The 746,452-nt window shown below is 42.5% G+C and carries 668 protein-coding genes, 2 tRNA genes and 1 pseudogene; 355 read left to right on the top strand and 316 right to left on the bottom strand.

The window, feature by feature from the left end:
- Window positions 1-188 precede the first annotated feature (188 nt).
- Window positions 189-1,532, top strand: coding sequence for a M20/M25/M40 family metallo-hydrolase (locus IDJ75_RS13355; protein ID WP_191176139.1), 1,344 nt, complete (start codon window positions 189-191; stop codon window positions 1,530-1,532).
- A 3-nt stretch (window positions 1,533-1,535) separates the two neighbouring features.
- Here the strand turns inward: IDJ75_RS13355 and IDJ75_RS13360 are convergent, their stop codons facing one another.
- The 4 genes from IDJ75_RS13360 to IDJ75_RS21390 form a co-directional block, all read right to left on the bottom strand.
- Window positions 1,536-2,549, bottom strand: a complete 1,014-nt coding sequence (locus tag IDJ75_RS13360; RefSeq protein WP_224746601.1) for an endonuclease/exonuclease/phosphatase family protein — start codon at window positions 2,547-2,549, stop codon at window positions 1,536-1,538.
- Window positions 2,550-2,658: 109 nt separating this feature from the next.
- Complete coding sequence (locus tag IDJ75_RS13365; protein WP_191176141.1) at window positions 2,659-3,768, bottom strand: twin-arginine translocation signal domain-containing protein; 1,110 nt, start codon at window positions 3,766-3,768, stop codon at window positions 2,659-2,661.
- A 76-nt stretch (window positions 3,769-3,844) separates the two neighbouring features.
- Complete coding sequence (gene treA / locus IDJ75_RS13370; RefSeq protein ID WP_191176142.1) at window positions 3,845-5,416, bottom strand: alpha,alpha-trehalase TreA; 1,572 nt, start codon at window positions 5,414-5,416, stop codon at window positions 3,845-3,847.
- 57 nt (window positions 5,417-5,473) lie between these two features.
- The gene (locus tag IDJ75_RS21390) at window positions 5,474-6,133 is read right to left on the bottom strand and encodes a phosphatase PAP2-related protein (protein WP_191176143.1); all 660 of its coding nucleotides are present in this window, start codon (window positions 6,131-6,133) and stop codon (window positions 5,474-5,476) included.
- Between the two features lie 208 nt (window positions 6,134-6,341).
- Between IDJ75_RS21390 and IDJ75_RS13380 the strand changes: the two genes are divergently transcribed.
- From IDJ75_RS13380 to IDJ75_RS13405, 6 genes are all read left to right on the top strand, one after another.
- Window positions 6,342-6,722, top strand: coding sequence for a plastocyanin/azurin family copper-binding protein (locus IDJ75_RS13380; RefSeq protein WP_191176144.1), 381 nt, complete (start codon window positions 6,342-6,344; stop codon window positions 6,720-6,722).
- Between the two features lie 152 nt (window positions 6,723-6,874).
- A complete protein-coding gene (locus IDJ75_RS13385; protein WP_191176145.1) occupies window positions 6,875-8,080 on the top strand; it encodes a GAF domain-containing sensor histidine kinase in 1,206 nt (401 codons plus the stop codon).
- A gap of 143 nt (window positions 8,081-8,223) precedes the next feature.
- A complete protein-coding gene (locus IDJ75_RS13390; protein WP_191176146.1) occupies window positions 8,224-9,162 on the top strand; it encodes a sugar phosphate isomerase/epimerase family protein in 939 nt (312 codons plus the stop codon).
- A 106-nt stretch (window positions 9,163-9,268) separates the two neighbouring features.
- Window positions 9,269-9,664 (top strand): hypothetical protein, encoded by a 396-nt coding sequence (locus tag IDJ75_RS13395; RefSeq protein ID WP_191176147.1) that lies wholly within the window; start codon window positions 9,269-9,271, stop codon window positions 9,662-9,664.
- A 76-nt stretch (window positions 9,665-9,740) separates the two neighbouring features.
- Window positions 9,741-10,316 carry a Crp/Fnr family transcriptional regulator gene (locus tag IDJ75_RS13400; protein WP_191176148.1) on the top strand — a complete coding sequence of 192 codons (576 nt, stop codon included), beginning with the start codon at window positions 9,741-9,743 and terminating at the stop codon, window positions 10,314-10,316.
- A 166-nt stretch (window positions 10,317-10,482) separates the two neighbouring features.
- Window positions 10,483-10,926 carry a carboxymuconolactone decarboxylase family protein gene (locus IDJ75_RS13405; RefSeq protein WP_191176149.1) on the top strand — a complete coding sequence of 148 codons (444 nt, stop codon included), beginning with the start codon at window positions 10,483-10,485 and terminating at the stop codon, window positions 10,924-10,926.
- A 178-nt stretch (window positions 10,927-11,104) separates the two neighbouring features.
- Here IDJ75_RS13405 and IDJ75_RS13410 read toward each other — a convergent pair whose 3' ends face one another.
- Window positions 11,105-11,446 (bottom strand): hypothetical protein, encoded by a 342-nt coding sequence (locus IDJ75_RS13410; protein ID WP_191176150.1) that lies wholly within the window; start codon window positions 11,444-11,446, stop codon window positions 11,105-11,107.
- A 45-nt stretch (window positions 11,447-11,491) separates the two neighbouring features.
- Window positions 11,492-13,513 carry a beta-L-arabinofuranosidase domain-containing protein gene (locus tag IDJ75_RS13415; RefSeq protein WP_191176151.1) on the bottom strand — a complete coding sequence of 674 codons (2,022 nt, stop codon included), beginning with the start codon at window positions 13,511-13,513 and terminating at the stop codon, window positions 11,492-11,494.
- Window positions 13,514-13,694: 181 nt separating this feature from the next.
- Here IDJ75_RS13415 and IDJ75_RS13420 point away from each other — a divergent pair, with 181 nt between their 5' ends.
- From IDJ75_RS13420 to IDJ75_RS13440, 5 genes are all read left to right on the top strand, one after another.
- The gene (locus IDJ75_RS13420) at window positions 13,695-13,841 is read left to right on the top strand and encodes a hypothetical protein (protein ID WP_191176152.1); all 147 of its coding nucleotides are present in this window, start codon (window positions 13,695-13,697) and stop codon (window positions 13,839-13,841) included.
- A 71-nt stretch (window positions 13,842-13,912) separates the two neighbouring features.
- Window positions 13,913-15,121: a beta/alpha barrel domain-containing protein gene (locus IDJ75_RS13425; RefSeq protein WP_191176153.1), complete on the top strand. Its 1,209-nt coding sequence runs from the start codon at window positions 13,913-13,915 to the stop codon at window positions 15,119-15,121.
- A 17-nt stretch (window positions 15,122-15,138) separates the two neighbouring features.
- Entirely contained in the window at window positions 15,139-15,294 is a 156-nt protein-coding gene (locus IDJ75_RS13430; RefSeq protein WP_191176154.1) for a hypothetical protein, read from the top strand.
- Window positions 15,279-15,518 carry a GreA/GreB family elongation factor gene (locus IDJ75_RS13435; protein ID WP_191176155.1) on the top strand — a complete coding sequence of 80 codons (240 nt, stop codon included), beginning with the start codon at window positions 15,279-15,281 and terminating at the stop codon, window positions 15,516-15,518. The genes IDJ75_RS13430 and IDJ75_RS13435 overlap by 16 nt, the downstream gene beginning before the upstream one ends.
- Before the next feature lie 39 nt (window positions 15,519-15,557).
- The gene (locus IDJ75_RS13440; RefSeq protein WP_191176156.1) at window positions 15,558-16,055 is read left to right on the top strand and encodes a hypothetical protein; all 498 of its coding nucleotides are present in this window, start codon (window positions 15,558-15,560) and stop codon (window positions 16,053-16,055) included.
- A 65-nt stretch (window positions 16,056-16,120) separates the two neighbouring features.
- On the opposite strand, the gene IDJ75_RS13445 is transcribed toward IDJ75_RS13440, so the two are convergent.
- A tRNA-Arg gene (locus tag IDJ75_RS13445) sits at window positions 16,121-16,192 on the bottom strand.
- A gap of 46 nt (window positions 16,193-16,238) precedes the next feature.
- Window positions 16,239-16,712, bottom strand: coding sequence for a DUF6702 family protein (locus IDJ75_RS13450; protein ID WP_191176157.1), 474 nt, complete (start codon window positions 16,710-16,712; stop codon window positions 16,239-16,241).
- A 115-nt stretch (window positions 16,713-16,827) separates the two neighbouring features.
- On the opposite strand from IDJ75_RS13450, the gene IDJ75_RS13455 reads away from it, so the two are divergent.
- The 3 genes from IDJ75_RS13455 to IDJ75_RS13465 all read left to right on the top strand — a co-directional run bounded on the left by IDJ75_RS13455 (window position 16,828) and on the right by IDJ75_RS13465 (window position 23,346).
- Window positions 16,828-17,406: a HupE/UreJ family protein gene (locus tag IDJ75_RS13455; RefSeq protein ID WP_191176158.1), complete on the top strand. Its 579-nt coding sequence runs from the start codon at window positions 16,828-16,830 to the stop codon at window positions 17,404-17,406.
- A gap of 30 nt (window positions 17,407-17,436) precedes the next feature.
- Window positions 17,437-19,836 (top strand): M1 family metallopeptidase, encoded by a 2,400-nt coding sequence (locus IDJ75_RS13460; protein ID WP_191176159.1) that lies wholly within the window; start codon window positions 17,437-17,439, stop codon window positions 19,834-19,836.
- A 219-nt stretch (window positions 19,837-20,055) separates the two neighbouring features.
- Window positions 20,056-23,346 carry a TonB-dependent receptor gene (locus tag IDJ75_RS13465; RefSeq protein WP_191176160.1) on the top strand — a complete coding sequence of 1,097 codons (3,291 nt, stop codon included), beginning with the start codon at window positions 20,056-20,058 and terminating at the stop codon, window positions 23,344-23,346.
- Between the two features lie 140 nt (window positions 23,347-23,486).
- Here the strand turns inward: IDJ75_RS13465 and ychF are convergent, their stop codons facing one another.
- The gene (ychF, locus tag IDJ75_RS13470; protein WP_191176161.1) at window positions 23,487-24,590 is read right to left on the bottom strand and encodes a redox-regulated ATPase YchF; all 1,104 of its coding nucleotides are present in this window, start codon (window positions 24,588-24,590) and stop codon (window positions 23,487-23,489) included.
- Between the two features lie 195 nt (window positions 24,591-24,785).
- On the opposite strand from ychF, the gene mgtE reads away from it, so the two are divergent.
- Together mgtE and IDJ75_RS13480 are read left to right on the top strand one after the other, a co-directional pair.
- Window positions 24,786-26,213, top strand: a complete 1,428-nt coding sequence (gene mgtE, locus IDJ75_RS13475; RefSeq protein WP_191176162.1) for a magnesium transporter — start codon at window positions 24,786-24,788, stop codon at window positions 26,211-26,213.
- A 294-nt stretch (window positions 26,214-26,507) separates the two neighbouring features.
- Window positions 26,508-26,759, top strand: coding sequence for a DUF5362 family protein (locus tag IDJ75_RS13480; RefSeq protein WP_191176163.1), 252 nt, complete (start codon window positions 26,508-26,510; stop codon window positions 26,757-26,759).
- A gap of 79 nt (window positions 26,760-26,838) precedes the next feature.
- Here IDJ75_RS13480 and IDJ75_RS13485 read toward each other — a convergent pair whose 3' ends face one another.
- Together IDJ75_RS13485 and IDJ75_RS13490 are read right to left on the bottom strand one after the other, a co-directional pair.
- Window positions 26,839-27,156, bottom strand: a complete 318-nt coding sequence (locus tag IDJ75_RS13485) for a DUF3276 family protein (RefSeq protein WP_191176164.1) — start codon at window positions 27,154-27,156, stop codon at window positions 26,839-26,841.
- Between the two features lie 127 nt (window positions 27,157-27,283).
- Window positions 27,284-29,071, bottom strand: a complete 1,788-nt coding sequence (locus IDJ75_RS13490) for an ABC transporter ATP-binding protein (protein ID WP_191176165.1) — start codon at window positions 29,069-29,071, stop codon at window positions 27,284-27,286.
- A 358-nt stretch (window positions 29,072-29,429) separates the two neighbouring features.
- On the opposite strand from IDJ75_RS13490, the gene IDJ75_RS13495 reads away from it, so the two are divergent.
- From IDJ75_RS13495 to IDJ75_RS13535, 9 genes are all read left to right on the top strand, one after another.
- Window positions 29,430-30,515 (top strand): Glu/Leu/Phe/Val family dehydrogenase, encoded by a 1,086-nt coding sequence (locus IDJ75_RS13495; RefSeq protein ID WP_191176166.1) that lies wholly within the window; start codon window positions 29,430-29,432, stop codon window positions 30,513-30,515.
- A gap of 47 nt (window positions 30,516-30,562) precedes the next feature.
- Complete coding sequence (nusB, locus tag IDJ75_RS13500) at window positions 30,563-31,513, top strand: transcription antitermination factor NusB (RefSeq protein ID WP_191176167.1); 951 nt, start codon at window positions 30,563-30,565, stop codon at window positions 31,511-31,513.
- A gap of 7 nt (window positions 31,514-31,520) precedes the next feature.
- Window positions 31,521-31,964 (top strand): DUF1573 domain-containing protein, encoded by a 444-nt coding sequence (locus IDJ75_RS13505; protein ID WP_191176168.1) that lies wholly within the window; start codon window positions 31,521-31,523, stop codon window positions 31,962-31,964.
- Between the two features lie 11 nt (window positions 31,965-31,975).
- Entirely contained in the window at window positions 31,976-32,296 is a 321-nt protein-coding gene (gene yajC, locus IDJ75_RS13510) for a preprotein translocase subunit YajC (RefSeq protein ID WP_191176169.1), read from the top strand.
- A gap of 115 nt (window positions 32,297-32,411) precedes the next feature.
- Window positions 32,412-33,359, top strand: coding sequence for a YbbR-like domain-containing protein (locus IDJ75_RS13515; protein ID WP_191176170.1), 948 nt, complete (start codon window positions 32,412-32,414; stop codon window positions 33,357-33,359).
- Window positions 33,359-33,958 (top strand): dephospho-CoA kinase, encoded by a 600-nt coding sequence (coaE, locus tag IDJ75_RS13520; protein ID WP_191176171.1) that lies wholly within the window; start codon window positions 33,359-33,361, stop codon window positions 33,956-33,958. The genes IDJ75_RS13515 and coaE overlap by 1 nt, the downstream gene beginning before the upstream one ends.
- The gene (locus IDJ75_RS13525) at window positions 33,955-34,893 is read left to right on the top strand and encodes an MBL fold metallo-hydrolase (protein ID WP_191176172.1); all 939 of its coding nucleotides are present in this window, start codon (window positions 33,955-33,957) and stop codon (window positions 34,891-34,893) included. The genes coaE and IDJ75_RS13525 overlap by 4 nt, the downstream gene beginning before the upstream one ends.
- A complete protein-coding gene (locus IDJ75_RS13530) occupies window positions 34,893-35,054 on the top strand; it encodes a DUF5522 domain-containing protein (protein WP_191176173.1) in 162 nt (53 codons plus the stop codon). Before IDJ75_RS13525 ends, IDJ75_RS13530 begins: the two co-directional genes overlap by 1 nt.
- Window positions 35,055-35,079: 25 nt before the next feature.
- Window positions 35,080-35,529: a MarR family winged helix-turn-helix transcriptional regulator gene (locus IDJ75_RS13535; protein WP_191176174.1), complete on the top strand. Its 450-nt coding sequence runs from the start codon at window positions 35,080-35,082 to the stop codon at window positions 35,527-35,529.
- A 286-nt stretch (window positions 35,530-35,815) separates the two neighbouring features.
- Here the strand turns inward: IDJ75_RS13535 and IDJ75_RS13540 are convergent, their stop codons facing one another.
- Window positions 35,816-36,385, bottom strand: a complete 570-nt coding sequence (locus IDJ75_RS13540) for a phosphatase PAP2 family protein (protein WP_191176175.1) — start codon at window positions 36,383-36,385, stop codon at window positions 35,816-35,818.
- 134 nt (window positions 36,386-36,519) lie between these two features.
- Between IDJ75_RS13540 and glmM the strand changes: the two genes are divergently transcribed.
- The 3 genes from glmM (at window position 36,520) to IDJ75_RS13555 (ending at window position 40,044) form a co-directional block, all read left to right on the top strand.
- Window positions 36,520-37,911 carry a phosphoglucosamine mutase gene (glmM, locus tag IDJ75_RS13545; protein ID WP_191176176.1) on the top strand — a complete coding sequence of 464 codons (1,392 nt, stop codon included), beginning with the start codon at window positions 36,520-36,522 and terminating at the stop codon, window positions 37,909-37,911.
- A 78-nt stretch (window positions 37,912-37,989) separates the two neighbouring features.
- Entirely contained in the window at window positions 37,990-39,126 is a 1,137-nt protein-coding gene (locus IDJ75_RS13550; RefSeq protein ID WP_191176177.1) for a cysteine desulfurase family protein, read from the top strand.
- Window positions 39,127-39,753: 627 nt separating this feature from the next.
- Window positions 39,754-40,044 (top strand): hypothetical protein, encoded by a 291-nt coding sequence (locus IDJ75_RS13555; protein WP_191176178.1) that lies wholly within the window; start codon window positions 39,754-39,756, stop codon window positions 40,042-40,044.
- Window positions 40,045-40,129: 85 nt separating this feature from the next.
- Here IDJ75_RS13555 and accD read toward each other — a convergent pair whose 3' ends face one another.
- Window positions 40,130-41,011 carry an acetyl-CoA carboxylase, carboxyltransferase subunit beta gene (gene accD, locus IDJ75_RS13560; protein WP_191176756.1) on the bottom strand — a complete coding sequence of 294 codons (882 nt, stop codon included), beginning with the start codon at window positions 41,009-41,011 and terminating at the stop codon, window positions 40,130-40,132.
- A gap of 254 nt (window positions 41,012-41,265) precedes the next feature.
- Here accD and fbaA point away from each other — a divergent pair, with 254 nt between their 5' ends.
- From fbaA to IDJ75_RS13575, 3 genes are all read left to right on the top strand, one after another.
- Window positions 41,266-42,345, top strand: coding sequence for a class II fructose-bisphosphate aldolase (gene fbaA / locus IDJ75_RS13565; RefSeq protein ID WP_191176179.1), 1,080 nt, complete (start codon window positions 41,266-41,268; stop codon window positions 42,343-42,345).
- Between the two features lie 82 nt (window positions 42,346-42,427).
- Complete coding sequence (locus tag IDJ75_RS13570) at window positions 42,428-42,928, top strand: low affinity iron permease family protein (protein WP_191176180.1); 501 nt, start codon at window positions 42,428-42,430, stop codon at window positions 42,926-42,928.
- Window positions 42,894-43,334 (top strand): GNAT family N-acetyltransferase, encoded by a 441-nt coding sequence (locus IDJ75_RS13575; RefSeq protein WP_191176181.1) that lies wholly within the window; start codon window positions 42,894-42,896, stop codon window positions 43,332-43,334. The genes IDJ75_RS13570 and IDJ75_RS13575 overlap by 35 nt, the downstream gene beginning before the upstream one ends.
- A 212-nt stretch (window positions 43,335-43,546) precedes the next feature.
- Here IDJ75_RS13575 and IDJ75_RS13580 read toward each other — a convergent pair whose 3' ends face one another.
- From IDJ75_RS13580 to IDJ75_RS13605, 6 genes are all read right to left on the bottom strand, one after another.
- The gene (locus tag IDJ75_RS13580; protein WP_191176182.1) at window positions 43,547-44,404 is read right to left on the bottom strand and encodes a hydroxymethylglutaryl-CoA lyase; all 858 of its coding nucleotides are present in this window, start codon (window positions 44,402-44,404) and stop codon (window positions 43,547-43,549) included.
- Window positions 44,405-44,408: 4 nt separating this feature from the next.
- Window positions 44,409-45,722 (bottom strand): NAD(P)/FAD-dependent oxidoreductase, encoded by a 1,314-nt coding sequence (locus IDJ75_RS13585; RefSeq protein WP_191176183.1) that lies wholly within the window; start codon window positions 45,720-45,722, stop codon window positions 44,409-44,411.
- Between the two features lie 98 nt (window positions 45,723-45,820).
- Window positions 45,821-48,835, bottom strand: a complete 3,015-nt coding sequence (gene secDF / locus IDJ75_RS13590) for a protein translocase subunit SecDF (protein ID WP_191176184.1) — start codon at window positions 48,833-48,835, stop codon at window positions 45,821-45,823.
- A gap of 115 nt (window positions 48,836-48,950) precedes the next feature.
- Window positions 48,951-49,433 (bottom strand): dihydrofolate reductase, encoded by a 483-nt coding sequence (locus tag IDJ75_RS13595; protein ID WP_191176185.1) that lies wholly within the window; start codon window positions 49,431-49,433, stop codon window positions 48,951-48,953.
- A gap of 299 nt (window positions 49,434-49,732) precedes the next feature.
- A complete protein-coding gene (locus IDJ75_RS13600) occupies window positions 49,733-50,047 on the bottom strand; it encodes a four helix bundle protein (RefSeq protein WP_224746602.1) in 315 nt (104 codons plus the stop codon).
- A gap of 170 nt (window positions 50,048-50,217) precedes the next feature.
- Entirely contained in the window at window positions 50,218-51,039 is an 822-nt protein-coding gene (locus IDJ75_RS13605) for a thymidylate synthase (protein WP_191176186.1), read from the bottom strand.
- Window positions 51,040-51,234: 195 nt separating this feature from the next.
- Between IDJ75_RS13605 and ispE the strand changes: the two genes are divergently transcribed.
- Window positions 51,235-52,038 (top strand): 4-(cytidine 5'-diphospho)-2-C-methyl-D-erythritol kinase, encoded by an 804-nt coding sequence (ispE, locus tag IDJ75_RS13610; RefSeq protein WP_191176187.1) that lies wholly within the window; start codon window positions 51,235-51,237, stop codon window positions 52,036-52,038.
- A gap of 53 nt (window positions 52,039-52,091) precedes the next feature.
- Here the strand turns inward: ispE and IDJ75_RS13615 are convergent, their stop codons facing one another.
- The 4 genes from IDJ75_RS13615 to tgt all read right to left on the bottom strand — a co-directional run bounded on the left by IDJ75_RS13615 (window position 52,092) and on the right by tgt (window position 56,414).
- Complete coding sequence (locus IDJ75_RS13615) at window positions 52,092-52,376, bottom strand: hypothetical protein (RefSeq protein WP_191176188.1); 285 nt, start codon at window positions 52,374-52,376, stop codon at window positions 52,092-52,094.
- Between the two features lie 835 nt (window positions 52,377-53,211).
- Window positions 53,212-54,168 (bottom strand): DMT family transporter, encoded by a 957-nt coding sequence (locus IDJ75_RS13620; RefSeq protein WP_191176189.1) that lies wholly within the window; start codon window positions 54,166-54,168, stop codon window positions 53,212-53,214.
- The gene (locus tag IDJ75_RS13625) at window positions 54,168-55,283 is read right to left on the bottom strand and encodes an LptF/LptG family permease (RefSeq protein WP_191176190.1); all 1,116 of its coding nucleotides are present in this window, start codon (window positions 55,281-55,283) and stop codon (window positions 54,168-54,170) included. Before IDJ75_RS13625 ends, IDJ75_RS13620 begins: the two co-directional genes overlap by 1 nt.
- Window positions 55,284-56,414, bottom strand: coding sequence for a tRNA guanosine(34) transglycosylase Tgt (tgt, locus tag IDJ75_RS13630; protein WP_191176191.1), 1,131 nt, complete (start codon window positions 56,412-56,414; stop codon window positions 55,284-55,286).
- A 663-nt stretch (window positions 56,415-57,077) separates the two neighbouring features.
- Between tgt and IDJ75_RS13635 the strand changes: the two genes are divergently transcribed.
- The 3 genes from IDJ75_RS13635 to rsmG are packed head-to-tail and all read left to right on the top strand — an operon-like array spanning window position 57,078 to window position 59,408.
- Entirely contained in the window at window positions 57,078-58,196 is a 1,119-nt protein-coding gene (locus IDJ75_RS13635) for a glycosyltransferase (RefSeq protein WP_191176192.1), read from the top strand.
- Complete coding sequence (locus tag IDJ75_RS13640) at window positions 58,187-58,792, top strand: RNA polymerase sigma factor (protein WP_191176193.1); 606 nt, start codon at window positions 58,187-58,189, stop codon at window positions 58,790-58,792. The genes IDJ75_RS13635 and IDJ75_RS13640 overlap by 10 nt, the downstream gene beginning before the upstream one ends.
- Entirely contained in the window at window positions 58,782-59,408 is a 627-nt protein-coding gene (rsmG, locus tag IDJ75_RS13645; RefSeq protein ID WP_191176194.1) for a 16S rRNA (guanine(527)-N(7))-methyltransferase RsmG, read from the top strand. The genes IDJ75_RS13640 and rsmG overlap by 11 nt, the downstream gene beginning before the upstream one ends.
- Window positions 59,409-59,438: 30 nt before the next feature.
- Here rsmG and IDJ75_RS13650 read toward each other — a convergent pair whose 3' ends face one another.
- Window positions 59,439-61,490: a M56 family metallopeptidase gene (locus tag IDJ75_RS13650; RefSeq protein ID WP_191176195.1), complete on the bottom strand. Its 2,052-nt coding sequence runs from the start codon at window positions 61,488-61,490 to the stop codon at window positions 59,439-59,441.
- A complete protein-coding gene (locus IDJ75_RS13655; protein WP_191176196.1) occupies window positions 61,487-61,864 on the bottom strand; it encodes a BlaI/MecI/CopY family transcriptional regulator in 378 nt (125 codons plus the stop codon). The genes IDJ75_RS13650 and IDJ75_RS13655 overlap by 4 nt, the downstream gene beginning before the upstream one ends.
- Before the next feature lie 241 nt (window positions 61,865-62,105).
- Between IDJ75_RS13655 and dprA the strand changes: the two genes are divergently transcribed.
- Window positions 62,106-63,206 (top strand): DNA-processing protein DprA, encoded by a 1,101-nt coding sequence (dprA, locus tag IDJ75_RS13660; RefSeq protein WP_191176197.1) that lies wholly within the window; start codon window positions 62,106-62,108, stop codon window positions 63,204-63,206.
- Window positions 63,207-63,277: 71 nt separating this feature from the next.
- Here the strand turns inward: dprA and IDJ75_RS13665 are convergent, their stop codons facing one another.
- The 10 genes from IDJ75_RS13665 to sppA form a co-directional block, all read right to left on the bottom strand.
- Window positions 63,278-63,754, bottom strand: a complete 477-nt coding sequence (locus IDJ75_RS13665) for a SixA phosphatase family protein (protein ID WP_191176198.1) — start codon at window positions 63,752-63,754, stop codon at window positions 63,278-63,280.
- A gap of 61 nt (window positions 63,755-63,815) precedes the next feature.
- Entirely contained in the window at window positions 63,816-64,439 is a 624-nt protein-coding gene (locus IDJ75_RS13670; RefSeq protein WP_191176199.1) for a porin family protein, read from the bottom strand.
- A 58-nt stretch (window positions 64,440-64,497) separates the two neighbouring features.
- Window positions 64,498-65,466: a glycosyltransferase family 9 protein gene (locus IDJ75_RS13675; RefSeq protein ID WP_191176200.1), complete on the bottom strand. Its 969-nt coding sequence runs from the start codon at window positions 65,464-65,466 to the stop codon at window positions 64,498-64,500.
- A 67-nt stretch (window positions 65,467-65,533) separates the two neighbouring features.
- Entirely contained in the window at window positions 65,534-66,052 is a 519-nt protein-coding gene (rfaE2, locus tag IDJ75_RS13680) for a D-glycero-beta-D-manno-heptose 1-phosphate adenylyltransferase (RefSeq protein WP_191176201.1), read from the bottom strand.
- 566 nt (window positions 66,053-66,618) lie between these two features.
- Window positions 66,619-67,044 (bottom strand): endonuclease domain-containing protein, encoded by a 426-nt coding sequence (locus IDJ75_RS13685; RefSeq protein ID WP_317173778.1) that lies wholly within the window; start codon window positions 67,042-67,044, stop codon window positions 66,619-66,621.
- A gap of 90 nt (window positions 67,045-67,134) precedes the next feature.
- The gene (gmhA, locus tag IDJ75_RS13690; protein ID WP_191176202.1) at window positions 67,135-67,689 is read right to left on the bottom strand and encodes a D-sedoheptulose 7-phosphate isomerase; all 555 of its coding nucleotides are present in this window, start codon (window positions 67,687-67,689) and stop codon (window positions 67,135-67,137) included.
- Window positions 67,690-67,723: 34 nt separating this feature from the next.
- On the bottom strand, window positions 67,724-68,710 hold the full coding sequence (gene rfaE1, locus IDJ75_RS13695) for a D-glycero-beta-D-manno-heptose-7-phosphate kinase (protein ID WP_191176203.1): 987 nt from the start codon (window positions 68,708-68,710) through the stop codon (window positions 67,724-67,726).
- A gap of 4 nt (window positions 68,711-68,714) precedes the next feature.
- Window positions 68,715-69,047, bottom strand: coding sequence for a four helix bundle protein (locus tag IDJ75_RS13700; RefSeq protein ID WP_224746603.1), 333 nt, complete (start codon window positions 69,045-69,047; stop codon window positions 68,715-68,717).
- 190 nt (window positions 69,048-69,237) lie between these two features.
- Window positions 69,238-70,917 carry a DNA polymerase/3'-5' exonuclease PolX gene (locus IDJ75_RS13705; RefSeq protein ID WP_191176204.1) on the bottom strand — a complete coding sequence of 560 codons (1,680 nt, stop codon included), beginning with the start codon at window positions 70,915-70,917 and terminating at the stop codon, window positions 69,238-69,240.
- A gap of 127 nt (window positions 70,918-71,044) precedes the next feature.
- A complete protein-coding gene (sppA, locus tag IDJ75_RS13710; RefSeq protein WP_191176205.1) occupies window positions 71,045-72,832 on the bottom strand; it encodes a signal peptide peptidase SppA in 1,788 nt (595 codons plus the stop codon).
- Window positions 72,833-72,914: 82 nt separating this feature from the next.
- Here sppA and folK point away from each other — a divergent pair, with 82 nt between their 5' ends.
- Complete coding sequence (folK, locus tag IDJ75_RS13715; protein WP_191176206.1) at window positions 72,915-73,394, top strand: 2-amino-4-hydroxy-6-hydroxymethyldihydropteridine diphosphokinase; 480 nt, start codon at window positions 72,915-72,917, stop codon at window positions 73,392-73,394.
- A gap of 23 nt (window positions 73,395-73,417) precedes the next feature.
- A complete protein-coding gene (locus IDJ75_RS13720) occupies window positions 73,418-73,795 on the top strand; it encodes an Hpt domain-containing protein (protein WP_191176207.1) in 378 nt (125 codons plus the stop codon).
- A gap of 107 nt (window positions 73,796-73,902) precedes the next feature.
- On the opposite strand, the gene purS is transcribed toward IDJ75_RS13720, so the two are convergent.
- From purS to rho, 3 genes are all read right to left on the bottom strand, one after another.
- Complete coding sequence (gene purS / locus IDJ75_RS13725) at window positions 73,903-74,160, bottom strand: phosphoribosylformylglycinamidine synthase subunit PurS (protein WP_191176208.1); 258 nt, start codon at window positions 74,158-74,160, stop codon at window positions 73,903-73,905.
- A 35-nt stretch (window positions 74,161-74,195) separates the two neighbouring features.
- The gene (gene pssA / locus IDJ75_RS13730) at window positions 74,196-74,936 is read right to left on the bottom strand and encodes a CDP-diacylglycerol--serine O-phosphatidyltransferase (protein ID WP_191176209.1); all 741 of its coding nucleotides are present in this window, start codon (window positions 74,934-74,936) and stop codon (window positions 74,196-74,198) included.
- Window positions 74,937-75,025: 89 nt separating this feature from the next.
- Window positions 75,026-76,687 (bottom strand): transcription termination factor Rho, encoded by a 1,662-nt coding sequence (gene rho, locus IDJ75_RS13735; protein WP_191176210.1) that lies wholly within the window; start codon window positions 76,685-76,687, stop codon window positions 75,026-75,028.
- Between the two features lie 257 nt (window positions 76,688-76,944).
- Between rho and pyrF the strand changes: the two genes are divergently transcribed.
- Together pyrF and IDJ75_RS13745 are read left to right on the top strand one after the other, a co-directional pair.
- Window positions 76,945-77,775 carry an orotidine-5'-phosphate decarboxylase gene (gene pyrF, locus IDJ75_RS13740; RefSeq protein WP_191176758.1) on the top strand — a complete coding sequence of 277 codons (831 nt, stop codon included), beginning with the start codon at window positions 76,945-76,947 and terminating at the stop codon, window positions 77,773-77,775.
- Between the two features lie 87 nt (window positions 77,776-77,862).
- A complete protein-coding gene (locus IDJ75_RS13745) occupies window positions 77,863-79,836 on the top strand; it encodes an alpha/beta hydrolase family protein (protein WP_191176211.1) in 1,974 nt (657 codons plus the stop codon).
- 45 nt (window positions 79,837-79,881) lie between these two features.
- Here IDJ75_RS13745 and IDJ75_RS13750 read toward each other — a convergent pair whose 3' ends face one another.
- From IDJ75_RS13750 to trpS, 7 genes are all read right to left on the bottom strand, one after another.
- Window positions 79,882-80,415 (bottom strand): pyridoxamine 5'-phosphate oxidase family protein, encoded by a 534-nt coding sequence (locus tag IDJ75_RS13750; RefSeq protein WP_191176212.1) that lies wholly within the window; start codon window positions 80,413-80,415, stop codon window positions 79,882-79,884.
- 206 nt (window positions 80,416-80,621) lie between these two features.
- Complete coding sequence (locus IDJ75_RS13755) at window positions 80,622-81,989, bottom strand: exonuclease domain-containing protein (protein ID WP_191176213.1); 1,368 nt, start codon at window positions 81,987-81,989, stop codon at window positions 80,622-80,624.
- A gap of 141 nt (window positions 81,990-82,130) precedes the next feature.
- Window positions 82,131-83,969 carry a membrane protein insertase YidC gene (gene yidC / locus IDJ75_RS13760; RefSeq protein ID WP_191176214.1) on the bottom strand — a complete coding sequence of 613 codons (1,839 nt, stop codon included), beginning with the start codon at window positions 83,967-83,969 and terminating at the stop codon, window positions 82,131-82,133.
- A 23-nt stretch (window positions 83,970-83,992) separates the two neighbouring features.
- Window positions 83,993-85,603: a CTP synthase gene (locus tag IDJ75_RS13765; RefSeq protein ID WP_191176215.1), complete on the bottom strand. Its 1,611-nt coding sequence runs from the start codon at window positions 85,601-85,603 to the stop codon at window positions 83,993-83,995.
- Window positions 85,604-85,958: 355 nt separating this feature from the next.
- Window positions 85,959-86,426 (bottom strand): hypothetical protein, encoded by a 468-nt coding sequence (locus IDJ75_RS13770; protein ID WP_191176216.1) that lies wholly within the window; start codon window positions 86,424-86,426, stop codon window positions 85,959-85,961.
- Window positions 86,427-86,437: 11 nt separating this feature from the next.
- Window positions 86,438-87,052, bottom strand: a complete 615-nt coding sequence (locus IDJ75_RS13775) for a deoxynucleoside kinase (protein WP_191176217.1) — start codon at window positions 87,050-87,052, stop codon at window positions 86,438-86,440.
- Between the two features lie 128 nt (window positions 87,053-87,180).
- Window positions 87,181-88,176: a tryptophan--tRNA ligase gene (trpS, locus tag IDJ75_RS13780; RefSeq protein ID WP_191176218.1), complete on the bottom strand. Its 996-nt coding sequence runs from the start codon at window positions 88,174-88,176 to the stop codon at window positions 87,181-87,183.
- A 41-nt stretch (window positions 88,177-88,217) separates the two neighbouring features.
- Between trpS and IDJ75_RS13785 the strand changes: the two genes are divergently transcribed.
- The 7 genes from IDJ75_RS13785 to IDJ75_RS13815 all read left to right on the top strand — a co-directional run bounded on the left by IDJ75_RS13785 (window position 88,218) and on the right by IDJ75_RS13815 (window position 93,327).
- Window positions 88,218-88,970, top strand: coding sequence for a lysophospholipid acyltransferase family protein (locus IDJ75_RS13785; protein WP_191176219.1), 753 nt, complete (start codon window positions 88,218-88,220; stop codon window positions 88,968-88,970).
- Window positions 88,945-89,232, top strand: coding sequence for an Asp-tRNA(Asn)/Glu-tRNA(Gln) amidotransferase subunit GatC (gene gatC, locus IDJ75_RS13790; protein ID WP_191176220.1), 288 nt, complete (start codon window positions 88,945-88,947; stop codon window positions 89,230-89,232). The genes IDJ75_RS13785 and gatC overlap by 26 nt, the downstream gene beginning before the upstream one ends.
- 126 nt (window positions 89,233-89,358) lie before the next feature.
- Entirely contained in the window at window positions 89,359-89,598 is a 240-nt protein-coding gene (locus tag IDJ75_RS13795) for a hypothetical protein (protein WP_191176221.1), read from the top strand.
- Entirely contained in the window at window positions 89,588-89,923 is a 336-nt protein-coding gene (locus IDJ75_RS13800) for a type II toxin-antitoxin system RelE/ParE family toxin (RefSeq protein ID WP_191176222.1), read from the top strand. The genes IDJ75_RS13795 and IDJ75_RS13800 overlap by 11 nt, the downstream gene beginning before the upstream one ends.
- A 101-nt stretch (window positions 89,924-90,024) precedes the next feature.
- Window positions 90,025-90,792 (top strand): ABC transporter ATP-binding protein, encoded by a 768-nt coding sequence (locus tag IDJ75_RS13805; RefSeq protein ID WP_191176223.1) that lies wholly within the window; start codon window positions 90,025-90,027, stop codon window positions 90,790-90,792.
- Window positions 90,793-90,795: 3 nt separating this feature from the next.
- Window positions 90,796-91,611 (top strand): helix-turn-helix domain-containing protein, encoded by an 816-nt coding sequence (locus IDJ75_RS13810; protein ID WP_191176224.1) that lies wholly within the window; start codon window positions 90,796-90,798, stop codon window positions 91,609-91,611.
- Between the two features lie 63 nt (window positions 91,612-91,674).
- Window positions 91,675-93,327: a serine hydrolase domain-containing protein gene (locus IDJ75_RS13815; protein WP_191176225.1), complete on the top strand. Its 1,653-nt coding sequence runs from the start codon at window positions 91,675-91,677 to the stop codon at window positions 93,325-93,327.
- A gap of 6 nt (window positions 93,328-93,333) precedes the next feature.
- Here the strand turns inward: IDJ75_RS13815 and IDJ75_RS13820 are convergent, their stop codons facing one another.
- Window positions 93,334-93,957 (bottom strand): hypothetical protein, encoded by a 624-nt coding sequence (locus IDJ75_RS13820; RefSeq protein WP_191176226.1) that lies wholly within the window; start codon window positions 93,955-93,957, stop codon window positions 93,334-93,336.
- A 137-nt stretch (window positions 93,958-94,094) separates the two neighbouring features.
- Between IDJ75_RS13820 and IDJ75_RS13825 the strand changes: the two genes are divergently transcribed.
- Window positions 94,095-95,315: an ABC transporter substrate-binding protein gene (locus tag IDJ75_RS13825; protein WP_191176227.1), complete on the top strand. Its 1,221-nt coding sequence runs from the start codon at window positions 94,095-94,097 to the stop codon at window positions 95,313-95,315.
- 84 nt (window positions 95,316-95,399) lie between these two features.
- Here IDJ75_RS13825 and IDJ75_RS13830 read toward each other — a convergent pair whose 3' ends face one another.
- Window positions 95,400-96,188 (bottom strand): hypothetical protein, encoded by a 789-nt coding sequence (locus IDJ75_RS13830; RefSeq protein WP_191176228.1) that lies wholly within the window; start codon window positions 96,186-96,188, stop codon window positions 95,400-95,402.
- 150 nt (window positions 96,189-96,338) lie between these two features.
- The gene (locus IDJ75_RS13835; protein ID WP_191176229.1) at window positions 96,339-97,343 is read right to left on the bottom strand and encodes a chitinase; all 1,005 of its coding nucleotides are present in this window, start codon (window positions 97,341-97,343) and stop codon (window positions 96,339-96,341) included.
- Window positions 97,344-97,580: 237 nt separating this feature from the next.
- On the opposite strand from IDJ75_RS13835, the gene IDJ75_RS13840 reads away from it, so the two are divergent.
- The 4 genes from IDJ75_RS13840 to IDJ75_RS13855 all read left to right on the top strand — a co-directional run bounded on the left by IDJ75_RS13840 (window position 97,581) and on the right by IDJ75_RS13855 (window position 98,975).
- Entirely contained in the window at window positions 97,581-98,129 is a 549-nt protein-coding gene (locus IDJ75_RS13840) for a cob(I)yrinic acid a,c-diamide adenosyltransferase (protein ID WP_191176230.1), read from the top strand.
- Window positions 98,130-98,214: 85 nt separating this feature from the next.
- The gene (locus IDJ75_RS13845) at window positions 98,215-98,436 is read left to right on the top strand and encodes a DUF2795 domain-containing protein (protein WP_002996718.1); all 222 of its coding nucleotides are present in this window, start codon (window positions 98,215-98,217) and stop codon (window positions 98,434-98,436) included.
- 123 nt (window positions 98,437-98,559) lie between these two features.
- Entirely contained in the window at window positions 98,560-98,706 is a 147-nt protein-coding gene (locus IDJ75_RS13850; RefSeq protein ID WP_191176231.1) for a lmo0937 family membrane protein, read from the top strand.
- Window positions 98,707-98,828: 122 nt separating this feature from the next.
- On the top strand, window positions 98,829-98,975 hold the full coding sequence (locus IDJ75_RS13855; protein ID WP_121249096.1) for a lmo0937 family membrane protein: 147 nt from the start codon (window positions 98,829-98,831) through the stop codon (window positions 98,973-98,975).
- A 30-nt stretch (window positions 98,976-99,005) separates the two neighbouring features.
- Here IDJ75_RS13855 and IDJ75_RS13860 read toward each other — a convergent pair whose 3' ends face one another.
- Together IDJ75_RS13860 and queA are read right to left on the bottom strand one after the other, a co-directional pair.
- Window positions 99,006-99,701 carry a 2-C-methyl-D-erythritol 4-phosphate cytidylyltransferase gene (locus tag IDJ75_RS13860; protein WP_191176232.1) on the bottom strand — a complete coding sequence of 232 codons (696 nt, stop codon included), beginning with the start codon at window positions 99,699-99,701 and terminating at the stop codon, window positions 99,006-99,008.
- Window positions 99,702-100,202: 501 nt separating this feature from the next.
- Complete coding sequence (gene queA / locus IDJ75_RS13865; RefSeq protein WP_191176233.1) at window positions 100,203-101,252, bottom strand: tRNA preQ1(34) S-adenosylmethionine ribosyltransferase-isomerase QueA; 1,050 nt, start codon at window positions 101,250-101,252, stop codon at window positions 100,203-100,205.
- Window positions 101,253-101,451: 199 nt separating this feature from the next.
- Here queA and IDJ75_RS13870 point away from each other — a divergent pair, with 199 nt between their 5' ends.
- The gene (locus IDJ75_RS13870; RefSeq protein WP_191176234.1) at window positions 101,452-102,699 is read left to right on the top strand and encodes an ABC transporter permease; all 1,248 of its coding nucleotides are present in this window, start codon (window positions 101,452-101,454) and stop codon (window positions 102,697-102,699) included.
- A 197-nt stretch (window positions 102,700-102,896) separates the two neighbouring features.
- On the opposite strand, the gene IDJ75_RS13875 is transcribed toward IDJ75_RS13870, so the two are convergent.
- Together IDJ75_RS13875 and IDJ75_RS13880 are read right to left on the bottom strand one after the other, a co-directional pair.
- On the bottom strand, window positions 102,897-104,789 hold the full coding sequence (locus tag IDJ75_RS13875) for a RecQ family ATP-dependent DNA helicase (protein WP_191176235.1): 1,893 nt from the start codon (window positions 104,787-104,789) through the stop codon (window positions 102,897-102,899).
- A 215-nt stretch (window positions 104,790-105,004) separates the two neighbouring features.
- Entirely contained in the window at window positions 105,005-106,294 is a 1,290-nt protein-coding gene (locus IDJ75_RS13880) for a citrate synthase (protein ID WP_191176236.1), read from the bottom strand.
- Window positions 106,295-106,440: 146 nt separating this feature from the next.
- Between IDJ75_RS13880 and IDJ75_RS13885 the strand changes: the two genes are divergently transcribed.
- From IDJ75_RS13885 to IDJ75_RS13935, 11 genes are all read left to right on the top strand, one after another.
- Entirely contained in the window at window positions 106,441-109,710 is a 3,270-nt protein-coding gene (locus tag IDJ75_RS13885) for a PAS domain S-box protein (RefSeq protein WP_191176237.1), read from the top strand.
- Between the two features lie 301 nt (window positions 109,711-110,011).
- On the top strand, window positions 110,012-110,623 hold the full coding sequence (locus IDJ75_RS13890; protein WP_191176238.1) for a GIN domain-containing protein: 612 nt from the start codon (window positions 110,012-110,014) through the stop codon (window positions 110,621-110,623).
- A gap of 613 nt (window positions 110,624-111,236) precedes the next feature.
- Window positions 111,237-111,845 carry a GIN domain-containing protein gene (locus IDJ75_RS13895; protein WP_191176239.1) on the top strand — a complete coding sequence of 203 codons (609 nt, stop codon included), beginning with the start codon at window positions 111,237-111,239 and terminating at the stop codon, window positions 111,843-111,845.
- Window positions 111,846-112,312: 467 nt separating this feature from the next.
- Entirely contained in the window at window positions 112,313-112,924 is a 612-nt protein-coding gene (locus IDJ75_RS13900) for a GIN domain-containing protein (RefSeq protein ID WP_191176240.1), read from the top strand.
- A gap of 120 nt (window positions 112,925-113,044) precedes the next feature.
- Window positions 113,045-113,770, top strand: a complete 726-nt coding sequence (locus IDJ75_RS13905) for a head GIN domain-containing protein (RefSeq protein WP_191176241.1) — start codon at window positions 113,045-113,047, stop codon at window positions 113,768-113,770.
- Window positions 113,771-113,852: 82 nt separating this feature from the next.
- Window positions 113,853-114,839: a c-type cytochrome gene (locus tag IDJ75_RS13910; protein ID WP_191176242.1), complete on the top strand. Its 987-nt coding sequence runs from the start codon at window positions 113,853-113,855 to the stop codon at window positions 114,837-114,839.
- A gap of 98 nt (window positions 114,840-114,937) precedes the next feature.
- Window positions 114,938-116,290: a trigger factor gene (gene tig / locus IDJ75_RS13915; RefSeq protein WP_191176243.1), complete on the top strand. Its 1,353-nt coding sequence runs from the start codon at window positions 114,938-114,940 to the stop codon at window positions 116,288-116,290.
- A gap of 178 nt (window positions 116,291-116,468) precedes the next feature.
- On the top strand, window positions 116,469-117,200 hold the full coding sequence (locus IDJ75_RS13920; RefSeq protein WP_262892103.1) for an ATP-dependent Clp protease proteolytic subunit: 732 nt from the start codon (window positions 116,469-116,471) through the stop codon (window positions 117,198-117,200).
- Window positions 117,201-117,340: 140 nt separating this feature from the next.
- Complete coding sequence (gene clpX, locus IDJ75_RS13925; protein ID WP_191176244.1) at window positions 117,341-118,579, top strand: ATP-dependent Clp protease ATP-binding subunit ClpX; 1,239 nt, start codon at window positions 117,341-117,343, stop codon at window positions 118,577-118,579.
- A gap of 134 nt (window positions 118,580-118,713) precedes the next feature.
- Window positions 118,714-119,574 carry an AMP nucleosidase gene (locus IDJ75_RS13930; RefSeq protein ID WP_191176245.1) on the top strand — a complete coding sequence of 287 codons (861 nt, stop codon included), beginning with the start codon at window positions 118,714-118,716 and terminating at the stop codon, window positions 119,572-119,574.
- A 135-nt stretch (window positions 119,575-119,709) separates the two neighbouring features.
- Window positions 119,710-121,071: a pyridoxal-phosphate dependent enzyme gene (locus tag IDJ75_RS13935; protein WP_191176246.1), complete on the top strand. Its 1,362-nt coding sequence runs from the start codon at window positions 119,710-119,712 to the stop codon at window positions 121,069-121,071.
- 148 nt (window positions 121,072-121,219) lie between these two features.
- Here IDJ75_RS13935 and IDJ75_RS13940 read toward each other — a convergent pair whose 3' ends face one another.
- The 4 genes from IDJ75_RS13940 to IDJ75_RS13955 form a co-directional block, all read right to left on the bottom strand.
- Complete coding sequence (locus IDJ75_RS13940; protein ID WP_191176247.1) at window positions 121,220-121,591, bottom strand: DMT family protein; 372 nt, start codon at window positions 121,589-121,591, stop codon at window positions 121,220-121,222.
- A 165-nt stretch (window positions 121,592-121,756) separates the two neighbouring features.
- The gene (locus IDJ75_RS13945; RefSeq protein ID WP_191176248.1) at window positions 121,757-123,313 is read right to left on the bottom strand and encodes an ArnT family glycosyltransferase; all 1,557 of its coding nucleotides are present in this window, start codon (window positions 123,311-123,313) and stop codon (window positions 121,757-121,759) included.
- A 122-nt stretch (window positions 123,314-123,435) separates the two neighbouring features.
- Window positions 123,436-124,743: a UDP-N-acetylglucosamine 1-carboxyvinyltransferase gene (gene murA, locus IDJ75_RS13950; protein ID WP_191176249.1), complete on the bottom strand. Its 1,308-nt coding sequence runs from the start codon at window positions 124,741-124,743 to the stop codon at window positions 123,436-123,438.
- Window positions 124,744-124,852: 109 nt separating this feature from the next.
- A complete protein-coding gene (locus IDJ75_RS13955) occupies window positions 124,853-125,593 on the bottom strand; it encodes a DUF4290 domain-containing protein (RefSeq protein ID WP_191176250.1) in 741 nt (246 codons plus the stop codon).
- 352 nt (window positions 125,594-125,945) lie between these two features.
- Here IDJ75_RS13955 and IDJ75_RS13960 point away from each other — a divergent pair, with 352 nt between their 5' ends.
- Window positions 125,946-127,043: a mandelate racemase/muconate lactonizing enzyme family protein gene (locus IDJ75_RS13960; protein ID WP_191176251.1), complete on the top strand. Its 1,098-nt coding sequence runs from the start codon at window positions 125,946-125,948 to the stop codon at window positions 127,041-127,043.
- Window positions 127,044-127,152: 109 nt separating this feature from the next.
- On the opposite strand, the gene IDJ75_RS13965 is transcribed toward IDJ75_RS13960, so the two are convergent.
- The 3 genes from IDJ75_RS13965 to IDJ75_RS13975 form a co-directional block, all read right to left on the bottom strand.
- Complete coding sequence (locus IDJ75_RS13965) at window positions 127,153-128,523, bottom strand: dipeptidase (protein ID WP_191176252.1); 1,371 nt, start codon at window positions 128,521-128,523, stop codon at window positions 127,153-127,155.
- 417 nt (window positions 128,524-128,940) lie between these two features.
- Complete coding sequence (locus tag IDJ75_RS13970; protein ID WP_191176253.1) at window positions 128,941-129,273, bottom strand: YbjQ family protein; 333 nt, start codon at window positions 129,271-129,273, stop codon at window positions 128,941-128,943.
- 37 nt (window positions 129,274-129,310) lie between these two features.
- Window positions 129,311-130,237 carry an alpha/beta fold hydrolase gene (locus tag IDJ75_RS13975; RefSeq protein WP_191176254.1) on the bottom strand — a complete coding sequence of 309 codons (927 nt, stop codon included), beginning with the start codon at window positions 130,235-130,237 and terminating at the stop codon, window positions 129,311-129,313.
- A gap of 76 nt (window positions 130,238-130,313) precedes the next feature.
- Here IDJ75_RS13975 and IDJ75_RS13980 point away from each other — a divergent pair, with 76 nt between their 5' ends.
- From IDJ75_RS13980 to IDJ75_RS14000, 5 genes are read left to right on the top strand one after another with little or no spacing between them, the layout of a single operon-like run.
- Window positions 130,314-131,096: a Rossmann-like and DUF2520 domain-containing protein gene (locus IDJ75_RS13980; protein WP_191176255.1), complete on the top strand. Its 783-nt coding sequence runs from the start codon at window positions 130,314-130,316 to the stop codon at window positions 131,094-131,096.
- Between the two features lie 19 nt (window positions 131,097-131,115).
- Complete coding sequence (locus tag IDJ75_RS13985) at window positions 131,116-131,448, top strand: 2Fe-2S iron-sulfur cluster-binding protein (protein WP_067057979.1); 333 nt, start codon at window positions 131,116-131,118, stop codon at window positions 131,446-131,448.
- Window positions 131,449-131,482: 34 nt separating this feature from the next.
- Complete coding sequence (gene iscX / locus IDJ75_RS13990; protein ID WP_191176256.1) at window positions 131,483-131,725, top strand: Fe-S cluster assembly protein IscX; 243 nt, start codon at window positions 131,483-131,485, stop codon at window positions 131,723-131,725.
- 41 nt (window positions 131,726-131,766) lie between these two features.
- Complete coding sequence (locus IDJ75_RS13995) at window positions 131,767-132,288, top strand: KdsC family phosphatase (RefSeq protein WP_191176257.1); 522 nt, start codon at window positions 131,767-131,769, stop codon at window positions 132,286-132,288.
- Window positions 132,289-132,327: 39 nt separating this feature from the next.
- A complete protein-coding gene (locus IDJ75_RS14000; protein WP_191176258.1) occupies window positions 132,328-132,900 on the top strand; it encodes a Maf family protein in 573 nt (190 codons plus the stop codon).
- A 141-nt stretch (window positions 132,901-133,041) separates the two neighbouring features.
- Here IDJ75_RS14000 and IDJ75_RS14005 read toward each other — a convergent pair whose 3' ends face one another.
- The gene (locus IDJ75_RS14005; protein WP_191176259.1) at window positions 133,042-135,009 is read right to left on the bottom strand and encodes a M1 family metallopeptidase; all 1,968 of its coding nucleotides are present in this window, start codon (window positions 135,007-135,009) and stop codon (window positions 133,042-133,044) included.
- 94 nt (window positions 135,010-135,103) lie between these two features.
- Here IDJ75_RS14005 and IDJ75_RS14010 point away from each other — a divergent pair, with 94 nt between their 5' ends.
- Window positions 135,104-135,862, top strand: a complete 759-nt coding sequence (locus tag IDJ75_RS14010; protein ID WP_224746605.1) for a carboxypeptidase-like regulatory domain-containing protein — start codon at window positions 135,104-135,106, stop codon at window positions 135,860-135,862.
- Here IDJ75_RS14010 and IDJ75_RS14015 read toward each other — a convergent pair.
- From IDJ75_RS14015 to IDJ75_RS14025, 3 genes are all read right to left on the bottom strand, one after another.
- Complete coding sequence (locus IDJ75_RS14015) at window positions 135,859-136,788, bottom strand: Ppx/GppA phosphatase family protein (protein WP_191176260.1); 930 nt, start codon at window positions 136,786-136,788, stop codon at window positions 135,859-135,861. The two genes, IDJ75_RS14010 and IDJ75_RS14015, sit on opposite strands and share 4 nt — an antisense overlap.
- Before the next feature lie 85 nt (window positions 136,789-136,873).
- On the bottom strand, window positions 136,874-138,118 hold the full coding sequence (locus tag IDJ75_RS14020; RefSeq protein ID WP_191176261.1) for an ABC transporter permease: 1,245 nt from the start codon (window positions 138,116-138,118) through the stop codon (window positions 136,874-136,876).
- A gap of 3 nt (window positions 138,119-138,121) precedes the next feature.
- Window positions 138,122-139,027 carry an ABC transporter ATP-binding protein gene (locus tag IDJ75_RS14025; RefSeq protein WP_191176262.1) on the bottom strand — a complete coding sequence of 302 codons (906 nt, stop codon included), beginning with the start codon at window positions 139,025-139,027 and terminating at the stop codon, window positions 138,122-138,124.
- Window positions 139,028-139,338: 311 nt separating this feature from the next.
- On the opposite strand from IDJ75_RS14025, the gene IDJ75_RS14030 reads away from it, so the two are divergent.
- Complete coding sequence (locus IDJ75_RS14030; RefSeq protein WP_191176263.1) at window positions 139,339-139,794, top strand: hypothetical protein; 456 nt, start codon at window positions 139,339-139,341, stop codon at window positions 139,792-139,794.
- Window positions 139,795-139,888: 94 nt separating this feature from the next.
- On the opposite strand, the gene dnaJ is transcribed toward IDJ75_RS14030, so the two are convergent.
- The 5 genes from dnaJ to IDJ75_RS14055 all read right to left on the bottom strand — a co-directional run bounded on the left by dnaJ (window position 139,889) and on the right by IDJ75_RS14055 (window position 143,976).
- A complete protein-coding gene (gene dnaJ, locus IDJ75_RS14035; protein ID WP_191176264.1) occupies window positions 139,889-141,052 on the bottom strand; it encodes a molecular chaperone DnaJ in 1,164 nt (387 codons plus the stop codon).
- Window positions 141,053-141,189: 137 nt separating this feature from the next.
- Window positions 141,190-141,756, bottom strand: a complete 567-nt coding sequence (locus tag IDJ75_RS14040; protein ID WP_191176265.1) for a nucleotide exchange factor GrpE — start codon at window positions 141,754-141,756, stop codon at window positions 141,190-141,192.
- A 183-nt stretch (window positions 141,757-141,939) separates the two neighbouring features.
- Window positions 141,940-142,623 carry a cell division ATP-binding protein FtsE gene (locus tag IDJ75_RS14045; RefSeq protein ID WP_191176266.1) on the bottom strand — a complete coding sequence of 228 codons (684 nt, stop codon included), beginning with the start codon at window positions 142,621-142,623 and terminating at the stop codon, window positions 141,940-141,942.
- A 5-nt stretch (window positions 142,624-142,628) separates the two neighbouring features.
- Window positions 142,629-142,832, bottom strand: coding sequence for a fructose-6-phosphate aldolase (locus IDJ75_RS14050; protein WP_191176267.1), 204 nt, complete (start codon window positions 142,830-142,832; stop codon window positions 142,629-142,631).
- Window positions 142,833-142,950: 118 nt separating this feature from the next.
- Window positions 142,951-143,976, bottom strand: a complete 1,026-nt coding sequence (locus IDJ75_RS14055; protein ID WP_191176268.1) for an acyl-CoA reductase — start codon at window positions 143,974-143,976, stop codon at window positions 142,951-142,953.
- A gap of 104 nt (window positions 143,977-144,080) precedes the next feature.
- On the opposite strand from IDJ75_RS14055, the gene IDJ75_RS14060 reads away from it, so the two are divergent.
- Window positions 144,081-144,434: a 4Fe-4S dicluster domain-containing protein gene (locus IDJ75_RS14060; RefSeq protein WP_191176269.1), complete on the top strand. Its 354-nt coding sequence runs from the start codon at window positions 144,081-144,083 to the stop codon at window positions 144,432-144,434.
- Between the two features lie 107 nt (window positions 144,435-144,541).
- Entirely contained in the window at window positions 144,542-145,303 is a 762-nt protein-coding gene (locus tag IDJ75_RS14065; protein WP_191176270.1) for a C40 family peptidase, read from the top strand.
- Here IDJ75_RS14065 and IDJ75_RS14070 read toward each other — a convergent pair.
- From IDJ75_RS14070 to IDJ75_RS14120, 11 genes are all read right to left on the bottom strand, one after another.
- Complete coding sequence (locus tag IDJ75_RS14070) at window positions 145,300-146,205, bottom strand: WD40 repeat domain-containing protein (protein WP_191176271.1); 906 nt, start codon at window positions 146,203-146,205, stop codon at window positions 145,300-145,302. The genes IDJ75_RS14065 and IDJ75_RS14070 overlap by 4 nt on opposite strands.
- Before the next feature lie 75 nt (window positions 146,206-146,280).
- Window positions 146,281-146,868 (bottom strand): bifunctional phosphoribosyl-AMP cyclohydrolase/phosphoribosyl-ATP diphosphatase HisIE, encoded by a 588-nt coding sequence (gene hisIE, locus IDJ75_RS14075; RefSeq protein ID WP_191176272.1) that lies wholly within the window; start codon window positions 146,866-146,868, stop codon window positions 146,281-146,283.
- A 151-nt stretch (window positions 146,869-147,019) separates the two neighbouring features.
- Complete coding sequence (gene hisF / locus IDJ75_RS14080; RefSeq protein WP_191176273.1) at window positions 147,020-147,775, bottom strand: imidazole glycerol phosphate synthase subunit HisF; 756 nt, start codon at window positions 147,773-147,775, stop codon at window positions 147,020-147,022.
- Between the two features lie 114 nt (window positions 147,776-147,889).
- Complete coding sequence (locus IDJ75_RS14085) at window positions 147,890-148,639, bottom strand: 1-(5-phosphoribosyl)-5-[(5-phosphoribosylamino)methylideneamino]imidazole-4-carboxamide isomerase (protein WP_191176274.1); 750 nt, start codon at window positions 148,637-148,639, stop codon at window positions 147,890-147,892.
- A 3-nt stretch (window positions 148,640-148,642) separates the two neighbouring features.
- Entirely contained in the window at window positions 148,643-149,233 is a 591-nt protein-coding gene (gene hisH, locus IDJ75_RS14090) for an imidazole glycerol phosphate synthase subunit HisH (protein WP_191176275.1), read from the bottom strand.
- Between the two features lie 81 nt (window positions 149,234-149,314).
- Window positions 149,315-150,457, bottom strand: coding sequence for a bifunctional histidinol-phosphatase/imidazoleglycerol-phosphate dehydratase HisB (hisB, locus tag IDJ75_RS14095; protein WP_224746606.1), 1,143 nt, complete (start codon window positions 150,455-150,457; stop codon window positions 149,315-149,317).
- A 2-nt stretch (window positions 150,458-150,459) separates the two neighbouring features.
- Window positions 150,460-151,506: a histidinol-phosphate transaminase gene (gene hisC / locus IDJ75_RS14100; RefSeq protein ID WP_191176276.1), complete on the bottom strand. Its 1,047-nt coding sequence runs from the start codon at window positions 151,504-151,506 to the stop codon at window positions 150,460-150,462.
- Window positions 151,507-151,620: 114 nt separating this feature from the next.
- Window positions 151,621-152,910, bottom strand: a complete 1,290-nt coding sequence (hisD, locus tag IDJ75_RS14105) for a histidinol dehydrogenase (protein WP_191176762.1) — start codon at window positions 152,908-152,910, stop codon at window positions 151,621-151,623.
- A gap of 101 nt (window positions 152,911-153,011) precedes the next feature.
- The gene (gene hisG, locus IDJ75_RS14110; protein ID WP_191176277.1) at window positions 153,012-153,863 is read right to left on the bottom strand and encodes an ATP phosphoribosyltransferase; all 852 of its coding nucleotides are present in this window, start codon (window positions 153,861-153,863) and stop codon (window positions 153,012-153,014) included.
- Between the two features lie 366 nt (window positions 153,864-154,229).
- The gene (locus IDJ75_RS14115; RefSeq protein WP_191176278.1) at window positions 154,230-155,783 is read right to left on the bottom strand and encodes a hypothetical protein; all 1,554 of its coding nucleotides are present in this window, start codon (window positions 155,781-155,783) and stop codon (window positions 154,230-154,232) included.
- Between the two features lie 219 nt (window positions 155,784-156,002).
- Complete coding sequence (locus tag IDJ75_RS14120; protein ID WP_191176279.1) at window positions 156,003-156,494, bottom strand: D-glycero-alpha-D-manno-heptose-1,7-bisphosphate 7-phosphatase; 492 nt, start codon at window positions 156,492-156,494, stop codon at window positions 156,003-156,005.
- A gap of 250 nt (window positions 156,495-156,744) precedes the next feature.
- On the opposite strand from IDJ75_RS14120, the gene gltB reads away from it, so the two are divergent.
- Together gltB and IDJ75_RS14130 are read left to right on the top strand one after the other, a co-directional pair.
- Window positions 156,745-161,268: a glutamate synthase large subunit gene (gene gltB / locus IDJ75_RS14125; RefSeq protein WP_191176280.1), complete on the top strand. Its 4,524-nt coding sequence runs from the start codon at window positions 156,745-156,747 to the stop codon at window positions 161,266-161,268.
- 7 nt (window positions 161,269-161,275) lie between these two features.
- The gene (locus tag IDJ75_RS14130) at window positions 161,276-162,757 is read left to right on the top strand and encodes a glutamate synthase subunit beta (RefSeq protein ID WP_191176281.1); all 1,482 of its coding nucleotides are present in this window, start codon (window positions 161,276-161,278) and stop codon (window positions 162,755-162,757) included.
- A 185-nt stretch (window positions 162,758-162,942) separates the two neighbouring features.
- Here the strand turns inward: IDJ75_RS14130 and IDJ75_RS14135 are convergent, their stop codons facing one another.
- The 3 genes from IDJ75_RS14135 to IDJ75_RS14145 are packed head-to-tail and all read right to left on the bottom strand — an operon-like array spanning window position 162,943 to window position 165,375.
- Complete coding sequence (locus IDJ75_RS14135; RefSeq protein WP_191176282.1) at window positions 162,943-163,605, bottom strand: YdeI/OmpD-associated family protein; 663 nt, start codon at window positions 163,603-163,605, stop codon at window positions 162,943-162,945.
- A 12-nt stretch (window positions 163,606-163,617) separates the two neighbouring features.
- Window positions 163,618-164,151 (bottom strand): RNA methyltransferase, encoded by a 534-nt coding sequence (locus tag IDJ75_RS14140; protein WP_191176283.1) that lies wholly within the window; start codon window positions 164,149-164,151, stop codon window positions 163,618-163,620.
- Window positions 164,152-164,202: 51 nt separating this feature from the next.
- On the bottom strand, window positions 164,203-165,375 hold the full coding sequence (locus IDJ75_RS14145) for a galactokinase (RefSeq protein WP_191176284.1): 1,173 nt from the start codon (window positions 165,373-165,375) through the stop codon (window positions 164,203-164,205).
- A 139-nt stretch (window positions 165,376-165,514) separates the two neighbouring features.
- On the opposite strand from IDJ75_RS14145, the gene IDJ75_RS14150 reads away from it, so the two are divergent.
- The gene (locus IDJ75_RS14150; RefSeq protein WP_191176285.1) at window positions 165,515-165,808 is read left to right on the top strand and encodes a YciI family protein; all 294 of its coding nucleotides are present in this window, start codon (window positions 165,515-165,517) and stop codon (window positions 165,806-165,808) included.
- A 51-nt stretch (window positions 165,809-165,859) separates the two neighbouring features.
- On the opposite strand, the gene IDJ75_RS14155 is transcribed toward IDJ75_RS14150, so the two are convergent.
- The 4 genes from IDJ75_RS14155 to IDJ75_RS14170 form a co-directional block, all read right to left on the bottom strand.
- Window positions 165,860-166,249, bottom strand: coding sequence for a hypothetical protein (locus IDJ75_RS14155; protein WP_191176286.1), 390 nt, complete (start codon window positions 166,247-166,249; stop codon window positions 165,860-165,862).
- A gap of 151 nt (window positions 166,250-166,400) precedes the next feature.
- Window positions 166,401-167,267, bottom strand: coding sequence for an aldo/keto reductase (locus tag IDJ75_RS14160; protein ID WP_191176287.1), 867 nt, complete (start codon window positions 167,265-167,267; stop codon window positions 166,401-166,403).
- A 138-nt stretch (window positions 167,268-167,405) separates the two neighbouring features.
- Window positions 167,406-167,810, bottom strand: a complete 405-nt coding sequence (locus IDJ75_RS14165) for a DUF1761 domain-containing protein (RefSeq protein WP_191176288.1) — start codon at window positions 167,808-167,810, stop codon at window positions 167,406-167,408.
- 68 nt (window positions 167,811-167,878) lie between these two features.
- A complete protein-coding gene (locus tag IDJ75_RS14170; RefSeq protein ID WP_191176289.1) occupies window positions 167,879-170,608 on the bottom strand; it encodes a carboxypeptidase regulatory-like domain-containing protein in 2,730 nt (909 codons plus the stop codon).
- Window positions 170,609-170,782: 174 nt separating this feature from the next.
- Between IDJ75_RS14170 and IDJ75_RS14175 the strand changes: the two genes are divergently transcribed.
- On the top strand, window positions 170,783-171,253 hold the full coding sequence (locus tag IDJ75_RS14175) for a CYTH domain-containing protein (RefSeq protein WP_191176290.1): 471 nt from the start codon (window positions 170,783-170,785) through the stop codon (window positions 171,251-171,253).
- A gap of 69 nt (window positions 171,254-171,322) precedes the next feature.
- On the opposite strand, the gene IDJ75_RS14180 is transcribed toward IDJ75_RS14175, so the two are convergent.
- Window positions 171,323-171,529, bottom strand: coding sequence for a hypothetical protein (locus IDJ75_RS14180; protein ID WP_067062306.1), 207 nt, complete (start codon window positions 171,527-171,529; stop codon window positions 171,323-171,325).
- A 567-nt stretch (window positions 171,530-172,096) separates the two neighbouring features.
- Between IDJ75_RS14180 and IDJ75_RS14185 the strand changes: the two genes are divergently transcribed.
- The gene (locus IDJ75_RS14185) at window positions 172,097-172,606 is read left to right on the top strand and encodes a hypothetical protein (RefSeq protein WP_191176291.1); all 510 of its coding nucleotides are present in this window, start codon (window positions 172,097-172,099) and stop codon (window positions 172,604-172,606) included.
- Between the two features lie 99 nt (window positions 172,607-172,705).
- Here the strand turns inward: IDJ75_RS14185 and IDJ75_RS14190 are convergent, their stop codons facing one another.
- The 11 genes from IDJ75_RS14190 to IDJ75_RS14240 all read right to left on the bottom strand — a co-directional run bounded on the left by IDJ75_RS14190 (window position 172,706) and on the right by IDJ75_RS14240 (window position 175,282).
- Window positions 172,706-172,879, bottom strand: a complete 174-nt coding sequence (locus IDJ75_RS14190; RefSeq protein ID WP_191176292.1) for a hypothetical protein — start codon at window positions 172,877-172,879, stop codon at window positions 172,706-172,708.
- Window positions 172,880-172,914: 35 nt separating this feature from the next.
- A complete protein-coding gene (locus IDJ75_RS14195; RefSeq protein ID WP_191176293.1) occupies window positions 172,915-173,088 on the bottom strand; it encodes a hypothetical protein in 174 nt (57 codons plus the stop codon).
- Window positions 173,089-173,127: 39 nt separating this feature from the next.
- A complete protein-coding gene (locus IDJ75_RS14200; protein ID WP_191176294.1) occupies window positions 173,128-173,322 on the bottom strand; it encodes a hypothetical protein in 195 nt (64 codons plus the stop codon).
- Between the two features lie 63 nt (window positions 173,323-173,385).
- Window positions 173,386-173,607: a hypothetical protein gene (locus tag IDJ75_RS14205; RefSeq protein ID WP_191176295.1), complete on the bottom strand. Its 222-nt coding sequence runs from the start codon at window positions 173,605-173,607 to the stop codon at window positions 173,386-173,388.
- Window positions 173,608-173,674: 67 nt separating this feature from the next.
- Window positions 173,675-173,923, bottom strand: a complete 249-nt coding sequence (locus IDJ75_RS14210; protein ID WP_191176296.1) for a hypothetical protein — start codon at window positions 173,921-173,923, stop codon at window positions 173,675-173,677.
- 59 nt (window positions 173,924-173,982) lie between these two features.
- Window positions 173,983-174,204 carry a hypothetical protein gene (locus IDJ75_RS14215; protein WP_191176295.1) on the bottom strand — a complete coding sequence of 74 codons (222 nt, stop codon included), beginning with the start codon at window positions 174,202-174,204 and terminating at the stop codon, window positions 173,983-173,985.
- A gap of 67 nt (window positions 174,205-174,271) precedes the next feature.
- The gene (locus IDJ75_RS14220) at window positions 174,272-174,499 is read right to left on the bottom strand and encodes a hypothetical protein (protein WP_191176297.1); all 228 of its coding nucleotides are present in this window, start codon (window positions 174,497-174,499) and stop codon (window positions 174,272-174,274) included.
- A gap of 65 nt (window positions 174,500-174,564) precedes the next feature.
- A complete protein-coding gene (locus tag IDJ75_RS14225; protein ID WP_191176298.1) occupies window positions 174,565-174,711 on the bottom strand; it encodes a hypothetical protein in 147 nt (48 codons plus the stop codon).
- 48 nt (window positions 174,712-174,759) lie between these two features.
- The gene (locus IDJ75_RS14230) at window positions 174,760-174,903 is read right to left on the bottom strand and encodes a hypothetical protein (protein WP_191176299.1); all 144 of its coding nucleotides are present in this window, start codon (window positions 174,901-174,903) and stop codon (window positions 174,760-174,762) included.
- A 44-nt stretch (window positions 174,904-174,947) separates the two neighbouring features.
- Window positions 174,948-175,094 (bottom strand): hypothetical protein, encoded by a 147-nt coding sequence (locus tag IDJ75_RS14235; protein ID WP_191176300.1) that lies wholly within the window; start codon window positions 175,092-175,094, stop codon window positions 174,948-174,950.
- A 41-nt stretch (window positions 175,095-175,135) separates the two neighbouring features.
- Window positions 175,136-175,282 carry a hypothetical protein gene (locus IDJ75_RS14240; protein WP_191176301.1) on the bottom strand — a complete coding sequence of 49 codons (147 nt, stop codon included), beginning with the start codon at window positions 175,280-175,282 and terminating at the stop codon, window positions 175,136-175,138.
- Window positions 175,283-175,614: 332 nt separating this feature from the next.
- On the opposite strand from IDJ75_RS14240, the gene IDJ75_RS14245 reads away from it, so the two are divergent.
- Complete coding sequence (locus IDJ75_RS14245) at window positions 175,615-177,051, top strand: tetratricopeptide repeat protein (RefSeq protein ID WP_191176302.1); 1,437 nt, start codon at window positions 175,615-175,617, stop codon at window positions 177,049-177,051.
- An 18-nt stretch (window positions 177,052-177,069) separates the two neighbouring features.
- On the opposite strand, the gene IDJ75_RS14250 is transcribed toward IDJ75_RS14245, so the two are convergent.
- The 4 genes from IDJ75_RS14250 to IDJ75_RS14265 all read right to left on the bottom strand — a co-directional run bounded on the left by IDJ75_RS14250 (window position 177,070) and on the right by IDJ75_RS14265 (window position 180,907).
- The gene (locus IDJ75_RS14250) at window positions 177,070-177,357 is read right to left on the bottom strand and encodes a hypothetical protein (protein WP_191176303.1); all 288 of its coding nucleotides are present in this window, start codon (window positions 177,355-177,357) and stop codon (window positions 177,070-177,072) included.
- Window positions 177,358-177,590: 233 nt separating this feature from the next.
- Window positions 177,591-177,965, bottom strand: coding sequence for a helix-turn-helix domain-containing protein (locus IDJ75_RS14255; RefSeq protein WP_224746607.1), 375 nt, complete (start codon window positions 177,963-177,965; stop codon window positions 177,591-177,593).
- Window positions 177,966-178,121: 156 nt separating this feature from the next.
- On the bottom strand, window positions 178,122-180,410 hold the full coding sequence (locus IDJ75_RS14260; protein WP_191176304.1) for an ATP-dependent helicase: 2,289 nt from the start codon (window positions 180,408-180,410) through the stop codon (window positions 178,122-178,124).
- Between the two features lie 95 nt (window positions 180,411-180,505).
- Window positions 180,506-180,907: a hypothetical protein gene (locus tag IDJ75_RS14265; RefSeq protein WP_224746608.1), complete on the bottom strand. Its 402-nt coding sequence runs from the start codon at window positions 180,905-180,907 to the stop codon at window positions 180,506-180,508.
- Window positions 180,908-181,172: 265 nt separating this feature from the next.
- On the opposite strand from IDJ75_RS14265, the gene IDJ75_RS14270 reads away from it, so the two are divergent.
- Window positions 181,173-183,176: a thioredoxin domain-containing protein gene (locus IDJ75_RS14270; RefSeq protein ID WP_191176305.1), complete on the top strand. Its 2,004-nt coding sequence runs from the start codon at window positions 181,173-181,175 to the stop codon at window positions 183,174-183,176.
- A gap of 82 nt (window positions 183,177-183,258) precedes the next feature.
- On the top strand, window positions 183,259-183,759 hold the full coding sequence (locus IDJ75_RS14275; RefSeq protein ID WP_191176306.1) for an FKBP-type peptidyl-prolyl cis-trans isomerase: 501 nt from the start codon (window positions 183,259-183,261) through the stop codon (window positions 183,757-183,759).
- Window positions 183,760-183,857: 98 nt separating this feature from the next.
- Here the strand turns inward: IDJ75_RS14275 and IDJ75_RS14280 are convergent, their stop codons facing one another.
- From IDJ75_RS14280 to IDJ75_RS14290, 3 genes are read right to left on the bottom strand one after another with little or no spacing between them, the layout of a single operon-like run.
- A complete protein-coding gene (locus tag IDJ75_RS14280) occupies window positions 183,858-184,556 on the bottom strand; it encodes a toxin-antitoxin system YwqK family antitoxin (RefSeq protein WP_191176307.1) in 699 nt (232 codons plus the stop codon).
- A gap of 20 nt (window positions 184,557-184,576) precedes the next feature.
- A complete protein-coding gene (locus IDJ75_RS14285; protein ID WP_191176308.1) occupies window positions 184,577-185,092 on the bottom strand; it encodes a PH domain-containing protein in 516 nt (171 codons plus the stop codon).
- Window positions 185,040-187,811: a TonB-dependent receptor gene (locus IDJ75_RS14290; protein ID WP_191176309.1), complete on the bottom strand. Its 2,772-nt coding sequence runs from the start codon at window positions 187,809-187,811 to the stop codon at window positions 185,040-185,042. The genes IDJ75_RS14285 and IDJ75_RS14290 overlap by 53 nt, the downstream gene beginning before the upstream one ends.
- A gap of 240 nt (window positions 187,812-188,051) precedes the next feature.
- On the opposite strand from IDJ75_RS14290, the gene IDJ75_RS14295 reads away from it, so the two are divergent.
- The 21 genes from IDJ75_RS14295 to IDJ75_RS14395 all read left to right on the top strand — a co-directional run bounded on the left by IDJ75_RS14295 (window position 188,052) and on the right by IDJ75_RS14395 (window position 213,685).
- Window positions 188,052-189,143: a fatty acid desaturase gene (locus tag IDJ75_RS14295; protein WP_191176310.1), complete on the top strand. Its 1,092-nt coding sequence runs from the start codon at window positions 188,052-188,054 to the stop codon at window positions 189,141-189,143.
- Window positions 189,144-189,292: 149 nt separating this feature from the next.
- A complete protein-coding gene (locus IDJ75_RS14300) occupies window positions 189,293-190,834 on the top strand; it encodes a TolB family protein (protein ID WP_191176311.1) in 1,542 nt (513 codons plus the stop codon).
- 22 nt (window positions 190,835-190,856) lie between these two features.
- The gene (locus tag IDJ75_RS14305) at window positions 190,857-191,771 is read left to right on the top strand and encodes a sugar phosphate isomerase/epimerase family protein (RefSeq protein ID WP_191176312.1); all 915 of its coding nucleotides are present in this window, start codon (window positions 190,857-190,859) and stop codon (window positions 191,769-191,771) included.
- Window positions 191,772-191,845: 74 nt separating this feature from the next.
- Window positions 191,846-192,400, top strand: a complete 555-nt coding sequence (locus IDJ75_RS14310; RefSeq protein ID WP_191176313.1) for a gluconate 2-dehydrogenase subunit 3 family protein — start codon at window positions 191,846-191,848, stop codon at window positions 192,398-192,400.
- Window positions 192,400-194,115, top strand: coding sequence for a GMC oxidoreductase (locus tag IDJ75_RS14315; protein ID WP_191176314.1), 1,716 nt, complete (start codon window positions 192,400-192,402; stop codon window positions 194,113-194,115). The genes IDJ75_RS14310 and IDJ75_RS14315 overlap by 1 nt, the downstream gene beginning before the upstream one ends.
- A gap of 97 nt (window positions 194,116-194,212) precedes the next feature.
- On the top strand, window positions 194,213-195,892 hold the full coding sequence (locus IDJ75_RS14320) for a GMC oxidoreductase (RefSeq protein ID WP_191176315.1): 1,680 nt from the start codon (window positions 194,213-194,215) through the stop codon (window positions 195,890-195,892).
- Window positions 195,893-195,913: 21 nt separating this feature from the next.
- Window positions 195,914-197,353, top strand: a complete 1,440-nt coding sequence (locus IDJ75_RS14325; protein ID WP_191176316.1) for a Gfo/Idh/MocA family protein — start codon at window positions 195,914-195,916, stop codon at window positions 197,351-197,353.
- Window positions 197,354-197,414: 61 nt separating this feature from the next.
- The gene (locus IDJ75_RS14330; protein WP_191176317.1) at window positions 197,415-197,987 is read left to right on the top strand and encodes a gluconate 2-dehydrogenase subunit 3 family protein; all 573 of its coding nucleotides are present in this window, start codon (window positions 197,415-197,417) and stop codon (window positions 197,985-197,987) included.
- A 121-nt stretch (window positions 197,988-198,108) separates the two neighbouring features.
- Window positions 198,109-199,275 carry a Gfo/Idh/MocA family protein gene (locus IDJ75_RS14335; protein ID WP_224746609.1) on the top strand — a complete coding sequence of 389 codons (1,167 nt, stop codon included), beginning with the start codon at window positions 198,109-198,111 and terminating at the stop codon, window positions 199,273-199,275.
- 4 nt (window positions 199,276-199,279) lie between these two features.
- Window positions 199,280-200,332, top strand: coding sequence for a sugar phosphate isomerase/epimerase family protein (locus IDJ75_RS14340; protein ID WP_191176318.1), 1,053 nt, complete (start codon window positions 199,280-199,282; stop codon window positions 200,330-200,332).
- A gap of 17 nt (window positions 200,333-200,349) precedes the next feature.
- Entirely contained in the window at window positions 200,350-200,781 is a 432-nt protein-coding gene (locus IDJ75_RS14345) for a c-type cytochrome (RefSeq protein WP_191176319.1), read from the top strand.
- A gap of 34 nt (window positions 200,782-200,815) precedes the next feature.
- Window positions 200,816-202,066 (top strand): nucleoside permease, encoded by a 1,251-nt coding sequence (locus IDJ75_RS14350; protein ID WP_191176320.1) that lies wholly within the window; start codon window positions 200,816-200,818, stop codon window positions 202,064-202,066.
- 2 nt (window positions 202,067-202,068) lie between these two features.
- Entirely contained in the window at window positions 202,069-202,953 is an 885-nt protein-coding gene (locus IDJ75_RS14355) for a hydroxypyruvate isomerase family protein (RefSeq protein ID WP_191176321.1), read from the top strand.
- A 56-nt stretch (window positions 202,954-203,009) separates the two neighbouring features.
- Window positions 203,010-203,885 (top strand): sugar phosphate isomerase/epimerase family protein, encoded by an 876-nt coding sequence (locus IDJ75_RS14360; protein WP_191176322.1) that lies wholly within the window; start codon window positions 203,010-203,012, stop codon window positions 203,883-203,885.
- Between the two features lie 27 nt (window positions 203,886-203,912).
- The gene (locus IDJ75_RS14365) at window positions 203,913-204,677 is read left to right on the top strand and encodes a 3-keto-disaccharide hydrolase (RefSeq protein ID WP_191176323.1); all 765 of its coding nucleotides are present in this window, start codon (window positions 203,913-203,915) and stop codon (window positions 204,675-204,677) included.
- A gap of 183 nt (window positions 204,678-204,860) precedes the next feature.
- Window positions 204,861-209,021, top strand: a complete 4,161-nt coding sequence (locus IDJ75_RS14370) for a hybrid sensor histidine kinase/response regulator (protein WP_191176324.1) — start codon at window positions 204,861-204,863, stop codon at window positions 209,019-209,021.
- A gap of 52 nt (window positions 209,022-209,073) precedes the next feature.
- Window positions 209,074-209,859 (top strand): NIPSNAP family protein, encoded by a 786-nt coding sequence (locus IDJ75_RS14375; protein WP_191176325.1) that lies wholly within the window; start codon window positions 209,074-209,076, stop codon window positions 209,857-209,859.
- A 10-nt stretch (window positions 209,860-209,869) separates the two neighbouring features.
- Window positions 209,870-211,327: a phytoene desaturase family protein gene (locus tag IDJ75_RS14380; RefSeq protein ID WP_191176326.1), complete on the top strand. Its 1,458-nt coding sequence runs from the start codon at window positions 209,870-209,872 to the stop codon at window positions 211,325-211,327.
- 90 nt (window positions 211,328-211,417) lie between these two features.
- Entirely contained in the window at window positions 211,418-212,248 is an 831-nt protein-coding gene (gene kduI, locus IDJ75_RS14385) for a 5-dehydro-4-deoxy-D-glucuronate isomerase (RefSeq protein ID WP_191176327.1), read from the top strand.
- 6 nt (window positions 212,249-212,254) lie between these two features.
- Complete coding sequence (locus IDJ75_RS14390; protein WP_191176328.1) at window positions 212,255-213,070, top strand: SDR family oxidoreductase; 816 nt, start codon at window positions 212,255-212,257, stop codon at window positions 213,068-213,070.
- 15 nt (window positions 213,071-213,085) lie between these two features.
- Entirely contained in the window at window positions 213,086-213,685 is a 600-nt protein-coding gene (locus IDJ75_RS14395) for a TMEM175 family protein (RefSeq protein WP_191176329.1), read from the top strand.
- Here the strand turns inward: IDJ75_RS14395 and IDJ75_RS14400 are convergent.
- Entirely contained in the window at window positions 213,678-214,325 is a 648-nt protein-coding gene (locus tag IDJ75_RS14400) for a YceH family protein (RefSeq protein ID WP_191176330.1), read from the bottom strand. The two genes, IDJ75_RS14395 and IDJ75_RS14400, sit on opposite strands and share 8 nt — an antisense overlap.
- Here IDJ75_RS14400 and IDJ75_RS14405 point away from each other — a divergent pair.
- Window positions 214,324-215,190 (top strand): SDR family oxidoreductase, encoded by an 867-nt coding sequence (locus IDJ75_RS14405; RefSeq protein ID WP_191176331.1) that lies wholly within the window; start codon window positions 214,324-214,326, stop codon window positions 215,188-215,190. The two genes, IDJ75_RS14400 and IDJ75_RS14405, sit on opposite strands and share 2 nt — an antisense overlap.
- A gap of 41 nt (window positions 215,191-215,231) precedes the next feature.
- Entirely contained in the window at window positions 215,232-215,621 is a 390-nt protein-coding gene (locus IDJ75_RS14410) for a hypothetical protein (RefSeq protein WP_224746610.1), read from the top strand.
- Window positions 215,622-215,778: 157 nt separating this feature from the next.
- Here IDJ75_RS14410 and IDJ75_RS14415 read toward each other — a convergent pair whose 3' ends face one another.
- The 6 genes from IDJ75_RS14415 to IDJ75_RS14440 all read right to left on the bottom strand — a co-directional run bounded on the left by IDJ75_RS14415 (window position 215,779) and on the right by IDJ75_RS14440 (window position 221,817).
- Entirely contained in the window at window positions 215,779-216,171 is a 393-nt protein-coding gene (locus tag IDJ75_RS14415) for a group III truncated hemoglobin (RefSeq protein WP_191176332.1), read from the bottom strand.
- 399 nt (window positions 216,172-216,570) lie between these two features.
- Window positions 216,571-217,314, bottom strand: coding sequence for a 3-keto-disaccharide hydrolase (locus tag IDJ75_RS14420; protein ID WP_191176333.1), 744 nt, complete (start codon window positions 217,312-217,314; stop codon window positions 216,571-216,573).
- 10 nt (window positions 217,315-217,324) lie between these two features.
- Entirely contained in the window at window positions 217,325-219,052 is a 1,728-nt protein-coding gene (locus tag IDJ75_RS14425; RefSeq protein ID WP_191176334.1) for a GMC oxidoreductase, read from the bottom strand.
- A gap of 239 nt (window positions 219,053-219,291) precedes the next feature.
- The gene (locus IDJ75_RS14430) at window positions 219,292-220,026 is read right to left on the bottom strand and encodes a 6-phosphogluconolactonase (RefSeq protein ID WP_191176335.1); all 735 of its coding nucleotides are present in this window, start codon (window positions 220,024-220,026) and stop codon (window positions 219,292-219,294) included.
- 2 nt (window positions 220,027-220,028) lie between these two features.
- Entirely contained in the window at window positions 220,029-221,120 is a 1,092-nt protein-coding gene (locus IDJ75_RS14435; protein WP_191176336.1) for a Gfo/Idh/MocA family protein, read from the bottom strand.
- Window positions 221,121-221,130: 10 nt separating this feature from the next.
- The gene (locus IDJ75_RS14440; RefSeq protein ID WP_191176337.1) at window positions 221,131-221,817 is read right to left on the bottom strand and encodes a GDSL-type esterase/lipase family protein; all 687 of its coding nucleotides are present in this window, start codon (window positions 221,815-221,817) and stop codon (window positions 221,131-221,133) included.
- A gap of 193 nt (window positions 221,818-222,010) precedes the next feature.
- Between IDJ75_RS14440 and IDJ75_RS14445 the strand changes: the two genes are divergently transcribed.
- The 14 genes from IDJ75_RS14445 to IDJ75_RS14510 all read left to right on the top strand — a co-directional run bounded on the left by IDJ75_RS14445 (window position 222,011) and on the right by IDJ75_RS14510 (window position 233,638).
- A complete protein-coding gene (locus IDJ75_RS14445) occupies window positions 222,011-222,451 on the top strand; it encodes a MerC domain-containing protein (protein WP_191176338.1) in 441 nt (146 codons plus the stop codon).
- Window positions 222,452-222,474: 23 nt separating this feature from the next.
- The gene (locus IDJ75_RS14450) at window positions 222,475-222,927 is read left to right on the top strand and encodes a Fur family transcriptional regulator (protein WP_191176339.1); all 453 of its coding nucleotides are present in this window, start codon (window positions 222,475-222,477) and stop codon (window positions 222,925-222,927) included.
- A 142-nt stretch (window positions 222,928-223,069) separates the two neighbouring features.
- Window positions 223,070-223,891 (top strand): N-acetylmuramoyl-L-alanine amidase family protein, encoded by an 822-nt coding sequence (locus tag IDJ75_RS14455; RefSeq protein WP_191176340.1) that lies wholly within the window; start codon window positions 223,070-223,072, stop codon window positions 223,889-223,891.
- A gap of 64 nt (window positions 223,892-223,955) precedes the next feature.
- Window positions 223,956-224,705, top strand: a complete 750-nt coding sequence (locus tag IDJ75_RS14460; protein ID WP_224746611.1) for an HAD family hydrolase — start codon at window positions 223,956-223,958, stop codon at window positions 224,703-224,705.
- A gap of 9 nt (window positions 224,706-224,714) precedes the next feature.
- Entirely contained in the window at window positions 224,715-225,557 is an 843-nt protein-coding gene (locus tag IDJ75_RS14465) for a phosphoribosyltransferase family protein (RefSeq protein ID WP_191176341.1), read from the top strand.
- A 238-nt stretch (window positions 225,558-225,795) separates the two neighbouring features.
- Window positions 225,796-226,350, top strand: a complete 555-nt coding sequence (locus IDJ75_RS14470; RefSeq protein WP_191176342.1) for a TerD family protein — start codon at window positions 225,796-225,798, stop codon at window positions 226,348-226,350.
- A gap of 90 nt (window positions 226,351-226,440) precedes the next feature.
- Entirely contained in the window at window positions 226,441-227,055 is a 615-nt protein-coding gene (locus tag IDJ75_RS14475; RefSeq protein ID WP_191176343.1) for a TerD family protein, read from the top strand.
- A gap of 151 nt (window positions 227,056-227,206) precedes the next feature.
- Window positions 227,207-228,346: a toxic anion resistance protein gene (locus IDJ75_RS14480; protein WP_191176344.1), complete on the top strand. Its 1,140-nt coding sequence runs from the start codon at window positions 227,207-227,209 to the stop codon at window positions 228,344-228,346.
- A 7-nt stretch (window positions 228,347-228,353) separates the two neighbouring features.
- A complete protein-coding gene (locus IDJ75_RS14485; RefSeq protein ID WP_191176345.1) occupies window positions 228,354-229,316 on the top strand; it encodes a hypothetical protein in 963 nt (320 codons plus the stop codon).
- Window positions 229,317-229,324: 8 nt separating this feature from the next.
- Window positions 229,325-230,149 carry a TerC family protein gene (locus tag IDJ75_RS14490; RefSeq protein ID WP_191176346.1) on the top strand — a complete coding sequence of 275 codons (825 nt, stop codon included), beginning with the start codon at window positions 229,325-229,327 and terminating at the stop codon, window positions 230,147-230,149.
- Window positions 230,150-230,273: 124 nt separating this feature from the next.
- On the top strand, window positions 230,274-230,765 hold the full coding sequence (locus IDJ75_RS14495; protein WP_191176347.1) for a phosphatidylglycerophosphatase A family protein: 492 nt from the start codon (window positions 230,274-230,276) through the stop codon (window positions 230,763-230,765).
- A gap of 51 nt (window positions 230,766-230,816) precedes the next feature.
- Window positions 230,817-232,142, top strand: a complete 1,326-nt coding sequence (locus IDJ75_RS14500) for a sensor histidine kinase (RefSeq protein ID WP_191176348.1) — start codon at window positions 230,817-230,819, stop codon at window positions 232,140-232,142.
- 66 nt (window positions 232,143-232,208) lie between these two features.
- Entirely contained in the window at window positions 232,209-232,583 is a 375-nt protein-coding gene (locus tag IDJ75_RS14505) for a response regulator (protein ID WP_191176349.1), read from the top strand.
- 8 nt (window positions 232,584-232,591) lie between these two features.
- A complete protein-coding gene (locus IDJ75_RS14510; RefSeq protein ID WP_191176350.1) occupies window positions 232,592-233,638 on the top strand; it encodes a response regulator in 1,047 nt (348 codons plus the stop codon).
- Window positions 233,639-233,877: 239 nt separating this feature from the next.
- Here the strand turns inward: IDJ75_RS14510 and IDJ75_RS14515 are convergent, their stop codons facing one another.
- A complete protein-coding gene (locus IDJ75_RS14515) occupies window positions 233,878-235,338 on the bottom strand; it encodes a YitT family protein (RefSeq protein ID WP_191176351.1) in 1,461 nt (486 codons plus the stop codon).
- Between the two features lie 371 nt (window positions 235,339-235,709).
- Between IDJ75_RS14515 and IDJ75_RS14520 the strand changes: the two genes are divergently transcribed.
- The gene (locus IDJ75_RS14520; protein WP_191176352.1) at window positions 235,710-236,747 is read left to right on the top strand and encodes an LLM class flavin-dependent oxidoreductase; all 1,038 of its coding nucleotides are present in this window, start codon (window positions 235,710-235,712) and stop codon (window positions 236,745-236,747) included.
- Between the two features lie 75 nt (window positions 236,748-236,822).
- On the opposite strand, the gene IDJ75_RS14525 is transcribed toward IDJ75_RS14520, so the two are convergent.
- Window positions 236,823-238,328 (bottom strand): tyrosinase family protein, encoded by a 1,506-nt coding sequence (locus tag IDJ75_RS14525; protein WP_191176353.1) that lies wholly within the window; start codon window positions 238,326-238,328, stop codon window positions 236,823-236,825.
- 268 nt (window positions 238,329-238,596) lie between these two features.
- Here IDJ75_RS14525 and IDJ75_RS14530 point away from each other — a divergent pair, with 268 nt between their 5' ends.
- The 7 genes from IDJ75_RS14530 to IDJ75_RS14560 all read left to right on the top strand — a co-directional run bounded on the left by IDJ75_RS14530 (window position 238,597) and on the right by IDJ75_RS14560 (window position 249,794).
- Entirely contained in the window at window positions 238,597-239,970 is a 1,374-nt protein-coding gene (locus IDJ75_RS14530; RefSeq protein ID WP_191176354.1) for a serine/threonine protein kinase, read from the top strand.
- Window positions 239,971-240,030: 60 nt separating this feature from the next.
- A complete protein-coding gene (locus IDJ75_RS14535) occupies window positions 240,031-240,975 on the top strand; it encodes a hypothetical protein (RefSeq protein ID WP_191176355.1) in 945 nt (314 codons plus the stop codon).
- 238 nt (window positions 240,976-241,213) lie between these two features.
- The gene (locus IDJ75_RS14540; RefSeq protein WP_191176356.1) at window positions 241,214-242,680 is read left to right on the top strand and encodes a PP2C family protein-serine/threonine phosphatase; all 1,467 of its coding nucleotides are present in this window, start codon (window positions 241,214-241,216) and stop codon (window positions 242,678-242,680) included.
- Window positions 242,667-246,737: an FtsW/RodA/SpoVE family cell cycle protein gene (locus tag IDJ75_RS14545; RefSeq protein ID WP_191176357.1), complete on the top strand. Its 4,071-nt coding sequence runs from the start codon at window positions 242,667-242,669 to the stop codon at window positions 246,735-246,737. Before IDJ75_RS14540 ends, IDJ75_RS14545 begins: the two co-directional genes overlap by 14 nt.
- A 67-nt stretch (window positions 246,738-246,804) precedes the next feature.
- On the top strand, window positions 246,805-247,596 hold the full coding sequence (locus tag IDJ75_RS14550; RefSeq protein WP_191176358.1) for an FHA domain-containing protein: 792 nt from the start codon (window positions 246,805-246,807) through the stop codon (window positions 247,594-247,596).
- Window positions 247,589-249,007, top strand: coding sequence for a serine/threonine protein kinase (locus IDJ75_RS14555; RefSeq protein WP_191176359.1), 1,419 nt, complete (start codon window positions 247,589-247,591; stop codon window positions 249,005-249,007). Before IDJ75_RS14550 ends, IDJ75_RS14555 begins: the two co-directional genes overlap by 8 nt.
- Before the next feature lie 25 nt (window positions 249,008-249,032).
- Window positions 249,033-249,794, top strand: a complete 762-nt coding sequence (locus IDJ75_RS14560) for a ThuA domain-containing protein (RefSeq protein WP_191176360.1) — start codon at window positions 249,033-249,035, stop codon at window positions 249,792-249,794.
- Here the strand turns inward: IDJ75_RS14560 and IDJ75_RS14565 are convergent.
- Complete coding sequence (locus IDJ75_RS14565) at window positions 249,769-250,941, bottom strand: C97 family peptidase (RefSeq protein ID WP_191176361.1); 1,173 nt, start codon at window positions 250,939-250,941, stop codon at window positions 249,769-249,771. The two genes, IDJ75_RS14560 and IDJ75_RS14565, sit on opposite strands and share 26 nt — an antisense overlap.
- Window positions 250,942-251,173: 232 nt before the next feature.
- Here IDJ75_RS14565 and IDJ75_RS14570 point away from each other — a divergent pair, with 232 nt between their 5' ends.
- Together IDJ75_RS14570 and IDJ75_RS14575 are read left to right on the top strand one after the other, a co-directional pair.
- A complete protein-coding gene (locus IDJ75_RS14570) occupies window positions 251,174-251,614 on the top strand; it encodes a DUF4395 domain-containing protein (protein ID WP_191176362.1) in 441 nt (146 codons plus the stop codon).
- Window positions 251,615-251,822: 208 nt separating this feature from the next.
- On the top strand, window positions 251,823-253,973 hold the full coding sequence (locus tag IDJ75_RS14575; protein WP_191176363.1) for a GH92 family glycosyl hydrolase: 2,151 nt from the start codon (window positions 251,823-251,825) through the stop codon (window positions 253,971-253,973).
- Here IDJ75_RS14575 and IDJ75_RS14580 read toward each other — a convergent pair.
- The 7 genes from IDJ75_RS14580 to IDJ75_RS14610 all read right to left on the bottom strand — a co-directional run bounded on the left by IDJ75_RS14580 (window position 253,963) and on the right by IDJ75_RS14610 (window position 265,859).
- A complete protein-coding gene (locus tag IDJ75_RS14580) occupies window positions 253,963-254,154 on the bottom strand; it encodes a hypothetical protein (protein WP_191176364.1) in 192 nt (63 codons plus the stop codon). The two genes, IDJ75_RS14575 and IDJ75_RS14580, sit on opposite strands and share 11 nt — an antisense overlap.
- A 95-nt stretch (window positions 254,155-254,249) precedes the next feature.
- Window positions 254,250-255,164, bottom strand: coding sequence for a DUF4397 domain-containing protein (locus IDJ75_RS14585; protein ID WP_191176365.1), 915 nt, complete (start codon window positions 255,162-255,164; stop codon window positions 254,250-254,252).
- Window positions 255,165-255,175: 11 nt separating this feature from the next.
- Complete coding sequence (locus IDJ75_RS14590; protein ID WP_191176366.1) at window positions 255,176-256,753, bottom strand: SusD/RagB family nutrient-binding outer membrane lipoprotein; 1,578 nt, start codon at window positions 256,751-256,753, stop codon at window positions 255,176-255,178.
- Between the two features lie 11 nt (window positions 256,754-256,764).
- Window positions 256,765-259,890: a SusC/RagA family TonB-linked outer membrane protein gene (locus IDJ75_RS14595; protein WP_224746612.1), complete on the bottom strand. Its 3,126-nt coding sequence runs from the start codon at window positions 259,888-259,890 to the stop codon at window positions 256,765-256,767.
- Between the two features lie 255 nt (window positions 259,891-260,145).
- Window positions 260,146-261,654, bottom strand: a complete 1,509-nt coding sequence (locus IDJ75_RS14600) for a SusD/RagB family nutrient-binding outer membrane lipoprotein (RefSeq protein WP_191176367.1) — start codon at window positions 261,652-261,654, stop codon at window positions 260,146-260,148.
- 12 nt (window positions 261,655-261,666) lie between these two features.
- On the bottom strand, window positions 261,667-264,861 hold the full coding sequence (locus IDJ75_RS14605) for a SusC/RagA family TonB-linked outer membrane protein (RefSeq protein ID WP_191176368.1): 3,195 nt from the start codon (window positions 264,859-264,861) through the stop codon (window positions 261,667-261,669).
- A 632-nt stretch (window positions 264,862-265,493) separates the two neighbouring features.
- The gene (locus IDJ75_RS14610) at window positions 265,494-265,859 is read right to left on the bottom strand and encodes a VOC family protein (protein ID WP_191176369.1); all 366 of its coding nucleotides are present in this window, start codon (window positions 265,857-265,859) and stop codon (window positions 265,494-265,496) included.
- Window positions 265,860-266,320: 461 nt separating this feature from the next.
- Here IDJ75_RS14610 and IDJ75_RS14615 point away from each other — a divergent pair, with 461 nt between their 5' ends.
- From IDJ75_RS14615 to IDJ75_RS14640, 6 genes are read left to right on the top strand one after another with little or no spacing between them, the layout of a single operon-like run.
- On the top strand, window positions 266,321-266,956 hold the full coding sequence (locus tag IDJ75_RS14615; RefSeq protein ID WP_191176370.1) for a GlxA family transcriptional regulator: 636 nt from the start codon (window positions 266,321-266,323) through the stop codon (window positions 266,954-266,956).
- Between the two features lie 58 nt (window positions 266,957-267,014).
- A complete protein-coding gene (locus IDJ75_RS14620) occupies window positions 267,015-267,440 on the top strand; it encodes a hypothetical protein (RefSeq protein ID WP_191176371.1) in 426 nt (141 codons plus the stop codon).
- Between the two features lie 30 nt (window positions 267,441-267,470).
- Window positions 267,471-267,935 carry a hypothetical protein gene (locus IDJ75_RS14625; RefSeq protein WP_191176372.1) on the top strand — a complete coding sequence of 155 codons (465 nt, stop codon included), beginning with the start codon at window positions 267,471-267,473 and terminating at the stop codon, window positions 267,933-267,935.
- Window positions 267,932-269,536 carry a tyrosinase family protein gene (locus IDJ75_RS14630; RefSeq protein ID WP_191176373.1) on the top strand — a complete coding sequence of 535 codons (1,605 nt, stop codon included), beginning with the start codon at window positions 267,932-267,934 and terminating at the stop codon, window positions 269,534-269,536. The genes IDJ75_RS14625 and IDJ75_RS14630 overlap by 4 nt, the downstream gene beginning before the upstream one ends.
- An 18-nt stretch (window positions 269,537-269,554) precedes the next feature.
- Window positions 269,555-271,171, top strand: a complete 1,617-nt coding sequence (locus IDJ75_RS14635) for a hypothetical protein (RefSeq protein ID WP_191176374.1) — start codon at window positions 269,555-269,557, stop codon at window positions 271,169-271,171.
- Between the two features lie 39 nt (window positions 271,172-271,210).
- Entirely contained in the window at window positions 271,211-271,579 is a 369-nt protein-coding gene (locus IDJ75_RS14640; protein ID WP_191176375.1) for a hypothetical protein, read from the top strand.
- 157 nt (window positions 271,580-271,736) lie between these two features.
- On the opposite strand, the gene IDJ75_RS14645 is transcribed toward IDJ75_RS14640, so the two are convergent.
- A complete protein-coding gene (locus IDJ75_RS14645; protein WP_191176376.1) occupies window positions 271,737-272,765 on the bottom strand; it encodes a class I fructose-bisphosphate aldolase in 1,029 nt (342 codons plus the stop codon).
- A gap of 259 nt (window positions 272,766-273,024) precedes the next feature.
- Here IDJ75_RS14645 and IDJ75_RS14650 point away from each other — a divergent pair, with 259 nt between their 5' ends.
- The gene (locus IDJ75_RS14650) at window positions 273,025-273,900 is read left to right on the top strand and encodes a glycoside hydrolase family 25 protein (protein ID WP_191176377.1); all 876 of its coding nucleotides are present in this window, start codon (window positions 273,025-273,027) and stop codon (window positions 273,898-273,900) included.
- Between the two features lie 75 nt (window positions 273,901-273,975).
- Window positions 273,976-274,455, top strand: a complete 480-nt coding sequence (locus IDJ75_RS14655) for a hypothetical protein (protein ID WP_191176378.1) — start codon at window positions 273,976-273,978, stop codon at window positions 274,453-274,455.
- On the opposite strand, the gene IDJ75_RS14660 is transcribed toward IDJ75_RS14655, so the two are convergent.
- Window positions 274,448-274,687 (bottom strand): hypothetical protein, encoded by a 240-nt coding sequence (locus IDJ75_RS14660; RefSeq protein ID WP_191176379.1) that lies wholly within the window; start codon window positions 274,685-274,687, stop codon window positions 274,448-274,450. The genes IDJ75_RS14655 and IDJ75_RS14660 overlap by 8 nt on opposite strands.
- Before the next feature lie 221 nt (window positions 274,688-274,908).
- On the opposite strand from IDJ75_RS14660, the gene adhP reads away from it, so the two are divergent.
- The 9 genes from adhP (at window position 274,909) to IDJ75_RS14705 (ending at window position 281,785) form a co-directional block, all read left to right on the top strand.
- A complete protein-coding gene (adhP, locus tag IDJ75_RS14665) occupies window positions 274,909-275,943 on the top strand; it encodes an alcohol dehydrogenase AdhP (protein WP_191176380.1) in 1,035 nt (344 codons plus the stop codon).
- Window positions 275,944-275,955: 12 nt separating this feature from the next.
- Window positions 275,956-276,678, top strand: a complete 723-nt coding sequence (locus IDJ75_RS14670) for an LOG family protein (RefSeq protein WP_191176381.1) — start codon at window positions 275,956-275,958, stop codon at window positions 276,676-276,678.
- 562 nt (window positions 276,679-277,240) lie between these two features.
- Window positions 277,241-277,411 carry a hypothetical protein gene (locus IDJ75_RS14675; RefSeq protein ID WP_191176791.1) on the top strand — a complete coding sequence of 57 codons (171 nt, stop codon included), beginning with the start codon at window positions 277,241-277,243 and terminating at the stop codon, window positions 277,409-277,411.
- Between the two features lie 230 nt (window positions 277,412-277,641).
- Window positions 277,642-278,331, top strand: coding sequence for a VIT1/CCC1 transporter family protein (locus IDJ75_RS14680; RefSeq protein WP_191176382.1), 690 nt, complete (start codon window positions 277,642-277,644; stop codon window positions 278,329-278,331).
- A 150-nt stretch (window positions 278,332-278,481) separates the two neighbouring features.
- Window positions 278,482-278,928: a QcrA and Rieske domain-containing protein gene (locus IDJ75_RS14685; protein ID WP_224746613.1), complete on the top strand. Its 447-nt coding sequence runs from the start codon at window positions 278,482-278,484 to the stop codon at window positions 278,926-278,928.
- A gap of 10 nt (window positions 278,929-278,938) precedes the next feature.
- Window positions 278,939-279,379 carry a thioredoxin family protein gene (locus IDJ75_RS14690; RefSeq protein WP_191176383.1) on the top strand — a complete coding sequence of 147 codons (441 nt, stop codon included), beginning with the start codon at window positions 278,939-278,941 and terminating at the stop codon, window positions 279,377-279,379.
- Entirely contained in the window at window positions 279,366-280,316 is a 951-nt protein-coding gene (locus IDJ75_RS14695) for an FAD:protein FMN transferase (protein ID WP_191176384.1), read from the top strand. Before IDJ75_RS14690 ends, IDJ75_RS14695 begins: the two co-directional genes overlap by 14 nt.
- Before the next feature lie 49 nt (window positions 280,317-280,365).
- Window positions 280,366-280,545, top strand: a complete 180-nt coding sequence (locus IDJ75_RS14700) for a DUF4266 domain-containing protein (RefSeq protein ID WP_224746614.1) — start codon at window positions 280,366-280,368, stop codon at window positions 280,543-280,545.
- Between the two features lie 16 nt (window positions 280,546-280,561).
- A complete protein-coding gene (locus IDJ75_RS14705) occupies window positions 280,562-281,785 on the top strand; it encodes a DUF3570 domain-containing protein (RefSeq protein WP_191176386.1) in 1,224 nt (407 codons plus the stop codon).
- Here IDJ75_RS14705 and IDJ75_RS14710 read toward each other — a convergent pair whose 3' ends face one another.
- Together IDJ75_RS14710 and IDJ75_RS14715 are read right to left on the bottom strand one after the other, a co-directional pair.
- Window positions 281,786-282,061, bottom strand: coding sequence for a transcriptional repressor (locus IDJ75_RS14710; RefSeq protein ID WP_191176387.1), 276 nt, complete (start codon window positions 282,059-282,061; stop codon window positions 281,786-281,788).
- Window positions 282,062-282,070: 9 nt separating this feature from the next.
- A complete protein-coding gene (locus tag IDJ75_RS14715; RefSeq protein WP_191176388.1) occupies window positions 282,071-282,748 on the bottom strand; it encodes a cytochrome b/b6 domain-containing protein in 678 nt (225 codons plus the stop codon).
- 166 nt (window positions 282,749-282,914) lie between these two features.
- Here IDJ75_RS14715 and IDJ75_RS14720 point away from each other — a divergent pair, with 166 nt between their 5' ends.
- Window positions 282,915-283,592 carry a response regulator transcription factor gene (locus tag IDJ75_RS14720; RefSeq protein WP_191176389.1) on the top strand — a complete coding sequence of 226 codons (678 nt, stop codon included), beginning with the start codon at window positions 282,915-282,917 and terminating at the stop codon, window positions 283,590-283,592.
- Window positions 283,589-284,839, top strand: a complete 1,251-nt coding sequence (locus IDJ75_RS14725) for a sensor histidine kinase (protein WP_191176390.1) — start codon at window positions 283,589-283,591, stop codon at window positions 284,837-284,839. Before IDJ75_RS14720 ends, IDJ75_RS14725 begins: the two co-directional genes overlap by 4 nt.
- A 76-nt stretch (window positions 284,840-284,915) precedes the next feature.
- Here IDJ75_RS14725 and IDJ75_RS14730 read toward each other — a convergent pair whose 3' ends face one another.
- Window positions 284,916-285,749 (bottom strand): patatin-like phospholipase family protein, encoded by an 834-nt coding sequence (locus IDJ75_RS14730; protein WP_191176391.1) that lies wholly within the window; start codon window positions 285,747-285,749, stop codon window positions 284,916-284,918.
- 51 nt (window positions 285,750-285,800) lie between these two features.
- Between IDJ75_RS14730 and IDJ75_RS14735 the strand changes: the two genes are divergently transcribed.
- On the top strand, window positions 285,801-286,655 hold the full coding sequence (locus IDJ75_RS14735) for a universal stress protein (protein WP_191176392.1): 855 nt from the start codon (window positions 285,801-285,803) through the stop codon (window positions 286,653-286,655).
- 60 nt (window positions 286,656-286,715) lie between these two features.
- Entirely contained in the window at window positions 286,716-287,582 is an 867-nt protein-coding gene (locus IDJ75_RS14740; RefSeq protein WP_191176393.1) for a universal stress protein, read from the top strand.
- Window positions 287,583-287,713: 131 nt separating this feature from the next.
- Here the strand turns inward: IDJ75_RS14740 and IDJ75_RS14745 are convergent, their stop codons facing one another.
- On the bottom strand, window positions 287,714-288,199 hold the full coding sequence (locus IDJ75_RS14745; RefSeq protein ID WP_191176394.1) for a pyridoxamine 5'-phosphate oxidase family protein: 486 nt from the start codon (window positions 288,197-288,199) through the stop codon (window positions 287,714-287,716).
- Between the two features lie 391 nt (window positions 288,200-288,590).
- Between IDJ75_RS14745 and IDJ75_RS14750 the strand changes: the two genes are divergently transcribed.
- Window positions 288,591-289,298 carry a CHAD domain-containing protein gene (locus tag IDJ75_RS14750; protein WP_191176395.1) on the top strand — a complete coding sequence of 236 codons (708 nt, stop codon included), beginning with the start codon at window positions 288,591-288,593 and terminating at the stop codon, window positions 289,296-289,298.
- On the opposite strand, the gene mgtA is transcribed toward IDJ75_RS14750, so the two are convergent.
- The 5 genes from mgtA to IDJ75_RS14775 form a co-directional block, all read right to left on the bottom strand.
- Window positions 289,299-291,866 carry a magnesium-translocating P-type ATPase gene (gene mgtA / locus IDJ75_RS14755; RefSeq protein ID WP_191176396.1) on the bottom strand — a complete coding sequence of 856 codons (2,568 nt, stop codon included), beginning with the start codon at window positions 291,864-291,866 and terminating at the stop codon, window positions 289,299-289,301. It lies immediately after the preceding gene.
- Window positions 291,867-291,870: 4 nt separating this feature from the next.
- Entirely contained in the window at window positions 291,871-292,665 is a 795-nt protein-coding gene (locus IDJ75_RS14760; protein WP_191176397.1) for an adenine nucleotide alpha hydrolase family protein, read from the bottom strand.
- Window positions 292,666-292,829: 164 nt separating this feature from the next.
- Complete coding sequence (glgP, locus tag IDJ75_RS14765) at window positions 292,830-294,488, bottom strand: alpha-glucan family phosphorylase (RefSeq protein WP_191176398.1); 1,659 nt, start codon at window positions 294,486-294,488, stop codon at window positions 292,830-292,832.
- A 3-nt stretch (window positions 294,489-294,491) separates the two neighbouring features.
- The gene (locus tag IDJ75_RS14770) at window positions 294,492-294,929 is read right to left on the bottom strand and encodes a hypothetical protein (RefSeq protein ID WP_191176399.1); all 438 of its coding nucleotides are present in this window, start codon (window positions 294,927-294,929) and stop codon (window positions 294,492-294,494) included.
- On the bottom strand, window positions 294,917-297,301 hold the full coding sequence (locus IDJ75_RS14775) for a phosphoketolase family protein (RefSeq protein WP_191176400.1): 2,385 nt from the start codon (window positions 297,299-297,301) through the stop codon (window positions 294,917-294,919). The genes IDJ75_RS14770 and IDJ75_RS14775 overlap by 13 nt, the downstream gene beginning before the upstream one ends.
- Window positions 297,302-297,823: 522 nt before the next feature.
- Between IDJ75_RS14775 and IDJ75_RS14780 the strand changes: the two genes are divergently transcribed.
- From IDJ75_RS14780 to IDJ75_RS14815, 8 genes are all read left to right on the top strand, one after another.
- Window positions 297,824-298,207 (top strand): hypothetical protein, encoded by a 384-nt coding sequence (locus tag IDJ75_RS14780; protein ID WP_191176401.1) that lies wholly within the window; start codon window positions 297,824-297,826, stop codon window positions 298,205-298,207.
- A gap of 462 nt (window positions 298,208-298,669) precedes the next feature.
- Window positions 298,670-298,807: a hypothetical protein gene (locus tag IDJ75_RS14785; protein ID WP_191176402.1), complete on the top strand. Its 138-nt coding sequence runs from the start codon at window positions 298,670-298,672 to the stop codon at window positions 298,805-298,807.
- A 528-nt stretch (window positions 298,808-299,335) separates the two neighbouring features.
- Window positions 299,336-299,710: a response regulator gene (locus IDJ75_RS14790; RefSeq protein WP_191176403.1), complete on the top strand. Its 375-nt coding sequence runs from the start codon at window positions 299,336-299,338 to the stop codon at window positions 299,708-299,710.
- Between the two features lie 189 nt (window positions 299,711-299,899).
- Window positions 299,900-301,345 (top strand): L,D-transpeptidase scaffold domain-containing protein, encoded by a 1,446-nt coding sequence (locus IDJ75_RS14795; RefSeq protein ID WP_191176404.1) that lies wholly within the window; start codon window positions 299,900-299,902, stop codon window positions 301,343-301,345.
- A gap of 10 nt (window positions 301,346-301,355) precedes the next feature.
- Window positions 301,356-302,177, top strand: coding sequence for a universal stress protein (locus IDJ75_RS14800; RefSeq protein ID WP_191176405.1), 822 nt, complete (start codon window positions 301,356-301,358; stop codon window positions 302,175-302,177).
- 48 nt (window positions 302,178-302,225) lie between these two features.
- A complete protein-coding gene (locus IDJ75_RS14805) occupies window positions 302,226-303,065 on the top strand; it encodes a universal stress protein (protein ID WP_191176406.1) in 840 nt (279 codons plus the stop codon).
- Between the two features lie 49 nt (window positions 303,066-303,114).
- The gene (locus IDJ75_RS14810; RefSeq protein WP_191176407.1) at window positions 303,115-303,429 is read left to right on the top strand and encodes a carboxymuconolactone decarboxylase family protein; all 315 of its coding nucleotides are present in this window, start codon (window positions 303,115-303,117) and stop codon (window positions 303,427-303,429) included.
- Between the two features lie 229 nt (window positions 303,430-303,658).
- Window positions 303,659-305,062, top strand: a complete 1,404-nt coding sequence (locus IDJ75_RS14815) for an NAD-dependent succinate-semialdehyde dehydrogenase (RefSeq protein WP_191176408.1) — start codon at window positions 303,659-303,661, stop codon at window positions 305,060-305,062.
- Window positions 305,063-305,313: 251 nt separating this feature from the next.
- Here IDJ75_RS14815 and IDJ75_RS14820 read toward each other — a convergent pair whose 3' ends face one another.
- Both IDJ75_RS14820 and IDJ75_RS14825 read right to left on the bottom strand, forming a co-directional pair.
- The gene (locus IDJ75_RS14820) at window positions 305,314-306,174 is read right to left on the bottom strand and encodes a universal stress protein (protein WP_191176409.1); all 861 of its coding nucleotides are present in this window, start codon (window positions 306,172-306,174) and stop codon (window positions 305,314-305,316) included.
- Window positions 306,175-306,602: 428 nt separating this feature from the next.
- The gene (locus tag IDJ75_RS14825; RefSeq protein ID WP_191176410.1) at window positions 306,603-307,613 is read right to left on the bottom strand and encodes a sensor histidine kinase; all 1,011 of its coding nucleotides are present in this window, start codon (window positions 307,611-307,613) and stop codon (window positions 306,603-306,605) included.
- A 268-nt stretch (window positions 307,614-307,881) separates the two neighbouring features.
- On the opposite strand from IDJ75_RS14825, the gene IDJ75_RS14830 reads away from it, so the two are divergent.
- Together IDJ75_RS14830 and IDJ75_RS14835 are read left to right on the top strand one after the other, a co-directional pair.
- The gene (locus IDJ75_RS14830) at window positions 307,882-308,406 is read left to right on the top strand and encodes a flavodoxin domain-containing protein (RefSeq protein WP_191176411.1); all 525 of its coding nucleotides are present in this window, start codon (window positions 307,882-307,884) and stop codon (window positions 308,404-308,406) included.
- Window positions 308,400-308,852 carry a pyridoxamine 5'-phosphate oxidase family protein gene (locus tag IDJ75_RS14835; protein ID WP_191176412.1) on the top strand — a complete coding sequence of 151 codons (453 nt, stop codon included), beginning with the start codon at window positions 308,400-308,402 and terminating at the stop codon, window positions 308,850-308,852. The genes IDJ75_RS14830 and IDJ75_RS14835 overlap by 7 nt, the downstream gene beginning before the upstream one ends.
- Before the next feature lie 76 nt (window positions 308,853-308,928).
- On the opposite strand, the gene IDJ75_RS14840 is transcribed toward IDJ75_RS14835, so the two are convergent.
- Complete coding sequence (locus tag IDJ75_RS14840) at window positions 308,929-310,149, bottom strand: ROK family transcriptional regulator (RefSeq protein WP_191176413.1); 1,221 nt, start codon at window positions 310,147-310,149, stop codon at window positions 308,929-308,931.
- A gap of 292 nt (window positions 310,150-310,441) precedes the next feature.
- On the opposite strand from IDJ75_RS14840, the gene IDJ75_RS14845 reads away from it, so the two are divergent.
- The 9 genes from IDJ75_RS14845 (at window position 310,442) to IDJ75_RS14885 (ending at window position 324,182) form a co-directional block, all read left to right on the top strand.
- A complete protein-coding gene (locus IDJ75_RS14845; RefSeq protein ID WP_191176414.1) occupies window positions 310,442-311,497 on the top strand; it encodes a DUF4434 domain-containing protein in 1,056 nt (351 codons plus the stop codon).
- A 31-nt stretch (window positions 311,498-311,528) separates the two neighbouring features.
- On the top strand, window positions 311,529-312,455 hold the full coding sequence (locus IDJ75_RS14850) for a ligand-binding sensor domain-containing protein (RefSeq protein WP_191176415.1): 927 nt from the start codon (window positions 311,529-311,531) through the stop codon (window positions 312,453-312,455).
- A 192-nt stretch (window positions 312,456-312,647) separates the two neighbouring features.
- Window positions 312,648-313,859 carry an AGE family epimerase/isomerase gene (locus IDJ75_RS14855; protein ID WP_191176416.1) on the top strand — a complete coding sequence of 404 codons (1,212 nt, stop codon included), beginning with the start codon at window positions 312,648-312,650 and terminating at the stop codon, window positions 313,857-313,859.
- Complete coding sequence (locus tag IDJ75_RS14860) at window positions 313,859-315,100, top strand: sugar MFS transporter (protein ID WP_191176417.1); 1,242 nt, start codon at window positions 313,859-313,861, stop codon at window positions 315,098-315,100. The genes IDJ75_RS14855 and IDJ75_RS14860 overlap by 1 nt, the downstream gene beginning before the upstream one ends.
- Before the next feature lie 106 nt (window positions 315,101-315,206).
- Window positions 315,207-316,406, top strand: a complete 1,200-nt coding sequence (locus tag IDJ75_RS14865; RefSeq protein ID WP_191176418.1) for a copper amine oxidase — start codon at window positions 315,207-315,209, stop codon at window positions 316,404-316,406.
- A gap of 7 nt (window positions 316,407-316,413) precedes the next feature.
- Window positions 316,414-317,109, top strand: coding sequence for a GDSL-type esterase/lipase family protein (locus tag IDJ75_RS14870; RefSeq protein ID WP_191176419.1), 696 nt, complete (start codon window positions 316,414-316,416; stop codon window positions 317,107-317,109).
- 616 nt (window positions 317,110-317,725) lie between these two features.
- Complete coding sequence (locus IDJ75_RS14875; protein ID WP_191176420.1) at window positions 317,726-320,854, top strand: SusC/RagA family TonB-linked outer membrane protein; 3,129 nt, start codon at window positions 317,726-317,728, stop codon at window positions 320,852-320,854.
- Window positions 320,855-320,865: 11 nt separating this feature from the next.
- Entirely contained in the window at window positions 320,866-322,497 is a 1,632-nt protein-coding gene (locus IDJ75_RS14880; protein ID WP_191176421.1) for a RagB/SusD family nutrient uptake outer membrane protein, read from the top strand.
- 14 nt (window positions 322,498-322,511) lie between these two features.
- On the top strand, window positions 322,512-324,182 hold the full coding sequence (locus tag IDJ75_RS14885; RefSeq protein ID WP_191176422.1) for a DUF5018 domain-containing protein: 1,671 nt from the start codon (window positions 322,512-322,514) through the stop codon (window positions 324,180-324,182).
- 99 nt (window positions 324,183-324,281) lie between these two features.
- On the opposite strand, the gene IDJ75_RS21175 is transcribed toward IDJ75_RS14885, so the two are convergent.
- Window positions 324,282-324,500 carry a hypothetical protein gene (locus IDJ75_RS21175; RefSeq protein ID WP_224746615.1) on the bottom strand — a complete coding sequence of 73 codons (219 nt, stop codon included), beginning with the start codon at window positions 324,498-324,500 and terminating at the stop codon, window positions 324,282-324,284.
- Here IDJ75_RS21175 and IDJ75_RS14890 point away from each other — a divergent pair.
- Entirely contained in the window at window positions 324,490-325,623 is a 1,134-nt protein-coding gene (locus IDJ75_RS14890) for an alpha amylase family protein (RefSeq protein ID WP_224746616.1), read from the top strand. The two genes, IDJ75_RS21175 and IDJ75_RS14890, sit on opposite strands and share 11 nt — an antisense overlap.
- A 201-nt stretch (window positions 325,624-325,824) precedes the next feature.
- Here IDJ75_RS14890 and IDJ75_RS14895 read toward each other — a convergent pair whose 3' ends face one another.
- A complete protein-coding gene (locus IDJ75_RS14895; RefSeq protein WP_191176424.1) occupies window positions 325,825-326,583 on the bottom strand; it encodes an SDR family oxidoreductase in 759 nt (252 codons plus the stop codon).
- A gap of 167 nt (window positions 326,584-326,750) precedes the next feature.
- On the opposite strand from IDJ75_RS14895, the gene IDJ75_RS14900 reads away from it, so the two are divergent.
- The 6 genes from IDJ75_RS14900 to IDJ75_RS14925 are packed head-to-tail and all read left to right on the top strand — an operon-like array spanning window position 326,751 to window position 332,924.
- On the top strand, window positions 326,751-328,076 hold the full coding sequence (locus IDJ75_RS14900) for a TolC family protein (protein WP_191176425.1): 1,326 nt from the start codon (window positions 326,751-326,753) through the stop codon (window positions 328,074-328,076).
- The gene (locus IDJ75_RS14905) at window positions 328,076-329,026 is read left to right on the top strand and encodes an HlyD family secretion protein (protein WP_191176426.1); all 951 of its coding nucleotides are present in this window, start codon (window positions 328,076-328,078) and stop codon (window positions 329,024-329,026) included. Before IDJ75_RS14900 ends, IDJ75_RS14905 begins: the two co-directional genes overlap by 1 nt.
- A complete protein-coding gene (locus IDJ75_RS14910) occupies window positions 329,023-329,943 on the top strand; it encodes an ABC transporter ATP-binding protein (protein ID WP_191176427.1) in 921 nt (306 codons plus the stop codon). Before IDJ75_RS14905 ends, IDJ75_RS14910 begins: the two co-directional genes overlap by 4 nt.
- Complete coding sequence (locus IDJ75_RS14915) at window positions 329,943-330,689, top strand: ABC transporter ATP-binding protein (protein ID WP_191176428.1); 747 nt, start codon at window positions 329,943-329,945, stop codon at window positions 330,687-330,689. Before IDJ75_RS14910 ends, IDJ75_RS14915 begins: the two co-directional genes overlap by 1 nt.
- 10 nt (window positions 330,690-330,699) lie before the next feature.
- Window positions 330,700-331,806: an ABC transporter permease gene (locus IDJ75_RS14920; RefSeq protein ID WP_191176429.1), complete on the top strand. Its 1,107-nt coding sequence runs from the start codon at window positions 330,700-330,702 to the stop codon at window positions 331,804-331,806.
- Window positions 331,803-332,924, top strand: coding sequence for an ABC transporter permease (locus tag IDJ75_RS14925; RefSeq protein ID WP_191176430.1), 1,122 nt, complete (start codon window positions 331,803-331,805; stop codon window positions 332,922-332,924). Before IDJ75_RS14920 ends, IDJ75_RS14925 begins: the two co-directional genes overlap by 4 nt.
- Before the next feature lie 3 nt (window positions 332,925-332,927).
- Here IDJ75_RS14925 and IDJ75_RS14930 read toward each other — a convergent pair whose 3' ends face one another.
- The 6 genes from IDJ75_RS14930 to IDJ75_RS14955 form a co-directional block, all read right to left on the bottom strand.
- Window positions 332,928-333,920 (bottom strand): MlaD family protein, encoded by a 993-nt coding sequence (locus tag IDJ75_RS14930; RefSeq protein ID WP_191176431.1) that lies wholly within the window; start codon window positions 333,918-333,920, stop codon window positions 332,928-332,930.
- A gap of 5 nt (window positions 333,921-333,925) precedes the next feature.
- Window positions 333,926-334,696, bottom strand: coding sequence for an ABC transporter ATP-binding protein (locus IDJ75_RS14935; protein WP_191176432.1), 771 nt, complete (start codon window positions 334,694-334,696; stop codon window positions 333,926-333,928).
- 7 nt (window positions 334,697-334,703) lie between these two features.
- The gene (locus tag IDJ75_RS14940; RefSeq protein WP_191176433.1) at window positions 334,704-335,474 is read right to left on the bottom strand and encodes an MlaE family ABC transporter permease; all 771 of its coding nucleotides are present in this window, start codon (window positions 335,472-335,474) and stop codon (window positions 334,704-334,706) included.
- A gap of 198 nt (window positions 335,475-335,672) precedes the next feature.
- Complete coding sequence (locus tag IDJ75_RS14945; protein WP_191176434.1) at window positions 335,673-336,296, bottom strand: HdeD family acid-resistance protein; 624 nt, start codon at window positions 336,294-336,296, stop codon at window positions 335,673-335,675.
- The gene (gene ppsA, locus IDJ75_RS14950; RefSeq protein ID WP_191176435.1) at window positions 336,296-338,710 is read right to left on the bottom strand and encodes a phosphoenolpyruvate synthase; all 2,415 of its coding nucleotides are present in this window, start codon (window positions 338,708-338,710) and stop codon (window positions 336,296-336,298) included. Before ppsA ends, IDJ75_RS14945 begins: the two co-directional genes overlap by 1 nt.
- A gap of 53 nt (window positions 338,711-338,763) precedes the next feature.
- Window positions 338,764-339,195 carry an Hsp20/alpha crystallin family protein gene (locus IDJ75_RS14955; protein ID WP_191176436.1) on the bottom strand — a complete coding sequence of 144 codons (432 nt, stop codon included), beginning with the start codon at window positions 339,193-339,195 and terminating at the stop codon, window positions 338,764-338,766.
- Between the two features lie 143 nt (window positions 339,196-339,338).
- Here IDJ75_RS14955 and IDJ75_RS14960 point away from each other — a divergent pair, with 143 nt between their 5' ends.
- Complete coding sequence (locus IDJ75_RS14960) at window positions 339,339-340,775, top strand: MBL fold metallo-hydrolase RNA specificity domain-containing protein (RefSeq protein ID WP_224746617.1); 1,437 nt, start codon at window positions 339,339-339,341, stop codon at window positions 340,773-340,775.
- Window positions 340,776-341,008: 233 nt separating this feature from the next.
- On the opposite strand, the gene IDJ75_RS14965 is transcribed toward IDJ75_RS14960, so the two are convergent.
- The 11 genes from IDJ75_RS14965 to IDJ75_RS15015 all read right to left on the bottom strand — a co-directional run bounded on the left by IDJ75_RS14965 (window position 341,009) and on the right by IDJ75_RS15015 (window position 352,476).
- Window positions 341,009-341,863 carry a universal stress protein gene (locus IDJ75_RS14965; RefSeq protein WP_191176437.1) on the bottom strand — a complete coding sequence of 285 codons (855 nt, stop codon included), beginning with the start codon at window positions 341,861-341,863 and terminating at the stop codon, window positions 341,009-341,011.
- 208 nt (window positions 341,864-342,071) lie between these two features.
- The gene (locus tag IDJ75_RS14970; protein WP_191176438.1) at window positions 342,072-343,517 is read right to left on the bottom strand and encodes a TolC family protein; all 1,446 of its coding nucleotides are present in this window, start codon (window positions 343,515-343,517) and stop codon (window positions 342,072-342,074) included.
- Window positions 343,518-343,524: 7 nt separating this feature from the next.
- Window positions 343,525-346,683 carry an efflux RND transporter permease subunit gene (locus IDJ75_RS14975; RefSeq protein ID WP_191176439.1) on the bottom strand — a complete coding sequence of 1,053 codons (3,159 nt, stop codon included), beginning with the start codon at window positions 346,681-346,683 and terminating at the stop codon, window positions 343,525-343,527.
- Between the two features lie 75 nt (window positions 346,684-346,758).
- Window positions 346,759-347,892: an efflux RND transporter periplasmic adaptor subunit gene (locus IDJ75_RS14980; protein WP_191176440.1), complete on the bottom strand. Its 1,134-nt coding sequence runs from the start codon at window positions 347,890-347,892 to the stop codon at window positions 346,759-346,761.
- 105 nt (window positions 347,893-347,997) lie between these two features.
- Window positions 347,998-348,390: a hypothetical protein gene (locus IDJ75_RS14985; protein WP_191176441.1), complete on the bottom strand. Its 393-nt coding sequence runs from the start codon at window positions 348,388-348,390 to the stop codon at window positions 347,998-348,000.
- Between the two features lie 390 nt (window positions 348,391-348,780).
- Window positions 348,781-348,865, bottom strand: a tRNA-Ser gene (locus IDJ75_RS14990).
- 87 nt (window positions 348,866-348,952) lie between these two features.
- Window positions 348,953-349,933, bottom strand: a complete 981-nt coding sequence (locus tag IDJ75_RS14995) for a YihY/virulence factor BrkB family protein (RefSeq protein ID WP_191176442.1) — start codon at window positions 349,931-349,933, stop codon at window positions 348,953-348,955.
- Between the two features lie 11 nt (window positions 349,934-349,944).
- Entirely contained in the window at window positions 349,945-350,352 is a 408-nt protein-coding gene (locus tag IDJ75_RS15000) for an acyl-CoA thioesterase (RefSeq protein WP_191176443.1), read from the bottom strand.
- Window positions 350,352-351,371, bottom strand: a complete 1,020-nt coding sequence (gene mltG, locus IDJ75_RS15005; protein ID WP_191176444.1) for an endolytic transglycosylase MltG — start codon at window positions 351,369-351,371, stop codon at window positions 350,352-350,354. Before mltG ends, IDJ75_RS15000 begins: the two co-directional genes overlap by 1 nt.
- A gap of 24 nt (window positions 351,372-351,395) precedes the next feature.
- Window positions 351,396-351,698 (bottom strand): rhodanese-like domain-containing protein, encoded by a 303-nt coding sequence (locus IDJ75_RS15010; protein WP_191176445.1) that lies wholly within the window; start codon window positions 351,696-351,698, stop codon window positions 351,396-351,398.
- Window positions 351,685-352,476, bottom strand: coding sequence for a PASTA domain-containing protein (locus tag IDJ75_RS15015; RefSeq protein ID WP_191176446.1), 792 nt, complete (start codon window positions 352,474-352,476; stop codon window positions 351,685-351,687). The genes IDJ75_RS15010 and IDJ75_RS15015 overlap by 14 nt, the downstream gene beginning before the upstream one ends.
- Before the next feature lie 440 nt (window positions 352,477-352,916).
- On the opposite strand from IDJ75_RS15015, the gene IDJ75_RS15020 reads away from it, so the two are divergent.
- From IDJ75_RS15020 to IDJ75_RS15070, 11 genes are all read left to right on the top strand, one after another.
- A complete protein-coding gene (locus tag IDJ75_RS15020; RefSeq protein ID WP_191176447.1) occupies window positions 352,917-353,765 on the top strand; it encodes an SDR family NAD(P)-dependent oxidoreductase in 849 nt (282 codons plus the stop codon).
- 39 nt (window positions 353,766-353,804) lie between these two features.
- Window positions 353,805-354,746: a helix-turn-helix domain-containing protein gene (locus IDJ75_RS15025; protein WP_224746618.1), complete on the top strand. Its 942-nt coding sequence runs from the start codon at window positions 353,805-353,807 to the stop codon at window positions 354,744-354,746.
- Between the two features lie 935 nt (window positions 354,747-355,681).
- Window positions 355,682-356,833 carry a TlpA family protein disulfide reductase gene (locus tag IDJ75_RS15030; protein ID WP_191176448.1) on the top strand — a complete coding sequence of 384 codons (1,152 nt, stop codon included), beginning with the start codon at window positions 355,682-355,684 and terminating at the stop codon, window positions 356,831-356,833.
- A 162-nt stretch (window positions 356,834-356,995) separates the two neighbouring features.
- The gene (locus IDJ75_RS15035; RefSeq protein ID WP_191176449.1) at window positions 356,996-358,114 is read left to right on the top strand and encodes a TlpA disulfide reductase family protein; all 1,119 of its coding nucleotides are present in this window, start codon (window positions 356,996-356,998) and stop codon (window positions 358,112-358,114) included.
- Between the two features lie 25 nt (window positions 358,115-358,139).
- On the top strand, window positions 358,140-359,264 hold the full coding sequence (locus IDJ75_RS15040; RefSeq protein ID WP_191176450.1) for a peroxiredoxin family protein: 1,125 nt from the start codon (window positions 358,140-358,142) through the stop codon (window positions 359,262-359,264).
- A 250-nt stretch (window positions 359,265-359,514) separates the two neighbouring features.
- On the top strand, window positions 359,515-360,669 hold the full coding sequence (locus IDJ75_RS15045; RefSeq protein ID WP_191176451.1) for a TlpA family protein disulfide reductase: 1,155 nt from the start codon (window positions 359,515-359,517) through the stop codon (window positions 360,667-360,669).
- Window positions 360,670-360,794: 125 nt separating this feature from the next.
- Window positions 360,795-361,778 carry a D-alanine--D-alanine ligase gene (locus IDJ75_RS15050; protein ID WP_191176452.1) on the top strand — a complete coding sequence of 328 codons (984 nt, stop codon included), beginning with the start codon at window positions 360,795-360,797 and terminating at the stop codon, window positions 361,776-361,778.
- 140 nt (window positions 361,779-361,918) lie between these two features.
- Window positions 361,919-362,821 (top strand): helix-turn-helix domain-containing protein, encoded by a 903-nt coding sequence (locus IDJ75_RS15055; protein WP_191176453.1) that lies wholly within the window; start codon window positions 361,919-361,921, stop codon window positions 362,819-362,821.
- 64 nt (window positions 362,822-362,885) lie between these two features.
- Window positions 362,886-363,743, top strand: coding sequence for an SDR family NAD(P)-dependent oxidoreductase (locus tag IDJ75_RS15060; RefSeq protein WP_191176454.1), 858 nt, complete (start codon window positions 362,886-362,888; stop codon window positions 363,741-363,743).
- A gap of 215 nt (window positions 363,744-363,958) precedes the next feature.
- Window positions 363,959-364,807: an SDR family NAD(P)-dependent oxidoreductase gene (locus IDJ75_RS15065; protein WP_191176455.1), complete on the top strand. Its 849-nt coding sequence runs from the start codon at window positions 363,959-363,961 to the stop codon at window positions 364,805-364,807.
- Window positions 364,808-364,954: 147 nt separating this feature from the next.
- On the top strand, window positions 364,955-365,590 hold the full coding sequence (locus IDJ75_RS15070) for an MgtC/SapB family protein (RefSeq protein ID WP_191176456.1): 636 nt from the start codon (window positions 364,955-364,957) through the stop codon (window positions 365,588-365,590).
- A gap of 124 nt (window positions 365,591-365,714) precedes the next feature.
- Here IDJ75_RS15070 and IDJ75_RS15075 read toward each other — a convergent pair whose 3' ends face one another.
- Window positions 365,715-366,347 (bottom strand): response regulator, encoded by a 633-nt coding sequence (locus tag IDJ75_RS15075; protein WP_191176457.1) that lies wholly within the window; start codon window positions 366,345-366,347, stop codon window positions 365,715-365,717.
- A gap of 5 nt (window positions 366,348-366,352) precedes the next feature.
- Complete coding sequence (locus IDJ75_RS15080; protein WP_191176458.1) at window positions 366,353-368,242, bottom strand: sensor histidine kinase; 1,890 nt, start codon at window positions 368,240-368,242, stop codon at window positions 366,353-366,355.
- A gap of 259 nt (window positions 368,243-368,501) precedes the next feature.
- On the opposite strand from IDJ75_RS15080, the gene IDJ75_RS15085 reads away from it, so the two are divergent.
- On the top strand, window positions 368,502-369,548 hold the full coding sequence (locus IDJ75_RS15085) for an NAD(P)-dependent alcohol dehydrogenase (RefSeq protein ID WP_191176459.1): 1,047 nt from the start codon (window positions 368,502-368,504) through the stop codon (window positions 369,546-369,548).
- A gap of 166 nt (window positions 369,549-369,714) precedes the next feature.
- A complete protein-coding gene (locus tag IDJ75_RS15090) occupies window positions 369,715-371,205 on the top strand; it encodes a PAS domain-containing sensor histidine kinase (protein WP_191176460.1) in 1,491 nt (496 codons plus the stop codon).
- Between the two features lie 26 nt (window positions 371,206-371,231).
- Here the strand turns inward: IDJ75_RS15090 and IDJ75_RS15095 are convergent, their stop codons facing one another.
- On the bottom strand, window positions 371,232-371,648 hold the full coding sequence (locus IDJ75_RS15095; protein ID WP_191176461.1) for a hypothetical protein: 417 nt from the start codon (window positions 371,646-371,648) through the stop codon (window positions 371,232-371,234).
- A 222-nt stretch (window positions 371,649-371,870) separates the two neighbouring features.
- Between IDJ75_RS15095 and IDJ75_RS15100 the strand changes: the two genes are divergently transcribed.
- Together IDJ75_RS15100 and IDJ75_RS15105 are read left to right on the top strand one after the other, a co-directional pair.
- Window positions 371,871-372,434: a sugar O-acetyltransferase gene (locus tag IDJ75_RS15100; protein ID WP_191176462.1), complete on the top strand. Its 564-nt coding sequence runs from the start codon at window positions 371,871-371,873 to the stop codon at window positions 372,432-372,434.
- Between the two features lie 155 nt (window positions 372,435-372,589).
- On the top strand, window positions 372,590-375,448 hold the full coding sequence (locus IDJ75_RS15105) for a M16 family metallopeptidase (RefSeq protein ID WP_191176463.1): 2,859 nt from the start codon (window positions 372,590-372,592) through the stop codon (window positions 375,446-375,448).
- Between the two features lie 246 nt (window positions 375,449-375,694).
- On the opposite strand, the gene IDJ75_RS15110 is transcribed toward IDJ75_RS15105, so the two are convergent.
- The gene (locus IDJ75_RS15110; RefSeq protein ID WP_191176464.1) at window positions 375,695-376,345 is read right to left on the bottom strand and encodes an START domain-containing protein; all 651 of its coding nucleotides are present in this window, start codon (window positions 376,343-376,345) and stop codon (window positions 375,695-375,697) included.
- Between the two features lie 74 nt (window positions 376,346-376,419).
- Complete coding sequence (locus IDJ75_RS15115; protein ID WP_191176465.1) at window positions 376,420-376,869, bottom strand: KTSC domain-containing protein; 450 nt, start codon at window positions 376,867-376,869, stop codon at window positions 376,420-376,422.
- Window positions 376,870-377,085: 216 nt separating this feature from the next.
- Here IDJ75_RS15115 and IDJ75_RS21395 point away from each other — a divergent pair, with 216 nt between their 5' ends.
- On the top strand, window positions 377,086-378,237 hold the full coding sequence (locus IDJ75_RS21395) for a GAF domain-containing sensor histidine kinase (protein WP_317173790.1): 1,152 nt from the start codon (window positions 377,086-377,088) through the stop codon (window positions 378,235-378,237).
- Here IDJ75_RS21395 and IDJ75_RS15125 read toward each other — a convergent pair.
- Window positions 378,232-378,597, bottom strand: coding sequence for a DUF1304 domain-containing protein (locus tag IDJ75_RS15125; RefSeq protein WP_191176466.1), 366 nt, complete (start codon window positions 378,595-378,597; stop codon window positions 378,232-378,234). The two genes, IDJ75_RS21395 and IDJ75_RS15125, sit on opposite strands and share 6 nt — an antisense overlap.
- Window positions 378,598-378,809: 212 nt before the next feature.
- The gene (locus tag IDJ75_RS15130) at window positions 378,810-380,630 is read right to left on the bottom strand and encodes a PAS domain-containing sensor histidine kinase (protein WP_191176467.1); all 1,821 of its coding nucleotides are present in this window, start codon (window positions 380,628-380,630) and stop codon (window positions 378,810-378,812) included.
- A gap of 227 nt (window positions 380,631-380,857) precedes the next feature.
- On the opposite strand from IDJ75_RS15130, the gene IDJ75_RS15135 reads away from it, so the two are divergent.
- Window positions 380,858-382,288, top strand: coding sequence for a DUF3943 domain-containing protein (locus IDJ75_RS15135; protein ID WP_191176468.1), 1,431 nt, complete (start codon window positions 380,858-380,860; stop codon window positions 382,286-382,288).
- Window positions 382,289-382,322: 34 nt separating this feature from the next.
- On the opposite strand, the gene IDJ75_RS15140 is transcribed toward IDJ75_RS15135, so the two are convergent.
- A complete protein-coding gene (locus tag IDJ75_RS15140) occupies window positions 382,323-382,736 on the bottom strand; it encodes an acyl-CoA thioesterase (protein WP_191176469.1) in 414 nt (137 codons plus the stop codon).
- 119 nt (window positions 382,737-382,855) lie between these two features.
- On the opposite strand from IDJ75_RS15140, the gene IDJ75_RS15145 reads away from it, so the two are divergent.
- Complete coding sequence (locus tag IDJ75_RS15145; protein ID WP_191176470.1) at window positions 382,856-385,090, top strand: S41 family peptidase; 2,235 nt, start codon at window positions 382,856-382,858, stop codon at window positions 385,088-385,090.
- Window positions 385,091-385,182: 92 nt separating this feature from the next.
- On the opposite strand, the gene IDJ75_RS15150 is transcribed toward IDJ75_RS15145, so the two are convergent.
- A complete protein-coding gene (locus tag IDJ75_RS15150) occupies window positions 385,183-386,607 on the bottom strand; it encodes an MATE family efflux transporter (RefSeq protein WP_191176471.1) in 1,425 nt (474 codons plus the stop codon).
- 328 nt (window positions 386,608-386,935) lie between these two features.
- Here IDJ75_RS15150 and rpsO point away from each other — a divergent pair, with 328 nt between their 5' ends.
- The 4 genes from rpsO to IDJ75_RS15170 all read left to right on the top strand — a co-directional run bounded on the left by rpsO (window position 386,936) and on the right by IDJ75_RS15170 (window position 391,328).
- On the top strand, window positions 386,936-387,214 hold the full coding sequence (rpsO, locus tag IDJ75_RS15155) for a 30S ribosomal protein S15 (protein ID WP_191176472.1): 279 nt from the start codon (window positions 386,936-386,938) through the stop codon (window positions 387,212-387,214).
- Between the two features lie 131 nt (window positions 387,215-387,345).
- Complete coding sequence (gene pnp, locus IDJ75_RS15160) at window positions 387,346-389,487, top strand: polyribonucleotide nucleotidyltransferase (protein ID WP_191176473.1); 2,142 nt, start codon at window positions 387,346-387,348, stop codon at window positions 389,485-389,487.
- Window positions 389,488-389,643: 156 nt separating this feature from the next.
- A complete protein-coding gene (locus IDJ75_RS15165) occupies window positions 389,644-389,913 on the top strand; it encodes a hypothetical protein (protein ID WP_067062801.1) in 270 nt (89 codons plus the stop codon).
- 209 nt (window positions 389,914-390,122) lie between these two features.
- Window positions 390,123-391,328, top strand: coding sequence for an erythromycin esterase family protein (locus tag IDJ75_RS15170; RefSeq protein WP_191176474.1), 1,206 nt, complete (start codon window positions 390,123-390,125; stop codon window positions 391,326-391,328).
- A gap of 8 nt (window positions 391,329-391,336) precedes the next feature.
- Here IDJ75_RS15170 and IDJ75_RS15175 read toward each other — a convergent pair whose 3' ends face one another.
- The 3 genes from IDJ75_RS15175 to IDJ75_RS15185 are packed head-to-tail and all read right to left on the bottom strand — an operon-like array spanning window position 391,337 to window position 393,761.
- Complete coding sequence (locus IDJ75_RS15175; protein ID WP_191176475.1) at window positions 391,337-391,972, bottom strand: uridine kinase family protein; 636 nt, start codon at window positions 391,970-391,972, stop codon at window positions 391,337-391,339.
- Window positions 391,965-392,978 carry a LysM peptidoglycan-binding domain-containing protein gene (locus IDJ75_RS15180; protein WP_191176476.1) on the bottom strand — a complete coding sequence of 338 codons (1,014 nt, stop codon included), beginning with the start codon at window positions 392,976-392,978 and terminating at the stop codon, window positions 391,965-391,967. Before IDJ75_RS15180 ends, IDJ75_RS15175 begins: the two co-directional genes overlap by 8 nt.
- A 21-nt stretch (window positions 392,979-392,999) precedes the next feature.
- Window positions 393,000-393,761 (bottom strand): DUF4905 domain-containing protein, encoded by a 762-nt coding sequence (locus IDJ75_RS15185; protein WP_191176477.1) that lies wholly within the window; start codon window positions 393,759-393,761, stop codon window positions 393,000-393,002.
- A 96-nt stretch (window positions 393,762-393,857) separates the two neighbouring features.
- Between IDJ75_RS15185 and IDJ75_RS15190 the strand changes: the two genes are divergently transcribed.
- Both IDJ75_RS15190 and IDJ75_RS15195 read left to right on the top strand, forming a co-directional pair.
- Window positions 393,858-394,337 carry a Dps family protein gene (locus IDJ75_RS15190; protein WP_191176478.1) on the top strand — a complete coding sequence of 160 codons (480 nt, stop codon included), beginning with the start codon at window positions 393,858-393,860 and terminating at the stop codon, window positions 394,335-394,337.
- 24 nt (window positions 394,338-394,361) lie between these two features.
- Window positions 394,362-394,544 (top strand): hypothetical protein, encoded by a 183-nt coding sequence (locus tag IDJ75_RS15195; protein ID WP_191176479.1) that lies wholly within the window; start codon window positions 394,362-394,364, stop codon window positions 394,542-394,544.
- An 87-nt stretch (window positions 394,545-394,631) separates the two neighbouring features.
- On the opposite strand, the gene IDJ75_RS15200 is transcribed toward IDJ75_RS15195, so the two are convergent.
- Together IDJ75_RS15200 and IDJ75_RS15205 are read right to left on the bottom strand one after the other, a co-directional pair.
- Complete coding sequence (locus tag IDJ75_RS15200; RefSeq protein WP_191176480.1) at window positions 394,632-396,119, bottom strand: OmpP1/FadL family transporter; 1,488 nt, start codon at window positions 396,117-396,119, stop codon at window positions 394,632-394,634.
- 25 nt (window positions 396,120-396,144) lie between these two features.
- Entirely contained in the window at window positions 396,145-396,999 is an 855-nt protein-coding gene (locus tag IDJ75_RS15205; protein WP_191176481.1) for a hypothetical protein, read from the bottom strand.
- A 106-nt stretch (window positions 397,000-397,105) separates the two neighbouring features.
- On the opposite strand from IDJ75_RS15205, the gene proS reads away from it, so the two are divergent.
- The 5 genes from proS (at window position 397,106) to IDJ75_RS15230 (ending at window position 401,697) form a co-directional block, all read left to right on the top strand.
- Window positions 397,106-398,578, top strand: coding sequence for a proline--tRNA ligase (proS, locus tag IDJ75_RS15210; RefSeq protein WP_191176482.1), 1,473 nt, complete (start codon window positions 397,106-397,108; stop codon window positions 398,576-398,578).
- A gap of 99 nt (window positions 398,579-398,677) precedes the next feature.
- Complete coding sequence (locus tag IDJ75_RS15215) at window positions 398,678-399,031, top strand: four helix bundle protein (protein ID WP_224746620.1); 354 nt, start codon at window positions 398,678-398,680, stop codon at window positions 399,029-399,031.
- 105 nt (window positions 399,032-399,136) lie between these two features.
- On the top strand, window positions 399,137-400,276 hold the full coding sequence (locus tag IDJ75_RS15220; protein ID WP_191176483.1) for a cystathionine gamma-synthase: 1,140 nt from the start codon (window positions 399,137-399,139) through the stop codon (window positions 400,274-400,276).
- Window positions 400,277-400,359: 83 nt separating this feature from the next.
- Window positions 400,360-401,172, top strand: coding sequence for a TIGR02757 family protein (locus tag IDJ75_RS15225; protein ID WP_191176484.1), 813 nt, complete (start codon window positions 400,360-400,362; stop codon window positions 401,170-401,172).
- Between the two features lie 249 nt (window positions 401,173-401,421).
- Window positions 401,422-401,697, top strand: coding sequence for a hypothetical protein (locus IDJ75_RS15230; RefSeq protein ID WP_394368105.1), 276 nt, complete (start codon window positions 401,422-401,424; stop codon window positions 401,695-401,697).
- Here IDJ75_RS15230 and msrA (IDJ75_RS15235) read toward each other — a convergent pair.
- The 4 genes from msrA (IDJ75_RS15235) to IDJ75_RS15250 all read right to left on the bottom strand — a co-directional run bounded on the left by msrA (IDJ75_RS15235) (window position 401,689) and on the right by IDJ75_RS15250 (window position 404,445).
- Entirely contained in the window at window positions 401,689-402,180 is a 492-nt protein-coding gene (gene msrA, locus IDJ75_RS15235; RefSeq protein WP_191176486.1) for a peptide-methionine (S)-S-oxide reductase MsrA, read from the bottom strand. The two genes, IDJ75_RS15230 and msrA (IDJ75_RS15235), sit on opposite strands and share 9 nt — an antisense overlap.
- Window positions 402,181-402,325: 145 nt before the next feature.
- A complete protein-coding gene (locus IDJ75_RS15240; protein WP_191176487.1) occupies window positions 402,326-403,042 on the bottom strand; it encodes a hypothetical protein in 717 nt (238 codons plus the stop codon).
- A gap of 59 nt (window positions 403,043-403,101) precedes the next feature.
- On the bottom strand, window positions 403,102-403,383 hold the full coding sequence (locus IDJ75_RS15245) for a hypothetical protein (RefSeq protein ID WP_191176488.1): 282 nt from the start codon (window positions 403,381-403,383) through the stop codon (window positions 403,102-403,104).
- A gap of 3 nt (window positions 403,384-403,386) precedes the next feature.
- Complete coding sequence (locus tag IDJ75_RS15250; protein ID WP_191176489.1) at window positions 403,387-404,445, bottom strand: nucleoid-associated protein; 1,059 nt, start codon at window positions 404,443-404,445, stop codon at window positions 403,387-403,389.
- A 137-nt stretch (window positions 404,446-404,582) separates the two neighbouring features.
- Between IDJ75_RS15250 and mnmE the strand changes: the two genes are divergently transcribed.
- The 3 genes from mnmE (at window position 404,583) to IDJ75_RS15265 (ending at window position 407,520) form a co-directional block, all read left to right on the top strand.
- A complete protein-coding gene (gene mnmE / locus IDJ75_RS15255) occupies window positions 404,583-405,950 on the top strand; it encodes a tRNA uridine-5-carboxymethylaminomethyl(34) synthesis GTPase MnmE (RefSeq protein ID WP_191176490.1) in 1,368 nt (455 codons plus the stop codon).
- A gap of 540 nt (window positions 405,951-406,490) precedes the next feature.
- Window positions 406,491-406,922 carry a helix-turn-helix domain-containing protein gene (locus IDJ75_RS15260; RefSeq protein ID WP_191176491.1) on the top strand — a complete coding sequence of 144 codons (432 nt, stop codon included), beginning with the start codon at window positions 406,491-406,493 and terminating at the stop codon, window positions 406,920-406,922.
- Window positions 406,915-407,520 (top strand): phage integrase SAM-like domain-containing protein, encoded by a 606-nt coding sequence (locus IDJ75_RS15265; RefSeq protein WP_191176492.1) that lies wholly within the window; start codon window positions 406,915-406,917, stop codon window positions 407,518-407,520. Before IDJ75_RS15260 ends, IDJ75_RS15265 begins: the two co-directional genes overlap by 8 nt.
- On the opposite strand, the gene IDJ75_RS21510 is transcribed toward IDJ75_RS15265, so the two are convergent.
- The 4 genes from IDJ75_RS21510 to IDJ75_RS15285 all read right to left on the bottom strand — a co-directional run bounded on the left by IDJ75_RS21510 (window position 407,495) and on the right by IDJ75_RS15285 (window position 411,228).
- Entirely contained in the window at window positions 407,495-407,716 is a 222-nt protein-coding gene (locus IDJ75_RS21510) for an NmrA family NAD(P)-binding protein (protein ID WP_191176493.1), read from the bottom strand. The two genes, IDJ75_RS15265 and IDJ75_RS21510, sit on opposite strands and share 26 nt — an antisense overlap.
- A gap of 495 nt (window positions 407,717-408,211) precedes the next feature.
- Window positions 408,212-409,120 (bottom strand): helix-turn-helix domain-containing protein, encoded by a 909-nt coding sequence (locus IDJ75_RS15275; RefSeq protein WP_191176494.1) that lies wholly within the window; start codon window positions 409,118-409,120, stop codon window positions 408,212-408,214.
- A gap of 15 nt (window positions 409,121-409,135) precedes the next feature.
- Window positions 409,136-409,876 (bottom strand): SDR family oxidoreductase, encoded by a 741-nt coding sequence (locus IDJ75_RS15280; protein WP_191176495.1) that lies wholly within the window; start codon window positions 409,874-409,876, stop codon window positions 409,136-409,138.
- A gap of 257 nt (window positions 409,877-410,133) precedes the next feature.
- On the bottom strand, window positions 410,134-411,228 hold the full coding sequence (locus tag IDJ75_RS15285; RefSeq protein ID WP_191176496.1) for an FAD-dependent monooxygenase: 1,095 nt from the start codon (window positions 411,226-411,228) through the stop codon (window positions 410,134-410,136).
- A 121-nt stretch (window positions 411,229-411,349) separates the two neighbouring features.
- Between IDJ75_RS15285 and IDJ75_RS15290 the strand changes: the two genes are divergently transcribed.
- The 8 genes from IDJ75_RS15290 to IDJ75_RS15325 all read left to right on the top strand — a co-directional run bounded on the left by IDJ75_RS15290 (window position 411,350) and on the right by IDJ75_RS15325 (window position 418,592).
- Window positions 411,350-412,321 carry a helix-turn-helix transcriptional regulator gene (locus IDJ75_RS15290; RefSeq protein ID WP_191176497.1) on the top strand — a complete coding sequence of 324 codons (972 nt, stop codon included), beginning with the start codon at window positions 411,350-411,352 and terminating at the stop codon, window positions 412,319-412,321.
- Between the two features lie 397 nt (window positions 412,322-412,718).
- Window positions 412,719-413,717, top strand: coding sequence for an alpha/beta hydrolase family protein (locus IDJ75_RS15295; RefSeq protein ID WP_191176498.1), 999 nt, complete (start codon window positions 412,719-412,721; stop codon window positions 413,715-413,717).
- Between the two features lie 471 nt (window positions 413,718-414,188).
- Window positions 414,189-415,097 carry an SDR family NAD(P)-dependent oxidoreductase gene (locus IDJ75_RS15300; protein ID WP_191176499.1) on the top strand — a complete coding sequence of 303 codons (909 nt, stop codon included), beginning with the start codon at window positions 414,189-414,191 and terminating at the stop codon, window positions 415,095-415,097.
- Window positions 415,098-415,131: 34 nt separating this feature from the next.
- The gene (locus tag IDJ75_RS15305) at window positions 415,132-415,908 is read left to right on the top strand and encodes a helix-turn-helix domain-containing protein (protein ID WP_317173782.1); all 777 of its coding nucleotides are present in this window, start codon (window positions 415,132-415,134) and stop codon (window positions 415,906-415,908) included.
- A 346-nt stretch (window positions 415,909-416,254) separates the two neighbouring features.
- Window positions 416,255-416,455 (top strand): winged helix-turn-helix transcriptional regulator, encoded by a 201-nt coding sequence (locus tag IDJ75_RS21330; RefSeq protein ID WP_262892104.1) that lies wholly within the window; start codon window positions 416,255-416,257, stop codon window positions 416,453-416,455.
- A 17-nt stretch (window positions 416,456-416,472) separates the two neighbouring features.
- Complete coding sequence (locus tag IDJ75_RS21335) at window positions 416,473-416,613, top strand: winged helix-turn-helix transcriptional regulator (protein ID WP_262892105.1); 141 nt, start codon at window positions 416,473-416,475, stop codon at window positions 416,611-416,613.
- 230 nt (window positions 416,614-416,843) lie between these two features.
- Window positions 416,844-417,692, top strand: coding sequence for a helix-turn-helix domain-containing protein (locus tag IDJ75_RS15320; protein WP_191176501.1), 849 nt, complete (start codon window positions 416,844-416,846; stop codon window positions 417,690-417,692).
- A gap of 63 nt (window positions 417,693-417,755) precedes the next feature.
- The gene (locus IDJ75_RS15325; RefSeq protein ID WP_191176502.1) at window positions 417,756-418,592 is read left to right on the top strand and encodes an NAD-dependent epimerase/dehydratase family protein; all 837 of its coding nucleotides are present in this window, start codon (window positions 417,756-417,758) and stop codon (window positions 418,590-418,592) included.
- Window positions 418,593-418,887: 295 nt separating this feature from the next.
- Here the strand turns inward: IDJ75_RS15325 and IDJ75_RS21185 are convergent, their stop codons facing one another.
- The 8 genes from IDJ75_RS21185 to IDJ75_RS15360 form a co-directional block, all read right to left on the bottom strand.
- Window positions 418,888-419,106, bottom strand: coding sequence for a hypothetical protein (locus IDJ75_RS21185; protein ID WP_224746621.1), 219 nt, complete (start codon window positions 419,104-419,106; stop codon window positions 418,888-418,890).
- A gap of 2 nt (window positions 419,107-419,108) precedes the next feature.
- A complete protein-coding gene (locus tag IDJ75_RS15330; protein ID WP_224746622.1) occupies window positions 419,109-419,876 on the bottom strand; it encodes an NAD-dependent epimerase/dehydratase family protein in 768 nt (255 codons plus the stop codon).
- 17 nt (window positions 419,877-419,893) lie between these two features.
- Window positions 419,894-420,370 carry a DUF2147 domain-containing protein gene (locus IDJ75_RS15335; protein WP_191176503.1) on the bottom strand — a complete coding sequence of 159 codons (477 nt, stop codon included), beginning with the start codon at window positions 420,368-420,370 and terminating at the stop codon, window positions 419,894-419,896.
- A gap of 74 nt (window positions 420,371-420,444) precedes the next feature.
- The gene (locus IDJ75_RS15340; protein ID WP_191176504.1) at window positions 420,445-421,023 is read right to left on the bottom strand and encodes a Crp/Fnr family transcriptional regulator; all 579 of its coding nucleotides are present in this window, start codon (window positions 421,021-421,023) and stop codon (window positions 420,445-420,447) included.
- Between the two features lie 280 nt (window positions 421,024-421,303).
- A complete protein-coding gene (locus IDJ75_RS15345) occupies window positions 421,304-421,687 on the bottom strand; it encodes an ester cyclase (RefSeq protein ID WP_191176505.1) in 384 nt (127 codons plus the stop codon).
- A gap of 301 nt (window positions 421,688-421,988) precedes the next feature.
- Window positions 421,989-423,404 carry an aldehyde dehydrogenase family protein gene (locus tag IDJ75_RS15350; RefSeq protein WP_191176506.1) on the bottom strand — a complete coding sequence of 472 codons (1,416 nt, stop codon included), beginning with the start codon at window positions 423,402-423,404 and terminating at the stop codon, window positions 421,989-421,991.
- Between the two features lie 34 nt (window positions 423,405-423,438).
- Complete coding sequence (locus tag IDJ75_RS15355; protein WP_191176507.1) at window positions 423,439-424,233, bottom strand: alpha/beta hydrolase; 795 nt, start codon at window positions 424,231-424,233, stop codon at window positions 423,439-423,441.
- 33 nt (window positions 424,234-424,266) lie between these two features.
- On the bottom strand, window positions 424,267-425,055 hold the full coding sequence (locus IDJ75_RS15360) for a DUF1223 domain-containing protein (RefSeq protein WP_224746623.1): 789 nt from the start codon (window positions 425,053-425,055) through the stop codon (window positions 424,267-424,269).
- A gap of 288 nt (window positions 425,056-425,343) precedes the next feature.
- On the opposite strand from IDJ75_RS15360, the gene IDJ75_RS15365 reads away from it, so the two are divergent.
- Entirely contained in the window at window positions 425,344-426,153 is an 810-nt protein-coding gene (locus IDJ75_RS15365; protein WP_191176508.1) for an SDR family oxidoreductase, read from the top strand.
- A 9-nt stretch (window positions 426,154-426,162) separates the two neighbouring features.
- A complete protein-coding gene (locus tag IDJ75_RS15370; RefSeq protein WP_191176509.1) occupies window positions 426,163-427,083 on the top strand; it encodes a helix-turn-helix domain-containing protein in 921 nt (306 codons plus the stop codon).
- A 57-nt stretch (window positions 427,084-427,140) separates the two neighbouring features.
- Here IDJ75_RS15370 and IDJ75_RS15375 read toward each other — a convergent pair whose 3' ends face one another.
- Complete coding sequence (locus IDJ75_RS15375; RefSeq protein ID WP_191176510.1) at window positions 427,141-427,881, bottom strand: SDR family oxidoreductase; 741 nt, start codon at window positions 427,879-427,881, stop codon at window positions 427,141-427,143.
- A gap of 73 nt (window positions 427,882-427,954) precedes the next feature.
- Between IDJ75_RS15375 and IDJ75_RS15380 the strand changes: the two genes are divergently transcribed.
- The 4 genes from IDJ75_RS15380 (at window position 427,955) to IDJ75_RS15395 (ending at window position 430,467) form a co-directional block, all read left to right on the top strand.
- Window positions 427,955-428,332 carry a winged helix-turn-helix transcriptional regulator gene (locus tag IDJ75_RS15380; RefSeq protein WP_191176511.1) on the top strand — a complete coding sequence of 126 codons (378 nt, stop codon included), beginning with the start codon at window positions 427,955-427,957 and terminating at the stop codon, window positions 428,330-428,332.
- Window positions 428,333-428,458: 126 nt separating this feature from the next.
- Window positions 428,459-428,881: a DoxX family protein gene (locus tag IDJ75_RS15385; protein ID WP_191176512.1), complete on the top strand. Its 423-nt coding sequence runs from the start codon at window positions 428,459-428,461 to the stop codon at window positions 428,879-428,881.
- A gap of 40 nt (window positions 428,882-428,921) precedes the next feature.
- The gene (locus tag IDJ75_RS15390) at window positions 428,922-429,971 is read left to right on the top strand and encodes an alpha/beta fold hydrolase (RefSeq protein WP_191176513.1); all 1,050 of its coding nucleotides are present in this window, start codon (window positions 428,922-428,924) and stop codon (window positions 429,969-429,971) included.
- Window positions 429,972-430,008: 37 nt separating this feature from the next.
- Window positions 430,009-430,467 (top strand): organic hydroperoxide resistance protein, encoded by a 459-nt coding sequence (locus tag IDJ75_RS15395; protein WP_191176514.1) that lies wholly within the window; start codon window positions 430,009-430,011, stop codon window positions 430,465-430,467.
- 53 nt (window positions 430,468-430,520) lie between these two features.
- Here the strand turns inward: IDJ75_RS15395 and IDJ75_RS15400 are convergent, their stop codons facing one another.
- Together IDJ75_RS15400 and IDJ75_RS15405 are read right to left on the bottom strand one after the other, a co-directional pair.
- Window positions 430,521-431,108: a TetR/AcrR family transcriptional regulator gene (locus IDJ75_RS15400; RefSeq protein WP_191176515.1), complete on the bottom strand. Its 588-nt coding sequence runs from the start codon at window positions 431,106-431,108 to the stop codon at window positions 430,521-430,523.
- Between the two features lie 4 nt (window positions 431,109-431,112).
- On the bottom strand, window positions 431,113-432,711 hold the full coding sequence (locus tag IDJ75_RS15405; protein WP_191176516.1) for an ABC-F family ATP-binding cassette domain-containing protein: 1,599 nt from the start codon (window positions 432,709-432,711) through the stop codon (window positions 431,113-431,115).
- A gap of 203 nt (window positions 432,712-432,914) precedes the next feature.
- On the opposite strand from IDJ75_RS15405, the gene IDJ75_RS15410 reads away from it, so the two are divergent.
- The 3 genes from IDJ75_RS15410 to IDJ75_RS15420 all read left to right on the top strand — a co-directional run bounded on the left by IDJ75_RS15410 (window position 432,915) and on the right by IDJ75_RS15420 (window position 436,058).
- Window positions 432,915-433,934 carry a sensor histidine kinase gene (locus IDJ75_RS15410; RefSeq protein ID WP_191176517.1) on the top strand — a complete coding sequence of 340 codons (1,020 nt, stop codon included), beginning with the start codon at window positions 432,915-432,917 and terminating at the stop codon, window positions 433,932-433,934.
- On the top strand, window positions 433,915-434,676 hold the full coding sequence (locus tag IDJ75_RS15415) for a LytR/AlgR family response regulator transcription factor (protein WP_191176518.1): 762 nt from the start codon (window positions 433,915-433,917) through the stop codon (window positions 434,674-434,676). Before IDJ75_RS15410 ends, IDJ75_RS15415 begins: the two co-directional genes overlap by 20 nt.
- 437 nt (window positions 434,677-435,113) lie before the next feature.
- Entirely contained in the window at window positions 435,114-436,058 is a 945-nt protein-coding gene (locus IDJ75_RS15420) for a LysR family transcriptional regulator (RefSeq protein ID WP_191176519.1), read from the top strand.
- Between the two features lie 286 nt (window positions 436,059-436,344).
- Here the strand turns inward: IDJ75_RS15420 and IDJ75_RS15425 are convergent, their stop codons facing one another.
- Genes IDJ75_RS15425 through IDJ75_RS15435 form a run of 3 tightly spaced genes read right to left on the bottom strand, consistent with a single transcriptional unit; the run spans window position 436,345 to window position 441,026 of the window.
- Window positions 436,345-437,196: a DUF6671 family protein gene (locus IDJ75_RS15425; RefSeq protein WP_191176520.1), complete on the bottom strand. Its 852-nt coding sequence runs from the start codon at window positions 437,194-437,196 to the stop codon at window positions 436,345-436,347.
- Window positions 437,197-437,205: 9 nt separating this feature from the next.
- A complete protein-coding gene (locus tag IDJ75_RS15430) occupies window positions 437,206-439,557 on the bottom strand; it encodes a DUF2309 domain-containing protein (RefSeq protein ID WP_191176521.1) in 2,352 nt (783 codons plus the stop codon).
- Window positions 439,554-441,026, bottom strand: a complete 1,473-nt coding sequence (locus IDJ75_RS15435; protein WP_191176522.1) for a proton-conducting transporter transmembrane domain-containing protein — start codon at window positions 441,024-441,026, stop codon at window positions 439,554-439,556. The genes IDJ75_RS15430 and IDJ75_RS15435 overlap by 4 nt, the downstream gene beginning before the upstream one ends.
- A gap of 830 nt (window positions 441,027-441,856) precedes the next feature.
- Here IDJ75_RS15435 and IDJ75_RS15440 point away from each other — a divergent pair.
- The 9 genes from IDJ75_RS15440 (at window position 441,857) to IDJ75_RS15480 (ending at window position 451,985) form a co-directional block, all read left to right on the top strand.
- The gene (locus IDJ75_RS15440) at window positions 441,857-442,144 is read left to right on the top strand and encodes a hypothetical protein (protein WP_191176523.1); all 288 of its coding nucleotides are present in this window, start codon (window positions 441,857-441,859) and stop codon (window positions 442,142-442,144) included.
- On the top strand, window positions 442,134-443,795 hold the full coding sequence (locus tag IDJ75_RS15445) for a peptidase domain-containing ABC transporter (RefSeq protein ID WP_191176524.1): 1,662 nt from the start codon (window positions 442,134-442,136) through the stop codon (window positions 443,793-443,795). Before IDJ75_RS15440 ends, IDJ75_RS15445 begins: the two co-directional genes overlap by 11 nt.
- Window positions 443,796-443,806: 11 nt before the next feature.
- A complete protein-coding gene (locus IDJ75_RS15450; RefSeq protein WP_224746624.1) occupies window positions 443,807-445,150 on the top strand; it encodes an HlyD family secretion protein in 1,344 nt (447 codons plus the stop codon).
- Complete coding sequence (locus IDJ75_RS15455; protein WP_191176525.1) at window positions 445,147-446,541, top strand: TolC family protein; 1,395 nt, start codon at window positions 445,147-445,149, stop codon at window positions 446,539-446,541. Before IDJ75_RS15450 ends, IDJ75_RS15455 begins: the two co-directional genes overlap by 4 nt.
- A 554-nt stretch (window positions 446,542-447,095) precedes the next feature.
- Window positions 447,096-448,118, top strand: a complete 1,023-nt coding sequence (locus IDJ75_RS15460; RefSeq protein ID WP_191176526.1) for a sensor histidine kinase — start codon at window positions 447,096-447,098, stop codon at window positions 448,116-448,118.
- Entirely contained in the window at window positions 448,115-448,894 is a 780-nt protein-coding gene (locus IDJ75_RS15465; protein WP_191176527.1) for a LytR/AlgR family response regulator transcription factor, read from the top strand. The genes IDJ75_RS15460 and IDJ75_RS15465 overlap by 4 nt, the downstream gene beginning before the upstream one ends.
- Before the next feature lie 516 nt (window positions 448,895-449,410).
- Window positions 449,411-449,815: a hypothetical protein gene (locus tag IDJ75_RS15470; protein ID WP_191176528.1), complete on the top strand. Its 405-nt coding sequence runs from the start codon at window positions 449,411-449,413 to the stop codon at window positions 449,813-449,815.
- Between the two features lie 41 nt (window positions 449,816-449,856).
- Window positions 449,857-450,906, top strand: coding sequence for an alpha/beta hydrolase (locus IDJ75_RS15475; protein WP_191176529.1), 1,050 nt, complete (start codon window positions 449,857-449,859; stop codon window positions 450,904-450,906).
- 14 nt (window positions 450,907-450,920) lie between these two features.
- Window positions 450,921-451,985 (top strand): serine hydrolase domain-containing protein, encoded by a 1,065-nt coding sequence (locus IDJ75_RS15480; RefSeq protein ID WP_191176530.1) that lies wholly within the window; start codon window positions 450,921-450,923, stop codon window positions 451,983-451,985.
- 226 nt (window positions 451,986-452,211) lie between these two features.
- Here the strand turns inward: IDJ75_RS15480 and IDJ75_RS15485 are convergent, their stop codons facing one another.
- Both IDJ75_RS15485 and IDJ75_RS15490 read right to left on the bottom strand, forming a co-directional pair.
- Entirely contained in the window at window positions 452,212-452,847 is a 636-nt protein-coding gene (locus IDJ75_RS15485) for a response regulator (protein ID WP_191176531.1), read from the bottom strand.
- Window positions 452,834-454,837 carry a sensor histidine kinase gene (locus IDJ75_RS15490; protein WP_191176532.1) on the bottom strand — a complete coding sequence of 668 codons (2,004 nt, stop codon included), beginning with the start codon at window positions 454,835-454,837 and terminating at the stop codon, window positions 452,834-452,836. Before IDJ75_RS15490 ends, IDJ75_RS15485 begins: the two co-directional genes overlap by 14 nt.
- Window positions 454,838-455,035: 198 nt before the next feature.
- On the opposite strand from IDJ75_RS15490, the gene IDJ75_RS15495 reads away from it, so the two are divergent.
- The 5 genes from IDJ75_RS15495 (at window position 455,036) to IDJ75_RS15515 (ending at window position 460,175) form a co-directional block, all read left to right on the top strand.
- Window positions 455,036-455,512, top strand: a complete 477-nt coding sequence (locus tag IDJ75_RS15495; protein ID WP_191176533.1) for a hypothetical protein — start codon at window positions 455,036-455,038, stop codon at window positions 455,510-455,512.
- Window positions 455,513-455,569: 57 nt separating this feature from the next.
- On the top strand, window positions 455,570-456,022 hold the full coding sequence (locus IDJ75_RS15500; RefSeq protein ID WP_191176534.1) for a hypothetical protein: 453 nt from the start codon (window positions 455,570-455,572) through the stop codon (window positions 456,020-456,022).
- 100 nt (window positions 456,023-456,122) lie between these two features.
- On the top strand, window positions 456,123-456,665 hold the full coding sequence (locus tag IDJ75_RS15505) for a hypothetical protein (protein WP_224746625.1): 543 nt from the start codon (window positions 456,123-456,125) through the stop codon (window positions 456,663-456,665).
- Window positions 456,666-456,689: 24 nt separating this feature from the next.
- Entirely contained in the window at window positions 456,690-457,343 is a 654-nt protein-coding gene (locus IDJ75_RS15510) for a hypothetical protein (RefSeq protein ID WP_191176535.1), read from the top strand.
- Window positions 457,344-457,982: 639 nt separating this feature from the next.
- Window positions 457,983-460,175: a hypothetical protein gene (locus IDJ75_RS15515; RefSeq protein WP_191176536.1), complete on the top strand. Its 2,193-nt coding sequence runs from the start codon at window positions 457,983-457,985 to the stop codon at window positions 460,173-460,175.
- Between the two features lie 352 nt (window positions 460,176-460,527).
- Here the strand turns inward: IDJ75_RS15515 and IDJ75_RS15520 are convergent, their stop codons facing one another.
- Window positions 460,528-461,274, bottom strand: a complete 747-nt coding sequence (locus IDJ75_RS15520; protein WP_191176537.1) for an SDR family oxidoreductase — start codon at window positions 461,272-461,274, stop codon at window positions 460,528-460,530.
- Between the two features lie 146 nt (window positions 461,275-461,420).
- Window positions 461,421-461,708, bottom strand: coding sequence for a nitroreductase family protein (locus IDJ75_RS15525; RefSeq protein ID WP_191176538.1), 288 nt, complete (start codon window positions 461,706-461,708; stop codon window positions 461,421-461,423).
- A 261-nt stretch (window positions 461,709-461,969) separates the two neighbouring features.
- On the opposite strand from IDJ75_RS15525, the gene IDJ75_RS15530 reads away from it, so the two are divergent.
- Window positions 461,970-462,392 (top strand): winged helix-turn-helix transcriptional regulator, encoded by a 423-nt coding sequence (locus tag IDJ75_RS15530; RefSeq protein ID WP_191176539.1) that lies wholly within the window; start codon window positions 461,970-461,972, stop codon window positions 462,390-462,392.
- A 91-nt stretch (window positions 462,393-462,483) separates the two neighbouring features.
- Here IDJ75_RS15530 and IDJ75_RS15535 read toward each other — a convergent pair whose 3' ends face one another.
- The 7 genes from IDJ75_RS15535 to IDJ75_RS15560 all read right to left on the bottom strand — a co-directional run bounded on the left by IDJ75_RS15535 (window position 462,484) and on the right by IDJ75_RS15560 (window position 467,719).
- Window positions 462,484-463,251, bottom strand: a complete 768-nt coding sequence (locus IDJ75_RS15535; RefSeq protein ID WP_191176540.1) for a LytR/AlgR family response regulator transcription factor — start codon at window positions 463,249-463,251, stop codon at window positions 462,484-462,486.
- Window positions 463,232-463,765, bottom strand: a complete 534-nt coding sequence (locus IDJ75_RS21190) for a sensor histidine kinase (RefSeq protein WP_317173783.1) — start codon at window positions 463,763-463,765, stop codon at window positions 463,232-463,234. The genes IDJ75_RS15535 and IDJ75_RS21190 overlap by 20 nt, the downstream gene beginning before the upstream one ends.
- A gap of 22 nt (window positions 463,766-463,787) precedes the next feature.
- The gene (locus IDJ75_RS21195) at window positions 463,788-464,282 is read right to left on the bottom strand and encodes a hypothetical protein (protein WP_224746627.1); all 495 of its coding nucleotides are present in this window, start codon (window positions 464,280-464,282) and stop codon (window positions 463,788-463,790) included.
- Window positions 464,279-464,755, bottom strand: a complete 477-nt coding sequence (locus tag IDJ75_RS15545; protein ID WP_191176541.1) for a hypothetical protein — start codon at window positions 464,753-464,755, stop codon at window positions 464,279-464,281. The genes IDJ75_RS21195 and IDJ75_RS15545 overlap by 4 nt, the downstream gene beginning before the upstream one ends.
- 1 nt (window position 464,756) lies before the next feature.
- Entirely contained in the window at window positions 464,757-465,686 is a 930-nt protein-coding gene (locus tag IDJ75_RS15550) for a heme-binding domain-containing protein (RefSeq protein ID WP_191176542.1), read from the bottom strand.
- Window positions 465,687-466,028: 342 nt separating this feature from the next.
- Window positions 466,029-466,934, bottom strand: coding sequence for a helix-turn-helix domain-containing protein (locus IDJ75_RS15555; RefSeq protein ID WP_191176543.1), 906 nt, complete (start codon window positions 466,932-466,934; stop codon window positions 466,029-466,031).
- Between the two features lie 110 nt (window positions 466,935-467,044).
- The gene (locus IDJ75_RS15560; protein WP_191176544.1) at window positions 467,045-467,719 is read right to left on the bottom strand and encodes a peroxiredoxin family protein; all 675 of its coding nucleotides are present in this window, start codon (window positions 467,717-467,719) and stop codon (window positions 467,045-467,047) included.
- A 125-nt stretch (window positions 467,720-467,844) separates the two neighbouring features.
- Here IDJ75_RS15560 and IDJ75_RS15565 point away from each other — a divergent pair, with 125 nt between their 5' ends.
- From IDJ75_RS15565 to IDJ75_RS15600, 8 genes are all read left to right on the top strand, one after another.
- Entirely contained in the window at window positions 467,845-469,194 is a 1,350-nt protein-coding gene (locus IDJ75_RS15565) for a sensor histidine kinase (protein ID WP_191176545.1), read from the top strand.
- Complete coding sequence (locus IDJ75_RS15570) at window positions 469,191-469,889, top strand: response regulator transcription factor (RefSeq protein WP_191176546.1); 699 nt, start codon at window positions 469,191-469,193, stop codon at window positions 469,887-469,889. The genes IDJ75_RS15565 and IDJ75_RS15570 overlap by 4 nt, the downstream gene beginning before the upstream one ends.
- 251 nt (window positions 469,890-470,140) lie before the next feature.
- Window positions 470,141-470,665 (top strand): 2,4'-dihydroxyacetophenone dioxygenase family protein, encoded by a 525-nt coding sequence (locus tag IDJ75_RS15575; RefSeq protein WP_191176547.1) that lies wholly within the window; start codon window positions 470,141-470,143, stop codon window positions 470,663-470,665.
- Between the two features lie 122 nt (window positions 470,666-470,787).
- Window positions 470,788-471,891 carry a TlpA disulfide reductase family protein gene (locus tag IDJ75_RS15580; RefSeq protein ID WP_191176548.1) on the top strand — a complete coding sequence of 368 codons (1,104 nt, stop codon included), beginning with the start codon at window positions 470,788-470,790 and terminating at the stop codon, window positions 471,889-471,891.
- Window positions 471,892-472,328: 437 nt separating this feature from the next.
- The gene (locus tag IDJ75_RS15585; protein WP_224746628.1) at window positions 472,329-473,405 is read left to right on the top strand and encodes a c-type cytochrome; all 1,077 of its coding nucleotides are present in this window, start codon (window positions 472,329-472,331) and stop codon (window positions 473,403-473,405) included.
- Between the two features lie 22 nt (window positions 473,406-473,427).
- Window positions 473,428-473,886, top strand: coding sequence for a DsrE family protein (locus tag IDJ75_RS15590; protein WP_191176549.1), 459 nt, complete (start codon window positions 473,428-473,430; stop codon window positions 473,884-473,886).
- 38 nt (window positions 473,887-473,924) lie between these two features.
- On the top strand, window positions 473,925-474,845 hold the full coding sequence (locus tag IDJ75_RS15595; protein WP_191176550.1) for a molybdate ABC transporter substrate-binding protein: 921 nt from the start codon (window positions 473,925-473,927) through the stop codon (window positions 474,843-474,845).
- Between the two features lie 350 nt (window positions 474,846-475,195).
- Window positions 475,196-476,092 (top strand): LysR substrate-binding domain-containing protein, encoded by an 897-nt coding sequence (locus tag IDJ75_RS15600; RefSeq protein ID WP_191176551.1) that lies wholly within the window; start codon window positions 475,196-475,198, stop codon window positions 476,090-476,092.
- Window positions 476,093-476,745: 653 nt separating this feature from the next.
- Here the strand turns inward: IDJ75_RS15600 and IDJ75_RS15605 are convergent.
- Complete coding sequence (locus IDJ75_RS15605) at window positions 476,746-477,543, bottom strand: SDR family oxidoreductase (protein WP_191176552.1); 798 nt, start codon at window positions 477,541-477,543, stop codon at window positions 476,746-476,748.
- Between the two features lie 132 nt (window positions 477,544-477,675).
- Here IDJ75_RS15605 and IDJ75_RS15610 point away from each other — a divergent pair, with 132 nt between their 5' ends.
- The 3 genes from IDJ75_RS15610 (at window position 477,676) to IDJ75_RS15620 (ending at window position 480,665) form a co-directional block, all read left to right on the top strand.
- Window positions 477,676-478,035 carry a winged helix-turn-helix transcriptional regulator gene (locus tag IDJ75_RS15610; RefSeq protein WP_191176553.1) on the top strand — a complete coding sequence of 120 codons (360 nt, stop codon included), beginning with the start codon at window positions 477,676-477,678 and terminating at the stop codon, window positions 478,033-478,035.
- Window positions 478,036-478,755: 720 nt separating this feature from the next.
- Window positions 478,756-480,303, top strand: coding sequence for a PAS domain-containing sensor histidine kinase (locus IDJ75_RS15615; RefSeq protein ID WP_224746629.1), 1,548 nt, complete (start codon window positions 478,756-478,758; stop codon window positions 480,301-480,303).
- A complete protein-coding gene (locus tag IDJ75_RS15620; RefSeq protein ID WP_191176554.1) occupies window positions 480,303-480,665 on the top strand; it encodes a response regulator in 363 nt (120 codons plus the stop codon). Before IDJ75_RS15615 ends, IDJ75_RS15620 begins: the two co-directional genes overlap by 1 nt.
- 463 nt (window positions 480,666-481,128) lie before the next feature.
- On the opposite strand, the gene IDJ75_RS15625 is transcribed toward IDJ75_RS15620, so the two are convergent.
- The 7 genes from IDJ75_RS15625 to IDJ75_RS15655 all read right to left on the bottom strand — a co-directional run bounded on the left by IDJ75_RS15625 (window position 481,129) and on the right by IDJ75_RS15655 (window position 485,323).
- Window positions 481,129-481,659, bottom strand: coding sequence for a DUF892 family protein (locus IDJ75_RS15625; RefSeq protein ID WP_191176555.1), 531 nt, complete (start codon window positions 481,657-481,659; stop codon window positions 481,129-481,131).
- Window positions 481,660-481,709: 50 nt separating this feature from the next.
- Window positions 481,710-482,072 carry a response regulator gene (locus IDJ75_RS15630; RefSeq protein WP_191176556.1) on the bottom strand — a complete coding sequence of 121 codons (363 nt, stop codon included), beginning with the start codon at window positions 482,070-482,072 and terminating at the stop codon, window positions 481,710-481,712.
- Between the two features lie 595 nt (window positions 482,073-482,667).
- Complete coding sequence (locus IDJ75_RS15635) at window positions 482,668-483,300, bottom strand: nitroreductase family protein (RefSeq protein ID WP_191176557.1); 633 nt, start codon at window positions 483,298-483,300, stop codon at window positions 482,668-482,670.
- A 56-nt stretch (window positions 483,301-483,356) separates the two neighbouring features.
- Window positions 483,357-483,779: an organic hydroperoxide resistance protein gene (locus IDJ75_RS15640; protein WP_191176558.1), complete on the bottom strand. Its 423-nt coding sequence runs from the start codon at window positions 483,777-483,779 to the stop codon at window positions 483,357-483,359.
- A gap of 24 nt (window positions 483,780-483,803) precedes the next feature.
- On the bottom strand, window positions 483,804-484,481 hold the full coding sequence (locus IDJ75_RS15645; RefSeq protein ID WP_191176559.1) for a type 1 glutamine amidotransferase domain-containing protein: 678 nt from the start codon (window positions 484,479-484,481) through the stop codon (window positions 483,804-483,806).
- A gap of 21 nt (window positions 484,482-484,502) precedes the next feature.
- The gene (locus IDJ75_RS15650) at window positions 484,503-484,904 is read right to left on the bottom strand and encodes a DoxX family protein (RefSeq protein WP_191176560.1); all 402 of its coding nucleotides are present in this window, start codon (window positions 484,902-484,904) and stop codon (window positions 484,503-484,505) included.
- The gene (locus IDJ75_RS15655) at window positions 484,904-485,323 is read right to left on the bottom strand and encodes a MarR family winged helix-turn-helix transcriptional regulator (protein WP_191176561.1); all 420 of its coding nucleotides are present in this window, start codon (window positions 485,321-485,323) and stop codon (window positions 484,904-484,906) included. The genes IDJ75_RS15650 and IDJ75_RS15655 overlap by 1 nt, the downstream gene beginning before the upstream one ends.
- A 412-nt stretch (window positions 485,324-485,735) precedes the next feature.
- Between IDJ75_RS15655 and IDJ75_RS15660 the strand changes: the two genes are divergently transcribed.
- Entirely contained in the window at window positions 485,736-485,978 is a 243-nt protein-coding gene (locus tag IDJ75_RS15660) for a hypothetical protein (RefSeq protein ID WP_191176562.1), read from the top strand.
- 309 nt (window positions 485,979-486,287) lie between these two features.
- Window positions 486,288-487,385 carry a mechanosensitive ion channel family protein gene (locus IDJ75_RS15665; RefSeq protein WP_191176563.1) on the top strand — a complete coding sequence of 366 codons (1,098 nt, stop codon included), beginning with the start codon at window positions 486,288-486,290 and terminating at the stop codon, window positions 487,383-487,385.
- Here the strand turns inward: IDJ75_RS15665 and IDJ75_RS15670 are convergent.
- The 10 genes from IDJ75_RS15670 to IDJ75_RS15715 form a co-directional block, all read right to left on the bottom strand.
- On the bottom strand, window positions 487,378-489,615 hold the full coding sequence (locus IDJ75_RS15670; RefSeq protein ID WP_191176564.1) for a bifunctional alpha,alpha-trehalose-phosphate synthase (UDP-forming)/trehalose-phosphatase: 2,238 nt from the start codon (window positions 489,613-489,615) through the stop codon (window positions 487,378-487,380). The genes IDJ75_RS15665 and IDJ75_RS15670 overlap by 8 nt on opposite strands.
- Before the next feature lie 287 nt (window positions 489,616-489,902).
- Window positions 489,903-490,298: a hypothetical protein gene (locus tag IDJ75_RS15675; RefSeq protein WP_191176565.1), complete on the bottom strand. Its 396-nt coding sequence runs from the start codon at window positions 490,296-490,298 to the stop codon at window positions 489,903-489,905.
- 85 nt (window positions 490,299-490,383) lie between these two features.
- Window positions 490,384-490,764: a DUF2147 domain-containing protein gene (locus tag IDJ75_RS15680; protein ID WP_191176566.1), complete on the bottom strand. Its 381-nt coding sequence runs from the start codon at window positions 490,762-490,764 to the stop codon at window positions 490,384-490,386.
- Window positions 490,765-490,859: 95 nt separating this feature from the next.
- The gene (locus IDJ75_RS15685; protein WP_191176567.1) at window positions 490,860-491,780 is read right to left on the bottom strand and encodes a universal stress protein; all 921 of its coding nucleotides are present in this window, start codon (window positions 491,778-491,780) and stop codon (window positions 490,860-490,862) included.
- Between the two features lie 283 nt (window positions 491,781-492,063).
- Entirely contained in the window at window positions 492,064-493,809 is a 1,746-nt protein-coding gene (locus IDJ75_RS15690) for an APC family permease (protein ID WP_191176568.1), read from the bottom strand.
- Window positions 493,810-493,817: 8 nt separating this feature from the next.
- Window positions 493,818-495,140: a TIGR00341 family protein gene (locus tag IDJ75_RS15695; RefSeq protein WP_191176569.1), complete on the bottom strand. Its 1,323-nt coding sequence runs from the start codon at window positions 495,138-495,140 to the stop codon at window positions 493,818-493,820.
- Window positions 495,141-495,144: 4 nt separating this feature from the next.
- The gene (locus IDJ75_RS15700; RefSeq protein WP_191176570.1) at window positions 495,145-496,392 is read right to left on the bottom strand and encodes a cation:proton antiporter; all 1,248 of its coding nucleotides are present in this window, start codon (window positions 496,390-496,392) and stop codon (window positions 495,145-495,147) included.
- Window positions 496,393-496,694: 302 nt separating this feature from the next.
- Window positions 496,695-497,900, bottom strand: coding sequence for an acetate/propionate family kinase (locus tag IDJ75_RS15705; protein ID WP_191176571.1), 1,206 nt, complete (start codon window positions 497,898-497,900; stop codon window positions 496,695-496,697).
- 15 nt (window positions 497,901-497,915) lie between these two features.
- Window positions 497,916-500,015: a phosphate acetyltransferase gene (gene pta, locus IDJ75_RS15710; protein WP_191176572.1), complete on the bottom strand. Its 2,100-nt coding sequence runs from the start codon at window positions 500,013-500,015 to the stop codon at window positions 497,916-497,918.
- Between the two features lie 22 nt (window positions 500,016-500,037).
- Window positions 500,038-500,418: a hypothetical protein gene (locus tag IDJ75_RS15715; protein ID WP_191176573.1), complete on the bottom strand. Its 381-nt coding sequence runs from the start codon at window positions 500,416-500,418 to the stop codon at window positions 500,038-500,040.
- A 320-nt stretch (window positions 500,419-500,738) separates the two neighbouring features.
- Between IDJ75_RS15715 and IDJ75_RS15720 the strand changes: the two genes are divergently transcribed.
- From IDJ75_RS15720 to IDJ75_RS15755, 8 genes are all read left to right on the top strand, one after another.
- Complete coding sequence (locus IDJ75_RS15720) at window positions 500,739-502,085, top strand: TolC family protein (RefSeq protein WP_191176574.1); 1,347 nt, start codon at window positions 500,739-500,741, stop codon at window positions 502,083-502,085.
- Window positions 502,086-502,096: 11 nt separating this feature from the next.
- Complete coding sequence (locus IDJ75_RS15725; RefSeq protein WP_191176575.1) at window positions 502,097-503,203, top strand: efflux RND transporter periplasmic adaptor subunit; 1,107 nt, start codon at window positions 502,097-502,099, stop codon at window positions 503,201-503,203.
- A 4-nt stretch (window positions 503,204-503,207) separates the two neighbouring features.
- Entirely contained in the window at window positions 503,208-506,432 is a 3,225-nt protein-coding gene (locus tag IDJ75_RS15730; protein WP_191176576.1) for an efflux RND transporter permease subunit, read from the top strand.
- Entirely contained in the window at window positions 506,429-506,734 is a 306-nt protein-coding gene (locus IDJ75_RS15735; protein ID WP_191176577.1) for a hypothetical protein, read from the top strand. The genes IDJ75_RS15730 and IDJ75_RS15735 overlap by 4 nt, the downstream gene beginning before the upstream one ends.
- A 16-nt stretch (window positions 506,735-506,750) precedes the next feature.
- Window positions 506,751-506,939 (top strand): YgaP family membrane protein, encoded by a 189-nt coding sequence (locus tag IDJ75_RS15740; RefSeq protein ID WP_191176578.1) that lies wholly within the window; start codon window positions 506,751-506,753, stop codon window positions 506,937-506,939.
- A gap of 26 nt (window positions 506,940-506,965) precedes the next feature.
- Window positions 506,966-507,274, top strand: a complete 309-nt coding sequence (locus tag IDJ75_RS15745) for a rhodanese-like domain-containing protein (protein ID WP_191176579.1) — start codon at window positions 506,966-506,968, stop codon at window positions 507,272-507,274.
- Between the two features lie 9 nt (window positions 507,275-507,283).
- Window positions 507,284-507,919 carry a Crp/Fnr family transcriptional regulator gene (locus IDJ75_RS15750; RefSeq protein WP_191176580.1) on the top strand — a complete coding sequence of 212 codons (636 nt, stop codon included), beginning with the start codon at window positions 507,284-507,286 and terminating at the stop codon, window positions 507,917-507,919.
- Window positions 507,920-508,147: 228 nt separating this feature from the next.
- Window positions 508,148-509,170, top strand: coding sequence for an LLM class flavin-dependent oxidoreductase (locus IDJ75_RS15755; protein WP_191176581.1), 1,023 nt, complete (start codon window positions 508,148-508,150; stop codon window positions 509,168-509,170).
- An 82-nt stretch (window positions 509,171-509,252) separates the two neighbouring features.
- On the opposite strand, the gene IDJ75_RS15760 is transcribed toward IDJ75_RS15755, so the two are convergent.
- Window positions 509,253-510,434, bottom strand: coding sequence for a metallophosphoesterase (locus IDJ75_RS15760; protein ID WP_191176582.1), 1,182 nt, complete (start codon window positions 510,432-510,434; stop codon window positions 509,253-509,255).
- A 192-nt stretch (window positions 510,435-510,626) separates the two neighbouring features.
- On the opposite strand from IDJ75_RS15760, the gene IDJ75_RS15765 reads away from it, so the two are divergent.
- Together IDJ75_RS15765 and IDJ75_RS15770 are read left to right on the top strand one after the other, a co-directional pair.
- Window positions 510,627-512,516 carry an AAA domain-containing protein gene (locus IDJ75_RS15765; RefSeq protein ID WP_191176583.1) on the top strand — a complete coding sequence of 630 codons (1,890 nt, stop codon included), beginning with the start codon at window positions 510,627-510,629 and terminating at the stop codon, window positions 512,514-512,516.
- Window positions 512,517-512,888: 372 nt separating this feature from the next.
- Window positions 512,889-516,260, top strand: a complete 3,372-nt coding sequence (locus IDJ75_RS15770) for a DEAD/DEAH box helicase (protein WP_317173784.1) — start codon at window positions 512,889-512,891, stop codon at window positions 516,258-516,260.
- Window positions 516,261-516,365: 105 nt separating this feature from the next.
- Here the strand turns inward: IDJ75_RS15770 and xrtY are convergent.
- From xrtY to IDJ75_RS15935, 32 genes and pseudogenes are all read right to left on the bottom strand, one after another.
- Window positions 516,366-517,773: pseudogene (gene xrtY, locus IDJ75_RS21550) on the bottom strand (exosortase Y).
- Window positions 517,770-518,903: an XrtY-associated glycosyltransferase XYAG1 gene (locus tag IDJ75_RS15785; RefSeq protein ID WP_191176586.1), complete on the bottom strand. Its 1,134-nt coding sequence runs from the start codon at window positions 518,901-518,903 to the stop codon at window positions 517,770-517,772. The pseudogene xrtY and the gene IDJ75_RS15785 overlap by 4 nt, the downstream one beginning before the upstream one ends.
- A complete protein-coding gene (locus IDJ75_RS15790) occupies window positions 518,900-520,306 on the bottom strand; it encodes an exosortase Y-associated Wzy-like protein (protein ID WP_191176587.1) in 1,407 nt (468 codons plus the stop codon). Before IDJ75_RS15790 ends, IDJ75_RS15785 begins: the two co-directional genes overlap by 4 nt.
- Window positions 520,306-521,502, bottom strand: a complete 1,197-nt coding sequence (locus IDJ75_RS15795; protein WP_317173786.1) for a glycosyltransferase family 4 protein — start codon at window positions 521,500-521,502, stop codon at window positions 520,306-520,308. The genes IDJ75_RS15790 and IDJ75_RS15795 overlap by 1 nt, the downstream gene beginning before the upstream one ends.
- Window positions 521,489-522,382 (bottom strand): FkbM family methyltransferase, encoded by an 894-nt coding sequence (locus tag IDJ75_RS15800; RefSeq protein ID WP_191176588.1) that lies wholly within the window; start codon window positions 522,380-522,382, stop codon window positions 521,489-521,491. The genes IDJ75_RS15795 and IDJ75_RS15800 overlap by 14 nt, the downstream gene beginning before the upstream one ends.
- Window positions 522,369-523,649 carry a glycosyltransferase gene (locus tag IDJ75_RS15805; protein ID WP_224746631.1) on the bottom strand — a complete coding sequence of 427 codons (1,281 nt, stop codon included), beginning with the start codon at window positions 523,647-523,649 and terminating at the stop codon, window positions 522,369-522,371. Before IDJ75_RS15805 ends, IDJ75_RS15800 begins: the two co-directional genes overlap by 14 nt.
- The gene (locus tag IDJ75_RS15810; RefSeq protein ID WP_191176589.1) at window positions 523,646-524,902 is read right to left on the bottom strand and encodes a glycosyltransferase family protein; all 1,257 of its coding nucleotides are present in this window, start codon (window positions 524,900-524,902) and stop codon (window positions 523,646-523,648) included. Before IDJ75_RS15810 ends, IDJ75_RS15805 begins: the two co-directional genes overlap by 4 nt.
- The gene (locus tag IDJ75_RS15815; RefSeq protein WP_191176590.1) at window positions 524,886-525,842 is read right to left on the bottom strand and encodes a hypothetical protein; all 957 of its coding nucleotides are present in this window, start codon (window positions 525,840-525,842) and stop codon (window positions 524,886-524,888) included. The genes IDJ75_RS15810 and IDJ75_RS15815 overlap by 17 nt, the downstream gene beginning before the upstream one ends.
- 2 nt (window positions 525,843-525,844) lie before the next feature.
- The gene (locus IDJ75_RS15820) at window positions 525,845-526,876 is read right to left on the bottom strand and encodes a glycosyltransferase (RefSeq protein ID WP_191176591.1); all 1,032 of its coding nucleotides are present in this window, start codon (window positions 526,874-526,876) and stop codon (window positions 525,845-525,847) included.
- A complete protein-coding gene (locus tag IDJ75_RS15825; protein WP_191176592.1) occupies window positions 526,876-527,841 on the bottom strand; it encodes a glycosyltransferase family 2 protein in 966 nt (321 codons plus the stop codon). The genes IDJ75_RS15820 and IDJ75_RS15825 overlap by 1 nt, the downstream gene beginning before the upstream one ends.
- Window positions 527,820-528,755 carry a hypothetical protein gene (locus IDJ75_RS15830; protein ID WP_191176593.1) on the bottom strand — a complete coding sequence of 312 codons (936 nt, stop codon included), beginning with the start codon at window positions 528,753-528,755 and terminating at the stop codon, window positions 527,820-527,822. The genes IDJ75_RS15825 and IDJ75_RS15830 overlap by 22 nt, the downstream gene beginning before the upstream one ends.
- Window positions 528,755-529,576, bottom strand: a complete 822-nt coding sequence (locus IDJ75_RS15835) for a glycosyl transferase (protein WP_191176594.1) — start codon at window positions 529,574-529,576, stop codon at window positions 528,755-528,757. The genes IDJ75_RS15830 and IDJ75_RS15835 overlap by 1 nt, the downstream gene beginning before the upstream one ends.
- Window positions 529,577-529,715: 139 nt before the next feature.
- Window positions 529,716-530,624 (bottom strand): glycosyltransferase, encoded by a 909-nt coding sequence (locus IDJ75_RS15840; protein ID WP_191176595.1) that lies wholly within the window; start codon window positions 530,622-530,624, stop codon window positions 529,716-529,718.
- A gap of 11 nt (window positions 530,625-530,635) precedes the next feature.
- Window positions 530,636-531,844: a glycosyltransferase family 4 protein gene (locus IDJ75_RS15845; RefSeq protein ID WP_191176596.1), complete on the bottom strand. Its 1,209-nt coding sequence runs from the start codon at window positions 531,842-531,844 to the stop codon at window positions 530,636-530,638.
- A complete protein-coding gene (locus IDJ75_RS15850) occupies window positions 531,841-532,755 on the bottom strand; it encodes an FkbM family methyltransferase (protein WP_191176597.1) in 915 nt (304 codons plus the stop codon). Before IDJ75_RS15850 ends, IDJ75_RS15845 begins: the two co-directional genes overlap by 4 nt.
- Window positions 532,752-533,891, bottom strand: a complete 1,140-nt coding sequence (locus tag IDJ75_RS15855) for an acyltransferase family protein (RefSeq protein WP_191176598.1) — start codon at window positions 533,889-533,891, stop codon at window positions 532,752-532,754. The genes IDJ75_RS15850 and IDJ75_RS15855 overlap by 4 nt, the downstream gene beginning before the upstream one ends.
- Entirely contained in the window at window positions 533,857-534,801 is a 945-nt protein-coding gene (locus IDJ75_RS15860; protein WP_191176599.1) for a glycosyltransferase family 2 protein, read from the bottom strand. Before IDJ75_RS15860 ends, IDJ75_RS15855 begins: the two co-directional genes overlap by 35 nt.
- Before the next feature lie 42 nt (window positions 534,802-534,843).
- Window positions 534,844-535,530, bottom strand: coding sequence for a CatB-related O-acetyltransferase (locus tag IDJ75_RS15865; RefSeq protein ID WP_191176600.1), 687 nt, complete (start codon window positions 535,528-535,530; stop codon window positions 534,844-534,846).
- The gene (locus IDJ75_RS15870; protein WP_191176601.1) at window positions 535,520-536,467 is read right to left on the bottom strand and encodes a nucleotide-diphospho-sugar transferase; all 948 of its coding nucleotides are present in this window, start codon (window positions 536,465-536,467) and stop codon (window positions 535,520-535,522) included. The genes IDJ75_RS15865 and IDJ75_RS15870 overlap by 11 nt, the downstream gene beginning before the upstream one ends.
- Window positions 536,468-536,479: 12 nt before the next feature.
- Window positions 536,480-537,313, bottom strand: a complete 834-nt coding sequence (locus IDJ75_RS15875; protein WP_191176602.1) for a glycosyltransferase family 2 protein — start codon at window positions 537,311-537,313, stop codon at window positions 536,480-536,482.
- Window positions 537,310-538,194, bottom strand: coding sequence for a glycosyltransferase family 2 protein (locus IDJ75_RS15880; RefSeq protein ID WP_317173787.1), 885 nt, complete (start codon window positions 538,192-538,194; stop codon window positions 537,310-537,312). Before IDJ75_RS15880 ends, IDJ75_RS15875 begins: the two co-directional genes overlap by 4 nt.
- The gene (locus IDJ75_RS15885) at window positions 538,187-539,104 is read right to left on the bottom strand and encodes a glycosyltransferase family 2 protein (protein WP_191176604.1); all 918 of its coding nucleotides are present in this window, start codon (window positions 539,102-539,104) and stop codon (window positions 538,187-538,189) included. Before IDJ75_RS15885 ends, IDJ75_RS15880 begins: the two co-directional genes overlap by 8 nt.
- Window positions 539,089-539,949: an alpha-1,2-fucosyltransferase gene (locus IDJ75_RS15890; RefSeq protein WP_191176605.1), complete on the bottom strand. Its 861-nt coding sequence runs from the start codon at window positions 539,947-539,949 to the stop codon at window positions 539,089-539,091. The genes IDJ75_RS15885 and IDJ75_RS15890 overlap by 16 nt, the downstream gene beginning before the upstream one ends.
- Window positions 539,946-540,632, bottom strand: a complete 687-nt coding sequence (locus IDJ75_RS15895) for a DUF268 domain-containing protein (RefSeq protein WP_224746633.1) — start codon at window positions 540,630-540,632, stop codon at window positions 539,946-539,948. The genes IDJ75_RS15890 and IDJ75_RS15895 overlap by 4 nt, the downstream gene beginning before the upstream one ends.
- Window positions 540,633-540,679: 47 nt before the next feature.
- Entirely contained in the window at window positions 540,680-541,375 is a 696-nt protein-coding gene (locus tag IDJ75_RS15900) for an FkbM family methyltransferase (protein ID WP_191176607.1), read from the bottom strand.
- A gap of 1 nt (window position 541,376) precedes the next feature.
- The gene (locus tag IDJ75_RS15905) at window positions 541,377-542,651 is read right to left on the bottom strand and encodes an ABC transporter ATP-binding protein (protein ID WP_191176608.1); all 1,275 of its coding nucleotides are present in this window, start codon (window positions 542,649-542,651) and stop codon (window positions 541,377-541,379) included.
- Complete coding sequence (locus IDJ75_RS15910) at window positions 542,651-543,511, bottom strand: ABC transporter permease (protein ID WP_191176609.1); 861 nt, start codon at window positions 543,509-543,511, stop codon at window positions 542,651-542,653. Before IDJ75_RS15910 ends, IDJ75_RS15905 begins: the two co-directional genes overlap by 1 nt.
- Window positions 543,504-544,625 carry a glycosyltransferase family 4 protein gene (locus IDJ75_RS15915; protein WP_191176610.1) on the bottom strand — a complete coding sequence of 374 codons (1,122 nt, stop codon included), beginning with the start codon at window positions 544,623-544,625 and terminating at the stop codon, window positions 543,504-543,506. The genes IDJ75_RS15910 and IDJ75_RS15915 overlap by 8 nt, the downstream gene beginning before the upstream one ends.
- Window positions 544,618-546,399, bottom strand: a complete 1,782-nt coding sequence (gene asnB, locus IDJ75_RS15920; RefSeq protein WP_191176611.1) for an asparagine synthase (glutamine-hydrolyzing) — start codon at window positions 546,397-546,399, stop codon at window positions 544,618-544,620. Before asnB ends, IDJ75_RS15915 begins: the two co-directional genes overlap by 8 nt.
- A gap of 125 nt (window positions 546,400-546,524) precedes the next feature.
- Entirely contained in the window at window positions 546,525-547,040 is a 516-nt protein-coding gene (locus IDJ75_RS15925; RefSeq protein ID WP_224746634.1) for a UpxY family transcription antiterminator, read from the bottom strand.
- Between the two features lie 19 nt (window positions 547,041-547,059).
- Window positions 547,060-549,480 (bottom strand): GumC family protein, encoded by a 2,421-nt coding sequence (locus IDJ75_RS15930; protein WP_191176612.1) that lies wholly within the window; start codon window positions 549,478-549,480, stop codon window positions 547,060-547,062.
- A gap of 311 nt (window positions 549,481-549,791) precedes the next feature.
- Complete coding sequence (locus IDJ75_RS15935; protein WP_224746635.1) at window positions 549,792-550,805, bottom strand: LacI family DNA-binding transcriptional regulator; 1,014 nt, start codon at window positions 550,803-550,805, stop codon at window positions 549,792-549,794.
- A gap of 394 nt (window positions 550,806-551,199) precedes the next feature.
- On the opposite strand from IDJ75_RS15935, the gene IDJ75_RS15940 reads away from it, so the two are divergent.
- The 9 genes from IDJ75_RS15940 (at window position 551,200) to IDJ75_RS15980 (ending at window position 566,267) form a co-directional block, all read left to right on the top strand.
- Window positions 551,200-552,372, top strand: a complete 1,173-nt coding sequence (locus tag IDJ75_RS15940; RefSeq protein WP_191176613.1) for a glycoside hydrolase family 130 protein — start codon at window positions 551,200-551,202, stop codon at window positions 552,370-552,372.
- Window positions 552,373-552,563: 191 nt separating this feature from the next.
- Window positions 552,564-555,716, top strand: coding sequence for a SusC/RagA family TonB-linked outer membrane protein (locus IDJ75_RS15945; RefSeq protein ID WP_224746636.1), 3,153 nt, complete (start codon window positions 552,564-552,566; stop codon window positions 555,714-555,716).
- Between the two features lie 18 nt (window positions 555,717-555,734).
- Window positions 555,735-557,291 (top strand): RagB/SusD family nutrient uptake outer membrane protein, encoded by a 1,557-nt coding sequence (locus tag IDJ75_RS15950; RefSeq protein WP_224746637.1) that lies wholly within the window; start codon window positions 555,735-555,737, stop codon window positions 557,289-557,291.
- Window positions 557,292-557,443: 152 nt separating this feature from the next.
- The gene (locus tag IDJ75_RS15955; RefSeq protein ID WP_191176614.1) at window positions 557,444-558,334 is read left to right on the top strand and encodes an ROK family protein; all 891 of its coding nucleotides are present in this window, start codon (window positions 557,444-557,446) and stop codon (window positions 558,332-558,334) included.
- Window positions 558,331-559,554 carry an L-fucose:H+ symporter permease gene (gene fucP / locus IDJ75_RS15960; RefSeq protein ID WP_191176615.1) on the top strand — a complete coding sequence of 408 codons (1,224 nt, stop codon included), beginning with the start codon at window positions 558,331-558,333 and terminating at the stop codon, window positions 559,552-559,554. The genes IDJ75_RS15955 and fucP (IDJ75_RS15960) overlap by 4 nt, the downstream gene beginning before the upstream one ends.
- A gap of 147 nt (window positions 559,555-559,701) precedes the next feature.
- Window positions 559,702-561,279: a hypothetical protein gene (locus IDJ75_RS15965; RefSeq protein ID WP_224746638.1), complete on the top strand. Its 1,578-nt coding sequence runs from the start codon at window positions 559,702-559,704 to the stop codon at window positions 561,277-561,279.
- A 435-nt stretch (window positions 561,280-561,714) separates the two neighbouring features.
- Window positions 561,715-562,104 carry a BlaI/MecI/CopY family transcriptional regulator gene (locus IDJ75_RS15970; protein WP_191176617.1) on the top strand — a complete coding sequence of 130 codons (390 nt, stop codon included), beginning with the start codon at window positions 561,715-561,717 and terminating at the stop codon, window positions 562,102-562,104.
- 2 nt (window positions 562,105-562,106) lie between these two features.
- Window positions 562,107-563,774, top strand: coding sequence for a M56 family metallopeptidase (locus IDJ75_RS15975; RefSeq protein WP_191176618.1), 1,668 nt, complete (start codon window positions 562,107-562,109; stop codon window positions 563,772-563,774).
- Window positions 563,775-563,852: 78 nt separating this feature from the next.
- Entirely contained in the window at window positions 563,853-566,267 is a 2,415-nt protein-coding gene (locus IDJ75_RS15980) for a TonB-dependent receptor (RefSeq protein ID WP_191176619.1), read from the top strand.
- 100 nt (window positions 566,268-566,367) lie between these two features.
- On the opposite strand, the gene IDJ75_RS15985 is transcribed toward IDJ75_RS15980, so the two are convergent.
- From IDJ75_RS15985 to IDJ75_RS15995, 3 genes are all read right to left on the bottom strand, one after another.
- Window positions 566,368-566,568 carry a hypothetical protein gene (locus tag IDJ75_RS15985; RefSeq protein WP_191176620.1) on the bottom strand — a complete coding sequence of 67 codons (201 nt, stop codon included), beginning with the start codon at window positions 566,566-566,568 and terminating at the stop codon, window positions 566,368-566,370.
- 191 nt (window positions 566,569-566,759) lie between these two features.
- The gene (locus IDJ75_RS15990) at window positions 566,760-566,999 is read right to left on the bottom strand and encodes a hypothetical protein (RefSeq protein WP_191176621.1); all 240 of its coding nucleotides are present in this window, start codon (window positions 566,997-566,999) and stop codon (window positions 566,760-566,762) included.
- Between the two features lie 57 nt (window positions 567,000-567,056).
- Window positions 567,057-567,548: a carboxypeptidase-like regulatory domain-containing protein gene (locus IDJ75_RS15995; RefSeq protein WP_191176622.1), complete on the bottom strand. Its 492-nt coding sequence runs from the start codon at window positions 567,546-567,548 to the stop codon at window positions 567,057-567,059.
- Between the two features lie 136 nt (window positions 567,549-567,684).
- Here IDJ75_RS15995 and IDJ75_RS16000 point away from each other — a divergent pair, with 136 nt between their 5' ends.
- The 18 genes from IDJ75_RS16000 (at window position 567,685) to IDJ75_RS16085 (ending at window position 598,828) form a co-directional block, all read left to right on the top strand.
- Window positions 567,685-568,884, top strand: coding sequence for a DUF4185 domain-containing protein (locus tag IDJ75_RS16000; RefSeq protein ID WP_191176623.1), 1,200 nt, complete (start codon window positions 567,685-567,687; stop codon window positions 568,882-568,884).
- Window positions 568,885-569,019: 135 nt separating this feature from the next.
- On the top strand, window positions 569,020-570,543 hold the full coding sequence (locus IDJ75_RS16005) for a sialate O-acetylesterase (RefSeq protein WP_191176624.1): 1,524 nt from the start codon (window positions 569,020-569,022) through the stop codon (window positions 570,541-570,543).
- A 6-nt stretch (window positions 570,544-570,549) separates the two neighbouring features.
- Entirely contained in the window at window positions 570,550-571,299 is a 750-nt protein-coding gene (locus IDJ75_RS16010) for an SGNH/GDSL hydrolase family protein (protein ID WP_191176625.1), read from the top strand.
- A 33-nt stretch (window positions 571,300-571,332) separates the two neighbouring features.
- Window positions 571,333-572,751 (top strand): SGNH/GDSL hydrolase family protein, encoded by a 1,419-nt coding sequence (locus tag IDJ75_RS16015; RefSeq protein WP_191176626.1) that lies wholly within the window; start codon window positions 571,333-571,335, stop codon window positions 572,749-572,751.
- Window positions 572,732-575,293, top strand: a complete 2,562-nt coding sequence (locus IDJ75_RS16020) for a glycoside hydrolase family 38 C-terminal domain-containing protein (protein ID WP_224746639.1) — start codon at window positions 572,732-572,734, stop codon at window positions 575,291-575,293. The genes IDJ75_RS16015 and IDJ75_RS16020 overlap by 20 nt, the downstream gene beginning before the upstream one ends.
- A gap of 141 nt (window positions 575,294-575,434) precedes the next feature.
- Window positions 575,435-577,750, top strand: coding sequence for a GH92 family glycosyl hydrolase (locus IDJ75_RS16025; protein ID WP_191176627.1), 2,316 nt, complete (start codon window positions 575,435-575,437; stop codon window positions 577,748-577,750).
- 4 nt (window positions 577,751-577,754) lie between these two features.
- Window positions 577,755-579,905 carry a glycoside hydrolase family 31 protein gene (locus IDJ75_RS16030; protein WP_191176628.1) on the top strand — a complete coding sequence of 717 codons (2,151 nt, stop codon included), beginning with the start codon at window positions 577,755-577,757 and terminating at the stop codon, window positions 579,903-579,905.
- A gap of 56 nt (window positions 579,906-579,961) precedes the next feature.
- Window positions 579,962-581,380, top strand: a complete 1,419-nt coding sequence (locus tag IDJ75_RS16035; RefSeq protein WP_317173788.1) for an SGNH/GDSL hydrolase family protein — start codon at window positions 579,962-579,964, stop codon at window positions 581,378-581,380.
- Window positions 581,381-581,385: 5 nt separating this feature from the next.
- Window positions 581,386-582,213: an alpha/beta hydrolase gene (locus IDJ75_RS16040; protein ID WP_191176629.1), complete on the top strand. Its 828-nt coding sequence runs from the start codon at window positions 581,386-581,388 to the stop codon at window positions 582,211-582,213.
- A 254-nt stretch (window positions 582,214-582,467) separates the two neighbouring features.
- Window positions 582,468-584,201, top strand: coding sequence for a RagB/SusD family nutrient uptake outer membrane protein (locus IDJ75_RS16045; RefSeq protein WP_191176630.1), 1,734 nt, complete (start codon window positions 582,468-582,470; stop codon window positions 584,199-584,201).
- 33 nt (window positions 584,202-584,234) lie between these two features.
- Entirely contained in the window at window positions 584,235-584,708 is a 474-nt protein-coding gene (locus IDJ75_RS16050; protein ID WP_191176631.1) for a DUF5004 domain-containing protein, read from the top strand.
- 17 nt (window positions 584,709-584,725) lie between these two features.
- Window positions 584,726-585,724 carry a DUF4961 domain-containing protein gene (locus tag IDJ75_RS16055; RefSeq protein ID WP_191176632.1) on the top strand — a complete coding sequence of 333 codons (999 nt, stop codon included), beginning with the start codon at window positions 584,726-584,728 and terminating at the stop codon, window positions 585,722-585,724.
- Between the two features lie 149 nt (window positions 585,725-585,873).
- The gene (locus IDJ75_RS16060) at window positions 585,874-588,969 is read left to right on the top strand and encodes a SusC/RagA family TonB-linked outer membrane protein (RefSeq protein WP_191176633.1); all 3,096 of its coding nucleotides are present in this window, start codon (window positions 585,874-585,876) and stop codon (window positions 588,967-588,969) included.
- 22 nt (window positions 588,970-588,991) lie between these two features.
- Window positions 588,992-590,701: a RagB/SusD family nutrient uptake outer membrane protein gene (locus tag IDJ75_RS16065; RefSeq protein WP_191176634.1), complete on the top strand. Its 1,710-nt coding sequence runs from the start codon at window positions 588,992-588,994 to the stop codon at window positions 590,699-590,701.
- A 37-nt stretch (window positions 590,702-590,738) separates the two neighbouring features.
- Window positions 590,739-593,882, top strand: coding sequence for a SusC/RagA family TonB-linked outer membrane protein (locus IDJ75_RS16070; protein WP_191176635.1), 3,144 nt, complete (start codon window positions 590,739-590,741; stop codon window positions 593,880-593,882).
- Between the two features lie 104 nt (window positions 593,883-593,986).
- Window positions 593,987-596,362: a GH92 family glycosyl hydrolase gene (locus tag IDJ75_RS16075; protein WP_317173789.1), complete on the top strand. Its 2,376-nt coding sequence runs from the start codon at window positions 593,987-593,989 to the stop codon at window positions 596,360-596,362.
- A gap of 105 nt (window positions 596,363-596,467) precedes the next feature.
- Window positions 596,468-597,700 carry an L-fucose:H+ symporter permease gene (fucP, locus tag IDJ75_RS16080; RefSeq protein WP_191176636.1) on the top strand — a complete coding sequence of 411 codons (1,233 nt, stop codon included), beginning with the start codon at window positions 596,468-596,470 and terminating at the stop codon, window positions 597,698-597,700.
- A gap of 102 nt (window positions 597,701-597,802) precedes the next feature.
- Window positions 597,803-598,828: a LacI family DNA-binding transcriptional regulator gene (locus tag IDJ75_RS16085; RefSeq protein ID WP_191176637.1), complete on the top strand. Its 1,026-nt coding sequence runs from the start codon at window positions 597,803-597,805 to the stop codon at window positions 598,826-598,828.
- 1 nt (window position 598,829) lies between these two features.
- Here the strand turns inward: IDJ75_RS16085 and IDJ75_RS16090 are convergent, their stop codons facing one another.
- Together IDJ75_RS16090 and IDJ75_RS16095 are read right to left on the bottom strand one after the other, a co-directional pair.
- A complete protein-coding gene (locus IDJ75_RS16090) occupies window positions 598,830-599,603 on the bottom strand; it encodes a sterol desaturase family protein (protein ID WP_191176638.1) in 774 nt (257 codons plus the stop codon).
- Between the two features lie 21 nt (window positions 599,604-599,624).
- Entirely contained in the window at window positions 599,625-602,255 is a 2,631-nt protein-coding gene (locus IDJ75_RS16095) for a glycoside hydrolase family 2 protein (protein WP_191176639.1), read from the bottom strand.
- 203 nt (window positions 602,256-602,458) lie between these two features.
- Between IDJ75_RS16095 and IDJ75_RS16100 the strand changes: the two genes are divergently transcribed.
- Window positions 602,459-602,908, top strand: a complete 450-nt coding sequence (locus IDJ75_RS16100) for a GNAT family N-acetyltransferase (protein WP_191176640.1) — start codon at window positions 602,459-602,461, stop codon at window positions 602,906-602,908.
- Between the two features lie 163 nt (window positions 602,909-603,071).
- On the opposite strand, the gene IDJ75_RS16105 is transcribed toward IDJ75_RS16100, so the two are convergent.
- Window positions 603,072-603,995, bottom strand: coding sequence for a heme-binding protein (locus IDJ75_RS16105; protein ID WP_224746640.1), 924 nt, complete (start codon window positions 603,993-603,995; stop codon window positions 603,072-603,074).
- Window positions 603,996-604,255: 260 nt separating this feature from the next.
- On the opposite strand from IDJ75_RS16105, the gene IDJ75_RS16110 reads away from it, so the two are divergent.
- From IDJ75_RS16110 to IDJ75_RS16130, 5 genes are all read left to right on the top strand, one after another.
- Window positions 604,256-605,317 carry a sensor histidine kinase gene (locus IDJ75_RS16110; protein ID WP_191176641.1) on the top strand — a complete coding sequence of 354 codons (1,062 nt, stop codon included), beginning with the start codon at window positions 604,256-604,258 and terminating at the stop codon, window positions 605,315-605,317.
- On the top strand, window positions 605,314-606,009 hold the full coding sequence (locus IDJ75_RS16115) for a LytR/AlgR family response regulator transcription factor (protein WP_224746641.1): 696 nt from the start codon (window positions 605,314-605,316) through the stop codon (window positions 606,007-606,009). The genes IDJ75_RS16110 and IDJ75_RS16115 overlap by 4 nt, the downstream gene beginning before the upstream one ends.
- A gap of 23 nt (window positions 606,010-606,032) precedes the next feature.
- Window positions 606,033-607,754 (top strand): CocE/NonD family hydrolase, encoded by a 1,722-nt coding sequence (locus IDJ75_RS16120; RefSeq protein ID WP_191176642.1) that lies wholly within the window; start codon window positions 606,033-606,035, stop codon window positions 607,752-607,754.
- Window positions 607,755-607,889: 135 nt separating this feature from the next.
- A complete protein-coding gene (locus IDJ75_RS16125; RefSeq protein ID WP_191176643.1) occupies window positions 607,890-608,579 on the top strand; it encodes a GNAT family N-acetyltransferase in 690 nt (229 codons plus the stop codon).
- Window positions 608,579-608,782 (top strand): DUF2188 domain-containing protein, encoded by a 204-nt coding sequence (locus IDJ75_RS16130; protein WP_191176644.1) that lies wholly within the window; start codon window positions 608,579-608,581, stop codon window positions 608,780-608,782. Before IDJ75_RS16125 ends, IDJ75_RS16130 begins: the two co-directional genes overlap by 1 nt.
- Here the strand turns inward: IDJ75_RS16130 and IDJ75_RS16135 are convergent.
- A complete protein-coding gene (locus tag IDJ75_RS16135) occupies window positions 608,767-609,564 on the bottom strand; it encodes an NIPSNAP family protein (protein WP_191176645.1) in 798 nt (265 codons plus the stop codon). The genes IDJ75_RS16130 and IDJ75_RS16135 overlap by 16 nt on opposite strands.
- Window positions 609,565-609,602: 38 nt before the next feature.
- On the bottom strand, window positions 609,603-609,869 hold the full coding sequence (locus IDJ75_RS16140; protein ID WP_191176646.1) for a hypothetical protein: 267 nt from the start codon (window positions 609,867-609,869) through the stop codon (window positions 609,603-609,605).
- 170 nt (window positions 609,870-610,039) lie between these two features.
- On the opposite strand from IDJ75_RS16140, the gene fabF reads away from it, so the two are divergent.
- From fabF to IDJ75_RS16175, 7 genes are all read left to right on the top strand, one after another.
- The gene (gene fabF / locus IDJ75_RS16145; RefSeq protein ID WP_191176647.1) at window positions 610,040-611,278 is read left to right on the top strand and encodes a beta-ketoacyl-ACP synthase II; all 1,239 of its coding nucleotides are present in this window, start codon (window positions 610,040-610,042) and stop codon (window positions 611,276-611,278) included.
- 34 nt (window positions 611,279-611,312) lie between these two features.
- Entirely contained in the window at window positions 611,313-611,894 is a 582-nt protein-coding gene (locus tag IDJ75_RS16150) for a Crp/Fnr family transcriptional regulator (RefSeq protein ID WP_191176648.1), read from the top strand.
- A 160-nt stretch (window positions 611,895-612,054) separates the two neighbouring features.
- Window positions 612,055-612,909 carry a pirin family protein gene (locus IDJ75_RS16155; protein WP_191176649.1) on the top strand — a complete coding sequence of 285 codons (855 nt, stop codon included), beginning with the start codon at window positions 612,055-612,057 and terminating at the stop codon, window positions 612,907-612,909.
- Between the two features lie 35 nt (window positions 612,910-612,944).
- Window positions 612,945-613,880 carry a ring-cleaving dioxygenase gene (locus IDJ75_RS16160; RefSeq protein WP_191176650.1) on the top strand — a complete coding sequence of 312 codons (936 nt, stop codon included), beginning with the start codon at window positions 612,945-612,947 and terminating at the stop codon, window positions 613,878-613,880.
- A gap of 4 nt (window positions 613,881-613,884) precedes the next feature.
- Entirely contained in the window at window positions 613,885-614,508 is a 624-nt protein-coding gene (locus IDJ75_RS16165; protein WP_191176651.1) for an alpha/beta hydrolase, read from the top strand.
- 148 nt (window positions 614,509-614,656) lie between these two features.
- A complete protein-coding gene (locus IDJ75_RS16170; protein WP_191176652.1) occupies window positions 614,657-614,941 on the top strand; it encodes a GNAT family N-acetyltransferase in 285 nt (94 codons plus the stop codon).
- A 2-nt stretch (window positions 614,942-614,943) separates the two neighbouring features.
- Window positions 614,944-615,297, top strand: coding sequence for a cupin domain-containing protein (locus IDJ75_RS16175; protein ID WP_191176653.1), 354 nt, complete (start codon window positions 614,944-614,946; stop codon window positions 615,295-615,297).
- Here IDJ75_RS16175 and IDJ75_RS16180 read toward each other — a convergent pair.
- The gene (locus tag IDJ75_RS16180) at window positions 615,292-616,434 is read right to left on the bottom strand and encodes a putative sensor domain DACNV-containing protein (RefSeq protein WP_191176654.1); all 1,143 of its coding nucleotides are present in this window, start codon (window positions 616,432-616,434) and stop codon (window positions 615,292-615,294) included. The genes IDJ75_RS16175 and IDJ75_RS16180 overlap by 6 nt on opposite strands.
- Before the next feature lie 164 nt (window positions 616,435-616,598).
- Between IDJ75_RS16180 and IDJ75_RS16185 the strand changes: the two genes are divergently transcribed.
- From IDJ75_RS16185 to IDJ75_RS16195, 3 genes are all read left to right on the top strand, one after another.
- The gene (locus IDJ75_RS16185) at window positions 616,599-617,450 is read left to right on the top strand and encodes an MBL fold metallo-hydrolase (RefSeq protein ID WP_224746642.1); all 852 of its coding nucleotides are present in this window, start codon (window positions 616,599-616,601) and stop codon (window positions 617,448-617,450) included.
- Window positions 617,451-617,572: 122 nt separating this feature from the next.
- A complete protein-coding gene (locus tag IDJ75_RS16190; protein WP_191176655.1) occupies window positions 617,573-618,262 on the top strand; it encodes a pseudouridine synthase in 690 nt (229 codons plus the stop codon).
- A 234-nt stretch (window positions 618,263-618,496) separates the two neighbouring features.
- Entirely contained in the window at window positions 618,497-618,754 is a 258-nt protein-coding gene (locus tag IDJ75_RS16195; protein ID WP_191176656.1) for a DUF1456 family protein, read from the top strand.
- Here IDJ75_RS16195 and IDJ75_RS16200 read toward each other — a convergent pair.
- The 11 genes from IDJ75_RS16200 to spt all read right to left on the bottom strand — a co-directional run bounded on the left by IDJ75_RS16200 (window position 618,751) and on the right by spt (window position 630,478).
- Window positions 618,751-619,314, bottom strand: a complete 564-nt coding sequence (locus IDJ75_RS16200) for a CAP domain-containing protein (RefSeq protein ID WP_191176657.1) — start codon at window positions 619,312-619,314, stop codon at window positions 618,751-618,753. The two genes, IDJ75_RS16195 and IDJ75_RS16200, sit on opposite strands and share 4 nt — an antisense overlap.
- An 82-nt stretch (window positions 619,315-619,396) precedes the next feature.
- On the bottom strand, window positions 619,397-620,173 hold the full coding sequence (locus tag IDJ75_RS16205; protein ID WP_191176658.1) for a hypothetical protein: 777 nt from the start codon (window positions 620,171-620,173) through the stop codon (window positions 619,397-619,399).
- A 224-nt stretch (window positions 620,174-620,397) separates the two neighbouring features.
- Window positions 620,398-621,336 (bottom strand): phosphatase PAP2 family protein, encoded by a 939-nt coding sequence (locus IDJ75_RS16210; protein ID WP_191176659.1) that lies wholly within the window; start codon window positions 621,334-621,336, stop codon window positions 620,398-620,400.
- The gene (locus IDJ75_RS16215; protein ID WP_191176660.1) at window positions 621,329-621,955 is read right to left on the bottom strand and encodes a sterol desaturase family protein; all 627 of its coding nucleotides are present in this window, start codon (window positions 621,953-621,955) and stop codon (window positions 621,329-621,331) included. The genes IDJ75_RS16210 and IDJ75_RS16215 overlap by 8 nt, the downstream gene beginning before the upstream one ends.
- 5 nt (window positions 621,956-621,960) lie before the next feature.
- On the bottom strand, window positions 621,961-622,572 hold the full coding sequence (locus IDJ75_RS16220) for a DUF4833 domain-containing protein (protein ID WP_191176661.1): 612 nt from the start codon (window positions 622,570-622,572) through the stop codon (window positions 621,961-621,963).
- A complete protein-coding gene (locus IDJ75_RS16225) occupies window positions 622,569-623,282 on the bottom strand; it encodes a CDP-alcohol phosphatidyltransferase family protein (RefSeq protein ID WP_191176662.1) in 714 nt (237 codons plus the stop codon). Before IDJ75_RS16225 ends, IDJ75_RS16220 begins: the two co-directional genes overlap by 4 nt.
- Window positions 623,283-623,312: 30 nt before the next feature.
- Window positions 623,313-625,862 carry a DUF5686 and carboxypeptidase-like regulatory domain-containing protein gene (locus tag IDJ75_RS16230; protein ID WP_191176663.1) on the bottom strand — a complete coding sequence of 850 codons (2,550 nt, stop codon included), beginning with the start codon at window positions 625,860-625,862 and terminating at the stop codon, window positions 623,313-623,315.
- 15 nt (window positions 625,863-625,877) lie between these two features.
- Complete coding sequence (locus IDJ75_RS16235; RefSeq protein ID WP_191176664.1) at window positions 625,878-626,252, bottom strand: GtrA family protein; 375 nt, start codon at window positions 626,250-626,252, stop codon at window positions 625,878-625,880.
- Between the two features lie 276 nt (window positions 626,253-626,528).
- Complete coding sequence (locus tag IDJ75_RS16240) at window positions 626,529-627,851, bottom strand: inositol-3-phosphate synthase (RefSeq protein ID WP_191176665.1); 1,323 nt, start codon at window positions 627,849-627,851, stop codon at window positions 626,529-626,531.
- Window positions 627,852-628,087: 236 nt separating this feature from the next.
- Window positions 628,088-629,206 (bottom strand): hypothetical protein, encoded by a 1,119-nt coding sequence (locus IDJ75_RS16245; RefSeq protein WP_191176666.1) that lies wholly within the window; start codon window positions 629,204-629,206, stop codon window positions 628,088-628,090.
- Window positions 629,207-629,266: 60 nt separating this feature from the next.
- Window positions 629,267-630,478 carry a serine palmitoyltransferase gene (spt, locus tag IDJ75_RS16250; RefSeq protein WP_191176667.1) on the bottom strand — a complete coding sequence of 404 codons (1,212 nt, stop codon included), beginning with the start codon at window positions 630,476-630,478 and terminating at the stop codon, window positions 629,267-629,269.
- A gap of 344 nt (window positions 630,479-630,822) precedes the next feature.
- On the opposite strand from spt, the gene IDJ75_RS16255 reads away from it, so the two are divergent.
- The 5 genes from IDJ75_RS16255 (at window position 630,823) to IDJ75_RS16275 (ending at window position 639,167) form a co-directional block, all read left to right on the top strand.
- The gene (locus IDJ75_RS16255; RefSeq protein WP_191176668.1) at window positions 630,823-632,175 is read left to right on the top strand and encodes a TolC family protein; all 1,353 of its coding nucleotides are present in this window, start codon (window positions 630,823-630,825) and stop codon (window positions 632,173-632,175) included.
- Between the two features lie 41 nt (window positions 632,176-632,216).
- Window positions 632,217-633,365 carry an efflux RND transporter periplasmic adaptor subunit gene (locus IDJ75_RS16260; RefSeq protein WP_191176669.1) on the top strand — a complete coding sequence of 383 codons (1,149 nt, stop codon included), beginning with the start codon at window positions 632,217-632,219 and terminating at the stop codon, window positions 633,363-633,365.
- Window positions 633,366-633,442: 77 nt separating this feature from the next.
- Window positions 633,443-636,622: an efflux RND transporter permease subunit gene (locus tag IDJ75_RS16265; protein ID WP_191176670.1), complete on the top strand. Its 3,180-nt coding sequence runs from the start codon at window positions 633,443-633,445 to the stop codon at window positions 636,620-636,622.
- Between the two features lie 373 nt (window positions 636,623-636,995).
- Complete coding sequence (locus tag IDJ75_RS16270; protein WP_191176671.1) at window positions 636,996-637,514, top strand: hypothetical protein; 519 nt, start codon at window positions 636,996-636,998, stop codon at window positions 637,512-637,514.
- A gap of 117 nt (window positions 637,515-637,631) precedes the next feature.
- Window positions 637,632-639,167, top strand: coding sequence for a hypothetical protein (locus tag IDJ75_RS16275; RefSeq protein WP_191176672.1), 1,536 nt, complete (start codon window positions 637,632-637,634; stop codon window positions 639,165-639,167).
- Window positions 639,168-639,311: 144 nt separating this feature from the next.
- Here the strand turns inward: IDJ75_RS16275 and IDJ75_RS16280 are convergent, their stop codons facing one another.
- Window positions 639,312-640,505, bottom strand: coding sequence for a pyridoxal phosphate-dependent aminotransferase (locus IDJ75_RS16280; protein WP_191176673.1), 1,194 nt, complete (start codon window positions 640,503-640,505; stop codon window positions 639,312-639,314).
- 143 nt (window positions 640,506-640,648) lie between these two features.
- Here IDJ75_RS16280 and IDJ75_RS16285 point away from each other — a divergent pair, with 143 nt between their 5' ends.
- The 5 genes from IDJ75_RS16285 (at window position 640,649) to IDJ75_RS16305 (ending at window position 644,858) form a co-directional block, all read left to right on the top strand.
- Window positions 640,649-641,497, top strand: coding sequence for a hypothetical protein (locus IDJ75_RS16285; RefSeq protein ID WP_191176674.1), 849 nt, complete (start codon window positions 640,649-640,651; stop codon window positions 641,495-641,497).
- Window positions 641,498-641,571: 74 nt separating this feature from the next.
- Complete coding sequence (locus IDJ75_RS16290; protein ID WP_191176675.1) at window positions 641,572-642,546, top strand: cation diffusion facilitator family transporter; 975 nt, start codon at window positions 641,572-641,574, stop codon at window positions 642,544-642,546.
- The gene (locus IDJ75_RS16295) at window positions 642,539-642,985 is read left to right on the top strand and encodes an NUDIX domain-containing protein (RefSeq protein WP_191176676.1); all 447 of its coding nucleotides are present in this window, start codon (window positions 642,539-642,541) and stop codon (window positions 642,983-642,985) included. Before IDJ75_RS16290 ends, IDJ75_RS16295 begins: the two co-directional genes overlap by 8 nt.
- Complete coding sequence (gene bioA, locus IDJ75_RS16300; RefSeq protein ID WP_191176677.1) at window positions 642,982-644,247, top strand: adenosylmethionine--8-amino-7-oxononanoate transaminase; 1,266 nt, start codon at window positions 642,982-642,984, stop codon at window positions 644,245-644,247. Before IDJ75_RS16295 ends, bioA begins: the two co-directional genes overlap by 4 nt.
- 5 nt (window positions 644,248-644,252) lie before the next feature.
- Window positions 644,253-644,858, top strand: coding sequence for a hypothetical protein (locus tag IDJ75_RS16305; protein WP_191176678.1), 606 nt, complete (start codon window positions 644,253-644,255; stop codon window positions 644,856-644,858).
- Window positions 644,859-644,915: 57 nt separating this feature from the next.
- Here the strand turns inward: IDJ75_RS16305 and IDJ75_RS16310 are convergent, their stop codons facing one another.
- From IDJ75_RS16310 to IDJ75_RS16320, 3 genes are all read right to left on the bottom strand, one after another.
- The gene (locus tag IDJ75_RS16310; protein ID WP_191176679.1) at window positions 644,916-645,563 is read right to left on the bottom strand and encodes a DUF4412 domain-containing protein; all 648 of its coding nucleotides are present in this window, start codon (window positions 645,561-645,563) and stop codon (window positions 644,916-644,918) included.
- 70 nt (window positions 645,564-645,633) lie between these two features.
- Entirely contained in the window at window positions 645,634-647,730 is a 2,097-nt protein-coding gene (locus IDJ75_RS16315) for a ComEC/Rec2 family competence protein (RefSeq protein ID WP_191176680.1), read from the bottom strand.
- A 58-nt stretch (window positions 647,731-647,788) separates the two neighbouring features.
- The gene (locus IDJ75_RS16320) at window positions 647,789-648,124 is read right to left on the bottom strand and encodes a MerR family transcriptional regulator (RefSeq protein WP_191176681.1); all 336 of its coding nucleotides are present in this window, start codon (window positions 648,122-648,124) and stop codon (window positions 647,789-647,791) included.
- Between the two features lie 227 nt (window positions 648,125-648,351).
- Between IDJ75_RS16320 and alaS the strand changes: the two genes are divergently transcribed.
- The gene (gene alaS, locus IDJ75_RS16325; protein ID WP_191176682.1) at window positions 648,352-651,099 is read left to right on the top strand and encodes an alanine--tRNA ligase; all 2,748 of its coding nucleotides are present in this window, start codon (window positions 648,352-648,354) and stop codon (window positions 651,097-651,099) included.
- 177 nt (window positions 651,100-651,276) lie between these two features.
- Here the strand turns inward: alaS and IDJ75_RS16330 are convergent, their stop codons facing one another.
- Window positions 651,277-651,750 (bottom strand): hypothetical protein, encoded by a 474-nt coding sequence (locus tag IDJ75_RS16330; RefSeq protein WP_191176683.1) that lies wholly within the window; start codon window positions 651,748-651,750, stop codon window positions 651,277-651,279.
- A 170-nt stretch (window positions 651,751-651,920) separates the two neighbouring features.
- Window positions 651,921-652,547: a hypothetical protein gene (locus IDJ75_RS16335; protein ID WP_191176684.1), complete on the bottom strand. Its 627-nt coding sequence runs from the start codon at window positions 652,545-652,547 to the stop codon at window positions 651,921-651,923.
- A 212-nt stretch (window positions 652,548-652,759) separates the two neighbouring features.
- On the opposite strand from IDJ75_RS16335, the gene gatB reads away from it, so the two are divergent.
- From gatB to IDJ75_RS16350, 3 genes are all read left to right on the top strand, one after another.
- Window positions 652,760-654,229 carry an Asp-tRNA(Asn)/Glu-tRNA(Gln) amidotransferase subunit GatB gene (gene gatB, locus IDJ75_RS16340; protein WP_191176685.1) on the top strand — a complete coding sequence of 490 codons (1,470 nt, stop codon included), beginning with the start codon at window positions 652,760-652,762 and terminating at the stop codon, window positions 654,227-654,229.
- 3 nt (window positions 654,230-654,232) lie between these two features.
- Window positions 654,233-655,348: a TlpA disulfide reductase family protein gene (locus IDJ75_RS16345; protein WP_191176686.1), complete on the top strand. Its 1,116-nt coding sequence runs from the start codon at window positions 654,233-654,235 to the stop codon at window positions 655,346-655,348.
- A 103-nt stretch (window positions 655,349-655,451) separates the two neighbouring features.
- Entirely contained in the window at window positions 655,452-656,138 is a 687-nt protein-coding gene (locus IDJ75_RS16350; protein WP_191176687.1) for a response regulator transcription factor, read from the top strand.
- 47 nt (window positions 656,139-656,185) lie between these two features.
- Here IDJ75_RS16350 and IDJ75_RS16355 read toward each other — a convergent pair whose 3' ends face one another.
- Window positions 656,186-656,695 (bottom strand): YtxH domain-containing protein, encoded by a 510-nt coding sequence (locus IDJ75_RS16355; protein ID WP_191176688.1) that lies wholly within the window; start codon window positions 656,693-656,695, stop codon window positions 656,186-656,188.
- Between the two features lie 108 nt (window positions 656,696-656,803).
- Here IDJ75_RS16355 and IDJ75_RS16360 point away from each other — a divergent pair, with 108 nt between their 5' ends.
- Window positions 656,804-657,523 carry an RluA family pseudouridine synthase gene (locus tag IDJ75_RS16360; RefSeq protein ID WP_191176689.1) on the top strand — a complete coding sequence of 240 codons (720 nt, stop codon included), beginning with the start codon at window positions 656,804-656,806 and terminating at the stop codon, window positions 657,521-657,523.
- Between the two features lie 49 nt (window positions 657,524-657,572).
- Here the strand turns inward: IDJ75_RS16360 and IDJ75_RS16365 are convergent, their stop codons facing one another.
- Window positions 657,573-657,785: a hypothetical protein gene (locus IDJ75_RS16365; RefSeq protein WP_191176690.1), complete on the bottom strand. Its 213-nt coding sequence runs from the start codon at window positions 657,783-657,785 to the stop codon at window positions 657,573-657,575.
- A gap of 137 nt (window positions 657,786-657,922) precedes the next feature.
- Between IDJ75_RS16365 and IDJ75_RS16370 the strand changes: the two genes are divergently transcribed.
- Window positions 657,923-659,434: a hypothetical protein gene (locus IDJ75_RS16370; RefSeq protein ID WP_191176691.1), complete on the top strand. Its 1,512-nt coding sequence runs from the start codon at window positions 657,923-657,925 to the stop codon at window positions 659,432-659,434.
- 9 nt (window positions 659,435-659,443) lie between these two features.
- Here IDJ75_RS16370 and IDJ75_RS16375 read toward each other — a convergent pair whose 3' ends face one another.
- Window positions 659,444-659,881 (bottom strand): RrF2 family transcriptional regulator, encoded by a 438-nt coding sequence (locus tag IDJ75_RS16375; RefSeq protein ID WP_067063173.1) that lies wholly within the window; start codon window positions 659,879-659,881, stop codon window positions 659,444-659,446.
- A 69-nt stretch (window positions 659,882-659,950) separates the two neighbouring features.
- The gene (locus tag IDJ75_RS16380) at window positions 659,951-660,229 is read right to left on the bottom strand and encodes a SelT/SelW/SelH family protein (protein WP_191176692.1); all 279 of its coding nucleotides are present in this window, start codon (window positions 660,227-660,229) and stop codon (window positions 659,951-659,953) included.
- 119 nt (window positions 660,230-660,348) lie between these two features.
- Between IDJ75_RS16380 and IDJ75_RS16385 the strand changes: the two genes are divergently transcribed.
- A complete protein-coding gene (locus IDJ75_RS16385; RefSeq protein WP_191176693.1) occupies window positions 660,349-661,974 on the top strand; it encodes a carboxylesterase/lipase family protein in 1,626 nt (541 codons plus the stop codon).
- Between the two features lie 82 nt (window positions 661,975-662,056).
- On the opposite strand, the gene lpdA is transcribed toward IDJ75_RS16385, so the two are convergent.
- Complete coding sequence (gene lpdA / locus IDJ75_RS16390) at window positions 662,057-663,445, bottom strand: dihydrolipoyl dehydrogenase (protein ID WP_191176694.1); 1,389 nt, start codon at window positions 663,443-663,445, stop codon at window positions 662,057-662,059.
- 331 nt (window positions 663,446-663,776) lie between these two features.
- Here lpdA and IDJ75_RS16395 point away from each other — a divergent pair, with 331 nt between their 5' ends.
- Both IDJ75_RS16395 and IDJ75_RS16400 read left to right on the top strand, forming a co-directional pair.
- Entirely contained in the window at window positions 663,777-667,079 is a 3,303-nt protein-coding gene (locus tag IDJ75_RS16395) for a TonB-dependent receptor (protein WP_191176695.1), read from the top strand.
- Between the two features lie 39 nt (window positions 667,080-667,118).
- Window positions 667,119-667,655 carry a hypothetical protein gene (locus IDJ75_RS16400; RefSeq protein ID WP_191176696.1) on the top strand — a complete coding sequence of 179 codons (537 nt, stop codon included), beginning with the start codon at window positions 667,119-667,121 and terminating at the stop codon, window positions 667,653-667,655.
- Window positions 667,656-667,725: 70 nt separating this feature from the next.
- Here IDJ75_RS16400 and IDJ75_RS16405 read toward each other — a convergent pair whose 3' ends face one another.
- Window positions 667,726-668,907: an AIR synthase related protein gene (locus IDJ75_RS16405; protein WP_191176697.1), complete on the bottom strand. Its 1,182-nt coding sequence runs from the start codon at window positions 668,905-668,907 to the stop codon at window positions 667,726-667,728.
- Window positions 668,908-668,976: 69 nt separating this feature from the next.
- Here IDJ75_RS16405 and IDJ75_RS16410 point away from each other — a divergent pair, with 69 nt between their 5' ends.
- The gene (locus tag IDJ75_RS16410; protein WP_191176698.1) at window positions 668,977-670,758 is read left to right on the top strand and encodes a chloride channel protein; all 1,782 of its coding nucleotides are present in this window, start codon (window positions 668,977-668,979) and stop codon (window positions 670,756-670,758) included.
- Between the two features lie 56 nt (window positions 670,759-670,814).
- Here IDJ75_RS16410 and IDJ75_RS16415 read toward each other — a convergent pair whose 3' ends face one another.
- Window positions 670,815-672,989, bottom strand: a complete 2,175-nt coding sequence (locus IDJ75_RS16415) for a glutamine synthetase III family protein (protein ID WP_191176699.1) — start codon at window positions 672,987-672,989, stop codon at window positions 670,815-670,817.
- A gap of 573 nt (window positions 672,990-673,562) precedes the next feature.
- On the opposite strand from IDJ75_RS16415, the gene IDJ75_RS16420 reads away from it, so the two are divergent.
- From IDJ75_RS16420 to IDJ75_RS16450, 7 genes are all read left to right on the top strand, one after another.
- Complete coding sequence (locus tag IDJ75_RS16420; RefSeq protein WP_191176700.1) at window positions 673,563-674,621, top strand: porin; 1,059 nt, start codon at window positions 673,563-673,565, stop codon at window positions 674,619-674,621.
- Window positions 674,622-674,690: 69 nt separating this feature from the next.
- The gene (locus IDJ75_RS16425; protein ID WP_191176701.1) at window positions 674,691-675,272 is read left to right on the top strand and encodes a DUF4468 domain-containing protein; all 582 of its coding nucleotides are present in this window, start codon (window positions 674,691-674,693) and stop codon (window positions 675,270-675,272) included.
- A gap of 174 nt (window positions 675,273-675,446) precedes the next feature.
- A complete protein-coding gene (locus tag IDJ75_RS16430) occupies window positions 675,447-676,274 on the top strand; it encodes an energy transducer TonB (protein ID WP_191176702.1) in 828 nt (275 codons plus the stop codon).
- 158 nt (window positions 676,275-676,432) lie between these two features.
- A complete protein-coding gene (gene purL / locus IDJ75_RS16435) occupies window positions 676,433-678,661 on the top strand; it encodes a phosphoribosylformylglycinamidine synthase subunit PurL (RefSeq protein ID WP_191176703.1) in 2,229 nt (742 codons plus the stop codon).
- Window positions 678,661-679,050 (top strand): SMU1112c/YaeR family gloxylase I-like metalloprotein, encoded by a 390-nt coding sequence (gloA2, locus tag IDJ75_RS16440; RefSeq protein WP_191176704.1) that lies wholly within the window; start codon window positions 678,661-678,663, stop codon window positions 679,048-679,050. The genes purL and gloA2 overlap by 1 nt, the downstream gene beginning before the upstream one ends.
- Before the next feature lie 44 nt (window positions 679,051-679,094).
- The gene (locus tag IDJ75_RS16445; protein ID WP_191176705.1) at window positions 679,095-680,216 is read left to right on the top strand and encodes a TlpA disulfide reductase family protein; all 1,122 of its coding nucleotides are present in this window, start codon (window positions 679,095-679,097) and stop codon (window positions 680,214-680,216) included.
- Window positions 680,217-680,352: 136 nt separating this feature from the next.
- Entirely contained in the window at window positions 680,353-681,324 is a 972-nt protein-coding gene (locus tag IDJ75_RS16450) for a 3-keto-disaccharide hydrolase (RefSeq protein ID WP_191176706.1), read from the top strand.
- 206 nt (window positions 681,325-681,530) lie between these two features.
- Here IDJ75_RS16450 and IDJ75_RS16455 read toward each other — a convergent pair whose 3' ends face one another.
- The 11 genes from IDJ75_RS16455 to IDJ75_RS16505 all read right to left on the bottom strand — a co-directional run bounded on the left by IDJ75_RS16455 (window position 681,531) and on the right by IDJ75_RS16505 (window position 699,367).
- On the bottom strand, window positions 681,531-687,146 hold the full coding sequence (locus IDJ75_RS16455) for an alpha-2-macroglobulin family protein (RefSeq protein WP_191176707.1): 5,616 nt from the start codon (window positions 687,144-687,146) through the stop codon (window positions 681,531-681,533).
- Between the two features lie 288 nt (window positions 687,147-687,434).
- Complete coding sequence (locus IDJ75_RS16460; RefSeq protein ID WP_191176708.1) at window positions 687,435-690,065, bottom strand: non-ribosomal peptide synthetase; 2,631 nt, start codon at window positions 690,063-690,065, stop codon at window positions 687,435-687,437.
- A gap of 104 nt (window positions 690,066-690,169) precedes the next feature.
- Window positions 690,170-691,357 carry a glycosyltransferase gene (locus IDJ75_RS16465; protein WP_191176709.1) on the bottom strand — a complete coding sequence of 396 codons (1,188 nt, stop codon included), beginning with the start codon at window positions 691,355-691,357 and terminating at the stop codon, window positions 690,170-690,172.
- A gap of 20 nt (window positions 691,358-691,377) precedes the next feature.
- Window positions 691,378-692,724, bottom strand: a complete 1,347-nt coding sequence (locus IDJ75_RS16470; protein WP_394368109.1) for a lipopolysaccharide biosynthesis protein — start codon at window positions 692,722-692,724, stop codon at window positions 691,378-691,380.
- Window positions 692,725-692,739: 15 nt separating this feature from the next.
- Window positions 692,740-693,354, bottom strand: a complete 615-nt coding sequence (locus tag IDJ75_RS21405) for an acyltransferase (protein ID WP_191176711.1) — start codon at window positions 693,352-693,354, stop codon at window positions 692,740-692,742.
- 13 nt (window positions 693,355-693,367) lie between these two features.
- Window positions 693,368-694,873 carry an O-antigen ligase family protein gene (locus IDJ75_RS16480; RefSeq protein ID WP_191176712.1) on the bottom strand — a complete coding sequence of 502 codons (1,506 nt, stop codon included), beginning with the start codon at window positions 694,871-694,873 and terminating at the stop codon, window positions 693,368-693,370.
- Window positions 694,874-694,880: 7 nt separating this feature from the next.
- Window positions 694,881-695,018: a hypothetical protein gene (locus IDJ75_RS16485; RefSeq protein ID WP_191176713.1), complete on the bottom strand. Its 138-nt coding sequence runs from the start codon at window positions 695,016-695,018 to the stop codon at window positions 694,881-694,883.
- Between the two features lie 47 nt (window positions 695,019-695,065).
- Window positions 695,066-697,213, bottom strand: a complete 2,148-nt coding sequence (locus IDJ75_RS16490) for an exopolysaccharide transport family protein (protein WP_191176714.1) — start codon at window positions 697,211-697,213, stop codon at window positions 695,066-695,068.
- A 3-nt stretch (window positions 697,214-697,216) separates the two neighbouring features.
- Complete coding sequence (locus IDJ75_RS16495) at window positions 697,217-697,900, bottom strand: TolC family protein (protein ID WP_191176715.1); 684 nt, start codon at window positions 697,898-697,900, stop codon at window positions 697,217-697,219.
- Window positions 697,901-697,905: 5 nt separating this feature from the next.
- Window positions 697,906-699,000: a sugar transferase gene (locus tag IDJ75_RS16500; RefSeq protein ID WP_191176716.1), complete on the bottom strand. Its 1,095-nt coding sequence runs from the start codon at window positions 698,998-699,000 to the stop codon at window positions 697,906-697,908.
- Window positions 698,978-699,367, bottom strand: a complete 390-nt coding sequence (locus IDJ75_RS16505; RefSeq protein ID WP_191176717.1) for a response regulator — start codon at window positions 699,365-699,367, stop codon at window positions 698,978-698,980. Before IDJ75_RS16505 ends, IDJ75_RS16500 begins: the two co-directional genes overlap by 23 nt.
- A gap of 296 nt (window positions 699,368-699,663) precedes the next feature.
- Between IDJ75_RS16505 and IDJ75_RS16510 the strand changes: the two genes are divergently transcribed.
- Window positions 699,664-701,157 carry a gluconokinase gene (locus IDJ75_RS16510; protein WP_191176718.1) on the top strand — a complete coding sequence of 498 codons (1,494 nt, stop codon included), beginning with the start codon at window positions 699,664-699,666 and terminating at the stop codon, window positions 701,155-701,157.
- On the opposite strand, the gene IDJ75_RS16515 is transcribed toward IDJ75_RS16510, so the two are convergent.
- From IDJ75_RS16515 to proB, 5 genes are all read right to left on the bottom strand, one after another.
- Window positions 701,154-701,558, bottom strand: coding sequence for a hypothetical protein (locus IDJ75_RS16515; RefSeq protein WP_191176719.1), 405 nt, complete (start codon window positions 701,556-701,558; stop codon window positions 701,154-701,156). The genes IDJ75_RS16510 and IDJ75_RS16515 overlap by 4 nt on opposite strands.
- A gap of 79 nt (window positions 701,559-701,637) precedes the next feature.
- On the bottom strand, window positions 701,638-704,037 hold the full coding sequence (gene topA, locus IDJ75_RS16520; protein ID WP_191176720.1) for a type I DNA topoisomerase: 2,400 nt from the start codon (window positions 704,035-704,037) through the stop codon (window positions 701,638-701,640).
- Between the two features lie 265 nt (window positions 704,038-704,302).
- Window positions 704,303-705,391 carry a tRNA 2-thiouridine(34) synthase MnmA gene (gene mnmA / locus IDJ75_RS16525; protein ID WP_191176721.1) on the bottom strand — a complete coding sequence of 363 codons (1,089 nt, stop codon included), beginning with the start codon at window positions 705,389-705,391 and terminating at the stop codon, window positions 704,303-704,305.
- A gap of 192 nt (window positions 705,392-705,583) precedes the next feature.
- Window positions 705,584-706,831, bottom strand: coding sequence for a glutamate-5-semialdehyde dehydrogenase (locus IDJ75_RS16530; protein ID WP_191176722.1), 1,248 nt, complete (start codon window positions 706,829-706,831; stop codon window positions 705,584-705,586).
- A gap of 1 nt (window position 706,832) precedes the next feature.
- A complete protein-coding gene (proB, locus tag IDJ75_RS16535; protein ID WP_191176723.1) occupies window positions 706,833-707,912 on the bottom strand; it encodes a glutamate 5-kinase in 1,080 nt (359 codons plus the stop codon).
- Between the two features lie 284 nt (window positions 707,913-708,196).
- Between proB and IDJ75_RS16540 the strand changes: the two genes are divergently transcribed.
- Window positions 708,197-711,151 carry a TonB-dependent receptor gene (locus IDJ75_RS16540; protein WP_191176724.1) on the top strand — a complete coding sequence of 985 codons (2,955 nt, stop codon included), beginning with the start codon at window positions 708,197-708,199 and terminating at the stop codon, window positions 711,149-711,151.
- Between the two features lie 272 nt (window positions 711,152-711,423).
- Here the strand turns inward: IDJ75_RS16540 and IDJ75_RS16545 are convergent, their stop codons facing one another.
- The gene (locus IDJ75_RS16545; protein ID WP_191176725.1) at window positions 711,424-712,746 is read right to left on the bottom strand and encodes a sensor histidine kinase; all 1,323 of its coding nucleotides are present in this window, start codon (window positions 712,744-712,746) and stop codon (window positions 711,424-711,426) included.
- A gap of 181 nt (window positions 712,747-712,927) precedes the next feature.
- Between IDJ75_RS16545 and clpB the strand changes: the two genes are divergently transcribed.
- Window positions 712,928-715,525 (top strand): ATP-dependent chaperone ClpB, encoded by a 2,598-nt coding sequence (gene clpB / locus IDJ75_RS16550; protein WP_191176726.1) that lies wholly within the window; start codon window positions 712,928-712,930, stop codon window positions 715,523-715,525.
- Window positions 715,526-715,662: 137 nt separating this feature from the next.
- Here clpB and IDJ75_RS16555 read toward each other — a convergent pair whose 3' ends face one another.
- From IDJ75_RS16555 to lepB, 3 genes are all read right to left on the bottom strand, one after another.
- Window positions 715,663-718,473, bottom strand: a complete 2,811-nt coding sequence (locus tag IDJ75_RS16555; RefSeq protein WP_191176727.1) for an alpha/beta hydrolase family protein — start codon at window positions 718,471-718,473, stop codon at window positions 715,663-715,665.
- 70 nt (window positions 718,474-718,543) lie between these two features.
- The gene (locus IDJ75_RS16560; RefSeq protein ID WP_191176728.1) at window positions 718,544-718,870 is read right to left on the bottom strand and encodes a hypothetical protein; all 327 of its coding nucleotides are present in this window, start codon (window positions 718,868-718,870) and stop codon (window positions 718,544-718,546) included.
- Between the two features lie 182 nt (window positions 718,871-719,052).
- Window positions 719,053-720,153, bottom strand: a complete 1,101-nt coding sequence (gene lepB / locus IDJ75_RS16565) for a signal peptidase I (protein ID WP_191176729.1) — start codon at window positions 720,151-720,153, stop codon at window positions 719,053-719,055.
- Window positions 720,154-720,401: 248 nt separating this feature from the next.
- On the opposite strand from lepB, the gene IDJ75_RS16570 reads away from it, so the two are divergent.
- The 8 genes from IDJ75_RS16570 to IDJ75_RS16605 all read left to right on the top strand — a co-directional run bounded on the left by IDJ75_RS16570 (window position 720,402) and on the right by IDJ75_RS16605 (window position 729,849).
- Window positions 720,402-721,649 (top strand): efflux RND transporter periplasmic adaptor subunit, encoded by a 1,248-nt coding sequence (locus IDJ75_RS16570; RefSeq protein ID WP_191176730.1) that lies wholly within the window; start codon window positions 720,402-720,404, stop codon window positions 721,647-721,649.
- A gap of 4 nt (window positions 721,650-721,653) precedes the next feature.
- Window positions 721,654-723,111 (top strand): TolC family protein, encoded by a 1,458-nt coding sequence (locus IDJ75_RS16575; RefSeq protein WP_191176731.1) that lies wholly within the window; start codon window positions 721,654-721,656, stop codon window positions 723,109-723,111.
- Between the two features lie 18 nt (window positions 723,112-723,129).
- Window positions 723,130-723,795 (top strand): ABC transporter ATP-binding protein, encoded by a 666-nt coding sequence (locus tag IDJ75_RS16580; protein WP_191176732.1) that lies wholly within the window; start codon window positions 723,130-723,132, stop codon window positions 723,793-723,795.
- A 26-nt stretch (window positions 723,796-723,821) separates the two neighbouring features.
- Entirely contained in the window at window positions 723,822-725,060 is a 1,239-nt protein-coding gene (locus tag IDJ75_RS16585) for an ABC transporter permease (protein ID WP_191176733.1), read from the top strand.
- A gap of 29 nt (window positions 725,061-725,089) precedes the next feature.
- Window positions 725,090-726,268: an ABC transporter permease gene (locus tag IDJ75_RS16590; protein WP_191176734.1), complete on the top strand. Its 1,179-nt coding sequence runs from the start codon at window positions 725,090-725,092 to the stop codon at window positions 726,266-726,268.
- An 18-nt stretch (window positions 726,269-726,286) separates the two neighbouring features.
- Window positions 726,287-727,660, top strand: coding sequence for a sigma-54-dependent transcriptional regulator (locus IDJ75_RS16595; protein ID WP_191176735.1), 1,374 nt, complete (start codon window positions 726,287-726,289; stop codon window positions 727,658-727,660).
- The gene (locus IDJ75_RS16600) at window positions 727,644-728,942 is read left to right on the top strand and encodes a sensor histidine kinase (RefSeq protein WP_191176736.1); all 1,299 of its coding nucleotides are present in this window, start codon (window positions 727,644-727,646) and stop codon (window positions 728,940-728,942) included. Before IDJ75_RS16595 ends, IDJ75_RS16600 begins: the two co-directional genes overlap by 17 nt.
- A 64-nt stretch (window positions 728,943-729,006) precedes the next feature.
- Window positions 729,007-729,849, top strand: a complete 843-nt coding sequence (locus IDJ75_RS16605; protein ID WP_191176737.1) for a phytanoyl-CoA dioxygenase family protein — start codon at window positions 729,007-729,009, stop codon at window positions 729,847-729,849.
- A 7-nt stretch (window positions 729,850-729,856) separates the two neighbouring features.
- Here the strand turns inward: IDJ75_RS16605 and IDJ75_RS16610 are convergent, their stop codons facing one another.
- The 5 genes from IDJ75_RS16610 to IDJ75_RS16630 all read right to left on the bottom strand — a co-directional run bounded on the left by IDJ75_RS16610 (window position 729,857) and on the right by IDJ75_RS16630 (window position 736,898).
- Window positions 729,857-730,204 carry a TfoX/Sxy family protein gene (locus IDJ75_RS16610; protein ID WP_191176738.1) on the bottom strand — a complete coding sequence of 116 codons (348 nt, stop codon included), beginning with the start codon at window positions 730,202-730,204 and terminating at the stop codon, window positions 729,857-729,859.
- A gap of 5 nt (window positions 730,205-730,209) precedes the next feature.
- On the bottom strand, window positions 730,210-733,245 hold the full coding sequence (locus IDJ75_RS16615; protein WP_191176739.1) for a GH92 family glycosyl hydrolase: 3,036 nt from the start codon (window positions 733,243-733,245) through the stop codon (window positions 730,210-730,212).
- Window positions 733,246-733,595: 350 nt separating this feature from the next.
- Window positions 733,596-734,375, bottom strand: a complete 780-nt coding sequence (locus tag IDJ75_RS16620) for an amidohydrolase (protein ID WP_191176740.1) — start codon at window positions 734,373-734,375, stop codon at window positions 733,596-733,598.
- Between the two features lie 57 nt (window positions 734,376-734,432).
- Window positions 734,433-735,578: a methionine aminotransferase gene (locus tag IDJ75_RS16625; protein WP_191176741.1), complete on the bottom strand. Its 1,146-nt coding sequence runs from the start codon at window positions 735,576-735,578 to the stop codon at window positions 734,433-734,435.
- Between the two features lie 69 nt (window positions 735,579-735,647).
- The gene (locus tag IDJ75_RS16630; protein ID WP_191176742.1) at window positions 735,648-736,898 is read right to left on the bottom strand and encodes a TPR end-of-group domain-containing protein; all 1,251 of its coding nucleotides are present in this window, start codon (window positions 736,896-736,898) and stop codon (window positions 735,648-735,650) included.
- 114 nt (window positions 736,899-737,012) lie between these two features.
- On the opposite strand from IDJ75_RS16630, the gene IDJ75_RS16635 reads away from it, so the two are divergent.
- Genes IDJ75_RS16635 through IDJ75_RS16650 form a run of 4 tightly spaced genes read left to right on the top strand, consistent with a single transcriptional unit; the run spans window position 737,013 to window position 739,879 of the window.
- Window positions 737,013-737,984 (top strand): ABC transporter substrate-binding protein, encoded by a 972-nt coding sequence (locus IDJ75_RS16635; protein WP_191176743.1) that lies wholly within the window; start codon window positions 737,013-737,015, stop codon window positions 737,982-737,984.
- Window positions 737,984-738,850, top strand: a complete 867-nt coding sequence (locus IDJ75_RS16640; RefSeq protein ID WP_191176744.1) for an ABC transporter permease — start codon at window positions 737,984-737,986, stop codon at window positions 738,848-738,850. The genes IDJ75_RS16635 and IDJ75_RS16640 overlap by 1 nt, the downstream gene beginning before the upstream one ends.
- Window positions 738,847-739,596, top strand: coding sequence for an ABC transporter ATP-binding protein (locus tag IDJ75_RS16645; RefSeq protein ID WP_191176745.1), 750 nt, complete (start codon window positions 738,847-738,849; stop codon window positions 739,594-739,596). Before IDJ75_RS16640 ends, IDJ75_RS16645 begins: the two co-directional genes overlap by 4 nt.
- A 34-nt stretch (window positions 739,597-739,630) precedes the next feature.
- A complete protein-coding gene (locus IDJ75_RS16650) occupies window positions 739,631-739,879 on the top strand; it encodes a hypothetical protein (RefSeq protein WP_191176746.1) in 249 nt (82 codons plus the stop codon).
- Between the two features lie 149 nt (window positions 739,880-740,028).
- Here the strand turns inward: IDJ75_RS16650 and IDJ75_RS16655 are convergent, their stop codons facing one another.
- Window positions 740,029-740,415, bottom strand: coding sequence for a VOC family protein (locus IDJ75_RS16655; RefSeq protein WP_191176747.1), 387 nt, complete (start codon window positions 740,413-740,415; stop codon window positions 740,029-740,031).
- Window positions 740,416-740,709: 294 nt separating this feature from the next.
- A complete protein-coding gene (locus tag IDJ75_RS16660) occupies window positions 740,710-742,020 on the bottom strand; it encodes a PQQ-dependent sugar dehydrogenase (RefSeq protein WP_191176748.1) in 1,311 nt (436 codons plus the stop codon).
- Window positions 742,021-742,231: 211 nt separating this feature from the next.
- Here IDJ75_RS16660 and IDJ75_RS16665 point away from each other — a divergent pair, with 211 nt between their 5' ends.
- Window positions 742,232-742,984 (top strand): hypothetical protein, encoded by a 753-nt coding sequence (locus tag IDJ75_RS16665; protein ID WP_191176749.1) that lies wholly within the window; start codon window positions 742,232-742,234, stop codon window positions 742,982-742,984.
- Window positions 742,985-743,060: 76 nt separating this feature from the next.
- Here IDJ75_RS16665 and IDJ75_RS16670 read toward each other — a convergent pair whose 3' ends face one another.
- Both IDJ75_RS16670 and IDJ75_RS16675 read right to left on the bottom strand, forming a co-directional pair.
- On the bottom strand, window positions 743,061-744,011 hold the full coding sequence (locus IDJ75_RS16670; RefSeq protein ID WP_191176750.1) for an aldo/keto reductase: 951 nt from the start codon (window positions 744,009-744,011) through the stop codon (window positions 743,061-743,063).
- A gap of 14 nt (window positions 744,012-744,025) precedes the next feature.
- A complete protein-coding gene (locus IDJ75_RS16675; protein ID WP_191176751.1) occupies window positions 744,026-744,250 on the bottom strand; it encodes a hypothetical protein in 225 nt (74 codons plus the stop codon).
- Between the two features lie 211 nt (window positions 744,251-744,461).
- On the opposite strand from IDJ75_RS16675, the gene IDJ75_RS16680 reads away from it, so the two are divergent.
- From IDJ75_RS16680 to msrA (IDJ75_RS16690), 3 genes are all read left to right on the top strand, one after another.
- Window positions 744,462-744,701, top strand: a complete 240-nt coding sequence (locus tag IDJ75_RS16680) for a helix-turn-helix domain-containing protein (RefSeq protein WP_191176752.1) — start codon at window positions 744,462-744,464, stop codon at window positions 744,699-744,701.
- Between the two features lie 50 nt (window positions 744,702-744,751).
- Entirely contained in the window at window positions 744,752-744,991 is a 240-nt protein-coding gene (locus tag IDJ75_RS16685; protein WP_191176753.1) for a DUF3820 family protein, read from the top strand.
- A gap of 78 nt (window positions 744,992-745,069) precedes the next feature.
- Window positions 745,070-745,729, top strand: coding sequence for a peptide-methionine (S)-S-oxide reductase MsrA (gene msrA, locus IDJ75_RS16690; protein WP_191176754.1), 660 nt, complete (start codon window positions 745,070-745,072; stop codon window positions 745,727-745,729).
- A 458-nt stretch (window positions 745,730-746,187) separates the two neighbouring features.
- Here the strand turns inward: msrA (IDJ75_RS16690) and IDJ75_RS16695 are convergent.
- On the bottom strand, window positions 746,188-746,452 hold a 265-nt coding region (locus tag IDJ75_RS16695; RefSeq protein WP_191176755.1), incomplete at its 5' end, for a M28 family peptidase.

Genomic DNA, 746,452 nt, shown 5'->3' on the forward strand with positions numbered 1-746,452 from the left:
TACTTGTTCAGATAGTTGCGCTTTAAGGTCAGGTCATTGTTAATGTTTCGCATAACTTTAGCTTTATTTGTTAAAGCTAATTCTGTTATCGAATTACTTGACCTTTACAGCAATGACGCTTAGATAGCTATTTGTAACAATATCAACTCACACATCTTTCACAAAAGCCATTTTTCCTAAATTGCTTTATGAAACGTATTAGCCTGTTTATCTTTTCTCTAATTACCATTTCTGCATCAGCACAAACCACTATAAAACAGGATGCAGGTATCAAACAAATGGTTGATGAGGTATCCTCCAAAAACATTGAAGCCATTGTACGGAAACTGGTAAGCTTTAAAACAAGGCATACCCTTAGTGATACCGTTAGCAAAACCGAAGGGATAGGCTCCGCGCGTAACTGGATAAAAGCAGAGTATGAGCGATACGCCGCTGCATCAAACGGCCGTATGAAGGTTGAATTTGACGCGTTTATACAGCCGCAGGGCAACCGCATAGATAAGCCAACCCCTATGAAAAACGTGCTGGCCATTTTAAAAGGGACAGACACGGCCGACAAACGCATATATATTATATCCGGCCATTACGATTCGAGGGTAACGGATGTGATGAACGTAAAAGACTTTGCACCCGGGGCGGTTGATGATGCCTCAGGCACGGCGGTATCTATGGAACTGGCAAGGGTGATGGCTAAACGATCGTTCCCGGCAACCATTATATTTATGGCCGTGGTAGGCGAAGAGCAGGGGCTTTACGGCTCAACTAATGTTGCCAAACGCGCCAAAGCCGAAGGCTGGCAGATAGATGCCATGCTGAATAATGATATTGTAGGTAATACCTACGGTATGGAAACCGGGCTGAAGGATAACCGCAGCGTGCGTGTTTTTAGCGAAGGTGTACCTGCTGTTGAAACAGAAAAGCAGGCATCAACCCGTAATTCGGTAGGTGGCGAGAATGATAGCCCCGCGCGCGAGCTGGCGCGTTACACCAAAGAAATTGCCGAGCGATATGTAGAGCAACTGGATGTGAAACTGATCTATCGCCGCGACCGTTACCTGCGCGGGGGCGACCATACGCCGTTTTCTCAGCAAGGTTATACCGCTATTCGCATTACCGAAATGAATGAGGATTTTAATCGCCAGCACCAGGATATCCGCAAGGAAAACGGCGTGGATTACGGTGACCTTCCCGACTTTGCCGATTATGATTACACTCAAAAAGTAGCCCGAATGAATCTTTCGGTATTAGCAAACCTTGCACTGGCGCCATCCGAGCCGCAAAATGTGGGCATAATAACCAGCGGCTTAACCAATAAAACCCAACTAAAATGGGGCGCCCCAAAAGGCAAAGCACCCGCAGGCTATTACGTACTGATGCGCGAAACCATTAGCCCATACTGGGAGAAGAAATTCTATGTAACAGCAACTACAGCCAATATTGGCTACTCAAAAGATAATTACCTGTTTGCCGTGCAGGCCGTAGATGCAGATGGGCACGAAAGTTTGCCGGTATTCCCTAAACCAATGAGGTAGGGTTTAGGTTGTTTTTTTCTTTTTTTCTACAGCTTCTTCAATATCTTCCTGGTCGGCTTGCAATGGTTGTTGCTCCAGGCAGGCATCATCGTCTAATTGTACTTGCAAAAAAATTGGGAAGTGGTCCGAATCGTAATTATTGAGGCGTTTCAATGTGGTTACTTTAAAATGCCTGGAGATAAAAGCATGATCTAACGGGAAACGTAAGAAAAAATGGTGAGCATTAAAGGAGTTGAAGAAACCGCGCCCTCTGCGCGGATCAAGCAACCCGCTCATCTTCAAAAAAAGATCGGTAGTATGGCTCCAGGCTACATCATTAAGGTCTCCGGCTACTATAACAGGTAGCGGGCTTTGCTTGGCAAGGTCTGCTACTAAAAGCAATTCCTTATCACGTTCGGTTGCTCTAACGTTTTCGCCAGGGACCGGCGGCGTTGGATGGACCGCATAAAATTGAACCAGTTGCCCGTTCCTTAACTTTATTTTTGTGTGTATAGAGGGGATATCGTTTTCAACAAGATATTGTGTACTTGTTTCACTCATTTCCAGCTTTGAGTACAGCAGTAAACCGTACATGTTTTCGAGCGGCACCCTTTCAGCATAGGGATATTTCTCTTTTAGGCTACGGGTTTCAGTGTCCCAGCGTTTATTAGCTTCCAATAGTATAACAACATCCGGGTCGGTTTTTGCTATTTCATTTAAACAACCTTTTGTATTGTGATTGGTCTGCAGTACATTGGCTATCATAATACTTAAACTTTTAAGTTGGTTTACCGGCCCGGCTCTTAGCACCTGTTTTTTACCAAAAGGGGTAAAGGGAATAATAAGCCATAGTAAGTAGGTGATGTTGATGCACAATGCAAGCAGCTGTAGTTGCTTATAAATAGCCGGCCCGCTATAGCAGGTAAGCAGCAAAACAACCGCCGATATATTTAAAAAAAGCTTTTGCAGCCTGGGGTAATCAAATACTCTGAAAACCCAATAGTCGTTACGTATGAGCGGCAGAAATGTAAAAGTCAATAAAAGGCATGTATATATGCCGATGACGATATTCATAGTTATATTAAACGGTTATGTTGTAATGGCATTCACTTGTAAGCTCGGGCTGTAGCGTAAGCCGGTGAATATTTTACACTCTTGTCAATTTCACAGGCGCTGTATGATTAGCGTTCCACTGGCATACATAAATGCTTTTATCCTCATCAATACAAACGTCATGGCCGTGCATAAAGGTCGCATTTTTGGCCTGCAGGGTTTGTTGTAAGATGCCGTTTTTATAAACCGGGGCTTCACCGCCGGGGTTGGAGATCACTTTATTATCCTTATCCAAAATAGTCACAAAACCCGAACCGTCAAACTGTTTGCCCTGGGCATTTTTCGACCAGCAAACTCCCGCATATATATTATTTTCGTTTATAACCGCCCTGCAAACGTACATACCGGGCATATCAATCCGTTTAATAAATTTACCGTCCATAGTGAAGATCTTGAAGCAGTTTTCCTCGCGCGAGGTGCAGATCAGCACCGGGTTACTTTTATCGCGAGTATCTACAGTGATGCCATGGGCATTACGCAGGTTATGATCGGGATTGGTATTGTTATGCCCGCCAAAATGACGAATGTATTGCCCTTTGCTATTGTACTGGATGATATAGTCAGACCCATAACCATCCGCAACGTAAATATCGCCGTTGGGCGCTACGGCTGTTTCTGTAGGTTTAAATGGTTCGGTATCTTTATAGATGCCGATAGTGCGCGGGTGGCCAATAGCAAATATTAGTTTACCATCTACCGTGGTTTTTAAAACCTGGCCCGATTGGCCGTAGGTGTTGCCGGTACGGTCTAAAGCCCAGCCGCAGTCGGTCAGCAATAAAAAATCTTCGCCGCCCTCTTTGCTGATGCTGAGGCCGTGCCCACCGGGTAATGCAGTGCCCCAATAATCAAGCAGCTTGCCCGATATATCGAATATGAGGATGTTGTTATGCGTATGGTCGCCCAGCATAATAAGGCGGCCTTTGCTGTCCTGTACCATCTCGTGGCAATTGGCCAGCGGGGTGTTGGTTACGCTTATTTTCGCCCAGTTTTTATCAACCTTATAGGTAAACCCGTTATGGCCTATGGTTTGTTCGTCGGGTTGTTTATCCTTATGGAGTATAGCAAAGCTTTTTGCCGGTACAGCAGCCGCAGCTATAGATGCTATGGCTGTATTTTTTATAAAATTCCTTCTCGAGTTTTCCATTAGGCGGTATGTTGGTTTGAATAATTACGGCATTTGCGTAAATTCAAATATAGCAACCTATGGCAATAAAGCACAACTATTCTCCCTGTTTATCATCATAATGATACCTGTTCATTAGTTTCAGCAACACCCCGTTCGTCCAGCCGAAGCCATCCTGTAACGGGTATTCGCCGCCGCCTGCGGTGAGGCTGGTATCAACCACATTATATTTTTCCAGCAGTTTGCCGGTCTTCTTAAACACGCGGATGTTGAGCTGCAGCCAGCGGGTAGCTATATCTTTTGCCAGTTCGTTGTGGCCGTAGTTTTCCAGTCCATCAATAGCCATGTATTGCAGGGGAGCCCAGCCATTTGGGGCATCCCATTGCTGGCCGCTAAAGTTTAAGGTGGTTACCAGGCCACCGGGTTTTAAAAAGTTTTGCTTAAGGCCATCGGCTATTTTTTGTGCCTGTGTGGGTGTGGCTATCTTAAATTCCAGCGGGAAAACAGCAGCTAAAGTTGGCACGTCTGCAATTTGTTTGGTGGTCCAGTTATAATCGTTAAACCAGCTTGTTTTTTCATCCCAAAAGTATTTAAGGATGGCTTTTTTACGGGTAGCGGCTTTACCTGTATAGAGTGCATAAAGCTTTTGGTTGCCTTTAATTTGGTAGGTATGGGCTATGGTTAGCTCCAGGTTATATAGCAGGCAGTTCAGGTCTACAGGTACAAGGTCGGTAGTTTTGATGGTGCCTAACTTGTTAGGGTCATCAAACCAGCGGCTGCTAAAATCCCAGCCCGATGCTGCTGCCGCGCGGATGTTGTGGTAAAAAACCGGTAATGCCTGCGTAGTTGTTATGGCGGCATCAACATCTTTAATGTAGCTTTCCTCGCGCGGCTCATCGCTTTCATCCCAATAACGGTTAAGCAGGCTGCCATCTGCCATGCGTACAACGCGATGGGTTGCTTTGTTATTTGCTAAACCGGCGGCGCCCAGCATCCAGTAATTGTATTCTTTTATCAGTTGCGGCTGGTATTTGCTCAGGATGGCATTACCCTGGCTTTTGGCAAGCAGGTTCACCATCAGCGAGAAAAATGGCGGCTGCGACCGGGTGAGGTAATACGCTCGGTTGCCATTGGGGATAAAACCGTAGGTATCTATCAGGTAAGCAAAGTTATCTATCATATTGCCAATAACTTTGGTTTGCTTGCTTTCCTGCAGGCCCAGCATAGTAAAATAGCTATCCCAGTAATACACTTCGCGAAAGCGGCCACCGGGCACAATATATGGGTTTGGCAAAGCCTCCAGTGATGATAGCCTGGAAGCTGCGTCGGGCTTGCGTTTAAGCACTTGCCACAAGGTATCTATATGTTTACGAATACCGTCCTCAATATCGGTATGGAATGCGGGCGTGCCTTCAGGTAAGGTAAAATTAGTTAACACAAACTCTTTCAGATCGAAACCTGCTTTACCTAATTGCTCGTTATATGCCTTCATGATAAGTGCCGGTGCATATTTGGGCGTACAGTCTACAAAGGTTTTATTATCAGGGAATATATCTGATGATTGCACCGACTCAAAAAGGCCGGGGAACAACTGCCGGGGTGTTTTTTGCTGCGCGTTTACAACAAGGGTAAAAAGCATTAAAGCTGCCACAAGTAGATTCTTTTTCATGTATTTAAGGGCTGTAATTATTGAAAAATGCAGACCTTAAATATAAGTAACAGGAGGTTAATTTTCGTTGTTTTTTAAGGTGTCGAGCTTTAAAAGTTTGCGTACCATTAAAAATATCATGTACACTATAATTGGGGCGGCCACAACATCAATGGTGTAATGGATATGCTGTACCAGTAAAAGTATCATAACCGCTATAATAGATATAAAGCCAAGTATTTTATCGTTACGCTTTTCAAGGCATAAAAATATCAATACCAGGGTTGATGTATGGCCCGAGAAGAATAAATCGCGGGTGATAACATTGTGCCCGTAAAATATACCCGTAAGCGGGTCGGTAAGGTGTATCAACCCGCGGGGTGGGTCAAGCGCGATAAACGTGATGGTGAGCATCCGCGTTATATTGATAAAAATAAGCGTCCACACGTAGTTGATGTATATAACAGGGTTGTAAAGGGCCCGTATAAATATCAGCGTAGCCATACCCCAGATTATGGTGAAAATAACTATAGAAACATCGTAAGCAGACAAATGGGCTAATACCCAATCATTGAGCACAATGCCCCGGCGTTTTTGTATGTAGCTAAAAAATATGGGTAACGATGATAGTATGATGGCAACAATGAACGAGCCGATTAATAATTTATCACGTTTTTTTGGCGATTGAAGCGCAGCAATCCAGGCTTGTTTGATAGAAGGGGTACCTAATTCCGTCACTATTATAAATTAATTATGGAGTGCAAATTTACGAAAACCCTGATATTAAATAACAGTTAATTGAATATTACAATTTTGTTAGAACGCCCCTTTGCAATACCCACGAGCCGTTTTGCTGATAATGCTAACTATTAAAAAAATATTTGAAGCAAAGCAACCATCGTGTAAATGCCGCCGTAACCCTAATAAACATTTAAACCATTTTAACATGAAAAAGTACATTTTAGGGATATCGTTAATGATAGCGGTTGTTGTAGTTGCAGTTGCGGCCTGTTCAAAATCAGATAGCAACAGTACACCTACACCAACAAAACCAGATCCAACTGCGCCAAAACCAGATGCTACCGTTAGCATAACAGACTTTGCCTTTTCTCCTGCATCGGTAACTGTAAAATCAGGCGGTACAGTGCAATGGACAAATGCTGACAGCGCGCCACACACAGCTACCGACCTTAACAGCGCTTTTAACAGCGGTACTTTAGCGCAGGGTGGAAAGTTTTCTTTTAAATTTACTACCCCGGGCACTTACACTTACCACTGCCTTGTTCACTCCATGATGGCAAATGCTACTGTAGTAGTTACAGAGTAAATTTTAACTGATCTTCATAAAGCAGGGGGCTTCTGATAAAGGAGCCTCCTTTTTTTTAGAACTATTGGGAATGGTTTTAATTTTTGGACTAATTTTTAATAACCGATATTGCCGGGAATACGTAAATATTTGTTGACCCAATTTTTTAATACATGCAGAACCCACCTATCCCGGATAATGAAATGGACAGGATCCTGAGCCTGTCAGACTACGACCTCGATTACTCAAGTTTCCAGGAAAATTTTAAGGACCTGGCTAAGCTGGCAGCTAAAGTAGCCGGGACAGAAATATCGCTTATTAACCTTATAGATTCATTCACGCAATGGACAATCACCAACCATAGATTAGATATTGACCAAATGCCGCGCGAAGAATCTGTTTGCCAATATACCATAGCCAGCCCGGATGGGCAATTTGAAGTGACAGACCTTACCGCCGATAACCGTTTTAAAGACAAGTTTTATGTAGTAGATGGACCAAAAGTGCGCTATTACTTTGGCATCCCGCTAACAACCGGCGATGGTCATAAGCTTGGCGCATTATGTATGCTGGATAAGGATATTAAAAGCCTTTCGCCTGAGAAGATGGAGCTGTTGAAGATCATTGCTGACGAAATTGTAAACCGCCTGAATGCCCACCGTTTAATTACCGGCCTTAAAACCAAATTGCACGAGGCCAATGAAACTAAAAAAAAGGTGGCGCATGATATTCGCGGGCCATTAGGTGGGATAATTGGTTTGGCACAGGTAATAAGCGAGCAGGGGCACGAGAACGAAATAGAAGAGGTGCTGGAATTTATTAACCTGATACAACGCAGTGGCCGGTCGTTACTGGAGCTGGCCGATGAAATTTTAACAGCCGACGTTCCAAAACGCGATCTGAAAGCCGACGAGTTTAACCTGCTGGTGTTTAAAGACAAGTTAGAGAAGCTATACACACCGCAGGCCATGAACAAAAAGATCCGGTTTACGGTAGATACTTCGGTAAACTCATCAACCATCCCTTTCTCTAAAAATAAGCTGTTGCAGATAACCGGCAACCTTATTTCGAACGCTATAAAATTTACCCCGGTTAATGGTAAGGTAACTGTTGACCTGAGCCTTAAGATTGCCGAAACACAAAACCTGCTGCAAATAAACGTAACCGATACCGGCGTAGGCCTAAACCAGCAGGCTATTGATACTATTTTGAGCGGCAAAGCACAATCAACCGATGGTACAGGCGGCGAGCAGGGTTATGGATTTGGCCTGGCCCTGGTAAAACATCTGGTAGATACCTTGAAGGGCACTATGCGCATTTATTCGCACGCGGGCAACGGGGCCAATTTTGAGGTAGTATTGCCGCAGGAGCAGGGGTAGCAGTTTGTGTTGAGGAACTTGTTGTTATCCGGCCATGACAGCTGCCAACTATAAAACTCTAATAAGTAAAACTTTTAATACATCATTTGCCGGTGTATATAAATTGATAACTTTACTATCAACCAAAACATCAAACCGGTATTATGAAAAAGCAAAATATCAGCAGGCGCCAGTTTATTGGCACCGGGGCAATTGCAGCAACAGGTATGCTGCTGCTTTCAAAAGCATCGTTCGCGGCATCGTTTTTAAGGGCTGCGGGCAAACCAAATTCTGTAATTAACGGCGTGCAGGTAGGGGTTATCACCTATTCGTTCCGCAGTATGCCTGGCACTGCCGAAGACTTGCTGAAATACTGCATTGATTGTAATATAAACGCTATTGAACTGATGGGAGATGCTGCAGAAACGTATGCTGGTGCACCTAAACGGGCTGCCGACCAAAGCTGGGCCGATTTTGCACCCAAAATGGCCGAATGGCGGGCGGGTGTAGCTATGGATAAATTTAAAGAGTTGCGTAAAATGTACAATGATGCAGGTGTAAGCATTTATGCCTGGAAACCCAATGCCCTTGGTGCTAAAAATACCGATGCCGAAATTGACTATGCCTTTAATGCAGGTAAAGCCCTTGGCTGCAACCATGTAACTGTAGAACTGCCCGACGAGGCGCAAACCAAACGCCTTGGCGACTTGGCTACCAAACATAAAATGATGGTTGGCTACCACGCCCATACACAGGCAACACCAACACTTTGGGATACTGCTTTAAGCCAATCAAAATACAATGGTGTAAACCTTGATATTGGACACTATGCATCGGGCACAAGCAGCAGCCCTGTGCCTTTTATTGAAAAATACCACGACCGTATTACCAGCATGCACATTAAAGATCGCAAGTTTCATGACGGGCCAAACGCGCCATGGGGCGAGGGTGATACACCGATAAAAGAAGTATTGCAGCTGATGAAAAAGAACAAGTACAAATTCCCGGCTACTATTGAACTGGAGTACAAGATACCCGAGGGTTCTGATGCGGTAGCTGAGGTTAAAAAATGCCGCGCCTATGCGGCAGATGCCCTAAAATAAATAATATTTTTCTGACACCTTTTAACGGATCGGTGCGTCTGCTTATTGGATGCGCCGATCCGTTTTTGCATCTTAGGCGCATCAATTACTTAGTACAAACATATACATGAAAAAATACTTTTACCTTTTTATCCTTGCCATTGTTAGCAGCAGCTGCAATTACACTATTTATGATATGAACCGGGGCGAATTAAAAATAGCCCGTAAAGATACTTACCAAGTTGAATATATGGCCGATGTACCGGCTGGTACTACAGCCACTATCACATACCGAGGCGAAAACAATGTAAAATATATAGAAGAAGCGTACAAAGGCAAACTGGATAAAATTGTTACCCTGCCATCCGGCCAAAATGTAAAATTTACGGTTGATGTAAAACTGCCTAAAACCACACCCGCCAGCAAGCTTACTACTTTTGTAAAAGTTGATGGCGAAATTATGTCAGAACAGATACAAACCGGTAAGAATGTAAAATACCGCTTTGAATTTAAATTGCCGTAATAATAAATAGGCCTTTATTTATTTAAGCTTGTTTTTTGGATCCTACACTTCCATTTTTTTTAATTTAGCCGGTATAATGTATCCACAATTACTCGCACATATAAAACGCCAGGTACAGCTTACCGCAGCCGAAGAACAATTGTTGTGCAACAGTATGGAGCTGCTTAAATTCAAAAAGAAGGAAATTATACTGGAACCCGGCCAGCATTGTAAAGGCGAGTATTTTGTATTGAGCGGTTTGCTGAGGCAATATTATGTAAACGCCAAACTGAACGAACAGATAGTACAGTTTGCCTTAGAGAACTGGTGGATTGCCGACCACGATAGCATTGTGAACCATGTGCCCGCCGGTACCTATATCCAAACCCTCGAAGCATCTGAAATATTGCTGCTTCATAACAGGGATAAAGGCCCCCTGCTGGAGCAAATACCCAGGCTGGATACCTACTTCAGGTTAATCATGCAAAGGGCTTTTATAGCATCGCAACGCCGTATAGGTTTTCTTTTTAACCAAACTGATGAACAGCGTTTCCATTACTTTACCGCTATGTTCCCCGATTTTGTACAGCGTGTGCCCCAATACATGCTGGCCTCATACCTGGGCTTCACCCCACAGTTTTTAAGCCGGATAAGGGCGAAGAAGGGGAAGTAAGAGAGTCAAGACTTTTAGAGTCAAGAATAAAGACAAAAGAGGCGCGAAATACTTTCTTAATTCTTGGCTCTCGATTCTTTTATCTGTCCTCACTTTCTTAACCTCAGTTCATTTTTTGAGGGTGTGTTTGTGTGCAACTTTGTTTTAACAAAAACAAATACAGATCATGAAAAGGACAAACATTTTAACCACCCAGCCTGATGCATACAAAGCAATAATGGCTTTAGAAAATTTCGTTATCAGCAGCGAGATAGAACCACTGCATAAAGAGCTGATAAAACTGCGCGCTTCACAAATAAATGGTTGCGCTTATTGCTTAGATATGCACAGCAGGGATGCCCGCAAATTAGGCGAGACCGAACAACGTATTTACACACTAAGCGCCTGGAGGGATACCCCTTTCTTTGACGAAAAAGAACATGCTATACTTGCCTTAACAGAACAGGTAACCCTGATAAGTAAAGGCGGTGTAGCTGACGATATCTATAATAAAGCGGTTGAACTTTTGGGTGCCAAATATGTAGGCCAGGTTATCATAGCTATTATTACTATAAACGCCTGGAACAGGATAGCGATCAGCTCACACTTCCAGCCGGCGCTGCAGAAGTAATTTATCAGGGAACAGCATTTGGAGTGTTCACGGAATATTTGAGAATGTAAATTGACAAATTACTGATTGTTAGGATTATAAAGGGGTTAGCGTTGGCTTCGGCAGTGAACGTGAACACCATGGAAATAAGAAAGCCGCTTACGTAATGTAAGCGGCTTTCTTATTAATATCGTTATTCTTATTTATAAGAAGATACCATTGTTGTTTTTATGCTGAGCATAAAGGTTTTGCCAACGCTTATTTTGATGTTTTTATCCTGAATAAAATCCTTAATGACATCATCGTTTTTTAAAGCTTCGAACAGGTCGCGGGCCACGGCCGAACCGCTTATGTTATTCGTAACCTTGCCGTTCTCCATAGCCAGGCTAAAGGTATATCCTGATTTTCCCCTGTCGCCGGCCGATTCGAAATCGGTGATGTTCAGTTTAAAAGTTTGGTCCTCATTCAGGCTTCTTTTCAAATGCAGGCGTATAACCGGGATGTATTTTCTCCAGGTTGTTAAATATTTTCTTTCTTCCATGTGTGTGGGTAAAGGTAGGGTTATTAATCGGTTACCCTAATTATTCTACCTTTTATCAATCACGGGGAATTGTGTTATACGTAAACGGCTGCATCCGTAAGGTATTAGCGTCAGCTCTTCTTCCTCTTTTGCTGTCTCAAAATTCCAGATGGTGCTAAATGGTAATGGCCCGGCCGACTCATTATATAAGCCCCATGATGGGATGCGCCTGCCCTTTGTTTTGATTTGGATAGGGGCGTTGGCAGGTGTCCAGGGGTTGGCGACAACGGATTTTATGTTATCCACTTTATAGCTGTCGGCCAGTTTGTTATCGTCAACTCTTATCAAACCATAGTTCCATGGAGTGGTTGGGCGGATCTCGGTAAAGCTGTTGCCATAATCTATCGAGTCCTTACCTGTTTTAACAACATTTTCTTCTTCGCCAATTTTTAAGGCATAAACTATCGGGCCGCGTTGTACCGAGATGGAGTTTTCATAACCGGTGTTTTTAAATACATGCATTGGCAGGGTTAACTCTACTACGTCGCCCTGTTTCCATTCGCGGGTTATTTTTACTATCTGGTTGTCGGTGGGCTGCCGGTAATTGGCACCATTTATTTTGATGGATGCTTTGCTGCACCATTCAGGTATGCGCAAGCTCAACGGGAACGATACGCTTTTTTTACTGCTAAAAGTGAATTTGATGGTTTCATCAAAAGGGTAGTTGGTTTCTTCTTTAAAGGATACTTCGGTGTTATTACCCACGAAAGCCTTTACCTCATTTGCCGAGTAAACCAAAGCTGCCAGTCCCTTATCAGGCGTAGCATACCAAAGGTTCTGCGCAAATTTTGGCCAGCCCTGGTGCATGTTTGATGTGCAGCACGCATAACCTGTTAGCAAGCCAAAGCAAACGTCGGTACCATCGTGGTTGATATCAAAATTGCGGACAGCGCGGGTAAGCATTACCTGGTTGGCTTGCTGAAAATACTGCCTGTTGATAAAATTCTCGTCTATCTGCGTAGGCATTACGTTAAAGGCGATTTTCTCCAAATGGTCTGCGTAACTTAGATCACCGGTAATAGCCAGCGTATTCTCCAGCGTATACATCATTTCAACCGCGCTGCAAAGTTCAGATCCCTGGGTGGGGTTGTTGCCATGAAGCGATTCATCCCCGCCAAACATACCCGGTACCGATTCATTAAACCTGCGCAGGTCTTTGAAGCCCTTTTTCATGGCATCGGTATACTTTGCTTCGGGGTGGTACTGGTAATAAATGGCAGGCTCTTTCATGCCCTCTGCAAGGTTTACACCGTGGATACTGTTATCTGTTGATAGCAGATCGGTATTCAGGAAAGCGTTTGTAAAATCGAAGGTTTGTTTGTGTACAAGGTCGGCAAGGTCAAGCAAAAATTTATCGCCGGTTTGGTTGTACAGCCATAGTACCATAGCCAGGTTATCGCCACCACGGTAGCGTGCCCAAAATGTCCAATGGTCAAGCGGGTGTACGGGTAGTTCTTTTAGTTGGTACTTAAAGTAGTTGGTCATTAAGTTGATAACTCTTTTATCACCGGTGGCCGAGTAGTATTGCTGCAATACTTTCAGCATTACAATTTTGGGCCACCAGTCCTGCGCGTTATCGCGTTGTATGCCCGGTTCAGGGCCAAGGTCATTTGCGGGGCCAAAGTAACCATCAGGTCGCTGGCTTTTTATACTCCATTCTATCCAGGGTTTTACTTTTGCTATGAGTGCTTTATCCTGCAGGATGTAAGCAAGGGGCAGTAGTCCATCTATCCAGTAGGGGCCGCGTTCCCAAAGGTCGCCGTCGCCGCCAAGCCAGCCGTTGCGTTTGCCCATAACAAGTGGGTATAACTTGTCCAAATTGCCGGTAGCGCCCGTTTTCTGGCGTATCAGCATCTCGCGCAGCCAGCCTTGGGGCCTGATAGCGCCAAGCGGCAGCTCAATATAGGGGCTTTGGCGTAATGGTGCTTTCGCTTGCGCGTAAACCGCTATAGAATTGTTATTGGTTTGGCCAAGCGCGTTTAGCGAACAGGCGGCCAACGCCAATTGAAGGATCAGTTTAATTTTCATGATGATAGTGTAGTGTAAGGTCACTGAATTCGACTTTACAATTATACTAAATCGCTATAAACAAAAAACCGGTTTAAATTGCTTAACATGGGGTGGGTGCTATAAGGCAAGTCATAATTCTTTCTTTTGCTTTATAATAAAACCTTATAATTATCGTTTATTTTGTTTAATCCACGCATTCATGGAGCCCATATGTCAGGCATCACGTACATTAAAACCTGTTCCTGCAACTAATTTGCAGATTGGGGATGGTGTGCCCGTTGCTATTACATCCGGCTTAAAACTTACCTACGCTTTCCTAAAAACAAGTAAGGACTTTATTAACTAAGCCCCAGCCATTGTTGGTTTTGGGGCCGATCACAAAACAACTGTTTTTGTTATCTTATTAAAACTTACTTCATGAATTTTTCTGTGTTCCGTACCTCTACAGGTATTGGTTTATCTCTGCTTTTTTTAATAAATGCGGGCCTTGTTATCACAGGCCTTTTTTTCAATTATCTATGGTGTACCATCCTGGGCATTTTACTGGCCTTGGTACAATTGTGGCTGCATGGGCGGTTATCGCGTAAGCAACAGGTTTTACAAGAATGTCTTCTGTCTGCAGGGGATATGGAACTGGTTATCGGGCGGTCGCAAACAAACTCGCCCTTAAGTATTTCAACAGGTAATGGCGGCAATTTTGATGCGGGTTACCGGTATGTGCAATGTTGTGATACTACCTTACAAATGGCCGGTAATATGCTTTATACAGAAATTGGTGCCGGTAATTGCCGTATGCCCTACCGCATGAACCTGTTAAATATAGCATCATTAACTACAGCGGCATTTGATAAGGGATCGGTACTGGCTTTTTCAAGAAGTGCCAAAATGAGTGATTGTGCCCTTAACACCGGAGCACTTGGCATTGTACCCGAATTATTAAGGGGAGGGAGTGACCTGGTTTGGCGAATGGACCGTTTGGAAGCCTTTTATCGAAATGCAGATGGTTCATTTAACGAAGCTGTATTTAGGACGGCCGCTAACCGGCCCTACATCAAAATGATTGAGGTTAGGATAAGCGCTGCCCACTTTTTACCTGATGTTTCAGAGATCTCATTAAAATGTTTTGTCAGTTTTATGGAGCGGCTCAAGGTATTGTCGGGCGGTAAGCCTACTGGTGTTTGTTTGGCCGTGGCCGATCATGAGCTATTTACAAGGCTGTGCCGTGTTATGGCCACCAGTGTTATATACCTGGATTTTGTGACGGTGGATAGCGCCGCCAACTATGTGCCTGTTACAGCTTTATTTACAGCAATTGATAATGTACGGCTTGCTATAGCTAAATATAAATTACCAACAAAGATCATTGCCTCCGGCGATCTGGTAAAGGAGCGCGACATATTACAAGCCATTGGGCATGGGGCGCATGCCTGCTATAGCGTTCGGCCTTTTCAGGCTTCCCTTAGTACAGCCAGGGGGCTTGTTAGGCCCACAATCAATAGTAAAGTGGCCGCTATTACAGCTTTTCATCGTAATACCCTGGCTGCAACTTTTAGTTTGATAAATGCCTGCGCTGCCCGGCAAACTATTATAAATAAGCAGGTGCAGATTAAACCCGAATTGAATTAGTTTAACCCTATACTGATATGAAAATACAACCATTAATGATGCCCCCAAAGGAGCATGGCCTGCTAAAGAAGCACTGTGCCCATGCCAACCTTTGCGATTATAACTTAAATAAACTTATTGCAGAACTTAAAACTGCCAGCATTATACCAAAAAAAAATTGCCGGGTGATGTAGTATGCCTTAGCGCAGCAATAAAATTCAGAGAGGTGAATAGCGGGAAACTCTATGCCTTTAGTATTGTGGAGCCTCATGAAGCGGATATCCGGCAGCAAAAAATGTCGGCACTGGCGCCATTGTCTATCGCCTTGTTAGGTTATCGTAAAGGCGCGCTTGTTGATTGGCAGATGCCCGGCGGGATCATGACCTTTGAAATATTAGAAGTGGTACAGCATGCCTGAAAAAGGAGCTGTGAATTGTGAATATTAAATCCTTAACTTATGAAACAGATCATCGAAAACTGCCTCATAGCAGGTACACTATTTATATTAATTGTATTACCGTTTATAATATTTAGCCGGCGGTTAAAGAAAAAACGTGAAGCCGAAATGTTAAGCAAGCTTAATGAGGTTGCCCGGGGTTATGGTTTAAAACTAACCCGTTATGTAACCATCAATAATAATTTAATAGGCTGGGATAGGGAGAACGCCGGGTTGTTGTTTATGCTTGATGAAGAAAGGCCTGAATATATAAGGCTTGATGATGTTGGCAGATGCTACACCTTAAAAAAGATGAATGGCCGCGATGTACGCTCAATAAGTTTAGAACTGCATGACAGAAATGGCAGGCTGATAAACAGCATCCCTTTTTACCGGCAGTTTACCGATAGCGAAATGACCTTAAAAAAAGCGCTTCAATATTCTGCTGAGTGGGAGTTACTCATCGCAACCAATATTAAGGAGCGGGGTGATAAACTTGTTAATTTGCAAAGAGTATAGTGTTTACCCCAAATGGACACCAGCCAATAAAAAAGCCTTTAACGCTATGTTAAAGGCTTTTTTTGTGTTCTCGATGAGATTCGAACTCATATCGACGGCTTCGGAGGCCATAATTCTATCCATTGAACTACGAGAACAATATTTGCGCAAATATAGAATATTTTTGTGGGTGGGTAGGTGCTGTTAGAAAGTTTGCGTCACCGTTTTATTGGGCGCATCAAGGCGTGTGCTTTTGCGGGTGCCATTAACAGTCATGTGTACAATGTTCAATTGGTCATCATACAGGCTTTGCAATAAGGTTACCTGCGCGTCTATCTTTTTTGGGGTAGCTATCTTGCCCGATTCCAGGTAAACATTCACCGCCTCGCGGCTTATCTCAAACCCAATGTATGACAGGGACAAAGCCGCACCTGTTGTTTTTAACTGCAAATGGCTGTTAATATAATTTTTTACCAACGCATCCATGGCGGCATGCATCTCGGGTTTGGCCAGATCCGCTTTAGAATGAAATTGCTTTTCGAGCGCCAGTTCAAAATCATCGGTAAAAATAGTACATATCACTTCAAGCTGGTTGTCCTTAGCGTTAAAGCTTACATCGGTAGTACTTACATGCAACGGGTGGAACTTGGTTACAGCAGGTGTTTTGATGAAAAACAAACCTGTTAAAATGTAACAATATAATAGAGATTTACCTAAAAAAGCAGTCATGGCGCCGATGCGGTTCGTTTATATTTAAAAGCTGTTAAATTTACGCTTTCATCAAAGAAATATTATGTCTGATTTTGGTTTTTATTTCGGGTTAGGATGGAAACACATTATCAGTACCGATGCGCTTGATCACCAGTTATTTATACTGGCGCTGGCATCGGTTTATACATTTAAAAACATAAAACAGGTACTGATACTGGTTACCGCCTTTACCATTGGGCACTCGTTAACACTGGCGTTAAGCGTGCTTGATGTGATCCGTTTTCCCGGTAAATGGGTGGAGTTTTTAATACCCTGTACCATTTTTATAACGGCCATAAATAACCTGTGGCGGGTAAACAAAAAAAATGGCAGCGTAAATGTAAATTATTGGCTGGCGCTGTTCTTCGGGCTGATACATGGGATGGGTTTTGCCAACACCATACGTATTATGCTTGCGCGCGACCAAACTATAGGCTTAGGGCTGTTTGGTTTTAACGTAGGTTTAGAGGCAGGGCAGATAGTTGTTGTAGCCGTAATACTGGTATTGGCCATGCTTTGTATGAATTTTATGAAAGTAACCCGGCGCGACTGGGTGTTTTTTATATCGGCAGGTGTTTTTGCGTTATCCGTACAGATGGCGTTTGAAAGATTGCCATTTTAAGTTAAATTTGATTTTTAAACCAACACAAAAATGAAGCGAATTTTTACAAGCTTTCTTCTTTCGATAGGTATAGTTGGCGCGGCTTTTGCCCAGGATATACAAAACAATCCCGGCAGTAACCACGGTAACAAGTTTGAGCAGTTAGGTACTATTCTGAACACACCTAATGAGCAAAGAACGGCCAGCGGTGCGCCCGGAGTAAAATACTGGCAGCAACGTGCCGATTACAACATTAAGTGCGAGCTTGATGAGAAAAACCTGAAGCTAACCGGTAGCGAAACGGTTACATACTACAACAATTCTCCCGACCCGCTTACCTATATTTGGTTACAGTTGGATGAGAACCAGCATAACAGCCTTAAAAACTCAGGCTACCAAAGCAGCTCGGGCATGCCGAGAGCTACAACTACCCAAAACGTTGATAAAAATATAGCACGCAATGGCGATGTTGATAATGGCCTTGGTGATATGATAACCAAATTGACCGATGCAACAGGTAAAAACTTAAAATATACCATCAACAAAACCATGATGCGTATTGACCTGCCTACCCCATTAAAGCCAGGTGCGCAGTTTATTTTTAACCTGGACTGGAACTACAAAATAACCGACCGTATGACCGTTGGCGGCCGTGGCGGTTACGAGCTTTTCCCTGAGGATGGCAACTATCTGTTCACCATGACGCAGTGGTACCCACGCCTTTGCGTTTACAGCGATTTCCAGGGATGGCAAAACCACCAGTTTACAGGCCGCGGTGAGTTTGCACTTACCTTTGGTAACTTCCGTGTGCAAATGACAGTACCTGCCGACCACGTTGTTGGCGGTACCGGCGAATGTATAAACTATAGTGCAGTTTTAAGTCCGGAGCGTTTAGCCCGTTATAACCGCGCTAAAACTGCAACAGCACCTGTTGAAATAGTAACCCTTGCAGAAGCAAAAAAAGCAGAGAAAGCACCTGCATCAGGCAAAAAAACATGGGTTTTTGTGGCCAATAACGTCCGCGATTTTGCCTGGGGATCATCACGTAAATTTGTATGGGATGGTATGGGCCAAAAGGTTAGTGGCAAAAACGTAATGTGCATGAGTTTTTACGGTAAAGAAGCTTACAACCTGTACAGCAAATACTCAACCCGGTTGGTAGCCCATACGGTTAAAACCTATTCTGATTTTACTTTCCCTTATCCATACCCGGTAGCGCAATCTGTTGAGGCATCAAACGGGATGGAATACCCAATGATATGCTTTAACTACGGCCGTACCGAGAAAGACGGCACTTATAGTGAAAGCACCAAGAATGGTATGATAGGTGTTATCATCCATGAGGTTGGCCACAACTTCTTCCCGATGATCGTGAATAGCGACGAGCGCCAGTGGACATGGATGGACGAAGGCTTGAACTCATTTGTTGAATACCTTACTGAAGAGCTTTGGGATAACAAATTCCCAAGCAAAAAAGGCGCGGCATATACCATTGTTGATTATATGAAACTGCCTAAGAACGAACTGGAGCCGGTAATGACCAACTCTGAAAATATTGTTCGTTTCGGGCCAAACGCTTACTCAAAACCGGCTACCGCGCTAAATATCCTGCGCGAAACCATTATGGGCCGTAAGTTATTTGATTACGCGTTTAAAGAATATGCGCACCGCTGGGCTTTTAAACACCCAACACCTGCCGATCTGTTCCGTACAATGGAAGATGCCAGCGGCGAGGATCTGGATTGGTTTTGGAGAGGCTGGTTCTATGGTACCGACCCGGTTGATATCTCTTTAGATTCGGTTAAATATGCTAAGGCTGACCTGGATGGCAAAATGCCGGCTATGCGCCAGCGTGGCGGCACGCCAAAGGTTGCGCCACCTGCTGTAAACAGTTTTGAGGATGTATCTAAAGTGCGTAACCGTACTGATAAAAGCATCAAATTCCAGACAGACAGGGATACTGCTACGCAGGATTTTTACTGGAAATACGATAGGGGCATGGTAACTGTTGATACCGTTAAATTTGCGGCTATTGTAAAGGCACAGCCTGCACCACAGGCTTTTGCTACCGACCCATTGACCGATGCCGATAAAGCCAACTACAACAGCAAATATTTTTATGAACTAAACTTTAGCAATAAAGGTGGTTTAGTAATGCCAATTATAGTGGAGTTCACTTTTAAAGACGGCACCAAGTGGACAGATCGCATCCCGGTTCAGATCTGGAGATTGAATGAAAAAACAGCTTCTAAATTCTACATTCACGATAAAGAGGTCGCTTCTATAAAGCTTGACCCAATGCGTGAAACTGCTGATATTGACGAAAGCAATAACTATTGGGGTAAAATGCCCGAGCCTTCTAAGTTCCAGTTGTTTAAACAAAAAGCGGGCGGCCCGGCCCGTGGGCAGTCTGTAGGTACCAACCCAATGCAGGTATCTTCATCAAAATAAATTTTAACAAATTATATTCAAGGCCGTGCTTATTAAGCGCGGCCTTTTTTTGTTTTTAGCGTTTTGTTAACATTTATTTAATATTGAACTTTGCCAAAAATCTTAATTACAGCTAATTATGTTAGGTGTCTAATGTAATTCTAATCCCATTCTAATAAGCGGTTAACGACGCCTTAACATTGCCAGGGGACATTTGAGGGAAATAATTTATCCCTTAAAATGAAAAAGTTTTACCTGATCATCTTAACACTATTCTTCGCAGCAGCAGCCAACGCGCAGATCACAACATCCGTAGTAAGCGGAAAGGTTGTCGATCAAAAAGGCGTTACTATGCCGGGAGTAACCGTTTCTGTTTTAAATAACAGTACCGGTACACGTTATGGTTCGCAAACCAATGCCGATGGCCGTTACACCATCCCCAACGTTAACCCGGGTGGCCCTTATACTATAAGCGCTACTTTTGTAGGTTATAAAAAGGACGAACACACCGATATTAACCTTTCACTGGGCGGTACAACATTCAACTTTGTACTGTCAGACGAAACCACAAGCCTTAAAGAGGTAAAGATCACAGCAACCGGCGGTGCTTCAAAAACAGGTGCCAGCACCCGTATAAGTCAAAGCCAGATCCGCAATATGCCTACTATTAACCGTAGCTTGCAGGATCTTACCCGTACAACCCCACAAAGCAATAACAACTCATTTCAGGGTACCAACTACCGTTACAATAACGTAACGCTTGATGGTGCCATTAATAATGATGCGATAGGCTTTAGCCCATCATTAGGAGGGCAGAACAATGCATCAGGCCAGGTAGGTAGCAGCACACGTACCAGCCCTATATCGTTAGATGCGATACAGGATATACAAGTGTTGGTTGCCCCATATGATATTAAAATTGGTAACGTGCTGGGCGGTAGTATAAACGCGGTTACCCGCAGCGGTACTAACGATGTTAGCGGTGCTATATATGGATATGGCCGTGGCGCGTTCTTAGTTGGGCCAAACAATGCGGCTTTAGCTGCCGGTGGCGATGGCTCAAAACTGCCAAACTCTTTCCATGATTACCAAACAGGTATCCGCTTAGGCTTACCAATCATCAAAAACAAATTATTCTTTTTTACAAACGAAGAGATTGCCCGCCGCCAGGACCCGGTTATCCGTGGTGCAGGTACTGCAGGTTCAACGCAAATTTTATCATTGCAGGATGCCCAGGCCATTTCTAAAAAATTCTCTGATGCTGGTTTTGATGCAGGTACTTATGATAATACCACTATCTTCTCAAACTCGAACAAATTTTTTAATCGTTTAGACTGGAACATCAACGATAACAACCAGTTAACTATCCGCAACAATACCATTAGCTCTACAGCTACCAACCTTGAGCGCGATCAGCAGAACTTCCGTTTTGGTGGTATCGATTATACATCGCATAACAACTCAACATCAACCGTTGCCGAGTTAAAATCAAGATTATCTAATTCGGTGAACAATAGTTTGGTGCTTGGTTACTCGAACGTACATGATTACCGCGACCCGAACTCAAACCCGGCTTTGCCACAAATAGAAATAACAGGTAAAACCCCGGGCACAACCATATTTGTAGGTACCGACCGCGAGGCTGCTATTTTTGATATGCATCAGAAAACGGCTGAGTTTACCGATAACCTTACCTGGACAAAAGGTAAACACACCTTTACTTTTGGTACACACAACGAGTTTTACGATATTACTTACAACTTTGTTAACGCCTGGAACGGCCGTGATGCCTTTAAAAGCGTTGCCGACTTCTTAGCCGATAACCCTTCACGTATCCGTGCTAACTATAATTATACCAACAACACCCGCGATTATATCTTAGCCCATCCATCGGCACAATTTAATGTTAACCTGCTGAGCTTATACGGGCAGGACGAGATCCAGCTATCGGATAAATTTAAATTAACCGTAGCCTTACGTGCAGATTATGCCGGTGTGCCAAATAAACAACCGCTAAGCGATAAAACAACAAATGCGCCGGTTGACCCTAACTACGGCAATACCTTTACCTACACCAAGCCAAAGGATATTAAACAGAACTATTTAAACAACGTTGAGTTTAATCCGCGTGTATCATTCAATTATGATGTAAATGGCGATCAAAGCGTTATTTTACGTGGTGGTAGCGGCTTGTTTACCGGTCGTGTTCCGTTTGCGTGGTTTGGTTATGCATTCTACAACAACGGCCAAACTTATGGTGCTTATGATGGTAATCCACCAGCAGCAGGTCCAAGTATTGTAAAAGCACCTGCAAATGGTGGCGCCGGTGCTGCACAAGATAGAGGCCAAAATATTACTAACGCCGCCGGTGCTACCCAGGTTGACTTAATTGACAATCACTTTAAAATGCCGCAGGTATGGAGAAGCAGTTTAGCGGTTGATTATACAAATGCCGACCAGTGGAAATTTACTTTAGAAGGTATTTATACCAAAGTTATCCATGATTTGAAATTCCAGCAGATAAATACGCTTGATCAGGTAACTTACTACCCTTACGATACCCAACATCAACAGCCTATATTTAATAATGGGGCAGATGTTAACAAAGGGAAAATAAACCCGTTATATACTAACGCTTACCTGTTATCAAATACCAGCGAGGGATACCGCTACAGTGCTACTGCTCAGATAGCTAAGAATACACAGTTTAGCCCGGTAAGCTCATTAAACTTTACAGTTGCTTATACTTACGGCCATTCAAAAGATGTTACCAATGGTATACGTAACTCAATGGAATCGAACTGGCAGTTAAACCAGGCTTTAAATCCTAATAACCCGGGTTTGGCTAACTCAAATTTTGATATCCGTAACCGTATCGTGTCAACTCTTAATTTTAAACACGATTGGGATGCTTCGCAAAACTATACCGCAAACTTTAGCTTTTTCTTCAGCGCGCAATCAGGTAATCCATATACTTATGGCTTCTACCCAAGCGCTATCGACGGAACAGGCCAACAGGTTAGTTTAGCTTATATCCCTAAAAAAGGCGAAACAGTTAACTTCTTCTCTGACATTGCTGCATCAGGTGCCACCCCGGCCCAAACAGCCGCACAGCAGGCAGCAGCTTTTGATGCCTTTATAGATAAGAGCAAGTATCTTTCATCCCGCCGTGGCGATTTCACACAGCGTAATGCTGCCTTTACCCCATGGAACAACCAACTTGATTTCCGTTTTGCGCAAGACTTTAAGTTTGGCAGCGGTAAACACAAACAAGTAATAACTTTTACTTACGATATTGTTAACCTTACCAACCTGTTGAATAAAAACTGGGGCCAGTACTACTTTTCGGCCAACACGTTCAACTCAACCGCAAGTATTGGTTTAGCACCGGTTAAAGCAAGTACGCCTACTTTCCCGAATGTTGCAACAACGTATCCAAAATACACCTTTGCCGACCCGGGATTACCGTACTCTGTTGATCTTTTCGCGTCGCGCTGGCAAATGCAATTCGGCCTGCGCTATGCGTTCTGAGTTCTTTTTTCACGAGTATATTTAATCATCAACGCCCGCACTTTGCGGGCGTTTTTGTTATGTTAAATATCGGCAACAAAAAATCCCCCGTTTACTAACGGGGGATTTTATATTATCATTCCCTATTTATTGGGATAGGGTTACACGTTAAATCTGAAATGCATTATATCGCCATCAGCTACAATATAGGTTTTACCCTCGATGCCCATTTTGCCGGCTTCTTTTATAGCTGCTTCAGATCCGTTGTATTTTACAAAGTCTTCGTATTTAATAACTTCGGCACGGATAAAGCCTTTTTCAAAATCGGTATGAATAACGCCGGCAGCCTGCGGGGCTGTAAAGCCCTTAGTTATGGTCCAGGCGCGCACTTCCTGTACACCCGCGGTAAAGTAGGTGGCGAGGTTAAGCAAGCTGTAAGCGGCTTTAATAAGTTTGTTTACACCCGACTCGGTTAACCCCAGGTCGCCTAAAAATTCCTGGCGTTCTTCAAATGATTCCAGTTCGGCGATCTCGGCCTCAATTTGTGCCGATATAACCAATACCTGTGCGCCTTCTTCTTTGGCAACTTCTTTTACTCTCTCTACATAAGCGTTACCTGTGGTAACAGAACCTTCGTCAACATTACAAACGTACATTACCGGTTTGGCGGTAAGCAGCCAAATATCTTCAATATATTCCTTATCCTCTTCGGCAACGGGGGCAGTACGTGCGCTTTTACCTTCAAGTAGGTGGTTTTTGTAAACGGTAAGCACATCGTAGGTTTTTTTAGCCTCTTTGTCGCCGCCGGTTTTGGCCATTTTCTCTACCTTCTGGATCTTTTTTTCTATCGAATCCAGGTCTTTAAGCTGTAGTTCGGTATCGATGATCTCTTTATCGCGGATAGGGTTAACTGATCCGTCAACATGTATCACGTTATCGTTATCAAAGCAACGCAGTATATGTATAATAGCGTTTGTAGCACGTATGTTTGCTAAGAACTGGTTACCCAGGCCTTCGCCTTTGCTGGCCCCTTTTACAAGGCCGGCAATATCTACTATCTCTATAACATTCGGAACTACGTTCTTAGGGTTAACAATCTCTGTAAGTTTTGTAAGGCGCTCATCGGGTACGGTAATTACGCCCACGTTTGGCTCAATAGTACAAAACGGAAAATTTGCCGCCTGTGCTTTGGCATTTGATAAACAGTTAAAAAGTGTTGACTTACCCACATTTGGTAAACCCACTATACCACATTGTAAACCCATTTTTATTTTTTTAGAATCAAGAATCAAGAGCCAGGAAGCAAAAAGGAGTCTTGGCTCTTGACTCTTGATTTCCTGACTCAATTAAGGCGCAAAGATAACAGAAAAAACTGCCTTGTAATTTGAAAAAATAAACGACTTTTGCCAGCGTTACTGTAAGCAACAAAATAAGGTACAAACATGTAAAAACAGGCTTTTATGGAAGAGGTGGTTGAGCAAATAGAATTATTACTGAAGCAGGAAGATACTACACAGCTGAAGGAATACCTGAATAATCTCAACATTTCTGATGTAGAGGAACTTATAGATGAATTACCTGAGCATGGGGCAAAGTTTATCGAGATACTGTCAATAAACCGGGCGGTAAACGTATTTCGCATACTTGATTTTCCAACCCAGGAGCGTATCATAAAAAAACTTTCTGGGCAAAAAGTAGGCGAGATCATAAACGAGTTGCCGCCGGATGACCGTACCGCGCTTTTCAGCGAATTACATGGCGATGCGGTAAAAACCCTGATATTACACCTTTCCCCATCCGACAGGAAAGAGGCGCTATCTCTTTTAGGCTATAAAGAAGATAGCGTTGGCCGTTTAATGACCCCCGATTATATTGCCGTTAAAAAAAGCTGGGATGTAAACCGGGTACTATCGCATATTCGCCGTTACGGCAAAAATTCTGAAACTATCGATGTTATTTACGTGATAGGAGAGAACGGTATTTTGCTTGATGATATCCGGATACGTGAGATACTATTGGTTGACCCGGAAACAAAAATAAGCACCCTGATGGACGGCCGTTTAATATCCCTTGATGCCAACGACCCGCAGGAAGAAGCCATCAACGTGTTCAGGATGAACAACCGCACGGCCCTGCCCGTTGTGGATGCCGAAAATATACTGCTAGGTATTGTAACAGTAGATGATATACTTTGGATAGCAAACGAAGAGTATACCGAGGATATTCAAAAAATTGGTGGTACTGAGGCACTGGACGAACCATACCTGGATATTAACCTGTTCCGGCTGGTGAAAAAGAGGGTGGGCTGGTTAATTGTATTGTTTTTGGGCGAAATGCTTACCGCTACGGCCATGGGTTACTTTGGCGACGAAATAGGCATTGTGGTTGCGTTGGCATTTTTTCTGCCATTAATCATATCAAGCGGGGGCAATAGCGGCTCACAGGCGTCTACGCTTATTATACAGGCCATGGCACTTGGCGAAGTAACAGTTGCCGACTGGTGGCGGGTTATGCGCCGCGAGTTACTTTCAGGGTTAATGCTGGGTGTTATTTTGGGCATAATTGGCTTTTTGCGTATCACCATCTGGAGCGAGTTCAGCACCGTTTACGGCCCGCATTGGCTGCTGATAGCATTTACGGTTGGTTTCTCGCTGATAGGGGTGGTTTTATGGGGATCTTTATCAGGTTCAATGCTGCCGCTTTTGTTGAAAAAGCTTGGTGCCGACCCTGCTACCTCATCAGCCCCGTTTGTGGCTACCCTGGTTGATGTTACCGGCCTTATTATCTATTTTAGTATAGCATCCATCATTATGCACGATATTTTGCACCCTGCGGCACCTTTACACTCCACGGTAATAAATCATTTGCCGGCAAAAGCTGTACATTAATATGCTGCTGTTTTGTTTTAATGTTTAGTTTATATCTTTAAAAGAAAAATAATAAACCTTATTAACACAATGGAAATAGAAGACAACTACGTATAACCAATTGGCGGGTCACAACTGAATTTAACACAGCAAGCGAAGGGCTTTTTACAGCAAGCCGGTAAATGGGCTATATTTTTAGGTATAGTAGGCTTTATATTTACCGGCCTGATAGCCATAGGCGCTTTATCGGTAGGTACGCTCCTTACTTACCTTGCAACTGCAAATCCGCTTATGTAATTACCTGCCGGTATGGGGATGATTTTAACGATAGTATATCTTTTAATAGCCCTGTTATTTTTCTTTTATTCGCTTTACCTGTACCAGTTTGGTAGCCGCATAAAAAAAGGCATGTATTTAAATAGTGAAGAAGAAACTACGCTGGCATTTAGTAAGCTAAAATTGTTTTTTAAACTATGGGGTATTATTACCATCATTATCATATTATTCTACGTGCTCATATTTGTAATTACAATAGCCGGGGGAATCCTGGGTGCTTCACGAATGTAAAAACGTAATCCTGTAAAATAATAATACCCGCCTTTTGAGCGGGTATTATTATATAATTTAGGGTTGTTTGTATCTTCTTTTAAAACGAGAAATCCTCATCGGCCTTCACCTCCGAGTTTTCGCTGAATTCGTAGCGTTTTTCTACTACTTCCTGGTGATCTTTAATGTAATCTACAGTGTCTTTTAACCCCTCAGCAAATTTCTCAAAGTCCTCTTTGTATAAAAATATCTTATGTTTTATAAAAACCCCGTCCTCTAAACGTTTTTTGCTTTCTGTAATAGTTACATAATAGTCATTAGACCTGGTTGCTTTTACATCAAAAAAATAAGTCCTCTTCCCGGCCCTCACCTTCTTCGAGTAAACCTCTTCGCGCTCTCTGTTGTCAAAATCTCCCATAAATTTTTTTATTGTAATAGTTTTGGTGGCCTAAATATATATAAAAATTCAATTGCAAGTATTTAATTGCATTATAATTAAAGCTTTATTGAAACTTTTACGCCTAATGGGGATAAAGGGTTGCGTTTTAGGCTTGTTCCTCTTCTTCGAGCAGTTGTTTTTCGTATAACTCAAAATACGGGCCTTTAAGCTCCATTAAACGGGCGTGGGTACCCTGTTCTATGATATGGCCATTATCAAGTACCAAAATATTATCGGCATTTTTAATGGTAGATATACGGTGCGATATAATAATGCTGGTTTTACCCTGCATAATTCGGCCCAGGTTGCTCAATATCTCTTCCTCTGTGCGGGTATCAACCGCCGAAAGGCAATCGTCAAATATCAATACCTGTGGTTGCTTAACTATGGCCCGTGCAATGCTTACACGCTGCTTTTGCCCGCCGGATAGTGTTACACCGCGTTCACCTATCAAGGTGTCAAAGCCTTGCTCCAGCTCAATAATGTTATTATAAACGGCGGCATCTTTAGCGGCCTGTTCAACACGTTGCATATCAAGCACATCAGCACTAAAGGCAATATTGTGCGATATTTTATCAGAGAAAAGGAAAACCTCCTGCGGTACAAAGCCTATTTGCGAACGGTAATTATCAAGGTTAAGGCTGGTGAGTGGTTTATCGTCCACCAATATTTCGCCGCCGGTGGTGTCATACATCCGCATAATTAAATTGGCGATGGTTGATTTTCCCGACCCTGTACGACCTATAACCGCCACCATTTCGCCCGGATTCACCTTAAAAGAGACTTTTTTAAGCGCCGTAATGCCCGTATCGGGATAATTAAAGGTTACATTCCTGAATTCTATTTTACCATTTACATTGTGCGGTGCTGTAACTGGCGATATGATCTCGGGCTGCTGGTGTAAAAACTCGTTGATGCGCTTTTGCGAAGCCGCGGCGCGCTGTATCAACGAGGTTACCCAACCCAGTGAAATAACCGGGAATGCCAGCATGTTTAAGTAAACAATAAACTCGGCTATGTTACCGGCGGTAATATTGCCCTTCATAACTTCTACGCCGCCTATATAAATAGTGATCACGTTACTTAGGCCAATCAGCAATAGCATTGATGGGAAAAACAGGGCCTGTACTTTGGCCATGGCCATGCTTTGCGCTTTATAATCTTCACTTTCAACGGCAAACTTTTTACGTACAAAGTTTTCGCGTACGTACGATTTGATTACGCGGATGCCCGAGAAATTCTCCTGCACAAAGCTGGATAAAGCTGATAAACGTTTCTGGATCTGCTCGCTGCGAAACTCAATCACCGTATTTACATAAAATATAATAACGGCCAGTATAGGCAGCGGTAATACCGAAAACACGGCCAGCCGTACATTTACCGTTAGCATGGCGTATATAACAAGCACAAATAATACAATAGTGTTAATAGTGTACATAATACCCGGCCCCAGGTACATACGCACACGGCTTACATCCTCGGTAACGCGGTTCATCAAATCGCCGGTATTGTGGCGGCGATAAAAAGCAAGCGACAGCAACTGGTAATGGGCGTAGATCTCGTTCTTCAGATCGTACTCAATATGCCGCGACATCAGGATAATGGTTTGGCGCATAAAAAACAGGAACAAACCCCTTAGCAGGGCCAGCACCAATACTAAAACACCAAAAAGCAGCAGGCTCGAGCCGAAGATATCATAAATAATCTGCTGCCTGTTAAAACCCGAAAATAGCTGGTATACACCAATATTATCAGTAACCAGATCAAAAGCCACGCGGATAACCTGCGCAGGCAGCACCCCAAAAATGTTTGATATAATTACAAACAGCACACCCGGCACCAGGCGCCAGCGGTATTTAATAAAGAATTTATTGAGGTATGCGAGGTCTTTCATGGTGAAGTTTCAAAAGTAAGGTAATGAAACCTATAATTCAAGTCGGTAAATTGTCACTTTACTATTTAACTTACCCGGTTATAACTATAGTTCGCGTCTCCCAACATGCATTTTCTGTGTTAGGGATAGGAGCGGATACCGGCCTCGCACATAAGGCCTGCGAGCGTATGAGCGTATAGCCGGGCCGCAGGCAACACCCAAAAAATATCTTTTGTCATTTCTTCACTTATTAAAAACACTCCGTCACCAATCTTTCATCTTTTGTTCATTATTGTTTCATGGCTAACTAAACTTTGTCACTAATAAAAAAACCTATACTTTTGCAGTGCTAAAAAAATAAGATTTGCCGCGTTCTAACATGTCCGATCAAAAACCAACCGATAGTATATTTGACCAGCTTAATGCTTTCGGGCATAAAAAGGTTGTGTTCTGCAACGATCCGGATACCGGTTTAAGAGGGATAATAGCTATACATGATACCACGCTTGGGCCTGCTTTTGGCAGCACCCGCATGTGGAGCTACAAATCAGAAGCTGATGCTTTATACGATGTATTGCGCCTTTCAAAAAGCATGACCTATAAATGTGCCATTGCCGGGCTTAACATGGGTGGCGGCTATTCGGTGATCATTGGCGACTCGCGCAAGGATAAAACCGAAGCGATGATGCGCAAGTTTGGCCGCTTTGTAAAAAACCTTAACGGCGAGTTCATTACTTCTGAAGATGTTGGCACCAATCCGCGCGATATGGAGTACATCCGTATGGAAACCCAGCATGTAACCGGCATCCCCGAAAGTTTGGGGGGCAGCGGCGACCCATCGCCAATTGCGGCGAAAGGTGTGTTTATGGGTATTAAAGCAGCTGTAAAAGAACTCTATGGTAACGATACCATAACCGGCCGCTCGGTAATTGTACAAGGCATAGGCCACGTGGGCGAAAACCTTGTAAAGCTGCTGCGCGATGAGAACGCCAAAGTTTACATTAGCGATATTAACGACGAGCGTACCCGCCAGGTATCAAAAAAATACGGTGCCGAGGCAGTATCCAATAATTCGATATTTGATATTGATGCCGATATTTATTCGCCTTGTGCGCTTGGGGCAACAATCAATACCCAAACCATTAAAAAGTTGAAATGCGGTATCATAGCCGGATCTGCTAACAACCAATTGCAAAATGAGCAGGAGCACGGCGAAATGCTGCTTGAAAAAGGTATCCTTTTTGCGCCCGATTACGTAATTAACGCAGGTGGTATCATCAACTGCTATTCAGAACTAATGGGTTTTAGCAAGAAACGCACCCTGCAGCTTACCGAAAATATTTATGATGCCACGCGTAATGTTTTAAAGCTTTCTAAGCTGGAGAATATTTCTACTACCGAGGCTGCAAACAAAATTGCCGAAAAACGTATTGCTGATATTAAAAAAGTAAAATCAACCTATTAAAATTTACATTACCCCGATAGGATAGGGGCATAAAATCGTTCTTACAAATGTTAAACAGAAGGCACCTTAGGGTAAAAGTGTTACAATCGTTGTACGCTTACCACCAGTCAGATACTAAAGATATTAAAGCGCACGAAAAACACCTGCTGCATAGCATTGATCAGGTTTTTGAAATGTATATATGGATGCTGTCGCTGGTAAGCGAAGTTATTGAATATACATCGAGAGATGCGGAAGAAAGGGCCAATAAACACCGCCCTACTGACGAAGATAAAAACGTTAACCAAAAGATCCTGACCAACAGGTTCTATACTTCTCTGCAAGAGAATAAGGAATACTTACTTGCTGTAAGAAAATACAAGGTTGAGTGGTCGTTTGATCCTGAACTGGCCAAATCGTTATTTACCACACTTAAAAACTCATCAGAGTATGCCGAATACCTGGCAAAAACAGATGATAACATACAAAGCGATAAAGACATTATTAAATTCATCTTTAAAAAGGTGATCCTTAAATCGTCGTTAGCAGAGCAGGTTTTTGAAGATAAATTTATTTACTGGCCAACAGATCGCGAGGTGCTGCAGGCTTTGATTGCCAAAACCTTCAAAAACTTCTCATACGATGACGAGCCGCAGAAAAACCAGCTGGCAGAAATTAGCGGTAACTGGGTTGAGGACAGAGAATTTGTAGTGAACCTGTTTGAGCAAAGCATACGCCATGATGCAGAGTACCAGGAATTGATAGCGCAAAAAACTCAAAACTGGGAGCCCGATCGTATAGCCATGATGGATACACTGCTGATGAAGATGGCTATTGTAGAATTTCTTAATTTTACATCCATCCCGGTTAAAGTTACCATTAACGAGTACCTGGAAATCTCGAAGGAATTTAGCACGCCTAAAAGTAATTCGTTTATAAACGGTATATTAGACAAGATTTTATTTGAGTTAAAAGCCCAAAATAAGGTTAAAAAAATAGGCAGGGGATTAATAGAATAACCAAAAAATGAAAAAGCTGATTTTATGTACACTTGTTGCCGGTTTGCTTTTTACAGCCTGCAACCAATCAACCCAAAGCACAACAACCGCTGCGGTTGCTGATGCGGGTAACGTAAGTGCAACCAATGCGCCTGTGATGAAGTTTGAAAAAGAAACCCACGATTTTGGCAAGATAAAAGAAGGCGATAAAGTAACTTATGCCTTTAAATTTACCAATACGGGGAAGTCGCCGCTAATAATTAAAGATGCGGTTGCAACCTGCGGTTGTACAAAACCCGAATGGCCAAAAACACCCATACAGCCCGGTGCCGACGGCGAAATAAAAGTAACTTTTAACAGCGCCACCAAAATGGGCCTGCAGGATAAACAAATAACAGTTACAGCCAACACCGTACCTGCACAATCAATGGTGCACTTAATTGGCGAAGTAACTACACCTACTACTAAATAATTTAAATACAAATGATAGCAACAGTTTTATTACAGGCCGGCGGTGGCTTAGGTTACCAGCAATTAATAATGTTTGGTTTAATTGCGGTAGTGTTTTACTTTTTCATGATCCGCCCGCAAATGAAAAAACAAAAAGACCAAAAGAAATACGTTGACGAGCTAAAAAAAGGTGATAAAGTGGTAACTACAGCCGGTATACACGGTAAAATTTACGAAGTTGCCGATACTACTTTCTTAATTGAGACTGAAGGCGGTGGCCGTATCCGTTTTGATAAATCGGCAGTATCGTTAGATGCTTCAAAAGCATTAAATACACCGGTAGCAAGCAAATAAGCTGAAAGCTTAAGGCCGAAAGCCAAAAGCAAAACTCAAATATTATAAAGCGAAAAGCTTAAGACGAACATCTATTCGGCTTTCAGCTTTTCGCTTTGTGCTTTAAGCAAAAAACATGGCAATAATCAAATTATCAGCAATTGAGCGCCGGCGGTTATCAGCCTTTGTTACCTGCCTGGTTTTTGCCGTTTTTGCCTGGCTGTTCACTACCCTATCCAAACCATATAAGTTTACCATTAAACAAGTTGTAAGCTTCAGGAACGCGCCGCAGAAACGGGCGTTTCATCCCCTGCAATCAGATACCGTGAATGCCATAGTACAGGGTACAGGCTGGCAAATGCTTTTCTCTAAGTTTAATGAGGATAAAAAGATAATTAACGTTGATCTGCATACGCTCGAAACAAAAAATTATGTGGTAATAAGCAACCAGCTAAAGCAAATAAACGCTAAAAAGGACGTAGAGCACGAGATAATCACTGTAACGCCCGATACCCTGTTTTTTGATTTTAGCAGCCGTACGGTAAAAAGGGTGCCTATAGAATTGGTTACCGCTATAAAGTACCAAAAACAGTTTGCACAATCAGATAAAGTAACCATAAAGCCACGCTATGTTACCATAAGCGGCCCGGCAGAAGTGCTCGCCAGAATAACATCCTGGCGAACAGACTCCATTATTATGAATGGCGCCAACGAGGATTTTAATTCGCGGGTTAATGTGCAGGGGGTAAAAGAAGGCAACTTAAGTGTGCTGCCAAAAAGTGTGATGGTTACCATCCCTATTGATGAGTACACCGAAAAAACCATAGAAGTGCCTGTAAAACTGATCAATAATCGTAATTACTATAACATAAAGGTTTTTCCGCAAAAAGTGAAGGTTACGTTTACCACATCGTTAGGCAATTACCCCGACCTTAACGAGGATGATTTTGAAGCTGTTGCCGATCTTGACCTATGGCGGCATAATGGCTACAGCGTTTTGCCGGTTAAAGTAACGCGCTTGCCATCGTACAGCAAAGTGGTTAAAATAATACCGCAGAATATTGATTTTATTATAAAAAAGTAATGTTTAAAGTAGGCATCACCGGTAATATAGGCAGTGGTAAAACAACCGTTTGCAAAATATTTGAAGTATTAGGCATCCCGGTTTTTTATGCCGACGACGCAGCCAAAGATGTGATGGTAACGGATACTGAATTGATTGCGGGTATAAAACAAGCGTTTGGCAACGAGGCCTATTTTGATGACGGCACCCTTAACCGCAAGCATGTTGCAGGCATAGTTTTTAATGATAAGGAGCAGCTTGCTAAATTAAATTCGTTGGTGCATCCGGCTGTTTTCCGTGCCTTTGATAATTGGGTGCTCCACCAAAAAAAAGCCCCTTATGTATTAAAAGAGGCCGCTATACTATTTGAAAGCGGTTCCTACAAAAAGTGCGACAGGACTATAATGGTTACGGCCCCTTTAAACATCAGGATAAAGCGTGTTGCCACGCGCGATGGCATAACTGCCGATGAAGTGAAAAGCCGCAACGACCGGCAGTTCTCTGAAGAGGAGAAGCTGGCCATGGCCGATGATGTAATTATTAATGACGATACACAACTTGTAATACCCCAGGTGTTAAAACTGCATGAGTTGTACCTGTCGCTTGCCCAAACTAAATGATAATTGACGATTTTATTGCCTTTAATGCCAATGGCCTGTACTGCCGTTATGCCGATTTTTACCTGGACCCGCAACAGCCGGTAACTAACGCCGTAATATCACACGCCCATGCCGACCATGCCGTAAGTGGCAATATTAACGTTTATACTACCGAAGCTACCTACGCTTTTATGCAGCTGCGTTATGGCAAAAGTGCTTCAAAAGTGAGCTATGCAGTAGCGTATAATTTGCCGTTTAATATTGGTGATGTACAGATAACTTTTATCCCGGCAGGGCATATGCCCGGGTCAGCCCAGGTTTTAATGGTATATAAAGGGGTAAAGTATCTATACACGGGCGACTATAAACTACAGCCGGATGCTACCTGCGAACCTATGGAGTTTGTAAAGGCCGATGTGCTGATCACGGAAAGTACCTTTGCCGACCCAACCACCGCACACCCCGACCCGGTTGAGGAAATTAAAAAACTGAATGATATAAAAATAAACATCCTGCTGGGGGCGTATAGCCTTGGTAAAAGCCAGCGATTGATCAGGATGATAAACGATTATGCGCCGCAGAAAAAGATATTGGTGCATCACCGTATTATGCCTATCAATGCCATTTATCACAAAATGGGATTTGAACTGGGCGCACACCAGATGTATGGCCGTAAGCTGATGAAAGAGCAATTGGAATATGTATACATTGTGCCGCCTTTTACGTTTGATAGTTATTTGCGGGCAACAGGGGTTAAGCGTTTATTTGCCTCGGGCTGGAAAAACCTGCAGGTAAACGCGCAGGATACCTTGTTTATATCAGACCACGCCGATTGGGGCGACATCATCAAAACCATTGAACAAACCCAGCCACAGCAGGTATGGACGCTGCATGGGAATGGCACGCATTTAAAAAATCACTTTAATAATGATATTTTTGTGAAATTGCTGAGCTGATGTTGCAGGAGAACGTTGACTACTATATAAACGAGGATGGTAATTTTGTTTTCACCAAAGAATACCACTTAAACCGTGGTTATTGCTGTAAAAACAAATGTTTGCACTGCCCCTGGAGCTATGGGCGCGAGAAAGACACTGAACAAACAAAAAATAAATAGGTTATATTTGCAGGATAATTAGATCATGGGAATAGAGGAAGACATAAAAAGCACGAATTTTGAAGATATTTACCATAAGGCGGTAATTAATCTGAATTATACGTACGGTTGGATGAACAACTATATGCGCCCGGAATTTGAGCGTTATAAGCTTACCCAACAACAGTTTAATATCCTGCGCATTCTACGCGGCCAATACCCCAAACCCGCTACTGTAAATTTGTTAAAGGATAGGATGATCGACAAGATGTCGGATGCATCACGAATTGTTGATCGGCTGGTACAAAAGGGCCTGGTATCGCGCTGCACCAACTCGCGCGACCGCCGCGCTGTTGATATCCGCATTAGCGATGAGGGATTAGAGATCCTTAAAAAAATGGATGCCTGCTTCAAAACAAAGGACCTGTTCAAACAAAACCTTACCGAAGAAGAAGCAGCGCAACTAAGCGATCTGCTGGATAAGATGAGGGGGTAAGGAAGAATCAAGACTGTTAGAGTCAGGAATCAAGACAGAAAATATATAGGGTGTTTACGAAAGTAAGCACCTTTTTTGTGCAATATTATTCCCTCCCTTGGGAGGGTTAGGGAGGGGTTAATGAGCTTTTCTGTGTCGCATTTAACTCACCCGGTCGTTGCTTCGCTTGGCCACCCTCTCTCCGCAAGCAGAAGGAGGGATTAGGAAGTTTAGGTATATTCTCACCCTCTTTGCGCAACAGAGAGGGTCGCGCACGAAGTGTCGCGGGGTGAGTTAAACTAATAACCTACGCCCTAAACCCAGGCACAATCTTCCTGAATCCAAGGCCAAACAAGATTCCCACCAAACTCCCATAAACAGCCCCGCCGGTAACATCCAGTGGGTAATGCACACCTACATAAACCTGTGCAAAACAAACAACAGCAGCCCAAAGTATGGTTGCGGGCAACACCCACTTCCATCTTTTAAAAAATATCCAGCTTAAAAACAGGGCTATGGCAAAATGGTCGGTAGCGTGGGTAGATGGAAAACTATAACCCGTACCACAGCCAACACGGGCTATATCGGTTTGCGCCGTAACCGGGTCCCGGCAGGGGCGCAGGCGGTTTACCTGCGGTTTTATGATGCTGGCACTGGTATAATCGGCAAAGCCAACAGCCATTGCCAAAAAAACGATGAGGATAGCCCCCTGTTTTTTATATCGCCAGATGCAAAAAACGATGATGAACAGATAAAGCGGGATCCAGAATTTTGGGTTACGCATCAGGGGCATCAGCCAATCAAAAAACGGGTTCGAAAGGTCGTGATTGATAAAGTAAAATAAATGCCGGTCAAAATTTAGCAGCGAATCGGGCATTGGCTTTATAGTGTAATACTTAGTGTTCTCAACAGCGGGTAAATATAGCTAATAAATTAACGCTTAAAAGTACGTGAATTTTACAATGCTATCGCTTAAATATTCTTATTTTTGCGGCTTAACATCTATACGTTTTGACACTCATAAAATCAATTTCGGGCATCAGGGGTACCATAGGTGGTGCAGCCGGCGACGGACTAACCCCATTGGATATTGTTAAATTTACATCTGCATACGGTAGTTGGGCGGTAAAACGCACCGGCATCAAAAAGATAGTTTTGGGGCGCGATGCCCGCCTGTCAGGCAGTATGGTAAACAATTTGGTTATAGGTACCCTGCAAGGTTTAGGTATTGATGTGGTAGATCTGGGCCTTTCAACCACCCCAACCGTTGAAGTTGCTGTGCCTGATGAAAAGGCTGCAGGGGGTATCATCCTTACCGCAAGCCATAACCCAAAACAATGGAACGCTTTAAAATTGCTGAACGAAAAAGGCGAATTTATTAACGATGCCGATGGTAAAGAAGTTTTAGAAATTGCAGAGAACAGCGATTTTACCTACGCTGATGTAAACGACCTGGGTAAAGTTATCAATGACGACAGCTACCTGCAAAAACACATCGATAAAATATTGGCCCTGCCTTTGGTTAACGTAGAAGCTATAAAAAAAGCCAACTTTAAAATAGCTATCGATTGTGTTAATTCAACCGGTGGTATATTTGTACCGGCTTTGTTAAAGGCACTTGGTGTAGAGGTTATCCACGAGCTTTATTGTGAGCCTGATGGGCATTTTCCACATAACCCTGAGCCATTGCCGGAGAACCTGGTAGCGCTGTCGCAAGAGGTTTTAAAGACCAAAGCCGACCTGGGTATAGCTGTTGACCCTGATGTTGACCGCCTTTGCTTTGTTTGCGAGGATGGCAGCATGTTTGGCGAAGAATATACATTGGTTACCGTTGCCGATTATGTGTTGAAAAACACAAAAGGTAATACAGTATCAAACCTGTCATCAACCCGCGCCTTGCGCGATGTTACCGAAAGTGCTGGTGGCGAATACCATGCAGCAGCGGTAGGCGAGGTGAATGTGGTTAACAAAATGAAAGAAGTTAACGCCGTTATTGGCGGTGAAGGCAACGGCGGGGTTATTTATCCCGAGCTGCATTATGGCCGTGATGCTTTGGCAGGTATAGCCTTATTTTTAACCCATTTAGCTAATTATGGCAAACCGGTTTCTGTTTTAAGGGCATCATACCCAAGCTACTTTATATCTAAAAACAAAATTACGCTTACGCCGGAGATGGATATAGACGCGCTGTTGTTAAAGGTTGAAGAAAAATACCAGAAACAGCCGCACTCTACCATTGATGGTTTAAAAATTGAGTTTGATAAACAGTGGGTACACCTGCGCAGATCAAACACCGAGCCTATCATCCGCATCTATTCTGAAGGTGATTCAGAAACCATTGCAGATAACCTGGCTAATAAGATAATTACAGATATAAAAGAAATACTTAATTTAAACGAGTAACATGCAAAGTCTTCGGGATTGGGGAATTCCGCTGGTTTAGCATGTTATTTTTACTGACCATAATTTATTAAAGAAACGATGCGAGTTTATTTCGACAACGCCGCTACTACTGCGCTTGATCCTGAGGTTTTAAAGGAAATGTATAAAGTGATGGAAGGCCAGTTTGGTAATCCCTCGTCTATACATTCGCATGGGCGCGAAGTGCGTACATTGATTGAACGCTCACGCAAAACCATTGCCGGTTTATTACATACCTCGCCTGCCGAGATATTTTTTACCAGTGGTGGCACCGAGGCCGATAATACTGCCATCCGTTGCGGTATTGTTGATCATAAACTAACGCATGCTATTACTACCAGGCTTGAGCACCACGCGGTTGTGCACACGCTGCAGGCCATGGAAAAAGCAGGCGTAATTAAGTTAAGTTATGCTGATGTTGACAGTAAAGGCAACGTTGATTATGGCCACCTTGAGACTTTACTAAAAAACAACGACCGTAGCTTTGTATCGTTAATGCATGCTAATAACGAATTAGGTACGCTTACCGATATTGAGCGCGTAGGTGAGCTTTGCGAAGCCTACAACGCCATGTACCATAGCGATACGGTACAAACTGTTGGCCACTATAAGCATGACCTGAGCAAGCTTAAATTAAGCTTTATGGTTTGCGCGGCGCATAAGCTGCATGGCCCAAAAGGTATCGGCTTTTTACACATCAACCATAAAGTTAAAATAAATCCGATGATATATGGAGGTTCGCAGGAGCGTAATATGCGTGGCGGTACCGAAAATGTTTATGGTATTGTCGGCCTTGCAAAAGCGCTTGAAATGGCGTATGCCGATATGGATCAGCACCAAGCCTATATACAGGGGTTAAAAAGCTACATGAAGGCGCAACTGGAGCAAAATGTGCCGGGCGTGGAATTTAATGGCGAAACCGACCCTGCTAAAAGTTTATACACCGTACTGAATGTGTCTTTCCCTGAAATGGAAATGGCCGATATGCTGTTGTTTAACCTGGATATTGCCGCTATTTCGGCCTCAGGCGGCAGTGCGTGCAGTTCGGGTACAGATATAGGCTCGCACGTGTTAACTGCTATTGGTGCTAATCCTAACAGGCCATCGGTAAGGTTCTCGTTCTCTAAATACAACACCAAAGAAGAAGTGGACTATACAGTAGCCAAACTGCGCGAATTGTGTATGGTAAGCGCATAATTTGCCGGGTAGAAGTAGAAGGGTAGCTCCTAACGGAGCATAAAAGCTTTTACGATTTGATCTACAAAGCGGTAGCCTCTACGAGGCAGCTTTTCTATCGCAACAAGTGCATTTATTTTATTATACATCATCAATAAGCATCGGTTGTAGATTGCCACTTTGTAGTTGTTTAATTCACAGAGGATGGATAACTCCTAACGGAACATAAAAGATTTTGCAATTAAGGCTACGAAACGGTGCCTCTGAGAGGTAGCTTTCTATTTTATAGCACTTCAATAGCTATTTCTATAAGCATTATCATTAATGATATATAAAATAATGTCCCGAGGTATAACCGCTTTGTAGAAGGTTAGCTCTTAAGGGAGCATAAAGATTTTGCAAATAGGCTACAAAGGGTAGCCTCTACGAGGCAAATACACTGCAATAATTATTTCTATAAGCATATTCATTAATGATATGTATAAAAAAGTAATGTCCCTTAGGGACAACCGCTTTGTAGCATATTAATCAGGTTGTGCTTTGCTCCGTAGGAGCTACCCACGAATGTTATTTCAATAAATTTCTAATTTGTTAATTTGTGGCCTCGTTTTTGATTGTTTATTAATTAACAATTAAAAACTAAAAACCATGGAAAGCAACGAAAGAAACCCGGAGTACACTCCGAACCATAATCCAAACGAAAACCCTGAAGAACGCCAGTCAGATAATGAAGGCACAGGATACCATCAGCAAAGCGAGCAGGAGCAACAGCAACAAGGTGCTGATACATCATATAGCGAGCAAACTGATGTAACGCCGCCAAGCAAACACGAGTTTCCATCAACAGGTGCGGCAACAAAAACAGATTTTACCAGCCGTAACCAGGGCCGCACAACCGGCCGTATGGTAGGGCATGAGCCAGGTACTGAGGGGATATAAGCGTCCAGCCCCTTAAAATGGGAGCAAAATAACAAAGGCCATTCGTAAAACTAACGGATGGCCTTTGTTATGGAATATTTTTTATTTAAGCCTGTGGCTCAGCTTTTTCTTCTTTAGCAGTAACCGGGGCAAGCATTTTTAGGAATGATGCCAATTTTTCTTTCATCTCCCTGCGGTCAACTATAAAATCAAGGAAACCATGTTCCTGTACGAACTCCGCGGTTTGGAAACCTTTGGGCAGATCTTTCTTAATAGTTTCTTTAATAACCCTTGGGCCTGCAAAACCTATCAGTGAACCCGGCTCGGCAATATTGATATCGCCCAGCATAGCGTATGATGCCGTTACACCACCGGTGGTAGGATCTGTTAGTAATGATATATAAGGTACTTTTGCCTGACTCAATAGTGCCAGCTTAGCCGATGTTTTGGCCATCTGCATTAACGAGAATGCAGCCTCCATCATCCTTGCACCGCCCGATTTTGAGATCATCAGGAAAGGGATCCTGTTAGCGATGCTATGATCGATAGAGCGTGCTATCTTTTCGCCCACAACAGAACCCATCGAACCACCAATAAAGTTAAAATCCATACAGGCAATAACCAGCTCCTGCCCGTTCATTTTACCATGAGCAGCGCGTATAGCATCAGTTAAACCCGTTTTGGCTTTTGTTTCCATTAACCTGTCGGTATATTTTTTGGTATCAGTAAATTCTAACGGATCGCCTGAATGCAGGGCGGTAAACAGTTCGGTGAACTGGTTATCATCAAACAAAACAGAAAAATATTCTTTAGATCCAATGCGTAAATGGTAACCACAGTAGTGGCAAACGTATTGGTTTTCAACCTGTTCAGAGTAGTGTAAGGGTTTTTTACAATTGGGGCATTTATTCCAGATGCCATCAGGGGCTTCCTTTTTTTCCTCAGTAGTCGTAATTATCCCTTTAATTTCTCGCTTAAACCACGCCATGTCTATTTCTAAGTCTTTCAAGTACTGCAAAGAAACAAAAAATATCACAACAAGTTTGTAAATGTTAACAGAAGTTGATGTTGTTAAATGTGATTACAACGATAACTAAGTGTTAAATTAACACCATTGATTGCCTTTAATTTCACTTTTATAAACAATTATTAGCTTTTATAAGGGCTTTTCAGGCTAAAACTTTCACAATCATATAGGTAAAACCCATAATTTTTATAACTTCGAGCCCCAAACATACGCTCATGGATTTAAAAAATATTAAAGGTGTTCTGCATGGTGACCAAGTGCAGGAACTATTTGAAGCAGCTAAAAAACATCAGTTTGCTTTACCTGCCGTTAACGTTATCGGCACAAACACTATTAACGCGGTAATGGAAACAGCTGCGGCTGTTAAATCACCTGTTATTATCCAGTTATCAAATGGCGGCGCGCAGTTTTATGCGGGTAAATCATTAGATAACTCAAAACTACAGGCCTGTATTTTAGGTGGTGTATCGGCAGCTAAACACGTGCATTTATTAGCCGAGCATTATGGTGTTGCAGTAATTTTGCATACCGACCACGCCGCAAAAAAATTATTACCGTGGATTGATGGTTTGTTAGAGCATGGCGAGAAATTTTTTGCTGAAACAGGCAAGCCGTTGTTCTCATCACACATGCTTGACCTTTCTGAAGAGCCTATCGAAGAAAATATCGAAATATCTGCTAAATACCTGGAGCGCATGGCCAAAATGGGCATGACCGTTGAAATTGAGCTTGGTGTAACCGGCGGCGAAGAAGACGGCGTTGATAACTCTGATGTTGATAGCTCACGTTTATATACCCAGCCCGAAGAGGTTGCTTACGCATACGAAGAACTTTCAAAAGTTAGTCACCGATTTACCATTGCTGCTGCATTTGGTAACGTACATGGTGTGTACAAACCGGGTAATGTTAAATTACAGCCGGTTATTCTGCACAACTCACAAGAGTTTTTAAAACAGAAACATAACTTAACTGCCGAAAAGCCTATCAACTTTGTATTTCACGGTGGTTCGGGCTCAAGCCAGGAAGAAATTCGCGAAGCGATATCTTACGGTGCTATAAAAATGAACATTGATACCGATATGCAGTTTGCATTTTGGGAAGGTATAAGAGATTACTACCAGGCAAAAGAAGGCTATTTGCAAACGCAGATTGGCAACCCTGATGGCGACGATTCTCCGAACAAAAAATATTACGACCCACGCGTTTGGTTGCGTAAAGCAGAAGAAAGCTTTGTTAAAAGGCTAACCGAAGCTTTTGGCGATCTGAACTGTATCGACGTAAACAGCAAACTATAGTTAATAAAACTATCAGGAATAAAAAACCGCCATTGTGATAAACATTGGCGGTTTTTTTAGGTTGTTATGTAAATTACCAACCATGGCAAAAAAGAAAAAAAACTTATTTGAAAATTTTGCGAACTGGGCAACAGCTGCAACCGGTAGCTCGGCAGCTTTTATTATTGCCATGTCCACTATCGTGGTATGGCTGGTTACAGGGCCTGTGTTTAAGTATTCTGATACCTGGCAGCTAATCATCAATACAGGTACCACCATTGTTACTTTTTTAATGGTGTTCCTGATCCAAAAATCGCAGAATAAAGATTCAAAGGCCATACACTTAAAACTTAATGAAATACTCGCATCGCACCAGGGGGCCAGTAACCGTATGGTTGATATTGAAAATTTAACCGAGAAGGAACTTGACCAGCTGCATAAATTCTACGTACGTTTGTCTGAACTGGCCGAAAAGGAAGATGATCTGACCTGCACACACTCGATAGATGCTGCTGATGATAATCATGAAACCAAACAATCGGGCTATAAATCAAAATCGCATTATCAAAATGCCGTCAAAAATAGAAGTAAAGCAAGTAAGTAACCCTGCCGACCTGGAGAAAGTGTTTGCCATAAGGCACGAGGTTTTTGTTATAGGGCAAAATTGCCCTGCAGACCTTGAACGGGCAAATGAAGAAGAAGCGCACCATTTTTTAGTTACCGTTGACGGTGAACCTGCCGGTGCATCGCGCTGGCGCAAAACCAACGACGGTTATAAACTGGAACGTTTTGCTGTACTTTCAAAATTTCGCGGCCATGGAGTAGGGCAGGCACTTGTAAAAGCCGTATTAGCCGATCTGCCTGCTGATGCCGGTTACGTTTATCTTAACTCACAAACTCCGGCTGTAAGCTTGTACGAAAGGTTTGGTTTCGAAAAATCAGGTCCTGAGTTTGAAGAAGCCGGGATGATGCATTATAAAATGGTTTTGGGAGATAGATTCAAGAGTTAGAATCTGGAATAAAGACTGTTTCCTACTCATAGCTACCGCGAGCTTTCAGCTCGTGGTCTGCACAAGGTCAGCTTTCAGCTGACACAAGCTCAAAGCTTGTAAAATGCTACACCACGAGATACGCTGCGCTAATCGCGGCAGTGTGGCTAACTTTTCTATCGAAGATTGCCACGTCGCTATCGCTCCCCGCAATGACGCGTGGGAAATAGATCTTACCCAAACACTTTTCCTGAGTAATCCATTGCTTCGCTTAGTTTATCCAAATTAAGCCCCAGGTCGATGTTTTGATGTAATAGATATGCTATCAGGTTTTCGGTAGCGATGTTGCCTGTAAGGTCATCTGCGGCCATCGGGCAGCCCCCATAGCCTTTTAAGGCTACGTCAAACTTTTTACAGCCGCTTTCATGTGCTGCCGCAATTTTTTCCATCCAGGTATCGGGTGTGGAATGCAGGTGCAAACCAAATTCTGTTATTTCTGATAGGCTGGTTAGGGCAGGGTACAGGCTGATGATCTGTTCGGGCGTTGCAACGCCAACGGTGTCTGACAGGGCGATATGCCCAATCCCTTCATCTATCATTTTTTGCGCCCAGTGTTGTACTATTTCGTTGTTCCACTCATCGCCATAAGGGTTGCCAAATCCCATGCTTAGGTAAATAAGCAATTCCTTGTCATTAGTAACACACAACTCATTTATACGCTTTACATTATCAAATGCCTGCTCAATTGTAGTATTGGTATTACGCAGCTGGAAGGTCTCTGAGATAGAAAATGGGTAACCAAGGTAAGTGATCTCAGCATGGCTAACGGCATCCTCAGCGCCTCTGTAATTGGCTATAATGGCCAGTAATTTTGATCGGGTGTTGCTTAAGTCGAGTTTGCTTAGAACTTCGGCAGTATCGCGCATTTGCGGGATGGCCTTCGGCGATACAAAGCTGCCAAAATCAATAGTATCAAAACCCACCTGTAAAAGCAGGTTGATGTATGCTGCTTTTACATCCGTAGGTACAAAATCATGCAGGCCCTGCATAGCATCGCGCGGGCATTCGGTTATTCTGATATGTTCGGCCATTTGGTTAGTCTGGTTTAGAAACCTGCGCGTCTTTTTCCACAAGCTCTTCGCGCTTAAAGTTACGAATTATAAGCCTGCTGCCGCCATTATACGTAACATAGCTGGCCACCCAGTTAATAAATACAATAACGCGGTTACGGCCACCCATAAGCGATATCAGGTGTACAAACATCCATATAAGCCATGCAAAAAATCCCTGGAACTTTAGTTTGCCCAAATCAGCAATGGCTTTGTTACGGCCTATTGTTGCCAAAGATCCCTTATCGTTATATTTAAAGGGAGCCGTTGGTTCGCCTTTTATCAATTTATAGATGTTTTTACCCGTGGTTTCGCCCATTTGTATGGCAACCTGCGCTACACCGGGGTGGCCTTTAGGGGTTTCGTCGGTTATCATGGCGGCCACATCACCAATGGCAAATATGTTATTGCTACCCACCACGCGGCAAATGGTATCTGTTTTAATGCGGTTACCCCGCTCAATGGCGTCTTTCGATACGCCATCGGGCACAACCCCCATCACACCGGCCGACCAGATTACGTTTTTGGTTAAGATGCTTTTACCGCCTTCAAACTTTATCTCGTTACCATCGTAGCTTTCTACTTTAACATTCAGCAATACCTCAACGCCCATTTTATGCAGAAAATCTTCGGCAGCTTTTGAACCCTCGTCAGAGAAAGGGCCTAACACCTTTGGTAAAAAGTCTACCAGGTAAACCTTCATCTCGTCTTTCGACAATTCCGGATAGTCTTTATTCAGCACGTGGTTTCGCAATTCGGCTAAGGCACCAGCAAGCTCTACACCGGTTGGGCCGGCGCCTACCAGTACAAACGCCAGGTAGGGTGCGCGTTCTTCCTTAGAGGGCTTTAAAATGGCCTCTTCCAGGTTCTGTAGCACCATGTAGCGTAGGTTCAATGCCTCCGGGATAGATTTCATGGGCATGGCGTAATGCTCAATCTCTTTATTGCCAAAAAAATTGGTTGTCGACCCGGTTGCTATTACCAGGTAATCGTAAGGTATTTCGCCTATACTGGTAATCACGCTATTCCGGTCTGTATCTATCCGGCTAACCTCGGCATGCCTGAACCGAAGGTTTTTTTGCCCGTCAAAATTTTTACGCAACGAGAAAGCTATCGACTCTGCCTCTAAACTACCGGTTGCCACCTGGTAAAGCAGGGGCTGAAAGGTGTGGTAGTTGTGTTTATCAATGAGTACAACTTCAACCGGTTTATCGGCAAGTTGCTTAGCCACTTGCAGGCCGCCAAAGCCGCCGCCTATAATAACTACTGTTGGGAATTTCGATTGATCAGTGGCGTTCATAAGCAATTTGTTTATTGTTTAAACCTAAACGTGATAGTTGTAAAACAAAAAAGGCTCCAAATGTTCTTTGGAGCCTTTAAAATATGTGAAAGATATGTTTATCTCAGATCTTTCTTTCCAAAGTCGATGATAACCGGTGTGGCTACGCATATCGACGAATAAGTACCAAAAATAACACCTATTAACAATGCGAATGAGAAACCGCGAATAACATCACCACCAAAGATGAATAATATTACCAATATCAATACCACAGTAAATGCAGTAATAATGGTGCGGCTTAGCGTATTGTTAATTGCGTGGTTAATAACCTCTTTAGGGTCATCAGTTTTAGCATGGTGCAGTTCAAGGAACTCGCGGATACGGTCAAACACTACTACAGTATCGTTAATAGAGTAACCAATAACGGTAAGCAACGCGGCGATAAATGCCTGGTCGATATCTAAAGAGAACGGAAGGATATCTTTAAACAACGAGAAGAACGAAAGTACCAGCAACGAATCGTGCGCAGTAGCAACCATCGCACCAAGGCTGAATTGCCATTTGCGGAACCTGATCAATATGTAAGCAGAGATCACAATAATAGCAAGGATGATAGTCCATTTTGCAGAAGCCTTAACCTCGTTTGCAATGGTAGCCTCAACTTTTTGGTGAGCCTCTATCTGTTTTGCTTCAATTTTAGTAGCCGGGTTAGTGGCCAGTGCTTTTATTAAAGCTTCCTGTACCCTCGCATCTGCATCAGGTGCATTGTCGTTGATCAGGTAGTTGGTATTGATGCTCATTTTGTTATCAGTACCATAGGTTTTAACCTCGGTACCACGGCCAAGCGTTGCATCAATAGCATCATGTATCTGCTCGGTAGTAACCGGCTTTGTAAATTTAACAATGTAAGTGTGGCCACCACCAAAGTCAACACCGTAGTTGAAACCGCGGGTTACCATTGATATTAAACCAGCTATAATGAATATACCAGAGAAGGCATAAAATTTAAAGCGGTTTTTAACAAAGCCATAATTAGCATTTTTGAAAGTGTGCGAGCTCCATGGGCGAGAGAAAGTGATATCCCAGCCTTTTTCAAGCATAAATTCAAAGATCAACCTTGATATTAACAGTGAGCAGAACAAAGTGGTTACGATACCGATCATCAAGGTTGTTGCAAAACCCTGTATAGGACCCGAACCGAACAAGAATAAGATAACACCTGTTAAGAATGTACTGATGTTGGCATCAAGGATAGACGGTAAAGCATGTTTAAAACCATCTGCAACCGCAATGCGGATAGATTTACCTAAGCCAAGCTCTTCACGTACCCGCTCATAAACCAATACGTTGGCATCTACGGCAACTCCTAATATCAGGATGATACCAGCTATACCCGGCAGGGTTAGTACCGCACGGATGCTCACTAACACACCCATCAGGAAGAATACGTTGATCAATACTGCTATTACAGCTACAGTACCTGCACGTTTGTAGTAAGCAATCATGAAGATAAGGATAACCACTAAGCCTAATATGCAAGATAATAAACCAGCGCTGATAGCTTCCTGGCCTAATGACGGGCCAACAACAGCTTCGCCAATAATGCGGGCAGGTGCCGGTAAGCGGCCTGCTTTTAATACGTTGGCTAAATCTTTTGTGTCCTCAAGGGTAAAGTTACCGCCTGATATTGAAGATACACCACCAGAAATTTCGTTTTGAACGTTAGGGGCAGAGTAAACGTTATCATCAAGTACAATGGCTATAGCTTTTTTGTTGCCACCTGCAGATGCTTCAGCAGTAATGTTTTTCCATTTCTGGGCACCCTGCTGGTTCATGTACATGGTAACCTCGTAGCCTCCTTTTAATTGGTCTACATCGTTTCGGGCATCGTTAATAACATCGCCAGAAAGTACCGGGCCGTTTTCGGCACCAGCAAGTTTAATGGCGTATAATTCAAATACCTTTGTGTTTTTGATAGGTTTTACACCCCAAAGGAATTTTAAGTTTTGCGGTACAACCGATTTGATATCGGCACTATGCAGGTAGTTGTTAACTTTTGCGGTATCCTTAACTGCAGCGTAACCAACGATAGGGCCGGGATTTAATTGCGGCTGGCCTGTTTGGTCCTGGTAGGTGGCCGGCGACAAAATAGCGAATAGCGGGTTTTGAGCTGCTATTTGTGTTTTGTTTAAGCCTGCAGAATCTTTTGCAGCTGGATTTGCATTTTTAAGCTTGTTTAATAATGAACTCGCTTGTTTTGCGGCGGCCGAAGTATCTTTTGAAGCAGTAGCTGCGGTAGTTGTTGCAGCCGGTTTAGCGGCGTCAGCTTTAATCGATGTATCTTTTTTAGGTGCAGCAGCTTTATTTTTTGCGGCTAATAAGCCGTTAATGTTGTTTAGTAAGCCGTAAACCTCTGTATTATCAAAAGTTTGATAAAATTCAAGCTTTGCAGAACCTTGTAAAAGTTTACGAACACGCTCTGGCTCTTTAACACCCGGTAATTCAATTAAAATACGGTTGGTGCTTTTTTGTAGCTGTATGTTTGGTTGTGTTACACCAAACTGATCAATACGGGTATGCAGTACAGTGTATGATTGTTGTACAGCTGTAGACGCCTGATCTTTCAGATAAGACTCAACATCGGCATTTGATGAATTGTATTTTAACTTGTCCTGATTGTTGCTATTGGCAAATATGGCAGCAAGTTTGGCATTTGGGGCCAGTTTCTCATACTCATCAACAAAAAGTGTAATGTAATCCTTTTGTTCGGTTACACTTCTTTTTTGTGCATTAGCCATCGCCTGGTTAAATGCAACATCAGCATTGTTGTTTGATAATGATTGTACCAGCTCACGTAACGAAATTTGCATCGTAACGTTCATACCACCCTTTAAGTCAAGGCCCAGGGCAAGTTCCCTATCAAGGCAATACTGGTAAGTGTGGTTGAGTACCGGATACACCGGAAGTGTAGAAACAGAATCGAGATAGGCCTTCTCCTTTTCAGAATCGCCTTTTGAATACACTTTGGCATCATTCTCAACTTTGTGTGCCACCCACGTAAATGAAAGCTGGTATAAACATACCACAGCCAGCAGAATGGCGAAAAATTTAATAACCCCTTTACCTTGCATCGCGAATTAAAATATGTAATTAATTAGTTTATAAGCTTTTTAAATAAGACGGCAAATCTAATAAAATTTCACAAGCATGAAATTTTTAATTGAAACAAAATAATCTGTGTTTTTGTTAGCGCCGGTTTAATGTAATAAATGAGTATGGAAGCGGGTTTTTTTCGTCGGGTTCGTGATACTCCCGGCTTTCCTCATTCCATTTCAGGTAATCAATTTCGGGGAAAAACGTATCGGCCTCAAAATCCTTGTGAATAATGGTCAGGTAGATGCGGTCGGTTTTATCCATTGCCTGGCGATAGATCTCGGCACCGCCGCCAATAAATACCTCATCGTCATGTGCGCAAAGGCTCAGCCCCTCGTCTATTGATTTTACAACCTCGCAGCCCGGGATCTCGATATCCTGACGGGTAACTACAATATTACGGCGGTTTGGAAGCGGTTTACCAACCGATTCATACGTTTTACGGCCCATAATAATGGTACGGCCCGATGTGATCTGTTTAAAATGTTTCAGATCATTCGGCATGTGCCAAAGTAACTGGTTGTTTTTGCCGATGGCATAATTTTGGGCGATTGCTACTATAATTGAGATTGTCATTGAGTCATTGGGCCATTGAGTCATTCGTGATTGATTATCTTAATCAATGTACTGAACTCATTTAATCAGAAAGTCTTTTTAGTAATTCGTAGTCTTCTTTAATAATTTGTTTTACCCATTTACCACGTTCAATACGGGCAGCAGATTCTCTGGTTTTTATGAGCTCCGCTAATACATCAGGCAAAAGTTCTTCCGGAGTTTCATCAAGTATTCTTGTGATTGCTTTTTTAAATTTTAATAGTATCCATCACCTTTTCAGTTTATTATAAACCCTAAGATAACAAAGTGTACCAGTTTTATTAATCATTGCTTGGTTGTTCAACTATTTTCTTCCCGATATATTTAATGTAAATATTTAATTTATGGTGGATGGTTTCTAATTCTTTTAAAAGTTCTTTGTATTTATCCTGAGTAATCAGGTTTCTCAATTTGCACTTATTGAGCCCTCCCTTTGTTTCAATTAACGATCCTCCGCTAAAGTAACAGAAGTTTTTATTTTCCTTATAATGAAATCTTCCAAAACCTTCTGCAATGTTAGCACTGATAGAGTCTGCTGATCGTGCGATTTGTTTGCCAACAGTATCTTTAGCAAAGTAATCCCATTCTAAAACCAAAAACCATATTTATTCGAAAAAGCATCTGCTAAAGTGTAAATTTCTAAATCTTCTATTGTATTACTCATTATTAAAATTGATAAGTAATAAAGAAACAAACTCTTTAAGAAATTTCAAATTCGTTTAATGACCCAATGACCCAATGACCCAATGACCCAATGACCCAATGACTAAACCGCAACTACGCCTTTAATGTGCGGATGCGGGTCATAGTTCTCCAGCGTAAAATCTTCGTACTTAAAATCGAAAATGTTTTTCACATCCGGATTGATCTTCATGGTTGGTAGTGGCCTTGGTTCGCGGCTCAATTGCAGGCGGGCTTGCTCCAGATGGTTGTTGTAAATGTGGGCATCGCCAAAGGTGTGGATAAAGTCGCCGTAATCCAGATCGCATACCTGAGCCATCATCATGGTGAGCAGGGCATATGATGCAATGTTGAAAGGCACCCCTAAAAATATATCGGCACTGCGCTGGTAAAGTTGGCAGGATAGTTTGCCGCGTGTTTCGCCCTTCGAAGCATCGGCCGGCTGCACATAAAACTGGAACAGGCTATGGCAGGGTGGCAGGGCCATCTGGTTAACATCGGCAACGTTCCAGGCCGATACCATAATGCGACGCGAGTCGGGGTTGTTCTTCAGTTGGTTTACCACCTGGCTTATCTGGTCAATGTGGCCGCCATCGGGTTTTGGCCAGCTGCGCCACTGGTAACCATATACCGGGCCAAGGTTGCCGTTCTCATCCGCCCACTCATCCCAAATGCGTACGCCGTTATCTTTTAAATATTTTATGTTGGTGTCGCCGGTTAAAAACCAGATCAGCTCGTGGATGATTGATTTCAGGTGTAGCTTCTTGGTGGTCACCATCGGGAAGCCGTCTTGCAGGTTAAAGCGCATCTGGTAGCCAAATACACTTAAGGTGCCTGTACCGGTGCGGTCATGCTTTTGCGCTCCGTTCTCCATCACATGCTGCATCAGGTCGAGGTACTGTTTCATTTTGTTAGTTTTTAGTCATTGGGTCATTCGCTTCGCTGTCATTGAGTCATTGCTTTAATCGTTCACCATCTAGCGTAATGACTCAATGACCTAATTACTCAATGACGGCGGAGCCATTCCGTTACAAATAAAAATAATCTATTTTTGGTATCCTACTGATGTGCAAAAATACATCGGGTGTTAATCAATTTCCAGATGATACAATTTTCGAATGCCAAGATAAATATAGGCCTTAATATTATTGCCCGCCGCCCTGATGGTTACCACGACCTGGAAACCGTGTTTTATCCAATTAAAATTAACGACGTACTGGAGGTGATCGAGGCAGACAAACTGAGCTTCGAATCATCGGGGTTGGAGATCCCCGGCAGGCTTGAGGATAACCTTTGCATCAGGGGGTACCATTTGCTCAAAAAAGATCACGATGTACCGCCGGTAAAAATCCATCTGCACAAAAATATCCCGATAGGTGCGGGGCTTGGCGGAGGCTCTTCAAACGCGGCGTTCTTCATCAAGCTGATGAATGCGAATTTTGAGCTTGGCTTGTCGGCCGACCAGATGGAAGACTACGCCAGGCAGCTTGGTGCCGATTGCGCTTTCTTTATCCGTAACAGACCGGTGTTCGCGTTTGAAAAGGGAGATGAGTTTGAAGATATCAAACTTGACCTCTCAGCCTATAAAATTGTATTGGTAATGCCAGATGAGCATGTGTCCACCGCAGAAGCGTACAGAGGCGTAAAACCGGCCCCGGTTCGTGAATCATTATACGACCAGATAAAAACGCCCTTAACGGCATGGAGAGGGCAGATTAAGAACGATTTTGAGGGGCACATTTTCCGCGATCATCCCGTTATACGTGGCGTAAAAGCAGAGCTGTACGAGCATGGGGCCATATATGCAAGTATGAGCGGGAGTGGAGCATCGGTTTTTGGCATATTTGAGAACACACCAAACCTTGGTGGCCTGGAAGAGTTTAACCAGGTTTTTTATAACGTTTAAAAAGTAGAAGATGTGAGGTTGCCTCACATCTCAATTCTCATATCTAAAGGCATCTAATCTCTACTGATGTAATCCCGGTCTTCGTCACTTAGTGTATTTTTATCTTCTCCCTGGTGCAGGTCGTCATAGTGCTCGCTGATGTTGTACTTTTTATTTTTTGGCCGGCCAACCAGCACGCCCAAAATAAACGCAGCTACAGCCACCGCTGTTAACACAGCAACCTTCGACATGTAAACGGTGCTGAACAATATGGTGAATTTTACTTCGTCGGTATTTTGCATGATGACGATAGTAAGCAGCACCACAATAATAAGCGCGACGATATTTTTGATACTCATAAAATTTCCTCCTGGTTTGTTTCTACAATATGCGGTTTTTAAATCTTTTTTAAAAATGAGTGTTTTGCCGGCCACGATTTTTTGAAATCGAAAGTGAGGTTGGGGCGAAGGTTCTCAAGGCAATCTCCTCCCCAAAAAAATGCGGAAGGTTTCATCATTAAAATTGCTACTCACATTTTTTCTATTACAAATTTTTCGGCCGCCTTTTCGCCATCATGATGGCAAGGTGTGATTTGGGCAACGTGAATTTTTAGCGCTTTTTTTCATGCGAAAATCAAATTCTGTATACGTGTTTGCTACTCCTGCCAATTTTATTAAAATATAACTTTATAAGTTCAGTACACTTTAACTAAAATCTTACCTCAGTTTTGATTGGTAAATTATTACCTTATTTAATCTGTAATAAATACCTCATTTATAAATAAATAAATGCTTTTTTTACTAACTATAAAATCAAATACTAATTTAATTAGTATTTTGGATTTTTGAAAGTGTTATTTATTTATATAATTACATTTATTAAAACTTATAAATATCTGATTATCAAATTATTATAAATTAATTATAATTGGTAATTTTACTTTTAAAATTGAAATTAAAGCTAAATATATGGCATGTTTATAACTTTAGTCATATTTAGCACTCAATACACTAATTGATTTTTTAATTTGCCCCGGTTTCGATCGTAAATGTTTTTACGTGACATAACCACCCTGAAAATTATAATGGCTTAAACAGCCTTAAAATGCCTTGAGAATTGGAGGTGTGCTTTGCCCCTACCCCCGGGAAAAGGGCGACATTTGACAGAGATTATCAGAAAGATGGAGAGCTTAATTTACCTGTTACGGCGTTTAGCCACCTGCTTTTGAGCAACAGGAAACAGGAAGATGGTAGAGAGTATAATCACAGAACCAACCCAAAAACCTACCGACATTTTATTCATATCGCCAAAAAAAAGGAAGGCCATAATGATACCGTACACCGGCTCGAGGTTGGTGATAAGGGCTACACGGAAGGCCGAAAGTTCGCGCATTACAGATACCCCGGCAACGTATGCGAGCGATGTACAGACTGTGCCGAGCAGGAAAAGATAGCCCAGATCTGCCGCTTTTGGGATAAGGAAACCGGCGGTGCCAACGGTAGCAAAAAGGTAAATAGTAATCCATAGCAGGGCGCCTGATAGCTCATAAAAAGCGATAACAGGAGCCTCGTGATGCTTTATCTGACGGCCGTTTATGATGGAAAAAAGACTTGCCAGTACGGCGCTTGCAAGGCCTGCTATTATACCCTTAGTGTATTGTGTTTCGAATTTAAAAATTAAAACAATGCCTGAAATGATTAAAATCCCGGCAATGATCTCCATTTTTGAGATGCGTTTTTTGTTAATTAAAGGCTCAAAAATGGCGGTAAAAAGTGTGATGGATGAGAGGCAAACCAGCGTTACAGGCACGGTAGAAAGCTTGATAGAAGCGAAAAAAAGTATCCAATGCCCGCCTACTAAGGCCCCTGTGAGCAGCAATTTTACCAGGGTTTTTCGGCTAATTTTGAATGCAGTTTGGTTAAATTTAAAGTATAAAAACAACGAAACGCTGGCAATTAGCACCCTGTACCAAACCAAATTTACCGCCGAAATAGATATCAATTGACCTAAAATTCCGGTGAACCCCCAGATAAAAACGGTAAAATGGAGGATTAAAAGGTTCTTATTAACGCCCAAATTGGTATTTGAAACGCCCTTTTTCGACCCTGAAAGGGCCGTTTTTTGCTGGTTTGGTGAGCCTGTACCGGTCATTATTTTGGCGCTTTTGCTATGAGGATATACCCCAATATCCCGAAAATTATGTTGGGCATGAGTACCGCAATAAGGGGTGGGAAGCCGCCTTTTATGGCAAAAACCAGCGCGAATTTGTTTACCACGATGTAGGTAAAACAGATAAAAATACCAATACCCAAGGGTAAACCAACGCCTCCACGTACCTTGCGCGAGGAGATTGAAACACCAATACAGGTGAGCACAAAGGCCGATAAAGGCTCTACAAAACGGCGATATTTTTCGAATTGCATATCAACAACAACACCCGTACTGCGGGTTTTTTCTTTCTCGATACCCTTGTTTAAAACCGATAATGACATGGTTCCGTAGATGTTGCTCACCATGTTATCGTGGGCTTCAAAGTCAATGGGGCGCATATCTAAAACGGTGTCAATAGTGGGTACATTCTCTTTTAAAACCTCCTTTAAACCGTTAACATAGCGTATGGTTGCCATGTTAATTATCCAATGATTCCTAACCGAATCAAACTTAATACTGGTAGCAGTAAGCTTCTCTTTTAGCTCATCTCCATCAAATTTTTCGAGCGTAAAATTGTATCCAGTTTTAATTTGAGGGTCGTAAGTTTGCAGGTAAACAAAGGTCCGTTTATCCAATTGGATGTGAACTTCACTCTTGGACGGATCGTCATTTTTAAAGAAATGGGCGCTTTCAAAGCTTACTTTTAGCTTGTTGGTAAAGGGTAAAAGGTAAACATTTGCAAATAACGATACTACAAATATTAACCCTGCCGATAGGGCATACGGCCGTAAAAAACGGTAGAAACTGGCCTTACTTGTTAATATTGGCACAATCTCGGTTTGGTTGGCCATCTTCGCTGTAAAATAAATTACCGCCAAAAAGTTAATTAATGGCGAAAGCAGCATCAAATAAAACGGTATAAAACCTACGTAGTAAACGAAAATAACATCATGTACAGAGGTGTTATCGCCCAAAAAATTATCCAGGTGTTCAGATATATCAAACACTACAGATATCACCATAAAAATACCCAGTGTGAACACGAATGTGCCCAGGTATTTCCGTATGATATATGAATCTATAACGGTTAAATATCTGTCTAAAAAACGCTTCATTTATAATCTTTGGCCTAAACGGTTCACCATCATTTTCTTCCAGTCGTAAAACTCGCCGGTGATGATTTTATTGCGTGCTTCCTGAACTAACCATATGTAAAAGTGCAGGTTATGCAAGGTTGCTATCTGCGCGCCCAGCATTTCGCCGCTATGTATAAGGTGGCGCAGGTAAGCTTTAGTATATACGGTATCGGCAAACAGGTCGCTATCGGCTTCAATTGGCGAAAAATCGTTCTTCCACTTTTCGTTTTTGATGTTGATGATGCCATTTTTTGTAAACAGCATACCATTGCGCGCGTTGCGGGTAGGCATTACACAATCAAACATATCAATACCTAAAGCAATGTTTTCTAAAAGGTTAACAGGTGTGCCTACGCCCATTAAGTAACGCGGTTTATGTTCGGGCAGTATATTACAAACTACCTCCGTCATGGCGTACATTTCTTCGGCAGGTTCACCTACGCTCAGGCCGCCAATAGCATTGCCCTCACGCTCAAAAGAGGCTATTACCTCGGCCGAACGTACCCGCAGATCTTTATAAACCGACCCCTGTACAATAGGGAACAGGGTTTGGCTATAACCGTACTTGGGTTCGGTAGTATCAAAGCGGTCGCAGCAGCGTTTAAGCCAGCGGTGCGTCATCTCAATAGAGCGTTTGGCGTAGTTATATTCGCATGGGTAGGGGGTACATTCATCAAAAGCCATGATGATATCTGCACCAATAATGCGCTGAATATCCATCACATTCTCGGGCGTAAACAGGTGTTTAGACCCATCCACATGCGAGCGAAAGGTTACACCTTCCTCCTTTATTTTACGCACTTCGGTAAGCGAATACACCTGGTAACCGCCGCTATCTGTTAAAATAGGACCTTCCCACCCGTTAAATTTGTGCAAACCGCCGGCCTGTTCAATGGTGTTTAACCCTGGCCTTAAGTATAAGTGGTAGGTATTGCCTAATATGATCTGCGCCTTAATATCATCCTTCAGCTCGCGCTGGTGTACTGCTTTTACCGTGCCGGCTGTGCCAACAGGCATAAAAATAGGCGTTTGTATAACCCCGTGGTCTGTAGTTACCTCGCCCGCGCGGGCTTTAGAAAGGGGATCCTGTGCTGTTAAATTAAATTTCATTTATCCGTGCAAAATTAACAAAAGTTTGCGGGTTTAGCTTGTTGCTTTGTTAGTTAACTCACCCCGACTCCGCTATGCTTGTCGACCCTCTCTGCTTCGCAAAGAGGGTGAAGAGAAAGGAAAACCCTCTTTGCGCGTAGCGAAGATGGGCGCGCGAAGTGCCGTGGGGTGAGTTTAATTCTCGCTTTATTAGTTAACTCACCCCGACTCCGCTGCGCTTGTCGACCCTCTCTGCTCCGCAAAGAGGGTGAAAAGAAAAGGAAAACCCTCTTTCCGCGCAGCGAAGAAAGGTCGCGCACGAAGGCCGCGGGGTGAGTGTAATCGTCGCTTTATTAATTAACTCACCCCGACCACGCTACGCTTGTCGACTCTCTCTGCTTCGCAAAGAGGGTGAAGAAAAAGGAAAACCCTCTTTCCGCGCAGCGAAGAGAGGGTCGCGCACGAAGTGCCGCGGGGTGAGTTAATCACCGTTTATTAGCCCGGGCCGCAGGCAACGCCCTCTATATTATCATGAGGAAACAATTTAACGATCCAGCAATTTCCCCTGTAAACCAACTTAAACCTCAGCAATTTAACAATAGAACAATTCATCAATTTTCCCTATAAACAATACTCGCTTTTGTCACCTATTTTTAACAAATTTGCACCTTATTATCAAGGGGTTTGGAAGCTTATATTCACGAGGCGTTATTCGTTCTGTTTCAACTATGTTTTATTGTACAGCTGTATTACCTGCTAAGTAACCACAGCAGGCTTACCCGCTATGTACCCAATGAGGTGTTACCCGGCCCAACCGTGCCTGTATCTGTTATTATAAGCGCCCGTAACGAAGCCCGTAACCTAACCGAAAACTTACCTTATATATTACAGCAAAACTACCCTGATTATGAGGTGGTGGTGATAAACGATTGCTCGACGGATGAATCGGACATGATACTGCTGGAGATAAAACAGGAGTTTCCGCACCTTAAAATAGTAACCATTACCGAGCATGCCCGTTACAAAACCGGCAAAAAATTTGCCCTTACTTTGGGCATAAAAGCAGCGAAGAACGAACACCTTTTATTCACAGATGCTGATTGCAAGCCCGCTACTTTAAACTGGATTACCCGCATGGCGGCCGGTTTTACAGGTTCTGCGCAAATAGTATTGGGCTATTCGCCTTATACCCGCACAAGTAATTTTCTGAACCCTTTTATCAGGTTCGAGACTTTAAAAACGGCTATTAACTACCTTTCGGCAGCCTTAACCGGTAATGCATACATGGGCATTGGCCGCAACCTGGCGTATACAAAAACCTTGTTTTTTGGCGCAAAGGGGTTTGCATCGCACATGCACGTACTATCGGGCGATGATGATCTGTTTGTAAACCAAAACGCCACTGCCGATAATACCACTATAGAGATACACCCCGATACCTTTACTTATACCGATGCCAAAACCACTTTGGGGGGCTGGTTCAGGCAAAAAAAACGGCATATGGGGGTGGGTAAGCTTTATAAAAACAACCACAGGCGCGCGTTAAGTTTTGATGCCCTTAGCGGCTTTTTGTTTTACGTTTTATTTATATTGTGCCTGGTATTCAAATTTGAACCGCTTTTAGCTATTGGCGCTGTGGTTTTTAGGCTTATACTTCAGTTAATTGTTTACCGCAAGGTATTTAAAAGGTTAAGTTGCGGCGATTTGATATGGTCGTTACCTTTTTTGGATATGATATATTATATGTATTTAAACGTGTTTGGATTGATTGGCACATTTATTAAAACCACCAGATGGAAATAAATAAACATTTCACCGAAAACGCTAAGAACGACTTTCACCTGGTAGTAAAGGCAAGGCAGGGTAACCAAAAAGCCTATGCCGACCTGATGCACCGCTACAAAGATTCCATCTACTTTATGGTGCTTAAAATGGTTAATAACAAAGAGGACGCGATGGACCTTACCGTTGAAACCTTTGCCAAAGCATTTGAAAAACTGGAGAAATACCAGCCCGAGTATGCTTTTAGTACCTGGCTTTTTCGCGTGGCTACCAATAACTGTATAGATTTTATACGCAAAAAAAAGCTGAACACCCAATCCATCCACGGGATGATGGACGAGGATGGCGATGAAAAACCGCTGCAGATAAAATCGGATGTGTTGAACCCGGAGGAGTCGTCCATCAAAAAACAACAAACCGAAGAACTTAAATTACTGATAGAGAGTTTACCTATCCGTTACCGTAACCTGATAACCCTGCGTTACTTCGATGAACTATCGTACGAGGAGATTGCCCAGCAGCTCGACCTGCCGCTGGGTACAGTTAAAGCGCAGTTATTTAGGGCCAGGTACCTGTTAGGTAATATCATTAACCGCTATAATAAGGATGACATCTGAGATCCTGACAAAATACTTCCCCGAAATTACTGCTGAGCAAAAAGCCCAATTTGCACAGCTGCAGGAGCTTTACACCCTGTGGAACAGCCAGATCAACGTAATATCCCGCAAGGATATCGACCTGTTGTATGAGCGCCATGTGCTGCACTCACTTGGTATTGCCAAGGTAATGGCCTTTTTACCCGGCCAAAATGTGCTGGATGTTGGTACAGGCGGGGGCTTCCCGGGGATACCATTGGCTATACTTTTTCCCGAAACCAACTTCCATTTGGTTGACTCCATCGGCAAAAAAATAAAGGTGGTTACTGAAGTTGCCGCGGCGCTGGGGCTTAAAAACGTAAGGGCCACACATGCCCGCGCCGAAGAAATTAAAGAGCAGTTTGATTTTGTGGTGTCGCGCGCGGTTACGCAGCTAAAGGATTTTTACCCGTGGGTAAAGGGTAAGTTTAAAAAACAATCGACCAATAAATTACCTAACGGGATACTGTATTTAAAAGGTGGGGACCTTACACAAGAAATTGCCGACGCGGGTTTAGCCGTTCAGCAATATCATCTCAAAGATTACTTTGAGGAGGGATTTTTTGAGACCAAACAGGTGATCTACGTAAAAGGATAGCGATTTAGCTATGCTTTTTAACCATGCGGCTTATTTCTGTTTTTCAACAGGTGGTGTTTTAGCCGGTTCATCAGATACAACAACAGGCGATGCAAGCTTTATCTGGTCTACTTTTACCTTTTTAGCCGGTTCATCAGATACAATAACAACAGGCGATGCAAGCTTTATCTGGTCTACTTTTATCTTTTTAGCCGGTTCATCAGATACAACAACAACAGACGATGCAAGCTTTATCTGGTCTACTTTTACCTTTTTAGTTGGTTCATCAGATACAACAACAATAGGCTTAACAATTTGAGTAACCTTTGGCATTTTTTCAATAGGCGGTGGCGGCGGTATCTTACCAACTTTAGCCGGTTTATCAGGCTTTACAGCCGGCGGTTGGAACTTTATCTGGTCAACTCTTGGTGGTTTTAGCGACGGTGCAGGCGGCGGTGGTGGTGGCATTATATTATTATTCCCCATGGTTACAACTACACCGGCAAAATTTGGTTTAGACCTATAATCATCTAATGACTGATATTTTTTTGTGAAACCCTTTAATGCAAACACAGTAGCCATATAATATTTGCCGGGGGTTTTATCAACGGTGCCCGTAAAAGATTTTAGTGCATTTACAGCTGCTTCGTCACAGCCTTTGCCAATACCTTTTTCCACTTGTATATCGGTAATTGTATGCTCGGTATTTAAGCGATACGATAGTATTACGTTGCCATCCGTTTTGCTTTCCTTTGCCAATTGCGGGTAGCGCAAAGTTTTTGCCATATGTTTGTATAAGGCGATATATGCCGCTTCATAAGGTGGTGGCGGGGCTAACCTGGTTTTATCGGTAGCCGGGGGCTGTGGCGCAATTACCAGCGCGCTTCCATTTTTATCGGCACTATAAATAGATGCCTCTCTTTTTGCAGGTTTATCAGGCACTATTACAGGTGGCGGCATAAGCTTTTTCTTAACAGTATCAGTTTTAGCTTTTTCCCGCTCAACAATGGCAATCTCAAATCCACGCTTTTTAAAATCCGCTTTGTCTTTTTCAGTTAAGCTGTTTACTGTGTAAAAGGATTCAGAGCCGTTTTTTTTGTCGGTAATGCCAATTTTATCAGATACCTGCCACATGTTGGTTTTGATATCTGTAAGCTTCAGTGCGTATTTTACACTGTCGATAACAGGCTTAACAACCTCTCGCGGCGCCAGGTCTATCAGCCCATAATCCTTACTAAACACCAGTGTTGATGTGCAGAGCATACCCGCGCAAAGCGGCAGCGCTGCCAGATACTTTAGCCTTGCTAACTTACCTGATCGGTTTTTGTTTAACATAATGATCCTCTTTTTTAATAAATTATAATTGAAAAATGAATGTGCTATAGATGCGCCCTGTATGCCATAAGCATTGTTCAGTAAAAAAGAGGAGTAGGTGATGGCGTCCTGCTCTTGTGCGGCGGTTTGCTCGTCGGCTATATATTCATGTATGGTTTTAAGGCTGCGCTGAGTGAGATAGATGAACGGGTTAAACCAGTTGATTACCTTCAAAATCTCTAAAAAGATAATATCAACCGAATGTTTTTGGCGGATATGCACCATCTCGTGCGCTATAACCGTTTGGGCCTGGGGCACGTTGCTGCCAATAAACAGGTAATTAAAGAAAGAGAAGGCCGTGTTCTCCTCACTCAGGCTGATCAGTTTATATTTATCCTGATATAGAGAATGATGGTTACGTGTAAGTATATACAGCTTATGCAGGCGGAATAGCAGTGCCAAAAATGCGATGACAACGCCGGTTATGTACAGATATATTACAGCATCATCAAACGTAAAATGCTGAACGGCTGCCTCTAATTTAACCTGCTGCACATTTACCGGAATGGCAGTTACCTGACTAACGGGCTCCAGAATTTCAATTTCGGGAATAACGGGTTTGAGGATACTCAGTTGGGTAAGCGGCAAAATAAATGCTATTATGCAGCTAAATATGAGGTAGACACGACCCAGTGTATAGTGGGTATCGCGGTTTAAAAACAGGCAATAGCACAAATAAAATACCCCCAGGTATATATTTGCCTCTATAAGGTAATGCAGCCAGCTCATTTTTTTTGAGATTTAAGTTTGTTAATTAACTCGGTCAGTTCATCCAGTTCTTTTAAGCCCAGGTCTTTTTCATCGGCAATGAATGATACCAGGCTTTTATAGGAGTTATCAAAGTAATTGCTCATCAGTTTATCAAATGTGAATTTTTTGTAATCATCCTCGCTAATAAGCGGGAAGTACACATGCGAGTTGCCATATGCTTTATGGTCTATAAATCCTTTACCCTCCAGCACGCGCACCACGGTTGATACGGTGTTGTATGCGGGTTTTGGTTCGGGAATTTTCTCCAGTATGTCTTTCACTATTCCTTCTTTTAATTGCCACAGTATCTGCATGATCTGTTCTTCGGCCTTGGTAAGTTCTTTTAGTTTCATAGCAAACTATTTTTATAGTTAGGCTAAGGTAGAACTATTTTTGTAGTTTGCAAACTATTTTTATAGTTTTTGTAAAAAATATTTGGCATTAAGTAGATGGGGAGCAGTCTAAGCTTGTCGAAGACCTACACATGCGACAAATGGTTCGACAGGCTCACTCGTGACAACAACTGAAATATATTTTAGCTGTAAATGCTAATTATTTTAGGAAATTTTATACTTTAGGGCATCATAAACCATCATGTCTATACTACACCAGGTTGCTTTAACATTTATAAAAGAAATAGGCCATACAAGGGCCAAGATGCTGCTTGCCCATTTTGGCAACGCGAAAGAGATCTTTAAAATGGGTGAAGCAAAGTTGAAAAAGATCCCCGGAATAGGTGAAAAACTTATTGGCCGCCTAAACTTTGATGAAGCATTAACAAAGGCCGAAGAAGAAGTGAAGTTTATTGAGAAAAACGGGATAGATGTTATTTTTTATACCGATGCCCGTTACCCGCGCAGGTTAAAGAACTGTACCGATTCGCCTGTATTATTGTATAGCAAGGGTAACGCCAACCTTAACCAGTACCGTTGTGTGAGTATAGTGGGCACGCGTAACGCTACCGATTACGGCCGCCAGTTGTGTAAACAACTGGTTGAAGAGCTGGCAGAATATAATGCTTTAGTAATAAGCGGCCTTGCCCATGGTATTGATGTTGCCGCGCACAAAGAATGCCTTAAATATAATGTACCCACTGTTGGGGTTTTGGGACATGGCTTAGACAGGTTTTACCCTCATCAGAATAAAACTACGGCAGATAAGATGATGGAAAACGGGGGGATTTTGTCTGAATACCCATCAGGTACCAAGCCCGACAGGCAAAATTTCCCCGAGCGCAACCGCATTGTGGCCGGCATGGCCGATGCTACCGTGGTAGTAGAGGCAGGGCTAAAAGGCGGCGCATTGATCACCGCTGAAATTGCCAATAGCTATAACCGGGATGTTTTCGCTTTCCCCGGCAGGCTGGGTGATGAGTATTCGGAAGGTTGTAATTTCCTGATCCGTAATCATAAAGCGCAGTTGCTGAGTTGTGTTGCTGATTTGGCATATAGCTTAGGCTGGGAAAAAAATACGGAAACAAAAGGCGCACCCGAGCAATTACTGCTGCCGATAGAGCTATCGGCAGATGAGCGCGCGGTTTATGAAATTATACAGCAAAATAAAATCCCGCTGGCTATTGACGATCTTTCCATTAAGGCAAATATGCCCATGAGCCTGCTGGCTATGACCCTGCTTGACATGGAACTTCAGGGGTTTATCCGCTCGTTACCGGGGAAAACTTACCAGATTAATTAATTCTGTAGCCCGAAGACTTACGTGAACTTTTATCGAATTAGGGCTAAAGACTTAGAACTTCAGACTTAAGGCTAATCTTTCGGCGTATCGTAATGGGTAAGTTTGCCGGCGTGTTCATGCAGTTCGTTCCAGCTATCAGCATCAAATTCTATTACCGCTACCGAGCAGGGCGGCACATCTTTTACAGCGCCGCTTAAATAATAAAGCACCTGGCTAATACCGGGGTTATGGCCAACAAGGGCAATAAAATCATGTTCCTCGGGCAGGTTATAGATCACTTTAAGCAAGGCGTTTTCGCTTGCATCATAAATATCTTTATTGGTTATGGCTTTGGGTAAACCTGTTTCCTGCGTAAAAACATTTGCTGTAGAAAGTGTGCGCAAAGCAGGGCTGGCCACTATAATTTGGGGTTTTATGCCTTCTGCAATTAACCGTGATGCCATCAATTCGCATTGCTTAAAACCTTTATCGGTTAAAGGTCGCTCAAAATCTGCATAACCAGTTTCGTGGGTTGCTTTGGCGTGGCGAATCAATAATAGCTTTTTCATGTATCTAAAATAAAAAAAGAGGAGCAAATGCCCCTCTTTTTTTATTTTATTGTTGGTTTCCTTAGAATTTAAAGCCTACAGAAACACCAAATACACGGTTTTTCAAAGATTCGTCATTGCTGGTATTGTTAGCGATGTTTGACAAGCCCAGATCATAGTTGATACCTAAAATAAGGCCGCCTTTAAATTCAACACCTGCAATACCGTTTAAACCTAAATCGGTTCTTTTAAGTTCGCCATTGTTGCCAAATTTAATGTCTTCGCTTACCGAGTTGCCCTGGTCGTCAGTACCTTTTGCTTTGCCTGATACGCCTACACCTACATACGGGCCTGCGCCAAAATACACATTACCAATAACAGCCGGTATGTGGTAAACAATGTTTACCGGAACCTGCACGTAATAGGTTTTTAAATCGCCCGCGGTACCAAAATCTGTAAGGGTAACTTTGCCGCCCTTGCCTGTAAAGTTTAAGGCCGGTTGGATAGAAACCGCTGTGCCTACTTTAAAATCGGCAAATAAACCAGCTGCAAATGTTGTAGTATTACTTGTAGAAGCTGATAAATTGCCACTTGATGCAGTTAGTTTCGCGAAATTAACGCCGCCACGGATCCCAAAAGTTGGTAATTGTGCAAAAGCTGTTGAAGCTGCGAACGCGCAGCAAACTAATAGTAGAATTTTTTTCATGTGATTAAGATTATTATTTGGCGCGAAAGTAAACAATTTTTATAAACTAACTTTGCAGTTATTTAATATTCACAAATTCTGCGATCGGTTGCTCGGGCATATCATACATGCATTTGAAATGGCCAAGCGGGCATTTTTCAAGTCCGAATTTTGAGCAGGGGCGGCAACTGAGGTCGATGCCGGCTACCAGAACATCCTTTACCATATAGGGCTGCACGCCCAAAAGCCCGGGCACGGTACCACCCCAAATAGATACTATCGGTACATTAAAAGCTTCGGCAATATGGGTAAGGCCGGTATCAAAACCAATAACGCTTTGCGCCTTTGATACCAGGAAAACAGATTCATCGAGCGAGGTTACACCACAGGCATTGTATATGTTATTGCCAACGGCCGTACTTATTTCGTGTCCGTTTGCTTTAACATCGTTACCACCCAATAGTACTATAGGATAATTAATTTGGCGGCACAGGCTAATGATCTTTTCGTTTGGCATCCGCTTGGTAAAGTGGGTGGCACCTATTACAAAGGCAACGTAGTTTTGCTGGTGTGATGCCGGGAGCAGGGCAGCCAACTGGTAATCCTTTTTAATATAATAATCAATAGGTTTGCCATCATTGGTAACACCTAAAAAGGCTACTGCTTTTAAATAACGGTCAACCAAATGCACCGGAGGTACAAGCTTTAAGTTAAATTTAAGGCTGAGCCATTTGCGGATAGTTTGCTTTTTATAGGTAGATGTATGGATACCTGTGCGTAGCTTGATAATGGCGGTGCGCAGGTTATTATGCAGGTCGATAATATGGTCATACCCTTCTGCCTTAATATCTGCAATAGTTTCTGCAAGCGTTGGTTTTAGCAATAACAGCTTATCTACATAGGGGTTATTATCGTAGATATATTTAAAAGCAGCTTTTGTAAGGAAGTGTATCTCGGCACCCGGCAGCTGTTTTTTAAGGCAGCGCACCACAGGGGTGGTATAAATAATATCACCCATCGAGCTAAAGCGGATAACCAGTATTTTCATCCGAAAATAATGAGTGATTTAATGAATGAGTGATTTAGTGAATTCATTTCCCTATATATTAAGGCTTTTACTTTTCAGCTTTTACCTCGCTTTGGGCCTTTATTTTATTGATGATGGCGGTAGAAGAATAGCCATCAACCAGGCTGATGGTTTTTACTTCGCCGCCATTGGCCAGTACTTCTTTAGCCCCTGCTATATTTTCAACGGTATAATCGGCGCCTTTTATCAACACATCGGGCATCAGTTTGGTGATCAGTTCCCGGGGTGTATCTTCTTCAAAAAGTATTACGGCATCCACAAAAAATAGTGCTGCCAACAGGGCGGCGCGGTTATTTTGGTCGTTTACCGGGCGGGTTTCGCCCTTCAGCCGTTTTACAGAAGCATCGGTATTAAGGCCAATGATCAGCTTATCGCCAAGTTCAGCAGCTTTGGCCAGGTAGGTGATATGGCCAAGGTGCAGCAGATCGAACACGCCATTGGTGAAAACCACCCTTTTGCCTTCGCTTTTCCAGGTTTTTATGCTATTGGTTAGCTGTGGCAGCGTGGTTATTTTGGCAAGCAATGTTTTTTCCAGATCGTGGCGCATGTTCAAATTTAAGGTAAATAATTGATTAACTCCCTCTTGAGAGAGTTGCGTTACGGGGTTTAGCAGTTTCCTATGTCGCTTTGTTAAACCCCTCCTTGCACCCTCCCGTTGGGAGGGAATCGCACAAGGCGTATTCCTTTTGTCTTTTCCAACTCCCTCCCTTGGGAGGGGCGCGTTGGGTTGTGTGCCGGCGGGGCGGGGTTTAGCAGTTTCCTATGTCGCTTTGTTAAACCCCTCCCTGCACCCTCCCGATGGGAGGGAATCGCACAAGGCGTATGCCTTTTGTCTTTTCCAACTCCCTCCCTTGGGAGGGGTGCGTTGGGTTGTGTGCCGGCGGGGCGGGGTTTAGCAGTTTCCTATGTCGCTTTGTTAACCCCCTCCCTGCACCCTCCCGATGGGAGGGAATCGCACAAGGCGTATGCCTTTTGTTTTTTCCAACTCCCTCCCTTGGGAGGCTTGCGTTGGTTTGTGTGCCGGCGTTACGGGGTTTAGCAGTTTCCTATGTCGCTTTGTTAAACCCCTCCCTGCACCCTCCCGTTGGGAGGGAATCGCACAAGGCCTATGCTTTAACTATTTAAAACCTCCAGCGGAAAAGTATTAGGGAGTTTAATTGATTTATCTTTCTTGATAATATCTATGACAACACTTTCAATACCACGAATAACATTAAGTATATCATACTTTACATCAGCTTCACTAAACCTGATAATTTTAATACCGAAACTCTCCAATTTCTGCTGTCTTATTTCATCTTTATTAAAAGTTTCTTCATGGTTGTGTGACATACCATCGATTTCTATTGCCAGCATCAATTCCTTACAGTAAAAATCGACAATATAATTATCCAGGCATCTTTGTCTGTCAAAATCAAGGCCCCAAAGTTTGTCTTGTTTTAATTCATTCCAAAGTAGCAATTCTCCAATAGTCATATCCTTTCTTAGCTTTCTGGCTAACGGCTTTAACTTTGAGTTGTATGGAATTATTTTAGACACTCCTTTTTTCTAAATTGTCTCCAGGGAGGTGTATAATAGTTTAATATCACTTTACTATCCTACGCCCCCTCTCAAGAGGGGAACTATTTTTCAATAAACATCATCCACCGCCTTACACATAATGTGGCCTATAAGGATGTGCATTTCCTGGATGCGGGCGGTAACATCAGACGGTACAACGATATTGAGATCGCAAATACCATTCATTTTGCCGCCATCACGGCCGGATAAGCCAAGTGTTTTACAGCCGGTTTTTGCAGCAGCTTCAAAAGCATTTAATATCCCCTGGCTGTTGCCGCTGGTAGATATACCGATGAAAAGGTCGCCGGGTTGGGCTAAAGCCTCTACCTGGCGCGAGAATACGTGGTGGTACCCGTAATCATTAGCGATAGCTGTAAGTGCCGATGTATCAACTGTTAAAGCTATGCCCGGCAATGCTTTACGTTCTTTAACAAACCTTCCGCTCAGTTCGGCCGCTATATGCTGGGCATCAGCCGCACTGCCGCCATTACCTGCAATTAATACCTTTTTGCCATCCTGTAAAACAGATACCATCACCCTGCAAGCGGTTTCAATATCGCCGCTCAGGTTTTCTATAACCTTTTGTATTAAATTACGATGCTCGTATAGTTCTTCAATAACCATTCTTCTTAAATTCTAAACGCTAAAGTTCTAAATCCTAACCTCTAAACTCAATATCCTGCAGTATCTCATTAACCGTGGTTACGGCGCTGCCGGTTTGCCTTATTACAATAGCGGCGGCGTGGTTGGCCAGTTCGCAGGCTTCCTCTACATTTAGCCCCTGTGCCATAAAATAAACCATGGTAGCAATTACCGTATCGCCTGCGCCGGTTACATCAAATACCGATGTAGCTTTTACGGGCAGTAACTTGTGTGCCAGTTCGCTGATGATGACCATCCCTTGTTCAGACAAAGTTACCACAATATATTCGGCACCGGTTTGTTTTAAAATAATGCGCGCTGCCTGCTGCAGTTCATCAATATTGGTGATCTTTTCTGTCTTGGCAGCTTCGGCCAGTTCCTTGCGGTTTGGTTTTATAATGAAGGCGCCTTTATATTTTTCGTAGTTAAGGCCTTTGGGGTCAATAACCACACGTTTGCCTTGCGCATCAGCCTCTTTAATAACGTGTTGTGTAAGGTTTGGCGAAAAAAGGCCTTTGTTATAATCTGATAATATAATAATATCGGCTTTAGCAATAGCTCCTTTTATACCGGCAATAAATTGCATCTGCAGGTCATTGGCCAGTGGGTTGGTAACCTCCCTGTCAACCCTTACCAGTTGGTGGCTACCCGCCATTACCCGGGTTTTTACCGTAGTAGGGCGGGTGGTATCTTTAAAAATCCCATCAACATTGATGCCTTCATCTGTCAGGATCTTTGTTAAACGATTGGCATCCGCATCATCGCCGGTTATACCCGCTAACGATATTTTTGCCCCCAACGATAGCAAATTTTGGGCAACATTAGCGGCACCACCCGGTGTGGTAAACTCTTTTTTTACGTTTACTATGGGTACCGGCGCCTCGGGCGAAAGCCTGGTGGCATCGCCTATAATATAATGGTCTATCATCAGGTCGCCGATAACCAAAATATTTGGTACCGGGCCCGATTGCTGTAGTTTACGTACTTTATCTGTTAGTATCATTGAGTCATTGAGTCATTGGGTCATTGTTTGGCTGTTCAATGATTTTCTTCCCAATATATTTGATGTAAATATTTAACTTATGGTGAATGGTTTCTAATTCCTTTAGCAACTCATTGTATTTGTCTTCACTGATCAGGTTTCTCGATTTGCACTTATTGAGCCACCCCTTTGTTTCAATTAATGATCCTCTGCTAAAGTAACAGAAGTTTTTATTTTCCTTATAATGAAATCTTCCAAAACCTTCTGCAATGTTAGCACTGATAGAGTCTGCTGATCGTGCAATTTGTTTGCCAATAGTGTCTTTAGCAAAGTAATCCCATTCTAAAACCAAGAACATATTTTATTTGAGAAAGTATCCGCTAAGGTATAAATCTCTAAATCTTCTATTCTATTACTCATTGTTGGAATCAATAAGTAATAAAGAAACGAACTCTTTTAGGAATTTCAAATTCATTTAATGACCCAATGACCCAATGACCCAATGACCCAATGACCCAATGACCCAATGACCCAATGACCCAATGATTCTACTGACTACCTCTTTTCTTTTCAAAAACCTTGCTTATCTCATCTAAAGATAAGGCATTCAAGCACATCTCTTTACTTAAACCGCCTTTGCGGGCTACGTTAATGCCATAATGCATATCATGGAAACCGCTGTTACGGTGTGCATCGGGGTTTATGGATAACATAACGCCTTTATTAAGCGCGTATTGGTGCCAGCGCCAGTCGAGATCAAGCCTTACCGGGTTGGCGTTAATTTCAATCACCACGTTATTGGCTGCGCAGGCGTCTATTACTTTTTTATAATCAATATCATATCCTTTACGGCTAAGCAACAGCCTGCCGGTAGGGTGGCCCAGTATAGTGGTAAATGGGTTTTCTATCGCTTTTATTAAACGGGCGGTGGCTTTATCCTCCTGCATTTTAAGGTTAGCGTGTACCGATGCCACGATAAAATCAAACTTCTTCAATATCTCTTCCGGGTAATCCAGCGATCCATCATTCAAAATATCCGATTCGATACCTTTAAAAATATGGAACCCGGTTATCTTTTTATTCAGATGGTCTATCTCTTCCTGTTGTTGTAAAACACGCTCAATGCTCAGGCCTTTTGCGTAAAAGGCGCTTTTGCTGTGGTCGCAAATGCCTAAATATTGCAGTTTTAGCTCATCGCGGCAGTACAGGGCAATTTCTTCCAGCGTGTTCACCCCGTCGCTCCAGGTACTGTGGTTGTGCAGTGTACCTTTCAGGTCGTGGTAGCTGATCAGCGTTGGCAGTTTGTTTTCGGCCGCTTTTTCTATAAAGGTAATGCCATCGCGTAGCTCCGGCTGCATCCAGGCAAGACCTGCTTTTTGGTAAATAACTTCTTCTGTTTCGGGTTGCTCAAGCGGGGTGTTAATACGCGATAATACTTTCTCTACATGCTCGGTTGTACCGGTGTTCACGAAAAGCTCGTAGTAATAATCGGCTTTATCTACGCAGATAATATCAACCAGTAAACCGTTCTTTAACTCGGCAGAAATATGTGTGCCGTTCAAAACCACGTTTTGCAGCGTATCCAGTTCGGCCAGTGCTTCATATGCCACCTGTTGGTTTAGGCTGCCTATAACGATAACTAACTCGCTGATGATCTCGTCCAGCCTGCGAAATTCTCCTGCTATATGCTTTAAGGCATCGGGGAATATGCCCCTGATCTCTTCCATCAGGTCTTTCGCTTCCTTCTCTACCTGCGCATAAAGGAATTTGCCATTACCCGCCATCCGGAACTCGATCACCTTTTTTATCTCCTCCTGGGTTTTTAAACCGAAGCCCTTGGCCTCAACCAGGCGGTTCTCGTTACAGGCGTAGTAAAGCTCACCAACATTCTCAATGCCAAGCTCTTTCCATATAATGGCTACCTTTTTTGGGCCAATACCTTTAATGCCCATCATCTCTACAACACCTTCGGGGGTAGCTGCAAGCATTTCCTGCAGTTCGGCCATGGTGCCGGTTTCTAAAAGTTCGGCAATTTTAGCGGCAAGGCTTTTGCCTATACCGTCTATTTTCTCCAGTTCCTCAACCGTTTTGCCCGCAAGCGGGAAGGGTAGCTTATCTACCTTAAAGGCTGCATTAGCTATCGACTTTATTTTGAAAGGATTAACCTCGTTCAATTCCATCAATTGCGATAGTAAACGAAGCATGCGCGCTATGGGTTTGTTCTCCATAATTTAGTTGTGGCGTAAAAATACAAATTGAGATAGTATAATTACAGATGGTTGCAGCGATTGTTCATATATTAACAAAAAAGCCACCCATTACAGGCGGCTTTCTAAATCAAAGTATTTAATAAAATTATTTTATCACCACTTCATAGGTCATGCGGGCCTGCGGAGTGCGCATCATTTTGGTTACGCCTTGTATTTGCTGGTAATAACGATAATTATCGCCAAGCTCGGCTTTTACAAAATGGGCCTTTACCTCGGCAGATAAGCCTTGCCCAAATTTATCCAGGAAGCTTTTTTGCTCGGGGTATGATACTATCTTGTAGTCTTTTATGTTAGCTTTTTTAGCGGCAGATTGTACGGCATCTTTAATGTTGCCCAACCTATCAACCAGGCCAATTTTTAATGCCTGGCTGCCTGTCCATACGCGGCCCTGGCCAATGCTGTTAATGTATTCCTGTGTTTTGCCACGGCCGTTGGCCACTGCTTTTGTAAAATCGTCATAGCCGCGGTTAACGCTGTTTTGCAGCATAGCCCTTTCTTCGGGGCTTAACGGGCGACTAACATCCCCCAGGTCGGCAAACTTGCCGGTTTTTACACCATCGAAGGTGATACCCAGCTTATCGTTAAATAGCTTTTGCATATTTGGCAATACGGCAAAAATACCGATAGAGCCTGTTATGGTGTTTGGTTCGGCTATGATAGAATCAGCCGCGCAGGCAATATAATAACCACCTGATGCCGCCACATCGCCCATTGAAACGATAATAGGTTTTACTTTTTTGGTGAGCATTACCTCACGCCATATCACATCAGATGCCAGCGAACTGCCGCCCGGTGAGTTAACGCGCAATACAACCGCCTTCACTTTATCATCCAAACGTACTTTACGCAATGCTTTTGATATCGTTTCAGACCCAATGCTGTTATCGTCGCCATCGCCACCGGCAATCTCGCCCGATGCATAAATAATAGCCACACGGTTTGTTGAACTAACCTCTTTTGGATCGGTAGTAGTTTTTGAGCTGCTTTTTACATAGTCGCTCAGATCAACGCTGGCAAGGTCGTTTTTCTCTTTAGCGCCTGTACGTTGTTTTAATTCAGAAAGGATCTCGTCTTTGTATTTTAATCCGTCAACCAGTTTGTATTTTAATGCATCTTCTGGCTGCTGTATGCGGCCGCTGTTGGCGTAATTAAATAACGAATCTTTATTAATATTACGGCTTTTGCCTATCCCGGTCAGGAAATAATCATACATAGAACCCAGGTATGAATTTACCTGCAAACGGTTTGCATCGCTCATTTTGGTTAAAACCAATGGCTCAACAGCACTTTTAAAGGTGCCTACTTTAATGATCTGTGCTTCAATGCCCAGTTTATCCAGCGCACCTTTCAGGAAGGTGATCTCTGAACTAAAGCCCCTAAATTCGAAAATACCTTTTGGGTTAATGTAAACCTTATCGGCAACGGATGCCAGGTAGTAAAAGCCCTGTGTGTAAATTTCTGAATAGGCTATTACAAACTTTTTAGATTTTTTGAAATCGATAAGCGCATTGCGGATCTCTTCGGTAGTTGCCTGGCCGCTCATCATATAACTCTCGTCCAAAAAAATACCTTTTATATTACTATCTGTTTTTGCTTTTTTAATACTCGCGAGTATATCGTTAAGCCCGATGGTTTTTTCGCCGTCGATACCCAAAAAGCCGAGGTTTGCAAATGGGTTATTCGGCGTACGTTCAGCTATAGGGTAGGTAAGTTTAATGTGTAATACCGAATTGGCATCCACATCAACCGCTTTGTCACTGCCTGCAGCTACTATAAGCCCCGATAACAGTATAAAAAACAAAAAGAAAAGAATGATTGAAGAAATGATGACCCCAACCACACTGGCCAGTACAAATTTGAAGAATTGTTTCATTAACTGTTATAAATAATCTATATATGCAAACTTAGTAATTCACACACTATTAAGAGCCTCATGCATAATATTTGTTACAACAATGATTGATGTTTTTTTACTATTAGGGAGTAACCTTGGCAACCGTAATGCGTTTTTACACAAGGCCATAGAATATATTGAGCAGGATATTGCCCCTGTGATTAAAAAATCGGCGGTTTATGAAACACAATCATGGGGGAAAACCGATCTGCCCGATTACCTTAACCAGGTAGTTATGCTGCAAACAGCGCTTCCGGCACAGGATGTTTTGCAAAAGTTGCTTACCATTGAAATAGAGATGGGGCGAAAACGCGAAGAAAAATGGGGCTCGCGCATTATTGATATTGATATTTTATTTTACGGGAATGAGATTATTAACGAGCCAAACCTTATTGTACCACACCCCGAACTGCATAACCGCAGGTTTACTTTAGAGCCTTTAGGAATGTTGATGCCGGATTTTATACATCCGGTGCTAAATAAGAGTATATTAGATTTGAAAAGCAGTCTGAAAGACGACTTGATTGTAAAAAAAATATAAATTTGATATTATAAACCTGTACAATGTCTGAGAACTTACCACCACAAGACCTTGACCTTTCTTTCCTTTATGAGATTGCTGATGGCAGCGACGAGTTTATTGTTGACTCGATAGGGATGTTTTTAGAGCAAACACCGCAGTTATTAGATACTATTACCACTGCTATAAATACAGGCGACTGGGCAACAGCAGCCTCAGCATCGCATAAGCTGAAACCTAACCTGGGTTTTTTTGGTATGCCGCAAAGCCAGGCCAATATACAGGAGGTTGAATTGGCATGCAAGGCTGGCGCGCAAAACCCGGCAGATATAATTGCGAAATTTAACGATGTGAAAAATGTGATCAGCACCAATCTTGTTGAACTGGAGAAAATTAAAGCTGAAAAAGAAGCGAACCTTTAGAAGAGGTGAGAGCTAAAGCGCAAAGTAATAAATAAGTAAAGGCAACCTAAAAGGTTGCCTTTACTTTTATCAAGGAGTTTATAATCAATTCAACAGCATTCAGCTTACTAAGCCACTTCTTCAAGCTTAAAGCTATAGCTTTCCATGATGAGGTTGGCTAACAGGTTTTTGCATGCCTGGTCAACTTTTGCATTGGCAGTTTCTGCACTATCAGCTTCAATCTCAAGCGAGATATGTTTGCCTATACGTACATTTTGTATTTCAGATAAGCCCAGGTTTTTCATGCTGCCGGTAACAGCTTTTCCCTGTGGATCAAGTATTTCTTTTTTCGGCATTACATCAATTTCGGCCAGGAATTTTTTCATCGGGTGTTTTTGTTAGTGGGTAGGGTAATAAGCGCTTAACTATTTTTTTGTGAGCTGCCTGCTACCGTATGATCCGCAAATTTTAGTTGGATTAATGATAAGGTGATATACATTACTATAACCACCGGAACTGCCGCAAATTTAAAAAATAGAATGAGTATTGCCGAGAATAACAGCAATATATAGCGATAAAAATTTTTGGTGAAATCGCGGTTCTTAAATTTAAGCGACATTAAAGGGATCTCAGCAACCAGCAGGATGCACATCACAATAATGAATATAGATAAACCGTATGGATTTAATATGTAACGGGCTACGTTACTGTACTGTACCAGTATTAACGGGATAGATGCGATGAGTATAGCGTTTGCAGGTGTAGGAAGGCCAATAAAACTTTCGGCCTGGCGCGTATCTGTATTAAATTTAGCCAGCCTCAGGGCCGAGAATACGGGGATTAGGAAAGCTATAAAGTTCAGATAATCACTTACATGCGGTATTTGCGGCGCTTGCAGCAACAATTCATACATAATGGCCGATGGCAATACACCAAAGCTAACCATATCTGCAAGCGAGTCGAGGTCTTTACCGATGCCTGAAAACGATTGCAAAACACGTGAGGCAAAGCCATCAAAAAAATCAAATATTGCCGCCAGGAAAATGGCATAAGCCGCAAACACAAGGTTGTCCTGAAAGGTGAAAACGATACCAATACAGCCACTAAACAAGTTTGCACACGTTATAGCATTAGGAAGATGTTTTTTTACCCGTCGCCTCATAATGTCATGAAGGTATCATAATTTTTACAAAAACCAAAGGAGTTATAATTAACCTTATGTTATTTATAACTCCTTTTGGTGTAAATATATTATGAATTCATTGATATCAAAAATTCTTCGTTGGTACGGGTGCCTTTTATTTGCGCCTGTAAAAATTCCATTGATTCCTGCGAGTTCATATCAGCGAGGTGGTTACGAAGTATCCAGATGCGTTGAAGCGTGTCGCGGTCAAGCAGCAAGTCGTCGCGGCGGGTGCTTGATGCAGTAATATCAATAGCCGGGAAGATACGTTTGTTAGATAGTTTACGATCCAGTTGCAGCTCCATGTTACCTGTACCTTTAAACTCTTCAAATATAACCTCGTCCATTTTTGAACCGGTTTCTGTAAGTGCAGTGGCGATGATGGTTAATGAGCCACCATCCTCAATGTTACGTGCCGCACCAAAAAAGCGTTTAGGTTTATGCAGCGCGTTGGCATCCACACCACCCGATAATATTTTACCTGAAGCAGGTGCAACAGTGTTATAAGCACGTGCCAAACGGGTGATAGAATCCAGCAGGATAACTACATCGTGGCCGCACTCAACCATGCGTTTTGCTTTCTCCAATACAATGTTGGCAATTTTTACGTGGCGTTCTGCAGGCTCATCAAAGGTTGATGATACCACCTCGGCGCGCACGCTGCGGGCCATATCTGTAACCTCCTCGGGGCGTTCATCAATTAAAAGGATGATCAGGTAAACTTCGGGGTGGTTTTTGGCTATCGCGTTGGCAACATCCTTTAACAACATGGTTTTACCTGTTTTTGGTTGGGCTACAATTAAACCACGCTGGCCTTTACCAATAGGCGAGAACAGGTCCATAATACGGGTAGAGTAGTTACCTGCATCTGTAAATAAGCTCAGTTTTTCTGAAGGGAAAAGCGGAGTTAAGTGGTCAAAAGGTACACGGTCGCGTACTTCGGCAGGTATGCGGCCATTAATAGCCTCAACCCGTACCAGCGGAAAATATTTTTCGCCTTCTTTTGGCGGGCGTATGCTACCACGAACTGTGTCGCCCGTTTTTAAACCAAATAGTTTTATTTGTGATTGTGATACGTAAATATCATCCGGAGAGGTCAGGTAGTTATAATCTGACGAACGCAGGAAACCATAACCATCAGGCATAATCTCCAACACGCCTTCGTTTACAATAACGTTATCAAAATCAAGGTTTATTGCCGGCTCCTGTGCTTTTTGCTGTTGTGGTGCACGGCGCTCGCGCTCAAATTTTTGCGGGCGGTTTTCGGTAGCAGCAGGCTGCTCGGGCTGGTCCGGCTGTTCTGTTGTTTCTGCAGGTTCAGCTCGCTCCGGGGTAGGGGCCGAACCTCCAGTAACGGCAGTTTCAGTATTGCCGGTGTTGCCGTTGTTATTGTCGGTTTGCGGCTCGTCCTCCTCTTCCTGGTTAAACAGATTGGTGTCATCCAGAGGTACTTCAACACGCGGTTGTTCTTTAGTTTTTAAAGTACGGGTACGTTTACGTGTTTTCTCGGTATTTTCTGTAGCAGCCGGTGTGGCGGCGGGCTTTTCAGCGTAATTATTTTCTACGATATTTTGTTGGTTCCTGGCGGTCTCAATTAATTGCTGTTGTGTAACAATTGCAGTAATAAGGGGAGCTTTTCTAAGCTCATCTGCCTCTGCAATACCCAAACTTTTAGCAATTTCGCGCAACTCAGAAACGAGTTTGTCGTTCAATTCGATTGTATCAGACATGATATGAATTATAGTTCAAAAGGATTTTTTATTTGAAAGATTGTTTTGAAACCCTGATTATGCAATAGTAAGCCCAGGTAATGTATTAGATAATAAATAACGTGGAGATCAAAATTGTTTCTTTAGTGCAAGAAATAATGCAGGAAAACAGTGCAATGTTAGCAAAATTATCTTAGAATGCAAATTTATTAAAAAAATAACCTGTTAAGTTTAATTTTTTAGTTTTGCAGCACCATAACAAATTCAAAATCTACATGATATCCCGCGCTCAACTCATCCAACAGATCAAACAAAAAAAGTCGTTTTTATGCGTAGGCCTTGATACCGACATAGATAAGATTCCCGAGTTTTTAAAACAATACCCTGACCCGGTTTTTGAGTTTAATAAACGCATTATTGATGCAACTAAAGACCTTTGCATCGCCTACAAACCCAACGCCGCCTTTTATGAAAGCCGCGGACTGAAAGGTTTACAAAGCCTGATAAGCACTGCACAATACCTGCCAAAAGATATTTTAAGCATTATTGACGCCAAACGCGGCGATATAGGCAACACATCTGATAACTACGCCAAAGCCTTTTTTAACGAGGAAACATCGGGCATGAGCTTTGATGCTATTACGGTTACACCTTATATGGGTAACGACAGTGTTACGCCATATTTAAAGTACGATGGCAAATGGGTGATCATCCTGGCGCTTACCTCATCTGTAGGTAGTAAGGATTTCCAATACCTGAATACCGGTGATGGCTACCTTTACGAGACAGTAATAAAAAAAGCCAATACCTGGGCCGGTGCCGATAGGCTGATGTTTGTTGTCGGCGCTACCAAAAGCACAGAGTTTACCGATATTCGTAAACATGCCCCCGATAACTTTTTGCTGGTACCCGGCGTTGGTGCGCAAGGCGGAAGCCTGGAAGATGTTTGTAAATACGGCATGACCCAAGACTGTGGATTGATCGTCAATTCATCACGCGGTATTATATACGCAAGCAACGGCGAAGATTTTGCCGATGCCGCCCGTGCCGAAGCTTTGAAACTGCAACAGCAAATGCAGGCAGAACTGGAAAAGGCGGGGGTTATTTAAGTAATACGCTCATAACCCTTTGATATTTTATGGGTTAACGCCCGTGATTTATATTTTAATTTTTAAATTACAGGCAAATTACCCGGTATGAAAAAAAATCTACCCCTCATTCTGCTTGTTTTTTTATCGGCAGCAGCTACAGCGCAAAGTGTAAAAAAGCCTTTTCAGCCTTCCGATTTTTATAAGATCCCAACGGTAAGCGATCCGGAAGTTTCGCCTGATAAGCAATGGATAGCCTATAGTGTTGCAGAAATTGATGTGGAGAAAGACAAGCGGGTATCTCATCTCTGGATGCAAAGCTGGGACGGTAAACAATCAATACAGCTTACCCATGGCCCCGAGCCTGCTTCAAAGCCAAAATGGAGCCCCGATGGCAAATACCTCGCCTTTCTGTCATCGCGCGAAACAAAAGATACGACACAACTATGGTTGATGGATAGGCGGGGCGGCGAAGGCCGCAAGCTTACAAATGTAAAAGGCGACCTGGATGACTATGCATGGTCGCCGGACGGCCGCAAGGTAGTGCTGGTGATGCAAGACCCTGAAGAGAAGCTAAAGGAACCCGCAATAACGCCAAAACCCATTGTGATAGACCGCTATCACTTTAAACAGGATGTAGAAGGATATTTAGAACATCGCCGCAAACACCTGTATTTATTTGATATAGCCACAAAAACACTCGATACCTTAACTAATGGCGATTATGATGATGCTTCGCCGGAGTGGTCGCCTGATGGTAAGGTTATCGTATTTGTAAGTAACCGTAGCCCTGAACCTGACAAGAACGAGAATACAGATATTTTTGCTGTAGAGGCTAAAGCGAAAGGAGCCCTTAAACAGTTAACCAGTTGGGGTGGGCATGATAACCACCCCAGGTGGAGCCCTAATGGTAAGTACATTGCTTACCTGCGCCAAAATACCGATAGTTACACCATGTATGATATGAATATACTGTGTGTGATGAATGCCGATGGTACAAATATTAGCCTGGCCAGCGCCGGGCTTGACAGGCCTGCAGATGCCCCGGAGTGGAGCCCTGACAGTAAAAGCATTAACTTCTTGGTAGAGGATGATATGGAGCGTTATGTAGCCAGCTATGACCTGCAATCGAAAAAAATTAAAACTATAGCACGCGGTAAGTTTAATATTGATGGGATAACCACGCACACAGCCGGTAATTTTGTTGTAGAATACGGTACGCCGTATATGCCGTTTGAGCTGTATGCACTGCAGGGGGGCAAATTCAGGAGGCTTACGTATCATCAAAAAGAATGGTTGGATAATGTGAAACTGGCTTACGTAAAACCATTCAGGTCGGTAAGTAAGGATGGTACACAAGTATCGGGGCTGTTATTTACACCAGATAGCGTAGTGAAAAAGAAACTACCATTTATTTTATTTATTCACGGCGGCCCTGTAGGGCAGGATGATTATAGCTTTGATGCTACCCGGCAAATTTTGGCGAGCGCCGGCTATGCAGTTGCTGCGGTAAACTATCGCGGAAGCGCTGGGAGGGGGATAAATTATACTACAACCATTAATGCCGACTGGGGTAATAAGGAGGTGATGGACCTGCAAGGCGCTGTAGACGAACTGGTTAAACAAGGCATTGCCGACCCTGACTGCCTTGGCGTTGGCGGATGGAGTTACGGCGGTATACTTACCGATTTTATGATAGCATCTGACACCCGTTTTAAAGCCGCAGCAAGTGGCGCCGGTAGTGCTTTACAGATAGCTAACTATGGCATCGATCAGTATGTTTTGCAGTACGATAATGAGTTGGGCCAGCCATGGAAAAGTATAGAGGCTTATAACAAAATATCCTACCCCTTTTTACATGCCGACAGGATAAAGACACCGGTGCTATTTATGTCGGGCCTGAGTGATTTTAACGTGCCCACAGCAGGTAGCGAACATATGTATCAGGCCCTGAAGTCGTTAGGTGTCCCCGCCGAATTGGTATTATATCCAGGGCAGTATCATGGTATCAGTAAACCAAGTTACCAGGTCGATAGGGAAGTACGGTACATTAAGTGGTTTGATAAATATCTGAAGAAATAAAAAGAGGATCAAAGGCAAATACTGCCTTTGATCCTCTTTTATTATTTATACCTCTAATTTCCCTTCGATAGAATCGTCGAGTGTTTTGCCAATGGCGGCGCCTACCAGTTGTTTTACAAATGCCACGGCGTTACCGTGTTTGTTATCCCAGTAGTAACCCTGCGTTGGTGATACTTTGATCACCGAGATCCTTGGGTCGTCGATGCCCTCGGTGAACCAGGTTTTCAGGATCGGTTCCCATAATTCTTTTATTTTTTCTTTATCCTCGCTGATCTCGGCAATGCCATAAACGGTCAGGAAGTCGGAATACTTTGATCCCTGGAACAATAGCTGTACCATAGGGTCGGTAGCAATTTCAGCGTTTTTATGGCTGTCATTAGCGCTTAAAAACCACAGGTCGCCATTATCGTCAACCTTTTGCGGCGACATAGGGCGGGTAGAAAAGGGCAGCCCGGTTTTAATGTTGCTACAAAAAAAGCAGCTGGTGCCTTCGGTCATTTCCTTTAACTTTTTCCAGGCTTCGTTGCCTTGCAGGTTCTCAAAATTATCTTCGGGTTGTTGTTTGTTAATACTATCCATGGTAGATTGGTTCTTTATAAAAATGATAATATATTAACCTGTAGGAAATTCATTTGTTTGAGCGGATGAAAGATAAATGTGGCGAGGCGTTTTTTATTCCCTCCTCGGGGAGGGGTGCGATTGATTGTGTGGTGGCAGGGAGGGGTTATACGTTTGCATAGTTTATCAACCCCTCCCTGCCCTCCCAAGGGAGGGATTTTAGTACCCTACGCTGAAAAACTCACCTTCCGCTGCGGGAAACGTTCGGCATAACCTGTTACAATATTGCGGATATAATCATTACCCGGGTAGGGGGTTAAGTAATTTTTAAGCGCCTGGATGTTATCCGCATCGTAATAATGAGAAATGTATCCCATGCCGTAAAAGCGGCCTTCTTCTATCAAAATACAGCTATGCTCATCGCTGGTGCGTCCTTCGTCGCGGATAGCAAAGGTTGGCAGGGCTTTCTTCAATTCGTTTACTGCTCCATCTATCCGCTGGTTGTAAACCTCGGGTAATTCATGGCCTTCGCATGCACATGAACCAACATTTGCCCCATTGCACGGCTGATCGTTCTTTTGGATAAAGCAAAGTTTTGGGCAAAGGCCAAAACTTTCAATGAGGTTTAAAAGCAAGTTCCTACCCTCAAATAATGTATTACAGGAATATACGCATGGCATGTGTTTGCGCAGTTTATCTACCGCTAAACGAATGTAACCGCGCTGGTCCTCGTACATATAAATGCCATATGTATTCTCAAAGCGTTTAAGCGAACGGTTGTATTTTGGCCACAGGCGTTTTATTTCTACAGCTTCTGTTACAAGTGCAATTAATTCGTTACCACATACCTGGTGACTGATGCGATAAATGTTCTTTAAGAACTCCTGCCTTTGCAGGTTAGGGTTATTGCCGGTAAAGTGGCTGCATACCCGCTTTTTAATATTTTTGGCTTTTCCCACGTAGACCACCTTTCCCTTTTGATCGTGAAAGTAATAGATGCCCGGCGATGATGGCAGCGCCTCAATATCTGTTTTAGGCAGGTTGGCAGGTAGCACCTGTTCCTTGCTGTTTTGCTTTAAAGCCGCCCCAATGTGCTTTGTAGTATCATTCTTTAAATAAAGCCCGAACAGTTGCGCAGTAGCCTCGGCATCGCCCATGGCACGGTGGCGGGCGTTATTGGCAATGCCCAAATGTGTGCAAAGCTTACCTAAACTGTATGACATTAGCCCCGGCATTATTTTACGGCCAAGGCGTACGGTGCAAAGCTTGTTGGCATTTAATTCGTAGCCTGCTGCGTTAAGGTGGTAGCGTAAAAAGGAATAATCGAAATTGACGTTGTGTGCTACAAAGATCTGCCCTTTAAGCAGGTGGTAAATTTCGTGAGCCACATCTTCAAACAACGGGGCGTCCTGCACCATTTCGTTAGTGATGCCGGTTAAAGCACGGATATAAACGGGAATATCGCGCTGCGGGTTTACCAGTGTTTCGAACCGGCGGGTTATCTTTTTACCATCGTGTATGCATATAGCAATCTCGGTGATGCCATTAGCGCTGGCATGCCCACCCGTCGTCTCAATATCCACAATTGCATACATGGTTTCAAATGTAAAACAATTTTGCTAAATTATTTAGTCTTTTTTAAGGATAAAGTTAAAATTTATCCCAACAAAAAACCCACAGCTCTTAGCTATGGGTTTTAATATTTCTAAGGCGACTATCTCTAATCCCCCATTAACTTATTTCTTCTTCGCCTGGATTTGTTGTTGCTGGCGCATCATTTCTTCCATTTTAGCAGCGAAGCCTGATTTTTTCTTTTTTGGATCATCCGGTTTCTTTTTGTTCTCCTGGATCTGCGCGTGGATCTTTTTATCATCAACCATAAACTTGATCAGGTATTGTTGTAAAAAGGTAAGCATGTTGGCCAAAAAGTAGTAGTAGTTCAAACCTGATGGGTAGCTGTTAAGCGTAGCAAGGAAAATGATAGGGGTAATGTAACCTATGTATTTCATCTGGCCTGTAGCGCCCGAGATCTGGTTGTTGAAGTACGTATATATCAGCGTTGATACCGTCATCAACAAACACATTAAACTGATGTGGTTACCAATAAAAGGTATTTTACCAAAAGTGATCACCGCATCGTAGGTGGATAGATCGTGCATCCACAAAAAGCTTTCGCCCCTAAGCTCAAATAAACTCGGGAAGAAACGGAAGAATGCGATCACAATAGGCATTTGTATCAGCAATGGTAAACAACCACCCAGCGGGTTTACACCGGCCTTTTTATAAAGTTTGAGGTATTCCTGCTGTAAAAGGGTAGGGTTATCTTCACCAACTTTGGCTTTTATCTCGTCCATCTCCGGCTTAATAATACGCATCTTAGCCATGGATAGGTATGATTTGTAGGTAAGCGGCGATAGCACCAGTTTAAGCGCAATAGTTAATACCAGTATAATTAAGCCATAATTCCAGTTAAAGGTGTTTAACAGGTTAAATAATGGTAATACAGCAAACTGGTTGATGTATTTTAACGGCCCCCAGCCCAGGTTAACCAATTTTTGCAGATCGTTGCCCTGTGCTTTAAGCGTATTAAAACGGTTAGGGCCAAAGTAAAACTCAAGCGGCACTGCACCGGCGGTGTTGGGGGTAACTACCAGGTTGGCGTTCATTTGCTTTACGTCGCTGGTATCGGCTACATTGGTAGCAACCTCCAGGTCTGATTTTGAAATGCCATCCTTAACAATCATCACGTTAGAAAAGAAGTGCTGTTTAAAGGCAACCCATTGTATTTTTTTATCGGCGATGGTTTTTTTATCGTCTTTGGTTTCGCTCAGGTAATCAACCTCGTTATCGGTATTTTTATAGTACACGGTGCTGTACTGGCGCTCCTGGGTAATGTCTTTTTCCTGTTTGTGTAAACTGGCGCTCCAGTTAAGGTTGTAACCATTAACGGTAGATATAACCTGCTCTAACCCGGTTGATTTTATGGTTAAGCCAAGCTTAAATCCCTCTCCTTTTAACGAGTAAATATAATCAACATACTGCGTAGGGCTATAGCTTAAACGCATGGTGATTGACGATGAATCTTTTTCGGCAACCTGCAACGATGCGGCGCTTGGTGTAAAGTACAGGTCGTTGGTGTTCAGCGTCCTGTCGCCGGCTTTTAGGGTAAGGCCAAACTTGTTAGCGTCGCCATCAAATAAAATAAGTGGCTTTTTGCTGTAAGTTTTGTAGTTTTTTAGCTCGGCCGAGTAAACGCGGCCACCTTTTGTTGACAGCTTTAAACGTAACTCTTTATTCTCAACCGTAACAAATTGCTCGGTACCAAAAGTTGCAGCGCCAAAAGGAGTTTTTAAAACAGCAGAATCAACAACGCCCGATTTTTTAGCGGTATCGGTTTTAGTGGCGGCAGCTGCAGCAGCGGTGGCTTCAGCTTTAATGAGGCCTTTTTTTATCGAGTCCTGATGCACAGTGAGCTGCTCTTTTTTAATGTCAGCTTCAGAAGGTTTCATGAAATATATGGAAGCACCCATAATGATCATGATCAGGAATAACCCTGTAAACGTATTTTTATCCATTATCTATTGTATCGTACTATTAATCAGTTCTTGCGGGCATAAGCCAACGAAGCGGCGACAAAGTTAATAAAAAGTGGATGCGGATTAGCAACTGTTGATTTTAATTCCGGGTGAAACTGCGCTCCCACAAAAAACGGGTGGTTTTTAAGCTCCACAACCTCAACCAGGCCATTATCCGGGTTGATGCCCGATGGCGTAAGGCCCGCGTTTTCGTAATCCTTTAAGTACTTGTTATTAAACTCGTAGCGGTGCCTGTGGCGCTCGCTGATGTGTGTTTTGCCATAAGCCAGTGCCGCCTTGCTGCCTTTTTTAAGGTCGCACGGGTAAGCGCCCAAACGCATAGTGCCGCCTTTGTTGGTAATACCTTTCTGGTCTGCCATCATATCAATAACCGGGTAAGGGGTATCGGGGTTCATTTCGGTACTGCTGGCGTTTTGCAGGCCTAAAACGTTACGGCCAAACTCAACAACCGCACATTGCATACCTAAGCAGATGCCAAAGAAGGGGATATTATTCTCGCGTACGTAACGGATGGCTTCAATTTTACCTTCAAAACCACGCTCGCCAAAGCCGGGTGCAACCAGTACACCATGCAGGCCGCGTAGTTTTTCAATAGCGTTGCCAGGGGTTAATTGTTCAGACGGGATATATTCAACCTTTACTTTACACTCGTTTTTAGCGCCGGCATGTATAAATGCCTCGATGATTGATTTGTAGGCATCAGGCAGTTCTACATATTTACCCACCAGGCCAATTTTTACTTCGGATGTTGGGTTTTTAAGACGGCCTAAAAAGTCTTTCCAGCTTTCCAGGTCGGGCTCATTTTTATGCGATAGTTTTAATTTGGTCAATACAGTTTGGTCCAGCTTTTCTTTCAGCATCAGCAAAGGCACATCATAAATGGTTGATGCATCCATCGATTCGACAACCGCGTTGATGTTAACGTTACAAAACAGCGCGATTTTTTTTCTGATATCGGCGTTTATGTGATGCTCGGTACGGCAAACCAATATATCCGGCTGTATACCATACTCCAGCAACATTTTTACTGAGTGCTGTGTAGGTTTTGTTTTTAACTCGCCAGCGGCAGCAAGGAAAGGGATAAGCGTTAAGTGGATAACCAGAGCATTGCCCGATCCGGCTTCCCATTTAAACTGCCTTACGGCCTCTACAAATGGCAGGGATTCTATATCGCCCACAGTACCGCCAATTTCGGTTATCACAATGTCGTAATCGCCGGTTTCGCCAAGTATGCGCATGTTGCGTTTTATCTCGTCGGTAATGTGGGGAACCACCTGTACAGTTTTACCAAGGAATGCACCTTCGCGTTCGCGGTTAATAACGTTCTGGTAAATACGGCCGGTGGTAATGTTGTTGGCTTTTGATGTTGGCGTGTTCAGGAAACGCTCATAGTGGCCCAGGTCAAGGTCGGTTTCGGCGCCATCCTCGGTTACGTAGCATTCGCCATGCTCGTAAGGGTTTAAAGTTCCCGGATCAATGTTAATGTAAGGATCGAATTTTTGGATGGTTACGCGATAGCCGCGTGCCTGTAAAAGTTTAGCTAATGAGGCCGAAATAATGCCTTTTCCTAACGATGAGGTAACTCCACCCGTAACAAAAATGTATTTAGTCATGATTTTTTTGAAATCCGGTAAGCGGTTTTGAGGCCGAAACCAATTGTTTGTGTACGGGATACAAAAGTAGGAAAAATAACGGGATTTGCCCACTCAAATAACATTTGTGGAAAAGGTTTTTGTTGGGGAAAAGTATTGAAGAAAATCAAGAGGTGAGAATCAAGAAGCAAGACACATTGCAGCTACCGCAAGCGTCCCGCTTGTGGCTTTAGAACGGGAATGAATAAGCTAAATATAGCCATTGTTGATTTTGTCACCAACAACATTAAGACGGTTTTGAAGTTTGCAGCCTATACATAGCGGCTTGTTGGTGACAACACCAACAAGGGCGGAAAATTTCATCTATAGCAAGTGCTTAAAATGGTAGTGGGCTACTACTGCCTTTTACCTTAATTTTTATAGTTTTAAATGCAGTCAAAGCCTGTTCCTGATGTTCTTTTGAGAGATCTCGGCCATTTATTTGAAAATTTAAACTCGATTTACGGCTTTGCATATAAATGCCGGTGATTCCTTTCCCAGCTATTTTTGGCCAAGTGGTTTTAATAATGTATTCGCCGCTACTATCTATTTTTATATTTTGAGATTCATGTTCAAGATCTGACAGATGATTGGCATAGCCCATTGTGCTGAAATCAAAATACAGGCTAAGATTTTTTCCTTTGATATGCCCTGTTAAAGAATCTTCCTGATCTGCAGGGACGTCGCTTTGCCATTCATCCGGAACATTGATCGTAAAGGCCCCAATATCTAAAATTTTAATTTCCGGCTTAGCACAGGCTATGAAAAAGAATAATAAAGTAAAAGCTAATCTACTTTTTATCATGGTAATAAGCCTTAAAACAGCCCGTTCACTTCCCGCTCTATTTTCTCAACTATAGATGCCATATCTTCGGTGTTATTGGCAAAGTCAAGGTTGTCTTTATCAAGCACCAGCAGTTTGCCAAGTTTATAGCCGTTTATCCACTTGTCATATTTCTCGTTCAGTTTGGATAGGTAATCTATACGGATGCCGATCTCGTACTCGCGGCCGCGGCGTTGAATATTGTTTACCAGGGTAGGTACACTGGCTTTCAGGTATACCAGTAAATCCGGCGGTTTGATGAACTCGGTGATGTTATCAAACATGCTTTGGTAATTCTCGTAATCGCGGGTGGTCATCAGGCCCATATCGTGCAGGTTCTCGGCAAATATGTAAGCATCCTCGTAAATGGTACGGTCTTGTATAATATTGCGGCCATTTTTTTGGATATCCACTATCTGGCGGTAACGGCTGTTCAGGAAGTATATTTGCAGGTTAAAGCTCCAGCGTTTCATTTCGTTGTAAAAATCTTCCAGGTAGGGATTGTTATCAACCGCTTCGTAAAGGGGTTCCCAGCCGTAATTTTTAGCTAACATTTCGGTAAGGGTTGTTTTACCGGCGCCAATATTTCCTACAATAGCTATGTGCATATTCTTTTATTGCGATTTTTTGTTCATGGTTAATAGATAATAGTTCATGGTCAGTAATCATCGCGCGAACTACATTAGCTACTTGGCTAATATACGCTATGAACCATGAACCATCAACAATGAACCTATTAAAAATTCCTGAAACCGATAATTTCCCTTACTTCCTTAATGGTTTTGGCAGCGCTTTCGCGTGCCTTGGCAGCGCCGTAACGGGCAACCTGCCTTAGTAAAGGGGCATCGTTGGCTATGTCGTTAATTTTTTCGCGGATGGGGGCTGTAGCGATGATCATATCCTCGGCAAGCTGTTTTTTAAGATCGCCGTAACGGATAGCGCAGGTATTATAAAGGTTATCGAAATGCTCGATAGTGTCCGGAGTAGATACCACTTTCATCAGGTCGAAAAGGTTTTGGATCTCTTGTGGTTTTGGCTGGTTATCCTGGGTGGGGCCTGCATCGGTAACGGCGCGCATTACCTTTTTACGGATTGCCTCAGGTGTATCGCTCAGGAATATGGCATTGCCTTCGCCCTCGCTTTTACCCATTTTGCCTTTGCCATCAAGTCCGGGTATTTTTACCAGGCTCTCGCCCATGCTAAACGCATATGGCTCAGGGAAGTAATCATTATTATAAAGCCTGTTAAAACGGTTGCCAAACGTGCGCGACATTTCAAGATGTTGCTCCTGGTCTTTACCAACAGGTACTTTGGTTGCTTTATGGATCAATATATCCGCAGCCATTAAAACCGGGTAGGTTAGAAGGCCCGCGTTTACGTTATCGGGGTTGGCGCGTACCTTATCTTTAAAGGAGGTTGCGCGTTCCAGTTCGCCCATGTAGGCGTTCATGTTCAGGTAAAGGTAAAGCTCAGTAACTTCGGGTACATCGCTTTGCACGTATATGGTAGCTTTTTCAGGGTCGATGCCCGCAGCCAGGTATTCTATCAAAACCTGTTTCACGTTGCCGTGCAGGTTGGCAGGGGTGGGGTGTGTAGTTAACGAGTGCAGGTCGGCTATAAAGAAATAGCACTTGTACTCGTTCTGCATTTTTACGAAGTTTTGAATAGCACCGTAGTAATTCCCTAAGTGCAAATTCCCGGTTGAACGTATACCACTAACAACAGTTTCCATATAGGGGGCGAAAGTAAGTATTTTTTATATTTTTGAGGGCGATGAAAATGATATTGAAGAAAGTGCACCTATACCTTTACCAGGCCAGTGTAGCATTTTTTTATTTTCTGTTATGGCCTTTCATGTACTATTTTTCGCGTAAGCCCGAAAGGTATAAATACCTTAACCGTTTGCGCCGGGTTTGGGGCATTGTAAGTTCGTTTTGTGTGGGGATGAGGTATAGATATCATTTTGAAGCACCTATCTACTGGAGCAAAACCTATATAGTTTGCCCCAACCATACCAGTAACCTTGATATTACCGCCATGAGCGTGCTGGTAAAAAGCAATTGCTGTTTTATGGGGAAAGAAGAGCTGGTAGATGGCCTTGTTACGCGCCTGTTTTTCCGAACGGTTGATATCCCGGTTAACAGAGAAAGCAAGATGGCATCTTTCCGCGCCTTTAAAATGGCAATGGACAGGCTGGAGAAAGGCATTACTGTAATTATATTCCCCGAGGCTACCATTCCTGATCATTACCCGCCCAATTTGCACCAGTTTAAGAATGGCCCATTCAGGATGGCTATTGAACTGAAGGTGCCTATTATACCGGTAACATCTGTAAACACCTGGAAAATTTTCTGGGACGATGGTAAGAAATATGGCAGTAAACCGGGGGTATGTGATATATTTGTACATAAGCCGATTGAAACGGCGCATTTAACGATTAATGATGCCGATGCCCTGCGCGATCAGGTACACGCCATCATCAGTAAAAAGATTGAAGAACATGACCATAGACGAACAAACGGTTGATAAAATAGCCCACCTGGCCCGCCTTGAACTTGCCGCAGGCGAAAAGCAGGACATGATCAAAGACATGAACAAGATACTGGGCTTTATGGACAAGCTGAACGAGGTAGATACCACCGGCGTTGAACCCCTTGTGTACATGACCGCCGAGCCGAATGTTTTGCGCGAGGATGTGGTTAAACAGGAAATCACAACCGAAGAGGCCCTGCAAAACGCACCCGACCATGACCAAAGCTACTTTTTAGTGGAGAAGGTGATAAAATAGAGGAAGATAGAGTCAGGAAGTTAAGACATAAGAATCAAGACGAGGATAATCTTTATATCTTTTATATTTAAATAAGGGCAGAGTAATTGCTGTGAAACTTAAGTAACAATTTGTAATTTTGTTATCATGACAACACTGACTGTAAATATCGACAATGAAAAATCTGAAAAAGCGATAAAAGCTGTTTTAGATGCGTTAGGTTTAGATTACAGTATAGATCAAAATTCAAGCAATACACAAAGGGCTTTAAATAAAGATGAGCAGCGTGTTTATAAGAATTTAAAAAGTTCGATAGGCCAAATTAAATTACACCAGGAGGGGAAAATCGAGTTGCGCGACGCTAAACAATTGCTCGATGAGCTATAAAGTTAAAACTACACCAACCTTTGATAAGGAAGTTAAAAGAATAGCTAAAAAACACAAAACGCTAAAATCGGATCTTTCAAAGCTGATTGATGAATTACTATTAAATCCTACAACAGGCACTGATCTTGGACAGGGGATTTATAAAATCAGGTTAGCTATTTCCGGAACAAACAAAGGGAAATCTGGTGGCGCAAGAGTTATTACATACGTTGTTTTTTTGAACAAAGTAGTTTACTTAGCAGACATATACTTAAAGAACGAAAACGATACAATCGATTCTAATCTCATCATTCAACGATTAAAAGATGAAGGACTTATTGAGTAAGGCAAAAGGCAAAGTCTTAATTCCTGACCCTTGATATCTTTTATCTCTTCACACTGTAACATTTCATACCACTCTGCTGTCAAAGTAACAAAAAACGGAACATGCCAACAGCTATCACAAAGCAAGAGCCTCTTATTATCATTAAAGATATCGGTCGTAAATACGTTATCGGGTCTGAAATTATCCACGCGATAAAATCGGTATCTCTTACTATTAATAAAGGCGAATTTGTGGCGTTGATGGGGCCTTCCGGTTCGGGTAAATCAACATTGATGAACATCCTGGGCTGTCTGGACACCCCAACCAAAGGCGAATACATACTTAATGGCATCAACGTAAGCCACATGACGGATAACGACCTGGCCGAAGTGCGTAACACCGAGATAGGTTTCGTTTTCCAAACCTTTAATCTTTTGCCTCGTAACAGCGCTTTAGATAATGTTGCCCTGCCGCTGGTTTATGCAGGTATCAACAAAGAGAAACGTAACGATAGGGCTAAAAAAGCTTTGGAGAACGTTGGTCTTGGCAATCGTACCGATCACCGCCCTAATGAATTATCGGGCGGGCAGCGCCAGCGTGTAGCTGTAGCAAGGGCTTTGATAAACAACCCCTCCATAATCCTTGCCGATGAGCCTACCGGTAACCTTGATACCAAAACATCAATAGAAATTATGGGCTTGCTGGAAGATATTCACGCAAAAGGCAATACCATTATATTGGTTACCCACGAAGAAGATATTGCTATGCACGCCCACCGTATTGTGCGCATGCGCGATGGTTTGGTGGAGAACGATTACGTAAACGAAAACATAGTAACCGTTAGTAAACGTGAGCCTGTGACTGAAGCAGGTATCAACCTGGAAAAATAAGTTTTGAAAAACCTAAAAACAGGTAACTTTTTTGGGCAAACCAATCAAACCATTAACCTTGATTTTGCCACCATTACCGATACCGAGTACACCCATGATAAGGTTGACTGGCATTACCACGATACTGCCTACTTTACTTTTATTTTAGATGGTAAGGTAATAGAGGGTAACAAAAAAGAGGTTTACAACTGCACAGCCGGTACCTTGCTGTTCCACAACTGGCAAGACCCGCATTACAACATAAAACCCAAAGGCTACACCCGGGGCTTTTATATCGAACTACAAGAGGGCTGGTTTAACGCTTTTAAGCAAGGCCATGGTAACCTGCAGGGCAGTTTTGAAGTCGCATCGCCCGATGTGAAATTTTTATTCTACAAGCTTTTTAAAGAAACTAAAATAAGCGACGGCCTAACACCCCTGAATACCGAAGCCATGTTGCTACAAGTATTAGGAGAGATGCAGGGCAGTCGGCTTACTGATGCTAAGCAAAAGCCGGTATGGGTATCAACAATAAGAGAGCTCTTACATGACGATGTTGCCCGGAAATTTACATTGACTGAACTCGCCGTTATGTTAAATGTGCACCCTGCGCACTTGTCCCGAGATTTCTCCAAATACTTTGGCTGCAACCTGGGCGAGTACATCCGTAAGATAAGGGTGCAGCGTGCCTTAAGCCTGGTGCCCAATACAAACCTGTCATTAACTGATATTGCATTGACCTGTGGTTTTGCAGATCAGAGCCATTTTACCCGGAGCTTTAAAGCGTTTAATGGCGTAAATGCGATGCAGTACCGCCAGTTATTAAGCGGGCAACGTTAATTACGTTCTATTTTGCCATAATTTAGTTGCGCAAATTTGCTGCAGAGATTTAAATATACATATATGAAACGCTTATTCATGCTCATCGTTATATCCCTTTCTGCAATAGTTAAACTTTTTGCGCAGGTAACTGATATTGTACCGGCAGACCCGGTAACCCTGCCTATACATAAGGCAAATATTGGCCGCATCATTTTCATGACGGATACCATCCCTGCCGCTAAATGTACCGAAGCTGATATTTTAAAAGAGCTCACGTTAACTTCGGAAAGTAACCTGAGCATGCGGGCTTTTATGGAGACCTCGTTAACCAATTATCAGCACCGGTTAGCGCCAAACCTAACGGTTGAGCAGCTAAACCAGGGCAATTACCAGTTTACTTTTTATGTAGACGGGAAACAGATGTATCAGGAAAACCTGAATAAAGGGGCCGGTTACGCCCGTAATAAAAATGGCCGAACTACATTAGGCATAAAATTGATCAGTACACAGCACGAGGATATGTGGTCGAGATACCTGTTCACCCGTTTTATGGTTAGGGGTGGTGGCGAAGATGCGCTGACTACCGGTACTCATGTTATCAAAATAGAGCTTCGCCCTTATGTAAGCATCCCTGATTTAAAGGTGGGAGATATCATCGCACAGGGCGAACTAAAGGTGGTTATCCCAATCATAGAGGTAAAGCATAAGGCCATCCAACCTATAGCCCCCAATAGCGGCTGGGCGGTATCGACAGAAACCTATAACAAGCAGCTGATAACCGATCTGAACGAAAAGGTACTGCAAAATAAGTTCAAAAACATTACTAGTGTTGTAGTGATAAAGAATAACAAACTGCTGATAGAGGAGTATTTTAATGGCAGCGGGCGCGATACCTTGCATGATCCGCGCTCGGTTGGTAAAACGTTTGCAGGGGCTACCATGGGTATAGCCATACAGGAAGGGTACATAAAATCGGAATTGCAAACGTTGAAGGATTTTTACGACTTAAAGGCGTACAAAAACTACTCGCCACAAAAGGATGGTGTGACGCTAAAAAGCCTGCTTACCATGAGTTCGGTTTTTGATGCCAATGACAATGATGATGATTCGCCGGGGAACGAGAATAATATGTACCCTACACCCAACTGGGTGCAATTCGCGCTCGACCTGAAAACCGACAGCTCAAAAACCGCATATAAAAGCTGGAACTACTTTACCGCCGGTGTTGTGGTACTGGGCGATGTTTTAAATAAAACAGTGCCTGGTGGTTTGGATAAATATGCCGATGCCAAACTGTTTAAACCATTAGGCATTACTAATTACAAGTGGCAATACACACCCCAAAATGTACCCAATACAGCCGGCGGCATCCGGCTGCGAGCTGTTGATTTTGCCAGATTTGGGCAGTTGTATAAAAATAAGGGTGTTTGGAATGGTAAACAGATCATCCCGCAAAATTGGGTAGAAAAATCGTTCACCAAGCAAATGGTTTTACCCGCCGATGTGGTAGGCAAGGGTTATTATGGCTACCTGTTTTGGAACAAAACCTACACCATAAACAATAAACCTTATGAAACCTGGTACTGCACCGGCAATGGCGGCAACAAAATATTTATTTTTAAGGATGTACCATTGGTTATAGTAGTTACCGCAACCGCTTATAACGAGGGTTACGCACACGCGCAGATTGATAAAATGATGCAGAACTACATTTTGCCTGCGGTATTAAAATAACACTGTTTAGCACTTCAGCTCGGCCAGCCTTGCTACAAAATCGGCAAGGTAAAGGGAGTTTTGGGGAGTGATAGGCTTACGGTTACCGATGATGAGCGTATGTTCAAATATCTCTACCACAAAATCTGTCTCTTTAATGGCCATCATGGCGTCCCTAAACTCCTGGGTCATGGCGAGTTCGGTTTTGCGCTTATCGTCGGTAAGCACATAGAAGCGGTCGCTAAAGGGTTTGTCCTCTTTAAAATCAAGTTCAACCGGGAATATGATCTCGCGGATCTTATCAATTATGGTCTCAGTGCGTATAAACACCCGGCCAAAATTGCGTTTTAAATAGGCGAGGGCCCAGGGCTGGTACTCTGTATAATGTTCGGGGTTTTGTTTTGGCGTGGCATGGTAGGTGTCCATATCCACAAACAAGAGGTAGCTATCGCCGCATTGATTTTTTATAGCGAATACGTCGCGCAGGTTAACAGCTTTGTGATGGTTCAGGGCCTCAAACTGCTCCAGCTGAAAATCGATATAACCGGGCACCTCCACGCGGAATTCTTCTTTTAATGCCTGGTAAGTAGCCTCAAAAGCTTCGGTTTCGGTATCAGTCAGCCCTGTAGTGTCAAGTAAAGAGTTATTCATTGCAGTAAATAAAAATTCAGACTAACTATATGGTTGGATGTTACAGCTAAACGAAAATTCAGTATTGAATTTGTTACGTCTAAAACTAAATCCTAAATTAACTGTATTTTGCAGAACTAAACACGTTTGCAACAAAAATGAAAAAAATATTACTACCTCTTATCGCGCTGTTAATTACGGGGCTTGCATTTCAATCCTGTAAAAAGGCAAAAGTAGTTACACTAACTAATGCCATTAATGTACAGGGCCTATTTTCATTAGATACAGCCGCCAACTGGTCATCATTGGGGATAAATTCAAGGGTTGCTGTACAGCTTGCCGAAGATGATATCAATAAATATTTTGCTGATAAGAACCTGCCTTACAGCATTGCCATCAACGTAACCGATACTAAGTTAGATGCTGCTACTGCTGCTGCGCAGTTTACTACAGCTAAAAACTCAGGCATCCATTTTATTATTGGCCCGCAAAGCAGTGCCGAACTTGCTGCCATAAAACCTCTTGCCGACGCATCTGAAGTGATTGTGGTAAGCCAAAGCAGCACAGCTGGCAGTTTAGCCGTAGCCGGCGACGGAATATTCCGTTTTTGCCCGTCAGACCAAATAGAGGGTGCAGCCAGTGGTAATACTATTTACAATAAAGGGATAAAAGGGTTGGTAACTGTTGCCCGCGATGATGCCGGGAACAAAGGCCTGCAAGCCTCTGTTGGTGCTGCATTTACAGCAAAGGGCGGCGAGGTTAACGCAGTAACCCCCTATGCCGCTAACACTACTGATTTTACTGCTGTTATAGCCGATATTAAAGCCAAAGTAGCCAGCCTTACTACAGCGCATGGCCAGGGTAACGTAGCGGTGTACCTGGCATCATTTGATGAAACACCCGAACTGTTTAAAGCAGCAGCGGCCGAGCCCTCGCTGGCAGCTGTGAAATGGTATGGCGGTGACGGGATTGCTTTAAATGCGGTACTTACAGCTGATGCAGCAGCTGCCGATTTTGCTATACAAACCGGCTTTTTTGCGCCATCGGTTGGTTTACCTGCGGCATTGCAAACTAAGTGGCAACCCGTTGCCGACCGCATAAAAGCTAAAACAAACCTGGATGTTGATGCTTTTGCATTGGCTGCCTACGATGCGCTTTGGGCTATAGCCTATACTATTGAAGCTAACAATGGCGATGTAAGCAATTTTGACAAACTAAAAACGAGCTTTGTAGAGCAGGCAAACACACACAAAGGCATTAGCAGCAATGCTGTGCTTGATGATGCCGGAGACCGCGCAAGTGGCACATTCGATTACTATGGTATTAGAAAAACCGGGGTTAAATATGAATGGTACCTGGTTGGAAAATCTGATGAATAGATAATTGGGAGGAGGGTACCAAATTAGAAATATGTAAAGGGGAACCAGCATTGCGCTTAGTTCCCTTTTACAGTATATGAGCTTTCATTCCCACCACTTCGCGTTTTCAATTTGTTTGGCTTTTGCCGATACAGCCGAAGTACGATATGCATCTCGTAGGGTTTGCCACCCGGCCGACAGGTATTTATCATTGGGAGAAAATTCGCCTGCGCCAATATCAAAGCCTTGTGAATTCGGGATGCGGTAATCGCCCCAGTTGCATCTTTTAACTAATTTGTTATTATAACTTGCCCATTGGCCTACAAACTGGTTATTTGAATAGCCATCAGCATTTTTATCAATATCGTCATAGTGAACGATGTTACTTTTATCCAAATAAAAACCTGTGCTGAATGTCCCTTTAAATACACCGGCATGTTCTTGTGTTTCTGCTTCCGCCAAATTATACATGCCGATCAGCAAATATTGGCCTTTAATGCCTTTGCCTTTAAGTTCATCATCCACCCCGTAGGATGTTTGTTTGTACTTGCGGATGTTGGTTATTTTAAAAGTTCCGCGAAATTCATCGATGTTATTTTTAACCATCGATTTGCCGTAAACATTATAAGTACCCGGCAACGCGGGGTTTTTTGTTATGGAGATGATTTTTATGCGGATCCGCTGAAAGTTATCACCAATAAAACCATATACCATGGCATTATTAGTTACAGTGAAGAGTTTTGAATAATCGTAGCGTGTAAGCTTGCTTTTTAATTCAACAGGCGACAGATACTTGTTATCCAGGCTCTTATCCCTGAACTTTTCAGCTTCGGATTGTGCAAAAGCGGTGGTGAATTTAATCGCAAAAATAACTGCGAGCAAAGCTTTTTTCATCTGTAAAATTTAAACGAATAAAGCTAATTATAATTTCAGGTTTTATCCGTCCCATAAATGGGACGGCAATGATATAATGAATTAATGATTTCATTGCCGTTGGCTTTGGCCAACGGTTAAAAAGCGAGTAATATGGGTTTAGCCTAAATCTTAATATTTATACGGTTCCATCTTACCGCAGCTACATGTGCAATTAGGGTCAGTAGCGCCCAGCTTTTTCAGGAAGAACTGATAAAAGCCTATCCGGTCTTTCATGCTGTAATTATCATCACCTTTATTGCATTCCAGGTCGCCGTTTACAATCAGTATGGTCATGCCAAAACCCGGGGTGCGGCCTTTTGTTTTATCTATGGTATTAGGCTGCCATTTACCAATCATTACATCATGTGCCGATGGTTTGTGGGTTTCGGGTGTCATCCAAAAATAAATAGCAGTTTTAAAGGCTACAACTGCATCGGTCTCTACCAGCCCGGGGTTATTTAATAGTACTTTCTTGTCGCCAAAAATACAATCGGATGCATAGCCATAGTTGCCGTTATAGCTTATCTGTATAGGGCCGCGGCCATAATATTTTTGCCCTTTAACGGGTGGATACTCGTCGCTGTCGCTTACATAGTTCAGGCTGGTGTTATCCTCGTGTATCAGCATCAGGCCGTCGGTATAGCTTTCGTTACGGCCATGGCGGGTTTCGTGCGCTATCTGGGCAAAAAAGGCAGCCAGTTCGCGTTTGTTACCAGCGGCGTCTTTTTCGGTGCAAAAGTTACCGTAATCTACCGTGTAGGTACTGTCCGGTTTTACTTTGGCCCATGCTTCGTTCCAATCACCGTCCTGGCGTACTGTAACGGCTTTGCCGGTGCTTTTATCAGTACGAATGAATTGGTACACTGATACCGCGCGGCGTGTAACCTGCACCTTTATTTGAGCCAGTTCGTTCACGGCTTTTATAAACGCCTGATAGGTGTAAAACTTATCTCGCTCGGGGAACAGGGCGTTAAACTGCTGTTCGGTTAAAAATTTAGAGAAATCAGCCCTTGGTTTTGGCGTGGCAGGTGCAGCTTTTTGTGCCGAATTACCGTTACTGCATTTAAAGCTTAGTAATGCCAAAGTAAATAAACATATAAGTGCGGCCCGGCCGGATGATATTATGGGTTTCATATTTTCTAAATAATATATTTGAACAAAACACGATATGCAAGTTTAAGTTTAAAATTGCGTAATGTTTAATTTAACCACAAAGAGCACAGAGAAAAACCACAGAGGGCACAAAGATTTATATATTTTATCAATTAAAAATCTCTGTGTACTTTGTGGCTGATCAAATTGCAAATCTCGGTGCCCCCCTGTGGTTAAAAGCACATTGTAAACTTAAACGCTTAAATTGCTGCTATTGTTATGAAAATATATACTAAAACTGGCGATAAAGGCTATACATCATTAATAGGGGGGGCGCGTGTGCCCAAGCATCACCTGCGTATTGAGAGTTATGGTACTGTTGATGAGCTGAACTCGTACATAGGCCTTATCCGCGACCAGCAGATAGCTGACCATGATAAGGATGTACTAAAACAAATACAGGACAGGCTGTTCACCATAGGCTCATCACTGGCCGCCGACCCGGAAAAAAGCCGAATGGTGATACCCGATCTTTATAACGAAGACATTGAGCTGCTTGAAAAAGAAATGGACAGGATGAATGAAACCCTGCCCGAGCTGCGGCACTTTATTTTGCCGGGCGGCAGTAATGCTATTTCGTATTGCCATATAGCGCGTTGTGTATGCCGCAGGGCCGAAAGATTGAGCGTTCACCTGGCAGAAGAAAGCACGGTTGACGAGAAAGTGAATATTTATCTGAACAGGTTGAGCGATTACTTGTTCACCCTGGCAAGAATGGTTGGATATGCCGATAAAATCCCTGAAAACCAGTGGATACCAAGGATATAAAAATATTACAAAAAAATATTGATAATCAATTTAAAAATATTATACTTTTGCGAAAAAGCAAAATTTACCACTTTAACATAAAAACATGTATTGGACACTTGAATTAGCATCGCACCTTGAAGATGCACCATGGCCTGCCACAAAAGACGAATTAATTGATTACGCCATACGTTCAGGAGCGCCGGTAGAGGTTATTGAGAACCTGCAGGCACTTGAAGATGATGGTGAACCGTATGAAAACATAGAGGAGATATGGCCGGATTACCCGACCAAGGACGACTTCTTTTTTAATGAGGACGAGTATTAATACGCCTACATATTAAATAATTAAAAGCCCTGCATGCAGGGCTTTTTTTGTTACAACCTCTTTTTGGAATGATTTTGGTATAGGTGCCGTATATACATTTACTTAAACATAAAACATTACAACATGAGAGGCTTACTGTACATCATTGCTGTTATCCTGGTTATAGGATGGGCATTCGGATTTTTTTACGCGGGTTCAGGTGGTATTATCCACATCCTGCTGGTTATAGCTATTATAGCACTGCTTTTAGGCGTGATTAGAAGGGCCTGATAAGGCAGATAATATTGAAAACCCTGCTAAGGCGGGTTTTTTTATGCGTAAAACTTTTTGGAGTAACGCGGGTTTAATATATAACATTAACTAAGAAAACATTAACTAAAACACACAACACTATGAGAAGCTTATTGTACATCATCGCAGTTATTTTGGTGATAGGATGGATCTTCGGGTTCTTCGTTAATCACGCAGGCGGCTTAATTCACATTTTACTGGTAATAGCGATCATTGCTTTATTGCTGGGTGTGATCAGAAGGGCCTGATAATTAGATCAGATAAAGGCAGCCACCAGCTTAACGCTGGTGGCTTTTTTTGTTTAGAAGCGCCTCGGCAATAGCAACATCTTCCGGGAAGGTGATCTTGATATTGCTGTAATCGCCCGCTATCAAAGTAATGGCAACACCGCTTTGTTCTACAACAGAAGCATCATCGGTAAAAGTATCGGTATAGGGTTGTTCATAGGCTTTTTTAAGAATAGCAGATTGGAAAGTTTGCGGGGTTTGCACCAAATAGATGCTGTCGCGGTTTAAGCTTTCAGATCCATTACCCTTTACCTGCCTTATCGAGTCGCGGCTTTTAACGGCCGTTACAGCCGTTCCGTTCTCTGCGGCGCATCTGTAGGCCTCATTGATGATATCGGCGCTTACAAGGGGGCGCACGGCATCGTGTACGGCAATCAATACATCATCGTCTGCAATACTATCAACCGCGTTCTTGATAGAATGAAAACGGGTTTGGCCGCCGGTAATTATTTTATGCGGAATGGTAAAGTTATGTTTAGTGCAAAGCTGTGCCCATAGCTCATGGTAACTACCATGTAAAGCCAAAATAATTTGTGGTGATGACTGGCTGTTATAAAACGCCTTTATGGTATGCATCAGCACAGGCTCACCGCAAAGCTCAATAAACTGCTTGGGCAAGGCCGACTGCATCCTGCTGCCCGAACCACCGGCTACGATAACTACGTAAGTAGATCTGAGGTTTGACATGCTATGCGGTTTGATTTATGATAAAACTGCTTTGCGTCGCATAGATCATCAGAGGGAAAATATTAAGAAAAAAAATACGGAAGAATTTAAGACCAAATTCTTTAAACCATTGTGGGGCATCCAAATCTCTTACATCTCCGGAAATTTTGTACCTATAAAAAAAGTGTACAATTATTTGAAATGAAGAAACCAATAATAATATCAGCCAGTATTTGATGGATAACAATAATGATAGATTGAACAGGTGGATGAATGTAATTAACAAAAACGTAAAAATAATTCGCCGAAATAACTGCGGAGTGATATCGACTTTTTTATTAAGCTTTATATAAATCAAGATATTTAGAATGCCAAAGATTAGTAAATACAACGATTTTATGACCATGAGGTTGTTCTGCATATGTTATCAAATTTAAACAAAAAAAGAGATATGAGTAACCCCACATCTCTTATATACATTGAACGATTATTAACTAATCTTTACTCTCTAACTTCTAATCACTAAATAATCAACATCGCATCGCCGTAGCTGTAAAAACGGTATTTTTCTTTTACTGCTACTTCGTAAGCGTTCATTACATGCTCGTAACCGCCAAACGCGCTCACCATCATCAATAAAGTAGACTCGGGTGTGTGGAAGTTGGTGATCATAGAGTTTGCAATGCTAAACTCGTACGGCGGGAAAATGAACTTGCTGGTCCAGTCATTTGCCGGTTTTAATATTTTACCTGCAGATACAGCCGATTCAACCGCACGCATTGATGTTGTACCAACAGCGCAAATGCGTTTTTTTCTTTCGATACCACGGTTAACAATATTAGCCTGTTTCTCTTCGATGATAAACTGCTCAGAATCCATTTTGTGCTTGGTCAGGTCTTCCACCTCAACCGGGCGGAAAGTGCCTAAACCAACGTGCAGGGTAACCTCGGCAAATTCAACACCTTTCAGTTCAAGGCGTTTCATCAACTCACGGCTAAAGTGCAGACCTGCGGTAGGGGCGGCAACCGCACCTTCGTGTTTGGCAAATATGGTTTGGTAACGTTCTTTATCGTCGGCAGTAGCCTTGCGTTTTATATATTTTGGCAGTGGTGTTTCACCCAATATCTCTACGTTACGGCGAAATTCTTCGTCGGTGCCGTCAAACAAAAAGCGGATGGTACGGCCACGTGATGTAGTGTTGTCAACAACTTCGGCAATAAGTAAATCATCATCACCAAAGTAAAGTTTGTTACCCACGCGTATTTTACGGGCCGGGTCAACCAGCACATCCCAAAGGCGAAGTTCTTTGTTTAGCTCGCGCAGTAAGAACACTTCAATTGTGGCGCCGGTTTTTTCCTTGTTGCCATACATACGTGCCGGGAATACTTTTGTATTGTTCAGGATCATTACATCCTGGTCGTCAAAGTAATCCAAAACATCCTTAAATATTTTATGCTCAATTTTGCCCGAATCGCGGTGTAAAACCATTAAACGTGATTCGTCACGTATATCTGACGGAGAATGTGCAATTAATGATTCAGGTAAATTGAATTTAAATTGAGATAATTTCATGCTTATATATATGAATTTTCAGGGCGCAAATGTACGGATTTTTTGTTATTTTCCACGCCTTTTTTTGGCGCCACATTACAGTTAATATTTAAATATAAATTTACTGTAACTTAACTGCATTAACACAGTCTAACAAATACTGTTTGGGTTGGGGCAAAAAACCGTTATCCGGCAGCCCCGGGTACATCAAAATAACGATATGATACTACTAAAACTTATCCGCGAGAGCTTCCTGTTTGCATACGATGCGTTAAGGCAAAATAAGCTGCGCACCATGCTTTCGTTATTGGGTGTAACCATTGGTATCTTTACAATTATAGCGGTATCGTCGGCGGTTGATACTTTGCGTAACAACCTGCAAAAAAGCGTTGATAAATTAGGAAGCAATAGCATTTATGTGCAAAAATGGCCATGGGTAGGCGAGGATAACTTTCCCTGGTGGAAATACATGCAAAGGCCGGTACCAAAATTGCGAGATTTTGAACAGTTAAGCCGCCGCAGCCAAACGGCCAAAGCCCTTTCATATGAGATAAGCATTGATAACCGCACCGTTAAATACGAAAGCCATACGGTTGATGGTGCGCAGATAGATGCTGTATCGCACGATCATGATAAAACCTGGAACTTTAATTTTCAGGACGGGCGGTATTTTACGGATATTGAATCGCGTACGGGTGCGCCTGTAACAATTATTGGTGCAGATATAGCTGAAGCGCTTTTCCCCGGTGGTACAGGTGTTGGCAAGCAGATAAAAATTATGGGCCGTAAGGTTACCATTATTGGTGTATTTACCAAAGAGGGTAAAGATATGCTGGGTATCACCAGCGATAACGAGATACTGTTACCGCTAAACTTTGCCAAAAACGTTATTGATATTGAGAACGAAAAATATAACCCGCAAATAGTTGTGCGCGGCAAGGATAACCTGAGCGATGTGGAAGTAGAGAGTGAAGTGCGTGGTTTAATGCGCTCTATACGCAGCATCCGCCCGGGTGGCGAGGATAATTTTTCGTTAAATAAATCCACCATCCTAACCAATCAGCTCGATCAGCTTTTTGGCATCATCAATAAAGGTGGTTTTATCATTGGTTTCTTCTCGGTATTGGTAGGCGGTTTTGGTATAGCTAATATCATGTTCGTATCGGTTAAAGAGCGTACCAATATTATCGGTATACAGAAATCATTGGGGGCTAAAAACTACTTTATATTGCTGCAGTTTTTAATAGAAGCGGTTGCCTTGTGCCTTATGGGCGGGCTGATAGGCTTATTTATTGTTTACCTGGGTACCTTTGCGGTAAAAGCCGTGGCTGATATACAGGTAGTATTGGATGCCGGGAATGTTATTTATGGTATAGGTATCTCTGTTACCATAGGCGTACTATCTGGTATTATACCGGCATACTTTGCTTCAAAACTCGACCCCGTAGAGGCCATACGGACCAATTAAATCGCGCAAAAAGCAACGGCTTTCAAACGCCCTGAAACATCCTTAAAACGCCCTGAAACGACTCAGTTAACCACGTAGTGTTCACGTTCACTGCCGTGAACACCCGTGAACGCCTTTATGTGCCTTATAATCAGCAATATGTGTTTAAGTATATTGGCCGAAATACCATAGTTACAACGTTAGTGTACTTTTAACGTTTATAAATAATAATTCCCGCCGTCGGTTTTTATTTTGCCTGCATCCAGCAGCAGGCGGATGGTTTGGATCTTTTCTTTTTCGGTGCCAAGCTTTAATGAGATCATTAGTTCATCTATTGTGCGGGTGTCTGTACTTAGCAGTTGTACTATCTCATTGGTAATGTCATCAAATATCTCTTCGGCATTCTTCTGTCGGCGTTCTTCCAGGCAAACATCACATACGCCGCATTTTGGCGCATTAAGCTCGTCAAAATAAGTTAGCAACATTTGGCTGCGGCAGCGTTTATGTTCGGCATAGGCAAATACAGCCTCCATTTTTTTGCGGTAGGTCTCCTTACGCTGATCAATAAATACCTTATTTATATACAGGTTGGTTATATGCTGGCGTGGCTTAAGCCAGGTTATCTGCGGTTTATCTGTTTGGGGCAGGTAACTTAACAGGTTAAAATCCTGTAATTGCTGCAGGCCTTGTATCACCTGCTGGGTGTTCATGCCGGTGCGGCGGGCAAGGTCAAATTCCTTTAGGCGCACGTAATTTTCGAACGAGCCGCCGTATGACCGCAGCAGGGTTTTAATGAATGGATCCCAACCCGGGTTTTGGATCTGGAAGTTATAAAGTTCCTCGTTCAATACCTCAAACCGAAAACGTGATGGAAGGAATACACTTTCGTTAAAAGCGAGGTATTCGTCCTGCTCTAAAAATTTAAGGGCATTGAGCGTTTTTATGGCATCCAGTTGAAAACGACTGCAAAAATCGCCCAGGTCAAGCTCAAAGCTCACCCCTTCGCCGGCCTCGTATGCCAGCTGGCAATAATTGCCTAACTGGTGATAAACCTGTTTTATCTCATTAATGGTCGGGAAATTCTGGATGAACTTCTTTTCCTGCTTTATCCTGTCGGTAGGGTTGTATAAAAGCACCCCGTAAGCCCGCTGTTCATCGCGCCCGCCGCGGCCCGCTTCCTGGTAGTAAGCTTCCAGACTGTCGGGCACATCCTTATGTATCACAAACCTAACGTCGGGCTTATCAATCCCCATCCCGAAAGCGTTGGTAGCTACTATAATTTGGGTGCGGTTGTTTTTCCATGCTTCCTGTTTTTCAGAGCGCTCGTCGGTAGGTAGCCCTGCATGGTAATAATCGGCTTTAATATGGTTTTGCTGGTAAAATTTGGCTATCTCGAAGGTTTCCTTACGGCTGCGTACATATACAATGCCGCTACCGCCAATACCTTTTGCCACATCCAATAGTTTACGCAGTTTATCTTCGGTGGTTTGCACCACGTACCTTAAATTTTTACGCTCGAAACTTTGCTGGTAAATGGTGCCGTTTTTAAACAACAGCTTCTCCTGTATATCATCCCGTACCTCGGCTGTAGCGGTTGCAGTAAGCGCCAGTACCGGTACATTGGGGTGCAGTTCGCGCAGGTCGGCAATGTGCAGATATGACGGGCGGAAATCATACCCCCATTGCGAGATACAATGCGCCTCATCGACCGCGAAGAGGTTTACCTTCATATATCTGATCCGCTCGCGCACCAGTTCGGATAATAAACGCTCGGGCGATAGGTATAAGAATTTCACCGGGCCGTAAATACAATTATCAAGGGCTATATCCACTTCGCGCTTGCCCATGCCCGATACGATAGCCATCGCCTCGATGCCTTTCGCTTTCAGGTTCTCTACCTGGTCCTTCATCAGCGCTATAAGGGGCGATACTACAATACAGATCCCCTCCTGCAATAAGGCCGGTACCTGGAAACATACCGATTTGCCACCGCCGGTTGGCAGTAAAGCTAAAGTATCCGTACCCTGCAATACCGAAGTGATGATCTCTTCCTGCAAAGGCCGGAAGCTGTCATGTCCCCAATATTGTTTTAATAGCTCGCGTGGCGTCATTTTAGTTTACCAAAAAAGCCCGTCGTACGGCGGGCTTTAATAATTTTATTTTAGCAGTTAGTGAATTTACTCACCCGGTCATTGCTTCGCTCGATCACTCTCTCTTCGCTGCGCGGAAAGGGGGGTACGCTGCATTTTTTCACCCACCCTCTTTGCGTAGCAGAGAGGGTCGACCAGCGTAGCGTAGTCGGGGTGAGTTACACCCTTGGCTGCGTTTATTTTCTATCCTTAATATCAGTATAGTTTTTATCGGTTTCGCCAACGTATATCTGTCGCGGGCGGCCAATAGGCTCCTTGTTCGCCTTCATTTCCTTCCACTGGGCAATCCATCCCGGCAGGCGGCCTAAGGCAAACAGTACGGTGAACATTTCTGTAGGGAAACCAAGCGCGGTGTAAATAATACCCGAATAAAAATCAACATTAGGGTAAAGCTTGCGCTCAACAAAATATGGATCACTCAGGGCTACTTCTTCCAGTTTCTTCGCTATCTCTAAAGTCTCGTCGTTAATGCCTAATTTCTCCAGGATATCATCGCAGGCTTTTTTAATGATCTTGGCGCGTGGGTCAAAGTTTTTATAAACACGGTGGCCAAAACCCATCAGGCGGAACGGATCGTTCTTATCTTTTGCTTTGGCAACCCATTTATCAACGTCGCCGCCGTCTTCTTTTATTTTTTGCAGCATTTCTACAACCGCCTGGTTGGCACCCCCATGCAGCGGGCCCCAAAGCGCAGAGATACCTGCCGATATTGACGCATAAAGGTTAGCATCTGACGAACCTACTATACGCACAGTTGATGTTGAGCAATTTTGCTCATGATCAGCATGCAGTATAAGCAGTTTGTTCATGGCGCTTACTACAACCGGGTCTATCTCCACATCCTCGGTACGCTGCCCAAAGGTCATGTGCATAAAGTTGGTCACATAATCGTATTTGTTACGCGGGTAGATAACCGGGTGCCCTAACGATTTTTTGTAGATCCACGATACGATGGTACTCATTTTGGCTATCAGCTTAATGATCTCGATGTTGATCTCCCCGGCAGACAAGCCTTGTTTTAACGATGCCGGGTTAAAAGCGGCCAAAGCACCAATAAGTGACGATAACTGCCCCATAGGGTGCGAACCCGAAGGGAAGCCGTCAAAAAACTTCTTCATATCCTCGTGTACAAGGGTATGGTGGCTTATTTCAAACTCAAATGCCTGTAATTGCTCGGCGGTAGGCAGTTTACCATATATAAGCAGGTAAGCAACCTCAATAAAGGTTGATTTTTCTGCCAGTTGTTCAATAGGATAGCCGCGATATTTAAGAATACCAACTTCGCCATCTAAAAACGTGATGGCGCTTTTTGTAGCGCCGGTATTTTTGTAACCGATATCTAATGTAACATAACCGCTCTGGTCGCGCAGTTTAGAAATATCGATAGCTTTTTCGCCCTCGGTACCTTCTATAACAGGCAGATCATAGGTTTTATCACCAATTTTTAATTGTGCAGTTTCAGACATAGAAAAAATAGTATTTGCAACAAATGTAAATAAATCTGCGTATTAATAGCCTTTAAGATATATTTACTCTTTGTAAAATTCTTATTAAGTAAGTATGTTGTTATCCCCAATATTGTTTGGTATTAATAAAAAACTCATCCTGGTATATGTCTTTTAAAAATAGGGCCCTGCTATTAATTGAAAACGACATAACTATTTACAGGCTTATTTTATTGGGCTTACTGATAGCCAGCCCTGCATTACATTATTTGTGTTATGATAACTCATATGATCCTATTTGGCTGCGTTTAATAAACAGTGCATTTTGTTTGGTAACACTGGCTTTATCTTACAATAAAAGCAGAGTGTTTCTCAAAGCCATGGTATATGTTACCATTGTTTCATGCCTGTTTATAAATAACTTTATACTATTAGGGGTTAACGGTTTTGAGCATGTTTATGTTTTTAGTTCTATTACCATATTTATTGCCGTAACCCTTTTTTGCAAGCAACGGCGCGAATTTGTAGGTGTAACCCTGTTAAATATAGCCGCGGTGGTGGCCGCTTATTATACCGCCCCAAAAGTTAACGTTTCTGTAAACGTGCTGATTATACTATCGGGTATTTTTACACTGATAGCTTATGTATCGTTCCTGGTGATGCTGGCATACAAAATGCAGTTTAAAAAAGCTGTTAACAACATTATTCAGCTAAACGAATCGCTAATAACAAATGCCGAAAAATTAAGGAATAGCCAGCAGCAGATGCATGCACTTATTAGCTCTATAAATGATACTATTTTTGAGTTTGATGAGAAGGCTACCTGTATAAATGTATGGTTCGGCCCTCAATCGCCGGCGTATTTAAAAGCCGATGATTTTTTAAATAAAACCCTGCTCGAATCAATCGGTCCGGAAAGGGCTAAACCTTTTTTGGAAGTTTATAATCATGTTTTAAAGTATAATAAAACTACCAGTATAGAGTTTCCTTCAGTTTACGGCGAACCGGGCTGGTTTTTGGCAAAGGCATCGCCTGTAGTTGATGTTACCGGTAAATATATCAAACGCATATCTGTGTCTGTTACCGATATTTCTGAACAAAAGAAACATGCAGATGCCTTAACAGAAAACAAGAACCTGCTGCTGCAAGCCCAGGATATTGCCAAAACGGGGAACTGGTGGTATGACAGCGATACCCAAGAGAGTTATTGGTCGGAAAGCCTTTTTAAAATATTGGAGGTTGATAACGCTCCTGAAGGAAAAGCCCGGTTTGAGTATTACATGAGTATGGTACATCCGGATGATACCGAAGCCGCTGCAAACTATATAAACAATATCAGTTCAGTAACCGAGGGTAGCCTTGAACATAAGTTCATTACCCCCAAAGGCAATTTAAAATACTTGCGCTTACTGCGTGGCGACCTGCTACTGAATGAAACTGGTGGTTTGAAACGGGTAGTAGGTATTATACAGGATATTACTGAAACCAAATTGGCAGAAAAAGCTGTAAAAGTAAGCCAGGCAGAACTGCTTGAAGCCCAAACCATAGCAAAAATTGGTAACTGGAAATGGGACAGTACTCTAAAAATATTATCGTGGAGCGATGAGGTAAACTCAATTTATGAGGCGGATGCCGGCATGGTATCGTCATCGCGCTTTGGTAAAACGCTTTTACAATGCATCCACCCTGATGACAGGTATATAGTAAACCACCTGTTTAAAAGTGGGGATAACAGTGGCTCATCTTATGAATACCGCATCATTACCCCTAAAGGAAATATTAAGCATATAAGTGTTATTACAGGTAAATTAATGTACCGGGAGGACGGTAGCGTGCGCAAAATTATTGGCACCCTACAGGATATTACCCAACGTAAACAAGCAGAGATAGATTACCGCCGTACCGAAAACAAATACCGCCTGGTGCTTGAAACCATTAAACTTGCGGCTTTATCATTGGATGCCGGCGGCAAAGTGATATTCTGTAATAAATACCTGGCCAACCTGGTAGGGTATAGCCAGATGGAAATATTGGGTATGAACTGGATGGAGCATTTTGTGCCCGGCGAACATCAGGAAATATTGAGCACATGGTTTAAAAATAACAGTATTAAAGCCCATTACGTAAACTCTATATTATGCCGCAACGGTGAACTGCGTACTATTAGCTGGCAAAATACGGTTAGTTATGACGAGAACGGCAACATTAAAGAAACTACCAGTATTGGCGAAGATATAACCGTACAGCAAAAGGTGAGGCAGGAACTAATAACGGCCAAAGAGCAGGCTGAGCGATCTTCTCATTTTAAATCGGAGTTCCTGTCTATCATGAGCCACGAAATTCGTACGCCGATGAACGCGGTAATTGGTACCATCAACCTGTTGCTTGAAGAAAGCCCAAAGCCCGAGCAACTGGAGTACCTGAATACGCTTAAGTTTAGCAGCGAGAATCTGCTTGCCATTATTAACGATATTTTAGATTATAATAAGATAGAGGCCGGGAAGCTGCAATTGAGTAATATTCCCTTTAATATCCATCAGCTGGTACACAATATCAGGCAGTCGTTTTATTCAAAAGCGGTTGAGAAAAATTTGGAAATTGAACTGTTAGCAGATAGTAATATCCCCGAATACCTGATGGGCGATCAGATACGCCTTGGCCAGATATTGATAAACCTTGTAAGTAATGCAGTTAAATTTACGCAGGAAGGGAAGGTAACTATTTCGCTTGAAAAGGAACAAGAGATAAGCAATAACGAAGTATTGATAAAATTTACGGTGGCCGATACAGGCATAGGTATTGCTGCCGAAAACATGGCTATTGTTTTTGACCCTTTTATACAGGGGCCGCAAACCATTACGCATAATTATGGCGGTACAGGCCTTGGGCTTGCTATAACTAAACGGCTGATAGAGCTTTACGGGAGCAGCATACATGTATTTAGCGATTTAGGGAAAGGCGCGAGGTTTACTTTTAATATACGTTTTGCTACGGCATCCCCAATTGCCGACATACAGCATACCGCAGCCAGCGTTAATGACCTGATATTACCACCGAACCTTTATGGTATGAATATTTTGGTGGTTGATGATAATAAAATGAACCTGATGATAGCCTCGAAGTTTTTGCGAAAATGGCAGGCAAATGTGGCCGAGGCTATAAACGGGCAAATTGCAGTAGATATGGTAAATGCAGGTAATTACGATATGATAATTATGGACTTGCAGATGCCCGTAATGGATGGGTTTGCAGCAACAGCCATAATCAAACAAAGCCACCCAAATATACCCGTTATAGCATTTACAGCCGATGCCATGCCCGAAACCCACAGCAAAGCATACGAGGCCGGCATGTGCGATTACCTGACCAAGCCCTTTGTGCCCGATATGCTTTTTGAAAAGGTATTGCGCTACCGCAAGGCTACCATCCCGCATTAATGATCTGGACAAGTAGCAGTTAACCTGCTGTTATATCCCTAATCTGCAAAAAAAACATATTGGTGTAGGCCCACTTTTCCATCCTTAAGACTTTTATACACCCTCCCGCAAAGGGGGTTAGACTGCCCGTTTCAAAAATCTTCTGTCTTTTCACCGTCATAAACAGCCCGTTTACCGACATAAACAGGCTGTACATCTAATACAGCCAAAATCGCTGTAACGTTTCGTAACTGATAGCGTCATATTGGTGTATTTAAAAATTAGAAAAATAATAAAACACTCACAATCAAATAATAATAACATGAAAACTCAGTTTTTAACCATAGCAACCATCTTCACTTTAGCATTAGGTACAGTAACATCAACTTTTGCAGCCACTACCAATAACAACAATGGCGAAGTAAGCACAACACTAACAAACGTTAGCAAAATAAATAAAATAGAATTACACGGAAACGTTGAACTGTACGTATCTGACGGTACAGCCGACCAGGTAAAAGTTTACAACAAATACTACTCAGAAAGTGCTTTGGTACAAAGCCAGAACGGTGTGTTACGTATATCATCATACACCGATAAAAAATTAGTAGTTTGGGTAACCGCTAACGATCTGCAAGCCATCGTAGCTAATGATAACTCAACCGTAAAATCATTCGGTACACTGGAGAGGTTAGACCTTGATGTAACGTTAAACAACACATCGTCTGCCGATTTAAACCTGGATGCTTACAAAGCAAACATCAACGTAAACGACCGTGCAAAAGCAAACATCAGCGGTAACGTTAATGATTATAACTTAACACAAGACCAATCTGCAACTGTTAACCACAGCAACCTTGCAGCCATTAACCGCAGCAAAACAGTAACTAATAAAATGGTAAAGGCCGATCAGGCTGAATTAGCTATCCTGTAAGTATTACTTTTGCAAAAGTTCAATATATATTTCTGGAAGCCATCAGTTCAACTGGTGGCTTTTTTGTTTTTAGGGGGGATTTATATTGAAGGAAAGAATGGGTCAGACCGGTGTTGTTTATCATTCTGTGGTCTTCAGAGCGATATCGATAGCTGAAATTTCATTGCCGTTGGCTTCAGCCAACGGATACCAAACAGAAGTTCTCAGGCTTTAGCCAAACTATCAAACAGAATTTGGCTAAGCCATTACCGCCTCATTTATCCGTCCCTTAAAAGGGACGGCAATGAATTGACTAAGTTTAGCGAGTTAACCCACCTGATCATCGCTTCTCCGGGCCCCTCCCTCTTTTTCACTGTGTGGATATAGATGCCAGGAGGAGGCAATTCACACCCTGTTCGGTTATGATACAGTATTAAAGGCCTTGTTATTTGACGTTATTTTTAACATCAAAAAATTCTTCCCCCGTTCACCGCCACATTTTTACCATTCACCGACAATAACCCGCACTGTGTCTAATACAGGCCGTTTGGCTGTAACGTTTATCCGTGCCAGTCGTCATATCTAAGTATTTAATAACACAACTTATAGTCCTCACAATCAAAATATTAGTAAAATGAAAACAACAATATTAACCATGGTAGCCGTAATGATTATGGCAGTGGTAACCACCAAAAACACTTATGCAAACGTTAACAATAATAACAACGATGCAAGCGTAACCTTAACCAATGTAGGCAAGATCAACAAGATCGAGATCCACGGAAATGTTGAACTTTTTGTATCAGACGGTGCTACCGACCAGGTGAAAGTGTACAACAAATATTACTCAGAAAGCGCTTTGGTACAAAGCCAGAACGGTGTGTTGCGCATCTCATCATACAAAAATGAAAAATTAGTGGTTTGGGTAACAGCCGCAGATTTACAAGCCATCAGCGCTTATGACAATGCCGAAGTAAAATCATTTGGTAAATTAGAAAGGCTTGACCTTGAAGTTAACCTGTACAACACTGCATCTGCCGATTTAAACCTTGACGCTTACAAAGCAACCATCAACGTAAACGACCGTGCAAAAGCCAACATCAGCGGAACTGTTAATGATTATAACTTAACACAAGACCAATCTGCAACCGTTAACCACAGCAACCTTGCAGCCGTTAACAGCAGCAAAAAAGTAACTAATAAATTTGTAAAGGCCGATCCATCAGAATTAGCTATCCTGTAAATGTTATTTCTGCAAAAGGTCAAAATATATACTCTGTAAGCCATTGCCACACGCGATGGCTTTTTGTTTTAGAGCATTTATACTGAATCCAACGGCTTTTGACTAAGACTATTTACCCCGCTCATTTATCCCTCCTTCTAAAAGCGGCAGCAATGAATTAGCTAAGTTTGACGAGTATACTCATCCCTGACATAGCTTCGCTTGACTACCCTTTCTTTACTATTAGCAAAAAGCGCAATTCACATCCTGTTCGGTTATGATACAGTATTAAAGCCACTGTTATTTGCTGTTATTTTGAACATCAAAAAAACTTTTGCCGTTCACCGCTACTTTTCTGCCGTTCACCGATAAAAACCCGCACTGTGTCTAATACAGGCCTATTTGCTGTAACGTTTATCTGTGTCAATCGTCATATCTATGTATTTAATAACACAACTTATAGTATTCATAATCAAAATATTAATAAAATGAAAACAACAATATTAACCATGGTAGCCGTAATGATTATGGCAGTGGTAACCACAAAGAACTCTTATGCAAGCGTTAATAATACTAACAACGATGCAAGCGTAACCTTAACCAATGTGAGCAAGATCAACAAGATCGAGATCCACGGAAATGTTGAACTTTTTGTATCAGACGGTGCTACCGACCAGGTGAAAGTTTACAACAAATATTACTCAGAAAGCGCTTTGGTACAAAGCCAGAACGGTGTATTACGTATCTCATCATACCAAAACCAAAAATTAGTGGTTTGGGTAACAGCGGCCGACTTACAAGCCATCAGCGCTTATGATAATGCCGAAGTAAAATCATTTGGTAAATTAGAAAGACTTGACCTTGAAGTTAACCTGTACAACACTGCAACTGCCGATTTGAAATTAGATGCTTACAAAGCAACAGTAAATGTTAACGATAATGCCAAAGCAACTTTAAGCGGTAACGCAAACGATTATAACTTAAACTATGCACAGGCCGCCAATGTTAACCATGCAGACTTTGTAGCAGTAAACGCTACAAAAAACCAAATGCCGGGTCGCGTTGCTAAAGCAAAACAAAATGAATTAGCTGGTTTATAATCAACTACCTTGCAAAGGTATATCATATATCAAAAAGCCATCAGATTAATAGGTGGCTTTTTTTAATTTTACTGTAACTTAAAACCATAAATCATCGTCAAACACTCAAAACAAACTATTATGAAAACACTAAACTTTAAAATATTACTGCTTGTGGCTGCCACATCTATTGCGCTTTTCTCGTCATGCAGGCGCTTCAGGTGTGTAAAGGGTACAGGTAATGTACGTACCGAAACCCGTAAAATGACAGGCTTTACCAAAATAGATATATCAGGCGGATATAAGGTGACCTTAAAGCAGGATAGCTCGGAATCTATATCCATTACTACCGATGATAACCTGTTTAAATATATACAAACCAATATAGAAGGCAGCACCTTAAAGCTACGCAGCCGCCGTAACATTTGCAGCAGTGGCGAAACTATTGTGATAATAGGTGTTAAAAACCTTGATAAAATAAGTGCATCGGGTGCTGTTGAAGTGAGGAGCGATGGCCGTTTAACTGTTCAAGACCTAAACTTTGATCTTTCGGGCTCTACCAAAATTGATATGGACCTTTATGCGGGCCGGGTACGCACAGATGCCAGCGGCTCAACAGAAGTGTATCTGAAAGGGCAGGCTGCATCGCACGAAGTTGACCTGAGCGGATCAGGTAAGGTTGAAGCGCTTGATTTTGTGGTAGGTAAATACAAGATCGGCACATCTGGCGCAAGCGAGTGCAAAATAAACGTGTTAAACGAGCTGGACGTACATACCAGCGGTGCATCAGATATACAGTATCGTGGTAACCCAACAAAGGTAAACAACGATCAATCAGGAGCTTCGTCGGTAAAAAAGATAGATTAAGCTTAAATTTTTTTAATGATGAATGTAACAAATGACGGCCAAAAGCCGTCATTTGTATTTTAAAAACATACTTAACCTTATCATGAAAAAGTTTAAAAAATGGATGGCGTATATCGTCATTTGTATAGCGCTTGCAATTGTGGCGGCTATATCATATGTTACCCTTGCCCTGCCAAATGTTGGCAAACCTCAAAACATTAAAGTTGAATTAACCCCGCAACGGATAGAACATGGTAAATACCTGGCAAACCATGTTGCTGTATGCGTTGATTGCCACAGCACCCGCAAATGGGATATATTTGCTGCGCCGATAGACACAGCGGTGTTGGGGGCCGGCGGCGAAAAATTCGATGCGCGCGTCAGTTTTCCCGGCGAGGTGTATGTGCCTAACATTACACCGGCAAACTTAAAAAACTGGACGGATGGCGAGATATACCGTGCAATTACTACAGGTGTAAAAAAAGATGGCTCGGCCATATTTCCTATCATGCCATGGCCATCATACTCAAAGATGGATCCGGAGGATGTGTACGATATTATCGCCTACATCCGCACCCTGCAGCCGCATGAAACCAGCTACCCGGATCGTAAGCTCAATTTCCCGCTGAATATTATTGTAAACACCATGCCTAAAAAAGCCGAGCCGGTTAAAAAACCAAGTGAGGGCGACACCATAGCGTATGGCGCATACCTGGTGCAAAGCGCTGCTTGCCGCGATTGCCATACCAAAGCAGATAAAGGAACACCAATACCGGGAATGGAACTTGCAGGAGGCAACGAGTATGGCCTTGGCGGTGGTGCGTTAGTACGGGCATCAAATATAACGCCCGATAAAGAGACAGGTATAGGTAACTGGAGCAAAGAGCAGTTTATAACCCGTTTTACACAATATGCCAATGGTGCCGCAAAACCAACAATGGTTAAGCCGGGGCAGTTTCAAACAATTATGCCCTGGTGGAAATATGGCGGCATGGCTACGAAGGACCTGGGTGCTATATATGCTTACCTTAAAACAGTTAAGCCTGTAAAAAACAGCGTGGTTAAATTTCAAAACAAGCAGGGCAGCTAATTAAATTCAAAAATAAATTCATACTTTTGCGCCTCGAATTTTGTACAGCTAAATAGCTGTATCTTGTACAAGGAATAAATTAATACCAGGTAAAAAAGATGAATATATCACAGGAAAAAATTGATAACCTGAATACAGTTGTTAAGATCAACATCGCCCCGGAGGATTACCAGCCAAGGGTTGAAAAAGCAATGAAAGACCATGCTAAAAAAGCAAAAATGCCGGGTTTTCGCCCGGGTATGGTGCCTGTTGCTCATATTAAAAAAATGTACGGTAAAAGCATTTTGGTTGACGAGATCAACAACATGTTATCAGATACATTGAACAAATATCTTGACGAAGAGAAGCTTGAAGTATTGGGCCAGCCCTTACCAAAAGCTGATGATGACAGGAAAGAATATAACTGGGATTTTGCCGATAACTTTGAGTTTAACTACGAAGTTGGTTTGGCGCCTGAGTTTGATATTGATTTTTCATCAAAAGATAAACTTACCCAGTATGTGATAAAAGTTGATGACGAAACATTAGCATCACGTATTAAAAATATTCGTCGTAGCTATGGCAAAATGACAAATCCTGACGTATCGGCAGATGATGATGTGCTTTATGCCGAATTAGCACAGCTTTCTCCGGATGGTTCTGTTTTTGAGGATGGAATAAACAATACCGCTTCTGTACGTTTAGATCAGATCCTGGATGCGAAAATTAAAAAATCGCTGATCGGTTTGAAAAAGGGCGACGAACTGGTGTTTGACATCAACAAAGCTTTTGATAACGATGCAGCTAAGGTTGCCGGTTTATTAAAAATTGAAGAAGATGAAGCCGCTGAGTTAAAATCGAACTTCAAACTAACGGTTAAAAACGTTAACCGTTTAGAAGAAGGCGATTTGAACCAGGAGTTCTTTGATAAATTATTTGGTGAAGGTGTTGTAACCGACGAAGCCGGTTTCAAAGCTAAAATAACCGAAGAGTTAGAAATGATGATGACCCAGGATGCCGAGCGCAAACTGCAGGACGATATTTATAACTACAGCATTGATAAGGTAAGTTTTGAATTGCCAGACGCGTTTTTAAAACGCTGGTTAAAAGCAACCAACGAAAAACTGACCGAAGAAGAGCTGGAAGGCGGTTATGCCGATTTTGCTAAAAACCTGAAATGGACGCTTATTGAAAATAAGCTGATGAAGGATAATAACATTGATATTAAATACGAGGAAGTATTTGAATTTGCAAAAGGCAGCTTAGACCAACAGTTTAGGATGTACAGCCCGCAGGCTTTAACCGAAGAGCAACTGGGCCAGTACACTGTACAATACCTGCAAAACAAAGAGAATGCTAATAAAATATTTGAACAGGTAAAAGCACTTAAGGTATTTGATTATATTAAAAGTGTTATTACGCTTGATAAAAAGGAGATTTTATTTACCGATTTTAACAAGCTTACTGCATAATAACAGTAAACGTTTTAAATATAGTTCACCAAAAGCATTTGCCCACAGCAAATGCTTTTGTGTTATAAGAGCAATAATTTTTACTTTCATCAAACTAATTAGTACAAAATCTATTCAACTAAAAACTATATTTATCGCGGGCAACCCGCCCGTACCACAACAAATAAAATACATACACATGAACAGTAATCCAGATAAAAACGAATTCAGAAAATACGCTGTTAAACACCACCGTATCAGCAGTACCTATGTAGACAGGTTTATTGGCGGTGTAAACCGCAGCAATACTCCAACAGGTATTGTAAACCCGCCAATGGGTTATACGCCTTATATAATTGAAGAACGCCAGTTAAACATCTCGCAGTTAGACGTGTTTTCGCGTTTGATGATGGACCGTATTATTTTCCTGGGCGACCCCATATACGATCAAAACGCCAATGTTATTCAGGCGCAATTGCTATTCCTGCAATCGGCCGATGCAAAGCGCGATATCCAGCTTTACATTAACTCACCGGGCGGTTCGGTTTATGCAGGTTTAGGTATTTATGATACCATGCAACTTATCTCTAACGATGTGGCTACTATTTGTACAGGTATGGCAGCGTCAATGGGTGCGGTATTATTATGCGCCGGTGCAGAAGGTAAACGCGCTGCGTTACCTCACTCACGTGTAATGATCCACCAGCCTTCAGGCGGCGCGCAGGGCCAGCAATCAGATATCGAGATATCTTACCATGAGATCACTAAATTAAAAAAAGAATTATACCAGATCATTGCTGACCACAGCGGAGCATCATACGACAAAGTTTACTCGGCATCGGACCGTGATTACTGGATGATTGCCGAAGAGGCCAAAGAATTTGGTATGATTGACGAAATATTAAAAGGTAATAAAACAAAATCAAAATAAATTTATTAGTAGTGAGTAATTGGTTAAGTTGATTGTATGGATAGTTATTTAACAACTCACACTATCAATTTAATCAACCACTTACTTAAAATTGGTTTAATAAAAACCAATTTCCTATTTTTGATTAAACCATACTCAAGATGAACAAGAACAGCAAGGAGATCAGGTGCTCGTTTTGTGGCGCAGGAAAGCAGGACTCCCTGATGCTGATTGCCGGTTTGGATGCACACATTTGTGATAAATGCGTTGACCAGGCAAACGAGATATTGGCAGAAGAACTGAAGGTACGCAAAGTAAAAGCGTCGCCGGCGGTACCTGCTATGCTGAAACCGGCCGAAATAAAAGCTCATCTCGACCAATATATCATTGGGCAGGACGATGCCAAAAAAGTATTGTCGGTAGCCGTTTATAATCACTACAAAAGGCTAAACCAACGTATTGATAAGGATGAAGTTGAGATAGAAAAATCAAACATCATTATGGTGGGCGAAACCGGTACGGGTAAAACCTTACTGGCAAAAACACTTGCTAAGATTCTAAACGTCCCTTTTTGCATTTGCGATGCTACTGTATTAACAGAAGCCGGTTATGTAGGCGAGGATGTAGAAAGTATACTAACCCGCTTGCTGCAATCTGCCGATTACGATGTAAACACTGCCGAACGCGGTATTGTTTATATTGATGAGGTTGATAAAATTGCCCGCAAAAGCGATAATGCATCTATTACCCGCGATGTAAGCGGGGAGGGTGTACAGCAGGCATTGTTAAAAATACTGGAAGGCACTATGGTTAACGTACCACCACAAGGCGGCCGTAAACACCCCGACCAGAAGATGATAACGGTTAATACCAGCAACATCCTGTTTATTTGCGGCGGCGCGTTTGATAGTATTGAGAAAAAGATAGCTAACCGCCTGCGTACGCAAACCGTTGGTTATAAAATGAAACGCGACGACAGCGAGATAGATATGAAGAACCTGTATAAGTATATTACGCCGCAGGATCTGAAATCATTTGGTTTGATACCCGAGCTGATAGGCCGTTTACCGGTATTAACTTACCTGAACCCGCTTGACCGTGAAGCGCTGCACAATATCCTTACCGAGCCAAAAAATTCGCTGCTTAAACAGTACAAAAAACTGTTTGAATACGAAGGCGTGAAGCTGGAGTTTGATGCTGATGTACTTGATTTTGTTGTGGATAAAGCAATGGAATTTAAGCTGGGCGCACGTGGCTTGCGTTCTATCTGCGAGGCTATTATGATTGATGCGATGTTTGAGTTTCCGTCTAAAAAAGATGTGAAGCGTTTAAACGTAACACTTGAATACGCTCGCGAGAAATTTGAGAAGAGCGACCTTAAAAAGTTAAAGGTAGCTTAACAGTAATTTGATAATATAAAAGTATTTTCGTATATTACACACTAACCCTGGTGAGCAGCCGGGGTTTGCTGTATAAAAAGGTTTCTGAAAAACCTGTTATACACATACATACACACAAAAAAGAGGAAAAAAAGATGAACGAAGAATTAGATGTAAAGAAAGACGAAAACACAAACCCGGCAAAAAAGATGAAAGAAGTACAATCACCGGTAAAATCAGGATTAAAAACTAAAGAAGCCATTGTAGCCAACTGGTTGCCGCGTTATACCGGCCGCCCGCTTAATGCTTTTGGCGAATATATTATACTGACCAACTTCTCTAAATACTTACAGCTGTTTTCGCAATGGCACGATGATGCACCCATTATGGGGCTTGATAAGCCTATGCAAAGCGTTACTGCCAACGGTATTACCATTATCAACTTTGGTATGGGTAGTTCGGTTGCCGCCACCGTAATGGATCTGCTGACCGCCATACACCCTAAAGCCGTAATATTTTTAGGTAAATGCGGAGGCTTAAAAAAGAAAAACAACGTTGGCGACCTGATACTGCCCATTGCAGCCATCAGGGGCGAAGGTACATCAAACGATTACTTACCTGCCGAAGTGCCTGCACTCCCTGCATTTGCGCTGCAAAAGGCTATCTCGACCACCATTCGCGACCAGGCACGCGATTACTGGACGGGGACCTGCTACACCACTAACCGCCGCGTTTGGGAGCATGATAAGGACTTTAAAAAGTATTTAAAGGAATTGCGCGCCATGGCCGTTGATATGGAAACAGCAACCATATTTACAACCGGGTTTGCCAATAAGATCCCAACTGGTGCATTGCTGCTGGTATCAGACCAGCCGATGATACCCGAAGGTGTTAAAACAGCCGAAAGCGACAGTAGCGTTACCGAGCAGTTTGTTGAAACACACCTGCGCGTTGGTATCGAATCATTAAAGCAACTCATAAATGGCGGATTGACCGTGAAACACCTGAAGTTTTAGTTGTTGGTGAGTGAATGGTGAGTGTTTTTTGTTATCCATAAGTAACTACTCACTGATCCACATTCACAATTCATCATTATTTACTAATTTTGACCGCTATCCAATTAAGTACACAGGATAGGTAGACAATAATATATGTGGTACAATAATATACTCGAAACCATAGGCCATACGCCGCTGGTTAAACTGAATAAGATAGCTAAGGACATTCCTGCAACGGTTTTGGCTAAAATAGAAACAACCAACCCCGGCAACTCAATAAAGGATCGTATGGCCCTTAAAATGATTGAGGATGCTGAAAAAAGCGGGAAGCTTAAACCGGGCGGTACCATCATTGAGGGTACATCTGGTAACACAGGTATGGGCCTGGCAATAGCGGCTGTTATAAAAGGTTATAAGTGTATTTTTACGAGTACCGATAAGCAATCGAAAGAAAAATTTGATGCCCTGCGCGCTTTTGGCGCCGAAGTAATTGTTTGCCCCACTAACGTAGAACCGGAGGACCCACGGTCGTATTATTCGGTTTCATCGCGTTTAGAGCGTGAGGTGCCTAATTCTTGGAAACCTAACCAGTACGACAACCTGAGCAACTCGCAGGCGCATTACGAGCAAACCGGCCCCGAAATTTGGGAACAAACAGAAGGTAAGGTTACGCACATTATAGTAGGGGTAGGTACAGGCGGTACCATATCAGGCACGGCGCGTTTTCTGAAAGAAAAGAACCCTGCCATCCAGGTATTGGGTATTGATACTTATGGCTCGGTATTTAAAAAATATAAAGAGACCGGCGAGTTTGATAAGAACGAGATCTACCCATACATCACCGAAGGTATTGGCGAAGATTTCCTTCCGCAAAACGTTGATTTTAGCCTGATAGACCATTTTGAAAAAGTAACTGATAAGGATGCTGCCCTCATGACCCGCGAGATAGCCCGTAAGGAAGGTATCTTCGCCGGTAACTCAACAGGCTCGGCTGTGGCTGGTTTACTGCAGATGAAGGATAGGTTTAAAAAAGGCGATGTGGTTGTGATCATATTCCCCGACCATGGCACCCGTTACCTGGGCAAAATGTACAACGACGACTGGCTGCGCGACCGCGGTTTCCTGAAAGATGGTAAACTGACCGCACGCGACATCATCAGCAAAAAAGAAAACCAGGAGATTGTTACTATCGATTGCGAGAAAACTGTTTTGGAGGCCATTAATACCATCAAATCGTTAAACATCAGCCAGATCCCGGTCACTCAAAAAGGCATGGTTATTGGCAAAATAACCGAGAGCGATATTCTGGATTCGCTGATAGAGAACCCGGGCATTAAATCACAACCGGTAAAAAATATCTCAACCGCGCCGTTCCCTTTTGTTGACCTGAACACCTCTATCGACAAGATCTCGGGGATGATCAATAAGGATAACATAGCTGTGCTGGTAGAGGATGAGAACGGTAAGATCGAGATCATCACTCAATATGATATCATCAACGCGATATCGGCATAAATTGAAGGTGAAAGGATAAGATAAAAGTCGAAAGGTTTTAATGTAGAGACGCGATACTTCGCGTCTCTTTTTTGTTTTTCGACCTCACTAATTCGGAATGACAGGGGAATCTGCACATCTGCATATCCCCGCATTTGCACATCTGAAGTTACCACTTCTTAAATATCACAAACACCGCAAGTACAATCAGCCCAAAACCCACCAGGTGGTTCCAGCCCAGTTTTTCGGTTTTAAAGAATACAATGGTAAACACCATAAATAGGGTGAGTGTAATGGCTTCCTGTATAGTTTTTAGCTGTACAAGTGTAAATGGGCCGCCATCGGCTTTAAAGCCAGCACGGTTTGCCGGTACCTGGAACAGGTATTCAAAAAATGCCAGACCCCAGCTGATGAGGATAATGGAGAATAGCCCAAGGTTTTTGCCCCAGTCGTACTCCTTAAATTTAAGGTGACCGTACCAGGCAAAGGTCATGAACATGTTTGATATGGTGAGGAACAGGATTGTTTTTACGCCGCGCATGATGTGATTTTCTGATATAAAAATAAAAAATCGATGTAATTGTTTTACAGGTCGGTTTAATTCTGCTGTCAGTCTGAGCCTGTCAAAGACCTGTGAAAGCGACTAATGGTTCGGCGAGCTCACCATGACATTCCACGATGTGTTAGTTTGGGCTTGTTGAAGACCTTACTGCAATCGTTTTTTCGCCAACTCAGCTTTATAAACCTCATTTAGCTTTGGCGATGGGTTGGTAAGCAGGTATATCCTTGTGCCTTTTTCGCGTGCCAGAGGGGTTAATACTTCGCCGGTTTTGCGGTAACTTTCCAACATTGGGCTAAGCCTGCGCTCTACGTTATCATCGTCATCCACATAAATAATATAATGCGCGTTCAAACTATCGGCCGCCCATAGCTGAAAACTGCTATTGAGAGATGTTACATCAGGTATTTTATATTTTTTACGATAATGATGAAGGGCGCCCGCCTCGCCGTAGTTATCGGCATATACCTGGGTGTGCTTTTGCTGTTCGGGCGTTAATGCATGGTACGTGTCGCCAACTTTTTTGGCCATTTCATCCCAGCCAAGCATGTCGGCATAATCCTGCGTAAGTGGGTGCTGCTTCTGGTCTTCCCATGTAACTAAAAATTGCAGAAATGTATAACGTTCTGTAGTATGCTTAATAAACGCCACGGTGCTGTTTAGCGGTAATATGGGCAGTACCAGTGGAAGTAATAATACATTGGGTACAACAAATAACAGCACAGTAGCAGTACGCAAAATATAAGCCTTGCGGTTCAATATCCGTTCGAAAGTAAAACCGCCAGCGGCAAACAGCATGGGGTAGGCACCGAACAGGTAGTAAATTTTACCGTTCATCTGCAGCAAAAACAAAAATATAAGCACATAAGCAATAGCCATAAACCTGAACCTGCGCAGCCTGAACGAGAACAGCAAACTAATAAAACCTGCAAGCCACACAAAAAGCGCCGGGCCGTTAACTAAAAGCTGCTGTTTAATAAAATCCGAGGGGTGTATGTAATCCAGCTGGGTTTCCCGCAGTTCTTTCATGTGGTGGATAACCGGCAAATGATGCACAAACTGCCAGATAATATTAGGCAAAAATATAAGTATAGCTAATAAGGCCGAGTAAACTACATGCTTATTGAACAGTAATTTACGTTCGCGGCTTATTAAAATACCTATAATAAGCGATGCTGTGAAGAACGCCATGGTATACTTGGTAAGCATGCCAATGCCAACGGCAACACCAAGCCAGTATAGGTATTTTACAGTAGCGGTATTTAAGTATTTAATGAATAGCCAAACGGTAACCACCCACCAAAGCTGATCGAACACTACGGGTTGGAATAGGTACCCGCTGGCAGCAAAGGCCGGCGCGAAGATGAGCGCCAAACACGCCAGCGTAATGGCAAACCTGCGCCCGCCAAGTTCGGCGGTTATTTGGCCGGTAAGCCATACAATAAAGCCGCTGGCAATGGTGCTGAATATACGCGCTGCAAAAACAGAATCGCCAAAAATGTTAAGGGTTATTTTTGCCAGTAGGGCTATGAACGGTGGCACTTCTTTATACCCCCAGTCAAGATGGTCGCCTAAAACAAGGTGTAATAATTCATCGCGGTGGAAGCCAAAATTGCTGATCGCAAACAGGTTGAGCACTATTTTTAATGCAACAAAGATCAGTATAAAGGTTGAATACGATGACCTCCGGTTTTTATAAGGCATTGACGAATTTAGGATGGTTTTGCTAAAGGTAGTAAAATTGGAGAAATGATGAAATGACAAAGGACAAAAGATGGGAAAGCTTATGCATTCTATCCTTTGTCCTTACCCTTCGTATAAAAGAATTATACCCTTTTTATATCGGCACCAAGTGCTTTTAGGCGTTCATCAATGTTCTGGTAACCGCGTTCAATCTGTTCGATATTGTAGATGGTAGATTGGCCCTGCGCCGATAATGCAGCGATGAGCAATGATACTCCCGCACGGATATCCGGCGAGGTCATGGATATGCCGCGTAACTGCACCATTTTATCTAAACCGATAACGGTAGCGCGGTGTGGATCGCAGAGGATAATATTGGCACCCATATCAAGCAATTTATCCACAAAGAATAAACGGCTTTCAAACATCTTCTGATGGATCAGTACCGATCCTTTTGCCTGAGTAGCAACTACCAGCACAATGCTCAGCAAATCTGGAGTGAAGCCCGGCCAGGGTGAATCGGCAACGGTTAGTAACGAGCCATCAATAAAGGTATCTATCTCGTAATGGTCCTGCGATGGGATGTAGATATCATCACCACGGCGTTCCAGTTTAATACCCAGGCGTTTAAACACATCAGGTATCATACCCAGTTCGTCGTAGTGTACATCTTTAATGGTGATCTCTGACCCGGTCATGGCGGCAAGGCCTATGAACGATCCAATTTCTATCATATCTGGCAGCATACGGTGTTCAGTGCCACCCAATTGGCTTACGCCCTCAATAGTTAACAAGTTTGATGCAATGCCGCTTATTTTGGCACCCATGCGGTTAAGCATTTTACAAAGCTGCTGCAGGTAAGGCTCGCAGGCAGCGTTGTAAATGGTGGTAGTACCTTTTGCCAGCACAGCTGCCATCACAATGTTGGCTGTACCGGTTACCGATGCTTCATCTAAAAGGATGTATGTGCCTTTCAGGTTTGAGGCATCTACATTGTAAAAGCCGTTATCGGGGTTAAAATCAAAACGTGCGCCTAATTTTTCGAACCCTAAAAAGTGAGTATCTAACCTGCGGCGCCCAATTTTGTCACCACCCGGTTTTGGGATAGATGCTTTGCCAAAACGCGCCAAAAGCGGTCCCAGTATCATGATAGAGCCGCGCAGGCCGCCGCCCTTGGTTTTAAATGCTTCAGAATTAAAAAAATCCTGGTCAATCTCTTTGGCCTCAAAAGTGCAGGTATCGCGCGATATGCGGTTCACCTCAACACCCATATCGCCCAGCAATTCTATCAGCTTGTTCACATCCTGTATGTCAGGTATGTTGCTGATGGTCATTTTCTGGTCGGTAAGTAATACGGCCGATATAATTTGTAATGCTTCGTTTTTTGCGCCCTGAGGGGTTATTTCGCCCTTAAGTTTTTTACCGCCCTGTATTTCGAATGCGTTTTTCATTTATTTTTTATGGTTGATGCTATAGTTTATCTTGTGGCAAAGATTATAAAATAATCGCATATGCGGTTACAACATCCCTGCCATTATATAGGCCATTAGCTAAAATCAATTAATATTTTTTTGCGCCTCCAGTGTTACGGTTACGGTTGTTTTGGTTGTTGTTATTACGCGGGTTATTGTTGTTGGTACGGCCGCCACCACCGCCACCGCGGTTGTTTTGGTTATTGGTACGCCCGCGGCTATTATTATTGTTTTGGTTATTATTATAAGGGTTGGCGCGGAATTCAACACGGTTAAGGTTTATGTTCTCTTCCAGTTTTAAAACGCCGCCCGATAAGGCGTACAGATCTGACAGGATGATCTCGTCGGCAACAGAATCTTTGTTCCATTGCACGTAAGCCATTTTCATGAAGTTGGCAATAGCCTGCACCATGTGGCGCCTGCGATCGGGCTCTTCAATGCTTTTGGCCTTCTCTATCATCATTTCTATGGTTTTACCATAGTGCTTGTATTTGATACGCTGATGCGGATATTTAAGCGGCTCGGGTTTCAGATGAATAGCCTCCGGGCTTGGTTTTGGGTAGGGCGAATCAACATCCAGCTGAAAATCGGATATGATGTGCAGGTGATCCCAAAGCTTGTGTTTAAAATCGGCCACATCGCGCAGGTGCGGGTTTAAAAAACCCATCAGGTCTATCACTACCTGCGCGTATTTGTTGCGCTCTTCTTTGGTAGGTAACGCTACGATGTATTTCACCATATTTTGCACGTTACGGCCGTATTCTGTTAATAAAAGTTTATTCCTGGTTGAGTTATAATCAAACGGACCAGGCAAATTTGTTAATGCCATGTATGTTTTTAATTAAATAATTGTCTTGAAGGTGTTTTTCGGCGCATGGACAGTTTCTTAGAACAGAAGGCAGAAACCGGAGAACCAAAATGAATGAGTACGAAGTACTAACGCAAATATAGGGTAAATGTGTTAAAGCGCAAATTATTAAATGTGTTGAGCAGGAGGCTCGTATGGAGCCGGTTAGGTTGTTTTATTCTATAAACAGGATGCTCCCCAGGAGCGTTATAAAAAGTATAGGTTATGAAACTCCGGAGGAGTTGCCCGTTTATAGAAAAGCAATCAACAAGTTTTAGCTCCATAGGAGCCTCCTTCAATATTTTACTCGTTACTTTAGCGTTAAAGTAATTATATGATCATCACCGCCATCGATATTTACCGTTTCAGCATCCCAATGGAACCGTTTACCATAGCCACCGGTACTATGGACCACGCACAAAATGTATTTATCCGTATTTATACCGATAAAGGCTTTTATGGGGTAGGCGAATGCTCGGCCTTCCCGATGATAGTCGGCGAAACACAGGACACCTGCCTGGCCATGGCAAAAGATTTCGCGAAGCTTTGGAAAGGGCAGGATGCCCTGGATATCCCTGCCCGCATGCAGCAACTGCATGATGCTGCTGCCGGCAACAGCACCATTAAAAGCGCTTTTGATATGGCCTTGTATGATATAGCTTCAAAACATGCAGGCCTGCCTTTATATAAGTTTTTACGCGGCAAAAAACGCGTTGTTGAAAGCGATATCACCATTGGGATAGGTACGCCTAAAGTAATGGCCATGAAGGGTATAGCTTTTAAAAGAACCGGCGCCAATATTTTAAAAGTAAAGCTTGGCAAGGGTGCTGAAACTGATGTAGAACGCATTAAACAGATTAGAGAGGCGGTTGGCTCCGAAATGAAGATTAGGGTTGATGCCAACCAGGGCTGGAGTTTTGACGAAGCCGTTTTTGCCCTGCAGGCGATAGGCCAGTATGATATTGAATTTTGCGAGCAGCCCATGCGCACCTGGTACAACGACCGCCTGCCTGAACTGATGAAGCTCTCGCCCGTAAAAATCATGGCCGATGAGAGTGTGTATAACCATCACGATGCACGGATGCAGATAGAAAGCGGCTCGTGCCATTACATCAACATTAAAATGGCAAAATCCGGCGGGATACTGGAAGCAAAGAAGATCCATGATGTGGCTGTGGAACGCGGTATCCCCTGTATGATGGGCGGGATGCTGGAAAGCCGCATAGCCCTGAGCAGTAAATTGCATTTTGTGTACGCCAGCCCCAATATTCATTTTTATGATATGGATACCTGTATGCTGGGCCATTTGGTTGACCCCTGCATTGGCGGCGTAACCTACGATGGCTACAAGTTAAATATCAGCAACGAACCCGGGATAGGTGCAGATGCGGATGAAGCATTTTTGAAAGGATGTGAGAAGTTTACGATATAATACTGTAGAGACGCGATACTTCGCGTCTCCCTTGTGCAAAATCCGCTTTGTGCCGTAAACAAAAAGAGACGCGAAGTATCGCGTCTCTACATTGAATTGTATTTTGATCTTACTTACTCAATTCCGCAAAATATTTGTGGAACAATGGGATGGTTTCTATCCCCTTGTAGTAATTAAAAATGTCGTATTTCTCGTTTGGTGAGTGGAGGGCATCACTGTCAAGGCCAAAGCCCATAAGCACGGTTTTAAGACCAAGCTCAGCCTCAAATAAAGCTACGATCGGGATGCTGCCACCACCTCGCGTTGGGATAGGTTGCTTGCCAAATGCTTCGGCAATGGCTTTTTGTGCCGCGCGGTAAGCAACGCTGTCGGTTGGGGTAACAACCGGTTCGCCGCCATGGTGCGGGGTAACTTTTACCTTAACATAAGCCGGGGCTATTCTCAGGAAATGATCAGTAAACAGTTGCGTAATTTTCTCTGATGTTTGGTTCGGTACCAAACGCATCGAAATTTTAGCATTTGCTTTTGATGGCAGTACGGTTTTAGCGCCTTCGCCAATATAACCGCCCCAAATGCCATTTACCTCAAGGGTTGGGCGGGTGCCGGTACGTTCAAAAGTGGTGTAACCTTTTTCGCCCCATGTTTCGGCAATATCCAGGTCTTTTTTGTATTCTTCTTCGTTGTATGGTGCGGCGTTTAGTTCAGCGCGTTCGGTTGGGGTTAGTTCGGTTACATCATCATAAAAACCCGGAATGGTGATATGGTTATCATCATCATGCAGGGAGGCTATCATTTTGGCCAGGATGGTTGCCGGGTTAGCTACAGCGCCACCATAAACACCCGAGTGCAGGTCGCGGTTAGGGCCGGTAACTTCAACCTCCAGGTATGATAAGCCACGCAGGCCGGTTTCCAGCGAAGGGTTCTCCATACTGATCATCGAGGTATCAGAGATCAATACCACATCAGCCTTAAGGCGTTCTTTATTTGCTTTTACAAATATGCCCAGGTTGTTTGAGCCTACTTCTTCCTCGCCCTCTATCATAAATTTGATATTACATGGCAGGGTGTTGGTTTGCATCATCAGCTCAAAAGCTTTTACATGCATATAAAACTGACCTTTATCATCACAGGCACCGCGGGCATAAATTTTACCATCGCGCACGGTTGGCTCAAAAGGCGGGGTTTTCCAAAGTTCTAATGGGTCGGGTGGTTGCACGTCGTAATGGCCGTAAACCAATACAGTTGGCAGGGAAGCGTCGATGATCTTTTCGCCGTAAACAATAGGGTAGCCTGCGGTTTTGCATACTTCTACATTATCGGCACCGGCATCGGTTAGTTTTTTGGCTACGTAGTCGGCAGCGTTTAAAACATCGGGCGCGTATTTTGGGTCGGCGCTAACAGAGGGGAAGCGCAGCAGTTCAAATAATTCGTCAAGCAGGCGTTGCTTGTTATCTTCTATATATTGCTTTATTACTTGCATAGGATGCTATAATTTGAAGCAAAGATAGTAGTTTATTTTAGGGGCGGAAGAGGGTTGCATGCAAAGGATCGTTACCAATGATATGCATGTCTGTTTTTATCACGCAAATACGCTGTTGTCGGTCTGAGCCTGTAGAAGACTTTACGCTTGGTAAATGGTTCGACAGGCTCACCATGACAAATTATTTGATTATCATTTCCGCCCTTGTTGGTGTTGTCACCAACAAGCCGCCATGCATTAAGGCTTTGCAATTTCAAAGCTGTCCTAAATGTTGTTGGTGACAACACCAACAACGGCAAAAATGATATGCATGTTTGTTTTTATCACGCAAATACGCTGTTGTCAGTCTGAGCCTGTCGAAGACTCTACGCTTGGTAAATGGTTCGACAGGCTCACCATGACAAATTATTTGATTTATCATTCAGCCTTCTCAACCACAACAGCAGTACCATAAGCCAGTACCTCGGTAATACCCTGCATTACCTCGTTGGCATCATAGCGCATGCTGATGATGGCATTTGCACCCAATGCCTGCGCGTGTTGTATCAGCAGGTGATAGGCTTCTTCGCGGGCGTTTTCGCAAAGCTCTACATAAACAGAAAGCCTGCCGCCAAAAAGCGATTGAATGCCACCGGCAAAATTACCCACAACGCTGCGGCTGCGAACGGTGATACCGCGCACCACGCCTAAGTGTTTAACAACCTTGTAACCGTCTAAACCGGTGCTTGTAGTGATGAGTGAAGTATCCATAGTAAGGGATTTAGTGTTTGTTTATAATATATAGACACTATTTCCTCAAAAATGTTACCAAAGCAGGGTTAACAATATCAGCCTGTTCCAGATAGGGCAGGTGGGCCGCATCATCTACCGGTAAAAATTCTGCTTTTAATACACTGCGTATCGAGTCGCTGTAGGTAAAAGGTACTGTTTTATCTTCTTTGCCCCAAACCAGCAATACCGGTTTATGCAGGTTGTTAAGCGCTGTATTGCTTTGGCGGCCGTTGTATGAACCTGTATAATGATAGGTAGTTGAAACGATGGCATGCCTGAAACCCTTATACTCCATTTGCGGGCGGTATTGCTCAACCCAGTTAGGGTATTTATCGGGGTATTTAAAATCGCTCATCTGGCCAAGCGCGCGTTCCTCGGGTTGTATAGCTTCATAATACTCGGCAATAAATTGCGGCATTTTGGGGGCCGTTGAAGGGTAGCCCGGATCTATCAGCACAACTTTATTTACTATGTTAGGATATGCTACCGTAAAATCGGTAGCCAGCATGCCGCCAAATGATACACCAACCAGGCTTACGGGTTGTTTAACGTTAAGCTTTTCTAAAAGCTCTTTTAACTGATCAAAATAAAGCTGCTTATCGTAAGCCACGTTGGGCCTGTCAGAATAGCCACGGCCAAACTGGTCGTACCGCAACACACGGAAACCATGCTCGGCAAGGTATTCATAAGTGCCGTTCCAGATATAATAGGGTACACTAAAACCGTGTAAAAGCACTATTACCTTGCCGGTATCGGGGCCATCCAGTTCATAGTGGGTAACTCCACCGCTTAGTTCAATATAACTACCGTTTGTGTTTTTGCGGAGTTCGTAGGTAAGTTCTTTCTTTTCGGTGTTGTAATGGGCATATATAATATAGGCAGCAACCGCACCTAAAATTAAAAGCACCACAACAAACCAAAGCAGGTTCTTCAAAAATTTCATATCAATTAGGGTTATTGATTTAAGGAATAAAAATAGCAGAAATATTTAAGTTTGTACCGTAAAGGATATTCCAAAAATGCGTATAACTATCATCGGCTCGGGCAACGTTGCCACACATTTATCGGCGGCATTAAAAAATGCCGGGCACCGTATTGTGCAGGTGTATAGCCGTAATATGCATAACGCAGCCTTGCTGGCTTATCATGTAGGTGCAGAAGCTATAGACAGCCTCCAAGAGATCACCGGCGATACCGACCTGTTTATTGTAGCCATAAAAGATGATGCCATAGCTGAATTTGTACCTCATCTGTCTTCTTTCAATAAGCTAATAGTGCATACATCAGGTGCTGTTGAGCTGCAACAATTGCTTGATTTTATAAGTAATGCAGGGGTATTCTATCCCTTGCAAACATTCAGCAAAACAAAAGAGGTAAATTTTAGGGAAGTACCGCTTTGCATTGAAGGGGCTGATGAAAGCATCGCTAAAATGCTGGAACACCTTGCCCGTGATATCAGCAACAACGTTTACCGGGTAAATTCCGCGCAGCGTAAAGTATTGCACCTGGCCGCTGTGTTTGCCTGTAATTTTACCAACCATCTGTATAGCGTAGGCGAACAGCTTTTATCCGGGAGCGGTATGAGTTTTGATATGCTGCGCCCGTTAATAGCCGAAACTGCCGATAAAATAAAAGAACATCGCCCCGCTGATGTACAAACCGGCCCGGCCGTACGTAACGATGATTTGACAATGCAGGCGCACCTGCAAATGCTTAAAAAACAGCCCGATTTGCAGGAGATATACACACGGTTAAGTCAGGATATTATCAAAAACCACAACACTCGCCACGGGGATAAGTAATTTTGTTACTTTTGCCAAAATGAATATTTTTAAAGTAAAGATTAACTTTGAGGAGAAGGACCATGAAAGCGTGGAACTGCCTATTGCCGAAGGGGAATCTGTTTTAGACGTTTGCCTGGAAAATGGCATTGAGCTACAGCATAACTGCGGCGGGGTTTGCGGTTGCAGTACCTGCCATATTTATGTGAATAAAGGGATGGACAACATCCAGGAGATATCTGACAAGGAAGAGGACTTCATTGACAGGGCTGTTAACCCGCGTATCACATCGCGCCTGGGCTGCCAGTGCGTTATAATTGACGGCGATATAGAGGTAACCCTGCCAGATCAATCCGGCTTTATGGGCCATTAATGCTAAATTTAATAACATTACTCACAACCAGAAAATGACAGACGATAAATTCGCCCTACCCATACATTGGAATGATTACGAAGATATAGCCATGAGCCTTTACGAAAAGTTTGGTGATGATTTTGGCGAATCGAAAATATACCGCATCCGTTTTACCGAGCTTTTGGATTGGGTACTTAGCCTGCCGAACTTTGCCGGCACCCGCGAAGAATCAAACGAAGGCCACCTGGAGCAAATACAATCAGCCTGGGTGTACGAGTGGAGAGATAATCAATAGTTTCAGTTTGCAGTCAGTAATGACTCAATGACCTTTTAAAGATGGAATCCTTTTTAACCAAGCTTAAAGATATAACCACGTTTATTTTTGATGTGGACGGCGTGCTGACCGATGGGTCGATATTTGTGACCGAAACCGGTGTGCAAAGCCGTGCCTTTAATATTAAAGATGGTTACGCCCTGCAACTGGCCGTAAAATGCGGTTACCATGTGGCGGCCATATCCGGCAGCCGGTCAAAAAGCGCATTGTTCCGTTTAAACAGTTTGGGTATCAATGATGTGTATTTGGGTGCGCATACCAAATCTGAAAGGTTTAAGATCTACATCGAAGAGAAAAGTATTAACCCGGCTAATATCCTTTATATGGCCGATGATATCCCCGATCTCGCAGTAATGAAACTGGTTGGCCTGCCGGTTTGCCCCGCAGATGCCGCCGAAGAAATAAAAGCCATTAGCACCTATGTATCGCCTTTTGCAGGTGGTAAAGGCTGTGCCCGCGATATTATTGAAAAGGTAATGAAGGTGCAGGGCAAATGGATGAATGCCGAGGCGTATAGCTGGTAGGCGGTTAAGTCAAAATTCAAAAAGTCAAAATTCATACTGATGAGCGCTTTTCCACCAATTATTCTTGCATCAAAATCACCACGTAGGCAGGAGCTTTTAAAGCTGATGGATATTGATTTCCGCGTGGTTTTAAAAGAGGTGGATGAATCATATCCCGATGGGTTAACACCTGCAGAAATTGCGCTTTACATTGCCACACAAAAAGCGGAGGCCTTTGACGAAGATGTTAACAACGAGGTAGTACTTACTGCCGATACCATTGTTGCTATTGACGGCCTGATATTGGGCAAGCCCGAATCATCAGAACATGCGGTAGAGATGCTGCACCGCCTATCTGGCCGGATGCATGAGGTTTACACAGGGGTTTGCCTGCTTTATAAAGGCCAATACAATAAGTTTTACGACAGGAGCGAAGTGTTTTTCCGCAAGCTGACAGATCTCGAAATCCACAGTTATGTTGAAGAATATCAGCCTATGGATAAAGCCGGTTCCTACGGCATCCAGCAACGCATAGGCCTTATCGGCATCGAGCGTATCAACGGCTCATATACCAATGTGGTAGGCTTGCCTACCGAGAAGGTTTACCAGCAATTGGTAAGGCTGAAAGCTTAATTTTTCAAATTCATAATAAACTATGTCATTGCGAGCGATAGCGTGGCAATCTTAGCATATCCGAATGTCCTATGAGATTGCCACGTCACTACGTTCCTCGCAATAACATGGTAGTCGATTAAGACGCGAGGTATCGCATCTCTACAGCTTTTTACTATTATTCTTCCTGTTCACATCCGGTAACGCATTATCCGGATCGATGGTTACGCTTTCAACATCCTGAGTTGTTGGCAGGGTATAAGTGGTTACTTTATTTTGTAGCCAGGTTTCCACCGGGAAATAGGTACGCTGCTTGCTGCCATCTTTCATTTTTGCTTCTACCGTAAATGGCATAGCCATCATTTCTTTATTGGCGATGGTTAGTTTTACGCCTTTGCTGTGGTCTTTGTCTGCGTATTTAGCATCTATCAGGGCTATATCCAACTTGTAGTTATTATAAAACCAACCGCGCCAAAACCAGCTTAAATCTTCGCCCGCGCCGTTCTCCATCGAACGGAAAAAATCATCTGGCTGCGGGTGTTTGTAAGCCCATTTAGCAATGTAATTACGGAACGCATAATCAAACCTGTCCTTGCCCAGGATCTGCTCGCGCAGCAGTATCAAACCAAAAGCGGGTTTAAAATAGGTTAACGGGTGGCGATATTTCTCGGGGATGGCATCAGGTTGGGTCATGATGGTTGGCGAGTTGGGGTCGATGATATGCGCGATGATCTCATCGGCAGGGTTGCCACCACCCGGTGCATACTCTCCGTCGCGTTTTGGTGCGTATTCACCTTTGTTGAATGCGTCAGACGCGTAAACATCTATAAAAGTGTTAAAGCCTTCATCCATCCAGGCAAAGCGGCGTTCATCACTGCCTACTATCATCGGGAACCAGTTGTGGCCAATTTCGTGCGCGGTTACATAAAAAAGCTCGCCGCCCTTATCGTTCATCCCGTCAAACAAAATTCCCGGATACTCCATGCCACCGGCTATACCAGCTTCGTTTATAGCAGTAGGGTATGGGTACGGGTACCATTTTTCTGAGAAATGCTCTATAGCACCCTTCAGGTATTCGGTAGAGCGGTCCCAGCCATCTTTGCCCTGGCTCTCTACCGGGTAAACCGACATGCTCATAGACTTTTTACCGCCCGGCAAGTTTACCCTCGCGGCATCCCAGATAAATGCCCTGGAAGCGCCAAAAGCAACATCACGTGTGTTCAGCATTTTGTAATGCCAGGTAAGCGTGCCTGTGTTAACCGGCCTTGATGATTTATCATTTATTTCGGCTGCAGTGCGGATCATGATGGTTTTATCGCTGTTGCGGGCTGCTTCTAACCTTGCAATTTGTTTGGCTGTTAATACTTCTTTCGGGTTTAGCAGGTCGCCGGGGCCGGCAACCAATACATCCCACGGGACGGTTACCGAATAATCGATATCACCGTACTCGCAGTAAAACTCGCCACTACCTAAAAATGGCGCTGTTGCCCAGCCACGGCTATCATCATAAACACATACCCGTGGGAAAAACTGCGCTATCTCGTAGATCTTGCCGTTTTTGGTATCCACATAATCGGTGCGGCCACCAAAATTACCGGGGATGGTATAGCGATACCTGATGCTTAGTTTAATAATGCCTTTGCCCAATGGTTTTGCCAGGCGCACCTGCATACGGGTATCGGTAATAACAAATTTAGCTTTGGTATGGATATCGCCGGTAACAATATCTACCGCCTCTATTTCGTAGCCGCTGGTATGCTGTGTTGCCTGCGCACCGGTAACAAAGTTTGAGCGGGCGTCTTTTTTATAAGTGTTCTGGTCCAGTTGAAACCATAGGTACTGCAAGGCATCGGGGCTGTTGTTGGTGTAGGTAACATTGGCAGTGCCGGTTATTGTTTTGGCTATGGTATCCAGCTTTACGGCCAGTTTATAATCCACACGGTTTTGCCAGTATTTTGGCCCCGGTTCGCCATTGGCAGAGTGGAACTCATTTCCCTTTTCGGTATACGGCAGGGGCGAGAACAGCACCGATGGCTGATAATTGGTAGTGATGGTATCGTTAGCATTTTTTTGAGCCTGTGCAAAAGCGGCCGAAAGCAACAACAGGGAAGCACCGATAATTTTTTTCATGTAATGAGGATATGCAGGGCAATATACAAAGGATGCAGAAACAATTGAATTTGTATTCAAAAAGTTATCTGCATAAAAAGTTTAAACCCTTTTTATGGAAAAGTTAGCCCCGTTGCATCTTATCATAAAACGCAACACTATGCAGCCCATTAGAAGTATCAGCATCCCGCAGCCCTGCCACCAAAACTGGAACCAGATGACCCCGGTTGAACAAGGGAGGCATTGCACCCAATGCAGCAAAACAGTTACCGACTTTACCGCCATGACCAATACCGAGATCATTAATTACTTTGCCCGGCAAGGCAATGTTTGCGGCAGGTTTGGCGAAACCCAACTGGCGGGTTTGAATAATTACCTCGCTGTAGAAGAGAAGCCCCGTTTCTCATGGAAGAAACTAACAATTGCCGCGGCAGTAACAAGTTTATTTGCTACAGCTAATGTAAATGCGCAACGCACTTTAGGAAAAGTAAGTGTTGCACAGCCGGTTAATCAGATAAGGGATACGCCTGGGATTGAAAGTGTTACATACAGTACAATAAAAGGGAAAATAGTTGACGGCAACGACAATACCGCATTGCCTGGTGTAAGCATAATGGTAAAAGGAACGCGTATTGGCACCCAAACCAACGTGAATGGTGAATTTACACTACGAGTGCCATCAACAGCTGCAAGTTTGCACATATCATTTATAGGCTTCCAAAACTATGAAGCACAAATCAGCGACTTTGCAAACGAGCGCAAGTGTGTTTCGTTAAAGATGAGTGCTATGATGTTAGGCGAACCTGCAATTGTAATGAGGAAACGCCCTAATTTTATTAAAAGATGTTTGAATAAGGTAAAACGGGCATTTTAACCAAGCATCTGCGCCAGTACACCCTCTTTTAATGAGTAGGTTGACATGGTAACATCCGTTAAAGCCAGTTTTTGCATCATGTAGATAGTGAGCAAGCTGGCAACTACGATCATATCAACACGTACGGGGATAATACCTTTAATACTGGCTCGTAGCGCGTGGGTAGATTTGATGAGCAATTCTATCACATCCAGCAGGTCATCCGTGTCAAACTCATAAACTTTAGTTTGCTCAATATTGAATTTCCTGCCTTTTTTTAGTTCGATAACCTCGGCGAAACTTTCAAACGCACCCGATGAGCCGATAAGGGTTTTGGGTTTGTATTTTAATGCCGCTGCAAAAAGGTCTATTAAGGTAGTATCAAGGAAACGGGTAAGTTCTTTGATAGATGCTACGGGGATGGGGTCGGTTTGATGGAATTTATCCATTAACCTTGCAGCGCCAATCTCAAAGCTTTTTTTCCACAACACTTCATCCTCATTGCAAATAATAAACTCTACACTGCCGCCGCCAATATCCATAATAAGCGCGTTACTATCGGTTAGGCAACCACTGGTGTCAATGCCTTTGTAAATGTAACCGGCTTCCTGCTCGCCGTTGATGAGTTCTATCCGGATGCCGGTTTTTTGTTCTACCTGGTTGATGAAATCCTGCCCGTTAGCAGCACTGCGGATAGCCGATGTAGCAATGGCTTTAACATCAGTTACCTTGTGTTCCAATATCAAATCCTGAAAACGCTGCATAGCAGCCAGGCCGCGTGCAAAAGCCTGGGGCTGGATGGTGCCTTTGTTGATACCGTCTTCGCCAAGTTTTACCGCTTCGGTAGTTTTAAATATAGTGGTGAAGTTATCCGCAGGGCCTTCGGCTATCAGCAGGTGAAAGGTGTTTGTACCGAGGTCCATTACGGCAATACGCTTGTTATCCATCGGCGGCTAAATTAAAAAAGAAAAGGTGAAAGCCGAAAGCGAAAAGCCGAAAGCGCACTTTCAGCTTTTCGCTTTCGGCTTTCTGCTACTCTTTATAAAAGAACCATTTTACCAGCTCTTTATAACTTGCCTTTTTACCATACATCAATACACCAACCCTGTAAATGCGGGCCGCAACATAGGTGGTGAACAGAAAGCCGGCAACCATCAAGCTCATAGACAGGGCTAGTTGCCATGGCGCTACACCGCCAAATGGTATGCGTACCATCATGGCCACCGGGGCCGTAAATGGGATCATGGATAACCAAACAGCCAGCGGACTATCAGGCGCGCGGAAAAGTACTGTTACCGATAACAGATAGGTAAACAACAAGGGCAGCGTTATCGGGAACATAAATTGCTGGGTTTCTGTCTCACTGTCAACCGCCGAGCCTACTGCCGCGAACAAAGCGCTGTATAACAGATAGCCCGATATAAAGTAGAACAAGAAGCACCCCAGTATATAGCCAAAGGGTATATTTTGTAAGGTTTGCAAAGCGCCCATTATGCCGCTTGATGAACTATTGCCGGCAACTTTTGTCGCGATCACCGATAGTACTATCCAGGCTGTAAATTGTGTTAGCCCTACAAGGCCCACGCCAATAATTTTACCAAGCATTAATTGAAATGGTTTTACCGACGAGATGATCACCTCGATGATACGGCTTGTTTTTTCTTCGATAACCCCACGCATCACCTGCGCACCATAAATAAACAGCGACATGTAAATGAGGATGGCACATGCTATACCAACGCCCATTGAAGTGCCTACGTCGGCATCTTTAGTACCTGTTTCGGTAACCTCCATAGCATTTACGGTGACTTTATTTTTCTGCGCTTTATTTATAAGGGCCGTATCAATATGGTTAGCCAGCATGGTATTGGTAGATGATATCTGGTTCATTTGGTTCTCTACCTCGCCGGTAAGTATGAACGATGGCTTCTTTTTGGAGAAGAACTGTACAGGCTTATTAGCATAATCCTTTGATATTAATAACACCGAAAGGTCTTCATCATCCTTTAAACCTGTCTTAGCCTTTTCTAAAGGTTCATCAGTAGGGATAAACCTAATATTTTTGACGTTCTTTAATTTACCTTCAAACTCATGGCTTTCATCAATCACCTTAACCGTTTGTGGTTTGCTAACCTGGTTGCTGTCCTTAGCAACGTAGGCTATAAGTTTAGTCATGCCCGCAAGTAGCAGCGGTACAGCCAGCAACATCACTATAAAAGCTTTTTTGCGTACGCGGGTAACATACTCGCGTTGTATAATCAATAATACTTTTTTCATGATTTAGGATATTTGTTTTACTTTTTCGATGAAGATCTCATTCACGCTCGGGATAACCTCCTGCAGCATATTTATACGGGTTTTTGGGATCAGGTATTGGAGCACATCATTAGCCGAATTGTTGTTCAGCTTTAATTTAATAATGTGGCTGTTATCTTCGCCCGCAACTTCGCTGATGATATCAAAGGGTTGCGCACCATTAAAAACAAGTTGCTCGCCCGTGTATTCAACCAGGTAAGTATCGTTCTTGTACGAGTTACGGATAGTTTTAACCCTTCCGTCCAGTATCTTGTGCGATTTATGGATCAGCGCGATAGAGTCGCAAAGCTCTTCAACAGATTCCATACGGTGGGTAGAGAAAAGTATGGTAGCGCCTTTACGGTTCAGTTCCAATATTTCCTCTTTAATGGCCTCTGCATTAACCGGGTCAAAACCACTGAAAGGTTCATCCAGGATGATCAGATCGGGCTCGTGTAGTACCGTAGCTACAAACTGTGCTTTTTGCTGCATTCCTTTTGATAGCTCCTCTATCTTTTTCTTCCACCAGGTTTCCATTTCCAGCTTCTCAAACCACACTTTTAACCTTTTAGTGGCCTCATCGCGGGTTAGGCCTTTAAGGAGTGCCAGGTAGATCATCTGCTCGCCTATCTCCATTTTCTTGTATAGGCCGCGCTCTTCGGGCAGGTAGCCAATTTTGTCAATGTGCGACTGGTTTAGCCGCTCGCCGTTAAAGTATACTTCGCCCGAATCGGGAGCGGTGATCTGGTTAATAATACGGATGAGCGAAGTTTTACCGGCGCCGTTTGGCCCAAGCAGGCCAAATATTTTACCGCTTTCAACTTCAAGGCTCACATCGTCTAACGCGCGGTGGCCGGCGTATTGTTTAACAATGTTGCGAATGCTTAGCATATTAGGGTTTAGTTTGTATGCTAAATTAGATATTATTAGCTATTTATTGTTACAAGTATGCAGCAGCAATATTGTATATAAACACATGGTGCTTTAATTATTAGGCTATAATATTAAAAATTAAGAAAAGTGTACTTATGTGCTTATAAATGTGCGGTTTTGGAAAGTAATGCTATGTTTTTTGCTAAAAAATAATTTTTAAAAACATATTTATTACTCTATGGTTATAAATTGCAATAAATGGCGTGTTGCCATTATGGTAAAACACACTGTATGTTGAATTTATATATTGTTTATCTAATTAAAAACGAATGAAAAAAGTATTATTATTAGTAGTGGCAGGCTTCCTGTATTTCGGAAACAGTGCAAAAGCACAATCTTATCAAAACGCGGCAGGCTTGTCTATCGATTTTGGTGATGGCTCTACTTTAGTTGGCCCGGCCATTAAGCATTTTTTTGATAGGAACAACGCAGGCCAGGCTGAATTGACTTTCGGTGGCGACCAAACTTTTCTGGGCGCATTTTATCAATATCAGGATAAAATACAAAACGCAGGCGGCCTAAACTGGTATTTAGGTATAGGCCCGCAACTGGCATTTGGCCATGGTAATACCGATTTTTACATCAGGCCGATGGTGGGTTTGGATTATAAGATAGCACAGGCACCACTTGCCCTTTCGTTTGACTGGCGCCCGGCATTTTATGTAGGCGATAATTCTGATTTTACTGCCGCACGGTTTGGCTTAGGGTTTAAATTCGTATTCTAAAAAATAAAAAATACTCACAACAAAAAAAGCCCTGCATCAATATTGATGCAGGGCTTTCTTGTATTTCGTACTTTCTGTTCTTACTGACTATCCCTTACTCAAAGTACTCCTTCATCCGTTCAAAAAAGCTTTTTTCGTTTTTGCCCGGGTTGGGTTTAAAGTTTGGTGAACCTTGCAGTTTTTCTAATGCTTCGCGTTCCTCACGGCTCAGGGCTTTTGGTGTCCAGATGTTTACGTGGATCAGTTGATCGCCGCGGTGGTAAGAGTTTACCTCCGGTACACCTTTGCCTTTTAAACGCAATATTTTACCGCCTTGTGTGCCTGGTTCCAGCTTAATCTTAGCCTTGCCATCAATAGTTGGCACTTCAATACTCGTACCTAATGCTGCATCAACAAAGTTTACATGCAGGTCATATATCACGTTGTTACCGTCGCGTTTTAAAGTTTCGTGCGGAATTTCTTCAATCAGGATGATCAGGTCGCCCGGTACGCCACCGCGTGGGGCAGCGTTACCTTTGCCACTCATGCTTAACTGCATCCCTTCGCTTACGCCGGCAGGTACGTTTATAGTAATGGTTTCCTCGCCGCGTACAACGCCATCGCCGTGGCAAACATTACATTTACTGGTAATGGTAGATCCTTCTCCGTTACAGGTAGGGCAGGTGCTGGTTGTTTGCATCTGGCCCAATATGGTATTGGTTACCCGGCGTACAGAACCCGCACCACCACAGGTTTTACAGGTAGAGAAGGATGATTTATCCTTAGCGCCTGTGCCATCGCAGGTTTTACAAAGTATCTGTTTGTTTACTTTTATTTTCTTTTCGGCACCGTTTGCAATTTCCTCAAGCGATAACCTTACTTTAATACGCAAATTACTGCCACGGGCAACCCTGCGGCCACCACCCTGGCGGCCACCGCCACCACCAAAGAAACCCTCGAACGGGCTGCCGCCGCCGAATATATCGCCAAACTGGCTAAATATGTCGTCCATATTCATGCTGCCGCCACCATAACCACCACCGCTTGCAGAACCTGCATTAGCCGCGTGGCCAAACTGGTTGTAGCGCTGCCGTTTTTCGGGGTTGCTTAAAACCTCGTAAGCCTCAGCAGCTTCCTTAAATTTCTCTTCAGCTTCTTTATCGCCCTGGTTTTTATCGGGGTGAAACTTAATAGCCATTTTACGATATGCTTTTTTTATCTCATCAGCATCAGCGCCTTTGCTAATACCCAGCACATCGTAATAATCTCTCTTAGCCATCTTTTAAATTAATTATTGATTTATTGAATTAGTGACTTAGTGAATTGAAAATCAGCTAAATCAATTTTGTATAATGGATTGAAAGCTGTGCAGAAGCTTAATAGCTAATCACTAACTCATTAATCCATTAATTTCCCTTACGCGCCAACAATTACCTTAGCAAAACGCACTACTTTCTCGTTAAGCTCGTAACCTTTTTCCATCTCATCCACCACTTTGCCTTTCATATCATCTGTTGGGGCAGGTATGCTGGTTATAGCTTCGTGCAAATCAGGATCAAAAGTGGTACCTATTGATTGCATTTCTTTTAAACCCTTTTGGGCCAATATGCCTTTCAGTTTGTGCTGTATCAGGGCAACGCCTTCTTTAACAGGTATTACATCGGTAACGGTATCCATAGCGCGTAATGCGCGTTCAAAATCATCAAGTACGGGTAACAAGGCAACAATTACATCCTTACCCTCGGTTTTGCGGGCATCCTCGCGTTCCTTAACAGTACGGCGGCGGAAGTTATCGAACTCGGCATACAGCCTTAAATACTTATCGTTAGCCTGAGATAACTCTTCCTTAAACTTTTCTTCGGCGGTAGGGGCTTCGTCAGTTTGGGTAGCCTGCTCTTGTCCGTCAACCTGTCCGTTCTCACTTGTCACATCAGCAGTGTTTTCGGGAGTTTCTGAATTTCCTTTGTTTTTTTTCTTTAGCATGTCATTAAAATTCATAGCAAATAGTGCTAATCAAGTATCCTGCCATCGGGTTAAACCCGACAACGTGTCAGTAATAATTAAATTTGAGTGAAAAGTTTGCAGATGCAACGATAGTTGGCAGTTTTTGGTTGGCAGTTTGCACGTCATTTTAACTGCAAACTGCTAACCGCTTGCTGCAACGCATCAAGCCATCTTTACATCCTCTAATACCTTGCCTGTTTCGCATTTAATAATACGCGACGGGAAGGTGCGGATGATATGATAATCGTGTGTGGCAACTACTACGGCTGTACCACTCTGGCTTATCTGTTTTAATAGCAATACTATTTCTTCAGATGTATCAGGGTCAAGGTTACCGGTAGGTTCATCGGCCAGTATAATTTCGGGGTTGTTAAGCAATGCACGGGCAATAACTACACGCTGCTGCTCGCCGCCTGATAGCTCATGAGGCATCTTTTTTAGTTTAGAGCGCAGGCCAACCTTCTCCAAAACGTCTAAAATACGGTCGGCAATTTGTTTTTTATCGTCCCAACCGGTGGCACGCATTACAAATTGCAGGTTTTGTTCAACAGATCTGTCGGTAAGTAATTGAAAATCCTGGAAAACTATCCCCAGCTTACGGCGCAGGTAGGGTACATCTTTAGTAGCCAGTTTGCTTAACTCGTAACCGCAGGCGTGGCCGGTACCGCTGGCAATACTCAGATCGCCGTAAATAACTTTCAGTAAACTGCTTTTACCCGAGCCTGTTTGGCCAATAAGCCACACAAAATCGCCTTTATCAATATGCAGGTTTACGTTTGATAAAACCAGGTGTTTTTGCTGAAAAATATCAACGTTATTTAGTTTTATAATAGAGTTTCCAATCATCTTATTTACAGCTCTAATTTTAATATTTTACCAAAAGGCAGGTCTTTAACAACGCCCATTATATAGTCGTACTTATCAGTAAGGCCAATTTTATCTAAAGATTTTTCGGGCCTGTCTACCCTAAAGTAAGCCAGTAAGGTGAATTTATCATCCCTTAGCTGCACGTAATCGGGTATTTTGGCAACGCCTTTTACTTTTATAATGTACATTTTTTTAGCTTGAAGCCGAAAGCACAAAGCTTTAAGCTTGAGGTTTCAAATTTACTTTTTTTAGCTGAAAGGAGTATCGTTATTCCGAAATAAGCTTTTGGCTTTAACCTTTTCGCTTTCAGCTCAGTTGCGACAAGAACTCCATCGTATCTACTCCATCGGCATAATCCCATAATTGCGGATGCTGGCTTTGGCCGAAATTAACCACCTGGTTTTGTGTTTTTAACGGTACTGTGGTTACTATACATTGCAGGTTATCTGTTTGTTCCTGCAGCTGTTTTTGTGCCGATTGCACGTCGGTATAGGTTTCGTAGTGCAGGCATGAGAGGGGCGAGGTTAGGCGCGCATCCTGCTTTAACAGCAAAAAGCCATTATCTAAATGCTCATCTCGGTTTACCAGGTAAATAGATTTGTTATAATCGTAATTGTTGTTGTATTTATGATGATGGATGATAGGCGCGAAGTGCTCTATCGATTCAAAAAAGAAATTGAATACATACCCATCAGGGACTAATAATTTCGATACATTGCGGCAACCCAGGCCATAATAATCAAAAATATCGTGGCCTAAAGCGGCCAGTTCTTCCCCACTTTCATCGCCGCTAAGTAAAGCTATACTGTTACGGTTTTTACGAATAATGTTGGGCACTTTGCCAAAATAATACTCAAAGTAGCGCGAGGTATTGTTACTGCCGGTGGCGATGATGGCGTCAAAATTTTCCAGCCTTTCTACAAAACTGAAGCTATCGGCATATGAATTATCAATTTCAACCAGCTTATTCAGTACGTATTTGATCAGGCGCGCATCCTGCGAGGATGCCTTTATAAGCGCGTGGTTACCTGTTACTAATACACAAAGCACATCATGAAAGCCCACCAACGGGATGTTACCTGCAAGCACCAGGCCTACCTTTTTATTTCCCCCTTTGGTTAGGTCGTACTTATCAAGCCATTTTTCCAGATCGGCTTTGTTAAGCATGTCGCCGGTTGCCTTAACGGCGGTTAATACACTTTCGGGTGTGAACCATGCGTTATACTGGCGTTCGGTTTCGATAATATCCATCAGCTGCGCATTAGGCGCGGCAAGGTGCTTGCCTAATTCCGAAAATGTATTTACTGTATCTGTAATATTAAATTTTGACATATATATGTAAAGAGGGTAAACCCTTAAAGCCTTTTTTTGTTATATTTGCAGTGCCTGATTATAGGGCAAAGGTAAATAGAATACTACAAGAATATTTAAATAATATGGCGATTATAATCACCGATGAATGCATAAACTGCGGGGCCTGCGAACCAGAGTGCCCGAATAATGCTATTTATGATGCAGGTGCTTCATGGCGTTTTAGCGATGGGACAGATTTAAAAGGAGTAATTGATTTTGGCGACGGTAATACTTTAAATGCAGAAGAAGCACAAGCTGCCCTGTCTGACGATATTTATTACATCGTGCCTGATAAATGCACTGAGTGCGTTGGCTTTCATGACGAGCCGCAATGTGCTGCCGTTTGCCCTGTAGACTGTTGTGTGGATGATGAAGATGTACGCGAAACCGAAGAAGAACTGCATGCCAAAAAAGATTGGTTGCACGCAAATGGTTAATACCTAAAATATTTTATTAAAAAGGGGAACGCAGATAATGCTTTCCCCTTTTTAATTTAACAAAATTTTATTGCTATCTTAACGTATTAATCCTGTGATTATAAAAAATGGAATACGGAATTTGTAACCTGGCGGTGATACCTCTACGCGCTGAGCCAAGCGATAGGAGTGAAATGGTATCGCAGGTTTTATTTGGTGAAGCTTTTGAAATTTTAGAGTGGAAGGATAAGTGGGTGCAAGTTACAACCGCCTTAGATAATTATACCGGTTGGATAGATCGCCTGCAAGTTGTTATGCTGGGCCACCTGGCGTATAAGCGCTTGTTGCAAACGCCGGCACCGGTAACATACCGTGCCATTACCCAAGCCTGGAAAATAATTGACAACACCGTAATATATCTGCCTGCCGGTAGTTCGCTTGCTTTTTTGGAAGGCACAACCAGCTATATAGGCGACCAGCGATATGACATTATTGGCGAAATAGGCGAAACAGACAGTATAGCTAACGTAGCCCGGTCTTTTTTAAACTCGCCATACCTGTGGGGCGGCCGTACCCATTTTGGTATTGATTGCTCGGGTTTTACGCAGATAGTGTATAAACTGCAAGGCATTGCTCTTAAACGCGATGCCTCAATGCAGGCACAGGAAGGGACGGCTGTAGATTCGGTACTTACCGCAAAATTGGGCGACCTTGCCTTTTTTAATAACGACGAAGGGCGTATTACCCACGTAGGCATTATTTTAGGTGCCGGTAAAATCATCCATGCATCGGGTAAGGTTAAAATAGATTCGATAGATACCCAGGGCATTTACTCGGATGAGTTAAAACGATATACACACAGGTTGAAAATTATCAGGCGGTATTTTTAAAACGATACGTCCCAGGTAATTACCTTCTTATCATCGCTTGCGGATAATAACTGATCGCCGTTCCAGGCAAGTTTATTGATGGATAGGGCATGGCTTGCATATCCCTTCTCGCGGCTGATGATCTTGCGGAGTTTAAACTCAGCAGCATCCCATATCTTAATGCTTTTATCCATACTGGCGGTTGCAAAATAGGGCCGGGTAGGGTGAAACGCGATATGGTTAACGGCAAACAAATGTGCCGGAATATTTTGGATAAGCGTGTACGTTTTATTGTCCCATATCTTTACCTGCGCATCGCGGGCGCCAGATACAAGGTAATCGCCAACTGGCGAATATTGCAGTGAGAAAACGGCCATAGTATGGCCTATCAATGCCTTTATAGGGCTGTAATCTTCCAGATCATAAACCACCACACGGTTGTCGCGGCAACCAAAAGCTACCCTGTCTTCGGCTGGGTTTATGGTGATGCAACGAATAGTATCGTTTGATACCGTTATACTGTGTAATAACGCTAAAGTTTCTAAACTCCATACAGATACGGTTCCATCTTCTGAGGCAATCAGTAACTCGCTCTTTTTAGCAGACGATTTGATATCAAAAACAGGTTTTATATGGTGCCTTAAACGGTGGGTTATCTTCTGCTCGATGAAGTTAAACACAAGCACTTCGCCACTACGCAGGCCTGCAAACATTAGCGGGTAACCCACCGGGCAGTGAATGGCATAAATAGAAGCCATTACCGGGAACATTACTTTAATAAACGAGTTGCTCTCCAGGCTCCATTCCACCAATCCCTTATCATTACCGCCCGTAAACAGGATGCCCGGCTTTTGGGAAAGCTCCAGGCTAAATATAGGGTTGCTGTGGCCGGTTAGTTCTGCTGATTTTTGTACGATGATCATGTAGTCAATGGTCGGTAGACCATAGACCATAGCCGAATCCAAACTCTATGGATTATTGACTATCGACTATGGACTTTATTGATGTCTTCCTTCTAAATTCTTTGCTATGCGCTCCAAATTTAAACCTTTTTCTTTTAGCAGAACCAATAGGTGGAACATCAGGTCTGATGCCTCATCAACCAGTTCGGTTTCGGTTTCATACAGGGCGGCTATTACCACTTCAACACCTTCTTCGCCCACTTTTTGGGTTATTTTTTTAAGGCCTTTTTTACGCAGTTTGTTGATGTACGATTCTTCTGTTGGATTCTCATACCTGTCGGCGATGATATTCTCCAACTGCATCAAAAAGTTTTGATTGTACTCTGTTTTAAAGCAGCTGCGCGACCCGGTATGGCAGGTTGGGCCATCGGCTTTAACTTTTATCAGCAGGGTATCACTGTCACAATCGATATGCATGCTTTTTACATGGAGGTAATTCTGGCTGGTTTCGCCCTTTGTCCACAAGCGGTTTTTTGAGCGCGAAAAGAAGGTGACGATGTTTTCCTGAACAGTTTTGTCGTATGCTTCCTGGTTCATATAACCCAGCATCAGTACTTCAAGCGTTTGCTCGTCCTGTATAATAACCGGTACTAAACCGTCTGTTTTGTTAAAGTCGATGTTCATTTGTTTTACTCATTAGTTGGCGGTGGGGGCATCGCCAACGGGTGTTTTTTAAATCCCCTCTTGAGAGGGGGCTGGGAGGATAGTGCGTTGGCAGGGGTGTGTTAATCATGCGGTGAACACCCCTAACCCCTCTCAAGAGGGGAGCCAATTATCAAACCCTCACTTCAATATTATTCTCTTTTAAAACCGATTTTAGATCGGGTATCAGTATTTCACCATAATGAAACACCGAAGCTGCCAGTGCGGCATCAACATTGCTTTGCTGAAAAACATCAACAAAGTGCTGAACCGAACCCGCACCACCCGATGCGATCACCGGAATATTTACCGTATTGTTTACTAAAGTAAGCAAACCGTTATCAAAGCCGGCCTTTGTGCCGTCGTGGTCCATAGAGGTTAGCAATATTTCGCCTGCACCCCGGCTTTCGGCCTCTATAATCCAGTCTAATGTTTGTTTTTCAGTTGGTAATCGCCCGCCATTCAGGTGAACAATGTTTTTATCACCCATCACCCGGGTATCAACCGCTATTACCACAAATTGCACCCCGAATGCTTTGGCAAGTTCATCTATCAATGCCGGGTTACGTACCGCTGCCGAATTAATGGAGATCTTATCTGCACCGGCATTCAACAATGCATCTGCGTCGGCAATTTCATTAATGCCACCACCAATGGTGAAGGGGATATTGATTTGCCTGGCAACTGACTTAACCAGCTCTACCATAGTTTTACGGCGCTCAACAGTAGCTGTAATATCCAAAAAAACCAACTCATCAGCGCCTTGCTGCGAGTAGTTCCAGGCTAGTTCAACCGGGTCGCCGGCATCGCGCAGGTCAACAAAGTTCACACCTTTTACAGTACGGCCGTCTTTAACATCAAGGCAGGGGATGATTCTTTTTGCGAGCATGGGTTTTAGAGTGCTATGTCATTGCGAGCGATAGCGTAGCAATCTCAAAGGACAAGCGGATATGCTAAGATTGCCGCGTCGTTCCTCCTCGCAATGACATATTTATTAAAAGACTTATATTGACATTAAGCTTTCCAAATTCCAGTTTTTGATCTCTTCGATGCTGATATGGTCTTCATAAATGGCTTTGCCCACTACGCAGGCTTCAACTTTAATTTTACTTAGTTCTTCAATATCTTTCATAGAGCTTACACCGCCCGATGCGATCAGTTTGATGAACGGCGAATGGTCAAGCAGTTTGCTGTACAATTCTACACCGGCACCGCCCAATTTACCGTCTTTGTTTATATCGGTACATAAAAAGCGGAAGAAACCTAATTGCAGGCACTTGTCCACATAATCCATCAGTTTGATGGGAGAGCTTTCCATCCATCCCGAATATTTGATCACCTCGTCCAGCACATCAATGGCAATAACCACCTGGTCGCTGCATTTATCGCGGCCACATACCTCTTTACTTAAATCGTCTAAAAACGATGGGTTGGTAATAGCCTGTGTACCCACAATAACGCGGTGCACGCCCGAGTTTATCAGTTGTTTTACCTGGTCAATACTGCGGATACCGCCTCCGTACTGTACCTGCATATCCGTTTTACGGATCACGTCAAACAGGTATTGCTGGTTGCTAAAATCGCCTTTAGCACCGTTAAGGTCAATTATATGGATGAAATTTGTACCGTTGCTCTGGTACTTTTCAATCATTTCCTCAAGTGTAACGTCGTACTCTGTTACCTGCGAGTAGTCGCCTTCGCGCAGGCGCACAACCTTTTTGTTAAGAATATCAATGGCAGGAATAATATACATGATTTAAATTTTTGAGAAGTTTTTTAATAATGTTTCGCCATAAATGCCTGACTTTTCGGGGTGAAACTGCACACCGTAAAAATTACTATGCCAAATTGATGCCGAAAATTTATTTATGTAACTGGTTGACGATAAAGTGAATGATTGGTCGTATTCAATAAAGTATGAATGTACGAAGTAAAAGTGTGACCCGGAGGGTATATTTTCAAATAAAGGGTTTTCTTTTTCGGGGTAAACCTGGTTCCAACCGGTGTGTGGTACCTTAAACCCGCCCTCATGTGGAAATTTAAGCGTTTTGATGGGGAACAAGTTCAGCAGTCTAGCATCGCCCTCTTCGCTATATGCTGTAAGCAATTGCATGCCTACGCAAATACCCAAAGCAGGTTTTTTAAGCGCCTTTATGGCAGGCACCAGCCCTGTTTGTTCCAGTTTATGCATAGCAGCACCGGCATGCCCAACCCCTGGGATGATATAACGATCATATTGTTCCAGGTCAGCCTCGGTGTTTACCATGCCATAGTCAATGCCCAGCCTGTCTAAAGCTGCAGTAAGCGAGAAAATGTTCCCGGCGCCATATCTGATAATGCCTATCATATTTTTTATTGAATCAAGAGATCAAGACCTAAGAATCAAGATAGTTTTGTCCCGACTCTTGCTTCCTGACTTCTTGCCTCTCTACAAAAGTCCTTTAGTACTCGGTAAAACCATTTTATTAACATCGCGCTTTACGGCCATTTTTATGGCTTTGGCAAAGGCTTTAAATATAGCTTCTATTTTGTGATGTTCGTTTTGCCCCTCTGCTTTTATATTCAGGTTGCATTTTGATGCATCGCTGAACGATTTGAAAAAATGGTAGAACATTTCTGTTGGTACATCGCCCACTTTTTCGCGTTTAAAATCAGCATCCCAAACAATCCAGTTGCGGCCGCCAAAGTCAATTGCCGCCTGTGCCAGGCAATCATCCATCGGGAGGCAAAAACCATAACGCTCAATACCCATTTTATTGCCCAAAGCGGTAGCAAAAACTTCGCCTAAGGCAATGCCGGTATCTTCAATGGTGTGGTGCTCGTCGATATGCAGATCGCCTTTAGCGGTTATTTCCAAATCTATACCTCCATGGCGGGCTATTTGATCAAGCATGTGATCGAAAAAGTGCAGGCCGGTCGAGATTCTGGCTTCGCCTGTACCGTCAAGGTTTAGCTTAATGCGGATATCGGTTTCTTTGGTAACGCGACTATGTTCAACAATGCGTTCGCCCAGTTTTAAAAATTCGTAAATTTCTTTCCAATCAATAGTTTGCAGGGCTACCACATTGGTAATGTCATCCTCAGTTTTAAACTCACCGTCACCTAATCCCGATTTATTATTTAACCAGATAGCTTTTGCACCCAGGTTTTTGGCCAGCAGTACATCGTTTTTACGATCACCAATGGTAAATGAATTTATCAGATCGTACTTTGTAGTGTCCAGGTATTGGGTTAATAAACCTGTTGCAGGTTTGCGGGTAGGGGCGTTATCGGCCGGAAAAGTGCGGTCAATTGCCTGATAAGTAAAATGGACACCTTCGTTCTCAAACGTTTTGAGGATAAAATTATGTACGGGGTAAAAGGTATCCTCCGGGTATGATGCCGTACCCAAACCATCCTGGTTGGTTACCATTACCAGCTCATAATCAAGCTCGGCCGCAATTTTTGGCAGGTATTGCAAAGCGCCGGGGTAAAAAGTTAGCTTCGCGAACGAATCTATCTGCTCATCGGGTGTTTCGTTGATGAGGGTGCCATCGCGGTCAATAAAAAGTATTTTTTGCAACTTGCTCATTATTATTTGTATTGCTGTAATGTTAATAGCAGAGTTTTATTTTCATCGGGCGTGCCAATGGTGATACGCAGGCAACCCTCGCAAAGCTCCACTTTCGAGCGGTCGCGGATGATAATGCCGTGCTGAACTAAGAATTCATAAATAGCCTTGGCATCAGTTGTTTTTACAAGGATAAAGTTGGCATCTGAGGGGTAAATATCCAGCACAAAATTAAACTCCTTTAACGCTAAAACCAGGCTGTCGCGCTGCTCTAAAGTTTCTTTTATCCACAGGTTTACCAGCGATACATTGTTTAGTGCCTGTAAAGCCAGCTGTTGCGATGCCTCGTTTACGTTGTAGGGTGGTTTCACTTTGTTCATTACCTCGATGATCTCCTCGCTTGCGAAGGCCATGCCTACACGCAGGCCGGCTAATCCCCATGCTTTAGAGAGGGTTTGCAGCACTACCAGGTTGGCATATTCAGTCAGTTCCTGTATAAAGGTTTTTTGCCTGCTAAAGTTGATGTATGCTTCATCTATCACCACAATGCCGTTAAAATTGGCCAGCAGAGTTTCAATGTCATCGCGATTGATGGAGTTGCCCGTGGGGTTATTGGGCGAGCAGATGAAGATCAATTTTGTGTTTTTGTCGATAGCTTCGGCAATGCCATCAAGGTCAAGCTGATATTCTTCGGTCAACAATACCTTTTTTGCCTCAACATCATTAATATTAGCTGATACCTGGTACATGCCGTAGGTTGGCGGTACGATGATCACGTTATCTACACCCGGGTTACAAAAGCTACGGAAGAGGATATCAATAGCCTCGTCGCTGCCATTACCTAAAAATATATTGCGCGGTGGCACGCCTTTTATTTGACTCAGCTTTAGCTTAACCTGGTATTGCAAAGGGTCGGGGTAGCGGTTGTAAGCCGTTTCCAGCGGCGAACCGTAGGCATTTTCATTGGCATCCAAAAACACGCTGGCCTCGCCCGTGTACTCATCCCGTGCAGAAGAGTAGGGGGTTAGGTTTTTGATGTTTTCGCGTAGTATGTTGTTTAATTCGAACATTTTATTCTAATTAAATATGTCATTGCGACGAGCGTAGCAACTTGGCAACCTTATAGGACATACGGATATGCTGAGGTTGCCACGCTATCGCTAGCAATGACATCGTTATTTCAATTATTTATTATTCATCCTCACAGTCACTGCGTTCCGGTGCGCGTGCAGGCCTTCCATTTCGGCCAGTATTTCTACCGATGGCCCTATATTTTGTATCCCTTCCTCCGTTAAATACTGGAAGGTGATCTTCTTCACAAACGAATCTACCGATACGCCCGAGTAAGCCCTTGCATAACTGCTGGTTGGCAGTGTATGGTTAGTTCCCGATGCGTAATCACCCGCGCTCTCCGGTGTTAAATTCCCCAGGAAAACCGAACCTGCATTGATAATTTTAGCGGTTAGCTGCTGCCAGTTGGTAGTTGCCAAAATTAAGTGTTCGGGGGCGTATTGGTTGCTGAAATCCATCGCCTCATCCAAGTTTTGGGTAATAATGACGTATGAATTATCTATCGCCTGCTTCGCTATCTCGGCACGTGGTAAAACAGCAAGTTGTTTTTCAACCTCGGCCAGGGTTTGCTGCACGATGGTTTCTGATGTACACACCAGTATCGACTGACTATCAACCCCATGTTCTGCTTGTGCCAGCAGATCGGCGGCTACATAGGCTGGTTTAGCGGTATTATCTGCAATTACCAAAACTTCCGATGGACCCGCAGGCATATCAATAGCAGTAGTGGTGGTGCTTTGTATAATGGTTTTGGCCTTGGTTACAAATTGATTTCCCGGGCCAAATATTTTATCAACTTTAGTAATGCTTTCAGTACCATAAGCCATTGCCGCTACAGCCTGCGACCCGCCCACAAGATACACCTTATCTATTCCCAGCATTAAAGCCACATAAGCTATAAAAGCGTTAACCTTGCCGTTTTTTTGCGGGGGTGAACATACCACAATCTCATTACAGCCCGCAATACGTGCAGGGATGCCCAGCATTAAGAATGTGGATGGCAAAACCGCAGTGCCACCTGGAATGTACAATCCCACCTTTTCAATGGCCCTTAATTCGCGCCAGCAGGTAACGCCGGGCATGGTTTCTACCTTATCTTCCTGTTTTAATTGTGCTTTATGGAATTTGTAGATGTTGGCATAAGCCGTTTGCAAAGCCTCTTGCTGGTCTTCAGAAACTGCCGAAGCCAGTTCTTCCAGTTCGGCTTTATTCAGGTAAAGTTTGGTGAGTTCAACCTTGTCAAACTGTTCTGCATAGTTCAGCAAAGCGCTGTCACCGTGTTGTTTTACCTGCTCAATCACGTTCTCAACCAACGCGCGGATCTCGTTCGCAGGGTCCACATTTCGCTGTACAAGGTGGGTTATATCCCCTTTACTTAGGTCTGAATATTTGAATGTTTCCATTACCCCCCCAGCCCCCTGAAGTGGGAGCTTTTGAAATGCATCTTTTTGATTGTTATTTTCCATTGTAAAACATTTTGTTCCCCCTTGAGGGGGTTAGGGGGTTACAATATTATCTTTTCTATCGGCATTACTACAATGCCCTGTGCACCAGCTTGTTTCAATTGACTTATCCTATCCCAAAAATCGCGTTCGGGTATAACGGTGTGTACGGCAACCCAGTCAACCTCTGCCAATGGCACTACAGAAGGGCTTTTTACGCCCGGTAGCAGCGCATTTACAGCATCAAGGTTTTTACGTTCAACGTTCAGCACCACGTATTTAGTTTCTTTTGCGCGTAATACCGACTGAATGCGCTGGATCAGTTCTTTAACCAGGTCGTCGTTCTCGCTGCCTTTACTGCCAATTAGTACCGCTTCGCTGCTCATTACATCAGCAAAAGGAGCCAATCCATTGCTTTTTAAAGTGCCGCCTGTTGATACCAGGTCGCAGATAGCATCGCTCAAGCCCAGGCCCGGCGAGATCTCTACCGAGCCGGATATAGTACGGATGTCTGATTGTATGCCTTTCTCTTTCAGGTATTTACCAAGGATAACCGGGTAGGTGGTAGCAATGGCTTTACCGTTAAGCTGATCAAGGCTGGTGATGGTATTGTTATTTGGTACCGCAATTTTAAGCGAGCATTTGCCAAAGCCAAGCTTTTGCAGGTAGCTTACTTCCACTTCGGTTTCCTGTATTACGTTTTCGCCAACAATGCCCAGGTCGGCAATGCCATCTTGCACATACTCAGGGATATCGTCGTCACGTAGGAACAATATTTCTAACGGGAAATTTGATACAGGGGAGATAAGCGAGCTCTTATAATTTTCGAAATTAAGGCCGCAATTTTTTAATAATTCAACGGATTTTTCGTTGAGCCGACCCGATTTCTGGATCGCTATTTTTAATGTTTTCACAAATTGATTTTTAGGAAATGAATATAAACGGAGGACGATATTTCGCGTAGAAACATATATTATCTGATCACCACATGGTGGTGATGGTGCAGATGTAAATGATATGTGTTAAATCCGTTCATTTTATATGATTTGCTGTGGATAAGCGATGCAAATATATGCCCTATTTTATTAAATCAAAATTTTATGTGAAATTGATTGTCAAAAATTTAATTTTTAGTATGGTTTTTTATCAGAATGGCAATATGTATAAGTGCTTATGTAATTTTTACACTCATTTTATCTTAAAAACATTTACTTCGGGATGTGCTACCTTTTTTCGCCTTTTTTAGGCTTTCATTCGCCAAAAAACGCCCTCAGTTCGCCTTAATGCGTTGTTAAAGTGTCGCGTTTGGCCGCAGGTGTTTCGCCTTCATATTCGTAGATAGCACCGCCTTCAAATTGTTTTATTACTTTCAGTTTTTTTACCTTTTGGATATCCTTAATGTTGATCAGTTCCGGGTTCTCCAGGTTGTTGAACCAGATCAGGTAAAAGCGTTTGATACGGTAGAATTTCTCTACATCCTTTTTAAAGAACTTGTGCGGAACAAGATATGATGACATGCCGGAGAAAAAATACACCGCCTCGTGCGCATCAGAGTAAATACCCACTTTGGGTTTAAACATACCTTTATCTATATGCCTCAGGTAATTGGCAAATTCCGATTCCTTCCAGTCGTTATCGGTATAGCCGGGGTTACCGTATTCATCGGCTATCTGGTCATTATAACGTTGTTTATCTATCAAAAATATTTTGGTGATGTAGCCCAGCATCAGCAGTATAAATACAGCAGCCACGGCCACACGTACACGCTTTTCGGCAATACGTTTAAGCGCCAGCATACCCCAACTGGTGTATCCCCAAAGGGCGGGGATATACATAGGGGCCAATAAGCGGGGGTTTATCCGCTCGTAGCGCGAAAAGGTAGATGACAGCACAATAAACAACCCGTAAACCAGCGCGAAAGTGATAGCCAGGTTCTCAAAACTATCCAGCTTGCGGCGCATAAAATTATAAACCAAAGCGGCAATAAAGCCTAACAGTATAATAATGGCCAGCGGTGTGGCAAATGTATCATACAAATTGGGGCTTATGCCCATCCACTCGCAGAATACCGAGCCGAAATAAAACAGGTTTTTACCGAATGAAGTGATAGATGGCTCGCGCGGGCCGGTAACGGTTCCGGTATGCAGGGCGTTAAAGGTAAGGTTGGCTACCAGCAGCGAGATACATATAAAACCATATATAATAATATGTACAAATTTCTTTTTGATGGGGAGCTTCCTGTCCAGCAGTAATAACAAACCACCTGTACCTACAATGGTAACTGCCGCATAACGGGTTATACAGGCCACAGCAGCTATAGCCGCCGCAGCAACCAGCCATTTACCGGCATAGGTGAGCAGGTATTGCCTGAAGGCAATAAAAAATAACAATACCTCCAGTATAAATAGCGTCTCCGACCACAGGTAGGAGTACACCTGTAGCAAACCCGGGTTTAACACGATGGCAGCCAGTACCAGCCATTTATACACATGTGATGCCGGCACAAAGCGCGACATGATCCACCCGCTGGCATATATCACCACAGCAAATAATATCATGTTTAGTACAGCGCCAAAAGCTACAGGATCGGTACGGGTGATAAAGCTGATGATACCCAGAAAGGTTGGATAAAAGACAGGGAAATCAACAATAGGGATGTGGTTAAACGTAAGCAATGTACCATGCGCCGCAAAGCTACGGGCCGCGCTGGTGTACATAATGGAATCGGGCGAGATGCCGATACCGCTGTAACTACAATAAATGTATATAGCAAAAGCCGCTATTGCCGAAAACAGCAGCGTATCATAGTTTTTTAGTTTTTCTAAAAATCCCATTGTTGTTTTAAAGGATATAAAGCGGAAATTGTTTTAAAGTAATATTGTTTTAACCACAGAGAGCACAAAGATAAAAACACAGAGTTTACTGAGTTTTGCAAATAGATATTATATTTAATAACCACAAAACAAAAGCACAAAGCACACATAGCTTTTCAATTATACCTCTGTGAATTCCGTGTAAACCTCTGTGTTCTCTGTGGTTAAAATAAATCAACCTTAATCTATTAAATCCAAAACCGTACTTATCGGCTGGTCGCTGTCTATTAAAATACCTTTTACGCCTGCTGCGGTGCCTGCTTCTACATCGCGTTCCCGGTCGCCAATAAAATATGATTTTGATGGATCTATATTATATTTCTCAATACCCTGGAATAATAAACCCGGTTTTGGTTTTCGGCAATCACAGTCGCCGGTAAAGTTGGGGTGGTGGGGGCAATAAAAAAAGTCGGTTATTTCTACGCCATGCTCCTGGTAAACCTGTTTTAAATGGGCGTGCATTTTGCCAAGCTCGGTTTCATCATACCAGCCTTTAGCCAGGCCACCCTGGTTTGTAGCTACCAAAAGCATGTACCCACGATCCTGCAATTCTTTAAGCGCGTCAAAATTATCAAGCACATGGAAATCTTCAAGGCGGCAAACGTAATCGCCCATTTCTTTGTTTAAAACTCCATCTCTGTCTAAAAACACTGCTTTAATTTTTTCGGCCATATATTATAAGGTATAAGTCAATTTCGGCAAAATTAGATTATTAAGCTTATTTACTATGTGTGCATATTAAATAAACGTTAAGAATTATTAAATTCATATATATATGCGACAATTATTGTCGACTTTATAATTTATTTGTAATAAATACATCTTGTTTTAATAATTTTGAAAAAATTAGTAGCGATTTTATAAAAATATCAAAATTTGGTAATTTCGTTATTACCCGCGTCATAAATATGCGGATAAAAATATGGATCAAACTGATTGTAACCAGCAGGGCCTATACAGGTCGGAATTTGAGCACGATTCCTGCGGAACAGGATTTATTACTAACATAAACGGTCATAAATCGCACAGTATTGTTAGCGATGCTTTAACGATGTTAGAGAACATGGAGCACCGTGGAGCCTGTGGCTGCGACCCCGAAAGCGGTGACGGCGCGGGTATCCTGATTCAACTTCCACACGAGTTTTTGATGGAAGAATGCTCTGATCTGGAGATAAGCCTTCCTGAGCCGGGAAGCTATGGAGTGGGTATGATCTTCTTCCCGAAAGAGCCTGCCCTAAAGAAGGCAAGCCGTAAAATTATTGCCGCTGCGGTTGAAAAACTTGGCTTTGAATTACTTGGATACCGTAAAATTTCGGTCGATTCATCCGTGATTGGCGAAACTGCACGCCAGGCCGAGCCTGATTGCGAACAGCTTTTTGTTGGCCGCCCGCGTACCATTACCAATACCGACGATTTTGAGCGCAAACTATATGTATTGCGCCGCTATATTAATAAAACCGTTACTGAAACCATCCCTGCGGCTGCAGAGCATTTTTACTTTACATCATTCTCTTGCCGCACCATTATTTATAAGGGGCAGGTAACCACTTACCAACTGCGTAAGTACTTTCCCGATCTGGCCGATCCGCGTGTTACATCGGGCCTGGCCCTCATCCACTCGCGTTTCTCAACCAATACCTTCCCATCGTGGAAACTGGCGCAGCCATTCCGCTTAATTGCGCATAACGGCGAAATAAACACCCTTACCGGTAACCTTAACTGGTTCTATTCGGGCGTAAGATCTTTCGCATCGGCCTATTTCACCAACGAGGAAATGGAGATGCTTTTACCTGTTATTGATAATAACCAGTCGGATTCGGCCTGTTTAGATAACATCATCGAGATATTATTGCACACCGGCCGCTCGTTACCACACGTAATGATGATGCTGATACCCGAGGCATGGGATGGCAACGAACAGATGGACCCGGTTAAAAAGGCATTTTACGAGTACCATGCTACCTTAATGGAGCCATGGGACGGCCCGGCCGCTATCAGCTTTACCGATGGTAAACTGGTTGGGGCATTGCTTGACCGTAACGGCCTGCGCCCGCTGCGCTTTGTGATAACCAATGATGGCCGCGTTATAGCAGCATCAGAAGCGGGCACCCTGAAAATTGACGAGAGCACCGTTATACGCAAAGGCCGCCTGCAGCCGGGTAAAATGTTATTGATAGATACCGAAAAAGGGAAGATCATAACAGACGAAGAAATTAAGAAAGAGATCTCCGGCCAGCAGCCATACGGCACCTGGCTGGATAATTATAAGATCCGTTTAGGTGAACTGGCCGAGCCGCGTTTATCATTCGCCAGCCTGAGCGCTGATGCGGTTTACCGCTACCAGCAGGTATTTGGCTACAGCCGCGAGGATATCGATACCATCATCAAACCTATGGCATTGGATGGTAAGGAGCCTATCGGATCAATGGGTACGGATGTGCCTTTGGCTATCCTGTCTGATAAACCACAACACCTCTCAAGTTACTTTAAGCAGTTTTTTGCACAGGTTACCAACCCGCCGATAGACCCTATCCGCGAACGTTTGGTAATGAGTTTGGCTACCTTCATCGGTAACAACGGTAACCTGCTTGATGAAGATAAAATGCACTGCCATTGCGTTGTGCTTAACCACCCTATACTAAAGAACCACCAGTTAGAGAAACTGCGGTCGATAGATACCGGGTTGTTCCATGCCAAAACGCTGCAAACCTATTATAACGCCGATGGTAACGCCGGCTCATTAGAAAAAGGTATTGCAAGGCTTTGCCGCTATGCCGAAGATGCCGTTGATGATGGCTTTGAGGTATTGATACTAAGCGACCGTGCAATCGACTCAGAACATGCGCCTATCCCTATGCTGCTGGCAGTATCGGCCGTGCATCACCACCTGATAAAAAAAGGCCGCCGTGGCGCGGTAGGTATTGTTGCCGAAACAGGCGATGTTTGGGAAGTACACCACTTTGCTACCTTGTTAGCCTTTGGTGCAACTGCCATTAACCCATACCTGGCGCTGTCAACTATTGAAACATTGAAGAATAATGGCCAACTGGAAACCAGCCTGGATATTAAAGCGCTTTACAAAAACTATGTAAAGTCGGTTAATGATGGCTTGCTGAAGATCTTCTCAAAAATGGGCATCTCTACCCTGCAATCATACCACGGCTCGCAGGTGTTTGAAATATTGGGCTTGAACAAAGAAGTGGTTGACCGCTACTTTACCGGAGCGGTTACCCGTATTGAAGGTTTGGGCCTTGATGAGATAGCGAAAGAATCGCTTTGCAAACATAAAATAGGCTTTAACAGCCCTAAAACAGAAAATCATTTACTGCCCGAAGGTGGTATTTACCAGTGGAAACGCCGCGGCGAGGCCCACTTGTTTAACCCAACTACGGTACACTTGCTGCAGCATGCAACCCGCAGCAACAGCTACAGCGTATATAAAAACTATGCTAACGCAATAAATGAGCAAACCGAAAAGCATTTCACCATTCGTGGCCTGCTTGATTTTGCCCACCACCGCGAAGCTATCAGCATTGACGAGGTTGAACCGATTGAGAACATCATGACCCGCTTTGCAACCGGCGCCATGTCGTTCGGCTCTATCTCTCACGAGGCGCACAGCACCATGGCTATCGCCATGAACCGCATAGGCGGCAAAAGCAATACCGGCGAAGGCGGTGAGGACGAGATGCGTTATGAGAAAATGGCCAACGGCGATTCCATGCGTTCGGCTATTAAGCAGGTTGCATCGGCGCGTTTTGGCGTAACCTCAAACTACCTCACCAATGCCGACGAGTTACAGATAAAAATGGCACAGGGCGCAAAACCGGGCGAAGGCGGGCAGCTGCCGGGCCATAAGGTTGACGACTGGATTGCCAAAACCCGCCACTCTACACCGGGTGTGGGCTTAATATCGCCGCCGCCACACCACGATATTTATTCTATCGAGGACCTGGCGCAATTAATTTTCGATTTAAAGAACGCCAACCGTGCCGCACGTATCAATGTTAAATTGGTATCAAAAGCAGGGGTAGGCACCATAGCAGCGGGTGTAGCCAAAGCACACGCCGATGTGATCCTGATTGCAGGATACGACGGCGGTACTGGCGCATCGCCAATAAGCTCTATAAAACATGCTGGCTTACCATGGGAACTTGGCCTGGCCGAAGCACACCAAACACTGGTACGCAATAAACTGCGCAGCCGTGTGGTACTGCAAACAGACGGGCAGCTAAAAACCGGCCGCGATTTGGCCATTGCCACTTTGATGGGTGCTGAGGAATGGGGTGTTGCAACCGCTGCCCTTGTTGCAGGCGGCTGTATCATGATGCGTAAATGCCACTTAAATACATGCCCGGTAGGTGTGGCCACGCAGGACCCTGAGCTAAGGAAATTGTTTAGCGGAAGCCCCGATCACGTTGTGAACCTGTTCCGTTTTATGGCCGAGGAACTGCGTGAGATAATGGCCGAGCTTGGTTTCCGTACCATTAATGAAATGGTTGGCCGCGTACAGTTCCTGAAGGTTAAAGATAACCTGAAGAGCTGGAAAGCTAAGAAGATTGACTTGAGCGGCATGCTGCACCCGGTAACTGTAAGCAAAGGCTCAACGCTTTACAACAGCGAAAAGCAGGATCACGGGATGGACGAGATCATAGACTGGGAATTGCTGAAGAGTGCGAAAGCGGCTTTAGAGGATAAAACCCCGGTATTCGCCACTTTTGATGTCATCAACGTTAACCGTACCATCGGTACGCTGTTATCAAACGAGATCTCGAAAAAGTATGGTTCTGCAGGTTTACCCGATAATACCATCAACTATAAATTTAAAGGTTCTGCCGGCCAAAGCTTTGGTGCTTTCACTACAAAAGGTATTTCTTTTGAGCTGGAAGGCGAAGCTAACGATTATGTTGGTAAAGGCTTATCCGGCGCGCAACTGGCTATTTACCCGGCACCTAACGCTACGTTTAAACCTGAGGATAATATCATCATCGGTAATGTTGCCCTGTATGGTGCAACAAGCGGGGAGCTGTTTGTAAGAGGTATGGCAGGCGAGCGTTTCGCGGTACGTAACTCGGGTGCTACAACGGTTGTTGAAGGTATTGGCGACCACGGTTGCGAGTACATGACCGGCGGCCGCGCGCTTATACTGGGCGAAACCGGAAGGAACTTTGCGGCAGGCATGAGCGGTGGTATAGCCTGGATCTACAACCCTAACGGCACATTTGCAGAAAACTGCAATACCGAAATGGTTGACCTTGACCCGCTATCGTTAAAAGACGAGGAGCAGATAACCGCGTTGCTGAAGAAGCACATCAACTTAACCGGCAGCAAGCTGGCGCAATCCATCTTAAAAAACTGGAATAAGGCTTCAACGCAGTTTGTAAAGGTATTCCCTAAGGAGTACAAAAAAGTGTTAGAAAAATTAGAATATCAAACCGTAAGCTAATATCATAATGGGAAAAGTTACAGGATTTCAGGAATTTAACAGGGAGCTCCCCGCAAAAACGCCTGTTGCCGAAAGGGTTAAAAACTATAATGAGTTTGTTGGTTTGTATTCTGATGAAAAACTAAACCAGCAATCGGCACGCTGCATGAACTGCGGTATACCATTTTGCCATTCGGGTTGCCCGCTTGGTAATGTTATCCCCGAGTTTAATGATGCCGTGTACCGCAAAAACTGGGACGACGCGTACCAGATCCTATCATCTACCAATAATTTCCCCGAGTTTACCGGCCGTATTTGCCCTGCACCGTGCGAGTCTGCATGCGTGTTAGGTATTAACAAACCGGCCGTAGCTATCGAGGAAATTGAAAAACATATCATTGAGATAGCCTACTCCAAAAACATGGTTAAGCCTGTTGCCCCGCTTATTAAAACGGGCAAAAAGGTGGCAGTAGTAGGCTCGGGCCCGGCTGGTTTGGCTGCAGCAGCGCAATTAAGCAAGGCAGGCCACAGCGTTACCGTATTTGAGCGAGACGACCGCCCGGGTGGTTTGCTGCGCTACGGCATCCCCGATTTTAAACTGGAGAAATGGGTGATTGACCGCCGCATCCAGATCATGGAAGAGGATGGCATTGTATTTAAATGCAATACCGAAGTGGGTAAAGATATCGCCGCCGACGAGATAGTTCGCGGGCATGATGCGGTGGTACTGGCAGGCGGGTCAACCATCCCGCGCGATCTGCCCATCCCCGGCAGGGAATTTAAAGGCGTACACTTCGCAATGGATTTCCTGAAACAACAAAACAAACGCGTTAGCAGCATTGCTGTTGAGGTTGAAGAAATAATAGCCACCGGTAAAGATGTAGTGGTAATAGGTGGCGGCGATACCGGCAGCGATTGCGTGGGTACATCAAACCGCCAGGGTGCAGCATCGGTTAAGCAATTTGAGGTGATGGTGCAACCGCCCGAGAAACGTACCGCGCATATGCCATGGCCAACATACCCAATGGTGATGAAAACTACCAGCTCGCACGAGGAAGGTGTTGAACGCTTTTGGGGTATCAATACCAAAGAGTTTTTAGGCGATGCCGATGGCAACCTTAGGGCGCTTAAAGTAACCGATGTGAGTTGGGAGATTGATGTAATGGGCCGCCCCATTAAGTTTAACGAGGTGGAAGGCAGCGAGCGCGAGATACCTTGCCAGCGTGTGTTCCTGGCAATGGGTTTTGTGAACCCGCAGTTTGATGGCGCTTTACAGCAGTTAAATGTGGAGCTTGATGAGCGTAAGAACGTAAAAGCCAAAGAAGGCATTTACCGTACCAACGTAAGTAAGGTGTTTGCAGCAGGCGATATGCGCCGTGGGCAGTCACTGGTGGTATGGGCCATATCAGAAGGCCGCGAGGCTGCCCGCAAGGTCGACGAGTTTTTGATGGGCCACTCTAACCTGGAAAGCAAAGACGCCGTTAACCAATTTGAACAAGTGTTTTATTAGTTTTAGTTAATCAGTTATAGACCGAGCCCTTGCCAGTTAGTTCTGCAAGGGCTTTTTTGTTGAATATTTGAGAACACCGTCATTGCAAGGAGCGTAGCGACGTGGCAATCTTCGATAGAAAAGTCGGCGACAAGCATGTCGAAGATTGCTTCATACCTCGCAATGACGCGCGGAGAAAGGAAGTACTATTTTTCAGATGGGTTTTTCTTTCCCGCCGATAACATTTCTATCATTTTAACAATTCGGTTTGCCTTGGTTTGTTCCTGCTTGGCGCTCAATATCCAAACCACGTATTCTTTACGGTGCGACCATGCCAGTTTATCGTAAGTGGCCATAGCCGCGGGTTCGGCAGCTAAAGCCTCATGCAGGTAGGGTGGCAGGGTTATCTGTTTTTTATCAACGTCGATATATGCGGAGTAGTCGTTTTGTTTGGAGATGGATTCCTTACTGGCATCAGAATGCTTCACCAAATGCTCCGGGCGGAAACGCAGAGTAGTCCACACATTATTTATAGCTGCCGAAGCAACAGGCCTTAATCCGTAGGGTTTGGTTACTTCCCAGCCGCTCATCATTTCCAGGTCGGTTTCCATGCCCGAGCTCTTTTTGGGGTAGATCACCCAAAATATGGTGTCGTCTTTTAAAATGGGCTTTAGCTGTATTAAGGCTTCGTTTAAGCCGGCGCTGTTTTGTACAAAAAGCTGTATGCCATTAAAGTTTCCTTCAGGGGTAAACGATAGCTTAACACTCTCCAGCAATGGTTCAAGGGTAGCCAGGTAATCTTCGGGTGCGTTCAAAATCAGCCAGTGCTGTCCGGATTTTATAAGCAGTTTTTTGGCGAGAGGGCTCATGGTGGCGGGGGGCTATTTCAAATTCAATTTAGCAAAGAAATCCCACAAAACAATACCTGCCGATACCACGATGTTGAAGGAATGCTTGGTGCCAAACTGTGGGATCTCGATACAGGCATCTATTTGTTGCATCACCTCGTCGCTTACGCCGTTAACCTCGTTGCCAAATATTAAGGCGTATTTTTCATCCGCAGCAGGGGTAAAGGTATTCAGCATAATGCTGTTCTCGGCCTGTTCAATGGCTATGATCGTATATCCGTTGGCACGCAGGTGTGCTACGGCCTGTAAAGTGGTTTCAAAGTATGCCCAGTTGATAGATTGTGTAGCGCCTAAAGCTGTTTTTTCAATCTCGCGGTGCGGGGGCTGGGCGGTTATGCCGCAAAGGCAAACCTGCTCAACCGCAAAACCATCAGATGTACGGAAGATAGACCCGATATTGTGCATACTGCGCACATTATCCAATACCACGGCTACAGGCAGCTTATCCTGGGCCTTAAATTCATCAATGGTGGCACGGTTTAGTTCGTCGAGTTTTAACTTGCGCATAAAGAGTATTCAATGAGGTGGCAAATATAACCACTCTCTGCTCACCATTCACTACTTACCAGCCACTACTTCATTCAGTATGCCTACCCCATCGCCGATATGCGATGCATAAACAGAAGGGGCGTAGCCAATCTTATCGGTATAATAAGCCGTTACTTCTTCGCTGAATTTACCGAAGGCATCTTTTTTAACCAGTGCGATGGCACAGCCGCCAAAGCCTGCGCCCGTCATACGCGCGCCGGCAACGTTGGGGTTGGTTTTGGCATAATCCACCACGGTATCCAGCTCAATGCCGCTAACCTCATACAACTCGCGCAGGGATTGGTGCGAAGCGTACATCAGGCGGCCAAATTCGGCCAGGTTGTTGTTGCTTAGGGCTTTTGCAGCCAGCTTTACCCGGTCGTTCTCTTCAATTACATGTTTGGCGCGGCGCTGTACAACCGCATCGGTTATCAGGTGTTTGTATTTGCCAAAAGTTTCGGTATCTATATCGCACAGGTAGTTAATATCCAGCTCCTGCTTTAAGGCTGCAAGGGCTGTTTGGCATTCCTGCACGCGTTCGTTATATTTTGATTCGGCCAGTTTACGGGGCTTATTGGTATTGATAATGGCCAGCAGGTAATCGCCAAGGTTACTGTCAACCGCCTGATAATCCAGGCTGTCGCAGTTCAGCATCAGGGCTTTGTCTTTTTCGCCAAAAGCTACGGCAAACTGGTCCATAATGCCGCAGTTTACGCCAATAAATTTATTTTCTACAGCTTGCGATAGCTTTACTAATTCCAGTTTACTGTAGCCTGCATTAAACAGGTCGTTCAATGCAAAAGCGGTAACCACTTCTATTGATGCGGATGATGACAAACCCGAACCAATAGGGATATCGCCGTAAAATAGCAGATCCAGCCCTTGCAGGTTTTTACCATCTTTCTGAAAGTATGATATTACGCCAAGCGGGTAATTGTACCAAACTTCACCGGTTTTTTTATGATCGGCCTGTAAAAGCACTTCGGCCTGCTCGTTAAAATTGAGGCTTTTAAACCTGAAAACGTTTTCGTTATTGGGGGCAACAAGCAGGTATGAACCAAAGGTAATAGCGCAGGGCATAACCAGCCCGCCGTTATAATCAATATGCTCGCCTATCAGGTTTACCCTTCCCGGCGAAAAAAAAGTTTCGGTTGCATCTTTACCATATAGCGAATTAAATTGCTCTTGCAAATCGGTTCTCATAAATTGGTTTTTTGTTTGGAAAACAAATATTGTAAAATATACAGTTATTGTGATGCTGCGTTTAAAAGTTTTTTGCAGATAGTTTGCAGCTTAGCCATAACTTGCTGTTATTTGCTAAATAACCACAAATAATTATAACATGAACCAATATATTGTTACCGCATACGATTATACTGACGAAGGCGCGCTTGAACGCCGCATGGCTGTACGCCCGCACCATTTAGATGGCGCTAATGAACTGCATACAAACGGTAATTACGTAATAGGCGGGGCCATACTTAATGATGAAGGAAAAATGATAGGATCGGTAATGATAGTTCAGTTTGAAACTGAGGAAGAACTGCAGGCCTGGCAGCAGCGCGAACCCTACATCACTCAAAAAATATGGGAAACCGTAGATGTGAAACCGTTTAAAGTAGCGGCTGTAGGATAGTCAAAAGTCAAAAGCCAAAACTCAAAAGGTGATTATGTTAAGTTGGCGAAGCTATAATGTGCCGGCATATTCCCATTGGCCTTGATTATTCCTTTTATATTGTACAGTGTAGCCGATACCCTCTGTTTTAAAGCTAAACTCAAATGTTTGTTCGGCCGGGTCATCCGGCAGGAATTGTTCTATGATGCTATCGGCTACCAGGCGAATGATATCTTCTTTTGGCTGTTGCTGTATTTTAGCCTCGAGGCTGGTTTTATAATCTGCAAAGGCGGCAAAGGTGTGTTCTTTGCCGTTAAGCTGGCGTGCGGCATTAAAAGCAGCTTCTTCGGCTTGCAGGCGGTATTCTTCCATGGCCTTTAATAAACCATCGGCGGCAATCTCTGGCATGCCATCCGCTCCCTGCGAATAATAACTGTTCAGTATTTCCTCTTTGCTTTTCATTGGCAGCAAAAATACATATAAATGAGAATCAAGAGTGAAGAGTGAAGAATCAAGGAAAATTTAATACAAAGGTAATATTTAACAGCATGTTAGATATTTACGGTATATTTTCTTGATTCTTGACTCCAAATGTCTTGACTCTTAATCGGGGTTATCCTACCGGCGGCGATATGCCATCCAACTCGTCAATATCTTCAGCATCTAACACTACATTGGCTGTTTTCATATTTTCTTCAAGGTGGGCAACGCTTGAGGTCCCCGGTATCAGTAAAATGTTTTTTGAGTGGTTTAATAACCAGCTTAACGCTACCTGGTGAACGGTTGCACCATGCTTTTCGGCAACATGCTGCAATTTTTCCAGGGCAGCCACATTACCTGCATTTAACGGGAACCACGGGATAAAGGCTATATCGTTATCCTCACAGTAATTTAATACGCCCTCCCATTTGCGGTTATCTACGCTGTACATGTTTTGTACCGATACTACCTCAAAATAATCCTGCGCTTTCTTAATGTCGTCAATATCCACTTCCGATAAACCAATGTGCCTGATCTTTCCATCGCCCTGCGCCTGTTTTAAAAAGGCAAAGCTATCTTCGGCAGGTACATTAGGGTCTATACGGTGTAACTGGTACAGGTCTATCTGATCGAGTTTTAAGCGTTTAAGGCTTCCTTCTAATGCTTCTTTTAAGTGTGCAGGGCTTGAATTTACCGGCCACTGATCGGGCCCGGTGCGTAACAAACCACCTTTTGTGCCAATTACAAGGTCGGCAGGGTAAGGGTATAAAGCTTCAGCAATAAGCTCTTCAGAAATATGCGGGCCGTAGCTATCGGCTGTATCTATAAAATTAATACCCAGCTCAACCGCACGTTTTAATACGCGTATGGCTTCAGCTTTGTCTTTTGGCGGGCCCCAAATGCCTTTACCGGTAATACGCATGGCGCCATAGCCTATACGGTTAACTTCTAAATCGCCACCTATGCTAAATGTTTTTGGGGCTGTTGTTGCGTTACTCATAATTATTAGTTCTTATGATAAAATGAATTAACGCTAAGTAAGCTTTATTGTTCGATTGAATGGTTCATAGAAGTGTCATATCGGCTGGTGGCGGCATAATTGACTATCAGCATTTATGGAAAAAACAAGGGGAGTTTATTACCTCCACAAACCCAATATGGCCCCCATTATGGTTAATGATACAATGCTGTAACCGCCATTTATAAAAATATAACGCCAGCCTTTAAGCTCAAATAAGCTATGTGTAGCAATGGCGCCAAACGTCCATATTCCCGCCAGGAAACCGGCGGTTGCTCCCCAGGTAACATCTGTTTTGGGTTCGGCTAAAAAAGCGGCAAGGTTTGCTGCCATGATAAGGGCGAACAGGGCTGTAAAACCAAATATTTTGGCCTTGTTGCCTTTTTGAATTTCATCTGTGGTTAGTTTGCTGTCTGCCATCCAGGGGGTGCCAAATAAAGCAGGAGAGTACCAGATACCGCCAACAGCAAAGGCCGATAAGGCAGCTATAACTACAGCAGGCCAGTTAATTAATGAAGGATCCATGCAATTAGGTTTAGTTTACCTAAATGTATGCAATTAGTATTCAACTTTGCAAATGGTAAAGTGTTGATTTACTTTACAGTATAGCGTAATACATACCTGCCCAGGTTGCCGTCGGCATCAATGCCCTCAATGGTAGCGCGGTAAGTGCCTTTACTATCAGAGTTAAAATAGTCGATCGATGTGATACCTGTTTTATCTGTTTTTACTTTGGGTGCCCAGTAGATAGTGCTGCGCAAGTCGCCGCCAAAACCACCACCTTGTTTTAAAAGATCGTACTTGGGCGAATAAAACTCGCGTGCTACGCTATAACCTTGTGCATTATAAGTAAGCAGGTTGCCTTTAGGCAACATTTCCTGCAGTTGGGCGTACGTAATTTTTGATGATTCTATTTTCCGGGTGATGATAGATACAATACCGTCCGACTGATAATTTCTGTTGATATTGCTTAACCCATCTGTTTTAAAAACTTCTACGGTTTCTACATCGTTGCCGCTCATGCTGGTTAGCGTGGCAAAATCCATCGGCCTTCCGTTCACAAATACCTGTAAGGGCAGGCGGTTGCTATTAGATGCATTTTTCATAAAATACAGGTTATTGTCTTCTACCATAACCCCCAATAACATTGATGGAAGACATACCAACAGGTTATTGCAATCTTTAAAACGGGCGCCGGCTATTTGCTGATCGGCCATTACAGGTAAGCCCGAAAATATGCCATAATCTGTATGGCTTGGTTTTTTAACCAACGAGGTCGACTTAATTACAACTTCTTTTAAAATGTGTAAATTATCATATTGCCTTTTGCTGTTTGTTAGCAGAGTTTTAAAAGAACTGTCGATATCGGTAACCTCATCCTGCATGTATGGGTTTTTGGTGGCAGGTTGGTACGTATCACCAGTTACTGCTATCGTTAAATTCCTGCTGTTTGGGTTGTTACGTGCACTCAGCGTTATTTGCGATGAGTCGGGAAAGTTAAGTTTGGAGAACTTGAAATTGCCCACCATATCCGTCACCGTTTCGGCATTAAGATTTTTACCCGCTATTTGCAGGCGCAAATTACCTTTTGATATTGGCATACCTGTATTATTACGTAAGGTGCCCATCACTTCGAGGCCATCCTGCTCGGGATAAAGGTAGATCTGTGGCAGTTTATCAGTTATGATATTACGGTATGATATGCGCCGGTAACCCTGCGTAAGCATTAAAATATCAAGGTTTGCATCGACATCCGCATCCTTGCTTATAAAATAATAGTTTGGCTTTTCTATATATCCTTTTATATCAGAGGTAAGCAGCAGGTTAGAGAATATGCTTGTTTCTGCGTTCTCGTCAGACGGTACCTTTGATTCATCCACCACCGATACTGAAAATTCGCCGGCCACAGGTGCTGTACTGTTTTTTGCCAGGATTGATAGCTTAACCTTTTGCCTTACGCCGTACGCTTTCTTATCGGGTGTGAGCGTAAGGTTCATCATATCGTTATGTTTAATAAATGCTATACGTTCGCTAAGGGCAACGCCCCGTTCTGTAAAAAGCGTTAGTTGTACTATACCCGTAGGGAATTTACTTTTTGGGATAGCTGCGCTATAGCTTTGGTTCTCTAACTTAGTTTGTGCAGCAAAATATATAGCACCGCCATTTTGTGCTACCAGGTAATAAATTCGGCCCTGGTTAGCTTTAAAGTATGGGTCGTTTGCGGTTAGTTTGATATTCAGGTTATCGGGGTCATTATTGTAAACAGCAAGGCAGATACCGGCTGGTTTAATACGTGGCATATCATAAGTGGTTTTAACACCATCGGGAAAAGTGATATTGGCTTTATAGGTTTTGCCATCCTCGGGCAAAAGGGCAAAAACCCCCATTCCTAAATGTTGGGATGCAAGCTCGGCCACTACTGTGCCGGTATTATCTGTAATGGTACCTTTTATATTTAAGCCCAAACCGTTTGCCCCAATGGCTTTAAAAGCTACTTTAGAACGCACGCCAAGCGTAAGCTCCCCGCCTTCGGGGAAAAACTGTACATCGCGCTGGGCAATTGCCGCATTCAGCGGGAATTTGTTTAATGATTCTTTACGGTTGCCCAGATCAATAGATGTGGTTAGTGTAGTGTTTTTTAATGATGCGGTGGCGTTTTCGTTTAATACCACTGTTACTACACCGTTTTGATCGGTTGTGCCTTTGCCTTTGCTTATTTCATCACCGGCCGGGTTTGTTATGCTCCAGCTAACTTTTTTATTTGCCAGTTGCGGTTCGCCTGGTTGGCGGTAGGTAATGGCCGCGCTTATTTTAGGTTTGCCGCCTGCATCTGTTGTATTGTAAGTAATGTATGCATTAACATTGTTTTGTATAATGTTACCAATAGCTATGTTTTTATGATAAAAGTAATCGTTATCAAAGTTGCGCATCCACCCGGTATATGCCCTTAAGTGGTAGTTGCCTTGCTTGTAGGCCGCGGGCGAAAGGATGATATTGCCATTGGCTACCCCGTTTACCACCGGCAGTTTTATTTGTTTAACAAGCGAATCCTGATTGGTGGCAATATCTACATACACAATGTTGCTTAAGCCCGAGAGCTGGTGCTTATCAATAGTTACATAAGCCTTAAACCAAATGGTATCGCCGGCGCTGTAATAAGGCTTATCTAAATGCAGGTAAACTTTTTCAATAGGGTAGCTGTTTATATACTTTGCTGTTTTAGTAATTATGGTATTCAGGCTAATAGTATCCCTTTGTGCAAACGCAGGCGTAATTAAATAAGTGGCCAGAAACATGACCAATGCGAATTTTTTTAGGCTCATATAATATATAAAAGTAGCGTGGCTAATATAAACATTTAGCGTTATTGCATGTTAGAGGGTTTTGGTTTTAACATTTCGTTAACACTTTGCCCTCAATAAAGCAGCTGTATGTACCGTATAAACGGTTTTAAAAACAAAGTATTTTGTAATTTAACTGCTACAAAACATAACCACATGCCAACAGAAATAGAGAGAAAGTTTTTAGTAGACCATGAAAAATGGAATAGCCTGGCAAAGCCTAAAGGCAACGTGTATAAACAGGGTTATATTTTAAGTGAGGAAAAACGTACGGTTAGGATACGTGTAACACCCGATGCCGCATATATTACCCTTAAAGGTGCGTCCGCCGGAATAAGCCGCAGTGAATATGAGTACACTATACCGCTAAACGAAGGGAACGAGATACTTGAAAACTTTGCCACATCAGCTGTGGAAAAAACAAGGTATAATATTAATTATGCAGGCCATATATGGGAGGTTGATGTTTTTGCGGGCGACAATAAGGGGCTTATAGTTGCCGAGATTGAACTTGAGAGCGAAAACGAGCCGTTTGAAAAACCCGAATGGGTTGGGGCAGAGGTAAGCCACGACAACCGATATACTAACGCAAGCCTATCGGTAAAGCCATATAAGGACTGGGATTGAACCGGAAAGTTAGCGCATAAAAAAACCTGCCTCTGTGAAGCAGGTTTTTTTATTGGATGAAAATATTATTTACCAGCCAGAACCTTTTTTTGCATTACCTGCTTTAATATGCTCTTCTGCTGTGGCTTTGCCCATGATAGCAGCCATTTTGTTACCTTCTGCATCTTTACCTGTTGCAATATATCTGCCAGATTTGATGTCGATAACTGGATCAATCATTGGAACATTTTTAGTTTTTGTTTTTACTGAATACGCGGTGATTCCTGAAGCTGCCATGTTTAGTTTTTTTAAGTTTTTTAATTGTAACTGGATTAATAATTTTTTTGTTTTTATTACTTGTTAACTTGTTTTAGCAAGCTAACAGGCAATGTTTTTAATATTGAAGGCAATATATGTATTTATACTTAACTAACAAATTATAGAAATGTTCATTTTTTTGCACATATTAACGAATAAATGGCCGAAACGAGGAATTTGCCGTTGTAATAGAAGTTCTGTTTAAAGTAACCCTCTCTTACAAAGCCCGTTTTCTGTGGCAAGGGTATGGATGCCTGTTTACGTTGGCTGCTATAGAATGTAGCTTAATTTCATTGAAAGCATACCGTGTAACTTTAGTCATAAGGCCTTTGCCCTGGTAGGCGGGTATCAACATATAAGCAATCTCTGCGCGATATATTCGGGCTGCACTTGCCAAAAGCTATGTTGCCAATTAGTGTATCTGCGCTATGCAGGGTAGTACAATTGCATACCTTTATATATAAGGTGTAAAACAATGTATATATAATAAGGTATCGAACTTTTTTAGAACTGCGGCGTTTAACCATCAAACAATAAATTTTTAACATGAAACTATACACTATATTAAGCATGTGCGCGCTGGCCCTGGCCTCGTGTACAGGTAACGGAAACAAGGCGACAGATACCACTAAAGCTGCAGGCGACGACACCACAAAAGAGGCTACACTGAACGCACCTGCCCAAAACATGGAATACTGTTTTTTACGTACCGAGGGTACAAGCAACCAGGATACCACAGCGGTACATTTAGTTGTTAACGCTAATAAGGTAACCGGCGAAATGAAATGGCTGCCAAAAGAAAAGGATGCACGCAAGGGTACCTTAGAAGGTACAATGAGTGGTAACGATATTAAAGCGGTGTGGACGTTTATGCAGGAAGGGGCTAAAGATACAATGGCTGTTGCTTTTCAGTTATCATCGCAGCAGTTGGGCCAAAAACCATTTAAGGTTACTAAGAACGGCCGCCAGGAAACTGATGGTGCTGCAGGCTATACTATAATGTACAAGCTTGATAATTGCAGTGCGTTTAAAACTGTTGCTAAACCTGCTTTGTAATTTATACAAATAATTAAATTTAAACACCTTTAGTGTGATGCCTCGTTTTAATAACGGGGCATTTTTTTAGTATATATTGATGCCGAAGCTGATGTGAAATTAGTCGGCAGTAGCGATGTCGGATTTTGGTGCAGCAGTATTCTTAACAGAAGTGGTAATGGCATCTTGTTGAAGTTTCGTATCTGCTGCTTTGTTGGTATTGCCGGTAGTAAGCGAAAACGCGGTAACTGCCGATGTTAATACTAAGGCTGCTATGATGATTATCTTTTTCATATGGTTTATCCTGTTGGATGGTCTTGAATACTTAATTAGTCGGCAGTAGCAATGTCGGATTTTGGTGCAGCAGTATTCTTAACAGAAGTTGTTATGGCATCTTGTTGAAGCTTGGTATCAGCTGCTTTGCTGGTGGTGCTTGTAGTAAGCGAAAATGCAGTTACTGCCGATGTTAATACTAATGCTGCTATGATAATTATCTTTTTCATGATTGTTTTTTGTTGATGTGTTTGGTGTTGTGATGTTACTTAGTCGGCAGTTCCTACGTCTTTTTTGTTATCTGCGGTACCCACATCTTTTTTGTTTTTAGCATCAGCGGTGCCTACGTCTTTTTTGTTATCAGCGGTGCCTACGTCTTTTTTGTTTGAGAAAGCCTGAGCGTTAACTGTTGATAAAGCGCCTGTGCTGAAAATGATTGCTGCTGCTATGATGAATTTTTTCATGATCTGTATTATTTGTGTGGTTATATATTTATTTGATGTTTAATTATTGTATTGTGATATTACTTAGTCAGCAGTGCCTACGTCTTTTTTGTTATCTGCGGTACCCACATCTTTTTTATTTTTAGCATCAGCAGTTCCTACGTCTTTTTTGTTATCAGCGGTACCCACATCTTTCTTGTTATCGGCAGTGCCTACGTCTTTTTTGTTTGAGAAAGCCTGAGCGTTAACTGTTGATAAAGCGCCTGTGCTGAAAATGATTGCTGCTGCTATGATGAATTTTTTCATGATCTTTATTTATGTGTTGTGGTTATTTTTATACGGTGTGTTAATTGTTGTTTGTGTTGTTTATTACTTAGTCAGCAGTGCCTACGTCTTTTTTGTTATCGGCAGTACCCACATCTTTTTTGTTTTTAGCATCAGCGGTGCCTACGTCTTTTTTGTTATCTGCAGTACCTACGTCTTTTTTGTTATCTGCAGTACCAACATCTTTTTTGTTATCGGCAGTGCCTACGTCTTTTTTGTTTGAGAAAGCCTGAGCGTTAACTGTTGATAAAGCGCCTGTGCTGAAAATGATTGCTGCTGCTATGATGAATTTTTTCATGATCTGTATTGCTTGTGTGGTTATATATTTATTTAATGTTTTAGTTATTGTGATGTTACTTAGTCAGCAGTACCTACGTCTTTTTTGTTATCGGCAGTACCCACATCTTTTTTGTTTTTAGCATCAGCGGTGCCTACGTCTTTTTTGTTATCAGCGGTGCCAACATCTTTTTTATTATCGGCAGTGCCTACGTCTTTTTTGTTTGAAAAAGCCTGAGCGTTAACTGTTGATAAAGCGCCTGTGCTGAAAATGATTGCTGCTGCTATGATGAATTTTTTCATGATCTGTATTTTATGTGTTGTGGTTATTTTATATGGTGTGTTAATTGTTGTCTGTGTTGTTTATTACTTAGTCAGCAGTACCTACGTCTTTTTTGTTATCTGCAGTACCCACATCTTTTTTGTTTTTAGCATCAGCGGTGCCTACGTCTTTTTTGTTATCAGCGGTACCAACATCCTTTTTGTTATCGGCAGTGCCTACGTCTTTTTTGTTTGCAGTTGCTGTATGGTTAATTGTTGCTGCTGATAAAGCGCCTGTGCTGAAAATGATTGCTGCTGCTATGATGAATTTTTTCATGATCTGTATTATTTGTGTGGTTATATATTTATTTGATGTTTTAGTTATTGTATTGTGATGCTGACTTAGTCAGCAGTGCCTACGTCTTTTTTATTGCTGATTGTGCTTTTTTCGATAGTTGCGGTGGGCGCTACACTTTTTTCTTTAGTGCATGATGTTAAAATGCCTGTACTTGCTATTAGTAATGCTGCTGCTATGATTGATTTTTTCATGATCGTTTTTTTTGGTATTGTGTTATTGATTTTTATGAACAAGGATAATTAGTCGGCTGTACCAATATCTTTTTTAAACGTTGCCAGGCCAGGTTCAAAAGTGGCAGCAGGTTTTACGGTTACCTGTTTGGTAAATGATGGTAAAACTGCTGTTGTAAGGATTAGTGCTGCTGCTATGATTATCTTTTTCATGATTATTATTTTAATAGTTAGGGGTATTGTTGTTATATGATTAATTAATCGGCTGTGCCAATATCTTTTTTGAACGGCATGGTATTGTTTTGCTCAATAGGCATGGTTGGTTTTACGGTTACCTGTTTTGTGAATGATGGTAAGATTCCGCTTGTTAAGATCAGTGCCGCTACGATGATTAACTTTTTCATATCCTGTTATTTAAATGTTCTTTTTACTTTTTATTGATTGATTAGTCTGCTGTTCCAATATCTTTTCTGACACCGGTGGTTGCTTTTAAGAAAATATCCATTGTAATGCGTACGCCATTTTGCTTAACGCATGAGGATAACAACAATCCGCCGAATAATATTAAGTACGCAAACAGGGCCTTTTTCATATCAATTTATCTTGTTCAAATTCTCTATTTTATTTAACTTGTAAGCACATATTAAGTATTCGTCCATTAGTAATAGTTTAACGTTTTTATTGTAACTATTGGTTAATAATAGTTGCATAAAATTGAGCTATTCCCCTAAAGGCAATATATGTTAATAACTGTGTAACTTATTAACAATCAGTAAATTAACAACACAAATATAAATATGTTTTTTAATTATCAAGCAATAACGGAAAAAAAAATTCATTACGGTTTTTGTTTAATTTAACTTGATAAAGTATTGTTCGTAATTATTTTATAACTTTCACCATAATATAACGTATAGAGCCTAAATGAATAAAATTTTTACTCTTCTGGTTTTGTTTTTTGTTTGTAGTACTGTATACGCGAAGGGTAATGTTGATGTTGCTGCACAGGACACCAGCGAGGTGATAAAATTGAACAAGCAGGCGCTTGATAACCGTTTTACCAGCCCCGATCAAACCGTTAGTTTGGCTGCCAAAGCCCTTGCCATTGCAGAAAAAATAGGGTATGATAAAGGTATTGGTGAAGCTTACCGTGTAAAAGGTATTGGTAATTACTACTTAAACCAGGCAAGTGCGGCTATTCATGATTATTTACAGGCACTTGCAGTGTTTTCTAAGATCAAGGATCTGCGCAGCGAAGCAAGTGTTTACAACAACATTGGTAATTTATACCTGGATAATAATTACGCAAGTTCTTTAGAGTATTTGAACAAAGCATTGGCTATTGCCCAAAAATTGAACGATACACAGCTAATCGGTAAATCGTATTTAAATATAGGTAACGTTTATTATCGTAAAAAGAGCTTTAATCAGGCTTTGAGTTATTACGATAAAGGCAATGAAATTTTCCAGTCTATTAAAGATACGGTTAATATTATACAGTCATTACAAAACAGGGGGGTAATTTATTTTAACCTGAATGATTATGCAAAAGCCGAGCAACTACTTTTAGCTGCAAATAAAGCCGCTAAAGAAAAGGACCTAAACAAGCCGGTGGCCAGTACAAACCTTACACTGGCGTCGTTATATATAGCGCAGGGGAGATTTGAGGATGCTGATAAGTTTGTACAGGAAGGGTTGGTGTACTCTAAAGCGGTGAAGGATGAAAAACTGGAATCTGATTATAACTACACCATTTACCAGTTAGAGGCAAAACAGAAACATTACGAAAAAGCATTGTCCTATCTGCAAACAATATTCAGGCAGGACAGTACCATTTATGCATCTAACGAGTCTACGCAGATAAACATGCTGCAGGAGCAGTTTAAGCAGCAAGCCAAGCAGCGCGAAAACGAACTTACCATACAGCGCCAGCAAAACGATCGTATTAAATTTTGGGCCGTTACAGTAGTAGCCGGCCTTTTGCTTGTTGTTATAGCCTTATTAATAAGCAATGTTAAGCGTAAAACGGTAACCAACCTAAAATTAACCGACCTCAACGAGGAGGTGTCCAGGCAAAAAGATAACCTGGATAGAGTGAACCATCATCTTGAGGAAATTATTGACGAACGCACCAAAGATCTCCAGACAAAAAATAAAAAACTATCCGAATACTCATCCTATCTTTCCCATCAAATACGGGGCCCGATAGCCACATTGCGCGGGTTAATGAACCTTGAGAAGGAAGGCCTTGTTGATGAAAAAGAATGTATTAATATGATGGATAAATGCGTATCTGATATCGATCAGAAGATTATTGAAATGAGCGAAATGCTTAACGATACCAGCAAAAACGTATTTTAGGTTTTAATAGCAGCTAAATTAAGCAGGGTAGCTGCTGTGTATGGTTGCCTCAAGCAAACCTAAATAAACACAATACCTCGATATCATTTGTAATATAAGCAGTTGCCTGTGTTTTTTATATCCCTCGGTTTCAAATGCCAGGGTTTCGTTACCGGCAGTAACAAAAAAACGTACCTCGCCTTCGCGTTGTTTCAAGCTCGACCTGAACAGGTTAAATGCTTTTACTTTTAATTTACTGCGCCTGTCATGTATAGTATCCACTTTTAAATGGTCGGCGTTTGAAATTGATATCAGGTAGTTAGACATAGCTGTTTATGTTGTATACCCGATTATTGCAATTTTAAAACCAAATGAGCATTTAACGTCTAATTAGGTCTTTTAAAAACACAAAACGGCAATAAATTAATTTATATTTTCATTTTGCTTAATTAATTAAGGGTGACTTAAAATAATTAAGTAAAAGTGAATAAAAATCAAAGTTATTACCGTAGTAAAAAAAGCTAACTGTTGTATTTAATGAACAGTAATGATGATAATAATTACATTGCCACGTTGTTTTTGCTCAGTAATTCTTCATAAAGCAGTATTACCTTACGTTGTAAGTTGGTTATCTCAACCTCTCTGTCGGTAAGTTTTTTCTGAACAATGCTTAAGCTCAGGTCCTGAGTGCTTGGCTCTTCAGTATATTCAAGCGAAAGCAGGTTAACAACACTTACTTCAAAAATGTTAGCAATTTGCTCTAATCTCGATAGATTAATATCGGTAACACCTGTCTCAATTTTTGAGAAGGCAGGGATAGAAATACCTAAGCGGTTTGCCACATCTTCCTGGCTCCAGCCACGTTCGTGGCGAAGTGTGCGTATATTTTTACCTGCCGATTTATTGGTCTTCTTTTTTATGGTCTCGCTCATCATGTACATAATAGTTAATTAAAAGGGATAAAGGGTATTAACTATTAACCAAACTCAGTGCCATATATTAAATATGCGTATTTACGCGTAATTAACGGATAGTTAATGTTTGCCTCAACAAAATTGTGGAATATGTTCTACATATTATGGGAATAATATTTACTCCACCCCACTTATTATACTCAGTTTTGCAAACTTTAACAGCAATTGTTTTTGCCCTATTTCTTTAAAGAATATAGTTGCCTTAATATCAGGCTTATTGCCTTCCAGCGTAAGTACTTTACCAAATCCAAAACGTTCATGCTCCACCTGCATACCCACCTGTAAGTTTGAGGTATCGGAGGGTTTAAAATCTGGCGATGGTACGTGTGCTTTGGCCAGTATTGATGTTGTTTTAACTGGCGGGGTGGTTGCAGCTTTTGGTTTTGAGTAGGTGTCGTTTTTACGGGTCCAGGCGGTACGTTCATTCTCGTATGATGATGAACCGGCAGATGATGCCGGCTTGGCTGTAAAGTCAAGCTCCAGGTATTTGGCGTCTATTTCATCTATAAAGCGGCTCGGTTCGCAACTTATCAGTGTGCCAAATTTAAAACGCGATGTGGCGTAACTGATAGTTAACTTATACTCAGCACGGGTAATGGCCACGTAGAACAGGCGGCGCTCTTCTTCCAGGTCGCTGCGCGAGTTTAGCGACATTTGCGACGGGAACAGGTTCTCTTCTAACCCCACAATATGTACATGCGGAAACTCAAGGCCCTTTGAGGAGTGGATGGTCATTAACGATACGGTATCGGCATCTTTGTCTTTATCCTTGTCATCGTTTGTTAATAAGGCTATATCCTGCATAAATACATCAAGGCCCTTTTCCTCAATATCTTCCCGTTCCGAAAACTCTTTGATACCGTTTAAAAGTTCCTGGATGTTCTCGTAGCGGTTAAGCCCCTCAACAGATTTATCCTCGTAAAGATCTTTAAGCAATCCCGAATGTTTGGCTATATGCAGCGCCGCTTCATAGGCGCTTTGGTTTTTGGTGATCACCTGGAAGCTTTGTATCATGGTTGCGAAGGCATTTAATGATGCCGGTGCTTTCTCAATATACCGGTTAGCCTCCAGTACCACATCAAATGGGGTAAGGCCGTTTTTATCAGCAGCAACAATTATCCTGTCAACCGTGGTATCACCAATGCCGCGTTTTGGGTAGTTTATAACCCGTTTAAGAGCTTCCTCATCGCTTGGGTTAAAGGTAAGCCTGAAATAGGCTATCAGGTCCTTGATCTCTTTACGTTGATAAAAAGATAAGCCCCCGTAAATTTTATACGGGATGCCGTTTTTGCGTAAAGCCTCCTCCATAGAGCGCGACTGCGCATTGGTCCGGTAAAGAATGGCAAAATCATGCCAGTTAAGGCCGTTTGTACTACGTTGAAACATAATGGCATCAGCCACCTGTTTGCCTTCTTCATTATCGCTAAAGGCGCGCATTATTTTTATTTTATCGCCGGTTTCCTTCTCAGAAAAAACATGCTTTTTAAGCTGCTCTTTATTATTGGCAATGATGCTGTTGGCAACATTCACAATGTTTTGGGTAGAGCGGTAGTTCTGCTCCAGCTTAAATACCTTAAGGTCGGGGTAATCCTTCTCAAAGTTCAGGATGTTCTGGATATTGGCACCACGGAACGCGTAGATACTCTGCGCGTCATCTCCCACCACACAAAGGTTTTCGCTAACGGCGGCAAGCGTTTTTACAATTTTATATTGCGAGTGGTTGGTATCCTGGTACTCATCCACCATAATATATTTAAACTTGTGCTGATACTTATTGCGTACATCCGGGTGGTCGCGCAGTAACTCATTGGTTTTGAAGAGCAGATCATCAAAATCCATAGCCCCGGCGCGATAGCAGCGCTGCGCATAAGTCTCGTATATTTTACCAAGTAAAGGTCGTTTGGATGAATCATCGTCGGCCTGTATTTGTGGGTTGTTCTGGTACTCGGCAGGGGTAAGCAAACTGCTTTTTGCTGCCGAAATGCGGTTTAATACCGAGTTTACGCTATAAAGCTTATCATCCAGCTGCATTTCCTTCAATATAGCCCTCAGCACACTTTTGCTATCGTCGGTATCGTAAATGGTGAAGTTGCTTGGGTAGCCAATTTTGTTGGCCTCTACACGTAAAATTTTTGCAAAAACCGAGTGGAAGGTACCCATCCAGATGTTTTTAGCCTCGGGGCCAACCATTTGGGTTATACGTTCGCGCATCTCCTTTGCGGCCTTGTTGGTAAACGTAAGTACCAGTATATTAAAGCTATCCACACCTTTGCGTATAAGGTGTGCAACCCTAAAGGTAATAACCCTTGTTTTGCCCGAACCCGCGCCGGCAATGATCATTACCGGGCCATTAATTTGTTCTACAGCTGCCTTTTGTTCGGGGTTTAACCCTGCTAAATAATCCAAATCCTGTTCCTCTTTTCTTAGTACCGCGAAATTAGTTATTTGAGCGGGAAAGCTAAATAAATTGGCACGCCAATTTTTCCACTTGCCAGGTTTTGTTAACTATTGGCAGATAATCGCTTGTTTATCGCCTGGTAAATTATCCAACCAAAAGGTAGCAGCCAGATCATATCGTTCCAAACATTCACCCAGAAAAATGAGGGTGCCAGCTTGCCCAGCCAAATGTAATACACCGAACCGATTGGCCCCAGCACCTTGCCAATAAAGCCAACCAGTATCAGCGGCCAGTAGGCCATAGGGTCTTTCGACGCGAAGTAATATGCAATGCCATAAACCCCAACCAGCATACCCACGCAACGCAAAATAATCAGCAGGAAATCGGTTGGCGGGTTGCCGAACAGGATGATCTGCGGATAGGCAGAGATCACTATCCCCCAGAAAATATTGTAAATAGCCGCCAGTAACATGATGGTTTTGGCGGTTTTAAGTTTGGTTGACATAAGTGGCTAAAGATAAATAATAATAGTTTGGCTAGCACGTTGCGATATGTTTAACCACAGAGGATACGGAGAAAAGCACAAAGGACACAGAGCTGTAATATTAAATTTAGAGAAAGATAATATAAGCAATTAGAATCTCTGTGTTCTTTGTGCCTGTACGCGCTGCAAATCTCTGTGCTCTTTGTGGGTTAAAACAAACTTTCCCATTTGCACATCCTTAAAACAATTCTCAATTTAGCCCTTTCTACAATAATACATCCGCCCCATGAACAAACTCGCCAACTCTACCTCGCCATATTTACTGCAGCATGCAAACAACCCGGTTAACTGGTACCCCTGGGGGCCGGAAGCCCTGCAAAAAGCAAAAGACGAGAATAAACTGATCCTGGTGAGTATTGGCTACTCGGCCTGCCACTGGTGCCACGTAATGGAACATGAGAGCTTTGAGGATGAAGCCGTGGCCGCCGTAATGAACGAGTATTTTGTATGCATTAAGGTAGATAGGGAAGAACGCCCCGATGTAGACCAGATTTACATGAGCGCCATACAACTGATGAGTGGCCGTGGTGGCTGGCCCTTAAACTGTATTTGCCTGCCCGATCAGCGGCCTATTTACGGCGGCACTTATTTCCGTAAAAACGACTGGACAAGCCTGTTGTTTAACCTGGCCGATTTCTACAAAACCAAACCCGAGGAAGCCGAAGATTATGCCGCGCGCTTAACCGAAGGCATCAAACAATATGAATCGGTAGCGTTTGTGGCCGAGCAACCCGAATACACCAAAGCCGACCTGGAAACCATCCTGACCACGTGGCGCCGGTACATCGACCCGGTTGAAGGTGGTTTTGGCGGCGCACCAAAATTCCCGATGCCGAATAATTCGTTGTTTTTGATGCGGTACGCGCATTTGATGAAGGATAATGCCCTTGCCGAAAATGTAAAACTAACGTTAAAGAAAATGGCTTTCGGAGGTATTTACGATCATATTGGCGGTGGCTTTGCCCGCTATGCGGTTGATGGTGTTTGGCATGTGCCCCACTTCGAGAAAATGCTTTATGATAACGCGCAGTTGCTTGGCCTATACGCCGAAGCCCATACCTGGGATGCTGACCCGCTTTATAAAACTATTGCCGATGAGATAGTAACTTTTGTAAGCAGGGAATTAACATCGCCCGAGAATGGCTTTTACTCGGCGCTGGATGCGGATAGTGAGGGAAAGGAGGGTAAATTCTACATATTTACCAAGGCCGAAATTGAAGAAATTTTAGGTGATGATGCCGACCTGTTTAATATCTATTACCATGTTACCGAAGACGGCAATTGGGAGGAGGAGCATTCTAATGTTTTCTTCCGCCGCGAAGAAGATGCCGAACTGGCAGAGAAATTAGGCCTAACCGTTGATGAACTGACAAGCACGATAAATGTATCCCGCAAAAAAGTTTTGGATGCCCGCAGCAAACGCGTACGCCCGGGGCTCGATAATAAAATATTAGCATCATGGAACGGTTTAATGCTGAAAGGCCTTTGTGAAGCGTACCGCGCTTTTAACAACCCGGAATATTTACAACTGGCCCTGAAAAACGCGGAGTTTATAACCGCGAACCTGTTAACCGGTGCAAAACTTTCAAGGGTTTATAAAAAAGACGGGAAGACTGATGTAGCCACATTCTTAGATGATTACGCGAACGTTACCGATGGCTTCATCGCCCTGTATGAAGTTACGTTTAATGAGGAATGGCTGATACAAGCCCAAAAATTGGCAGACTACGCCCTTGCCCATTATTATGATAAAGATGGCGGCGTGTTCTTCTACACGGCCGATAATGACGAGATGCTCATTGCCCGGAAATCTGAAATGATGGATGGGGTTATACCTGCATCAAATTCGGTTATGGCGCGTAACTTAAAAAAGTTAGGCCTGTTTTTTGATAATGAAGCTTATTTGGAGGTTTCTGCACAATTGTTACGAAATATTATGCCGCACCTTGCCAGGTACAGCACGGCTTATTCAAACTGGACCATACTGCTGCTGGATGAGGTTTTTGGCATCTATGAGGTAGCCATTACAGGTAATAATGCTGAAACAAAGCGAATTGAAATAGAACAAAATTACATTCCTAATAAAATTATGTTGGGAGGTAATGATGGAAGTTTACCTTTGCTGGCAGAAAAGTTTAACAACGATACACGCATCTTTGTATGCAGGGATAAAACCTGTGGTTTACCGGCATACAATGTGGCAGATGCACTAAAACAAATAAATAACTAATTCCTTAATATAAATAACAGGTATTGAGATAACCCGGTTAAAACAGGGAAGGAGTTCCGATATCTTAAAAAACAATCATCAGATGAAAATTCAACCACAACACGTAGTGTCATTAACGTACGACCTGTATGTTAAAAAAGAAGACGGAACCGAAGGCTTACAAGAAAGCGCAACACAAGAGCAGCCGCTAACCTTTTTATTTGGTGCAGGGCAAATGATCCCGAAATTTGAAGAGGAATTAAGCACGCTTTCAACCGGCGATACCTATGATTTCCGTATAACGGCAGCAGAAGGTTACGGCGAATTTGACGAGGAAGCCGTGGCTAACCTGCCCTTAGAAATGTTCCAGGGAACAGAAGTACCGCAAATTGGCGAGGTTTTGCCTTTGCAGGATAACAACGGTAACCGTTTCCAGGGCCAGGTTGTATCTGTTACTGCCGATTCTGTAATTGTTGACCTTAACCACCCAATGGCAGGCCAGGAGCTACACTTTAAAGGCGAGATATTGAACGTGCGCCCCGCCACACCAGAGGAGCTTTCGCACGGCCACGCGCATGGCCCTGATGGTCACCACGCACACTAATTTATAACAAAAATATGTGTAAGAAGGCGCGAAGTATTGCGTCTATACATACAAAAAAGAGACGCGATACTTCACGTCTCTTTTTTGTTTATAGCCTTTTATTCAAAAGCCAGGTGCCCGGCATTGGTTACAACGCATTGTATAATTATACGGCAGGCAATAGGCTCTCCGTTTAATGTAGCGGGGATAAACACCAGATCGGCCGGGTCGGGCAGTTTAATATTCATGTTTATTGTTCTAAAGGGCTGGCCCGAGTCGCCGTCTATCACTGTAACTTTATAATCAGCCAGCCTGCCGCCGGGGCTTACCAACAATTCAACCCTTGCAGCAAGTGCATTTCGGTTTATGTAAGCATATTCTTTTGGCAGGGTGAACAGGTTTAAGTAGGGTAGGTAACCATAGTACCTTCCCCCCACTTTAATGGGCTTTGTAACCTTATCGCCTTCTTTCAAAAACTTGTCTGCTAAATATCGCAAATGAGATGTCGTATCTTCCGGCGCCTCATAAAATAGTCGCCCGGTTGAGTAATCGTAAGTTTGCATTACTGTGCCTTTGGGGTCGTAAAACTTCCATAAACTCACTTTTTTATCGTTTTCATAGTTGCCAATGGCAACAACATGATCTTTTTTATAAACCGCCCTGAATAGCCCCTGCCTTATGTTTACATCTTTTGCCAGTACCTTAAAAATCTCTGTTACGTTACCGGCTAATTTTCGTTTTACTTCAAGAGTATCCTGGGCAAAACAATGGCTTGTAAAAAATAGTGCAGTTAGTATTAACAGGTAACGTTTTAACATAGTATATGGTAGTAAAAGTATTAGCTGGTCTTTTTTATATACTCAATGGCAGGATTTATGTTTTGCAGTTGGGCAATAAATTCTTCTTTGTTTTGGGGGGAGATGATCACCGAATCAAATTTATTATAAAACACCTCCAGCCTGTCGAGCGATAACGCGGGCGAACTTAACACGCTTTTTGTTGCTTCTATTTTTCGTATCGAGCTAATATCTATAATGATATTCACAAAAAAGCCGCACCTCACCTTTAACGATCCATCACCTTTGATGGTGTAATTGGTGTTCAATATCATAGGCCCCACTACAACCAACACTACAACAGCGCAAAAAATGCTGCCCCAATAATCGCCCATGATGATGCTTACACCAACCACCACCGCTAAAATAACAATGGGAATATAAACAACTATACCTTTTTTTGATGGATAAATAACGTCGCCTGCAACCATGCTATAAATATACAAAACTGCTTTTAAATTAAGCTTAACCGCGCGATCTGCCGCCACCACGCCTGCCGCCACGGTTACCGCCACCATTGCGGCCGTTACGGCTGCCGGCAAATTTTTGCAGGCGCATGGTAAACGTCAGCATAAAATAACGGCCAAGGCGATTGGTGCGGGTATCAATGATCTGGTTACCGCTCACCACCCGGGATACGCCTGTGTTTTGGTTAAACAGATCAAAGCCCTGCACACGCAGTGCAGCCAAATGGTTTTTCAGGAATTGGTACTCCACATACGTGCTCAACAAGGTAGGGTTTGCCTTAACCGTACTGCTAAAGCCGCTGTTAAGGGTTTGGGTAAGGTTATAGCCTAATACAAGGTTGTTGAAAAAATAATTGCGCCCGTCAAGCCCAATTGTCCATGTTTTAGCATCAGTACTGATTGATGATGGCAGGCTGTAGCGTGTAGTATTAACGCTGTAATTGCCGCTTACTTCGGTATCCATCAGGCTGTCAATGTCTACCCGCACTTTTGCGCCCTGGCTAAAAACCCAATTTTTGCCCTGGTTACGTTCGTTCTCAATATAATTGATGTTGTTGCTAAAACTGGCAGCGCCGTTTAGGGTTACGGTGTATTTACGGTTGGCAAATGGTTTAGAGAAAGCATAGTTGCCATTTGCTGAGTAAAAGCCATCGGTGTTTAAATAGCGGGTTTCCTGTACGGTATTGTTTGTACCGCCTGCTAAAGTTATAGGCTGAGTATTGGTCACAATTTTATTTTGAGTGCTGTTGAACGATAGGTTGGTGAACAGCGAGTTGCCGCTGGCAATATCAAACTGATTATAGCGCAGGCTGATATTGTTGCTAAACTCGGGTTTCAGGTCGGGGTTACCGTACACACGGTTTTGCGGGTTCGAAAAATCGGGCTGTAATTGCAGCTGCGTAAACGAAGGCTGGTTATTGGTGCCGGTATAATTAATGGCTAACGAGTGGTTCTTTTTAAAATTGTAAATAAACCTTGCTGTGGGTATGTAATTAAAAGTACGGGTTGAGGTTTCAAAATTGTGCGACTGCCCATCGAGCGTAGCAGGTTGCACGGCTAAACCAACGGTGTAATTATATTTAGCCTCAACACCGCGCAGGTTTAACCCAAAGCGGTTGGTGACGAACTGGTAATTATATAAAGTGCTTAGCGAATCTACATACGTTTGTTTGCCGGTAACCGGGTCAATATTGTAGTTGTAGCGGTTATTATCGGTATTTGATCGGCTGTAGCTGTAATTTGCTTCCAGGTAGGTGCTTTTGCCAACCGGCTCGGTATAGCTCAGGTTAATATTCCCTCTTGCCGAACTATTATTTGTATTGATCTGCTGGAATAATGGGGTTATAATGCTATCCTGCCGGGTAGTGTATTGGTCGTTCAGGTCCTGCGTGTTTTTTGAAAAGCTGATGCCTGTATTGATGCTAAAGTTACGCCCCTTCTTTTTAAACTTATGGTTGTAAAGCACACTTACACCGCCGCTTGGCGATGTAGCATTGGTAAGCGCCAGTTCATTGCCGTTTATCAGGGTATTTTTACGCATGTTACTGAATGTATCGATGTTGGTGCTGTTTGATGAATTATAAGAAAAGCTCGGGCTTATCTTCATATAATTTGCGGTATCAATACGGTATTCTATATTAAAACCAAACCGGTGGTTAATGTTATGTGTGCGGCCGGTACTGTTATCATTATTAATAATTGCACCGCTTTGAAAAAGGTTTTGTGTTTGCGATGTGCTGGTAGTTAGCCTGTCCCTGTCGGCAAAACTATAGCTGCCGTAAGCGGTTATTTTTTTACCCCATTCGTCGCGGTAATTGAAGCCTGCAGATTTATTTGTGGTTATGCCGTTTGCCGTACTGATGCCACTCCCTGCGTCACCGCCACCGCCCCCACGGCCGCCCCGGCCACCTCCGCTGCCGCCGCTGCCCAGGTTAAACGAATTGGTGTTGTTATTATTCCAGGTACCTATAAGGGCAATCTGTCTATCCTCCTTAAAATTATTGGCCGATAGTTTAGCAAGGTAACGGTCATCATTACCGGCGCCTACCGTGGCCTGCCCAAAATTGCCGGTGCGCTTTCCTTTTTGTATGGTGATGTTTAAAACCTTATCAGGTTCGCCGGTTTTGATGCCGGTTAGGTTGGCCTGGTCGCCGTAATCGTCAATTACCTGTATGTTGTCAACAATATCGGCGGGCAGGTTTTGAGTGGCTGTTTGCACATCGCCGGTAAAATAATCCTTACCGTTAACGCGTACCTTGGTTACCTGTTTGCCATGGGCGGTAACATTTCCATCCTTGTCAACAGTAATACCCGGCATCTTCTTGATGAGGTCTTCCACCTGCGACCCTTCCCGCACCTTATATGCTGCGGCATTATACTGTATAGTATCTTCTTTAATAACTATAGGGATAACCGCAGTAATATTTACCACGCCAAGGTAATTCATCTGGATGCTGAGTTTGATAGGGGGAAGCAAGATTGGCTTTGTATCACTATCAGTAGTGTACTTACGTGTAAACCCCTGGTAACCCAACCCTGATACCGTTAGCTTAAAGTTTTTCCCTTTTACACCCGTAAAATGATACGCGCCTTTAATATCGCTTGTAGTAACTATACTATCCGCGTTTGAAATGAGTTTAATAGTAATGCCCGGCACAGCGCCAAGCGTATCGGTAACAGTCCCGCTAACTTCACGTGGCTGCTGTGCAAACACATGATGAGGAAATAATAAAGAGCAAAACAAAAGAACAAGGGGTATAAATTTTGTCATGGCTGTTGATATTTAGCTAATGACAATCAATGTATTACTAAGTTTAAATATTAAAGGCATCGTCATACAATTGTTGCAGGGAGTAATGTGGTCGTCATACAAATGTTGCAATAGACCAGACACTTTAATGACAAATTAATTATTTATTAAACTTTTTAACATTTATTGAAAACCTTTCGGTATCTTTAATGCGTAAGTCCCCCTATACAACCAATTGATTAAACTAAAATCCCGCTACTAATGGCATTTATACACGAGGTGTTGCAAGAACCATCTTACGGATGGAAAAACGCCGACGGCGAACTTTCAAAGCCAACCCCCAAACAGATTTTCTCTGAATTTTTTTCCCGTTTAAACGTATTTAAGGATAAAAAAAACTGGCTCTCTTTCATGAGCTGGGGTATGGTACTTTTCCTTGCGCCGTTCCTGTTCCTGTTTGTATTTAAGTATTTTTCTGTAACCGGCTTAATTATAGCTTTTGTATACAGTATGATAGTAATGGGTACGCATGGTACTATATGGTACCACCGGTATTGTACCCATGGCGCCTTTAAATTTAAAAACAATTTTTGGCGTTTCTTTACTCAAAACCTTACCCTTAAAATTATTCCCGAGGAGATCTATGCTATATCGCACCATGTGCACCATGCATTATCTGATACCCCGGGCGATCCCTATAACGCGCAGGGCGGTTTCCTGTACTGTTTTTTAGCTGATGCAAATCACCAGCCTGTTAATCGTAATTTAGATGAGAAAGGTTACAACCGTTGCCTTACTTTAATGAAACATACCGGCGTTACATGCAATACATACGCGCAGTATAAAAAATGGGGGTCGGTTGCTAACCCGTTCCACATGGTATTGGGTGTTGTTGCCAACTGGGCATTTTGGTTTGCCGTATTTTACCTGCTTGGCGGGCCGGGTTTAGCATGTGCTATTTTTGGCGCGGCCGGTTTTTGGGCTGTTGGTGTACGTACCTTTAACTATGAAGGCCACGGAAAAGGCGAAGACAAACGCCGGGATGGAATAGACCATAACCGTAAGGACATGTCGGTTAACCAGCTTTGGCCGGGTATTGTTGCCGGCGAATGGCATAATAACCATCACTTGTACCCAAAAAGTGCGCGTTCGGGCTTTAAGCCTCACCAGGTTGACGGTGCGTGGTATTACATCAAATTTATGAGCATGGTAGGGGCAATAAGCCATTACCACGATTCGAAAAAGCAGTTCTATAAAGATTATATTAAAGTACCTGTTACAGAAACTATAGTAGCTAAGCCAGTTTTTTGCCCAACAACGGGTAAGCAGATCTTTGCAACGGAAGTTATTTAACACATATTGATACTATTTTAACTTGTTATGCGGGTTAAAACAAAAAAGGGGTGCGGAAGCACCCCTTTTTTGTTTTAAAGCTGGTTTAAACTGGTTTTTTTATAAATGAATATATATCTTAGTCAACCAATTAACAAAGCCTAACGCTCATGCTCAAAAAAACTATTTGCTTATTTACCGGCATGCTGGTAAGTGCTGTGTTTGTTGCGAACATTTATGCGCAAAACAGGCCGGCAGGTATATTTGATGGCAATAGTGACGTAGGGCCGGTGAAAAACAAAGGTAGTGTTGTTTATAATGCTGCCAACCAGCAGTACACGGTTACTGGCTCAGGTACCAATATCTGGTTCGGTAAGGATGAATTTCATTTTGTGTGGAAACGCGTAAAAGGCGATTTTATATTACGTACAAATACCGCGTTTGTTGGCAAAGGCACCGAGGCACACCGCAAGTTAGGGCTGATGGTGCGTAAGTCCTTAAATGGCACATCTGCACATGTTAACGCTGTTGTACATGGCGATGGGCTAACCTCGCTGCAATACCGTGTTGCCGATGGCGATAGTACTAAAGAGCAAAAGTCGGCCATTACAGCCGCCGATGTTATCCAGCTGGAAAGAAAAGGCAAAACCTACACCATGTCTGTAGCGCGTAAAGGTGATGTGTTTGGCCCCGAAGAAAAAATAGATCTTAACCTGGGCGATGAGGTTTACGTGGGCATTTTTGTTTGCTCGCATAACCCGGCTGTGTCAGAGAAAGCCATATTCAGCAATGTAAGGATAGTTACACCCGCTCCGGCCGACCTGGTGACTTATAAACAATACCTGGGCAGCAATATCGAGATACTGGATATGCAAACGCAAAACAGCCGTATTATATACCAATCCCCAAAATCATTACAGGCACCCAACTGGACTGTTGATAACAAGTCGCTTATTTACAACAGCGAGGGTTTACTATATAAATATAACCTGGCTACAAATATACCGGTCGTATTAAATACAGGCGCGGCCAAAGGCAATAATAACGATCACGTTTTATCATTCGATGGCAAATGGCTAACCATAAGCAATAACGATAATGGCAGCCCTTCTGTAGGTTTCGTTGTGCCGGTAACCGGAGGTGAACCACGCCGGGTTACCGAAACAGGCAAAGGCGCCTCATATATGCATGGCTGGTCGCCGGATGGTAAATTCCTGGTTTTTTGCGGCGAACGTAATAAGGAGTATGATGTTTACCGCGTGCCCGTTGCAGGCGGCCCTGAAGAAAGGTTGACCAACACGCCCGGCCTTGATGATGGCCCGGAGTACACACCCGACGGTAAATTTATCTACTTTAATTCGGTACGCAGTGGTTTAATGCAGGTTTGGCGCATGAATGCCGATGGCAGCAACCAAATGCAGGTCACTAACGATGATAATAACAACTGGTTCCCGCATGTATCGCCCGATGGTAAATGGATAGTGTTTATCACTTTCCTTAAAAGCGAAGTTGCCCCCGGCGATCATCCTTTCTATAAGCACGTTTACCTGCGTGTAATGCCAATTACAGGCGGGCAGCCAAAAGTAGTTGCGTATTTATATGGCGGGCAGGGTACTATCAATACACCATCCTGGTCGCCTGATAGTAAGCATATTGCCTTTGTAAGTAATACCAATCTTTTGTTTCCGGCGTTTCCTATAAGTAACAACTAAATCTCAATTAAAACCCAATAAAATGACATCATCACGCAGAACCTTTTTAAAAAACAGCGCCATTGCGGCAACTGCCGCGGCCTTAATGCCAAATGATCTGTTTGCAGCACCCGCCCAGATCCAAAGGGTAGGTATCCAATTGTACTCGGTACGCGATGCAATGATGAAAGACCCGGCAGGCACCTTAAAAAAGTTGTCAGATATGGGTTATCAGCACGTAGAGCATGCTAATTATATTAACCGCAAGTTTTACGGGTGGACCGCAAAAGAGTTTAAAAAAGTATTAGATGACCTTGGACTGCAAATGCCAAGCGGGCATACCGTGATGACTTCGGCACATTGGGATACCGCCACAAACGATTTTACCGATGCCTGGAAATATACCGTTGAAGATGCAGCCGCCATGGGCCAAAAATTTGTAATAAGCCCCTGGATGGATGAGAAAGTACGCCATGATACAGACCTACTTAAACGCACAATGGATCAGTTTAACAAAAGTGGCGAACTGTGCCAAAAATATAACATGAAATTTGGTTACCACAACCACGATTTTGAATTTACCACCATGGTAGGTAATATGCGCCTGTTTGATTATATCATGAAGAATACCGACCCCAACAGGGTTTCGCAGCAGCTGGATATTGGTAATATGTATGGCCGTGAGAACGATGCTATATCTATTATTAACAAATATCCGGGAAGGTTTATCTCTATGCACGTTAAAGACGAGGTGAAGAGTGCTACCAATACCGAAGGTACAGGGTATGAGAGCACCATATTAGGCAGGGGTGTGTTACCGGTAAAAGAGGTATTAAAAGCAGCTAAAAAAACCGGCGGCACCGTGTACCTGATAATTGAGCAGGAATCGTACCAGGGCATGGATCCGATTGATTGTGTAAAAATTGATTTACAAACCATGAAAAAGTGGGGATATTAAGAGTTTAAAGGTACTTTAACGGCTCCTAATTGTATTTTTAACACTCAGGTCATTATAAACTATTGAATTTGAATATGAACCGCAGAATTGCGATACGGAACATGGCCCTTATTTTAGGCAGCGCGGCGGTTTTGCCATCGTGCTTAAGCGATAAGGGTAAAGCTGTTGTACAGTTAAAACACCTTAAAATTGATGCCGACCAGGAAAATCTGGTAAATAATCTTACAGAAACCATACTGCCCAAAACCGATACCCCCGGCGCTATGGATCTTGGCATCAATCTTTTTGTTTTTAAAATGATTGATGATTGCTATGATAAAGAGCACCGTGCCGATTTTATTACCGGCTTAAGTGATTTTGCTGCCGAAGCCAAAAAACAATTGGGTAAATCATTTAATGACAGTACCGCTAAAGAGCGTGTTACGTTTGTAAGCGGTATCGACAAAAAAAGCAAAGACGAAAAATATAAGGATAATACAAAGCTGATAGCTTTCTACAAAATGGTAAAAGACCAAACTGTGTTTGGCTACACCACATCCCAATATTTTATGACGAAGCAAATAGTATATGAATTGGTTCCGGGGCGGTATAATGCCATGTTCCCGGTTAAAAGTAAAGCTACAGCGTAATGGCTAATTTAAATATTGATAGTGTAAAGGATCGTACGTTTGATGCCATCGTTATAGGGTCGGGTATGAGTGGTGGCTGGGCCGCGAAAGAGTTTACAGACAAAGGCTTAAAAACGCTTGTTTTAGAGCGTGGCCGCGACGTAAAGCATCTAAAAGATTATCCAACAACAAACTTATATCCCTGGGAATTCCCGCATCATGGCGTACTGCCCGATGACGTGCAAAAAGCAAACCCTATAGTGAACCGCTGCTATGCATTTGGTGAAGATGCTGCTCACTTTTTTGTAAAGGATGCTGAGCATCCCTACGTTCAGGAAAAACCTTTTGACTGGATCCGCGGATATCAAACCGGCGGCAAATCCCTTTTGTGGGCACGCCAAACCCAGCGATGGAGCGATTTTGACTTTGAAGGCCCTGCCCGTGATGGTTTCGCGGTTGACTGGCCTATCCGTTATGCCGATATCGCACCCTGGTACAGCTATGTTGAGAGATTTGCAGGCATATCAGGTAACCGCGACGGTTTAGACGAACTGCCCGACGGTGAATTTTTACCGGCTTTCCCGCTGAATGCTGTAGAAACCTATTTTAGTAACCACGTTAAAAAAACATACAAGAACAGGCACGTAATAAGCGCACGTTGTGCACACTTATCAAAACCCAACCAGATCCATTTAGACCAGGGCAGGGGCCAGTGCCAGGAACGTACCTTATGCCAGCGCGGTTGCCCGTTTGGCGGCTACTTCAGCGCTAATTCATCAACTATTCCGTGGGCGTTAAAATCCGGTCATTGTACATTAAGGCCGCATTCGGTTGTCGAATCTATTATTTACGACGATAAAAAAGGCAAGGCAACCGGTGTAAGGGTTATTGATGCCAACACCAAAGAAGCCATAGAATACTATGCCGAGGTTATTTTTGTTAACGCGGCTGCCTTAAACAGCAACCTGATACTGCTTAACTCAACATCAAGCCGTTTCCCCAATGGCTTGGGCAATGATAGCGGTACCCTGGGTAAATATGTAGCATTCCATAATTATTCGGCGCATATAAACGCTGAGTACGATGGCGCTAAGGAATGGACAACAGATGGCCGCAACCCTGCAGGTGGTGGCTACATACCGCGTTTCAGGAATGTTTATAAACAGGAAACCGACTTTTTACGCGGCTATGCCTGTGGTTTTAGTGCATACCGCTGGGAACAGAACAGCAGCGATGGTATTGGCCAGGACCTGAAAAATAACCTGGTTAAAAAAGACCTGAGTAGCTGGCACGTAGGCTCGCACATGATGGGCGAAACCATCCCTAAGGAAACAAACTATGTTGCATTGGATAAATCACTGAAAGATCCATGGGGCATTCCCCAGTTAAAAATCTCGGTTGATTATGATGATAACGACGAGAAAATGAAAAAGGATTATGTGGAGCAGATGACAGAGATGTTTACATCGGCGGGTTTCACCAACATCCAGGCATCAACAGACCACAGGGCACCGGGGCTTGATATCCATGAAATGGGTGGGGTACGTATGGGCAATGACCCAAAAACATCAATGCTTGATAAGTGGCACCGCCTGCACGCCTGTAAAAATGTATACGTTACCGACGGAGCCAGCATGACATCAACAAGTTGCCAAAATCCATCGCTTACTTATATGGCTTTTACCGCCCGAGCGGTAAACCATGCCATAGGCGAAATGAAAAAGCGCAATGTGTAAAAAAAACACAATGAAAAAAGGTTTGTAAAATAATTTTTATTCATACATTAGACGGAACAACCAATTACGTAATAAATTTATTTAACGCTATACTTTTATGTCTACAAACACTTATGACGCAATAGTCATTGGTTCAGGTATCTCAGGCGGCTGGGCTGCAAAAGAACTGACCGAGAAGGGCTTAAAAACCATCATGTTAGAGCGCGGTAAAAATATCGAGCACATTAAAGATTATGTTAATGCCAACAAAGGCCCGTGGGAATTTGAACACAGGGGCGGACGAACGCAAAAAATGATCGAGGATTATCCCGTTTTAAAACGCGATTACCCGCTAAATGAAACTAACCTTGACTATTGGACCAACGAAAAAGAGAGCCCGTATACCGAGATCAAACGTTTCGATTGGTTTAGGGGGTACCACGTAGGTGGCCGCTCGTTAATGTGGGGCAGGCAATCATACCGCTGGCACGATACCGATTTTGAAGCTAATGCAAAAGATGGTATCGGTACCGACTGGCCTATCCGTTATAAGGATCTGCATGACTGGTATGGCTATGCAGAAAGATTTGCCGGTATCTCCGGTAATAAAGATGGCGTTCCAATTCTTCCTGATGGCGATTTTATGCCGCCAATGGATATGAACATTGTAGAAAAAGATGTTCAGAAACGTTATAAAGAATTTTATAAAGATTCAAGGCATTTCATTATTGGCCGTACAGCCAATATCACTGTGCCGCATAATAACCGTACTAACTGCCAGTACCGTAACAAGTGTTGGTTAGGTTGCCCGTTTGGTGCTTATTTCAGTACCCAGTCGGCTACATTGCCTGCGGCAATGGCAACTGGTAATTTAACGCTTCGCCCGTGGTCAATCGTAACCAAGATCATTTACGATAAAGACACCAAGAAGGCTAAAGGTGTTGAGATATTGGATGCTGAAACCAACAAAACATATGAATTTTTCGCCAAAATAGTTTTCGTTAACGCATCTGCATTAAACAGTGCCTGGGTATTAATGAACTCGGCTACCGATGTATGGGAAGGTGGCTTAGGCAGCAGCAGCGGCCAATTGGGGCATAACCTAATGGACCACCACTTAGGTGTGGGTGCAGGCGGCCGTGTAGAAGGCTTTGAAGATAAATACACCTTTGGCCGTAGGGCTAATGGTATTTACATACCTCGTTACCGTAACTTAAACGGCGAAAAGCGCGATTATATCCGTGGGTTTGGTTACCAGGGTGGCGGCAGCCGCAGTGGCTGGGGCCGTGATATTGCCGAACTGAATATTGGTGGCGACTTTAAAGATGCATTAACCGAACCAGGAAGCTGGGGCTTTGGTATGGGTGGTTTCGGCGAAACTCTTCCATATCACGAAAATCGTGTTTACCTTGATAAAACTAAGAAAGATAAATGGGGCTTGCCAATTCTGGCTATTGATGCAGAGTGTAAAGATAACGAGCGTAAAATGCGTATCGATATGATGAATGATGCAAAAGAAATGCTGGAGAACGCTGGTGTTAAAGATGTACAAACCTACACATCAGAGCCGGTATTAGGCCGTGGTATTCACGAAATGGGTACAGCACGTATGGGCCGCGATCCAAAATCATCAGTATTGAATGGTAACAACCAGGTTTGGGATGCTAAAAACGTGTTTGTAACAGACGGTGCCGCTATGGCTTCGGCAGCATGCCAAAACCCATCGCTTACCTACATGGCACTTACCGCCCGTGCAGCTGATTTTGCTGTAAAAGAATTGAAAAAAGGTAACATTTAACAGTATTGAAATTCGACTACAATGACTGAAGAAAAAGAGACTACAACAAACGAAAGTACCAGCCCGTCAAGGCGGGACTTTATTAAATCGGGTGCGTTGGCAGCTGCAGGCTTTATGATTGTACCACGCTTTGTATTAGGCGGTACCGGTTATACAGCACCAAGCGATATGCTTAACATAGCCGGTGTAGGTGCAGGGGGTAAAGGCGAGAGCGATATTGCCAACTTTGCAAAAAGCGGTAAAGCAAATATCGCTTTCCTGTGCGATGTTGACGACCGTCGCGCTGCAAAATCAAGAGCTGCATTCCCTAAAGCCAAATACTATAAAGACTGGCGCGAAATGTATGATAAGGAGCACAAAAACTTTGATGCCGTATCGGTATCAACTCCCGATCATAACCACGCTATTATAACCTATCATGCCATGACGCTGGGTAAGCACGTTTACGTGCAAAAACCACTAACGCATGATATTTGGGAAGCCCGTTTATTAACAGAGGCAGCCAAAAAATATAAAGTAGTTACACAAATGGGCAACCAGGGCGCATCAAACGATGGTACCCGTTTAATGTCTGAATGGTATGATGCCGACCTGATTGGTGATGTGCATACCGTTTACTGCTGGACAAACCGCCCTGTTTGGCCACAAGGTATTAAATGGCCTGATCCGCAGCCAAATATCCCAAAAGAACTTGATTGGGACCTTTGGTTAGGTACAGCGCCTAAAAAAGATTATGTAGATAAATTAGTGCCGTTTAACTGGCGCGGATGGTGGGATTACGGAACCGGCGCCCTTGGCGACATGGGTTGCCACCTTGTTGAAGCACCTTTCCGTGTATTGGGTATCCAATACGCAAAAGATGTACAGGCAAGCGTAGGTAGTGTTTATGTTGATGAGTTTAAACAAGGCCATTTCCCTGAAAGCTGCCCTCCATCAAGCCATATTACATTAACTTTCCCTAAAACAAACAAAACCAAAGGCGATGTTACCCTGCATTGGATGGATGGTGGTATACAGCCCGAAAGGCCAATTGAATTAGGCGCAAGCGAAAAATGGGGTGGCGAAGAAGGTAACGGTACATTATTTATCGGTACAAAAGGTAAAATGTACGCAAGTACCTACTCTGACGCAGCAACGTTATTGCCAAAAGAACGTACCGCAAGTGCAAAAGCGCCTCAGAAATGGGCACGTGTACCGGGCGGTGCTAATGGCCACTACGCACAGTGGGTAGAAGGTTGTATAGCAGGTTATGGTAAAACCGAGTTAAGCTCCTCGTTCGAGAAAGCCGGCCCGCTTACCGAAGCATTGTTAATGGCTAACCTTGCAGTACGCGGCCATGAATTAAAAGGCGGCAGTATTAAATTAAACTGGGATAACAACGCTATGAAGGTTACAAACTTTGATGCTGTTAACCAATACATTAAACGCGAATACCGCCCTGGTTTTGAGTTAAAGGCGTAGGCCGATACCTTAAAACCACTAAATCAATAAAAATAATATTAACTCATAATTCTATAAAAAAATGAATAGAAGAGACGCGATAAGCAGAGTTGGTTTGATACTTGGAGGAACGGTAATTGGTGCCGAGCTCTTTATATCAGGCTGTAAGTCAGGAAGTACAGTAAATACTGAGGACCTGTTTGCTAAGGATACTACCGCTTTTTTAAATGAAGTAGGCGAAACCATTTTACCTGAAACAAAAACACCGGGCGCAAAAGCGGCCAATGTTGGCGGTTTTATGGCCATCATGGTTAGGGATTGCTATACAGAAGATGATCAAAAGATCTTCAAAAAAGGTATCGGTCAGTTAAATGAAGCCAGCAACAAAAAGTTCAAAAAAGGATTTTTAGAGGCTGATGCCAAACAACGTACCGAGTTACTCACCGATTTGGATAAAGAAGCTAAAGATTACTCAAAAAGTAAAAAGCCCGAGGATCCAAATCACTACTTCTCGATGATAAAACAATTAACCCTGCTAGGGTTCTTTACATCAGAAGTTGGCGCTACTAAAGCCTTGCGTTATGTACCTGTACCGGGCAAATATGTAGGCGATTACCCTTACAAAAAGGGCGATAGGGCCTGGGCGCTTTCATAAGGAACTTTAAATAAGCCCTTTCTGCCTTTGGCATAAGGGCTTTACTTTTAAATCAAAATTTATACTTTTAGAACCTCTTAGCTACACCGCTAAGGGGTTTTAAAAAGTTTATACACACACTATGAGTAACAGAAAATTGCGCATGGGCATGATTGGTGGCGGTAAGGATGCCTTTATAGGCGCCATACACCGTATTGCAGCCAACATGGACGGCCAAATTGAGCTGGTTTGCGGTGCCTTGAGCATGCACCCGGAAATAGCACAGGAAAGCGGACGCTTGCTTTTCCTGCCTGAAGACAGAATTTACAATACTTACGACGAAATGTTTAAAGCCGAGGCTCAAAAACCGGCTGATGAACGTATGGATTTTGTAACCATTGTTACACCAAACTTTGCCCACTTTGCCCCGGCAATGCAGGCTTTAGAGAATGGCTTTAACGTGGTGATTGAAAAACCCATCACCTTTACTTTAGAAGAAGCGAAACAGCTGAAAGCCAAGGTAGAAGAAACCGGATTGATGCTGCTGCTTACACATACCTATGCAGGTTACCCAATGGTAAAGCAGGCGCGCGAGATTATTAAAAGCGGCGCTTTAGGTAAAGTAAGAAAAATATATGTTGAGTATCTGCAAGGCTGGCTAAGCCGCCTTTCAGAGCGCGAAGGCAATGCCCAGGCCTCATGGCGTACCGATCCGTCTAAATCTGGTAAAGCCGGCGCAATGGGCGATATTGGTACCCACGCTGCACATTTGGCCGAATATATATCAGGCCAAAAGATCGATGAGCTTAACGCTTCTTTGAACATTGTGGTTGATGGCCGTATGCTGGATGATGACGGCGCTGTATTGCTTCGTTTTGATGGCGGTGCAACAGGCACCCTTATTGCATCGCAGGTTGCTGCGGGCGAAGAGAATGCTTTGTCTATCCGCGTATTTGGTGAGAATGGGGGCTTGGAGTGGGAACAAATGGAGCCAAATACGCTTACCATTAAATGGTTTGATAAACCTGCCGAGACATTGCGTGCAGGGAGTGGCTACACTGACCGTTTAGCAGGCGCTGCAACTTCAAACTGCCGCACACCGGGCGGTCACCCTGAGGGTTACCTGGAAGCATTTGGTAACTTATACCGCAACTTCGCTATAGCGCTCAGCGCTAAAATTGAAGGCAGGGAAGTACCTGAATGGGTTGATTTCCCTTCTGTAGATGACGGGATAAGGGGCATGGCTTTTATTAATAATGTTGTTGCCTCTAACGGTAGTAACGAAAAATGGACTAAATATACCATCTAAACGTATGAACACCATTAAAGGACCGGCCATATTTTTAGCACAGTTTATTGGGAACGAAGCGCCTTTTAACGATCTGAAGTCGATTTGCCAATGGGCGACAGGCTTGGGTTACAAAGGCGTACAGCTGCCAACCAACGATCTGCGTTTTATTGACCTGCAAAAGGCGGCTGATAGTAAAACCTATGCCGACGAGATAAAAGGGATAGTGAACGAGGCAGGTTTAGAGATAACAGAGCTTTCTACACACCTGCAAGGGCAACTGGTAGCCGTTAACCCGGCTTACGATAGCCTTTTTGATGCTTTTGCGCCCGATAAGGTTAAAGGCAACCCTGCCGAAAGGCAAAAATGGGCGGTATCGCAATTACATGCTGCCGCTAAAGCATCAAAAAACCTTGGGCTAAACGCGCATGTAACTTTTAGCGGCGCGTTAATTTGGGGCATGGTTTACCCGTGGCCGCAACGCCCCGCCGGTTTGGTTGATGCCGCTTTTGATGAGCTGGCCAAACGCTGGGAGCCTATCCTGAACGTATTTGACGAGAACGGAATTGACCTTTGTTACGAGATACACCCGGGCGAAGACCTGCACGATGGCGTTAGCTATGAAAGATTTTTGGGCAAAGTTAACAACCATAAGCGCGCTAACTTGTTATATGATCCGTCGCACTTTATATTGCAGGCTATGGATTACCTGGAATACATTGACATTTACCACGAACGCATTAAAATGTTCCATGTAAAAGATGCCGAATTTAATCCTACCGGCAGGCAGGGTGTTTACGGCGGTTATGCCGATTGGATTGACCGTGCAGGCCGTTTCCGTTCACTTGGCGACGGGCAGGTTGATTTTAAAGGCATTTTTAGCAAGCTTACCCAGTACGATTATAAAGGTTGGGCAGTGCTTGAATGGGAGTGTGCTTTAAAAAATTCGGAAGATGGTGCACGCGAAGGCGCACAATTTATAAAAGACCATATCATCAGGGTTACAGACCGTGCCTTTGATGATTTCGCTGCATCCGGCAGCGATGACGCATTTAACAGATCACTATTAGGACTATAAATTTAAAAAACGCAACAATGAAAAAGGTATTCATAATATTAGGTATAAGCTTAGCTTTAGCTGCATGTGGCGGCAATAAACCAGCCGAGGGCGACAAAAGCGATAGCGCAGCATCAAGCAACAATAACGCTGTAGCACAACAGCCAAACGCAGATACTTCTGCAACCAAAATAGGTACTGATAACAATAGCGGTACATCTGGCAACAAAGGCGAAACTTTAATGGCTAATAACGATTGTAACACCTGCCACAACGCGCAAACCAAAGTAATTGGCCCTGCGCTGGTTGATATCGCCAAAAAATATAAAGACAGCGATATTGATATGCTGGCCGAAAAGGTTATTAAAGGAGGCAGCGGCAACTGGGGCACTGTACCAATGACCGCACACGCCGATCTTCCGTTAGCTGATGCTAAAGAAATGGTAAAATATATTTTATCAGTAAAATAACACTAAACCTAACCAATTTAAACCAAAACCAATTATGACCGTAACAACACGCGTTAAGTTATCTACCATGATGTTCCTGGAGTTTTTTATCTGGGGTGCATGGTTTGTAACAATGGGGACTTATTTAGGCAAAACATTAGGTGCAACCGGTGTACAAAACGGTAATGCTTATGCAACACAATCATGGGGTGCAATCATTGCACCCTTCATTATTGGGTTAATTGCCGACAGATTTTTCTCGGCCCAAAAAGTTTTGGGTATTTTACATTTAACCGGCGCGGCGTTGCTGTATTATATCACAACTATCCCCAATTTTGATGGTTTTTTCCCCATTATATTGGCTTACATGATCGTTTATATGCCAACACTGGCACTGGTAAATTCGGTGTCGTTTAAGCAAATGGCAAACCCAAGCAAAGAATTTCCGCCTATCCGTATATTCGGTACCGCAGGCTGGATCATTGCTGGTTTAACCATCGGTTGGCTTGGCTGGGAGCAAAGCAATTCATTAGTATTAACCTTTAAAATGGCGGCTATTGCTTCATTGGTATTGGGTTTATTAAGCTTTACTTTACCTGCTACACCTCCGGCTAAAAAGGGCCAGAAAACTTCATTAAGTGATATCATGGGTTTAGATTCCATAGGCTTATTAAAGAACAGGTCATACCTTATTTTCTTCCTGGCTTCGGTTGCTATATGCGTGCCTTTGGCATTTTACTACAACTTTACTAATCCATTCCTTAACGAGGTTGGTATGAAGGCTGCTGCAGGTAAACAATCAATGGGGCAGATCTCCGAGCTTGCTTTTATGGCCCTGATGCCTTTGTTTTTTGTACGCCTTGGCGTTAAAAAAATGCTGGCTGTGGGTATGATTGCTTGGGTATTACGTTACATATTTTTTGCTTACGGCGATACCGGTTCAAACTACTGGATGCTTATTGCAGGTATTGTGATGCATGGTATCTGCTACGATTTCTTCTTCGTAACGGGCCAGATCTATACCGATAACCTTGCAGGCGAACGTTTTAAAAGCGCGGCACAAGGTTTTATTACACTGGCAACTTACGGGGTAGGAATGCTTATTGGTTCGTACATTTCAGGGCCAATAGTAGATCATTGGAAAATATCTGACACCGCTCACAACTGGACAACCATTTGGCTGATACCTGCAGGTATTGCAGCATTTGTATTCCTGGTGTTTGTTCTTTTCTTTAAAGATACCAACCAGATACAAACACAACCGGGTTTGGATATTGAAGAACCACAAGGCAGGGTAGAAGTATAACTATGGCAGCTACAAACAGAAGATCGGCGATAAAGAACCTGCTTGCGGGTACCGCGGCAATAAGCACAGCGGGCATGCTCTCGTCTTTTAAACCCGGCGAAAAAGAATTAATGGCTGATAAATTAAAAGGTAATATAAACCATGCGGTATGCCGTTGGTGTTATGGCGATATTTCTGTTGAGCAGCTTTGCGCTGCCGCGAAGGATATCGGCATAAAAGGCATCGACCTGGTTGGCCCCGAAGATTGGCCTACATTGAAAAAATACGGGCTGTTCTCGTCAATGTGTAATGGTGCCGAGATAAACCTTACCGATGGGTTTGGCGATATGCAGTTCCACGCCCAGTTGCATAAGCAATATTCGGCCATGATACCAAAGGTTGCTGCTGCAGGTTACAAAAACCTGATCTGCTTTAGCGGTAGCCGCAGAGGTAAAACCGATGAAGAAGGCTGGAAGAATTGCGTGGAAGGTTTAAAACCTATGGTAAAGCTGGCCGAGCAGCACAATGTTGTTTTAGTAATGGAATTGCTTAACAGCAAAATTGACCACAAGGATTATCAATGCAACCATACTGCCTGGGGAGCTGAACTTTGCAAAAGGCTGGGATCGGAAAACTTTAAGCTGCTGTACGATATTTACCACATGCAGATAGATGAAGGTGATGTGATCCGTAATATCCGCGAACATCACCAGTATATTGCGCATTACCATACAGGCGGCGTACCGGGCCGTAATGAAATAGACGAAACACAAGAACTTTTTTACCCCGCAATTATGCGTGCAGTTTTAGAGGTAGGGCACAAGGGTTTTGTTGCGCAGGAGTTTATCCCTAAGCAAAAAGACAAATTATTATCCTTGCGCAAGGCCGTGCATATTTGCGATGTTTAAACCTTATACAGGCCGATAGGTCTATAATAAACACTACATCAACCAAAATAAATATAATGACGAGCAGAAGAACATTTTTAGCACAGGCGGGCATCGTATCCGCAGGTATGGTACTTGCACCTCAGTTACTTTCGGCAAAAAGTAAAAACGGCGTAGGCCTGCAATTATACAGCTTACGCGATCAATTACCGAAGAACCCAAAGGGCGTAATTGCCAAAATTGCTAAAGCTGGCTACAGCGAAGTTGAAACATTTGGTTACTCAAAACAAAATGGCTTTTGGGGACTTAGCGCAAAAGAGTTTAGTACAGTGTTAAAAGCCAATGGGTTAAAAACACCAAGCGGCCACTATGGTATAGATGAGTTTTTTGGTACCGGCAAAATGGATGAGTTTAACAGCTACATTGAGGCTGCTAAAATTATCGGCCAAACCTACATTGTGATACCCGGCTTAAACCACGATTTTATTAAAACCGCTGCCGATTTTAATTCGATAGCCGATAAGATGAACAAAGCAGCTGCAATTTGCAAAACGCATGGTTTAAAACTGGGCTACCATAACCACAATTTCGAGTGGAAAGAAACCGAAGGCACAACCTTTTACGATACCATTTTAGCTAAAACAGACCCAACACTTGTAAGCATGGAAATGGACATCTACTGGGTTGTACGCGCAGGTCATGATCCGGTTAAGATCTTTGAAAAACATCCGGGCCGTTTTGCCATGGTGCATGTTAAGGATATGGATAAAGCCAATAATGAATTGAATACGGAAATTGGCAGCGGAAGTATCGACTTTAAAACAATACTGGGTAAGGCACAGCTTGCGGGCATCAAACACTTTATTGTTGAACAGGAAAACTTTACCAATATTGATCCATACAAGAGTATAGCGCAAAGCAGTGCATACATGAAAAACTCGTTGCATATTTAATTTAGCCAATCAATTAATAATAAATAAATGAAATACAGGATAATTTTAACCGCATTGCTAACAGGAGGAGCCTTTATGGCGAATGCACAAAATAAACCCGAGGATACCGAAAAATGGGAACCGGTACCACCGGTGGTTACAGCAGGTAAAGTTGTAGGTGAAGCACCTTCAGACGCTGTTATTTTATTTGACGGTAAAAGCGGCCTTAGCCAATGGAAAGATGTGGCAAGCGGCGGAGATGCAAAATGGGATGTAAAAGGCGATATATTAACAGTAAATAAATCGTCGGGTAATATCGAAACTAAAAAATCATTCGGTAACTACCAGTTACATATTGAATGGAAAGTACCTGCAAACATTACAGGTACAGGCCAGGGCCGTGGTAACAGCGGTGTTTTCTTAGCCTCAATTGGTAAAGGCGATGACGGTTATGAGTTACAGGTATTAGATTCGTACAATAATAAAACATACGTTAACGGCATGGCAGGGAGTATTTACAAACAGTTTATACCACTTGCTAACCCAACCAGGCCTCCGGGTGTATGGAACGTTTATGACGTGATCTGGACAGCCCCAACTTTTGATGGTGATAAAGTAAAAACCCCGGCCCGTGTAACCGTACTATTTAACGGTGTATTGGTTGAAAACAATATTGAGCTTTTAGGCCCAACGCAATATATAGGCACACCTGCCTACAGGAAGGCTCATGGCCCATCGCCAATTAAATTACAGGCACATGGCGATAAAAGCGAACCGCTTAGTTTCCGTAACATTTGGGTTAGGGAACTGTAATAGTATTTTTATTTTTTTAGTAAAAGCTTACCGGTACGGTAAGCTTTTTTTTGTTTTAGAGAAATTTCGGTATTGTTTCTTTTTTTGCATATTTTGAACTTATTATAATATGCTTCGTATAAGCTGATTGTAAACCAAATAAACCCTTAATAAATTTTTATTATTTACAATTTGCGGTATTAAATGTATAAGCATTTTATAACAATTATTCTGGTGCTTTGTGCTTTAACCGGTTTGGCGCAAAACCAAAGCCTGAAATTTGAGCATATAGGTGCAAGCGAAGGTTTGTCGCAAATAAACGTGTCAACCATTATACAGGATAGCCGCGGGTTTATGTGGATAGGGACACGCGATGGCCTCAATAAATACGATGGTTACAGTTTTACCACCTACAGGCACGATGCGCAGGACCCCCGGTCAATAACAAGCAGCATGGTAGCCGATATGATAGAGGATAAGGAGGGGAATATTTGGGTGGCAACTATTATAGGCCTCAATAAGATAGATCGTAAAACCGGCCGTATCATACAATATAAACACGATGATAAAACGCCCAACTCCATATCCAACAATATACTAAACAAACTTGCAGTTGATGAAAGGGGCAATATCTGGATAGCCGGCCAGGGAGGTTTGGATTACCTTAATACCCGTAATAATACGTTTAAACATTACAGGCATATTGATAGTGATGCCGGTACCCTAAGCGACAATAACGTAAGTTTTGTATATATAAGGGCCGATAATAGTGTTTGGGCTGGCACTTTTAACGGCGGGCTGCAAGTTTTGGAAAAAAAAACCGGGACGTTTAAAAAGTACCGGTACGATCTGCAAAACCCTAAGAGCATATCAAGTAATAACATCAGTTGTATTTTTGAGGATAGCAAGCGCCGCTTATGGGTAGGTACTCAAAATGCCGGGCTTAACTTATTTGATGAAAAAAACAGAACATTTACCCATTACCAGTACATAAATAGGGCTGATAATGGAATTACCAGCAATAACATATACTGCTTAAATGCCGATGCGAACGGGAAGCTGTGGATAGGAAGTGATAACGGCGGCCTTTGTATTCTAAACCCCGAAACAGGGGATGTAACGCGCTACCAGCATGATGATATAGACAAGAACAGCCTGAACGGAAATACGCTTTACGGTATTTGTAAAGACAGGTTAGGGAATATGTGGCTTGGCGCCTACAGTGGGGGGATAAATGTAGTTAGGCGTAGTATGGCCAGTTTTCCGCATTACAGGCATAGCTCGGATGCCAACAGCCTGTCAAATGATTTTGTGCTGGCCCTTTACGAGGATCCACAACAGAATTTATGGGTGGGTACAGATGGCGGCGGTTTAAATAAATTTAACCATAAGCAAGGCACTATAACCCATTACACCCAAAACAAAAATGAGAAAAACAGTATCGCAGGTAACTATGTGCTTACCGTTAACCAGGATTACGAAGGGAATTTTTGGATAGGTACCTGGGCAGATGGATTAAGTATATTTAACCCCAAAACCAATGTTTTTACCAATGTTAAAAACAACCCTAATAACCCCAACAGCCTGGGGGGTAATAATATTTATGCGCTTGTACATTCAAAAGACCATACCACGTGGATTGGCACCTATAATGATGGTTTAACCCATTACAATAAGAAGACTAAAAAATTCACGGTCTATAAAAATAATCCCGACGACCCGAATAGCTTAAGCAGCGACAGGGTTTACTCCTTACTGGAAGACAGTAAGAATAACTTGTGGGTGGGTACTTTTGATGGCGGCATAAACTTACTTGACAGGGAAACCGGTAAATTCACACGGTTCCAGTACAACAGCAAAAAAAATAGTATAAGTAACGATAACATCCCCGATATTTTTGAGGATAGCAAGGGTAATATTTGGTTCAGTACTTTTTCGGGCTTAAACCTGTTCGATCCGGTTAAAAAGCATTTTACCAACTTTTCAAAAAAAGATGGTTTGCCAAGCGATATCATTTACGCCGTACGCGAGGATGACAGCGGTAAATTATGGATCAGCACAAACAACGGCCTTTCGGTTTTTGACAGGGCTAAACACACCTTTAAAAATTACAGTATAGAAGATGGCCTGCAGGAGAAGGAATTTAAGTCGCATTCATCCTTCAAAGGCAGTAATAACAAGCTTTACTTTGGCGGCGTAAACGGGTTTAATGCTTTTACCCCGGGCCAGATACTAAAGCCGCAGGGTTTTTCGCCATTAGTTATCACTGCTTTCCAATTGTTTAATAAAACAGTAGCGCCTGCTAAAGATAAAAACGATAATTCGCCGCTTAAGCAGGATATAGAAGATGCCCGCTCTATTACGCTCAATCATAAGCAATCGGTTATATCACTGGAATTTGCTGCACTTGACTATACATCACCCGATAAAAAAAAATATGCGTATATACTGGAAGGCTTTGATAAGGAATGGAACTATGTAGGTTCGCGCAATACAGCAACCTATACAAATTTACCAGCCGGCACGTATGTTTTTAAACTGAAATATCAAAACCCGGAAGGGTCTTGGTCGCCGGTTACGTCGGGCCTCGAAATTATCAGCACACCACCATTTTGGTTAACATGGTGGTTTAAAACACTTGGTGCAGTAGTAATAGCTGTACTCATCTACATCATATTTATTGTGCGTGTACGATCAATAAAAGCGCAGAAAGCCATACTGGAGCAACAGGTAGAAGACCGTACCCTTCGCCTTGCCGAGATGACAAATGAAGAGCGCGTTTTGCGTGAAGATGCAGAAAAAGCCCGCGAGGAGGCCGAAAAAGCGAACAAAGCTAAAAGTATTTTCCTTGCCACCATGAGCCATGAGATACGCACACCAATGAATGGTGTGATGGGTATGGCAACGCTTTTGGCAAATACCAAACTGAACGCCGAACAAAAGGAATATACCGAAACGATAAAAAACTGTGGAGATTCGCTGCTCAATGTCATAAACGATATATTGGATTTCTCTAAGATAGAATCGGGCAATATGGAGTTGGATGAGCAGGATTTTGACCTGCGCGATTGTATAGAAGCCGTACTTGATGTTTTTGCCGAAAAGGCCGCCCGCTCAAACCTCGATCTGGTTTACCAGGTGGAACACGATGTGCCTTCGCAAATTATTGCTGATGGCTTTAGGCTTAGGCAGGTGCTGATCAACCTGGTAGGTAACGCTGTTAAATTTACCACCAAAGGCGAGGTATTTATATGTGTAAAACTAAAAAACAACCACGATAACCAGTTCGACCTCTTGTTTGAGATTCGCGACACGGGCATCGGTATCCCGCCGAATAAAATAGGCAGGCTGTTTAAGGCATTTTCACAGGTCGATTCAAGCACCACCCGTAAGTACGGCGGCACTGGTTTAGGTCTCGCCATCAGCGAAAAGCTGGTAAACTTAATGGGGGGCGAAATTGACGTGAAAAGCAAAGTGGGCAAAGGCACAACCTTCTCTTTTAATATACTGGCCAGGCCGGGTGTAAAGGCACAACGTAATTACGTGAATTTAAACACAGCCGAGATTCAGAACAAACAGATACTGGTTGTTGATGATAATAAAACCAACCGCGATATACTGGAAGAGCAATTAAAGCAATGGAACTTTATCCCGGTTATGGCAGCATCAGGCATGGGTGCTTTGAAAACGCTGGAGAAGAATGCTAATATCGACCTCGTTATAGCAGACATGAATATGCCCGAATTGGATGGGATTGAACTGGCACGCAAGATACGCGGGCATAGCCAGGTACCCATTATACTGCTTACATCAATGGGTAACGAACAAAGCCGCAATAACGCACATTTGTTTAATGTAGCCTTAACAAAGCCCACTAAACACCAATTGCTATACAAACATATTATTGAGCAGCTGAAAATAAGTAACGATGTAAAAACAGAGGTACAGGCCGTTAAAACGCCATTCTCTGAAGATTTTGCCAGGGTACACCCGATGACTATACTAATAGCCGAAGATAATACCATCAACCAAAAGCTCGCAAAATATATCCTCAATAAAATGGGCTACAAGCCTGATATTGTTGAGAACGGGCACGAAGCTATCAACGCCACGGTAAATAAGAAGTACGATCTGATACTGATGGACGTACAAATGCCCGAAATGGATGGTTTGGAGGCCACACGTTTCATTCGCCAGAACATGGAGCACCAGCCTGCAATTATTGCCATGACGGCTAATGCTATGGTAGAAGATAGAGAAGAATGCCTTGCGGCTGGTATGACCGGCTACTTAAGCAAGCCTTTAAAGTTGCAGGAACTGATGGATATTTTGGCTGATTGGGATGCAAATAAAGTAGCACAGTAATAAATGCAGTTGTGTTGTTTTTTAGATAAATTAGCTCGCAAAATATTTCGCCATGCTATCTTATAAAAAACTCTTTTGCTTTGCGCTATCTATCGTATTACTTATGCTTTCTTCGCCAATACTGATAGCGCAACCCGGGGGCTATTACTACCAGATAAAGGTCTATCATTTTAAAACACCGGCGCAGGAGGGTGCTATAGATAATTACCTGAAAACCGCTTATTTGCCCCTGCTGCACCAAAAAGGCTTTAAAAATATTGGCGTTTTTAAGCCGGTAGAAACAGACACCACCGACAGGCGTATCTATGTTTTTATCCCTTTTAAAAACTGGAAAAGCATCGAAACCCTTAACGCCTCGGCCGAACAGCCAAACAGCTTTGCTGCAAACAGCCAGGATTATACCAACGCCGCTTACAATAAACCGCCTTACAGCCGTTTAGAAACCATAATATTAACCGCATTTATAACCCGCCCACAGCCGGTGGCCCCCAAATTAACCGGCGACAGGGCCAAGCGTATTTATGAATTGCGTAGCTACGAAAGCCCTACCGAGGCCTTACATTATAACAAAGTACGTATGTTTAACAGCGGCGAAACCGATCTTTTCGACAGGCTTGGCTTTAATCCGGTATTTTATGGCAGCGTTATTGCAGGTAGCCATATGCCTAACCTGATGTACCTGACCACTTTTAACGATAAGGCCGACAGGGAAAAACATTGGGATGCTTTTGGCAAGGATGCACAATGGAAGGATCTTTCATCGCGAAAGGAATTTCAGAACAATGTATCTAAAGCGGATATAACATTTTTATATCCTGCGGATTACTCGGACTTTTAAAGAGATGCCCATGGCCCGCGAAAAAAAAGATTTTGATGCTATTGTAATTGGCTCTGGCCCCAACGGGCTGGCTGCAGCTATACTGATGCAGCAAAAAGGGCTTTCTGTATTACTGCTTGAGGGTAAAAGTGAGATAGGCGGCGGGTTGCGCTCGGCAGAGTTGACCTTGCCCGGTTTTAAGCACGACATTTGTTCGGCCATACACCCATTGGCCTCAGCTTCGCCTTTTTTTAAAACATTACCGCTGGCAAATCATGGCCTGAGTTATATTTACCCGGAAATAGATGCCGCCCACCCTTTAGAGCATGCAAATTCGGCTTTCCTATGCCGTAGTATTGACGAAACTGCGCAGCACTTAGGGGCTGATGAAAAAGCCTACAAAAAGCTGATGGGTTCGGTAACAAAAAACTGGCCTTTAATAGACGCGGATGTATTAGGCCCGCTGCATTTTCCAAAACATCCGCTGGCACTGGCAAGTTTTGGGCTGGATGCCATGAAGCCCGTAACCCTGTTAGCCAAAAGCTTTAAAACCAAGCAGGCAAAAGCACTTTTCGCCGGTATGGCGGCGCATGCTATACAGCCTTTAACCAATATGGCAACATCAGCCATAGCACTGGTATTAATGGCAGCCGGGCATTTACAAGGCTGGCCGGTTCCTGTAGGTGGCTCAAACAGTATTGCAAATGCACTGGCATCTTACTTTGTGTTGCTGGGAGGGAAAATAGAGACCAATACTTACGTAACATCATTACATCAACTTCCATCGGCATACGCACTTTTGTTTGATATCACACCAAAACAATTACTGCAGATTGCCGGGCACAAGTTCTCATCAATTTACAAATGGCAGCTGGAACGTTACCGTTACGGACTGGGCGTTTATAAAATAGACTGGGCTTTAGATGAGGCTATTCCATTCACATCTGACGGGTGCAGAAAAGCGGGTACCATACACCTTGGCAATACCCTGAATGAGATTCGCGATGCCGAGCAGCAAACCTGGAACGGCAAACATCCCGATAAACCTTACGCGCTGTTGGCACAGCAAAGCATTTTTGATAGTACCCGTGCACCAAAAGGCAAACATACCGCGTGGGCATATTGCCACGTGCCAAACGGCTCTAAACATAACATGACGGAAGCCATTGAAAAACAGGTTGAGCGTTATGCACCCGGCTTTAGGGATATTATTTTGGCCAAACATACCATGGATGCCATGGAAATGGAAGAATATAACCCCAATTATATTGGCGGGGATATTAACGGTGGGGTGATAGATATTGGGCAGCTTTTTACCAGGCCCGTGCTTCGTTATTCGCCTTATAAAACTTCTGAGAAGGGTATGTACATTTGCTCGTCATCAACACCTCCCGGTGGTGGGGTACACGGTATGTGTGGATACTATGCCGCTAAAAAAGCATTAAAAGATGTGTTTGATATTACTGACGATACCCTTGAAAGAAAATAGGGGGCCAGATATACTTTGGATGGGCTACGAAAAGATACCGTGTATTCGCGGCTAAATTGTTATTTTGTTTAATAAACTAAAACTGCAGTATTGAAAGTATTACATAGTGTACACCCCGGGGATTTTAAAAGTTACGATACGCAAAAGATCCGTGAGAATTTTTTAATGGAGAACCTGGTTGAGCCCGGCAAGGTAAACCTGGTTTACACCCACTACGACAGAATGATCGTTGGCGTGGCTAACCCGGCTGGTGAAAAGATCGCCTTGCCCAATTACCCAAATCTGCGTGCCAATTTTTTTTTAGAACGCCGCGAAATGGGGATCATTAATGTTGGCGGCAATGGCGAGGTAATTGCTGATGGCAAAACCTACCCTGTTAATAAACTCGATTGCCTTTATTTGGGCAAAGGGGTAAAAGAGGTACATTTTGCAAGCAGCAGTGCAGCAAAGCATGCTGTTTTTTATATCCTGTCGGCACCGGCGCATGCCGTATGTGCAACCACGTTATTATCAAACGCCGAAGCAGTGAAGGTAACCCTGGGCAGCCTGGCTACAGCAAACCTGCGTACCATAAATAAATACATCCACCACGAAGGGATAAAAAGCTGCCAGTTGGTAATGGGTTTAACTATTTTGCACGAAGGCAGTGTTTGGAACACCATGCCCGCACATGTGCATGACCGCCGCATGGAAGCGTATTTTTATTTTGATATACCTGCCGGGCAAAAGGTATTTCATTATATGGGCGAGGCACACGAAACCCGCCATATTATAACAGACAATTACAATGCGGTAGTTTCGCCGCCGTGGAGCATTCATTCAGGTAGCGGTACTGCCAGCTATAGCTTTATTTGGGGCATGGCAGGCGAAAACCTGGACTATACCGATATGGATGCTTTAGCGATAACAGATCTAAGATAATAAAGCATGAACAACAGATATTCGCTTGAAGGCAAAGTTGTAGTAGTAACAGGCGGTACGGGCATATTAGGTAATTCGTTTGTGAACGGTATTGTAGAGGCCGGTGGCGCAGTTGGTATATTAGGCCGTAACAGGCAGGTTGCCGAAGAACGTGCAGAAGCCATCAACAAAAAAGGTGGTAAAGCCATAGCACTGATTGCTGATGCCATGAATGAAACCGAGCTTATTGCCGCACGCACATTGCTGCTTGATAAGTTTGGCCGTTTAGACGGGCTTGTAAACGCCGCAGGGGGCAATATGCCCGATGGTGTACTACATCCCAACGAAGATATTTTTGCCATGAAAATAGATGGCATGAAAAAAGTAACCGACCTGAACCTTTGGGGCACCCTTATCCCTACACAGGTATTTGGCGAGGCTATTGCCAAAACGGGTGGGGGGAGCATAGTCAATATTTCATCCATGAATTCAAAAAGGGCTATTACAAAGGTATTGGGCTACAATATGGGTAAAGCCGCGGTTGATTGTTATACGCAATGGTTCGCGGTTGAGCTGGCTAACCGTTATGGTGATGCCATCCGCATGAATGCCCTTGCACCCGGCTTTTTCCTGACCGAACAAAACCGTAACCTGCTTACCAAACCCGAAGGTGGCTACACCGAAAGGGGCGAACTGGTTATAAAACAAACCCCCTTTAAACGTTTTGGCCACCCGGATGAGCTGATAGGCGCACTGGTTTGGCTCTTAAGCGATGCATCGGCATTTGTAACCGGTTCTATGATCTGTGTTGACGGCGGGTTTTCTATATTTGGGGGTGTATAAAGCAATAACATAGTTATGGGTAAAGGACGTTTAGAAGCATTTAGCGACGGGGTACTGGCAATTATCATCACCATTATGGTGTTAGAGCTTAAAGTGCCGCATGATGCCAGCTGGGAAGCTTTGCGCCATCTGGGGCCGGTGTTTTTAAGTTATGTACTTAGCTTTGTTTATGTAGGTATCTACTGGAATAACCATCACCACATGATGCATGCGGCAAAGTCTGTTAACGGCGCTATTTTATGGGCTAACCTGTTCCTGCTGTTCTGGCTATCGCTTGTTCCTTTTGTTACGGCATGGATGGGCGAGAACCATTTTGCCCAACTGCCTGTTATTTGCTATGGCGCGGTGCTTATCATGAGCTCAATATCCTACGGTATATTGGTGGGTACGCTTATTAAGCACCATGGCGAAAACTCGGTACTTGCCCGCGCTGTTGGCAACGATACCAAGGGGAAGATCTCCACAGGCATCTACGCTGCCGCTATCGCCGTATCATTCATCCACTCATGGATAGCTTTTGTCATGTACTTTATAGTCGCTATTATCTGGTTTATCCCCGACAGGCGCATAGAGCGTAAATTAGCTGACGAAAAAGAAGGTCACCATACTAACTAAGTTCCTGCATCAGTTTATCAAAAGCCTCCTTCAGTTCGGCCAGTTCGGTTTCTACCTTACTCAGGCGTTCTTCCAGTTCGGATGTTGAAGCGCGGCGCAATGGTTCGTCCTGCGTGTCATCTTCAATAATAGTACCGCCTAAAAGATGGCGATAACGCACTTCTTTTTGCCCGGGGCGTTTTGGTAATTGCAATACATAAGGCATTTCGCCGCCGGCAAGTTTTTCCAGCATGGCCTGTACCTCGTCCAGGTCCTCAAACTCATACAACCTGCCCGAGTTGGTGTTGATCTCGCCCGGGGTTTGCGGCCCGCGCAGTATCAGCAAACAGATCACCGCCACCTCTGATGGTACCACCGGGAAAACAATACCAAAGTTGTGCTTGTACTTGGTAGCCCTGCTGCTGCCACCCGTGGCAGTAGAGATAAGCCCTTTACGTTTTAAGGTATCCAGCGCCAGCATAACGGTGTTCTCGTCGTAATCAACCACGGGCCTGCGCGCAGTTTTTTGGTTGCAGGCGGCGGTGAGGCCGTTAAGCGTCATGGGGTAATAATCGGGCGTGGTTTTGCTTTTTTCCATCAGCGAGCCCAGTACGCGTAGTTCGGTATCGGTTAAAACAGGTAAAGTTTGCGGTGTGTCCATGCACAAATATAACAAGTGGTTTCAAACTGAGGGTATAGTGTTTATCTTAGCCCGTAATATGACGGTTAGTATTTTAGGTTGCGGATGGTACGGATTAGCATTAGCAAAGGCACTTGTTGCCAAAGGCATTGTAGTTAATGGCTCTACCACATCGGCCGATAAACTCGACACGCTTCAAGCGGAAGGCATTACTCCCTTCATTATTGATCTATCGGCAGAGCATACCGCCCTGAACCCTGCATTTTTTACCTGTGATGTTTTAATTATAGCTATCCCGCCAAAAAGCCGTTCAGGAGAAGGGGCGGAGTACGTGCATAAGCTGCAGCGTGCTATTGATGCTGTTAATCAGGGCAGCGTTAAAAAGGTTATCCTCATCAGCTCTACAGGCGTGTACGCCGAGCAAAATATGGAGCTGAACGAGCTAAGCGACCCTAAACCAAACACGCCATCAGGCCTGATACTTTTTGATGCTGAGGAACTTTTCAGGCATCAAACCGGCTTTAAAACTACCATCATTCGTTTTGGCGGCCTTGTTGGCCCCGGCCGCGACCCGGGCAGGTTCTTTGCAGGTAAAAAAGATATACCAAACGGCCTGGCGCCTGTAAATATGATCCACCAGGACGATTGTATAGGCTTTACGCTTGCAGTAATGGCTAAAAATGCTTTTGGATATACCATGAACGCCTGTACACCGCACCATCCGCCAAAGTTTGCTTTTTATACACAAGCCGCTGCCAAAGCGGGACTGGAGCACCCCGTGTTTATACCTGAGTTGAAAGAATGGAAGATCATCAGCAGCGTAAACGCAGATGAGGTACTTGCATACCATTTTAAGATAAAAAATTGGTTTGAATGGTTGGCTTAAGCTGCTGAACAAATTAGATATTTTATTATTTTAGCGGTACCATGTCACAATACAGCATTCCACTTAAGTACCGCCGGATGGAGAACCTCCATATTGTTTTTTGGCTTTTTAAAGATATTGGCTGGTGCTTGTTCTGGAAACCGCTTGGCATTGTCATGATATTCCCCACATTGATCATATCCATTGTTATTGCTTACCGTACACGCCAAATGGCGTCAGAGCTATTCCATAACCTGGCCATCACGTTTTGGATAAGTGCAAATTCCTACTGGATGATAAGCGAGTTTATGCAGTTTGATGCCCTGCAGGTTTACGGCTGGATAACCTATAAACACCTGGCGCTGATACCATTTTTTATGGGGGTATTTTGCCTGGCTTACTATTATGCGATCTGGCAGCCAAGGCATCCGAATGAAATAGAAACAATGTAGATGTAGGCTCAGCTCACGCAAGCTGAAAGCCCGGTCGCTGGCGCAAGCTTTCAGCTTGTGACTAACCATAAAGTCAGCTTTCAGCTGACCCAAGCTGAAAGCTTGATAAATGCTTCACACAAGATACGCTGCGCTAATCTTGCGCGAGCTTAATTTGTTACATTATATTAAACGGGTTTTTCCTGAAATGCTCAATTTTGGCCATAAACATAATTGCCATTTTATTGGCCCGCCATTTAGCTTCGGTAGCTTTATCACCGCTAAACAATTCATCAACTGTTTTGGTAAATAATGCAAGCCACTGCTCAAAATGCTCGGGGCCAACCGGGAGTTGTGCATGCGGCGGGAAAGGGCGGCCATCATAGGTGTATTCTTCCAATAGTATGGTTTGCCAAAAACGGTACATTTTATCCAGGTGTATGGGCCATTTACCCTTTATGCGGTCGTTAAATATAGGGCCTAACAACTCGTCTGCTTGTATCCTTTGGTAAAAGGTATCTACAAGCAGTTTAATGTCATTAAGCGTTAATATTTCCTGGCGGAATTGCATGGGGTAAAGGTAGGTATTAAGTTAGCCAACTACGCAATCCAAAAGTCCGCAGAAAGTAAAAGATAATTATCGCTGGCGCAAGCTGAAAGATTGTTACATACTTTCACACAAGATACGCTGCGCTAATCTTGCGCGGGCAATTATGTGTTTTGTCATGGTGAGCCTGTCTAACCATTCGCCGCTGTGCCAATCCTTCGACAAGCTTAGGATGAAGGGGGAATTATCGCTGGCGCAAGCTTTCAGCTTGTGACTAACCATAAAGTCAGCTTTCAGCTTACACAAGCCGAAAGCTTGTTACATGGTTTCACACAAGATACGCTGCGCTAATCTTGCGCGGGCAAGGTTTTGTCATGGTGAGCCTGTCGAACTACGCTACGCTAATCTTGCGCAGGCCAATACTTACAACCTCTTTATCTCCACTTTCTTAAACCATACATCGGCGCCATGGTCCTGCAGGGCTATACGGCCTTTTTTGTAAGTGCCAAAGCCGGGCCACTCCTTAAACTTGCTGCCGGCTATCAGTTTGTTCCAGTTGGCATCCCACATAGAGGTTTGTAATACCACCTCGTGGTTAACCAAAATGGTAAGCTTGCCCTTATCTGCAATTACCTCTGTTTTGTTCCATTTACCTGCCGGGTTAACGATCTCCTTATCTATCGACATCAAATCGTACAGATCACCCGCACGGTGTTTGATAAGTTTGCCGTCTTCGTTCTCTTTATTGTCAGCAATCTGGGTTTCGGGGCCGGTTTGCCATGGGTATTTATACCTGGTGGTGTCCTCGTGTACATAAAACATAATGCCACTGTTGCCCGCACGCGATATTTTCCATTCCACTTTCAGGTCGAAATTTTCGTACTCATCATTGGTCACAATATCGCCGCCGCCGGCGCTTTGCCAGTCGGCTTTTTTAGAGGCATCCAGGTGCAGCTCTCCATCCTTAAGCTTCCATGCCGAACCTACTGCACCCTTACCGTAAGTATGCCAGCCGGCCATTGTGCTATCTGCCAGTAAATTTACCCATTCGCCGGTTTGGGGTTCAGTAGTTTGGGTACTATCCTGGTAGTTGGCAGCTTTGCGGCCGGATGAATTACAGGCACTTATGGCTATGGCGGCAAACAAAACGAAGCTTATTTTTCTCATACAAACAGGTTTAAAGGTTTCCCTTTTTTATCTCATTAACAGCAAATGTGGCGGCCCTTGCGGTAAGGGCCATGTATAAAATGGATGGGCTTTGGTTGCCGGTACTGGTCATGCAGGCACCATCAGTAACAAACACGTTTTTGCAGGCGTGTAATTGATTGTTGGCGTTTAGCATGGAAGTTTTTGGATCTTTACCCATGCGTACCCCGCCCATCTCATGTATATCTAACCCGGGAGATTGCTTATTGTTGTACTTATTGATGTTTTTTACACCTGCTTTTTCCAGCATAGCCGCAGTTTCGTTCAAAAAATCCTCAGTCATCAGGTCGTCGTTGGGGTGGTATTCTACTGATGTTACCAGTAGTGGAATACCCCATTGGTCTTTTTCGGTATCGCTGAGGCGTACATGGTTGGTTTCTACCGGTACGGTTTCGCCTTGCAGGTAGGCAAATACATGCCAGCCGCCGGGTTCGCAAAGATCATCTTTGTATTTTTCGCCAACCTGCCCGCTCTCGCTATCATTAGGATGCTGGTCGCGATAGGCATTCATAAAGGTAGTGTAACCGCCAAAGTATTTGGTATCGCGCTGGTGCAGGTTGCGGTAGTTTACCAGTATCAGGTCGGTAGGGTTACGGCCGAAATAGTATTTATCCAGATAGCCATCCAGGGTACCCGAAACCGAAGCGCGGTAATTATGGAAAGCAATGTATTTGCCCAGCACGCCGCTATCATTACCCAGCCCGTTAGGGAAACGTTTTGATTTTGAATTAAGCAGAATGAGGTTTGTATTTAATGCCGAAGCATTCATGAAGATCACTTTGGCATGGTACTCTATAACCTCTTTGGTGTTGGCATCAATGATGCGTACGCCGCTTGCCTTGCCCAGTTTCTCGTCATAAATAACAGAATGCACCACCGAATGCGGGCGGATGGTAAGGTTGCCGGTTTTTTCGGCCCAGGGCAGGGTAGAAGAGTTCGAGCTGAAATATCCCCCAAACGGGCAGCCGCGCATACACATGTTACGCGCCTGGCATTTACCGCGGCCCTGGTCTAAATGAACCTGCTGCGGGTTGGTTAGGTGCGCCCAGCGTGCATGTACCAGGTGGCGGTCGGTATAATTATCTTTTAAGGATTGTTTGATGTGTTGCAGCGGCACGTTCATCTCAAACGGGGTTTGAAACTCTCCATCAGGCATAGCCTCCAGTCCATCTTTATTGCCGCAGATGCCGATGAACTTCTCTACATGCGAGTACCATGGTGCTACATCTTTGTAGCCGATAGGCCAGCCAATACCATAGCCAAAACGCTCTGGCGCGGTAAATTCAAACTCGCTCCAGCGTTGGGTGGCCCGGCCCCAGGTTAATGATTTACCGCCAACCTGGTACCCGCGGATCCAGTCGAACGGTTTTTCCTGTACGTAGGGATGGTCGGCATCCTTAACAAAAAAGTGGTCGCAATCATCGCCGTAACCGGCTGCCTTGGTTATCAGTGGGTTCTCTTTATAATGTTTAAGGCTCATGCGTCCCCGATAGGGAAATTCCCATGGCGGGGTAGTAGCAGTAGGGTAATCTTTTAAGTGTTTAACATCGCGGCCACGTTCTAAAACAAGGGTTTTAAGGCCCTGTTCGCAAAGCTCTTTAGCTGCCCAGCCACCGCTTATGCCCGACCCAATAACTATAGCATCAAATGTATTAGCGGCAGTAGTGGCCGCGTTTGTATCCGCAGAATTTATTGACATGAAGTTTAAAAATTGGTATTATAAAGATGCAATAAATTATCCGTAAAAGAAAGTTGGCAGATACTAATACGGCTATATAACTAAGCAAATATCATTGCCGTCCCATTTATGGGACGGACAGAAAAGCGGGTAATTGGCTTTAGCCAAACTATTTAATTTGGCTAAAGCCAATTAATTTTTGCTGCTTATCCGTTGACTTTAGCCAACGGCAATGAATTGTTTATGCGAAGTTGTATATCTCAGCTTCCATGCTCCAACCCGGATGCCGCATCCTGATCAAGCAGGATAAAAGCGTTTGATAGTGTTTGCAGGATGGATGCAGGCACTTCGGTAGTAACTGTTCCTTGCAAACTTTCGTGGATGATGTCGGCTTTTTTAGTGCCGGATGCTATGAGTACCGCCTTACGTGCTTCGGCAAGATGTTGTAAACCAAGGGTGATGCCCTCTGTTAGCGCGGTTTCTTTATTGAAATATTTTTGGCCAACCTGCACGGTAACCGGGTCTAATGCCGAGTGGTGGGCATATAAGTTGACAGGGGTGCCCGGCTCATTTAAGCCAAGGTGGCCGTTCATGCCGATGCCTACCATCATAATATCCAGCCCGCCTTTGCTGCTGATAAAGGTATTGACGCGCTCGCATTCCGCATCCAGGTTATCGGCCTTGGCATTAAACATGGTGATACTTTTAAACGGCTTATTTAACTTGCTAAAAAAGTGATGTTTAAAATAATAGCTGCAACTGCCCTCGTCGTTCTCATCCATGCCTACCCACTCATCAAGCGCAATAAAATGGCTTTGGCTCAGGTCTATCTGGCCATCATTCGCCCATTGTACTATGTAGTTTAACATTCCGGTTGGAGAATCGCCTGATGGGAAGCATAACACAGATGCAGGTTTTTCGGCCAGTTGTTGCGCAACCAGTTCGGCTGCTGCTGCAGACATGGCGTCGTAGGTATCGTATATCGCTATTTTCATTGTTAATCTTGTTTAGGGTTAAGCCACAGGTCTATAGGGCGGTCAACTTTTGGGTGGAATGGCAGGCTTATCTTTTTACCCTGCCCGGCAGAAGCATAGGCAGCGTAAAGTATTTCCAGCACGGCGCGGCCATCCTCGCCGGTTACCAGCGGGGTTTTATCTTCGCGTACGCATTCAATAAAGTGTTTTAATTCGTGCGGGTAGCCCTGGTTAAACACTTCCTCAAATATGGTGAAACTCCAGCCTGCAGATGTGTCGGCTTTTTCCATAGCGTAACCATACCCTTCGCGACTGTACGTTAACGCCGAGCTCCCCATAAACAGATCGGCATAAATAACGCCGCCTTTACCATAGATCTCGCAGCGGTCGTCCATACCGCCGTGTTTGGCCCAGCTATCTTCGGCAACGCAGGTAACGCCATTCTCAAATTCAACAATCACCACGGCGTTATCCTCGCCTTTGGTACGGTTACCGTGTAAAACGGTAGCCATAGTAGCATATACACTTTTAACTTTAGCGTTGCCCAGCATCCAGCGGAACCAGCCCATAGCATGGCAACCCATATCCATCAATACGCCACCACCGGCCAGGTTTATATCGTAAAACCAATCGGTATGCGGTCCGGAGTGTTTTTCGGCTTGTTTTAGCATGTACACCTCGCCAACGGCGCCTTCTTTTACCACCTGCCTTGCCCGCTCATACTTTGGCGCGAAGCAAAGCTCTTCGGCGTACATCAGTTTTACATTGTTGGCCTTGCAAACAGCTATCATTTCGTCGGCTTCCTCTAAGGTAACGGTCAGCGGTTTTTCTATAATAATGTGTTTGCCCGCATTGGCAGCCTTTATGGTATTAACAGCATGCAGGTAGTTGGGTACGCAAATATCTACCACCTGGCAATCGGTTTCGGCCAGCAGCTTATCTACATCATCAAAATATGCAGGGATGTGGTGTTTTTCGGCAAAGGCTTTGGCTTTATCAAAGTTACGGGCATAAACAGCCACAATTTCGGCCTCGGGGATAAAACGCTGGTACGATTCTACGTGGATATCTGATATGAATCCTGCTCCCAGGATGGCAACTTTAGTTTTGGTCATGATATAAATATTATAGATAGTTCATTTTTTTAAGGTAAGCCACCCAAACCACGTAAGCTTCGGGTTTAAGGTGCAGGCCCTCGTAGGTGTATTTGGCATCCAATCGGTTTTGTGCATCAATAAACAGGGGATGCAGGTTGATATAGGTATAACCCATTTTGGCGGCATTGGCTTTAAGCATCGCGTTTACCCGTGGGATATGCTCGGCCTTGTCATAATGTTGCGGAAAGTTCTTTACAGTTGGGTTTATGGGTAAGATGCTTTGCACATATATTTTAGTGGCGGGGCTCCCGGCTTTTACCTTGCTGATTATCTTAAAGTAATTATAGGCGATAACCGAATCGGGGATATCCTTGCCGATGTCATTAATACCTAACAAGATAAATAGCTTTTTAGGATGGCGGTTTATCACATCATCAATCCGTTTAAGCATGCCATAGGTAATATCGCCACCTATGCCACGGTTAAGCACGGTAGTATCGTTTAACAGTTTTGGCCAGTTACCCATTTCGGTAATGCTATTGCCCAAAAAAATAGTGCCGCCCTGTGTTACCGGCTGTTTCTTGAATTGTTCTAACCGTTCGGTGGTATGGTCGGGAATAAAGGGGATGGTGTCAAACAGGTTTTGGTTTGATGGCCTGGTTTGCGCCCGAGCAAAGGCCGGAAGCAGTAAAAGCAGCAGGAGGTACTTCTTCATAAATTTGTTTAGTTGGCGGCTAAAAATACAATAATTTGCGACCATTAAAGGCCGTTTTTTGGCGATTTTTTCCGTTTTGAGGGCGAAAAAAGGCGCTTATTTCGCAGTTAAAAAACCTGATTTTTCGTAAAATCCTGACAAATTATAAACAATTATAAATACAATAATGTTGCATTTGTGTTATCTTTGCAGCATGATCACACGGTTAAAAACCATAAAGCTGGATAATATAGGTATGACAGCCTCAACACTTTGCGCTATACATTGCGCGGCTGTGCCTATATTTTTTACCAGTTTACCTTTGCTTGGTCTTGGCTTTTTGGCCAACCCATGGGTAGAGTGGATTATGATCATTATTGCCCTGGTGGTTGGTATCTCATCTATCGGTAATTCGTTTTTTAAAGAGCACCACCGTATTTTACCTTTAGCTTTGCTGATTGCCGGGTTTGTTACCATTATTGTTGGGCATTTGTTTACCACTGGTTGGCTGGAGGCTATAATTGTACCCGCAGGGGGCATTACTATTGCGCTTGCGCATTTTGTAAATTATAAATATGCCGGTACCTGCAAGGCGGGCGGCAGCTTTTTCCATATTAAGCATGCGCACCCGCATGATGAGCAACAGGCTGCATAATTTTATTATTTTTGTACTATAAAATGGCACAAGTGAAAAATAATTACCAGTTTGAGGATATGCTGCAAAAGCATAATCTTAAAAAAACTGCGCCGCGGTTAAGGGTGCTGTCCATGATGTACTCAAAAAATACAGCCACCTCGCAACCCGATCTGGAGAGTGTAATGAACGATATTGACCGCGTTACCCTATACCGAATACTGAATGTTTTTGAAGAAAAAGGCATTATCCATAAAGTGTTCGACCTGAATGGTACGGCCAACTACGCCGTTTGCCATTCCGATTGCCAGGAAAACCATCACCACGATGAACACCTGCATTTTAACTGTACCGTTTGTAAAAACGTGTACTGCTTAAACGAATTGAATATGCCCAGGCTAACGCTGCCGGCAGGGTTCGAGGCGCAGGGCTTTACGTTGTATGCATCGGGCCTTTGCCCAAAGTGCAGCAAAAAAAGTGCTGTAAAAGTTAATTGATTTGCAACAATATTGCTATTAAACCAAAGGCGGCTAAAAACGCCTTTAAACGGCCTTAAAACGCCAAAAAACGACCTTCAAAGAGAATTTATAGTATTGAATTATACAATGTTGGTTAAATTTGCGTTCCCTAATAACATAAATGGCTAAAAAATATTTCAGGCTGATCTTTACCGTCGGCGCACTTTCTTTTTACATGCTGCTGTGTTCGTTTACGCCTGCGGCAGATACTATTCAAAATGCGGGTTTTAAGCTTAAAACCATCATTATTGATGCAGGCCATGGCGGCAAGGATGCCGGTGCAAAAGGGTTGTCGTCGTTCGAGAAAAATGTGACCCTTTCTATAGCCAAAAAGCTACAAGCTGCTATTCAAACCCAATTTCCGGATATCGCCATTGTGATGACACGTACCGACGATACCTTTATCGAGTTGAGGCGGCGGTCGGACATTGCCAATAAATCGCAGGGTAACCTGTTCATCTCTATCCATTGTAATTCATCCGCCGAAGGCACCGCCTATCGTGCGCATAAACAAAGCGGGGTAATGCTGCTCATCTACGGTATAAAAAGGGCCGGTGAGCAACTGGAGGCCATGCGCGAAAACGCATCCATCCTGATAGAAAAGGACCAGACCCAATACGAAGCCCTTGATGCCGACGACCCGGCAAATGCCATTATCCTAAGCGCCTTTGCCAAAAAATACCGTAAGCAAAGCATCAAGTTTGGCGAGTACTTAAATATGGAATTCACGGAGACCGACGGCCGCCCGTCTATCGGCGTTCGCGAGCAAAGCCTTTATGTACTGGCCAACAGCGGTATGCCGGGGGTATTAATTGAAACAGGTTTTATTAACAACCCCGATGAAGAAGCCTACCTTAATTCGGATACAGGGCAGAACGAGATCGTTCAAAGCATTGTGCGTTCTATAAAAGCGTACCGGGATGTGCTTACACTGCAGCAGTAGTTTATTAACGTAAAGTTTATCTTAAATTATTAAATTAATAGCATAAAACGTTATATATTAGATAATGCTTGCCCGGCAAAAAGGGCAGGCATTTTATAAACGTTTTCATCTGCTCATGCTTTACTACCAGCACTACTCTTTTGATCTGTGGTTAACACTCATCAAATCAAACCCCGATTTTAAACTCCAGCGCGCTCACTTTTTTCAGCAAAATTTTAATAAAACAGGCAAATCTGTTGAGGAGATAGATAAACTTTTCAGGCAGGTTGATGGCATGTGTAACGCCATCAACGAAAAAACCGGCAAGAATATCGATGCCGACGAAATGTACCTGATGGTAATAAGCCTCATCAATGGCAACAGCTTAAGTATTGACGATATAGATTACACAGCCCTGCACCTTAAAATGGAGGATCTGTTATTTAAATACCCTCCGCAAATGTACTCGGCTGTAACAACAGAGGTGCTGGAGCATCTAAAACAAAAAAGCGGAGCAACTTTTAGTTTGTTGAGCAACACAGGATACATCACCGGAAAATCATTACGAAAGGTATTAGCACTTTACGGGTTGGATAACTATTTCGATTTTCAGCTTTACTCTGACGAGGTGGGCATGTCAAAACCAAACCCCGAATTTTTTAAAACGATGCTGAATAACATTGATATATGTAACCCGGACAAGGATATCCCGCTGAAGAATATCATCCACATCGGCGACAATCCGAAGAACGACACGCAGGCCGCGGATGAAATGGGTATCAGCTCATTGCTTATCAATTCAAACCAAACCACCATTTTAAGCCTTATAAGCTAAATCCCAGTCATGACATCTACCACATATTCTTTACACCATATACACCACCATACCACCTTTGGCTTTGATGCCGGTGATTATAGTCGCTTTAAATTTGGCGATGGGGCGGTATCAAAAGATTTTGGCATTGCGCTGGCAGATGGCTTTATCAGCGAATACCTTACGGAGAACCCTGTTACACAACAAATAGTGGTTATATCCAGTCCGTATTCGTTCATCCCAACGGCCACCTTTGCTATGAAGAACTGGTTTGTTTATCGCATTAACCATTGGCTGGCAGAACAAGGTTTATCCGTTGTACAGGAAGCCAAGGTACACCGTACCATCACCTATAAAGAAGATTATGGTGAGTTAAACGCCGAGCAGCGAATGAACCTGATAGGTAACGACCAATTCCACATAGATAAAGATTTTTTGCAGGGCAAAACGCTGCTGTTTTTAGATGATATACGTATTACCGGCAGCCACGAGCGCATGATCATGAAAATGGTTGATGCGTATGGCCTGGATAACGATATACACATGCTGTACTTTGCCCAATTGATCAATACAGATATTCACCCTAACGTAGAGAATTACCTGAACTACTACCAGGTTAAAAGCATTTTCGACCTGGACGGCATCATCAAAAGCGGTAATTTTTGCATCAACACGCGTATTGTAAAATACATATTAAACTATAGTTTTGACAGCTTTTGCATGTTTATTGAAAACCAAACGGCCGATTTTGTAGAACAGCTTTACAACATGGCTTTGGGTAACGGGTACCATACCATTGAAGCATATGAGCGTAACCTTAACTTTATAAAAAAACAACTATTTGAACATTCTGCTTTAGAAAGAGCCGGATGAGGTTAAAACCCTATTTCGCTTGCGGAGAGAGGGTGGTAAAACAAAGCAATGACCGGGTGAGTTAAATTAGTGCACTTTACATGTGGGCTATGTTACTCACCCTGACTACGCTACGCTGGTCGACCCTCTCTGCTGTGCAAAGAGGGTGAAAAAAGAAACTCATTCTGCTTTGTAGAAGCAGGATGGGATATAACTTTATAAAAAAACGTTTAATTAAATAATTATAACTAAATACAATATGGCAATTAACCTTCAAAAAGGGCAGCGCGAAGCTATTGATGCCCCTAAATTTACAATAGGCTTAGGCTGGGATACCAATACATCATCAACAGGGGCAAGCTTTGACCTGGATGCATCTGTATTTGTGATGGGCGATAATAAAAAGATCCTGAGCGATGAGTATTTTGTGTTTTATAACAACCTTAAAACACCTGATGAAGCTGTTGAGCATACCGGCGATAACCTGACCGGCGCAGGCGATGGCGACGATGAGCAGATCAAGATTGATCTGACTAAAATAGATCCGCGTGTAACCGAGATCTGCATTGTGGTAACCATCCACGAAGCCGAAAGCCGCCGCCAGAATTTTGGCCAGGTGCGTAACTCATTCGTACGTATTTTTGATGCAGCCACCAATACCGATATCCTGAAGTATGAGCTGGAAGAGGATTTCTCGATAGAAACAGCGGTAGAGTTTGGCCGTATTTACAAACGCGATAACAAATGGAAATTTGAGGCAGTAGGCGCCGGTATGAAAGGTGGCCTGCAGGATTATTTAAATAAATATAATTAAGCTAAAAGCAGAAAGGTTAGAGCAGAGAGCCGCTCAGGTGTTTTAGCTTTACACTTTCTGCTTTTAGCTCACAGCTAAAAACAAAAGGAAATGGCAATAAATCTTCAAAAAGGGCAACGCATAAGCCTCGAGAAAAGCAACGGCAGCAAACTGCAAAGCGTTTGCGTAGGTATAAACTGGGGCGCTATAGAAAAGAAAGGTATTTTTGGTTTCGGCTCGTCTAAAGAAGCGGTTGACCTGGATGCCAGCTGCGCTTTGTTCGACGAGAATAAAAAACTTATAGATGTAGTTTACTTTGGTAACCTAAAATCAAAAGACCAGGCTGTGCGCCACAGCGGTGATGACCTTACCGGCGATATGGGTGGCGATGACGGTTTGGATAACGAAGTGATAACACTTGATTTTGGCAGCCTTAACCCGGCTGTAAAACACGTGGCCTTTGTGCTGAACAGCTTTAGAGGCCAGGATTTTGGCACCATTCCGTTTGCATCCATCCGCATTTATGAGGGTACACCGAAACGGGTGAACGAGATCTTTGCGACGTATGATATTGCGCACGATGCCAGCTTCAGGGGCCACGTATCTATGGTGATGGGGATTTTCTACGTTAAAAACGATGAGTGGAAATTCAATGCTATTGGCGAACCAACCAAAGACAGGAAGCTGGAAGAAACCGTGAATACGGTAATGAGGAATTTTTTGTAAATTACATTAGCCGGATTTGCGCGGCGGGTTCCCCTCTTGAGAGGGGCAGGGGTGTGTTACTACGCGTTTAAACACACCCCCCCGCCATTACACAATCCCGGCGCACCCCTTCAAGAGGGGATCGAATCTCATTAATATTAAAAAATACACAATGGAAAACAACCTAACCAACGAAGGTGCCGGCCTGCCTGATTTTAATGCAACACCTGCAGCAGCAAGCACCAACACCCCGGTTAAACTTGATAAAGACGGTAATGTTGACCTAACCAACATCACCCCGGATGAGGTAAAAAAATACAGCGAAAAAGGCAAGGACCTAAACCCTGCCGATGTAAACTCTATTTTAAATTATGGTACGGATGTGCAGGCTTCTATGGAGCGGTACAGCAATACCTTCCTGTCGTCAGTACGTACGTTCGATTCGGGCGAGGTAGGCACCTTAATTACCGACTTGCTGCACGAATTAAATTACATTGATGTAGACGAGCTGGAGCAAAACGCGTTTGTAAGGATCATATCACGTATCCCTATTTTGCGTACCCTGGTTATGGATACCAAAAAGATGTTTGCCAAGTACGATCTGGTGGTTAACAACGTTGATAAGATCACCAATAAAATAAAAGCAGGCCGTGTAAATTCTATTAAGGATAATGCATCGCTGCAAACCATGTTTGATAGCAATGTAGATTACATTAAGCAAATGGAAGAGCTGATCATTGCCGGGCAGCTTAGGTATAAAGAGCTTAACGAACAGTTGGCCGTAATGGATGGTAACCCATCGGCCTACCAGGATTATGAAATAGCTGACCTGCGCGACTATGTGAACCGCCTTGATAAACGCCTTGCCGATTTGAAGGTAGTGCGCTTTATTATGCTGCAATCGCTGGCGCAGATCCGCGTGGTGCAAAATAACAATACCACCATTGCCGAGAAGGCGCAGTCAATAGTATCAACCACCATCCCGGTTTGGAAAAACCAGCTCACCATTGCCGTAGCGCTGAACAGGCAAAAGGCCAATGTGGAGATGCAGAAGAAGATATCAGACACTACGAACACCATTTTACAGAAAAATGCAGAGTTGCTTAAGCAAAACAGTATTGATGTAGCCCGCGAAAATGAGAAAACTGTGGTATCTTTGGATACTTTAAAACGTACCACACAATTGTTAATTGAAACTTTAACCGAAGTGAAGAGGATACATGATGAGGGTACACAAAACAGGAAAACGCTTAATACGGAGTTACAAACTTTAGAGGCAGAGCTCAAAAAGAATGTAACAAATACACGTTAACCGGCATATGGATGAAAACAGGCTAAACATATTAAATGCATCAACACGCGTTATCAGCAAACTACAGCTGCTATCGGTGTTTTTTAATAACGATGTAATTTATAAAATTTACCTGCGCACCCAAGTACTGCACCAGCTTTTTCAAACCAATCCTGAGCTTGATATTAACCAGCTGGAGATGTTTCATCTCCAGTTTACCCAAACCCTTATTGATCTGCTTAAAAAGATCAAAAAGAACAACGAGGCCCAGGCCGACCTGCTTTTGAAGGAGGTGGCCCTGAATAACCAGTTGATAGAGCAAATGGACGATTCGGTTTACACCGAGCATAATTTTAGTAACGATAAGCAGCGGCAGGCTTTAAAAATGAGCCAATCGTTGCGTAAGCTGTTCCAGGTGCTGTCAGATAACTCGTCGGAGTATCCGTTTACGGGTAATATCAATAAGTTCAGCGCACATTTTTCTGGCGATTACTTTTTCAGTATCTCCACCGAATTGGTTTATGACTTGCTGCAATATAACCCTGCCGATGTTTATACCAACGAGTATGCAACCATCCAGCGTAAACTGATGGGCGCCTTATGTAAGTATGATTTTAAGATTGATTTTTACTGCGGATTGCGCGCCAATGATATTGTGCTGGAAGTTTACCGCTTTACGGATGTGAACAGGTACTTCCTGTTCTCGCCGCTTAACAATTTGCTTTTGTTTTGCGATGTGGGCAAACTTGGCGATATTGACTTGAAAAATACGATAAGCAAACGCGAGCGCATGATGCGCGAACTGCGCGATAAAAATGTGCAGCTAACAGGCAAGGCAGGTTTAATGAAAACCAACCTGCCCGAAAATATTACGGCCCTGCTGGCCGAAGACTATAAGAAGATAGCCGATGTGAACTTTTTGGCACACATGAACGCGTTTGACGTGCAGGCTAATATTTTAAAAACAATGCTAAACACCGATATAATTTAAACTCACGTATGGATTTTTTACACACATTGCTTGGCCCTGATATAAAAGCGGGCCTGTTGATTGTGCTCAACCTTATTGTTATCGAAAGCCTTTTATCGGTAGATAATGCCGCTGTACTGGCCACCATGGTGCTCGATCTGCCAAAACATCAGCGCGCACGTGCATTGCGCTATGGTATTGTAGGGGCTTATGTACTGCGTGGGGTATGCTTGTTTCTGGCAGCGTGGCTGGTTAAAATATGGTGGTTAAAACCATTGGGTGGCTTGTATCTGTTATACCTCGCTTTTGACTATTTTAAAAAGAAACTTGCTGCTAAAAATGCCGAAGGCGATGAAGAAGAGTCGGTTGATAAAAGCAAAAATTGGTTATACAAATCAACAGTTGGCCTTATTGGTACCTTTTGGGCAACTGTTGCCCTGGTTGAACTGATGGACCTTGCCTTTTCAATAGATAACGTATTTGCAGCCGTGGCTTTTACCGATCACGTGTTCCTGATCTATACCGGTGTGTTCATCGGTATTTTGGCTATGCGTTTTGTAGCGCAGGCTTTTGTAAAGCTGATGGAAAAATTCACCTTCCTTGAAACGGTTGCCTTTATGGTTATCGGTGTATTGGGAGTTAAGCTAACTGCTTCATTATTTGTGCATTTTGATAAGGAATCTCCTATATCAAAATTTTTAGAGGGCGAAACAGCTGATATTGCCGTATCGGTATTTACGGTATCGGTATTTATTATTCCGGTGCTTACTTCTATCTTCTTTAACTTCCCTAAAAAGAACATCATCAAACCCGAAATAGCCGAAGAGGCCGAAGGCGTTTTAGATAAAAGCTAAGCCTGGTTTAACAATAAACAAGATATCATTGCGGGGAGCGTAGCGACGCGGCAAACTCAGCATATCCGAACATCCTATAAGATTGCCGCGCTATCGCTCGCAATGACATGGTTAATTTTTAATAATGAATAAACTCATCGCATCAATTTTCGGTATAGGATACGTAAAAGGCGGCGGCACGCTGGCTGCTATAGTTACCTGTCCGTTTATATGGCTTATGTGGCAGCAGCCGTTTTTGCAAAGCCCCTGGTACCTGGTAGGGGTAACCGTTATAATAACCCTGCTGGGCATTTACGTTGGCGACAAGGTAGAGCCGTTTTGGGGCAAAGACAGTTACCGCGTAGTGATAGATGAAGTTGCCGGGATGCTGGTAACCATGCTGTTCATCCCGCCCAATTTATACTACCTGCTGATAGGCCTGGTGCTGTTCCGCTTTTTTGATATCGTAAAACCGCTTGGCATCCGTAAAATGGAAAACTTACCCGGCGGTACGGGGGTAATGATGGATGACGTATTGGCCGGCGTGTATGGTAATATTGTATTGCAGGTTATTGTATTTCTTGTTGTTAAGTTTTATGGAAATGCCTCAATCGATGTAAGCATTGGAATAGGCTAAATTCAGGATAAATAATTACCTTAGTTTTTAAACTTTAAACTTTATCGAGGCATGACCTTTTTTACCTATGCTGCGCTGTTTTTACTTGCAATTCGCTTGCGCAGGGCCATAAAACTATCACCCATAACCGCAAAATGGAACGCACCGCTATATGGGATAGCCCTATCTACCATTGGGATAGCTTTTTTGCTGGATGATTTGCTGCCCAACGATGAAATAGAAGGATTAATAATTGCATTGCTGCTGTTGGGAGTAGTGGAGTTTTTAAAGCGCGAACCCGATTTTAAGCGTTTCCATGTATTGATCAATGCACATTATCCAATTATAGCGGCGGCCATACTCTCTAATATAGTAGCGCTCATCAGCATAAAGTTTTATAAAAAATATGATGATTATTTCCAGGCCGCGCAATTAGCCGCTTTCGGCTGGATCTTTCTGCGTGTTGCCACCTCCAAAAAACAACAAAGCGAACTCAAGCGCATCAGCGAGCGTAAGGACGAGCTGGAACTGCTGGTTGCCCAGCGCACTGCAGAAATAACCAAGCAGCGTAACGAATTACAGGAAACTGTAAAAGAACTACAGGCTACCCAGGCCCAGTTGATACAGCAGGAAAAGCTGGCATCGTTAGGGGAGCTTACTGCCGGTATAGCACACGAAATACAAAACCCTTTAAACTTTGTAAACAATTTCTCTGAAGTGAGCATGGAGCTGATTGAGGAGATGGAGGAAGAGATGGCCAAAGGCGATATGGAAGAGGCTACCGCTATTGCTAACGATATTAAACAAAACCTGGAAAAGATACGCCACCACGGCAAACGTGCCGATGGTATTGTAAAAGGTATGCTACAGCATAGCCGCGCCAGCAGTAATGTTAAGGAACCCACAAACCTGAACACCATTGCCGATGAGTATTTCCGCCTGGCTTATCATGGTTTGCGCGCCAAGGATAAATCATTCAACGCTGACCTGGTGACTAATTTTGACCCGGATCTGCCATCTATCAATATCGTATCGCAGGATGTTGGCCGCGTGTTGCTTAACATGTTCACTAATGCGTTTTACGCGGTGCATCAAAAGCAAAAAACAATTGGGGGCGATTTTAAACCCCGTGTTGAGGTATCAACCCGTACTATAAAAACGCCAAAAGGCAGCGATGTAGAGATCATTGTAAAAGACAATGGCAGCGGTATTCCTGATGCTATTAAGGATAAAATTATGCAGCCGTTCTTCACTACCAAACCGGCAGGCGAGGGTACCGGCCTTGGCTTATCGCTTAGCTATGATATTATTGTGAAAGCACATAAAGGCCATATCAACATCAATAGTAAAGAAGGCGAAGGCTCTGAGTTTGTTGTTACCCTGCCCGTTGCCTCATAAGCTGGTTTACCCTGTTTATAAATTATTGCAACGCGTAAATTTGAATTATATATCTTTAAGCCCTATATGAAAATACTAGTCGTAGACGACGAAGAAGACGTTCAGCCGCTATTTTTACAGCGGTTTCGCAAAGAGATCAAGAGCCACGAAGTAGAGTTCGACTTTGCGCAATCGGGTGAGGAAGCATTGAATTATCTGAAAGATAAGCATTCGGAAGTGGTGCTGATCCTATCTGATATTAACATGCCGGGCATGAGCGGGATTGAGCTGCTTACGCACATCCGGGAGGATTTCCCAACCCCGCCGCCGCCCGTGGTAATGATGATAACCGCCTATGGCGATGAAGAAAACTACAAGCAGGCTATGGATAAAGGCGCTGATGACTTTTTGACCAAACCGCTTGATTTTAACTTACTGAAAGAAAAACTTAAAACTTTATAGCACACAAAATGGCTAAGATACTGGTAGTGGATGACGAAGCTGATCTGGAGATACTGGTAAAACAAAAGTTCCGCCGCAAGATCAGGGAGAACGAGTACGAGTTTATTTTTGCGCAGAACGGGGAAGAAGCTTTGGCACGCATCAAAGAGAACCCCGATCTGGATATCATCCTGTCGGACATAAACATGCCCGTAATGGACGGCCTTACCCTGCTTACTCATTTACCAGAGGCCAACCCCACACTTAAGGCGGTAGTGGTATCGGCCTATGGCGATATGCAGAACATCCGTACCGCCATGAACCGCGGCGCGTTTGATTTTGTGATGAAACCGGTTGACTTTGACGATCTTGACATTACCATGCAACGTACAATTACCTACGTAAGGCAATTGCAGGAAACCCTAAAGGCTATTAAAGAGAACAACATCCTGAAAATGTACGTGGACGAGAATGTGCTGAATTTTATGACACACAAGGAGTTTGAAGGCAGCCTGATGAAGAACGAACTGCTGGAAGCTACCGTGATGTTTGTTGATGTTTGCGGCTTTACAGCCATTACAGAGCATATACCTGCCAATACGGTTGTTAACCTGCTTAACGGCCTGTTTGATAAAATTGTAAAAGAAATTATTGCCCAGGGCGGCCATGTAGATAAGTTTATGGGCGATGCTATCATGGCGGTGTTCCGGGGAGAGTTTCATTTGGATAGGGCGATAGATGCAGCCCTGGCCGTAAAAGCACACCTTAGCGACGAGCCGGAAATTGACGCAGGCAACGGCAAAAAATTTAAACCCAATATTTCGGTAGGGATCAATTCGGGCGAGATGGTGTCGGGCAATATCGGCTCGGCCTCCCTAAAACGCCTGGACTATACTGTTATTGGCGATTCGGTGAATTTGGCGCAGCGCCTGCAGGGCATAGCCACCGCCGGGCAGATCATCATTACAGAGGATGTATTCCACAAAGCCAAAGAATCGTTCCGGTGCAAACCTAATGGCGAATTTACGCTGAAAAATAAGCTTAAGCCGGTAAATACTTACGAGGTTATAGAGTAGCGGGAGCGGGTTTAAGATAATAGAAGATACTTCGCGTCTGTTACTGGTATAAGTTTTCAACTTATACCTAAAATGAGTTAAGCTTTCAGCTTAACAGCCTTATTCTGTTAATAAATTTCGGCTCATTTATTTGTTTTATTTCGCAAGCTGAAAGCTTGCCATGTTTTAGGTCTAAGTTGAAAACTTAGACCAGTATTGGGACGCGAGGTATCGCGTCTCTACATTAGATTTATTCCCTGTTAGTGCCTTGCCCTGCGCTTCAGCACTCCTCCCGCGGCTTCTTTAATAATGCTGGTGAAAATGAACGCCTTCGGGTCTATCTCATGTACCATATTTTTCAGGCGCCTAAGTTCTAAACGGGTAACTACAGTAAATACAATATCAACAGGGTGATGTACATCAAAACTTTCTTTTAAAAAGCCACGCTCGCCTTTATAAACAGTAATACCACGGCCAAGTTGTTTTACCAGCATTTCTTTTATCGCAACGTTTTGGCCGGATATAATGGTAACGCCGGTATATTCTTCCAGGCCTTCAATCACAAAGTTGATCATCCTCGAAGCTGTGTAATAAGTAATGATAGAGTAAAGGGATGTAACAAAACTTACCTCTAAAGCAGCTATCAGGAAAATAACAACGTTAATACCCAGTATGATCTCGCTTATGGTAAAACTAATGCGCTTACCGGTGTATAGCGCCAGCACCTCTATACCATCAAGTGCGCAGCCGCCGCGTATGGCCAAGCCAATACCCGTACCCATAAACACACCGCCAAATATGCACACAAGCAGCTTATCGGATGTTATTTTGTCGGGATAAGGCAGGTAAAGCAGGCAAAGGGCCAGCCCGATTATAGCCAGCATTGTACGCAAAGCAAAGGTTTTGTTTACCTGTAAGGCCCCCATAATAACAAATGGAATGTTTGCCAGGATAATTACGTAAGCAATATTAAAATGGTAAAGCTCGTGTATTAGCAGGGAGATCCCCGTAACCCCGCCATCAAAAAAGCCATTGGGTATCAGGAAACTTTTTAAGGCAAACCCGCAAAACAAAATTCCCGCTATGGTATAAATAGTGTCTGTTATTATTGATCGTGCAGTAGGCGCTGTACTCATTTCGGCAATAGAAGTTTTAGTATGTAAAGTTCTTAAATTTTCTTGTTGTTTTGGCTGCCTGTTTTTTAAAGATGAGGCTGTAAAGTACCGGTGGTTTTGCAAAAACGTGGTTTGCAACTTATCCCATTCCTCTATGTTGCTGATGTTGCCAAAGGCCAGCATTTCGCGATAGAGTTTATTGCCGGTAGTTAAAAAATCGGTACGGCCAAGGTAATCAAGGTCGGCGTCACAAATAATTTGTTCCAAAAGATTAGCAGGTTGCTGTGGCAGCTGTGTTGCCATAATTAGCATGCAGATCTTTTCAATATCCTCCTCATTATAACCAAATTTTGGTAAAGCTTCCCGGGTTATTTTGCAGGATGATAGCTCGTGGTCGTGGTTGCCTAACAGGTAACCACAATCGTGGTAAAGGGCAGCAAGCAGCAGCAGTTTGGTATCCGCTTCGTTTAAGTTCTCTTGCTTAGCAATGGCAGCAGCTGATTGATAAACATCAAGGGTATGGTCGGCATTATGGTAATGAAACTGCGTGGGCAGTTCGGTACGCAACCTGTTTAATATATATATACCCTCGGGGCTATCTACCATAATCCTAAACCAATTCTGTTGCGCTAAGATATTAATTTGAGGGGATAGTTACCAAGGTTCTTTTAGCTTCGTTAGTTTACTCACCTGGTCGCTGCTTCGTTTGACGACCCTCTCTTCGCTGCGCGGAAAAGAGGTTTGATAATTTCTTCACCCTCTTTGCGTACCAGAGAGGGGCGACCAGCGAAACGCAGTCGGGGTGAGTAAATGACCGATAGCCTTAACATTGCCTGCCTGCCTTTTGTCACCATTCCCTGATTAATGTGACTGCAACGTCATATAATATAGTTGCAGCTGCAATAGGGGCTATTTAGCATTAATTTTGAATAACATCTGCTAAAATAAGATGTTAATCCATCTGACAGAAGAAGACTATGAGCGCAAAGAAATTATCAGATATAAAGTATTCCGTATTGGACCTCGCCACCGTTGTAGAGGGTAGCAACCCGGCCGACAGCTTCAAAAAAAGCATGGAAGTGGCGCAACTTGCCGAAAAAATTGGCTACACACGTTATTGGTTTGCCGAGCATCATAATATGATGAATGTGGCCAGTTCTGCAACATCAGTATTAATAGGTTATATTGCCGGTGGTACTTCAAAAATAAGGGTAGGCTCGGGTGGTATTATGCTGCCAAACCATGCGCCGCTTATTGTGGCCGAGCAGTTTGGCACGCTTGCATCGCTTTATCCGGGCAGGATTGATCTTGGCCTTGGCCGTGCGCCGGGTACCGACCAAATGACCGCCCTTGCCATCCGTGGCGAAAATTTTAACGCGGCACATAACTTCCCGAGGGATATTGTGCGGCTGCAAACCTACTTTTCGGCAGATAATGCAACAAGTAAGGTAAGGGCTATCCCTGGTGAGGGGTTGGAAATCCCGATATGGGTGCTGGGTTCAAGTACCGATAGCGCCAAAGTTGCAGCGGCTATGGGTTTACCGTACGCTTTTGCCAGCCATTTTGCACCAACGTATTTTATGGAGGCTATTAAAATTTACCGCGACAATTTTAAGCCTTCCGAATACCTGCAAAAGCCATACGTTATGGCCTGTGTAAATGTGGTTGCTGCAGATACCGACGGCGAAGCCGAGTACCTGGCCACATCTGTAAAACAATTTTTTATGGGTGTGGTAACCGGTAAAAGGCAATTGCTGCCACCCCCGGTTAAAAGTATGGACAGTGTATGGAACGTGTTTGAGGAAGAAGCCGTAATGCAAATGCTGGCTTATTCGTTCATCGGCGGGCCGGAGAAGATCAGGGCGGAGTTAACCTCATTTGTGGATGAAACCGGTATTGATGAAGTAATGGCCACTTCGCATATTTTCGACCATCAATCGCGTATGTACTCTTACAAGGTATTTGCCGATGTGATCCGTAATACCAACTACGCCCCGCTGAATATCGAACTATAAAATATTTTTGTGTTTTAAGCAAGAAAAGGCTGCGATAGTGATATCGCGGCCTTTCTTGTTAATTATGATGTGCCTTTATTGAACAATAATAGATACGTTCTCTACTTTCAACTCTTCCTGCGGTGCACCACCATATTTTTTGATGGAGATGTTAAAGTTGGGTTGGCCACCCGCTTTAGAGAGGTTAAACTCCTTTGATATTTCAAAAGTGAATGTTTCCTGCATTTTAGTGGGCATTCCTTCCATTTTCATATCCTCCATACCCGAGTGATGGTCGGCGCCGAAAAAGGTCATAAAACCGCTGAAGTAATCGCTTTTTGAATTAGCCACAGCGCCTTTTGGCAGGTTCAAAAACACCTCGTAACCACCTTTTGGCGCTTTGGTGTATGATACTGTAACGTTCATAAATACCTTTTGGTTAGCATTGCTTTTTAATAAATTGGTTTTAGCTGTATTGTTGGCTACCGTAAAATTGGTAACCCCCTTATTCACTACTACATTTGGTGACTGCGAGGCCAGTGCGTTTTTAGCCTGTAGCTGTAGCGGAGCTGCTTTTAGCACGTTGGCAGGTTTGCCTTGCACAGGGGTGTCGTCGTAATCATAATCCATAGTGTATAGTATCTTCATAACCTCCTCCATGGTGTATTGCACCTTTTTGCCGTTCTCATCAAAGAAAATATACGGCCACGGTACAGATTTTAACTCTGCAAGGGTAACTTCCTGTCCGTTATTGGTGTTGGTCCATTTTTGCCAAACCCGGTCTATGTTGGCGTGGTGCACCCAAAAGATAGGGTCGTATGCAGCGGTTTTTACATCCTGCATCAAACCGCCGCCTTTGTCAAATTTTTGCTTAATGGAGTTAAACATGCCTTTGCCGGCCTCGCTATTACCATAGCCAATATAATCGTGCATGGCCCCGTGAGGTGCCGCGTTCATATTTTTATTAAAACCCGCGTAGGTGGTGTTATCAAACAGGTTTTTTAGATCAATAAATTCCAATATTTCGCCGTGTAAGGGGGCGCCGTTGTTCAGGCTGTCCAAGCGGGCTTTTTCATACAGGCTCGATTTGGTATCTCTGTAAATAGCCGGCATGGTGCGGCTTTGCTGCGCGTTCACGGTATCGGTATAGCCCCAGTAAGGTAAACTAAAATTTGGGTCGCCGGATAGTTTGCGTACTATCTTTTCAAAATGATAAATATACAGCCTGTGCCATACCAAAAAGTGGATCACCTCTTTTTTTGATTTGGTATGCGTGCAGTTATCCCAGGCCTCTTTCAGGTCTTTTGGGTAATGATAGCTGGCGCAAAAAGGGTTGTTGGGGATAGTATCAGGCACCCAATGGATAGCCCCCTGGTAATACCAGCTGCTGGTGCTGTCGCAATCCATGGCGCGCATAATGCCCAGGGCTTTTTTCAGGTCAGCCATGTCTTTTTCAGCTTTTGGAGAGTAAAGACTTTTACGTAGATAACGTACTTGTTGTGTGCCCTGTAGTGCTTTTTCAGTATTGCCGCTTTGATTTCCGCCGCAGGCGCTCAGGGTTGCAACAAATAAAATAGCTCCCCATTTTAGTGGTTTGTTCATTGTGATGTGTTTAAGGTTAGGTGATATAAATATACGGTATGGTAAAGCGCTCCCGAAAGGGTGTAAATAGCTTTTTTGCGAATAGCTATTAATAAGTGAAAATGTTAAAACCTACAAACCGCACTTAATGAAGTAATAGTACGTTTTAACGTTGTATGTATAAAATTTGCAAATTGCATACAACAAACAGGCGTATTAAATGTAATTTACACTGTATTTAACATCATACCTTTTGCCTGCCTTATCGGGCAATGTTTTTAAACAATAAATGAGTAAAGTATTTACAATAACAGAGGGACTTGAAAACTTAGGGGCGATGAGCACCGGGGGCCAGGGCTCGGTTTATAAGGGCCGTCGTATGGGGCCTGTTTTAACGGCCATCAAGTTGCTACCTACACCCATACACACCGAAAGTGAGGACGATAAGAACTTCCGTAACTTCCGTAACGAGGTAACCAAGCTCCAGAAAGTTAACGAGCAGCCAAACCCTAATGTAGTAAAGATCCTGAGTTCGGGCATTACCGATAGTGGCTCGTTCCCATACATTGAGATGGAATATATTGAAGGCCCCGACCTTTGCGAATTGCTTAAACCGCCCCATGAAAAGATCTTTATGCTTACTGAGGTTATCCGCGTGGCCGATCAGTTGGCCAGCGCCCTGGCGCATTGCCATAAGGTGGGGGTAAAGCATGGCGACGTGAAAAGTAATAATGTAAAATATAATATCCATACAGGCAACTATGTACTGCTTGATTTTGGCCTGGCCATCATGAGCGAGGAGCAGCGCCGTACCAGTATCCGCCATGCGGGAGCTATTGAATTTATGGCACCCGAGCAACATGAGGGCAAGATGCTGCTGGAAACCGATATTTATAGCTACGGCATAATTCTGTATGAATTATTGACCGGCGAAGTGCCCTTCCCGCTGCATGGCGGCGGCGATGCCGGGCGTAACGCGGTGATGCTGGCACATATCGAATCTCGGGTGCCCGACTTGCTCAACGCGCGCAGAAACTCGTTGCCAGATACCTGGGACCAGGAAAAGAAAGGCCGCGAAATGCAGCTACCGCAATGGCTGCTTAAACTGGTAGAGAAATGCCTGGAAAAGGACCCCGCAAAAAGGTTTAGCAACGGTACGCAACTGCATGATGCTATTGTAACCGGCAGTCTCAGCGGATCAGATAGTTTTGATATTGCAGGCGGCCTTAGTAACGCCGCCCTGCGCAGCGAGAACGAACGCTTGCACAACCAATTGCTTCAGTACCAACAATCGGGCGCGCCAATTGTTAAACAGCATGTGGCTGCAGAGCCAGTTGAGGATGGGGCGCGGATATCATTATCAAAACCATATTATTATACGGTGATGGTATTACTGGTGCTTTTTATGGGGTTTTCGGTTTATGCAACGTTCCTGAAAAAGGAAGGCAATCCAAACCCGGTAAAACAGGATTCGTTACGTACTAAAGCGGATACAAGTACAGGTGTACCCGATTATGGATCGAGGTTCCCGGCGGATAACGCCAAGGAGGATTCAATCCCCTTAAAGCAAGATACCGTAGTTAAAAAGCCGGTAGTGATACCGCAAAAACCGGCACCCGATACTACTAAAACAGAACCGGATACAACAGGTAACCAGCAGTAATCCGGATAATTGCCGGAGGCGGATTTAGAATTTAGAAATTAGGATTTAGAAATTTTTTAAATGGCTTCAACACCAAATTTTTGGCAGCGTATAGGCATACAGGATTGGTTTTTAATCAACGAAAGTACTGAGAAGGCAAAGGCTAAAGCTCTTACGCCCGATACGGTTTATAGTTATATTGTAGAAAAATTCCGCGACTCGATCAAAGACCTTTCATTTGCCGACCGGGTTGTGTTCTACCACGAATTCATCATTAGCTTTAATGCCGACGATTACAAGGAATTTGTTGCCGATAAACAAGGCATCTTTGGCCTTATTGTGCAGGAAACGGTAACCAAGTTTTATGAGATCCTGAAAGAATACCGCGCGGCCGGTAAAACCGTAAAACCATCCGGTTCCAAATGGGTGTTCAGGCTGGTATCGCACCCTGATTATGCCCGTGGCGATAAAGGATTTATCGGCAAACTGCTGCCCGATAATAACCAGAAGGAGCAAAATCTTAGGGTAACTTTCATCCCGCGGCAAACAGGTATAGCCCAAACCTTTGATGTAAGCCAGGAAGCGTTAAAAGGCTTTACGTATTATAGCGAGGGATATTTCGAGATCCCGTATGAGCAGGAGCTTGAACCTGAAGAACAAAAGGCCGCCAAAATACAGAGCACAGTTGCGCGACTGGAAACCATCATCCCCGACCAGCAGTTTGCCGGTAAAAAGGTGGAGTATTTGATGAAGGACGAAGAGATCATTGTATCGGGGCTTGAAGAAACCCGCGACGACTCAAACATCTTCACCATACCGAGCGATTGGGTGAACGCGCCGCACCTGCAAATAAAGTATAACAAGGCCGATGGTAAGTTTTACCTGGCATCATTTGGTGAAATAACAACACTGAATGAAGTGACCATAGCCCGCAGCGATGTAAACTCGCCGCAATGGGTAGAGCTGCCGGTAAACTCGCGCATGTTGCTGAACGGTATTATCGGTTTAAACCTTTTTAAAGCATAAGTGATTTTTAACCGCAGAACGGACAGAGATACGCAAACAGTTAAGCAAAAGGTTTAATGATCAAACAAGCCTCATTGACCTTTGTGTTTCTTTCTTCGTGCCCTCTGCGGTTAAATAATAAATTTTAAATATAAAGCCATATTAATTATGTCGCAAATATTATCCATAGGCTTATTGGTAATTGGGTTTTTCCTGTTGGTGACCCATTTTGCTGATATTAAAAACTCAGGTAAACGCAATGGCTGAAAATTATTTTGGATTAACCGACACAGGCAGGGTACGTACCAATAACGAGGATACCTTTATTACCCAAAAGGTAATGGGCAACCGCATGGTGCTGGCGGCCGTAATTGATGGGGTTGGTGGTTATAACGGCGGTGAGGTGGCTGCCGATATAGCGAAAACGGTAATTATTGATAGATTGAGCGGCTTACAGGGCGAGATCATCCCCGGGATGATAGATGCCTTTAAGCTGGCCAGTAAGCAGATCTCTGACAGGAAACTGGAAGATAAAGAACTGGAAAGCATGGCCTGCGTGGCTACCATGGCGTTGGTTGACTTGGATAACAACCAGTTTTTTTACGCGCATGTAGGCGATACCCGTTTGTATTTGCTGCGCGATACCTCGTTAGTAAAGATCTCTAAAGACCACTCCTTCGTAGGCTTTTTAGAGGATAGCGGCAGGCTTACCGAAGATGCCGCCATGAACCACCCTAAACGTAACGAAATAAACAAGGCCCTTGGTTTTACCAGCCAGATAGATACCGATGAGAGTTTTATTGAAACCGGGCAATCGCCGTTTTTACCGGGCGATATGCTGCTGATTTGCAGCGATGGCTTAACCGACCTGGTAGATAAGAACGGGATATTAGATATCATCACCCAAAACACTTCTTTACAGGATAAGGCAGCACAGCTGATAGATACTGCAAATGCCAATGGCGGCCGCGATAATGTGACTGTGGTACTGGTAGAAAATGATAAAACACAGCAAAGGCCGCAGGCTACTATGCCCGCATCCCCGCCCATTAAAAGGAATAATGAAACGGATGATGGGATTACGCCGGTGCGCCCTAAACAACAAAACACCGAACCCGAACTTAAACATAAAGCACCTATGGGCCAAAACAAGAATAGTGGTTTAACGCTTATCCTGGGCTTTTTGTGCCTGGTGTTCCTGGCATCAACTATTTGGTTATTCCTTACCAATCAAAAAAAAGTTACGCCGCTTGGGCAAGCAGTCCCGGTGGTACAAAAGATGCGTAATACCGATGAGGTAAAATTACAGGACGCCATTGATGCTTTTAAAGGCGATACGCTTGTACTGTCTGATACTTCGTTTAAACAGCCTATTATTATTACCGATACGCTACATATAGATCAGGATACCCTATACGTACGGGTGAAAGGTAACATCACTTTGCAACGCGACACAGCTTATAAAGGCCCCGCCTTATCTATAGCTACAGATAGTAAGATTGTGGTGTTGGATAATTTAAAATTTAAAGATTTTAGCACAGGTATTGACTTGGGTAATACCGGTTTGTTTTTAAAAAACACGCAGTTTATTAATTGCAAATTGCCTGTTCAGCGCAAGTATGACCTGCCTGACAGCAAGCCTGTGAATGCTGATTTCCCGGCAACTAAAGTAAATCCACAAACCGCTAAACCCCAAACCCCTGTTAAACCGAATGGAGCCCGATAAAATACAAACGGTAAGCCGTTGGAAGGAACGCATCTTTTTGCTGCTGGTAAGCGTTCTGTTCGTGTTTTTGTTCTTCAGGTTGCACACGGTTTTGCAAACCCGTTTTGCTGATGTTGACAAGCGCCTGGCAGATGGCACCATGATCAACCTCAACGCGCCCGACCCGGCAGAGCAATTAAAAAAACTGCTCACCAAAGGGTATTATTTTGAGGACAAGCGCGACATTGACCTGATAACCACAACCGTTGCCAATGCATCGGCTGGTACTACGCGGGTTGATAACATTGGCGAGCTTAACAAACGCAAATACTTTATTGGCGCAGATGATGCTTTTATAAAGGGCGGCAAATCGTTTAAAAGCAGGGTAGAAGCTTCGCGATCATTGCTGGGCTATACCGGCGAGGATTCGTTGCTGTTTGTAAGCGAAAAAACCAACCCCGTTAAAGTGCCGCAGGAAACCGATCTGGCCCTTGGCGAACAAAATATTAGTGTAAGCATTGTCAATAAAAAACAACCCGTACCCGGCGTTTTAGTGAAGTTGGAAATGATACTGCCGCAGGATAGTATTTACAATGATGAGGAAATTGAAGACGTTAAGCTGATAACCGAAAACGGTAACGGCTTTAAAAAGATATTTACGCCGGATAGTGCCGGTAAAAAGCACCTGCAAAGCTTAACTGCCTATGCCCGCACCAATGAGCAAGGCATTGCCGGCTTTAAAAACCTGCCCGAAGGCAAAGCATTTAAAGTATTGCCATTACAACCCGGTTACCAGTTTGGTACATCGCAAGGCATCCAAAGCCTGGATGATGATGCCAGCTTTAAGTTTACCCAACAACCGCATACCATCAGGCTTTTTTCTACTAAAGATTTTAATATCCTCAAAAAGGAGAAGTCGCTCATTATCCGTACACCGGTCGAGTTTAATAAATGGTTCCTGATCATATCGGGTAGTTTTATTGCTGCTTTTTTGCTGGTGCACATTATCCTGTCGTGGAAATTTAGCACAGCGGATCAGTTAATATTACCTGTGGTAATGATTCTCGCGGGTTTATCATTCCTAACGCTTTTAAGTTTGCAAGAACCTCTGCGTGATAGGTTTTTAGCCAAAGATATGCTGGTGTATCTCGGCATTGGCCTGGTGGCTATGCTGGTGATGCTACAATTTAAACTGCGAAGGTTTACGCCCGACTCATGGATCTACCGTATGCTGGTGTTTAAGCATAACCGCAACGCGGCAAACGGCTGGCCATGGGTAGTACTGGCAGCCACACTGCTGGCCATGACCATTAAGTTTGGTACCGGCCCCGAGGGTAGCGGTGTTAAGGTAAACCTGTTCGGCTTTCAACCCAGCGAGATCGTAAAATACTTGATCATCCTTTTCCTGGCGGGATTTTTTGCCGCTAACGAGAAACTCATCAGTGAATACAGTAGCTGGAACAAACGCTGGCAGTTCTTTTCATTCGCTTTAATAGCCATATTGGTAACCCTGTTATTGTTCCTGTTACTGGGCGATCTTGGTCCGGCCATGGTGGTGTGTTTTACCTTCATTGTGCTATTCTCCTTCTCCCGTGGCGATTTTATGTTTATGGCAGGGGCGATGGTGCTGTATGTCATCGTATCTTGGGTGGTTAAGAATGTTTGGCTTTCGGCATTGATAACAGCGGCTATCGCGGCGTTATTTATGGCGTTCAAGCGTAAATCACTTAGCGAATCGGCTATGATGGTGCTCATTATCATGGCGGCATTTTTAACTATCGACCAGATCCCATACTTAGGCAAACTGTTCCCCGGCCCTGTACAACGACTTGTGGACCGTAAAGCCATTTGGCAGGACGCCTGGAATAACGAGGTTTACGGCGGCGACCATGTTGCCAACGGCCTTTGGGCCATGGGCAGCGGCGGCGTAAGCGGCCAGGGCGTGGGCGAAGGCTTTGCTAAAACCATACCCGAGGCGCATACCGATATGATATTACCATCTATGGGCGAGGAGCTCGGGTGGACAGGGATCACCTGTATTTTCATCCTGTTCCTGCTTTACCTGCATCGCTCCATCATCATTGGCCGGCGAACGGGTACACCGTTCCTATTTTACCTGTGCGCGGGGATAGGTGTCTCCACATTCGTCCAATTTATGCTGATAGCGGGCGGTTCTACCGGGGCATTGCCGTTGTCAGGCGTATCGTTACCATTCCAGAGCTACGGCGGCTCGTCATTGGTAGCTAATTTACTGGCATCCGGGTTCTTGCTATCGGCATCATTGGTGCGGGGTACGCCGGTGCAAATGAATTATATATCGCGCCAGCAGGATAAAAACCTGGTGCCTGCTTTAATAGGCGCTGTTGCGGGTATCGTGTTGCTCTCGGTAAATGTATCGCGTTATTCGTTCGATAATAAAAAGTGGGTTGTGAAACCTGCGCTGGTGGCCGATAAAAGCGGCGCGCGTATGTTTAGCTATAACCCACGCATTGCTATATTGATGAACCGATTAGAAGCCGGTAATATTTACGACCGCGACGGCGTACTGCTGGCTACCAGCAAACCCGAACTGGTGGTGCAACAGCACCGCAAACTGGTGCAGGCGGGAGCTATTGGGTATAATATAGATTCGGCCATGCATAAGCGTCTGGACAGGTATTATCCTTTTGATGAGCAGATGTTCTTTTGGACGGGCGATGCCAATACCGGGGTATTCAACGGTAGCCCGAATGGTTATTTTGCCGAGTACGAGCATGCAGCCGAACTGCGCGGTTTTAAAATGCCGACCGAAAAATATAACGTTACTGCTAACCGTTACCGCGAGGACAGGTTTCTGGCCCGTGGTGTAAAAGAAATGACGGTAGTTAAGCGCGATTACAGCGCCATTGCCCCACTGCTTTTGGCAGGCATTAACAGTGCCGAAGTAGATGCCTTTAAAAAGCGAAACCGTGATATTAAACTGACCATGGACGCGGCCCTGCAAACCAGCATCCAAAACTCGATAGCGCAGGATACCTCTTTGCTGGATAACCGGGTATCTGTAGTGGTGATGGAATCAAATACCGGCGATGTGCTTACTTCGGCCGTTTACCCGCTGCCGCCCGTACACGATTGGGAAAAGCTGACCATGAGCTATGCCGAGCAAAACCAGTTAGATACCTGGACAACCACGCAGGACCTTGGCTTTACCCTGGCAACACAGCCCGGTTCAACCGCCAAGCTGGCAACGTCTATCGCATCGTTTAATAAACTGGGGCTGGCTGCGGCTGACCGTAAGTTTAATGTTGAAAGCTATGAACGCATCCGTACCAAAGGTTTGGAGCCTGATGAAACAGGGGTAATAACTTTGGAACGTGCCGTTGCTAAATCAAATAACGTGTATTTCATTAAACTGGCTAACGAGGAGCATCTGCAGGAGCAAATGGCCACCGTTTATATGAAAACCGGGATGTTTTTGCACGGTGTAGGCGGCTACTATTATGGCCGCGATAAAGAGAACGCTGCGCAGGAAGAAAAGTGGCGGGAACTTTGGCGAAAAACAGAGTTTAACACCAAGCCGAAGTATAACCCAAACAACATCCGTAAAACAAGGGCCAAGGGTATCTCGGGCATGGCATGGGGGCAGGGTGAGCTGATAGCTACCCCTGCTTCGGTAGCACGTATGGCTGCAGCTATAGCTAATCATGGCACGATATTGCAAAATAGGTACGTGTTGAAAGTGAATGATTCGACCGTTAAGGTTAAGCCGGGCACCAAGCTTACAAACGACCCTCAATATGCCGCGTTGCTTCGCCAGTATATGATAGAGCAAAGCGCACCAAAAGAGTGGATACTTGGCCTCGCGGTAGCAGGTAAAACCGGTACGCCCGAACGGATCTGGAAAAAGCAGCAGATAAACGATGGGTGGTACGTGTTCTTCGCGCCGAAAGAGAACGGTACGGGTAATATTGTAGTTTGTGTGAGAATAGAATCAACAAAAGGTTCATCTGATGCGGTAAGGCTTGCAGCTACGCACGTGATCCCATTCCTCAAAGAAAAAGGATATATTAAAAGCATCAAAGAGCAAACAAGTGAATAACCCACGGGTTTAGCATAATATATAATTGATTTTAGGGTTCAATAATAACAGAGTACTACGCACCATTATGTTCAATTTGTTTAAAAACGATAAGGAAAACAGGCCTGTGGATGTAAAAAGCATCCGTTATGAGCTGCTTCAATTTATTAAGCAGGAGCTGCAAAAGGCTGAAGGTGGGGAAGGCGGCAATATCAAAGGCTTAAACCTTTTCATCAACTGCCCATCGTCAGAAAAAGCCCTGTATGAGGCTGCTGTTTATACCGAAGAGCCTGAACTGTTTAAAGACGAAGTACAGCGTATTGCTGACGATTATGCCGTAAATCTGCCCGAAACATGGCTGATGGAGGTGATCTTCGACCATGAGTTTCCGGAGGAAGCCATCCGCTCTAAAAAACTGGATGTTGCGTTCTTTATCAAAACCAATAAGAATTTTATAAAACAAAGTGCTACCGCTTATGTGCGGGCATTAAGCGGCGAAACCGATCAGAAGGAATATAAAATCACATCCGATGGTGAGAAGATCCACATCGGCAGGGATAAAAAAGCACAGGGCGATGATGGCTTTTTCCGCACTAACCAAATTGCCTTCCCGAGCGATAGCACAAACGAAAGCAATAAATATGTAAGCCGCCAGCATGCCCGCATCGAGTGGAACAATGATGCAGGCCGTTTTATGCTTTTTGCCGATGAAGGTGGCGTGCCGCCAAGGAATAAGATCAAGATACGGTCGGAGAAGAGCGAGGATATTATCAAACTAACCTCAACACATATCGGTCACCAGTTGCAGGAGGGCGATCAGATCATTTTGGGCGAATCGGCAGTGTTGGAGTTTAGTTACCAAACAGCAACGAATGAGTAAAGTATTTACCATAACAGAAGGCTTAGAAAATCTTGGCGCGCTGCGAACGGGCGGGCAAGGTTCGGTGTACAAAGGTCGCCGCATGGGGCCGGTGCTAACCGCTGTAAAACTACTGCCAACACCTATACATTCCGAAAGCGAAGAGGATAAAAACTTCCGCAACTTTAGTAATGAAGTTGCCAAACTGCAAAAGGTAAACGAAGAACCTAACCCCAATGTTGTAAAAATATTGAGTTCGGGTATTACCGAGAGCGGCTCACTTCCATACATTGAGATGGAATACATTGAAGGCCCCGACCTTTGTGAACTGCTACAGCCCCCGCACGAAAAGATCTTTATGCTAAAAGAGGTGATCAGGGTGGCTGATCAACTGGCTAACGCCCTGGCACACTGTCATAAAGTGGGGGTTAAGCATGGAGATGTAAAAAGTAATAATGTAAAATATAATATCCATACGGGCAATTATGTATTGCTGGATTTTGGCCTTGCGATAATGAGCGAGGAAGAACGCCGGAGCAGCATCCGCCATGCCGGGGCAATAGAATTTATGGCCCCCGAGCAGCACGACGGCGCCATGCTGCTGCAAACAGATGTTTACAGCTATGGCATAATTTTGTATGAACTGCTAACCGGCAGTGTACCATTCCCGCTTACTGGTAACGGTGAAACCGGGCGTAATGCCATTATGCTGGCCCATATGGAAATGCCCGTACCCGATTTGCGCGAGGCCCGCAAGAAAAGCCTTCCTGATAGTTGGAGCACCCTGAAACAAACCCAGGAATTGCAAGTGCCCCAATGGCTGCTTGATGTTATTGATAAATGCTTGCAAAAAAATCCCGATGCGCGTTTTAAAAGTGGTGTTGAACTGCATGAGGCCATTATAAATGGCAGCCTTGCTGCTGATGGTAAAATGAGTACTACGGCTATACAAGCCGAGAACGAGCGCCTGCAGCATGTGATAGCACGTTACCAGCAGGACGAGGAGGTGAAGGATAAACAATTGTCGTCTATTAAGTTTTTGGCAGGAGAGGGGGGGCTAAGGTATAATGAAGAAAAAGGTATTTATGAGCGCGATAAATCGAAAGTATTATTGCCAAAAAGTGCGTTTGGCCTGGTGTTAACCCTTGGCGGCCTATTTATGGTCTTATTTTTCTACTCGGCTTTTTTTAACAAAGATGCAGCCTCCGGGAACGTTATTCCCATATATGTTGATGCCCGCGATTACCTGAAACCACCCTTTATGGCCCGTGCCTACAACCAGGATAGTGTAGCAAGGGTATTATACAACCGTAAAATAGCAGCTGAACGCAGGGCTGCCGCAAAGAGAGCTATAATGGCCACAGTAGATTCGGCAATTATAAAAGCCACACCTGTTAAGAAAAAACGTAAAAAATTTCTGGGCATATTTTAATCCCATTGATACTACTGATGCACCGATGACGAGAAAAGTATTATTTGCGTTATGTATAATTTGCACCTGCCTTGCTGCCGAAGCAAAGAAAATTAAACTCTTTAAAGTTTTGGCCCTATATGAGAACGGCGGGCACCATGTAGAATACTCTAAACGGGCAAAAGTTTGGCTTAACCAATTGGCAGCGCAAAAGGGATTTACAATTGATTATATCCAGAATACGGATAAAATTGACGACGATTTTTTGAGTAACTACCAACTATTCATCCAGCTTGATTATGCGCCCTATGCATGGAAAGATAAGGCTGCCCAGGCATTCGAAAAATATATCACCGAAGGCAGGGGTGGTTGGATAGGTTTCCATCATGCTACATTATTGGGGGAGTTTGACGGTTACCCGATGTGGAATTGGTATTCAAAATTTATGGGCGGCATCAGGTGGAAGGATTACATAGCAACCTTTGCAAAAGGCCGGGTAAATGTAGAAGATAAAAAGCACCCGGTGATGAAAGGCGTACCTGCATCATTCCTGGTAAGGCAGGAGGAGTGGTATACGTACGATAAAAGCCCACGGCCAAATGTGCATGTACTGGCCAGTGTAAATGAAAATAGCTACAACCCGCAGCAATTAAAAGTTAAAATGGGTGATCATCCTGTAGTGTGGACTAACCCGCATTATAAAGCGCGCAACGTGTATATTTTTATGGGGCACTCGCCAATTCTGTTTGATAACCCGGCTTATACCCGGCTATTTACTAATGCTATTTTTTGGACGGCGGGTAAATAAATTGCTTTTCGGCAAGGGTGATATTAAGGCTTCTAAAGATATTTGCATTGGGCTGGCTATCAGTGTTATTATATTTGCCATCCATTAAGCTTTGGCCTGTTGTGCCTGGGTTGCTCCCGTAGCCTAAAGGCCATTTGGCTTTTGTTTCGGGGATACTTAACCCTGCAAGGTTCGCTGCTTCCAGGCTAAAATCGGTACAGTTGTTATTGCTGAGGTGATACTCCAGGTCGCCATATTTTTTGGTGAGATTAAGGATCTTTTCAAAACTCTTTTGAGAGATAAATTTACCTACAACTTCGTCCCATTTGTGGCCGGCATCATTTTTAAACTGGGATGCCGATGATGGGTCCCAGGGGGTGGCAAATAAGATCTTTTCGCTTTTTGGGTAAAAGCCGAACGAACAGGAAACATAGGTAGAATCGGCATTGTATTTTATCAGTGTGATAAAAGTATGGCCGGTATTGCTAAATACAAAAACCTTGGGTTTGCCCGATACGGGCTGTTTTACATGGAAGAGCAGGGCGTAGGCTATAGCGGTTTTTCCATCGTTAAATGTATTCGAAATACGTTTGTAGTTGGTGTATTTACTTTTGGTGGTTTTTGCTTTTTCGGCCTGCACGCTTAGCAATGAGTCGTCTTTGATGTTAATGGGCAGTTCGTCCATGTTTACCCTATCATCTGCATCCACCAGTTTATCTGCATTTTTTTTAGCTTTTTTGTTTTCGCGATCAATGGTTTTAAAAAAACATTTCATAGCCAGCGGGTACAGTTTTAGCCTTGCAAACAGGTTTGCGAAACGATAGAGGGCTTTGTTGTTTTTTTGGTTTTCGGCAATGGTGTTACCCAACTCAAGCTGTTTTAAATAGCTCATCAACTGCTTACGCTCCTGCGATTTGCTCAGGTTAAGAGAAATTGTTTTTTGTAACGAATTATCGTCATCATCGTCAAAAACACTAAAAGCTTTGGCTGGCGCACTTTCAGAAGTGTATTCTTTGTTGTCAGTAAATGGTATGGTTTGTATAGTGTCGGCCTTATCGCGTTGATAAGGCATTGACGCCGAAAGTTGGGCATTAGCCACAAAGCTGCTGTTTATTAGCAGTGCTAATAGTACCAGCTTAAAATAAACGGATCGATAAGAGCTTTTCATATAATATTGTGAATTGATAGAGTAACGCGTTTAGGCGGGGGGCTTCCTATCAGCAACAACAATATGTGCGTTTAATAACTTAACCGTAACATTCCGGTTGAGCCATTCGTGATAAATATAATAACTAATATACCCGCCTGCAAAACCTTCACATTAATTTTACAATACTTAACATTTTGCATTATTATATTTGTTTTCCAAGCTAAGTTTTATAGCTATTAATTAAAAAATAATGAGCCAAGACCTGCAATGCCCAATAGAGCACGTAAAAGTGAACGAAAATAAAATAAGGATAATAGCTTTATTAGTGCTGTTTACGGGGATCGGGTTCCTGTTAACGGGGTACAACTGGCTTATTATGCTACTGGTGTACGACTTTTTTGTACGCGCTTTTTTTATCCCGAAACTAAGCCTGTTTGGCGCATTGGCCAATGTATTTGTTAAGCTTTTTAAAGTTGCTTATAAACCAACCGACCGTGGGCCCAAGCGCTTTGCCGCTGGCATGGGTTTGGTGTTTGTAACCACAATGCTTATCGCAGCTATTTTGGGTTGGGTTGTGCTATTGGCACCGCTTGCTATAATGTTATGCATTTTTGCCTGTCTGGAATCATTCGCGGGGCTTTGTGTGGGTTGTTATTTTTATAATGGGTTGCAAAAAATAAAAATATTATAGCAATAAAAATGGTCTACTTGTTATGTGCAGGGCATTTTTAACTACAATTGCGATATTTTAATTTGTTGTGCCGCCATTCACTAAGGTGCTGGTATTTCAGAAATAGCAACACCTTTCCTTTGTAACAAACCCGTTGCTTTTGGGTTTAATGTGCTTGCTTTTGGGGGCAAAGGCCTGTTTTTGAGTCTTACTTTTATAAACCTATATAATGAAGACCAAAAACTTTTTAGCACTGCTACTGCTGGTGGCTGCGGGCAATTTTGCCAAAGCGCAGCAAACCAAATCGTTAACAAAGTATGTAAACCCTTTTATTGGTACTGCACCCCTCAACGACCCCAAGGTATTGGGTTACCAGTTACCAAAAGGCTGGCGTTCATGGGCTGGCCTGGTTTACCCGGGCAGTTCTTTGCCAAATGCTATGGTGCAATTAAGCCCTATTACGGCGTATGGGTCGGGCGCAGGCTACCAGTACGAGGATAGTGTGATATATGGTTTTACGCATACCAATAAAGGGCATTGGAACCTTTGTAATATTCCATTGATGCCGGTATCGGGCTCACACGAAAAATTCAGTTCGCGCTTCTCGCACAAAAGGGAAAGCGCAGAGCCAGGGTTTTATAGTGTGTACCTGCAAGACTACAAAGTAAACGTAAGCCTTACTTCTACCTTGAGGTGCGGCTATCACCGGTATGCATTTGACGATAACACAGGCAGGCAAATTCTTTTCGACCTTGGAAAAGCCAATAACCGGGTATCGGCCTGGCATATAGAGCAGGTTGGGAATGCCTTGCAAGGTTACCAGGAAGCAGGCGAAGGCCGTATATTTTTTTACGCGACTGTTAATACTCCGATTGAAAGATTGGAAAATAAAGAGGACGGCAGTAAGGATGGACACGCTTTGGTTCACTTAGCCGATAAAGGTAACAGCCCTGTGGAGGTGAAAATAGCGCTGTCGTACGTAAGTACTACAAACGCCAAACAAAACCTGGAGCAGGAGATAGGCGCTAAATCATTCGATATTATCAGGAAAGAAGCTTCGCAAAAATGGGAAGCCACTTTATCTAAAATTAAGATCACAGGCGGAACCGCTAAGCAAAAACAACTTTTTTATTCATCGCTGTACCGGTCGTTGTTATGGCCCGCCTTACGAAGCGATGTTAACGGCGAATATACCGATGTTAAAAATCAGGTTGTTAAAACCGGGTTTAACTACTATACCGTTCCATCATTGTGGGACACCTACCGGAACAAAGATGTATTGCTGAGCCTGATATCGCCAAAAATAACGCTTGATGTGATCAAATCCTTAAAAGATATGGGTGATAAAACAGGTTTTATTCCAACCTTTTTCCACGGCGACCATGCAGCATCGTCTATTACAGGCTCTTATCTGCGTGGCATTAAAGATTTTGACGTGCCGGGTACCTACAAGCTTTTGTTACGTAATGCCAATGTAGAAGGCGGAACGCGCCCATTCATTAAAGAATATATAGAGAAAGGATACATCTCAGATAATGAGGTAGAAAAAGGGGAGGTGGAAACCAAAGGCAAAGCAGGGGTATCTAAAACATTGGAATATGCTTATGATGATTACTCATTGGCGCAACTGGCAAAAGCCCTGGGTGATACAGCTAACTACCGCATCCTGATGGCACGATCTAAAAACTACAAGAACGTTTTTGATAAGTCGGTTAACTTTATGCGTGGCAGATCAGCAGAAACCGGGCAGTTTATCAAAAACTTCGACCCGGAACATCCTTATTATGAATACATGTTCAGGGAAGCGAATGCCTGGCAGGTATCGTTCTATGCCCCGCATGATATGAATGGCCTTGTGGCGTTGTATGGCGGCAAGAAAAAATTTGAAGCAAAGCTCGATTCGCTTTTTACTGTGCCCTGGAACCCCAATTACATTGCACGTAACGTAGAAACGATGATAGGTCAGTATTGCCAGGGTAATCAGCCCGACCATGAAGCTCCATTTGCTTACTACTTTGTAGATAAACCCTGGAAATCGCAGGAGAAAATAGACTATATTTTGAACCATCTTTACGGAATTGGCAAAGAAGGCCTGGAACTTTCAGGGATGGATGACGCGGGCGAAATGTCGGCCTGGTATGTATTCAGCTCCCTGGGCTTATACACATTTTCGGCTACTGATCCGCAATATTTGGTAACCGTTCCACTGTTCGATCAGGTGAACTGGAAAACCAGTACCGGTAAACTGTTAACTATAAAACATGTAGGTAAGGGCCGTAAGCTGAGCGCAATAAAGGTAAATGGTAAAACCATTGCTGGTTACTTTGTACCGCACAGTTTATTTACAAATGGCGGGGTGGTAGAAGTTATCACCCGCTAACTACGGGCCTGTCATCTTCGCCGGGTATTTTATCCGGTGGGAGTTCAACAGGTATGTCATCCGGGTTTTCCTGCGGTATACCTGTTTCTTTAGGGTCGTTCGGCTGTTTTATTTCCGGCTGTTCTTTTTTATCCGGCATCTCTTCAGGTTCGCCGGGGAATGTTTGATGTTGTTTGCCCATAGTTTAAACTACAAACCGCGTACTATTAGGTTTTGAAATTCTAAAGTATAAAAGCCTTGCAGGGTAATTCTGCAAGGCTTTTATTTGAGCTATACTTATTTATTTGTATAATAAGTAATACCTGGCGCATTGTAATAAATTTCGGGCGCTTTGGTTTCAGGGTTTGTCACAGGCAGTGTTGGCCTGGCTGTAGCCTTAAGGATGATGCCAGTGCCTGGTACTGTATAATTTGCTGCCAGGCCACGGCCTATTACCGTATAATACCTGTTTGGGGCCAATGGTATATCAATAGTTATACTCCCAAAAGTGGTTGATGTACCCGCCAATGCCATCTGAAACTTATAGTTAGTGGTGCTTGCCGGGTTAACATCTATCGGTACAAAATCTGTTACTGTACCATAGCTTGTATTGGTAATTAGTGTTTTTGTTGCAATTGCAGCACCGGCTAAAGTAAAAGTGCCGTTCAGGTCTACAGCCGTGCCATTGGGTACCATGTTGGCAAAGCGTATAAATGCCTTGCTTGCAATTGGCGCCGGGAATTTATCCTCAACAACTTTAACTGTTAATCCGTTTGTACTGCCACCGGGTAAACCCATCAAAAATGCGGAGTACGCACCGCCGTCAGTAGTGGGTTGGGTAATTTCGCCTGCAACTGCCGTGGGCACTAAGGTTTGCGGATTGTTCAATACGGGTTTTGGTGTGGCTGTTACAAACTTAATATTTGTACTACCGGGCCGGCTAACGAGGTAATTACTTGATGGGAATACACCTAAATACGGAAAGCCGGTAGTTATTGAGGTTACGATCATGTTATCCGTTACCGAATAGGTGGTAATGGCTGATACTTTTGTGCCGTTCACGTAACCATCAACTGCTGGTACGCCGGGTGCCGCGTGTATCAGTTTTATTTGTGCACCCACAGCCATATCGCCCTGCTGCGTTATTTTAGTTTTTGTGCAACCCGCTATTATTAAAAGCAGGCTGCAAGCTATATATAATGTCTTTTTCATGTGTATAGATGTTACGGTAAAACAAACCATGGTTTTTTAGTGTGATAATCCGGTTCGAGGGCACCTATCAGTTTAAGGGCCGGTACATTCCAGATGTATTCAGAATTATACCTGGGTCTTAGCAAGTACACCTGCTTGCCTGCGTTATCGGCATAAATAGTGGTTGGCTTTACATATCCCTGGAAATATTGAGTGCTATAATCATACCTGCGCATATCAGACCATGCTTCGGGCGCCCCCCATACAAACAACGAAATGAATTTTTGCTGCAGTATATCGCTCAGTTGTAACTGTGCCGCAGTTTGGCGTACTGATGGCCCTGTCATATAAGCATCGATAGCCGCCTGACTAATATACTTTTGTGTACCTGTTAATGAACTGGCAATAGGCGGGTTGCTCACAAAGTCAAGTGCACCGGCCACACCATTTTTGTAGGCAGTATAGGCACCATCCATATCACCTTTTTTAAACAGTGCCTCAGCAGCAAAAAATTGCACTTCAGAATAGGTCATGAGAACGCCCCTTGAGTTATCATTAAAAATATACTTGGCCGATGCTGTAGCAGAATTGGCCGTAGTAGCACCTGCCATAGCCGGGATGGATAGGTTAGCATCAGCAGTGTTTGGATCACCAAGCGGGGCTACTACACCCCTGAATGCCCTGTCTTTACTGCGGGCTAATAACAATGGCAAGCGTGGGTCTGCAAGGGTGTCCTGCGCAGCAGCGCCGGCAAATATGCGGCCATCAAGCAATTTAACCATATAGTCCGACTGGCGGAAGCTTGGCAGATTTACACGGGTTGGCCCCCAAAAGTTAGCATCGCCTGATTGCGAACCCGTACATTGCACGCTGGCGTTATCGGCATTATTTACAAAAGAGCTGTCGGCATATTTTTTTACCATATCGGGCTTAAAGCTGGCTTTGTTAGTAAAGTGCAGCATGTTTTGGGCCAGTATAGCATATACAAACTTTTTCCATTTAGCGCGGTCGCCATAATACATATAATCGCCCTTAGCAAGGTCGGGGCCAACAGTCAGTCCATCGGTTTTTATGGCAAGGTTCAGGTAGTCTAGAGCTTTTTGACAATCTTTAACTACTTCGGCGTAAACCACTTCTGGTGCGTCATAATTAAAGGTAAGCTTAGTAGGGTCGTATGCTTCCTTCACTATCATATAGTCGTACTCGTCGGCGCCGTTTTGCCATCCCCAGGCACGTAGTGCCCAGCTCACTCCCAGGTAATCGTACTTGTTTTTCTTTTCGGCGTCTTGCTGCATCAGGGTAACATTCTGGCCAAGGCTAAAGTATATTGTGCGCCACATTTCGCCACCCGAGTCGCTTCCGGGTACATAACCTTCCTGGTCCCAAACGTTGTTGGCAGAGGGTGCGCCCCATATTTGGGCATACTGGCCAATGTAACGGCTATCGTACCAGTTACCACGTGCCATACCAGCCAATATTGGTGGCAGCAGGGTGCTGGCATCTACGCTGGTAGGCGCATTGGGGTTATCGTTTATATCAACATATTTTTTACAACTGCTTGCCAGGCTGAGGCTAAATAAGGCAGTAATGGTATATATAATTTTTTTCATGTTTTGTTTGCTTATAATTTAACCCTTAAACCAACAGATACGGTGCGCGGAGATGCCAGCGTTCCGTAATCAAACCCGGCAGAACCCGAACCCCTTGTGGAGGAATTGTTACCATTTACATCCGGATCGGCGCCCGAGTAATTGGTGAGCAGGAACACCTCGGTAGCAGTAACAAATATGCTTGCTGCCTTAAATACTTTTTGGTGGCCAAGCACCGATTGCGGGAAGGTATAATTAAGGGTAACATCCCTTAGCCTTATCCAATTAATATTGTGTTCTACAAAGTCAGATTCCATAGCGCTGGAGTAATACGCGGTTTGGTAAAATGGGGTAACCTGTATGGTATTTACCGTTGGGTTGGCCGAGTTTTCGTTGCCATCCTTTAGCACGCCCGGAATGATGCGCGGCTGCATCCTATCTAAAGTTCGGGTACTTAGGCCATAGCGCGTAAGGAATAATTCATTGCCGTTAAATACATCCCCACCTTTTCTGATATCGAACAGGAAGGAAAGGTTGAATGCTTTATAAGTGAAATTATTACCAAAACCGATGGTGAAATCGGGCTGCCTGTCGCCGGTGGTAACAAAGGTGTTGTTTGATATAGGTAAGCCGCTGGTAGGGTCAACCAGTATCTGTCCTTTGCTATTACGGGCATAATCATAAGTAGCAATGTTGGTTAAACTGCTGCCAGGGAATAAGCTGGAGCGTGCGTTAGCATAGATCCAGGTATCGGAATTGTAATACTCAGGCAGGTCGCCCAGGTTTATCACCTTACCACGGTTTAGGGTAAAGTTTACAAAAGTGTTCCATGTAAAATCTGACGATTTAAACGGTACGCCGGTTATTTGTGCCTCTATCCCGCGGTTGCGGATCTCGCCGCCGTTAACCAGTTCAAGTATGTAACCCGATGCGTAGCTGATACGCGGATCAAAGATCTGATCGGTAGCGCGGTACTGGTAAAAACTAAAATCGGCACCCAGGCGGCCGCCAAAGAACTGTAACTCGGCGCCAAAATCAAGCTGGTAATCTTTTTCGGGGCGTAAATTGGGGTTGTTGCCTGTAACATCATAGGCGAAACCGCCGCCTGTTGTGGCTTGTTGTATAACGCTCGATTTGATCTTGTAGGGCGCATACGGGTCTTTACCCACACCCGCGTACGAGAACCTTAATTTACCATATGATAGCACTTTATTATCCTTTAAGCCCGGCAATTCGGTGAAGATAAAGCCTGCACCAAAGGACGGGTAAAAGAAAGTGTTGTTGTTGGTGCCCGAAAGGCGTGACGAATAATCATTCCTGCCGGTGGCGTTTAAGGTGATCATTTCTTTATACACGATACCTAAACGGGCAATTTCACCTATACGGCGTGTCTCGAAAAAATTGCTCGAGTTACGCTGCGTGGTAGGGGTGGTGTTATTGATGGTGTTAAAATCGGGCTGTAAAAAGCGTTCACCATAAGCGCCATTTATCTGGTCGCGGTTATCGTAAATTTCGGCACCTACGGCAAGTGTTGTACGGAAATCGCCAAAATTCTTTTTTATAGTAGCGAATAAAGACCCGTTTGTAAGCAGGTTATTGTCATTATAATTATCGATAATACCGCCTGATGAGATCCCGTTGGTAGCAGCGAAACTATTTAAAGCCGAATTTTGGTAGGATGAACTGTACTGGCTTAACAGGTTATTGCCGTTGGTAGTGTAAAAATCAACACCAACCAATGCACGCAGGTTTATCCAGCTTGCCGGGTCGAATGACAGATCTACATTGGCTACCATTCTGTTTGTTTTATCCCGACTAATGTTTTTGTTGGCATCCCATAGCGGGTTATCAAAATCTATCGTTCCATCTGTAACCACATTGGTTAGTTTTGGCGGCAACAGGGTACGGCGGCTACCATCAGGGTTAAGGTAATTGCGTACATCATCATTGGTTGGCCATGCAAGAGCGTTAATATACGTGCCCGAGTTGCCTTTATTTAACTTACGGTTATCGATGTTGAAATAATTGAAACTGGCGCTGCTGGTTAATTTTGAACTAAGCTTAGCCGACCCTGCAAATCGTAGCGAGATCTTGTCATTATAAGCCACCGGCAAAACGCCGCCCTGGTGCCGGTATCCGGTAGAGATACGATAGGTAGCCTTGTCGTTGCCGCCTTCAAGCGCCAGGTTATGCTCTTGCGAAAAACCTGTTTGAAAGATATTTTTCAGATTATCATACGTTGTTGTGCCGGGGGCGTAAGCCGGGCCAAAAGCGGTCCTCACAAGTGGGTCGAGGTTACCTGACGAACCTGTGCCAAATGTTTTTTGCACCTGCGGGAAACGATACGCATTAGAAAAGCTGAAGTTGTTATCGTAAGTAACGGCGCCATTACCGCTTTGCCCTTTTTTTGTGGTGATAACAATAGCGCCACCAGCTGCGTCCGAACCGTAAACGGCTGCCGCATCAGCGCCCTTGAGCACGGTGATATTTTCAATATCATCAGGGTTAACATCCGCTATACGGTTGGTAAAATCTTGCCTGCGGTTATCACCATTTGATGTGAGCGAGCTTTGGCTTAGTGCATCGTTTGTTACACGGATACCATCTATCACAAACAAGGGCTGGTTACTGTTGCCTATTGAGGTGATACCACGCAATACAATTGATGCCGATGCGCCCGGCTGGCCGCTTGTGCTGGTAACGGTTGCGCCCGCTACACGGCCCTGCAAAGCGGTGACGAAGTTTTCGCGCTGGGTGGCCTGCACGGCCGATCCTTTTATTACCTGTACGGAGGATGTCAAGTCGCGCTGACTTTGCTTAACGCCGAAACCAGTTGTGATGGTAACTTGTTGCAGGGTTTTAACATCGTCTTGCAGCTTAACGTTTATAATACCCTCGTCGCCAATAACCCGTTCGGCGGGAATGGTGCCAATAAAGGAATATACCAGTGTTTGGCCGGTAGCTGCATTGATAGAATACTTACCGTTGGCATCCGTACTAACTGCGGTAGTTGTTCCTTTAATTTTTACGGTAACACCGGGGATGGTTTGATTGTCGGTGCTTGAAGTGACTGTTCCGGTAATTGTTTTGGTTTGTGCCATTGCCTTAAAGGCACAACAATTTACCAACAGAAGAAAGATGAGTAGAGTTTTCTTCATGAGAGCTTTTTAAAAGGTAAATAGATAATAATTGAAATATCAGGAAATATTAGTTAATTAACAAATTAAAAAATTGTATATATGGTATTGTTACCGAATAAAATACTGAATCATAATAAATTATATGGTTGCTTTTATTGCGAGAGATTTCCCTTGTGGAAATTTAGTTATTGTGAGGATGGTGCAAGATTAATGTAAAAGAAAAGCCCGGTTAAAGTATATTGTTAACCGGGCCTTTCTTTTTAGCAGATCATTTTATTTATCCCACCATACATGGGTTGATAAAGCATCGGGGCCTTGCCTTGCAATCACTTCGTTGTAATTTGCTTTGTTAAGGTCGTTTTCCGATTGCGGATACTGCTGCCTGCGCGGGATATGCTTATCGGCATTCAGCGCTGTCGGTACAGGGTCTAACAGTTTAGGGAAGCCGGTACGGCGATATTCTGCCCATGATTCCCAGCCATTGCCAAGATAATTGGCTATCCATTTCTGCGTAATTATTTGCTCAACAGCTTTTGCCGGGTTAAACACCACATTGGGTTTAGCCAGGTACGTTGTAACAGCCGCACCGGTAACACCGTTTTGTGCTAAGGATGCAGTAATACCATTTGTATAAAAAGTTGCTGCAGCGCCGTCGCCGCCCGGTATCCAGCCTAAATGTGCTGCTTCTGCCTGTGCAAATAATATTTGCGCATAGCTCGTCCAGGTGGTGGGCGAGTTTTGATTTGAGTACCTGGCGCTTATTTGAGAAATATTACCCGGTTGGAAGGGATCTTCCTTCGAACTCAGGTCGCGGGTTCCAACAGAGTACTGATCTAAATCGTCGCCTGCGGTACCATATGGCAAGCCGAAATATACGCTATCTGCTGTTTTGCGTGCGTAAAGAGGCAGGCGTGGGTCGTCTGTGGCAGATAAGTTGTCGGTTATTATACCACTAACAGCGTAGTCGTATCTGTTGCGATAGTTGCCATAAAATGGGTTCTCATTATTTTGCTCCGAAAGATAAAGGTAAGTGGCATTATCATCATTCGAGGTCATTACTCCATCTGCTAACGCCTTTTTAAACTCTGAGCTGCCGGTTGTGGCGTCAACTTTGCTTAAACGTAAAGCCATAACAGCGCGTAACGAGTTAGCCCAATGTTTCCATTTAAGTGGGTCGCCTTTAAACAAAATATCGTTACCAAGGGGGCCATCAAATTGTGCCTGTGCTTCGGTTAGCTCTTTAAATAAGTCGGTGTATATGTCTTTTTGCGCATCAAACTTAGGGGTGAAATTGACCTTCCCCTTTAAAACCTCTGTGTAAGGGATATCGCCCCAACGGTCGGTTATTGTTAAAAATATAAACGCCCTCAATATTCGTGCTGCCGCTATTTGGCTTGCATTTGAGCCAAACTGAGTAGTTGTTACTTTATCTTTGGTAGCAGGGTTGGTGTTGGTTTCTATTACAGTATTCAAATCAAGTAAAGGGCCTGTGTAGTATGGTTGATAGTCATACTGTGCCAATGCAAATCTCGATTCGTTATTGTAAAATGTTTCAGCCAGGTACTGTGAGTATAACTCGCCCGCGGCGCTGTTGATATTGGTTGTTGCGTTACCACCGCCTGTGCCGCCTAAAAACTGCAGGGCGCTTGAAAACATATAACCTGTGGATACGCTGGCGGGTTGGTTGGGGTTTACGTTTATATCGTCTGTTATTTTTTTGCACGATGTTATTAAGGTGCCGGCAATAAAAGCTAACAGTAATCTATTTAAAAACTTTTTCATATAATCTTTTTCTTAAAAGGTTAAATTAAGGTTAAAGCCAATGGTGCGGGTTGCAGGCAATTGTCCGCCTTCGTAAAACGATGTTTGCAGCTGCGATGGATCGATGCCCTTAACTTTAGCCTTGGTATATATTAACCATGGGTTTTGGCTTACAATTGAAAAGCGTGCAGACTGCAACGGTGTACGGCCAAACCACTTTTTGGGTAAGTTATAACCAATGCTAACCTCTCTTAATTTAATATAGGTAGCATCGTATGTATATTGCTCCCAAATGGCACTATAGTAACCCTCGTTTAAGTCGCGGGTATCAACATAGGTTGTATTAGGGCTGCCATCTTCATGTACGCCCTTTACCAATGTACCGCCACCTTTTGACGGATCATCGCGCCTTGGTACGCCATTTTCATTATTGCCAACAGTTGATAAGGCAAGGCCCGATCCGGCAAGGTTTTGCTGCGTTACCGATACAAATTTACCTCCGTATTGGAAATCGAAAGAGAACCCAAGGGTAACTCCTTTATAGGTAATGTTATTAGTGAAGCCACCTGTGAATTTAGGTAGTATATTTCCCAGGTTTACGTTGTCATCCCTTTCCGGAAAACCGTCTGCATCAACAATTATGTTGCCTGCACCATCTCTGCGGAAACCGGATCCAATTAATTCACCATATGGCTTCCCTTCTACACTGTTAACACCAAATGATGGTGAGCCCACAAAGCCAAAGCCTGTGGCGCCTGCGCCCTGGAAACCGGATAGACCGGCTCCGCCGTTGCCGTCAGGAGCCGAACGCAGTACCGTGAACCCGGGGTATAACGAAACCACCTTGTTACGGTTAAAGGCTATATTGAACTGGGCGTCGTAAACAAAATCGGATGTTTTAACCGGTGTACCACCTAATGAGATCTCGATACCATGGTTGAGAATTGAACCTGCGTTGATAACAATGGTTGAATAGCCTGTTGTACCATTAACCGGTAACGGCAGTATCTGGTTCTTGGTGTTACGATGATAATAGTTAAAATCAAAACGGATACGGTCGCCCCTCAGGAAATGCAATTCGGTACCCAGCTCATATGAAGTTGACAGGGTTGGCTCAAGGATAGGGTTTGGTAAACTGGCCGGTACAAATTGCACAGGGCTGCTGCCGTAAGGTGTAGTACTTATATTATAGGTTTGGCCGGTTTGGTAAGGGTCGATATCAGACCCAACTTTGGCTATCGAAGCCCTTAATTTACCAAAGGTAAGGACATCGTTTTTAGGTATCAGGCCCGACTCTGTAAATACAAATGAACCCGAGGCACCGCCATATAAATAAGAGTTGTTACCTTTTGGTAAAGCAGATGATTGGTCATTCCTAACATTTAAATCTAAATATAAGAATTGTTTGTAGCCTAATGATGCGTAGCCGTATACGCTATTTACCACTTTAGTGCTATGAAATGTGCTTGTGTTTGGCCTGTCTAAAGAGTTAAGTACAGTATAAGTTTCGGGTATTGATAAGCCACCAACAGTACTGCTGATCAGATATTTAGCCACATCTTCTCTTGATTCGCCGAATGCGCCGGCCCGGAAGGAAAGGTCTTTACCAAACTGATGATTGTACTCTAACGCTGCCACGTAATCGTACTCTTTGTATTGATAGCTGTTCTCTGAATAAGCATCTGGGTTGATGGTATATGAAGCCACGCGATTGTTTTCATCGCGGTTCAAATAATCGCCCCTGGCTATAACAGATAGTTTAAGGTCTTTGGTGAAATTATAGGCAGCGGTCAAGTTACCATATACCCGGTTATTGTTAGCTTCGGCTGTATTTGCATAAGCTTCGGTATAGGGGTTATCCCAATATTTTGGTGCCAGATTGGTTGGGCTGGTAATATTCCACGTGGTGTAAGTACCATCTGGTCTTCTGTAATTTTTCAACTTGTCAATTTCCAGGTCGCGGTGAAACCATTGGTTAAACGAACCCGAAGTTTGTGTGCCGTAACCTTCTGCTGGTACGTTTTTCAGGTTCTCCTGGAAAACATTAACGTTTGCACTAACGGTTAATTTTGGTGTTACCTTTAATTCGCCGTTAAAACTTAAATTGTTGCGCCTTTGTTTGGTATTTGGGCTAACACCTGTGCGGTTTAAATTGGTGTATGAAATACGGGTGTTATAATCGTCGCCGGCTTTTGAGAAAGCTACGTTATTATTTGTAGTAATACCGGTATCATAAAAATCCCTTACGTTGTTTGGCTGCGCAACAAAAGGTTTAAGTTTACCAAAGCCAGCGTTGCTTGGATCCCAAAAATACCATGGCGCATACATAGTGCCATCCATACGCGGGCCCCAGCTTTCATCAACAGAATAGTTGTAATATTTTATACCGTTAAAATTCTTTAGATATTCCGGGTCGCCGGCTTTGTAGTTGTACACATTCCAGGTTTGGCTGGTACCACCACCATATTCATTTTGATATTGTGGCAGGGTGTAAACCTTTTCAAAAGTTGTGGTTTGGTTAATTGATATACCTATACCTTTGTTTGTTCCCTTTTTTAGGGTAATAACCACAGCACCTTCAGACGCGCGCTGGCCGTATAACGCGGTAGCAGCAGGGCCCTTAAGTACTGTAAGGCTTTCAACGTCATCATTGTTTACCGCGTTTGGATCGGTTACTACGCCGTTAACCACGTAAATAGGATTACCGCCCGATAGGGAGTTAACACCCCTTATGCGTACAGTAGATGTACCAAACTTAGCACCCGAACCACCAAGTATCTGCACGCCCGATACCTTGCCCGCTAACGAGGTGTTAAAATCGGCCTGTCGGGTCATGGTTAGGTTTTCGCCTTTTATTTGTTGTGCGGCATAGCCAATTGATTTTTCTGATCTGGATATGCCAAGTGCTGTTACCACAACTTCGCCCAGTTCCTGGCTGCTTTCTACCAGGGCTACGTTAATGGTGCTTTGCCCGTTAATAGCTATTTCTTGCGGGGTAAAGCCCACAAATGAAAATACCAGGGTTTTGCCACCTGCTGGTACATTGATGCTGAATTTACCGTTTGCATCGGTAACTGTGCCGCCCGCAGCCTCTTTCACCTTCACACTAACGCCGGGCAAAGTGCCTTTGTCTGAGCGTGCAGTAACGGTACCGCTTACCGTTTGGGCTTGCGCTGTAACTACAGCGGCACTAAAAAATAACATAATGAGTAATAGTAATTTATTCATATTGGTTACTCCTGTTCATAAAACATTAATTAATAAAATTGATTTGGTTATAAAATAAAAGCCGCCTTCTACGCTCAAGAAGACGCCTTTCCTAATTAACTGATCTTATAAAGAACAAATAGCGTTTTTGTATTTTGCCGGAAAAAACCGGGCGTGCAGCCTTAAAGGTGCACGAATGCTGTAAACAGAATATGTTTAAATTAATAGGTAATTAGAGGTGGGTATTGGGTATTGATTGCGGGCTGATAGCAGCACGGTGTTAATTAATTAACAATGCAAAACTGCGTGTTAATTTTTGATTAAACAAAATAATTTACGATTAATTAAGAATTTGATAATTCGTATTTATTTTTTTTAAATTAATATTAATAGATATATTTAAAAAATAAGGCGATTAGATAGATGTCTGATATCTTTTAATGATATAAATATGCGTTTTTTTGAAAATCATACATTTCTATTTTTTTAATACAAAAATTAAAGTGTAAGCATTTTTTTACATAACCAACTAAAATTAGCCAGGAGTTTAAAGATTATTAACAGAATAATAATTGGATTAACCTAAATGGGGGTATGCTTCAGGAGAGAAGCTGTATGCAGCTAACAGGTGATAGACTTATTGAAAGGCTTAGTTAATTAATAAACTGCCCAAAGTGCCAAAGTATGCCGGATGGATCATGTACAAAACACTCTTTACCCCAATATTGGGACCGGGGAGGGGTTAGTTTAACTGTGTTATATTTAGCAGTAAGGTTTAAAGCCAAAAGTTCTTTCCAGTAACGATCAACGTCATCAACTTCTAAAAATATCATAGTGTTATCTATCCAATCCTTTACATAGGCATCCTGTAAATAAAATGCTATATCATTGGCTTTAAAAACAGACATATTATGGGTAAGTACAGTCTCCTCGAAACCAAGGTCCCGGTAGAAACTTCGTGAAAGTTCAAAATTGTTAGACCCAATGAACGGGCGGATTGCTTTGGCTTTATGTTCCATTTTTTTTATTCTTAATCTGTAATTGCTTTGAGCAAAATAATCACTCAATCTTATCCTAAGATAACGCATGTTGCGTAATTTTCAAAGATATAGATACTAAACAAACTAGGTTTTTATGAATAATCGGCACTAACAATATATTATAGCGCCCCTTAAACCACGTAAAACTACGTGATTTTAAAATCACGTAGTTTTACGTATAGGAATACTCAATTAATAACTGAAATTTGTATAATCAAACAGAGAAATCAGGACGTTTAATTTCTATCAATTGCTGCCCTTGGTCATTTCGATGTTTGAAACTTCAGAATGCCTGAAGTTAATAACAACAAGACATTTACACGGCTTGTAATTTAAAAGGACAGTGTAACAGCGATTCTGCCATTCGGGTAAAACAATTTCTAAAGCTCCCGAAGAAGCAAAAAAATACCTAAATCCTAAACCTTATTACTTTAGATCAAATGAAAATAGCTGTTCTGATTTTTCATGGCGTCGAACTCGTTGATATGAACGGCCCCGTCGACGTTTTTCTGCATGCCAATCGCTTCCACAAAGCACCGGTTTACAACATATATACCGTAGCGGCTACCTCCGCGCGTATTGTTAGCGAAGGTGGTGTGGTAACAATTATCCCGCAATTTACTTTTGAAACCTGCCCCGATCCTGACCTGATCATCATCCCGGGGCGAATAGCCAATGACGCGGACGACAGTTCTATCCCGGCAAAGCCGGAGGTTGTAGCCTATGTAAAGCAAATGGCCGAAAAGGGCAAAACCATTCTTTCTGTTTGTGTGGGGCTATATACCCTGGCAGAAACCGGGTTGCTTGCAGGTCGCAAAGCAACCACGCATTATCTTGCTATGGATTATGTAAAAAGCCATTATCCAGGCATTAACCTGGTAGAAAATGTACGGTATGTGCACGATGGTAACTTTATTAGCACAGGGGGTATTACCTCAGGTATAGACGGGGCGTTATACCTGGTAGAGCAGTATAATGGGGCAGATGTAGCCCTGCAGGTAGCCAACATTATGGTATACAACCGTAAAGCTAAACTGCCGCCCGGCACTATTTTACCGCTCGGGCACTCCGTTTAATGAGCCAATAAATTGCTCTCTTATCACATTATATCCTTACACCTAAACCATTTACAATATGTCAAACAATCAACAACAGGGCTCAGGGTTATACACCTACAGAAGTCTGCTCAACGATCCCGACCTTTCCCTTGAATTTAACAAATTAAAGTTTGGGGCCGGTAACCTTCAAATCAATATCTCTGCCGATGGTATACTTACCGGCCGTATTTACGATACAGGTTGGGCACTTGAACTCACGGGTTCTGCACAATACGGTAACCCAGGTACGCTTTGGTTTCAGGGTTCCGGAGTAGTAGATGGTGCGCCCTGGGTGTATGAATACCTGTGTTATTTGGTTCCGCATATTCCAAACGGCATAAAACAAATACCAACTTTGGTAGGCAGTGTCATTCGTGTTATCCCACATCCTGACGGCAATGGCGGCATTAGTCCCGCAGGCGTGGTGTGCTCATTTTATGCTGTGCTTCAAACCGTTAAGTAATTTGATAGAAACGTTTTTGAAATCAATATTATGCCAACCAAACCTTGTACATGCCATGCTGATATGTCTTTGCCTGAGCCACGCACCAGGGCCCGCAGCGCTAAAAAAACCGTGAAAGCTATTCCCTCCGTTTTGACGAGCATCCTGATAGCATTTTTCCCAAAATGCCCGTTTTGCTGGGCCGTTTATATGAGCATGTTCAGCAGTATAGGCCTGGCCAATATTCCTTACATGGGGTGGCTTTTACCTGTGCTGATAGGCATGCTATTCATCCATTTACTGCTATTATTTAAAAAAACGGCCAGTAAAGGTTACCTGCCATTTTTTATAAGTGTGTGCGGTTGCCTTTTGCTTATAACCGGCAGGTTTGTCTTCCCGGCCGAAAAATGGATCTCACTGGCAGGCATGGCTCTCATTATCAGTGGCTCGCTGCTTAATAGTTTGCTTACACGCTACCTCCCCATAAATTTTTATAAAAACCTAAACCGATCATGAAAAAACAACTAAGAACCCGTCGCTCTATCCTGGAAATTCAACGCGACTACGAACATGGCACGAAAAAGCCATTAGAAGACCTTATGCGTGCCTGGCGTGGCATTAAAGAACTGGCACCAGACGACCCAAGGTCATTTTTTATGCTGGGCGGCTTTCACGGAGAACCTTTCCGCGGCCCGGGCGAAACTGATGTGGCTTACTGGGGCGGTTACTGTATGCATGGCAATGTGCTTTTTCCAACCTGGCACCGGGTGTACCTTTACAAACTGGAGCAGGCGTTGCAAAGCATACCGGGCTGCGCCGATGTTATGCTACCTTATTGGGACGAGACCGACGAGTATTCGTTAGCTCATGGCATTCCATCGTGCCTTACCGACGAAAAATTTATGCTTGATGGCGTATCTATTAATAACCCGCTGCGTTCTTTCACTTTCCCCGTTACGATCATCGATCAGATCAATGGCTCGCCTTATACCAAACCTAAAGGTTACGAAACCGTTCGTTTTCCACTTTCGGGATTAGTTGGTACCCCTGAAGAGGCGGCACAAAGCGAGGCTTACAATAAAACATTCTCGGGCCCGGAGAGGCTCCAATACCTGAACCAGAACGTAGTGGAATGGCTAAGCGACAAAGGTACCGACCCTAAACGCCCGATGCTTACCGTTAACGATCTGTATAAAATGTGCCTTACCGCGCCAAATTATACTGTTTTTTCAAATACCACCTCATTCGCCAAATATAATTATGATAACCCGGAGAATCTTGTACAGACGCTTGAGCAACCACATAACGATGTGCATATCTCAGTAGGTGGCCCTAACCGTACTGTTACCCCGCCGGTTACCGATGCCAACGGTGATATGGGCGATAATGAAACCGCCGGTTTAGACCCCATCTTTTATTTTCACCATTGCAATGTAGACAGGATGTTTTGGTTATGGCAAAAACAAAATGGCTTTACCAACCATCTGGATATCATTGCCGGTTATCCGGGCACCAAAGCCAGCGATTCGCAGGGGCCAACACCGGGTTACCAGATGAACTCGGAATTCAGCCTTAAATCCCCGCTTTATCCATTCGCCAAAAATGGCGAATTGCTATATCCGTATGCCCCGCACAAGCCATCGGATGTGTACACGTCTGATGACTGCATTAATATCGAAACCCAGCTGCATTTTACGTACAGCTTGGGTTCATTGGAAAAACCTGTAACACCTTTAGCAAAAGAAATGATGACAACACCCATCCCGATCAACAGCAGGAACAGCCGGAAACAATTATTTGTTACCGATATCAATAGGGGGGACATAAACGGCTCTTTTATCATTGCCGCTTACATTATTCTTGACGGGAAAAGAGAACTATTGGGCTATCATTCAGTACTAAGCCGTAAGAACGTAAGGGGGTGCCCTAACTGCCTTACGCATTTGGATGTAGTTGCATCATTTAAACTGAATAACTATACCGACGAGCAGGTTGAGAAGGCAACCTTTGATGTAGAAGTACGGGCTAAACAGGCCGAGAACGAAAAAGTGCTTGAAAAATTCAGTGCAGCAGGTTTGGCCGTCGCCGCCACGCCATATAAACTGGAAGTACGTTAACCTTAAATCATCCTTATCATGAAAAAAAATGTGAATATAACGCCGTTGCTTTTTAATAGAAAGCTGTGGGTAATTGCCCTGATTTGCTGCCCGGTTATTTACCTGGCCTGCAATAATACACCAGGGAAGAAAGAAGTGTTAACAGCAGATGCAACGATACCGTTAAGTAGCACCGTGCCTACAGATATCGCCGACCCTTCAGATGCGCAACAGGCAGCCCAGTTTGCATGGCAGGAGTTTGTAGCCCTTACCTGGCCGGCCAAAGTAAATGCCAACCCTGCACCGGGCTTATCAGGCTTCTTCCGCGGGCAACCTTCGGATACGGACAGCCTGGGTTCTACAGGCGCCGGTGGCACTGTGGTTTGGGAAACATTTTACCACAGGGATGAGCTTTACCCATCGTACAAAACCGCTTCGGGCAATGTGCTTCCTGATCCTAACGCCATCCCTAATTACACGTACCCATCCTATGTGCAAATAACCCCGGCTACGCCAACTACCAACATGAACCTTTTTAACAATATGGATGAGGCAAGCGAAATAACCCTGGCCAATATGTATTTCACGCCGCTGGCCCAAAAAGCCGATTCGATCCGTAAAAGTATTGGCAGCCAGCCAACACCTGCACAAACACAGGCATTAAACAAGGCATCAGTTAATGCCTCATTGATTTATGAGGCAAAAGGCAACCCGGTAATATTTAATTACCTGAAACAAACGGGTTTCAATAATCTTAGCCTTCGCAGGCCGGCGCTGGCGCAAAGCGCAAACCTGGTAACTAATAATATGCCGCCTACAGGTGCATTGTTCCAGTTACCAAATGGTTCATTAGAGATAAAGGCTACCTGGCGCCACTATAACGCTGCAAAGGATAACCTGCAAACCTTCCATTGGACGGTTGGTATTTATTATACCACCGCCGCAAGTGGTGGGCTTATTGCTAATAATGATACCCTGGTGCTGGTAGCCCTGCATATTATTCAAAAAACGCCAAATGTACCTACGTTTACCTTCGCCACCTTTGAGCATGTAAGTAATGACCAGAACGGCTTCCGCTTTACCAATACCAATCCGCTCAGTAATACAAGCCCTAAATTGCCACGTGCTTTACCCGATTCGGGCGTTATCACGGCTATACGGCAGTTCCCTATTCCGGGAGCAGGCAGCGCGTTTAACCTGGTAGCTTACAATCAAAAGGTGCAAAACCAGTTACGGGCCAGTTACGGATCTAACGTAGTATGGGCAAATTATCAACTTATCGGCATTCAGGCTATGCCGCAGAACGATCCGGGCGGCAAAGTGCCCGCCCAGCAATTCTTTTTATCAAATTTTGCTACCGAAACCAACGATGCCCTGCAGTTCTTTCAGGGTGGCCTGGCCCCGCCAAATAACAATATACCCAACCCGGATGCTGCGCACGTTTTTGTGCTTAACAGCACAACCAAAAAATACGTTGGACTTACTATGGGCGGATGTATGGGGTGCCACGGCTCGCAGGGGCAGTTCCTGGGGGGCGATTTTAGTGTTATCGCCACAACGGGTAACCGTTTTATCCCCGAGCCTGTAAAACCTTATCCGGGTGGTATACCGGTCAATCAAAACCCGTCAGGCTTTCCGCTGCCGCATGGTAATTAAATTCACAAAAACTTAAACGAATAAAAAATCAAACGCTCTATGGCAACAACAATTAACAACTATGCAGATCTGCAAAACCTGCTCAACACTTTTGTAGCAGCTAACAGCCTTTCACCGGGCCTGGCCCCGCACGCGGTATTTTGGAACAACCTTACCTATGATGAATTTATTACGCAGGATGTACCCGGCGTAAGTGGTTTTAGGATCCTGGTACCGGGTTCGCCGGAAACGTCGAACATTATTTTAGCACTATCGGGTGCTCCCAATACCCCTTTCTCGCCCGATGGGGAGATTGGCCAGATGCCGCAGCCAAACGCACCTTACAATGCCGAAACACCCCAGCAAACGGATGTGATAGCCGCGCTGACCGACTGGATAGCCCGCGGTTGCCCTAACACAACTGCTTAACGCATCCCCCCTCTAAATAAAAAGTCCCTGCAGCTATGCCAAATAAGGGCATTACTGTAGGGGCTTTTATTTATCTTGTCAAATCGGAGTTTACGGTTTAAGCTTGTAAGCAGCTCTATTGAAATTTTGCTACGATTTGTAAGCCCACTGCCATCTACTATAATATTTCTTTTTCCATCTCTGGTGTATACTCTCCGCGCCGTGCTTTGCTGTTACACCATGCCCGGTGGTAGAGTAGCTTTTGCGCTATAGCTACATTATGGTCATCGCCTTTCCAGGCCTCTAAGGCAGGTTGCTGAATAGCACGCGAGAAGGAGAAGGTGAGTTCCCAGGGCATTTTATCTTTGAACCTTATATGCATGGCATTCAGCCGTTCTGAAGCTAATTGTTCAGATTGTCCGCCCGAAAGAAAGGCTATACCTGGTACGGCAGCCGGTACACATCTTAAAAAACATTCAATGGTTACATCAGCCACCGTTTCTATACTGTCCTGAACAGGGCTTTCCAGTCCCGGTAGTATCATATTAGGTTTCAGTATCATGCCCTCAAACTCTACATGCTGATCAAACAATGCGTTAAAAACGGCATGTAATACCTGGTGGGTAACCTCAGAGCATTGTTGCAGCGAATGGTTGCCATCCATTAAAACCTCGGGCTCAACAATTGGCACCAGGCCAGCTTGTTGGCACAATACCGCGTACCGGGCCAGGTTGTAGGCATTTGCTTTAATAGCGGTAGGCGTTGGGATGTCTTCACCTATAGTGATCACAGCACGCCATTTGGCAAACCGTGCCCCTTTATCATAATAATCAGACAGGCGTTTACCTAACCCATCCAGTCCTTCTGTTATGGTTTCTCCCGGGAAACGATCGAGCGGGATAGTACCTTCATCAACCTTAATTCCGGGTATTATGCCTTTTTGCTTTAAAACATCTATCATCAAAGTACCATCCGTAACAGATTGATTGATGGTTTCATCAAACAGGATAGCGCCACTTATACATTCTTCAAGGCCCGGCGTTGTTACAATCAGTTCCCGGTATTTCCTCCGGTACTCTTCTGTTTGCGGGATGCCAAGCGCTTTAAATCGTTTATTGCAGGTACCTGTGCTTTCGTCCATCGCCAGTAAACCTTTGTTTTTATCCATTAAACGCGCGGCGGTTCTTTTCAGATCTGAAGTTTCCATAAGGATTTATATAAAATTCTATATGGTTAACAGCGCCTGGCACCAGTAGTTTTTTGTTTTTGTGGGTTATGGCATTCAGTTTACAAATATTAATCCCTCTTGCAAGTTGGGCTGCAGATGCATTATAGTATCAGGTTGGGGGCAGTCATAAAACGCCCTGGTTGAAAAACTGATCAGGCAGCTTGTTTAGCATATTAAACAATAACCCTCCTTTGCTTTTTTTAACAGGCAACACAAAAATTGATTTTATCTTTGTAGTGTGCCTGCCAAGAAAAATCCTTTATCGCCCGTAAAAAAAGCCGTAGTTAAGAGAAAAGTAACCCGTAAAAAAGCAACTGTTGCTAAATTTCCTTATGTTAGAGTAACATTATGGGCTTTTGTAATTGCTGTTTTATGCTCGCCGTTTTATTATGGCTATGTGCTGAAAACTGCCGTTACCACCTGGCGATGGATCACAGATATAGGCGGTAACCCTAACTATCGTACGTATACAAGTTTTCAGATAAAGATACCCGCGCAGTATAAAATACATGGTATTGATGTTTCTTACGCACAAGGCAAAATAAACTGGGATAAAGTAAGTAAAATGGAAGAGGACAGTGTTCGCATTTCGTTCGCCTTTATTAAAGCAACCGAGGGGCTGCTAACTGTCGATCCCTATTTTAAACGGAACTGGCGCGAGGCGCCGAAGGCAGGTATTACTTGTGGCGCTTATCACTATTTCAGGCCTAAAAAAGACGGCTTGTGGCAGGCACGGTTCTTTTTACAGAACGTGGAAATAGAAAAAGGGGATCTGCCCCCTGTTGCTGATATAGAAACCCTGGATAAATTACCCCCGCAGGTAATGCGGAAAGAACTGGCCAAATTTCTGAAATACATCGAGCAGAAAACAAAGGTCCGCCCGATTATCTACACAGGAATTAGTTTTTATAATGACTATTTGAAGGGTTATTTTGATGGCTATACTTTATGGATAGCCCATTATAACCGCGATAAATTAAACCTTACCGAAGATACACCATGGCAATTTTGGCAACACTCGGAAACTGCGCACATTAATGGTGTAAACCACGTAGTTGATTTTGATGCTTTTAAGGGCGATAGCCTGGCGTTTAGATCGTTATTGGTGCCATAGGCTGGGTTTTTCAGGGATACATTGTACAAATAAAAGTGGATGGAATGAAAGGTGTATATTGTTATTTTTGCCGCAATGACGGACCTGAATGAATATGAATGTGAGCTGTTAGATGCCGTGCTTGAGGCTTTTGGTATACCCGATAGTTTAACAAGGTTGCAATTATTGGATCTTTTTGACCACGATGAAGCCACCGCCTTTGCTATGGTACAAGTGCTGACCCGGGAAGGCCTGATAACCAAATCAGGCCTACACGGCGATTATGAGTTGCCCGAGAAACTTATCCTCAAACCCAAAGGAGAAAAGTTTCTTAAACAAGGGGGCTTTACCCGACGTTATCATACAGAACAGCAAAAGCCGCTTGAAATTGGGAGCACACTCGCCAAATTACAACAGCAGAACCTGCGCTTACAAAACCTTAAACTTGCTAACGAAACAGAGATTAATAGTCTTAAGAAAACAGTAAACGATCTGCATACCCGACAGTATATATGGTGGGGATTGATTGTTGTTGCGTTAATTGTAGGACTGTTTATCGGCCAGATGTTTAAATAACAGGTTTCCTTACTTCAAAATCTTCCTGGTGAGAAAATATACGCCCGTCATACTCCCAGTCAAGTGTAAGTTTCCACTTTCCCTCCTTACAACTGTCAACCGGTATTTCCAGTGAATTATCTTTTGAACTTTCAACTTTTAGTCGCATGCATAAGCCGCCGTGGCAGTTAACTGGCGATAATATCGCATTCCCTTTCACCGGGTGGTTAAAGTTAAAACTTATAGTTTTCATGCTGATAGCGTTTATACCCAAATATAAACAGGCGTACTTGTTTAAAAAATGACGCTGATCATAATCGTCTGATTTTTAAGTAAACAGCGGTCATAATAATATCTGGTACGGTGTAATGAGTGCTTACATAATGTGATCAGGGTCATGTTTTTAGTGTTATGGCATCACTCATTTGTAATGCTTATTACCACACTTTTGTTGTAAAAGTGCAACATATAATTATGATCCCAACAAAAATGAAGGCAGCTGTTATCCACGAATTTGGGCAACCGCTGGTGATTGAAGATGTACCGGTGCCAACCCCGGGTGATAACCAAATATTGGTAAAAGTGATTGCTTGTGGTGTTTGCCATACTGACCTGCATGCCGCAAATGGCGACTGGCCTGTAAAACCACAGTTACCCTTAATACCGGGCCACGAGGCTATTGGTTATGTTGTGAGTTTAGGTACGGGTGTAAAAAATGTAGCTATTGGCGACATAGTTGGTGCGCCATGGCTTTACAGCGCCTGCGGTTGCTGTGAGTTTTGTATAACAGGATGGGAAACCCTTTGCGAAGAGCAAAAAAATGGAGGCTACAGCGTTAACGGTGGGTTTGCCGAATATGTATTAGCCGATTCCAGGTACGTAGCACATTTCCCCAAAGGGATAAAATTTGCCGCGATGGCCCCCATAATTTGTGCGGGTGTTACCGTTTACAAGGGTTTGAAGGAAACCGAAGTAAAACCTGGCGAATGGGTGGCTATATCTGGCGTTGGCGGCTTAGGCCATTTGGCTGTGCAATATGCAAAGGCCATGGGTATGCACGTTGCCGCGGTAGATATTGCTGACGATAAATTAGCACTGGCCAAGCAATTGGGTGCAGAACTATCAGTTAATGCCCTGAATGAAAACCCGGGAGCGGTTTTAAAGAAAGCTACAGGCGGCATGCACGGTGTATTGGTTACAGCCGTTTCGCCAATTGCTTTTGAGCAGGGGATAGGCATGCTGCGCCGAAAAGGCACTATTGCTTTAAATGGTTTGCCCAAAGGTAGTTTTGACCTGCCGATATTTGAAACTGTGCTTAACCGCTATACAGTACGCGGCTCTATAGTAGGTACCCGTAAAGATATGCAGGAAGCTATTGCATTTGCTGTAGAAGGTAAAGTAAAGGCGGACATCCATATCGCTAAACTGGAGGATATTAATCAAATTTTTGATAATATGCGCAAAGGCGATATTACAGGCAGGGTGGTTTTGCAAATAGCAGAAGTATAAATCTAAAATAGCATGACCAAGAGTACCGAGATACAGTTTTTGGATGGGCCGCACTCCAGACTAAAGGAATTAAAGTTTACGATCGGAACGATGGTAGACCTGATACATGGGCTGCGCGCATTACATTTTGTGGGGCCGTGTATTACCTTTTTTGGGTCGGCGCGTTTTACGGAAGATCATCCTTATTACCAGCTTACCCGTAATGCCGCAGCAGCCTTTGCAAAATTGGGCTTTACTATTATAACGGGTGGTGGACCAGGGCTGATGGAAGCTGCTAACCGGGGCGCGAAAGATGCAGGCGGTTATTCTGTAGGATGCAATATTCAACTGCCGGTAGAGCAAAAACCCAACCCATATCTGGACAAATGGGTTTACATGACCCACTTTTTTCTAAGGAAGGTACTGTTGGTAAAATACTCATTTGCGTTTGTCGTGATGCCCGGCGGTTATGGTACACTTGACGAGTATTTTGAAGCGCTTACGCTTATTCAAACACATAAAATAAAAAATTTCCCTATCATCATTTTTGGAAAGGAATACCACAAAGAACTAATTGAACATATAGCCGTAATGAAGCGCGATGGAACCATTGGGCCTGATGACGAGAAATTTTATTTGGTAACTGATGATATAAATGAAGCTACAGAATTGATAAGGGAGAAAAGTATAAAGCAATTCGGACTGAAGCCCAAACGAAAATATAAACCGTTTAGTTGGTTGTTTGAGCATAAATAAAAAGATGCTTACATATCTTTACAAACTAACAATTTTAAGGTGCCGTAATTTATGGGCGCCTTTTTTGTTGCTGTGCCAGGTCAGCTTATTGGATGACTCGTATCATTAATTAACCCGTCTGCATATCAGATCTTTATATCATAAAAAATAAGGTTATGAAAAAGCAAATAAACATAGATGATTATCATTACAGCCACAAAGCCAATACACTACTTTTAGTATGCTTGTTCCTTATAACAGTGATGCTTGCAATAGTTATGGCCCAAAGCCAATCTTACATAAGATAAAGCCAGTATACTTAGAACAGGCACAGGAAGCTTACCCGCCATTTTGTATTTGCTCATGCTGTTCTACCGCAAGGTTTATATCTGCGGCAGTTAGTGCTCCCATTTTTATAAAACCGATAAGCCGTGAATACCCTGATTACAGCATCCCCGCTATTCAGGAGCAGCTAATTAAGATCTGGCAACCCCCTCAAATAGGTTAATACGACATTTTTAGATTTTTTGCCCGCAATAAACTTTGCAAGGCTTTTTCGTATTCGTATTAATTTTTACATTTTATGTTTGATAAAATTATCGCGTTCTCTATCAGGAACAAGGTAATTATCGGGATCATGACACTGGTTTTAGTACTGGTGGGGGAAATCATCAGGCAAAACCTGGTTAGTTATGTTTGTCATTTTAATTCCACTAACTATTTTTGGAATTTCTGGTATTGGCCCGGCGGTTAGTGGTCATGAAGGCTCAACTTTGGTAGTAGTTTTTAACGGGCTGCGGTTATTAGTGTATCAAAATAAGCGTAAGTAATATTTAATTCAAAAAAAATTAATAACTACCGATTTTGATAGGTAACCTGTATTTATACTATCTGTCTTTGTTCAGAATGAAATCAGATTTCTAATGTATCTTTAAAACTAAGTCGCATATTATACACTTAAGCACGGTTTAATTTACAAAAGTAATGCATAAAGAAGATCACGTTAAAGGTTCTGAAACGATCAGGGATATAGTTATAGGCATGTCGGATGGTTTAACAGTACCCTTTGCCCTGGCCGCTGGATTAAGTGGTGCCATAAGTTCGTCAGGTATAGTTGTCACTGCCGGGATCGCAGAAATTGTGGCCGGATCAATAGCAATGGGTTTAGGGGGCTTTTTAGCAGGACGCACCGAGGTTGATCATTATAATTCTGAGTTAAAGCGCGAATATGATGAGGTTGAACGTGTGCCCGAGCAAGAGAAAGCTGAGGTAAAAGAGGTTTTTGCTGGTTTCGGCTTATCAGAAAATTTGCAGCAACAAATTGCCGATGAAATGGCAAAAGATAAAGACAAATGGGTTGATTTTATGATGCGTTATGAGTTAGGCCTTGAAGAACCACACGCCAACCGCGCTACAAAAAGTGCAATTACTATTGGTTTATCTTATATAGTTGGTGGTGTTATACCTCTTTCACCCTATATTTTAATTGATAGTTCTCAAACAGCTCTATACTATTCCTGCATAGTAACCCTTATAAGCCTGTTTATTTTTGGGTATTTTAAAAGTAAGCTAACAGGGCAGCCTGCTATAAGCGGCGCATTTAAAGTTGTTATAATTGGCGCGCTGGCAGCAGGGGCGGCTTTTGCCATGGCAAAGTTAATTAATGGCAAATAATGCCATTTTGTTAAAAAAGTGTTAAATCACTACTCTAAGCCCGAAATTCATATTAAATACAGAATTGGCGTTTAAACTTGTATTATAAAATAAACGCTTGTATTGCGAGGATACAATTATTGAAATTAATAACCCCTGATTAATTGCAAAATGAATTCTAAAAAAACGATGGACAGGAAAGAGTTTTTTTCTGTAATTGGCATGAGCGCCGCGGCCTTAACTATAATGGGCTGCTTGGGTTGCAGTAAAGGTTCTGATTCGGCCAATGGCCCTTCTACACCAGCCCCTACGAGTGTTGATTTTACACTCGACCTTAGTGCTTCTTCGAATTCAGCACTGGCTACCAATGGCGGTTACTTAGTATCTCAAGGTATATTAATTGCCCGCACAGCAGCAGGGGCTTATATTGCCGTACAAGAGTCATGTACCCATCAAAGTTATCCGTTAGTTTATCAGTCAGGCAGTAGTCAATTTTATTGTAATAACCATGGGGCTACCTTTACCGAAAAGGGCGTGGTTACCGGCGGGCCTACTAATCGTTCATTAGTAGTTTATAACACAAGTTTATCCGGTGTATCGCTAAGGATATACTCTTAAAATTTAAAACATGAAACAATTATTTGCCATTATTTTATTTGTGCTGATGAGTCCTGCGATCACCTGGTCGGGCGATTTTGACCAGGTGCAAAAGGAAGCACAAAAAACACATAAACTTATTTTAATAAACTTTTCGGGCAGCGATTGGTGCGGCCCTTGTATTCGTACGCGCAAAGAGATACTGGAAACCATTACGTTTGAAAACTACGCTTCTGATCATCTTTTGCTGGTAAGGGCTGATTTTCCGCGTCAGAAAAAAAATCAATTACCTAAAGACCAGGTAAAACGTAACGAAACGCTGGCAGATAAATACAACCCAGATGGTGAATTTCCACTCACTTTATTGGTTGATGAAAATGGCAAGGTATTAAAAAAATGGGAAGGATTCCCGAATGTAAGTCCTGAAGCATTTGTAGCGCAGATAACCGAATCTACAAATGCAAAGCGCTGAAAAAATAATTGGTGAGATAGTTCATAAGCAGGTGCTTAAGCTTATGGGCAATCGCTTTGAAATAAGTGTAGTAGCCGATGATGCTGAATGGGCCCAGCAACGGATAGGGATGGCCATCAACGAGATAAGGAGGATAGAAAAACTGTTGACAACGTTTAGCGATGACAGCCAAACCAACCAGATAAATAAGAATGCCGGTATTGCCCCGGTTAAAGTAGATCAGGAAGTATTTGATCTGATAGCACGGTCATTAAAAATATCCGAATTAACGCAGGGCGCTTTTGACATTACTTATGGGTCGATAGATAAAAGCTTGTGGAATTTTGACCTGAACATGAAAGCATTGCCCGATGCTGCCACAGCCCGGGCCGCTGTAAAGTTAATTAACTATAAAAACGTAATACTGGATAGCCAAAACATTACCGTTTTTTTAAAAGAAGCAGGCATGCGCATAGGATTTGGCGGTATTGGTAAAGGTTATGCTGCTGATAAGGCAAAAGCTGTGCTACAGGCAAATGGAGTTAAAAGCGGCATTGTAAACGCTGCAGGCGATCTGATTACCTGGGGCACACAACCCGGCGGTAAGCCATGGACTATAGCAATTGCTGATCCTGACCAGGAAACTACACCATTTTCAACACTGAACATTAGTAACATGGCCATTGCCACATCGGGCAACTATGCCAAGTATGTAATTATTGGTGGCAAAAAATATTCGCATACAATCGATCCAAAGACAGGCCTGCCGGTAAGCGGAATAAAAAGTGTAAGCATTATAAGCCCGAGTGCTGAATTTGCCGACGCTATGGCTACCCCGGTTACCGTAATGGGCGCATATGTTGGGCTCGATCTGATCAACCAGTTACAAAATGTGGCCTGTGTAATTATTACGGATGATAGTAAAGTTTATACGTCTAAAAATATCAACATAAAATAGCATGATAAAACAACCCCTACGATTAATAACTATCATTTGCGCGTGTGCAATGTATAGTCTTTCTTCTTGTGTATCAGTAAAACCATATCAAAAAAACCGCTTAAACGATACGGAGATGGAACTGTCGGCCCGTAAGTCACAAAAATTCGAACAAAGCTTTCAGCTTTATCGCGAAGGCGGTTCGGGGGCCAACGGTGGTAAAAGCGGTGGTGGTTGCGGGTGTAATTAATATTAACATACAGTAAATGAAAAAAATATATTTAGGTGTACTTGCCATGTACATGGGCATATTGGCATCGCACGCGCAAACAAAACCGCAGCCTGTTAAAGATTCCACTAACTATGAATCAAGAAAGCTTAAAATTGATGAGATCAATTTTGTTTCGGCTTATTACCATCAAAACGGTAATAACTCTGCCGTAACCGGCGGTATTGGTACCGAAAAGCTAACCGATTTTGCCAACACGTTTGATCTGCAAATGTCAAAATATAGCAGCTCGGGTAAAAAGCATACATTTCTGTTTGAATTGGGGGTTGATCATTACACTTCTGCATCTTCAGATAAGATAGACCCTAATAGTGTATCGTCTGCATCTATGCAGGATACCCGTATCTATCCATCGTTAAATTGGACGGTATCAAATGATAAAACAGGCAACGCATTTGGTTTATCTGCATCATACTCACATGAGTTTGACTATCAATCGGTAGGGGCAGGCATCAATTTTACAAGGCTGTCAAAAAACAAAAACACTCAATTTGATTTTAAGGCGCAGGTGTTTTTAGATAAGTGGAAGGTGATATTACCGGTAGAATTGCGCCCGCCAGGGTACGGTTCAGGGTCTGATCGTGAGGATAACCGCCCGGTGGATTCCAAACCGCGAAATTCATTTAGTACATCGTTCTCACTTTCACAGGTACTTACACAAAGATTGCAGGTTGCACTTATTGTAGAACCATCTTACCAACATGGTTTATTGGCAACAAAATATCAGCGCGATTATTTTACCGATGGATCGGAACGGGTGGAGAATCTGCCGGATAACCGCTACAAGCTTCCGATTGGTGTAAGATTTAATTACTTTTTAGATGATCACTTTATCATCCGCACCTTTTACAGGTACTACATGGATAATTGGGGCATAAGGGCACATACCGCCGAAGTGGAGATCCCGGTAAAGCTAACTTCATTTGTTTCAGTTAGTCCGTTTTACCGGTATAACACGCAGGTTGGTACCCGTTACTTTAAACCATATGGCCAGCATAACCCTACAGATGAATTTTATACCAGCGATTATGACTTATCCAGCCTTCATAGCAATTTTGTAGGCGCCAATATCAGGTTATCGCCGCCTAATGGTGTGTTTGGCAATGCGCATTTTACCTCTTTAGAGTTAAGGGCCGGGCATTATATGCGTTCCACAGGGCTTAACTCAAATATTGTAACGCTCGCTCTAAAGTTTAAGTAATTAGTAAAGGGTAGATTTATAAACAAACTTGTTGTTAGCAACGTGTATTTTTATGATTAAACCAGCTTCAACCAGTTTTTTAAGGCGGCTATAAAATGATGTAATACTCATTTTATAGCCTTTTTTAGTTATTTCTAACCACAAAAATTCCGCGTCTTTAGTATCGGTAAGTGTATTTATAAATTCAACAATTAAGTCGTTTACCCGGTTATATTCCTTTTGTTTTTCGGTTAAGCGCGATTTGGACGCCCTGTGTATCTGTGTCTGATAATTCATTGGATTAGATCAATTGTGTTGGGCGCCGCCGTTTATCATGTCAGATACGATGCCCCTCTCGTTTTTGCGTTCGGCCAGTAAAACACCAACAATATGCACTAAAATAAACGCCAGTATCAGGTACATGCAAAAGCTATGCACCTCTTTAACCGAATGCCTGATGGATTTGTAAGCTGATAGCGCATCCTCAAAAGCAAGAAACAAGCCCGTAATTACCATTATAATGAGTAATGCATAAAATAAGGCGTAGATAGCTTTAACAGTAAGTTCGTGCCTGGCCGTTTCGCGGTTTTTTTTGACGGTGTTAAACTGATGATAAGCACTTTTTATTTTGCGAATAAACTTTTGATCGGCCAGTTGAAAAAACTCCAATATCAGCCTAAAGGCAAGCAGGCCTGCCAGCACATAACCAAAATAGATGTGTATCCCCCATACGCTGTCGCTTAAGGCATGCGCGGCGGCTCGTGCCTGCTCATTTGTTACTGTTGAACCCGCTTTTTGTAACTCATCTTTCATCAATGCCGATGTAGCATGGTCATCTGTAATTGTTGAATTAATAAGCACAGTGATCAATGAACCACTTATCACAATTAAATTTACCCAGTGCCAAAGACGCAACGGAAAAGAATATCGTTTGATTTTTGTTGGGTGTTGCAGGTCGTGACGGGTTGGTTCTATTATAGCCATATGAATTATAATGTTGACAATTTTAAAGATAGATGTAAAAACTGAAGAAAAACTGAATTAAACTTAATGTGGTGATTGCATTGCTCTAATACAGATTGTATTCAGATTGTTTTGTTAAATAGCGCTAATACCCGCTACATTGCATCAATTATTGTAACTTAAATACGTGAAAATACTTATCGTTGAAGACGAACAGGGCCTTCGGGAAAATATGCTTACATATCTAAGTGAGGATAATAACATATGCGAAAGCTGTGCCGATCTCGCAACTGCGATCACAAAGCTGGCTGGCTATCAATACGATTTTGTATTGCTGGATATTGGGCTGCCCGATGGGGAAGGGTTTGAAATATTGCACTATCTGAAAAAAGAGATGAGAAACGAGGCTGTTATTATCATATCAGCCAGGAATTCTTTAGACGACCGAATAAAAGGCCTCAATATAGGAGCAGATGACTATTTGGTTAAACCCTTTCACCTGGCCGAATTAAAGGCCAGGATAGTTGCTGTTTTTCGCCGTAAGGCTGCCAACAGCAATAATAACCTTGTTTTTAACGAGATTGTTATAAACCTTATTGGCCGTACGGTTTTTATAAATGATGTTGAAATACTTTTAACACGTAAAGAATATGATATGCTTTTGTATTTTATAGCCAATAAAGGAAAAGTAATTGCTAAAACCGCACTTGCCGAACATTTATGGGGCGATGAAATGGACATGCACGATAATTTCGACTTTATATACTCGCACATCAAAAACCTGCGGAAAAAGATACTCGACGTTACTACAAATGACTATTTAAAATCGGTTTATGGCATTGGTTATAAATTTACCGATAAATGAAACTGGCTGCGCATTATAATAAAGTAAATATCATAGTTACACTATCGGTACTGGTAGTTGGTGCTGTTATTTATTTTTTTGCCATTAATACAATAACTAATAACCGCCTTGATGAAGAACTTGGTGAAGAGGTATCAGAAGTAATTTCATATATACAACAATATAAGCAGCTTCCTAAACAATTTGATATTGATGAGAACCAGGTTGAATTTATAAAAACCAATTTGCTGAATAGCAAGCCCAGGTATTTTGATACTACTTATGTTAACCCCCGCAAAAGTGGCGATAAAAGCGGCCGGGCATTTGAAGGCGGACTTAGTTTTAAAGGTGATAATTATAGATTTAGGATAATTATATCAAGCGAGAGTACGGTTTATCTTAAGCAGATAATTACTGCTATTACATTAATACTTATGCTGGTGGTATTAACAATACTATCTTTAGCTAACAGGTATTTGCTAAACGACCTTTGGAAACCCTTTTTTGGCTTACTGGCGCACATGAAAGCCTTTAATGTATCTGAGAGCAGCTCATTTAAATTAACAAACAATAAAGTTGATGAGTTCAATGATCTGGATAACGCTATCGGGGTAATGTCATCACGCGTTAAAAATGATTTTCAGAACCTTAAACATTTTACCGAGAATGCATCGCACGAAATGCTAACCCCCCTTGCTGTAATCACATCCAAATTAGATACATTGATACAGGATGAAACATTAAAAAAAGAACACTTTGATCAGATACAGGATATTTACGGCGCCGCTGGTAAACTATCCCGGCTTAACCAATCATTATTATTGTTGGTTAAGATAGAAAACAACCTGATAGCAGATAACGATACCTTAAACCTGCAACAATTAATAAACGATAAGCTTAGGCAGTTTCAGGAATTATTGACATCAAAAGAGATACAGATATATGCCGAATTGGAAGACAAAGAGGTTGTAGTTAGTAAGTACCTTATAGATATTTTACTTAACAACCTACTTAGTAATGCCATAAGGCATAACCAGGTTAAGGGCAATATTAATATTTATTTAACGGGCGACAGGCTTGTTATTCAGAATTCAGGTTCAGACGTTCCGCTTGATGGCGAGGCAATTTTTGACCGTTTCCAAAAAGGAAGTACTTCAGACGGTGCAGGCCTTGGCTTAACTATTGTAAAAAATATATGCAATGTATGTGGTTGGGACATGCAGTATTTATTCATCAATAATTTGCACACCTTTTCAATAGTTTTTTAAACCGGCTTACCATCTCTCAAAGCATCCTGATTTGAAAACAGAACTGATTTAAGCTAAAAAAGTATTTATTACGGCATCACCCCATTCGCAAAAACTTATCTTTCTGCGCCATTACGGCCCTGTAACCGGCATTGAACATCTTGTCCGGATCTTTTAATTCGAACATCGGGGAATGATACAATTTCGGTTCAAGGTAATGATCACAAAATACGGCGCTTGCAGCTACCTGATGTGCTAACATTAAATGGAAACATCTGTCTAATACCTGTAACCGGCTTATTTTTTCAGGCAACGTTCCATGCATCTTGTTAACGTTCGATCCTATAAGTACTTCACATACCTTACGGATATCTTTCACGGGCAAATTGTCCAGAATACCGCCATCTGCCAAATAGCCACCGTTAAAACGTACAGGCATAAACACCCCGGGTACGGCACACGAGCCAATGAGGGCCTTATGTAACGGTCCACTTGATAATGTAACTGTTTGGGAGGTAAGCAGGTTGGTAGCAGCTACCAACAATGGTATAGTTAACTCTTCAAAATGATGGGGCAGATTTGTGTCTTTAAAAAGCTGCGTTAATCCCGCTACGGTAAATAAACCGGATCCGGGTAATAATTTATTGATAAACCCATGTGAAGCAGTCACTTTAATACATTCCAGGATTTCTTTAGGTGAATTTCCGGCGGCATAAAGTGCGCCTATTACGGCGCCTGCGCTTGCTCCCGCGATCGCCTTCGGCCGGATGCCTATATCTTCCAGCCCTTGTAAAACACCGAGGTGGGCGATGCCGCGTGCGCCACCCCCAGACAAAACCAATCCCGTTTTAAACATAGTTTCCGAATATCTGCAAAATTGCTCATGTACCCGGTTATATAAAATGACCAGGATCATGCTGTGGTCTGTCATATGTCAACTTTGTTTTATTGCGGATAAATGAACTTTACGAAAAAGTTAAAGATGAAAACACTATTGATAGCCACTGACCTATCCAAAAACGCACGGCACGTTGCTACTTACGGTTACCGGCTTGCCCAGCAGCTTAGGGCCAGGGTATTGCTTTGCCACGTAATGAATATCCCGGCAGAGATTCCGCAAAATGGCATGGTAGCATGGCCTGTAGATATTTATGATGACATGTTACAAGATAGTGATAAAGAACTGGCTAAACTCAAAAATACGATGATGGCAGAAGGTGATGTTATAGGTTACCAGCCTGAAATAATTTGCATACATGAGGGCGGCTTTGTAACAGATGTTGTAAATGCAGCAGCACAAGCCAACCAGGCCGATATCATCCTGATTGGTACGCACGCGAATGACGTGCTTACAACCCTGATGATTGGTAATCATACCAGGAAAATGATTGAAGCCGCTACACGGCCCTTGCTGCTTGTTCCGGAATGCGTAACCGCCAAACCGATAAAAAAAATAGCTTTTAGCAGCGATTTTAAACAGCCCGCAAAAGAGATAGAGGTAATTAATAAATTGGTGGGTTTTGCTAAGGCCCTTGGCGCGGAGCTTATCCTCGCTCATATAGATCAGGGACATGACAATCCGGAATATACAGCCATCGTTAAAGAATTATTAATAGAGCTGATCTCTAAAAATAATCATCAAAAAGTTAGTTATGAAGTAGTAAAAAGTAACCATGTAGAAAACGGCCTGGATTGGCTGGTACGACATGCACATGTTGATATGATTGCTTTTGCGCATCGGGAACATGGTTTTTTTAACCAGATGTTTAATGGTAGTCACACGCAAAAAGCTTCCGGTAAAATGCCGGTGCCATTACTGGTTATCAAAGAAAGCTAACATTAAAAACTGGCGATGAGGCCTCATTATATACGCTGTTCAATAAATTAGATAGTTAAAATGAAAAAAATCCTTGTGCTCACCAATTTTACCGACCAATGCAGCCAGGTAAAAGAAACGGCCGTTATGCTAAGCGCTAAACTGCATGCTAACCTCATCCTGTTCAATACATTTATCAGTCAGCCGGCAATGCTGTCAGAAAATGGTAGCGATCCCTGGGTGTTAGAGGAACTAACGTGGATAGACGATAGTAAAAAGAAACTGAATTTTTTAAAAGAAGATCTGGAGCTGCTGATTGCGGCCTTACCGGCTGCGGACCATCACGCAAGCATCGATTGTCGTAAAAGTATGGGCAGCCTGGGGCTCCAGGTTAAAGAATTGCTTAAAGAAGAGCATGTTGAAATGATAGTTATGGGAGCCCGTAGCGGCAGTACCTGGGATCATATACTTGTTGGAAGTGATACTTTATCAGTGATTAATCATAGTAACAGGCCGGTAATAATAGTACCAGTCGGGCATCCGCTAAGGCAGCTCAAGAAGCTAACCATAGCTACTGATTTTGACGAAGCTGATCTGAATGCCATACATTACCTCACCAGGCTTGGGCGATTGTTTGGTTTTGCAATGGAAATTGTACATGTAAAACTATGGGGTAAAGAAAGTATTGATCAGATGCAACAAACATCATTTGAAAAACATGTTGCCAAATTCAACTTTCCAGGTATCAGTTATCAAAATATCGGAGGTAAGGATCTGGTTAACCGGCTGAATGATTTGTGCGAAAGTAATGGTTCGGATGTGCTTGTGTTGGTACATGATCATCACAGTTTATTGCACCGGTTGTTAAATGGCACAAATGCAAAATCATTGCTCGAAAAACAAAAAATTCCGGTGATGATAATTCCGGCTGGTATGGATTTGCGTTGATCAGAACCATTACTTTAACAAGTTTAATTGAGCCCTGGTCCAGATAACTATATAGGGCGTTGATTACAACCGGGACATATGTATAATTCACTTTCAATTAGGTAACCCGGTATAAGTAAATTATGTTGTTTTTAAATTTCCTGTGTGCGATCGGGAGGCGTATTTCTTTGCTCGAACCTGCCGGTCTTTTTGTTTAGTTTGATCCGGTAGAGAACAAGTTCTTTGGAGCTGCCGATATCGTGGGCCATATCTGCTATACCGTGTGAAGGATGCGAGTCTTCGGCTTTAGCTAAATAGGGCTCTATCCGCCTGATGAGCTTCTGCATCGCTTGTTCAGATTCTTCAACACTTGTGAGTTCCTCGAAGGTTCCCCAGCAAATGGCGCTCTTCCAGTTAAAGAAATTTTCGACATGGTCTACTTCAAAGCAAACTTCCGGATTTTTGCGCATTAGGTCTATTTTCATACCGCTGGCCGAGTGGGCATAGATGTAAGGGGACTCGTAAACATAATGTACTGGTACAATATAAGTTATGCCGTTGTTATGGCAACCAATCCGGCCAAGTAACTCTGTCTTGAGTAGTTCCTCCAGGGTGTTATTGTCAAGTTCTCCTAACATGATATGATTTTTAAAGTTATCTTCTTTTAAAGATCAAATAAAGTGTGTTTTTTTCGTCCCTTGTATGATCGCTATCATTTCCCGACATGATAGCAATCACTATGTTTCAGGTAGTGGTTAGGGATAATGATGATCAGCCAAAGCTGTCATCAGCTCATTGGCACTATGCATATAGCTATCCTTTAAATAAACAAGGTTGATAACTGATAATGGTGAATATTGCGAAACCGGACGGTTCCCCGTTGATCTGCGTCATTTTTTGGGGCTTCACGAATCCTTATCTTTAGCTTATAGCCATCCCGCTTACTTATTTGGGCACGGCTGATGGCTGATGAATAATGAATAACCTGCCGGTATTGATTGTTCACTGTTAAGTATAAAGCAGTAATTCATGAATAGGCACACAGCGATAAAATACTTTAATAAACAATGGAAGGTTATGAATACCCGCCTGAAGTCCTATTTAAAAAGCGGGGATCAGGAAGACTTGCACCAATTCCGGGTACAGGTAAAAAAGATAGAGGCCTTTTTGATCCTGTCAGGGATGGCTGCGCATCCGGCAAAACTTCAACAACTTTTTAAACCTGTAAAAAAAATATTTAAAAGGGCTGGGGTACTGCGTAATTCCTTTATCAAAAATGAATTAACACATCGGAGGCAGCCAGTTAATAAAGAGGGGAGGAACTTTTGCCAGTACGCCGGCGAAAAATTGCAGAAAATCAAAAAGGCGCGTCGTATACTCAAACAAATAATAAAACCTGTTCCCACAAAAAATGTCCGTTGGTTCTATAAAAATGAGCTGAAGGGAATAACCGGCGCTTTTGCACTATCACCATCGGCCAGGCAATTACATGAATGCCGCAAACGTATCAAAGTACTGCTTTATAATGAACACCTGGTTCATGATGTACTTAAAATTGGGGTAAACACCACCTATTTGGATGAAGTGCAGGAGGCAATAGGTAACTGGCATGATCAATTATTGGCTCACCAGAGCGAGTGTCATAATGGCCAAACTGGAGACAGCTATCCCGGGCAAAAAGAATTTATCGCAACGCTTACCGATAAGTTTTACCAGCGGGCTACCGTTCAAAAGTAGCTACCTTGTTACCCTCCGGTTTAACTTTGCTGCAATACGCCGGTAGAACCAGTAATTAGCCAATTCAGCGCATAATATATATGCCGTTAGGATCAGCAGTATCCAGCCGTAATAAGCCATGGGCAACCGGGTGAAGCCAAACCATGTGGTAAAAGGGGTAAGCGGAAGTATCAGCACCAGTAGTAACACCAGCAGGGTAGCTGCACTCAAGTAGCGCCCGGGCAGGCTTTTGAAAAAGGGGAGCCGGGTACGCACTACCATTACCACCAGCGTGGCAGAAATGACCGATTCAACCAGCCAGCCGGTTTGAAAAATCTTTTCATCCGCGTGGAAAATAAATAGTAGCAGGCCGAAGGTGAGGTAATCAAATACCGAACTTAGCAAACCAAAGATGAGCATGAAACGTTTTATAAAATTCAAGTCCCAGCGCTGTGGTGACCGGATGTCAGGCTCGTCGACACGGTCGGTGGCAATGGCCATTTCCGGCAGGTCGGTTAGCAGGTTGGTCAATAGTATTTGCTTGGGTAACATCGGCAGAAACGGGAGGAATAGCGATGCACCTGCCATGCTAAACATATTACCGAAATTAGCACTGGTTGCCATAAATATATACTTCATGGTATTGGCAAACGTCTTCCGGCCCTCTACAATACCGGCTGTTAATATACTTAGATCCGGGTTCAGTAAAACTATATCTGCAGCCTCTTTGGCCACATCAACAGCGGTATTTACAGAAATACCTACATCTGCAATATGCAATGCAGGTGCGTCGTTTATTCCGTCGCCCATAAACCCCACCACGTGGCCGGCTTTTTTCAGTGCCGAAATGATGCGTTCCTTTTGATTGGGTTCTACCTCAGCAAAAATATGTGTCAGCGGAGCCTGGTGGATAAGCGCGGCATCGCTCATTTTTTGTAAACCGGCCCCTGTAAGTATCCGGGGATTTTTCATGCCGAGCGCCAAGGCCAGGCTTTTTGCAACCAATGCGTTATCGCCGGTAATGATCTTGAGCCGTACACTCAGGTCATTCATTTTTGAGATCGTTTCGGCCACATTCGCTTTTGGTGGGTCGAATAGTGTAATAAAGCCCAAAAAAGTCATTTCCTTTTCATCTTCTCGAGTAAAGTCTATATCAGAACTACCGTTTTTGTAAGCTACCCCTAATGTTCTGAATCCTGCCCCGCTCAACTCCTCATAACGTTTTAGGATGCTATTTTTACCAGATGATATAGGAACCAGTTTTCCATCCGTAGTCTCTAACTGGCTACAAATCTCCAATACACTCTTTAGAGCACCTTTAGTTATGACCAAATTAGTTTTGTCGTTTTTTACCTGTATGGTCAGCCTTTTGCGGATAAAATCATAAGGTATTTCGGTTTGAACCTGATAAGTGTTTACTCCGCCTTTATAAGCGGCACAAATAGCCGCATCTATAGGGTTATGAAAACCCTGTTGCATGGAGGCATTTAGCCAACTGTAAAGCAACAGCTTATCACTGTGGTGTCCGGATGTATCCAGCGTGTCCTTTAGCATTACTTTACCCTCGGTGATCGTCCCGGTTTTATCAGAACACAGGATATCCATGCTTCCAAAGTTTTCTATCGCCGACAATCGCTTCACGATCACCTTTTGTTTAGCCATGCGCCGGGCGCCGGTAGCTAAATTTACGCTGATAATAGCTGGTAACAGTTGCGGAGTTAAACCTACTGATAGCGCCAGGGAAAACAGGAGTGAATCCAGTACAGGTTTATGCAGGAATACATTGATCGCGAAAATGATGATCACCAGTAGTAGGGTAATCTCCATGAGCAGGTAGCCAAATCGGCGAATACCCCTTTCAAATTCGGTCAAGGGCAAAGCAGATTGTAAACCCGCAGATATTTTGCCAAGCTCTGTGGCGACGCCGGTTTTGATGATCAATGCTGTAGCCTTTCCGCTAATTACATGAGACCCCATCAGCAATGTATTGCTTCGGTTAGCTAATGATGTGTCCGACGGCAATATGCCTGCGTTTTTTTCAACAGGGTAGGTTTCCCCGGTAAACGTTGCTTCATCAGTAAACAGTTGCTGTGAGGTTAATATCAGGCTGTCTCCCGGTATGATGTCTCCGGCTGTAAGGATCACAATGTCCCCCGGAACCGCTTCTTCAGCCGGGATGGTTTTTTTTGCACCGTCTCGTAATACATCGCAATGCAGGCGAACCAGTTTTAGCAATGCCGAAACAGCATTGGCTGCACCTCTTTCTTGCCAGAAACCCAGGCAACTGCTGATTAGTACGATGATCAGGATAATAACCGTATCTGCTACATCGCCCAACCCGGCCGACAATAATGCCGCCACTATCAATAATAAGGTAACCGGGCTTTTGAACTGCGAAAAGAATAGCCTGTAGGCAGAATTTCCGGTGTTTTTTTGTATGGTGTTACGGCCATATTTTGCAAGCCTCGAACGAGCCTCTCCTGCGCTGAGGCCATGATCACTACAGTTTAACCGGGTAAATACTTCTGCCGGGGTTAAATGATGAAATCTGTCAATAATTATTGTTCTGGTTTCTTTGGCGTTAAGCATCTTATCAACCCGGAAAAATCAGCAAGGGGCAATGAATGTGTGATGGAAGGGTGCTGTTGATAGCAGGCCCTACAAGTTCGTTATAATGATAGCGGTTTTTGGTCATCACCAGCAGGTCGTTGTGCATGCCGTTGGTTAGCACATCGGCAGCCTTAATCAAATTGGTTTCCCTGGTATAGTTAAAACCCAACTGTTCATACTTAACCTTCCGGCGTACCTGCTCATTGAAAAGCTGATGCGCGTATGCTTCGTCCATATGTACCATGCCGTGTTTTGTAAGATGCACAACAGAAAGATTAGCCCCGCAGGCAGCAGCGAGATTGGCCAGGTAGCGTACGATATGTGTTTGGCAATAACGCAGGTCGGCTAGGTAAGCTATTCGTTCCATATCTTTTAATGACCAGTTATCCGGGATCAGCAATAACGGGCAATATATGTGGTTCAACAGGGTGTCCAGGTTCAAACTGGTGGGGGTATGGTACTCAACAGCAACCTTAATAATCATTCGCACACCCTCTTTATTTATCAGTTGTGCGGCTTGCTTCGCGTTCATGCCCAAAATGTTAAGTTCGCAGGTCTTGTTTGCGTTTGATTCAGGGAGCGCGGGGCTGGTATCGGGTATCCTGGTAAGCTTGCTGCCGGTATTACCGGCGATTACTTTTTCTCTTCGAACCTTTGCCGGTAGAAAGGTATGGGCCAAAAGCAGCTGTGCATCCATCTTACCGGCGAGTGAAATTGCAAATGTTAAGGCTCTAAAATTACCGGGAGAATCATCGTGGATGAAAAGGATCTTTTCCATATTGGGATGGGTTTTGATGTACTGTAAAGTTGAGCTTTACAGGTTGCATAATACCTGATCGCCGTCACAAAAGCAGTTGTTTGTAATCAATTTCCACGCTATATGATTTACAAAGCTATCTATTTATTATCCAGGGGATGATCTAAAGAAAACAGATGCGTTTATCAAGTATTGGGTCTATAAATTTTGGTGTAATATTCATCTGCCATCCGCCCCGATTCAAATGCAGGCACTACATCCATAGCGGCCTTTTTTAATATTGTAAGCCATTGCACCGGGTTATTGTAATACATAGGCAGCACGTCATTTTCCAGCGCATCCATCAGGTTTTTATTTTCATGCAGGTCTTTTTCGACATCTGAAAGAGAATCCGGCGCGGGTTGTATCAAAAAGCAATTTTCGCGATCACGGGCAAATTCCGGTACCCAACCATCCGGCATAGATAAGTTTATACTGCCATTCATAGCAGCCGTCATGCCACTTGTTCCCGAGGCTTCATGGTAAAGCCGCGGGTTGTTGAGCCAAACATCAGATCCTTTTTTAAGCAGTGCCGATAGTGCCAGTTCGTACCCTGTTAACACAGCGCAACGGGCCAGTGGTTTTGCCCGGGTGATGATTTGGTTAAACTGGCCAATAGCTTCCATGTCTTCCGGGTAGGGTTTGCCTGCCCAAATCAGTTGTACCGGGTAATCGGCATGGTTTAGTAAACTAATAAATCTCCCCCAGTCGTCCATGATCAAGTCAGCTCTTTTATATCCGGCAAAGCGCCTGGCCCAAACAATGGTCAGTATGTTCTCATCAAAAAGTTTACCGCATTGGTCGGCCACTACTTTAAACAGATCATGTTTCATTTCTTTTTTTCTGGCAATGATTGCTCCGTCATCATTGCTTGAAATAGCGGCTTCCAGGGCGGCATCTTTCCAATAAGCTTTATTTTGGGCGTTAGTAATAGAGGTGATCTCACAAATGCCGGGATTGTTGCCCCACATTTGCCGGGCAACTCCGCCGTGAAGTTTTGAAACGCCATTGGCCCTACCCGAAAATTTGAGCGCTGCAAGGGTATAGTTGAATTGATCTCCATACAGACCGAGCATGGATTTTACCTCCGCCTCCTGCAAATGATAAAAAAAGGACATTTGTTTGAGTAAATCATAGCTGTGCGCTTCATTCCCGGCCATTTCTGGGGTATGGGTGGTGAAAACAACCCGCTTTTTCACTTCTTCAAGGCTTTTGTATTTTGAAAGCAGGTAAAAATTTAATGATACGGAATGGCCTTCATTCATGTGATAGATATCGGGTGCAAGGCCCAAAATATCCAACAACTTAGCGCCTCCGACGCCAAGTACAATAGTTTGTGCAATGCGTGTTGCCTCGTTCGGGTCATACAGGCAATGAGTGATGGAGCGGGACAGTTCGTCATTTTCCGCAATTTCTGTACTCAGTAAAAATAATGGGGCTGTGCCAAAAGTATCTGGTCGTAGCAGGTAAGCTTTAACATGTACGGGGGCGTCATGAACGGCAACTGTAAAAATTATTCCGGTGTCCTGTAAAAACGTATAATTTTTTTCGATCAGTTCAGTTTTCATCAAAGCATTTCTGTCCCTAACCTGGTCGTAATAACCATATTTCCATAAAATACCGATGCCGAGCAAGTTTTGTTTAAGTTGATAAGCGCTCCGTAAGTGCGAACCGGATAAAAAACCTAACCCGCCGCTATAGATTTTTAATGATTGATCTACCGCAAACTCCATAGAGAAATAAGCGACCGAAGTTTTATACTTAGCATCCGGCTCATAGCTAAAAAACTCATTTGTTGTAAGCATGCTTTAATTTTTAATCCGATAAGGTATCCATTTAAAACTACCGTCATTGCTCATTCGCTGTTCAACTAACTGGATATTGGCATCTATCAGGTTAATATTAAGGTCTTCATAATGGTCTATACGGTACTGTAATAATGCCGCGGTGCCTCCCGGCCCCATATCTATCAGGCCTTTTATATATGTAAGTGCGCCTGCTTTAGCTTTTTCCATTGCTTTTATCAAATTGGTAGTACTGTAATAATCTTCGCTACCAGGCCTCAATGTATAAACAGCAGATGCTGTAATGCCTGGGCGGTGTTTTAATGGCTTAAAATCATTTGCGCTTACCGTAATAATGTTAGTGTCAGCTTTTTTGACATAATAGCTACGGTGGTAGTTGTATCTTTCCGGAATGTTGGTGTCCAGTTCCATGGTCACTATTTCCAGATCTATTGTTTCCATTTCCAGTTGAGTATTTCTGGCATATCCTTGCCGTTAATGTTGATATAATGTTTATGCTCTATCAGTTTATCCTGTAATAGCTGTTTTAGGTAAACGCCCTTGCTTCCGGTTTGCGGTAACCTATCTATTACATCCATCACCAGATGGAAGCGGTCCATTTCGTTTAGCACGGTCATGTCGAAAGATGTGGTGATGGTACCTTCTTCCTTATAACCGCGCACATGCATGCCTGTATTATTTGCCCTGTTATAAGTTAAGCGGTGTACCAGCCATGGGTAGCCATGGAAAGCAAATATCACTGGCTTATCGGTAGTAAACAGTTCATTATAGTCCTTATCGTTTAGCCCGTGTGTATGTTCGGTGCTCTTTTGCAACTTAAACAGATCTACCACATTGATGACACGCACCCTTATATCGGGTAAGTGTTCACGGATAATGGAAACCGCCGCTAAGGTTTCTAACGTAGGTACGTCGCCGCAGCAGGCCATCACTACATCCGTTTCCGCATCCTGATCATTACTGGCAAATTTCCAGATGCCGATGCCGCGGGTGCAATGCGCCACAGCTTCATCCATATTGAGCCATTGCGGTGCCGGGTGTTTGCCGGCAACAATTACATTCACATAATGATAGCTGCGCAGGCAATGATCCATTACAGACAAAAGGCAATTGGCATCGGGTGGTAAATAAACGCGTACAATAGTTGCCTTTTTATTTACCACATGATCTATAAAGCCAGGGTCCTGGTGCGTAAAGCCGTTGTGATCCTGTCGCCATACGGTAGAAGTAAGCAATATATTCAGTGATGCAATTCGCCTGCGCCAGGATATTTCTGAAGTGGTTTTTAACCATTTAGCATGTTGGTTAAACATAGAATCTACAATATGAATAAAGGCTTCATAGCAGTTAAATAAGCCATGTCTGCCGGTTAGCAGGTAGCCTTCCAGCCATCCTTCGCACTGGTGTTCGCTTAACATCTCTGTTATGCTGCCTTCAGCAGCAAGAAACTCATCATGCTCTGCTATTGGAGCATCCCATTGGCGATTTGTAGTTTCAAATACCGCATCTAACCTGTTGGATACTGTTTCATCCGGGCCGAAGATGCGGAAATTGCGTTTATCCTGATTTTCTTTTATCACATCCCGCAAAAAGCGGCCGCTAACATGGGTATCGCCTTCGCCATCCGCACCCGGGCTCTCAACTGTTACCGCATAGTTCCTGAAATCGGGCAGGCGCAGGTTACGCAGTAAATTGCCTCCATTGGTATGCGGGTTGGCACCCATGCGCTTATCGCCTTCGGGTGCCAGTGCTTGCAGTTCGGCAATCAGTTTTCCTTTTTCATCAAACAGTTCTTCCGGCCTGTAACTTTTCATCCAGCTTTCCAGCATTTGTAAATGTTCGGCCGGTGCTGATGCAGAAACGGACAGCGGGATCTGATGAGACCTGAAATTATCCTCTATCTTGTAGCCATCAACCTCTTTAGGGCCGGTCCAACCTTTTGGCGACCGTAGGATGATCATTGGCCAGCGTGGGCGGCATCCGTTTGGATGCCTTGCATCATACTTTACCTGCTTTATACGGTCTACCGCATAATCCAGGGCCTTGGCCATATCCCGGTGCATTTGCTCCGGTTCATCACCCTCAACAAAGATGGGGTTCCAGCCATAACCACGAAACAGCTGTTCCAGTTCTTCATGGCTGATACGGGCAAGGACGGTGGGGTTAGAGATCTTATAACCATTGAGGTGTAAAATTGGTAGTACGGTTCCATCTGTTAGCGGGTTCAAAAACTTATTGGAATGCCAGGCGGTAGCTAAAGGGCCGGTTTCGGCCTCGCCGTCGCCTACTACGCAAGCCACAATAAGATCGGGGTTATCCATTACTGCACCAAAAGAATGACTTAACGAATAGCCCAGTTCGCCGCCCTCGTGGATAGATCCCGGCGTTTGTGGCGAAGCATGGCTGGATATACCACCGGGGTAAGAAAACTGTGTAAATAGTTTACGCAGCCCGTCTTCATCCTGAGTAATGTTGGGGTAAACCTCAGTATGAGTGCCTTCCAGGTAAGTGCCCGCTACAACAGCCGGGCCACCATGCCCCGGCCCCGAAACATATATCATGCTGAGATCATATTGTTTAATAATGCGGTTTAAATGTGTATAAATAAAATTTTGCCCGGGCGTTGTGCCCCAGTGGCCCAGTAGCATATTTTTAACATGCTCCAGTTTTAACGGCTCCTTCAACAATGGGTTATGCCTTAAGTAAAGCTGGCCCACAGACAGGTAATTGGCGGCACGCCAGTAAGCATTTATTTTTTGCAGAAGATCGGGTGACAATGTTTCGGCTGTGCTGTTAATCAATTCTTTTTCCATTACTAATTTTTTATTTAAACTCGGTGGCTGAAGATTTAAAATCCCGGAAATGCCCGGTTTTGCTGTGAAGTAACCGGCCGTTGTGATCTTCGATCTTCAACGCTGCATTTTTTCTGTCCGATCCGGTCAACTTGTCCGCTTAATTTCAGTGTGCGCATGGCTGCTTTATATAACCTGAATTTGAGGCCGGAAGAGCCGCAATTAATACATAAGGTATAATTTTCTATAAGGTTGCCCATGCTCACTGCAATGATTTATTAAAAGTGATTCTGTACGGCGGTAAAGGTAGAACAGACGCAGGTTGCTGAAAATGATGAGCCCCGGTTAAAAAAATGATGACGGTCATAAAACCGGATACTATCTTAATCCTATTAATGCCTATTATAGAAGTCTTTAACCCGTAAATGCTATGCGGTGCAAAGGAGATAATTCATACATCTATTAAACAAAATATGAGGAAAATCACCATTTAGGCTGCCGCAAGTCATTCCTGTTAGCAGATGCATGTTATAATATTGTGTTATGAAAAATTACGTCAATATTAAACATATCAAAAACCTGAACAATGATGGTTTGAGGGGCATTGCATTTTATAAACAAGAGCTTGGTATATTGCAGGAAAGACTGCAAGAGATAGCCGGCGATAATACTGCCCGCGAGGTACAGGAAAAGATAGACCATTTTCAGAATCAATTGCTGATTCACGAGAACTATCTTAATGAACTAAAACATGACATCCATGCCAATGACGAGGCCATAGAGGCTGAATTGTTGACAACAGGCGACCTTATTTCCGAAAATGTTGCCGCCGAACATACCCGTATACGTGAGCGTTACCTGAACGAAGAGAAAATATTTAATGAACTGCGACATGAATTCAACCGTTTTGCAGCTGATTGGATGTAAAATAGTGGTCTGATAATCAATTTATATAAAATATATATTATCAGATTATTATTAAAAACGGCCTTTGCAGGGCTACAATAAACTCGCTTTAAAAGTAAAGCAGTGTGATTAATGCATTAAAGAGCCTGGCAATATAGCCATCGGTTATTTTTGTCAGGCTCTCGGCGGCTATTTATATGATGAATGGAAAGAAAGGGGACGTTGTATTTTTAGCGACATCAGTTGTATTTGTTGAAGGGATTTGGCTTTACCGGTAAGGGCGTAGCAGGAATGCCATGGAAAAATTGAAAGATTTTTTGCAGCCCCTATGCCGAGTGATCCGTGATGGCAATATCAAACCCTAAAAACGTGAAACTTTTGTTGGCGACAGCCTCATTGTAGAAGAAGGAACTTTTATTATGGCCGATGGGTCATTGTACTTTCGAATGATTTTTCTGTTAATGCAAGTAAACTTGCGGGCGAATGCTTATCCATTTTAAATATCCGTCAGCATCCAATTACCTGATCTTTCACGGCACTACTGTAATTAGCGGCCTGGCTGGTACTTATTGCCGGTATTGGTTTGAAGCCATTAAGTGGATCAGGCGCCAAAGAAACTAATGAGGACATACAGCTCGGCGATTATATCACTACTTCACTCAGGGCACTAAAATAATTACCCAACTACTTTAATTTTCATACACACAGATATTTAGGCTGGTAAATTTTACCATTACCAAACAGCGCCTTGCATCACCGCATTTTTAGCCCTTTAAAACATAGAACATTGAGGGTGAAAATAAGTAGCCGGTTATCAAAGCGATTCCCTAAAAGCAATGTGTAATATTCGTAAAAGTTGTAATTTATTTGGAATGCAATTCATTATTACTTAGCTTTAATTTATAAATCTACACTTCCTTCTTTTTTAGCTGATCATGAATTTAAATTACGTTATGATGAACGAGCTAAATATAATATCACCCCTAATAGATTTTTACAGGGCTAAAAATGCGATAAACATACAGGGCGCCGGGTCGGGATTGCCATTGTTAAACAATATATATAGTTATTAGGAGGCAAAATAACCTACTCATGTAAAGCGAACGAGGTAACGATTTTTACTATTTATATTCCATTAAATCAGGATATATGAAAACGATCTTACTTATAGAAGATAACAATGACATAAGGGAAAATACTTGTGAGCTGCTTGAGTTGGAGGGCTATAAAGTCATCCTGGCATTAAACGGTAAAAGTGGGCTGGCATTAGCCAGGGAGCATTTACCTGATGTGGTGTTGTGTGATATTCTGATGCCAGAAGCAAACGGTTACGAGGTACTTAACGAATTGCAGGCGAATGTTTCTACCCGATTTATACCCTTCATTTTTTTGACAGCCAGTGTAGAAAAAAAGGAAGTAAATGCAGGGCTGGCAATGGGTGCCAGCGGCTATATTCGTAAGCCTTTTGACCCTAAAGAGCTTTTTGACGCGATAACCAAATGTTTTAATGATGCCACTTTGTAACTTTTAGCGTTTGGGCCGATCTGCAAACTTCTTAAACTCCCAATCAACATCACTATAAGTCTTTACTGTAATCTGCGGTTAGTAATTACTGATGTGTGCGTTATCAAAATATGAGGTGATCGCCGTCATTGTTCCCATCTATAGTTCCATGCAACTTTGTACCTATAATGCGGTATCAATTGAAGTAAAATGGAGATTAAAAAATTATTGCGTTTACCGTTAAAAGTGGCTTTTTCCCTGGCGGCTTTACTGTTGGTTCTGTTATTTACCCAACCCCTGTATGCCGTGCCGCGTGCACAGCAAACTGAGGAGAAAGATCTGGCATCCGAGATCCGGGTACTGTTGGAAGGGCGTAAACTATGGCTCAATTACCCCATATCAACCAAGCGTTTTTATGAGCAGAAGAGTTATACCCCGCAATGGCTTACCGTTTCGCGCCAGGATAAGGCCTGGGCATCCATGCTATTATTAGATTGCGTTTTGCAGTTTGGACTGTCTTATAACGATTATCGTTATAACGAACATTTGCCAAGCACACTTCATGATATTTTTGAGAAGCCAAACCACGTATCTCTGACCCAGCAGGCGCGTTTTGAGATCATGCTGACGGATGATATGATCACTTTTGTTAACCAGCTGCATTTCGGAGTTCTCAATCCATCGTTTACACCCGGTTTTATTGATAGTACAGATAATGAATTTCGTGCAGAAACTGTCATGGCAAATGCGATGGATCAGGAAAAATTGATGAAAGTATTAGCGGGCGTGCAGCCTAAATCTAAAGAATACCAACGCTTACAGGAGTATCTTAGTTCGTCTATCAGGTATTCAGATAATTGTTATGAAATTCCAGAAGGCGAATTGCAGAATGTTGCCATGAACATGGAACGGCTGCGCTGGGCAGCAATTGAAGAGGATAATTACATACTTGTGAATATCCCGGCCTTTAACCTGAAGTATTATTATGCTGATACAGTTAATGAATTTAAAGTGATTGTAGGGAGGCCTTCAACACCTACACCGCAGCTGCAAAGCCAGATAGAATATATTATAACAGGCCCCGATCGTAATGTTGCGGGCAGTGTATTTATTAAACAAGTGCTGCCCAATGCCCTTAAAGATCATCATTACCTCGAGAATAATCAGATCACTATATATGATAAGAAGGGTGCATTTGTAAAGGCAGACCGTCGCGTACTTACGTCTATCATCAAAGATCCGTCCGGGTATTACGCCAGGCAGGCTGCCGGTTGTGATAATACTTCAGGGGCTATCTTATTTAGCTTTCCAAATATATATGAAGTATCGATGCATGATGCACCAGATAAAACTGCATTTGAACAGGCCGATCGGGCTTTAAGTAAAGGCGGGATTAGCATAGCAAATGCTGATAGCCTGGCAGCATTACTATTAAAGAATAGCGGTACAGCTAGCCGGTTAAAAGAAATGCAGGAGGCAATTATATCATATAAAAAGAAAACGTTTACACTTAATAAAGTAATGCCTGTTAAAGTAGTTTACCTAACCAGCGATGTTTTAAATGGAAAGCTTGTTAGTTACACAGATATATATGATCTGGACCGAAGCCTGCAGTCGATCATGTTTCCCTCAGTCAGGCCACTAAGCATGCGATAACTAAACAATTATGGAAAAAATACTGGTTACAACTGACCTTTCTGCAAGTTCAAAACCCGGCATCAGGTTCGCCATGCAACTGGCTAAACAAAGAAATGCGGAGTTGATTATCCTGCATGTTTTTTATGTGCTAAAAGCCACATCCTGGAGTGATAAAACGTACCAAACTTATTTTCAAAGGGCAGAAAAGAAAATTCAACAAGACCTGTCCTCGTTTATGAAGACAATTGTGCGCGCACCAAACATACCCAAAGTTGCCTTTAGGGTACAGTTAATACATGGTTTAGATACCGTAGAAAGTATTTTGGCTTATGCAGAAAAGGTGGCCATAACTTATATCTGTATCAGCACGCGCGGTGCCGGTATGATCAAAAAACTTTTCGGAACTAATACTAGCGACCTGATCAGGCGTTCCGAACTGCCAGTGATAGCTGTACCTAAAACCTGGCGGTTAAAACCTATAAAAAAAGTACTCTATGCAGCCGATTTTAAAGGATACAACCGCGAGCTTAGGAAAGTGATTGCTTTTGCCGGCCCGATAAACGCCCGGGTAGATATGCTCCACCTCATCCGGAATGACGAACCCCTCCATGAAATTACACTGGGAAAAGAGTTTAATCATAAAGTACATGTCGAATACAAAAAGATCAATATTGAAAATACGGTGGTAGAGGGCATTGACGAAGTGGTAAAAGATCAAAAGCCATCAGTAGTGGTGTTCTTTACCCATCAAAACCGATCGTTAATGGATAGGATATTATTCCCGGGTAATGCTGAAGAATTTTGTTTTTATGGTAAAGTTCCGTTACTGACATTTCAAAAAGCAGATTAAAAACTCACAATTAGTTTCTATTAAAAACTTTACATTAAGTTAAAAGCGATGAAAAAGATAAGCGCTGTATTAGACGGATTGAAATTTTCAGAAGCAACGATGAAGTATGCCATCCGTATGGCGGCAGATACAAACGCGCTGCTTACAGGTGTTTTCCCGGAAGGTTATTTATACCACAGCTTTCATCTTTTTGATATGGTTGGCAACCAGGGCATCTCCAAGGTAAAACTAAAACACTTATTGGAAAAAGATCAGGCAACCCGCCATAACGCTATTGCAATTTTTAAAGAACAGTGTAAAAGGATGGAAGTTGATTGTGTTATTCACAACGATAAAACATTTCCGCTTGAAGACCTGATCAAAGAAAGTATTTACAGCGATCTGCTAATGATTGGTGCCCATGAAACAATGAACAATATCAATGAGGCAGCCCCTACCACATTTATTGATAACGTGCTTTCCGAAACGCAGTGCCCGGTGATGGTGGTGCCATCTAAATACCAGGATATACAAAAAGTGGTATTACTTTATGATGGCAGTCCTTCTTCCGTTTTTGCTGTCAAGATGTTTAATTATTTACTTCCATTGCTTCGGGATCTTGAAACAGAGGTGATTTATGTTTCGGGTGAAGATAATCCTAAGGATTTACCCGAAAATAAACTGATACGCGAGTTTATACGCTGCCACTGCCCTCTGGCAAAATATATCATTCTATCGGGAGATCCTGATGAACAAATTGTTGCCTATCTCAAAAATGGAAAACTAAACCCACTGGTGGTACTTGGGGCTTACCAGCGTGGCGTTGTTTCCAGATGGTTTAGGAGCAGTATGGCAGATAAACTTATCTCACAGTTGGCTGTGCCACTATTTATTACGCATTACAGATAGGCTATGGTACCCGTTAAAGTTAACAAGCATCAATTATTAAAAAAAATATATGAACGAACAAACAAACCCCCTGGAGATATTTGAAAAGGAGGCCCCGGAAGTCGCCAGAGCATTTGATCAATTAATTGATGCTTTAAAACAAACTACCGGCCTGGATTCAAAAACAAAACAACTGGTTTATATCGGGATTAAGTCGGCCCTGGGCGATTCTAAAGCGATATCTTATCATGTTGTTATGGCCAAAACCCTTGGCGCTACCCGGGAAGAGATCAGAGATACTATATTAATCACGCTAACTGTTTGCGGATTGAGTGGGGTGGCTAACTGTCTGCCGGTGGCATTAGCTGCTTTTGATCAGGTTTAAGGCAATAATACAAAAGGAAAACTTAAGGTAGTCAGGTGATTGCTGCATTCGGCTTGGTTTGCGGACGGTGGCTATCTATTCCTTAATATTTCAATTTCCACCCTTGATCTTGATCTTTATTTTTATAAGTTAAAAAGGAAAAGTGAGCAGGCGCATTTACAGGGCTGTCCCGTGTCATTTCTACAGGCTAACCGGTTCTTAAATTTGATTAACTTTTAAAATCAATAAAATGGAAACAGTAGCTAAGGTATCACCGATAAAAACGGTAAACCCATTTAATAATCAACTTATTAAATCTTTCGAAGTTATGACGGATGAGCAGATCAATGCGAAGCTTGCTCTTGCTGATAAAGCCTTTCAAAACTGGAAAAACGTGCCAAAAGCGAAGCGTGCGCAGCTCTTGCGCAGAGTAGCCCACCTGATGCGTGTACGAAAATCACAATTGGAAGAACTGGCCACCCTGGAGATGGGAAAGCTGGTAAAGGAAAGCCGCACCGAAGTAGAACTTTGTGCCGCTATTTTCGATTATTATGCTGATAACGGTGAAAAGTTTTTAGCGGATAAGCCGCTTGAGACGCCGGAAGGCTCAGCCTTTCTGTGTTATGAACCAATTGGGGTTTTACTCAGCATCCAACCCTGGAATTTTCCGTTCTACCAAATCACCCGTTCGGCAGCACCCCATCTGATGGCAGGAAATGCCATGTTGCTGAAACATGCCTCTAATGTCCCGCAATGTGCGCAGGTCATGGAAGAAATTTTCCTGGAAGCAGGGTTTCCTGAAGGTGTTTACCAGAACTTATTTATTCCGGGAAACAAAATTGATGCTCTATTGGCAGATAAAAGGATAAAAGCGGTAACGTTTACAGGGAGTGAACCCGCTGGTTCTGCCATTGCTGCTGCGGCCGGTAAATATATAAAAAAATCTACCCTTGAACTTGGCGGCAGCGATGCCTTTATTGTGTTGGATGATGCTGATGCAGAACAGGCTGCCGAGGCTGCTGTACGTGGCCGGATGTGGAACGCCGGGCAGGTTTGCGTATCGCCTAAAAGGGTGATTGTAGAGGAAGGCATAGCCGACCTGTTCATGGAAAAGGTGAAAACTAAATTTGCTGGATTAAAAGTAGGTGACCCAATGGATGAACAAACCGATCTGGCCCCTTTAAGCAGCGAAAAAGCGGTGGAGGATGTAATTAAACAAGTTCAAAAGGCGGTTGAAGAAGGTGCGACGGTGATTACCGGTGGGCATCGTATAAATCGTCCCGGTGCTTTTATGGAACCTACTATCCTAACCGGCATCAAACCAGGAACGGCAGCCTATCAGGAAGAGATATTTGGCCCGGTGTTTATGTTTTACAAGGTAAAGGATGAGCAGGCTGCCATTAACCTGGCCAATGCCACCGACTATGGTTTGGGCGGCAGCGTATTCAGTTCAAATAACGAAAGAGCAGTTAAGGTGGCCCGTCAGATCGAAACCGGCATGGTGTACATTAACCATGTGACTGGTATTGCACCTGAATTGCCTTTTGGCGGCACTAAACATTCCGGATATGGCCGGGAACAGTCTCCGGCAGCAATCTACGAGTTTGTTAACGCCAAACTAATCAGGGTAACTACAGCTGAAAGCGCTTATTAAACCACTTCTATCAACGGATCCGTTACCCGCGGATCTGTTGATATCACTATACTTTATTTAATGATTTATCTGATGCCGTTTATTTTTATGATGGCAATACTTATTGACTTTCATTTTTACTTACCTTTTTCTATAAGCTTTATTCTATCGTATCTGCCTGATTGCTAAATGAGTGAGTTAAACAGCGCAGGGCTTGTTATTTGCAAGAAAATTTGCAAGCACCAAAACGGGTATTGACAACCAGTAATAGTTCAATTGCTCATTTTTGACGGGAAGATCAACAATGCTGTGCGTTGCCTGGCTAATGCGGCTTTAGTTTTGCTGCGCGAAAATAACCGGATCATAAACGAGAGCTGTTGATGCAAAAATGCTAAAATAGCAGGCCCATCTTCGGCGGTAAGCTCATTTAACCGGGCAACAAGGTCTTTGCCATTTACTTTCCGATAGTTGAGCCCTTGGTAATTGAGCAGTTCAAGCTGCTCTTTAAAGGCCTGCTCTTTAGCCGTCATCTTATCCTCACCTGGCTTGCTCACGTGTATAATGTGTAGTTGATAGTTCATTAAATTGCCGAGCTTCATCAGGTAACGAATAGCCTTCAGGTCGGACTCGTCGAAGTTCGTGGCAAAAATTATTTTACGAATCTGATAGAGATCTGTGTTAGTAGGGATAACCAATACCGGGCGGCTGGTATTTTTGATCACCGCACTGGTATCAGCGCCGGGCAAAGGATCATCGGGATGTATGGAACGGGCACCCATAACAACCAGTTCAATATTTTGTGCTTTGATGATTTCCGCTACTTTCATTCCAAGGTCGCAGTTTGAAGCTTGGAATTGCACAGCAGGCTTGTGCCCGGCAGGCTCCAACAGTTTTACTGCAATGGATTCCAGCCCTTCAGTTAACGATTCCAGCCCCTGTATGCTGTGCTGCTTGCGCAGGGAGAAATCATCAACATCCCATCCACCCCCGCTTTCATAGGGCAGGGTGGCATAGTCGATATAAGTATTGAATAGTAGTAGGTCGGTTTTTAATTTGGAGCTTAACACTAATCCAGCCTTTGCTGCGCAGGTGGCATTTTCAGAAAAATCTGTCAATATTAAAATCGTCTTCATATATCTAAGTACCGGTATTTTCGGATTTTGATTGATGATATCCGTCAGGTCATTGGCTGATGGTCGTCATTATTCGCCAAGATTCGGGTGAGTAATTTGGGATAAGGACTATCTAAATAATCGAAAATGATCAAAAACTGCGCATCCTGTACAGGTTGACCGAAGTGAACGAGTTATTTTTAGATGATCTTGTACAGTCTTAACAGGTAGATTTTATTTTGAATTGAGCAGCGGAGGGCAATACATGCTTTATTGTTACTTATGGGCAAGAGTATGAAGACTTTTTCTTAAATTGAGTATAGCAGTAAACAATCGATACCATTATTGATTTTTATGGCAGCTGCATATAACACTTCGTCTAATTTTGGTTGCCTATCTGGGCGGGCTGCTACTCTATCCAAATATTCGCAGGTATTAGCCGATAAACCTTAGTCAACCAACAGGAATTCCATTTCAAAACAGGTTTCTATCCCGGGTTTACTATAAAAGCGGAAACTTCCGTTCATGAGTTCTACATAGCGTTTTACTATTGCCAATCCGAGTCCGGTTCCCGGGATATTGCCTGACTCATTAACCCGGTAGAAAGCAGTAAAAAGTTTTCCCTGGTCTTTTTCGGCTATTCCGGCACCGTTGTCTTTAACGCTGATACTTAAGTATTCGTCGCTGATACTAGTGATGAGGCAGATGCGTGCTTGGTCGCCAGCATATTTAACAGCATTGTGCAGTAAGTTGATGAGCGCATTTCTGATCAGTCGCTGGTCTAGCTTAACCATAGTGGCGTTACCAATTGGTTCATACTTTAACTCCTGACCGCTTTTGGCCATGATTTTGGTGTCTGCTAAAATATCCCGGCATAATGCTGGCAGATCAAACCATTCATATTGTGCGCTGACCCGCCCGGCATCCAACTTTTCGAGTGATAAGAAATCTTCCAGTATACCCTCCAAATTATGCACAGTTTGTTTTATCTTAAGGCTATGTTTGGTTATTTTCTCTTGATCCAGTTGGCCGGCATATTTTTCTATCAATGAAGCGGAAAGTAAGATTGAGCTTAGCGGAGTGCGAAATTCATGTGAAGCCAGGGTAACAAAACTGCTTTTCATTTGGTTTAGTTCGTGCTCCTGCTGGTAAGCACGAAACCGGGTATTAAGCTCGTTAAGTACTATATAAACTAAAAAGCCCACAATACCCAGCACAACAGCAGTGCCGCCGGCCACAATGACTCTGACGCGGCCCCCATTATGTGGTTGTTGACTGAGTGCGTTGTATGAGAGGGTCCCCAGCAAGGCAACCAACAGTACAGAAACCGCCCCACCAGTGTAGAATAACAAGCGGAAACGATAAAATACGCCATAAAACTGACGTCCGGATCCCTGATCAACTCCGTAGGGCATCTGTTTCTTTTTGATGATTTTAGCTGCTAATTCTCTATTCCTCATATGCTTTTTATTGCACTAATTTCGATTTTCGTATTAGGAACATATATGATTGCCGACAAGTCGAAGCGGGATTTTGGTCATTTTCTGCCGGAACTTCAATTTTTCATAGCTTGGTTACAGTGCCCGACATGAAACGTTTGGAAAATATGGAAAACCAAGTTGGGTGCAATATAAACTGTCCGGGTGATCTTCGTCAGGGTATGGCATGACAGGAGTCATTCCCTTAAACAATCGCAAAGGTTAAACTTGTATAAAATTAATATACACCATGAAAGGGATAATCATTTATCAGAGCAGGTATGGTGCAACGGAACAATACGCGCGTTGGTTAGCTGAAGCGACACGGCTTCCTATGCTTAGTTTAGACCGCGCAACACCGGCAATACTGGCCGGTTATGACATCATCATCTTAGGTAGTTCTGTGTATGTTGGGAAACTGCTTGTATCCAAGTGGCTCGACCAAAATGCCGGTTTACTTGCCCAAAAGAAAGTTTTGCTCTTTATAGTTTGTGGAACAACTGCTGATGATATCAGTCAGCAACAAGAAATTATCCGTAACAATCTCGGCAGGGCGCTCAGCAGGTCTATAGAGACGTTTTTTTTACCAGGCAGGTGCGTTATCGCAAACCTATCTTGGAAAGATCGTATAGTACTTAAGATAGGGGCGTGGCTGCAAAAGGACCCACAAAAGAAAGTAGTGATGAATCAGGGTTTTAACTATATGGATCAGAAAAATCTTACCCGCTTGATTGCTGCGGTGAAGCATTCAGTAAAGGAGACCGCGTTATGTTAGGAGAACTGAACGATAAACAGGTAGAGCATTTACTTAGCAAACAGATCATCGGTAGGGTCGCCTGTACGGATCATGACCTTCCCTATATTGTGCCGGTAAATTACGTTTACAATGGCAGGGAGATAATTAGCCATAGTATACCCGGCAAAAAGATTGATATGATGCGGAAGAACCCCCGGGTTTGTTTCCAGGTAGATGAAATTAACAGTATATTCGACTGGCAAAGCGTGGTAGCCTGGGGCCGTTTTGAAGAGATTACCGATATGGCAGAAAAGGAGCAAGCCATGATGGCGCTTACCCATCGGCTTATGCCTTTTGCCGAGCAACCATCAGATCATGCCTCGCATGGCCTGGCAACACAAGAAGCGGATATTGGCACCCGGTTAGACCTTATTGTTTATAAGATAGTACTGGTGAATAAAACCGGGCGCTTTGAGCACCGTTAAGAGGTGTCAAAGAGAATGTACCCCTTTAACAGATAGGCTGTTGCTTAGGATAGGCCCATAACAGTAATTAATAAAATCAATTTAAATCAAGTAACCTGTTTCTAACCAACAGGCACGCCCCAATTATTCCGGCTTTTTCGCCCAGTTTTGATATTTTTAATTGTGTATCATTATTTACGAGGCTAAGGGAATACTTGTTGATAGCACTTTTGATAGGAAGGCGAATATAATCGCCTGTGGAGGCAAGGCTACCACCCAGGATCACCAGTTCGGGATTGAAAATATTGATTAGGAGCGCGATACCCCGACCCAATTTTTCGCCAATTTGAGCAATAAGGTCAATAGATAAAAAATCGTCGTTTTGGGCTCCTTCAATAATATCTTCTAAACGAATGGTAGCCGATGCGTGGTTTTGTTGCGTTATAGTAGTTGATGAACCAGATTCGATACTTTCTTTAAACAGCTTTGTAAGCGCCCAACCAGAAGCTTCAGTTTCCAGGCAGCCCTTCTTCCCGCAATGGCAAATTATCTCATTATTAAATAAAGGTATATGCCCAAATTCACCTGCAAACCCCGATTTTCCGTAATAAAGCTGACTGTTAATCATTACCCCCATGCCTAAGCCATGATCCAGGTTTAAAAAGATAACGTTTTTTTCACCGTTAACCACGCCTGAGTTAAACTCGCCATAAGCCATCGCCCTCGAATCATTTTCTAAAAAGGTTTTTAAGCCAATTTCTGATTCTATTATTTTACTTAAGGGCTCCTCATTAAAATGGAAGAAGCTATAACTGTAACCTGTAGCGCAGTTTACACGGCCAGTAAGGTTTAAGCCAAGCCCCAATATTTTATTTACTGGGATTGCCGATTCTTTTATAAACGTTTTGATGAGTTTACATAACGATTTAAGCGATTCCTGGTTATTGTTTAGTTCGTAAGGGATATTTTCTGAAATTTTTACCAGGTTTTTTTGCAGGTTCATTAACCCCAGGTTTATATGGCTTTGTTTAACGTCAACCCCCAGGAAAAAACCCGATTCGGGTATCAGCCCATAAGTATGTGGCCGCCTTCCACCTTTAGACCCCAATTTGCCATGGTCTTTCAATAGCCCGTCTGCAATCAGATCTGTAATAATGTGGGTTACTTTCGGTACACTTAAATTAAACTCCTTACTTAACTCAGGAATAGTGCAAACCCCGTTATTGGCAAGATACGATATGATTGATTTTTTGAGATAAACATTTTTATAGGCAACGCCTGTAATAGTTTCGTCGTTGATTTCTTTAAAAAAGGTCATTTGTAAAAGTGGAAAAAATATATGAAAGTTAATACTTACGAAAAAAATTAACAAATGCAATTCATTAACTATACGCTCAAATACAATTAATTGGATATATAAATTTACTTAAACTGAATATATCTGGCCGGGTTAATTTTCCCATATTATAAGTTTTGTAAAATTATATTAAATATAAGTAAACATTATAAAAAAAATTATTTTCTTTTTGATTTTTAAAATTAAAAATTAGTTTTGTGTTAGCCATAAGGTAAGGCCTTTATTTGAACTTGTTAATAGTTAACATACATACATGGATAGAAGACAGTTTATAAAAAGCAGCGGCCTTACAGCTGCTTCTTTGGCGCTTTTGAATCAAACGTTTGGAGCATCGCCTGGCGGGTTTAAACGCAACCCCAATATAAAGGCAATTTCCGGATCGTGGTTTGAGTTTGCTCATGGATCTGATGCAGAAGGTAAATACTGGAATCCGGCATTACCTAATTTTACCGAAGCGCAATGGAGGGCAAAAGTGATGGAAATGAGCGAAGCCGGGATGGAGTACCTGGTGCTAATGTCTGTTGCCAATAATGGGAAAACCTTTTATCCTTCGGCATTACAGCCTAGGTATGAGTATGCTTGTACTGATCCACTTGAAGCTGTTTTATCAGCAGCAGACGAATGTGGGGTTAAGTTTTTTGTAAGTAACGACTTCTGGACCGACTGGACAGAAACAGGCAAAATGATGTCTGACCCTGCTTTGGCAGGTCTTCGTGAAAAGGGTATGGAAGAAATAGCCGGTAAGTATGCTCATCATAAAAGTTTTTATGGCTGGTATTATCCCAACGAGTCGGGTTTTTGGCATACGGTTGATGATACCACTATTAAATATGTAAACGAATGCAATCGGGTAGCTAAAAAGTTAACACCCCGTTCAGTTAATCTTATTGCTCCTTATGGTACAAAATCTATCCGTTTTGACGATAAGTATGTAAGCCAGCTTGACAAGCTTGATATTGATATAGTAGCTTACCAGGATGAGATAGGTGTTAAAAAAGCAAGGGTAGGTACTGCAGGTAAATATTACGAAACCCTTTATAAATCGCACCAAAAGGCGGGCCGGTCAAGGCTTTGGGCTGATATGGAAATATTTGAGTTTGAAGGAGAGGTTTATAATAGTGCGTTAGTGCCGGCCGGTTTTGACAGGGTTTTAAAGCAAATGGAAGATATCTCGCCATTTGTAGAGCATATTTTAATTTACCAGTACATGGGTTTGATGAATAAGCCTGGTTCGATAGCTACAGCAGGTCATCCGGATTCTGAAAAACTTTATAAAAATTATATGGCCTGGCTTAAAGTGCAGCAATAAATTAATGAGATAACAACCACTAAACTCCATCATGAAAAAAGTATCAACCTCCATTGTTTTGCTTCTTGCCCTATTATTAAATGTAAGTGCGCAAAAACACATTTTGAATTACAGGATTAAGGAGGAATTTTCGCCTGCTAATGATATTGTAGGTATTCAGTTTGATAGTAAGGGTGCTATGTGGGTAGCCACATCATATGGTTTGTATAAAAAGGAACAAAATGAATGGGTGCTTAGTGGCGCCGCTAATATTTATATGCAGTCTTTTTTTATTGATAAGCACGATAAGATATGGACGGCGTTATGGGGTGAAGGAGTGCATGCAAGTGTGGACGGAAAAAAATGGGAATCAATTAAAGCAGCTGCGCCCTCGGGTTCGGCCAATGTAATAACTGCCGATAATAAAGGCGAAATATGGGTAGGTGATTTTAGCGCGGGCGTTTTAAGATCGGGTAAAGATAAATGGATTAATTACAAGGCGGGCAATGTTGGGCTTGGCGATAATTCTATCCTTGCTATTTTGCCCGATAATAAAAGCAGGATGTGGTTTGGGAGCTATCATGGGCTTAGTTTATTTGATGGTAAGTTATGGCGTTTATATAATAAGGCAAATAGCAAACTGCCTGATAATAACGTGTATGCCTTATTGGATGATGCTAAAGGTGATGTATGGATAGGTACCTGTAATGGCCTTGCGCGGCTTAGCGGTAATACATGGGTAGTTTATAATGTAGAAAATTCAGGTTTGTCATCAGATCTGATCCTCTCGTTAGGTGTTGATGCAAAGGGTAATATCTGGGCGGGTACCAATAAGGGAGTGAATGTTTTTGACGGAAAAAATTGGCAAACTTTTAATGTTAAAAATAGTGCCCTGATTGATGATCGGGTACAAGTAATTACTGCTTACAAGAATGCTATTTACCTGGGTACGAGTAAGGGTATAGCAGTGTTTAATTAGTGTTTTTTTAATAATCCACATACTTAACGGAATGTTACAGGTATATAAATAGACGCTGAGGAAAGCGTCTCATTTTAAGGGGAAATAATGTTCATTCCACTTTATAATAAAAATTATAAATATATTTTATCTTAATAAATTATTTATTACTTAGCTTTTAATTAGTGTCCTGAAAACAAACTTCAATCATATATGATAAATAATGCAATAATGTTTAGTGAATACGCGAAGGTCTATCGCGATAATTTATTAAATGATGTTATACCTTTTTGGCTTAATAATTCGGCAGATGATGAACTCGGAGGATACTTTACCTGTTTGGATACTAAAGGGAAGGTTTTTGATACTGATAAATTTGTTTGGTTGCAGGGGCGCCAGGTTTGGACTTTTGCCATGCTTTATAACAATGTAGAGCAAAAGCAGGAGTGGTTGGATTTTGCTTTACACGGTGCAAGTTTTTTACTTAAACATGGGCGCGATACTAATGGCAACTGGTATTTTTCCCTTAACCGCAGCGGGGTTCCGCTAACTCAGCCTTACAATATATTTTCGGATTGTTTTGCTGCTATGGCATTTGCGCAGCTTTATAAGGCTACGCAAAATGAGTTGTATAAAACTATTGCTATTGATACATTTAATAATATTCTTAGAAAGAAAGATGACCCGAAAAGGGGGTATAACAAGGCTTTTCCCGGTACGCGGCCATTGCAAGGTTTCTCGTTGCCGATGATACTGTGTAACCTGGTATTGGAAATGGAGTTTTTGCTCGACGCTAAGATTGTTGAAAAGACTATAAATGAAGGTATTGAAAAAGTAATGGATGTTTTTTATCAGCCCGACCTTGGGTTGATATTGGAGAGCGTTACCCCTAATGGCGATTTCTCCGATTCATTTGACGGTCGTTTGGTTAATCCCGGGCATTCTTTAGAGGCCATGTGGTTTATTATGGATCTGGCTGATCGTAAAAAAGATAATCAGTTGATGAAAAAAGCTGTAGATATAGCAATTGATACCTTGGTTTACGGCTGGGACGAAGAATTTGGCGGTATTTTTTATTTTAAAGACGTCAAGGGCCATCCGCCACTGCAACTGGAGTGGGATCAGAAATTGTGGTGGGTACATATAGAGACATTGATAACGCTTATTAAAGGGTATTATCATACAAATGATGAGCGTTGTTTAGTATGGTTTAAAAAAGTGCACGATTATACCTTCGCTCATTTTCCTGATGCAGAAAATGGAGAATGGTTTGGCTATCTTAACCGTCAGGGCGAAGTATTAATGCAATTAAAGGGCGGCAAGTGGAAGGGGTGTTTCCATATCCCGCGGGGATTATTGCAATGTAGCAATGTTTTACAGTCGCTGGCAGAAATGCAGAAAAACCCAATATTAATCAACGCATAATGGCAAACATACCTTTTCAGGGCAAGATTATTGACTCTTACCCCGGCAGCAAGCAAAATTATGTACCGGCGCTGGTATCGTTAGGGGTGCTGTACTTTATGATGGGGGCAATAACGTGTTTGAATGATACACTGGTTCCTTATTTTAAGGCCGGGTTTTCATTAAGTTACTCACAATCATCACTTGTGCAGTTCTATTTCTTTTTAACCTATGGTTTGGTATCTATCCCTGCGGGTAAAATAGTAGATCGTATCGGGTATAAAATGGGTATGGTTACCGGGTTTTCAATAGCGGCAATAGGTGCCATGTTGTTTTATCCGGCATCAGTATTTCATCAGTATTCTTTGTTTCTGGGCGCATTGTTTATCATAGCTATTGGTATTGTATTGTTACAAGTAGCCGCCAACCCTTATGTTACCATACTTGGACCCGCTAAAACAGCATCGTCCAGATTAACACTTATCCAGGGGGTGGGTTCATTGGGTACTACTGTAGCGCCAATTTTTGGGGCTTATTTTATCCTTTCCCAATTGCAGCACAAAAATGTAGGCAGCGAAGCAGTGAAGTATCCGTATTTGGGTATTGCGGTGTTGCTTATTTTAATAGCAGTAATTGTATCACGTTTAAATCTGCCCGTTATTGGCTCATCTGCTAGTAGCCCCCGGCAAAAAGAAGTAGGAAGCGTTTTTTCGTTCCGGAACCTCAACTTTGGTATTTTAGGGATCTTTTTTTACGTAGGTGCCGAGGTTTCGGTGGGTACATTTCTTACCAACTATGTTGCCGAAACGCTATCTGTGGAGGTTCATGATGCCAATAGCTATGTAGCGTTTTACTGGGGTAGCATGCTTGTAGGTCGCCTTTTGGGCGCAATTGTCCTAAAGGTATTAAAGCCACAGTTGGTGCTTGTTATTTGTAGTATAGCTGCTGTTAGCTTAATTATAATATCTGTTAATACTACCGGGCTGTTGGCTGTTTGGGCCATGATAGCTGTCGGCCTGTTTAATTCGGTGATGTTTGCCATTATTTTTTCACTATCGGTAGATGGTTTGGGTTCCCATACAGCTAAAGGCTCAGGGTTGCTATCAACAGCAATAGCAGGAGGCGCAATAGTATCTTATGCTATGGGTATTATAAAAGATAATTTCGACTGGAAAATAACATTTATTATTCCCATTATCTGCTATTTGTACATCGTATTTTACGGTGTAAATGGTTATAAATCAAAAGTCAAAGTCTCGTAATAGTTTGCCGGCGGGTATTCTTCATGATGTCCAATCGTTATCGTTTTAGATGCCCGAGTTTACTTCGGGTTGTAATTGTACTGTTTAAACTTTATCTGTTTTTAATATGAAAAATGTATTCCTCAGCAAAAAGGTATCCGCAAGGCTGGTGTTAAGTGCTCTTTTGTTTCATGGTGTATTGGCGTACGGTCAGCAGCTTACCGCTGAACAGAATACTACCATATGGCATGCTAAACAGGGTGGGGTAGTTAAATTGGAAAAATTCCTCACGCAAAAAATACCGTTTATAGACTATCAAAAAGTGGTACTGCCCGGCCCGCAGTTTATTATTTCTGACGATCCTGAATATGTGCGTATACCTGACGCTATTGCATCGAAGGAGCGCGTGCAACCCGGTACGGTAAGATTGTATGTATATAATGTTAACGGTGTGGTAGAGCCGTTTAAGATGGACAGAAAGATTACCGCCATTTTAAAAAATACAGGTAAAAGCCCAATGCATATGCGGATGTTAAAATATTCATCTCAGGTGCCAGGCAATAATTATTTTAAAATTGGTAAGCAGGGCCTTGCTGATTATTTCGCATCAAAAGATGAGAACGTGGTAAGGGTTATAATGCCTGGCGCGGCTATTTCTATTGATGAGAAATTGGAAACCTATATTGCTAAATATGATGAATTGGTGCATGGTATATATGAATTTGTTATCGATCAGCCGGGTGAGGTTTCAGTTGTGCAGGCAGATCCAAAGTTAAAAGGGGCTGCAGTTTTAAATAAAATAAAAAATGTTATACCCCGTAGCCATCAGAATGCCGGCCGTGGCTTGTTTGGAGTAAGTAATTACCAAATAACAACCGATGGTGTTTATAATACCGATAGTGGGCCCGTTCAAATTATGCTGGCCGATGGTGTAAAAGACAAATGGGTAGCGGGTTATGAAGGTGTTTCGGGCGATCCGGTTCAGTTGGCGGGTAATTACGGGGTTATGTATAATATTGAAGTGAAATGGAAAAGCACCAATGGTAAGGGCCTTGCCTTGATTATCTGGAATTCAAGTTCGGGCAATAGCCAGTGGTGTAGTGGTATGGGTACCAGTATGGTGGTCAGTAATGGAAAGTATAAGGAGGGTATTATTCAGTTGCCTGTTGATAGCCTGATCACCACAGCTGCGCCGGAAGCTATTGTAGTACAGGTTTTTACCCCATCAACAAATGGAGAGGAGCAAACTATCCATATTACTTATTCGCCTCCCGGCGCGTCTTGTTTGCCGGTGCCTCTTGTTTTGGTTCCGGTTGATATTAAATAATAAAAAGATGTATAAAATAACACTGCTTTTTGTTTTAGGTGTATGTTTCAGCCAAAGTATATACGCTCAGGATGCTACTAAAAATAAAGCTATTGACTCTGTGTATCATAATTACTTATATGATCAGCGTGTTGCCTATTTTAAAGAATTACCTGTTACCAAAGGTGGTATTGTGTTTATAGGGAACAGTATTACACATTGGGGAGATTGGGCTGAACTTTTGCAATGCCCTGCAGTAAAAAACAGGGGGATTGCCGGCGATATTAGTTATGGGATATTGGCAAGGCTGGATGAACTTATAAATGAAAAGCCTCGAAAAATATTTATCATGATAGGGGTGAATGACATTGGCCGTAAAATCCCCCTTGCTAATACTATTAATAATTACACAAAAATAATTACAAAGCTAAAAACTGCTTTGCCACATACTGTATTGTACATTCATAGTGTATTGCCAATTAATGATACATTAATTAACAGGCAGTATTATACAGGTACTAATGCCGAAATTAAAGTAATGAACGCCCGGCTTAAAAATATGGCAGCTGCGTTTAATATTACCTATGTAGATATTTACTCCCTCCTTGCAAACAAAGAGGGGCAGATGCCGGCTAGATTTACATATGATGGTATCCACCTAACAGCGGGGGCCTATATTATATGGACTGATTTTTTGAAGCGCAAAGGATATTGCTGTAACTGATATATAAACCCAATACCTGCAAATCAGTGTGCATCGGGTGCCGCGCAAGCCCAATAATCACGGTATTTCATGAGGTATCCTCATTTTTGCAATGTCTTTTATTACTTAGTAAAAAAAATAAAAAAGATCCTGTGTGCGCCCTGCACTTAGGTAAAAAGCAGTTTGCTTCTTCTCACTTGTACTTTGGGCTTTTATTTTACATGATAGCTGTTCTGTAACTCATTTTCTGTGGATTATATTGTTATTTGACTTAATAATAAAATTTATTAATTATCTCTTTGTTTTTAATAAATATATTATAAATTTGTGATAGAGAGATTGTTGATGAGATAGATTTGGTTTGTTTTAACAGCAATAGGCTGATTTAGGGGATGTTATAAAGAGCGATTTATGTTAATTATTAAAAAAAATTATTAATTGGGTAGATCGTTCACTAACATCTTTAAGCACTGTTATTCTTGCCTCATAACTTTCTTCCGATGGCTTTTATTTCAATATAGTAATGGTTTTGTAGCTGCCAGTGCTTTGATATATAGGGTTCTGTTTCAGTAAAATGAATGCAATGCGGCCTTTTTATATAGTTGTCCTTTTAAGTAAACCTTTTAAATTAATGTGTATGAAGTTTTTTTTACGACAAAAATTATTCTATTGGAGCTTTTGCTGCCTTATGCTAATGTGCCCCGTTGGCGTAGCCTGGGCACAAAGCGTTAGTATTAGTGGGACTGTAAAAGATGAGCAGAACCAAACTTTGCCTGGTGTAACCGTATCTGTTAAAGGCGAAAAGCAAATTACAGTAACAAATGATAATGGCAAATTTAGCGTACAGGCAACAAAAGCCCCTGCTACTTTGGTTTTTACTTATATGGGGTTTGCCCCAAAAGAGGTAACCACATCGGCTGATAATAACCTTAATGTGATCATGAAGGTTTCATCAAGTAATTTAAACGAGGTGGTAATTGTTGGTTATGGTACCCAAAAACGAGCCTCGTTACTGGGTTCTGTTGCATCGGTACAGGCAGAGGAGTTAACCAAGGTGCCGGTAACCAACTTGTCGCAGGCATTAGTTGGCAGGTTGCCGGGCTTAATAACAAACCAATCATCCGGGTTGCCCGGCTCAGATCAGGTTAACCTTTATGTAAGAGGGTTCAGCTCGTTAAATAAAAACTCACCGCTTATTTTGGTTGATGGTGTTGAAAGACCATTTAATAATCTTGATCCCTCAGAAATTGAATCGGTAACTATATTAAAAGATGCGGCATCTGCAGCTGTTTACGGTGTAAGGGGTGCAACTGGTGTTATATTGGTAACTACTAAACGAGGGAAAGATGGTAAACCTACTTTTACATATGCAACATCCTATACGCTAAGCTCAAATACCCGTATGCCCGAGTATTTAAACGGAAAGGAATTTGTAAACTGGTATAATTATGCTGACGAAATAAATGGCCGCAGCAATACATTTTCTCAATCAGTTGTCGATAAAGTAAATAATGGCGATCCTGACGGGATTTACGGCAATACCAACTGGATGAAACAAGTGCTGAAATCAACAGCGCCAACCATGCAGCACAATCTTACATTAAGAGGCGGAAACCAGTCTGTTAAATATTTTACTTCATTAGGGTACCTTAATCAGCAAGGTATAATAAAGGGGGTTGACTATAAAAGGTATAACCTCAGAACCAATTTGGATGCAACCGTAACCAAAGATTTCTCTATTTCGCTTGATGTGGCCGGCAATGTTGCCGGGGCAAACAGCCCGCAGGTATCTAATTTTACAGGTAACGGCAGTTCGGTATCAACCAACCTCATGAACCAGATTATTATTGCACATCCTTACCTAAATGCAAAAACACCCGATGGGAGATACTTAACATCGTCGCTGTTATCAGGCGATAACCCACTCGCGGCGCGCGACCTGTCTGGTTATAATAACAATGATAATACAGGCGTACAAAGTAGTTTGTCTTTAAAATACAAACCATCGTTTTTAGATGGTTTATCATTTAAAGTTGTAGGGAGTTATGATAAAAACTTTTATCATACAAAATCATTTTACACCCCCTATACATTATGGACAGCCGACCCGGCAAGCGGCAATTCATCTTTATATGAAACCGCCTCGCCTTATGGTACCATTGCAATGTTGAGCGAGAGCTATACGCAATCATCCCGCTGGACAATGCAGGAATTTATAAACTATAGTAAAACATTTAACAAAAAGCACGCTGTCGACGCTTTGATTGTAGCCGAGCAGTCTAGCTATAATACAACCGGTTTAGGTGCATCTGCACAGAATTTTGATCTTACAGATCTTGATCAGTTTGGCTTTGCCAAAGATAACCCCAATAAACCGTACGGAAGTAATACTACCGTTAATCGCCTTGGCTATGTAGGCAGGGTAAATTATACCTATGATAACCGTTATTTAGCTGAGTTCTCGGGTCGTGTTGATGCTTCAACTAATTTCCCTGCCAATAACAGGTATGGTTTTTTCCCGTCAGTGTCTGCCGGTTGGCGTATTTCTGAAGAAAATTTCTTCAAGCAATGGCATACAGCTGTGTCAAATTTAAAACTTACAGCATCTTTCGGGATACTGGGTAATGATGTTACAAACGGTTCATATGAATACCTGAGGTTTATGAATATATCCGGCAGCCCGGTTGCAAACCTTGGCGGGGGTAACGTAAACGGTATGTTGCCAACATCTTATCCAAATACCAATTTAACCTGGGAAAAAGCAAAAACATCAAACATCGGCCTAAATATAGAGTTTTGGCACGGCCTGCTCAGCGCCGAGCTTAATGGTTTTTACAAGTTAACAACCAATATACTTACCAGCGTATCCAACACCTATCCACCATCTATTGGCGGATATTACCCAACAACGGTTAACTCAGGTAAAGTTGACAACCGCGGCCTTGAATTGGTAATCAATCATAAAAACAAGGTGAATGATTTTTCTTATGCCATTACAGGTAGTGTAAGTTGGGCCCACAACCGTATCCTAAGTATGGATCAGTCTGCTGATATTCCCGAATATCAAAGCCTCATTGGCAGATCAATCGGGGCTAAAACCGGTTTGGTTGCATTAGGCTTGTTTCAAAGTGATGCCGAGGCTAAGTCGTCTCCGGTAGTAAGCACATCTGCAAAGGCCGGTGATATTAAATTTAAGGATATTAACGGCGATGGTAAAATATCGTATGAGCAGGATGTAACTGTTATTGGCCGAAGCAGCATCCCCGAGTTGAATTACAGCTTTAATTTTAGCTCGAGCTACAAAAACTTCGACCTTTCATTCCTGGTACAGGGTGCAGCTATTTGCGATAACGCATTAATGGGTTATTATGACGGGATTGGTTGGGATGATACACAGTTTACCCGCACATTTTATAATGGCGGTAACACCCCTAAATATTTAGTGGAAAACTCATGGACCCCGGCCAACACTTCAGGTAAATATCCAAGGCTTGATAATCAATGGCGGTCAAACAATAACTGGGCTTCATCTATGTGGATAGTTAACGGTGCTTATTTGCGGTTAAAAAATGTTCAGCTGGCATATAACCTGCCCAAATTGCTAAAAACAAAACTTGGTATTGGCGAAGCGCGGATATATGTAGCAGCTATGAATGTGTTTACTTCATCTGCGTTTAAATACCTTGATCCTGAAGCACCAAGCGTAAGTAACGGTTATTATCCGCAACAAAAAACATACAGCCTGGGTGTTTCCATAACCTTCTAAATTATACGACAATGAAAAAAAATATTTTCTATATAACAAGTTTAATGGTAATACTATTGGTTACCTCTTGTAAAAACTTTTTGGAACCTAAGCCCACCGATAAATACTCAGAAAGTGTGGCTTTTTCCAGTGAAGCCAATGCAAAATTGTATGTAAACTCTTTTTATCCAATTCTTAATTATTATGGCTTGTTTGGTAGTGCTTACCTATCGGGCAATATGTATACTGATGGGTTAACAGACATTATGAAAACAGCCGGCAGCACAATAGGCTCAAACGGCGCTATTGCTAATTTGTATGCAACCTCGCCGGGGTTAATCACATCTGATCAGAATTCATTAGATATCTGGAGTAACGCTTACTATTATATCAGGCTTATTAATGAATTTATGACCGGTTTGGATAAAAGCAATCTGCCTGCCGGCGTAAAAGTAAACTTAGCGGCCGAAGCCAGGTTTTTTAGGGGGTATTTGTACTTCTTATTAATGAGGAACCATGGTAGCGTGGTTGTTATTACTGAATTAACAACAGAAGCCAGCCATCCCCTTAGTTCGGCAAACGATTGCTGGAACGTGGTTGAAGCAGACCTGGACTATGCTGCACTAAATTTGCCCGAAACAGCTGCTGATGCCGGGCGTATTACTAAGGGCGCGGCCTATGCCATGAAATCGAGGGCGATGCTTTATGCCCAGAGGTGGCAGTCTGCTTATGATGCTGCCGATAAGGTATTGAAAATGAGTAAATATGGCCTTAATGACTCTTATTCGGGCGCTTTTGGTTCTTATTTTAGCGGGAATAAAGAAGCAATCCTTGAGTTTAAATACAGCTATCCTAAATTAACCCACTCATACGATGCTATTGTAAGCCCCGGTGGTGATGATGCCTTATATCAGTTTGGAGGTGATGTTGAACCTACACAGGAGTTGGTTGAAATGTATGAAAAAGCTGGTGGCGGTACTGTTAACTGGGCTGCGTGGCACGCCAGCGACGTAACTGCCACACCACCCTGGGAAACCCTTGAACCACGTTTTAAGGCTACAGTATTATATAACGGCGCAGAATGGAAAGGGCGAACCATTGAAACATTTGTTGATGGTAAAGACGGTTGGACGGCTTACCCGCCAGCCGGTGGAAGTAACAGAGGTGCTTCTGTTACGGGGTATTATTTAAAAAAGTATGTGGATGAAAATCATACAGACCTGGTTAATATTTCCAGTTCGCAACCTTTGGTTGAGATAAGACTGGCAGAAGTGTACCTGAATTTTGCTGAGGCGGCATTTAATTTGAGCAATGCGCCGGATGCCAATAAGGGTATTAATGCTGTACGTAACAGGGCCGGATTACCAGCGCTTAACTTAAGCGGGGCTGCGCTGCTTGCTCAGATTAAAAAGGAAAGGACTATTGAACTGGCAGGCGAAGGGCAGCATTATTGGGATTTAAGGCGGTGGAAGGACGCCGAAAGCACCCTGACAGGCAAATATGTTCATGGTATTAAGATAATAAACACCGGTAATGGATATCAGTATAACTACATCACCTGTGATGATGCTCCACGCCAATTTCCGGCAAAACTTTATGCATTCCCAATTTTGTCTTCCGAACTAGTAAATAACCCGGCCATTACACAAATTAAAGGATGGTAAACAGACCTAAACGCATGAAAAAATTATTTAACTCAATACTTACAATAGCATGTATGTTCCTGATAGGAGCTTGTGCCAAAATTGATCCTCAGTTTGCTTTAAAAAGCGATTCAAAAACGTTAACATCCCTGCAGGTTAATTTTGCAGATGGTACGGGAGGGTTTCATCCAACAACACCAGAGCCGTATGGCAGTAACATAACTGTTGAGATACCCTGGTATTACCCTGAAGGATCATACAAGGAAACATCTTTGGATAGCCTGTTCGTTACCGGGACAATTCCTAATAGTTCAATTATGATGCCTTCATTTGGCCTCACAAACCTGTCTTCGCCTAAATCATATACATTAAAGGCGCAAAACGGAGAAACGCAGGTTTATAAAATTACAGCGGTAAGAAAGAAAAGCAATAAGGCCGAGATTGTTTCATTTAAACTGAAGGAAGCAGATATAAACGGGGTAGTGGTAAATAATAAAGTGTTTATACCGTATACCGATGTCAACTTAAGCAATCAAACAGCCATAGTTGAACTATCATATTACGCTAAAATATCTCCCGATCCATCTGCAGCGCATGATTATAGTAAACCTGTTAAATACACCGTGACGGCAGATGATGGAACCACCAAAGAATTTAGTGTAGAATTAGGCACGCCGGTAAAACTGGCCAAGGGCTTTAGTGCCGTGAAAAAACTTTGGTCTAAATCATCGGGCGACCTTGGATTTGAAGATTACAGGCAATTATCTATTGCTATAAGCGGCGATTATTTTGTGCTTCCAAATTCTAATGAATGGGTTGGTGGTTCAAGTATTAAATACTACAATCGTAAAACAGGCGCGACGGCCGGGAATTTAAATGTAACCGGTGTTAACGGTATATATGCAGTGGCTAATGATAGTAAGGGAAAAATAGTAGGTATCAATAACCTATATGCAGGTAATAACGTGTGCCTGTATGTTTGGGATAACGTAAATGCAGCACCTAAGCTTTTAGCCCGAACCACCGATTGGAGTACTGTAGCCGGTGCATTTTATGGCCGTAAAGTGGCTGTTTATGGCGATTTAAGCGCCAATGCCATAATTATGGCAACTACTGATGGTAAAAATGTTGGCGGCGCAAATAATGTACTGAAATGGACAGTACAAGGAGGTCAGATAATCTCTCAGGACCCTGAGGTGATTACTTATTCAAAAACGTATGATTATGTTGCTAAAGCAGTGCCAACGGGCGCTTTACCAACAAGTGATTTTTACTTTGTTTCAAACTCACCGGCATTTATGAACTATGTAAATGGCGTGTCAGAGTCTATACAGTATTCTTTTAATTCCAGTTTTATAAACAACCCGCGTGGTAATATTGGAGGTGCAGCTTATTTTGAATTTAACAATGCTAAATACTTTGCTGTTGACGATGCAAGCGCTTACAGCAGCGCCATGCATATATTTGATGTTACCGACCCGGCAAAAATATCAACATCAACCTCAAGTGGTGATTATGCTGCCTTCCATGTATTTGACGGCTCTGCTGATTATATAGCATCGCCTTCGCCTAACTGGAATGTAACCGGTGATATAGCTATAGGAAACGTATCTGCCGATGGGTATACCATGACCGTATATTTCCTGGTTACAAATGGCGGGGTTGTGGCGTATGAACTTAGTTGTATTGACCCGAATGGGTTTTAAGTATTGAATGTAATGGGTAGGATGGGGTTATTACAAATGCCATCCTATCCATTTTAAACCACCTATTAAATAAAAGATGAGAGACCAAACCAAATTTAATTATATACTTATCCTGCTAATTTGTTCTGTTTTAATATTTTCTTGCAAGCGCAGCAGTGATGATCTGTTACCGCCCACCAAACCGGCTGCCCCTCCGCCTGAAATAACCCGGGGAGATACTGCAATTACTAATCTATTTGAAAAAACTCCTGTTATTGTATGGGTTGAAGCAGCAGCGAATTTTTCGCGTTTAGGCACTGCAGAAAAGATGGCTAACATTTTTCAAAAGCTTGTAGATATTGGAGTAAAAGGTGTTGTTATTGATGTTAAGGGCATCCCTGGTTTGGTAAGTTATAACTCAAGCATAGCCAACCAGTTAAAATCATGGAATGGAGCCACACAGGCTGCCGATTTTGATTATTTAAAAAATGCTATAACAGAAGGTAAAAAGAAAGGGCTTAAGGTTTTTGTATCTATGAGCATTTTTGCCGAGGGGATGAATTATGGCGGGAACCGCATTGGCAAAGTGTTTACTGATAATTCGTTTTCTGATATACAAAGCCAGGTAATTACACAATCAGGCGATGTTAAAAAAATAACGGATGTGTACACATATGGGCTGTTAAACCCTTTGCAGCCTTTAGCGCAGGAATATGAGTCGTCTCTTATCAGGGAGGTTATCTCTAACTACGATTTAGATGGGTTTGTATTAGATTACTGCCGTTATTATGACATAAGCGCCGATTTTTCAGATTTTACGTTAGAAAAATTCAGGCAATGGGCTAAACTCCCTGCTGTTTCAAAAACCGATATTGTTGCTGAATGGACTACCGTTAACGGTGTGTTAACACCAAAAGTTACCGGGCCGCAATATAAAAGCTGGCTTGAGTTCCGTGCGCAAACCATCCGCGATTTTGTAAGCAAAACCCGCGATATGGTAAAATCGGTAAAACCACACCTCCCCCTGTGCTCATATTCGGGCGCGTGGTATGATTCTTACTATGGCGTAGGCGTAAACTGGGCCAGCAATACTTATGATCCATCGGCAGATGGGTATAGTTGGGCATCTCCCAATTATAAAAATACAGGTTATGCAGAATTATTGGATATGTTTATGACAGGTAATTATACCCCAACATTAACCGGGGCAGGATGGTGGACTGTGCAGGGGGCAATAAATGGTACAAAGCAGGTGTTGAAAAATGCAAATATTTATTATGGCGGGGTAGACCTGGGAAACACCCAATGGAGCAATATTCAAAACATGAAAGATGCTATAAAGATGATAAAGCAGCAAACCAAAGGGGTAATGCTGTTTGATTTGGTGCATATTGACGATGCTTCAACAAATCAGTTTCATAAGCAGCTTTACGATGACGTGAAGGAAGCTTTAGCAAATTAATGCTACAGGCCAGATGCAATACGACGTCGCCCCCCTGAGGGAGACCACGCGTTTTCATTGAGTAAGTAATCCAGCTATCAAGCCCATGATACGGCATTATCCTGATAAAATAATGGCGTGTCGGGGCTGCCCCCTTGCCTTTTAAGATCATTAGTTTAACTATTAATAAACCCGCGGTCCTGTTAATACAATGGCGGTAACCTAATAAGCCGTCCAGCCGCCATCAGCTGTTAATACTGCGCCATTTATAAAACCCGATTTTTCGGAAACAAGGAACAACGCAAGCTCGGCAATGGCTTCAGGGTTTGCAGATGGTGGCGCATTACCTGTCCCCGCGCTCATTCTTTCAAACCCAAAAGGATTGGGCTCCATGCCATAAACAATATTGGTGTTAACGCCGCCAGACGCTATAGCATTGCAGCGGATATTTTTTTCGGCGTACTGGTAACCGATGTTTTTTGTTAAGCCAACGAGCGCATGCTTGGAGGCGGTGTAAGCGGCACCCGCGCGACCACCGAAAAGCCCACCGATAGATGCGATATTGATGATCGTCCCGAAACCTTTTTCAAGGAAAAGCGGTATAGCTTCCCGGCAGGTAAAGAAAGGGCCGTTAAGATTAGTACCAATCACTTTTTCCCATAACTCATCACTCACTTCCGCAACGGGTGTAAAATTGTCCATTACCCCGGCATTATTGATCAGGATATCCAGGGTTTGGTAGGCGTTGAGTGCATATTGCATCACCAGGCGTACGTCTGCATTGCTGGCAATATCTGCTGCAATGCAGCATGCTGTTCCTCCTTTTGCGGTAATCTCAGACGTAACCGCTTCAATGTTGGATTGATGGATATCGGTTAGTACAACTTTTGCACCCTGTTCGGCAAAAAGCTCAGCTATTGCTTTCCCGATTCCAGACCCGGCTCCTGTTACCAGTGCTACCTTTTGTGTTAATAGGTTCATAACGGTTTACATTAATTTATCTAACAAACATGCCTTATAATGCCGCTGTAAAGAATGATGCGGGATACTAAAATTTATGATGAACAACACATAATAAGCCTTGAATCATGCCTGAAGGATGACGGCCATCATTCCCTAAACATTTCTATACCCACACCTTTACGCATATGAAATTACAGCGGTTAAACAAGGGATTGGTCAGACGGGGGCTGGCTTTCGCCGGGGTGGTTATGCTGTTAGCCTTGCCTGGTGCTTACGGGCAGGCGGGCAGGCGGCTTACTATCACAGCGGCTTACCAACAGGCAAGACAAAATTATCCGCTTATACGGCAGCGTGACTTGATTGCGCGGTCTGGTTCTTACTCTGTTATCAACGCATCCAGGGGGTATCTGCCGGTGCTATCTGTCAACGGGCAGGCTACTTATCAGTCAACCGTAACCAGTTTCCCTTTCAGTATCCCTGTACCGGGTTTTAGCATTCCCAAATACAGCCGTGACCAATATAAAATAAACGTACAGGTTGACCAGGTGATCTATGACGGGGGGCTGATCAGTAATCAGCGCCAAACAGCCCGGACGACCGAGACTGAACAGCAACAAAGCCTGGAAGTAAGCCTGTATACCCTATATGACCGGGTGAACCAGTTATACTTTGGTGTGCTGCTGATTACGGAACAACTACGCCAAAATGACCTGTTAAAAAGTGATATTCAAAATGGGATAGACAAGGCAAAGGCGCTTGTAGCTGGGGGGACCGCTTACAGGAGCAGCGTGGATGAATTAACTGCCCAGCTTTTGCAGGCAGAACAGGCGCGCATTGATCTTAGCGCAGAGCGAAAAGCTTACCTCGGAATGTTGGGTTTGCTTATCGGTGCTCAGGTAGATGAAAACACTATTTTAGAAAAACCGGCTTTACCCATGCTTTCCGTTGAAATTAGCCGGCCCGAGATTCAGCTTTACGAGGATCAGAAAAAAATGGATGATCTGCAGGTGGAGCTGCTAAAGGCACAATTGCGGCCAAGGCTGGGATTATTCGCGCAGGAAGGTTATGGCCGCCCCGGGTTAAACCCCTTAAGCAACGCGTTTGCGTGGTACTACATCGGTGGGGTGAAATTAAGCTGGAACCTTGGCGGCTGGTATACCTTTAAAAATCAAAAGGAGCTTTTAATGATCCATCAAAAGACGCTGGATATCCAGAAAGAAACTTTCCTTTTTAATACAGCAATTACCCGGAAGCAACAACTGGCAGACATTGAAAAATACAGGGAACTTTTTAAAAATGACCAGGCCATCATTGCACTTCGGGAGTCTGTCAAAAAAGCCGCTGCCGCGCAACTGGAAAACGGCATACTCAGCGCACATGATTATATCAGCCAGCTAAATGCCGAGGATCAGGCACGCCAAAATCTCATCCTGCACCAAATACAACTTTTACAAGAAGCATATAATTATCAAAATACTACCGGAAATCTTCAAAAACAAGCCAACCCATAATGAAAACGCCGCTATATCTATATGTCATCATCCTTCTGAACATCGGTCTTACCGGATGCCATTTAAAGAACCAGTTATCGGATGCATCCGGGACCTTTGAAGTAGATGAGGTTATCGTTTCTGCAGAAGTACCCGGAAAGATACTTGCCTTAAACATTGATGAAGGAGACATGTTAAAAAAAGATAGTATTGTAGGTTTTATTGATGCTGTTCCACTCGAATTGCAAAAAGCGCAAGTGGAGGCCACGATGCGTTCATTACATCAAAAAACTATGGACGTAAGGCCCCAGGTACAATTGCTTAAAGATCAGTTGGCCATATTGAACACACAACTGGCAAACGCATTAAAGGAAAAGAATCGTACGGAAAAACTGATCAAAGCCGATGCCGCTACCACCAAGCAATTGGATGATTGGAATACTCAGATCGAAGTATTACAAAGGCAGATAACCGTTAACCGGCAACAGATAAAAGTTCAACAATCTACAACAGGCACTCAAAATAGTAGCGTATTAAGTGAATACCAACCGTTGCGCCGCTCAGTTGCCCAAATTGACGATCAGTTAAAGCGTACGCATATTACTAACCCTGTAAATGGAACGGTGCTAACTAAATATGCAATGTCGGGAGAGATAACCACCGCCGGGAAAGCTTTGTATAAAATAGCAGACCTTTCCATCGTTACCTTACGTGCCTACATCACCGGTGACCAGTTGGCGCAGATTAAATTAAATCAGCGGGTGCAGGTAATGGTCGACAACGGTTCTGCCGCATACAGAAATTATACCGGGTTGATCAGCTGGATATCGGATAAAGCTGAGTTTACGCCCAAAACCATCCAGACCAAAGACGAACGTGCCAACCTGGTTTATGCGGTCAAGGTCCGTGTTAAAAATGATGGATACCTCAAGATCGGCATGTATGGCGAGGTGAAATTTGACGGCAAATGAAAACGGTAACGATAGAGCATATCGTTAAAACCTATCCGGCTGAGCATGGCACGGTTGAAGCTTTAAAAGGCATCTCTTTTGAGATAGACCAGGGCGAAGTGTTCGGGCTTATCGGCCCGGATGGCGCCGGCAAAACATCTCTTTTCCGTATCCTTACCACCTTACTGCTGGCCAATAGCGGGAACGCCACGGTTAACGGGTTTGATGTGGTAAAGGATTATAAATCTATCCGTAATTGCATTGGCTATATGCCCGGAAAGTTTTCCTTGTACCAGGACCTGTCCGTACAGGAGAACCTGGAGTTCTTCGCAACCATATTTAATACCAGTATCAGGCAAAACTACGGGCTTATTAAAGAAATCTATGAGCAGATAGAGCCGTTTAAAACACGTAAGGCCGGGCAATTATCCGGCGGTATGAAGCAAAAACTGGCGCTTTGCTGCGCCTTGATCCATAAGCCAACGGTACTGTTCCTGGATGAGCCTACAACCGGCGTAGATGCGGTGTCCCGCAGAGAGTTTTGGGAAATGCTTCACCGGCTAAAAGTACAGGGGATCACCATATTGGTATCAACACCTTATATGGACGAAGCCAGCCTTTGCGACCGGGTGGCGCTGATCCAAAAGGGGGGATTACTATCGGTAAATACACCTAAAGGCATTATTAGTGAGTTTAAAAAAACGTTATGGTCTGTAAGTGCAGATGATATGTTTGGCTTCATGAAAGCAATCAAAAAAGATCCTGGCGTTGAAAGCTGTTACCCATTTGGCCAGGTACACCATGTAGTATTCAAAACAGAAGAGAACAGTGAGGCGTGGCTGCAACAAATTGCGGTGCAAAACAACTACAATAAAGCAGCCATAAAAGTTATTGAACCTAATATAGAGGATTGTTTTATGGCATTAATGCAGGACTGATGGAAAAGGAAAACGTGATTGTAACCCACGAATTAACCAAGCGTTTCGGGGATTTTACGGCGGTGGACAATGTGAGTTTCGCCGTGCAAAAGGGCGAGATATTTGGGTTTATCGGCGCTAACGGCGCAGGCAAAACCACAGCTATGCGGATGCTATGCGGCTTATCCCTGCCAAGTTCCGGCACCGCTACTGTCGCCGGCTTTGATGTGTATAAACAAAACGAACAAATCAAAAAGCATATTGGCTATATGAGCCAGAAATTTTCCCTTTATGAAGATCTCACCATTCGCGAGAATATCCGCTTTTATGCGGGTATTTATGGCCTGCGGGACGAACGTATCCGTGAAAAGACTGACCTGCTTTTACAGCAGTTGCACATGAAAGGGGCGGAGAGAACGCTTGTGCGTGCCCTTCCCCTGGGCTGGAAACAAAAGCTGGCGTTCTCTATCGCCATTGTACATGACCCCGCCATTGTTTTTTTGGATGAACCGACCGGCGGTGTTGATCCGATTACCCGGAGGGAATTCTGGAGCCTGATATATGAAGCTGCTGGCAGAGGGATCACCATTTTTGTTACCACGCATTATATGGATGAGGCTGAATATTGCAACCGGGTATCCATCATGGTAGATGGCAGGATAGATGCGTTGGACTCGCCGGCCAACCTAATGCAGCAATATGCTTCGGCATCGATGGACGGTGTGTTTTTACAATTGGCCAGAAAAGCAAAACGATCTGGAGATTAATATATTAGACATGAAACAGTTTTTGATTTTTGTGAAAAAGGAATGGCTCCATATCTGGCGCGACCGCAGGACACTGTTCATTCTGGTGTTTATGCCTATCATACAAATAATACTGTATGGTTTTGCGCTAACCAACGAAGTAAAGAATGCTAAAATTGCCGTATTTGATCAATCGCGGGATGAAGCGACCCGGGCGATATCAACCAAAATAGCGGCCAGCCAGTATTTTAACATAGTTAAAAATTTATATTCCTACCAGGATATCGAAGCTACTTTTCGTAAAGGCCAGATCAGGATGGCTGTAGTGTTTCCGCAAGGCTTTCGCTACGATCTGTTACATAGCAACCATGCCCAGATACAACTTATTGCCGATGCTACTGACCCCAATACGGCCAACACGCTTACTAACTACGCTTCAGCAATTATTAATGATTACCAACAAACGCTCAGGCCAACCGGATCCTTGCCATATACTATTAATACCCAGGTACGTATGTTGTATAATCCGGAACTTAAAGGTGCTTACAATTTTGTTCCGGGTGTTATGGCACTGGTGCTTATGCTGGTTTGCGCAATGATGACCTCGATCGCTATTGTAAAAGAAAAGGAGATGGGTACAATGGAAGTGATCCTGGTATCTCCTTTAAAACCGTTCCGTATCATTATTGCCAAGACTATCCCATACCTGCTGGTTTCTATGGTAAATATAGCCAGTATTCTTTTGTTAAGTGTGTATGCGCTTAGGGTGCCTATAGCAGGCAACCTGGGCCTGCTTATCGCCGAGAGTGTTTTATTTACCATCACCTCTCTTTCGGTAGGTATTTTAATATCCAATACTGCAAAAACGCAACAAATGGCCATGTTTACCTCCATGATGAGTTTGTTTCTCCCCACTTTGTTATTCAGTGGTTTTATGTTCCCTATAGAAAATATGCCCGTTCCATTGCAGGTAATATCCAATGCGGTGCCGGCCAAATGGTATTTTATTATCGTGAAAGACGTCATGATCAAAGGTTTGGGATTTACCGCAGTGTGGCGCGAAACATTGATCCTGATAGCTATGACTGCTGCCTTGCTGGGCTTTAGTATTTACAAATTTAAGATCAGGTTGGCATGAGGATGTTGAAGATTTTATTATGGAAGGAATTGCTCCAGATATACCGCGACCCGGCCATTATCAGGATATTATTTATCATGCCGATGATCCAGTTATTGATTCTGCCACTGGCTGCGGATTATGAGATCAAGAACATTAATCTTGGTGTGGTAGACCATGACCACAGTGAATATTCACGTCAGTTGGTAAATAAGATCGTTTCATCGGGCTATTTCCGGCTTAAGGATTACAGCGCCACCTTTCCGCAAGGGCTAAAGGCTATTGAATCGGGCCGTACAGACCTGATCCTGGAGATACCAACCCATTTTGAAAGGGATATTGTTAAAGACAACCGGTCTTCGCTTTTTGTTGCCGTAGATGCTGTTAACGGGGTGAAGGCGGGGCTTGGTGGGGCTTACCTGCAGGGTATTATACAGAATTACAACCAGGAGGTTCGTACGCAATGGATACAGGCCCAGCGCTTTGACGAACAGCCGACCATAGAAATCGCTTCGGCCGACTGGTATAACCCTCATATGAACTATCGTGTTTTTATGGTTCCTGGTATTTTAGTGATGCTCGTAACTATGATCGGTTCCTCTTTTGCGGCCAATAATATAGTTAGAGAAAAAGAAATGGGTACTATTGAGCAGATCAATGTGAGCCCCATCAAAAAGATGCAGTTTATTTTAGGTAAGCTCATCCCGTTTTGGCTACTGGCGCTACTGGTGTTAACCATAGGACTACTGATAGCCCGGCTGGTTTATGGTATTGTGCCGCTGGGCCATTATAGTACTATTTATGTTTTTGCCACTATTTACCTGCTGGCCATACTTGGGTTGGGTTTACTCTTATCCACATATGCGCAAACCCAGCAGCAATCTATGTTGGTTTCTTTTTTTGTTACAATGATATTTAACCTGCTTAGCGGTTTGTACACACCAATTGAAAGTATGCCCGCCTGGGCGCAGCTGATCACAAGGTTTAACCCGGTTTCCTATTTTATTGAAGTAATGAGGATGGTTATGCTGAAGGGAAGCGGGCTTGCCGATATCAGATACCAGATTTTGGCGTTGATTGGTTTTGCCGTATTTTTTAACGGGTGGGCAATCCTGAATTATCGGAAAAGATCAGGATGAGCCTTATGGTTTTGCATTTGTTTGTTTTTTCCTGGCTTTTTCCTGGCTTTTAAAATAGCCTCTGAAAAGGAAATTATGTTTTAGCGCTTCCATATTCTGGTTAAATCCGTCTGTTCCTTTCTGAAGGTTATCCATGGTTGCTTTAAGGTTTTGGGCAAAAGTTGTATCGCGCAAAAGAACCTGGAGTGATCCGTTGCCCTGATTCAAATGCTCATCCAGGGTGCGCACCAGGTTATTCAGTTGCATCGTTAAATGATCTGCGTTATCGCTTGCATTCCTGATCTTCAAAACCGCGGTTTGGAGGTTGCCGGCCATAACGGTATCAGAAAGCAGTACACCTGCGCTGCCTTTGCCTTTTTTAAGCCCGGCCACAAGGCCATTAAGCCCCGTTGTTATTTCGGTGGCATTAGCGGTTGCTTTATTGATATGTTGTAATGAAGCCTTCAGGCTTGTGCCTATATCTTTATCGTTCAATAGCTCCATCAGGGCGCTGCCGTTAATTTTGAGTACGGTTCCTTTTATCGCATCAGATATGATGGCAATGTTGTTATTGGTTTTAGACAGGGTTTGCAGCATCTCGTCTGTATTAACTATTTTTTGAGCGGCCAGCATATCGCCTTCAGCTACTGCCGGGCTTGCTGCTCTCGAAGGAAGAATATTAACAATTTTATTCCCCATTAAGCCTTCGGTTCCAATGGCGGCTATAGCATTTTTATGGATGTAAGAGCGTACCTTGTTATCAATTAGTAAGGTCACCTCAATTGTGGTGTCATTGATCATCTCGATTGTTTTTACGGTACCGGCCTGTATTCCTGAAAACAAAACATTATTGCCTTCTGAAAGTCCGTTTAGGTTTGCAAAGCGGGCCTTTATCTTAAAATCGCTTCCAAATAGATTGTGGTTTTTGCCTATCATATAGAAGGAAAGTATTAGTACAAACAATCCTGTAAGTACGAATACGCCAAGCCTTATATTATTTTCTCCCTGTTTTGCCATATTATTTATTCAAAAAACTGTTTAATATTTTTATCTGCTGATTGTTCAAATTCTTCGTATTTACCCTGTGCATAGCATTTTCCATCTAATAATAAAGCAACCCGGTCTGCGGTGTTTTTAACACAATTCATATCGTGTGTAATAATTATAGAGGAGGTATGATACTTCTTTTGGAGTTTTAATATCAGGCTATCTATTTCTCTTGCAGTAACGGGGTCAAGCCCGGTTGTTGGTTCGTCATATAAAATCACATCCGGCTTTAATATCATAGTTCGGGCAAGGGCTACGCGTTTAAGCATCCCGCCTGATAGCTCTTCGGGCATCATATCCACCGTATGGGCCAGGTTTACATTTTCTAAAGCTTCTATTACCAGGGCATCCACTTCTTTTTGCGAAAAATCGATCCAATGCCTTCGTAGTGGAAACTCCAGGTTCTCGCGTACGGTCATCGAATCATACAAGGCGTTTCCCTGAAACAGGAAACCTATTTTTGCCCTGATCTTGTCCAGCTCATCATGGTCTAATTCAGGTGTGTTTTTGCCAAAAACCTCTATACGTCCGCTATCGGGCTTTAAAAGCCCAATGATACATTTTATCAATACCGACTTTCCTGATCCTGATTTACCCAAAACCACCACATTTTCTTCCTTTTTAACAGTCAGGCTAAAGTCCTTTAAAACCACATTTTTACCGAATTTTTTATAAAGGTGGTCGATGATAATGACCGGAGTTTCGGTTTTTTCATCGGCTGTTATAAAATGCTTTTCTGTTTTCATCGGGAAACTAATTTAAACCAAGCAGGTCTGTTAACTGAACAGCTAATAGGTCGATGATAAAGATCAGTACAGATGATAGCACCACGGCTGAATTGGCTGAACTGCCGACACCGCGAGTGCCCTTGCTGGAATTATAACCTTTATAACAGCCGATGACGCCTACGGCAAAACCAAAGAAAAATGTTTTTAAAAAGGCTGGTGATACATCGCCGAAACTAAGGCTATGGAATACCTGGGTAAAAAACAACTTAAAGCTGGTTACTGATTTGATATTAACGCCGAGGTAAGCGCCGAACAATGAGATCGCGTCGCCCATAACGGTTAAAACAGGCAACATTAGCGTAGTAGCCAACACTCTTGTTGCAACCAGGTATTTAAACGGGTTAGTGCCGCTTACTTCCATGGCGTCAATCTGCTCGGTTACCTTCATAGAACCAAGTTCGGCACCAATACTACTGGCAATTTTCCCTGCGAATATCAATGCAGTAATAACTGGTCCAATCTCCCGTACAATGGCAATACCTACCATCACCGGTAACTGCGACTCTACTCCGTAGTCAACCAGCGAGGGCCGCAGCTGCATGGTTAGTACCAAGCCCATAATAAAGCCCGTGAGGGCGATTAAGGGTAGTGATTTGTAACCGATGATATAGCATTGGCTCAATAATTCACGGATCTCGAACCTGGGTTTAAGGCCGGTTGAAAAAAAGCGGCCCGTAAACCGGGCTATATTACCGGTTTCCCCAAAAAAAACCTTAATGCTTGTTATTATGGCCATACTAATATGGATAGGGTTCTAACCTGTGATTTTATTAATACTATTTGATCCTGTAAAGGTAATTGGGCGGGTGGGGGGATTTAATGACGCCGCTCATCTAAATTGTTGATGCAGGTCAGGTAAAGTAGTATGCAGTTATAATAAGGAATAGCAGTAAACTTAATTATTAGCAACTCATTGTTCGCCCTGCTAATTGAGTTATTGTTTGAATTTTTTTGTGGGGCGCTTTAAGCTACGTAGCTTAAATGACATATAAACACGGAAAACGCCCGCCACAACAAAAGCACACCCACTGATCAGGAATATATTTTGAATGCCGATGACGGGGCAGAGCAATAGGAACAGAGCCATGAGCACTACAGTCAGCGCTGTAAATAATAAGCGTAGCCAGCTTCCAAGCTTATAAGACCGAATATGGAAAGCGTCTCCAATTGCCATTAGCCCCTTATAAAGCGTCCATAACCCAACCACAACAGGTAAAAGAAGTATTGTGATAAGGGTATTGTTAAATAAAAAAGTACCTACTACAACATCGGCAACACCAGCCAAAAGCCACCATATCCAGCGACCGGTATGGCGATTAAGCAAGCCGAAAAGAATATCAGCCAGGCCTGTTCCTATCATCCCCAAGGCAAATACCCAGCTCAATACCAGGTACGATTGGAAAGGATCGTTAATCACCCAGATACCAACTGTAATAAGCAGCATACCTGCTGCCAGTAACAACCACCAGTAGCCAGTAGTGTGGCCTACTGTTTTAAAAACTATGGTTTCTATTGGCCCGGGTTTGTTTTGTGCTGAATATTCCATTTTTTTTAACATTAATTTGCTATAGAGCAGGTATTTTCCCCGGCTATTTTTCCTGATGCTAAAGCAAGGTTGATCCGTTTGATCCCGGTAATTAGTGCGTCAGGATTGAAGGATATGCTATCAATGCCGGTTTCTACCAATAATCGGGTAAAGCTCTCAGAGTCACTGGCCGCCTGGCCGCATAAACCAACCTTTTTATGGAGCCCGTTAGCTTTTTCTATCATCATTACAATTAGTTGCTTGCTGGCTGCATTTTGCTCGTCAAACAAGTCGGCAATCAGTGCAGAGTCACGATCGATACCCAGTGTTAACTGGGTAAGGTCATTTGAGCCAATCGAAAAGCCATCAAATATCCCGGCAAATTCTTCAGCCAGCAATACGTTAGCCGGTATTTCTGCCATAACAAAAACCTGAAGGCCATTTTCCCCTCGTTTAAGGCCGTAAGTTTCCATTAAATCAACTACTTTTTTACCTTCAGCTACCGTACGGCAAAATGGAATCATGAGTTTTACATTGGTTAAACCCATTTCATTTCTTACTACTTTCATTGCTTCGCATTCTAGCCTGAATCCATCACGGTAACGGTCATTATAATACCTGGAAGCGCCTCTGAAGCCGATCATCGGGTTCTCTTCCTCCGGTTCGAAATATTTTCCGCCTATCAGGTTGGCATATTCATTTGTTTTGAAATCGCTCATTCGAACAATCACTTCTTTAGGATAAAAGGCGGCGGCGATAGTAGCTACACCTTCAGCCAGTTTATCTATAAAATATTGTTCCTTTTTTGGGTAGGAGCGTGTGAGGTTTTCTATCCTGATCCGATCCATTTCATCTGTAACATCCCGGAATTTGACCAGGGCCATGGGGTGGATCCGAACATAGTTATTAATGATAAACTCCAACCGCATTAAACCTACACCGTTATTAGGAAAAAAAGAGAGTTGAAATGCCTTTTCAGGCTCGCCTATAATTAGCTGTGCTTTAACGGTTTCAGGTAGGTGGATTTGGCTTACATCTGTAACGGTTTCTTTCCAGTTTAACTTTCCGCGATACACATGTCCGTTTTTACCCTCAGCACAACTGATTGTAATTTGTTCTCCTTCTTTAATTGATGAGGTGGCTTTTTCGCTACCTACAATGGCCACTACACCCAGTTCGCGGGCAATGATCGCGGCATGGCTGGTTCTACCACCTTTATTGGTTACAATACCTGCAACCTTTTTCAAAATAGGGTCCCAGTCCGGGCTGGTCATATCGGTAACCAATATATCGCCCTCATTCAACCTGTCTACCTGCTCAGGGGAACTTAACAGGCGGGCGACCCCGGTGGTGATCATGCTGCCAATCGCTTCACCGCTAGTTATTACTTCACCTTTTTCGATGATCGCACATGTTTTTACAAATATCTTTTTTTCCTGGCTGTGCACTGTTTCGGGCCGGGCCTGTGTGATATATAGCTGGTGGTCGTTCCCGTCCTTGGCCCATTCAAAATCCATTGGTTTGCCATAATGCTCTTCAATGATGAGTGCCCAATTGGCTAATTGTTCAATCTCTTTATCACTTAAAACAAATCTCTCCCTAAGTTCCCAGGGGGTATCTTTATTTACAGTGGGGTGCATTTTGTCGGCTGCATCGCCATAAATCATCGTTTTACTTTTGCTCCCCAGGTTTTTTTGGATAATGGATCTGAATTTGTTTTTTAAAGAGGGTTTAAATACCAGAAACTCATCCGGGGTTACAGTGCCCTGAACAATATTTTCTCCCAAACCCCAAACACCGGCAATATGCACTATATCCCGAAACCCGGATTCGGGTTCAAGGGTAAAGCCGACGCCCGAGCAGCCGATATCTGAACGCACCATTCGCTGAATGCCTACAGACAGGAAAACCTTGCTGTGGTCAAACCCCATATCTTCGCGGTACTTAATCGCCCTGTCTGTGTATAGCGAGGCAAAACATTGTTTAACTGCGGAAACAAGCGCCTGATGGCCTTTAATATTCAGATAAGACTCATGCTGCCCCGCAAAGCTTGCGCCGGGCAAGTCTTCGGCTGTAGCGCTGCTCCGCACAGCAACCTCTTGTTCCGATCGGTCAAAAAGATAATCGTAGGCATCAATAATGGCCATTTGTAAGTCAACTGGCATTAAACCATCCATAATCAGTTTTCTTGCTTTAGCACCTGTTTTAGCCAGGTTTGAGAAATTTTCCCTGTCCAGCCCACCCATCAATTTTTTTAATGATGCATCCAGTCCGTTGAAGCGGGTAAAATACCGAAAGCCGCTTACGGTAATAGAATACCCGTCGGGTATGCCGATCCCTTTACCGGCAAGACAGGTAAACATTTCACCTAAAGAGGCGTTTTTACCGCCTACTTCAGCAATGTCGCTGATACCGGTTTCGCTGAATTTTTTTATGAAAGTTTCCATTATTGATTGTTTATAGGTTATCCGCCTTGCGGGCCGGCAGCTTGGCTCTCTGTTTAGTCTATCTTTATTTGTTTTTTAGAACTGGTGTTTTTACCTGACTTTTTAAGCTCAAGTTGAAGCAGGCCGTTTTGGTAATTGGCACTGATATGATCTTCTTCCACATTGTCAGGTAATTTAAAACTGCGGGTAAAAGAAGAGCATGAAAATTCCTGGCGGGTATAATTTTCTTTTTCTTCTTTCTCTTCCTTGCTTGTTTCGGCGCTTATAGTGAGCATACCATCTTCAGTAGTAATATTAAAATTATCCTTTTTAAAGCCGGGAACAGCAACATCAAGTTTGTAGTAGTTTTTTGTTTCACGGATATTTACCGCCGGCAGCAATTCGCCGTCTACAAAAAGTTTATCAAAAAAGCGGTCTTTGTTCCGAAAGTCTTCCATCATTGATCTTAAAGAAGGAGTGTGGTGAGATTTAACTAAAGTTGCCATAGCTTAATTTTATTGGTTAATAATTCAAATCTCGGTACAATGACAGAAGAGGGTTATGATGCTCATCACTGGCGATAGTGATACTGGTCAGTTAGTTTGACACCACAAGGGGTTATCTTTAAAGATTATCAAATAACAAACTCATGGAAGACCTCACTGATAACCTGTTGCCAACCCCAAAGCCCGAAGATTTTAACAAAATGGCTGTTTACTTGCAATCTCTCGGCGCAGCTGGCACCGTAACAGGTTCAAAACATTTACTGATTACCCCCGGCCTAAATATTTTGGTTGATTGCGGTTTGTTCCAGGGTGTAAAGGCTTTACGTGAAAAGAACTGGGAAAGGCCACCGGTTAACCCGGGCGAAATTGATGCAGTGATATTGACGCATGCGCATCTGGATCATTGTGGTTATATTCCTTTACTGGTAAAAAATGGTTACCGTAAAAATATTTATATGAGCCAGCCAACCCGGGATTTGACTGAATTGATATTGCGTGACTGTGCCAAACTACAGGAAGAAGATGCCGAAAAAGCTAACAGGCATGGTTATACCAAACACCATCCTGCCGAGGCGCTTTATACAGTAAAGGATGTGGAAACAGCACTGGCTTATTTTAAAGTTTCTGAAATACGTACCGTGATAAGCTTAAACGAGCAAATTAGCTTCAGTTTACATCCGAGCGGTCATATAGCCGGAGCATGCTCGGTTAAGATTAACTGTTATGGAAAAAAAATTGTTTTTTCAGGCGATATTGGCCGCCAGCATTCTGAATTATTACCGGCGCCCGAGGCTTTGCAGGATGCTGATTTTGTTGTGATGGAATCAACTTACGGCGACCGGTTACATGCGCAAACCAACACAGGCCAGGAACTGGCGCTGGTAATTAATGATACTATTTTTAATAAGGGCAACATATTGATTCCCTGTTTTGCCGTTGGCCGGGCACAGGAGGTTATGCACCTGATCTATCATCTGAAACAACAGAAACAAATACCGGCGCTCATCCCCGAATATTTGGATAGCCCGATGGCTGCATCAGCAGGTAAGGTATTACAGCATTATCCGGAATGGTTCACTATTGACGAGAAGGAATGTGCGCGGATGTTCAGCGGAGTAACTATTAACCATGATTATAAAAACACAGAGAAGATTATCCGCCGGAGTGGCAGCAAGATCATCATGGCAGCCAGTGGTATGCTAACCGGCGGCCGTGTGCTGGAGTACCTCAAGCATTATTTAGGCGATGCCCGTAATACGATTCTGCTTATTGGGTTTCAGGCAGAGGGTACACGCGGCAGGGCTCTGCTTAATCAGGGGCACGAAATCAAGATACATGGCCAATACTATCCTGTGAAGGCCCAGATCAGAGAAATAGAGGGCTTGTCTGCTCATGCCGATCAGACAGAACTGCTGGGTTGGGTGGGCCAGTTTGCAAAATCGCAGCCCCTGGTATTCCTGGTGCATGGCGAACCCTGCGCACAAGAATCATTACGAATAAAGATACAGGACGAATTGAAGCTAAAGGTGATTTTAATGAAGGAGTTTCAGAGAGAGTTTTTGTTTACTATAGGCCAGTAATGACCAGAATCACTAAAATAACTGATCCGAATTCCTGTGATGCAATCTATTGGAGTGTAATTTTGGGTAACCGATGGATGGAATTTATTCCTGTTTCGGTAAATGTTTCGCAGCATGGGCTTTATGCCGTTGATGGCGACATTACGGAACCGGAAACACCGGTTCCGTTTTTTTATGTTCAATTAATTACTAATTGCATAATTATACTGACCACAGTGTTATTCATAAACAACCTACTCTGAAATAAAATTGGGAGGGAAAATGAACAGGGCTTTTTGTTGATGGGCAAGCTCTTTTTTAGCATTGGATGCTCCAAAAAGCTGTGAAAAGAAATCCTGGTGATAATGTACCATAGCCAAAATATCTGCACCCGAAGTTTTGCAAAAGCTGTTTAGACGGGTCACTACATCCTTGCCTTTAATATCGTGATAACTGATTCCGTTAAAATTTAGGCCATTTACATATCGTTTAAATACAATTTCACTTAACAGGTCGGGTTCTTTTGATTTGTATACATCAATGTGTATAATATCAATTGTAAATCCAATTGTTCGCGCCAGGTCTGCCAGGCAGGTAAGTGCATTAATGTCATTTTTTTCATAGTTTGTAGCGAAAACGACTTTTTTTACCTCTTTCAGATCGGTATGTGAAGGTATAATTAGTACCGGAAGGCTCGATTTGTTGATAACTTTAAGTGTTTCCTGGCCTTCTAACAAGTGGTCGAACGCACTGCCTGAACTAGACCCCATTACAACAAATGCTATATTTTTTTCATTGATTATCTCTTTTACGTTTTTGCCTAAATCTCCTTCTCCTATCATACACTGAATGTTTACCGGGCTGTCCGCTTCAGGTTCCGCATCATTTTTTTTTAATGTTTCAGTTAATAGTTTAAGTTGTTCTTCACCCTCTGAAGCATACAGGGGAGGGGAATAAGGTAAACTCGCATAATATGGATCAATAGCCATCATTTCATAAGCGTGGTAAAGCAGCAAACCGGTATGGAGTTTTTTACTAAGCTGTACCGCATTTTTGGCGGCATGTTCGGCATTGTCCGAAAAATCTGTAAGAACCAAAATTTGTTTCATAATGATGTTTTTAACAGTGATGTGTTAAGCCTGCTTTTCATTTGATCAAATGTTGGAAGAATGTATTGATTAATAAATGATCTGTATCAGTATTTGAAATGTCCGGCCTGCGCACAGGTATATCGTGTTGACCAGGGCGTCGTTCTGAAATAATGAAAAAGGGCGATCTGTAACTGAACCGCCCCCTCCACAATGAAATGTTTAATATCTATCGCCAGCCACCGCCTGCAGACTGATATAAATTAACCGCGCTTAACAGCATATTACGCTTGATATTTGCCAGTTCAAGTTCAGCATCGAGCACACTACGTTGCGCCGTTATTATTTCGAGATAATTTGCCCGACCTACAACGTACAGATCGTTTGCTACGGATAAAGCGCTTTGCAGCGAGTGCAGTTCCTGCTGCTTAAGCTGATAAGCATGCCGATAGTTTTCTATCCCGTTTAAATTATTTGTGATTTCCTGGAAACCCGATAATATAGCCTTTTGATAGTTGTAAACCGCGATCTTACCTTCAGCAATGGTACGTGCATAATCTGCTTTTAGTGCTTTCCGGTTAAACAGTGGGGCTGTTAACCCGCCCAGTATGCCGTAAGTAAATGAGCCCGGGTTAAACAATAAACCCGCCCTGAAAGCATTGTAACCTACATAAGGCGTTAAGTTTAACGAAGGTAAAAAATTAGCTCTTGCAGCCTTAATGTCGGCGTTCAGGGCTGTTAGCTCCAGTTCGGCAGCGTGGATATCAGGGCGGTTAAGCAGCATTTGTGATGGTACCCCTGCAGATAAAGCCAAAGGCAAGGTAGCGGCAGTTATCGATGTATCACGTGGGATTGTACCGCTGTATTTGCCGGTTAAAAAATTAAGCTGATTTTCCGTTTCTTTTATTTGCTGTACGGTAGTGTATTGCAACCCTTTGGTTCGCAAAAGCTGCGCCTGAAATTGCTGTACGGCAAGTTCGGTAGCGCGGCCGCCAAGTTTCTGTATTTTTACTATTTCCAGTGCATTTTCCTGTAAAGCAATATTCTTTTTGATGATAGCCAGTTCGGTATCAGATGCCATAAGCTGGTAATAGAGGTTGGCTATTTGTGCTGTAAGCGATGTTACCACCAATTTATAGCCACTTTGGGTAGCCAGGAAACGGGCAAAGGCAGCTTTTTTTTGATTATTGAGCTTGCCCCAAAGGTCAACCTCCCATGAGCTTTGAAACCCCAGGAAATAGTTGGGCACCGGGTTGGGGATACGCTTATTGCCGCTAACATTTGGCGATAGGTTTGTATCATAATTACCCACTCCGTTTTGGGTATAGTCTCCATATTTTTCTACACCCGCATTTGCGGCTATGCTTACCTGGGGCAAAAGTTTAGAGGCATTAAAACGCAGATTGGCCCGCGCAACCTCTATTCGCTGCATAGCCGATAGCATATCGTAGTTATTGGTTAACGCGCTATCTATCAAATTGATGAGCCGTTGGTCTGAGAAAAATTGTTTGATAGGGAGGGCCGCAACAGATAGGGTATCGCGGCTGTTTATAAAAGTGTCGGGCAGGTGTACATCAGCTTTGGTAACTACAGTCTGGTAGCTTTTGCAACCGGCTGTAAGTACCAGCGCTATGCCTGCTATTAGCGTATATGATTTTGCTTTTTTAAGCGTCATGTTTATTCTATTTATTAAAAAATTCTACTTCTGGTTCGGTTAAGGGTTCTTCTGTTTTTGCTTTTTTTCGGGCAGCTATTCCTGCAAAAACCACATAAAGGCCGGGAATGAGTATCAACCCAAATATGGTGCCCATCAACATCCCGCCTGCAGATGCTGTACCAATAGAGCGGTTACCCAGTGCGCCTGCGCCATCGGCTATACATAAGGGTATCAACCCGGCAATAAATGCCAGCGATGTCATGAGTATGGGGCGTAAACGGGATACCGCTCCTTCTATGGCAGCCTTAAGTATGGTTGCACCCTCTTTTTGCCTTTGGATAGCAAACTCTACGATGAGGATTGCATTTTTACCTAACAATCCTATCAGCATAACCAAGGCAACCTGCGCGTAAATATTATTCTCTAAGCCTGTTATCTTCAGGAAAAAGAATGCACCGAATATCCCTGTAGGCAGGGAAAGTATCACCGGCAAAGGCAACAGAAAGCTCTCGTATTGTGCCGCCAATAGCAGGTAAACAAATACCAGGCAAATAGCGAAAATAAATATGGCCTGGTTGCCCGACAGGATCTGCTCACGGGTCATGCCCGACCATTCAAAGGCAAAGCCTTTTGGCAACGTTTCGCCCGCAACGCGTTCTATAGCTTTAATGGCATCACCGCTGCTATACCCGGCTGCTGCATCGCCGGTTATCATGGCTGATGTGTACATATTATAACGCGTTAACTGCTCGGGGCCAAAAACGCGTGTCATTTTTATAAAAGTAGAGAATGGAACCATTTCTCCCTTATCATTCTTAACCTGCAGGTTCAGCACATCTTCCGGTTTGGACCTGTACTCGGGCGAGGCCTGTACCATTACTTTGTACATTTGCCCGAAACGGATAAAGTTTGAGGCATAAAAACTACCCATTAAGGTTTGCAGGGTCGACATTGCTTTATCAATAGTTATACCTTTAAGCGCTGCTGTTTGCTGGTCTACCGATATCATGTACTGCGGAAAATTTGGGTCGAAACTGGTAAAAGCGCCTGATATTTCGGGTGCATTATTCAAGGCTTTTACAAAGTTTTTGGTGACCTCGGAAGCCTTTTGCAGATCGCCACGGCCACTGCGGTCAAGCATTCTGATCTCAAAACCGCTGGAGTTACCAAAGCCAGGCACTGTTGGCGGCGGGAAATATTGGATAGAGGCATCGCCTATATTACGGGTTTTGCTTTCCAGGTCGGCAACAATATCAGTTAAGGATTGCTTGCGTTCGTCCCATGGCTTCAGGTTGATCATAGCCATGCCGTATGATGCCCCGGCAACTTCGTTAACCAGGCTATAGCCAGACAAGGTTGAAACCGATTCTATGGCTTTGTTCGATCTTGTTCTGCGTTCTATCTCGGCTAATACTTTTTCGGTACGTTCAACGGTAGCGCCGGCTGGTGTGGTTACGTTTACGTACAGCATGCCCTGGTCTTCCGTTGGGATAAAGCCAGTTGGGAGTATAACACTAAAACCCCATGTTAAAGCAAAAAAAACAATCAGTATGGCAATGGTTAAACCCTTGCGCGGCGACAGCCACGTCATCAATCCCGAATACCTGTTTTGTAACTTGTTATATTTGTTATTAAACCCTGCAAAAAAACGTTGCACCCTGCTCATTTTTTTAGGCATTGGGTTGTGTTTCAGCATAAGGGCACATAAAGCCGGTGTAAGCGTAAGCGCATTTACGCCCGATATAACGATAGAGATAGCCAGTGTTAACGAAAACTGCCTGTAAAAAACCCCCACCGGGCCTGACATGAAAGCTACCGGCACAAACACTGCCGACATGACCAGGGTAATTGCTACAATGGCACCGCTGATCTCTTTCATAGCGCTGATGGTGGCGTCCATGGCGTTCATGTGCTGTTCAGACATTTTAACGTGTACAGCCTCCACAACAACAATGGCATTATCAACAACAATACCTATGGCCAGTACTAAAGCAAACAGGGTAAGCAGATTTATTGAAAACCCCAGCATTTGCATAAAAAACAACGAACCTATGAGGGCCACAGGTACTGCCAAAGCTGGTATGAGGGTGGAGCGGAAATCCTGAAGAAAAATATATACCACTATAAAAACCAGGATAAAAGCCTCAACAAGTGTACGTAATACTTCATGGATAGAGGCGTCTAAAAAGCGGGAAACATCATAGTTTACATTATAGTTCATGCCGGCAGGGAACGAGCTCTTTTTTAACTCGGCCATGCGTGTTTTGATGTTATTGATCACATCGCGGGCATTTGAGCCGGGACGTTGTTTGATCATGATGGAGGCGGAGGGCCTGCCATCTGTATTTGACACCATACTATAAGTTAGTGACCCAAATTCAACATCGGCGATCTGCTTTAGTTTTAAAACAGACCCTTCTTCTGCTCTTATCACGATATTCTCGTACTGTTTGGGCTCAAAGAATTTTCCGGGATAGCGCAGTACATATTGCAGTAGCTGCGGTGCTTTATCCGAGCTTTGCCCTGTTTTACCGGGGGCCGCTTCCACGTTTTGCGCCCGGATAGCTGCAATTACCTCATCAGCTGATACCTTGTAGGCTGTCATGCGGTCGGGCTTAAGCCATACCCGCATGGAGTATTCTTTTGCGCCCATGATCTCGGCGCGGCCAACACCATCAATACGCTTAAGTTCCTGCAATACGTTGATATCGGTAAAATTGTAGATGAATTTTTCATCCATGCCTTTGTCTTCACTCATAATGTTGAGGTACATCAGCATACTATTCACTTCTTTTTCGGTAGTAACGCCCGCTTTTATCACTTCCTCGGGCATTTCATCTATAATGGTTGATACACGGTTTTGTACGTTTACGGCGGCCTGGTCCGGATCAACGCCAACATTAAAATAGATCTGGATAACTGTAAGCCCGTCATTACTGCACACGGTAGACATATAGGTCATGCCGGGTACGCCGTTTATAGCCCGTTCCAAAGGTGTGGCAACGGCTTTTGCACACACTTCTGCATTAGCGCCTGTGTAATTGGCGGTAACTGTTACCGATGGTGGTACAATATCGGGGAATTGGGTAACGGGTAGGGTTAAAAGCGCCAGTACGCCCAACAGGGTAATAATTAAAGATATAACAAGCGACAGCACAGGCCGCTTTATAAAGGTCTCGAACATAAATGATTGGAAATTTGGTATACACTAAACCGTGGCGCTTTTCAAAGCGCCAACATTTAATTAAACAGGCTGCAATTATTGCATGGCTAAGCGGGTAGCCGGTTTGAGCGGTTTGGGTTTGATCACCATTCCATCGTTAACATTCTGCGTACCTTCAAACAAAACCTGATCACCGGCATTAAGCCCTTCTTTAACAATGTAATAGTGTGATACGCGGATTAGCGGTATGAAAGATTGCATGTGCAATTTGTTATTTTTATCAAGTACATAAACATAACTCTTGTCTTGTATATCAAAAACGGATTGCTGCGGAACCATAACAACACTATCGGCCCGGGTAGAGATATAGATCTTACCGGTAGCGCCGTGCCTTAATAAGCCTTGCGGGTTGGGAAAGCGAGCCCTGAAGTTTATCGAGCCTGTACTTTGTTCTATCTCGCTCTCTACTGTTTCAATATCACCTTGCTGGGCAAAGTCCAAACCATCGGCCAGTACCAGTTTTACCTTGTTGCTGGTTTTGCCGGGTGCAGTTTTAAGGTTGCGCACATATTGCAGGTACTCGTTTTCGGGAAAACTGAAGTAGGCATACATGGAACTGATATCTGAAAGGCTGGTAAGCAGTGTGCCTTCGTCTATTAAGCTACCAGCTTTAAGCGGTATCCTGTCAATAATACCATCAAAAGGGGCGCGTACAAGGGTGTACTCCAGGTGGTCCTGTGCGCTTTGCACCATGCTGCGGCTTTCTGCCACTGTTGCTTCAACAGCGTTTAATTTTGATTGGGCAACATCAAGCTCAGATTTTGATATTACTTTTTTTTCAACCAGCATTTTAACACGGCCAAGTTCTAACTCTGTGGCCTTCGCATCTGCTAATGCATTACTTAAAGCAGCCTTGGCCTGGTTGAGCTTAACTTTAAATTCCCTGTCGTTAATTTTAAATAAAGGTTGTCCCCGTTTTACGAATTTGCCTTCGTCAACATAAATATGTTCTAAAAAACCTCTTACCCGGTTGCGGATCTCTACATTTTTGATGGCCTGGATATCGGCTACATAAGGCTTTTCAATAACCGTGTCGCGTGTTGTTAATGTAATGACCGGCAGCTCTTGTAATTTTTCGGTTTTTGAATCTTTGGCTGTCGACGAGCAACCCGTGACAAATAGCGCAACTATAGCAGGCAGCAACAAGCCTGCGTATTTATATTTTTTCATTTTTTTTTGATGGTATAATATTCAACATCATGCACCATTTTGATGGTGCACATCATAAAGAATTTCGCTTTACTCAGCGTAAATGCGTGCTTATCAAAAAAAAAATTAAAACGGGCTTAACCTAAACAGGAAACTGTAGTATTTGGGGAGAGATGCTTTTGCAAAAGCAGTATTTTTTATGGTATTGAGTATTTTATAAGATACCCCTGTAAAGTCAAAAATAGTATTGAAGGGAGCCGGAACAGAAGTGCTGATATTACGGGAAACCAGGTATCTGCACTTTGTTGCTATTTTATGGTCGTGGTCATGGTCTTGATCGTTAAAAAGGCTTTCACCTATATCAATTATCGAATCAATTAACGTGCTTGATACGATACATTTACCACCGGGCACATCACAATTTATACCGTTTGCTGCAAACGGATTTAGGGCGTGGAAATATACAATTGAATTTATTATCCAAATGCAAATAACTGTATTTAAGCCCCTTTTTAACATGCTATTATTAACAATACAACAAACTTAAAACAAAAGTTTTAATAAAATATGGTTTTTTATATCATATTTTAAATTACAACTATTGCTATGTTGTCAAATATCTACACCTAAAGGATGGTGAGATATAAAGCACTACCTTTTATAAAGGCACTGATATTTTGGTGAAAATATTAATATAAAATTAAACAAAAGTACGTTTGTGTCTGCTGTACAACAAGATGCCAACGGCGTAAAAGTGATGTTTTACAAACCTTCATTGCGTCTTTTTATTTTTTTAGTGGTTGATTTTTGAAGGACGCAACAGGGGTTTGCGATTAGATAGAGTTTTGGAAGGTAATATAATTAAAAAAGCCCTGTAAATATTTAATTTACAGGGCTTTGTATTTTCTGCGGAGAGCTAGGGATTCGAACCCCAGGACCTGTTACAGTCAACAGTTTTCAAGACTGCCGCAATCGACCACTCTGCCAGCTCTCCGGGGACAAAAGTACAAATCCGGGGCGAATTGCCAAACTTCATGTTAACTTTTTTTTAATTAATTGTAAGCGGTTGGTAGTCATTGGGTTATTTACCCAAATCGTCTGTTTTTTTGCTTCGGAAGGTGTTGAAACGCGGTTTTGAGATGCGAATGGTGCGCTTTGAAAGGTCAACACTGGCGTTTAATTCAAAGCCAATGAGCAATATCATGGAGTTTAGGTACATGTATATCATCACCACAATGAGCGTACCTATTGCGCCATAAACAGTGTTGTATGATGAGAAGTTGTTGGTGTAATATGTAAACCCTACTGAAGTTAATATCGCCAGCGAGGTGGCCAGGATAGAACCGGGGTTAATAAATTTCCATTTTTGCTTGTTTGACGGGCCGTAACGGTACAGTATGCAAATGCTTGTAAAAAATATTACCAGTATAATAAGCCACCGCGAAAAAGCGATGAGCCAGAACCAAAATCTGGCTTCGCTATTGAGTTCGTCCTTTATAAACCCTATAACCCATTGCCCCGCTATCATAATAACAATGGCTATAAGCAGCGCCACGCTTATAACAATTGTTAACACAAGGGCTATAAAGCGCCTTTTAAGCCAGCTGCGTGTTTCAAGTATCAGCGATGATTTATTAAAGGCCTGCATTAAATTACTTACGCCGTTGGTGGCAAAGTACAAAGCTGTTATAAAACCAATAGAAAGCAGTTTGCCGTTTTGGCGTGCAATTATATCAAAAATGGTATCATGGAAAGCATTATAGGCGTTTGAGGGCATTATTAAAGCAAAAAGGTCCAGCAGGCTTTTCTGAAAACCTTTTATAGGTATGTAAGCTATCAGGGTAAATAAAAATATAATGGCCGGGAAAAGCGCAAGCATAAAGTTATAAGCCAGGGCCGCCGCACGGTTAGCCAGCGATGTTTTCTGGATCTCCAGTATAAAAAAAACGATAACCGTGTAAAGTGGCAAGGGCCTAAAGCCGGGGATGTAAACCGTTTTGGCCCAGTCGGTAATAAACTGGTAAAACTTAAAATGCAGTAAAAATCGATGGGCCCATTTCATTATGGCTAAAATTACTCAAAAAAAGGCTTTAGTTTTTCCATAAAATCGGCAGGGGGCAGGCAGGGGCGGTTGCTCTTCATGTTGATGAAGGCCAGTAGTGTTTCGCCAATATGTATCAGTTCCTGCTTTTCGTTAAACAATTCGTACCTGAAATGGATCTTAACCCCCGGCATCTTATCCATAATTACGTTGATGGTAATTTCCTCATCGTACCGGGCGGGTTTAAGGTATTTACATTTCAGCTCAAGCACCGGCATCATAATGCCCGATGCTTCCATGCCGCTGTATGTTAAGCCCAGGCTGCGCAGCATCTCTACACGGCCTACTTCAAAAAACTCGGCATAGTTGCCATAGTACATGTAGCCCATTTGGTCGGTTTCGCCGTAGCGCACCCTTAGTTTGGTAGCATTCTCAAACATTAGCGTTTAATATTCCTGTCGTTAAGGGCTTGCTGAAATGCCTTGGCATTAACTCTGTGCTCGGCCTCGTTAGTAGCAAAGGCATGGTAGCCGCTAAAATCTGCTTTTGCACACATGTAAAGGTAATCAGTCTTCTTGTAATCAAGTACAGCGTTAATGGCATTTACCGACGGCATCATGATGGGGCCGGGGGGCAAGCCTTTATACATATATGTATTGTACGGCGAATTTGTCATTAAGTCGCGGTTAAGCACGCGTTTAATTGTAAAATCATTTACCGCAAATATCACGGTAGGGTCTGACTGCAGCTTCATGCCTTTGTTAAGGCGGTTTAGGTAAAGGCCTGCAATTAAAGGCATTTCATCATCATGTAAGGCCTCAGCATCAACAATAGATGCTAAAACAGATACCTCTTGTGGGGTCAATTTCAGTTCCGCAGCTTTTTGTTTACGCCCGGGCGTCCAAAACTTTTCATAGTTGGCATACATGCGCTTAAAGAATTTCTCGGGCGATGTGTTCCAGTAAAGCTGATACGAGTTAGGGATAAATACCGTGTAAATATTATCGGTAGTAAAACCGTACTGTTCTGCAAATTTTGCCGAATCAAGCAAGCGGATTATCGAAACAGAATCAGCCTCTATCTTTTTAGACACAAACCCGGCAAACTGGTCCTTCAGCCTGATGTTATGAAACGCCAGGGTTACCGGTTCCTGGTTGCCCGATTTTAGCATATTGATGAAATTGCGGTTGCTCATGCCGCTTTTAAGGCGATACTTGCCCGGTTTAACCTTCACATATTTCATGCTTTGTGCCGATTGCAGAAATGATGTAGTATCCTTCACTATACCTTGCTCATTTATAGTTTTAAATACATCTTTAAGGGTCGATCCTGTTTTGATGTACAGGTATTCCTGCTTATCGGTAACATTTGGGCCAAAAAAGCGCAGGTAATAAAATATGCCGGTGCCGGCTAATGATAATACGATGATGACCACCAGCGCTATCCAAAATTTTTTCATATAAGGTTATGAGGGGTGTTGTTTTTATCTGTTTAGTTTTTGCAGGGCTTTCAGTCCGCCTTTAAAATTTACCACGTGGGTAAATCCGGCCTCTGCTAAAATGGCCAGCGCGGTTTCGCTGCGGATACCTGCACTGCAAATAACGATTATCTCGTCGGTTTTGTTGTAAAAAATGCTGTTAATATTCTGTTTAAGCTTACCAACCGGCATGTTTTGCCCGCCAATATTAAAGGTATGGTATTCAATAGCCTCCCTAACATCAAGCAGGTTTAAAGTTTCGCCGTTGTGTATGCGTTGCTGCAATGTTGCCGCATCAATTTGGAACATTACTTGGTTTGCCTTGTGATACCGTAAGGTTAATACGCGTGCCGATGCTGGTTTTACTTAACGAATCGCTCCGCATAGGCGATTGTGAAACCACCACTACGTTGGTAGAATCGGTTATCGAGCCCTCGTAAGTTATGGTACCAACGGTTAAGCCTGCACCTTTTATAGAGAACCTTGCGGCATCCAGGTCAAGGTTTAGCAACTCGGGGATATCCACCTCGCTTGCACCTTCGCCATTACCCAGCACTAGGTCAAGCTTGGAGCCTTTTGGTATTTTGGTTCCCGGTTTTATGATCTGGCCGCCAAAGCGCACCTCCAGCACACGGTCGCGGGCAATGTCCGACCGGTAGGAGGTATCGCCAACCTTAAGGCCGTAGTTTGATAGGGTGGCCACCGCTTCGCGGTAAATACTTTGCTCGGTTATCAGGTCGGGCAGGGCAACAGGTGGTGCCAGTTGCGTAACCATGGTTAAGTATATGGTACGGTTCTCTTTAACGTTTGTACCGGCATCCGGGTCTTGTTCTAAAATAGTGCCGGGAGCCTGGTCGGGCACGTAAACCGAATCAATTTTATAGCTAAAACCCTGCTCTTTCAGCAGTTCCATTGCTTTGTCTACATTAAGGCCTTTAAGCACGGGCACCTGTATGCCCTGGCCATGGCGGGTGTAAGAGCTAAGGCTGAAAAAGGCTATTAAAACAATGCCGATGATGGTAGCTATCACCAAAAGGATGGTGTTTCTGAATTGCCTGGTTTTTAAATATGCCCAAAAATTACTCATTCGTTTTATAAGGAAATTTAGTTTCAAACATAGGGATTTAATTTCAGATTTTAGATTTGCGATTTGGGACTTGAATGATGTGGAATAGAAATTATTGATGGTTGGAGGGCGGTTTTAAGGGTATATATTCAGTTGTTATGGCGTTGCCTGCGGCCCGGTCTATTCGTTGATACTGAACGGACCTTAGGCGAGGGGCCAGTATCCGCTGCAACCTAATATGGAAACTTTACAGCCGGTGTTCGGTTTTATTAAGCGAAAAATAACAACCCTCCCGCGGCAATTGAGCGGCCGATTATTAGCGTACACAAAGCATAAGAGGTGCCGAAATAAATTAGTCATAAAAGACGCTCCCTCATTTCGACTACAAAATCCCTCAATTAGGCTACAAACAGGTAACCACGCTTGCCCACCTTTGTTGTGTTATTTAAACATAAGAGATCATGACACAACAAAAAGAAAATTCAAATAAGGTTTGGTTCATTACAGGCGCTTCACGTGGGTTTGGCCGAGTTTGGGCCGATGCCGCGCTTAAACGTGGGGATAAAGTTGCTGCAACCGCACGCAATTTGGCAAGCATTGCCGACCTGCAAGACAAATACGGCGAAAACGTGCTGACGCTGGAACTCGATGTAACCAAACCCGGGCAGGCAAAAGCAGCGGTAGAACAGGCTCACGCACACTTCGGCAGGCTGGATATTGTACTGAATAATGCAGGCTATTCCCTGGTAGGTACTATTGAGGAAGCGAGTGCCGACGATGTTAAAGCGATGTATGAAACCAATATTTTTGGCACACTTGCCGTTATACAGGCGGCTTTACCTTTATTGCGTAAGCAGGGTAGTGGCCACATTTTGGGTACATCCAGTAACCTTGGCCATGTAGTATTGCCGGTAATTGGCTACTACTGCTCATCAAAATGGGCGTTCGAGGCTATACACGAAAGCCTGGCGGCAGAGGTTAAAGATTTTGGCATCAAAGTAACCATTATTGAGCCCGGCGCGTATGCTACCGAATTTGGCAGCCAGGAATCATTGAAATTTGCGCCCGGCATGGATATTTATGCCGATTATAAAGAGCAGTTTTTCGGAAATTTAAGGAATTTGGAAAGGGGCGACCCCGAGGCCACGCCGCAAGCACTATTCCAGGTTGTTGATGCCGAAAACCCGCCGCTTCGGTTCAATCTGGGCAGTCATAACCTGGCATGGACACGTGGCGCTTATGAAGAACGTTTGGCCCTGTGGGAGCAATGGGATGCCGTTTCCAGCTCGGCCCAGGGCGTAGCTAAATAAAGAACCCATTATAACCGGCAACTAAATTGGTTGCCGGTTATGGTTATATTTGTTATTGAAATGAAGAAAGACGAGAAAAGCCCGCTTAAATTTGAAACACTCTCTGATGCCCACAGGGTTTTTGGTTTGCCTCAGCCAAAGCATCCATTAATCAGCATGATCAACGGGGCGCCTGCCTGGCCCGGGCTGCACCAATCATCGCAACAGCATGTACTTGGGTTTTATAAAATATCATACAAGCCAAAACTTGGCGGCAAATTAAAGTATGGCCAGGGTTATTATGATTTTGATGCAGGCGGCCTGCTGTTTGCTTCGCCCGGCCAGGTAATGGGTAGTGTAGAAAACGGGGAGGTAGTATGTTCCCAATATACCTTGCTCATCCATCCTGATTACTTTTTAGGTTATTCGCTGGCTAAGAAGGTAAAACAGTATGGCTTTTTCTCGTACACAGCCAATGAAGGCCTGCACCTGTCTGACCAGGAAAAGGAAACTATTATTTCCGTTTTTAAGATGATAGACGAAGAATTGAACAGCAGGATAGACGACCTTAGCCACGATGTGATCATTTCTCAGATTGGACTTTTGCTAACCTACGCCGATCGTTTTTATAAACGGCAGTTTATTACCCGTAAGGCTGTAAGCAGTAACCTGCTGCAACAACTGGAAGGTGTTTTGGAAACCTATTTCGCAGATGAAAGATCCCTCAGCGCAGGCATCCCAACGGTTCATTATCTTGCCGAAAAACTGAACCTGTCGCCAAGTTATTTGAGCGATATGCTGCGCTCGCTCACCGGGCAAAACGCGCAGCAGCATATCCACCAAAAGCTTATCGAAAAGGCGAAAGAAAGCTTGTCTACTACCAGCCTATCGGTAAGTGAGGTTGCCTATCAGCTGGGGTTCGAGCATCCGCAATCGTTCAGTAAGCTGTTCAAAACAAAAACCAACCTGTCGCCGCTGGAGTTTCGGAGGTCTTTTAATTAACAGTCCATTCCCCGGCAGGCGTGATAGGCGTATTTAAGTTATGCGGAAGCAATCTTTTTTACTGCTTTCGACAAGCGGAATGCGGCAAGCAGGTAATAAAAGGCGCCAAAAGCAGCGTATCCGCCCAGGCTTGTAATTCCTTTTGTGGGGTCGTGTGCCAGCAGGATAAAAGAAGTACCAAACGCGCACCGAAGAATTCCTGTTTTTCTCGCACGAGCAACGCTATACCAGGTTGCTGGATTGTTGGGTTTTGCTTGAAAAATAGTATCAAAAAACCACGTAAAACTACGTGATTTTAAAATAGTTATAGGTTTCTTGCTTTTTAATAAATAGGTTTATAACACTAAGTAATAAAACCTATGTCAACCTTTCGTATCTCCACTGATGCCTGTTTGGCATCTTTAACAACGGGCAACCCAGTGCGGCAAACGCACTTCAACAATATATTAATGAAATTTTTTTAGCATTTGATGTAGCTTATAAAAAGCCACGCCCATCCTGTAATGATATATTAAATACCTGAGGGTATAGCAATAAAGAAACTTCTCGCGAAAGTAAAGGAGCATGCACTTTAAAAATACATGCAGCCAAAATTGCCGGGGCGTGGTTACGGCAAAGATAAACTAATTATAAAATTTTTATTTATGTCGAAATTTATGAAACTCAGCGAGCTGAGATAAAGATTGTATTAAGTAGATTACGTAACCGGGTGGGCCTTTCGACGGAGTAAATCCGAACTGTGAGGGGACTTCCGGTACCGATGATTACTATTGCTGCAGCGCACATTCTACAATCTTTTTAGGAAATACTGATTGTTTAAGTGCATTGGCTTCTTGTAACGGGTCTATGATAACTAACGATCCTGAAAGGTGTAATAATTAATCAATAATTAGCAGGCAGAAACCCTGCCTGCTAATTTATTTAAGTGTTTTATAATGAAATATTACCTGCACATATTTTTGTTTTTAGCTGTTTGTTTCATTTTCTCTTGTAAAAGAAAATCATCCATTCTAATTTCAGGGGCTGTTGATAGCCTTGATGCAACGATGGTTAGGGTTACCAATACCGATTTTACTATTACCTATGATTCGACCTTTGTGATAAATAATTCATTTAAGATCAATATTGAACTGCCGGAGAATGGATTTTATAAATTAGATTTTTCGAGTAAAACCCCGTACAAAAAATATCCATGGAGCCACTCCTGTTTGTTTTATGCAGATAGCAAAGCTTCATACTCTTTTAAAGCTTCCGGGCCTTCAGAAATTTTACAAAATAGATATAACTTTAGTTCAAATTCAGATACTCAGAATAAACTTAATGAATTTTATAAACTGGTTTCTCTTAAAAGCGATACTATATGGCATCAAAAAATGTATTACCTAAATTTATCGGATCGTGCGCTTGCGAAGGGAAGTGATAGTTTATACCGTAAATACCTTGATACAGTAAGCCGGATACAGGATTATTTAAAAAAAGCTTATTTAACAAGCATTCATCAATATATCCCCGAAAACAAAAACACTTTAATAACCCCCTATTTGATAAGCAGCGTACCTGATTTATTTGAGCGATATAATTTTTACAAGAAAGTTTTAGATGATTTAAGCCCGGCCGTAAAGCAAACAAAATATTATGATGAAGCTAACGGTCTTTTACTGGCGATAAAAAACTTATACATAGGCGCCCATTCACCACCTTTGTATGGCCAAAACGGCAACGAATTTGAGGTAAACTATGCCGGCAAAAAAGTGATATTAATAGATTTTTGGGCATCTTATTGCGCACCATGCCGGCAGCAGATACCAGATATGAAGAAGCTGTATGATCAATACGAAAATAAAGGCTTTGATATTATTTCAGTTTCTATTGATGAAGACCCATTGAAATGGGGCAGGGCATCAAAGCAGGACTCAATCCCCTGGCATAATATTGCCGAGTTAACAGATCAAAGCAATTCAAAAAACATTAAAAACTTTGTTGTTAAAAGCATCCCGGCCAACTATGTACTAAATAACAAAGGTGAACTTATTGGGCGCAATGTTGAGTTGGATAGCCTGGAAAAAATACTTAAGAAGATAGAATAGGTTTCAGGTAAAACTTGCGGGACAGCCCCGGTAGCATAGTTTTTTTAATTCCTTTGGCAGCTGGCTGCCAAAGGATTAATTTACTCACTTTCGGTACATACTCAAATTTGTAGAAAACTGTTTATGAGAATATTGATAAGGTTACCTTTTTTAATAATTGCAATGTTTACTTTGTCATGTAAACACAGTGCCAACGTGACCATAACCGGTAGTTTGGATAGTGCTGAGGGTACAATAGTTAAAATAGAGGATGCCAACCATCCTATTGCATACGACTCAACTACTGTAAAAAATGGGAAATTCAACCTTACTATTTCGTTGCCCGATGAGGGGTTTTACGAATTGGTTTTTTATACTCAAACACCAGCATCAGACAAAGGGAGGTGGGTGCATCAAATAGTATTTTATGCTGAAAATTTAAAAAAACATGTGTTCTCGGCAAATGGGCCAACAGCTTTGAGCTATAATTATAATTGGCAATCATCCTCATATAATCAAAATAAATTAAAAGAGTTTAATGCTCTTGTTAAGTTAAAAAGAGATACTTTACAACACAAAAGAAAATATTATCTTAATGAGGCGGATAAGGCACTAAATGCCGACAAAAATATTGTATATAATGCATATTTGGATTCTGCCACCAAAGCCGAGGATGAAATAAGGAATGCTTATTTGTATGCTACACATCAGTTTATACGCAGTAACCCAAATACTGTTGTAACGCCTTACTTAATTACTGAAGTGTATGATATGTTTGAGAATTATGCTTTATACAAAAAGGCAATGGCTACACTAAGCCCAATAGCTAAAAACAACAAATATTATAAAGAGGCCGATGCGCTTTTACAATCAGCTCAAAAAATAAATATCGGTACTGTGATCCCGCAGTTAGCAGGCAAAACCCTTAACGGATCTGATTTTAAAATGAATTATACAGGTAAAAAGATTATCCTGTTAGATTTTTGGGCATCTTATTGCGCACCATGCCGGCAGCAGATACCGGATATGAAGAAGCTGTATGATCAATACAAAAATAAAGGCTTTGATATTATTTCAGTTTCTATTGATGAAGACCCATTGAAATGGGGCAGGGCATCAAAGCAGGACTCAATCCCCTGGCATAATATTGCCGAGTTAACAGATCAAAGCAATTCAAAAAACATTAAAAACTTTGTTGTTAAAAGTATCCCGGCCAACTATGTACTAAATAACAAAGGCGAACTTATTGGACGCAATGTTGAGTTGGATAGCCTGGAAAAAATACTTAAGAAGATAAAATAGGTTTGAGGTAAAACTTGTAAAGTTAATGGTATTGAAAACAAAGTTCTTTTTACTTCTGCTGGTTGTTCCTTTAGCCGGTTACTCTCAAAGTAACTTACTTATAAAAGGTACCGCCACACTGTTAAAAGATGGGACTGAAATTAAGCTGTCAAAAAAGCTTCCGAAACGATTAGCAGATGAAAAGCCTCTTATAACAAAAATAAAGGATCATAAATTTGAGTTTTCCGTACAAACAAATGGCAGCATTCTTTATACTCTATCTAATGGAAAAGGTGGTAGCCAGTTGTTTTTATGCCCCGGGCAGGCAACAATCCTTGTGAGGGATTCGATCGTAAGAAACGTATCCGTTACTGGTAACTCAACCGCACTTGATTATCAAAAATATCACGCTTTATTAGATACAGTTAGCTTATACGAGAAATATGGTAGGGCAAGAGCAGATTATTATAACTATACACGTAACAACCACAATATTGATAGTGCTATACTAAATGCTAAAATACAAAAGAGAGATGCTTTGTTAATCCTATTAAACGATCAGCTATTAGATTTAAGTTTAGGTTGGATAAAACAACACCCCAATTCCCCTATAAATCCGTTCGTTTTGTATGGCCAGATTACATACATGCCTGAGGATGATTTCAGGAAATCCTATTATTCATTAGCTGCATCTCAAAAAAAGGATATTTGGGCAAAAGAATCAAAATACATGATTGATAGCCTGTTTATTGGCGGGATAGCGCCGTCAGTATCAGAAACTGACGCGAAGGGAAATATAGTAACCCTTTCAAGTTTCCGTGGGAAATATGTGCTGCTTGATTTTTGGGCAGCCTGGTGTATTCCATGTAGGGAAGAAAACCCCAACGTGGTGAAAGCAGCAGAAAAATATAAAGGTCAAAATTTTACTGTGTTGAGTATCTCATTAGATGATGACAAAACTGCATGGCTAAAAGCGATTGAAAAGGATGGTTTAGGCTGGACACATCTATCTGCATTAAAAGGCTGGAATGACGGTATTTCTAAAAAGTATTATGTTTCATCCATACCTGCTAATTTTTTGATAGACCCTAATGGAAAAATTGTTGCCAAAAACATCCGGGGTGAGGAATTGAATAAAACGCTAAGCATGTTATTAAGTAAAGAAAAATAGGTTAACAAACCAGCGAGCTGAGATAAATATGTAATTGGTGGGCTATATGGAGGTGGGCATACTTAACCGGGAGAGCCGGGTGACTCTGGAAACGTAAAACATGGCACATGCTCTGGTAAAAAAACCGACAATTACACATGGACATGCGTTTGTAATTGGGGCGGTTACCAAACAACCAATGGAGGCACTAACTGCAATGTGTAAATTTTTAGCCAGTGGTGCAAACCACTGGCTGATTTAAAAAATAAAAATGAAAACCATTAAATTATTGCTTTTTGTAACTGTTGTATTTTTTAGTTGTAAAAGAATTGAACCGCAGGGACTAACTATAAATTTATCTACCTTGAAAAAAACATCAAGGCTTAAGATTGTGATGTCTGAATTTAAATTTAACAATACTTCTACAACATGGAACTGGACTAAATTAGAAAGTATTTTTATTGACAAAAATGCCATTCAAGGAGAGTTCAAATGGCCTGTTGAATATAAAAATAAATTTGTTGCTGAATTTGAAATCTATAATGCCGGAGGGAAAATCATCGCTTCTTCCAATGATTTTATCTATTCACAAGCAAGTTTAATTGCAGAAAATGATCCTAAGTCCAAAATTATTAACGCAAACGGATATGAAGATGCGGTAATAATGGCTGTAAAAGGAGGCGAAAATAACTTGTATGCAAATAAAAGCTTTTTATCTCCACCAAAAATCCGTTCATCTGGAAATTTCCTTTCAAAAATCAAGAACACTAAAACCTTAAAAAACGACAATTCTACAGTGTACCAGCAATGGAAGGCTTATGAGGAGAATGTTATCAATCAAGTTGAAAAATATCCGGATTATTATTACACCATGCACAATTTGATCGATGTTGTGAGCATGATAAGTAATGCAACCTTAGAAAAATGTATTTCGAAAATAGATGCAAATCTATTGAAAACAGACGAGGGCAAATTTTTAACTACCTATTTAAATAATTCTAACAAATTAGTGATCGGATCAAAATTTCCCGATTTCAAGGTTAACAACGGCGAAAAAGACGTGGATGCAAAATCACTGCTTATAAAAGGCAAATATTATTTCATAGATTTTTGGGCGAGCTGGTGTGGGCCTTGCCGGGAACAGATGCAACATTTGAAAACCGTATATAGTAAAATTGACACCAATAAGGTCCAGTTTGTGTCACTAAGTGTGGATATAAAGCAAGAAAATTGGGTTAAAGCCTCCAAAGCTGAAAATTTAAAATGGCCGAGCTATCTTCAAAGTACTCAGCCCGATCAGAATTTGTTTGTGCTTTTTTGTCTGCGTTCTATACCACAGAATATTTTAATTGATAAAACCGGGACCATCATCAATAAAAACCTAACTGAAAACGAATTAGACAACTTTCTTAAAGCAGATAAGTAACAGCATTCCTCGCTATTGAACGGGCCGATCTTTAGCTTTCACCAATTACAGGAGGTGCCGAAATAAATTGAGCATGGCGGGAAATGCCACACCAACAAAACCAAAAAAAACTATCTTTGGCTATCATGAAAACCATAAACGTAGCCCTTTTGGCCGGTGGCTTTACCGGCGAGTATGAAGTATCTATTAACAGTGCCAAAAATATTGCAGCCAATTTAGATGTAAGCAAATACAACGTGTACACCATACTGATAAACCGCCACGAATGGGTTTATGAAACCGGCGACCAGCGCATTAATATGGACAAGAACGACTTTAGTGTAACTGTTAATGGTGAAAAGGTAAAGTTTGATTTTGCGTTTATCACCGTGCATGGTACACCCGGCGAGGATGGTAAGCTGCAGGGCTACCTGGATATGATAGGCATACCGTATAATACCTGCGATGCTACCACATCGGCCATTACCATGAACAAGGCTTATACCAAAGCCATTGTGAATGGCATACATGGTTTGCATGCTGCCAAATCTATCCAGTTGCACCAACGCGACGAGCATGATACCGCTACTATTGCCTCAACGCTGAAATTCCCGCTGTTTATTAAGCCAAATAATGGCGGCAGCAGCGTAGGCATGAGCAAGGTTTATAATGTAGGCGGCCTGCACGAGGCTATTACAAAGGCGTTTAAGGAAGATTCGCAGATATTGATAGAAGAGTTTATAAAAGGCCGCGAGTTTAGCATAGGGATAGCCCGCTTAAACGGTAAAATTACCGTACTGCCCGCTACCGAGATCATTAGCTCGAAGGATTTTTTCGACTACGAAGCTAAGTATACCCCGGGTGTATCAGAAGAAATTACCCCCGCCGACCTGCCGGGAGATAAGGTGCAGGAGATAGCCGATATAGTTACCCAGGCATACCTTCGGTTAAACTGTCGCGGTATGGTGAGGATAGATTTTATATTGTTAGAGGGCACCCAGGAGTTCTATTTTATTGAAGTGAACACCACCCCGGGCCAATCTGCAAACAGTTTGATACCACAGCAGGTGAGGGCAGCAGGTATGAGCGTTACAGACTTTTACGGGCAGCTTATTGAAGGCGCTATGTAGGCGTTTAAGAGATATTTTATAGTTTTTTTGGACGTTCAAGGCCGTTTTAAGGGCGTTTTGGGGCGTTTTAAGGCCGTTTTTTGGTCGTGTTTTTACATACTCTTGTTGTTGGTTATGTTTGAATTTTGTAACTTTGCCTTATGGCAGTTACAGAAACGATAGAAGATTTTTACAAGCAAAAGTTTAACTGGCTACCCGATAACCTGGGCCAGGATATTGGCCACTTTAATGTATTTAGGTTGGAAGATTGTTACCGGCCGGATGCCAAGCCTATAGTTTACGCACGCCGCGATTTTTATAAGATCAGTATGGTGCGTGGTAAAAACGTTGTGCACTATGCCGATAAAAGCATCGAAATTGACGGTTGTACGCTGGTTTTCTTTAATCCTACTGTTCCATATACATTTGAGCATCATAGCGATATCCGCTCGGGGGCGTTCTGTATCTTCAGGGAATCGTTTTTTACAGAGATGCTGCGCCGTAATATACAGGAGCTGCCCATGTTTGGGCCAAACGGTACCCCCACATATTCATTAAACGCCGAACAGGAGGTATACGTAAGCCAGGTGTTTGACAAGATGCTGGGCGAAATAAATTCTGATTACCGTTTTAAATACGATCTGCTGCGCAACTACCTCACCGAGTTAGTGCACTATGCTTTAAAGATACAGCCGCAAGAGGTTCTGTATCAGCACCCTGATGCTAATTCGCGCATTACATCTATATTCACCGAGCTGCTGGAGAGGCAGTTTCCGATAGAAACGCCTTCGCAGCGGTTTAACCTGCGGTCGGCAAAAGATTTTGCTGATAAGCTGGCCGTTCATGTAAATCACCTCAATAGGGCTATTCGCCAAACCACGGGTAAAACCACTACCCACCATATCTCAGAGCGTTTGACGAGCGAAGCCAAAGCTTTGCTAAGGCACACCAACTGGAATGTATCTGAAATAAGTTATTGCCTTGGCTTTGAAGAACCTGCGCATTTTAACAATTTCTTTAAAAAACAAACCAGTTCAACGCCTTCTTCTTATAGGTCTGTTTGAATTTTGTAGTTATTTGTTTGAATCGTGCAAACGCTTGGGTGTACCATTGTTTTAATTTTGTAACATGCAAAACACCAATATTACAAACAAAACAAAAACATGGTTTATTACAGGCGCATCTAAAGGGTTCGGGCTCAGCCTGGTAAAGCAATTATTGGCTAAAGGCCAAAACGTAGCAGCAACATCACGTAATCTGGCCGAATTGGTCATAGCTGTAGGCTCAACCGCCGAGAATTTTTTACCACTTGAGGTTGACCTCACCAATGAGGATAGTGTAGGCTGCGCTATGCACAAAACAAAAAAGGCGTTTGGGCGCATAGATGTTGTTATCAACAATGCCGGTTACGGTATTGGCGGCAGCATCGAGGAGTTAACCGATGATGAAACCCATGCCAACTTTAACGTAAATGTATTTGGTACACTGAATGTTATCCGTATGGTAATGCCTTATATGCGCTATCAGCAATCGGGCCACATCATTAACATCTCGTCAATAGCAGGCATTGCACCGGGCACGGGCTGGTCTGTTTACGCGGCTACAAAATTCTCTATAGAGGGGCTATCAACCGTTTTGGCCGAGGATGTGCGCGAGTTTGGTATCAAGGTAACCGTTGTGGCACCCGGTGCTTTCCGCACCAGCTTTTTAACGCCCGAATCGTTAATAATAGCTAAAAACCCGATGGAAGAGTACACTGCAGTAAGGGCAAGCCACAGCAAATACCTGCAAATGGACGGCCAGCAAGCCGGAGACCCTGAAAAAGCAGCCACAGCCATTATCAATGTAGCCTACCAGGAAAACCCGCCGCTACACCTGCTGTTAGGTGCTGATGCCTATGACCGTGCCATGGCGCAACTCGAAAAGCTGGAAAAGGAGTTTCGCTTTAACGAAGAGTTGAGCAGATCGATGGCATATAGCGCGTAAAAGTCACCCCTTGGTTACTGTTTGAAATTTGCAATTTCATTAAAAAAATGAGCGGCTTAAAACGGCCTTAGAACGCCCCTAAAACGCCCCAAAACGGCCTTAAAACGTCTTTAAGTAGCGTTGAGTTGCCCGTGTACACCCTTGAAACGGATGCAATGACCTTCGCCGAAAGCCTTAGCTAATAGAGTGAAAAACTATCTAAAAAAACATATAACATGAACAATCAAAAAGTATGGTTTGTAACCGGTGCCTCAAAAGGCCTGGGACTAAGCCTTGTAAAACAATTACTAAATAAAGGATATAACGTAGCTGCAACATCGCGCAGCATTACCGACCTGGAAAAAGCGGTAGGCAAAACAGAAAGCTTTTTACCACTGGCTGTAAATATTGCCGATGAGCAAAGCGTAAATGAAGCCATCAGCCAAACCATTAGCCTTTTCGGTAAGATAGATGTGGTAGTTAACAATGCAGGCTACGGCCTTGTAGGCGGGCTTGAAGAGTTAAGCGATGCGGAAGCACGCGCTAATTTCGATGTAAACGTATTTGGCTCGCTAAACGTTATCCGTGCTGCTATGCCGCATCTGCGTGCACAGCAATCGGGGCATATATTCAATATCTCATCAATAGGCGGCTTTACCGGCAACTTTCCGGGTTTTGGCATTTACTGCGCTACCAAGTTTGCGGTACAGGGTTTTACAGAATCGTTAGCTGCCGAAATAAAGGCATTTGGTGTAAAAGCAACCATCGTTTCGCCGGGTTACTTCAGGACAAATTTCCTGAACCCAGATTCGTTAAGTGTACCTAAAAAAGAGATTGCCGAGTATAAAGCAGTACGGGATGTACAGGCGGCCCATCAGCATGATATTAATGGTAACCAGGCAGGCGACCCTGAAAAAGGCGCAGCAGCCATTATTACCGTTGCCGAGGCCGCAGAAGCACCTATGCATTTGTTTTTGGGCCAGGATGCATATGATATTGCCTACCAAAAAATGAATGATGTAAAAGCCGACCTGGAAAACTGGAAGGAACTAAGTACTTCTACAGGGTTTACTGTGGCAAGCTAAGGTATAATTGTTCAAGGTGATTTTTATAAAGTAAAGCCCATCTATATTACAGATGGGCTTTGCTATTTACCCCCTTTTCATTGAATATAGTGGCCCATAAGAATAAAATGAGGCTGAACAACTGTATAGGTTTTATGTTGTTGCTGTATGGATTTTACAATTGAACTGGAGGATATCATCAGTATGGTGATGTCTGTTGTGTGCGGTGGCATAATAGGCTTTGAGCGGGAATACAAAAATAAATCGACCGGGTTCAGAACCATAGTGTTAATAACACTTGGCTCAACCATATTCACCATCGTATCAAGGCACGGTGCCGGCGCGGATGACAGGATCTCGGCCAACATAATTACCGGGATAGGCTTTATAGGTGCGGGGGTAATATTTAAAGATAGGATGTCGGTAATGGGGTTAACCACTGCCGCTGTAATATGGACGGCTGCTGCCATAGGCATGACAACCGGTATCGGCTATCATTCGCTGGCATTTGTGTTTACTATTATTACCATGATCATACTGGTTTTGGTAGATAAAGTGGAATTCCTGATAAGCCGGATGAATAAGAATAAAATGCTTAACATTAGTTTTAACAGCGCAGATATAACCCAGCTACAAGCCCTTGAAGAAGTGATAAAAAGGCATCATCTTAAAAGCAAACGCATTGAATTATTTAAGAACGAAGAAGTGCTTTGTGTGGTGATGAACATAACCGGTATAAAAAAGAATGTAGACCTTTTAAGCGAAGAAATGGTTAATATGAGCGAAATTAAAAGTTTTCATTAAGGATAAAGGTAGGTCCACGATAGGTGACTCTCACGTGTGTCTGCTATGTATGTCATGGTGAGCCCGTCGAACCATTAGTCGCTTTGATAGGTCTTCGGCAGGCTCATATTGACAAGAATTTAACCTACAACTGATATTGATTAGCAAACTGAATTAACGCTCCAACAGATGATACCTGTAGCTTCCTGAAAATATTTTTGCGGTGCGTTTCTACCGTAAAGCCGCTTAAAAAAAGCTTGCCGGCAATCTCCTTACTGCTATACCCTTTTTTAATGAGCGATATGATCTCTATCTCTCTTTTTGATAGTTTTAATTTACGTGCAAAACTTTCCTCAAAAACGTTTTCATGAATATCTGCAAGTTCTGCTGGGGTATGGGTTGTATAAACATATTCGCCCCGTATAATTTGTTGTAACGCTATTTTTAACTCGGAAGCCTTGGTGTGTTTTAACAAGTAACCATTTATGCCATTTGCCTTGCAAAAACTTAATATTTTATGATCATCATACATGGTAATGAATGCTATCTTCATATCGGCATGCCTTTTCCTGATCATTACCGCGGCATCCGTACCCGATAGGTACGGCATATTAATATCTAACAGTATTAGCTGCGGGGTAAACTTATTTAAAGCTTGTATCAATTTTTTACCATCGGTTACTTTTTCCACCACATTGTATTCACCGGTAGAGGCTAACAAAGTTTCGAGCCCTTCGGCAAAAAGTTCATGGTCGTCGGCAATTATGATATCTATCATGGTTGTTAAATTGGGATATTTATGATGTGCGTTGTGCCATTTTTTCCGCTATCGGTAATCAGGTCGCCCTTTAAAAAATTCACACGCGATTGTATGTTTTGCAGCCCTATGCCTTTTTTATTAGTAGTGTGGTCCATGCCTATGCCATTATCGTAAGTAATTATTTGTAAGCTGTCGTCAAGTACAGATAATTGTACCGTGGCTTCAGATGCTTCCGCGTGCTTAACAATATTATTAAGCAGCTCATTAATAATACGATATAGGGTAATTGCATAAATAGGGCTTATCTTTTTTTCGTCGCCCTCCTTTACAAATTCAAACTGGGTATTGCCTCCGGTATTCAAATCGTTTATCCGGGTTTGGATGGTTTCAAAAAGGCCCGAGTCTACAAAATCCTGGGGAAGGAGGTCGTGTGATATGCTGCGTACATCGCTGGTAACTTTTAAAACCAGGCTAAGTGCCTTAGCAAAATAATTTTTAAGGTAAATGTTATTGGCCATTTGCTCATCAGGCAAATTGCTGATGTGTAACTGCAATGCGCCCAGGGTAGCGCCAACGTCATCATGCAGGTCTTCTGCCAGCCTGCGGCGTTCCTGTTCCTGTGTGCTTACAATTTTTTCGGTAAGTTGCTGTTGCTGGCTATTAAGCTCTATCAGTAATTGTTCTTTTTCTTTACGGAAAAGGCTGTACCGGGCGGTAAGCGCAAATGAAAGGATGATGATCTCGATTGTTAAGCCAACCACCATGCCATTGGGCTCAACTAAATTTATATTGGTTAAACCTATATAATTAAAATATATATTTAGCGTGCCAATTACACCAAAACTGATGGCGATAAGATATACTACAGCTTGTTTTGAACCCTGTATTACTTTTTCAATAACGCCTGCCAGCAATAGTATACATCCGGCACAAAACACAATATCGCCCTCGTTAAAAACTATGGCGCTTAATGTGCTGTTTAACTTTATGCCGAATATGGCCATTAATATTTCTATAAAAATACGGCAGCCCAGTAATATCATTACCAGTTTGGTAAGCAGGTAAAATTTACTGTTATCTCTTTTTTGATTGGTAAACAGCTGCATTACATACAGCCACAAAAGCATACAACCGTACCACCAGTATTCCTCATTAAGCGCCCATCTAAAACCGGGGAAGTTTTTAAGCACAAACTCATAGGTAATACCATCTTCCATCATCAGGTAAACCAGCGTGGCAAAAACATAAAAGGCATACCAAAGGTGCAGCTTATCTTTTAACGAGAAATAAAGGAACAGGCTAAAAACAATCACAAATAAAAATATCCCGGTATAAACAGCCAGTAACTGGTACCGGCCGGTTTCATCTGCCATATAGTTGTCGGCATTTTTAAAGCCAAAGGGCATATACATGTAGTTGGCATTGTTACGCGCCCTTAAATAATAAGTGAACGTACTATCGGCAGGTATGGCAATTTTAAACAGGAAGTTGCGATTAGGGATAGGCCTGCTGGTGTAAGGGTAGTTAAAACCTGTAAAAACCTCTGGCAGTACTTTATTGCCGGTTTGCTTATATAACCACAACGTGTCAACATGCTCGTGTATCCCTAAAAATAGCAGTCTGGCACGTTTGTCGGTGTTTTTGATGATAACCTTAAACCAAAAGGCCGAAAAGGTGATGCCGGCGTTGAAGGTAGTTATGGCATCGGGCTTTTTAAATTTGCCACTATTAAATAACGCTACTGCCTTACCAATAGGCATTACCCTGCTGGTATCTTCAATATAGGCCATGTGCGGTAATATTTTGTAGCTGTTTTTACCGGTAATAAACATGGTATCGGCTTTTTGCGCCAGTAATTGCTGTTGTGCAAATAGCGATACCGAGAGGAATAAAAACAGTTTAAGTGTTTTCAAATTGGGTTATGAATGATAAGGATATGCTTAGCCCCCGTGCTAAGGTTCTGATAACAAACCTAATGCACCAGCCAAGTTAATAAAATACCCGGAAACAGGTATAGAGTTAGCGCAGCGACAGCTAAATAATTAAGAAGAAACGGCATCGTAAGTTTGAGCATTGAATTTTCAATTATGACAAACCCCGGATACAGTATTAAGCTAATATGAGCGTATATTAGCGATGAAAAACTATAACACAAAAACTTAAAAAACACCTATGATACCAGCAAAAGCGTATGCGGCACAAGATGCCCAAACAGACCTTGCACCATGGAGTTTTGAGCGCCGCGAAGTTGGCCCCCATGATGTGCAATTTGATATTTTATTTTGTGGCGTTTGCCACTCCGATCTGCACCAGATCAAAAACGATTGGTTCCCGGGGATCTTCCCGATGGTGCCCGGCCATGAGATTGTTGGCCGTGTTGTAAAAGTGGGCGACCACGTTAAGAATTTTAAAGTGGGCGACCTTGCAGGTACAGGCTGTATGGTTGATTCGTGCCAGGTATGCGAAAACTGTAAGCAGGACCTTGAGCAGTATTGCCTTAACGGTGGCAGTACACAAACTTACAATAGCTATGAGCGCGATGGTAAAACGCCTACTTATGGCGGTTACAGTAACACTATTGTAGTGCGCGAGGAGTTTGTACTGCATATTTCAGAAAAACTTGACCTTGCAGCCACCGCACCATTATTGTGCGCGGGTATTACCACCTACTCGCCGTTAAGGCACTGGAAAGTTGGTAAAGGCCATAAACTTGCCGTATTAGGCCTTGGGGGCCTTGGCCACATGGCGGTTAAATTTGGTGTTGCCTTTGGTGCCGATGTTACTGTATTAAGTACTTCGCCTAAAAAAGAGGCTGATGCTAAAAAATTAGGCGCACACCACTTTGTGGTAACGTCTGATCCTGAGCAGATCAAAGCCGCTACAGGTACGTTCGATTTTATATTGGATACCGTATCTGCGGAGCATGATTTTAACATGTACCTGAGCTTGTTGCGTACCAACGGTACCATGATATGCGTAGGCGTACCCTCAGAGCCTGCTAAAGTTGCCGCATTCAGTTTACTGGGCGGCCGTAAAAGCCTTGCCGGTTCGGGCATTGGCGGTATAGCCGAAACTCAGGAAATGCTTGATTTTTGCGCCGAGCACAACATTGTTTCAGATATCGAGATCATTGACATGAAAGACATCACCAAATCATACGAGAGGATGCTTAAAGGCGATGTGCGTTACAGGTTTGTGATTGATATGGCAACCTTGTAAAGTATTATTAATTCAATTTGTAAAAAGCAGGCGCCCGAAACGGTACCTGCTTTTTTATTAACTGCCTCTGCAACAATTTTACAACTTATATGTATATTGTGTACGCTTAAATATCTTACCATAATAATTTATTATTTAGAAGTTAACCATTACCATAGCGCTATCAATGGACAATGAAACAGGTTTGCCGCCCGAACTAACACATGCCGATATAAAAGAAATGCTCATCAGGCTTAAGCAATCTGAAGCGCGCCTGGATATGGTTGTTTCATCTACCAAACTGGGTACCTGGGATTATAAACCACTAACCGGCGAATTAACATGGTCGAAAGAATGCAGGGAAATATACGGCCTTGCAACAGATGTGAAGGTAGATTTTGAATTATTTGCAAAGCAGCTGCATCCTGCCGATAAACAATATGTGTTAGAACTGATCCCGCAGGCGATGGATCCCGCAGGCGATGGCACATATGATATGAATTGCCGCATACTTCGTTTTGATGATGGCAGTGTGCGTTGGGTACGGTCGCAGGGGAAAGTTACTTTTAACTTACTTGGCCAGGTAGAATTTTTTATTGGTACCGTATTAGATATTACAGAAAGCCGTTTAGCTGCCGAAAAAAGCGCCCGGCTTGCGGCTATAATCGATTCATCCGGAGATGCGATCATCAGCAAAACAACAGAGGGGATAGTTACCAGCTGGAATAATTCGGCAGAGCGAACATTTGGTTATACTGCCGAAGAAATGATTGGCCAGTCGATATTAAAACTACTGCCGCCTGAGCGGCTGGAAGAAGAACCCATGATATTGGCCCGGTTAAGAAATGGCGAACGTGTAGAGCATTTTGAAACCGTGCGTGTTACCAAATACAATAAAAAAATAAATGTATCACTAACAATCTCACCTATAAAAGATGCACAGGGGAATATCATCGGCCTGTCTAAAATAGCGCGCGACATTACAGAGAAAAAGCAGGAAGAATTAAGGAAGAATGATTTTATAGCTATGGTGAGCCACGAGCTTAAAACGCCCTTAACATCTATACGCACTTACATACAGGTATTGCTTTCGAGATCAAAGAATGAAGAAGATGCATTTAAAGTAAATGCTTTAACAAGGGCAGATGTACAGGCAAAAAAAATGACATCCATGATCCAGGATTTTCTGAGCCTTGCCAGGTTGGAGGAAGGAAAGATCCACATTACTAAGGAGGAGTTTCAATTATACAGCCTCATAGAGGAAATTGCAAGCGACGCGCAATTTTTAACATCAACCCACAATGTTAAGGTGGTTGATTGTACGGATATAACGATAATTGCCGACAGGGATAAAATTGGGCAGGTATTAATTAACCTGCTAAGCAACGCCATAAAATATTCGCCAAAAGGGGGCAAAATTACTATTGGCTGCATCAAAAATGATGATGATGTTAAAATTTATGTAAGGGATGAGGGGATTGGTATAAGCCCTACCGACCAAAAGCGCTTATTTGACAAGTTTTACCGCGTTAAGGACGAAAAGATAAAAACTATATCAGGCTTTGGTATAGGCCTTTACCTGGTTGCCGAAATTTTGCGCTGCCACGATACCCAAATTAAGGTAGAAAGCACAGAAGGGGCGGGGGCTACCTTTTATTTTATGATGAAATGTTCTTAACATTATTGGTGTTGCCACCCACACCATTAGGGCAATGTGGTAAAATCATAAAATGGCAGTTCTTCATAGTTATCTATGAAGGCCATGTGGTCTTTTAGTGCTTCAAAAGCATTCGGGAATTTTTTATCGTCGATAGTTACTATAACCAGGCCTTTTGGCGCTTCTTTGCCGTATTTGGCCTTCACTACGTCATCATCAGGGAAATCTACAGCACTCATCCATTGCGGATCGAGGTATTTGATAGCGCTAAGTGTATCTATCTGAAACTCCTTTTGGTTAGACACTATAACCCAAAAAGGCGATTTGCCGTCATCAGCCTTAACATGTTCATTAGGTGTTGGTTTATCCATGCTTACCATGGCCCATTCACGCTTTTGCGCAAAGGTTATGGTGGGGATGCTTAAAAGGGCGAGTATAGTGAGTGTTAATATATTCTTTTTCATACTGTTATGTTATAGCCGTATTGTTTAATACAAATAACAAGCCAAATGTTAACCTACAACGTATATGGCAGTGCCAATAGTGCCTGTTAACAGTACAAATAACTATATATTACATTTAAATGTTGTTATTTTAATAGTTTACGGCATATATATATGCCATTAGTTACACGGCTTTGAAAAGCATTACTTTTTAATGATATTGCCTCATACACAATACAACCTATGAAAACCGAAAAAGAAAAAATGCTCTCGGGCGAATATTATATTGCAAACGATGAAACCCTGGCAACCGAGCGTAAAAACTGTAAACAATTATTAAAACAGCTTAATGTTGATGAATACGTTGTTGGCGAAGGCACAGCAGCCATACTGAAACAATTAATCCCCAATGCGCCAAAAAGCCTGTACATCGAACCTCCTTTTCATTGCGATTACGGCTATAATATCACCTGCGGCGAAAACGTGTATTTTAACGTTAACTGCGTGGTGCTTGATGTGATGGAGGTGAAGATAGGTAACAACGTTTTCTGCGCGCCTGCTGTACAGATATATACCGCCACCCACCCCTTAGATGCCGTGGCCCGGCGCAGTAAAGAGAACGCCAAACCTGTTACCATTGGCAATGATTGCTGGATAGGGGGCGGGGCTGTGATATGCCCGGGTGTTACCATAGGCAACCGTTGTGTAATTGGCGCCGGATCTGTAGTTACTAAGGATATCCCTGATGATTCGTTAGCGGTTGGCAACCCCGCAAAAGTGATCCGTAAGCTGGATAAAAGCGAATAACAGGTGCAACTAAAAATATAGTCACAAATCTGTTACATTGGGTTGAAATTTGAGGCTTTGTGTGTTAAATCATGCTATATTTTCTTAATATTATGTTTTTCCTGAAGTCCTGCAAAATGGCTTCGGGATAAAAAAACTGACCTAACATTAAACATATGAACAAAACTTTAAAATGTGTATTACTCGCACAGGCTATTGCGGTAATGGCCATAACGGCCAACGCCCAAACAGCTGCGCAGCCCAAGCTGGTAGAGAAAGTAACCCGCAAAGGCACCGAACTGGTTATCCCTTATGAGAAGTATGTGCTCCCGAACGGGTTGACCGTAATTTTGGCCGAAGACCACTCAGACCCATTGGTACACGTTGATGTAACTTATCACGTTGGTTCGGCGCGCGAAGAAATTGGTAAATCGGGTTTCGCCCATTTCTTTGAGCACATGATGTTCCAGGGGAGCGACCACGTTGCTAACGGCGACCACTTCAAGATCATCACAGAAGCAGGTGGTACTTTAAATGGCTCAACCAACCGCGACCGTACCAACTACTACGAAACCGTACCTGCAAACCAGCTTGAAAAAATGCTTTGGCTGGAAAGCGACCGCATGGGCTTTTTGCTTGATGCCGTTACGCAGCAAAAATTTGAGGTGCAGCGTGCAACCGTTAAGAACGAGCGCGGCCAGAACTATGATAACCGCCCTTACGGTTTGGCCAGCGAATACACTTCTAAAAACCTTTACCCATACGGCCACCCATACTCATGGTTAACCATTGGTTACATAGAGGAGCTGAACAAAGTAGGCGTAAACGATTTAAAGAACTTCTTTTTAAGATGGTATGGCCCAAACAACGCAACCATAACCATTGGCGGCGATTTAAACCCCAAACAAACTTTGGCATGGGTAAGCAAATATTTTGGCAGCATCCCGCGCGGGCCTGTTGTTAAAAATGCAACGTTCCCGGCGCCGGTTTTAACTGCCGACAGGTATGTGTCATACACTGATAACTACGCTAAACTGCCTTTAATGTCTATCACCTATCCGGGTGTAAAGATCTATGATAAAGATATGTCGGCATTGGATGCTTTGTCAGAAATTATAGGCCAGGGGCGTAACTCTATCTTCTACAAAAACTTTGTTAAAACCCGTAAGGCCGCGCAAGCGTCTATGAACTCGTCAAATACCGAACTTGCCGGCGAGATCAGCATGCGTGTGGTGCCGTTCCCGGGCCAAACACTGGCTGATGCTAAAAAACTGGTAGACGAATCACTGGCCGAGTTTGAAAAAACAGGTGTTAGCGATGATGCTTTAGTACGTTTTAAAGCAAGTGCCGAGGCAAACGCTATCAATGGCTTATCAAGCGTTAGCGGTAAAGTATCTGAGCTTGCACAGGCGCAATACCTAACCGGCAACCCTAACCAGATTGGCCGCGAACTGGCCGATATACGGGCAGTAACCAAAGAGGATGTAATGCGTGTATACAACAAATACATCAAAGGTAAACCTGCGGTTATATTAAGCGTGCTGCCAAAAGGTGGCACAATTGCAGCCGTAGCTCCCGATAATTATACCGTAAATACCGCCAATTACAAAGCACCTGATTATGGCTACAACGGCCTTACCTACAAAAAAGCTACCGATAATTTTGACCGTGCCGCTAAACCTGGCGTGGGTGCAAACCCGGCAATCAAGATTCCGGCTATGTGGACAGCCACTACACCTAATGGCATTAAAATAATAGGCACGCAAAACAGCGAGATCCCATCGGTATCTATATCCATATCTATAAAAGGCGGTGGCTTATATGCCGTTAATGATCCTTCAAAAGCAGGCCTTGCAGGTATTGTTGCCCGCATGATGAACGAGGATAGCAAAAACTATACTGCCGAGCAATTTAACTCAGAACTGGATAAGCTAGGCAGTAATATTAACATAGGTGCAGGTGCCGAAGCGATGTATATCAGCGTATCATCATTAACTAAAAACCTGCCTAAAACAATGACCTTGCTGCAGGAAAAATTGTTTAACCCTAAATTTACGCAGGACGCTTTAGACCGTATCAAAAAACAAACTATCGAAGGTTTAAAACAGGCTAAAACCCAACCTGCAGGTGTAGCATCAACCGTGTACAGTAAAATACTTTACGGAACAGATAACGTGCGCACTTATGCAACAGGTGGTAACGAAGAAACCGTGGCGGCAATTACCCTGCAGGATGTTCAGGATTATTACGATAAATACTTTACCCCATCGCAAACACAAATTGTTGTTGTGGGCGATGTAAACGAAGGTACAGCAAAAGGCAACCTGGCTTTCCTTAACGCATGGGCAGATAAAAAAGTAACCATTCCAACACCGGCAGAAGGTAAAACCTTTGATAAAACTACCTTGTACCTGGTTGATATCCCGGGTGCGGCACAATCAGAGATCCGTATTGGTTACCTGGATAAGCTGAACTATGATGCAACCGGCGATTACTACAAATTGGGTATAGCCAACTACATTTTAGGTGGTGCATTCAATAGCCACATCAACCTTAACCTGCGCGAGAAAAAAGGATGGACCTACGGTGCTCGTTCGGGCTTCAGCTCTGGTAAATACGGTGGCGACTTTACCGCTTCGGCAGGTGTATTGGCTACCGCTACAGACAGCTCGGTTTACGAGTTTATCAAAGAGATCCGCGATTATCAAAAAACAGGTATCACCCCTGAAGAATTGAAGTTTACCCAAACATCTATAGGCCAGAGTGATGCCCGTAAGTACGAAACTAACGGACAAAAAGCAGCGTTCCTTTCACGCATACAGGAGTATAATCTGAAGCCTACGTATGCTGATGAGCAGAACAAGATCCTGCAAACCATTACCCCGGCCGAGCTTAACGCGCTATCGGCAAAATATCTGAATACCGATAATATGGTAATACTGGTTGTAGGCGATAAGGCAAAAATATTGCCCGGCCTGCAAAAGTTAGGTTACCCTATTGTTGAGTTGGATGCCGATGGCAAACCGAAACAATAAGCAATAATGTAATTAATAAACAAAAGCCTTCACAACAATTGTTGTGAAGGCTTTTTTATGAGACCCTTTGTCATCCTGAATAATTGACGTAAAAAGAATTGTCAGTCTGAGCCTGTCGAAGACCTAAATGCCATGCAAAATCAGCAAGTGGTTCAATAAGCTCACCATGACAGGCCGTGTAAACATGCCATACGTTAGGTATAATTCACTAACAGATGCTAACTATCGGTCAGCATTACAAATGGATTAATAATTTTTAATAAACGCTAAATTGGCATTTTTATATTCCGGCTTCTTCAATTGTAATTTTAGCTTCTTAAAGCTCTGGGTAGGCCCTTCGGATGCTACCATGTTAACGAGCCATGCAGGCAGGCTGCCGGCAGGGTCAACATGCAGGGTGTATTCAACTTTTATCTCGTCCTTACCAAGCGGTGTAATTACCCATTTCCCTTTTGAGTTGGTTACACGCACTATGCCGTCCTTAAGCGGTACAAGGCCATTAACGGCGGGGCCATCAACGGTTACTACTTTATTTTCGGCATCCTGGCTTACCATCAGGTGGGCCACAAAATCGCGGTTACTGGTAGGCCATGGCAGGCTCACTTCCGAGTAATAATAGATCTCTGACGGCGAAGGCTGTTTTAACAGTGTGATAGATTTTGTATGATAAACCCATTCGGTACAGGTTTTAACATCAAGCAAAACGGTTACTATCTGCGCCAGTGTTGCCTGGAAATTGCACTCAACACGTAAAGCCTTAAATTTTGAACCGGCTACTTCGCTGCTGTAAACCTTTATACCGTCGCTATTTGCTTTTAGTTTCCAGTCGGTTTGCGCTGATACAGAATTGGCGGTAATGAGTAAGAATAATAGAGGGAGCAGGTACTTTTTAAACATTTCTGTAAAAGGGATTTCGGGCAAATTTAAATATCCGCCGTAAAACCCATGTCATACCTGCACCACATTTTGGCTTAGGCCGATGCTACCAACCTGCTGGTGCTGCGGTAAACATATTCGTTATAAATATGCCTGCGTGCAAACCTCCCCGGCGAATCGGCGTTAACCAGCTTAACGTAAACCGCGCGGGGTACGTCAAAATACTCGTATGAGTTACCGTCGGTAAAATCAACCCTCAGCACCTGCGATTTGAATTCAAAATCAACAATGGCTGCGGTAGAGGTGGTCAGCGTATATTCCGCTAATGATTGCGCGCGGGTTTCGGGCGCTATACTTACTAAAAAGTGGTAAGCTTCAATAATGGTCTTGCTTTTTTCTTCGGCTTCCAGCTTGCTTTCGGGGCTGTCCTGAAATTTATCAGGGTGCCAGGCTTTCATTAAGCTGCGGTAAGTAGTTTTTAATTCCTGTAGTTCGGCAGCTTCTGTAACACCTAAAAGTTTCCTGTAGTCGACAATTTTTTTCATTGTATTAATATTGTATATGTTATTGTCGATGAAAACTTTATTCAAAGAAAATAATTTTGCAAAGGTACGCTTTATTAGTACGCGGTGCATCTTTTGTACGCGAAATATAATTTGCAGTTGCAAATGCAGTAAAAAGCATTTAATTTGTAAGAGAATTTAAATCATATTATTATCGGATTAATAGATATACAGGCGGATATAGATGCCATAAGCCGTATAGACGCGGTTAAATCTATTTTAGAGGTTGTTTGCCGAACCACCGGCATGGGTTTTTCTGCCGTTGCCCGTGTTACCGACGATAAATGGATAACCTGCGCAGTGCGCGATGAAATTGCTTTTGGCCTGGTACCCGGCAGCGAGCTAAAGCTCGAAACCACTATTTGTAACGAGATACGCCAGCACAATACCCCTGTGGTGATAGACCATGTTGCACAAGACCCCGATTTTGCACAGCACCATACCCCGGCCATGTATGGCTTTCAAAGCTATATATCATACCCCATTATGCGGAAGGACGGGCGTTTTTTTGGCACTCTTTGCGCTATAGACCCAAGCCCCAACCAGTTGAAAAACCCGCAGATAACGGGTATGTTCCGCTTATTTGCCGACCTGATAGCTTTTCACCTGGATGCGCAGGACAGGCTCGACCTATCGGAACTGAAACTTGTGGAAGAACGCAAAACCGCCGAACTGCGCGACCAGTTTATAGCCATTTTAGGGCACGACCTGGGCAACCCTGTAGGGGCGGTTTTAAACGTAGCCCAAATGCTGTTGCGCATGCCAGGCGATGAACGTATAAAACGCCTGGCCAACATCCTTCAAAATTCATCGTACAGGATGAAGGCGCTGATAGAAAACATACTTGATTTTGCGCGCGGCCGCCTTGGCGAAGGGATAATTTTAGACAAAACCAATGATGAAAATGTTGAAGAAACCTTAAAACAGGTAATTACCGAGCTTGCAATTGTTTGGCCCCATACAACCATTAACACCTTTTTTGATATTAAAGGCTGTGTTTATTGCGATGCCAGGCGCGTATTGCAGGTGCTTTCAAACCTGTTGAGCAATGCACTAAGCCACGGCAAAAAAGATAGCCCGGTAACGGTTAATGCCATTTGCAACGAAAATGAATTTACCCTAACCATTGCAAACCAGGGCAAGATGATCCCTAACGCGGTACGCGAAAAGCTTTTTATGCCATTTTCAAGGGGCGAAGTGGTGCCCAACCAGCAAGGCCTTGGCTTAGGGCTTTACATAGCATCAGAAATTGCCCGCGCACATGGTGGTACACTCGGTGTAGAATCGGACGATAAGGAAACCGTTTTTAAATTTTCTATCCCTGCAGCGCAAACCCTAATAGGTTTATAATGCAAAAAATACTGCTGCTATAGCGATAATGGCAGGTAAAGCCTGTTTAAACAGGATTGACCTGCTTGCCGTAATGCCGCCATACAAACCGGCTACTACAACACACCCTAAAAAAAACATCGCAATGTTTTTACTCCATACCGGGTCGTTAATAAGCAGCGACCAGATAAGCCCGGCTGCCAAAAAACCATTATATAAACCCTGGTTGGCTGCAAGCGCGGTGGTTTGCTCAAACAACTCGGCAGGGAAGCTTTTAAAGGTAGCTTTGCCTTTGGTTGTCCAGGCAAACATCTCTATCCATAAAATATAAATATGCTCAATAGCTACTATGGCTATCATAATGTGGGCAAAAAGTTTCATGCAGATATGTTTAGAGTACTAAGATACTCATCTTACAGTAACCTCAACTAATAAGAATAGCAGTTTGCGCTTGTGGAAGGCTTGCGCGTATGACAAATGGTTCGACAGGCTGCGGAAAGTTGTCAGTCTGAGCCTGTCGAAGATCTGAACGTATGGCAATGTCGGCGAATGGTTCAACAAGCTCACCATTACAGGTTGGTCACTAATACTAATTAATTACTTATGGGCACAGTAAACCAAAAGGTGCTGCCTTTACCAGCTTCGCTGTTAACGCCAATTTTGCCGCCATGGCGCTCTACAATTTCGGCGCTTATGTACAGGCCCAGGCCCAACCCCGAGTATTGCACCCCGGTAGAGTCAACCCTGTAATAACGTTCAAACAGGTGGGGGATCTTATCGTAAGCAATTCCTTCGCCAAAGTCTTGTACAGATATTTTTACAGTTTTGGTACGGCGTACAATATTAATAATGATTGTGCGCGAGTCGGGTGCATATTTTACCGCATTATTTACCAGGTTAACAATTACCTGCTCTATTTTACTGCGATCGGCGTATATGTCTATATCGGTATCTCCGCTTACAATAATTTCATGCTCGCCCGCCATCCGTACATGATCGCAGCTTTCGGTTATCATATCGCCGGCTTTAAAATAAGTTTTGTTTAATGCCAGCTGTCCGGCTGTTATTTTTGATACATTAAGCAGGCTTTCTATCAGGTGCTGCATTTTAGTTAAACTTATATTTGCCTTTTCTATAAAGGCCGTGATCTTTTCTGAGCTGCCATTGGTTTTGATCAGCTTATCCAGGATCTGTATTGAGGCTTTAAGCGAGGTCATGGGTGTTTTAAGCTCATGGCTGGCAACACTTATAAAATCGTCTTTTTGTTGTTGCAGGCGTTTAAATTCGGTAATATCTAATACTGTGCCAAGCATGCGTACCGGGGTGTTATCGCTGTCATAATATGTTTTTCCCTGGGTACGGATCCAGTGAATCGATTCGTCGGGATGAATAATGCGCACCTCATAAAAAAGGATGCCGGTTTTATCAGCCTCCTCGTGGGCATGCGTGTGAATAATGCGATCTTCCGGGTGCAAGGTATCCAGCAATTTTCTGCGGGGCACAGGTTTATCAAAACCAAAAATGGCGTTAAACCTGTCGGATGTAACAGTTATTTGGGTTAGTATATCTAAATCAAATGTGCCTATTTCTGCCGCTTCTATAGCCAGCCTTCCGCGCTCTTCAACATCTTCAATATTACGGCGGGCTGTAACCTGGTCAGTAACATCAATCGCAATAACCATTATAGCGTTTATGGAACCATCAAAATGCCGTACTGGTTCGTATACAAAATCAATAAATAGTATTTCGGGCTTATTGTTACGTATCAATAAAACTTCTGCCTCTTTAGCAACAAATGAAGTTCCTGTATTTATTACTTCATTCATTATCGGGGCGTAAAGGTCGGCAGCCTCGGGTATAGCAGCCCATATGGTACGGTTCTCCAGATCTTGCCGTTTTTTGCCTACAAGCTCCAGGTATGAATCATTTACCACTTCTATCATCAGGTCTTCGGCCCTGATAATGCAGATGCCTACAGGCGCCTGCCTTACCAGGTTATAAAGCGTCATTTCGCTTTCTTCAACAGCTTGCTTGGCGCGTTCAAGTTCGGTAACGTCGGTAGCAAAGCATGCTACACCATATATTTCACCCGCTGCATTGCGCATAGGCTGATAAGTGAATTTAAAATAAAAGGTTTGTATAACGCCATCAATTAAAAAATCGGCACGGTCATTACTGGTATAATAGGGTTCGCCGGTTTTATATACTTTCTTTATCAATCCCAAAAAAGGCTGGTCACTCATCTCAGGCAAGGCTTCGGTAAATGGTTTACCTATAACTGAGCGATCTTTGCCCCATGCTTTTAAAGTGGCGCTATTTGCAACACTTACTATCGCATCTTCGCCGGTGCATACATAAACAGGGAAGGGTGATATCTCAACAATATCCCGGAAAGTGCTTTCTGTTGGCTCCAAAAGTATATTATAAATTAAATAAATTGCTCCAAATCAAAACTAAAAAACTTTATAACATAAAGCCGTAAAGTTGTTTTTGTTTTGTAAGATGGCTATTAATAATAAAATAAATATTGTGCGTAATTTTATAAAACCATTTTACGGCAAAATGCATTATAGAATTGTTGCATTAACAGTATTTTAATGAATTGTTGTTGATGGCTTAACCTTTATCAAAGCATACCATATTGAATTTTTTACCACGGCAGTTTTTAGTATTATTTTTATTAGTGTCGCCGGCAATTGGTTATTCCCAAACCTCGCAGGACGCCCAGAGACTTACAAGAGATAGCATCTCCAGGGTTAAATACCGTGAGCCGCGCACACCTTTTTTTGGCCCGGTACCCGCTACTACCAAACGTTTTGGCCGCGCAGCTGCCGAGTGGGGGCTGGCACAGGCCATACCCTTTAGTTATGGCAAATTTATAGCACATGCACCTTATTCTAATGTAACCGGCGCAACCATATGGCGTAACTTAAGCCCGGGTAGCTGGTCGTGGGATCAGGATATCTTTCGTACCAACCAGTTTGGGCACCCGTACCAGGGAAGCCTTTATTTCAGCGCGTTCCGAAGCAATGGGTACTCTTTCTGGCAATCGGCACCGGCTGCCATGGCGGGTAGCTATTTTTGGGAAACCTTTGGCGAAAACGAACGCCCATCGCCTAACGATTTTATAAACACCAGCTTTGGTGGGATTGTATTAGGGGAGATGAGCTATCGCCTGTCTAACAAAATTGTGAATAACCGGCACCGGGGCTTTGGCAGGCAAATGGAAGAGGTTGCAGCCTTTTTAGCTAACCCCATGAACGGGCTTAATCGTTTGCTTGATGGTAAATGGGGCAAGGTTTACGGTAACCCCCGCGACCGCGATTCGTCGCTGGTGTCTATGGAGGCCGATATTGGAGCCCGCCGCTTTAGCAGTATAACAGGTAATGTTAAAACAAATGGCAAAACAGGGTGGTTTGGCCGCGCCAAACTGATGTATGGTAACCGGTACAAAGATTTTAGCACCCCGTTCAGTAATATTTTTATAAACGTTGAAGTTGGCCGGGACGATAGTTCGCTGGTAAACAATTTGAGTGTTTATGGCTCGCTGGCAGGTTGGGAACTGCAAACCGGCCGGGACCTGCAGCATGTGGTAATATTATCGGCCAATTACGATTATCTAAGCAACGAGGCCTTTTTTTACGGGGCGCAAAGTGTTAAGGCTAACCTGTACTCAACCTTTGAGATGAGTAAGAAGATTACCATTAACACCAACGTGGGCACCGGCCCGGTGCTTTTGGCGGCGGTACCCAATACCTATAACTCTAACGGCCGTAATTATGATTATACATCGGGGTTTGGTATAAACGGCGGGGCGGGGTTAAACATAGCTTCTAAATTTTTTGCCAGTGTTGATTACAGGGGTGGATGGCTGTATACCATAAACGGCAATAAATCGCATTACTTTTTGCATACGGTTACCAGCGAGGTGCGGTATGCTTTCAAAAACGGCCTCTCCCTTGCAGCCGAACCGGGGTACCTGTTTTTGCGCGGCAAGTATGATGAACACCCCGAGGTGAATAAGCGCTACCCTTACCTTCGGGTATCTACACGGTACAGCATGAATTTTTAATAACATGCTGATAAGTAGTTACTAAACACGGGTATTAAATCCCGTAATGCTCTATAACATCTTCCGGGACTTTAACTCCGCGGCCTGTGGCCATATCAATCATCACATAATCAAAATAGCCGTCGCAGCATACTTTGTTGGTGGCCTTGTTGGTTAGGGTAAAAGCTACGCGGCAGCCTTTATCATTAATGGTTTCTATACCCGTTTTTACAATGAAGTAATCGCCCATGGTGAGGGCACGCTTATAATCAACATGCGCGGTGCGTACTACCCAGCCAAAGCCGCGCTCCATAAATTTTTCCATAGCCATACCGTAACAGCGCTCCATCTGGTCATAACGGGCGGCAAGCACATAATCAAAGTACTTACTGTTATGCACATGCTGAAACATGTCTATATCGTCAGGGCGAACACGCAGTTCGGTCTCAAAGGTGGAGTAGTTGCTCATCAGTAATAATAAGTTGTAAAGGTTGCAAAAGTTTTAATAGTATAAAAGTTGGTGTGCTCTGTCGATATTAAAATACGTATTTTGCCGTTATATCATCACCAATAATACTTACACAATTTATGAAACTTATTATCTTATCGGCCACGCTGTTAACCCTTATAAGCTGCGGGCGGGCGACATCACAGGTTAAGTTTAACGGCGATATAGAGCTGCTTACTGCTGATAAAAGCAGGGCGGCGGGGTGGAAGACTTATTTCCAGCCGGAGCAGCAAAAGTATTATCCGGTTAAGGTAGATAGTTTGGTAAGGCAGCAAGGCAAATATGCGCTCTCTATCGAGAAGGTAGGCGAGGGCGGGAGCTTTGGTGTGATAGATTATTATATCCCTAAAACATTTAAAGGCCAAAAAATTGAACTAAGGGGCTACATCAAAACCGAAAATGTAACCAACGGTTATGCCGGCCTTTGGCTGCGTATTGATGGTACCCAGGCTTTTGATAATATGCAAGACAGGGGCGCAAAAAGTACAACCGATTGGCAGGAATACAAGATTGAATTACCTTACGATGGCAGCAAGGCCATAAACATACATGCCGGTGCATTGCTTGTAGGTGCCGGGAAGATGTGGGTAGATAACATGAAGTTATTTATTGATGGCCAGCCTATAGAAAAAGCCACTGAAAAGGAACTTACTGGTGCATTGGCAGATACAGCATTTCTAACCGGTTCAAAAATAGATACAGTTGTTTTGAATAAGCAACAACTAACAAATTTAACGGCCCTGGGGCAGGTTTGGGGTTTTATTAAATATTATCATCCCAATGTTATTAAAGGCGATTTTAATATGGATGCGCAGCTATTCAGAGTTATGCCCGCCGTATTAAAAGCAAAAAACAATGCCGAGTTAAGCAACGCACTTGAGCAATGGTTTGATAAGTTTGGCACAGTAGCAAAGTGTGCTGATTGCACACCTTACAAAGGCAATGATATTAAACTATCCCCATCATACGGCATGCTGTTTACGGGCACTGTGCTGGGTAAAACGCTTACAGATAAACTGCAGGGTATTTTATATAAAAAAAACTTTACAAATAGCTACTATATAGCCATGGAGCCCGGCGTGGGGAACCCGAAGTTTATTAATGAACTTGCCTATCCAGGAATGAAGTACCCCGATGCCGGTTACAGGTTGCTTAGCCTGTACAGGTACTGGAATATGATACAGTACTTTTTCCCGTATAAGTATTTAATAGGAGAGGACTGGAATAACGTACTTGCCGATTGTATCCCCAAATTTGCAGTTGCCAAAAATGCTACCGATTACACCCTGAACAGCCTTGCGTTAATAGCGCGTGTGCATGATACCCATGCCAATATCTGGGGGAACAATACAGCCCTTAACGATTATAAAGGTAAAAATGCAGTGCCCTTTAAAGCTAAGTTTGTTGAAGATAAACTGGTGGTAACCGGCTATTATAATGATACCTTAAATATAAAGCAACTGGTGAAACCGGGGGATGTGATAGAAAGAATCAACGGCGAACCCTTATCTGGGCTTATCAAGAAATACCTACCATATACCCCGGCATCAAACTACTCAACACAGCTAAGAGATCTGCCTTCGGCTTATTTACTGAGAGGTAATACCCCTGATTTTAAATTAGACATCCAGCGGGATAATAAGGCGCAAAAAGTGACAGTGCCGGCTTTACCAACAGCAAAAGTAAACTACAGAGCAGATTACAATGACCCCGATAAGAAAGGATTTTACCTGTTAGAAAATAACATAGGTTACCTATACCCGGGTAAGTATCATAACAGCGACCTGCCTGCCATAAAACAGCTTTTTAATAATACTAAAGGGATAATTATTGATATGCGCTGCTACCCGTCAGAATTTATGCCCTATACATTTGGCCCGTATATTAAAACAGATATGTCGGCTTTTGTGAAATTCAGTAACGGCAGTATCTACCAACCGGGCTTATTCACTTATACAGCTCCGTTAACCATACCGCCTGCAAACGAAACCTATAAGGGCAAAATAGTGATTATTGTGAACGAGGTATCGCAAAGCCAGGCCGAGTATACTACCATGGCGTTTCAAAGCTCACCAAATGTTACCGTTATTGGCAGTACAACAGCAGGGGCCGATGGAAACGTTTCACCAATAACATTGCCCGGGGGGATATCTACCATGATATCAGGTATCGGCATCTATTATCCTGATGGTACGGAAACGCAGCGTAAGGGTGTTAAGATTGATGTGGTTACAAAACCAACAATTGCCGGCATTAAAGCCGGGAAAGATGAGTTGTTAGATAAGGCGAAAGAAATAATATTGGAGAAAAAGTAAATGACAAAAAAGTAAATGACAAAAAAGTAAATATTTCACTCAGAAACGCAATGAAAATTCAATCTTTTGCGTCTCTGCGTGAAATAAATTCCCTAAACTAATGTCTTTTTCCATTTGCCCTTCTTAAACAGGATATAGGCGGCTATAGTTAAACCGATCTCGGCAACGGGGATAGAGATAAAGACACCTGTTGGGCCCATTTCAAAATATTTAGCCAATAAGTAAGCAAGGGGAATTTGGAATAGCCAGAATGTAAAGAAATTTATTTTGGTAGGTGTCCAGGTGTCGCCTGCGCCATTAAAGGCACTGGTGAAGATCATCCCCATTCCAAAAATAATAAAACCCCCGCTTAAAATTTGTAACGAACGGGTGGCTACCTTTCTTACAACCAAGTCATCGGTGAAAAATGATGCGAACAGATGGCCGCAGGTTAAAAACAATATACTCACTATCCCTAAAAAAACAACGGTGTACTTTATGGTTTGATATACCGATTGCTCGGCCCTGTCTACCCGGCCTGCGCCAAGGTTTTGCCCAACCAGTGTGGCTGCTGCGTTACTAAGGCCCCAGGCAGGCAGCAAAAAGAACATCATTAATCGCAGCGAGGTTTGATAGCCCGCCGAACCCTGATCGCCCCCTGTTGTGGCAACCAACTGCGCCAAAAATATCCAGCTGCAACTGGCTATTACAAATTGCAGGATGCCCGGTGCCGCCACCTTGATGATGGCTTTGATCTGTTTCCAGTCGGGTATAAAGTAGCTTAAACGTACTACTAAAGCATTTTTGTTGTTAAACAGATTATAAACCTGGTATAAAACGCCCAGACCGCGGCCAATGGTTGTGGCTATAGCTGCGCCTGTTAAACCAAATGCGGGGATAGGGCCGAGGCCCCTGATAAAGATAGGGCATAAAATAATGTTGGCTATATTGGCTATCCACAGGCTGCGCATGGCGATGGCGGCATTACCTGCCCCTCTGAAAATTCCGTTTATTAAAAACAACAATACGATGATCACACTCCCGCCCATCATGATACGGACGAATGGGGTGCCGTGATCTGCAGTTTCTGTAGAGGCCCCCATAAGCAGCAGCAGGTCGCGGGCGTGTAACAATCCAAATATGCTGATGATGATATTTATAACTACAGCGATCACAATAGTTTGCATGCCTGCTTTTGAAGCCGCTTCGGGGTTTTTTTCACCAATGCGGCGGGCAACCACAGCTGTTGCGGCCATACTTAAACCTATAGCTAATGAATATATTACGGTAAGCACAGATTCGGTTAAACCTACTGTTTGAATGGCGTGGCTGCTGTTTTCTAAATGGCCAACAAAATACAGGTCGACCAATGCGAAAACCGATTCCATAGCCATCTCCAGCATCATTGGGATGGCTAATAAAACAATGGCTCTTTTGATGCTGATGGCAGTGAGGTCCGCATGTTCACCTTTTAACGATTGCTTTAAAATGCTGAAAAATGAATATGCTTTGCCTCTTGGGGTAACGGTTTGTGACATGGAAGGTTTATTTAAACAGGTACTTACTAATATATATACTTTACGGGATATGGTAACAAAATGTAACTATGCAAAAATATGTTTAACAAGGTTTATCTCACACTGTGTAATAATGACATATATGCGGGCTAATTGCGACATGCTGTTGAAATTAGCATAACAACTAACCCACCCATAACCCCTCTCATAAGAGGGAAACCGAAAACCACTCACCACCTAACTCAATCAACCATTCACCAACCCTTAAAAATCATTTTAACTTTTGAATTTAAAGCGTATCTTTGCACCCAATTAATAGAATTATTTACGCTTTAATATTATTCAGGTAATGTATTTAAGTAAAGAAGCAAAGGCAGAGATCTTTGCAAAACATGGTAAAGGCGCTACAGACACAGGTTCAACTGAAGGTCAGGTTGCGTTATTCACAACTCGTATTGCACATTTAACCGGTCACTTGAAAAAGAACAAACATGATTTTTCAACCCAGTTATCACTGCAAAAATTAGTAGGTAAACGCCGCGGATTGTTGGCTTACCTGTACAAAAAAGACATTGAAAGATATCGTGCTATTATCAAAGCTTTACAGCTTAGGGATATCATCAAATAACTTTTATAAGTTTTTAATAAAAAGCCGTCCGTTTATTTTTGGATGGCTTTTTTACTTTTGCAACAAATATACACACACATAAAAAAACGATGCGCTCCGAAAGATGAAAAGCGTATCACAAAACAAACAAGATGAGTTTAAATGTAATTAAAAAGGTTATTGATTTAGGTGACGGCCGCACCATTGAGATCGAAACCGGTAAACTGGCCAAACAAGCCGATGGCTCTGTAGTAATTAAAATGGGTGATACCATGTTATTGGCTACTGTAGTATCGTCGCAGGAAGCAAAAGAGGGTATCGATTTTTTACCCCTTTCTGTTGATTATCAAGAAAAATATGCTGCCACCGGTCGTATCCCGGGTGGTTTTTTACGCCGCGAGGCACGTTTGTCAGACTATGAGGTTTTGATCTCCCGTTTGGTTGACCGCGCATTGCGCCCAATGTTCCCGGATGATTATCATGCTGATACACAGGTGATGATCTCTTTAATATCTGCCGATAAAGATATTATGCCTGATTGCCTTGCCGGTTTGGCAGCATCTGCAGCTTTATCTGTTTCTGATATCCCTTTTAACGGCCCAATATCTGAAGTACGCGTTGCTAAAGTTGACGGCCAGTTAATAATCAACCCAACCTTAAGCCAACTGCAAAATGCAACTTTAGAGTTTATAGTTGCCGGTAGCGAGCACGATATCAACATGGTTGAAGGTGAAAGCGCCGAAATTCAGGAAGCTGAATTGGTTGAGGCTATTAAATTTGCACATACCGCTATTAAATTACAGTGTTTAGTTCAAAAAGAGCTTACTGTTGAAGTTGGTAAAACCGAAAAACGCGTTTACAACCACGAGCACAGCAACGAAGACCTGAAAAAAGCTATCTACGCTGCTACTTATGACCAGGTTTACGCTATTGCAGGTGCTGCTTCTGCTAAAGAAGAACGCGCTGCAAGCTTTAAAGCTGTACGTGATGCCTACATCGAAACTTTAGGCGAGATTGATGATATCACCAAATCATTAGCGAAAAAATACTACCACGATGTTGAGTACGATGCTATCCGTAACCTTGTATTAGACGAAGGCAAACGTTTAGACGGCCGCTCTACCACACAGATACGCCCTATATGGAGCGAAGTTGGCTACCTGCCATCAGCTCACGGTTCGGCGGTGTTTACCCGTGGCGAAACACAATCATTAACCACCGTTACCTTAGGTGCTAAGGATGATGAGCAAATGATAGATGGCGCGTTCATCAACGGATACCAAAAATTCCTGTTACACTATAATTTCCCTGGTTTCTCAACCGGTGAGGTTCGCCCTAACAGAGGTGCAGGCCGTCGCGAGATCGGTCACGGTAACCTGGCAATGCGTTCACTAAAACGTGTTTTACCAGCTGAAGATCAGAACCCTTACACTATCCGTATCGTTTCAGATATCCTTGAATCAAACGGTTCATCATCAATGGCTACGGTTTGTGCCGGTACATTGGCTTTGATGGATGCCGGTATCAAGATCTCTAACCCGGTATCAGGTATCGCGATGGGATTGATCACTAACGAAATGGGTACTAAATATGCTATCCTTTCTGATATCCTTGGCGATGAAGATCACCTGGGTGATATGGACTTTAAAGTAACAGGTACCAAAAACGGTATTGTTGCTGTACAAATGGATTTGAAGATAAACGGTCTTTCATACGAGGTTTTAACCAACGCGTTAAACCAGGCTAAAGATGGTCGTTTACATATCCTTGGTGAGATGGCTAAAACCATGGCCGCTCCACGTGAGGATTACAAACCACACGCTCCGCGTATCGTAATGATCAAGATAGATAAAGAATTTATTGGTGCGGTTATCGGGCCCGGTGGCAAGATCATACAGGAAATGCAGCGCGAAACAGGTGCAACCATCTCTATTGAGGAAAAAGACAACCAGGGCTTTGTACAGGTATTTGCCGATAACAAAGCAGCTATTGATGCAGCTTTAGGCCGTATCCGCGCTATTGCTTCAAAACCTGAAGTTGGCGAGATCTATGAAGGTAAAGTGAAATCAATTATGCCGTTTGGTGCATTTGTTGAGATCATGCCGGGTAAAGATGGTTTATTACACATATCTGAAATTGATCACCGCAGAATTGAGACCATGGATGGTATCTTTAACGTAGGTGATGAAGTGCGTGTAAAATTGCTTGATGTTGATAAGCAAGGTAAACTAAAGCTTTCACGTAAAGCCTTATTGCCTCGCCCTGAGCAAAACAAGCCTGCTGATAACAACTAATCGGCTTTAATTTATAGTGCAAAACCCTCTTTTACGAGGGTTTTGCTATTTAGTCTAAAAAAAAATAAAAAATTGAAACAAAACCTAAACCTTTTTGGTTTGGTTTAATTAAGGATAATAAAAGACAAACAATATCAAGCCGGCACTAATTTGCTAATGACATCTACTACCAATGATCCTTTAGATTTTCTCAATAACTCTCAAGGGATACAGACCGGTGCACAAACGGATCTGATCCAGAAGCTATTGTATGAAATTATCAGGGTTAAAGAGCTTATTACCTATTATGATTCCATTCCCAATGGGGCGGGGCAGCTTGGCTCCTCTATTTTGAACGAGCTTGTTACCGAGGCCTACAACTCCCTTGTAAACTACGATACCGTTTTAATGAAAAAGTACTACGATCTGTTGCTTAACTGCGATTGATACCCGGGCAACCTTGCCAACTCTATCTGCTGTAATCTTATCTTAAATAGCTAATAAAAAAACAGAATAAAATTTTATTTCAGTTATTTATTCAGAATAAAATTCTTTATAATTGTATTTTAAATTATTTATTCGATACAATGTGTTGTTGTGCAATATATTGTTTGGTGGATAATGGAATTGCAAAAACCTAAATAAGCACTTATAACATGCCTAAAAAAATATTACTCAGCGTCTTATTTACTTATCTTTCTTTTACCTATTGTATTGCCCAGCAACAGCCTTTAAATTGGGTGGATGCCCATGCTGTATCTATTGATAGCAACAAGAATTATCTTCCTAACCTGGCCGCCGGATTAAAAGATAACAGCATTCTCGGGTTAGGAGAGGCTTCACATGGCACACACGAGTTTTCGGTTGAGAAGAACCGTATTATCCAATACCTTATTACGCATAAAAACTATAAAGCTGTTGGGTTCGAATCTGCATACGCGGTAATGGACCGCATCAATACTTATGTACTTACCGGCAAAGGCGATTTGAAGAAACTGATGCAACCTCTTCGCTTGTTCAGCACCAAAGAGATCTATGATCTGTTCCGGGAAATTAAATTATATAATGATAGCCAGCCGCTTAAAAATAAAGTGTCGATTTTTGGCTTCGATATTGATTACACAAAAGCCGATGTTGATTCATCTGCCAGGTACAGTTTAAATTATCTTGGTAAACATCCGGATATGTACGCCCATGGCAAAGCCGCCATACCTGTACTTAAAAGGATAACCGCAACTGATTTTGGTAACTTATATGAAATGGCAGATGATGAAAAGGCTATTATCTCTGATTTAAATAATGAGGTGAAAACCAAAGGTCAATCCACAGAAGGTTATGGTAAGTTTAAAAAGTACCTTTCGTTATTATACCAGGGTACTTTGGTAACTAACCCGTTGGCAAGAGATGAGTTTATGGCAGATAACATTGCCAATACCCAGCAGGAAAGTAAAGCCAAAACAATTATTTGGAGCCATAACGTGCACGTGGCTAAAGATACCACTATGGCAATGTGTAAAGGGATGGGATATTACGTAAGGCAAAAGTATCAAACGCAATACTACACTATTGGGCTCGATACTTACAAAGGGGCCACCAATTCTATTGTTGATGATAATTTCCAGGCTAATAACTTTGAAATGCAACCGTCGTCACTTTCAGCATTATTTGCCAAAGCAAAGTTTACCAAATTTTTTATTAACGTGGATAACGCGCAGGGTAACCCGATTTACAATGTAAGCGGTAATATTACCAACATCTTCTCAAACTGGGGTCGCATGCGCACGCTGCAAATACGGCCCGGAATTGATTTTGACGCCCTGCTGTTTATAAGGGAAACTACAGCCTCAACAGAATTAAAGTAAACAATATTTTAACTCAAAACCTTCTCGCGTAATTCTTTCGAAATTTCGTCTGTTATTTTAATGATATCGGCCGCTTCCTGTGTATTGTTGATGACAATCCTGTCTGCCACTTCGCGGTAGGGGAGCAAATACTCTTTATAAGCCGGTACAACATGGTTTACCCATTTATAGTATGCATCTTCGTTAGAGTAGCCACGTTCTTCCAGATCGCGCTTTAGGCGTCGATGCAAGGCTACGTGTTCGTCGGCCTCAATAAATATGGTCATATCAAGTACATCCTTAATTTTGCCAAAGTGCATGATGAAAAGGCCTTCCACAATAATAATAGGTGCCGGCTTTATCTCCAGCATTTTGGGTACAGCATTTTGGTTGTTAAAAGTGTACTCCTGCTTCATGAACGATTCGTTATTCAGCAGCCTAAAAATGTCGTTCTCAAAGTGCTCATGATCGATGGTTGAGGGGAGATCAAAGTTATACAGCTTATTTTCTTCCTTGGTCATGGTGTGGCCAACCGGGAAATAGTAATCGTCCTGCGATACCAGGCACACTTCGTTATCGCTAAAGTGTTCAAGGAAAGATTTTAAAAAGAAGGTTTTACCAGATCCGCTGCCACCGGCAACGCCAATTACATAAGGTTTATTCATTAGGAGTACCGTAGCTGATATTTACTTGAAAACGTTTGTCGAGCGCGCCTAAGGCATCCGCTACATTTTTAGTCATCACAATTATTGCGTCGCGGGTACTTTGGCTGTCGGTAAAGCGGCCTACCACTTTGGCAAATGTAGTGCGGTTATTCATGGGGTTGGTTATACGCATTACGGTGCCTATAGGGGCTGTACGGTGCAATATAAGCTTTTTGTTAGGGTCAAGGCTGGCGTCGTCAATCCAGGTGGCTACACCTTTCTCATTTTTTTCGAACAGGCCATATTTATTTGTGCCCGGTTTATGGTTTTCCAAACTATCAACCACGGCAACATAGGTAGAATCGCGCTTAACGGTATCAACATGCGCCGGCGCTACTGCTGTAGTAGCTTGTGCGGGCTGTTCTGGAGGTATGCCATTGGGTACCAATAATATCTGCCCTGCGGTAAGGTTTGTAGATTTTAGATTATTTAACGCAGTAATGGCTTCAACCGTGGTATTAAAGCGTTTGGCTATGGCGTAAAGCGTTTCATGTGCCGATACTTTATACTGTTGTGAGGTGGCTGTTGCTGCAGGCGTCTGTGCTGTTTTTTGCTCGGTTTGGGCGGGTGGCTGCGTAATAGCAGGTTGCGTTTTTACCGGCGCTTGCTCAACGGGCTTTGGCTGTGGTTTAGCGGGGGCCTGTTCTGCAGTTTTAGTTGGGGTTTGTACAGGCGGCTGCCCGGCGGGCGCTGGTTTAACCGTTTCCATTATTGGCCGCTCGGTAGGTACCTTAATAATATGGCCAATTTGCAGGCTGGTATTGTTATTAAATTGCTGTATCACCTTCGGGCTTACGCCGTATTTGCGCCCTATAGAGTAGTAGTTATCTTTAGGGTCGAGTTTATGGAGGATCACTTTTTTGCCGTTCAGGTTCTCAACCCCTACAGAATCAACCGGGGCCGATGCAAAGATGGTGGAGGTGAGGCCAAGAAAAATAGTGGATAATAATAGTATTTTAAATTTCATAATAAATTCTTATTCAGTAATTTATATTTCTAAAACCTTTATTTCGGCCTTGTTTTTTATATAAATGAGGCTGTTTTTATGTAATACAAACGCCTCGGGTTGTAATTTTTGTATATGCTGGTTCAATAAATCGTAATAAACCACTTCAGTACCTTTTAAAATATAAAGAAGCTGTAGCAGTTCCCCATTTTTTAAAGTGTGCAAAGATACAATTCTGTAACTATTATGGTTTAGATAATGCACCATATTTCCATAAGGTTCTGCAGGCAGGCTGCCAGGAACCAATTGGCTGGCTGGCATCATATAGGGTATGACTATCTCCGTTTCAAAAGGTTTATCCTGCATTGCATCATACTGCCTAAGGGTTTGGCCAGTAAGTATATCAATAAGCAATAATTTTTTGGGTTGGATGCCGGTATTATATGATACAGGGCCGTTTACAGACAGGTGATCAAAAGCCAGGTTATAGTTGCTCCAAACCTCGGCAGCTGTTTTAGCGTCAATAGCAATAATGGTTTTATGCTCGGGCCCGCTCTCGTGTTTATAATAATGCAATAACATTATACCATTATAAACAGCTTCGATACCCGTTAGCCAGCGTTCGGGCATAACCAGGCTATCGAAATAAACCTGCCCGGTAGTTAAATTAAGCGATGCAAAACTGGTTTGTTTATCCTGTTCGTTGCGTAATTCAACTGCCATAATACCTTTTTGCCCGTCAATTTGCAGGCGCCATACGGTGCTGTTAAAGGTTTGCGAAATGTATGGTTGTAGCATTGTCATTTAAGCTGCAAATATGGCTAATAATATTAAATATGCTTAAATTTGATGAACAAAGCCCATAAGGGGCTGTTATCACAAACAAAAATCACATACATCATGGACGCTGAAAAAATAAGCTTAGAAGAAAAGAAAGTAAAACCGGTTGTTGATCACCTGAACGATCTGCTGGCAAATTATCATATCCATTACCAAAAGCTACGTGGCTGTCACTGGAATGTTAAAGGCTCAAACTTTTTTACCTTACACGTTAAGTTTGAAGAACTATATACCGCAGCTTTAACTACAATTGATGAACTTGCCGAAAGGATCCTTACTTTAGGTAAGCCACCGTACAGTACTTTTAAAGATTATATAACCACATCTACCATTAAAGAGATAAACACCATCGGCTTAAAAGATAAAGCTATGGTGAAGGCAATAATTGATGATATGGCGGCCCTTATTGAAATGGAGCGCGAAATATTGGATATTACCGCTGATGCCGGCGACGATGGTACCAACGATATGGTGAACCGCTTTATGCAATTCAAAGAAAAGAATACCTGGATGTTGCGCTCATTTGTGAACGAGGACTAAGGGGCCAGACAAAGACTAAAAAACATGGAGAATAAATATGGCGGAATGACGGTTAATGAACGTTTATATGTGAGTGGCTTGTGGGAAAAATTCGATGATGCTGTAGCACAAAAAGACATTGATTTAGTGATTGCCATACTTAAAAAAGTTGAATTAAATGATTCAAATATTCAAGAAATTTTAAAGTTTAATGGATTTGCAGGTTAATTAGTCATATAAATTATATAAAAAAAGCGATGAGTAATACTCATCGCTTTTTTTATATCTACAAGCTGCCAACAGGCAACTGCCAACTTAGAAACGGTATCCCAAAGTTAAGTAAGCATTGTCATTTGAGTTTCTTAACATAGCTCCAGGGCTTGCGTTGCCCAAATCATATGCGAAAATAGTTTGGTTACCGGTTGAGTGCGCATAGGTAGCATCAACATAATAAGCGCCAAAACGCAGGCCTATACCACCGCTGGCAGTTTTAATCTTGCTGCCATTATCTTTTAGGGCATTACCCTGTATGCCGTAGCCGCCACGGAGCAAAAAGAAACTGGTTATACGCGCCTCGGCACCAACACGCGCGTTAATGGCCGATTTATATAAGCCTTTAATGTCGGGGTTATCAATTTTGTCGGCATTATAATCGGGGTTGCTGCTCAAATGTGCAGTGCTGTAATCAACATACTCAACATCGCCGGTGATAAAACCGAAGCTTTTGATAAATACTGCTGCGCCGCCTGCTAATTTTAAAGGAGTACGCAAGTTATAATTAAGCGTGTAATTGCCCGAGTTTTGTGATGTTACAGCCTCCTTATTGATGCTTGTTGCAACACCTTCGTTGTATGTATCATCAATATTATAGAAAGTTGGCGAGGTAAAGGTTGCGCCTAAACGTACTGCCTCTACAGGTTTGTAAATAACACCTACTTTTGCGCTAAAACCTGTACCCCTTGTTGACTGGTTTTGAGCGTAAGACGACGAGTAATCGCGTGTTGTGCCTACCGGGGGGGTACCTTCAAGCCTCGACAAAGAGCCATCTTCATAAAAAGTACTGAATGAGTCATAGTTAATATCTGTAAAGCTTAAGCTAAAACCCAGGTATAATTTATTGCTATAGTTTGCACCAAGAGAAAAATCGACTGCAGATTGACCTCCGCGACGGTTAATAAAGCCTTCCTGTGCAACAGGAGAACCTGAAATGTTATTGCTCCTGTATTCAAAATCCGACGGGTTAGGGCCGGTAGAATATTTGTCTATCAGGTTTTGCTGATAAGCCGCATCTATTAAACTGCCTTCGGGGCCTAAACCAAACTGATTAGCCTGGCTGGCATAATAATCATTTATAGAATTAAGGTTATTCGAGCCCCCGTAATGAATATTCTGGTCGAAATTATTAGTACGGCTAAAAGCAACACCATAATTTACGCTAAGCCATCCTTTATTTTTATCGGCACCACGCGGCTTGGTAAGTTGGTTGTAAATTACAAGCGCAGCATTATTTAAATTAACTGTATTGCGCGTTGCCGAATAAGCACCGGCTTTTGTTTTTGAATTATCGTACTCGGGCGTTATACTAACTTCCGAGCGGGTGAAGAAGCCCAGCCCGGCAGGGTTACCACTAACGTTACTCAAATCGCCACCCACGGCAGTACCTGCGTTACCAACAGCCTTAATTCGGGATGTTGACCCGTTTACGGTTTGTGAAAACCTGATAGCATCTTGTGAATATTGGGCAAAAGTATTTTGGGTAAATGCTACTATAGCAATTACACTTAGTATATATTTTATTTTCATAAATGTTTAAAGGTTGAAGTAATAATTAGTTCCTTACCGGCCTGCCACCACCACCACCGCCACTGCTTGAGCCGCCACCGCCGCCTCTTGAACCACCGCCAAAGCTTGATGGTGCAGAACGCTCAACATTGGGTTGGTAAGTTGGCCTGGCATCTGTACGTACGCCACGTGTAGCGCGGGTGTCACCATAAGCGGGCCGGCCATTAGAGCCGTTACCTGTACTAACCCCACGGGTACCCCTGTTTGGAATATAGCCTATGCCGCTGTTGTTACCACCATAAGAAGTGCGCGAACGGTTGCCAAATACCGGGCTGCCGGGGCTGCCATTACCCCTGTAAGGGCGTGCACGGTTATAAGCCGTAGATCCCCAGAAGCCTGAACCGTAATAACCGCCAACACCCCAGTATGGCGAATAGTAACCGCCATAGCCATAACCACCCCAAGGGTAGCCAAAGCCGTAGCCGTAACCTAAGCCTCCGTAATACCATGGCGAACCATAGCCAAAGCCGCCGTAACCAAAACCACCGCCGTAACCATAGCCAAAACCTAAGCCAATGCTTAAACCATAGCCACCATAGCCGTAACCATAGGGCGAGTAAAAGTTATCGTAATAACCAAACGGCGAATAATAACTGAAACGGTTTATACGTGATGAGTAATCATCATAGTAGAAATAATCGTCATCGTCGCTATCCTGGTCGTCGGCTTCCTGGTTATATTCATTATTTCTGGTAATATAAACAGGCTCTTCGGCCGCTGTCGCGCGCGAGAAATACACGTCGTCGTCGTTTTTTGAAGTGGATGCGGTTTTGTTAACGGAGCAGGAACTCAGCGCTATAGCACTGATCAAAATCATTCCTTTAATAAGGTTCCTATTCATTTTTGTAAGGATGTAAAGTTCTAAGGCCAAATAAACGTATAAATTTATAAATTTGAGCCCTGCTAAATGTTAAATATCAGATCAATTATAATCCAAATATCACAAAATGAGCAAAGGTGTCATAAGTAAAGACGAAGATTACTCGCAATGGTTTAACGACTTAATAATTAAATCTGACATGGCCGAGTATTCGCCCGTGAGAGGATGTATGATCATTAAGCCGTATGGCTATTCTATATGGGAAAAAATACAGGCTGTGCTCGATAAAATGTTTAAGGAAACAGGGCACCAAAATGCTTATTTCCCACTGCTCATCCCAAAATCTTTTTTCTCAAAAGAGGCCAGCCACGTAGAGGGCTTCGCTAAAGAATGTGCCGTTGTGACACACTATCGCCTCAAAAACGATGGAGAAGGGAATATTATTGTAGATGAGGATGCAAAATTGGAGGAAGAATTAATTATTCGCCCAACATCCGAAACCATCATCTGGAATACCTACCGTGGATGGATCCAAAGCTATCGCGATCTGCCTATTCTGGTTAACCAGTGGGCTAACGTTATGCGCTGGGAAATGCGTACCCGTTTGTTTCTGCGTACCAGCGAATTTTTATGGCAGGAAGGCCACACCGCGCACGCAACATCAGACGAGGCCATAGCAGAAACCGAGCAAATGCTGGATGTTTATGCTGATTTTGCCGAAAACTGGATGGCATTACCGGTTGTAAAAGGCCGTAAAACACCAAACGAAAGATTTGCCGGTGCGCTGGATACCTATTGCATTGAAGCTTTAATGCAGGATGGTAAAGCACTGCAGGCGGGTACATCGCACTTTTTAGGGCAAAACTTTGCCAAGGCGTTTGATGTAAAATTTACCACTAAAGATAATAAGCAGGATTTTGTTTGGGCAACATCATGGGGCGTATCTACCCGTTTAATTGGCGCGTTGATCATGGCCCACTCTGATGATGCCGGATTGGTACTGCCGCCAAAGCTGGCGCCTATACAGGTTGTTGTTGTGCCTATTTATAAACATGATGAAGAACTGGAGAACATCACCACTTTTGTAAATGCTTTAACAAAAGAACTGCGTGCAAAAGATATCAGCATAAAATTTGATAAACGCGACACCCACCGCCCCGGCGCTAAATTTGCCGAGTACGAATTGAAGGGCGTGCCACTGCGCGTTGCCATTGGCAGCCGCGATATGCAGAATGGTACAGTTGAACTGGCCCGCCGCGATACCAAAACAAAAGAAACCGTAAATCAGGAGGGCCTTGCAGCGCATATCGAAGCATTGCTGGAAGAGATACAGGCGAACATTTACAAAAAAGCATCTGATTTCCGTGCGGAGAATACTACCGAGGTGGATACTTACGATGAGTTTAAGCGGATGCTTGATGAGCAGCCGGGCTTTTTATCGGCCCATTGGGATGGCACCGCCGAAACCGAACAAAAGATAAAAGATGAAACTAAGGCTACAATCCGTTGTATACCTTTGAACAATAAACAGGAAGAAGGCAGATGCATCCTGACGGGTAAACCGTCGACACAGCGGGTGCTTTTCGCTAGAGCCTATTAATTGATTGGTGAGTGGTTGATTGGGTTAAGTGGTGAGTGGTTTTAGCTGCACATGCATTTTTAAGATACAACGAAGACTAAACACTACTAATTGATAAATATGGCCTCTTTCACAGAATTAGAAACCTGGAAGCAATCAAGGAAGATCAGAAACATAGTTTCTGATCTTGTAAAGAAATTTCCGGTTGATGAAAAGTTTAGACTGACAGACCAAATTATCCGTTCTTCACGTTCTATAGGTAACAATTTGGCAGAAGGGCATGGTCGCTTTCATTATCAGGATAACATTCGGTTTTGTATAATGGCAAGAGGGTCATTGACCGAAACACTCGATCATTTGATTATCGCTTTGGACGAAAAAATTATTACCGAAGAAGTTCTACAATCGTTTCAACCGGAATACGAAAGCGGTTTGAAATTAATAAATTGGTTATATTCAATATTTAAAAAGTAAGAAAATGGGTGAGTAGTGAATAGTTGATTGTGAGAGTGGTTGGTTTACACTGCTCGCCGATATTCAACTATTCACCACTTAACTTAATCAACCACTCACCATCCCATGAAATTCGGAACAAAAGCAATACACGCAGGGCAAGAGCCCGACCCAACTACCGGCGCTATCATGACGCCGATATACCAAACATCAACCTACTGGCAAAAATCGCCGGGCGATAATAAGGGGTACGAGTACTCGCGCGGCACAAACCCAACCCGTAAGGCGCTGGAAGATTGTTTGGCAGCATTGGAGAACGCTAAGTTTGGCTTAGCCTTTTCAAGCGGTATGGGTGCCACTGATGCGGTAATGAAATTATTGGCCCCGGGCGATGAAGTAATAACCGGTAACGACCTTTACGGAGGTTCGTATCGCATCTTTACCAAGATCTACGCTAACTATGGTATCAAATTCCATTTCCTTGATCTGTCAAACCCCGACATTATCAATGAGTATGTGAACGATAAAACCAAACTGGTTTGGATAGAAACGCCAACCAACCCAACTATGCAGGTAGTAGATATTGAGGCGGTAGGCAAAATAACTAAAGCTAAAAACCTGTTATTTGTGGTTGATAATACCTTTGCATCGCCATACCTGCAAAACCCTATCGACCTTGGCGCCGATGTGGTGATGCATTCGGTTACCAAATACATTGGCGGCCACAGCGATGTGGTAATGGGTGCCCTGATGCTGAACGACGAAGAACTTTACAAAAAGCTTTGGTTCATTTACAACGCATGCGGTGCTACGCCAGGCCCTATGGATAGCTTTTTGGTATTGCGTGGAATCAAAACCCTGCACCTGCGTATGAAAGCGCATTGCGAGAACGGCCGCCAGGTTGCCGAATTTTTGAAAAATCACCCACGTGTTGAGAAGATCTACTGGCCAGGTTTCCCCGATTCAAAGAACCACGACATCGCCAAAAAACAAATGCGCGATTTTGGCGGTATGATATCAATAGTATTGAAAGGTGCCGACCTGCAGGAAACGTTCCGCATTGCATCGTCATTTAAAGTATTTGCCCTTGCCGAGTCATTGGGCGGGGTAGAATCCCTGATCAACCATCCCGTAAGCATGACCCACGGCAGCATCCCCAAAGCCGAGCGCGATAAAGCCGGCGTAGTAGACAACCTGTTGCGTTTAAGCGTAGGGGTAGAGGATATTGAAGATCTGTTAGAAGATTTGAAGCAAGCGTTGGCTTAAAAAGAGCCAAGATATAAGAGTCAAGAGCCAAGACGACAAGTTACCTTCTTGTTTCTTGGCTCTTATTTCTTAATTCTAAAATTATGAACGATAACCTCAAAGCCTTCCTCGACCAAAAAGTAGCCCAATATAACCGACCGGAGTTTATTGCTAACGACCCGGTAAGCATCCCGCATCTGTTCAGCAAAAATCAGGATATCGAAATCATGGGTTTTTGGGCGGCAACACTGGCATGGGGGCAAAGGGTTACCATCATTAATAAGTGTAAGGAATTGATTGCCCTGATGGATGGTGCACCTTACGATTTTATCGTCAACCACGAGGAACCCGACTTAAAAAAACTACTGCATTTTAAGCACCGTACTTTTAATGATATAGATACGCTGTATTTTATATCGTTTTTTAGGTGGCATTATGAGAATTTTGAGAGTTTGGAGGATGCATTTGTGCCCGGCTCTGGTATTCGACAAGCTCAGACTGACATTGGTGCCGAAGCGGCCCTCAACCATTTCCGTTCCTATTTCTTTTCCCTGCCCGATTTTCCGCACCGTACAAAAAAGCATGTATCGTCTCCTTCGCAAAAATCAACCTGTAAAAGGCTGAATATGTTTCTGCGCTGGATGGTGCGTAAAGATGACAACGGCGTTGATTTTGGCATCTGGAACAAACTAAAGCCTGCCGACCTGATATGCCCCTGTGATCTGCATGTAGACCGCGTGGCCCGCAAACTCAAATTGATTAGCCGCAAACAAACCGACTGGCAAACCGCCCTCGAACTGACCGAGCGCCTCAAAGAATTTGACCCGACAGACCCGGTTAAATATGATTTCGCCCTGTTTGGCCTAGGTATCGAAGAGCGTTGGGGGATAGAAGGAATATTGCCGGAGTTTGATTAGCCGAATTTGCCACCCTGTCATTTCGAGGGAAGCGTAGCGATGAGAAATCTTACCGAACATGCAAAGTTCCGGATGCAATTGTAAAAGATTTCTCCTCGTACCTCGTGCGAAATGACAATAGTTTTTTACATTAGTGAAAACTAATTCCCATTGGCACCCTCAGAAGAATATCACCTATCCCATTTTCTAACCGGCAAAAGCGAACACACGCTTGCCTTGTTTAACCATTTCATAAATAGCTTTAGCACAATGGACAATGTTGAAATAGTGCCGCTAAAAAGTATGATAGCGATTGATAACGGGCATAAACGAGTTGCTTATATAACGCAGTTAGGGAAAAACTTTATACACGTAGTATTCCCCTTTAAGCGGGAGTATCCGGATAATCTCTGTTTTCAGAAAATAGCGCAGGTGCCCGGCCAGCAGCAATTTAACCATCATTTCAGGATGCTGAACACTAATGATGTTAACGATGAAGTAATGGGCTTCATGAAACTGGCCTATTTCGAAGAAGCTTTAAGCTAATTTCCAGTCGGGCCTTTCAAAATGGCAGGTATAGCCATAAGGGTGCTTTTGTAAATAATCCTGATGTTCTTCTTCCGCATTCCAAAAATCGGTTTCTGGCACCACTTCGGTAACTATTTTACCCGGCCAAACGCCTGACGCATCCATCTCTGCGATCAGTGCATTTGCCGTATCGCGTTGAATTTCGTTGCTATAAAAAATGGCAGAACGGTAGGATGTACCTACGTCATTGCCTTGCCTGTTCCGTGTTGTAGGGTCGTGTATCTGGAAAAAATACTCCAACAATTTACGGTAAGATAAAACCGAGGGATCAAACTCCACTGCTATCGCTTCTGCGTGCGTGCCATGGTTACGATAGGTTGCATTTGGCACATTACCACCCGTGTAACCCACAACAGTAGAAATAACACCCGGATAATGCCTGATCAATTCTTCTACTCCCCAAAAACAACCTCCGGCCAAAATAGCTTTTTCAGTACTCATATTGCTTTATCTAATAATAAACTAAGATAGGTTACAAATAGTCAAATGTCAATAATATGATGTCGCAAACCGCTCATTTTACCCTTAGTTTACATAAAAGGATAGATAACATAATTTATTTAATCATTTATTATTGCAGTGCACATTAACCTCGTATAACCGCGAAATGTGTTAAGGATTTATACCCGGCAACTACGATTATTAAACAGCTTAAAAGCCAGAGTGTTACAAGTAAAGGTGTACCCATTATATATACCTGGTTTAATATCCCTTTCGTTATCAATCCGTTTAAGAAGACCAGCATGATAATGGTATCTAATACTAACGGTAGAATGAGTAAAGCTATAAATATGATAAGCTTATGCTTATTGACTATGGCACGATAAGCCGTTATAAGCGGCGGCACACAAATCAGCGCGACGATAACAAAACCCAGTAATTTAATCCATATCAAATTCGAATGGCTGGCATTCATCAATAGCGAACGCAGCCCGTAAACCTCATCGCCCGAACCGGTTGCTGCCATATAAATACGGCCAAATGGCATATTGCCTAAAATAAATACAATACCTAATGATCTTATTTGGGTTGATTTGCCATATTTTAGCCAATACCTACCCAGCCAAAGCATTATAAACGTAAATACAGGCCCGGCAAAGGTGGCTATCTGCGGATAGCTTATATTGCAGGTTTCGCAAAGCTGCCATACATTAAAATCGCGGGTACCCCAGGCGCCGCATAGTATCCGCCCCGTTATAATATGGGCAAGTTCGTGCAACTCGTGCATCAGAAAAAAGAAGAACTGGAAGATCAGCAGGTTTCTAAAAGTTAACCGCAGATGTAAAGGCTGTGTAAGGCTCATGGTGGCATAAGACTACACTGTAGAATAGTAGGTTACATATTTAATGGATTAAGCAGGTGTTAATGATGAGCGCCGGAATTATTCATGGCGATACCGCTCTCGTAAAAATCAGTAGACCTGTTTATATGCTTCCTTGCCTCGTATGAGGCTATATCTTTTTTCAGGATAAAATAAATAAGTACCGACCAAATAAACGGGAGCAATAGAATAAGCAAAATGTTAAACTGCTTTTGAGTTTTAGATAAAACAGGCGCATTAATGGTTTTAAAAATAGCCAATGCAGCCACAAGTAAATGAGCAGCAATAAATATAATAATTAAAATTTGCCCGCCTGTTATCATGCTTTAAGCCTCTTCTTTAAAATATACCTTGTAGTAATTCATGGCCTTGTCATCGTCAAAACCCTTTTCAATCAGCTTGTTATCGCCATGTATATAGATGTGGAAATTTTTATCCAGCTTTAAAACACTTTTGTAAATGCGTGCCTGTTTTTTAACAGCGTTGCCCGAGATCTCGAAGCTATCGCCAATAGGGGCATCAAACTCTTCCTCGTACTGGCTTTTAAATGTTTTAAAGGATGCAATGGCTTCGGGATTGCTGATCACTTCTTCGCTAAACTCATCCAGGTCGAAGGTCTCTTTTTCCTTAAAGTATTTCATTGAGCGGTTCAGCAGGTCAATTTTGTCGGCCTTGCTCATTTCAAACTCATCATCGAGCTTTTGGGTTACAAAGTTTTTGTACACACCCAGCGCATTACTGGTTTGGTTAAAGCTATCGTTGCGGATCTTTAATTGTAGAAATTCATCCTTCCAGTAAACCGCGGCATCCTGCCCGCCGCTCACCTTATCAACCACAACCACCTTGTAGCCGTTCTCTTTTTCGATGTTGAATATCAGTACACCTTTATCCAGCTTGTTAATGTTGATGGCATCCTGCTCATAATCAACCGCGAAACCGCCCTGGTCCGGGTATACTTTCAAATAGGTCTCTTTATTTTCAGATTTAAATATCCCGATGGCATCCAGTGGGTTGCCTTCTATCTGTACGTTATTAAAATAAACAACGTATAGTTCGCCACCTTTTATATTGGGGTGGGTGCTAACTTTATACAAATGTTTAGCAATCTGTTCAGACATCTCATGGAACCGCTCCTTATGCTCAAACACCTTTGTTGCAAAATTATGCAGTTCGTTAAGAGCAAGGTCGCCACTGCTGTGCATCAGGTGGTAAACCTCGTTCGCTTTCTCGAATGGTTTTAAAAAATATTGCATCAGCAGGTTTGGGATAATTTCGTCCTTTAGTGCCAGCGGCTGCGCAGACAGGGCGTACATTTCACCTACAGATTGGTTGCCAACATGGTGTACAGAAATAGTATCGAGCAAGGCTTCAAAAAAAGTTACCATAGTGTGGCGAAGATAATTTTTTTAAGTCACTTGTCATGGGTTAATGGTCATTGTAAAGTAGTACAAGGTACAGGGTTAACTATTCAACCGTAATTTGTTTTACTTTTGCAGAGGTTGGCAAATGCAACAAAGGACTAATGACTGATAATAAAGAAGAAACCATAGTAGCACTTGCTACACCAAACGGCATAGGCGCAATAGGGGTTATCCGCTTGTCGGGCCCTGATGCTATAACTATTGCGCAGCGGGTTTGGAAAGGTAAGGACCTTACCAAACAGGCCTCGCATACGCTGCATTTTGGGCGTATTGTTGATGGTGATATAGAATTGGATGAAGTGGTTGCATCTTTATTTGTAGCACCACGGTCATACACCCGCGAGAATGTGGTTGAGATATCCTGTCACGGCTCTAATTATATCATCGAGTCCATTATTAAATTGCTGATCAAAAACGGCGCACGTGCTGCTAAAGCGGGAGAGTTTACCCTAAGAGCATTCCTAAACGGCCAGCTCGACCTTTCGCAGGCTGAAGCCGTTGCCGATTTGATAGCCTCCAACTCAAAAGCATCGCAACAAATAGCCCTGCAGCAATTACGCGGAGGCTTTAGTAATCAGCTACAGCAATTGCGCGAGCAATTGGTTCAGTTTGCCTCATTAATAGAACTTGAACTTGATTTTGCCGAAGAGGATGTAGAGTTTGCCAACCGCGATCAGTTAAAAAAACTTACCCACGAGATCACCCGTGTTATTGGTAGCCTGATACAATCATTTGAATTGGGTAACGCCATAAAAAACGGCGTAAATACTGTAATAGCAGGCCGACCTAATGCAGGGAAGTCTACCTTGCTGAACGCGCTTTTGAACGAGGAGCGAGCCATTGTGAGTCATATTCCCGGCACTACGCGTGATACTATTGAGGAGGTGCTAAATATTCAGGGTATCAACTTTCGCCTGATAGATACTGCAGGCATCCGCGAAGCGACCGATACTATTGAGCAAATAGGGGTACAGCGTACCATGGAAAAGATAAGCCAAAGCGCTTTATTAATTTATGTTTACGATGCCGAGCAAATAACACTTGCCAACTTGAATAGCGATATAGAAAGCCTGCAAAAACCTGGTATAACCATGTTATTAGTGGCAAACAAAGCCGATCTTTTAAATCAGGAGCAGTTATTAGCCTTGCCGCATACAGATAAAGCAATCATCGTATCGGCCAAAGAAAAGCGGCATATTGATAAACTGAAAAATAAGATATATACTGCTGCCATAAAAGAGCAACTAAGCGGCCACGAAACACTGGTAACCAACATTCGCCACCTGGAAGCCCTGCAAAAAACCGAAGAAGCGTTGATAAGGGTACTAAGTGGGATAGATACAGTCACATCTGATTTCCTTTCGATGGATATTAAACAGGCCCTGCATTATTTAGGTGAAATAACCGGTGTTGTTACTACGGATGATTTGCTGGAGAATATATTTAGTAAGTTCTGTATCGGCAAGTAGACCCTGTCAAATACTTCAAAACGCTGACAATTAAATAACTCATTGTTAATAAGTTATGACTTTTAAACTTGTCTAAATTCTTGGATAATTAGCATTGTATTTCTTATATTTGGTACTATCTTGTTACTCAAAACCAAAAAAATGTGAGGCAAGATTTTTAGGGAGAAATTAAGTCGCTTATATACTCTTATTTCCGCTTATTGGGCCTTATATACGCTTAATTCCCCTTAAAATTGGGTGAGTTAACAACCGATGATTAATTTCTCCATCATCAGTAGTTAACTCGCCGGTTATCTCCCCTTGCTAGGGTAATAATCTGATTATTAATGCCTTGTATAAGGCGAAATTATCGCCCTGAGACTTGTTTGCCAAAATTTTGGCAAATGCAAAAAAGCTGATTTTGAAATGAGTTCGAATTTTACAGTAAACAGGATTTGTGAGCAATGCGGCAATGTGTTTCAGGCCAAGACCACCGTAACCAGGTTTTGCAGCGGACTTTGCAATAAGCGAAACTACAAGGCTAAAGTCCGAAACGGAAAGATGGCAACAATGGACGAAGTCGTAAAAAAAGTCATGGATGCGAAAGACCCGGACGGAACATCCGGTGAATTTCTTAACGTCAAGAGTGCTGCAAAACTCTTGAGAGCATCTGATAAAATGATCTACCATCTGATCAATATTGGCAAACTCAATGCAGTAAACCTATCTAAAAGAAAAACGCTTGTCTACCGAAATGACATTGATAAGCTATTTGAGCTACCTCCTGTAGTTCAACTGAAGGAGCTCAAACCTCCACCGATTTCGGAATGCTATCATATGGCTGAAGCGCAGAAAAAATTCAACATTTCAGAAGGCGCTCTTTACCGGATCATTCAACGGAATAACCTTTTCAAGTTTCAGGATGGCTGGTACACCTACGTAGCCAAAGCGGACCTTGACAGGATATTCAATCCACAAGTACAAAATGGCTAAAGTACACATTCGTAAAAAAGCATTAACAAAAGGATGTCACTCTATTTTTCTTGATTTTTCACCACCACTCCGAAATCCTAAAACGGGGAAGCCGCAGCGGTACGAGTTTTTAGATCTATTCACTTATGACAAGCCAATAACTAATCTTGAACGACGGCACAATTCCGAGACCATGGAACTGATTGAAAATTTACGTGCAACAAGAATGCTTGACATTCAAAATAGAAAATATGGATTTGTGTCCGACAGGGATCGTTCAGCGAGCTTTGTTGATTATTTTAAGGAATTTATCTATACCAAAACCAATTCCGACTGCGACAATAACGCTATGTCTTTTCGTCATTTCGTTGCTTTCGCAGGACATGATCTGATATTTAACGATCTGGATGAATTTATGTGCGAGGATTACAAGAACTTTATGTTGAGTGGTCCGGGAATCAGCAGGCGTGGCAGGCCCATATCCAGAAATACTGCTGCTAATTATTTTGCCAAGTTCAGGAATGCACTGAAACGCGCTTATAAGCAAGGTTTGATAACTTTAGATCTGCACAGCCAAGTTGATCCCATAAAGCTTAAAAGACGCGCTGAAGCGAACTGACATCCTGCAGGTCGGCCTTTACAACAGTGGCACCAAGTTCCGCCAGTCGGAGCGCCGCAACGGAACCCGGGTCACGTGTCAGGGCGGTAACGGACCAGCGGCCCGTCCGCAGCAAAGCGGCGGCGACAGCGCCGCCCTGGTTGCCAGTGGCACCGCAGACAGCGATGGTGCGTAGTGGTAGGCTGAGGGCTGTCATCCAATTTGATCGATTTCTTATTTTATGTTCCGCAAACGTCTTATTCGGTACCGAAAGAGAAACCCGCAACAACTTTTTAACCTTTTTTTCGGGCCATGTATTAAGTAACCGAGCAAGACAAAATCGGATATTGCCCGACCCGGCATGTGCATCTTACAGACCTGACCCGGCGTTACCGGGCGGAGAATTGGGTATAAGTGAGCGATAAAAGGTTGTACCGCTTAATATTTTAGGCGGGCGTTGATAAAGCCCGGCCGGAGACCATTACAGACGCCATAATGGAAACATATCTTTTCCTGAACAATCCCAGATATACCTCATTCGGTATAGGATTTCAAAAAAGTCATTCGCATGATCATAAAGGTCTTGCTATTAATATTGTCTTCCCGTTTGTTCTCGTTGATCGTTCACCGCAACGATAATGTCCGGACGTGGTAATGTAAATGGGGTTCCTTTAGCTACCGACTCATTAACCGGGTATTGCCGGACCGGATCTCAGGTATCATTAAAAGCCTTTCTGAATTCCAGCGGGGATAGATTGGTTTTCTGCTTGAACAGCTTGTTAAATGATTGCGGATGTTCAAAGCCCAATTGATAAGCGATCTCGGCAGTCGTGAGACTTTTGTTGCTGAGCAGTGTTTTGGCTTTCTCAATCAAGCGCAGATGGATATGCTCCTGGGTGGTTTTGCCCGTCAGCGTTTTCAGCATGTCGGACAAATAACGCTGCGAAACCTGCAAATGAGCGGCGATGTCCTGTGGCGAAGGCAAACCGTTTAGCAAGGCATTGTCAAAATGTTCATCTAGCCAGGTATTCATCCGCCCGATCAGGTCATGATGAGCGTTTTTGCGGGTCATGAACTGCCGGTGATAAGATCTGTTGCTGTGGTTTAATAAAAGTTCCAGCTGCGAAATGATCACCTCCTCGCTGAATTGGTCAATCCTTTCCTCCAGCTCCACAGCCATCGCCTGGAAAAGCTGGTTCATCGTTGCTTTTTCATTTTTAGAAAGAAACAAAGCCTCTGACACCGCATAGGAAAAAAAACCATATTGGTGGATCTTTTCGGCCAGGGAGTGACCGCGTAGCAGATTGGGATGAAAATACAGCGCAAAGCCCTCATAATCGCCCCGGTCAGCCGTCTTTTGCACGATCTGACCAGGCGAGATGAAAGCCATGCCGCCCTCCTTAAAGTCATAACTGCCTGGTCCGTATTTGACGCTTCCGTTAAATGTCCTTTTAAAGGTTATCTTGTAGAAGTCCAGCACAAACCAGCTGCCGGCATCACTCAGATCCATGACCATCCGGTCATAATTAACCAGCGCGATCAGGGGATGGGACGGCGCAGGCAAATCCAGCATGATGAGCAGATCGCTGATGTCGGAGAAATGATGTGCTTTTGGATCCATAGTGTAAATATAAATTTATCCTTGTAACGCAGGGCGAATGACGATGTCGCCGACATCGATATTGTCCGGCTGGCTGATCGCATAGGCCACCGCCTCCGCGATCGACAAGGCAGGAATGGAGATCTGATCGGCTTTTTCCTGGTTAGCCTTTTTGAGTGCCTCGTTCCGGATGTTGCTGACGAACTCCGTCTTAACATAGCCCGGCGAAATGCCCGTCACCCGCCAGCGGCCCTCGGATTCCTGGCGTAAAGCCTCACTGATCGTGCGAACCGCATTTTTGGTGCCGGCATAGACACCCATTTGCGGAACGATGGCAATGCCCGCCGTAGAGATGATATTGACGATATGTCCTGAACCCTGCTTTTTAAATACAGGTAAAGCTGCCGCGATACCGTATAACGTTCCTTTCAGGTTAATATCTATCATTTGTTCCCAGCCTTCCACATCCAGCTCTTCCATACGGTACAACTGTGCGACACCGGCATTATTGATCATCACGTCCAGCCGCCCATAGGTGGCCAAAGCGAATGTAACCAGATGTTCTACATCTTCTTTACGTGTTACATCTGCTTCTATGCTGGCAGCTTCGCCACCATTCTGCAGGATGGCAGCAACGATGTCCTTTAGTTTATCCGTGCGCCTTGCGGCCAGCACCACTTTGGCACCGTACTTGGCCAGTAATTCTGCCGTGGCCTGGCCGATCCCGCTGCTGGCACCGGTAATGGCTACTACTTTTCCTTCGATACCTTTTTTCATATCTTTCTGATTATTCAGGCAAATTTCTGAAAATGGCTGATTTTAGTTGTAGCCGATCTGGTGAGATGTGTAGCCGATTTGGCTGCGGCAGGATCGACGATGATTCGGTGACACTTGTACCATTTCTACCACATCGTGAACCACAGGCGATCCTTTTATGCATAGTTGGTCGCTGTTGAAGTAATCCTCCGGTACAGTTTCAATTTTTTTATAGTAGCAAATATGCCTGTATCATAACTGAGCCATTAAATACGAAATTATTGGTCATTACTCAAAGCCCTGATCGACGCCTGCAGTTCTTCCTCTGTCTCAGGCAACTGGATCTTCAAACTGTAAGTGACGCGTGCCTGAACACGCTCCACAAAGGGTCTAAACCTTTCATTATAATTGGCAAAAGCTTTTTGGTGATCTTCATGGGTGTGTAATTCCTTCGCCAGCAGCGTTGCCCCCTGCATCGCCAAACTGGTACCCATACCGGTAAAAAAACTCGGCGCATAGGCCGCATCACCGATCAGGCCCACCCGGCCTTTTGTCCAGGATGGCATTTTGATCTGACAGGCCTCATCAAAGTAAAGGTCATCAGCAACGAGCATGGCATCCAAAATGCCCGGGATCTTCCAATTGGTGTTACGCCCAAAGTATTCTTTTAAGATCCGCTTCGGCTGTTCGCGGTCACGGTAATTCCAGCTTAACTTGGGTGCCCTGAACAGAAGGATAGCGTTCGCTGCATCTTTGAACTGATAGATCACGGCCTGTTTGCTCAATTCGCGATACACGATGCCGGTTGACTGAGGCCTGCCTGTTTGGATCTGATCCGCTTTGGCAAATGCAAAGTAGAGGCCGAGAAAGTTTTTGAAGTCTTCCTCTGGTCCAAAAACAAGTTTCCTTATCATAGAATGGGTGCCATCTGCTCCGAATACCAGATCATAGGTTTTACGCTCCCCCTTTTCAAAAGACACCTCCACCTGACCTTCCTGCTGGATCAATGTGGCTATACTATTGCCAAAAATGATCTCCACTTCATCTTTCGGAAGGGCCCTGTAGATAATTTTTACCAGGTCGCCGCGGTGAATCTCGATATCACCCAGGTATTCCGGCAAAGTATTAATGGCAAATTTAGCCAGTGTATGATCGTCGGCATCCACGACCTCATCGGTATGGACAAATTCACCGGCTTTGATCTGATCATAAATACCCATTTCCTTTGCTATATCCAATGCTTCACCACGCACATCAATGGGCGAGCCACCTGTTCTCAAATCCTTTCCCAATTCCACAACGGTTACGTCGTAACCAAATTTATTCAGCCAGTATGCTAATGTCAGTCCTGCAAAGCTAGCACCAGAAATCAATACTTTTTTTTTTCATTTTTCAATTTATTTATTGTTAAACTCTTATTTACAAAGCAAAATTATCGGTAGTTTTATAAGTAAAATATTCGATAAACAACTATTAATGGTCGAAAAAATAAAAATGGAGAGCGCTGATCTTATAGACAACGATGTTCGTCAGTTTGCCCACAGGCTTGGCGTTATTTTAGAGGACCTTATGCAACATCTTGAGGTGGTCTTTTTTAAAGGGTTTAGCTTTTTGCCTGAGATGGCGATGCACTTTGGTGCTTTCGATGTGAAGGATGATTTTACGCGTGTTACCGGTCAGTCCGGCATAAGCGATGGGTTAGGTTTTGTATTTTACAACATAGTCGATGGTGGTGCGACAGACCAAATTGAAAACAATAATGTCAGTGGCCCGATGGAACCACCATTTGTACGCATATTTCCCTATGCTATAAGCCAAACGTTGCATTTTAAAAAAGGTACACGGATGTCGCACGTGTCCATCAGCGTCAGCGCAGCGTACCTGAAAGCCTTTTTACGGGAAGAGGCTGCAGACTTTGCATACGTTTTTGATAGCGCTAACCACTTCTGGATAGAAGAACTCATGACTGATGATATTTTGCGTACCGTAAACGACATAGTGAAACGGGAAGAACCAAACGCTATGAAAGGCTTTTATTACAAGATGAAGGCCATGGAGTTGCTCTTCCACCTTTTTGAAAGTTTAAAAAAACGTAAGAATGCTACTGCCGGTCGGAAACTGAACAAAAGAGAAATTGAGGCTGTTTATAAGGTAAGGGACAAAATCGCCTCGTCATTGAGCCGCCCCGTTACCATTGCAGAACTAAAGCAGATCGCCGGTATGAACGAATTAAAATTACGCAAGATCTTTACGCAGGTCTTTGGGATGGGCATATACGACTATTACCAGCATCTGCGGATGAAGGAAGCTGCACGGCTCTTGCGTGAGAACAACATGTCAGTGTCAGAAGCGGCCTATGAGATGGGGTTTGAGAACCTGGGGCACTTTACAAGGGTTTTTGAAAAGCATATTGGTAAGAAGCCCAAAAAGTATGTTCAAAGCTTCATCACCATTTCTGGCCAATAGTCGAATATTTTTAATTGCTTAAAATATATCCTCCTTAACTTTTCCCAGGTATCATCAGGAAAAAACATACCGAAATTTTCCGCTAAATGATAATAGACTTTCAATAACATAGCTTTCATTTATAAAGTTATCCGACTATTTTTAAATTTTTTTTTGTATATTTTATCAATAAAACTGCGGATATTTTTGCATTATAGTTCAAGATCATGCAAAAAGAAAATGTAAACCTTAATCGTTTCAATCCGTCACAACGACTAAATCAACGTTATCGCTTCGCAGATCCCAATATGAATCTGTTTTTTATTGGCGCACTAGGCTGGGGCCGGCAGGAGGCTTGTCTGCAGGTGAAGCATTTCATGTTGCCAATCAAATTGAGGATGGAAACGTAGATTCCTGGATGCAAGCATTTGAACGTCAGGGTGAATTGCTTGATCTACAAGCCGACACATGGATTGAGCGCAGATGTAACCGTGCTGCCGGGGAAGCCAGATTGAAAGCTTTTGTATGTTATCGTATGGCGTGGCAATTTGTTGCGCCGGGCGATTGTTTCACGAGGTTATTTCACACCAGTCAAAGGCTATTCGATAAAGCTATGGCAGAATTGGAACTTCCGGTGAAACGTTTTAGTGTTCCATATAAAAATGGCGAATTACCTGGGCATTTCTATCAGTCGAACGATTCTTTTGCACCAACTGTGCTGGTAATTGGCGGAGCAGATACCTGTCATGAAGATAGGTTCTTGTCTCAGGGACATTACTATTTTTACCGTGGCTATTCAGTAGCTTTAGTCGATTTACCAGGTCAGGGGCTTGTACAGGAACAGGGACTTTACTGGGAGCCCGAGACTGAACGTCCCATATCAATGGTAATCGATAAATTGATCTCCTGTTTTGGAGTAAACTCCAATAGGTTGGCGTTATTAGGCATGAGTCTTGGGGACTACTTCGCCTGCCGCGCAGCGGCTTATGAAAAGAGACTTGCAGCGGTTATTGCTACACCGGTACTTAGCTGTCCTTACGAACTATTTACCGAAGTTGCAAAACAACAAAAGGCTGGTGAGGCTGTCATGTCGGATGCAGCAAGCAAAAATTTTCAGGTGGTAATGTGGAAGGCTGGAGCTACCGATTCACCTGAACCACTTCAAAATTGGAAAAGCGTAGTTGTGAACCCGAGTACGGTGAATGTTCCATTTCTTTCTGTCCTTGGCACACAGGAAGGTGCTGTTTGGAGGAAACAAACAGAAGAATGGCACGCTGCAATTCCCTCGTCAAAAAAGAGTTTGGTTATACTTGATGCAGAAACAGGTGCTGATGCACATTGTCAGGGGAACAATCCTCTCCGTTTGGCTCAAGAGGTTGATGCATGGCTAAGTGTAGTCATTGGCTGGAAGTGTTAATCGGACTTAAAACAAAATTTTAATGAGAAAGATAAAAGTGGGAACAAATATTAAAGAAGATAAACAGATTTTAATACCAGACGCAATATTGTAAATGGCAGCGAAGGTAAAATCGTGATTGATAAACAGTATTTGGTCAAACCTGTTTCCTGATCATTGTAATACAAATATTCAATAACAAATATTTGCAGCCCGCCCCATGTTTGCCGGTTCAGGTAATCGCGATAAATTTCCGGAAGGATATTCATAGAGTATGGTTAACAGAAGATTTTGCTGGTTTTATTTGGCAAACGTATTACTCAAATGGGAATATCGCAGCGAGGTGAAGAATAAATCCATTTTTTCCTTGAGATGTTTTTAACAGGGCTTGGTGGTCTGTAATTGAGCCGCTCAGGAAAGTCAGTCTGGGCTTCTCAGGATAACTCAGTAGTATTAGTCCGTGTAATTTTGTCCTACACATTAACAGGAAAAATGATGACAAGTAAGCAGAAAGCCTATATCATTACCGGCCCAACTTCAGGCATAGGTCTGGCAACGGCCATGGAACTGGCAAAATATGGCACAGTGATCCTGGTTGGCCGTAATAAAGAAAAACTTGCCCAAGTACAAACGGCTATCGAAAAAAACGGACAGCAAGCTGTATCCATCGTTTGCGATATATCGGATATCAGCAGCGTCCGGCATGCGGCAAAACAGATCCTCGATCTTGGTTTGCCGATCGCGGGCTTGCTCAATAACGCTGGCATCATGTCGCGGAAGGCGCGTAAAAGCGCCCAGGGATGGGATCTGACTTATGCAACCAATCATCTCGGCCCCTTTGCATTGACGGAAGCGTTGGCACCTCATCTTCCAGATGGCGCCCATGTATTATTTGTGGTATCCGCCATTGAAGACCCGGAGCGTAAACCCGTAAAAATGATGGGGTTTAAAGGCGGTCGTTATATCTCGGCCGAAGACAGCGCCCGCGGGGAGTGGCTGGCAGAAGGTTCTAAAATGGCAGGAATGGACGCTTATTCTACGTCAAAGCAATGCATTCTGGTAGCGGCTATGGCGTTGGCACGGGAAAACCCGAGGCTATGTATCAATGCAGTGGAGCCGGGAATAACCCACGGAACCAATCTTGGCGGCGAGGACACCAATGCTATTATACGATACCTGTTTGGCAAAATATTCTCATTGTTCCCTGCCGTTGCCCAATATAAAAGCACACCCGAAAAAACAGCCAAAACCATAACGGGCATCCTGACAGACCAATCGGGGAAAACCGGCGTATATTTCGATGAGAAAGGCCGGCCGATGCTGGGTTCTAAATTAGCTCAGGATACCGGATTTCAAGACCGCGTTGTGGCTGAAACCCGTGCTTTACTAACCCGGGTTTAAGCAAATGTTGTAAATTTGATATGCAATGGGAGATGTGAAAACTTATATCATTGGGGAAATATCGGCAGAACAGTTTGTTCCGGAGCATACCTTTTGCTATGTGATCAAAGGGACTATGCGCCTGTATGACGGGAACAAAACCTATACTTTCAGATCGGGACAGGCCTCACTCATTCGTAAAAATAACTTGCTGCGCTATGCTAAGGAGAAGGTAGATGGCGAAATTGCCAAAGTATTTATTACCCTGAATGAGAGCTTTTTAAAGAAATTTCAGGTTGCCCATCAAGCTGAGCCCGGCAAATTCAGGTCTGCAGAAGCGGTTTTATCCTTGCCGCCTAACGAGCTGACAGCGAACTTTATTCATTCACTGGTTCCTTATTATAAGTCCGGAAAGTTGGAGCCATTATTTGCTGATGTGAAGCGGGAGGAGTTATTACTGATCTTATTGAAGCAAGTGCCTGAAATGGCGGGTGTATTGTTTGATTACGGCATTCCGCAAAAAATAAACCTCGAAGCGTTTATGAACCGTAACTATAAATTCAATGTTAGCATGGAACGTTTCGCTTACCTGAGCGGACGCAGCCTGTCGGCCTTCAAACGGGATTTTAAAAGCATATTTGACGATGCGCCAAACCACTGGTTGGTACGCCGGCGTTTAGCGGAAGCGTATTTTTTGATTGAAAAGAAGCATCAAAGGCCGTCTGATATATTTGTTGAACTGGGCTTTGAAGCCTTATCTCATTTTTCCTTCGCCTTTAAAAAGCATTTTAATCTTTCTCCTTCTGATCTGCTGCGGCAAAAACAGGAGTAATATTAATGGTTAGCAAGTTACTGATAGCCAGATCGGCAGTAATAAAATGATAGGGTTTATTATGGTCATCCGGTTCGTTCCGTGCCGTAACAATAACCGTTGCTCCGGCCTACAATAATCTCGCGGTTACCGCTTTACCGATGCCTTTGGTGCCACCCGTTACCAATGCTATTTTTCCTTCGAGGTCCCTGACCATTTGCTTCTGTATTTCCATTTTTCTATTTATTTTGCTTTTGTTTCACAAAGAAACTAAAGCAGATGCACTATATTTGACAGCATTATCGCTATTAGTGGTTACAAACAGGTAACTAAAGCAAAATAGTGGTAACCTATTGGTAACTAACAAATGAGAAAGATGTTGCAAAATCCCGAAAACTGCGCTGTTGTAAGAACGGTAGGTTACATCGGGAACAAATGGAAACCCATTATACTGGTGCGCTTGCTGAACGGGGGGAAGGTACGGTTTGGCAAGCTTTGTGTGCAAATGGCTGATATTTCACGCAAAATACTCAGCCAGCAATTGAAGGAACTGGAAGAGGATGACTGATTATCCGTCATACTTATATGGAAAAACCGCCGAGGGTAGAATACGAGTTAAGCGAACTGGGCAAAACGCTTATTCCGGTGCTGAAAGCTATGTATGACTGGGGAAATCAGATCGCACCGCCGGAACAGCGGGGTATCTGGGATCCCATTGTGAAATGATAATACTATTTTTTATCATTAGGCGATCATGATTAAATCACAGCAATACTTTAATGGTTATCGATCAACTTTTAATGGCATAAAAGAAAGCATTTCTCAGAATAGATTTCCTGCATGACGCGGTTTTGCTAGATTTGATCAACCACAATTGACAGAATAATCGGATCGCGTGGTTGATAAGCAGATAATCTGCCTATGCGCTTAAGGTTTGATTTTGTTAACTTTGCAGAATGACAGAGGAAATTCCGGGTGTGAATATGGAAGACTTGCGGCTGAAAGGTTTTCGGGTGCATGAGCTGCAGGCATCGCAGGAACTCCCGCTGCGCCGCGCCAGGCGCGACTTTTACAAAATGGGCCTGGTCAACGGTGACATGACCGTTCAATATGGTGAGGAATTGCTGGAGCTCAAGGGTACGGTGCTTTTCTTCGTTAATCCCAATGTGCCGCATTCGGTGGTGAGCCGCGTGAACCGGACCAGCGGGTACGCCTGCCTGTTTACCGAAGCTTTTATGAACAGCCGAGAACTGCACGATTCGCCGTTGTTTCGTGTGGGCGACAACCCGGTGATCCCGCTCGACAGCGCACATGAGGCTTTTATGGAAAGTATCTTCCGCAAAATGCTGGCGGCCTACCATGAAGACTACCCTTATAAAAGTGACTTGATCAGGAACTGTATCTCCCTTGTTCTTCATGAAGCCCTGCGTATCCAGCCGCCTAAACATGCCGCATTTCAAAACGGATCGGGGAGGGTTACGCATTTGTTCCTGGACCTGCTGGAAAGACAGTTCCCTATCGAACGGCCGAATGGGCCGCTGCGCTTGCGGAACCCGCAACAATTTGCAGACCGGCTGTCCCTGCACGTCAATTACCTGAACCGCGCGGTCAAATCGGTCACCGGCAAACCGACCTCGGCCCATATCGCCGCCCGCATCGCTGCCGAAGCGAAAGCGCTTTTGCAATATACCGACTGGAGTGTGGCCGACGTCGCTTATGCACTGGGTTTTGAATACCCTGCCTATTTCAATAATTATTTCAAGCGGCTGACGGGTACCACGCCGAATACCTTTCGGAAGGTTTGAAATTCATAGTTTTTGGTTTGATTATCGATTGTGTACATGTGCCTTTTCGGGCAACTTTGTGCTATGAAAATATTAGTAACAGGCGCAACAGGAAAAGTCGGCAGCCGTTTAGTACCGCGCCTCATAGCCAAAGGTTATGAGGTTACAATTTTAGTACGCGATGCAGCCAAAGCCCTGCCGGGAACCCGGGTAGTGGTTGGCGATCTATATGAACCCGCTACGTTGCCCGCGGCGGTCGCGGGTATGGATGCCGTGATCCATCTGGCCGCTTTATTCCGTACTTTCACCGATAATGAAGGTATTGTAAAAACCAATCATCCGGGTACCGTCTCGTTGGCCAAGGCCGCTCTGGCTGCCGGTGTTAAGCGTTTCGTGTTTACCAGCACCGGCAATGTTTACCATGCCGGCTACGGCCATCCAGCCAAAGAGACTGATCATGTCGATATTAATGATCCAAGAGCTTATGCCGCCAGTAAAATCGCCGCTGAACAGGAACTACTGCAACTTCACCCGGACGTAAGGATTTTACGCTTAGGCTTTGTCTACGGCGACCGCGACCCGCATATCGAAGAGATCATACCGGTTCTCAAGCAGTGGAAACGCCATCCCGGGTACCGCATGCATATGGTACACCACCTCGATGTTGCCCAGGGCATACTGATCCTGCTACAGCAAGACGGATTGAACGGTGAGATCTTCAATATTGCAGATGACGCGCCGATCAGCCTCTATGAACTGGCCGACTCAGTGGGAAAAGCAGCGGAAACCTTTGATGCCGACCCCGGTCCGCTGAACGATCCCTTCGAAGGCGTCCTGGACAGTTTCAAGCTACGCAGCCGGACCAGCTTTCGCCCGCTGGTGCCCAGCTATTACGTGGCGCGGGATATGGATCTGCTGTAAGTAAATTTCTCTACTGGTGGACACTAACGGCCAACGTGTCCGCCAGTTACCAACCCCACTTCAAGTCATGTCAATATCGTTTTTAATTAACCAAATTGATAAAGAGCCTTTCCATACATCGCCCGGCTTTCAATGCCTCCCTTGTCCCAAACAGCTGTTCCGGATTATATTCACCTTCGACGGGCAATTTAATCTCGCCATCGCCGGTCATCTATAAATATGCACGCAAAAAGGCGTCCGTCAGGGGCTTAGAAAAGCCTCAGGAGTATAAGCAGGAAAATGAGGCGAGGCCTAATCAGCTAACCTTCTCTGATGAATCGCTATGCCTCATGCTATCAAGCCCCTGTTCGATCGTTACCAATGGCCTGTAGCCGATCTCTGCTCTCGCTTTTTTGTCGCTGATAATAAATGTCATTCCCAGCGCATTGATAAGCCCTTTGTAAAGCGGTGGATGTCCTGCAAGACGGAAAGTTTTCCAGACAAATTCCATAACAGCTGCTACTGCTTTTGCCATGCTCAGTGAAACAGATCTTTCAGGAACGACGACACCCTGCGTACCAACATAATTTTTAATAAATTCTTTGAATACAGCGTTTCCCCATCTGTAATAAAGTAGGCTTTGCCATTTTGCACGGTCTGTTCAGCTAAGATCAGCGCGTGGCATACATTAAGAACATGGCAGGTTACAAAGCGGTGTTTGCCTTTATCAATAAACTGCATTTGTCCTTTCTTCGTTGCTTCAATGATACCGGCTAATGTATTCGGATCTCCTTTCCCCCAAATGAGTGGTGGCCTGATTGCAATGGTTTGAAAGCTTTTTGTGTTTACTTCCAGCACAAGATTTTCTGCCTGGAGTTTTGTTTTCGAATAACCGTCGATAATATTATCGGATACAAAAGTTTCGTCAGCGTTGATGACCGGTTTGCCGGTCATAATGACCGAAGCAGCGCTTAAATAAACAAATCTTTTCACATTGGCGTTTTCTGCAACTTTCAATAATAGTTCGGTTGCTTCAACGTGCAGTTTTCTGAGTTGCTTTTCTGAAGCAAAGAAATCAACCGAGGCTGCTAAATGGAATACGGTCGAGCAATCTTTTACACCAAATTCCAAGGCATGTTTATCGTTCAAGTCGCCCTTGATGGCTGTTGCTCCTAATTTTTCTACGATATGAACGGCCTTCGCTGAACGTGCTAATGCATTTATCTGATAGCCGTTAGCTATGAGCATCGGTATCAGGTTTTGACCTACAAAACCCGAGCCGCCTGTAATAAATACTTTTTTCATCGCTTTGAGTTTTTGTGTTAGTTTATTCTTGTCCAGACAGTGCTTTGACCAAATAGTGAAACACCCACATAACTGCGAACTTTTAATGATTTGTCCGCTTGCAGCGTTAAGTAGCAGGAGTAGGTTTTGCCGCTCCGTGAATCGTAAATGGTTCCCCCTTTCCATGTCGACCTGCCGTCAAATTCAACATTTTTTAACATCACCAAACCTATGATGGGATCTTTATGCCGGGCTTTGTCCGGATTTTTAATGTCGGTTTTGGGTTTACCGTTTTCGTCAGGTTCTTTTAGCCAGACGATCTTGCCGAAAAATTGGTCACCCTGCTGGTAAATCTCAATTTTAGCGGCTTTCTCCTGGTTGAGCCAGGTACCTGTAATGGCTGTTTTTGTTGTTTGAGCACCTACACTCAGCGTAAATAAAAAGCATAAACCTGAAATGAGGGTGCCGATCAAGCCTTTATTCAGGCTGTTCTGCTTTGAAAAGATGTTGTCCATATTTGCATTGTTTATATTACCATGCAAAGTTGGCAACCGAAAAAGCGATAAACGTTTACAAAAGACAAGAAATGCTATGCTTTTGCTAAAATACGTTTTCTGATACGGCTTAAAGAAGTGGCTGTAATGCCTAAGTAAGTTGCAAACATATGTTGCGGTACCCGTTGTAATATGCCAGGATTTTTGGCCACCAGTTTTTTATAGCGTTCTTCAGGATTGTCTAAAATGAAAGAGGTCAGTGCCTGCTGGAACTGAATGAGTGTCTGCTCAAGAAGTTTTCTGACCAACTCATTCATACCAGGGATCTGATGGTATAATGTTTCTAAATCCGCTTTTTTGAGTGTGAGTAGTTCGCAGGGTTCAAGACATTCAATTACTTCCTTGCTTGGAGACCCTGTCATCAGGCTGTCAAAAGCGCTGACGAAGTTGTTTTCTGTTAAGATGTGAATAGTAATTTGTTCCCCATCTTTTACATAGTATTTTCTGATGCAACCTTTGAGCAGGAAAAATAGTTGATCTGTCCGCTTGTCAAAAGAAACTAATTCAGTTTTTGCGTTCACTTTTCTGAAAGTCAAAACAGCAGCAAGCAGGTCTTTTTCTGCAGGTGTGAATTTCACATAGTTGTCTGTATGGACAAAAAATTGTTCCTTCATAGTACTTTAAACTAAACCATAAATATAAGCTTTTATGCCAAATCCATTTCCCAGGCTTTAGCTTAGTACCTGGCAAACGGGCACCCCTGAATCTATTGGATGTGGGTATCATGAATATCACCGCCAGTAGTTCATTTGGTATGTTAACTGTATAGTTTTCATAGGATGGGGGTGGTAACCGGATAATGAAGGCTTTTTTGTAATGATGATAAACATCCCTATCCGAGTGTAGGAACTTTTTTCATTTTTTGATGAAGATAATTGCAGAAAGAAATGTAGGCTAATGAAGTTGCTGCTCGATCGTTCCCTTATCAATCACTGACCAGACTTGAAAGATTTTATGATCACGAAATTCATAAAAGACATTTTCTGAAAAGCGGATCTTACGGCCATTGACAGGTAACCCCATAAAGGTACCTACGGGTGAACAATTAAAAACTAATCTGCAAGCAACATGCGATAAATCGGCTACCACCAGTTCCGCCTGGAAATAAAGGTCGGGGATTTCTCGGTAATTCTGTTTTAGCATGGAAAGGTATCCGTGCAAACCTATTTCTTCATCATTATAACACACAAATTCAGCAACATAAAGTTGCAGCTCGTTCCATGCTTGCCGGTTCAAACATTCCAGATAATCGCGATAAATGTCCAGAAGGGGATTCATTATGTATAATTAACACAAAGCAATCACTAGTTGTTTTATCGTAAGCGAATAACTTAAAAGGGACTATCGCGGCAAGGTGAGGAAAATATGTAATATGATAAGTTAACAGCCCAGCAAAATGGATTTTTGATTTAATGAAGAATATTTAAGTTCAATTTAAAATTGTCATGTCGAAAATCTGTTACTAACTTATTTCAAATTTATTTAAAATACTCGTGCATCTCCTTTTGGGTGCATAAGTAATTATGCGGTATTTAATAAATTAAAGAGTCGATACAAACGGACCGACTCTTTAATAAAATTATATAATCAATGTTTTAGGCTCCAGGAATTCTTCCAACCCAATGATCCCATTTTCACGTCCGATCCCTGAACTTTTAAAGCCTCCAAAAGGAGCCATAGGGTCGTGTTTTAATGTGTTAATAAGTACCCGCCCTGCTTTAAGCTGACGGGCAACCAACTGGGCGCGTTCTTCATCGGCAGAACTTACGTAAGCCATTAAACCGTATTCACACTCATTCGCTATTTTAATAGCTTCGTTTTCGCTGGTATAGGTTAACACTGAAAGTACAGGGCCAAAAATTTCTTGCCGTGCGATAGTAATGTCATTCCGGACGCCGATAAAAATGGTCGGTTTAACGTAATAGCCTTTTTCAAGACCCTCAGGCTTCCCTAAGCCCCCAAACAGCACTTCTGCGCCCTCAGTTATACCAGTCTGAATAAATTCTTCAATACGGTCAAACTGTTTTTGGCTGGCCATTGGGCCAATCCTGACATCAACGGTAGACGCGTTGCCTACAACAAATTGAGCAGCTTCAACAACTAATAAATTTTTTACCTCATCGATTCTTGATTCAGGTACCAATAACCTGGTGCCAGCAATACAGGCCTGACCATTGTTCATAAAAGCAGCCTGCAGCGCCATCGGAATCGCTTTATTCAAATCCGCATCTTCCAGGATAATATTTGCCGATTTTCCACCGAGTTCAAGCGTCACTCTTTTCATGGTATCAACAGCCTGCCTGGCCAATAATTTGCCAACGACTGTAGAGCCGGTAAAGAATATTTTAGTTACGTCAGCACTTTCCATAATTGGTTTAGTGATTACTGTGCCGTCTCCGTTTACCATGTTTACCACACCGGCAGGAAGGCCAGCTGCGGCAATACACTCCATGATGATTTGAGCTTGCCATGCCCCAAATTCACTTGGTTTAAGTATCACAGTACAGCCTGCAGCTATAGCTGCAGCCACCTTAATAGCGATTGATCCTGCTACTGCATTCCATGGTGTGAACAACGCTGCAATACCTATTGGTTCCATCACCACCGTAGACTCATTCACCTGCTTTGTGAAAGCGTAATCTTCGAGCAATTTAGCTTGATTGGCAAAAGTGGTAGCGGCAATCAGATTAGCCCATTTCGCCCGCTCATTAGGTGCTCCATATTCCAATATAGTCGCAGTGATAAGGTCGTCTATCCGTGCTTCAATTTCTACGCTGATTCTTTTTAAATAAGAGATTCGTTCGGCTTTTGTACTGGCTTCAAAGGCTGGAAGAGCTGCCTTAGCGGCTTCGATGGCCATTAAAGTGTCTTGCTCATCAGCATAGGTAATCTGTGCGATCTCTTCTTCATCCAAAGGAGATTTTATTTTTACGACTTGTGTGCCATGTGGTTTAATGAACTGTCCGTTCACATAAACGCTTTCTATAGTTTTCATATTAGGTGTTTAAAAGGATTAATAATAATGTGTTTTATTGTAATTCAGTTGCTGCTTTAATAATTACCTCTGCTACCGCTTCGGGCTGAGAAATAAATATGACGTGGCTGCCTTTAATTTCAGTGATTTTAGCCTTAGCACGTTCATACATATTACGCTCTGTTGATGGGTTCAAAGCTTTATCCTGCGTTGCGATAATACCATAACTGGGCTTGTTTTTCCAAGCTGCCTGTTTAACCGGTTCTTCAAAACATTTACCTATAATGGGGACTTGTGAAACATCCATGAAATCGCTTTGTGCCTGGCTTAAATCACCCGCAAATCCACCGCGAAATTTAGCGGGATCGAAGTAAACAAATCCATACTGGTCCGGTGCAGTAAATCCGGCTTCTGGCGCCGCAGGTGCAGCGGCAACCCATTTACCGGTAGTCTCTCCTTTATCCGGCATAAAGGCTGCAACGTACACCAATGCGGCCACTTTTTCATTAATACCGGCCTCGGTGATAACAGTCCCTCCCCACGAGTGGCCTACTAAAATCACCTTTCCGTCCTGCCGGTTAATCACACTGTTGGTGGCATCAACATCCGCCTTCAGCGATGTTAATGGATTTTGCACGATACTCACTTGGTATCCTTTTTTGACCAGTATGTCGTAAACTGGCTTCCAGCCAGAACCGTCTGCAAATGCCCCATGTACTAATACAATGTTTTTTATACCCTTGGGTTGCGCATTTGCTACATCGGTTCCTAAGTTCACAAGTGCTGCGATAAACAGAATAGTAAAAATTAAAAAGCGAAGGTTTTCTGAAGATTTAAATGATGTTTTCATGATTGTATAAATGATTTAATTGTTGAGAATAGATTAAAGACTGGCAGAAGGTGAAGGAACAGAGGTTTTGGCAGCTGCTAATATTTCGCCTGTATCCGGGTTCTGTATAAAGCCAATTAGTTCCCATTTTTGGGTGTCGAAACCGGCTGGTAATACTACCGTTTCGCTGCCTTTGCGTTCAGGTGATAAAGAAAACGTACTGAATTGCTTCACTATTTGTGCATGTGTAAGGGTTCGGCCTTTGTTCTCACCTGCTTTTATTATGCTTACGGCATGCTTTTGTACCATGGCGACTATTAGCTTGCCTTGCACCGGCTGGCCTTCAGACAGGTAAGTAATGTTTAGATTTTTGCCAACCTGATGCCCTTGCAGGCTTAGGGTAGTAATGGGCTTTCCATTAAGGGCAGCGGTTAGCGTATTTCTGATTTGTTCCTCGTCTGACCCAACAAACTCGGTTTTACCATTAAGAATAAGTTGCGGCGTGTAAACCTGGCTCGTAAACTTGCTGTTGTACCAGTACTGCCTCTTAGAAAAATCAGGGTTGCTAAATACGTCTTTCCAGCCCAGCCGGTTCCAATAATCTACGTGGTAGGCCAGTACATAAACCGGTTTATTACCGGCGTCTTTTTGAATGCGTTCCAGCAATTCGTCGGCAGGCGGGCAACTCGAGCAACCTTCAGAAGTAAAGAGTTCCAGGACAGCGAAACCCTGACCGGAGTTAGAATCCATCGCTTTGCGTTTATTGAAATGGTGATGGTTTACGTAGGCCGCAGATGTCATTAATAGTACAACGGCAGCGCAGATAACTGAAAGTTTTATCATTTTCATGGATTTGATCTTTTGATTTGATTCAAAACTATGGGCAGAAAGTGACTGGGGAGAGTGAAACAAGGCTGAACCGGACACAACTGATCCTAAACCCCGAAAATTAAAAGGTGAAAGTTGGTGTTAACAGTTTTAGGGTGCACTGAGTTTAACCAACCTGAACTAACGATTACCATGTTATTTGGATAGATAATCAATCCGTTATTTTGGACACTTAGAAACTCAATACGGATACATTTGGGCTTGTTCTGCTGCTGAACTTTGTGTTATCAAATCAGTAAAAAAATGAGCAAAACAATTTTTATCACAGGTGCCTCAACAGGATTAGGCAAAGTGACCGCCAAATTATTTCAAAGTAAGGGCTGGAATGTCATCGCCACCATGCGCAATCCGGATCATGGTACAGAGCTGCGCCAACTGGAAAAAGTCACCCTGCTTCCACTTGATGTAACCAATACCGGGCAAATAACCGATACTGTGAACAAAGCTATTGCCATGCACGATATTGATGTTGTTTTTAACAACGCGGGTTACGGCCTTGTCGGCCCGCTGGAAGCGGTAAGTGACGAACAGCTGGCCCGTCAGTTGAATACAAATCTTTTAGGGGTCATACAGGTTACCAGGGCATTCATTCCTCACTTCAGGGAAAAACAAAGTGGCCTGTTTATCACAACCACATCTATGGGCGGCTTTTTAACTTTTCCATTAAACTCAATCTACCACGCCACAAAATGGGCATTGGAAGGCTGGAATGAAAGTTTATCATTCGAGTTAGGCCTGTTCAATATTGGTGTTAAAACAATAGCACCAGGTGGCATTAAAACGGACTTTATAGGCAGATCACTGGACCCGGTAAGTCATCCGGCTTATGAAGAAGCTATGCAGAAAGTGTTTGGCTTATTTGTAGAAGATAATCTCTCTTCTGCAGAACAGATTGCTGATGTGGTTTATGAGGCGGCAACAGACGGTAAAGATCAGGTACGCTATATAGCTGGCGAAGACGCTAAACGGTTATACGCGAGAAGAAATGAAATCGGCGCAGAAGCCTTTCGCAAGGAACTCGGCGGTATGGTGTTTGGTGACGGAAAGTTTTAATTTAGCAAAATGAAAAGGTCCAACCAGTTTCCTGTAACGATTCATAGCATCTCTGAACTGCACCGGCTGGTTGGCTTGCCCGGTCCTGCGCACCCGCTGATCAGTCTGATAGACAATACCAGACTGAATATTGAGAGGGAACGTTTCCCAGAAACATTGATCCTGGACTTTTACAAGATTTCCTATAAACACACGCTGAACGGCAGGATCGGTTACGGGCAAGGCTATTACGACTTTGATGAGGGCGGTATGATCTTTACCGCACCTCATCAACTTTTAGCTATTGATAAGGATACGGAATACTACGGGCTTTCCCTGCTGATTCATCCCGACTTTTTGCGCGGATATCAGTTGGGTACCAGTATCAGCAAATATGGGTTCTTCTCTTATGACACCAATGAAGCGCTGCATTTATCCGAAAAAGAGAAGGGGACTATTGTATCGGTCCTGGAAAACATCGGCCAGGAACTCACCAATAATATCGACGATTTTAGCCAGGATCTGCTCGTATCCTATTTGGAAGTGTTGCTGAACTATGGCAACCGTTTTTACAAACGGCAATTTGTTACCCGCAAAGCTGTCAATCATGATCTGCTTACCAAACTGGAGACGATACTTGTCCGTTATTTGGACAACCGTCAGGGTTTGCAAAGCGGTTTGCCTAGCGTAGAATATCTGGCAGATCAGCTTAATCTATCACCACGTTACTTAAGCGATATGCTACGGTCTTTAACAGGGCAAAGCGCTCAGCAGCATATCCATCAAAAAGTAATTGACAAGGCAAAAGAGTATTTGACCAACACCAACCTTTCTGTTGCAGAAATCGCCTATGAGTTAGGTTTCGAATACCCGCAATCCTTTAATAAGTTGTTCAAGAACAAGACGACGCTTACGCCTGTGGCTTTTAAAGCCCAATTTTTCAGTAATTAATTTAACAAAAACACCCAGCGCCAAAGCCGGGTGTAAAAATAAAGGGTGATTATATCGTTAGAGACTCATACCACCGTCCATAATGATCTCAGCTCCGGTAATAAAGCTGGCAGCATCTCCGCATAAATAGGCCACCATTTTAGCCACATCGTCCGCTGTGCCGATTTTTTTCAATGGGATCTGCCCGATCATCCAGTCATCCAAACCTTCCCGCGTAGCTTGATCCAAGCCCAGCTTGTTTAGGATCTCGGTTTGCGTCGGGCCTGGACTAACCGCATTGACGCGTATCATGCATGGAGCGAGTTCCAAAGCAGCGATACGCATAACGGAGTTCAGCGCAGATTTGGTTGACGAGTAGATTGACGAATTCGCGCCGTTCATATTGGCGGTATTAGAGGACAGAAAAACGACTGACGCGCCTTCTGGCAAAAGTGGGATGAAGCGGCTGAGTGTAAAATAAGCGCCCTTATAATTGATGTTCACAACTTGGTCGAACGTTTCTTCGGTCGCTGTTTCTATCGAAGCGCCTCCTACAATGCCGGCATTGATAAACAGGATATCTATTCTACCGAACTTTTCTTTCACGGCTTTAGCTAACTGCTCAATAGCAACGACGCTGCCCTGGTCGGCCAGCAACCCGGTAACACCTAATTCCTGAGCCGCGGCATGTATAGCTTCTTGTCTTCTGCCGGTAATGATCACTTCAGCGCCCTGCGCTTTTAATTCTTTTGCGGTAGCATAACCAATTCCGCTGTTGCCGCCGGTTACTAATGCTATTTTTCCTTTTAAATTTTCCATTTCAATAAATTTTAGGCAAACCTATGGCATAATTGGTATAACTTTGTTACCAGTATCATAGAGTATACCAGCAATGAATCAAGATGAGCGAAATAGACTGGCTGAAGAAGTGCTTTCTAATCCACGAAACCAGCGGGAAGAAGTACAGGCCCTGCAGGACACTATTTATGTTATCGGCGGCAAATGGAAACTGCCGATCATCAATTCCATTTGCAATGGTAACCGACGGTTTCGGGAAATTGAGCGCAGTATTCCCGGTATTACGACCCGTATGCTATCACGGGAGCTTAAAGATATGGAAGCGAACAAACTGGTTAAACGCACGGTGACGCCAACCAGCCCGGTGACCGTAGAATATTCGCCGACAGATTACTGTTATTCCTTTGCTGATATTATCCTCCATATGATCAAGTGGGGAAAAGATCATCGTGAGAGGCTCAAAGAAAGGTAACTGAAATTTTAGCCAGCATGGTTAATGTCTAACTCGTGCCTTGATCTGTCCGCTTGAACCATTATCTGCTCATTCCGGGGTTTGTTTTAGCACAACTTTGTGTCAACAATTAAAACAAACAACGTCATGAACTTAAAAACATCAAAAACAATTTACTGGTCAGGTGCCATTTTTATCTCACTTTGGTTTGGCGCAAGCGGTTTCTTTGAAATCACTAAAAATCCTATCGTTTGGGACATTACTGTAAAACTGGGTTACCCTCAACACTTTATCTACATTCTTGGGGTCGCTAAACTTTTGGGCGTAGCAGTATTGCTAATCCCTGATCGCTTCCTCCAGTTAAAAGAATGGGTATTTGCAGGCATCTTTTTCGATATCACCTTTGCTTTTTTCTCTAAACTGGCTGTGCTTGGCTTTGCTCCGACTGTTGATGCCATCGTCGCTTTCACTGCGATTTCTATCACCTACATCATGTTCAGAAAACTCTATCCGGCCACTTATACCAAAGCCGACACTGAAAAAGCAGGTAACAATTCCGAAAGAGCGTAAATAACAATCTTCAATCATAGCAATATAAACATCAATCGCCATGAAAAAAATTACAACTACCGGACGCCGCATTTTAATAATTTCAGCCGCCATAATGATAACCGTTATATTATTCAGCAGTGCAGATCTGTTACAGGCCCAGCCTCTTGTTAACCAAAATAATCACCAGGCAGATGCTTCTGATAAAGCTTTCACAGAAATTAAGCAAATCAAAGCCGGTGTGCTTAATGTGGGCTATGCCGAAGTTGGGCCCGCAAACGGTAAACCGGTTATCTTACTACACGGCTGGCCGTATGATATTAACAGTTACGCACAAGTTGCACCAGTATTGGCAGCAAGGGGTTATCGTGTCATCGTACCCTATCTCAGGGGCTATGGCAGTACGACCTTTCTTTTAGCAAAAACCGTACGCAACGGGCAGCAGGCAGCGTTGGCTGTCGACCTGATTGCTTTCATGGATGCCTTACATATCCAAAAAGCCACATTAGGCGGCTTTGACTGGGGCGCACGCACCGCAGATATTGTTGCAGCATTATGGCCTGAACGCGTTAATGCTCTGGTATCTGTAAGTGGTTATCTCATCGGCAGCCAGCAAGGTAATAAAGCTCCGCTGCCGCCAAAAGCAGAACAAGCCTGGTGGTACCAGTATTATTTTGCTACTGAACGAGGAAAAGCGGGTTATGCTGCCAACACCAAACAATTCGACAAATTGATCTGGCAAACCGCTTCTCCGGAGTGGAAATTTCCTGATGCGGAATACAACCGCTCTGCCACAGCGTTTAATAATCCCGACCATGTGGCCATCGTCATTCATAATTACAGGTGGAGGCTGGGGCTCGCGAAAGGTGAAGCAAAATATGATGCTTTGGAAAAACAACTGGCTTTAACGCCCGCCATCAAAGTGCCAACCGTAACCTTAGAGGGCGATGCAAACGGCGCGCCACACCCGGCCCCGGGGGACTATGCAAAACACTTTACCGGTAAATATATTCATCATACTATTACGGGCGGTATCGGCCATAATCTACCTCAAGAGGCACCGCAAGCATTTGCAGATGCTATTGTGGAAGCAGATAGCCTTACCAAATAATATTCAACAAAAAGCAAACAAGTAAACTTTAAATAAAATGGAAAATCAGAATGTAATTAGCAATGAAAATACTGCCAAAATAGCCATCACAAAAGTGCTGTATTCAGCAAAAGTACACATTACAGGCGGCAGGGAGGGTAATGCCACCAGCGAGGATAACCGCTTAAACATAAGCCTTTCCACACCGGGCGGGCCGGGCAATGGGACTAATCCCGAACAGTTGTTTGCCGCAGGATGGTCAGCCTGTTTTATCGGGGCCATGCGTCATAATGCATCAAGTCTGCAAATCCCTCTGCCAAAAGACCTGGCGGTTGATGCAGAAGTTGACCTTGGAACCGGCGAAGGTGGTTTTTATCTGCAAGCCCGTTTGAATGTTAAGTTAGCCGGCTTGTCAGCGGAGCAAGCAAAAACCGTGATAGAGGCAGCACACCAAACCTGTCCTTACTCAAAAGCTACGCGTGGTAATATCAATGTAGAGATCAATGTAGCAGTTTAATGACTGTTGTGTTGGTTGAAGCGGGAGCAATCTTAAAAGCTGTTTCCGCTTTTTTATTTGAAAATATGCTGATAGATCAGTTGTTCGCGTTCGGCAAGCAATTGAGCAAAGTCTTCCTGGCTCATTTTAAAGAACTGGCGGTAAATTGGTGACATGATAACCGGATACGAAAGTAAAGAGAACAGGTTCATCAGGAAATGCCGGGGAGGCATCTTTTCAATGTTTCCTGTATTCATTTCCGTTTCAACCTCATCTAAGAAAGCATTTACAGGTACTTCGTTGATTCCCTTCACGAGGTCCATACCTGAAGTATTGATCTCGGTGACCAAAAACGTTTCCTGGTACGGGTAGGCCGTCATCTCTTTCATAAACACGGCAATCAATTCTCTTACCTTTTCTTTAAATGACTGATCCGATGCCATTACCGTTCCCAAACGTTCGCTCAGTTCCCGCATAGATTCATTGAACACTACAGCCACAAGCTGATCTCTTGTCCTAAAGTAGTAATGTAGCGCTGCCCGGTTAACGCCGGCGGCGTTTGCAATGTCCTGTGTGGTGGCATGCAATTTACCTTCGGCGAAGAAAATACGTTTGGCAGTCGCTTTTATGAGTTGTTCTGTTCCGGTGTCCTTAGCTGGCATATTATCAATTATTCTTTTTTACCTCAATAACCTGATCAATTCCTATATCACGTGTAAAATACTCGTCGTGCGATATCACCAACAGTGTTCCCTTAAAATCTTTAACAGTTGCAGTGAGAATCTCCAGGCTTTTCACATCGAGATTGTTGGTTGGTTCGTCCAGAATCAGTAGGTCAGGCGTATGGTTACTTACTGCCAGGCAACACAGGGAAAGCTTCATTTTTTCGCCTCCGCTTAACACTTCGCATTTCTTGTCCCAGGCATCTCGTTCAAACTGCGAGTAGATCAGCAGCGATTTGAGCTCGTATTCCTGCAGGTTGCGGCTGTTATAATGCTGTACCTGCTCAACAACTGTCCTGGTAGGGTCAATGAGCGAATAGTCCTGGTCGAGATACAGATAGGTATATTCTGACAGGTTGATGCTACCACCATTTGGTGTTAATATTCCTGTGATCAATTTAAGTAAGGTGGTTTTACCTGCACCGTTATTGCCTTTGACGTTTACACGGTCACCAGAACGTATCTGAAAAGTAAGCGGTTGCCAAAGCGGACCGCTACCAAAATTGTAAGTCAGACCAGCCGCATCCACCAACACTTTTCCTTGATGAAGGTTAGATGCGCCGATATCTATTTTAAGTGCATGATACTGTTGAATCTGCCCCCGGATAGTCCTGATATTTTGACTGATAGCCGAAAGCTTTTCATCCTGGGCATCCAATGCTTTAGCCGTACTGCCTTCAGCTTTGCTTTTTAAACCACCTGCAATAATGCGCGGCAAAGACCCTGATTTACCTTTAGCCTGTCCGCGCGATTCGATCTTTTGCCGTTTTTCTGCTACATCACGCGCTTTCTGCTGGGTTTGCTTTAAGGTTTTCGACTGCTCGTGCAGTTCGTTCTGCAAAGCATTTACTTTACCTTCCTTCTGGTCCCTGTAAAAGTCAAAATTGCCACCGTAAGCTTCTACACCGAAAGCGCTCAGTTCCAATGTTTCCGGAAGCAGGTTAAGTAAAGTACGGTCATGGCTTACGGCCAGTAAGGTTGCCCTGATACTGCTGATTAACTCGTATAATTCTTTTCGGGCACTCATGTCTAAATGATTGGAAGGCTCATCAAGCAGAATGATTTCAGGGTTATGAATATCAATCCCAGCCAAAAATACTTTTGTTTTTTCGCCACCGCTAATGGCCGCCATTTGCTGTGACGGCGAAAGATGACCAAGATGCCATCTGCTTAAGGCAGCATTTACTTTATCTTCAATTTCCCAGTCATCTTCCAGGTCGTTAAAGTGTTGAACATCTGTACTGCCTTCGGTGATGGCTTTGATGGCCGCTAACTTATAATCAACTTTTAGTACCGCTGCAATGGTGAGGTTATCATACTGCCCTAAATGTTGGGGTACATACCAAGGTACAGAAGTAGTGAAGATATTCCCTGCGGACGGCTGTAATATTCCTGCAATCAGCTGAAGCAACGTTGATTTACCCGCTCCGTTATTACCGACCAGCGCAGCCTTTTCACCTTTATTGATGGTAAAAGTAAGTTGTTCAAATAACTGCTCCTTATTCGGATGATGGTAAGATAAAGCACTTATTGTAATACTCATTTCGCGGCAAATATAAGTTTTAATATTTTTGTTTAACAAAATTGTTTAAATAGATTAATGCGCTTAGGTCACTCTATTATATGTCCGGCTCAGCAGTAGATATGTCCAGTTGAAGGTTTCAGGTTGCGGAAAGATCAACCGCTACTAATACTTTAGCAAAATCATAGCTTTGCTATATAGTCCGCTTTAGATAAATCATGTTAATGAAAAAAACGAAACTTCATATATCGCACGTTACCATTTGGATCAGCTCATTAATACTGGGTTTGTTATCGTCTGTACCGCAATTGGCCTCACATCAATTTAACCCCGCTGAGGCGATAGTGAATGCAGTGTTGACATCATCATTTGCCGTACTCATGTGGTATTTCAATATTTATATTTTATCCCGCAAGACTGGTCATAAGCGACAGCAAAGCATTTCGTACAGCGGACTATTGAGATCGTTGCTTTTCGGTCTTATTGTGATGTTTGCATTGGCCTGGGTGCAGCAGTTGATCCTTTCTCACATCAATTTCGGGCCGACTATGCTGATGGTGGAGGTTCGGGGTATATTGATCAATCTCGTTTTCTATATGTTTTTAAATCTGCTGCAGCAGAACTACGAAAACCAGCACGTCAACATGGAACTGGAATGCATGAAAGGAGATAACCTGGCCGCGCAGTACGAAATGCTTAAGCAACAGATCAATCCCCATTTTTTATTCAACAGCCTGAATACGCTAAAAGCTATGGTCGAGACCGGAGACGAAGACTCGGTAGATTTCATCTTAAAATTATCCAATTTTTACCGCTTTACCTTAGAAAGCCGAAAACTTGATCTGATTCATTTATATGAAGAGATGGAGATCCTGAATGCCTACCTATTTTTGCAACGTGCGCGCTTTGATGGTGGATTTACCTTCACCAATAATTTAACGGATAGGACATTGAAAACCTTGGTTCCACCATTTACGCTCCAATTGCTGATAGAGAACTGCATTAAGCATAATATAGTGTCCTTACAACATCCATTACAAATCCGCCTCTATGAGGATGGCGAGTATATCGTTGTCGAAAACATGTTGCAGGTTAAAAAAGGCGAGGTCAGTTCAACAGGTGTAGGGCTAAAAAATATTGGTTTACGTTACGGTCATCTGCTCGAAAAAGAAATTGAGATAATTAACGATGAAAAATTTTTTAAAGTAAAACTTCCGCTTATTTATGAACATTATAATTATTGAAGACGAATTACGGACGGCTAAATCGCTCGAAACGATCATAAAAAATCTTAAACCTGACGCGCGAATAACCGGCCCATATCAAAGCGTAGAAGAATCGGTAGAAGCGCTGAGCAACGGTGCCCAACCCGACCTGATATTTATGGATATCCAGCTGGCAGATGGCCTATCTTTCGAGATATTCAAATCAGTAAAGATCACCTGTCCGGTAGTGTTCTGTACAGCGTTTGATGAGTATTCGCTGGAGGCTTTTAAAAGTAATGGTGTCGATTATGTGCTAAAACCTTTCTCAAAAGACGATATCAAAGAAGCATTGCGAAAGGTAGATGACTTAAAAAACTTCTTTCAGCAAACTACCTCGCCAAATCTGGAAGCCTTGCTTTCTATACTTAACCCTTCCAGCGGTAAAACCAGTTTTCTGGTCTTTAAAAACCAGAAGTATACGACGGTGCAAACGGACAATATTGCGTTTTTCTACATCCGTAATGATTCGACATCGATGATGTGCTTCGACGGGCAGGAGTATGCGCTTACCCAGTCGCTGGACACGATTACTGCATCTGTCTCTGCAAAACAATTCTTTAGGGTTAACCGGCAGTACCTGGTCAACTTTAAATCAATTAAGGAGGTAGAGCATTATTTTTTACGTAAGCTCTACGTTAAACTGGTAATTGAAACACCCGGAAAACTGCTAATTAATAAAGAAAAGTCGCATAGTTTTCTCAATTGGATGGAAGAGCGGTAAGCATCTGAATTATGGACCAGAATTAGCATTAAGTTTTTGAGATAATTCTGATTTGCTACTTAAATATTGCAAAATAATGCCTACTATTGCCAAGTTTCCACACTCCGGTAACAGGATAGTATCAAAATTACCTAAATTCAGGTCAAAAAATTGTTTCTACTGAAATCCTATAACTTACTGGTAATCAGCTGTATAGCACTTTATGTATCGGCAAGTAGTTTATTTATATGATTGAAAATCAGTCATTTGTAAATTTTGACAGGAAATAAAAATCTTTGTTTTATTTTCTTAAGTGTCAAATTATCAACATATTACAAATAAGACCAATTGGTATATTTTTGAGTTTTGTTACTATTAGAAGTCTCTTTGCCTAGTCAGTCTATACCGATCTAATATATTTTTCTTTATATTAGCAATGTAAAACATTAAATATATTTATGCACTACACACTTCATCAACTTCAAATTTTCCTAAAGATTACACAAACCAGGAGCATAACCAAAGCTGCTGAAGAATTACATCTCACACAGCCAGCTGTTTCCATTCAGTTGAAGAATCTTCAGGACCAGTTTGAAATTCCGCTTACAGAAGTCATAGGAAGACAGTTGTATGTTACCGATTTCGGTGCTGAGATAGCCATAGCAGTTGAGAAAATTCTTGGGGAGGTTTATGCAATCAATTACAAAACACTAGCTTATAAAGGACAACTTTCCGGAAGGCTGAAATTATCAGTAGTATCCACAGGTAAATATGTCATTCCCTATTTTTTATCAGATTTTCTAAAAAGTCATCAGGGAATTGAGCTTGTTCTTGATGTGACTAACAAGGCTCGGGTTATCGAAAGTTTGGAGAAGAATGAAGTTGATTTTTCATTGGTTTCCGTTCTTCCTGAAAAACTTCAGATAGAAGCTATAGAGTTAATGAAAAACAAGCTTTATCTGGTTGGTGCAGGAAAGGAAGTGGGCGATATTAAAAGCAATACCCAAAATATTTTGGAGGAGTTGCCAATCATTTACAGAGAGGAAGGTTCGGGTACGAGGTATACGATGGAAAGATACATCTCCTCAAACAACCTCCATGTTCAGAAAAAAATGGAGCTTACCTCTAACGAAGCTGTAAAGCAGGCCGTGATAGCAGGACTGGGTTATTCGGTCATGCCGTTGATTGGCATCAAGAATGAACTGATGAACGGAGAGCTGTCCATCATTCCCGTCAAAGGACTTCCCTTAAGTTCCGTTTGGAATATGATCTGGTTAAAAAACAAGTCTTTCTCTCCTGTAGCCGCTGCTTTTTTGGTACATCTTCAAAAGGAAAAGGGTCGGATAATTCATGAAAAATTTGCCTGGTTTGAAAACTATGTTGCGCGGGAAGCGCTTTCATAGTTCAACTGATTTTTTCAAATGCCAAACGCATGCGTTTACACACGGATAGATACCGCCGTCGTTATCAAAAACCAGATTTCCGTTTACCCAAGTATGAGTTACAGTGATATGAAAGGTCTGGCCGGATACAGGAGACCAGCCGCATTTATATATTAAGTTTTTTGCATAACTGTAGTTAACAGGTTAAGGTCGACTAAGACAAGATCAGCATAATACCCTTCCCTAATGTAGCCTCGTTCCTTAATATCCTTAAGCAACTACCTTGTCCGCTTACATCCCGTCCTTATCAGGGATTGCAAAAATTGCAATATCTCGGATCTTCAATTTGTATGGCATTCGGATAGCTTTCTATACTGGAGTAACTGCATTTTTTACACTCATAATAGTATGATAGTGTACTTTCGGTAGGAAGTCCACATTGACCACATGGTAATCCCTTATTTACTTGGGAAACATCATATCCGGGAAAATTGCATGAGGGACATTCGCGCAATACGGTTTCGACCAATCTGGCTGCGACCTCTGCAATCACCTCCATGCGCAAAGGGTTGAACATAGCCCTCATATCTGTTTCTAAGAATACAGTGCCATACCTTTTCAAATGCGCTTTAAAATATTGTTCAAAGCTTTTCCAGTCATCAATACCTTTGATCACGTCTGACCGCACAACGTTCGTCATGATCAGACCATGGCTGGGAAACTTTACTCTTTCAGCGAACTCCCTGGCGCTGTACCAGTCCTCGAATTTATTTCCGTTAAAATTTGTTTTGGTACTTACAACCCGGGCCCGGGCGTAAATATCATTCTCCATGTCCATCAACACCATTATCTCATCATCAGCCGGCACATAAAGCATTGTCGGATGGGCGCCAAAAGATCCTTCGCTGGATACTGCCAAAGTGCATCCGGATTTCTTACAGGCATCAATGCATTTGATCCTGGCAGTTTCAAGCGGATCTGTTTCGCGTTCGACTTCTCCCGAAAAAGTCCCATAGCTATCGGTATTGAATTCCTCCGGCAAGACAGTTACCACACCGAGGGAGGTTTCCAGTATAGGAGCCAAAACCTTTTCTTTGCCGTGCATCGTCGCTATTACCAGTTTCCTCCCCCTAAAATACTTGATAGCTGCTTCACTCATAATTCTTGATTATATTCTAACCGAATCCTCCATTTTTTCATTAGTAATCAAAGGCCAGTCACCATTTTTTTGATAAAGCCTTATCTCATTGTTAGACAATGGGTCCAAAACCATTAGATATATCCATTCATTATCTATCAGTTGTTTTAACTGATTATTTTTCAGAAGTATTTCTTCTATCCTGTCCAAAGGAGACTGAATGATAACCGATAGTCTTAAGGGCTGATGAAACATACCACAGTCTGAACTATTGACAGACTGCAGTGGCAGTCCGATTTTCAGGTCGCCTCCGTTGCCCTGTACCACACCAAATTTGCCGGTAACATTATGGGTTATCTTTGATCCTCCTCCAAATCTATCGTTATCAACTGTAGAAAAGTAGTAATGATTATTTATCCATTGCGTAACAACCATTGGGCCCTGCATAATCATTTCCAGGAAAAATCCCTCATCGTCCGCCTGCCAATCGTAGGAGTGCAAAAAGCACCTGCTGCCAAGATCTATATCCCTCGTAATACTTCGTGGGGCTATAATAAATCCTGCGTTTCCAGCCAATCCCCATTCAGGCCGAGTTTCAGCCCAGTTTTCTGATTTTTCACGAGCTATTTTTGCACCATTTTTATTTCCGAGTCTTTCAGTGATGGCTGAACGGCTAATTTCGGCCAGATCCGCCTTGAATAACTGCGTAATGAGGCGATGAGATTCGGGTACTTCGGCATCAAAAAGAACAATTTCGTCAGTAGCGGTATTATGCTCCGCACCCATAAAAAACGTTGTATTGGGAATATCAATTCCAAACTCTTCACTTAGTAATTTTCTTACCTCGGGCAGATTAGCGAGCCTGGCCAGCATCCTGGCATTGTGACGCCCCGGACTTGCAGCACAAGCGCCGCAGTTCAGGCTTGATCCAAACGGGTTATTTGCAGAGTGGCTGCCATGCCCGGTAAATACGACCAGTGGCGCGAAGCTTTTCCAGCCCAGCAATACAAAGGCTGAACGCACTATAGCAACCTTTTCCTCCAAAGGGATCGCTTCCTTAACTTTTTCATACGAACTGGAATATATTTCAGTTCTACAGATCGCTTCATGAGCATCTGCGCCTATATCTTTGCTCCCTGTGGAAAACCCTGGGAAGAGCGTTCTCCAAATTAATCCTCCCCCATAGAATAGCCCTGTACCCTCCACATAACCAAATGCAGAAGGCAGCATATTTTTCATGCGGGTTGAAAGAAAGTCTGCAAATTTGAAATAACTTTTTTTGCGCTGATAATTTGCAACCTCAGCTATTTTACCAGGTAACGGGGTTTCCTTGATTGTGTAAGCGGAAGACAATATGGGTGGACAGGATTTACGTATCAGACCGCTGTTCAGGTCCTGATAATCCGTGGCGATCCCGAAAAACCCTGCATAACCAAAAGTTTCATATTCACCTTTTGACTCGATGTGCCGCCTGATCAGCTCTGATCTGGTATCGATACAAAATACCATCTGAACGGCAGGATCTTTTTCAGCATTAGGCACAGTTCGCAGGTTTGTTAAGTTTTTACTCAGCCGCGCTGCCATTTGCTTTTGCCAACTTCTTTCCCATGCTTTTAGCCATGTTAACTGCAATTTGGACAATTCGGAGTGTTGTTCCGCCGTTGCTGGTATAGTAATATTCTCCTGATTGATCTGCTTCGCTACCCATAATCGTACGGCCAGATAATCTTTTAAACTAACCGGGCATTTATGCTGCCATGGTGAACCCTCCGTCATTCGATATTTAATATAACCAGTCCAGCCCGGCAGGGCTGCAATGTGGTATTTACATATGTCTAGCTGTTCTGCTTTGGAGAAACCATCTAAAACCTGTGTTAATACTTCGTCCGCAGTCTCAGGTATTTCAGCAATAGAGGTGGTACCTATTTCCCGATCGTAAACAGCCAATTTGCGCCAGGAAGCGAAAAATCCTTTTGATCTCCCCGGCATTTCCCATTCGGCCATCCCTTCATCCATGAAAGCGCATAGCCATTTAGTAACTATCCTATCCAGTTTGTGAGCACTGTTGCTTAGTGGCGTTGCCTTGATCGACTCCATCTCCTTTAGGTAATATTCCGCTTGCTGGAAAAAACCGGCTTCTATCAGCATTTCCTGAAGTATATCTTTATCAAATTCTCCACGTTCCCATGCTTGACGGAACATGGCACCAGTTGGCAAAACAGATCCTCCTGTGTATTTTTTTGCTTCTTTAATAGCATTTTCAAAGGCTAGTCCCTCATAGCCAGATAAGGGATTTGAAGTGACGAAGCCATAAAGCGGCCATGTTTTTCCAATTGTTAAGGCTGCTTCTTCAACACAATCATTTAAATTCAGGTTGCTCATATGGACTTGTTTTTAGACATGAATATTGTTCTTTTATAGGGTTGCGATATGTTTAATAAATTCACATAGATCCAGGGCACTTTTTTGTAGACACCGAGTTTCATGATAAAGAATCCCGCCAGAAACACTGCACCAAAGAGTAGTTGTATAAGGGAAATGGAAGAAGGCATATCCACATATGGCATGTCTTTCATCAATAGGGTGACCCTATTATATATTAACGCGTAACAAGCTATCCCAAATGGAAATAATAAGATCGGCAAGAATACTTTTTGTGTATTGGACAATGCGCTTTGCTTAACTATGTTATAAGTTGCCTGACCCACCGTGATCGCTACAATCAGCGTTAGGAAAATACCACTATTCAAAGAAGTACCTTTCCCGGTTAGTCTGGCAAATATGAAAGCTCCCAGAATACCAGCGACCATAACAGCGACCGCCTGGAGCGGCTTGATCCGGATTGGTAATGGCTTTTGGGGTACGGATGCCTGGATATTCTCCCCGGAGGAAAGGAAGAGGTAAGCTTTATAAAACCCATGCAGAATCAAATGGACTACTGCCGCATTAAAAAAGCCAAGTCCGCATTGCATGATCATAAAACCCATTTGTGCAATTGTTGAACAGGCCAGCTTTTGCTTTATATTGGTTTGTAATAATTTGGTGAATTGCGATATAATTGCTGTAATACCTCCTACAATAAATAGAAGCGTAAGCACTTGGGTTTTTAGCAGCAGAGCTGCGAAAATGGTAAGCAAAATTCCCGAACCGTTTACGAATCCGGCATGCATAAGTGCGGATGCCGGGGTTGGTGCCGTCATCGCTGATAATAACCATCTGTGAAAAGGATAGATAGCAGATTGAATTAATGCCGCTGTTATTATAAAAATGGCAGATACAAATAATACCGGCGTTGATAAACCATCTAATACTTCATTGATAATGCTAATTGTGTAATATCCCGAACTAAAAGCCAGTAATAAAACTCCCACCGCTAATAGTATACTTGATGCCAGAAAATACTTTTGTGAAAACCTGGAAGCTTCTTTTGCCTCCACCCAATCCGAATCTACACCTATAAGTCTTGACATAAATAACCCCATCAAAAGCCAAGATATCAGTAAAGCCAGCACATGGTCGCTGGCCACCAAAAACATTACGGCTATTGTAAACCCGAAGCAAAGGCTTGTAAAATGCGCATGATATTTAAACCCTTTTAAATAGGTAGCGCTATAAATACTTACCACAGTACTGAAAAAACTTACTACGGCCCACATCAGAAGTGTGAACCCATTTATTCGAAATAAACCCAAAAAACTCCACTGCTGATGATGGAAACCCAAACAGAGAAAACTGATGTTACACAAGAATAAAATCGAAAAAAAGATAGTCGTTAGGCTATTGAAAAGATCAGGGAGACCTTTTTTGTAATCTGAGTTAGGGTATGGCGTTGCCACTTTTTTAAAATTCATAAATTGAGTTTTCCGTTTGTGAATAATTATGGCACAAAACTGAATAAAACCTATTATAAATTTTTATTTATAAATTAAATGATTTTCATTAATTATATTTATGATTTATCTAAGAACATGTATTTTTATATGCTTCTAACTCGCAGAGTCATATCATAATGGTGAAAATTCTAAATGAAGTTCAATAGCATTATTTTTTATTTATGTGTTCTGATACACTAATTGTCAATGTAAAGAGATTAGTATATCCATCATTCCTAACCTAAAAACTAAGGTTTTGTAGAATCGGTCGTTGGTATATCGTATTAATGAATACCGGGGCAGGTTATCTAAACTATAAGCCATTAAGCGACATTAGCATTTTCTACAGCACTTCCAAAATTACTGCGCCCGTCGTTTTTCCAATCTTGTTTTGCAGCTGACGGGCGTATCGTTCCCCATCCCAATCATTGAGCCTTATTTCTTCTTTTTAATTACATCTATGACAATTTTAACCTTTTGCTCGGGTGAAAGTAATTGATGCCATGTACAAATCATAAATAATATTAATATCAACCATTATAAATATAAATAAAAATATATGGATGGTTAGTGAGAAATTTACCCCGTAATCAAAATAATCAATATGATAAAATTAACATTAGCAAATGGCATAAATGCAGACTTGAATATGGGGAGAATTACATAAATCAAACCCAGGTCAACCAACCAAGAGATTGTCGTTACTGTAATCGAAAATGATATTAAAAATGGTATTGAATTTCTATCTAACTAAGAACATATAAACCAGCCATAAGAAACAATTAAACTTACTATATAAAAAAAAGATCATGTCCCAAAAACATCAACTTATTTCCGGCACATTCAAATCAAGTGAGGCTCTGTCTATAATTATGAGTTTCTATAATCATAAGATAAATTACCATAATATTCAAATGCTTACCGCTATGGAGCGAAACGATAGCAACATCGGTATGATTCAACAAAAAGTAAAAGAATTACAAAATACCAGCGACGTTATAAGGAAGATTTTGAGTGAGGGTATCGACCGCGATCATGAAGTGGAGGTTACAGGTTTTATTGAGATAAATTTAGATCCATTACTCAATGTCAGCTAAGGTCGATGTTTCTATTAGAACCGCCGGAAAAAAATTACTACAACTTATCAACCTCGAAAGAAAAGAAGTTGGGCAGATATACTTTTTTTCTACGCTTACCGGCCTAATTCAGCTTTCGCTTCCATTAGGGATACAAGCAATTATAGGTTTGCTTTTTGGAGGAGTATTGTCAGCATCACTGGTGGTGTTAATCTCATTTGTAGTATTAGGTGTTTTATTTAGCGGGATAATCCAAATAATGCAAATGCGTGTAACTGAAAGTATTCAGCAACGTATTTTTACGCGTCTTACATTTGCCTATGCCTACCGTATACCTCGTATTGATCTTTTAAGTATAGACAGCTATTATTTGCCTGAGCTTGTAAATCGCTTTTTTGATACGGCAAGCTTGCAAAAAGGACTATCTAAACTATTGCTTGATATTCCTGGAGCTTCTATCCAGATGCTTTTTGGCCTGACGCTTTTAAGCTTTTACCATCCTGTTTTCATCATATTCGGCGTAATGCTTTTAGCTATAGTTTGCATTATATTTTATTCAAGCAGCCATAAAGGTTTTACTACCAGTATGGAAGAAAGTGACTACAAGTACCAGGTTGGTCATTGGTTGGAAGAAATATCAAGGGCGATTAAAACCTTTAAATTTTTTCAAAAGCATCAATTGCATATGAAGAAGACCGACCAGATTACGGTTGGGTACCTTGATGCACGAACCTCGCATTTTAAAGTGCTGGTGTTTCAGTACCGTATATTAATTGCGTTTAAAGTGCTCATAACTGCCGCAATGTTAATTATTGGAACATTATTATTTTTGAACCAGCAAATCAATTTAGGCCAGTTTATAGCAGCAGAGATTATTATCATTGCCGTACTTAATTCAGTTGAAAAGCTGATCGTAAGTTTGGAAACCATGTATGACGTTTTGACTTCGATTGAGAAGCTTGACAAAGTATTGCAAAAGCCCCAGGATAACTTAACGAACAGATTACCGGCAGAAACTTTATTATTAGATGCCCCTTTACATGTAGCTGTCAAAGATTTAACCTTTTCTTTCAACCAACGCAGGACCGTTATTGATGAGCTTACGTTTGATGTTAAACCTGGAGAAAAGCTTTGTATTAATGGAACGGAGGGTTCTGGAAAGACAACATTACTGCGAATTATTGCAGGACTATACAAAGGTTTTAGCGGGCAAATTTTAATTAATGGCGTACCGTTGCAAAACATACCATCACAACTATTACACTCGCGTGTGGCTGTGTTTTTTGCTCAGGAGGAGCTGTTTAGCGGTACCCTATTCGAAAATTTAACTATGGGCAATGATAAAATAAACTTCCCCTTTATAGCTGAAATTTGCGAATTGGTAGGGTTACAGAAATTCATCTACGAAAATCAGGATGGCTACCAAACACTGCTTGATCCGCAGGGACAAAAGCTTTCCTACAGTGTAATACAAAAAATATTATTGGCCAGATGTTTCCTGTTAAAACCTGCTTTGATCATCATGGAGAATGGCTGGCAGGGGATTGAAAATGATCACCGTAGTTTAATTATTGATAAACTGATAAAGGACAAAAGTTTTAGTTTGATCGCGGTATCAGACCTGGAAGAATTAACCAACGGGTGCGACAAGCTTATTACATTAAGTAAATAGTTACAATGTTTTTGGAAAAGAATACACAAACTACTCGTTTTCTGCAATACCAATCATTTAAAACGGCTATGAATGCGAGTGACCATACCAGTAAAGTTAGATGGCTTGCAGGTATTGCCATATGCGTTTTGGTCGCCTTGTTTTTGCCGTGGACACAAAATATTCGTTCGAAAGGTAATGTATCAACACTTGATCCGCAGCAACGGCCACAACAAGTAAATACTATGATACCCGGGCGCATCGCCAAATGGTATGTACGTGACGGCGCTATGGTCACCAAAGGAGATACCTTACTGCAAATAACCGAAACCAAAGACGAATATCTTGACCCGGAACTTACAGAACGTACGTCTGAACAGTTACAGGCAAAAGATGATGCAAATGAATTTTACAAGAGCAAAGTTAAAACAGCCGACCAGCAAATGTCTGCGCTGCAGCAAAGCCTTGATCTTAAGATCAGCCAACTTAATAACAAGTTAAAACAGTATAGGTTGCAGGTACAATCAGACAGTATAGCGATGGCCGCGGCGGCCAACCAATTTAATATAGCTGATGTGCAATTAAAAAGGCAGAAGGAGCTTTATCAGGCCGGTTTAAAATCACTTACTGAATATGAACAGCGACAGCAATATTACCAGGATGCCTTATCAAAGAAAATAGGCACCGAGAATAAGTTTTATAATGCCAAGAATGAACTATTAAACATTAAGCTTGAACTGTCAGCCACGTCACAAGATTATACAGAGAAGATATCAAAGGTGTCCGGAGAGCGATTTACTTCACTTTCCCTTGCGGCGAGTGGTGCGGGTGAAATATCCAAGCTTAAAAACCAATTGTTTAATTATAAAGCCCGGGGGAACTTCCATTACATCATTGCACCCCAAAACGGGCAGGTGGTGCAAAGTATAAAGGCTGGTATAGGTGAAACAGTCAAAGACGGAGAACAATTACTTACCATAGTACCACTTCGCTTTCAAAAAGCTATTGAAATTGGGGTTGACCCTAATGATATGCCATTGATTAGCAATGGCCAGTTGGTGCGGGTACAATTTGATGGGTTTCCGGCTATTGTATTTTCTGGCTGGCCGCAGGCATCGTATGGCTTATTTACAGGTAGAGTAGCAGCCATTGATAACAGCATTGATGCGTCGGGCAAATTTAAGGTATGGATACAGCCCGATGAAAGCACTAAAAAGTGGCCGGCAAATGTGCGGTTTGGCACCGGATGCCAGGTTATTGCATTACTTAATAATGTACCGGTGTGGTACGAGTTGTGGAGGCAGCTTAATGGTTTTCCGCCAAATTTTTACACAGCCGCAAGCACTAATAAGAGTAAAGCTGAAACTAAAAAATGAAACGACTAACCTTAGCTTTTACTTTATGCCTGATGAGTGTAAACACTTTTGGGCAGGACCAATTATTAACACTTAACGAATACCTTGGATTGGTTAAACTTTATCATCCTATTGCATTGCAGGCAGGATTGAATAAAGATAAGGCCTTTTACACACGCAGGGAAGCCATTGGTGGTTTTGACCCCAAAATTGAGGTTAACAGTGAGCGAAAAATATTTAATGGAACTACGTATTATGACTATTTGATGCCCCAGGTTAAAGTGCCGCTTTGGTATGGTGCCGACCTGAAAGGAAGCTACACCAAGTACGATGGTTACTACGTCAACCCGGAAAATAAAGTGCCTATTGAGGGCTTAAGCTATTTGGGGCTTTCGGTGCCGTTAGGCAAAGGATTAGTAATCGATGAGCGCAGGGCAGCTTTACAACGGGCAGCTATCTATCAAAATATTGCGGCTAACGACCAGCAGCAAATGCTAAACGACCTTTTTATTAGTGCTACCACCACCTATGCAGAATGGCTGAATGCCTGGTTGAATACGCAGGTTTTTTCAAAAGCCGTGGATCTGGCACAGGTTCGTTTGAACGGTACTGCCTTATTATTTAAAAATGGCGATAGGCCGGCAATTGATACACTGGAAGCGTTAGCCTTGCTACAAATCAGGCAGCAAAAGTTGATTGAATATCAAACGTTGCTACAAAATAAGAAGAATGATCTTGCGGCATATTTATGGCTTGAAAATTTAATACCTACAGATCCGGCCAAACTTAATATTAGGCCTGATTCTGCTTTGGTTAGTATGTCAATTCCTGATAGTTTGCTCTTGAAGGAACCGGCTGCTATTTCTGCCCAAAACCCTGATGTAAAAGATTATAGCTTTAAAGTTGACCAACTGGAAATAGATCGAAAATTAAAATTAGAAGAAATTAAACCCACGTTTAACGTAAATGTTGGCATTCTTAACTCAGGTAGAAGGCTTTTTAACAATGTTACGTTCGATTGGTTGCAAAACAACCAAAAATTGGGGTTTTCTATTGCTATGCCGCTAACCTTCACCAAGCAAAGGGCAGCCTACATTCTAAGTAAAATTAAGATAAAAGAGGCGCAATATTCTTTGTTGGAAAAGCGCAACCTGGTAACTGTAAAATGGAATAACTACCGCAATGATTTTATAAATCTTGATAGGCAGGTTTTGATAAATACCAAAATACAAAAAAACAACCAAGTGTTACTCGATGGAGAAGAAACCAGGTTTAAAATGGGCGAAAGTTCGTTGTTTCTGATAAATTCTCGCGAGCAAAAAGTGGTTGAAACACAGGAAAAGCTAAATGAAATATATACAAAACGTATTAAGGCAATTCAATATCTTAAATGGCTGGCAAACAGTTGGTAGTACTATCTTCAACCTAATTGGGACACACCAGTTCCCGGAGATGCACTGTTCAGTAGATTGCCTCCATTTATTTTTTTATTTTGAATTATTTCTTGAGAAACTTGTAGCTGATCTGTGTGTCTACTTGTTCTCTATGCATCTCATACTCGATCTGGTTAGTGTTGAAACTTACGATATAGGTTTTATACCCTGATTTATTGTGGGCTACGTTTATACCTATCCGCTATTCGATTATCCTCGGGAGTTGAAATAATCTTCTGAGTATGTCAATGCCTTGAAGCATCGCGCTTTGCAAGTACATGGAATGAAAGAACTGAGCAGGGAGGAAAAGGAAATGAAACATCTGTTCCAAGAGCAAAGGAAAAAAGAAAGTCGGCAGCAGGAACAATAGCAGCAACGATCCAAATCACAGGACCAGAGTTGGGGGCAGATGGTAAAAAGGCGATTGGGTGTCGATAGATATTACCCCCTACATCATCGTATTTCACCTGCTATTTTAGCAGCTTCACCTTTTCCATATATAGCCAACGGAAATAAAATGGTTAATTTAGGGGATGGATAAGAATGAACAGCGCATTTGCGGGTATAGCTCCCTGCTGATCGCTCTGATGGTGAATTCGGCCCGTTTACTGGCTTTACGGCCAGATGGTATCATGGCGCATTACTGGCAATTCGATCTTGGGGAGCTGATTTTCCAGTTCTTCTTTAATTTGGCGTTTTGCGGCTTGCTATTTTACTTGAACCTGAAAAAAGATATAGCCTTCGTCAGGTTCCGGGAACAAAAACGGTATGGCATTTATTTCGCTGCTAACGGACTTTTGATTTTTTTGCTCATGGTGACCGCGAATTTCATTCAATATACTCTTTTTTCAGGTAACCATTTACCCGGCGCGTATAGGATGGGATATTTTGCCCGTTTTGGACTGAGTGCCGTCCTGATCGCCATCATTATCAGGATAATGCTGCTGCTCAGGGAAAGTAAACAAAAAGACAAAGACCATGAGCAATTAAAAAGCGCGTATCTGGAAGCACAGCTGGAACTGCTGAAAGAACAGCTGAATCCGCACCTGCTTTTCAATTCGCTGAGCAGCCTGTCCGGGATTGTCAGGGAGGACCCCACGCTGGCACAGTTCTATATTTTTCATTTGTCTAAAGTATTCCGCCATGCGCTTGCGCGTTCGGGTACAGCGCTGGTAACGGTTGCGGCGGAAATGGAAACGCTTAGATCTTACGTGCAACTCCTGAACATGCGCTTTGAAGAGGCTTTTCGTCTGGAAACTGACGTTGAGCAGCCTTATCTGGAGGCGATGATCCCGCACCTGTCCTTACAGCCATTATTGGAGAATGCCGCCAAACACAATTCCGCCACTTTAGAAAATCCTTTGATCGTGCGTATCTATACTATGGAAGAACAGCTGATCGTCAGCAACAATCTCCAGGAAATAGCCGTGCCGGAAAGCAGCACCGGGATTGGTCTGGTAAACCTGAACGAGCGTTTTCGCCTGCTGGTGAAAAGCGAAATTGAGATCGAAAGGTCGAACGAAATATTTACAGTTAAGCTACCTTTAACCCGATGAAAGCGCTGCGGATAGTACTTATCGAAGATGAACCGGTTACGGCCCGCAACCTGGCGCATATCTTGGAGCACCTGGATGAAAACATAAGTATCATCTCCATGCTTACCGGCGTCAAAGAAGCGGTAGGCTGGTTCAATGCACATCTGCATCATTATGATCTTGTTTTTATGGACATCCGGCTGACTGATGGCTTATCATTCGAGATATTCAAACAAGCCCGGGTTAACCGGCCAGTGATATTTGTGACCGCTTATAACGATTATGCCATTGAAGCCTTTAAAAATAACGGTATCGACTATATCCTGAAGCCTTTTAATGAGCAGGAGGTGGCGCGTGCGCTGCAAAAGTTTGAAACCCTGTTCAGGTCGGCAGAACAGGTGCCGGATGGTTCCATGTTCACCCGGCTGCTGGAACAGTTCCAGGCCAGTGTTAAGTCCTACAAAAAATCCTTCCTGGTGCATTATAGGGATAAGCTGGTGCCGGTGGAAACGGTAAAGATCGCCTGGTTCTATACAGAGAGCGAAATGGTTTACGGACATACCTTTGACGGAAAGCAGTACATCCTGGATTTTACCTTGGAGCAACTGGAACAGCAATTAGATCCCCAATTGTTCTTTCGGGCGAACCGGCAATTTATCATTAACCGGGCGGCCATCTTGGAAGCTGACTTTTATTTTAATGGCAGGCTGTCCGTAAAAGTTAAACCGGAGCCGGCAGAACGCATCCTGATCAGTAAAGCGCGTGTACCCGAATTTAAAAGCTGGATGAATACCTAAACACTTCGCCCCCGGATTTTTCAGCCTTACCTGATCTTAGCTACCTGCTCCCTGTTTTATTTGTAAACTTTACATCGTTAATAAAAACGAAGTAAATGAGACATCAGATCGGTCTATACCGCCTTTATATTTCGGCAAGTTCGTCTGAACCATTGGTTAATTCAGCCCCCGTTTAAGATGTTTCACCCCGAATGTAAAAACTCTGCCTATATGATCCGGTCATACATTTAGAATAAAAACACAAGTAAATTAAATTTATTAAACTATGAAAAAGTTCATTTTGATCCTCACACTAGCATTAACTGGAATAGGTTACGCCCATGCCCAAACACGCGTAGTTGTCAGACCCGCTCGGAAAATTGTGGTCGTACGCAGGCCGGTCATCAGGCCCGGTGTAGCCGCACCCGCCCGGGTTGTTGTTATACGCCCGGTTCTACGCAGGCGCGTAGTTGTTGTGCATTGATCCCTTTTATTATTAGCTGAAGGATCTTAAACAATTAACATCAATAAAAAAACATGAAAAAGAAAAATCAACAAAACAAACCAGCGCTTACCCTTACGTTAAGCCTGCTGGTGATGCTGTTCGCCCAGTTGGCCACTGCACAAAATATCACCGGGATGAAGGATAAAAAACCGGAAGAAAGAGCGCTGTTCCAGACCAGCCTGATGAAAAACAAGCTTAGCCTGGATTCAGTGCAGCTTACCAAGGTACAGGCGATCAACCTGAAGTATGCGTTAAAAAACGATCCGATCATCAAAGGCAATGGCAGCAAATTCTCTAAGTTTAAACAGATCAAAGCCTTGCAAAAAGAAAAGGACGGGGAACTGAAAAAGATCTTTACTGCCGAGCAGTATAAGCAATACCAGGCATTTGAAGCAGAGATAAAAGAAAAAATGAAAGCAAAAATGGGTCAGCAATAATAGCGGTACGTTTATTCACACTCATTCACAAAAAATATACAATGAAATCTATTCTTATTAAGATGAGCTTTTTATTGCTGCTGATATCGGGCTGTTCAAAAAAAAGCGACAGTAACACGAATACCGAGCCCATAGATGATGACCTTGCAGGGCCGATCTCCCGTCCGTCATCCGGCTACGGTGCCGACGGTATCTATAAGGTCGCCGAAATCAGTTTTCCCAACACCGAATATCCCGGCACTCAAGTAACCATTTTCTATCCTGCGGGAATTACCTCGGCTCGGCCGACGATCTTCTATTCTCACCCCTATGGTGGTGAGAATAAGGAATATAACCGGGGCTTATTCGAGTTTATCGCAAAAAAGGGCTATGTAGTCGTATTTGTGCCTTACCCGACAATGGACATCAGTATTGACCATCGTTATTTAACATTATGGACCGGCTTCACTAAAGCTGCTGCTGATTACCCAAATATTATCGATACCAAAAAAGTGGGCTTCATGGGGCATTCTTTTGGTGGTGGGGCGTCTATCGGGTTGTCCTACAAGGCCTTTACTGAAAAAGGATGGGGAGAGGACGGGCGATTCCTGTTCACGATGGCACCCTGGTACAGTTATCAGATCACGCCAGCGCAGCTGGCAAGCTTCCCGGCCAATACAAGGATGATCACCCAGGTGTATGATGAAGATGTCTATAACGATCACCGGTTGGCCATAGACATCTTTAAGAACATCAGTATTCCTAATGCGGAAAAAGACTACTGTTACCTGAAATCATCGACGGTGGCCGGCTACAAATACGCCACGGAACATAACCTGCCCAATAGCCGCTCCGCTTATGACGCCTATGATTATTACGGGGTGTACCGTTTGCTGGATGCGCTGATCGACTATAGTTTTAACAACAGCCAGGCCGGTAAGAATGTGGCCCTGGGCAATGGCTCTGCCGAGCAGGTGACTATGCCGGGGTATAAAGGTGAATTCATGGCCCCGCTGGAGGTTACGGATAACCCCAGCCCCAAATACGAACAAAGCAAATACCTTTTTCCCTGCAACAGCCTTGATAATCCAAGGATTGCTAATTGTAATTGATCAAGCCCTATACAATGAAAAAAATCATTGTGCTATTTATGGTACTGACCGGGTTCGGCAGTGCCCGCGCCCAACAGCCTTTTGCCAAAGTAGACCAATGGCTTGATGAACAGGTTTCCGGTATGGGGGGGCGCCTCATACTGATGGTGTGCAAAGATGGAAAAGTGGTTTACAGCCATGCGGTAAACGATATGGGTATGAAAGATAAAATGTTGGTTAAACTGATCGCAAAGAAGCAGGGCAAACCAGCCGATCTCAGCGGTTATACCGCGAGCTCCCGGCAACCAATCGCCAGCTGCAGCAAATGGCTGAGCGCAGCCCTGGTGATGACCTTTGTAGATGAGGGTAAATTAAAGCTGACGGATACCGTAGGGAAATTCTTTCCGATATTGTCTCAAAATAAAAAAGGATCGGTCACCATCAGCGAATGCCTTTCTCATCTAACCGGTATACGGTCTCCCGATCTGCGGGAAAACCTGGCGGAAATGGGGCTGGTGAACAGCATGGAAGAAGAGATCGGTAAGATCGCGGCTTACCCTATGGAAGGCCAGCCCGGCAAGGTGTTTCGATATAGCAATACAGGATTACAGATCGCCGGTGCGGTGATCGAAAAGATCAGCGGCAAAAGTTTTGAAACCCTGTTCAACGAGCGGATAGCGACTCCGCTGGAAATGAAGCAGACTGATTTTGGTGAGGGGAAAGTTGCCTTACCGGCCGGTGGTGCCGTTAGTACGCCCGGTGATTATATGAATTTCCTTGCTATGATCCTCAACAAAGGAACGTTTAATGGCAAACGCGTATTGTCAGAAAGCAGTATTGCACAGATGCAGGTCAACAGGATTTCACCGGCTGTGAAAGTGTCCTACAGCCCGGCAGAGGCGGGAGGTTTGGGCTATGGCTACGGGGAATGGATCATGGGCAAAGGTGTCGTGAGCAGCCCAGGCCTGTTCGGCAGCTTCCCCTGGGTAGACAATGAGAAAGGATACTCTGCTTTCTTAATGGCCTTCTACCTAAAATCAGATGGAAGACAAGAGAAATACGCCGAACTCAGGAAGCTGGTCGATCAGGCGCTTAAATAAAAGGTCTGCCAGGCCGATCATTCATATAAACTATGATCAACCATAAATTTATGCACACCTTAGGATAAATGATAAAAATTACTACGATTCTATAAGTTTTGAACAGATTTCAAATTATTGTGATGTAGTTAACTCAACAAGTGGGATATATAATTATATAAACCTTTGTTCCAGTTGAAATATAGTAGCTGCATTATATCATGTCTGCAATCCTCACTAAGAAAGCTCATAATATTTGTTGCTGATTAGCAGCCATAATAAGTTCGGCTACATTTTTCACCCCAAATTTTTGAATAAGGTTCTTACGATGGGTATCAATAGTAAGCGGACTTAAAAATAATTCCTGGCCAATCACCTGGCTGGTCTTGCCTGAGGCTATCATAGACAGTATTTCTTTCTCCCTCCGGGTAAGACGCGGTGCCCCCTGTAATTCATTTTTTGATGGCCGGCTAATTATTTCCATCACCGCTTTGCTATAACAGATGTTTCCTTTTACCGCTTCTGAAATACAATATCTAAGCTCTTCAACAGCGCTGTTTTTAAGCAAGTAGCCACTGGCACCATTTTGAATGGTTTGCATGATAATGCTTCTCTCAGTATGATTGCTTAAAATAAGTATAGTGGCCATTACTGATTCCTTTTTGATCATATGGCATAGTTCCATTCCATTAATATCAGGAAGCGTAATGTCCAACAAAATGAGATCTACTGGATTAGTCCTGATATACGAAAGAATATCCGCGCCGCTGCAAAAACCGCCAACAAGATGTATGTTATCCTCATGTTGTAGCAATGTCTTTAACCCCTCGATCACAATAGGGTGATCGTCAACTATCGCGGTTAGTAATTTAGGCGTCTTCATCGATATTGAGTTCGATATTAATGGTTGTTCCTTCATTGATAATTGACTGTAATTCAAACTTGCCATTTAAGAAAGTGATCCGGTTTTTAAGGTTATCTAAACCCATACCCTTCTTATTTTCGAGCATAGCCGTATCAAATCCGCAGCCATCATCCTCAAAGGTTATAAAAAAAATGTGATCGTTCTGACTGCATTGTAACATTATATTTGAAGCCTTCGCGTGTTTGATAGCATTAGAAATAAGCTCCTGTACCATGCGATATATGCTAAGCTGTACGCTCAGCGAAATGTTTTTTTGGATATGAAAAGTCTGAAAATCAATGTGTAACTCATCGCGCATATAAAACTCACACAAGTCTTTCAACGCCACTTCCAGCCCAAACTTCAGAAGCGTTTCCGGTAACAAATTACGGGCGATACGCCTCAGCTCCGAAACCGAAGAGTCCAGTTGGCCAATAATGTGGTTCAGGTCTTTGTCCCCGGATAGGTCCGAGTTATTGTTTGACCAACCCGATAAACCTATTTTTACACCCGCCAGCATTCCGCCCAGTCCGTCATGCAGGTCGCGGGCAACGCGTTCCCGTTCATGCTCTTCGCCATCAAGCATGGCCTTGGTTACTTTAAGCTGCTGTTTTTGCTCCAGGTCATGGAGTTGCTGTTGATAGTTGATCTCCTTTTGAGCCGCAAGTTTCCGGTTGTTTTTCGCATTCAGGATCACCAGTCCAAGCATAATGAGCAGCGATAAACAACCGATGGCCAGCAGCCAGTTGTATAAATGCTCATTCCTGGCTTTCAAGGCTGCTTGTTTGTTTTGCGCCTGTAAAGCAGCAATTTTCTGACGGTTTTCCGCAGTGCGGTATCGGGTCTCCAGTTCATTGATCTTTAGCCCGGTCTGGTCCTTGTGGATACTATCTGTTAGTACCTGATACTTATTCATCCAGAAGTAAGCGGCTTTGTAGTCATTCAGGTTTTTGCTGGTTTTTGACAATTCTGCGTAAATCGTCGCCTTATCATTAGCGGTTGCCATAAGCGTGCCATCCTTTGTAATATCCAGTAAAACTTGTCTGGCTTTGGCATACGCTTTCTGCTGTCCGTATACTTCATATTTTCTGAACAGGAACTGCTGATGCAATTGTTTCTGATTGTATTTTTTTGCAAGAACAATTCCCTTATCAGCGCTTACCAGCGACTGTTCAAAAGATTTAACAGTAAAATAGTATAAAGCTTCGTTATAATAATACAACGGATAGTTTACGGATTCGGGATATGCACTTATTATCGCTTTAGCTTTTGCTAACAAAGGCTTTGCCTTTGCTGATTTGCCGTCATAGCAATAGATGCTTACACCACTCAGATAAGCAAACAAAAGATTGGTTGAGCGTGGGCTTTCGGTTTGCAACAGCTCAATTGCCTTTTGATTATAGGTCGCCGCCTTGGCGAACTGGTAATTGTTCATTAATACGGTAGAGAGCTGCGTGTAGAAATGCGCCAGCATTACTTTTTCACCAGCTTTTTCAGCTTCCGGCAGAACTTTTTCAAGTATAATGCGGGTAATAAACTCGTATCCTTTGGTATCTCTGTTCATTATGGCGTAGTTGAACCACGCAGCTGCACGCCTGCCATGTGCTTTCGGGGTGTTAAACGCCGAAAAGGCCTCTTCCGCTTTTTTAAAGGCAGCAGCAGCTTTAGCCGCGTTCCAGTTAAAATAATACTGCCCTTCATAAAAATGCGCCAATGCTTTAAAATAGGGGTATTTCGCTGCAAGTTGTTTGCCGCGCATTAAATACGTTTTACTTTTCACGGTATCCTTGAATTTCCAGTATTCAACCAATTGGAAATTAGCATTGGCCTTTGCACTATCCGGTCCATTTGACCGCAGGACGTTTTCCAAACTGTCGACGTGCTGTTTTTCATTTAGCGGGATCTGTTGCTGCGCTAAAGCGTGGACGGTTATCAGCAGGCAGATAAGGATCAGATAAATTTTCTTCATTTCAATCACCGGCAGGTCAACAGATATGGCCTGCCGGATTTAAATATGCAGCTAAAAATTCAGAACCTGCTAAAAGTTATGACCACTAATGATAAAATACCTAAAAATCAGGAGAAAAAAAACCACCATTAAGGGGATTTTAAGTGCCAGGGCCAACGGATAGTTTTGCGGTCTATCTATTATCTTAATCAAATAACTATGAAAAAATCATTTTTTAAAAATTTAATTGCCTTTACTATTTGTGCCGTTTTGTTTGCAGGTTTCTCATCATGCAGCAAAAAAAGCAGCAACGATCCCACACCCTCTAACGGGCGTAACGCCAAATTTACGGTTACAGTAACAGGCGCGCCAGCATCCGCTTATCTATCCTTTGTAATGGTAGGGTTAACCAACGACCCGAAAGACGCTACTGTTTGGAAGGTAAACGGTGTTGTACAAAACAACGAAAGTTCCGTAAGCCTGAGTAAAAATAACTTTAGCGGAAACACTAAAACCTATATCATAGAATCCGTTAAGCCATTAACTGCGGTTAGCGTTGGTATACAATGTTTAAATGTAGAAGATTCGCCTTATAAAGTTAGCTATAAGGCAGAAATAAACGGTGAAGTTAAAAACGATGAAAAAGACTTTACCGTTACCAAAACGGCAGATTTTACCCACGATTATACTTATTAAAAAGGCGGTTACGAAATTGTTGAGTGAAAACATACATCTACATAAAATCAATAAACTATGAAAAAGATCATGATCATTTGTGCAGGCCTGATATTATTTGGTTTCACGACTACCAGGGCACAGGCTGTTCTGGACAAAATTGATAGGGCAACCGATAAAGCTGACCGGGCTGGTCATACAGCAGACCGTACAAAAAGTACCGGCGATAAAATCCTGGGGTTTTTTGGCAAAAAGAAGAATAGCTCTTCATCATCTGAAACAAAAACTACCGTGAAAATTAGCGGCGTTGACTTTGCAACCTTACGAAATATTAATGATAAACTGCAGGCAGTGAAAGGGATTGAAAGCACCAAGATGAAATACGGCGCATCGGGGTCTTCGATTACGCTTCAGCATTCGGGTTCTACATCAGATATTCTTAAAACCCTCCAAAAAGCTTCTCCGGAAGTGTTTGCTGAAAAGAATATTGACGGCATGGATGACGGTGAGATATCAATAAAATTAAAATAATTAAACAATACCATGGGTGATACCACCCGAACAATTGTGCTGTCTGCTGAAGTGATACCAGGTACATCAGCAGGCAGTTCTTTTATTTAAATTAAATATCATGAAAAGCATAACATCCAAATTGAAATTTGCATGCATTATTGTAATGGCGCTGGCCATAATGGGTCTGTCTGCCTGCAAAAAAAACGGAGGAACAGCAACAGGAGACGGAGAGAAATTCTTTACCTGTAAGATCAACGGCAAGTTGCGTGAGTTTAATTACCATGTGAACGCCAATGACAAACCCGCTACAGATACCGTACATTTCGTAGTGGTAGGGGGATGGGAAAAGGAGGATATGGTTACCGGATTTGGTATAGATATGCAACTTAAGGAAGGTGCAAAAGAAACAACCTATACCTCCAATGGTACAAGCAACCTGTTGCTTTCCGGGAAATACTATATCCAGGATATAAAGAATGGTAAGATTGTAGGTACAACTATATATAATGGCGGAGACCTTGATGGTAGTAGCTTTATCTTGACTATTACCAGTTTGACCAAATGGGGCGTTAAGGGGACCTTTTCGGGAAAGCTAAAGCTTCTTGGCGGTGATGATTACGTTACCGTTACCGAAGGGAAATTTTCAGCACCCTATAATTGATCTTTCACTTTAATCTCTATCATTATGAAAAAATATCTTTTGATCGCCGGGCTGCTTATACTGTTTAGCACTCTTACTATATTTCAGGTGGCAGCGCAAAATTTTGATTTTAACGAAGATTTCGCTAAGTACGATATCGGCACAAGCCCGCGCAGCATTAAAACAAGCGGCGCGGCAACGATTGCCCGGCCCCAGGGCCAACAGGGTAAATGGCTGATACTTCAAGATAACATTACCTATAAGCTCAACAGGCCTGCTTCCCTTCCTAATAGCTTTACTTTTGAGTTTGACATACTGGCCCAGGCAGAACAAATTAAAGACATATCGCCCATATCATTCGGTTTCGTGAAAGACAATGCTGCCAGAGATTATATCAGCAACGGCGGCGCCTTTGTTCAGCTGCATTATTATGACGCGGATGCTGTTAACATAGGCAACTATGATTTAAAAAAGGAGGCAAACACTAAGTTTGATCTTTCGGCAACCGCTAACCGCCTGTTGCATGTTAAGTTGGTCGTACGCGGTAATCAAATGGCTGTGTATCTGGATGACATCAAACTGGCGGACACAAATCTTTTTCAGCCCCGGTCAGCCAGGTATTTTTATATCAGTGGCCCTAATAAATCTGAAAACGGCGCCAGGTTATTTATCAGCAATTTTAAAATTGCAGGTTCCTGATCAATTTCAATACTACATGAATGTAATGGCTTATCTACTATCTAAAATGGAAAAACAATTATTGGTGACATAGTGTCTCTCAAGTAAGAAACTTATCCACATAAAAGGGCGAAAATAAAATTTTTCCTGGTTTGTAATTAATAGTTAACTAAATTGATACCATTTACTTTCAAGTTGTGTATCGCAAGGTAGTCGATATAAATATTTAAAAGTTCATCGTTATCGCTACACACACTGTTTACGATAAGCCAGGGCTGCTATCGTCCTCAAAGTCAGCTGCGGGAAAAGGTTTCGGTGTTTCCGTTATCAAGCCTAACCAATATTTTATAACCCATTGCGTCGACTATCTCACCTTTTCCTGCAGGGCTGATCACCCGCTGGCCTTTTAAAAAATGCTCATCATTATTGCTGTTTAGTTTGGTAAGTACTCAATTGCGCAACACATTCCGGTTCGGCACTTTTTTCAGCGCTCATTTTTTTATCTGATAAAGCATAATATGATGTTTAATGAGTGTAATTATACAACTTTTAGTTGCTAAACTATGTTTTTTAAATTAATAAAATTAGTTAAAAATAAATTACAAAACATAAATATTAACCTATGTGTTGTGAAAACATTAGTTAACAACTTTTAGATCTATGGCAAAACCTGTATCTCCCTGGCTATATAATATCAGTAAGCAACTGGCTGCGGCAGAATTACCTGTTATTTATGAATATGAATATGTTGGTTATTTCTTTCGTGTTCATACATTGGCCGAAACCTGCTGGCTGGTAGTTACGTGGACCAATAAACAACAGGTGGCTTTTCGCCTTGCTTATTCGCCGGAAGACCTGCTGGCAATTGAAGAGCCGAAAGAGCAAGATGGAAAACTGACATTTTTAATTGGCTCCGGTATAGGAGATTATGAGGTAACGTGCGTGTTGCCTAAAAGCGAGACACCCGTATTACGCTTAACCACTACGCTGATGCCGGCAACGCCTATGTTATTTCCTTATTGGCCGCGGGATATTGTACCCATAGGTTTACCGCAGGGTGAAGTGAAAGCCAGCCAGGTGGGAACACGATCCGGGCAATTATATTTTACAATAGCAGGGGCGAAGGGCGGTTCGGTGCTTTACATGCAAAATCTGACTGCGCTGGCAGATTATAACCAGCAGACAGAAACCTCTGCCGGGGATACTGTTGGTGGCGAATGGCCCGAGATCGGCTTTGCTTTGCCTCCAACGTTGAAAAATAAGCCACTGGAAGCAGGTGCAAGCTATATACTGAGTGATGCCTTTATCGCGCTGAGTGACGAGGTGCCGGCAGACGAACCTGCGATGGTTAGGCAATACCTGGACCTGCTGGCTGCTATTTATTTGCAATTACCTAAGCCAGCTACAGAATATAAAAACTGGCCGGAAATTCTCGATAAGGGCCTTTTCGACTTGCAGGACAGCCCGGGTTGCTGGGCACAGGTTGCCGGTAATCATTACTTCAATGCCTATGTCTGCGATTACCAAACCCCGCCGGAGATAATGGTACAGTTGGCAATCCTGCTGCCGTTACTGGATTATGTAGAGTGGAACGATGGCGAATTATCGGTTATGAAAAAGATCAAAGCCGGGCTGGAGGCTTTTTATAATAAAGATTTGGGCACAATTATGCGCTGGCACCCGCAGGCGCTGGATAAATTAAACGGAGAGGAAGAACACAAAAAGCCGCTGGTTATGGATGCGTGGTACCTGCAGCATCCGCTGCTGAACTTGTCTCGCCTGGCGCTTAAGGGTGATAAGATCGCTAAACAACTGTTTTTAGATTCCATAGGCTTTGCTATTAAGGTTGCGCATCATTTTAAGTATGAATGGCCAGTGTTTTATAAAATGGATACGTTAGAGGTAGTGAAAGCGGAAACTCAGCCTGGCAAAGGAGGTGAAAAAGATGTGCCTGGCTTGTACGCGCATATTATGCTACAGGCTTGGGAGCTAACGGGCGAAAAGCGCTATCTGGCTGAAGCTGAAAAAGCTGCATTGAAATTAAAAGGGCTTGGCTTCGAGCTGTTTTATCAGGCCAATAATACCTCTTTTTCAGCGGGCGCTTTACTGCGCTTGTATAAGATCACCAAGAAAGAAGTCTATAAAGAATTGAGCTATCTGTGCCTGGCCAATATCTTTAAAAATGTCCGGCTATGGGACTGTAACTACGGCTATGGCGTAAATTTTCCGTCGTTCTTTGCACTGTTTCCGCTAAGTGATGCGCCGTATACAGCGGCCTACGAAGAGGAGGAGGTGTTTTGCGCGTTTCATGATTACCTGCGCCATGCAGAAGATGAGGATATACTTACTTCGGCACGTTTGCTAATGGCAGAATATATCCGGTACCTGGTGGACCGCGCTTGTTACTATTACCCGCCAATGCTGCCAAAAGAGATGCTGGAGGAAAAAGTAAAAACCGGGGAACTCGATACTGATCTCTACATCGCTGTGGAGGATCTGCACGATGGTTGGGAAAAGTCCGGCGGTGTAGGTCAGGAAGTTTATGGCGCGGGTAATGCTTTCGGGATCTTACCGAGGCACTATATGCAGGTGGAAGGCCAGCCCTTTATGATCTACACGGATTATCCGACCTATGGGTTCTTACCGAAAAAACACCGGCCGGCGAAGTTCAGGCTTGCGGGCGACGGACGTTTGCAGGCGAGACTTTTGTTGGTGAAAACTGGTGATGATAAAATGCCGGTTCTGTCAGTTTTTGTGAATAACGGCAAAGAGGCATTGAAAGGTCAGAAAACCAAAGAAGGCCATCTGGAATACACAGTTCCGGGTAATGCCGAAGTAAAAGTGAACTGGTAATTGCGCTGCTTAGCGAGCGACAAGGTTTGTAAATAACAAATTATTAATTACCGGGATAATCGCCAGTTCATCCCTTGCTGCTGGAAACATTTGTTCATTGCCCGCCGGAACTATTACTTTGTTGGGGTAAAAACCTTGTTCACTTTTTCAGCTATTGCTATACGATTGGCACCGACGATGCCTGCCATTTATAGCAGGCCAGTTTATTTAATAAAATCTCTTCTATCAGACATAACGGTTTGTTAATGTGTATATCCTTATGTTAATTTTACTTTGGTTAAATATGGCTATTAAGCTACGCTGTTCCCCTAAAAGGAGCAGCGTAGCTTAATAGCTAATTATAGCCCGTTACTTAGTAAAGTCCCTGGTTAAATTTAGCTATGGCTGCTTTTGGGTCAGCCAAGTAGTCAGCGTACTGCTGGCCGGCTTCACCAACAAAAATCTCATAACGATCTTCATTCAAACCATTATAAATATCCGCAGCAGCAACTGCCGGTGGCAAACCATGTTGCTCTCCACCCATGTCTTTGGTTGCTTCTGTGTTGATGAGGGAAGGCATTACCTCAAACACTTTAATGTTTGTATCAGTTGACAAGGTTAAACGCAAAGCCACAGAATGTGAATGCAGGGCTGTTTTAGCATCTGAATAAGTCGGTAAAACCACGAGTGGATGAAAAGCCACATTTGATGAAATATTTACAATGGCCGCTTCAGGTTGTTTTTTCAATAGTGGTAACAAATTTTCGATCAGTCTAACCGGGGCAAAATAGTTCGTTTCAAATTCCTGTCTTGCTTTTTCCACTGCGTTTGCGCCTTCACCCAGTTTATAAACGAAGCCTATACCGGCATTGTTGATCAATATGCTGAGATCACAATATGCAGTTTCCAGTTTTGTAACCAGGCTTTTAACTGCATCTGCATCAGTCACATCGCAAACTATGTAATCAATGCCTAACGCTAATGCTGCTTTTTTTAGCTTTTCTGGGTTACGGCCAGATATAATAACCTTATTCCCTTTTTTAACTAAAAATTTTGCTGTTGCATAACCAATTCCCGAACCACCGCCGGTTACCAGGATTGTTTTGTTTGTAATGTTCATGATTTCTATTTTTTGGTTTTTATTGTTTTTGTTTAATGTGTTAGTTTTGAGTTTGCGTGTTTGTAATCAGATAGCTTGAAATATTTCTTCTTTAGGTTTACGAACTTTAGAGATTTGGGCAAACTCATCTTTCGATGAGCGGTGGCCTAACATAAATAGCAGGGTCCAATAGCTATGGAGGCCTGATTTTTGGTCCACGTGATGTGCAGGTTATAAGCCGTGTTGCCTAACATGCTGTTTACGAATTGTTCCAGTGGCTTCAGATTCTTGCGCTCGGTTTGCCTCGCAATTGCTGCTTTGTTAATGTAACCGATAAAAGTCTTTTCATCAACGTTAGCTTCCACTGTCACTATCATTACGTGTGCGCCGGTGGTAACCTGTTGTTGATTATTTGCTGCGCGGCTGATCTGCTCCAGCCTGTCTTTGTCTTCCATAATAAAAACTTATTAGGTTGCAAGCCAAGTGATCAAGGTTCCTGGCGAACCATCTGAATAACATCCGCAAGTATGGCCGGTACTGTTTTGGGGAAAGTTTCGTATTTTTTCGTAGCGTATCGCCATTCAAATGATGGAACTAATGACATGATATCAATTTTTTATGTGGAAATTATATTTAAATTTGCTTGTTATTTGCAAGTAAACAAAGGTAAATTATTTTACTTTCGATTTGCAAGTGTTATTTAACATATTAATGTCATGAAAGAAATTCAACATCGATCAAATTGTCCAATATCTTACTCACTGGATTATTTAGGGGATAAGTGGGTGTTATTGATCTTAAGGGATCTGATATTTACGAATAAATCAACTTACGGTGATTTTATAGCGTCGGAAGAAAAGATTGCCACAAACATTCTTGCAGACCGACTTAAGTTGCTGGAAGAAAATGGATTTATAAAATCCACGGTTTCCGCTGAAAAGAAAAATAAATTTATTTATAACCTTACTGAAAAAGGTATCGACTTGATCCCAGTGATCATGGAATTGATGGTATGGGGATCGAAATATAACCCTCCGGGTGCTAATAACTTAATACAGGAATTAAATAAGGATAAAGAGGGTACCATTCAAAATTATAAAAACAGGGCAAGAACGCGTATGAAAACAACGCCGGAGTAAGATAGCAAAGTGAATACCTTAATTTTTACTCTGATTTTGGGCTACCACCATTTGGCAATAAGTATGCATTAAAAATTAAAAAAATTGTTTGTTAACGATTCCCGAGCCAATGGAGAAAAAGTGTACTCTTATCTTTCCCTACCAACAGCTTTTCTTCTATAGGAATAGTTAGCTTGATCAAAAGTTTTCGCGCAAAATAATGCTCGACTTCTTTGATGGCGTTAAAATTGAGCAGGTATTGTCTGTTGAGTTTAAAAAAGTTCTTAGTGTCAAGCTGGCCGGATGTTTCTTCTAATGACTGATCTAAAGTAAAAAAGTCATTGTCAAAAGTCACCAGTGTGGTTTGCTCGTTCCGTGCAAAAATATAGGCTACGTTGTTAGTAGGTATAGTTGTGTATTTGCCGTTTTTGTAAACGAGAAAACTTTGCTTGCCTGTGTGTTGCTGGTTAATCTTGAGTATCTGTGAAATAAGCTCAGGTGATATTTGATTACCGCTGAGAGCGTTGGTCACCCGGTCTAATTTTTCAAATGCAGATCTAAATGATTCTTCAGAAAAAGGTTTAAGTATGTAGTCAATCCCATTTGCCTTGAACGCATCAAGCGCGTATTCATCATACGCAGTACAGAAAATAACCGGCGACTGGACATTGATTTTCTGAAATACTTCAAAACTTGAGCCGTCTGCCAACTGGATATCCATGAAAATCAGATCAGGCGAAGCATGGGATTTTAAGTAATCGACCGCGGCAGATACCCGCTGTATCGGGCCGTCAATTTTTACACCGGGACGAACATTGGATATAAATTTAATTAACGCCCTTGCCGTCTTCAATTCATCTTCAATTACTAATATATTCATTTACAGGAAGAGCTACGGTGAAAAAATTATTACTTGTTTCAACTGTAATGGTTTTACCCGCCAGGTGCATGTATCGCTGGTTGATATTTTCCAAACCAATTTTAGTAGATGGTTCGGGTATGTTCTTTAGCTGAAGATTATTACGAACAAGTATACGGTTTCCGTCCGACACGATCTCTATATGCAAAGGTTGGTCGAGCGAAATGATATTGTGCTTCACGGCGTTCTCAACAAGTAGTTGCAAAGTAAATGTCGGCACCAATACCCCATTATGGTTGGCGCTAAGCATAATTTCAATGGAAATGTCCTCCTCAAATCTCGATTTGATCAGGAAAAAATAAGGACTCAACATTTTCAATTCCTGTTCTATCGGCACCACGTCTTTTTGTCGGCTTTCTAACGAATATCGGTAAAAATCGGAAAGCTTGACAATAAAATCGGACGCATTTTCGTCGCCAAAATCAACCATTGACTTAAGTGTATTCAGACTGTTAAATAAAAAATGTGGGTTCACTTGCTGTTTAAGCAATTCATATTTAGCAGTCAGGTGATCGGCCTTGGTGCGTTCCAGTTCTATACCTTATACCTATTATCTGATTAATATAACTTTGATAAAGCAGATATAAAAACATGTAAATAGTCAGGTTGATCAATATGCCCCGAAACTGGTACATGAGCATCATTGAGCCGATCAATTTATTTTCAAATAAAATTTGATTGCAAACTACCAGTAAGCCAATTATTAAAATCCCCCAAGCCAAACTTTTAATGAGCCTAAGGCCAAAAAAACGAGTGGTTAACGCTTGGTTTGAAAATTTGGGGAGTGTGTATAAATTGTAAAACCATACATACAGCGAATAAATAAAAGCGATGATACAATCTATAACAACTTCGGTTAGGCTCACCTTCAATTGCAGGATTTTAGGGACCGAGGCAAGAATGCCCATAAAAGCGGCCGATGCCCAAATTACCTTTTGAGAAACAATAAAAATGCGTTTATTACCCTGCTGTATATATTTTTCAAAGATCATGGAATAATTGACGGATTTTGCGAGAGTATAAAGTGGATACGTGACGAACGGCCCGCAGTATCTGCTAACTTAACCAAATTTTTTCCGGAATATTTTTGATAATCTATTATTTTGTCTTCAGCCGTATCTGTATGAAGTGTTTCAACATAAATTAATTCCCCGGGTATACGGGCCCCAAACCAGTGCGGGTCGTTCTGCTGATGCCAGGTAACCAAAGTGAAGGAGGCACCAGGTACGCCTGATCGTACATCCTTACCTGCTATTATGCCTGCCTGCTTATTGCCGTAAAGAATACTCATGGTGCTGTCTCGATTGTTGATAAAAGAGGTTATTACTTTTTGGTGCAAATCTGATAATTTAAATGACGCGGGCAGCGAAGCTTTATTGTTGATCAGTTGGTCAGGATTGGTAGGATGCTCACAACTGCTTAATACAATTAACCCGCTTATGATAAAAAAAGACAATCGTTTCATTTTAGTTCTTGATTGGAAAAGTAAATACAAAATCATTGTTTTTCATAGGCTTGTGGCAATTTATACATTCTGTAGTAAACATTGCCGTTTTACCATAGGGGACTAATTTTGGTGTTTTAAAACGGGCAAAGCCCCAGCCTTTGGTAGCCTTATATTTCTGGGCATCTTTAATCATGTATTCCACTTGTTTAAAAGCACCGGTTGTTACATTTCCGTCTTTATCTTCCAACTTATCCCAGGCTGCTTTTGCAAATATAGTTCCATTAGGCCAGGGGTTGATGTGGTGTTCTTTTACAGCTTTTACCGCGATATCGTTACCATAAATAACCCGCGTAGTGCCGTTGTCAAATCGGTCTGAGGTACTGATGACTTGCCAGTTCTTGTAATCGGGAATATAAGTGATACCGTTTAAACTTTCAGTCACCTTAGTTTTTAGCGCCTCAGGCATAGCCTTGAGTTGCTGGTCACGTGCGTTTATTTTGGCCGTATCATTTGGCATACTATGTACCATTCCATTAAGGTATTGCTTCAAGACGGCTAAATCCTGAGCAGATACTTTAGCACTTGTATGTACCATCTCATAGCTTTTGATCGGCATAGCGCTTTGCTCAATTTGATTAACAGCCTCCCATAGTTTGGCCTTTTGGTCAGCAGGAGCCAGTTTGTCCCAATTTGAAAAGTTGAGTACTTTTCGTCCATCACGAACGTGGGCCGCTACCTGCCAAAATACAGGCTGCACCTGATCAAACCAGCGTAAATTAGTTTGGTTGGAATGGCAGTCATAGCAAGATCTTACAAGGATGGCTTTCACATCTTCGGGTGCCTGAAAATCCTGTGTTACCGGTGGGTTTTTAAGGTTAGGCCTGAAGAATTGGATACAAATTATTATAATTAGCGCTACCGCAACAAAAAGCAAAATGAACTTTTTCATGATCTGGTTAAATTTCTGGATAGAAATTAAATTATTAACGACCTGTCTGAAAACAAAAAAAACGTGGACTCGGCAAATTTTGTGTTGAATCCGGCGAGCGAGTTGGTATAAATAATAGCTTAATTAAACATATCACTCTTTCCATGCAATTCTGCGGTCTACGTCACTTGAAATTATTCTACTTGGCTAATCAGCGTGTGGCTCATAGGAAGGCTTTGACAGGTTACCCGAAGCATTTATCGGCTTGTTTGAAGGCCGCAACGAAGGAAAAATGATTGTAAAACTTTAATCATAAAATTATGCAAACAACTTATTTATGATGGTGATAAAAGTGGTTAATCCTTATCTCCGGGCCTGGCCCGGAGATATACCCTGTCTTTTTTTGAAAAAGCGATGAAAATAGGCTACTTCTTTGAAGCCTAAACAGTAAGCGATCTGAGAAACGGTTAACTGACTGTGGCGCAACATGTATACGGCTTCAAACAACAGTCGTTCTGCGATAAGTTCTGTAGTCGTTTTTCCTTTTGTTTCCATTACAGCGTGGTTCAAATGATTAATGTGAACGGACAATTGGCAAGCGAAATCGGCTGCCGATTTTAAGCTTAGGGTCTGCATCGGTACATGGATCGGGAATTGCCGGTTGAGCAGATCTACAAAAGCGTCAGTCAACCTGGATGATGCAGTCCGCGTACTTTTGCCCACTAGGGCTGATGAAAGTTTATTACCAAAATGAAACAGGATCGACAAATAATTCCTCAACAGTTCTTGTTTGAGCGCATAATCTGCTTTTAGTTCGGCATTCATTGTTTCAAATAAAGCTATTGCTTCCCGGCATTGAGAAGCATTGAGCGGAAAGACTGGATTGTTATTGAACTGCGTTAATGATGTATAGATCATCGATTCTTTATACTGATGCGTATACAGCATATCTTCGGTAAAGATACATATCCAGGCCTTCCTTTTATTGAGGTGGGTGCGCCATTCGTAAGAGGTCGCCGGTGTAGAAAAGAGGAGTGCGGGTTGTTTGATATTATACCATACGTCGTTGATCTGTACACTGCTCTTGTTCAATATCAAGGCCACTATATAAAAATTCCGCCGTTTGTACGCTCCTGGGGAATAATGACCATCAAGGTAAAACACGTTTAAATGCATAGATCCTAAGATACCGACGGGCGTTCCGCCTGTGTTGGCTTCAGGCCGACGCTCGTAATAATCGACTAAGCTTTCATGTTTATATTTTCCCATAAGTAAAGCAATATGCCCTAATTGATAAAATGGAGAATGTTACAACCGGGTGAGCTGATCATATAGCCATATACCCTTTATACTACAAATGGTATATGGCCGGCAATTAATTAGCGTTTAGCAAAGTTTTTGATGGTATCTGTAATTTGTTGTTCGATGTTTTCACCACCGAGCTGGGCAAAACGAATGACACCATTTGGATCGATCACAAAGGAAGTTGGATACATACTAACATGGTAAGGTTTACTGACTGCCCCGGCTTTAGGGAACAAATTATAGGCAAATTTATGCTGGGTAAGGAAGTTTTTTAGCGCTTTTGCATCATCTAATGCCAAGCCAAGGAATACAACCGGCTGGCCATGGTAACTTTTTACTAAATCGTTCAAATGAGGCATTTCTTCAACGCAACCGGGGCACGCCACGAACCAAAAGTTCAATACCACGGTCTTGCCTCTTAACGAAGATAGCGTCCAGCGTTTACCTGCCAAATCGGTTAGCGTAAAGTCAGGTGCAGGTTGATTGAGCAGTTTATTCAGTTCAGCTTTATCTCCGTCTATTGCCTTCACAATATCGTTAGTCATTGGGGATATAAAGACAAGATCTGGTTGTTTGGCATCATGTTGCATGCGAAATTGCTTGCTTCCCCATGCTTTTTCTACGCTATCCAGTTTATCGTAAGTAACAATTTTACCATCCGGCAATTTGTAGCGGGTATTGTCAACTTGTTGGGCAAATACACCTATACATTGGCAAATCAAACAGGCACTAATTAAAATCTTTTTCATACTTAATTTCTTTCTACAAAACTATCACCGGAATGGCTGCTGATTGTTAACTGGAGAATGGTTAGTGTTAACTAGTGTTAACAAAGGTAGATTGCTGCATTAAAGACACTTATATTTGTAACATCTTGAAAAAAAAACTAACAATTACGTTTGGCATCGCAGTATTAACTGCGTTAAGTATCCTGATTTTTCAGTTATACTGGATTTATAATAATTACCGCAACGCGCAGCATATATTTTCGGTAACGGCAACAAATGCCCTGGAAAAGAGCGTAGACCAATATCAATTGCAGCAAATAGATCTGCCTACCTCACTTAATTATAAAGTGCCTTCGCTAACCGTATTTATGCGAACCCTTCCAGATCAGGACGCAGTAGCTTTAGACTCCACGAAAAGTAAGCAGCTCTTCAAAGCCGAAATGAGTACTGTTGCTATCGATAAGCGAAACGTGCCCGTGGTAAAGGCGCTGATAGCGCGGCTTTTACTTCAACAGTTGCATAAGCCGATAGACCTGAAAGTTTTAACGGGAATTTATAAGGAACTCCTAAGAAAAGAAGGGATTGACGTACCGGTAACCTTGAACTTACGCGGATCTCCTGCTGAAGTACGTCCCGGTGAAATTGCTGCTACGATATCTTATTATAAATCGGCAGTGGTGATCAGCGCGGTAGTCGATAGTAATAAATGGTTGTTACGCCACAATTTGTTACCCGCTTTAGTATCGGTGCTGCTGATCCTCCTTTCAGCAGGTAGCTTGTGGTATATGGGCTTCATCATCCGGCGGCAACTAAAACTTGATGGCATGAAAAATGAATTTATACGCAACATTACGCATGAGTTAAGAACGCCGATGACTATTCTGAGATCGTCCAATGAAGCAATCGCGCAGTTCGGGGTAGCTTCAGATCCTGAAAAGCTTTCGCGATATACGGGAATTAATAATGCAGTTTTAGATAAACTGGAAAACGAGGTGGAAAGAATTCTTGAGATAAGTAGTTTAGAGCGTAATGCTGTTTCGGTAAATTGGCAGCGGGTTGATTTGTCGGAGCTGATACAAGCGGTCACAAAGCGGTTCAGTGGGATTGAAGATAATCGGATTATACTAAAACTTAGCTCGCCGACAACGGAAATCAATACCGATCCCGATAAACTCGATACGATACTAAGTAATCTCATCGACAATGCGCTTAAGTATGGAGGGAATGATACTGACATTATTATTGAATTTTCTGTAGCTCCAAAAAATTGGCAACTCTCTGTAAGTGATGCCGGTAAGGGAATAAGCAAAGAAAATCTGCCTTTTATTTTTGATAACTTTTATAGGGTAGATACCGGGGAATTGCATGACGTTAAAGGATACGGACTCGGCTTAAGCCATGTAAAGCGATTGACAGAGCTCCTGAAAGGAAAAATTGAGGTTCAGAGCAGACTGAATGAAGGCTCCCGTTTTATAATTAATTTCCCTTTAAGATGAATAAAACCAGCCTTTTATTGGTAGAAGACGAACCTGTACTTGCATCAATCATTAAAGAATCGCTCGAAAGCCGTGGATTTACTGTAAGCGTTGCTGGAAATGGCACAGAAGGCTGGAGTTTGTTCCATTCAATTAAACCAGACATTTGTGTTGTGGATGTTATGCTACCCAAAAAAGATGGATATTCTTTAGTTCGGGATATCAGAACGACTAACACACATGTTCCGATCATTTTTTTGACAGCGAGAACACAGACAGAGGATGTGTTAAAAGGTTTGGAACTTGGTGCCGATGACTATATGAAAAAGCCGTTCAGTATAGAAGAACTAATATTGCGACTTAAAGCTTTATTACGACGAAGCGAAATGCCGGAATGCGACAAAGCTGTTGAAGGTGACATAATATTAGGAAGCTTACTTTTTAATCACCAGCATCTTACCATTACAGGAGCAGGAGATACCGCTCATCTTTCTCAAAGGGAGGGTGATTTGCTTCGTCTGCTTATTCGCTATAAAAATCAATTGTTGGATCGCAGAACGGCCTTACTTCAACTATGGGGAGAAGACAGTCGCTTTAACGCCCGAAGCATGGATGTTTACATAACCCGTTTGCGCAAATTTCTTAAAAGCGAATCATCGCTTGAGATTTTAAGTATTCGTGGACAGGGTTACAAGCTGGTAGATAATAATCAATAAAACTACCAATCAGTATAAGCATAATTAGAAAATTGCTTTGCTAAAAAAGCCAGTAGCGTTTATTTGATCAATACTGTTGCTGTTCTAAGTTCCATACGCTTGTGTTTATTTGAAATATGCAATTAGTTGTTTGATAAGTATACTAAATACCTTTTATCAGCTTATAGCTTTGCATTATTATTTATAACAGACAACTATGCTATGAGATGGCTAAGCCAGCTAAGTAATTTGTCGTCGAAAAATATCGAAATATGCCAGTTCAACAATTTAGTTTTTTTACAGATGGCTTGAAGCCAGGCCAGCGCCAAACTTCTGACTACACGGTGGATACCAACCTGGATGACGAGCGCCTTTGGGTACCATTTGGCCCGGGTGTTGCTTTTCAGCCCTGTCAGTTTAGTTTAAGTAATGGTGGCTTTATCGTGATCTTAAGAGCAGACCCTGGTGCGCAAATGCCACCACATTTCCATTCAACATCAGTAGTAGGTTACACCCTTAGAGGTAATTGGAGATATCTTGAACACGATTGGGCAGCTCAACCCGGTACATTTATTTATGAGCCTGCCGGCGAAGCCCACGCTTTAATTGTAGCGCCGGAAGCAAATGAGCCGGCAATGGTTCTATTTATAGTTACCGGAGGATTTATTTACATAGATAATTTTGAAAAGGGAAATATGCTTGCCTATGATGACGGGTTTACTATACTGGAAATTGCTCGCCGGCATTATGCCAGCGTAGGTTTAGACCCCGCATTATTAGATGCTATGATCAGGTAATTATTATTGAATTAGAGGCGCGCTGTGATATATGCTACAAATGAGTAGCGTGCATCACGGCGCAATTTTGTTTTCGCTTAACACTTAATTTTAAAATAGAAATGCGCCCTCATATACAAAAAATGTTTAAATTATTTTACTTAGTAACTGGAATGAGTGTTTTCTTAAGCTGCCGATCTGCTAATGATTATTTTGTAATTAACGGACATTTGGTTGGACATCACGCCAGTAAGACCGTTTACCTGTTTGAGGCCGACAGCGCTGGTTTCAAAGCTGTGGATTCCGCCTTAATCCAAACCAACGGGCAGTTCAATTTTTCTAATACCACCTTTAATCCACAGATTTACAAAATAGTAATTGACAATAATGACTTTAATTTAATTGTAAAAAATGGTGAGAAAATTGATTTCAGGACAGATCTTTCCGATTCCACTCATGAGTATAAAATTGGAGGTTCAGCTGAGTCTCTTAAATTATTGGATTATAGAAAAATAGCGAGCCATTTTGATAGTAGTAGAAATATGATTCTCAAAGCTTTTCAAAACGATGAAATTAAAGGTGTTGATCGGGACAAATTATTGAAAAAGTACATTCCCTTTATCAAAGCGATAGCTGATTCAGCTGATCAACTGAGTCTGCAATTTATTCAAAAGAATAAACAAACCCTTGCTGGTGTATTTGTTGCATCAACGCTTGATGAGGTTAAAAATGAGAGTGTATTGGTCAAATATGCCAAAGAATTAAAACTCAGCTATGCAAACAGCTTTGCAGATAATTTTAAAAACAGATTACTAACATTAGCCCCAACCACGGTTGGAAGTAAAGGCGTTGGATTTTCAATAAAAGATATAAATGGCAAAACGGTAAGCTTAAATGATTACAAAGGCAAGTATGTATTGATAGACTTTTGGGCATCTTGGTGCCCCCCTTGCAGAGCTGAAAATCCCAATGTTGTCAGGATATTTCATCAGTATCAAACAAAAGGATTGAATATCCTGGGAGTTTCCCTGGATACAGATATCAATGCCTGGCGAAAAGCTGTCGCAGCAGATGGATTAGCCTGGACGCAGACCTCAGATCTGGCACAATTTGATGGTGTAACAGAAAAGCTATATCATATTGAGGTTATCCCTTCCAATTTCCTGATCGGTCCTGACGGTGTTATTGTTGCCAAGAATGTCTTCGGAGACGATTTGGAGATTCTTTGTAAGCGTTTGTTTAAATAAAATTGTTGTGAATATACTGAGGTAATAAAATTTCACGGGCGAACACATGATGAGTTTTATTGTGATGAACGAAGCCAGATTTAGGCTCGCGAATACTTATTTCAAGCAAAATTATTTTAACTGGTATTGGTTTGCTTAACGATATAAGAATACTGTTTCTTTCTATCCACCAATATGGCAAGACTAATTTAATTGGCCTTGCTCTCTTCAAGCTGTATCATATCGTGAACAGCCTATTTTTTTGCGATTTATTCGCGTACCTGAGAATGTATTTTAGTACAGGCCATTATAGGAAGGGTATTTTTTGATAATTATCTCTCACCAAGAATTCAATTCATTTATGATAACTTTTGGTTATTGATCATCACGTTTTACGATATAACGAACAACTGTTCTAACTGTACTTTTGACATATCAATCACCAAGGACAGTAAAAAATGGAAAACCCAGAATCACAAAAAGATCTCGTTAAAGCAGTAGTCAAGCTTTCGCGATATATGGTATATATTAGCTTTATCGCGATTGCCTGTATCGCTATCATCATCATTTCTTTGGCGAATATGGGTCCGACCATAACGAAGCCAACCACAGTGACCGGGAGTATTACCCCGTCAATAGAAGCCTCGATCGGTACGACGCCCCGTTCTATCCCGGCCGACGCCTGGAAAGCACCTGACGTAAGTGACATTCCGGTCGGTAAAGCGGGTGGTGCCATTCGTTATGGCCGGGAATTGATCGCAAATACTGCCCGATACTTAGGGCCTAAAGGAAGCGTAGCCATGATAACCAATGGAATGAATTGCCAAAACTGCCACTTGGCCGCTGGTACTAAATTGTTTGGAAACGACTATGCGGGTTTTATAAGTAGCTACCCTAAAATGAGTGGGCGTAGTGGTAAGGTGGAGCCCGCTTCTGAACGTATTAAAGAATGCTTTGAGCGCAGTTTAGCAGGAAAGGCACCTGATACATCAAGTAGAGAAGTACAATCGATATTGGCCTATATGAAATGGGTAGGCAAGGATGTGAAAAAAGGCCGAAAGCTATTCGGTAACGCCACTGAAAAGATAGCGTTTATGGATCACGCAGCTGATCCCGTAAAAGGCAAGGAGGTTTTTGTAATGAAATGCCAAAGCTGCCATGGCTCTAATGGCGAAGGCCTTTTGAATATAGATAAAAAAACATATACCTACCCACCGTTATGGGGAAAGCATAGTTATAACGATGGCGCCGGAATGTACAGGCTGACCAACTTTGCCGGATTTGTCAAAAACAATATGCCTTTTGGTGCAACCTACCAAAGCCCACAGCTGACAGACGAAGAAGCGTGGAACGTAGCCGCTTTTGTGAATTCACAACCCCGGCCGCACAAAGATCAACACAAGGATTGGAGCGACCTGAAGAAAAAGCCTATCGACTTCCCATTTGGCCCTTACGCTGACGGTTTCAGCGAAAAGCAGCATAAATTCGGACCTTTTAAACCAATTAAAGAAGCACAAAAAGAATTAATCAAATAAAAAATCATAAACAAATAAAACCATGAAAAAGTACACATTCCTACTCGCAGCATTCGCACTGTTGGCTTTTGTAAAACCAGCCAGTGCGCAAAAAACTAACCAGGCCACCTTTACCGGCGCTAAAGCTAAACTCAAACACTATAATGCGTTGTACATCATCAACTCCAACGACGAAAAAAAGATTAAAAGTACCTTGCGCAATATTGACAACGCGATAGAAGATCCACGGCTTAAAGGTAAGCTGCATGTAGAATTAATTGCTTTTGGTGATGGTGTAGCGGTTTATATGAAAAACAGCACCTACGAACAAACGCTGAAAGACCTGCAAGCCAAAGGTGTAGTATTGGCACAATGCAACAACACTTTAAAGGAAAGAAAAATAAATAAGGACCAATTATTCCCTTTTGTTTCGCTGGTGCCAAGTGGTAACGGAGAGATCATTTTACGCCAGTATGAAGGATGGGCAACTGTACATCCCTAAGTATTACCGCAATTAAATATTAAATTTAAATAATAAACATGAAATATCTACAGAAAATAACAATTGCAATCGCAGCAACAATCACCCTGGCCAGCCAGGTAAAAGCACAGGATCATCGCTTTGATCCGCCGTGGAACACACCGCCGGAAAGTAAGGTAATGTTTACCGTGCCTGGCGTAGATAACGTACCCGATTTATTTGGCGACATTAACGATCCACAGTTAGTTGTATTCTTTGCAGGAAACCAGTTTATGTGCATAGATGATCTGATGGCTGCCTTTAAAAAGGAACACCCGCAGTATCAGCGCATCTTCGCAGAAACATTGCCACCAGGGATATTAGCCAAACAGATCACCGGCGGCTCCATTACCATTGGTAATATGCGAATCACTTTAAAGCCTGACGTCTATACTGCAGGAAAAAACAAAATCGATCAAATGCCCGAATATTTCAGCAGGACAGAGCCATACGCCTATAATCAGTTGGCAATTATGGTTCAAAAAGGAAACCCAAAAGGTATAACGGGTTTGAAAGACCTTGGCCAACCAGCAATAAGAGTAAGTATGCCGAATCCTGAATGGGAGGGTATTGGCAAGCCCATAGAAGAGGCCTATGTGTTGGCTGGAAAGGAAACCTTACGTAAAACCATTATGGACGACAAGGTAAAAGATAGCACTACCTACCTTACGCAGATCCACCACCGCCAAACACCTATGCGCATCATGTATAATCAGGCAGACGCGGCGCCTGTATGGTATAGTGAGGCATATTACCAGAAAATGCTAAACCATCCAACCGATCTGGTAGAGATACCCGCCAAAGAAAATATTACCGCCACCTATGTTGCCGGGCAAATGAAAAATGCACCGCATGCACAGGCAGCTAAAGATTTTATGGACTTTTTAATCAGCCCAACAGCCAAAGCCATTTACCGCAAATACGGATTTAAAACCAAATAACCGACGAATATGAAAATAATTGAGCCTGATAAAAAGGTTAAGTTGGTGATCAATATCCTACATGTACAGGGCGTAATTTTAACGAAGTATTCCGGGCGATCGACTCTCTACAATAAACCAACAAATACGGCGTAGCTACACTTGCGAACAGGGAGTCCGCCGAGGATGTCATCGTAGTATTAGAGATCAAAATATATTACAAAACTAACACGTCACAATTTAATTAAAAGACAATTTTATTAGGGCAAAACAATTAATATCATAGCAATTATATTAGTATTCGCATTTTGGTGTTTCCTTTGATACTAAGAAATGAAAGAGTAGCTTAAACTTATTTTAAAAACATTCAAATGTTAGATTTTCGATTACAGGTTTTTTATACCGTAGCCAAAAGGTTAAATTTTACCAAAGCCTCGGCAGAATTATACATTAGCCAGCCTGCGGTAACTAAACATATTAAAGAATTGGAGGCCGCCTATAAAACATCGTTATTTGAACGCAGCGGAAATAAGAAAATCGTTTTAACACCCGGCGGTGAAATGCTATTGCAATATGCAGACAAGCTATTATCGGTCTACAAAGAACTGGAGTTTGATATGAACCTGCTGGTGAAACAACATGCAGGCACACTCCGTATTGGTGGCAGCAATACCGTTTCGCAGTATGTGATACCGCCGGTTCTCGCTCAATTTCATCAAAAATTTAAAGATGTGCAAGTTAATTTGGTTACCGGGAATACTGAGCAAATAGAACAGGCGCTGGTAAATAAAGACATTGAACTCGGTATTGTAGAAGGAATTCGTCGTAATCCGCAGCTCAAATACCAGGAATTTATAGCAGATGAACTGGTGCTGGTTTGTAGTATAAAAAATAAAACGATTAAAAAAGACGCTATAAAACCAGAAGAGTTAAAAAGTATGCCGCTCTTACTACGCGAACCAGGATCAGGCACACTGGATGTAATCGCCCATGCACTTAAGCAATTTAGCATTAAAATATCAGATCTTCAAACAGAGATGCAATTAGGTGGCACAGAAAGTATCAAATCATACTTATTGCATAGTAATTGTTTCGCCTTTCTTTCAATTCAGTCTATATTGAATGAGCTTAAGACAAATACCCTTAAAATAATAGATATTAAAGATTTGGTCATTGAACGGCCATTCTACTTTATTCAACCACATGGTCAACCATCATCTTTGGCTGAATTGTTTATGCGTTTCGCCAAGACCTACCGACGGGATTAAAGCTATTGCCGGGCTTTTAGGGGGCTTCTAATAAAACAATATGCCTTTCAGGGATTTGCAGTCTGTCTTTCGAGTAGTTATCCGTTATTTTTTTAAAGTGTTCAATAACTATTGTCCTCAAATGGTAGTAAATCGAATAACTTATGGTTATTGTCGATGCCTTTTTACGATGTAAATGGGAGGGCTATATGGTGGATCTTTGAGTATAACAAAAATGAAATCATCATGAAAATATTTCAATTAGTAGGCCGCACCGATCAGGCCCACTCGGCCTTTTGTCCGGGATGGCATCGAAAAGAAAAATCAGAGGCCATCTGATATATTTGTGGAACCGGGCTTTGAAACCTTATCGCATTTTTCCTTTATCTTTAAAAAGCAATCCCACCTTTCGCCCTCTGATCTGCTGCGGCAAAAATAGTAGTAATGGAATATTAAATGGCTATAGGCGCTGCCTCTTGAATCGTTTGAAATCTTTATTGTTACGATCAGCTTATCACCCCGATGGTACCAGACCCCGGCATAGAAATTTATGAAAAGGGTTGCACGAACTGGCGACCCTCTTTTAATTTAACTAACCTTTAGACCCGGTTGCTAATGATCCAACAAGTCCGCTTAAGACTGTAAATGTCAAAAGTCCAATAGCCAGTTAAGCGTTATTTCACAACCGGAAAATTACCCCCGTCAATAAAATAATTCGCTCCGCTGATATAAGATGCTTTTGGTGATGCCAGGAAGTAAATAAGCTCGGCCGTTTCTTCCGGTTCAGCCATTCTGCCCAGCGGTACCCCTCCAACACGGTCAAAGAGCCTTTGGGTCATCTTATCAAACGTGATACCCTCTTTGGCTGCCAGCTGACCCAAAAAATCCGACATCGCTTCTGTTTTATTTAGCCCGGGAGAAACGGTAAGTACGCGGACGCCATGCGGGCCAGCTTCATCGGCCAGCGATTTACTGTAGGAATTTAGCGCCGCTTTGGCCGCACTGTAGGCCATAGTCGACTCCCAGATGGGGAACTGCCCGCTTGTAGAAGAGATGTGGATGATCACACCGCTCTTATTTTCCAGCATTTTTGGTAATAAGGCGCGGTCTAACCGCACCGAAGATAGCAGGTTGATCTCCAGCGCCTGATACCAGTGCTCGTCAGCAAGCGTACCGAAGCCGCCGCCGGGAAAAATGTTCGCCCCCATGTTGTTGATAAGAATATCAACACCGCCAAATCGCTCGCTGATCTCTGCAGCAACTTTCTCTATATCTTCACGCTTAGCCAGATCGGCAGTAATAAAATGATACAGCTTATTATGCTCATCCGGCTCATTCCTTGCTGTAACAATTACGGTTGCTCCGGCCTGTAATAGTCTTGCGGTTATCGCTTTACCTATACCTTTGGTGCCGCCTGTTACCAGTGCTATTTTTCCTTCAAGGTCTTTAATCTGTTGCTTCTGTGTTTCCATATTTTTATGATAATTACTTTTGTTTCACAAAGAAACTAAAGCAAATGGCTTATATTTGAAGGCATTACTGCTATTAGTGGTTACCAGCAGGTAACTAAAGCAAAATAGTGGTAACCTATTGGTAACTAACAAATGAGAAAGATGTTGCAAAATCCCGAAAACTGCGCTGTTGTAAGAACGGTAGGTTACATCGGGAACAAATGGAAACCAATTATACTGGTGCGCTTGCTGAACGGGGGGAAGGTCCGGTTTGGCAAGCTCTGTGTGCAAATGGCTGATATTTCACGCAAAATACTCAGTCAGCAATTGAAGGAACTGGAAGAGGATGGACTGATTATCCGTCATACTTATATGGAAAAACCGCCGCGGGTGGAATACGAGTTAAGCGAACTGGGCAAAACGCTTATTCCGGTGCTGAAAGCTATGTATGACTGGGGAAATCATATCGCACCGCCGGAACAGCGGGGTACTTGGGATCCAATAGTAAGATGATAACCCTACTTCGATCATACAGTAATAGCGGCTATATTTTCACTGCCCGTTTATACTTTGCCTAGTCTTCGGCCTGATATTTTCACGTGCAGTGCGCCCCGGTAGAAGATCCGGATGGGCCCAACAAGAGGTCATAACGATCTCAGTTCCGCCCGGAAATAAAGGTTAGGGATGTCCCTATAATTCTGTTTCAGCATCGATTGGTATCCGGTCAAACCTATTTCCTGATCATTGTAACACAAATATTCAGCAACAAAAATTTGCAGCTCGCCCCATGCTTGCCGGTTCAAACACTCCAGGTAATCACGATAAATGTCCAGAAGGGTAAGTATGATGTATAACTAACAAAAAGCAATCACTGGTTGTTTTATCGCATGTATTACTTAAAAGGGGTTATCGCCGCGAAGTAAGAGCAATAGGTACATGGAATTATCAGGTTGCAAAGATATTTATAACTTGTACGACGGCAGGATAAATTGAAATTGGTAATAATTATCGTTGTTTATGCTACTAAAGCATCGGCCGAATATATTTGCCAGCAAAAAGGGTGTAAGTTTTGACACGGGATAGGGGGTAACATATCTCCGAAATGCCCACATGATCAGGTCAACTTTTGTGGTGGTGTTTTTTTCTTAAAAATCTGTCCTTTTATAAAAACTTAACTCTACTGGCAGGGAATTTGTATATAACCCCAAATCATTAACTATAAATTTAATCGACTTGAACAGTTTACAAAACGGCGCATTCGATCTCTCTAACGAGACAACTCGAGAAGATTTTAATCTGCTTTTAAAAGCTCTGGATGCTTCAATTTCGGGAATCATATTAACAGATAACCGCTTACCGGATAATCCTATTATTTATTGTAATAAAGCGTTTGAGATAATTACCGGTTACGACCGAAGCGAGATAATAGGACATAATTGTCGTTTTTTGCAGAAAGAGGACCGCGACCAGAAAGAGCGGGCAATATTGCGGGATGCGATCAAAAATGGAAAAAATTGCGTTGTAGATATCCGTAATTATAAAAAAGATGGCACCTTTTTTTATAATGAGCTATTTATGTCACCCATCAAGGATGAAAACGGAAAAGTAAATTACTTTATCGGGGTTCAAAATGATGTATCTCTTCGAAAAAAGGCTGAACAGGATCTGCGTAAGCAGCAAGAACTGATGGAAAAGCGTGTGGCGGAACGCACACAAAGCCTGAAAGAAAACGAAGATTACCTGGCCAGTATAGTGCAGACCGTTAGGGAAAGCCTGATTGTTTTAAATCCAGAATTTAAGGTTCTCAGCGTTAACGATCATTTCCTGAAAACTTTCAAAGTGACAACCGAAGACACGGAGGGGAGGTTGTTGTATGAGCTGGGGAACGGACAGTGGAATATTCCCGCGTTAAAAGAACTGCTGGAAAGTATTTTGCCCACCAATAATCCCGTCGAAGAGTTTGAAGTAGAGCATGACTTTCCATATATTGGTAAGAAATTAATGATCCTGAATGCGCACCGTATCGAGCTGGAAGGCCAGTATAAAGACCGTATCCTGATCGCTATTGAAGATATTACTGACCGCCGGGAGATAGAAAGGCGAAAAGATGATTTTCTGTCTATAGCCAGTCATGAACTAAAAACCCCGCTGACTACCATTAAAGGGCTGGTACAAATTATGCAGCGCATGGTACCTCCGGGGTTGGATGAAAAATTCAGTTCTGTGCTGGATAAGACAGGTGTGTATGTAGACCGCCTGAATAATCTGATCGCAGAATTGTTGGATGTATCCCGTATCCAAACCGGCAATATAGAGCTTCACAAGGACTTGTTCGATTTTGACAAGGCAGTGCATGAAGCAGTAGAAACTATTCAGGTAGCGACCAAGTCCCATCAAATCAAAATATCCGGCAGTACCAATGAAAATGTGTCCGCAGATGAATCTCACATTGTGCAGGTCATCAATAACCTATTATCCAATGCCATTAAATACGCTCCGGACCATAAAGAGATCGATGTGTATCTTTCCCGCGTGAGCAATTTTGTAAAGCTATCTGTTAAAGACCGCGGGATGGGGATCCGGGTGGAAGATCACAAAAAGATCTTTGACCGCTTTTATCGCGTTGGGGATATTCAACAGCGGTTTCCGGGAATGGGGATAGGATTATATATTTGCGACCAGATAATTAAAAACCACGGAGGTACACTTTGGGTAGAGAGCGAACTCGGCCAGGGTTCGGTATTTAGTTTCACACTTCCTTTAAATAAACATGCTGCCTGATGTATACCAAGACAATTTTGATTTGTGATGATGACGAAGGCATTTTAGAAATGCTGGCGATTATTTTGGAAGGCAGCGGTTATACTATTATTCCGGTTCAGAATAGTTTAAATATTTATGAAACGATAGAAAGGGAGCATCCAGATCTTTTATTACTGGATTTATGGATGCCAGTCTTATCGGGGGATCAGGTGCTCAGAAGCCTGCGTAATAACCCGCAAACGCATGAACTGCCAGTGATCGTCATTTCGGCCAGTCGGGATGGCCAGAAGATCGCAGAAGAGGCCGGGGCGACGGAATTTATGTCCAAACCCTTTGATCTTGATTTTTTATTGCAGAGGATCCACCAATATTTAAATTAACAAAGCTATTTACAGGTAATTAGAGGTGACCAAACGCCAAAGAGATAGATCGATAGAAGCAGTCGGCCCGGAGAACGCTTCGCCCATTACTGTAGCATGTGCGGACAGCCAGTCAAAAAGCTTTTCTTCATGGGCGGATTGTGTAGGCAGCATCGTTCCGCGAAGAAATAAGTATACATCCGGTCTCTTACATTACCCGATAGCGTCGCTGCAGGCTTGATCAATTGAAAGGTAAATATAACACGGCCCGGGTAACTGCGTAAACCGCCTCTGTAACCTTAAATAGCCTGATGATCATGCCTGTAAATTGTCAGAAAAGAAATGGTCCAAATGGCGGTATTATTGATGTTAATTTACTGATCGGAAGATTCTTCTATTTATTCCAGGCGGTCACCGAACACTCCCTTGGGCAATATTGTTGCCAAGGTGGATAATCTATTCCTGCCACCAACAATCTTGTAACCTAATCTTTAGCCATTACATATTTAGCGGTTATCAGCAGCAATAATGTCCGGTCGGCTTTAGCCTCATCATAATTTTCTTTAATAAGCTGTTTAACTTGCTTATTTTTTAATTTAACGGCTGCCATTTCCAGCACCTGAAACGACGCCATTTCCATACTTTCAATATTTTGCATGTAGAAGGCGATGGACATATCGCGTAGCGCAGGCTCTTTACTATGCAATTTGATATCAGCAAATGCATCATCCACCAAGCCTATTAATCCGTTACAATTGCCTTTTCCATTTTCTGCATCCAGCATAGTATAAATGATGTCCATTCGGGCTAATTGCCTTTCAACATCTTCCAATGTTTCCAAAATAGCATGTCGGAGATCAGTAAAATGTGCTTCGTCAGCAATCTCAGGCAGGTGTTTTACCAAATGTAGTTTTGCCTGGTAAATTTTGTCAAGATTATTAATGAAATATATTTGCAGTTTTTTATCACCAAGAGTGATTTTTCCAGGTACTGAACGGTCTTTATTATTTTCCATTAGGTGAGATTAAAAACAAATGTACAATTAATGAAAAGATTTGGACGCAATCAAGCCAACCGTTTTTTAACCTGTATCAGCAAATCATAGATATCAAAAGGCTTTTTTATGTAAAAGTCAGCCCCACACCCATTCGCAAGCATCGCCAGATCGGTCTCAGCAGAAACCAAAACTACGGGCAAATTTTTAAAAGCAGACTGCGCCTTGATCTCTGCACAAATCTCGTCACCTCTTTTGGCCGACCCTTCGATGCGAACATCTAATAAAATCAGATCAGGATTGATCAAATGGATTTGGTTTGCCGCTTCACCAGTATTAGATATAACAACGTTAAATCCATCGTTTTTAAAAACGACATGCAGGATATCCAGAATATCTTCGTCGTCATCAATAATCAGTATCCTTTTGTTCATAAATGAGAAAGATGCAATAATCGATCCCTATTAAAGATTTTAAAGGTGAAATTTAAAATAAATCGCCATTAGGGCAACTTTGGTTAAAAGTGATGCACTAATATTGCCTGTAATGAAATTTATAAAATGATAACACTGCTAAGTGTAGACTATAACTCACTTTGTGTATGGAATTTAATAGCAGGAACACTCCCAACTACTATCCGGAAGTTATGCAAGAAAAGTAGGGCCACTGTTTCCGTGCACTCATTTATTAGGAAAAGAAAATCAGGCAGGGATAACTAACCTTTTAAACGGCACCATCATCATGATAGGAAGATAATGCATACTCATAGATGAAAGCCTGATAGAAGCTACTGGCATGACCGATCATCACAAAGCGGGACAATTACAGCCGCAGAAACTAATACGTATTACGCTCGGAAGGTTAGTCTATGCTAAGCCTGATATCCAAACTCGTGAGATTGGGCGTAGTAATGAATATTCACGAAAAAAGTTAGTTATTTAATGAAATGCTGTATCAATAAAATACAGCATAGATAAAACTCAATAACCTGTTAAAAATTAACCTTAACAGGTTATCGAGATATTTATCTTATTTAATTTCTATCACAAAGTCTTCAATTGGGTTTCGCACCTTTTTCATTGGTGCAAGCCAATCGTTTTCATCACGGTAACCTAAGTACAACAGAACAACACTTTTAAGCCCTAAAGATTTAAGGTCAAGCAACTCATCAACTAAATTACTGTCAAATCCTTCAGCCGGGGTACTATCTATCTTAAGTTCGGCTGCTTGTGCAATAGCCATCGCAAAGGCGATGTAGGATTGACGGGCAGTATGTACGAAGTTTTGCTCCGCAGGTTCATTCAGATAAATGTTTTTGATCTTATCAGTATAGCTGCTGAACCTGCCTTGAGGCAAGCCTCTCTCATCGGTAATTCGATCATAAATGTTATCTATCCTTTCGGCTGTATACCTGTCCCAGGCTGCAAAAACCAGCACGTGTGAACAATCAACCATCACCTCGGGGTTAAGGGAGCTTGGTGCAAGTTTTTTCTTGATTTCCTGATTGGATACAACCAGTACACGGAACTGCTGCAAGCCTGATGAAGTGGGCGCTAACCGTGCGGCTTCAACAATTTTATCTATATCTTCCCGGCTTACTTTTTTTGTCGGGTCGTATTTCTTAGTGGCATATCTCCACTTCAGGTCTTCTATTAATGACATTGTATATAAATTTAAAAAACTGCGGATTTACGAGTGTAAAGTCCGCAGTTAAGTTTTTAATTATTGGTAACCGCTAATCTTACCTCTATATTACCACGGGTGGCGTTAGAGTAGGGGCATACCTGATGCGCTTTATCTACCAATTCTTTAGCTTTTTCAAGTTCCGCACCGCTGATATTAACATCAAGCTCTACGGCAAGGCCGAAACCTCCGGCATCGTTTTGCCCGATGCTTACCTTTGCAGTAACAGCGGTGCTTCCGGTAATAGCCTTCTCTTGTTTGATCACTAAATTAAGGGCACTGTCAAAACAGGCTGCATAACCTGCCGCAAATAATTGCTCGGGATTGGTATGGTCGTCATCGGCACCGCCAAGTGCTTTGGGCATCCTAACTTCCAGGTCTAATACGCCGTTAGTGCTTTTTACATGGCCGTTGCGGCCCCCGGTTGCGGTTGCATCCGCTGTATATAATGTTTTCATTTTATTAAAATGGTCTCTTTATTATTATTTTAAACGGGCGATCATCTTTTCGGCAACACCTTCTGACGAAGCAGGGTTTTGCCCGGTTATTAGTAAACCATCTTCAACCACATGTATGCCCCAGTCGTCGGTTTTGCTATAGTTTCCGCCCAGGCTTTTCAATTCATCTTCAACTAAAAACGGTACAACATCGGTCAGTTTTACTGCCGCTTCTTCTGTATTCGTAAAACCGGTTACGTTTTTACCTTTAACAAAAGGTTCGCCATTATCAAATTTTACATTCTTGAATACGCCGGGTGCATGACAAACTGCACCTACTAATTTACCGGCGTTATAAAAGTCGAGTATCAATTGTGCAGATTTTGCATCATTAGCCAGGTCCCAAAGCGGGCCATGGCCACCCGGGTAAAATACCGCATCAAAATCCGACGCTTTTATCTCGTCAAGCTTATGGGTGTGAGCTATCACATCCTGTACTTTTGCATCATTATAATAACGTTTGGTAGCCTCAGTTTGCGCAGAAGGTGCTTCGCTGTTGGGGTCAATAGGTGCCTGGCCACCCTTAGGGGTGGCTACCACTACCTCATAACCGGCGTCAGTGAATTTATAATACGGTGCGGCAAATTCCTCTACCCAAAAACCGGTTTTGTGGCCGGTACTGCCTAATTCATCGTGTGATGTAACTACAAATAAAATTTTCATTGGTGATGTTTTAATGTTATATTATTGATTGTTCTTTTTGAGAGCGTTGGTACTCCAAAGCGCCCATAGGATAAGGACCGGTTGAAAAAAGAGTCTTATAAGCCGTGCATTATCGGTATTAAGGCCGAAGGCGTTTACTTTATTAACGTATTGTGAGATATTGCCGGGGAAAATGAGTACAAAGAAAATGGCCGCAGTAATCCCAACCCATCTTTTGTACCTGATCGCAAAAATAAGGGCTAAACCCAAAAATACCTCTACACCACCCGATAAAATAACTGTTAAGTCGGGGTTGATAGGAAGCCATTTGGGTACCTGTGCTAAAAATTCCGTCCGGTTAAAAGTGAGGTGACTTGCTCCTGCGAAGGTTAAGAAAGCCCCCAGAACTATACGGGCAATATTTTGTATTTTGGTAGTACGCATTATTTATCTAAAACTTTATTTAAAAGGGTTTTCAGTTGCAGAAGTTCGTCCATTGATACATTAGCGCATTTAACTAATTCCATCGGGATATGCTTTGCCTTTTCTTTTAATTGGGCGCCTGAAGTTGTTAAAGAAATCATCACCACGCGCTCATCATGTTTGCCCCGGGTACGGTTTATCAATCCTTTCTGTTCCAGTCTTTTTAGTAGCGGAGTAAGCGTTCCTGTATCCAGGTAGAGCTTTTCGCCTAACTGATTTACAGTTTGCGTTTTATGCTCCCACAATACCATTAATACCAAATACTGCGGATAGGTGATATCAAGCTGAGCCAGCAATGGCCTGTACAAATTAGTCAGGTTTCTGGAGAACGCATACGCGGGGAAACAGATCTGATTTTCAAGCTTCAGTAAATCTTCCATTTTTATTTAACAAGATAAGGGTAAAAATGTTTTGCAAAATATAATTTTGCAATTTTTATATTGTATTTCTGCTGTTAATTAAGTCAAACTAACATGCAATAGGCCAATTTGATGAACTGATATCATTTACCTGTGAACTTTATTTGTGCTAAGTGGCAATTGAGTCTGAGCAATATGATGAAATACAACTTATAGTTAGACAGCTAAATGATTTAAATAATAAATAAAATCATGAATTAATTAATAAATAGTCTCTGGCTACTTTTTGTATTAACCCGAACTAATTAAGCATAATAATTACAGCAAACATTATGCGCTGCCATGTGTAGTCTTAGTAACCCTATCGCTTAGCGACCCATTTTTGAAAGTCAAATTTATCGCTTTCCCGGCAGGTTTTAATTTATTTACAATTATGAAAAAGTTAAGCATCATTTTGATTGCCGTCGGATTATTACTGATAATTGGTGGTAGCGTTTTTTACAAAAGTCATCAAAACCCAGATGATAGCGGAGGTTCCGCTTCCATCACAACCCTTAACGGCGGATGGTCTGTTAAAATTCCCCCGTATTTTGGGGGTGTTATGTTGTTATTTGGTTCCATTTTCCTCTATATATCAATAGATAGTGAAAAAGGCAAAGCAAAGTTGTTGAGTTAAACAAAATAATCGATTTATACACGTGAACTGGTTTAATCAATGACTAATTTTAATAATGTGATAGGCCGCTCATTTTGCGGCCTATCACATCAAATGAGGCGTCCAAAATCTCTTTGGCTATAAAAAATTTCTGCACTTAACCAGTTAAGTTAATTAAGCCTCGCGATCCATAGCCTGGATCTGAGAATTAACAATACAAAGTGTTCATCTTTAAACATTCTCATCCTTGTGAGAATTATAAATGTAGGGGAGCGGGTTATTTCTGTTGATATTTACCGGGTCCCGATTTATTAATTATCTCTTTTAATAATGAATTTTCGACTAATTGAAATATCAAAACAACTGCCCTTTTGGCTATGGAATTCAATTATAATTGCGTTTGTGCTTTTAATTGGTTTACTATTTAAAAGTATTATTACTTTTATTTTAGGCAGGTATCATAAAAAAGACGACATCCGATATTCATTTCCGCACTCTATCCTCACTCACTTAAGCCGTCCGTTAAACCATTTTATACCAATATTAACCCTCCAGGTTTTATTGCCGTTTATTGCTTTAAAGAACACCTATATAATTTTCGCAAGCAGATGGTTAAGCATTATTTTAATTATTTCTTTTTCACATCTTCTGTTCAAAGCATTTAACGTTTTTGAAGATTATGTCTATCACCTCTATGATTTGAATAAAAGCGATAATTTGAAAGAGCGTAAAATACGGACGCAAATGCAATTTATAAGGCAGATAATAAAAGTAACGGTGATTTTGATCGCTGCATCTGTTATATTATTAACTTTTGATAATGTTAGAAAATTAGGTGCCGGGTTACTAACCGGAGTAGGTATAAGTGGGATTATTATAGGTTTTGCCGCACAGAAATCTTTAGGCAATTTACTGGCCGGCTTTCAGATCGCTTTCACGCAGCCGATAAGGATTGACGATGTGCTTGTTGTTGAAGGCGAGTGGGGGCGTGTTGAAGAAATTACCCTTACCTATGTAGTTCTTAATATTTGGGATCAGCGACGCCTGATCTTGCCGATCAATTACTTTATCGAAAAACCTTTTCAAAATTGGACACGTTCAACCTCGCAGATCTTAGGAACAGTTTTCCTCCATATGGATTATGCAGTACCAATAGATTTGCTTAGAGAGGCGTTAAGCAAGTTTTTAGAAACCAATGTTCTTTGGGATAAGCGGGTAGGTATCCTCCAAGTTACAGACAGTAAAGAACATACTGTAGAACTTCGGGCACTCGTAAGCGCCCGAAATTCTTCAGATGCGTTTGATTTAAGATGCATGGTTAGGGAACACCTTATTAAATTTGTACAAAACAATTTCCCCGGTAGCTTACCAACCGTCCGATATCGTAAAACAGAGGGTATTCACCATAACGAAAATTTACCTATTTAATCAAATCAACCGGTTCTTTTGGATATGAAATAATAGTATCTAAAAATGACTGCACTAGATAAGGCGACTGCAGGTTGTATTGGGCAAAAGTTGCATCCTGCCCAACTTTTATAGTATAGGAGTTGTCAACATCGGTTAATGCTTTAAACATATCTTCATCGGTCTGATCGTCGCCCATGCAGAGTATAAAGTCATATTTATCCTTCGATAACAATTCTAACGTAGAAATTCCTTTACTAACCCCCTTGTTTCTTACCTCTATAACTTTATGACCATTTAAGACGCTTAGCGGCAATGAGTATGTCTGCTCAATTAAATTTTCATATAATTCTTTGGCCCGCAAGTCACCCTGAGAAATATCGGCGTTGCGATAGTGCCAGGCTAATGCAAATTCCTTTTTTTCGATAAATGAATTTGGGCATTTAGATACATATTTATTCATTATGGCTTCAATGGAATGCATCCAGTGATTATTGTCTGCATGAACTTTATTCTCCCAACTCAATTGCTTAAGGCGCATTTTAGCACCATGTTCTGCAATTAGTCCCACAGGCAACTTTCCCAGCCATTTTTCCAACGTTGCACTATCGCGCCCGCTTATGATAACAACTTCGTTCTCCGGGATTGCAGAGAGTTGACTTAAAATTTCTATCACTTTATCTGGAGGGGACGCTAACGCTGGCTGCTTAGAAAACGGAACCAGGGTTCCATCATAATCGAATAATAATAAACGCTTTTTAGCCCGCGCATAATTTTTTAGAATCGTTGCCCGAGAAAAACTGTCTATCATTTTTATGTTGAATTCTACTTGTAATTTTTTGGTTTCCTGTAGTTGATCAAAGAAATCTGTTGCCCAGGTAACAACGTCGTATTGTTTAATGCGCGTTTGCATGGCCTGCATACGTTGTGCCTGTTCATCAGTATCCATTTCAATCGCCTGCTTTATCATAGCTGCAATTTCTGAAATGTCGTTTGGGTTAATTAGCAAAGCATCAGTTAGCTCCTTTGCAGCTCCGGCCATTTCGCTCAACACCAATACACTTCGCTCATCCTTTCTGCTGGCTACAAATTCCTTTGCAACCAGGTTCATGCCATCGCGTAGCGGAGTAATAAGTGCCAGGTCGCACGTTGTATAAAGTGCTACTAATTCTTCAAAACTCAGATGGTTATATTGATAAATTATCGGCTGCCAGCTTAGGGTGCCTACGGTACTGTTTAGGTTTGCGATAAATTCGTCTATCTCCTTTTTCCTTTCCGCATATTTTTTTATGCCATCTCTTGATGGAACCACAATAAGGGCAAATACAACTTTGCCTATATAGTCCGGGTTTTTATCCAGGAATTTTTTAAAGCCCCTTAACCTGTTTTGAATTCCTTTAGTGTAATCTAACCGATCTACCGAGAAAATCATTTTGTTATCGCCTTTAAGCGTTAGATAATTTTGCTGTATTAGCTTAATGTCTTCCCTTTCGGAAGCGTTATTGAATAGTTCAAAATCAATACTTACCGGGAATGACTCGACTTTAATTTTTCTATTTTGCCAGGTAATAATATTGCCGTCACATTTTGCTTTCATCGTCATCTCAACAGAGGATAGGAAGTATGATGCATATTCTACTGTGTGGAAACCGATAAGATCTGCACCCATCATACCTGACAAAATTTCGCGTTGCCAATGTTTAGGGATTACGCGAAATATTTCATAAGCAGGGAAAGGAATATGTAAAAACAAACCTATTGTGAGACCTGGAATCATTTCCCTTAACATAGCTGCCAGCGGCAGCAAATGGTAATCATGTATCCACACTACGTCATTTGCTGTAACCTGGCTTGCCAGAGTTGCTGCAAATAATTTGTTAACGCTTATGTATGCGTCAAAATTAGTTGTTCGATATTCAGCAAACGATGGGAAATAATGAAAAAGGGGCCAAAGCAATGAATTTGAAAAGCCGTTATAATACAACTCATATTTTTTAGCGTTTGTAAATACTGGTAAATATTTAAAATCTCCGGTTTGGCTAACTGGAGTGATGCTGTTCCATGTGGCCTCATTGCATCCCGGCACGCCAGCCCAGACCTTCTCGGTAAAATCATCTTTGTCATTTTTACTTAAGTAGGTAGTTATAGCTGATACCAACCCACCCGACGATGGTCTGTAAGTGTATTGGTGTTCGGTAATCTCGATCGTAATTGGTAGCCTGTTTGCTACGATGAATAATTTTTTTTTCATTGTTAATTGATTTAACATTGTTTATATAATATTTATATAATATAAAACGGTAAATTTTGTTGAGGGGCTGCAGAAAAACAGTTATGTATAGCTGATCACGATTGATAGCATTAATTAGGTTTTTGCAAATTGCCTGGAAAAACCAAATGGGTTTCTCTGCGGCTTTTCAGCTTCATAGATGAATATTAATGATATTAATTTATATGACCAGGCGTTGGCATAAGCAATTATTGTTATACCCCGGTTAAGCAGTTTTATAAAAAAGACCTGTTATATTAACGAAATACTCAAAATGGGCTCAGCCTAAACAGGAATTTGGAGTGTAGTGAAACAAAATTCTGCAAGATTGGAATAGGCCTGTCTTTTACTGCATTATTAATACCACCATAATCAGGAAAGGGAAATCTTTCGCTGTGAGGTAATTCCAAATTGTATCCGGACGAACGACAGACTAAATAACGCTTTTTAAATTTTATTTGATAACTGTCTTTTTCGTCATGCTGGCCGGTATGCTTCAGAATAAATTGCCCTAAAAGGTCAACCAGGGTGTTTGGCTTAAAATAATGCGCTTTCGAATTGACGTGGACATGGTTAACCTGGCAAGGCAAATAGGCCACGTTAAAAAATGCTACAGCATTTATAATCAATGCAGAAAGAAATATTAAACTATATTTTTTCACCATGGTCTATTGCAAATATAATAAAAATGCAAAAGAGGGTGGAATTTGTATGCCTATTACCTTTTGCGAAAGGTGCTTTTTGATAGAATTATTTTAATCTGTTAAAGATCATACTTTTACCAATCCATTTGAAATGCCAGTACCCCCGTACTTTTAATTGTCCTTTTTTATTGATATTAGCCGAGGCATTCCATTCTTTACCATGCCTGGAATCATAAACGATCCCATCCTCCCAAGTGCCTTTTTTATCATTATATTTAAGATCTCTTAAAATACTCATACCCAAAATCGTACGGTTCCGCAATTTGGGGTTAGGATTACGTTTGTCCTTCCAGTAATTCATAGGTTTCCCTTCGGTATCGCTGAACCAGATAATTTTAGCGATAAAGTCGTTACCCTGGGTAGATATCTGAATGCGGAGCGTTTTTGCCTCATTTTCCCATTTTCCGCAAATCCGGTTTCTTGCCACCACGTTCTGTGCAAAACAGCTTTCGGAGCGGAAGGGGAACAGTAAAATTAAAAAAAGTATATAGGGGATTTTTTTTTGGAGTAGATGCATCTAAGTTAGACTCCCTGATGTCTTAAAAGTTTAATGACATGCGTTTGAGTTACCAAATTTCTGTGCCTGTCCGTTCCAGAAAGGTTATTGATAAACAGTACGGCGACCTCTGCATTCCGAATCATCCGCTGGGTGAAATTACCAAAGAAAAACTGCTTTAAATTCCTATTTGTATTGCCTTGCACTATTATTAGTTGGGCATCCTCGTCTTCGCATATTTTTTTCAGGTCTTTAGCAGGATTCAAGGTGTAAACAGATTTTCGCGTCACAGATTCTGCAAAGCGGCTTACTCTTCTTTTTATTTGATCGGAAACATTCCTGATCGTACTTAAGAAAGTCAGATCCTGCGTTTTGACCAATCCTATTATGGATACACGGGCATTGTTGCCGGCAATAAAGCTTTGGGACAGCTTAAGCTTTTCTACCGGGTTTTCCTGGCTGGTTACCGGGAAAATGATCCGCTCGAAACGGTTAACTTCTTTGCTTGCAGGGACGGTCAGCACATGGCAGTCCACATGTTGCAGAACTTTATAGGGAAGACTATCGTTTAAGTAAGACTTTTTATCAATATTGGGATCAGTGCCTATGATGATCAGGTCGATATTTAATTCTCTTGCTTTGTCGGAGATGATTATAGGCCGGTTTCCTGAGGTGATCTGCAGAGAGCAGTTGACCTGATGGGTACAAAATACAGTCTGAACAATCTTTTCTAAAAGCACTTTGTCTTTTAGATACACCTCGTCCATTATTGGTTCAAGGGTAACCATCTGTCCCATTTTAGGATAATGATCCATAAAATCCTGTACGTAAAGTAAATGTAATTGCGCCAAGTGCCGCTTTGCCATTTGAATGCCTGTGTTCAAAGCATTTAATGAAGTTTCAGTGAGGTCAACAGGTATAAGAATATTCTTTATTTGGTTTTTCATAATAAACATATTTAAGTGGTTAACAATGGCGATTGGCCAAGTTAGAATAGGGTGATTTAGGATAATATACGAATTTTTCATCATAACTGCAAATGAAATACAGAAAAGTAACAATAAATTCAGATATTTCTTTATAATATCCTTATTTGCTTTTGGCCCTGATAAGTCCGGATAACGGTATCACGCAGATTGATTTCTTCCACATTATCGAGGCCTTTTGCCCAATGGGACAGTTTGTCAATAATTAGTTGGTATGCGTTATTAATATCCCTTATAAGTGCTATTACATAATTAGCCTGACACCGCCAAGTTCGGAAACATGATATGGGAATTTGTTACTTGGAGCGCCGATAAACATAAAATTTTTAGGAATATCCCATTTCTTGGATAGCTGATCGATGATCTCCGGACCGAAGATGCCGTCAATCTCTACGAAATCAATGTCGATCTCCGGATAAGCCCTGTCCAAAACCTCTATATCCTTTCTAAGGCTATCATTATTGCTGTCCTCATTAGCGATGTGAACGATCTTAAGGCGTTTGGTTGGTTCATTATCCTCAACATAAATCATCACCCTATTTAAAATAGATACGTTATCTCCGCGGGTAAAAAAAACCAACTCCTGCGACTTGATTTTTACAAGGGCACGGTGCAAACGGACGTTGCTTAGGATCAACTTACGCAAAGGTTCTTTAAGATAGGTGATAGAATAAATCAAATAACGGATAATTCGGGCACGGTTCAGCATAATAATGATGAATAACATAGCAGGTATCAGGTATTTAATAAATACGTAAAACGAAAGGATATTAAGTTTCATGTTACCTAAAAAAGCGGCTATTATGAACACAATGGCAATAACAACGGAAATTACCGGCGCGTTTTCTACCCTTGGCAGTTTACTTCTTTTTGCTTTGAGCAATAAGTTACCTATTCCAAAAAGTGCCATAACCAGCAAAAAAGAGAACGTATAAACACCGGCGAGATTGGCCAGGTTGCCTTTAGTGACTAATAAGATAGAAACACACAGCGAAAAAAAACCTATAACGATGCGGTAATTTACTCCCCGGCGGTTCTTTTCCAGAAAAAAGTTGGGTAAAATGCGGTCCAGGGTTATACGCTCTGCCAGCCCGGTCACGCCTACATAAGAAGTTAATACAGCGCCGCTCAATACCAGTACGGCATCAATCGAAATGATATAACTCAACCAGCTTCCGCCTGCAATTTGCCCCATGAACGATAGTAAAGATTCCTGATGATTATTTATAGAAGCCATCGGAATGATACTTAAGGCGAGGAGCGCAATAGCCGGGTTAAAAAAACTAACTACACGCCACATATTCCGGAGGGTCTTTGGAAATACGCCATCCTTTTGTTCTTCCACGAAGTTTGCCGAGCTTTCAAAACCCGAAATACCCAGCATGGCTGCTGAAAAGCCCAGGAAAAGGGCCATCGCCAGTCCGCCTGAGCTAACTGGCAAGTGCCAGTTAGCCAGAAAAATCGCAAAGCCATTGTTCAGAATGAACCAGCAGCATGTTAAAACCAGCAGGCTTAATGAAGCCAAATGCGTGATAAAGATAATGACCGCCACAACAGCGGATTCGCCCATTCCGATAATGGCAAGCATCATAAAAATAAGCAGGATCATGATCGTAGCTGGAATAAGAGGCAGTGAATGAACGATGCCATGAAAATAGAACATGGCCTCATAGGCAGAAATAACCGCTGTTGCCATGTAAGAAAGTATAGTAAGGCATGCTGCGAAGGAGGCTGTTCTTTTTGAGGCGGTGTTAAGAAGCACATTGTAAGCGCCACCGTTTAAAGGCAAAGCTCCTACAACCTCTCCATATATTTTCCGGAAAAGGAACAATACCAATGCTACGATCAGCAAAGAGAGCCAGGCATACTGACCGGCGTAGGCAATAGTTAACGCCGAAACATATAAACAGGACGAACTAATGTCATTGCCGCAGATGGATGTTGCCTGTAATTCATTTAATTTAGGATGGGCAACATTGGCTTTTTTCATTACTGGCTTTATTGGATGATCAACTTAAGTGATGGCGACTGGTAGCGTTGTTGCAACCATTGCTGTAATTTTACAACGTCGGGTTTGCGTAATGGTTTTCCGAAACGGGCCATCGCAATTTTTTGCGTATCAACACGAAGTGAATCTGCCGTGCGAATAGCTATTTTATTTACGCCGAAAGTTTTTAATGTAGGATAAAGAAATTTCATTTCCAAAATCACCACACTATCTATGGCAACATTTTTTTTGGGCATCACACGAATGGTGTCGGTAGCAGCACGACTGCTGAAAACGTCCTCTAAAATACTTGCCTTAATTTGTGAAAAATTTAACTGATGCCTTGCATCCAAGCCCTGGCGGATGGTTAGGGTCACATTATTCAAACGGTATTTATTCATATGGAGCTTCAATGAATCAATTACCGGCTTATCGAGAATGTTACCGATCAAGAGCAAATCAATACTTTTTTTATCGCTGCTATACTTGAAAGATTTTGAAACTACCTGCGTGTTGTCAAAATGGAATTGTTCCTCAACAAATTTCCGTGCATTACTTTCAAATATGCTTCTGTTTACAATACGGTAGGCCATATATACGCTGGGAATTATTGTAATAACAACAATCAGGATGACGTATCTCGTTACTTTTTTCTCAGCACCAGGCGTTTCAAAAACCTTTTTGTGCATTTTTAGGTATCTGGCCATTAAAAATGTAGCAATGGCAATAAAAACGCTATTGATAAAATAAAGATAGATCGCACCAAAAAAGAAATACCACTTTCCCATAGCCAAGCCAAACCCTGCCGTGCATAAGGGGGGCATCAAAGCCGTAGCGATAGCAACACCCGGGATCACATTATTTTTCTCTTTTCGCGAGGCAGCAACCATACCAGCCATGCCACCAAAAAAGGCAATGAAAACGTCCCAGGTTGATGGTGATGTTCTTGCCAGCAATTCAGACTGGGCTTCATGTAAAGGGGTGATGGAAAAGTATATTGTAGATGTTATGATCGCAATGATAGTTGCAACGAGTAAGTTTTTGCCTCCCTTTTTAACCAGTTCCAGATCATTAATGCCAATCCCTAAACCGATACCCATAACCGGCCCCATAATTGGCGAAATAAGCATCGCACCGATAATTACAGCTGTAGAATTAACATTAAGGCCTATAGAGGCGATGAAAATGGCAAAGATCAGCGCCCAAAGATTTGCGCCCCTGAAATCAACGTTTTTTCGGATGGAACTGACAATATCCGACTCTTCGGCTTTATCTTCCTGAAGATTAAAACGATGAGTAAGCAGATAACGAATTTGACGAAACAGGTCGCTCATAAATTTACTTTTGAGATTTTACCTGCAATTTTTGTGCAAGTTTACCGATGGTTAAACCTTGAACCAATATCGAGAAGACTACGACGATATAAGTAATGAGTACAAATTCATCCCTGTGCATGCCAGCACTTAGCGATAGGGCCAATGCAACAGATATACCGCCCCGCAAGCCCCCCCAAGTCAGAATGGCGATGGCATTGTTTTCAAATTTGATCTTATAACGCAATAACATCACTGGAAATATGACGGATATCCACCGGGCCAATAACACGATAAGGATAGAAATTGCGCCGATGATCATGACGGTTGAATTGATTTTGATGATGAGCATTTCCAGGCCGATAAACAGGAATAGGACGGCGTTCAATATCTCATCAACCAAATGCCAGAACTTACCAAGGTAATCACGGGTTTCATCAGACATACCTTCGCTCTTAGCTTTATTCCCGGTTACAATGCCCGCCACAACCATTGCCAATGGCCCGGAAACGTGCAGGTGGGAGGCCAGCGTATAACCTCCCATTACAATAGCAAGCGTAATTAAAACTTCCACCTTATATTCGTCTATAGATCGGAGGGCCAGGAAACCCAGGTAACCCAGAACTGCTCCGAAAGCCAGCCCCCCTACAGCTTCCTGAAAAAAAAGCTTGCCAATTTCTGTAAGGGAAAACGCTCCGTCTGACGATCGGGCAATTTGAGCGATACTAATAAATATCACTACAGCCACGCCGTCGTTGAACAAAGACTCCCCGGCGATCTTCACTTCCAGTGATTCGGGTATTTTAGCCTGTTTTAAGATCCCCATCACGGCAATGGGATCTGTTGGTGAAATAAGCGAGCCAAACAGCAGGCAGTAAATAAATGGGATAGGCATACCGAAAAAGCCAAATAATAACCAGGTCATGCCCCCCACGAGAAATGTGGAAACCAGGATACCGATAGTAGCCAACAATAAAACCGGCCATCGTTCTGCCTTTAATTTAGCGGCATCAATATGGATGGCTCCGGCAAAAAGAAGGAAACTCAGCATAAAATTCATAAGCACATCCTGAAAATCGACCGAGTTGGCTAACTGTACAGCTTTTTCAGATAACAGCGATTTTGAATTACCTAAGGTTACCAGGACCACAGAGCATATCAGTGACAAAGCCATAATACCAATAGTTGGTGGCCATTTGATTAACCGGTGATTAATATAGGCGAACAGAGCGGCTAAAACTATGGTGATCGATATAATTTCCTGGGTATTCATTTAGTCAAAGGCATTAATGTAATTATACTAAACTAATAAATTAACTTTCTTTTTTCGGATCAGCACCAGAATTATCACGCTAATCATCAAAATACTTCCTGTACATGGGGGGATCTTTGAACGACGCCAACCATGAATCTCATAAACTTCAATATTTCCTGACGTGATGATAGGGCGGGGCAACAGAAGCTTTTTCGGAAGTCGACTATGACACGGGGAAAGCAGTACCTACCCATGTACATTTTAATACACTTATATCTAAAGTCTGCAGTTTATAATATATTTATTTAAGTAAAAACTGCTTAGTGTGGGTGCCCGAATAGTTCGCGGCATTTCCGGGCTATGGCTAATTCTTCATTTGTTGGAACAACTAATACGCGTGTCCGTGCAGCACCAGTACTCAAATCACGCACCCCGATTTTGTGTTTCGCATTCTCATAACTATCAAGGCTTATCCCAAGGAAATCCATTTCCCTGCAAACCAGCTCGCGGGTAAGTGCATCATTCTCGCCTATACCAGCCGTAAAAACTATTGCATCCAAACCGTTTAAAGCGGCTGCGTATGCGCCGATAAATTTTTTAATGCGGTAAGTATAAAGTCTATAGGCCAGCTTTGCTGCGGTATCGCCGGCAGCATACAGCTCGCTCACGTCACGCATATCACTATGCCCGCTTAATCCTTTCATACCGCTTTGCCTGTTTAACAGGTCAGAGATTTGAGCACTGGTGTAGCCCTTCTGCTCGCTCAGATATAGCAATACAGAGGGGTCAATAGTACCGCAACGGGTGCCCATAACCAAACCGTCTAACGGTGTCATGCCCATACTTGTGTCTATACAGCGGCCACCATGTACGGCCGCCATGCTGCAACCGTTACCCAAATGAATCGTGATCAGTTTTGCGTCCGGTTTGCCGAGGTAAGCGGCGGCCTCGCGCGAAACAAATTCATGACTGATGCCATGGAAACCATAAACCCGTATCGCGTCCTCCGTGTAGAAATGTTCAGGGATAGCGTAGCGATAAGCCTCTGCAGGCAGCGTTTGGTGAAAAGCGGTATCAAACACTACCACCTGCAGCGCCCGGGGGAACAGGGCCTCGGCAACTTCAATGCCTTTAACGTGGCCCGGGTTGTGCAGCGGTGCCAGATCGTACAGGGCAATGATCTTTTCTTTAACCTCTGGGGTGATGACCGTTGTAGCAGTAAGCGTTTCCCCTCCATGTACTACACGGTGGCCTACAATAGCAATATCGCCCTGGTTTTTGATTACGGCAATATCCGGGCGGGTGAGCAGCGCGGTAAGTGCGGTCATGCCTGCGGCATGGTCGGGAACCGGCTCATCAAGCCGGATCGTCTGTTGCCGGCCTTCAGCCAGCAACTTGTGCGTGATCTGACTTGTTTGTTGTCCGATGCGCTCGATAAGACCGCTGCAGAGAGCTTCGTCCGAGTCAACGGGAAAAAGTTGATATTTGATAGAGCTGCTGCCCGAATTAATTACCAGTGTATACATCGTTATAAGTTGAATTTAAAGGACTGCGTCTTGTGCCTGTATAGCGGTTATGATCACGGTGTTGAAAACATCGTCTACGGTGCAGCCGCGGCTGAGATCATTTACCGGTTTGTTGAGTCCTTGTAACATTGGGCCAATAGCCAGCGCACCGGTCTCACGCTGTACTGCCTTATAAGTATTGTTACCGGTATTCAAGTCGGGGAATATCAGCACACTCGCCTGCCCGGCCACGGTGGAGCCTGGCAGTTTTTGCCTTCCAACCAGGGGATCAACGGCGGCATCATACTGTATTGGCCCTTCGATTTTGATATCCGGCCGTTTTTCCTGAACGATTAGTGTTGCCTTGCGTACCTTGTCGACGTCTGCGCCGGTGCCGGATGTGCCGGAAGAGTAAGAAAGCATGGCGACACGCGGCTCGATGCCGAAACGTTTACTATTATCGGCAGAAGAAATGGCGATCTCTGCCAATTCCTCGGAGGTAGGATCAGGATTTACCGCGCAATCGCCGAATACCGATACCCGGTCTGAAAGGCACATAAAGAAAACCGAAGATACGGTAGATATACCAGGCCGTGTCTTGATAAATTGCAAGGCCGGGCGAATGGTATGCTGGGTGGTGTGCACAGCACCTGATACCATGCCATTCGCCTCGCCTTTATAAACCATCATAGTACCGAAATAGGATACATCTGTCATCAGGTCGCGCGCCATTTCTAAGGTTACGTTTTTGTTCTTGCGTAATTCATATAGCGTACGCACATACTCCTCATATTGTGGGGCGTTGGCCGGATCTACGATCCTGATCTGCCGAAGATTCAGATCAATGCCCAGCCGTTTGACAGATGCTGCAATCTCTACAGGGTCTCCAAGTAATATCAGATTGACCAGTTGCTGTGCGATAAGTCGTGCTGCTGCCTGTAGGATACGGTCATCATTCCCTTCCGGCAAAACGATTGTCTTTTTCTGGCGCTTAGCCCACTGTGCCAGTTGATACTGAAACATGTGCGGCGTCATGGCATCCGAATGAAAGGTTACGATTTTTTTATTCAGTACATCAAGGTCAATATAGCGGTTAAAGGTGTCGATGGCAAGCTGTATCTTTTTATGCTGACCGGGCCGTATTCGCGAACGCACCGCAGCAACTTTATTTGTGGTTTCAAAAGTGCCTGTATCCACCGTCATGATCGGCACAATATGTTGCAAACCTTCTATCAAATGCATCACGGGCGGGTCTGGCGCGGTGGCTGCGGTCAATACTATGCCGGCTACCCTGGGGTAACTGGAAGATAGGTTTGCCTGAAGGGAGCAAATAACAATATCGCCCCGGTCGCCAGGAGTTACTATCAGTACGTTTTCTTTCAAGTAATTCAAGAAATTAGGTACCTGCATCGCCCCGGTCACAAAATTATCTACCGGGCCTTCAAGTAAATCCTCGCCGAACAGTATTTTGCCCTGTAATTGTTCAAATATTTCGCCTACCGTAGGGCTCTCAAGGGCTTTATCACTTGGGATGACCGATGCCAGAACCGTCTCCGGAAGCTGCGACGCAAGTAATACACGAATATCATCGGCATGTTCGGGTTGTACCCGGTTAACGATCACGGCAACTACCTTAATATCCTGGCCCTGGTAGGCCTGCCAGAAATTAAGCGCTTCCTGCAAAATATCAGCTATTGATTTGTGATGACCCGAAACCAGCAGTATGACGGGTGCATTAAGGTTTTTAGCGATAAGCTTGTTCGTTTCAAATTCAAAAGCAGTTGCCTGGCCGGCGAAATCGCTGCCTTCCACGATGGTAAAGTCTGAGGAGGTTTCCATCGCTTTAAAACGGCTGATAATGGTATCAAGCATTTCTCCGTTACGCTGTTCCTTCACCAGGTCTAATGCTTCCTGCCGGGTAAATACGCAGGCATCTGCATAAGTTTGCTGCAATTGGAAATGGCTGATGACTGTTTCTATATGACTGTCTTTCTGGCCCTCCGGGCCGGCATTGATAACGGGTTTTAAATAGCTGATCTTTTGTGCTCTCCCAAGCAGCATATTCACAAGCCCAAGGGCGATAATAGATTTGCCACTATATGGCTCGGCAGAGGCGATAAAAATACTTTTTGTCAAAATTGGTGTACTTGTTTTTTTGTCAGGCCGCCCATTTATTATAGATCAGCCCGTATTTTATAGATTTTAATGTGTTTAGAGCGCCCGCAACAGCTGTTTGCAAGCTAATAAATTCTTCAACCAATTGAAGGGTGATCACAATTTCAGATAGAACGATTAAACCTTCCAATTTGTTTAAAAATTCGTGGGTTGAGTCGTTCAGCTTTTGTCGGGCCGACCCCACCTCATTCAGGCGGGCGGTTAGGTTGTTTAAAATATTTCCGGAGGCTGATAAAGCCAATTGGTTGCGCAGAAACCGTTCTTCACTTTCCAGAAAGTCGAGGTCACTCAACCATTGCTTGGCGGTTAAATAAAGTTCCTGTAACTCTACTGCCAGTACTTCATCCTTTATTTCGGTATTCATCTTCTTGATTTTAATACCACAAATGTCGGGTTTGGCAACTACTGATTTAACGATAGCCGTCATCTATAAAAATGAGTATGGTCACACATTGTACCTGTTAAATAAGCATGCCGGATCCAGGGGCGTTTGGTGGCTCTCACCACGTTTTTAGGAATGAAGAAGATGCAGTTAATGAAAGAGGAATGATCTAAAGTATTTCATTTACTTTTCTTTCTGTTTATTAAATGTAAGCAAGGGAATCCGGCCGTAAGCGCCGTAAGTAACAAATGTTACCGTTTAACTTTTTTGCTGAAACTACTTTTGTTTCAAATAAAAAGTAAATGAACAGCACCAAGCATTTTTTAAAACTACTGGTATTGGCGGCACTCGCTAATACTGGTTTGTTTTCGGCAGCACTGGCGCAGCAAAATGCCAAAAACATAAGCCTGAGCGAAGCTATAACAGCTACCTTAGCCAATAACAGCAATATTCAACAGGCCGGGCTGGATAGAAACATCGCTGCGGCAAATTACCGGCAAACCGAGGCTATCTTCCTGCCTCAGGCCGATCTGTCTTACACAGCTATGAGCACCAATAATCCACTCAATGCCTTCGGTTTTAAACTACAGCAGGGCAGCATTACTCAAAATGACTTTAACCCCGCTTTGTTAAATCACCCGTCGGCAACACCCGATTACATGGCTCAACTTGAGTTGAAACAGCCTTTGCTCAATGTAGATATGTTGTACATGCGTAAAGGAGCCCAAAAACAAACTGAAGTTTACGAATATAAAGCTCAGCGTACCCGGGAGTATATGACTTTTGAAACTACCAAAGCTTACCTCCAATTGCAGCAAACCTACCAAGCTGTTAAGGTTTTGACAGAGGCTTACCAAACCGCAAAGTTGGTGTATAAATACACTAATGATCATTTTAAGCAGGGTTTGATCCAGAAGTCGGACCTGCTGAACGCGCAGGTGCATGTTACTTCAGTACAAAGTAACCTTGCCAAAGCCCAGAGCAACATCCGTAATGCGTCAGATTACCTGAGTTTGTTGATGGGGCAGCCCATGGGCACAATCTATATGACCGGTGATGAGCCGCAATCCAGCTTGCCCGTTACCGATAGCACCCAAAAAGTATTTGCGAACCGGTCAGACTTTATGGCGATGCAAAAGGCTATAGATGCATCGGACCTGATGATCAAATCCAGCCAGATGAGCTACCTCCCTAAACTAAACGCCTTTGGCAATTACCAGTATAATGACAGCCGCCTAACCGGTTTCGGTGCCAACGCTTATTTGGTTGGGATCCGGTTATCATGGAACCTGTTTAACGGCAATAAAACCAAACACGTGATTTCAGCGCAGAAACTGGAACGGCAGAAACTGGCCATGCAATTAGCCCAGCAAAAAGACCAAAGCCAGTTGGAACTGGATAAAGCCTGCCGGGACCTGTCTGATGCCCGTTTTGAAATCGTCCGGGACCAGGCAGCCATCGATCAGTCGGCCGAAGCATTGAGGATATTGCAGAACCGCTATCAGCAAGGACTGGTCAATACTACTGATGTGCTGACTGCAAATACCCAGTTGTCCCAATTAAAATTTTCGCTTGCCCAGGCGCAGTTTACGGCCAGGGTAACTCGTGCCTACATTGAGCTATTAACCTCTACTACCACCACCAAATAAACCATCTGAACATGAAAAAATATATTAACAGGAACCGGGTTTTAAAACTACTCACCGCTATAGTGGCGCTGGCCATTAGTTCCTGCTCATCCAATGTTAAAAAGGAAACACGCAGCAGTGCCGATACCGCAATATTAGTTACGGTTAGCCTGCCTGCCGCGGATGCCCAACAGAGATTAACGGTGAGCGGCCGGGTAGAAGCCGGTCAAACAGCCAACATCAGCACCCGGGTAATGGGTTATATCACTAAAATCTATGTTAAGGTAGGCGACCCGGTAAATAAGGGTCAACTATTGGCAACCATCAGCAACGATGACATACTGGCCAAGCGGGCACAGACAAACGCCATGATAGCGCAAGCTGATGCCGCTTTTAAAAATGCGCAAAAAGACTACGACCGTTTTACGACGCTATATAAACAGCAAAGCGCCTCTGCCAAAGAACTGGACAACATCGCGCTGCAATACCAATCGGCCCGATCAGGCCTGGAAGCCGCTAAGCAGCAACGTAACGAAGTAAACGCAATGTTGAACTATACCAACCTAACCGCGCCTTTTAACGGAACGGTTACTCAGAAAATGATGGATGCCGGCAGTATGGCCAATCCCGGAATGCCGCTGCTTACCATTGAACAGACCGGCAGCTACCAGGTAAGTGCGTCGGTACCGGAAAGCGAGATCGGCCTGGTAAAGCAAGGTGCATTGGTAACGGTAAATATCGATGCTGTTCATAAAATTATCAATGGCAAAATAGCACAGGTCAGCCAGTCTTCTGCAAACAGCGGCGGGCAATTCCTCATCAAAATAGATATCCCGGATAATGAAAAGAAAGGGCTGTTTGCCGGTATGTATGCCAATGTAAGTATCCCGGTAGCAACGGCCATCAAAGCTACAGCCGGTACACAGGTAATGGTGCCGGTAGCTGCTATTCAATATAAAGACCAGTTGACCGGTTTATATACCATTGGCAGTAGCCATTCCGCCTTGCTCCGTTGGGTAAGGCTGGGCAGAATACAAGGGAACCAGGTGGAAGTATTAAGCGGGCTGGCAGCAAATGAACAATTTATTGTTAGCGCAGATGGTAGATTATATAACGGTGCCCCCGTTAAAATTAAATAAAGACATGAAAGAAGGATTTGCAGGAAATATAGCGAAGGCATTTATACAGTCGAAATTAACAATACTGTTGATGCTTGCCTTTTTACTCATCGGTGGTTATAGTACGTTCCTGATCCCGCGTGAGGAGGAACCACAGATACAAGTGCCAATGGCCGATATATTTATCGGATACCCCGGCGCATCCCCAAAAGATGTGGAAACCAAAGTTGCCGCACCAATTGAAAAAATGATCTCAAATATAAAGGGGGTTGAATACGTGTATTCTACTTCGTTACAGGGGCAAGCGATGGTGATCGTTCAGTTTAACGTGGGCGAAGACGTAGAACGTTCGTTAGTAAAGCTGTACAGCGAGCTGATGAAGAATATGGATAAAATGCCGCAGGGTGTTACGATACCATTGATCAAGACCAGGGCAATTGATGATGTGCCGGTGTTAGGCCTGACCCTTTGGAGCGATAAGTACGACGATTACCAGCTGAAGCAGATGGGCCAGGAACTGGCGAATGAGATCAAAAAAATAAACGATGTATCAGATGTCAACATCATTGGTGGCCGCAACCGGGAGGTAAAAGTATTGCTGGATAAAAATAAAATGGCCGAAAGCCATGTTGACTTTTTATCATTAAGCAAACAAATACAAGGCAGCAACATGCAATTGCCTGCCGGCACATTGCTCCGGAAGGATACCGCATTTTCTGTAGAAACCGGAAATTTCCTCACTTCATCAGATGATGTTGGTAATTTGGTAGTGGGAATTGACCAGCAGCAGCCGGTTTACCTGAAGCAGATAGCCAAAGTGGACGAAGGTGCCGAAACCCCCAGCCAATATGTGCTTTTTGGCTATGGCAAAGCCGATACTAAAAATGCAGCTGTGTTCAGATCCAATTACCCGGCCATCACCCTTTCTGTAGCCAAAAAGAAAGGTGCGGACGCAATGAAACTTTCAGAACAGATTCTGGGTAAAGTAGAGCACTTAAAAACCAGTTTATTGCCTAATGATGTGCATTTAACCGTTACCCGTAACTATGGCGAAAGTGCATCAGACAAGGTAGGTGAACTACTGCTCCACCTGTTTATCGCAATTGTGGTGGTAACGGTATTTGTAATGCTGGCCATGGGCTGGCGCGGTGGCTTGGTGGTATTTCTGTCTGTGCCGGTAACCTTTGCGCTTACGCTGTTTGCGTACTACTTTATGCATTACACACTAAACCGCATTACGCTGTTCGCGCTGGTGTTTATTACGGGTATAGTAGTTGATGATTCTATCATCATAGCGGAGAACATGCACCGGCACTTTAAAATGAAGAAGCTGCCGCCTTTACAGGCTGCGATATATGCTATCAATGAGGTAGGGAATCCTACAATTTTGGCTACGTTTACGGTGATCGCTGCGGTATTGCCAATGGCTTTTGTATCCGGTATGATGGGGCCTTACATGAGCCCAATGCCTATCGGTGCTTCTATCGCCATGATCTTATCGCTGATTGTTGCGCTCACTTTAACCCCATACCTGGGTTACATTTTTCTGCGCGGAAAACAAAATGATGGTACCGCACCCGAAGAAAGCAAACCCAAATTGCTTGAAGAAACCCGCATTTATAAAATATACCGGTCTTCCATCCAGCCATTACTTGAAACCCGCTGGAAACGCTGGACATTTATCCTGAGCATCGTAGTAATCCTGTTTGCATCATTATCAATGTTCTACACCAAAGCGGTTGCGGTTAAAATGCTGCCCTTTGATAATAAGAATGAGTTTCAGGTGGTAATTGATATGCCGGAAGGCACTACGCTGGAGAAAACACAGGCAGTAGCCAAAGACATCGGCTCCTATGTTTCCGGGCAATCACTCGTCAGGAATTACGAAACTTATATCGGCACTTCAGCGCCAATTAGCTTCAACGGGTTGGTGCGTCATTACGATCTTAGAAAAGGAGACAATGTAGCCGACATCCAGGTTAACCTGGTGGATAAAAAAGATCGCAGCATTCAGAGCCACGGCATTGCCAAAGAAATGCGCGGCCCCATACAAGCCATTGCTGCAAAATACCGTGCTAACGTCAAGATAGTGGAAGTTCCGCCCGGCCCTCCTGTACTGTCAACCTTAGTGGCTGAAATTTATGGCCCCGACTATAACGAGCAGATCAAGGTAGCCAAGCAGGTGAAAAACCTCATGAACAAAACATCTAATGTAGTAGATGTGGACTGGATGGTAGAAGATGACCAACCCGAGTATCACATTGAAGTTAACAAAGAAAAAGCGATGCGTTATGGTATTGCTACTGCGCAGGTCGCCGCAACTGTTAATGCGGGTTTATCTGGTATGCCGGTGGGCAACATTGCCCGGCCAGCCGCCTATAACCAAACTGCCATTAAACTGCAATTGAGCGATGCAGATAAAAGCAGTATGGACGATGTGCTGAATTTAAAGCTGATAGGGATGCAGGGTAATACCGTGCCGGTAAAAGACCTGGTTACCGTAACCCGGCAGATGAGGCCCAAAAGCATCTACCGCAAAAACCAGAAAGAAGTGGTTTATGTGCTGGGCGATATGGCGGGCAACCTGGAAAGCCCTTCTTATGCGATCTCAGACGTTTCCGAGCATTTAAAAACGGTAAGCATCCCCAAAGGTTTCTCGCTGAAAGAGGAATACACTCATCAGCCTGAATTGGAAGATAATTACAGCCTGAAATGGGACGGTGAATGGCAGATCACATTCGAGGTGTTCCGCGACCTTGGGATCGCATTCGCGGTAGTGATCATCATGATCTATATCCTCATCGTAGGCTGGTTCCAGAATTTTACCGTGCCACTGGTGATGCTGGCTGCAATACCATTATCCCTCATCGGCATTGTTTTAGGCCACTGGATGCTGCATGCTTATTTTACCGCGACCTCCATGATCGGTTTTATAGCGCTGGCCGGGGTGATGGTGCGTAATTCGATATTGCTTATCGACTTTATCAATATCAGGCTGGATGAGGGCATCCCGCTTAAACAGGCGATTATTGAAGCCGGTGCCGTACGTACCACGCCGATATTATTGACCGCCGGTGCTGTGGCTTTAGGCGCAGTGATCATCTTGTTTGACCCGATCTTTCAGGGGCTGGCCATCTCGCTGATGGGCGGTACGGTTACCTCCACTTTTTTAACGCTGATTGTGGTACCGCTGCTGTACTTTAAAATGATGCGTAAAACACACCTTAACCCTAAAAAAACAGAATTATGAAAATATTGATCGTAACCTGCCTGAAAGAATATTTAAAAGACGTTGCCCGGATCTTTAAACAATCAAATATCGATGTTTTCAGTACTAATGAGATCACCGGGCACCGGGATATTACCACAGGTAACCTGCTTGAGGAGTGGTTTGCCAGTGGTGGCGAAAATGCAGATTCAATGATGATCTTCACTTTTACCGCAGCAGCAAATGCCGGGAAAGGCCTTGAACTGATTAAAATTTATAACGAAAAGCTTAAGGGGGATTTTCCCATCCGGGCATTTATTATGCCGGTAGAGAGGGCTGTATAAACTTAAAAAACAAATAATGATGAAAGAACGAATTGTACGTGCCGTTGCCGGCACCATTGTGTTAACAAGCATAGCGCTGGCTTACACCGTAAATATCAACTGGCTATGGTTGGGTTTATTTGTAGGGGCTAATTTGCTGCAATCTGCATTTACAAAATTTTGCCCGCTGGAACTGATCTTAAAGGCGGCGGGTATAAAAAATTGATGGATTAAAAATTAAATTATAAGATCATGAATATATTTAAACAACTATTTGGAGGTACGCCCGATGTTGGGTTGGAACCTTTGATAAAAGGAGGTGCATTTATAGTTGACGTACGCACAGCAGGCGAATTTGCCGGTGGGCACGCTAAAGGTGCTATCAACATCCCGCTGGATCAGTTAGCATTACAACTGCCTAAGTTTAAAAACAAAAAAAGCATTGTTGTGTGCTGCCAGAGCGGTGGCAGGAGCGGGCAGGCTAAAACAATATTGGAAAAGAACGGCTTTACGAATGTAGTGAACGGTGGAAGCTGGAATAATGTGGCCCAATACTGTTAACTTAGCTGCATGGATGAACCTGTTAATTTAGCCTTTGCATTTGAACCGGCCCTCATGCAGGAAATTGAGGAATTCGGCGAACTGCGTTCTTTTAAAGACGGCGAACTGGTAATGGACTACGGCAAATATATCAGGATGATGCCGCTCGTTGTTCAGGGTACGCTAAAGGTTTTGAAAAAGGATGATAACGGCAACGAAATATTGCTTTATTACTTGTCAAGCAGCGAAACCTGTTCCATGGCTTACAGCTGTTGCCTGGAGGAAAAGAAAAGCGAAGTGAAAGCTATTGCAGAAGGCAACCTCACCATTATTGCGATACCCCATAGCAAGCTGGATGAATGGTTATGCAAATATCCCAGCTGGAAAAACTACATTATGCGGAGCTTTAACGAGCGTTTCTCCGAGATGTTGAAATCCATAGAAAGCATTGCTTTTCATAAATTGGATGACCGGCTGATCGCATACCTCAAAGAAAAGAAAAGATTGTCCGGTTCCAGTGTGATCAAAGCTTCCCATTACCAGATCGCTGATGAACTGGCCACCTCCAGAGTGGTTATTTCCCGTCTGCTTAAAATATTGGAAAATAACGGTAAAATTCTGTTATACCGCAATGAGATCAAGCTGCTGAATAATTTTGACCTCTAAAGCTGTGTAAAATAGGTTGGTTCCCTGTGGTACGCTAACTAATTGACTGTTATAATGATTAATTTAAAAAGTGTTGATATTCACTACTTTATTCATAAAGTAGTGAGGCATCCCCGTAAAACCTTTTTTTAATAAATTGATCTGATAGCTGCTTATCATTATTACTAAGCCGTGACCCCTGCGGACAGGATTGATGCTTATTTTTGCCGGTAAATAATCAAGCTAAGGATGAAGAAGATAGGATTTTTATCATTTGGGCATTGGTCAGACCATCCCGCCTATAAAACCCGTACTGCAGGTGATACTTTACTACAGTCTATTGATCTGGCTGTAGCTGCAGAAGAAATTGGTTTGGATGGTGCCTATTTCAGGGTCCATCATTTTGCGCGCCAGTTAGCTTCCCCATTTCCCTTGCTTTCGGCCATTGGTGCTAAAACAAGCAAAATAGAGATTGGGACCGGAGTAATTGATATGCGCTATGAAAACCCCCTCTACATGGTAGAAGATGCCGGCGCTGCTGACCTGCTATCCGGTGGGCGGTTACAATTAGGTATCAGCCGGGGTTCGCCAGAGCAAGTTATTGAGGGCTGGCGTTATTTTGGTTATGAACCTGCTGAAGGTGAAACCGATGCCGATATGGGGCGACAAAAGGCTATGGATTTTTTGGATAAATTAAAAGGTGTAGGTTTTGCCCAACCTAATCCACATCCAATGTTTCCGAATCCGCCAGGCCTGTTACGCCTTGAGCCGCATTCAGACGGGTTGCGCGAACGCATCTGGTGGGGCGCTGCCTCTAACGCTACCGCGGTTTGGGCAGCCGAAAACGGTATGAACCTGCAAAGCTCAACCTTAAAGTTCGATGAAAGCGGCAAACCTTTTCATATCCAGCAGGCCGAACAAATAAGATTGTATAAAGAAGCCTGGAAAAAAACAGGGCACGGGCGCGAACCAAGGGTTTCGGTAAGCCGCTCCATTTTTGCCCTGGTGACAGAACAGGACAGATATTACTTTGGGCAGCAAGGAAAAGCATCTGATAGCTTTGGTTACATAGAAGCTGATAAACGGGCGGTTTTCGGAAAAAGCTATGCAGCCGAACCCGATAAGCTCATCAAAGAATTAGCCGGTGACGAAGCAATACAAGAAGCAGATACATTGCTTTTAACCATACCGAACACTTTGGGCGTTGATTACAATGTTCATGTAATCTCTGCCATTTTAGAACACATTGCCCCTGCACTGGGTTGGCGCTAAATAGCGGCAGGTTTCTTTTTCTTCGGAAATAAAAGGTGTAAGATATCTTAAAAACAGCCGGGAAATCTCCCGGCTGTTTTATTTAGTAAGCCTTTTTAAGGGTGATAACGGCAACTTCCGGCCACATGCCTATACGGCCTTTAAGGCCCAGAAAACCAAATCCGCGGTTTACGTACAAGTATTTTCCGGCTTGTTCATAAAGCCCGGCCCACTGCTTGTAAACATATTTAATTGGGCTCCATTTAAATTTAAAAAGCTCAATGCCGAACTGCATACCGTGTGTGTGCCCTGCAAACGTTAAATGGATATGTTTGTGATGCCCCAGTGTTACCGCATCCCAATGCGATGGGTCATGTGACATCAGGATATTAAAACTTCCGTCAGCAATACCGTTTGCCGCCTTTTCCAGGTCGCCATATTTGTGGAAACCGCCTTTGCCCCAGTTCTCCACACCGATCAGGGTGATAGATTGCCCGTCTTTGTTAACACTTACCGATTCGTTTAGCAATAACTTAAAACCAATATCACCATGTACCTGCTTTAAACGAACAAGGTTATGCTGCTTTGCAGTTTCACTTTCCCAGCGTACATAGTCGCCGTAATCATGGTTGCCCAATACAGAGAACTTGCCGTATGCAGCCTGGAGTTTAGAGAATGCCGGGATCCAGCGATCCATCTCCGAAGCTTTATTATTGACCAGATCGCCTGTGAAAAGAATAACGTCGCTGGCCTGGGCGTTCACCAGGTCGAGCCCCTTTTGTACACCGCTATCGCTGGTGAAACTGCCCGAATGGATATCCGAGAGTTGGGTAACGCTAAAGCCATCAAAAGCCTCCGGCAGGTCAGGGAAATATAATGTTTCGCGCCGTACACGGTAAAAGTGCCGGCCGCGGGTAATGCCGAATAAAACCACAAAAAATATAACGGCGGCAAGTGCTACAGTTAATTCGCTTACCCAAATTGCGCGTTGCGGAAAGTCGCGGAAAAGGCGGGTGATGTCCTCAGCGAGTAACACTGGTAATGAGAACAGCCGGGGTACAAAGGTTAGCAGCATAAATGCCATTAACATGGTAATTAGCAGTTGGGCGGTTTTCCCGCTGCGCCGTACAAATATAATAGCAACCATGCCTGCGATGAGTACGAAGTCGATGAGGCGATAAGCAACATGAATGATTGGATTTGCGGTGAGCGTTTTAACAGCTTGAAAAAAGTAAATATCGGTCAATAACCAAATGATCAATATTAGTGGAAATCGTTTTGCCATAAGATAAAGACGACTATGGGCGCAAAACATTTTAAAAATAAATAATAGAAATGTAAAAACAGTGTAGTTAAATGGATGTGCATAGATAAATATTAGAGCCGGTTACCCGCTTAGTGTTTTTAAAGCGCGCTGGTTACTAAAACCCTTACTACCTATTGGGCTTAGCGGCACATTTGCTTTACCTTTGCAACGATGGATTATTTTAAAAACCTACTCTCGCTGCTTAAAACCGAGCGCGACGAAGACAGGGAATCGTACTTAAAACTTACACAAACAACATCAGTTACCGATAGGAGAGCGGCAGGGATAACCTGGTACCCAATTGCCATCCGCGGTTCAGAGCCAAGCCGCGGCGATTACCTGACGGTTGAAATTGAGCGCACTACAAATAAAGATATATCGCATCAGTTTAAGTTTGGCGCGCCGGCGGTGCTGTTCTCTAACCACGATGCCGGTACAGATCGCGTGGAAGGAACTATTGCCTACGCCAGCGCCGACCGCCTTAAAATAACCCTGTTTACCGATGAACTGCCAGACTGGTCGCGCAATGGCAAATTGGGTATCGAATTGCTTTTTGATAATAACAGCTACGATGAAATGCAGAACGCGCTTAAACAGGCTTCGGCATTAGCAGATAAACCTGAGGGTAAACTTATCCGTGTTTTAACGGGGCAGGCAGAACCCTCTTTCAACGAAATATACGAGGCCCCGATTGAAGGACTAAACCTATCTCAATATTCGGCTGCGCAAAAGGTATTGGCCGCACAGGATGTGGCCATTGTACACGGCCCCCCGGGCACGGGTAAAACTACTACCATTGTGCAGGCTATTAAACGCCTCATTAAACAGGATGGCAAACAGGTACTGGTTGTAGCGCCGAGTAATACTGCGGTTGATCTGTTGAGCGAAAAACTGGCGAATGAAGGCCTGAATGTGCTTCGGGTGGGTAACCCATCAAAGGTATCAGAAAAGCTGACCGCGCTTACGCTGGATAGCAAGATGGCCGCGCATGCTTATACAAAAGATATTAAACAGCTAAAAAAGCAGGCTGCAGGGTATAAAGATATGGCGCACAAATACAAACGCAGCTTTGGTAAAGCCGAACGCGACCAGCGCAAAGCTTTGTTTGATGAAGCGCACCGTATGATTAAAGATGTGGGCAAGATAGAACAGTTTATTATAGATGACCTGGTATCTAAGGCACAAGTAATTACGGCAACATTGGTAGGCAGTAACCACTATACCATACGCGACTTAAAGTTTAACACCGTTGTTATAGACGAAGCCGGCCAGGCGCTTGAACCCGCCTGCTGGATCCCCATATTAAAAGCACAAAAGCTTGTTATGGCGGGCGACCACTTCCAGCTACCGCCAACCATAAAATCGGTTAAAGCCGCTAACAACGGGTTTAGTACCACACTGCTTGAAAAATGCGCCGTACTGCACCCCAACGCGGTTACTTTACTGGATGAACAATACCGTATGAATGAGGCCATTATGGGTTTCTCATCAAAAGAGTTTTATGGCGACCGCCTAAAGGCAAATGCTTCTGTAGCCAAACAGTTACTTTTTGATGGTGATGAGCCAATGAGTTTGGTAGATACTGCCGGGTGTGGCTTTGATGAAAAGCCGGACGGCACAAGTTCTGTAAACCCCGAAGAAGCGGTATTCCTGTTGAAGCATTTGCAGCAACTGGCCGATACTATTGAAGCTAAAGGCACGCCTTTCCCTACTGTTGCTGTTATATCGCCTTACAAAAGCCAGATAAGGGTACTGAAAGAGTTGTTTGCAGCATCCGCGTTATTGCCCTATGTTGATAGGATCTCTATTAACACCATCGATAGTTTTCAGGGGCAGGAGCGGGATGTGGTATACATCAGCATGACGCGCAGTAACCCAGATGGTGTTATCGGTTTCCTGGCCGATACCCGACGGATGAATGTAGCCATGACCCGGGCACGCAAAAAGCTGGTGATCATAGGTGATAGCGCAACCATTACCCGTTTGCCGTTTTATGCGGATATGATGAGTTATACCGAGCAAATTGGCGGTTACCAAAGCGCCTGGGATTACATCAGTTAATCGGTACGATGATCCAAAAAGGCCTGCTCCGTTTTTGTTCCATTAGTAGAAAATATGGGGCAGGCCTTAAAAAAGTAACTATCTTAAATCAGGTATTATTTTAATAGCAATTTATTCTATTTCTGCTTTTATAGTTCCTAAAAAGGGCGTTCCAGGGCCGTAAAAAGGCGATTAAAAAGCGTTTTTTACCGCTATATTACCGGTGTTTTGTTTGTGCCATATGTCCCATTTAAAAAATGGAACAGAACGCGTTGTAAAATATTTTGTAAAACTCAAAAAATAGTTGCGTTTGCTTTGGTGTGTTTATAAGTTAATTAAACTTTATCCTTTATTCTTAGGATATTTAGCGCCTTCGGCATTAGCAAAATTGGGGTGAGTAACGTACAGGATAACCATATAACCGGCCATGTTTTTATTTTGAGGGATATCTCCTTACAGGATGTTACCGAGGTTGTTATTGCCAATAATTCCGCTTCAGGCGCTTACCCTGATGCCGGCCAGTACAAGGATGTTGCCCCAAAGCATATTGCGGTTAATGAGGGGGTATTTATCAACCAGGGTAACGGTACATTCCCGCCTGTGGGTGTTATGCAGCAAGCTGATGGGTTCCTGCTCACCTGTAATTGCGATAGCCTGCCGGGAAAACTATGTGAGCACCAGGCGCTTGTATTGGGTGCTATTACCCGCCGGGATGAGCTGGGGATCTTCTTTAATAAAAAGCTTCGCCACCAAAAGCTGAAACGGTCGGCTTATGATTACGGGCTGGAAAATGACCCCGACCTTGACCGTTATTTTAAACTGGATTACCAGCATAAAATTGTTAGCGTTAGCCCGGTAAGCACATCGTTAATGCCGGTTACAAAAGAAAGCTTATCTGGTTTGAGTGATTTGATCATACCAACCGTTCGTCACCGCGTTGAGGATGATGAACGAACAGTTTGTGTGGTTATTAAACAGCATAAATATTACCAGTACCTTTTCATCGAACTATACTATGCCCAAACTACAAAAGAAGGCAAGATCAAAAATCCAATGGCGCCGGTAAACCCCTTAGATCTGATCTGGGAAACGGAGGACAATAACCGGCTGAAGTTTTATACGGGCATCAACAAATTTCAAAACCACCTCAACTCCAAACGTACCGGGGAAGATATATTAGCATTGCGGGCCATTGCAAAAAATACACCCGGTTATCCCTTTTATTACCATGATAATGCACTATCAGAAAACATTACAGCAACATCTGTAGTGCCTGTTAAAATAGCTTTGTTTCCGCACGATGTGAAGTTAACAGTAAATACCAAAGGCCATTTTTTTGAGGTGTTGGGTTCGGTAAAAATTGGCCATACAGAATATCTGCTTAAAGATATTGACCTGCGGTTCAATTACTTTGTATTGCTGAATAATATCCTTTATCTGGTAGATAATCTGCAGGTATTGGCATTGATAGACCTGCTAAAGAAACGACCGGATAACTTATTGATACACCAATCTAAATTCACGGAGTTTAAGACCGGGTTTTTATCTAAACTTGAAGACAATATACTGGTTGCGTATAAGCACGTTAAACCTGCTACACCTGTTCAGTTGCAACAGCAGGGTTTTACAAAACAAACAGAGCAAATCATTTACCTGTCGGATTTTGGCAGCCATGTAATGTTGTTGCCTGTAATGCGTTACGGGGAGGCCGAGATCCCGGTACGCACCAAACGGATGATATATGGTAAGGATGCGAGGGGCAAAGAGTTTTTAGTTGAACGAAATGATAAAGCCGAACTGGCATTTATTGCCCTGCTCATTAAGCAGCATCCCTGGTTTCCGGAGCAACTGGAAGGCGACGACCTGCCTTACTTTTATCTGCATAAAAAATACTTTTTACAGGAAGATTGGTTTTTGAATGTGTTTGAGGATTGGATGGCCAATAATATCACCGTATTAGGATTTAACGAGTTAGAGGGGAATAAACTAAATCCAAATAAGGTGAATATTACTATAAGGGTATTAAGCGGCATTAACTGGTTCAACACAGAGGTAAACGTACGCTTTGGGCGTAAACGCGCAGCCTTAAAACAGGTGAATAAAGCCGTACGCAATAAAAGTAAATATGTGCAGCTTGACGATGGCACCTTGGGGATTTTGCCTGCAGAATGGATTGAAAAATTTGCCGAATATTTTAATTCGGGTGACATAGTGGATGATATGCTGCTTATACCCAAAACTAACTTTCAGACTGTAGCCGAGCTTTTTGACGATGCGATGCTGGATGAGGAGGCCAAAATAGATATCCGGAATTTGCAGCTAAAAGTATTGGATTTTGAATCGCTTAAAGATGTGGCTCTATCACCTGATTTTAAGGGCACTCTACGCCATTACCAACAACAAGGCCTAAATTGGCTCAATTTTTTAGACGACCTAAATTTTGGCGGCTGTTTGGCAGATGATATGGGGCTTGGAAAAACCCTACAAATTATTGCATTTATACTATCGCAAAGGGACAAGGTAAAGCATAACACCAATTTGCTGATTGTGCCCACCTCCTTAATATTTAACTGGCAAATGGAGCTGAAGAAGTTTGCACCGTCCATCCGTATCCATACTATTTATGGCGCCGACCGTATCAGGGATACTCATGAGTTTGATACATTCGAGGTGATATTAACATCCTATGGTACATTGCTTACAGATGTGAATTTTTTAAAGAGCTATCTGTTTAATTATATTTTTTTGGATGAATCACAGGCTATTAAAAATCCCGATTCGCAACGATATAAGGCTGTTAGATTGTTGAAAGCACGCAACCGAATTGCCATTACGGGGACACCTATAGAAAATAACACATTCGATTTATACGGCCAGCTTTCATTCGCTTGCCCCGGTTTGCTGGGCACAAAGCAGTACTTTAGGGACATTTATGCCGTACCTATTGACAAGTTTAAGAACAACAAACGTGCTGCAGAACTCCGGGCCAAAATAAAGCCATTTATTTTACGGCGTAGTAAACAACAGGTAGCCGAAGAACTGCCTGAAAAAACCGAGATGGTATTATATTGCGAATTACAGCCGCAGCAGCGTGGTATATACAATGCTTACGAAAAAGAGTTTAGGGAATATATCTCTGCCACTACAGATGATGTATTGAAACGCAGCCCGATGAATGTTTTGAAGGGCCTTACCCGCCTGCGTCAAATCTGTGATTCGCCCATGTTACTTAAAGGAGAAAAGCCACCGGGCGATGAATCGGCTAAGATATCGATGCTAATGGAGCAGATAGAAGGTAGATCGCCACAGCATAAAATACTGGTTTTTTCGCAGTTTGTGACCATGCTGGAACTGATCAAAAAAGAACTGATAGCGCGTGGTATCGGGTTCAGTTGGTTAACTGGAAGCAGCCGAAACCGAGAGGCTATAGTAAACGGTTTTCAAAACAACCCCGAGATACGCGTATTCCTTATTAGCCTAAAAGCTGGCGGCGTTGGTCTTAACCTAACCGAGGCCGATTATGTTTACCTGGTAGACCCATGGTGGAACCCCGCTGTAGAAAACCAGGCGATAGACCGATCGCACCGTATTGGCCAAAAGAATAACGTGGTAGCCGTAAGGCTGGTATGCCCAAATACGGTTGAGGAAAAAATAATGGAGATGCAGGAATCCAAGCAAAAGCTTGTTAACGACCTTATTAAAACAGATACTTCATTTCTGAAATCACTTTCAAAAACGGACATACTTGATTTGCTGCGTAGTTAATAGCCATATCGCCTTATTTATGGCAAAAGTATATTAGAATATGCCCCATATTAAGGCAGCAGTTATGATATAACGGAAGCCCCCCAGAATACAGGCAGATTATTCTTAATTAGCTAAACGATCCTGGTAGCGGGTATAGAAATACACGCTTATAGCAATAAAGATATAAACTATGATGTTAAATATAGTATGATGATCTGACAGATAAATACTTGAACTTGGATGCCAGTAAAGCGAAAGTATTACAAAGCGAGACAGGTTGATAAGTTGTATTGTAATTAACCCGGTGGCCCAAAAGTATAATTTAGGCTTTAATATGCCAGGATAGGTTAATACAAAAGCAGTAAAAAAGCACATAACACCAAAGCCCAGGCAATCATAACCCACATACACCATATTGCGCCCAACAACAAGCATCTGGTCGGCAGCTGTTTTGGTTTGGTAACCAAGCAGGTTTAAGATAGCGGCGCTGCTTTCAATCAGTAGGGATCTTAACCATGCAATAAAATTAAGGTGGGTATCAAAAAAAGCAATATAGTGCCCGCCGGGAGAGGTTATGCTCAGGTAACCCAGATAAAAACCATATAGCAGGCCAAACAGGCACACAAATTTTATGGCAAATATTACAGGCGGGCTCAACTTTGCTTTACCTGTTTTCACTTTCACGTTGTTTTAACAGTTCATCAATTTTAATATCCACTACCAGCCTAAACCAATAAGCCTGCATAAAATGAAAGATGAGGCCGGTGCGCCCATCTAAAATACCCAGTTTAAATATAATACGGTATATAAAATAAAGCATTGGCCTTGTATAACGCGGCATTTTCCACCAGTGTTGTTTTAGCCAGGCGGTACGCTCATCTGGCGAACCCCAAAAACGTGGCTTTATAATTTGTTGCCTGATGCTAAGCATGCGCTCCAGTTCTTCGTGTGCAAGCAGGTCGCTGTATTTATTGTGTTTTTCTATCCAGAAACTGATCTTATTTTCTTTCAGGTTTTCTTCTAACAGGTGGCCCTGTTTCCAAATGATGGTATTCCCCGGCACAATTAGCCGATGGTCCATGTTTTCGTTAGTGTCCGAAAATCCCACACCAAAGCGGATCATTTTGAGCAGGTAAAAGGGGTAGTAGCCGCCATGCTTTATCCATTTACCTTTAAAAAAGTTCTTACGGTTAAAGTAAATACCGTTAACATCCTTATAGTCCTCATCCTTAAAGTCGTCCAGTTGTTTATAAAGTTCGGGCGTTACAATTTGGTCGGCATCCAGGCAAATAATCCAGGGAGTTTTAACAGCAAAATTTTTGAGGGCAAAATCCCATTGTTTGGGATGATTTTCAAACGGATGCTGTAAAATGGTTGCCCCTGCATCAGTAGCAATACTCAATGTACCATCCGTACTTCCCGAATCCATTATAAATGTTTCGGCATGCAAACCGGCGATAGAACTGAGCAGCCTGGGCAAGTGCCTTGCTTCGTTATAGGTTAATATGATAAATGAAAAATGCTGGTTCACTTTAGTTTTTTATAAAGACCAATATATTGCTGTACCAATTTATCACCTGTAAAATCCCCGCGTACGGTATCCGGGGCAGAAGTTCTTATTATTTCAAGCTGCTGATATTGTTTATTGGCAATATAGTTTATAGTTTCACTTATAGATGCTGTATTTGTACTGCAAACCCAGCCTAACTGATGCATATTCACATACCCGGCCAAGCCAACATTTTCGCTTACCAGCACAGCTGTCCCAACACTAAGGCTTTCAATAACAACGTTACCAAAATTTTCATCGTGCGAGGGGAGTACCATTAAATGATGCCGGCGCAACAGGTCAAACTTATCATCGTTGTAAAAGCCACCCCAGGTTACTTTATTTATCATATCCGGATGCACTAATGCTTTTAATTGATCAATGTAGCTTTTATCACCATTGCCTGCAATAGTTAAATGGAAGGGCACAGTAAGCAATGGCAATGCATTGAGCAATAGATTTAAGCCTTTTTTTTCTTCGATGCGCGAAAAGAAAAGCAGCTTTAGCGGGGGAAAAGATACGGGGGGAAGAGCATTCATCCCGGCATTTTCGATCTTTACAAAGTTTGATATTGTTGTGATACTTTTTGGTGAAACAAGCTTTGTAATAGTCTCGGCTTCCCTTACCGATGTAACATGCATGTGGCATTTGGCCAGCAGTTTTTTGCCTAAATATTTATGGATAAACCTCTTTTTACCGGTGTTATTATTAGTAAATGAATAATTGCTTAACGTACCCCTGGGCGATAGTATAACCGGTATGCCCCGGCGCAACGCTATTAAACATGAAAATATTGATACAAGGTTCCACCATGCATGGATATGGATAGCATCAAATTCGGTAGCGCGTTTCCATAAAGCCTTTAACAAAGCAGGGGAGAAGTGCGTATGGTCTTTTGTTAAGCGTTTAAAATAAGTTACAGTTACGCCATCTACTTTTGTTGGTGTGTTGGTTGTAACAGGCAATTCTGTAGCACCATTGGCTGTTGTTGTAAAAACCTCAACAAGTACGCCGCTTTTCACAAGTTCCTCGCATAGCATGGCTACCGACATGGTAGGGCCACCATAAATTACAGCGGGTTTATAAGCGGCAATAATGTGTAATATTTTCAAATCGGCCGAATTATATTTTTATAACGTAAGACCCACGCGATAATTAGCATGCTGATATAACTCCAGAAAACAGAATTGATAATAAACTCCAGGCTTAATCCGCGCCAGAATATCTGAAAAAGCCCTGAAAATATTAACGCTGTGCCTAAAAGATATCCGCCGAACAGCTTTTCGGCTTTTAAAGAAATTAATTGTGCCGCCGCGCCATACACAAATAAAAATATCCAAATACCGAATTGGCCAAATGACAGGTAGGCATCTACAATAAAGGCTGGTTTGGCAGAAACATTCGCTCCCCTGTAAACAACGCCGGCGTCATACACCCGTTCCATAACCAGGTCCTCAGTACTTGGCTTCTCCGGCCAAAATATCCTTGGGATGATCGCTACTACAGATTGCTCAAGAAGATCATAATGGTAATAATCAATTTTTTCAGGAGTCGAACTGATGAATGTGGTAAACATATCTATTTCACTTAGGCGAAAAACCAGGAACCCCCAATTTGTATCGTCAACATCATCGCCCGGGTTTAACGCTGCATCTAATGCAAGTTGTGAGGCATCATCGGCAGATACCTGATCTCCCCATGCATTCTGACGGAATATTTTGGCATAAGTGGGTAACAGGAAAAAAAGCGCGAGTAAAACAGGTACGAAAATAGCTAATACCACTTTTTTATACGTAGGATATAAAAATATGCCGAGTATTAGAACACTTATGATAATAGGCTCTTTAAAGCCAGATGTGAGTGCGCTGTAAAAGTTGGAAAAATAGAGACCCAGTGATATGGCTGTGTTCAGCATTTTTTTTTGCGGTATCGCAAAAGCTAAGGCAAGTGTACCTGCTACAAAACTTAAGGAAGAGAACTGATTTGAAAATTGAGACAGGCCAGGCACTTTCATAAAAACTATCGACAAAGGCAATGCTATGATCGCAGCATAAAATAAAAGATTTGCCAGGTTATCATTTTCAACTTTAAATTTATGCTTTACAGGATATTTCATGAAAAGCAGGATGCCGGTTACAAAGGCGGCATGGCCTAAACAATAATACCGCTGGCACTGCGCCGTAAGGGCTAACATATTGCCGTCGGTTAAAACAAGTGTATTTGACTTGCTGAAATTATCATAACCTAAAACATTAAACAGGTAAAAGATAGATGTGCAACAGGTGTAACCGGCAAAAATAATCTGTACCAAAAATATAGGCCGCATGAGTTGTTCGCCAATGGGGCGGTCGTTTGGTAAGGGTTTAACCCAGCCGCACAGCGTGATATAAAATATAAAAAAGGATCCGCTCCAGGCAATAAAATAAGAAAGCAAAGCATCCGACCGAAACAGGCATGCCAGCGCCCATGGTATGTATAAGGCTAATATTCTTTCAAAAGCTATCTTCTTTTCCATTAACTACGGGTAACCGGCAATATAAATCTTTGATTGTAATGTTCCGTCAATTTACTTTCAATAGCCTTCGCAATAGCTACAAAAGAAAAATTACGGATGATCTCCGCAGATCGTTTTCCCATTTTTGTCAAAATAGTTTTATCTGCACAAAGGCTTTTTAAAACAGCGATCAGTTCATCTGTTTGTTCACTTTTAAAAATAACGCCGTTATTACTGACCAGATCAACAGCGCAACCTACTTTATCTGAAACCAGGATTGCCTTACCGCATGCCATGGCTTCGTTTACAGCCAACCCCCATGTTTCACCGGGGCCTTTTGAAGGCAGGCAGAACAAGTCGCACGCCTGGTAAACGACCGGCATAGATGTTTGATTTTGAAAATCCATGAAGTGTATGTTCGCCGCCTGATCGGCCTCGCTCTTTAATTTGTTCGCTAATGCCCCATTCCCCACAAATAAAAGGTGGCTGTGGTTTATACCAGCTTTTTTAAAAGCATCCAACAATAACAGGGGCGATTTCTTTTCTTCCAGCTTTCCCGCAAACAAAACCAGTACACTATCTTTATCTATACCTAAAATATTCCTAAGCCGTGCAGCTTCAACCGACCTATCTGCTGCAAAACGGTCGTTATCTATCGCATGCGGGGCAAGGCTAAGCTGTTCGCTTTTTAAACCGTACTTTTTGAAATAGGCTTTGTTATTGGATCCAACATAAAATGCATGATCTACATTCTTATACATCCGGGTTAGAAATAGCTTTCGAATTGCGGCACGGTACGATGATTTTTCATCCAATAAAGTAGAATCTCCCCTGAAGCAAACAAAAAGTTTGCTTTTATAATAACGCATAACCTTTGCGTGTGCGTGATATGCCCAGCCAAAAACCAAAAGAGCGTCGGGCTTATATTCTTCGATCCGGGAAATCAGGTCGGGGTTGATAATACCTTTGTTATGATGCGAACCGGGGTCGGTAGCTGTATTTTTTACCCACTCGTAAGGATATTCGTCTAAAAGGGGAATATCCCATTCAATATTTTTGCCGAAACCTGGGTCATGCTTTTGAATAGCACCTTCTCCCCAAGTGTAAAAAACCTTAATTTGAATAATTCGTCGCTGGTGTAACAGTCTAAACACCGGCGCGTAATATTGTATAGGATGTGTGGTGACGATGGCTAAACGCATGTTAAATAGTTTCACCCATTACGTTAAACGGCTTGGCGGTTTTTAAGCGCTCGGTAATAAAACTGCTATCCCTGCAATAAATGGTATTGTAAGTGCCATAGAGCTGTAAAAGCTCCAGCGCTCTTTTCAGCGGGTCGTATGCATAGGGTTTAAAACCGTTGTTCAGGAGCAATTGATGAATATCCTGTTCATCATAACCATAATGCCATCCTGCTCCATTAAGTTCAATGATAATTGCTTTTAGTGAAGGGTGTTTTAAAGTATTAGGCATGCCGTTTAAAACAGCTGTTTCAAAACCTTCCACATCAATTTTTATGAGTGAAGGGCTATATGTAGCCGATAAAGAATCGATAGTGATGATATCCACTTGTTCAAAATCGTTGCCCTGTAATTCTCCGATTGCCAGGATGCGATTAGTGGTGTCATTATTTTTTGAGAAAGATAAGCTGCCGGGCTCAGCACCTGCCCCGGCATTGACCAGCGTAACTTTTTTTTGCAGTCCGTTTAGTGCCGTATTTTGCTGCAGTAAAGAAAAAGTAGTTTTTGATGGCTCTATCGCTATTGTTTTTGCGCCGCATACGCCTGATGCCAATAGGGTATATGACCCTACGTTTGCCCCTATATCAAAGAAAATATCACCGGGCCTCAGGAAATGCAGAAGAAAACCCATGTCATCAAACTCGTGCAATCCTGTATAAATATTCCCGGTAATACCTGTCAAACCCCTGCGGGAATAAAATTTAACCGGATGTATAAATGATTTAATGATCAGTTTTGCAGGCGCCAGGTTACTTTGCAATTGCCAGTAAAGAAATTTTAACAAGGCCCGGGCAGGGTGCCTTTTACCCAAGGGGTGATTGAAGATAAACCCAAAAGTTCTTTTAATTTTTTCCATTTAATGCTTTATCAAAAAGCAGACATTGCTTTTTTGTCATTTGCTGCGCGGAGTATTTTTCAATGGCACCTGGTTGATAATGCTGTATGTTCTCTTTACCTGCGGAAAGGTCAGAAATAAAGCGGTCAATATCATCCCTTTGTATATTTTCAAAGGTATAACAATACTTTGCTCCGTATTCCTTCAAAACGTTAATGGCCGGGCTTAAAGGATGAAAAATGGCCAGAAGCGGTTTTTGAGTTGCCAGGTAAGGGTATATTTTGGATGCCGTATATTTCGGATCATCAGACCCGGGCATAAATAACCCATCGGATTGTTTTAAAGTAATAAGGGTGTGAAAAAAGCTGATACGGTCGGTGATTTCTACAACATGTTCTTCAAGGCCATATTGCATTGCAAGTGGCAGGATGGTTGCTTTCCCTTCGCCAGTCGGTGCATAACTTGTTCCGATGAAATATATTTTAACGAGTGTATATAAAGAGGGGTTATTAATAAGCCCGTGCTTTACAGCGTCAAATATAGTAGTTATTGACTGGTGCATGTCTGCACCGCCACGACCAACATAAACGATATTTAGATAACCGGATTGTAATATAGGCGTAAAAAGGTGTTGGTTGGCGATGGCTATTTCCATATCTTTCTCGAACGCGCCAAAAGTAATGGTAGCAGCAGGAACGCGACTAATGCGCGGATACCTGCTTTTTAAATCAGTTATATAACTTTCAGAAACACTGATAAGGCCGTCAACCTGCTTCATAGCTACAGGTTCCAGATATTTGTTTAAACGATAAGAGAACCAATATTTTTTTGGTCGCAGCGACTCGGGCTTATCCTGATAATAAGTTGAATGCCATGGGTCCTGCATGTCAATTACGTAAGGGATGCCGAATCTGTGTTTCCAGTAAGAACCCAAAACACATACCGGGAACTGGGTGGTTGAAAAATAGATCAGATCATATTTAGCGGTAGTGAGAAGTTGGTTTACCTTTTGCCTGTAAAACCAAAGCGCGCGCAAAGCAATACTGCCCAAACCAAACTTACCTGTAAATCTCTTATCGAATGCTTTTACTGTATGTATTTTTATATGGCCGGGTATTGTTTGCAGCAACAGTTCATCTTTAGCTATTTCGGTATATTTTTCATCAACCATAACTACCTCAGCTTCCCATCCATTATCGGCAAAATAGGGCAGGCTCATGCGCACCCGTTGCATATCTGCCGCGTTAACCGGTGCAAAATAGGGCGAGATAATGAGAAGCCGTTTCAATTGGAGAGCGTATTTGTGACCACAGCAAGAAATTTGCTGCGCTCAGTTTCCCAGTTTAAAGCGGCCTGCCCAGCCTGGTAAGCAGCTTGTCTCGTGTCTTTGAGCAGGGTGGGGTGGTCTATGTAATTTCTTACGATGATTGAAAGTGCAGCATGATCGTCAGGCTTATATAATTTGCCAATTAAAGGGTACTTATCGATAAGGTATTTCTGTGCAGGCGTATCAGTTGCGATAATTGCCAGCCCAGCATTGATATAGGTGAAAATTTTATTGCTTAACGCCATTTTGTTATTTATCGAAAAACCGGTCTCAAGGGCGAGCCCTATATCAAATTGGCTTGCAAACTGTATCAGGCTATCAGGATGTATAGGATCGTGATAAAATATAGCAGGTTGGCATAAAAATTCTAATGTTTTTATGATCTGCGCCAGCGCCTCTTTGACCGGGATAGTAAGCTGCCCCAATATATGAAACTCTATTGCTGCAGGCTCTAATAATTTCAATGCCCTTAATACATCTTCGATACCACGGTTTAAACCAACCGACTGAGAAAACCAGAATAGTTTTAAGGTACTGCCGGTTTTTATGTTTTGTTCATGCTGGTTTTTTGGGAAAACATTTAAAATAGGAACGATCTTTTTTGAAGGAAAAATAAGCTGATAATTATACGCAATATGTTTGCTGCTTGCCGTTAAATAATTTGTTAGCGGGATGTATTTTTCTTCAATATAAGTTTTAAGCCGGACATCAAATTCCTTAGGGTTATCATGCACTTCGTTCCTATGATAGTCTTCCATATCAAAACCGCATTTCGCCCTGGCTTTTTTGGCTGCTTTTACTACCGCGGGCAGCGCTGCAAGGTTGTGAGCGATGTATAGATCAGCCGGATGCTTTAATGCCTCCTTATACAATAATATGGTACACCTACCCAAGGCCAGTTCGGCCGCCCCTAACCCAAATCCGAAATATTTAGCAACGATATTGCCGGCTTTATGGATGATTCTGCTTAGTAAATAAACCGATCTTTTTTCGTTAGTTGCCCCTCCAACCCGTATGCAACGCCATGCTTTTTTTGCTAGCAGGCCGGTGTCATACTTTGTACCCCAGGCATTCCAATGTTGGTATATAACGGTTACCTGATAGCCGGCACTTACCAGGGCATCGGCTTCTTTTACCAGCCTTGGGTTTAATGTTGGCTGACCGGATGTTACCAGTACGATATGTGCCTTTATATTGTTAAGATTGTTTTCCAAGGTAGTTTATCCAGGCATCTGGTATTATGTTTTCGTGGCCTCTCTGTTCATCAGGGTGTTTCCCTTCAGCAACCATATTGATCATCTGTGGCAAAATATCTAAAAAAGATTGTGGCTTGTTAAGTGGATGGGTGATCCAGGCGTCAACGCTTTTTAGGGTGATCTTTCTTCCTCCGCGAGGTGGTAATGACCTGAACAACACAATTTCCGGGTCAAGAGGAAATGCCCTCCGGCCATATTTCCTGATAAATAGTTCCATCCTCAGCTTACCCCTTACGAGGGGTAAAAAACGGTCGAGCTTTTCCCTATCTGCCAAAAAATGACGGGTAGAAAACCAATCATTTTTCCAATATCCCTGATGTGATGTATAGGGCCTCCCTTCCTTAATGGAGGGCATGTCAATTGCGGCACCTGCTAAAGGCGGGCAAAGGCGTGGTGTCGCAAAAACGTTGTCATCTGCCTCGTTTAAATAGCCCAAAGCATCTTCATGCCAAAAATACCCAGGCTTTTGATATAAAATAATATCGCCGTCGTAGTGTAACACATATTTTGTGCGAGGCAGTTCTATACCGGCCCAATAGCCCATATTTGCTGTGCCGCCGGCGCCGTGGGTGCAATCATAAACACCGTTAAGGTATTTTTTTGAGAGGTGTTTAAAAAGTTCATCGCCCGGTTTTAAGTAATAAACATCCGTTACCAGGCCGCTTTTTAAGAAGCGTTCGCTTATTGCTGTGATGCGCTCCACATTTTGTTGAAAAATGTTTAAAGGATATTTTGTATCAGGATCAACCAATTTTGTTTTTTGTGGGCGGCAACAATCCACCACCAATAAACGATCTTTAATATTGCGATGATGGTTGATCAAGGCAGGTACTGTAAGATCGGCATAATTAACGTCGCCCGGGGAAAGATTTATTTGAAGGGTTGTATTATGCATCATGCTCATTTGGGTGTTATGGCGTATATCGACAGATAATCATTGGCTATTTTTTTCGCGCTGTAATCATTCTCAGCTTTCTGGCGGCAGGCATGCCGGCTAAGTTCCCCGATCTGGTTAACGTGTTTAACCATTTCTGCCACGTTGCTGCTTACAAAGCCAGTAATTCCAGGATTAATGCCCTCGGCTATACCGCCATTGTCAAAACCAAGTACCGGAGTACCGCAGGCGTAAGCTTCTGGTATGATGATAGGGAAGGGCTCAAACCATTCTACAGGTGTAAGCAAGGCGCTTGCATTGCCTAAAAGATTGTTTTTTTGCGTATCGTTTACCTGACCGATGTAGGATATCTGTTTGTTATCAATAAGAGGTTTTATCTCCTGCTCAAAATATTCTCGTTCATGCTCCAGGTCTGAAATATTGCCTGCGATTATCAGTTTTTTATCCGTCTGAAGTGCAACACTTATTGCGCTGTGCAAACCCTTGCAACGTTCTATGCGGCCTAAAAACGCGAGGTAACTATCCCGAGATGCATTTTCTTTATATTCGAAACGTGAAATTTGGGTGCAATTATATACCGTATGCCAATGGCTGTTATTTGTTTTACCCGTGTTTACTATTGCATTTGAAACAGCCGTATAAGAAAGGTTTACGGGACCGAGATTGTCGAACCATTTGATATTGCGGCGGTTTACATAGCGCATATAGGTCTGCACCTTGCGGATCTTGTTTTTTAAAAAAGGGGCAAGAAATATTAAGCGACCAAAATTATGGATCACATCGTGTTGTTTAATTTCCTTTTTTAATATAAAAAATACTTGTGCTAATAATTTAAAGCTTACCGACGGGTTTAACGGGCCATTTTGCCCGTACATAATAAGCCTGTCGGGCGATTTAGAGTTGGGACCCGCAACAATGGTAACAGTATGCCCAAGCTTTACGTACTGTTCGGCAATATCGTAGACAACACGTTCGATCCCGCCGTAATGTTCAGGCGGCACCGGTATAAACGGATCCATCAGAAGTAATATTTTCATTATTTGCTCATGCTTTTATAAAAACGCGACCTAATTACTTTGGCCGCTTTCCAACCCATTAATTGAACAAGGATTTTTGTAAACCCACCCGCCTGAAAGGGAATATCAGACCCACCATATTCCTTAACTTTTTGCCTGGCTTCTTCTACAATCGCTTTATGATCCGGATAAAGCGTGTAAATGAGGTCTTGAAAGCAATCGGCTGCGATCTTTCGTATCCGGGGTGTGTTTTCAACTTTTAATAAGTGTTGTGTACCCCAGTTAATGGAGTTATAAGCCGATCGGGCGCTTTTCGCGGATCTGGTTCCGGATAATGACCCCGGAACGCCGCTTCGGTAATAAAGAATGGCATTTTCGCTGTACTTTAGTTGTTGGGAATGCAGAAGCAACCTGATAAAAAACTCAAAATCATTTATTAAACAAAGCCGGTCATCCCATAAGCCAGCGCGATCAATTATCGATCGGGGTATAAGCCAAAGGGCGCATTGTAACATTACTTGTTTCCCTGTCATCGACTGAACCAGCCAATCAAATGGTTGCATATCCAGTTTGATTATTTCTGTATTTAAACTGAATGTTTCAATGTCATCGTCATAAAACCTACCCCAGGAACCGAAGGCAATGTCCTTAGTTGTGCCGGACAAGGTAGCAACCTGGCTTGAAATATGATTTATCGAGATCATATCATCGGCATCCATAAACTTGATTAGCGCACCCTTTGAAAAACTGAACGCTTTATTCGCCGCAGCACACTGGCCCTGGTTGTTCTGATCATATATCTTAATCCGCTCGTCCGTGATCTTTTTTAATTCCTCCGCTGTATCATCCGTAGACCCATCGTTAACAATAATCAATTCCCAATTTTGATAAGATTGAGCAATTATGGAATTAACAGCTTCTGATATATACTTACCTGCATTATAAGCAGGCATACAGATAGAAACTAAAGGGGGATCTTTTTCCATTCGTCCTGAAAATAAGGAAGTTTTGCTTTGAAAATATAATGCCTTACGATATCATCATCGCTCACATATATTTGGCTGTCATAATGAATGCTATATGTCTTTTTATCAAGAGGTTCTGCATTTTGGCGGTAAAGCAAATAACTCATAAGCGTTTGCTCTATGCGTGCGGGGCCAGCTTCCGGATAATTGTTCATTAGTAAGCTGGCCTTTTGTTCAAGATCGGTATAATCAACATTATCGTTATCATAAGCTATAATGCCACCGTTTACAGAGGCCAGGCAATTTATGCCGTATTTTTCCTTCAATACCGAGGGCTTATCAACAAAGTGTGATTCCTCTGCAGGGTCTAGCATATAAATGGCTTTGCGTTGGTTAAATGCTTCTATGATATGATCCGGTTGTTTAAAAAAAAGCATATCACTATCCAAGTGAACCGACCATCCGGGCGTGCAATGAATATCTATCATCCGCAGAAAAAAAGGGTGCCAGTTACGTAATGATCTTAAGACAGGATATTTTTCTTCGGGTAAAACCTGATCCAAGTACTTGACCACAGCTTCTACAGGCGTGATTTGAACTGCAGGGGCGAATCTTTTTATAATAGCAGCCTGATGCTCTTTTAATGTACCGTCAGAATAAATCTTGACCCTAAAGTTCTCTCCAAAATTATTATGCAGGCTTTTAATAGCATATATAGTTTGATGCCAATATCTATCACCGCTTAAAAAACACAGGGAAACAACTTTATTATCTGTTGTGAGATGAATAGGCAATGCATTTATTGCTGCCTTTTTCATAAGCCTCTCACCGCGAAGCATCTTTATCCAGCCTGGTAAGCCAAAATGTTTCAAATGGTAACGAATGAATAAAGTTGGGCGGTAAAATAGCTTATAAAAAAGTTTCCCGATGCTCATCAGTCGGATATTTTTTTCCAGGCATGCTGGTAATACATCTTTTTTGAAACATCTACATAATGATGCAGAATATCACCCGGGTTTATCTTATTAGGGTTAACAATATGGTCGTTTCGCCCAAGGATGGTAGTTTCCGCATTTCCGATGAGCATAGCTGTTAAAGCCTGTTCTAAGTAGTAAGAAGCGCCTTCCTTTTCTTCCAATATTTTCACCCATTCGTTTACTTTTGTCCAGTTTATATTTGAACTTTTTAACCCTATGGTGCCAACATTCAGCAGATTTGGTACCGTACTACCGCAAAGTTGTTTCATTAACGCAGTGCTGTAACCGTAGCTTTCCACGCAATCTATCATGTGAATAGGGTTGTCGGGGGTTTTAAGCCAATTAAGCATTTCAGTTGGCATGTTCCAAAATAACATGTCAGAATCAAGTACCAGTTTCCATTCGGGTCCGGGGATGGTATGTATATCGGTCAGCTTCTTTATGTGCGGGTATACCTTTCTTTTTTGATGTAAAACGGAATAGAGATGCTCCGGCAAATATTTTTGCAGGTTATCTTCTATTGTTTCCCTGGTAATGATTTCCGCGCCGGGTAGTTGTTTGGTTATGCGTTTTATTAAGCGGATGTCGAAAGTGCCATCATCAACTATAATGAATCGAAGGTTATCTACACCACATTTGTGTAATGATTGGATACAGAATAAGGTTTGATACAGATAGTTTTTACCGGTTAAAAAATAAACCGGGGAACCAGCAGGATTTGAAGTTACGGGCGGTAAATTGAAGGATGCTTTTTCCATTAAAGATTTTCCGCGTAACATTCGGCTATAGTTGGCATATCCGCCAAAACGCCTATATTTTTTAATTGCGGATAATGGGTACCGGTACAGATAATTAATTAAAACCTGTTTCAATTAGTTGATATAATTTAAGACAAACGTAATGTTCTGAAGCCTATACTTATTTATAATCGGCCAACCCATCAAAATGCCCACATGCACCGCGCCATTTTATATACTGAACAGGGTTTTTCCAGGCTGCATATGCAAACCAACCCTTCATTTTTCTGAGCCAGGCGGCAATTTTATTCATTTTTGCCCATGGGTTTATCCCTTGGTTTTCTAAAAGCTGTACCCACGATTTGTTGGTACTATATAAAAGCCGGGCCAAATACCCGGTCTGCATCCGCTGGACGGGAATAATATGTTGTAAATACAGTGTTGGAAAATAACCTACCCGCCAGCCGGATCGTAAAATTTCGATCACTATATCATTGTCGCCTCCTGAAGCTAGACTGCTCGCAGTTCTGTCAGTAATAATTTTATTGCCATTGCTTATTTTATGCATATAAGTTCCGAGCGCTTCCATTTTAAGACACATACCGGCACCTATAGGTGCGCAATCAGGATATAGATTTTCCCAGCCAGTTGTAATGACTGATTCCCCCATATCGCGTAAAGCGAGGGCGCTATAAAACTCTTGTAACCAAAACGGCGGTGTATTCTCAAACAAAGGAATAGAACGGCCTCCTATAGCTCCCAGATCAGGATTTGAGAGAAAGATGTCCATAGCGTTTTGAAGATAATCTCTATGCAATATATTATCATCATCAACCATAATCACAATATTGCCTTTTGCATGGTTAAAGCCAGCTATCCTGGCATATGTAAGCCCCTGCTCCGGCTCATGGATAATTTGATGATTTGGATGCCAGCTTAAGTTAAGCTCCACAGGCGGGGCAGAATTATTATCAACGATGATCAGTTCCCATTCGTTCAAAGGAAAGGATTGTTCTTTTAATCCTTGTAGAGATTTGATCAACCGGCTTTGGTCGGGATTGTAAGTAGGTATAATTACGGATATAAACACAGGTTGTTATATCAGGATGAAATGGCTTTCCGGTAATAATCGACCGAATGGGTTGCCAGTATATCGTCTGTAAATTTTTTTTCGAATGTTTTTTTTGCATTGATGCCCATAGCCGTCCTTAAGGCATCATTTTTACATAACAGTACTATTTTATCGGCTAAGCTTTCCGCATTGTTGGGGTCTGCAAATAGTCCGTTTTCATGGTCGGTAATTATTTCTGAAACGCCGCCTACCCGGCAACCAATAACCGGTTTGCCATAACTCATGGCTTCTACATAGATCAACCCAAAAGATTCATACCTGGAAGGGGCGACAAAGATGTCGCAGTTTGCATATGCCTGGTTGGTTTCCGGATTGTTTACCGCTCCCATAAATATCACCCTACTGCTTAACTCTTCTGGCGCGCTTTTCAGGAACTCTTTTTTATGCCAATTATCTTTATCCTCGCCTATCAATTCGAAGGTAACATCCGGGTATTTATTTAAAACTATAGGGATGGCCGTTAATAAAACATCAATACCTTTTCTGTATTCAAACCGGCCAACGTAAAGTACCTTTAATGCAGGCTTATTTTTGGGGCCGGGATAAATATCCGATGGTTTGACTATACCATGTGGGATGATTTGGATATGGTTAATATTTAGCCGGTAAAGATCAGCGATTACCAGCGCATGAGCATGAGCATGAGTGATCAGATGTTTGCTTTTTCTTATCGCCCATATTTCTATTTGCCCTATCAATCGGTATAGTCTCGATTTAAAAGGGTAATAGTTATCCATAATTTGTAAAAATGTGGTGCTTACGCGCGTAACAACAGGAACTTTAGGATTAAGAAACATGTATAGATAACATAGCGAAAAAAAACTGGTTGTTTCAAAAACTTCAAGTTGATGAGTTTTAGCAATTTTACCAAGGTTTTTCGCTGCGATCAGCATGCAGTTTACTTTAAGCAAAAAATCAATCAGGGCCCACCTGTTATTGCATAGTTTTTTTTGCCATTTTGGTAGTACCGCTTTATAAGTTAAAACTGTTAGTTGCGGGGCAAGCAGTTGTGTTTCGTATAGATTGTCTTCACCGGGGTACTGCGGCCGGATATGTACCACCACAACCGAATGGCCCTGCTTTGAAAGCCCTTGGGCAAGTGTGAAAAAGTGATTGGCCAAACCGCTATTGATGGTTTCACGGTCTACAAAATATGGGGTAACAAGGCCTATGTTCATGAATGGCTAAGACGGTGCTTTTCTTCAGTGCTAATAAAATCTCTTGCCATCCGGTCGTCCTGCGAATGAAAGACAACGATATCCGTGTAATATATTTTAGCGTTTCTACCATCAATGTATTCATACAATTGCCGTAAAAAGCTCAGGTTATTTAAGACAGATGAAAACATAAATCGTCCGTCACTTTCATAAAACATTATCAAATTGTAACCCTTATCTAAAAGCCACGGAAAAATAGTGAACGCATCCACCTCCGTATCCGCTAAATTATCGCGGTTAAACTCAAAAAGGATAACTGGTTTTATATCAGATAAAAAAGTTTTGCCGCCTTTAATGATCTTTAGATCAAAACCTTCCGTGTCAATTTTTAAAAGTTTACAGTATTTATCAATGCTTCCATTTTTATATAAGGTGTCGATATCCAGAACATCAATAACTTGTTGTTTTTTTTCAGTTGCCGATGTGTTTAGTGTAAGGTTATGGCCCTCTTTAGAAAATGTGCATTTTAATTCCCCGGTATGATCAGAAAGAAAGGCGTTGATTAATTTAACATCCTTAAACTGGCTTGTATTTGTTTTGAAAAGCCCGGTTATGGCCTTATCCCCTTCAATACTAACAACAGGTACGTCTGCGCCTGATTTGATCAGCGAGACAGAATCACCCAGGTTCGCTCCGATATCCACCACCGTTAAATTACTGTGATACTTGTGTACCAAAGCGGTTAGCCTGGTTAGCTGGCTTCCGTAATCCTTGTAATTTTCGTAGCAATATTTGATACCGTTGTTATTATTTATTTTTAAATAATAACTGCCAATTTTTATTGATGATAAACCATTAGCAGCCTGCCTTGGGTTTTTTGTTACCGTGTAGCCGATGACATTAAACAGCCGTTTCAATACTTTTTTGATCATTTGACTTTTATAGGTGTGAGCATGAGTTTTTTTGCTTCAAGTTTTTCAATTAATCTTTGCCCGATTTTTTGGAATGGACGCTCGATGATGTGATAAGTAGCATATGAAAAAAGAATACTTGAAGAGAATAGGATAAAGAAACGCACGATAGTGTCAACAACAGGATCAGGGTAATAGTGGTTCAGGTTAAATTTTATAAGGAGGTTGGCGATGATTAAATGGGTTAAATATATGCTATAACTTAATTGGCCAATCCAAACAGTAAACCAGTTAACCAGAATGGGCGTTTGGAATTTTGACAAGCCAAATGCTAAAAATGCGAATGCTATTGCAAACAAATAATGTTCTTTTAAAATATTACCGGCCAGCAGATCAAGGATAATGATTGTGGCAATAAAAATATAGCTTTTATAGAGCTGGCTCCCTCCATTTAAGGTGGGTTTACTTTGAATTTGGAACAGGCAAATACCAATTAAAAATACAGGTAGTTGGGATATGATGTTTTCATAAACAAAAACGCGCCATAAAACATAATCGGTTATCATTGGATTTTTGAACAATATGCTGATTGCAATTTTGGAAACAATCATAAAAATCAGCGTTAAATTTATTGCACGATAAGCCGATGTTATGTTGAAAAACAAAAAAGGAAAGATCAGATAAAAGATAGACTCGATACCAACCGACCATCCGCCCGGTACGGTGGAGTTGATCCAGTAAGGATTAAAACCGTGCAAAAAAAACAGGTTACTTATGGTAGAACTAACTGATGGCGAATTGAAATGAACCAATAATATAATAAGAATTATAAAATAGTATAACGGGGCAATTCTAAAAAAACGCCGTATAAAGTAATTCCTTACAGGCTTTTGTTCCGTTGCTTTCCTGTTGCTGAGAGACAGGCATAAAGTAAAGGCGCTCATTAAAAAGAATAGGGTAACCCCCTTGTCGCCGTTATTTAATACTTTTTCAAAAAATGTGGGCAGCTTATCACTAGTCATTCCGGCAAAGTATGGGTGGGCATGATGAATTACCACAGCGATAATACTGATTCCCCGTAATGCGTCTATATATCTAAACCGTTGTGATTGGGGTACCAAGTTATCGTTTCGTTTGAATAAAGGAAAATACTTCATACGCCTTTTTTCTGAGCCTGTGTAAAAAGGTTATTCTTTTCCATTCCGGTACGGAACCATGTGCATCCTTAGCCCAAATTTTCAAATGATCCTCCTGCCATTTCATTGCCATTTTGGGGTCATGTGTCTTGGCTTCATCATGTATATTTGTTACCGAAAGCGGCTCGGTGATAAGGCTCTTACGCGTACCTTTCACCATACGCAGCCAAAGTTCATAGTCCAATGCGCAATGCAACTCTTCCCAAATAGGCTGGTGGATAGTAAATTTCCAAAAGCAGGATGGTTGTATAAGAGAGGGGATCTTTATAAAGTAATCTAATAAGGGCAAAACTTTGATCAATTCCAGATCTTCCGCGGCGCTTTTATTATAGCCATAACCATATACAAATGCTGCTTTGGTTTGTAAAAACCTGTTTGCTACTGTATGAAATACGTTTTGCAAATAGTAATCGTCGCTATTTATCCATGCTAAATATTCTCCATCCGCTAAACTGAAACCCATATTGATAGCATGACTTTGGCCGTTATCTTTTTCGCTTTGCCAGTAACTTATCCATGACGAATATTTTTCGAGAACCTTTTTTGTATTATCGGTACTGCCACCGTCAATAATAATATATTCAAGGTTTGGATAGTTTTGCAACAGTACAGATCTGATCGTTTCTTCTATAAATTTATCCTGGTTATATGAAGGCGTTACAATAGTTAATTTAGGCCAGACTGTGTTATTAGCGTATACTGCTGGGTCTGTCTCAATTGTCCATGGCCAGTCTGTTTTGCCGGCCGGCGCGGGGGGCAGGCTCTTTAATAAGCCCGTTGCAGAAGTTTTAACAACAGGCAACGGATAGTTTAATCCTTTATCGACAAAACGAGCCTTGTACTTTTGCAAGTCGGGCAGTTTTATATTCATTTTGATCTTAGAATTACGATGAATATATGATAAATACTGATGTTAGGATTTATCATGTTTAGTTATAAATCCCTCAATATCAAATAAAAATGCTTCTACATTCTGAAGGTCTTTCTCCTCAAAATCCCACCATTTTATTTTTAAAAGCTTTTCAATAATTGTGGGTTCAAAGCGATATTTAATAATTTGGATTGGAGAACCAACCGCTACCGCATACGGCGGAATATCTTTTGAAACAATAGCACCTGCACCGATTATTGCACCGTTGCCAATTTTTACGCCATCTAAAACAGTCACATTCATGCCGATAAAAACATCATTTCCTATTTCGATAGGCAAGTTTTCAATCACTTTATCCGTTTTTGAAAATGTTATTCCCGCTTGATTTTTTAACGAATAGAACGCCGGTGAGGTCGACAGAGTATTGGTTGGATGAACACCCCATCCACAAAAAAAATTGGGGCCTATACTGCAAAACTTTCCGATTTTTGTTGACAATATTCTTGAGTTAATAGAAATATAGGTATAGTCGCCTATTTCACTATCATTGATCTGTGCCGGACCGCTGATATTTGCTTTTGGACTTATTTTGGAACCGATAGTTTTTGATTGGATATAATCCAGGTGAGTGTGCTTAAGTTCCAACCTATACAAAGTGGGGTAGGTATATTTCAGGAAAAACCTAAAAAACCTTTTTATTCTGTTTTTATAAGCGGGGTTAAAATCCATTTTTAATTTTTAAGCTTATTTTATGACGTAAGTTCATGCACCTTTGAATAAAGTATTTCCGTAAGTAGAATTCAAAAACGTTTTGTCTTTTTATTGCGTGCAAGCTATAGATAAATGCAGCTTCGGCTTTGGGGATTATTGTAGAGTGTAATGGATGTTCAATGCTCTTTATGACCTTTACTTCGGGAGTTAAATAGACGCTATTACCTTTTGTATGCGTGCTCTCGCGCCCGAAGCCAATGTTTTCTACTAAATTATAATTTGAGTTAAGGCATATGCCGTTTTCTTTCCAGATAGAGAACATCCAAGGATAATCCCATGAATCTACCTGATTTGATTTGCACAGTGCCATTCTGGATACCCAAAACAATCTTTCTGAGAAATATTTGAATTTTTTTTTGATCAATGCTAAGTATCGGTTCGTATCAGTAAGTTCCAGATCAATTTTATCCCAGGCCCTTTTCCATGTAGCCCATCCCCAAACATTCGGGTATTCTGAATAATAGTAAGTGCCGTTACCATATTTGACACTATCATTTAAGTTGGCGCCGGTAATATGCATGATTTGATCGTCGTCCCTATATCGAAGTAAAAGCTCTTCACAATAAGGAAAAAAACTGCTACCGGGTAAACAATCATCTTCTAAAATGATACCATATTCAACATGGTCAAAAAACCAGGTGATAGCAGAGCTTACAGCGTATTTAGCACCCATATTCAGCTCTCTGAATAATGTTTTAACTTCACAGTCCCAGTCAACACCCATTGCTATTTCCCGGCATCTTTTACAAAGCTCCGCGTCCGGCGGTACAGCATCTCTAGGCCCATCTGCACCGATATATAAATATTTCGGCTTTTGCTTTCGTATTTCTGCAAAGACCTTTGCTGTGGCCTCCGGTCGGTTAAAAATCAGGAATAGTATGGGTGTGTTAAACATTTAGCAGGTAGCTTATTTTGAACCGGGAACATACAACGACAGTGTTTTGAGCTTTAAATATGCCATCAGGCAGTATAATCTTTCGCCCCAGGTAAGGTCTGGTTTGCCAGACAGTGCCGCTTTTTGTATAAACAATCTTGAATTAATAAAGGAACGCGTATAAATACGGTTTTTGAAGTATTTCATCAGGGTCGCCCCACGGTCATCATTGAACTTATCATCCGTTACATTAGAACTATGGCCACCAACAAAGAAATTGGCGATAATGGTATCAATATAATAAAAAGGGGTAGCGGCAAAACACCTTAAATTGAAATCGTGATCGGCGGAGGTAACGTATTTTATGTTATAATCGCCCAATAGTTCAAAAATGTTCTTGTGGTAAAACATAGCTTGGTGACAGATATTTATGTTGACTATTTTTTCAACATCATACTCGCCGTTAAAAATTACGTTGTCTAAATTCCACTGGTTTTCGCCCCTGATAATTACGTTGCCATAAATAACTTTTGCATCAGTACATGTTGTAGTAGCTGCAATTAAAGAAAGTACGTGGTTATCATACAGGGTATCGTCACTACCCAGAAAGTATACCCACTCCCCGTTACAAATTTTAATTCCTTTATTCATGGCATCGTATATGCCTTTATCCGGTTCTGATATATATCTTAAAAAAGGCCACTTGAGGGCGTAATCTTTTAGGATCTGTAAGGTACTGTCTGTCGATCCGCCGTCAATAAACCAAACTTCAAAATTGGTGTAATCCTGATGAATGATGCTTTGCAGACACCGCTCAAGTGTATTTTTTGCATTAAACGTTGGGATAATTATTGAAATCGCGCTCATTTTTTAAAGAGGCTTGTCATCAAAAAGTATATCGTACGAAGTTTGTTTTTATGAGTTAATGTGAAAAAATGTTTTCGGGCAAATGGCAGGAGTACCGCCTTTTGTTTATAAGGATAATACCCCTCAAACACTTTGTTGTTAAGTTCTGGCAGGGTGTTGTTTAATAAATAAAAATCCCTGTGGTCATCCAGTAATTTTGTCATATCCAAACGGTCAAAATTTTCATTCATTCCTGTTGATGATCTGTTCCAGGTGTATATCGGTTTGTTCAGATACATACCTTTAGCACCATGCAGCATCGCCCTTATCCAAAAGTCAACATCTTGTATGGAGTAAGAATATTTAAGCGAATACCCGCCAATTTTACGCCACAGGCTCTTTTTGCAGGGACTTGTTCCTAAAAGCGACCAGTTAAGCAGTAGTTTATTCTTGTCAATAAAACCGTTTGTAGCAATGCTGCTACAGTCAACAATATGGCTTTCATTAATAGCTGTATTATTAAAAAAATAGTTGCCGGCTACAAAATCAACATCATTGTTTTTGGTAAAGGTAGTATAAACAATATCCAATGTCCCGGGGGGTAGGGTGTCATCAGCATCTAAGGGTAAAACATATTCTGTTTTGGCATTCATAAATCCTACGTTCCGGGAGTTTGAGAGCCCAAGGTTCTGCCCGCTTCTAATAATATTAAAACGGGTGAAGCTTCCGAGTAATGCTAATATCCGCAATGTGTGCGGATCTGTTGAGCAGTCATCTACCAGTACAACATCCGTTTGCGGGTATATTTTATTGTGGTATAAAGACCTTAACGCTTTTAATATGCTATCACCTTCATTGTATACACATATTAAAACGGTTAGTTTATAGGCCAAATTAAGCAAATAGAGATATGAGGTTAAACACTATTTTTTCCTGCAAATGCTTTGGGCCTGCAAAAAACTTTTTTATTGCCGATGAAATTATATTTAAGCCTTTGTTTTTCAGATGAAAGACGAACAATTCTATACACTCCGCGTGGAATTCTTTTTTAAATATGTACCATTTAAGTTTACTTACAATCACTTTCTTCTGAGCCGCATTTTGGGCCAAATGATATATATCCTTATAGACAAAAAAAATGGGAGTATCTATATTGCTGTTTTGATAGGTTGACTGGCTTTCATGTATACGATAGTAAAACAATCGTGAAGCTATCGATTTGAATTTGTAACCGTTCAGTAAAAGCTTTAACCAAAGATGGTAATCTTCTGCATTTTGAATTTCAGCTTTTTCAGTAAAGTTATTTACCTGGAGTAATGCGTGTTTCTTTACAATAACAGATAGTATGGGTATCTGATTATATTGTAAAAAATCGGTTAAATGATCAATATCCCATAGCCCTTTTACCTGAAGGTCGCAATCTGTTATATGGGTATCGGTAAGCTTATACCCCTGAGAAAATATCAAATCAAGGCGGTTGTCCTGAATCAAAACATTCATTTGTACGGATAGCTTATCCGGTGTCCATTTATCATCGGCGTCTAAAAAAGCGATGTAGTCTCCCTTGCTTTTTTGTATTCCTAAATTTCGAGCTTTACCCTGCTTTCCGTTTGGCTGATGCAAATATGTTATTCTTGCTTCTAACAGCTGTAACTGTTTTATAATTTCTGCGGTTCCATCCGCTGATCCGTCGTCAATTACGATCAGTTCCCAATTAGAGTATGTCTGGTCAATTACACTTCCTATGCTGTCTTTAATAAAAGCTTCAGCATTGTATGCAGGCATAATTACAGAAACTAAATCTTTATCCATGTTTCAGGCACAATGTCTGCAGGCTCTTGTACAAACCATTTATCAGGCGCTATCACTATTTTATTTTCATTTTGGTTGAGCCAGGCAGCCCACCAGCTGTAACTGCTATTAGCAATAATATGATGTTTGCATTGGCTCATCAGGCACATATCTTCCCATGCATTGCTAGTGTTTTTAATGATCAGGGCCGGGTTATCCGGGAAAGAAAAATTAGCCGCGCACCATTCCGGGTCATCAGAAAAGATATAGTATTGGGGGGCTTTAATTTTACCCGCTATGATACTTTTCGCCTTTTGATAATAGGAAAGAGGCAATACCCCATGAAAATTGTTAACATGCGGTTTTAAATAATCGCTTCGGCGTACATGTATACTTACACTGTTATCATCAATCTGTATTTTTTTTGACCACGTTAGCGCCGGTCCCTTTAACACCGGAAATTCAAAGCGTTTTAGCAGTTCTTGCCTGATGTGTTTAAAATTGTTTTCATTTTGAAAATATCCGTCCAGGTAAATTGTTTTGTGACCTATTCTCTGCCCGGCGGCTTGTTTGTTTTCTGTTGCGTCAGTAATTGTGGTTAACCCGGGGAAAAGCATCTTTTTTATTAGTCGGTGGATGACTTTTCTGCTATCAAGCGTTTTTGAAACCAGCCTGTTAACAAGGTTTGCTTTCAAGTTAGGAAACACGGCAAGTTCGAATTTTCGGGCTGTAAATGTTGGTGTAGATTTATTATGTTTTCTTAAAAAAGAAAGATCTAAACAGATTTTACCCTTGTTAAGGCCTGCCGCCGCCGCATATTGAAACATTTGGTTACCTAAACCGCCTTGTAACTTAACAATTATCATGCGGCAAGTTTTATGAACCAATAACATCCACAGCCATAATTTTGCTCGGCAGCGTGCTCATATGTGGCATTGTTAATAAAACTTCCATCATCTGTAATTAATGAAAAGTCTGCTACTTTAAAATTTGCAAGATAGGACGCGAACTCTTTCGGTTCATATATTCGGTGTGCATTAAATAATATCCTTTTTTTGCCAACCGGGACAACAAGTAGTAAGCTGCCTCCTACTGAACAAACACGTGCCAGCTCATTAATAGCCTTTATGTCACCGTCCGGGTCTAACATGTCTCCATATCGGCCAAGGCCGATGTGTTCAATGGTGTGCATGCATGACAGGCTTGGTTGGCTATTATTTTTAAACCTTAAATCAGTAAGATCGATGCTTTCAGATGTAAGGTTATCAAGGTTTAAAAGTGCCGGGCGATAATCATAAAATTTTGTGGGTATAAAAGCAGACAATATGGTGCAAAAATGTAGTGAAGATGATATATCGATGTGCTGCAAGGGATTAATTTGCTTTATTATTCTTGCCGCCCATGCCGGATGATAAATGTAATGCGCATCAAACGAAGTGGTAGTTGTTTTATCATCCATACACGGATAAATACCGAAATCAGTATTTGAAAATCTTTCACTGTTGTTTAACTCTTTAAACTTTTTAAGTTCAGCGTTAAACACTTCCATTGCAACGTACGGGCTTTTATAAAGGCCTAAATAATGCAATAGTTTTATTATAATTTTCCTTGCCATACATCTTTTTTCACTAAAATCGTATTGATATTAGTGTCTGCATATACCATGTAGCCCTTTTGAGTAAGGTAGTCTGTAATAGCAGTATTCTTTACCCCGCTTCCTGAAGAAGAAAAGGATAATGTTTCAATACATATTACCAATGGGTAACTCTCGTCATAATTAATCGATCTTATAATCAATTCATCTATCCCTTCGGCATCAACATTTAAAAACTGTGGAAATCTGCCGCTGTTGTGGTCTTGTATAATGTTTTTTAAACTGTTTACCGGGATCTTTACAACTTCAGTAATGCGGTAGTCGCCCTCGTTAATATAATTTTCAGCTTCTGTTTTAGAGAAGGTGTTTAAGGTGGGAACAGAAATAATATAAAAGTCGGCCAGTCCTTTTTCGACACCTATTCCGACGTTTATATTTTTATCTTGTTCCCGCTCTTTTAAAAACGCTTTAAAAAGTGATGGATCTGGTTCGATGTTGATACCCCTGCTACCCAACTCATAAAATAATGCTGTGTTACTTAAGTAATAGGGGTGATGGGCACCAATATCTATGTATGTTGGCTGACTTATGCCAAGATTGTCAAAAATGAATTTAACTATTAAGTCCTCACCCGATTGTGAGTACGATTTTTTCAACCATTGATTGCTTTTTGTTGGCTTTTTATTAAAAAATAACATATTATTTGATGCCTGATACTTGTACCGTCATTGGGTTTAGTAACAAGCCTGCGTTTTTAAATCGTAAAATTGATCTGTCAATATTTATATCCGGAACATCAGAAATATTTAGTTTTGCCACATTTTCCAAGTACTGGAAAGTGGTTTCGTAGGATGAAAGCCCGAGCACTAAATTGTAACTGCCAGATGATAATAAAAGATCATTTTCAAAAAAAGTAGCTTCATAACTTCCCGCGGCCATATCTCGGGCATTGCTCCAGCACGTCCTTACATTTACATCCAGGTCTGTTGTTATGCCAAGCGCGATAATGAAGTGTTTAATATCTTTTTTTAGCGTGAAAAGAACTTTGATCCGCCATAACCGGCCTACGGGTATCTCCGGTAAAATATTGCCTTGGTCGTCTTCAATAACCAACCTATAAGCATACCCGATCTGCTCATCACGGTTTTCGGGTAGCGGGATATGATAGATTGCTTTTAACTCCGTTTCGGCATGTAAATATTTATCAATTATTGTATCAATATCTCCAGCCATGCTGATCAGGCCATTATTTAAAAAGATGCCGGTGCCACACAGTTTTTTTATAGCACCCATGTTATGGCTTACAAAGAGTACTGTACGGCCTTCTCCTTTACTGATATCGCCCATTTTGCCCAGGCATTTTTTTTGAAATTCAGCATCACCCACGGCAAGTACTTCATCAACTATTAAAATTTCCGATTCGAGGTGCGCTGCAACGGCGAATGCCAGCCTTACATACATGCCCGATGAATAGCGCTTTACCGGCGTATCAATATAGCGTTCAACCCCTGCGAAAGCTACTATTTCATCAAACTTGCGTTTTATTTCGGCCTTGCGCATGCCCAGTATGGCTCCGTTCAAATAAATATTTTCACGGCCCGAAAGCTCGGGGTGGAAACCGGTACCAACTTCAAGTAAACTGGCTATCCGGCCCTTAACCTTTACACTACCCGTAGTGGGGGAGGTAACCCGGCTTAAAACCTTCAATAATGTGCTTTTCCCGGCGCCATTGCGGCCAATAATGCCCAGCGCCTCGCCTTGTTTTACTTCAAAATTGATATCCTTAAGGCTCCAAACTATATCGGTTGTACCCAGGGTAGTGCGGTCATTTGTTTCGCCTATCTTTAAAAACGGATCTTCTTTTCCGCGTAAGCGGGCCCAGTAGCGTTCCAGGTCGCGCGATAAAGTGCCTGTTCCAAAATCGCCAAGTTGGTACGCTTTTGATAAATTTTCAACTTTTATAACTTTAGCCATTACACGGTATCAACAAATGTTTTCTCAACCTTATTAAATACTACGATACCTATAAGTAAAACTATAATGGTAAACGCAGAGGTGTACAGCAACAATTCCCAACTAAAGCTTCCTTTGCCTAAAAAGCCGTATCTGAAAGTCTCTATAATAGAAGTAAGGGGATTGAATTTAATTAGCCATGAATAATGGCTGTATTTTTTCACCACTTCTGATAGCGGGTAAATAACTGTAGTGGTATACATTAATAGCGGTACGCCAAATGATACCACGAAAGACACGTCGCGGTATTTTGTGGTGACAGCAGATACAATCATGCCGAGGCCAAGGCCAAGCGCAGCGATAAGTATGATAAGAAAGGGTAGTAATAACAAATAAACATTTGGCACAATTGGCTTGCCGGCCAGTATGTAATATGCCAACAGTACAATAAATAATATCAATTGTACTCCAAACCTGATGAGGTTGGAAAAAATAATACTTAGCGGCATAATCAGCCGTGGGAAATATACTTTACCCAGCATACCCGCATTATCTTTAAAAACGGTAGATGTTTTAGTAAGGCACTCAGAAAAGTAGTTCCACATAATGGTACCGGCCAGGTAAAATACAGGCCCGGGTATACCATCGGTTTTAATACCGGCCAGGTTGCTGAACACCAGGGTATAAACCAATATGGTTATAATAGGTTGTACAAAAAACCATATTGGGCCAAGCATGGTTTGTTTGTAAAACGATACGAAATCGCGCCGCACAAGTAGCAAAAGCAGATCGCGGTAATGCCAAACATCCTTCAACTTTAAGTCAAATAAACTGCCGGTTGGTTTAATTTCCAGGTCCCAGTGCTCTTCCGGTTCAGGCATCAGTTAACAGTTTTTGCAAGGTGCTAATATAGGATTGTTCGTTAAAGTATTTCAGGCAAGTATCTTTCAAATGTTTGCGCTTCGTCAATTTTAATGGTTCGGATAATAGGTTGTCAATACAATCGATCAACTCAGTTTCATTATCAGCGTTTATGGCTGTTCCTAATTCCCCGTTACGTATAGCATCAATACTACCATCGGCATTACCGCATATAACAGGCAGGCCACAGGCAAGGGCCTCAATAAATACTATTCCAAACCCTTCTTTTTTACTGGGGAGCACAAAAACATCGGCCATTAAAAAATGGTCTGATAGTTCATCCTCCTTAATAAAACCGGTTAATATTACCTGGTTGGTAACCCCAATATCGGCTATAAGCTGCTTTACGCGGATGCCTTCTTCATGGTCGTACTTGCCGGCCAAAACGTATTTAACACCTGGAAATTTATGCTTTAGGTCGGCAACAGCATGTATTACCCTGTCATGTCCCTTATAAAGTTCGGTTGATGCCAAGCGGGTTAAGGTGAATATAACAGGCCCGCTATCTGTTAAGCCGTAACGATCTAACAAATAAGCTGGTTTTTGGAACTTATCCGGTATCTTCATGAACGGATCGAGTGCGTTGTTTAATACAATGCATTTTGCCGGGTCTGTTTTGTGCCAATTATACATTTGTGTTTTTGTAAACGCGCTTACACAAATAACTTTATCGCATTGTTTTAACAGCTGCCTTTTATGGAATGATAAAGGCCTCCAAACTTCTATGCCATGCGCTATTAGCCAGATCTTGGTTTTTGGGTGGATGAGCCTGATCAAAAGGCCCACGAGCGCCAGATTGATATGGCTTAATATAATAACGTCTTGTTTTTGACGGGAGAATCCCATTTTTAACATAAAAGGAATCCGCCGCTTGTTAAAACCCTCAAAATTTTCTTTGGGAATGTACTGCGGCATCAGGTCGCTGTTATTGTCATATAATGATGCCAGCTTAAAATTCCAATTGTTAGTGGTACAAATACTATTAAGTGCGTGTGAAAGCGTGCGGGTCATTTTTTGGATGCCCCCGGTCGTGCTAAATGTTTGTAACGAAAAGAGTGTTATGTTTTTAAACATGTCCCTGTACCTGGTATAATGCAAAAGCTCTAGACCAATGTATTCGCCCGTTATTAAAATTATTGATCAGTTTTTTAGCTGTTTTGCCATGATAGTTGTTCGCATCGCTAATTTCTCTATTATCTTTCATCCATTGTTGCAGAGGGAAAGTAAAGCCCATTTTTGGCCTGTTCCATACTGCTTCAGGTAAAACATCTTTAAAACTATCTATTAGTATTTTTTTGGGTTGATGATCGTTAAACCGTATATCTGGGTGGATCTGCGCGGCGTATGCCTGGAAATCCTCGTCAAGGTACGGTACTCTAACCTCTAAGCTGTGGCTCATGCTCATCATATCGGTATCGCGCAGCAGCTGGTTTTGCATATATAGGTTAGTTTCCATCCATGCAGCCTGTAATTTATTGTATGCATCAATTTTGGGTATATCAATATTATCAAACAGGATGCCTTTTACTTCATCTTCATCCATACCTGTTAGTTTTGCTATGTCAGCAGCCACGTATAAGCCTCGCAAAAATAGGTAATCGGCTATGGTATTATTGTTTTCCAGGTATGCCAGTTTTTTATAGCGATTTCTACTGAATGGCTTGATCAATGTAAAAAGTGTTGACGGTAACATTTTAAGGTGCCTAAGCGGTTTCATGCGGTTGAATGATGGGTACCCACCAAATAGTTCATCGGCGCCAATGCCCGATAGAACCGTTTTTAAGCCATCCTGATGCGCGTACTTGCTGATAAACCAACTGTTTATGCCATCGGTAGTAGGCATGTCCATAGCAGTTAGTATTTGCGGAAAAGCTTCTTCAAAATCTTGCTGTTTTACCAGGTGGGTAAAATTCTGTCCCGCTATTTTATTAGCAACTGCATGCTGATACTTACGTTCATCATATTGCTGCTCGTTAAAAAATATCGATATGGTTTTAAGTTGCTCTATTTCTTCGTTTGCCAGCAACGCAAGCAAACTCGAATCTATCCCCCCACTTAAAAAAATACCGATAGGGGCATCTGCTATCAGTTGCCTGCGTATAGCGGTTTTAAGGTGCGTTTGTAAACCCAGGCGGGCGGTTTCAATATCTGTTATATAATTAACAGTGCTTGGTTTTTGGTAATTTGTTATGGTGTAAGTGCCACTTTTATCCCAGCATAAAAAATGCCCTTTGGGAATGCTTAATACATTTTTTAACGTGGTGTAAGGCTCTGGGATATGCCCAAATGCCAATAACCAAACCGGCCAGCGGGTATCTTCCTCGGTTGTAATAGCCGCTGCTTTAAACGCCTTTATTTCTGACGCGAAGTATAGCTGGCCATTATTTACATAATAATACAAGGGTTTTACGCCTATTGTATCGCGTACTAAATAAACAGCACCTGTTATGGTATCATAAAGGGCAAATGCAAACATGCCCCTTAGTTTGCTAAAGCTGTTTGTGCCCCAGTATAAATAAGCCTGTATAATAACTTCTGTATCGGTGTCTGTATTAAACTTGGCACCTAATAATTGTAGCTCTGCTTTTAGTTCGGTGTAATTATATATTTCGCCGTTAAATGTTATCCGGGCTTTTTGCCCGGCATCGGCCATGGGTTGGTGCCCGTTTGTGCTCAGGTCAATAATGGATAACCTGCGGTGCCCAAATACTACCCTTGTATCTGTGCTGCAATAAACACCCTCATCATCAGGCCCGCCATGTTTTAAAACAGTGCACATTGCATTCACCGTTTGTTTTATCTCGTCTCCCTGTAAGGCATTTGTAACAAGCCCCGCAATTCTGCACATTGTATCCTATTGTATATAGCTTCGCCCCGTAAGTCACAACGGTATTTTGTAACTTATTATTTTTCAGCAACTTATGTAGTAGTTGCGATATGTATATCAACCCCGGATTATTGTATAAAAATAAGCTAAAGCCGGTTAATTAATGATGCTGCAACATTTATAATTATTGAGCACCCCAGGTGCTCTAAACGTAATAATAACTGCCTTTGCGAACGATAGGCTATTATTTCGCCGGTAATACCTTTAAGCGGGCCTGCTTTGATTTTTATCCTCTCTCCGGGTTGTAAATTTTTTTCAGTTACTTCAAGCTCAAGCGAACTTGCCATTAATAATTTTAATTCCTCTATCTGCCTGTCGGGCATTGCAGTTATTTTGCCCGAAAAGTATATGAAACGGGCAATCCCCTTTGTCATTAGTACTTCGGCACGGGCGCTATCGTCAATACGCACAAAGAGGTACGATTTTAAAAGAGGCTCTTCTACCCATTTTTTTCTGTCGCTCCATTGTTTTAAGCGGCGGTTAAGGGGCAGGTATGCTTCAATACCTTTTTCTAATAATGCGCTGTAAGCTTTTTTTTCTGCACGGGGATTGGTGCAAACAGGATACCATTTAAAGCTGCTTTCCCTTACCATTAAAGCCATATTTGTAAAAGAACACTAATTAACTAAACCAACGCTTAATGTTCCACCACTTCTTGTTATCATGCTCTATATAGTAACCGGAACTTTCATACCCGCTATAATCAGAGTAATAGTAGTACTTGCCATAATTTTCACCCGTAAAACGGGTTGTATAATATCGAGAGTGTAAAAGATCTTCGGCAAAGGCATTAAGCACTATCACCGTATTATCTAAATGATATTCCTGCGCTATGCGCTGTGGTATAGTTGCCGCATAATATTTTGATTTGCCCGAACGTATTACAAAAATGTTGATATCGCTTACACGGATAAGTGGGATAGCGTCTGATACAAGGCCAATGGGGGCAGTATCGATCATAATTACATCGTACATCGTTTTCAGTTCTTTTATCAATTCGTCCATTCGCAGGCTGTGTAATAGCTCCGAAGGGTTTGGAGGTACCGGGCCGGAGATGATCAGGTCGAGGTTTTCCTGCCCGGTTTTTATAATGATATCATCTAATTCGGTTTGACGCGAAAGGTAGGTGCTAAGGCCAATATCATTAGGGACTCTAAATGTTTTATGCAGTTTTGAACGCCGCAGGTCGGCACCTATTAGAACAACTTTTTTGTCTATTAAGGAGAGCGTGCTTGATAGATTGATGGCTACAAACGATTTTCCCTCGCCGGCCACTTCAGAAGTGATACAAATAACTTTGCTGGCTTTTTCTGACGCAAGAAAGTTTAGGTTAGTACGCACCGACCGTATCGACTCGGCGAACATGGTTTTGGGCCTGCTAATGGCCAATACCTGGGCATTATCTTCATCTATTTTTTCTGGGAATTTTCTTATTACACCTAAAATAGGGACAGAGGTAAGGCTTTCAACGGTTTCTTTATCATATATATAGGGATTTAACACCCTGATAAGGATGATTAACCCCAGGCCGGTAAGGATACCAAATATGATTGCTGATCTATGAATACTATGTTCATCTGGCGCTACCGGCGAAAAGTTTGGCTGTGCCTGCTCAATAATTGTTGCCCCGGGCAGTATGCCGGCTCGGCTTATTTGGGCGGAGAGCTTTTTTTCGGATAAAAATGAATAAACTTTTTCGTTTACTTCATAAGGGCGGTTTAAAGCGATAAGGTCGCGTTCGGCAACCGGGAATACTGATATTTGTTTATTGACAACAGCTAACTGAGCATCTAAATAATCCAGATTTCTTTTAACGCCTGCGTAGGTGATGTTAAGGCTGTTTAAAGCATTATTTTTTATTTGCAGTATAGAACGATTAATATCTAATATAGGCTGAGAGTTGCTGTTGTAAGTTTTTAAAAGTTCATAACGCTGATTAAGTAAATTATCAAGTCTTTCTATCAAAGCGTTTAGGGCAGGGTCTACATCTTTCCCGGCATTGAAATTAAGGTTTACATTATTCTTTTCCTTATCTATCTGGTCTCTTAACTGTTCAATTGCTAACAATTGTAATTTTAGTATGGCCTGTTGTGTCTCAATATCTTTAGCCTTAGCAAGTGCTCCCTCGGCAGATGTGCTAACATCCATCAATTTGTTTTTTTGTTTAAATTCCAGAATAGATTTCTCCGACCCTTTGACAGTGCCGGAAAGATATTTCAACTGGTCGTCTATGAAGTTGATCATCTGTGTAGCCGATTGTGTTTTGCGGTTTCGGTCGTATATCAGATACTCCTTCATAATCGCATTTAGCACATCGGCCGCAAATTGAGGGTTGGCATCGGTTTGTTGAAGTAAAAGTATATTGGAATTTTTTACCATCTCGCTGGTGCGTAAACCGCCCCTTACCCGACCGATAAAATCTTCAGGCATATTAAATTTAAAAAGGTAAACGGTGTTATTGCCTATATAATTTACGGGTGTTTTGATGAGGAAAGTAGTTTGGCCTACAGTTACTGGAGTATTGTATTGGAAATCTGCTGAAACCACTTTATCTGCTGTTTTATATACCAGCCTAAAGTGGTTTTTATCAATTGCTTTAAATGTAATTATGTCATGATAAAAGTTCAGGCTATCAAACCGAAGCATTTGTATCTCAAGGGGCTTTTGTGGGTATATCTCACTGGTCCGCACACGCCCTTCGATATAGAAACTTATTGGGTAATTTAGGTCTTTAATAGCTGCCAGAATAACTGATGGACTTTGAATAACAGAAGTTTCGCTTTGTATTTTTGATGGCCCACGGTCTGATGTGCTTATAACATTTACCAGGTCAGATATTTCTGATTTTTTTTCCTCCAGTTTCATGGTTCCGGAGGTAGCATAAGTTTTAGGGGTGTACCATAAATAAACGTATGAACCAAGCATGAACAGTAAAAGTGAACCGGCTATCCAATACCAACGACTAACCAGTATCTTGCCTATTTTAAAATAGTCAACTTCCTGGTTTGGCAATTTCTTAACGATATTCTTTGTTTCTTCCATTATTGCCTTGACAGGGCTAGTTCATAATTATAAAGTGGAACACGGCCCGAAATACTTGTCTCGGCAGGTCCAAAACTTATTCAGCACCAATCCTAAATGATCACGGCTTACCGATTCAAGCGCCTGCCTGAGCTTCAAAAATACGTATTTTATTTGTATACTTAAACAGCCGTTTTAGAGTTGGGGACTAAATAAGAATCAGTATTTAAACCACAAAAAACGACTATATTGATATTGTTATTAATTACAAAGAAAGTTAGCATTGGAATATATTTAAGACGGGGTGATTGATATAACGCCGGAGAATTTTGTTAGATAATTGATCTCCTTATAATAAGTTCAGATGGTATAACAACTTGTTGGAACTGCCCGATTGGTACCCTGTTCTCCAATTTGTCTAATAGTATCCTAAATAGTTCAGAGGCCATTTTTTCAAGTGGCTGGGCAACAGCGCTGATGGTTGGGTTGTAAACGTTAAAAATGTCGTGGTCATCAAAGGCTATTACACCTATGTCTTTTGGTATTTGCAATTCCAGGTCATTAATAGCTTTTACGCCACTTAAAGCCAGGTAATTTGTGGCGAAAACAATGCTATCAATTTGGTTATTGGTTTTGATGAATTGATTAATGTCATTAGCCGTTGTAATTGCCGAGTTTTCAAAAGGTACTCTTAAAAAAACAGGAGGCAAGCCATATTTTTGCATCGCATCGTTATAACCACTTTCACGATCTGCCATTTGCGATTGCTCTGATTGAAGAGTAATAAAGGCAATATGTTTATAATTTTTCCCGGCTAAATGTGCAACCGCATTGTATGTGCCCTGGTAATTATCAAGTACAACATAATCGGACTCTATGCTTTTAAAATAACGGTCAAATAAAACTACTGGATGTTCTTCGTTTATAAGTTCCATTATATCATCTTCTATACCTAACGGTGGTGTTATGATATACCCGTCTACATGCCTGTCCCTAAAAAGATTGATTAATTCACGGGTTTTTTCCGGGTCGTTCTCAGTACTGCAGTATATTATTTTATAACCACTTTTATATGCAAGTTCTTCCAGGTGATAAGCAATATGTGAGAAAAAGTAGTCAGATATTTTTTCAACCATCAGGCATATCATTTTAGTTTTGCCGGTGCTAAGGCTTTTAGCCAGTTGATTTGGTTTGTAGCCCTTTTCCTTTACATATTTTAGCACACGTTCTGTCAACTCATCACTTATTCTTTTCTCTTTAGCCTTACCATTAAGTATAAAAGAAATTGTTGATTTTGCCACATTTAGCTGACTGGCAATATCGTTAATTGATAGCTTCTTTTTCATTATAGCGGCTCATTTTCTTAATATTCCTCTAATTAACTTATTTAATAGCAAAAAACAATAATATATACCTGTAATGGCTTTTTGTTTAACTATACAGAACGTAAAAATAACTTTTTAATAATAGAAAACCGGTTGTGCAATTTAGCAAAATGCATTTTTTATAACCGATTTAATAAACAATAACCGGAGTTTATTGAAATTTTCATATTGTGTTATTTGTTTTTTTGATTTTTTTACATTTCTTTCAAATATTTAATAATCCTTTCAAATACGTTTGCAAAACCGGTTTTATTGCCTATAATTGTTTTGTAATTCAACCAATTATTATTACAGCTTGTACACCCCGGCAAATCTGTAAATATCTGCTAATAATAACATATAATATATCTGTTAAATGAACAAACGTTTACTAAAACTTACATGGGTTATCACGCTGTTTTTGTATGCCCAGTTAGCTACCGCACAAGAAAAAAATGTGTTGCCTGCATGGGCATTTGGTGGTTTTGCCAGGCCAGTGGGTGTCAATCCTATAATATCTCCCAACCCTGTATCAGAATTTTACGACCCTATGAGCAAAAAAGTGATTCATTGGGAAGCTAATGATACATTTAATCCGGCAGCTGCTGTTAAAAACGGGAAGATTGTGGTACTTTATCGCTCGGAAGATAAAACGGGTATTGAAATAGGAATGCGTACCTCGCGCCTTGGCTATGCTGAAAGCAGCGACGGATTACACTTTACGCGTAAAACTCAACCTGTACTTTTCCCCGGGAATGATTCACAAAAAGAATACGAGTGGCCAGGCGGCTGTGAAGACCCGCGAGTAGCTGTTACAGAAAATGGTACTTACGTTGTTTTTTACACACAATGGAACCGTAAAACGCCTCGCCTTGGTGTGGCAACATCTAAAGATCTGATTCATTGGAAAAAGCATGGCCCTATATTTCAATATGCCTACAAGGGCAAGTTTTTTAATATGGCACATAAGTCGGCTTCTATACTCACACATATAAAAAACGATAAACAGGTTATTGCAAAAGTAAACGGCAAGTATTTTATGTATTGGGGCGAAACGGCTGTTTATGGTGCAACTTCAACCAACCTTGTTGATTGGGCGCCGATCATAAATAATAAAGGCGAACTAAAAGTGCTGGCACCCACCAGGCCCGGTTATTTTGATAGTGACCTTACTGAATGTGGCCCACCGGCAATACTCACAGGCAAAGGTATAATATTACTTTACAATGGTAAGAATCATCCAGGTGAGGGTGGCGATAAACGCTTCCATGGCAACTCTTATAGTGCGGGCCAAATGCTATTTAGTAAAACTGATCCTACTAAGTTAATAACCAGGCTCGATGTGCCATTTTTACGCCCTATGCAACCGTTTGAAAAAAGCGGGCAATATGTTAACGGAACGGTATTTATTGAAGGTATGGCTTGGTTTAAACATAAATGGTATTTGTATTACGGGTGTGCAGATTCTAGGGTGGGGGTTGCTATTTATGACCCTGCTAAACCCTCAGAACCAGATCCAATAACAGACGACAGTAATAATACCAATTAGTATTACAGTTATTTTCAACTAAAATTATAAACAAACACCCGTAGGTAAAATACCTGCAGGGCGTTTTAAGACTATTTTGCCGAACCGGTTTTCCTGTGTAAAAGGAAGGGAATTAAATTGATAATTAAAATGTGTTATGGCAGAGCTTATTAAGAATTCCTAAGTACTAACAACCAATTATAAATAAACAAATGATGGAAATTTTACAAATGTTTACGCAAGAAGGAAACACCCATGGAAGGGTTGCACCTAAAAACAAAAGCGTAAAGAATCACTTAAAGGGCATATTATGCTTTTTAGCATTTTTTACGTCGCTTACTTGCAGCAGTTTGCTAACCTACGCCCAGGCAACAGTTAAAGTAAGCGGCACCGTGGTTGATGAGAAGAATCTATCCTTACCCGGTGTTACTATTAAATTAAAAAATGGGGGTACAGCTACATTTACAGATAATAGCGGTAAGTTTAGTGTTAATGTGCCCGATGGAAAAGGTACGTTGATATTTAGCTATATAGGCTATGTTTTACAAGAAGTTGTTGTAGATAACAATGTTACATTAAACATTAAACTTTTACCCGAATCGAGGTCATTAAATGATGTTATTGTAGTAGGTTATGGCACGCAAAAAAAGAGCGACCTAACCGGCGCTATTGTATCATTATCAGAGAAGGATTTTAAGAATTACGCTGTTCCAAATGTATCACAATTGCTGCAGGGTAAAGTTGCCGGTGCTTACGTAGCCACCAATTCTGGCCAGCCAGGTGATGCCGCAGTGATAAGGATAAGGGGTTTTGGTACTGTAAATGATAATAATCCTTTATATGTGGTTGATGGGCAATTGTTTGATAATATCAATAACCTTAATCCAAATGATATTCAAAATATTGAGGTGTTAAAAGATGCTTCTGCAACATCTATTTACGGTTCACGTGGTTCTAACGGGGTTATATTAGTAACCACCAAAAAAGCAAAAAAAGGCGAAAGTGTTACATCTTTTGATGCTTATTTGGGTACTAAAGACAGCTATCGCTCACCTAAAATGCAAAACAGCGATCAGTTTTATAACTTTATAACAACTGCATACAAAAATGGAGGTTCAACACTGGACCCTAAGTTTGAGCAACAGTACAAACGCGGTTTTGATACCGATTGGTGGAATGCTGTAAATCAATCAGCACTTACCCAAAACTATAACCTTAATATCCGCAATGGTGGCGATAAGGCACGTTCATATTATAGCCTTGGCTATTTAGATGATAAAGGTGCAATTATAACCACTCGCTTTAAAAGGATCACTTTAAAGATTAATAATGAGTATGACCTGTCTGACCGTATTACTGTAGGTGTAAATGTAGGTTTGGCTAAATTCCAGTCGCGCGATACGGGTTCATTGCCGGCATTTAATTTTGTATTGCAGGCAGATCCATTTACACCTGTTATTAACCCACTGGTTGATCCCGGGTCTGTAGATTATCAATATAATAAATATGCGCCAACAGAATGGGCATTCAACCCAAATCCTGTATCTGTGCTTGAATTGAATGACAGACTGACCGAAAACTTTAACGTGTATGGCAATGTATATGGTAAGGTAAAACTAACAAAAGATTTAAGCTACTTTGTGCAGTATAATTTTGATAACCAGAACAGCACATTTAAGTTATTTAGCCCAATTTATCATTCTGTTTTTACAGAGAATAACCTGGCTAACCGCGAAGATAAATACCGCGACCAGACCCAGCTAACAAACAATGCAGGCAGGACGCAGAATAACATTATTGAGCAGCGTCTTAACTTTAATAAAACTGTTGGTAAAAGCTCGTTTGATGCCATGGTTGCAATGACATACGAATCGAACATGTCTGACGGGATCAATGCTTATAAAACAACTGCTCCCGGCAATGATGCTTCATTCCGGGTGCTTGATGCGGCTACTTTAGGCGCGCAGGCAACAGGTGGAAAATTAGAAACCTCTATACTATCGTATCTCGGCCGTATCAATTATGCTTATGGCGATCGTTATTTGGCTACCGTTAATTTTAGAGCAGATGGTTCATCCAGGTTTGCTAATGGTAACAAATGGGGGTATTTCCCTTCATTCTCATTAGGTTGGAGGATTAACAACGAGGCTTTCTTTAAGAACCTTGGTTTAGATAAAACGATATCCAATTTAAAACTACGAGGTGGTTGGGGGCAAACCGGTAATCAACGTATAAACAGCTATGCGCCTATCACGCTTATTGGGTCAAATATTGAGCAACAGTGGTACTTTGGCAATGGTTACAGCCAAGGATATATCCCAACCAACATTGGAAATGCTGATATTAAGTGGGAAACAGCCCAGCAAACTAATATTGGGTTAGATGCAGGCTTTTTTAACGAGAAACTAAGTATCTCTTTAGATTACTTCAGGAAAACGACTAAAGATATGCTTTTGCAGGTACCAATCCCTGCGGCCGCGGGGTATCCGAATTACCCGTACTCTAATGCCGGTAATGTAAATAATACAGGTTTTGAAGCAGCTGTGAATTATCGCGATAATATAGGCCAGGTAGGTATTAATATTGGTGGTAACGTGTCCATATATAAAAACAAGGTAACTTATTTAGGTAACGGTGGTTTACCATTGTACGGAAACGTGAGTAAAACTGAGGTTGGCGGGCCGATGTCAAGATTTTACGGTTATGTGTACGAAGGCATCTTCCAAAACCAACAGCAAATTGATAGCTATGTAGGCCCAGCTGGTCAAAAAGTACAACCACTGGCAACCCCGGGCGATTTTAAATTTGCCGACCTTAATAACGATGGCGTACTCGATGATAAAGATAGGACCTATATAGGCAATCCGCATCCCGACCTTATTTATGGTTTTAACCTTGGTGCAAATTATAAAGGGTTTGATTTTACCGCATTTTTCCAGGGCACCATTGGTAATGATATCTGGAACGGGCTAAAAAGCATGGCTACTGTTGGATATCAAAATGCACTGGCTGATGCTTATACACAGGCGTGGACAAAAGAGGGCGATAATGCTTCTTATCCAAAAATTTCTACCTCAAATAACAATAATAACTATCGTGCATCAAGCTGGTGGGTAGAGAAGGGTTCGTACTTAAGGTTACAAAATGTACAATTAGGTTATAGTGTACCCCCGGCATTTTTACAACGAATTAAAATTTTACGTACATGCCGTTTTTATGTGAGCGGGCAAAACCTGTTTACACTAACCAAGTACAAAGGGCTTGATCCTGAAATTGGTGCCAATAATGCATTAAACCTTGGTTACGACGGTATCAGATACCCATCATCCAGAACCGTTTTGGTAGGTATAAATGCCCAATTTTAATATATAAACTTATAAAACATGAAAAAGATTATCATATATATCAGCCTGACGATGTTTGTATTATTAAACATCCAGTGCAAAAAAAGCGCAATTGATAAGCCTGTTTATGGCACACAATCAAACGCAACATTTTATAAAACAGATGCGCAAATACAACAAGCTTTAACCGGTGTTTATTTACAGTTAAGAACTACCTGGAACGAATATGCCAAGTACCATTATTTTGTTGGTGACGTATCTACAGATGACGCCTGGAAAGGAGGCAGTAGCGACGGCGATTACGGCGAGGCGCAGGATATGACGAACTTTATTTTAACGCCAACCAATGGACTGGTTGCGCAACGGTGGTCTATATTATACAAACTTATTGCAAGGGCTAATGAGGTTATCACTTATGCGCCAGATGCAACAGGCGATAAAACCCTTATTAACCGTTACATTAATGAAGCTAAGGTTTTAAGGGCTTTTGGTTATTACGCACTGGTAACTACAGAAGGGGGTGTACCTTTGTTTACTAAACCGGTTACGCCTTCAGAAGCAACTTCAACACCACGTGCAAGTGCTGCAGATGTATTTAAACAAATAGAGACAGATCTTACCGAGGCCAGCAAGGGGTTACCATCTTATCCGGAATATGGAGATGCCGATAAAAACCGCGTATCGCGTGGAACCGCACTTGCTATATTGGGCAAAGCATACATGTTTCAGCAAAATTATGTAAAGGCCGAAGAGACCTTAGGTACCCTGGTTAAATCTGGCGATTACTCATTGCTTAATGATTACGGTGCTAACTGGAGGGATAATTTTAACTCCGAATCTATTTTTGTGATTGATAGCCGTATGCAGGATAAAGATATAGCTATAGGTTCAAACATACCTCATTTTTTTACCACACGTAATACCCCGGGTTATCAGGGTTATGGTTTCCATGCTCCAACACAAGACCTGCGAAATGAGTTTGATGCAGATGATCCGCGCATTACCTATACTTTTACCATGACGGGCGACCGCTATCTGCAGGATAATGACGACCAGGATAACACGGGCTCACCGGATGGATACTATGACCGCAAGATAGAAGTTCCGCAATATCTTAGGTTAGGCTACAATCCATGGATCATTAGTTATAATGTTAGGCTTATACGCTACAGTGATATAATATTGTTATACGCCGAAGCTTTGAACGAGAATAACAAAGGCAGTGAGGCTTTACCTTATCTTAATATGATAAGGAAGAGGGCAAGGCAAACTCCACCCAAAGATCCGCAACGCCAAAAACAGGCTTACATACCGGCTACTACAGCTGCATCTTTACCCGATGTAACCACAACCGATCAAACAGCGTTGCGTAAGGCTATATGGCATGAAAGGCGCTGCGAGTTGGGTATGGAGGGGTGGAGACGTGAAGATCTTGTACGACAGAAACGTTTTGGCGAAGTAATGAGGGCATTCTCAGTAAAATATAATACCAATAAAGGTAAATTTTTTAGGGATGACAGGGACTACCTGTTCCCGATACCACAAAACGAGATAGATTACTCTAACCGTACTATTACTCAAAACCCTAATTTTTAAGGGATAATAGCTGCCTATTATATAGGCAGCTATTATAAACTACAAGGCCGACATTCCTTGTTGATTAATTGGTAAAAGGCAGGCAGTGAAGCCGCTTGCCTTTTTTAACCTCATAAAGCACATACAATGTGCTAGTATATGCTCACGTCCTGATGAAAATATCTGATAATAAAAACATACCTCCATACATACTTACTGCCGATATTGGAGGATCGCACATTACATCTGCAATTTGCAATACAGATACTTATATTATTGAAGAAAACAGTGTTGTAAGGTTAGAAGTTGATAGCAAGGCCGGGGCCGACGAGATTATCGGGAGCTGGCAATCGGCTTTGAAAATGACACTATCTGCTGCTGATGTCGAAATTAGTGGCATTGGGGTGGCAATGCCCGGGCCTTTTGATTATGCCAAAGGTATAAGCTATATAAAGGGATTAAATAAATACGAAGCGATATATGGTATGAATATAAAGGAGGCCATTGCCGGTTTTTTAAATATACCCGGCAACCTGGTGCATTTCCGTAACGATGCCGAAGCAACTATAGCAGGTGAAGCACTAACTGGTGCGGGTGCCGGTTATAAAAAGGTGGCCGGTGTTACCTTAGGCACCGGTTTTGGATCTGCGTATTGTACGGAAGGTATAGCCCGGGATCTTAATTACGGCAGTGACCTATATAAAGAAAGCATTGCTGATGATTACCTTTCTACCCGCTGGTTTCAGAAACGTTATTATGAATTGACAGGAAAGCCAGTAGCAAATGTAAAAGCCTTGGCTGCTTTACTACCATATGATAGTAATGCTAAACAAGTGTTTGATGAATTTGCCGCTAACATGGCTGATTTTTTGAAAAAGCCGCTGCAACAGTTATCACCTGATGTACTGGTGCTTTGTGGTAATATTACCAGAGCGTCGGCATACTTTTTACCACAGCTAAGGGAGCATTTACCTGCTATAACTATACAAACCGCTCTATTGGGCGAGAAGGCGGCGCTTATAGGTGCTTCTGTATTTACTAATATAAACGTTCTTGAATCATGACAAACAAACCTGCTTTTACTGAAAAGAAATATGTGGTTATATTTATTTTCGTAACCTCATTGTTTTTAATGTGGGGGCTGTTGCACTCCATGAGCGATGTTCTTAACAGGCACTTTCAAACAGTATTAAATGTTTCAAAATCTCAATCCGGGCTTATTCAGCTATCTGTTTTTGGTGCATATTTTATTATGAGCATACCGGCTGGTATGTTCTTAAAGCGTTATGGTTATAAGTCTGGTGTAGTATTGGGTTTAACCTTGTTTGCTATAGGTACCTTTTTGTTTGTACCGGCAGCAAATGTAGCCTCGTTTGGCTTTTTCCGTATAGCATTATTTATATTGGGATGCGGAATGGCTACTTTAGAAACAGTAGCCCATCCGTTTGCCGCTGCATTAGGCGACCAGCGTACCAGCGACCGAAGACTCAATTTTTCGCAATCGTTTAATGCCGTAGGCGCAATCATTGGCCCTGCTATTGGTTCTTATTTTTTATTAAGGGCAACTGGTGGCAACTCAACAGATCTTTCATCTGTAAAAAGCCTTTATATTGCTATTGGGTGTATAATAGTATTTATTGCTATTGCATTTTTATTGGTAAAGATACCCGCACTGACAGATCCGCATACAGAAGTTGATCCGGAAGCAGTGAATATTGATACTGCTCCGGGGAAGAAGCTATATCAACATAAGCACTTTATATGGGCTGTTACAGCACAATTTTTTAATGTGGCCGCACAAGGAGGTACCTGGGCATTCTTTATCAATTACGGGCACGATGTAATGGGTTTTGATAACCAAACCGCAGGCAGTTATATGAGCATTTTTATGGCCATGATGGCTGCCGGGCGTTTTGCTGGGACCTACCTGATGCGTTTTATAGCTCCCAACAAATTACTGGCAATATTTGCTTTTGGCAATATCCTAATGTGTGTTATTGTTGCGCAGGGTTGGGGCTGGACCTCTTACATAGCCCTGATGATGATCAATTTCTTTTTCAGTATTATGTTTCCTACCATATTTAGTTTGGGGCTTAAAAACCTGGGCAAGCATACCCAGCAGGCATCATCATTTATATCAATGGGTGTTGTAGGCGGTGCATTTTTCCCACTTATAATGGGCAAAATAGCAGATCATAATGTGGCTCAGGCTTATTACCTGCCCATTATATGTTATGCAGTGATATTTATGTTTGGTTATAAATTATATAAAGTAAAGCATTAGCCTGTTAAACTGAAATTTATGAAAAATCTCTTTTTATATAGCTCTTTGCTTTTGTTTGTTTCCGGGAGTGTAATAGCACAAAAAACAATTAATCAGATTGATATAAGTGTTGTTGCCGCTATGCCAAATATGCCCACACCATATAAAATGAAAAATTGGAAACAGATTGGTATTAAACAGGATGCGTTTTTATATGATTTTAATGCAAAAGGTGCCTTACTACCGTTAATTTGGTGGGATGATAGCCATGTGAATATGCCCGGCCGCTCGTTCGGTTTACCAAGCTATGTGGGCTCAATAAGGCAAAAGGGAACAAATGAGTATGAATCTTTACCCGTAATGGGCTCCCTGTTAGGGGCCTCGCTATTAGGAATTGATAAGAGTAATGTTAATGGCGTTGATTTTGTAGGCATGACCAAGCATTTTTATAATGCCGCCAATGGTGCAAACCTGATTATGAATAAAGGTAACCTTAAAATGGGCAATACCTTTTGGTACGAGATATGGCCGGGAATGGCTTTTAGTATGCTGGTAGACCAGTACCCTGCCAAAAAGGATTTGGCGGAAATTATGCAGAAAAATGCAGCGCATTGGCTGGATATTATCAATAACCTATCTGTAAATCGCCCGTTCCCTGATTTTAACTTTACATCATATAGTCTGGAACAAAAAAAAGGCGTTTATAACGGTGTGTGGCACGAACCTGACGCAGCAGCAGGGTTGGCCTGGCTGGAGTTTACCGCCTGGAAAAATTCAAGAGATGACAGATACCTAAAAGCCAGCAAGGCGTGTATGGCATTTTTGCAGTATCGCCCTGCAAAGGAAGGCCCTTTTTATGAAGTAATGATGCCATATGGTGCGTATCTGGCTGTCAGGATGAATGCCGAGTTAGGTACCAGTTATGATGAAATCAAGATGCTGAACTGGTGTTTTGATGGTAATAATTCTGACCGCGATGGCTGGGGTGTTATATCCGAAAGATGGGGTGATGATGATGTGTATGGGTTGGTGGGGCAAAAAAAAGAGGAGCAATATGCTTTTGCGATGAATACCTATTCGCATGCAGCGGCATTAGTGCCAATTGTTAAGTATAACCCGGCCTATTCTAAAACTATTGGTAAATGGTTGCTAAACCTGGCTAATGCGAGCAGATTATTTTATGCAGACGAACACCCCAAAAACAGGCAGACCAGTGGCATTTGGCAAGGCGACCCCGATCATGTAATAAGTTACGAAGGTTTGCGCAAAGATCTTGATCACGGTAATGATTTTGCCATATTTAAAGGTATCCTTACCGATAAGGGCCCATATGCAGTTGGCGACCAGGTAAAGCAGTACAGATCTATGACTGATATTTGCATCTATGGTTCAGCATGGGTAGGTATGCTGGGGGCAATAGTTGATACCACAAATGTAAAAGGCATATTAAAACTGGATTGTAATAAAACAGACTTCTATGCCGACCGTAGCATCCCTTCTTATTTGTATTACAACCCTTATAAAGAGGTGAAAACAGTTGAGATAGATTTGGGTAACGGTGTGGTAGATGTTTACGACAGGGTATCGAAAAAAATATTAATAAAACATTTAACAGGGAAACAAAAGTTAGCAGTTCCTGCAGAAGGGGCTTTATCTTTAGCCCTTATTCCTGTTACCTTAAAAGTACTTAAGCGTGGTAATAAGATATTGGCAGGCACATATATCATTGACTATTTAGGGAAATAAACCTAATTTTTTCTATATCTATTAAAAGTTGGTGTTTGTTATTAAGGTGGCATCAATTCCGTCATTATTAAAATAGCTCCCGTTAATACCTGCAGGCTATCCAGATAATTATCTGAGTGAGTGTGTTAATACTCACGCATTAAACGGCCCCGGCCTGCTATGCAAGTCTGGTCAGTAATAATATCTGGATGAAGGGGAATAGTTTATTGTCTTGTCGCTAAAGTATTCTTTAATATTCATCTCCATTTTTAGTTATTGCATTATCTGGCCATCGTATGTTTTAAATAATAAATGATTGAACCAGCCATGATGAAAACATAGCAATAATTGTATAAATCATTATTTTATAGTCAAACTGGATATATATTTAAAGGTAGAAAAAAAATCCTATGTTTTATTTGGAACATAGGAAAAAATTTCTACCTTTGGATTGTTATGAGTAAAGAAGAGTTAAACAAACCCGTTGAACCAACAAAATCAGAGTTGGAAATTCTACAGGTACTGTGGGAAATAGGCCCGGCAACCGTGCGCACGGTAAACGACGAACTGCAAAAGCAAAAAGAGGTGAATTACGCTACTACTTTAAAGTTTATGCAGCTGATGGCCGAAAAGGGGATGCTCATCCGTGACGAAAGCCAGATGAAGCATATCTACAGTGTTGCCGAAGAGGAGCAAAAAACTAAATCGCACCTGCTGGATAAGTTTGTAGACGCTATGTACAAAGGGTCGGCAAGTAAGCTGGTATTACAATTACTTGGTAATAAAAAGAATTCTCAGCAAGAGTTGCAGGAGATCAAAGACATTCTTAAAAAATTGGAGGAATAATAATGGATAGTTTTAATATTGCATTGGGGCAAACACTCATCCACTCATTATGGCAGGGAGTGATATTGGCAGGCATTACGGGCTTGATAATTATTTTTACCCGCAAAGCCAAAGCCGCTAACCGCTACTTACTGATGGTAGGAACAATGTTGGCGTTCGTTATAGTTTCTATCGGTACGTTTTGTTATGAGTTTTATCAGCCATCTGCTAAAGTAGCAACAGGCGATATTATTTACCATGTTTCAGCTATTTCAAATCTTACTAATGTTGAACGCAGCTTACCACAACAGGTAATGCAATATGTTAATAACCACACACAAAGTATAGTTTTGGTTTGGTTTTTTATAGTACTGGCTCGCAGCCTGCAATTAGCTACGGGTTTGCAAAGCTTATACCATTTGCGTCGTAAAAATTTGTTTGCAGTTGATGAAAACTGGGGCAAAAGAGTAGCGATATTATCCGCTCACTTAGGTATAAACAGGGTAGTGGGCATTGCAGAATCGGGCATAGCGAAAGTTCCTATGGTAATAGGGCACTTAAAACCATTGATTCTCATTCCCGCGGGATTATTAACCGCTTTACCGCCTGCTGAAATTGAGGCTATTTTAATACACGAACTGGCCCATATCCAGCGAAGGGATTACCTGGTGAATTTACTGCAAAGTTTCCTGGAGATCATCTTTTTCTTTAACCCCGCGGTGCTATGGCTATCGGCCCTTATTCGTACCGAAAGGGAGAACTGTTGCGATGATATTGCAGTTGAACAAACCAGCAGCAAAGTGAATTACATCCGTGCCCTGGTTTCTTGTCAGGAGTACCAGTTATCGGCTCCGGCTTATGCAATGGCCTTTCCTGGCAGGCGCAGCCAGTTGATGGATCGTGTAAAACGTATGGCATCCGGCACAAATAATGCTTTAAACTTCAGGGAACGTTCCATATTATTTATAACACTGTTTACAGCGGGGCTATTAACCGTAGCGTTTACCAATGCCAAACAGATCCAGCATTTCGCTGTAAAAACCCAAAAAGCGCTTACACAATCAATTATCCCGGCAACAGATACTATACCTGTACAGCCACAACCAGCCAAAAAAACTAAGGTTAAAGCCAGTGCGGTTGCACAACCGGTAAAAGCCTATACAGAGCAAACTGCACCTGTTGAACCGAATGAAGTAACTATAACTAAACAAAAGGAAATGGCGTTTGAAGATTCGGTTAGGCAAAGCCGGTTATCGCCAACAGCGCCTATAACCCCAATAACCCCCATAACACCCAATACTGGCCGCACGCAACCCATAACTCCTATAACATCAATTAATACAAAGCCATTATCGCCATTAACGGGGGACCTAAGTCCGTATAAAAATAGAAGCCTTAACTATAATACTACAGCAAAACAGTACGCGGCAACACCTGATGAACCGGTAAAATCAAAAGCGCCGAGCATTGGCGAACAGGTAACAGCCGAGCTAATTAAAGACCAACTTATAAGCTCGGATGACAAACATATATCATTCAAACTAAGTAACACCGATTTAATTGTTAATGGTATACGCCAGACGGATGACGTACAAAAGCGTTACAAGGATAAATTTGTACCCGTATCAAAAGGTAAAAGCACCTGGACATTGTACAATAATTACGATACCACTACCGACGATAAAAAATAAGCAGAAGTTTATCTGAAAAAATATTCAATCACATAAACGGGCATAGCTATGCCTAAAAATTCCTAAAACCATTTGACCATGAAATTAAAAATTGCGGCTTTTTTAGCTGCCTGGCTTTCTATTACCTCAACTTTTGTAAACGCCCAAAGCATCAGCGGTAAAGTGACTGATAGCAGTCAAAAACCGCTTGATGGTGCAAGCGTTTACCTGATGCAAGATTCAGCACTTGTTAAAACGGCTTTGGCAGATGCCGTCGGTGCGTTTAGCTTTGTCCAGTTAAAACCAGGCAAATATTATCTTAATATTAGTATGATGGGTTTTGCCAGTTATAAAAGTGGCTTATTAAAACCAGATACCACGCTGCTTGCTTTAATGCAGCCAACAGGCAAACAGTTAAAAGAAGTTGTTATCACCTCCCAAAAGCAATTTGTTGAACAAAAGATAGACCGCACAGTGGTAAACGTTGATGCCCTGATCAGCAACGCTGGGTCGACAGCAATGGATGTGCTGGAGAAATCGCCGGGTGTATTGGTAGATCAAAGCGGTGCCATCAGCCTGAAGGGGAAAAATGGGGTAAAGATCTTTATAGATGATAAGCCTACTTACCTCTCTGGCGCCGATCTGGATAACTACCTGCGCTCGCTGTCGTCTGCAACTATTGACCAAATAGAGCTGATGAGCAACCCGCCCGCAAAATATGACGCGGCCGGTAATGGCGGTGTTATCAACATTCGTTTAAAAAGGAATAAAGCAAAAGGCTTTAACGGCGGCATAAATCTCAGTTATTCGCAGGGATATTACGGACGGACAAATAACGGGTTGAATTTTACTTACCGCGATAATAAATTGAACCTTTTCGGGAACTTTAGCTATAATACAGCCAATGGGTTCAGCGATTTGGATATTAATCGCCATTTTTTTACCGACGCTGGCGCACCTGATTACGATTTTTTGCAAAACTCATTTATTCGCCGTACATCAAAAAGCTATAATTCAAAAATTGGGTTTGATTATTACGTAAGCGAGAAATCGACGATTGGTTTTATTGTTAACGGATTAATAAGTCCCAGCGATGTGAACACTATAAATAAGAGCAGGTTTTTAAACACAAACGGTAATCTTGATTCTACCATTGTAGCTTTAAATGCCCAGCACCGTAACTTTAAGAATGGGACAGCAAATGTAAACTATCGCCATCAGTATGATAAAAAGGGAAGAGAATTAACCCTTGATTTTGATTACCTGCGCTATCAAACCAATATGGCTCAGTCTTTTGACAACACAGGGTACCTACCCAATGGTAATATTTCCACTCAGGATCTGCTGACTGGTAACCTGCCGTCAAACATAAATATTTGGTCGGCCAAAACAGATTATACTCACCCCTTAAACAGTGGTTTTAAGCTTGAAACAGGTTTGAAAAGTAGTTATACCAAAACCGATAATATAGCCGACTATTTTGTTACTCAAGGAGGTGTTACAGCGCCCGACTATGATAAAACCAACCATTTTATTTATAAGGAACAGATCAGTGCAGGCTACCTAAATGTCAATAAAGATTGGAAAAGGATCTCACTTCAATTGGGACTTAGGTTTGAGAATACCGCGTCTGATGGTCACCAACTGGGCAACATACAAAAACCAGATTCGACCTTTAAGAGAAATTATAACGGCTTATTTCCAACCGCGTATATTCAATACAAATTAGATAGTACGGGCAGCCATAGCATAAACTTTAATTATGGCCGCAGGATAGACCGCCCTTATTATGAAGACCTTAACCCATTTTTGTCGCCGTTGGATAAGTTTACCTACTATACCGGTAACCCCTTCCTTAAACCATCATATACTGATGATTGGGAGTTGTCACACACCTGGAAAAACATTACCACAACCCTTAACTATAGCCAGACAAAGGATGATGTGAACGAGACGATAGAAATAGTAAACGGTATTTATTACAGCCGCCCCGGGAACCTTGGGAAAAGCATCAATAAGGGTATTAGTATAGACGCGAGTTTTGATCCTGCAAAGTGGCTTAACTTTCATTTTTCTGGTAGGGTTGTAAATATCCATACCATTAGCCAATTTTATACCGGCACGCTTGATACAAAGGGGACATATTACTTTATTCGCCCGGTGTTTCAATTTAAATTGCCGAAGGACTGGACGACGCAAATTGACGGTGGTTACCAGAGTAAGGTCACCAACGCGCAGTTTATCGCTTCAGCAAGGGGGAAAATTAATGCTGCAGTCACCAAAAAATTCTCACCTTCACTCAGTATGAGCATTGTTGGGAATGATTTGTTTTACACATTCAATAATGGCGGGCAGATCAACAACCTTGCTAATGTAAAGGCCAATTATTTAAACCGTGGCGATTCAAGAACGGTTGTGCTATCATTAAACTACCGTTTTGGTAAAACCATAGCTGATTTACGAAAACACAATGCCGATGGCGCAGAAAGTGAAAAGAACAGGGTGAAAAACTAAGGGTATATCTATGTTGTGTAGTAAATAAGCCAGCTGCAATGCTATATTGTATCATGGTAATTATAGTCGCTGATAAAAAGATGGGAATATTTGGCTGCTGCTATCTTGTTCGCCCGCTGGGTAATTCATAATCAACAGGTAGCTGATCGCCCATGCGCAGTGTTTGCCAGTAGCCCTCCACAATGGTTTTTAACGGGGTAAATATTACACCATTACTATCAAAGTATGTGAAATTATCCAAAAATGTAATAAACGAGGTATGGTAGTTTGACCCATTTTGGGGGTGTTTGTAATTAATCATCAAATTAAGTATTGGAGTATACCCAAACGCGTAAATCCCCTTCTCATCGGTTAAGTTCAAATAATCGTTTATTTTTAATACCTTACCTGCATATTGATCAAATTTTGGACGATCTCGTTTTTTTATCCAATAGCTAAGTGATTTATTTGGGTCGGCCGTTTTGCTATCGTAAAATTTAATTTTAGCATTTATTAAACTGTCCGATGGCCTACCGGCTGTTGGTGTTCTGAATAATTCAAATACCTTAAATTCGCCCTTGATACATTATTGGCTAAACATGCGCGTAGAAAACTCATCATCGAGCCATTGTATGCATCTACACGTTTGTTTTCCCAGGCGGTTTGTTGTGCCTCTGTACCGCTCATTGGTTCAAATACTGATGGGCCGGTGTAATACATGGTTCCCTTTATTGGGTCAAATTCAAATGACACCAACAAGTAATTTATACGGTATCCCAACGCTTTATTTTCAATAACCAAAAAATCGGTTTATGTTGCATGCATCCTATCAGTAGATTCATCATACTCAAACTGCAAGACATCGGGGTTTAAAATTTTACATTCTGCGGCGTTTTTTGTGCGGCCCAAAAACTCACGGGTAAATATTCTGATGTATCGTTCGCGTTTATAATCGCGTTTGCGTTTACCACCGTTTATTTTTACTTTGCCCAGCAGGCTTGTTTTATTTTTTAGGGCAATAGTGGGTAATTGGATATCATTGCCGCGCACAAATATATTTTGGTGAAGGGGCTCAAAGCCAATGCAGGTAATTACCAGGTCGTACTGCCCGTTCTTTACATTGCTTAAGGTGAACGAGCCATCCTTTAACAACATATTACCGACTTTAGAGTTGCTTAAAAAAACGCTGGCATTCGCAATAGGCTTTTTATCGGTAACGCTTACAACTTTATCGGTAATGGTAATTTGCGCAAATAAGGCAGCAGGGGTGAATAATAACAGTAGTAGTAAAAAGTTACGCATGCCACCAATTTATTAACTAAATAATTGTTTAGGATAAAAAATGTGTAAAATATTTATAGACAAAGCATATAGATATTGATGGGTACAGTAGTTTTTAAAAAAATAAATAGATTAGTACCGATATAATTACCCCCCGATGAAAAAGAAAATTGGTTTATCTGTTTTAGCCGTATTTATTACATTATGTTATGCAAATGCACAGCATAAAAGCGTTGTGCAGCAATTGGGGTCGGAGTCAGTCGGGTTTTTTGTTGAGGCAGATACAGCATGGACTGGTTTACTAAAAAGGTATTCGGGTTGGTTTGGGGGCGATGGTATTTATACTATCCCTTTAAACGGTGTTGAAGGTGGCCCTGGTAAAAAGAGTGATAAAATCCTGATCATATTTAGCGATACCATGATAGGGGAGGTGACAGACAGTACCATGAAACCGGGCTACAAAATGATCCACAACTCTGTTGCGCTATTAAAAGGGAATGAACCAAATCCACAGAATATTAACTTTTACTGGAGTAAAAATAAGGATGGATCTGCCGAGTCGATTTTTATACCAACTACCGCTCAAACACGCAAAAGCGATTATTACTGGCTTGGCGATGGGTTTGTAAATACAGATGGAAACAAGGCTTTATACTTATTTGGCTATCGGGTTAGGAATGTTAGTGAAGGTGCATTTGGCTTTAACGAAGTAGGTAACACGCTTATTAAACTAAATATTGCAAATGCTCCGTATTTTACCGTACAAGAACAAAAAGATACTCCCTTTTATCTTACGGATGAAAAAGAAGATATCGGCTCATTTGGTGCAGGTGTATATGTAAATACCAAAAGTGCAGGTGCCGTAAATGCAGATGGCTATATATATGTATATGGTGTGCGCGGCATGGTTAAAAACCTGATGGTTGCACGTGTGCTGCCAAAAAACTTTGATGATTACAGCCAATGGCGTTTTTGGGACGGCATGCAATGGGTAAGCGATATGAGCAAGGTAGCCGATATTACCAACCATGTATCAAACGAATTGAGCGTATCGCGCTTACCCGATGGCAGGTATGCCCTCATTTTTCAGGTGGATGGTATGAGCCCGACTATTGGTATGCGCTTATCTGATAACCTTACAGGGCCTTTTGGCCCTGTAATTAAACTGTGGGATTGTAAACCCGACCTGCTTGAGAATACATTTGTAGTTTATAACGCTAAAGCGCACCCAAGCCTTTCAAAACCGGGCGAGCTTTTGATCAGTTACAATATCAATTCAGTAGAGTTTATAAAAGATCTGCAGAAGCATCCCCACCTTTACAGGCCGCGATTTATACGGGTAAAGTTTTTTAAATAAAGATGCCAGTCAATGCATTGTATACATTGTATGAACAATTTTACAATATTTGCTAAATCGATTAACTAAATTAAATCAGTTTTATATACATTTGTTTTTATAAACCAATTAGGTCTCTTTTAACAGCAACATTACATGTTTAAAGCTTTACCGTTTTTTATTACGATATGCCTTATCGTGCAAGCTGGTTTTGCACAGCAAAAGGTAGCTGCTGCCGATGTGCAGAATGCTTCGGTAACATTTAAAATTAACCAGGTGCTGCAAAGCAACATGGTTATTCAGCAAAACAAACCTTTTAAAGTATGGGGGCAGGCTGTTTCGGGCGAAGCGGTTACTGTTAAAGCCGACTGGATGCTGCAACCCGTTACGGTTATTGCTGGTGCCGATAATAAGTTCATGGCCATTATCAACGTTCCGGAAGCAAAAAAAGGTGATTATACTGCTCATACGCTAACAGCGGAAAGTCATCAGAAAAAAATAATGCTAACTGATCTGCTTATAGGCGATACTTGGTTTTTAAGCGGACAATCTAACATGCAATTCGCTATGCGCGAGGTTAAGGACGCCGCAACAGAGGTTGCAGCCGCAACTTCTCCTAACATCAGAATATTAAACGTAGGCTTTAATTGGAATACCAAACCTATAGATACCTTAAAAGGCGACTGGCAAAAGGTATCACCGCAAACCGTGAAGGATTTTAGCGCGGTAGGCTACTATTTTGGTAAAGAATTGCAAAGCAAACTGGATATCCCGATCGGATTGATCTACTCAGGTATAGGAGGCTCATGGGAGCAGGCTTATGTGGCACAAGATGTAATGGCTGCCGATACGATGTTGAACAGGGTTTATCTTAAACCTTTTTTTGATGATCCCAAATCAAAAGAAAAACTGGATGGTGTGTTTTCGTTCGATAGGGTGTACCAGCCTTTTTTGATCCATAACGCCATGATCAATCCGTTTTATAACCTATCTATAAAAGGCATCTGCTGGTACCAGGGCGAATCGAATCGTGCCGAGCGGGAAAGCTACCTCCGCTTAAGTTATGCCCAGATAAAAAGCTGGCGCACGGCCTTTGCGCAAGGCGACCTGCCATTTTATTATGTACAGGTTGCGCCGCATGCTTACGAAAAGTTTGATTCTACGTTAAACGACTATGCCTTCTTCCGCGAGGTGCAGGAAAAGATCTCGGCAATGAATAACACAGCTATGGCAGTTACCATGGATGTGGGCGATGCGAAAAACATCCACCCAACCAATAAAAAGCCGGTAGGGGATAGGTTAGCCAGGATAGCTTTAAACCGCACTTACGGAATGTTGGATATCAATTATGAAGGCCCGCATGTAGACTATGTGGCGTTTAAGAAGAAAAAAGCCATTGTAAACTTTACCCCGGCAAGTGTAAAAACGAAGTTGCGTACTACTGATGGAGCCGAACCAAAGTTCTTTATGATAGCTGGCGCCGATCAGGTGTTTTGGCCAGCGGAGGCAAAAATCATCAATAATACTATCGAGCTAAGTACTAAGCAGGTTAAAAAACCTGTTGCTGTACGTTATGCTTTTACCAATTACCCGGTTACTAATTTGGAAAATGAAAACGGTTTACCTGCAGTGCCTTTCCGCACAGATAACTGGGCTGAACCTGTAGTTGCTAAAAAATAAATGCATATGAAAACAATAAAAATTATTCTTTGCCTGGTTGTTATTTGCACACTTACTGCACATGCACAGCAAACCGAAGAACAAAAGAAAGCCGAAGCCTGGGCCAATTTCCATAAAGTTGTAGAAGAGCGTATACATAATGATTGGGCCTGGATAAAACGCTACGAAGGTGATAACGAAAAACTACCGGCACCCGCTCCCGGCGAAAAGCGCGTGGTTTTTATGGGTAACTCGATCACTGAAGGCTGGATAAATACCGATCCCGATTTCTTCAAGGGTAAATCATACGTAAACCGTGGTATTGGCGGGCAAACCACTCCGCAAATGCTGGTAAGGTTTAGGGAGGATGTGATCAACCTGAAACCAACCGTAGTGGTGATATTAGCTGGGATTAACGATATCGCCGGGAATACCGGTCCCTCAAAAATTGAGAACGTTGCGGGTAATATATTTTCAATGGCAGAGCTGGCTAAAGCCGCGCATATCAAAGTTGTACTTTCATCAGTTTTGCCTGCTGCTGCGTTTCCGTGGAATCCAAAGGTAAACCCGATACAATCAATTATACAACTTAACGCGATGCTTAAAGCTTACGCCGAACAAAATAAATTGGGTTATATAGATTATTATACGCCGATGATTAATGAAGAGAAAGGCCTTAAAAAGGAACTGTGTACGGATGGCGTACATCCAAATATGGCAGGTTATAAAGTAATGGAACCGCTTGCAGAAGCTGCAATAAAAAAAGCCTTGAAATAAGCTTTTTTATCCATTAAAGCTAAATCGATTTATATGCATAAAAGATTATACATACTATTTGCCCTGATTATATATTCAGGGATTGCATTAGCCCAGCAAATAAAACCTTTTAAGGCGGGGGAAAGGGTAGCCTTTACCGGCAACAGCATCACCGATGGCGGGCATTACCATTCCTACATCTGGCTGTATTACATGACCCGCATGCCAAAAGAGCGTATCGATATTTTTAACGCAGGGATAGGCGGTGATGTTGCCAAACAAATTGACGAGCGCCTGCAGGAGGATGTTTTCGACAGGCATCCAAACGTAATGACCTTAACGTTCGGTATGAATGATACCGGCTATCAGTGGCTAACCGGCGCCAAAGCCGATTCGGTTTACAATGCGAAGGTTGCTACCTCATTTAATAGTTTTTTAAAGATCCAGAAACATTTGAAGGCGCACCCTGAAGTTAGAAAAATTATGATCGGTACATCACCTTATGATGGCACGGCTAAAATAAAACCAGGGGTTCTGTATAATAAGAATGCGGCCATACAACGGGTGGTGAAATTTCAGCAGGAGGCAGCAAAGAAAAATAATTGGGAATTTTTAGATTTCAACGCGCCTATGGTTGCCATTGACGAGCAACAGCAGGCAAAGGATTCTACCTTCTCTATGCAGAGTTTCGACAGGATTCACCCAACGGTGGATGGGCACATGGTAATGGCCTACTTATTTTTAAAGGCACAGGGCTTTGCAGGCAAAAAAGTGGCTGCTGTTGATATCAACGCCAAAACATCATCAGTTATAAAGAGTGAGAATTGCCTGTTAACCAATCTATCCGTTACAAAAAACGGCTTAAGTTATACGTATAAGGCAAACGCCCTGCCTTACCCAATTGATACCATGGCGCAAAGCGTAGGTAAAGAGGCGCGTACCCAAGCTGATGCTTTGAAGCTTATCCCGTTTCAGCAGGAGTTTAACCAGGAAGTTTTACAGGTACAAAACCTTGGTGCAAGTAAAAATTACGAAGTACGCATAGATGGTAAACCCATTGGTAAATGGAGCGGACAGCAACTGCAAGCTGGGGTAAATCTTGCCGAAATAACCACTACACCGCAATACCAGCAGGCCTTAGCAGTAATGCATCTGAACGAAGAACGCTGGGTTATAGAGCGCCGCCTGCGCGAATACTGGTGGCTGCAATACTCCATCATGAAACCACACGGCTTGCTACATAATGACAGCCAGGCCACGGTTGATTCGCTACAGAAGTATGCAAAAAAAGACTTTTTTGTAGGTATAACACTTAATACTTATTACAAAGCCCGCCTTAAACCTATACGTGATGCATGGCAAAAGGAAATCGCCCTGTTAACCGACCAGATCTATATTATTAATCAACCCATAGCTCACCGTTTCGAGATAAAGGAAGACAACCAAACCGAACATGTTATCACACAAAAATAAATTTTTAAAAAGCACTTTTTTAGCTGCATCGTTAATGCTGTGCGGTGTAAAAGCTTTTAGCCAGCAGGCTTATTATATTGATGGTTACCACGGCGGCGTTTGGGGCCATTACCCTGATTGGAACACCCGCTTTATTTTAGATAACCTAAATAAACACCCATACTGGAACATTAACCTGGAGATTGAACCCGAAACTTGGGACAGGACCGCAAAAGTCGACCCAACAGCCTTAAAAGAGTTACAGGCGCTGATTGCCAACCAAACGGCAAGCGGAAGGGTAGAGTATGTGAACCCGGCTTACGCGCAAAGTTATATGTACAATATTGATGGTGAAAGCATAATCAGGCAGTTTGCGTATGGTATTGATAAGCTCAGAGGTTATTTCCCGGGTATCACTTTTAATACCTACTCTACCGAGGAGCCTTGTTTCACCAGCGCTTTACCGCAGATATTAAAGTCGTTTGGGTTTAAATATGCATCACTAAAAAACCCAAACACCTGTTTTGGTGGTTATACCCGTGCTTTCGGTGGCGAATTGGTCAACTGGATTGGTCCTGATGGTACAGGCATTACAACATCGCCCCGGTACGAGGTAGAGGCACTTTCAGAAAAATCTACCTGGCAAACCATCGCGTGGGATAACTCGCCAAGGTATATAAAGGCGGCTATTAAGTATGGCATACCCCACCCTATAGGTATGACCTTGCAGGATGCCGGCTGGAAAGGCGGACCTTTTATAGGTAATGCAGATACAGAGCAGCAAAAAAATAAGTACACCACATGGCATAACTATTTTGCCAACATCACCCCGAAAGATAAAAGGCAGGATTGGAAAGTTACCCAGGAGGATATGTTGGTAAGCCTTGTTTGGGGATCGCAGGTAACGCAAAAGCTGGCTCAACGTGTGCGGGTGGCTGAAAATAAAGTACTTGGTGCCGAAAAAATAGCGGTTATAACCGGGGTATTAAGTAAAAACACCAACTGGCCAAAAGCAGGCTTTGACAGCGCGTGGCGCACCTTGCTGTTATCCCAACACCACGATTGCTGGATAGTGCCGTATAACGGCAAGCAAGGCGATACCTGGACGGATAAAGTGGTGGATTGGACAGGCAATACCAACAGAATCAGCGATAGTATTTCTAACGTATCGTTACAAAAACTACTAAGCAAGAAAGGAGCGGGACAGATAGTTACCGTTATAAACACACAGGCCAACAAGCGTAACGAGACGGTTTCGGTAACCATACCTGCCGGATTGCAGGGTAAAAGCCTGTCGGTTAAAGATGCATCAGGCAAAGCAATGACATCTCAGGTGGTTAACGATAAATTGCTGTTTGTGGCCTCAACGCCATCATTCGGCTATAATACATATAGCATTACAGAAACAACAGCTTCAATTGAAAAAGGCACGCATGTAACTGAGCTTGCTGACGGGAATTTCAAATTAGAATCGGATCTGTATTCCATCATAATAAATCCAAAAAAAGGCGGCAGCATTACCAGTTTGTTTGCTAAAAAATTGAATAAGGAGATGGTTGACCAGGCTAACAAAAATGGTTTTAATACACTCCGCGGAAATTTTTATAATGATGGCGGGTTTAAAGCGTCCAATGATGACGCGGCAACTGTTACCATTTTAGAGAACGGCCCAATTCGCGCCAGTCTACAAATAAAAGGTAAAATAGTCGGTACAGACCTTACCCAGGTAATCACGCTAAACAAGGGGCAGCAAATCATTGATTTTAACTTAAACATCAACTGGAAAAAGGATGTTGGCGTCGGCGAAGATGTGGTGAAAAGCAACTACAAATGGACGAATTACAAGAAACCGTTTTATAACGATAGTAACAAACTGGTAACGGTTTTCCCGCTTAATTTAAAAACCCAAAAAGTTTATAAGAACGCACCGTTTGATGTGACCGAAAGCAAACTAAAAAACACTTTCTACAATAGCTGGGATAGTATTAAAACCACCGTGATACTGAACTGGGTTGATGTTACCGATGGCGAAGGCAAATTTGGTATGGCCATGTTTACCGATCATACTACCAGCTATACTCACGGCGAAAACTTCCCCTTAGGGTTGGTTACTCAGTACTCGGGAATGGGGCTGTGGGGACGCAGCTATTTTACAGATGGCCCAACAAACATCCATTATGCCCTAATGCCGCATGCCGGTAAATGGAACGAGGCGGGAGTATGGTCGGCATCCGCGCAATGGAACGAGCCATTGATTGTTCAGGTTGGCAATTCATCAGCAACAGTTAAACAGCAAACGCTTGTTAATCCGCAAAAGGGTTTGATATTAACATCAGCAGAAAATAGTAATAAAGATGTTTTATTGCGATTTTTTAATGCAGAAGGCGAAACCGATAAAAAGAAGATAATCCTGAATTTTAAATATACCAAAGCGCAGGTAGTTGAACTGAACGGAAAAGTATCCGGCGAATTAAAGATTACTAAATTATTAAACGGCTTAACATCTGTTGAGTTGCCAATGCCAAAATTCGGCATCCGTACTATCAGGTTTAGCACCATTTAAAGCAAAAAATAAGCTTGACATAGAAATTTTATAAATTTTAGCTAAAACGTTTTAATTAATATATTTGTCACTAACCAATACTGGTGCCGTATCTTTTGATCTCAATAAAAGATATCGCATTAAAATAATAGCCTCAAGGGAATGAGATTTAAATGTTTACTAACTTTTTCTGCCATACTGAGCGGCGCCCTAATGGCAACTGCGCAAACACCTGCAAGTTATGTTAACCCGTTTATTGGAGCAAGCACCAGTACAAAAGCGGCTGGTACCTATCATGGCCTTGGTAAAACTTTCCCGGGGGCCGATACCCCTTTTGGCATGGTACAGGTTAGCCCAAACACCATTACCGGTGGTGATAATGGCTCAGGCTATAGCTATGAGCACACCAGTATAGAAGGTTTCGCCTTTACACAAATGAGCGGCATTGGCTGGTATGGCGATCTGGGCAATTTCCTGGTGATGCCTACGGCGGGTAAACTAAAAACCAGTGCCGGCACGGTAGATCACCCCGAAGGCGGTTATCGCTCTGTATACTTAAAAGCAAGCGAGAAGGCATCGGCAGGATATTACGCTGTAAAACTTACCGATAACAATATTAAAGCGGAGATGACCGCCGCGCCGCATAGCGGTATACTTAGGTTCACTTTCCCTCAAAACAAACAATCGCGAATCCAGATAGATCTGGCACGCAGAGTAGGTGGTACATCAACCCTGCAAAGCGTAAAGGTGGTTAATGATCATGCCATTGAAGGCTGGATGAAGTGCACGCCCGATGGTGGCGGCTGGGGAAACGGCGATGGCCATGCAGAGTACACCGTATATTTCCATGCTGAGTTTAGCAAGCCTTTAAAAAACTACGGCGTTTGGAGTGCTGATATCCCCGATGGTTGGAGCCGCAAACGCGAAGACGTAGAAAGTACCAAATACCAGGCACAAATAGCAAACGCAGAAATAATAAAACAGGTAAAGGAAAAAGAAGGTAAACACCTTGGCTTTTATACTGAATTTACCACACAGGCAAATGAGCAGGTATTAATGAAAGCCGGCATTTCCTTCATTAGTATTGATGGCGCAAGGAATAACCTGAGCAAAGAAATTTCCGACTGGAACTTTGATGCTGTACACCAGCGTGCCGTTGCATTGTGGAATAAGGCACTATCAAAAGTTGCTGTTGTGGGTGGCACCAAAGAGGAGAAAACTGTTTTCTATACCTCCATGTACCACACTATGATTGACCCCCGCGTTTTTGAAGATGTAGATGGCCGTTACTGGGGCGGCGATGGCAAAGCGCATACCTCAAATGGGTTTACCAAGCGCACCATTTTCAGCGGTTGGGACGTTTTCCGCAGCCAGATGCCTTTGCAAACTATCATCAACCCTGCATTGGTAAATGATATGGTTAACTCGTTAGTTACCCTTGCTAATGAAAAAGATAAAAACTATTTAGAGCGTTGGGAATTGCTTAATTCCTATAGTGGCTGTATGCTGGGCAATCCGGCCGTATCGATTATTGCCGATGCTTACACGAAGGGCATCCGTGGGTTCGATCTTAAAAAAGCGTATGAGCTATCCGTCAACTCGGTAGAGAAATTTGGCAATGGCGATAAAGGCTACACGCCTGGCGGGTTGAGTCTCTCATACACATTGGAGTATGCTTATACCGACTGGTGCGCCGCGCAGTTAGCCAAAGCTTTGGGGAACAATAAAGATTACGAGAAATATACCCAGCGCGGGCAGGCTTATAAAAACATTTTTGATAAGGATAAAGGCTGGTTTCGGCCGCGTGAGGGAAACGGCGACTGGGCTGCCTGGCCTGATTCGGGAAGGTTAAAAGCCTGGTACGGTACTATGGAAAGCAATCCGTATCAACAAGGTTGGTTTGTGCCGCAGGATGTGCCCGGTATGGTTAAGCTGATGGGCGGTAGCCAAAAAGTAATTGCCGACCTGAACAACTTTTTTGAAAAAGCCCCTCAGGATATGATGTGGAACGATTACTATAACCACGCTAATGAACCCGTACACCATGTGCCTTATTTGTATAACCGTTTAGCTGCGCCATGGCTAACCCAAAAATGGACAAGGGCTATCTGCAAAAGGGCTTATCATGATGGTGTTTTGGGTTTAGTAGGTAACGAAGATGTTGGGCAAATGTCCGCCTGGTATGTATTATCGGCCATAGGGATACACCCTGTTTGTCCAGGCGATACAAGGCAGGAAATAACCAGCCCGGTATTTAATAAAGTGAGTATTAAATTGGATAACCGGTATGGTAAAGGCAAATTGTTTACCATACTGGCGGCAAATAACTCTGCTAAAAATATATATATTCAAAGTGCGCAATTAAATGGTAAGCCTTATAATAAATGCTTTATAGATTATAAAGATATTGTAGCCGGCGGCACACTTAAATTGCAAATGGGTGCACAGCCCTCAAAAACCTGGGGACTGGCCAATTAAGTTTATGAAAGCTAAATTGTTAATTCTGTTTGTTTGTAACCTGGTTGTGCCCGGCGTAATGGCCTGCGCGCAAGATCAATCCAGGGTGGTTGAGGTGGCAGCAGGCATACACAAAATAACAGTTGGTAATCCCGATAAATTTACGCCTTACAGTTTTTCGTCGGCTGCGCCGGATGTTAAAGCATTGGCGTCGTTACCTGCGGCAACAGTACCATTTAATATGGGCGATATCAAAGTTCGCCTTACCGATAGGGGGGCTGTAGTAGAAATTCCTTTGCAGGATAAAGAGCAGCTTTATGGCTTCGGCTTACAGATCAATTCTTTTAACCAGCGCGGGCTTCGTAAAAGACCGATAGTAAATGATAACCCGTTGAATGATCTGGGTTACAGCCACGCACCAATGCCTTATTACATATCAACAGCAGGCTATGGCATCCTGATCAATACATCTCGCTACACTACCTTTTATTGCGGTACTGCAAATAAGGTTAAGGCTGATGGAACTGCTAAAAGCGGCCCTAAAAATGCCCTCTCTACTGACGATCTTTACAAAAATGATAATACAGCCGGCAATTATGTGACAGTAGATATTCCCGGTGCAAAGGGGATTGAGGTTTTTGTAATAGGCGGGCCGGATATAAAAACTGCGGTGCAGCGTTACAACCTGTTATCGGGTGGTGGTGTCATCCCACCGCTTTGGGCGCTTGGCGTAAAGTACCGTGTAAAGGCCGATTTTAACGCCGGACAGGTTTATAAAATGGCGGCTTATTTCAGGGATAAACAGATCCCCTGCGATGTTTTGGGTTTAGAACCCCAATGGCAAACCGCTGCCTATTCCTGCTCTTATGTGTGGAATAATGTACTGTTCCCCAAGCCGCAAAAACTGATAGATAGTCTTAAAAGCAATAATTTCCATATAAATTTATGGGAGCACGCCTTTGTAAATCAGCAAAGTCCGCTGTATAATGTCCTGAAAAATAAATCGGGTAATTATACGGTTTGGAACGGTTTGGTGCCTGATTTTGCCGATTCGGCCACGCGCATCACTTTCGCGGCCTATCATAAAACAACGTTTGCCGATAAGGGCATTTCGGGTTTTAAGCTTGATGAGTGCGATAACTCAAACCTGGCATATGGCAGCGGCACATGGAGTTTCCCTGAATTAAGTGAATTCCCATCAGGGATTGACGGCGAGCAGATGCACCAGCTTTTTGGTTTGCTTTATCAAAAAACAATGCTATCTATGTTCCGGGCAAATAATACACGTACACTGCTTGATGTGCGCTCGTCAAACGCGTTTGCATCCTCGTACCCGGCGGCATTATACAGTGATATTTACGGGCACGAAAATTATATACAAATGATACCTAATTCGGGCTTTTCGGGGTTGCTGTGGTCACCCGAGGTAAGGGAGTCTTCCTCATCTACAGAATTATTAAGGCGTACGCAAACCGCTGTATTATCGGCACAAACCCTTTTTAACAGCTGGTATTTGCAAAACCCACCATGGCTACAGTTTGATAAAGCGAAGAACAACAGCAACGAATTTATGACCGATGCCACACAGATTGAATTAACCATTAAACAGCTGCTTAATTTCAGAATGAGCCTGATTCCTTATTTATACAATGCATTTGCGCAGTATAAATTTAAAGGCATCCCGCCATTCCGCGCATTGGTAATGGATTATCCCGATGATAAAAACACCTATAACGTAGATAATGAATACCTGATAGGCGAAAGCTTATTAGCCGCACCTTTAACCGGCAATTTAAACGAGCGCAAGATTTACCTGCCTGCAGGCAACTGGTATAATTATAATACAAATGAAAAATATGCAGGAGGTAAAGAATATATCATTAAATGCGATCTGGATAAACTACCCCTTTTTGTAAAGGAGGGTAGCATTTTACCTATAGCTAAGCCATTACAATTTACTAATGCCAAAACTGTATTTGAGATTGATTGCAAAGTTTACGGGCAAAACGTTAATCCCACTGCACTTTACGAGGACGATGGCTTAAGCTATAACTATGAGCGGGGCCAGTATAATAATATCGACCTTAACTGGGTAAACGGGAAAGGCAAAGTTAAACGTGCAGGTAATTACAGATCATCACGTTATAGGATAACCAATTGGGTAAAGATTGATTAATATTCAATAGAAAGATAATAATAGTAACTAATAACTAAATCGATTAACTAAATAAAGTGAATATAAAACTTAAAAAAAGTGCGAAGTGGATAGCTTGCGCATCGGCAGCAGTGTTTTGCCTGGGTTCATCATTAACGCTTAAAGCGCAGACTGTAGCTCCCTTTAAAAACGGCGATAGGGTGGCATTTGTGGGTAACAGTATTACCGACGGGGGGCATTTCCACTCGTATGTATGGCTTTATTATATGACGCACTTCCCAGATATGCGCATTACCTGTTTTAATGTTGGTATTGGTGGCGACGTAGCCAAACAAATAGCCCGCAGGTTTGATACCGATGTGCTTACAAAAAATCCTACAGTTGTAACCCTTTCATGGGGAATGAATGATACTGGTTACATCGAGTGGTTCCGCAGCGATGCGCAGGAAACTATTAAAAGCCGGTTGGATACATCTTTTAAATATTACCACCAGATAGAGGCAAAACTTAAAAAGCTGCCTAATATAAAACCGATACTGATCGCATCGTCGCCTTACGATGAGTTTACCTATGCTACGCCTAATAACATATACAAGGGTAAAAGCGCAGCATTACTTCAGGTTGCCGAGTTTCAGGAAGAGGCTGCAAAAAAAAATAACTGGGGCTTTATTGACCTGAACCGCCCAATGACGGCTATAAACAAACGCGAGCAGGAGAAAAATCCAACATTTAGCCTTACACCAAATGATCGGATCCATCCGGATAATGATGGGCATATGGTGATGGCTTACCTGATCCTGAAGGCACAAGGTTTAGCAGGTAAATCAGTAGCTGATGTAGTGATCAGTGCTAACGATAAAAAAGTAGATAAGGCCGAGAATAGTAAGATCACTAAGGTTGCAGATACTGCTGATGGCATCTCGTTTGATTATTTGGCTAAATCGCTTCCATACCCTTTAGATACTGTTTCCAGAAGCTGGGGTAATCATAAAAAACAGATCGAAGCTATAAAGCTGGTTCCGTTTATGAACGAATTTAACCGAGAAATGCTCACCGTGAAAGACTTGGCCGCAGGTAACTATCAGCTTAAGATTGATGATGAGGTAATAGGCAAGTGGTCGGCAAGCGCGCTGGCTAACGGTATAAACCTTGCCGAGCAAACAAACACACCTCAATACCAGCAAGCCATTCAAATAATGAGTTTGAACGAAGAACGATGGGAAATTGAAAGGCGCTTACGTAACCATGCCTTTATAGAATACAATGTATTGTACGATCGCGGCTTGTTAAATGCCGATAATATTGCCGCAATGGATACTGTTAGTAAGATTGCCAAAAAAGAAATTTTTGTTGCCGGTAACAAGGGCAACTACATTTTATCGCAATATAAATCTGTAAGGGATGCATGGCAAATGGAAATGGATGTGTTGCTGAGCCAGATCTATAAAATAAATAAACCCGTTACCCACAAAATATCACTAACCCGTATCAATTAATAATTATGGCTAAAATTATATATCAAAGAATACTCTTTGTTTTACTTGTTTGTTTCGGGATAAATGCCAGCGCCGCCGAGGTAGATACGGTGCTTACGCATAGCGATATCATGAAAAAGGATATTAAAGCTGTAGTGATATTACCCAATAACTACTCAAAAAAAGTGAGTTATCCCGTAGTTTATTTATTACATGGTTTTAGCGGTAATTACGCCGATTGGATAACAAAAGATGCGCCAGTGCAAAACCTTGCAGATCAGTATCATTGCATCATAGTTTGCCCTGATGGTGCGTTTGCAAGCTGGTATATTGATAGCCCGGTAAACAGCTATTGGATGTATGATACCTATGTTTCAAAAGAACTGGTTAGCTATATCGACGCGCACTTTTCAACCATCAAAAATCGTACTGGCAGGGCAATAACCGGCCTAAGTATGGGGGGGCATGGCGCATTATCAATGGCTATTCGCCACCAGGAAGTTTATGGGGCTGTGGGCTCTATGAGTGGGGCAGTAGATCTTAAACCTTTTGCTAAAGATTTTGCTATAAACCAGATACTTGGCGAATATAAAGACAACCCTAAAAGCTGGGCCGACCATAGTGTTGTAGGTATGGTAGATCAGCTAAAACCCGGTGTATTGAAAATTATTTTTGATTGTGGGGCAGACGACTTTTTTATTGGCGTGAACAACGCTTTGCACGAGCAATTACTCAAGGCAAAAATAGCGCACGACTACACCGTCCGGCCTGGTGCACATACCTGGGAATACTGGAGTAATTCTATGAACTATCAGATGTTATTTTTTAGTCGCTTTTTTGATAAGCTAAACTGATTTAGTAACCTCCAATCATTGATAAATCAATATTTAAACTTGTTTTTAAGTATCAAATTCACATCTAAATATTGCTAATGTTGTCAAAATTTAAAAAGTTTACGATAGGGCAATATTTCAGATAAATAATTTGCTAAATCGTTTTTATGATTTTATATTTGATTTGCAATAACCAATTATAACGCCTGTAAGCAGGCTCTTGCTAAAAAACCTTTTTAAGAAGCTTTTAAGCTTTGTTGAACAAACTTTATGCTATGAGGAAACTTTACATTCTTAGCTTTTTTTGCGCTGCTGCCACTATTCTTTTTTCATGTAAAAAAGATGGCTTTTTAGGCCAAACGCAAACAACCGACCTTACCGAAGAGGCTGTTTTTAAGGATAGTGTTAATACCACTGCCTTTTTAACCAATATATATTTAAAGGTTGGTTTTAGCGAAAGCGCAACCCGCTTTGGTAATGGTGGGCTTGATGTAGCGTCCGACGAAGCCGAACCTTACGACAACTCAGAGATCACCACCATAGGTTTTGCCAATGGTTCGGTTGATGCCAATACAGTATCAGGCGATGCTTACAATACTTGCTATACCAATATAAGGGCGGTAAATGTATTGTTTAAGCATTTGCCACAAACCCCGCTACGGGATGTCACCAAAACGGAAATAAAAGCCGAGGCGCGTTTTTTAAGGGCCTGGTATTACTCTATACTATTAAAACATTATGGTGGTGTGCCTTTAATTGGCGATACCGTATATAACTATACCGATAAAATACCAGCCCAGCGAGCAAGCTATAAAGATTGTGTGGACTATATTATATCAGAATGTAATAAGGCTGCTGCCGACCTTCCGTTTACACAGGTGGGGTTATTGTTTGGCAGAGCTTCAAAAGGGGCTTGCCTCGCTTTAAAAATGAGGGTGCTGCTTTATGCTGCAAGCCCGTTGTTTAATGATGATAATACTGTCCCGGGGCCTACACCACTTTCTATAGCCACAGATAAAGTAAAGCCATTGGTTGGCTATACCGATTTTAAAAAGGAGCGTTGGGAAGAAGCTGAAAAAGTTGCCGATACGCTGATCAAATCGGGAGCATATCAATTATATATCGATAATGCTACCAGCCCGGGTTTTGGGTTTCAGTATGGTTTTACCATTCGTCCAAGTTTAGAAAATATTTGGCAGGTGACCCGGCCATCTAATCAGGACCTTGAAAATGCTTACGATCCGCCATCTCGCGGGGGGCATGGCGGCGGCTTCCCGTATCAGGAGTTGGTTGATGCTTTCCCGATGGCTGACGGAAAGGATATTCATGACCCGACGTCGTCATATAATGCAAACAGCCCTTATGATAACCGCGACCCTAGACTGGCTTACACTGTAAATCGAGACCAATCGAAACTAATAACCGCCAATTCTTTAACGCCAACGGCTATCAATATTTATACAGTTAATGGCCAGGGTACAGGGGTTGATGCTATTTATGCAGGTACAAAAACGGGTTATTATGGCAATAAGATGCTCGATCCAAAGGCTGTTCCAAATTCTTTTAACCAAACAGCCAGATGTATCCCCCTAATTCGTTATGCCGAAGTATTATTAAGCTATGCCGAAGCTGTAAATGAATTTGAAGGCCCTGCAAAAGCCTATGAGCCGATTGAACAGATCAGGATGAGGGCAGGATTGAGCAATTATAAACTACCCCTTGGTTTAAACCAGGTAGAGATGCGCAAAATAATACAGAACGAACGCCGCTTAGAACTTGCTTTTGAAGGGCACCGCTTTTGGGACGTACGCCGATGGAAAATAGCACCGCAAGCATTTACCCAGCAAATGACTGGTTTAGAAGTTCAAAGGAATAGTGCGGGTGCTATTGAAAACTTAAAACGTGTTAATGTACGGAAACATGGGTTTAAAACGGCGCTTTATTTATGGCCATTACCAACAAGTGAGGTGGCAAAATCGCCGCTAACCTTACAAAACCCAGGGTATTAATTATTAAAGCAGATTGATATTAAATTATAAACTATGTATAAAATATTAATACAGTTAAGACAGCGACAGGCAATCAGGATATTACTTGCAGGTTGCATGTTTTTTGCAGCATCGTGCAAAACAGAGAATATGGTACCAGTAGTAAATGAATCTGTTAAAAATATCGACGGTACCTGGAAAATAGCATCGGCAACATTAAACGGGACTGATATATTAAATACCATACCTGATGCCATGACCCATTTAAGCGGTTTTGGTGTAACCTTCACCGATGGGAAATATACACTTACAAACCCAATACCTTTTATTGTGGAAACAGAGGGTACCTATACTTTTAACGACCCTCAATATCCGTTTGATATAAGTTTTACACCAACAGGTGCTACTACGGCAGTGAAGTCTACATTTCAGTTTCCGGTAGTGCAGGGGCAAAGGCGAGTTACACTAACTTTTAGCCCGGGGTGCAGCAAAAACATTTACGTATACACACTTAAAAAAGATAACTAACTCATAACAATTGTTATATGATAAAATATTTACGTAACACACGAAAAAAATTACCCAGGTATGTATTCCTGGCGGCGCTTATTTTGTTCCTGAGTAATTGCGATTTTATTATTAATTCCATTACGCAGCCTTTAACCGCAAATGTAGGGGAAGAGATCACAACCGTATTGGATGCCAATTTCAATGTAGATGGAGGCCCATATACAAAAAGGATAGTAATAGGCATACTTGCACCCAAATCATGGAAGATAGGCGAAAACACAAAAATCACTTTTAGTGGAGATAAAGGTACTGGTACCATGGTCCCGATACCGGCATCAGAAGTTGCTGCCAGTGCTAAAAATGGCGAGAACTGGGCCACGCGCATGAAAAATAAGCTGGGTATTGGTCCAAACTTTATTGATGATATGGAGTGGGTGCCATTTCAGACTGCGGAGAGCCTTACGGCAAATATTAACGAAAAGGCTAACGCGAAGTTTCAAATAAAAATGAAGGTGGGTATTGACGGGCAAAATACATCAGTGAGGCTTGGTTATGTGGTATGCAATAAAGATGACGGGTTGGCAGATGATACTCCAAACCTGTGGCCTGTTAAATATGCCAATTGTTTGGAAGTTAGCGGCGGTACCGGCGATCTGATTGATTTTTGTAACCCATCTTTAGCAGTGCTTTCTCCGGTAAAAGTACTTGATAACGATTTTGAAAGCATCACATTTGATAATACAGTTACAACAACGGCCTTAAAAGATGTGCAAAACATTTATTTATGTGCAACCGCCCACACCAGCGATGGCCAGGACATTGTAGTATGCGCACAGGATGAGCGTTCAAAAATGAGAACTATTGCGCCCAATAAATTCCAGATAACAATTTGGCCGCGTGGGTATTTCAACGTCCCGGCAGGGAAAACACTAACCGGCGTCGATTATTATTTTACCGATCAGGGAGGGACGGTAAAAGTGGGGTTTGGTAACGTATCAACGGTTCCTTTCAAAATTAAATTTCTTTGCGATTAATAAAATAGCCCCGAGCAAATAATAATTAATACAGCAAGGCTTGCAACAAAACGGCATCTGTTTAGCCCTAATTATGCCCTTTAATTAAAACTTATAAACCTGATTCTATGCAATATAATTACTTGAAAAAAAGCATTTTAGTGTGGGTCATGCTTGTCATGATCGGCACTGGCCTTGCCTCCGCGCAGGATACAGTTAAAACTGTACCTACAGGATATGTTAGTGGTAAGGTTTTCAATCAGTTTAAACAGCCCTTAGTGGGTGTAAAAGTGCATGTAGCAAAAACTGCCGATACCGCAACAACTGATAAAAATGGCGTGTTTCAAATATTGGCCCAAAAAGGCAGTGTGCTGCAAATAACCGGTAAAGGATATAATGCTGCGCATTATATCATTAATAAGGCAGATAAAATAAACATTCAGCTGTCAGATCAGTTCCTGAAGAATACTGATAAAGTAGATGTACTGTACAATACAATAAATAAAGAGGAGAACTTAGGTGCGGTATCAACCATATACACCAACCAGCTTACCACAACCCCGGCATCACTATATACCTACGCTTTACCCGGCCAACTGGCAGGGTTATACACCCGGCAAACAAGCGGTTTTGGTAGCCCACAGGCGGGTTCGCCAACAACAAACTCATTTCTTGTAAATTATGTAACAAGCCGCAATATCACATCAAATGATAACAACGGGCAAATAAGTCTGCAGGTTAGAGGGGCGGTCAATGCCTCTGGTTTCGCCTCTGCCCCAATTACAATAATTGATGGTGTACAGCGGGAACTATCATCAATTGACCCCGAAACCATTGAATCGGTATCGGTTTTAAAAGACGGGCTCTCAACCATATTGTTGGGTATAAATAGCTCTAATGCGGTTTTATTGGTAACAACTAAAAAAGCACAGGCAGGGCGTACGCTAATATCTTTTACAGCACAAACAGCTATACAGCAATCACTGGGTTTACCAACACCTTTACCGGCATACCAATACGCTTATTTATATAATGAGGCACTACAAAATGATGGTAAGGCGCCATTTTATACCACCGCCGATTTTGACGCTTACCGTAACCATACCGACCCAATAGGCCACCCTGATGTTGACTGGTTTAACACCATACTGCGTAAAAATTCGCCTATGCGTAACTATAAGTTAAATATTACCGGTGGTAATAGCATAGCCAGGTATTCTGTATCGTTAAATTATCTTAACCAGGCTGGTATCTTAAAATCAGACCCCTCGCTGTCATACAATACCAATAATAACCTTAGCCGCTATATTCTTAACTCAGATATCAATATCAGCGCAACCAAAAACTTTACTATCGATCTGCAATTATTTGGTCGTGTACAAAGTATTAATTATCCGGGCCAGGGTGCAAGCGGTTTTAGCAATATATTTTCAACGCTGTTTGGTACACCAAACAATGCCTATCCTATTTATAACCCCAATGGCAGTTTTGGTGGCAATAACCAAAGTTTTTATCAAAACAACTTACTGGCCATGTCGCAGTACTCGGGTTATACTTTAACGCAAAACCATGATGTATTAACAAACCTTGATCTTAAGTACGATATGGGGAGTTATCTAAAAGGCTTATCGTTGCGTGCAAAAGGTAATTTTGCCATAAACTCCCAAAACTATATCGACAGAAGTTCACAAAACGCGGTTTACCAATATAATGCTAATGGTAGTTATAATGTGTTCGGTTCGACACGGTCACAAAGCAATAGCTTTAACAATGTATCAAACTCAAGGTATTCATACGCCCAGGCTGCTATAGCTTACGATAACAGCTTTGGTAAAAACAATTTCAACGCCCTTTTATTTTACGATTTCAGGTCTATTATACTTACTTATGACCTTCCCCGCCTTATTCAAAACCGGGCTCTGCAGGTTTCATATAATTACGATGGCAAGTATTTCATAACAGGTGCCATAAACAACAGCGGAGATGATCGTTATGCACCGGGGCATAGGTTTGGCATGTTCTACGCGGGCGGTATAGGCTGGCAAATGGGCAAAGAAAGCTTTATTAAAGACAATATATCTTGGATAGATTCATGGAAATGGCGGGCAAGCTATGGTAACACCGGTAATGGTAATGCCGAGGTGCCGGGCTATTTTGCGTACCGCAGTACTTATGATTCTAGCAATGGTGCCAGTTATCCACAAGGTACCGGTTATTCTAACGGATCAGGTTATGGCGAAACCAACGGTGTAATAAACCCGGCTCTGGAGGCAGAAAGGGCACATAAAATAAACTTTGGTACTGATATGTCACTGTTTAATAACAAGTTGCAGGTTACTGCTGATTACTTCTATGAGCGGTATTATAACCTTCTTAAAAATCGCGGAAACAGCAACCAGCTGTTAGGCGCAAATTATCCTTATGAAAACATTGGTGTAAACCTGATGCAGGGCGGTGAACTTACAGTAACACATCAAAGTCACATAGGCGATTTTAATTACTTTATTACGGGTAATGCAAGCATAGTAAAAACAAAACAAGTGTTTTTTGATGAACTAAAGCCTTTATACCCATGGATGGCGAAAACTGGTTTACCGGTAAATGCTTTATATGGTTACACAGCATTAGGCTTTTTTCAAACCCAGCAGGAAGCAAGTACAAGTGCTACAACAGCAGGCTTTACTGCTAAACCGGGCGATATTAAATATAAGGACCTAAATAGCGATGGCATTATCGATCAGAATGATATATCAGCTATTGGGAATTTAAAACCGCTTATTTTTTACGGCCTTAACTTTGGCTTTAACTACAAAGGTTTTAATGTAGGCGTTATACTACAGGGTGTTGGTAATCTGCAAACCATTTATAGCCAGGGCGATATTACGCAGGGTTTTATGGGCAAAGGCTTTTTCGGGAACGCACCTTATGGCCAGGCCTATACAACTATACTTAACAGATGGACACCCGAAACAGCAGCTACAGCCACCTCGCCAAGGCTAACCACTGTGGGCATAAATGCTAATAACGGCGCATGGTCTACATTCTATCTGCACTCTGCAAATTACATCAGGTTAAAAAATGCCGAGGTAGGATACACCCTTCCTTATATCGTAACATCAAAATTAGGGATATCAAGCTTAAGGTTTTTTGTAAATGGCGAAAACCTGGTAACCATAGCCGGTTACAAAGGTATCGACCCGGAAGTGAATGGTTTAGCTTACCCTATACAGCGCGTGTTTAACGCCGGTGTAAGTGTCAAATTATAATATAACAGTAAAGGATATGATTATGAAGACCTTTAAATATAAAATACTATTGATAACAGCTGTAACTGCTGTAGTTGCGGGCTGTAAAAAGTACGAGCAGTACCCCGCTGAGCAACGTACTATAGATTATGTTTTTGATAAAAATGACTCGTTAGGCACCAACGCCTATTCTTTTCTGAACAGTACCTACGCGCTGTTAAAGAGCGGGCATAACCGGGTTAACGGAGAGTATCTCGATGCGGCATCAGACGATGCGGTATCGGCATCCAATAATACAACCTCAGTTCCGTACATATTATCAACAGGTTCGTATAATTCAACCAATTTACCTGCCGATGAGAACGTGTGGCAAAATGCTTATGTAGCTATAAGAAAAGCTAACGTATTTATTAGCAACATAGGTGTTGTACCCGTTAAGGATGAATTGCGACCAGGTGTTTCTATGAAATTTGCCTGGAAAAGCGAAGCGAGATTTATCAGGGCCATGTTTTACTTTGACCTGCTTAAACGTTATGGCGGTGTACCAATTGTGGGTGATAAAGTTTTTACGTTAGATGATGACTTAAACATGCCGCGTAATAGCTTTGCGGAATGTGTTGACTATATAGTAAGCGAGTGCGATGCTATTAAAGGTAGCCTGCTCACCGTTCCGCTGGCAAGCCCTACAGCAAATTCGCAAAGGGTTACCAATGCAGCTGCATTAACCCTTAAGGCTAAGGTGTTATTATATGCGGCAAGTCCGCTTTTTAACGGTGGTAATATTGATGGCGCCAACCCGCTAACGGGTTATACAAGCTTTGATGCTAACAGGTGGGTATTGGCAGCACAGGCGGCTAAAGATGTGATGGACCTGAATGCCTTTACATTAGTGCCCGATTTCAGAAACGCGTTTATAACCCAGGTGCCGGCAAATACCGAGGTTATTTTTCAACGACCCAATGGCTTAACAAACACGGTAGAATCAAATAACGGGCCTATTGGCTTTACTACCAACCCTATTGGGCAGGGTAAAACCAGCCCAACGCAGGATCTGGTTAATGCCTTCCCCATGAAAAACGGCTTGCCTATTGATGCACCGGGGTCTACTTATGACCCAAATGATCCTTATGCTAACCGCGATCCGCGTTTAGGCTATACCATATTTTACAACGGCTCGCCGTGGCTTAATTCATTAGTACTAACCTATGAGGGTGGGCGCAGCAAGCCAAACATAGGTAACCAACAAACGGTAACCGGTTACTACATGCGTAAATTTATGGGTTTGTACGAAAGCCAAAGCAATTACGGTACAGCATCCGAAGACTGGATGTTTTTTAGGTATGCCGATGTGTTGCTTGCTTACGCTGAAGCGCAGAACGAAGCGCTTGCCACGCCAGATAATAGTGTATATACTGCGGTCGAAAAAATACGCCAGCGTGCAGGTTTAAGCCCGTACCAACTTGCACCCGGACTAAGCCAAGATGCAATGCGTACCATTATACGTAACGAGCGCCGTATTGAAATGGCTTTTGAAGAAGACCGCTATTGGGATATCCGCCGCTGGAAAATTGCTGAAGATGTAATGAATAAGCCGAGGGTAGGGGTTACTATAGCCAATGCTATAGCGGGCTATACTTATACCTATGCACCAGTTCTTGCTACTAAGTTTAAAGCGCCGGCCATGTACCTGTACCCTATACCTTACAACGAAACAGTGAAGAACACTAAGTTGAAACAAAACCCGGGATGGTAATTAACCTCTATATCAATTATTGAATTAAGAACTTATCATGAGAAAAATTATACTATTACCTATTATAATGTTGTTACTGCCGGCTGTGCTGTTTGCCCAAAACAGGGTAATTACCGGTACAGTAAAAGATGGTAACGGCGTTTTGCCCGGGGCCACAGTTGTTGAAAAGGGTATGCCTCAAAATATTGCTATTGTAAGTACCGGTGGTAAGTTTACAATAACACTAAAAGGCAGCGCAGAGGTTATTATTGTTAAATTTATAGGGTATGTGCAGCAGGAAGTTAAGGTAGCCGATAAAAGCAGTGTTGATGTTATCCTACAATCAAGCAGCCAGGATATGAATGAGGTGGTTATATTGGGATATCAGCCTAAAAAACGTATAACCAATACAGGTTCGGCCAGTCAGATCTCAGCCGCTGATGTGCGTACTGTACCAACAGCAAACGTTCAAAATACATTATCAGGCAGGTTGCCTGGTTTTTTCTCTCAGCAAACATCAGGGCAACCGGGCAGGGATGCGGCGTCGTTTTATATCCGTGGCTTAAGCTCTATCAATGGCTCAAATACCCCACTTATAATAGTTGATGATGTTGAGTACCAGGCAGATCAGCTGCAGCAAATTAACGTTAACGAGATTGAAACCATTACCATTTTAAAAGATGCGTCAACAACTGCCATATATGGTGTAAAAGGAGCAAATGGTGTTTTAGTGGTAACTACCCGCAGGGGAAAAGTAGGGGCACCCACCGTAAATTTAAGGATGGAAACCGGTGTGCAATCGCCAACCAAGATCCCCAAATTCCTTAATTCATACCAAAGCGCATTATTAATTAATGAGGCGGAAACCAATTATAATAAAGCATATAATCAGCCAAATGGCGGGTTGTCTTTTACACCTGCCGATCTGGAAGCTTTCCGTACCGGTAGCGACCCTTACGGCCACCCGGATGTTAACTGGTACAAAGCTATACTTAAAGATTATACCAGTCAAAGCAACACCAACTTAGATATATCCGGCGGAACAAACGTTATTAAATACTTTATTACAGGTGGGCTTTTTACACAAAACGGGTTATTGAGGAATTTTTCTGACCCGCAAAACGAGATCAATAGCGATTACAACTATAACCGTTATAACTTTCGTTCAAATCTGGACTTAAAAGCGAATAAAAACCTGAGCGTAAGGTTAGACCTGAGTGCACGTTTCGGTACGGTAAACCAGCCGCATAGTCAAAATATTTTAGGAGAAATATACGATTATACAAAAGTAACGCCGTTTTCGGCCCCCTTCCTAAACCCTAATGGCAGTTATGCTTATGCATATTCACAATTCAATACCTTTTCGTTAAAGAATACGCCACAGCAATATGCTACCATAAATGCAAGGCTTGCAAATGGTGGTTATGACCGCAGCACCCGTACAGACTTTAACTCGTTGTTTGATATCAGCGAAAAGCTTGATGACATAACCAAAGGCCTGGCAATTACAGGTCGTGTAAGTTACTCCAGTATTGAGCAATATACAAAGCAATTATACAGGTACAATAGTTCCGGTTCATTCTCCTATAACCCGCCGAGTTACCATTACAACCCGGTTAACGATACCTATACACTTGACCCGCGCGGCAAGTACGTGCTATCTGATTATAACCTGGCCGGTAATACCGATACTTATATTACCAGATTAAACTTGCAGGGCTTTATGACCTATGATAGAATATTTGCCGGTGACCACCACGTAAATGCCTTATTACTATATAATCAATACCAGGATAACAGCCAGGCAGATCCTCCGTCAAAGTTCAGTGGGCAATCAATAAAAGTGGGATATGGTTATAAAGACAAATACCTGATTGATTTTAACGGGGGGTATAATGGTACAGATCGTTTTGCATCAGTTCACCGCTTTGGATTTTTCCCGGCTGTTTCTATAGGTTATAATATTGCTAATGAAGACTACTTCAGGAAAAACGTATCATTTGTTCAGTATTTAAAGCTACGTGCATCTTACGGTAAAGTAGGGTCTGATGCTATTGGGGGCTCAAGGTATATTTACAGCCAGTTTTATAATAAAAACAACTTTAGTTATCCTAACGACTATAGTTTTGGCACGAGCCATAATCCTGCGGGTGCTATCTATGAAGGTACCCTGGCAAATACCGATGTGTTCTGGGAATCGCAAAAGGAACTTAACGTGGGCCTCGAAGCCAATATGTTTAATAACAAATTAAGCCTGGTAGTTGAGTTTTTTAGAAACATCAGGTATAATCAGTTGATCTATCCGGGCGATATATCTGCAGTGTTGGGTGTTGGCGCACCTGCAGTAAACGCAGGTAAATCAATAAACCGTGGTGTTGAGGGCCAAATTGGTTACCAAACAACAATAGGGCAGGTGCAATTCCAATCAAACTTTGTATTTTCTTATGCTAAGAACAAGATATTGGAGATGAGAGAAGCAGCCCCGGCATATCCCTGGTTATACAGAACAGGGCAACCAATAAACCAGCCGTTTGGTTACAAGTTTATAGGGTATTACACCCAGGAAGATGCCGATAAGATAAACAGTGGCGCTACGGGTGCCCCCCCTGCGCCAACCAACGGTGCCAAAATACAGGCGGGCGACTTAAGGTACCAGGATAAAAATGAAGACGGGAAAATTGATATTTACGATCAGCAGCCAATAGGCAAACCAAACCTGGCTAATACTACCCTTGGTTTAACCTTAGGCGCAGCTTATAAAGGTTTTAGTGTAAGTGTTTTACTACAAGGGGCTTTTGGTTACAGCTTCGCTGTGGTTGGTACAGGTGTTGAGCCGTTTAAAAGCCAGTTTCAGCCTATACATGAGCAACGCTGGACACCGGCAACCGCTGCTACCGCACAGTTCCCAAGTTTAACAACAGATCCGTTATCTGTTAGTAGCCCATCAAATTATTTATCAGATTACTGGCTGATCAATGCACATTACATCCGTTTAAAAAGTGTGGATATAGGTTACCAGTTTCCGAGCAAAATGCTGCCTTTTCACTTTAAATACGTGCGTTTATACTTAAGTGCTTATAACTTATTTACCTGGACAAATTATAACAAGTACCAGCAGGATCCGGAAGTGGCAACCAGTTCGGCAGGTGATGTTTATCCAAACGAACGTGTTGCAACCTTAGGTTTGCAGGTTACGTTCTAAAAGAAATATATCACTACAGATTAAGCCTTCGGGCTTTTTTTGTAGTGATTTTGCTAAATCATTATATATGAGTATTGGGTTGATTATGTTGGCAAGATCCGGAAGTGTCGTATTCAGGATCCATTGCTAAAACGGTAGAATATACCCGATATTTAACATCTTCAGATCATCCAAAACTCCGTAACGTGTTATACCCAAATATCAACCTTAAAAAAGCATTACTACTTGCAATACTACCTGTAGTGTTATTAAACCCAGTTAAAGCGCAGCAACAAAATCTGGTGCATTACGCCAATACCCTGCAGGGTACAAATAGCAAGTTCGAGCTATCGTACGGTAACACATACCCGGCAACCAGCGTGCCCTTTGCCATGAACACCTGGACACCACAAACCGGCAAAAACGGCGATGGATGGAAGTACCAGTACTTTGAAAATACCATCAGGGGGTTTCAGCAATCGCACCAGTGCAGCTCATGGGTAAATGATTATGCAGTTTTTTCGTTGATGCCCGTTACCGGCAAACTGCTGGTGATGGATGATGAGCGCGCTTCTAAATTCGATCATAAGAATGAGGTAGCGCAGCCAAACTATTATAAGGTTAGGTTTGATAACAATATCACTACCGAAATGACAACCACCGAGCGTGGCGCGCATTTGCGGTTTACCTTCCCCAAAGCCGCGGCCTATTTGGTTTTGGATGGCTATACCAAAATGAGCCAGGTAAAGATTTATCCTACAGCGCGTAAAATTACGGGCTGGGTAAATAACTGCCGCTGGGCACCCCAAAACTTTAAAAATTATTTCGAGATTGTGTTTGATAAGCCATTTAAGGCTTACGGCACCTGGGAGAATAAAACAGGCAAAATAACTGCAGGTAACTTAACAGATGAAGGTGATGGCCGTGGTGCTTACATCCAGTTTGCCGATGGTGATGTGGTGCAGGCAAAGGTTGCGTCGTCATACATTAATCTGGAACAAGCCACCCTAAACCTGCAAACCGAGCTGGGCAAATTCAAATCAATTGAAGATACCAAAGCAGCATCAACAAAAATATGGAATACATTATTTAACCGTGTTTTGGTTGAGGGCGGCACCGAAGAGCAAAAGGCTACGTTTTACTCATGCCTGTACCGTGCAAACTTGTTTTCGCACCGTTTCTTTGAGATCAATAAAGAAGGTAAACCATACTATTTCAGTCCGTACGATGGTAAGATCCACGATGGCTATATGTATACTGATAATGGTTTTTGGGATACGTTCAGGGCGCAATTTCCGCTAAATACTATACTGCACCCCAAAATGGAGGGACAATATATGCTGGCACTGCTTGCCGCTCAGGAACAATGTGGCTGGTTCCCCGCATGGTCCTTCCCGTCCGAAACAGGTGGTATGTTAGGTAACCATGCTATCTCTTTACTGGCAGATGCCTGGGTAAAAGGCATCCGTACGTTCGATCCGCAAAAGGCGCTGAAAGCCTATGCCCACGAGGCCAATAATAAAGGCCCATGGGGAGGTGCAAACGGCCGTGGTAATGCTAAAGAGTATAATGCTAATGGCTATGTACCATATTCACAAAAAACATTAGGGGCAACAGCACAATCTTTAGAGTACGCTTACGATGATTTCTGTGGATATAGTTTGGCCAAAGCTGTAGGTAATAAAGGGTACGAAACTGCCTTTGGCAAAAATATGTACAACTACAAAAGTTTGTATGACCCCGGCACCCGTTTTATGCGCGCTAAGGATGAAAATGGCAAATGGGTTGAGCCATTTGACCCATTGGAATGGGGCGGCCCTTATACCGAAGGAAACGCATGGCATTGGCAATGGTCGGTTTTTCATGATATCCAGGGTTTGATAAACCTGATGGGCGGTAATAAAAATTTCACGGCAAAAATTGATTCTGTTTTCTCGCAGCCATCAACCATAAAGGTTGGCGGTTATGGGCAGGTGATACACGAAATGACAGAGATGAAACTGATAAACATGGGGCAGTATGCACATGGCAATCAGCCTATCCAGCACATGATATACCTGTATAACTATGCGGGCCAGCCCTGGAAAACCCAGCAGCATGTTCGTGAGGTGATGGAAAAGATCTATAATTCTACCCAAAATGGTTACCCCGGCGACGAAGACCAGGGGCAAATGTCTTCATGGTATGTATTGAGCGCTTTGGGTATCTACAGCGTTACGCCGGGCACAGACCAATACGCTATTGGCAGCCCTGTGTTTAAAAAGGTGACACTGACACTGGAGAATGGTAAAAAGTTCATTATACAGGCTAATAACAACAGCAAGCAGAACGTATATATACAGTCGGCAACGTTAAATGGTAAGCCCTATACACATAACTGGCTCAGCCATCACAGCATAACAAACGGTGGTATCTTGAAATTTGAAATGGGGAACAAGCCAAACTTTAAAAGGGGACTTGCGCCGCAGGATAAACCGTTCTCGTTATCGAAGGCAAAGTAAAACAGACTATTTACGATTACTTCAGGTTAAAATAAAAAGGGGCTTCATATTGCTTGCAAGGGCATATTATGTTATAATTGTGTGCCAATTAATTAAACTTCCATAATGGAGAATAAGCCCAAATTCACCGAGCGAAAGTATTTTTTAGTTATTGCTTTTGTTACTTCCCTGTTTATGCTGTGGGGCGTAGCCATGACGATGGGCGATATACTGAACAAACATTTCCAAAACGTTTTACATATTTCCAAATCACGTTCGGGCCTGGTACAGCTCTCTATTTTTGGCGCATACGCGGTGATGGGGATCCCGGCAGGCCTGTTCATGAAACGGTTTGGATATAAAAGAGGGGTACAACTGGGGTTGTTTTTATATGCTTGTGGTGCTTTCCTTTTTGTCCCGGCATCTGATGCCGAATCCTTCGGGTACTTCAGGGTAGCTTTGTTTGTGCTGGCTTGCGGGCTGGCTACGCTTGAGGCTGTTGCCCACCCGTTTGTTGCAGCCCTTGGCGATCAACGATCCAGCGATCAGCGTATTAATTTTGCACAGGCTTTTAACGGTGTAGGCGGAATAATAGGCCCTTTACTGGGCAGCTATTTTATCTTACGTAGTGATGGCGGCCACTCTAACGACCTGGTATCAGTAAAACACATGTACATTATAATCGGATTGGTAATCACCGGGGTTGGTGTACTCTTTTCATTTGTAAAAGTACCCGCATTAACTGATCCGCATGTGGTAGCAACGGATGCATATGTTGTTGGAGAAACATTACATGCCGATAAGAAACTTTTTCAGCATAAGCATTTTGTTTTCGCGGTAGTAGCGCAACTCTTTAATGTAGCAGCGCAGGGGGGGACATGGGCTTATTTTATTAACTATGGGCACGAGGTGATGCACCTCTCAGACGCGCACGCGGCCAATTACTTTGCCTTTAGTATTTTTATGATGATGATAGGGCGCTTTACCGGCACCTTCCTGATGCGGTACATAGCTCCTAATAAGCTGCTGGCCATATTTGCAGCGTGTAATATTGTAATGTGCATTATTGTATCGCAGGCATTTGGATGGGTATCATTCGGGGCACTTATCATGATCAATTTTTTCTTCAGCATCATGTTCCCTACCATATTCAGTTTAGGGTTAAAAGATCTGGGCAAGCACACCCAGCAGGCATCGTCATTTATTGTGATGGGGGTTGTGGGCGGTGCGTTGTTCCCTCCATTAATGGGTTTAATAGCCAATAAAAATGTAGCTACCTCTTATTTACTGCCTATTGTTTGTTACGCCGTTATATTTGCCTTTGCCTATAGCTATAAGCGTGTAAAAAAGCTTGCGTAAGGGCTGTATTACAGATATTGTTAATCACAATAATAGTATCATCTATTTTAAAAACATAAAAATTAAATTTACATTGCATTTTATATTGTAAATCGGTTTAGTATGAATAAAAAAATATCCATTGTTGATATTGCCAACTTATTAAATATTTCTAAAACCACTGTGTCATTCATATTAAATGGCAGGGCGCAAGAAAAAAGAATCAGCGAGGAGTTGGTTCAGAAAGTTTTAAAACTTGTTAAAGAGGTTGGTTATAAGCCAAATTCGCTGGCCAAGAGTTTACGCACCGGTAAATCAAATATTATTGGGTTAATGGTTGAGGATATTTCTAACCCGTTTTTTGCCAATATAGCCCGCTTAATTGAAGACAGGGCCTATGAAAAAGGTTATCGTATTATTTACTGCAGCACCGATAACGATACAGCAAAAACCCAGGAACTGATAGGCATGTTCCAGGACAGGCACGTAGATGGCTACATAATGGCGCCGCCAAAAGATATAGAAGAAGATGTACGCGATTTAATAAAAAGCGGACTACCCGTGGTCATGTTCGACCGTTACCTGCCCAATGTTGATACCGATTATGTAATTGTAGATAACCAGTTTAGTACGTACAATGCTACAAGGCACTTAATTGAACAAGGGTATAGCAAAATTGCTTTCATAACCTTTTCTTCTGAGCAAACACAAATGCTTGACCGTATGAATGGTTATAAAAATGCACTGAAAGAGGATAAGCTAAAACCCTACATAAAAGAGATTGATTTTAACCGTAACGAGGAGCTTATTAAAGAACCTTTAAGCGCTTACCTTAAAAAGAACCCGGGTATTGATGCCATATTATTTGGTACCGACCATATTGGTACATGCGGTTTAAAAGTAATAAACCAGTTGGGCGTGAAAGTGCCTGATGATATTGCCATTGTATCTTTTGATGATTATGATGTATTTGAATTACATTCACCATCTGTTACCGCTATAGCCCAGCCCATTGAAGCCATTGCCGATAATATTATATCGTTGTTGCTGAAAAAACTGGAATCCAACTCCAATCAAACAACACAAAAAATAACGTTATCTACAACATTAAATATGCGTAATTCGTCACAGCAAGCTTTAAAACGGTAAGTTAATTTGTAGTGTCAAAGCGTTTTTGTTGTATGGCGTCATATTCTTTAACATAATCGGGATGTTCGGTTTTCATTAGCCTGTCCCACACCCTGAAGTATAGGCCGTAATTGCCTTTAAATTTGCTGTGGTGCATGTTGTGATAGGTAGAAGTGTTGAATACCTCAAACCAAATGGAGTTTCTTAACCGGCGCGGTGCAATTTCATATCCTAAATGCCCGTAAACATTTATAATAAAGCCCGAAATGGTGAACAGGATAATGGTAAGCTGGTGCATGGGTAATATAAAGGCCAGCAATATCAGTACGCCGCCTTCTGTCCACGCTTCAAAAAAATGGAACGAATATGAAGCCCATGGCGATGGGTTTACCGATTTGTGATGCACCAGGTGCGTAAGCCTGAATAGCCTTTTATGATGCAGTAAACGATGCATCCAGTAAAAATAAGTATCGTGTATAATAAGGCTTAGTATCAGGCTTACCGGTACCCACCAGATAGGGTAATCACTTAAATTGTTGTAAATAAGCGTATGCTGTTTTAACGGAGTGAACAATACGAGCATGGCAATAACACTAAACACAGCTGTTGTTTGCATAGAGTATACTATCTCTCTAATAAAATCTTTCCTGTCGGCCTGCCTGCCCTGTATTTTCGATTTGCCAAAATACCCGGAAAATACTTTGTAGAAAAGCAGGAAGGGCAACCCGGCTATTACAAAATATCTGACCGCCGAGATGCTAAATATCCTGATGATAAGCTCTGATATGTTTTGCATACCTTATGGTAATTATACATTTTAATTATTGTAAGGTTTAATATTTAAGCTATAATTTTTGCCAAGCAGTTTTGGATCAACCTCAACCTTAAGAGTTTTTGTTTCGCCTTGCATTAAAGAAAAATAGCCATCGCTATACAACGCCGGCAATATTTGCCCACACTGGCTGTTTAACAATTGCGCCCTTATGCCAAACGCCGGGGCGCTTTTCGAATTGTTTACAATGGTGTAAGTAAGCAATTTATTTATGCCATTTTTTGCCACCGTGATGCGCGGTTTACTTACATATAGCTGTGAGCGTACTGCCGGTATTTTATTTAAAGCTGTATAATTTAAATAGGTATTGCCTATCCAGTAAAAGTTTTCAGATACCATTTGCCCTTTGGCATCATAAAGTTTTAGTTTTAAAAAGTGAACATCACTTAATGGCGGCAGCTTACCAGCACAGGTAAAGGCAACAAAAGCTTCGGTGGCAGATGCAGCGCTTACATCAATTTTACGGGTTTGGGTATAATCAGGGACTAACTTGCCGCTCAAGTTGTACACCTCAGCTTTGGCAATAAGCCCTTTTATATCATATGGCTTGTTGTTGATAATCTTAACTGAATTTGTAGCGGCGTTCCATTGGATATGAACAGGTTCACATGCAGATTTAGCGCCAAAATAGGCACCTGTAAGGTCGTAATAGTAATCATACGTTTGCCATATCATAGTAGGATATGCCGACTGGCTCATCCACATCAGTAATCCCGATGCATCTTTCCAAATATGATCGTTCCAGGCCTCGAACATGGCTTTGGTAGTTTCTACATTTAGTAACTGCGCCTTTTTGCAGAAATCCTCTAAAGAGATAGCCGGGCCATAACTATCATTTACCGAGTTGATATATTTAGCCGGCTGCGAGCCACCACCCAGTTCGCCATCGGTACTGAAGTAGTGTTTTGCCCACATGTTGGTTTTACTATCGACCGATTTTGAGGTAGGGGCAACCCAATAGTCTTTCGGCATAAATTTTTTGAAACTTTCGATATTTACAAATGCTGCCGACCCAAGTTCACTGCGCATACCATACGAGTCTTTTGAGAATAGGTAGCCGTTATGCGGATCAGTAAAGTATGTTTTAGGGTCAACGTTGCCCCAAATACCACTGCCCGACAAATTGCGGCTACCACCATGGATAGAAAAATTAGGGTTGGTAGTGCCCGCGTTTGAGCGTGGGATGTATAAGCGATCTTCGCCATCATAATCTTTAATAGCCGCCATTATAGCGTTACTTAAGGGGCCTTTCGGGTCACCGCCGGGTACACCTTCATTAGCGCCGCACCATATTACAATAGATGGATGATTGCGTAGTTTTTTTACCTTTTCTATAGCGTTATCTTTAAATATGCCAAGGCTATCTATAGGGCCAAAGTTGTTGAGCCAAAAATCATCCCAAACCATAATGCCATATTTGTCGCAATAATTGTAAAATGCCTCGTCGGTAACTTCGCCCGTCCAGTTCCTGATCATGTTAAAGTTCATATCCTGGTGAAAGCGGATGCGGGTATCATAATCTTTTCCTCTAACCTTTAACATATAATCGCTCATGCCCCAGTTGCCGCCTTTTAATAAAACAGGCACATCATTGATGTAAACCCGCATAGGGCCGTTAAGCGCAGTGGTATCTGCGGATACTTTTCTGATCCCGAAGCTTTTGGTGATTTGATCCGAAGATGCTTGCCCGTTAGCCTCAAAACTTACCGCGCAGGTATATAAACTTTGTTTGCCATACCCATTTGGCCACCATAGGTTCGGGTTTTTTATGCTGAGCTGGGCGAAATCCTTTTTATCGTAATTAACCGTTTGGCTGCTATTGGCGTTCAAAGTAATTTCCGAAGCAACAACGGTAATATTCCCCGGGTTTATGGTTAGCTTAACCTTACCGGTTACCGGCTTTGATGATGCGTTTGTTAACTTTACATTCACTGTAAGATCCGCCTGTTGTTTGTTTGTCAACATGGCGTGTATCCATGGGTCTTCAACCAATACAGGGCCGGTAGCGATAATACTAACTGTATCTGTAAGGCCACTGTTTAAACCCGGCACGGCGGGCATCCAATCCCAACTGCCGCTGCTCAGATAAGTTGGTGCCTGTCGGTTAGCTAAAGCATAACTTGCATTTGGTGGTACAATAAGTATCGCTAAAGCATTTGGCTTGGTATTGCTCACGATATCAGTAATATCATACTTGCCGCGCTGCATAAGGCCTTTTATAGTACCAATATGGCGGCTATTTAAATATAGTTCGGCCAATTTGTTTACACCATTAAAATTTAGCCATATGCGTTTGCCGGCAGCAAAGCCTTTGGTAGAAAACTCGGTACGGTACCAATATGGTTTGTTATATTTTGCTTTATCTACTTTGTATATATTATCTGCATAATCAGGATTTTCTTCTTTACCGGAAACCACGTAGGAGTGGAACACCGTACCGGGTACTACTGCATCTATCCATGTTTTTGTATTGAAGCCTGCCACTGATATTTTTTCGGCAGTATACACCGTATCATTTTGTGGGAATAACTTCCATTTTAAACTTACAGTTTGTGCTACGGCTATTTGCTGTACAGAAATTAAAAACATTACTGCAAGAAGTAGATTTTTCTTCATGGATCAGGATGTAAAATTTAGTATTGTTATAATTTTGACAATGATACTAAAACTTTGCTAAATCGATTTATCATTTTGATAATTTTTAATAAATAATATTAATTCCTAAGAATGCACATACATAACAAAACTGAAATACTTGAAAATAATGCTGGTAGGCTGGCAAGCAAATAAATTTATATTTGTGCAATTACACATCAGCAATGAATACAACACAACTGGTTAAAACTTTTCAGCAACTTAATGTAAATGAACTTTATGATCTGTTACGGCTACGCAGCGAGGTTTTTGTAGTAGAGCAAAACTGTGTATTTCTTGACCAGGATAATAAAGATCAGCAAAGCTATCATTTGCTTGTATTTGCAGATGCTGAACTGGCGGGGTATTGCAGGTTAGTGCCTGCGGGTTTATCTTACCCTGAAGTATCAATCGGCAGGGTGATCACTTCACCTGCTTTTAGAGGGAAGGGTTTTGGAAGGAAAGTGATGGAACTTGCTATCCAAAATTGCCGGGAGATATTCGGCCCGGTTGACATAAGGATAGGGGCGCAAACCTACGCTCAGGAGTTTTATGCATCATTGGGTTTTGTACCCGAAGGCGATGTTTACGATGAGGACGGTATTGAACACATCGAGATGGTAATAAAACCTTAGGCCTATGTATTTATAAAATGGATGGTAGTGCTGTTTGCGCTGATAGGTCAAGGACTTAATTTACCATGGATCGTAAGAAGCTGAGTATCGATCAGCCTGAAACCAGATATCTAAAAACAACAAGGGGCTGTTAATTAACAAACCCCTTGCCAGTTTAATACGATTATTGTTTCTTTAAAGTATTTACATTAATGTGCGGCCACATAATTTCTCCCTCTTTCATCGGTGGAAATTTAGGCATAAAGTTAAGATCTGCCTGTTGAGAGTATTGCAGTTGTTTAAATTTAGTTACGCCATCTGCAAGTGTAACGTCTTCTATCCAATAAGTAGCCTGGAAACGGGTAGGGTCTACCGTTTTTTGTACAAACGGTATGTTAATGATAGCGCCGCCTGTAACTTGTGTATCAAGTTTAATAGTAGTTACATTGCCAATGTCTTGGCCTTCAATTGCCCTGCGTAAAGCCATGTTTACGTCCCTTGCAAAAAATTCGGTACGCGGGAAACCGGTAAAAGTGTATTGATCCAGATAACCCCGTAAAGGTGGTTCCCCAAAATCAATAGGTTGGCCTTCCAATGGTGGTATAACAGGCGCACCAGTAGATTCTACAGCATCGCCCAATGCAACAACAACATCGCCGTGCGGGATGCTTGCCTGCCTTGCTATGGTAAAAAAGTGCTGCGGTATACTGGCTTTAAAAGGATCCTGGCCTTTATCGGGTTGTACCTGCACATCTTTCATATATAGCCACATGCCGTTTTCAAGGTGTAATACACCGCCGGTGGCTTTATCTTTTACAACAAGGTCATACATCAGCCCGGTAATAAACTGTATGTTATCGCCGCCGCGGTTTGGTACGGGTGCGCTAATGGGCGTAAAGGTTATGGTTTCAGAGTAATTTTGTACCAGCAGTTTAAAGCCTTTTATGCCTTTATTATTTGATGGTACGGCTATCATGTTCCAGCCCTGGTCGCCGTCCCAGGTGCCTGTAAGGCCGGCAAGGGGGCCAAGTTTCTGGGCAATCTCTTCCTGCGATCCACCTAAGCGGACGAAGCCTACGGGCAGGGTTTTTGAATTGTCTGTTGTCATTGCGATAAGGTTTAGGTATTACAGCCCTAATTTACAGGTAACGGAGTGGATATATAAAGCTGTTTTTAGCTTTTTTTAAGGTTATAAAAAGGCATTGGTTGATTGTGGCCTATGATCAAGGATTTTACCTCACCGCCGGCGGTTTAATAGGTGCAACCCGGGTTTAACGTCATTTATCCCCTTTATGGCACGTTCATGTACTTTATCTTTTAATTTTATGATCAATTGCGTTGCTTTGGGCATATCAAACAATTAAAACCTTGAATAACAAGCCACACTTGTCCCTTTATTGGAAATGCCAGCTCATCGGCTGGTCGCTTGCTGCGCTTTACTGGGGCTATACAGGTTTTATTGGCGGGGGCTTCAACTGGTGGTTCGGCATCCTGCAGTTTAGTACTGATGTTACCCTTTATATTTTACTTACCCACCTGTACCGCAACTTTTCGTTACGGCATAATTGGCAAAATTTAAATCTTAACCAAACCGTAAAAAGGCTAATCCCGACTGTAGTTATAATGGGCGTTGCCTATACATTAGTTACAATTGTAAAAATATACCTGTTACGAAAACTATTTGTACCTGGGTTTGAACAGCCTTTTTCTGTTTTTGCGGGCATTAATGGCAGCAGCGTATTTATTGCAGGTATCAGGCTAATGTCGATATGGTTACTGGCTTATCACATGTATCAATATGCGCAGCGCGAAATACGGATAAACAAAGAGAATGCCCGGTTAGCCATCATCAGCAGGGATGCGCAGCTCAATAATTTATCGGCGCAGCTAAACCCACACTTCCTGTTTAACTCGTTAAATAATATTAAAGCGCTGGTTATTGACAACCCAAAGTCGGCAAGGCGGGCTATTGATCTGTTATCAGACTTGCTCAGGAATGCCCTTTACCAAAAGAACGGGCAGCTATCCACCATAAAAAGCGAAATGGACTTGGTAAACGATTACCTGGAATTGGAAAGGATGCGTATTGAAGATCGCTTGCAGCAACAAATCAATGTCGAATACAATTTATCAGGCATAAATATTCCACAGTTTAGTATACAAACCCTGGTGGAAAATGCCATCAAACACGGTATAGCGCAGCAACCGGATGGAGGGACTATCTATATTAATATCACAGCAAAAGAAGGTTTTGTGAAAATAAACGTTGAAAACCCCGGTACTTTAAATGATGAACGTTTAACTACAGGCATCGGCCTGAAGAATTTACAGGAGCGCCTTCAGCTACAATATCAGGGCAATGCAAAGGTTGTAATTGCACAACAACCCAACGGAATGGTTTTAGCCACTATATTGATCCCGCTATCATGATAAAGATAAGAGTTGTTATTATAGATGATGAGCGGGCAGCCCGGGATGAACTGAAAAGGTTGTTGGAAAACTACCGCGATTTTGAAATAGCAGGCGAGGCCCGTAATGCAGATGAAGCTAAAGCGATGATACAAACTCTGCAACCCGATCTGATATTCCTTGATATTCAAATGCCCGGTAAAACAGGCTTTGATCTTCTGGAATCGCTTGAGAAAGTGCCGCAGGTAATATTCATCACCGCGTTTGACCATTATGCCGTAAAGGCCTTTGAGGTGAGTGCGCTTGATTACCTGATGAAACCCGTACGCGATGAACGATTTGAAAAAGCTATAACACAGGCCAGGGCAAAATTAGCTACCCATAAGGATGAACAGATCTTTGTAAAGGACAGGCATCAGTACCATTTTATAGCATGGCGTGATGTGTATTTAATAGAATCGATGGATAACTACGCGCGCCTGTATTTTAAGGATAAGAACGTTTTTCTGAAAAGCTCACTGAATGAGTTAGAGAAAAAATTGAACGGAGATACTTTTTTAAGAATAAACCGGGCGCAGATAATCAATATTGATTTTGTTGATAAAATAAGCGCCATGCAAAACGGACAGGTAAAATTAACACTAAAAACAGGCGGCGAATACGAAGCCTCGGCAAGACGGTCGGTAAAAATTAAAAACATGGGCCGCGTTTAAAACCAAATAATTTATTAGAATTCATGAACAGGAAAAACTTCTGCATGGCTTTGCTATGCCTTATTTCAACCAACTTTTGCCTGGCCCAACAGGCAGATACCAGCCGGTATATTATACAGGATAGTGTGTTTATTAAAACTAAAGATGGGGCAACCTTATCGGCAGTTGTAGTGCGTAACAAAAAGCTTAACAACAGGCAGCCTGCCGCTTTAATGTTTTTTATATACGCTAACCTGAAGCGCAGCCTTAAAGAAGCTAAATACGCAGCCGATCATGGGTATGTTGGTATAGTTGCCGATACACGCGGTAAACGTTTAAGCCCTGATAATATTGAACCCTACGAACATGAAGCCAGAGATGTGAATGCCGTTATTGACTGGATAGTTCAGCAACCATGGAGCAATGGCAAGGTGGGCATGTATGGCGGCAGTTACTCGGGTTATGCACAGTGGGCGGCTACCAAGTACATGAACCCGGCCTTAAAAACGATTGTACCTTATGTAGCGGCCATACCCGGGCAAGGCCTGCCTATGGAAAACAATGTTTTTCTGAATGCGAACTACCAGTGGGCGTTTTATATTACTAATAACAAATACACTGATGATGAGGTTAATAATGATAGGGCACGCTGGCGCAGGTTACGTAACCGCTGGTACGAAAGCGGGGCGGCCTATCGTAAAATTGATAGTATTGACGGTACGCCAAACCCATGGCTTCAGCGCTGGTTAAAGCATCCGTCGTACGATACCTACTGGCAGGCAATGGTGCCTTATAAACAGGATTTTGCCAAAATAAACATCCCGGTTTTGAGTATTACAGGCTATTATGATGACGGCCAAATATCGGCCATGCATTATGTTAAAGAGCATTACAGGTATAACCCTAAAGCCAATCACTATTTAATTATTGGCCCATACGATCATTTTGGGGCGCAGAAGGGTGGGGTACCTGTTCTGAGAGAGTATAAGGTTGATTCGGTAGCGTTGATCAATACACCCGAGATAACATTTCAATGGTTTGATTATATAATGAAGGGGGCGGCTAAACCAGCTATCTTAAAAGATAAAATAAATTTTGAAGTGATGGGCGCCAACCAATGGAGGCATGTACCCTCGCTTGAGAAAATGGCAGATAAAACCTTAACCTTATACCTAACCAATAAAAAGGAACTGGCAAATTATATGCTATCAGCAGTGAAACCTGTTAAACCCGCAACTCTTACCCAGGAAGTTGACCTTGCCGACAGAAAAAACGCCAATAACGATTATTATCCCGACCCTATTATACGGGATGTGAACCGCGAAAACGGGCTGTTTTTTATCACAAAACCTTTTGAAAAAGCAATAGCCGTAAACGGTTTTTTTACTGGCGAACTAAAAGCCATTATCAATAAAAAAGATATGGATATAGGTGTTTCACTTTTTGAAGTAATGCCGGATGGCCGGTATTTTCAGCTTTCGTATTTTTTAGGCCGGGCCAGCTATGCAAAAGATATGAGTGTGCGGAAATTACTGCACCCCGGCCAGGTAGAAACTATTCCATTTGAGCAGACAAGGATGATAAGCCGCCAGCTAAGCAAAGGCAGCAGGTTAATGGTAGTGTTAAATATTGATAAAAACCCTTTTGCCCAAATCAATTATGGCACGGGCAAGGATGTAAGCGACGAAACCATCAGCGATGCCAAAGTACCGCTTAAAATTAAATGGCTTAACAGTAGTTTTATAAAAGTGCCGGTATCAGAATAGTTAATTTATACACACGCGTTGTTGTTATGAAATAAACGCTGCGTGTGTATGCCGGGTAGGTAACCAGTTTACACATAAATGATAATTTATTTGTAGCTATCCATTAAGTTTGCCCGTACAGAGTACTATATATAAATGACACACATCCTTGATAACCCCATTTACAACGCACTTAAAACCGGTAACAAAAAACTCGCAATAGGAGATGGGCAAATAAGCATCTTTCGGCGGGATGTAGCACCCTTTGCCGGGATGAAGAGTAACAGTGAAGATGACTTTAAGGCAATAACCGCCCTGTGCGACCATATAAATCCAGTTGTAATTTTTACCCCGGTAAAACTAAATATCCCAACAAATTGGGAGGTGGCAAGGGCGTTTGATATGCTTCAAATGGTATATGAAGGACCAATACCGGTAAAGTCAACCACGAAACAAATAACAGACCTTGACGAAAGCCACATACCGCAAATGCTGGAGCTTACGCAACTTACCAAACCGGGGCCGTTTTTAGAACGTACCATTGAGTTTGGAAATTATACTGGTATTTTTGAAGATGGCAAGCTGGTATCTATGTTGGGGCAGCGTATGCAGCCATTGCCGTATATAGAAATAAGCGCTGTTTGTACCCATCCCGGTCATTTAGGGAAAGGTTATGCAGGTATGCTCCTGAACGAGCAGATAAAAAGGGTTATTAAGGCTAATGGTATCCCGTTTTTGCATGTACTGGCAGATAATGATCAGGCCATAAGGGTTTATGAGCGTGTAGGTTTTAGAACCCGCAAACCAATTTTTGGTTATGTTTGTAATATCATAAAAGATGCGTAATGCCCTGGAGAAACGGAGATTACCCTCCATCATATAAAAACCTGCCAAAACCTATCCGAGATAAAGCGGTAGAAATTGCCAATGCGCTTTTAACAGATAAACATATGGAAGAAGGCGCGGCCATTGCCATCGGCGTAAAAAACGCGAAGGAATGGTACAAAAACCACAACGACGAAAATAAAGCCGATCAGATGCCCGAGTAGTCTGTTGGTACCAGCATGGTTGATGTTATTTTTGATACAAGCAGGGCGTCGGCATATTCAGGTACGGCACTGATCCTTTTCCATTCGGGGTCGTCAACAAAAGCTTTCCAGTGGGCAGCCTTATCTTCCATATCCTTAAATGTAACCATGTAAGTTAGGTTTGGCCTGTCGTTGCCAAAAATGGTTTCGCCAAAAAATACCGGTTTAAAGCCCAGCCGTTTAAAAATATCAATCTCTCCTTTATCGTTAAACATTTCTATTTTCTTTTTACCGGCAGCCTCGCTTGCGCTTTTATATTGGCGCAACTCAAAAATGCGTTGCTCGCGCGGCGGGATCTGTTTAATGCGCATGTGCATAAAAGCCTGCATTAAAGAAGTATCCATGCGCTCAAATGCGGGGTTGTTTGCAGGAGCGTTCAGGAAAGCGGCACCTTTGGCCCAGTATTCCTTATCGTTTTCCAGGGCGTAGTTTAAGCCCGCGTAACGCTCATAAACATTATAAGGTATTAATATATATAGTTTTGTTTGCCCTGCCGGGTTCAGCTCTGTAAAAACCCCCACTGGCTCATGAAGCTCTTTTCTTACTTTCGGCACAAAAACATCCCGGTAAAAATCCTCGGTGGTTTTTTGCTGCTCCACGCTTTTAAAGGTATATACTCTTAATTCGTAATGTTCGCGGTACGGTGGTCTGTTAAATTCGGGTTTTGCCATAGCTGCTGCGGGTGTAATAGCGGCTGCTGCGCCACTTATTAATGATCCTTTTACGAACGAGCGTCTTTTCATTATTTAAAAATTGGTAGGCCTAATATAGGTATATTATCCTACTCAAAATCTTCGTCATCGTCACTATCTTCTTCGGGCACATAATTGGTTATAGCCTGGCCTATGGCGTTAACTTCGGGGTCGTTATCAAACAGCGGCATTTCGGTTTCAGGGTTTAGCTTTATCCAAAGGTTTTCGGTGTCTTTTTCTATTTTGCCAAACTCGGTACCGGCCTTAAATATGGTATAAATATTATCTTCTTCCGGAAAAACGGAATAAACCACTCCATTCACCAGTACATCAAACGGCTCTTGTAACTCTTGCATACTATATTATTAAACGGCGCAATTTACCATTTTTACAATTATAGCCGTAAAACCATACAAAAGTTTACCATTGTGTTGCTTTTTTAATGGCATACTTGCTTACATTTGCGCCCACAATTGCACAGGCGCGGGTATTAAAACTTTGGCCGGTTTTTAGCAGTTAATTAAGCATGAAAAGAGTTGTTATTACGGGCCTGGGTGTAGTATCGCCGGCCGGGAACGATATGAAAAGTTTTTGGACCAACATTGTAAACGGGCGCAGTAACGCGGCCAACATTACACGTTTTAACGCCGGAAACTTCAAAACCCATTTTGCCGCCGAGATAAAAGATTTTGTAATGGCCGAGCATCTTGACCGTAATGAAATTAAACGCAGCGACCTGTATAGCCAGTACGCTTTAGTTGCTGCAAAGCAAGCCATTGACGATTCGGGCTTTGAACTGGATAAAATGTCGCCGTTTGATGTGGGCGTAATATTAGGCTCGGCACAGGGTGGCTTTGAAACTTTTGAACAACAGGTGAGGGAATTTGCCGCTAACGACTTTAATCCGCATTTTAACCCTTTCTTTATCCCTAAAACGCTGATCAATATGGCAGCGGGCCTTATCTCTATCAAATATGGTTTTATGGGCATTAACTTCTCTGCCGTCTCTGCTTGTGCTTCAGCAAATACCGCCATTATGGATGCGCTGAATTACATCCGCTGGGGTAAAGCCAAAATTATTATAACAGGCGGTGCCGATGCGCCTATCAGCGAAGCCTCAATAGGTGGTTATAACGCCTTAAAAGCATTGTCAACCCGTAATGATTCGCCTGAAACTGCCTCACGCCCCTTTGATGTGGAACGCGACGGCTTTTTAATGGGCGAGGGGGCCGGGATACTGGTATTTGAAGAATACGAACATGCCGTTGCCCGTGGCGCAAAAATTTATGCCGAAGTAGCAGGCGCCGCCATGACGTCTGATGCTTACCACATCACTGCCACTCATCCCGAAGGTAAGGGCGCTATACAGGGAATGAAGTTTGCCCTGCATGATGGCGGCCTGAATGCTGAAGATGTAAACTACGTGAATGCCCATGCCACCTCAACATCAGTAGGCGACCTGAGCGAGGCCAGGGCTATAAACGCAGTGTTTGGCGGTAATAAAGACTTTTCGGTAAGCGCTACCAAATCTATGACAGGTCACCTGTTAGGTGCTGCCGGCGCAATCGAATCTATCATTGCGGTAAAAGCTATTACCGATGGTATTATCCCGCCAACCATCAATACACATACTATTGATCCGGAAGTGCCAGCGGGCTTACACATTGTTATTAAAGAGGCCATCAATAAAAAAGTTAATGTGGCTTTAAGCAATACCTTTGGTTTTGGCGGCCACAATGGTATAGCGCTATTTAAAAAGGTGTAAGCGCTTGTAGCACCTTTTTAATATATTTATACCGATGGATCACAGCCTTTTGCTCAGCAGTATTGCCACACACGTTACGCTTGATAAAGCCGAGGAGGAATACCTTATTTCTCTGCTGCATTATAAAAAGGCTAAGCGTAAGCAATTTGTATTAGAAGAAGGCGATATCAGCTCAAAAGTAGTCTTTGTTACATCAGGTTGCCTGCGCAGCTATGCCGTTGATAAAAATGGTACCGAACACGTTCTGCAGTTTGCCCCATCAGGCTGGTGGATAGTGGATATGCGCAGTTATATAACCGGCGAACCCGCCCGCTTAAATATTGATGCCATTGAAGATACCGAATACCTGTTCTTCCATAAAACCGATTTTGAAGAACTGAACCTTAAAGTGCCCAAATTTGAGCGATTTAACCGCATACTGGGGCAAAATGCGATTGCTACTTATCAGCATAGGCAAATAGATAACGCTATCTTCGCTGCTATGGAGCGTTACGCAAACTTTTGCCAGCTTTACCCGTCCCTTATTAAAACCCTTCCGCAAAAACAGGTGGCATCTTATATTGGTGTTACCCCCGAGTTTTTAAGTAAGATGTTGAATACGCAGATCGTTAAATAATACGCCCTGCAATACAATAATCACACAATCAAGTAATTGCACCCTCCTCTTAATCTACATTAAGTTTTCCTCTTAACCTGCCATAAGTATTGGCATTAACCTACATTATTGGGCTGCGAGCTCTTACACGGTATCTTTGTTATATCAAATCGAAAGAGATATGAAAAAAAAGATCCAACATATCCTTGCAGGCAGGGAGAAGCAAATAACCAAAGAAGAAGCTGTGAGGCAGCCATTGCCACATATTGATTTCAGGTTTGCTAATCCGTTCATCGTTTTGCACCATATGGGGCCAAAGGAAATTACACCGGACCAGGAATTGCGCATTCATCCGCACCCGCACCGTGGCTTTGCACCGGTTACGTTTCAGTTGCAGGGCGAAGGCTACCATAAGGATAGTGCTGGGCACGATGGCATTATTAAAGCCGGAGATGTGCAATGGATGTTTGCAGGCAAGGGCGTTTTGCACAGCGAGGGCCCAACCGCCGACCTTTTAAAAAATGGCGGCACACAGGAGCTGATCCAGCTTTGGATAAACGTACCCAAAGCAAATAAATGGGACGAGCCAAGCTATCAATTGGCCACCAAAGCGCAACTGCCTAATATATTACAGCAGGATGGGGTAAACCTAAGGCTGGCAAGCGGCAGCTTCGACGGTAAAACCGGTCCGCTGAAAAGTTATACCCCCATTGTATCAATAGTGGGCGAAATAGCACAAGGCAAACAGGTGCAATTGATGGCAACCCCTGGCTACTGGACATTGCTTTATATAGCAAAAGGTAGTGTAACCATAAACCAGGAAACGGTTAGTCAGTATAACCTCATTGTTTTTGAGAAAGATAATGAAGAGATTATACTGACAGCCGAAGAAGACGCACTAATACTGTTTTTAAGCGCCGAGCCAATTGAAGAGCCGGTTGCCGCTAAAGACAATTTTGTAATGAACACCGCCGAAGAAACCAACCAGGCTATTGATGATTATAAAAATGGTGTATTCGGCAAACTTGAATTTTAAATAAACTAAACATAAAAAATAAACACACACAGATCATGGAAAATACAATAAACGGCATACATCACATCACAGCAATTGCAGGCAATGCCAAACGTAATCACGACTTTTATACAAAAGTATTGGGGCAGCGCATGGTTAAAAAAACTGTGAATTTTGATGACCCCGAAACTTATCACCTATACTATGGGGACAAACAAGGTACGCCCGGCACTATCCTTACTTTCTTCCCATGGGAAGGGATTGGTACAGGCAGGCGCGGCGCAAGGCAGGCAACCGAGATTGGTTACTCTGTACCCGAAGGCAGTTTTGATTTTTGGTTGAAACGCTTCGAAAAACATAACGTCACCTATAACAAAGTAGCCGAAAAATTTGGGGAGCAGTACCTTACCTTTTTAGACCCCGATGGTTTAAAACTGGAATTGATAGCCTCAAAAACTACCGATGCCCGCTTGCCATGGGAAACTGATGAGATCAAGGCAGATAATGCGACCAAAGGTTTTCATAACATAACCATCACCACCAACAAAATGCAGCCAACTGCTGATATTCTTACTAACGTGTTTGGCTATCGTTTATTAGAGCAGCATGTAAACCGTTACAGGTTTATAACCGATGCGGTTGATAATGCCAATATTGTAGACCTGGTAGAGGTTCAAGGTGAAGTTGCCGGGCACGTAGCCGGTGGTTCTGTTCACCACGTGGCATTTAGGGTTAAAAATGAGGAGGTGTTAATGCAATATCGTGAGAAAATAGCAGCTTTAGGGTTGAATATTACTGATAAGATAGACCGTAACTACTTCTACTCGTTATACTTCCGCGAACCGGGAGGCGTATTGTTCGAGATTGCTACCGATAACCCGGGCTTTAGCGTTGACGAACCTGTGGATGAATTAGGCACACATTTAAAATTGCCTGCACAACACGAAAGGTTCCGCAGTGCTTTAGAAAAATCATTACCAAAATTAGACTAAGCAAATGTACACACACAGCAATCAAATAAGCATTGGCGGCGTACCAGCCGCCAATGCAAAAGCTGCCCTGATCATGCTGCATGGCAGAGGCGCTTCGGCTGCCGATATCATGAGGCTTGCCCGCGAGTTTAACGCAACTGAAATGACCGTTTATGCGCCACAGGCTACTAATAATAGCTGGTACCCCTACAGCTTTTTAGCACCTGTTGAAGAAAATGAACCGGCATTAAGCTCGGCTTTAGCACTTATTGATGAAGTGGTAGCGCAGGCTTTGGCGGATGGTTTTACTGCTGATAAGATCTACTTTGCCGGGTTTTCGCAAGGGGCATGTTTAACGTTGGAATACATCACCCGTAATGCCAAACAATATGGGGGCGCGGTAGCGTTTACCGGGGGATTGATTGGCGAAGAGTTAAACCTAAATAACTATAAAGGCGATTTTGCAGGTACGCCTGTATTGATTACTACCGGCGACCCAGACCCGCATGTACCATTGAGCAGGGTAGAAGAAAGCGCAGAGCAATTAAAGGGCATGAATGCTAATGTTAGTGTAAAAGTTTATAAAGGCCGCCAGCATACCATTAGTTATGACGAAATTGCATTAGCTAATCAAATGGTGTTTATATGAAACCATCATGAGCCTCCGCTCAAAAACGGAACTAATAAAACGGCTCATGATAGCTTCATCGCCATTAAAAACTAATTACTTTGATGAAAAAAATGATCGATTATTTACTGGCGCTGTGGACATCGCGTCAGTTTAAAAAAGTAAGAAAATGAATTACGATAATATAGAACTTGTAAATAATGAAGCTATTCACAACTTTGAACTGGTTGTAGACGGGCATCGCTCTTTTATTGACTACAAAACCAGGGATAACAAGATCTACCTGATCCACACCGAAGTGCCTGCAGAGCTGGAAGGCCGTGGCGTTGCTGCAGCAATAGTAGAGAAAACATTAACCTACATTGAACAAAAGGGATTAAAGCTAGTGCCTTTATGCGCCTACGTACAATTCTTTTTAAAACGCCACCCTGAGTGGAATAGAATAGTAGCTTAAATATGGAAACCTTTAAAGTAACCCGTGTATATGCAGACGAAAATGGCGAAAGCCGTTTTGATGAAGTGTTTTACCCGTTAACGGATGCCGGGCCAATCGGTCACTTATCACAAAATGTGCAGGTTAAGCAACTACAATTCAGAAAAGTACCCGCCGGTTATAATGATCTGCACAATGCGCCGCAAAGGCAATACGTAGTTTTGCTTGATGGTGGTGTAGAGATTGAAACATCAACCGGAGAAAAGCGGGCGTTTAAACCCGGCGAGATCTTGCTGATGGAAGATACCACAGGTAAAGGCCATCGCAGTAGTAATCTGGAGCAAAAGGAGCGGAACTCCCTGTTTATCATTCTATAACAACAGTACATCTATCCGGTGGGCATGCACCATACTCAGTTCTACCGACCAGGCAAATACCGTAAACTGTCCATCCTGCGAAGCCACCAATGCCACAGCATCGTGCTGATCGCTTACAAATTGTGCAGCTGCTAAATGGCGGCTGCCACCACTTTGGGCAGGGTGCATTCTTACCGCTTTGCCATCGGCAACAGGTTCTGTCATGATGATTTGCCCTACGGGTACATTATTAGCCGAACGGGCTGCTTTAGCACCGAAAGCAAGCAAGTCGTATTTATCAGTAATAACCGTAGCGCCATCAACAGCTGTAAAGCCCCCTATCAGGTCAATAGCTTCCAGTAACGATTCCTGCCACTCCAGTTTTTTACGTTCCTGTTCGGTAAGTTTTAAAAGTTCATCAATAGCGCCATAGGCTGGTATAACAGGATATTTTACCGGTTGTACGATAGATTCCCTCCATTTCTCTGTCCCCGCCGGTACCATCAATACCAATCCCCCACGTTTATGCTTGCGCATAGATGCCGCTAATTGTACAAGTACGTTAAAGGATTCGCCCATGTACGATGGCAGGGGCATATTGGCAAGCGATTTAAGCAATTGCGGGCAATCGGCCACACCCATGGTGGCCTCATCTAAAACTTTTATCTGGTCGCCTTGTAAAACGGCTACATTCACAAACTTACCGAAGCCATCAACCCGGCGGTGTTTAATTACCAGCAAGCCGGGTTCAACTACCTCTAAAACAAAGCAAATGGCGGGTACACTGTGCGTAGTGCCCCATATAAACAAGTCGTCGCCGTCGGGCCAAACACCTAAGTGAATACCGGGTTGCTCAACGGCAGGGGCAAGCTTAATAAGGTTTTGGGTAGTTAATCGTAGTTTCTCGCCAAAAATAAGGGGCTTATCTGATTGTGAAGGCTGTAATAACGCTAATGATATATTGGGTGACCGCCCTTCCTCGCGCCGCATACTGGCCCAAAATGCAATATCAATAACCGCTTCAATGATATGGCTATCCGGTGCGGTAGCTATATTACTATCGGTGATACTTTGCGCCGCAAACTGATGCTTTTTAAAGTGGGCTTCAATTTCGGGCGCAACCATGCGGGCCGGTAAATAGGTAGGTTCAGATAGCATTGTACAAGTGTTTTTCAATACAATTATAGTTAATATCTGCGGGCATTAGTGTTAATGTTATGTAAGTTAATATTGTTTGCGGTTGATGTGACAATTGATGTGCAGTAAGTGGATTTTCTTATGTTGAAAATTAACTGCGCTAAAGCTTTTAGTATTTATACAAAATGTTTTACTTTGTATATATGCCGGTGTTTATAGCGTCATTGAATTCGGGGAGTAACGGCAATTGTTATTACGTTGGTAACGAGCGTGAAGCGGTGCTGGTAGATGCCGGTATATCATGCCGCGAAACCGAGAAGCGCATGGCCCGCCTGGGTTTATCCATGCAAAAGGTAAAAGCCATCTTTATATCGCACGAACATACCGACCATATTAAAGGGCTGGGTGTTTTAGCACGTAAATATCGCTTGCCGGTGTATGTTACCGATGGTACAGTACATCATTGCGGAGATGTGCCAAAAGAGTTATGCATCCCCTTAAAATCATATCTGGCGGTTAAAATTGGGAACCTGGAGATTATTGGATTCCCTAAACATCACGATGCTGTTGAGCCACATAGCTTTATGGTAACCAACGGCGATATCCGCATAGGTGTTTTTACAGATATTGGCGCACCGTGCGAACACCTGATCCGCCATTTTGCGCAATGCCATGCAGTGTTCCTTGAAGCTAATTACGATGAGGAAATGATGGAACAGGGCCGATACCCATATTTTCTGAAAAGGCGGATCCGGGGCGGGAAAGGCCACTTATCAAATAAACAGGCGCTTGATATATTTATTGAGCATAAACCAAGTTATATGAGCCATGTATTATTAGCGCATTTATCGAAAGATAACAATTGCCCCGAGCTGGCGCTGAAAATGTTTACCGGGCATGCCGGTGATACGCATATCAGTGTTGCTTCGCGATATGAGGAAAGCCCTGTTTTTGTGATAGATCCATTGCCGGTTGCTCCAGGCGACAGCCAGATGCTTAACCAAATTACCGGGCAGTTTCAGTTTGCAATAGGCTAACATTTATTAAGTGTTCACGTTCACAGCCTGAACCGCATGTGTATTTTGTAATTTGCTTATAATCAATGTATTAAATAAAAAATTTTCGCGCTATTTAAGTGAACAAAGTATAGCTCCTATTCATGCTCGACATACTATATCAAGACGAAAACCTTATTGCTATAAATAAACCGCACGGGTTACTGGTGCACAGGTCGCCTATAGCTGCCGATGCAGAAGAATTTGCTTTGCAATTGCTACGCGACCAGATAGGGAAGAAGGTGAACCCCGCTCATCGTATCGACAGAAAAACGGGGGGCGTACTGCTCTTTGCTTTTGATAAACCTACCGAGATATCCATGCAGCAGGCCTTTATGGAAAACAGGGTAAAAAAGAAATACCTGGCTATATTACGCGGATACACGCCTGATAATGAGGAGATAAATTACCCTTTGCGTAAAGAGAATGGTACGTTACAGGAGGCCCTAACGCGATATACAACCCTCAACAGGGCCGAGCTTGATGTGCCGTTCGGCGCGCACCCAACATCAAGATATTCACTTATTGAGGCGTCGCCGGAAACCGGCCGTATGCACCAGCTGCGTAAACACTTTGCCCATATATTTCACCCTATTATTGGCGACCGTACGCATGGATGCAATAAACAGAATAAGTTTTTTAAAGAAACGTGGGAGATGGAAACTATGCTGTTGCACGCATCACAACTTACATTTATACACCCAGTTACAGAAGAGGAGATAGTTATAAAAGCACCTTTACAGCCGGAGTTTAAGCGGGTAATGCAACTGATGGGTTGGGAGGATATTAAATAAATTCAATAAATTTTCTGCGCCCTAAAACGACCCTGAAACGACTTTAAAACGCCCCTTTTATATCGCTTTTGATCAAATATTTTAAATTAAATATGTTAATTATGATGTTGGGTACAGTAATTATGATGAATATTCCCGAATAGGCACTATTCCGTTTTTTTCATTTGGAACGCATGGTGGAAAGCGAAACTTGAATTTGCATCCTAACTAATAAACAATCTTTATATTTGCAGTATGAGTAATAACGAGGTAATGAAAAAGCTGCGTGTGGCCCTCAGCCTTCGCGATGATGATATTGTTGAAATATTAAAACTGGCTAATTTTCGTACTACTAAAACAGAGTTGAGCGCTATATTCCGTAGCGAAGATCACCCCAATTATGTACAATGTAAAGACCAACTGCTGCGTAACTTTTTAAACGGCCTGGTTATACATCTTCGTGGCCCTATGCCTCCAAAAACACCCAAGCCAGAGCGTAAAGAGAATAGTTAATTCTTTTGGATCAAGCGGTACTTACCGCTTTTTATAAGCCGTTGCTGTTCCTCGCTAAACGGCTCGCGCCCACCAAAATCTTGTACCCAGTATTTGCTGTTTTCGGCAACACCTACTTCTTTAAAACCGGGGTTCATCAGGTTTTTACAATGGCCTTCGCTTTTAAACCAACCGGCCATTACCTCGGGGATACTGGTTTGCCCAAAGGCAATATTTTCGCCAATCATAAAACTTTTCCAGCCTTTAAATACATAGCCGGCAGTAACAATACGGGTGTTCATGGTTCGGCCGTCCTTACTTTCGTGGCTAAAGTAATTTCTTCGTGCCATATCTTTTGCATGGCCTTTGGCTGCTTCTTCCAAATCGCTGTTCCAAACAAGGGGTGGGGCAGGGGGGTAATAAGTATCGCCGCAATTACAGCCTTTTGCGCGGGTTTTATTAATCAGGTTTAAAAACTCCTGTTTAAACGAAGCGCTGTCATCAGCCCTGTTTATTAAAATAAACGAACTGAACACCAATACGGTTATAGAGAATAAAATGCCTGAAATGTATTTCTTCATGTCGATAATTCAGACATTATTAACGTATTATGGTTTAATTATATATAACCATGGCGTAAATTTCGTGAAGTTTTTTTGAGGGTTATAACGATGCCAGTTTACCTGCTGCCGCCGTTTTTAATGGCTTTTTTGCAGCCACTACCGGTTTCTTTTTTTTGATAAGAGCAGGCTTTTTATCCTTTACAGGGGTGTTATCAAAAGTAATAATTACGCCTTTTTCCTCGTCGCGTTGCAATTGTGCTGCTATCTCAGTAGCGCGCTTTTCTGCGGCGTCGCCTTTTTCATAATCTTTTTGACGGTTATACAGGTAGGCATAATTTTGCTGCACAACGGCTTCTAAAGCAGGCATATTATTAGCGGTAGACCATTTTAAGGCTTCGTTCAGATCTCGTGCAGCCATTTTATATTCACCAAGTTCCATTTTTATGGCCGATAGCTTTACCAATGAACTAATAATGTTGGGTATGTCTTTTACCTTGCGCGATATCTTGTTTGATTGGAGCGTAAACCACTTAGCCTCGCTGTATTTTTTTTGCGAGATATAAACCCTTGCCAGGTCATCAAAGCTCGACCGGATACCTGTAGTATCTTCATAATAGCTATAATTATGCAGGGCCAATAAAGTATAATGGATAGCTTCTGTTTGGTAATAGGCCCTTACATTACGGTTAGGCTGTTTATCAAATTTAAGGTACTCGGTTGCAATTTGGGTATATATAGCGCCTTTAAGGGTATCGTTAGTAGTGAGCTGTAATTTTTGCTTAAGGCTGTCTATGCTGCTTCTGTCAACATCATCTGCATGCACGGCAAATGTAGTAGCGGCTAATATAAATGTGATGAGTATAAAAAGTTTTTTCATCTGCAAACAGATATCAATATGTATGTTATACTGCAATCAAATTTTATGCCCGTTTATTTAATATAAATATTGCGGGGCGTGCAATTTACAATAAACATTGCTAATAGCATAATTAGTTTGATTTATAGCTACTTACAGTTTAATAAATAGGTATTGGCGCTGCTAAATTTTATCAGCAGTTAAATATTAGTACATGGTAATGTACAGTATAACAGAATTTTGTTTTACCTGATGACGCTTTCGTAACGATTGATGAACCTGTTGAAGTTGGCCGATGCAGATAATACCCAGTTAAATAGCAGGATGCCTAATGTTGCTGTTAAAATTCCTGCTATAACATCAAGCACATAATGGTGGCTGGCATAAACGGCGGTAAACCATATCCCTACCATTACAACCCCAAAAAACCAATTGATAAGGCCAAGGCGGTTTTTAATGCCATAGTATAATACAATAACCGGGTAAGATGAGTGCAATGATGGCATTGCAGCAAACACATTTGAACCCTTTGAGTAGATGGATTTGAACAGGTTGATGTTAAAATACTTATCGAACCGTGCCAGGCCGGCTGTGTTGCCTTGTGTAAGCGGGTGAAAATTAAAGCCATGAAACTGTATATACCAAGGCGGTGCTGCCGGGTATACGTAATAAACAATAAAGCCAAGCATGTTTACCAACACAAAGGTTAGCGAAAAGTACAGAAACTGGCGTTTATTTTTAAAAAACAGGTATGCGGCAAATGCAAGCGGTACGGGGATCCAGCACAGGTAGAAAATACCGGCTGCTACATCAATAAAGCTTGTGCTTTTAAGGCGTAGGTACTCGTTAGGGGTTAGTATAGCGCCGTTAAGTTTTATACCGAACAGGCTTTTTTCTGCATCGTATAACCCTTTTACGGCAACATCATTATAATTATAGTTAGGGAACGCCTTCATATAATCAAATATCACCCAGTACACGATAAAAATAGAAAAGCCCAAAATAAACTTGCGCGTTATTACCGATGCGTAAAATAACACGTTAAATATGCCAATCAAAATCAGCTGGTCTGTTTTAAAGCCAACTAATAAGATAGATAAGATGAAGTATGCGATAGATATACCGGTAACAATGCTTATACTTTTTGCATTGACCTGTATATCACCGTCAACAGCGTTAGCCATTCTGCTTTTTAGTGAAATCTGAATTAAATATTTTGTCCCATAGCGGGGAACTTACACCGTAACCTTTGGTAGGGTCCTGGTAGTGGTGCAGCATGTGGTGTTGTTTTATGGTTTTCCAGAACGATCCTTTAAAGTTAAAATGGTGTATGGCATAATGCGATATATCATAAACCAGGTAACCTAAAATAAAGCCCGGGAAAAAACCAAAAATATAGTTTGCAGGCAGCAGGGCGTTAAACAAAAAGTAAAAGCCTGTGGCCAATGGTATGCTTGCTGATGGCGGCATCACCAGGCGCTTTGCGTCGCTTGGGTAATCGTGATGTACGCCGTGGAAAATAAAGTGTAAACGCAGCGCCCATTTAGCCTTTGGTACAAAATGGAATACAAAACGATGCATAACATATTCGGTAAGCGTCCATATAAACAAGCCTGCTACAAACAGCCAGATGTAGTTACCCATGCCAATTTGCCTGTCGTAAGCAAAGTAGCTTGAAACCAAAATAACCGGTACAAAAATTATAATGGGCACAAAGTAATGCACCTTTGATAAACTCTCTAAAAAACTACTCTTAAACATCCTCACAGATTCCTGCGAGTTTGAAACAAAATTCTTAGCCATAACACTTAAGGTTTAAAACGTTCTGTAACCTCTTTTCCCGTAACAGGGTCGGTACCCTTCATTTCTATATAAACAATATTTGGTGACCACATCGAACCTCCATCAATCTGAATAAAAATATTCTGAAGCACGATCTGTTTTTTGGCCACAGTTGCGAAGATATGATATTTTCCGTCGGCAGCCCTCATTAATGTAAGCGGAAATTTTTTGTATGACATAATTCTGATATCATACTTATCGTTACCCAATGATTTTGATGTTACACCATAAGCAAATTTACGCTGTATAAACGTTAATTCAGATGGTTCGCCATTCTTTTCTGCATATTGAAGCCAGTAGGTATGAATGGGCGAGTCCTCATCGGGTTTGCCTGTTTTTTCATCGATATTGATATCATACGACAGGGCATTGATATTTGGCGACCGCTGCAAATAAAATAAACGATTTACATTTGCGGGCGGTATTGGATATATCCGCCCATTTTCATCCGTTCGTACTCTCGTGGTATCTGTTTGTTTTACATTACGTAGGTTATGAGCATTGGCTGCCAGTTTAAAACCTGATAGCGTAAAAACTACAAATAGTACCAGTAAATGCGTTAACGGGGATTTGATCATTCTTCTTTTTCAGACAATGCCTTCTTGGCATTTACCAGCCTTTTAAAGGCAGTTAAATTTGTTAATACCGCAAGTATGGTTATAGGGAAGGTAAAGATAGACATGGTTTCGAAAACATGCCATTTAATACCCGGAACATACAGTTTATAATCGCCGCCAATGTATGATGATGCTACACCACAGGCAATAGCGCATAACCCGATGGTTACTACACGCTCGGGGCGTTGCATCAGGCCGCCTTTAGAATCAACCCCAAGGCCTTCGGCACGGGCGCGTACATAACTTACCATCATTGAGCCAATAAGCGCTATAAACGCAAATATGGAGCTTAAGAAGTAATGGTGGGCAACAAGGTAATAACAGATGCCTAAAAACATGATCAATTCACTGTAGCGGTCAAGCACAGAATCGTACAGGGCGCCAAAAACAGATTTCATGTTACCCAGGCGGGCTACCTGCCCGTCGAGCATGTCAAAAAGGCCTGCAAATAGTATTAATGCACCTGCCCAGCCTACGTAGCTAAAATCGCCGCGGTTACCGTCTTCGGCACCTATAATAAATATGGCTGCAACGCCTACATTTAAAACGAAGCCAATAGAGGTTACTGCATTAGGCGTTAACCCTACTTTTATCAGAAGTTTTACAAATGGGTCGATAATTTTATATATCCCCAGTTGCAAACTTGTGCGTACTGATGTTTGTGGTTCCATTAGTTATAAAAATAAATAAAATTAAACATATTAAAAATCAAACTTAATCTTTACCCGTATTCCCCACGGGGCAATGCCGGGGTGGTCCAGGTAGGTAAACCTTTTTACTGCATCAACCCTGATGAATTTAAAGATGTTTTCAACGCCTATGCTACCTTCCATATATGGCGTTTTGCCAAGTGCGTAGGTAATAGGTACGCCGTTCTCATCAACAGGGAACTGGTAAAGGTTTGGATGTAATGATGGCGTGCTTTGATCGCTTAAGCCACCGTACAGTGCTTTGAATGACAGCGTTTCGCGCCATTTTAATTTTTTGAACAACGGGATCTTGTTAAAGAAAAACCCGCCGAAGTGCTGGTCTATATTGATCGCTACCGAGTGATCGCTCACAAACTCCAGGAAGTTCATTAAGTTGTATGAATCGATAACGTAGGCGAAAGTTTGGTTGGCACGGTGGATGTTAAGCAGGGGGTAAGGTACCTGCCCAAAGGTTTTTGAACCCTCTAAAACCACATCGGCAAAGCCAAAAGGGGCTATGTAAAAGCGTTTATCGCCACGGAAATCAAACTTCCTGTACCCGTACTCGCCACCCAGCGCGTTTTTTAAACCCAGGGTAAAATCTAACGACAAGATAGGATATTGGTTAATAATTGGCGCGCGGAAAAGCTTGCCCTGGTAGTATTGTTCATGCGGCGCATAACGGATGCCCGCGCTTACTTCGCTTGTGGTTAAATGCTGAAACTGATCAGTAGCTACGGTATTGATAAAAGGATAAAGGCTTCCCGCAGGTGTCTGTGTTAATTTCCGGAGGCCAAATTTGAATGATAGATGGTTCTCAAATTCGGTCACATAATCTAAACGGTAGGCATCGTAATACAGGTACTTATCGTTTTTACCGCGTTTAAATGACAGCAGAAAATTATCTTCCTGTGCAAACTGCAGTTCCTGCCCCGGTATTTTGGTATCCCGCTGAAAACTTGCACGGATGTAGTTTTGCGGGAAACGGTAAATGCTTTTATTGTTTAACGAGTACGAGGTTGCAAATTGATATTTCAATTTTTCATCCTTAAAACCATATGCGGTGTAGCCTTCAAAAAATATACGTTTGCTAAAGTCGGCAGTAGTACGGCCACCCACGCGCAACCTTAAACCCTCTACCGGGTTAAAGCTGTAAAATGTGCTGGCGGGGCCAACCTCAAACTTGCCAAAGTTTTTAAAACCGGCAAACAGCAGGTTAATAATATCGGCCGTACGCCTGAATGATGGCATATGTACCAGGCTATCAATATTCTTATAAACCTTTGATTCGGCAGTTGTAAGAGTATCCAAGCGGTTCTCTGCCCAGAAACTCTCGGGGCGGTTACGCAACTCTTCATCTCCCAGTTCGGGCCTTGCCTTGTACAAGGTGTCCTGGTGCGGTATGTTAACCGCGTAATTCTTGCGGGTGAGCGTTCGGGTACCAAATAAGCCGCTTTTTCGCTTTTCTGTAATGCCAAAATCGGCAAAGGTGTTGCTTCTGCTCAGGTGATAGCGGCCATCAGGGTTCAGTTCAAAATCCTGGTCAACGTTCATGCTGCGCACAAAGTTTACGTTGATGTTTTTGTTTATCCTCAGGCCCGCTCTCTGCACAGCGTAGTTACCATCAAGGGTGATGAAGATCTGGCCCTCAAAAAGGATATCGTTGGTATTACGCGGCGTAAAACTAAGTTCTACCAGCTTTTTACCATTATCAAGCGTAACCGTATCGGTAATAAAAAATTTGTAGAAGGTAGGGGCGCTGTTAGCTATCGGGCTCAAAAACTGGCGGCCTAATAGTAAAATGCTGTTATCGTAAATATCAACCTTTTCGTAAAGGTGTTTAAAGTACTGGCCAACACCTTCGGTATCAAAACCCGGCCCAAAATCTACTGATTTTTCGCCCAGTATCACCTCACGGGTTACCTCTGGGTTTTTGCGATAATATACTTGCGATAGCCTTTCTTTCAGATAAATGGGGAGCAGGGTTTTGCCTGGGTAGGTGGTGCTGTCCTTATTTTCGAACATGAACTTATACTTGCGGAAAAGCCTTTTCTCTTTAACCTTATCAGATATATTGCTGAGCGAGAACTGCATTTTATCGTACTCTTTGTACTCTACAAAATCGTATGCCTCGGGTCGGTTCTTCTCTTTATTTTCAATAACCTTGCGTATTAAAGCTACAGCCGGGTTATCATTAACATATTTTGTTTTTTTAGCGGTTTTAATAGTTACCTGGCCCAATTCTGTAGATGAGGGAATCATCCGGATGTTAAGTACCTGCTCAATACCCGGTGCTACATTGTAGGTAGCATCCTTAAACCCTATGTAACTTACTTTTATTTTTGTTTGGGGCTGAGTAGAAGTTAATTTGTAATAACCCTGGCCATTGGTGGTTACGCCAATGGTGGTGCCTGCAAAAGATACCGACACAAACGGAAGGCCATCTTTATTGCCGCCATCGGTAATTTTACCGCTTACAACAGTAACCTGTGCCTTTACGGCAACACTTATCAGTAAAAAAAGTACAAGAAAGAAAAACTTATACGTGTATTTAAAAACCATTAACCTTATTCAATATTATGCAAAAACAAACTTTTTCTGAAGGAAATAATTGTAAGTTATCCCAACAGTAAACGATACCAGAACCTTTGATATTTTATAATCTAACCCAATAAAATGCGTAACTACAAATACGCCACCAGTATTAAGGGCTACATTGCCACCCCAAACCAACATATATTTGAAGGCTTGTACCGGGATGGTTTTTTCTTTACGTTTTTTAAATACCCAAACCCTGCCTAACGCAAAGTTTGTTACGCCGCCAACAATGGTTCCGATCAGGCTTGCTATAACGTACCAAAGGTAGAAAAATTCCTTGCAGACTATTGTGGTCAAAAAGTCAAATAAGGATGCTATAAAGGATGACGCCTGAGCCTTAACAAATGTTGCCATTCACGTTTAAATATGTCCGGCTTTTGTTTTGTTTTTGATCTTGCCGTAAGATCTTAGTTATACCGCTTGCTTTATAGCAATTATCAGACCATGTAACTAACTCATTGTTACTATCTACGTAAATAAAGCTATCGTAGTATGAACTAAAAAAACAACCTCGGGGTGAGGTGCGTTTCCGGTCGCGAATATCGTCATTTTAAGCGAATTTCCTTTAAATAAAAAAACCGGTTACCGCCATGTAAGGCAATAACCGGTTTTCTTATTTAAAACGGTAAATTATTGACCGGCAAACATATCGTCATAATAGTCAAGGCCCAGATGCGTGATCAGGTCTTCGCCCATTAGGTAACGCAAGGTGTTTTCCAGTTTAATAAGTTGTTTAAAGATGTCATTCTCGGCATGTAAACCCGGCGCGGTTTGCGGCGATTTAAGGTAGAATGATAACCACTCCTGTATACCGCTCATGTTAGCACGTTTAGCCATATCGCAAAATAAAGCTAAGTCTAAAGCGATAGGTGCTGCTAAGATAGAGTCGCGGCAAAGGAAGTTGATCTTGATCTGCATTTTGTAGCCTAACCAGCCAAAAATGTCAATGTTGTCCCAACTTTCTTTGTTATCGCCATGCGGAGGGTAGTAGTTGATACGGATCTTGTGGAAGATCTCGCCATAAAGCTCAGGGTTATCTTCAGGGCGTAAAATATCTTCTAATACACCAAGTTTTGATACCTCTTTAGTTTTAAAGTTATCAGGATCGTCAAGTACCAAACCATCGCGGTTACCCAAAATGTTGGTAGAGAACCAGCCATGTACACCTAATGAACGTGCTGCAAGGCCTGGTGCCAATACAGTTTTCATTAAAGTTTGGCCGGTTTTAAAATCTTTACCTGCAATTGGTGTTTTAGTTAGTTTAGCTAACTCAATCATCGCAGGGATATCAACAGTTAAGTTAGGAGCGCCGTTTGCAAACGGTACACCAAGTTTTAAAGCTGCGTAAGCGTATATCATGCTTGGTGCAATACGTTTATCATCATCTTTTAAAGCTTGCTCAAATGCTGCTAAAGTTTCGTGGATCTCAGAACCTTCAAAGTAAACCTCGGTTGAACCACACCAAACTAATACTACACGGTCAAGGCCGTTATCTTTCTGGAAGTTTTTAATGTCTTCCATAACTTGCTGTGCAAGCTCATAACGGGTACCGGTTTTAATGTGGGTACCATCAAGGTTTTTAGCGTAGTTTTTATCAAACGCGGCCTTCATAGGTACAATTGATTCTAAACCTTCCCTTACTGAATCTAACAGGTCGCGCTCAAGTACTTTTGCGTTTACAGCTGCCTGGTAAACGTTATCTTCGTACACATCCCAGCCACCAAAAACAACATCGTTAAGGTTAGCCAATGGTACAAAATCTTTAATTTTTGGATGACGGGCTTCGGTACGTTTGCCTAAACGGATGCTACCCATTTGGGTTAATGAACCTATTGGTTGCGATATGCCTTTTTTTACAGCTTCAACACCGGCAATTAGTGTGGTAGCTACTGCGCCTAAACCAGGTATTAAAATACCAAGTTTACCTTCTGCAGGTTTAATGTTAATTTTCATTACTTGTTTTTTGTTTTAAGGATAATGCAGCTATTATACAACACGTAGGGGGCATGTTATATGATAGTTTTCTTGTTTACTGTTTGTATTATAGTAGTGCCAAAGCACGGTTACTATCTTTTTAGTGCAATTAAAGCATACATAACCCAACTTTAATTGAGGGGCAAAAGAATATAAATTTTGTTTTAAAAACTTATATTTTTATAAAGTTTACAGGCAGATGAAGATTGACTGTTTTATAAGGCCTTTTCGTATATTCTGTAGGTTTTGTACTGGTCGCCGCCAATGGCTTCAATAGCACGGTTTACCATATCATTGTTTTCAAGTGTCCATGATGCTTCGGCGTATTTTAAGCCCTTACGCCTGTATTCTTTTATAATGCTGCCATAAAGGCTGGCTTCGATACCTAACTTGCGGTAACCATCTATTACACCCAAAAGCATAATACGTATACCGGTGATCTTCTTTTTGTTTAATAAAAGCTTAAAGATACCTGTAGGCAATAACCGGCCTTTTTTAATGGTTTTAAGGATCTGGTTAATATCTGGTATTGCTACACCGAAGCCAACAATTTTACCATCCTGCTCGGCCACTAAGGCAAAATCAGGGTCTAATATCATTTTAAGGTCTTTTGCTGTGTAGTCAAACTCCTCATTGGTCATGGGGAAAAAGCCAAGGTTTTTATCCCATGCTTTATTATATACATCGCGCAGGGCATTAGCCTCCTGCTTAAAGTTCTTCAGGTTTATTTTACGGATAACAATGTTGCTGTTACGTTTAAGCCGATCCTGCAACATATCCAGCATCCTTAATGATTTATCGTTGTAGTTAGCGCCATCCCAGTACCAGGCCAGCAGGTCGGTTTGTTTTTTGAAACCGGCATTTTCCAGTAAGGTGATGTAGTATTCGGGGTTGTAAGGCATCATTACTACCGGCGACCGGTCAAACCCTTTAATCAAAAGGCCGCAAACCTCGTTGGTGCTTGGGTTTACAGGGCCAACAATATTAGTGGCACCTTTTTGCTTAACCCAATCAATAGCTGCATTAATTAATAAATTTGCTGTCTCCTGATCATTAATAACATCAAAAAAGCCAAAAAAACCATCGCTAACGTTGTTAAACGCGTTGTGATTGGTGTTGAAAATTGCTGCGATACGCCCAACAACCTTATCGCCATCATAAGCTAAAAAAGTTTGTAATGATGAATGTTTGTGAAAAGGGTGCGTGGTTAGCAGGTCCTTTTGTGCAATAAATAGTTCGGGTACGTAAAGTGGGTCGTTTTTGTACAGATCATGCGGGAAGTCAATAAAAGTAGCAAGTTCTTTTTTCGACTGTACCGGAACAATTTTTTTCATTGTTGATGTTGGGTTAATACCGGTACTATGCAGGCAGTAGTACCGGTATATTTAAAGAGTTTATATATTTTCTTTAATAGTACTATTAGTTACGCCTACCACTTTAAATGCCTGTATAAGCTTTTCTACTGCTTCATCTATCTGTGCAAATGTGTGTGTTGCCATTAATGAGAACCTTAACAATGATGAATCAGACGGAACGGCAGGGGATACAACCGGGTTAACAAATACACCTGCGTTTTGCAGATAATTAGTTACCTGGAAAGTTTTTGCGTTATCGCGGATATATATAGGTAGTATCGGGCTTTCTGATGCGCCGATATCAAAACCTTCGTCGGTTAATAATTTAACGGCGTAGTTGGTGTTGTCCCAAAGTTTTTGGATACGTTCCGGTTCGGCTTCAATAATATCAAGGGCTGCAATTACGCTGGCTACCGAGCCCGGGGTCATGCTGGCGCTGAACATTAGTGAACGTGCGCGGTGTTTAATATAGTCGATAGTATCATGATCGCTGGCGATGAAACCACCAAGTGATGCCAATGATTTACTAAAGGTGCTCATAATAAGGTCAACCTGGTTGGTTAAGCCAAAGTGTGATGCTGTACCTGAACCGTTATGGCCAATTACACCTAAACTGTGTGCATCATCAACCATAATGTTAACGCCGTATTTGTCGGCAAGCTCAACAATTGCAGGCAATTTAACAATATCGCCTTCCATGCTGAAGATACCGTCAACAACAATAACTTTTACGGCTTCTTCCGGCAGCATGCTTAGCTTGCGTTCCAGATCAGCCATATCATTATGGGCATATTTAATAACTTTTGAGAATGACAGACGTGTACCATCAATAATTGAGGCGTGGTCGTATTCGTCAAGTATCAAATAATCGTTGCGGCCTGTGATGCATGATAAAACCCCAAGGTTTACCTGGAAACCGGTACTAAATAATACTGCTGCTTCTTTGCCGACATACGCTGCAAGACGATTTTCGAGTTCGATGTGAATATCAAGTGTCCCGTTTAAGAACCTTGAGCCTGCACAACCTGATCCGTACTTGTCAATTGCCTTTTTTGTAGCTTCTTTTATTTTAGGATGGTTCGTAAGACCTAAGTAGGAGTTTGAACCAAACATTAAAACACGTTTGCCGTTTATGATCACCTCGGTATCCTGACCAGACTCTATTGGCCTGAAAAAAGGATACAGTCCCTGTGCCCTGATCATATTTGCATCCTGGAACTGGGCAATCTTCTCGTGTAATTTTTTAACCATTTATAAACACTGCTTAAATTTTTTGTAAAAATACCATGAATAAGCTTATAACTTGCATGGAGAATGTAAATTTTTTACACACTACCTTAATAGTACGTTAATATACTTCCATCAGGCAAATTAATTAAATTTTTTATTTATTCCCCACCACTATTTTACATTTTGTTTGAAAAAGTTGAAAATCGTGCCAATTATCATTCAAATCTCCTAATTAGGTAAAATTTCTGTTGTGTGTTTTTTATTAAAATAGAATAATCTCATATTCGCATCCCTGTTAATAACATCGAAAATAAAGAGAACCTTTCTTTAAATTTTTCGTTTTTATATGTTACTTTCAATCATTTATGAAAAAACTACGCTACTTATTCCTCTCTAATATACTAATTTTTTCGCCGGTAATACTATTTGCCCAAACGGCTTCAGATACAACAACTGCTGTAGTAACGTTAAAACAAAGTATTGATTTTGCCCTGCGTAACCAACCACAACTTAAACAGGCAAATATTGACGAGCAAATTAACGAACGCGATATTAAGATAAGTTTATCAAATTGGTTGCCACAAATTAGTACAACAGGCCAGTATCAGCATTATTTTCAGAGGCCCGCACAGGTTGCAGCTGGTACCGGAACAGGGACAGGTAGCGGTTCAGGACAAAATTTAGCTATAGCCCATAATGTATCCAGCCTGGGCGCACAGGCCAGCCAGGTTATATATAATAACGATGTGTTACAAGCATCGCGTGCATCAAAATATTCAAGGCAGTACTATAAGCAGAATACCGAAAGCAGCAAGATTGATGTTGTATCTGATGTGAGCAAGGCATTTTATGATGTACTGTTATCACAACGCCAACTGGATATTATTAAGGAGGATATTATAAGGCTTCGCCGCAGTTTAAAGGATGCCTATTCCCGTTACCAGGCAGGTGTGGTTGATAAAACAGACTATAAACAAGCAACCATCGCATTAAATAACTCGCTTGCATCGCAAAAGCAAATACAGGAAGCTATAAAAAGCAAAACCGCTTTATTGAAACAGATAATGGGTTTTAACCCCAACAGGCAGTTAAGCCTTTCATATGATTCGGCACGTTTACAAAGCGAGGCTGTTATTGACACCAACCAGGTTTTAAATTATACAAACCGTATTGAATATCAATTACTGCAAACGCAAAAAAACTTGCTTAACTTAAATATATCCTATTATAAATGGGGCTGGCTGCCATCGTTATCTGCCGTTGGCGGATATAGCCTGGGGTACTTTAATGATAGTTTCTCTAAAATGTATAAGGATGCATTCCCAACATCATTCGCAGGGCTTTCTTTATCTATCCCGATTTTTACAGGTGGTAAACGTTTACAAAACCTGGCCAAGGCACGCTTACAGGTAGAGCGTTCAGATCTTGACCTGGTGAACAGCCGTAACGCAATTAATACAGAATATACACAGGCGCTGGCAAATTATAAAAGCAGCTATTATAACTGGCAAACGCTTAACGAGAACGTTACACTTGCCAAAGATGTATATAAGGTTGTAGACCTGCAGTACCGCGAGGGGATTAAAACATACCTTGATGTTATTGTATCGCAAGCCGACTTGCGCACAGCCGAACTGAATTATTATAACGCACTGTTCCAATTACTATCAAGCAAAATAGACCTGGAAAAAGCTTTGGGTACATTGCCAACAGAGTAAAAAAAATTATCATCATCATCACACATTCGACAACTTATAACATGAAAAATACATATATCTACTGCATTGCTGCCATGGCATTACTAACAGTTTCGTCATGCGGTAGCAAAGGGCCTAAACAGGATGCTGCGCCGCCTGCAACACCGGTAAACGTTACTGAAGCAAAAAAGGCCGATGCCATATATTATGATAAATACCAGGGAACCGTTGTTGCATTAAATTCAGTTGAATTACGCAGCCAGGTTAGCGGCTTTATTACCGGCATATTTTTTAAAGAAGGTGACGTAGTAACTAAAGGTGCACCATTGTATGAGATAGACCGCCGCAAATATGTAGCTGCTTATGAGCAGGCCAAGGCCAACTTATTAAGTGCCAAAGCAAACCTGAGCAAAGCACAGAAAGATATTGACCGCTATAACATGTTGTTGAAAAACGATGCGGTAGCGCGCCAAACGGTTGACCAGGCTACCGCTGCGTTCGAAACCAGCCAAAGCCAGGTTGCTGTTGCGCAGGCAGGTGTTTCTTCTGCCGCTACGGATCTTTCTTATGCTACAATAAGGGCACCATTTACAGGCCGTATAGGCATATCACAGGTTAAACTGGGTGCGCAGGTTTCGCCAGGTACTACATTGTTAAATACAATATCAACAGGTAACCCCATTGGTGTTGATGTTGTGATAAACGAACAAGACATCAGCCGTTTTTATAAAATACAAAAAGCAGGTACCGATACCACTTTCAGGTTACAGTTGCCGGATGGAACAACCTTTAACAAAACCGGGAAGATATTTGCTATTGACCGCGGCGTAAATGACCAAACAGGTACTATTAAAGTGCGTGTACAATTCCCAAATGAACATGATGAACTGAAAGACGGAATGAGCTGTGTATTGCAGGTACTTAACGATAACTCGGGCGACCGCGTGCAGATACCTTACAAAGCGATAACCGAGCAGATGGGTGAATTTTTTGTGTTTATATCTAAAGATACCATTGCCGAACAACGTAAAGTAAAGATAGGGCAGCGCATTCAAAGTAATGTTATTGTGTTGGATGGCGTTAAACCGGGCGAAAAGGTTATTACCGAAGGTTTCCAAAGGTTGCGTGATGGTGGCAAGATAACCCTTGGCCCGCCTGCTGGCGCTGCACCGGCAGGGAAAGATGGTAAAAGTGCACCTGCTGCAAAATAATTAATTGGATATATCCCATAATAGGATAAGCTAAGCGGGGTATTTACCCCGAAATACATAAGCAAAAGACATAAATAATGATCGCAGATACTTTTATAAAACGCCCGGTAACCGCAATTGTAATATCGCTGGTAATACTGATCGTTGGGATGCTGGCCATATCGAGCCTTCCAATTGGGCAATACCCGGAAATTACACCGCCAACGGTACAGGTAACCGGTACTTACACCGGTGCCGATGCTTTAACAGTTGAGCAAACCGTAGCTACACCGGTAGAGGTACAGGTAAACGGTACCCCGGGTATGACCTACCTGCAAAGTAATAGCACCGGCAACGGTGCCATGAGCATGACCGTTAACTTTGAGGTTGGTACCGATATTAATAATGCCGCGCTTGATGTGCAGAACCGTGTAGGTATTGCTTTACCAACCCTGCCGCAAGAGGTACAGCGTTTAGGCATGATCGTGCGTAAACGTAACCCAAGTATATTAATGCTTGTGGCTATGTACTCGCCAAAAGGAACGCATGATGTAACTTTTACAGATAACTATACCAACGTGTTTATAAAGGATGCGTTACTGCGTACCAAAGGTGTGGGCGACGTATTTACCCGTGCTGACGATTTTAGTATGCGGTTGTGGTTAAAGCCGGATAAGCTGGCCGCTTTAAATATGACGGCGGCAGATGTTACCGCTGCTTTAACCGAGCAAAACGCGCAGGTAGCAGCAGGTACGGTAGGTGCAACCCCGCAAATGAAAGGGCAAACCTTTGAATATTCTGTATTGGTTAAAGGCCGTTTAACAGATAAATCGGAATTTGAGAATGTTGTTGTTAAAACTATACCACAAACAGGTGCTGTTGTGCATTTAAAGGATGTAGCCCGTGTTGAGCTTGGTAAATTTAACTACTCAGGAAACTCATTTGTTGATGGTAAAAGAGCATCGTATCTGTTAATATACCAGGCGCCGGGCAGTAACGCTATAGAAACTGCCGATAACGTAACCGCTACCATGAACGAGCTTAAAAAAGCTTTTCCTACTGATATTGATTATGTTGTCCCTTTTGAGTCGGTTACGGTAGTAAAGGTGTCCCTTCACGAGGTTATCGAAACTTTGGTTATAGCCCTTGCACTTGTAATTGTGGTAGTGTTTTTATTCCTGCAAAACTGGCGTACAACCCTTATCCCGGTACTGGCTATCCCGGTATCAATTGTGGGTACGTTCATTTTCTTTATCCCGCTGGGCTTTACCATTAATACCTTAACGCTGTTTGGGTTTGTACTGGCCATTGGTATTGTGGTAGATGATGCCATTGTGGTGGTAGAAGCCGTACAACATTATATGGACGAGAAGGGCATGTCGCCTAAAGAGGCCACGGAACATGCCATGCGCGATATATCTGCACCGGTAATTGCCATAGCGTTGATTTTGGCAGCTGTGTTTGTGCCGGTAGGTTTTGTACCGGGTATAGTTGGCCGGTTATATCAACAATTTGCTATCACCATCGCCATATCGGTATTGATCTCGGCATTTGTAGCATTATCGCTTACGCCTGCATTATGTACCATATTATTACGTCCGCATAAAATAGATGAAAAATCGGGCGGTTTAAACAGGTTTTTCTATGTATTTAACCAATGGTTTGACAGGGTTACCGGCCGTTATCGTAACGCGGTAGATAAAGGTATCAAACACTCCAAATTCATTGTTATAATCCTTGTATGTATTATTATCGGTACCGTGCTCTTGTTTAAAGGAAAGCCATCAGGGTTTTTACCGCTGGAGGATGAGGGGCGTATTTACGTAACTTACGATTTGCCTGAAGGTTCATCAACCGAACGCACAGTTACCGTTTTGCACGAGATGATGGCTGTATTGGATAGCGTACCCGCTATTAACCACTACGCCGCTTTGGGCGGGTTAAATGCGGTTAACTTTGCTACAAAATCAAACAGCGCAACCATATTTGTCCAATTGAAACCGTGGGATGAGCGTAAAGACAAAAAAGACCAGTTAAATGGTGTTATTGCAACATTACAGGGTAAACTGGCCAGGTTTAAAGAAGCCAGTGTGGTTGTGATCTCTCCGCCGGCAATTCCGGGTTTAGGTAACACGGGTGGTTTCTCTTTTATACTGCAGGAGAAAGAAGCAGGTGGCGATATTAAAAACTTTGAAAAGGTGTTGAATACTTTTGTGGCCGCTGTAAATAAACGCCCCGAAATTGCCAAGGCTTTCACATTTTTTGGTGCGCATACACCTGCTTACCAGTTAACAATCGATAGGGAAAAAGCTAAAAAATTAGGTGTTAAAATATCTGATGTGAACAACACCCTGCAAACCTATATGGGTAGTTCATATATAAACGATTTCACCGTTTATGGACGTAACTTTAGGGTAGTTGCCCAGGCCGATACAAATTATCGTACTAATATTGACAATATAGGGCAGTACTTTGTGCGTAACGAAGCCGGTGCTATGGTGCCACTAAGCACACTTACTACTTATAAGGTAATAGAAAATGCCCCGTTAATATCACACTATAACCTGTTCCGTTCTGCCGAGATAAATGGTAGCACCAAACCGGGCTTTAGTAGCGGCGACGCTATTACCGCCCTAAAAGAAGTTGCTGCCGAAACACTTCCGCAAGGTTATGGTTACGAGTTTTCGGGTTTAAGCCGCGAGGAGTTGTTATCGGGTTCAAAAACCGTTTACATATTTGCATTGTCAATAGGTTTCGTGTTCCTGTTCCTGGCTGCCTTGTACGAGAGCTGGTCTGTACCGTTTTCGGTACTTCTTGCTGTACCGCTTGGTGCGTTTGGTGCTATCCTGTTCCTTTGGTTTAAACCGGGGCTTACCAATAACGTTTACGCACAGATAGGTTTGATAACGCTGATAGGTTTGGCTGCCAAGAATGCCATCCTGATAGTGGAGTTTGCCAAAGAGCGTGTGGACAGGGGGATGAACCTCGAAAAAGCTACGCTGGAGGCAGTAAGGCTACGTTTAAGGCCTATTGTGATGACATCGATGGCATTCATCCTGGGGGTTTTACCATTGGTAATTGCATCTGGTGCGGGCGCACAGGCACGCCAAACAATTGGCTGGACAGTGTTTGGTGGTATGCTTGCCGCAACATCACTGGCTATATTTATAGTGCCGGTATTGTATTACATCATTACCAAATTCTCCTATGGCGAAGCCAAACTCGCCGAAATGGAAAAAAGTTACAAACCGGATCCGGAGATAGACCCGGAAGTTTAAAAGTAAAATGCCCCTTATTTAAGGGGCATTTTACTTTTAACACCATATTGGCATGAAATACAGATGAAATTTACCGCTCCCAAAACGTGTTATATAGATAACACTATACACTTCTGTAGCCAATCAAACACGTAAATTATGAAAGCTGGTAAAAATAATATTATATAAATTTAATAGGTACATCATTTACGAAACAGTGCATAACCAAGTTGATTATCAGTATATAAAAGCCATTTTTATAGTTAAAAAGATGGTTTTATTTCTACATAATAGTGTTTAATTATTAAAAAATAAAGGGCTATGGCAAAGTATTTGATTATAGCGGTGTATCACAATTAATAATTGTATTACTAAAAACACGACAATGAAAAGAATGACCAAACTAATAGCAGCAGCATTTACAGCAGCAGCTATATTTATCGGAACAAATGCAAATGCACAATCTACCCCAAAAAGCGCTTTACGCTTCGGTATAGGTCTTGAAGGTCTTGCACCAGTAGGCAACCTGCATGATGGCTCAAATATCGGTATCGGTGGTACAGCCCGTTTGCAATATGGTTTAGCCGACAACTTGGCTTTAACATTAACATCAGGTTACTATAACTTTTTTGGGAAAAAAATCCCGGGAACAGATGAAAATTATGATAATTTAGGTATCGTGCCTCTTAAAGCAGGTATCAAAGCGTTTGTATCTCAGAACATTTATTTAGGTGCAGAAGTTGGTGCCGGTTTTGAGACACGCAGCAATGGAAATACCAAGTTAATTGCATCACCAGGTATCGGTTGGGCTAACCAATCATGGGATATCGGTGCACGTTATGAAAACTTCTCTGGCCAAAGCAATAACTATGGTACAGTAGGTTTACGTATAGCTTACGGTTTCGGGTTGTAATTTTATAGCTGAAACACTTACTTAGAAAAAGCTCGTTATCCACAAGATGACGAGCTTTTTTCGTATAACGAATTAATTATTTAACTTTGACGAATATAAAATATCTAATAAATAATTATGAAAATTAAATTACCCATTATTTGTATCTTTATTTCGTCTGTATTAATATTCGATTCTTGTAAAAAGGATTATAAAGGTGAAGCAAAAGTTAATGTAAGTTCTACTTTATCATTAGAGCAAGAATCGCAAAAAACATTTTCCAAAATTTTATCTAAGGCAATTCAATCAAGTGAGCCTTTAAGGAAGTTTTTAAAAACTGAAAGTTTAAAACAATTTGACAATGATTATGACATCTTATATCAATTGGTAAGAAATGAAAAAGTTTCTGATAACAAGACTTTCCACGAGATAATGGCAAGTTATGCGAATTCAGAGAAACAACTGGATTCACTTGAAAGTAAATTACCCTTATTAACGATTTTCGTTCCAACTTTACCAAACTTTAATCCTCAACAGTGGAATATAACTAATGAAATACCTTTGGTAGCTAATTCTTTAGTCGGCGTTAATAATGTCGAATTATTTGATGGATCGGGTAAAGAAGAAGTTATTAAACCGGGAGAAATTCCTGGTTTTCCGGTAGTTGTAGTAAAGCAAAATGAACGGGTAGTACTTAATAAAGGCAATGATATTTCCAAAAGGAATACAACGAATTCTATTAAATCATCTTCAAACAATAATTTGGCATTTAGTTTTTCAGATGAAGCTTTTAACGGGCTTAAGAACGTCAATTCTAAAGATGGTGATATTAAAATGAATAGAATTGCTACCACCGGCGAAATTGATCCGGTAAATATAGCAGCGTACAATTCAGGTGATTCTTGGCAGCGCGACTATGTGTACTACGGATTAACGGCGACAAATACTAAAGGAGAATTTAAAAATAATTACAGCGAGTTCATAACATCTATGAAATTTTTAACTCCTGATGCGTTAGGTATGATTGCTGACCAAGATGGAGACCCTAAAGCTAATCAGAATTATGGGCATGGTGGCACAATAAATGGCCAACCAATACCTCCAACTATGTGGACGGAAGGGAATTTTGAATTTAGAATTACTGTTTTAATAAATTCAAAAAATGGATTAGGAAATGATATCACTAAAGTGTTAAGTGTAAAACCGACTGATTTATTCGATCTTCAATATGATAAGGTTGTGGATAATAAACCTTTCAATTTGCTTGTTTATCATCTAAAAACAATCACACCAAAAGAATACCATCCGAACGTAGAATTAGTGCCTTGGGACTTGCAAAATTATGGTACAGCCTGGAAGTTTATTGTTTATGAGTATGATAATTCTCAAGAGATTACCCAATCATATGAAAATACAACTACTTTTGCGGCAAATTTTGAAATAACAAATGCTGTTACTCAAAAAGTCGGTTTGAAATTTGGGTCGAGTGCAACGACAAGCGAAAAAAGAACTTTTAACGTAAAAACAACATTAACTTCGGATTTTTTGGGCGAGGCAACATTAAGTTTTGATCAACCAATTATTACTTCTGTCAGTGGTACAAATTACACCACAAGAGAGATAACAACAGGTAATGTTTTAAGCTTGGGTATTGAACCTAAGAAAGTTTTCTAAATTTTAGCGATATAAGCTATTTAATTAAAAAGTCCCTTGCCAGTTGACAAGGGATTTTTTGTATATCTGAATCAGAATCCGCAGAATTTTAGAATGAACAGAATTCTGAAAATTATTTAATCCTGTAAATTCTGATTCTAATAATTACACTAGTTTTGCCAGTGCTGCTTTTATCCTTTTTACAGCCTCTACCAATTTATCTTCGGCAGCGGCGTAGGAAATACGGATAGATTTTTTATCACCGAAAGAATCACCACCCACGGTAGCAACATGTGCTTCTTCCAGTAAATAAATACTTAGTTCATCAGCATCGTTAATGGTTTTACCATTATAGCTTTTGCCAAAAAATGAAGTAACGTTAGGGAAAAAGTAGAAAGCGCCATCAGGCAGGTTAACGGTAACACCCGGAATATCTTTTAACAGGCCGTAAACTAAATCGCGGCGTTTTTGGAACTGATCGCGCATTTGATGAACGGTCTCCAAGCCACCTGTATAGGCAGCAACACCTGCTTTTTGGGTGATAGAGCAGGTACCCGATGTGATCTGGCCCTGGATCTTATCGCAGGCAGCAGCAATTTCGCTGTTAGATGCGGTGTATCCAATCCTCCAGCCAGTCATAGCAAAGGCTTTAGACCATCCGTTAACAATCACCACGCGGTCTTTAATACTCTCAAATTGGGCTATAGATTCGTGCCCTCCAATAAAGTTTATATGTTCGTAGATCTCATCGCTTAGGATGTAGATATTTGGGTATTTTTCAAACACTTTAGCCAGGCTTGCAAGCTCTTCTTTACTGTAAACGCTGCCTGTAGGGTTACATGGCGAAGAGAACATGAACAATTTTGTTTTAGGTGTAATGGCGGCTTCCAGTTGCTCGGCGGTTATTTTAAAATTGCTTTCAACTGTTGTATCAATAAATACGCTAACACCTTCGGCAAGTTTTACTATTTCTGAATATGAAACCCAGTAAGGGGTAGGGATAATAACCTCTTCGCCGGGGTTAACCAAACATAATACCGTGTTGGCAAGGGCTTGTTTGGCACCGGTAGAAACTACAATTTGCGTATCAGTATAATCAAGGTTGTTTTCTGTCTTCAACTTACCAACCACGGCCTTACGCAGGTCTGGATATCCCGCAACGGGGGTATAATAGGTAAAGTTATTATCCATAGCTGTTTTTGCCGCTTCCTTAATGTGCTCAGGGGTATGAAAATCTGGCTCACCAAAGCTAAGGCTTATCACATCTACACCTTTAGCCGCCAACTCGCGACCCATTTTTGCCATTTTAATGGTTTGGGATTCCGACAGGTTGTTTATCCTGTTACTTAATGCGCTCATATTGTTGTTTTTGTTACTGCGGCAAATATAGAAAATTTGTTTACTGATGGTTATCAAAAGCAGCACAATTAGGAATGTGAATAGATATTTTTGAAACTATTTACTACCTGTAAGCATTTATATTGGCGGTTACCAATACATAAATGAATAACTACGTTAATTTTAAGGAAAAAGACATTACAGATGTAGGCGAAAAGGATAAAAAAATGAGCCGAGCCGATAAGATATTTATTGGTTGTGTGGCAGTTTTTATGCTGATCAATTATATTGTAACAGATATTTGTTTTGAAATGTTCACCCCCAATATTAGCCTGGCCGAATACATAGGTTGCGGGGTAGTGGCGTTTATAATACTCACCTATTATTGTGTAAAGTATATAGGCTTAAGGCGTGTTATAACCTATGTGAACATTATAATTGGCACCTTTTTCCTTTCGGTGTTGCTGGGCGTAAATTTGTATGGCACCAAGTTGCTTTATTACGCTGCAACAGGGAATACGATAACAACCCGGATGGATATTAATAACGTAAAGAAAATTATGTCAAAACGCTCATTTATCGGGAGCTATATTTTTGCTGAGTACGATCATAAAGAGCTTCGGTTCGAATCATCGCGCGTTAATTATTACGCTTTAAAAAACGAGCATAGCATGCTTGTCGATATAGGCAAAGCAGGTACAAACAATTACTATATTACCAGGGTACATTGGCAAATTAATCAAAAAGCCGATGCTCGTAAACAATATTGGGCTTACTGGTTCAATAAGGCACTGGTAGCGGTTGGTATAGTAGCAGGTATTATTGTTGTATTAGTGGCAGCAATTTTTTTAAAAGAGAAACTGGGAATAAAAAAGCCTAACTTTTTTACGCGGTTGTCGCCTTTGCAAACCATATTATTAGTGTTTGGTGCTATTGTTGTGTTTATGGTACTGGCTGTATTAATAGCATATAGTTATATGCTGATACGATACGGAAGAATAGGCCGGTATTGAAGCCTTGTTTTTTGATATTAACTTATCTGCAAGCCTAAATTTCCGTAAGTTTGGCCTCTCTAAAAAAGTTGGTTTTGAAGGAACAAAAAAGGATAATACTGATATCGCTTATTACCGGTGCTGTGCTCATGGTAATGAAATTTGGCGCTTATTTTCTTACAAACTCCAACTTTGTATTAACTGATGCTGCCGAAAGTATTGTGAACGTGGTGGCAAGTTCATTTGCTTTCTTTAGTATTTACCTGGCATCGCAGCCACGGGACGAGAACCACCCTTATGGCCATGGCAAGGTGGAGTATTTTTCGGTGTTTATAGAAGGTGCGCTGGTTGGTATTGCAGGGCTTATCATCATTATCAAATCTTCTTATAGTATTTTTTATCCCGAGGTTATTCATGACCTGTTACTGGGTGCTACCATAATAGGTGTTACCGGCGCTATAAACGGCGGCCTTGGGTATTACATGATACGTAAGGGGAAATCGCTGCCTTCTATCACCATAGAAGCCGACGGGCATCACCTGCTAACAGATGCTGTTACCAGCAGCGGCCTGGTTGCAGGCCTGTTGCTGATACATTTTACAAACATACTATGGCTGGATAGTGCGCTCTCTATACTTGTTGGCGCATATATTTTATATATGGGTTATAAGCTTATCCGCAGATCGGTAGCCGGGTTAATGGACGAGACCGATTTTATTATTGTAAGCGATGTAGTAAAGGTTTTAGGCGAACAGCGCCGCGAAGAGTGGATAGATATACATAACCTGCGCGCGCAAAAGTATGGTAATGAGCTACATATTGATTGCCACCTTACCCTGCCTAATTATTTCGACCTGAACAGGGTGCATGAGGAAGTTAAACTAGTAGAAAAACTGGTGAATAAGAACGCGGGTATCACAACAGAATTTTTTATCCATACAGACCCGTGCCTGCCTGATTGCTGCCACTATTGCAGCATGCCTAATTGCCCCATCAGGAGCGAAGCAAAAACGGAAGATATCCCCTGGACAATGGACAAGGTAATGCGTAACAAAAAACACTATGAGTAAAAAGTTTTTTAACGTACGGGTATACGGTTTACTTATTAATGATGATAACGAAGTGTTAATAAGTGATGAGCAGGAGCACGGTATCCGTTTTACGAAATTCCCCGGTGGTGGGTTAGAGTATGGCGAGGGGCTTATAGAAGGGCTTAAACGCGAATTTGTAGAGGAGTGTAATACCGAAGTAGAGGTAATCAGTCATTTCTATACCACCGATTTTTTTGTAAAATCTGCCTTTAACGATTCGCAGATCATCAGCGTTTACTACCTGGTTAAGGCTGTTTCTGATCTGCGTTTTGCTACCAAAACCATAGTGTTTGATTTTGATGGTGAAGGCGACATATTGCAAGCCTTTCGCTGGGTTAAGCTGAGCGAGCTAACAGTAGATGATTTTACTTTCCCAACGGACCAATACGTGACAGACCTATTAATTAAAACCATATGAATTTAGCTGAACGCGACCTGCAGGTTATATGGCACCCTTATACGCAAATGCAAACGGCGCAACCGCCAATACCTATTGTTAGGGGTGAAGGTACCTGTTTATATACCGAAGACGGTACAAAATACATTGATGCAATATCATCGTGGTGGGTAAACATTCACGGGCATTCGCACCCATATATCGCTAAAAAAATAGCCGAACAATTATTACAGTTAGAGCATGTCATCTTCGCGGGTTTTACGCACCATGGCGCTGTTGAACTGGCCGAGCGTTTATTGGCCATCCTGCCATCAAACCAGGCAAAGGCATTTTATTCGGATAATGGTTCAACCGCTATAGAGGTTGCCATAAAAATGTGCCTGCAGTACTGGCATAATAAAGGCCAGCAGCGTACAAAGATCATCGCCTTTAAAAACGCTTATCATGGCGATACATTCGGCGCTATGTCGGTTAGTGGCCGCAGTGCCTTTACCGCGGCTTTTGACAGCCTTCTTTTTGAGGTAGAGTTTATTGACCTACCCAATAATAGTAACATTGAGGCTCTCAAGTCTCAGATCTCACATCTCAAGTCTCAGATCTCATCCTTCATATTTGAACCATTAGTGCAGGGCTCTGCAGGGATGATCATGTATGAGGCTAAGTACCTCGACGAACTGATGGCACATTGCCGTAAGGAAGGTGTTCTAATGATTGATGATGAGGTGTTCACCGGTTTTGGCCGCACGGGCAAACCATTTGCCTGCAATCATCTACAAACACAGCCCGATATTATGTGCTTTTCAAAAGGTTTAACGGGCGGTACAATGGCGTTCGGTCTTACCACATGCACACAAGAGATCTATAACGCATTTTTATCTGATGATAAGATGAAGACCCTTTTTCATGGGCATTCTTATACAGCAAACCCGGTAGCTTGTGCAGCGGGCCTTGCCAGTCTCGATTTGTTCCTGGATGCATCAACACAGAAAAACATTGACCGTATTGCTGCAAGACACACAGTATTTGCTGATAAAATAAAAGGGCACAAGTCTTTAAAAACGACGCGCCAAACAGGCACTATCTTAGCGATGGAGTGGGAGACAGGGAATAATACCTCGTACTTTAGCGGCCTGCGCGATAAGCTTTACTATTACTTTCTAAACAAGGGTATTATACTACGGCCATTAGGTAACATTATTTACATTTTACCCCCATATTGCATAACTGATACCGAACTGGATTACATTTACACCACCGTTGAGCAAGCCCTTAACGAGATCTGAGAAATATGGAACTAAACACAATACTCCCTCAAATAATTGCCGATAACTATTTACACGCCCGCTGGTTAAATACGCTGTCGTTAATGGAAAACACCGGCGCACGCAAAATATCGGCAAGTGAAGACCCGGCAACGGTAACATACATCATATTAAAACATGCCGCCGAAGAACACCGCCATGCTTTTTACCTTAAAAAACAGATAGAAAAAACAGGCAAAGCGCTGCCTACCTACGCTGCGGAATACCTGATAGCACCTGCATTCAGCAAATACTATTTAAACCAGTTGGATATTGATGTTTGCCGCTACCTGAAAAAAGAATTGCATTTAACAGGCGCCGAACTGCGTTTTGCCGCTTACCTGCTGGTAACCTATGCTATTGAAGTACGTGCCGATGAACTGTACCCCATTTACCAGGATGCATTAGATGCGGTAGGTAGCAAGGTGAACGTAAAATCGATCATATTAGAAGAAGAAGGGCACCTGGAAGAGATGATAAACCAGCTGCAAAAATTCTCACCCGATTGGGAGAACCATGCACAAAAGGCCGTAGAATTTGAAAGTAGATTGTTTCACCAATGGGTAAACAGCTTATCTACAGAATTGAACTAAAAACAAAGCCCGGTAATTAAAAACTACCGGGCTTTCATGTTTTATAAAAAGATTTGTTTAGTTACCGCCGCCGCTCAAGGCTTTAAGGTCATCTAAGGTGATCTTTTCAAAATCAGACGGGATACCAAAGGTACCAGCAGGTGCTTTTGCTTCTGTTAAGCTTTTAACAGTAACCTCAGTAGATTGTCCTTCGCGGAAAGTGACAAACTGTACCGGGAAACCACCAATATTAGCATAATAGCTTTGAACTGCGGTTGATGGTGCAGAAACATCATTTGTAACCCATATGTCAAAGGTTTTGCCCGATTTAGAATCTTTAGCAACAACTTTTTTGCAGTTAAAACCTGATATAACTTTTGTTTCGGTGCCGGGTGTAAAAGTTAAAACCGGCATTTTTGACATTTCTTCTTCAACCTCGGCCGGAGAATAAACAGCTGCTTTTTTAATAGAAGCAACGGCTACATCAACCAAAACAGCCATATAGCTGTGTTTTGCATCGGTTAAAACCTTGATATTTGCCGGGCCGGCAGAGAAAGTTGCAGCAGCACTATCTGCCCTAAAATAGTTTTTAAGTTCAACTGTTTGGCCTTGCATATTGGTAGTAATAACCATAATGCCTTCTTTATAAACTTTTTGTGCGCTTGCGCTGATAGCTGTTGCGGTAAGAGCAAGGCCCAGTGCAGCAGTAAATAGTTTGTTCTTCATAGTTTTAATTTAATAGTACAATTTAGTGTGTAATTAACTCGTGTGCAAGTTTTTTTAAGTTATTTTTTAATTATTTGTACCAATTAGATGTGACAAGGAGCGATTTGTTACGCTTTAATACATAGTATTCCTGATGCATCTTTCTAAATATTGGTAATAAGCCGTTTATATATTTATCAGAGCTGCTTCCGTCAATAATAAGTGTTTTATTTATTAACACGCTGGTGTCAACAGGGAAATTATCGCTCAAATACAAATAATCTATCTTTAATTGCTGCGGGATAGACTGTATTTTACTTGCATCGTTTAAAAGCATCAGCTTTTTATTTTGAAAGGCCACTAAGTTGCCCTGTTTTAAAATATACGATGTTTTGATATTTGCATTCAAAGGGTACACCTTATAATTGCTAATGCGGTTGCTATCCAAACACGGCTGTACGGAGTATTGAAAATTCTTATCATTCTCTGGCAGATCACTTATCACAACTCCGCTGTTGCCATTTTTAAACACAATACCTGTATGTTTCCTGAGGCTTAAAAAAGTTACCGACCGGTTGTTATCAGCAATCAGTTTTTTAAAGCTGATACTTATGCTGAATGCCAGGGTACACCCAAGCGCCGCTGTGATAAGCCATTTGCTTTTATTGTATAAAAAGTAAAACGCCAGTATAATGATACCATACAGCAGCAGGAACTCCAGTTTACTGAGCCATATTTTGTTAATACTGGCGTAGGGCGAATGCTCTATAACGGCCAACGCTTTATTCATCAATAAAATTGAGTGTTCAAGCACATAGCCTAATGTTTTTGATACATAAGGTATTTGCGGCAGTACCAAAAGCAGCAGCCCGCTATACATAATAATGCTTACCGGGATGATGATAAGCAGGTTGCTCACCAAAAAGTAAACCGGGAACTGATGAAAGTAATACGCGCTGAGCGGAAAAGTAATAACCTGCGCAGCTATCGATACCGAACATGCCATCCACAACTTATCGGCTACGCTGTTCTTAAAACTAAACCATTTGTAAACCATTGGTTGGAAAACAACCAGGCCGCCTACTGCGAGGTAAGAGAGTTGGAAACCTACATCCATCAGCAAAAAAGGATTATACAGCAACAACGCGAATGCCGATGCAGCCAGCAGGTTTAAACTATTAATATACCTGTTATACGTTTTACCACTGATAACCAAACTGATCATCACCGCGGCCCTGCACACAGCAGGCGAAAACCCGGTGAGCAACGCGTAAACCCAAATCAGTGCGATGATGATTATGGCCTTTAACAGCTTACCATGTTTATAACCATTCATGAAACTCAGTGCCCAGCCCAGCAGCAAATAAATAATGGCCACATGCCCGCCCGAAACCGAGAGGATATGGATTGTGCCCGTTTTTGAATAAGCCTGCAAAACCTCGTTACTCATATCGGCTTTGTAGCCCAATATCAGGGTAGATGCAACTGCAATGGCGGTGGTATCCTGCATGTTTTGCTTTAGCTTATCAACCAGGTTTTGCCTTGTGCGCAGCGCGTATGCTATTACCAGGTTTGCTTGCCCGGCTGTAATGATTTTGTATTGACCAGGGTATAAAAAAGCCTGGTAATGCACATTCTTATTGGCCAGGTACTTTTTATAATTAAACTCGCCGGGGTTATATGGCGGGTCAACAGGCGCATATTTGGCAGGTATCAGCAATTCTTCACCGTAAAACATGTTTTTAGCCAGTTCATCTTTAATAGTTATCAGTAGGTTACCAGTGGTTTTAGTGGCCTGCCCATTGCTAATGCTTTGCCTTATATCTGCTGTAAAACGTACCAGGTCGTCTTTTATCTTTGGTTCGGATGTAATAATGGCAACAAGCTGCTGCGATGGGGATTTCGAAAAATGATCGAGGTTGTTCAGCTCATTATTGCGAACGGTGATGAATAATCCCAGTAGAAACACAATCGGGAAAATAAGCATGCCGCCAAGCCACCTTTTTTTGTAAACGTTAAGCGGCGTGTACCACAAGTTAAGGCCGGTAAATAAGAGGCTTAGTGCTACAAGCACAATTAAATTAAATGAGGTATTGATGCCCGGATAGAAAAATCCACAGCTTATGCCAGCTAAAAAGGGGAGTAGAAGTACAACAACAGGTATTTCACCTTTGTGCTTAGCTATCATAGTGTTTTATTCGCGGTGATAAGGCAACCGGGAATAAAATTAGAATATCTGCGGCTAATTACAACTGGTCGCGTACTTCCAGCAAGAATTTTTTCATGTTTTCCAGCGAATCTATTACGCGCTGCTGGTCGCGGGTATCGCCCATATTGTTTTTCAGGTGGTCTTTTGCACCTTGCAGCGTGTAGCCCTTATCGTTTATCAGGTGAAAAATTATCTTGAAATTTTCCAGGTCCTCGGGGGTAAAGTAGCGGTTGCCCTTTTTATTTTTTTTAGGCTGCAATACGCTAAATTCTTTCTCGTAAAAACGTAGCAACGACTGGTTAACACCAAACATGGCCGAAACCTCACCCATGGTGTAGTACATTTTGCTGATCTCGCGGTCTTTGTAAGGCATACGCAAATGTAAAGTTTTGATTTTAGATTTCGGAATTTCGATTTCGGATTTTATGGAGCTGCCTGCGGCTTTTATCCACCCATCATGCGAGGTACGAAGCAATCTCAGAACTTTGCATAGCCGGTTAACCTATCCGGAGATTGCTTCGTGCCTTGCAATGACGTGTTGTTAATGAAAGTGTGAAATTATGTGAAAAAAATTCACATTTTTGCAAACTATTTATTACTATGACCGCTAAAGAAATACGCCAGGCTTTTCTTGATTTTTTCGCTTCTAAAGGCCACATTATTGTGCCAAGCGCACCTATTGTTGTTAAAAACGACCCAACCCTGATGTTCACCAACGCGGGGATGAACCAGTTTAAAGATGTGTTTTTGGGCGAAGCACCGGCGAAAGCCCCGCGCGTAGCCGATACACAGCGTTGCCTGCGTGTTAGCGGCAAGCATAACGATCTTGAAGAAGTGGGTATTGATACCTATCACCACACCATGTTTGAGATGCTGGGTAACTGGAGCTTTGGCGATTACTTTAAAAAAGAAGCCATTGCCTGGAGCTGGGAACTGTTAACAGAGGTTTACAAGCTTGATAAAAGCCGCCTGTACGTAACCTATTTTGAAGGCGACGAGAAGGAAGGCCTTGAAAAAGATACTGAAACCTACGATCTGTGGAAGCAGTATGTACCCGAAGACCGCATATTGCCCGGCAACAAAAAAGATAACTTTTGGGAAATGGGCGAAACCGGCCCCTGCGGACCGTGTTCGGAGATCCACTTTGACAGTCGCCCGGATAATGAGCGTGCTGAGGTTAGCGGTGCATCATTAGTAAATGCCGACCACGACCAGGTAATAGAGATCTGGAATAACGTGTTTATGCAGTTTAACAGGTTAAAGGATGGCTCGTTACAGCCGTTACCAAATAAACACGTAGATACCGGGATGGGCTTTGAGCGTTTGGTGCGTGTGCTGCAAGGAAAAACCTCCAATTATGATAGCGATGTTTTCCAGCCGATGATCCAGTTCATTGCAGAGAAAAGTGGTAAAAAATATAACAGCGCAGCCAAACCCGGAGATGCCGATTGGAATGATGCCGTTGCTATGCGCGTACTGGCCGACCATATCCGTGCCATAAGCTTTGCCATTGCCGACGGGCAACTACCTGCAAGCAATAAAGCAGGTTACGTTATCCGCAGGATATTACGCCGCGCGGTGCGTTACAGCTACCAAACCTTAGATTTTAAAGAACCATTCTTTAACGAACTGGTGCCATTACTGGCAGAGCAGTTTAAAGGAGTGTTTGATGAATTATATGCTCAGAAAGATTTTGTGCAGAAGGTGATTTTTGAGGAGGAGGTGTCATTTCTAAGAACGCTATCAGCTGGTATCAGGAAGTTCAATGAATTGACTTCAATTGTATATGTTGGAACAACCATTTTAAATGACGGTAAGTTTGTCGAACACCAACCAGGAGTAAACTCAATTTCGGGCCAAGCAGCATTTGAATTATCTGACACTTATGGATTTCCTATAGACCTGACCGAGCTAATGGCTCGTGAAAAAGGCTGGATTGTAGATATTGAAGGCTTTGAAAAAGCCCTTCAAGGTCAAAAACTTCGCTCACGCGCGGCTACGGCCGTTAGCGCCGGCGATTGGATGGTTCTTCGCGGTGGCGATAACACTCAGTTTGTGGGTTATGACGAAATGCAAACGGATTGCGAAATTTTAAAGTATCGTAAGGTTACCGCACAGGGTAAGGAGCAATACCAGATAGTACTGAACCGTACGCCATTTTATGCCGAAAGCGGCGGCCAGGTAGGTGATACCGGCATGTTAACCAGCGAATGGTACGATGAGCAAAAAGGACCCTTGTCGTTCGAAGTAACTGATACCAAAAAAGAGAACGGGTTAATTATTCATTACGCCAACCTACAACCTTATTACACACAGGATGGCGCGGAAGAATGGACCTTACCCAACCCAATGCCAACCCGCTTTATGGCGTACGTTGATATGGGCAAACGCATCATGACCAACGCTAACCACTCGGCAACGCACTTGCTGCATGCCGCGCTAAAAGAAACTTTGGGCGAGCACGTAAACCAAAAAGGATCGTTGGTAAACCCGGATCAGCTGCGTTTCGATTTTTCACACTTCCAGAAAGTTACCGATGACGAAATAGAAACCCTGGAACGCATTGTAAACCAAAAAGTGCGCGAAGGCATCCCGCTGAAAGAAGAACGCAATGTATGGTACAATGATGCTATCGCAAGCGGTGTTACCGCGCTGTTCGGTGAAAAGTATGGTGATTTTGTACGCGTAATAACCTTTGACGATAAATTTAGCAAGGAACTTTGCGGTGGTACGCACGTACAAAACACTGCCGAGATAGGTTTCTTTAAAATAACCGGCGAAAGCGCCGTAGCCGCAGGGGTTCGCCGTATTGAAGCCATCACCAGTTACCACTCTGTGAATTATATACAGGAAGAAGGCCGTTTGGTAAAAAAATTGAAAGAACTGCTTAGAAATCCTGCCGATTTATCTAAAAGCGTTGAAACTCTCCTTGAGGATAACAACCGAATGAAAAAGGAACTGGAGAAAGCGGTACTCATGAAAGCATCGGGTTTAAAAGATGACCTGGCTAAAACTGCCGAAGCAATCAACGGCATCAATTTCATCGCTCAAAAGGTTGAATTACCTAATGCAGATGCTATTAAAAACCTGGCCTATAACTTAAAAGATATTGTTCCGAATTTATTCCTGGTACTGGCAGCCAATATTAATGGCAAACCAAGCCTTACGGTAATGATTGATGAAGCTTTGGTAAAAGAAAAAGGCCTGCATGCGGGTAACATCGTAAAAGAGCTTGCTAAAGAGGTTAAAGGCGGGGGCGGCGGTCAGCCATTCTTCGCTACAGCCGGCGGCAGCGATGTAAGCGGTATTGATAACGCTTTAGCAAAAGCGAAGAGCTTTGTGAGTTAAATTATCTTTTCCCTAATTTCGAACGAGGTACGAGGAAAAATGAAATTTTTATAATGTATGGGTCTGTAAAATAAATAACGATTCGGCCCCTACGACTACATAAGCCATCGCTTCAATCTAAGACTAAAACAGAAAGACCGCTTTATGGGCGGTCTTTCTGTTTTGTGTGGAGTTCATTTAGTGTTTACCATGTCCTTTTCCGTGACCATTTCCATGGCCGTGGCCGTTGTTGCCTTTTATCTTAACATATTTTACTTTGTTATGGGCATTGTAAGAATTGCCACGTATCACAACCTTTTTATTTGAGCCTTTGTATTTAGCATAACGCACGCGGTCGGTTTCAAAATATGTATATGCCCTTGGCCTGTTTACGGCAACTTTATAACCATTATCGAGCCTGTAGCTGCTGTACCTTGCGGGCAGGGAACTTCTCCACACCCAGTGGCCACCGTCTAAATAAACAAATTGCTTTTTAGGTGCGTAGTAATAACTCTCAACATCGGGCAGGTAATAATAATCTACATTTGAGTATTCTGCAGGTGGTGTCCAGCTGCCAATATTTAAATTAACACTTATTTGTGCTTTGGCTGTGTTAACGGATGCTGCAAGTATAAAAAGGCTTGCAAATGTTCCTAAAATTAATTTTTTCATGTCTCTTCAAATAAAATTTAAGTGCGTATCGTAAGTGTAAAATATATAGACACATAATTGATGTAAATGTTTAAATGCCTGGCTGATAATGTATAATACGTGTTTTATTTAAATAAGAAAGACCGCCCAATCAGGCGGTCTTTCTTATTTAATGTTTTCATATAAATCAATTAATGATGGCCTTTGCCATGCCCTCTGTCGCCACCGCCGTGGCCTCTGTTGCCTACATGGCCTTGTGGTCTTCCGTGTTGTTGGCGGTTAATATGGGTAACCGTCCTTACCCGGGTATGCGATGGCCTATTCACTATCCGTGTGCGGTTTACAACCCTTGTTGGGCGGTTTACATAATGTGTACGGTTAATCACTCTTGTTGGCCTGTTCACATAATGGGTGCGATTTATTACCCGGCCATGCGGGCGATAGTAACGGTCACGTACAATTACATTCTTAACGCCCCTATAGTGCGCATAGCGGTTGCGATCGCTGTAATAGTAACGGTAAGGCCTTGGGCGGTAAACCGCTACCTTATAACCATCGTTAATATTATAGTAGTTGTATCTTACAGGCAGGGTGTTGCGCCAAACCCAGGTATTGCCGCTTAAATAAATGTACTGGTGCGTTGGCACGTAATAATAGCTGTCTACATCAGGCAGGTAATAATAACTGGCATCTGCGTATTCTGCAGGCGGGGTCCAGGTGCCAACATTAAGGCTTACACTTACCTGGGCTTTTGTTTGGGTAACAGATGCTGCCAGTATAAAGCAACTTGCAAGCATCCCTAAAATGAGTTTTTTCATAGTATCTTCTAATTATATTTCTGCACAGGCAAATTGCGTGCCTTATTTTAACAGACCATTACCTTAACACAAGGTTTAATAAAAAGATTTATACATGGCAAAATATAATAAGGACGTTTTTGCATGCTTTTCAAAAAATAGCTATAAAAAATAACATATAACACTATATTTGGCATGTTTGATCAATGCTGAAAAACAGCTGAATATACAATATGGCAGTTCTACAAAGCGGCGTGAGTGATAAGTACGAGTTGGTTGTTGGATTAGAAGTACACGCGCAATTATCTACTTTAAGTAAAGCATTTTCGTCAGATTCGGCAGCCTTTGGCGCCGAACCTAATCATCATGTTAGTCCGGTATCGCTGGGGCATCCCGGCACATTGCCGCGTATTAATAAAAAAATGGTTGAGTACGCGGTGAAAATGGGCCTGGCTTGTAATTGCAGCATCAATCTTAATAATACTTTCGCCCGTAAAAATTACTTTTATGCTGATTTGCCAAAGGGTTACCAAACCACGCAGGATCAGCAGCCTATATGCCTTGGCGGTGGTGTTACCGTAAAACTTGCCGATGGTACTTCAAAAACTATTGCCATTCATCATATCCACATGGAAGACGATGCTGGTAAAAGCTCGCACGACCAGCACGATCATTATTCGCTGATTGACCTGAACAGGGCAGGGGTGCCATTAATAGAAATAGTATCTGAACCAGATCTGCGCAGTGCCGAAGAGGCAGGCCAGTTCCTTACCGAGATCCGTCGCCTGTTGCGTTACCTTGATATTTGCGATGGCAATATGGAAGAAGGCAGTATGCGTTGCGATGCCAATATATCTGTAAGGCTAAGGGGCGCGGCCCGGTACGGCAACCGATGTGAGGTAAAGAACCTGAACTCTATCCGGAACGTACAGCGCGCTATCGAGCATGAATTTGCACGCCAGGTGGAGGTTATTGAGAATGGTGGCCGCATAGATCAGAACACGCTTAACTTTAATGCCGATACTGGCGAAACATCCGTATTGCGCTCTAAGGAAATGGCGAATGATTACCGCTATTTCCCCGAGCCCGACCTGATGCCAGTTCAAATAACCGAAGAGCAACTGGCAGCTATCCGCAGTAACATGCCCGCTTTACCAAACCAACTGTTTGAGAAATATACTCAAAAGCTTGGCCTCTCTGACTACGATGCGGGCGTTATTATTGCCGATAAAGAATTTGCCGCTTATTTTGAAGAACTGATAAAACATACCGCCAACTATAAATCGGCAGCAAACTGGGTAATGGGGGCTGTACGGTCATACATTAACGATAATGACATTAGCATTAGCAACATCGGGATACAACCCGCTACCTTAGCAGGATTAATAAAATTGGTTGATGAGGGCATAGTGAATAACTCGGTAGCCGCGCAAAAATTATTCCCGGCAATGCTGAAAGAAAATGGCAAAACCGCCGACCAATTGGCAAAAGAGCTAAACTTGTTGATAAGCGAAGATACAGACGAAGTGGACGGATTTATAAAGGCCGCCTTAGCAAAATACCCTGATAAGGTGGTGGAATACCAAAAGGGGAAAAAGGGCGTTTTAGGCTTGTTCATGGGCGAGGTGATGAAACTTTCAAAGGGTAAAATAGACCCGCAAAAAACCAACAAGCTTTTAATAAAAGAATTAGAATCTAAATAAGATATGAAGAACCGTATTGTTACCTGCCTTGCATTATTGGCAGCAGTTGTTATTACATCATGTAAAGATGCCACCACGTTTACCATATCGGGAACATTGAGCAATGTTGGCGGCATTAAAAAAGTGTACCTGCTGGCGGCAGATAGTGCACAAGTATCTATTATCGATTCGACCAGCGTAGGCTCAGGTAACAATTTTACCTTTAAACACAATGCGCCTTACGCTAATTTGTATAAACTGCGTATTGGTAGTAACATATATGATATTGTTGCGCAAAATGGCGATAATATCACCTTTAAAACAGATCTGGCTGATGTAAGCCATTCGTACGAGGTAAGCGGATCAGAAACATCCGAAAAAATTAAGGAGTTTAATAAAATAAGCAACCTATATGGAGAGAAGAACAGCAAGCTATCTGACGAGTACACAGCCAAATCATCCGCATTGGGCCATGAGTCTGATTCATTGTTGAAGATTTATGTGCCGCAATTCCAAAAAAATATTGCCGATTACAGCACCGAGATCTTGAAATTTGTTAACGCCAATAAAAAATCACTTGCAGGCTTTTACGCGGCCACCTCATTGGATCAGTATAAGTATGAGCAGCAACTGGTTGCTTATGCCGATGATATAAAGGATGACTTTAAAGATAACCCATCGGTACAAACCTTTTTAAAGCAAATGGCTGCGGTAAAACCAATATCGGTAGGGCATAAAGCGCCTGAATTTACTATTAAAAGCATTGATGATAAAGAGGTGAAATTATCAGACTATAAAGGCAAGTATGTAATGCTCGATTTTTGGGCATCATGGTGTGGCCCTTGCCGTCAGGAAAACCCTAACGTGGTAAAACAATATGCCGCTTATAAAGATAAAGGCTTTAACATATTGGGTATATCGTTAGATACCGAGAAAAAAGACTGGCAACAGGCTATTAATGCCGATAAGTTAAGTTGGGCGCATGTTTCTGATCTACAAAGGTTTGAAGGCCCTACAGAACGCCTCTACCATATCGAAGCTATCCCGTCTAACTTTATAATTGATCCGCAGGGTACCATAGTTGCAAAGAATGTAACCGGTGCCGATCTTGAATATTTTTTAAAGAAAACATTTAAATAACCTCAATTAAAGGTTAACTTTTGGCGCTATTTAACAATTTGTTAATATTAAATTAACTGTAAGCTTCTATTAAGGTTATACATTTATGCCAAAATAAATATACATGAGCACCAGCAAACAAAAGATATTAATTGTTGACGACGAACCGGATATTTTAGAGCTGATTGAGTATAACCTGAAGAAAGAAGGTTACCAGGTATATTCGGCACGTAACGGGCAGGAGGCTGTAGCCGAAGCCAAACGCACACAGCCGGACCTGATCGTATTAGATATAATGATGCCAAAGATGGACGGCATTGAAGCATGCCGCATTATGCGCACAATGCCCGAGTTTAAAAATACCTTTATGGTATTCCTTACTGCCCGCAGCGAAGAGTACTCTGAAATTGCAGGTTTTAATGTTGGAGCCGATGATTACATAGCTAAACCAATTAAGCCACGCGCATTGGTTAGCCGTATAAATGCCATCCTACGCCGCAACACACCACCCGAAGAAGTTACCGATAACAAACTGGAAATTGCCGACCTGGTAATTGACCGCGAAGCATACCTGGTTTATAAAAAAGGAGTTAAGGTGGTATTAGCCAAAAAGGAATTTGAGTTATTATACTTGCTGGCCTCAAAACCCGGAAAAGTTTATACCCGCGAGGTGATATTGAAAAACATTTGGGAAGATTCGGTAGTGGTTACCAACCGTACCATTGACGTGCATGTACGTAAACTGCGCGAAAAACTCGGCGATGATTGCGTATCAACCGTAAAAGGTGTAGGCTACAAATTTGAAGCATAAAAAAAGCCTTCCCAATAATCGGGAGGGCTTTTTTTGTTATATAGCATTTATGCCTTTTTTGCGGCAGCTACTTTTCTTTTTGCAGTGGCGGCAGGCTTGGCTACTGCTGCTTTTGCAGCAGCAACTTTAGGGGTGGCCGCTTTTTTTACAGCAGCAACTTCGGTTTTAGCCTTATCTGTAACGTCTTTAGCTTTGGTTGCGGCCTTTGCTTTTACATCGGTAGTCGTTTTTTTGGCTGCGGCTGTAGTGGATTTAGCTTTATCAGTTACAGCCTTCGCCTTAACAGCGGCTTTCTCTTTTACTTCGGCAACTTCTTTTTTGGCTTCGGTGGTAATGGTAGCCACTTTTTTAGCAACGGCGGTTTTAGCGGCAGTAGCTTTTTTGGCAACAGGTTTCTTTTTAGCGACTACCGATTCTTTGATATCGTCAATTTTGTCTTCCGCTTTTTCTTTCAGGTCTTCGGCGGTTTCTTTTGTGCCGTCCCAAAATTCTTCGATGGTTTCTTTTATCTTTTCAAAGAAGCCCTTTTCTTCGGGCTGTGTTTTTTTTGTGCTCATGCTGTTTTTATTTAGGTAGATGATAGATAGGTATTTAACATTAGTGGATTATATTTGTTTTGTGGCCATATGTAGCAATTAATTTAATTAACCGTATTTTTGCCGGCTATGAAGTTTCCAAAGTTTGCCGACCTGATACTGTTTGAAGATGATGATGTAATAGTGGTGAATAAACCACCGTTCATTAGCTCGTTGGATGAGAGGGAAGGCGGCGAGGTCAATATGCTGCGCCTGGCTAAACAATATACCGAGGATGCGCAGATATGTCACCGCCTTGATAAAGAGACCTCAGGTGCGCTTATTATAGCCAAAAACCCGGAGGCTTATCGTAGTGTATCTATGCAGTTTGAACGCCGTAAGGTAAAGAAGGTTTACCATGCGGTAATTGATGGTACGCATGTTTTTGAAAACTTGCTGATAGATCTGCCTATCCTTAACGTAGGTAAGGGTAATGTAACCATAAGCCGCCAGGAAGGCAAACGCGCCGAAACCTGGTTCCAGTCATTAAAATATTTTAAACATTATACATTGGTTGAGTGCCGCCCGGTTACAGGGCGTATGCACCAGATCCGTATACATCTGGCAACACAGCGGGCATCAATTGCAGGTGATGAAATGTACAAAGGGCAGCCGGTATTTCTTTCAAAAATAAAACGCAAGTATATACTTGGGAAAGATCAGGAAGAGTTACCTATTATGAAACGCTTTGCGTTACACGCTTTTGAAGTTAGTTTTAAGCTACCATCAGGCAAGGACATTACCGTGCACGCGCCGTACCCAAAAGATTTTGAAACACTGCTTAAACTGCTCGATAAGTTTGACAGTTAGCAATAAAAACGCCCCTTGCAAAATATGTAAGGGGCGTTTTTATTGCTAACTATCTTGTAAGCGGATCTGGTGGAACTGTATCTCTTTTTATTAAATTTTGATGCGGATCTGGTGGAACGGTGTCCCTGATTGCCTTGAAGCCAGATTTTGTGCTCTCTAAACTATTAGTGTTAGTTTTTTTTGTTGGTGCTGTGTTTTCTTTCTGGCAGGCAGAAACACCAATCACAATAACAGATAGTACTATGTAACCGATTTTTTTCATATTGATATTAAATAACTGTTCTAAATTTTCGCAAAAGTATAAATTAATTTATTATACGTAAACACTATTTAAAATGTTGCAATACTATATCTTTGTTTTTATCAAAGGCTTCTGTAAATTTAGTGAAAAATCAATGTATGCTTAAAAAGCCTGGCATTGCTCTCCTCTTAATTATTTTATTCTTACAAGTTGTGCGTGTTAACGCGCGACAGACACCTGCTGTCCAATCATCACAACATATTATTGATAAAGATACTCTGATCGCTATTCTTTCGCAAAAGGATGGCTTTTTGCGCGAAAAACGATTAATATCATTTACCAAAACATGTATTCAAAAATCAGATAGCGGCAAATTGTTGGCTGTAGAAGATACCTTGAATAATTTTTTTATAAAATATAATTTATCTAATAAGGGCATTTTCACCTATTTTATTAGCAGCCTTACCTTTACCAGGAAACATGACCTTAAACAAGCCGAGCTATATATGACAAAAGCTGTGCAGCTTGCAGAAAAGGAAAGTCAGGATTATATGGCCTTTCAAATGCTCAGTCACCTTGGTTTTATCCAAACAGATAAAGGGGATTATATTGGTGCTATTTATAATTATCGCCTTGCAACCATCAAAATAAGGAAACTGAAGGATAAGTTTAAGGATAACCGTCGTGAAGCGGCATTGAACATAAATATTTCCGATCTTTTTTATAAATCGGGTTTATATGCACAATCACTCAATTATCTTGATAACGCTTGGGGGTTATTGCAAAAAGATACTACGGGCAAACAACTTTTATCAAGTGCTATACTTTATAACAAGTCTGAGAATTTTTTCAGGATGAATAAGATAGATTCGTTAAAAAGATACCATGCTTTACTTGTAAGCCCTGGTAATAAAAATTATAAAATTTTTACTTACCGCCAGCGTACCGCTTATTATATAACCTTGTTGCAGCATAATTACAATTTGGCAATAAAGCAGATTAAAGAATTGCAAAAAAACAAAGATTATGCGCCTAACGACCTTGATGAGCAGCACCTTGCCGACGCTTATTATATGAGCGGGCAATTAGATTCTGCAAAATTTATAATTGAAAAGATACTTGCAACAGCAACAGAAAGCCACCAGCCCGAAGCGAAATTTCACCTGTATGAAACTTTGGCCCGCATAGCTGAAAAGAAAGGTGATTATAAAACATCTTCATATAACTTTATGCTGGCGCTTAAAAACGCACAGGAAAATAACATTCGTTTAACGCAGGTAGGTAGTATATCATCCCAAATAAAAATTGATGAAACCGAAAGTTCATATCTGCAAAAAGCTGAGGTTTACAGGAGAGAACGCTTATGGTTGCTGTTTATAGTACTAATTGCCGCTTTAAGCATAATAGTAATTGCATTGTTTTACCGCAACGTAAAGCAAAAGCGGCATTATGAAAAACTTTTATATGAAGCCAAAAAGGAAGAGCTTGCATTTATAAACTCGCACGAGGTACGCAAGCACCTAACCAATATACTGGGTATGATAGATATACTAAAGCACAGCAAAAACAAGCTGGATGATTATATTCAGCTTGAAGAGTACCTGTATCAATCGGCATCCCTGCTTGACGACTCTATTAAAAATATTTCAGAAAAATTAAACGAAGAGTAGGATTGCAAATTATTCACTTACAATCAAAGTGTTTTCACGCCCAATAATATCTGCAATACTGGTTTCTGATAAAATTTTAAGCGACGCATCGCGTACCTCAATAAACACATCGCGTATACCGCAAGTATGCTCCTGGTGGCATTCATCACAACGGTGGTAAAAGTTAAGGCTTGCGCAAGGTACCATAGCTATAGGCCCGTCGGTAATACGCATAATACTTACCAGGAAAATTTCCTTGGGGTCTTTGTTTAGACTGTAACCACCGCCCGCACCTTTTTTGCTATATAGGAAACCAGCGTTACGAAGGTCGAGCAGGATCTGCTCCAAAAACTTTTTTGGGATTTTCTCAAGTTCGGCAATTCTTGATATTTGCATAGGTGGTTTGTCCATGTTCTTGCCCATGACAACTAGCGCCTTTATCGCGTATTTAGTTTTTTTGGATAGCATTTATAAATATAGTACACAAAGTTACATAAACAAATTTGTACAACATAATATGCAAACATAGTATTTAGCTTACACTTTGTCTGAATGCCCCAGGCTTTTATCCAGGCATATTATATCGCGTACCAATTGCTTCAACTCTTTTATATCAGGGAAACGGCCTTGCTCTTTTCTGTCAAATATCACTGCCTCATTAATGCGAATGTTGTAATTGCCCGATGTGTGGCTTGGTTGCAGCGTTACGCCGTAAACATCTTCACTAAAAGTAGTGAGTAACTCTTGCGCCATATATGCCGCGCGCATAAGCCAGTTACATTTTGGGCAATACTCAATAGTGATGGTTGGTTTCATGCCGATTTAAATTGTAAAAAAATATTTATTAATGTGTCGTTTTGACATAATGATTGTTTTATGAAATAAAATTTATTAATTTCATCATCAATAAACCACCCAATTATAAAATAAAATTCATGAAAAAAAGCATATTGTTTTTGATGCTGCAGTTAGCCTGTATTATAACATTTGCCCAGGTACAGGTTAAAACCGCTAATGGGATTGTTGAAAGCGTAACCGAAAAATCGGGTGTTAACAGTTTTAAGGGTATCCCTTTTGCACAGCCACCCATTGGTGAATTACGTTGGAAGGAACCACAACCGGTAAACGATTGGAAAGGCGTGCGCAAATGTGATGCGTTTGGATACAACGCCATGCAGAAAAAAGTTTTTGGTGATATGGGTTTTCGTTCGCCGGGTATGAGCGAAGATTGCTTGTACCTGAATGTTTGGGTGCCTGCAAAACCATCAAAAACTAAACTGCCTGTGCTGGTTTACTTTTACGGAGGGGGCTTTGTAGCGGGTGATGGATCTGAAGCACGATATGACGGCGAAAGTATGGCGAAAAGAGGCATTATTACCTTAACTGTAAATTACAGGTTAGGTGTATTTGGCTTTATGGCCCACCCGGAATTGACCAAAGAATCGAAACATCATTCTTCGGGTAATTACGGCCTGCTTGATCAGAACGCAGCGCTGCGCTGGGTGCAAAAAAATATTGCCGCCTTTGGTGGCGACCCTAACAGGGTAACTATAGCCGGAGAATCTGCCGGCTCCATGTCTGTATCCGCTCAAATGGTATCGCCATTATCAAAGCACTTAATAGCGGGTGCTATCGGCGAGAGCGGGGCTATGTTTAAACCTTTGGCACCCGCAACGCTTAATACAGCTGAAAGCAACGGTATTAAATTTGGCGAAAAAGCAGAAGCTACCACTTTGGCTGCATTGCGTGCTATCCCCGCTGACCAGTTATTGGAATTAGCCTCTAAACCCGGTACACCGCCAACCGGCTTTGTGATGGATGGTTATTTTTTTGATAAAATGCCTTCAGAAACGTTCATGGCGGGCGAACAGGCTAATGTACCATTGCTGGTAGGGTGGAATTCGGCAGAAATACCTTACCAGGCCTTTATGTATGGCAGCGCCCCAACGCCCGAGAATTATTTGAAACAATTAAACATGTTTTATAAGGATAAGGCAAATGAAGTGCTTAAGCTGTATCCGGGTGCTACAGAAGATGAGGTAATTAAATCGGCTACGGAATTGGCGAGCGACCGGTTTATTGTTTATGCTACCTGGAAATGGGCCGATACACATGCAAAAACAAGCGGTAAGCCGGTTTATAGATATATTTTCTCAAAAGCTAAACCGCCTGTTACCGCAGCAATGGCTAATTTAACGCCGGGCCTTGCAGGTGGTGTTAATAAAAGTACCGAAGCAGAAAAGGCTAAACCTAAAGGGCCGCAACCGTATAACGGCGCACCCCATGCTTTTGAAATAGAATATGCTATGGGCAACCTGGCTACTAATAAAATGTATGAATGGACTGCTGCAGATTATAAGGTATCTGATATAATGGAAAGCTATTTTGCCAACTTTATAAAAAATGGTAACCCTAACGGCGCTACATTACCAAAATGGAACGCTAATACTAAAGGAGGCCCTGTTACCTTTATGAACATAGATGTAAATACCGTATTAGAAAAGGAAAGTACACAACTTAAGGGCAGGTATATGTTTTTAGATAAAGAATATTCGAAGTAGTTTGTAATTATACAAACAGCTGTAATAATAAAGGGCGCAAAGATCTGATCTTTGCGCCCTTTTATTTAACTGAGGACACTATTTATAAGTGTATCACTTCACCATATGCATCAGCAGCAGCTTCCATAACAGCCTCGCTCATGGTAGGGTGAGGGTGTACTGATTTGATGATCTCATGACCAGTAGTTTCCAGTTTGCGCGCGGTAACCACTTCGGCAATCATTTCAGTAACGTTATGGCCCAGCATGTGTGCGCCGAGCAGTTCACCGTATTTAGCGTCAAATATCAGTTTTACAAAACCATCTTTAGCTCCGGCAGCACTTGCCTTGCCTGATGCCGAGAACGGAAATTTGCCTATTTTAAGTTCGTAACCAGCTTCTTTAGCTGCTTTTTCGGTGTAACCAACGGAAGCAACTTCAGGCATACAATAAGTACAGCCCGGTATGTTATTATAATCTAAAGGCTCGGGGTTTTTACCTGCAATTTTCTCTACGCAGATAATACCTTCGGCTGATGCAACATGTGCTAATGCCTGGCCTTTAACAATATCGCCAATGGCGTAAACGCCGTCAATATTGGTTTTATAAAAATCATCAACCAATACCTTGCCCTTATCGGTTTTAACACCGTTCTCTTCAAGGCCAATGCCTTCGATATTGGTAGAGATACCAATGGCGGATAAAACAACATCAGCTTCTAATACGATGTTGCCTGTAGCGGTTTTAACATTAACCCTACAGCCTTCGCCGTTGGTATCAACAGATTCAACGGTTGAACCCGTCATGATATTGATGCCTTGTTTTTTAAGGATTCGCAACAAGCCTTTTGAGACCTCTTCATCCTCAAGCGGAACGATGTTATCTAAAAACTCAACAACAGTTACCTTAGTGCCAATTGCATTATAAAAATAAGCAAACTCAATACCTATAGCGCCCGAACCTACTACAACCATTGATTTTGGCTGTTGTGGCAATACCATAGCATGGCGGTAACCAATTACTTTTTTACCATCCTGTTTAAGGTTTGGTAACTCGCGCGAGCGGCCCCCCGTAGCCAGTATGATATTTTTGGCGGTAAAGTCCTTGCTGGCGCCATCATTCATCTTAACAGATACAGTGCCTTTTGATTTTAAAAAGCCGGTACCTATAATTACATCAATTTTATTTTTCTTCATCAGGAACTGAACACCTTTGCTCATACCATCGGCTACGCCACGGCTCCTTTTTACTACAGCTTCAAAATCAACTTCTCCACCGCTGGTTTTTATACCGTAATCGGCAGCGTGGTTTAAGTATTCAAACACCTGGGCGCTTTTTAATAATGCTTTTGTAGGGATACAACCCCAGTTTAGGCAAATACCCCCAAGCGATTCTTTTTCAACAATAGCGGTTTTTAAACCCAATTGTGATGCGCGGATAGCAGCAACATAGCCGCCCGGGCCCGAACCAATAACAATTAAATCGTAATCCATATAGTATGTATCTTTTATGATTTTTGGAATGCCAAAGCTAACTAAAAGCAGTGGAAATGAAAAACTGGGATGCGATTTAGGCCGAGAAGGTAAAATGTACGATAAATGCCTGTTAATCAAAAAGCTTTTTTAAAATATGACATTGTTAATGTAAATATAACACTAACCATTCATCTAAATTTCATTTTTGCTTAAATAATATGTAAAGTGTTGAAAAATATATAATTATTGTTAACATTAACTTAATATACTAAATGCCCCTATTAGTTATCTTTGCCCCATTAATTCACTTAATGAGTAATTCACTTAACAGTTAACAAAAAAAACAAACATGAGAAAACACTTACTTCTCTCTATTATTTTCCTGTTTACTGCTGTTGTTTCCTTTGCACAGGTAACATCAAGTAGCATGTCGGGAACAATTAAAGATGCCAAGGGTATTACATTACCCGGAGCAACTATCAAAGCTACGCACGTTCCGTCAGGGACTGTGTATTCAGCTGCCTCAAACAAAGACGGTTTGTTCAACATCCCGGGTATGCGTGTAGGTGGGCCTTACACTGTTGAGGTGAGCTTTATTGGTTTTAATAAAGCTACTCTTAGCAATATTACCCTTCAATTAGGGCAGCCTTACATCCTGAATACAACTTTAAGCGAAACAGGTTTAGAGTTACAGGCTGTGACAGTTAAAGCCAGCAGGAAAATTGTAACTGCTAAAGCAGGTGCAAGCACAAACGTAAACAGAACAGCGCTTTCAACTTTGCCTACTTTCTCAAGAAGTATCACAGATTTTACGCGTTTAACGCCACAGTCTACAGGCTCGAGTTTTGCAGGCCGCGATGCACGTTTAAACAGTGTTACAGTTGATGGTGCAAACCTTAACAACACCTTCGGTACGTCATCAGCTCTTTTGCCCGGTGGTGATGCACAGCCAATCTCTATCGAAACCTATGATGAGCTTTCGATAAATATTGCCCCGTTTGATGTTAGGCAATCAGGCTTTACTGGTGCAGGTATCTACGCTACTACTAAAAGCGGTACCAACACTTTCCATGGTTCTGCTTACACCTACTACAAAGACCAATCATTTAACGGTAACTACATTGGTGATAACTTTATTGGCGCTAACGTAGCTAAAGCAAGTACTAAAACTTATGGTGCTACCTTTGGCGGCCCTATCATTAAAAATAAGTTGTTCTTCTTTGCTAACTTTGAAAAAGAAAGTTCAACTTCTCCGGGTATTGCGTATTCGCCAACAGGTGGCTCTGGTAACGGTACTGTAGCTGCAACAACTGTTGCAGATCTGCAAAAGGTATCAGATTATCTAAAAACCAAATATGGTTATGAAACAGGTAAGTTTGATAATTTTGATGCTTTTAATCCTAAAAACACAAAATATTTATTAAAGTTAGACTGGAATATTAACGATAAAAACAAACTAACCGTTAAATACAGCTACTTAAATGCTACAAGCGATCAGCAAATAAATGCGGGTAGTACACCTAATAATGCTCCTTATTCTGTTTCAAACGGAACAGGTGGTACAATTAGCCGTGGTAGTGGTGGTTTAGTTAACAACCGTTACAGCAACCAGTCAATCGCTTTCGAAAACTCTAACTATGGTTTCGTAAATAAAGTAACTACCGGTACTGTTGAATTAAACAGCAGCATTAGTTCAAAATTCTCAAACCAATTGTTAGCAACCTTTAAAAAGTATAATAACCCACGTACTTCAAAAGGTCAGATTTTCCCAACAATTGATATCTATAACGGTTCGGGAAGTAACTACATTACAGCAGGTTCTGATCCGTATACCAAGTACAACGCGGTTATTGACAATACCTACAGTATTTATGATAACTTAACCTATTACGCAGGTAAACATACAATTACCGGTGGTATTAACTATGAGTACCAAAAAGTTGGTAATGCATTTATGCCGGGTGCAGCAGGTTCATATATCTATAACTCGTTAAACGATTTCCTTACTGATGCCCCGCCGGTACAATTTACTTATAACTACTCTTTAATACCGGGTGTTGACCAGGTATTCTCTGCTAACTTAAAAGTTGGTACGATAAGCCTGTATGCACAGGATGAGTACGCTGTTAGCCCTAACTTTAAATTAACTTACGGTTTACGTGCTGATAAGAGCATTTACCTGGAGAACCCGGTAGAAAACCCGCAAATGACAGCATTGTTATTGCCGGATGCTAACGGTGCTTTAAAATCATACAACTCTGGCTTATGGCCAAAGTCGCCAATATTACTTTCACCAAGAATGGGTTTCAGATGGAGCTTGCTTGATGATAATTCATTAGTAATACGTGGTGGTGCAGGTATCTTCACAGGTAAAATACCTTATGTATTTTTAACTAATAGCCCAAGTAACAGTGCCATGTACAACTTTGGTGGTGTTGCTACAGCTTCACAGCTTGCTGATATCAAATTACAAGCGGATCCAAGCGTGTATGCAAATTTGTTCCCACAAGCTGCTGGTACAGCAATACAATCTGCTACTGTTTTAATCGACCGTAATTTTAAATTCCCACAAGTATTCAGGACTAACTTAGCAGTTGAGAAAAACCTTGGGAATGGCTTCACTGCAACTTTAGAAGGTTTATACACTAAAGATATTAACGCGGTAAGAATGCGTAACGCAAACTTAAAAGCCCCAACTGGTGTATTAGTGGAAGGTGACTTATCAAGACCACGTTATACAGGTACAGCAGCAGACAGGAATATATACCCTGCAATAAACTCGGCCATTGTTTTAGAAAACACCAATAAAGGTTATGCAAGTTCTTTAACTGCACAAATAAGTAAATCGTTTACTGGTGGTTTTACCGCTACAGCAGCATACACTTATACACAAGCTAAAGAAGCTTTCTCTTCATCGGGTACAACTGCAGCTAATATTTGGACGTCAACTGCCAACGTTGGTACTACTAATGATGTTGAGAGTGGTTACACTAGTTTTTATGTACCTCACCGTGTTGTTGCTTCTGCATCATACAAGTTTAATTATTTAAACCACGCAGCTACTACAATTGGTTTATTTTATCAAGGCCAGGCAGGTAGCAGCCCAATAAGCTACGTAGTTAACGGTGACCTTAACGGTGATGGTAACGCTTCTACCGACTTAATGTACATCCCTAAAAAAGCAAGTGAGTTAACTTTCCAACAATACAATACTACAGTTAACGGTGTGGTGTATACTTATACCCCTGCACAACAAGCTGCTGCTTTAGAGCAATTCATTAAAAATACACCTTACCTAAACGGACACAGAGGACAGTACGCACAACGTAATGCTGCTTTCTTACCATGGTATAACCGTATTGATGCAAACATCCTGCAAGATTTTTACATCATGGCAGGTGGCCAGAAACATACTTTACAACTTAGTGCAGTTGTTATCAACTTACCTAACTTGTTAAACAAAAACTGGGGCATCCAAAAACAAATTACCTATAGTAACCCACTTACCTACGTAAGTACAGATGCAAATACAAACGTGCCAACTTACCAAATGCGTCAGCTTAATGGTACCTTAGTTAATACGCCGTATGTTAATGCTACAACTGCTGCTACTACCTGGAGTTTATTAATTGGTGCTAAGTACATATTCTAAAATTAACAGTTGATATTGTTAAACATTAAAATAAAAAAGATGAGAAAATATATAAATATCGTATTAGCTGCCTTGGTAACATTAACCATGTTTAGCTGTACAAAAAAAGCTGATGTTGCGGGTATTGAACCAAAATTGCCGGCTATAAAACTAAGCAGCTTTGGTTACCAGCAGGTTGGTCCATTTACAATATCTGGAAGTACAGCTAACACTTTGCTGATTAACTTTGGCGCTACGCTTACAAATCAGGAAACTGGTGCTTTTAAACTGGAGATTTTAGATGGTACTACAGCGACTTCAGCAGTGATAAAAACTATAAACTTTGCTTCGTGGAATGGTTATGATGATACATCTAACCCGAGCGCCACTCCTGCTGTTATAGTACATACTATTACTGCTACTCCGCAAACAACTACGTATCCAAATACTTCAGTATTGGCAGGCACCATCCTGTTAAAACTAAGTACAATGGGCTTAACAGCAGGTAAAACCTACAGCGTAAGGGCTACAGCTTATAATAAAGATGGCAGCCAGAACTCAGTTTTTACTGCATTATCATTCTTTAAAACAATCTAACTTGTTTTAAGATAAAACGAAGAAAGCCTCCCAAATTGGGAGGCTTTCTTCGTTTATAATATAAAAAACGTTAATTATAAACAAACTCGCCGTATGGCGAAGTAACTGTTACCTGCTTTTTATCGGCAGCTTCTACACGGCCTATAATTTGGGCATCTACGCCGAAGCTTTTCGAGATAGCAATAAGGTCTTCGGCAATCTCTTCTGGTACGTATAGTTCAATACGGTGTCCCATATTGAATACTTTGTACATCTCCTGCCAACTGGTGTCAGACTCTTCCTGGATCAGCTTAAACAACGGTGGGATTGGGAACAAGTTATCTTTAATGATATGCAGGTTATCTATAAAATGCAGCACCTTGGTTTGTGCACCACCACTGCAATGTACCATGCCGTTTATTTGGCTGCGGTATTTGTCTAAAATAGCTTTAATGATAGGGGCGTAGGTACGTGTTGCCGATAATACCAGTTTGCCTGCTGTAATGCTCTCGCCATTGCCTATGTCAATTTTATCCGTCAAGTTTTTGCTGCCGCTGAATACCAGGTCGTAAGGGACGGCCGGGTCATAGCTTTCAGTGTATTTATCGGCAATGGTTTTATTAAATACATCATGGCGGGCGGATGTTAGGCCGTTAGAGCCCATGCCGCCGTTATACTCTTTCTCGTAAGTTGCTTGCCCGTATGATGCCAGACCCACTATCACATCACCGGGTTTTATGCGGTCGTTAGAAATAACGTCATTGCGTTTCATGCGGCAGGTTACGGTACTATCTACAATAATGGTGCGTACCAGGTCGCCTACATCAGCAGTTTCGCCACCGGTAGAGTAGATGCCTATGCCGGCATCACGTAGTTCGGCTAAAATTTCTTCCGTGCCGTTAATAATAGCGGCTATTACTTCCCCTGGGATAAGGTTTTTATTTCTTCCGATGGTTGATGATAGCAGGATATTATCGGTAGCACCTACGCAAAGCAGGTCGTCAAGGTTCATAATAATAGCATCCTGGGCAATACCGCGCCATACCGAGATGTCGCCGGTTTCTTTCCAATAGGTATAAGCTAATGATGATTTTGTGCCGGCGCCATCAGCATGCATAATATTGCAATACTCAGGGTCGTTTGTTAATATATCGGGTACTATTTTGCAGAACGCTTTCGGGAATATCCCTTTATCAATGTTTTTAATGGCATTATGTACATCATCTTTTGATGCAGATACGCCCCGTTGATCATATCTTTGCGGAGAAGTCATGGGCAAATATACTGCTTAAATAATATTTGTACATGTTAAATTACTACATTGCCGTTTTTGTATCCGCCTATGTTAAAGTCTATCAGTTATAAAATTGCCCGTTGGCGTTTAAAACGTAATACCCAGCGTAACTTCTTAATTTATTGCAGTGTATTTATTGGCCTTTTTGGCGGGCTTGCAGCCGTAGCTTTAAAGTTTTTAGTACATGTTATGGAAAACGTTAGCCGTAACATATCATCGCACCTACCATTTCATATTATCTATGTGTTTTTGCCTGCATTTGGTATATTACTTACCGTTACCTGGCAGCATCTTGTTAATCGGGATAAAATTCAAAAGGGAATAGGTAATATCCTTATCAATATCAAAAAGAACCGGTCAAACATCCGCTCAAATAATATTTATTCGCATCTGGTAACCAGTTCGTTAACGGTTGGTTTTGGTGGTTCGGCCGGGTTAGAGGCTCCTATTGTTTGCACGGGCGCTGCCATTGGCTCAAACCTGGGTAAAGTATTTAATTTAAGCCCGTACGAAAAAACGGTGCTCCTTGCAGCAGGCGCATCAGCCGGTATTGCAGCTGTATTTAATAGCCCGATAGCCGGGGTTTTGTTTTCGTTAGAGATATTAATTGGCGAGATAACGATACCTACTTTTATCCCACTGTTAATTGCATCGGCAACGGGTGTGGTGGTATCAAAAGTATTATACTCCGGCCAGTTGTTCCATTTAGTTACAGATGGCTGGGTTTTAAATGCTATTCCGTTTTATATTTTATTAGGCGTTTTAAGTGGATGGGTATCGGTTTATATCGCGAAAATTGCGGATAAGCTGGAGAAAGGTATCCTGACAAAACAAAACCGTTACGTGCGGGCACTTGGCGGCGGTTTACTGCTAGGGGTGATGATCATGGTTTTCCCGGCCCTGTTTGGTGAAGGTTATCACTATTTGCAACAAATATTAAATGGAAACCTGCAGGTATTAAAAGAAGAATCGTTCTTTCACGAATGGCTTGCAAACCCATGGATAATGCTTTTGTTTATTGGTGCCCTTGTTTTAACAAAAATTATAGCGGCTGGTATAACCATTGGCGCCGGTGGTAACGGCGGTAGCTTTGCGCCATCAATGTTTACTGGCGCATTTTTAGGCCTGTTTGTTGCCTTTGGTGTAAACCAAACCGGGCTTATTCATTTAAACACAAGCAATTTTATTGCAGTTGGCATGGCAGGAGCACTAAGCGGGGTGTTGCATGCGCCGTTAACTGCTATATTCTTAATTGCCGAGATAACCGGTGGGTATGTGTTGTTTATCCCGTTGATGATCGTGTCGGCTATGTCGTATATTATATCACGGATGTTTAATAAACACAATGTTTACTGGCATGGCCTTGTTCACGAAAATAACATCCACCCGGGGCATGATAATAGTATGCTTGATGCTATACAACTTGATAGTATTATAAACAGGCAGTTTAAGGTGATTAATAAAAATATGCCTATTGCTGATTTTTACACTATATTATCACAAGGCCAGGCCAATATTTATGCTGTTTTGAGTGCTGCAGGCACGCTTGAAGGTGTGGTTTTGCTTGATGAGGTACGTAAGCATTTATTTAACAGGTTGCCGGAAGGCAGCGATACCGTGGCCGATATTATGGTTGCCCCACCAGCAATAATTGATTATGACGAACCTGTAAGTGAGGTTATGGAATTATTTGATGGATTGGATGTATGGCAACTGCCGGTTATTAAGGATGAGGTTTTTATTGGCTTTGTTTCAAAATCAGCTTTGTTAAGCAAATACCGTGAGGTTATTATACATCAGCATAATCAGGCAGATATATTTGCCCGATAAGTTATAAAAAGAAAGGGCTGGTGTTAATACCGGCCCTTTCTTTTTTGTATTATTATTTACCTGATAAATAGTAGTTCCCTGAATTTTGGCAGTGGCCAAAGTGTATCATCAACCAGTTGCTCAAGCTTGTCTATATGGTAACGGATAGGTTGGAAAAAGCTTTTTACCTTTTCGTCATAAGCGATTGCTCTATCGCGTAGGTCTTCAATAACATTCGCTTTCTTGCGTTCGTTTATCATTTCCTCCACATTGTCTTTAATAAAGTTAACATGCTCGGCAATTTTGTTTATAATATCAAGCTGGGCTTTGTATGTGCTTTTATCAAGGCCAAGGTCTTTCAAACCTTTAACATTCTCAATCAGTTTTGATTGATATGTTATAGCCGCCGGCACAATGATATTCAGGGCCAGTTCGCCCATTACTCGTGCCTCTATCTGTAGTTTTTTGTAAAAGCTATCCAGCAGTATTTCGTGGCGGGCATGTGCTTCGCGAGTTGTAAATAAGCCTGTTTCCGCAAAAAGCTCTGCGGTTTTTTCAGATATAAAAGCATCCAGGGCCTTTGGTGTTGTTTTAATATTGGCCAGGCCACGCGCTTCGGCTTCTTTTTCCCATTCTTCACTGTAACCGTTACCCTCAAAACGTATGTTGCGCGATTCCTTGATGTAGCGTTTTATCACCATCATCAGGGCTACATCCTTTTTCTCACCTTTTTTGATCAGCTTATCTACATCAACCTTAAATTTCTTAAGTTGGTCGGCCATGATCAGGTTCAACACCGTCATAGGGCTGGCCGAGTTGGCCGACGAGCCAACCGCGCGTAACTCAAATTTATTACCCGTAAAGGCAAATGGTGAGGTACGGTTGCGGTCAGTATTATCTTTTAGTATTTGTGGTATTTTTGGGATACCCTGCCAAAGCGAGTTTTCCTCTTTTATTTTTTTGCTCAGGCGCGATGTGTCAATATCATCTAATACCTCGTTTAGCTGGCTACCCAAAAAAATCGAAATAATTGCCGGTGGGGCCTCGTTTGCACCCAGGCGGTGATCGTTATTTACCGATGCTATAGATGCCCTCAACAAATCGGCATGTTCATAAACAGCTTTTATGGTGTTCACAAAAAAGGTAAGGAACATCAGGTTGTTCTTTGGCGTTTTACCCGGCGATAAAAGGTTTTTACCTGTATTGGTTATCAGTGACCAGTTGTTATGCTTGCCCGAGCCATTGATGCCCGCGTAAGGTTTTTCATGCAGCAATACTTTAAAGTGATGGCGTTTGGCAACCCTGTCCATAATATCCATTAATAACTGGTTATGGTCAATGGCCAGGTTTATCTCTTCATAAACAGGGGCACATTCAAATTGCGACGGGGCTACCTCGTTATGGCGTGTTTTTAAAGGGATACCTAATTGCAGGGCTTCGGTTTCCATTTCTTGCATAAAAGCATATACGCGGCTTGGGATAGAACCAAAGTAATGATCTTCCAGCTGCTGGTTCTTGGCCGACATGTGGCCAAATAGCGTACGGCCAGTAAGCGATAGGTCGGGCCTTGCATTGAACAGCGCGGTATCAACCAAAAAGTACTCCTGCTCAATACCTAATGATGCATTAACCTTTTCAATACTTTTATCAAAATAATGGCAAACATCAACCGCAGCTTTATCTAAAACGCTTAATGCTTTTAAAAGAGGTACTTTGTAATCAAGCGCTTCGCCTGTATATGATACAAATACCGTTGGGATACATAAGGTGCGGCCTATGATGAAGGCAGGAGATGATGGATCCCAGGCAGTATAACCACGGGCCTCGAAAGTATTACGGATACCACCACTCGGGAAACTGGATGCATCGGGCTCCTGTTGTGCAAGGGCATCGCCGCTAAAGCGTTCAATAGCACCGCCATCAGCTGTGGGTTCAAAAAAAGCGTCATGTTTTTCGGCAGTAGTGCCGGTAAGCGGTTGAAACCAATGGGTGTAGTGTGTAGCGCCTTTGCCCATAGCCCATGATCGCATTGATGATGCTACCTGCTCGGCCATATCGCGGGGGATGGGGACACCATTATCAATAGAATCTACAATTACACTATAGGCATCTTTAGATAAAAACTCCTTCATTTTTGGTTTATCAAAAACATTTACGCCGAAGTAGTCGGATATTTTGGAAGAAGGAAGCTTTACTTCCGGGATTTCGCGGTTTAACACAGCTTGTAAGGCCTGGAAACGTGTATTAGACATGATGGTAATAATTGGTTCAGCCCAAAATTATAAAATCATTTAAATAGTAAGCGGTTTTGGATCTAATTATATATGGATAATAATATCTAAACAAAACCATTTTTCTTTACTGTTTTTATGGGTAATGTGGTAATTGTGATATTTTTCTTATTGATTCTGTTATTTTAATTGCATTGTAAATTAATATATAGCCTTATATTAATGTAATTGTTGAATTTATGTATTTTTTTTATTATTTTTTATAAAATTAAAAGTACAAAACATGATTTAATGTAAGTAATTATAAAAATGTTGATAAATTATTATGTTTTTTGTAATAAAATATAAAATAGTTCTTGTTTTTGTTAAATATTATCGTGTATTTAGTGAAAAATATAATTAAAATGTTGTTTTTGAATGAGAATTATATTTTTTTAAACGAAATATTATATTGTTTGTAAAATAACGACTAAATATATAGATGTAGTGAGGGTGTATTAGGCTTTGATAGTCGTTTTTTGCAATAGTTTTTTACAAATAGCAATCAATAACTAACTAAACAATAACTAATCATTAAAAATTAAATCCCTTATCATGAAAAAAAGACTTTTACTTTTATCTTTCTTTGTTGCATCAGTATTTGCAGCCAGTGCGCAGGACACTACTAAAGCAGATCCGCCTCTGATCATCTCGGGGTCGGTTGATACCTATTACAAATACGATTTTTCGAAACACAGTAATATCCCTACCAGCTTTGCATCAGACAATAACTCTATTTCAATTGGTATGATAGACCTTGCTTTGAAGAAAAAAGTAGGTAAAGCTTCTTTTGTAGGTGAATTGTCTTTTGGTCCGCGTGGGCAAGCGCAGTCATTACCTACAGCAGCAGGTACCTATGATGAAACAAACAACAGTTTCCACATCCAGAATTTATATGTATCATATGATGTTACTGATAAGTTTAACTTAACAGGTGGTTATATGGCAACCTTTATGGGCTATGAAGTAATTAGCCCGGCTGGTAACTTTAACTACTCAACCTCGTACCTGTTTACTAATGGTCCATTCCAAAACCCGGGCTTTAAAGCTACTTATGCTTTCACAAGCAAAGTTAGTTTAATGGCAGGTATATTTAACGATAGCTGGAATTATTACACATCTGTAAACCAGGTTAATACTTTTGGCGCGCAATTGATGCTTGCGCCGGTAAAAGGCTGGACAGCCTACCTGAACGTTTTAACAGGTAAATTATCGGGTACTGAGTTTGATTTAACAACCAGCTACCAAATTACCGATGCCTTTAAATTAGGCTTAAACGCGGCCACATTTAAACCTGCCGATGTTGTTGGTACAGGTGGTTTTACAGGAGTTGCTTTATACCCGCAATTGGCTGTATCTAAAGATGTAACATTTGGTTTAAGAGGTGAATACTTTAAAACCAAAACAGGTAGCTACGCAACTTTAGGCCCTGCACCAGGTAGTTCAGTATTTGCAACAACTGTAACAGCAAACATTAAAGCAGGCCCGCTTACTGTTATCCCCGAGTTTAGGTTAGATAACAATAAAGACGTGAATGATGGCTTTATTAACAAAAGCGGCGCGCCAACTAAAAATGCATCACAATTTGTACTTGCAGCGGTATACGCATTCTAATTTAAGATTTTAAACGATCTGATTTTTATAAGCCATCCGTATAACGTGCGGATGGCTTATCTTTATCCTATGAAAAAAGTACTATTCAGCCTTGTATGTTTATTATGCGCGCAAATAGCGTTTGCCCAGAAAGATTCGTTAGCTTTTGATGAAGGCAATAATTACATTTATTATAGGGTAGTTGATAAACCCACCTTATTTGCCGATACCTTATACAAACGAGGCTGGGCTTTCGCTGCTGCGTTTAATCCATCAACCAAGCCTGCAAAGGGTAAGGCCGAAAGCACTCTGAATACATCCGGTAAGTTTATAGTATACAGTGGCGTATCATTAATGCGCAAGGAAGGCGGGGAGATAAGCTACACCATCAACATCCAAACTAAAGACCAACGATACCGCTACCGTATAAGCAATTTTGTATTTAAACCATACCAGCGCGACAGGTTTGGTAATATGGTACCTATCCCGGGTATAGAAGTTCCGCTCGAGAAAATGAACACCAAATACGGTAAAAAAGAAACCGATAATTACCTGGATCAGATAGCCAGTTTTTGCATTAACACCGCATCTAAAATTAAACAGGCAATGGATAAGCAGCCTGTAATTAATAAAGCAGAGCCTGTGAAAAAGGTTTCGACCGAAAACTGGTAAACATTCGCCCCAATTACACTTCTTCAAACCAAATATAATTTGCAATAAATAGATATATGCAATATAAAAATTGTATATATCTATTTATTCAATTGATTATTTCGTAAAAATTCAAATTTATACAACATTTTATTTGGCAAATGCGTTAATTAGTAAAATAAAATTTCAAACGCTATGCTTAACACAAAACTTAATCTATACAATCCCGATTGGATCGAGCTTGTATTTTCTAATCGAAACAAGGCTTACGGCGCCTTTGAATTGAGGCAGCATTATGGGCGTACCATGATTATAGCCATGATGATTGCAATTACTACAATTGTAGCAGCTGCTGTAATGTACACTTACATTGTAGGTAAAACTCCCGGAGAAATTATAAAACAGGTAGTAGTTGTGCTTCCGACAATCGAGCCACCCAGGATAGAGCTTCCTAAAAAAGCCGAACCACCGGTAAAACCGGCAGCGCCAGAAAAACAGATGCCACCTGCTAAAACAACACAGTTTATAACCCCGGTACCTACATCCGAACCGATAACAACCGATCCACCTAAAATTACTGACCTTAGAGGTGAGATAGGCCCAAAAACAACAGAAGGTAAGGAAGGTATGGCGCCAATTGTTGACCCTGCACCCGTAACAGGAGGTACTGGCGTTGCACCTGCAGAGGATAAAACTATCCATGATACCTTCGGGCTGGAATTTATGCCCGAACCCATCGGAGGAACCAGCGCGTGGGTTAAATTCTTGAGTAAAAACCTGCGTTTCCCGGCACAGGCGCAGGAAGCAGGTAAAGGCGGCAGGGTATTCGTTAGTTTTGTGATAGAAAAAGACGGGCGTTTATCAGATTTTTCAGTTCAAAAAGGCGCAGGTTATGGAATGGATGAAGAGGCCCTGCGCGTATTGAAACTGGCTAAACCCTGGAAACCCGGCATGCAAAATGGCCAGCCTGTAAGAGTAAGGTATGTAATACCGCTTAACTTCCAGATGAACGAAGAGCAATAAAACTGATCATATAAAGCAAAGCCAAAAGCCAGCTTAACAAAGCTGTTGCTTTTGGCTTTTTACAATCAGCCACTTTCCCCAAAGCTTTCTGCTTTAATCTTTCGGCTTTTAGCCTTTTTTGCTAATTTTGCGCATCCTTTCAACTAAACAATAATACATTGGAGAACCAGGAATTAACCACCGTTGAAACCGCCCGCGATCTGGGACTTTTACCCGAAGAATTTACACGCATACAAGAGATATTAGGCCGTGTGCCAAACTTTACCGAGCTTTCTATATTCGCGGTAATGTGGAGCGAACACTGCTCATATAAAAACTCTATCACCTGGCTTAAAACCCTGCCAAAAGATGGCCCGCGTATGCTGGCTAAAGCAGGTGAGGAAAACGCCGGACTGGTTGACCTTGGCGACGGCATTGGTTGCGCTTTTAAAATAGAATCACATAACCACCCATCAGCGCTTGAGCCTTATCAAGGAGCTGCAACAGGTGTAGGCGGTATAAACCGCGATATATTTACGATGGGTGCAAGGCCTATCGCGCAAATGAACTCCCTGCGCTTTGGCGACCTTAGCCTCGATAAAACTAAATGGCTGGTAAAGGGCGTGGTAAAAGGCATCAGTCACTATGGTAATGCCTTTGGCATCCCTACTGTTGGCGGCGAGCTTTTCTTTGACGAGTGTTACAACATTAACCCATTGGTAAACGCTTTCTCGGCAGGGATTGTAAAAGCCGGCGAAACTGTTTCTGCTACATCTTATGGTGTGGGCAACCCGGTTTATATTGTGGGATCTGCAACGGGTAAAGATGGTATCCACGGCGCGGCTTTCGCATCAAAAGATATCACCGAAGATTCTGTTAACGATTTGCCGGCTGTACAGGTAGGCGACCCGTTCCAGGAGAAACTATTGCTTGAAGCTACCCTTGAAGTGATCAAAACAGGTGCCGTTATTGGCATGCAGGATATGGGCGCGGCAGGTATTATCTGCTCAAACTCTGAAATGAGTGCTAAAGGCGAGCATGGTATGATCATCCATCTTGACCGCGTACCGATGCGCCAGGAAAATATGAAACCATACGAGATATTGCTTTCTGAATCTCAGGAACGCATGCTGATCGTGGTTGAAAAAGGTAAAGAAGCTTTGGTTGAAGCAGTATTTGATAAATGGGACCTGAACTGTGCTATTATTGGTGAAGTAACCGATACACAGCGTTTAGAGTACTTTATGAACGGCGTTAAAGTGGCCGATGTACCTGCTGATGACCTGGTATTAGGTGGCGGCGCCCCAATCTATGAGCGCGAATACCGCGAGCCTGCTTACTTTGCCGAAAACCAGAAATTTAAAATTGAAGATGTTGCCGAGCCTGCTAACTTAGTTGAAGTAGCCGAACACCTGATAGGTCACCCTAACCTGGCATCAAAACGTTGGGTTACTGACCAGTACGATTCTATGATAGGTACGGCTACCATGACCACCAATCGCCCAAGTGATGCGGCTGTGGTTGCGGTTAAAGAAACTGATAAAGCCATTGTTTTAACCTGCGATTGTAACTCGCGCTATGTATATGCCGACCCGCAAAAGGGTACTGCCATTGCCGTTGCCGAAGCTGCACGTAATATTACCTGCGCAGGCGGCGAACCTGTTGCTATTACCAACTGCTTAAACTTTGGTAATCCATATAAACCCGAGGTTTACTGGCAGTTTGTTGGCGCTATAAAAGGCATGGGCGAAGCTTGTACAAAATTTGAAACTCCGGTAACGGGTGGTAACGTAAGTTTTTACAACCAATCATCAGATGAAGGCCCGGTATTCCCTACGCCAACCATTGGTATGCTGGGGGTAATGGATGATACCAGCAACCTGATGACGCTTGACTTTAAACAACCAGGCGATCTGATCTATCTTATAGGCGCGTCACAAAATGATATCGCATCATCGCAATATCTTGCATCGTACCACAAAATATTAAAAGCACCTGCGCCTTATTTTAACTTAGATGAGGAGTATGCGATGCACCAGGTGATCAAAGAACTGATCAAACATAAAGTTATACAATCTGCACATGATGTTGCTGACGGTGGTTTATATATCGCTTTAGTAGAATCGGCTATGCCAAACGGTTTGGGCTTTGATATCGAAAGCGACAGCAGCATCCGTAAAGATGCCTTCCTTTTTGGTGAAGCACAGGGCAGGGTAGTGGTAAGTATCGCACCTGATGATCACGAGCGTTTCATCGAGATGATGGCTACCAGCGAAATTGATTTTAGCTTATTGGGTACCGTTAACGGTTCTGGTAATACCAATATTGATGAAGAGCTATTTGGTAACATCACCGATATTAAAATGGTACATGATAACGTACTTCACGTAATTTTAGGCGATGAGTAATGCTAAAGCTGAGCAGAATACATCATATTGCTATCATCTGTTCAGATTATGAACGCTCTAAACGTTTTTATACCGAAGTACTTGGATTTACAATAGTTCGCGAAGTTTATCGCGAAGCAAGAAGATCATATAAGCTCGATCTGGAAGTCAACGGACTATACCAGATCGAGCTTTTTTCATTTCCCGGGCCACCCGCAAGGCCCTCACAACCCGAGGCCGTTGGCTTGCGCCATTTAGCTTTCGAGGTTAATGACCTGGAAGAAGCCGTATTTCACCTGAATGAATATGAGGTAGTAACCGAACCTATCCGAGTAGATGAGTTTACCGGCAAGCGGTTCACCTTTTTTACGGACCCCGACGGCTTGCCGCTTGAGTTGTACGAAAAGTAACACCATTATTTTTTATCTTCATGGCTTAAAGCCATAATATGCCGATGAAAAGATGTTTTTTATTATTAGCCACTTTGCTGCCGCTATTAGCATTTGCGCAAAAGCCATTTACTATTGCCGGTGATGTTAAGCCATTTAAAAATGGTGATAGGGTATACCTCTCCTATAGAGAAAATGGCAAATTATACATCGACTCTACTATCGTAAATAACGGTTATTTTAAATTTAGCGGATCAATAACCGGCCTTGGCATTGGATATATCTGTAGGAATGATAGCCCGCTAACGGCAGATATTTTACATGACGCTGTAACTCTTTATATACAGCCCGGCAACATTTCTGTAACAACGCAAGATTCGCTTAGATATGCTACTATAGAAGGCACTCCCCTGAATAAGGATAATACCGAGCTTGAACTCGCCCTAAAGCCATTAACAAAAAAGCATCGTGCTATAGCAGATAAGTACGATACGCTTACACCACAACAGCAAGCCGACGTTACTTTTACTGATCCTATAAAAGTTGCAACCGACGCCATATTAAAGCAAATGGAGCCTATTAAATTTTCCTTTATCAAATCGCACCCCGATTCATACATCAGCCTGCTTACTTTAGACAGGATGATAAACCATGCCGATTTTTCGCTGGTTGCTGATGCTTATAATTCCCTGTCGGTAGCTAACAAAACGAGTGCGTTAGGTAAAACGATGGAAGCAACTATCAATTCTGCAAAACAATCGCAGGTAGGCGTAATGGCAGCCAATTTTGAGCTAACAACAGCTACAGGGAGAAAGGTAAAACTGGCAGATTTTAAAGGCAAATATGTGCTGATTGATTTTTGGGCATCATGGTGCTTACCCTGCAGGCAGGAGAACCCAAATGTTGTTGCCGCGTTTAAAAAATACAATAGCAAAAAGTTTACAGTGCTGAGTATTTCCATCGACAGTAAAAGCGGCAGGCTAGCTTGGCTGCAAGCTATTAAAACGGATAAACTGCCATGGACACAGGCTATAGACCATTATAATGCTGCCGCGAGTGTAAAGAACTTATATGGTGTAACTACCATACCCGCTAATGTGCTTATCGATCCGACAGGTAAAATTGTAGCTAAGAATATAAAAGGACTTGAACTGCACCAAACACTGGCAGGATTGCTGGGTAACTAAATAGTTTTGATTGATATCAAGGTGAGCTTGTCGAACTATTGATTAACTCGTTAGTCTTCCACAAGCTCAAACTGATAATGCATTATATAATTCATAAATGTTTTGTAGTTTTAAACCACTCACTAAATAACAAATTATGAAGAAACTAAAATTATCACGCAGTTTTAAAACGATAGCTGTATTATGTGCTACGCTTTTTTTTACTGTTTGCGCCAATGCACAGCATGCTGAAATGAAAAAAGACCCCGATGTAATAGGCAGATGGGATATTACAATGGAGAAAGACGGCAAAAGCCAGCCCTCGTGGTTAGAAGTTCAAAAATCAGGTACACATACACTAATCGGTCGTTTTACTTACGCGTTCGGTAGTGCAAGGCCAATCTCTGAAGTGAAAGTTGCTAATGGTAAATACAGTTTTTCTATCCCCCCGCAATGGGAGCCGGGCGACCGTAATATGGATTTTGAGTTTGAGGCAAGCGGTGATAACATAAAAGGTACAATGGTTTATACTGATGGTAAAAGCTACAGTTTTACAGGTGTACGTGCACCTGTAATGTTACCTACAAAAGCACCTGTTTGGGGTAAACCGGTAAAATTATTTAATGGTAAGAACACCAAAGGCTGGCATACCGATGGGAGGCCGAACCAGTGGGTAGTTGAAAACGGTATTCTGCGCAGTAAAAAATCAGGCGCCAATTTGTTAACAGATCAGAAATTTAAAGACTTTAAATTGCACATCGAGTTCAGATACGAGAAAGGTAGCAACAGCGGTGTTTATTTGCGCGGTCGTTACGAAACACAAGTTATCGATACCAAAACCGGCGAACCTGAGCCTTTGGCAAACCAGTTCAGCTCGATATATGGCTTTATGCAGCCAAACAAAATGATGGCTAAAAATGCAGGCGAATGGCAGTCATACGACATCACCCTTGTTGGCCGTGTAGTTACCATTGTTGCTAACGGACAGGAAGTTATCTCCCGCCAGGTTATCCCCGGTATAACCGGCGGCGCTATAGATAGTAAAGAGGGCGAACCCGGTCCGCTGATGATACAAGGCGATCACGGGCCGATAGATTACAGAAATATTGTGATTACACCGGCTAAGTAAATGATACAGTAGTTGTTGGTGAGAACACTAGCGACGACGGAAATGCTACTATAATAGAAAGGCCTGCTTGATATCAAGCAGGCCTTTCTATTTCCTCACGTCATTGCGAGGAGCGTAGCGACGTGGCAATCTTCGACATGCTCGTCGCCGACTTTCTATCGAAGATTGCCACGCTATCGCTCGCAATGACGCGTGGTTTATGAAGTCTACTTCACCACCTCAATCCATTGCCCTTTTATCAGCGCGTTAATATCATGGTTATACATGGCTTCGCAGTAGGCTGCAGGCAGGTAATATTTACCGGCATAGGCAGCGTTCAGCATCACGTAATACGTAACCTCCTTGCCCTCCGCTAAACTGAAATAGGTGTTCACCCTGTCATCACGAATATCACGGTAATCTGACGGCGAGGATTTAAATGCCTCATCGTTATTCAGCATCCGGCTATTCAAAATTTCCCATCCCGAAGGGAAGATCTGGGTTAATGCTAAATTATCATAACGGCCGCGTTTACCGGGGTTTTTGATGGTTACCTGCGCTACAAAATCGCTGCCTTGTTTAAGCGATGTTGGGTCGATAACCTTGCCGCCAAGCGTAAAGTAAGCCACGCGCATTTGCATAATATCCGGGTTTACATAAGTTTGAATATCCTGGCCGGATGATGGCTGCCCTTGTTGTATCAACCTCACATAAAGTTTATTGGTACCATTGTTCTTCAACGTTACCTTACCGTTATTAGGCGCTAATTCCTGCTGCCACAGGTACGATGCAGCATTTACATTCTGCTTATTGTTACCAGACTGAAACACGAACGATAATTTGCCGCCACTTTTATTCACCCCACAATATTGCGCAATAGCAACCAACGAGTAAGCCGTGGTTTGCGTGCTGTACCAGCTATCCTGCGATAACTTTGACGCAACAGTACGTACCATGGCCGATGCTTTTTGTTGCTGCCCAAGCAGGGTAAGGGTTTCCAGTATCATGGCTTCATCGCGCAGGTCAGAGCCATAAGTGCCATACATACTGTTGTATGGTTTAATGGTTGTTGGCAGACCTGCAATCATCCGTAAGCCAATTTCGGGCTGGCCAGCCAGTTTGTAGGCGGCTGCCAGTCTCCAGCGTGCTTCGGTGCTGATGTATTGGTATTCGCGCAGGCGGTTCATGGCACCAAGCTCAGGCGAACCGGCTAATGCAAGCAGGTATAAGCGGTATGCCTGCACCAGGTCGGTGTAGTAATAGTAGCCGTGGATATTCGTGCGCGGGTCTGGCGACCAGTTAACTGCCTTTTGTTTCTGATAGCGTTTCCAATCGTCAATAAAACCGGATGGCAGGCTATAGCCTTTAGCTTGTGCTGCCAGCATAAAATGCCCGGCATAGTTGGTTCCCCATTCGTCAGCTTCACCACCATCAGGCCAGTAGCTTAAGCCGCCACCTTGCACCCTAAAGCCATTCAACCGGTTTATGGTGAGTTTAATATTGCGTTCTGTTTCGGCTTTTTGGCGTGATGTAAGATCAAATAATTGCCCCAGATACAATTGCGGAAATGCAGACGAAGTAGTTTGCTCTACGCAGCCATGCGGGTAGGTGATAAGATAATTTAAACGTTTGGCCAAATTTAACGGCGGTATACTGGCAACTTCAAGCGTAGCTTTATTTGTACCGTTAATACCAATGGCATTATAAGCAGCCGCGTAGGATTCGCCAGGTTTCAGTTCTTTCTCAAATATGCGGGTAACCGGCGGGTTAGGGTTGCGCACATTCAGTTCCACATCATAAGTAGCGGTTTCGCTGCCTGCTTTCGCGATGATCTTCACCTTGCCAACACCAACAAAATCTTTAACATTAAGATTGAAGGTTACCAACTGATCGCCCGGTTTGGCAAATTGAACAGTCTTGGTATTGTTGCCACCTAAATTGCTGAACGCGTTGGATTGCACTTGTACCGTTACCGATTTGATATTATTCTCCATTGCGAATACGGTAACAGGTAGTTGGATACTCTCCGACGGGCCAAGTACACGTGGCAAGGTAGCCAGTATCATCAGTGGTTTTTTAACGGCTACAGCTTTATCTGCAAAACCATAGGCGCCATTATGCCCGGCAATAACCATTGCTTTAACCGAGCCTACGTATTGCGGCAGGGTAAATTTGGTGGTTTGTTTATCGCCTGCATCTAAATGGAATGGCCCCAGGAATTTCACTACAGGTTTAAAGCGATTAACTGATACGTTTTTATTTGTGCCGTTTGTACCGTCACCGCCAATGCTCAGAATGCGTTCTAAGCCACCGCCGAAAGCGCCGATAACATAGTCGAACAGGTCCCAGGTTTTTACGCCTAAAGCTTCACGGGCGTAGAAAGCCTCGTGCGGATCAGGTGTTTTAAAGTTGGTAATATCCAGCAGGCCTTCATCCACAATGGCAATGGTATAGGTCATTTCCTTGCCTGATGCTTCAGATACGGTGATAGACGATTGTGTTTCGGGCCTTATTTTATCCGGCATACTGATCACCGGTTTCAATATTGTTTCCGGGTTATCAACCACCAACGGGATAGCGCCGTACATACGTATTGGCAAATCGTTTACGGTTTGCGCGTGGCGTTGCAGTAACGTAACGTTCACAAAAACGTTTGGCGCCATAGTTTCGTCCACCTTAAAGCTGTAGCGGGTTTCGCCTTTTTTGGTATCTATCCAAACGGTTTTTAAAACCTTGCTGCCATTTTCAAAGCTTATTAGAGCCCGTCCATCGCCACCTGTAGGAATGGTAAGCGTAGCTTCTTCACCAACTTTATAGTTTGGCTTGTCGGATGTAAATGAAAGCATCGCCGCTTCGGTAGGGTCGGTGTTTTGCAACCGTTCCGACCAGTTTGGCCAATCGGCGTAAATAATTTTACCGGTAGAGTGGCCTGTTTCCGGGTCTTTAATCCGGATCAGGTAACGACCCCAATCAGCCTGGTTAATTTTAAGGTCCCATTTACCTTTACCGTTTACCAGTTGCACGTTTTCGGTTTTGATGAGCTTGTTGTAGCGGTCCTGCGTAAAGTTGCTTAACTCGTTACCTGTCTCATCCCACCACCAGCGCCATTGGATCTTGTAAAGCTCAACCTCTACGTTACGGCTGCCTGCAAACGGGTTGCCTTTTGTATCTACATCGGCTATTTCTATCTCGTGGGTTTTGTCGGTCACCAGCATGCCGCTTAGGTTGCTGCCTTTTGGTGTTTTAATGCCTACGTAGCCATTATAAACGTTGTATGGCATACTGGCCTGCTGTAAACTAAAGTTGCCGCCTGGCTCAAATACTTTTACTACAAAGTTGGCCCGCAGCTGTCCCGGCGCTTGTTTTTCAACGTTGATATTGGTGCTAACGCTGGCTACACCATTTTCATTTAATTTGTCATCAAAAACAGTTTGTGTTTGGGTGTTAAAGGCCAGGGTAGGGTCGTCAAAATTATAATCATCATAGCCTTTAAAACTTGTTTTTTGCGATGACAGGAAGGCATCAACCTTGGCTTTTAAATTTTGCGCCGCGCCGCCAAAAAGCCATTGTGCACTTAATGTACCATTGGCACCGCTTCCTTTGGTAAGTTCGGTTGCGCCGCCAAAGTCGAGTTTCATCTTCAGGCGGTTTGGCATAATGGTTTCTACCTTTATCTTCTTTTCGAAAGTGGCACCGCCCACTTTTATCCGCGCATTCCAGTTGCCGGTAGGCGAGGAGGTTTCTGTAGCTACGTGAAAGCTATAGAAACCATCAACAGAACTTGTACGCGTGAGGCGTTTGTAAAGCTGGCCGTTAGGGTTATATAATTCAAATTCAACGGGATGGTCTGTCGGAAGTGTTTTTAATTTATCTTCTAAAATAAAGGTTGTAAATATCGAATCGCCCGGGCGCCATACGCCGCGTTCACCGTAAATGAAACCTTTCAGGCCGTTCTGTACTTCTTCTCCGCCTACGTTAAAGCGGGATAGTGGGAGCGAGCTGCCGTCATCCAGTTTCAAATAACCGCGCTCTTTACCTTTTTTGGCTACCAATAAATAAGGCTTACGTTTTAGGTTGAATGTAGCCATACCGTCGCCATCAGATGTGGTTTTAAAGATCACCTGTTTCTGGTAATCCAGTAATTCCAGCTCAACACCACTCATGGGTTCGGCACTGAGGATATTGGTGACGGCAACTGTCATGTTGTTATCGTTGCCACGTTTGGCTATCAGGCCAATGTTCGACGCGATGATGTTTCGGGTAGCCCAGCGCTGTTTGCTGAAATACGATTCGGTACATGGGTCGTTACGGTCCTGCCAGCTATAATTTTCGGGATAATAATTATCATAACGCTGCCAAAACTCATCATCTTCATCATTTACCTTGCTGATGTTATCACCGCCATATTCATTTTCTTCATAATCGCTTTCATCATTGGTTTTGGCAATAAGTTTGCCTGCGCTGCAATTGTATAAAGAGTACTCTTTTCTGAAACCAATAATTACGCGGTAAATAGCTCCCGGTTCGGCACGCATTAGCTGGTCTACATCCAGCATAAAGCGATTCTTTTTGGTTAGGTTGAGGCTTTTATCGCTATCTAAACGGATAGTTTTTTGCACAATGGGTTTACCCACGTGGCGTAACTCGAAACCGCCATCGAAACCATTATTTTGGAAATATTGTGGAACGTTATTCTCGTAAATTTTAATAATGCTTACATCCACAGCACTTAGGTTAACGGCTTCAAAAGGCATCATCAGTTTGCCTGAATCAGGCAGGATGACACCTTTACCGGGGATGGTTACAGCAGGTTCGCGGTTCTCAAAAAACACATTGGCTGTAAAGGCCTGTTTTATTTTGCGGTGGTAAATATCTTCAACACCCTCGTTCACAAAAACGCTAAAGTTTCCCTGCAGGCGTTCGGGCGCGTAAACTTTCACAATGCTGCCATCAATGGTGTAGGCCATGTTTGCGCCATTGGTAATGCCAATAAGGCCGCTAAGTTCCTGCCCAATAAGAATTGGGTCAGAGAATTGAACGGAGATATACTGATCGTTATCCTGTATGGCTTTTATATCCAGTACTTTAAATTCGCCAAGGGCAGGCACACGGAATTCCTGGTTGCCTTTTTTATCTATGTCGAGCTTGCCACCATCCCAGTTAATAGTAAGCGGGTTTGCAGTTGTTGTACGGGTTATTTTGGTGATGGTAAACTGGTGCGAGCGGGTTACCGGGTTATGCTGCCAGCTTACTTTAATGGGTGTAGCATAATTTACAGCAAGCATTTTTTCGATACCGGCCTGGTCTTCGCCATCGGCTGTAAGCACGGTGCCGATGAGTTTCATTTTCTCGCCTGATGTAGCGCTCTCGCTTTGCAAACCGGCAAAACTGATACTAAAATCGGGTTTAATGGTTTGGAAACCGAACTTGAAATGTTCAAAATCGCCATCTACCTTAATGATCTTGCCAAGATTAAAATCGGCATCATATTTTTTATCGGGATTTAAAATTGCTTCGGGGCGAAATTCTATTGTGCGGTCATCTATCCAATAGGCTTTTCCTTTTATGGATGGTGAAAAGTCAAAGATCCCGTCCTTTAACTGCTCGTTTTGCGCATGGGCAACCTGTACCTCACCGGCCAGTTTTATGCGGATGGTGCTTTGCTTGGAAATAACCCCTGTAGTGTACGATTCGATATACTTACCGAATGCGGCATCAACTTTTTGCTGATTATTACGATGATGCTGCCGGGCAAAAAAAATGACCAGCGCGATCAGTATAAGAGATATGGATACAATGATCTGTCCCTTTCTGGAACGGAAAAGGTTGGCGAAGTAATTCATGGTAGATTGGTAAATTGCTATGAATTTATAAAACTTTTGGGATATTATATATCCAGAAGAAAATTATTTAATCGGGAATAAGTGTTCAAGTTCACTGCCGTGAACACCGTTGATTTATTGCAAATAATTAATAATCATTATATTGTATTTTTAGTTACTGGCGAAATGGCGCCACCATTTATGCTAATAAATAGTTAAAGACGCGAAGTATCGCGTCTCTACATTATGTATTCGTAGAGACGCGATACTTCGCGTCTCCTTTGGAAAGGTAAGACGCGCGGATATAATTTATTTCCCTTCTGCAGCCTTATCCAAACACTCCTGCAATACTTTGGCAAATTGCTTATCATTTGGCGGGGCAAAGATGGTATTGTGTTCGCCGGGGATATCATGCACGTTCACACCTTTAAGAGCGAATGGTTTCCAGCCCAAAAACTTAAAATCATCCATGTAAAAGGTGTGTTTTTTAGCGCGGAAAAGTTCGATAGCGATATTTACCGGTGTTAACAGGTAGTTACGTTGCGCGGCAAGGCTTTTCTCGTGGATATCATCTGTATATGCCGAGAAGCCTTCTTTCTTCTTCACCTTATCAGGGAAGATGTTCTTATAGATCTTTTGGATGCGGCGACCGATCTCGCGGCTTTTATATTCTATAGTGCGTTTGGGGTCCTGCACCAGCAACACAGGGGTAAAGGCCAGTTGTTTTATAAAGAACCATCCATTAGTTAGTTTACGCTTCAACCACGAGTCATATATCTGGGTTTGGTCGGCGTAGGTATCAAACATTGCCAGCATTTTAACATCCTTGCCCATGGCCAGCATTTGCTTGGCCATTTCGTAAGCTATTAAACCACCAAGCGAATAACCGGCAACTGCGTAAGGGCCAACCGGGTCGTGGTTGATGATCTCGTCTACGTAATTGGCAGCAATTTCTTCCATCACATCCAGTGGTTCGTCTATACCATTCAGGCCTTTTGCCTGTAGCCCGTAAACGGGCTGCTCCTCGTCCATGTTCATGGCCAGGGCATTAAACAACAATACATTCAGGCCGGCACCATGTACAATATATAAAGGCATTTTGCTGCCTTTTGGCTTAATAGGAACTAACGACTCCCATGTAATGGCTTCGGCATCAATCTCTAACCTTGCGGCCAATTTTTCAACGGTGCTATATTCAAATAATGTGGCTAAGGGCAGGCGTTTACCAGTTTCTTGCTCTAAGCGGGCCATTATTTTAACAGCTACGAGTGAACGACCGCCAAGCTGAAAGAAATTATCAAAAATGCTGATCTCGTTCAGGCCCATCATTTCTTCCCATATATCGGCCACTAGTTTTTCATTACTGGTGCGCGGGGCAATATACTCGCCCGAACGGTTAATATGGCTATAATCGGGCTTTGGCAGGGCTTTGCGATCTATTTTACCATTTGGTGTTGAGGGGATAACGTCCATCAGCACGTAATCATCGGGCATCATATATTCGGGCAATACCTCAAATAATGCCGCGTCCCATTTATCCAATGTGCTTTTTTCGGGGATGCCCGTTGCGCCTGATTCTAATACTATATAAGCAACCAATCGGGGGATGCCGGGGGTATCTTCGCGGGCAATAACAACGGCTTGTTTAATACCTTCCTGTTTGCCAAGGTTATGTTCTATCTCGCCAAGTTCAATACGGTAGCCACGCACTTTTACCTGGTGGTCTATCCGGCCAAGGTAAACAATATCGCCATCGGGTTTTAGTTTGGCCAGATCGCCGGTCCGATAAATTTTTTCGCCTGGGGTAAAGGGGTTATCTATAAAACGTTCGGCAGTTAGTTCGGGGCGGTTTAAGTAGCCCCATGCAATACCAGCACCGCCGATAAAGATCTCACCAATCTCGCCGTTAGTAAGATTATTCTTTTCTTCATCCAGGATGTAAACCTGCGTATTGTCAACCGGCCAGCCTATGGTAATATCGCTGGCATCGGTAACGTGTTTAATGATAGAGTAGATGGTGGTTTCGGTAGGGCCATACATGTTCCATACCTCGTTACTGCGTGGTATCAGCCTTTCGGCTAAATCCTTACCCATGGCTTCGCCACCGCAAAATACTTTTATAGGCAGGTGTTCGTCCCAACCAACTTCCAGCATCATGCGCCAGGTATAGGGGGTAGCCTGTAATATGGTTACGTTTTGCGTACGGATAATATCCAGTAAAGCACGGCCATCCTTGGCGGTAATAGAATCGGCCAGGATGATCTGGGCACCGGCGCTTAGGGGCAGGTAAATATCAACCCCGGCAATATCAAAGGATATGGTAGCTACGGCAAGCATCTTATCAGCAGATGTAATACCCGGCGCTTTTTGCAGGCTGTACATTAGGTTTACCAAGCTATGATGCGCAATTTGCACGCCCTTTGGTTTACCTGTAGAACCAGATGTGTAAAGCACATAGGCAAGGTTTTGCCCGGTTACTTTAACATCCGGTGCATCGTTGCTGTTATTTGTGGCATTAGTAAGCGCTTCTTCAATCAAAACCTCGGTGGTGTTTGATGCAAAGTGCCCTTTATACTTTAGTGATGTAAGCAATATGGTGGCTGCCGAATCATCAAGCATAAATTCTATGCGGTCTTTCGGGTATTCAGGATCGAGCGGTACGTAGGCCGCGCCTGTTTTTAGGATAGCCAACAGGGATATGATCAGTTCGGCTGAACGATCAAGCGCAAGGCCGATAATATCGCCGGTTTTTACACCTTTTTTGATCAACTCATGTGCAAGCCTGTTGGCCGTGTTATTTAACTCGGTATAGGTAAGTACAGTATGATGAAAGCTTAGTGCTATCTTATCCGGGTGCTTTGCAGCACTTTCGGCGATAAGACCGTGAAGCGATTTTTCTTTTGGATAATCTACCGTTGTATTATTTAATACTACTTCCATACTTTAATAACCCGGCATTTATAATGAATTCCTTATAATGTTTATGGGTATCTATTTCCCCGTTTTTATATTGATAATTCCGCAATCCGTGTGTACATACGTAATTAGTTTGTACCCGGGTTATGCGGTGTATGAATAAATTTTTTGTTTGCGCCCTTTAATTTAAACAGAAGTGCCAGCATTGTAAAGAAAATTAACGGAATTTTTAGTACCGCGCCCAGTAATTTACTGTTAAAGAACTCCGCGGGTACTGCAACTAATATACCAATATAACATAGTGCAGTTGCTGTAAGCCACATTTGCCAGTCCGGGCCAATGCCGGGTGTTAGTAATGATATCAAAAGCATCATTGGCATTAAGCCCAGCATAAGTATACGCGGCAAAATGGCCGTTTGATAGATCTCATTAAAGTAATCAAAGTTACCGTGTACAAATAGTTCTTTAAAGCCAGTCAACCCATAGGTTTTTAGCAGGTTAAACTGCGCGGATAACCAGCGGCGGCGTTGTTTTTTGAATACCTCGGGGTTACTTACCTTTTCATCGTAGATGTAAGCTTTATCAGCATAAGCCACATGGATCTTCTGGCGGGTAAGCACTAAGCCCATTTCTTTATCAAAACCACCCACGGCATCTATCTGCGCCATAGTGTCTTTAAAAAGCTTAAACTCCAGTACCATGCCCGAGCCTATAATGGCAGCCGAAAGTTTAAACACCTGCTGGGCCTTACGGAAAATATGGTTGTTGATCTCTTCGCTGATGGCATCAAGTATAGCAACCGGGGTTTCGGTGTTTTTTGCTACGCGATGGCCTTGTATAACGCGGTTGCCGTTGTGCAGGTAGTTGTTTATCTGGTGCAGGTAGTCGGGGGCGGCAATATTATCGATATCGAACACCACGGCGGCATCAAAGTTCTGGTGTGTAGCAGCTATGGCCGCGTGCAGGGCTTTTGATTTGGTGCTACTCTCAAATACTACCTCAACCACCTGTAAAGGCATGGCCTTTAATTTTTCGATGGTTTCGGGCTGCATGGAATCAGCAATAACACAAACGTGAAATTTATCCTTTGGATAGTCGATAGTTAACGCTTGCTCGGCCGAATTAAGAATGATCTGATCCTCTTTATAAGCGCAGATATAAATAACAAATTTGCTGTAGTCCGTTGCAGCAGGAGGGGGCGTTTGTTTTATCAGCTTACCTAAAACAGAAAACACAAACAGGTACAGGCTATAAATGCCAAGGTAAATAAATACCAGGGTAAAAACTATGGAAAGAAGAAATGTTATAAAACCCATTGACACTACTTTTAAATTAACTAAACTTCAACCTTGTCTGTTTTAGATTTATCTAATACATGGGTAATCATATTTTTTAGCTCCCTATAACCTATACTGAAAATATCCCTTATTGTAAATTTAAGATGTTTTTTTAATGTAAAATAGCCAAATATAGCACCGGCGCAAAAAGTAAAAAGCGAAGCTATAGCAACGGCGTATAAGCTATGAAAGATAACAATGCCAACAACATCACCTATAACATTTACAATAAGCATTAGTATTACTTTAGCCATGTTGAGTCGCGGCTTGTTAAGGATATCCAGAGTAATACCAAAAAAGCGATCAACCGGCATTAACATTACGTAGCACATAAACAGCCTGAAAATTGTTACGGCTTCCGTATCTCGGTATTGCTTGCCAAATAATAGTTCAATAACAAAGCCTCCTAAAGCAAAGGCGATTACTGCGATAGGAATAAATACTACAGTTAACATCCCCGCATAGCGCTTCATTATATTGGCAACCTCTTCAAGATTCCCTTTATGAACGGCAGTTGAAAGCTCAGGCAAAGCCGTTGAAACAGCTGCGCGCATAGGTATTTCAAAAACTTCCATTAAACGCTGGGGGATGTAGTAAACAGCCAAAAACGATTTGTCTTTGAACATCTTAGTTATAATAAATGAATCTGAGCTGCGTAATAAGTATGCACTTATGGATGTGCCTACACTAAATTTCCCAAAATGAGCTAATTGGCTGACCGCTTCTTTACCGCGGTATTTTATTGCCTTAATTTTTGCCCAGCCGTTAAATATTGTTAATAATGATGTTACCAAGCTACCTGCAAAATAGGCGTAAACTGCTGTTTGAAAAGATAATTTGTGTGTAAATATAAGGCCAAGTATCAGAAGTAGAAAAATGCCTTGGTTAAGGAGTTGTAGAATAAGCATTCTGCCGAACTTTTCTTCTGCCTGTAAAATGTAGGATGCTATTGCTGCAGGTAAGGTGGTTATATAAATAATGCCAAACCATTGTATTGTGGTTTCTACATCCGGACTTTTGCTTGGGTAAATCAGGTAAACAATGCCATCTATTGCAACAAATATTAAAGCTTGTACAAGGCCAATGTACCAAGCGGATCCCGCGACTTCTATCGAAGTTTTTCTATTTGTACCTGCATAAAATTTAATTAGGGGAGTTTGTACAAAACCATTCCGGAAAGTATCAGCAAGTAGTATAGTTATTAATAGAAACAGGTAATTACCAAATTCAGCTTTAGACAGGTTGTGCGCCATTAATGAAAGTACCAGCATGCCAATAACCGGCATAGCCGCACTGGTGGCTAATGATATGGTATGCTTGTTTACTAGTTTCTTTAAATCGGGCATATATTGGTTATACGGCTAAACCCTGTCCCAGTTGCCTGTTTCAGAATTATATTTTTTGATAACCCTGGCAGGGTTACCCACGGCAACACAATATTCAGGTATATCTTTGGTAACCACGCTACCTGCGCCAATAACCGAGTGTTTGCCAATAGTTACACCGGCGGTAATAACCGCATTGGCACCTATCCAAACATCATCGCAAACGGTAATTTGTTTAGTAACAACTTTTTGTAAGCGGGTAGATATGGTTACATCTTCAAAGCCATGGTTAAGGCCCGATAATACTACATGCTGCGCCATGGTAACATAGTTGCCAAGGGTAACCGGGCCTATCATAATATTGCTTAAGCCGATACCCGTGTGGTGGCCAATTATAATATCACCAACGCCATTGTTTATAACAGCAAAATCTTCTATTACGCTGTATGCGCCCAACTCGAAATTGTTAAAAGGAAAAATATCAAGGCGCGCATAAAAACGGATAACCGAACCCCGGCCGCGTTTGTGTATAAATGGCGTAACAAACCACTTTACCCAAAGCCTTGGCGCAGCCCTGCCCGGTTGTACAATCATCCAGTGTACAAACTTTTTTAAACGCGGATTTGATTTTACTATAGTAAGTAATGACATTCTAAATTTCTTATCAGGCTGTTAATTCTGCAGCCTTTTTTTCGGCCAGTTCCTGTTGTTCCTGTTTATCCAATCTCAATGTTACGTTTAACAATGCACATGCAAGATAGAACAAAATATTCGACGGATATTGCACTAATGCCTGCTGCGGATAATTACCAATATTAAACACAAATATGATTAATACCATCGCCAAACAATAAATTTTCAGCTCGGGGTTTTTAATGAGATAATAATTATTGATACCTGTTTTTAGTATTACAAACATTAAGGTACAAAACAATATTAAACCAATATAGCCCATTTCAACAGCAACGCGTACGTAACCGCTATCAGGCGGGAATTTTGCCAGGAATGAGTTTGGCGCAAATCGCCGCCCCCATATACCAACCGAACCTAAACCACCGCCAATGGGATGCGATAATATATATGGTTTAATACGTTTTTGGTTTTCGGCACGTACATTAAACGAGGCATCGTCTGACGGCCTGAAAGCCGTTTGGAAACGTTTAATGAACTGGTTTGAGGTAGGCATAAATATTAGTCCGCCTAAAACTATACCTGCGCCGATAACTACTACAAGTATCTTTTTATTAAAATTCATAACCGCCAGCATGGCTAAAGCCGCGGGAGGCAAAACGAATGCCCCCCTTGTGCCCGAGTATAACATCACCAGGAAAAAGAAGGGTATAGATAGGCCCAGGATAACTTTTTTGTACGTTTTAATTTTGGTGAACATGATGCACAGGCACAAAACAGCTGCCACAACCATGTTGTATGAAAACGTAACCGGATCAGGGAAGATAGCCACTTTACGCAAATGACCATTAATGTACAGGAAGCTTAAGCGCAAAGGGTCCTGGTAGTACCAGGCTTTTTCGAACGGGAACAGCCCGAAATTTTCCTGCTGGAAACCCGAAATAGCTGATAAAAAAGCCAGTACAAGCCATAGTTTGACTAAGAACTTTATAGTGGCTAAAGATCGGATCTGATAAACAAATATAAAGTACATGAGCATGATGAAACCCACCGTACGCACGGTATAAACCCACGCCAGTATTGATGGTGAGGCAGGGTTTATTACCTCAAAAAAGTTGTATGCCAGCCAGGCAAGCACCAGGTAACTTATAGGGTTTTTAAAATAGCTCCAGTCTTTATCGTATTTTAATTTTAGCAGGAAACCAAAAATAAGCAGGTAGGTAATAGCATCCAGTATAATACCCGAAGGGGTATCAGGCGGTAAAAATTCCGAAACATAATTCAGAAAGAAGGCCACCACCATTAAAACGGCAATGCCAAATTTGGGATAGGCAACAATGCCCAATACTACCGGTATACCTATAAAAATGGCCAGCAACCCGCCTGCTGCAAGAATGCCGCCCATGGCAATGCCAACAGCAATAACTAATGCAACAGGTAAACTCAGCAGGATGAGCTTAAGCGTAGAAATTTCACCGGAATGTATCTTCCTGAAAAAGTTAGCTATAAAGCCGGTTTTATGTACCTGGTTATTGAGCATGGATGTTTTACAAAAACAGAATTTTTACCGCCCAGCAAAATACACCAACAAATGCTAATGCAATTGCAGCTTTACGTGTTTTTTGTTCAAGAGGGGTAAGGTCTTTAAAAACATCATCCTCGTTTTCTGCCGGTTTTATCCTCATATAAAATAATTAAAAGGTTTATAGCAGGCAAGTGTTGCCGGAGTTATTTAGAACCTGTCCCGTTTCGGGTCGGTTTTATTTAGCACCCAGCCGGCAAATTTGCCGTTCAGGTTCTTTAAATACTTAATATCGTCTTTTTGCCATTTGGAGATGCCCTTGTTAGCCTCGAAAACGGCAATTGTTTTATTAGCAAACAGCAACCACTCTTTTGATTTGTTAAGTGATGATAGAGGCGGTGTTTCGATGATAATAATGTCGTATTTCGTCTTTAACTCGTTAAACTTGCTGCGAATAAAATTCTCGTCGCTAAGTTCAAGCAGGGTAACATCTCCGCCATGGGTACCCATTACGTTTGTGGTATTAAACGCACCGTAGTTATCAGGGTTATTCTTAAAATAATCTTCCAGGTAAACCTTTGGTTGTACGGTGTTGCTAATGGTTGGGTTATCAAAGTTGCCATCTATCAATAATACTTTTTTATTGATCATAGAGTAGGAGTAGGCCAGACTGATTGCCAAAACCGTTTTACCCTCATGGTTAGCCAAACTGGTAATGCCTAAAACCTTTTCACCCCGCAGTTCCTGGTCTATTTCAAAGCGGATAGAGCGGATCAGCTCTTTAAAAAGCCTCATTTTATCGCGATGCTCAACATCCCAAAGCTTTTTAAGATCAAGCGAACCCATTACCGTATTTAAATGGCCCACTAATGGCAAATGAGTGCGGTTAACCAAGTCAATAGGTTCTTTAATGGTATCATCAAAAAAGAATATACCAAACAATACAACTACACAAAACGCAAAGCTGATAACCCCACCTAAAATTATTAACAACATTTTTTTAGAAGGTTCGGCAGCATCCGGTGTGGCCGGTTCTGCCAGGCGCAGTTTTATAGAAAATGTTGATTGCAGGTTTGTTGCGTTGTATTTATTTAATACATCCATGTATTCCTTACTGGCAATGTCAATATCGTAGTTAAAGGTTTTAACATTGGCATCAAAGGGTACAAGGCGGTTAAATTTAGCGTTAAGGTCGTTTAAGGATCCGGTTATAGCCTTAATACTGTATTTAGCCAGGTCGCGGGTTACTTCAAGTGTAAGTTTTTGTTTTACAAGATCATCCTTGGCGGTTAGCGGGCTGGAGATGTACTTGTCTGACGTTTGGTTTATTTGAGCAGTAAGCTTATTTGATAATGAATCTATAGCGGGCTTTAACTTGGGGTTAAAACCACTCCTTACATACTTGTCTGTAAGTAAATGAAGCTGCTCCTGCGAACTGATCACCTCCTGGTTATACTTGCTTATCGTCGCCTCTATGTATTTACGCTCGCTCGGGGCAAACTTATTATTGATTTTCTGGATAGCACCATCGTAAGATGCCACATCTTTTTCGGCCTGTTGCTTACGGTCGTTAAAAATCATGATCTGATCGAAAATAGATTTCGATTGCTCATCCAGGTTAATAATGCCGTTTTTTATCTTATAATCTTGTAGTTGCTGGGTTTTTGTGTTTAAAGCTTTGCGTTTTTCATCAAGTAGTTTAGCAAGGTAGTTAACCGCATCAGTTTCGTTTTGCCTTACAGTATGGGTATAATAATCAATAAACTGTTTACACAATATATTAACTACAAAAGCAGAAAGCTGCGGATTGTTAGATTCATAGCTTACCGTGATGAAATCACTATCCTCATCCCGGTTGATGTAAAGGTCTTTACGAAGCGAGCGTTCATCATATTTCATAGAGCGCAGCAATTCGTTAAGGCCTTCTTCGTCCTTATTGTAGTAGGATAAAGGCTGCCTGGTATTAAATTTATTTGTAAATAGTTCAACAGCGTGGGCACGCGCTGCAGGGTTCATGGTTAAAAAAAGCTTGCTATGGGGTTTAAACGGCACACTATCCGTAAGATCATGCAGGATAAGTTGGTAGGATACCTGGTTAATGAGCGTTTTAAGCTTCATTATTTCTATCAGGTTACTAAACTCGTGGGCTATAGATTGTTCTTTGGCTGCACCGGATGGATCTGCATCAAGTAAATGCCGCGATTGGTCAACAATACCGGTAGCTATCTGGGCATTTGAAATATATTTGTCTGCAAGGTTTTTTACCAGGAAAAAAGACACAATAATAGTAACCAGCGGAATAATGATCAGCAGGTTTAAATGTTTCCGTAAAAGTTTAAAAAATTCCCCTAACTCCATGCCCTATTTAACCTCTTCTAATTTAACACCCAGAATTTCTTCAAGATTTGCCTTTGATGTAAGCATAGCCAGTTCGCTTTGCACTTTGAATGAACTTTGATTGTATAAACTTGTTAAAGCTTCGTTATAATCATGAAAGGTAGTTTCACCTTTCTGAAACGTGTATTTTAATTGTTTAACGGCAATTTCGCCGTCGGTAACAGCCCTTGCACGGTTACGCAGGTCAGCCTGTGCTTCAAGATAAGCAAAGTACAGGCGTTTTACAGATGCCTCAACACTTAAATTGTATTGCTGCTGCTGGTATTGTGCTATATTAACATTCTCGTGGGCTACGCGTGTAGCAAACGGTTTTGAAAGCAATGTACCCAGGTTTACCGAGATGCTTACCTGGTACCCGTTAAAAAAAGTTGGGTTAGCCAGGTTTAGCGAATTACGGGGGCTATAAATGTATGAGCCGGTGAACGCATCAAGCCACATCACTTTTGATTGAGTAAGCGTAGCTTTTGCTGCATTTACCTGTGCCTGGCGTACTTTTATTTCGGGGTAGTTCTTTTTTGCGGTTGCTATAAGTTTATCAAGATAAGGGTAATTAACCTCTGTAACAAAACTTTCCTGCGCACGTACGGCTGTAGTGCTGATAGTTATAAAGAGTATTAATATGCTTAATTTTTTCAATTTTAGTTTCATTTAATTTAAACCTTCTCTTTTTGAAACAATGCGGGTACGGTACCAACAATAATTTTCAGATCGAGCCATAACGAATATTTTTGCGCGTAAAAATTATCAAGCTTTTTACGCTCTCTTTCACTCATATCTTCCTTACCGCGTTTACTTATCTGCCACAATCCCGTTAAACCTGCCGGGCCTAAAAAACGCATAGACCATTCGTTCGAAGTGAGCATCTCGGCTTCGTAAACGGGTAGCGGCCTGTTACCCACAACAGACATATCGCCTTTAATGATGTTAAATAGTTGCGGCAATTCATCTAAACTGCTGTTACGTAAAAAATTACCCAGTTTGGTAACCCGTGGGTCGTTCTTTATCTTAACAAAAGCCGATTTTGCTGCTCCCTGTTCTTCGGCAGCATATTGGTTGTTGGTAACAGCCATTTGTGCTAAAAGTTGGTCGGCATCAGTACGCATACTGCGGAATTTGTAAAAATCGAAGATTTTATATCCGGTACCAACGCGTTTGCTTTTATAAAAAATGGGGCCCTTCGAGTCTAACTTTATAGCAATGGCAACTATAACCATAACTGGCAGCAGGCAAATAAACATACCACCGGCTATAAAAAGATCAAGAAAGCGCTTGCCAAAAGGCATTTTATAAGTGGTATCAACTTCTTTTGATAGTTCTAACAAACGTGGTTTTATTAACTTAAACTTAACCAGGAAGTTTAGCCGTTCGCGCAGGTCGGAGGTAGAGAAGGGGTAGGTGTAAAAGTCATGCAGTTTCATTTTCATGGCTTTTTGCACCTGTGCTTTACTTTTATGGGTTGAGAGCATTACAATGATCAACCCATTCATTAAAAAGTTTTGCCTGAGGCGCTCAACAAGAGCAAAGCACTGTTCATCCTTATCAACCTCAACTAAAATAATATCCGGGATAGTTAGTATAGATTGATCGCCCAGGTACTCTTCCAGATCCTGGATGGTGTTATTGAATTCTATACGGAAATAATTGGTCAGATCATTGGCGATCAAGTCCTTCAATTCCAAACCTGCATATGCAATCCTGATCTGGGAGTTCGAATTTTCGTTCCAATCAGTTGCTGTCTTGTTCGTCATAAACTTGTAAAGCTTGATTAATGGCCGTTTTTAAGCTTGTAGGGTTAAAAGGTTTATGTATATAAGCATCTACCTTAAAGGGCATTTTGGCAACCTGTTCATCAAGGTCATGGGCTGCGGAAAGCATAATAACCGGTATGTCTCTGTAAAAACCGCTTATTTTAACATTTTTAAGAAATGACTGACCGTCGAAATAAGGCATTTGCAGGTCAGAAATGATTAATTTAGGCATGTTACCATCCTCCAGCCAGCTAAAAGCTTCAATTCCGTTGTTTTTGACAACTATCTCATAGTCCTTTGACAATATAAAATTGAGTAGTTTTAATATACTCAAATCGTCATCAACAATCAGTAAAGTTTTTTTCATGCCGAATCTAATTCGTGGTTTCTGTTTATAAATATGACACTTTTATATCGAATACCCTTAAAAATATCATGCCAAATGCCAGCAAATTATCACTATGCGTACCAATTATTTATATCACAGCTAACTACGTGAATTTTTTAATTTAGATTTTTTTATTAAAAGTAGAGTAATTTATTCGATAGTGAATTAAATTCCGCAATTCGGGAATGTATTTGTTGACAAAAACTACCATTGTGGATTAATTTTTCAATATCTTCTGCTAAGTTTACGCAATAGGTTAAAATAGGTTTCACCATATGCAAAATTACTTTGTTGGCATTGATTTAGGCACAGGCAGCACCAAGGCAGTAGCGATTGATACAGCCGGTAAAACCATTGCCACCGCGCAAAGCTATTATCCAACCAATAACCCCAAACCCGGGTATAGCGAACAAAACCCTGAACTGATCTGGCGCGCCTTTTTAAACTGTATCAGCAAAATAATAACAAACCTGAAACAAGCTCCGATCGCCATCAGCTTTAGTAGTGCTATGCATAGTATTATACCTGTTGATGAGCATTGTAATGCCCTTGCCGATGCGATGCTTTGGTCTGATTCGCGTAGCGCAGACGTGGCCCTTAGTATTAGAAATTCTGCTGATGCCGAGGATATTTATCGCCACACGGGTACAGCTATTTATGCCATGTCGCCTTTATGCAAAATAATTTGGCTCCATGATAATGATAATAAAATGTTTAAAAAGGCATACAAATTTATCTCTGTTAAGGAATATGTTTGGTTTAAACTATTCGGCGTTTTTGAGGTAGATTATTCCATTGCATCAGCCATGGGGATGTTTGATATTTTAGATTTGAAATGGTACCATAAAGCCTGTGCCCTGGCTGGTGTTGATGGCTCAAAACTCTCAACCCCGGTAAATACAGATCATAAAAGATATTTAACATCTGCAGATACTTTACCCGGTATAGGTACCGGTACAGCTTTTATTATTGGGGCCAGTGATGGCTGCTGTGCCAACCTCGGTGGCAATGCGGTGCGCGAGGGTGTTGGAGCATTAACTATTGGTACAAGCGGCGCGGTGAGGATTGGGAGCAAAGCCCCGGTTTATAACTTTAAGGCCATGACCTTTAATTACCTGCTTAAGGCAGGTACCTTTATTTGCGGCGGCGCGGTAAATAATGGCGGTGCGGCTGTAGATTGGCTATTGAAAAGCTTTTTAAAACTGGAAACAGTTACCGACGAAACTTACAAGCAGTTATTTAAAGAAATAGATACAGTTAAGCCGGGCAGCGATGGTTTGGTGTTTTTACCATACCTGTATGCCGAGCGTGCCCCAATTTGGGATGCCAAAAGTTCGGGAGCGTTTATCAATATCAATTTTAAACACCAGCAACAAAATTTTTTAAAGGCGACCCTTGAAGGTATTTGCTTTGCCCTTAATGATGTACTTAATGCAGTTGAACAGCCGCAAAAGCCTATTAAAGAAATTGTGGTAAGCGGCGGGTTTATATCATCGGCTACATGGGTGCAGTTACTGGCTGATATTACAGGTAAAAAACTGGTGTTGCTGCAATCAGCGGATTCGTCGGCCGTTGGCGCTATTTATTTGGCTATGGAGGCTTTGGGTATGGATATCGAAGGAATTGTGAGTAACGAGGATGCCGAAAGGATTGTGGTGTTGCCAAATGCCGAAACGCATGCCGTTTACAGCAAGATATTCCCGGTATACAAGAAACTTTACAGCGATATCAGATCATCTGTTCATCAACTGCACGATCTGAATATTTAACGGATCATAACCCCGGGTTTGTTGACTACCGGTAATTTGATGAAGTTGTTATCTACAATGCTTTCGGGCAAAAAAATGAACTTTTTATCGTAAATATCCCTGCCAATATAGTAACTCAGCCAGTACTCGTTATTCAGACCAAAGGTTTGCTCATCAATTGGTTCTATCAGCTTGTAAGAGTTTGCCTCAACCAATGGAAAGGAGTGTCGCAAAGTAGAAGTTTTAACCTGTTCACCATCCTTTTCGCCATAACCTTTTGAGGTAACCAGCACATTCTCCAGGGGTACATTCTTCAGGTTTATCAGATATACATACCAAACTTTACTCTCGGCATTTTCGCTTTCTAAGGCAACCGCAACCGCTATATCTTTTACTACGTTTGGTGGAAGGTCTTTTATCATTGTATTATCGTGAGTGGGTGATTAAGTTGATTGGTGAATTGCTAAAAAACATTCACTAAAAACTCAATCAACCAATAACTTACTTTTTCTTTGCTACCGCTTTTTTCTTAGCAGGTGCTTTTTTAGCTGCCGGTTTTGCCGCAGCAACGGTTTTACCAAATCGTCCTTTTTTAGCATCTTTAGGCATCGCATCAGCCAAAGCCTTACACTGCTCGTAAGTAAGTGTGGTTGGGTCTGTTATATCCTTTGGTATTTTAACGTTCAGTTTACCAAATTCAATATAAGGCCCCCAGCGGCCATTTAAAACTTTTACGGTTTCATCTTCAGGGAAGGCTTTGATCAGCTTCTCTGCATCTTTTTTGCGTTTGGCCTCTATCAGCTCAATAGCCTGTTCTTGTGTAATGTCAAGCGGGTCAATTTCTTTCGGCACTGATACAAAAGCGCTGTTGTGGCTAATGTATGGGCCAAAGCGACCTATTGCCACCTTCATCACCTTGCCCTCGTATTCACCAAGTACTTTTGGCAGCTTAAACAATTCAAGCGCTTCTTCCAGGCTTATTGTTTCTATACTTTGGCCGGTGCGTAAGCTGGCGTAAAGAGGCTTCTCTTCACTGTCGTCGCTTGGGTTATCGCCAACCTGTACAAACGGGCCGTAGCGGCCAATACGTACCGACATTTTTTTACCACTTTCCGGATGTACGCCCAACTCGCGTTCGCCGGTGGCTTTGTCGGCAGTTTCGGTAGTTGTTAGTACATCCTTATGGAACGGATCATAAAACGTACGGATCATTTTCGTCCAGTCCTGCAAGCCCTGGGCAATCTCGTCAAACTGCTTTTCAACACCGGCGGTAAAATTAAAATCAACAATGCCCTTAAAATGCTGTACTAAAAAGTCGTTCACAACAGCGCCAATATCGGTAGGGAAAAGCTTGCCGCGTTCGGCACCGGTGTTTTCTACACGGGTATCTTTAGTGATATTACCACCTTTTAAAGTAAGCACCCTGAAGTTACGCTGGCGGCCTTCACGCTCTTCTTTAACCACGTAACCGCGGTTTTGTATGGTTGATATGGTAGGGGCGTAGGTCGACGGTCGGCCTATACCTAACTCCTCTAATTTCTTTACCAAACTTGCCTCAGTGTAACGTGCAGGCGGGCGCGAGAACCTTTCTGTAGCGGTTAGTTCCTGCAGGTCTAACACCTGTCCTTTTGTTAAAGGTGGCAGTATAGCGTTCTCTCCATCGGCGGTTTGGTTATCTTCTTCTTCGTCGTTACTTTCCAGGTAAACTTTCAGGAAGCCGTCGAATTTCATCACCTCGCCATTGGCAACTAACTCTTCCTTACGGGTTGATATACCGATCTTTGCAACGGTTTTTTCAAACTGCGCTTCACTCATTTGCGACGCGATGGCGCGTTTCCAGATCAGCTCGTAAAGGCGTTTCTCGTTGCTTTCACCATCAATAGTGTGATTATTAAAGTACGTAGGGCGGATGGCTTCGTGAGCTTCCTGCGCGCCTGCACTCTTGGTTTTGTATTTTCTGTGCTGATGGTATTTATCACCGTAGGCCGATACAATTTCTTGTTGAGCAGCATTTAATGCAGTATCAGAAAGGTTCACCGAGTCGGTACGCATATAGGTGATATAACCTGATTCATACAACCTTTGGGCAACCTGCATGGTACGCGCTACCGAGTAACCAAGTTTACGGCTTGCTTCCTGCTGAAGGGTAGACGTAGTGAACGGCGCAGCCGGCGAACGTTTGGTTGGCCTGGTCTCTAGTGATTTAATATCGAAAATTGCTTTAACACAATCCTGCAAAAACTTTTCGGCATCATCTTGCCGGGCAAAGCGTTCAGGCAATTCAGCCTTAAAAGCATTACGGCCCGTGCCAAATATGGCTACTATTTTAAAGGCGGCTTCCGATTTAAATTTATTTACCTCGCGTTCGCGGTCAACAATTAACCTAACGGCAACTGATTGTACACGCCCTGCAGAAAGTGATGGTTTAACTTTTTTCCATAAAACAGGAGAAAGTTCAAAACCTACCAAACGATCGAGAACGCGGCGCGCTTGTTGGGCGTTTACCAGGTTATAATCTATTTTACGCGGATTTTCTATCGCCTTCATAATTGCCGGTTTTGTTATCTCATGGAAAACAATGCGGCGGGTATCGGGCTCTTTAAGGCCTAAAGTTTCAAATAAGTGCCATGATATGGCTTCACCCTCACGGTCCTCATCGGATGCGAGCCATACAATGTCTGCTTCTTTAGCTAATTTCTTTAATTCGCTCACTACCTGCTTCTTATCTGCGGGTACTTCATACTTTTGATTGAAGTTGTTGCTGATATCAATGGCATCTTCAGACTTTACCAGGTCGCGGATATGGCCGTAACTTGATTTTACGGTAAAGTCCTTGCCGAGGTATCCTTCAATGGTTTTGGCTTTCGCCGGTGATTCAACTATGAGTAAATTTTTAGCCATTTAAGCGGGTGTTTTTTTGCAAAGAAAACATAAAATGCATTAGAAACGCAAATTTGTTTTTTTGTTGGGACGTTATTGTAGTAAATAAAGTAGTGGTAAAAATGTTTTATTGGGGTAGATTTTGAGCCTTTCCACCAACCGTCATTGAGAGGTACGAAGCAATCTCTTTAGGATATTTATACGCCTTGCATAAAGGATTTGCTTAAAAAGATTGCTTAGTACCTCGCAATGACGCGCGGAAAAAAGCCATCTCTTTAAATAAATATTATATCAAAAAGCCACCGCCCAATAAATCACTACCTTCATAAAACACAGCAGATTGGCCCGGGGCAATACCCGATACCATGTGGTCGAACGATACTTTCATGTGGTCGCCAATTTGTACGATCTTGCTTTCGGTACCTGCATCCTTATAACGGATCTTGGTAACGGCTTCAATAGGTTCTTTGATGCTTTCGTATTTAACCAGGTTTAGGTTACGTACCCAGGCTTCTTTTTTTTCCAGTTCTTCTATTGTACCCAATACAACCGTGTTGTTTTCAGGCTGAATTTTGGTCACGAACATCGGTTTACCCAAAGCAATGCCCAGGCCTTTGCGCTGGCCAATGGTATAATAAGGATAACCCAGGTGTTTGCCTATAACGGTGCCATCTGTTAATACAAAATTACCCGGGCCTACACGTTCGTCAAGGTCTTCTACTTTATGGCGCAAAAATGCCCTATAGTCGTTATCAGGCACAAAGCAGATCTCGTAGCTTTCGCTTTTACCTGCCAGTTCCAGCTGACCCATATCAACGGCCATCTGGCGTATTTCGGGTTTAGAGAAACTACCTAACGGGAATTTTGTACGCGCAAGGTTTTGCTGCGATACGCCCCAAAGTACATATGACTGGTCTTTGTTTTCGTCTTTACCTTTTGATATTACGTAACGGCCGTTATCCTGTTCGCGGATATTGGCATAGTGACCTGTCGCGATAAATTCGCAATCCAGTTTATCGGCGCGTTTTAAAAGGGCTTCCCATTTAATGTGGGTGTTGCAAAGCACACAAGGGTTAGGGGTGCGGCCGGCAAGGTATTCGTCAACAAAGTTATCGATCACAAAATCGCCAAACTCGTTACGGATATCCAGTATATAATGCGGGAAGCCATAGCCAACGGCCAAAGCACGCGCATCATTAATACTATCCAGGCTGCAGCAACCGGTTTCTTTAGAGCTGCCACCGCTTGCGGCGTAATCCCAGGTTTTCATGGTAAGGCCTATAACCTCATAGCCCTGTTCATGCAGCATTACTGCCGCTACAGAACTATCAACTCCGCCACTCATTGCCACTAATATCCTACCGTGCTTACTCATATTGGGTGCAAAGATAAGGTTTTACAGTTTATAGTATTTATTGCTTGGGTCAGAGGAGGGTAAAATGGTGGTTTCATATTCTCCACGCGTCATTGCGAGCGTAACGTGGCAATCTTCGATAGAAAAGTCGGTGACAAGCATGTCGAAGATTGCCACATCGCTATCGCTTCTCGCAATGACGCCTGGGATAGATTAAGGTGTCCTTATTTGCCCATTCCCCTTTACAATCCATTTATAACTTGTCAATTCTTCCAATCCCATGGGGCCGCGGGCGTGGAGCTTTTGGGTGCTGATGCCAATTTCGGCGCCAAGGCCAAACTGGGCGCCATCTGTAAAGGCTGTTGAGGTATTTACGTACACCGCAGCTGCATCAACCCGATTCAGGAAAGTTTCTATATTCAGCTCATCCTCAGATAGAATGGCCTCGCTATGTTTAGAACTGTTTAAGGCAATATGGTCAAGCGCCTGTTCTAAAGTATCAACTGTTTTTATCGACATTGTCATGGATAAAAACTCTGTGCCAAAATGCTCTGGTTGGGCTGGTTCTAAAAGTTCAGCAGGGTAGAAGCCATCTAATACTTCATAAGCTTTTTTATCAGCATAAATTTTTACGCCTTTTTCACCAAGCGGTTCGGTGATATGCACCAGTTCGCCCAGGCGTTTGCTGTTGATGATGAGGCAATCCAGCGCGTTACAAACACTTACCCGGCGGGTTTTGGCATTATCAATAATAGCGACGGCTTTTTCCAAATCGCCGGTTTCGTCAAAGTAAGTGTGTACAATACCCGCGCCCGTTTCTATGACAGGTACCTTACTGCTGCTGCGCACATAATTAATAAGCGACTGACTGCCGCGTGGTATCAATACATCTACAAAACCAACCGCGTTTAGCAAAGCCTCGGTAGCCTCGCGTTCTACAGGTAGCAGGGTGGTAAAATTTACATCGATGTTATGCGCCGATAATACCCCGTGGATAACTTTCATAATAGCCCGGTTAGAATTATCTGCATCGCTGCCGCCTTTTAGTATGCTGATATTACCCGTTTTAAAACATAAAGCAAACACATCAAACGTAACATTTGGCCGTGCCTCGTAAATTACGCCCACAACACCAAGTGGCACACGTAATTTTTTAATATACAATCCATTAGGCAGGTTTTTCTCACTTAGTACTTTACCCAGCGGACTGTCTAATCCCGCAATATTTTCTATATCTCCGGCTATGGCTTTTATTCTGTCGGCAGTAAGGGTAAGGCGGTCGTACTTGGGGTCGGCTGGATCCATGCGCTCCAGGTCTTTTTTGTTTTCCTGTAACAGATAATCTGTTTGTTCAATGGCAACCTTCGCCACATCCAGTAATACCTTATTGATAACAACAGGCGACAGGGCAGCGTTCCTACCGGCAATTAGAGCGTTCTCGAAATAGTGTTTATAGTCCATGTTATCCCTGCAAATAAAGGTAATCGTAATGTACCAGCGCTTTCTGGTTTTTTTGGCCGGTGAGTTCGCGGGCTTTGTCTGAGCCATATTCGGCCAGGCCAAGGCCTATGGTTTTGTTATGCTCGTCTACTATCTTAATGATCTCGCCTTTCTTAAAATCGGATACTATACTGATGATGCCCACCGGCAGCAAGCTCGATGCCTTACTGGATATCAGCACTGTTTTAGCACCCTCGTTTACCTGCACCACACCGGTTGCCGCGTTTTCTGAGTGGGCAAGCCATTTCTTTTTGCCTGATGTTTTTTTGGTAGGGGTAAAGCGGGTATGTATTACTTTGTTGGCGAGCACATCCGTCAGGATATTTTCTTTTGTACCGTTGGCGATGTGTACCGCGATGCCCAGCTTAGCCACCTTGTGTGCTATGGTTGATTTGGTGATCATGCCCCCGCGGCCAAATTGCGAACGGCCCGAGCTTACAAACGATGCGAAATCTATTCCCGCATCGTTAACCTCCTTGATTATAGATGAACTTTCCAGTTTTGGGTCGCCGGTGTAGATGCCATCTACGTTGGTTAAAACAATCAATGCCTGCGCGTTCAGCATGGAGGCTATCAGCCCGGCCAGTTCGTCGTTATCGGTAAACATCAATTCGGTTACTGATACCACATCATTTTCGTTAATAACCGGGATAACCTGGTGCTGTAAAAGTATCTCCAGGCAGTTACGCATATTCAGGTAATGCAACCTGTCGCGGAAATCCTCTTTGGTTACCAAAACCTGCGAACACAGGATGCTGAACTTCCCGAACAGGTGCGAATAGGTGTTAATCAGTTTTACCTGCCCTATAGAGGCCAGTAACTGCCGCACCGCCACGGCGTCTGATTTTTCTGAAACTGATATCAAACTCCTGCCGGATGCAACAGCGCCCGATGATACCAATATCACTTCAATACCCTGCTTCTTAATTTCGGCTATCTGGTTAACCAGGTGTGTAATACGCTCCGCATCGGGCAGTCCATCGGCACGGGTTATAACGTTTGATCCTATTTTTATAATGATGCGGCTGTAATTGAACGACATTAAAGTATATGAGTTTAGTCGACAATAATACTCATTTCTGCTGTAAATGGCGGCTTTTTAGGCGGTTAACACTTATTATTTCCAAAAAAATTACATTTTTTTTGGAGGGAGTAAAAGTTTTAATACATTTGTCTACTTATTCTATAGACAATGTATTATTTAATTGCCTTTACGTCAGTATCAATGTCTTCCATGCAGCGCCTAACTGCATGCTGTTGTTGTTAATTCCCGCTCAGGATAATAACACGTATTAATTCATTTCTCATTTCTTTCAACCTTGTTACATGAAATCTTTTACAAATTTCTTCTTTAAACTCATTGTGCTCTTTTTAACGCTTGTCCCGACCGTGGCTTTGGCCCAACTTAACGGAAATTACGCTTTAAGCGGTAAAGTTAATGACGATCACGGCCAGCCTTTAGTAGGTACAACCGTAACCATAAAAGGCACAGATAATAAAACCGCTACAGACAGTACCGGTAAATTCACTTTACAAACAAATGCCAAATTGCCTTTTACCCTTGTGTTTAGCGCGGTTGGTTTTCAAACCCAGGAGTTTCTGATCAAAAATGCTAACAGTAATTTAAATATTCAGCTATCTACGCAGGCGTTACTTATAAACGAGGTGGTAGTTACCGCATCCCGCCGCGAAGAGAAGCTGCTGCGATCGCCGGTGGCTATCGAGAAGCTGAGTATCACAGCACTTAAACAATCGCCCGGCCCAAGTTTTTACGACGCGCTGGAGAATGTTAAAGGCGTACAAATGACCACCACCAGTATCACCATGAAGGTACCTAACACCCGTGGTTTCAACAGCCCCAATAACTTCAGGTTTATGCAACTGGCCGATGGGGTGGATATGCAGTCGGCCACGTTGGGTGTGCCGCTTGGTAACGCCATTGGCCCTACCGAACTTGATATTGCCAGTATAGAAATTACCCCGGGCGCTGCAGCGGCCTTATACGGTACAAACGCTATCAACGGTTTATCAAACTTATTTACTAAAGACCCATTTAAAACGCAGGGCCTTAGCTTTTACCACCGTACAGGTATAAACCATGTGGATGGGATAGGTGTTAGCCCAAGCGCTATAAATGAAACCGCCATCCGCTTTGCGAAAGCCTGGAATGATAAATTCGCTTTTAAAATAAACGCGAGTTATTTAACCGGTAAGGACTGGCAATCAGATACCCGCCTTGACCAAAACCCCGGTAACCTGAAAACCGCTAACCCGGCTTACCCCGAACTAACCGGGAAAAGCAACGCTGCTTATGATGGCTGGAATAAATATGGTGATGATGCCCTCGCCGGCAGTAACACGGTATCTATAAAAGGTATTGTGGTTGATGGTGTTGCCCGCCCGAATTTGACCGTTGCCCGTACAGGTTACAACGAAGTTGACCTGGTTGACCCTAAAGTTACCAACCTGAAACTGGATGGTACACTGGCTTATAAAATTTCCCCTACTACACAACTATCTTATACTTACCGCTATGGCAACATGGATGGCGTTTTTCAACGCGGTAACAAAATATCACTGAATGGCGCATCTGTACAAAACCATAAAATAGAATTAAAAGGTACCGATTTCCTGGTACGTGCTTATGAATCTATCGAGAATACCGGTAAATCTTTCAACGTAAAGCCACTGGCCGATAACCTTGACCTGAACCACGCCAGTAACTCGGCATGGGGTACAGCTTACAAAAACGCCCTTACTGCTTATGCCAATACGCATGGCGGTTCGTTAACATCGGCTAACCTTGCCGCTGCTAATGATGCAGCACGCGCAGCTGCCGACCTGGGCAGGGTAGAACCCGGTACGCAGGCTTTTAATGATCTGCGCCAAACCATTATCGGGATCAATAACTGGGATATTAAATCGAGCCTGATCCCTAACGCTCCTGTAACCGGTGGTGCCGCATTAGTGCAAAAAAGTAAAATGTACAATGCAGAGGCACAATGGGACCTGACCAGGCATGTTAAGTTCATTGACCTTTTAGTTGGTGCCGATGTACGCATTTACGAGATAACCCCTGATGGCAATAACTTTGTTGACTTTAGCCGCTCAATTGCCGACAGGAACACCCCGCTGGCTGACGGGAGCTTTGGCGATAACGTGAGTTATAAAAAATATGGTGCGTTCGCTCAGGTTACCAAAACATTCTTTGATGAAAAATTAAAATTGTTCGGCTCTGTCCGCTGGGACCGTAACCCTTACTTCGGCCCGAAGTTTACACCACGTTTGGCGGCGGTTTACTCGCCAAATACAAACCATAACTTTAGGTTTACCTTCCAGAATGGTTACCGTTTCCCGTCGTTGTTTGAAGCGTTATCGTACGTAAACAATGGCCGTGTGAAACGTGTGGGCAGTTTAGGTTTTATTAATGATGGCTTAGGTTATCTGGACAACAGCTATACCCAGCAATCGGTAACGGCGTTTAATGCCGCTGTAAAAGCACAATCAACTACGGGTGATGACGCTACCGCATTAGCAAATCGTAACCTGCTACAGGTTGCCGACCTGCCAAAAGCACGCCCCGAGCAGATCACTTCGTTTGAGGTGGGTTACAAAGGGATCTTCCTTGATAATAAGGTTTTTCTTGATATAGATGCCTATGCCAACCGTTACAACGGCTTTTTAGGCCAGGTGCAGGTGTTTGTGCCAAATGGCACAACAGTAGGCTCAGACGCGGCCGTATTGGCCATGCTTGATGTTAACCGCGACCCAACAACCGCCACTGCAGCTAACGCGGCAAGCGCAGGCCAGAGCCGTTATCGCGTGTACACCAACGCTAAAAATATATACAACAACTACGGTTCATCGGCAGGGTTAAGCTATAATTTTTACCAGCGTTACACGGTATCGGGTAACGTAAGCTTCAACAAACTTAAGGCACAGAAAACGTCGGACATATTTGTGACCGGCTTTAACACACCTGAATGGAGCGGAAACTTCTCTTTTGGTAACCGCGAGGTAGTTAAAAACCTTGGCTTTAACGTGGTGTACAAATGGCAGCAAAGTTACCTGTGGGAGAGCCCGCTGGTAACCGGCAATGTGCCGGCTATACACACGCTTGATGCACAGGTTACCCTGCGTGTGCCGGTATATTATGCAACATTTAAAATTGGCGCTACAGATATCACCAACAAACGCTACATACAGTATGCGGGCGGCCCAACCATTGGCGGCATCTACTATGTTGCGGTTACGCTGGATGGTTTGCTGAGCGGCAAATAAAGATCCTATTTGTTTTTTTAGGTATAATTTAGTTTTTCTAAAAAGCGGGCGGGCGAGCTGCCCGCTTTTTTTATGCCCTTATTTTTGCTTAACCAATCAGCAATATTATCCCGTTTTATTCCATTTTTAAAACGGGACAAACTGTATATTGAATAATTAATTAAAAACTTAAAGAAATACTTTAGATAGTTTGATTAAAGTTGAAAATCAAAAATCTGATTATCAGCGGGTTATATTTCCTTTGTTTGTTAAAAAATGGGGCAAAACAAGAATTAATCTGCAACCGGGAGTGAGATAGTGAATGTGCTACCCTCGCCTTCAACGCTGTTAACACTTATTTTACCACCGTGGTTTTCTACAATATCTTTAACAATACTTAAACCTATACCGGTAGATTGCTCGCCTTTTAACCCGGTACGCCCTGCGCCCGAGAAGCGCACAAACAGTTTTGGGATCAGATCTTTGGGGATGCCTAAACCACGATCTTTTACAGCTATAATGATATTGCTGTTTTCACGCTTAAGGTGTACTTCAACATTATCGGTATCCTTGCTGAATTTAAGCGCGTTACTAATCAGGTTATCCATCACCCTCGGAAATTTCTCGTGGTTTATCATCGCATAAACCGCTTTAACATCACTTATAAATACCACATTGCTTTGTTGTATCTTCCAGGTTGTTACAATATCCTGCAGGCATTTATTAAGTTCGGTACGGGTGGTATCAAACGCGTTCATGTTATCGTTACGCGCGGCATCCAGTAAATCATCTATAATGGTACGTGCTTTCACGCACGATTCGCGCATCATTGTCAGGTTTTCCTGTGTATCTTGATCAATATCCTCCAGTTCCATCATCATTGCTAATGATTCCACTGCGGCAATAGGGTTACGCAGATCATGCGCTACGGTGCCTAAAACCTGGTTCTTAAAATTGTTGGCTTTCTCAATTTCCTGGTTCTTCTGGCGGATCTCTACTATCTGCCCATAGTAACTGGCTTTGTATGAGAAAAAATATCTTGATGTTAAGTAAAAACCCGCAAGCAAAATGGCCGATATCATTTGGTTGTGCGTCATTTCGGTAGCGCCAACCTGCGCGTGAAAAAGCATCATGGTAAACAACATCTCGATACCAATAAGTAATACGATGGTTTCGTGATACTCAAATACAAACATTACGCTTACAATACTCAGGGCTATGAGATAAAGCGTTAATGCGTTACTGGGATCAGATGTGGATATAAAGCTGGAGTACATGCCACAGCAAATAATATATAATGCGAATACAAAAATGAACAGCGCCATTCCGGCAGTAGCCCGTTTAGTTTTGCGCATGTTTACTACAAGTAAATGACTTACAAGATAAAATAACGGTGTAACTGCAATAAATATCCAGTTGATAAAGTTAAACTCAGGGAAATTCTGTGCCTTGGTTAAACTCTCGGGGAATACATGATAAAGGATACGGATAACTATACTTAAGGTAAGGAAAATAAAACTGGCTGTACGTACCCCTTGTAAATTTTGGTAAGTATAATAGTTACGGTAAGCCGTACTATATTTTGGGGATAGCTTTGTAAAAAAATGCGTTTCCAAGTTGTTTTTGTGTAAGGGGACTCCAAAAATATAAATTTTCGGAAATAAATATTATAACTCCTATAAGTTGTAGATGGCAAAAATAGTGTTCTTATTGACAAAATGTCTGTTCATTTTTAAATAGAATGCCATTTGTTCATTATTTGTAAAGTGGCAATTGTTTTGAGGGTAATTGAGTACTATGAATTTTAACAACTTTACCATAAAAGCCCAGGAAGCCGTACAAAAGGCATCCGAAATTGCAACAGGTAACCAGCAGCAAGCTATAGAAACCGCGCATTTACTGAAAGGTTTATTACTGGTTGACGAGAATGTTATAACCTACCTGTTGAAAAAATTAAACGTTAACCTAAACAGGTTAAACGATACGCTTGATGCGCAGATAAAGTCTTTCCCCAAAGTGAGTGGGAGCGATGTATACCTGTCATCGGGCACTAACAGTGCGTTGCAAAAAGCTACAGCTTACTTAAAGGAATTTAAGGATGAGTTTGTATCTGTAGAGCACATTTTGTTAGGTATACTTGCCGGCAATGATGCAACTGCAAGCGTTTTAAAAGATGCGGGTGTAAACGAAAAAGACCTTAAAAAGGCCATCACCAGTTTACGCGGCGATAGCAAGGTAACCGACCAAAATGCCGAAGCTACCTACAACGCATTAAATAAATATGCCCGCAACCTTAATGAATACGCTGAAAGCGGCAAGCTCGACCCGGTTATAGGCCGCGATGAAGAGATCCGTCGTGTAATCCAGATCCTATCACGACGTACCAAAAATAACCCGATATTGGTTGGTGAACCCGGTGTGGGTAAAACCGCCATTGCCGAAGGTATTGCGTTTAGAATCATCAAAGGCGATGTGCCTGAAAGCCTGAAAACCAAAACTGTGTACTCGCTTGATATGGGTGCGCTGATAGCGGGTGCCAAATACAAAGGCGAGTTTGAAGAGCGCCTGAAGGCAGTTATCAAAGAAGTAATCCAAAGCGATGGTGAGATAGTTCTGTTTATTGACGAGATACACACACTTGTTGGTGCCGGTGGAGGCGAAGGTGCGATGGATGCAGCAAATATCCTGAAACCGGCCCTTGCCCGTGGCGAACTAAGGGCAATTGGCGCCACCACACTAAATGAGTATCAAAAGTATGTGGAGAAGGATAAAGCTTTAGAACGCCGCTTCCAGAAGGTGATGGTTGATGAGCCCGATACTGCTGATGCTATCTCTATTCTGCGTGGATTAAAAGAACGGTATGAAGCCCACCATAAAGTACGGATCAAAGACGAGGCTATCATCGCCGCGGTAGAAATGTCGCAGCGTTATATATCCGACAGGTTTTTGCCTGATAAGGCTATCGATCTGATGGATGAAGCCGCTTCAAAACTTCGTTTAGAAATGGATTCGGTACCCGAGGCTGTCGATGAATTAGAACGCCGCATTATGCAACTGGAGATTGAGCGCGAAGCCATTAAACGCGAAAAAGACGACCGCAAGGTAAGCGAGCTGAGCGAAGAAATTGCCAATCTTAGTGCCGACCGTGATTCGTTACGTGCTAAATGGCAGGGCGAAAAAGATATTGTAGATGGCATCAACCAAAAGGTTGAGCAAATCGAAAATTATAAGCTGGAAGCCGAACAGGCCGAACGTGCCGGTGATTACGGTAAAGTAGCCGAATTACGCTACGGTACCATAGTTGAAGCACAGCAGGAAGTTGACAAACTGAAAGCCGCTTTAGCTGAGAACCAGGATGATAGCCGGATGCTGAAAGAGGAAGTTACTGCCGACGATATTGCCGGTGTTGTAAGCCGCTGGACTGGCATCCCGGTAAGTAAAATGATCCAGAGCGAGCGGGAAAAGTTGCTGAGCCTTGAAGCCGAACTGCATAAACGTGTGGCCGGGCAGGAGGAAGCTATCGAAGCCATCAGCGATGCCATACGCCGTAGCCGTGCGGGTTTGCAGGATAAACGTAAGCCTATAGGTTCATTTATATTCCTGGGGACTACCGGTGTGGGTAAAACGGAGCTGGCAAAAGCGCTTGCCGAATACCTGTTCAATGATGAAAACTCATTGGTTCGTATTGATATGAGCGAATACCAGGAACGCCATTCGGTATCAAGGCTGATTGGTGCGCCTCCGGGATATGTGGGTTATGATGAAGGCGGACAATTAACCGAGGCCGTACGCCGTAAACCATACAGCGTAGTATTACTGGATGAGATTGAAAAAGCACATCCGGATGTATTTAACATTTTGTTGCAGGTATTGGATGATGGCCATTTAACCGATAATAAAGGCCGTGTGGTGAACTTTAAGAATACCATCATCATTATGACATCCAACATCGGTTCAAACATCATACAGGAAAACTTTGCTGACCTGGAAGATAATAACCGTGAGGAAGTTATCGCCAAAACCAAGAATGAACTTTTTACCCTGTTGCGTGCTACCATTAGGCCCGAGTTTTTGAACAGGATAGATGAGATCATTATGTTTACCCCACTAAGCAGGGATGAGATAACAGATATTGTAAAGCTTCAGTTCAAACAGGTGCAGCAAACCCTTGCCGAAATGGGTGTAACCATAGAAGCATCAGAAGAAGCTTTGGATTGGCTGGCACAATTGGGTTACGACCCGCAGTTTGGTGCAAGGCCATTAAAGCGTGTTATACAAAAGAAAATACTGAATGAGTTATCAAAACAGATCCTTGCCGGTAAGGTGGATAGGGACAGTAAGATAAAGCTGGATATGTTTGATAACAACTTTGTGTTTATGAATGCCGCTGAGTAAGATTTGATGAGTAAGACGCGTTCATGCAATAGGGCTGCCTTTGGGCTGCTCTTGTTGTTTATAAGAAAAGGCAAGCCAAATAAGCTTGCCTTTTCTTATATGCTTAACCGGCAGTTGCAAGTGCTCACTACAAACGGTTATTGTCCGCTCATTTCAAAACCCCAGTCTTTACCTTTATCAACTGCAGGTACGCCTTTATCCAGCCATACTGGCATTGGCGCGCCCTTTAAAAAGTGGTTAAAGAACTGCGCTTCGCGGATGCTGATATCCTTCTTGTTTTGGCGTTTTACCAGATTATGGGCCTCGTCATTATACTGCAATAGCCAAACAGGCTTGCCCAGCCTGCGCAGTGCGGTAAACATTTCAATGCCCTGGTACCATGGTACAGCACCATCAGCATCGTTACTCATAATAACTACCGGAGTTTTTACTTTCGGGAGTTGAAACAGCGGCGAGTTTTCGATATACAAACCCGGTTTATCCCACAAACTTGCGCCAATGCGGCTCTGCGTTTTTTCGTACTGAAACTGCCTGTTTGCACCGCTTTCCCAACGGATACCACCGTATGCCGAGGTCATGTTGGCCACTGGCGCGCCAGCCCATGCGGCAGCATACATATTGGTTTGGGTGATGAGGTAAGCTACCTGGTAACCGCCCCAGCTTTGGCCCTGTATGCCTATATGCTGCCCATCAACCCATGGGTTTTTCTTTAATGCTTCCACGCCCGAGTTTACAAACTCAACCGCCGATGCACCGGGGTGGCCGGTTTCATAACTGATATCCGGTGCAAAAACCAAATAGCCGTTACTTACAAACCATGAGATTGGCAGGCGCGATGGCGTAGGTGCAGGGGGGATGTAGTTGTATAATCCGTCAGATAGTTTCTCATAAAAATAGGCTATCATCGGGTATTTTTTGGCCGGGTCAAAATCTTCTGGTTTGTATAATATCCCTTTTGATCTGTAGCCTTTGGGTGTCGTCCATTGCACCAGTTCGGCAGTACCCCAGTTGTACTGTGCCTGTTGCAGGTTTATGGCGCTTAGTTTTGTTTCCTGTAAAAGGTCGGTTGATACATACAGATCGGGAGATTGCGTGTAACTGTATTTGGTGTAAATAAACTCATTGGCGTTTTTGGCCTTCTGCAAGCCGCTATAACCCATTGGTGCCATTACAACCTTTTTAGGAGCATAATCGCTGTTTAACTCTTTTTTATAATAGCCCCATTGCTTATTCTCGTCGTTCTGGGCAATCATCCACAACATTTTTTTTGATGGGATGAATTTCTCCTCAGGGTTGTTACTATCATAGCGAAACTCGATATTATACCTGCGGCCCATACCATTTGTAAAATTGGTGGCATGGCCGGTTGCAGGGTCAATGGCCCAAATGTCGTATCGGTCGTAGATCAGTACGCGTTTGTCGTTCTCTTCCCAGGCACTTAAACCATAAGGTGACGGGTCGTCAGGCACATCATTGTCTTCGGCACCCAATTTAACACCAAGCCTGTTGGTGATATTTATTTTTTTACCAGTGGCGATGGTATAGCTGTGCCAGTTCTGATCTTTATAGTCGAACCAAACCACATAATTACCACCCGGCGATATATTGTAACGGGCTTTCAACCGGTCGTTTATGCGCAGGCGTTCGCCGGTTTTGGTATTGATCAAATAAGCGGCTTGTTGCGAGCCACCTTCCCATTGGGCTTGTACACGTGCGCCGGTATCAGTCAGCCCTAAAACAAAGGGTGCATCATTATTATCAGATACCATTATCTCTCGGATTCCTTTATCACCCAACTGCACCAGCTTGTGAGTGCCATCAGCTGGGCGGATAACCGCCTGATAACTGCGTTTTAATTCGCGTTGCAGGTTTTTTAGCTGTTGTGGCTGCAGGTAATCGTCTTTATAGTTCCAGATGTCTACTCGGGCGTTCTCAAAATCTACCAGGGTAGTATCGGCAGGTTTTGGGATTGGCGCTGTACCAAAGAACAAGTTGTTACCGCTTTTGCTGAAAAATATTTTACTGTCGCCGCTTACCGCCCAGTTTACCGGCATACCTGCCGATGTTGATTCGGCAATAACAATAGCACTATCATTTGCAGTGGTGTAGTAATAAAGTTTAAACGGTTTTACTAAAGCTTTTTCAGGGTTCTTTTCGGCGGTAAAGGCAAGCTGTTTGCCGGCATCATCAAAAGTTAAGTTTTTATAATTGCCACGGCCCGTGCTTAAGGTTTTCAATATGTCTTTTTCTATATCATAAATAAACAAGCCCGATACCACGGTTTTGTTCTTTTTAGGCGCTGTTACCGAAAATGCCAGCCATTTACCGTTTTTAGTGAGTTGGTAATCGCTAACATACTTAAAACTACGTGTTTTGCCTTTTAAAAGTTGGTTTACCGTTAATTCAGCACCTTCTTTAACGGGTGGGGCAATAGTGGTTGTAATAGCTTTTTTCGAAGTATCAGATGTTTCAGTTTTTTTAACCGTATCGGCAGTAGAGAGGTAAGCTATAACAGTAGCTTTATCGGCTATTTTAAATGAGCGTATAGCCGGTATTTTGGTTATCGTATTTTTGTCTAAAGTAATGATCCCCAGTGTATCTTTAGGGAATTCAGATTGCTTTTTCTTTTTGATCTTAGCCTGGCGCACATCTTTATAAAACGGCCTTATTAAAAATACAGCGTATTTAGAGTCGGGTGTAAAGCGTGCGGTATCTGCCCGCGGTATATTAATCAGGCTTTTACCGTTACCGCCTGTTATTACCAAATTAGCATCGCCCTCTTGTGGTTTTATAGCGTAAACTATCCATTTACCATCGTTGCTGATGCGTTCACCGGCTATACTTTGCCATCCATCGTAAACAGATTGATCCAACGGTTTTTTTGATGTTTTTTGTGCAGATGCATAAAAACAGAACAGTAGAAATACGGGCAGTAAAATTTTTTTCATATCAAAGCAGATGGTAAGCAGCCCTAATATCTTAAATTTTAATGCTTTGGAAGTTAATGAAATGAAAAAGTTACAAGTTGGCCGACGTTAATTTATGGTTGGCCGCTATTATATTAAATAACCGGTTAAAAAATGCTTTTATTTTAGCCGTTATAGATTGATGAGATACCGTTGGTTGCTGCAGCATATTCGGCATGTCGTTATTATCATTCAGATCGTCTTTTCCTTCCATTTCCTCCAAAACAAACTGGCGGACTCCCGCATCCCGGTTAATGATCTCGTCCATTTCGGTAAGGTCTTTTAAAGTTGCCTGCCCGTTGCTGCGTTTTTTCCAAAGCACTTCAAACCTCTCCTGAGATAGGGTGCGCCTGATAATATACCGATTGTCTTTACTCATGACACTGCTATTGACCTAACATACCTCAAATCAGATGCCATGCTTTTAATTATCTGATTTTTAATTGTTTAAATTGTTTTAATGGTTTTTGTTGGTCGGTTTTAATACAAGCAGTGTACGGATACGTGCAGTGAAATAATAAAGCCGAAAGTTATGCTTCCGGCTTATTGTTTCAGTATGTTTTAATGTATCGCCCGCAATATCCTATTCCAGCGTACCTTATTCAACGTGCTTTGGGTGCTGTCAATACTCATCCAGGTTATCATCGCTTTACCTACAATATGGTCTTCTGGTACAAAGCCCCAGAAGCGCGAATCTTCCGAGTTATGTCGGTTATCGCCCATCATCCAGTAGTAGTTCATTTTAAAAGTATAGGTATCTGCTTTTTTACCGTTAATGATAACAGCAGCACCATCACTGGTAACCTTGTTATGTTCGTAAAATTCTATCGAGCGGCCGTATAAAGCCATGGTAGAGTCGTTCAACGGAATAGTAGTACCTCTTTTAGGGATCAGTAATGGGCCAAAGTTATCTTCGTTCCATTTAAACTTCTCGTTATGCGGGAAGATCTGCGGGCTGTATTCGCCTTTTGGCTCAATAACTTCTTTTATCGATTTGATGTTTGAGTAACCTTTAAACTCATTATAACTATCCGGTGGGATGATCATTTCATAAGTAGTTGGGTTGTACTGATAACGCAAGTCTATTTTTAGATTATGGATCATCTCTGAATTAAGATCTTTGCCATCGGTAGTAACAACGTATGAAGTTTGTCCTTTTGGCGCGTTTGCATAGTATGTACCATTTGCATAAACTTTGCCGTCTTTTATCTCAATAATATCGCCGGGGGTGCCTACACAGCGTTTAATAAAGTGCGTGCGCATATCAACGGGGCGGTCAACAGTTTCAGCAGGATAGTTAAACACAACAGGGTCGCCTTTTTTTACTTCGCCTAAACCGGGCAGCCTGAAATAGGGCAGTTGTATGCCATCCCAATACGTTTTGATCTTGGCACCGGTAACGGTCGATTCCAGGAAGGGGATAGAAACAGGCGTCATGGGCATACGCGCGCCATAAGCCATTTTACTTACAAACAAGTAATCGCCGGTAAGCAGGCTGCCTTCCATTGAAGCGGAAGGGATAGCGTATGCCGAGAATAGTAAACCACGGATAATAGTTGATGCAATTACTGCAAATAAAATAGCATCTACCCATTCGCGCATAACGCTCTTTTTTGGTTTATTAGTGTCTTTTTTTCGGCGTGATAAAAACTTCCAATTCATGGTAATTGTGGTTTATGTTTAACTGTACGTTGATATTAGACTGCCACTGCGTCCATTTGTTACATTATATCCCTACTTCATTATTACACTTGTTTTTAACGGTAATCCTTCTTTGATCGCAATTGAAAAGCTTTGTCCGATATCGGACAAATTTTAATCTATTAAATTTCGTAATAAACTGTATTTCAATATTTAAAATTTGGTATAGCTCTTGCAAAACTCTTGTCAAATTTGATCACAATAACACAATGGACAAGGTAATTGAAGAAGAAGTAACGGCACGTAAAAAGAAAAGTGCCATCATTATAGCAACAGTAATAATTGTTGTGCTGGCAGGGGCTGTATTGTTACTGCGCTCATCATTAAAATCAACCATCAGTAAAACCAGTATCACTACAGCTGTTGTTGAAAAAGGCAGTGTTGAAAATACGTTAAATGCTACCGGCGAGGTTTTGCCCGAGTTTGAGGAGATCCTGACCAGCCCAATTAATGCATCAATAAAAAAAGTGCTGATGGATGCAGGCAATAAGGTAAAAGAAGGCCAATCTATACTTACGCTTGATAAATCGGCCACGCAAACAGAGTTCGAAAGGCTGAACTTTCAGCTACAAAGTAAACGTAACGAGATCAGCAAGCTAAAGCTCGACCTGAGTAAAAGCTTTTTCGATATCCGCTCCAATAACGACATCAAACAACTACGCATCAGCAACCTGGCCGATGCCGTTGAAAACGCAAAGCGCCTTTTTAAAGCCGGCGGCGGTACCCGCGAAGGTATTGAGCAGGCCGAACTGAACCTGAAAGTTGCACAACTGGAAAAGAAACAACTGGAGAACGAGATAAAAAGCAAGCAGCAAACCATGCAGATTGAAATTAAGGAAGCCGAGATAGCCCTTGCTATACAGCAGAATGACCTGCATGAATTACAACGTAAACTAAATCTTGCCAACATCATCGCTACACGCGGTGGGGTGGTTACCTGGATAAACAAAAACATAGGTGCTACAGTGCGCGAGGGCGAATCACTCGCACGCATTGCTGATCTGGGAAGCTTTAAGGTGAACGGCAGCATATCAGACAACTATATGGATCAGTTGCGTAATGGCATGCCGGTTATTATCCGCATTAACGAACAACAGATGAAGGGCCATGTGGCCAACGTATATCCATCTGTACAGAACAGTATTGTAACGTTTGATGTGCAACTGGACGAGCGCAACAACAAACTACTGCGCCCAAACATGAAAGTGGATGTGTTTTTAGTGACAGATCTGCATAATAAAGTAATGCGAGTAGCTAACGGCCCGGCGTTTAAAGGTGCCGATGTGCAGGAAGTATTTGTAATAAACGGCGGCAAAGCCGAAAAAAGAAAGGTACACATCGGCCTTACCAATTTTGATTTTGTAGAGATAAAAGACGGCATAAAACCCGGCGATGCGGTGATAACATCAGATATGAGCGAGTTTAAAAATTTAACCGAACTCACTATTAAAAACTAACGTAATGAAATACCTATACCTTACCATATTACTATCCATTAGCACCACTGCTTTTTGCCGCAGTGGTGCTGATACCCTGCGGCTTAGTTTGCAGGAGGTAGTGGAGATGGCCAAAAAGAACTCTATAGCTGCCAAACAAGCCACTACCGTGCGCGAAACCAAATACTGGCAATGGCGCACATTTAAATCAAACTATCAGCCGCAGCTATCATTAACAGGTATTTTGCCGGGTTACAGCAAAACTTACACACAGGTATTACAGCCAAACGGTACCATATTATTTCAGCCGATACATAATGATAACTCATCCTTACAACTGGATTTTAGCCAGGGTATCACCGCAACTGGTGGTACTATTTACGGCACCACACAAATGCAGCGTTTTTATGATTTCGACAGGGATAATGTGCTTTACAATGGCGTGCCTTATGCTATAGGGTACAGTCAGCCGCTGTTCCAGTTTAATGCCTTGCGATGGGATAAAAAGATAGAACCGTTAAAGTTTAACGAAAGCAAACAGGCGTATATCGAATCGCAGGAGCAGATAGCTTATACGGTAAGCGGGTACTTTTTCGATCTGCTATTGGCGCAGGTGAACCTGCAGATAGCCGAAACCAATTATACCAACACCCAAAAGATCTTAAAAATAGCCAGGCTAAAGTTCGACCTGGGTAAGGTATCAAAGAATGAAATATTACAGCTGCAACTGGAGCAACTGAACGCCCAAAAGGCCGTAGGCACCGCCAAGCGTGATATGGAGATAGCCACGCTAACCCTGCGCAGCTACACTGGTATGGAAAGTGACGATAAAATAGCCTTAATGCTTCCCGGCTCATCTATTAACATGAGTGTATCTGCCGATAAAGTACTGGCCGAAGCGTTCGATAACCGGTCGGACGCGATAGGTTTTATACGCCGTATTGCTGAGGCAAAAAGGGATGTGGCCAAGGCAAAGGGGCAAAGCGGCCTGGTAGCAACACTAACCGCAAACCTGGGTTTTTCTAACAGCTCTCCTAAAATTTTGGATGTTTATAAATCACCGCAAAACCAGCAGTTGCTGCAATTGCAATTTTCTATCCCGGTGTTGGATTGGGGCCGCTCCAAATCGCGTGTAAAAACGGCGCTGGCCAATGAGCAGTTTACCGAGTATGCGGTTGAGCAGGATAAGCAAACTTTTAAGCAACAGATAGTAACACAGGTAACGCTGTTTAATATGATGAAAGACCAATTGGTATTTACCGCGGAGGCCGATAGCATAGCGTCGGAAAAATACCAGATAGCCCGCGAACGCTATGTGTTAGGCGACCTTAGTATCACCGACCTGAGTATCGCTTTTGAAGAGAACGACCGCGCCAAGCGCGATTATGTAGCAGCCCTACGCGATTTCTGGGGTGCTTACTATCAGCTGCGCTACCTATCGCTTTACGACTTTGAGAAAAATCAAAAAATAACTTATAAATAAAAATTCTAAATTAATCACATGATAAAATTACAAAACATTCAAAAAGTATATCGCACAGATACTATTGAAACACTTGCACTTAATGGCATAAACCTTGACGTGGCCAAGGGCGAATTTTTATCTATAATGGGCCCTTCGGGCTGCGGTAAAAGTACACTGCTAAACATTATGGGCCTCCTTGATGAACCTTCTAAAGGAAGCATCAGCATAGCCGAACAAACTACCGGGCGCTTTAACGATAAACAACTGGCTAAATTCCGTAATCAAAAGCTGGGCTTTATATTCCAGAGCTATCACCTGATAGGCGACCTACAAGTGATAGACAACGTAGAACTGCCTTTATTATACCGCGATACAAACGCTAAAGAGCGCAGGCGCTTGGCTACCGAAGCGCTCGAAAAGGTAGGTTTGAGCAACCGCTTAAAGCATTTCCCGAAACAATTATCAGGAGGGCAACGCCAGCGTGTGGCCATAGCACGTGCCATTGTAGGTAACCCTGAAATTATACTGGCCGATGAGCCAACCGGTAACCTGGATAGCGCAATGGGAAACGAGATAATGGACATATTGCTTCAGCTTAACCGAAACGACGGAACCACCATTGTAATGGTTACGCACGATGAAAACATGGCGCAAAAAACCCACCGCCTGGTAAGGTTATTTGACGGATCGCAGGTTCAGTAATTCATCAGCCTAAATAGAAAAAGATCATGTTAAAAAATTACTTCAAAATAGCCATAGCAGTGCTTAAGCGCAGAAAGTTCTTCACTTTCATTAGTTTATTCGGCATTAGTTTTACCCTTACCGTATTAATGTTACTCACCGCTTTTATTGACAGGGTTGGCAATTCAAACTATCCCGATAAAAAACGCGACCGATCATTATACATCCTTAATATGGAAATGACCGGTTCAAAAAATGGCGCTATGAGCAAAGGGCCGCACTCTTTTTATTTTCTAGATCATTATGCTAAAAGCTTAAAAACGCCTGTTAAGGTAGCCATATCGTCAATGTTCGATTTTTCGAGCGCATATGTGAACAATAAAAAAGTGGCTATCAGCATGAAATTTACTAATGCCGATTACTGGGATGTTTTAGATTATGACTTTTTGGAAGGCAAACCTTTTGGTAAACAGCAAATAGAGAACGCCGAAAGAGTTGCCGTAATCTCCGAGGATACCAAAAATGCATACTTCGGCGATGCGCCATCTGTGGTGGGTAAATATATAGAGGTTGATAATATAAAATATAGGGTTAGCGGTGTGGTAAAAAACGTGCCTATTACACAATTAACTATGTATGGAGATATGTACCTGCCATACACCGTATCAAAAAATAATTACACAAAAGACAAAGGTCTTAACGGGAATTTCTCGGGCATACTGCTTGCAAAATCTGCCGATGACCTGCCGAAAATGCAAAAGGAATATTCGGACATGGTATCGCGCATAAAAATCCCTGATAAGGAATTTGACCACCTTTATAGCTTTGCTGATACATACTTTACAAGTTTAATAAGGATAATTCTTGGAAATGGCCCTGAATCTGGTATCTCAAAAATGATCATTGGCCTTAGCATATTTGTTTTCCTGTTTATGCTGTTGCCAACAATTAACCTGGTTAATATAAACATTACCCGCATTATGGAGCGCTCATCAGAGATAGGTGTACGCAAGGCCTTTGGCGCATCGTCGCAAACATTGGTTTACCAGTTTATTGTCGAGAACATTATTTTAACCCTGTTAGGAGGGTTAATAGGTGTGGTGCTTTCTGTAGTAGTTATGCAGATAATTAATAGCTCGGGGCTTATAGCCAACCTTAACCTCAGCCTTAATTATATGGTGCTTTTTTGCAGCTTGCTGGCTTGTTTGGTATTTGGGTTATTATCCGGCGTATATCCGGCCTGGCGTATGTCGCGGTTAAACGTAGTTAACGCCTTAAAGGCATAATACATTCATTAACATTTAAATAAAATATTATGATTAAGCATTTGTTTAAGCTGATCTGGAATAAAAAGAAGCAAAATTTTTTACTCATTACGGAGATATTAGTATCCTTCATGGTAATATTTGCGGTGTTTATTTTGGTAGTAAATTACTATCAGCATTATAAACAGCCCATGGGATTTGAGTATGACCATGTATGGGTTGTCAATTACCAAAGCGACGTTAAAATCAAAGATAAAGATTCGTTAGATGTATACTATAAAACCATATTGAGCAATATTAAGGCCATGCCGCAGGTGCAGGAAGTAAGTTTTGCCAGCTCAAACGTACCGTTCTCGGCCAATACGCACATGAACAATGTAGATTATAAAAAAGTGCATGTTAACCGTGTTAATTATTACACCGCAGGTGATGCTTATGATAAGGTGTTAAATATGAAGGTAACAGAAGGCCGCTGGTTTGGCAAGCAAGACGATGCCGCGACAGTTAAACCGGTAATTATAAACCGCACTTTAAGGCAGCAGTTGTTTGGCAATGGCAAGGCCCTTGGCGAAAAAGTGGGCGGCAATGACAGTAAAAGGATTATTGTAGGTGTAGTAGAAGATGTAAAAGCTAAAGGTGATTACCAGGAGGCCGGGCTTGCCATGTATGAGCGCATAGATACATCATCAAACGATGGCAGGGGCAGGATATTGGTAAAAGTTAATGCTAATGCCGATGCTGCTTTTGAAAGCCGCCTGTATAAACTAATGGCCAGTAATTCTAATAATTCAGGTATTGAGATAGAACACCTTACAGATAAGCGTAAAACCATCAATAACACTACGCTTATACCCATGATAATTTTACTTGTTGTAGCCTGTTTCCTGATCATTAATGTGGCTTTAGGTTTATTTGGGGTGCTTTGGTACAATATAAATAAACGCAAAGGCGAAATAGGTTTACGCCGGGCAATTGGTGCCAGCGGCGATTCTGTGTCATGGCAACTGGTAACAGAATCTATGATACTGGCTACGCTGGCGCTTTTTATCGGGATATTTTTTGCGGTGCAGTTTCCGTTGCTGAATGTATTTGACTTGCCCGCAAGTGTTTATCTAACGGCAATACTTTTATCGGTTATGTTTATTTACCTGCTGGTGTTAATATGCTCATTATATCCCGGCAAACAGGCTTCAGCAATTTTACCGGCAATTGCTTTACATGAAGAATAATACTTTAATTTTGACTGTATGATATTGGTTATTGACGATGATATTGCTGTGCGCACCTCGCTGCTTTTACTGCTGAAAAGCCAAAAGTACGAGGTAGCAGGTGCCGAAACACCTGCCGAAGCTTTAAAGATCATCAAAGGCAACGCACCACAGCTTATTATTCTCGATCTTAATTTTTCTATCAGTACTTCGGGCGAAGAAGGCATGGTTTTGCTTGCGCAGATTAAGAAGCTGGAGCCTAACATCCCCGTGATACTGATAACCGGCTGGGGCAGCATTAACCTGGCCGTACAGGGCATGAAAATGGGTGCCAATGATTTTATTAACAAACCATGGGATAACGGGCACCTGCTACAATCTATAAAAACACTGATAGATTTGCAGGGGCAAAAGGAAGTAAGCCTTACCCGTAAGCAGCTCGATAAAGAGTATAACTTTCAGCACATTATTGGCGAAGACCCGCTAATGCTGCAAATATTGGAAACCATCGGCCGTGTTGCCGGCACAGATGCCTCTATCCTCATAATGGGGGAAAGCGGCACAGGGAAGGAACTGATAGCCGAGGCTGTGCACCAAAATAGCCTGCGCGCCAATAAACCTTTTATAAAAGTGAATTTGGGCGGTATTTCCACCTCATTGTTTGATAGTGAGATGTTTGGCCATATTCGCGGGGCGTTTACTGATGCGCGTTTTGACAGAGCCGGGCGCTTTGAACTGGCAAACAAGGGCACTATATTTTTAGATGAAATAGGCGACCTTGATGCCGGCAGCCAGGTAAAACTGTTACGGGTATTGCAAGACAGGACCTACGAGGTATTAGGTAGTAGCCGCACCAAAACAGTTGATGTACGCGTGGTTTGTGCTACCAACAAAAACCTTAATCAAATGGTGAACAGCAATACTTTTCGCGAGGATCTGTTATACCGCATTAACCTGATAACCATTACCCTGCCATCCCTTCGCGATAGGCCGGGCGATATACCACTGCTGGTAAACTTTTTTATCAATAACCTTAAGCAGATCTACAATCGGCCGCAACTTACGGTGTCAAAAACTGCTATGAAGTGGCTGCAGCAACTGCCGCTACCGGGTAACATCCGGCAGTTAAAAAACCTGGTGGAGCGCTCTATATTGGTTAGCAAAGGCAACGAACTGGATATTGATGATTTTAAATCGCAGTTAGAGCAATCGCCCATAAAACAAGGGAACGCCAAAGTGCCGGCTGTCGGCAGTATCACGCTCGAAGAAATGGAGATTGAGATGATAAAAAAAACGATGCTTTATCATAAAAATAAGGTAGCCAAAGCGGCAACGGCACTGGGGCTTACCCGCAGCGCCCTGTACCGGCGATTAGATAAGTTTGAGATACCCTACGATGAAGCTGAGGACTAAATACATCCTTTTTGTAACCATATTACACCTGCTCACCCTTGGGCTTACTTTCTTTATTTTTAATGAGAAAAGGGTTTATTTTATCGCATCAGAGGTATTTATCATTATATCTCTGGTTATTGCCATAAGGCTTTACGGGCAGCTTATACGCCCTATAAAAATGCTTTTACAAGGCATTGAAGCCCTGAAAGACCGCGATTTTAATGTTAAATTTTTGCCTACCGGTAAGCATGAGGTAGACCAACTCATCAACGTATACAACCAAATGATAGACCAGTTAAGAACCGAGCGTACACAGCAGGAAGAACAGCACTTTTTCCTGGAGAAGCTCATTTATACTTCGCCAACAGGTATTATTATTATGGATCATGACGAACAGGTGCAGCAAATAAACCCTAAAGCTTTGCAGATATTGGGCATGGATGAAAAGGAACTTATAGGTAACAATATTAAGGAACTGCAGCACCCCCTTTTTGAACAAGCCAAAGTGTTAAAAGCCGGCGAAACCATCACCGTTAAACTTAGTGGTATCACCACCTATAAGCTGCAAAAATCGCACTTTATTGACAGGGGATTTCAACGCGATTTTATTATGATCGAGGAACTTACCGCCGAGATACTCGCTGCCGAAAAGAATACCTATGGTAAGGTTATCCGTATGATGGCGCACGAGGTGAATAACACCGTTGGGCCGGTAAACTCCATCATTCAATCTACCCTCAAAAGCGATGAGCTTTGGCAAAACCAAATCGATAACCAGTTAAATAATGCCCTGCAGGTGGCTTTCGACCGAAACCAAAACCTGAACCATTTTATGCGCAATTTTGCCGACCTGGTGAAATTGCCCGAAGCCAATAAAAAGCAAATTGATTTGAATGAGTTACTTGATTCTATAGCTCATTTGATGCGGGTAAAGGCGCAAGACAGTAATATCAAATTGGTCTATCAATCGCCTTCGCAGCCATTTTATATTATAGCTGATGTACAGCAGATGGAACAGGCGCTCATCAATATCGTAAAAAACGCCATCGAATCTATTGGAAACAATGGCGTAGTTGAATTTAAGTTAGATACAAAAAAACGGCAATTGATGATCTTAGATAATGGTAAAGGCATCAGCATTGAAGAAAGTTTACAACTTTTCACCCCGTTTTATAGTACTAAAAAGGATGGACAGGGTATAGGGCTTACTTTAGTGCGCGAGATAATGCTGAACCATGGTTACGGGTTTTCACTTAAAACAATAGCAGTAAGGCAAACCGCTTTTACAATCAGCTTTTAGCGTATTAAAATAGTATCATTTTGACAAATACTTGCGTAAATTTACTTAATCAAGTAAACCAATTATGGCAACTCAAGTATTATCTGCAGAGCAGATAGCAGCATATCATCGTAATGGTTATATCGTGATCAAGGGGTTTTGTTCGGCTGCAGAAATTGACAGGTTGTACACAACCGCATTGAATGACGATGCAATGCGTAAAAATGCCCTTGACCTGAACGACCAAAGCGGTAAAAAAACGCGTCTTTCATTATGGTTTACGCCGGGTAATGATGTTTTTGGTTATTTAACCCGCAGCGAAAAGATGATAACCCGTGTTAGTCAGTTATTGGATGGCGATGCACCTGTTTGTCATTTTCATTCCAAATTGATGCAAAAAGAGCCAAAGGTTGGCGGTGCGTGGGAGTGGCACCAGGACTACGGTTACTGGTATAAAAATCAGTTCATGTTTCCTGATCAGTTAATGAGTGTAATGGTGGCGCTAACTAAAGCCAATAAAGAAAACGGTTGCCTGCAGGTAATAAAAGGATCGCACAAACTGGGCCGTGTTAACCATGGTTTTTCGGGCGAGCAGGTTGGCGCGGATATGACGATGGTAAACAATGCCCTGCAAACTATGGAACTGGTATATTGTGAGTTGGAGCACGGCGACGCCCTATTCTTTCATAGTAATTTGCTGCACCGGTCGGAAGCTAATCTATCCGATGGGCCGCGCTGGTCTATCATTTCATGCTATTCGCTGCAAAGCAACCTTGCCTATAACGAAACATCAACCTCGTGGAAAACGCCTGTAGCTGTTGTACCCAATGAAGCTATTTTGAACTGGGACGCAGGTTCATTATCAAATAATGATTTCCTGGCCAAAGAGAACGACCCGGCTTTGAAAGAAACAGGTTGGGAGAAGTAAAGCCTTGCTATTTGCTTTTGCGCTTTTTAGCCGGCCTGGCAATTTTATTATAGGCAAGCGAAGTGTCTACCCAATAATCAAAATCTTTATGGTTTCGCAGGGCGCCTTCCTCAACGTAAACATAACCCTTCATGGTTCGGCTGCCCATAGTCATGACGCTGGCGCCATTCTTTTCTAAAGCATTTTCAAACTCATCAGGGCCAACACGGCAAAGCAGGTCGGCATTGCGTACACAGATACAAAGCTTATCATCAACCATAAAACACAAACCGCCAAACATAGCTTTTTCGGTAACATTTGAGGCGTCAACTAATGCTTCGCGTATACGGTTTGCCTGTTTTTCGTCGTATCCCATGTTAATTACTCTACTGTTATCTCATCCGCAAATATGTACGATGGGCTTCCCTTGCTTTCGTGCCATTCGGGTAATGCCCCAAATTGTTTGGCAACAACTTTAATATACCTTGTTTTTTTATTGATGGGGGCAGTATATTGCTGTGTTTGCGGGGTAAGGTCTTTTACATCTACCTTGCTGTTTACCGTTGCAGCAAGTTTGTAATTTTTGCCATCATCAGACAACCAAAACTCAACCGATCCTGGGAAAACTATCCATGAACGGGTATCTTGCAAAGTCCCTATACTTACCTGCTTAACGGGTTTTACCTGCTCCAGATCGAGTATCGCTACCAGATCGTTGTTTTGGTAGCCTTGCCAGTTACCGAGGCGCCAGTTGGCTGTTCCGTGTATGCCGTTTATCAGTGTTTCATCGCCCTGTGCAGAATAGTTTGATAGGTATTTGTGAACCAGTGTAAGCTTAATATCACCGCGTATTTTAGTGAAGGTAGCCTCATCAACAAAACTGCTTTTACCAGCTCTTATGGCAATGGCCTTAACTGTGGTGTTTACCATAATGTTGATGGGCTTACTGTATTCTGTTGATGCTGATGTAGGTGTGCTGCCATCCAGTGTGTAATAAACTTTGGCGGCGCTATCGGCACAGGCTATTTCTACACTGATGGATTGTTTAAAGGTTTTGGTACCCGATATAATGTATGGGTTTGGTACGATCAACTCATCTGTTATATTCGATGTTGGTTTTTCCAGATCCTGTATGAATAATTTATTGACTAATCTGCCGGTGTACACTTCAAATTCTCCGCCCTTTGCAACATCCTCATACTTCAGGTACAATTTGCCGTAAGGCTTTTTATCAAGGTTCATACCCTGCAGGTAAAAATTACCACGGCTTACAGTAGCACCGGGATTACTGATAATGAATTTTTTTCCGTTCTCCATATTGATGGTGATCTTCTCGAACTGCGGTACCCCAACCTGGTATTGCTGCTGCCCCGGCGCTATATTGTAAATACCTAAACAGCTCATTATATACCATGCCGACATTTGCCCGCAATCCTCATTCCCCGAAAGGCCATCAGGTTGGGCGCTATATTGCTCGCGTAATATTTTGCTTACGTAGTACTGGGTTTTCTCGGGCGAGTTGGTGAAATTATACAGGTATGCTATATGGTGGCTTGGCTCATTACCATGCGCGTATTGGCCAATTAGGCCGGTAACGTCATCCTGCTGGCGACCGCTTAATTTGGCATTGGTGCTAAATAATTCATCGAGCTTCGCCTCGAAATTTGCTTTACCGCCCAGGCTTTTGATAAGCCCTTCTACATCCTGCGGTACTAAAAAGCTATACTGCCAGGCATTACCCTCGGTATAATTATTGTTTATTTCGGTAGGCTCAAAAGGGGTGTACCAACCGCCATTATCCCGGGCCTGCATAAATCCGTTTTGGTTATTATGTACGTTTTTCCAATACTGGGCACGCTGAATATATTCTTTATAATCCTGAGGTTTGTTCAGCATTTTGGCCATCTGAGCAATGCACCAGTCGTCAATAGCATAATCAAGCGTTTTCGCAACCGATTCGTGTTCTACATCGGCATTAACTGCACCTGTAGCTCTATAGTTATCCAATCCAAACTGGTTGCGATTTACGGCTGCTTTCATAGCGGTAAATGCTTCCTCAGCGTCAAACCCTCTTATACCTTTTGCATAGGCATCAACAATAACCGGGATGGAGTGGTTGCCCACCATACAATAAGTTTCGGTAGTAGCCAGTGGCCATATCGGTAATAAACCACCTTGTTCGTAAACAGCTAAAAAGGTTTTAATAAAATCAAGCGTTCGTTTACGGTCGATGATATTTAATAGCGGGTTTTCTGCACGGTAAGTATCCCACAAAGAAAACGCCGTATAATATGTAAAGCCGTTTGCTGTATGGATCTTTTGATCCATGCCCCGATATTGCCCGTCCACATCATTGTAGATACTTGGTGCAACCATGCAATGGTATAATGCTGTGTAAAATATTACCTGTTTTTGTTTGGCATAATCAGGTTCTGCTTCTTTTTTACCTTTAACAGCAGGTTTGGTTGTTCCGTAAGGGTTATATACCGAGTTTGCCTCGCGCTGTGCCGTAATATTGGGTGCACCGCCCTCAACCTGTATTTTTGAAAGTTCTTCATTCCATGCAAGCTTGGTTGCTTTTACAACCTTTTTAAAGTCGAAGTCGGGCATTTCGGCATCCATGTTTTTCAAAGCACCTTCAGCACTAACTGATGATATAGCAACCTTTGATATAACTGTACCCGGGTCATCAAACTGGATGTACATTTTTATGTTTTTGCCCTGCAGTTTGCTTTTCCCTTGTTGTACCTGGTCGTCTGAAGCTATGCCGTAAGCTTTAAACGGCTTTGAAAACCTGGCATAGAAATATAAATGCTGATCGGTAGCCCATGATTTTGAACGACGGAAACCACGAATCTCGTGGTTGTTCACTACCTCGATCCAGCTATCCAGTACTTCGTCACGGTGTTGCAGGTCGATAATGATATTGCCTTGCGGTGCATTCTTGTAATCGTATTTATGCACCCCAACCCTGGTTGTGGCGGTAAGTTCTACGCCGATGTTATATTTATCGAGCAGGGTACTGTAATAACCTGGAGAAGCTACTTCATTAGCTTTTTTAAAGCCCGAGCGGTATTCGGTATTTTTTAGTTGGGGTTCGCCGGTGGTTGGCATAAATAGCACGTCGCAAAAATCGGCGATGCCGGTGCCGCTCAAGTGGGTATGCGAGAAGCCATACACCACGCTATCTGTATTATGATAGCCCGAAACACCGTCCCATCCCTCTAAACGGGTATCAGGACTTAACTGCACCATACCGAAAGGGGCAACCGCGCCAGGATAAGTGTGGCCGTGGCCACCTGTACCTATAAAGGGATTTACAAATTGGGTAACGTCTTTCTTTTTCTTTTGGGCCGATGCGTTAAACGCCGTAAACAGGGCTAATACAATTGCAACACCACGAACTATAGATCTCATTTAAAAAACTTTTAGGAAGGCGCAAAATAGCAAGATTTATTGAGGTAGGAAAGAGCCATTTATAGGTAAATAGCGAGCATCTTCACGATCGTTAATTAGTTAAGTTATTGATTATCAACTTACTTAGAAAGGTCTGCTGACAAGCTATTATTAGTGCGCCCTTAAAACGCCCTTAAAACGCCCCGAAACGGCCTTTTTATTCCGTAGTGTTCACGTTCACGGCCGTGAACACTCGTGAACGCTTGTATTTAGCTTATAATCAGCTGTTTCGTAATTTGCAGTTGAGCAATTGAGTTGCCACCATTTTTTAAAATGCCCGTTATTGCAATGGGGCGTGTGATAAGAGGTGGTTAATCCTCTATCGTAAACTTATCAGCATCTTTTAAGAAAGGCAGTGCGCGGCGGGCTTTTTTAACTTCATCGCCAATAATGGAGAAGGTATATACATCTTCTTCATCGCGTTTGTAGTAAACCACGTTACCGTTAGGGTCAATACAGGTAGAGTCGCCGGAGTGGTAGATCTCGTTGCCATCGTGCCCAACGCGGTTAACACCTATAACATAAGCCTGGTTCTCAACCGCGCGGGCGGGTATAAGCGTACGCCAGTGCGGGGCGCGTTTCTCGGGCCAGTTGGCAACTATCATCAGCAGGTCGTAATCTTCGTTAACATTGCGCAGCCAAACCGGGAAACGCAGATCGTAACAAATGGCGGGGCAAATTTTCCAGCCGTTTAGTTCCACTATTAGTTTTTGTGTTCCGGGGGTGTAAACGGTGTGTTCTTTGCCTAAAGCAAATAGGTGGCGTTTATCGTAATGTTCATGGCTGCCATCGGGGCGTACCCAAAGCAGGCGATTATAAAACTTATCGTTTTCTTTAATAATGATACTGCCCGTTACCACACATTCATATTTCTGTGCAGTTTTTTGCATCCATTGCATGGTTTTACCATCCATAGTTTCGCCTAATGCTTCGGCATTCATGGTGAAACCGGTATTAAACATTTCTGGCAGGATGATAAGATTGGTTTTTTCGCGTATGTTGGATAACCGCAACGAAATGTTTTGCAGGTTTTTATCAGTGTTTTCCCAAAATAAATATCCCTGGTATACCGTAATTTTCAGATTATCCATAAACGTGCTTTTTTTAGGTAGCGGCAATTAAATTATACGTAAATGTTTGCCGTAAGGTTAAACCTTTATCAATTTATCAACGGCTTTATCCAGCGTTTCTTGCCTTTTGGCAAAACAAAATCGCAGAACATGCCTGTCTGTACCTTTGCGATAAAAAGCAGATACAGGTATAGCAGCCACACCAATTTCTTTGGTTAAACGTATAGCAAAGTCAGTATCTTTTTCATCTGTAATAGCATCATAAGTTACCGATTGAAAGTACGACCCCGAGCATGGTAATAACTTAAACCTGCTTTGCTCCAGTCCGCTACGGAAATGGTCGCGCTTTTCCTGGAAAAATGCAGGCAGGCTCATATAAGTGTTCTCATCCTTTAAATATTCGGCAATGGCATACTGTAAAGGCGTGTTAACGCTAAACACTAAAAACTGGTGGATCTTCCTGAATTCCTGCATTAAATACGCAGGGGCAAGGCAGTAACCCATTTTCCAGCCGGTAGCGTGAAATGTTTTACCAAATGATGCTACTATCATGCTGCGCTGCTGTAATTCGGGGTATCGGGCCATACTGTGATGCTCCTGCCCGTCAAAAACCAGGTGCTCATACACTTCATCGCTTAATATTAGTATATCCTGGTTTTTAACCAGCGCGCTTAATTCGTCAATATCCTCGCGGCTTAAAATAGTAGCGGTAGGGTTATGCGGCGAGTTAAGGATGATCATTTTTGTTTTATTGCTCACCAGTCTTTTCACCATATCCCAGGCAATACGGTAGTCGGGCGGCTCCAGCTCTAATGATTTTACCACGCCGCCCATCAGCTTAATGGCGGGGGCATAACAATCATAAGCCGGCTCAAACATAATCACCTCATCATTCGGGTGGATAATAGCGCTTATAGCTGTAAAAACAGCTTGTGTGCCGCCTGCGGTAACGGTAATTTCCGTTTCCGGATCGTACCGGGCACCGTAAAGCTTTTCGGTTTTAATGGCAATTTGCTCGCGCAGGGCCATAACGCCGGCCATAGGCGCGTACTGATTGTGGCCATTCTGCATAGCCTTATGTACCAGTTCAATCAATTCTGGCGAACAGGAATAATCCGGGAAGCCCTGCGATAAATTTATCGCCCCATGTTCGGCAGCCAGTGCCGACATGGTGGTGAATATGTTTGTCCCGGTTTGGGGTAATTTAGAAATAACAGGTATCATGTAGGGGGCTAAATTAACCAATAAACGCAATTTTAGCCACATTGTTTAAAAATGAACGAATACCAACAGCTATTTACCTGCCGAAACCTTCCAGAATGCATCGGCATTATTGGTGCGGTAGCGCTCAATAGTAAAGTTGGTGTTTTTGTTAGTATCCTCGCTTTTATCGGGGCTTTGTTTAAAATACTCTAACGGCAAAAGGCTTATATAGGTGATGGTTTTATTCTTATCGCGTGTTTCGTAATTGTATTCGTTACGCAGCGGACTGTACAACCTATACAGGTTTTTGGCCATATAATTATCCAGGTAAAACTCCTTGGTTATTTTTTGGCGATTGTTCCAGTTGGCATCATCGTTTACAAATAAGGGCTGGTTTTTTATAATGCGTTCCCTAACTTCGGTAATGCCAAGCAGGTTTTTGTTTTCGTCCATTACGTAAGCGTTGTTGGTAGGGTCCATCCAAACCCATTTGCTTAAGCTTGGCAAATACACCACATTAATAACGTGCGAATCATAATCTATATTCAAACTATCCTTTGGGAAGCAATACACCTTGCGCGATTTCCAGCCCATAGCCAGGTAACATTCGTTTAGGGTAGTAGCCAGTTCACCGCATGATACGCCTATCTTTTTAGCAGTAGCCTTGCTGATGATCTCGTTCGCGTTAATGATTTGAATGCCGCTTTCATGCTGCCCGTCGTGTTGTACGGTGTTGTGCACCCATTTAAGCAGGTTAATGGCTTTTGTCTTTTCATCACCCTTACCTGCTATAGAATCAAGCTTAAAGTTTTTGCGGATGGCCACCAGGTTAGGATCTGTTGCCGGTTGATAGGTAAATGCAGGAACTTTACGCTGATCATTAGGGTTAAATTTCTCTGCCTTTTGCAGGATGTATTTGTAATCGGCCACGCCGCGCAGGGATTGTGCTACCTGTTTAAATTTTGGTTCGTTTTTTATGTTGGCGAAGTCGGTATCCTCCAGCAAGTGATTATAGTTCATATAGCCATTATTAACGGCACTATCCAGGTATTCAAATGCTTTTGGCTTGTTGTTGATAATTGAATAAAGACAACTTAAATTATAATAGTTGTTGGTAATAAAACCTTTATAGTTGCGCTTATCAGCGGATGCCAGCTGATTGTATTTTGCTGTAAGTTCAGTCATTAATTTTACACCCGTTTCGCCATCGCGTGCTTCATAAGCTTTTTGGATCAGCTGGCTTTGCTGGTTGCCGTATACTTCAAATGTATTGGCCGGTGTGGTTTGGGCCAATAAACTGTTTGTAGTTAAAAATACTGCTACGGAGAGTATAAGTTTCATAAAGGATGTTAATAGTGGTAAATATAATTAATATGTACCCGAAAGACGCTTAAACCTGCTAAAACGTTGCATTTTAATGTTTTTCTTTTTGGGCTGATTATTTACCTTAGTAGGATGAAATATCTACGTATTTTATCATTGTTAGCACTTATTATTGTTATCCAATCCTGCTCATCATCTACCAAAAATAATGTACCGGTTGTAGGTTTTATTGATGCATTTGAAGATGCTACTATATCGCAGGCCAAAACCGGCTTTATTGATGCCTTAAAAAAGAATGGCTTTAGCGAAGAGCAAAAAACGGTGGTCATTAAATATAATAATGCTCAGGGAAGCATCCCTACTTTAACACAGATGGTTAACCAGTTTGTGTCAGAGAAAGTAGACCTTTTAGCTACTTCAACCACGCTTGCTACAGTAGCTGCTATTCAAAAAACCAAAACCATACCCATCTTCCAGATGGTATCGCCAACACCCGACAGGATGAAGGTGACCGATGCAGCAGGTAAAGCCCCGGCAAACCTGTACGGCACTATGGAAGAACTGAACTACATCGATACCTCATTTGCTATCATCCCCCAACTGTTAAAACCGAAAGGTGCACAGTTAACTATCGGCATGATCTATAACCAGTCCGAGCCGCAATCTGCTGATGCTTTGCAACGGATACAAGGGCTGGCTGCAAAATTGAACGTAAAGATCATTGCGCTCCCTCTAAATTCGTCGGCCGATGCGCAACTGGTAACGCAGGCACTTTTAAACAAAGGTATCGACGCTTTTTTTGCCAATCCGGATAATACCGTATTCGCCGCTTTTGAAACCATCAGGAAAAGTTGCGACCAGCATAATGTACCCATTTTTACAAGCGAAGCCGGTTTGGTACAACGTGGCGCGGTAGCCGCTTTTGGTGCCGATATTTATCAGTGGGGTTATCAATCGGGATTGCAGGCTGCGCAATATCTGAAAACGCATAAAACCGATGGCCTTAAATTAGAGATGGTGAAGATCAGGAAACGGGTTTATAACCCGGTAGCTGCTAAAAAATATAACATTACTATCCCTGCCGGGTTTGAAGCTGTAAAATAATGGATTTTTACCTAACCGCTTTGTTACAGGGCTTGTGTTTCGCGGGGATAGCGTTCGGTATTTATATCTCCATGAAGATCTTCAATATACCCGATATTACCACCGATGGCAGCTATACGCTTGGCGGTGTGGTAACAGGGGCAATGCTTACACATAACCAGCCCGGGTATATAATTTTACCCGCCGTGCTTTTGGCTGGCGGGGTGGCGGGCGCGCTTACGGGCATTATCCACACCAAATTAAAAATAAACGCACTGCTTGCGGGTATTTTGGTAATGTACGGCTTGTATTCAATTAATCTTACCATTCTTGGCCGCTCTAACCTGCCGCTTTTAAGTATGCCTACGTTGTTTTCGGCGGTGAACCTGATTACTGATATTAACCAAAACTCATTAATGATACTGATAGTATTTGTGCTGATCATAACCATCATTATTGGCTACTTACTTAAAACAGATTTTGGTATTGCCATGCGTGCTACAGGCAACAGCGAACCTATGATAAGGGCTTTGGGCGTAAATACCGACAGGATGAAAATTATTGGTTTGGCAATTGCAAACGCTTTAACCGCCCTGAGCGGTTACCTGGTTGTACAGCAGCAAGGCTTTGCCGATATTAACATGGGGATAGGTATTGTGATATTTGGTTTAGGGTCTGTTATTATTGCGGAATCTGTTATCAACCGCTTGCGCATTACCTCGGTATGGTTAAGCCTAATTTTGGTAATGGCAGGAGCCATCATTTTTCAGTTTGTACTGGCCATTACGCTTAATATAGGTATAAACCCTAATATGCTTAAAGGCGTAACCGCTGTATTTGTGTTATTAATAGTTGGCTTACCGCGTTTAACGGGGAGACAGGCATGATACAGCTAAATAATATCCATAAAACGTTTAATACAGGCAAGCCAAACGAGGTTGTGGCTATCAACAAAGTAAACCTGCAAATAAATGCCGGCGAGTTTGTGGTGATAGTAGGCTCTAACGGCTCAGGCAAAACTACGCTGCTTAACCTGGTTGCCGGTAACATTCTGCCGGATAGTGGTATCATCACCATTGATGGCAACAACGTAACCCGGCTGCCTGAGTATAAACGCAGCAAATGGATAGCCCGCATTTTTCAAAACCCGTTATCAGGTACCGCCGCCGATCTGAGTATTATTGATAACTTCCGTTTAGCAGCATTGCGTACGCAGACCAAGAGGCTTTCCATCGGTAAAAACGAACAGTTTAAAAGACTTGTACGTGATAAAATAGCTACCCTTGGTATGGGGCTGGAGGATAAAGTGGAGCAACCTATTGGAACGTTATCCGGCGGGCAACGGCAGGCGCTTACTTTGTTAATGAGTGTGATGGATACCTGTAAGATACTGCTGCTTGATGAACCCACAGCGGCACTCGACCCGCGGTCGGCAGGGAACGTTTTGCGTATTGCTGATGGCCTGATAAAAGAATACCACCTCACTGCAATTATGGTAACGCATAATTTAAAGGACGCAGGGAATTACGGCTCGCGCATTATACAGATGGGCGAGGGGACTGTTTTAAAGGACATAGCTGGCAAAGAAAAAGACAGTTTACAGCAAAATGAGCTTTACAGTTGGTTTGGATAATAAATGGCAAAGAAATTGTATTGCCATTTGTACTATGAAGAACACAACATTTGAAAACATATTCGACGCTTACCAGTTGGTGAGCGGAGCAAAAATAAAAGCCAAAAACTACGACGAGGTTTACGAACTTGGCCCGTACGATGGCACCAAACGCGGTTACACACTTTACGCTTTCGAAAATGGCGTACGCTTTGAAGATTTCAGCGTTATCATCTCCGAGAATGAACTGATGAATAATTACCTGATAGAAAAAGGTAAGGGTAACCAGGCGATAGCGGCGTAATTAATTTACCGCCGAAACCTATCCAACACGTAATTGCGAAGTACGAAGCAATCTCGCTACATGCATTTTAACATGCAAGGTGTTTATGCAAAGTTTTAGAGAATGCTTCGTATTGTAGTTATAAAAGCAAATAAAAAACGCTAAATATATTACTGCTTTTTTTGCTTCAACTGAAATACATTTCCTTCAGGGTCTTCTCCATCGCACAGCCAGTAATCATAGTTGTCAAAAGTTTTTATTTCCCTCATAACAACATTTTGACTAATGAAATCCCTTCTAACCTCATTAATGTCTTCATTTATTTCAAAAACTATTTTAGTATTGTTATTAAACTTGAATGAGCCTTCACTTGCATTCAAATATTTGTCACCAATTTTATGAAGACCTATCATGCTATTACCTACATCTAAAAGTGTCCATATGGACTCATATTCTTCAACTATTTTCAGATTAAAAACATTAGTATAAAAGGACTTTAGCCTGTCAACATTTTGAACGTAAAGTATTATTGTGTCTAACTTGACCTTTATTTCCATGAATTGTTATATGTTAATTGAAAATTGCACGTATGAATGAAATATGATTCATTTTTCTGCTAAAATACGTAACAGCGATTATGATTTTGAAAAAACATTGTCTTATTTATAACTTCAACGGCTTTCTACAATTGCAAATAACACCAATTTCATCTTCTATCTTCACAAAGTTCTCATTTTTGGCCGGATCCAAGTAAGCTATTCACCTGTTAGCCACTGCAAACATTCTGGCAATATTGCTGGATAACAAAAAAGGCCTCATACCGAGGCCTTTTTTGTTGAATTTAGATTCAGTTACTTTTTGTAGCTGATCTTGTAGATCGTCCCTTTTGAATCATCTGTTACGTAGATAGAACCATCCGGCCCTTGTGCTAAACCGCATGGGCGGCGTTCGGCGCTACCTTTTGCGGTGTTTGCTGCCGAACCTGAAAAACCGTCGGCAAATACTTCCCACTTACCATCGGGTTTGCCATCTTTAAAGGGCTGGAAAACCACATAATAACCAGCCTGTGGCTCGGGCGCGCGGTTCCATGAACCATGGAAGGCTATGAATGCACCATTCTTATATTTCTCAGGGAATTGGTTACCGGTGTAAAACAACAAGCCGTTAGGGGCAAGGTGGGCCGGGTATGCAGCAGCGGGGCTAATGTATTTGTTGGTTGGGTCACCATCTTTTTTGCCATCGCCGCCATACTCAGGCGCCAATATCTTTTTAGTTTGGTACTGATCGTAATAAATATAGGGCCAGCCTGCATTGTCGCCCTTTTTAATAGCATACATACATTCAGCAGGTAAATTAGCCGATTGTTTGGTGTCAAACATGTCCGGGAATATATCATGCAGCGCATCGCGGCCATGCTGCATTACAAAAAGCTGATTATCCTGTTTGTTCCAATCCATACCTACTACGTTACGTAAACCGGTAGCATAGCGCACACCATCTTTATAGGTTTGGTTCAGCTTATCGGCTTTAAATTGCCATATACCGCCCGCCGAATCAAGGATGGGGCATCCTGGCTGGCCCAATGAGCCTTTTTCGCGGTCTTTTATTTGGCATGAATTTGAGTACGCCCCAATATTTACATACAGGTTACCGGCATCATCTAAAACAATGGCCTTAGCTTCGTGCTGTTTGCGGTTTATTAATCCTTTAACTATAGTTTCGGGTTTGGTGGCATCAATTACCTCGTTTTTATCATTTAGCTTATAACGGTAAACATCTTCGTTTGATGAGGTGTACAGGTAGCCGTTTTTAATGTAGGTGCCCGTACCTTCATAATCACCAAAACTGTTTTTAACATCGGCTTTGCCATTGTTTTCGTGTAAAACCAAAACGCCTTTGCCATCTTTTGGCTTACCAAGTTTAATAAAAATATCGCCCTGCGGCGAAACTGCTATATGGCGTGTGCCGCCAAGGTTTTCGGCAATAATGGCGGCATTAAACCCTGCTGGCAGTGTTAACCCCGAAGGTGATTTGGTGGTGTCGGAAGCAGTGTTGGTGCTGTCGGCGGTAGTTTTGCTTTCATTGCTTTTACAAGCATTAAATAATATTGACCCGGCAAGTACCGTGGCCGCCAATACAAAATTGAACGATCTGTTTTTCATTGGTGTGCGTGTTTATTGGTGATGATTTATAGGGGTTTAACAGGCTAATCCCCTTGTGTTTTAATGGTAAACCAAATTTAACTTAATATACAGCAAATACCGAAATGTGTTTGTATAAATATGATGACAGTAACCTTTTGCCCGATTTTATCAAGTAGCCTGTTAAACTATCGCATCCGGCTGTCGTCATAGATGTATAAATTTTAAGGATATGAAAAAGTCAGTTATACTCTCAGCAATATTATTCGGTAGCCTGGTTTACAACAGTGCTCAGGCGCAAATATCAGTTCATATTGGTTTTAATATTCCGGCCCGCAGGGTTTATGTACCCGCGCCGCCGCCACAACCTGTAGTAGTTTATGATACTGATGAATTTGACGATAGCGACGATTACTATTACCTGCCCGAAGTAGAGGCTTACTATAGTGTACCACGCCATTGCTATTATTACCAGGACGGCGGCCGCTGGATATCGGCAGCTTACCTGCCCGGCGCTTACCGCAACTACGATTGGCGCACAGCCCGCAGATATGAAATAAGGAGCAGCAGGCCATATATGCGCCATGATGAATACCGGGGCAGATGGGGTGGCGGTTTTAACAGGGATTGGAACCGCAGGAACGATAACTATGCCGGCAGAAGGTTTGATAACAACCGCAACGACTGGAACAGAGATAACAACCGTGGTTGGAACAGAAACAATAACCGAAACGATAGGCCGCAAGGTGGCTTTAACCAGCCAAACCGTAATGATGATAACCGCGGCGGACGCGGCGATAGAGGGCAAGGTGGTTGGGGCCAGCCAAACCGTAACGATAACAACGGCGGCGGACGTGATAGAGGTAACCAACCTGCACAACCCAGCAGAAATGACAATAACGGCGGTGGCCGCGACAGAGGCAACATGCAGTTCGCTCAAAACCAAATGGTGCGCGGCGATTCGCACCGCCCGGTGAGGTTCTAAATATTACCACCTCTATATATACAATAAAAGCCATCGGTTAAACTAACTGATGGCTTTTTTGTTTTGATAGGTGTTATTAATAGCTACTTGCAGTAGTAAGCAGTTCAATAGCTTCACCACTTAGTTTTAACTGGGCAGCTTTTGCCAGATCATTTAATTGCAGGAGGCTTGTGGCACTCGCAATAGGGGCGGTAATACCCGGGCGGGCCATTACCCATGCAAGTGCAACACTTGCCTGCGTTGTATTATATTCTTCGGCTACTTTATCTAAAGCTGCCAAAATTTTATACCCGCGGCCATTAAGATATTTCTTAACACCGCCGCCGCGTTTACTTTTGTCCAGATCGGCCTCAGAGCGGTATTTACCCGTCAGGAAACCACTGGCTAATGAGTAATACGTAATCACACCAATATTATTCTCGCGGCATAATGATTCATATTTATGCTCATAATCTTCCCGGTCGTATAGGTTGTACTCGGGCTGCAGGGTTTCATAACGGGCGAAACCATTATCCTTACTTACCTGCAATGCTTCTTTAAACCTGCCTGCTCCATAGTTTGACGCACCAACAGCGCGCACCTTGCCCTGTTTTATCAGGCCGTCAAAAGTTTCCATGGTTTCTTCCAACGATGTGTGGGCATCATCCTCATGCGATTGGTACAGGTCTATATAATCGGTTTGCAGGCGCTTAAGCGAATCTTCAACAGCTTTTGTTATATAAGCTTTAGACAGGCCCTTTTTATCCTCGGCCATGGGTTTGCCAACTTTTGTAGCCAGGATGATCTTATCGCGTTTGCCGCCCTGTTTAAGCCAATTGCCTATTATCCTTTCCGAATCGCCGCCGGTGTTGCCGGGTACCCATTTTGAGTACACATCCGCAGTATCTACAAAATCAAAACCGGCATCAATAAAGGCATCCAATAGGGTAAAGGAGGTTTTCTCGTCGGCTGTCCAGCCAAAAACATTGCCACCAAAACAAAACGGCACTACCTGTATCCCCGATTTTCCTAATTCGCGCTTTTCCATATGGTGTGTAAGTATTATAACGAGGTTTGTATCTGTTCGGCCAGTTCATCTATCCAGCTTGATAAATAAGGTTCTGAACCCGCAATGCGTTCCCAGTTTCCCTGACTATCCCTTGCAATGGTTAGCTCCATACTTTCATCTATCGCTTTAAATTCGTAAATTCCATTACCAGTTTGTGTAACTATCCCAGTTACGGGTGTATCGGTTCCGGTAAGTACCGCTTCAAATTGTTGTTCCATCGTGTTTTTGTTTATATTTTAACAAGGGTTTTGGCTTTGTGTTTTCACAGAATGCTTTGACTGCAATTATGAGCATGCACTGACAATATTAAACTTACCACTACAGGGAGTACAACCATTAGCTTTATAGTTTAAGCAGGCTTTACGGAAACCGCTTTTACAATTTCCTCGTTTGTTTATTAAATAAGCCTTTAATAAAACCAATATTAGCATGTTACAAATCGGAAAAACACTCGCAATGGCTATTCGCCAAAAACGCACCCAACTAAAATACTCGCAGGAGTATATGGCTTTTAAACTTAACCAAACACAAAACGCGTACTGCAAAGTTGAGTTAGGGCATACCAAAGTAACCCTGTTGAAACTTATTGAGATATGCGAGATATTTGAGGTTGATGTACATGAGTTTCTGAAGCCTGTATGCGCCCCGCATTTAAAAAAAGTAGCCTGACAACCGCCAACACCTCCCCGGCTTAAACAATATTATCCTACATTTACACGGTGGAAAATATAGTACCCGACCCGCAGGTTTTAATTGATATTGTAAACACCCGCATGCCCTTTGGTAAGTATAAAGATACCCTGATATGCGATATGCCCATTAGCTACCTGGAATGGATGCACAATAAAGGTTTTCCGCCGGGTAAACTGGGTATGATGCTGAGCACCGTATTCGAAATTAAAAGTAACGGGGTAGATCAGATACTGAGGCAGATAAAACAAAAGTACGGCAGGCGTTAGATTACCCGCGCGTGACTATTTGCCTAAACTATTGTAAGGTTGTTTGCGTAAATACTACTAAACAGATAAATATCGATCATGAAAAATTTAGTAATATATTTCGCGGCCCTGTTAATGTTTACCGGCTGTGCCGACGGGCAATCAAAAAATAATAACGGCGATGCCTTTGCACCTGTACCCAAACCCGCGGCAGGGCAGGCTGTGGCCACATTTGGCGGCGGCTGTTTCTGGAGCATGAGCGAGGCCATGAGCGAACTTAAAGGGGTTAGCAAAGTGGTATCGGGCTATGCAGGGGGCAAAACCAAAAACCCTACATACAGGGAGGTGAGCAGCCAAAATACAGGGCACGCAGAGGTTGCCCAGGTGTATTATGATCCCAAAGTGATCAGTTACGCTGCACTGGCCGAGGCTTTCTTTTTTGCACACGACCCAACTACCCTTAACCGCCAGGGCCCGGATGAAGGTACCGATTATCGCTCTATAGCCTTTTACCGTAACGATGCCGAAAAGAATACCCTGCTAAACACCATTAAAAAAGTAAACCAGAGCAGGCATTACAGTAACCCGATAGTTACGCAGGTAGTACCATTTACCGCTTTTTATGCTGCCGAAAACTACCACCAGGGCTACTACCGCACCAACGGCGATAACCCATACATCAGTAGTGTGTCTGAACCTAAGGTGATGAAGTTTCGCAAAGCGATGAAAGCAGAATTGAAACCTGAATTTCAGAAATAAGCCTCACCACTTTTAACGGATTGTTAATTAGAACGAGTTGAGTGAGATATTAAATTCTCATCTTGAGAAGGGGTTAGGGTTGTGCTAATGAAATCGATAGGAGTATGTCGTGATGAGATATTAAGCACACGCGGCACGCGTGCGCCAGCAGGGGGGGATTGAGGATGATAGTCGAAATTGATAATGGCCATTGTTGGTTATGCTACCTTGCACGCGTATAGTGTTCACAAGTGTTCACTGCCGTGAACACTTGTGAACGGTCATATCTATCTTATGTACAGTGCTTTATGCTTTTTGTATGCGGGCAAAATAGTGCCACCAATAAAAAAGTTTGCAGCATTAATTTTTAAGCATCCAACATGCCCGATAGGAAATTGCTTTGTGAATTGTAATTAATGGCAGTAGAATAGAAAAGGCCTTAGCAACTGCTAAGGCCTTTTCCCTATAAAATAAGTTTCTTACAAACCATCAAATGCAAAGATCTCTTTTACCAGCGGTTTGCGTGGCATCATATCTTTTTCTACGCTGGTTTGGTAAACAAACGATGCTACGATGATTGCCGCCTGTTTAAGATCGTCTATCTGCAGGTGGTCGTAGTTGTCCTGATTGCTGTGGTGGGTTTTGGTTTCATAATCTATCGGGTCTTGAACAAACTGGAAACCCGGGATCCCCGCCCAATCGAACGAAAGGTGGTCGGTTGAACCGGTATTACTTAAGCTAACT

It is taken from the genome of Mucilaginibacter rigui (assembly GCF_014773275.1).
In the GTDB taxonomy this organism is placed as follows: Bacteria; Bacteroidota; Bacteroidia; order Sphingobacteriales; family Sphingobacteriaceae; genus Mucilaginibacter; species Mucilaginibacter rigui_A.

Coding starts and splice junctions, on each gene's coding strand:
- IDJ75_RS13355 (WP_191176139.1), top strand. CDS start 189: ATGAAACGTATTAGCCTGTTTATCTTTTCTCTAATTACCATTTCTGCA.
- IDJ75_RS13365 (WP_191176141.1), bottom strand. CDS start 3,768: ATGGAAAACTCGAGAAGGAATTTTATAAAAAATACAGCCATAGCATCT.
- treA (WP_191176142.1), bottom strand. CDS start 5,416: ATGAAAAAGAATCTACTTGTGGCAGCTTTAATGCTTTTTACCCTTGTT.
- IDJ75_RS13380 (WP_191176144.1), top strand. CDS start 6,342: ATGAAAAAGTACATTTTAGGGATATCGTTAATGATAGCGGTTGTTGTA.
- IDJ75_RS13385 (WP_191176145.1), top strand. CDS start 6,875: ATGCAGAACCCACCTATCCCGGATAATGAAATGGACAGGATCCTGAGC.
- IDJ75_RS13390 (WP_191176146.1), top strand. CDS start 8,224: ATGAAAAAGCAAAATATCAGCAGGCGCCAGTTTATTGGCACCGGGGCA.
- IDJ75_RS13395 (WP_191176147.1), top strand. CDS start 9,269: ATGAAAAAATACTTTTACCTTTTTATCCTTGCCATTGTTAGCAGCAGC.
- IDJ75_RS13400 (WP_191176148.1), top strand. CDS start 9,741: ATGTATCCACAATTACTCGCACATATAAAACGCCAGGTACAGCTTACC.
- IDJ75_RS13405 (WP_191176149.1), top strand. CDS start 10,483: ATGAAAAGGACAAACATTTTAACCACCCAGCCTGATGCATACAAAGCA.
- IDJ75_RS13410 (WP_191176150.1), bottom strand. CDS start 11,446: ATGGAAGAAAGAAAATATTTAACAACCTGGAGAAAATACATCCCGGTT.
- IDJ75_RS13415 (WP_191176151.1), bottom strand. CDS start 13,513: ATGAAAATTAAACTGATCCTTCAATTGGCGTTGGCCGCCTGTTCGCTA.
- IDJ75_RS13420 (WP_191176152.1), top strand. CDS start 13,695: ATGGAGCCCATATGTCAGGCATCACGTACATTAAAACCTGTTCCTGCA.
- IDJ75_RS13425 (WP_191176153.1), top strand. CDS start 13,913: ATGAATTTTTCTGTGTTCCGTACCTCTACAGGTATTGGTTTATCTCTG.
- IDJ75_RS13430 (WP_191176154.1), top strand. CDS start 15,139: ATGAAAATACAACCATTAATGATGCCCCCAAAGGAGCATGGCCTGCTA.
- IDJ75_RS13440 (WP_191176156.1), top strand. CDS start 15,558: ATGAAACAGATCATCGAAAACTGCCTCATAGCAGGTACACTATTTATA.
- IDJ75_RS13455 (WP_191176158.1), top strand. CDS start 16,828: ATGTCTGATTTTGGTTTTTATTTCGGGTTAGGATGGAAACACATTATC.
- IDJ75_RS13460 (WP_191176159.1), top strand. CDS start 17,437: ATGAAGCGAATTTTTACAAGCTTTCTTCTTTCGATAGGTATAGTTGGC.
- IDJ75_RS13465 (WP_191176160.1), top strand. CDS start 20,056: ATGAAAAAGTTTTACCTGATCATCTTAACACTATTCTTCGCAGCAGCA.
- ychF (WP_191176161.1), bottom strand. CDS start 24,590: ATGGGTTTACAATGTGGTATAGTGGGTTTACCAAATGTGGGTAAGTCA.
- mgtE (WP_191176162.1), top strand. CDS start 24,786: ATGGAAGAGGTGGTTGAGCAAATAGAATTATTACTGAAGCAGGAAGAT.
- IDJ75_RS13480 (WP_191176163.1), top strand. CDS start 26,508: ATGATTTTAACGATAGTATATCTTTTAATAGCCCTGTTATTTTTCTTT.
- IDJ75_RS13485 (WP_191176164.1), bottom strand. CDS start 27,156: ATGGGAGATTTTGACAACAGAGAGCGCGAAGAGGTTTACTCGAAGAAG.
- IDJ75_RS13490 (WP_191176165.1), bottom strand. CDS start 29,071: ATGAAAGACCTCGCATACCTCAATAAATTCTTTATTAAATACCGCTGG.
- IDJ75_RS13495 (WP_191176166.1), top strand. CDS start 29,430: ATGTCCGATCAAAAACCAACCGATAGTATATTTGACCAGCTTAATGCT.
- nusB (WP_191176167.1), top strand. CDS start 30,563: ATGTTAAACAGAAGGCACCTTAGGGTAAAAGTGTTACAATCGTTGTAC.
- IDJ75_RS13505 (WP_191176168.1), top strand. CDS start 31,521: ATGAAAAAGCTGATTTTATGTACACTTGTTGCCGGTTTGCTTTTTACA.
- yajC (WP_191176169.1), top strand. CDS start 31,976: ATGATAGCAACAGTTTTATTACAGGCCGGCGGTGGCTTAGGTTACCAG.
- IDJ75_RS13515 (WP_191176170.1), top strand. CDS start 32,412: ATGGCAATAATCAAATTATCAGCAATTGAGCGCCGGCGGTTATCAGCC.
- coaE (WP_191176171.1), top strand. CDS start 33,359: ATGTTTAAAGTAGGCATCACCGGTAATATAGGCAGTGGTAAAACAACC.
- IDJ75_RS13525 (WP_191176172.1), top strand. CDS start 33,955: ATGATAATTGACGATTTTATTGCCTTTAATGCCAATGGCCTGTACTGC.
- IDJ75_RS13530 (WP_191176173.1), top strand. CDS start 34,893: ATGTTGCAGGAGAACGTTGACTACTATATAAACGAGGATGGTAATTTT.
- IDJ75_RS13535 (WP_191176174.1), top strand. CDS start 35,080: ATGGGAATAGAGGAAGACATAAAAAGCACGAATTTTGAAGATATTTAC.
- IDJ75_RS13540 (WP_191176175.1), bottom strand. CDS start 36,385: ATGCCCGATTCGCTGCTAAATTTTGACCGGCATTTATTTTACTTTATC.
- IDJ75_RS13550 (WP_191176177.1), top strand. CDS start 37,990: ATGCGAGTTTATTTCGACAACGCCGCTACTACTGCGCTTGATCCTGAG.
- IDJ75_RS13555 (WP_191176178.1), top strand. CDS start 39,754: ATGGAAAGCAACGAAAGAAACCCGGAGTACACTCCGAACCATAATCCA.
- accD (WP_191176756.1), bottom strand. CDS start 41,011: ATGGCGTGGTTTAAGCGAGAAATTAAAGGGATAATTACGACTACTGAG.
- fbaA (WP_191176179.1), top strand. CDS start 41,266: ATGGATTTAAAAAATATTAAAGGTGTTCTGCATGGTGACCAAGTGCAG.
- IDJ75_RS13570 (WP_191176180.1), top strand. CDS start 42,428: ATGGCAAAAAAGAAAAAAAACTTATTTGAAAATTTTGCGAACTGGGCA.
- IDJ75_RS13575 (WP_191176181.1), top strand. CDS start 42,894: ATGCCGTCAAAAATAGAAGTAAAGCAAGTAAGTAACCCTGCCGACCTG.
- IDJ75_RS13580 (WP_191176182.1), bottom strand. CDS start 44,404: ATGGCCGAACATATCAGAATAACCGAATGCCCGCGCGATGCTATGCAG.
- IDJ75_RS13585 (WP_191176183.1), bottom strand. CDS start 45,722: ATGAACGCCACTGATCAATCGAAATTCCCAACAGTAGTTATTATAGGC.
- secDF (WP_191176184.1), bottom strand. CDS start 48,835: ATGCAAGGTAAAGGGGTTATTAAATTTTTCGCCATTCTGCTGGCTGTG.
- IDJ75_RS13595 (WP_191176185.1), bottom strand. CDS start 49,433: ATGACAATCTCAATTATAGTAGCAATCGCCCAAAATTATGCCATCGGC.
- IDJ75_RS13605 (WP_191176186.1), bottom strand. CDS start 51,039: ATGAAACAGTACCTCGACCTGATGCAGCATGTGATGGAGAACGGAGCG.
- ispE (WP_191176187.1), top strand. CDS start 51,235: ATGATACAATTTTCGAATGCCAAGATAAATATAGGCCTTAATATTATT.
- IDJ75_RS13615 (WP_191176188.1), bottom strand. CDS start 52,376: ATGAGTATCAAAAATATCGTCGCGCTTATTATTGTGGTGCTGCTTACT.
- IDJ75_RS13620 (WP_191176189.1), bottom strand. CDS start 54,168: ATGACCGGTACAGGCTCACCAAACCAGCAAAAAACGGCCCTTTCAGGG.
- IDJ75_RS13625 (WP_191176190.1), bottom strand. CDS start 55,283: ATGAAGCGTTTTTTAGACAGATATTTAACCGTTATAGATTCATATATC.
- tgt (WP_191176191.1), bottom strand. CDS start 56,414: ATGAAATTTAATTTAACAGCACAGGATCCCCTTTCTAAAGCCCGCGCG.
- IDJ75_RS13640 (WP_191176193.1), top strand. CDS start 58,187: ATGGAAATAAATAAACATTTCACCGAAAACGCTAAGAACGACTTTCAC.
- rsmG (WP_191176194.1), top strand. CDS start 58,782: ATGACATCTGAGATCCTGACAAAATACTTCCCCGAAATTACTGCTGAG.
- IDJ75_RS13650 (WP_191176195.1), bottom strand. CDS start 61,490: ATGAGCTGGCTGCATTACCTTATAGAGGCAAATATATACCTGGGGGTA.
- IDJ75_RS13655 (WP_191176196.1), bottom strand. CDS start 61,864: ATGAAACTAAAAGAACTTACCAAGGCCGAAGAACAGATCATGCAGATA.
- dprA (WP_191176197.1), top strand. CDS start 62,106: ATGTCTATACTACACCAGGTTGCTTTAACATTTATAAAAGAAATAGGC.
- IDJ75_RS13665 (WP_191176198.1), bottom strand. CDS start 63,754: ATGAAAAAGCTATTATTGATTCGCCACGCCAAAGCAACCCACGAAACT.
- IDJ75_RS13670 (WP_191176199.1), bottom strand. CDS start 64,439: ATGAAAAAAATTCTACTATTAGTTTGCTGCGCGTTCGCAGCTTCAACA.
- IDJ75_RS13675 (WP_191176200.1), bottom strand. CDS start 65,466: ATGAAAATACTGGTTATCCGCTTTAGCTCGATGGGTGATATTATTTAT.
- rfaE2 (WP_191176201.1), bottom strand. CDS start 66,052: ATGCGCCACGATCTGGAAAAAACATTGCTTGCCAAAATAACCACGCTG.
- gmhA (WP_191176202.1), bottom strand. CDS start 67,689: ATGGTTATTGAAGAACTATACGAGCATCGTAATTTAATACAAAAGGTT.
- rfaE1 (WP_191176203.1), bottom strand. CDS start 68,710: ATGATACTAACAGATAAAGTACGTAAACTACAGCAATCGGGCCCGGTA.
- IDJ75_RS13700 (WP_224746603.1), bottom strand. CDS start 69,047: ATGTTCTTGGTTTTAGAATGGGATTACTTTGCTAAAGACACTATTGGC.
- IDJ75_RS13705 (WP_191176204.1), bottom strand. CDS start 70,917: ATGGAGAACAAACCCATAGCGCGCATGCTTCGTTTACTATCGCAATTG.
- sppA (WP_191176205.1), bottom strand. CDS start 72,832: ATGAAACAATTCTTCAAATTTGTACTGGCCAGTGTGGTTGGGGTCATC.
- folK (WP_191176206.1), top strand. CDS start 72,915: ATGATTGATGTTTTTTTACTATTAGGGAGTAACCTTGGCAACCGTAAT.
- IDJ75_RS13720 (WP_191176207.1), top strand. CDS start 73,418: ATGTCTGAGAACTTACCACCACAAGACCTTGACCTTTCTTTCCTTTAT.
- purS (WP_191176208.1), bottom strand. CDS start 74,160: ATGAAAAAATTCCTGGCCGAAATTGATGTAATGCCGAAAAAAGAAATA.
- pssA (WP_191176209.1), bottom strand. CDS start 74,936: ATGAGGCGACGGGTAAAAAAACATCTTCCTAATGCTATAACGTGTGCA.
- rho (WP_191176210.1), bottom strand. CDS start 76,687: ATGTCTGATACAATCGAATTGAACGACAAACTCGTTTCTGAGTTGCGC.
- IDJ75_RS13745 (WP_191176211.1), top strand. CDS start 77,863: ATGAAAAAAAATCTACCCCTCATTCTGCTTGTTTTTTTATCGGCAGCA.
- IDJ75_RS13750 (WP_191176212.1), bottom strand. CDS start 80,415: ATGGATAGTATTAACAAACAACAACCCGAAGATAATTTTGAGAACCTG.
- IDJ75_RS13755 (WP_191176213.1), bottom strand. CDS start 81,989: ATGTATGCAATTGTGGATATTGAGACGACGGGTGGGCATGCCAGCGCT.
- yidC (WP_191176214.1), bottom strand. CDS start 83,969: ATGGATAAAAATACGTTTACAGGGTTATTCCTGATCATGATCATTATG.
- IDJ75_RS13765 (WP_191176215.1), bottom strand. CDS start 85,603: ATGACTAAATACATTTTTGTTACGGGTGGAGTTACCTCATCGTTAGGA.
- IDJ75_RS13770 (WP_191176216.1), bottom strand. CDS start 86,426: ATGATAAAAAGTAGATTAGCTTTTACTTTATTATTCTTTTTCATAGCC.
- IDJ75_RS13775 (WP_191176217.1), bottom strand. CDS start 87,052: ATGCACATAGCTATTGTAGGAAATATTGGCGCCGGTAAAACAACCCTT.
- trpS (WP_191176218.1), bottom strand. CDS start 88,176: ATGGAAACTGTTGTTAGTGGTATACGTTCAACCGGGAATTTGCACTTA.
- IDJ75_RS13785 (WP_191176219.1), top strand. CDS start 88,218: ATGAAAATGATATTGAAGAAAGTGCACCTATACCTTTACCAGGCCAGT.
- gatC (WP_191176220.1), top strand. CDS start 88,945: ATGACCATAGACGAACAAACGGTTGATAAAATAGCCCACCTGGCCCGC.
- IDJ75_RS13795 (WP_191176221.1), top strand. CDS start 89,359: ATGACAACACTGACTGTAAATATCGACAATGAAAAATCTGAAAAAGCG.
- IDJ75_RS13800 (WP_191176222.1), top strand. CDS start 89,588: ATGAGCTATAAAGTTAAAACTACACCAACCTTTGATAAGGAAGTTAAA.
- IDJ75_RS13805 (WP_191176223.1), top strand. CDS start 90,025: ATGCCAACAGCTATCACAAAGCAAGAGCCTCTTATTATCATTAAAGAT.
- IDJ75_RS13815 (WP_191176225.1), top strand. CDS start 91,675: ATGAAACGCTTATTCATGCTCATCGTTATATCCCTTTCTGCAATAGTT.
- IDJ75_RS13820 (WP_191176226.1), bottom strand. CDS start 93,957: ATGAATAACTCTTTACTTGACACTACAGGGCTGACTGATACCGAAACC.
- IDJ75_RS13825 (WP_191176227.1), top strand. CDS start 94,095: ATGAAAAAAATATTACTACCTCTTATCGCGCTGTTAATTACGGGGCTT.
- IDJ75_RS13830 (WP_191176228.1), bottom strand. CDS start 96,188: ATGAAAAAAGCTTTGCTCGCAGTTATTTTTGCGATTAAATTCACCACC.
- IDJ75_RS13835 (WP_191176229.1), bottom strand. CDS start 97,343: ATGAAACCCATAATATCATCCGGCCGGGCCGCACTTATATGTTTATTT.
- IDJ75_RS13840 (WP_191176230.1), top strand. CDS start 97,581: ATGAAAATATATACTAAAACTGGCGATAAAGGCTATACATCATTAATA.
- IDJ75_RS13845 (WP_002996718.1), top strand. CDS start 98,215: ATGTATTGGACACTTGAATTAGCATCGCACCTTGAAGATGCACCATGG.
- IDJ75_RS13850 (WP_191176231.1), top strand. CDS start 98,560: ATGAGAGGCTTACTGTACATCATTGCTGTTATCCTGGTTATAGGATGG.
- IDJ75_RS13855 (WP_121249096.1), top strand. CDS start 98,829: ATGAGAAGCTTATTGTACATCATCGCAGTTATTTTGGTGATAGGATGG.
- IDJ75_RS13860 (WP_191176232.1), bottom strand. CDS start 99,701: ATGTCAAACCTCAGATCTACTTACGTAGTTATCGTAGCCGGTGGTTCG.
- queA (WP_191176233.1), bottom strand. CDS start 101,252: ATGAAATTATCTCAATTTAAATTCAATTTACCTGAATCATTAATTGCA.
- IDJ75_RS13870 (WP_191176234.1), top strand. CDS start 101,452: ATGATACTACTAAAACTTATCCGCGAGAGCTTCCTGTTTGCATACGAT.
- IDJ75_RS13875 (WP_191176235.1), bottom strand. CDS start 104,789: ATGACGCCACGCGAGCTATTAAAACAATATTGGGGACATGACAGCTTC.
- IDJ75_RS13880 (WP_191176236.1), bottom strand. CDS start 106,294: ATGTCTGAAACTGCACAATTAAAAATTGGTGATAAAACCTATGATCTG.
- IDJ75_RS13885 (WP_191176237.1), top strand. CDS start 106,441: ATGTCTTTTAAAAATAGGGCCCTGCTATTAATTGAAAACGACATAACT.
- IDJ75_RS13890 (WP_191176238.1), top strand. CDS start 110,012: ATGAAAACTCAGTTTTTAACCATAGCAACCATCTTCACTTTAGCATTA.
- IDJ75_RS13895 (WP_191176239.1), top strand. CDS start 111,237: ATGAAAACAACAATATTAACCATGGTAGCCGTAATGATTATGGCAGTG.
- IDJ75_RS13900 (WP_191176240.1), top strand. CDS start 112,313: ATGAAAACAACAATATTAACCATGGTAGCCGTAATGATTATGGCAGTG.
- IDJ75_RS13905 (WP_191176241.1), top strand. CDS start 113,045: ATGAAAACACTAAACTTTAAAATATTACTGCTTGTGGCTGCCACATCT.
- IDJ75_RS13910 (WP_191176242.1), top strand. CDS start 113,853: ATGAAAAAGTTTAAAAAATGGATGGCGTATATCGTCATTTGTATAGCG.
- tig (WP_191176243.1), top strand. CDS start 114,938: ATGAATATATCACAGGAAAAAATTGATAACCTGAATACAGTTGTTAAG.
- IDJ75_RS13920 (WP_262892103.1), top strand. CDS start 116,469: ATGAACAGTAATCCAGATAAAAACGAATTCAGAAAATACGCTGTTAAA.
- clpX (WP_191176244.1), top strand. CDS start 117,341: ATGAACAAGAACAGCAAGGAGATCAGGTGCTCGTTTTGTGGCGCAGGA.
- IDJ75_RS13930 (WP_191176245.1), top strand. CDS start 118,714: ATGAACGAAGAATTAGATGTAAAGAAAGACGAAAACACAAACCCGGCA.
- IDJ75_RS13935 (WP_191176246.1), top strand. CDS start 119,710: ATGTGGTACAATAATATACTCGAAACCATAGGCCATACGCCGCTGGTT.
- IDJ75_RS13940 (WP_191176247.1), bottom strand. CDS start 121,591: ATGCGCGGCGTAAAAACAATCCTGTTCCTCACCATATCAAACATGTTC.
- IDJ75_RS13945 (WP_191176248.1), bottom strand. CDS start 123,313: ATGCCTTATAAAAACCGGAGGTCATCGTATTCAACCTTTATACTGATC.
- murA (WP_191176249.1), bottom strand. CDS start 124,743: ATGAAAAACGCATTCGAAATACAGGGCGGTAAAAAACTTAAGGGCGAA.
- IDJ75_RS13955 (WP_191176250.1), bottom strand. CDS start 125,593: ATGGCATTAACAAATTTGCCTGGTCCGTTTGATTATAACTCAACCAGG.
- IDJ75_RS13960 (WP_191176251.1), top strand. CDS start 125,946: ATGATCATCACCGCCATCGATATTTACCGTTTCAGCATCCCAATGGAA.
- IDJ75_RS13965 (WP_191176252.1), bottom strand. CDS start 128,523: ATGCAAGTAATAAAGCAATATATAGAAGATAACAAGCAACGCCTGCTT.
- IDJ75_RS13970 (WP_191176253.1), bottom strand. CDS start 129,273: ATGGATACTTCACTCATCACTACAAGCACCGGTTTAGACGGTTACAAG.
- IDJ75_RS13975 (WP_191176254.1), bottom strand. CDS start 130,237: ATGAAATTTTTGAAGAACCTGCTTTGGTTTGTTGTGGTGCTTTTAATT.
- IDJ75_RS13980 (WP_191176255.1), top strand. CDS start 130,314: ATGCGTATAACTATCATCGGCTCGGGCAACGTTGCCACACATTTATCG.
- IDJ75_RS13985 (WP_067057979.1), top strand. CDS start 131,116: ATGAATATTTTTAAAGTAAAGATTAACTTTGAGGAGAAGGACCATGAA.
- iscX (WP_191176256.1), top strand. CDS start 131,483: ATGACAGACGATAAATTCGCCCTACCCATACATTGGAATGATTACGAA.
- IDJ75_RS13995 (WP_191176257.1), top strand. CDS start 131,767: ATGGAATCCTTTTTAACCAAGCTTAAAGATATAACCACGTTTATTTTT.
- IDJ75_RS14000 (WP_191176258.1), top strand. CDS start 132,328: ATGAGCGCTTTTCCACCAATTATTCTTGCATCAAAATCACCACGTAGG.
- IDJ75_RS14005 (WP_191176259.1), bottom strand. CDS start 135,009: ATGAAAAAAATTATCGGTGCTTCCCTGTTGTTGCTTTCGGCCGCTTTT.
- IDJ75_RS14010 (WP_224746605.1), top strand. CDS start 135,104: ATGGAAAAGTTAGCCCCGTTGCATCTTATCATAAAACGCAACACTATG.
- IDJ75_RS14015 (WP_191176260.1), bottom strand. CDS start 136,788: ATGGATAACAAGCGTATTGCCGTAATGGACCTCGGTACAAACACCTTT.
- IDJ75_RS14020 (WP_191176261.1), bottom strand. CDS start 138,118: ATGAAAAAAGTATTATTGATTATACAACGCGAGTATGTTACCCGCGTA.
- IDJ75_RS14025 (WP_191176262.1), bottom strand. CDS start 139,027: ATGCTAAGCATTCGCAACATTGTTAAACAATACGCCGGCCACCGCGCG.
- IDJ75_RS14030 (WP_191176263.1), top strand. CDS start 139,339: ATGAAAAAAGTATTATTATTAGTAGTGGCAGGCTTCCTGTATTTCGGA.
- dnaJ (WP_191176264.1), bottom strand. CDS start 141,052: ATGGCTAAGAGAGATTATTACGATGTGCTGGGTATTAGCAAAGGCGCT.
- IDJ75_RS14040 (WP_191176265.1), bottom strand. CDS start 141,756: ATGCTAAAGAAAAAAAACAAAGGAAATTCAGAAACTCCCGAAAACACT.
- IDJ75_RS14045 (WP_191176266.1), bottom strand. CDS start 142,623: ATGATTGGAAACTCTATTATAAAACTAAATAACGTTGATATTTTTCAG.
- IDJ75_RS14050 (WP_191176267.1), bottom strand. CDS start 142,832: ATGTACATTATAAAAGTAAAAGGCGTTGCCAAAATACCCGATTACGTG.
- IDJ75_RS14055 (WP_191176268.1), bottom strand. CDS start 143,976: ATGTCAAAATTTAATATTACAGATACAGTAAATACATTTTCGGAATTA.
- IDJ75_RS14060 (WP_191176269.1), top strand. CDS start 144,081: ATGGCGATTATAATCACCGATGAATGCATAAACTGCGGGGCCTGCGAA.
- IDJ75_RS14065 (WP_191176270.1), top strand. CDS start 144,542: ATGGAATACGGAATTTGTAACCTGGCGGTGATACCTCTACGCGCTGAG.
- IDJ75_RS14070 (WP_191176271.1), bottom strand. CDS start 146,205: ATGATCATCGTACAAAAATCAGCAGAACTAACCGGCCACAGCAACCCT.
- hisIE (WP_191176272.1), bottom strand. CDS start 146,868: ATGAACATCGACTTTAACAAAACAGACGGTTTAGTACCGGTTATTATA.
- hisF (WP_191176273.1), bottom strand. CDS start 147,775: ATGCTCGCAAAAAGAATCATCCCCTGCCTTGATGTTAAAGACGGCCGT.
- IDJ75_RS14085 (WP_191176274.1), bottom strand. CDS start 148,639: ATGTATATTATTCCTGCCATTGATATTCTTAACAAAAAGGTTGTGCGC.
- hisH (WP_191176275.1), bottom strand. CDS start 149,233: ATGATAGGCATTATCAGATATGGCGCCGGGAACATTTTCTCGCTTACT.
- hisB (WP_224746606.1), bottom strand. CDS start 150,457: ATGAGCAAGTTGCAAAAAATACTTTTTATTGACCGCGATGGCACCCTC.
- hisC (WP_191176276.1), bottom strand. CDS start 151,506: ATGTTCGAATTAAACAACATACTACGCGAAAACATCAAAAACCTAACC.
- hisD (WP_191176762.1), bottom strand. CDS start 152,910: ATGGAAACATTCAAATATTCAGACCTAAGTAAAGGGGATATAACCCAC.
- IDJ75_RS14115 (WP_191176278.1), bottom strand. CDS start 155,783: ATGGGATTTTTAGAAAAACTAAAAAACTATGATACGCTGCTGTTTTCG.
- IDJ75_RS14120 (WP_191176279.1), bottom strand. CDS start 156,494: ATGGCCGAAAAAATTAAAGCAGTGTTTTTAGACAGAGATGGAGTTTTA.
- gltB (WP_191176280.1), top strand. CDS start 156,745: ATGGATCAAACTGATTGTAACCAGCAGGGCCTATACAGGTCGGAATTT.
- IDJ75_RS14130 (WP_191176281.1), top strand. CDS start 161,276: ATGGGAAAAGTTACAGGATTTCAGGAATTTAACAGGGAGCTCCCCGCA.
- IDJ75_RS14135 (WP_191176282.1), bottom strand. CDS start 163,605: ATGAGCCCTCTCGCCAAAAAACTGCTTATAAAATCCGGACAGCACTGG.
- IDJ75_RS14140 (WP_191176283.1), bottom strand. CDS start 164,151: ATGCGCAAGTTAAAACTCGACGAACTAAACCGTGCCACCATTGATGAA.
- IDJ75_RS14145 (WP_191176284.1), bottom strand. CDS start 165,375: ATGAGAACCGATTTGCAAGAGCAATTTAATTCGCTATATGGTAAAGAT.
- IDJ75_RS14150 (WP_191176285.1), top strand. CDS start 165,515: ATGAACCAATATATTGTTACCGCATACGATTATACTGACGAAGGCGCG.
- IDJ75_RS14155 (WP_191176286.1), bottom strand. CDS start 166,249: ATGAAAAGCAAAGAGGAAATACTGAACAGTTATTATTCGCAGGGAGCG.
- IDJ75_RS14160 (WP_191176287.1), bottom strand. CDS start 167,267: ATGAGTAACGCAACAACAGCCCCAAAAACATTTAGCATAGGTGGCGAT.
- IDJ75_RS14165 (WP_191176288.1), bottom strand. CDS start 167,810: ATGGATCCTTCATTAATTAACTGGCCTGCTGTAGTTATAGCTGCCTTA.
- IDJ75_RS14170 (WP_191176289.1), bottom strand. CDS start 170,608: ATGAGCCTAAAAAAATTCGCATTGGTCATGTTTCTGGCCACTTATTTA.
- IDJ75_RS14175 (WP_191176290.1), top strand. CDS start 170,783: ATGCCAACAGAAATAGAGAGAAAGTTTTTAGTAGACCATGAAAAATGG.
- IDJ75_RS14180 (WP_067062306.1), bottom strand. CDS start 171,529: ATGGCAGCTTCAGGAATCACCGCGTATTCAGTAAAAACAAAAACTAAA.
- IDJ75_RS14185 (WP_191176291.1), top strand. CDS start 172,097: ATGAAACTATACACTATATTAAGCATGTGCGCGCTGGCCCTGGCCTCG.
- IDJ75_RS14190 (WP_191176292.1), bottom strand. CDS start 172,879: ATGAAAAAGATAATCATCATAGCAGCCTTAGTATTAACATCGGCAGTT.
- IDJ75_RS14195 (WP_191176293.1), bottom strand. CDS start 173,088: ATGAAAAAGATAATTATCATAGCAGCATTAGTATTAACATCGGCAGTA.
- IDJ75_RS14200 (WP_191176294.1), bottom strand. CDS start 173,322: ATGAAAAAATTCATCATAGCAGCAGCAATCATTTTCAGCACAGGCGCT.
- IDJ75_RS14205 (WP_191176295.1), bottom strand. CDS start 173,607: ATGAAAAAATTCATCATAGCAGCAGCAATCATTTTCAGCACAGGCGCT.
- IDJ75_RS14210 (WP_191176296.1), bottom strand. CDS start 173,923: ATGAAAAAATTCATCATAGCAGCAGCAATCATTTTCAGCACAGGCGCT.
- IDJ75_RS14215 (WP_191176295.1), bottom strand. CDS start 174,204: ATGAAAAAATTCATCATAGCAGCAGCAATCATTTTCAGCACAGGCGCT.
- IDJ75_RS14220 (WP_191176297.1), bottom strand. CDS start 174,499: ATGAAAAAATTCATCATAGCAGCAGCAATCATTTTCAGCACAGGCGCT.
- IDJ75_RS14225 (WP_191176298.1), bottom strand. CDS start 174,711: ATGAAAAAATCAATCATAGCAGCAGCATTACTAATAGCAAGTACAGGC.
- IDJ75_RS14230 (WP_191176299.1), bottom strand. CDS start 174,903: ATGAAAAAGATAATCATAGCAGCAGCACTAATCCTTACAACAGCAGTT.
- IDJ75_RS14235 (WP_191176300.1), bottom strand. CDS start 175,094: ATGAAAAAGTTAATCATCGTAGCGGCACTGATCTTAACAAGCGGAATC.
- IDJ75_RS14240 (WP_191176301.1), bottom strand. CDS start 175,282: ATGAAAAAGGCCCTGTTTGCGTACTTAATATTATTCGGCGGATTGTTG.
- IDJ75_RS14245 (WP_191176302.1), top strand. CDS start 175,615: ATGAATAAAATTTTTACTCTTCTGGTTTTGTTTTTTGTTTGTAGTACT.
- IDJ75_RS14250 (WP_191176303.1), bottom strand. CDS start 177,357: ATGTCTAACTACCTGATATCAATTTCAAACGCCGACCATTTAAAAGTG.
- IDJ75_RS14255 (WP_224746607.1), bottom strand. CDS start 177,965: ATGATGAGCGAGACCATAAAAAAGAAGACCAATAAATCGGCAGGTAAA.
- IDJ75_RS14265 (WP_224746608.1), bottom strand. CDS start 180,907: ATGTCAACCAAACTTAAAACCGCCAAAACCATCATGTTACTGGCGGCT.
- IDJ75_RS14270 (WP_191176305.1), top strand. CDS start 181,173: ATGAACAAACTCGCCAACTCTACCTCGCCATATTTACTGCAGCATGCA.
- IDJ75_RS14275 (WP_191176306.1), top strand. CDS start 183,259: ATGAAAATTCAACCACAACACGTAGTGTCATTAACGTACGACCTGTAT.
- IDJ75_RS14280 (WP_191176307.1), bottom strand. CDS start 184,556: ATGTTAAAACGTTACCTGTTAATACTAACTGCACTATTTTTTACAAGC.
- IDJ75_RS14285 (WP_191176308.1), bottom strand. CDS start 185,092: ATGGTGGCGGTAACCGTGGCGGCAGGCGTGGTGGCGGCAGATCGCGCG.
- IDJ75_RS14290 (WP_191176309.1), bottom strand. CDS start 187,811: ATGACAAAATTTATACCCCTTGTTCTTTTGTTTTGCTCTTTATTATTT.
- IDJ75_RS14295 (WP_191176310.1), top strand. CDS start 188,052: ATGGCATTTATACACGAGGTGTTGCAAGAACCATCTTACGGATGGAAA.
- IDJ75_RS14300 (WP_191176311.1), top strand. CDS start 189,293: ATGCTCAAAAAAACTATTTGCTTATTTACCGGCATGCTGGTAAGTGCT.
- IDJ75_RS14305 (WP_191176312.1), top strand. CDS start 190,857: ATGACATCATCACGCAGAACCTTTTTAAAAAACAGCGCCATTGCGGCA.
- IDJ75_RS14310 (WP_191176313.1), top strand. CDS start 191,846: ATGAACCGCAGAATTGCGATACGGAACATGGCCCTTATTTTAGGCAGC.
- IDJ75_RS14315 (WP_191176314.1), top strand. CDS start 192,400: ATGGCTAATTTAAATATTGATAGTGTAAAGGATCGTACGTTTGATGCC.
- IDJ75_RS14320 (WP_191176315.1), top strand. CDS start 194,213: ATGTCTACAAACACTTATGACGCAATAGTCATTGGTTCAGGTATCTCA.
- IDJ75_RS14325 (WP_191176316.1), top strand. CDS start 195,914: ATGACTGAAGAAAAAGAGACTACAACAAACGAAAGTACCAGCCCGTCA.
- IDJ75_RS14330 (WP_191176317.1), top strand. CDS start 197,415: ATGAATAGAAGAGACGCGATAAGCAGAGTTGGTTTGATACTTGGAGGA.
- IDJ75_RS14335 (WP_224746609.1), top strand. CDS start 198,109: ATGAGTAACAGAAAATTGCGCATGGGCATGATTGGTGGCGGTAAGGAT.
- IDJ75_RS14340 (WP_191176318.1), top strand. CDS start 199,280: ATGAACACCATTAAAGGACCGGCCATATTTTTAGCACAGTTTATTGGG.
- IDJ75_RS14345 (WP_191176319.1), top strand. CDS start 200,350: ATGAAAAAGGTATTCATAATATTAGGTATAAGCTTAGCTTTAGCTGCA.
- IDJ75_RS14350 (WP_191176320.1), top strand. CDS start 200,816: ATGACCGTAACAACACGCGTTAAGTTATCTACCATGATGTTCCTGGAG.
- IDJ75_RS14355 (WP_191176321.1), top strand. CDS start 202,069: ATGGCAGCTACAAACAGAAGATCGGCGATAAAGAACCTGCTTGCGGGT.
- IDJ75_RS14360 (WP_191176322.1), top strand. CDS start 203,010: ATGACGAGCAGAAGAACATTTTTAGCACAGGCGGGCATCGTATCCGCA.
- IDJ75_RS14365 (WP_191176323.1), top strand. CDS start 203,913: ATGAAATACAGGATAATTTTAACCGCATTGCTAACAGGAGGAGCCTTT.
- IDJ75_RS14370 (WP_191176324.1), top strand. CDS start 204,861: ATGTATAAGCATTTTATAACAATTATTCTGGTGCTTTGTGCTTTAACC.
- IDJ75_RS14375 (WP_191176325.1), top strand. CDS start 209,074: ATGCTATCTTATAAAAAACTCTTTTGCTTTGCGCTATCTATCGTATTA.
- IDJ75_RS14380 (WP_191176326.1), top strand. CDS start 209,870: ATGGCCCGCGAAAAAAAAGATTTTGATGCTATTGTAATTGGCTCTGGC.
- IDJ75_RS14390 (WP_191176328.1), top strand. CDS start 212,255: ATGAACAACAGATATTCGCTTGAAGGCAAAGTTGTAGTAGTAACAGGC.
- IDJ75_RS14395 (WP_191176329.1), top strand. CDS start 213,086: ATGGGTAAAGGACGTTTAGAAGCATTTAGCGACGGGGTACTGGCAATT.
- IDJ75_RS14405 (WP_191176331.1), top strand. CDS start 214,324: ATGCACAAATATAACAAGTGGTTTCAAACTGAGGGTATAGTGTTTATC.
- IDJ75_RS14400 (WP_191176330.1), bottom strand. CDS start 214,325: ATGGACACACCGCAAACTTTACCTGTTTTAACCGATACCGAACTACGC.
- IDJ75_RS14410 (WP_224746610.1), top strand. CDS start 215,232: ATGTCACAATACAGCATTCCACTTAAGTACCGCCGGATGGAGAACCTC.
- IDJ75_RS14415 (WP_191176332.1), bottom strand. CDS start 216,171: ATGCAATTCCGCCAGGAAATATTAACGCTTAATGACATTAAACTGCTT.
- IDJ75_RS14420 (WP_191176333.1), bottom strand. CDS start 217,314: ATGAGAAAAATAAGCTTCGTTTTGTTTGCCGCCATAGCCATAAGTGCC.
- IDJ75_RS14425 (WP_191176334.1), bottom strand. CDS start 219,052: ATGTCAATAAATTCTGCGGATACAAACGCGGCCACTACTGCCGCTAAT.
- IDJ75_RS14430 (WP_191176335.1), bottom strand. CDS start 220,026: ATGAAAATAGCGATATACGATACCTACGACGCCATGTCTGCAGCAGCA.
- IDJ75_RS14435 (WP_191176336.1), bottom strand. CDS start 221,120: ATGACCAAAACTAAAGTTGCCATCCTGGGAGCAGGATTCATATCAGAT.
- IDJ75_RS14440 (WP_191176337.1), bottom strand. CDS start 221,817: ATGAAGAAGTACCTCCTGCTGCTTTTACTGCTTCCGGCCTTTGCTCGG.
- IDJ75_RS14445 (WP_191176338.1), top strand. CDS start 222,011: ATGATCACACGGTTAAAAACCATAAAGCTGGATAATATAGGTATGACA.
- IDJ75_RS14450 (WP_191176339.1), top strand. CDS start 222,475: ATGGCACAAGTGAAAAATAATTACCAGTTTGAGGATATGCTGCAAAAG.
- IDJ75_RS14455 (WP_191176340.1), top strand. CDS start 223,070: ATGGCTAAAAAATATTTCAGGCTGATCTTTACCGTCGGCGCACTTTCT.
- IDJ75_RS14460 (WP_224746611.1), top strand. CDS start 223,956: ATGCTTGCCCGGCAAAAAGGGCAGGCATTTTATAAACGTTTTCATCTG.
- IDJ75_RS14465 (WP_191176341.1), top strand. CDS start 224,715: ATGACATCTACCACATATTCTTTACACCATATACACCACCATACCACC.
- IDJ75_RS14470 (WP_191176342.1), top strand. CDS start 225,796: ATGGCAATTAACCTTCAAAAAGGGCAGCGCGAAGCTATTGATGCCCCT.
- IDJ75_RS14475 (WP_191176343.1), top strand. CDS start 226,441: ATGGCAATAAATCTTCAAAAAGGGCAACGCATAAGCCTCGAGAAAAGC.
- IDJ75_RS14480 (WP_191176344.1), top strand. CDS start 227,207: ATGGAAAACAACCTAACCAACGAAGGTGCCGGCCTGCCTGATTTTAAT.
- IDJ75_RS14485 (WP_191176345.1), top strand. CDS start 228,354: ATGGATGAAAACAGGCTAAACATATTAAATGCATCAACACGCGTTATC.
- IDJ75_RS14490 (WP_191176346.1), top strand. CDS start 229,325: ATGGATTTTTTACACACATTGCTTGGCCCTGATATAAAAGCGGGCCTG.
- IDJ75_RS14495 (WP_191176347.1), top strand. CDS start 230,274: ATGAATAAACTCATCGCATCAATTTTCGGTATAGGATACGTAAAAGGC.
- IDJ75_RS14500 (WP_191176348.1), top strand. CDS start 230,817: ATGACCTTTTTTACCTATGCTGCGCTGTTTTTACTTGCAATTCGCTTG.
- IDJ75_RS14505 (WP_191176349.1), top strand. CDS start 232,209: ATGAAAATACTAGTCGTAGACGACGAAGAAGACGTTCAGCCGCTATTT.
- IDJ75_RS14510 (WP_191176350.1), top strand. CDS start 232,592: ATGGCTAAGATACTGGTAGTGGATGACGAAGCTGATCTGGAGATACTG.
- IDJ75_RS14515 (WP_191176351.1), bottom strand. CDS start 235,338: ATGGTAGATAGCCCCGAGGGTATATATATATTAAACAGGTTGCGTACC.
- IDJ75_RS14520 (WP_191176352.1), top strand. CDS start 235,710: ATGAGCGCAAAGAAATTATCAGATATAAAGTATTCCGTATTGGACCTC.
- IDJ75_RS14525 (WP_191176353.1), bottom strand. CDS start 238,328: ATGAACAAACCACTAAAATGGGGAGCTATTTTATTTGTTGCAACCCTG.
- IDJ75_RS14530 (WP_191176354.1), top strand. CDS start 238,597: ATGAGTAAAGTATTTACAATAACAGAGGGACTTGAAAACTTAGGGGCG.
- IDJ75_RS14535 (WP_191176355.1), top strand. CDS start 240,031: ATGGCTTCAACACCAAATTTTTGGCAGCGTATAGGCATACAGGATTGG.
- IDJ75_RS14540 (WP_191176356.1), top strand. CDS start 241,214: ATGGCTGAAAATTATTTTGGATTAACCGACACAGGCAGGGTACGTACC.
- IDJ75_RS14545 (WP_191176357.1), top strand. CDS start 242,667: ATGGAGCCCGATAAAATACAAACGGTAAGCCGTTGGAAGGAACGCATC.
- IDJ75_RS14550 (WP_191176358.1), top strand. CDS start 246,805: ATGTTCAATTTGTTTAAAAACGATAAGGAAAACAGGCCTGTGGATGTA.
- IDJ75_RS14555 (WP_191176359.1), top strand. CDS start 247,589: ATGAGTAAAGTATTTACCATAACAGAAGGCTTAGAAAATCTTGGCGCG.
- IDJ75_RS14560 (WP_191176360.1), top strand. CDS start 249,033: ATGACGAGAAAAGTATTATTTGCGTTATGTATAATTTGCACCTGCCTT.
- IDJ75_RS14565 (WP_191176361.1), bottom strand. CDS start 250,941: ATGAAAAGCTCTTATCGATCCGTTTATTTTAAGCTGGTACTATTAGCA.
- IDJ75_RS14570 (WP_191176362.1), top strand. CDS start 251,174: ATGAGCCAAGACCTGCAATGCCCAATAGAGCACGTAAAAGTGAACGAA.
- IDJ75_RS14575 (WP_191176363.1), top strand. CDS start 251,823: ATGAAGACCAAAAACTTTTTAGCACTGCTACTGCTGGTGGCTGCGGGC.
- IDJ75_RS14580 (WP_191176364.1), bottom strand. CDS start 254,154: ATGGGCAAACAACATCAAACATTCCCCGGCGAACCTGAAGAGATGCCG.
- IDJ75_RS14585 (WP_191176365.1), bottom strand. CDS start 255,164: ATGAAAAAGACATTATATATAGCTTGCAGCCTGCTTTTAATAATAGCG.
- IDJ75_RS14590 (WP_191176366.1), bottom strand. CDS start 256,753: ATGAAAAAAATTATATATACCATTACTGCCTTATTTAGCCTCAGCCTG.
- IDJ75_RS14595 (WP_224746612.1), bottom strand. CDS start 259,890: ATGAAGAAAACTCTACTCATCTTTCTTCTGTTGGTAAATTGTTGTGCC.
- IDJ75_RS14600 (WP_191176367.1), bottom strand. CDS start 261,654: ATGAAAAAGTTTTTAAATAGATTACTGTTAGCTTTTATTGCCGGCACC.
- IDJ75_RS14605 (WP_191176368.1), bottom strand. CDS start 264,861: ATGAATAAATTACTATTACTCATTATGTTATTTTTTAGTGCCGCTGTA.
- IDJ75_RS14610 (WP_191176369.1), bottom strand. CDS start 265,859: ATGGAACATAAAGCCAAAGCAATCCGCCCGTTCATTGGGTCTAACAAT.
- IDJ75_RS14615 (WP_191176370.1), top strand. CDS start 266,321: ATGAAAATAGCTGTTCTGATTTTTCATGGCGTCGAACTCGTTGATATG.
- IDJ75_RS14620 (WP_191176371.1), top strand. CDS start 267,015: ATGTCAAACAATCAACAACAGGGCTCAGGGTTATACACCTACAGAAGT.
- IDJ75_RS14625 (WP_191176372.1), top strand. CDS start 267,471: ATGCCAACCAAACCTTGTACATGCCATGCTGATATGTCTTTGCCTGAG.
- IDJ75_RS14630 (WP_191176373.1), top strand. CDS start 267,932: ATGAAAAAACAACTAAGAACCCGTCGCTCTATCCTGGAAATTCAACGC.
- IDJ75_RS14635 (WP_191176374.1), top strand. CDS start 269,555: ATGAAAAAAAATGTGAATATAACGCCGTTGCTTTTTAATAGAAAGCTG.
- IDJ75_RS14640 (WP_191176375.1), top strand. CDS start 271,211: ATGGCAACAACAATTAACAACTATGCAGATCTGCAAAACCTGCTCAAC.
- IDJ75_RS14645 (WP_191176376.1), bottom strand. CDS start 272,765: ATGGAAACTTCAGATCTGAAAAGAACCGCCGCGCGTTTAATGGATAAA.
- IDJ75_RS14655 (WP_191176378.1), top strand. CDS start 273,976: ATGACGGACCTGAATGAATATGAATGTGAGCTGTTAGATGCCGTGCTT.
- IDJ75_RS14660 (WP_191176379.1), bottom strand. CDS start 274,687: ATGAAAACTATAAGTTTTAACTTTAACCACCCGGTGAAAGGGAATGCG.
- adhP (WP_191176380.1), top strand. CDS start 274,909: ATGATCCCAACAAAAATGAAGGCAGCTGTTATCCACGAATTTGGGCAA.
- IDJ75_RS14670 (WP_191176381.1), top strand. CDS start 275,956: ATGACCAAGAGTACCGAGATACAGTTTTTGGATGGGCCGCACTCCAGA.
- IDJ75_RS14675 (WP_191176791.1), top strand. CDS start 277,241: ATGTTTGATAAAATTATCGCGTTCTCTATCAGGAACAAGGTAATTATC.
- IDJ75_RS14680 (WP_191176382.1), top strand. CDS start 277,642: ATGCATAAAGAAGATCACGTTAAAGGTTCTGAAACGATCAGGGATATA.
- IDJ75_RS14685 (WP_224746613.1), top strand. CDS start 278,482: ATGAATTCTAAAAAAACGATGGACAGGAAAGAGTTTTTTTCTGTAATT.
- IDJ75_RS14690 (WP_191176383.1), top strand. CDS start 278,939: ATGAAACAATTATTTGCCATTATTTTATTTGTGCTGATGAGTCCTGCG.
- IDJ75_RS14695 (WP_191176384.1), top strand. CDS start 279,366: ATGCAAAGCGCTGAAAAAATAATTGGTGAGATAGTTCATAAGCAGGTG.
- IDJ75_RS14700 (WP_224746614.1), top strand. CDS start 280,366: ATGTATAGTCTTTCTTCTTGTGTATCAGTAAAACCATATCAAAAAAAC.
- IDJ75_RS14705 (WP_191176386.1), top strand. CDS start 280,562: ATGAAAAAAATATATTTAGGTGTACTTGCCATGTACATGGGCATATTG.
- IDJ75_RS14710 (WP_191176387.1), bottom strand. CDS start 282,061: ATGAATTATCAGACACAGATACACAGGGCGTCCAAATCGCGCTTAACC.
- IDJ75_RS14715 (WP_191176388.1), bottom strand. CDS start 282,748: ATGGCTATAATAGAACCAACCCGTCACGACCTGCAACACCCAACAAAA.
- IDJ75_RS14725 (WP_191176390.1), top strand. CDS start 283,589: ATGAAACTGGCTGCGCATTATAATAAAGTAAATATCATAGTTACACTA.
- IDJ75_RS14730 (WP_191176391.1), bottom strand. CDS start 285,749: ATGACAGACCACAGCATGATCCTGGTCATTTTATATAACCGGGTACAT.
- IDJ75_RS14735 (WP_191176392.1), top strand. CDS start 285,801: ATGAAAACACTATTGATAGCCACTGACCTATCCAAAAACGCACGGCAC.
- IDJ75_RS14740 (WP_191176393.1), top strand. CDS start 286,716: ATGAAAAAAATCCTTGTGCTCACCAATTTTACCGACCAATGCAGCCAG.
- IDJ75_RS14745 (WP_191176394.1), bottom strand. CDS start 288,199: ATGTTAGGAGAACTTGACAATAACACCCTGGAGGAACTACTCAAGACA.
- IDJ75_RS14750 (WP_191176395.1), top strand. CDS start 288,591: ATGAATAGGCACACAGCGATAAAATACTTTAATAAACAATGGAAGGTT.
- mgtA (WP_191176396.1), bottom strand. CDS start 291,866: ATGCTTAACGCCAAAGAAACCAGAACAATAATTATTGACAGATTTCAT.
- IDJ75_RS14760 (WP_191176397.1), bottom strand. CDS start 292,665: ATGGAAAAGATCCTTTTCATCCACGATGATTCTCCCGGTAATTTTAGA.
- glgP (WP_191176398.1), bottom strand. CDS start 294,488: ATGCTTACAACAAATGAGTTTTTTAGCTATGAGCCGGATGCTAAGTAT.
- IDJ75_RS14770 (WP_191176399.1), bottom strand. CDS start 294,929: ATGGAAACAATAGATCTGGAAATAGTGACCATGGAACTGGACACCAAC.
- IDJ75_RS14775 (WP_191176400.1), bottom strand. CDS start 297,301: ATGGAAAAAGAATTGATTAACAGCACAGCCGAAACATTGTCACCCGAT.
- IDJ75_RS14780 (WP_191176401.1), top strand. CDS start 297,824: ATGAAAAATTACGTCAATATTAAACATATCAAAAACCTGAACAATGAT.
- IDJ75_RS14785 (WP_191176402.1), top strand. CDS start 298,670: ATGCTTATCCATTTTAAATATCCGTCAGCATCCAATTACCTGATCTTT.
- IDJ75_RS14790 (WP_191176403.1), top strand. CDS start 299,336: ATGAAAACGATCTTACTTATAGAAGATAACAATGACATAAGGGAAAAT.
- IDJ75_RS14795 (WP_191176404.1), top strand. CDS start 299,900: ATGGAGATTAAAAAATTATTGCGTTTACCGTTAAAAGTGGCTTTTTCC.
- IDJ75_RS14800 (WP_191176405.1), top strand. CDS start 301,356: ATGGAAAAAATACTGGTTACAACTGACCTTTCTGCAAGTTCAAAACCC.
- IDJ75_RS14805 (WP_191176406.1), top strand. CDS start 302,226: ATGAAAAAGATAAGCGCTGTATTAGACGGATTGAAATTTTCAGAAGCA.
- IDJ75_RS14810 (WP_191176407.1), top strand. CDS start 303,115: ATGAACGAACAAACAAACCCCCTGGAGATATTTGAAAAGGAGGCCCCG.
- IDJ75_RS14815 (WP_191176408.1), top strand. CDS start 303,659: ATGGAAACAGTAGCTAAGGTATCACCGATAAAAACGGTAAACCCATTT.
- IDJ75_RS14820 (WP_191176409.1), bottom strand. CDS start 306,174: ATGAAGACGATTTTAATATTGACAGATTTTTCTGAAAATGCCACCTGC.
- IDJ75_RS14825 (WP_191176410.1), bottom strand. CDS start 307,613: ATGAGGAATAGAGAATTAGCAGCTAAAATCATCAAAAAGAAACAGATG.
- IDJ75_RS14830 (WP_191176411.1), top strand. CDS start 307,882: ATGAAAGGGATAATCATTTATCAGAGCAGGTATGGTGCAACGGAACAA.
- IDJ75_RS14835 (WP_191176412.1), top strand. CDS start 308,400: ATGTTAGGAGAACTGAACGATAAACAGGTAGAGCATTTACTTAGCAAA.
- IDJ75_RS14840 (WP_191176413.1), bottom strand. CDS start 310,149: ATGACCTTTTTTAAAGAAATCAACGACGAAACTATTACAGGCGTTGCC.
- IDJ75_RS14845 (WP_191176414.1), top strand. CDS start 310,442: ATGGATAGAAGACAGTTTATAAAAAGCAGCGGCCTTACAGCTGCTTCT.
- IDJ75_RS14850 (WP_191176415.1), top strand. CDS start 311,529: ATGAAAAAAGTATCAACCTCCATTGTTTTGCTTCTTGCCCTATTATTA.
- IDJ75_RS14855 (WP_191176416.1), top strand. CDS start 312,648: ATGATAAATAATGCAATAATGTTTAGTGAATACGCGAAGGTCTATCGC.
- IDJ75_RS14860 (WP_191176417.1), top strand. CDS start 313,859: ATGGCAAACATACCTTTTCAGGGCAAGATTATTGACTCTTACCCCGGC.
- IDJ75_RS14865 (WP_191176418.1), top strand. CDS start 315,207: ATGAAAAATGTATTCCTCAGCAAAAAGGTATCCGCAAGGCTGGTGTTA.
- IDJ75_RS14870 (WP_191176419.1), top strand. CDS start 316,414: ATGTATAAAATAACACTGCTTTTTGTTTTAGGTGTATGTTTCAGCCAA.
- IDJ75_RS14875 (WP_191176420.1), top strand. CDS start 317,726: ATGAAGTTTTTTTTACGACAAAAATTATTCTATTGGAGCTTTTGCTGC.
- IDJ75_RS14880 (WP_191176421.1), top strand. CDS start 320,866: ATGAAAAAAAATATTTTCTATATAACAAGTTTAATGGTAATACTATTG.
- IDJ75_RS14885 (WP_191176422.1), top strand. CDS start 322,512: ATGAAAAAATTATTTAACTCAATACTTACAATAGCATGTATGTTCCTG.
- IDJ75_RS14890 (WP_224746616.1), top strand. CDS start 324,490: ATGGCTAACATTTTTCAAAAGCTTGTAGATATTGGAGTAAAAGGTGTT.
- IDJ75_RS21175 (WP_224746615.1), bottom strand. CDS start 324,500: ATGTTAGCCATCTTTTCTGCAGTGCCTAAACGCGAAAAATTCGCTGCT.
- IDJ75_RS14895 (WP_191176424.1), bottom strand. CDS start 326,583: ATGAACCTATTAACACAAAAGGTAGCACTGGTAACAGGAGCCGGGTCT.
- IDJ75_RS14900 (WP_191176425.1), top strand. CDS start 326,751: ATGAAATTACAGCGGTTAAACAAGGGATTGGTCAGACGGGGGCTGGCT.
- IDJ75_RS14905 (WP_191176426.1), top strand. CDS start 328,076: ATGAAAACGCCGCTATATCTATATGTCATCATCCTTCTGAACATCGGT.
- IDJ75_RS14910 (WP_191176427.1), top strand. CDS start 329,023: ATGAAAACGGTAACGATAGAGCATATCGTTAAAACCTATCCGGCTGAG.
- IDJ75_RS14915 (WP_191176428.1), top strand. CDS start 329,943: ATGGAAAAGGAAAACGTGATTGTAACCCACGAATTAACCAAGCGTTTC.
- IDJ75_RS14920 (WP_191176429.1), top strand. CDS start 330,700: ATGAAACAGTTTTTGATTTTTGTGAAAAAGGAATGGCTCCATATCTGG.
- IDJ75_RS14925 (WP_191176430.1), top strand. CDS start 331,803: ATGAGGATGTTGAAGATTTTATTATGGAAGGAATTGCTCCAGATATAC.
- IDJ75_RS14930 (WP_191176431.1), bottom strand. CDS start 333,920: ATGGCAAAACAGGGAGAAAATAATATAAGGCTTGGCGTATTCGTACTT.
- IDJ75_RS14935 (WP_191176432.1), bottom strand. CDS start 334,696: ATGAAAACAGAAAAGCATTTTATAACAGCCGATGAAAAAACCGAAACT.
- IDJ75_RS14940 (WP_191176433.1), bottom strand. CDS start 335,474: ATGGCCATAATAACAAGCATTAAGGTTTTTTTTGGGGAAACCGGTAAT.
- IDJ75_RS14945 (WP_191176434.1), bottom strand. CDS start 336,296: ATGTTAAAAAAAATGGAATATTCAGCACAAAACAAACCCGGGCCAATA.
- ppsA (WP_191176435.1), bottom strand. CDS start 338,710: ATGGAAACTTTCATAAAAAAATTCAGCGAAACCGGTATCAGCGACATT.
- IDJ75_RS14955 (WP_191176436.1), bottom strand. CDS start 339,195: ATGGCAACTTTAGTTAAATCTCACCACACTCCTTCTTTAAGATCAATG.
- IDJ75_RS14960 (WP_224746617.1), top strand. CDS start 339,339: ATGGAAGACCTCACTGATAACCTGTTGCCAACCCCAAAGCCCGAAGAT.
- IDJ75_RS14965 (WP_191176437.1), bottom strand. CDS start 341,863: ATGAAACAAATTTTGGTTCTTACAGATTTTTCGGACAATGCCGAACAT.
- IDJ75_RS14970 (WP_191176438.1), bottom strand. CDS start 343,517: ATGACGCTTAAAAAAGCAAAATCATATACGCTAATAGCAGGCATAGCG.
- IDJ75_RS14975 (WP_191176439.1), bottom strand. CDS start 346,683: ATGTTCGAGACCTTTATAAAGCGGCCTGTGCTGTCGCTTGTTATATCT.
- IDJ75_RS14980 (WP_191176440.1), bottom strand. CDS start 347,892: ATGAAAAAATATAAATACGCAGGCTTGTTGCTGCCTGCTATAGTTGCG.
- IDJ75_RS14985 (WP_191176441.1), bottom strand. CDS start 348,390: ATGTTAAAAAGGGGCTTAAATACAGTTATTTGCATTTGGATAATAAAT.
- IDJ75_RS14995 (WP_191176442.1), bottom strand. CDS start 349,933: ATGAAATGGGCCCATCGATTTTTACTGCATTTTAAGTTTTACCAGTTT.
- IDJ75_RS15000 (WP_191176443.1), bottom strand. CDS start 350,352: ATGTTTGAGAATGCTACCAAACTAAGGGTGCGCTACGGCGAAACCGAC.
- mltG (WP_191176444.1), bottom strand. CDS start 351,371: ATGAAAAAATTTTGGATAGCGCTGGTGGTCATCATCGTATTATCATTA.
- IDJ75_RS15010 (WP_191176445.1), bottom strand. CDS start 351,698: ATGTTCCAAATTGATGCGGCAACATTGCAGCAACGCATACACAACGGC.
- IDJ75_RS15015 (WP_191176446.1), bottom strand. CDS start 352,476: ATGAGTAATTTTTGGGCATATTTAAAAACCAGGCAATTCAGAAACACC.
- IDJ75_RS15020 (WP_191176447.1), top strand. CDS start 352,917: ATGACACAACAAAAAGAAAATTCAAATAAGGTTTGGTTCATTACAGGC.
- IDJ75_RS15025 (WP_224746618.1), top strand. CDS start 353,805: ATGGTTATATTTGTTATTGAAATGAAGAAAGACGAGAAAAGCCCGCTT.
- IDJ75_RS15030 (WP_191176448.1), top strand. CDS start 355,682: ATGAAATATTACCTGCACATATTTTTGTTTTTAGCTGTTTGTTTCATT.
- IDJ75_RS15035 (WP_191176449.1), top strand. CDS start 356,996: ATGTTTACTTTGTCATGTAAACACAGTGCCAACGTGACCATAACCGGT.
- IDJ75_RS15040 (WP_191176450.1), top strand. CDS start 358,140: ATGGTATTGAAAACAAAGTTCTTTTTACTTCTGCTGGTTGTTCCTTTA.
- IDJ75_RS15045 (WP_191176451.1), top strand. CDS start 359,515: ATGAAAACCATTAAATTATTGCTTTTTGTAACTGTTGTATTTTTTAGT.
- IDJ75_RS15050 (WP_191176452.1), top strand. CDS start 360,795: ATGAAAACCATAAACGTAGCCCTTTTGGCCGGTGGCTTTACCGGCGAG.
- IDJ75_RS15055 (WP_191176453.1), top strand. CDS start 361,919: ATGGCAGTTACAGAAACGATAGAAGATTTTTACAAGCAAAAGTTTAAC.
- IDJ75_RS15060 (WP_191176454.1), top strand. CDS start 362,886: ATGCAAAACACCAATATTACAAACAAAACAAAAACATGGTTTATTACA.
- IDJ75_RS15065 (WP_191176455.1), top strand. CDS start 363,959: ATGAACAATCAAAAAGTATGGTTTGTAACCGGTGCCTCAAAAGGCCTG.
- IDJ75_RS15070 (WP_191176456.1), top strand. CDS start 364,955: ATGGATTTTACAATTGAACTGGAGGATATCATCAGTATGGTGATGTCT.
- IDJ75_RS15075 (WP_191176457.1), bottom strand. CDS start 366,347: ATGATAGATATCATAATTGCCGACGACCATGAACTTTTTGCCGAAGGG.
- IDJ75_RS15085 (WP_191176459.1), top strand. CDS start 368,502: ATGATACCAGCAAAAGCGTATGCGGCACAAGATGCCCAAACAGACCTT.
- IDJ75_RS15090 (WP_191176460.1), top strand. CDS start 369,715: ATGGACAATGAAACAGGTTTGCCGCCCGAACTAACACATGCCGATATA.
- IDJ75_RS15095 (WP_191176461.1), bottom strand. CDS start 371,648: ATGAAAAAGAATATATTAACACTCACTATACTCGCCCTTTTAAGCATC.
- IDJ75_RS15100 (WP_191176462.1), top strand. CDS start 371,871: ATGAAAACCGAAAAAGAAAAAATGCTCTCGGGCGAATATTATATTGCA.
- IDJ75_RS15105 (WP_191176463.1), top strand. CDS start 372,590: ATGAACAAAACTTTAAAATGTGTATTACTCGCACAGGCTATTGCGGTA.
- IDJ75_RS15110 (WP_191176464.1), bottom strand. CDS start 376,345: ATGTTTAAAAAGTACCTGCTCCCTCTATTATTCTTACTCATTACCGCC.
- IDJ75_RS15115 (WP_191176465.1), bottom strand. CDS start 376,869: ATGAAAAAAATTGTCGACTACAGGAAACTTTTAGGTGTTACAGAAGCT.
- IDJ75_RS15125 (WP_191176466.1), bottom strand. CDS start 378,597: ATGAAACTTTTTGCCCACATTATGATAGCCATAGTAGCTATTGAGCAT.
- IDJ75_RS15140 (WP_191176469.1), bottom strand. CDS start 382,736: ATGAGCAACTACTCCACCTTTGAGACCGAACTGCGTGTTCGCCCTGAC.
- IDJ75_RS15145 (WP_191176470.1), top strand. CDS start 382,856: ATGAAACTTATTATCTTATCGGCCACGCTGTTAACCCTTATAAGCTGC.
- IDJ75_RS15150 (WP_191176471.1), bottom strand. CDS start 386,607: ATGTCACAAACCGTTACCCCAAGAGGCAAAGCATATTCATTTTTCAGC.
- rpsO (WP_191176472.1), top strand. CDS start 386,936: ATGTATTTAAGTAAAGAAGCAAAGGCAGAGATCTTTGCAAAACATGGT.
- pnp (WP_191176473.1), top strand. CDS start 387,346: ATGAGTTTAAATGTAATTAAAAAGGTTATTGATTTAGGTGACGGCCGC.
- IDJ75_RS15165 (WP_067062801.1), top strand. CDS start 389,644: ATGACATCTACTACCAATGATCCTTTAGATTTTCTCAATAACTCTCAA.
- IDJ75_RS15170 (WP_191176474.1), top strand. CDS start 390,123: ATGCCTAAAAAAATATTACTCAGCGTCTTATTTACTTATCTTTCTTTT.
- IDJ75_RS15175 (WP_191176475.1), bottom strand. CDS start 391,972: ATGAATAAACCTTATGTAATTGGCGTTGCCGGTGGCAGCGGATCTGGT.
- IDJ75_RS15180 (WP_191176476.1), bottom strand. CDS start 392,978: ATGAAATTTAAAATACTATTATTATCCACTATTTTTCTTGGCCTCACC.
- IDJ75_RS15185 (WP_191176477.1), bottom strand. CDS start 393,761: ATGACAATGCTACAACCATACATTTCGCAAACCTTTAACAGCACCGTA.
- IDJ75_RS15190 (WP_191176478.1), top strand. CDS start 393,858: ATGGACGCTGAAAAAATAAGCTTAGAAGAAAAGAAAGTAAAACCGGTT.
- IDJ75_RS15195 (WP_191176479.1), top strand. CDS start 394,362: ATGGAGAATAAATATGGCGGAATGACGGTTAATGAACGTTTATATGTG.
- IDJ75_RS15200 (WP_191176480.1), bottom strand. CDS start 396,119: ATGAAAATAAAATATATACTAAGTGTAATTGCTATAGTAGCATTTACC.
- IDJ75_RS15205 (WP_191176481.1), bottom strand. CDS start 396,999: ATGAATAGGAACCTTATTAAAGGAATGATTTTGATCAGTGCTATAGCG.
- proS (WP_191176482.1), top strand. CDS start 397,106: ATGAGCAAAGGTGTCATAAGTAAAGACGAAGATTACTCGCAATGGTTT.
- IDJ75_RS15215 (WP_224746620.1), top strand. CDS start 398,678: ATGGCCTCTTTCACAGAATTAGAAACCTGGAAGCAATCAAGGAAGATC.
- IDJ75_RS15220 (WP_191176483.1), top strand. CDS start 399,137: ATGAAATTCGGAACAAAAGCAATACACGCAGGGCAAGAGCCCGACCCA.
- IDJ75_RS15225 (WP_191176484.1), top strand. CDS start 400,360: ATGAACGATAACCTCAAAGCCTTCCTCGACCAAAAAGTAGCCCAATAT.
- IDJ75_RS15230 (WP_394368105.1), top strand. CDS start 401,422: ATGGACAATGTTGAAATAGTGCCGCTAAAAAGTATGATAGCGATTGAT.
- msrA (WP_191176486.1), bottom strand. CDS start 402,180: ATGAGTACTGAAAAAGCTATTTTGGCCGGAGGTTGTTTTTGGGGAGTA.
- IDJ75_RS15240 (WP_191176487.1), bottom strand. CDS start 403,042: ATGAGCCTTACACAGCCTTTACATCTGCGGTTAACTTTTAGAAACCTG.
- IDJ75_RS15245 (WP_191176488.1), bottom strand. CDS start 403,383: ATGATAACAGGCGGGCAAATTTTAATTATTATATTTATTGCTGCTCAT.
- IDJ75_RS15250 (WP_191176489.1), bottom strand. CDS start 404,445: ATGGTAACTTTTTTTGAAGCCTTGCTCGATACTATTTCTGTACACCAT.
- mnmE (WP_191176490.1), top strand. CDS start 404,583: ATGACTGATAATAAAGAAGAAACCATAGTAGCACTTGCTACACCAAAC.
- IDJ75_RS15260 (WP_191176491.1), top strand. CDS start 406,491: ATGGCAACAATGGACGAAGTCGTAAAAAAAGTCATGGATGCGAAAGAC.
- IDJ75_RS15265 (WP_191176492.1), top strand. CDS start 406,915: ATGGCTAAAGTACACATTCGTAAAAAAGCATTAACAAAAGGATGTCAC.
- IDJ75_RS21510 (WP_191176493.1), bottom strand. CDS start 407,716: ATGACAGCCCTCAGCCTACCACTACGCACCATCGCTGTCTGCGGTGCC.
- IDJ75_RS15275 (WP_191176494.1), bottom strand. CDS start 409,120: ATGGATCCAAAAGCACATCATTTCTCCGACATCAGCGATCTGCTCATC.
- IDJ75_RS15280 (WP_191176495.1), bottom strand. CDS start 409,876: ATGAAAAAAGGTATCGAAGGAAAAGTAGTAGCCATTACCGGTGCCAGC.
- IDJ75_RS15290 (WP_191176497.1), top strand. CDS start 411,350: ATGGAGAGCGCTGATCTTATAGACAACGATGTTCGTCAGTTTGCCCAC.
- IDJ75_RS15295 (WP_191176498.1), top strand. CDS start 412,719: ATGCAAGCATTTGAACGTCAGGGTGAATTGCTTGATCTACAAGCCGAC.
- IDJ75_RS15300 (WP_191176499.1), top strand. CDS start 414,189: ATGATGACAAGTAAGCAGAAAGCCTATATCATTACCGGCCCAACTTCA.
- IDJ75_RS21330 (WP_262892104.1), top strand. CDS start 416,255: ATGAGAAAGATGTTGCAAAATCCCGAAAACTGCGCTGTTGTAAGAACG.
- IDJ75_RS21335 (WP_262892105.1), top strand. CDS start 416,473: ATGGAAAAACCGCCGAGGGTAGAATACGAGTTAAGCGAACTGGGCAAA.
- IDJ75_RS15320 (WP_191176501.1), top strand. CDS start 416,844: ATGACAGAGGAAATTCCGGGTGTGAATATGGAAGACTTGCGGCTGAAA.
- IDJ75_RS15325 (WP_191176502.1), top strand. CDS start 417,756: ATGAAAATATTAGTAACAGGCGCAACAGGAAAAGTCGGCAGCCGTTTA.
- IDJ75_RS21185 (WP_224746621.1), bottom strand. CDS start 419,106: ATGGCAAAAGCAGTAGCAGCTGTTATGGAATTTGTCTGGAAAACTTTC.
- IDJ75_RS15330 (WP_224746622.1), bottom strand. CDS start 419,876: ATGAAAAAAGTATTTATTACAGGCGGCTCGGGTTTTGTAGGTCAAAAC.
- IDJ75_RS15335 (WP_191176503.1), bottom strand. CDS start 420,370: ATGGACAACATCTTTTCAAAGCAGAACAGCCTGAATAAAGGCTTGATC.
- IDJ75_RS15340 (WP_191176504.1), bottom strand. CDS start 421,023: ATGAAGGAACAATTTTTTGTCCATACAGACAACTATGTGAAATTCACA.
- IDJ75_RS15345 (WP_191176505.1), bottom strand. CDS start 421,687: ATGAATCCCCTTCTGGACATTTATCGCGATTATCTGGAATGTTTGAAC.
- IDJ75_RS15350 (WP_191176506.1), bottom strand. CDS start 423,404: ATGAAAACTATAGAAAGCGTTTATGTGAACGGACAGTTCATTAAACCA.
- IDJ75_RS15355 (WP_191176507.1), bottom strand. CDS start 424,233: ATGAAAACATCATTTAAATCTTCAGAAAACCTTCGCTTTTTAATTTTT.
- IDJ75_RS15360 (WP_224746623.1), bottom strand. CDS start 425,055: ATGATAAAACTTTCAGTTATCTGCGCTGCCGTTGTACTATTAATGACA.
- IDJ75_RS15365 (WP_191176508.1), top strand. CDS start 425,344: ATGAGCAAAACAATTTTTATCACAGGTGCCTCAACAGGATTAGGCAAA.
- IDJ75_RS15370 (WP_191176509.1), top strand. CDS start 426,163: ATGAAAAGGTCCAACCAGTTTCCTGTAACGATTCATAGCATCTCTGAA.
- IDJ75_RS15375 (WP_191176510.1), bottom strand. CDS start 427,881: ATGGAAAATTTAAAAGGAAAAATAGCATTAGTAACCGGCGGCAACAGC.
- IDJ75_RS15380 (WP_191176511.1), top strand. CDS start 427,955: ATGAATCAAGATGAGCGAAATAGACTGGCTGAAGAAGTGCTTTCTAAT.
- IDJ75_RS15385 (WP_191176512.1), top strand. CDS start 428,459: ATGAACTTAAAAACATCAAAAACAATTTACTGGTCAGGTGCCATTTTT.
- IDJ75_RS15390 (WP_191176513.1), top strand. CDS start 428,922: ATGAAAAAAATTACAACTACCGGACGCCGCATTTTAATAATTTCAGCC.
- IDJ75_RS15395 (WP_191176514.1), top strand. CDS start 430,009: ATGGAAAATCAGAATGTAATTAGCAATGAAAATACTGCCAAAATAGCC.
- IDJ75_RS15400 (WP_191176515.1), bottom strand. CDS start 431,108: ATGCCAGCTAAGGACACCGGAACAGAACAACTCATAAAAGCGACTGCC.
- IDJ75_RS15405 (WP_191176516.1), bottom strand. CDS start 432,711: ATGAGTATTACAATAAGTGCTTTATCTTACCATCATCCGAATAAGGAG.
- IDJ75_RS15410 (WP_191176517.1), top strand. CDS start 432,915: ATGAAAAAAACGAAACTTCATATATCGCACGTTACCATTTGGATCAGC.
- IDJ75_RS15415 (WP_191176518.1), top strand. CDS start 433,915: ATGAACATTATAATTATTGAAGACGAATTACGGACGGCTAAATCGCTC.
- IDJ75_RS15420 (WP_191176519.1), top strand. CDS start 435,114: ATGCACTACACACTTCATCAACTTCAAATTTTCCTAAAGATTACACAA.
- IDJ75_RS15425 (WP_191176520.1), bottom strand. CDS start 437,196: ATGAGTGAAGCAGCTATCAAGTATTTTAGGGGGAGGAAACTGGTAATA.
- IDJ75_RS15430 (WP_191176521.1), bottom strand. CDS start 439,557: ATGAGCAACCTGAATTTAAATGATTGTGTTGAAGAAGCAGCCTTAACA.
- IDJ75_RS15435 (WP_191176522.1), bottom strand. CDS start 441,026: ATGAATTTTAAAAAAGTGGCAACGCCATACCCTAACTCAGATTACAAA.
- IDJ75_RS15440 (WP_191176523.1), top strand. CDS start 441,857: ATGTCCCAAAAACATCAACTTATTTCCGGCACATTCAAATCAAGTGAG.
- IDJ75_RS15445 (WP_191176524.1), top strand. CDS start 442,134: ATGTCAGCTAAGGTCGATGTTTCTATTAGAACCGCCGGAAAAAAATTA.
- IDJ75_RS15455 (WP_191176525.1), top strand. CDS start 445,147: ATGAAACGACTAACCTTAGCTTTTACTTTATGCCTGATGAGTGTAAAC.
- IDJ75_RS15460 (WP_191176526.1), top strand. CDS start 447,096: ATGGATAAGAATGAACAGCGCATTTGCGGGTATAGCTCCCTGCTGATC.
- IDJ75_RS15465 (WP_191176527.1), top strand. CDS start 448,115: ATGAAAGCGCTGCGGATAGTACTTATCGAAGATGAACCGGTTACGGCC.
- IDJ75_RS15470 (WP_191176528.1), top strand. CDS start 449,411: ATGAAAAAGAAAAATCAACAAAACAAACCAGCGCTTACCCTTACGTTA.
- IDJ75_RS15475 (WP_191176529.1), top strand. CDS start 449,857: ATGAAATCTATTCTTATTAAGATGAGCTTTTTATTGCTGCTGATATCG.
- IDJ75_RS15480 (WP_191176530.1), top strand. CDS start 450,921: ATGAAAAAAATCATTGTGCTATTTATGGTACTGACCGGGTTCGGCAGT.
- IDJ75_RS15485 (WP_191176531.1), bottom strand. CDS start 452,847: ATGAAGACGCCTAAATTACTAACCGCGATAGTTGACGATCACCCTATT.
- IDJ75_RS15490 (WP_191176532.1), bottom strand. CDS start 454,837: ATGAAGAAAATTTATCTGATCCTTATCTGCCTGCTGATAACCGTCCAC.
- IDJ75_RS15495 (WP_191176533.1), top strand. CDS start 455,036: ATGAAAAAATCATTTTTTAAAAATTTAATTGCCTTTACTATTTGTGCC.
- IDJ75_RS15500 (WP_191176534.1), top strand. CDS start 455,570: ATGAAAAAGATCATGATCATTTGTGCAGGCCTGATATTATTTGGTTTC.
- IDJ75_RS15505 (WP_224746625.1), top strand. CDS start 456,123: ATGAAAAGCATAACATCCAAATTGAAATTTGCATGCATTATTGTAATG.
- IDJ75_RS15510 (WP_191176535.1), top strand. CDS start 456,690: ATGAAAAAATATCTTTTGATCGCCGGGCTGCTTATACTGTTTAGCACT.
- IDJ75_RS15515 (WP_191176536.1), top strand. CDS start 457,983: ATGGCAAAACCTGTATCTCCCTGGCTATATAATATCAGTAAGCAACTG.
- IDJ75_RS15520 (WP_191176537.1), bottom strand. CDS start 461,274: ATGAACATTACAAACAAAACAATCCTGGTAACCGGCGGTGGTTCGGGA.
- IDJ75_RS15525 (WP_191176538.1), bottom strand. CDS start 461,708: ATGGAAGACAAAGACAGGCTGGAGCAGATCAGCCGCGCAGCAAATAAT.
- IDJ75_RS15530 (WP_191176539.1), top strand. CDS start 461,970: ATGAAAGAAATTCAACATCGATCAAATTGTCCAATATCTTACTCACTG.
- IDJ75_RS15535 (WP_191176540.1), bottom strand. CDS start 463,251: ATGAATATATTAGTAATTGAAGATGAATTGAAGACGGCAAGGGCGTTA.
- IDJ75_RS21195 (WP_224746627.1), bottom strand. CDS start 464,282: ATGATCTTTGAAAAATATATACAGCAGGGTAATAAACGCATTTTTATT.
- IDJ75_RS15545 (WP_191176541.1), bottom strand. CDS start 464,755: ATGAAACGATTGTCTTTTTTTATCATAAGCGGGTTAATTGTATTAAGC.
- IDJ75_RS15550 (WP_191176542.1), bottom strand. CDS start 465,686: ATGAAAAAGTTCATTTTGCTTTTTGTTGCGGTAGCGCTAATTATAATA.
- IDJ75_RS15555 (WP_191176543.1), bottom strand. CDS start 466,934: ATGGGAAAATATAAACATGAAAGCTTAGTCGATTATTACGAGCGTCGG.
- IDJ75_RS15560 (WP_191176544.1), bottom strand. CDS start 467,719: ATGAAAAAGATTTTAATTAGTGCCTGTTTGATTTGCCAATGTATAGGT.
- IDJ75_RS15570 (WP_191176546.1), top strand. CDS start 469,191: ATGAATAAAACCAGCCTTTTATTGGTAGAAGACGAACCTGTACTTGCA.
- IDJ75_RS15575 (WP_191176547.1), top strand. CDS start 470,141: ATGCCAGTTCAACAATTTAGTTTTTTTACAGATGGCTTGAAGCCAGGC.
- IDJ75_RS15580 (WP_191176548.1), top strand. CDS start 470,788: ATGTTTAAATTATTTTACTTAGTAACTGGAATGAGTGTTTTCTTAAGC.
- IDJ75_RS15585 (WP_224746628.1), top strand. CDS start 472,329: ATGGAAAACCCAGAATCACAAAAAGATCTCGTTAAAGCAGTAGTCAAG.
- IDJ75_RS15590 (WP_191176549.1), top strand. CDS start 473,428: ATGAAAAAGTACACATTCCTACTCGCAGCATTCGCACTGTTGGCTTTT.
- IDJ75_RS15595 (WP_191176550.1), top strand. CDS start 473,925: ATGAAATATCTACAGAAAATAACAATTGCAATCGCAGCAACAATCACC.
- IDJ75_RS15600 (WP_191176551.1), top strand. CDS start 475,196: ATGTTAGATTTTCGATTACAGGTTTTTTATACCGTAGCCAAAAGGTTA.
- IDJ75_RS15605 (WP_191176552.1), bottom strand. CDS start 477,543: ATGGAAACACAGAAGCAACAGATTAAAGACCTTGAAGGAAAAATAGCA.
- IDJ75_RS15610 (WP_191176553.1), top strand. CDS start 477,676: ATGAGAAAGATGTTGCAAAATCCCGAAAACTGCGCTGTTGTAAGAACG.
- IDJ75_RS15620 (WP_191176554.1), top strand. CDS start 480,303: ATGTATACCAAGACAATTTTGATTTGTGATGATGACGAAGGCATTTTA.
- IDJ75_RS15625 (WP_191176555.1), bottom strand. CDS start 481,659: ATGGAAAATAATAAAGACCGTTCAGTACCTGGAAAAATCACTCTTGGT.
- IDJ75_RS15630 (WP_191176556.1), bottom strand. CDS start 482,072: ATGAACAAAAGGATACTGATTATTGATGACGACGAAGATATTCTGGAT.
- IDJ75_RS15635 (WP_191176557.1), bottom strand. CDS start 483,300: ATGTCATTAATAGAAGACCTGAAGTGGAGATATGCCACTAAGAAATAC.
- IDJ75_RS15640 (WP_191176558.1), bottom strand. CDS start 483,779: ATGAAAACATTATATACAGCGGATGCAACCGCAACCGGGGGCCGCAAC.
- IDJ75_RS15645 (WP_191176559.1), bottom strand. CDS start 484,481: ATGAAAATTTTATTTGTAGTTACATCACACGATGAATTAGGCAGTACC.
- IDJ75_RS15650 (WP_191176560.1), bottom strand. CDS start 484,904: ATGCGTACTACCAAAATACAAAATATTGCCCGTATAGTTCTGGGGGCT.
- IDJ75_RS15655 (WP_191176561.1), bottom strand. CDS start 485,323: ATGGAAGATTTACTGAAGCTTGAAAATCAGATCTGTTTCCCCGCGTAT.
- IDJ75_RS15660 (WP_191176562.1), top strand. CDS start 485,736: ATGAAAAAGTTAAGCATCATTTTGATTGCCGTCGGATTATTACTGATA.
- IDJ75_RS15665 (WP_191176563.1), top strand. CDS start 486,288: ATGAATTTTCGACTAATTGAAATATCAAAACAACTGCCCTTTTGGCTA.
- IDJ75_RS15670 (WP_191176564.1), bottom strand. CDS start 489,615: ATGAAAAAAAAATTATTCATCGTAGCAAACAGGCTACCAATTACGATC.
- IDJ75_RS15675 (WP_191176565.1), bottom strand. CDS start 490,298: ATGGTGAAAAAATATAGTTTAATATTTCTTTCTGCATTGATTATAAAT.
- IDJ75_RS15685 (WP_191176567.1), bottom strand. CDS start 491,780: ATGAAAAACCAAATAAAGAATATTCTTATACCTGTTGACCTCACTGAA.
- IDJ75_RS15690 (WP_191176568.1), bottom strand. CDS start 493,809: ATGAAAAAAGCCAATGTTGCCCATCCTAAATTAAATGAATTACAGGCA.
- IDJ75_RS15695 (WP_191176569.1), bottom strand. CDS start 495,140: ATGAGCGACCTGTTTCGTCAAATTCGTTATCTGCTTACTCATCGTTTT.
- IDJ75_RS15700 (WP_191176570.1), bottom strand. CDS start 496,392: ATGAATACCCAGGAAATTATATCGATCACCATAGTTTTAGCCGCTCTG.
- IDJ75_RS15705 (WP_191176571.1), bottom strand. CDS start 497,900: ATGTATACACTGGTAATTAATTCGGGCAGCAGCTCTATCAAATATCAA.
- IDJ75_RS15715 (WP_191176573.1), bottom strand. CDS start 500,418: ATGAATACCGAAATAAAGGATGAAGTACTGGCAGTAGAGTTACAGGAA.
- IDJ75_RS15720 (WP_191176574.1), top strand. CDS start 500,739: ATGAACAGCACCAAGCATTTTTTAAAACTACTGGTATTGGCGGCACTC.
- IDJ75_RS15725 (WP_191176575.1), top strand. CDS start 502,097: ATGAAAAAATATATTAACAGGAACCGGGTTTTAAAACTACTCACCGCT.
- IDJ75_RS15730 (WP_191176576.1), top strand. CDS start 503,208: ATGAAAGAAGGATTTGCAGGAAATATAGCGAAGGCATTTATACAGTCG.
- IDJ75_RS15735 (WP_191176577.1), top strand. CDS start 506,429: ATGAAAATATTGATCGTAACCTGCCTGAAAGAATATTTAAAAGACGTT.
- IDJ75_RS15740 (WP_191176578.1), top strand. CDS start 506,751: ATGATGAAAGAACGAATTGTACGTGCCGTTGCCGGCACCATTGTGTTA.
- IDJ75_RS15745 (WP_191176579.1), top strand. CDS start 506,966: ATGAATATATTTAAACAACTATTTGGAGGTACGCCCGATGTTGGGTTG.
- IDJ75_RS15750 (WP_191176580.1), top strand. CDS start 507,284: ATGGATGAACCTGTTAATTTAGCCTTTGCATTTGAACCGGCCCTCATG.
- IDJ75_RS15755 (WP_191176581.1), top strand. CDS start 508,148: ATGAAGAAGATAGGATTTTTATCATTTGGGCATTGGTCAGACCATCCC.
- IDJ75_RS15760 (WP_191176582.1), bottom strand. CDS start 510,434: ATGGCAAAACGATTTCCACTAATATTGATCATTTGGTTATTGACCGAT.
- IDJ75_RS15765 (WP_191176583.1), top strand. CDS start 510,627: ATGGATTATTTTAAAAACCTACTCTCGCTGCTTAAAACCGAGCGCGAC.
- IDJ75_RS15790 (WP_191176587.1), bottom strand. CDS start 520,306: ATGGAAAAGAAGATAGCTTTTGAAAGAATATTAGCCTTATACATACCA.
- IDJ75_RS15800 (WP_191176588.1), bottom strand. CDS start 522,382: ATGGAAAAAATTAAAAGAACTTTTGGGTTTATCTTCAATCACCCCTTG.
- IDJ75_RS15815 (WP_191176590.1), bottom strand. CDS start 525,842: ATGATGCATAATACAACCCTTCAAATAAATCTTTCCCCGGGCGACGTT.
- IDJ75_RS15820 (WP_191176591.1), bottom strand. CDS start 526,876: ATGAAAATATTACTTCTGATGGATCCGTTTATACCGGTGCCGCCTGAA.
- IDJ75_RS15825 (WP_191176592.1), bottom strand. CDS start 527,841: ATGGAAAAAGATCCCCCTTTAGTTTCTATCTGTATGCCTGCTTATAAT.
- IDJ75_RS15830 (WP_191176593.1), bottom strand. CDS start 528,755: ATGAGCATCGGGAAACTTTTTTATAAGCTATTTTACCGCCCAACTTTA.
- IDJ75_RS15835 (WP_191176594.1), bottom strand. CDS start 529,576: ATGTTACGCGGAAAATCTTTAATGGAAAAAGCATCCTTCAATTTACCG.
- IDJ75_RS15845 (WP_191176596.1), bottom strand. CDS start 531,844: ATGAACATAGGCCTTGTTACCCCATATTTTGTAGACCGTGAAACCATC.
- IDJ75_RS15850 (WP_191176597.1), bottom strand. CDS start 532,755: ATGATCAAAAAAGTATTGAAACGGCTGTTTAATGTCATCGGCTACACG.
- IDJ75_RS15855 (WP_191176598.1), bottom strand. CDS start 533,891: ATGAAGTATTTTCCTTTATTCAAACGAAACGATAACTTGGTACCCCAA.
- IDJ75_RS15860 (WP_191176599.1), bottom strand. CDS start 534,801: ATGAATATAAAACTGCCCGACTTGCAAAAGTACAAGGCTCGTTTTGTC.
- IDJ75_RS15865 (WP_191176600.1), bottom strand. CDS start 535,530: ATGGATTTTAACCCCGCTTATAAAAACAGAATAAAAAGGTTTTTTAGG.
- IDJ75_RS15870 (WP_191176601.1), bottom strand. CDS start 536,467: ATGTTTAACACACCCATACTATTCCTGATTTTTAACCGACCGGAGGCC.
- IDJ75_RS15875 (WP_191176602.1), bottom strand. CDS start 537,313: ATGAGCGCGATTTCAATAATTATCCCAACGTTTAATGCAAAAAATACA.
- IDJ75_RS15885 (WP_191176604.1), bottom strand. CDS start 539,104: ATGGATAAAGATTTAGTTTCTGTAATTATGCCTGCATACAATGCTGAA.
- IDJ75_RS15890 (WP_191176605.1), bottom strand. CDS start 539,949: ATGATAATTGTTAAGTTACAAGGCGGTTTAGGTAACCAAATGTTTCAA.
- IDJ75_RS15895 (WP_224746633.1), bottom strand. CDS start 540,632: ATGGAAGTGTTTAACGCTGAACTTAAAAAGTTTAAAGAGTTAAACAAC.
- IDJ75_RS15900 (WP_191176607.1), bottom strand. CDS start 541,375: ATGTTATTTTTTAATAAAAAGCCAACAAAAAGCAATCAATGGTTGAAA.
- IDJ75_RS15905 (WP_191176608.1), bottom strand. CDS start 542,651: ATGGCTAAAGTTATAAAAGTTGAAAATTTATCAAAAGCGTACCAACTT.
- IDJ75_RS15910 (WP_191176609.1), bottom strand. CDS start 543,511: ATGCCTGAACCGGAAGAGCACTGGGACCTGGAAATTAAACCAACCGGC.
- IDJ75_RS15915 (WP_191176610.1), bottom strand. CDS start 544,625: ATGTTTAAAAACATAACACTCTTTTCGTTACAAACATTTAGCACGACC.
- asnB (WP_191176611.1), bottom strand. CDS start 546,399: ATGTGCAGAATTGCGGGGCTTGTTACAAATGCCTTACAGGGAGACGAG.
- IDJ75_RS15925 (WP_224746634.1), bottom strand. CDS start 547,040: ATGGCTTTAATGGTAAGGGAAAGCAGCTTTAAATGGTATCCTGTTTGC.
- IDJ75_RS15930 (WP_191176612.1), bottom strand. CDS start 549,480: ATGGAAGAAACAAAGAATATCGTTAAGAAATTGCCAAACCAGGAAGTT.
- IDJ75_RS15935 (WP_224746635.1), bottom strand. CDS start 550,805: ATGAAAAAGAAGCTATCAATTAACGATATTGCCAGTCAGCTAAATGTG.
- IDJ75_RS15940 (WP_191176613.1), top strand. CDS start 551,200: ATGAACAAACGTTTACTAAAACTTACATGGGTTATCACGCTGTTTTTG.
- IDJ75_RS15945 (WP_224746636.1), top strand. CDS start 552,564: ATGATGGAAATTTTACAAATGTTTACGCAAGAAGGAAACACCCATGGA.
- IDJ75_RS15950 (WP_224746637.1), top strand. CDS start 555,735: ATGAAAAAGATTATCATATATATCAGCCTGACGATGTTTGTATTATTA.
- IDJ75_RS15955 (WP_191176614.1), top strand. CDS start 557,444: ATGAAAATATCTGATAATAAAAACATACCTCCATACATACTTACTGCC.
- fucP (WP_191176615.1), top strand. CDS start 558,331: ATGACAAACAAACCTGCTTTTACTGAAAAGAAATATGTGGTTATATTT.
- IDJ75_RS15965 (WP_224746638.1), top strand. CDS start 559,702: ATGAAAAATTGGAAACAGATTGGTATTAAACAGGATGCGTTTTTATAT.
- IDJ75_RS15970 (WP_191176617.1), top strand. CDS start 561,715: ATGAGTAAAGAAGAGTTAAACAAACCCGTTGAACCAACAAAATCAGAG.
- IDJ75_RS15975 (WP_191176618.1), top strand. CDS start 562,107: ATGGATAGTTTTAATATTGCATTGGGGCAAACACTCATCCACTCATTA.
- IDJ75_RS15980 (WP_191176619.1), top strand. CDS start 563,853: ATGAAATTAAAAATTGCGGCTTTTTTAGCTGCCTGGCTTTCTATTACC.
- IDJ75_RS15985 (WP_191176620.1), bottom strand. CDS start 566,568: ATGATTAATTACAAACACCCCCAAAATGGGTCAAACTACCATACCTCG.
- IDJ75_RS15995 (WP_191176622.1), bottom strand. CDS start 567,548: ATGCGTAACTTTTTACTACTACTGTTATTATTCACCCCTGCTGCCTTA.
- IDJ75_RS16000 (WP_191176623.1), top strand. CDS start 567,685: ATGAAAAAGAAAATTGGTTTATCTGTTTTAGCCGTATTTATTACATTA.
- IDJ75_RS16005 (WP_191176624.1), top strand. CDS start 569,020: ATGTTTAAAGCTTTACCGTTTTTTATTACGATATGCCTTATCGTGCAA.
- IDJ75_RS16010 (WP_191176625.1), top strand. CDS start 570,550: ATGAAAACAATAAAAATTATTCTTTGCCTGGTTGTTATTTGCACACTT.
- IDJ75_RS16015 (WP_191176626.1), top strand. CDS start 571,333: ATGCATAAAAGATTATACATACTATTTGCCCTGATTATATATTCAGGG.
- IDJ75_RS16020 (WP_224746639.1), top strand. CDS start 572,732: ATGTTATCACACAAAAATAAATTTTTAAAAAGCACTTTTTTAGCTGCA.
- IDJ75_RS16025 (WP_191176627.1), top strand. CDS start 575,435: ATGAGATTTAAATGTTTACTAACTTTTTCTGCCATACTGAGCGGCGCC.
- IDJ75_RS16030 (WP_191176628.1), top strand. CDS start 577,755: ATGAAAGCTAAATTGTTAATTCTGTTTGTTTGTAACCTGGTTGTGCCC.
- IDJ75_RS16040 (WP_191176629.1), top strand. CDS start 581,386: ATGGCTAAAATTATATATCAAAGAATACTCTTTGTTTTACTTGTTTGT.
- IDJ75_RS16045 (WP_191176630.1), top strand. CDS start 582,468: ATGAGGAAACTTTACATTCTTAGCTTTTTTTGCGCTGCTGCCACTATT.
- IDJ75_RS16050 (WP_191176631.1), top strand. CDS start 584,235: ATGTATAAAATATTAATACAGTTAAGACAGCGACAGGCAATCAGGATA.
- IDJ75_RS16055 (WP_191176632.1), top strand. CDS start 584,726: ATGATAAAATATTTACGTAACACACGAAAAAAATTACCCAGGTATGTA.
- IDJ75_RS16060 (WP_191176633.1), top strand. CDS start 585,874: ATGCTTGTCATGATCGGCACTGGCCTTGCCTCCGCGCAGGATACAGTT.
- IDJ75_RS16065 (WP_191176634.1), top strand. CDS start 588,992: ATGAAGACCTTTAAATATAAAATACTATTGATAACAGCTGTAACTGCT.
- IDJ75_RS16070 (WP_191176635.1), top strand. CDS start 590,739: ATGAGAAAAATTATACTATTACCTATTATAATGTTGTTACTGCCGGCT.
- fucP (WP_191176636.1), top strand. CDS start 596,468: ATGGAGAATAAGCCCAAATTCACCGAGCGAAAGTATTTTTTAGTTATT.
- IDJ75_RS16085 (WP_191176637.1), top strand. CDS start 597,803: ATGAATAAAAAAATATCCATTGTTGATATTGCCAACTTATTAAATATT.
- IDJ75_RS16090 (WP_191176638.1), bottom strand. CDS start 599,603: ATGCAAAACATATCAGAGCTTATCATCAGGATATTTAGCATCTCGGCG.
- IDJ75_RS16095 (WP_191176639.1), bottom strand. CDS start 602,255: ATGAAGAAAAATCTACTTCTTGCAGTAATGTTTTTAATTTCTGTACAG.
- IDJ75_RS16100 (WP_191176640.1), top strand. CDS start 602,459: ATGAATACAACACAACTGGTTAAAACTTTTCAGCAACTTAATGTAAAT.
- IDJ75_RS16105 (WP_224746640.1), bottom strand. CDS start 603,995: ATGACAACAGACAATTCAAAAACCCTGCCCGTAGGCTTCGTCCGCTTA.
- IDJ75_RS16115 (WP_224746641.1), top strand. CDS start 605,314: ATGATAAAGATAAGAGTTGTTATTATAGATGATGAGCGGGCAGCCCGG.
- IDJ75_RS16120 (WP_191176642.1), top strand. CDS start 606,033: ATGAACAGGAAAAACTTCTGCATGGCTTTGCTATGCCTTATTTCAACC.
- IDJ75_RS16125 (WP_191176643.1), top strand. CDS start 607,890: ATGACACACATCCTTGATAACCCCATTTACAACGCACTTAAAACCGGT.
- IDJ75_RS16130 (WP_191176644.1), top strand. CDS start 608,579: ATGCCCTGGAGAAACGGAGATTACCCTCCATCATATAAAAACCTGCCA.
- IDJ75_RS16135 (WP_191176645.1), bottom strand. CDS start 609,564: ATGAAAAGACGCTCGTTCGTAAAAGGATCATTAATAAGTGGCGCAGCA.
- IDJ75_RS16140 (WP_191176646.1), bottom strand. CDS start 609,869: ATGCAAGAGTTACAAGAGCCGTTTGATGTACTGGTGAATGGAGTGGTT.
- fabF (WP_191176647.1), top strand. CDS start 610,040: ATGAAAAGAGTTGTTATTACGGGCCTGGGTGTAGTATCGCCGGCCGGG.
- IDJ75_RS16150 (WP_191176648.1), top strand. CDS start 611,313: ATGGATCACAGCCTTTTGCTCAGCAGTATTGCCACACACGTTACGCTT.
- IDJ75_RS16155 (WP_191176649.1), top strand. CDS start 612,055: ATGAAAAAAAAGATCCAACATATCCTTGCAGGCAGGGAGAAGCAAATA.
- IDJ75_RS16160 (WP_191176650.1), top strand. CDS start 612,945: ATGGAAAATACAATAAACGGCATACATCACATCACAGCAATTGCAGGC.
- IDJ75_RS16165 (WP_191176651.1), top strand. CDS start 613,885: ATGTACACACACAGCAATCAAATAAGCATTGGCGGCGTACCAGCCGCC.
- IDJ75_RS16170 (WP_191176652.1), top strand. CDS start 614,657: ATGAATTACGATAATATAGAACTTGTAAATAATGAAGCTATTCACAAC.
- IDJ75_RS16175 (WP_191176653.1), top strand. CDS start 614,944: ATGGAAACCTTTAAAGTAACCCGTGTATATGCAGACGAAAATGGCGAA.
- IDJ75_RS16180 (WP_191176654.1), bottom strand. CDS start 616,434: ATGCTATCTGAACCTACCTATTTACCGGCCCGCATGGTTGCGCCCGAA.
- IDJ75_RS16185 (WP_224746642.1), top strand. CDS start 616,599: ATGTTTTACTTTGTATATATGCCGGTGTTTATAGCGTCATTGAATTCG.
- IDJ75_RS16190 (WP_191176655.1), top strand. CDS start 617,573: ATGCTCGACATACTATATCAAGACGAAAACCTTATTGCTATAAATAAA.
- IDJ75_RS16195 (WP_191176656.1), top strand. CDS start 618,497: ATGAGTAATAACGAGGTAATGAAAAAGCTGCGTGTGGCCCTCAGCCTT.
- IDJ75_RS16200 (WP_191176657.1), bottom strand. CDS start 619,314: ATGAAGAAATACATTTCAGGCATTTTATTCTCTATAACCGTATTGGTG.
- IDJ75_RS16205 (WP_191176658.1), bottom strand. CDS start 620,173: ATGAAAAAACTTTTTATACTCATCACATTTATATTAGCCGCTACTACA.
- IDJ75_RS16210 (WP_191176659.1), bottom strand. CDS start 621,336: ATGGCTAACGCTGTTGACGGTGATATACAGGTCAATGCAAAAAGTATA.
- IDJ75_RS16215 (WP_191176660.1), bottom strand. CDS start 621,955: ATGGCTAAGAATTTTGTTTCAAACTCGCAGGAATCTGTGAGGATGTTT.
- IDJ75_RS16220 (WP_191176661.1), bottom strand. CDS start 622,572: ATGATCAAATCCCCGTTAACGCATTTACTGGTACTATTTGTAGTTTTT.
- IDJ75_RS16225 (WP_191176662.1), bottom strand. CDS start 623,282: ATGGAACCACAAACATCAGTACGCACAAGTTTGCAACTGGGGATATAT.
- IDJ75_RS16230 (WP_191176663.1), bottom strand. CDS start 625,862: ATGGTTTTTAAATACACGTATAAGTTTTTCTTTCTTGTACTTTTTTTA.
- IDJ75_RS16235 (WP_191176664.1), bottom strand. CDS start 626,252: ATGGCAACATTTGTTAAGGCTCAGGCGTCATCCTTTATAGCATCCTTA.
- IDJ75_RS16240 (WP_191176665.1), bottom strand. CDS start 627,851: ATGAAAATTAACATTAAACCTGCAGAAGGTAAACTTGGTATTTTAATA.
- IDJ75_RS16245 (WP_191176666.1), bottom strand. CDS start 629,206: ATGAAAAAAATTGTTCCGGTACAGTCGAAAAAAGAACTTGCTACTTTT.
- spt (WP_191176667.1), bottom strand. CDS start 630,478: ATGGTTAAAAAATTACACGAGAAGATTGCCCAGTTCCAGGATGCAAAT.
- IDJ75_RS16255 (WP_191176668.1), top strand. CDS start 630,823: ATGAAAAAACTACGCTACTTATTCCTCTCTAATATACTAATTTTTTCG.
- IDJ75_RS16260 (WP_191176669.1), top strand. CDS start 632,217: ATGAAAAATACATATATCTACTGCATTGCTGCCATGGCATTACTAACA.
- IDJ75_RS16265 (WP_191176670.1), top strand. CDS start 633,443: ATGATCGCAGATACTTTTATAAAACGCCCGGTAACCGCAATTGTAATA.
- IDJ75_RS16270 (WP_191176671.1), top strand. CDS start 636,996: ATGACCAAACTAATAGCAGCAGCATTTACAGCAGCAGCTATATTTATC.
- IDJ75_RS16275 (WP_191176672.1), top strand. CDS start 637,632: ATGAAAATTAAATTACCCATTATTTGTATCTTTATTTCGTCTGTATTA.
- IDJ75_RS16280 (WP_191176673.1), bottom strand. CDS start 640,505: ATGAGCGCATTAAGTAACAGGATAAACAACCTGTCGGAATCCCAAACC.
- IDJ75_RS16285 (WP_191176674.1), top strand. CDS start 640,649: ATGAATAACTACGTTAATTTTAAGGAAAAAGACATTACAGATGTAGGC.
- IDJ75_RS16295 (WP_191176676.1), top strand. CDS start 642,539: ATGAGTAAAAAGTTTTTTAACGTACGGGTATACGGTTTACTTATTAAT.
- bioA (WP_191176677.1), top strand. CDS start 642,982: ATGAATTTAGCTGAACGCGACCTGCAGGTTATATGGCACCCTTATACG.
- IDJ75_RS16305 (WP_191176678.1), top strand. CDS start 644,253: ATGGAACTAAACACAATACTCCCTCAAATAATTGCCGATAACTATTTA.
- IDJ75_RS16310 (WP_191176679.1), bottom strand. CDS start 645,563: ATGAAGAACAAACTATTTACTGCTGCACTGGGCCTTGCTCTTACCGCA.
- IDJ75_RS16315 (WP_191176680.1), bottom strand. CDS start 647,730: ATGATAGCTAAGCACAAAGGTGAAATACCTGTTGTTGTACTTCTACTC.
- IDJ75_RS16320 (WP_191176681.1), bottom strand. CDS start 648,124: ATGCCTTACAAAGACCGCGAGATCAGCAAAATGTACTACACCATGGGT.
- alaS (WP_191176682.1), top strand. CDS start 648,352: ATGACCGCTAAAGAAATACGCCAGGCTTTTCTTGATTTTTTCGCTTCT.
- IDJ75_RS16330 (WP_191176683.1), bottom strand. CDS start 651,750: ATGAAAAAATTAATTTTAGGAACATTTGCAAGCCTTTTTATACTTGCA.
- IDJ75_RS16335 (WP_191176684.1), bottom strand. CDS start 652,547: ATGAAAAAACTCATTTTAGGGATGCTTGCAAGTTGCTTTATACTGGCA.
- gatB (WP_191176685.1), top strand. CDS start 652,760: ATGGCAGTTCTACAAAGCGGCGTGAGTGATAAGTACGAGTTGGTTGTT.
- IDJ75_RS16345 (WP_191176686.1), top strand. CDS start 654,233: ATGAAGAACCGTATTGTTACCTGCCTTGCATTATTGGCAGCAGTTGTT.
- IDJ75_RS16350 (WP_191176687.1), top strand. CDS start 655,452: ATGAGCACCAGCAAACAAAAGATATTAATTGTTGACGACGAACCGGAT.
- IDJ75_RS16355 (WP_191176688.1), bottom strand. CDS start 656,695: ATGAGCACAAAAAAAACACAGCCCGAAGAAAAGGGCTTCTTTGAAAAG.
- IDJ75_RS16360 (WP_191176689.1), top strand. CDS start 656,804: ATGAAGTTTCCAAAGTTTGCCGACCTGATACTGTTTGAAGATGATGAT.
- IDJ75_RS16365 (WP_191176690.1), bottom strand. CDS start 657,785: ATGAAAAAAATCGGTTACATAGTACTATCTGTTATTGTGATTGGTGTT.
- IDJ75_RS16370 (WP_191176691.1), top strand. CDS start 657,923: ATGCTTAAAAAGCCTGGCATTGCTCTCCTCTTAATTATTTTATTCTTA.
- IDJ75_RS16375 (WP_067063173.1), bottom strand. CDS start 659,881: ATGCTATCCAAAAAAACTAAATACGCGATAAAGGCGCTAGTTGTCATG.
- IDJ75_RS16380 (WP_191176692.1), bottom strand. CDS start 660,229: ATGAAACCAACCATCACTATTGAGTATTGCCCAAAATGTAACTGGCTT.
- IDJ75_RS16385 (WP_191176693.1), top strand. CDS start 660,349: ATGAAAAAAAGCATATTGTTTTTGATGCTGCAGTTAGCCTGTATTATA.
- lpdA (WP_191176694.1), bottom strand. CDS start 663,445: ATGGATTACGATTTAATTGTTATTGGTTCGGGCCCGGGCGGCTATGTT.
- IDJ75_RS16395 (WP_191176695.1), top strand. CDS start 663,777: ATGAGAAAACACTTACTTCTCTCTATTATTTTCCTGTTTACTGCTGTT.
- IDJ75_RS16400 (WP_191176696.1), top strand. CDS start 667,119: ATGAGAAAATATATAAATATCGTATTAGCTGCCTTGGTAACATTAACC.
- IDJ75_RS16405 (WP_191176697.1), bottom strand. CDS start 668,907: ATGACTTCTCCGCAAAGATATGATCAACGGGGCGTATCTGCATCAAAA.
- IDJ75_RS16410 (WP_191176698.1), top strand. CDS start 668,977: ATGTTAAAGTCTATCAGTTATAAAATTGCCCGTTGGCGTTTAAAACGT.
- IDJ75_RS16415 (WP_191176699.1), bottom strand. CDS start 672,989: ATGTCTAATACACGTTTCCAGGCCTTACAAGCTGTGTTAAACCGCGAA.
- IDJ75_RS16420 (WP_191176700.1), top strand. CDS start 673,563: ATGAAAAAAAGACTTTTACTTTTATCTTTCTTTGTTGCATCAGTATTT.
- IDJ75_RS16425 (WP_191176701.1), top strand. CDS start 674,691: ATGAAAAAAGTACTATTCAGCCTTGTATGTTTATTATGCGCGCAAATA.
- IDJ75_RS16430 (WP_191176702.1), top strand. CDS start 675,447: ATGCTTAACACAAAACTTAATCTATACAATCCCGATTGGATCGAGCTT.
- gloA2 (WP_191176704.1), top strand. CDS start 678,661: ATGCTAAAGCTGAGCAGAATACATCATATTGCTATCATCTGTTCAGAT.
- IDJ75_RS16445 (WP_191176705.1), top strand. CDS start 679,095: ATGAAAAGATGTTTTTTATTATTAGCCACTTTGCTGCCGCTATTAGCA.
- IDJ75_RS16450 (WP_191176706.1), top strand. CDS start 680,353: ATGAAGAAACTAAAATTATCACGCAGTTTTAAAACGATAGCTGTATTA.
- IDJ75_RS16455 (WP_191176707.1), bottom strand. CDS start 687,146: ATGAATTACTTCGCCAACCTTTTCCGTTCCAGAAAGGGACAGATCATT.
- IDJ75_RS16460 (WP_191176708.1), bottom strand. CDS start 690,065: ATGGAAGTAGTATTAAATAATACAACGGTAGATTATCCAAAAGAAAAA.
- IDJ75_RS16465 (WP_191176709.1), bottom strand. CDS start 691,357: ATGGGTTTTATAACATTTCTTCTTTCCATAGTTTTTACCCTGGTATTT.
- IDJ75_RS16470 (WP_394368109.1), bottom strand. CDS start 692,724: ATGCCCGATTTAAAGAAACTAGTAAACAAGCATACCATATCATTAGCC.
- IDJ75_RS21405 (WP_191176711.1), bottom strand. CDS start 693,354: ATGTCATTACTTACTATAGTAAAATCAAATCCGCGTTTAAAAAAGTTT.
- IDJ75_RS16480 (WP_191176712.1), bottom strand. CDS start 694,873: ATGCTCAATAACCAGGTACATAAAACCGGCTTTATAGCTAACTTTTTC.
- IDJ75_RS16485 (WP_191176713.1), bottom strand. CDS start 695,018: ATGAGGATAAAACCGGCAGAAAACGAGGATGATGTTTTTAAAGACCTT.
- IDJ75_RS16490 (WP_191176714.1), bottom strand. CDS start 697,213: ATGGAGTTAGGGGAATTTTTTAAACTTTTACGGAAACATTTAAACCTG.
- IDJ75_RS16495 (WP_191176715.1), bottom strand. CDS start 697,900: ATGAAACTAAAATTGAAAAAATTAAGCATATTAATACTCTTTATAACT.
- IDJ75_RS16500 (WP_191176716.1), bottom strand. CDS start 699,000: ATGACGAACAAGACAGCAACTGATTGGAACGAAAATTCGAACTCCCAG.
- IDJ75_RS16505 (WP_191176717.1), bottom strand. CDS start 699,367: ATGAAAAAAACTTTACTGATTGTTGATGACGATTTGAGTATATTAAAA.
- IDJ75_RS16510 (WP_191176718.1), top strand. CDS start 699,664: ATGCAAAATTACTTTGTTGGCATTGATTTAGGCACAGGCAGCACCAAG.
- IDJ75_RS16515 (WP_191176719.1), bottom strand. CDS start 701,558: ATGATAAAAGACCTTCCACCAAACGTAGTAAAAGATATAGCGGTTGCG.
- topA (WP_191176720.1), bottom strand. CDS start 704,037: ATGGCTAAAAATTTACTCATAGTTGAATCACCGGCGAAAGCCAAAACC.
- mnmA (WP_191176721.1), bottom strand. CDS start 705,391: ATGAGTAAGCACGGTAGGATATTAGTGGCAATGAGTGGCGGAGTTGAT.
- IDJ75_RS16530 (WP_191176722.1), bottom strand. CDS start 706,831: ATGGACTATAAACACTATTTCGAGAACGCTCTAATTGCCGGTAGGAAC.
- proB (WP_191176723.1), bottom strand. CDS start 707,912: ATGTCGTTCAATTACAGCCGCATCATTATAAAAATAGGATCAAACGTT.
- IDJ75_RS16540 (WP_191176724.1), top strand. CDS start 708,197: ATGAAATCTTTTACAAATTTCTTCTTTAAACTCATTGTGCTCTTTTTA.
- clpB (WP_191176726.1), top strand. CDS start 712,928: ATGAATTTTAACAACTTTACCATAAAAGCCCAGGAAGCCGTACAAAAG.
- IDJ75_RS16555 (WP_191176727.1), bottom strand. CDS start 718,473: ATGAAAAAAATTTTACTGCCCGTATTTCTACTGTTCTGTTTTTATGCA.
- IDJ75_RS16560 (WP_191176728.1), bottom strand. CDS start 718,870: ATGAGTAAAGACAATCGGTATATTATCAGGCGCACCCTATCTCAGGAG.
- lepB (WP_191176729.1), bottom strand. CDS start 720,153: ATGAATTGGAAGTTTTTATCACGCCGAAAAAAAGACACTAATAAACCA.
- IDJ75_RS16570 (WP_191176730.1), top strand. CDS start 720,402: ATGGACAAGGTAATTGAAGAAGAAGTAACGGCACGTAAAAAGAAAAGT.
- IDJ75_RS16575 (WP_191176731.1), top strand. CDS start 721,654: ATGAAATACCTATACCTTACCATATTACTATCCATTAGCACCACTGCT.
- IDJ75_RS16580 (WP_191176732.1), top strand. CDS start 723,130: ATGATAAAATTACAAAACATTCAAAAAGTATATCGCACAGATACTATT.
- IDJ75_RS16585 (WP_191176733.1), top strand. CDS start 723,822: ATGTTAAAAAATTACTTCAAAATAGCCATAGCAGTGCTTAAGCGCAGA.
- IDJ75_RS16590 (WP_191176734.1), top strand. CDS start 725,090: ATGATTAAGCATTTGTTTAAGCTGATCTGGAATAAAAAGAAGCAAAAT.
- IDJ75_RS16595 (WP_191176735.1), top strand. CDS start 726,287: ATGATATTGGTTATTGACGATGATATTGCTGTGCGCACCTCGCTGCTT.
- IDJ75_RS16600 (WP_191176736.1), top strand. CDS start 727,644: ATGAAGCTGAGGACTAAATACATCCTTTTTGTAACCATATTACACCTG.
- IDJ75_RS16605 (WP_191176737.1), top strand. CDS start 729,007: ATGGCAACTCAAGTATTATCTGCAGAGCAGATAGCAGCATATCATCGT.
- IDJ75_RS16610 (WP_191176738.1), bottom strand. CDS start 730,204: ATGGGATACGACGAAAAACAGGCAAACCGTATACGCGAAGCATTAGTT.
- IDJ75_RS16615 (WP_191176739.1), bottom strand. CDS start 733,245: ATGAGATCTATAGTTCGTGGTGTTGCAATTGTATTAGCCCTGTTTACG.
- IDJ75_RS16620 (WP_191176740.1), bottom strand. CDS start 734,375: ATGGATAATCTGAAAATTACGGTATACCAGGGATATTTATTTTGGGAA.
- IDJ75_RS16625 (WP_191176741.1), bottom strand. CDS start 735,578: ATGATACCTGTTATTTCTAAATTACCCCAAACCGGGACAAACATATTC.
- IDJ75_RS16630 (WP_191176742.1), bottom strand. CDS start 736,898: ATGAAACTTATACTCTCCGTAGCAGTATTTTTAACTACAAACAGTTTA.
- IDJ75_RS16635 (WP_191176743.1), top strand. CDS start 737,013: ATGAAATATCTACGTATTTTATCATTGTTAGCACTTATTATTGTTATC.
- IDJ75_RS16640 (WP_191176744.1), top strand. CDS start 737,984: ATGGATTTTTACCTAACCGCTTTGTTACAGGGCTTGTGTTTCGCGGGG.
- IDJ75_RS16645 (WP_191176745.1), top strand. CDS start 738,847: ATGATACAGCTAAATAATATCCATAAAACGTTTAATACAGGCAAGCCA.
- IDJ75_RS16650 (WP_191176746.1), top strand. CDS start 739,631: ATGAAGAACACAACATTTGAAAACATATTCGACGCTTACCAGTTGGTG.
- IDJ75_RS16655 (WP_191176747.1), bottom strand. CDS start 740,415: ATGGAAATAAAGGTCAAGTTAGACACAATAATACTTTACGTTCAAAAT.
- IDJ75_RS16660 (WP_191176748.1), bottom strand. CDS start 742,020: ATGAAAAACAGATCGTTCAATTTTGTATTGGCGGCCACGGTACTTGCC.
- IDJ75_RS16665 (WP_191176749.1), top strand. CDS start 742,232: ATGAAAAAGTCAGTTATACTCTCAGCAATATTATTCGGTAGCCTGGTT.
- IDJ75_RS16670 (WP_191176750.1), bottom strand. CDS start 744,011: ATGGAAAAGCGCGAATTAGGAAAATCGGGGATACAGGTAGTGCCGTTT.
- IDJ75_RS16675 (WP_191176751.1), bottom strand. CDS start 744,250: ATGGAACAACAATTTGAAGCGGTACTTACCGGAACCGATACACCCGTA.
- IDJ75_RS16680 (WP_191176752.1), top strand. CDS start 744,462: ATGTTACAAATCGGAAAAACACTCGCAATGGCTATTCGCCAAAAACGC.
- msrA (WP_191176754.1), top strand. CDS start 745,070: ATGAAAAATTTAGTAATATATTTCGCGGCCCTGTTAATGTTTACCGGC.